General features: G+C 33.1%; 822 protein-coding genes, 8 tRNA genes, 3 other RNA genes and 3 pseudogenes (1 of these 836 only partly in view). 394 read left to right on the top strand and 442 right to left on the bottom strand.

Features of this window, described 5'->3' with window-relative positions; genetic code table 11:
• From HM992_RS11680 to HM992_RS11590, 19 genes are all read left to right on the top strand, one after another.
• Positions 1-398 carry the end of a T9SS type A sorting domain-containing protein gene (locus tag HM992_RS11680; protein WP_179319790.1) on the top strand. 2,179 nt of this gene lie to the left of the window's left edge, so the window shows 398 of its 2,577 coding nt (coding positions 2,180-2,577); the start codon falls outside the window, past its left edge; its stop codon occupies positions 396-398.
• 1 nt (position 399) lies between these two features.
• Complete coding sequence (locus HM992_RS11675) at positions 400-993, top strand: hypothetical protein (RefSeq protein WP_179319789.1); 594 nt, start codon at positions 400-402, stop codon at positions 991-993.
• Positions 994-1,301: 308 nt separating this feature from the next.
• On the top strand, positions 1,302-1,742 hold the full coding sequence (locus HM992_RS11670; RefSeq protein ID WP_179319788.1) for a hypothetical protein: 441 nt from the start codon (positions 1,302-1,304) through the stop codon (positions 1,740-1,742).
• 228 nt (positions 1,743-1,970) lie between these two features.
• Positions 1,971-2,528 carry a hypothetical protein gene (locus HM992_RS11665; protein WP_229720487.1) on the top strand — a complete coding sequence of 186 codons (558 nt, stop codon included), beginning with the start codon at positions 1,971-1,973 and terminating at the stop codon, positions 2,526-2,528.
• A 570-nt stretch (positions 2,529-3,098) separates the two neighbouring features.
• Complete coding sequence (locus HM992_RS11660; protein ID WP_179319787.1) at positions 3,099-3,674, top strand: hypothetical protein; 576 nt, start codon at positions 3,099-3,101, stop codon at positions 3,672-3,674.
• Between the two features lie 155 nt (positions 3,675-3,829).
• A complete protein-coding gene (locus HM992_RS11655; RefSeq protein ID WP_179319786.1) occupies positions 3,830-4,372 on the top strand; it encodes a hypothetical protein in 543 nt (180 codons plus the stop codon).
• 149 nt (positions 4,373-4,521) lie between these two features.
• Positions 4,522-5,229, top strand: a complete 708-nt coding sequence (locus HM992_RS11650) for a hypothetical protein (protein WP_179319785.1) — start codon at positions 4,522-4,524, stop codon at positions 5,227-5,229.
• Positions 5,230-5,390: 161 nt separating this feature from the next.
• A complete protein-coding gene (locus tag HM992_RS11645; RefSeq protein ID WP_179319784.1) occupies positions 5,391-6,365 on the top strand; it encodes a hypothetical protein in 975 nt (324 codons plus the stop codon).
• Between the two features lie 145 nt (positions 6,366-6,510).
• Complete coding sequence (locus HM992_RS11640) at positions 6,511-6,891, top strand: hypothetical protein (protein WP_179319783.1); 381 nt, start codon at positions 6,511-6,513, stop codon at positions 6,889-6,891.
• A 57-nt stretch (positions 6,892-6,948) separates the two neighbouring features.
• Positions 6,949-7,269 (top strand): hypothetical protein, encoded by a 321-nt coding sequence (locus HM992_RS11635; protein ID WP_179319782.1) that lies wholly within the window; start codon positions 6,949-6,951, stop codon positions 7,267-7,269.
• A 256-nt stretch (positions 7,270-7,525) separates the two neighbouring features.
• Complete coding sequence (locus HM992_RS11630) at positions 7,526-7,975, top strand: hypothetical protein (RefSeq protein WP_179319781.1); 450 nt, start codon at positions 7,526-7,528, stop codon at positions 7,973-7,975.
• Between the two features lie 133 nt (positions 7,976-8,108).
• Positions 8,109-8,624 carry a hypothetical protein gene (locus HM992_RS11625; RefSeq protein ID WP_179319780.1) on the top strand — a complete coding sequence of 172 codons (516 nt, stop codon included), beginning with the start codon at positions 8,109-8,111 and terminating at the stop codon, positions 8,622-8,624.
• A 147-nt stretch (positions 8,625-8,771) separates the two neighbouring features.
• Entirely contained in the window at positions 8,772-9,320 is a 549-nt protein-coding gene (locus HM992_RS11620; protein ID WP_179319779.1) for a hypothetical protein, read from the top strand.
• 198 nt (positions 9,321-9,518) lie between these two features.
• On the top strand, positions 9,519-10,172 hold the full coding sequence (locus HM992_RS11615; RefSeq protein ID WP_179319778.1) for a uracil-DNA glycosylase family protein: 654 nt from the start codon (positions 9,519-9,521) through the stop codon (positions 10,170-10,172).
• Positions 10,173-10,334: 162 nt separating this feature from the next.
• Complete coding sequence (locus HM992_RS11610; RefSeq protein WP_179319777.1) at positions 10,335-11,162, top strand: hypothetical protein; 828 nt, start codon at positions 10,335-10,337, stop codon at positions 11,160-11,162.
• 162 nt (positions 11,163-11,324) lie between these two features.
• Entirely contained in the window at positions 11,325-12,122 is a 798-nt protein-coding gene (locus HM992_RS11605; protein WP_179319776.1) for a hypothetical protein, read from the top strand.
• Positions 12,123-12,258: 136 nt separating this feature from the next.
• Positions 12,259-12,675 carry a hypothetical protein gene (locus HM992_RS11600; RefSeq protein WP_178985141.1) on the top strand — a complete coding sequence of 139 codons (417 nt, stop codon included), beginning with the start codon at positions 12,259-12,261 and terminating at the stop codon, positions 12,673-12,675.
• 164 nt (positions 12,676-12,839) lie between these two features.
• On the top strand, positions 12,840-13,307 hold the full coding sequence (locus HM992_RS11595) for a hypothetical protein (protein ID WP_179319775.1): 468 nt from the start codon (positions 12,840-12,842) through the stop codon (positions 13,305-13,307).
• A 178-nt stretch (positions 13,308-13,485) separates the two neighbouring features.
• Positions 13,486-14,271, top strand: a complete 786-nt coding sequence (locus HM992_RS11590; RefSeq protein WP_179319774.1) for a transglutaminase domain-containing protein — start codon at positions 13,486-13,488, stop codon at positions 14,269-14,271.
• A 189-nt stretch (positions 14,272-14,460) separates the two neighbouring features.
• On the opposite strand, the gene HM992_RS11585 is transcribed toward HM992_RS11590, so the two are convergent.
• On the bottom strand, positions 14,461-15,246 hold the full coding sequence (locus HM992_RS11585) for an ABC transporter permease (RefSeq protein WP_179319773.1): 786 nt from the start codon (positions 15,244-15,246) through the stop codon (positions 14,461-14,463).
• Between the two features lie 4 nt (positions 15,247-15,250).
• Positions 15,251-16,114 (bottom strand): ABC transporter ATP-binding protein, encoded by an 864-nt coding sequence (locus HM992_RS11580; RefSeq protein ID WP_229720486.1) that lies wholly within the window; start codon positions 16,112-16,114, stop codon positions 15,251-15,253.
• Positions 16,115-16,446: 332 nt separating this feature from the next.
• Between HM992_RS11580 and HM992_RS11575 the strand changes: the two genes are divergently transcribed.
• From HM992_RS11575 to HM992_RS11545, 7 genes are all read left to right on the top strand, one after another.
• The gene (locus tag HM992_RS11575; RefSeq protein ID WP_179319771.1) at positions 16,447-17,010 is read left to right on the top strand and encodes a hypothetical protein; all 564 of its coding nucleotides are present in this window, start codon (positions 16,447-16,449) and stop codon (positions 17,008-17,010) included.
• A gap of 166 nt (positions 17,011-17,176) precedes the next feature.
• Positions 17,177-17,698, top strand: coding sequence for a YdbT family protein (locus tag HM992_RS11570; RefSeq protein ID WP_179319770.1), 522 nt, complete (start codon positions 17,177-17,179; stop codon positions 17,696-17,698).
• A 373-nt stretch (positions 17,699-18,071) separates the two neighbouring features.
• Positions 18,072-18,533, top strand: coding sequence for a hypothetical protein (locus tag HM992_RS11565; protein WP_179319769.1), 462 nt, complete (start codon positions 18,072-18,074; stop codon positions 18,531-18,533).
• Positions 18,534-18,768: 235 nt separating this feature from the next.
• Complete coding sequence (locus HM992_RS11560; protein ID WP_179319768.1) at positions 18,769-19,149, top strand: DUF7668 domain-containing protein; 381 nt, start codon at positions 18,769-18,771, stop codon at positions 19,147-19,149.
• A gap of 28 nt (positions 19,150-19,177) precedes the next feature.
• Complete coding sequence (locus tag HM992_RS11555; RefSeq protein ID WP_178985131.1) at positions 19,178-19,588, top strand: hypothetical protein; 411 nt, start codon at positions 19,178-19,180, stop codon at positions 19,586-19,588.
• A gap of 194 nt (positions 19,589-19,782) precedes the next feature.
• Complete coding sequence (locus tag HM992_RS11550) at positions 19,783-21,279, top strand: S41 family peptidase (RefSeq protein WP_179319767.1); 1,497 nt, start codon at positions 19,783-19,785, stop codon at positions 21,277-21,279.
• A gap of 156 nt (positions 21,280-21,435) precedes the next feature.
• Complete coding sequence (locus tag HM992_RS11545; protein ID WP_179319766.1) at positions 21,436-21,621, top strand: hypothetical protein; 186 nt, start codon at positions 21,436-21,438, stop codon at positions 21,619-21,621.
• Between the two features lie 226 nt (positions 21,622-21,847).
• Here HM992_RS11545 and HM992_RS11540 read toward each other — a convergent pair whose 3' ends face one another.
• The 4 genes from HM992_RS11540 to HM992_RS11525 all read right to left on the bottom strand — a co-directional run bounded on the left by HM992_RS11540 (position 21,848) and on the right by HM992_RS11525 (position 25,798).
• A complete protein-coding gene (locus tag HM992_RS11540) occupies positions 21,848-22,987 on the bottom strand; it encodes an acyl-CoA dehydrogenase family protein (protein ID WP_179319765.1) in 1,140 nt (379 codons plus the stop codon).
• 32 nt (positions 22,988-23,019) lie between these two features.
• Complete coding sequence (locus tag HM992_RS11535) at positions 23,020-23,886, bottom strand: helix-turn-helix domain-containing protein (protein ID WP_179319764.1); 867 nt, start codon at positions 23,884-23,886, stop codon at positions 23,020-23,022.
• Positions 23,887-24,047: 161 nt separating this feature from the next.
• On the bottom strand, positions 24,048-24,770 hold the full coding sequence (locus tag HM992_RS11530) for a cupin domain-containing protein (protein ID WP_179319763.1): 723 nt from the start codon (positions 24,768-24,770) through the stop codon (positions 24,048-24,050).
• A 278-nt stretch (positions 24,771-25,048) separates the two neighbouring features.
• Positions 25,049-25,798 carry a hypothetical protein gene (locus HM992_RS11525; protein ID WP_179319762.1) on the bottom strand — a complete coding sequence of 250 codons (750 nt, stop codon included), beginning with the start codon at positions 25,796-25,798 and terminating at the stop codon, positions 25,049-25,051.
• Positions 25,799-26,034: 236 nt separating this feature from the next.
• Here HM992_RS11525 and ribB point away from each other — a divergent pair, with 236 nt between their 5' ends.
• Genes ribB through HM992_RS11500 form a run of 5 tightly spaced genes read left to right on the top strand, consistent with a single transcriptional unit; the run spans position 26,035 to position 29,467 of the window.
• A complete protein-coding gene (ribB, locus tag HM992_RS11520) occupies positions 26,035-26,697 on the top strand; it encodes a 3,4-dihydroxy-2-butanone-4-phosphate synthase (RefSeq protein ID WP_179319761.1) in 663 nt (220 codons plus the stop codon).
• Positions 26,698-27,273: a Crp/Fnr family transcriptional regulator gene (locus tag HM992_RS11515; RefSeq protein ID WP_179319760.1), complete on the top strand. Its 576-nt coding sequence runs from the start codon at positions 26,698-26,700 to the stop codon at positions 27,271-27,273.
• 18 nt (positions 27,274-27,291) lie between these two features.
• Complete coding sequence (locus HM992_RS19845; protein WP_229720485.1) at positions 27,292-28,035, top strand: hypothetical protein; 744 nt, start codon at positions 27,292-27,294, stop codon at positions 28,033-28,035.
• Positions 28,036-28,073: 38 nt separating this feature from the next.
• Entirely contained in the window at positions 28,074-28,223 is a 150-nt protein-coding gene (locus tag HM992_RS11505; protein WP_179319759.1) for a hypothetical protein, read from the top strand.
• A gap of 8 nt (positions 28,224-28,231) precedes the next feature.
• Positions 28,232-29,467: an ATP-binding cassette domain-containing protein gene (locus HM992_RS11500; RefSeq protein ID WP_179319758.1), complete on the top strand. Its 1,236-nt coding sequence runs from the start codon at positions 28,232-28,234 to the stop codon at positions 29,465-29,467.
• Between the two features lie 220 nt (positions 29,468-29,687).
• On the opposite strand, the gene HM992_RS11495 is transcribed toward HM992_RS11500, so the two are convergent.
• Positions 29,688-30,161, bottom strand: coding sequence for an ankyrin repeat domain-containing protein (locus tag HM992_RS11495; RefSeq protein ID WP_179319757.1), 474 nt, complete (start codon positions 30,159-30,161; stop codon positions 29,688-29,690).
• Between the two features lie 75 nt (positions 30,162-30,236).
• Entirely contained in the window at positions 30,237-32,462 is a 2,226-nt protein-coding gene (gene katG / locus HM992_RS11490; protein ID WP_179319756.1) for a catalase/peroxidase HPI, read from the bottom strand.
• A gap of 207 nt (positions 32,463-32,669) precedes the next feature.
• Between katG and HM992_RS11485 the strand changes: the two genes are divergently transcribed.
• A complete protein-coding gene (locus tag HM992_RS11485; protein ID WP_179319755.1) occupies positions 32,670-32,912 on the top strand; it encodes a putative signal transducing protein in 243 nt (80 codons plus the stop codon).
• A gap of 137 nt (positions 32,913-33,049) precedes the next feature.
• Here the strand turns inward: HM992_RS11485 and HM992_RS11480 are convergent, their stop codons facing one another.
• Positions 33,050-34,675 (bottom strand): ABC-F family ATP-binding cassette domain-containing protein, encoded by a 1,626-nt coding sequence (locus HM992_RS11480; RefSeq protein ID WP_179319754.1) that lies wholly within the window; start codon positions 34,673-34,675, stop codon positions 33,050-33,052.
• Positions 34,676-35,012: 337 nt separating this feature from the next.
• Between HM992_RS11480 and HM992_RS11475 the strand changes: the two genes are divergently transcribed.
• Positions 35,013-36,479: a TlpA family protein disulfide reductase gene (locus HM992_RS11475; protein WP_178985120.1), complete on the top strand. Its 1,467-nt coding sequence runs from the start codon at positions 35,013-35,015 to the stop codon at positions 36,477-36,479.
• A gap of 43 nt (positions 36,480-36,522) precedes the next feature.
• Here HM992_RS11475 and fsa read toward each other — a convergent pair whose 3' ends face one another.
• The 4 genes from fsa to ffs all read right to left on the bottom strand — a co-directional run bounded on the left by fsa (position 36,523) and on the right by ffs (position 38,782).
• On the bottom strand, positions 36,523-37,176 hold the full coding sequence (gene fsa, locus HM992_RS11470) for a fructose-6-phosphate aldolase (protein WP_092467406.1): 654 nt from the start codon (positions 37,174-37,176) through the stop codon (positions 36,523-36,525).
• Between the two features lie 100 nt (positions 37,177-37,276).
• On the bottom strand, positions 37,277-37,690 hold the full coding sequence (locus HM992_RS11465) for a hypothetical protein (RefSeq protein WP_179319753.1): 414 nt from the start codon (positions 37,688-37,690) through the stop codon (positions 37,277-37,279).
• A 45-nt stretch (positions 37,691-37,735) separates the two neighbouring features.
• Positions 37,736-38,539: an SDR family oxidoreductase gene (locus tag HM992_RS11460; RefSeq protein WP_179319752.1), complete on the bottom strand. Its 804-nt coding sequence runs from the start codon at positions 38,537-38,539 to the stop codon at positions 37,736-37,738.
• 144 nt (positions 38,540-38,683) lie between these two features.
• Positions 38,684-38,782, bottom strand: an RNA gene (gene ffs / locus HM992_RS11455) — signal recognition particle sRNA small type.
• 99 nt (positions 38,783-38,881) lie between these two features.
• Here ffs and HM992_RS11450 point away from each other — a divergent pair.
• From HM992_RS11450 to HM992_RS11425, 6 genes are all read left to right on the top strand, one after another.
• Complete coding sequence (locus HM992_RS11450) at positions 38,882-39,910, top strand: glutaminyl-peptide cyclotransferase (RefSeq protein ID WP_179319751.1); 1,029 nt, start codon at positions 38,882-38,884, stop codon at positions 39,908-39,910.
• A 9-nt stretch (positions 39,911-39,919) separates the two neighbouring features.
• Positions 39,920-40,309 carry an acyl-CoA thioesterase gene (locus HM992_RS11445; RefSeq protein ID WP_178985116.1) on the top strand — a complete coding sequence of 130 codons (390 nt, stop codon included), beginning with the start codon at positions 39,920-39,922 and terminating at the stop codon, positions 40,307-40,309.
• Positions 40,310-40,392: 83 nt separating this feature from the next.
• Entirely contained in the window at positions 40,393-41,166 is a 774-nt protein-coding gene (locus tag HM992_RS11440) for a peptidase associated/transthyretin-like domain-containing protein (protein WP_179319750.1), read from the top strand.
• 113 nt (positions 41,167-41,279) lie between these two features.
• Entirely contained in the window at positions 41,280-42,857 is a 1,578-nt protein-coding gene (locus HM992_RS11435; protein WP_179319749.1) for a right-handed parallel beta-helix repeat-containing protein, read from the top strand.
• A gap of 2 nt (positions 42,858-42,859) precedes the next feature.
• On the top strand, positions 42,860-43,798 hold the full coding sequence (locus tag HM992_RS11430) for an alpha/beta hydrolase (RefSeq protein WP_179319748.1): 939 nt from the start codon (positions 42,860-42,862) through the stop codon (positions 43,796-43,798).
• 87 nt (positions 43,799-43,885) lie between these two features.
• Positions 43,886-44,509 carry a hypothetical protein gene (locus tag HM992_RS11425; protein ID WP_179319747.1) on the top strand — a complete coding sequence of 208 codons (624 nt, stop codon included), beginning with the start codon at positions 43,886-43,888 and terminating at the stop codon, positions 44,507-44,509.
• A 118-nt stretch (positions 44,510-44,627) separates the two neighbouring features.
• Here HM992_RS11425 and glgP read toward each other — a convergent pair whose 3' ends face one another.
• Positions 44,628-46,268 carry an alpha-glucan family phosphorylase gene (gene glgP, locus HM992_RS11420; protein WP_179319746.1) on the bottom strand — a complete coding sequence of 547 codons (1,641 nt, stop codon included), beginning with the start codon at positions 46,266-46,268 and terminating at the stop codon, positions 44,628-44,630.
• Between the two features lie 229 nt (positions 46,269-46,497).
• Positions 46,498-47,772 carry a serine hydroxymethyltransferase gene (locus HM992_RS11415; RefSeq protein ID WP_178985110.1) on the bottom strand — a complete coding sequence of 425 codons (1,275 nt, stop codon included), beginning with the start codon at positions 47,770-47,772 and terminating at the stop codon, positions 46,498-46,500.
• 109 nt (positions 47,773-47,881) lie between these two features.
• On the opposite strand from HM992_RS11415, the gene fahA reads away from it, so the two are divergent.
• Entirely contained in the window at positions 47,882-49,174 is a 1,293-nt protein-coding gene (fahA, locus tag HM992_RS11410; protein WP_178985109.1) for a fumarylacetoacetase, read from the top strand.
• 210 nt (positions 49,175-49,384) lie between these two features.
• On the opposite strand, the gene HM992_RS11405 is transcribed toward fahA, so the two are convergent.
• The gene (locus HM992_RS11405; RefSeq protein WP_179319745.1) at positions 49,385-51,277 is read right to left on the bottom strand and encodes a M61 family metallopeptidase; all 1,893 of its coding nucleotides are present in this window, start codon (positions 51,275-51,277) and stop codon (positions 49,385-49,387) included.
• 85 nt (positions 51,278-51,362) lie between these two features.
• Between HM992_RS11405 and HM992_RS11400 the strand changes: the two genes are divergently transcribed.
• The 5 genes from HM992_RS11400 to HM992_RS11380 all read left to right on the top strand — a co-directional run bounded on the left by HM992_RS11400 (position 51,363) and on the right by HM992_RS11380 (position 57,402).
• Positions 51,363-52,370: a glycosyltransferase family 2 protein gene (locus tag HM992_RS11400; RefSeq protein WP_179319744.1), complete on the top strand. Its 1,008-nt coding sequence runs from the start codon at positions 51,363-51,365 to the stop codon at positions 52,368-52,370.
• A 772-nt stretch (positions 52,371-53,142) separates the two neighbouring features.
• Positions 53,143-55,068 carry a BatA domain-containing protein gene (locus HM992_RS11395; RefSeq protein WP_179319743.1) on the top strand — a complete coding sequence of 642 codons (1,926 nt, stop codon included), beginning with the start codon at positions 53,143-53,145 and terminating at the stop codon, positions 55,066-55,068.
• A gap of 101 nt (positions 55,069-55,169) precedes the next feature.
• Entirely contained in the window at positions 55,170-56,423 is a 1,254-nt protein-coding gene (locus HM992_RS11390) for a dihydroorotase (protein WP_179319742.1), read from the top strand.
• Positions 56,423-56,752 (top strand): hypothetical protein, encoded by a 330-nt coding sequence (locus tag HM992_RS11385; RefSeq protein ID WP_178985103.1) that lies wholly within the window; start codon positions 56,423-56,425, stop codon positions 56,750-56,752. Before HM992_RS11390 ends, HM992_RS11385 begins: the two co-directional genes overlap by 1 nt.
• Before the next feature lie 5 nt (positions 56,753-56,757).
• The gene (locus tag HM992_RS11380) at positions 56,758-57,402 is read left to right on the top strand and encodes an alpha/beta hydrolase (protein WP_179319741.1); all 645 of its coding nucleotides are present in this window, start codon (positions 56,758-56,760) and stop codon (positions 57,400-57,402) included.
• Here the strand turns inward: HM992_RS11380 and HM992_RS11375 are convergent.
• Together HM992_RS11375 and HM992_RS11370 are read right to left on the bottom strand one after the other, a co-directional pair.
• Positions 57,399-57,905 carry a hydrolase gene (locus HM992_RS11375; protein ID WP_229720484.1) on the bottom strand — a complete coding sequence of 169 codons (507 nt, stop codon included), beginning with the start codon at positions 57,903-57,905 and terminating at the stop codon, positions 57,399-57,401. The two genes, HM992_RS11380 and HM992_RS11375, sit on opposite strands and share 4 nt — an antisense overlap.
• Positions 57,906-57,907: 2 nt before the next feature.
• The gene (locus tag HM992_RS11370) at positions 57,908-58,669 is read right to left on the bottom strand and encodes an MBL fold metallo-hydrolase (protein WP_179319740.1); all 762 of its coding nucleotides are present in this window, start codon (positions 58,667-58,669) and stop codon (positions 57,908-57,910) included.
• A gap of 205 nt (positions 58,670-58,874) precedes the next feature.
• On the opposite strand from HM992_RS11370, the gene HM992_RS11365 reads away from it, so the two are divergent.
• Positions 58,875-60,329, top strand: a complete 1,455-nt coding sequence (locus HM992_RS11365) for a TonB-dependent receptor (RefSeq protein ID WP_178985100.1) — start codon at positions 58,875-58,877, stop codon at positions 60,327-60,329.
• An 82-nt stretch (positions 60,330-60,411) separates the two neighbouring features.
• On the opposite strand, the gene bcp is transcribed toward HM992_RS11365, so the two are convergent.
• The gene (gene bcp, locus HM992_RS11360; protein WP_179319739.1) at positions 60,412-60,867 is read right to left on the bottom strand and encodes a thioredoxin-dependent thiol peroxidase; all 456 of its coding nucleotides are present in this window, start codon (positions 60,865-60,867) and stop codon (positions 60,412-60,414) included.
• A gap of 46 nt (positions 60,868-60,913) precedes the next feature.
• Between bcp and HM992_RS11355 the strand changes: the two genes are divergently transcribed.
• Both HM992_RS11355 and HM992_RS11350 read left to right on the top strand, forming a co-directional pair.
• On the top strand, positions 60,914-61,576 hold the full coding sequence (locus HM992_RS11355; RefSeq protein WP_179319738.1) for an endonuclease III domain-containing protein: 663 nt from the start codon (positions 60,914-60,916) through the stop codon (positions 61,574-61,576).
• Positions 61,577-61,717: 141 nt separating this feature from the next.
• Positions 61,718-62,269, top strand: a complete 552-nt coding sequence (locus tag HM992_RS11350) for a hypothetical protein (protein WP_179319737.1) — start codon at positions 61,718-61,720, stop codon at positions 62,267-62,269.
• A gap of 29 nt (positions 62,270-62,298) precedes the next feature.
• On the opposite strand, the gene HM992_RS11345 is transcribed toward HM992_RS11350, so the two are convergent.
• Both HM992_RS11345 and HM992_RS11340 read right to left on the bottom strand, forming a co-directional pair.
• Positions 62,299-62,442, bottom strand: a complete 144-nt coding sequence (locus tag HM992_RS11345; protein WP_178985096.1) for a hypothetical protein — start codon at positions 62,440-62,442, stop codon at positions 62,299-62,301.
• Between the two features lie 57 nt (positions 62,443-62,499).
• Positions 62,500-63,084 carry an RNA polymerase sigma factor gene (locus HM992_RS11340; protein WP_178985095.1) on the bottom strand — a complete coding sequence of 195 codons (585 nt, stop codon included), beginning with the start codon at positions 63,082-63,084 and terminating at the stop codon, positions 62,500-62,502.
• A 468-nt stretch (positions 63,085-63,552) separates the two neighbouring features.
• On the opposite strand from HM992_RS11340, the gene uvrA (HM992_RS11335) reads away from it, so the two are divergent.
• A complete protein-coding gene (gene uvrA / locus HM992_RS11335) occupies positions 63,553-66,342 on the top strand; it encodes an excinuclease ABC subunit UvrA (protein ID WP_179319736.1) in 2,790 nt (929 codons plus the stop codon).
• Position 66,343: 1 nt separating this feature from the next.
• Complete coding sequence (locus tag HM992_RS11330; protein ID WP_179319735.1) at positions 66,344-67,006, top strand: hypothetical protein; 663 nt, start codon at positions 66,344-66,346, stop codon at positions 67,004-67,006.
• Here the strand turns inward: HM992_RS11330 and HM992_RS11325 are convergent.
• Positions 67,003-68,082 (bottom strand): DUF3667 domain-containing protein, encoded by a 1,080-nt coding sequence (locus tag HM992_RS11325; RefSeq protein WP_179319734.1) that lies wholly within the window; start codon positions 68,080-68,082, stop codon positions 67,003-67,005. The genes HM992_RS11330 and HM992_RS11325 overlap by 4 nt on opposite strands.
• 189 nt (positions 68,083-68,271) lie before the next feature.
• Here HM992_RS11325 and HM992_RS11320 point away from each other — a divergent pair, with 189 nt between their 5' ends.
• Entirely contained in the window at positions 68,272-69,486 is a 1,215-nt protein-coding gene (locus tag HM992_RS11320; RefSeq protein ID WP_178985091.1) for a hypothetical protein, read from the top strand.
• Between the two features lie 82 nt (positions 69,487-69,568).
• Here the strand turns inward: HM992_RS11320 and HM992_RS11315 are convergent, their stop codons facing one another.
• The 4 genes from HM992_RS11315 to HM992_RS11300 form a co-directional block, all read right to left on the bottom strand.
• Entirely contained in the window at positions 69,569-71,026 is a 1,458-nt protein-coding gene (locus HM992_RS11315; RefSeq protein WP_179319733.1) for an oligosaccharide flippase family protein, read from the bottom strand.
• 123 nt (positions 71,027-71,149) lie between these two features.
• Positions 71,150-72,439 (bottom strand): glycosyltransferase, encoded by a 1,290-nt coding sequence (locus HM992_RS11310; protein ID WP_179319732.1) that lies wholly within the window; start codon positions 72,437-72,439, stop codon positions 71,150-71,152.
• A gap of 76 nt (positions 72,440-72,515) precedes the next feature.
• Complete coding sequence (locus tag HM992_RS11305) at positions 72,516-74,978, bottom strand: YfhO family protein (RefSeq protein ID WP_179319731.1); 2,463 nt, start codon at positions 74,976-74,978, stop codon at positions 72,516-72,518.
• Between the two features lie 82 nt (positions 74,979-75,060).
• Positions 75,061-75,336, bottom strand: coding sequence for a DUF4834 family protein (locus HM992_RS11300; protein WP_178985087.1), 276 nt, complete (start codon positions 75,334-75,336; stop codon positions 75,061-75,063).
• Positions 75,337-75,469: 133 nt separating this feature from the next.
• Here HM992_RS11300 and HM992_RS11295 point away from each other — a divergent pair, with 133 nt between their 5' ends.
• Together HM992_RS11295 and HM992_RS11290 are read left to right on the top strand one after the other, a co-directional pair.
• Positions 75,470-76,432 carry a transporter gene (locus HM992_RS11295; protein WP_179319730.1) on the top strand — a complete coding sequence of 321 codons (963 nt, stop codon included), beginning with the start codon at positions 75,470-75,472 and terminating at the stop codon, positions 76,430-76,432.
• A 21-nt stretch (positions 76,433-76,453) separates the two neighbouring features.
• Positions 76,454-77,572: a GNAT family N-acetyltransferase gene (locus tag HM992_RS11290; protein WP_179319729.1), complete on the top strand. Its 1,119-nt coding sequence runs from the start codon at positions 76,454-76,456 to the stop codon at positions 77,570-77,572.
• A 109-nt stretch (positions 77,573-77,681) separates the two neighbouring features.
• Here HM992_RS11290 and HM992_RS11285 read toward each other — a convergent pair whose 3' ends face one another.
• A complete protein-coding gene (locus HM992_RS11285; RefSeq protein ID WP_178985085.1) occupies positions 77,682-78,941 on the bottom strand; it encodes an aminotransferase class I/II-fold pyridoxal phosphate-dependent enzyme in 1,260 nt (419 codons plus the stop codon).
• 393 nt (positions 78,942-79,334) lie between these two features.
• Between HM992_RS11285 and HM992_RS11280 the strand changes: the two genes are divergently transcribed.
• The 12 genes from HM992_RS11280 (at position 79,335) to HM992_RS11225 (ending at position 89,709) form a co-directional block, all read left to right on the top strand.
• The gene (locus HM992_RS11280; RefSeq protein WP_179319728.1) at positions 79,335-81,521 is read left to right on the top strand and encodes a tetratricopeptide repeat-containing sensor histidine kinase; all 2,187 of its coding nucleotides are present in this window, start codon (positions 79,335-79,337) and stop codon (positions 81,519-81,521) included.
• Positions 81,521-82,258 carry a LytR/AlgR family response regulator transcription factor gene (locus HM992_RS11275; protein WP_179319727.1) on the top strand — a complete coding sequence of 246 codons (738 nt, stop codon included), beginning with the start codon at positions 81,521-81,523 and terminating at the stop codon, positions 82,256-82,258. The genes HM992_RS11280 and HM992_RS11275 overlap by 1 nt, the downstream gene beginning before the upstream one ends.
• A gap of 159 nt (positions 82,259-82,417) precedes the next feature.
• On the top strand, positions 82,418-82,651 hold the full coding sequence (locus HM992_RS11270) for a hypothetical protein (protein WP_179319726.1): 234 nt from the start codon (positions 82,418-82,420) through the stop codon (positions 82,649-82,651).
• Between the two features lie 22 nt (positions 82,652-82,673).
• The gene (locus HM992_RS11265; RefSeq protein WP_179319725.1) at positions 82,674-83,243 is read left to right on the top strand and encodes a hypothetical protein; all 570 of its coding nucleotides are present in this window, start codon (positions 82,674-82,676) and stop codon (positions 83,241-83,243) included.
• A 46-nt stretch (positions 83,244-83,289) separates the two neighbouring features.
• Complete coding sequence (locus HM992_RS11260; protein ID WP_179319724.1) at positions 83,290-85,383, top strand: leucine-rich repeat domain-containing protein; 2,094 nt, start codon at positions 83,290-83,292, stop codon at positions 85,381-85,383.
• Between the two features lie 122 nt (positions 85,384-85,505).
• Positions 85,506-85,895 carry a hypothetical protein gene (locus tag HM992_RS11255; RefSeq protein WP_179319723.1) on the top strand — a complete coding sequence of 130 codons (390 nt, stop codon included), beginning with the start codon at positions 85,506-85,508 and terminating at the stop codon, positions 85,893-85,895.
• 134 nt (positions 85,896-86,029) lie between these two features.
• Positions 86,030-86,437: a GNAT family N-acetyltransferase gene (locus HM992_RS11250; protein WP_179319722.1), complete on the top strand. Its 408-nt coding sequence runs from the start codon at positions 86,030-86,032 to the stop codon at positions 86,435-86,437.
• A 27-nt stretch (positions 86,438-86,464) separates the two neighbouring features.
• The gene (locus HM992_RS11245; RefSeq protein WP_179319721.1) at positions 86,465-86,971 is read left to right on the top strand and encodes a GNAT family N-acetyltransferase; all 507 of its coding nucleotides are present in this window, start codon (positions 86,465-86,467) and stop codon (positions 86,969-86,971) included.
• An 18-nt stretch (positions 86,972-86,989) separates the two neighbouring features.
• Positions 86,990-87,331, top strand: coding sequence for a hypothetical protein (locus HM992_RS11240; protein ID WP_179319720.1), 342 nt, complete (start codon positions 86,990-86,992; stop codon positions 87,329-87,331).
• 34 nt (positions 87,332-87,365) lie between these two features.
• Complete coding sequence (locus HM992_RS11235) at positions 87,366-87,851, top strand: hypothetical protein (RefSeq protein WP_179319719.1); 486 nt, start codon at positions 87,366-87,368, stop codon at positions 87,849-87,851.
• A 34-nt stretch (positions 87,852-87,885) separates the two neighbouring features.
• A complete protein-coding gene (locus HM992_RS11230) occupies positions 87,886-88,446 on the top strand; it encodes a hypothetical protein (RefSeq protein WP_179319718.1) in 561 nt (186 codons plus the stop codon).
• A 141-nt stretch (positions 88,447-88,587) separates the two neighbouring features.
• Positions 88,588-89,709 (top strand): DUF6688 domain-containing protein, encoded by a 1,122-nt coding sequence (locus tag HM992_RS11225; protein ID WP_179319717.1) that lies wholly within the window; start codon positions 88,588-88,590, stop codon positions 89,707-89,709.
• A gap of 56 nt (positions 89,710-89,765) precedes the next feature.
• On the opposite strand, the gene HM992_RS11220 is transcribed toward HM992_RS11225, so the two are convergent.
• The gene (locus HM992_RS11220; RefSeq protein WP_179319716.1) at positions 89,766-90,803 is read right to left on the bottom strand and encodes a PLP-dependent cysteine synthase family protein; all 1,038 of its coding nucleotides are present in this window, start codon (positions 90,801-90,803) and stop codon (positions 89,766-89,768) included.
• Between the two features lie 233 nt (positions 90,804-91,036).
• Entirely contained in the window at positions 91,037-93,100 is a 2,064-nt protein-coding gene (locus HM992_RS11215; protein ID WP_179319715.1) for a S9 family peptidase, read from the bottom strand.
• Positions 93,101-93,174: 74 nt separating this feature from the next.
• Here HM992_RS11215 and HM992_RS11210 point away from each other — a divergent pair, with 74 nt between their 5' ends.
• The gene (locus tag HM992_RS11210) at positions 93,175-93,498 is read left to right on the top strand and encodes a YbaB/EbfC family nucleoid-associated protein (RefSeq protein WP_178985070.1); all 324 of its coding nucleotides are present in this window, start codon (positions 93,175-93,177) and stop codon (positions 93,496-93,498) included.
• 410 nt (positions 93,499-93,908) lie between these two features.
• Here the strand turns inward: HM992_RS11210 and HM992_RS11205 are convergent, their stop codons facing one another.
• On the bottom strand, positions 93,909-94,931 hold the full coding sequence (locus tag HM992_RS11205; RefSeq protein ID WP_179319714.1) for a threonine aldolase family protein: 1,023 nt from the start codon (positions 94,929-94,931) through the stop codon (positions 93,909-93,911).
• Between the two features lie 109 nt (positions 94,932-95,040).
• Here HM992_RS11205 and prfB point away from each other — a divergent pair.
• From prfB to HM992_RS11185, 4 genes are all read left to right on the top strand, one after another.
• A protein-coding gene (prfB, locus tag HM992_RS11200; protein WP_179319713.1) for a peptide chain release factor 2 occupies positions 95,041-96,151 on the top strand; the annotation gives its coding sequence in 2 pieces (ribosomal slippage) (positions 95,041-95,103 and positions 95,105-96,151; 1,110 coding nt in all).
• A 29-nt stretch (positions 96,152-96,180) separates the two neighbouring features.
• Complete coding sequence (gene arsC, locus HM992_RS11195; RefSeq protein WP_179319712.1) at positions 96,181-96,522, top strand: arsenate reductase (glutaredoxin); 342 nt, start codon at positions 96,181-96,183, stop codon at positions 96,520-96,522.
• Positions 96,523-96,619: 97 nt separating this feature from the next.
• Complete coding sequence (locus HM992_RS11190; RefSeq protein ID WP_178985066.1) at positions 96,620-97,057, top strand: hypothetical protein; 438 nt, start codon at positions 96,620-96,622, stop codon at positions 97,055-97,057.
• 121 nt (positions 97,058-97,178) lie between these two features.
• Positions 97,179-99,710 carry an outer membrane beta-barrel family protein gene (locus tag HM992_RS11185; protein WP_179319711.1) on the top strand — a complete coding sequence of 844 codons (2,532 nt, stop codon included), beginning with the start codon at positions 97,179-97,181 and terminating at the stop codon, positions 99,708-99,710.
• A gap of 78 nt (positions 99,711-99,788) precedes the next feature.
• Here the strand turns inward: HM992_RS11185 and HM992_RS11180 are convergent, their stop codons facing one another.
• The 3 genes from HM992_RS11180 to HM992_RS11170 all read right to left on the bottom strand — a co-directional run bounded on the left by HM992_RS11180 (position 99,789) and on the right by HM992_RS11170 (position 104,567).
• Positions 99,789-102,371, bottom strand: coding sequence for a zinc-dependent metalloprotease (locus HM992_RS11180; RefSeq protein ID WP_179319710.1), 2,583 nt, complete (start codon positions 102,369-102,371; stop codon positions 99,789-99,791).
• A gap of 105 nt (positions 102,372-102,476) precedes the next feature.
• Positions 102,477-103,844 carry a serine hydrolase gene (locus HM992_RS11175; protein ID WP_179319709.1) on the bottom strand — a complete coding sequence of 456 codons (1,368 nt, stop codon included), beginning with the start codon at positions 103,842-103,844 and terminating at the stop codon, positions 102,477-102,479.
• A 54-nt stretch (positions 103,845-103,898) separates the two neighbouring features.
• A complete protein-coding gene (locus tag HM992_RS11170) occupies positions 103,899-104,567 on the bottom strand; it encodes an HAD family hydrolase (RefSeq protein ID WP_179319708.1) in 669 nt (222 codons plus the stop codon).
• 89 nt (positions 104,568-104,656) lie between these two features.
• Here HM992_RS11170 and HM992_RS11165 point away from each other — a divergent pair, with 89 nt between their 5' ends.
• Positions 104,657-104,851 (top strand): hypothetical protein, encoded by a 195-nt coding sequence (locus tag HM992_RS11165; protein WP_178983224.1) that lies wholly within the window; start codon positions 104,657-104,659, stop codon positions 104,849-104,851.
• A gap of 75 nt (positions 104,852-104,926) precedes the next feature.
• Here HM992_RS11165 and acs read toward each other — a convergent pair whose 3' ends face one another.
• The 12 genes from acs to HM992_RS11105 all read right to left on the bottom strand — a co-directional run bounded on the left by acs (position 104,927) and on the right by HM992_RS11105 (position 118,468).
• The gene (acs, locus tag HM992_RS11160) at positions 104,927-106,834 is read right to left on the bottom strand and encodes an acetate--CoA ligase (RefSeq protein ID WP_178985061.1); all 1,908 of its coding nucleotides are present in this window, start codon (positions 106,832-106,834) and stop codon (positions 104,927-104,929) included.
• A 107-nt stretch (positions 106,835-106,941) separates the two neighbouring features.
• Entirely contained in the window at positions 106,942-108,837 is a 1,896-nt protein-coding gene (locus tag HM992_RS11155) for an AMP-binding protein (RefSeq protein ID WP_179319707.1), read from the bottom strand.
• Positions 108,834-109,058, bottom strand: a complete 225-nt coding sequence (locus HM992_RS11150; RefSeq protein ID WP_179319706.1) for a hypothetical protein — start codon at positions 109,056-109,058, stop codon at positions 108,834-108,836. The genes HM992_RS11155 and HM992_RS11150 overlap by 4 nt, the downstream gene beginning before the upstream one ends.
• A 72-nt stretch (positions 109,059-109,130) precedes the next feature.
• Complete coding sequence (locus HM992_RS11145) at positions 109,131-109,496, bottom strand: response regulator transcription factor (RefSeq protein ID WP_178985058.1); 366 nt, start codon at positions 109,494-109,496, stop codon at positions 109,131-109,133.
• A gap of 16 nt (positions 109,497-109,512) precedes the next feature.
• Complete coding sequence (locus HM992_RS11140) at positions 109,513-112,200, bottom strand: sensor histidine kinase (RefSeq protein ID WP_179319705.1); 2,688 nt, start codon at positions 112,198-112,200, stop codon at positions 109,513-109,515.
• A complete protein-coding gene (locus tag HM992_RS11135) occupies positions 112,193-112,387 on the bottom strand; it encodes a hypothetical protein (protein WP_178985056.1) in 195 nt (64 codons plus the stop codon). Before HM992_RS11135 ends, HM992_RS11140 begins: the two co-directional genes overlap by 8 nt.
• A gap of 113 nt (positions 112,388-112,500) precedes the next feature.
• Positions 112,501-114,267 carry a sodium:solute symporter family protein gene (locus HM992_RS11130; protein WP_178985055.1) on the bottom strand — a complete coding sequence of 589 codons (1,767 nt, stop codon included), beginning with the start codon at positions 114,265-114,267 and terminating at the stop codon, positions 112,501-112,503.
• A 33-nt stretch (positions 114,268-114,300) separates the two neighbouring features.
• Positions 114,301-114,561 (bottom strand): DUF4212 domain-containing protein, encoded by a 261-nt coding sequence (locus HM992_RS11125; RefSeq protein WP_178985054.1) that lies wholly within the window; start codon positions 114,559-114,561, stop codon positions 114,301-114,303.
• 10 nt (positions 114,562-114,571) lie between these two features.
• Positions 114,572-115,819, bottom strand: a complete 1,248-nt coding sequence (locus HM992_RS11120; RefSeq protein WP_179319704.1) for a hypothetical protein — start codon at positions 115,817-115,819, stop codon at positions 114,572-114,574.
• Positions 115,820-115,928: 109 nt separating this feature from the next.
• Complete coding sequence (locus tag HM992_RS11115; RefSeq protein WP_178985052.1) at positions 115,929-116,348, bottom strand: transposase-like zinc-binding domain-containing protein; 420 nt, start codon at positions 116,346-116,348, stop codon at positions 115,929-115,931.
• A 189-nt stretch (positions 116,349-116,537) separates the two neighbouring features.
• A complete protein-coding gene (locus HM992_RS11110) occupies positions 116,538-116,900 on the bottom strand; it encodes a DUF779 domain-containing protein (RefSeq protein ID WP_179319703.1) in 363 nt (120 codons plus the stop codon).
• A 68-nt stretch (positions 116,901-116,968) separates the two neighbouring features.
• Complete coding sequence (locus HM992_RS11105) at positions 116,969-118,468, bottom strand: aldehyde dehydrogenase family protein (RefSeq protein ID WP_179319702.1); 1,500 nt, start codon at positions 118,466-118,468, stop codon at positions 116,969-116,971.
• 172 nt (positions 118,469-118,640) lie between these two features.
• Here HM992_RS11105 and HM992_RS11100 point away from each other — a divergent pair, with 172 nt between their 5' ends.
• Positions 118,641-119,555, top strand: a complete 915-nt coding sequence (locus HM992_RS11100) for an AraC family transcriptional regulator (protein WP_178985049.1) — start codon at positions 118,641-118,643, stop codon at positions 119,553-119,555.
• Here the strand turns inward: HM992_RS11100 and HM992_RS11095 are convergent, their stop codons facing one another.
• Positions 119,556-120,932, bottom strand: a complete 1,377-nt coding sequence (locus HM992_RS11095) for an alanine/glycine:cation symporter family protein (RefSeq protein WP_179319701.1) — start codon at positions 120,930-120,932, stop codon at positions 119,556-119,558. It lies immediately after the preceding gene.
• A 294-nt stretch (positions 120,933-121,226) separates the two neighbouring features.
• Here HM992_RS11095 and HM992_RS11090 point away from each other — a divergent pair, with 294 nt between their 5' ends.
• The 8 genes from HM992_RS11090 (at position 121,227) to HM992_RS11055 (ending at position 128,871) form a co-directional block, all read left to right on the top strand.
• Entirely contained in the window at positions 121,227-122,168 is a 942-nt protein-coding gene (locus HM992_RS11090; RefSeq protein ID WP_179319700.1) for a mechanosensitive ion channel family protein, read from the top strand.
• A 101-nt stretch (positions 122,169-122,269) separates the two neighbouring features.
• Entirely contained in the window at positions 122,270-123,358 is a 1,089-nt protein-coding gene (locus HM992_RS11085; RefSeq protein ID WP_179319699.1) for a heparan-alpha-glucosaminide N-acetyltransferase domain-containing protein, read from the top strand.
• 37 nt (positions 123,359-123,395) lie between these two features.
• Positions 123,396-123,848: a hypothetical protein gene (locus tag HM992_RS11080; RefSeq protein ID WP_179319698.1), complete on the top strand. Its 453-nt coding sequence runs from the start codon at positions 123,396-123,398 to the stop codon at positions 123,846-123,848.
• A gap of 144 nt (positions 123,849-123,992) precedes the next feature.
• Entirely contained in the window at positions 123,993-124,565 is a 573-nt protein-coding gene (locus HM992_RS11075) for a Crp/Fnr family transcriptional regulator (protein ID WP_179319697.1), read from the top strand.
• A 93-nt stretch (positions 124,566-124,658) separates the two neighbouring features.
• Positions 124,659-126,032 carry a TolC family protein gene (locus tag HM992_RS11070; protein ID WP_179319696.1) on the top strand — a complete coding sequence of 458 codons (1,374 nt, stop codon included), beginning with the start codon at positions 124,659-124,661 and terminating at the stop codon, positions 126,030-126,032.
• Between the two features lie 21 nt (positions 126,033-126,053).
• Positions 126,054-127,013 (top strand): HlyD family secretion protein, encoded by a 960-nt coding sequence (locus tag HM992_RS11065; RefSeq protein ID WP_179319695.1) that lies wholly within the window; start codon positions 126,054-126,056, stop codon positions 127,011-127,013.
• Between the two features lie 3 nt (positions 127,014-127,016).
• The gene (locus tag HM992_RS11060; RefSeq protein WP_179319694.1) at positions 127,017-128,195 is read left to right on the top strand and encodes an ABC transporter permease; all 1,179 of its coding nucleotides are present in this window, start codon (positions 127,017-127,019) and stop codon (positions 128,193-128,195) included.
• A 199-nt stretch (positions 128,196-128,394) separates the two neighbouring features.
• Entirely contained in the window at positions 128,395-128,871 is a 477-nt protein-coding gene (locus HM992_RS11055) for a nuclear transport factor 2 family protein (protein WP_179319693.1), read from the top strand.
• Positions 128,872-128,984: 113 nt separating this feature from the next.
• On the opposite strand, the gene HM992_RS11050 is transcribed toward HM992_RS11055, so the two are convergent.
• From HM992_RS11050 to HM992_RS11020, 7 genes are all read right to left on the bottom strand, one after another.
• Entirely contained in the window at positions 128,985-129,533 is a 549-nt protein-coding gene (locus HM992_RS11050; RefSeq protein WP_178985039.1) for a 1-acyl-sn-glycerol-3-phosphate acyltransferase, read from the bottom strand.
• 1 nt (position 129,534) lies between these two features.
• Positions 129,535-130,617: an iron-containing alcohol dehydrogenase family protein gene (locus tag HM992_RS11045; protein WP_229720483.1), complete on the bottom strand. Its 1,083-nt coding sequence runs from the start codon at positions 130,615-130,617 to the stop codon at positions 129,535-129,537.
• A 41-nt stretch (positions 130,618-130,658) separates the two neighbouring features.
• On the bottom strand, positions 130,659-131,282 hold the full coding sequence (locus tag HM992_RS11040; protein ID WP_178985038.1) for a CatA-like O-acetyltransferase: 624 nt from the start codon (positions 131,280-131,282) through the stop codon (positions 130,659-130,661).
• Between the two features lie 2 nt (positions 131,283-131,284).
• Complete coding sequence (locus HM992_RS11035; RefSeq protein WP_179319692.1) at positions 131,285-131,992, bottom strand: HAD family hydrolase; 708 nt, start codon at positions 131,990-131,992, stop codon at positions 131,285-131,287.
• Positions 131,983-132,711 (bottom strand): 3-deoxy-manno-octulosonate cytidylyltransferase, encoded by a 729-nt coding sequence (gene kdsB, locus HM992_RS11030; protein WP_229720482.1) that lies wholly within the window; start codon positions 132,709-132,711, stop codon positions 131,983-131,985. Before kdsB ends, HM992_RS11035 begins: the two co-directional genes overlap by 10 nt.
• 62 nt (positions 132,712-132,773) lie before the next feature.
• Positions 132,774-133,334 (bottom strand): DUF4126 domain-containing protein, encoded by a 561-nt coding sequence (locus tag HM992_RS11025; RefSeq protein WP_179321076.1) that lies wholly within the window; start codon positions 133,332-133,334, stop codon positions 132,774-132,776.
• A gap of 35 nt (positions 133,335-133,369) precedes the next feature.
• Complete coding sequence (locus HM992_RS11020; RefSeq protein WP_179319691.1) at positions 133,370-134,818, bottom strand: ATP-dependent DNA helicase; 1,449 nt, start codon at positions 134,816-134,818, stop codon at positions 133,370-133,372.
• Between the two features lie 154 nt (positions 134,819-134,972).
• Here HM992_RS11020 and HM992_RS11015 point away from each other — a divergent pair, with 154 nt between their 5' ends.
• Genes HM992_RS11015 through rsmD form a run of 3 tightly spaced genes read left to right on the top strand, consistent with a single transcriptional unit; the run spans position 134,973 to position 137,054 of the window.
• Positions 134,973-135,698, top strand: coding sequence for a hypothetical protein (locus HM992_RS11015; protein ID WP_178985035.1), 726 nt, complete (start codon positions 134,973-134,975; stop codon positions 135,696-135,698).
• 1 nt (position 135,699) lies between these two features.
• The gene (locus tag HM992_RS11010; protein ID WP_178985034.1) at positions 135,700-136,506 is read left to right on the top strand and encodes a DUF3822 family protein; all 807 of its coding nucleotides are present in this window, start codon (positions 135,700-135,702) and stop codon (positions 136,504-136,506) included.
• Entirely contained in the window at positions 136,506-137,054 is a 549-nt protein-coding gene (gene rsmD / locus HM992_RS11005) for a 16S rRNA (guanine(966)-N(2))-methyltransferase RsmD (RefSeq protein WP_178985033.1), read from the top strand. The genes HM992_RS11010 and rsmD overlap by 1 nt, the downstream gene beginning before the upstream one ends.
• Before the next feature lie 56 nt (positions 137,055-137,110).
• Here rsmD and rnpB read toward each other — a convergent pair.
• Positions 137,111-137,445, bottom strand: an RNA gene (rnpB, locus tag HM992_RS11000) — RNase P RNA component class A.
• 101 nt (positions 137,446-137,546) lie between these two features.
• On the opposite strand from rnpB, the gene dnaX reads away from it, so the two are divergent.
• The 5 genes from dnaX (at position 137,547) to HM992_RS10975 (ending at position 141,918) form a co-directional block, all read left to right on the top strand.
• Complete coding sequence (gene dnaX, locus HM992_RS10995; protein ID WP_179319690.1) at positions 137,547-139,274, top strand: DNA polymerase III subunit gamma/tau; 1,728 nt, start codon at positions 137,547-137,549, stop codon at positions 139,272-139,274.
• Between the two features lie 225 nt (positions 139,275-139,499).
• A complete protein-coding gene (locus tag HM992_RS10990) occupies positions 139,500-140,084 on the top strand; it encodes a hypothetical protein (RefSeq protein WP_179319689.1) in 585 nt (194 codons plus the stop codon).
• A 2-nt stretch (positions 140,085-140,086) separates the two neighbouring features.
• Complete coding sequence (miaE, locus tag HM992_RS10985) at positions 140,087-140,668, top strand: tRNA-(ms[2]io[6]A)-hydroxylase (protein WP_179319688.1); 582 nt, start codon at positions 140,087-140,089, stop codon at positions 140,666-140,668.
• Positions 140,669-140,702: 34 nt separating this feature from the next.
• Complete coding sequence (locus tag HM992_RS10980; RefSeq protein ID WP_179319687.1) at positions 140,703-141,173, top strand: hypothetical protein; 471 nt, start codon at positions 140,703-140,705, stop codon at positions 141,171-141,173.
• A 40-nt stretch (positions 141,174-141,213) separates the two neighbouring features.
• Positions 141,214-141,918, top strand: coding sequence for a T9SS type A sorting domain-containing protein (locus HM992_RS10975; protein ID WP_179319686.1), 705 nt, complete (start codon positions 141,214-141,216; stop codon positions 141,916-141,918).
• Between the two features lie 48 nt (positions 141,919-141,966).
• On the opposite strand, the gene HM992_RS10970 is transcribed toward HM992_RS10975, so the two are convergent.
• The 4 genes from HM992_RS10970 to HM992_RS10955 all read right to left on the bottom strand — a co-directional run bounded on the left by HM992_RS10970 (position 141,967) and on the right by HM992_RS10955 (position 146,049).
• Entirely contained in the window at positions 141,967-142,497 is a 531-nt protein-coding gene (locus HM992_RS10970; protein WP_179319685.1) for a porin family protein, read from the bottom strand.
• A gap of 104 nt (positions 142,498-142,601) precedes the next feature.
• The gene (locus HM992_RS10965) at positions 142,602-143,507 is read right to left on the bottom strand and encodes a Ppx/GppA phosphatase family protein (protein ID WP_179319684.1); all 906 of its coding nucleotides are present in this window, start codon (positions 143,505-143,507) and stop codon (positions 142,602-142,604) included.
• Positions 143,508-143,509: 2 nt separating this feature from the next.
• On the bottom strand, positions 143,510-145,564 hold the full coding sequence (gene ppk1, locus HM992_RS10960) for a polyphosphate kinase 1 (RefSeq protein ID WP_178985026.1): 2,055 nt from the start codon (positions 145,562-145,564) through the stop codon (positions 143,510-143,512).
• A complete protein-coding gene (locus tag HM992_RS10955) occupies positions 145,561-146,049 on the bottom strand; it encodes a SixA phosphatase family protein (RefSeq protein WP_179319683.1) in 489 nt (162 codons plus the stop codon). Before HM992_RS10955 ends, ppk1 begins: the two co-directional genes overlap by 4 nt.
• Before the next feature lie 311 nt (positions 146,050-146,360).
• On the opposite strand from HM992_RS10955, the gene HM992_RS10950 reads away from it, so the two are divergent.
• The 5 genes from HM992_RS10950 to HM992_RS10930 all read left to right on the top strand — a co-directional run bounded on the left by HM992_RS10950 (position 146,361) and on the right by HM992_RS10930 (position 156,278).
• Entirely contained in the window at positions 146,361-146,624 is a 264-nt protein-coding gene (locus HM992_RS10950; protein WP_179319682.1) for a hypothetical protein, read from the top strand.
• 25 nt (positions 146,625-146,649) lie between these two features.
• Positions 146,650-152,358, top strand: a complete 5,709-nt coding sequence (locus tag HM992_RS10945) for a DUF6923 family protein (RefSeq protein WP_179319681.1) — start codon at positions 146,650-146,652, stop codon at positions 152,356-152,358.
• Positions 152,359-152,373: 15 nt separating this feature from the next.
• Complete coding sequence (locus HM992_RS10940; RefSeq protein WP_179319680.1) at positions 152,374-153,309, top strand: PorP/SprF family type IX secretion system membrane protein; 936 nt, start codon at positions 152,374-152,376, stop codon at positions 153,307-153,309.
• A 12-nt stretch (positions 153,310-153,321) separates the two neighbouring features.
• Positions 153,322-155,241 carry an OmpA family protein gene (locus HM992_RS10935; protein WP_179319679.1) on the top strand — a complete coding sequence of 640 codons (1,920 nt, stop codon included), beginning with the start codon at positions 153,322-153,324 and terminating at the stop codon, positions 155,239-155,241.
• 134 nt (positions 155,242-155,375) lie between these two features.
• A complete protein-coding gene (locus tag HM992_RS10930) occupies positions 155,376-156,278 on the top strand; it encodes a carboxypeptidase-like regulatory domain-containing protein (protein WP_179319678.1) in 903 nt (300 codons plus the stop codon).
• A gap of 23 nt (positions 156,279-156,301) precedes the next feature.
• Here HM992_RS10930 and HM992_RS10925 read toward each other — a convergent pair whose 3' ends face one another.
• Positions 156,302-156,799, bottom strand: coding sequence for a CAP domain-containing protein (locus HM992_RS10925; RefSeq protein ID WP_178985020.1), 498 nt, complete (start codon positions 156,797-156,799; stop codon positions 156,302-156,304).
• Between the two features lie 512 nt (positions 156,800-157,311).
• The gene (gene pdxH / locus HM992_RS10920; protein WP_178985018.1) at positions 157,312-157,959 is read right to left on the bottom strand and encodes a pyridoxamine 5'-phosphate oxidase; all 648 of its coding nucleotides are present in this window, start codon (positions 157,957-157,959) and stop codon (positions 157,312-157,314) included.
• 82 nt (positions 157,960-158,041) lie between these two features.
• On the opposite strand from pdxH, the gene HM992_RS10915 reads away from it, so the two are divergent.
• Positions 158,042-158,473 (top strand): hypothetical protein, encoded by a 432-nt coding sequence (locus HM992_RS10915; RefSeq protein WP_179319677.1) that lies wholly within the window; start codon positions 158,042-158,044, stop codon positions 158,471-158,473.
• On the opposite strand, the gene HM992_RS10910 is transcribed toward HM992_RS10915, so the two are convergent.
• The 5 genes from HM992_RS10910 to HM992_RS10890 form a co-directional block, all read right to left on the bottom strand.
• The gene (locus HM992_RS10910; RefSeq protein ID WP_179319676.1) at positions 158,460-159,368 is read right to left on the bottom strand and encodes a ribonuclease Z; all 909 of its coding nucleotides are present in this window, start codon (positions 159,366-159,368) and stop codon (positions 158,460-158,462) included. The genes HM992_RS10915 and HM992_RS10910 overlap by 14 nt on opposite strands.
• A gap of 84 nt (positions 159,369-159,452) precedes the next feature.
• A complete protein-coding gene (locus HM992_RS10905; protein ID WP_178985015.1) occupies positions 159,453-159,785 on the bottom strand; it encodes a ribonuclease Z in 333 nt (110 codons plus the stop codon).
• A 3-nt stretch (positions 159,786-159,788) separates the two neighbouring features.
• On the bottom strand, positions 159,789-160,718 hold the full coding sequence (locus HM992_RS10900; protein ID WP_179319675.1) for an aspartate carbamoyltransferase catalytic subunit: 930 nt from the start codon (positions 160,716-160,718) through the stop codon (positions 159,789-159,791).
• A gap of 97 nt (positions 160,719-160,815) precedes the next feature.
• Entirely contained in the window at positions 160,816-161,355 is a 540-nt protein-coding gene (gene pyrR, locus HM992_RS10895) for a bifunctional pyr operon transcriptional regulator/uracil phosphoribosyltransferase PyrR (protein WP_179319674.1), read from the bottom strand.
• A 165-nt stretch (positions 161,356-161,520) separates the two neighbouring features.
• On the bottom strand, positions 161,521-163,206 hold the full coding sequence (locus HM992_RS10890) for an RluA family pseudouridine synthase (protein WP_179319673.1): 1,686 nt from the start codon (positions 163,204-163,206) through the stop codon (positions 161,521-161,523).
• Between the two features lie 223 nt (positions 163,207-163,429).
• On the opposite strand from HM992_RS10890, the gene HM992_RS10885 reads away from it, so the two are divergent.
• Entirely contained in the window at positions 163,430-164,614 is a 1,185-nt protein-coding gene (locus tag HM992_RS10885) for a hypothetical protein (RefSeq protein WP_195806616.1), read from the top strand.
• A gap of 741 nt (positions 164,615-165,355) precedes the next feature.
• Entirely contained in the window at positions 165,356-175,036 is a 9,681-nt protein-coding gene (locus tag HM992_RS10880; RefSeq protein WP_179319672.1) for an Ig-like domain-containing protein, read from the top strand.
• 80 nt (positions 175,037-175,116) lie between these two features.
• Here HM992_RS10880 and ytxJ read toward each other — a convergent pair whose 3' ends face one another.
• The gene (gene ytxJ / locus HM992_RS10875; protein ID WP_179319671.1) at positions 175,117-175,494 is read right to left on the bottom strand and encodes a bacillithiol system redox-active protein YtxJ; all 378 of its coding nucleotides are present in this window, start codon (positions 175,492-175,494) and stop codon (positions 175,117-175,119) included.
• 278 nt (positions 175,495-175,772) lie between these two features.
• On the opposite strand from ytxJ, the gene clpB reads away from it, so the two are divergent.
• From clpB to HM992_RS10855, 4 genes are all read left to right on the top strand, one after another.
• On the top strand, positions 175,773-178,379 hold the full coding sequence (clpB, locus tag HM992_RS10870; protein ID WP_178985010.1) for an ATP-dependent chaperone ClpB: 2,607 nt from the start codon (positions 175,773-175,775) through the stop codon (positions 178,377-178,379).
• A gap of 385 nt (positions 178,380-178,764) precedes the next feature.
• On the top strand, positions 178,765-179,427 hold the full coding sequence (gene deoC / locus HM992_RS10865) for a deoxyribose-phosphate aldolase (protein ID WP_178985009.1): 663 nt from the start codon (positions 178,765-178,767) through the stop codon (positions 179,425-179,427).
• Positions 179,428-179,454: 27 nt separating this feature from the next.
• A complete protein-coding gene (deoD, locus tag HM992_RS10860) occupies positions 179,455-180,153 on the top strand; it encodes a purine-nucleoside phosphorylase (RefSeq protein ID WP_179319670.1) in 699 nt (232 codons plus the stop codon).
• An 87-nt stretch (positions 180,154-180,240) separates the two neighbouring features.
• The gene (locus HM992_RS10855; RefSeq protein WP_179319669.1) at positions 180,241-180,753 is read left to right on the top strand and encodes a SixA phosphatase family protein; all 513 of its coding nucleotides are present in this window, start codon (positions 180,241-180,243) and stop codon (positions 180,751-180,753) included.
• Here the strand turns inward: HM992_RS10855 and HM992_RS10850 are convergent.
• Positions 180,739-181,524, bottom strand: a complete 786-nt coding sequence (locus HM992_RS10850; RefSeq protein WP_179319668.1) for a DUF6503 family protein — start codon at positions 181,522-181,524, stop codon at positions 180,739-180,741. The two genes, HM992_RS10855 and HM992_RS10850, sit on opposite strands and share 15 nt — an antisense overlap.
• A 192-nt stretch (positions 181,525-181,716) precedes the next feature.
• Between HM992_RS10850 and HM992_RS10845 the strand changes: the two genes are divergently transcribed.
• Both HM992_RS10845 and lpdA read left to right on the top strand, forming a co-directional pair.
• Complete coding sequence (locus HM992_RS10845; RefSeq protein WP_179319667.1) at positions 181,717-182,268, top strand: DinB family protein; 552 nt, start codon at positions 181,717-181,719, stop codon at positions 182,266-182,268.
• Positions 182,269-182,411: 143 nt separating this feature from the next.
• Entirely contained in the window at positions 182,412-183,788 is a 1,377-nt protein-coding gene (lpdA, locus tag HM992_RS10840; protein ID WP_178985004.1) for a dihydrolipoyl dehydrogenase, read from the top strand.
• Between the two features lie 93 nt (positions 183,789-183,881).
• Here the strand turns inward: lpdA and HM992_RS10835 are convergent, their stop codons facing one another.
• The 7 genes from HM992_RS10835 to HM992_RS10805 form a co-directional block, all read right to left on the bottom strand.
• The gene (locus tag HM992_RS10835) at positions 183,882-184,367 is read right to left on the bottom strand and encodes a hypothetical protein (RefSeq protein WP_179319666.1); all 486 of its coding nucleotides are present in this window, start codon (positions 184,365-184,367) and stop codon (positions 183,882-183,884) included.
• A 317-nt stretch (positions 184,368-184,684) separates the two neighbouring features.
• Positions 184,685-185,320, bottom strand: coding sequence for a porin family protein (locus HM992_RS10830; protein ID WP_179319665.1), 636 nt, complete (start codon positions 185,318-185,320; stop codon positions 184,685-184,687).
• A gap of 182 nt (positions 185,321-185,502) precedes the next feature.
• Entirely contained in the window at positions 185,503-185,985 is a 483-nt protein-coding gene (locus HM992_RS10825) for an outer membrane beta-barrel protein (protein ID WP_179319664.1), read from the bottom strand.
• Positions 185,986-186,046: 61 nt separating this feature from the next.
• Positions 186,047-186,469, bottom strand: coding sequence for a type II 3-dehydroquinate dehydratase (gene aroQ, locus HM992_RS10820; protein ID WP_179319663.1), 423 nt, complete (start codon positions 186,467-186,469; stop codon positions 186,047-186,049).
• A gap of 80 nt (positions 186,470-186,549) precedes the next feature.
• Positions 186,550-187,098 (bottom strand): outer membrane beta-barrel protein, encoded by a 549-nt coding sequence (locus HM992_RS10815; RefSeq protein ID WP_179319662.1) that lies wholly within the window; start codon positions 187,096-187,098, stop codon positions 186,550-186,552.
• A 188-nt stretch (positions 187,099-187,286) separates the two neighbouring features.
• A complete protein-coding gene (locus HM992_RS10810) occupies positions 187,287-187,907 on the bottom strand; it encodes an outer membrane beta-barrel protein (protein WP_178984998.1) in 621 nt (206 codons plus the stop codon).
• A 287-nt stretch (positions 187,908-188,194) separates the two neighbouring features.
• Positions 188,195-188,782 carry a porin family protein gene (locus HM992_RS10805; protein ID WP_178984997.1) on the bottom strand — a complete coding sequence of 196 codons (588 nt, stop codon included), beginning with the start codon at positions 188,780-188,782 and terminating at the stop codon, positions 188,195-188,197.
• 218 nt (positions 188,783-189,000) lie between these two features.
• On the opposite strand from HM992_RS10805, the gene xerA reads away from it, so the two are divergent.
• Positions 189,001-189,909: a site-specific tyrosine recombinase/integron integrase gene (gene xerA, locus HM992_RS10800; protein ID WP_179319661.1), complete on the top strand. Its 909-nt coding sequence runs from the start codon at positions 189,001-189,003 to the stop codon at positions 189,907-189,909.
• 65 nt (positions 189,910-189,974) lie between these two features.
• Positions 189,975-191,156, top strand: a complete 1,182-nt coding sequence (locus HM992_RS10795) for a sensor histidine kinase (RefSeq protein WP_179319660.1) — start codon at positions 189,975-189,977, stop codon at positions 191,154-191,156.
• A 40-nt stretch (positions 191,157-191,196) separates the two neighbouring features.
• Here the strand turns inward: HM992_RS10795 and rny are convergent, their stop codons facing one another.
• The 4 genes from rny to HM992_RS10775 all read right to left on the bottom strand — a co-directional run bounded on the left by rny (position 191,197) and on the right by HM992_RS10775 (position 193,619).
• A complete protein-coding gene (gene rny / locus HM992_RS10790) occupies positions 191,197-192,774 on the bottom strand; it encodes a ribonuclease Y (protein WP_178984994.1) in 1,578 nt (525 codons plus the stop codon).
• 57 nt (positions 192,775-192,831) lie between these two features.
• A non-coding RNA gene (ssrS, locus tag HM992_RS10785) (6S RNA) lies at positions 192,832-192,961 on the bottom strand.
• Positions 192,962-193,020: 59 nt separating this feature from the next.
• Positions 193,021-193,308, bottom strand: coding sequence for a cell division protein ZapA (locus HM992_RS10780; protein ID WP_178984993.1), 288 nt, complete (start codon positions 193,306-193,308; stop codon positions 193,021-193,023).
• Between the two features lie 20 nt (positions 193,309-193,328).
• Positions 193,329-193,619, bottom strand: coding sequence for a hypothetical protein (locus tag HM992_RS10775; RefSeq protein WP_178984992.1), 291 nt, complete (start codon positions 193,617-193,619; stop codon positions 193,329-193,331).
• A 178-nt stretch (positions 193,620-193,797) separates the two neighbouring features.
• On the opposite strand from HM992_RS10775, the gene HM992_RS10770 reads away from it, so the two are divergent.
• From HM992_RS10770 to HM992_RS10760, 3 genes are all read left to right on the top strand, one after another.
• Positions 193,798-195,486 (top strand): M23 family metallopeptidase, encoded by a 1,689-nt coding sequence (locus HM992_RS10770; protein ID WP_179319659.1) that lies wholly within the window; start codon positions 193,798-193,800, stop codon positions 195,484-195,486.
• Between the two features lie 64 nt (positions 195,487-195,550).
• Positions 195,551-198,019, top strand: coding sequence for a TonB-dependent receptor (locus HM992_RS10765; RefSeq protein ID WP_179319658.1), 2,469 nt, complete (start codon positions 195,551-195,553; stop codon positions 198,017-198,019).
• Between the two features lie 140 nt (positions 198,020-198,159).
• The gene (locus HM992_RS10760; protein ID WP_179319657.1) at positions 198,160-199,962 is read left to right on the top strand and encodes a T9SS type A sorting domain-containing protein; all 1,803 of its coding nucleotides are present in this window, start codon (positions 198,160-198,162) and stop codon (positions 199,960-199,962) included.
• A 46-nt stretch (positions 199,963-200,008) separates the two neighbouring features.
• On the opposite strand, the gene HM992_RS10755 is transcribed toward HM992_RS10760, so the two are convergent.
• Positions 200,009-201,157, bottom strand: a complete 1,149-nt coding sequence (locus tag HM992_RS10755) for a cysteine desulfurase family protein (RefSeq protein ID WP_179319656.1) — start codon at positions 201,155-201,157, stop codon at positions 200,009-200,011.
• 195 nt (positions 201,158-201,352) lie between these two features.
• Here HM992_RS10755 and HM992_RS10750 point away from each other — a divergent pair, with 195 nt between their 5' ends.
• Positions 201,353-202,279, top strand: coding sequence for a hypothetical protein (locus HM992_RS10750; protein WP_178984987.1), 927 nt, complete (start codon positions 201,353-201,355; stop codon positions 202,277-202,279).
• Between the two features lie 6 nt (positions 202,280-202,285).
• On the opposite strand, the gene HM992_RS10745 is transcribed toward HM992_RS10750, so the two are convergent.
• Positions 202,286-202,843 (bottom strand): Smr/MutS family protein, encoded by a 558-nt coding sequence (locus HM992_RS10745; RefSeq protein WP_178984986.1) that lies wholly within the window; start codon positions 202,841-202,843, stop codon positions 202,286-202,288.
• Positions 202,833-203,048, bottom strand: coding sequence for a hypothetical protein (locus HM992_RS10740; protein ID WP_179319655.1), 216 nt, complete (start codon positions 203,046-203,048; stop codon positions 202,833-202,835). The genes HM992_RS10745 and HM992_RS10740 overlap by 11 nt, the downstream gene beginning before the upstream one ends.
• A gap of 111 nt (positions 203,049-203,159) precedes the next feature.
• Here HM992_RS10740 and HM992_RS10735 point away from each other — a divergent pair, with 111 nt between their 5' ends.
• Both HM992_RS10735 and HM992_RS10730 read left to right on the top strand, forming a co-directional pair.
• Complete coding sequence (locus HM992_RS10735) at positions 203,160-203,462, top strand: DUF2752 domain-containing protein (RefSeq protein WP_317167230.1); 303 nt, start codon at positions 203,160-203,162, stop codon at positions 203,460-203,462.
• Between the two features lie 13 nt (positions 203,463-203,475).
• Positions 203,476-203,808 carry a CCC motif membrane protein gene (locus tag HM992_RS10730; RefSeq protein ID WP_179319654.1) on the top strand — a complete coding sequence of 111 codons (333 nt, stop codon included), beginning with the start codon at positions 203,476-203,478 and terminating at the stop codon, positions 203,806-203,808.
• A 76-nt stretch (positions 203,809-203,884) separates the two neighbouring features.
• Here HM992_RS10730 and rocD read toward each other — a convergent pair whose 3' ends face one another.
• A complete protein-coding gene (gene rocD, locus HM992_RS10725; RefSeq protein ID WP_179319653.1) occupies positions 203,885-205,129 on the bottom strand; it encodes an ornithine--oxo-acid transaminase in 1,245 nt (414 codons plus the stop codon).
• Between the two features lie 286 nt (positions 205,130-205,415).
• On the opposite strand from rocD, the gene rlmD reads away from it, so the two are divergent.
• From rlmD to HM992_RS10705, 4 genes are all read left to right on the top strand, one after another.
• A complete protein-coding gene (rlmD, locus tag HM992_RS10720; protein ID WP_178984982.1) occupies positions 205,416-206,870 on the top strand; it encodes a 23S rRNA (uracil(1939)-C(5))-methyltransferase RlmD in 1,455 nt (484 codons plus the stop codon).
• Positions 206,871-207,473: a DUF6452 family protein gene (locus HM992_RS10715; RefSeq protein ID WP_179319652.1), complete on the top strand. Its 603-nt coding sequence runs from the start codon at positions 206,871-206,873 to the stop codon at positions 207,471-207,473. It abuts the gene before it with no gap.
• Complete coding sequence (locus tag HM992_RS10710; protein WP_229720481.1) at positions 207,439-208,197, top strand: DUF6048 family protein; 759 nt, start codon at positions 207,439-207,441, stop codon at positions 208,195-208,197. Before HM992_RS10715 ends, HM992_RS10710 begins: the two co-directional genes overlap by 35 nt.
• Before the next feature lie 109 nt (positions 208,198-208,306).
• Positions 208,307-208,873, top strand: a complete 567-nt coding sequence (locus HM992_RS10705) for a DinB family protein (RefSeq protein ID WP_179319651.1) — start codon at positions 208,307-208,309, stop codon at positions 208,871-208,873.
• Positions 208,874-208,916: 43 nt separating this feature from the next.
• Here the strand turns inward: HM992_RS10705 and HM992_RS10700 are convergent, their stop codons facing one another.
• The 3 genes from HM992_RS10700 to HM992_RS10690 form a co-directional block, all read right to left on the bottom strand.
• Positions 208,917-209,861 carry a phosphoribosylaminoimidazolesuccinocarboxamide synthase gene (locus tag HM992_RS10700; RefSeq protein ID WP_179319650.1) on the bottom strand — a complete coding sequence of 315 codons (945 nt, stop codon included), beginning with the start codon at positions 209,859-209,861 and terminating at the stop codon, positions 208,917-208,919.
• Between the two features lie 116 nt (positions 209,862-209,977).
• Positions 209,978-210,493, bottom strand: a complete 516-nt coding sequence (locus HM992_RS10695) for a hypothetical protein (protein ID WP_178984978.1) — start codon at positions 210,491-210,493, stop codon at positions 209,978-209,980.
• A gap of 134 nt (positions 210,494-210,627) precedes the next feature.
• Positions 210,628-211,581 carry a PhoH family protein gene (locus HM992_RS10690; protein WP_179319649.1) on the bottom strand — a complete coding sequence of 318 codons (954 nt, stop codon included), beginning with the start codon at positions 211,579-211,581 and terminating at the stop codon, positions 210,628-210,630.
• Positions 211,582-211,702: 121 nt separating this feature from the next.
• Between HM992_RS10690 and HM992_RS10685 the strand changes: the two genes are divergently transcribed.
• The 6 genes from HM992_RS10685 to dnaN all read left to right on the top strand — a co-directional run bounded on the left by HM992_RS10685 (position 211,703) and on the right by dnaN (position 217,137).
• Positions 211,703-212,539: an SAM hydrolase/SAM-dependent halogenase family protein gene (locus HM992_RS10685; RefSeq protein ID WP_179319648.1), complete on the top strand. Its 837-nt coding sequence runs from the start codon at positions 211,703-211,705 to the stop codon at positions 212,537-212,539.
• Between the two features lie 3 nt (positions 212,540-212,542).
• Positions 212,543-212,839 carry a putative quinol monooxygenase gene (locus tag HM992_RS10680; protein ID WP_178984975.1) on the top strand — a complete coding sequence of 99 codons (297 nt, stop codon included), beginning with the start codon at positions 212,543-212,545 and terminating at the stop codon, positions 212,837-212,839.
• Between the two features lie 78 nt (positions 212,840-212,917).
• Positions 212,918-213,640 (top strand): gliding motility-associated ABC transporter permease subunit GldF, encoded by a 723-nt coding sequence (gene gldF / locus HM992_RS10675; protein ID WP_178984974.1) that lies wholly within the window; start codon positions 212,918-212,920, stop codon positions 213,638-213,640.
• A 1-nt stretch (position 213,641) separates the two neighbouring features.
• Positions 213,642-214,139, top strand: a complete 498-nt coding sequence (locus HM992_RS10670) for a hypothetical protein (protein ID WP_178984973.1) — start codon at positions 213,642-213,644, stop codon at positions 214,137-214,139.
• Positions 214,126-215,796 carry a gliding motility-associated ABC transporter substrate-binding protein GldG gene (gene gldG / locus HM992_RS10665; protein ID WP_179319647.1) on the top strand — a complete coding sequence of 557 codons (1,671 nt, stop codon included), beginning with the start codon at positions 214,126-214,128 and terminating at the stop codon, positions 215,794-215,796. Before HM992_RS10670 ends, gldG begins: the two co-directional genes overlap by 14 nt.
• Before the next feature lie 222 nt (positions 215,797-216,018).
• Positions 216,019-217,137 carry a DNA polymerase III subunit beta gene (dnaN, locus tag HM992_RS10660; RefSeq protein WP_178984971.1) on the top strand — a complete coding sequence of 373 codons (1,119 nt, stop codon included), beginning with the start codon at positions 216,019-216,021 and terminating at the stop codon, positions 217,135-217,137.
• Between the two features lie 98 nt (positions 217,138-217,235).
• Here the strand turns inward: dnaN and HM992_RS10655 are convergent, their stop codons facing one another.
• The 7 genes from HM992_RS10655 to HM992_RS10625 form a co-directional block, all read right to left on the bottom strand.
• Positions 217,236-217,598 (bottom strand): DUF4870 domain-containing protein, encoded by a 363-nt coding sequence (locus HM992_RS10655; protein ID WP_179319646.1) that lies wholly within the window; start codon positions 217,596-217,598, stop codon positions 217,236-217,238.
• Positions 217,599-217,662: 64 nt separating this feature from the next.
• A complete protein-coding gene (locus HM992_RS10650) occupies positions 217,663-217,872 on the bottom strand; it encodes a YgaP family membrane protein (RefSeq protein ID WP_178984969.1) in 210 nt (69 codons plus the stop codon).
• Positions 217,873-217,976: 104 nt separating this feature from the next.
• Positions 217,977-218,282 carry a hypothetical protein gene (locus tag HM992_RS10645; RefSeq protein ID WP_178984968.1) on the bottom strand — a complete coding sequence of 102 codons (306 nt, stop codon included), beginning with the start codon at positions 218,280-218,282 and terminating at the stop codon, positions 217,977-217,979.
• Between the two features lie 107 nt (positions 218,283-218,389).
• Positions 218,390-221,584 carry an efflux RND transporter permease subunit gene (locus tag HM992_RS10640; RefSeq protein WP_179319645.1) on the bottom strand — a complete coding sequence of 1,065 codons (3,195 nt, stop codon included), beginning with the start codon at positions 221,582-221,584 and terminating at the stop codon, positions 218,390-218,392.
• A 238-nt stretch (positions 221,585-221,822) separates the two neighbouring features.
• A complete protein-coding gene (locus HM992_RS10635) occupies positions 221,823-222,899 on the bottom strand; it encodes an efflux RND transporter periplasmic adaptor subunit (protein WP_179319644.1) in 1,077 nt (358 codons plus the stop codon).
• Positions 222,900-222,974: 75 nt separating this feature from the next.
• On the bottom strand, positions 222,975-224,282 hold the full coding sequence (locus tag HM992_RS10630; protein ID WP_179319643.1) for a TolC family protein: 1,308 nt from the start codon (positions 224,280-224,282) through the stop codon (positions 222,975-222,977).
• A 6-nt stretch (positions 224,283-224,288) separates the two neighbouring features.
• On the bottom strand, positions 224,289-224,744 hold the full coding sequence (locus tag HM992_RS10625) for a DUF4405 domain-containing protein (protein WP_179319642.1): 456 nt from the start codon (positions 224,742-224,744) through the stop codon (positions 224,289-224,291).
• Positions 224,745-225,280: 536 nt separating this feature from the next.
• Between HM992_RS10625 and HM992_RS10620 the strand changes: the two genes are divergently transcribed.
• The 4 genes from HM992_RS10620 (at position 225,281) to nadB (ending at position 230,168) form a co-directional block, all read left to right on the top strand.
• Positions 225,281-226,678 carry a nicotinate phosphoribosyltransferase gene (locus HM992_RS10620; RefSeq protein WP_179319641.1) on the top strand — a complete coding sequence of 466 codons (1,398 nt, stop codon included), beginning with the start codon at positions 225,281-225,283 and terminating at the stop codon, positions 226,676-226,678.
• Positions 226,679-226,721: 43 nt separating this feature from the next.
• On the top strand, positions 226,722-227,324 hold the full coding sequence (gene pncA / locus HM992_RS10615; protein ID WP_179319640.1) for a bifunctional nicotinamidase/pyrazinamidase: 603 nt from the start codon (positions 226,722-226,724) through the stop codon (positions 227,322-227,324).
• A gap of 254 nt (positions 227,325-227,578) precedes the next feature.
• A complete protein-coding gene (nadA, locus tag HM992_RS10610) occupies positions 227,579-228,574 on the top strand; it encodes a quinolinate synthase NadA (protein ID WP_179319639.1) in 996 nt (331 codons plus the stop codon).
• Between the two features lie 10 nt (positions 228,575-228,584).
• Entirely contained in the window at positions 228,585-230,168 is a 1,584-nt protein-coding gene (gene nadB / locus HM992_RS10605; RefSeq protein WP_195806615.1) for an L-aspartate oxidase, read from the top strand.
• Positions 230,169-230,259: 91 nt separating this feature from the next.
• Here the strand turns inward: nadB and HM992_RS10600 are convergent, their stop codons facing one another.
• From HM992_RS10600 to HM992_RS10520, 17 genes are all read right to left on the bottom strand, one after another.
• Positions 230,260-230,730 (bottom strand): cytochrome C, encoded by a 471-nt coding sequence (locus tag HM992_RS10600; protein ID WP_179319638.1) that lies wholly within the window; start codon positions 230,728-230,730, stop codon positions 230,260-230,262.
• 199 nt (positions 230,731-230,929) lie between these two features.
• Positions 230,930-232,387, bottom strand: coding sequence for an NAD(P)/FAD-dependent oxidoreductase (locus HM992_RS10595; protein ID WP_179319637.1), 1,458 nt, complete (start codon positions 232,385-232,387; stop codon positions 230,930-230,932).
• A 154-nt stretch (positions 232,388-232,541) separates the two neighbouring features.
• Positions 232,542-233,663, bottom strand: a complete 1,122-nt coding sequence (locus HM992_RS10590) for an ABC transporter permease (protein WP_179319636.1) — start codon at positions 233,661-233,663, stop codon at positions 232,542-232,544.
• 109 nt (positions 233,664-233,772) lie between these two features.
• Positions 233,773-234,879 (bottom strand): ABC transporter permease, encoded by a 1,107-nt coding sequence (locus tag HM992_RS10585; RefSeq protein ID WP_179319635.1) that lies wholly within the window; start codon positions 234,877-234,879, stop codon positions 233,773-233,775.
• 146 nt (positions 234,880-235,025) lie between these two features.
• The gene (locus tag HM992_RS10580) at positions 235,026-235,754 is read right to left on the bottom strand and encodes an ABC transporter ATP-binding protein (RefSeq protein WP_179319634.1); all 729 of its coding nucleotides are present in this window, start codon (positions 235,752-235,754) and stop codon (positions 235,026-235,028) included.
• Between the two features lie 58 nt (positions 235,755-235,812).
• The gene (locus tag HM992_RS10575; RefSeq protein WP_179319633.1) at positions 235,813-236,715 is read right to left on the bottom strand and encodes an ABC transporter ATP-binding protein; all 903 of its coding nucleotides are present in this window, start codon (positions 236,713-236,715) and stop codon (positions 235,813-235,815) included.
• 6 nt (positions 236,716-236,721) lie between these two features.
• Complete coding sequence (locus HM992_RS10570; RefSeq protein WP_179319632.1) at positions 236,722-237,180, bottom strand: OsmC family protein; 459 nt, start codon at positions 237,178-237,180, stop codon at positions 236,722-236,724.
• A gap of 12 nt (positions 237,181-237,192) precedes the next feature.
• Entirely contained in the window at positions 237,193-238,098 is a 906-nt protein-coding gene (locus tag HM992_RS10565; RefSeq protein ID WP_179319631.1) for an HlyD family secretion protein, read from the bottom strand.
• 45 nt (positions 238,099-238,143) lie between these two features.
• A complete protein-coding gene (locus tag HM992_RS10560) occupies positions 238,144-239,394 on the bottom strand; it encodes a TolC family protein (RefSeq protein WP_179319630.1) in 1,251 nt (416 codons plus the stop codon).
• Between the two features lies 1 nt (position 239,395).
• Complete coding sequence (locus HM992_RS10555; RefSeq protein WP_179319629.1) at positions 239,396-240,010, bottom strand: TetR/AcrR family transcriptional regulator; 615 nt, start codon at positions 240,008-240,010, stop codon at positions 239,396-239,398.
• 80 nt (positions 240,011-240,090) lie between these two features.
• Complete coding sequence (locus HM992_RS10550) at positions 240,091-240,387, bottom strand: hypothetical protein (protein WP_179319628.1); 297 nt, start codon at positions 240,385-240,387, stop codon at positions 240,091-240,093.
• Between the two features lie 15 nt (positions 240,388-240,402).
• Positions 240,403-241,476: a cytochrome d ubiquinol oxidase subunit II gene (cydB, locus tag HM992_RS10545; protein WP_178984949.1), complete on the bottom strand. Its 1,074-nt coding sequence runs from the start codon at positions 241,474-241,476 to the stop codon at positions 240,403-240,405.
• Positions 241,477-241,478: 2 nt separating this feature from the next.
• A complete protein-coding gene (locus tag HM992_RS10540) occupies positions 241,479-242,810 on the bottom strand; it encodes a cytochrome ubiquinol oxidase subunit I (protein ID WP_178984948.1) in 1,332 nt (443 codons plus the stop codon).
• Positions 242,811-242,930: 120 nt separating this feature from the next.
• Positions 242,931-243,536, bottom strand: a complete 606-nt coding sequence (locus HM992_RS10535) for a class I SAM-dependent methyltransferase (protein ID WP_179319627.1) — start codon at positions 243,534-243,536, stop codon at positions 242,931-242,933.
• Between the two features lie 6 nt (positions 243,537-243,542).
• Positions 243,543-243,995, bottom strand: coding sequence for a methyltransferase family protein (locus tag HM992_RS10530; RefSeq protein WP_195806614.1), 453 nt, complete (start codon positions 243,993-243,995; stop codon positions 243,543-243,545).
• 20 nt (positions 243,996-244,015) lie between these two features.
• Positions 244,016-245,359: an MBL fold metallo-hydrolase gene (locus HM992_RS10525; RefSeq protein WP_179319626.1), complete on the bottom strand. Its 1,344-nt coding sequence runs from the start codon at positions 245,357-245,359 to the stop codon at positions 244,016-244,018.
• Between the two features lie 137 nt (positions 245,360-245,496).
• Entirely contained in the window at positions 245,497-246,219 is a 723-nt protein-coding gene (locus HM992_RS10520; RefSeq protein WP_178984945.1) for a peroxiredoxin, read from the bottom strand.
• Positions 246,220-246,411: 192 nt separating this feature from the next.
• On the opposite strand from HM992_RS10520, the gene HM992_RS10515 reads away from it, so the two are divergent.
• A complete protein-coding gene (locus HM992_RS10515) occupies positions 246,412-246,792 on the top strand; it encodes a hypothetical protein (protein WP_179319625.1) in 381 nt (126 codons plus the stop codon).
• 64 nt (positions 246,793-246,856) lie between these two features.
• Positions 246,857-248,959, top strand: a complete 2,103-nt coding sequence (locus tag HM992_RS10510) for a TonB-dependent receptor domain-containing protein (protein ID WP_179319624.1) — start codon at positions 246,857-246,859, stop codon at positions 248,957-248,959.
• Positions 248,960-249,052: 93 nt separating this feature from the next.
• Here HM992_RS10510 and HM992_RS10505 read toward each other — a convergent pair whose 3' ends face one another.
• From HM992_RS10505 to HM992_RS10465, 9 genes are all read right to left on the bottom strand, one after another.
• Positions 249,053-249,241, bottom strand: a complete 189-nt coding sequence (locus HM992_RS10505; protein WP_179319623.1) for a hypothetical protein — start codon at positions 249,239-249,241, stop codon at positions 249,053-249,055.
• A gap of 132 nt (positions 249,242-249,373) precedes the next feature.
• The gene (gene trxA / locus HM992_RS10500; RefSeq protein ID WP_178984941.1) at positions 249,374-249,667 is read right to left on the bottom strand and encodes a thioredoxin; all 294 of its coding nucleotides are present in this window, start codon (positions 249,665-249,667) and stop codon (positions 249,374-249,376) included.
• 14 nt (positions 249,668-249,681) lie between these two features.
• Positions 249,682-250,707, bottom strand: a complete 1,026-nt coding sequence (locus tag HM992_RS10495; protein ID WP_179319622.1) for a c-type heme family protein — start codon at positions 250,705-250,707, stop codon at positions 249,682-249,684.
• Positions 250,708-250,784: 77 nt separating this feature from the next.
• Entirely contained in the window at positions 250,785-251,573 is a 789-nt protein-coding gene (locus HM992_RS10490; RefSeq protein ID WP_179319621.1) for a 4'-phosphopantetheinyl transferase family protein, read from the bottom strand.
• Positions 251,560-252,417 (bottom strand): thioesterase domain-containing protein, encoded by an 858-nt coding sequence (locus HM992_RS10485; RefSeq protein ID WP_178984938.1) that lies wholly within the window; start codon positions 252,415-252,417, stop codon positions 251,560-251,562. The genes HM992_RS10490 and HM992_RS10485 overlap by 14 nt, the downstream gene beginning before the upstream one ends.
• A gap of 1 nt (position 252,418) precedes the next feature.
• Entirely contained in the window at positions 252,419-256,345 is a 3,927-nt protein-coding gene (locus HM992_RS10480; protein ID WP_179319620.1) for a non-ribosomal peptide synthetase, read from the bottom strand.
• Positions 256,346-256,922: 577 nt separating this feature from the next.
• The gene (locus HM992_RS10475) at positions 256,923-260,945 is read right to left on the bottom strand and encodes a non-ribosomal peptide synthetase (RefSeq protein WP_179319619.1); all 4,023 of its coding nucleotides are present in this window, start codon (positions 260,943-260,945) and stop codon (positions 256,923-256,925) included.
• Positions 260,946-261,000: 55 nt separating this feature from the next.
• Positions 261,001-267,690 carry a polyketide synthase gene (locus HM992_RS10470; RefSeq protein ID WP_179321073.1) on the bottom strand — a complete coding sequence of 2,230 codons (6,690 nt, stop codon included), beginning with the start codon at positions 267,688-267,690 and terminating at the stop codon, positions 261,001-261,003.
• 489 nt (positions 267,691-268,179) lie between these two features.
• Positions 268,180-269,055: a class I SAM-dependent methyltransferase gene (locus tag HM992_RS10465; RefSeq protein ID WP_178984934.1), complete on the bottom strand. Its 876-nt coding sequence runs from the start codon at positions 269,053-269,055 to the stop codon at positions 268,180-268,182.
• Positions 269,056-269,726: 671 nt separating this feature from the next.
• On the opposite strand from HM992_RS10465, the gene HM992_RS10460 reads away from it, so the two are divergent.
• Positions 269,727-270,518: a hypothetical protein gene (locus tag HM992_RS10460; protein WP_178984933.1), complete on the top strand. Its 792-nt coding sequence runs from the start codon at positions 269,727-269,729 to the stop codon at positions 270,516-270,518.
• A gap of 149 nt (positions 270,519-270,667) precedes the next feature.
• On the opposite strand, the gene HM992_RS10455 is transcribed toward HM992_RS10460, so the two are convergent.
• Genes HM992_RS10455 through HM992_RS10420 form a run of 8 tightly spaced genes read right to left on the bottom strand, consistent with a single transcriptional unit; the run spans position 270,668 to position 279,003 of the window.
• Complete coding sequence (locus HM992_RS10455) at positions 270,668-271,135, bottom strand: hypothetical protein (protein WP_229720480.1); 468 nt, start codon at positions 271,133-271,135, stop codon at positions 270,668-270,670.
• 32 nt (positions 271,136-271,167) lie between these two features.
• The gene (locus HM992_RS10450; RefSeq protein WP_179319618.1) at positions 271,168-273,015 is read right to left on the bottom strand and encodes a V-type ATP synthase subunit I; all 1,848 of its coding nucleotides are present in this window, start codon (positions 273,013-273,015) and stop codon (positions 271,168-271,170) included.
• Positions 273,012-273,623 (bottom strand): V-type ATP synthase subunit D, encoded by a 612-nt coding sequence (locus HM992_RS10445; RefSeq protein WP_178984930.1) that lies wholly within the window; start codon positions 273,621-273,623, stop codon positions 273,012-273,014. Before HM992_RS10445 ends, HM992_RS10450 begins: the two co-directional genes overlap by 4 nt.
• Positions 273,616-274,194, bottom strand: coding sequence for a hypothetical protein (locus HM992_RS10440; RefSeq protein ID WP_179319617.1), 579 nt, complete (start codon positions 274,192-274,194; stop codon positions 273,616-273,618). The genes HM992_RS10445 and HM992_RS10440 overlap by 8 nt, the downstream gene beginning before the upstream one ends.
• A gap of 2 nt (positions 274,195-274,196) precedes the next feature.
• Positions 274,197-274,790: an HrpE/YscL family type III secretion apparatus protein gene (locus tag HM992_RS10435; RefSeq protein ID WP_179319616.1), complete on the bottom strand. Its 594-nt coding sequence runs from the start codon at positions 274,788-274,790 to the stop codon at positions 274,197-274,199.
• The gene (locus HM992_RS10430) at positions 274,783-276,114 is read right to left on the bottom strand and encodes a V-type ATP synthase subunit B (RefSeq protein ID WP_178984927.1); all 1,332 of its coding nucleotides are present in this window, start codon (positions 276,112-276,114) and stop codon (positions 274,783-274,785) included. Before HM992_RS10430 ends, HM992_RS10435 begins: the two co-directional genes overlap by 8 nt.
• Positions 276,095-277,840, bottom strand: coding sequence for a V-type ATP synthase subunit A (locus tag HM992_RS10425; protein ID WP_179319615.1), 1,746 nt, complete (start codon positions 277,838-277,840; stop codon positions 276,095-276,097). The genes HM992_RS10430 and HM992_RS10425 overlap by 20 nt, the downstream gene beginning before the upstream one ends.
• Before the next feature lie 20 nt (positions 277,841-277,860).
• Positions 277,861-279,003, bottom strand: coding sequence for a universal stress protein (locus HM992_RS10420; RefSeq protein WP_179319614.1), 1,143 nt, complete (start codon positions 279,001-279,003; stop codon positions 277,861-277,863).
• Positions 279,004-279,298: 295 nt separating this feature from the next.
• Between HM992_RS10420 and HM992_RS10415 the strand changes: the two genes are divergently transcribed.
• Positions 279,299-280,297 carry a metal-dependent hydrolase gene (locus HM992_RS10415; RefSeq protein ID WP_179319613.1) on the top strand — a complete coding sequence of 333 codons (999 nt, stop codon included), beginning with the start codon at positions 279,299-279,301 and terminating at the stop codon, positions 280,295-280,297.
• A 30-nt stretch (positions 280,298-280,327) separates the two neighbouring features.
• Here HM992_RS10415 and HM992_RS10410 read toward each other — a convergent pair whose 3' ends face one another.
• Positions 280,328-281,149 carry a phospholipase A gene (locus HM992_RS10410; RefSeq protein WP_229720479.1) on the bottom strand — a complete coding sequence of 274 codons (822 nt, stop codon included), beginning with the start codon at positions 281,147-281,149 and terminating at the stop codon, positions 280,328-280,330.
• A gap of 258 nt (positions 281,150-281,407) precedes the next feature.
• On the opposite strand from HM992_RS10410, the gene HM992_RS10405 reads away from it, so the two are divergent.
• Positions 281,408-283,210: an SLC13 family permease gene (locus HM992_RS10405; RefSeq protein ID WP_179319612.1), complete on the top strand. Its 1,803-nt coding sequence runs from the start codon at positions 281,408-281,410 to the stop codon at positions 283,208-283,210.
• Positions 283,211-283,280: 70 nt separating this feature from the next.
• Here the strand turns inward: HM992_RS10405 and HM992_RS10400 are convergent, their stop codons facing one another.
• From HM992_RS10400 to mnmE, 36 genes are all read right to left on the bottom strand, one after another.
• Positions 283,281-284,219, bottom strand: coding sequence for a sterol desaturase family protein (locus HM992_RS10400; RefSeq protein ID WP_178984921.1), 939 nt, complete (start codon positions 284,217-284,219; stop codon positions 283,281-283,283).
• Positions 284,220-284,537: 318 nt separating this feature from the next.
• Positions 284,538-284,972 (bottom strand): DUF7793 family protein, encoded by a 435-nt coding sequence (locus tag HM992_RS10395; RefSeq protein ID WP_178984920.1) that lies wholly within the window; start codon positions 284,970-284,972, stop codon positions 284,538-284,540.
• A 10-nt stretch (positions 284,973-284,982) separates the two neighbouring features.
• Positions 284,983-285,396 (bottom strand): hypothetical protein, encoded by a 414-nt coding sequence (locus HM992_RS10390; protein WP_178984919.1) that lies wholly within the window; start codon positions 285,394-285,396, stop codon positions 284,983-284,985.
• A 183-nt stretch (positions 285,397-285,579) separates the two neighbouring features.
• Positions 285,580-290,082, bottom strand: coding sequence for a PAS domain S-box protein (locus tag HM992_RS10385; protein WP_179319611.1), 4,503 nt, complete (start codon positions 290,080-290,082; stop codon positions 285,580-285,582).
• Positions 290,083-290,090: 8 nt separating this feature from the next.
• Positions 290,091-290,462 carry a response regulator gene (locus HM992_RS10380; protein WP_178984917.1) on the bottom strand — a complete coding sequence of 124 codons (372 nt, stop codon included), beginning with the start codon at positions 290,460-290,462 and terminating at the stop codon, positions 290,091-290,093.
• A gap of 75 nt (positions 290,463-290,537) precedes the next feature.
• The gene (locus HM992_RS10375; protein ID WP_179319610.1) at positions 290,538-293,588 is read right to left on the bottom strand and encodes a PAS domain S-box protein; all 3,051 of its coding nucleotides are present in this window, start codon (positions 293,586-293,588) and stop codon (positions 290,538-290,540) included.
• A 258-nt stretch (positions 293,589-293,846) separates the two neighbouring features.
• Positions 293,847-295,085, bottom strand: a complete 1,239-nt coding sequence (locus HM992_RS10370) for an Lcl C-terminal domain-containing protein (RefSeq protein WP_179319609.1) — start codon at positions 295,083-295,085, stop codon at positions 293,847-293,849.
• A 106-nt stretch (positions 295,086-295,191) separates the two neighbouring features.
• On the bottom strand, positions 295,192-295,680 hold the full coding sequence (locus HM992_RS10365) for a YqiA/YcfP family alpha/beta fold hydrolase (protein WP_178984914.1): 489 nt from the start codon (positions 295,678-295,680) through the stop codon (positions 295,192-295,194).
• Between the two features lie 136 nt (positions 295,681-295,816).
• Positions 295,817-297,232, bottom strand: a complete 1,416-nt coding sequence (locus HM992_RS10360; protein WP_179319608.1) for an alkaline phosphatase — start codon at positions 297,230-297,232, stop codon at positions 295,817-295,819.
• Positions 297,233-297,609: 377 nt separating this feature from the next.
• Positions 297,610-299,937 carry a T9SS type A sorting domain-containing protein gene (locus HM992_RS10355; RefSeq protein ID WP_179319607.1) on the bottom strand — a complete coding sequence of 776 codons (2,328 nt, stop codon included), beginning with the start codon at positions 299,935-299,937 and terminating at the stop codon, positions 297,610-297,612.
• Positions 299,938-300,048: 111 nt separating this feature from the next.
• Complete coding sequence (locus tag HM992_RS10350; RefSeq protein WP_179319606.1) at positions 300,049-301,683, bottom strand: tetratricopeptide repeat protein; 1,635 nt, start codon at positions 301,681-301,683, stop codon at positions 300,049-300,051.
• A gap of 385 nt (positions 301,684-302,068) precedes the next feature.
• Positions 302,069-302,710 carry a DUF6266 family protein gene (locus tag HM992_RS10345; RefSeq protein WP_179319605.1) on the bottom strand — a complete coding sequence of 214 codons (642 nt, stop codon included), beginning with the start codon at positions 302,708-302,710 and terminating at the stop codon, positions 302,069-302,071.
• Between the two features lie 125 nt (positions 302,711-302,835).
• A complete protein-coding gene (locus HM992_RS10340) occupies positions 302,836-303,276 on the bottom strand; it encodes a DUF6943 family protein (RefSeq protein WP_179319604.1) in 441 nt (146 codons plus the stop codon).
• A 1,210-nt stretch (positions 303,277-304,486) separates the two neighbouring features.
• Positions 304,487-304,981, bottom strand: coding sequence for a heavy-metal-associated domain-containing protein (locus HM992_RS10335; protein WP_179319603.1), 495 nt, complete (start codon positions 304,979-304,981; stop codon positions 304,487-304,489).
• 32 nt (positions 304,982-305,013) lie between these two features.
• Positions 305,014-306,786 carry an efflux RND transporter periplasmic adaptor subunit gene (locus HM992_RS10330; RefSeq protein ID WP_179319602.1) on the bottom strand — a complete coding sequence of 591 codons (1,773 nt, stop codon included), beginning with the start codon at positions 306,784-306,786 and terminating at the stop codon, positions 305,014-305,016.
• A 4-nt stretch (positions 306,787-306,790) separates the two neighbouring features.
• Positions 306,791-309,292 (bottom strand): heavy metal translocating P-type ATPase, encoded by a 2,502-nt coding sequence (locus tag HM992_RS10325; protein ID WP_179319601.1) that lies wholly within the window; start codon positions 309,290-309,292, stop codon positions 306,791-306,793.
• Positions 309,293-309,295: 3 nt separating this feature from the next.
• Positions 309,296-310,531 (bottom strand): TolC family protein, encoded by a 1,236-nt coding sequence (locus HM992_RS10320; protein WP_179319600.1) that lies wholly within the window; start codon positions 310,529-310,531, stop codon positions 309,296-309,298.
• Positions 310,528-314,229: an efflux RND transporter permease subunit gene (locus HM992_RS10315; protein WP_179319599.1), complete on the bottom strand. Its 3,702-nt coding sequence runs from the start codon at positions 314,227-314,229 to the stop codon at positions 310,528-310,530. Before HM992_RS10315 ends, HM992_RS10320 begins: the two co-directional genes overlap by 4 nt.
• 324 nt (positions 314,230-314,553) lie before the next feature.
• Entirely contained in the window at positions 314,554-314,967 is a 414-nt protein-coding gene (locus tag HM992_RS10310; RefSeq protein ID WP_229720478.1) for an HYC_CC_PP family protein, read from the bottom strand.
• Positions 314,968-315,038: 71 nt separating this feature from the next.
• Positions 315,039-316,994 carry a heavy metal translocating P-type ATPase gene (locus HM992_RS10305; protein ID WP_179319598.1) on the bottom strand — a complete coding sequence of 652 codons (1,956 nt, stop codon included), beginning with the start codon at positions 316,992-316,994 and terminating at the stop codon, positions 315,039-315,041.
• Positions 316,991-317,353, bottom strand: coding sequence for a DUF3703 domain-containing protein (locus HM992_RS10300; protein ID WP_179319597.1), 363 nt, complete (start codon positions 317,351-317,353; stop codon positions 316,991-316,993). Before HM992_RS10300 ends, HM992_RS10305 begins: the two co-directional genes overlap by 4 nt.
• 56 nt (positions 317,354-317,409) lie before the next feature.
• Positions 317,410-317,823, bottom strand: a complete 414-nt coding sequence (locus HM992_RS10295) for a Fur family transcriptional regulator (protein ID WP_179319596.1) — start codon at positions 317,821-317,823, stop codon at positions 317,410-317,412.
• Positions 317,824-317,825: 2 nt separating this feature from the next.
• Complete coding sequence (locus HM992_RS10290; protein ID WP_179319595.1) at positions 317,826-319,031, bottom strand: efflux RND transporter periplasmic adaptor subunit; 1,206 nt, start codon at positions 319,029-319,031, stop codon at positions 317,826-317,828.
• A gap of 4 nt (positions 319,032-319,035) precedes the next feature.
• Complete coding sequence (locus tag HM992_RS10285; protein WP_179319594.1) at positions 319,036-323,370, bottom strand: CusA/CzcA family heavy metal efflux RND transporter; 4,335 nt, start codon at positions 323,368-323,370, stop codon at positions 319,036-319,038.
• A gap of 123 nt (positions 323,371-323,493) precedes the next feature.
• Positions 323,494-323,889 carry a hypothetical protein gene (locus HM992_RS10280; RefSeq protein ID WP_229720477.1) on the bottom strand — a complete coding sequence of 132 codons (396 nt, stop codon included), beginning with the start codon at positions 323,887-323,889 and terminating at the stop codon, positions 323,494-323,496.
• A gap of 63 nt (positions 323,890-323,952) precedes the next feature.
• Positions 323,953-326,064: a Piwi domain-containing protein gene (locus tag HM992_RS10275; protein WP_138434439.1), complete on the bottom strand. Its 2,112-nt coding sequence runs from the start codon at positions 326,062-326,064 to the stop codon at positions 323,953-323,955.
• A gap of 21 nt (positions 326,065-326,085) precedes the next feature.
• Positions 326,086-327,339 (bottom strand): ApeA N-terminal domain 1-containing protein, encoded by a 1,254-nt coding sequence (locus tag HM992_RS10270; protein WP_138434438.1) that lies wholly within the window; start codon positions 327,337-327,339, stop codon positions 326,086-326,088.
• A 3-nt stretch (positions 327,340-327,342) separates the two neighbouring features.
• The gene (locus HM992_RS10265; RefSeq protein ID WP_013622774.1) at positions 327,343-327,651 is read right to left on the bottom strand and encodes a helix-turn-helix domain-containing protein; all 309 of its coding nucleotides are present in this window, start codon (positions 327,649-327,651) and stop codon (positions 327,343-327,345) included.
• Between the two features lie 154 nt (positions 327,652-327,805).
• Complete coding sequence (locus HM992_RS10260) at positions 327,806-329,557, bottom strand: DUF3987 domain-containing protein (protein ID WP_013622773.1); 1,752 nt, start codon at positions 329,555-329,557, stop codon at positions 327,806-327,808.
• On the bottom strand, positions 329,554-330,462 hold the full coding sequence (locus HM992_RS10255) for a BT4734/BF3469 family protein (protein ID WP_013622772.1): 909 nt from the start codon (positions 330,460-330,462) through the stop codon (positions 329,554-329,556). Before HM992_RS10255 ends, HM992_RS10260 begins: the two co-directional genes overlap by 4 nt.
• A complete protein-coding gene (locus HM992_RS10250; RefSeq protein ID WP_013622771.1) occupies positions 330,449-330,745 on the bottom strand; it encodes a helix-turn-helix domain-containing protein in 297 nt (98 codons plus the stop codon). The genes HM992_RS10255 and HM992_RS10250 overlap by 14 nt, the downstream gene beginning before the upstream one ends.
• The gene (locus HM992_RS10245) at positions 330,742-331,044 is read right to left on the bottom strand and encodes a helix-turn-helix domain-containing protein (RefSeq protein WP_013622770.1); all 303 of its coding nucleotides are present in this window, start codon (positions 331,042-331,044) and stop codon (positions 330,742-330,744) included. The genes HM992_RS10250 and HM992_RS10245 overlap by 4 nt, the downstream gene beginning before the upstream one ends.
• Positions 331,045-331,200: 156 nt before the next feature.
• Positions 331,201-332,148, bottom strand: a complete 948-nt coding sequence (locus HM992_RS10240) for a DUF6617 family protein (protein ID WP_179319593.1) — start codon at positions 332,146-332,148, stop codon at positions 331,201-331,203.
• A complete protein-coding gene (locus HM992_RS10235; protein ID WP_013622768.1) occupies positions 332,148-333,242 on the bottom strand; it encodes a site-specific integrase in 1,095 nt (364 codons plus the stop codon). The genes HM992_RS10240 and HM992_RS10235 overlap by 1 nt, the downstream gene beginning before the upstream one ends.
• Positions 333,243-333,249: 7 nt before the next feature.
• Complete coding sequence (locus HM992_RS10230; protein ID WP_226696405.1) at positions 333,250-333,702, bottom strand: helix-turn-helix domain-containing protein; 453 nt, start codon at positions 333,700-333,702, stop codon at positions 333,250-333,252.
• A gap of 130 nt (positions 333,703-333,832) precedes the next feature.
• Positions 333,833-335,239 (bottom strand): tRNA uridine-5-carboxymethylaminomethyl(34) synthesis GTPase MnmE, encoded by a 1,407-nt coding sequence (gene mnmE / locus HM992_RS10225; RefSeq protein WP_179319592.1) that lies wholly within the window; start codon positions 335,237-335,239, stop codon positions 333,833-333,835.
• 161 nt (positions 335,240-335,400) lie between these two features.
• Between mnmE and HM992_RS10215 the strand changes: the two genes are divergently transcribed.
• On the top strand, positions 335,401-336,555 hold the full coding sequence (locus tag HM992_RS10215) for a TlpA disulfide reductase family protein (protein ID WP_229720476.1): 1,155 nt from the start codon (positions 335,401-335,403) through the stop codon (positions 336,553-336,555).
• A gap of 81 nt (positions 336,556-336,636) precedes the next feature.
• Here HM992_RS10215 and HM992_RS10210 read toward each other — a convergent pair whose 3' ends face one another.
• Both HM992_RS10210 and HM992_RS10205 read right to left on the bottom strand, forming a co-directional pair.
• On the bottom strand, positions 336,637-338,445 hold the full coding sequence (locus tag HM992_RS10210) for a hypothetical protein (protein WP_179319591.1): 1,809 nt from the start codon (positions 338,443-338,445) through the stop codon (positions 336,637-336,639).
• Between the two features lie 119 nt (positions 338,446-338,564).
• The gene (locus HM992_RS10205; RefSeq protein ID WP_179319590.1) at positions 338,565-339,224 is read right to left on the bottom strand and encodes a rhomboid family intramembrane serine protease; all 660 of its coding nucleotides are present in this window, start codon (positions 339,222-339,224) and stop codon (positions 338,565-338,567) included.
• 59 nt (positions 339,225-339,283) lie between these two features.
• On the opposite strand from HM992_RS10205, the gene HM992_RS10200 reads away from it, so the two are divergent.
• Positions 339,284-340,174, top strand: coding sequence for a lysophospholipid acyltransferase family protein (locus HM992_RS10200; RefSeq protein WP_179319589.1), 891 nt, complete (start codon positions 339,284-339,286; stop codon positions 340,172-340,174).
• Between the two features lie 129 nt (positions 340,175-340,303).
• Here HM992_RS10200 and HM992_RS10195 read toward each other — a convergent pair whose 3' ends face one another.
• The 3 genes from HM992_RS10195 to glmM all read right to left on the bottom strand — a co-directional run bounded on the left by HM992_RS10195 (position 340,304) and on the right by glmM (position 344,036).
• Positions 340,304-340,903, bottom strand: coding sequence for a hypothetical protein (locus HM992_RS10195; protein WP_178984882.1), 600 nt, complete (start codon positions 340,901-340,903; stop codon positions 340,304-340,306).
• A 145-nt stretch (positions 340,904-341,048) separates the two neighbouring features.
• On the bottom strand, positions 341,049-342,551 hold the full coding sequence (locus tag HM992_RS10190) for an aminotransferase class V-fold PLP-dependent enzyme (protein ID WP_179319588.1): 1,503 nt from the start codon (positions 342,549-342,551) through the stop codon (positions 341,049-341,051).
• 96 nt (positions 342,552-342,647) lie between these two features.
• Complete coding sequence (glmM, locus tag HM992_RS10185) at positions 342,648-344,036, bottom strand: phosphoglucosamine mutase (protein WP_179319587.1); 1,389 nt, start codon at positions 344,034-344,036, stop codon at positions 342,648-342,650.
• Positions 344,037-344,116: 80 nt separating this feature from the next.
• Between glmM and HM992_RS10180 the strand changes: the two genes are divergently transcribed.
• The 3 genes from HM992_RS10180 to HM992_RS10170 all read left to right on the top strand — a co-directional run bounded on the left by HM992_RS10180 (position 344,117) and on the right by HM992_RS10170 (position 349,049).
• Positions 344,117-344,728, top strand: coding sequence for an acyl carrier protein phosphodiesterase (locus HM992_RS10180; protein WP_179319586.1), 612 nt, complete (start codon positions 344,117-344,119; stop codon positions 344,726-344,728).
• A 153-nt stretch (positions 344,729-344,881) separates the two neighbouring features.
• Complete coding sequence (locus HM992_RS10175; RefSeq protein WP_179319585.1) at positions 344,882-348,172, top strand: S41 family peptidase; 3,291 nt, start codon at positions 344,882-344,884, stop codon at positions 348,170-348,172.
• A gap of 76 nt (positions 348,173-348,248) precedes the next feature.
• Positions 348,249-349,049 carry a hypothetical protein gene (locus tag HM992_RS10170; RefSeq protein WP_229720475.1) on the top strand — a complete coding sequence of 267 codons (801 nt, stop codon included), beginning with the start codon at positions 348,249-348,251 and terminating at the stop codon, positions 349,047-349,049.
• A gap of 147 nt (positions 349,050-349,196) precedes the next feature.
• Here HM992_RS10170 and HM992_RS10165 read toward each other — a convergent pair whose 3' ends face one another.
• Complete coding sequence (locus HM992_RS10165; protein WP_179319584.1) at positions 349,197-349,721, bottom strand: hypothetical protein; 525 nt, start codon at positions 349,719-349,721, stop codon at positions 349,197-349,199.
• 164 nt (positions 349,722-349,885) lie between these two features.
• Between HM992_RS10165 and HM992_RS10160 the strand changes: the two genes are divergently transcribed.
• The gene (locus HM992_RS10160) at positions 349,886-350,236 is read left to right on the top strand and encodes a hypothetical protein (RefSeq protein ID WP_179319583.1); all 351 of its coding nucleotides are present in this window, start codon (positions 349,886-349,888) and stop codon (positions 350,234-350,236) included.
• Positions 350,237-350,319: 83 nt separating this feature from the next.
• Here HM992_RS10160 and HM992_RS10155 read toward each other — a convergent pair whose 3' ends face one another.
• The 4 genes from HM992_RS10155 to HM992_RS10140 form a co-directional block, all read right to left on the bottom strand.
• On the bottom strand, positions 350,320-351,153 hold the full coding sequence (locus HM992_RS10155; RefSeq protein ID WP_179319582.1) for a T9SS type A sorting domain-containing protein: 834 nt from the start codon (positions 351,151-351,153) through the stop codon (positions 350,320-350,322).
• A 139-nt stretch (positions 351,154-351,292) separates the two neighbouring features.
• A complete protein-coding gene (locus HM992_RS10150) occupies positions 351,293-352,057 on the bottom strand; it encodes an NYN domain-containing protein (RefSeq protein ID WP_179319581.1) in 765 nt (254 codons plus the stop codon).
• Positions 352,058-352,495: 438 nt separating this feature from the next.
• On the bottom strand, positions 352,496-352,642 hold the full coding sequence (locus HM992_RS10145; protein ID WP_178984873.1) for a hypothetical protein: 147 nt from the start codon (positions 352,640-352,642) through the stop codon (positions 352,496-352,498).
• 162 nt (positions 352,643-352,804) lie between these two features.
• On the bottom strand, positions 352,805-353,218 hold the full coding sequence (locus HM992_RS10140) for a DUF2452 domain-containing protein (protein ID WP_179319580.1): 414 nt from the start codon (positions 353,216-353,218) through the stop codon (positions 352,805-352,807).
• 107 nt (positions 353,219-353,325) lie between these two features.
• Here HM992_RS10140 and HM992_RS10135 point away from each other — a divergent pair, with 107 nt between their 5' ends.
• A complete protein-coding gene (locus tag HM992_RS10135) occupies positions 353,326-353,514 on the top strand; it encodes a hypothetical protein (RefSeq protein WP_179319579.1) in 189 nt (62 codons plus the stop codon).
• A 140-nt stretch (positions 353,515-353,654) separates the two neighbouring features.
• Here the strand turns inward: HM992_RS10135 and HM992_RS10130 are convergent, their stop codons facing one another.
• Entirely contained in the window at positions 353,655-354,269 is a 615-nt protein-coding gene (locus tag HM992_RS10130) for a fumarylacetoacetate hydrolase family protein (protein WP_179319578.1), read from the bottom strand.
• A 226-nt stretch (positions 354,270-354,495) separates the two neighbouring features.
• Between HM992_RS10130 and HM992_RS10125 the strand changes: the two genes are divergently transcribed.
• A complete protein-coding gene (locus tag HM992_RS10125) occupies positions 354,496-357,375 on the top strand; it encodes an AsmA-like C-terminal region-containing protein (RefSeq protein ID WP_179319577.1) in 2,880 nt (959 codons plus the stop codon).
• Positions 357,376-357,561: 186 nt separating this feature from the next.
• On the opposite strand, the gene HM992_RS10120 is transcribed toward HM992_RS10125, so the two are convergent.
• Positions 357,562-357,699 carry a hypothetical protein gene (locus HM992_RS10120; RefSeq protein WP_178984868.1) on the bottom strand — a complete coding sequence of 46 codons (138 nt, stop codon included), beginning with the start codon at positions 357,697-357,699 and terminating at the stop codon, positions 357,562-357,564.
• Between the two features lie 209 nt (positions 357,700-357,908).
• On the opposite strand from HM992_RS10120, the gene HM992_RS10115 reads away from it, so the two are divergent.
• The 10 genes from HM992_RS10115 to HM992_RS10070 all read left to right on the top strand — a co-directional run bounded on the left by HM992_RS10115 (position 357,909) and on the right by HM992_RS10070 (position 372,987).
• Positions 357,909-359,636 carry a T9SS type A sorting domain-containing protein gene (locus HM992_RS10115; protein ID WP_179319576.1) on the top strand — a complete coding sequence of 576 codons (1,728 nt, stop codon included), beginning with the start codon at positions 357,909-357,911 and terminating at the stop codon, positions 359,634-359,636.
• Between the two features lie 150 nt (positions 359,637-359,786).
• Complete coding sequence (gene uvrA, locus HM992_RS10110) at positions 359,787-362,615, top strand: excinuclease ABC subunit UvrA (protein ID WP_179319575.1); 2,829 nt, start codon at positions 359,787-359,789, stop codon at positions 362,613-362,615.
• 166 nt (positions 362,616-362,781) lie between these two features.
• The gene (locus HM992_RS10105; protein ID WP_139181073.1) at positions 362,782-362,949 is read left to right on the top strand and encodes a lmo0937 family membrane protein; all 168 of its coding nucleotides are present in this window, start codon (positions 362,782-362,784) and stop codon (positions 362,947-362,949) included.
• A 172-nt stretch (positions 362,950-363,121) separates the two neighbouring features.
• The gene (locus HM992_RS10100; RefSeq protein ID WP_179319574.1) at positions 363,122-363,808 is read left to right on the top strand and encodes an LOG family protein; all 687 of its coding nucleotides are present in this window, start codon (positions 363,122-363,124) and stop codon (positions 363,806-363,808) included.
• A gap of 125 nt (positions 363,809-363,933) precedes the next feature.
• Entirely contained in the window at positions 363,934-365,205 is a 1,272-nt protein-coding gene (locus HM992_RS10095) for an endonuclease/exonuclease/phosphatase family protein (protein WP_179319573.1), read from the top strand.
• Positions 365,206-365,238: 33 nt separating this feature from the next.
• Complete coding sequence (locus HM992_RS10090; protein WP_179319572.1) at positions 365,239-368,052, top strand: gluzincin family metallopeptidase; 2,814 nt, start codon at positions 365,239-365,241, stop codon at positions 368,050-368,052.
• A 154-nt stretch (positions 368,053-368,206) separates the two neighbouring features.
• The gene (locus tag HM992_RS10085; RefSeq protein WP_179319571.1) at positions 368,207-370,618 is read left to right on the top strand and encodes an alpha-ketoacid dehydrogenase subunit alpha/beta; all 2,412 of its coding nucleotides are present in this window, start codon (positions 368,207-368,209) and stop codon (positions 370,616-370,618) included.
• A gap of 132 nt (positions 370,619-370,750) precedes the next feature.
• Positions 370,751-371,605: a polyphosphate kinase 2 gene (gene ppk2 / locus HM992_RS10080; protein WP_179319570.1), complete on the top strand. Its 855-nt coding sequence runs from the start codon at positions 370,751-370,753 to the stop codon at positions 371,603-371,605.
• 17 nt (positions 371,606-371,622) lie between these two features.
• Positions 371,623-372,432, top strand: a complete 810-nt coding sequence (ppk2, locus tag HM992_RS10075) for a polyphosphate kinase 2 (RefSeq protein WP_179319569.1) — start codon at positions 371,623-371,625, stop codon at positions 372,430-372,432.
• 78 nt (positions 372,433-372,510) lie between these two features.
• A complete protein-coding gene (locus HM992_RS10070; RefSeq protein ID WP_178984859.1) occupies positions 372,511-372,987 on the top strand; it encodes a hypothetical protein in 477 nt (158 codons plus the stop codon).
• A gap of 148 nt (positions 372,988-373,135) precedes the next feature.
• On the opposite strand, the gene HM992_RS10065 is transcribed toward HM992_RS10070, so the two are convergent.
• Positions 373,136-374,293, bottom strand: a complete 1,158-nt coding sequence (locus tag HM992_RS10065; protein ID WP_178984858.1) for a THUMP domain-containing class I SAM-dependent RNA methyltransferase — start codon at positions 374,291-374,293, stop codon at positions 373,136-373,138.
• 202 nt (positions 374,294-374,495) lie between these two features.
• Between HM992_RS10065 and HM992_RS10060 the strand changes: the two genes are divergently transcribed.
• From HM992_RS10060 to HM992_RS10025, 8 genes are all read left to right on the top strand, one after another.
• On the top strand, positions 374,496-375,227 hold the full coding sequence (locus tag HM992_RS10060) for a class I SAM-dependent DNA methyltransferase (RefSeq protein WP_179319568.1): 732 nt from the start codon (positions 374,496-374,498) through the stop codon (positions 375,225-375,227).
• 5 nt (positions 375,228-375,232) lie between these two features.
• Complete coding sequence (locus HM992_RS10055) at positions 375,233-375,907, top strand: ZIP family metal transporter (RefSeq protein WP_178984856.1); 675 nt, start codon at positions 375,233-375,235, stop codon at positions 375,905-375,907.
• A gap of 1 nt (position 375,908) precedes the next feature.
• The gene (locus tag HM992_RS10050; RefSeq protein WP_179319567.1) at positions 375,909-376,337 is read left to right on the top strand and encodes a DUF4268 domain-containing protein; all 429 of its coding nucleotides are present in this window, start codon (positions 375,909-375,911) and stop codon (positions 376,335-376,337) included.
• 152 nt (positions 376,338-376,489) lie between these two features.
• Positions 376,490-376,912, top strand: coding sequence for a hypothetical protein (locus HM992_RS10045; protein WP_179319566.1), 423 nt, complete (start codon positions 376,490-376,492; stop codon positions 376,910-376,912).
• Positions 376,913-377,049: 137 nt separating this feature from the next.
• The gene (locus HM992_RS10040; protein WP_179321069.1) at positions 377,050-378,132 is read left to right on the top strand and encodes an efflux RND transporter periplasmic adaptor subunit; all 1,083 of its coding nucleotides are present in this window, start codon (positions 377,050-377,052) and stop codon (positions 378,130-378,132) included.
• A gap of 23 nt (positions 378,133-378,155) precedes the next feature.
• A complete protein-coding gene (locus tag HM992_RS10035) occupies positions 378,156-381,404 on the top strand; it encodes an efflux RND transporter permease subunit (protein WP_179319565.1) in 3,249 nt (1,082 codons plus the stop codon).
• Positions 381,397-382,839 (top strand): TolC family protein, encoded by a 1,443-nt coding sequence (locus HM992_RS10030; protein ID WP_179321068.1) that lies wholly within the window; start codon positions 381,397-381,399, stop codon positions 382,837-382,839. The genes HM992_RS10035 and HM992_RS10030 overlap by 8 nt, the downstream gene beginning before the upstream one ends.
• A gap of 260 nt (positions 382,840-383,099) precedes the next feature.
• Positions 383,100-383,765: a hypothetical protein gene (locus tag HM992_RS10025; RefSeq protein WP_179319564.1), complete on the top strand. Its 666-nt coding sequence runs from the start codon at positions 383,100-383,102 to the stop codon at positions 383,763-383,765.
• Between the two features lie 116 nt (positions 383,766-383,881).
• Here HM992_RS10025 and HM992_RS10020 read toward each other — a convergent pair whose 3' ends face one another.
• The 4 genes from HM992_RS10020 to HM992_RS10005 form a co-directional block, all read right to left on the bottom strand.
• On the bottom strand, positions 383,882-384,367 hold the full coding sequence (locus HM992_RS10020) for a hypothetical protein (RefSeq protein ID WP_179319563.1): 486 nt from the start codon (positions 384,365-384,367) through the stop codon (positions 383,882-383,884).
• Positions 384,368-384,458: 91 nt separating this feature from the next.
• Positions 384,459-384,935 carry an Hsp20/alpha crystallin family protein gene (locus HM992_RS10015; RefSeq protein ID WP_178984850.1) on the bottom strand — a complete coding sequence of 159 codons (477 nt, stop codon included), beginning with the start codon at positions 384,933-384,935 and terminating at the stop codon, positions 384,459-384,461.
• A 230-nt stretch (positions 384,936-385,165) separates the two neighbouring features.
• Entirely contained in the window at positions 385,166-385,789 is a 624-nt protein-coding gene (locus tag HM992_RS10010; protein WP_178984849.1) for a trimeric intracellular cation channel family protein, read from the bottom strand.
• Between the two features lie 205 nt (positions 385,790-385,994).
• On the bottom strand, positions 385,995-386,711 hold the full coding sequence (locus HM992_RS10005) for an RDD family protein (protein ID WP_178984848.1): 717 nt from the start codon (positions 386,709-386,711) through the stop codon (positions 385,995-385,997).
• A gap of 35 nt (positions 386,712-386,746) precedes the next feature.
• On the opposite strand from HM992_RS10005, the gene HM992_RS10000 reads away from it, so the two are divergent.
• From HM992_RS10000 to HM992_RS09970, 7 genes are all read left to right on the top strand, one after another.
• Positions 386,747-387,754: a stage II sporulation protein M gene (locus tag HM992_RS10000; RefSeq protein ID WP_179319562.1), complete on the top strand. Its 1,008-nt coding sequence runs from the start codon at positions 386,747-386,749 to the stop codon at positions 387,752-387,754.
• A gap of 2 nt (positions 387,755-387,756) precedes the next feature.
• Positions 387,757-388,644 carry a hypothetical protein gene (locus tag HM992_RS09995; RefSeq protein ID WP_179319561.1) on the top strand — a complete coding sequence of 296 codons (888 nt, stop codon included), beginning with the start codon at positions 387,757-387,759 and terminating at the stop codon, positions 388,642-388,644.
• Complete coding sequence (locus HM992_RS09990) at positions 388,645-389,379, top strand: DUF4129 domain-containing protein (protein WP_179319560.1); 735 nt, start codon at positions 388,645-388,647, stop codon at positions 389,377-389,379.
• Positions 389,376-390,602 (top strand): DUF4350 domain-containing protein, encoded by a 1,227-nt coding sequence (locus tag HM992_RS09985; RefSeq protein ID WP_179319559.1) that lies wholly within the window; start codon positions 389,376-389,378, stop codon positions 390,600-390,602. The genes HM992_RS09990 and HM992_RS09985 overlap by 4 nt, the downstream gene beginning before the upstream one ends.
• Positions 390,581-391,579: an AAA family ATPase gene (locus tag HM992_RS09980; protein ID WP_179319558.1), complete on the top strand. Its 999-nt coding sequence runs from the start codon at positions 390,581-390,583 to the stop codon at positions 391,577-391,579. The genes HM992_RS09985 and HM992_RS09980 overlap by 22 nt, the downstream gene beginning before the upstream one ends.
• A gap of 249 nt (positions 391,580-391,828) precedes the next feature.
• Positions 391,829-393,160: a DUF58 domain-containing protein gene (locus tag HM992_RS09975; RefSeq protein ID WP_179319557.1), complete on the top strand. Its 1,332-nt coding sequence runs from the start codon at positions 391,829-391,831 to the stop codon at positions 393,158-393,160.
• A gap of 328 nt (positions 393,161-393,488) precedes the next feature.
• Positions 393,489-393,905 (top strand): DUF2141 domain-containing protein, encoded by a 417-nt coding sequence (locus HM992_RS09970; RefSeq protein WP_179319556.1) that lies wholly within the window; start codon positions 393,489-393,491, stop codon positions 393,903-393,905.
• A gap of 77 nt (positions 393,906-393,982) precedes the next feature.
• Here the strand turns inward: HM992_RS09970 and HM992_RS09965 are convergent, their stop codons facing one another.
• Positions 393,983-394,462, bottom strand: coding sequence for a Dps family protein (locus tag HM992_RS09965; protein WP_178984840.1), 480 nt, complete (start codon positions 394,460-394,462; stop codon positions 393,983-393,985).
• A 102-nt stretch (positions 394,463-394,564) separates the two neighbouring features.
• On the opposite strand from HM992_RS09965, the gene HM992_RS09960 reads away from it, so the two are divergent.
• On the top strand, positions 394,565-395,503 hold the full coding sequence (locus tag HM992_RS09960) for a LysR substrate-binding domain-containing protein (protein WP_178984839.1): 939 nt from the start codon (positions 394,565-394,567) through the stop codon (positions 395,501-395,503).
• Between the two features lie 64 nt (positions 395,504-395,567).
• Here HM992_RS09960 and HM992_RS09955 read toward each other — a convergent pair whose 3' ends face one another.
• The 3 genes from HM992_RS09955 to HM992_RS09945 form a co-directional block, all read right to left on the bottom strand.
• A complete protein-coding gene (locus HM992_RS09955) occupies positions 395,568-395,765 on the bottom strand; it encodes a hypothetical protein (protein ID WP_020896136.1) in 198 nt (65 codons plus the stop codon).
• Between the two features lie 226 nt (positions 395,766-395,991).
• Positions 395,992-396,816: a TIGR00266 family protein gene (locus tag HM992_RS09950; RefSeq protein ID WP_178984838.1), complete on the bottom strand. Its 825-nt coding sequence runs from the start codon at positions 396,814-396,816 to the stop codon at positions 395,992-395,994.
• Positions 396,817-396,978: 162 nt separating this feature from the next.
• Positions 396,979-397,434 carry a DUF4442 domain-containing protein gene (locus HM992_RS09945; protein ID WP_179319555.1) on the bottom strand — a complete coding sequence of 152 codons (456 nt, stop codon included), beginning with the start codon at positions 397,432-397,434 and terminating at the stop codon, positions 396,979-396,981.
• A gap of 146 nt (positions 397,435-397,580) precedes the next feature.
• Here HM992_RS09945 and HM992_RS09940 point away from each other — a divergent pair, with 146 nt between their 5' ends.
• From HM992_RS09940 to HM992_RS09920, 5 genes are all read left to right on the top strand, one after another.
• Positions 397,581-398,027 (top strand): DUF4870 domain-containing protein, encoded by a 447-nt coding sequence (locus HM992_RS09940; RefSeq protein ID WP_178984836.1) that lies wholly within the window; start codon positions 397,581-397,583, stop codon positions 398,025-398,027.
• A gap of 70 nt (positions 398,028-398,097) precedes the next feature.
• Positions 398,098-398,439 carry a PadR family transcriptional regulator gene (locus HM992_RS09935; RefSeq protein WP_020896132.1) on the top strand — a complete coding sequence of 114 codons (342 nt, stop codon included), beginning with the start codon at positions 398,098-398,100 and terminating at the stop codon, positions 398,437-398,439.
• The gene (locus tag HM992_RS09930; RefSeq protein ID WP_179319554.1) at positions 398,436-400,262 is read left to right on the top strand and encodes a PspC domain-containing protein; all 1,827 of its coding nucleotides are present in this window, start codon (positions 398,436-398,438) and stop codon (positions 400,260-400,262) included. The genes HM992_RS09935 and HM992_RS09930 overlap by 4 nt, the downstream gene beginning before the upstream one ends.
• A 103-nt stretch (positions 400,263-400,365) precedes the next feature.
• Complete coding sequence (locus HM992_RS09925; RefSeq protein WP_178984834.1) at positions 400,366-401,082, top strand: head GIN domain-containing protein; 717 nt, start codon at positions 400,366-400,368, stop codon at positions 401,080-401,082.
• A gap of 256 nt (positions 401,083-401,338) precedes the next feature.
• Positions 401,339-402,175, top strand: coding sequence for a GIN domain-containing protein (locus tag HM992_RS09920; RefSeq protein ID WP_229720474.1), 837 nt, complete (start codon positions 401,339-401,341; stop codon positions 402,173-402,175).
• A 7-nt stretch (positions 402,176-402,182) separates the two neighbouring features.
• On the opposite strand, the gene HM992_RS09915 is transcribed toward HM992_RS09920, so the two are convergent.
• The 4 genes from HM992_RS09915 to trxB all read right to left on the bottom strand — a co-directional run bounded on the left by HM992_RS09915 (position 402,183) and on the right by trxB (position 405,913).
• Positions 402,183-402,782: a YceI family protein gene (locus tag HM992_RS09915; RefSeq protein WP_179319553.1), complete on the bottom strand. Its 600-nt coding sequence runs from the start codon at positions 402,780-402,782 to the stop codon at positions 402,183-402,185.
• 67 nt (positions 402,783-402,849) lie between these two features.
• Entirely contained in the window at positions 402,850-404,124 is a 1,275-nt protein-coding gene (locus HM992_RS09910) for a hypothetical protein (RefSeq protein WP_178984832.1), read from the bottom strand.
• A 41-nt stretch (positions 404,125-404,165) separates the two neighbouring features.
• On the bottom strand, positions 404,166-404,753 hold the full coding sequence (locus HM992_RS09905; protein ID WP_178984831.1) for a YceI family protein: 588 nt from the start codon (positions 404,751-404,753) through the stop codon (positions 404,166-404,168).
• A gap of 176 nt (positions 404,754-404,929) precedes the next feature.
• A complete protein-coding gene (gene trxB / locus HM992_RS09900; RefSeq protein ID WP_178984830.1) occupies positions 404,930-405,913 on the bottom strand; it encodes a thioredoxin-disulfide reductase in 984 nt (327 codons plus the stop codon).
• Positions 405,914-406,074: 161 nt separating this feature from the next.
• Between trxB and HM992_RS09895 the strand changes: the two genes are divergently transcribed.
• On the top strand, positions 406,075-406,554 hold the full coding sequence (locus HM992_RS09895) for a hypothetical protein (RefSeq protein ID WP_179319552.1): 480 nt from the start codon (positions 406,075-406,077) through the stop codon (positions 406,552-406,554).
• A 101-nt stretch (positions 406,555-406,655) separates the two neighbouring features.
• On the opposite strand, the gene HM992_RS09890 is transcribed toward HM992_RS09895, so the two are convergent.
• From HM992_RS09890 to HM992_RS09865, 6 genes are all read right to left on the bottom strand, one after another.
• The gene (locus tag HM992_RS09890) at positions 406,656-406,817 is read right to left on the bottom strand and encodes a DUF1328 family protein (RefSeq protein WP_178984828.1); all 162 of its coding nucleotides are present in this window, start codon (positions 406,815-406,817) and stop codon (positions 406,656-406,658) included.
• A gap of 196 nt (positions 406,818-407,013) precedes the next feature.
• Positions 407,014-407,463: a ferritin-like domain-containing protein gene (locus HM992_RS09885; RefSeq protein WP_179319551.1), complete on the bottom strand. Its 450-nt coding sequence runs from the start codon at positions 407,461-407,463 to the stop codon at positions 407,014-407,016.
• 309 nt (positions 407,464-407,772) lie between these two features.
• Positions 407,773-408,207, bottom strand: a complete 435-nt coding sequence (locus tag HM992_RS09880; protein WP_178984826.1) for a hemerythrin domain-containing protein — start codon at positions 408,205-408,207, stop codon at positions 407,773-407,775.
• Positions 408,208-408,411: 204 nt separating this feature from the next.
• A complete protein-coding gene (locus HM992_RS09875) occupies positions 408,412-408,618 on the bottom strand; it encodes a DUF6327 family protein (protein ID WP_179319550.1) in 207 nt (68 codons plus the stop codon).
• A 1-nt stretch (position 408,619) separates the two neighbouring features.
• Entirely contained in the window at positions 408,620-408,967 is a 348-nt protein-coding gene (locus tag HM992_RS09870; RefSeq protein WP_178984824.1) for a hypothetical protein, read from the bottom strand.
• 3 nt (positions 408,968-408,970) lie between these two features.
• Complete coding sequence (locus HM992_RS09865) at positions 408,971-409,303, bottom strand: YtxH domain-containing protein (protein ID WP_178984823.1); 333 nt, start codon at positions 409,301-409,303, stop codon at positions 408,971-408,973.
• A gap of 195 nt (positions 409,304-409,498) precedes the next feature.
• Here HM992_RS09865 and HM992_RS09860 point away from each other — a divergent pair, with 195 nt between their 5' ends.
• On the top strand, positions 409,499-410,863 hold the full coding sequence (locus tag HM992_RS09860; protein ID WP_179319549.1) for an NAD-dependent succinate-semialdehyde dehydrogenase: 1,365 nt from the start codon (positions 409,499-409,501) through the stop codon (positions 410,861-410,863).
• 12 nt (positions 410,864-410,875) lie between these two features.
• A complete protein-coding gene (locus HM992_RS09855; protein ID WP_178984821.1) occupies positions 410,876-411,028 on the top strand; it encodes a hypothetical protein in 153 nt (50 codons plus the stop codon).
• A 33-nt stretch (positions 411,029-411,061) separates the two neighbouring features.
• On the opposite strand, the gene HM992_RS09850 is transcribed toward HM992_RS09855, so the two are convergent.
• Positions 411,062-412,021 carry a bile acid:sodium symporter family protein gene (locus HM992_RS09850; RefSeq protein WP_178984820.1) on the bottom strand — a complete coding sequence of 320 codons (960 nt, stop codon included), beginning with the start codon at positions 412,019-412,021 and terminating at the stop codon, positions 411,062-411,064.
• A 166-nt stretch (positions 412,022-412,187) separates the two neighbouring features.
• Here HM992_RS09850 and HM992_RS09845 point away from each other — a divergent pair, with 166 nt between their 5' ends.
• The 6 genes from HM992_RS09845 to HM992_RS09820 all read left to right on the top strand — a co-directional run bounded on the left by HM992_RS09845 (position 412,188) and on the right by HM992_RS09820 (position 418,174).
• A complete protein-coding gene (locus HM992_RS09845) occupies positions 412,188-412,553 on the top strand; it encodes a hypothetical protein (RefSeq protein WP_178984819.1) in 366 nt (121 codons plus the stop codon).
• 314 nt (positions 412,554-412,867) lie between these two features.
• A complete protein-coding gene (locus tag HM992_RS09840) occupies positions 412,868-413,791 on the top strand; it encodes a hypothetical protein (RefSeq protein WP_179319548.1) in 924 nt (307 codons plus the stop codon).
• Between the two features lie 2 nt (positions 413,792-413,793).
• Positions 413,794-415,782 carry a TonB-dependent receptor plug domain-containing protein gene (locus HM992_RS09835; protein WP_179319547.1) on the top strand — a complete coding sequence of 663 codons (1,989 nt, stop codon included), beginning with the start codon at positions 413,794-413,796 and terminating at the stop codon, positions 415,780-415,782.
• Position 415,783: 1 nt separating this feature from the next.
• Positions 415,784-416,173: a hypothetical protein gene (locus HM992_RS09830; RefSeq protein WP_179319546.1), complete on the top strand. Its 390-nt coding sequence runs from the start codon at positions 415,784-415,786 to the stop codon at positions 416,171-416,173.
• A 34-nt stretch (positions 416,174-416,207) separates the two neighbouring features.
• Entirely contained in the window at positions 416,208-417,074 is an 867-nt protein-coding gene (locus HM992_RS09825; protein ID WP_179319545.1) for an MbnP family protein, read from the top strand.
• 80 nt (positions 417,075-417,154) lie between these two features.
• On the top strand, positions 417,155-418,174 hold the full coding sequence (locus HM992_RS09820) for a cytochrome-c peroxidase (protein WP_179319544.1): 1,020 nt from the start codon (positions 417,155-417,157) through the stop codon (positions 418,172-418,174).
• Here HM992_RS09820 and HM992_RS09815 read toward each other — a convergent pair.
• Entirely contained in the window at positions 418,171-418,551 is a 381-nt protein-coding gene (locus HM992_RS09815; RefSeq protein ID WP_179319543.1) for a Fur family transcriptional regulator, read from the bottom strand. The two genes, HM992_RS09820 and HM992_RS09815, sit on opposite strands and share 4 nt — an antisense overlap.
• A gap of 124 nt (positions 418,552-418,675) precedes the next feature.
• Between HM992_RS09815 and HM992_RS09810 the strand changes: the two genes are divergently transcribed.
• The 5 genes from HM992_RS09810 to HM992_RS09790 all read left to right on the top strand — a co-directional run bounded on the left by HM992_RS09810 (position 418,676) and on the right by HM992_RS09790 (position 423,301).
• Complete coding sequence (locus HM992_RS09810) at positions 418,676-419,065, top strand: MerC domain-containing protein (protein WP_179319542.1); 390 nt, start codon at positions 418,676-418,678, stop codon at positions 419,063-419,065.
• 59 nt (positions 419,066-419,124) lie between these two features.
• A complete protein-coding gene (locus tag HM992_RS09805; protein ID WP_179319541.1) occupies positions 419,125-419,418 on the top strand; it encodes a hypothetical protein in 294 nt (97 codons plus the stop codon).
• Between the two features lie 136 nt (positions 419,419-419,554).
• Entirely contained in the window at positions 419,555-421,924 is a 2,370-nt protein-coding gene (locus HM992_RS09800) for a TonB-dependent receptor (protein WP_179319540.1), read from the top strand.
• 23 nt (positions 421,925-421,947) lie between these two features.
• Positions 421,948-422,766, top strand: a complete 819-nt coding sequence (locus HM992_RS09795; RefSeq protein WP_229720473.1) for a DUF4625 domain-containing protein — start codon at positions 421,948-421,950, stop codon at positions 422,764-422,766.
• Positions 422,767-422,821: 55 nt separating this feature from the next.
• A complete protein-coding gene (locus HM992_RS09790) occupies positions 422,822-423,301 on the top strand; it encodes a DUF4625 domain-containing protein (RefSeq protein WP_179319539.1) in 480 nt (159 codons plus the stop codon).
• 259 nt (positions 423,302-423,560) lie between these two features.
• On the opposite strand, the gene HM992_RS09785 is transcribed toward HM992_RS09790, so the two are convergent.
• Positions 423,561-423,635: transfer RNA gene (locus tag HM992_RS09785), tRNA-Pro, on the bottom strand.
• A 102-nt stretch (positions 423,636-423,737) separates the two neighbouring features.
• Between HM992_RS09785 and HM992_RS09780 the strand changes: the two genes are divergently transcribed.
• The 6 genes from HM992_RS09780 to scpA are packed head-to-tail and all read left to right on the top strand — an operon-like array spanning position 423,738 to position 429,806.
• Entirely contained in the window at positions 423,738-424,838 is a 1,101-nt protein-coding gene (locus tag HM992_RS09780; protein WP_179319538.1) for a PQQ-dependent sugar dehydrogenase, read from the top strand.
• The gene (locus tag HM992_RS09775; RefSeq protein WP_179319537.1) at positions 424,835-425,263 is read left to right on the top strand and encodes a c-type cytochrome; all 429 of its coding nucleotides are present in this window, start codon (positions 424,835-424,837) and stop codon (positions 425,261-425,263) included. Before HM992_RS09780 ends, HM992_RS09775 begins: the two co-directional genes overlap by 4 nt.
• A gap of 57 nt (positions 425,264-425,320) precedes the next feature.
• The gene (gene udk / locus HM992_RS09770; RefSeq protein WP_179319536.1) at positions 425,321-425,926 is read left to right on the top strand and encodes a uridine kinase; all 606 of its coding nucleotides are present in this window, start codon (positions 425,321-425,323) and stop codon (positions 425,924-425,926) included.
• Entirely contained in the window at positions 425,926-426,252 is a 327-nt protein-coding gene (locus HM992_RS09765) for an FtsB family cell division protein (protein ID WP_179319535.1), read from the top strand. The genes udk and HM992_RS09765 overlap by 1 nt, the downstream gene beginning before the upstream one ends.
• A complete protein-coding gene (locus tag HM992_RS09760; RefSeq protein WP_179319534.1) occupies positions 426,245-427,627 on the top strand; it encodes a methylmalonyl-CoA mutase subunit beta in 1,383 nt (460 codons plus the stop codon). Before HM992_RS09765 ends, HM992_RS09760 begins: the two co-directional genes overlap by 8 nt.
• Positions 427,628-427,682: 55 nt before the next feature.
• A complete protein-coding gene (gene scpA, locus HM992_RS09755) occupies positions 427,683-429,806 on the top strand; it encodes a methylmalonyl-CoA mutase (RefSeq protein ID WP_179319533.1) in 2,124 nt (707 codons plus the stop codon).
• Positions 429,807-429,866: 60 nt separating this feature from the next.
• On the opposite strand, the gene HM992_RS09750 is transcribed toward scpA, so the two are convergent.
• Entirely contained in the window at positions 429,867-432,632 is a 2,766-nt protein-coding gene (locus HM992_RS09750; RefSeq protein WP_179319532.1) for a M16 family metallopeptidase, read from the bottom strand.
• A 150-nt stretch (positions 432,633-432,782) separates the two neighbouring features.
• Here HM992_RS09750 and HM992_RS09745 point away from each other — a divergent pair, with 150 nt between their 5' ends.
• The 10 genes from HM992_RS09745 to HM992_RS09700 all read left to right on the top strand — a co-directional run bounded on the left by HM992_RS09745 (position 432,783) and on the right by HM992_RS09700 (position 444,221).
• On the top strand, positions 432,783-433,715 hold the full coding sequence (locus tag HM992_RS09745) for an alpha/beta hydrolase (RefSeq protein ID WP_179319531.1): 933 nt from the start codon (positions 432,783-432,785) through the stop codon (positions 433,713-433,715).
• Between the two features lie 69 nt (positions 433,716-433,784).
• Entirely contained in the window at positions 433,785-435,398 is a 1,614-nt protein-coding gene (locus tag HM992_RS09740) for a TlpA family protein disulfide reductase (RefSeq protein ID WP_179319530.1), read from the top strand.
• 145 nt (positions 435,399-435,543) lie between these two features.
• Positions 435,544-438,381, top strand: a complete 2,838-nt coding sequence (locus tag HM992_RS09735) for a M16 family metallopeptidase (RefSeq protein ID WP_179319529.1) — start codon at positions 435,544-435,546, stop codon at positions 438,379-438,381.
• Between the two features lie 138 nt (positions 438,382-438,519).
• Complete coding sequence (locus HM992_RS09730; protein ID WP_178984797.1) at positions 438,520-439,287, top strand: ParA family protein; 768 nt, start codon at positions 438,520-438,522, stop codon at positions 439,285-439,287.
• Positions 439,287-440,189 carry a ParB/RepB/Spo0J family partition protein gene (locus HM992_RS09725; RefSeq protein ID WP_178984796.1) on the top strand — a complete coding sequence of 301 codons (903 nt, stop codon included), beginning with the start codon at positions 439,287-439,289 and terminating at the stop codon, positions 440,187-440,189. Before HM992_RS09730 ends, HM992_RS09725 begins: the two co-directional genes overlap by 1 nt.
• Positions 440,190-440,223: 34 nt before the next feature.
• The gene (locus HM992_RS09720; protein WP_195806613.1) at positions 440,224-440,766 is read left to right on the top strand and encodes a DUF5683 domain-containing protein; all 543 of its coding nucleotides are present in this window, start codon (positions 440,224-440,226) and stop codon (positions 440,764-440,766) included.
• A gap of 91 nt (positions 440,767-440,857) precedes the next feature.
• Positions 440,858-441,559, top strand: coding sequence for a 4-hydroxy-tetrahydrodipicolinate reductase (gene dapB / locus HM992_RS09715; RefSeq protein ID WP_178984794.1), 702 nt, complete (start codon positions 440,858-440,860; stop codon positions 441,557-441,559).
• 63 nt (positions 441,560-441,622) lie between these two features.
• Complete coding sequence (gene lepB / locus HM992_RS09710) at positions 441,623-443,236, top strand: signal peptidase I (RefSeq protein ID WP_179319528.1); 1,614 nt, start codon at positions 441,623-441,625, stop codon at positions 443,234-443,236.
• 19 nt (positions 443,237-443,255) lie between these two features.
• Positions 443,256-443,900, top strand: a complete 645-nt coding sequence (locus HM992_RS09705) for a WbqC family protein (RefSeq protein WP_179319527.1) — start codon at positions 443,256-443,258, stop codon at positions 443,898-443,900.
• 12 nt (positions 443,901-443,912) lie between these two features.
• Positions 443,913-444,221 (top strand): DUF6122 family protein, encoded by a 309-nt coding sequence (locus HM992_RS09700; protein WP_179319526.1) that lies wholly within the window; start codon positions 443,913-443,915, stop codon positions 444,219-444,221.
• A 1-nt stretch (position 444,222) separates the two neighbouring features.
• Here HM992_RS09700 and HM992_RS09695 read toward each other — a convergent pair whose 3' ends face one another.
• Genes HM992_RS09695 through HM992_RS09675 form a run of 5 tightly spaced genes read right to left on the bottom strand, consistent with a single transcriptional unit; the run spans position 444,223 to position 449,123 of the window.
• On the bottom strand, positions 444,223-445,245 hold the full coding sequence (locus HM992_RS09695) for an endonuclease/exonuclease/phosphatase family protein (protein ID WP_179319525.1): 1,023 nt from the start codon (positions 445,243-445,245) through the stop codon (positions 444,223-444,225).
• 32 nt (positions 445,246-445,277) lie between these two features.
• A complete protein-coding gene (locus HM992_RS09690) occupies positions 445,278-446,147 on the bottom strand; it encodes a rhomboid family protein (protein WP_179319524.1) in 870 nt (289 codons plus the stop codon).
• Between the two features lies 1 nt (position 446,148).
• Positions 446,149-446,970 carry a rhomboid family intramembrane serine protease gene (locus HM992_RS09685; protein WP_179319523.1) on the bottom strand — a complete coding sequence of 274 codons (822 nt, stop codon included), beginning with the start codon at positions 446,968-446,970 and terminating at the stop codon, positions 446,149-446,151.
• 3 nt (positions 446,971-446,973) lie between these two features.
• Complete coding sequence (gene mutL / locus HM992_RS09680) at positions 446,974-448,833, bottom strand: DNA mismatch repair endonuclease MutL (protein ID WP_179319522.1); 1,860 nt, start codon at positions 448,831-448,833, stop codon at positions 446,974-446,976.
• The gene (locus tag HM992_RS09675; RefSeq protein ID WP_178984786.1) at positions 448,833-449,123 is read right to left on the bottom strand and encodes a hypothetical protein; all 291 of its coding nucleotides are present in this window, start codon (positions 449,121-449,123) and stop codon (positions 448,833-448,835) included. The genes mutL and HM992_RS09675 overlap by 1 nt, the downstream gene beginning before the upstream one ends.
• Before the next feature lie 79 nt (positions 449,124-449,202).
• Here HM992_RS09675 and HM992_RS09670 point away from each other — a divergent pair, with 79 nt between their 5' ends.
• Positions 449,203-449,349 (top strand): hypothetical protein, encoded by a 147-nt coding sequence (locus HM992_RS09670; RefSeq protein WP_179319521.1) that lies wholly within the window; start codon positions 449,203-449,205, stop codon positions 449,347-449,349.
• A 150-nt stretch (positions 449,350-449,499) separates the two neighbouring features.
• On the opposite strand, the gene ribH is transcribed toward HM992_RS09670, so the two are convergent.
• Both ribH and HM992_RS09660 read right to left on the bottom strand, forming a co-directional pair.
• Positions 449,500-450,006: a 6,7-dimethyl-8-ribityllumazine synthase gene (gene ribH, locus HM992_RS09665; RefSeq protein WP_179319520.1), complete on the bottom strand. Its 507-nt coding sequence runs from the start codon at positions 450,004-450,006 to the stop codon at positions 449,500-449,502.
• 3 nt (positions 450,007-450,009) lie between these two features.
• Complete coding sequence (locus HM992_RS09660; RefSeq protein ID WP_179319519.1) at positions 450,010-450,774, bottom strand: tetratricopeptide repeat protein; 765 nt, start codon at positions 450,772-450,774, stop codon at positions 450,010-450,012.
• Positions 450,775-450,914: 140 nt separating this feature from the next.
• Between HM992_RS09660 and recF the strand changes: the two genes are divergently transcribed.
• The 5 genes from recF to HM992_RS09635 all read left to right on the top strand — a co-directional run bounded on the left by recF (position 450,915) and on the right by HM992_RS09635 (position 455,740).
• The gene (recF, locus tag HM992_RS09655; protein WP_179319518.1) at positions 450,915-451,994 is read left to right on the top strand and encodes a DNA replication/repair protein RecF; all 1,080 of its coding nucleotides are present in this window, start codon (positions 450,915-450,917) and stop codon (positions 451,992-451,994) included.
• On the top strand, positions 451,991-452,410 hold the full coding sequence (locus HM992_RS09650) for a lipocalin family protein (protein ID WP_179319517.1): 420 nt from the start codon (positions 451,991-451,993) through the stop codon (positions 452,408-452,410). The genes recF and HM992_RS09650 overlap by 4 nt, the downstream gene beginning before the upstream one ends.
• Before the next feature lie 58 nt (positions 452,411-452,468).
• Positions 452,469-452,765, top strand: a complete 297-nt coding sequence (locus HM992_RS09645; RefSeq protein ID WP_178984780.1) for a DUF721 domain-containing protein — start codon at positions 452,469-452,471, stop codon at positions 452,763-452,765.
• A gap of 201 nt (positions 452,766-452,966) precedes the next feature.
• Positions 452,967-455,384: a penicillin acylase family protein gene (locus tag HM992_RS09640; RefSeq protein ID WP_179319516.1), complete on the top strand. Its 2,418-nt coding sequence runs from the start codon at positions 452,967-452,969 to the stop codon at positions 455,382-455,384.
• Positions 455,384-455,740, top strand: a complete 357-nt coding sequence (locus tag HM992_RS09635; protein ID WP_178984778.1) for a hypothetical protein — start codon at positions 455,384-455,386, stop codon at positions 455,738-455,740. The genes HM992_RS09640 and HM992_RS09635 overlap by 1 nt, the downstream gene beginning before the upstream one ends.
• Positions 455,741-455,898: 158 nt before the next feature.
• Here HM992_RS09635 and HM992_RS09630 read toward each other — a convergent pair whose 3' ends face one another.
• Together HM992_RS09630 and HM992_RS09625 are read right to left on the bottom strand one after the other, a co-directional pair.
• Complete coding sequence (locus tag HM992_RS09630; protein WP_178984777.1) at positions 455,899-456,336, bottom strand: hypothetical protein; 438 nt, start codon at positions 456,334-456,336, stop codon at positions 455,899-455,901.
• Positions 456,337-456,529: 193 nt separating this feature from the next.
• Positions 456,530-457,462, bottom strand: a complete 933-nt coding sequence (locus tag HM992_RS09625) for a peptidylprolyl isomerase (RefSeq protein WP_179319515.1) — start codon at positions 457,460-457,462, stop codon at positions 456,530-456,532.
• Between the two features lie 137 nt (positions 457,463-457,599).
• Here HM992_RS09625 and HM992_RS09620 point away from each other — a divergent pair, with 137 nt between their 5' ends.
• Positions 457,600-458,046 carry a hypothetical protein gene (locus HM992_RS09620; protein ID WP_179319514.1) on the top strand — a complete coding sequence of 149 codons (447 nt, stop codon included), beginning with the start codon at positions 457,600-457,602 and terminating at the stop codon, positions 458,044-458,046.
• Between the two features lie 23 nt (positions 458,047-458,069).
• Here HM992_RS09620 and HM992_RS09615 read toward each other — a convergent pair whose 3' ends face one another.
• Both HM992_RS09615 and HM992_RS09610 read right to left on the bottom strand, forming a co-directional pair.
• A complete protein-coding gene (locus tag HM992_RS09615; RefSeq protein WP_179319513.1) occupies positions 458,070-458,417 on the bottom strand; it encodes a hypothetical protein in 348 nt (115 codons plus the stop codon).
• 326 nt (positions 458,418-458,743) lie between these two features.
• Positions 458,744-460,945 (bottom strand): RecQ family ATP-dependent DNA helicase, encoded by a 2,202-nt coding sequence (locus HM992_RS09610; RefSeq protein WP_178984773.1) that lies wholly within the window; start codon positions 460,943-460,945, stop codon positions 458,744-458,746.
• Between the two features lie 88 nt (positions 460,946-461,033).
• Between HM992_RS09610 and HM992_RS09605 the strand changes: the two genes are divergently transcribed.
• The 5 genes from HM992_RS09605 to HM992_RS09585 all read left to right on the top strand — a co-directional run bounded on the left by HM992_RS09605 (position 461,034) and on the right by HM992_RS09585 (position 465,038).
• Entirely contained in the window at positions 461,034-461,999 is a 966-nt protein-coding gene (locus tag HM992_RS09605) for a KpsF/GutQ family sugar-phosphate isomerase (RefSeq protein ID WP_179319512.1), read from the top strand.
• A complete protein-coding gene (gene tatC, locus HM992_RS09600; RefSeq protein ID WP_178984771.1) occupies positions 461,999-462,841 on the top strand; it encodes a twin-arginine translocase subunit TatC in 843 nt (280 codons plus the stop codon). The genes HM992_RS09605 and tatC overlap by 1 nt, the downstream gene beginning before the upstream one ends.
• A 3-nt stretch (positions 462,842-462,844) precedes the next feature.
• Positions 462,845-463,201: a carboxymuconolactone decarboxylase family protein gene (locus HM992_RS09595; RefSeq protein WP_178984770.1), complete on the top strand. Its 357-nt coding sequence runs from the start codon at positions 462,845-462,847 to the stop codon at positions 463,199-463,201.
• A gap of 74 nt (positions 463,202-463,275) precedes the next feature.
• Positions 463,276-464,016: an LPS export ABC transporter ATP-binding protein gene (lptB, locus tag HM992_RS09590; protein ID WP_178984769.1), complete on the top strand. Its 741-nt coding sequence runs from the start codon at positions 463,276-463,278 to the stop codon at positions 464,014-464,016.
• Between the two features lie 50 nt (positions 464,017-464,066).
• Entirely contained in the window at positions 464,067-465,038 is a 972-nt protein-coding gene (locus tag HM992_RS09585) for a carboxypeptidase-like regulatory domain-containing protein (protein ID WP_179319511.1), read from the top strand.
• A gap of 182 nt (positions 465,039-465,220) precedes the next feature.
• Here the strand turns inward: HM992_RS09585 and HM992_RS09580 are convergent, their stop codons facing one another.
• Positions 465,221-466,102 carry a DUF808 domain-containing protein gene (locus tag HM992_RS09580; protein ID WP_178984767.1) on the bottom strand — a complete coding sequence of 294 codons (882 nt, stop codon included), beginning with the start codon at positions 466,100-466,102 and terminating at the stop codon, positions 465,221-465,223.
• Positions 466,103-466,127: 25 nt separating this feature from the next.
• Entirely contained in the window at positions 466,128-466,883 is a 756-nt protein-coding gene (locus tag HM992_RS09575) for a CDP-alcohol phosphatidyltransferase family protein (RefSeq protein ID WP_179319510.1), read from the bottom strand.
• Positions 466,884-467,189: 306 nt separating this feature from the next.
• Between HM992_RS09575 and HM992_RS09570 the strand changes: the two genes are divergently transcribed.
• Both HM992_RS09570 and HM992_RS09565 read left to right on the top strand, forming a co-directional pair.
• Positions 467,190-468,263 (top strand): putative type IX sorting system protein PorV2, encoded by a 1,074-nt coding sequence (locus tag HM992_RS09570; RefSeq protein ID WP_179319509.1) that lies wholly within the window; start codon positions 467,190-467,192, stop codon positions 468,261-468,263.
• 8 nt (positions 468,264-468,271) lie between these two features.
• Entirely contained in the window at positions 468,272-469,438 is a 1,167-nt protein-coding gene (locus HM992_RS09565) for a lipoprotein N-acyltransferase Lnb domain-containing protein (RefSeq protein ID WP_179319508.1), read from the top strand.
• Positions 469,439-469,681: 243 nt separating this feature from the next.
• Here HM992_RS09565 and HM992_RS09560 read toward each other — a convergent pair whose 3' ends face one another.
• From HM992_RS09560 to HM992_RS09395, 34 genes are all read right to left on the bottom strand, one after another.
• Positions 469,682-471,076: a sugar transferase gene (locus tag HM992_RS09560; RefSeq protein WP_179319507.1), complete on the bottom strand. Its 1,395-nt coding sequence runs from the start codon at positions 471,074-471,076 to the stop codon at positions 469,682-469,684.
• Between the two features lie 113 nt (positions 471,077-471,189).
• Positions 471,190-472,221 (bottom strand): glycosyltransferase family 4 protein, encoded by a 1,032-nt coding sequence (locus tag HM992_RS09555; protein WP_229720472.1) that lies wholly within the window; start codon positions 472,219-472,221, stop codon positions 471,190-471,192.
• Positions 472,175-473,557 (bottom strand): O-antigen ligase family protein, encoded by a 1,383-nt coding sequence (locus tag HM992_RS09550; RefSeq protein ID WP_229720471.1) that lies wholly within the window; start codon positions 473,555-473,557, stop codon positions 472,175-472,177. Before HM992_RS09550 ends, HM992_RS09555 begins: the two co-directional genes overlap by 47 nt.
• Positions 473,558-473,561: 4 nt before the next feature.
• Positions 473,562-474,689 carry a glycosyltransferase family 4 protein gene (locus HM992_RS09545; RefSeq protein WP_179319506.1) on the bottom strand — a complete coding sequence of 376 codons (1,128 nt, stop codon included), beginning with the start codon at positions 474,687-474,689 and terminating at the stop codon, positions 473,562-473,564.
• Positions 474,690-474,878: 189 nt separating this feature from the next.
• A complete protein-coding gene (locus HM992_RS09540; protein ID WP_179319505.1) occupies positions 474,879-475,997 on the bottom strand; it encodes a glycosyltransferase family 4 protein in 1,119 nt (372 codons plus the stop codon).
• 249 nt (positions 475,998-476,246) lie between these two features.
• A complete protein-coding gene (locus tag HM992_RS09535) occupies positions 476,247-477,569 on the bottom strand; it encodes a glycosyltransferase family 2 protein (protein WP_229720470.1) in 1,323 nt (440 codons plus the stop codon).
• A 23-nt stretch (positions 477,570-477,592) separates the two neighbouring features.
• Entirely contained in the window at positions 477,593-478,654 is a 1,062-nt protein-coding gene (locus HM992_RS09530) for a glycosyltransferase family 4 protein (protein WP_179319503.1), read from the bottom strand.
• 21 nt (positions 478,655-478,675) lie between these two features.
• Positions 478,676-479,473: a hypothetical protein gene (locus tag HM992_RS09525; RefSeq protein WP_179319502.1), complete on the bottom strand. Its 798-nt coding sequence runs from the start codon at positions 479,471-479,473 to the stop codon at positions 478,676-478,678.
• Positions 479,473-480,078, bottom strand: a complete 606-nt coding sequence (locus tag HM992_RS09520) for a sulfotransferase family protein (RefSeq protein WP_179319501.1) — start codon at positions 480,076-480,078, stop codon at positions 479,473-479,475. The genes HM992_RS09525 and HM992_RS09520 overlap by 1 nt, the downstream gene beginning before the upstream one ends.
• A complete protein-coding gene (locus tag HM992_RS09515; protein WP_229720469.1) occupies positions 480,078-481,121 on the bottom strand; it encodes an exostosin domain-containing protein in 1,044 nt (347 codons plus the stop codon). The genes HM992_RS09520 and HM992_RS09515 overlap by 1 nt, the downstream gene beginning before the upstream one ends.
• An 11-nt stretch (positions 481,122-481,132) precedes the next feature.
• Positions 481,133-482,008: a hypothetical protein gene (locus tag HM992_RS09510; RefSeq protein WP_179319499.1), complete on the bottom strand. Its 876-nt coding sequence runs from the start codon at positions 482,006-482,008 to the stop codon at positions 481,133-481,135.
• A 2-nt stretch (positions 482,009-482,010) separates the two neighbouring features.
• Positions 482,011-483,444 carry an MBOAT family O-acyltransferase gene (locus tag HM992_RS09505; RefSeq protein WP_179319498.1) on the bottom strand — a complete coding sequence of 478 codons (1,434 nt, stop codon included), beginning with the start codon at positions 483,442-483,444 and terminating at the stop codon, positions 482,011-482,013.
• Positions 483,445-483,494: 50 nt separating this feature from the next.
• The gene (locus HM992_RS09500) at positions 483,495-484,667 is read right to left on the bottom strand and encodes a glycosyltransferase family 4 protein (protein WP_179319497.1); all 1,173 of its coding nucleotides are present in this window, start codon (positions 484,665-484,667) and stop codon (positions 483,495-483,497) included.
• Positions 484,668-484,669: 2 nt separating this feature from the next.
• Complete coding sequence (locus HM992_RS09495; RefSeq protein WP_179319496.1) at positions 484,670-485,557, bottom strand: sulfotransferase domain-containing protein; 888 nt, start codon at positions 485,555-485,557, stop codon at positions 484,670-484,672.
• A 12-nt stretch (positions 485,558-485,569) separates the two neighbouring features.
• Positions 485,570-486,628: a glycosyltransferase family 4 protein gene (locus tag HM992_RS09490; protein WP_179319495.1), complete on the bottom strand. Its 1,059-nt coding sequence runs from the start codon at positions 486,626-486,628 to the stop codon at positions 485,570-485,572.
• Positions 486,621-488,015, bottom strand: coding sequence for an asparagine synthase-related protein (locus HM992_RS09485; protein ID WP_179319494.1), 1,395 nt, complete (start codon positions 488,013-488,015; stop codon positions 486,621-486,623). Before HM992_RS09485 ends, HM992_RS09490 begins: the two co-directional genes overlap by 8 nt.
• A gap of 307 nt (positions 488,016-488,322) precedes the next feature.
• Positions 488,323-489,009, bottom strand: coding sequence for a hypothetical protein (locus HM992_RS09480; RefSeq protein ID WP_179319493.1), 687 nt, complete (start codon positions 489,007-489,009; stop codon positions 488,323-488,325).
• 105 nt (positions 489,010-489,114) lie between these two features.
• A complete protein-coding gene (locus tag HM992_RS09475; RefSeq protein ID WP_179319492.1) occupies positions 489,115-490,308 on the bottom strand; it encodes a glycosyltransferase family 4 protein in 1,194 nt (397 codons plus the stop codon).
• A 247-nt stretch (positions 490,309-490,555) separates the two neighbouring features.
• Positions 490,556-491,755 carry a glycosyltransferase family 4 protein gene (locus HM992_RS09470; protein ID WP_179319491.1) on the bottom strand — a complete coding sequence of 400 codons (1,200 nt, stop codon included), beginning with the start codon at positions 491,753-491,755 and terminating at the stop codon, positions 490,556-490,558.
• A gap of 8 nt (positions 491,756-491,763) precedes the next feature.
• Positions 491,764-492,774 carry a glycosyltransferase family 2 protein gene (locus tag HM992_RS09465; protein ID WP_179319490.1) on the bottom strand — a complete coding sequence of 337 codons (1,011 nt, stop codon included), beginning with the start codon at positions 492,772-492,774 and terminating at the stop codon, positions 491,764-491,766.
• A gap of 16 nt (positions 492,775-492,790) precedes the next feature.
• Entirely contained in the window at positions 492,791-493,660 is an 870-nt protein-coding gene (locus HM992_RS09460; RefSeq protein ID WP_179319489.1) for a glycosyltransferase family 2 protein, read from the bottom strand.
• A 319-nt stretch (positions 493,661-493,979) separates the two neighbouring features.
• Positions 493,980-494,918 (bottom strand): glycosyltransferase family 2 protein, encoded by a 939-nt coding sequence (locus HM992_RS09455; protein WP_179319488.1) that lies wholly within the window; start codon positions 494,916-494,918, stop codon positions 493,980-493,982.
• Between the two features lie 48 nt (positions 494,919-494,966).
• Positions 494,967-495,902, bottom strand: a complete 936-nt coding sequence (locus HM992_RS09450) for a glycosyltransferase family 2 protein (protein WP_179319487.1) — start codon at positions 495,900-495,902, stop codon at positions 494,967-494,969.
• Between the two features lie 172 nt (positions 495,903-496,074).
• The gene (locus tag HM992_RS09445) at positions 496,075-497,019 is read right to left on the bottom strand and encodes a glycosyltransferase family 2 protein (protein WP_179319486.1); all 945 of its coding nucleotides are present in this window, start codon (positions 497,017-497,019) and stop codon (positions 496,075-496,077) included.
• Between the two features lie 302 nt (positions 497,020-497,321).
• Positions 497,322-498,557 carry a glycosyltransferase family 4 protein gene (locus HM992_RS09440; RefSeq protein ID WP_179319485.1) on the bottom strand — a complete coding sequence of 412 codons (1,236 nt, stop codon included), beginning with the start codon at positions 498,555-498,557 and terminating at the stop codon, positions 497,322-497,324.
• The gene (locus tag HM992_RS09435; RefSeq protein WP_179319484.1) at positions 498,558-499,565 is read right to left on the bottom strand and encodes a glycosyltransferase; all 1,008 of its coding nucleotides are present in this window, start codon (positions 499,563-499,565) and stop codon (positions 498,558-498,560) included.
• A gap of 10 nt (positions 499,566-499,575) precedes the next feature.
• Positions 499,576-500,568, bottom strand: a complete 993-nt coding sequence (locus HM992_RS09430; protein WP_179319483.1) for a hypothetical protein — start codon at positions 500,566-500,568, stop codon at positions 499,576-499,578.
• A gap of 3 nt (positions 500,569-500,571) precedes the next feature.
• Positions 500,572-501,585 carry a glycosyltransferase family 2 protein gene (locus HM992_RS09425; protein ID WP_179319482.1) on the bottom strand — a complete coding sequence of 338 codons (1,014 nt, stop codon included), beginning with the start codon at positions 501,583-501,585 and terminating at the stop codon, positions 500,572-500,574.
• Positions 501,582-502,232, bottom strand: a complete 651-nt coding sequence (locus tag HM992_RS09420; protein WP_195806612.1) for an acetyltransferase — start codon at positions 502,230-502,232, stop codon at positions 501,582-501,584. The genes HM992_RS09425 and HM992_RS09420 overlap by 4 nt, the downstream gene beginning before the upstream one ends.
• A complete protein-coding gene (locus HM992_RS09415) occupies positions 502,229-503,302 on the bottom strand; it encodes a DegT/DnrJ/EryC1/StrS family aminotransferase (protein ID WP_179319481.1) in 1,074 nt (357 codons plus the stop codon). The genes HM992_RS09420 and HM992_RS09415 overlap by 4 nt, the downstream gene beginning before the upstream one ends.
• Entirely contained in the window at positions 503,299-503,946 is a 648-nt protein-coding gene (locus tag HM992_RS09410) for a sulfotransferase (RefSeq protein ID WP_179319480.1), read from the bottom strand. Before HM992_RS09410 ends, HM992_RS09415 begins: the two co-directional genes overlap by 4 nt.
• Positions 503,947-503,960: 14 nt before the next feature.
• Entirely contained in the window at positions 503,961-504,782 is an 822-nt protein-coding gene (locus tag HM992_RS09405; protein ID WP_179319479.1) for a sulfotransferase domain-containing protein, read from the bottom strand.
• Between the two features lies 1 nt (position 504,783).
• Positions 504,784-506,013 (bottom strand): ABC transporter ATP-binding protein, encoded by a 1,230-nt coding sequence (locus HM992_RS09400; protein WP_179319478.1) that lies wholly within the window; start codon positions 506,011-506,013, stop codon positions 504,784-504,786.
• Positions 506,014-506,194: 181 nt separating this feature from the next.
• Positions 506,195-507,040, bottom strand: a complete 846-nt coding sequence (locus HM992_RS09395; protein ID WP_179319477.1) for an ABC transporter permease — start codon at positions 507,038-507,040, stop codon at positions 506,195-506,197.
• A gap of 623 nt (positions 507,041-507,663) precedes the next feature.
• Here HM992_RS09395 and HM992_RS09390 point away from each other — a divergent pair.
• Positions 507,664-508,026: pseudogene (locus tag HM992_RS09390) on the top strand (endonuclease domain-containing protein).
• Positions 508,027-508,390: 364 nt separating this feature from the next.
• On the opposite strand, the gene HM992_RS09385 reads toward HM992_RS09390, so the two are convergent.
• From HM992_RS09385 to HM992_RS09365, 5 genes are all read right to left on the bottom strand, one after another.
• The gene (locus HM992_RS09385) at positions 508,391-509,371 is read right to left on the bottom strand and encodes an SDR family oxidoreductase (protein ID WP_179319476.1); all 981 of its coding nucleotides are present in this window, start codon (positions 509,369-509,371) and stop codon (positions 508,391-508,393) included.
• Positions 509,371-510,666, bottom strand: a complete 1,296-nt coding sequence (locus HM992_RS09380) for a nucleotide sugar dehydrogenase (RefSeq protein WP_179319475.1) — start codon at positions 510,664-510,666, stop codon at positions 509,371-509,373. The genes HM992_RS09385 and HM992_RS09380 overlap by 1 nt, the downstream gene beginning before the upstream one ends.
• Entirely contained in the window at positions 510,663-511,253 is a 591-nt protein-coding gene (locus tag HM992_RS09375) for a sugar transferase (RefSeq protein ID WP_179319474.1), read from the bottom strand. Before HM992_RS09375 ends, HM992_RS09380 begins: the two co-directional genes overlap by 4 nt.
• Before the next feature lie 123 nt (positions 511,254-511,376).
• A complete protein-coding gene (locus HM992_RS09370; RefSeq protein WP_195806611.1) occupies positions 511,377-513,851 on the bottom strand; it encodes a polysaccharide biosynthesis tyrosine autokinase in 2,475 nt (824 codons plus the stop codon).
• 7 nt (positions 513,852-513,858) lie between these two features.
• Positions 513,859-514,659 carry a polysaccharide biosynthesis/export family protein gene (locus HM992_RS09365; RefSeq protein WP_179319473.1) on the bottom strand — a complete coding sequence of 267 codons (801 nt, stop codon included), beginning with the start codon at positions 514,657-514,659 and terminating at the stop codon, positions 513,859-513,861.
• Between the two features lie 102 nt (positions 514,660-514,761).
• Here HM992_RS09365 and HM992_RS09360 point away from each other — a divergent pair, with 102 nt between their 5' ends.
• The 48 genes from HM992_RS09360 (at position 514,762) to HM992_RS09125 (ending at position 570,944) form a co-directional block, all read left to right on the top strand.
• Positions 514,762-516,624 carry an ABC-F family ATP-binding cassette domain-containing protein gene (locus HM992_RS09360; RefSeq protein WP_179319472.1) on the top strand — a complete coding sequence of 621 codons (1,863 nt, stop codon included), beginning with the start codon at positions 514,762-514,764 and terminating at the stop codon, positions 516,622-516,624.
• A 147-nt stretch (positions 516,625-516,771) separates the two neighbouring features.
• Positions 516,772-517,542 carry an O-methyltransferase gene (locus tag HM992_RS09355; RefSeq protein WP_179319471.1) on the top strand — a complete coding sequence of 257 codons (771 nt, stop codon included), beginning with the start codon at positions 516,772-516,774 and terminating at the stop codon, positions 517,540-517,542.
• Positions 517,543-517,631: 89 nt separating this feature from the next.
• Positions 517,632-518,318 (top strand): ABC transporter ATP-binding protein, encoded by a 687-nt coding sequence (locus HM992_RS09350; protein WP_115810095.1) that lies wholly within the window; start codon positions 517,632-517,634, stop codon positions 518,316-518,318.
• Positions 518,319-518,720: 402 nt separating this feature from the next.
• Positions 518,721-519,296 (top strand): cob(I)yrinic acid a,c-diamide adenosyltransferase, encoded by a 576-nt coding sequence (locus tag HM992_RS09345; protein ID WP_178984728.1) that lies wholly within the window; start codon positions 518,721-518,723, stop codon positions 519,294-519,296.
• A gap of 278 nt (positions 519,297-519,574) precedes the next feature.
• A complete protein-coding gene (locus tag HM992_RS09340; protein ID WP_008272287.1) occupies positions 519,575-519,796 on the top strand; it encodes a DUF2795 domain-containing protein in 222 nt (73 codons plus the stop codon).
• 268 nt (positions 519,797-520,064) lie between these two features.
• Entirely contained in the window at positions 520,065-523,418 is a 3,354-nt protein-coding gene (gene secA / locus HM992_RS09335; protein WP_179319470.1) for a preprotein translocase subunit SecA, read from the top strand.
• Between the two features lie 296 nt (positions 523,419-523,714).
• A complete protein-coding gene (locus HM992_RS09330) occupies positions 523,715-524,152 on the top strand; it encodes a BLUF domain-containing protein (RefSeq protein WP_178984726.1) in 438 nt (145 codons plus the stop codon).
• Positions 524,153-524,393: 241 nt separating this feature from the next.
• Positions 524,394-525,074 carry a hypothetical protein gene (locus tag HM992_RS09325; protein ID WP_179319469.1) on the top strand — a complete coding sequence of 227 codons (681 nt, stop codon included), beginning with the start codon at positions 524,394-524,396 and terminating at the stop codon, positions 525,072-525,074.
• A 226-nt stretch (positions 525,075-525,300) separates the two neighbouring features.
• Positions 525,301-526,746, top strand: a complete 1,446-nt coding sequence (locus HM992_RS09320) for an MBOAT family O-acyltransferase (RefSeq protein ID WP_179319468.1) — start codon at positions 525,301-525,303, stop codon at positions 526,744-526,746.
• Positions 526,747-526,748: 2 nt separating this feature from the next.
• Positions 526,749-527,693 (top strand): hypothetical protein, encoded by a 945-nt coding sequence (locus HM992_RS09315; RefSeq protein ID WP_179319467.1) that lies wholly within the window; start codon positions 526,749-526,751, stop codon positions 527,691-527,693.
• Positions 527,694-527,861: 168 nt separating this feature from the next.
• Complete coding sequence (locus HM992_RS09310; RefSeq protein ID WP_179319466.1) at positions 527,862-531,137, top strand: T9SS type B sorting domain-containing protein; 3,276 nt, start codon at positions 527,862-527,864, stop codon at positions 531,135-531,137.
• Between the two features lie 1,299 nt (positions 531,138-532,436).
• Positions 532,437-532,853: a hypothetical protein gene (locus HM992_RS09305; RefSeq protein WP_179319465.1), complete on the top strand. Its 417-nt coding sequence runs from the start codon at positions 532,437-532,439 to the stop codon at positions 532,851-532,853.
• A gap of 196 nt (positions 532,854-533,049) precedes the next feature.
• A complete protein-coding gene (locus HM992_RS09300) occupies positions 533,050-533,370 on the top strand; it encodes a hypothetical protein (RefSeq protein WP_179319464.1) in 321 nt (106 codons plus the stop codon).
• Between the two features lie 10 nt (positions 533,371-533,380).
• The gene (locus tag HM992_RS09295; RefSeq protein WP_179319463.1) at positions 533,381-533,653 is read left to right on the top strand and encodes a hypothetical protein; all 273 of its coding nucleotides are present in this window, start codon (positions 533,381-533,383) and stop codon (positions 533,651-533,653) included.
• 178 nt (positions 533,654-533,831) lie between these two features.
• Positions 533,832-534,359, top strand: coding sequence for a hypothetical protein (locus HM992_RS09290; RefSeq protein ID WP_115840019.1), 528 nt, complete (start codon positions 533,832-533,834; stop codon positions 534,357-534,359).
• 148 nt (positions 534,360-534,507) lie between these two features.
• Complete coding sequence (locus tag HM992_RS09285) at positions 534,508-535,155, top strand: hypothetical protein (protein WP_179319462.1); 648 nt, start codon at positions 534,508-534,510, stop codon at positions 535,153-535,155.
• A 101-nt stretch (positions 535,156-535,256) separates the two neighbouring features.
• Positions 535,257-536,045 carry a hypothetical protein gene (locus HM992_RS09280; RefSeq protein WP_178984714.1) on the top strand — a complete coding sequence of 263 codons (789 nt, stop codon included), beginning with the start codon at positions 535,257-535,259 and terminating at the stop codon, positions 536,043-536,045.
• 147 nt (positions 536,046-536,192) lie between these two features.
• Entirely contained in the window at positions 536,193-536,657 is a 465-nt protein-coding gene (locus HM992_RS09275) for a hypothetical protein (protein ID WP_179319461.1), read from the top strand.
• Between the two features lie 167 nt (positions 536,658-536,824).
• Positions 536,825-537,376 carry a hypothetical protein gene (locus HM992_RS09270; RefSeq protein WP_179319460.1) on the top strand — a complete coding sequence of 184 codons (552 nt, stop codon included), beginning with the start codon at positions 536,825-536,827 and terminating at the stop codon, positions 537,374-537,376.
• Between the two features lie 141 nt (positions 537,377-537,517).
• Positions 537,518-537,949 (top strand): DUF4844 domain-containing protein, encoded by a 432-nt coding sequence (locus tag HM992_RS09265; RefSeq protein ID WP_179319459.1) that lies wholly within the window; start codon positions 537,518-537,520, stop codon positions 537,947-537,949.
• A gap of 15 nt (positions 537,950-537,964) precedes the next feature.
• Complete coding sequence (locus HM992_RS09260; RefSeq protein ID WP_178984710.1) at positions 537,965-538,108, top strand: hypothetical protein; 144 nt, start codon at positions 537,965-537,967, stop codon at positions 538,106-538,108.
• A 170-nt stretch (positions 538,109-538,278) separates the two neighbouring features.
• The gene (locus HM992_RS09255) at positions 538,279-538,752 is read left to right on the top strand and encodes a hypothetical protein (protein ID WP_179319458.1); all 474 of its coding nucleotides are present in this window, start codon (positions 538,279-538,281) and stop codon (positions 538,750-538,752) included.
• A gap of 88 nt (positions 538,753-538,840) precedes the next feature.
• Positions 538,841-540,529: a glycoside hydrolase family 2 TIM barrel-domain containing protein gene (locus tag HM992_RS09250; protein WP_179319457.1), complete on the top strand. Its 1,689-nt coding sequence runs from the start codon at positions 538,841-538,843 to the stop codon at positions 540,527-540,529.
• A gap of 177 nt (positions 540,530-540,706) precedes the next feature.
• Complete coding sequence (locus HM992_RS09245; RefSeq protein ID WP_229720548.1) at positions 540,707-541,969, top strand: serine hydrolase domain-containing protein; 1,263 nt, start codon at positions 540,707-540,709, stop codon at positions 541,967-541,969.
• Between the two features lie 272 nt (positions 541,970-542,241).
• Positions 542,242-543,132: a hypothetical protein gene (locus HM992_RS09240; protein WP_179319456.1), complete on the top strand. Its 891-nt coding sequence runs from the start codon at positions 542,242-542,244 to the stop codon at positions 543,130-543,132.
• Between the two features lie 212 nt (positions 543,133-543,344).
• Positions 543,345-545,105: a CocE/NonD family hydrolase gene (locus tag HM992_RS09235; RefSeq protein WP_262890889.1), complete on the top strand. Its 1,761-nt coding sequence runs from the start codon at positions 543,345-543,347 to the stop codon at positions 545,103-545,105.
• A 299-nt stretch (positions 545,106-545,404) separates the two neighbouring features.
• Complete coding sequence (locus HM992_RS09230) at positions 545,405-546,457, top strand: T9SS type A sorting domain-containing protein (protein ID WP_178984704.1); 1,053 nt, start codon at positions 545,405-545,407, stop codon at positions 546,455-546,457.
• Positions 546,458-546,628: 171 nt separating this feature from the next.
• Positions 546,629-547,483: a leucine-rich repeat domain-containing protein gene (locus HM992_RS09225; protein WP_179319454.1), complete on the top strand. Its 855-nt coding sequence runs from the start codon at positions 546,629-546,631 to the stop codon at positions 547,481-547,483.
• A gap of 181 nt (positions 547,484-547,664) precedes the next feature.
• Positions 547,665-548,447, top strand: a complete 783-nt coding sequence (locus HM992_RS09220) for a hypothetical protein (RefSeq protein ID WP_179319453.1) — start codon at positions 547,665-547,667, stop codon at positions 548,445-548,447.
• Between the two features lie 191 nt (positions 548,448-548,638).
• Positions 548,639-549,247: a peptidylprolyl isomerase gene (locus HM992_RS09215; RefSeq protein WP_178984700.1), complete on the top strand. Its 609-nt coding sequence runs from the start codon at positions 548,639-548,641 to the stop codon at positions 549,245-549,247.
• A gap of 195 nt (positions 549,248-549,442) precedes the next feature.
• Positions 549,443-550,621: a hypothetical protein gene (locus tag HM992_RS09210; protein ID WP_178984699.1), complete on the top strand. Its 1,179-nt coding sequence runs from the start codon at positions 549,443-549,445 to the stop codon at positions 550,619-550,621.
• Between the two features lie 171 nt (positions 550,622-550,792).
• Positions 550,793-551,311 carry a GNAT family N-acetyltransferase gene (locus HM992_RS09205; protein ID WP_229720468.1) on the top strand — a complete coding sequence of 173 codons (519 nt, stop codon included), beginning with the start codon at positions 550,793-550,795 and terminating at the stop codon, positions 551,309-551,311.
• Positions 551,312-551,563: 252 nt separating this feature from the next.
• Positions 551,564-552,259, top strand: a complete 696-nt coding sequence (locus tag HM992_RS09200) for a DUF6090 family protein (protein WP_178983222.1) — start codon at positions 551,564-551,566, stop codon at positions 552,257-552,259.
• 152 nt (positions 552,260-552,411) lie between these two features.
• Entirely contained in the window at positions 552,412-553,143 is a 732-nt protein-coding gene (locus tag HM992_RS09195; protein ID WP_179318026.1) for a hypothetical protein, read from the top strand.
• A gap of 102 nt (positions 553,144-553,245) precedes the next feature.
• A complete protein-coding gene (locus tag HM992_RS09190) occupies positions 553,246-553,674 on the top strand; it encodes a YybH family protein (protein ID WP_179319452.1) in 429 nt (142 codons plus the stop codon).
• Positions 553,675-553,880: 206 nt separating this feature from the next.
• Positions 553,881-555,719, top strand: a complete 1,839-nt coding sequence (locus HM992_RS09185) for a hypothetical protein (protein ID WP_179319451.1) — start codon at positions 553,881-553,883, stop codon at positions 555,717-555,719.
• Between the two features lie 2 nt (positions 555,720-555,721).
• On the top strand, positions 555,722-556,420 hold the full coding sequence (locus HM992_RS09180) for a hypothetical protein (RefSeq protein ID WP_179319450.1): 699 nt from the start codon (positions 555,722-555,724) through the stop codon (positions 556,418-556,420).
• A 414-nt stretch (positions 556,421-556,834) separates the two neighbouring features.
• Positions 556,835-557,632, top strand: coding sequence for a hypothetical protein (locus HM992_RS09175; protein ID WP_179319449.1), 798 nt, complete (start codon positions 556,835-556,837; stop codon positions 557,630-557,632).
• Between the two features lie 153 nt (positions 557,633-557,785).
• Positions 557,786-558,703 carry a competence protein CoiA gene (locus HM992_RS09170; protein ID WP_179319448.1) on the top strand — a complete coding sequence of 306 codons (918 nt, stop codon included), beginning with the start codon at positions 557,786-557,788 and terminating at the stop codon, positions 558,701-558,703.
• Between the two features lie 538 nt (positions 558,704-559,241).
• Positions 559,242-562,232 carry an ELWxxDGT repeat protein gene (locus HM992_RS09165; protein WP_179319447.1) on the top strand — a complete coding sequence of 997 codons (2,991 nt, stop codon included), beginning with the start codon at positions 559,242-559,244 and terminating at the stop codon, positions 562,230-562,232.
• A 492-nt stretch (positions 562,233-562,724) separates the two neighbouring features.
• Complete coding sequence (locus HM992_RS09160) at positions 562,725-563,234, top strand: hypothetical protein (RefSeq protein ID WP_178984692.1); 510 nt, start codon at positions 562,725-562,727, stop codon at positions 563,232-563,234.
• Positions 563,235-563,440: 206 nt separating this feature from the next.
• A complete protein-coding gene (locus tag HM992_RS09155; RefSeq protein WP_178984691.1) occupies positions 563,441-563,875 on the top strand; it encodes a hypothetical protein in 435 nt (144 codons plus the stop codon).
• 519 nt (positions 563,876-564,394) lie between these two features.
• Positions 564,395-565,450: a CHAT domain-containing protein gene (locus HM992_RS09150; RefSeq protein ID WP_179319446.1), complete on the top strand. Its 1,056-nt coding sequence runs from the start codon at positions 564,395-564,397 to the stop codon at positions 565,448-565,450.
• Between the two features lie 515 nt (positions 565,451-565,965).
• A complete protein-coding gene (locus HM992_RS09145; RefSeq protein WP_179319445.1) occupies positions 565,966-567,171 on the top strand; it encodes an AbiH family protein in 1,206 nt (401 codons plus the stop codon).
• 143 nt (positions 567,172-567,314) lie between these two features.
• The gene (locus HM992_RS09140; RefSeq protein WP_179319444.1) at positions 567,315-567,878 is read left to right on the top strand and encodes a hypothetical protein; all 564 of its coding nucleotides are present in this window, start codon (positions 567,315-567,317) and stop codon (positions 567,876-567,878) included.
• Between the two features lie 352 nt (positions 567,879-568,230).
• Positions 568,231-570,138, top strand: a complete 1,908-nt coding sequence (locus tag HM992_RS09135; protein ID WP_179319443.1) for a S9 family peptidase — start codon at positions 568,231-568,233, stop codon at positions 570,136-570,138.
• A gap of 57 nt (positions 570,139-570,195) precedes the next feature.
• On the top strand, positions 570,196-570,606 hold the full coding sequence (locus tag HM992_RS09130) for a hypothetical protein (protein ID WP_179319442.1): 411 nt from the start codon (positions 570,196-570,198) through the stop codon (positions 570,604-570,606).
• 110 nt (positions 570,607-570,716) lie between these two features.
• Positions 570,717-570,944, top strand: coding sequence for a hypothetical protein (locus HM992_RS09125; RefSeq protein ID WP_179319441.1), 228 nt, complete (start codon positions 570,717-570,719; stop codon positions 570,942-570,944).
• On the opposite strand, the gene HM992_RS09120 is transcribed toward HM992_RS09125, so the two are convergent.
• The 6 genes from HM992_RS09120 to HM992_RS09095 form a co-directional block, all read right to left on the bottom strand.
• A complete protein-coding gene (locus tag HM992_RS09120) occupies positions 570,941-574,060 on the bottom strand; it encodes a DUF7619 domain-containing protein (RefSeq protein WP_179319440.1) in 3,120 nt (1,039 codons plus the stop codon). The genes HM992_RS09125 and HM992_RS09120 overlap by 4 nt on opposite strands.
• A gap of 28 nt (positions 574,061-574,088) precedes the next feature.
• Positions 574,089-574,778 (bottom strand): peptidoglycan DD-metalloendopeptidase family protein, encoded by a 690-nt coding sequence (locus tag HM992_RS09115; protein ID WP_179319439.1) that lies wholly within the window; start codon positions 574,776-574,778, stop codon positions 574,089-574,091.
• On the bottom strand, positions 574,775-576,274 hold the full coding sequence (locus HM992_RS09110) for a serine hydrolase domain-containing protein (protein WP_179319438.1): 1,500 nt from the start codon (positions 576,272-576,274) through the stop codon (positions 574,775-574,777). Before HM992_RS09110 ends, HM992_RS09115 begins: the two co-directional genes overlap by 4 nt.
• 48 nt (positions 576,275-576,322) lie before the next feature.
• The gene (locus HM992_RS09105) at positions 576,323-577,885 is read right to left on the bottom strand and encodes a YggN family protein (RefSeq protein WP_179319437.1); all 1,563 of its coding nucleotides are present in this window, start codon (positions 577,883-577,885) and stop codon (positions 576,323-576,325) included.
• Positions 577,886-577,982: 97 nt separating this feature from the next.
• Positions 577,983-578,552: a hypothetical protein gene (locus HM992_RS09100; protein ID WP_179319436.1), complete on the bottom strand. Its 570-nt coding sequence runs from the start codon at positions 578,550-578,552 to the stop codon at positions 577,983-577,985.
• Positions 578,536-579,033 carry an RNA polymerase sigma factor gene (locus HM992_RS09095; protein ID WP_195806610.1) on the bottom strand — a complete coding sequence of 166 codons (498 nt, stop codon included), beginning with the start codon at positions 579,031-579,033 and terminating at the stop codon, positions 578,536-578,538. The genes HM992_RS09100 and HM992_RS09095 overlap by 17 nt, the downstream gene beginning before the upstream one ends.
• A gap of 271 nt (positions 579,034-579,304) precedes the next feature.
• On the opposite strand from HM992_RS09095, the gene HM992_RS09090 reads away from it, so the two are divergent.
• The 4 genes from HM992_RS09090 (at position 579,305) to HM992_RS09075 (ending at position 582,233) form a co-directional block, all read left to right on the top strand.
• Positions 579,305-579,874 (top strand): DUF2911 domain-containing protein, encoded by a 570-nt coding sequence (locus tag HM992_RS09090; RefSeq protein ID WP_178984679.1) that lies wholly within the window; start codon positions 579,305-579,307, stop codon positions 579,872-579,874.
• A gap of 328 nt (positions 579,875-580,202) precedes the next feature.
• Positions 580,203-580,793 (top strand): hypothetical protein, encoded by a 591-nt coding sequence (locus HM992_RS09085; RefSeq protein WP_178984678.1) that lies wholly within the window; start codon positions 580,203-580,205, stop codon positions 580,791-580,793.
• 103 nt (positions 580,794-580,896) lie between these two features.
• Entirely contained in the window at positions 580,897-581,613 is a 717-nt protein-coding gene (locus HM992_RS09080; RefSeq protein WP_179319435.1) for a glycosyltransferase family 2 protein, read from the top strand.
• Complete coding sequence (locus HM992_RS09075) at positions 581,610-582,233, top strand: lipid-A-disaccharide synthase N-terminal domain-containing protein (protein WP_179319434.1); 624 nt, start codon at positions 581,610-581,612, stop codon at positions 582,231-582,233. The genes HM992_RS09080 and HM992_RS09075 overlap by 4 nt, the downstream gene beginning before the upstream one ends.
• Before the next feature lie 46 nt (positions 582,234-582,279).
• Here the strand turns inward: HM992_RS09075 and HM992_RS09070 are convergent, their stop codons facing one another.
• The 9 genes from HM992_RS09070 to HM992_RS09030 all read right to left on the bottom strand — a co-directional run bounded on the left by HM992_RS09070 (position 582,280) and on the right by HM992_RS09030 (position 591,748).
• Positions 582,280-582,846, bottom strand: coding sequence for a phosphatase PAP2 family protein (locus HM992_RS09070; RefSeq protein WP_179319433.1), 567 nt, complete (start codon positions 582,844-582,846; stop codon positions 582,280-582,282).
• A complete protein-coding gene (locus HM992_RS09065; RefSeq protein ID WP_178984674.1) occupies positions 582,846-583,073 on the bottom strand; it encodes a hypothetical protein in 228 nt (75 codons plus the stop codon). Before HM992_RS09065 ends, HM992_RS09070 begins: the two co-directional genes overlap by 1 nt.
• A gap of 105 nt (positions 583,074-583,178) precedes the next feature.
• Positions 583,179-584,555 (bottom strand): MATE family efflux transporter, encoded by a 1,377-nt coding sequence (locus HM992_RS09060; protein WP_179319432.1) that lies wholly within the window; start codon positions 584,553-584,555, stop codon positions 583,179-583,181.
• 109 nt (positions 584,556-584,664) lie between these two features.
• Positions 584,665-585,174, bottom strand: a complete 510-nt coding sequence (locus tag HM992_RS09055) for a DUF3124 domain-containing protein (RefSeq protein WP_178984672.1) — start codon at positions 585,172-585,174, stop codon at positions 584,665-584,667.
• Positions 585,175-585,312: 138 nt separating this feature from the next.
• Positions 585,313-586,785, bottom strand: coding sequence for a potassium/proton antiporter (locus HM992_RS09050; RefSeq protein ID WP_178984671.1), 1,473 nt, complete (start codon positions 586,783-586,785; stop codon positions 585,313-585,315).
• A 183-nt stretch (positions 586,786-586,968) separates the two neighbouring features.
• On the bottom strand, positions 586,969-587,910 hold the full coding sequence (locus HM992_RS09045; protein WP_179319431.1) for an NAD(P)H-dependent flavin oxidoreductase: 942 nt from the start codon (positions 587,908-587,910) through the stop codon (positions 586,969-586,971).
• Positions 587,910-589,523, bottom strand: coding sequence for a S8 family serine peptidase (locus tag HM992_RS09040; protein WP_179319430.1), 1,614 nt, complete (start codon positions 589,521-589,523; stop codon positions 587,910-587,912). Before HM992_RS09040 ends, HM992_RS09045 begins: the two co-directional genes overlap by 1 nt.
• 113 nt (positions 589,524-589,636) lie before the next feature.
• The gene (mnmA, locus tag HM992_RS09035) at positions 589,637-590,824 is read right to left on the bottom strand and encodes a tRNA 2-thiouridine(34) synthase MnmA (protein ID WP_179319429.1); all 1,188 of its coding nucleotides are present in this window, start codon (positions 590,822-590,824) and stop codon (positions 589,637-589,639) included.
• 213 nt (positions 590,825-591,037) lie between these two features.
• A complete protein-coding gene (locus tag HM992_RS09030; RefSeq protein WP_179319428.1) occupies positions 591,038-591,748 on the bottom strand; it encodes a toxin-antitoxin system YwqK family antitoxin in 711 nt (236 codons plus the stop codon).
• A 64-nt stretch (positions 591,749-591,812) separates the two neighbouring features.
• Between HM992_RS09030 and HM992_RS09025 the strand changes: the two genes are divergently transcribed.
• Positions 591,813-592,805, top strand: coding sequence for a fasciclin domain-containing protein (locus tag HM992_RS09025; protein ID WP_179319427.1), 993 nt, complete (start codon positions 591,813-591,815; stop codon positions 592,803-592,805).
• Positions 592,806-592,868: 63 nt separating this feature from the next.
• Here HM992_RS09025 and HM992_RS09020 read toward each other — a convergent pair whose 3' ends face one another.
• The 10 genes from HM992_RS09020 to bshC form a co-directional block, all read right to left on the bottom strand.
• Positions 592,869-593,312, bottom strand: coding sequence for a GNAT family N-acetyltransferase (locus HM992_RS09020; protein WP_179319426.1), 444 nt, complete (start codon positions 593,310-593,312; stop codon positions 592,869-592,871).
• Positions 593,313-593,395: 83 nt separating this feature from the next.
• Positions 593,396-595,306 carry a membrane protein insertase YidC gene (gene yidC, locus HM992_RS09015; protein WP_179319425.1) on the bottom strand — a complete coding sequence of 637 codons (1,911 nt, stop codon included), beginning with the start codon at positions 595,304-595,306 and terminating at the stop codon, positions 593,396-593,398.
• A gap of 121 nt (positions 595,307-595,427) precedes the next feature.
• Positions 595,428-597,047, bottom strand: coding sequence for a CTP synthase (locus HM992_RS09010; RefSeq protein WP_179319424.1), 1,620 nt, complete (start codon positions 597,045-597,047; stop codon positions 595,428-595,430).
• 357 nt (positions 597,048-597,404) lie between these two features.
• Positions 597,405-597,632 (bottom strand): DUF3820 family protein, encoded by a 228-nt coding sequence (locus HM992_RS09005; protein ID WP_179319423.1) that lies wholly within the window; start codon positions 597,630-597,632, stop codon positions 597,405-597,407.
• A 74-nt stretch (positions 597,633-597,706) separates the two neighbouring features.
• Entirely contained in the window at positions 597,707-598,246 is a 540-nt protein-coding gene (locus HM992_RS09000; RefSeq protein WP_179319422.1) for a DUF922 domain-containing protein, read from the bottom strand.
• A gap of 99 nt (positions 598,247-598,345) precedes the next feature.
• Positions 598,346-600,253 (bottom strand): amino acid ABC transporter substrate-binding protein, encoded by a 1,908-nt coding sequence (locus HM992_RS08995; protein WP_179319421.1) that lies wholly within the window; start codon positions 600,251-600,253, stop codon positions 598,346-598,348.
• A gap of 162 nt (positions 600,254-600,415) precedes the next feature.
• A complete protein-coding gene (gene guaA / locus HM992_RS08990) occupies positions 600,416-601,951 on the bottom strand; it encodes a glutamine-hydrolyzing GMP synthase (protein WP_179319420.1) in 1,536 nt (511 codons plus the stop codon).
• Positions 601,952-602,135: 184 nt separating this feature from the next.
• Positions 602,136-607,265 (bottom strand): RICIN domain-containing protein, encoded by a 5,130-nt coding sequence (locus HM992_RS08985; protein ID WP_179319419.1) that lies wholly within the window; start codon positions 607,263-607,265, stop codon positions 602,136-602,138.
• A gap of 287 nt (positions 607,266-607,552) precedes the next feature.
• Positions 607,553-608,923, bottom strand: a complete 1,371-nt coding sequence (locus HM992_RS08980) for a pyridoxal phosphate-dependent decarboxylase family protein (RefSeq protein ID WP_178984657.1) — start codon at positions 608,921-608,923, stop codon at positions 607,553-607,555.
• 3 nt (positions 608,924-608,926) lie between these two features.
• On the bottom strand, positions 608,927-610,525 hold the full coding sequence (gene bshC, locus HM992_RS08975; protein WP_179319418.1) for a bacillithiol biosynthesis cysteine-adding enzyme BshC: 1,599 nt from the start codon (positions 610,523-610,525) through the stop codon (positions 608,927-608,929).
• A gap of 116 nt (positions 610,526-610,641) precedes the next feature.
• Between bshC and HM992_RS08970 the strand changes: the two genes are divergently transcribed.
• Both HM992_RS08970 and HM992_RS08965 read left to right on the top strand, forming a co-directional pair.
• Complete coding sequence (locus HM992_RS08970) at positions 610,642-613,125, top strand: M14 family metallopeptidase (protein ID WP_179319417.1); 2,484 nt, start codon at positions 610,642-610,644, stop codon at positions 613,123-613,125.
• Between the two features lie 76 nt (positions 613,126-613,201).
• Positions 613,202-616,024 (top strand): M16 family metallopeptidase, encoded by a 2,823-nt coding sequence (locus tag HM992_RS08965; protein ID WP_179319416.1) that lies wholly within the window; start codon positions 613,202-613,204, stop codon positions 616,022-616,024.
• 296 nt (positions 616,025-616,320) lie between these two features.
• Here HM992_RS08965 and HM992_RS08960 read toward each other — a convergent pair whose 3' ends face one another.
• Positions 616,321-616,701, bottom strand: coding sequence for a Fur family transcriptional regulator (locus tag HM992_RS08960; RefSeq protein ID WP_179319415.1), 381 nt, complete (start codon positions 616,699-616,701; stop codon positions 616,321-616,323).
• A gap of 84 nt (positions 616,702-616,785) precedes the next feature.
• Between HM992_RS08960 and HM992_RS08955 the strand changes: the two genes are divergently transcribed.
• From HM992_RS08955 to HM992_RS08915, 9 genes are read left to right on the top strand one after another with little or no spacing between them, the layout of a single operon-like run.
• Positions 616,786-617,487, top strand: a complete 702-nt coding sequence (locus HM992_RS08955; RefSeq protein WP_179319414.1) for an ABC transporter ATP-binding protein — start codon at positions 616,786-616,788, stop codon at positions 617,485-617,487.
• A gap of 10 nt (positions 617,488-617,497) precedes the next feature.
• Positions 617,498-618,907 carry a DUF3526 domain-containing protein gene (locus HM992_RS08950; RefSeq protein WP_179319413.1) on the top strand — a complete coding sequence of 470 codons (1,410 nt, stop codon included), beginning with the start codon at positions 617,498-617,500 and terminating at the stop codon, positions 618,905-618,907.
• Positions 618,904-620,223 carry a hypothetical protein gene (locus HM992_RS08945; RefSeq protein WP_179319412.1) on the top strand — a complete coding sequence of 440 codons (1,320 nt, stop codon included), beginning with the start codon at positions 618,904-618,906 and terminating at the stop codon, positions 620,221-620,223. The genes HM992_RS08950 and HM992_RS08945 overlap by 4 nt, the downstream gene beginning before the upstream one ends.
• Positions 620,216-621,442, top strand: coding sequence for a GTP-binding protein (locus HM992_RS08940; protein ID WP_195806609.1), 1,227 nt, complete (start codon positions 620,216-620,218; stop codon positions 621,440-621,442). Before HM992_RS08945 ends, HM992_RS08940 begins: the two co-directional genes overlap by 8 nt.
• Before the next feature lie 44 nt (positions 621,443-621,486).
• Positions 621,487-621,837, top strand: coding sequence for a MerC domain-containing protein (locus HM992_RS08935; protein WP_179319411.1), 351 nt, complete (start codon positions 621,487-621,489; stop codon positions 621,835-621,837).
• A 10-nt stretch (positions 621,838-621,847) separates the two neighbouring features.
• Positions 621,848-622,513, top strand: a complete 666-nt coding sequence (gene folE / locus HM992_RS08930) for a GTP cyclohydrolase I FolE (protein ID WP_179319410.1) — start codon at positions 621,848-621,850, stop codon at positions 622,511-622,513.
• Positions 622,514-622,519: 6 nt separating this feature from the next.
• Positions 622,520-623,533, top strand: a complete 1,014-nt coding sequence (locus tag HM992_RS08925; RefSeq protein WP_179319409.1) for an NAD(P)/FAD-dependent oxidoreductase — start codon at positions 622,520-622,522, stop codon at positions 623,531-623,533.
• A 51-nt stretch (positions 623,534-623,584) separates the two neighbouring features.
• Entirely contained in the window at positions 623,585-623,956 is a 372-nt protein-coding gene (locus HM992_RS08920) for a VOC family protein (RefSeq protein ID WP_179319408.1), read from the top strand.
• Between the two features lie 9 nt (positions 623,957-623,965).
• Complete coding sequence (locus HM992_RS08915) at positions 623,966-624,508, top strand: DUF4287 domain-containing protein (RefSeq protein ID WP_179319407.1); 543 nt, start codon at positions 623,966-623,968, stop codon at positions 624,506-624,508.
• 3 nt (positions 624,509-624,511) lie between these two features.
• On the opposite strand, the gene HM992_RS08910 is transcribed toward HM992_RS08915, so the two are convergent.
• On the bottom strand, positions 624,512-625,576 hold the full coding sequence (locus HM992_RS08910; protein ID WP_229720467.1) for a M23 family metallopeptidase: 1,065 nt from the start codon (positions 625,574-625,576) through the stop codon (positions 624,512-624,514).
• A 289-nt stretch (positions 625,577-625,865) separates the two neighbouring features.
• Here HM992_RS08910 and HM992_RS08905 point away from each other — a divergent pair, with 289 nt between their 5' ends.
• The 4 genes from HM992_RS08905 (at position 625,866) to HM992_RS08890 (ending at position 631,477) form a co-directional block, all read left to right on the top strand.
• Complete coding sequence (locus HM992_RS08905) at positions 625,866-627,161, top strand: PQQ-dependent sugar dehydrogenase (RefSeq protein ID WP_179319405.1); 1,296 nt, start codon at positions 625,866-625,868, stop codon at positions 627,159-627,161.
• A gap of 41 nt (positions 627,162-627,202) precedes the next feature.
• Entirely contained in the window at positions 627,203-629,494 is a 2,292-nt protein-coding gene (locus tag HM992_RS08900; protein ID WP_179319404.1) for a TonB-dependent receptor family protein, read from the top strand.
• A 35-nt stretch (positions 629,495-629,529) separates the two neighbouring features.
• Positions 629,530-630,531: an alpha/beta fold hydrolase gene (locus tag HM992_RS08895; RefSeq protein WP_179319403.1), complete on the top strand. Its 1,002-nt coding sequence runs from the start codon at positions 629,530-629,532 to the stop codon at positions 630,529-630,531.
• Between the two features lie 103 nt (positions 630,532-630,634).
• Entirely contained in the window at positions 630,635-631,477 is an 843-nt protein-coding gene (locus HM992_RS08890; RefSeq protein WP_179319402.1) for an aldo/keto reductase, read from the top strand.
• A 149-nt stretch (positions 631,478-631,626) separates the two neighbouring features.
• On the opposite strand, the gene rimO is transcribed toward HM992_RS08890, so the two are convergent.
• The gene (rimO, locus tag HM992_RS08885; protein ID WP_178984645.1) at positions 631,627-632,928 is read right to left on the bottom strand and encodes a 30S ribosomal protein S12 methylthiotransferase RimO; all 1,302 of its coding nucleotides are present in this window, start codon (positions 632,926-632,928) and stop codon (positions 631,627-631,629) included.
• 109 nt (positions 632,929-633,037) lie between these two features.
• Between rimO and HM992_RS08880 the strand changes: the two genes are divergently transcribed.
• Positions 633,038-634,114: a serine hydrolase domain-containing protein gene (locus HM992_RS08880; protein ID WP_179319401.1), complete on the top strand. Its 1,077-nt coding sequence runs from the start codon at positions 633,038-633,040 to the stop codon at positions 634,112-634,114.
• A gap of 136 nt (positions 634,115-634,250) precedes the next feature.
• Positions 634,251-636,434 carry a T9SS type B sorting domain-containing protein gene (locus tag HM992_RS08875; RefSeq protein ID WP_179319400.1) on the top strand — a complete coding sequence of 728 codons (2,184 nt, stop codon included), beginning with the start codon at positions 634,251-634,253 and terminating at the stop codon, positions 636,432-636,434.
• Between the two features lie 441 nt (positions 636,435-636,875).
• Here HM992_RS08875 and ftsY read toward each other — a convergent pair whose 3' ends face one another.
• The 13 genes from ftsY to HM992_RS08810 all read right to left on the bottom strand — a co-directional run bounded on the left by ftsY (position 636,876) and on the right by HM992_RS08810 (position 645,855).
• Complete coding sequence (gene ftsY / locus HM992_RS08870) at positions 636,876-637,850, bottom strand: signal recognition particle-docking protein FtsY (RefSeq protein ID WP_178984642.1); 975 nt, start codon at positions 637,848-637,850, stop codon at positions 636,876-636,878.
• Between the two features lie 217 nt (positions 637,851-638,067).
• Positions 638,068-638,220: a DUF4295 domain-containing protein gene (locus HM992_RS08865; RefSeq protein ID WP_008271041.1), complete on the bottom strand. Its 153-nt coding sequence runs from the start codon at positions 638,218-638,220 to the stop codon at positions 638,068-638,070.
• Between the two features lie 6 nt (positions 638,221-638,226).
• On the bottom strand, positions 638,227-638,409 hold the full coding sequence (rpmG, locus tag HM992_RS08860; protein WP_020896723.1) for a 50S ribosomal protein L33: 183 nt from the start codon (positions 638,407-638,409) through the stop codon (positions 638,227-638,229).
• Between the two features lie 27 nt (positions 638,410-638,436).
• Positions 638,437-638,673, bottom strand: coding sequence for a 50S ribosomal protein L28 (gene rpmB / locus HM992_RS08855; protein WP_040757375.1), 237 nt, complete (start codon positions 638,671-638,673; stop codon positions 638,437-638,439).
• Positions 638,674-638,833: 160 nt separating this feature from the next.
• Complete coding sequence (locus HM992_RS08850) at positions 638,834-640,093, bottom strand: competence/damage-inducible protein A (protein ID WP_179319399.1); 1,260 nt, start codon at positions 640,091-640,093, stop codon at positions 638,834-638,836.
• A gap of 12 nt (positions 640,094-640,105) precedes the next feature.
• Positions 640,106-640,447 carry an Hpt domain-containing protein gene (locus HM992_RS08845; protein ID WP_178984640.1) on the bottom strand — a complete coding sequence of 114 codons (342 nt, stop codon included), beginning with the start codon at positions 640,445-640,447 and terminating at the stop codon, positions 640,106-640,108.
• A complete protein-coding gene (locus HM992_RS08840) occupies positions 640,448-641,059 on the bottom strand; it encodes a fumarylacetoacetate hydrolase family protein (RefSeq protein ID WP_178984639.1) in 612 nt (203 codons plus the stop codon). It lies immediately after the preceding gene.
• 86 nt (positions 641,060-641,145) lie between these two features.
• Positions 641,146-641,922, bottom strand: a complete 777-nt coding sequence (locus HM992_RS08835; RefSeq protein ID WP_178984638.1) for a 3'-5' exonuclease — start codon at positions 641,920-641,922, stop codon at positions 641,146-641,148.
• A gap of 162 nt (positions 641,923-642,084) precedes the next feature.
• Positions 642,085-644,157, bottom strand: coding sequence for a hypothetical protein (locus HM992_RS08830; protein ID WP_179319398.1), 2,073 nt, complete (start codon positions 644,155-644,157; stop codon positions 642,085-642,087).
• Between the two features lie 27 nt (positions 644,158-644,184).
• On the bottom strand, positions 644,185-644,595 hold the full coding sequence (locus HM992_RS08825; RefSeq protein ID WP_179319397.1) for an acyl-CoA thioesterase: 411 nt from the start codon (positions 644,593-644,595) through the stop codon (positions 644,185-644,187).
• The gene (gene ribA / locus HM992_RS08820; protein ID WP_179319396.1) at positions 644,585-645,220 is read right to left on the bottom strand and encodes a GTP cyclohydrolase II; all 636 of its coding nucleotides are present in this window, start codon (positions 645,218-645,220) and stop codon (positions 644,585-644,587) included. The genes HM992_RS08825 and ribA overlap by 11 nt, the downstream gene beginning before the upstream one ends.
• Positions 645,221-645,279: 59 nt before the next feature.
• Positions 645,280-645,444 (bottom strand): hypothetical protein, encoded by a 165-nt coding sequence (locus HM992_RS08815; RefSeq protein ID WP_178984634.1) that lies wholly within the window; start codon positions 645,442-645,444, stop codon positions 645,280-645,282.
• Positions 645,445-645,447: 3 nt separating this feature from the next.
• A complete protein-coding gene (locus HM992_RS08810) occupies positions 645,448-645,855 on the bottom strand; it encodes a DUF134 domain-containing protein (RefSeq protein WP_178984633.1) in 408 nt (135 codons plus the stop codon).
• Between the two features lie 252 nt (positions 645,856-646,107).
• Between HM992_RS08810 and HM992_RS08805 the strand changes: the two genes are divergently transcribed.
• On the top strand, positions 646,108-646,764 hold the full coding sequence (locus HM992_RS08805; RefSeq protein WP_179319395.1) for a porin family protein: 657 nt from the start codon (positions 646,108-646,110) through the stop codon (positions 646,762-646,764).
• Positions 646,765-647,014: 250 nt separating this feature from the next.
• On the opposite strand, the gene HM992_RS08800 is transcribed toward HM992_RS08805, so the two are convergent.
• The 3 genes from HM992_RS08800 to recR form a co-directional block, all read right to left on the bottom strand.
• Positions 647,015-648,448, bottom strand: coding sequence for a dihydrolipoamide acetyltransferase family protein (locus HM992_RS08800; protein WP_179319394.1), 1,434 nt, complete (start codon positions 648,446-648,448; stop codon positions 647,015-647,017).
• Positions 648,449-648,538: 90 nt separating this feature from the next.
• Positions 648,539-649,639, bottom strand: a complete 1,101-nt coding sequence (locus tag HM992_RS08795; RefSeq protein WP_179319393.1) for a glycosyltransferase family 2 protein — start codon at positions 649,637-649,639, stop codon at positions 648,539-648,541.
• Between the two features lie 7 nt (positions 649,640-649,646).
• A complete protein-coding gene (gene recR, locus HM992_RS08790) occupies positions 649,647-650,264 on the bottom strand; it encodes a recombination mediator RecR (protein ID WP_178984629.1) in 618 nt (205 codons plus the stop codon).
• Between the two features lie 167 nt (positions 650,265-650,431).
• Here recR and HM992_RS08785 point away from each other — a divergent pair, with 167 nt between their 5' ends.
• Positions 650,432-651,877, top strand: coding sequence for a sodium:solute symporter (locus tag HM992_RS08785; RefSeq protein WP_179319392.1), 1,446 nt, complete (start codon positions 650,432-650,434; stop codon positions 651,875-651,877).
• On the opposite strand, the gene HM992_RS08780 is transcribed toward HM992_RS08785, so the two are convergent.
• Positions 651,874-652,236 (bottom strand): CoA-binding protein, encoded by a 363-nt coding sequence (locus HM992_RS08780; protein ID WP_179319391.1) that lies wholly within the window; start codon positions 652,234-652,236, stop codon positions 651,874-651,876. The two genes, HM992_RS08785 and HM992_RS08780, sit on opposite strands and share 4 nt — an antisense overlap.
• Before the next feature lie 105 nt (positions 652,237-652,341).
• Here HM992_RS08780 and HM992_RS08775 point away from each other — a divergent pair, with 105 nt between their 5' ends.
• Entirely contained in the window at positions 652,342-654,786 is a 2,445-nt protein-coding gene (locus HM992_RS08775) for an outer membrane beta-barrel family protein (protein WP_179319390.1), read from the top strand.
• A 283-nt stretch (positions 654,787-655,069) separates the two neighbouring features.
• On the opposite strand, the gene HM992_RS08770 is transcribed toward HM992_RS08775, so the two are convergent.
• The 3 genes from HM992_RS08770 to HM992_RS08760 form a co-directional block, all read right to left on the bottom strand.
• Complete coding sequence (locus HM992_RS08770) at positions 655,070-656,368, bottom strand: metal-dependent hydrolase family protein (RefSeq protein ID WP_179319389.1); 1,299 nt, start codon at positions 656,366-656,368, stop codon at positions 655,070-655,072.
• Between the two features lie 133 nt (positions 656,369-656,501).
• Positions 656,502-656,975: a hypothetical protein gene (locus HM992_RS08765; protein ID WP_179319388.1), complete on the bottom strand. Its 474-nt coding sequence runs from the start codon at positions 656,973-656,975 to the stop codon at positions 656,502-656,504.
• 85 nt (positions 656,976-657,060) lie between these two features.
• The gene (locus HM992_RS08760; RefSeq protein ID WP_179319387.1) at positions 657,061-658,071 is read right to left on the bottom strand and encodes a 3-oxoacyl-ACP synthase III family protein; all 1,011 of its coding nucleotides are present in this window, start codon (positions 658,069-658,071) and stop codon (positions 657,061-657,063) included.
• A 204-nt stretch (positions 658,072-658,275) separates the two neighbouring features.
• Between HM992_RS08760 and htpG the strand changes: the two genes are divergently transcribed.
• The 5 genes from htpG to HM992_RS08735 all read left to right on the top strand — a co-directional run bounded on the left by htpG (position 658,276) and on the right by HM992_RS08735 (position 663,655).
• Positions 658,276-660,186, top strand: a complete 1,911-nt coding sequence (gene htpG / locus HM992_RS08755; RefSeq protein WP_179319386.1) for a molecular chaperone HtpG — start codon at positions 658,276-658,278, stop codon at positions 660,184-660,186.
• Positions 660,187-660,469: 283 nt separating this feature from the next.
• Positions 660,470-661,147, top strand: a complete 678-nt coding sequence (locus HM992_RS08750; protein WP_179319385.1) for a carboxypeptidase-like regulatory domain-containing protein — start codon at positions 660,470-660,472, stop codon at positions 661,145-661,147.
• Positions 661,148-661,158: 11 nt separating this feature from the next.
• The gene (locus HM992_RS08745; protein WP_179319384.1) at positions 661,159-662,160 is read left to right on the top strand and encodes a transglutaminase domain-containing protein; all 1,002 of its coding nucleotides are present in this window, start codon (positions 661,159-661,161) and stop codon (positions 662,158-662,160) included.
• A gap of 287 nt (positions 662,161-662,447) precedes the next feature.
• Entirely contained in the window at positions 662,448-662,939 is a 492-nt protein-coding gene (locus HM992_RS08740; RefSeq protein ID WP_178984619.1) for a Crp/Fnr family transcriptional regulator, read from the top strand.
• Positions 662,940-663,109: 170 nt separating this feature from the next.
• Entirely contained in the window at positions 663,110-663,655 is a 546-nt protein-coding gene (locus HM992_RS08735; protein WP_179319383.1) for a hypothetical protein, read from the top strand.
• Between the two features lie 60 nt (positions 663,656-663,715).
• Here the strand turns inward: HM992_RS08735 and HM992_RS08730 are convergent, their stop codons facing one another.
• Complete coding sequence (locus tag HM992_RS08730) at positions 663,716-667,537, bottom strand: beta strand repeat-containing protein (RefSeq protein WP_179319382.1); 3,822 nt, start codon at positions 667,535-667,537, stop codon at positions 663,716-663,718.
• Between the two features lie 218 nt (positions 667,538-667,755).
• Here HM992_RS08730 and HM992_RS08725 point away from each other — a divergent pair, with 218 nt between their 5' ends.
• From HM992_RS08725 to HM992_RS08695, 7 genes are all read left to right on the top strand, one after another.
• Complete coding sequence (locus HM992_RS08725) at positions 667,756-668,391, top strand: MOSC domain-containing protein (RefSeq protein WP_179319381.1); 636 nt, start codon at positions 667,756-667,758, stop codon at positions 668,389-668,391.
• Between the two features lie 205 nt (positions 668,392-668,596).
• Positions 668,597-672,049, top strand: a complete 3,453-nt coding sequence (locus tag HM992_RS08720) for a pyruvate carboxylase (protein ID WP_179319380.1) — start codon at positions 668,597-668,599, stop codon at positions 672,047-672,049.
• A 12-nt stretch (positions 672,050-672,061) separates the two neighbouring features.
• Positions 672,062-672,862, top strand: coding sequence for a class I SAM-dependent methyltransferase (locus HM992_RS08715; protein ID WP_179319379.1), 801 nt, complete (start codon positions 672,062-672,064; stop codon positions 672,860-672,862).
• Positions 672,863-672,937: 75 nt separating this feature from the next.
• On the top strand, positions 672,938-673,621 hold the full coding sequence (locus HM992_RS08710; protein ID WP_179319378.1) for a DUF4377 domain-containing protein: 684 nt from the start codon (positions 672,938-672,940) through the stop codon (positions 673,619-673,621).
• A gap of 102 nt (positions 673,622-673,723) precedes the next feature.
• Entirely contained in the window at positions 673,724-674,680 is a 957-nt protein-coding gene (gene rlmF / locus HM992_RS08705) for a 23S rRNA (adenine(1618)-N(6))-methyltransferase RlmF (protein WP_179319377.1), read from the top strand.
• A gap of 282 nt (positions 674,681-674,962) precedes the next feature.
• Positions 674,963-676,198, top strand: a complete 1,236-nt coding sequence (locus HM992_RS08700) for a DEAD/DEAH box helicase (protein WP_179319376.1) — start codon at positions 674,963-674,965, stop codon at positions 676,196-676,198.
• A gap of 14 nt (positions 676,199-676,212) precedes the next feature.
• Positions 676,213-676,599: a DUF2306 domain-containing protein gene (locus HM992_RS08695; RefSeq protein WP_179319375.1), complete on the top strand. Its 387-nt coding sequence runs from the start codon at positions 676,213-676,215 to the stop codon at positions 676,597-676,599.
• Positions 676,600-676,601: 2 nt separating this feature from the next.
• Here the strand turns inward: HM992_RS08695 and HM992_RS08690 are convergent, their stop codons facing one another.
• Genes HM992_RS08690 through HM992_RS08675 form a run of 4 tightly spaced genes read right to left on the bottom strand, consistent with a single transcriptional unit; the run spans position 676,602 to position 679,486 of the window.
• Entirely contained in the window at positions 676,602-677,240 is a 639-nt protein-coding gene (locus tag HM992_RS08690) for a hypothetical protein (RefSeq protein ID WP_179319374.1), read from the bottom strand.
• A 15-nt stretch (positions 677,241-677,255) separates the two neighbouring features.
• The gene (locus tag HM992_RS08685; RefSeq protein ID WP_179319373.1) at positions 677,256-678,452 is read right to left on the bottom strand and encodes a hypothetical protein; all 1,197 of its coding nucleotides are present in this window, start codon (positions 678,450-678,452) and stop codon (positions 677,256-677,258) included.
• Positions 678,436-678,957 (bottom strand): hypothetical protein, encoded by a 522-nt coding sequence (locus HM992_RS08680; RefSeq protein ID WP_179319372.1) that lies wholly within the window; start codon positions 678,955-678,957, stop codon positions 678,436-678,438. Before HM992_RS08680 ends, HM992_RS08685 begins: the two co-directional genes overlap by 17 nt.
• Positions 678,941-679,486, bottom strand: a complete 546-nt coding sequence (locus HM992_RS08675) for an RNA polymerase sigma factor (RefSeq protein WP_179319371.1) — start codon at positions 679,484-679,486, stop codon at positions 678,941-678,943. Before HM992_RS08675 ends, HM992_RS08680 begins: the two co-directional genes overlap by 17 nt.
• 290 nt (positions 679,487-679,776) lie before the next feature.
• Here HM992_RS08675 and HM992_RS08670 point away from each other — a divergent pair, with 290 nt between their 5' ends.
• The 4 genes from HM992_RS08670 to HM992_RS08655 are packed head-to-tail and all read left to right on the top strand — an operon-like array spanning position 679,777 to position 683,641.
• A complete protein-coding gene (locus HM992_RS08670; protein ID WP_178984605.1) occupies positions 679,777-681,087 on the top strand; it encodes a hypothetical protein in 1,311 nt (436 codons plus the stop codon).
• A 44-nt stretch (positions 681,088-681,131) separates the two neighbouring features.
• Complete coding sequence (locus tag HM992_RS08665; RefSeq protein WP_179319370.1) at positions 681,132-682,109, top strand: hypothetical protein; 978 nt, start codon at positions 681,132-681,134, stop codon at positions 682,107-682,109.
• Entirely contained in the window at positions 682,102-682,458 is a 357-nt protein-coding gene (locus tag HM992_RS08660; protein WP_179319369.1) for a DoxX family protein, read from the top strand. Before HM992_RS08665 ends, HM992_RS08660 begins: the two co-directional genes overlap by 8 nt.
• 7 nt (positions 682,459-682,465) lie before the next feature.
• Positions 682,466-683,641 carry an MFS transporter gene (locus HM992_RS08655; protein WP_195806608.1) on the top strand — a complete coding sequence of 392 codons (1,176 nt, stop codon included), beginning with the start codon at positions 682,466-682,468 and terminating at the stop codon, positions 683,639-683,641.
• A gap of 1 nt (position 683,642) precedes the next feature.
• On the opposite strand, the gene HM992_RS08650 is transcribed toward HM992_RS08655, so the two are convergent.
• The gene (locus HM992_RS08650; RefSeq protein WP_179319368.1) at positions 683,643-684,323 is read right to left on the bottom strand and encodes a M15 family metallopeptidase; all 681 of its coding nucleotides are present in this window, start codon (positions 684,321-684,323) and stop codon (positions 683,643-683,645) included.
• 519 nt (positions 684,324-684,842) lie between these two features.
• Here HM992_RS08650 and HM992_RS08645 point away from each other — a divergent pair.
• The 8 genes from HM992_RS08645 to HM992_RS08610 all read left to right on the top strand — a co-directional run bounded on the left by HM992_RS08645 (position 684,843) and on the right by HM992_RS08610 (position 690,559).
• Positions 684,843-685,766 (top strand): alpha/beta hydrolase family protein, encoded by a 924-nt coding sequence (locus HM992_RS08645; protein WP_179319367.1) that lies wholly within the window; start codon positions 684,843-684,845, stop codon positions 685,764-685,766.
• 363 nt (positions 685,767-686,129) lie between these two features.
• Positions 686,130-686,990 carry an SPFH domain-containing protein gene (locus HM992_RS08640; protein WP_178986890.1) on the top strand — a complete coding sequence of 287 codons (861 nt, stop codon included), beginning with the start codon at positions 686,130-686,132 and terminating at the stop codon, positions 686,988-686,990.
• Position 686,991: 1 nt separating this feature from the next.
• On the top strand, positions 686,992-687,180 hold the full coding sequence (locus HM992_RS08635; RefSeq protein WP_178984600.1) for a hypothetical protein: 189 nt from the start codon (positions 686,992-686,994) through the stop codon (positions 687,178-687,180).
• Positions 687,177-687,335 (top strand): DUF4177 domain-containing protein, encoded by a 159-nt coding sequence (locus HM992_RS08630; RefSeq protein ID WP_178984599.1) that lies wholly within the window; start codon positions 687,177-687,179, stop codon positions 687,333-687,335. The genes HM992_RS08635 and HM992_RS08630 overlap by 4 nt, the downstream gene beginning before the upstream one ends.
• The gene (locus HM992_RS08625) at positions 687,335-687,835 is read left to right on the top strand and encodes a hypothetical protein (RefSeq protein WP_179319366.1); all 501 of its coding nucleotides are present in this window, start codon (positions 687,335-687,337) and stop codon (positions 687,833-687,835) included. Before HM992_RS08630 ends, HM992_RS08625 begins: the two co-directional genes overlap by 1 nt.
• 10 nt (positions 687,836-687,845) lie before the next feature.
• Positions 687,846-688,025 carry an Arc family DNA-binding protein gene (locus HM992_RS08620; RefSeq protein ID WP_179319365.1) on the top strand — a complete coding sequence of 60 codons (180 nt, stop codon included), beginning with the start codon at positions 687,846-687,848 and terminating at the stop codon, positions 688,023-688,025.
• A gap of 557 nt (positions 688,026-688,582) precedes the next feature.
• Entirely contained in the window at positions 688,583-689,797 is a 1,215-nt protein-coding gene (locus tag HM992_RS08615; protein ID WP_229720546.1) for a DUF819 family protein, read from the top strand.
• A 51-nt stretch (positions 689,798-689,848) separates the two neighbouring features.
• Entirely contained in the window at positions 689,849-690,559 is a 711-nt protein-coding gene (locus tag HM992_RS08610; protein ID WP_179319363.1) for a DUF4369 domain-containing protein, read from the top strand.
• Positions 690,560-690,666: 107 nt separating this feature from the next.
• On the opposite strand, the gene HM992_RS08605 is transcribed toward HM992_RS08610, so the two are convergent.
• From HM992_RS08605 to idi, 5 genes are all read right to left on the bottom strand, one after another.
• Positions 690,667-690,740, bottom strand: a tRNA-Thr gene (locus tag HM992_RS08605).
• Between the two features lie 71 nt (positions 690,741-690,811).
• Positions 690,812-691,081: a hypothetical protein gene (locus HM992_RS08600; protein ID WP_178984594.1), complete on the bottom strand. Its 270-nt coding sequence runs from the start codon at positions 691,079-691,081 to the stop codon at positions 690,812-690,814.
• An 82-nt stretch (positions 691,082-691,163) separates the two neighbouring features.
• Positions 691,164-692,126 (bottom strand): type I phosphomannose isomerase catalytic subunit, encoded by a 963-nt coding sequence (locus HM992_RS08595; RefSeq protein WP_179319362.1) that lies wholly within the window; start codon positions 692,124-692,126, stop codon positions 691,164-691,166.
• 9 nt (positions 692,127-692,135) lie between these two features.
• Entirely contained in the window at positions 692,136-692,546 is a 411-nt protein-coding gene (locus tag HM992_RS08590) for a 6-pyruvoyl trahydropterin synthase family protein (protein ID WP_178984592.1), read from the bottom strand.
• Positions 692,546-693,073 carry an isopentenyl-diphosphate Delta-isomerase gene (idi, locus tag HM992_RS08585; protein ID WP_178984591.1) on the bottom strand — a complete coding sequence of 176 codons (528 nt, stop codon included), beginning with the start codon at positions 693,071-693,073 and terminating at the stop codon, positions 692,546-692,548. Before idi ends, HM992_RS08590 begins: the two co-directional genes overlap by 1 nt.
• A 337-nt stretch (positions 693,074-693,410) precedes the next feature.
• Here idi and HM992_RS08580 point away from each other — a divergent pair, with 337 nt between their 5' ends.
• The gene (locus HM992_RS08580) at positions 693,411-695,000 is read left to right on the top strand and encodes a peptide chain release factor 3 (protein WP_178984590.1); all 1,590 of its coding nucleotides are present in this window, start codon (positions 693,411-693,413) and stop codon (positions 694,998-695,000) included.
• Between the two features lie 140 nt (positions 695,001-695,140).
• Positions 695,141-695,371 (top strand): (4Fe-4S)-binding protein, encoded by a 231-nt coding sequence (locus HM992_RS08575; protein WP_178984589.1) that lies wholly within the window; start codon positions 695,141-695,143, stop codon positions 695,369-695,371.
• Positions 695,372-695,465: 94 nt separating this feature from the next.
• Here HM992_RS08575 and HM992_RS08570 read toward each other — a convergent pair whose 3' ends face one another.
• The 28 genes from HM992_RS08570 to HM992_RS08435 all read right to left on the bottom strand — a co-directional run bounded on the left by HM992_RS08570 (position 695,466) and on the right by HM992_RS08435 (position 724,852).
• On the bottom strand, positions 695,466-695,789 hold the full coding sequence (locus HM992_RS08570; RefSeq protein WP_178984588.1) for a DUF3467 domain-containing protein: 324 nt from the start codon (positions 695,787-695,789) through the stop codon (positions 695,466-695,468).
• Positions 695,790-695,916: 127 nt separating this feature from the next.
• Entirely contained in the window at positions 695,917-700,218 is a 4,302-nt protein-coding gene (gene rpoC, locus HM992_RS08565; RefSeq protein ID WP_178984587.1) for a DNA-directed RNA polymerase subunit beta', read from the bottom strand.
• A 141-nt stretch (positions 700,219-700,359) separates the two neighbouring features.
• On the bottom strand, positions 700,360-704,172 hold the full coding sequence (rpoB, locus tag HM992_RS08560) for a DNA-directed RNA polymerase subunit beta (protein WP_178984586.1): 3,813 nt from the start codon (positions 704,170-704,172) through the stop codon (positions 700,360-700,362).
• A gap of 121 nt (positions 704,173-704,293) precedes the next feature.
• Entirely contained in the window at positions 704,294-704,668 is a 375-nt protein-coding gene (gene rplL / locus HM992_RS08555) for a 50S ribosomal protein L7/L12 (protein WP_178984585.1), read from the bottom strand.
• Positions 704,669-704,727: 59 nt separating this feature from the next.
• A complete protein-coding gene (gene rplJ, locus HM992_RS08550; RefSeq protein ID WP_178984584.1) occupies positions 704,728-705,249 on the bottom strand; it encodes a 50S ribosomal protein L10 in 522 nt (173 codons plus the stop codon).
• Between the two features lie 19 nt (positions 705,250-705,268).
• Positions 705,269-705,958, bottom strand: coding sequence for a 50S ribosomal protein L1 (gene rplA / locus HM992_RS08545; protein WP_178984583.1), 690 nt, complete (start codon positions 705,956-705,958; stop codon positions 705,269-705,271).
• Between the two features lie 11 nt (positions 705,959-705,969).
• Positions 705,970-706,410, bottom strand: a complete 441-nt coding sequence (gene rplK / locus HM992_RS08540; RefSeq protein WP_178984582.1) for a 50S ribosomal protein L11 — start codon at positions 706,408-706,410, stop codon at positions 705,970-705,972.
• Positions 706,411-706,476: 66 nt separating this feature from the next.
• Entirely contained in the window at positions 706,477-707,022 is a 546-nt protein-coding gene (gene nusG / locus HM992_RS08535) for a transcription termination/antitermination protein NusG (RefSeq protein WP_178984581.1), read from the bottom strand.
• A 20-nt stretch (positions 707,023-707,042) separates the two neighbouring features.
• On the bottom strand, positions 707,043-707,237 hold the full coding sequence (gene secE, locus HM992_RS08530) for a preprotein translocase subunit SecE (RefSeq protein ID WP_178984580.1): 195 nt from the start codon (positions 707,235-707,237) through the stop codon (positions 707,043-707,045).
• Between the two features lie 51 nt (positions 707,238-707,288).
• Positions 707,289-707,361 (bottom strand) — tRNA-Trp (locus tag HM992_RS08525).
• A gap of 63 nt (positions 707,362-707,424) precedes the next feature.
• The gene (gene tuf / locus HM992_RS08520; protein ID WP_178984579.1) at positions 707,425-708,612 is read right to left on the bottom strand and encodes an elongation factor Tu; all 1,188 of its coding nucleotides are present in this window, start codon (positions 708,610-708,612) and stop codon (positions 707,425-707,427) included.
• Between the two features lie 70 nt (positions 708,613-708,682).
• A tRNA-Thr gene (locus HM992_RS08515) sits at positions 708,683-708,754 on the bottom strand.
• Positions 708,755-708,825: 71 nt separating this feature from the next.
• Positions 708,826-708,898 (bottom strand) — tRNA-Gly (locus HM992_RS08510).
• Positions 708,899-709,045: 147 nt separating this feature from the next.
• Positions 709,046-709,127, bottom strand: a tRNA-Tyr gene (locus HM992_RS08505).
• A gap of 63 nt (positions 709,128-709,190) precedes the next feature.
• Positions 709,191-709,264: transfer RNA gene (locus HM992_RS08500), tRNA-Thr, on the bottom strand.
• A gap of 112 nt (positions 709,265-709,376) precedes the next feature.
• The gene (gene hpf, locus HM992_RS08495; RefSeq protein ID WP_178984578.1) at positions 709,377-709,679 is read right to left on the bottom strand and encodes a ribosome hibernation-promoting factor, HPF/YfiA family; all 303 of its coding nucleotides are present in this window, start codon (positions 709,677-709,679) and stop codon (positions 709,377-709,379) included.
• A gap of 73 nt (positions 709,680-709,752) precedes the next feature.
• Positions 709,753-710,643: a tyrosine-type recombinase/integrase gene (locus HM992_RS08490; protein WP_179319361.1), complete on the bottom strand. Its 891-nt coding sequence runs from the start codon at positions 710,641-710,643 to the stop codon at positions 709,753-709,755.
• A 376-nt stretch (positions 710,644-711,019) separates the two neighbouring features.
• A complete protein-coding gene (locus HM992_RS08485) occupies positions 711,020-712,186 on the bottom strand; it encodes an acyl-CoA dehydrogenase family protein (protein ID WP_179319360.1) in 1,167 nt (388 codons plus the stop codon).
• A gap of 13 nt (positions 712,187-712,199) precedes the next feature.
• Complete coding sequence (locus tag HM992_RS08480; RefSeq protein ID WP_179319359.1) at positions 712,200-713,087, bottom strand: ComEA family DNA-binding protein; 888 nt, start codon at positions 713,085-713,087, stop codon at positions 712,200-712,202.
• A 16-nt stretch (positions 713,088-713,103) separates the two neighbouring features.
• Positions 713,104-714,729, bottom strand: coding sequence for an alanine/glycine:cation symporter family protein (locus tag HM992_RS08475; protein WP_179319358.1), 1,626 nt, complete (start codon positions 714,727-714,729; stop codon positions 713,104-713,106).
• Between the two features lie 109 nt (positions 714,730-714,838).
• On the bottom strand, positions 714,839-715,861 hold the full coding sequence (locus HM992_RS08470) for a potassium channel family protein (protein ID WP_179319357.1): 1,023 nt from the start codon (positions 715,859-715,861) through the stop codon (positions 714,839-714,841).
• 15 nt (positions 715,862-715,876) lie between these two features.
• A complete protein-coding gene (locus HM992_RS08465; protein WP_179319356.1) occupies positions 715,877-716,104 on the bottom strand; it encodes a PspC domain-containing protein in 228 nt (75 codons plus the stop codon).
• A 100-nt stretch (positions 716,105-716,204) separates the two neighbouring features.
• Positions 716,205-717,479 (bottom strand): DUF2851 family protein, encoded by a 1,275-nt coding sequence (locus tag HM992_RS08460; protein ID WP_179319355.1) that lies wholly within the window; start codon positions 717,477-717,479, stop codon positions 716,205-716,207.
• 34 nt (positions 717,480-717,513) lie between these two features.
• Positions 717,514-719,217 (bottom strand): PAS domain-containing hybrid sensor histidine kinase/response regulator, encoded by a 1,704-nt coding sequence (locus HM992_RS08455; protein WP_179319354.1) that lies wholly within the window; start codon positions 719,215-719,217, stop codon positions 717,514-717,516.
• A gap of 20 nt (positions 719,218-719,237) precedes the next feature.
• Complete coding sequence (locus HM992_RS08450) at positions 719,238-720,365, bottom strand: FIST signal transduction protein (protein WP_179319353.1); 1,128 nt, start codon at positions 720,363-720,365, stop codon at positions 719,238-719,240.
• Positions 720,366-720,816: 451 nt separating this feature from the next.
• Positions 720,817-721,929 carry a Rossmann-like fold-containing protein gene (locus tag HM992_RS08445; protein WP_317167545.1) on the bottom strand — a complete coding sequence of 371 codons (1,113 nt, stop codon included), beginning with the start codon at positions 721,927-721,929 and terminating at the stop codon, positions 720,817-720,819.
• A 185-nt stretch (positions 721,930-722,114) separates the two neighbouring features.
• Positions 722,115-723,095 (bottom strand): PLP-dependent cysteine synthase family protein, encoded by a 981-nt coding sequence (locus HM992_RS08440; RefSeq protein WP_178984568.1) that lies wholly within the window; start codon positions 723,093-723,095, stop codon positions 722,115-722,117.
• Positions 723,096-723,619: 524 nt separating this feature from the next.
• Positions 723,620-724,852, bottom strand: a complete 1,233-nt coding sequence (locus tag HM992_RS08435) for an ABC transporter permease (protein WP_179319352.1) — start codon at positions 724,850-724,852, stop codon at positions 723,620-723,622.
• 8 nt (positions 724,853-724,860) lie between these two features.
• Between HM992_RS08435 and HM992_RS08430 the strand changes: the two genes are divergently transcribed.
• Positions 724,861-726,141 carry an exo-beta-N-acetylmuramidase NamZ family protein gene (locus HM992_RS08430; RefSeq protein WP_179319351.1) on the top strand — a complete coding sequence of 427 codons (1,281 nt, stop codon included), beginning with the start codon at positions 724,861-724,863 and terminating at the stop codon, positions 726,139-726,141.
• 2 nt (positions 726,142-726,143) lie between these two features.
• Here HM992_RS08430 and HM992_RS08425 read toward each other — a convergent pair whose 3' ends face one another.
• The 6 genes and pseudogenes from HM992_RS08425 to HM992_RS08400 all read right to left on the bottom strand — a co-directional run bounded on the left by HM992_RS08425 (position 726,144) and on the right by HM992_RS08400 (position 730,352).
• Complete coding sequence (locus tag HM992_RS08425) at positions 726,144-726,578, bottom strand: hypothetical protein (protein ID WP_179319350.1); 435 nt, start codon at positions 726,576-726,578, stop codon at positions 726,144-726,146.
• 160 nt (positions 726,579-726,738) lie between these two features.
• Positions 726,739-727,572: a glycerophosphodiester phosphodiesterase family protein gene (locus HM992_RS08420; RefSeq protein ID WP_179319349.1), complete on the bottom strand. Its 834-nt coding sequence runs from the start codon at positions 727,570-727,572 to the stop codon at positions 726,739-726,741.
• Between the two features lie 28 nt (positions 727,573-727,600).
• Positions 727,601-728,444 (bottom strand): annotated as a pseudogene (locus HM992_RS08415) (sterol desaturase family protein).
• 2 nt (positions 728,445-728,446) lie between these two features.
• Positions 728,447-728,890, bottom strand: a complete 444-nt coding sequence (locus HM992_RS08410) for a hypothetical protein (protein WP_179319348.1) — start codon at positions 728,888-728,890, stop codon at positions 728,447-728,449.
• An 11-nt stretch (positions 728,891-728,901) separates the two neighbouring features.
• Positions 728,902-729,804: a hypothetical protein gene (locus HM992_RS08405; RefSeq protein WP_179319347.1), complete on the bottom strand. Its 903-nt coding sequence runs from the start codon at positions 729,802-729,804 to the stop codon at positions 728,902-728,904.
• Positions 729,805-729,857: 53 nt separating this feature from the next.
• Complete coding sequence (locus HM992_RS08400) at positions 729,858-730,352, bottom strand: YkgJ family cysteine cluster protein (protein ID WP_178984561.1); 495 nt, start codon at positions 730,350-730,352, stop codon at positions 729,858-729,860.
• A 71-nt stretch (positions 730,353-730,423) separates the two neighbouring features.
• Here HM992_RS08400 and HM992_RS08395 point away from each other — a divergent pair, with 71 nt between their 5' ends.
• Both HM992_RS08395 and HM992_RS08390 read left to right on the top strand, forming a co-directional pair.
• The gene (locus tag HM992_RS08395; protein WP_179319346.1) at positions 730,424-731,122 is read left to right on the top strand and encodes a class I SAM-dependent methyltransferase; all 699 of its coding nucleotides are present in this window, start codon (positions 730,424-730,426) and stop codon (positions 731,120-731,122) included.
• An 80-nt stretch (positions 731,123-731,202) separates the two neighbouring features.
• Positions 731,203-731,511: pseudogene (locus HM992_RS08390) on the top strand (GxxExxY protein).
• Between the two features lie 137 nt (positions 731,512-731,648).
• Here the strand turns inward: HM992_RS08390 and HM992_RS08385 are convergent.
• The 4 genes from HM992_RS08385 to HM992_RS08370 all read right to left on the bottom strand — a co-directional run bounded on the left by HM992_RS08385 (position 731,649) and on the right by HM992_RS08370 (position 738,814).
• On the bottom strand, positions 731,649-733,313 hold the full coding sequence (locus HM992_RS08385; protein WP_179319345.1) for an amidohydrolase: 1,665 nt from the start codon (positions 733,311-733,313) through the stop codon (positions 731,649-731,651).
• A gap of 116 nt (positions 733,314-733,429) precedes the next feature.
• Positions 733,430-735,154 (bottom strand): porin family protein, encoded by a 1,725-nt coding sequence (locus HM992_RS08380; protein WP_179319344.1) that lies wholly within the window; start codon positions 735,152-735,154, stop codon positions 733,430-733,432.
• Positions 735,155-735,189: 35 nt separating this feature from the next.
• Positions 735,190-735,735 (bottom strand): T9SS type B sorting domain-containing protein, encoded by a 546-nt coding sequence (locus HM992_RS08375; RefSeq protein WP_179319343.1) that lies wholly within the window; start codon positions 735,733-735,735, stop codon positions 735,190-735,192.
• 55 nt (positions 735,736-735,790) lie between these two features.
• Positions 735,791-738,814 carry a tetratricopeptide repeat protein gene (locus HM992_RS08370; RefSeq protein WP_179319342.1) on the bottom strand — a complete coding sequence of 1,008 codons (3,024 nt, stop codon included), beginning with the start codon at positions 738,812-738,814 and terminating at the stop codon, positions 735,791-735,793.
• A 281-nt stretch (positions 738,815-739,095) separates the two neighbouring features.
• Here HM992_RS08370 and trpA point away from each other — a divergent pair, with 281 nt between their 5' ends.
• The 6 genes from trpA to HM992_RS08340 all read left to right on the top strand — a co-directional run bounded on the left by trpA (position 739,096) and on the right by HM992_RS08340 (position 742,664).
• Positions 739,096-739,866, top strand: a complete 771-nt coding sequence (gene trpA, locus HM992_RS08365; protein WP_179319341.1) for a tryptophan synthase subunit alpha — start codon at positions 739,096-739,098, stop codon at positions 739,864-739,866.
• Positions 739,867-739,963: 97 nt separating this feature from the next.
• A complete protein-coding gene (locus HM992_RS08360) occupies positions 739,964-740,107 on the top strand; it encodes a hypothetical protein (RefSeq protein WP_178984554.1) in 144 nt (47 codons plus the stop codon).
• Between the two features lie 60 nt (positions 740,108-740,167).
• Positions 740,168-740,392, top strand: a complete 225-nt coding sequence (locus HM992_RS08355; protein WP_179319340.1) for a hypothetical protein — start codon at positions 740,168-740,170, stop codon at positions 740,390-740,392.
• Positions 740,382-740,840 carry a tRNA (cytidine(34)-2'-O)-methyltransferase gene (locus HM992_RS08350; RefSeq protein WP_179319339.1) on the top strand — a complete coding sequence of 153 codons (459 nt, stop codon included), beginning with the start codon at positions 740,382-740,384 and terminating at the stop codon, positions 740,838-740,840. Before HM992_RS08355 ends, HM992_RS08350 begins: the two co-directional genes overlap by 11 nt.
• A gap of 99 nt (positions 740,841-740,939) precedes the next feature.
• Complete coding sequence (locus HM992_RS08345; RefSeq protein ID WP_179319338.1) at positions 740,940-741,830, top strand: YitT family protein; 891 nt, start codon at positions 740,940-740,942, stop codon at positions 741,828-741,830.
• A 174-nt stretch (positions 741,831-742,004) separates the two neighbouring features.
• Positions 742,005-742,664 (top strand): hypothetical protein, encoded by a 660-nt coding sequence (locus HM992_RS08340; protein ID WP_179319337.1) that lies wholly within the window; start codon positions 742,005-742,007, stop codon positions 742,662-742,664.
• Here the strand turns inward: HM992_RS08340 and HM992_RS08335 are convergent.
• From HM992_RS08335 to HM992_RS08325, 3 genes are all read right to left on the bottom strand, one after another.
• Positions 742,661-742,888 (bottom strand): VF530 family protein, encoded by a 228-nt coding sequence (locus HM992_RS08335; RefSeq protein ID WP_179319336.1) that lies wholly within the window; start codon positions 742,886-742,888, stop codon positions 742,661-742,663. The two genes, HM992_RS08340 and HM992_RS08335, sit on opposite strands and share 4 nt — an antisense overlap.
• Before the next feature lie 135 nt (positions 742,889-743,023).
• Positions 743,024-743,239 carry a DUF6500 family protein gene (locus HM992_RS08330; protein ID WP_179319335.1) on the bottom strand — a complete coding sequence of 72 codons (216 nt, stop codon included), beginning with the start codon at positions 743,237-743,239 and terminating at the stop codon, positions 743,024-743,026.
• A 3-nt stretch (positions 743,240-743,242) separates the two neighbouring features.
• A complete protein-coding gene (locus HM992_RS08325) occupies positions 743,243-744,538 on the bottom strand; it encodes a DEAD/DEAH box helicase (protein WP_179319334.1) in 1,296 nt (431 codons plus the stop codon).
• A 357-nt stretch (positions 744,539-744,895) separates the two neighbouring features.
• On the opposite strand from HM992_RS08325, the gene HM992_RS08320 reads away from it, so the two are divergent.
• The 7 genes from HM992_RS08320 to HM992_RS08290 all read left to right on the top strand — a co-directional run bounded on the left by HM992_RS08320 (position 744,896) and on the right by HM992_RS08290 (position 749,487).
• Positions 744,896-745,636, top strand: a complete 741-nt coding sequence (locus tag HM992_RS08320) for a hypothetical protein (RefSeq protein WP_179319333.1) — start codon at positions 744,896-744,898, stop codon at positions 745,634-745,636.
• A 147-nt stretch (positions 745,637-745,783) separates the two neighbouring features.
• Entirely contained in the window at positions 745,784-746,224 is a 441-nt protein-coding gene (locus tag HM992_RS08315) for a hypothetical protein (RefSeq protein ID WP_179319332.1), read from the top strand.
• Positions 746,225-746,307: 83 nt separating this feature from the next.
• Entirely contained in the window at positions 746,308-746,859 is a 552-nt protein-coding gene (locus HM992_RS08310) for a hypothetical protein (RefSeq protein WP_179319331.1), read from the top strand.
• Positions 746,860-747,016: 157 nt separating this feature from the next.
• Complete coding sequence (locus HM992_RS08305) at positions 747,017-747,205, top strand: hypothetical protein (RefSeq protein WP_178984543.1); 189 nt, start codon at positions 747,017-747,019, stop codon at positions 747,203-747,205.
• 157 nt (positions 747,206-747,362) lie between these two features.
• Positions 747,363-747,965, top strand: a complete 603-nt coding sequence (locus tag HM992_RS08300) for a hypothetical protein (RefSeq protein ID WP_179319330.1) — start codon at positions 747,363-747,365, stop codon at positions 747,963-747,965.
• A 132-nt stretch (positions 747,966-748,097) separates the two neighbouring features.
• Positions 748,098-748,676, top strand: coding sequence for a hypothetical protein (locus tag HM992_RS08295; RefSeq protein WP_179319329.1), 579 nt, complete (start codon positions 748,098-748,100; stop codon positions 748,674-748,676).
• Positions 748,677-748,836: 160 nt separating this feature from the next.
• On the top strand, positions 748,837-749,487 hold the full coding sequence (locus tag HM992_RS08290; RefSeq protein ID WP_179319328.1) for a peroxiredoxin-like family protein: 651 nt from the start codon (positions 748,837-748,839) through the stop codon (positions 749,485-749,487).
• Positions 749,488-749,677: 190 nt separating this feature from the next.
• Here the strand turns inward: HM992_RS08290 and HM992_RS08285 are convergent, their stop codons facing one another.
• Positions 749,678-750,457: a tryptophan-rich sensory protein gene (locus HM992_RS08285; protein ID WP_179319327.1), complete on the bottom strand. Its 780-nt coding sequence runs from the start codon at positions 750,455-750,457 to the stop codon at positions 749,678-749,680.
• Positions 750,458-750,745: 288 nt separating this feature from the next.
• Here HM992_RS08285 and HM992_RS08280 point away from each other — a divergent pair, with 288 nt between their 5' ends.
• Together HM992_RS08280 and HM992_RS08275 are read left to right on the top strand one after the other, a co-directional pair.
• The gene (locus HM992_RS08280; RefSeq protein WP_179319326.1) at positions 750,746-751,312 is read left to right on the top strand and encodes a hypothetical protein; all 567 of its coding nucleotides are present in this window, start codon (positions 750,746-750,748) and stop codon (positions 751,310-751,312) included.
• A 65-nt stretch (positions 751,313-751,377) separates the two neighbouring features.
• On the top strand, positions 751,378-753,186 hold the full coding sequence (locus tag HM992_RS08275) for an ABC transporter ATP-binding protein (RefSeq protein WP_195806607.1): 1,809 nt from the start codon (positions 751,378-751,380) through the stop codon (positions 753,184-753,186).
• Positions 753,187-753,417: 231 nt separating this feature from the next.
• On the opposite strand, the gene HM992_RS08270 is transcribed toward HM992_RS08275, so the two are convergent.
• The 11 genes from HM992_RS08270 to HM992_RS08220 form a co-directional block, all read right to left on the bottom strand.
• On the bottom strand, positions 753,418-754,098 hold the full coding sequence (locus tag HM992_RS08270; protein ID WP_179319325.1) for a Lipl32 family lipoprotein: 681 nt from the start codon (positions 754,096-754,098) through the stop codon (positions 753,418-753,420).
• Between the two features lie 44 nt (positions 754,099-754,142).
• Positions 754,143-754,760, bottom strand: a complete 618-nt coding sequence (locus HM992_RS08265; protein ID WP_179319324.1) for an SIMPL domain-containing protein — start codon at positions 754,758-754,760, stop codon at positions 754,143-754,145.
• A 22-nt stretch (positions 754,761-754,782) separates the two neighbouring features.
• Positions 754,783-755,202: a hypothetical protein gene (locus HM992_RS08260; RefSeq protein ID WP_179319323.1), complete on the bottom strand. Its 420-nt coding sequence runs from the start codon at positions 755,200-755,202 to the stop codon at positions 754,783-754,785.
• Between the two features lie 369 nt (positions 755,203-755,571).
• Positions 755,572-756,216 carry a response regulator transcription factor gene (locus HM992_RS08255; RefSeq protein WP_178984534.1) on the bottom strand — a complete coding sequence of 215 codons (645 nt, stop codon included), beginning with the start codon at positions 756,214-756,216 and terminating at the stop codon, positions 755,572-755,574.
• Positions 756,217-756,220: 4 nt separating this feature from the next.
• Entirely contained in the window at positions 756,221-758,254 is a 2,034-nt protein-coding gene (locus HM992_RS08250) for a tetratricopeptide repeat-containing sensor histidine kinase (RefSeq protein ID WP_179319322.1), read from the bottom strand.
• 365 nt (positions 758,255-758,619) lie between these two features.
• On the bottom strand, positions 758,620-760,281 hold the full coding sequence (locus HM992_RS08245) for an alginate O-acetyltransferase AlgX-related protein (protein ID WP_179319321.1): 1,662 nt from the start codon (positions 760,279-760,281) through the stop codon (positions 758,620-758,622).
• Positions 760,281-761,612, bottom strand: coding sequence for an MBOAT family O-acyltransferase (locus HM992_RS08240; RefSeq protein WP_229720466.1), 1,332 nt, complete (start codon positions 761,610-761,612; stop codon positions 760,281-760,283). Before HM992_RS08240 ends, HM992_RS08245 begins: the two co-directional genes overlap by 1 nt.
• 338 nt (positions 761,613-761,950) lie before the next feature.
• A complete protein-coding gene (locus HM992_RS08235; protein ID WP_179319319.1) occupies positions 761,951-762,670 on the bottom strand; it encodes a hypothetical protein in 720 nt (239 codons plus the stop codon).
• Positions 762,671-762,700: 30 nt separating this feature from the next.
• Entirely contained in the window at positions 762,701-763,459 is a 759-nt protein-coding gene (gene yaaA / locus HM992_RS08230) for a peroxide stress protein YaaA (RefSeq protein WP_179319318.1), read from the bottom strand.
• Between the two features lie 417 nt (positions 763,460-763,876).
• Positions 763,877-764,917, bottom strand: a complete 1,041-nt coding sequence (locus tag HM992_RS08225; RefSeq protein WP_178984528.1) for an RluA family pseudouridine synthase — start codon at positions 764,915-764,917, stop codon at positions 763,877-763,879.
• A 9-nt stretch (positions 764,918-764,926) separates the two neighbouring features.
• Positions 764,927-765,475 (bottom strand): PASTA domain-containing protein, encoded by a 549-nt coding sequence (locus tag HM992_RS08220; RefSeq protein WP_179319317.1) that lies wholly within the window; start codon positions 765,473-765,475, stop codon positions 764,927-764,929.
• Positions 765,476-765,625: 150 nt separating this feature from the next.
• Between HM992_RS08220 and HM992_RS08215 the strand changes: the two genes are divergently transcribed.
• Positions 765,626-766,603, top strand: a complete 978-nt coding sequence (locus HM992_RS08215; RefSeq protein WP_178984526.1) for a D-alanine--D-alanine ligase — start codon at positions 765,626-765,628, stop codon at positions 766,601-766,603.
• A 60-nt stretch (positions 766,604-766,663) separates the two neighbouring features.
• Positions 766,664-767,122, top strand: coding sequence for a pantetheine-phosphate adenylyltransferase (coaD, locus tag HM992_RS08210; RefSeq protein WP_178984525.1), 459 nt, complete (start codon positions 766,664-766,666; stop codon positions 767,120-767,122).
• 79 nt (positions 767,123-767,201) lie between these two features.
• On the opposite strand, the gene HM992_RS08205 is transcribed toward coaD, so the two are convergent.
• The 9 genes from HM992_RS08205 to alaS all read right to left on the bottom strand — a co-directional run bounded on the left by HM992_RS08205 (position 767,202) and on the right by alaS (position 778,820).
• A complete protein-coding gene (locus HM992_RS08205; protein ID WP_179319316.1) occupies positions 767,202-767,942 on the bottom strand; it encodes a hypothetical protein in 741 nt (246 codons plus the stop codon).
• A gap of 47 nt (positions 767,943-767,989) precedes the next feature.
• Positions 767,990-768,640 carry a response regulator gene (locus HM992_RS08200; RefSeq protein ID WP_179319315.1) on the bottom strand — a complete coding sequence of 217 codons (651 nt, stop codon included), beginning with the start codon at positions 768,638-768,640 and terminating at the stop codon, positions 767,990-767,992.
• A gap of 58 nt (positions 768,641-768,698) precedes the next feature.
• On the bottom strand, positions 768,699-770,570 hold the full coding sequence (locus tag HM992_RS08195) for an ATP-binding protein (protein WP_179319314.1): 1,872 nt from the start codon (positions 770,568-770,570) through the stop codon (positions 768,699-768,701).
• A gap of 49 nt (positions 770,571-770,619) precedes the next feature.
• Positions 770,620-771,570, bottom strand: a complete 951-nt coding sequence (locus HM992_RS08190) for a sensor histidine kinase (RefSeq protein ID WP_179319313.1) — start codon at positions 771,568-771,570, stop codon at positions 770,620-770,622.
• 137 nt (positions 771,571-771,707) lie between these two features.
• The gene (locus HM992_RS08185) at positions 771,708-773,621 is read right to left on the bottom strand and encodes an outer membrane protein assembly factor BamB family protein (RefSeq protein WP_179319312.1); all 1,914 of its coding nucleotides are present in this window, start codon (positions 773,619-773,621) and stop codon (positions 771,708-771,710) included.
• 3 nt (positions 773,622-773,624) lie between these two features.
• Positions 773,625-774,167, bottom strand: a complete 543-nt coding sequence (locus tag HM992_RS08180; protein ID WP_179319311.1) for a DUF6252 family protein — start codon at positions 774,165-774,167, stop codon at positions 773,625-773,627.
• A 209-nt stretch (positions 774,168-774,376) separates the two neighbouring features.
• Positions 774,377-775,327: a GSCFA domain-containing protein gene (locus HM992_RS08175; RefSeq protein ID WP_179319310.1), complete on the bottom strand. Its 951-nt coding sequence runs from the start codon at positions 775,325-775,327 to the stop codon at positions 774,377-774,379.
• Positions 775,327-776,184: a tetratricopeptide repeat protein gene (locus HM992_RS08170; RefSeq protein WP_179319309.1), complete on the bottom strand. Its 858-nt coding sequence runs from the start codon at positions 776,182-776,184 to the stop codon at positions 775,327-775,329. Before HM992_RS08170 ends, HM992_RS08175 begins: the two co-directional genes overlap by 1 nt.
• 20 nt (positions 776,185-776,204) lie before the next feature.
• Positions 776,205-778,820 (bottom strand): alanine--tRNA ligase, encoded by a 2,616-nt coding sequence (gene alaS, locus HM992_RS08165; protein WP_179319308.1) that lies wholly within the window; start codon positions 778,818-778,820, stop codon positions 776,205-776,207.
• Positions 778,821-778,950: 130 nt separating this feature from the next.
• Between alaS and HM992_RS08160 the strand changes: the two genes are divergently transcribed.
• The 6 genes from HM992_RS08160 to HM992_RS08135 are packed head-to-tail and all read left to right on the top strand — an operon-like array spanning position 778,951 to position 782,694.
• Positions 778,951-779,922, top strand: a complete 972-nt coding sequence (locus tag HM992_RS08160) for a M23 family metallopeptidase (RefSeq protein WP_178984515.1) — start codon at positions 778,951-778,953, stop codon at positions 779,920-779,922.
• Position 779,923: 1 nt separating this feature from the next.
• Positions 779,924-780,253 (top strand): MerR family transcriptional regulator, encoded by a 330-nt coding sequence (locus HM992_RS08155; RefSeq protein ID WP_178984514.1) that lies wholly within the window; start codon positions 779,924-779,926, stop codon positions 780,251-780,253.
• Positions 780,254-780,264: 11 nt separating this feature from the next.
• A complete protein-coding gene (locus HM992_RS08150; protein WP_178984513.1) occupies positions 780,265-780,861 on the top strand; it encodes a LemA family protein in 597 nt (198 codons plus the stop codon).
• Between the two features lie 12 nt (positions 780,862-780,873).
• A complete protein-coding gene (locus tag HM992_RS08145) occupies positions 780,874-781,311 on the top strand; it encodes a TPM domain-containing protein (RefSeq protein WP_179319307.1) in 438 nt (145 codons plus the stop codon).
• Entirely contained in the window at positions 781,311-782,135 is an 825-nt protein-coding gene (locus tag HM992_RS08140; protein WP_178984511.1) for a TPM domain-containing protein, read from the top strand. Before HM992_RS08145 ends, HM992_RS08140 begins: the two co-directional genes overlap by 1 nt.
• 49 nt (positions 782,136-782,184) lie before the next feature.
• Complete coding sequence (locus tag HM992_RS08135) at positions 782,185-782,694, top strand: TPM domain-containing protein (RefSeq protein ID WP_179319306.1); 510 nt, start codon at positions 782,185-782,187, stop codon at positions 782,692-782,694.
• Here the strand turns inward: HM992_RS08135 and HM992_RS08130 are convergent.
• The 3 genes from HM992_RS08130 to der form a co-directional block, all read right to left on the bottom strand.
• Positions 782,691-785,471 (bottom strand): outer membrane beta-barrel protein, encoded by a 2,781-nt coding sequence (locus tag HM992_RS08130; protein WP_179319305.1) that lies wholly within the window; start codon positions 785,469-785,471, stop codon positions 782,691-782,693. The two genes, HM992_RS08135 and HM992_RS08130, sit on opposite strands and share 4 nt — an antisense overlap.
• Before the next feature lie 87 nt (positions 785,472-785,558).
• Positions 785,559-787,871, bottom strand: a complete 2,313-nt coding sequence (locus HM992_RS08125) for a T9SS type B sorting domain-containing protein (protein WP_179319304.1) — start codon at positions 787,869-787,871, stop codon at positions 785,559-785,561.
• A gap of 141 nt (positions 787,872-788,012) precedes the next feature.
• Complete coding sequence (gene der / locus HM992_RS08120) at positions 788,013-789,317, bottom strand: ribosome biogenesis GTPase Der (protein ID WP_178984507.1); 1,305 nt, start codon at positions 789,315-789,317, stop codon at positions 788,013-788,015.
• Between the two features lie 363 nt (positions 789,318-789,680).
• On the opposite strand from der, the gene HM992_RS08115 reads away from it, so the two are divergent.
• From HM992_RS08115 to HM992_RS08095, 5 genes are all read left to right on the top strand, one after another.
• Positions 789,681-791,843, top strand: a complete 2,163-nt coding sequence (locus HM992_RS08115; protein WP_179319303.1) for a muramidase family protein — start codon at positions 789,681-789,683, stop codon at positions 791,841-791,843.
• Positions 791,844-792,171: 328 nt separating this feature from the next.
• Entirely contained in the window at positions 792,172-797,847 is a 5,676-nt protein-coding gene (locus HM992_RS08110) for a gliding motility-associated C-terminal domain-containing protein (RefSeq protein ID WP_179319302.1), read from the top strand.
• Positions 797,848-797,862: 15 nt separating this feature from the next.
• A complete protein-coding gene (locus tag HM992_RS08105) occupies positions 797,863-798,801 on the top strand; it encodes a PorP/SprF family type IX secretion system membrane protein (RefSeq protein ID WP_179319301.1) in 939 nt (312 codons plus the stop codon).
• Between the two features lie 10 nt (positions 798,802-798,811).
• Complete coding sequence (locus HM992_RS08100) at positions 798,812-800,698, top strand: OmpA family protein (protein WP_179319300.1); 1,887 nt, start codon at positions 798,812-798,814, stop codon at positions 800,696-800,698.
• A 23-nt stretch (positions 800,699-800,721) separates the two neighbouring features.
• Positions 800,722-801,222, top strand: coding sequence for a GTP-binding protein (locus HM992_RS08095; protein ID WP_179319299.1), 501 nt, complete (start codon positions 800,722-800,724; stop codon positions 801,220-801,222).
• On the opposite strand, the gene era is transcribed toward HM992_RS08095, so the two are convergent.
• Positions 801,213-802,094, bottom strand: a complete 882-nt coding sequence (era, locus tag HM992_RS08090; RefSeq protein WP_115816324.1) for a GTPase Era — start codon at positions 802,092-802,094, stop codon at positions 801,213-801,215. The two genes, HM992_RS08095 and era, sit on opposite strands and share 10 nt — an antisense overlap.
• 144 nt (positions 802,095-802,238) lie before the next feature.
• Here era and HM992_RS08085 point away from each other — a divergent pair, with 144 nt between their 5' ends.
• Complete coding sequence (locus HM992_RS08085; protein ID WP_179319298.1) at positions 802,239-803,906, top strand: formate--tetrahydrofolate ligase; 1,668 nt, start codon at positions 802,239-802,241, stop codon at positions 803,904-803,906.
• Between the two features lie 179 nt (positions 803,907-804,085).
• Here the strand turns inward: HM992_RS08085 and rpsT are convergent, their stop codons facing one another.
• From rpsT to proS, 3 genes are all read right to left on the bottom strand, one after another.
• Complete coding sequence (gene rpsT, locus HM992_RS08080) at positions 804,086-804,337, bottom strand: 30S ribosomal protein S20 (RefSeq protein WP_178984500.1); 252 nt, start codon at positions 804,335-804,337, stop codon at positions 804,086-804,088.
• Between the two features lie 25 nt (positions 804,338-804,362).
• A tRNA-Glu gene (locus tag HM992_RS08075) sits at positions 804,363-804,434 on the bottom strand.
• 109 nt (positions 804,435-804,543) lie between these two features.
• On the bottom strand, positions 804,544-806,022 hold the full coding sequence (gene proS, locus HM992_RS08070; protein WP_179319297.1) for a proline--tRNA ligase: 1,479 nt from the start codon (positions 806,020-806,022) through the stop codon (positions 804,544-804,546).
• 101 nt (positions 806,023-806,123) lie between these two features.
• Here proS and HM992_RS08065 point away from each other — a divergent pair, with 101 nt between their 5' ends.
• Together HM992_RS08065 and HM992_RS08060 are read left to right on the top strand one after the other, a co-directional pair.
• A complete protein-coding gene (locus HM992_RS08065; RefSeq protein WP_179319296.1) occupies positions 806,124-807,158 on the top strand; it encodes a hypothetical protein in 1,035 nt (344 codons plus the stop codon).
• A gap of 29 nt (positions 807,159-807,187) precedes the next feature.
• Positions 807,188-808,705, top strand: a complete 1,518-nt coding sequence (locus tag HM992_RS08060; protein WP_179319295.1) for an OmpP1/FadL family transporter — start codon at positions 807,188-807,190, stop codon at positions 808,703-808,705.
• Positions 808,706-809,059: 354 nt separating this feature from the next.
• Here the strand turns inward: HM992_RS08060 and HM992_RS08055 are convergent, their stop codons facing one another.
• Both HM992_RS08055 and HM992_RS08050 read right to left on the bottom strand, forming a co-directional pair.
• Positions 809,060-816,127, bottom strand: a complete 7,068-nt coding sequence (locus HM992_RS08055) for a T9SS type B sorting domain-containing protein (RefSeq protein ID WP_179319294.1) — start codon at positions 816,125-816,127, stop codon at positions 809,060-809,062.
• A gap of 98 nt (positions 816,128-816,225) precedes the next feature.
• On the bottom strand, positions 816,226-816,681 hold the full coding sequence (locus tag HM992_RS08050) for a hypothetical protein (RefSeq protein ID WP_178984495.1): 456 nt from the start codon (positions 816,679-816,681) through the stop codon (positions 816,226-816,228).
• Positions 816,682-816,877: 196 nt separating this feature from the next.
• Here HM992_RS08050 and folE (HM992_RS08045) point away from each other — a divergent pair, with 196 nt between their 5' ends.
• From folE (HM992_RS08045) to HM992_RS08020, 6 genes are all read left to right on the top strand, one after another.
• Positions 816,878-817,555: a GTP cyclohydrolase I FolE gene (gene folE / locus HM992_RS08045; protein ID WP_178984494.1), complete on the top strand. Its 678-nt coding sequence runs from the start codon at positions 816,878-816,880 to the stop codon at positions 817,553-817,555.
• Positions 817,556-817,612: 57 nt separating this feature from the next.
• Positions 817,613-819,094, top strand: coding sequence for a cysteine--tRNA ligase (cysS, locus tag HM992_RS08040; RefSeq protein WP_179319293.1), 1,482 nt, complete (start codon positions 817,613-817,615; stop codon positions 819,092-819,094).
• A 2-nt stretch (positions 819,095-819,096) separates the two neighbouring features.
• Positions 819,097-819,333, top strand: coding sequence for a membrane protein insertion efficiency factor YidD (gene yidD, locus HM992_RS08035; RefSeq protein WP_179319292.1), 237 nt, complete (start codon positions 819,097-819,099; stop codon positions 819,331-819,333).
• A gap of 306 nt (positions 819,334-819,639) precedes the next feature.
• The gene (gene lgt / locus HM992_RS08030) at positions 819,640-820,464 is read left to right on the top strand and encodes a prolipoprotein diacylglyceryl transferase (RefSeq protein WP_179319291.1); all 825 of its coding nucleotides are present in this window, start codon (positions 819,640-819,642) and stop codon (positions 820,462-820,464) included.
• A complete protein-coding gene (locus tag HM992_RS08025) occupies positions 820,464-820,967 on the top strand; it encodes a DUF192 domain-containing protein (RefSeq protein WP_179319290.1) in 504 nt (167 codons plus the stop codon). Before lgt ends, HM992_RS08025 begins: the two co-directional genes overlap by 1 nt.
• On the top strand, positions 820,960-821,823 hold the full coding sequence (locus HM992_RS08020) for an alpha/beta hydrolase family protein (protein ID WP_179319289.1): 864 nt from the start codon (positions 820,960-820,962) through the stop codon (positions 821,821-821,823). Before HM992_RS08025 ends, HM992_RS08020 begins: the two co-directional genes overlap by 8 nt.
• 70 nt (positions 821,824-821,893) lie before the next feature.
• Here HM992_RS08020 and HM992_RS08015 read toward each other — a convergent pair whose 3' ends face one another.
• The 9 genes from HM992_RS08015 to asnB all read right to left on the bottom strand — a co-directional run bounded on the left by HM992_RS08015 (position 821,894) and on the right by asnB (position 835,701).
• Entirely contained in the window at positions 821,894-823,972 is a 2,079-nt protein-coding gene (locus HM992_RS08015; RefSeq protein ID WP_179319288.1) for a PKD domain-containing protein, read from the bottom strand.
• Positions 823,973-824,132: 160 nt separating this feature from the next.
• A complete protein-coding gene (secDF, locus tag HM992_RS08010; RefSeq protein ID WP_178984487.1) occupies positions 824,133-827,186 on the bottom strand; it encodes a protein translocase subunit SecDF in 3,054 nt (1,017 codons plus the stop codon).
• Between the two features lie 157 nt (positions 827,187-827,343).
• Positions 827,344-827,955: a hypothetical protein gene (locus HM992_RS08005; protein WP_178984486.1), complete on the bottom strand. Its 612-nt coding sequence runs from the start codon at positions 827,953-827,955 to the stop codon at positions 827,344-827,346.
• Positions 827,956-828,031: 76 nt separating this feature from the next.
• Entirely contained in the window at positions 828,032-828,688 is a 657-nt protein-coding gene (locus HM992_RS08000) for a DUF4412 domain-containing protein (protein ID WP_179319287.1), read from the bottom strand.
• Positions 828,689-828,781: 93 nt separating this feature from the next.
• On the bottom strand, positions 828,782-829,708 hold the full coding sequence (mdh, locus tag HM992_RS07995) for a malate dehydrogenase (RefSeq protein WP_178984484.1): 927 nt from the start codon (positions 829,706-829,708) through the stop codon (positions 828,782-828,784).
• Between the two features lie 271 nt (positions 829,709-829,979).
• Positions 829,980-831,929, bottom strand: coding sequence for a DNA topoisomerase (ATP-hydrolyzing) subunit B (gene gyrB / locus HM992_RS07990; RefSeq protein WP_178984483.1), 1,950 nt, complete (start codon positions 831,927-831,929; stop codon positions 829,980-829,982).
• 420 nt (positions 831,930-832,349) lie between these two features.
• Positions 832,350-833,231, bottom strand: a complete 882-nt coding sequence (locus HM992_RS07985) for a pirin family protein (protein ID WP_178984482.1) — start codon at positions 833,229-833,231, stop codon at positions 832,350-832,352.
• 107 nt (positions 833,232-833,338) lie between these two features.
• Complete coding sequence (locus HM992_RS07980) at positions 833,339-833,935, bottom strand: Crp/Fnr family transcriptional regulator (protein WP_179319286.1); 597 nt, start codon at positions 833,933-833,935, stop codon at positions 833,339-833,341.
• A 95-nt stretch (positions 833,936-834,030) separates the two neighbouring features.
• Positions 834,031-835,701 (bottom strand): asparagine synthase B, encoded by a 1,671-nt coding sequence (gene asnB / locus HM992_RS07975; protein WP_179319285.1) that lies wholly within the window; start codon positions 835,699-835,701, stop codon positions 834,031-834,033.
• A gap of 269 nt (positions 835,702-835,970) precedes the next feature.
• On the opposite strand from asnB, the gene HM992_RS07970 reads away from it, so the two are divergent.
• Together HM992_RS07970 and HM992_RS07965 are read left to right on the top strand one after the other, a co-directional pair.
• Complete coding sequence (locus tag HM992_RS07970) at positions 835,971-836,561, top strand: DUF2911 domain-containing protein (RefSeq protein ID WP_179319284.1); 591 nt, start codon at positions 835,971-835,973, stop codon at positions 836,559-836,561.
• A 101-nt stretch (positions 836,562-836,662) separates the two neighbouring features.
• On the top strand, positions 836,663-837,199 hold the full coding sequence (locus HM992_RS07965; RefSeq protein ID WP_178984478.1) for a DUF2911 domain-containing protein: 537 nt from the start codon (positions 836,663-836,665) through the stop codon (positions 837,197-837,199).
• 103 nt (positions 837,200-837,302) lie between these two features.
• Here HM992_RS07965 and HM992_RS07960 read toward each other — a convergent pair whose 3' ends face one another.
• Positions 837,303-837,935: a 7-carboxy-7-deazaguanine synthase QueE gene (locus tag HM992_RS07960; protein WP_179319283.1), complete on the bottom strand. Its 633-nt coding sequence runs from the start codon at positions 837,933-837,935 to the stop codon at positions 837,303-837,305.
• A 183-nt stretch (positions 837,936-838,118) separates the two neighbouring features.
• On the opposite strand from HM992_RS07960, the gene HM992_RS07955 reads away from it, so the two are divergent.
• From HM992_RS07955 to HM992_RS07930, 6 genes are read left to right on the top strand one after another with little or no spacing between them, the layout of a single operon-like run.
• Complete coding sequence (locus HM992_RS07955) at positions 838,119-839,660, top strand: helicase HerA-like domain-containing protein (RefSeq protein ID WP_179319282.1); 1,542 nt, start codon at positions 838,119-838,121, stop codon at positions 839,658-839,660.
• Positions 839,661-839,678: 18 nt separating this feature from the next.
• Positions 839,679-840,236: a hypothetical protein gene (locus tag HM992_RS07950; protein ID WP_179319281.1), complete on the top strand. Its 558-nt coding sequence runs from the start codon at positions 839,679-839,681 to the stop codon at positions 840,234-840,236.
• A 21-nt stretch (positions 840,237-840,257) separates the two neighbouring features.
• Positions 840,258-840,632 carry a cupin domain-containing protein gene (locus tag HM992_RS07945; RefSeq protein WP_179319280.1) on the top strand — a complete coding sequence of 125 codons (375 nt, stop codon included), beginning with the start codon at positions 840,258-840,260 and terminating at the stop codon, positions 840,630-840,632.
• Positions 840,633-840,635: 3 nt separating this feature from the next.
• A complete protein-coding gene (locus HM992_RS07940; RefSeq protein WP_178984473.1) occupies positions 840,636-841,463 on the top strand; it encodes an alpha/beta fold hydrolase in 828 nt (275 codons plus the stop codon).
• 21 nt (positions 841,464-841,484) lie between these two features.
• The gene (locus HM992_RS07935) at positions 841,485-842,255 is read left to right on the top strand and encodes a pseudouridine synthase (RefSeq protein ID WP_179319279.1); all 771 of its coding nucleotides are present in this window, start codon (positions 841,485-841,487) and stop codon (positions 842,253-842,255) included.
• A 2-nt stretch (positions 842,256-842,257) separates the two neighbouring features.
• The gene (locus tag HM992_RS07930; RefSeq protein ID WP_195806606.1) at positions 842,258-842,677 is read left to right on the top strand and encodes a VOC family protein; all 420 of its coding nucleotides are present in this window, start codon (positions 842,258-842,260) and stop codon (positions 842,675-842,677) included.
• Here HM992_RS07930 and HM992_RS07925 read toward each other — a convergent pair.
• From HM992_RS07925 to HM992_RS07910, 4 genes are all read right to left on the bottom strand, one after another.
• Entirely contained in the window at positions 842,663-843,391 is a 729-nt protein-coding gene (locus HM992_RS07925) for a YwaF family protein (protein WP_178984471.1), read from the bottom strand. The genes HM992_RS07930 and HM992_RS07925 overlap by 15 nt on opposite strands.
• Before the next feature lie 7 nt (positions 843,392-843,398).
• Positions 843,399-844,283 carry a bifunctional 5,10-methylenetetrahydrofolate dehydrogenase/5,10-methenyltetrahydrofolate cyclohydrolase gene (locus tag HM992_RS07920; RefSeq protein WP_178984470.1) on the bottom strand — a complete coding sequence of 295 codons (885 nt, stop codon included), beginning with the start codon at positions 844,281-844,283 and terminating at the stop codon, positions 843,399-843,401.
• A 127-nt stretch (positions 844,284-844,410) separates the two neighbouring features.
• Positions 844,411-845,742: a signal recognition particle protein gene (ffh, locus tag HM992_RS07915; protein ID WP_178984469.1), complete on the bottom strand. Its 1,332-nt coding sequence runs from the start codon at positions 845,740-845,742 to the stop codon at positions 844,411-844,413.
• A gap of 410 nt (positions 845,743-846,152) precedes the next feature.
• The gene (locus HM992_RS07910; protein ID WP_179319278.1) at positions 846,153-848,693 is read right to left on the bottom strand and encodes a hypothetical protein; all 2,541 of its coding nucleotides are present in this window, start codon (positions 848,691-848,693) and stop codon (positions 846,153-846,155) included.
• 101 nt (positions 848,694-848,794) lie between these two features.
• Between HM992_RS07910 and HM992_RS07905 the strand changes: the two genes are divergently transcribed.
• The 3 genes from HM992_RS07905 (at position 848,795) to HM992_RS07895 (ending at position 852,705) form a co-directional block, all read left to right on the top strand.
• Positions 848,795-849,310, top strand: a complete 516-nt coding sequence (locus HM992_RS07905; RefSeq protein WP_179319277.1) for an RNA polymerase sigma factor — start codon at positions 848,795-848,797, stop codon at positions 849,308-849,310.
• A gap of 190 nt (positions 849,311-849,500) precedes the next feature.
• Positions 849,501-850,397 carry a FecR family protein gene (locus tag HM992_RS07900; protein WP_179319276.1) on the top strand — a complete coding sequence of 299 codons (897 nt, stop codon included), beginning with the start codon at positions 849,501-849,503 and terminating at the stop codon, positions 850,395-850,397.
• The gene (locus HM992_RS07895) at positions 850,390-852,705 is read left to right on the top strand and encodes a TonB-dependent receptor plug domain-containing protein (protein ID WP_179319275.1); all 2,316 of its coding nucleotides are present in this window, start codon (positions 850,390-850,392) and stop codon (positions 852,703-852,705) included. Before HM992_RS07900 ends, HM992_RS07895 begins: the two co-directional genes overlap by 8 nt.
• Before the next feature lie 64 nt (positions 852,706-852,769).
• On the opposite strand, the gene HM992_RS07890 is transcribed toward HM992_RS07895, so the two are convergent.
• A complete protein-coding gene (locus HM992_RS07890) occupies positions 852,770-854,056 on the bottom strand; it encodes a carboxypeptidase-like regulatory domain-containing protein (RefSeq protein ID WP_179319274.1) in 1,287 nt (428 codons plus the stop codon).
• Between the two features lie 176 nt (positions 854,057-854,232).
• Positions 854,233-856,014 (bottom strand): arginine--tRNA ligase, encoded by a 1,782-nt coding sequence (argS, locus tag HM992_RS07885; RefSeq protein WP_179319273.1) that lies wholly within the window; start codon positions 856,012-856,014, stop codon positions 854,233-854,235.
• A gap of 705 nt (positions 856,015-856,719) precedes the next feature.
• Here argS and HM992_RS07880 point away from each other — a divergent pair.
• The gene (locus HM992_RS07880) at positions 856,720-858,768 is read left to right on the top strand and encodes a tetratricopeptide repeat-containing sensor histidine kinase (RefSeq protein ID WP_179319272.1); all 2,049 of its coding nucleotides are present in this window, start codon (positions 856,720-856,722) and stop codon (positions 858,766-858,768) included.
• Between the two features lie 147 nt (positions 858,769-858,915).
• Here HM992_RS07880 and ctlX read toward each other — a convergent pair whose 3' ends face one another.
• Together ctlX and HM992_RS07870 are read right to left on the bottom strand one after the other, a co-directional pair.
• Positions 858,916-859,848 carry a citrulline utilization hydrolase CtlX gene (gene ctlX / locus HM992_RS07875; protein WP_179319271.1) on the bottom strand — a complete coding sequence of 311 codons (933 nt, stop codon included), beginning with the start codon at positions 859,846-859,848 and terminating at the stop codon, positions 858,916-858,918.
• Positions 859,849-859,917: 69 nt separating this feature from the next.
• Entirely contained in the window at positions 859,918-860,286 is a 369-nt protein-coding gene (locus tag HM992_RS07870) for a DUF7793 family protein (protein WP_178984460.1), read from the bottom strand.
• Positions 860,287-860,325: 39 nt separating this feature from the next.
• On the opposite strand from HM992_RS07870, the gene HM992_RS07865 reads away from it, so the two are divergent.
• The 5 genes from HM992_RS07865 (at position 860,326) to HM992_RS07845 (ending at position 866,387) form a co-directional block, all read left to right on the top strand.
• A complete protein-coding gene (locus HM992_RS07865; RefSeq protein WP_179319270.1) occupies positions 860,326-862,083 on the top strand; it encodes a M14 family metallopeptidase in 1,758 nt (585 codons plus the stop codon).
• Positions 862,084-862,235: 152 nt separating this feature from the next.
• A complete protein-coding gene (locus tag HM992_RS07860) occupies positions 862,236-862,763 on the top strand; it encodes a hypothetical protein (RefSeq protein WP_178984458.1) in 528 nt (175 codons plus the stop codon).
• A gap of 254 nt (positions 862,764-863,017) precedes the next feature.
• The gene (locus HM992_RS07855; RefSeq protein ID WP_178984457.1) at positions 863,018-864,463 is read left to right on the top strand and encodes a RimK family protein; all 1,446 of its coding nucleotides are present in this window, start codon (positions 863,018-863,020) and stop codon (positions 864,461-864,463) included.
• 2 nt (positions 864,464-864,465) lie between these two features.
• Positions 864,466-865,692 carry a glutamate-cysteine ligase family protein gene (locus tag HM992_RS07850; protein ID WP_179319269.1) on the top strand — a complete coding sequence of 409 codons (1,227 nt, stop codon included), beginning with the start codon at positions 864,466-864,468 and terminating at the stop codon, positions 865,690-865,692.
• Positions 865,689-866,387, top strand: a complete 699-nt coding sequence (locus HM992_RS07845) for an N-formylglutamate amidohydrolase (RefSeq protein WP_179319268.1) — start codon at positions 865,689-865,691, stop codon at positions 866,385-866,387. Before HM992_RS07850 ends, HM992_RS07845 begins: the two co-directional genes overlap by 4 nt.
• On the opposite strand, the gene HM992_RS07840 is transcribed toward HM992_RS07845, so the two are convergent.
• Positions 866,384-866,965, bottom strand: a complete 582-nt coding sequence (locus HM992_RS07840; RefSeq protein WP_178984454.1) for an NUDIX hydrolase — start codon at positions 866,963-866,965, stop codon at positions 866,384-866,386. The genes HM992_RS07845 and HM992_RS07840 overlap by 4 nt on opposite strands.
• Positions 866,966-867,086: 121 nt before the next feature.
• On the opposite strand from HM992_RS07840, the gene pyrE reads away from it, so the two are divergent.
• A complete protein-coding gene (gene pyrE, locus HM992_RS07835) occupies positions 867,087-867,731 on the top strand; it encodes an orotate phosphoribosyltransferase (RefSeq protein WP_178984453.1) in 645 nt (214 codons plus the stop codon).
• A gap of 109 nt (positions 867,732-867,840) precedes the next feature.
• Positions 867,841-868,236, top strand: coding sequence for an SRPBCC family protein (locus tag HM992_RS07830; RefSeq protein WP_178984452.1), 396 nt, complete (start codon positions 867,841-867,843; stop codon positions 868,234-868,236).
• 27 nt (positions 868,237-868,263) lie between these two features.
• On the opposite strand, the gene HM992_RS07825 is transcribed toward HM992_RS07830, so the two are convergent.
• Entirely contained in the window at positions 868,264-868,995 is a 732-nt protein-coding gene (locus HM992_RS07825) for a biotin--[acetyl-CoA-carboxylase] ligase (RefSeq protein WP_179319267.1), read from the bottom strand.
• A 94-nt stretch (positions 868,996-869,089) separates the two neighbouring features.
• On the opposite strand from HM992_RS07825, the gene rsfS reads away from it, so the two are divergent.
• The 6 genes from rsfS (at position 869,090) to HM992_RS07795 (ending at position 873,922) form a co-directional block, all read left to right on the top strand.
• A complete protein-coding gene (rsfS, locus tag HM992_RS07820) occupies positions 869,090-869,461 on the top strand; it encodes a ribosome silencing factor (RefSeq protein WP_178984450.1) in 372 nt (123 codons plus the stop codon).
• A 17-nt stretch (positions 869,462-869,478) separates the two neighbouring features.
• Entirely contained in the window at positions 869,479-871,455 is a 1,977-nt protein-coding gene (gene ftsH / locus HM992_RS07815) for an ATP-dependent zinc metalloprotease FtsH (RefSeq protein ID WP_179319266.1), read from the top strand.
• 110 nt (positions 871,456-871,565) lie between these two features.
• Positions 871,566-872,174, top strand: coding sequence for an LUD domain-containing protein (locus tag HM992_RS07810; protein ID WP_178984448.1), 609 nt, complete (start codon positions 871,566-871,568; stop codon positions 872,172-872,174).
• On the top strand, positions 872,174-872,989 hold the full coding sequence (locus tag HM992_RS07805) for a phosphatidate cytidylyltransferase (RefSeq protein ID WP_178984447.1): 816 nt from the start codon (positions 872,174-872,176) through the stop codon (positions 872,987-872,989). Before HM992_RS07810 ends, HM992_RS07805 begins: the two co-directional genes overlap by 1 nt.
• Before the next feature lie 12 nt (positions 872,990-873,001).
• Positions 873,002-873,655, top strand: a complete 654-nt coding sequence (locus tag HM992_RS07800) for a phosphatidylserine decarboxylase family protein (protein WP_178984446.1) — start codon at positions 873,002-873,004, stop codon at positions 873,653-873,655.
• On the top strand, positions 873,656-873,922 hold the full coding sequence (locus HM992_RS07795) for an acyl-CoA-binding protein (protein ID WP_115811015.1): 267 nt from the start codon (positions 873,656-873,658) through the stop codon (positions 873,920-873,922).
• Positions 873,923-873,969: 47 nt separating this feature from the next.
• Here HM992_RS07795 and HM992_RS07790 read toward each other — a convergent pair whose 3' ends face one another.
• The 3 genes from HM992_RS07790 to HM992_RS07780 form a co-directional block, all read right to left on the bottom strand.
• Positions 873,970-875,262 carry a hypothetical protein gene (locus HM992_RS07790; protein WP_179319265.1) on the bottom strand — a complete coding sequence of 431 codons (1,293 nt, stop codon included), beginning with the start codon at positions 875,260-875,262 and terminating at the stop codon, positions 873,970-873,972.
• Positions 875,263-875,392: 130 nt separating this feature from the next.
• Positions 875,393-876,304 (bottom strand): dimethylarginine dimethylaminohydrolase family protein, encoded by a 912-nt coding sequence (locus HM992_RS07785; protein WP_178984444.1) that lies wholly within the window; start codon positions 876,302-876,304, stop codon positions 875,393-875,395.
• A gap of 137 nt (positions 876,305-876,441) precedes the next feature.
• Positions 876,442-877,728 (bottom strand): citrate synthase, encoded by a 1,287-nt coding sequence (locus tag HM992_RS07780; RefSeq protein ID WP_178984443.1) that lies wholly within the window; start codon positions 877,726-877,728, stop codon positions 876,442-876,444.
• 227 nt (positions 877,729-877,955) lie between these two features.
• Here HM992_RS07780 and HM992_RS07775 point away from each other — a divergent pair, with 227 nt between their 5' ends.
• Positions 877,956-878,714, top strand: a complete 759-nt coding sequence (locus tag HM992_RS07775; RefSeq protein ID WP_179319264.1) for a DUF481 domain-containing protein — start codon at positions 877,956-877,958, stop codon at positions 878,712-878,714.
• A gap of 389 nt (positions 878,715-879,103) precedes the next feature.
• Here the strand turns inward: HM992_RS07775 and eno are convergent, their stop codons facing one another.
• The 34 genes from eno to rpsL all read right to left on the bottom strand — a co-directional run bounded on the left by eno (position 879,104) and on the right by rpsL (position 899,572).
• Positions 879,104-880,399, bottom strand: a complete 1,296-nt coding sequence (gene eno / locus HM992_RS07770) for a phosphopyruvate hydratase (RefSeq protein ID WP_179319263.1) — start codon at positions 880,397-880,399, stop codon at positions 879,104-879,106.
• Positions 880,400-880,586: 187 nt separating this feature from the next.
• On the bottom strand, positions 880,587-881,690 hold the full coding sequence (carA, locus tag HM992_RS07765) for a glutamine-hydrolyzing carbamoyl-phosphate synthase small subunit (RefSeq protein WP_179319262.1): 1,104 nt from the start codon (positions 881,688-881,690) through the stop codon (positions 880,587-880,589).
• A 411-nt stretch (positions 881,691-882,101) separates the two neighbouring features.
• Entirely contained in the window at positions 882,102-882,584 is a 483-nt protein-coding gene (rplQ, locus tag HM992_RS07760) for a 50S ribosomal protein L17 (protein WP_178984439.1), read from the bottom strand.
• A gap of 116 nt (positions 882,585-882,700) precedes the next feature.
• On the bottom strand, positions 882,701-883,693 hold the full coding sequence (locus HM992_RS07755; protein WP_178984438.1) for a DNA-directed RNA polymerase subunit alpha: 993 nt from the start codon (positions 883,691-883,693) through the stop codon (positions 882,701-882,703).
• A 93-nt stretch (positions 883,694-883,786) separates the two neighbouring features.
• Complete coding sequence (gene rpsD, locus HM992_RS07750) at positions 883,787-884,392, bottom strand: 30S ribosomal protein S4 (RefSeq protein ID WP_178984437.1); 606 nt, start codon at positions 884,390-884,392, stop codon at positions 883,787-883,789.
• Positions 884,393-884,632: 240 nt separating this feature from the next.
• On the bottom strand, positions 884,633-885,016 hold the full coding sequence (rpsK, locus tag HM992_RS07745) for a 30S ribosomal protein S11 (RefSeq protein ID WP_178984436.1): 384 nt from the start codon (positions 885,014-885,016) through the stop codon (positions 884,633-884,635).
• 102 nt (positions 885,017-885,118) lie between these two features.
• Entirely contained in the window at positions 885,119-885,493 is a 375-nt protein-coding gene (rpsM, locus tag HM992_RS07740) for a 30S ribosomal protein S13 (RefSeq protein ID WP_020897635.1), read from the bottom strand.
• A 2-nt stretch (positions 885,494-885,495) separates the two neighbouring features.
• Positions 885,496-885,612 (bottom strand): type B 50S ribosomal protein L36, encoded by a 117-nt coding sequence (ykgO, locus tag HM992_RS07735; RefSeq protein WP_008269159.1) that lies wholly within the window; start codon positions 885,610-885,612, stop codon positions 885,496-885,498.
• 4 nt (positions 885,613-885,616) lie between these two features.
• The gene (gene infA / locus HM992_RS07730; protein WP_007094967.1) at positions 885,617-885,832 is read right to left on the bottom strand and encodes a translation initiation factor IF-1; all 216 of its coding nucleotides are present in this window, start codon (positions 885,830-885,832) and stop codon (positions 885,617-885,619) included.
• A gap of 9 nt (positions 885,833-885,841) precedes the next feature.
• Positions 885,842-887,203, bottom strand: coding sequence for a preprotein translocase subunit SecY (gene secY, locus HM992_RS07725; protein ID WP_178984435.1), 1,362 nt, complete (start codon positions 887,201-887,203; stop codon positions 885,842-885,844).
• Between the two features lie 9 nt (positions 887,204-887,212).
• A complete protein-coding gene (gene rplO, locus HM992_RS07720) occupies positions 887,213-887,665 on the bottom strand; it encodes a 50S ribosomal protein L15 (RefSeq protein ID WP_178984434.1) in 453 nt (150 codons plus the stop codon).
• A gap of 15 nt (positions 887,666-887,680) precedes the next feature.
• Positions 887,681-887,860, bottom strand: coding sequence for a 50S ribosomal protein L30 (gene rpmD, locus HM992_RS07715; RefSeq protein WP_092469517.1), 180 nt, complete (start codon positions 887,858-887,860; stop codon positions 887,681-887,683).
• An 11-nt stretch (positions 887,861-887,871) separates the two neighbouring features.
• Positions 887,872-888,396, bottom strand: a complete 525-nt coding sequence (gene rpsE / locus HM992_RS07710; protein ID WP_178984433.1) for a 30S ribosomal protein S5 — start codon at positions 888,394-888,396, stop codon at positions 887,872-887,874.
• A gap of 6 nt (positions 888,397-888,402) precedes the next feature.
• Entirely contained in the window at positions 888,403-888,759 is a 357-nt protein-coding gene (gene rplR, locus HM992_RS07705) for a 50S ribosomal protein L18 (protein WP_178984432.1), read from the bottom strand.
• 10 nt (positions 888,760-888,769) lie between these two features.
• Positions 888,770-889,312, bottom strand: coding sequence for a 50S ribosomal protein L6 (gene rplF / locus HM992_RS07700; RefSeq protein WP_178984431.1), 543 nt, complete (start codon positions 889,310-889,312; stop codon positions 888,770-888,772).
• Positions 889,313-889,324: 12 nt separating this feature from the next.
• Positions 889,325-889,723 (bottom strand): 30S ribosomal protein S8, encoded by a 399-nt coding sequence (gene rpsH, locus HM992_RS07695; RefSeq protein WP_178984430.1) that lies wholly within the window; start codon positions 889,721-889,723, stop codon positions 889,325-889,327.
• Between the two features lie 62 nt (positions 889,724-889,785).
• Positions 889,786-890,055 (bottom strand): 30S ribosomal protein S14, encoded by a 270-nt coding sequence (gene rpsN, locus HM992_RS07690; protein WP_020897643.1) that lies wholly within the window; start codon positions 890,053-890,055, stop codon positions 889,786-889,788.
• Between the two features lie 3 nt (positions 890,056-890,058).
• Positions 890,059-890,610, bottom strand: coding sequence for a 50S ribosomal protein L5 (gene rplE / locus HM992_RS07685; protein WP_092469507.1), 552 nt, complete (start codon positions 890,608-890,610; stop codon positions 890,059-890,061).
• Positions 890,611-890,612: 2 nt separating this feature from the next.
• Positions 890,613-890,924 carry a 50S ribosomal protein L24 gene (rplX, locus tag HM992_RS07680; protein ID WP_092469505.1) on the bottom strand — a complete coding sequence of 104 codons (312 nt, stop codon included), beginning with the start codon at positions 890,922-890,924 and terminating at the stop codon, positions 890,613-890,615.
• Positions 890,925-890,936: 12 nt separating this feature from the next.
• Positions 890,937-891,305 carry a 50S ribosomal protein L14 gene (gene rplN, locus HM992_RS07675; protein ID WP_178984429.1) on the bottom strand — a complete coding sequence of 123 codons (369 nt, stop codon included), beginning with the start codon at positions 891,303-891,305 and terminating at the stop codon, positions 890,937-890,939.
• Positions 891,306-891,307: 2 nt separating this feature from the next.
• Positions 891,308-891,565: a 30S ribosomal protein S17 gene (rpsQ, locus tag HM992_RS07670; protein WP_092469501.1), complete on the bottom strand. Its 258-nt coding sequence runs from the start codon at positions 891,563-891,565 to the stop codon at positions 891,308-891,310.
• 17 nt (positions 891,566-891,582) lie between these two features.
• Positions 891,583-891,774, bottom strand: coding sequence for a 50S ribosomal protein L29 (gene rpmC / locus HM992_RS07665; RefSeq protein WP_178984428.1), 192 nt, complete (start codon positions 891,772-891,774; stop codon positions 891,583-891,585).
• A 12-nt stretch (positions 891,775-891,786) separates the two neighbouring features.
• Complete coding sequence (rplP, locus tag HM992_RS07660; protein ID WP_092469498.1) at positions 891,787-892,206, bottom strand: 50S ribosomal protein L16; 420 nt, start codon at positions 892,204-892,206, stop codon at positions 891,787-891,789.
• Positions 892,207-892,226: 20 nt separating this feature from the next.
• Positions 892,227-892,946, bottom strand: coding sequence for a 30S ribosomal protein S3 (rpsC, locus tag HM992_RS07655; RefSeq protein WP_092469496.1), 720 nt, complete (start codon positions 892,944-892,946; stop codon positions 892,227-892,229).
• 9 nt (positions 892,947-892,955) lie between these two features.
• The gene (gene rplV / locus HM992_RS07650) at positions 892,956-893,363 is read right to left on the bottom strand and encodes a 50S ribosomal protein L22 (RefSeq protein ID WP_178984427.1); all 408 of its coding nucleotides are present in this window, start codon (positions 893,361-893,363) and stop codon (positions 892,956-892,958) included.
• Between the two features lie 5 nt (positions 893,364-893,368).
• Positions 893,369-893,647: a 30S ribosomal protein S19 gene (gene rpsS, locus HM992_RS07645; RefSeq protein ID WP_020897652.1), complete on the bottom strand. Its 279-nt coding sequence runs from the start codon at positions 893,645-893,647 to the stop codon at positions 893,369-893,371.
• A gap of 10 nt (positions 893,648-893,657) precedes the next feature.
• The gene (gene rplB / locus HM992_RS07640) at positions 893,658-894,485 is read right to left on the bottom strand and encodes a 50S ribosomal protein L2 (protein ID WP_178984426.1); all 828 of its coding nucleotides are present in this window, start codon (positions 894,483-894,485) and stop codon (positions 893,658-893,660) included.
• A gap of 12 nt (positions 894,486-894,497) precedes the next feature.
• A complete protein-coding gene (rplW, locus tag HM992_RS07635) occupies positions 894,498-894,788 on the bottom strand; it encodes a 50S ribosomal protein L23 (protein ID WP_178984425.1) in 291 nt (96 codons plus the stop codon).
• A 5-nt stretch (positions 894,789-894,793) separates the two neighbouring features.
• Positions 894,794-895,423, bottom strand: coding sequence for a 50S ribosomal protein L4 (gene rplD, locus HM992_RS07630; protein ID WP_178984424.1), 630 nt, complete (start codon positions 895,421-895,423; stop codon positions 894,794-894,796).
• Positions 895,423-896,040, bottom strand: a complete 618-nt coding sequence (gene rplC, locus HM992_RS07625) for a 50S ribosomal protein L3 (protein ID WP_178984423.1) — start codon at positions 896,038-896,040, stop codon at positions 895,423-895,425. The genes rplD and rplC overlap by 1 nt, the downstream gene beginning before the upstream one ends.
• A gap of 153 nt (positions 896,041-896,193) precedes the next feature.
• A complete protein-coding gene (gene rpsJ, locus HM992_RS07620) occupies positions 896,194-896,499 on the bottom strand; it encodes a 30S ribosomal protein S10 (protein ID WP_007650482.1) in 306 nt (101 codons plus the stop codon).
• An 11-nt stretch (positions 896,500-896,510) separates the two neighbouring features.
• Positions 896,511-898,637, bottom strand: coding sequence for an elongation factor G (gene fusA / locus HM992_RS07615; protein ID WP_178984422.1), 2,127 nt, complete (start codon positions 898,635-898,637; stop codon positions 896,511-896,513).
• A 3-nt stretch (positions 898,638-898,640) separates the two neighbouring features.
• A complete protein-coding gene (gene rpsG / locus HM992_RS07610) occupies positions 898,641-899,117 on the bottom strand; it encodes a 30S ribosomal protein S7 (protein ID WP_178984421.1) in 477 nt (158 codons plus the stop codon).
• A gap of 80 nt (positions 899,118-899,197) precedes the next feature.
• Positions 899,198-899,572, bottom strand: a complete 375-nt coding sequence (gene rpsL, locus HM992_RS07605; protein WP_019386263.1) for a 30S ribosomal protein S12 — start codon at positions 899,570-899,572, stop codon at positions 899,198-899,200.
• Between the two features lie 177 nt (positions 899,573-899,749).
• On the opposite strand from rpsL, the gene HM992_RS07600 reads away from it, so the two are divergent.
• The 3 genes from HM992_RS07600 (at position 899,750) to rlmB (ending at position 903,927) form a co-directional block, all read left to right on the top strand.
• Positions 899,750-901,438: a POTRA domain-containing protein gene (locus tag HM992_RS07600; protein ID WP_179319261.1), complete on the top strand. Its 1,689-nt coding sequence runs from the start codon at positions 899,750-899,752 to the stop codon at positions 901,436-901,438.
• Positions 901,439-901,491: 53 nt separating this feature from the next.
• Positions 901,492-903,123 carry an aryl-sulfate sulfotransferase gene (locus HM992_RS07595; RefSeq protein ID WP_179319260.1) on the top strand — a complete coding sequence of 544 codons (1,632 nt, stop codon included), beginning with the start codon at positions 901,492-901,494 and terminating at the stop codon, positions 903,121-903,123.
• Positions 903,124-903,192: 69 nt separating this feature from the next.
• Positions 903,193-903,927, top strand: a complete 735-nt coding sequence (rlmB, locus tag HM992_RS07590) for a 23S rRNA (guanosine(2251)-2'-O)-methyltransferase RlmB (protein ID WP_178984418.1) — start codon at positions 903,193-903,195, stop codon at positions 903,925-903,927.
• A 35-nt stretch (positions 903,928-903,962) separates the two neighbouring features.
• Here the strand turns inward: rlmB and HM992_RS07585 are convergent, their stop codons facing one another.
• Complete coding sequence (locus HM992_RS07585) at positions 903,963-904,733, bottom strand: rhomboid family intramembrane serine protease (protein WP_178984417.1); 771 nt, start codon at positions 904,731-904,733, stop codon at positions 903,963-903,965.
• 153 nt (positions 904,734-904,886) lie between these two features.
• Here HM992_RS07585 and HM992_RS07580 point away from each other — a divergent pair, with 153 nt between their 5' ends.
• Entirely contained in the window at positions 904,887-906,164 is a 1,278-nt protein-coding gene (locus HM992_RS07580) for a replication-associated recombination protein A (protein ID WP_179319259.1), read from the top strand.
• A gap of 18 nt (positions 906,165-906,182) precedes the next feature.
• On the opposite strand, the gene HM992_RS07575 is transcribed toward HM992_RS07580, so the two are convergent.
• From HM992_RS07575 to radC, 4 genes are all read right to left on the bottom strand, one after another.
• Positions 906,183-906,995 carry a hypothetical protein gene (locus HM992_RS07575; protein ID WP_179319258.1) on the bottom strand — a complete coding sequence of 271 codons (813 nt, stop codon included), beginning with the start codon at positions 906,993-906,995 and terminating at the stop codon, positions 906,183-906,185.
• 10 nt (positions 906,996-907,005) lie between these two features.
• Positions 907,006-907,692: a YjjG family noncanonical pyrimidine nucleotidase gene (locus HM992_RS07570; RefSeq protein WP_179319257.1), complete on the bottom strand. Its 687-nt coding sequence runs from the start codon at positions 907,690-907,692 to the stop codon at positions 907,006-907,008.
• Positions 907,689-908,984, bottom strand: coding sequence for a polysaccharide deacetylase family protein (locus HM992_RS07565; protein ID WP_178984413.1), 1,296 nt, complete (start codon positions 908,982-908,984; stop codon positions 907,689-907,691). The genes HM992_RS07570 and HM992_RS07565 overlap by 4 nt, the downstream gene beginning before the upstream one ends.
• 96 nt (positions 908,985-909,080) lie before the next feature.
• Positions 909,081-909,779 carry a RadC family protein gene (gene radC, locus HM992_RS07560; protein ID WP_179319256.1) on the bottom strand — a complete coding sequence of 233 codons (699 nt, stop codon included), beginning with the start codon at positions 909,777-909,779 and terminating at the stop codon, positions 909,081-909,083.
• Positions 909,780-909,882: 103 nt separating this feature from the next.
• Here radC and HM992_RS07555 point away from each other — a divergent pair, with 103 nt between their 5' ends.
• The 12 genes from HM992_RS07555 to HM992_RS07500 all read left to right on the top strand — a co-directional run bounded on the left by HM992_RS07555 (position 909,883) and on the right by HM992_RS07500 (position 922,687).
• Positions 909,883-910,473: an FMN-binding negative transcriptional regulator gene (locus tag HM992_RS07555; RefSeq protein WP_179319255.1), complete on the top strand. Its 591-nt coding sequence runs from the start codon at positions 909,883-909,885 to the stop codon at positions 910,471-910,473.
• A 12-nt stretch (positions 910,474-910,485) separates the two neighbouring features.
• Positions 910,486-910,893: a hypothetical protein gene (locus tag HM992_RS07550; RefSeq protein WP_178984410.1), complete on the top strand. Its 408-nt coding sequence runs from the start codon at positions 910,486-910,488 to the stop codon at positions 910,891-910,893.
• Between the two features lie 65 nt (positions 910,894-910,958).
• Entirely contained in the window at positions 910,959-911,846 is an 888-nt protein-coding gene (locus tag HM992_RS07545; protein WP_179319254.1) for a dienelactone hydrolase family protein, read from the top strand.
• Between the two features lie 2 nt (positions 911,847-911,848).
• The gene (locus HM992_RS07540) at positions 911,849-912,718 is read left to right on the top strand and encodes an alpha/beta hydrolase (protein WP_179319253.1); all 870 of its coding nucleotides are present in this window, start codon (positions 911,849-911,851) and stop codon (positions 912,716-912,718) included.
• Between the two features lie 83 nt (positions 912,719-912,801).
• Positions 912,802-913,746 (top strand): tRNA dihydrouridine synthase, encoded by a 945-nt coding sequence (locus HM992_RS07535; RefSeq protein ID WP_179319252.1) that lies wholly within the window; start codon positions 912,802-912,804, stop codon positions 913,744-913,746.
• Positions 913,747-913,928: 182 nt separating this feature from the next.
• Positions 913,929-916,109, top strand: a complete 2,181-nt coding sequence (locus HM992_RS07530; protein WP_179319251.1) for a B12-binding domain-containing radical SAM protein — start codon at positions 913,929-913,931, stop codon at positions 916,107-916,109.
• Positions 916,110-916,337: 228 nt separating this feature from the next.
• Positions 916,338-916,898, top strand: a complete 561-nt coding sequence (locus tag HM992_RS07525; protein WP_179319250.1) for a hypothetical protein — start codon at positions 916,338-916,340, stop codon at positions 916,896-916,898.
• On the top strand, positions 916,895-917,338 hold the full coding sequence (locus HM992_RS07520) for a hypothetical protein (protein ID WP_179319249.1): 444 nt from the start codon (positions 916,895-916,897) through the stop codon (positions 917,336-917,338). The genes HM992_RS07525 and HM992_RS07520 overlap by 4 nt, the downstream gene beginning before the upstream one ends.
• Before the next feature lie 183 nt (positions 917,339-917,521).
• The gene (locus tag HM992_RS07515) at positions 917,522-919,537 is read left to right on the top strand and encodes an NACHT domain-containing protein (protein ID WP_179319248.1); all 2,016 of its coding nucleotides are present in this window, start codon (positions 917,522-917,524) and stop codon (positions 919,535-919,537) included.
• Between the two features lie 79 nt (positions 919,538-919,616).
• Positions 919,617-921,461, top strand: a complete 1,845-nt coding sequence (locus HM992_RS07510; RefSeq protein WP_179319247.1) for a PLP-dependent aminotransferase family protein — start codon at positions 919,617-919,619, stop codon at positions 921,459-921,461.
• A 203-nt stretch (positions 921,462-921,664) separates the two neighbouring features.
• Positions 921,665-921,967, top strand: a complete 303-nt coding sequence (locus HM992_RS07505) for an immunity 53 family protein (protein WP_179319246.1) — start codon at positions 921,665-921,667, stop codon at positions 921,965-921,967.
• A gap of 156 nt (positions 921,968-922,123) precedes the next feature.
• Positions 922,124-922,687 carry a TetR/AcrR family transcriptional regulator gene (locus tag HM992_RS07500; RefSeq protein ID WP_179319245.1) on the top strand — a complete coding sequence of 188 codons (564 nt, stop codon included), beginning with the start codon at positions 922,124-922,126 and terminating at the stop codon, positions 922,685-922,687.
• Positions 922,688-922,746 lie beyond the last annotated feature (59 nt).

Raw genomic sequence — 922,746 nt, 5'->3', positions numbered from 1 at the left:
AATCGGATCCTGTAACTAGAGGAGATCTACTCTTATATGATTATAATAATGACGGTAAGGATGATTTATTTATTAATAATGTGTCTCCATTTCAAGGATTAGTATCTGTTTATGATAATATTTCAGAGACATTAGGAATTGAAGACATCGAAAATGATAATAACTTAGGTCAATTACAAATACATCCTAATCCTTTTGTAAATTCTGTTAATTGGAATAATCCAAAAAATGAAACTTATAATTTACAATTATTTTCTCAAAATGGTAAATTACTTTTGGAAAAAACAACTACAGAAAACAGCTTAGATCTTTCTGCTTTTAATAATGGAATTTACATTTTTAGCATTAAAGAGGAAAATTCGGGATATGAATGGGTTTATAAAATCATTAAAAAATAACATGAAAAAAATAATCGGCATCCTAATCTTAGCAGTCCTACTCGTTTCTTTCACAGATCGAGACTTAAAGGGCTACATCACGTTGTTTGAAGATGCGAGTAGCGCCAAATATTACAAATACGGTGACAGCCATTATTTCGAATCTTTTGATAATGATAAAGAAATGATTGGAGACAAGAAATACTATGTCAGATACAGAAAATACGGATGGGGAACTGTAGATACCACCTACTATAGAAAAGGCTCTGAAAACTACTACCATATCAATAAAAAAACCTTAGAAGAATCTATTATTCTCCCAGTAAACCCTAAAGTGGGTGATCAGTGGCTAGAAAATGATAAAAGCTGGAGTTATGAAGTCATTGCCGACCAACAGAAATTTAAAACACCTGCAAATAAATACAAAAACTGTATTAAAGTACGCTGCAAACAACTAACCAATAAGGATAAAAGAAAAAACAAAGAGTATATCCTCTATTACTCACCCATATATGGATATGTAGGCAATGTAGACGGCAAAGGCAAAATTCTAAGCTATCTAAGCGAAGTAAAATTAAACGCTAAAGAAGGAGAGGTCATTGGAGATTTTAAATAGACTTAATGGACGCAAACAAAAAATAAGTAGATATAGCTTGTATCCTGTTCAATTAGTGGGGTATGAGTTATATAATACTTTGTATAACGAGTTGTGTGTAAGCTAAAAAAATACGTCAATGAAACAGAAATCTAACATTTCATTTTTGGAAATGGTTTTAATCAGTTGGAAAATAACTTTTATTATTGTTTGCTTTTTTCTGATTTACAGCCTCTACGATGGAAAAATAGGTGCAATTATTTTTTGTATTCTTTTTCTTTTATTTAATGGGCTCCTAATTAGAAAATACACTATTGAAAAACGAAAAAATGAAAAGCTTTAAAATGAAAATAGGAATTATAATCATTTGTGCTCTATATACTAATCTCGCATTTGGACAAAAAGACACTATAAATTCTGATTGGAATAAAATTATTGTTGGTAAATGGATAAATAAGATTGACCGAACTATAGACGGTAAAGAATACTCTGGACTGAATTGTCGAGATACAATTTCATATATTTCAAATGGAAAATACATATCAAAACAATGCGCTTGGAATGAAACTGGAAAGTGGAAACTATCTGACGACGGAAACAAGATAATACATTTTGACATTGATAATAAATACTGGAAAAAGGAATTAGGAACTGATGATTTAGGAGAAAGTCATTGCAAAATAATATCGTTATCTAAAACTGAACTGGTAACACAATTATTTAGTGAAGATGCGGGCGAAATCCATCAATATTATGTTCGACTAGAATAAAAGCCTACACACAACACCGTATATAATTCATTGCTAGTTATAGCCTACTTAAGATAATTCCATCTTCATTTTACAAGTTCTGGCTCTTTTAGAGAACGTATTATAACAAGCTTTAGGTTTACAGTTACATGGTTTAATGTGCTTAACTTTTTAAGGCTAATCGCTATACCGACTTATAAAAGTCTCATTATTATAAAATTATATTAGATTTGTAATAAACGCTATAGATTGGATATAGACAATAGCGTATATCCAATTGTTGTACACCATTTGAGAAAAACATTTGTAATCATATTGACCTTTATCGGATTTTTGTCATTTGGACAAGAAACGGAACTGAATTCGATTGAAAAAAGCGAGTTGGACAGTATTTATGTCAGAGCATTAAAAAATAGGTTTGACCTTTTACTTTCGAGCGGTTGGAAATATGTTGAACTCAATGAAAATGGACAACGGATTTCCAAACTGAACGTATCTGACCGATATAAGTTTTTGACCAATGAGGAACTAATTGATTTGTCAATTAAAGAAAAAAAGACAATTCGGGTTTTGCGTCTGACTCACGAAATAATCGGAATTGATACAGTTGATGTGAATTTTGGAATTGTAAATGTTACTGGAAAGCGGAAAATTCATTTCAACAATGGACTGAAATTTAAAAAAGCGGACTTTGCAATAAATTGTGGCGGAACAAATGGCTATGTTCCTGATATGAGATTTGTGTTTGACCGCAAGAAAAATAATTGGGAATTAATTGATGGAAAGTATAAAATACCAGCTGAATAATATATGAGATATGTTATCAAAATTTGGTTATTTACAATAATCGTTTCACCTCTTTTATTAGCATTAATATTAGGTGCTATTATAAATGATTCGAGTTTTACGAGTATATTAAATTCTTACGAAATAATATTTGTAATGATTATTGTCGGCTTTCTTTCGTCAATTCCTGCAATGGTAATATTTTGGTTAATTAAAAGGTTTTTGAAAAATAAATACTCAACCCTAAACGAGAAGATTATATTATCAATTTATAGCTTTCTATCGGTTTGGATTACATTTTTCATCGTAGATAGCGGATTTATTACAAGATGGTCTGAACAGACAATTTGGGTTTTGATATATTCGCTAACAATAGTGATAGGAGTTTGGATTTTTAAAAACAATAATAAAGAAATGACTGAATAAAAAACGGTGTACAACACCGTGTATAATTCATTGCTAGTTATAGCCTACTTACGAAAGTCCTCGCGGACTTTCTATCTGTGATTTATTTGCTAACTTTAGTGCTTAAACTCGCAACGAAATCATACACAACAACGTTAGCAACAAGCTGAAAAACCACTCTGAAATTTGAAATTATTAATCGCTTTATCAATCATCCTTACCTTTTTCTCTTGTAACGACGATTGGGATGAATTAGAATCTGAATATCAAAAATGCATAAATGACAAGACCTTTAACAGAGGAATTTTATACCCTCTAAATACATTGGAATCTGACTTAGAAAAATCGGTAAGCGTATTTGATTCGATTAAAAAGTTTGAACACTATTTAAACAAAAAAGGACATCTATCTGAGTTTAGTAAAAATGGATATTTGTCTTTAATCTCTGAAATTGACCAAGCTGATTATCTTGAAAAAGAGTTTGAGGAATTTAACTCAAGTCATTATTTCATTGAGAATAATCTGATGACCGTATTGTTTTTTGAGGAATTATTTTATGGTTGTGTTATGAGTTCTTTCAAAGACCAAATACATTATAATTTTATTTTAGAGACAAAAGACAAGGTTCAATTAAATTCCTATCCGAACAGGAAAATATTGACCGAATTAATAGACAAAATAGATTTTAAAAGTGAAACGCAAAGATTAATAGTTACTTATCTAATTTATTCTAACTTATATTGGAAATATGAAATGGAATAAAAGCCAGTTGCTAACACCGTGTATATTTAATTGCTTCATTGAGCTTACTTGCGAATATTCCTGCGGAATATTCACGGGTTCGTAAAAGTTTACTAATTTAGTTGCTCAACCACGCAACTAACCATACACAATCACGTTGGCAAACATTTAAGCGAATGAACAAATCAATTACCTTTCTTCTTCTAATTTCATTTTTTTTAAGTTGTAATAGAAATTCAGAACGAATTAAAATTACTGTATCACATTATGATAATCTAAATATTGACGAATCGAAATGGAAAGACATAGAATTAATCAAAGATTCCCTAATTGATTTAAAACAAACAAAAGTTGACTTATATTTTAGCCAAAAGGTTGCCAAAATACCTTATTATTTACCAACTAATGGAATTTATAAAGACTCAATAAAAGACAAAGAATGTGACATTGATTCTTTCGATGAAAGTGTAAGAAGTTTTGCATTTCTTAAATGTTATGAATATGATAGTATGAAACGTGTCAAAAGTATGAGTGTTAGCGGTTCTGGAACAATGGGAACTTGGAATTACAAATACGACGAATTAAATAGAATTACCAATATTGAAAATTTAGGAACGATTTACACGATAAAATATGATGACAAATATGGAATTCTAAAAGAAATAATCAAAGATTTATCAGGTAATCTCGAAGAGAGAATAGAAATTATGTACGAATAAAAAACGATTTGCCAACACCGTGTATAATTAATTGCTAGGTTCTTCCCTACTTGCGAATATTCCTGCGGAATATTCACGGGTTCGTAAAAGTTTACTAAATTAGTTGCTTAACCACGCAACTAACCATACACAACAACGTTGGAAGTAATATGAAAAAAGTCATTATCTACATTAGTTTTTTCTTTATTTTGGTAAGTTGTTTATCTAAAAAAGACAATATTGATTCTGAACTAAATATACTTAACGATATCTTTCTTGAATTAGTCGGAACTGAATATTATTATGAAAGACTTCCGATTCCACCAATGCCATTGGAATATGCTGAGAACAAACAAGATTCAATAAGCCACCATATTCAAAAAGAAAAGTATGATGAAGCTTTTGCTAATCCTAAATTAGATAAGTCAGAACTAGTATTAGGAATTAGTTCTAATTTCAATAATCCTAAAAGGGAATTTAGAGATTGGAATACCAAAGAATCAACATTTCCTAGAGAATACTATCCTGACTCTCTACATTCAAAAGACTTTGACCAACTCTTAATTGAATTAGTTGATAGTACATCATTTCAAAAAGGTAAATTGGAATTAGAAAAATTAGAACAAACAGGAAAATATAGCATTAAGGATTTAGGACAATTAGAAAAACAAAATAAAGAATATTGGAAAAGTAAAGAATACAGATATATTGCGTCAATTAGATTTTCTGATTTTAAAATAAATAAAAACAACGATAAAGCAATTTTTTACTTTGATTTCTTTTGTGGAAACTTATGTGGTTCTGGCGAAATAATATATTGTATTAAAGAAAATGGTAAATGGAAAATAGTGGAAAGAAACATGCTTTGGGTATCATAAATACTACTGCCAACACCGTGTATAATTAATTGCTAGGTTCTTCTCTACTTGCGAATATTCCTGCGGAATATTCACGGGTTCGTAAAAGTTTGCTAATTTAGTTGCTTAACCACGCAACTAACCATACACAACAACGTTGCCACACATTTGAGAAAAACCCGATGAACATTAAATTTCTACTAACTTTTTTCACACTTATTTCTGGACTTTCTGTCTTCGGACAATTTAGTCGTGAAAATATTTCAACGGATTCATCTGAAATTGAAATTATCAGAAATTCGGTTTATCATATTTACGAAGAAAGCTATAAAAACAAGGATTCTGTTTGGTATAGTGTTCATTTCATAAAAGACACGACGAGATTAAACACAGAAGGTTGGAAAAGAAAAAGCGGAAAACAACTTGGAATTTGGAAAGAATATAACTTCGATAAGCAATTATTATATACTCGTGATTATGACAATGCAATTTGCGAAGTGAACAGAAAATTATTTCCGCATCACGAAATACTTGAACGAATGAAAAAAAAAGTTGACAGCTTAATTATTTCTAATTATAGTAAGGAGTTTTTTGACAAGCAAGTGCGTTTCAATTTCAATTGTTATGCTTACGATAAAGATGGTTATGTAGGTAGTTGGACAGAACCTATGAAAAGAAAACCGACTGAATTTCTTTTACGTTATCAAGTCAGATTAAAAAACTCTGACTGGCAAAGTTCAATGATTGGAATTAGTCTTGACGAAAATGGCAACTACATTCCGAGTCACGACAGATTCAACAACAACGGATTTGAAGAATTAAACTCTGAAAATAGAACTTTTGAGATTGATAAAACAAAAGCTATTTCAATTGCACAAAAACACGGATTAAAAGGAGAAAATGTTTCCGAATTTTTAAAATGGGAAAGATTTAATAAAGCAACTTTTTATGATGGACAGTTCAAATATTATATTGCGGAATTGACAGACCAAATAGACGAAATAAAAAAAGAAGGTCGTTCGAGAATAACTTATAAGTTCAATGTTTATTCATTTAATCCCTGGACAGGAGAATTCTTGGAAACAAAGAAAATGAAACAAATTAAAGAATGGGGAAAAGACAGTGGATTTACATCTGACTTATTACCTGATGAATAAAAAAACGTGTGGCAACACCGTGTATAATTCATTGCTAGTACTCGCCTACTTACGAAAATCCTCGCGGATTTTCTATTCGGTTTGTATTTGCTAAATTAGTTGCTGAAACACGCAACTAACCATACACAAATACGTTGCCCACAATATGAAAAAAACCGTTTTCACATTAATAATTCTGCTCTTAACATTGAGCAGTTGTGCACAAGAAAATAATTGTGCCGAATTTAAAACTGGCGAATTTCGCTATGCTAAAGAAGGAATGCCTGAGAAAATTGTGCGGACTGAAAATATGCAAATCGAGACAAATCCAAATGACAAAATTGTAGTGAAAACCGCAATTGAATGGACTTCGGATTGTGAATATACAATGACTTACAAAGAGATTTTATATCATCCAAAAGACGTGAGTAGCGTAATTGGAAAGAAAATTTATTGCGAAATTGTGGAAACGAATGGAAATCGAGTAAAAGTTCACGCAAAGAGCGATACAATGGATGAAGTTTTGGAATTTATAAAAACAGATTAAGAAGACGTGAAAAGGATTTTATATTTAATGTTGTGCTTAACTTTAAGTTCGTGCTTTATGTTTAAAGATGACGGAATTGAAGTAAACATAAAAAACAACACAAACGAACCGATAACGAATGTTGAATTCACAACGACTGAAAGAATTGAAATAGTAAAAATTGACCGAATAGAACCAAATAAAAGTGCGACTGAATTTTTATCAATGAAGAAGAATAAGGCTGATGGAGCATATTCACTTACTTTTAATCGTGCGAATGGAAAAAAGGAAATTAGTGGTGGCGGATATTATACAAATGGAGGTTCACTTGACCATTGGGTAGGTTTTGAGATTGAGAATGATACGATAATTGTGAAATTTGACGCACCAATATACTGAAAAAATACTGTGGGCAACAACGTATATAGCTCATAGCTAATTAGTTGCTTAATCGAAGTTAAGGCATATTTGGAAAGTCGCCAAATTTTTAAATTTGACGATTTCCAATAAAAAAGATAAATAGTAAAATTTAAAAATCTGGCTTGTGCTCAACCGAATAGTTATCACTATTTTACACGCTACGAGCCATATACAAAACCGTTGTGTGTAATGCAAACCAATCTGTACGTGTGATTTAAATTAAAAAAAGATAAAATTGTTTCCATTAAAAATAAAATATAAACGAATATTAAATTCAAATTCTAACAGCGGACAAATTCTTGACCAAATTGAAAAGGAATTAAGACGTTTAAAAATTGACAAAACTCAACGCTCTGAACTAAAAATTAACTTTGAAAATTCTTTTTTTAACGGACAAGGAAGGTGGCATTTAATGGCGCCTGTTGACAAAGGATATTTGAAACTAAATAAGAATATGAAAGAAATAGAGTATTCTTTTTCTGTAGTAAGAACGTTTTATATCACAAGTGGAATGGCTTTGTTTTTCGGATTATTCTCTCAAAGTTATTGGTTTGGAATAATTTCTTTTCTGTGGCTTTTCGGAATGAATTGGATTATTACGTTAATTAGACAAAATATATTTGTGAATAAATTAAAAAGTAAACTAAATGAAAAAAGAACTACACACAACACCGTGTATAATTAATTGCTTGGTTCTTGCCTACTTGCGAAAATTCCTGCGGAATTTTCACGGGTTCGTAAAAGTTTACTAAATTAGTTGCTTAACCACGCAACTAACCATACACAAAACCGTTAGCTACAATTAAAAAAATCGATAGTTGATAAACCTTAACGAGAAATATTTCCTTGCTTCGTGGAATAACCGCAAAAACAAACCTTCAGATTTTGGGTTAAAAACTGTGGCTGATAAAGATTATTATATAGATAAGAATAATCTAAAATGGAAAAGTGAATATCTCTGGGAAAACCTTTGGGAACAAGAACAAGGTTTTGTAAGATTTCCAGAGCCAAATTTCAATGAATTATGGACTTTATTAACCGATTCCAATATTGAAAATAATAAACTTGGCGCAGCTGAACTTTTGAATCGCAACTATCCTTTTGAACTAAAAGAAAAATTAAAGGACTTATTTAAGAAAACAACCAAAATTGACCGAAGTCAGACCAAAAGATTAGGATTATTGGAAGTATTAACAAACGTCACCAATCACTCAAAAGTCCATCAGGTAAATCCTGAAAAAGTAAATGCTGATTATCAAGAATGGAAAAATCTAAAATCCAAATTTGACAAGCTAAAAACTGAAAGCCTGTGGAAACGAATAAAAAAACTGTAGCTAACACCGTGTATAATTAATTGCTTGGTCACTGCCGACTTACGAACATTCCTGCGGAATATTCTATTTGTGATTTATTTGCTAAATTAGGTGCTTAACCACGCAACTAACCATACACAATCACGTTAGCAACAATACCAAAACAGAATGGCAGTTTGGATTCAAATAATAGGATTAAGAAAATCGAAATCAATAGAAAAAGAGAAAGAAAGGATTTCCGAAATTCTCAATGAAATTGACTTTGACTTAGATTCTCAAAAGTTCCGTTATGATTTGAAAAAAAATAATTCTAATTTATATCCGACAAAAGGAAACGAATTCTTTGAAATAACGATGTTTGACGAATCATCATTAAGAATCCATTTTGAAAATCCAAATTTTATAGAATTCTCAGGTTCTTCTTGGTTATTTAGCCTTTGGTTAAATTTTGTTGACAAGAAACAATCTAGATTGACGAACAGAATCAGAAAAGTTTTTCGGAAAATTGCGTGTGAATATGGAATCACGGAAATAATATATTTTTCAGAATGGTTTTTTTCATTGGACTTTATAAGTAATGGAAATGCAACATTTGAAAATTTAATTGAACAGATAAAAAATAATCCAGATTGTGAACGGAATGAACTATTTGGGTTAGAATCTGAAGAGTATTATAAAGAAAAAATAAGTACAGTTGCCAACACCGTGTATAATTAATTGCTAGGTCACTGCCGACTTACGAACATTCCTGCGGAATATTGCTTCTCCGGTTCGCTGCGCTCGGGTCTATCTGTGATTTATTTATTAAATTAGTGGCGCAATAACGCAACACCCGAGCGCAGCAAACAGACGAAGTAAACCATATACAAGACCGTTGTAGCACATTAAAAAAAACTCGTAATCAAATCAAAATCCTTGGAATTACCGACTGAATATTTAGAATTAAAAAAAGAAGTGGAAACTTATTATGAGGAATTCCAATCTGACGAGAATATAAAATCTAAAACTGACAAATATTATAAAGGTATACAGATAATGTTCTCACCATTAATTATTCGTCCGAAAGTTATGTTTATCGGAATAAATCCTGGTGCTGGTTTTTTCAACACTAATAATAGACACGTTAAACGATTTAGTCCTTTAGAAAATTCGGAATATTTAAAAGGCGAGTATCGATTAGCTCAACAGACCAGAAAATTATTTGACAAAGCTGGTTTGACAAGTGACGATTTAAAAAATTCCGTGAAATCAAATTGTTTCTTTTTTGCTACGAAAAACGAAAAAGAACTTCATCAATTTTTAAGTCATTTAAAACCAACTAAAGTATATAACAAATCGGAAAAATGGATTGACGATTTAGTCAACTTAATTAAACCAAACATCATAATTTGCGAAGGAAAAAGTGCATTTAGTAGATTTGTCAAAAATAAAAATTGCGAAATAAATGACAGTGAAAATGTTCTTTATACAAAATGGAACGATATTAAAATCATAGGTTACAAACGTAATTTCAGTAATATATTGGGAATAAACAATGTGGCTAAAAGACTGAAATATTGCGCAGAATAACGTGCTACAACACCGTATATTATTCATTGCTAGTTAGAGCCTACTTACGAAAGTCCTCGTAGACTTTCTATCTGTGATTTATTTGCTAACTTTAGTGCTTAAACACACAACGGAATCAAACACTAGACCGTTGTGCTTCCTTACTCAAAACATCCTACAAATATGAAAATTGAGAAAATTAAAAATTACAATCAGAAACTATTAGCCGTTTTTGGTTCTATTTTAGTAATAATAGCTTTTGTGGGGCTTATTATGATGATCGTTGCAGGAATCTCTGAACTAAGATGGATGATAGACTCTAATGAATCAGATACGGGAATCTTATCAGACGAGAAGATTGAAGAATTACAAAAAGAAAATAAAAGGCAGCAAGTTATTTCTTATGATTTCCCTAGATTACTTGATACAATAAATTCTATCTACATTATTCCTGTAAGGCATCAAACGCTAAATTCTGCTGAGTTCATTGATGAAGAAGTTCTTGGTCTTCTGAATTCAAATGCTAAGGTAAAAACAGATAGTAGATATTCAAGTTATTATTATGGTTCTTTCAATAATCTGATTATTTCTGACTTAAAAAATAATACAACTAAGAAATTATTTGATACTAGAGTAAACTTTGGTGCAATAAGGACAGAGGTTTTTGATGATGATATATTAATACTCTTCACTGCTGCTAGTAAGGATACATATAAAGACGGAGTAGTCAATTTATCTGATTTAAAATCCTTATATATTTACTCCATCAAGAACAAGGAGCTTAGAGTGATATCTAATAACGGAACTGATATAGCTCATTATGGTTTTATGCATGACAGTAAGGATATTATGCTACGATTAGGGATAGATTACAACAAAGATGGTCACTATGATGATGAATCCGAACCTTCTGTGGTTAAAAGATATGATTTTAAGACAGATAAAATGGTTGAAATTGTTCCAAAAAATTTAGATATTGAATTACAAAAGCTACTAGAAGGTTCTAAGTAATAACGAAAACACAACAACATTTATTATGAATTGCTAGAATGGGTTTGCTAGGAAAATTCTGCGTATTTCCCTAACGGTTCGGTTTTTTTTATTAACTTAGTTCCTGCAGCTACAGCACCTGAGCGCAGCGAAAAAACAAAGCAGCTATAATTCTGACCCGTAATGAAGAAAACAGTCATGTTTTTTACGATTCTAATACTATTAAACACTTGCAAAATGCATCCAGAATCGTCAAGTACCAACGAGCTATCCCAAAAAGAGGATAGTGGTAAAGTCGATTTAAGTAAAAGCGGTTTGAGACTCAAAATAGGACCTACTTGGTATTCCAATGAATCAAAAATTCACTTTGTATATGGCGTCTCGGAAAAAAACACTAGCGACAATTTCATAACCGAATGGCACTTTAGTTTTGGTGGTAACATAAACTGCCAAGAAAAAGCACTTTCAGCGATATTTGACTTTAAAAATTCAAAAGATTTAATACTTCCTGACGCTATTAATAAATTATTGCCAGCTACGGAAAATAGTATTCAAAGAAAGCAAGAGAATTTAAAGGTTGTATTTGATTATAAAAATCTAAATCCTGGTTTATTGGTTTTTACTATTGAGAAAGTAAACTTAAAACCAAACAGGAAACAAAACAGAGTTGAATTAAAGATTAAATCTGATTGCAAAGAATATTTAAATCTACCTATAATTCTAACAAAATATGTGGCGCCAACAGTTAACGAATTAGTAGACGACTATATCAAAAACGAAATCAATTCACTACAAATAAGCGAATTAAAAACCATAAAAGTCATCTTCTCACATAATCAAACCTATAAAACAGAACACTTTTTGGTGGATATGGTCGATCAGAGAAATATGCAAATTCTGACCTATGATACATTAGCAAAAGAATTCATATTAACCGACATTGAAAAAAATGTGATTAGAAAAATAAAACACAGTAGCTAACAATAGCTACAGTGCTTTGCTTGCTGTGGTTCATATATCGAAACTCCTCACTCGCAATTACACCACAACACCTGAGCGCAGCAAAAAAACAAAGTAACTATACATAATCAAGCCGTTGCAGGTAATTTTAAAAAAAATGATAAATCGCTTTAAAAAGAAACAGGAAGAAATAAAAGAAGAGTTCACAATTGGAGAATTTGACTTTAAAATTGATTCAGATAATTCGACCATAGAAATTGACGGAAATAAAATTATTGACTTAACAATTAAAGCGGATGAAAATGTTTTTAACAATCTATGCGAAAACGATGATTTTGAATTTGGATATGGACTATATCCACCTGAATTTTATGCTCGAGGAATTGACCTTGGAAAAAAGAATCAGATAGTAATCAACGAAAAAAATCAATACGATTATGAAACTGCTCTCTATTTTATGGAACATAATGATGTGGAAATAAATTTAAGTGTTCACGATAATTGGATTTTAATAGCTGGATGGACTCATATTGATGGAAAAGAATATCCAATGGTATTAAAAATGAAAAAATAAAAAACACCTACAACACGGTGTGTAATTAATCACTTTGATCGTTGCCGACCGCGGAAATTCCAAAAGAATTTCCGCGGTCGTGTTATATTTACTAAATTGATGGCGCAAACCACGCAACAAAGCTTATACAACAATGTTGTACGTAATACAAAAACATATCAAAAATGAAAAACAATCTGATTTTTGTAATTTTAATATTGGCTATTGGAACGTCATATGGACAAGTAACCAAAGTGACTAATAAATCGTTTCCGACAAACTTTGACCAATCAAAATTCAATAAGATTAAAGAATTTACGAATGAAATGATTGCATACGACGGAAAAATACTTGAGATTAAAAACAGCAGGAACAATACTCCTTTTTATAAATTGGAGTTAGGGGAAGATAGTTATTTGTGGACTGTTTTAATGTTTAAAAACGAGGACAATTTAATTGGAGATAAAATTAGAGTTGTTGGCTATTTGAATAAAATTGACCAAAAAGACGCTAATGAAGAATACTTAACTGGAGAAAAATATATGGTTATGGCATTAGGACTAGTTGATTTTGAAAATGAGAATTTTCTATTTGTTAGTTCTGGATACAAACAAAAACAACAATGGATTAAAGGTGAAATACCTGGTCAATAATAAAACACGACCTCCAACATCGCATAAAAACAAGGCGTAGAAAATAATTACTAAGAGTTTCTATTAATAGCTGCTACTAATATAAAATAACCGAAATTTGTGTGAGTAGATGACGAGCTAACGTATTTATAATTAAGCTAGTCTGTAGGGTATAATTAGAATCTTAAAAAATTGACATATGCGTTTACGTACAAGTTGTGACCTAAAGTTTGAGATTTTTGAGCCAACTCCATTTATTCTTATGTTAAGGCCTCGCAGTGGTAGCCAACAATGGGTAGAAAGAGAGGAATATAAAATTACTCCAAGTACACCTGTTTTCGAATTCACGGACAATTATGGCAATCTGTGTCAACGCTTAATTGCCCAGCCTGGAATGTTCTCAATTTCGACGTCTTCAGAGGTTGTAACCTCTAATTTTATAGATCAAGGCTTTGGTGCACCATTTATTGAAATCCAGAATTTACCAGACTCCGTACTTAGTTATCTATTACCAAGTAGATACTGTGAGTCAGATCGTTTTAGTGAAATGAGTGCAACGATTACCGAAGGCCAATTAATGGGCTACAACCAAGTGTCAGCAATTACAAATTGGTTACGCCAAAACATTGAGTATTTGCCTGGCAGTAATAATCAACCCTTATCAGCCATTCAAGTTAATGATAGACAATTTGGCGTATGTAGGGATTTGGCTCATTTAGGGATTGCGCTTTGCCGTAGTTTAAGCATTCCAGCACGTATTGTTGTTGGTTATTTACACAACTTGCAACCAATGGATATGCACGCTTGGTTTGAGGCATATATTGGTAACCGTTGGTACACGTTTGATGCCACTCAAATAGGCTCTCCAGGAGGTTATGTTATTCTTGGTTTTGGTCGTGATGCTGCCGATGTTGCTATTTTTAATCAATTTGGAGCTTTGGTGAATCCAATAGAATATCTTGTTAAAGTTGAACAACACCATTAATCTAAATGGGAAAAGTAACGCATTGATTTTTAATAACATTAGCAGGTTATAAAAACGATATAGTGCTATTCGATTATTAGTTTACAAACAGGTTAACACTCCATTGAAACAGCCATATAAAAAACGGTTGACATCATATAAGGAAATCCGCAAACAGAGTGAATAACCATCAAATTATTTACGCTCGTCTTACGTAATATTTAACTTTTTTATGTGGAAATAACCAAAAACACTTGTGATTAAAAAGCATATAATACTAAATAAAGTAACAGAAGAAACACCAAAAATCAAAGGCATTTTATCCCCTAAAGAAACGGATAAAACACTAAACGAATATGGAAAATAAATAGATTGTTTTGGAGCTTGTGAAATAATGATACCTATAATAGCTAAAAACATTCCAAACCCTAAAGGAATAACAAAGTTCTTAAACCTAAAACTTAACCAAAATTGAATTCCAATAATACCAAAAGAAGCCACAAAAGAGGTCATTAACATTGTTATATATCGCAAATGTTCAGGTGAAAAATCTAAAAACCCTAAATCGGGATAAACAAAACCTAATAAAACACCAGATAAAAGAATGGCTATATAGTAATAGATATAAGTAACTATTATAGCTAAAATCACAATGCTTAATTTTCCGAAATAGATACTCGATTTGGGCACAGGCAAAGCAAATAAATGTTTTATTCCTAATGATTTATGCTCTATTTGCATGATCAAGCTCGTAATTAAGACGATAAACATGGGTATAAAAAAGGGAGTGGAATTTTCAATTTGAGTCACCATAAATTTTTCCCACGGATTTATTCCTGCTGCTGGAATTAATGTTTCACGCTCAAAAATATAGGCTATAAAAAATAATATGGGGAAAAGGACGGCACTAATAATGGTAAGCCAAAAAGCAAATGTGCGCTTTAACTTAATAAGTTCATTTTTTAAACTTGCTGGATAATATAATAGTGTTGACATCGTATTAATTTTCGGTTAATGATAAAAAAAGCTCTTCCAAGTTGTTTTTAATGGACACTTGATAGATAGTAATGCGTTCAGCTCTTAAAACATCTATCACGTCTGTAATTTCATTTTTAGTTTTTACTTCAAGTTGTATAAAATCATCAAGCAAAGAAATGTTTTCCATGTTCAAATTCTTAAGTAAAGTCATAGCTTCAAGAGACTTATCCACTTCTATTTCAAATTTGATGTGTGCGCCTTTAGAGGCTTTTAAACGCGCTACGGTATCTTGATATAACATCCTACCATTTCTAATAATGCCAACGTGTGTACAGGTCTTTTCAATTTCACTTAACAAATGGCTCGAAATAAAAATGGTTGTCCCAAACCTTTTGTTTAAGTCTTTGATAAGGGTACGCATTTCTATAATCCCTTTTGGATCTAATCCGTTTGTGGGTTCGTCTAAAATGATGAGTTCAGGATTACTTAATAAAGATATTGCTAACCCTAATCGTTGTTTCATCCCTAGTGAATATTCTTTTATCCACTTATTTTTAGCCTTAGTAAGGTTGACAATCTCTAATACCTCATCAATTCTACTTAACGATATATGTTGTCTGTAATTGGCAGATATTTTTAAATTGTCAATCGCACTTAAATGCTCATATAAAGACGGATTTTCTATCAAGGCACCTACTTTATTCAAAACTTTAAGTCTCGATTGTTCATTAAAAAGCTCTCCAAAAAGAGCCACTGTACCAGAGTTTTTCTTTAAAAGACCAAGAATTAAACGAATAGTGGTACTTTTCCCTGAGCCATTTGGACCTAAAAACCCATATATACTTCCCTTAGGGACCTTGAGCTCTAAATCTTCAATATCTTTCATGTTTTTGGAATAAGAAAAATTGAGATTTTTGGTTTCTACAACGAGCTGATTCATTTTTAAAGTTTAATAGGTTGGTATAGTATCATAACGATTAAACAGAAAAAATGTAACAAACTATAATATAAATCAAGTAGGATTTTACACATTTCACGCGAACAATACGCTGCACAAAACCATAAATAAGGTATGGCTAGTTCTTGCTTACTTACGAACCTTCCCGCGCTATAGTCTATCTGTGATTTATTTGCTAAATTTAGTGCTTAAAATACGTAACACCCGAGCACAGCGAACAGACGATACAAGCACATTGTACGCCATTAAAACCAAACTTTATGAATAAAAAATTATTGATTTTAGTATTGACCCTTTTTAGTCTCAACGCTTGTCAATCACAAACGAAAGACAAAACCGAAATGTATGAAACGGAATCTAAGGAATATGCATCTGAAAGTGGAAACTTCATAATTGACTTTCCAATGAAGCCTACATTGAGAGTTATAGACAATCAAATCGGAATGGATAAATATAAAATTTATAATTATCAAGCAGTTGCCGGACAACAAATGATATATATGGCTGAATATATCGATTTCCCAGAGTACATTATAGAATCTTGGGATAAAGAACAACTTTACAGCCAAATTTTAAATACTCTTGAAGCGAAGTATCGAGGAGTTTTTAAGCTAACTAAAAAAGAACCTATTGAACAACATAATCTGAGAGGAATCTATTTTGAATATTCCTTAAACCCAGATGCAAACATTCCAAGAGGAGTAAAAGGTGCAATTAAAGGGGCGATTTACTTCGTTGGAAATAGGTCTTACCAATTGACCTATCTAGGAGAAGAACAAGAATTAATTGAAAAATTCCTGAGTTCATTCAGACTGATAAAATAACGGCATACAACACCGTATTCAATGTATTGCTGCTTCTCGCCTACCATAGAAAATTCTCACGGACATTCCATTCTGGTTTTTATTGGCTAACTTACGTAGTTAAACCACGCAACATCCAAGCACAGAGAACAAACCACGTCAACAATACATTTAGAAATTTAAGAACATGACAACATACAAGGCATCATCAAGTTATTCAAATTATGAAGCAGTCATAGCCGCAGTAATGGTGCTGGGAATCGGTATAATATTAGCTATCACCTTAGAAACCCTTTGGATAAAGGTAATGACTGTATTTATAGCACTTGGAATTGTGGTTGTAATTATTCTCTATCAACGACAAAAGACATTTACTATTATATTCTCTGAAGATGAAATTAGAATAAAATATCCCTATTTAAGAACAATAATACAAGTTCCTTATTCGGATGTATTTCAAATTGAATTCATTTCTGTATATCGCTCACCAGACAGAAATCGAATGAAATTCAAAATTGCAAATAAAATAAAAACCTTAAGGTTTATGGTCGTGGCGCAATCAGACCAATATATTGAATTTATAAAGTGGCTAAAATCAAAGAATGACAAAATAGACTTAAAAGTGTTTCCATCTGATCATATATTGAATCATAAAATTCAAGAAGTGTATGGATTTAAATATCGAAAAATATTAAAGAAAACACTTTGAACAAAAACGACCTACAGCATACTTGGTGAGCAATTAGCATAACAACAATTGTAATCCTGATAAGTATCGTATTGGTAGATGGAACTGCATACCCAAGAATTCAAGCCTACCATTAAGAATTGAAATTATTGAATAATGCAAACCCAAGACAAATAAAAAACTAACTTAAGCCGTTTATAATTAATTGCTTTGTTCTTCTCTACTTGCGAAAATTCCTGCGGAATATTCACGGGTTCGTAAATGTTTATTAACTTAGTGGCGCAACCACACAACACCCGAGCGCAGCGAACAGGCGAAGCAAACCATATACAACAACGTTAGCCATAATATGAGAAACGGAACGAAAATTGATATTACCCAGTAAATTGATCCAATGAAAAATGTAATTCTGATTTTATCAATCATCTTTTCTAATCTGATTTTTTGCCAAATCGAAAAGTGTAGTGTTCAAGAAATACAACTTGAGACTTATGAATTCGTGCTGAATAATCTGAATCGAATAAATAAGAAATTTGAAAATAAGGAATCTCTTATTGAAGTTTCAATTGACTTCAAAAAACATACGCCTGAACAGGAAGTAACAAAAGATTACGCTGAAATTAAAAATACAGACTATTATCTGGTCTCACCTGAAAACTCATATAGCGGAGAAAATAAAGAAAAAATAAAAGTCTATTCAAAACTTGACAAATTAGTAGTTGATAAAATAAATAATTGCATTTCTAATTCAACAGAATTTAAAGAGCATCTTTACGGAAATATCACGTTTCGAATTCCATTAAATAAAAAAAATATTGGAATCGCAATCGAACAAGTAAAAACGAAGATAGAATAATAAAATACTATGGCTAACACCGTGGATAATTAATGGCTTTGTTCTTCCCTACTTGCGAAAATTCTTGCGGAATATTCACGGGTTCGTAAAGGTTTATTAACTTAGTGGCGCAACCACACAACACCCGAGCGCAACGAACAGGCGAAGCAAACCATACACAACAACGTTAGCAAACATTAACCACTCTAACTCAACAACGGAAATAATTGAATTTGGAAATCATAAATTATAAGAAATGACTGAAATTAAAGTTGAGAAAAACGAGGAAAATGAACTTCCAATACCTCACATTTGGAGACCGAGTTTTAAAGCAATTATAAACGCTTTTGTTAAAGGAGATTATAATTTAAGTTCAGAAATAAAAAACGTGAATCCGATTTCAAATGAAACTGCTGAACAAATCAAAGAATATATTGAAGATTATGGAGAAGAATTAGTTGAACTTCCGAATGAAACTTGGAATTCATCAGTTTATATTTGTTATGGAGATTATTGGAATGTACTTATCAACCTTTATACAAAAGACGAAGGATTGAGCGATTTAGTTCTGAATGCTGAAATAAGAGAAAACAATAGTGAATATTCAATTGACATTCAATTAGTTTATGTGCCATGAATAAAATTAAAAACGTTAGCCACATTTAATGAAACGAAACTTCTGGAATATAATTTTAATTTCCACCCTTTTTTCAGGTTGTCAAAATACGGGAACATTATTTGGAAATTACTCGTCTTGTATTGAGGGCGAATATACAGAAGTTTATTTCAAAAAAGATTCTATGAGAGTCGCTTCAGAAAATGAATGGGTTGAATTATCAAAATGGAGAAAAATTGAAATTAAAAATGATACTCTCTACTTTGAAACATTTGGAGAATGGAGAGACAAAACGAAAGCGATAATCAAATACGTTGGAACGAATAATACTGAATTAAACTTTTTGGAAACTGATGCGATTCTTAATTTGGAACGGATGAATATAGAAGTAACTTTTAAAGACTCATTAAAATTCTGGAATGGATTTAATAAACGTCTGATTTCCAAAAATTGCAAATAATAAAATAACATTTGCTAACACCGTGTATAATTAATTGCTTTGGTCGTTGCTTATTTGTAAAATTCCTTCGGAATTTTCTCAGGTTCGTAAATGTTTACTAACTTAGTGGCGCAACCACGCAACACCCGAGCGCAGCGAACAGGCGAAGCAAACCATACACAAAACCGTTAGGCACAATTAAAAAAAAATCGTTAATGAAAATTTATTTAGTCATTTTATTATCAATCTTAACGTTTTCTGGCAAAGCTCAAAGTGAAGCTGAATATTTATCTAAAACTCAAATAGAAAAGGATTTAGCAATAGTTGACGACATACTTCAAAACAAATCTTCTTATCAAGGATTAAACGGATATGACTACAGAGTAGATTTTGAAAATTATTTAAATACAGTTCCTGACAAAAAAATTACTCAATTTGATTTCGGACTTTTTTTATCCAAAACTATTGGAAAAATTGGAGACAGACATTCATTTATTAAAGATTACGACATTCGAGATTCACTTTACCTAACACTTGCATTTGCACCATTTAAGGGCAAGGTGTTGGTGGTTGATTTTCAAAGAGATATTAAAGAATATAAATTTTGGAATTCCGAATTTCCATATTTACAATCTATTAACAATATACCCATTCAAGAAATACTTCCAAAAATCCATATTGGCGACATTCTTGCACCTAAAGATGCTTATGCAACGAATGCAGTTCGAGATTTAAGAGACATTGAAACTATTTTTAGAACACTTAAAATAGAGTTACCAAACCCTTTACCAATAACATTATCTGACGACAAAGGAAACAAAAAAGAAATAAGTGTAAAACTTGTTGATGGTAAAAACAGAGCAACATTGTGGGATGACAGATTTTTTAAAAATACTTACCGTGTAAAAGAAGAAAAATATAATGATAAGGATTTTATCAAAAGGTTTTTTAGTTTAAACAATAATGTTGGCTATATCCAAATTGGCGAAATGATAGAAAAAGAGAGTTGTCCCGCTTTTTTTGAGTATCTAAATGAATTTATGACAAAAGCTGAAAAAAGTGATGCCATAATTGTAGATGTTCGAGATAATGGCGGAGGAACTCGTGACTTAATTCAAGAATTAGCAGGATATTTTATTCATCCAGATTCTATTTATGTTGTTAATGCAACCAAACAAAGAGGAAAATTACCTTTAGATAAAGAACTTAAAGAGAGACTACAAAGTCGTTATTTATTATCAAGAAATGATTTAGATATTAAAGAGCAAAATGCAGTTGACAAGTTTATGAATTCATTTGAGCCAATGTATGATTTGAGCACAGAAAAATTTAGCGAATTTCATTATTATATTCTCAATGGTCAGAAAATCACTAAAGGGAAATTTCATTACAATAAACCTATATATATACTTGCAAATGAAAGGAGTTTTAGTGCTGCTTCTGTTTTAGTTTCCGTATTTAAAGATTTACCCAACATAAAAATAGCTGGTGTAAATACTGATGGCTCAAGTGGGAATAGCGAAAGATTTGAATTACCCAATTCAGAATTACGCGGAAAAATAAGCACAATGGTTTCTTTTCAAAAGAATGGTAAAATATTAGATGGAATTGGGACAGAACCTGACATTAAAATAGAAAGAAGTTTAGACCAAATTTTCTTAAAAGAAGATTATCAACTGAATAGACTTTTGGAAATAATAAGTGCAGAATAACTGTGCCAACACCGTATATAATTAATTGCTTGGTCACTGACGACTTACAAACATTGCTGCGGAATATTCTATCTGTGATTTATTTGATAAATTAGGTGCTTAAACAACGCAACACCCGAGCGCAGCGAACAGGCGAAGCAAAACATTGAAATTTTAATGCGTGGATTCAAATTAAACAACATTATTGAAAATACCGCTTTTGAAATTAAAACGGTTGGTAAGCAAAATAAAGACAACTATACCATTGACTCTGTATTCTCATTAAAATATGAACAGCATACTGAAAGTGCAGAATCCATTATAAATTTTCATAAAAGTATAATTGACCTTATCGTAAAATAAGATTGTAACTAAAACTACACACTGAGTTTTTACTTAAATCTAAAATATTTATGTAATCTCTTGTTTTTCAAAAACAACCACTTTAAGTCAATTCACTTAAAGAATTAAATATTCATCTTTTTTAAACAAAAAGTATCCATTTTGAAATAATCGGAAAGTTAAGGTCTCACGAGAACAAATAATTAATTACCTGACTATAGTCTATTTACAAAAATACATTGAGATGTCACGATTCCAATAAAAAGTCTCCTGTAAAATGCTGCTGCTCCTTTTCGGGCAATGTATGAAAACTTGCGGCTTGTACATCTCGGAAGAGTCGTTCAAGGTGATGCTTATTATAAAAACTTTGTCCGCCTACAATGCCCATGGCTTTAGCCACCGTGTCCTTGCAAGCATTAGCAACCAATGTCTTTCTAGTCAATACGGCAACACCCATTGTAGCTTCTGGCTGAAAATCTAAATTATTGGTAATGGCAATCATATCGTTATGAAGCACCTGAGCCAACGTAAGGCTATTGTAAATATCTCCTAGCATAGTAGTAATATGAGGTGATTTACGTTGTTTTACTTTTATCGTTTCAAGGGTAAGCGTCATGGCTTTCTCTGCAACGCCAACATAAGGTGCCATAGTCAAGGGTAACGCCACGATAAGCACCGCATTCCAAAACATTGGAAATTCGCCTTTCAATCGTTTCATCACAATAGCAGCATTAGGAACAAACACATTGTCAAGGGTAACCGTCTGCGAACCGGTACCACGCATCCCAAGCGTATACCAATCATCCAATAACCCAATGCCTTCAGAGGTCATAGCAACTGTAAAGTGCAAAACCTGCCAACCGTCTTCTGGGTCATGATAAGGCATGCTGGTCACCAAAACATCTCCTAGTGCAGATTGACTGGCAAATTGCTTCCGACCCGAAACCAAATAACCTGTATCCGTTTTTATCATAGTCCCATTAGAATCAAGCCAATCACGTGCCCCTGTACTCACCAAGACCAGATTGTTTTTAACCACCTCTTTTAGAAATGGCCCTCCCGTGCCATGATGTGTATATTTCCATATATTGGCTGCAAGAAGATGTTGATGCATGGAAAGTGCCAATGCCGTAGAGGGGCAATAATGGGCAATTTTTACCAATATGGCGCACATCTCCTTAAAGGGCACTCCACCTCCACCCAAGGCTTTAGGAATCATAGCCGTTAAATAACCATTTGCTTTTAACAAGGCATAATTATCGGCCACAACAGTTTCGTTCTGATCGTGGGTAGTGCCGTTTGCTGCCAATTGTTCGCCTAACGCATCTATAAGAGACAACAAAGGTTGGGAAGTGGCTTTTGTATCTTTAGTTTTATGCATTTCCATAATCAGAGTTTAGACCTATTGTTATACAGTTATTAAACGGTGAGTTGTGCTTTTTGAAATTTTAAAGGAGTAATACCATGTGCAGTCTTAAAAACTCTTGTGAAATGCGCTGGACTTTCAAAACCACAATCAAAAGCCACTTCATATATTTTTTGCTGCGTATGTTCTAATAATGTTTTAGCATGAAGGAGACGCTTTTTAATAAGCCATTTTCCGGGTGAAGTGTCGTAAACATTATAAAAATCACGGTTAAAAGTACTTAAGCTGCGATGCGTTAGTCTGGCAAACTCATCTAGAGATAGATTATATATAAAATTAGCCTCCATGATATTTTGAATAGAAGGCTTTACATCTTGCGAAATCTGCTTAAAGTAACTCCCAATTTTGGGATTAGATGAGAGTGATAAAATATTGACTAATAATTCCTGAAATTTAATTTCCATCAAATATTTTGAAGGCTTTTCCTGATTAAAAAAGTACTCCACCATAGATGTAAAATAGGTATTTAACGTCCTATCTAAATTTAGAGGAATCACACTATCACTAGGGATCTTGGTTTTTAGACTACTGCCTATATCTGGTTTTTGGGAAATAAAATCTTTTATATAATCATCAGGAATAAAAATAACCATGGCACAAAAATCGGAATCAAAAAACTTATGAATAACGTTTGCTCCTTTTTTTACAAAAAGCACCTCATTAGCATGGGCCATATAGCTATGTTCTAATGTTCGCCATTTCTTTTTACCTTCTAATATATAAATAAAGTAGTTGAGATGAGACCATGCGGTAAAAATCGATTTTTCCTCCATACATCGATATTCCGAAAACATAAGTGAAGACACTTCAATTTTCTTGAATGTAGGATTGCTTTTTGCTGTATCGTAACCGTTTCCCATAGTTTTTGAATAATATAGATAGCTTAAAGTTACAATTTTAAAGCAGAATCAACGTATAAGAATCAGAATATCAAAGATTAAGCTTTTTTTTCAAGCACTGTAAAATTGAGTATTGATAAATAACAAGCGTGATGCCACCAATTCAAAGTAAAACTAAAATGCTAATCAATTTTTGCCGGTTTTAATATCATGTCATTTTCAGATGCCAGTGTTGCAAATTCTTCTGCACTTAGTGCTGTAGATGTTTTTCCAGGGGATGCACTGACTTTTTTAAAGAAATTCAACAAGCCGTGTTTAGCATTTGGTATCGTTGCGAATACCAATTTTAAAGGGGTATCTCCTGTGTTTTTAAAAGAATGCCATTCCCCAGGTGCGGTATACCATACGTAGCCTTCCTTAACAACGGTCTCTATACGCTTAGCGTTCTCGTAACTTATAACAATCCCCTCACCTGAAATAAAATAAGCAATCTCTTCCGTTTTGTTATGCTTATGTTCAGGGAGCGCTCCTCCGACTCCTAATTCATATTTCGCAAAACCTGAAGACGCATTAGGGTGACTTTCAGCATCCATATAAATTTGAAGCATACCTCCCGAACCGAGATGGTCTTCACGTTCTGGAAAAATCCATAATTCCTCTATAGAATCTGGAGTCATGATGCGCTTACGAGTATCAGATTGAGAAGAATGACTATGCGTATGCGGTTCTGTGTCGTCTGCATGATGATGTGGTGTTATGCCTTCTTCATCAATAGAAAGTTTGGCGATGTCTTCAGTAGTTTTTTTGTCATGGTTAGCTTTTTCACCACAACCTACAACAACATTACATAGGAGTAATAAACCGCCTAATACCAATACTTTAATAACATGCTTATTTTTAATCATAATGATTTGTTTTAAAGGTTGTACAGAGATTTAGTTGATTATGATACAAAATTAAAAAGAATAAACACTCCTCAATTGACCAAGCCTTTCAATAAATTGACTGAGTATGTCAAAACTATAATTTTGAAAGAAATTGTAGCCTCATTTTGATTCTGAACCATAAAAAACGAAGTTCAATAACGCATATCGTGTATGGCTAATTCTTGTCAACGTACAAAAACTAAAGGCTAAAAATAACGTCATAAACAGTTTTTTTTTAAGGCACATCTAAACCCCAACTACAAACATTTCAAAACCGTAATACCCACACTATCTTTAGCATTTAAAACATACAAAGCCCCATCAACCTCTTGGTAAAACCGCACACCAAGCACACAAAGTGTAGTACCAAGGCCACTCGGCAAAGTAGCAGGCTCTAAAGTTACCGCAGAAGCAGCATAAGAATGATCTAAAACCAAAGTTGTAGCCATATGCATCTCGTAACCCAAGCTGTCAAAATCAAAATCCAACACACCATACGTCAACGCAATATGAGTAGCACCTTCCACAAAGCCCACCTTTTCAATATCAAAATCAGCAATACTCAAAGCCAAACCAGTGTTAGAAACACGAAACTCAAAAGGTAAAACCTGCCGTACAAGACACGCTGGTGTATAGTTAAACTGTTGTAATAATTGAAGACCTTGCTCCTGCCCTATCCCATCAGCAACACAGCGTTCCCCACGTTTATGTGTTGTATCCAAAGCCTTTAAACGTGTAAACAAACCCATCAATCGACTATGAAAATGCGTAAAAGTATAACCCTTATAAAACGGAACCAAAGCAGATCTAAACGCTTTATTAACCGCAGAACAATGCCCAAACTCATTGGCATTCTCACGCACGCGTTGCATACTAGCCTTTGTTTTTATTCGTTTTCTAGTAAATCCACCACCCGCTTTCCGTGCAATCGGCTTGCCATTCAAATAATAAAAATTAATACCATTTAAGGTCCCTACTAAAGGGATAATTCCGGTCTGTTGTGCCATAGTACCACATTTTAAGTTAAACACCTACAATACAGCAATATACAAAAAATTATAATACAGGTTATAGCGTGGTTATAGCATGCTTATAAAATGCTTAAAACAAGCTTATAGCATGTCAGAAGTCAAATGAGACCAAAGCATACAACGTATAGTAATAAAAAATCGATTTATTGACTTAGGTCAAATGATCTGACTTTAGGCAGTATTAGTTTTGCCTATCAATAATAAAAACAAAAATGGTACTTACAGAAATAGAGACGTTAACAACATTTAATAACGACAGTCAACAACGCTTAGAAAAAGCCCTAATACACCTACAAAACGGAAATGGAATAATCCTAATGGATGATAAAGACAGAGAAAATGAAGGAGATTTAATATTCTCTGCGCATCATATGACGAATAACCAAATGGCACTTATGATTAGAAAATGTAGTGGTATTGTCTGTCTTTGCTTACCGAATAAAAAAGCAGATGCATTAGAATTACCTTATATGGTCAAAGAAAACACCAGCAGTTACCAAACCCCTTTTACCATTTCAATTGAAGCAAAAGAAGGCGTTACTACAGGGGTTTCTGCTAAAGACAGGCTAACAACCATTAAAGCGGCTTGTAAAGAAAATGCGACAAGCAACGATTTAGCAAAACCCGGTCATATCTTTCCTTTAAGAGCAAAAAACAATGGTGTTTTTGAAAGACAAGGTCATACGGAAGGCAGCGTAGATTTAATGAAATTGGCAGGCTTACAACCAGAAGCTGTACTTTGTGAATTAATGAACGATGATGGAACCATGGCAAAAATGGACACCATTTTAGACTTTGCAGATGAGCATAATTTGATCGTACTTTCTATACAAGATATTATGCATTATCGTAAATTTGTAAGAGACTACAAATAGATGACTGACACTATAGAACTCACTAATTTCATAAAAAAGAATATAAATATTGATGATGAAGATTTAAAAATCGTGTTGTCTTATTTTAAAACAATTAAAAAAAAGAAAAACGACATTTTGCTATCCCATGGAAAGAATAGTCAGGTAAGTTATTTCGTAAGAAAAGGCTGTTTAAGGCTTTTTTACATCAATGAGGAAGGAAAAGACGTCACACGTTACATCGCCTTCGAAAATCAATTTGCAACAGAACTAGTAAGTTTCATCACCAATGAACCTGCACAAGAAACAATTCAGGTGATTGAAAACAGTGAACTTCTTTACATCACTCACGATGATTTTAGACATCTTATGACCATTGTTCCTAAATGGAAAGATTTTTATAGCATCTATTTAGAAAAAGCTTATGTCAATAATGCGAAGAGATTAATCTCTTTTACCACACTAGATGCCTCAGAAAGATACAAGCAATTATTCAAGATCAATCCAAACATTGTGAAGCGTTTACCAAACAAAATTGTAGCCTCTTATATCAATATATCACATGAAACATTAAGCAGAATCAAGTCTAAAATTTGACACTAAAATTTATAAAACATGAAATACGCCGTATTACTCCCATTATTCTTACTACAAATGATTGTTCATGCACAATCGGCTGATACCCTTACCAGCATTGAAAAAGCGGATGACAAGTTATTATTAACAATCTTTCTTAAACACGATCAAAGTATGAATTTAAATGAGATTGAAAAGATAAAAACAGAACAAGCATTTTATGAGAATTTCCCATCTGAAGGTATATCAGTTGTGGATTGGTATGTGGTAATGGGAATTGGTCAGATGGTGGTATTAGAACTGCCTGCTTCCAAATTAAGAACGGTGAATGTGGCGCTTGAGAAAACGGCTTGGAAAGCTTTTAAAACAGAATTTTATACCACGTATAATTTGTATCCTATCATAGAACACAAATTGAAAAACAAGTCAAAAGTGACGCTAGATGCAACACCCAGTTCTGAAAAAGAAGATGACAAGTTGTTATTAACCGTCTTTCTTAAACACGATCAAAGTATGACTCTAAATGAGATTGAAAAAATAAGAACAGATCAAGGCTTTTATGAAAATCTCCCTCCTGAAGGGACTTCTGTAGTCAATTGGTTTGTGGTTATGGGACTTGGTCAAATGGTGGTGTTAGAACTTCCTGCCTCAAAATTAGCAGCTGTGAATTTAGCAATTGAAAGAACCGCTTGGAAGGCTTTTACAACAGAAATTTATCCAACGTACAACCTATATCCTTTCATTGAAAATAAATTAAAGAATAAGTCAAAGGTAGAATACTAGAATTTCAGAGACCATTAACGATCAAAAAAACAAAATCATTGAATAATCGACAGCACGCCATAAATGCAATCGAGAAAACCATTTATAATTTGCTCGCAACGGTTACAGCCATTGAATCAGCGTTAAAGAACAATGACTATTCACATGAATTAGGATTAGGAACAGCTCAACTATTAAAACACTTCTAACTAAACTAATGACACCATCACATCAGCATTACGCCATTGAAGACACGACGCGTTCACCACAAGCACATTGGTTATCTAACTTACTTAATGGCGCCTATAAATTACCAGGATTAGAAGGAAAAAGAGGAGCTTTATTTTCAAATGCCGTGTTAGAAAAATATATTGAAGCGGAAGAAAAGCACGATAATTTTGAGTTAACATCAGGACTAAACAGAAGCCTTAGAACATTATCTTCAGGTGAGCAAAAAAAAGCATTACTGTCGCATTTGCTCCAACAAAACCCAGATTTCATCGTCTTAAATAATCCTTACGAAGCGCTAGATAAAGCGTCTGTTTCCGTATTGAAAGAAGAATTAATGTCGTTGTCTAAAAGCATGCCTATTGTATTAATTTTCAACAGGCAAGACGATCTTTTACCCGTAATAACACATGTCATTACATTTGAAAACACAGAGATTAAAGCAATAGTACCCATTGAAGACTATAAATTTAAAAGAAGTACGTTTGTTTTTGATAAAGACATCCCTTCGGCGATAACAGCGTATACCAATATTCCAGAAGTGCTCATAGAACTTAAGAATGTCAATGTGAATTATGAGGATCGTTCTATTCTAAAAGATATCAACTGGACCATCAAAAAAAAGGAATTCTGGCATTTAATTGGCCCAAATGGCTCTGGCAAAACCACCTTACTATCCATGATTTATGGAAACAATAGCAAAGCCTATGGTCAAGAGGTATATCTCTTTGGTCAAAAAAAAGGCTCTGGTGAAAGTGTTTGGGATATCAAACAGAAAATCGGCTATATTAGTCCTGCGATGTTAGAGTTATTTAAACGTAGCTATACTGTAGAGCAAATGATTATTTCAGGCTTTTATGATAGTATTGGCTTATATCAAACACCGTCGACCGCACAAATACGTGCCGCTGCTCAGTGGCTAGAGGTCTTAAATTTAAGCGACAAAAAAAACACCTCGTTTCTCAAATTATCGCCAGCTGTTCAACGCTTAATATTAATAGCAAGAGCGATGATTAAACATCCACCGTTATTGATCTTAGATGAACCCTTAATTAATGTTGATGATGAAGGTAGAGCACTTATTTCAGCTTTAATAAACAAAATCGCCAAAGAAAGTGAGACCAGTATCTTATTTGTGGCCCATCGTGATGAAGCTAACATTCACCCTGATTTCATCTACGAGCTTTACCCCTCACCAAATGGTTCTGTAGGTATACCAAAATAACATATAGCGCGGTTTTACTTGTTAATGCTGAAATATTAAAGATAAAACACGAATCACATTAACACTAGAAAACAATTTGCAAATTGATGATGTTACAACATGAAGCTGAAAATTTATTGTTTTTGATAGTGGTAGAAATTCAACATAAAAAAACTGAGTTTAAAAAAGCTATAACAAGCTAATTTTTAAACTCAGTTTTTAATTTATGTAAACGTACCTATTAACTTAAAAGCCCAACAAGTTCAGTAAATTTCTTGTCTTTAGCATAGTCTAAAGCTGTTTTACCAGCTGTATCAGTAATACTAGTATCTGCCTTATGTTCTAAAAGCAATTTTACAATATCTATTTTGTTGTACTGGGTAGCAAAACTTAAAGCGCTTGTTCCATCTTTGTTAACTGCATTAATATCTGCACCATTTGCTAATAATGTCGTTGCCAAGGACGTATTTCCTTTGAAGCTTACTCCAATCAACGCTGTATTACCTGAGCCATCTTTGGCATTAATATCTGCGTTATTTTCAAGAAGAATACTAGTAGCTTCTTCATTATCAAAATAGGTAGCTAAAATAAGAGGCGTAAATCCACGTGCATCTTTTTCATTGACTAAGTTGGGATTTATACACATCAAAGCTTTTAATCGATCTTTATCTCCTGCTTTTATAGCTTCAAATAAAACATCTGTATCTCTTTTCATAATTTATAAAGTTTTAATTAAAAGGAATGCACGTTTTAAAGTCCATTCCTTTTAAAATATCAGTGTTCATACGTTTTAAATATCAAAACGATTAGCATTCATCACTTTTGTCCAAGCTGCAACAAAATCGGTAACAAACTTTTCTTTACTATCATCTTGTGCATACAATTCTGAATACGCACGTAAAATAGAGTTAGATCCAAATACTAAATCTACACGTGTTGCTGTGTACTTCACTTCACCTGTATGACGGTTTTTAATTTCGTAGGTGCCGTTCTCTTGAGATTTCCATTCGTAAATCATATTTGTAAGATTCACAAAGAAATCATTGGTAAGCGCTCCTTCGTTTTCAGTAAACACACCATGTTTTGTGCCTCCATAGTTGGTGCCCATAACACGCATACCACCAACTAAAACCGTCATTTCTCCTGCTGTTAATCCCAATAATTGTGTACGATCAAGTAACATTTCTTCCGGACTTACAACATATTCTTTTTTCTGATAGTTTCTATAACCATCAGCAAGTGGCTCTAAAGATTCAAAAGATTCTACATCTGTCATGTCTTGCGTCGCATCACCTCTCCCTGAAGTAAAAGGAACACTTACATTTAAACCTGCATTTTTAATGGCTTTTTCTATACCAACATTACCAGCTAATACAATCGTATCTGCAACACTAATATTGAATTCAGCAGCAATAGGTTCTAAAACCCCTAGTACTTTTTGTAATTGTGTAGGCTCGTTAGCTTCCCAATCATTTTGAGGTTCTAAACGGATACGCGCTCCATCTGATCCACCTCTAAAATCAGAGCCTCTATACGTTCTTGCACTATCCCAAGCTGTAGATACTAATTCTGAAATACTTAAATCTGTACTTGCAATTTTAGCTTTAACAGCATCTACATTATAATCGGAATTTCCTTTTGGAATTGGATCTTGCCAAATTAAATCTTCTTGTGGCACATCTGGTCCAAACCAACGATCTTTTGGTCCCATATCACGATGCGTTAATTTAAACCAAGCACGAGCAAATGCATCTGAAAACGCATCAAAATCGTCTTTAAATTTTAATGAAATCTCGTTGTAAATAGGATCCATTCTCATGGCCATATCTGCATCGGTCATCATTGGATTTAATTTTGTTGTTAAATCCTCTACATCTACAGGTTTATCTTCGTCTTTAATACTTACTGGCTCCCATTGTGTAGCGCCTGCAGGACTTTTACGTAATTCCCACTCATGGTTATATAACATTTCGAAAAAACCATTATCCCATTTTGTTGGGTTTGTAGTCCAAGCTCCTTCTATACCACTTGTAACGGTATATCTTCCTTTACCCGATTTTGTTGGATTTGCCCAACCTAAACCTTGCGCATCTACATCTGCACTTTCTGGATCAGGTCCTAAAATACTTGCATCACCATTTCCGTGTGCTTTACCAACGGTATGTCCTCCTGCTGTTAAAGCCACTGTTTCTTCATCATTCATAGCCATTCGCTTGAATGTTTCTCTAACTTGTAATGCCGTTTTTAAAGGATCTGATTTTCCATTGACACCTTCTGGATTTACATAAATTAATCCCATTTGTACAGATGCTAATGGATTTTCCATAGTTTCAGGATTATCTACATTATCATAACGCTCATCACTTGGTGCCAACCATTCTTTTTCAGCTCCCCAATACACATCTTTTTCTGGATGCCAAATATCTGTTCGTCCAAATGCAAAACCATAAGTTTTTAACCCCATGCTTTCATAAGCAATAGTTCCAGCAAGAATAATTAAATCTGCCCAACTCACTTTATTGCCATATTTTTTCTTGATTGGCCATAATAAACGTCGCGCCTTATCTAAACTCACATTATCTGGCCAAGAATTTAAAGGAGCAAAACGTTGGTTACCGGTGCCTCCACCTCCACGTCCATCAGCTAATCTATAAGAACCTGCCGCATGCCATGCCATTCTAATCATTAAGCCTCCATAGTGTCCCCAATCTGCAGGCCACCAATCTTGAGAATCGGTCATAAACTCATGAAGGTCTTTTTTTAAAGCCTCAACATCTAATTTTTTTAATTCTTCCTGATAGTCAAAATCAGCACCTAACGGATTAGTTTTAGTATCATGTTGATGTAAAATATCGAGATTAAGCGTGTTTGGCCACCAATCTGTTACTGACTTTTCGGTTGTTGTAATGGCTCCTTGCATAAAAGGACATTTACCTGATCCTGATCCTCCATGTGGGTTTAATTCTTCATTTTCTGCATGTATTGAACCGGCAGAGTCTTTAGCTGAGTTTTCCATATATCGTAATTTTTGTTTTAATTTTTTATAAAAATATAAAATATGATGCTGAATTTTTATTTATAATATTTTATTATCTAATATTTTAATAGCTAAAAACTATTGTTTTGCAAAAACCATAGTTTTTGTCAATAAAATTATGAATTATTTAAGCATTTATATCAATAAAATTTCGTAACTTTTCTTAAACATTTAAATCTAATTATTATGAGCACTACAGAATATACAAAAGTCTACTACGGAAATTTTATTTTAGTTACACGCGTTAAAGATGAATTGGAACATGCAGGCATAGTTCCTATAGTTAAAGACGAAGGTGAATCACAACGTTTAGCAGGATATGCGTCCATGAATCAAGGTTTTCAAGAAGTCTATGTTCATAATGATGAGTTAGACAAAGCTATGGTGATTGTGAATCGTGTTAAAGCTGAAATGGAAGCGGCTTCTTAATCCGTTGTTAATAGAATTATAGAGTTTTTTTATTTTTCTAAGCTTACATTAGATTTGTCTACAACCGAATCATTATTAAACAAAAAAAATGCTGGTATCTAAAATACCAGCATTTTTATAATAAAAAAGTATAGCGCTTATAAAGCTACTCCATACATACTTTCTCGTTGTTCCTTTATCTTCTTATCACTCATATACTCATCAAACGACATATAACGATCAATAACTCCATTTGGTGTTAACTCTATAATTCGGTTACCAACGGTTTGTGCAAACTCATGATCGTGAGTAGTTAGCATAATCGTTCCTTTAAAGTTTTTCAATGAATTGTTAAATGCTGTAATACTCTCTAAATCTAAGTGATTTGTTGGTTCGTCTAACATTAAAACGTTAGCTCTTGTCATCATCATTCGGCTTAACATACAACGTACTTTTTCACCTCCAGATAACACATCAGATGTTTTCAACGCTTCTTCTCCACTAAAAATCATCTTTCCAAGGAAACCTCTAATATTTACTTCCTCACGCTCTTCTTCTGTTTGTGCCCATTGACGTAACCAATCGACTAACGATAATTTATTATTAAAAAAGGCGCTATTGTCTAATGGCAAATACGATTGTGTTGTAGTCACTCCCCAATCAAACTTCCCTGAATCGGCTTGTTCATTTCCATTTAATATTTGATAGAATGCTGTAGTAGCTCTAGAATCCTTAGAGTATACAACCACTTTATCCCCTTTATTTAGGTTGATGTCAATATCTTTAAATAAAACATCTCCCTCTAAACTTGCCGATAAGCCTTGAACATTTAAAATCTGATCTCCTGCTTCACGATCGCGTTCAAAAATAATAGCTGGGTAACGACGGCTTGAACGTTTAATATCAGAAATATTCAACTTTTCAATCATTTTCTTTCTACTTGTTGCTTGCTTCGATTTTGCAACGTTGGCAGAGAAACGACGAATAAAGTCTTCTAATTCCTTCTTCTTTTCTTCGGCCTTTTTATTCTGTTGTGCGTGTTGTCTTGCAGCTAACTGAGACGACTCATACCAGAAGGTATAGTTACCAGAGAAATGGTTAATTTTCCCAAAATCGATATCAGAAATATGCGTACAAACTGAATCTAAAAAGTGCCTATCGTGAGATACAACAATCACACAGTTTTCGTAATTAGCTAAGAAATTTTCTAACCAAGAAATGGTTTCGTAATCTAAATCATTGGTAGGCTCATCCATAATTAATAAATCTGGATTCCCGAATAATGCTTGTGCTAATAATACACGTACTTTTTGCTTACCATCTAAATCTTTCATTAAGGTATAATGATACTCTTCCTTAATTCCTAAATTAGATAACATGGCTGCAGCATCACTATCTGCATTCCAACCATTCATTTCTTCAAACTGAACCTGAAGCTCACCTATTTTCTCAGCATTTTCATCCGTATAATCTGCATAAAGTGCATCTAGCTGAGACTTTAATTTGTGTAAGGGCTTATTTCCTTTTAAAATAGTTTCAAGAACTGTGTCTTCATCATGTAAATTGTGATTCTGTTCTAAAACAGACATACGTTTGCCTGGCTCTAAATGAACGCTTCCAGAAGTTGGATCCATTTTACCTGCAATAATCTTTAAAAATGTAGATTTTCCGGCACCATTGGCTCCAATAATTCCATAGCAATTACCATTATTAAACGTGGTGCTAACTTCATCAAAAAGTATGCGTTTTCCGAATTGAACCGAAAGATTAGAAACTGATAACATGTCTTATAATTTTAATCAATAATCCTCAATACTTATTGAGGCGAATTTTTGAGAGTGCAAAAGTAGAAAATTAAACGTTAAATATGCTACTTTACAATATTTTCAATCTTAAAAAAGCCTTAAAATTAGAATTCTAATCGTTTATGAATGGTTTTATATCTGATAAGAAAAAAGTACATAAGAAATTTCAAATTGAATAAAATAGCACATGCAACACATCTAAGATTTATGCTTTTGGCTGAAATAATTAGAGACATTTTCAAGATTTAACGAGGTATTAACAACAGTTACACAAAGCATCTTATATTTTTGTTTACTAATCTATTATATTTTTTATATGCTAACATTCCGTATCGCTTTTACTGTTGCTTTGTTATCAACTGTACTTGGATGTCAATTCAAAGGTAGTAACGCTAGTGACCATGCGTATATTGGTGGTGAGATTATTAACCCTAAAAATAACAGCGTCGTTCTTTATAATACTAAAGGGCAAATTATAGATTCAATTACCTTAGATCCTGATAACAGGTTTATTTATAAAATAGACAATCTTCACCCTGGTTTATATTCTTTAACACATGGAGGAGAATATCAAATGTTATTGTTAGAACCTAATGATAGTATTATGTTTAGACTAAATACTTATGACTTTGATGAGTCTTTAGTTTTTACAGGAAATGGTGCCAGAAAAAATAATTACCTCCTTAAAACCTATTTATCTAACGAAAAAGAAGCGAAGCAGTTAGTAAAATATTCTAAAATGGAACCCGAGGCGTTCAACACTTTTGTTGAAAACCGAAGACAAAATCAATTAAATGCGTTCCATGATTTTTTAAAACGTAATGAAGAATCAGAATTCTTTAAGTCTATAATAGAAGCGAATATTAATTATAACGCTTATGCTGATAAGGAGATTTATCCTTTTGCGTATTTTGGAAATAATAAACTCATCCACATTAAGGACTTACCTGAGGATTTTTTTGGACATAGAAAAAACATAGATTACAATGCCACGCATTTAAGTCGCTTTTTTGCTTACAACCGATTTCTATTTTCTCACATCGATAATTTAGCCATTCACGATTACTATAAGAATAATGCTTATCACAGTAAATTTAATAGACATGCGATGGATTATAACAAGTCTAAATTAGATTTAATAGATAGTATTGTTACAGATCCAATCATTAAAAATAATTTATTAAAATATAAAGCGCGAGAGTATATCAGTTATAATCATACTGAAGATGAAGCTAATGAATTACTTAATTATTACTTAGAAAAAAGTACTAATGAAGAGGATAAATTGTACATGAATGATTTAGTCTCTTCTTTAAAGTTATTGCGACAAGGTAATCCATTACCCAATATTTCTATTGTAAATTATAACGATACAGAACATTATATTAATTCGATCATTACTAGACCAACAATAATTTATTTCTGGTCGTCTAATTCTAAATCACAATATAGAAATAGTCATTATATGGTAGATAAGTTGAAAGTAAATTTTCCTCAAACGGATTTTATCTCCATTAATGTCAATGATAATAATGATAAATTCTGGAAAAAAATTATTGATAATTACAATTTCCCTACGATCAATGAATTTAAATTCAAAAACTCAAAAGAAGCACGTAAAATACTAGCTGTAAACTACTTAAATAAGTGCATTGTAGTTGATAAAAATGGCATTATTTTACATCCTAATGCTAACATCTTTAATTCTAATTTTATCGAAACGCTTGAAGACTTATTACAACAAAAGCACCTTATTGTAAAACAAGATGCTCTTAATCTTTAGTTATGTAGTTCTCACTTCATAACTATTTATTTGTTTGCTTAGCTTAATTCCCTTTATTGTAATCTGCTAAGAATTTTTCTAAACCACTATCTGTTAATGGGTGTTTCAATAATCCTGTGATAGAACTTAAAGGCCCTGTCATAACATCGGCTCCTAATTTAGCACAATCAATAACATGCATGGTATGACGAACAGACGCAGCTAAAATTTGTGTTTCAAAAGAATAGTTATCATAAATATGGCGAATCTCTGCTATAAGGTTTAAACCATCTGTAGAAATATCATCTAAACGACCAATAAATGGAGATACATACGTTGCACCAGCTTTGGCAGCTAATAACGCCTGACCAGGAGAGAATACTAAAGTGACATTTGTTTTAATGCCGCGATCCGAAAAATACTTACAAGCTTTAATACCATCTTTAATCATTGGTAATTTCACTACAATCTGATCGTGTAATTCTGCTAAGGCTTCACCTTCTCTAACCATACCTTCAAAATCGGTAGAAATAACTTCTGCAGAAACATCACCCTCTACAATATTACAGATCGCCACATAGTGCTTCATAATATTGTCTGTTCCTGTAATGCCTTCTTTAGCCATTAATGATGGGTTTGTAGTTACACCATCTAAAATACCCATATCTTGAGCATCTTTAATCTGCTCTAGGTTTGCTGTATCGATAAAAAATTTCATAAAAACTTGTTTATTATAGTTATGTTTTTGATAATCGCGAATTTACGACTTTAAGCCTCATTTACAGGAATGATTTTTCAGAATATATTAACAATCAAATCTAATTAATAATTATTGTAAATGTCTTAGATGTTGAAGACGCGCACAAAGCATCTTCGTATTGCCCAGACTCTTCATCATAATACTCTGGTGGATCAACATAGAGATGAACTTTAAAAGTATACGTCCCAGAAGTCCGCGGTATTCCTTCTATAGAAAGCGTTCTGAAATTAGCAAACATTTGCAACCCTTCTGGTAAGTCATCATAGATTTCGTAGGAATACCCATAATCATCGTCGTTAGGTTCGTTTTTTATTTCGGAAGTAAAATCTTCATAGTAATAACTGTTTACATAGCCTACATCAAAAGATTTGTTTGGTATTTCTGGCCTTTTATTGATAATACACTCTATTATATTTTCGCAACCAAAGCATAAAAAGCAAACTATTAAAGGGATAAATTTGAAGAGTTTCATTATGATTGGTTTAGTTTTTTCACCTCAAATAATGTACCACAATACTTATAATTTATAATGATTCATCAATAACTTCTCGTAAGTAGAATCTGGAAGAATGCGTTTTAAAACAATTGAGAATTTCTGCATAAAAGCTCCAACCTTATAATGGATTTTCGGATTTTTAGTCTGAATGATTTTATAGATCGCTTCTGCCATTTGCTGCGGATCACCTCCACTATCCACGTGCTCATCCATCATGCTTAACGTTTTTCCATAAGTCGCTTTATATGGAGAATTTTCTAAAGCCGGAGCGTGATAACGACCAGCTGCTATATTGGTTGCGAAATCACCAGGTGCCACATTAGTCATATTAATATTAAACCCTTTTAATTCCATTCTAAAGGCTTCCGTAATTAATTCTAGAGCACCTTTACTGGCACTATAAACACCTCGATATGGTAAACCCATATAACCAGCAATAGACGTAACATTAATAATTAAACCTGAATTCTGTTGTCTCATTATTGGTAAAACAGCCTTGATCACATTGATTGGTCCAAAAAGATTAGTTTCAAAATTGCGCTTTATTTCTGCATCAGGAATTTCTTCAATAGGACCAGTAATACCTGCTCCTGCATTGTTTAAAAGCACATCTATTTTAGATTCTTTAGTTAAAACTTCAGCTATACATTTAGAAATCGTTTCAACTTTGGTAACATCTAAGGCTACAATAGGAAATTTACTATTTGGATACTTATCAGGATTTCTGCTAGTACCATAAACCTTAAACCCTTTTTCTTGAAGACATTCACCAACAGATTTTCCAATACCTGAAGAACCTCCTGTTATTAATACAACTTTAGACATACCATTTTATAAATTACAATATCGAAAATACAAATTCTGAAGTTAGTAAACTTTTTATATCATACTAACCTAAAATTAGTACCTATATAAACTGAAAAAATCTCGATTCGCCAAGGCGTTCAAGATTTGAGTTTAGGGTACAAAAAAAGGCAAGCTACCTACATCACACCGCTACGACCATTTACCTTTGCTGCGTTCCCGCCCTGGAGGATTCAACAGGAGCTGGTTGTGTAGGACTTGCCAGCTGCAAAGATACAATCTTTTAATACTTTCACAATAATTATTTACAGATTTTTAAACTGAATTTAATTTAATAACTTGCTGAAAATTCAAACCAACGTTATGCACATTTCTAAATATTTCATCCTCTTAGCTTTAAGCTTATTTTTATCTAATTGTGGTGAAACAAATGCCTCTAAAATTTCAAGCTTATCGATTAATACATCGGTAAAATCATTAATGCTTGGTGATACCTTAAAACTTTCAATTAATAATCCTAAGCACCTTGAAATTGTGAAGGTTAGCTATCAATTAAACGGTAAACCCATTGAAAATACTCATATTTTAGATCAGGTTACCTTAGGTAAAAAAGAAATCACTGCAACAGTTAATTTGGGAGATAAAACGGAAACGTTTTCTAAATCCGTTCAGGTTTTTAATAATATAATTCCTTCATATTATAAATACGACGTTATAAATACCTATCCTCACGATATTACATCATACACACAAGGTTTGGAATTTTATAACGGTGAATTATATGAAAGTACAGGGCAAAGAAGAGAGTCTAAACTTAGAAAAGTGAATTTTGAAACTGGCGAAGTTCTAAAAAACATCAACTTAGATGATGATCATTTTGGTGAAGGGTTAACGATTCTAAATGATCAAATTTATCAATTAACATGGCAGGCAGGTATTGGGTTTGTTTACGATGTAAATACCTTTGAAAAAATAAAAACATTTAACTACGGAACAAGTAAAGAAGGTTGGGGAATTTGTAATGATGGTACAACACTTTACAAATCCGATGGTACTGAGAAAATCTATCTTTTAAACCCGAAAAATCTTAGTGAAAAAGGCCATATTGAAGTTTATACTGAGAAAGGTAAAATCCCGAATTTAAATGAAATGGAGTGGATTGAGGGTAAGATTTTTGCTAATATTTACCAACGTAATGGTGTTCTTATCATTAACCCAAAAACTGGAGGAGTTGAAGGTGTAATAGATTTTAAACCTTTAAGAAAACTAGTCACACAACATCCTGAGTTAGATGTTTTAAACGGTATTGCATACCATCCAGAACGCAAAACTATTTTTGTAACAGGAAAAAATTGGGACAAGATTTTTGAGGTTAAAATAATGAAACAGTAATATACTATTATGCAAATATTCGAAAAAACCATAATAGTTTCTGAAGATGACATAGACGATCTTAATCATGTTAATAATGTACGTTATGTGCAATGGATTCAAGATATTGCAAAAGATCATTGGTTGGCTTATGCCACAAAAGATATTTTAGAAACCTACTCATGGTTTTTGGTCAATCATTTTATTGAATATAAAAATCAGGCGTTATTAGGAGATAAGTTACTTCTAAAAACTTATGTACCAAAAATTGAAGCCGTTTCTACCACAAGGTATGTTGAAATTATCAATGCTAAAACCAATCAGTTAATTGTAAAGTCTAAGGCAAAATGGTGTTTGATTGACAATGGCACACAGCGACCTACGCGTATAATTCCAAAAATAGCTGAACTTTTCAATTAACATTTCATTAGGTTAAAGTTTATTTAAAACCCAGATTCCTTTCAACTTAATCACTTTACTTTAACGCATCAATCAAATCAACCATGCGTCTATTTATCCTTTTAATCTTTTTGTTAAGCTTGCCTTTTACGCTAAATGCCCAGATATTAACAGGTAAAGTTTATAATTCCAAAACAACCATAGAAAATATAAAAGTCTTTAATGACACTCAAAATCGTGTAACGGTAACAAATAAAAATGGAGACTTTACCATCAATGCTGCTGTAAATGACACGATTCTTTTCGAATCCTTATTTTACCACCCAAAAGCCGTAATATTAAACGAAAGTCATTTTGAAGGCACTGCCGTTTTTGAGCTCAAAGAAATATTAACAGAACTTGACGAAGTTGAAGTAAAAGCAGCACCTGAAGAACTTGTATTTGTAGAAGAAACCTATAATATTGAACTTAAAAATATAATTCAGGAAGACATAAAAAATCATCCAGAAAAATACAAACCTGCAGGAGCCACTTACGGTCCAGATATTTTTGCTATTATTGGCTTAGTTGCTGATCTTCTTAAAAAGAAAGACAAATACATTGCACCAACCTACCAACCAATTACCTATACACAAATGGATTCCCTATTTAGTAAGAGTTCCTTTTTCAACACACAATTAATTACTGATAATTTAAAGATTCCAAAAGACAAAAAATACCTCTTTTTTGATTTTTGCGAGGCTAAGCAAATGAGTTCTAAATTACTTAAAGAAGAGAATAAGATGCAATTCTTAGAAGAATTAGTGGTAAGTAGTCAGCTATTCTTAATACTTTTAGAAGAATATGGAGACAAGAGCGTTAAGAAAAATAAAGATTAACCACTCTCAATCCTGAGAAGACAGGAATGACAATCTTCATATATTTATAGGTAACTATAATAAATCCTAACTTCAAAAGTTATATTTTTAAGCCTTAATTATATTTATCACTTATGAAGCGATTGCTATCATTGTTACTTTGTTTTGGAATTTTACTATTTTGGAGTTCTTGTCGTAACGATTTTGAATTTACACCAAGCAAAGGAAACCTTGGTTTTGCCCAAGACACCATTTACTTAGATACTGTTTTTACCAACATTGGCTCTAGCACCTACAATCTTAAAGTGTATAATCGTAGTGATGATGATATTGTAATTCCGACCATACAATTCGAGAATGGCGTGAATTCACGTTATAGAATGAATATCGATGGCACTACAGGATTAGAAGGTGCTCAAGAAGGTAAATTCTTTGAAGATGTAGAGTTATTAGCTAAGGATAGTTTATTCATTTTTATAGAAACCACTATTAATATTTCAACTTTAGGAGCTTTAGAAAATCAGTTTTTATATACCGACAAAATTCTATTCGATTCTGGAAATAATCAACAAGACGTTGATGTGGTTACCTTAGTAAAAGACGCTGTTTTTATATACCCAAGTAAAGATGACACCACAGGTATCGTTGAAACCCTAAGTTTTGATGTTGATGGTGATGGTACACCAGACGAAACCACATTAGAAGGTCGTTTTCTTGCTGATGATGAATTAACATTTACAAACGAAAAACCCTATGTTATTTACGGTTATGCAGGTGTTGGAGCTGGAAAAATTTTAACCATGGAAGCGGGCGCACGGGTGCACTTTCATGCGGATTCTGGAATTATTGTCACAAATAACGGCTCACTGAATATTAATGGTACATTAAGTCCTGACCAAGAGACTTTAGAAAATGAAGTGATTCTAGAAGGTGATCGCCTAGAGCCACTATACGAGGATATCCCAGGACAGTGGGGAACCATTTGGTTGTATAACGGCAGTGAAAATAATACTATTAATTATGCTACGATTAAAAATGCTACCATTGGTATATTGTCTGAAGGAAACCAAGATGCACCAAGCGATAAATTAACGATAAGGAATTCTCAAATTTATAATGTCAGTAGTTTTGGAATATTAGGACGAGCTACATCTATAAGCGCAGAAAATCTAGTTATTAATAATGCAGGTCAATCTTCATTTGCGGCAACGTATGGTGGAAAATACAACGTGACCCATTCTACCATTGCGAATTATTGGAATAGTAGTTTTAGACAGTATCCTGCCCTACTCATAAACGATTATGTTCTTGACGAAAACAACACTGTTTTCACAAATGTATTAATAGAAGCCAATTTTAATAATTGTATTATTTATGGTAATGATAATCCTGAATTTTTACTTGAAAATGAAGGAGATGAATTTAATTTTAAATTTACAAATTGCTTATTAAGATTCAATAATAACGAACTTTCCGGTAGTGGTAATTATGATTTTGAAGACGAATCATTTTATTTGGGCAATGTATTTAATGAACAGCCCTATTTTGAAAATACTTCTGAGAATATGATGCGAATTGGTGACGATTCTGGAGCAAATGGCATCGGACTATCTACTTTTGCGGCTCAAGTGCCTTATGATATTTTAGATAAAAACAGAACTGCTTCCCCAGACGCTGGTGCATATCAGAGTGTAGTATTTGATGAAGACTAATTATGCTGTCTAAGAAACGTGTAAAACTCTTAAAACGTGCTTCAATAGTTACACTAATTTTTGGGTTCTTAGTTATACATTTTTTTGTGCCTCGACTTATTTCTGAAATTCGGAATCCTGTTGTAAGTTTAATAAAACGAAACAAAAATAGTAGCTTCAATATCACTACTAAAAAGGATTCAAAATTGAAACAAAAAGAAGTCGTGTTTAGTTCTTTTGACGGCCTTAAGTTATCTGCACGATTGACGTATTCTAGCTTAGATTCAGCAAAAGGAACAGTAATTTTATTGCATGGCATTCGTGCTAATAAAGATCAATTCAAAAATGTAATTGATTTCCTATCAGAGAACGGTTTTAACTCAGTAGCATTAGATTCTAGAGCTCATGGAAAAAGTGAGGGCAGTTTTTGTTCCTTTGGTGTCAATGAGAAAAAAGACGTTAAAACACTTATTGATTATTTAATTCAATATGAAAACCTAAATCATTTTGGAGTATGGGGACAATCTCTAGGTGGAGCCATAGGTTTGCAAGCTATGGGTTACGACGAAAGAATTAAGTTCGGCATCATTGAAAGTGCGTTTTCAGAGTTCAGAACCGTTGTTAACGATTATTTTGATCTCCATGCTGGTTTCAGCTACACTCCTTTTTCTAATTATTTGGTTAATAGAGCTGGGCAAATTGCAGAATTTGATTCTAATGATGCTTCTCCAATTGCATATTGCAAAAACATAAATCAACCGATATTAATTGTACATGGTAATGAAGACGAACGCATTAATATAAAATATGCTAGAGCTAATTTTTCAAAAATTCCAAGTTCTAAAAAAGAATTTATAGAAATTGATTCTGCCAATCACTCTAATGTTTGGAAAGTTGGTGGTGATGCGTATTTTGAACGTGTATTAGCGTTTATGAATGAAAACAAAAGCCTTTCAAAATAAATTATCTGACTTTATAAAGCTAATTAAATTCTAGAATTGGAATAATTATTGATGCTTTAAACTTGAAACTCATATAACTCATAAGTCATGATTTTAAAAAAAATATACCTGCTTTTAGCCCTACTTCTTTTTACATCATTTTACTTTAGTTTAAAGGCTCAAAATTCAGACCTGATTAATGCAAGCTTAAGTTTATTAAATAGCGTAAATAATGGTTGCGACTGTTGTAATACACTAAATATGAATCAACCTTTTTATGAAGGAAAAATTATCTTAAAAGACAACACTGTTTACACTGGTAAAATTAGTGTTAATCAACCTTTCGAGAATAAAATGATTACTATTTTGAATATTGATAACAACTACACCCCTATTGATAACGCCTTAATTAAAGAAGTTCACTTAGAACATACTGAAAATAAAAACCTGACAGAAACCAAGTTTATAAATCTGAATAGTGATGAACGATTATACAGATTAATCTATCTAAATGAATCTTTGGTTACTGTATATGATTCTTCGAATAAGCTATTTGACGATTTATTAGTTGGACGAATAATTATTAAAGAAAATAACACACTAACAGACACATGGAACTTTTGGTCTTCTGGACCAAAGAAAGATCTGATAAATTATATAAATGAAAGAGATTTTACCAATTTTAAGCAAAGAGATTTTGAGTCTTTAAATGACTTATTTGCTAAATTATAATAAGTAATTATGAATATAGAAAGCCTTTCAATTTAGTTTGAAAGGCTTACTATATTAAGATCGAACAGGTTTTAACTTCGTCGACTACGCTCAGTCACCAAATACATATCTGTTATATTTAAAATAACTTCTGATAATAATCATCGGCCATTCTTCGACTTGTAAACTCTGGTATCACACCATCCATAGCACTAAAAACAATATCCTGCCATTTCTTAGGTTCATCGTAATACGTTGAGATTACTTTGTTTTCTAAAATATCATATAAATTATCAGCATCAATTTTATCTTGATCCCAAACTGGTAAACGATAATCTAATTCTGGTAAAACAAAACAATTCTCTCCGTCTTTTTCAAACTCAGGAATCCAACCATCATTAGTCGATACATTTACAGAACCATTCATAGCAGCTGTCATACCACTTGTTCCAGAGGCTTCTCTTGTAATGCGTGGCGTATTTAACCAAATATCGGATCCACATTTCAATTTTTTAGATAAATCAATTTCATAACCGATGAGTACCGCTAAATTGTTTTCACCTTTAGATTGATTTACTAAATAATTAAAAACATCGATGGCTTGATAGTCGAAAGGATACGGTTTACCTGCCCAAATAATTTGAACCGGATACTTTTCGTTAGAAATTAATCTTTTAAAGCGTTCCATATCATGCAATAATAAATCGGCTCTTTTATAACCAGCAAATCGTCTTGCCCAAACAAAAGTCAACACTTTAGGATCAAACGTTTTACCTGTTTGTTTGTAGACTTCATCAAACAATTCCTTTTTTAGAATGGTTTTTCTAGTCTTATAAGCTTTGGCTTTTTTATTTGTCCATGCTTTTTTAATACTAGCATCTTGCCAAAACTTCTGATTTTGTGCGTTAGTAATTGGAATAATTTCACTTACGCCATCATAATCCTTCCACATATCATTAGCCACTTTAGCATGCAATTTTGAAACACCATTGGCTTTTTTCGCCATTCGCAGTGCAGCAATCGTATAATTAATCATGCCACCATTCACGGTTTCTTGTTGCAATTCTTCTTCAGAGAGTGTTCGTCCAAAAAAGCCGCATCGGTTTAAATGTCTCGCTTCGCGCTCTTCATTTCCTGCTTTTTCTGGTGTATGTGTTGTAAAGACCATCTGATCTTTCTTCACCCCTTTATCTCTTAAATAATAAAAGGCAGGCAAGGCATGTCCTTCATTAAGATGATAAGTATCTGCACCTCCTAAAGCCTCCACAACTTTAGCACCACCAATGCCCAAAATGATACTTTGCGAAATTCGTGTCACAGGATTGTTATCATATAAATGATTCGTTATCGTACGAGATAAATGATCATTGCCTTCAACATCTGTGCTTAAAAAGTACATGGGTACGGTTCCAAAAACTTCAGGTTTTAAAACATAAGCTCTCACTTTTACATATGGGTTATCGTGTAGCTTCACCTCTACTTCTATTCCTGTATCTTCAAGAAAATCAAAATGCTTTTCGTTAAATTCTGTTCTTAAAGTTTGGTCGTCATTTCTAGCTTGATCGTAGTAGCCGTATTTCCAAAGCATACCAATACCAATCATGTTTTGCTTTAATTCAAAACCAGATCGCATGTGCGAACCTGCTAAGAAACCGAGTCCTCCTGAGTAAATATTAAAAGATTGATCAATCCCAAATTCCATACTGAAGTAAGCAACTTTCTTCTTGTACTTTGTTGCTGGTTTATAAGGGTGATACCATGTATTATATTTGTTTTCCATTTGAAATAATTTTAAAACCGTAAAATTACCACAAAGCAGCTATGGTAACATATGATAAATGTCACTAAAACACACCTTAGTGTTAACTTTTTTTTGAAAATTAATCTACGAATAAAAAAAGCCTTTCAAAATAAATTGAAAGGCATTCTTATTTATACTCTAAACTTTACAGGTTTTGAGATTGACTACACTTCGTCACCAACACCTGTCAGGTATATTTTTTTGATATCTATGCATTAAACAATGCACGTCCACCCATCAACGCATTTACTTTTTCAGCAACACCTGCTAAAACTGTTTCGTTTTCATGATTGGTAAGTGCTTCATCTACTAAATCTACGATATATGGCATATCGCTTTCTTTTAAACCTCTTGTAGTCACTGCTGCAGTTCCTATTCTAATTCCAGATGTTACAAAAGGTGATTCTGTATCAAATGGCACCATATTTTTGTTTACTGTAATATCTGCTTTTACTAAAGCGTTTTCAGCATCTTTTCCTGTAATATTTTTATTTCTAAGATCAATCAACATCATATGGTTATCAGTTCCACCTGAAATTAAGTTATAATCTTTAGCAACAAAAGCTTTTGCCATAGCAGCTGCATTATGTTTTACTTGTAACATATAATGCATAAAGTCATCCGTTAAGGCTTCACCAAAAGCAATAGCCTTCGCAGCAATAATGTGCTCTAATGGTCCACCTTGATTTCCTGGGAATACAGCAGAATCCAATAAACCAGACATTTTACGAAGCTTACCGTTCTTTAATGTAATTCCGAATGGGTTTTCAATATTTTCACCCATCATAATCATTCCTCCTCTTGGACCTCTTAACGTTTTATGAGTCGTCGTTGTAACAATATGGCAATGTGGCATTGGATCACTTAAAATACCTTTAGCAATTAATCCTGCAGGATGTGAAATATCGGCTAATAAAACAGCACCAACACTATCAGCGACTTCTCTAAACTTCGCAAAATCCATATCACGTGAATATGCGGAAGCACCAGCAATAATCATTTTTGGCTTTTCCTTTTGCGCTTGGTCTGCTAACATATCGTAATCAATATAACCTGTATCTTTCTTTACTCCATAAAAAGTAGGACGGTATAATTTACCCGAAAAATTCACAGGAGAACCATGCGTTAAGTGTCCACCATGAGACAAATCGAAACCTAAAATAGTATCACCAGGATTTAAACATGCGTGGTATGCAGCTGTGTTTGCCTGACTTCCGGAGTGCGGTTGTACATTTACATATGCAGCACCAAATAAGGTTTTAGCACGATCAATAGCAATTTGCTCAACTTCATCAACAACCTCACAACCACCATAATAGCGTTTGCCAGGATACCCTTCAGCATATTTATTAGTTAGTACAGAACCTGCAGCTTCCATCACCTGGTCGCTCACAAAATTTTCTGATGCTATTAATTCTATGCCATCAATTTGGCGTTCTTTTTCGGCTTTAATTAATTCAAATATTTGTTCGTCGCGTTGCATAAATAATGTTTTGTTAAATCAATACAAAAATAGTGAATACATTAGTTTAAATATCAAAAATTATGTAGGTTTGAATGAATTTAATGAACAATTAATCAACAATAACTCTATGCCATTATCCGCTAACAATCCAGATCGTACCTCATGGTTACATGTCGGTAAAAATTCAGATTTCCCAATTCAGAACATTCCTTTTGGTGTTTTTTTAACAAGAGACGACATTATAACCATTGGAACACGAATTGGAGATACTGCAATTGATCTTGGTGCATTACATCAATTAGGCTATTTTGAAGGGATTCCGTTAACAGACGATATATTTCTTCAAGATACATTGAATGATTTTATTGCTGACGGCAGAAAAACTTGGCGTTTGGTTAGAAACCGAATCGCTCAGATATTTGATGCCGAGAATGAAGCCTTAAAAAATAACAATCCACATAAAGAAACCATTTTATTTCGTTTAGATGAAATTGAAATGCAACTACCAATTCAAGTTGGTGATTATACAGATTTCTACGCAAGTAAAGAACATGCTACTAATGTTGGTACTATGTTTAGAGATCCGGATAACGCATTAATGCCAAATTGGGTCCATATGCCAGTTGGTTATCATGGACGTAGCTCGTCTATTATTCCTTCAGGAATTCCGATTCATCGTCCGCAAGGCCAAACATTACCAGAAGGAGCTAATCAGCCGGTTTTTGGACCGTCTAAATTAGTAGATTTTGAATTAGAAATGGCTTTTATTACGACAGATGCTAACGACTTAGGTGAGCCTATTCCTATTGAAGAGACAGAGGAATACATCTTCGGGCTTGTATTATTTAATGATTGGTCTGCACGCGATATTCAGAAATGGGAATATGTCCCATTAGGACCATTCTTAGGAAAAAGCTTTGCATCTTCAATGTCTCCATGGATTGTGACTTTAGATGCATTAGAACCGTTTAGAACTGAAAGCCCAAAACAAGACCCTAAACCGTTAGAGTATCTTCAAACTAAAGGAAAAAAGAGTTTTGATATTAATTTGGAAGCTGCAATTCAACCAAAAGGCTCAAAAGAAACTACAGTTAGTAAATCGAATTTTAAATACATGTATTGGAACATGGCACAACAATTAGCACATCATACGGTTAATGGTTGTCCTATAAATTCTGGGGATATGATGGGCAGTGGAACCATTTCTGGCCCAACACCAGATTCTTACGGTTCTATGTTAGAACTAAGTTGGAAAGGAACAAAACCTTTAAAAATGAAAGATGGTACTGAACGTAAATTTATCAACGATTACGATACGGTTATTATGAGAGGTTACTGCCAAAATGATGATATAAGAATTGGTTTTGGACAGGTTAAAACACAGTTATTACCAGTATTTAACCCTAAGAAAAAGAAGTAATTTATTCTACTATAAATTATAAAAGGAAGACTAAGTCAATTGACAGAAGTCTTCCTTTTTTTTTGATATCATCTAAAAAAAAATGGAATTAAGTTAATAACGTTTTAGCATTTTTAAAAATCCAAATAAAAAAACCAGAGAACATAAATTCTCTGGTTTAATTTAAAAACTGTCAACCTAAATTGATTTAGGACGATATAAATATTTAAACTACCCTTTCAACCAAGCTGCTCTTACTTCTTTTTGAGCTTCAGTAGCATTCTCATCCTCAATTATAGATTCAGATGGTGCGTAAGCCTTAGTTAGTTTTGTCTTTATTTCTATTGGCTTACCATCACGCTCTAAATCCATTGTAATCTCTTGTCCTTCTTTCCATTCAAACATTCCACTTATCACGTCATTAGCGTTATACACTGTTAATTCTCTGCCATTTACTTTCTTAATCACATCACCAGCAATAACACCTTGTGATTTCCAAAAGGAGTTATTTAATACCATTGGTGAAAAGAAAATCGTTCCTTTAAGTTGGTCACCATCAAAAATAATATTTTGTTCACCAGCAAAAATATAATTAGTTTCCATGGCTGTTTCACCTAAAGTTAAACCAACTAATGCTAAATAATCATTGTAATTAATTGGTAAATCACCTTGAACATGCGTCCTTAAGAATTCACCAACACTTGGATAGGTCATTGCAGTAATTTCAGCAATAAGATTATCATCAACAAAAGGTTTTTCTTTTCCGTATTTAGCAGACAATTCTTTCATTAAGGATAACATACTTCTATTACCATTACTTTCTTTTCTCATTAATATATCAATACACATACCTATTAATGCTCCTTTATAATAGACATTATAATAATTAGTGGCATAAGGTTCGTTTAATACATTTTCACTCATAATTGTGAAACTCATAGCATCATCCCAACGCTTAGAGGTTTTAATTTTAGAATACATCGTATTGTAAAACTTACTGTTATCAATTAAACCTTCATACACTTGAAAATGTTGCGCAAAATACTCAGTCACACCTTCGTACATCCACAAATGTTTAGAAAACGTTGGTTTGTTATAATCAAAATAATGAACATCTTCAGAATGAACCGATAACGGAGTTACAATATGAAAAAACTCATGTGCAATCACATCTATCACAGACTCTTTAAGACTTTCAGGACTTTCATCTTCGGCAAATACACCTACTGTAGACGTATGATGTTCTAAAGCCCCAAAGCCTTTAGGATCGGTCTGACCACCTCTAGATAAATATAAATAGATATCGTATCGTGGAGTGCTATTGACATCACCTAAATATCTTTTTTGTGCCTCCATCATTGTGTAAACCGTCTCTTTTAAACTTGCTGCAGTATGTTTACCTGTAGGAGAATAAAGACTTAAGACAATTTTAATATCACCAACCATAAACTCCTCAACATCTAGTTTTCCATACATCATTGGATTATCAGTAATATCAAAATAGCGTTGACCAAAATAACTAGTTGTCATAGACTTACCATCTTCACTAACCGTCGTTCCTTTATCTTCTAATGCAGAAGTTCGTACAAAATCAGAAGGTGCTGTTATATCTACAGTATATTGAGCATTCTTTAATGCATCAAAATAACCAATAAATCCATGCAGATTTAATACAAAGTTTTCATCTTCAATATTTGTGCCTGCTGGAGAAAATGGCTCTTCACCACCAATACCTCCAACACTTTCAATATCAAAAGTATCATTAACATAATACTGAAGCTTATCTAATTTTTCAGCATCTGCAATAGTCCATGTATTGTCATCAACTTTTGTTGTAGCAAGTTCATTTCCATCATAATCTAAGGCTTTAAAATCGTCAATATATTTTCCGTAATTACCAATTGAATAAGTGCCTTGCACGACTCTTGGTAATCTATAGGTAACCGTTTCGGCAGTAAAACGACCAGGATTAATAGTTACTGGTACCCGATCATTATTTACCGCTGTTAAATCTAACGCTGTTTCAATAGGATGACTTACGGCTAAATCATCTACTGCTGGTTTTGCAGATCCACAACCGACTAAAACGATACTTAAGCCAAGAATGGCAAAATAATTCTTCATGTTATAATTTTATTTTTTTTTAATTGACGCACAAATCTACAATCTGTTACTACTAAAAACCTAAAGGTTTTGTTAAATTCGCAACATGTCACAACCGTTAGTTAGCATCGTTATTCCGTTTAAAAATACAGAAGCATTTATAAAAGAATGCATTACGTCCATTTTAAGGCAGACTTATTCTAATTGGGAAGCTATTTTTATTGATGATTATTCTGAAGATAATTCATACAGCATAGTTGAAAACTACACACAACAAGATTCTAGGGTAAAACTATATAAAAATAGTGATAGCGGAATTATAGAAGCTTTAAAAACAGCATACAAACACAGCTCCGGAAGTTATATCTCCAGAATGGATAGTGATGATATAATGACACCTACCCGACTTGAGACCATGGTCTCTAATCTTGAAAAATACGGCAAAAAGCATTTAGCTATCGGACAGGTAAAATACTTTAGAGCCGATGGGTTAAGTGGTGGCTTTGCACGTTATGAGCAATGGTTAAACTCGTTAACGGTTGAAGGTAAAAACTATTCTGAAATTTATAAAGAATGCGTCATTCCATCTCCTTGTTGGATGCTACATCGCGAAGATTTTGATGCCTGTGGAGGTTTTAATTCCGATATTTATCCCGAAGATTATGATTTAGCATTCCGGTTTTATAAAGCTAATTATACTTGTATTCCTTGCGATAAAGTGTTACTTCATTGGAGAGATTATAGCACAAGAACATCAAGAACACATGAGCATTATGCAGAGAATTCTTTTCTAGATCTAAAAGTAAAATACTTTTTAGAGTTGAATTATGATGCCTCACGACCACTAGCAATTTGGGGTGCAGGACACAAAGGAAAAACATTAGCCAAAATATTGTTGAAACAAAATATTCCGTTTAACTGGATTTGCGACAACCCTAAGAAAATAGGAAAACATATATACGACCAAGAACTTTTTAATTTTGATTATTTAAGTGAACTAAAGAATCCGCAAAGTATCGTTACCGTTGCTAATTTGGAAGCTCAAAAAGAGATTAAACATTATTTTGAAACTCAAAATATGCAAGCGATGATAGATTATTTCTTTTTCTGTTAAATTTCTCAAAAGCGGAACGGGGTAATCTCTTTGTATTCTATATATTTGAAGTATTAAGACCTTTCCAGTTTTCAAAACCTGAAAGGTCTGTCAAAAACTATAACAGTAGTCATTCTAATGAATATGAAATTAAAACTAGTATTTTTTTTTCTTTTTTTTATTTCGTTCTTTGGATGGTCTCAAACTGACAAGTATGACTATAAAGATGGATACAATTTCATATCTAAAGCTGAAAAATCTTTTAAAAAGAATAAGTAAAAAAAAGCTGAAGAATATTTAGTAAAAGCGAGAAATAGCAATTACGGTTTTTGTGGTAATTCTTGGGCAGGAGCTTATAGTTCTATTGAACTTTTAGAAGCTCAAATTGCGAATAAAAAGAAAAATTACGATCTTTCTTTAAAAATTTTAGATTCAATTAATGGATGTAGTTATGGAGGCGATTGCAACAGAAGAGATGTCTTAAAAATAGAAACGCTTTTCCTTAAGCATGGAAAAAACGAAGTAATTAATGCTTTTAAGAATGTAACTGAAGTAAATGAGAACCATGATGATACGAATAACCCATACTCAGTATTTTTAAAAGAATGTAATTACAATTTTAATTTTGGAGGCAGTTATAGTACTATTTATGTGGATAATAATGGAGAACCGATAGAACAAGAACAGACGAGCAATAAATTTATTATTGTCGCTAGAAAATATAAATTTTATAAATTAATTGAAAACTAAACTGCATATAAAATGACAGTTGAGTAAAAATTAAAAATAAAGAATGCAGTTTAAAAACCCCGAATTACTTTACGCCTTATTTTTGCTAGTCATTCCTATTCTCATACATTTATTTCAGCTTCGTCGTTTTCAGAAAGTTGAATTTACCAATGTTAAGTTTTTAAAATCAGTTAAACTTCAAACTCGTAAAAGTTCACAACTTAAAAAATGGATTACTTTATTAACACGAATGCTCCTCTTAGCATGCGTAGTTATAGCATTTGCACAACCTTTTATTCCAAATACTGAAGATTTTAACGACGCACAAGAAACGGTTATTTACCTAGATAACTCCTTTAGTATGGAAGCCAAAGGTAGCAATGGCACACTGTTAAATGAAGCGATTCAAGATATCATTAACACCTTACCCGAAGATGAGTCTATCAGTTTATTTACTAATGATGCAACATTCAAAAACACGACTGTTAAGGCTCTAAAAAACGATTTAATCCAATTAACACATTCGCCAACACAACTTAATTATGATGCTGTATACTTAAAAGGAAAACAATTGTTTACTAATCTAGGTGCTGCAACTCAGAATTTAGTTTTAGTCTCTGATTTTCAGCAAAAAGGGAAGCCACTTAATTTTGAAGTTGATAGTACTATTCAGCTAAAATTGGTACAGCCAAAATCAGTAATTACAACTAACATTAGCATTGATAGTGTTTATGTTACCAATGCAACAGCTGAAACCATAGATCTCAATGTAAAATTATCTAACACAGCTACACCTATTGATAATGTTTCTGTTTCCTTATTTAATGATGACATTTTACTCACAAAAAGTGCCATAGATATTAATACAGAAGCCGAAACGACCTTTACAATTGCAAACAATAAAGTCATTAATGGAAAATTAGTAATTGATGATGCTGGTTTGCAATATGATAATTCGTTCTATTTTAATATAAACTCGAAACCAAAAATTAAGGTTTTAGCAATTAATGAAAATGCTGACGACTCCTTCTTGGGACGTATTTATACAGCGGATGAATTTGATTATAATAGTTTCAAACTAAATGCACTTAACTTCAAATTGATTCCTGAGCAGAATTTGATTATTTTGAATGAGCTCGAAACCATTTCAGATGCTTTAAAAACAGCTTTAATTGCATTTAAAAATGATGGTGGCAAACTACTAATAATTCCTTCGGACACTATTAACTTAAACTCCTACAATCAAACACTTAAAGAATTAATCACAAATGAATTCGGCAATCAGAACACTAATGAGAAACGAATCACTAGCATTAACTATAATCATCCACTTTTAGCGAATGCATTTTACTCTAAAGTAACTAATTTTCAATATCCCAAAATCGAAAAATCGTATCATTTTTCTTCAAATTCAAATGCTGTTTTATCTTATGAAGATGGTACTCCTTTTTTAGTTGGCAATACAAATGCCTATGTGTTTTCTTCAGCATTAAACTCAGATAATTCTAATTTTAAAAACTCGCAATTAATAATTCCTGTATTGTATAATATGGGATTACAAAGTTTAAAATTGTCTCAATTATATTATACTATAGGTGATTCGAATTCTATTGCTGTTCAAACTTCAATAGGTCAAGATGATATATTAACTTTAGATTCTGATGACATTTCGGTTATTCCACTTCAAAAAACGTATAGTAAATCTGTAATTTTAGAGACAGAAGATTATCCAAATACAGCTGGGATTTTGAATGTTAAGAATAAAGAACAAGTGCTTCAAAATTTAAGTTTCAATTACAATAGAGCTGAAAGTAATCTTAATTATTATGATTTAGGCACGTTAAATAATGCCACAATAGATTCTAGCTTAGCAGCAACTATTAATACGATAAAAAGTAACACAAATGTTAATGCGCTATGGAAATGGTTTGTTATTTTTGCACTAGTATTTTTGATAGTAGAAATTTTGCTTTTAAAATTTTTAAAATAATTATTTCAAAATTCAAAGTGTTATAAAGTTAATGATGTATTTAGGCCGCCTGAATATCAAATAACTTAATAAATAGTCACCGAAACTAACATATTCAATTCATGAACGCACTCATAAAATCTGCAACCATCGTTGATTCTAAAAGTGATTTTAACAATGAAACGGTTGATATTTTAATTGAAAAAGGTCGAATTTCTGAGATCGCCAAGAGCATTCCTAATCCTAAAGATTACAAAGAAATAAAATTAGACAACTTGCATATCTCGCAAGGCTGGTTTGATAGCAGTGTGTCTTTTGGAGAACCTGGTTACGAAGAACGCGAAACCATAGTAAATGGTTTAAAAACTGCTGCTAATTCAGGATTTACAGCTGTAGCATTAAATGCAAATTCTCAACCAGTAATTGATTCTTATGCTGACATTACCTTTGTAAAATCTAAAGCTCAAGATCATGCCGTTAGCCTCTATCCTATCGGAGCTTTAACACAATTGAGCAAAGGGGAAGATTTAGCAGAACTATTTGACATGACTAATGCAGGAGCCGTTGCTTTTTATGATTACCAAAAACCTATTTCTAATCCTAACCTCATGAAAATTGCTTTGCAATACGCCAGTAATTTTGATGGTTTGGTTTGTTCTTTTCCTCAGGAATCTAAAATTTCTGGACTTGGAGTCGTTAACGAACATATAAATAGCACTAAATTAGGACTAAAAGGAAATCCGGCTTTAGCTGAAGAATTACAAGTTGCTAGAGATTTATTTTTATTAGAATATACGGAAGGTAAGCTTCATATTCCAACAATTTCTACCGCAAAATCTGTTGAATTGATTAGAGCTGCAAAAGCTAAAAAGTTGAATATAACCTGCAGTGTTACTATTCATAATTTAGTTTTTACCGATGATGTTTTACACGACTTTGACACGAATTTTAAAGTGCTTCCTCCTTTAAGAACTCAAACCGATTGTGATGCTTTAATTGAAGGTTTAAAAGATGGTACTATTGATATGGTAACCAGCGACCATAATCCTATTGACATAGAACATAAAAAGATTGAATTCGATTTTGCTAAATATGGAACCATCGGTTTAGAATCTACTTTTGGTGCTTTACGAAACATCTTTACGACTAAGAAAGCTATAAATCTTTTAACGAAAGGAAAGTCTAGATTTAACATTGTAGAAAGCGCTATTAACGAAGGTGAAATAGCCGATTTAACTTTGTTTAATCCAGATAAGACTTACGAGTTTAGTACAGAATTCATTTCATCACGATCAAAGAATAGTATGTTTTTAGGATCAAAACTTAAAGGTGAAACTTATGGCATCATAGCCAATAACAAAATTGCTTTAAAATAATGACTCAGAATACAATAGACGAAGGTAAAACTTTAGGATTAGTCGCCTACCTCACTTTATTTGGTACATTGATTGCCTTTTTTATGAACCAAGACAAAAAAAATCCATTTACTTTTTTTCATATTAGACAAGCTTTGGGATTGGGCATAACTTACATCCTTATCGCTTTTGTTATTACTAGTTTTGATAGCATAATGATAAGTATGTCCTTTTGGATATTCTTTTCAGTGCTCTATCTTTATGGCATTTATGGTGCTATTACAGGCAAGCAAAATAAAATCCCTTTACTTGGTGATTACTTTCAAAAAGTATTTAATTCTATTGGATAATAATTATGTCAAAATTACACTACATCACTAGACCATCTTCGCTCAAAGAAAACGCCCCACTTTTAATTATGTGCCATGGTTACGGTAGCGATGAAAATGATTTATTTTCTTTCGCTTCTGAATTACCAGAGGAATTAATGATTATCTCGTTACGTGCACCTTATACTATGCAACCTTACGGAAATGCTTGGTATGCCATTAATTTTGATGCTGATAAAGGTAAATGGAGCGATAATGAACAAGCAAAACAATCGGTAAATTTAATTGCTGAATTTATTGATTATGCTTGTAACACTTACGCTGTAGATTCTAATAATGTTACGCTATTAGGTTTTAGTCAAGGTACAATTTTGAGTTACGCTGTTGCCTTAACATATCCTGAAAAAGTTAAAAATATTGTAGCTTTAAGTGGCTATATAAACGAAGATATTTTACCAGAAATCATAGCCGAAAGTGCTGTTTCGCATTTAAACTTCTTTTGTTCTCATGGTGCTGTGGACCAAGTTATTCCGGTAGATTGGGCACAAAAAGCACCTGTATTTCTTAAAGAATTAGGAATTAATTATGTGTATTCAGAATATCCTGTTGGACATGGTGTTGCACCTCAAAATTTTCATGATTTAAAAGCTTGGTTAGTTAAACATATCTAACCAATCTTAGGATACAGGAAATATTCCACCAATTTATACTTTAGGTCGTTGTTTTCGTCAATTGAATACGTCACAAAAATTTCACCCCAAAATTCTCCATCCGTAAAATTAGCAACAATCCATTTATGATTCATAACTCTAACTTTATTAATAACTAATTTAGAATCTGTCATAGATACATAAGGAACAATTGGATGATCTTCCCCCTCATAATCATTCATATTATAAAGTCCATCGATTATGGCAGGAATCAATTGTTCAGTATCATAACCTAGTGCTTCAAAATACGTTAAAGCATCTTCGTTTCTATCAATATTAAAATAACTTAATTCGAAATTCTGTTCCTCTAAAGCTTTAATGGCCTTATCCTTTTCAACAACTTTATCTTTTATCTTAACAATATCCTCTTCATATTTATCAATAATATTCTTTGAATTTACATACTGAAAAACAATCAACAGCACGGAAAAAATAAATAAATACATTAAAATTTTATTCTTCATATCTAAATAGTAATTTGTAAATTATCGTAAGCTAAAAAAACGTTTTCAGGTAATAGTTGTTCTACATCATCATGAAAACCTAATAGATGGCTAATATGTGTTAAATAGGCACGTTTAGGTTTTACTTTGGCAATAAAAGCCAAGGCTTCTTCTAAATTGAAATGTGAAATATGTGGTTTAATTCTTAATGCATTCACCACTAAAACATCTAAATTTTGAAGTTTTTCAATTTCGGTATCAGCAATCGTTTTCATGTCTGTTAAATAGGCAAAATTATGAAATCGATACCCAAAAACCTGGAGTTTATAATGTAAACCGTCAATAGGAATAACGTTAAGGTTTCCTGCTAAAAAAGGCTCGTTTTTAACTTCTGTTTTCGTTACACTCGGAACTCCTGGATACTTGTTTTCAGTTGCAAAAATATAATCAAAACGCTTCTCTAATGCATTAAAAACACGTTGATGTGCATATAATGCAATATCTCCTTGCCTGAAAAAAAACGGTCTAATATCATCTAAACCCATCGTATGATCGGCATGCTCGTGCGTAAAAATAATACCATCAATTTTAGATACTTTAGCTCTAAGCATTTGTTGTCTAAAATCGGGTCCGCAATCTACTACAAACGTAAAATTTTCCCATTCTACCAAAACCGAAACACGTAAGCGTTTATCTTTAGGATTTTCACTTAAGCACACTGGGTGATCGCTCCCAATAATTGGAATTCCTTGCGATGTACCTGTACCTAAAAATGTTATTTTCAAAACTATTGAATTTCTAAAATGATCCTAAATTGTTATACTCGTAAAAAAACGTCTTATTTTCCTTTGTATTTCATTATAAATAAAAAAAACACGCTATACATTTATTATATTTTCAATTCAGAATTGTAATCACAAAAATAAACTTATTTTTTTGTTTGCAACAGTAAAACAGTACCTTTGCTAAAACGACGCAAACCCAATATCTATGAAGGACATAACGTACGCAGGCGATTCTGATTTTGAAAATATTCCATCTCTAGCAGACAAAGCTTTACGAATAAACCTTAATGCAGATATCTATGGCACCTTTTCTGAAATTGGAGCCGGACAAGAGACTGTACGTCAATTTTTTAGAGCAGGAGGAGCTTCTGGAACTATTGCTAAAGCGATGTCTGCTTATGATAAAGATTTTAGTGATGCGATTTATGGGATTGAAGATGATAAACGTTACGTAACTGAGGCCAGACTTCGTAAGATGCTGAATCACGAAGTTAATTTAATGGAAAAGCGTATAACGAGAGATAAACATCCGAACAAAATATTCTTCTCTTATGCCAATACCGTTGCAACGATAGATTTTGCGAAAAAATTTAAAGGTCACGGTTGGGTTGGCATCAAATACCAAGTTGCGCCTAACCAAGAGTATAACGATATTATAATCCACGTACGTTTTAAAGAAACGGATGCGCGATTACAACAAGAAACCTTAGGTAAATTAGGAACTAATTTAATTTATGGTGCATTTTACAAGTACAACCAACCGCGTAAATTATTACGCTATTTATACGACCACTTAGATAAAGATCAATTAGAGATTGACACTATTAATTTCTCAGGTCCAGTATTTGAAAACGTAGATAACCGTTTAATGAGTTTACAACTGGTTAAAAACGGAATGACAGATGCCGTAATGTTTGCGCCAGATGGTAATAATGTATTGCCTGCTCGTGTACTTTACAAAAAGAATATTTTAACACTTAGAGGAAGTTTTAGACCTGTAACTAAGGTTAATATGGACATGCTGGAGAAATCTTACGAAATGTTCATTAAAGAAAATAAAGTTGATAAAGATAAAACACAAGTTGTTTTTGAAATCACACTGTCCAATCTAAGAGCTGAAGGAGAAATTGACGAACAAGATTTTATGGATCGTGCTAAACTGTTATGTTCTTTAGGACAAACGGTATTAATCTCTAACTTCCAAGAATATTATAAATTGGTAGAATACTTCTCTCAATATTCTAGAGCAAGAATGGGATTAGCTATGGGTGTGAATAATCTTGTAGATATTTTTGACGAGAAATATTACCGTCATTTAAGTGGAGGCATATTAGAAGCCTTTGGAAAACTATTTTACAAAGATTTAAGAGTGTATTTATATCCAATGGAAAACAAGGATGGAACTGTAACTACAAGTGAAAACCTTAAAGTTCATCCACGTATGAAGGAATTATACAAATTCTTTAAATACAATGGCAAAGTTGTAGACATAACAGATTATAATGCATCTAACCTTACTGTGTTCTCTAGAACTGTCCTTAAAATGATAGTAGATAATGAAGATGGATGGGAAGCTATGTTGCCAGAAGGTGTTTCTAAATTAATTAAAGAAAAGAGCTTATTTGGTTGCGAATCTGAAGAGGTGATGCATAAGAATTGAGATATAATTAAAAAATCAAAAAAGCGACTATTACCTACCGAAAGTAGAATAATAGTCGCTTTTTTGTTTACTTTACATATTGTTATTCGCCTAAAATCTGCTCTGCATGAGCTTTGGTTTTTACTTTTGATATAACATCTTCAATAACACCATCTTCATTTATTACAAAAGTGGTTCTGTGAATACCATCATATTCTTTACCCATAAATTTCTTAGGTCCCCAAACACCAAAAGCTTCAATAACCGCTTTATCTTCATCAGCTAATAATGGATATTGAAATCCGTATTTAGTTTTAAAATTAGTTTGTCTTTTTGCACTATCTGCACTCACACCCAAAATCTCATAACCTTGCGCTTTAAAACGGTCGTAATTATCATTAAGGTTACAAGCTTCTGCAGTGCAACCTGGTGTACTTGCTTTTGGATAAAAGAAAACCACTAATTTTTTGCCTTTATAATCGGATAATGAAATAGCATTGCCTTTTTCATCTGTTGCTGAAAAATTTGGTGCCTTATCTCCTACTTTTAAATATGTCATAATTACGTAAATTTGTATTAAATCGCTTATTAGGTAAAAATACAAAATGACTAAACAAGAAAAAGTAAATTTCGTTATAAATACATTGTATAAATTATATCCTGAAATTCCGGTGCCATTAGACCATAAGGATCCTTATACCTTGTTAATTGCCGTTTTAATGTCTGCACAAAGTACTGATGTACGAGTTAATAAAATTACTCCATTGTTATTTGAACGTGCGGACAATCCGTATGACATGATTAAATTAAGTGTCGAAGAAATTAGAGAGATCATCAAACCTGTTGGCTTATCGCCCATGAAAAGTAAAGGCATCCATGGTTTGTCTCAAATTTTAATTGACAAGCATAATGGAGAAGTTCCTAAAACTTATGAAGATTTAGAAGAATTACCAGCGGTTGGACATAAAACGGCTGCTGTAGTTTTATCACAAGCTTTTGGTATACCTGCATTTCCTGTAGATACGCATATTCATCGCTTAATGTACCGTTGGAATTTAACCAATGGCAAAAACGTGGTACAGACCGAAAAAGATGCCAAACGTATCTTTCCTGAAGAACTTTGGAATGATTTACATCTTCAAATTATATGGTATGGCAGGCAATATTCACCTGCTCGTGGTTGGGATTTAGAGAAAGATATAATCACCAAAACTATTGGCAGAAAATCAGTTTTAGACGAATATTATAAAAAGAAGAATAAGAAATAATTGTCAGTCGCAGTCGCAGTATTCAGTAATTTAGAATTTAGAATTTAGAATTTAGAATTTAGATTGCAATTTAAAATTCATAGAACTATAAACAAGTTGTAGTGGTACAATTCTTGATGTCTTATCAGAAACCATCAATCAATGAAAAAAATTATTATTCTACTATTAGTAATTACAGCAACCGCTTGTATTCCTGTGCAGATTACGCCTAAATTTAAGAATCAAGATTATAAGGTAATGCTAGCTAAGAAGTTTCAAAAGAATATGCCTAGAGAGACTGCTTTCATTTTTAAAGACTCTAAAGATGCTGAAGAATTTTACAATTACATCAACAAAAAATACAATCTAAATAATATTGACGTGGGCTACAATGTTCCTTTTCAACTCGAAGGCCAAACGCTTTATTTATCATATCATGAAGCCGAACGTACGGATAAAAACGTGAACCTTCCTCTAGTTTTAATTGATGCAAAACGAGAAAGTAACGGAAACTCAAGCTTATTCGAAAACAATTATACAAGTAGAACAGGCCATTGGTATCTTATCCTAACCGTTTATGATGAAAACATCAAAAACTGCTTAAGAGATCAGCATCCTCTAAAGGAAAAAACAATAGAATACTTAAAAGAATTAAAACAAGAATATCTAACAACTCAAAACTACGAAGAGTTGTTATTGACAAAAAAATCCTAATGCTTTCACATCAGGATTTTTCTTCAAAATTAATTTAGTAGTGCTTCAAACTTCAATTTATTATAATCTATAACACTTAAAGCCTTTGAGTAATTCAAAAGGAAACTTATGGTTTCTTCTTTTGGTAATAGGCTATTATTTTTTGGGGAAGCGTGAGAGTAAATTTTTGCCATTTTATCAATTTAAGAGTTTATATATAGCAAAAACGCACTTCTATATACTTTATTGTATTAATTAGTTAAAATGATGTTATTTTGTTCAATTACCTTACGCATATTAATAAGTGCATAACGCATTCTACCTAAAGCCGTATTTATACTAACACCTGTTCGTTCTGAAATTTCTTTAAAACTCATATCTTGATACATGCGCATTAAAAGTACTTGTTTTTGATCTTCTGGTAATTCTTCAATAATACGTCTTACATCAGATTCTACCTGGTCTTTTATAAGTACTTTCTCCGCATTTAAAGTAGAATCACTTAGTACAGAAAAAATACTAAACTCTCCTGCATTATCAAATTTAGGCATACGACTATTTTTTCTAAAATGGTCAATTACCAAATTGTGAGCAATACGCATAACCCAAGGTAAAAATTTACCTTCTTCATTATATTTACCACGTTTTAAATTCTTAATAACCTTGATAAACGTATCCTGAAAAACATCTTCAGTAACATCTCTATCATAGACTTTAGAATAAATAAAACTGTAAATTTTTTGCTTATGCCTTTCTATTAAAACTGAAAGTGCACTCTCGTCTCCGTTAATGTAGTTGCTAACCAACGCTGCGTCTTGGATAAGTTCGTTTTTCATAATAATTACTTTAGTCCTTAGTAGTTGCTTACTAAGATTGGGGTTACTAGCTGTTTTCTAAAAGTAATATTATGCTATACGCAGATGTTTTTAAATTATGAATAAGTTTCAAATATAACAACAATCATTCCAATTAAACAAAGAAAAGTACTAAAATTTAACATTTTGTCGGATAAAGCGCTCCTTTAATGGATGAAGGTTTTTAATAGAATAAAAAGAAAAGCCCCAAAAGCAAAGACTTCAGTATAACTAACTAATAAAATTTCTTTGACATTATTAAAAAAATAATATTAAAAAAAGCAAGACTATTTCTCTGAAAGAACTAAAGACAATAACCAAAAACCCATTAAAATTTATGAAAACCCAGACTAAAGTTTTCAAGAATGATCATTAATGAATTTTAAGACATAATTTAATCCTTATTCCCTATTATAGTATCTTTGCAAACTTAGATACCGAAATCCACCTATGATTACTACTGATTTAGACGTTAGCCCAAAAGAAAACATCATTATAAAAGGTGCAAAATTGCACAACCTTAAAAATATTGATGTGGTTATTCCTCGTAATAAACTAGTGGTAATTACGGGATTATCAGGTTCTGGAAAGTCGAGTTTAGCCTTTGACACCTTATATGCTGAAGGTCAAAGACGCTATGTTGAAAGCTTGAGTAGTTACGCACGTCAGTTTTTAGGTCGACTCAATAAACCCAAAGTAGATTACATTAAAGGAATTGCTCCAGCTATTGCTATTGAGCAAAAGGTAAATTCAACCAATCCACGTTCCACAGTTGGTACAACGACAGAAATTTACGATTATCTAAAATTATTATTTGCGCGTATTGGAAAGACCTACTCTCCTATTTCAGGCGAAGAAGTAAAAAAGCATACGGTTTCTGATGTCATTAATTATATTTCAAAATTTAAGGAAGGCACCAAATTATTACTCTTAGCTCCTATTATATTAGAAGACGGACGAACCATTGAAAACAAACTTCAAACGCTACAACAACAAGGTTATGCGCGTATAAAAGTAAAAGACGATGTTGTTAGAATAGATGACGCCTTAAAACAAAATATTAAATCAGATAAAAATCTATTCTTAGTAGTCGATAGAATTGTATTTAAAAATGAAGAAGATTTTCTCAATCGTTTGGCAGATGCTGTAGGAACTGCTTTTTATGAAGGTGTTGGTACTTGTATTATAGAATCACTTTCCGATAAAAAACAAACCGTATTTAATAATAAGTTTGAATTAGACGGCATGTCTTTTTTAGAACCTAATGCACACTTATTTAGCTTCAATAATCCTTATGGAGCTTGCCCTAAATGTGAAGGTTATGGAGATGTGATTGGAATCGATGATGATTTAGTAATTCCTAATACCGCTTTATCTGTTTTTGAAAATGCCATTTTCCCTTGGAGAGGTGAAAGTATGAGCTGGTACAGAGATCAGTTGGTTAACAATTCTCATGAATTTGATTTCCCTATTCACAAACCTTATTTTCAATTAAGTGATGAACACAAAGCACTTATTTGGAAGGGCAATAAATACTTTGAAGGTTTAGATGATTTCTTTGCAGAATTAGAATCTAAAGCGTATAAAATTCAGAATCGCGTGATGTTATCGCGTTATCGTGGTAAAACAAAATGCAGCGTTTGTAAAGGAAAGCGCTTGCGTGTGGAAGCTAGTTATGTAAAAATTGATAATGCTACTATTACAGATTTAGTCGATTTACCTATAGACGAATTAACTGTGTTTTTTCAAAAATTGGAGTTAAACGACAGTGATACTAAAATCGCCAAACGTCTCTTAACTGAAATTAATACACGACTAGGTTTTTTATCTAATGTTGGATTAAATTATTTAACCTTAAACAGAAAATCGAATACCCTTTCTGGTGGAGAAAGTCAACGTATAAACTTGGCGACCTCTTTAGGAAGTAGCTTAGTTGGTTCCATGTATATTTTAGATGAACCTAGTATTGGCTTGCATCCTAAAGATACTGAACGTTTAATTGAGGTTTTAAAATCTTTACGTGATTTAGGAAACACGGTTATTGTGGTTGAGCACGACGAAGACATTATGAAAGCTGCAGATTCTATTATAGATATCGGACCAGAAGCCGGAACTTTAGGTGGAGACGTTGTTGCTGTTGGAAATTTTAAAGAAATTTTAAAGGCAGATACACTCACCGCTAAATACCTAAATGGTCAATTAGAAATTGAAGTCCCTAAAAAACGAAGAACTTCAAAATATAATATCGAAATTGTTGGTGCTCGTGAAAACAATTTAAAAAATGTAAATGTTACATTTCCGTTAGAAATGTTAACGGTTATTACCGGAGTTTCTGGAAGTGGAAAAAGCACCTTGGTTAAAAAGATTCTTTTTCCTGCCATACAAAAGAAATTGACAGGATTTAGTGATAAAATAGGACAAGTATCAGAAATAAAAGGCGATCATAGTATTATTGAGCATGTCGAATTTGTAGATCAGAATCCGATTGGTCGTTCTTCGCGTTCCAATCCTGTGACTTATATTAAGGCTTATGATGATATCAGAGCATTATTTGCCTCACAAAAATTAAGCAACATAAGAAATTATGCGGCCAAGCATTTTAGTTTTAATGTCGATGGTGGCCGTTGTGAAACATGTAAAGGAGAAGGAGAAGTTACTATCGAAATGCAGTTTATGGCAGATGTCCATTTAACTTGCGATACTTGTGGCGGCAAACGCTTTAAAAAAGAAGTCTTAGAAGTTAAGTTTGAGGGTAAGTCTATCGATGATATTTTAAATCTTACCATTGATGATGCTATAGCTTTTTTCAAAAGCCATAAGCAAACTAAAATTCAAGGAAAGTTGCAACCGCTTCAAGATGTTGGTTTGGGTTATGTCACTTTAGGACAATCCTCTTCTACCCTTTCTGGTGGTGAAGCGCAACGTATTAAGCTCGCTACATTTTTAGGAAAAGGAAGTAAAAGTGATAATGCGCTTTTCATATTCGATGAACCTACAACCGGACTTCATTTTCACGATATTAAGAAGTTATTGAAATCGTTTCAAGCATTAATCTCCAAAGGCCATTCAATAATTGTAATTGAACACAATATTGATTTGATTAAATGTGCCGATTATATTATAGACTTGGGTCCAGAAGGAGGAAAACATGGCGGACAAGTCGTTGCTGCTGGTACACCTGAAGACATCGCAAAAAACAAAAACTCAGTAACAGGAAAATATTTAAAAGAGAAATTATAGAATGGATTTGCCTAAAGGTTTTCATAAAGAAGTTATTGAAGTTAGAGGAAATTCACTTAACAATAAAGCTTCTATAAAATCTAAAGTTTCAACCTCTCCCTTAAAATATGGTGGAGCAAGTTTTAAAACCAATGTTTTAATTCAAGCAAATCCTTCTAAATTAATTTATAAACCTTCCATTGGAGCTGCCATCTTCAGCTTTATATTTTTAGCCGTTGGTTTAGGAGTTCTTTTTTATGCTTTATTTCCATTGTTTCAATCCCAAATTGAATCTGTTTCAATCCCTTGGTTTTTAATTCTTTTTGGACTCATTTTTTCTGGTGCAGGAGGTTTCATGTTTTATATATTTTATAAACCAAGAGTATTCGACAAGCAGCAAGGGCTTTATTACACGACTTATCAATTCAAATTACATAAATCGAGAAGGCAACACTCTGAAGACTATTTACCTTTGAAATCAATTGTTGCTATTCAAATTATTGGAGAGCACGTTCAAAGTGATGACGGTTCTTACAAAAGTTTTGAACTCAACTTAGTTTTAGATGATGCTTCTAGAAGAAACGTCGTTGACCATGGAAACCTTAAATCTATCATTAACGATGCTGAGATGTTGAGTGCATTTTTAAATGTTCCAATTTGGCATGCTGGTTCTCATACCGACTAATAAAACAGAAAGGCAAATGTCATTATTGTTATTGTAGAAATTAAAACCACCGGAAAAAAGAGCATTGTAACTAAAGAGGTTTTAATAAAACTCAAAAACCAACCTTGACGGTAAAAGCGTTTTATTGCGATAAAAAAGTATATAAAACAAGATAAGGTAATTAAGAAATCTATCCAATCTGGTATTTCATAAATTAAGTTGATGCCAAAAATGATACTCAAAACGGTAAAAATAAACGAGAAATAATAAAAACTAAAGACCAAATGATGTGCATACCTCCCTCTAATAAAATAGAACAGTTTAAGTATTAATGCAAAAATTGGTAGTACAAAAAATAAGGCAATCGGTATAGTATCGTAAAATCTACTTAAAATATTACCTGCATCTTTGGCTTTATAGAATTTAAGAACCTGCGTATATATTTTTCGCGTTAACCAACCATCATCTTCTTCTAATCCCATGGCTACATAGATATCTTTATCAGAAGCATTTATACCTATTAAAGAATCGATTTGTGACTCATCAATACCAAAGAAATCACCTTTCCGCGTGTAAAGGTTTTCTTGATTTGTGATAGAATCTATTTCTTTATCACTCATACCAGTAATAAATTTATTCTTCTTAAGTGCAAGACCAACTTCCTTTCTAGCTATGGAATCATTTATATGCTTTAACGAATCTCTTTTTCTTGTTTGCACAGAATCTAAAATAACAGTTCCATCTTTATCAAAAATCTCTAGAAAATTATTGTTGAGATCAGAAACTTGTTCTCTAACTGTAAACGAAAAAATAAAAAAGAATACTACAGAAATAAACAAATACATCTGTGCAGGATGCAAATACATTAAGCGCTTTCCTTTTATAAATTCTTTTGGCAAATACCCAGGTTTAAACATTAAAGGCACAAAGCTTTTAAAGAAACGTGCATCAAATGAAAAGTAATTACTAATGGTATTATAAAATAATACACCTATGGTAAGTTCATCATTTGCTTTTTGACCACAATGCGGACAAAACTGAAAATTGTCATCAAAAGGTTGTTCACAATTCTGGCAATGTATTTGATTCGGTTTCATGGTCGATTGTTGGTCTTGGTTTAAAAGTAATAAAATTTACAACATCTCAGGTATTAATAATAAAACACATATCACTAATTGTAGATATTTCGGTTACCTTTAATAATAACACATTAACAATCAGGGATTTATATTTTTGGCACGCTGTTTGTTTTATACTAACCGAGTTTAATTTAAAACCCAATTATTATGAAACGAATTATATATTTATTTGCAGCTTTAGTCGCTATAAGCACAACTGCATTCGCAACTACCACCACAACATCAGAAGCAGAGTCTTCAATTAATAACTATGTGAAAGGTTATGGCAATTCTTTCATATTTAATGAAGCGGGAATTGAATTTTCTGTTTTTGCAGATGGCCAGTTTGATTTTTATTTACCAAATTATGGACCAGATGTAAGCGTCGGAATTAACACTCCTGGTTTTAGTTTGAGTTTTAACTCTGGTTATGATTATAATCCTTATTTACAATATGATAGTTTTGGAGCTATTATTCAAATTGAAAATACACCAATCTATTATGATTATTACGGACGTGTAAATCAAATTGGAAACATTTTTATCAACTACAATAGTTTTGGTAGAATTAGTAACGTTGGAGGATTAAATGTGTACTACAGAAACAATGTGTTTTATAGATATGATGGCTACATCAACATATACAACAGATCTTATGTTTATAGACCATGGCACCAGTTTTATGCGGCACCACATGTTAACTTTAGTGTTGTACATGTAAACCCATACAGACAATATTATACACCTGTAAGACATATTTATTACAGACCTTATACTAATAATGTTAGACATTATAACATTGGAAGACGTGATAATGGCCATGCTGTAAGAAGAACGACTACCACAACTAGAACACGTATCAGTTATGCGCAAACTCCGAGAAACAGTGCCGAACGTAATATTAGAACTCAGGCACAACGTAGAAATGCAACTATAGCAACTGCAAGAACAACACGTTTAAGTGAGGCTAATACAAGAACTACTACACGCAGTACAGCTGCAACCAGTAGAACAAGTACTAATCGTGTTTCTAGAGCGGTGACACCTACACGTTCAACGACAAGAGCTACAACACCTGTAAGAACAACGACAAGTACAACAACAAGAACGAATACACGAGTTGTGACACCAAGTAGAACTCAGACGCAACGTTCTACTAGTGTAACACCAACTAGAAGTACAAATAGAAATGTGACCAGAAGTAGTTCTTCTGTGTCTAATAATACAGTGACAAGAAATAGTTCTTCGGTTAGAAAACCAACGACAACTAATTCTCGTATATCTAATAGAACAACGTCATCGTCTGTAAAGGCAAAATCTAGCACAAGTAGAACAAGCAACCAAAGTTCTACAAGATCTAGCTCAAGACGAACAAGAGGATAAAAAGTTTTTTTGGTTGGTTAGAAGTTCCCGTATGTAGTATGCCTCAAAGCACCTTGCGGGAATTTCTTGTTTTAATACGTACCTAAAGTTTTAGGTACTTTTTTATTTGTTCTGAAATATCTTCAGACACATTCAGTTTATAAATAAGAATAAGATATACGACACCAATTAATCCAGATTTCAACATGATATTAGCAACAGGATGAAATGGAAATTCCCAAAAATAAAATGCCAACGATAATACAATCAGTGTGAGGACAACCTTAGCAGAACCTGTTGTAAATGGTAGCATATTAAATTTCTGTTTTACGAATATTATTTTGATGGTATTATAAATAAACACGGCCAAAAACGTAGCAAAAGCAGAACCGTCAATACCATAAATAGGAATAAAAACGGCATTCAGCACAATGGCCATAATCGCTAATAAGACACCAAAAAATAACACCATTCTGTAATAATCACTATTAAATAAAATTGCATTGTTGTTCCCTAAACTATTATCATACAGTTTTGCCAGACTTACAATTAGCACAACAAATAGGCCTCCTGTAAATTCCTCTGGAAGGATTTCATAAAGCTGATTGATATTTAAAATAATTAATAGAAAAATAAAACCACTCACTACTAAAAGCGTCGTAGAACTGCGTTTGTATAAATCTTCTAAAGCTACCTTGTCGTTTTCGTTAAGATATTTAGCCGTTAATGGCAACATAATTTGATGCATAGCGCGTTGCGGAACAGCAATAACTGTAGCTATAAAAATGGCAACACTGTAGTAAGCCACCTGCTCAATATCTGGTAATATTAACCCAATCATAAACTTATCGATATCGAGAATAAGCATGGCTACCGAACCGGCAATAATCATTAAAGCCGAATACTTTAATATTGAAAATTGATTTTCTAATTTTTGAAAGTTCAACTTTGGAAATCTTACTGAATACGCATAAAGTTTCATAATTAGCATTCGTAAAACATAAACTCCAACCATTGCAACTATGAAATTGTCTACTGTTAACCACTCTAAATACACCGCAAAAAGTAATATCATAATACCTATGCGGTGAAAAACCTCTTTCATTACATTTCCGAAAACAGTTTGCATTTGCACTTTTGTCCAAGCAAAAAAGATTTCAAAATAAGCCATAGCAATAGCTAGAATAAAAATATGCCAGACATAATTTTCTACAATTTGGTTTTCGTTTGAAAGCCAATTAACAATAGCATCATACGCAAAATAACCTATAAAACCAGTTGGTATAATAAACAATAACGGTAGAAATAGCATTAAAGTTAGAAAACTATTAATGCTGTTTTTTGATTTAAAAGATGAATAGAATTTGACAATAGCATTATGAACTCCAAAGGCCATAAAAGGCATCATAATATTAGCCGCTGAAAGCAAAAAAGCAACTAGTCCATAATATTGATCTGATAAAAAGTTGGTGTAAAGAAAAAGCGTATTAATGGCACCAATACCAAAGCCCAAATACGTTGTAATGGTGTTTTTGAAAGACTGGTTTAATACAATTCCCATAGCGAAGCAAAATACGATTAATTAATCTCAAATTTTAAAATGTTGATCGAAAACACCCCTAAAGTCCCCTCCAGGGAACATTCCTATTAATAAGCTTCTGGGTATTGTCACTTTGGGTGAAATTTAGACGTGTTTTAACAATCCTGCTAATTTTTCAGTCAAAGCTCTTCTGCTATAAGGTTGTAGACCGATAGCATTTACTTTTAATGCATTGTTTTGAAACGCTTCAAAATAGCTTAAGAGTTGCGTTTTTAATTCCGCTTTTTGCTGGTAGTTAAAATACGTTCCTGTATTGGTAGATTTGATGATTTGTTCTACATCTGAATCTTTTGGGCCTATTGCTAAAATTGGTGTTTCAGAAATGAGATACTCAAAAACTTTTCCTGGAATTATCGCTTTGGTATCTTCTGAATCGATTTCAATTAACAATAATACTTGTGATTTCATTTGAAACTTTAACGCTTCATCATGATTCACATAACCAACAATATTGACATGATCTTTTAATCCATTTTGATGAATGGATTCAATGACATCATCACTAACTACACCAATTAATTGCAATTTGAAAGCTTCAGAAAAAGCACTATTTTCTTTAATTAATTCTGAAAGTGTTTCCCATAACACCACAGGATTTCGTTCCGATAATAACGACCCAATATGTGATAACGTAAAGAGCTCATCCTTCCCTTCTACCCTAACCGAATGTGAATCATAACCATTCGTAATAACAGAAATTGGTTGATTCGTTTTAGTTAGGAATTCATTTTTGGTATGATTACTAGTTACTATAATTTCATCCGCTGAATTTAACACGTCTTGTTCTAAACCTAGATGTTTAATTTTTGAAGCCTCTGTTAATTTTAACTCTTTGTGATACCCAATAGTAGTCCAAGGATCTCTAAAATCGGCTACCCATTTTACTCCTAATGTTGCTTTTAACTGTAGGCCAATTAAATGTAAACTATGCGGTGGACCTGTTGTAATTATGGTTTCAATTTTATGTTTTTCAATATAATCTGATAAAAACGAAACGGAAGGTTTAACCCAGTTTTTACGCGCATCGGGAATAAAGAAATTCCCTCTCACATAAAGCATCGTTTTTTCAATAAACGATTGCTTTTTAGCTTTAGGAATGACTCCTGAACTTATTTTATTTGATTTCCCTTTTGAAAACACACTCGCTAAAACATAAGGTTCATTAATAGGCTGTTTTAAAATAGTAACTGTATCAGGAATTTCATTTACCAAACTTTCATCCATTATAGGATAGTTCGGGTTTTCAGGACAATAGACTATAGGTTCAATTCCAAATTTAGGCAAGTACTTCACAAATTTTAACCAACGTTGCACGCCTGGACCTCCTGCTGGTGGCCAATAATAGGTTATTATGAGTACTTTTTTTTTGCTCATTTCTATCATTCCTGCGAAAGCAGAAATCTACTTTTTTTTGCTAATTATGGATTCCTGCTTTCGCAGGAATGACAATTTAAGCTTTTCGCTTTTTCACTTCAAAAAACAAACCTGCTAAAAGCAATATTCCTAAAACAATAGAACTCGCTAAAGCGACTTTACTTCCTGTTTCTACAACCTGCGGTTCAAACTTAAATTCTATTGTATGATTTCCTTTTGGAACTTCTAAAGCTCTCAATACGTAATTCACATGGAAATGTGGAACCAATTCACCATCAATGTAGGCATTCCAACCATGACTATAATATATTTCAGAAAATACCGCTACACCTTCGTTTCTATTGTTGGATTCGTATTTTAAATAGTTAGGTTTAAATTCTTTTAACTGAATCGTTGCTGTTGAATCAAATTGATAAACTGGTTTTAAGTTATTTTCACTTACCACTGATTTTTCTAAAACAGCTGTACTTTTGGTATCTAAACTGTCTAACACCATAATTTCCTCATTGGCATTAGCAACAACTTGAAGTTTTGAAACAAACCAAGCATTGCCATTAGCATCTGTGTTAGTATAAGGAAAAATTTGGCCTTGTTCTTCCGCAATGATATATTTAGTGTTAAGCATGTTAAGGACATTCATGTTGTTTTTATACACATGAAATTCTAACAACTCATTAACACGACCTAGTTTAGCGGCATGATAACCAAACAACGAATTATGAAAATAGGCAGACCTTGCAGGTTTACGCTGTCCTTCATTAGACATATCTAAAACTCTGAAATGACTTTTATCATTTAAGATTTCTAAATCAGCACTAGTCGCTTGGTAAGGTTTATCTACTTTTAAGGCAGATACAAAATTATCATTATTAACATATTCTCTATCTACCGTAACTAAGTCAAAAAGGATTAACACAGCAAATATAACTACGACTAAATTTTCAGATAATTTCTTTTTTAAGAACATAAAAATAGTTCCTGCTGAAAGCAATACTAAAACCAAAGCTCTCAACGTATCTGCAGTCATCAATGCTTTACGGTCTTTAATTACAGCATCAATAAAAGGTTGTCCATATGCACCAATATATTGATCATCTCTGAAACTTTCAAAATCAAATAGAAAAGATTTAAATACTAAAAAGATTAAAGCTAAACCTGCTGTGATTGCAACTGAATATTTTAAGGCTTTTAGTTTTTCTTCATCCTTCTGAAAATCATTAAATAAACGAACTAAAGCCATAATTCCTAAAACAGGAATACATAATTCTAAAATCACTTGGATAGAGCTTACGGCTCTAAACTTATCATATAATGGAACAAAATCAATAAAGAAATTCGTTATAGGATTACTATCTGGTTGAGGGTTTTCCACAAACAACCAATTTTTCCCTAATGATAATATCCACGATAATAATGTGCCACCTAAAAGCCACCATTTCAATCTCCCTTTTACTAAAAACAATCCTAAAACAAAAAGAAAAATAATCACTGCACCCACATACGCTGGTGCTTCAACTATGGTTTGATCGCCCCAATACATTGGTGCATTTCTTGCGCCATCTAATGCATCAATTGGAGAAGCTCCTAAATTAATATATGCTTTATAAGTTTCAGAATCTTTACCTACATCTTCAGAATTTCCTCCGCCCATAAATTTTGGAATAAAGAGATTGAAAGATTCTAAAATACCATAGCTATATTCCGTAATATATTCCCTGCTTAATCCTGAAGTTACCTCTTTAGGAGATCCATCTACATTTATAGTTAAATCACTCTTGCCTCGTGTACTTTCTTTAACATACTCTTGAGTCGCCATAATATTTGTAGCGTTTAACCCAACAGCTAAAATCGCAGCAATAGAAAGTAATCCAACAGACTTAAAAAAATGTGGCAATTGTTGTTTTTTGTAAGCATCGACGAGATAAGCCACTCCTAAAACTAACACTAATAAAAGGAGATAATAAGTCATCTGAAAATGATTCGTTACGATCTCTAAACCTAAAGCAATAGTTGTTAAGAAAAATCCGAGTATGTATTTCTTCCGAAAAGTGAGTACAATACCTGCCAAAACCAAAGGCATATAGGCTATGGCATGCGCTTTAGAATTATGTCCAACTCCAAGTATAATTATTAAGTAGGTTGAAAACCCAAAGGCTAATGCTCCCAATGCCGCCAACTTAAAATCGACTTTTAAAGCCAATAATAAAATATAAAATCCTATAAAATATAGGAATAAGTAATCTGCTGGTCGTGGTAAAAACCGTAAGGTTAAATCGAGTTCTTTAATATAATTGTGCGGATATTTTGCCCCTAATTGATAGGTTGGCATACCGCCAAATGCACTATTAGTCCAATAGGTTTCTTCTCCCGTGGTTTTGGCAAACTCTTTTTGTTGTTGAGCCATACCAATGTAGTGCATGATATCACTTTGGTTGATTTTTTTGCCTTGTAAAACAGGACTAAAATAGGCTAAAGACAAGGCTACAAACCCTATTAAAATTAAGACATGTGGTAATAAACGTTTTATAGAAAATGTCATGAGAATACTTTAGATTGAATGATTCTGAAAAGTAGTTATTTTTTTTGAAATAGTGCGTGAGAATCCTTTATTCAAAGGAAACCTATTCATCAATCTCTTCGTAATCGATGTATTCTCCTACTTTTTGATTTGAAGATTTATTATCGTTAGGCATTTTATCGATTACCGTTTCGCCTTCCTTTTGCTTTTGTTCTTGTCTTTGCTGGTTAGGATTTTGGAATCCACCAAATTGTCCTCCAAACTTCTGTTCTGCTTTTTTAGCAACAAACTTTAGTAATAAAGGCGCGAAAAGACGTGCTAAAATCTTAAAGCCAAAGTAAACGAGTAAAATAATTAAAATAGTTCTCAGTAATCCCATGATAAACATAATATAATCATCAAAAATACGATTATACTCATTTATAATCCGATATAATTCCTTAAAAAAACTATAAAATATCTATATTTGACTTCAATCTACAATAGACCGAATGGTTTTAAATCCATAAATAATGCGAATACTCAAATCAATACTTACTATAATTCTTGCCATCAGTTTTAATTCTGCTTCTGCCCAATATACCGAAGTAATTAACTCTAATCGTCCTGGTGTATCTAAAAGTGCTTTTTCTGTAGGAACGGGAATTGTGCAATTTGAAGCTGGAGCATTTACCGTAAAAGAAGAACATGCCCTCGCTAATTATGACGTCTCAGGATTTGGTCTCGATTTTGGTTTGCGTTACGGTTTATTTTTTGAAGAGTTAGAATTATCATTAGATGGAGTTTATCAGAATGATAATATTACATACAATAGCGCTTTGATTCCTGTTGAAGACAAGCGTTCTAATTTTAAAAACTTTACGCTTGGTGCTAAATATTTGGTTTATGATCCGTATAAAAATGCTGAAGAAGCGAAACCAAATTTATATAGTTACCATGCCAACAGTAAATTTAGTTGGAAATCTTTAATACCTGCTGTTTCAGTTTATGTAGGTGCAAATTTTGATTCAAAAAACAATCCATACACGGCTCCAGATATTGAAGGATTTAGCCCTAAAGTAATGATCGCAACGCAAAACAATTTTAATGGAGGTTGGGTTTTTGTGATGAATTTAATTAAAGATAGAATTGGAACTGACCAATCTGATTTTCAATATATCTTTACTTTAACACATTCGTTCACACCACAATGGGTTGTGTTTGGAGAAACGCAAGGCATTAAAAGTGATTTTTATGCTGATAATATCTTTAGGTTTGGAGGTGCTTACCTATGGTCCAAAGATTTTCAGTTAGATGCTAATATTGCCTTCAACACAAAAGACACACCAACGGTCTTTAATATTGCTTTCGGAGCTTCATATCGTTTAGATTTCCATAAGGACAAAGAAATTGATAATGGTAATGGCAATGACGGTAATTTTAAGAAAAAGAAGAAAAAAGAAAAGAAAAAGAAAACAGATGATTTCGAGTCTTAATTTATAGCCTTTCCTAACTACATGATAACAATAAAAGAAGCCACATCAAAAAAGGACTTAAAAGCATTTGTTCGTTTCCCGTTTAAATTATACCAAGACTCTAAAAATTGGGTTCCACCTATTATTAAACAAGAATTAGAAACCTTCAACAAAGAAAAAAATCCAATATTTAAAGATGCCGAAGCACGATTTTTTTTAGCCTATAAAGCAGGAGAAATTGTGGGCAGAATTGCTGCCATTATTAATTGGCTTGAAGTAGACAAACAAGGCATAAAAAAAATGCGCTTTGGTTGGTTTGATTTTATTGATGATTTAGAAGTCAGTAAGGCACTATTAAAATCCGTAGAAGATATTGGAAGAGAACAACAACTAAGTTATGCAGAAGGACCTGTTGGGTTTTCTAATTTAGACAAGGTTGGAGTAATGACAGAAGGCTTTGATCACCTCGGAACCATGATTACTTGGTATAACCATCCCTATTATATTAACCACTATACTACTCATGGCTACAGTATTGAAAAAGCATACTCAGAAAATAAATTCCCTTTTGAAAATGTAAAACCAGAGTTCTTTAAAAAGGCTCAAGAACTTATTAAGCGTCGCTATAAGTTAAGAGCACTTAATCTCACAAAAACAGAAGAAGTAATGCCTTATGCAGATCGTATGTTTGATTTGTTTAATGAAAGTTATTCGTCCTTATCGTCTTTTGTTGAAATAACAGATATTCAAAAAGAATATTTTAAAAAGAAATTTATCAGTTTTGTTAATCCAGAATATATCAAATTTGTAGTGGATGAACACGATAAACTAGTTGGCTTCGCTGTTGTTATGCCTAGATTTGCTAGTGCTTTAAAAAAAGCTAATGGTAAATTATTTCCATTTGGTTTTTCGCATATTCTAAAAGCTAAAAAGAATAGCAAAGACGTTATATTTTACTTAATAGGAATTCATCCGGAGTATCAAAACAAAGGGGTTCATGCTGTAATATTTAATGAATACTATGAAACTTTTAAACAAAAAGGCATAGAAACCTGCTATAGAACACCAGAACTTGAAGATAATGTTGCCATCAAACAAATATGGAAGCATTTTGATCCTGAAATTTATGTACGTAGAAAAACGTTGCGAAAAGACTTGTAGAGTCTAATGACTGGTTGGTTGCTAGTTGTTAGAACAACATAATAAATAAAAAACGGTCATCACAATTTATGCGATGACCGTTTTATTTTATATTGCGTTAGGTGATTACTTATTCACCCATCGCTGCCATTAATGCTGCAGACATTCTTTTATAAGTTCCGTTTACCAATCGTTCTCTGATGGCATCAAAAGCATCTAAAGTTTCTTTTACATCCTCTAAAGTATGTGTTGCTGTAGGAATCATTCTTAATAAAATTAATCCTTTAGGTATCACGGGATAAACTACTATAGAACAGAATATTCCGTAATTTTCACGTAAGTCTCTTACCAAAGCCATAGCTTCAGGAATACTTCCTTTTAAATATACAGGAGTTACACAACTTTGAGTCGTTCCAATATCAAAACCACGTTCTTTTAAACCTGATTGTAACGCATCAACGATAGTCCAGAGATTCTTTTTAAGTTCTGGCATTGTACGTAACATATCCAAACGTTTTAATGCACCTACTACGAGTTGCATCTGTAAGGACTTAGCAAACATTTGAGAACGTAAGTTATATTTTAAATAATCTATAATTTCTTTATCTGCCGCAATAAATGCACCTGTACTAGCCATTGACTTTGCGAACGTTGCAAAATATACATCGATATCATCTTGAACACCTTGCTCCTCACCTGCACCAGCTCCAGTAGCACCAAGTGTACCAAATCCATGAGCATCATCTACAAAAAATCTAAAGTTGAATTTTTTCTTAAGTGCAACAATCTCTTTTAAACGGCCTTGTTCTCCACGCATTCCAAAAACACCTTCTGAAATTACTAAAATTCCACCTCCTGTCTGCTCTGCCATTTTTGTAGCACGCTCAAGGTTTTTCTCTAAGCTTTCAATATCGTTGTGCTTATAGGTAAAACGTTTTCCCATGTGTAAACGTACACCATCAATTATACATGCGTGTGCATCTACATCATAAACAATAATATCATCTTTAGCAACCAAAGCATCAATGGTAGAAACCATTCCTTGGTATCCAAAGTTTAATAAGTATGCCGCTTCTTTATTAACAAAAGTAGCAAGTTCACTTTGTAATTGCTCGTGTAAATCTGTGTGACCAGACATCATCCTTGCGCCCATTGGATATGCAGAACCATATCTAACACCTGCTTCACCATCTACTTTTCTAACTTCAGGATGATTTGCTAAACCCAAGTAATCATTGATACTCCAAGTTATAACATCTTTTCCTTGAAACTTCATTCTATTAGAGATTTCACCTTCAAGCTTTGGAAACACAAAATAACCTTCAGCCTGAGCTGCCCATTTCCCTAGTGGTCCCTTATCTTTATAAATCTTCGCAAATAAATCCTTCATGCTTTAAGTTTACTGTTAATCAATTGTTTACACAAAAAATCATGCGTTATCAATCAATAATCTTTAGTTAATTTAATCTAGTTAGTGCTCGCAAAATTAATTAATTATATTATGAATGCATAATTTATTTAATTAAGTATTAACTAAGTTTTGAACAATAGCCTATCATTATCAATTATTCAAAAAATATTAATTGATAGATTTTGGTAGATATCACTTTTTAGACTTTACTTAAAAACGCTTATTCGTTAAAACAGTACACTTATGTCTTCAGTCTCTTCAGAAAAAGATTCTTTGTACATTGGTATACCATATTATAACTATTTTGATTTTATTTGATAGTTAATTACAAAGGCTTATAATGAAAGTCTTAATTATAGCCATTCAATTTTTATGAAGATTATCGTTTCATTTCTTATTATTTTATTTCTATCGATTTCTACAAATCTGTTCTCGCAAACTACGGTTATAGATAGTCTTAAAAAAGAATTATCTATACATAACGAAAATGATTCCACTAAAGTGAATCTATTATATGGTGTTGCATTTTCGTCTTTTCAAAACGATTTAGAAACAACCAAATTATACCTCGGTAAAGCAGAAGATTTAAGCAATGATTTAAATTATACAAAAGGTAAAGCCAAAGTCTTATACTTAAAAGGCATTCTCGAAAGCAGAAAATCTAATTATAAAGCAAGCTTAGACTTTTTTAAAGGCTCACTTAAGCATTATGAATCTATTAACGACCAAAGTGGTATTGCCGCAATCTATAATGCCTTTGGAATTACTCATTTTATTCAATCTGAATACGACGAAGCTATACTCTATTATCAAAAAACATTTGAAATTCAAAAAAGTCAAGGAAAACCAATCAATCTTATTAATAGCCTATTAAATATTGGGAATGTCTACTCTGAAACAGGAAGGTACAATGAAGCTATTTTAAATTACAAAAAGGCATTAAATATTAGTATAGAAATTAATGATAAGGTAAATATTTCATCTATAAATTATAATCTAAGTGTACTTTACAAAGTACAAGGCAACTATCCTTTAGCTATAGAATCTGCAAATAAGGCTTTAGAATTTAGAAAAATAATTAGAGATACTCTCGGGACTGCGCATGTACTTAATAACCTAGGAGATATTTATACATCCATAGAAAAATATGATACCGCTTTAGACTACCAGGAACAATCGTTAGACTACGCATTAAAAAAAGAGAATAAAAGCCTAGTGGCTACAAATTATAACAATATTGGTACTATTTACCTACAAAAGAAAGCATATCCAAAGGCACTCAAATATTATGACAAAGCGTTAGAAATGAGTCAAGAAGTTAATAATGTAAAACAAATTATTGGATGTTTTATCAATCTTGGAGAAATTAATCTATTACTTAATAGACCGGCAACTGCACGAGAAAAATATATAAAAGCAAAAGCCATTAGTGAAGAGACTAATAAAAGGGATTACTTAGCTTATTGCTTCTTAGGAATTTCTGAATCATATATACAAGAAAAAAAATATGAAAAAGCACTTCCTTTTACTCTAAATGGCAAGAAATTATCAGAGGATCTAGAACTACTTGAACCACAAAAAAAAGCTTCAGAGTTACTAAGTGAAATCTATAAAAACACCAATAACTACCAAAAGGCTTTTGAAAGTTTTAAACAATTTAAAACTTTAAACGATAGTCTTTTTAATAAAGATAATATTGAAAAAATAACGCAATTAGAATATGAATACAAGTATAAAGAAGCCTTAGACTCTGCTAGCATTAGAGAATTAAAGCTGACTAAAATAGTTAATACAACATCACTAGATTTAAAAAAATCACAACGTAATTTATTACTTGGTATTATTGGATTTTTAGTCATGGTTTTAATTTTGGGGACTATAATTTTCATTTTAAGAATACGAAATGAAAAATCTAAATCGCAAAATATAGAAATAGAACAGAAATTGTTACGCTCACAAATGACACCTCATTTTATTTTTAATTCATTATCTGTTCTGCAAGGCATGATTTTAAATAAAGAAGACAAAAAAGCGGTATTTTATTTATCTAAATTTTCAAAATTATTGCGTATTATTTTAGAGAACTCTAGAGATAAAATAGTACTGCTTGGCGAAGAGTTGGAAGCAGTAAGCAATTATTTAGAACTTCAAAATTTAGAAGAATGTCAAGCTTTTCAATATACTATTTTGGTAGACGAAACTATAGACACAATGTTATTTAAAGTACCACCAATGCTCATTCAACCATTTATCGAAAATGCAATTGAACACGCTTTTAAAAATCAAGAAGACAATCGTAAAATTGATATTCAGCTTAAGTATGTCCATAAAGAGTTAATTTGCACCATAACAGATAACGGGATTGGGATAGATTCAGAAAAAGCACCTAAAAATCGACATAAAAAATCATTAGCGACAACCATAACTTCTGAGCGATTAAAAGTTTTAGCTAAAGATTTTAAGATGAAAGGCTCTATAAATATTGAGGATAGAAAAAAATATAACGCACAAGGAACTATAGTTACTTTAGTAATCCCTTATAAAATAGATTTAGCATAATGAGATCACTAATCGTAGAAGACAAAGCATATATTAGAAAAGGATTACGCAACTTATTACAATTAATTGATGGTGATATAGAAGTCATCGGAGAATGCGAATCTGTAAAAGATGCTATTGTGGTTACGACAACTTGTAAACCCGAATTAATTTTTCTTGATATTAATTTAACGGATGGTAACGCTTTCGATTTTTTAGAGCAAACTGAACATCTACCTTTCAAAGTTATATTTATTACTGCTTATGAGGAATATGCTTTAAAAGCCTTGAAAATAGGTGCTGTAGACTATTTATTAAAACCTGTTGATATAGATGATCTTAAATCCGCACTACAAAAAGTTTCTACAGTGCCTCTTAAAGTCCAAAAGCAAAACATAGAGACTGTAAAACAGATCTGGAATAATGAGGATCACAAACTCATATTATCACTTCAAGATAGTTTTCAAGTTATAGATTTAAACGAACTACTATTCTGTGAAACAGACAAAGGTTATACGACGTTTTATTGTAACGATGGTAAAAAACATATGGTTTCAAAAACATTAAAAGAATTTGAAAACCAACTTTCTAAAGCTAATTTTATTCGTCCACATCAATCGTTTATGGTCAACCTAAAGTTTATTGATCGCTATGATAAATCTGGTACTATTCACCTTAAGAATGGAAAAAAAATACCAGTATCTACTCGAAAAAAGGAATCCTTCCTTAATACCTTTTTAAGCTGGACCAAAATATAAAACGCTAAAAAATAGCCAATTACAGTTTTTAGTCTTGTTTTTTACGGATATTTCTTCAAGTGCGGCACTTATTTATTTTAATATACCAGACATAGATTTCCTGTTTTTTTCTTCGCTTGTACCATATACATTTATCTCTCAAATCGATAAATTTTATATATGGAAACTATTAAATCAAACTTAGGCAAAGGCGGATTACTACTTGCTGCCATGGGAATTATGTCCATAATTCTTTCAATTTTCAACTACAATATTAGATTGCTTTCTTGGGTAGATGCCTGGGGTAATACTATGGGATGGATTATTAGAATCCTCTTAATTGTTGGTGGAGGAGCTTTGTTTCTATTCTTTGGAAACGATCTAGAAGTTGACGTCGATATAGACGAAAATTAGAATTAATTAAAAACCAAATAAAATGAAAACATTTAAACACACCATAGTACTAGCAATAGCAATAGCTACATTAATAGCTTGTGGAGGAAACTCGGGACAACAACCAGCAACAGCAGATGGTTTTTCGGGTATAGAAAGCGACATAAAAAGTGAATTTGGCAACGATGCCTATTATACAGATCTAACAATTACTCATAATAAATCTATAGGGAATATTATAGGTGTTACTGTAACCGAAGATCCTAGTTCTTTAAAAATGGAACAGTGGAATCAAACGCAAAGTGTTTGGTCACAAAATCAACAAATATCCCTTGAGGTGCCACAAGGCACAAAAGCAGAAGACTATATCTTTCAATTAGATGATAACATTAATCTAAAAACATTAGGAGAATTAGCTGAAAAAGCTAGCAACCAATTAACAGCAGATAAAAAGCTTGAGAACCCAACATTATCTATGGCATTTGTAAAGTTTCCAAAAAATGGAGATGTTTCTAAAACCGAATATACCATAATGTTAAAACCAGAACATGGAGGTACCACATTTACATTTAGTTATGACTTAAGTGGAAACCTTATAAAAATGGATTACTAAACCACGACCAAATTTTACTTTAAACTTTAATTTAAAACCAAAAATTATGAAAAAATCACTACTTATTTTAACGACCCTATTTATCTCTTTGATAGGGTATTCGCAAGCTGTGGGAGATACTTTTACGGAAGACTTTATAACCTACGAAGTAACCTCTGTTATGCCTAACGAAGTTGAAACTACAGGTTATAATTCCGCTGGTGGCACAGTAGTAGATATTCCTGCTACAACAACAAATAACCTAACTACTTATGCTGTTACTGCTGTTGGATTTAATTCTTTTAATGGCAAGGGATTAACTGCTGTCACATTTCCCAATAATATTATTAGTATAGGGCAACAATCTTTTGCAAATAACAGTATAACTAGTATCACATTTCCAAATAGTGTTATTAGCATTGGTTCAAGTGCTTTTTATGTTAATAATTTAACTCATGTTACTATTCCAAGTGGCGTAACAGATATTGGTTTTGCTGCGTTTAGAAGTAATCCTTTAGCAACAGTAACTTCACAAGCTACAATACCTCCTACTATATATGTTCCAGGTATCAATGATTCTTTTTATAATCGCGCTGCTATTGATTTAACGATACCAAGCGGTACTTCTGCTGCATATGCATCTGGAGGTTGGACAGGCTTTCAATCAGTAACGGAAGCAACACCATTAGCAATTGCCGATACTTTTATTGTAGGTTTTATAACTTATGAAGTTACTTCTGTATCTCCTGACACAGTTGAGGCTATTGATTATGATTTTTCTGGTGGCACAATAGTTAATATACCTGCTACAGTTCCTTTTAGTGTTACAACTTATGATGTTACTAGTATTGGTAATATGGCTTTTATGGGTAGTATCGTAAATGGTGATCAATTAACAAGTGTTACTATTCCTAATAGTATTTTGAGTCTTGGTGAAAATTCTTTTAACGGAAATAGCTTAACAGATATAATAATTCCTGATAGTGTTACGAGTATTGGTGGTCAAGCATTTGCGTATAATGACTTAGTAAATGCTAATATAGGAAACAATGTAGTGGATATAGCAAGTAGTGCTTTTAGAAATAACCAATTAACGAGTATTATTATTCCCGATAGTGTTACTAGTATTGGTGCAAATGCTTTTGGTAATAATCCATTAAATGCCATTATTGCTTTAGCGACAACACCAACAACTGTTATTACAGGAACTAATGATAGTTTTGCTAATGACCGTAGTAATATTAATTTAATTCTAACAGGTAATTCAACCAATGAATATGTTACTGATAGTGGTGCATTATGGACAGGTTTTAAAATGGTATTTGAAGCTACTTCTGCAACAACTGCTAAAGTTACAGATTATGAAGCTGCAAATGGCACATCCGTTACTATACCTGCTTCTATTACTGTTCCTAATGTAACTGTATTTGATGTTACAGAAATCGGAAGTTCCGCTTTTTATGATAAAGGATTAACTGATGTCATTATTCCTGAGGGTGTCACTACTATTGGAACTTCAGCTTTTGAAATAAATAATTTAACAAGTGTGTCTATTCCAGATAGCGTAACTGCTATTGGTTTAACCGCTTTTTCTACTAATTCTATTACGAATCTTTCATTAGGTATTAATGTAGAATCAATAGGAATTGGAGCATTTGTAGACAATAATCTTACAGATATAACTATACCAAGTAATATTACTTCAATCGGTTTACTTGCTTTTGGTAATAATCCATTATTAGCTAATGTTACGTCTTTAGCTATGATACCACCTACAATAACCACTGGAGCAAACGATACGTTTATTTTTGATCGTAGTAATACAGCTTTGCATATACCGGCAGGAACATTAGCTGCTTATGTAACAGATATTGGAGCTTTATGGACAGGTTTTAATCCAGTAACAGAAGATGCTGTTTTGAGTATTTCAGAGGCTGAGTTAACCAACGACGTAAAAGTAGTAACAACGACAGATGCCATAAAAATAATAGCATCTAACAACATTAAATTAGAAAACTATGCCCTTTATACTATTACAGGACATAAAGTTGCTACAGGTATAGAAAGCGAAATACCTATAAATTATTTAGCAAGCGGTATCTATGTTTTAAAACTAGATTTTAAAAACGGAACAGTAGTTAAAAAAGTAGCTGTGAATTAGATATTAATTAAAGTGTTTTAATAGTAAGGCGCCAAAAAACTATTAAACCAAAAATTGAAAGCCACTTTTACCTTATGTGTTAAGGTGGCTTTTCAACTGATAAAAACCAAATGATATAAGCAATGGAAAAATCAATAACAACTAAAAACGAGTACAACTCTTTAGATGCAATTAACACCTATTTAAAAACAAAAGCATCAACTTTTGAATGTTCTAAAGAATATGACAGTTGGGATGTGAGAACAAATGCTCATGGGCAAATGGAACATTGTATTATTCTAAAGAAGAGTGCAATGCACGGCATGAAGGTGCATTTTGAAAAAGACAATACACTAAAAATGACATACATTATACCAAACAAAATGATGCATGCTTATTTCGGTAAAAGCCAGAAACGTTACCGCAATGTTTTAGAAATCATTACAGGAAAAATAAAAGACACATTATTAGCACCTGCCCAGCGTAAAGCTTTTGAAGAAATGGAACAGGTATTTGAAAAAATTTCGGCATAATAAAATACTTTTGATATATAGCTTTTTTTACATACTAACAAAAACCAAATTGAATCTCGAAAGTTATTTAGATTCAATTTGGTTTTTAATTACTAAATTATGTGCATAAATAACAATGCTAAACGGTAATAACGATGATAACCTATCAAGTAGAACATAATTTATCTCCAGCTGAGTTTAAAGAGGTACTAATAAAATCGACACTTGGTGAACGGAGACCTGTAGATGATTCCGAAAGAATTAAAGCCATGGTAGACAATGCCAACTTAATCATTACCGCTAGAGATAACGATAAATTAGTAGGAGTTTCAAGATCTGTAACCGATTTTGTGTACTGCACCTATTTATCAGATTTAGCGGTTGATAAAGCCTATCAAAAACTTGGTATAGGAAAAGAACTCATTAGATTAACAAAGAAAGAAACACCACAAGCAACGCTTATTTTATTGGCCGCACCAGCTGCAGAATATTACTATCCGCATATTGGAATGACTAAAACTGATGTTTGTTTTTTATTAAAGGACCTTAATGATTTAAAATAATAAAAACTAAACTATCAATGTTATAAATTGAAAGCCGATTTAATTTACAGAAAAGCAAACCTAACTGATTTTAACCAACTAAAATCACTTGGCAAAGCTTCCTATTCAGAATTTTCTAAGGTATTAACCCTCGAGAACTGGAATAAAATGAATGCCTTTCTCGAAAGCGATGAAAAGTTAGTCAACCTCATTGAACTAAGTACTGTTTTCGTTTGTGAAAAAGAAGCAGTTATCATCGGAATGATATATTTAGTTCCTAGCGGAAATCCTACAGAACTCTTTCATGAACAGTGGAGTTACATTCGATTTTTAGGTGTTCATACTGAATTTAGAGGTCACGGCATCGGTAAAAAACTAACGGATTTATGTATACAATTTGCCAAGGATACAAACGAAACCTATATGGCACTTCATACTTCAGAATTTATGGATGCAGCCAGAACCATCTATGAGAAAAGAGGATTTGAGAAAATCAAAGCGATCGAATATCTCGGAAAAAGATATTGGATTTATTTATATAACATTGAAGCATAACAAGCTCGAAAAAGAACGATGAAAGCGTTAAAAAGAATTTTAAACTACCTTATTTGGACAATATTAGCGTTTATAGCTGCTTTTGGTTATATGCGAATTATTTTAGGACCTAAATTAATTGATTCTAATGGTTTTGAAAAAATAGCTAACATCATTTACGATTTAGCCTTTGTTCAAATTGGGTTAATTCTTGGAAGCATCATTGCCATTATATATATTCTTAGTGATGTGTTTTATTTAAGCAAAAGACTGATAAATACTAAAAAATCGACCATCATTCGTTTACTCGTCATTATTGTTATTGCCATTATTATTGTATCCACACACTATATATTAGAGAAAGTTATTGATGTTATTTAATACCTATTTAAACATTTTAAGCACAACTGAAATCATGAAAAAATCACTCATTATCTTATGCATTATCAACAGCTTTTTTATTTGCGCACAAGATTGTACGTTTTCACCTTTTAATGTGGCATTAAGTGATGATAGTGGAAGTGATACCAATATTAGAGATGAGCCTAATGGAAATATCGTTTTAAAATTGAACAAAATGGACGAATTTGTATTACATGCTACAGACTACAAAGATGGCTGGTTCAAGGTCGATAACATTTCAAGTGTTCATTATGGTTATGATATAACAAATCTAAATGGTTGGACGCATATGTCAACCATTGGTTTATGGACTAGAAAGAAAATAAACTTATTAGATGTTCCAGAAACAGGAACTAGTTTAGGTTCTATTGATGGAGAAAGTGGACCCGTAAAAATAAAGGACATCTGTTCCAATTGGGCTAAAATTGAATTTGATGGTTTATCTGGTTGGGTAGACATAGAATGGCTTTGCGGAAACCCTGTAACAACATGTCCTTAATTAATTGAAAAAAAATGAACTTATAAAAAATAAAATGAAGAACATTCTTATAATTATTGTACTCGTAATTCTTTCCTGTAAAAATAAAGAGACACCAACTAAAAGTGAAGCTGGTTTAATCTCCTTCTCAGAAATTAGTGAAACAACAAAAAATTACAATCCTGAAATTATTACTGAGACCATCAAAATAAATGATGAAGAACTAAGATCTGACTTATACAAAGGCACTTTAAATAGTAACATTAAAATAGCGTTGTACTTAAAAGAACAAGAACATGCTTGTGGAGGTTCTACATTTTTTTATTCTATGTATAAATACGAGAATCAAGACAAATGGATATTATTAAATGTTACCACAAATCAAGAACAAAACAACTACTGCATGGTTGAAAGGAACTTCTCTGGCGTTTTGTTCTTAGAAGAAAACTCAAATAGTTTAAACGGAAAATGGATAAGTCCGGACACAAGCAAACAATTTAATGTAGAACTTCAACGTGAAGAATTAGACATCAAGTTCGCAAAAGATCATACTATTATTGAAACATTAGACGAGATTCTATTTGATGATTTACTATATAATGCAAATGATTGTTAAGTCTTAAATAGAACCTATTATTAGAAATATAATATGAATTACGCAAAATCAATTAGTATGTAGAGTTTTAAAAACTATATTCATAAAAGAATTAAACTTGTAAAAACACATTAATGCTATCTTGAAAACCAAATCATAACTATGTTTCCAATAATCTTTTTACTAGTTGTAATTCCAATAAGCTTTGTCGTTTTTAATTTTATCTTTTATATTATTAAAGGCAGAATAAAAACAACAGAAAAAGTATTCAAAGCCTTTCAGATATGGACAGTTGTTATTGTTCCTACAGCGTTCATTCTAAACGCCGATGTTGGAGTCTTAAATGATTGTTGCACAGATAGTGCCTTATTTTCACCCGAACATCGATTAGGAATTTATACGTTACTCATCACCTATACCCTATTCTATTGCATTTCAATTTTCAAAAAAAGTGTTTTACCTCCTATTGTAGAATTGTTTACTAATTCATTTTTAATACTTGGACTCATCATTAATGTCCTGCTGTGTTTTCATATTCACCCAATGGAACTAGGATTATTCATGTGGATTTTAGGTAATGTACCTATCATCCTACTATTATTCATTGAATTAAATAAAAACCAGAAACTATTAAAACTCCATATAGAGCAAAATGAATTGCGTTCAACAAACATAATAGGGAAATTAAGCTTATCTATTTTAAAATTAGAACCCATTTTCAAATACCCAGTTTTAGCTCTAATATTAGTTCCTCTTTTAATCATATTATCATTATTCCTATTACTTTTCGGTCAAAAACCAGACAGTCTTATTAGCGCTTTTACAGAAACCTACAAACATGGCTTTTCACAATTAGATTACATGTGTGAAAATGTTGAATGTGGAGGTCATTTTCTATGTTCGGTTGGAGCAAACGGTCACCAATCCGTTGTAAAACCTATTAGATATGGCGAGCGCCATGGCCATAAAATAATTTGTAACCGACAATTATTAATTTCTAATGCCTTTGAAGATTTAGTACAAGATAAATGTCCTAAAATTCACAAGGTTATTAGAAAGAACTACAATAACATCGGAGACCTAATTCATAAATATTATGACATATTCAATATTAAACTCGTTTCAGATATCGTTTACATTTTGATGAAGCCTTTAGAATTGTTATTTTTATTTACACTTTATACAGTTGACAATCAACCAGAAAATCGCATTGCCGTACAATATTTAAGTAAAAACGATAGACAAAAATTAAGCGCTATAAAAACTGAAACTGCTAAAAAATAAGCATAAAAAAACCTATCACAGTTGCCTATGATAGGTGTATATTATAAAAAAATAATTTATTTTACATATTCAATAGTAGCCTGCACTTCAGATTTACTATCAAAAAAGCCTTGGTCTTCCATCCATTTATCATTATAGACTTTGCTCATATAACGTGATCCATGATCTGGAAATATCACTACGACTTTATCCGTTGGCTTAAACTCACCTTCTTCTTGTAATTGCTTAATCGCTTGCATGGCAGCACCACTTGTGTAACCTACAAAAAGACCTTCTGTGTTAGAAATTTCTCTAGCGGTATGTGCACTTTCTTCGTCGGTAACTTTTACAAACCGATCTATGGCATCAAAATCGGTTGCTGTAGGAATTAAATTTTTCCCTAAACCTTCAATTCTATATGGATAAATTTCTTTATCATCAAACTCACGCGTTTCGTGATATTTTTGTAATACAGAACCATAAGCATCCACACCAATAACTGTTACATTAGGGTTTTGCTCTTTTAAATATTTTGAAATTCCAGAGATTGTTCCTCCCGTTCCACTACATGCAATTAAGTGTGTAATTTCACCACTTGTCTGTTCCCAAATTTCTGGACCAGTAGAGTTGTAATGCGCATCAATATTTAGTTGATTAAAATACTGATTGATGTAGATAGATCCTTTATTTTCTTCGTGTAAACGTTTTGCAACTTCGTAATAAGAACGCGGGTCGTCTGCTTTAACATGCGCAGGACAAACATAAACCTTAGCTCCCATAGACTTTAACATATCTATTTTATCTGGAGAAGATTTAGAGCTTACAGCCAAAATGCACTCATAGCCTTTAATAATACTTACCATAGCAATACTAAAACCGGTATTACCAGACGTCGTTTCTATAATGGTATCACCAGGGGATAAAATACCTTGGCGCTCAGCTTCTTCAATAATATATAATGCAATTCTATCTTTAGAAGAATGACCTGGATTAAACGCTTCTACTTTGGCGTAAAAGTCACCATCGAAGTCAGCGGTCATTCTATTTAATTTGATTAAGGGAGTGTTACCAATGAGTTGTAACACATTATCAAATACATTTTTGTTGTTCTTCATAAATGAAAATTTTCAGCAGTCGTTATTTATTAGACACCTAAAACCTCGCAAAAGTAACATTTTTTTTTGACTTATTCCGTTTGGCGTTTGGATAGGTCGAAAAGGAAATGACTCTTTTTTTGTTTCAATGAAGAATATAAATCAAGTATAGCTATAGCTACGGTTTTTTTGTATTCTGAAACTGAGGTAAAAAAAGAACACTTTATCGCAATAAAATAAAGCATCTAAGAGTATTATACTGAAATCCCTTCTAAATCAAGCAAAAAAGCAAACTCTTCAGCATCCTCCTTTAAGCTTTCAAAACGTCCAGAAGCACCACCATGACCAGCATCCATATTAGTTTTGAGATATAATTTATTAGCATCAGTTTTTAGTTCTCTAAGTTTAGCAACCCATTTCGCTGGTTCCCAATATTGCACTTGCGAATCGTGAAGTCCTGTGGTGATCAACATATTAGGATACGCCTTCGCTTCTACGTTATCATAAGGCGAATACGATTTTATATAATCATAATAAAGTTTATCATTTGGGTTTCCCCATTCATCATACTCACCTGTCGTTAAAGGAATAGAATCATCTAACATCGTTGTTATCACATCTACAAAAGGAACCGCTGCAATAATACCATTGTATAATTCTGGTGCTGTATTAACTATAGCGCCCATTAACAATCCACCTGCACTGCCTCCCATGGCATATAAATGTTGTGAAGACGTGTAACGTTCCTTTATTAAATGCACTGAACAGGCTATAAAATCTGAAAATGTATTTTTCTTGTTCAGTAACTTTCCATCTTCATACCAATGTCTGCCCAAATATTCACCGCCTCTAATATGTGTGATTACATAGATAAATCCGCGATCTAACAAGGTTAATCTTATAGTCGAAAAATAAGGATCCATAGTAGAGCCATAACTACCATAAGCATATTGTAATAATGGATTTTTACCATCCTTTTTAATGCCTTTACGGTACACTACAGACATTGGGATTTTTGTCCCATCCTCTGCTGTTGCCCAAATACGCTCTGAGATGTAATTGTCCTTATCAAAATTCTTATCTAAAACTTCTTGTTCTTTTAATATGGTTTTAGACTTGGTACGCATATTAAATTCAATTACCGATGATGGCGTTGTCATAGAATTATACCCATAACGTAAAAGCTCTGTATCAAAATCTACATTTGTTCCAGTATAAGCTGTATACGTTTCATTATCAAAAGGCAAATAATAATCTTGAGTTTCATCCCAACGCTTAATTCTAATTTCGTTTAAACCGTTGCTACGTTCGCTAATAACCAAGTAATCTTTAAAAATATCAATGCCTTCCAATAGCACATCCTTTCTATGTGCTATAACGTCGCTCCAACTCTCAATGTTTGTATCAGATTCAGGCGTTTTCATTAATTTGAAATTGGTCGCTTTATCTTTATTTGTCAGAATATAAAAATGATTATCGTAATGTGAAATACTATATTCTAAACCTCTAATTCTAGGTTGAAATACCTGAAACTTTCCTTCAGGATTATCCGCATCCAAAATATGGTATTCGTTTGTCAACGTACTGTAACACGCAATTATAATATACTTTCTAGATTTTGATTTATAAACCGCAGCACCAAACGTATCATCTCCTTCTTGAAAAACAAGTTCGTCTTCAGATTTATCTCCTAAGCGATGTTTATAAATTTGAAATGCTCTTAGAGTCACTTCATCCTTCTTAGTGTAGAACAACGTTGTATTATCATTTGCCCAACTTGAAGAGCCCGTAGTACTTTCAATTCTATCGGAAGCGACTTCATGAGTTTTTAAATCCTTAATGAAGATATTATAGTTTCGTCGCCCTGTGTTATCAATTCCGTAAGAGACTAATTTATTATCTGGACTAATACTAATGCCTGCTAATTTGAAATACGATTCCCCTTCAGCCATCACATTACAATCAAATAATAAGTCTTCCGGATTATCTAAACTGTCTTTTTTACGTGTATAAATTGGATAATCTTTTCCTTTTTCAAATTTAGTAATGTACCAATAGCCATTATATTTATATGGTACTGATGAATCATTTTCTTTGATTCTAGATTTCATTTCTTCAAACAAATCCGACTGAAAATCCTTAGTATGTGCCATTTCGTTATCACAAAACGCGTTTTCAGCATTTAGATAATCAATCACTTCCGGATGTTCTCTGTCTTTCATCCAAAAATAATTATCCACACGAATATCTCCATGTTTCTCTATTTGATGTGGAATTTTCTTGGCAATAGGTGGATTGATATCAGATTTCTTAATCATTTTTTTCGTGAAATTTTGTCTTAAGGAGGCGCAATTTAGTAATTTTGTGTCTCAATAATTTAAAAGATAAGAATATGTTTGGAGATATGATGGGCATGATGGGTAAATTAAAAGAAGCTCAAAAGAAAGTTGAAGAAACAAAAGAGCGTTTGCATACCGTTTTAATTGACGAAGCAAGTAGCGACAATAAACTTAAAGTAACTATTACAGCCAATAGAACTCTAAAATCTATTGACATTGCTGACGAATTACTTCAAGATAAAGATATGTTGGAAGATTATTTAATCTTAACCATTAACAAAGCAATTGAAAAAGCAACCAATGTGCACGAAACTGAAGTTGCTGCTGTTGCTAAAGAAGGTATGCCGAGTATTCCGGGTATGGATATGTTTAAATAGTTTTTAATCTGATAACTTCTTAGTTGTTATTCTTACGATAATTGAACTAAGACACATTAGAGCGAATAAAGTCCAATAAATAAAGGAAATTTCAGACATTGATGTATTGTCTATAACCTTATATTCGTAAATCTTCATAAGAGGCAATAATAGGATTATCAAATTGCTAATATTATTTATAGCAATTTGATATTTTCCAATATTAAACATAGATGGTTTATCCAACAAATCTGGTCGATTAGGTAAAATAAAGAAGTTTGCAATTACATATATTATTGTAAAAGGAATTGATGCATAAAACCAAATTGTATTCCAATTTAAAAATTGCACCAAAAGGAAACTACCATAGAGCATAATTAAAACAATAACTGTACTCATTACAAAGTATGTTCTATTCTTATAAACTGTTATCACAAAGCTAGTGTTTGTAAAATTCCTAGAAATTTCTCATGCATTTGGTCTGTATAGTCTAAATGTGTGACCATTCTCAATTTATTACTTCCCATTCCAATTATATGGATATTCTTTTCTTTTAAGTTATTCAGAAATTGTGCTTCATCTACACCATCATTTAATTCAAAAATGACAATATTGGTTTCTATAGGTTCTACTTTTTTAATTATGGATAATTTGGATAACGCTGCTCCTATTTCTTTAGCCCTTTTGTGATCGTCTGCAAGTCGTTCAATATTATTATCTAGGGCGAATAAACCAGCTGCAGCTAAATAGCCAATTTGTCGCATATTACCTCCAAAGAGTTTTCTTAAACTGAGAGATTTTTTCATAATCTCTTCACCACCTACCAACACAGAACCAACTGGGCAACCTAAACCTTTACTTAAACAGACAGAAATGGTATCAAAGGTATTTCCGTATTGCAACGTTGTTTCATTTTTGGCAACCATGGCATTCCATAAGCGTGCTCCATCTAAATGAAATCCTAGGTTATTGGTTTTGCAAACTTGCTTAATCTTTTCGAGCTCTTGAAAATCCCAACACGCTCCTCCTCCTTTATTCGTGGTATTTTCTACCTCAACCAAACTCGTTTGACTGTAATAATATTCTGAAGGGTTAATGGCTTCTTTTACTTGCTCTGCCGTAAACATACCTCGTTTACCATCAATGAGTTTGCAAGATACACCACTGTGAAACGCTACTCCTCCAACTTCATAATTATAAATATGTGCGTATTTATCGCAAATCACTTGTTCACTAGGATTAGTATGTAATTTAATTGCAACCTGATTCGCCATACTTCCAGAAGGAAAAAATAAGGCTTTTTCTTTACCAAACATTTTGGCTAAACGGTCTTCCAATTCATTAACCGTTGGATCCTCTCTAAAAACATCATCTCCCACGGGTGCCGACATCATAGCAGTTAACATATCTTTTGAAGGTTTAGTAACCGTATCACTTCTTAAATCTATTATCATATTTATCGTCTTAATTCTAAAACATAAAACTACACAATTTCCAAAAAACCGATTCAAAATTATGGCACTTTAATCAGGCAACTTATATTTGCATAAATTATTCTTATTTATGATAACATCAGATCAAATAAAAGATCTCAATTCCCGTCTAGACGTACTTAGACAATATCTTTGACTTAGATGCTAAGCTCATAGAAATCGCTAACGAAGAAGAGCAAACTTTTGACCCTAATTTCTGGAATGATTCCAAAGCTGCCGAATTGATTATGAAATCCATTCGAGAGAAAAAGAGTTGGGTTAACGATTATAACGACGCTAAGTCGCTTTTTGAAGATTTAGAAGTCATTTACGAATTCTATAAGGAAGACGAAGCTCCGATGGAAAATGTAGAAGCTCGTTTTGAAGCTGCCGTTAATGCGATTGAAAAATTAGAATTCAAAAACATGCTTTCCGAAGAAGGAGATAGTTTAAGTGCTGTTTTACAAATTACAGCTGGTGCTGGCGGAACAGAATCTTGCGATTGGGCAAGTATGCTAATGCGTATGTACTTAATGTATGCTGAAAAAAGTGGTTTTAAAGTTAAGGAACTTAACCTTCAGGATGGAGATGTTGCTGGTATAAAAACGGTGACTTTAGAAATTGAAGGAGATTTTGCATTCGGTTGGTTAAAAGGCGAAAACGGAGTACATCGTTTGGTGCGAATTTCTCCTTTTGATAGTAATGCTAAACGTCATACAAGTTTTGCTTCGGTTTACGTATATCCTTTAGTTGATGATTCTATTGAAATTGACATCAACCCTTCTGATATTGAAATTACAACGGCAAGATCTAGTGGAGCTGGTGGACAGAATGTAAATAAGGTTGAAACAAAAGTGCAATTATTACATAAACCTTCAGGGATTCAAATTCAATGTTCAGAAACACGCTCGCAACACGATAATAGGACAAGAGCCATGCAAATGTTGAAGTCTCAATTGTATGAAATTGAACTACAAAAGCAAATGGCACAGCGTGATGATATTGAAGCTGGGAAAATGAAAATTGAATGGGGAAGTCAGATTCGAAATTACGTGATGCATCCGTATAAATTAGTTAAAGATGTGCGCTCAGCTCACGAAACAGGAAATGTAGACGCTGTAATGGATGGAGATATTGAACCCTTTTTAAAAGCCTATTTAATGATGATGGGACAAAAAGAAGATTCGGCATTAAAATTGTAATATAGTTATTAAAATAAAATCAGCATAAAATGATTGAAATATACCACAACCCGAGATGTTCCAAATCAAGACAAGGCCTTTCTATATTAGAAGAATCCGGTAAAGCATTTAAAACCATAAGATATTTGGAAGAAGATTTAACATCGGTTGAATTACAAGATATCATTATAAAATTGGGTATAAAACCTATAAATTTAATCCGAAAAAACGAAGCTATTTGGAAATCGGATTACAAAGGAAAAACCCTTTCTGATAATGAAATTATTGCAGCTATGGTTAATCACCCAAAGCTAATTGAACGCCCTATTGTAATTAATGGAGATAAAGCCGTAATTGGCAGACCACCAGAAGCAATAAAAGAAATTATTTAACTTTGCAAGCATGAAACGAGCCTGTTCAAAATGTTATCATTAACGAAAATGATTAAAAGCGAACAGCATGTGACCATAAAACAATAAACACAAACACATGAAAAAGATCCTTTTATTATCTTTTACAATTCTCTTAAGTTTAAATATCAATGCTCAATCTAATAGAGAACCTACAGAACAAGAAATTGCAAAGTACGAGCGTGAAGCAGAAGAACGCAAAGAAGAATATATCGGTAATTTCTTAACTACTTTAGAGGCCGATGATTTTCAAAAGCAAATCATTAAACTAAACATAAATAGTTTTCTCGATGAGAAAATGGCATTATTGAAAACAAGATTTGAACATCATCTTGATCGTGATGCAGCCATAAAAAATTTAGAAGACACTCACTTTTTAGAACTGAAAGAGCTTATTTCTGAAGATGACATGGCTAAAATTAAAGTACTAATTAAAGGTGATTTTAATGAAAAAGAAGTTGTAAAAAAGAAGAAGAAAAACCGTAAAAAAGAAAAACGTAACAAGAATAAAGACTAAAGAAATTTTAGCAACTTCTAATAAATTATAGCCATTTATCTTTAACAGAAGATTAACCAAATATAAAACAATGAAACGTATTTTTGCATTTAATCAATGCATCAAATACTAACTCATTGCGATGAAATCACACATTTTAACTACACTATTACTTATTTTTTCATTCACCTTTTCCTTTGCGCAAAAAGATTTTAAAATTGAAGGTACTGTTATTGAAAAAGACACTAATATTCCTTTAGAATATGCGACAGTTGTTATTAAGACAAAGGCAGATAACAAAATTATAACTGGAGGTATTACCGATACCAAAGGTAAATTTAAAGTTGAAGTTCCTGAAGGTTCTTACATCATATCTGTAGAATATATATCTTATAAAACAAAAAGCTTCCCAGAACAAAATATTACTAAAGACACCGATTTAGGCATTATTAACTTAGCATTAGACGTCGACACTTTAGACGAAGTTATGGTCGTTGCGGAGCGCACTACTGTAGAAATAAAATTAGACAAAAAAGTTTATAATATTGGTAAAGATTTAACTACTGCTGGTGGTACTGTAAGTGATGCGCTTAACAATGTTCCATCTGTTGATGTCGATATAGAGGGAGCGATTAGCCTTAGAGGTAATGAAAACGTACGTATTTTAATAAACGGAAAACCTTCTGCTATGGCTGGTTTTGGTGATAGTAATATCTTAAGTCAATTACCAGCAGAAGCTATTGAACGTGTTGAAGTGATTACCTCACCTTCTGCCAGATATGATGCCGAAGGTACAGCTGGAATCTTAAATATTATTTTAAGACAAAAAGAAACTTTAGGATTTAATGGCTCAGTGAATTTAACCGTAGGAAATCCAGATAATGTTGGAGTATCTGCGACCTTAAATTACCGTACAGAAAAATATAACTTATTCTCTAATTTTGGATGGCGTTATTTTGATGCACCTCGAATCAGTGATACTGATGTTGAATATTTTGATAGCACTGTTGATGGTGAACTCATTACGCCAGAATACCGAAGAATTATAGAAGATCAAGACGTTGAAAGACTGAATAGAAATTACAATACGAATATTGGAATGGAATATTTCCTTAATGAATCGTCTTCACTTACTGGTAGTTTATTCTACAATTTCGGAACAGACGCGGACGTATCTATTAATAAAAGTGAGCGTTATAATGATAGTAACATTTTAATTGAAGAAACGCGTCGTAGAGAAAAAGAAACTGAAAAAGATAATAGTTATCAAGTTGCTTTAAATTATGTAAAACGTTTTGGCGACGATAGCGATCATAAGTTAACAGCAGATTTTCAATTTGAAAATGATTCTGAAGATGGTTACACCTATTTAAATGAAAATTATGTAACCACTAACCAAACAGATCCTTCTCCTTTTCAAATAGAACAAGAATTTACAGATGAAAAGCAAAAAGAATATTTAATTCAAGCTGATTATGTTTTACCTCTAGGTGGAGATGCTCGATTTGAAGCGGGATATCGTGGTAATTTTAAAAACACCAATACCGATTATCAACTTGATCAAGAAAATCTTACAACTGGAGATCTAGAACTCAACGAGGCTATCTCAAACGTGTTTGATTACACTGAAAATGTAAATGCACTTTACACACAGTACGGAACAAAGTTTGGTCAGTTTTCATTTTTATTAGGTCTAAGACTAGAGAATACTCAGTTAAAAGGAAAAATTGATTCACGATTAACTGAAGACGAACTTGTTGAAGAGTTTGGATTTCCTATTGACACAGACTTTGATAAAAATTATTTAGGCTTATTCCCTACTGTAAATCTTATTTATGATCTTACAGCTCCAGATTCTGATATTGAAGAAAGTATAACTTTAGGTTTTAACAGAAGAATCAACCGTCCTCGTGGTCGGTATATTAATCCTTTTCCATCACGATCTAGTAGAACAAACGTATGGCAAGGTAACCCCAATTTAGAACCGGCCTTTTCAAGCACTTTTGATTTAGGTTACTTAAAGCGTTGGGAAAAAATCACACTAACGTCTTCAATATATTATCAGCATGAAACAGATTCATTTGAACGTGTACAAGAAAATACAGGCCAACAAACAACAGATGGTATTGACATCATTAGAACTATTCCTATAAACCTTTCTACAAATAAGCGTACAGGAGCTGAATTAGGCCTTATGTACACCCCTGAAAAATGGTTGCGATTAAGTTCTAGCTTTAATTTCTTTCAGTTTGAAACTGATGGAGACTTTAATGGTGTAGATTACAGCACAAAAAACACAAGTTGGTTTGCTCGTTTTAGTTCTAAGGTAACCTTACCATTAGCTATCGATTGGCAAACTAGTGCATTTTACAGAGGACCACAAGAAGATGCACAATCTGAGACTGAAGGTATCTTTTCTCTAGATTTAGCCCTTAGTAAAGAAATACTAAATAATAAAGCTACTCTATCATTAAACGTTAGAGATTTATTAAACTCTAGAAAATACCAAAGTGTAACCACTACAGATTTCTTTAGACGTGATGGTGAATTTCAATGGAGACAACGCCAAGTTAATCTTTCCTTTATTTATAGATTTAATCAGCAACTAAATAAACGTGAGCGACCTGATCGACCAGGAAATGGTGGTGGGGACGATATCGATTTTGAAGGCTAAAAAGAAGCTTGAATAAAAAAGCACAAATTGCTAAATTAAATGCAATTTGTGCTTTTTTTATGCGCTTAAGTTTCGCAATTATTTTACCTCTTTAAGTGCATTGTCAATTAATGTGCGTAAGTGTTCCTTATGAGCTTTACTAGATACATTACCACTCGGTGTAGCCATAGTTCTAATTTGCTTTAAATTATAAAGCGCCATTGATTTGGCATTATTAGAATAACGACTACTTTGTTTTCCTGTTAACATTTCAATAAGCGTATTGGTATACGAAATTTGTAAATTTTGTCTAAAAGAATTTACATTTTTATAGATATCTGCTTTAAAAATGGCAGAATTTAAATCGGTCATAAACTGAGATAAAGTGTATTCATTACCATACAACTCACTATCCGTAATTCTCTGTAGCGTATTGTAATGTAAAACATGGCTTATTACATTTTTTTGGTAGGTTAAAACTTGTTGATGAATTTTTGGGTCTTCTGTACCTCTCATAAAACCAAAACCACGACGTTGCATCGCTAAATCATTATACAAATCACTTGGGGCATTAAAAGCTGTTGGCGCAAAAGCATATGTTGTTAAGGCTTTCATTGCACGTTTTTGATCTTCTAAACTAACTGGTGTATATGGTTGTGTACCTCCTTCTTGCCCTATCATGGCTCTATCTACGTAAACACCACCAATAAATCTTGAAATTACATTAACAGCTGTAGCACGTTGACCACTTAACAAATAATAAGCACGTCTTAATTCTTGATAGGATTCTCCAGTTTTAGAGAATTTCGTTTTAACCTCGCTCATCATACTATCAACTAACTTAATTCTATCAATAGAATACCCAATTTGATCATTAGACAAATCTCCTATCATAACTCTAGGGTCGATTGCTTTACCAGGCGAACGCATATCATCAGCATCATTACCAAATATTAATTCGGGTTCTGTACTTCTGTTAAGCAACGCTACTTTCTCGTCTTCAGAGTTAAAAGGTGTATAACCAAACTGAATAGCCCAAACATCGTAAGGACCAACTGATGTATCGTAATACTGACCTTGCTTAGATCTGTCGTTAGTAATATTAATACCTGCATAATCCATTACAGAACCTGTTAAACATTTACCTTCAATAAAATCTTTATCTGCTAACTGTTCCGGTGAAAATAACTGACTCGCTTTCATGTTATGGTTTAAACCAAGCGTATGTCCAACTTCATGCATAATCAAAGCTAACATAGACTCTTTCTTCATACGAGCCATTTCAAGGTCTGAGCCAGTTGTAGATTCTATTAAAGCTTGTCCAAATAACGTGTTTTCATGCATTACATGCCCAAAAGAACATAATACTTCATTCTTTTTTAAATAATCTGATGGATTAAACTCTACATCTGCTTTTGCTAAATCAAACAACTGATCATAGAAAACGCGATTGGTAAAATGTACATATTCTAACATAATGTCTGCTCCAATGATCTCACCTGTTGTTGGATTAACAAAACTTGGTCCATAACCTCCAAAAGGTGGATTTGGTGAAGACGTCCATCGTAATACGTTATAGTTAATATCTCCTGCATCCCAATCGGCATCATCTGGTTGCATTTTTACCACCATGGCATTTTTAAATCCTGCTTTTTCAAAAGCTTTATTCCATTCTAAAACGCCTTGCTTAATTGTTTCTCTCCATTCTACAGGTGTAGAATTTTCCATCCACCACGTAATTGGCTTTACAGGTTCTGAAATTGCTACTTCAGGATCTTTTTTAACCAGATTCCAGCGATGAACTAAATCTTTATAAGGAGTAGAATTTGTCGCTGTTTGATCATTAACTTGTGTCGTAAAATAACCCACTCTAGGATCATCAAAAAGGGGTTCATAACCATTCTTTGGCATAGCAATTAAACTATGAAACACCTTAATACTTACGTTTCTACCATCAGTTATAGCTTGAGACCCACCGTTTAATACTGATGGACTTGAGTATACATATTCAACTTCAAGATTTGTGTTATCTTCATAATTATTTATTGCATTAATTTTTGTCTTTGTTTTATCTAAATTACCAAGACTAAAAGCCATTGGACTAGCACCTGGAAAACGAGGTGGTTTAACTTGAGTAAACGTTTCTTTTAAGAATAAATCATCTGCTTTTATTAAATATAAACCTTCTTTTTTATCATGGGCTTCAATTTTCACTGTTGCCATTATGCCTTCACTCGTATTAGCATCTTTGGATTTAGAAATGGCACTTTCAGGATCAAAATAAAAGGATGTGTTTTGAGATACAAATTCTATTTTATCGTAGTATTTCTTTACTTTAAAAACTTTTGATCCGCCATATGCTCCTCTAAATCTACCAGCATCAGTAACTCCGTTTGAAACTTGATTAAAATGAATATAATCTTTATCTAAATGTTCATCACTAATAACCATCTGTAAACTACCTGTAATAGTATCTCTGTACATTGTAAAAAGGCCTTCAATCTTCTTGCTTGACTCGGTAAGCTCTTTTATTGATTTTTCCTTTTTAGATGTTGGCGCAGGCGTTTCCGTTTTACTCTTTTTCTTTTTGCGCTGAGCTTCTACATTTTGGGGTACTATAAAAGCACACGTCATTAATGCTAGAGACAACAGTCTAAAGACATTTCGTTTTTTGATATTCATAATGATGAATTATTTGTTAGTATATATTTAGAATAAAGACAAGATAGAAAATAAATTAGAAATAACTTTCAATATAATTTCTAAAATCAATGTTTAAAAATAAAACTACTCTACTTTATGTCCAGGCAAATTCTGTCCGCCTTGGTGTAAAGTTAAACCATTGATTTCACCAGTATCATTCGTACTAAACGTAATACTTGCTTCAACAACTTTCAAAAAGAATTGATGTTCTGCCGATGGAAAAATTTCAAATTGTGGTTGATTCGTAGCTTGTAAAAAAAGTTGATTTTCTTTTCTTGTAATGGTCAATGAAAATGTAGGTGCCAATTGATATACTCCTATATAATTTTCTAAAACTGCTGCAGAAACCTCTATTTCATCTGGAAACTCCGATTTCTTTGGTAATTCTAAAGGTAATGGCGCGTCCAACAATTTCATTCCTATAGCATCAACAGTCGAAACAGAATTAGTTAAAACTACAACGCCTTTACTGAAATCATTTAAAAAACCCGTAAAAGCTCTGTAACCACCAGTACCTCCATTATGCCAAATGATTGTATTACTGTTCGCAAAGTGCCATCCTAATGCAATATTAAAGCTTTCACTTTCGTCTGAAAAAGCAATTTGATGACTTAACTTCATGGCTTTATCTAATGACGTGTCATTGGTAGATGTATTCGCTTTTAAAAATTTAACCATATCGCTAGTTGTAGATCGTATGGCACCTGCACCAGCTAATACATTTAAATCCCAATTATTTACAATTTCTAACTGCTCACTGTGTCCTAAGGCCAATTTCGCTTTCATGGCTTCTGTTAAAACAATACCTGTACTTTTCATTCCAAGTGGATTTGTAATTCTTGTTTTAACTAAGTCTTCATATGTTTCACCTGTATGTAATTCTAAAATATGACCTAATAACCCCATACCTAAATTTGAATATTCATACTGAGTTCCTATATCTCTTAACAAATCATAAGACGATAAAAATTCATAAAGTAAATCGGCTGAATAATCTGCAAATGGATTAGAATAATCTGCTGGTTCAAAATTATCTGACATTCTTGGCAAACTAGAAGTGTGTGTTGCTAAATCTTTTAGTGTAATTTGTTTTCCATTCCGCTGAGGCACAGTTACCGTTTTTGGTAAGTATTTTGAAATAGGATCACTAAGATTCATGTTTCCTTTTAGCACTTCATCGGCAAGAATAATAGTTGTAAAAACTTTAGAAATTGAACCGATTTCATAAACTGTATTTTCATCTACTCGCTTTCCATTTTCAACTTCTGTATCACCATAGTTAAAATAGATTACGTTTTCACCATCTATATAAGCCAATGCTACACTAGGATTAAAACCTTCATCTATACGGGCTTTAATATGATCTTTTATTTCATGAGGAACGTCTACATTCTGAGAAAACGAAAATTGAACAAACGCAAGAATTATAAGGAAAGTTGAATTGAATTTCATAGAAACATCTAGATTTATTCTTATATGACTATAAAAAAATAGAATAGTTACAGATTACGTTGTTTCATTAAAAAATAACTTCTGATTTAAAAATGATAATTCCTCAAAACTAGAAACAATCACATTGGCTAAGGTATAATCTTGACCTGAAGAATGTTCACTTTTAAAACCAGCACAAAAGATACCAGCCGCATGTGCTGCTTTAATACCGTTGGTAGAATCTTCAATGACCATACATTCCGATTTATGAAACCCTGTATGTTCTGCGGCTTTTATAAATATTTCTGGATGTGGTTTTGATTTTTCTAAATCGGCTCCACTAAATTTACCGCTGAAGAATTGATTTAACTCAAAACGATCAAAAATGCGATTTATATTAGGCATGGAAGCAGAAGACGCTACAACTAGTTTTAAACCGTTGGCATGATAATCTTTAATGCGTTCTAAAACTCCTTCAATTAAAGTTAAATCAGAATCGTTTTCAAACAAATACGTAAAGTGTTTTCTTTTAATACTAACTAAACTTTCGGGTGCCGTCTCTAAATTGAAATGATCAACTAAACGCTTACAGATATTTATTGTCGATTGACCTGTGAAGGATTCATATAATGGGTCATCAACGTCTATATTTACATCATTAAACATTTGATAATACGCTTTACGATGCAACGGCTCTGTATCTACAATAACACCATCCATATCAAATAAGACTGCTTTTAGCATAACATTTTTTAATTTGAAGCGAAGATAAAAAAGTAAATGGTATTCTTAAATCTAAGAACCGAACATTACTATTATGTTTATATTAAATTATGCTTAATTTTACAATCCGAAAACTATTTCAAAACACAATGGCAAAACAAGGCAAAGAGAAAAACACAAATAACAAAGCCAAGCACACTAAACTTATTACTCAGAAAAAGAATAAGAAGAAGTCTCAAGTAGAAGACCGCAAAGCACGTTTAAAAGCTATTGTTCAAAAATCGAAAGATTCTAAATCTGAATAATTCACTCATATAATTTCAAAAAAAATCCAAAGCTTAATTAAAGCCTTGGATTCTAAAATTTGATATTAAGAGTCTTTATTTTACATTATCTATAATATCTTGTACGACTTCAGGATTAGAAAGTGTACTTGTATCTCCTAATTGATCGATTTCATTACAAGCAATTTTTCTTAAAATTCTACGCATAATTTTACCTGACCGTGTTTTTGGTAAAGCATCTGTAAACTGAATTTTGTTCAACTTAGCTATAGGCCCAATTTGATCTGTAATTATCTGATTAATCTCTTTTCTAAGATTATCATGATTTCTACTTTCTCCTGTTTCTTTTAAAGTTACATAACCGTAAAGCGCGTTTCCTTTAACATCGTGTGGATAACCAACAATAGCACTTTCTGCAACTGCAGGATGTTCGTTAATGGCATCTTCAATTGGTGCTGTTCCTAAATTATGACCAGAAACAATAATCACATCATCTACTCTACCTGTTATTCTATAATACCCAACCTCATCACGTAAAGCGCCATCTCCTGTAAAATACTTGTTATCATAAGCAGAGAAATATGTGTCTTTATAACGTTGATGATCACCCCAAATGGTTCTGGCCATACTTGGCCAAGGATATTTTATACATAAACGACCATCCACTTGATTGCCTTTTATCTCAGCACCATGCTCATCCATTAATGCAGGTTGAATACCTATAAATGGCAAAGTAGCATACGTTGGTTTTGTTGGTGTGGCAAAAGCAATTGGCGTAATCATAATACCACCAGTTTCTGTTTGCCACCATGTATCTACAATTGGTGATTTCTTCTTTCCAACGTTATCATCATACCAATGCCATGCCTCTTCGTTAATTGGTTCTCCAACAGTTCCTAAAACTTTTATAGAAGATAAATCGTGTTTTTCTAAATGCTCAATTCCTTCTTTTGCCAAGGCTCTAATAGCTGTTGGTGCAGTGTAGAATTGATTGACTTTATGTTTTGCTATAATTTCCCAAAAGCGTCCAAAATCTGGATAACTCGGCACACCTTCAAACAATACCGTTGTTGCTCCATTGCATAATGGACCGTAAACAATGTAACTATGACCTGTAATCCATCCGATGTCTGCTGTACACCAATACACATCTTTTTCTCTGTATTGGAACACGTTTTTAAACGTATAGGCTGTGTATACCATATAACCAGCTGTGGTGTGCACCATGCCTTTTGGCTTCCCTGTAGAACCAGAAGTATACAATATAAATAGAGGGTCTTCAGCTTTCATAATTTCCGGCTCACAACGTTTGTCCGCACTATCTAATAGAGGTTGTAACCAATGATCACGTCCTTCTTTCATATAAATTTCCGAATGAATACGCTTTACAACTAATACTGATGCGATAGTTGGACAACCTTCTAAGGCTTCATCTACAATACCTTTTAAATCAATAGTTTTTGAGCCACGGTAAGACCCATCACTTGTAATGACCATTTTACATTCTGAATCATTTATTCTTGTGGATAATGCAGTTGAAGAAAACCCAGCAAAAACCACAGAGTGAATCGCTCCAATACGAGCACAAGCCAAAGTCGCTATTGCTAATTCAGGAATCATAGGTAGATAAATACAAACACGATCACCTTTCTGAATGCCTTGATCTTTTAAAACATTTGCAAATTTACAAACCCGTTTATGCAATTGTTTATAGGTAATATGTTCGGCTTCTTCTGAAGGATCATTAGGTTCGAAAATGATTGCCGTTTTATCACCTCTAGTATATAGATGTCTATCAATACAATTTTCAGTAATATTAAGTTCTGCTCCTTCAAACCATTTAATTTCTGGTTTTGAAAAATCCCAACTTAAAACGTTATCCCATTTTTTTCGCCACATAAAATGTTCTTCTGCGATTTCTTCCCAAAACACTTCTGGATTTCGGACCGATTTACGATACACTTGATAATATTCCTCTAAATGTTTTATGTGATAATTACTCATTTTTTATTGTTTTATTAATGATTCTAAGTCCCTCTTGAACATTGTAGTATTTGAAAGGAAACTTGTTTTATTAGTTTTCTATTTTTAAATATATTAAATCTTTAGTTTTAGCTATGAATACCAATTTTATAAACTTTATATACGGATTTTATTTCATCTACAATAGCGACATCATCAATGGTTGATGGTATATTAAATTCTAGGTCATCAGCAATATTTCGCAATAACTTTCGAAGTGTTTTTCCACTTCTTGTTTTAGGTAAACGTTCTACAACCAATACATCTCTAAATGATGCCACGGCACCTATTTCTCGTCTGACGTCTTTTACAATTTCTTTTTGAGTCTGTTCGGTTTCATAAACTTTATCGGTTTTTAAAACAATTAATCCCAAGGGCTTCTGCCCTTTTAAATCGCAGTGTACACCAAACACAGCACATTCTGCAACCGCTTTATGTGAGGATACAATCTCTTCCATTTCTGCTGTAGATAAACGGTGACCAGCAACATTAATAATATCATCTACACGACCAGTTATAAATACATAACCATCTTCATCTTTGTAACCACCATCACCTGAAAAATAATAACCCGGAAAACGATTTAAATAGCCAAACTTAAAACGATCTGGATTTCCCCAAAGGTTACTCAACGTACCAGGTGGCAATGGCAATTTTACAGCGACATAACCTTCAACTCCTGCTTGTACTTTTTCACCTTCCTCATTCAATATTTGAATATCATAGCCACTCACAGGTAAACCTGCCGATCCCTCTTTAATAGGTTGGATTGCTACGCCAACCATATTAGCCAACATTGGCCACCCACTTTCAGTTTGCCACCAATGGTCTATAACAGGAATATGCAATTGTTCTTCTGCCCAATTTAAAGTGGCAACATCACAACGTTCACCCGCTAAAAACAAATATTTTAAATTAGATAAATCGTATGGTTTAATTAAACGACCCGTTGGGTCTTCTTTTTTTATGGCTCGGATTGCTGTTGGTGCCGTAAACATAGCTTTTACATTATGCTCATTTATAACACGCCAAAATGTTGAGGCATCTGGTGTTTTGATAGGTTTACCTTCAAATACAATGGTTGTATTTCTATTTAATAAAGGTCCGTATGCTATAAAACTATGACCGACAGCCCAACCTACGTCACTAGCTGCCCAAAAGGTTTCACCTTCATCAACTCCATAAATATTTTTCATTGAAAATTTTAGAGCTGTAGCATAGCCACCTGTATCTCTAATAATGCCTTTTGGTGTACCTGTTGTTCCGGAAGTGTATAATATATAAGAAGGATGTGTAGATGCTAGCGCAACCGCTTCAATGGATGGAGATTCTTCAACTAAAGTTTTATAATCTATATCATAATCTTTTTTAGGAATTTCAACACCTAATTCTCTATCAAAAACGATGACATGATTTGGTTTATTTTTTGATTTTTCTATAGCTTCATCAACAAAAGGCTTGTAAGGAATAATACGCTCAACCTCAACTCCATTTGATGCTGTAATAATTGCTTTAGGTTTACAATCGTCAATACGAATAGCCAACTCATGAGGAGCAAATCCACCAAAAACTACCGAGTGAATAACTCCTAATCTCGCACAAGCTAACATCGAAAAAACAGCCTGCGGAATCATAGGCATATAAATAATACAGGTATCCCCTTTTTTAAGGCCTAAATTTTGTAATCCACCAGCTAATTTTGAGACTTCGTGATGTAATTGATCGAATGTAAAATGCTGTTTTGTATGGGTTACAGGTGAATCATAGATTATGGCATTTTGCTCACCAAAGCCATCATTAATATGTTTATCTATACATAAATAACTCAGATTGAGTTCTCCATCTTCAAACCATTGATTATAGTCAAATTGATCTTTAGACGTGATGATATTAGGGGATTTAAACCACTCTATGTCATTAGCCTGACGCTTCCAAAATTGCTCTGGATTCTGTATACTTTCTTTGTAAAACTCTTGGTATTTCATGACTTTGCTTTTTTAGAATTAAGTAAGCCAAACCAATTAGGATTAAGCACTTTAAGTTTTATAAGCACCCAAATAATAACCACAAAACAAACTCCCATAACTATAGAAAGCATAGGTGTTACATTGGTAATGTTTTCGAATTTAAACCTTAAAAAAAGCGTCGCTATGACATAGATACTTATGATTATATCTGACGCTAACGGATTAATGTGAAATTTCATGTCTTCAAATTTTAATTAAACTTAGTTTGTTTGCACACAAAACCAATTTAAATAAGACTTAACAGACTATTTCTAAGTCACAAGTTCCAATATTTCTGAAACTATTTTTTTTACTGAAAAAGGTTTGGTTAAATATTTATCCGCTCCAAGTTTTAAACCCTTTTCAATATCTGAAGCTTTATTTTTTGCCGTTAAAAACACCACTTTAATGTGTTTTAAACTTTCAGACGCTTTAATCAATGAAAGTGTCTGATAACCATCTACATTGGGCATCATAATATCTAACAAAATTACGTTAGGAATATGATGTTTTAATATCTCTAAAGCCTCGCTTCCATCTCTTGCAATAAACACTTCAAAACCTTGTTTTTTGAAGGTATATTCTAACGACATGACAATATTTGGCTCATCGTCAACAATTAAAATTTTCTTCGTCATACTTTAGGGTATCAATTTACTTAAAAGGGATTGTAAAAACAAGTGTTGCACCAATTTTTATGTCTTTTTTTGCCCAAATTTTTCCGTTGTGCTTTTCTACTATTTGTTTTGTAATCGCTAAACCTAAACCACTCCCTTCAGGTTTTCTTGTGTTTTGGTCTTGAGATTGGTAAAATTTATCAAAAATATAAAGAAAGTCTTCTTCTAAAATCCCTTTGCCATTATCTGAAACCGAGATTTCTAAGCGATCATTTCCTAACTTATAATCAACAATAACTTTACCTGTTTTGGCTTCACAAAACTTAATAGCATTAGACAACAAATTAGTTAGCACTTGAAGAATACGATCTTCCTCATAACTAATTTTAAAAGAATGCACATTATTATTTATAATTTGAACATCTTTTTTTGCAGCAATATGAGAAATACTAGCAATGGCTTTCCCTATTGTTTTTTGAATATCCTGATGCTTTAAATCTAATTGCAAGCCTCCTGTTTCTAATTTTTCAAAATCCAAAATATTATGAATTAAGCGTCCTAAACGATCCGAATCTTCTAAAATATTCTTTAAAAACTGTGCTTTAATTTCTTTAGGCATATCCTCATCATCTAGAATAACTTCGGTTGCAGCTCGTATTCCGGTAATTGGTGTTTTCAACTCATGCGCCACCGTATCTAAAAACTCATCTTTCTGTCTGTCTTTACTAATTAACTCTTCGTTGGCTTCTTTTAATCTAGATGTTAGTTGAGATAACTCATTAGACTTTTCCACCAACATTTTATTGCTCACAATATTCTCTTTAGATTCTTCTAATATCTTCAAGACCTCAACTAAGCTAATTTGCTCTTCTTTTACCACACTTGCGATTAATATTTTTGCTGAAGCGGAACCGATACTTCCTGTTAAGAGCCTTTCTGAAAAGTTAATTAACCGTGCATCTGCTAGCTGTGTATCTTGCGATAATTTATACTTCGTGAAAAATATTTTTAATGCACGAGCCGCTCTTTTTTCACCTAAAAATCGTTCCAAAACATTTTTAATATCTGAGACGTATGCTTCACCTTTCCAAACCAATGCACTATCTTGAAGATTAGTGAAGTTTTTACTATCCACAAACATTTCGGCATAATTACGTTCTCTATAATTTCCTTTAGACATTAATGAAAACATTAAATAGCTAAACAAATTAAAAGTGATACTCCAGAAAAACGCATGTGCTGGCGGACTTAAAAAATCAATTCCAAAAAGAGCATAAGGTTTTAAAGTTTCAATCCCCATTAATCCATATTGTCGGAAATCATCTGTGCCTAAGTACGATTCTAAAGTAAAAGGTAAAACTAAAGTATAAAAGGCGACAAAAAAACCTACAATCATTCCAATAATAGCACCTTTTGAAGAGCCACGATTCCAATATAAACCTATAAAAAATGACGGAGCCAACTGCGCTATAATAACGAACGAAATTAAACCGATTGAATATAAAGACAGTGCTTTTGAAAACAACACATAAAAGAAATAAGCTGTAATAATGATGGTAAAAATAGAAACACGACGAATGGCCTTAATGTATTTTGAATTGCGTTCTGGTTGGTTTTTAATGAATTTATCTAGAAAACCATAAGGAATCACCAAGTTGTTACTGACCATAGTAGATAATGCTAAAGTAGACACTACAACCATAGAAATCACTGCTGAAAAACCACCTAAAAACACCAGCGTTGCTAAAAAGGTATTCCCGTGTTCTAACGGCAGCAACAACGTGTAATATTCTGCATTTTCTGTAGAACCAAACGTGAGTTTTCCTGCCCACGCAATAAAAATCACAAAAATATTAAACAACAATAAATACAACGGAAACAACCAAATAGCCTTCTTTAAATGCTTTTCTCTGTTATTTTCTAATACTGCAACTTGAAATTGTCTTGGCAACAAAAACACCACCATAAATGATAAAGCAATCATGAAGAACCAATTAAAACCAGCTTCTACTTCTCCAAAAGTTGTCAATGCTTTAAAATTTTCTGTGATAGAAACTTTCTCATAAATGTCTGAAGTGCCATCAAACAAGAAAAATGTAATATAGATCCCTATAACTAAAAAGAACATTAATTTTAGCATGGACTCGAGCGCTACTGTGGCAACAATTCCTTTATGCTTTTCTGAAGCATCTGTATTTTGAGTTCCAAAAAAAGCTGCAAATATGGCGAGCAACAAAGCAATGTAAAATGTAGAATCATCAATGACCGTTGTAGAAATATAACTGTTCTCTCCTGATAAAATTTCGAAGGTTTCTGAAACAGCTTTTAACTGTAAGGAAATATAAGGTAAGGTTCCAAATAGACAAATGATGGTTACTAACGCACCTAAAAATCTGTTATTTCCGTAGCGTAATGAAATAAAATCTGCAATAGAAGAAATTTTATGATGCTTCGAAATTCTAATAATTTTTCGCAGTAATACAATCCATAGAGGCGCTGCGATTACAGGACCTAAATAAATTGGTAGAAAGTCAATTCCTGAATTTGCTGCTATACCGACACTCCCATAATACGTCCAAGCCGAACAATAAACAGCTAAAGACAAGGTGTATACGTAAGGATTATTAACCCACTTACTTTGACGTTTTTTTTCAGCAAGAAAAGCAATGTAAAACAACACTGCTAAATAAATAATGATGATTATGATTACGGCGTAACTATTCATAATGACGTTTTAAAACGATATATGAAATTACTATTGAAATCATCCAAAATGAAAATAACGAAAAGTATAATGTTGGAATCCCAAAAATGACCCCTTCAAAATTAAAAATGAGGATAAAGGGAATATTAAATACTAATAACAATGCTATTGATAAAACCACTAGCTTTTGTTCGTGACGTTTTTTCATTAATTGATCAATTTAAAGTCGCAATAACAAAGCGCCTACTAATATAAGAAATCAGTATTACAAATAAATGTAATACTGATTTTCAAACTAATTGAAATTAAAATAAATGATTATTAATGATCTTGAGCTTCACCAGCGCCAGAAGGTATTCTGATACTTTCAACCATATCTTGAACTTCTTGAGGTGGTGCAACTGACACTCTAGATATCACTATAGAGATAACAAAATTGACACACATGGCAATAGTTCCAAAACCTTCAGGTGATGTACCAAACCACCAATCTTCACTGGTTCCACCTCCAAACATATCGAGTTTAAAGCGCATCATGTAGTATAACATTAAACTCATACCAACGATCATTCCAGCAATAGCACCTTCTTTATTCATCCGTTTATCAAATATTCCTAAGATAATGGCAGGAAAAAAGGAGGCGGCTGCGAGCCCGAAGGCGAGCGCGACGACTGCGGCGACAAATCCTGGTGGATTAACTCCAAAATAACCAGCAATAACAATCGCTACAAATATTGAAACTCTTGCGGCTAACAATTCACCTTTATCAGAAATATTTGGTCGTAATTGCTTTTTAATTAAATCGTGAGAAACAGATGTAGAAATCACTAATAATAATCCTGCTGCTGTTGATAATGCTGCGGCTAAGCCACCTGCTGCTACTAATCCAATTACCCAATTCGGTAAATTTGCAATTTCAGGATTTGCTAATACCATGATATCTCTATCTACGTATAACTCATTGACTTCATCACTATTATTAGTTACAATACGTTCACCATGTTCTCCTCTAGCGTCGTCATAAATTGGTTTGCTACCAGATAATGAGTTTCCTGCAACGTATTGAATTTTACCATCACCATTTTTATCAGACCAAGCAATTAATCCCGTATTTTCCCAATTTTTAAACCAAACCGGAATTTCATCATAACGTTGATTACTTACAGTTTCAATTAAGTTTGTTCTCGAGAAAACAGCGATTGCTGGTGCTGTTGTATAAAGAATGGCAATTAAAAACAAGGCGTATCCTGCAGATTTACGTGCATCCTTCACTTTAGGGACTGTAAAAAAGCGAACAATTACATGCGGTAATCCTGCGGTTCCTGCCATTAATGCTAAAGTAATTGCAAAAACATCCCATGTGCTTTTTGTTCCACTTGTATATTCGTTAAATCCTAATTCGGTATGTAACGTATCTAGCTTATCTAATAGAAACGCACCACCTTCAACCTTACCTCCCATTCCGATTTGAGGAATAATATTTCCTGTCATTTGAAATGAAATAAAAAATGCTGGTACCATAAAAGCAAAAATCAACACACAATATTGTGCTACTTGTGTATAGGTAATACCTTTCATTCCGCCCAATAAAGCAAATACCAAAACTACGGTCATTCCTATAAGAACACCATAAGTAATATCGATTTGTAAGAATTGAGAAAATACAATTCCAACACCTCTCATCTGACCTGCAACATATGTAAATGAAACTATTAGAGCACACATAACAGCAACTGTTCTTGCTGTGTTTGAGTAGTATCTATCTCCAATAAAATCTGGTACAGTAAACTTTCCAAACTTCCTTAGGTAAGGTGCCAATAATAAAGCTAAAAGCACATAACCGCCTGTCCATCCCATAAGATAAACTGAGCCATCATAACCTGCAAAGGAAATAATACCTGCCATACTTATAAAGGAGGCGGCACTCATCCAATCGGCAGCAGTTGCCATACCATTTGCTAATGGAGACACTCCGCCTCCTGCAACATAAAATTCTTTTGTAGAGCCTGCTCTTGCCCAAATTGCGATTCCAAAATATAAGGCAAAAGTAATCCCTACTAATAACCATGTCCAAAATTGTACACTCATAATTTTTGTTTTTTTATTTAGTTTAGTTAAGGATTACTCGTCGTAACCGTATTTTTTATCTAGTTTATTCATTAATCTGACGTAAACAAAAATCAGTATCACAAATACATATATGGAACCTTGTTGGGCAAACCAAAAGCCAAGCTTAAATCCTCCGAGCTTAAATTGGTTGAGTTCCTCCCTAAATAGAATGCCGCATCCAAAGGACACCACAAACCATATTGCGAGAAGTATAAATAAATACTTCACATTTTCTTTCCAGTACGCTGATGCGTTTTTCTGATTGTCATTCATAGTTTCTAGTTTATAGGTAAATCATTGCTTGAAGTGTAATAGTATTTGAATCTATGGCACCGAAACTTTGATTAGTGTATTCTAAAGTTAATTTTGAATTGTGTCCGCTCATATAAGCATTGATGCCTACTCCTAGTGTAGATCTATTATCATCCACAGCATCATAAGAATGTATGCCATAACTGACATACGGTTGAAATCTCGTTTTTAATTTATCCCCATTTAAAACATAACCAACATGGTAATATAGCATGCTACCTGTTCCGTAAGCACCATAGAGATAGTTTTTCCCATAATTACTATTTTGATACATGGCATAAGCTGTCAAAGCACTACCATTTTCCCCAAGCGGTGCATCATAGAAAGCATCAGCAGCAAAGATGGCAACATCCTCCCCTTCAATATTTGGATTAATTGCTGTGCCAGTATCGATTACAGAACCTTTAGGATGCAAAAAGAAACCCGCTCCAACATTGAAGATTTTTTTCTCTCCTAAATAGGTCCCAACTTTATAAGGCAAAAAGTTGGATTCCTGATCTAAAAAGTTATAATCAAAATAACCAGCATAAGTTTTCCCTGCTGCTTTAGAACCTAAACTAGAACGGCCATTATAAACCGCATCTCCACCTGCAACAGCGGCACGAGCATCTAGTGATGACACAGATGCATCATTAATAGCCACACGATATTGTAACTTATTGAATTTCCCTTTTAGAAATACTCCCAAATGCCTAGCGAATTGATCAGATAAACCAATAGTTGCCCAAGCCTGACGATTGTTATCTAAAGTCATTAAATTAAGTGTGCTCTGATTGTTTAACCTAGATATTCCATTAAAATAATGTAAACCACCTCCTATGGTATGATCTTTACCTAAACTATATTGTGCCCATACATCGTGAAAGAAGAGCTGAGAACCATCTCCTTTTCCTGTTGGACTTAAATTAGCACTAGTTAAACTGTTTAATCCAAAATGCGTAAGAATTAAGAAGTCCTTATTAATTTGGGCAAACATTAAAATCCTAGCACGTCTTAAATTGAAGTTTAATTGACTGTTTTCGTTACCATTACTATCAAAGGTTTCATCTGCGGTATAATTAGCTTGAACTTGAGCCCAAGAAATTAACCGCAGATACTTTGTACCTTCTTCATTGAATTTGAATTTTAAACCACCCGTGTAATCTGGCGAACCTTGAGCAATCGTAAACTGAAAGACCATTATAAGTAGTCCTGTTAATAGTAAGCTTTGATTTTTCATGGTTAAAAAAGATTAGTTAGTACTTTAAATTGATTCTGTGTGCACCACTAAGCTCTTAAAAACATTGCTTTTAATAATATTTTATATATCTATTTGTTAATTTAATATACTAATCTTTAAATCGCTCCCATTTTATGAGCATAAATTTATCTCCTAACTCAGTCACCACAACACCTGCACCCTTTAAATTATTTGTATCTAAAAAATATCTACCAAGCTCATTAGCGTTTAGAATTTTGTAAGTGGGATGATAATTAGAGTTATAAGGACGCTTAATATTGTATTTTTTAACCCAATTCATGACACTGACATGAGAAATCCCGAGAATCCGTTCAATTTCCCTGTAGGTAAGTCCTTCTAAATAAAGTTGTAGTGATTTATTAACGTAATAGTCATCTATCTTCTTTCCTATTTTATTAACTGTGAAATAGTAGTTGCATTTTTTACATTTATAACGTTGTCTTTTATTGACAATTCCACTCTTAACATACTGATCACTACCACAATTTGGACATAAATCTATAGTCATATATATTTATTTAGCATAAATATATCAAATTAGCAATAAAATCATCAACCAATAGTTAAAAAATTTCATTTTTAATAAAATTAAAACGAAAAATATATCATATTAATTATTATTTGATGTAGAATTACGAAAACATAAAAAAGCCTATACGCAAAGCATATAGGCTTTTTTTGATATAAAATCTCGGAATTATTCCACTTTCATATTAAAGTAAGCTTCCTCTTCTTCTGTTAATAATCGGGAATGAATTAAAAATCGAAGACCTAAAGGAATCTCTAATGAAAAACTGGCACCTCTACCTTCTGTGATATCAACGGTTAAGTGGGTATGTTTCCAATATTCGAATTGATCTTGATTCATATAAAAATTCACGCCTTCAACTGCACCTAAAAGAATATCACTTTCATCTAGATACATCTCTCCTTCTTCAAAAATCATTGGCGCAGAACCATCACAACAACCTCCACTTTGATGAAAAATTAAATCACCATGTTTCGCTTGAAGTTGCTTAACTATTTCTGCTGCTTTATCTGTTATTTTTACGCGTTTCATAAAATGTGGTATAAAAAAAAGCTGAATTAAATATACTAATTCAGCCTTAATTAGCTATTAATAAAATCCTAAAAGAAACCTAACTTGTTCTTATCATAAGAGATTAACATGTTTTTAGTTTGTCTATAATGACTCATCATCATTAAATGATTCTCTCTACCGAATCCAGATTTTTTATAGCCACCAAATGGTGCATGTGCGGGATAAGCATGATAACAATTTACCCAAACACGACCCGCTTTAATAGCTCTTGGTATTTGATATAATTGATGGGCATCTCTGGTCCAAACACCGGCTCCAAGACCATACATAGTGTCGTTAGCAATTTCTAATGCTTCCGCTTCATCTTTAAACTTAGTGACACAAACAACTGGTCCAAAAATCTCTTCTTGAAAAACACGCATCTTATTATGACCTTCTAAAATCGTAGGCTTAATATAATATCCATTAGCTAAATCGCCATCTAATTTATTAGCTTCACCACCTGTTAATACTTTTGCTCCTTCATCTTTTCCAATTTTAAAATACGATTGTATTTTTTCATACTGATCGTTAGACGCTTGCGCACCAACCTGCGTGTTTACATCATAAGGATTATCCTGAATAATTGCATTTGTTCTTGCTACTACGCGCTCCATAAAAGCATCATAAATATCTTCTTGCACTAAAATTCTTGAAGGACAGGTACAAACCTCACCTTTATTAAAGGCAAATAAAACAGCACCTTCAATTGCTTTGTCTAAAAACGCATCATCTTCATCCATTACACTATTAAAGAATATATTTGGAGACTTCCCACCTAATTCCATAGTCACAGGATTTAGATTTTTAGACGCGTACTGCATAATTAATTGCCCTGTTGTTGTTTCACCTGTAAAGGCTACTTTATCTATTTTAGAACTCGACGCTAAAGGTTTTCCGGCTTCTGGACCAAAACCATGAACAATATTTAATACACCTGGAGGAAAAACATCTGCAATTTTCTCCATTAATAATGTGGCTGAAGATGGCGTTTGTTCCGCTGGTTTTAATACAACGCAGTTCCCTGTTGCTAATGCTGGAGGTAATTTCCAAGACAACATTAATAAAGGGAAATTCCATGGAATAATTTGACCAATGACACCAAGTGGTTCTTTAATATTCATGGATAAGGTATTTTGATCTAACTCCGTAGCACTACCTTCTTCTGCTCTGATGCATGCTGCAAAATAACGCCAATGATCTACAGCTAAAGGAATATCTGCGTTTAGAGTTTCGCGGATTGGTTTTCCATTATCACAAGTTTCTACAAGTGCAAATTCTTCTAAATTCGCTTCTATAATATCAGCTACTTTATTTAAAAGCGTAGCGCGTTCGGTTGCTGATGTATTTCCCCAAGCTTCTTTTGCTGCATTTGCAGCTTCTACTGCATTTTCTATATCTTCTTTTTGTGATCTTGGATATTTTGCGATTACACTTCCATCGATTGGAGATGTATTTTCAAAATAATCACCACCAACTGGTGGCACAAATTTTCCGTTTATAAAATTAGAATACTTCTCTTTAAATTTTGGCTTAGAATAGCTCATACCTTAATGTGTTTTATTGTTAATTATTTATTTATTTAGCACAAAAATTACTTATACTTTAGTTTTGATAAAGTTATTTTATCAAATCCCAAATAAATTGAACATATTGATTATATTTTTGAACATATCTCTTATTAACTATTTTTAAGATTTTTTTTTTGTAATATTGAGTATGAGCAACTTATTAACGCAACATAAAAGCCACAGAAAACTTACTACGTTAGTAGAAAATAGGACGACTTACAATGCTGAATATGCAGAACTTAATATATACGAAACACATGCGATTGCTGAGAAAGTGTCTTTAACATTCGACTTTCCTATTATAGCAAGTATGCTCACTGGAAAAAAAATAATGCATTTGGATGGTTTTGATGCTTTCGACTTTTTCCCAGGAGAATCTGTTGTTATGCCTACCAATAAAGAAATGGTTATTGATTTTCCAATTGCTACAAAAAATAAACCAACACAGTGTTTAGCTTTAGGCATCGATGCTTTTAAAATTTTAGAAGTTGTAGAAAAATTTAACCACAATGTGGCTATCGAAAATGAAAACAACACTTGGGATTTAGATAAAACCACATCACATCTTATAAATAATGTAGATGTAAATCATTTATTGGAACGACTAACGTACACTTTTACTAATAGTAATAAATCTAAAGATGTCTTGCTAGATTTAATGATTCAAGAGTTAATTATAAGATTACTTCAAACCAAAGCTAAATCTCTTATTGTAAATGACACTCATATTTTTAATGACACTAGGATTGGTACCGTTATTAAATTTATTAAAGAAAATTTAACGAACAAGGATATTACTGTAGATCTGTTGGCGAAGAAAGCCTACATGAGCACCTCTCACTTTCATAAGCAGTTTAAAAACACCTTAGGCATTTCTCCTATTGACTATATCAATTCAGAAAAAATTAAGTTTTCTAAAAAGCTCATCAAAACATCCCAAAACATGAGGATGTCTGACATTGCTTTTCAATCTGGATTTAATAACACGAGTTATTTCAACAGACAATTTAAGAAAATGGAAATGATGACTCCTCAGCAATTTAAAGCTTCTATAAGCAAATAATCACTCATTTTTTAGTCGTTTGATATACGCTTTGAGCTCAATTAACACTTTTGGAGCTAAGATTAACGTTGCCAACATCGTCGGAATCGCCATTAGAGCAAACACACCATCAATAAGGTTAATCATCATGCTTAAGCTCGTTGTAGCTCCGATGAAAATACTCAAGATATAGAAGTAATTATAATAGTGCTTTTTATCCGCTCCAAAAAGAAACGACATACATTTTGTACCATAATATGAGTAAGAAAATAGCGAGCTCATACTAAATACAGCAATACAGACTAACAACAGATATTTACCATAGTTAGGCATAACATCATCAAAAGCTGATGCCGTAAGACTCACTCCGTTATCAGAAGTCGTTTCCCAAACACCAGTAACCAAAATAGCTAAAGCCGTAAGTGTACAAACAATTAAAGTATCTATTGCAGGTCCTAGCATAGCAACTAATCCTTCGCGAATAGGCTCATCTGTTTTGGCTGCACCATGTGCCATTGGAGCTGTACCAATTCCGGCTTCATTAGAAAATGCTCCACGTTTTATACCATGAAGAATTAAAGCACCTATAACACCTCCTAAAAAGGTATCATCTTTAGGATAATAGTTAGCAGCGAAGGCGTCTGTAAATATAAGTTTCAAATAATATAATAACACATCGTTATGTGCTATAAGAATGATAATAACCAATAGAAAATATAGAGCCACCATACTTGGTACTAAACGAGAAGCAACGGAACCAATTCGTTTAATACCTCCTAAAATTACTAAACCAGTAATAAACACCAAAATAACACCAATAGTGAGATTCGTATATAAGCCTACTTGTACACCATTCGGAATTAATAAAATATCATTTAAAGCTTGCGTCAATTGATTCACATTAAAAACAGGCAAGGCGCCTATAAGGCCACAGAAACTAAAAAACACAGCTAAAGGCTTCCATGATTTCCCTAAACCTTCCATAATAAAATACATTGGTCCTCCTTGAAGTTCGCCAGCACTATCTTTACCTCGATACATTATTGCTAAGGTAGAAGTAAAGAATTTTGTAGACATCCCAATCACAGCACTAATCCACATCCAAAAAACAGCACCTGGTCCACCAATTGAAATAGCAACCGCAACACCTGCAATGTTTCCCATGCCTACAGTTGCAGATAATGCCGTTGTTAAGGCTTGAAAATGCGATATTTCACCAGGATCATTTGGGTCGTCATATTTTCCCCTAAGTACATTTAAGGCATGCCCTAAATACCGAAACGGTAAAAAATGAGAGCGTATTAATAAATATAAGCCTCCACCAATTAATAAAATAAGCAAGGGTAATCCCCAAGCTAAAGATGAAAAGTCGCTGAGTAGTTCGTTTAAAAATTCCATAGATTATAAATGTAGTAAACGGTTTTTATTATATAAGTTTCTGTTGCTAAAATTTGTAAATAAAGCATCAGATTTTATGATCATATAAATAACAAGCCTTAACAAAAGCATACTTATCTAAGATTAAATTTTTAACAACGAACAATTCTGTACAGTATAAAGTATGCAATAATGAGATTTTTATTTCCGAATTTTATAAAAATCATATAAACATTAAGATTTATAGTGGTTTTACTTGTGTTTCCATTAAAATTCTAATACATTAAGAATAGACAATAAACCTCTTTTTACCTTATGAAAAGATCCATTCAATTGATTATATGCCTCCTTTTAATTCTAATATTTTTCAATATAGAAGGTGTTTTCGACTTCATGAATTCACTTTCAAATTTTGAAGATTATGAAAGCTCCTTGTTAGTCCCGCAAAAACATAATTTCCTAATTATTTGCTTTGCATGGTTACTAATAATTTTCTTAAAAAATGGAAAAGCGCTCTTTTTAAAACGTTACGATATTTCTGCTGAAGACAATCTTAAAGCTAGAAAGATGTATACGCAAATTAATCTACTAGAGAAAATTATCATTTTCATTATTGGGCTATTAGCTATAGGATTTATTCTACTCTCATTTGATAGTATTAAAAAAATCGGATACGGAATTTTTGCTTCTGCTGGTTTAGCCGGAATTATTATTGGTTTATCAGCTCAAAAAGTGGTTGGCGCATTGCTAGCCGGTATTCAAATAGCCTTTACACAACCCTTTAGAATTGATGATGCTGTAGTTGTAGAAAACGAATGGGGTTGGATTGAAGAAATTAATCTCACCTATGTGGTAGTACGTCTATGGGATAAAAGACGACTTGTATTACCATCCACTTACTTTTTGGAAAATCCTTTTCAAAACTGGACTCGCAATTCTGCCGATATAATTGGATCTGTTTTTCTACATACCGATTATCATGTGCCTTTTGATGCCTTGCGAACAGAATTAACAAAAATATTAGAAAATACAGTACTTTGGGATAAACAAGTAAATGTTTTACAGGTAACAGACTCAAAAGAAACCACAATTGAAATTAGAATTTTAGTAAGTGCCAAAAACTCACCTACGGCATGGGATTTACGTGTACATGTTCGTGAAAAAATGATAGAATTTATTCAGAAAAACTACCCAAAAAGCTTACCGCGAACACGTGTTTATCTCGATAGTGATCATACCAACAACAAAGCCTCATAGCTCTAAATGCAAAAAAAAGATAAGGTTACTATATCAAAATTGTTTGATATTATTTATTTACAATTGTAAAATAGTACATTTGTACACCAATCAATTATTACTTGAGCACAAACCGCCTATATTTCATAGATGCCGTAAGAGCATTTGCTATCTTAATGATGCTTCAAGGACATTTTATAGATACTCTTTTAAACGTTTCATACAGAAATCATAGCTATACAGCTTTTAAAGTTTGGGAATACACAAGAGGTATTACTGCACCAACTTTTTTCACTATTTCGGGTCTCATTTTTTCATATTTATTAATAAGAGCAAAGCTTAATGGAACAATTGAGAAGCGAATGCATAAAGGCCTAATACGAGGATTTATGCTTATTGGTATCGGTTATCTATTGCGAGCCCCAATTTTTGAATGGTTAACAGGTAAATTTCCCGATTCCTTTTTAGTTGTAGATGTTTTACAATGTATTGGACTCTCCCTTATACTAATTGTTTTTATTTACAGGCTCACATTAAAAAAAACTTTGGTATTTTCTATAGTGATGTTACTACTTGGTTTAACCATTTTTATGTTAGAACCCTTGTATCGCCATTTAGAATTACCTGAGGTTCCTATGGTGTTCTCAAACTATTTATCTAAAGCAAACGGTTCCATTTTTAATATAATTCCTTGGTTTGGTTATGTAGCCTTTGGTGGTTTTATTGCAACATTATTTTATCGTTATGTAGAACGTCCTAAGTTTAAAATAGCCATTGTATCTGGTTTTTTTGTTATTGGAATTGCACTTATTTTCGGTTCTTCTGAAACATTAATGAAACTATACTATGTCTCTGATTTATCAATTTTAAAAGAGGTTGCTTATTATAATTATTTATTTACTAGACTAGGAAATGTGTTAATCATCTTTTCTCTGTTTTATTTAGCGGAGAATTATATTAAACAACCATTAATTCTAAAAATTGGACAAAAAACACTATCCATTTATGTCATTCATTTCATTATCATTTATGGTAGTCTTACTGGTTTTGGATTGCATCAACTTATTGGTAGAGCTTTAGAGCCTTGGCAAGCTATTATCGGTGCCATACTGTTTCTTTCAGTAGTTTGTTTTATTTCATTTTATTATGCAAAAACGAATGAATTTGTATATTTAAATTTGCAGAAAATCATAGATAAAATTAGACGTTAAATTCATTATATTTATTTTTATAAAAATGTTTAACGATATGAAGATTTACCAATTAACAACCTTAATAATTCTATTTAGCTTTTTATCTTGCGACAGAATAGCCAACAAAACAAAAGAAGGAATAAACAGAGGTGGCGAAGTTGTTGGAGAAAGTGCCACGGAGTTTTTTGAAGGTGTTTCTGAAGGAGTAGACAAAACATTAGAATGTACAATTATACTTTCTGAAGATTTACAACAGAACGGCTTAAAAACTGGTGTTTACGATATTGGTAGCCAATCTAGTAGCAACAATAATAAACTCACCTTATACGTGATCTTTGATACTGATTTTGATAGAACAGTAATTGCTAAAGCATATAATAAATCTGGATTAGAAATTGGAAGAGCCAAAACCACAATCAATGGCACAAAAGGTGATGCTGATTATTATGATTTTTTGTTTGATGAACGCACAGATATAGGTTTTAGAAATAGAATTACTATCGAATAAAAACGACCATCTAATTAAAGATGATCTTTCGCTTTCAAAGCCATTAAACCTCATTCAAAGAGAAGGTATAGAGATCAATTGTTCTCTATTATATTTCGTTTGTTTCTAGCCTAAATTTCAATTAGCTTAGCTTTTTCTTTAATTATGAGTTTCACCCACACTTTAACGGCATTGGTGCCATTTTCAGATGATGAACTAAATGATATTTTGAATCATTTTACAATGAAATCAGTCTCTAAAAATGAGACACTTGTTCACCAAGGTGACATATGTAAATACTTATATTTCATAGAGCAAGGCATGGGCAGAAGTTATTATCTTAATGATAACCAAAAGGAGATTACACAGTGGTTTTTTGGAACAGGAAAATTTATGTCTAGTGCTGATAGCTTTTTTCAAAAAAAACCTAGTTTATATTATTTAGAAGTTCTTGAAGATTCTGTTTTATATCTCATTTCTAAGGAAAAATTAGATGTCTTATTTGCTAAATATCCTAAGATGGAAAAATTAGGTCGATTAGTCATTGCCGAAATGTTAACTAATGTAGTTAACAAACTCAATGCAATTCAATTTCAAACGGCAAGAGAGCGCTACGATTATATGCTGGCTGAATTTCCTGATATTGTCTACCAAGTATCATTAGGTCATATTGCTTCTTATTTAGGCATGGCACAAGAAACATTAAGTCGTATTAGAAGTCAAGATGCTATCAATTAAAATTTATCATAAATCTTCACCTTTTATGATATAGGTCAAAAATAAATTCAAAATTCAGTAATACCTTTGTATAGTAATTAAAAACTATGCAAAATGAACATCAATAAAGTCGCCTTAAATTGTGTTTTACTGCTACTTATAACTGTAATTCCAACAGAAATTTCGGCACAAGAATTAGACCCCATACTCAAAGATTTAATTCATAAAGGACTTCAAAAAAATCACACTCTAAAAAGTAATAAAATTGAATCTGAGCAAGCCAAAGTAGATCAACAAATAGCAAAATCTGTATTCTTGCCAAAGATTACTTTCAACGGAAGTTATACAAGATTAAATGATGACATTACATTTGACGATGACACCCAAACTTTATTAATAGAGACTCAAAAACTCATCATCAAAGATGCCATTGGGTTGCCTTTTAATTCGCCTTTTCCAGATAACATCCCATTGCAAGAAGCCGCAAATCTTCAGGATAAGAATATTCTAAAATCCTCAGTAGATTTAGATTGGGTATTATTTAGTGGATTTGAGGCTAGCAATGCACTTAAAGCAAGTAAACACAAAGAATCTTCGTTAAATTATGTGGGTCTTGCCGAAGCCGATAAAATCGCTTTACAAATTATTGAAACCTACGATAAATTAGCCCTAGTAAAAGCTTCTGAAAAAGTTTTAACTACCACAGAAAACTATTTGAACGAACAAGCCTATTATGTCAAAAAAGCAATTAAAAACGGTTTAACAACACCAATAAGTCGAAAAAAGATTGAACTCGCTCAACAACAACTTGCAGCAAAACAACTCGATTTTAGACATAAAAACATTCTATTAATAGAAGTGCTTCATCAACTGACCGGAGAACCTAAAGCTAACTTAAAATTGCTCAATCCACATTTACAAGTATTTTCATTTAATGACGATTCTAATACTGAAAAACGCAATGAAATAAGAGCCTTAGAAGAAGCTGAAAAAGCAACAAATTATAAACAAAAGATGGAAAAAAGCAGTTTCATTCCCAAAATTGCTATTAAAGGACATTACGAATTCATAGAAGATGATTTATCCTTATTAGATCCAAAATGGTTTATTGGAGCTGGCATAAAATGGAATGTTTTTGATGGAAATACATCCCGATTAAAAAGCAAAAAAACACATTTAGAAAGTAAAAAACTTAGAGAGCAAATTACCGATGCCAATGAAATGATTGCTTTAAGTATTACAAAAGCCCAACTAACTTATGAAGCTGCCTTAGAAAACACTAAAATAGTGGAAAAAGAAATTGAATTAGCTAGTGATACATACGATCTAATTAACCAACAATACAAAAACAATTTGGCTTCAATCAATGATGTACTCGATGCTTTAAACGATTTAGAAAAAGCTAATTTTAAACTGCAAGAATCCTTCTATAACGAACGAAGAGCTGTTGCAGATTTGCGCCATGCTAAAGGCATACTTACTTATTAATCCAACTATAAACGATATAAAATGAACACTTATAAAACACTCATCTTAAGCTTTTTTACGCTATTACTCTTTCAATCTTGTAATCATGAAAAAATTACACCAAATAGAGGAAAAGTAAAATTTGAAACTATTGCAGTCAGCAGTAAAATCCCAGGGCGAATTCATGCAATATATGTTGAAGAAGGGCAATCTGTAAGCAAAGGAGATACGCTAGCCCTAATTAATATTCCTGAAGTAAATGCTAAAATGTTACAAGCCGAAGGTGCAATTAAAGCAGCTCAAGGTCAGCTAAACATGGCTTTTAATGGTGCAACATCGGAACAGTTTAGCCAAATTGAAGGCCAATTGGAGGCCGGAAAAGCACAATTAGAATTTGCACAAGAATCATACGGGAGATTAAAAAATATGTATGAAGATTCTTTAGTAAGTCAACAACAATTTGACGAAGTAAAAATGAAACTCAACATGGCAAAAGCACAGGTTGCAAGTTTAGAAGCTAAACGAGACGAAGTAAAAAAAGGCACAAGATCCGAACAAATAGAACAAGCAAAAGGTCAATTAGAACGCGCATTGGGAGCAAAAGAAGAGGTGCTTTCTGCTTCAAACGAACAGTATTTAATTGCACCTGCAGCCATGTCTATAGAAACCATAAGTTTAGAAGAAGGCGAATTACTAACTCCTGGATTCACCTTATTTAATGGCTATAAAACGGATAGTGTCTATTTCAGATTTACAATTCCAGAATCAAAAATTTATGATTTTGAAGTCGGGCAAGAACTCACACTAATTAATCCTTACACAAAAATAGAAACTAAAGCTAAAATTGTAGCTATAAAACAATTGGCACAATATGCAGATATTACAAGCACAGCACCTTTGTACCAATTATCAGAATCAATTTATGAATTAAAAATTGTACCTGTAGCAGATGTTTCAGAACAACAATTTTATACCAATGCAACCATTCTAATAAAAAGCTAAACCATGAAAAAATTTATAAGGCTTATTAAGGTTGAGTTTAAACGTATTTTTTCGAATGGTGTTTTACTTGCTATTTTTTTTGGAGCACCAATTGGCTACGGTATTTTATTTGGTTACGTCTATCAACAAGCAAAAGTTATAGATTTACCCATTGTCATAGTAGACCAAGACCAAAGTCCTACAACAGATAAAATTATTGATGCTTTTGAAGACAATGAAGTATTATTGGTTACTGATGTGCGTTCTACTGATGGCAATATTGTAAATGAAATGCCTAAAGAACAATATGCTGCAGTTATAACGTTTCCTTCAGATTTTGAAAAAAACCTATTACAGAAACAGCACCCTGAAGTCCGCATAGACCTTAACATGGCAAATATTTTAAACGCCAATACAGCAAGTAAAAATATAAGTACAGTTTTAATGACCATAAATGCTGGCATAGAAATCGAAGGACTCAAAAAACAAGGTCTTCATCCAAAGCAAGCAAAAGTGACTTATGAGAGTTTTAAAATCAACTTTAATAAGCTCTATAATTCCACCGGAAACTATATTACTTTTATGTTACCAGGATTACTTGCCGCAATCATGCAACAGGTTATTTTCTTAGCTATGGCATTGGTGTTTTCAAGAGATTTTGAAGATGGCTATTTCATTACTTTAACAAAAGAAAGCAAATCATCACTCTATCATATCGCGTTAAAAGCGACTCCTTTCATCATTATGCTACCAATTATGTGGCTATTAATAAGTCTGCTATTTCCTTATTTTAATATTACAGCAGGTATTTTTAATACACCCATGATTGTTCTAACCTTATTATTGACGCTTGCTTCTATGGGAATTGGAATGTTGTTTTCTATTGCTATACCCAATCAACTGAAGGCAACAGAATTATTAATGGTTATTTCTACACCTGCATTTATACTTAGCGGATTTACATGGCCAACTTTAGCCATACCAGATTTTATTACTAGCGTTGCTCAGTTTATTCCTGTGACGCAATACTTAAGTGGGTTTAGAAAAGTAGCGTTCTATGGAGGTGATTTGTCCTCTGCTGCATCAGAAATAAAAATTTTAATACTGATAATTAGTGTCACATTTATAGCGATGATTATACTGCTTCAATATAAAATTAATATCTCTATAAAAAAGCAAAAAAAACAGATTGGAAACCATTAAATCAATCACTTAAAGCGTTAGCTAAACGCAATAATCTGAAAAATTTGAGAGACTATTTTAATCAAAAAAGCCATCTATTTAAAGATGGCTTTTCGCTTTCATAGCAATTAAATCCCATTCGAATGAAAGAATATGAATCAATAGCGTTCTACTTACGTATTTTTGTAATGCACGGTTTTATAAATCTTTAAAAAATCTTATGGAAAACATCATAAAAACATTTTACACGGCTTTAAATAATTGTGATGGTCCTACAATGGCATCATGCTACCATGAAGACGTTGTTTTTGAAGATCCTGCTTTTGGTATTTTGAAAGGGGAACGCGCTAAAGCGATGTGGTTAATGCTTTGCGAATCACAAAATGAAACTAGTTTTAATGTTGAGTTTTCAAATGTAAGCGCTAACGAAAACAGTGGTTCAGCACATTGGGAAGCGCATTACACGTTTAGCAAAACCGGACGAAAAGTACATAATAAAATTGACGCCTCATTTGAATTTAAAGACGGCTTAATTATAAAACATACGGACGAATTTGATTTACATAAATGGGCAAAACAAGCCATGGGAATTAAAGGTATATTTTTTGGAGGTATGCAGTTCTTTAAAAATAAGCTTCAAAATCAGACGAATTATCTATTAGATGAATTTATAAAAGTAAAAAAGCTATCCAATTAAATCAGATAGCTTATTGAGGCAATGTTTCTTTTTAGTGACTTGGAGTTTACTTTATGTTTCATTGCAATATGAATACTTCAAATCTTGTGCCAAAATTCTAACAAAATGCGAATCTAACTGTATTCTTTTACCTTTCCTTCAACTCCTTCATAAAAGGATCTCATATACTTAAAATCAGCTTCCATATCTTCTGTGGGATAAAATGGTTCTGACACCTTATTCTGTTTGTTTTTAAAGTCGAAGGTATACATTATGATAGGTACATTAGCTTTTTTAGCAATATAGTAGAATCCTGTTTTCCATTTTTCTACTTTTTTCCTGGTACCTTCTGGTGATAATGCTAACCTGAACTCTTCTTCTCCTTCGAATAATTTAGCTATAGTTTCAACTTTATTCTGACCAGAAGTCCTGTCTAATGCTTTCCCTCCTACGGCTCTAAAATAGTAACCAAATGGCCATACAAAAAGCTCTTTTTTTCCAACGAAATTTGTTTTTACTTGAGTTACATTCCTTAATAAAAGGGACAAATAAAAATCAACCCAACTGGTATGTGGAGCTGCAATTATTACAGCCTTCTTAACGGTATCTTTTGAAAAGTTAGTATTGCCAACAACCTTCCAACCCAATACTTTAAAATATATGAATTTTGCTAACCAGCGCATGTTACATTTTTTTGTATAACTCTTGAAGCTTTTGTCTGGTCATAATAGTTTTCCAGTTTTTACCAATGGCATTTTCCCACAGTGGTTCTAAACTCAAGGCTACATCAATCATTGTATCAAACTGATCTTGGTCTAAATCAGCACAAATGCCTTGAGGTAATTGAATGTTGTGTTTCGCTTTCATCTGTTTAAAAATCGCGACACCTTCTGGATAATAGTCTTCTAAATGATCAAAAACGATGCAATTCCCAATACCATGTTTTATACCTAAAAGATATCCTAAACCATAACTCATAGCGTGTGCAACACCAACTTGAGAATAGGCTATACTCATACCACCATGCCAAGAAGCCATCATTAGTTTATCTTGTGAATCTTCTATACTTAAAGTATCTTCTAAAAATATCTCTTTACAGAGCTCATAGGCTTTTTCACCATAGCTTTCACTAAACGCATTTAGATACGTTCCTGTAAGTGACTCTACACAATGTACAAAGCAATCCATACCTGTATAAAACCACTGATTTTTTGGAACATCTTTGGTTAATTCTGGATCTAATAATACTTGATCAAAAGGTGTGTAATCACTATTAATTCCTAGTTTACGAACTGGACCGGTTAAAATAGTAGTACGAGACACTTCTGCGCCTGTACCAGAAATTGTTGGAATACCAACATGATAAATAGCAGGATGTTTAATTAAATCCCAGCCTTGATAATCCTTAGCCTCTCCTTTATTCGTTAACATTAAAGATACCGCTTTTGCAATATCTAAAACGGTACCGCCTCCAATTCCAATAATACCAGATGGTAGCTCACTATATTCTAATATAATATCTTCGACTAGCTGATCTATTTGATCTGTTCTTGGTTCTTCTTTAGTTGGTACATATATAATTTTATCCTTGTAGGATAGTGTAATCCGTGAGGTTAACCAATGATTGCCTTTAAAAACATCATCAACATAAAATATAAATGGTGCGTTTCGCCCTTTACGCTTTGTAGCTAGAATTTCGTCGAGTTGATTAAAACTTCCTCGTCCAAAAACAACTCTGGACACCATTGGATAATTTTTGAATATCATTTACTTTATATCTTTAACAAAAATAACAACTTAGTTTATATTTATTGACTATTTAAATGAAATTGTAACCTTTCATTAAAAAGTCCAACATGATAGCCATCTACCAAAGCATGGTTGACATTAATAGCGATCTGCATTTCTTTTTTTGAACCTAAATTTTCCATTTTACTGAATGCTAATTTAGGAACGGAATCTTTTTCCCCTTTAAAGGGTTCTTTATGACCTGTAAAATTTACCCAAGGTAAAGATGAACAATGAATGCAACCCATAGAATCTATGGGAGGAAACAAATCATCAGAATTAAAAATTCGTTCTTTTTCTTTTAAAAAATTAGTTTGAAATTTCAGAATATCTTCATCATAATTTACAAAGGAAAACCCAAAGGTTTTATTCGGTCTTAAGATGGTTGCTGATGCATGAATAGTATCAAATACAACCACCTCGTTAGATTCGTTTATTCTATATTTAAAATTCTCAATTTCATTAATAGCTTGCATTGTAGCATGCAAATATTTTACAAAAAAAGACACCTCATTAGAACGCGAAAACTCATAAGCTTTAGTAACATCTACTTTAAAGGTAACCCCAAAATAAGGGTCTTCAAAAGTGTTAAAAAACTCAAAATGAGCATGTCTGTTCCAAGTATGTTTATCTAGTATTCTCAAATTTATGAATTAAAAAAATCTAAAATTTCCGTTAAACTGTTAACCGTTTTATAGTCAGAACCGTTTGCTTCTTTTTCAGTAACTTTTTCATGTTGCCAAGTGGTATGAAATGGCACGTGAATAGCTTGAGATCCAATTTTTACTAAAGGTAAAATATCGGATTTCAATGAATTTCCAACCATCAAAAACGATTCTGGTTCAATATCTAATCGCTTTAACAATTGTGTGTAATTAGTTTCGTGCTTTTCACTTAATACTTCTATATGATGAAAGTATTTTAACAATCCCGATTTTTCTAATTTTCGTTCTTGGTCCAACAAGTCTCCTTTTGTTGCAACAATTAATCTGTAATCTTTAGACAACACTTTTAACACCTCTTCTACTCCATCTAACAACTCAATCGGTTTATTAATCATATCCTTACCTATGGTTAATATTTTAGAAATAATAGCATTAGAAACTGTTCCGTTAGATAATTCTACAGCCAATTCAATCATTGATAAAATAAACCCTTTTACACCATAACCGTAGGTTGGAAGATTTACAATTTCCATCCGAAACAGCTCCTGATCTATTTTATTTGGCGTTTCATAATGTGACAATAACTGACCAACTTCTTCTTCCGCATCTCTAAAATAGGTTTCGTTAACCCACAGTGTGTCATCAGCATCGAAGCCTACTACTTTTATGTTGTTGTAATCTACTTCCACAAACGTTTTGCTTTTTCTAAATCTTCTGGTGTGTCAATTTCTACACCTTGTATTTTGGTTTCTACCATTTTAATACGTTTTCCGTATTCTAAATATCTGATACATTCAATTTTTTCCGAAGCTTCAAGAAATTGCATTGGTAAAACCGTAAACTCTAATAAGGCTTCTTTTCTAAAAGCATAAATTCCTTTGTGTTTAAAATAACGCGCACCAACCTTAGCATCTCTAGGAAATGGAATTGGGCTTCGTGAAAAATACAATGCAAAATTCTGCTGATCGACTATAACTTTTACCGTATTTGGATTATTGATTTCTTCTATATCTGTAATTTCAACCATTAAAGATGCTAAATCAATTTCCTTTTCTGTGTCATCTTTAAAAACGTCGATTACCTTTGCTAAACTTTCACCTTCCGTAAATGGTTCATCTCCTTGTACATTGATTACAATATCACAATCTATATGTGCCACAGCTTCTGCGATTCGGTCACTTCCAGATTCGTGTTCTTTTATGCTCATTATGGCTTTTCCACCATTATTAACAATTTCATTAAAAATGATATCACTATCTGTCACTACATAGACTTCACTAAATAATTTAGTGGCCACAGTAGCTTCATAAGTTCTAAGAATTACAGATTTACCTGCTAAATTCTGCATCAATTTCCCTGGAAATCGAGAAGCACTATAACGTGCAGGAATCATGGATATAATTTTCATCTATATGATATGTATAACGAATTCATTCAGTTTCAAAAATAAGGTTTATAAGATGATTTTGGTCAATTTGAACGCAACTTTTTATAGAGTTTATAAATCAAATAAAATATAAATAAGACTAGAATTACAGCCAAAATGGGCAAAAATATTGAGACTATGGACATTACAACAGACGTTCCTGTTTCAAGGGTTGAGACTACCGGATTCCCGAAACCAGCAGTAGATACTGTTGACCCCAAACGTGTTGCACTTGCAGAACTTTTTACGGCTGCCGCAGTACCTCCTCCTGCGATAATTGCTAAGGCCCAAGTAATTACCGGACTCAAATCTGCAACCGTAGACACCATGACGGCAGTACCAGCAATAGTTGCTAAAGGAATTGCAATCGTATCTAAAGCATTATCTACTATAGGGATATAATACGCTACAATTTCGACTAAAGTTGCTATACCTAAAGTAATAACTGCGGCTGTACTACCAATCCATTGCCAAGACTCATTGAGTTCCCATACATTAAAATAGGCAGCTAAACTTAAAGCAAACAATGGCAAAAAGACTCTAAAACCCACGGAAGCCGAGAGTCCGATACCTAAAAAAATACTTAGAATTGTCTCTGTCATAATATCTAGATTATTTAGATTTTTAGATTATTAGATTTTTAGTCTAAAAAATCATTCTTCTCTACAAACATTTCGTCTTTAAATCCAATTAAATAAAGTTTTTCTTTGGCTCTAGTAATTGCAGTATATAACCAACGAATATAATCTCTATCCATGCCATTTGGCAAATACGGTTGCTCTACAAATATGGTGTTCCATTGTCCACCTTGAGACTTATGACATGTAATCGCATAAGAAAACTTTACTTGCAAGGCATTAAAGAATTTATTATTCTTAACCCCTAAAAAGCGTTTGTATTTGGAAGGTTCTTCTTCATAATCTTTAGAGACTTCTTGGTACAATCTGTTGGACTCTTCGTAACTTAAAGAAGCACTTTCTACATCAATCGTATCTAAAAGTAAAACGGTTTCAAAAGGTGTCATATTGGGATAATCTACCATTCGTAATTTTACTTCCGCAAATCTAAAACCGTATAACTCTTTAATGCTGAAAATCTCCAAGACTTCTATAATATCACCATTAGCAATAAAACCAGCTTCGCTAGTAGGTTTCAGCCAAAAATAATTATTCTTTACAACCATTAAATAATCACCAGATGATAATTCAGATTCATTAAACAAAATACGTTGTCTAATTTGTTGATTATAGGCATTAGCACGCTTGTTACTCCTCACTATAATTGCCGTTTCCTCATAACCATCTGCACTATACGCATCATTAATGGCATCCATAATTTCATAGCCATCTATTAAACGTACACTATCTGTAAATCCGTTTAAATCGAATTTAAAACTCTCATAAAAACTAGATTCTAAAACCGCTCTAAGTTCTGTTGCATTGCTTAAAATTCCTGAATCTTGTTCTTGTCGTACCACTTCATCTAATTCAATACCAACAACGTCTTTACTATATGTTAAACTGAGGTTATTTTCATCTAAGGCAGGACTTAAATCTGATTTTACAGGTGGCAATTGCGCTTTATCACCAATTAAAAGCAATTTACATTCATGACCAGAATATACATATTGCATGAGATCGTCCAACAAAGAACTACTATCAAATGATTTTGTATCTGAAGGAGTATCAGAAATCATTGACGCTTCATCTACAATAAAAATAGTATTACGATGCTTATTAGGTTGAATCACGAAATTAACACCGCCTCCTTTATCTTTTTTAGGGAAATAAATCTTTTTATGAATAGTAAAAGCTTCCTTTTTAGAATAATTTGAAATTACTTTAGCAGCTCTACCTGTTGGAGCCAATAAAACAGCACTTTTTTTTGCTTGCCATAAATTAGAAACAATGGTACCAATGATGCTTGTTTTTCCAGTTCCTGCGTATCCTTTTAATAAGTAAATCGAATTCTTATTACTATCAAAAAGGAATTGAGATAACTGCATTAACACCATATCTTGCTTAGAAGTTGGCGTAAATGGAAACTTAGATTTTATTAGCGAATAGAATGCAGAAGCATTAGAAATCATATGAAAAATAAATATACAGCAAGATACTATTATTCTGTATTTTTAAAGAGCATATCTCATTTAGTTGGTTATTTTTATTTTTTTTAATTTAGATAGTTTTAACGTACAAAAAAAAATTGTAGATTTGCGATAGACCTAATAAATAAAAACTAATATGAACATTATTATAGCAATTGTAGTTATTATAATTTTAACCATTGGAATTGTATGGTTAATTGACAAATTTGTACCGAAAAAAATAAAACCTGTAATAAATATCTTACTTTGGGTCTTAATTATCTTCTTAGGTTATATGACGTATATGTCAGTATATAGAGAGATCGAATTTAACCAATTAAAAGAAAAGCGTTTTGCTGTAGTTATTGATCGCCTAATTGATGTTAGAGATGCGCAATTAGCTTATAAAGATGTTAACGGAACTTACACAGATAGTTTTGATAAATTAATCAACTTCGTAGAAACTGGTCAAGTGCCAATTACACAAAGACGTGATACGTTAGTATTAGATGAAGAAAGAACAAAGTTATTTGGTGGTGTTGAAACCATGAAAACATTAACTTTAATTGATACTTTAAGTTTTTACTCTGTTAAAGATTCATTATTTAAAGGTAGTGACCGTTATAAAACAATGATGAATGTAGGTGTTGGTAAAGAAGGGGCTAAATTCAAACTTCAAGCTGGTAAACTCGAAGAGTTTTCTGTATTTGAAGCTAGTGTAGAGAAATCAGTTATTTTATATGACCAAGAGCCTTACTTAATAGAAAAAGAAAACCAAGTAGTATCTGTAGACGGTGTTAATGGACCATCATTAAAAGTAGGATCTATGACCGAAGTATTCACTAAAGGAAACTGGCCAAAAAGCTACGCAAATAAAGAATAGTTTGAAAATAAACGATATTAAAGAACTGTCCATTCAAATTAATTTGAATGGGCTTTCTTTTTGTATACTAAATAGAAGTCAAAATATTATTGAGTTTATTAAAACAATTCCGTTTGAAGTAAAATCAACGCCTACTGACATTCTTAATCACTTAAAAGCGGAACTGAGTAGTAATTCTGTTTTCTCGGAAGATTTTAACGCTGTTTTAGTGATTCATCAAAATGAGTTGGCAACATTAGTGCCCGAGGAACTTTATAATGCTGAGCATAAGGCCGACTATTTAAAATTCAATTCAAAAATACTTCGAAACGATTTTATTACAGAAGATGATATTGCTGTAAATAAAAGCGTGAATGTATATGTTCCTTATGTAAATATTAATAATTACATTTTTGAAACGTTTGGTGAATTTGTTTATAAACACGCCTCAAGTGTTCTTATAAATTCCCATTTACAACATGTAGAAGTTAATGAAGACCCAATTGTTTATATCAATATAAATAAAAGTACTGTTGAAGTTTTAGTGGTAGAAAAAAACAAGCTTCAACTATTCAATGTTTTTGAATATTACAGTAAAGAAGATTTTATCTATTATATTTTATTTGTGTATGAACAATTAAAACTAGATGTAGAATCCACTTCAATTGAATTAAGTGGAAACATAGAAAAGGACGATGATCTTTTCAGCATACTTTATACCTACATAAGACATGTAAATTTTATTGAAAAAGACTATAGTTTTTCATTTTCTACAACAATAGATAGACGTTATTTGCATAAACATTTCCTAATCTTAAATTCTTTTTAATGCGCATTATTTCCGGATTATATAAAGGCAGACGTATCACAGCTCCCAAAAAATTACCTGTTAGACCAACAACAGATATGGCAAAGGAGGCATTATTTAATATCTTAAATAATCAATATTATTTTGATGATATTTCCGTATTGGATTTGTTCTCTGGAACAGGAAATATAAGCTATGAATTTGCATCACGAGGCACAGAACAAATTACGGCTGTAGATGAAAATTTTGGTTGTATCAAATTTATAAATGAAACTGCTGAAGCTTTTGACATGACTATCAGCACTGTTAAAAGTGATGTTTTTAAATTTCTAGAAAAATCGAAGCAAAAGCATTCGATAATATTTGCTGACCCTCCTTATGATTTTGATTTGGAGGCTTTTTCTAAAATTCCTGAATTAGTATTTAAAAATGAACTTTTAGAGGACGAAGGAGTGTTAGTTGTTGAGCATTCAAAACATACGGATTTAAGTCAATTAGAACATTACTCACATTCTAAAGGCTATGGAGGTAATATGTTTAGCTTTTTCGATTATACAACTAAAAGCTAATTCAATTAAAAAAACGATATAAAAACAAAGCTTCATGTAAAAACATGAAGCTTGTTTGTTTAAGCTGATCTATAAGCCGAATTCTGTACATTTTCTTTTTAGGAAATGAATTCCTAACAAAAAAAGCCCTTATCATTTATCTACGCTTACTGTTACCAGTAAACTTTAGCTGCCTACCCTCTAACAATCGCGCGTGTACGCTCAAACGTTAGTATACATGACATTGCACCACATAGAGTTTACCTGGTTTCACTACAGCATTACCTGTACATACTTTCTGTTGCACTTTTCCTCACCTTACGATGGGTGGCTGTTAACCACTATGATTGCACTATGGTGTTCGGACTTTCCTACCCTAAATAAATTTAGAATCGATAAGGCGATCTGCTTGGCGCAAAAGTACATAAATTGTTAATAACTCATGTTAAATTATGAGAGTAACAATCGCCTATTTAAAGGTTATTCTTAAATTTGTAATTCAGTAAATTTTTAATGGAACACTTTGTAGTATCGGCCCGTAAATACAGACCACAAACCTTTAAGGATGTTGTAGGTCAGCAGGCTATTACAAATACTTTACTCAATGCCATTGAAAACAATCACTTAGCTCAAGCTTTATTATTTACAGGTCCAAGAGGAGTTGGTAAAACTACCTGTGCTCGTATTTTGTCTAAAATGATAAATAGTGATGGCAACACAAGTGAGGACGAAGATTTTGCTTTTAATATTTTTGAATTGGATGCCGCTTCTAATAACTCCGTTGATGATATTAGAAGTTTAACAGATCAAGTTCGTATTCCTCCGCAAGTTGGAAAATACAAAGTATATATTATTGATGAGGTACACATGTTATCTCAAGCCGCTTTTAATGCCTTTTTAAAGACTTTAGAAGAGCCACCAAAGCATTGTATTTTCATTTTAGCAACGACTGAAAAGCATAAAATCATACCAACCATATTATCGCGTTGTCAGATTTTTGATTTTAAACGTATAACGGTTTCTGATGCTAAAGAGTACTTAAAATACATAGCCAAAGAACAAGGTATAAATGCTGAAGACGATGCGCTTCATATTATTGCTCAAAAAGCAGATGGTGCCATGCGAGATGCACTATCTATTTTTGATCGTGTGGTTAGTTTTTCGGGTAAAAACCTAACAAGACAAGCTGTTACAGAGAATCTAAACGTTCTAGACTATGAAACGTATTTCACGAGTACAGATTTAATTTTAGAGAATAAGATTCCAGATTTACTAGTTCAGTTTAATACCATTATTTCTAAAGGTTTTGATGGTCATCATTATATCGCAGGATTGGCCTCTCATTTTAGAGATTTAATGGTTTGTAAGAATCCAACAACCATTCCATTATTAGAAGTTGGTGAAGACACCAGTCTAAAATATATGGAACAATCCAAGAAAACAACGCATAGTTTTTTGATGGAAGGCATTCGGCTTGCCAATGACTGTGATCTTAAATATAAAACAAGTAAGAATCAACGCTTACTTGTTGAATTAACACTTATGCAACTTGCCTCTATCACTTTTGATGGAGAAAAAAAAAATCTTAAGCACTTCATAATTCCACCTTCGTATTTTAAAGCAAGAGGTATAACTCCAATTCCTGTTACAAAACCGAAGACTGAAGTAGAAAAACCTAATGAACAACCTACGGTTGCGAAAGAAAAATTAGTGCCGAAAGCAGCGGTTTCTGCCGTAAAGGAACCTGTTAGTATTCCAAAAATATCTATAAATCAACCTAAAAAGTCAACCTCTGGTTTATCCCTAAGAAGTATTAGAGAAAAGAAAGAGCATCAATTACGTCAAATGGATGTAGTAATTGATGAAGACAACTTGCCAAAAGAACCTGTAACCCAAGAGGCGCTAACCGAAGCCTGGAAAGACTACACCAAAACAATGGATCAGAAAGGTGAAAAAATTATGGCTTCTATTTTACAAATGGATATGCCAAAATTAGATGGTACCACCATATATTTAACCTATTCCAATAATACCAATAAGATAGAATTAGAACGTGCTGAGTTTCCTTTAATGGCATTTTTAAAGAAAAAATTACTTAATTACGATCTAAAATTAGATATTACCGTTAACGAAGAGGTTGCAAAAAAATATGCTTTCACACCTTTAGAAAAATACGAAAAGTTAAAAGAAAAAAATCCTAATATTGAAGTGTTGCGGCAGATGTTTGGGTTAGATGTTTAAGCAACAAGCAGTTTGAAAAATCGGAACGCATGAAAAAAAACTTACCTTTAATAGTTATTATTGCAAGCGCTATTTTAATTGTCGTCAATTTTATATCCTCAGAGAAATTTGACCGTGGGTTTTGGATGTCAACACTATCTAGTGTTTTGATTATTATATCCATGGCTTTGACTATTAAAGAACGAAATAAGAATAATTAAATAGGTGGTTTAAAAATTTAAACAGATGAAACATTTATTAGGACTTTTAATAATTATTATACTTGGCTTTACAAGCTGCGAAGGTCGAAAAACACAAAGTCAAGCCCTATCTGAAAGCATTGCCGAATTCAAAAAAACAGTAACTTTTGAAACCAATATTTATATCCCTGAAAACTACTTAGAACATCAAGTAGACACCTTGATGAGCAATGGTTTTAGAGTAAAAATAAAAACCTATTCTGATATGTCTAAGGACGTTCTTTTTTCAAATATAAAAGACACTATTAATTATCAAACCCATTATAGAAATTTCAAATTTGATATTCGTGTTGAAAAAGAAGGCCAACTAATTTTTGAAGAAAGCTTTGATAAACAAAAAGCAAATAAACTATTTGGTTATCGAGATGATTTCGTATCAGACTCTCCTTTTTATAATTTTGATAAATTGGCCATCTTACAATCTATACAAGTAGATGATGAACCTTCACTAAAAAACAAAGTACTTATAGATGTAATGTATGCGATACCAGAAACTAATCGCACTGCGCTACACACGTTATTTGTTAATGATAACGGCACTATAAATATGGTACACGTAACACAAAACTAATTATGTTAGGACTAAAATTACCAACCGATCCAAGATGGGTAAATATCGTAGAAAAGAATATTGAAGATATTTTAACCGATCATGCCTATTGTGAGCAAAAAGCAGCAAGTACGGCTATTTCCTTAATTATAGGTTTCCCAGAATACACGGAGTTGGTACAAGAAATGATAGCTTTAGTAGAGGAAGAAATGAGCCATTTTAAAATGGTACACGATAGGATTTTAGAAAACGGATGGACACTTGGTAGAGATCGTAAAGATGACTATGTACTTGCGCTTATAAATTTTTTTCCAAAAGGTGGCAGTAGAACGACACAATTGGTTCACAGATTACTATATGCAGCATTAATTGAAGCACGAAGTTGTGAGCGGTTTAGATTATTATCTGAAGAATTAGAAGATAAAAAGTTAGCCAAATTTTACCGTAAACTGATGATTAGCGAGGCTGGACATTACACCATGTTTTTAAATTTTGCTAGACAATATGGAGACCGAAAAGACGTGGACGAAAAATGGGAACAACTTCTTGACTATGAAGCTAGTATTATGAAAAACTTAGGAGATAAGGAAACTATTCATGGATAATTTTGTAGCTTTACGAAGCTTATGATTATATCTTATGAAAAAAATCTACTTTATTTTTCTGTTATTATCATCAATTTGCTATTCTCAAGATGACGTTTTATTGGGCGAATGGACCATGAATTCATTCTTTGAATTCGATGTCTTTTATGAGAACCCTTCCAATCCAATTACAGTAGAATTTAATAGTAATAGTATAACGATTCAAAGCTTTTGCGGTGAAACCTATCTCGATTTATATACAACATCTACCGCAGAAAACACTATAGAAATTACTGAAGCAAATTGGGACATCTTTAGTTGTAGTGAAGACAACGTCGGTTGGGAAACAGCGATTAGTCTTCTTTTCAATATTAACGATGGAGAACCAAAAGATTTAACTTACAGTATTACAGATGATGGCACTACCACTTATTTAGAACTTAGTCATATTTTTTTTACGGATGATGATACACCCGTAGGTCTATCCAAGTGTTCATTCCTACGAAATAGCTGGCAGTGGAGATGAACAAACGCTGACACTTAGTAACTCTAATGGAGATTCAATAGTGTACCAGAAAACAGAAACTAATGCTATATTAAATAGAACATGGTATTTACAAACCGTTTCTGATAATGACACTACGTATAGTGCCCAGTCTACTGAATCACCTAGTATTACAATAGGATTAGAAGCAGACCCTTTTTTTGGTAACATTTCATTTAATGGTACAGGAGTCTGTAATACATTTAATGGTGATTATTATATTTATCAAGGTGATGGAGATGAAATTAATATTGAAAGCTTTACTCCAACAACAAATATTTGCGAACCATCTAGTGACTTTGAGAATGCTTATTTTTCAATACTTAGTGATGAATCTGTAAACACCTTTGGTTTTGAAATCATCAATAATGGTGAGAACTTAATCCTTACTAGTATTACCGATGATGAAGGTCGCTCTGCTAATGACAATAGCAAGTTTTTAAGTTTTAGCAAGGAAGCACTTTCAGTAAACGATTTTGATTATAATGCCAATTCAATTCGCATTGTAAAGAATCCTGTTGAAGACCAATTATTGTTAAACTTTGATGATAATTTATCATTTCAAAATTTAAAATATACCATATTCAATTTAGAAGGAAAACTGATTTTTACATCAGAACTCACTACAACAAACATAGAGGTACACCACTTATTATCTGGCCTTTATTTTATAAATTTTAGTGACAGCAACAACACATTAACCACCTTAAAATTTGTAAAAAAATAAAGCCTCAACATCTGTTAAGGCTTATATAATATTTGAAGTAATTTCGTTTTATAATTTGATTCCAAAACCAAATTGAATCACATGGTTTTTAGCTTCAATATCTGTTAAATCTTCATCTAAGATATTGGTAATTCCATAATAATATCTTGCATCCAAGAACAACTCATCAGTAATCATATACTCTACACCTGCAACACCAGAAAACACAAATGTTGAGAAAGCGTCTTCATATTCCCATGTTTTTAAAGCAACCTGAGGACCAACACCTAACAACAGATCATCTGATATTGAAAATCTAAGAAGGATCGGTAATTTTAGATAATCTGCTCTAAGGTTTCTTTCTTTACCTCCTTCAGCAGACCATTGCAGTTCTGTTAACAATGACAAATTATCTGATAGATTAAAATCAGCAAAACCAGCAAAGGCAAAACCATTTCTGTGTTTGTTTTCAAAATTAGCATCAGGATCAAAGTCTAGATTAGACACATTTAAGGCACCTCTTACACCGTATAGAATATCTTGAGACATAACTATAGAAGTGAAAGAAACGAATACTAAGGCAACTAAATATTTTTTCATAATTATCGATTTGAGATTACGAAGATAAATTAAATTATAAATCCATATCAATTATTAGGTCTACTTTGCTAAAAATCGGACAAATGGACTATTATTTATCAAAATTACACTTCAACACTAGACACTGTTTCATAATACATACTTTTAATAATACCATCTGATAGTCCTATTTTGGGTACATATATATCTTTTGCACCACTCCATTTCATTGCAGATAAGTATATTCGGGTGGCAGGAATGATAACATCTGCTCTATCTTGGTTTAGATTTAACTTTGTAATGCGCTCTTCGTAAGAATAATTTTGAAGCATTTTGTAATAGCTCGTCAAATAGAAATATGTTAACGGTTTGCCGACATCCTTACCTGAAATTTTGAAAATCTTATTGATGTTTCCACCAGAACCTATCAATTCTATTTTCTCGTATTGTTTAGTGTTTTCTTTAATCCAGTTTTCTAACTCTCTCCATGTTTCGCTTTTAACAATATCATTTAACAATCTTACAGTTCCGATTTTAAATGATCTAGACATTTTTTTATCTCCATTATGAATGATAGAAAACTCTGTACTTCCACCACCAACATCTACATAAAGATATGTTTTATTAGGATTAATAAAGGATTGCAAATCGGTTGCAGCAATTATAGCCGCTTCTTCTTCACCATCAATAGTTTCGATATTAATACCGCAAGTTTCAAATATTTTTTCTGATAAAGGAGCACTATTATTAGCTTCTCTCATCGCAGACGTCGCACAGGCTTTATAGCGAGATACTCCATGAGACTTAATAATGAGACTAAAGGCCATCATAGTATCTAACATTCGTTCTTGATTATATTTCGATATCTTTCCTTTTAGAAATACATCTGCACCTAATCTAATAGGTACACGAACTAATGAGTTTTTTTTAAAGATTGTAGGTTCATCATCTTGTTCTATAATATTTGAAATTAATAACCTTACGGCATTAGATCCAATATCGATAGCTGCAAACTTCTGTATCTTCAGCATAATTATCTTTCTAATTTATTTAAGTAATACTTATAGGTATCAAATTGAGCTCTTACTTTAGGATTGTCGTTTCTTCGATAAGAATTATCCTGAATTTCGTTTATAACACGTGCTTTTACATTGTCATTCCAGCAAATATCATATAAATGTTGCAACTCAACTTTAATATCTTCATCATATATTGGACAGCTCACTTCTACCCTATTATCTATATTTCTAGTCATCCAATCTGCAGAGGAAATATAAATTTTTGGATTATTTTCATTCGAAAAAATATACAAGCGTGTATGTTCTAAAAATTTATCGATGATACTAATAACCTCAATATTTTCACTCATGCCTTTAACTCCTGGCACTAAACAACACAACCCTCTAACTATCATTTGAATCTTTACACCAGCTCTACTTGCTTCATATAACTTATCAATCATTTTATAGCTACTTATACTATTCATTTTTAGTTTAATATAAGCTGGCTTTCCTTTTTTTGCACTTTCTATTTCTTTATCTATTAATGCAAATATCTTAGACTTCGTATAATGCGGTGAGGTAATGATATGTTTATATCTGTTAACTTGATAATTGACTTCAAAAAAGTCAAATACCTTATTTACTTCCTTTAATATTTTAGAATTTGCAGTCATTAACGTAAAATCCGTATAAATTTTTGCTGTAGATTCGTTAAAATTTCCGGTACTTATAAAACCATATCTTACTAATTTATCATTTTCTTCACGCTCTATAACACACATCTTACAGTGGACTTTTAATCCTGTAACACCAAAGAGCATTTTAATCCCTTCATCTTGCATTTGTTCAGCATAATTAATATTTGCTGCTTCATCAAAACGTGCTCTCAGTTCTATTGAAACGGTTACTTTTTTACCATTTTTAGCCGCATTAATTAAGGAACTAGCTACATGAGAAATTTGAGCCAATCTATAAATCGTAATTTTTATGGTTTTTACCTTAGGATCCAACGCAGCTTCCCTCAAAAACTTAACGATATAAGAAAATGTATGGTAAGGTGTATAAACCATATAATCCTTTTTGGCAATGGTTGTAAAAATACTCTCTTCTAAACTGAGTCCTTTTACAGGAAGCGGTTTAATTTTATCATAAAGTAAATCCGCTCTACCTAAACTTGGGAAACTCATATAGTCTCTTCGGTTATGATATCTACCACCTGGAATAATACTCTCTTTTTTATCTATAGACATGTGCTTTAGAAGAAAACTTAAAGTGTCGTCATTTATATTCATATCATAGACAAAACGCACTGGTTCTCCACTCTGTCTATCTTTAACACTTTCTGAAAGTTTATCTATAAAACTCTTACTTAAATCACTGTCAAAATCTAATTCACCGTCTCTTGTAATCTTAATCATGTGAGCACTAATACTGTCGTAAGTAAAGATGTTAAAAATATCGTCTAAACAATATCTCAAAATATCATCTACCATAATAATATAGTTAGCACCATTTTTACTCGGCAGAACTACAAAACGATCCATAGCTGAAGAGATCTCAATCAATGCCACCTGATCCTTTCCATCTGAATTGGTCATTTTCACGGTTAAATAAGCAGAAATATCCATGAGTTCTGGTAACGCAACATCCTCATTAAGCATTATTACGACTAACGCCGGACTTAACTCTTGATAGAAATAATTTTTAATAAACTCATGATGGGTTTTATCAATTTGAGTTTCATTAATAATATATATATTTTCATTTTGAAGCTCTATATCAATCTCTTCTAAAATCTCCAAACTGTAATTTTGCTGTGTTATAACTATCTGCGTTATCTCTTCTAAAAGATCACCTGCTCTAATACCTCCTAATTCAGACTTACCACCTTTTCCTGCTTCGTAAATTCGTTTTACGGTGGCATATCTAACTTTAAAGAACTCATCTAAATTATTAGAAAAAATACCTAAAAAACGTAACCTTTCTATTAGAGGGACATCCTTATCTGCAGCTTCTTGTAATACACGCTCATTAAACTTTAACCAACTTAACTCTCTATTAATATAAGTGTTTTTGTCTTTTGTCATTCTTTTAAATCCTTTGGGATTATAATAAATTCTGTCGTTCCTTTTTTTAGATCTTTCCAATCTTCAATATCAAAAGTTAGTTTCACTAAACCACTTGTAGGAAGATTATCTATAAATCTATCCCCAAATATATTAGAAATTGATGTGAAAGCATGATTGTGACCAAAAATCATAACCTTATTTAACTCATTTGGTAATGTTTTAATAAAGTTAATAACGTTTCGTCCTTCAAAATCATATAAGTCTTCGACAATAGTAATTTCATTTTCAGGGATTTCTAAAATTTTTGCAAAAATTTTACATGTACTTAATGCCCTAGTTGCTGGACTTGAATAAATCACATTTGGAGCACTCCCTTTCATTTCTAACTCCCTAGAAACCAACGACGAATCCTCTATTCCTCTCTGCTTTAAAGGTCTGTAAAAATCCGTTACATCAAATTCCCAAGACGATTTTCCGTGCCTAACTAGTAAAATTTCCTTCATTTTTTTCCGATTAAGTGCTAATTTTTTTCGATAAAAGGTTGCGTATGTCCGTTTTGACGAGTATATTGCCGCTTTAACTTGATTATTTGATTGTTTATTTATTAATAACTTATTTTGTTCCGTAAAATTAATGTAAAAGACCCCAAATTAAAAATATATTAATAAATCCATTTTTGGTATTTAAATACCAAAATCCCTCCCTCTAAATATTTTGATTACCAATTAGACATTGTATATGTTTAACTAAAAATTGATGTATTTAAATCATCGAAAAAATAGAACATCGCTAAGCGAACATAAAATTTTTTAATATGAAAATAATTTTACCTATAATGTATTTTACGTCAGGTTTTTCATCTTTAAGTACGTTAGACTATAAGTTGTCCGTGGATAGTTATAGTGTTACTAAACAAAAGGTAGTGACAAAGTGTTCTAGACCAGCACTAATTAATACAATGAAAGCGTTTTATTTAAATAAAAAGCATACTATTACGGAGAACTATTTACAACTATTATATATTTATAAAACCTTTTCAACCTATATAACTCAAAATCATATTTTAAAGCAATCATAACCTGATTAACTTAAAAAAGCTTCAGATGAAACATTTATACAATCCCAAATCTAAAACACCTAGAACGTCTCTAACGAGATTGGTGTTTATCATGACTCTAGTTCTGGTTAATTTTTATTCTTTTGGTCAAACTATTGTGCCAACGAATAAAAAAGGACTAAAAATTCAGACCCAAGTGCCGTCAGAGATTTACAGTTCAACAGATGAAGCTTTTAAGCTTCACAAGCCTTCAAATTATACAGAATTACAAAAAGCAAACATTGGTGAAGCCAATGCTCCTTTTAATTGTGATGATGGTTTTGGATACATTTTAACAAATGTTTCAAGTTCTAACGGAAATGTTACAGGTTTATATTCATTTGATTTATCTACAAATGCACTAAGTGTAATTAAGGATCCTATAATTGCTGAAACAAATACGTCACAGTTTATTAATGCCATTGGATACAATGTTATTGATAATTTCTTATATGGAATATTACAAGGCAGCAGTAAGGTTGTTAAAATTGATAGCAACGGAGATATAGAATTATTGGATGTTACAGGTTTTACAGGAAGTAATTATGCATCCGGTGATATCGATGAGAATGGAATTTTATATTTATTTGGAAGCAGCAAATTTGTAGCTATTGACTTAAACCCATCAAGTCCGGATTACTTAGTGGCCAATACTGTTTTACAACATTCTAATTCTGTTAATGATATGGCTTTTAGCCCTGTTAACAATAAATTATATATGTTGACAAGCTCAGGTTCAAGATTACTATATGAATTTGATCCTGTTACGAATACCATTACTAATTTAGGAAGTGTTTCAGGATTACAATCTGAATCTTCTAATTCATTTGGTACCGCTTACATGGATGCTTTAGGTAACATGTATGTTGCAAATAATTCTTCAGGTAATACTTATAAAATTGCAACACCTCACTTAGGAGGTACAACTGCTACTTTCTACAGTAATTTACCAGGAGTAATTCCAGGTGATGGCGCACGTTGTCCTTCTCAACCTACTAAACCCATTGCTATTGCAGATAGTGTTTGTATCACATCAGGAACTACAACTATTACACTTAATGTAGCTGATAATGATTCTGAAGGTACATACACAATTGACCCTAATTCTGTACAGCTCATTGACCCTAACACATCGTTACCATCAAATTCTGTAACTGTTTCTGGTCAAGGTACATTTACTTTAGGAACAAATGGAGAGGTGACATTTCAAGCTTTAGCTAGTTTTACAGGTGTCTCTATTGAATATACAATTCTTGATGTGATAGGTTTTACTTCAACACCAGGAGTTATAACTATAAATTTAAATGATACTGAAGCGCCAACGGGTTCAGCATCACAAGAATTTTGTGAAAGTGAAAATGCAACTGTAGCTGATTTAGTAGCTTCAGGAAATGATATTATATGGTACGCCAATCAAACTAGTGATAACGCATTAGATTTAGATACTGTTGTAAATAATGGTGATACTTATTATGCTTCTCAAACAAGCACTGCTGGTTGTGAAAGTATTGAAAGATTAGCGGTTACCGTTGATTTTAGTAGTGAAATTGCTTTAGTATCACCAGAGGAAACTAGTTGTACAGTTGTTCACGGAACCCAGTACACTATTGAAGCTACATTTACAGGTACTGCTCCTTTTACTGCTTCTGGAAATGGCCAATCTGGAACATTTACAGATAATGGTGACGGTACTACAACTTGGGTTTCGGGCCCTATTGAAAGTGTTGTTGAAATTTACAATGTAACTATTCAAGATAAATGTAGTTCTATTGCATTAACAGGACCTTCTCCTGCAGAATGTTTAAATACCCCTTTTGATTGTGATGAGGGTTTTGCTTATATAATCGTCAATGATAGAGATAGTAATAATGATTATGTTTCTGGTTTATATTCTTACGATTTAGCAACACATGCGCAAACCTTAATTAAAGCACCTTTAATTTCAGACCCATCTGAATCTCAATTTGTTAACGGTATTGGTTATAATATTTTAGACAATAATATTTATGGTATTCAACAAAACACGAATAATATAGTAAAAATTGATGCATCTGCCAATGTAGAGTTCCTTCCAATTGTTGGACCATTTACAGTTGGAGATTATAGTTCTGGTGATATCAATGCAAATGGTATTCTGTTTTTATATGGTGAAAACAAATTCATATCTATAGACTTAAATCCTTCTAGTCCAAACTATTTAACATCAACTAATTTATTAAATTACAATGTTAGTATTAATGATATCGTAGTTAGCCCTGTGGATGGAAACATTTATATGGTAACGAGTACAACGAATAGAAAATTACTTCGTTTTAATACAACTAATAACACTATAGATGACCTTGGAATCATTTCAGGATTAAGTTCAGAAACAACTAACGCGTTTGGAACAGCTTACATGGATGCACTTGGCAACATGTACATTGCAAACAATATTTCTGGAAACATTTATAGAATAGCATTACCACATACAGGAAATTTAGTAGCTACACTTCATGGTGAATTAATTGATATAGAACCTGGTGACGGAGCACGTTGTCCTTCTCAATTAATTATTCCTATGGCAAATGATGACTCTATTTGTGTAACTTCTGATGAGATTGATGCTCCGATAGAAATTAATGTTTTAGATAATGACTCTGCAGGAACTTATGAAATTGATGTTACAAGCGTACAATTTGTAGACCCGGTATCATCTTCACTTACAACTACTGTTACAATTCCTGGTGAAGGTACATTTACAGTTAGTAATTCTGGTGTTGTAACATTTGAAGCAGAACCTGGATTCTCAGGAACCTCTGTAGACTACATAATTACAGATATAATTGGTACACCATCAATGGTTGCTACTATTACGGTTAATTTAAATACGCTTGATGCACCTACGGGAAATACAAATCAAGAATTTTGCGAATCAAGTGCTCCGACTATTACTGACTTAAATGCTACAGGTGAAACTATACAATGGTATGCAAGTGAAGCAGAAACAACTCCGATAGATGCATCTGAAGCTTTAATAGATGGGAATATCTATTACGCTACTCAAACATCTTCTGAAGGCTGTGAGAGTATAGAACGCTTAGCAGTAACAGTCGTATTGAATGCAGATATAACATTACAAACTGCTGAAGAAACGATATGTTCTGATGATAATACAACATATACCATTGTGGCAACATTTACAGGTTCAGCTCCTTTTACTGCTAGTGGAATTGGGCAACCTGGGACATGGGTAGATAATAACGATGACACTTTCACATGGACATCTGATGCTATTCCGGCGAACCAACCTTATACTGTTGATATTCAAGATACCAATTCTTGTAATACTGTTACACTATCAGGTGAAGCTGCAATCTGTTGTGAGTTTATTGTGAGCTGTCCTACGTTTCAAGAAACTACGGTATCATGTTATGGAGAAATACCTTCTCAGACAACATATACTATTGATGAATTTGAAGCTTTAGGAAATTCTGATGGAATCATTGGTGACGATGCTTGTGGTATAATCATTATTACAGCTCAAAATAGCACAAACCAAAATACTTGTAACCAAACCATTACACGGGTGTATACAATTACTTCTTATGAGGACACCAATGGAAATGGCATCCTTGACACTAATGAAACTACTGTTTTAAATAGTACAGAATGTGCACAATCTATTACAGTTAACGATACCATCGCTCCAACTTTTACCGTGCCTGCTGATATCACTGTAGAATGTGATGTTGATGTTTCTGACTTATTGATTACAGGTGATGTTATTGATGAAGCAGATAATTGTTCTGTTGGTCTTGAAGCAATTTTTTCAGATAGTATAGAAGACGGAACATGCCCAAGCGCATCTGTTATTACAAGAACATGGACTTTAGCTGACGATTGTGATAATACAACAACATTTATTCAAACAATAACCGTTCAAGATACTACGGCTCCAACTTTTACTGGACCTGCCGATATTACTATTGAATGCGATGTAGATGCCACGGACCTTTCTATAACAGGAAATGTTACTGACGAAGCCGATAATTGTGCGGTTGATCTTGAAGCAATTTATTCAGATACTGTAGAAGACGGGACATGCCCTGGAGCATCTATTATTACAAGAACATGGACTTTAGCTGACGATTGTGATAATACAACCACATTTATTCAAACGATAACAGTTCAAGATACTACGGCACCAACATTCACTGGTCCTGAAGATATCACTATTGAGTGTGATGTAGATATTACTGACGTATCAGTTACAGGTGATGTTACTGATGAAGCGGATAATTGCGCTGTTGATCTTGATGCCATATATACAGATAGCATTGAAGACGGTACTTGTCCTGGTGCTTCTGTAATTACAAGAACATGGACATTAACTGATGATTGTGATAATACAACCACATTTATTCAAACGATAACAATTCAAGATACTACGGCACCAACATTCTCAGTGCCTTCAGATATCACTATAGAATGTGATGAAGATATTACAGACATTACCATTACAGGAGATGTTACGGACGAAGCAGATAATTGTGCAGTGGATTTAGAAGCTACCTACTCAGATAGTGTAGCAGACGGAACGTGCCCAAGCTCATCTGTTATTTCAAGAACATGGTCTTTAACCGATGACTGTGATAACACAACAACATTTGTGCAAACCATAACAATTCAAGATAGCACAGCACCTTCTTTTAATGAAACATTACCTGAAGATCTAGAAGTAGAATGTGATGCTGTACCTGAAGCAGAAACCTTTACTGCAAGTGATAATTGCGGAACTGCAACAGTTACATTCTCAGAGGACATAACTAACGGTTCTTGTATGGGCGAATACATCATAGAGCGCACGTGGATTGCTGCTGACGATTGTGGAAATGAAGCTATACATACTCAAATTATAAGTGTACAAGACAATACAGCACCAACATCAGTTACGGCATTTGAAGAAACGGTAAATGTCTTATGTGATAATATACCTGAAGTACCAAGTTTAGTTTTTGAAGATTCTTGTTCAAATGATATTGATGTTAGTTTCACTGAGGAATCAACACAAACTAACAACTCAGAAGACTATGATATTGTTAGGACTTGGACGGTTACTGATGATTGTGGTAATCAAGCTTTATTTACCCAGACCATTGCAGTAGAATTAACAAATACGATGCAAGCTACTGATATTAACTTATGTATTGAAGATTCTGAAATTGATTTATTTGATTTATTATCTGGTGACTTTGACAACAACGGAACATGGAGTGTGGTCTCAGGTAACGCTACTATAAACGGTAGTTTATTTGACCCAGCTTCTGCAGAAGTTGGTGAGTATATATTTATGTATTCAATCGAGGATGCTAATTGTCCTGCTGATATAGAAGTTACCGTTACTTTAGATGATGATTGTGTTGTATTATCATGTGGTGAAGATGATGTTGTTATTACTAAAGCAGTAACCGCTAACGGTGATGCTCACAATGAATTCTTTACTATTACTGGTGTAGAAGATTGTGGCTTTGTAATTGAGCTTCAAATATTTAATCGTTGGGGTGCAGAGATTTATAAATCTAACAATTATTTAAATGATTGGGGTGGTGAATCGCACAGTTCTTCTGTTGGAAGTTCTGGAAAAGTCCCAACCGGTACATATTATTACATTATTAACCTAAAAAATAGTGGATTAGAGCCATTTGCTGGTCCTATCTACGTAGCTACAAATTAACAAAAAACTTAACCAATGAAGTTATCAAAAATTATAAGTATTGCGATACTATTTTTGAGTGTATCTACAGCTTTTGCTCAGCAGTTACCTCAATTTACGCAGTATATGTTTAACACTATTTCTATTAATCCCGCGTATGCCGGAAGTAGAGAAACACTTAGTGTCGTAGGTTTACATAGAAGTCAATGGGTTGGTTTAGATGGTGGACCAGAAACACAAACTCTATCAGTTCATTCTCCTTTGCGTAATGAAAATATGGGTTTAGGAATTTCCTTTATTAATGATAAGCTAGGTTATGAAAATTTTTCATATCTCTACGCTGATTATTCTTATACTATTAAAGCAAGTGAAACTGTAAAATTAGCATTTGGTATTAAAGGAGGGCTTACACATTACAGCTTAGATGAAGAGTTATTAACTGATCCTTCAATTGTAACTGATCAATTTTTTAATGATGTATCTAATCGTTGGAGTCCAAATTTTGGTGCTGGATTATATTTACATTCCACGCGTTGGTATCTTGGCCTTTCTGCACCAAGAATATTAAATACTGATTACAATAATGGTGAAAGTGGCTCTGTTGATTATGTCGCTTTAGAACGAATTAGTTATTATGCTACTGGTGGATATGTTTTCGATTTAAGCGAAAACACAAAATTAAAACCATCTGTATTATTAAAAGCTACCAATGGCGCACCTTTATCTTTCGATATGTCAGCAAACTTTCTATTCTATGATAAACTATGGTTAGGAGGAGCTTATCGTGTCAACGAAAATGCAGCAGCTATTGGTGGTATAGCTGATTTTCAAGTATCAAAACAACTAAGAATTGGTTATGCCTATGAGTATCCAATTTCAGACTTAAGGCCTTACACTAGTGGTACTCACGAAGTATTATTAATGTTTGAAGTCTTTAAAAGCAAACGTATTAAATCGCCTAGATATTTCTAAAAAGATCCAATTATGAAGACCAAAATATTAGCGTTCGTTATAGTTTTAAGTACTACATTCTCTTTTGCCCAAACAAAATTGGCAGATAAATTTTTTGAGAATTATGGCTATGTAAAAGCCATTGAATTGTATGAAAAAGCTGTTGAAAAAGGAACAAATAGCGCCCATGTATTAACACGCTTAGGTGATGCTTATTACAATAATTCTAATTCTGAAAAAGCAGCTTATTGGTATGAGAAGGCCTTAGCTGAACACAATAACATTGAAGCTGAATATATTTATAAATATATTCAATCTCTAAGGAGCATTGGAAATTACAAAGAAGCCGATGTATGGTTTAAAAAACTTAGTGAAGCTCAAAATGGAGATAGTAGACTTAAAGGTTACAATCCTGATGAAGTTGATCTTTTTGATAAATTAACTTCAAAAAACGATGATCTTATTGTTCAAATTGAAAATCTACCTTTCAATACTGAAAATTCTGATTTTGGATCGTACATGTTTAATAATACACTTTATTTCGCGTCATCAAGTAGTAGCGATAAAAAAGTATATAATTGGAATAAAGAACCATTCTTAGATATCTTTCAAATAGAAGTTACAAATGAAGACGATGGTTCTCAATCCTATGGAGAAACTTCTGAAATTAATGCAGATGGAATAAACACCGACTATCATGAAGCTTCCATTGCAATAACTAATGATGGAAAAACCATGTATTTCACAAGAGATAATACATCGAAGCGCAATAGATTAAAGTACGATAAAGAAGGAACAACACACCTCCAAATATATAAAGCAACTTTAGTAGATGGTGAATGGACTGATGTTGAAGAATTACCATTTAATGATGATTTATATTCAACAGGGCATCCAGCATTAAGTCCAGATAATAAAAGCTTATACTTTGTATCTGACCGCGATGGTGGTATGGGACAAACGGATATTTACTCAGTTACTATAAATGAAGATGGGACTTATGGATCACCTGAAAATTTAGGAGACGAAATCAATACAGAAGGACGTGAAATGTTTCCTTTTATAAGTAATGATAATACATTCTATTTTTCTTCAGATGGTCATTTAAATTTAGGCCTTTTAGATATTTTTCAATCTAACATATTAAAAGGAGACGCGACAAAAGCTCCTGTTAACATTGGTGCCCCTTTTAATAGTGGTTATGATGATTTTGCTTATTTTATAAATAGTGAAACACAAAAAGGTTATTTCTCTTCTAACCGATTAGGAGGCAAAGGAAGTGATGATATTTATAGTTACTCAGTAACAGAATGTCACCAACAAATTACAGGTATTGCAAGAGAACAAAGAACAGATATTATTTTAAGTGGAGTTACAGTTCAACTTATTGACGAAACTGGTAAAATATTAGAGAAAGTTGTAACGACTGAAGATGGTGCTTATACATTTGATGTAGAATGTGGAAAAACATACACTATCTTAGGCTCTAAACCAGATTACGTAGATGATAAAGGAACCATTACAACGACTAATGAGAATGAAAAAGTAAATTCATTAGATTTATCATTACGACCATTAATTATGGAAGATCAGATTGTGATTAATCCAATATTCTTTGATTTTGATAAATCTAACATACGAACAGACGCACAATATGAATTAGAGAATATCGTTGATGTCTTGCGTAAGCATCCTGAAATGATTATTAAAATTGAGTCACATACTGATAGTAGAGGTCGCGATAATTATAATTTAAAGTTATCTGATCGACGTGCAAAATCTACTAGAGACTATCTTTTATCAAGAGACATCAGTCCAGAAAGAATAGAGAGTGCAATTGGCTTTGGTGAAACACAACTTTTAAATGATTGTGGAAATAATTCTAATTGTTCCGAAGAAGATCATCAATTAAATAGACGTTCATACTTTTATATAATAGATAAAGATAGATAGTCAATTATATTTCTAATTATTAAAAAAAGAGTAAGCTTATATAGTTTACTCTTTTTTTTGTCGGAAAAAATCCATTATTATCATAGAGAAGCAATTAAACAAAGTAATTTAGCATAACATCAAAAATTACCTAAATGAAAATTGTAGTATTACTCTTAGCATTAATATTCAACTTATCTATATATGCTCAATCTATAAGAGGACAAGTTACAGACAGCCTTAATAAAGATAAATTAGCCTACGCTAACCTTGTTATTGAGCATACAAAAACTGGTATATACTCTAATGAAGATGGAACCTTTAAATTAGATATATCAAAAACGACTTCATCAGACACATTAGTAGTGTCATTAATAGGATTTCAACAGCAAAGAATAGCATTATCTGGTTACAACAATACAAATGATTATGTTTTAAACATATCTCTGCTGCCAAAGATAGAAGCCCTCACAGAAGTGCTTATTTTAAGTAGCACTAAAGAATATGAAAAACAGAGAACCAGTCTATCCACAGGTAAAAGAAAACAAGTATTCCCAACATCTATTCCTTTTGGTCACGAAACAGCCACGTTAATAGAAAACACAAAGCAGCGTAGAGGTAAATTAATTGAAGTAGAATTAAAATTTAAAGATTCTAGTAGCGAAATGTATAAAACATATCAAACTTACTATAGGTTAGCTTTTTATAATGTAGACGACGTCGGCTTTCCTGGTGAACTTATATATCATGAAAACATCATTATAAAGCCCGAAAAGCACACGAAGAATTTTAAAATAGATTTAGAAGATAAAACTATACCTTTCGGTAAAAAAGGGATTTTTGTAGGTATTGAAACTATAAAACCAGAACATGTTGAAATCACCAATTCAATGTATTTAACAACGCCGAGCGTTCTAAATACACATGCTGAAAAACAACTAAAATTTACGCGTTTTCATTCAAACAATTGGTCAAAGCATACTCGAAAATCTGTTTTAAAAAAGAAATATTATGCAATTCCTTTTATAAAAACTAAAGTGGTGTTCGAAAAACAGTAAACACTCTTTTTACAGAAAGGAAATTATCGTTTAATAAACATATTCGTAAAGTACCACTTCCCTGCACTGTTCTGTTCTGCAGAAACATCGAAATGAGTAAAATCACCTTCAATATTTTCTCTATGACTAGAACTTGCAATCCATGCATTGACAACTGCATCTGCAGAACTAAAACCATAAGCTACATTTTCTGTTACCAAATTGGCATTTGCATTTGCTTGTAAGCTTTGTTTTCTTAAAAAGAAATTATCATGAGAAACATTGTTAACTTCAATCATATAATCTGTATGTGTGGATGCTACTGCCTTAACCGTTTCATGATTCTCTAACGGACTTAAACCTTCATTAATTCTATAGGTATTAATGCGTTCCATAATTTCTATCTCTATAGATTTTGCAATAGGCGCAACAGGAACTTCAATTGAACTTAGGGCTTCATCTTCAGTAGCATCAGTTGCACAAGATGTAAAGCTAATAATAGCAATAAAAGCCATTACTTGTAGGAGGTTAGTAACTTTCATTATGTAGGTTATTTAGGTTTGGGACTACTAAATTAACCTTACATATAAACTAAACTGTTAAAGAAATGTTAAAATCGATAAACAACGTGTAGTTTGTCGATTTATAATGTAAATCATCGGTGAAATGCATTTTTAAAGCCAAAAACACAGTATTACAACGACGAAAACATGCTTTTCAACGAAAAACACTGAAGCCAATTTATTACAATGCTTATAGTTTAACTTTCGCTATAGAACTAACGAGTTAAAACAAAATAAAGGCTGAAAGCCATAATAAATATACTTTCAATTATCCATAATTTATTCGTGCTAATTTTTAAATTCTTTATAATAGATTGTTCTATAAATCCCAAGAAAATTGAAACCATTAAACCCAAGAAAAAGAAAGTACCAGCCAAAGCCATACCTCCGTTATTATTAATGAGCAAATAATAAATAGAGCCAAAAACCTCAATTATAATAGAGATACCTAATAAAATTATTATTGGACTTAATCTAATTTTCATTAATAACTAAGGTGCCAAGCGTTCAATTTTCCAATTGTAGTCCTCTTGAAGTTGATATCGGATTCTATCGTGAAGTCGGTTGGGCCTTCCTTGCCAAAATTCTAATTCTACAGGTTTAATTATAAATCCTCCCCAATGTTTAGGGCGTTCTATTTCTTTACCTTCAAATTTAATTTCTAAGTCTTTCAGTTTTGTTTCTAATTCTTGTCTGTTGGCAACCACTTCACTTTGATTAGAAACAACAGCTCCTAACTGACTTCCTCTTGGCCGCGATTCAAAATAACCATCGCTTAGGTTTTCTGAAATTTTTTCAGCTGTACCTTTTATTATAATTTGTCGTTCTGCCGAATGCCAAAAAAACGATAAACAAACATTAGGATTTTCTAATATTGCTTTTCCTTTTTCACTTTCATAATTGGTATAAAAAATAAAACCTTCGTGTGTGTATTTTTTAAGCAGCACTACTCTACTCTTTGGGTAACCATCTAAGCCAATAGTCGAAATTGTCATGGCATTAGTTTCATCAACATTAAAATGTGTATCCACTTCTACAAACCAGTTTCGGAATAGCTCCATAGGGTTTTCAGGGACATTATTTAATAACAATTCTCCTTTTTCGTAAGATTTTCTATAATTACCTAAGTCTGCATTCATTACGTATTAATTTTAGATTTTATGCTTCTATAATTTTTTCTACAGCAAATTTCACTATAAATTTAAGGATTAAATAACATAAATGAAGTTTGAAGACAGTAAATATTCTAAGCTATTATCTTACAAAAAAGTAGAATTTTCTTTTGGAACATTATACGAGACAGAATATTTCTTATTATCAGAATTAAATGAGGGTATTCATGTGGATCACCATATTGCTAGTGAATTAATTTCTAGATTTAGTGATTTAATTTTGAAAGGTCGTAAAATAGGCTACATAGCCAATCGTTATAATTCGTATTCGTTTGACCCGCAACTTTGGGTAGATTTCAATAATGATTACGATGCATTTATTGCTTCTGCTATTGTGACTTATTCTGACTTTAGCTACCTCAACGCTTCTTTAGAAAAACAATTTTTCAGTAAAAGTCTGAAACGTTGCGACAATTTAGAGCAAGCTATAGAATGGATTATGAATTTAAAAGAATTCAAAAAAGATGCTAATCAAAATTAAAGGTCTTACCATCTTTTGATAATAGAACATTGTCAAAAACCGTTTTTGCTTCGGACTTAAATTCCTCGTAACTATTATAACGTGTTGAGTAATGTCCAAGTATTAAGGTTTCTACATCGGCTTTCTTAGCAATCGTAGCAGCTTGTTTTGCTGTACTGTGTTTTGTTGGTATACAAAGTGCTTCGTTTTTGTCTAAAAATGTTGATTCATGATACAAAACGGTACAGTCTTTTATAATAGGAATAATAGCTTCATTGTAAACCGTATCACTACAAAATGCATAACTTTTTGGTGGCAATGGGTCTTTAGTTACTTTCGCATTGCTAATTAAAACGCCATCTTCATTTTCTACATCAAACCCTTGTTTTAACTTTCTAAAATAGGCCTTATCTATATTAGCTTCAGTGACTAAATTTATATCAATTTTCCGCTCATTTTCCTTCTCTTTGAAAAGAAACCCATTCGTATAAACCCGATGTTTTAAGGGAATTGTATAAACTTCAACTTTATCATCTTCATAAATTAATTCTGATTTATTCGAACTTAATTCATGAAAAATAAGTGGATATTTCGTCCAGCTTGCAGATAATTTCATTTGAAGTAATATGACTTCCTTTAAGCCTTTTGGTGCATAAATATGAAGTTCGGTTTCACGAGTTAAAAGGCTAAAGGTATTCACCAAACCCACCAATCCAAAATAATGATCGCCATGAAGGTGGGAAATAAAAATGTGCTTAATTCTTGAAAATTTAACCTTATTCCGTCTTAATTCTACTTGAGTTCCTTCTCCGCAATCTATCAAAAACATGTTGTTTTTAATCTCTAAAACTTGAGCAGTTGGATTAGCATTAATACTGGGAGTGGCACTGTGACAGCCGAGAATAGTTAATTTCATTTAAAGTTGTATGTCGTTTAGTCGTTTCTCGTTTCGTTGTATATACTCTTCGACTTTACAACTTAACAACAAACACCTTAACTTTTAGAAGTCTAAATCGCGCTCAATATCTTCCATTTCAATAATATCGAAAGCTTCTTGCATGGTTGGCACTACAACTATTTCGTCTGGCATTTCGTTTAAATCTACTTTTTCAGAAACCAATACAAACGATTTCTTATCATTGCGATGATTATTACTAAGACGCAAAAACTCAATAACATCTTGTAACGAAATTTTATTTAAGCTCGTAAGATTAATAACAAGGTGTGTGTTTTTATAGGTATCGTAATCTGCTTCAACTTTTTTAACTAAATCAACAATTGAAACCTTTTCCTGAGTAATTATGGTAGTATTACCATCTCTATCTATTATCATAATCTATTGTTTTATTTTAGAAGCTAACAAATAAATGACCGCCATCCTAACGGCAACCCCATTTTCTACTTGATTTAAGATAATGGCTTGCTTAGAATCGGCAACATCACTTGTAATTTCTACACCTCTATTTATAGGTCCGGGATGCATAATTACAATCTCTTTATTTAAGCTATCTAATAGTTCTTTATTAACGCCAAATTGTTGCGTATATTCTCTTGTCGAAGGAAAATAGCTGATATCCATGCGCTCATTCTGTACTCTAAGCATATTAGCAACATCGCACCATTCTAGAGCTTTTTTTAAATTGGTTTCTACTTTTACGCCTAAGTCTTTAATGTATTTAGGCAATAATGTTTTGGGACCACAAACCATCACATTTGCACCTTGTAATTGTAAGGCATAAATGTTTGACAATGCTACGCGACTATGCAGAATATCTCCAACAATAACCACGTTTTTTCCTTTTACGGTTCCTAATTTCTCTCTAATCGAATACGAATCCAATAAGGCCTGAGTGGGATGTTCGTGCGCTCCATCTCCAGCATTAATTATACTTGCGTTAACATGTTTTGAAAGAAATACACCTGCCCCAGGATTGGGATGACGCATCACCACCATATCTACTTTCATAGATAAAATATTATTTACCGTATCTATAAGTGTTTCACCTTTCTTAACAGACGACTGTGATGCTGAAAAATTAATAACATCTGCAGATAGTCGTTTTTCCGCTAATTCAAAAGATAATTTGGTACGTGTAGAATTTTCGAAAAACAGATTTGCAATAGTTATATCTCTAAGCGATGGCACTTTTTTAATGGGTCTGTTTATAACCTCTTTAAATTGATCTGCAGTTTCAAAAATAAGGTCGATATCTTGTTTGGTCAGATATTTAATTCCTAATAAGTGATTGACACTTAATTCGCTCATCTTTTATTCGCTTTTGGCTATTAGCTATTAGCTTTTAGCAATTCTCGTTATATATTCAATTTTTCAACTTCTAGCTCAAATTCGAGCTTTTGTTAATTTACTTATCTACTAAATAAACGGCATCTTCTCCTTCATTCTCTAGCCACTTTACTATTACCTTTTGATTATCAATGGCATCTACTTGTCGTCCTCTGTAATTAGGTTGAATAGGTAAATGTCTACTAAAACGTCTATCAATTAAGGTTAATAATTCAATGTCTTTTGGTCTTCCAAAGGATTGAATTGCTGTAAGTGCAGATCTGATACTTCGACCTGTATATAAAACATCGTCTATAAAAACGACGTTTTTGTCTTCAACAATAAAACTTATAATAGTAGTGTTGGCTTCTAATGGTTTATCCCCTCTTCTAAAATCATCTCTAAAAAAAGTGATATCTAAATGTCCGAGTTGAATATTCTTAATCTTATAATCGTCCGTTAAAATTTGAGCTAAACGATCAGCTAAAAATTTTCCTCTTGGTTGAATTCCGATTAAAACGGTTTCAGAAAAATCATCGTGATTTTCAATGAGTTGACAAGCCAATCTATGAAGGATAATATTGACTTCCTTAGAGTTAAGTAGTACTTTGTGACTCATATAGTTTCCAAACGTTGTTGGTTTACAAAGTTAGGATAAAATTTGTGGTTTGCAATAGCTTTTCTTGCAAAGACATTTCTGAAAAAGAAAAAAACAGTCGCTTTATTAAGTTGATATTTTAGTCTTCAATTGATATAAGTTTAAAATGGAAAGATTTCAGCACAACTAAAATGGAGCCTCACAACTAAAACTTACCCACTCCCGTTTTATTGGATGCTCAAAACTCAATGTTTCTGCGTGGAGATGTAAACGATTTGAAACCGTTCCATACAAATCATCTCCTACAATAGGAGTATTTAATCCTTTCCGATGTGCTGCATGTACACGTAATTGATGTGTTCTACCAGATATTGGGTAAAAATGGACTCTGGTTTTATTATTCTTAACCTCAACAACTTCATAATTTGTGGTTGCTTTTTTACCATGCTCATAACATACTAATTGTCTAGGTCTGTTATTTAAATCAACTCGAAGCGGTAAATCGATAGTACCTTCTTTTGTTTCTAAAACTCCATCTAAAACCGCAACATAACGTTTTTTAACGGTTCGATTAATAAATTGCTTTTGAAGATGTTTATGAGTTCTTTCGTTTTTAGCTACCACTAATAAACCAGAAGTAGACATATCTAAACGGTGCAATAATAAAGGGCCTGTGGATTCTGGTAAATAGGTTTTCATTCGTGTTAAAACCGAATCTTTTATGGTTTTCCCTGGTACTGATAAAAACTCATGTGGCTTATTTAAAACTAAAAGAAAATCATCTTCATAAATAATTTCTAATTTACCATTAAATACACCTGCAGTTTCAATTGGGTTAGGTTCCACATTTAAACCTTTCATCATATGTCCTAAAATAGGCTCGCATCTTCCACGACAAGATGGGTAAAATTGTCCATGACGACGCACTTCTGTGTTTGGTGATATTCCCCACCAAAATTCAGCCATGGCAATGGGTTTTAAATCATTTTCATAAGCATATTGAAATAATTTAGGAGCAGCACATTCGCCTGCAGCTGCTGGAGGTTGTCCTAAATCTGTAGTCTCAAAAATGTCTATTAAATCTTTTGTTTCACCATTTGCATTTAAAAATTGATACTGTTCATGAATTTGCTTTTGCAAACTTGCCGAGCGTGTTTTTCGTTCTAACTTTAAGTCGTTAATAGGTTTAATGAAATCCGCTAAGCGATGCTCTGCTTCTTTAAGTTCAGCTTCGCAATTCAATTTCAAGTATTTTAAATCAAGATTATTTTGAATACTTTGTTGTTTCAAGGTTTCAAAAAACAGTTCCTTTTCTGATTCTGAAAGTTGCTGCTCTGCTTCTACTCTACGTTGTTTTCTTTCTAATTTTTCAGTTTTTGAATGCTTTTTAAAATCTTTAAGTTTTTGAACTGTTTCTAGTTTTGTTTGCTCTAGATGCAATTTCGCTTTTTCTAATTCTGGATTCTGCTCTAAGCTTTCAATTTTAGCTGTAAAATTATTTAATTGTGCTTCATTTTGTTTGTAAAATCCATCTTTGTTCAACATATCATAAACAGGTGGTACAAATCCTCTTAGGTGATTGCTGTCTGCTAATTTTCCTGAAAAAGCTGCGATGTAACCTAGTTCATCTCCTAAAGTTTTTACTATCATCACACCAAACATTTTTCCAATTTGCAATCCTACTTTATTATCATCTATACCAAAGTTGTGTTTAAAATCTGTCTGTGTATTTAGGTAATTCTTTAGCTCTTCTGCCGCTGAAACGCAAAGTGGATGTGGTGTGTAATAAAACGGAAAGGTAAATTGCTTCGGAAGTGTTACCGAAAGGTTAGATTTTATAGTATGAAAACATCCGTTTTCTGTATGAAACATGCGCTTTTTATTGATTTGTAAAGAAACGAAAATCTTTGATTTCAATTAGAATGATTTCTAAAGATTTTAGAATTGTGTTGAGATTCCTTTAAATTAAAAAGCTTCTCATTACATTTTTTTACTCTAAAGCTTTAGAGCTAAAAATCATCTTAGTCTAAAAAGTTTTTTTACTTTGGCATCATAATTGGAATTACAGATTTATAACCAATAAAAACACAAGATTATGAAAAGACTTCTACTATTATCAGTCCTTGTTACGGTACTTATATCTTGTAGTGCCAAAAAACAAATTGAGAGCGCCATTAGTCAAGGAAATTATGACCAAGCTATTTCTGATGCTTTAGAAAAATTAGAAAATAATAAAGATAAAAATCGTAAGCAAGATTATATTGTGATGCTTAAAGATGCTTACAACAAAGTTTTAGATGAGGATTTACAAACTATAAAACATTTAAAAAAAGATGGCAATCCAGAGCAATACAAAACGATTTATGATATGTACTCGGACTTAGAAGCTAGACAAGTCGCCATAAAACGTGTAATGCCATTACAAATAGATGGTAAAACTATCAATTTTGAATTTAAAGATTACAGTTCTGAATTGGTTGATTACAGATATAAAACGTCAGACTATTTAATTAATCAAGGCATAGCGCTTTTGGATTCAAATGATAAATATAATGCAAGAGAAGCACATGATATCTTTAGCTACATAGAACGTATAAATCCTAATTTTGAAGAAAACCGAAGCTTAATTGCAGAAGCACATCAAAAAGGAATGGATTATATACACGTGTCTATTCAAAACCACACACAACAAATTATTCCGCAACAATTAGAAGCTGAATTATTAGATTTTAATACCTATGGCTTAAATCAATTCTGGACGACGTACCACGCTAATACTGATAAATCTATAAACTATGATTTTGCAATGGAGTTACAATTAAAGCAAATAAATGTATCTCCAGAACGTATAAACGAACGTCAAATACTAAGAGAACAAGACATTATTGACGGTTGGGAATATGAATTAGATCGTGCCGGAAACGTAAGAAAAGATAGTCTTGGTAATGATATTAAAATTGATAAAATTATAAATGTGAAAGCTAGATTTATGGAAGTCGTACAAACTAAATCGGCTCAAGTTATTGCCAATGTTGTTTATACCGATTTAAAACAGAACCAAACCATTGATACATTTACTATAGATAGTGGGTTTATATTTGAAAATATATTTGGAACTTACAAAGGAGATAAAAGAGCTTTAAATAAAGACGACAGAAATTTGTTAAACCAAAGACAAATTCTTTTTCCAAGTGATGAACAAATGGTCTATGATACTGGTGAAGATCTTAAACTTCAATTAAAAAATATTATTAGTTCTTATAATGTGAGAAGAAGTTAAAATCATTTTCTAATTCAAAATAAAACTCTCATATGAGCATGTAAATGTTCTTATGAGAGTTTTTTTGTTTATATACTATTTTACAAATCTCATAAAAAATACAGCCTTCAGTTATCATTTTAATAATTCAAACCAAGGTTACCTACTATATCACAATAATTTCATTTAAAGATGATTTTTGCGGATTGACGATTTTATAGAAGTGGAAACAATTTTACATTTATATTTGAATATCCCTATTTAGTTCATAGCAATTATAAAGTAAGCGTTTAATTTATAAACGCCTTATGTTCGTTGTAGTAAATTTTGAACGACGAGTACTATAAAAACGATAACTAAAATGCTTTAAATTTTGATATTTATTCAAGGCAAATAGCTTAATAACAACAAAATATAAGTCTTCTTAAGACTAAATAGCATGAAAAACCATCTATTTTATATTAGCTCAATTGTCGTAATCTATGGTTAGAAGAGACCGGTTTTTTTTAGTAAAATCACTAATAAAACCCAATAAAAACGCGACTTATGTACAATCCGTTTTCTTACTTTACACTACATAAAAATACACTTTATCGTGGTTAATTGCATTTTATCGATGATTTTATTTGTAAATTTCGTTTTAAAATCTATATTTGCGTATCCCTCAACGTAATATAATTATTAGTTCACTATATAAAATTAACGAGCTAAACATTACTCCCTAATAATGTTTTGTTTTTTTAAACATTAAATATTGCTGTTATGAAACATCTTTACTCAAAGGTTTTAACTCTTGTTGCTCCACTAGTATTTCTACTATTAATTTCTAGTTTTTCTTTTGCTCAGACCACGGTCATTAACCCAAATGCTGAAGGTGGTTTTGAATCAGGAACTACATTTGCTGATAATGGCTGGATTGCAACCACAAGTGGAAATAATACTAGATGGGTATGTGAGCCTGATGCTGAAGCAGGCTTTACAGGTGATAGATCAGCGTATGTCTCTAGGGATAATGGTGTGCCTTACAATCATACATACAGAATCAATAGAACAAGTAGAACTCATCTTTATAGAAATGTCACAATTCCAGCTGGTGCAACTAATATATTATTAGATTTTAGATGGATTAGTGAAGGGGAAATATGGGGCACCACCGTTTATGATGCTATGAGAGTATGGCTGGTACCTACTTCTTATACCCCAAATTATAACACTCAAATTACTGCTTTTGGAGGAAGAGTGCAAATTGGTGAAGATAATTATTATGATCAAGATACATGGACAAACGAAACTAATATTACCATTCCTAATACATATGCCAATACAACATTCAGGCTAGTTTTTGAATGGAGAAATGATAATAGTGCGGGTAGTCAACCTCCTGCTGGCATAGATAATGTGTATTTACGTTATACTAACCCAACACCAACAATAGCAAGTTTTACTCCTACAACTGTTTGCTCAGGAGATACTGTAACCATTACAGGCACCAATTTCTCTGGGGTAACTGCGGTTAGATTTAATGGCGTTAATGCCGCATCTTATACCGTAGATAGTGCTAATCAAATTACAGCTGTTGTACCAGTTGCCACTACTGGAGCAATTACAGTAATAACAAGTGCAGGCACTGCCACAAGCGCAAGTAATATAACAATCAACTCATCATCTACGGCACCCAATATTATAATTGGAACAGACCTTATTTGTTCAGGGAGTTCTACAACATTAACAGCTAGTGGCGGCACAGCAGGAACTGGCTCTTCTATTCAATGGTTTTCAGGTTCATGCGGAGGTACCGTTCTTCATACTGGGAATACTTTTAATGTTAGCCCACTATCAACGACTACTTATTATGCGAGACGAAATGGCACCTGTAATACTACAGGTTGTATATCTTATACAGTTACCGTTGAAAATCCAGTTGCAGCTGCAGGTACAATCACAGGTACATCTCCGGTTTGTCAAGGAGAAACAAGCATTGCTTTTTCTGTGCCAGTAATCACAAACGCTACAAATTACACGTGGTCGTTACCAACTGGTGCTACTATTGCATCTGGAGCTGGCACCAATAATATAACAGTTAATTTTTCAGCCTCTGCTGCTTCTAGTAATATATCAGTTTACGGCAGTAATTCATGTGGAAATGGAGCAACTTCTAGTTTTCCTGTCACTGTAAATAATTTACCAAATAACACAGGAAGCATAACAGGTACAGCTACTGTATGTCAAGGAGAAACAGGTATTTCTTTTTCTATACCTACAATTTCCAACGCAACAGATTATACTTGGACATTACCAGCTGGAGCAACAATTACTTCTGGCACTAATACAGAGAGTATTACTGTTGACTTTTCACCAACTGCAACTTCTGGAACCGTAAGTGTCTCTGGAACAAATACTTGTGGTGATGGTGCTGACTCAGATTTTTCTGTAACCGTTAATACGCTCTCAATTGCACCTACAAGCATCACAGGAACATCAACCATTTGTGAATCAAACTCTACAACCTTAACATTGAGTGGAGGCCTTGCCGGAACTAGCTCAACTGCAGAATGGTACACCGATTCTTGTGGTGGTACATCTGCTGGATCAGGAAATAGCATTACGGTTTCACCAACAACAGACACCACATATTACGTGAGATATGAAAGTATATGTAATATAACATCATGTGCTTCTGTAACAGTAACAGTAAATCCTTTACCACTCGCAGCAGGAACTATTACAGGTACCAGTACAGTCTGTCAAGGTGAAAATAATGTATCTTACTCCGTACCTGCAATTACGAATGCAACAAGCTATACATGGTCAGTCCCAACTGGAGCGACTATAGTTAATGGAGCTGGAACAAATAGTATTGAAATAGATTTTGGATTATCAGCAGCCTCTGGTGATGTAAGTGTACAAGGCACAAATTCTTGTGGTAACGGTACAATTTCCGATTTCGCGGTAACAGTTAACCCTTTACCTGACACAGCAGGAACAATTACAGGTTCCGCAATTGTGTGTCAAGGTGATACAGGTGTTTCTTTTTCTATACCAGCAATTGCGAACGCTACTGATTATACATGGACATTACCTACAGGTGCCTCAATAGTATCAGGAAGTAATACAGAATCCATTACCATTGACTTTTCAGCAGTAGCTGCATCAGGAGTTATTACCGTAGTAGGAACTAATTCTTGTGGCTCGGGTGTGGTATCAGCTAATTTTGATATCGCCGTAAATATCCCATCTGTAACACCTACAAGTATTTTAGGTACCTCAATTATATGTGAAACGGAATCTACAACCTTAACATTAGATGGTGGTTTAGCAGGAACTGGTGCAACTGCAGAATGGTTTTCTAGTTCATGTGGTGGCACTTCTGAAGGTACAGGAAATAGTATTACGGTTTCTCCAACAACAACTACTGAATACTTTGTGAGATATTCTGGGGATTGTAATACTACATCGTGTGCATCTGTAACCGTAACCGTAAACCCATTGCCAGATTCCGCAGGAACTATTACAGGTCCTATCGAAGTTTGTCAAGGTCAAAATGGTGTCACTTATACCGTGCCTGCTATTACAAATGCAACAGATTATATTTGGACATTACCAACTGGAGCAACAATTGCTAGTGGAGCAAATACTAATAGTATTGTTGTAGATTATAGTGTGACAGCAACTTCTGGGAATATAACCGTTCAAGGCTCTAATGCTTGTGGTGTTGGATCTATTTCAACACTACCAATTACAATTAATATAACACCTTATATTGCTATCAACTATACAACAACTGCTTGTAGTGAAGGTTTGGCAACAGTATCGCCTGCAAATGGAGGAGGCAATACAGTTCCTGTTGGAACCACTTATTCTTGGGGTTTACCAAGTATTTCAGGAGGTCTTACAGGAGCTACTGTTGAAAGTGGACAATCCAACTTTAATCAAACACTTGTTAACACGACGGGTTCAACCCAAACAGCATCTTATAATGTCACAGCGACAACGGGTGGCTGCTCCGCTTCTACTTTTGTAGTTGTTGTGACAGTACATCCAAAACCAATTGTAAGTGCAACACAAATTAGTCAAACCATTTGCCCAGGAGAAAGTATAACACCTATTGTTTTTTCAGAAACTAGTGGAGTTTCTGGTACTATAGATTATAACTGGACAAGAGACAATACAGGCAATGTAACCGGTATGACCGCCAATGGATCAGGAACATCAATAACAGGAAGTTTAACAAATAGCACTAATATTGCACAAACAACTACGTTCTCAGTAACAGGTACTTCTCAAAATGGTTGTACATCAGATCCTATTACTATTACTGTAACTGTTGATCCTACTCCAACAGTATCTGTGACACCTAGCACTCAAAATGTTTGTTCAAGTGATTCTATCACAGATCTTGTGGTTGGTAATCCTAATAATGTTGCAGGAACTGTAACTTATAGTTGGAATAGAAATAATCTAACTAATATTACCGGAATGCCTAATAGTGGTACAAGTATTGCTTTAGGAACAGCTATTTCAGGCACCTTAACCAATACAACAAACACTCCTCAAACGACAACGTTTACGATAACTGCCTATGCTAATGGTTGTGCATCAGCAACAACTACAGCTGCGATAACTGTTAATCCCACACCAACCGTTTCTGCATCAATAGCATCACAAACTGTTTGTGATGGTGACTCCATAAGCCCAATTGCAATTACAAACCCTAATAATGTATCAGGAACTGTATATACTTGGACACGAAACAACACAACAAATCTAACTGGTTTTCCAAATAGTGGGTCTGGCTCACCAATTAACGGCACGTTTGTAAATAATACCAACGTTAATCAAACTGCCATATTTACAATTACAGCCACTGCCAATGGATGTAGTTCAACAACCACATCTGAAGTCATAGTAAAGCCAACACCAAAAATAGTAGCGACACCAACTTCACAAACTATTTGTGATGATACAGCAATTACCAATATTGTATTAAGCACTAGTAATAATGTTTCAGGAACAACGTATTCGTGGACTAGAAATAACACAACTAATATAACGGGTGTAGCAGCAAGTGGTACAAGTTCTACAATAAGTGGTACATTATCAAATGAAACAACAAGCACACAAACGACTACCTTTACAATAACCGCAACGGCAAATGGTTGTAGTACAACTACAACTGCTACGGTAACTGTTTATGCGCCTTTAATTGATCCTGTTATATCTGATGACCAAGCAGTTTGTTTACTAGCGAGACCAGCTACGTTAGTAATTGACAATTTAGCGACAGTTGGCGGATCTGGAAACTATAGTTACCAATGGCAACAGAGTGATGATGGTACATCTGGCTGGACTAATATCGGAGGTGCAACTAATAACACCTACCAGCCACCTACAATACCATTTTTTGGCGCTCAAAATTATTATTATAGAGTCAGAATTATCGATGCTTGTGGAACCGTATTTAGTAATCCCGTATTTATACAAGTAATTTCAAATGCTGGATTCGATTTTGATGTTGATGATGATTTGAGTGGTCCAATTTGCCCAGGTTCATCCTTTTCCCCTTCGCTAGAATCTATTCATGGGGAAAATTCAGCTGTTCGTTACAGTTGGACAGCTGATATTAATTATATTTCACCAAGCATAGGAGGCCCTGTTGGAACAACAGGTAATCGTTTTGGCTTTTGGATTTACTTTAGGCGTTCAACTGCAAACATAGGACCTTTAACTGTTCAAAATAATACCAATGCAACAGTTACAACAGTTTTAGAAGTTACGCCTGCAGTTTACAACCACGCAGGAAACAATCCACAAGAAAGTGATTTCATTTGTAGTATTTCTCCACAATATATCCCTGTAACCATTAGACCTACACCTGTGGCTACAGCTTCTGCACCTTTTACGACTATATGTAGTGACACTAGCGCTGATATTGAAGTCAACGGAAATATTACAGATGCCAATATGCAGTTCTCATGGACTAGAAATAACACAGGCAATGTTTCTGGCCCTTCTAGTGGTAACTCAGGTAACATAAGCACACCTTCCAACAGTTATACAATTGTAAATAACTTGGTAAATAATACCAGTGTAACACGAAATGTTACTTATACTATTACTCCTACATCTAACGGATGTATTGGTGATGAAATAACAATTGTTATTGCTGTGGCACCAAAAGTTAACCCTGGCGTTGTTGGCACAAACCAAACCTTATGTTCTGGTGGTGACCCAGTTGCTTTTACACAAACAACAGCTGCTACTGGTTTAAATTTATCTTACCAATGGAAGAACAGCACAACAAGTGCAACTGGCCCTTGGACAGATATTACTGGTGCAACATCTACAACTTATAACTCACCTGCCTTAACACAAACCACATGGTTTCAACGTGTTGTAACCTCTACCGTTAATGGTGTAAATTGTGAGTCCGTTAACACAACACCAATACAAGTCCTAATTAATGATATTGATGGAGGTACTATTTCTGGAGACCAAACCATTTGTGATGGTGGAGACCCGACTGTATTAGGAAATACATTACCTGCTACTGGAGGTGGTACTATTAGCTACCAATGGCAAAGCAACACAACGGGCTGTGGTGGTTCATGGGGAGATATTTCTGGCGCTACGGGTGCCACTTATAATCCACCACCAGGTTTAACAGATACCACATATTTCCGTCGTTTAGGAACATCAACACTCAACGTTGCAGATTGTACAGCAGCAAGTAATTGTATAATTGTAACAGTAAACAAAGTCACAGGTGGTGAAATTGGAAATGACCAAGTCATTTGTGGAGATAATCCAGAAGCCTTTACGGTAATTACTCCAGCAACAGGTAGTGGTTCATTATCTTACCAATGGCAAATAAGTACTACTGGGACCTCAGGGCCTTGGACAGATATTCCAAGTGCTAACGGAGCAACGTACAACGCACCTGCTGGTTTGATGACAACATCCTATTACCAAAGAATAGCAATTTCTACTTTAAACGGAGTGGCATGCGAAGTCACTAGTATTAATGCCATAACCGTCATAGCTAATAGTGTAACTGCTGGTACAATTTCTGGTAATAGAACGGTTTGTTCTGGTGGAGATCCAGATTCGTTTACAGTATCGACACCTGCTACAGGTACAGGTTTAACCTACCAATGGCAAAGTAGTACAACATCTGGCGCAGGGCCATGGACTAATATTGGAGGTGCTACGAGTGCAACCTATGATGTACCAGGAGGTATTACAACCACAACCTATTATCAACGCGTTGTAACAGCGACTATTGGTGGTGTTAGTTGTGAATCTGAATCAAACTTTTTAGTTGTATTTGTGAATAATATTTCACCTTCAACTATTGCAGGTAATCAAACAGTCTGTAGCACAGAAAATCCTACTGCATTTACAGTAACGACACCTGCAACTGGAAGCGGAACTTTATCTTACCAATGGCAAAGTGCTCCTAGCGATTCTGGTCCTTGGACAAACATAAATTTAGCAACTAGTGCTACATACGATCCTCCCGTATTATCTGATACGACTTTCTATCAAGTCATTACGACTTCAACACTAAACGGTGTTGCTTGTTCTGAGACTAGTAATACAGTTCAAAAAACAGTAATTCCATTTGTTGATGCCGTTGCTTCCAATTTAACAACTATTAATAATTGTAATGATACAACGATTCATTTACAAGGGAATGAAACTGGTACATGGTCGGCAGTATCTATACCTTCTGGAAATGCATATAGCTTCTCCAGTCTCACAGATCCAAACGCCACCTTTACTGGTGAAAGTGGAGCAAATTACGAGATTACTTGGACCCTGGATAATACAGCTCCTTGTGCTGATGATACCGCTGTAATTAGTGGTATAAATTTCCCGCTTTGTGGTGATTTTATAGATTTCGATGGTACAAGTAATAACAGCGTTAATTTTGGTGATACTTATGATGTATCTGGAAACTTTAGTTTTGAAATTTGGGTGAAACCAAATGTTATAAATGGAACTACCCAAACGATACTGTCTAAACGTGATGCTGGAGACATGTCAACAGGTTATGATTTACGTTTAACAAATGGTATCATCTCATTTAATGCGAATAATAGTACAAGTGTTTCAGCAAGTGGAATAACATCAGGTCGTTGGTATCATCTCGCTGTTACCTATGACGGAACATATACGCTTTATGTTGATGGTGTTGATAAAGGTGATATTACTGCTGCTAGGCCTGCAGCAAACAGTTCTGACATGCTTTTAGGTGCCATGGCAGATGCTACAAGCATTCCAACAAACTACTATAATGGTTGGATGGATGAAGTGCGTATTTGGAATACAGCATTGACTCAAGATCAGATAAGAACCATGATGAACCAAGAAATTGAAAACAATGGTGGTGTTATTGGAAGTGTTACTGGCAATCAAGTCCCTACAGGTTTAAGTTGGTCTAATTTGGATGCTTATTATCAAATGAACCAAGGTACAGCAGATATTAGTGCTGGATATTTAAATGCAGATGTTGGTGCTAATGGCCGTTTACTAAATATGTCTACAAGTCAAGCTGAAACGGCACCATTACCATATGTAAGTATGGCTGATGGCAACTGGGACACACCAAGCACATGGTTAAATCACGATGTTCAAATGTTACCCAATACAGGAGGCATAGATTGGAATATTGTTAGAACACAACATAATATTACGGTTAACAGAGCGACGCAAGTCTTAGGTCTTTTAGTTGATACTCCTTTAACGGTCGGTGATAAATTATCTATTACTAACGACCAACCTTTAATGGTAGAAAAATACCTTAAAATAAATGGTACTTTAGACTTAGAAGGTGAATCCCAACTCTTACAACCCGAGGGAAGTATAGTTGATTATTCTGGTAATGGTAAATTAGAGCGCGACCAAAAGGGTACAGCCAATACATTTAATTATAATTATTGGGGCAGTCCTGTGAGTTCTGCAGGTCCATTTAATGATAGAACATATACTTTAGAAGATATTCTTTACGACGGAAACCAACAAGTTAACTGGATAAACGGTCATGATGGTGCACCAGGAAACCCAGTATCAATTACACGTCGTTGGATTTATTCTTTTTCTGAAGGTCAAGAAGATGATATGTCTGATTGGGAATTAGAAGGAGAAACAGGAGTCATTGGTGCAGCTTTAGGATTTACAATGAAAGGTCCTGGTCCTGGAAATGCTGCAGGAAACCATAATTACACTTTCAGAGGAATGCCGAATAATGGTGATATTACTACCACTGTTACGGACAATGATCCTATTCTTAACCAAACATTAGTAGGTAATCCCTACCCATCAGCTCTTGATGCTAATGAATTTATTAAAGATAACATTCCTAATAGTGTTGTGCCTACCGCTAATATCGGGACAACTGGCAGTATTGATGGTGCTCTCTATTTTTGGAAGCAGGCATCAACAAATAACACTCATGTTTTTGCAGATTATCAAGGTGGTTATGCAACTTACAATTTATCTGGTGGTCTAGGAGCTGTAGCTTCCCCTGGTATTGGAGTTGTTGGTGATGCTGTATCAGCAATACCTAAAAGATATATTCCCGTAGGTCAAGGTTTCTTCGTAAATGCGGCCGCTGGTCAAGATAGCAACGTTGTTATATTTAAAAACAGCCAACGTTTCTTTAAAAAAGAAGGTTCAGAATCCTTATTTCTAAGATCCACTAATGATTCATCAGATTTAAATGTAAACATTGAAAATAGTGATGAGAATTTAATCCAACGTATCCGATTGAATTTCATTTCGCCTGAAGGTGCTATCAGACCTTTATTATTGGCTTTCACACCAGGCAATGATGCCACAGATTTATTTGACTATGGTTATGACGCCTTAAACACGGAAACATTCCCAAGTGACCTATCCTTCCTTATCGAAGCCAATAATTATGTCATTCAAGGTGTTGGTGAATTTGATGAGACTAAAGTTTATCCGTTAGATATGGTGATTGGAGAACAGGGTAATATTGAAATTGGACTTACCGAACTTGAAAACTTCGACGAGGCTATTGATGTCTATATTTTCGATGCTGTGGAAGGAACTTATACCAGATTCAATGATGTTAATTTCCAAATGTATTTAGAAGCTGGGACTTATAATGATAGATTCTTCTTAGCATTCCAAGAAGATGCAACACTATCGATCATTAAGGAAGAGTTTAAAGATATAATGGTAAGATATTTACACGATACTGACGAAATTTATGTAAAGACCCCATCTTCTGTTAAGGTTAAACAGCTATACTTAATTAATGTGGCAGGTCAAACTGTGGCATCTTGGAATGCGACTAACTTACCAATGTCTAACGAGATTAAGATTCCGGTGAAACATATTTCTGAAGGTAATTATATTATTAAAGCTGAAACAGAAACAGCAACATTTAATAAGAAGATTATAGTTAAATACTAATAACAGAAACTCTATTATATAAAGGAGCCTCAACATCAAAATGATGCTGAGGCTTCTTTATTTTTGGATAGTAAAAAAGATTAAACAAATTGCTCTAAAGTCATATCATTTATAGCACCATGAGACGCATGTGCCACCGCTACTCCATTCTTTATTACTAAAAGTTGAGGAGATTGGTGCATCACCTGAAACTTATAACCTATTTCGTTAGAGACATCTCTATATCTTAGCAAGTCCAAATAGTACAAATCAGCATTTAGCTCTACATCATATGCTGAGACAAACTGTTTCATCACCATGCTACTAATTCCGCAACGTGTAGAGTGCTTAAATATAATTTGTGTTTTGGTTTTAGATTGCTCTTCAATAGTAGTTAATTGAGATACATCGCTTAATGGTTGCCAAGGCAATATTTTTTCTTCTTTTGGTTCCGAAGAACCGAATAATTTTTTAAACATAATTCTTTTTTAAAAGGTCTATCGCCAGTTCTAGCGATTTAGTTAACCTATAACCAGAACCTTAAACTGACCAAGGTCATTCTTTAAGTCGAAACAAATTCGTAATCTTACATAAGACAAAACGTCATTGCTAAAATCACTAAAACAGACATTTTGTCGTTTAATTCTTACATTATTAAATTGGTAAGATAATTGTCTAAAGATAGTCAAACACAACAATAAAACAAGGTTGATTAGAGCTAATAGAAGTTTCCAATTGACAGCAAAAATAATATAAGATGAATTTTAACAACTATACCATTAAATCGCAAGAAGCCATACAGCAGGCGCAACAGCTCGCTCAAGGTTTTGGTCATCAGCAAATAGAAAACGAGCACATTTTTAAAGCCCTTTTTAATGTTGATGAAAATGTATTACCATTCTTACTTAAAAAGTTGAATGTTAACGTATCTATACTTCAACAGATACTAGACAAAGAACTCGAAAGCTTCCCTAAAGTTTCAGGTGGAGATATTATGCTTTCACGTGAAGCTAGTAAAACACTGAATGAAGCGTCTATCATAGCTAAAAAGATGAATGATGACTTTGTATCTATTGAACATTTAGTTTTAGCCATTTTTAAATCTAAAAGTAAAATTGCTCAAATCTTAAAAGATCAAGGTGTTACTGAAAAAGGCTTAAACGCGGCTATAGAAGAATTACGCAAAGGTGACCGTGTGACTTCTCAGAGTCAAGAAGAAACTTATAATTCCCTCAGTAAATATGCTAAAAACTTAAACCAATTAGCACGCGATGGGAAGCTCGATCCCGTTATTGGTCGTGATGAAGAAATACGAAGAATCCTTCAAATTTTATCACGTAGAACAAAAAATAACCCGATTTTAGTTGGTGAACCTGGTACAGGTAAAACAGCCATTGCTGAAGGTTTAGCGCATAGAATCATTGATGGAGATATTCCTGAAAACCTAAAAGACAAACAGATATTTGCTTTAGATATGGGAGCCCTAATTGCAGGTGCAAAATACAAAGGTGAATTTGAAGAGCGACTAAAAGCAGTTATTAAAGAGGTGACCGAAAGTGATGGTGACATCGTTTTATTCATTGACGAAATTCACACGCTAGTTGGTGCTGGTGGTGGACAAGGCGCCATGGATGCTGCAAACATTTTAAAACCGGCTTTAGCTCGTGGAGAATTAAGAGCTATTGGCGCAACAACGATAGATGAATACCAAAAATACTTTGAGAAAGACAAAGCTTTAGAACGTCGTTTTCAAATGGTAAAAGTAGATGAACCAGACACCGAAAGTGCTATTTCAATTCTACGAGGTATTAAAGAAAAATATGAAGCACACCACAAAGTTCAGATTAAAGATGAAGCGATTATTGGTGCTGTAGAATTATCGCAACGTTACATTACCAATAGATTTTTACCAGATAAAGCCATTGATTTAATGGATGAAGCTGCTTCTAAATTACGAATGGAAATCAACTCTAAACCAGAAGAATTAGATGTTTTAGATCGTAAGATTATGCAGCTTGAAATTGAACATGAAGCTATTAAACGTGAAAAAGATGAAACTAAACTAAAAAGTCTAAAATCGGATTTAGCGAATCTTAAGGAAGAACGAAATGAGCTGAATGCTAAGTGGATGTCCGAAAAAGAAGTTGTAGATAATGTTCAAAATATAAAACAAGAAATTGAAAACTTTAAGATTGAAGCTGAACGTGCAGAGCGTGATGGTGACTACGGTAAAGTAGCAGAAATCCGATATGGAAAAATTAAGGAAGCTACTGAGCAACTTGAAAAGTTCCAAAAAGAATTATCTGAACAGAATGAAACATCCTTAATTAAAGAGGAAGTAACTTATGAAGATATCGCAGAAGTTGTAGCGAAGTGGACTGGAATTCCGGTAACTAAAATGCTTCAAAGTGATCGTGAAAAGTTATTAAAACTTGAAGACGAACTACATAAACGTGTTGTAGGACAAGAAGAAGCTATTGAAGCGGTAAGTGATGCTGTGAGAAGATCAAGAGCTGGATTACAAAACCCAAGTAAACCAGTTGGTACCTTCCTATTTCTTGGTACAACAGGTGTTGGGAAAACAGAGTTGGCAAAAGCATTAGCCGAATATTTGTTTGATGATGAAAATGCGATGACGCGTATAGATATGAGTGAATATCAAGAACGCCACGCAGTAAGTCGTTTAGTTGGTGCGCCTCCGGGATACGTTGGTTATGATGAAGGTGGGCAATTAACTGAAGCAGTTAGAAGAAAACCATATTCTGTAGTATTATTAGATGAAATAGAAAAAGCGCATCCAGATACCTTCAATATCTTATTACAAGTATTAGATGAAGGCCGTTTAACAGACAACAAAGGGCGTGTTGCCGATTTCAAAAACACCATTATAATAATGACTTCTAATATGGGTAGTCAGATTATACAAGAACGTTTTGAAGCGACAAAGGATATTCCTTCAGCAATTGAAGCAGCAAAAGTGGATGTTTTAGCGTTATTAAAGCAAACCGTAAGACCAGAGTTTTTAAACCGAATTGATGATACCATAATGTTTACTCCATTATCTAAAGAAAACATTATTGACATCGTAGGTTTACAGCTAAAAGGCATCACTAAAATGATTGCTAAGCAAGGTATTACGTTTGATGCAACACCAGAAGCAGTAAGTTATTTGGCTGATAAAGGTTATAACCCAGAATATGGAGCACGACCTGTAAAACGCGTGATACAAAAAGACGTGTTAAATCAATTAAGTAAAGAAATATTAGCTGGTCGCGTGACTACGGATAGTATTATTTTACTAGATGAATTTGATGGACAGCTCGTCTTTAGAAATCAAGGTGATTTAGTTACTGAAAAGATTTAATAACATTGTAACACTATCGATTTTAAATAGTCTATATAGTGATTGGTTGGTTAAGAGCAATACAAATTTCAAGCGCTTGAAAGGAGTGTTGCTCTTCCTTTTCACACCTTTTAATCACAAAAATAGTATATCAAAAAAAACCCTACAAAAATAAATTTCTATCGGTCTTAAAATGAAATAGTTTCAGAGTTATTAACAATTATTCGATGAAATGCATAATAAATTATTTTTTTTAACACCCCTTTTATCGGATAAATGATTAATTTTGTCGAGCTATATAATTCCAACAAAACTTTTACGATTTTTAATTTTTGACTAGTAATCCCTCTACTTGTAGATAATTACTATAGCCATTTTATGTTATAACCCTACTTATATAAAAAAAATGAATTTAAATAGATACATAGACCACACTTTATTAAGTGCATCTGCAACCGAATCAGATATTCTACAACTTTGTGATGAAGCTTTAAAATATGATTTTTACTCTGTTTGTGTAAACAGCAGTAATGTTTTACTCGCTAAACAAGCCTTAGGTAGATCTGAAGTAAAAATTTGTACCGTAGTTGGTTTTCCTTTGGGAGCCATGTCTACCGAAGCTAAAATATTTGAAGCCAAAACAGCTATTGATCAAGGTGCTACCGAAATCGATATGGTAATGAATATTGGCCGTCTCAAAAGCAAAAATTACCTTGCTGTTCTTAAAGATATCAGCAAAGTGAAGCAAGCCATTGGCATTATTCCACTTAAAGTGATTCTTGAAATTAGTGAACTTTCAAAAAATGAAATCGTTAAAGCTTGTGAAATCTGTATTGATGCCAAAGCTGATTTTGTAAAAACATCAACAGGTTTCTCAAAAAGTGGTGCGACACTAACTGCAGTTAAAATAATGAGAAAAACTGTAAGAGATAAGCTAAAGATTAAAGCTTCTGGCGGCATTAGAGATGCAGAAACTGCTCAAAAATATATTGACATTGGTGTAGACAGAATTGGTGCTTCAGCTGGAGTTGCTATGATGAATAATCAAGTATCAAATGCTGCCTATTAATTAAAACACTTTGCTTAACTTTGTAGTATGAGTGTACATATCGGAGCCAAAAAAGGCGAAATCGCAGAAACTATATTATTACCTGGAGATCCATTAAGAGCCAAATGGATTGCTGAAACATTTTTTGAAAGCCCTCAATGCTTCAATGAAGTTAGGGGAATGCTTGGCTACACTGGTACATACCAAGGCAAACGAGTTTCTGTAATGGGAACTGGTATGGGAGTGCCAAGCATTTCAATTTATGCCAACGAACTTATAACTGAATATGGTGTAAAAAACCTTATTAGGGTTGGCAGTGCTGGTTCTTATCAAAAAGATGTTAAATTAAGAGATGTTGTTTTAGCTATGGCTGCCTCATCTAACTCTGGTGTTAATGAACTACGATTTGGTGGCGCTAATTATGCGCCCACAGCAGATTTTGGTCTATTTATAAAAGCAGTAGAAGCAGCACGAACTAAAAATATTGAGATTAAAGCTGGTAATGTTTTATCCTCTGATATTTTCTACGAAGACAGTAAAGAAGCCTATGTAAAATGGTCCAAATTTGGAGTGCTTTGCGTAGAAATGGAAGCAGCCGGACTTTACACTGTTGCAGCCAAACACAATGTTAATGCACTAGCAATTTTAACCATTTCTGATTCTTTAGTTACAGGCGAAAGTACAACAAGTAAAGAACGTGAAACTACTTTTAAAAGCATGATAGAAATTGCGTTAGAATTAGCATAAGTAATTACCGTTTACTTGAATTATTATTTTTAAATATCCGACTTTATTCTAGAAATATTACCTTAGCATCAACTAACTTATTTTGCTATGAAGAAATTAATTCTAATCGCTCTTATTTCGTTATTTGCATTTCCTTCTTGTAATCAGAAAACTGAGAAGAAAGAAGACGTCTCTACGTATTATTTAATTAGACATGCCGAAAAAAATAGAACAGATCCATCCAATCACAATCCAGAACTTATTGATGCAGGTCTCAAGCGTGCCGAAAATTGGGCAAAACATTTTAAAGATATAAAATTTGATGCTGTTTATTCTACAGATTACAACAGAACAAAACAAACGGCTTTACCAACAGCAAAACAGAATAACCTAGAAATTCAATTATATAATCCTTCAGACTTACAAATTGAAGCCTTTATTAAAAAAACAAAAGGTAAAACCGTATTAGTCGTTGGACATAGCAATACCACACCAAAATTTGCAAATGGTTTATTAGGTGAAGAAAAGTATGACGATATGGCCGACGATAACAACGGTGGTCTTTATATAATTACGGTATCAAAAAGTGGAAAAACAACAGAGTCATTAGTTGTTAACTAAATCGACTTTAATATTTTCAAGATCAATTTTAGAGAGTAGTTGTAGTTGATTATCTTCAAAGGCTTTTCCAAGATTTTCAAGGGGAATAGCCGTAGTTTCAGATTTATAATTATTGTAGTCTACAAAACGTAATCCGTTAACGTAACGCTCGTTATAAGCCTCTCTGAATCGCATACCTATTCCAGAAATTTCCTCATACGAATAGGCTAAATAGTCAACCTTAAAAGTATCTTTATTCACCCAATACACAAAAATATCCTCATGGTCTTCCCCTCCACCCGACTCATCAAAAGTGACTTTTATTTTATGGTAATCCTTGTTTTTAATGTGTTCACTTCCTAAAAGCGTTTTATTAACCGCCTCATCATTCAACCCATATGGTAACACAGAGAAATAGTGCACAGAATTTACAGAGGCAGAATACACATTAGCAATTGAATCTTCAAGCTTCACAAAGGCATCATTATGGTAGCGTTCAAATCCTACGTTGCTTAGCATATCAAAAATAGAATCCTTATCATTCACTAAAACCCTAACTAGAAGAAACTCGTGGTTTTTACGCAAGGCTTGGTAATAAACATCTCTAAATTCAAACTTTAAACTAGATTTCTCGAAACGTTTACCACCAGAAACAGCAATAGATTTACTAATAATATCATCTGCAGTTAAGGTCTTAGGATTCGTTTCTAAATCTGTTTTACGGTTGTTAGAATTTTCATTTTTACAGCTTGACAGTAATGCAACGAAGAGGACAATTATATAATTTTTCATTAAGAATTCATTTATAAATAGTAAATTGGTAAAACTAGAATTTAGTTATCTAAAGAGTCTTAAAATGGATATAAAACTTACACTTTTATATCATATTCATTTTTTTCACTTCATTGAAAACATTCTTACGTAAAGTCTAACTACTAGTATTTAGTTTTTAACACCTAACACCCATCATTAAACCTCTATGTTTTGAATAGTTATTTAACGAGCACCATAAAACAATTTAAATATTACAAAGCTCTTGGAGACAAGACGATAGCTAAATTATCTTTTGACGATCTAAAAAAAGAATTTGCTCAAGATTCAAATTCTATTGCCATAATAGTGAAACATCTTGTTGGAAATATGCTGAGCCGATGGACCAACTTTTTAACCGAAGATGGTGAAAAGGAATGGAGACGTCGTGATGAAGAATTTGTGGACAATTTTACTACCAAAGCAGAATTATTGAAAGCCTGGAACGATGGTTGGGATAGTCTGTTTGAAGCTATTACTCCGTTAAACGTATCCGATTTAGAAAAAACTATCTACATAAGAAATGGAGGACATTCAGTGACTGAAGCTATTAACAGACAAATGATGCATTACGCTTATCATGTCGGTCAGATGGTATTCATAGGAAAAATAATAAAAGGAAATGAATGGAAGTCTCTATCCATAGCGAAAGGACAATCAAAAGCATATAACAAAAACAAGTTTCAACAAGATAAAAACCCAAGGCATTTTACGGATGATGTTTAACTGAAATATAAAAGACAACATCAATATTCCAAAAATGAACTTAAAATAATGCATTATTGAATTTAAAGGTTTTGGATTTTGGGATTTTCTTTTTGGAATTCGTTATTTTTGTAACTTCAAAAATTCAATAAAAAAACTTACCCATGAGTAAATACGATATTATAGTATTAGGAAGTGGTCCAGGAGGCTACGTAACTGCAATTAGAGCATCACAATTAGGATTTAAAACTGCCGTTGTAGAAAAAGAAAGCCTTGGTGGTGTATGCTTAAATTGGGGTTGTATTCCTACAAAAGCCCTTTTAAAATCTGCTCAAGTATTTGAGTACCTTAAACATGCTGAAGATTACGGACTTAAAGTGTCTGGTGCAGAGCACGATTTTGACGCTGTAGTTAAACGTAGCCGAAGTGTCGCTGAAGGCATGAGTAATGGTGTGAAATTCTTAATGAAGAAAAATAAAATTGACGTTATTGAAGGTTTTGGAACTCTAAAAACCGGAAAGAAAATTGACGTTGAAGGTACTATATATTCTGCGGATCATATTATAATTGCAACTGGAGCGCGCTCTCGTGAGTTACCAAGTTTACCACAAGATGGTAAAAAAGTAATTGGCTACAGACAAGCCATGACTTTAGAGAAGCAACCTAAAAAAATGATTGTTGTAGGTTCTGGAGCGATTGGTGTTGAGTTTGCTTATTTCTACAATTCTATAGGCACTGAAGTCACTATTGTAGAATATTTAGATAAAATTGTACCAGTTGAAGATGATGAAGTCTCTAAACAATTGGAACGTAGCTTTAAAAAATCTGGTATTAAGATTATGACGTCTGCAGAAGTGACTTCTGTTGATACGTCTGGAACTGGAGTTAAAGCTACTGTAAAAACTAAAAAAGGGGAAGAAGTATTAGAAGCCGATATCGTATTATCTGCGGTTGGTATTAAATCTAATATTGAAAATATAGGATTAGAAGATGTAGGAATTGCAGTTGATAGAGATAAAATCTTAGTTAATGATTTCTACCAAACTAATATTCCTGGCTATTATGCTATTGGAGACGTTACTCCAGGTCAAGCTTTAGCACACGTTGCTTCTGCCGAAGGTATTCTTTGTGTAGAAAAAATTGCTGGTCAGCATGTAGAAGCTTTAGATTACGGAAATATTCCTGGTTGTACTTATTGTTCACCTGAAATTGCTAGTGTTGGTTTAACTGAAGCACAAGCCAAAGCACAAGGTTTGGATGTAAAGATTGGTAAATTCCCATTCTCAGCGTCTGGTAAAGCAAGTGCTAGTGGTGCAAAAGATGGTTTTGTAAAAGTTATTTTCGACGCCAAATACGGTGAATGGTTAGGTTGTCATATGATTGGTGCTGGTGTTACCGATATGATTGCTGAAGCTGTATTAGGTCGTAAGTTAGAAACTACAGGACACGAAGTTTTAAAAACAGTGCATCCTCACCCAACAATGAGTGAAGCCGTTATGGAAGCTGTTGCTGCTGCTTATGATGAAGTAATACACTTATAATCCCATCCCAAACTTCTCAAAAATTAGGAGTTCTTACTCGGATGGTTCAATATATAATAAATGCGATTCAAAATTGAATCGCATTTTTTTTGTTTAAAACTTAATTCCGGATTTTAAATTAAGACTAGAGTTGTTTCCATAGTTATAATTGTAACCATAACCTGTATTATTTATTTGAAAATTAAACCCTGCATTAATAAAGGCATTCTTATTTATATCGTATTGTAAGCCCGTAGATATTGAAACACCTACATCAGAAGACAGACGTTGCTGTACTTTGTAAAAATCTATTTTAGCACCAGACAGAAGACTCAATTTCTCGGTTATCTTCACTTTAAATAACAAAGGAACCTCTATTAAGCTCGCTTCAGCATTTAAAAATTCAAACTGACTCGCGGTAAAAGAAATATTTTTAGTTAAGAAAATTCCATTAACTGCTAAATCCCAATTTTGTGATGCTAAATCTTCTTGAAAGGTAGCAAATTGTGAGCTCTGCTGTCCATAACATTGTGAAGTAGAGATTAGATACACGCTAAAAAAAGCAATAAGGCATATCAGGTGTTTAACAGAAGATGTCATGACGTCAATAGTTATAGCATTATCAAAAATAGCTCATTTTCAATTATATCAAACAACTGCTTGGTTATAAATTAGTTAAATAATCTTAATACGCAATTTAGAGTTAAAATGGAACTTTAACACCTCTGTTGATTTATTATCGAATAGTGACCTTTCACTTATACTAAAATCGTTTAGTTTACTCCAAAACCTACGATTCTACTTTTACCAAATTAGAAGGATAGCATTTCAATTAAATTCAAAAGATTAAGCTATAAAACAAAAAAGTTCCAGAATTAACTGGAACTTTTTTTATACTATTATTCAGGATGGCTAGATTAGAACATAAACCCTAAACCAACTTGTACAACTTCATTTTTACCATCTACATTCTCAAAAAGTGTATCTTCTTTAAAGATGTTTGTTAATCCCATAGTATAACGTGCACTTACAAAGAAACCGTTATCAAACTTATAAGACGTTCCTACAGCTAAACTGGTATCAAAATCTTTAACATAAGAATCATCTTCATCAATTTCTATATCACCACCATCTGAGTTAGGCTCCGAATCAAATTCCTCATGAATTTTAAATCCGAATTGTGGACCTGCTTCAATACTTAATCCTTTTACTAAATAGGCTTTAAATAATAAAGGAACTTGAATGTAGTCTAATTGATATTCTACATCTTCACTGGTATCAAAAACTCGGTCTTCACCTTGTACAATATCAAAACCTTGTCCTGAGTAAAATACCTCTGGTTGAAAAGAAATCCGTTCCGAAAGTGGAATTTCAGCAACTAAACCTACATTAAAACTTGTTCGGGCATCTACATCTTCAAAATCGTCTCCAGTGATCTTAGAAAAGTTGACACCTCCCTTTGCTCCCAACTGAATTGTTTTTGAATCTGATTGTGCAGAAACAGATGTTAATGCCATTAAAAATACTCCTGTAAAAACTATTATTTTTTTCATAATTATTATTGTTTTATTTGGGTTAAAACAACAAATCTAATAGTCAAAATCCCAGCAACAATAAGGCTTAACAGCAGTTTAACAAGTTTACTTTTTTAGTCAAAAAACAATCGTAAAAGTTTAATAGTTACATCAACTCAATGACATAAAACATTAACTCTTTTGTGAAAAACCAATGGAATTTATAATTTGTAACCTAAACCTAAAAACAATCCATTAGGTGTTATTTCTTCAAAACCTATGGTATATTTCATGTGTAGATCTAATTTTGAAGTGAGGTTATAAGCAAATCCTAAATCTGCTCTCACCTTAAGTTTAGCATTAAAAAAATCGAAGAAATAATTGATACTCGGACCAACAAGAATATTAAAATTATCATTGATATTGTATTTTAAATAAATTGGAGCGTTTAAAAACTTAAAATCTCCAAGCCCTATATAAAGTAATTCGGGTTGTAAATGAAAATCATTTTCTATTTCAAAATCAGCAAAGACACCTACATAAACTCCTGTTTGCACATTGGTATCATCACCAAAATTAGCTTCTTCAACGTTATAAAAGGTAAAATTAAATCCACCTTTAATACCAAAATCCGTTTGAGCTTGTAAACTAAACACACCACCTATAAGAATAAACAATAAGAGTACTTTAATAAAAGGCTTCATATAAAACAGTTTTAGTATTCGAAAAAGTAGAACGTTTTACCTATCATATTGTTCATTCCTACTAGATTGAAATAAAACTCTCAATAGCCAACTCATAACTCTGTAAGCCAAAGCCCAAAATCACTCCTTTAGCATTTGGAGATATAAACGATTTATGTCTAAATTTTTCTCTTGAAAATGTATTAGAAATATGCACTTCTACAACCGGAGTTGTGATGGCTTTAACAGCATCACCAATTCCGACAGAGGTATGTGTGTAAGCAGCGGCATTTAGAATAATACCGTCATACGAAAAACCAACCTCTTGAATTTTATCAATAAGCTCTCCTTCTATATTAGATTGAAAATGTTCTAGCTTTACATTAGGATATTTTTGCACTACAGCATCAAAAAACTCCATAAACGTTAAATTACCGTAAATATTGGTTTCGCGCTTGCCTAAGAGATTCAAATTTGGGCCGTTAATAATGATAAGTTGCTTCATACTGTAAATATATTAAATTATGCGCATAAAAAAACCGAAGGAAATACTTCGGTTTTTTTATTTTTAAAATGTCGTAAGTTCTAGAAATGTAAAGCAAAACCAACATTGAATTGCAGTACACCTTCATCTGTATAATCTTCGTTTAAGGAGACATTGTATCTTAAACCTGGTTCAATAGAAACATTATCGCTAATAAACCATGCATAACCGGCACCTACACCTAACCATAATGGTGTTTCGCCTGCATAATTTTCAGCTCCATCACCTGAAGCACCTGTTAAATCTACTGTTACAGGAATCATGCTATTAAAGTAGTACTTTGCCCCTAAACGGTAAGAAAATGAACTAGTAGAATCACCTTCATCAGGACTAAAGCCACCATACCCTAAACCAGCTTTAATTGCAAGATCATCCATAATAAAATAGCCACCATCTAAACCGATATTGTAGTTAGAACTACCATCACTCGATGAGAAATAAAGCCCTGTCGTTCCTAACATTTGATTACCTGTATTTGCCTCAATTAACCATTTACCTTCCGATGTTTGTCCACCTGAAGTATCGTCTTGAGCATTTACATTTGTGAATCCGAAAACTGCGATTGCAGCCATTAACATTAATTTTTTCATGATATATAATTTTTAATATTTAAGTTTTGGGCTTTATGCCAAATTCGTTGATACAAAATTATAGCTATTAAACAATAGGATTAATGACGTGGATCATTTTGAATTAGTTTTTATAATCCTAAAAAACGGCATAAAAAAACCGAAGCGATTGCTTCGGTTTTAATTATAATAATTTGTTGTTTTGAGTCTTATAACTTGAATAAGATACCAAAAGCAGCATTACCACCGAATGGGTTAGCAACATCACCAAAACCTAAGTTAAATTCTGATACAGCTTCTGCTCCATCAACGTCAGCCTTAGCTGAAGCGAAAGATAATACGTTCTTTAAACCAAATGTTAAAGCAATTTTTTCAGTTACGAAATAGTTAATACCTAAATCTAAACCAGCTCCGAAACCATTTACTTTGAAATCAGCAAGTTCATAATTAGTACTAGCGTAACCAACACCAAATTCAGTATAAGTTTTAAAACGCTCACCTAAATCTAAAAAGTAATAACGTGCAAATACACCAACACCAAAAGTAGATTGATCTGCTGTATCAGTTCCTGCAGTTTCTTCTTTAGAAGACATAAATGATAATTCACCACCAATAGCTAAATCTTCGCTCATGAAATACCCTAATTTTGGGCTAATCTCAAAACCGTTTTCTTTAACCTCAGTGTTTTTGTCATTTGAACTGCTAAATCCAACCATACCTTCAATAAAGATATCACCTTCACCAAAACTGTAAGTCTTAACTTCTTCTTGTGCACTTACACTTGTAAATCCTAATACTGCTACTGCAGCTGTAAACAATAATTTTTTCATAATTTAAGTTTAAATTTGATAATTAATTTGGTCGGCAAATGTAGACTTTAGTTTTATAGTGGAAACCCTAAATTTGTTAAAATTTAGTGTATTTCATCGGTAAAAACCAACCTCAAAACACAAAAACAACCTAAACGACTGATTTCTAAAACTTCAAAAATTAGGACTAAATACGCCTTATCATTAATTTTAAACTTAAAACATTTTGTTGCTTATAATTCTAAATTTTTTTAAACAAAAAAGAGAGGCAAAATGCCTCTCTTAAATTATAAAATATCTATTTCAGATTAGAAAAAATATCCCACAGATACTTGTAAAACATTATTTTTTATTGAAAAATCATCAGAAAACTCGCCATCATACATATTAGATAAACCTAAATTATATCTAACTCCAAAATTTAAACCACTGTCCATTTTATATCCAAGACCAAAATTAAGTCCAAAATCAATACTGCTAGCATCGTCATTATCAGCTTCTTCAGATTCTCCGTCAAATTCAGCTTCATACTTAGAAGACAATAAAAATCCTACTTGAGGTCCAGCTTCTACACTAAATCCTTCAGCTACATAATATTTAGCCATGATTGGTAAGTTTAAATAATCATATTTCAAAGTTTCTTCATAACCATCTTCCTTAAATGCCGCACCTTGAATTGAATACAATAATTCTGGTTGTACAGAAAATTTTTCTGAGATAGAAATTTCTGCAACAGCACCAATGTGAAAAGCAGTTCTACCATCAAGATCATCTGTGTCATCGCCGGAAATAGAAGCTAAGTTAAGACCAGCTTTAGCTCCAAATGTCACTTCTTGTGCATTTACATTTGTAAAAGCAAATGCTGCAAGCGCAGCACATAAAAATAATTTTTTCATAATATTATAAGTTTTAAATTGATTACTACAAACTAAAGCCTTTTTTTTCTATTATGAAAATTTCACTGTATAGTTATTAACATTATTTTTAACATTTACACCTAAATAACTTATATTAAGCCACTTAAAACAACACTTGTTAACAATTAAACTCATAAATGCAGTAAATTACGTAATCATTTAAGTTAATTTAAGAGCTAAAATCACTATTTTTAACCATGAAATGGGAGCAAGCATTAACAGATTACAGACATTATCTTCGTATAGAACGTGGATTGTCTAATAACTCTATTGAGAATTATAGTTACGACATAAAAAAACTCATCTTACATCTTAAAAATCACTCTATTAAAACTAGCCCTACTGTTATAGATACTAATACTGTTAAAGACTTTATTTATTCAATTTCAAAAACTATAAACCCAAGATCGCAAGCACGATTGATATCTGGTCTTCGTAATTTTTTTGATTACCTAATTTTTGAAAATTACAGAACTACCAATCCTTTAGATTTACTTGAGTCTCCAAGAATAGGTAGAAAGCTGCCAGATACGTTATCTATTTCTGATATTGATAACTTAATTAATGCCATCGATTTAAGTTACCAATATAATGGAGTCAACCTCGGGGAACGGAATAGAGCGATTATAGAAACTTTATATAGCTGTGGCTTACGTGTAAGTGAGCTAATAGGATTAAAAGTATCAGATTTGTTTTTTGAAGAAGGCTTTATTAAAGTTACTGGTAAAGGAGATAAACAACGCTTTGTCCCTATTGGGTTAAACACTCAAAAATTCATAAATATTTGGATTGCAATTAGAAACCATATTGATGTGCAACCTCATTCTAAAGACATCCTCTTTTTAAACTACAAAGGAGGAAAACTTACAAGAGCTATGATTTTTACGATTATAAAACAATTAGTAGAAAAAACAGGATTGAATAAAAACGTATCTCCACATACCTTCAGACATTCTTTCGCTACTCATTTATTAGAAAATGGTGCAGACCTAAGAGCCATACAAATGATGCTTGGCCATGAAAGCATTACAACTACTGAAATATATATGCATGTAGATCGTTCGCATTTAAGTGAGGTTTTAAATAAGTTTCATCCAAGAAAATAAAAAAAAACATCACTTTTATTGTGACAAAATAATTCTTGTAGTGTCTTAATATTAAAGAAAAAGCAATGAAATTCCCAAGCCTAAACCTAAAAAACTATAAGTCAAATCGTTATAAAAACAACACAACTTCGGAGTGCTCACTAGAGGAAGAGAAACATAGAATCGCATTAGAATTATCTAAAGTTGGACTTTGGGATTGGAATATTATAACTAACAAAGTATTCTACTCTAAAGAATCAAAACAGATTATTGGTTATGCTGATAATGAGCTAAAAAACACATCTGAGTTTTGGGATAACAAAGTGCATGAAGATGACAAGGAAGACTACTACAACGATTTTAATTCTCTTTTAAAAGGTGACATTGATTTGTATGAACACGAATATCGCATTCAATGTAAAAATGGTTCTTATAAATGGATTTTAGATAAAGGGAAAATTGCAAAAAGAGACCATAAAGGCAGACCTTCACGTATTATTGGTACACATACAGATATAACCACCACTAAAAACAGCGAAGCACAACTCAAAAAAAACCTTCAACTTATCACTAGTCAAAATAAAAGATTATACAGTTTTACTCATATCGTTTCTCATAATTTAAATACTCATATTGGAAATCTAAAGAACATATTAGAGTTTTATGATGAAGCAAAAGAAGAATCTGAAAAAAAAGAACTTATTGGGCATTTAAAATCAATTTCGGAATCCTTAACCACAACGATAGATGATTTAGACGACATTATCAGTATAAAATCTAAAACGAATTTAAACGAGTTTAATGAGCACATATACTTACATCGTTGTATTAACAAAATATCGGAAAGTTTAACATTAGACTGTACTAAAAATGGGGTTACAATACACAATGCTTTAAGACAGGATGAAACCTTATATACAAACCGGTCTTATTTAGAAAGCGTGTTTTACAATATCATTTCAAACGGTATAAAATATGCTGATTCTAATAAAAAATCTCAAATCGTTATTCAATCCATACACACTAAAGACACTATAAAAATTCTAATTTCAGATAATGGAATTGGTATAGACACTGCAAAGTTTAAGGATCAATTATTTGACATGTACCAAACATTTCATGGTACAGATAGAAAGGACTCTAGAGGGATTGGACTCTATATTACCAAAACACAAGTTGAAGCTTTAAATGGTGAAATTGAACTGGAAAGTAAGCTTAATGAAGGTACAGCGTTCATCCTAACGTTTAAAAAGCAAAGAGCACTCTAATTTAGAGTGCTCTTTATTGTTTTTATATTGGTAATGTTATTTACTTCGCAATATTTACTGCTCTAGTTTCTCTAATCACAGTTACTTTTACTTGTCCTGGATAGGTCATATCAGTTTGAATTTTTTGTGAAATCTCAAACGATAAACCTGCAGCTCTTTCATCGGTTACTTTTTCGCTTTCTACAATAACACGTAGTTCTCTACCGGCTTGTATCGCATAAGCTTTCTTTACACCCGTAAACCCAAAGGCAACATCTTCTAAATCTTTTAATCTTTGGATGTAAGAATCTAACACCTGACGTCTTGCTCCTGGTCTTGCTCCTGAAATAGCATCACATACCTGAATAATTGGTGCTAATAAAGTAGTCATTTCAATTTCGTCGTGGTGAGCTCCAATAGCATTACAAACTTCTGGTTTCTCACCATGTTTCTCTGCCCATTGCATTCCTAAAATAGCGTGTGGAGTCTCAACATCCGTTTCAGATGATGGTACTTTTCCGATATCGTGTAATAATCCTGCGCGTTTTGCTAACTTAGGGTTTAAACCTAGTTCTGCAGCCATTACACCACAAAGCTTAGCAACTTCACGCGAGTGTTGTAGTAAGTTTTGTCCGTAAGACGAACGGTATTTCATACGACCTACCATTTTTATTAATTCAGGATGTAACCCATGAATTCCTAAATCGATAACCGTACGTTTACCAACTTCTATAATTTCTTGTTCAATTTGTTTCTCAGTCTTTCTTACAATTTCTTCAATTCTAGCAGGATGTATTCTACCATCCGTTACTAATTTGTGTAACGATAAACGAGCAATTTCACGTCTTACAGAATCAAAACAAGATAAGATAATTGCTTCTGGAGTATCATCTACAATAATCTCAACACCTGTTGCTGCTTCAATAGCTCTAATGTTTCGACCTTCTCTACCAATAATTCTACCTTTAACATCATCAGATTCTATGTTAAATACAGACACACAATTGTCAACAGCTTCTTCTGTTCCAATGCGCTGAATGGTATTTATAATGATCTTTTTAGCTTCTTGCTGTGCCGTTAACTTCGCTTCTTCTAAGTGATTTTGAATAAACACCAAAGCATCAGTCTTAGCCTCTTCTTTTAGTGATTCTACCAATTGACTTTTAGCTTCTTCTGCTGATAATGAAGAAATAACTTCTAACTGTTTAATTTGGTTTTTATGTGCTTTTTCAATTTCCTCTTGTTTCTTTTCCAAGAATTCTAATCTGAAATCGTAATCCTTAATTTTAGAATCTAAAGATTGATTTGCTTTCTTAGAGTTGGAAAGTTCACTAGAAACTTGAGACTCCTTATCTCTAATGCGCTTTTCAGCTTCAGCCATTTTTTTATCACGAGATAAAATCACTTTTTCATGTTCTGATTTTAACTCAATAAATTTTTCTTTAGCCTGTAGTATTTTATCTTTTTTAAGCGATTCTCCATCTGATTTTGCTTGTTTTAAAATAGATTTCGATTCAATTTCTGCATTTGCAATTAGTTTTGAAGCCTTTCCTTTTTCTAAAGCTTTAGCGATTATATATCCTAGTATTACTCCTAATATTACTCCTCCAACAATATATAAAATTGTGTTAGTGTCCATGTTTGTTATTTAGTTTTAGTGTATAAAAAAAGCCTACATCAGTTATCGGTTTTGTATAAACTCCTTAAAACAAGTTTAGGGCTAACAAGCTGATCAAAAATCTGTCTAAGACACTGAAACAAGTTCAGTACTAACAGCACGATTTTACAACTTAAACTCACCCTTTTTAAAGAATTGATCGTTGAGTTTATCAAAAAATGTAACTAATGTAGGCAGTAACCTTATTTATTTTAAAGAACGTACGAGTTAAATATGCTGATTTAAAAGTTCGTTTAAAGCGACTAACTTTTCCTGAACTTCTTCATTTACATACTCTTTATCTATTGACTTTTGCTCTACTTGAGCCGCAAATTGCAAGGCACACATCGCCAAAACATCTTGCTTATCTCTTACAGAGTAATTCTGCTCAAATTGTCCAATCATAGCCTCAATTTTTTTTGTGGCCTTACGTAAACCTTCTTCCTGACTTGGGTTTATCGTTAACGGATAAACTCTATTGGCAATAGAAAGTTTAATTTTTAATTGTTCTGACATTATAATCTAAATTTACAATATTATTCTGATAATTGACCTATACAGTGGTCTATATCTCTAATAAGTGCATTTATTTTGAGTTTCGTTTCTCGTTTATTTTCGTCACTACCAAGCATTGAATTTGCCATTTTGAGCGTATCATGTTTTTCTACCCAAGTAGAAATTTCATCTTGCTGCTCTAAAAGCCTTTGTTGCTGTTGTTCTAATTGTTCTGAGAGTTTAGCGTTGGTTTGTTTTAAAACCTCTTGCTTATGTAAAATCTTACTGATTTTATTCTCTAACGCATCAACAATGTCTTCTATTTTACTCATTAAAGCAATTCAATACTATTGAAACAAAGTTAACATACCTGATGAAAAAATACAATTCTTTTACATTTATTTTTTATTATTATAAGTTCAAGTGAATTAAACCGTTAATAAAAATATTACGATTTTATAATTTGCAAATCGTAATCAAATTGATATTTTCGCTATAATAGTTGATTTTATGAAACATTTTTTTCTCTTTTTTTTAATATCGTGCTCTATTTATGGGCAATCGGAATACCCTCAAGATTATTTTAGACATCCTTTAGATATTTCTTTAGTCCTTTCTGGTACGTTTGGAGAATTACGCTCTACTCATTTTCATGGTGGACTAGATATTAAAACGCAACAAAAACAAGGTTTAAGGGTGTATGCAGCTGCAGAAGGTTATATCAGTAGGATTAAAATTTCTCATTTTGGTTACGGAAAAGCGATTTACATTACGCATCCAAATGGCTATACTACAGTTTATGGTCACCTTCAAAAATTCTCTGATCGTTTAGAGGCGTATATTAAGCAATGTCAATACGATAAAGAAAGTTATGAAGTAGAGGTATTTCCACATAATAAAGAACTACTCATTCAACCAGACGAAGTAATTGCGTTCTCAGGAAACACTGGTGGTTCTGGAGGACCACATTTGCATTTCGAAATAAGAGACAACCAAGAACGACCAATGAATCCGTTGCTCTTTGGTATGGAAGTTAAAGACTCTAAACCGCCTTATGTTTCAGGTGTTTTTGCTTATCCAAAAGATGAAAACGCTACCATTAATGGTAAAAACGAACGAGTGCCGTTGCGGTTAATTCCTCAAAAAACTGGAGATTATGCTGTCGAAGAAATAACAGCTTATGGCAATGTTGGTTTTGGAGTCATCTCATTTGACAAACAAGATTTAGCACCAAATAATAATGGTGTTAGCAACATTCAAACATTTTTTAATGGGAATAAAAGCTTAGAAATAGATTTTAAACGCATTAGTTTTGAAGAAACTAAACATATCAAACGACTTTTAGATTACGAGTATTTTATTACTAAAAAAGCTAAAATTCAGAAGCTTTTTGTTCAAAAGAATAATCCTTTAAGTATCTATAAAGATGTTTATGACCATGGCTATGTTGAAATAAAAGATAGCACCTCTTCTGTTTATAAAGTGAGAATACGAGATTATCATGAGAATGAGTCTTGGGTGGTTATACCCATAAACGGAAAACATGAAACCATTAAGAAAGATAGCCTTATAGACCTCTCTAAAAAATCGTTTGTTAGTAGTGATAAAGACACAAAATTGAGCTCAGGAAACTTTACGGTTGACTTTTACCAAAACACCTTATATGATGACACTTATATTGATTTTAAAGTGAGCTCTGATACGCTTTTCTTAGGTGAAGACACCGTTGCCATGCAGAAAAACTTCTATATTAATTACGACTTAAGTAATTATAAATTAGAGCATCAAGATAAGCTTTACGTTGCTCGATTTTATGGTAATTACTGGAAGCCATACTATGTAACTACCTCTCGTAAAGGAGATATATTAACAGCCAAAACAAAAGCTTTAGGAACGTATGCCTTATCAATTGACAATGAACCTCCAACTATAACACCGACTAACTTTCATGATAAAAAATGGATTAGCAACTATCGTTATCTAAAACTAAAGATAGATGATAAGTTAACTGGCATAAGTAAATACAGAGCTACTGTTAATGGAAAGTGGATCTTAATGGAATATGATTATAAAACGAATACTTTAATACACGATTTTAACGATAATATCGTTAAAGATACCAAGAACGAATTAAAAATAATTGTAACAGATAATGTTGGAAATAGTTCTACATTTGAAGCAACGTTTTTTAGAAAATAGAGATTTTAGAATTAAAGCTTAATTCTAAACCCTTATTTCAAGCTAACTAAAAAAAACAAGATATTTGAAACGCTTACATTTTATACTTATTATTAGCTTACTTATCTGTGGGCTTTCCTTTTCGCAATCTGCAATTATTAGAGGTGTTATTTTAGATGAAGGGAATTTTCCTATCGAAGGAGTCAATATTACAACAACTACTGGCGAAGGAACCGCAACCAATTCAAACGGGTTTTACGAACTCAAAATTCCTTTTGGAGTTGAAGTTACTGTTATTTTTACTCATGTTTCCCACAAACGTGTAGAACAAAAATTCAACCTTAAAAACGGACAGGAAATAGAGTACAATCCTGTTATGCTTATTGAGGTCGAACAAATTGCTACAGTCGTTATTAACACCAACACCAGACAAGCGGTTGACGGAGTCACCTCTATATCGCCTCAAATGATTAGAACCATAAAAGGTGCACAACCTGGAGTTGAGAACATTTTAAAAACATTACCTGGAGTTAATATTTCTAACGAACTAAGTACACAATACTCAGTTAGAGGTGGAAATTTTGACGAAAATCTCGTTTATGTTAACGAAATTGAAGTGTACCGACCATTTTTAATTCGTTCTGGAAATCAAGAAGGTTTAAGTTTTGTGAATACTGATATGGTTCAAAATGTTGATTTTTCAGCTGGTGGATTTCAAGCGAAGTATGGTGACAAACTATCATCTGTTTTAGATATTACTTATAGAAATCCTGTTGACTTTGGTATACGAGCCGATTTAAGTTTACTTGGTGGAAGTCTTACTGCCGAAACGGTTTCAAAAGACGGTAAATTTTCTGGAATTGCAGGTGTTCGCTATAGAGACAACAGCTTACTATTAAATAGTCTTGAAACGGATGGTAATGTAGAACCTGTTTTTGCAGATGCTCAAACGTTTTTAACCTATCGTTTTTCGAGCAAATTCCATTTAAATTTTCTTGGAAACATCTCTTCAAATAAATACAACTTTCAACCCGAAAATAGACAAACCAATTTCGGTACCTTACAAGATCCTGTTGCTCTTTTAGTATTTTATGATGGTCAAGAAAAAGATCAATACCAAACCTATTTTGGAGCTTTTAAAGCCAATTATTTTGCCAGTGATGATTTAACTCTTAAACTTGTTGCTTCCGCTTACCATACTACAGAACAAGAATATTTTGACATCCTAGCACAATACCGTTTAGGAGAAGTGAACACTAATATTGGAGATGAAAATTTAGGTGAAGTCGAATTTAGTGAAGGAATCGGCTCTCAATTAACACATGCGCGGAACGATTTAGATGCATTCATTATTAACGCAGAACATAGAGGAGATTATAAAATTGATGATGAAACTACCATAGAATGGTCTGTTAAATACACTCACGAAGACATTAGAGATCGCTTAGTAGAATATGAAGTTATAGATTCTGCTGGTTTTTCAATTAGACCTCCAATATTTAGTCAAGCAAATCCTCAGCCTTATGAACCTTTTTCCGGCCCTTTAGTAGCCTTTGAAAATACAAGAGCAACAAATCGTGTTCAAATCAATAGACTTCAAGCTTTTGCGCAATACAGCAAACGAACAGACTGGAATGGCAGTGAAGTATTCTACAATGCAGGTGTCAGAACACATAGCTGGACAGTTAGTGGAGACGGCATTTCAGATAATAAAACACAAACAGTAATTAGTCCAAGAGCACAGTTTGCCATAAAACCTAATTGGGAAAAAGATATGCTCTTTAGAGTGGCGACAGGTTTGTATTACCAACCACCATTTTACAGAGAGTTAAGAGATTCTGAAGGCGTAGTACAGCCCAACGTAAAAGCGCAGCAATCGTTTCATATTGTGTTAGGAAACGAATATAGCTTTGAAATATGGGACCGTCCTTTTAAGTTGGTTTCTGAAGCCTATTACAAAGGGATGACTGATGTTAATCCTTACACTCTTGAAAATGTAAGAATTCGCTACAGTGCAGACAACAATGCTAAAGCTTATGCTTACGGTTTAGATTTAAGGCTTAATGGAGAATTTGTACCAGGAACAGAATCTTGGTTTAGCTTTGGTTATTTAAAAACAGAAGAAAACATAGATGACCGCGGCTATATTGCAAGACCAACCGATCAACGTTTAAAATTTGGAGCTTTGTTTCAAGATTATGTACCTAATATGCCAGATTTAAAAATGTATTTAAACTTGGTTTATAACACAGGAGTTCCTGGAGGTTCACCGAGTTACGCCGATCCATATAATTACCAATTGAGATTGCGTGATTATAGACGTGCTGATTTAGGAATTTCATACGAAATAGTTAATCCTGAAAAAACCTATAATTCTAAATGGAAGGAATCTTTTAAAGAATTATCTATAGGTTTCGAAATCTATAACATGTTTAACAACCAGAACTCAATTACTAATACTTGGGTGAGAGATGTGTATAGCAAGCAACAATATGCAATTCCTAATTATTTAACACCACGTGTGTTTAATATAAGATTGTCTGCCCGTTTTTAGATTATTACCTTGTTTAGAACGAAATGAGTATGTTTTTGGATGAATTCAGCAAATAAACGTCATAATATATAACTAATTTTGAATAGCTAAATTATTAAGACTACCTTACTCTCAATACTTTAGTTCAAAATTTAAGAATTATGAAACTTTCCCTCTCTTCATTACTGCTAATTTGTTGTAGTATTTCTTTTGCGCAACTTAGTGTACAAAATGATGCTTATATCTTTGTAAAAAACCAATATGTTTATGTTACAGACGATGTTAACATTGATGATGCAGATTCTAAAATATATCTAAGAGATGAAGCTCAGCTTCTTCAAGGTGATGGAACGACAGGTAATTCTGGTATAGGTCAATTAAGTGTTTATCAAACCGGAACTGTAAACCAATGGAGTTATAATTACTGGTGTTCACCTGTTGGGAATAATTCTGCTGCTTTTGGTAATGAAGATGCACGTGTTAATTTAATTGATGATGCTACAGGATTAACATCTAGCGTAGATGCATTATTTGTGGGAGGGTACGACGGCAGTGCTAGCCCATTGTCTATAGCCCAACGTTGGTTATGGACGTATCAAATATCAGATCAATATCTCGATTGGATTTTTGTTGGCGCTACAGGAAATATTAAACCAGGTCTTGGGTTCACCATGAAAGGCAATGGTATAAGTAATACAGAAAGTCAACTGTATGACTTTCGAGGTAAACCAAACAACGGTACTATTACAAACGATGTTGCTAATGGCTTAAACACTTTACTTGGTAATCCCTACCCTAGCGCTATGGATTCTGCTGCGTTTATTCATGATCCTGCCAACCAATCATCAATTAATGGCACGTTACAATATTGGGAACAAGATGGTAATGTCCCCTCTCATGTCTTACAAGATTATATTGGTGGGTACTATTTATTTACAATAGATGCCACAGGAACTATAATAACTGATACACCTGCTGCTTTTATGACCTACGACGAACAAGATAATAGTTTCCCTTTGCCTGTACCAACCAATGGTGTAAAATCTGCTGGAAGGTATATTCCAATTGGGCAGGGCTTTATGGTAGAAGGAATAGCTGGTACACCAGGAGCTCCAGCAACGGTATATGTAAAAAATGATCACCGTGCGTTTGCAAAAGAATCAGATGGTGATAGTTACTTTTTTAGGAGCAATACAAATGATTCTAATACTTCTGAAACGAGTGAACCAATAGGCATACAATATCAAGATAATGGGCTTTCTATTATACCTGAAGACTATAAGCGCTTTAGAATTAATGTCGATTTTATTGATGATGAATCGCAGTACACAAGACAATTGGTTTTGAATTTTCATGATTCTGCAACTGCTGGATTTGATTATGGGTTAGAATTAATCCGTACAGAAAGCTACAACTCAGATGCCTATTTTTCTTTAGATGACAAGGTGTATTCTGGTCAAGCGTTTCCTTTTGAAGAAGCCCTTGTTATTCCTTTAGCTATTGATATAGAGCAACAACAGCCGCTGCGATTTAGAATATTTGACATTCAGAATTTCGATGATTCTCAAGGCATTTATATTCATGATAATAATACTGATAACTATGTTAATTTAAGAAATTTAGATTACGAACTAAACATAGAGCCAGGCAATTATACGGATCGTTTTACTATTGTATTTACTAATCAAGTCTTAAATATTGAAGAATTTGATACAACCGCATTAACAATAAACCAAGACAATAAGCAACATCAACTTTCAGTACAGAATCCTAATGGTTTAGATATTAAGAGCATTGAGGTTTACGATGTTACAGGAAAACGTATTATTCAACTAAATGTTGATGCTATCGAAGATGACTATAATTTATCGACGTTACAATTAAGTGATGGCGTATATGTTGTGAATGTCTCTTCTCATGCAAACACTACAGCGAAATCTCAAAAGATAATTGTTAAGAATTAGACCTATTAGATTTCAAAATTAATAAACGATTTTATTGAGCCTAAATTTAGTTAGGACTTACAAATTCCTTTAAAACAGTAACCACATGATCTAACTCTTCTTTGGTATTATAAATGCTAAAAGAGAAACGTACAGAAGGTTGTTTTAATTTTTCATCAGTTAATATTGCAGATAACACATGCGATTGTTGACTACTTCCACTTTGGCAAGCACTTCCTTTTGAGCAAGCAATACCTTTTAAATCGAGTTGAAACTGTAACATTGGTCCTTTTGCTGGTGCAATTGGCAAGCAGACATTGACCAATGTATATGTACTATTTTCAACAGTTTCACAACTGCCATTAAAACTAGCCTCAGGTAAATGTGTCTTTATTTGCTGAATGAAATAATCTTTTAATCCAGAAACGTATTTTTTATCTTCATCAAGATTAGCATACGCTATCTTCAAGGCTTCGTCCATACCTACAATATTGTGCGTCGCTTCTGTACCAGCTCTGTAGCCTCGTTCTTGCTCACCACCAAATATTAAAGGTTTTAAACCCGATTCTTTTCGTATAAAACAAAATCCAACGCCTTTTGGTCCATGAAATTTATGCGCACTTGCTGCCATAAAATCAATAGGAATTTCTTTTAAATCTATTTTATAATGTCCTACAGATTGCACCATATCAGAATGAAACAATGCCTTGTGTGTTCTACAAAGTTGCGCTACGTTTTCAATATCTAAAATATTACCAACTTCATTATTTATATGCATTAAGCTCACTAAAGGCTTGTTAGCCGATTGTAATAATTGTTCTAAATGCGTAAAGTTTACGAGACCACAATCGTCTAAATCTACATAATGTATATCTATGTTGTATTCTTTTTGTAGCTGTTCCGCTGTATGTAAAACGGCATGATGCTCAATTTTAGAGGTAATGATTTCTGTAATCCCTAAATCTCTTACAGCACTTCGCAAGGCTAAATTATCGGCTTCTGTCCCTCCGGACGTAAATACAATCTCTGAAGCTGAAACATTGAAGTATGAGGCTATATTTTTTCTGCATTGTTCCAAAAGTGCTTTTGATGAACGCCCAAAACTATGACTAGACGACGCATTTCCATAACTTTCGTTTAGCACTTGCGTCATACGCTCTACAACTTCTGGTCTTAAAGCTGTGGTGGCTGCGTTATCTAAATATACTGAGGTCATATGTTTTATTGTTGTTTTACAGCCATACTTCGGCTTTAAGAGACGCAAACAAGTCTATCTCTTTATATCATTTCCTTGAATGATAAAATTTTAAACATGCGCTTTTCTGAATGCAAAAATATTCTAAATAAAATTATTTAGATAATGGAGCGTTATAATTTTACAAATCCGTTATTTTTGTTCAAAATTGAGTCTATGAAACGTCATCTTTTTATTATTTGCAGTCTTCTATTACTTTTAACCTCTTGTGATGATGGTGATATCCTTACTATAGATTTAGAGTTTGATGAAGAACTAGAATATTGTGATAATTTTGAAGATTATCACCTTGTTTATGACACACGAGATGATCCGAATGAAGCGCTTATTTTAATTTTTCCTAAGTCTACAACTAATGATGCGCTATTTACATCAGCGACCACAGTAGACGTCCCTTTAGAATTAACCATTAACGCAGGTACAATTCGTTTTATTTATAGAACCTATAACAGAGAATTAAGTGCTAGTGATATTTGTGCTGTAGTCCCTCCCTATAATTTAACCATCCGAGAAGACTACGAAGCGGGCTCTGGCGATGTTTATATAACGTCTACCATTGTAGATGATGATAACGATGGAGTTCCAAGTATTTCTGAATATGGCCCTGGAGGTATTGATGACCCTCAAGACACAGATGAAGATGGCATACCAGATTATCTAGATATCGATGATGACGGTGACAACGTAAAAACAATTAATGAACTTGATCAAGATGATGAAGATGGTGATGATGATCCTTTAACCAATCCTTTAGATACAGACGGAAATGGCGTACCAAATTATTTAGATCCTGATGACGATGGTGACGAAATTCCAACACGTTTAGAAGATGCTAATGGAGAAAATGGTCCTGGCGATGACCGTATCGCTGTTAACGGAGTTCTTGTTCTTCTATATTTAAACCCAGCGGAAGATACACCGTATGATTTTGATGATTACAATGCGTTTGAGAATGCATATACGAGAACGGTAACAACCAATTTTACAATCAATAATACCGATTTAACAATCTTGAGATCAACAGAAATTGATCTTGGTACGTTAACCACTATTATAACGGACTATGATCCTGATGACGATTAAAGTTTATTAAGGTTCTACGTTTTGAAGTATTCTAACTTCTGTGGCGCCTAATCCATAGGTTTTATAATCGGCATCGTAAAATTGCACATTATTATAACGACTAAAAAGCGTTTCTAACTCTTGACGCAACACACCTTCTCCTACTCCATGTATAAATACAATTTTAGGAATGCGTTTACGCATGGCAAATTCTAATTGACCTCTTGCTGTATCTAATTGAAGATTGAGCATATCAAAATTAGACATACCTCTAGACGATTTTGTTAAGTGATGGATATGAAGATCCACTTCAAATTTTGGAGCGTGACGTTCTTTTGGTTTTACCGTAGGTTCTGTTTGTCGTTTTTTAGATGCTTTCTCTTTTTTTACAGCTTCGAAATCAGTATTGTAAACCGCATTTTCTAAACTATTACCCGAAGCCATCAACATGAGTTCGCGAGCTTCAAACTGAAAATCGAAACCATTAGTATCTTCAACTGTAATTGTATTTTCTGAAATTTTTGTTACAATTCCAGAAATGGCATCATCAATAGTTTCTACCGTATCACCTACTTTAAACTTCATCTTCTTTTTCTGTTTTTAGAAAAGTCTCCTCTTCTTTATCAAACTTGCTTGGTATATTTCTAGACGTTCTATAAATACCAAATACAAGTAACATAATTCCACCTATTAGTATATAGCTGTTTTGTTCTTGCTGTGCTTGAGCATAAAAAGCGGCTATACCACCTACTACAATGCAGAAAAAATTTATGATTCTAGATATATCCATAACTAATAAATTAATATTAGCAAAAGTAAGGTTTAGAAAAATATTTACGGCAATCGCAAATGAATTTAAAAATGAGGTGTAAATAATTTAGCAAATTCTTAATTTCGCAACATGCTAGTATTTTCAAAAGGACTTGAGGAATATATGTTGCCATGCTTATGGAAACAAACATTTAATATTGATTGTATGGGTTGTGGTATGCAGCGCTCTATATCATTAATTTTAAAAGGTGATTTAGTTGGAGCATTTTTTATGTATCCCGCTATATATTCACTTATTGTAATGTTTACTTTCCTTTTATTGCATCTTAAATTTCAATTTAAAAAGGGTCATAAAATAATTTTAGGGCTTTTTTTATTAAATATTAGTATTATTGTAATAAGTTTTATCATAAAAACCTTTTTAATCAACTAAAATAACTAACACAATGGAAAAACAACAAATCCCTAATGGAACATTAGTACTAGTCATGGGAATCTTATCAATTATTGGATGCTGTTGTTACGGTGTTCCTGGATTGATATTCGGAATCGTAGCAATTATACTTGGTGGTAAAGCCACAAAATTATACATGGAAGCACCTGAAAATTATTCAGGTTTTGGAAATGTAAAAGCTGGAAAAATAATGGGAATTATCGGTGTAGTTCTTAGTATTATTATGGTATTAATATATGTATGGATGATATCATCTTTTGGATGGGAAGCCTTACAAGACCAAGAATTAATGCAAGAAAAAATGCAAGAAATGATGGGGCAATAGTCTTATCTACAAAACACAAAAAAGCGATTTTCTTAATTGAAAATCGCTTTTTTTTATGCTTATTATCTAGTAAGTCCTAAACTTCAAATTCTTTTAAAGTCTTTGTTATAATAGACACGCAATCTAATAATTGCTCTTTCGTCATTACTAAAGGTGGCGCAAAACGAATAATATTACCATGTGTTGGTTTTGCTAACAAACCATTATCTCTTAATTTTAGACAGATGTTCCAAGCTGTTTCGCTGTCTTCTTTATCGTTTATTAAAATTGCATTTAGCAATCCTTTTCCTCTTACTGAATTTACAATTGGGCTCGTTTCAATAAATTTAGACAACTCTGATCTAAATAATTGTCCTAATTCTTCTGCATTGTTTGCTAAGTCTTCTTTTCTTACAACCTCTAAAGCCGCTATAGCTACTGCAGCAGCAATTGGATTTCCACCAAAGGTACTTCCGTGGTTTCCTGGCTGAATAACATTCATAATAGCATTATCAGCTAAAACAGCAGATACAGGATATGCGCCACCACTTAATGCTTTTCCTAAGATTAAGATATCTGGTTTTACGTTTTCATGATCTACAGCCAACAATTTTCCTGTTCTTGCAATACCTGTTTGCACTTCATCTGCAATAAATAGAACATTATATTTTTCGCATATCGCTTTTGCTTTAGACAAATAGCCCTCTGTTGGAACATAAACTCCTGCTTCTCCTTGTATTGGCTCTACTAAGAAACCTGCTACATTAGTATTGCTTTTTAAAGTTTGCTCTAAGGCATCAAGATTATTGTATTCAATTTTTATGAAACCATTGGTATAAGGTCCAAAATTTTTGCGTGCTACAGGATCGTTACTAAACGAGATGATTGTTGTTGTTCTTCCATGAAAGTTATTTTCACAAACAACAATTTCTGCTTCATTTTCATCAATTCCTTTGACTTCATAGGCCCATTTTCTACAGATTTTCAAAGCCGTTTCCACAGCTTCTGCTCCTGTATTCATTGGTAAAAGTTTATCGAATTTAAATAATTCTGAAGCATATTTTTCATACTTACCAAGCATATCATTATAGAATGCTCTTGACGTTAGTGTCAATGTTTGTGCTTGAGCAGTCATTGCAGCAACAATTTCAGGGTGACAATGTCCTTGATTTACCGCAGAATATGCCGACAAAAAATCATAATATTTCTTGCCTTCTACATCCCAAACATACACACCTTCTCCTCTACTCAATACTACAGGTAACGGATGGTAATTGTGCGCCCCATATTTGTTTTCTAAATCTATCGCTTCTTGCGATGTTAATTGGTCTAAAACAGCCATTTTAAAAATAATTTAATAAATGAATAAAATATCCATTCCTTATCTACCTTTATCCTTTCGATATGTCCGAAAATTCAGCGTGGGAAAGAAATCATCCCTAGAAGTTTGCAATTTACAAAGAATCTAACTGAAATAATACCTACCTAAAAATTATTGATGGTAAACTTGAAAAAAATTATTAAGCCTCGTATATCTATTTTTAATAAATATCCAAATTATACTGACAAAATTGAACATAAGTATTTATAAAATTACGACTATCTTTGCACCCAAATTATTATAAGAAATGCCAAAAAGAGAACGGAATAAATTTGTAAAACGCGGACAAATCATAGACATCTTAATCGAAGATTACGCTTTTGGAGGTAAAGGTATTGGTCGTATTAGAAATGAACATGGCGAATTTGTGGTTTTTGTTCCCAATACGCTACCTGGTCAGTTGGTAAAAACTCAGATTAAAAAGTGTAGTAAAAAATATGCAGAGGGTAAACTTTTTGAGGTTTTAAAACCGTCTGAAGACGAAATTGATATGCCTTACCAAAGCATTCCTGGTGCTCCTTATATTAATTTACCTATTGAAAAACAACACAATTATAAGAAAGAAAGTACACTTCAACTATTTAAACGTATCGGTAAAGTTGCTGATATTGAAGATAAATTTGATGAATTTGTATCATCGCCAAATACCTTCCATTATAGAAATAAAATGGAATATGGGTTTTCTGCCATTGGCTATAATCATGAATTAAAAACTGACGTAGATGAATTTACTCTAGGTTTTAAAAAACGTGGCACTTGGTGGTGTGGAGATAACCTAAATAATGATTCTGGTTTATTTGATGCTGAATTTGAAAACCAACTAAAAGACATTAGAGCCTATTGTATAGCAACAGGTTTGGCGCCATGGCATGCACCACAAAAAACCGGATTTTTCAGATATTTTGTAGTTCGAAAATCTTACAAAACCAATCAACTACTATTTAACTTAGTGACAACATCTTACGATTTACCAGAATTTGATTTGGATAAATTCGCTAAGTATTTAGTAGAATTATTTGGAGATAGAGTTGCAGGCTTATTACACACTATTAATGATGAAGTTGGAGACAGAACCATTGCCACCACAGGAAGTATTTCCCTAGTATATGGTGACGATAAAATTGTTGAAGAATTATTAGGTTTAAACTTTGAAATCAGCATGAAAAGTTTTTTTCAGACTAACCCAAAATGTGCTGAGAAACTCTATTCTAAAGTCGTAGATTATGCTTTAGAAAACAAAGACGCGATAGATAATACCGTTGTTTTAGATTTATTCTGTGGTACAGGAACCATTGGTCAGATTATAGCCAACAAATCCGAAAACACTAAAATTGTTGGTGTAGATATCGTCGCTGCTGCTATTGAAGATGCAAAAGAAAATGCCAAACGAAATAATATTGAAGGCTTAAAATTCTATGCTGCTGATGTTGGTAAATTTTTAACTGAACATCCTGAATACACTAATAAAATAAGAACTATAATTTTAGATCCTGCGAGAGCTGGCATTGCACCTAAAACTCTTAAAAAAATAATAAACCTAAATGCAGAACGTTTGGTTTATGTATCTTGTAATCCAGCAACCCAAGCCAGAGATACTGAGCAATTAATGGAAGCTGGTTATACTATTAAAAAGTTGAGTTTAGTCGATCAATTTCCACATACAGCGCATATTGAAACGGTTGTGTTATTTGAAAAAAAATAAATGAGAAGTTTAAAAATTTTAGTTCTTTTAATAGCGATTGCATTGATTAACTGTGAACGCGATGATATTTGCGCAGCAACCACACAGACAACTCCTAGATTAATTATAGAATTCTATGATGCTTCAGAAACAGATGAATTATTAAATGTCTCTAGAATTACGGTTTATCGAGAAGGGATTTTTACAGATGAAGATGGGGTAACAACTGAACCTATTGAAGAATCCGATAAAATTATCACTGAATATGATGATGAAGACTCTTATGTTTTTAATGTAAACAATAACAAAATAGCATTACCTCTACTTGTTGATGCAGAGGGTCAACCACAAATAACGGTACGTTATATTCTAGAAAAAGATACAGATCTAAGAATTGAAGATGAAGATCCTTTAACCAATTCTAATATAGACATCATTGAAATTTCATACAATACAGAGTTTGTTTATGTCTCTAGAGCTTGTGGTTACAAAAGTAACTTTAACAGTTTAGGGGTTGCAAGAATCTCAGATGATGATCAATGGATTACCAATATAGAAATCGAAGAAACGACACAAAGCAGCATTCAAGATGAAAACACAACACATGTACGCATCTATCATTAGAAGTGTAATTTTAATGCTGTTGTTTTCTACAATGGCTTTTGCGCAAGAAGAGAAAAAAACAGTTAACGATACTTTAGTTTTTAAACAAAAGTATGGACTAAGACTTGGAGCAGATATCAGTAAACTTGCACGCACTTTCTTTTCTGACGACTATAAAGGTTTTGAAATTATGGGCGATTATCGCCTTACCAAACGCATCTACATTGCTGGCGAATTAGGGAATGAAGAACGTATTCTTGAAAACGAGGTATTAAATAACACTACAAAAGGAAGCTATTTTAAAGCCGGAATTGATATGAATTTCTACCAGAACTGGTTAGATATGGAGAATATGATTTATGGAGGCCTAAGAATTGGAGCGAGTACTTTTAACCAAACACTAAATAACTACACTGTTTACGATATAAATAATCAATATTGGGATGGACGCTATTCAGTTGAGGAAGGTGAAGAATTTAGTGGTTTAACCGCATTATGGACAGAATTACAAGTGGGAATAAAAGCCGAAATCTTTAATAATTTCTTTGCTGGATTCAATGTTCAACTCAAAGTATTAATTTCTGAAAAGGAAATTAATAACTACGAAAATCTTTATATTCCTGGCTATAATAGAACTTATGACAGTAGCCGATTTGGTGGCGGGTTTGGATTTAACTTATCTTATTTAGTTCCTATTTTTAAGAAAGACAAAATTATTATTCAAGAAAAAGAAGTTGAAAAATAATTTGTCGAATGTAGTAAAACGATAGCCTCTTTTAAACTAAATAACACCACAACAAACACATTTAAAATTCAACTTTTCTTCGTATCTTTTCTTAATCAAAATGACTGATATGGATAAAGACGCTATTGCCGATTTAATTGAAGCTAAACATTCAGAATTAATTACTTGGTTAGAAAACCAGTCGGATGATTCTTGGATACTCGGTCCAGAAGGTAAATGGACAACAGGTCAACAAACACTTCATTTATTACAAAGTATAATTCCACTTAACAATGCTTTGAGTCTCCCTAAGTATTTACTACGCCTTAAATTTGGTAAAGCCAATAGACCAGTTAGATCATACGATGCTATTGCAAAACGCTATCATGAACGTTTAATAGATGCCAAAGGCACAACTTTTAAAGGCTCTAAAAACATGAAAGTCCCTAAATTATCAGACAAACAATACATTTTAAACAGATTACAAACCGAAGAAAAGAAACTACAATACAAAACAAGACGCATTAGTGACGAAAATCTAGATACCGTTGTATTACCACACCCTTTAATGGGAAAAATGCCTGTTAGAGAACTAATCATGTGGACGGCGCATCATGTGGAGCATCACTTAGATACATTAAAGAACCACTACTCAGAATTAGCTATAAATGAAAACAACCTTACATTAAAACAATAATGGTAAGGTTATAATCAATATTAAACTAGGCTTTAGCCTTTAGTTATTTCAAATATGCTAAAACATTAGCTTCAATTCGGCCCTGAATATCACTAACATCTCCTTTCACAAAAGTATCTCCTGTAATATTCTCATACAATTCAATATAACGTTCGCTAACAGATTCAATATACTCATCACTCATAAAAGGAACGGTTTGCCCTTCTAAGCCTTGAAAATCATTAGCAATTAACCATTGTCTAACAAACTCCTTAGACAATTGCTTTTGTGCTTCTCCTTTATCCTGACGTTCTTGATAACCATCAGCATAAAAATAACGCGATGAATCTGGAGTATGAATTTCATCTATCAAAACAATTTTACCATCTTTAGTTTTTCCAAACTCGTATTTAGTATCGACTAAAATTAAACCACGAGCAGCAGCGATTTCTGTTCCGCGTTGAAATAATTTTCGCGTATAATCTTCAAGAACTATATAATCTTCCTCTGAAACGATTCCCTTTTTAAGAATATCTTCTCTAGAAATATCCTCATCATGATCTCCCATTTCAGCCTTTGTTGCTGGTGTGATAATTGGCTCAGGAAATTTATCATTCTCCTTCATCCCTTCTGGCATTTCAACTCCACAAAGCATGCGTTTTCCTGCTTTATATTCTCTTGCAGCATGGCCAGACATGTAGCCACGAATTACCATTTCGACCTTAAAAGGTTCACACAAATGACCAACAGCCACATTTGGATCTGGAGTAGCCACCAACCAATTAGGTACTAAATCTTCAGTTTCCTTCATCATTTTAGTCGCAATCTGATTTAAGATTTGACCTTTGTAAGGAATACCTTTGGGCATTACCACATCAAAAGCACTCAAACGATCTGTGGCCACCATTACCAGTTGCTCATCGTTGATATTGTAAACTGCTCTTACTTTTCCTTTATAAAAACTCTTTTGGTTCGGAAAATTAAAATTGGTTTCTATTATGGTATTCATGTAATCATCATTTATTATGAATTACAAATGTAATTTCTTTACTTGGGTCAGACAATAAACTCAATAAAAAAGGAGAAATAAAATTTCTCCTCTCTAATTAAACTTATAGTTTTTATTTATTTGAACCTAATATTATAAGTTGCACCAATACCTACAGACTGAATATCTATATCGTTCTCCGCAAAGGTATTTTGGTAATATGCGTAAATATTCCAATCACGATTATGATAACCTATTTGTGGATTAACATAAAGTCCACCTTCGTTATCATCTACTCCAGTTAAAAAGCCATAACCTATATCGGTTCCAAAGAATAAACCATCAGGCGTAAAATAGTAACGAATAAATCCGGCAAGTGGAATAATACCGAAATCATCGGCTTCGTCTTTTCCAAAATAATTAGTGTAACCAGAAGCTAAACCAATCCCAAGATTAGGATTAAACAAATATTGGCCCCTCAAATCTAAACCTAATGCAAAAGAAGACGCATCATCCACATCGCCTACTGGTATTCCGGCTGTTAAACCAGCTTTAAGCCACGAGTTGTCTGCATTTAAATCTATGTCATCTTCTTGCGCAAATAATGGACTGAATCCTAATGTTATTCCGATAATTAAAAATACTTTCTTCATGTTTTCTTTTAAGTTTTTAGTTATACCTGCAAATTTATAAGAGGTTTAACATAAAAACTTTATACAATTTCGCTTTAATCTTATAAAATTAAAAGACAAAATCGCTTAGAACACTGACTATCAGTACACACGTATTAATCCATATTTTCAATACTTTTATAAGCCGCAATCACTTTCTTCACTAATTTATGGCGAATAACATCTTTATCATCTAAATAGATTATGCCAATACCTTCCACATTTTGTAATACTAAAAGCGCTTCCTTTAATCCGGATATCGTTCGACGTGGCAAATCCACTTGCCCAGGATCTCCCGTTAATAAGAATTTGGCGTTTTTTCCCATTCGGGTTAAGAACATCTTCATCTGCGCGTGGGTTGTATTTTGCCCTTCATCTAAAATTACAAAAGCATTATCTAAAGTACGTCCACGCATAAACGCTAATGGAGCAATTTGTATGACACCTTTCTCCATGTAACTTTCTAGTTTTTCATGTGGAATCATATCCCGCAATGCATCATATAACGGTTGCATATACGGATCTAACTTCTCTTTTAAATCACCTGGTAAAAACCCTAAATTCTCACCAGCTTCTACTGCAGGACGTGTTAGAATAATACGCTTAACTTCCTTATTTTTTAATGCTTGTACAGCTAATGCGACACCTGTATAGGTTTTTCCTGTTCCTGCCGGACCAATCGCAAAAACCATATCATTTTTGCGCATGCTTTCTACTAGCTTACGTTGATTTGCTGTTTGTGCTTTTATCAGTTTTCCACCAACACCATGGACTAAAACTTCATCACTTTTAGCTGATGTTGAGTAATCATCACTGCTTTGACTTGTTAATACACGTTCAATTACATTTTCATCAAGCTTATTATATTTTGCAAAATGCTTCATCAACATAGTCATTCTTCGATCAAACTCTTCGAGTAAATCTTCATCTCCATAGGCTTTTAATTTATTGCCTCTGGCCACAATTTTAAGTTTAGGATAGTATTTTTTTAGAAGTTCAATATTTGCATTTTGTGCTCCGAAGAATTCCTTTGGAGATATTTCTTCGAGTTCTAGGATAAGTTCATTCAAAAGCAAGGTGTATTTAGTGTGTTAATCTGTTTTCTTTTATTAATTTTGTAATTCTTGTGTACACACACAAAGCTAATAATTTTACAACCATAATTCTGAAAAAAATATCAACAATCAATCCATGGCGATAATCACTTTAACGACTGATTTTGGAGAAAAAGATCACTTTGCAGGCGCCATAAAAGGAGCTATTTATAGTGAACTTGAGGAGATAAGAATTGTAGATATTTCGCATTCCGTCTCACCATTTAATATTTCTGAAGCGGCTTATATTATTCAGAATGCGTATAGTAGTTTTCCGAAAGGAACAATTCATTTAATAGGAATTGATTCTGAGTTAAGCCCTGAAAACAAGCATATTGCAGTCAAACTAGACGACCATTACTTTATATGTGCCAACAACGGTATTATGAGTATGATTTGTGCCGAAATAGCACCTGAAAAAATTGTTGAAATTAATATCCATGATAGAGTTGAAACTAATTTTCCGGTACTAGATATTTTTGTGAAAGTAGCATGCCATATTGCACGTGGAGGAACTTTGGATGTCATCGGAAAAGTTATTAACACTATTAAGCCGATTAAAAATTTAGTGCCGTTTATTAACGATGAACATAATCAAATTATTGGCAGTGTCATATATATTGATAATTATGGCAATGTAGTTACTAATATTAAACGAAAGTTTTTTGAATCGGTTCAAAAATCTAGACCTTATGAAGTGTCGGCACGTAACTATAAATTCGAAAAAATACATAATAAATATACCGATATCATAGATTTTGACATGGAGGAATCTAAACGAAACGTGGATGGCAAGGGCTTAGTGGTTTTTAATTCTTCGGGTTATCTAGAAATTGCTGTTTATAAAAGTAATTGTACATCTGTTGGAGGTGCATCAACTTTAATGGGCTTAAAAACTATGGATACGGTAACTGTTAATTTCTTAAATCCATAAGCTTTGTTAGTAAGAATTGTAAAAATGAGTTTTGAACCTACGAAGATTGAAGAATTCTTGGCTAATTTTGAAACCGTTAAAGAAAAAATTCGAAATTTTGAAGGTTGTAATTTTTTAGAGTTGTACCGCGATCAGAATACGACTAATATTTTTTTCACTTATAGCTATTGGAATTCTGAAGACGATTTAAACAATTATAGACATTCTGAATTGTTTAAAGGTGTTTGGGCGAATACGAAACCTTTATTTAATGCAAAACCGGAGGCTTGGAGTGTGGATAAATTGGAGAGTTTGGATTGACGAATTACGATTAAAATGCTTCTCGCAAAGTCGCAGAGACGCAAAGAAAATTGAACACTAAACACTGAACACTAATCTATGCTAGCAATTTTAAAAAAAGAAATAAACACCTTCTTCGCCTCACCAATCGGTTACTTGGTTATTGGTGTGTTTTTACTACTCAACGGGCTATTTCTTTGGGTTTTTAAAGGCGAATTCAATGTTTTAGATAATGGTCAGGCCAGTTTAGCATCGTTCTTTTTATTGGCTCCTTGGATTCTTATTTTTTTGGTACCAGCAGTGACCATGCGTAGTTTTAGTGATGAGAAAAAACAAGGAACTTTAGAGTTATTAGTCACCAAACCTATCTCACATTTTCAGATTGTATTAGGGAAATATTTTGGAGCTTTTGCGCTGATTGTAATGGCTTTAATCCCAACGTTACTTTATGTTTATACCATTTCAATATTAGGAAACCCAGAAGGTAATCTCGATATCGGAAGTACCATTGGTTCTTATTTTGGACTTTTGTTTTTAGTTGGTGCTTATACAGCAATTGGAGTGTTTGCGTCTACCCTTTCTGATAATCAGATAGTAGCTTTTATTATTGCTGTTTTTATATGTTTCTTTTTCTATTTTGGTTTTGAAGGGCTTTCTAATTATAACATTTTTGATAACCTTGTATACATGGAAAACCTTGGTATGTCTGCGCATTACAATAGTATGAGTCGTGGCGTTATTGACACCAGAGATTTAGTTTATTTTATAAGTATCGCATTAGCCTTTTTATTATTCACAAAACTTAGAATCCAAAAACAATAATATGATCATTACACCTTTATTAGTCATATTTTTAATAATCGTTTTTGTACTCCTGTTTTTATTTTTAAACACAGTTGATAAACGCAAATGGCTATCTGGCTTAATCAGTTTGGTATTAACACCTTTTGTGTTTTTCTTTTTGTTTTATCCGTTTCTTAATATTATAAGCAGCTACCATCATCAAAAATATTTTAACAGCGATGCTTGGATAGAAAAACCAGCGCTGCGTTATGAAATGATTGATAACACGATTGAATCTGATACTTTGATCGGTGTTTCAAGAGAAAAAATTACCCAGCTTTTAGGTAAAGAAGAATGGTTAACTTGGGATGATGCGAAAAAAGCACACGATATCAACAAATGGAATTACGGACTTGGCATAGAACCTGGCGCTTTTACAGATGAAAGGGAATGTGTAGAAATTACATTTCAAAATGATAAAGTCGTCGCATTAAAAACGTATCAAGAAGACATAACTTTCGAGAATGAAAAAGAATAAATCCATACTATATATTATAGCTATTGTTGCTGGACTCATCATCGTCAATGCGATTTCAGGTTCGGTATATCAACGTTTCGATTTAACTAAAGACCATCGCTATACCCTTTCGGATGTTTCAAAAGACTTGATTAGCGACTTAGATTCTCCTTTAATAATTGATGTGTTTTTGGAAGGTGATTTCCCTTCTGAATTCAGATTACTTCAAACTGAAGTAAAACAAATTATAGATGAATTTCAGCTTGAAACAAATCAGATATTTGTTAATTACATTGATCCTATTGAAGATGAAACGACACGCCAACAATATATTGAGCAATTAACAAATGCAGGATTAGAACCCTATATTAATACAGATAATAGCACAGGAAAAGTAACCCAAGACATTATTTTCCCATGGGCTTTTGCCAGTTATAAAGACCAAACACATAAAATTCCCCTTCTAAAAAAAAGCATTACACAAGGGTTGCCAGAGCAAATTAATAATTCAGTGCAATCTTTAGAATATGCGTTTGCTGATGGATTTAGTAAACTCGTCAATGCTAAAGCAAAAAAGATTGCGATTTTAAAAGGAAACGGTGAGTTAGATGACCTTTACATTGCTGATTTTCTTCAAACTATTAAACCTTATTATAATTTAGGACAATTTACATTAGATAGCGTGGCTACAAACCCACAAGGAACTCTTGATAAATTAATCGAATATGATTTAATAATTGCCGCCAAACCAAGTATTCCTTTTACTGAAAACGAAAAGTTAGTTTTAGACCAATATACCATGAACGGAGGAAAAAGTCTTTGGCTTACGGAGTCTGTGATTATGGATCAAGACAGTTTAAAAAATGCTTCAGGATCAGGAGTTTCAATTATGCGTGATTTACAATTGAACGATTTTTTCTTCAAATATGGCGTAAGAGTCAACCCAACGCTAGTAAAAGACCTCTACTCTGCTCCAATTATGTTAGCCATTGGCGAAGGTAGTCAGGCACAAATGCAACCCATTCAATGGCAATATTCGCCTTTGGCTGCATCAAACCCTAATCATTCCATTACTAAGAATTTAAACTTAGTAAAGTTTGATTTTGCGAGCCCGATTGACACCTTGAAAAACGGTATAAAAAAGTCAATTTTATTACAAAGTTCACCAAAATCGAAACTTGAAGGTGCACCCACCACCATTTCACTAGCCAATGTAACGAGTCCTCCAGATGAAGCAAGTTACAATTTAGGTTCTCAAAACTTAGCCGTTCTTTTAGAAGGTGAGTTTTCGTCGGTTTATGACCAACGCGTATTGCCGTTTAAGGTGAAAAACTTTAAATCTAAAAGTACAGAGACGAAAATGATTGTGATTTCTGATGGAGACCTTATTAAAAATGACGTTATAAGAAATAGACCTCAAGAACTAGGCTTTGATCAGCTCACCGGAAAATCATTTGGGAATAAAGAATTTCTGCTGAATTCGGTAAATTATCTCTTGGATGATTCCGGACTTATAAACATAAGATCTAAAGAAATAAATGTGGCATTTTTAGATGTCGAAAAAATAAAAAAGAGCAAATCTACATGGCAATTTATTAATATTGCTTTGCCACTCATACTTTTAGCGCTATTTGGTTTTGTGTTTAATTATTTAAGAAAACGAAAATACGCCTCTTAAATTTCCATGATTAACACCTATATATTTCGACCCAAAAACGCGTAATTTGTTAATAAGTTTGTTTTAAAAAACCCTTCTATTAGGATATATTTGTAATACGAATAAAAGTATAAAACACATCTATTCAGCATGAAACATCTCACCAAATATGGTTGGGTTTATCTTAAAAATTCAATTTAAGATGTTACATGTGTCGGATATAAAACAATTAAGATATAACACATGAAATTCATTGTTTCAAGCACGTATTTATTAAAGCAACTCCAAGTATTAGGAGGTGTTATTAATAACAGTAATACATTACCTATTTTAGACAATTTCTTATTTGAACTTAGCCAATCGAAATTAACGATTTCGGCTAGTGATTTAGAAACCACAATGTCCGCAACAATTGATGTAGAAAGTGACTCAGAAGGCAGCATCGCTTTACCTGCAAGATTACTTTTAGACACGTTAAAAACCTTTCCGGAACAACCTTTAACCTTTGTTGTTGAAGAAAACAATACGGTTGAAATTAGTTCCAACCATGGTAAATATGCTTTAGCTTATGCTGATGGAGCTGAATTCCCAAATGCAGTTTCTATTGAAGATGCGAGTACCACAACTATAATGGGAGATATCTTAGCAACTGCAATTAGCAAAACAATATTCGCTGCCGGTAATGATGATTTAAGACCTGTAATGAGTGGTGTATTCTTTCAATTTTCTCAAGATAATTTAACCTTTGTAGCTACAGATGCTCACAAATTGGTGAAATATACTAGAAACGATGTGAGTGCAACCGAAACTGCTGAATTCATTATGCCTAAGAAACCTTTAAATCTTTTAAAAGGAATATTAGCAGGAAGTGATGATGATGTTTTAGTAGAATACAACGAATCTAATGCGAAATTTACATTTGAAAACTCAGTATTGATTTGTCGCTTAATTGATGGTAAATATCCAAACTACGAAGCAGTAATTCCTAAAGAGAATCCAAATAAATTAGTAATTGATAGAACTCAGTTTTTAAACTCGGTTCGTCGTGTTAGTATTTTCTCTAACAAAACGACGCACCAAATTCGTTTAAAAATTGCTGGTGCAGAATTAAATATTTCTGCAGAAGATATTGATTATTCTAACAAAGCCGAAGAGCGTTTAACTTGTGATTATCAAGGAGACGATATGCAAATTGGTTTTAACTCACGTTTCTTAACCGAAATGATAAATAATTTAGGTTCTGATAATGTTCAATTAGAAATGAGCTTACCAAATAGAGCTGGTATCTTAACACCTATTGATGGTTTAGATGAAGGTGAGCATGTAACAATGCTTGTTATGCCAGTAATGCTGAATAGCTAACAAATTCTTGCAAATTTAATTCAATTAAAAAAGGCTCACCAAATTTAGGTGAGCCTTTTCAATTCCATATCTATATACTGAAACTAGTTCAGCAATTCCTAACTAACAAAATTAATAGACATTGGATAATTTGGTAATTCACCATTACTGGCTTTTACTGCATTTATAATTGGCATAACAAAAGCTAAAATTGCAACTAATATCAAAGTTAATATTCCCAAGCCAAACACAAATATTAACGGAATACTGATTATAGAATAGATAAGCATGCTTAATTGAAAATTCAAAATAGATTTTCCATGAGCATCCATACCGTCGACCTGTTCTTTTTGAGTTGCCCAAATAATTAAAGGAGCTAAGAGACCTCCAAAACCAGTTACGTAAGTTAGCAATTGTGATAAGTGCGTAATGACTAATAATTGATTGTCTGTGCGTTTAAGTGTGTGATAATTTGATTCCATGATTGATAATTTTACATTAATAGGACGCAAATTGATTCAGTTTGTTACAGCAAATCATTAAAAATTAACAAGAGGAACAACTTCCACCCTCTTTCTTCACACCTAATTTCACTAAAATAGTCTCTAATAAACACCATTTGGTGAATGCCGACTGAATTAAATTCACTCCAATAAATACGGTAAACCACATCCAATTTGGACTTACGTAAACAGAAAGTACAACACTTAATAATACCATTATACCCACTATAACTCTAAAATACTTGTTTAACATTTTCTCTTGTTTTTTAACCTGTTAAGCTTTGCGAATCTTAAAGGTTTTTATTATTATTTCATTTTTATAACTGTCAGGTTTTAAAAACCAAACAGGAAATGTGCCTAAATAAATCTTTCAATAGGAACTACAACCGCTTTTATTGGGTTATTAGTTTCTATGTTTGAATTAAATTCTTTTATAATATCAAATAACGCATCAATCTTTTCCTTTTCTGTAAACGAGAAAAACAAACTAGATTCATTACCTGATTTTTGTCCTGCAAACCAACTTGAAGCCATCAAAACAGATGATCCATTTTTATGACCATCAATATCTGAACTACTAAAATTTTCAATATTTGCCTTCTTGAAGAGTTTTAAAATAGCTGATTCAAATTCTTCAACTGCTGTAACTATGACTAATTTCATACTTTCTTTTTTTACAACCAGCAAGGTTTTGCCAACCTTGTAGGTTTTGATTAATTACTGCTTTTTATACCTATAAAATTTTTGAAACCTTACAGGTGAAACTAGATTTATTTATAATTCTTCTTCTCTATCATATAATAAACCAATGGCACAACTAACAACGTTAACACTGTTGAAACAATAGTCCCTCCCATTAATGAAATAGCTAAGCCTTGGAAAATTGGGTCAAACAGAATTACAAAGGCTCCAATAACAACCGTTCCTGCTGTTAATAGAATTGGTGTTGTTCTTACAGCTCCTGCTTCAATGGCAGCCTGTTTTAATGGTACACCTTCTGCTGTTCTCAGGTTTATAAAGTCTATTAGTAATACTGAGTTTCTCACCATAATCCCTGCTAAAGCAATCATTCCAATAAATGAAGTTGCAGTAAAAAATGCTCCCATAATCCAGTGTCCCAGAATAATCCCGATTAACGATAACGGAATTGCAACCATCATAACGATTGGTGCTTTGAAATTCTGAAACCATCCTACTATTAAGATATAGATTAGGATAATCGCTCCTAAAAAGGCAATACCTAAATCTCTAAAGACTTCTAATGTAATTTGCCATTCTCCATCCCATTTTACGGTATAATTGTCTTCAAAATCTGGCTGACCTAAATACATTTCGTTCATTTCGTATCCTGCTGGCAACGGAATTTCTTTTAACTTTTCTTCCATTCCCAAAATAGCATACGCCGGACTTTCTAATTCTCCAGCCATATCAGCCAATACATAGACTACACGCTTCTGATTTTTACGATAAATACTTTTTGCAGCTGTAGTTTCACTAATAGTTACCAAATCTGCAATCGGAACCATATGACCTTGTTTCGATTTTACTTTTAATTGTGAAATATCTGTAATGGTCGATTTTTCCTTTTCATCTAAAGTTAGGACTAAGCCAACTTGGTTTACAGCATCTTCATCATACAAGTTCGTGATGGCTCTATTAGATAAAGCCAAATTCATAGTATATGCTATTTGCTGTGGTGCAACACCATACAACATTGCTTTTTCTTTGTTGATTTCGAATTGATATTCCGTTTGATCATCTTCAACCATCCAATCAATATCAACCACATCAGCTGTGTTTTTCAGAATATTTTGAACGCTATTCGCTACTTTCATTTGCTCATCGTAATCTGGTCCATAAACCTCTGCAACAATAGTTGATAATACAGGTGGTCCTGGTGGCACTTCAACCAATTTCACATTAGCGTTATATTTCTGCGCAATTTTCTGAATATCTGGTCGTAATAATTTAGCAATATCATGACTCTGAGCAGAGCGTTCTCCTTTATCAATTAAATTCACTTGAATATCTGCCATATTAGAGCCTCCACGTAAATCGTAATGACGAACCAAACCATTAAATGTAATTGGTGCAGACGTCCCAACATAATTTTGATAATTCACAACCTCTGGTCGTGTAGATAAATACTGCGAAATCTCTTGAGCAACAACTCCTGTGCGTTCTAGTGTTGTACCTTCTGGCATATCAATCACCACCTGAAATTCATTCTTATTATCAAAAGGCAACATTTTTACAGCAACCGAATTGGTAAAAAACAATACCATAGTTCCCATTAATACAGCGAACGTTCCTAATAAAAAGATCCAACGTTTTGCTTTACTCTCCATTAAAGGGCGTTCAAACTTGTTGTAAATTCTATAAATACGTGTGTCTTCTAATGGCTTTTCTACTTTTTCAACTTTACCTTTTTTATCTTTTTCTCTCAAGAAAATTAATCCTAAATAAGGAGTAATTGTTAAGGCTACAAATAAAGATAATATCATGGCAATAGATGCTCCAATTGGCATTGGTGCCATATATGGTCCCATTAAGCCAGAAACAAAAGCCATTGGTAAAACCGAAGCAATGACTGTAAATGTGGCTAGAATCGTTGGGTTTCCAACTTCGTTAATGGCATATAAAGCCGCTTGCTTAAATGGTAAGCGTTTCATTTTAAAATGCCTATGCATATTTTCGGCGATAATAATGGAGTCATCGACGACAATTCCTGTTACAAAAACCAAAGCGAAAAGCGTGATTCGGTTTAACGTATAATCCATCATATAATAACTCAATAACGTTAATGCAAACGTAATAGGAACGGATAAAAACACCACTAATCCACCTCTCCATCCCATAGCTAACATTACAACAAATGTTACCGCAACGATAGAGCCTATAAGATGCCACAGTAATTCAGATACTTTATGAGATGCTGTTTCTCCGTAATTTCTAGTGATTTCAACTTTTACATCATCAGGAATTAAAGTTGCACGTAAATGATCTACTTTATCAATAATAATTTCCGAAAGTTTCATCGCATCTGCACCTTTTCGTTTAGCAACAGAAATAGTAACCGCAGGATATTCCGATTTATAATCTGATGATTTGACAGATCCTTTTCCAAAACCTAAACTCACATAATTTTGAGGTACTTCTGGTCCATCAATAATTTGCGCGACTTGCTTTAAATATATAGGTTGATTCTGTTGCACACCAACCACTAAATTTTCAACATCTGTAACCGACTCTAAAAATTTTCCAGTATTAATTAGGAATTCGGTATCATTTTTATCAAAACTTCCTGAACTCATTTGGCTGTTATTCGCCTTTATCATTTCGGAAACGGACAAGAAATCTAATCCGCTTGATGCTAATTTGTCTTTATCTAAAACCACACGTAATTGACGATTTCTTCCACCAATTTTATGAGTCATGGAAACATCATTTACTTTTTTAATTTCAGCTTCCAATTCTTGCGCCATTTGGTTTAACTGATAATCGTCGTAATTTTCACTCCACAAGGTTAAACCTAACATGGGCACATCATCAATCGCTCTTGTTTTTACCAACGGAAACGTAACACCTGCTGGCATTTGGTCCATATGCTTGTTAATTTCGTTGTATAATTTCACAAACGAGCGCTCAATATCTTCGCCCACATAAAATTGGACAATGACCATGCCTTGCTCTTTCATCGACGTAGAATACACGTATTCCACACCTTTAATATTCGAAATTAATTGCTCTAATGGCTTAATGACGCGCGACTCCACTTCTGTAGGACTTGCTCCTGGATAACCTACAAAAATGTCTGCCATTGGCACATCAATTTGCGGCTCTTCCTCACGTGGAATTAAAAATGAAGCATATACTCCAACAACCATAAACACAATCATTAACAACACGGTTAACTTAGATTGCATAAAGACTTTGGCAATTTTTCCTGCGATACCTTCTTTCATTATTTTAACTTTTTATAATTACCTCGAAAGAGATGTTTTTATTATTTTGGGCGTTACTTTTGGCTCATACCTGTCAGGTTAGATACCCAAACAAGTTGGGCACATGCCTTACAGGATCGCAAAAAGTCAGGCTATCCACTGTATCTTTTTACTTGTTCTCGATACAAATTTGCTAAGGCAAATTCACTCGAACTGACGTAAAAAGGATGTCGTTTCTATCCTTAACGCAGCTTTTTAGTTATTGAATTGTAATTTTAGCTCCATTAAAAAGCTTTCCTTCAGCGGAAACAATATATGCTTCGTCTGTATTTAAACCAGATAACACCTCCACTTGGTCTCCAAATGTTCTTCCTAGACGCAACCAACGTAATAAGGCTGTATTACTTTGACTTACCGTATACACACCAGATAACTGTCCGTTTGTAATAATAGCTTCGGTTGGAACTAAAACCATTTCCGATTTTGCTTTTCTTTCTATTGGAAACTGAACTGTAGTAAACATACCTGATAAAATATTAGCCTCTGTTTTGTCTAAAGCTATTTTAACTAAATATTGTCCACCTGTATTTTTAGCAGAAGTACTTACTTCTGTTACTTTTCCTTTTATAGTTTGGTTAATGGATTTTACTAAAACATCGACGGTTGATCCATTTTTAATTTCAGAAATTTCAGATTCAGGCACCATTGCCATGACTTCAAAAGCGCCTGGTGTTTCAATGCTTATTAATGGTGCTCCTGGATTTGCCATATTTCCTGGCTCTACATTTTTACTTGTAACAGTTCCGCTAAATGGTGCGGTAATATTACTGTATGTAAATTGTGCGTTCACTTCGTTTTTCATTTGGTTAGCCGATTCTAAACGTGCTTTTGCCATTTCAAAATTAGCCGTCATATCATCCATTTCTTTTTGAGAGGCACTTTGCTCTGCAAATAAATTTTTAAAACGATTATAATCTTTTTGCGCGTTATTAAAAGCTGCTGTTGCTTCTGTAATTCCTGCGTTGACTTGTGCACGTTTGGCTTGTAAATCGGCATTATTAATAGACACTAATAATTGTCCTTTACTGACTTTATCCCCAACATTAACGTGAACCTTGTTTACATAACCCATCATTCTAGTACTTAGATCTGCACTATTTGATGCTTGAATTTTTCCGCTTACGGATAAAAACGGACTGTTTCCATTAGCTTCCACCTGACTAGTTTTTACCGTAATTGCTGGTGTATTATCTACAGCTTCTTTTTTGTCTTCGCTTCCGCAATTCGTTAACAACAAGGCTAAAGAAAATGTTAGGATTGTATATGTTTTTTTCATTTTGATTGTTTTTATTTTAATACCTACAAGGTTTGACTTCGACTACGCTCAGCCACCAAAACCTTGCAGTAATAGTTATTCCTTGGTTAAAAATTGTAAATAAGCTTGTGCATAATTGTATTCGAAAATAGTTTGATAATATTCTAACTGCTTTTGTGCAAATTGAGTTTCAGCAATTAGTAAATCAGATGTTTTTTCTAAACCTTCTTTAAATCTATTCGTTCTAATTCTTAGAGATTCTTCGGATTGTTCTAAGGCTAAGCTGTTTAATTTTAATTTATTTTCTGCATCTATAAAAGCACGTTTAGCTTTGTTTAATTCTAAATTACTTTGCGATACATATTGTTTGTATTCTAGTTTCGATTTTTCAAATTCAGACTTACTTTTTTGTGCTTTTCCAAAACGTTTAGAGCCTTGAAAAATATCCCAACTTAATTGTGCGCCAAATAAATAACCGCTTGCATCTGCTTGAAAAATTTGGTCGTCGTACAATTCGTAACTTCCAAAAGCATTTAATCTTGGCAAGAATGCCATTTTATCAGCCTTATTCATCGCTTCATAAGCGTTAGATGCTAATTCCATAGCTTTAATATCTGAACGATTTTCAGAAATTGATTTATCTTCCATAGTAACAGATGCAACGAATAATTCATCTGTTGGAATGTAAACCACATAGGTGTCATCATTCATTAAAAACGATAAATAATTAGAGGCGTTTTGCACATTACTTCTAGCTGATTGTAATTGATTTTGAACTTCCGTAACTCTTACTTCAACATTCAGCACATCGGCACGTTGCAAATACCCTTGTTTTAAACTATTATCGGCTAATGATTTGTTAGCATTTGCAGCTTCTAGAGCTTTTTCTAAAACATCAACTGCTTTATAAGCCAATTGTAATTGCATATATGCTTTTTCAACTTCAAAGGCTAAATAATCTTGAGTTCGCTCTGTTTTTAAAGACATCGCTTCCATTTTAGATTTGGCAGCTTTTCGCTGAAACATGCCATCAACATTAATTAATGGCTGTTGAATTTCGAATTTTGTAGCGTAATTTTCAATTTGAGAAGGGTCGTTTAATAAGGCTGGATTGAAATCGTTTTGTGTTAAAATTTCCTGATTCAATTTAGAACCAAAAGCCATCAAAGGATTTGTGGTTGCCATTGCTGTATGACTTGCAGTAATATTTGGTAAAAACACAGCATTAGTTTGTCTGAAATCTGCTTTGGCTTGATTGTATTCTTCAACAGAAATTTTAATACTTGTATTGTTTTCTGATACTTTAGCTAAGACTTCAGTTTTTGTGATAGGAACTACATCTTGCGCCTTCATTGACATCGTAAAAACTAAAAGTAATAGTGGTATATAAATATGTTTTTTCATCAATTATTAATTTATAGAACAAAAGTAGCTTAATGGATTATTGAAGTATGTAACCAATGTTACTTGACGTCCGGTTCCTTTTTCAATAGGTTCTAGTTTTGGGTGAATAAAAAATGGCATAAGAATTAATAGAGCACATATAGTTATAAAACTAAAAGCAACTATTCGCTTCGTAAATTGCACTTTGATGATTTTTTTGTAAACGGCTGTAAACACTTTCCAATGAAGAAAAATATGTAATACCAGCAACCCAATCAGCACAAAACTTAAATAAAGATGAATTGTTCCCCATTGATGCCTATCTAAATTTAGAAAATAGAGTTCTACATTTTGTCCATAAATAGCCTTTCTATCTCGACCAGATATAAGTGTATACTTTATAAGAAAACCAACACCAACAATTGCAGACATACATAATGTCATGGTTGCATTTAGTATAAAATTCCAAGAGGATTTTCGCATTGCGTTGTTAGACCTTTTCACTGAAGTACTATTTTGAATTACAACTAAAAGTATTTAATAGACTGAAAAGCCACAATGATTTTGGTCAGGCTAAAGGATATAAACTTCATGTTTTCAATAAATCAGCAAGAAAAACCAACCCAAAAACTGTATTGCAATAATTAAAAAGTAAATACATAAAAAAGACACTTATAAATCTTTATAAATGCCTTTTCCCTAATCAACCAAAAACTGATAACCACATCAGTTAAACTTTAAACTCTTAACATGTCTTCAACCTCTATAAACATTACTTTAATATCTTCTATCACATAATACTCCTTTTGTTTGCTATAAGGTCAACTAAAAACAGTTTTATATTTATGGTACAAAAATAAAGCACTATCTAAAAACACTCAGTAACTATTGTTACTCAACAAAATGAATTACAATTAACTCTGCCTTTTTACATCAATATATCTGACATTTCTATCATCTATGCCTTCGGAGTGGCAAAATATCCTTAAATTTATTGACTTAATTTTTTACAAATTCTTATGAATATTACAGCTGCTTATACCGATCTCTATCAAATTACTATGGCTCAGGTTTATTTTGGCACTAAACCCAATGGACGAGCAGTATTCGATTATTATTTTCGGCATAACCCCTTTAAAGGTGGTTACTCTATTTTTACTGGTTTAGAAGACGTCTTGAATATTCTTGAAACCCTTAAGTTCTCTGAATCTGATATTTCATATTTGAAAGAGAAGGGATTTGAAAATGACTTTTTAGACTATTTAAAGAATTTTCGTTTTAAGGGAAATATTTATTCCAGTAAAGAAGGTGATGTTGTATTCCCAAACCGACCTATCTTACAAGTGGAAGCTAATATTATAGAAGCCCAGATTATTGAGACGCTTTTATTAAACATTCTCAATTTTCAAACATTAATTGCTACAAAAGCTAGCCGTATAAAATTTAGTGCTAAAGATGGCATTCTATTAGATATGGGCTTACGTCGTGCGCATGCTACAGGTGGCTATTACGCGTCTAGAGCTGCTGCTATTGGTGGTTTTGACAGTACCAGTAATGTGAAGGCTGCCGAAGATTATAATATTCCTTCTTCAGGCACCATGGCACATTCTTTTATACAAAGTTATGATGAAGAATTGCAAGCTTTTCGAGATTTTGCTAAAATGCGACCGAACAATTGTGTCCTATTAATAGATACTTATAATACGCTTAAAAGCGGACTACCAAATGCCATTACGGTAGCCAAAGAAATGGAGAAACGAGGAGAGCAATTGTTAGGAGTGCGTTTAGACAGTGGCGATTTGGCCTATTTATCTAAAAAAACACGAGCTATACTAGATGATGCTAATTTGGGTTATGTAAACATTGTGGCCTCCAACCAATTGGATGAATATGTTATAAAAAGTTTAAAAGAACAAGGAGCTCCTATTGATATTTTCGGAGTTGGAACCAACTTGGTCACAGGAAAACCAGATGCTGCATTAGATGGAGTCTATAAATTATCAGAATATAATGACACACCGAGAATCAAACTTTCTGAAAATATTATTAAAACATCCTTACCATTTAAAAAGCAAGTGTACCGCATGCTAGACGACAATGGTATGTTCTACGGAGCTGATGCTATAGCGCTTTTTTCCGAAGGTAATGTTTCGCTTATGGAACATCCTTTTGATTCAACTAAAAGTTTAGATCTAAGTTCTTTTAAACATGAACCTCTGCTTGAACAAGTGATGAAAGATGGAAAAAAAATAGTTCCATCTCGAACTGTGACGGAAATTTCGGAATATTCGCAAGCGCGTTTAAAACAACTTCCTAATGAATACAAACGTTTTCAAAATCCGCATATATACAAAATTGGTTTGAGTTCTCAGCTTAAAAATGAACGCGATACTTTAATTAAAAAACATAAATTCTAAATTAAGCTCGATTAATAAATACATTCAAAATAAAATTCTAAGTATGAAAACCCTACTGATAATTGATGTCCAGAATGATTTTATGCCAAGCGGGTCTCTTCCTGTTCCTAAAGGTGATAAAATTGTGCCTATCATCAATAACATGCAACATAAATTTGATTTGATTATTGCAACACAAGATTGGCATCCTAAAGACCATGTAAGTTTTGCTAGTAATCATGACGGGAAATCTAATTTTGATGCGATTGAAATTCATGGTCAACCACAAACCTTATGGCCAAATCATTGTGTTCAAGGCACAAAAGGTGCTGAATTTCACCCGGATTTAAATACTTTAAATTTTGAAGCTATTTTTAGAAAAGGAACAGATAAAACTATTGATAGCTACAGCGCGTTTTATGATAACGGCCATTTAAAGTCAACCGGATTAGCGAGTTATTTAAAAGAAAAAGGAACAACCGAATTATTTTTATGTGGCTTAGCCTCAGATATTTGTGTTTACTACTCAGTCATTGATGCTTTTAAAGAAGGTTTTAACTGTACTTTTATTGAAGACGCCTCACAAGCGTTAGATAACGAAGGATTTAAGAAGCTTAAAACTGAGATGATTGCTATGGGCATTAAGGTTGTAACATCGGAATCTTAAGTTTAACGAAAATTACAATATCAATTACATAAAATTAGTTAATTATAGGCTTTTAGGTTTATAGATGTCTACAACATACATCTTATGCCTAACGTCGCTTATAAACAATAGACTTTATCAATATCTTCAAACTATTGCTCATATAAATTCACAATATTTTTATGTTTTTTATCATGTTTTAAAAAAAATGAAGCCTCTATTTTTGCAAAAGACTTATGCGCTATTTTCAAAATACGTATTGAAACTTCTTAGAAATGGAACTATTAGAATCTGCTAAATTAAGCCTTAAACAAAAAGGTTATTTAGATATTAAAACACTAGATATTGATTACCTCAAAGAAATAAAACGATTAAAAAAAGAAAAAAATGCCATTCTTTTAGCGCATTATTACCAAATAGATGAAATCCAAAACATTGCAGATTTTGTTGGAGATAGTTTAGCTTTAGCACAACAAGCTGCCAAAACAAATGCCGACATGATTATATTTGCAGGTGTGCATTTTATGGCAGAAACGGCTAAAATTTTAAATCCAACGAAGAAGGTCATTTTACCAGATTTATTAGCAGGTTGTTCCTTAGCTGATTCTTGTCCGCCAGATAAGTTTTCAGAATTTAAACATCAACATCCAGACCATTTAGTGGTTACTTACATTAATTGTTCGGCTGAAATAAAAGCCTTAAGTGATTATGTTTGCACCTCTTCCAACGCTAGGAAAATCATTGATTCCATTCCAAAAGACCAACCTATCATTTTTGCACCAGACAGAAATTTGGGAGCCTACTTAAACAAAGAAACGGGTAGAAACATGTTACTTTGGGATGGTGCTTGTATTGTTCATGAAGCCTTTTCGATGGAAAAATTAATTAATCTTCATAAAGCCCATCCAGATGCAGAGTTAATTGCGCATCCAGAATCGGAAGCTCATTTACTAAAAGTCGCTAAATATATTGGTTCTACTGCAGGCTTATTGAATCATGTAAAAAACAGTTCTAAAAATAAATTTATTGTTGCTACTGAAGCTGGAATTCTATTTCAGATGCTGCAAGAGAATCCCGACAAGCACATTATTCCCGCTCCCGCAAAAGAAGACAATACTTGTGCTTGTAGCGAATGTGCCTATATGAAAATGAATACCTTAAAAAAGCTTTATTTGTGTATTAAACACGAATTACCAAATATTGAAGTTGATGCTGAACTGGCAAAAAAAGCGATTGTTCCTATAGAAAGAATGCTAGCACTTTCAAAATAAATATGTTTACATGGTAAGTGAAAAAAAAATAATACAATCAGATTTTTTAATCATTGGCTCTGGGGTTTCAGGCTTAACTTTTGCTTTAAAAATCGCAACTCAATATAAAGAATCGAAAGTTATCATTGTTACCAAAGACGAAAAAACAGAATCGAATACCAAGTACGCTCAAGGCGGCATTGCAACCGTTTATGATAAAACAGTGGATAGTTTTGAACAGCATATACAAGATACTTTAGTTGCAGGTGATGGCTTGTGTGATGAAAAAGTCGTGAGAATGGTGGTAAAACATGCACCAGAACGACTACAAGAATTAATAGATTGGGGAACAAAATTTGATAAAAATGACGATGGAGACTACGATTTAGGTCGTGAAGGTGGACATTCCCAAAACCGCATTTTACACCATACCGATGTTACCGGAGCAGAAATTGAACGGGCTTTAATTGCCCAAGTTAATGCTCTACCTAATATTGAATTTTTAGAGCATCATTATGCTATTGATTTTATTACAGAACACCAAGCTAAAAAAACAAAAACCAAACGGCACTCTAAGATATCGTGTTTTGGTGCTTATGTTTTAGATGAAAAAAAATCAGTGGTCAAAACCTTTGTAAGCAAATTTACGATGCTGGCTTCTGGTGGCAGCGGACAAGTTTACGAAACAACAACCAATCCAAAAGTAGCAACTGGTGATGGTTTAGCCATGGCCTATAGAGCCAAAGCTGAAATTGCAGATGTAGAATTTATTCAATTTCACCCGACGGCTTTATATAATCCGGGAGAATATCCTGCATTTTTAATTTCTGAAGCTGTAAGAGGTTTTGGTGCAAAATTAAGAACTATTGATGGCAAAGCTTTTATGCATCGCTATGATAAACGCGAAGAATTAGCATCGCGAGATATTGTTGCTAGAGCGATTGACAATGAATTAAAGAAAAGTGGTTCGCCACATGTTTACTTAGATTGTACCCATTTAGATTTTGAAAAATTCAAAATCCATTTCCCTAATATTACAGAGAAATGCGCTTCGCTTGGTATCGATATCAGAACAGATTTTATTCCAGTTTTACCTGCTTCTCATTATATCTGTGGTGGAGTTACTGTGAGTAAAAATGCCAGAACATCAATCAAAAATTTATACGCATGTGGTGAAGTTACCCGAACAGGATTACACGGTGGAAACCGATTAGCTTCAAATTCTTTACTAGAAGGTTTAGTCTATGCGCATTTGGCTTATTTACATGTTAACAAAAAGTTTGATAAGGTTTTGATGCCTGAAGGGATTCCAGAATGGAATGATAGTGGTGTAATTAAAAACATGGAACATATTTTAATCACACATGATAAAAATGAGGTTAAAACTATAATGAGTAATTATGTAGGGATTGTAAGGTCTAACGAGCGTTTGTTACGTGCCGAAAAACGCTTACGTGTCCTTCATAAAGATAACAAACGTCTTTATGACCATTCGGAATTATCATCTGATTTATGTGAATTACGAAACTTGATCATCACTGCTTATTTAATCACCAAATTTTCTAAAAAACGAAAGCAAAATTGTGGTGGTTTTTATAATATGGATTTGGTTTGATACTATTAGGAAAAAAAGCATTCACTTTAAAATGAATGCTTTTTACTAACCAACCAAAAAAAACTGACAACCACATCAGTTAACTTATATATTACTGCTTATAAGTTGCGTGACATTGCACACAATAATTTAATGTATTTGATAAAGCAGTAAGGGAATTATCTTTATTTCTTTTTTTGAATACTTCACTCATTTCATCTGCACTTTTATGAAATTCTAATCCCAAATGCTCGAAACCTTTATCGCCAAACGAGGCACACATTAATTTCATTTCTGTTGTAGATCCTAATTTTGTGTATGCTACTTCCGAAGCTTTATCATAATTATCTTGAGACAGTAATATTGTAATTTCTTGCACAGCTTCCAAATGACTTCTCATATTAGAAAGCTGGTGATTTTTCTGCATAGCATTTAAATTGAGCGAAACCCGACCATCATTCATCATATTGGGTTCAACAACTACAGTTTCCACCGTTTTAAGCACTTCCTTTTCAGTTTGATCTCTACATGAATTAAAACCTAAGAAACTCAAACAGATGATAAAAAGTAATATCTTTTTCATATTTCTATTTGACATTTTCTCTTGTGCCTCCATGTCCACCTGCAACAATGAACATAATTTTCACACTTAAAATTATAAACTTGAAAAATTGTAAAAATGGATTCATCATTCTAAATCTCATTCTTGGTGATATTCTTTTCATGATATTTGTTTTAACACTTAATTTATTAATTACTAAATACGAGGGCTTTGTACTACTTTATTCTGGAATCAACCACCAAAACGGTCTCATTTTAGCTTTATAAATAAAAGCGTAGTGTAACATTAACTTAAGCCAATGACCCGCCAAACCAATAGCTCCAAATGTTTTTCCTAAATGTCTTCCATGGGAATCTGGATATTTCTTAAAATCTGGTACAATGGGATATGTCGTTATACTGACTCCACTGCCTTTCCAAAAACCAAATCCGGCTGAAGCAATACAAGCAGCTCCCATGTTTCCTAAAGAGCCTTTATGATAAGATGATTCTTTACCATTTTTTATAGTATCAATTATATTATCAGCCACTAATTTTGCTGTAATACCAGATGGCATTCCTGTTCTTGGCGGCGCAGGTGAAATATCTGTTCCGTTTTTACTTTTTCTTGGTTTAGAAATAGCGTGTGGCGGAGCAAATGCGATACCTGGTGCAAATATGTTTTTATAACTAGGATTCTGATAGGTTTCTGGCCAGTCTTGAACTGTCCACTCTTCATAAGGTTTTGATGTATAATCAGCATCCACAATCATGAAACCTTTAAATAGTTTTTCAGTAATATCATTTTCGTTTTTGTCATAAGCTTTAAAACCATGTCCTGAAAACGCTGGAATTAACATCGCAAAATCATAAGATTCAGTTTTATAATCCCCTTCAAGAGTTTCGTAATGCGCTATGCCATCTTCAATTTTATTAACGCCAGCTCCAATAATCCATTTAATGCCTCGGTCTTCAAAAATCATTTCGACCAATTCACTAGATTTCATAATCATATCGTTGTAACTCATCAAAACACCATCCATTCCAAAATCACCTAACTCATTTTCATTAGCAATCCAAGTAATTTCGGCCATGTCTCTGACCTTATGTTTTTGAAGTTCTTCTTCAACATTTAAAATATATTCAAAAGCTGCACCTTGACAAGTTGATTTGGCATGACCTGTACCAATTAAAATTTTCGCTTTTTTACCTTTTTTCATGTCCTCAATTAAAGCACTCAATCCTTCCCAAGCATGATCTGCATGTGTATACGTACAAACAGAATAGGTTTTGTTTTCGCCAGGAATTAAACCTTCGGTAGCTTCAAAATTCAATTTTGGTCCTGTGGCATTAATTAAGTAATCGTAAGTGACTTTTTCCTGCTTTCCTTTGTTATCGCCTACAACATATTCTGATAAGACATAAGGTTTTTGTACAGTACTATCGCCTTCAGGGTGAAACGATACAGCTTTGGCTTGCTTAAAACCAATTCCTTTCTTTTTGTACAAAGGGGCTAATGGGAATAAGATTTTTTCTGATTTCATTCTACCAATTCCGACCCAAATATTTGATGGAATCCATTGGTAATTACTGTTAGGTGACACAACAACCACATCGTGTTCTTTAGACAATTTTCTTCGTAAATGCGCTGCTGCAACATGACCAGAAATACCTGCTCCTAAAATGACAATTTTAGACATTACTTATGTTTTGTTATAGTAAATTTAGTTTAAGAAAATAGGCTATAAAATGATGTACATCAGTACGAATAAAAAAGTACTATAAAGCCTAGATTACACAACAAAGGTTGTCATTTAGATTAAACTAAACCGTAACTATTGTTACACAAACCTTTTAATTGATTTTCTTATAACTCCACACTGCTAAACCATTCATAACAAAAGCATAAAGTGCCGTTTTTAAAAGCTGAGGAAGTATATCGTTGAAACCAGAACCTTTTAGCATTACCATCCGCATCACTTCTACAAAATACTTTACTGGATTGAATTCTGTAACAATTTGAGCCCATTTTGGCATGCTTTCTATTGGTGTGAATAAGCCACTCATTAAAATAAAAATAACGACAAAAAACCATGAAATAAACATAGCTTGTTGTTGTGTATCTGTAAAGTTGGATATGAATAAACCAATACCCAAAACCACCAAAATATAAATAGATGTATAAAAATACATAAGCGCCAAACTCCCAACCATTGGCACATTGAATATGACTTTTGCTAAAATTAAACCAACGGTTAATAAACCCATTCCAATAACCCAAAATGGAAAAAGTTTTCCAATAATAAATTGACTTTTTTTAATTGGCGTGACGTTGATTTGCTCTAAAGTACCTATTTCTTTTTCACGTACGATATTCATTCCTGACAGGAATAATGTTATCATAGTTACTAATAAGACCAATATTCCCGGAACCATAAAGGTTTTATAATTTAAGGTTTCGTTATACCAGAAAAGTGGAATTGTTTCAATTGTGATAGGTTGAATTTGTTTATCGGAAACTTGTAATAAATCGATTTTTAAATTTTGATTAAAACGTTGGATGATTTGAGTTACATATACATTTTCAACTCCTGCCGCTGCTCCATCAATAGCATTAATCGTAACTCCTAAACTATTGTATTTTTCCTTTTGTAAATCGCGTTCAAAATAGTGAGGAATTTCTAATATGACATCAATATTTCCTTTTAACATTTCGGAACTAGCTAATGCTTCCGAAGGGAAATCCGTTAATACATTAAAATAGGTTGAAGCATTAAATTTTTCAACTAATGCTCGTGACGTTGACGTATGATCATTATCAATATAACCGAATTTAATGTTCTTGACTTCGAAAGTGGCTGCATTAGATAAAATAACGAGTTGCAATATTGGTAAAACAAAAATTATAGGAAGCATCCCTTTATTTCTAAAGATTTGTTTAAACTCTTTTTGTATGATGTATAGAATTGTTTTCATATTACTTCCTGCGTAGGCAGGAATCTGTTTTATTAAATTGCTTAGCTCAATTTTTTTTAATATTTTATTCTTTGTCTATCCATTACTTATTGAAAGATTAAATGCTTTCTCACTCCAATCTAATTTTATATTTCTTCACACTTAGACCAATAAAGAAGATGGTCATTCCTATTAAAATCAAGGTCTCTTTCCATAGATATTGTAATCCTACACCTTTGAGCATAATACCTTTAATGATAATAATAAACCATTTGGCAGGAATGATATTACTTATCATTTGCAATGGTAAAGGCATACTTGAAATTGGAAAAATAAAACCTGATAGTAAAATCACAGGAAGCATTAAACCCATTAACGAAATCATCATCGCTGTTTGTTGCGTTGCTGAAATCGTTGAAATTAAAATACCTAAAGCCAAGGATGTAATTATGAATAAAACACTTTCAAATCCCAATAAAAAGAGACTCCCTTGAACGGGCATTTTAAAAATAAAAATGCTTAACAAGACAATAACTACAGCATTAATTATAGACAGAAAAATATACGGAAACACTTTACCGACTATAACTTGAATTGGTTTAATTGGCGACACCAAAAGGATTTCCATAGTTCCCAATTCTTTTTCTCTAGTTATAGAGATAGAGGTCATCATTGCTGAAACCAACATTAAAATAATCGTCATCACTCCAGGAACAAACATGTATACGCTTTTTAATTCTGGATTGTAAACCATCCGTGTTTGTGGTATAATTTGATAAGCAATCGTGATGTCTTTATTCAATTCTTTTTGATATTGCTGAAGAATTGCATTCACATAATTACTTATAGTATTTGCAGTATTTGGGTCTGTAGCATCAGTAATAATTTGAATCGTTGCTTTATTGTCCTTAATTAAGTTTTTACTAAAATCTTTTTCGAAATTTAAAACGGCTTTTACATGTCCTTTTTGAAAAACCGCAGCAATATCTGCTTCACGGGTTATCATTTGTTTTATGCTGAAATATTTAGAAGCTGAAATTTTATTAATAATTTCTTCGGTTGTAGTATCTTTTGAATGGTCTAAAATGGCAATATCGACATTATTAATTTCGTTGGTAATGGCGAAACCGAAGAGCATTATTTGAGCAATAGGCATACCGAAAAGGATAAACAATGAGCGTCTATCTCTGAAAATATGGTAGAATTCTTTTTTTATAAAGCCTATGAATCTTTTCATCCTATATTCCTGCGAAAGCAGGAATCTTTTAATTGTTAATACTTGTTATCTCTGGTAGATTATCGTTATTTGTTTCCCGCATATTACGCAGATACTCGCAGATTCTTTAAATTCTTTAAAATGAGGCTGCGACTGAAAACTCTTTTTCATCCTCTAGCCAATTTTAAAAATACATCATTCATATTATCGACTTTAAACTGTTCTTTCAGTTTCTTTGGTGTGTCTAAAGCTTCAATTTTTCCGTTGACCATGATGGAAACCCTATCGCAATATTCGGCTTCATCCATATAATGTGTAGTTACAAATACCGTTGTTCCATTATGTGAAGCTTTATAAATCATTTCCCAAAACTGACGTCTGGTTATGGGATCTACGCCTCCTGTTGGCTCATCTAAAAACACAATTTTTGGGTCGTGAAGCAAAGCAACTGAAAAGGATAACTTTTGTTTCCAACCTAATGGCAATGCTCCCACTAACTTGTTTGCAACTTCCTCTAAGCCTAATTCTTCTATTAAAACTGTAGATTTTTCTTTGATTCGTATTCTAGACAACCCATAAATACCACCAAAAAATGTAATATTTTCTTTAACGGTTAAATCGTCATACAGCGCAAATTTCTGACTCATATAACCAATGTTTTTTTTAATGTCTTCTGCATGAGTAAAAACATCAAAACCGGCAACATTTGCTTTTCCTGAAGTTGGATTAGAAATACCAATGAGCATCTTCATCGCTGTGGTTTTCCCTGCTCCATTAGCACCTAAGAATCCAAAAATTTCGCCTTTTTCAACGTGAAATGTAATCGCATTTACAGCTGCAAAATCTCCGAACATTTTGGTTAATTGATCTACTTGTATGACGTTGTTGTTTTCCATTTTTAGTTCCCAAAAAAGTGGGAATCTTTTTGTTTTTATACTTATAAGGTTTTGACTTTTACTTCGCTAATTCCATAAACGTATCTTCAATGGTTGCTACTGTTTTATCAATATGAATGTTTGATAAATTTTTAACTTCTAAATACACTTTTAAATCTTCGGGATTAAAATCTGGTCTACTATCTGTGTAATGTACAGACTCTCCAAAAGGATAAACACTATGGTTATATTCATAGGCATTTAAAGCGTTAATGAGTTGATACATATTATGCGCTCTGACATTATAAATCTGTTTTGGGTAATGTTTTACAATCGCTTCTGGTGTATCAATTTCTAGGATTTTACCATCTTGAATTAATGCAATTCTATCACACAAAGCAGCTTCGTCCATATAAGGGGTTGACACCAAAATAGTAATGTTTTTTTGTTGTAAGCGTTTAAGCATTTCCCAGAATTCTTTTCGTGATACTGGGTCAACTCCTGTAGTTGGCTCATCTAAAAACAAGACTTTAGGTTTGTGGATTAAGGCGCAACACAAAGCGAGTTTTTGCTTCATTCCACCAGATAATTTTCCTGCTCTTCTATCTTTAAAAGGTTCTATTTGAACATAAATATCTTTTATTAAATCGTAGTTTTCTTCAATAGTCGTTCCGAATATGGTGGCAAAAAAGTCTAGATTTTCTTCAACAGTTAAATCTTGGTAGAGTGAAAATTTCCCAGGCATATAACCCACACTATCTCTAATCTTTTTATAATCACTAACGACATCAAATCCAGTAACCGTAGCAGTTCCTTCATCTGGAAACAATAAAGTTGTTAATACTCGAAACAAGGTTGTTTTACCTGCACCGTCAGGTCCAATAAGTCCAAAAAGCTCATTCGATTTTACGTCAAAAGAAATGTCTTGTAAGGCTTTTACTTTTCTGTAAGATTTACTAACGTGGCTAACGGAAATACTCATTACACTTTAGTTTTCAACTACGATTTTAGTTTCCATTGTTATTTTTGACGTAATGGAATTTGAAATTAAACAGGCTTTTTCTGCCTTTTCAATAATCCGTTCTGTACGTTCTCTTTTGGATTCATCTGTAATTACAACTTCAGGAAACAACAACACTTCACTCATTACGAACTTCCCATCTACTTTTTCTAGTATGCCCTTAGAACCACATTTAAAACTTACGAATTCTAATTTTGAATATTCAGCAATCGCTAAAAATGTTGTCATTAAGCAACTACTTACAGCTGCTGTAAATAAATGTTCTGGTGTCCAAATATTTGGCATTCCACCTAGAAATTCTGGTGGTGTTGCCACTTCTACACAATTTGATTCTTGCGTTTCATTATTTTTCAATTCTGGTGAACACATGGTTCCTTTTCTATCTTGTGTCCAATTAATATCTACGTTGTAATTATGCTTATCCATAATATTTTGTTTTTAGTTATTTACTTCTGAATGATTTAACCAGAGTTCTGCTGGCATGCCTATTTTTAGACTTCCATCATTAGAAACATTTATTTTTACCGCATAAACTAATGCTACTCGTTCATCTTTTGTTTGAATTATTTTTGGTGTAAATTCTGCTTCAGAAGAAATCCAACTGACCTTACCTTTATAAGATTTCATAGCGTCTACATTATCTATTTTAACGGTTACTTCTTGTCCAATTTTAATAGTTGCTAACTGTGTTTCGCTGATGTATACTCGCAATTGCATAGTATGTAAATCGGCAATTTTATAAAGTGGTTTTCCAAAAGCTGTTATTTCGTTAGGTTCTGCGTATTTGGTTAAAACGGTTCCGTTTGATGGATTTATAATTTTACTTTTTTCAATTTGATCATCAATTTGTTTAAGCTGCACATCTATTGATTTTAATTCATTTACGACTGGTGCATTTTGAATTTCAACACTTCTAATTTGATTTCTAATCACATCTATTTCGCCAGAAACATCATCTAACTGTTTTTGTGTTCCTGCATTATCTTTTATCAGGTTTTCAACTCGAGATTTATTGGTGTTTGCTGTTTTTAATCTGGAATTCAGTACACTAATTTGAGAGAGAACTCCTTTTGATTTTGAACCAATTACAGCTTTAGTCACTTCTAATTGTTCGCGTTTTAATGACAAAGGAATTGTGTCTATATAACCAATAAATTGATTTTCCTTTAGCACATCTCCTTCCTCAAGATTAAACTGCATTAGTTTTCCATTGTTTTCTGCTGAAATGGTAATTTCGGTGGCTTCGAAGTTTCCGTAGCCATTTGCTTTTCCGTTATCATTTCCACAAGAAAATAGACTTGTTACAATAATTGTTGTTGCTAATATGTGTTTAAAGTATTTCATTTCTCTCTTATTTTCTCCCGCAAATTCCACAAATGTTCGCAGATTTTATTGTCCTTTTATGATGTTGTAATTCGCTTTTGCGAGTTGTAACTGAATTTTATGTTTTACTAATGTATTTTCGTCTTCGTACAAATTAGTGAGTTCTGTAATATATGCTGATGATGTTATTACACCATTTTTAAGTTGTGAATCTGCAGATTTAAGCACCTCTTTTCTAAGGCTGATAATTTCTAAGTCTGAATTAATATAACTTTCAATTTTACTGATTTCCTTTTGTTGTTGGTTCAATTCAATATTAGTATTTAGCTCAAAAATTTCGGTTTCATTATCTACAATATCTTTATTGATAGCTAATGATTGTCGTTTCTTTTTGTTAGAATTCCAGTCGAATACATTCCAATTCAATTTAATCCCAACGGTATAAAATGTTTGAAACGAATTGTCTAACATATTCAATCCAGGATTTCCATAACCACCAGTTGCAAAACCAAGTAGTTTAGGTGAATTTTGTTTAGCTATTAAGCTCTCTGAACTTTCTATTTCATCTTTTTTGAATTGGAACAACTCTAATTCTGGTCTTTTTAATTCTGATTTTAATTGTGTTTCTACAAGTGGGTTTTCAAATTTTGTCTCAATAGTTATGGGTAGACTAATTAGACTTGAAAGCGTTTCAATTAAAGCTATTTTATTGCTTTCTAATTCTTGTGATTGTTGACTTATTTTCAATAATTCGGCTTCCAAGACTTTATCTGAAGACGGTAAAACGACTCCATATTTAATTCCTGATTGCACTTCCTTTAACTTGGCTTCTAGCTGCTCTTTTTTTGCTGTTAATAACAACTCAGATTCTTGAGCTAATAAAACCGAAAAGTACAATTGATTAGTACGCTGTTTTAATTGGTATAAATTGACTTCAACTTGTTTCTGTTTTGTTTTTAGCTGTGCAGATTTCAAGTTTAGTGAAGCATCTGTTAGCCCTCCATTATAAATTAGTTGATTTACTGAAAGTATCGCACGATATTGGTCTTTGTTTAAGGGTTCAATACCAGACAGGGCAAGCGGAAATTCAATGACATCGGATTGATAGGTTGCTTGAGCATCAAAATTTAATTGTGGCAATTTGGAAGTTAAGAGCACTTCTGCATCCAATTTATTCTGTGCTTCAAAAAGTTGTGACTGCTTTGCCAAAGGATAATTTTCTGTTACCAACTGGTAACATTTTTCTAAAGTGATACTTTGTTGCGCTACAATTGGTAATGTTATTAGAAAAATTAAAATGAGCATTAATTGTTTCATTTTATGTGTTTTTTATCGAATTAATTATAAAATCGGAAACTTCAGTTTTACGGTCTTCAATTAATTGTTTGTACGCTTTATCATCTGTATTTGTAAATGCCATGATTAATGGTTTTGCTACAAATGGAAAAATATTTAAAGCCATAATATTCATGAATAATTGCTCTGCACTAATCGGTTTTATTGTTCCATTTTCAACTTCATCGTTTACTTGTTTACTAAATTTTTCAAGATTAGGAAAACCTGGATTACTTTTCATTTTTAGAATAAACTCTGGATTTCTATTGAGTTCTTGAATGATAAAATTTGGTAAATACGGATGCTTAACAATGAAAGAGATATAGTTGAAGGTGAAATTTTTCACTTTCTCTTCAATGGATGAATTATCATTTAAAACCGCATTTAACTGAGGTGCTAATAATGAAAATGCGTTTTTAAAAACGGCTTCAAACAATAGCTGTTTGCTTCTGTAGTAATAATGAAGCATCGCTTTATTTATACCTGCTTTATCTGCGATTTCTTGCATTCTTGCACCATCCATCCCTTTAGATTGAAATACATTTTTAGCTGCATCTAATATTTGTTCTTCTGTGTTTTCGTCTTTCTTTTTTACCATTTTTAACCGTATAGTTTAACCAACTGGTTAACAAATTTACAAAAAATAATCAAACACAATACTGTTTGATTATTTTTTAACTATCTGTTTAGTTTCTTTTGAATTATTTTAGCTAATACGAGTCCAAAAACTCCACCTAAAGCAGACACGAATAGATTAATTATTAAACGAAATCCATAAAAATCACCGTCATTCATAATAGACCAAGGGTCAAAGCCTAGTCGACCAAAAGTCTTAATTAATAAGATACTTCCAAAAACACCAATCAAAGTATTCCCTTTAAAACCAAAAGTGTATTGTTTATATAACCTACCAAATAGATTGGCAGAAATTATTCCAATTACAATACTAATTAATGAAATTAATGTACCTGTCATGATTGTATAAACATTCTAATGGCCATAATCCATGTTATCAATTTTCCCGCTCAACAATCTTTTTTGAATAATGAAATAAACAACAATTAAGGCAAACCCAATAATTCCCCATGTTAACGCAACAGATAAACCATATTCTGCTGCAGACGTATTATAAATAGTTAAATGCTCATGCTTATCATTTATTGAAGGTAATATTACTGGAAATAAAGATGCTAGTGAGGATGTAATTCCACCTAAAATAAGCAAGCTTGACAACACAAAAGCATGACTATCTTTTTTGATTTTCTTAATAAAAAACAACCCAATTAATCCTGTTAAATAAATAATAGGAAAGATCAATAAATAAGGCTTATGAATAAAATTATCTAATGAATTTGGATTGACGTATTGCCATACAATTAAAGAGAAAATTGTAAGGATTGCCAAAGCAATATTTAATTTAAAAATAACGCCCTTTAGCTTGTTATTTATTGTTGAATTGGTTTTTAAAATAATCCAATTGGCACCATGAATTGCTAAAGTAACCACTGCTATTAAGCCTATTATTATAGTAAACCAATCAATAACTCCAGGATGATCTGTTAATGGACTAAAGCTACTATCCCATAACGGTAAGAAAAAATAATGACCTTCATGAGCAGAAACTCCGTTTTCAACACTTCCTAAATTTACACCTCTAACAATATTACCTAAAGCTATTCCAAAAAATAACGCTAACAACAAACTAGAAACACCAAAAGATTTATCCCAAATATCTTTCCACATTTGATATTTGAATTGCCCTCTAAATTCTAATCCGATGGCTCTAAAAATAATTAACCACAACACAATTATTAATGGTAAATAAAATCCACTAAAAACTGAGGCATAAAATGTTGGAAACGCCATAAAGAGCATCCCTCCTGCTGCGACTAACCAAACTTCATTTGAATCCCAAAACAAGCCTGCCGATTTAGTAATGACTTCTTTGTCCTTTTCTTCCTTCGCAAAAAACAAATGAATGATTCCTGCTCCAAAATCGTAACCGTCTAAAATAAAAAACACTGTTAGAACAATTCCTATTGCTATGTACCAAAATATTTCCATAATTAATGTTTTTGAGGCGTTGGACCTTGGTTAATAGTTTTACCAACTAGAACTAAAAACAACAAGCCTAGAAGCATGTACAAAGCAACAAAACCAAGTAAAGTAAATAAAGTATTACCCGATGAAACCGTAGGTGAAATACCATCGCTTGTTCTTAATAAACCATAAACTAAATAGGGTTGTCTTCCTAATTCTGCGGTGTACCAACCCGTAATATTTGCGATATATGGAAATGGAACCAGAAACATAATCGTCCAAAGTAATGGTTTTATAGTGTATAATTTTTTTCGCCACAAAAAGAACAGTGCTAATGCCATAACGCCAATAAATATAGTTCCTAAACCGACCATAATATGATAGGAATAATAAAGCGCAGGAATATTATCTGGCAATTCATCTTCTTCAAATTGATCCATTCCAGGGATTTGTTTATCCCATTCTTGGTAGGTTAAAAAGCTTAATATATTAGGAACGGCAATTTTGTTATCTAGTTTTTTGTCCACCATATTAGGTTGACCAATAAGTACGATTTCGGCACCAGCATCTTCGGTTTCAAATATACCTTCCATAGCAGCAAATGTTCCTGGCTGGTATTTTGCGACATTTTTAGCATTCCAATCTCCTGTTGGAAACGCGACTAATACACTAGATATTAATCCGAATATCACACCTGTTTTTAGAAACAGTCTTCCGTATTCTGAATGCTTATCTCTTAAAATATAAAACGCACCTATACTTGCCACCACAAAAGCAGACGTCACCACTGATGCCATTTGATTGTGTAAAAAGGCTGGCAATAGCCATGGATTTGTGAAAAGTTCCGAGAAGTTTTCTAATACAAATTTTCCGTTCTCTAAAATTTCATGACCTACAGGATTTTGCATCCATGCATTGGTAGCTAAAATAAACCAACCACTTGCCCAAGACCCCAAAAACACCAGAAAACCAGTTAAAAAATGAAGCTTTTGCCCCATTAATTTTTCACCAAATATAAATAAGGCTAAAAATGAAGATTCTAAAAAGAATGAGAACATGCCTTCCATGGCTAAGGTCTGACCAATAATTCCGCCGGTGAGTTCAGAAAACTTTGCCCAATTAGTACCAAATTGAAATTCCATTGGAATCCCTGTTACCACTCCCATGGTAAAGTTAATGGCAAAGATTTTCATAAAAAACTTTGCGGCATTATTATACTTTTCAATTTGAGTTCTGAGGAATTTCCACTTAAAATAGACTATCATTAAAGATAATCCCATGGTTAATTGTGGAAATATGTAGTGAAATGTGATAGTAAATGCAAATTGCAATCTATCATAAAAAATCATGTCTTCCATAGGTGTTATTTTGGATATTACAAATTTAGCTTTTTTACATGGTTGCTATGTTACATTAGTTACAATATCCTATTTTTAATAAAAAACGTGAGCTATATAAGTTCGTTATTAGAACTACTTTTACATTTTCACACCAACAAAACGAATAACTTCTGCCTTTCCTTTATGAAATTCACCTTCTGAAAGTTCGATTGTTTTTTCTTCTAATATGTTAAATTCGAGATTTGTAAACTCTTGTTTCACCTCTTCTATAGAAAACAACATAGCTTCATTTTTAGGGCCTCCGGAATTATTATTTATTTGAGCTTTTGCAAAAGCTTCAAAAATAATCACACCTCCTTTTTTTAAAAATTGCAGTAAATATTGACTTGCCTTTTTACGAATGTCCAAAGGAAAATGTGTGTAACAAAGTCCTATGACATCAAATTGTGTGTTACTTGTAAAATTTAGTACTCTATCAACTTTATAATCTATAGAAACATGGTTTTGCTTAGACAAAAGCATGGCCTTTTCTTTAGCTTTTATACTAATATCAAAAGCTGAAACCTTCCAACCTTGTTTTGCTGCATAAACAGCATTACGACCTTCTCCTTCGGCCGGTAAAAGCAATGTTCCTTTTTGCAACTTTTGTAATTGCTCTTTAAAAAATTGATTAGGCTCAGTACCATAGATAAATTCTTCTTGACCAAAACGGTCATTCCAAAAATCTGTTGGATTGTTCTTCATAAATGATTAAATAAATCGGTTTGTATTTAGTTTGTAAGCTGAATATTCCGTGAATTTTTCAGATAATAATTTCTCTTCATAATTTGATTTAAAATAAAACAATATCCATAATGCTATGAAAACAATAAATTTAAATAGGGATTCGTCATATAGAGCATAGCCTAAAGTTATAGTTAAAATACTGGTGTAAATAGGATGTCTAGCTATTGCATAAGCACCATGAGTGAGTAATTTACTATCTACGACAGGTGTTGGAAAGGGAGATAATTTAGTGCTTATTTGTAATAAAGCACTAATACCTAAAATCAGTCCTAAACCTGCTAAAATTAAAGCTGAATATCTAATCCACTCTAAAAGGTTTATAACGATTATTTTAAGTGGAAATACATAAGCAACAAAAAGCAATAGCTGAATGCCTACAAACACATAATCCTTTTTTGATGGTTGACCTGTTTTCAATGCGCGTCTCTCCTATTTATTTATTGAAATTTAGTTACATCATCACTTAAATCGAACACAGTAAACTTGTTTGTAATATTTGAAATAATACTACTACCAGCTGCACTTCTATACCCACCAGCGCAATGCACTACAATGGGTTTGTCCGTAGGAATTTCATCTTCAGCATCTCTTAATTGATGAAGTGGAATAGCTATTGCATTTTGAAATATTTTGCCTTCCTCAACTTCACTTTTATTTCTAACATCAATAATGGTGTACTTATCTTGATGGTTTTCAAAATCATTAAAATTAAGAACTTCTACGCCTTCAAAATTAGTTTCACCTAGAGTCATTAATCCTATTAATTGTTTTTCATAACCTATTTTAGCAATTCGATATAGTATTTTATCTCTATCTTCAATGGACTTTATCACTAAATAAAAGGCTTCATTTGGTTTTACAATTGAGCCTAACCATGTTTCAAATTTATCATCCTCAGTTTCTGCAATTATATTAATACTCTTAGGTATATGATTGGTATCAAAATCCGCTTTACTTCTCGTATCCACAATTAATGCACCATCATTAAAAAAATCAACAATCTGAAATTGAAATGTAGGTATTGCAATACACAATTGAAAGTTCTCTGATCCATCTTTATTAATATCCACATTAAATCCAAAATAAGACGGAATAAAAGGTTGATCTTTTAAAATATGAGCTACAAATTGGTCTTCAGATAAATCCTTAAACGCCCAGTTTTCATTTCTTTCTTTTCCTAATGTACTAGAAGCATCTTTACTCATGTTTTTGCCACATAAAGAACCTGCTCCATGCGCTGGATATACTAGTGTAGCATCTGGCAAATGATTAAATTTATGCGTAATAGTGTGATACATGCTTTTAGCTAATTCTTCGCGTTTAGCTTTCATGTTACCAGCTTGCTCTCTTAAGTCTGGTCGTCCGACATCTCCAATAAATAGGGTATCTCCCGAAAACATCGCATAATTTTTATATGCATCTTCAGCAATAATAGTAATACTATCTGGTGAGTGACCTGGCGAGTTAATTGCAGAACAAGTAACCTCTCCTATTTTAACGGTATCTCCATCATCAAAAGTCTCATGCATATAGTTTGCCCCAACCAATTTACTGACATAAATTTTAGCTCCAGTCTCATTATGAATCTGCAAATGGCCACTTACAAAATCGGCATGAGGATGGGTTTCAAAAACGGCGATTATTTTTGCGTTATGTTTTTCGGCTAACTGATAATAGGGCTTTGGATCTCGAGAAGGATCGACAATAGCCATTTCATCATTACTTATAATTGCATAAGAATAATGTGCCAATGGCTTATCTTCAAATTGTATAATGTTCATGATTTTAATGCGTTTTAATTCCTCTTAAAAGATAAAAAAAATCGGTCTCAACTAAAAATTAAGACCGAAATTTAGATTAGATTATTTTACTTATTAATTTACTTAAACAAGGAAATTATCTTCACGTAAAGACGTATTTACTTCTTTAGGATTTCGTTCAACACTAAATCTTTATCAAGCTTCTTAGTACAGAAGAACCAGTCTTTACAATCTAAATCTTCAGTAGAAGTCATGCGTTCTTCGGCTACACCACATGATCCTGCTGGAGACACAATAACATCATCACCAGGATTCCAATCTGCTGGAGTGGCTACGTTAAATTTATCTGAAGTTTGCATAGCAATTAAAGCTCTGTATAACTCATCAAAATTACGTCCTAAGCTTAATGGGTAATAAATAATTGCTCTTACTGTTTCATTAGGATCAACAAAAAAGACCGCTCTAACCGCTTGTGTTTTGCTTTCTCCGGGTTGAATCATTCCATATTTCTTAGCCACTTCCATAGAAATATCCTCAATTAAAGGAAACTTAACTTCTATGTTTTTCATACCGTTAAACTCAATCTTATCTTTAATAGTTCTTAACCATGCGATATGGCTATAAAGACCATCAATAGATAAACCAATAAGACTACAATTTGCTTTTTCAAATTTTTCTTCTAAATGCGCAAATGTCATAAATTCAGAAGTACAAACTGGTGTAAAATCTGCTGGATGACTAAATAGTATTGACCATTTTCCCTTATAATCTGAAGGATAATTAATATCTCCTTGCGTAGTTACGGCTTTAAATTCTGGTGCTTTATCTCCAATTCTTGGCATTGCAAATGTTTCTTGTGGTGTTGTTTCTAATGTATTCATGATTTTTTAAGTATTTAATTAATTTATGACAAATATAGTTTGTAATAGTTTTTAGCTATGTAACTAAAGTTACCCAATCAAGAATTTTTTATTGTGAACTTTGATATTAGACACTAAAATTAGTTTCTATAATAATTGTAGGCAATGATTCAGATCAGTTCAATAATTAAGAAGCTATTCCATAATTTCTAAATGAAGATACGCCAACCCGTTTTTGTACTACTCTTGTTATTATTGATTATTTTCAATAGTACCAAAACTTCGTTGACTTATGCATATTACATCTTAGATCCCATAGGATTTGTAGAAAATCTATGTGAGAACAAAGACAAACCCGAATTGGAGTGTAATGGGAAATGCCAATTAATGAAGGTTGCAGAATCCCAAAGCAGTAATCAAAATATACCAACAAGCATAATTGATTTTAAAGACCTTATTTTGTACCCATGTCCTAATACTTCATTTCAATTAACTCAAGGCACTTTAGCTAGAAACTCTCTCACTACATCCTATTACCTTAATTTATATAGTTTTAATAATTCGAACTACTGTTTTCATCCTCCTAAAGTATAATCCTTTACTTATTTGATAGCAATTACTATCACAATTATTTGAATTAAATAAATATAACTCTACTATGAAAACATTCTATAGTGTGCTTTTATGCACTCTAATTACAGCTATAACTTATGGTCAAGAACAAAAAAAAACCATAAAAGATACTACAACACAAACAACCACAAAACTGAACGAAGTTATTGTTACCGGAAATCTAAAAACCGACCCAGTCTTAACTGTTGTTTCCAATAAATATGACGAAAAAATTGTGCAACCTAAGAACGTTGCCGATTTATTCAATAACATTATTGGTTTTTCGGTTATAAAAAGAGGAAACTATGCAATTGACCCTTCGTTTAGAGGTGCTCAATATGAACAGTTGAATATTCAATATGATGGTGGCACAAAAGCCATGCATGCTTGTCCTAACCGCATGGATCCTATAACAACACATATTATTCCTGAAGAAATTTCGAAAATAGAAATTATAAAAGGACCATACACCGTAAGATATGGAGCCACTTTTGGAGGTATTATAAACTTAGTGACTCAAAAACCAGATTACGAAGATCATGGTTTACACGGCAAAGTTTCAGGTGGCTACGAAAGCAATGGAAACTCGTTAGTTAACTTAGTACAACTTCAATATATTAAAGACAAGTATGATATTGTTGCTAATGCTGGTTATCGAGATTTTGGAAATTACGAAGACGGAGATGGCAAAGAAATTCCATCCTCTTTTAGAAGTACAGATTATGGTCTAAAAATAGGCTATAATTTCTCTGACGACCAACGATTACAAGCGCATTGGAGACAATCTTTTGGTCGCGATGTGTTACATGCTGCTTTACCAATGGATACGGAATATGATGATAGTAGTATTATTTCTTTAGATTATTCATTAGATGCTATTGGTAAAACCGTAAAATCATTAACCGCAAAAGCCTATTATAGTTATGTTGATCATTTAATGACCAATTATAATAGACCTTCTTTTATGATGATGGAAGCAGCATCTGGTGTAGATGCGATTACAGCGGGTGGGAAAATTGAAATCAACTGGAAACCTTCAGAAAAAATAAACGTTTTTTCTGGTTTAGATGCTCTGCATATTGCTAGAGATGGTAACAGAACGCGTTTGGTAAAAATAATGAACGGCAACGCTTTACCATCTCCAATGGAGTTTAATGATAAGGTTTGGCAAGATTCTTATATTACCGATTTGGGTGTTTACACAGAGGCTAAATATAGCATTAGTTCTAAAACAATTTTTACAGCTGGAATTAGATACGACAATGTAACGTCTGACATACAAGATCCTGAAGATGACTTTGCTGCCATGTATGACTTAGAAAAACGCACGGAACACAATGTAAGCGGAACAGTTTCAATCAAAAATAGAGTCTCGGATAAATTTACTTTAGAAGCTGCATATGGTCGCGGAGTGCGTTCTGCAAATATGATAGAACGCTTTATTAATCACTTCTCAGTTGGTCAAGATCCTTATGAGTACATTGGGAATCCAGATTTGAAAGCTGAAGTTAATAATCAGTTTGAAATAGGATTTAAAGGTTACGAGCCCTTAAAAAATAGCTTTAATAGTTTTAAATACGAAACCTCTTTTTATTATTCATTCTTTGAGAATTATATTGTTGGTATTGTAGATGAATCCTTAACACGAAAGTTTAACCCAACATCAGAACCTAGTAATCCAAAAGTATTCAGAAACCTTGATGAAGCTTATAAAACAGGTTTTGAAGCTATGGCTCAAGTGGATTTTTTAGATCATTATTTTCTAAAAACAGAGTTCTCTTATGTTTATGCTAAAAATAAAGATTTAGCAGAGTCGCTTCCTTTGACACCTCCTTTTACTACACGATTTGTGGTTGGCTTTGAAAAAGTTAAATTTTGGGCTAATATTCAGTATAATTTAACATCAAAACAAGACCACATATCTGAAAGTTTTGGAGAAACAGAAACGGATGGCTATCAAACTTTAGATATTAGATTAGGTTTAAAACCAATAAAAAATATCACCTTAGGTTTTGCTGTTATTAATGCTTTAGATGAAGCTTATAATAATCATTTAAATTTTTCATTTACAAATCAAGAAGATTTTGGAAGTACACCAATTACAGAGCCAGGTAGAAATTTTTCGGCTTTTTTACAGTATTCATTTTAATTGAACTTCAGATAAAATTGAGCACAAAAAAGAGGGTAACTTATTATACGCTACCCTCTTTTAAATTTATTATCAGTTTTTAATTACTATTTCTTAATTCTCATTACTATCATTTTTAATGATATCATTTGATGCATCAAGCGTATCGGCCCCTTCTTCAGGTTTACCACTCATCATAAAGTTAATTAATATACCTACTAATGTAATACATACAACGGCAAAAATAGCTATCATTACTACTCCGTTACTCCAACTGTATAATGCAATGTTTTGTGATATCATATTTAAAATATTAGTGTTTTTTAAAATGTAAATATACTATATGCTTTCACAAACAAATATGACATTTATCAGTATAAAAAATAATCTCAAATAGAATTAAGTCCATATTTTTATTTGAGATTATGAATAAGATTAGTGGGTGTTAATCACGTTGACAATATCATTTACCTGAAGCACGCCTGATTGTCTCCAAACCTGCTTTCCTTTTTTAAACAATAGCATTGTTGGTACTCCTCTCACTTGATATTTTGAGGCTAAGGCTTGATTCTTATCAACATCTATCTTTATAATCGTAATACCATCACCCAATTGGTCTTTCACTTGTTTTAAAATTGGACTCAACATTTTACATGGTCCACACCAATCTGCGAAAAAATCAACCAAAACAGGTTGATCTTGATTTATTATTTCTGAAAATTTACTCATACCTGACTTGAATTTTATTTATCAAAAGTAATACTCCAAATACCTCTAACTTCATTAATATCGTAACCAAGAGCTTTATCCATTGGATATAAACTCTTAATTCTTGTTAGCGTTGAAGCTTCTACCGTTTCATTAGGTTTTCCGTGACATTGCAGACACATATTATTAGTCGTAATTGGATAATATACTTTCACTTTATCATCCATTTTTTTTACTAGTGGTTTTGGTTCTTCATTATTTGCAATAACTTCCTTAAAGTCTCTTATGTATCCTAATTCTTCTGTATTAGCTTTATTATTTGGATTTCTTGGTTTATCTGTTACACGTTTAATGGTGGCGTTGTGTACAACAGACATACTATCGGTTAAAGGATAAGCTTGTAGATTACAAAAATTTAAAGCTTCCAAAACCCCTTTTTTCTGAATAGTTCCCATTAAATTTTTACCCAAAACAGCTTTTGTAGTTAAGGCATATTTTAAACCTCGCTCTCCATAAGGTAAATCTTCAAAATTAGTTTGGGTTTGCTTCATGCCAAGTTTTTTATCTTTCCCATTTCCCATTCCTCGTCCGTTACCCATTCCTTTACCTTTCCCTCTTTCTTCATTAAAATGGTTTTCAAACCACTCTGGCTGTTCAATTTCAAAATCAAACATATATTCCGAAATTTGCGCAATAGTCTCTTCTGGGAAATGCTGTATGGGCATCACACCAAATTGCTTTACAGCACCTGGCATTTTAGCATCAGCTTCATTCGGGTTTTTAATCCAAGCTTGCATAGCATCAGTAAATTCTTTTTTAGTCGTTTTACTATTGATATAATGCCTTTTAATGGCAATCATCGGTGGACCAATTCTATCATCATGACCAGCAGTAGCACTATGACAGATATAACAATTAGTTTCCATTAATTTTTTACCAGGATGATCGCTTTTATCTGAAGTATGCTCAACCTTACTGTAAGAATTTTTTTCTTTCTTATTAGAGGAATTGCAACTCACAAAAAACGTAGCCAAAACGAGTAATCCTATGATATTTTTCATTTCAATAAAATTTAAATAAAAATACAAAGGATTAATATAAGATAGCGTAACTAATGTTACAATGCACTAATTTGAAATTATAATTTAAACAAAGACTCTAACTCTACTATATTGGGTAAAGGTTGAAAACTTATATGCTTAAAATCAATATCATCACCTTTAAAAGCAAAGGCACCAACGTAATAAGCATTTAAATTGAAGCTAAATACATTTATTTTTTTGAAGTCGTTTATTAATGATGATGGTACTGTATGAGCTCCATCTAGCACAGGTATTTTTGAAAAATCGTCATCAATACCTTTTCCTGTCGCTTTTACAATAGCCTCTTTTCTTGTCCATAATTTATAAAAGGTTTGTCTTTTAAAATTAGACATTTCTACAAAACTTAGTTCTTCAGAGCTAAAAACAGTAGGAAGAATATCAGCATAATTAAAATGCTTATCAATGTATTCTATATCGACACCTAATTCGCAATTTCCAATTGCAATGATTGCATAATCACCAGCATGCGACACGTTAAAAAACAACGTTTTATCTAAGGGGAAATACGGTTTGTGATTTTCAGTTTTCTCAAAATATACTTGAGAAATTTCGATATCATTTCGTTGGGCTATTAAAAGCTTAAGAAAACTTCTACAAATTATAAACCGTTTTGAATCCTTTATATGATGGTACCTGTGAGCTCTTTGTACTTCGTGTGGCGTTAATGTTTTTAATAATACATCTGTAATGTTATAATATTGAGATAATTCAATTTTATATAATTTAATGCCAGAATGAATTTGATCTGAATCTTCTCCCTTTCTATCTATAATTATAGAGGATCCACAAAACAAGTTGCTTTCAGAATTATTATACTCCATCATCTAGTAAATTTTGAAGCTTCTCACCAAATTTTTCAACAACAGGAGAAAAAAACATTTCGGAGTGATTTCCTGGTAAGATATGCTTATGAACTCCATCCAATGCTATTCTTTTCCAACCTAAATAGTTATAATCATGAGCAAAATATAGCTTTTTAGTAGACCTAAATAAATCTACTTCTATATCCTGCGGAATTATATGATATCTAGCGTAAGCTAAACCATGCATCTTATCTATTTTTGAGGATCGATTAAACTGCAATTGATACTGTTGTTCACTTCCATGTTTTAATTTTAAAAATAATCCAGAAAACTTTATTTTCAATAATTTAACCCTACGTTTAAAATTAGACACACTACTAAACATATTTAAACCCATAAAACCTAATTGCCCTACTGTATATAACTTAGAGGTAACCTTCTTCTTTAATGGATCTGAATAATAATATGAAGGATAAACATAGCTATCAAAAAGTAACAGCATTTTTACTCTTTCTCCTTGAGCTTTTAATTGTTTAGCCATTTCAAAAGCAATGATACCACCAAATGAAAACCCTGACAAAATATAAGGTCCTTCCTTATTTATAGTTTTTATAATAGTAATAAAATATGCAGCCATGTCTTCAACAGTATCGTGAGGTTTTGAATCTCCTTTAAGTCCTTTAGCTTGTAAAGCATAAACTGGTTGTTCACTATGTAGCTCATCAGCCAAATTTTTAAAACTTAAAACATCATGGTTAGCACCATGTAATATAAATAAGGGATTTCTATTTCCACACGGTTTTAAAGGTACTAACGAACTAAAATCAACTTCGTGATTAGTGTATGTAACCTTAGAACTTTCCATCTTAATTATCTAGTACATTTTGTAGTATTCTAGCTAATTCCTTATCATGAGGATGTGAAATCATATTTCTATGATTTCCTGGTATTAAATGTCTCCGAACTCCTTTAGTGGCTATATTTTTCCAGCCCAAGGTATCAGCATCGTGTGCATAAAAAATATCATCTTCAGCGACTCTTAATAAATCTACCGTAATATCTAATGGTGAAATTTGATAATTACAAATGGCTACTTTGTGCATTTTGTCCAATTCATAAGGCCAACTATATCGCATTTCATGGTGTTTTTCTTTTCCATGTTTCAGCTTAGAATAACTCTGTACCAAGCCTTCTTTAAATAATTGAATTCTACGATTAAAACTCGATTTATTACTGAACATTTTCTGAGTCATGAAAAGTACCTTGCTAATCGTATATTTATAATGGGTAATTCTCTTTTTTAAAGCGTTTGCATGGTAATAAGATGGATAAACATAACTATCTAATAAAATTACTTTATCTACTTTTTTATCCTGTGCTATCATTTGTCTCGCCATTTCAAATGCTATAACACCCCCAAATGAATATCCTGCTAGAACGTATGGTCCTGTTGGATTTGCATTAATAATTTCAGAAATGTAATTACTAGCCATATCCTCAATCTTATTATGTGGTTTATCTATACCATTGAGTCCTTTAGATTGCAATCCATACACAGGCTGACTACCATCTACATTTTTAGCTAAAGCATTTAAAAACATAACATTGTGCTCTGCACCATGTACGACATAAACTGGATTTTTTGTTCCCTCAGATTTTACTGGCACTAATGAATTCCACGACGTTTCATTCACCTCCACATCCATAGATTCTGCCAATTTTTTTACAGTAGAGTGCAACATTAAAGCAGATAACGGTAATCGCTTTCCTGTTTTCTTTTCTATAAGTGACATCACTTTAACCGCGATTAATGAATGACCACCCAAATCAAAAAAATCGCTATAGACATCTATTTTATCTCGCTTTAAACAATCTTTCCAAATTGATGCTATTATTTTTTCTGTTTCAGTTCTAGGTGCTGTATATTCTTTTGAACCTTTAGAATTATAGAAAGGACTGTTTAATGCTTTACGATCTATTTTTCCGTTTAATGTTGTTGGGAATTCATTGATAAAATGAAATTCTACAGGAACCATATAAGATGGTAATTCTTCTGAAAGCTGAGTTTTCCAATCTTTTATCGTTTCAATTAAAATCTCTTTTTGTTTATGAGATATAACATATGCTTCTAGTCTATCTTCTCTTACCAATACAACTGAAGTTTCAACTTTCTCCAGTTTATTAATAGCTTCTTCTATTTCTCCAAGCTCTATGCGATGTCCTCTTATTTTAACTTGCTGGTCAATTCTACCTAAACATTGAACTTCTCCAGAAGGTAGAATTTTAGCTAAATCACCTGTTTTATATAGCAAGAAATCCTCCCCTTTATTAAAGATATTATTAATAAATTTCTCAGAAGTTAAATCTGGTCGTCTCCAATATCCTTTTGCTACTCCATCACCGGCAATACACAATTCTCCAATTTGCCCTGGCTCCATCAATTGTCCATTGTCATTAACAATATACAACTGAGTATTTGCAATAGGCTCACCAATTGTAATTATGCTATCTTCAGATTTAATTTGCTTCACAGTAGACCAAATCGTGGTCTCCGTAGGGCCATACATATTCCAAAGTTCATCAACTCTATTTAATAATTTAGTAGCTAAACTCATAGGAATTGCTTCTCCACCACTTAAAGCTTTAATCGGTAAATGATTTTCCCAACCTGCATCTAAAAGCATTTGCCATGTTGTAGGTGTGGCTTGTAAAATGCTTATATTTTCTTCTTCAAGCACCTCTAGCATTAAGCGCGTGTCTTTTGCTATTTCATCATTAGCAATGACCAACGTAGCACCTCTTAATAATGGCAAGTACAACTCGAGACCTGCAATATCAAAAGAAATTGTGGTAATAGATAGTAGTTTGTCAGTTTCCTCTATACCTGGTTTTTCAACCATACCATACAGAAAATTAACAAGGTTTTTGTGTGTTACTTGAACTCCTTTAGGATTACCAGTTGAACCAGAGGTATAAAGCAAATAGACCATCTCCTCAATATCTACAGAGAGCGTTTGAGGTGTTAACGGAAATTGTGATAAATCCGTAAACAAATCCTCAATCATTAATAATTTTGGAATGGATTTTAAAGAAAGATCCAATTCATTAGATGAAATTAAGACTTCAGCTTTTGAATCATCCATCATAAAATCTAACCGTTGTTGAGGATAACTTGGATCTAACGGTAAATACGCTGAGCCACATTGCATAATTGCAACTAAACTAATAACAAGTTCAATTGATCTTGGTAAAGCCACAGCAGTAATCGTTCCTGGTTTTACACCTTGTGCTGTTAAACGATGTGCTAATTGATTAACTTGCTCTTCAAATTCTTGATAAGTAATTTTAGAGGCTCCATATATTAAGGCTATCTTATCTGGACTGACTTGCGCTTGTTCTGCAAGAAGCTGATGTAATGGTAACTTAGGATACTCGTTATAAGTAGCATTTAGAATTTGATAACGAGATTCATCAACCTTTAAAATTGTTTCTAATTTAATTTTCGGTGTTTCTACTATTTGCTTTAACAACTTCCGAAATGATATCATTAATTTTTCAATCGTTGCTGTTTTAAACAAAGCAGTATTGTAAGACAGTTCTATGACTAAATCTTCTTCTGACCCTGTAACATTTACAAAAAGCTCAAAAGTTTCATAAGCTCTAGGGTTACTTTTTAATTTGTAATCTAGGTTTGAAAATGAAATGGAATCTGATAAATTCAAATCAACATTAAAGACTATTGGTGCTAAAGGTACTAACGAAGGATCTCTCGTTATTGATAATTTCTGAAGCAGTTCGCCATAACTAAACAACTGATGTTCATAAGCTTCAGCAAGCTGAGGTTTACGTTGGTTCACATAGTCAACAAAACTAATTTGCAAATCAATTTTACTCCTTAAAGGCAACAAATTAACACAATGGCCAATTAATTGAGGTTTATTATTAACTGCTTGTCCAGGTAAAAGTAAACCTAAGACAATTTCATCTTGACTTGTTTGTGAATTGATAAAAATTTCAAATGCAGATAACAATGTATTTTCAAAACTACAATCTACTTCATCCCCTATTTTTTTCAGTCCATTAACCAAAGAATTATCAATCACTATATCTAATCTCTCACTTTTGTAAGTTCTAAGTTCTGGCCTAGGAAAATCCGTTGTTAGGGTAACATGAGGCACCTCATTGGCATATTGGTTAAGCCAATAACTCTCACTAGCTTTATGTGCTTCACTCCCCAAAAATAGTTGTCGTTCTTTTGCATAAGTACGATAACAATCTGGCTTAGGTAAATCATGATTAGTATTTGAAACTGAATTTGAATATAAAGTACTCAATTCTTTTAAAAGAATTCTAATTGACCAACCATCACAAATAATATGATGAGCTGTGAATAAGAAATGATGCTCAGTTTCTGATAATTTAATGAGTTCAATTTTAAAAAGTGGACCATTCTTTAAATCAAAAACAAAATTAGAATGAGAAGATAAATAGTCCTCAATAATTCTATCTTTTTCAGTTGCAGTAAATCCAGAAATATCATGATCATCTAGAACAATGGAAATATCTCTATGGACAGTAATAAATCGACCATCATCGCTAAAATTAGATCGTAATGACTCATGACGATCTATTAAAGTTTGAATAGCGTTTCGTAATGCATCTTTATTTAAATGGCCAGTAAATATTATAGAGAAAGACTCATTATATCCTCTATTCGCATCTTCACCACCAAGTTTACAAGCAGTCCAAATTTCTGTCTGTGATTGAGTGGTATAGATTATTGGTTTCTTCATCAGGTTTAGGCTAAAAGAAGTAATTAATTAAAATATTGGTGAAGCTATAAAGTCTACTTACTTAGAAAATTATAATAACAAGATTTTTTAAGTAAAAATTAAAGATGTAATATTTAATTTTCTGCCTTTTCTGTAAAACTTACTAAATTTCAAATACATTTCTAAACAATTAGTTATTCACCAACGCTATAAGTGGTGAAAGCTTTTATTTTAAAATAATTACATTCAATTCTGAAGGGGAATTTGAACGGAAAAAATATATAAAAAAAAGTATTAAAAATAAAAAATCAGACAAGATGTTTTTAATTATCGTTATAAAATAATTCTTGCAGAATAATCAAAAAAAACAACTGAATTTTCCGTCTAATACTATAGACCAAACATAAGTTAAAAATACCTATTTATCTAAAAATAAGTCAGATATATTCACTTTTCATTTGATAAGTTTTCACCATAATTATTTTTTTTAAAACAAAAAAAATTAATAAAATTAATGTAAATATTGAGCCTATTTGGCAATAAAGACTATTCATGTTTTTAAAGGAACAAATAAAATAGCATTGATTCTTCTGTCTGTTTAACTGTCTAATATTTTTTGTAGAACAAGACCAAATTGTTTATCATTAGGAGCTACAAACATATTGGCATGGTTACCCGAAACACTATGCCTTTGCACTCCTTGCTTCGCTAAAGATTTCCATCCGTAATACTTTTTATCATGTTTAAAAAAGACATCATCATCTGCAACCATTAAGTCTACTTTTAAATCCTCTGGAACTATATGATAGCTATCAACTGCCAAACTGTGATGACTACTCAAGTTTTTTAATGTTTCCTTACCTACGTTAAGCTCTAATAAATCTTGTAATTCTTTACGCTCTAATTTATGCTCTTTATTATTATGTTTAACCCTAGAAAATATTTGATTCAGCATATTTCTAAAAATGCGTATTCTTTCTTTAAATTTATCAGCACTACTAAACATTTTAGATAATGCAAAAACAACTTTACCTGAAGTATAAAATCCCGTCATAAATTGCTTTCTAAACGCATCTGGATAATAATAGTCTGGGAAGACATAGCTATCAAAAGATATAAATTTCTCTACCGTTTTGCCTTGAGCTTTTAATTGTCTAGCCATTTCAAATGCTATAATTCCGCCAAATGAATACCCAGCTATTGCATATGGTCCTTCTGGATTGGATTCAAGAATTTCCGAAATATAATGAGCAGCCATATCCTCAATCTTATCATGTGGAGTATCCTCTTCGTTAAGTCCTTTGGCTTGCAAACCATATAAAGGCTGTTCGCTATCTACATTTTTAACTAATGAATTCAAAAACAACACATTATAAAACTCTCCATGTACAACATAAAGTGGTGTTTTATTTCCATCTGGTTTAATTGGCACTAATGAACTCCATGAGTTTTCCTCGTCATCCACCTCCATTAATTGTGCTAGTTTTTCTATAGTTGAATGCGTCATTAATGCCGAGAGAGGTAATCTAGTTCCGGTCTCCTTCTCTAAACTTGCCATTACCCGAACCGCAATTAAAGAATGTCCACCAATCTCAAAGAAATTACTAAAAACATCAATATCCTTAATTTTCAAAGACGATTCCCAAACGCTCGCCACCAACTTTTCCATTGCTGATCTTGGAGCCGTTTTACCAGTTATACGCTGAGAAGTCAACTTAGAATTATTAAGTAATGTCTTTCTATCAATTTTTCCATTTAAGGTTGTTGGAAACTCATTAACACGATTAATATCATGAGGAACCATATAAAGCGGTAAAAGCTCTTTTAAATGGGTTCTCCATTTATGAAGAATATCTTGAGAAAGAGAAAAAGATTCCTTCCCTTTAACAAATGCTTTTAACCGGTCTTCGTCTATCATCACAACACAAGATTCAATATCCTCTATTGTAATCATGACCTCTTCAATTTCACCAAGTTCTATACGATGCCCTCTAATTTTAACTTGGTCATCCATACGACCTAAGCATTCAAATTCATCATTACTAAGCAACCTCCCAAGATCACCTGTTCTATACAATTTAACATTTGGCTCCGAATCAAATGGACTAGAAATAAACTTCTCAGCAGTTAAATCCTCACGCTTCCAATACCCGTTTGCAACACCATCACCTCCAATTACAATTTCACCAATAGCGCCTGGTTTCATTAAAAGACCTTGATCATTTAAAATGTAAACTTGCGTATTAGCTATGGGCTTACCAATTGTAAGCACCTCATCATCAATTAAAATTTGTTTGGTAGTAGACCAAATGGTTGTTTCAGTAGGACCGTACATATTCCATAACTCATTAACCTTTGGTATTATTTTTTTTGCTAAAGGCATTGGTAGTTTTTCACCACCACATAGCGCTTTAATAGGCAATTTATCTACCCAACCAGAATCTAATAACATTTGCCATGTTGTAGGAGTCGCTTGTAACATGGTTATAGACTCATCTACTATATGTTCTAATAATAAACGTCCATCTTTAGCCACGTCATCATTAGCAATTACCAAAGTGGCACCTTTCAATAATGGTAAAAACAACTCTAAACCTGCAATATCAAAGGAAATTGTTGTGATCGATAATAGCTTATCCGTTTCCTTAATACCTGGTTCAACTAACATGCTAAATAAGAAGTTGACTAAGTTTTTGTGCGTAACCTCAACGCCTTTAGGATTTCCTGTTGATCCTGAAGTATATAGTAAATAGGCTTTTTCTTCTATATCTACACTTAGTGATAGAGGATCAGATGAATATTCTGTTAAGTTTAAAAACAAATCTTCTAATACAAGTTGTTTTTTACTAGCTTCAGATTTAATAGATGTTGTATTGGATGCTATAACGACTTCAGCATCAGAGTCACTTAGCATAAAGTCTAAGCGGTGTTGCGGATAACTTGGATCTAATGGCAAATAAGCAGCTCCACATTGCATTATAGCAAGTAAACTTACTACTAATTCAATTGAACGTGGTGCAGCAACAGCAACTATAGTATTTGGTTTAACACCTTTTTCTGCTAAAGAATGTGCTAAACGATTTATTTGTAATTCTAAATCTTTATAAGTGATTTCAGACTGTTCGAATTTTAATGCTTTTGTATCTGGTGATTGTCTTGCTTGTTTCGCAATAAGCTGATGTAACGGTAATTTCGGATAAGTAGCATCTGTTTTGTTAATATTTATATATGCAGTGTCATCAACTTTAAGAATTTCCTTTAGTTTGAAATCATGCGATTCTATTAATTTATGAACCAAACTTTGAAACGAAACCATCATTTGTTTTATGGTTTCTGGTTTAAACAATGCCGTATTATAAGCCCATTCTAAAATTAAATTTTCCTCTGATCCTGATGCGTTTAGAAAAATCTCAAAAGCATCATAAGCGCGTGGATTACTTTTTAACTCGTATGCTAAATCCGTAAATGAGACTGCATTAGTCATTCCCATATCAATATTAAAAACCACAGGAACTAATGGTACTCTAGAAGGATCTCTAGCGATTGAAAGCTTTTGAAGCAATTGTCCAAAACTAATTTGCTGCTGATCATAAGCATCAAATAGTTGAGGTTTGCGTTGTTTTAAATAATCATCAAAACTAATATTTACATCAATTTTGCTTCGTAGTGGTAACAAGTTTACACAATGACCAATCATTTGTAATTTACCACTTGCTGCTTGATCGGCTGAAGGTAGTCCCAAGACAATATCATCTTGTCCTGTTTGGGTGTAAATAAATATTTCGAATGCTGATAAAAGTGTGGTTACCAAACTACAACCTGCTTTTATACCTGTTTTTTTTAAAGCACTCACCAATTCTGTTCCCATAGAAACATCGAGACGTTCACTCTTAAATGTTCTAACCTCTGGTCTTGGAAAATCTGTTGGCAACGTTAATTGAGGTACATTATCCTTAAATTCATTAAGCCAATAGTTTTCGGTAATATCGTAGGCTTCACTCGCCATAAACGCATGCTGCTCCTCTGCATAAGCGCAAAAACTTTCTGCTTGTGGTAAATTGTGATGTGTATTATTAACGTTAGCCGAATACAAGCTTCCTAGTTCTTCTAATAAAATACCTGCAGACCAACCATCAAATACAATATGGTGTGCAGTAATAATTAAATGATGTTCTTCTTCTGAAACCTTAATTAGTCCCACTTTAAAAAGTGGGCCTCTTAATAAATCAAATACATAATTAGCATCTGTAGACAAGCAATTTTTTAAAATTTCATCTTTCTCTATTTTGCTACTAGCTGAAGCATCCTGAATATCTAGCAAAACAGCAACATGTTTAAACACTGTCATATAACGACCGTCAGAACTAAACACTGAACGTAAACATTCATGACGATTTACGATACTTTGAATAGCTTTTAGAATCGCACTTTTATTTAATTGCCCTTTAAGTATAAGCGAAATGGATTCATTATATGCTCTACTAGCATCTATATCACCCAATTTGCACGCCAGCCAAATCTCTGTTTGTGATTGGGTAGTATGCATTATACGTTCAATCTCAGGTCCTGCAAAAGGGTTGAAAATAGATTTACTTTCAGGTTCTACGGTTGATTCTATCATTGGTTTTAAACTATTTAGGATAATTTAAATCATATATTAATTAAAAAAACAGCTTCTAAATCTCAATCTTTTTATAAGCATTTCCATTCTTTTCATCTACAATAAACCAAGCTGGGTTTCCTGATTCATCCATGCCTAATTTTGCACCTGGTACTGGAGGTTGATTTAATGCGGATGATTTGGTTTGACTTCTATTAACATTGGTATTAATATCACTTACCAAAATTCCAACTTTAATCAGTTCTTCGATACTTTCTTTTATACTATTTATAATTTGATCTACATCACCTTCAGTATAAGCTGTAGTCATATAGCAAGGGAAACCTTCCATGATATGAATCCCTTTAGATCTTAAAATCACAAAAACAAGTTCAGCATATGGAATTTCTTCTAAAAATGCAATCCTCCATAAGGATCTGAAATAATTTATGACGATAGGTAAATTATGATTTTTGAAATACGTATTTAATTCAGTAGCTAAACGCTCTGCCTTATCTGCCAAGTCGTCCTGAAGTTCTGGTCCATTTTCCTTTAAGTGTATTAAAGAGGCTTTTGTAGACGCCAAAGCTAAAGGATGACGTACAAATGTTCCGGCAAAATAAGTAACACCAACTTCTGGAAATGAATCATCTCCAAATTGCCAAGCACCACCATCTAGCGCATCCATGTATTTATCACTACCCAAAATAGCTCCAATTGAAACACCTCCACCTATCACTTTTCCATACGTAGCAAGATCCGCCTTAATTCCAAACAACCCTTGAATACCCTGAGGGTGCATACGGAATCCGGTAATAATCTCATCAAAAATAAGTGCTGCATTTGATGTTTTAGTAATGTTACTGACCTCTTTTAAGAACTCTACAGGTTGAAATTCTGGTCTTCTACTTTGTATTGGTTCAACAAGTACTGCAGCTAATTCATCTATTCTATCTCTAATTATTTGTAAACTCTCTTCTGTTCCGTAATCTAAAATTAGCATGTTTTGAACCGCTTCTGGCATAATACCAGGTGCTGCAGGAAAGGTCTTTTTCATGCGTGAACCTCTTACAAGTACCTCGTCCGTAATACCATGATATGATCGTGAGAATGCCACAATCAAAGATTTACCTGTTACGGTTCTTGCAATTCGCATCGCTCCTAATACCGCTTCTGAACCTGTATTGCAAAGTGCTGCACGATCATGACCTGTCATTTCGCAAAGCATTTCACATACCTCACCTGCTAATGGATGCTGTGGACCAACTTCAAAACCTAATTCAATTTGATCATGTAATGCTTCTTTTATAAATTCTGGTTGATATCCTAATAAACAAGATCCAAATCCACTTAACGCATCTATGTATTGGTTACCATCAATATCCCAAAGCTTGTTTCCTGAAGATTTTTCTATAACTATTGGGTATACCAATTCTTTGGTTAAAGGTTTAAAGCCAGATACGACTCTAGGATCTGACATATGCGGACGATGTTTCTCGCTGTAAAATTTACTAGCTTCTGTTTTTTTGTTATAAGCAACCGTTAAATCGTCTAAGAATTGCTGTTGCTTTGTATTAATCTCAATCTTTTGCTTATCAATTTTTGGTGAGGCACCAAATGGTTTTTTATGTTCTTTAATCTCATCTTCAGAAAGGGTTGTTGGAGCCGTACTCATAATTGGTTTTGCTTCCTTTTGTACAGGTACTTGCACAGGAGCTGGAATTGCCTCTGAAGCAGCCGCTGGAGCTGTGTTATTACCTTGTAACAATGCTAGCTGTTTCCCTAATAATTGCAACTGCTGTGCGATAAGATCTACTGCAGAACTATTGATAGGATAATTAACTTGATTGGATTGTTGCACTGGCGTTGATACTGGTACTGGAGCTGAAGGTGCTGTAGCCATAGTATTTTGGATTGGTGCAGAAACAACAGTAGTACTTATAGCCGCTGCAAAACGCTCTGGAGGTAAATTGTTATCTAAAAAATTTGCTAAAAGATTAGGTGTTCCTAACTCATCATTTAATTGGCGAAACGTAATAGCTGTATTAAACTCATTTTTACATGTGATAGCCATTTGTGTTAATATAAGAGAATCAAGACCAAGCTCAAGAAAGCTAGAATTATACTCAGAAGGCTCTAACTCCATTCCTGAAGTATTAATTATAATTTCTGAAATTTTTTCTAGAATCGTATTTTTTCGTTGAGGTTCTAAAACAGTGTCCATTTGAGTACTTTTAGGTTGATTAATATTTGATTCGATTGATTGGTTATAATTATTGGTTTTATTATCGATAATAGGTGGATCTACCCAACACAGCTTTCTATCAAAAACATAAGCTGGCAACCAAACTTTCTGTCTTGATTGCCCTTCATAATAAGCTGGCCAATTAGGTTCTATACCTTTTAACCAAAGCTGCCCTAAAGCAGATAATACAGTATGATAGGAGTTTTCATTTTCCTTAGGCATTACTAAAGTAGCTATAGAGCTTGCCGATTTAGGTCTCTTTTTTTGCTGTGATAACGTGGTTAATGCACGACCAGGACCAACTTCTAATAAGATTATATCTTCTAATTCTAGCGCTGTTTCCATGGCCTCTGAAAAACGAACAGTTGCTCTTAAATGATCTGTCCAATAATTAGGATCTGTAGCTTCTGAATCGCTTAGCCAAGTCCCTGTTACTGTAGAGACTATTGGAAGACGAGGAATGTTTATTGTTACTTTTTCTACTTCTGATTTAAATTCTTCCAATACAGGATCCATCATTGTAGAATGAAAAGCATGACTTGTTAAAAGTAATCTGTTTGGAATTTTCTTTTCTTCTAATAATTTAGCAAATGCTTCAATAGGTTTATCTTCACCAGATACAACACATAATTGATCTGAGTTTACGGCTGCAACACACAGATCTTTAGGTAATATTTCAGAAAGACTTTCATACGTCGTTCTCACTGATAGCATACTTCCTGCTGGAAGATTACTAACCAACTTACCACGTTTGGCAACCAATAATAATGCATCTTTTAAACTGAATATTCCCGCTAAATGAGCTGCAACAAATTCACCTATACTGTGACCACAAAGAAGTGTTGGCTGAATTCCCCAACTCATCCACAATTGAGACAACGCATATTCCACAACAAATAATGCTGGTTGGGTATATTGAGTATCCTTAATAGTAACTTCTGCTTCAGGTGAATTACTTTCAGGATAAATAATTTGTCTTATATCAAAATTTAAGGCTTCCGATACTATTTCAGAACACTTATCTACAGCTTCTTTAAACACCATTTCATGCTCATATAGTGCTTTTCCCATCTGTAAATATTGAGCCCCTTGTCCTGGAAATAGAAATGCCAAATGACTTGGCACTGACCTTAAGTCAGCCGACTTAATTGATACAGCATCTTCTGATAATAATTCTGTATATGCATGCTCTGAACTAGATACTAAAGCAAAACTTCGTTTATTAAACGTATCTCTTGTTCCGCTAAGAGAAGCTGCAATATCAGCTATATTTATTTCTGGTTTAGATTTTATGAAATTACCTAATGCTGTTTTATAGCCATTAAGACTGGTCTCCGTTTTAGCTGACCATGTTAAAAGTTGTAATGGTTTACTTATATCTGAAACAGGTTCCTTTTTGATATACTCTTCAACTACGACATGCACATTTGTACCACCTACGCCAAAAGAGCTAATACCAGCAACTCTCTTTCCTTCAGAATTCCAATCACGTAATTCGTTATTTACAAAGAAGGGACTGTTTTCAAAATCAATGGCGGGATTTGCATTTTTATACCCTAAAGAAGGTGGGATTTGCTTATGTTTTAATGCTAGAATGGTTTTAATAACTCCGGCAACACCTGCAGCTGAGGTCAAATGTCCCATGTTGCTTTTAATTGAACCAACGGCACAATAACTGTTCTTTTCTTGTGGACCAAAAGCTAAACGTAAGCCTTCAAATTCTATTGGGTCACCTAACGGAGTTGCTGTTCCATGGGCTTCAATATAACTGATATCGGATGGAGAAATTTTAGCGTCATGCATAGCACTCATAATTGCTCCTGATTCACCTTCTATACTAGGTGCTGTAAAACTGCCTTTGTTTCCACCGTCATTATTAATTCCAATACCTTTAATGACACCGTGTATAATATCACCATCGTTAATAGCATCTTCTAACCCTTTCAATAAAACTACTGCGGCTCCATCACTAAACACAGTACCTTTTCCTTCTGCATCAAAAGAGCGACAGTGACCATTAGAACTTAACATAGAACCTTCTTGATACAAATGCCCACTATTTATAGGAGACGTGACACTAGAAGCTCCTGCTAATGCAACATCACATTGTCCTGAGCGTATGGCTTCTACCGCTTCTGCTATTGCTAATAATGACGTTGAACATGCTGAATGTACACTAACTGCTGGACCTTTTAGATTTAAGTGATATGCAGTACGAGTTGCAATGTAATCTTTATCATTTACGGTAGTCGCTTGAAAAGCACCTATAGCGTTGACTAAATCTGTATTTGGTAGTACATTATTTACATAATACGTATTAGTACCTGTACCTGCATAAACACCAACGTTTCCGTCATAATGTTTAGGAAGGTGACCAGATTGTTCTAGCACTTCCCAAGCAATTTCTAAAAACAGACGTTGTTGAGGATCCATCGCCTCCGCTAGTTTTGGATTGATACCGAAGAAACGTGAATCAAATTCTTTAGCTGAAGGTACAACACCTCTAGCACCAACATATAATGGATCTTTACGTAATTTTTCTGGGATTGATTTATCTAATTCTTCTGGTGTAAAAAATGAAATTGTTTCCTTTCCATTTTTTAGAACATCCCATAATTCTTTAATTGATGATGCTCCAGGAAATCGACCTGCCATGCCAATTACGGCAATATCTCCACCTGTAGATTTTTTTACTTTATGCTTTTTAGCCGTTTTAGCTAATTTATTTTTATCAATATTTAAATAATCCGATAACCCTGAAATCGTTGGAAATTGATAAATTTTTATAACTGGAATCTCTATTTTTAATAGTGTTGTCAGTAATGAAGCTACTTTCTGAGATAAAATAGAGGTGCCTCCCATTTCAAAGAAATTATCATCAATTCCTACTACAGGAATTTTTAACTCAGCGCTCCAAATTTTTGCAATATCACTTTCTATCTTGGTACGCGGTTTCTTTAAAGGAGGTGCATTGTGTGGTCTTTGATACTCTGGGAGCGGAAGATTTTTTTTATCAACTTTACCATTCGGCGTCATTGGAAAATTCTCAACCTGCATAAAAATTGATGGTATCATATATTCGGGCAGCACATCTTTAAGGTACTCACGACAACTATTAACATCAACGTTAGCATCTATAACTTGAAGATAGGCTATCAATCGTAATTCATTGCTTAAGGCATCACTGGCGATAACAATTGCACGTTTTATAAATGGTAAATTACTAAGTGCTGTTTCAATATCACCCAATTCTATTCGGTGTCCCCTAATCTTCACTTGATGATCACTACGACCTAAACATTCGATATCACCAGTTTCCAAAAGCCTTCCTAAATCTCCTGTTTTATATAATTTTGAACTGTTATTTTCATCAAATGGATTGGTTATGAAGTTTTCAGATGTTAGATCTAAACGTTTCCAATAGCCTTTTGATACGCCATCACCAGCAATGCAAATTTCCCCAATGTCTCCAGGAGGAACTAATTCCTTGTTTTCATTAAGAATATATACTTGCGTATTTGCTATAGGATAACCAATAGTGATATGCGTGTCGGATTTTTTAATCTCTTTTATAGTAGACCATATTGTGGTTTCTGTAGGACCATACATGTTCCAAAGCTCATTAACTTTATCTAATACTTTATGTGCTAAAGAAAGCGTTATAGGTTCACCTCCACAAAGCCCTTTAATAGGTAATGCTTCCTCCCAATTGGCATCTAATAATAGCTGCCAAGATGTAGGTGTTGCTTGTAAGATTGTAATATTTTCTTCTTTTAACACCTTTAACAATAACCTACTATCTTTCGCAATTTCCTCGGTTGCAATAACTAAAGTAGCCCCTTTTATTAATGGCAAATACAATTCTAACCCTACAATATCAAATGAAATAGTGGTTATTGTTAATAGCTTATCCGTTTCATTTATACCTGGTTTTAGCAGCATACTAAACAGGAAGTTCACAAGATTCTTATGAGTTACTTGAACACCTTTAGGCTTTCCTGTAGAGCCTGACGTATAAAGCAAATATGCTCTATCTTCTATATTTACATTAATTGTTGGTGGATTTGAATCGTGTTTTGAAATATTGGAAAACAAATCTTCAATAAAGATTTCCTTTGATACTGATTCAGATGCTATTGAAAATGCTTTGGAAGAAATTAAGATCTCTGCTTCAGAATCCTCTAACATAACATCTATTCGTTGACGAGGAAAACCAGGATCTAAAGGCAAATAAGCAGCTCCACTTTTCATGATTGCCAATAAACTAACAACTAATTCTATTGAGCGTGGTAGTGCTAAACCGACAAAAGTATTTGGTTTTACTCCTTGTTCTATTAAACAATGTGCTAAACTATTAGCTTTTTGTTCTAGATCTTTATAGGTGATTTCTGAATTTTCGAACTTTAAAGCTATATTATCTGGAGTAACTTTTGCTTGTCTGGCTATAATCTGATGCAACGGTAACTGCGGATATTCCGAGTTAGTCTCATTTAATTTATTATAAAAAGATTTATTAGTCATAACATAAACTTTTACTTTATTAAACCATCTTGATATTAAATCGACTAAGGTCAATTTCAATTTAGAGAAGGTTTAAATCTTATGCTTTGGGGTAGACTTTATAAATTTTATAATAAATTAGAACAACCTTTAATCTTTTAGGAAATTCACTTCACTTTATTAAATTATTACCCCTTGAGCAATTCTTATTAACTTTTTAAAATTAAAATCAATATCACAAACTTAAAACCTTAATAAGTTCTAAGTTATAGATAGTTATATTAAATTTCGAGGGAAAAATTTAATGCAATTTAGAAAAAAATTTAAATTTTGATTAAAAAATAGGGATAAATTGTTTTTTTAACCGTTCTAAACCTTTTTACTTTGATTATCATATAATTAACACAAAAAAATATTATTGAATTCTATTGTTTAACTAAAGTTTAAACATAAGATAAAATTATATATCTTAAACTAACTAATTCGAATTATTTAATTTTTAATTATGTATTAATTAGTGGCTCCAATAAATGTTATATTCTGAGAAATTTCTGGCCAAGGTTTTTGAGAATTATGCCATACATTAAAACCTGCTTCTTTAAATAATTTAGGGTAATTATGTGAAAAAGAACGCTCATGTCCATAAAGCTCAGAATTAGGATTTTTTTCAAAATTATGAGTTACTCCCTTAGGCTCGATAGCAATAAAAATTATTTTACCTAAGCTATTAACTTCTTTGAAAAACTCTTGTAAACGAGGCTGAGTAAAATATTCCAGAACCCCACCTGAAGTGACGAATATAGTATGACTAGAGCCATTTTCCCTAATCCAATCTAAACCATCAGCAGCTACAAACTCTAACCTTGAATTACCGTTGTACTTCTCGTTATTTATTTTAGTTTGATCTGGGCTTAAATCTATTCCGACAAACTTTTCAATTTTAGGAAATTCTGTACTGAGATAATTTAATACACTCCCATTGCCTGTACCTATTTCCACTAATGATTTAAATATATTGGTTTCATTTTTCAACTCTTCTTTAAGAATATCAAATACAAATGCCCAATTAGGTAGAAATTCAGATTCAAATCGAGCCTCAGTATCGGAACAAAAATCATCTCCTTGATTTACCCAATAACTTTTATGAAGTGATTCTAAGGTGTTATAATCAGATTTTTTCTCAATCTTGTTTAAGATAGCGTTTCGCATTAAGCGCTCTACATGAGTTAAGTTGTTATTAAGAACTAACGTTAATCCATTCTCTCTTAATTGCTGAGCTTTTTCGGGCCTTAAATAGACTAATAAATTACCAACTGTTGCTGTTAGAAACGGAGCACCTCGCAATACTAAATATTGATAAATCCTTTTTTTAAAATTATTCTTCATAATATTTTTATATAAGACTTATTGTAAATTTTGAGAACGTGAAATTAATCGTAATTATTTAATAACCATTTATTTTCATTCTTCTTTTCATTTTACAAAAGCTAGTAATATCTAATTATCCAGATAAGGTTTAAAAGTGAGGGAACTTTATATTTTCCTTAAACCTACTACAGAAAACTATAAATGATTATAACTTCTCGTTATTTTCATTATTAATTTCGTTTAAATACCATTTTTAAGCTTTAATTAGTTTTTTTTGATTAACTCTAAATAATTATTCCGAATTATTTTCAACCCTAATTATTTATATAAATAGACCATTTTTTTCAGTTAGAGCTTAGGATTAAAATGTAAATACATGCCATTCAAAATGAAAACACGAGTTCTATACAACTAAAGAAAACACGAATAACGTTTTGCAAATAAGCTAATTACAATTTTATTTCACTTACTAAACTCCAACAAAGGATTATTAGTGTTATTTTCTATAACGACCTTAACTCTTTCTAACAAAAGCCAACATTTTTTTTATATTCGCATTTAAATTCGTAGAATTACACTTTTAAAATTTAAACATGAATTTTAATTAAGAAACTACAGCATAGATTTTTACGTAACTATAAATAGCGAATTAAAAATCTAAACAAGTCTAATTTTATCCTAAAAAACCCATGAAAGATTTTATCAAAAAATATGAGATTTGGATATTTCTAATTCTGGCTCCCATATCTAGTGCTGTTATAGTTCTTGCAAGTATCAAAGGTTTAATTCCTGGCCCCTTATATACTCATGGTCGTTTCTACGCCTTATTATTATTGTTAGTTTTAATTGTAAAATTCACTAAAGGTAATGCGGGATTAAAAACCATTTTTAAACCTATGCTAAAATGGAAGGTTCATCCAAAATGGTATTTATTTAGTTTATCATTTGCGGTATTAGTAGGTCTACTTACATTATTCTTGAAATCGATATATAATAGTACTGAATTTTCGCTTTTTGATATAGATTTTCATTTCCAATCGCTTAGAGTTAGTATCGTAATATTAATGTGGGCTTTTGTAGGTGAAGTAGTATGGGTCAGTTATTCTGTTCGAGAATTATCAAAAAAAATGACTCCTTTTTTTGCTAGTCAAGTCGTTGGTCTTTTCTGGACTTTATGGTGGGCACCGTTAGTGATTCTAAACGTAAGTGTTATTAATGATCTTCCTATATGGGCTTTATTAATAAATATGCTCGGAGCTGCTGGTATGTGTGCCGTTGTTTATGGAAAAACGAAAAGTGGCATCTGTGTATGGATACTGCAATATATGTTAAACATGAGTTTATTAACAATACCTGTCTCCCCTAAATTAGGAGGGATACCTACATATATAGGATTTTCAGTACTGTATTTTGTTATAATGTTAATCTTTATGTATTTTATGAATCCAGCAAAAGCTTTTACGACTCCTGAAGAAGCCTAATTTATTGTACCAAAATCTATCCTAAAATTATCAATTTTTATCTCCATACCTCAATGTTGGATAAAATTGAAAGTTTCAATAAAAAAGCACCAAAAACAATACTACAATTTGTAGAGTTTTTGGTGCAATTAATAAAAATCAACTTATATTTAGTTTCCTGGCAAACCAGTCATCGTAAATATCATAACGAATAAAGCTACTGTTTCTACAATACCTATAACCATAATATATTTTGCGGTATCGCTTGCTCCAGATGCAATTGCATCACAAGCACGTGCGCCTGTTTTCCCTTGGAAAATGGCCGAACCAGCCATAGCTGCACCGGCAATTAAACCGATAAGAATTTGCCAACCATAGGATTCTGGTGGTAAATCGGCATCAGCAATCGCATTTTTTAAAATCATACCATAAATAACCTGAGATAATGGCGCACCGACAAAAATAAGCATTGATGTGGCTGCTTTTTGTCCGCTAGTAATCATCTTTTTCCAGGCACCAATTGCTGCCATACCAGCGATTCCTGTTCCTATTGCCGAGCCAATTGCTGCAATACTTAGGGACATTCCCATATCGCCTAAACCATTAACAACGGTCTGAATCATTGCTATTTCTGTCATAATTATTATATTTAAAAGTGTTTGTTACTCAGTTATATTGTTTTTAAAATTTCTGTGTTTTTCGTATTATAATTATTGTCTGATGTTATTAATTTAAAAGGTTTGTAAGCTTCACCTGAAAAATCAACTCCTAAATGACTTGCAAATTCAAGCATATTTAAACGAATACCATGGACCATTACTGCCATAAGTGCTAAAGCGATATTTAATCCATGGCCAAGAAGTAAGGCTATAGCAGCAAATAAAATTTCGAGCATTCCCATATTTTCAATTCCTGAAGACAAAATCATATTGTTAAAACTTGCAGCTACGGCCGCTGTTGCCATTCCCACCGCAAAAAGCCGTACATACGATACAATATCCGAAAAACCACTAATAAGACTTAAAGGCAGATTGGCAATAGAAATAAGGATACTTTTAAAAAAGTTTTTGCTCTCTACAGAAAACAAAGCGACTAAGAGTCCACCTGCTACAAAAAGCCAAAGTCCCCATTCAGGCATATCTATACCTAAAACTAATTGTTCGGTGACAAAAAATAAACCCCATACTAATGCAATCCAACCTAATTGACTGAGTGCTCTAATAGAATTTATAAACTGTACTGCTCGTACACTATGTGCAATTGTTAAATGAATCGCACCAATTAAGAACGACAAGTGCATCATAAAGGATACATTATCAACTCCAAAACTCGCAATATTATCTACGATTAACATCTTTAAAAAAGGTAATTCGGCAATTTCTGAAGATCCAAAATACGTCCCACTTAAAACTCCCCAAATAATGGTTGATATACTCAAAACCATAACTAAAACACGCGCTTGTGTTGGTAGTTTTTTACGAAAAATTAAAACTAGTAGTAAAAATATCAATCCATAACCAGCATCACCAACTAACATCGCAAAGAATAAAGCAAAAGCGATTAAAAAGTAAATAGATACATCCACTTCTTTGTATCCTGGAACAATATCTATAAACTTCATCACCGGATTAATGATACTAATCCACTTTGGGTTTTTAATATAAACCGGAACATCTTCAGGTTTTTCTGGATCCGAAATACTATAACCCCAATTATAAGCTTTAGCAGCTTCTTTAAATGAAGCGACTTCTGTTTTTGGAATATACCCTTTAAGATAATTACATTTCCCTTCAATATCCCCCATCCCCAAAGTCGTCTCTTCAACAGCTAAACGATCCATTAGCACAGCTTTGTAATCTTCTAGAACAGCTATGTTTTGTGCCTGATCTTCTAAGAATACAGCAATCGATTCTAATTGACGTTCTTTTCGTGAGATTTGTTCGGTAACAGATTCAAAACTCGCATTAGGTAATAACACCTCTTTAAATTGAAGCGTTACTGATTCGTCTCTTGTAAAAAAAGCTATAGGTACTTTTCCGTCTTTTTCTGCAAAAGTGCTTATATAATGTTCTTTTTGTAATTGTGGTACTATTTTTTTATCAACCACATATAAACGCAGATAAATAGATTTCTCCGCAAGCTTTTTAAAATCTTGAATTACTGTTTTCTCTCCCCAAGTGTGATACCAATCTAACTGTTGATTAAGCACCTCTAAGCGTCTGTAACACTCATTCTCAATAGTTTTAGTTTTAAGAAAACGCTCCACCATTTGTTTGGGGTCACGAACATTGTAAGTCACCTCTTTTGAAGCTTTAGAACGTTTTGAAATAAACGGTTCTAATTTTAAAATAGCAGTTTCAGTATCTTCTATTTCTGTTTTAATACGATTTATATTATAACTATTCGGTTTATTAATTTCCTTAACATCTAGAACTCCGAGTTCACCAAGACTTTGCACAGTATCATCTACTGACTTCGCCGATGTAAAAAGCAATATTTCCTTCATTCTAACAATCATACTGCCGCTGTTTTAGTTAGTTTTTTCTTCTTAACTAATTTGGCACAACCAATTGCCAAACGCTCCACATCCCCAAGATAAATTTCAATTTTCCTAATATTATGCTGTGCATCAGGAATAAACACCTCTTTAAGTGCGTTTTTCATACGACGTGCTTCTGCAAGCTCTTCCTGAAGTACTTCTAAATTTTTCTTTTCTAATTCAATTATTCTGTAATTAGTCTTCTGATCTTTAATAACACTAATGGCAGCATCTACCCAAAGTGGTGTATTGTAGAAATCCATTTCGTAAGCTTCAAAACTAATATCTTCAAACAACTCAATACTCACACCAGCTATTTCTTTCTTTGAGGTTTTAATAAATTTAATTTTCACAATAGAATTTAAGTCCTCATTGGCTTCTGCAAACACAGCAACCCAAGGTTTGGTCTCTTCATTTATAGTTTCAATAGCCTTTTCTAGACGTTGCACATTATCATAGATGGTCTGCACTACTTCCTTTAATTGCTGTTCTTTCATTTCAAAAACAGGCAAGGCGGTCTTGTATTCTTGAAGCTCTAATTTTAAAGCTGCAAGCGTGTTTTTATTCATTAAAATCTTATCAGCCATTATCCTCTGTGATTTTTATAAATTTTGAATACTGTATAAAGCCTTCCGTTTCATCAAAACTCCATAAACGTTGTAGTAAAAGAAGTTTGATTTTATAAGCTATTAAGGCGCTGAAATCTGAAAAATGACCAATTGACAATTCCTCCAACTCATGCCATTGTAATTCTAACAACTGCAGTTCTTCCTCTAAAGGATTACCTGGTTTTAGTTGAAGTGCTTCCAAAGGACTTGAAACATATGTTGTATCTTGATTTCGCGATAATCGCAATAGCTTTATTTTTTCCTTTAAATTGGAAAGAAAACTTGAAAAACCGGATAAAACGGCATCTCCATGTTCTTGAAATCGCTGATGATTTGCTGTATTTAAACTAATCTGTTTAAATATTTCTGCCTTTTTTGCCGATAAATATTTTGAAGCTTCGTCATCTAAAACAGTAATTAAATTGATATCACCATCATTCATGCTATAGGTTTGAAAAACAGAATGTACACGCTGCTTGTCCTCAACTGACGTACTAAACTGCAATTGCGGCAAACTACTTATTAAATATTCTAGATTTCCACTAAGCATACTTAAGCGTTATTTTTTAATAATTCTACCCATTTGCTACTTAAATGCGTATTCAATAAATCAGCAATTTCTTTTGGCGTTATTTCATAACTCCAACCTGCATCTTTTTTAGTAATCGAAAATCCTTTTACTAAAGCTGTATCAATGCTTAGTTTTGGTAAAGTCTTAGCATCCTTAAGCTGTTTATGAATGTAAGCCGCAATGTCATTATGCAAAACTTCTGGTAACTTCACTTCGCTATTCCCACCAATTTGGTCCACGACTTTTAAGATTGCCGTTTGCATTAACTCTGGCGAAAACGCATCATCTACCTCTTTCTGCAATACGGCATCGAGAAGCTTTTTAATATCATTCTGAAGCGTAATTGACAAATCGCGAGCGGCTTGCTGTAAGGCCTTTTGACCTTTAGCAAGTGTACCGTCAGCTTCTTCTTCTCCACTTTTAATGAGTTCTTCCCTTTTTTGTTCAGCATTATGCACAATAGCTTCGGCTTCTGTTTGAGCTTTATCAATTATGGCTTTGGCCTTTACTTCTGCAGCTTCAATAGCTTCAGATTTAATAGTTTCTATTAACTGATCTAATGTTTTATCACTCATTACCCTGCGATTTTAAAATTTTGTATTCTCCTTCTTTTGGCCAAAACGCTTCAATTAATTTTGATGACAAGCCGACTTCTTCTTTTTTGAAATACTTAGCAAGAATATCCCAACACAAATCCAGTGCATCTTCTAATTCTAAATATCTAAAAGGATCCATCAATTCTTTTTGAAATGCTTTACGATAATCTAGTAACCGAAACGAATAGTCATCCTTTACCGATCCAAATTTTTGTGCTTTTACACGCTCTTCTGCTTCCGATAGTAGTCGTGCCATAACATTCATAATACTCCTATGATCTTCTCGCGTTTTATCATTCACCTGTTGTTTTAATCGACTTAACGATCCAAAAAGTTCAAGGAAGCCATCTTTCATATAAAACTGACCTTCGGTAATGTAACCTGTATTATCAGGAACTGGATGCGTTACATCGTCCATAGTCGTTACACCAAGAATGGTTAAACTACCAGCACCTTCAATATCCGCCGCTTTTTCATAACGACTGGCCAGCTGCGAATATAAATCTCCAGGATAACCTTGATTTGCAGGAATTTGATCTTGAGCATTAGCCACCTGACGTAAATAATCGGACCATTGCGTCATATCTGATAATAGCACAAATACATTTTTACCTTGAAGTGCGAATTTTTCCCCAACAGCCAAGGCTAAGTCGGGCACCATTAAGCCTTCCACAATAGAATCGCGATGCGTATGCACAAACATTATGGTTTTACTTTTACTACCAGCCTCTTCAATACGTTGCCTGAAATAATGAAACTCATCGTATTTTAAACCTACACCACCAATGATAATTATATCGGCATCGGTTTGCGTCGCAATATTCGCCAATAAACGGTTGTAAGGTTCACCTGCTTTTGCGAAAATTGGAATTTTTTGAGAACGTACCAAAGTGTTAAACACATCAATCATTGGCACTCCTGTTCTAATCATGTGTTTAGGAATGAGTCGCTTCACAGGATTAATAGATGGCCCTGCAACACGAACCATATCGGTTACCAATTCTGGACCACCATCAATAGGTTTTCCGTTACCAGAATACACACGACCCAACATATCATCTGAAAATCCAACTTGAATTGGCTTTCCTAAAAATCGGATTTTACAATCGGTTGATACTCCAAATCCACCTCCAAATAATTGTAAAGTCACCTCATCATTATTCAATGCGATAACCTGTGCAAATGCTTTGTCGCCATTAGGGTAAATAACCTCAGCCAATTCTTTATTATGAACGCCTTCTGCTTTTATACTCAGTATGGAACGTCCAATACTATCTATATTCTCATAGGTCTTCTTTAGCATACGTTCTTTGTTTAACTAGGTTAATTAATTTTGTGTGTTGTTTTTCGAAATTCTCATCGTTTACGGACATATAGTTCCAGTCTAAAAAGGCTTGTCTTAAAAAGTTGAAATGTGTACGAATCTCTTCTTTTCCTTTTAGATCTATAGATGCCTCAATAATGGCAAATACCATATCAAACATGAGTCGTAAACGCTCTGGATTGGTCACACCATCAATGTCATTAAAACTATTTTGTTGCAAGAAAACAGCATCGAGTAATTCGGATTTTTGATAGCGAATGTATGTCTCGTCCGTAATTCCTTTTTCTCCCATTAATAAAATGTTTGAAGCGATTGATTTCCCATCACGAAGCAATTCTAATAAATAAGTCACTTCTTCTTCTTTTAATAAAGAAGGATATTTAGAATTACTATCAATACGATCTATAGCTGGATATTTTCTTGCATCGGATAAGGCTCTCGATAATCCCCAAAATGAGCCCGTACTTAATAATGTGGCTTGGGTTACAGGTTCATCAAAATTACCACCTGCAGGCGACACCGTTCCTATAATACTAAGTGACCCAACAGTACCATCTTTTAAAATATCAACTCCTGCTCTATCGTAAAATGCTGAAATCAGTGTAGAAATATACATTGGAAAGGCTTCTGGCCCTGGAATTTCCTCCTTTCTTCCTGACGTCTCTCGTAAAGCTTGTGCCCAACGCGATGTAGAATCGGCTAAAATAAGCACATTAAGACCTTGTTTTCTATAATATTCACCAACGGTAGTGGCCAAATAAACAGATGCCTCTCTGGCTGCGACAGGCATTGAAGAGGTGTTACCAACAATATAAGTTCTGTCCATTAACGATTTCCCTGTACGTGGATCAATCAACTCTGGGAAATCTTTAAAGACTTCCACAGCTTCTCCTGCACGTTCACCACACGCTGCAATAATTACAATATCTGCTTGCGAATGTCGCGCTAAACTATGTTGCAGTACCGTTTTACCTGCGCCAAAAGGTCCAGGATTACAAGCTGTACCTCCATAAGCGATTGGAAAAAGGGAATCTAATATTCTGATACCTGTTGGTAACGGTTTTTCAGGAACAGAACGTTCGTTAAATGGCATGGCTACTTTTACGGGCCATTCAAAAGCCATAGTGAGCTCCTTAATAGTACCAGAATCGTCCTTAATTTTTGCTATAGGATCATCTATAGTGTAAGCTCCTTTTTCTGCAATCTCTATGATTTCAAAATTTGAACTTAAAGAAAACGGTACAAAAATCTTATGTTCAAATATTTTTTCTGGTACGGTCCCTAATACGTCACCTCCTGTTACAGTATCTCCGATACTCACTTTAGGAGTGAATTCCCATGTGGTGACATTATCTAAAGGCTCAACCACAATACCGCGTTCTAAAAACCATTCGGTTTTAGCGAGTTCATATAAAGGATTTTGAAGTCCATCTGTCACAGATCCTAAAATACCTGGCCCGAGTTTTACCGCTAAGGGTAAGCCTGAAAATTCTACCAAATCACCGACACGCATCCAACTGGTATCTTCAAAAACTTGCAGATAGACCATCTGTCCGGATTTCACATCAATAACCTCAGATTTTAAACGTTTACCGTCTTCTAAAACGATATAGGCGACTTCACCATTCATTACAGCACCTTGCGTTGTTTCTACACCAACAAGGGACTCATTAACACTAAGTACCTTTCCTTTTGCTTTTTGCATATTATCTATTTAGATATTAATCAACTACCTCTTAACTTACGCACTTCATCCTCTATTTTGGTGTGCCAAAGCTGTTCTTTTATATCGTTTCCTTTATCTCTATACGCTTTAGATAAATTGGGTTCGTTTAGCTTATCATACGCTTTGGCCAATTCAAAATAAGCTGGTATATGCATACTATTAATATTTAAACAGCTTTTAAATTGCGCAACCGCTTCATCATAAAAATGATTTTCCATGAGCTTTACTCCCATATGGTAAGCTTGCTCCAAGTCCTTAATATTAGTATCTAACTCTAACTTAAAGGCATCCTCAGATTTTAAAGCCAACAATGAACACGGCACTTCACGAATTACTTTTTGTGCAACGCTACCAAGAAGTATACGGTTTAAACCTGTTTTACCTGTTGTACCCATAACGAGTAAATCCGATTTTTTTTGCCAAATAGCACTTAAAATTTCCTCTGCAGGATTACCTCTTCGTATGTCTTTAGTCCAATTAACACCTGCTAAATTGAATTCTTTTAAAAAATGATCAAACCTTTCTTTATGCTTTTGACATCTACTATCGTTTTCATCCTCTAAAGCCTCTCTGGACATTAACCAAGACGTCGTATCAACATCACAAACTGATAGTATCGTTAATTCTGCCTTAAATTTCTTACAAATTAGAATCGCATTTGTAAGTGCGCGCTTTGATGTTGAAGAAAAATCAACAGGGCATAAAATTTGAGTGACAGTTAATGGTGTGTTTTCTTTGATTATAAAAACAGGCTTATCACTTTTTTGAATAATTCGCTCTGTAGTAGTGCCTAATCTAAATTTAGAATCTTCTGTAGCGTTGCCAGCACCAAGAACAATAATATTTGCTTGAATATCTACAGCTGCTTTAGTGATAACATCTGAAGTTGAACCATATTTAAGTAATGGTTCTTTTACATCGACGCCATGTTCCTTGAGTGTATTAAATGTATCGTTTAGTTTAGACTTTGCAGCTTCTTCAAGTAGTCCTTTGGCTTTTTCGCTAGCAATATCATCGGGTAATACGTAAATTGAAGTGATTTTTGATTTAAAAACTTCAGCTAATTTAGTTGCAGCATTTAACGTGTTCGTTGAGGATTTTCCGAAATCCTGACCTAACAAAATGTGATCGAGTAGTTTCATACACCTATATTTAAACCTTGAATTATCGACATATAAAATCGGAGATAATTCTAAAAAGTATTACTTTTCCAGTTTAAATTTTAGGGTTTTCAAAATTCAAAATGCCTTTTAAAAACCCTTTAAATTTATTACATCTAAGATACAAAAAATTAATTTTTAATTGACGATTTTAAATCTATAATTGTGATAAATTTCTTGTAAGAAAGTTCGCTTAATATTTTGCCTAAATTTTTAATTAAAATGAGCGTAATTTCTCAAGATTTATGACAAACAATATTTATTTTTAATAACACGTATGGACTCACTTACACAAATTGTTTTAGGCGCAGCCGTAGGAGAAGCTGTTTTAGGGAAAAAAGTTGGCAATAAAGCTATTTTATATGGTGCCATTGCTGGTACAATTCCAGATTTAGACATCTTTGCATCTTACTTCACCGATACGGTATCTGCATTAGCGATTCATCGTGGCTTTACGCATTCTATTCTATTTTCGGTGCTCTTTGCTCCTGTTTTTGGTTGGCTGGTGTCTCGTTATGAAACATATAAAGACTTCAAAGGTTGGTCGTGGCTGTTTTTCTGGGCTTTAATAACTCATCCCATTTTAGATGCGCATACCACTTGGGGAACGCAATTATTCTGGCCGCTGGATTTAAGATTAGCTTTTAAAACCATTTTTGTTGTTGATCCATTATATACCATACCTTTTTTAGTGTTTTTGATTTTAGCGATGTTTCAAAAACGAACCTCAGCTAAACGGCGTCTGTATAACGGTATTGGACTTACGGTAAGCACAACCTATTTAGCGTTAACATTTGTACTTAAAAGTTTAGCATTCACCCATTTTGAAAACGCTTTAGAAACGCAAAATATAGCTTACAAACAAATAGACACAAGACCATCTCCTCTAAATACTATTTTATGGAATGCTAATGTGGAAACACAAGACGAGTATTTATTAGGTGATTATTCCTTTTTTGATACTCAAGATATTCAATTTGAATCCTATCCAAAAAATCATCACTTACTGGGTGATTTAATCCAAAACGAAAAAGTAAAACAAATGATTACTATTTCTGAAGGTTGGTTTACCATTAACAAAATAGACGATAAATTATACTATAATGACTTGCGTTTTGGGTTATTAAGTATGGAACCACAATCACAAAACTTCGTTTTTAGGTATTTAATTGACGTTGATGCTTCCGGAAATGTTAACTTCATAGAACAAGAGAAAACACAACGCGATGGCAAAAAACTGATACTTGATTTATGGGAAAGATTAAAAGGGAATTAAACACCCTAAAATCATTCAAAATAAAGAATACTACTTCTTACCACTAAACCATTTAAATTCATTGGTCCTTATAACATATCCTAAGCGAATCATGCTCTGCGATTGTTGATAATTAAGCAGCCCTTCACCTTGGCCAACATACCATTCTAGCATTAAATATTGATTAGATATATTGTTACCAAATGGGTTATAATATATACGAGATCGGATTGCGCCTTTAGCGTCCAAATTGAGTCCTTTTCGTAATCTTAAATCAAAAATTAATTTATCTGGCTTAAACGTATGCGACAAATTAATCTGCCCTAAACCTACATACTCTAGGAGATCTGGATTACCTTCCTTATATGAAAACGGAGCCCAAACCTCGAAACTAGCAATGGTATTTTTATTAATGGAAGTCGTGTATTCTAAACTCAAACGATTCCAGCTTCTAGAAGCAATACTATCTCTTCCATTAGATTCATGTTCAAATGACAATGTTCCCAGACCTTTTAAACGATTTTTTTTATCATAAAAAACTTTACCTATAGCAACAGACGGATTAAAATTTACATCATTAAAGGGTGATGATTCTGCATAAATATTCCAAAAAGATTTCTGTGTATATGTCAAAAATAAGTATGCGTCTAACGGTAATCTGCTTCGCGTTAGAACCTGTTTAAAGCTTATTTGGTATTTAGCATTTGCCGTTGTACTACCAATAGCTCTATTTGTTGGAACTCCAGTAATAAAATAATTATCCTTGTGAATAGAAAAATAGGGTCTTTGCGCTAAGGAATCTTCAATTTCCTCCTTAGTATAGGACTGCGCATTCAATTTAGAGGAAGTGGCATTGATTAAACAAATAATCAAAGTTATAATCGTGAAATTTAACAATTTAGTCATCAGAACATATCAAATTTTAAAAAAACAAAATTGCATAATTTAATAACGTAAAATTAACTCATATACTAATGAAACTAATCTATAAACAAAGATTATAACTAAAACCTAAATATAAATAACGATATCGTTTATCAAATAAAGCAATTATATATCTAATAGAGCTCCTCAACTACTTAACGAGAGACTACATTTAGGACTTATTAAAACCTTATTTATCTGTACACAATGGAGCTACCTATCATATTGGTTTTTATTATTATTGGTATTAGCATTGTTCTTTTTGTAACAGAGCTCTTTCCTGTAGATAAAATTTCTTTTTTCATTATTGTAGCCTTAGTGTTACTGCAACTCACTACTCCAGAAGAAGCTATTAGTGGTTTTGCCAATCCGGCAACAATAACAGTTTTAGCTTTAATGATTTTAGCCGTTGGGCTTGAAGAAAATGGTGTCATACAATTGCTTTCAGATGGTATTAAAAAACTAAAAATATTACCACTTATCTTATTAACTCCTGCTTTTATGTTTATATCCGCAAGTATATCTGCATTTATAAGCACTACTGCAGTCGTCATTATATTTATAAAAATAATAACAAGATTATCAGAAAAATATGGTTTCTCTTCGTCTCGTTTATTAATGCCCATTTCATTTGCTGGCATATTGGGTGGTAGTTGTACATTAATGGGTACTTCTACAAATTTAATTGTGAATGCCATTGCAAAAAAACAAGGGGTTGAAGCGTTTAGCTTTTTTGAATTTACATGGTATGGCATCATTTTTTTTCTAATAGGATTGGTAATTATGACGTTTGCTTCCCGTTTTTTACCGAAGAAAAAACAAAGAAGTCTATCTAGTGATTATGATATTGAATCTTATGTTTTCACGGTAAAAGTCACGGAAGACTCTCCCTTAATTGGTAAAAGATTTGGAGACATTGAATTTATGAATCAAGAAGATTCTAGGTTACTTAAATTAATTCGAAATAATCAAGTTATTAATGATCCAGGAAAATATATTAAACTCATGGCTAATGATAATTTAGTATTGATGAGTGATTTAGATAATTTCCAAGCTTTTATGAAGGAAAATGGTTTTGTTTTAAACGAAAAACGTCAAAAACAACAACTTGAAAATTATAATAAAGATGAGGAAAATGACCTCACTTATATTGAAACTCTAATATTACCAGGCTCCAATCTTATTGGAAAAACACTAAAAGGCTTGCGTCGAATGTCTTTTGAAGGTGCATTTCCAATTGCTATAAAAAAACGAAGAAACTTAAGAAATACTCAAGAGCGTTTATTACGAAAAAATATAGACGATATTAATCTTAAACCTGGTGACCGCGTTCTACTTGAAATGCAAGAGCACAAAATTTCAGATTTATATAATATTGAAAACATTGCTATTTTAAATGAACACGAGTTTAAACCCAATGTGTCAAAATCGAAACGGATGATGGCGCTTTTTATTTTGTTAGGTGTCATTTCACTCGCAGCTACTAGTGTAATTAGCATTTTAACAGCTTCACTCGTTGGTGTTTCTGCTATGCTACTCACCAATATTATTCAGCTTGAAAGCGTTTATCAAAAGGTAAATTGGCAAATTATTTTTTTATTAGCGGGTATGATTCCGTTGGGAATTGCTATGACTAATAGCGGAGCAGATCTTTGGATTTCAACACATTTACTGAGTATAATGCGTAACCAAGATCCAACTATTGTTTTAGGGTTATTATTTGGGATCACTATAATTCTGTCTGGTGTCATATCGAATAACGCTACCGCTATTATTATGGCACCAATTGCTATTGCCGTGGCTAGTGGCTTAAATTTAGATATAAAACCATTTTTACTAGCCGTTATGTTTGGTTCAAATTTTAGCTTCTTTACACCTGTTGGCTACCAAACTAACACCCTTATTTATGGAACGGGAGTTTATAAATTTAAACACTTTTTAATCATTGGAGGCGTACTGTCTTTAACGCTATGGATTGTAGGCACGCTTTTATTATCAAGTAGTTTATGATATTGAAAAAGACACCTAAATGATTAAAGTTTAAGGTCGTTGCTATTTGAGTATAACTAATTCTGACCTATTATTTAAAGTCCTCATACTTCTTTCCTTTTGCCATTTCCTCTCGCATTTGCTTTATGGTTAGTGTACTCCCATCGTGACTCCATCCAGGAGGTGCAAAAACATACATAAACTTGTGATACCAGTTCTTAGATTTTTTCATATCCTCCCAAATATTTTTGTATTCGTGCGTAAGAATAACAATTAAATTATAAGAATTTGGTGGAGTTGAAACTCCATATTCGATTGGAATTGTCTCGTCAAGTTCTTTCCACGTTCCAAAGATTCTATCAAATATATTTAAGAAACCACCATGATTTTTGTCCATATACTCAATATTCCTTGCGTGGTGAACTTGGTGCATGGTATGCGTATTAACGAATTTCTCAATAAATCCCATTTTCTTAATATACTGTGTATGCAGTTGAAATTGCCACAACGCTTCAATACCTAAGCAAACGACAAGCATTTCTGGTGGAAAACCAATAATTACTATCCATACATAGAAAAAAGGCTTGTAAAAGATCGTAAACCAACCGTTTCTAACGGCAGTTCCTAAATTGAAATTATCTGAGGAATGATGCACTATATGTGCTGCCCAGAAAAACCGAACCATATGATTTTGTCTGTGAAACCAGTAATAGGTAAAGTCATCTAAAAGCATACAAATTACCCAAATGTACCAAACGTATCCAAAAGACTCGTATCCCATAATATTTGTACGAACACCATCAACTAGTGGATTGAAAATATTATATACAAAATCAAAAATAACGATCATTGAAATCGTTTTTATTAATGCGGCAATTACAGCCGACCCTATACCAAGTGAGACACTAGATAATAAATCCTTCCAATTATAGAGTTGCTTATCATCTAAAATTTTACTGTAAGTCAGCTCTAAGGCAATAAGAGCTAGAAAAACCGGAACACCGTAAACTAAGGGGTTAGTGAAATCCATTTATTACTAATTTTTAAAATATGCGTTGTTTATATACTACTAATTTCTGAAGACAACAATTTGATACATCTTTCATAAATATTAAAAAAAATGTTTTATAAAAAATTTCAAATTATTGATACCAAATTTAATTGGTAAATATACATTAACATCACTAAAAACCACAATTTTTCAATCTTGGTTTTTTAATTTTAAAATTCGATTTAAGTTAATCCAATGAAGTTATATGAAGAAAATGTAATACAGAATAGTTCATAATTCATATTCACAACTGCAAATATATTCTATACCGTATACGTTAATCTACTAGTATGTGATTTAATATTGATACTGTAATTCACTAGTTTTATGAACGTTATTTTTAGTTTCTAAAGCATATTTCTTTGCCAATGCTACATCATTAAAAATAGCAAATGGTGTAACATGATCATATAAACGTTTATAAAAAGATAGTAATAATTTCATTCCTAAGTTATTAACAACGTAAGACTCTGAAATTCTTAACTTAATTATTTCAGGGTTTTGAGCCAACATTTTAGCTGCAGAAACAGAAAAAGTCCCACGAGTACCTTTTAAATCTATGAGAAAGGGCATAGCATTACCATCGCATAGTGTTGTTATAGCTTTAATATATAGCTCAACATTATTTAATTCTAATTTAAAATTTGGGTCATCATTATTAAATTCGCAATAAAGAATACCTGTGTCATCTGTCCAAAATATGGCATTATTAAATCCAATAATTTTACTCATAGTAATTCTATTAGCTTGCGTTATTAAAAATCTGATAATTATTTTGGCAGTACGCTAATGCAACGTTAAAATCTGTGTGTATTTTATTAGGAACAACCTTATTACCCGTAATATTATTAATTGCCAATAAAATTCTTAAACTCGTAGAACGCACCAAAAACACTCTAGAAAGCACTAACGTATTTATTGAAATACTATTAGAGATAAGTATAAACACCTCTATAGAATCAGTACTATTTAGTTGTTTTAAATCTAAAAGAAGCGGTTTATATTGTCTGTCGTACAAAGCAGAAATAGCATTATACAACGCTTCCTCCCTATTTGTCTTATCATAAGTTTTAAAAAAAACTGGACTTAACTTACAGCGAATTATATTTTGGTCTTCCCAAAGCTTAATACCGTCATTCTGAATTACTTCGTTCATAATATTTGTTTTGAATACTTTAACCAATTGATATGCCAAAACAAAAATATTTTACTAAAACAAAACTAAAACACTGATTACCAACAAACTAAACACAAACACCTAAAAACCAAGACATTAAAAAAGTCACGATATACCGTGACTTATTTTTTGTTTTTTATAAACTAACGGAATACCGTCAATTTAAAGAGACTTTTTTAAATCGAGTTTTTTCATTCTATCACGAAGAGTACTTGGCTTTATGTTTAATAATTTAGAAGCACCATTTGGCCCACTTATTTTCCAGTCGCATCGTTCTAGCACCAACAAAATATGGTTGCGTTGCGCCTCATCTAAAGATAAATCTTTATTATGTATTGGATTTGTCATTTGACCGCTTGATTCAAACCCTGGAATAGACAACGTTTCTTCTGAAGACAAAATAGAGGCGCGTTCAATTAAATTCTCCAACTCTCTTATATTACCAGGCCAATTATAATTTTTGAGCTTCCGCATAGCCTCATCTGCTATATATTTAATATTTTTTCCGTATTCTTTATTAAATTTATCTACAAAATGCTCCACCAACAATGGAATATCATCTTTTCGTTCCCGAAGTGAAGGTACATTAACAGGAAACACATGAAGTCTAAAATATAAATCTTCTCTAAAACGTTTATGTTTAATTTCTTCTTTTAAATTTCGATTCGTTGCTGCAATAACTCTAACGTCTAACTTTTTTGTCCCAACACCTCCAACAACTTCAATTTCTCCTTCTTGTAGAAACCTTAAAATTTTTGGTTGCATGTCTAAAGGCAACTCCCCTATTTCATCTAAAAATAAAGTGCCTTTATCTGCTAATTCAAACTTTCCTATTTTATCACTAAACGCTCCTGTGAATGACCCTTTTTTATGTCCAAATAATTCACTCTCCAAAAGCTCTCTTGGTATAGCGGCACAATTCACTTTAATTAAAGGCTTTTTATTTCTCGCACTTATATTATGGATCGCCCTTGCTAATAACTCCTTACCTGTCCCTGATTCGCCAAGCAGCAATACTGTTGCATTTGTAGGCGCTACTTTTTCTATTTCAGTTAATACATTGCTAAACTCTTCACTTCCGTAAACCATTTCTTCGTAGTTAAATACTAGATCTAACTCGTTTCTTAGGTATACATTTTCTTGCTCTAATTGATCTCTAAGTTTATTTAGCTCTTCATTTGCTAACGTAAGTTGATGGTTTGCTATAGCCGATGCTTTTTCTGCCAATTTCCGCTCAGCACTCTGAATCATTAATGAAACTAAATTAGCAATAGAAGTCGCAAACTCTTCTTCATCTGTAGTCCACTCACGCATTACATCTATTTGCTCAAAACATAAAATACCATAAACTTCATTTATCCCTTGAATAGGAATACTTAATTTTGACTTTATATTTAAAGGTATAAAATAAGTATTTAAAGACCCTTTAAATAACTTGTGAGATAGAACATCTGAAGCATTAACTATTTTGTTTTTACTTATAGCTGCAAAAAAACCTTCACTTCCTTGTTTATAGAAGACTTGGCCATTTTCATATGCGTCATTTTTTAGATTATATAACTTTTCGCAAAGCATTTCTGTTCTATCATTGTTGAATTTTAAAATACTTCCTCTATCAACATTTAACGTTTTTGCTGATAATGCGGTAATTTTATTTAATACTTCTTTATATTCAGTACCTACAAGACTGGCCAATTCCAATATAACATTCTTTCGCTCTATAGATTTTTTAGCATTCTGTTCTAAAACCTTTTTAGCTCTTTCTTCTTCGGAAACATCTTTTATGGTACCAAATAAAGCTATAACTTCTCCTTTGTCATTTTTTATATTCCCAGATAAAAAAGACGCTAAAAATATTTCACCATTCTTTCTAATAAATTCAAATTGAAACTTTGGAGCTTCGCCTTTTGCTATTCTTTCATTAATACTTTCTATCTTTTCAATATCTTCTTTCCTAGTAAATGGATACGGCAAAGTAAGGCCTATTAACTCTTCTTTAGAATAGCCAAGAATAGCGCAAGTAGAATTATTAACCATCATTATTTCGCCTTTAAGACCCACTATAATTAATCCTTCTTGCATGGACATTACAAGATTGTCATTAAATTCTTTGGCTAATTGTAACCGTTTTTCTGCTTTACGACGCTCTGTAATATCTTCTATAGTTGCAAAATTTGCCGTTTTAATACCATTCTCATCATGGATACTAGAGACTAAAACATGAACTGGGAACCGATCCCCATTTTTACGGACATATGTGTTTTCATAATCCGTTTTATTTTTATCTTGAATTAGTAAGTTGTAACGCTCTTGATTTTCTTCTTTTAATTCAGGCGGAGAAAAAGGATATGGACGCTTATGCCCTAATAATTCTTTTTCTGTAAACCCTGTCATTTCACAAAATGAAGGATTTACACTAATTATTTCTGAATCTAAATTTATAGCATACAAGCCTTCATTCATAGATTTTAGAAGACTAGACGAAAACTCATTGGCAACTTTTAATTCTAATTCATTATTTTTTCGTTCAGTAATATCTTGTGTGGTTCCAATTATTCTAATAGGATTGGTATCATTATCAAAAATTAATTCACCAAGGGCATGAACCCAAATTTCTTTCTTAGAACCTACTTTTACAACCTTATATTCTATATCAATTTTTTTTCTGTTTTTAACAGCATATTCAAAATGTTTTACTGTTTTTTCTACGTATTCTGGATGAATAAGATTAAGCCAACCCTCCTTAGATTTTACGTAGGATTCATTAATTCCAAAAATTTTATCTAACACTCTTGAACTTTCCCAAGTACCAGATTTTAAATCTACTGTATAAGACCCAATATTAGCAACTATTTGAGATTGCCTTAAGTTATGTTCGCTTTCTCTAAGTCTTAGTTCCGCTTGTTTACGATGGGTTATATCTTGCATCGTTCCAATCATCTTTACAGCCTTTCCATGATTGTCATATATAAATTCCCCAGTCCCATGTACCCAAACCTCTTCTTTAGAATCTATCTTAACAACTCTATATTCTTTGTCAAATTTTCTATTATTTCGGATGCCATTTTCTAAATAATTATACATCATCTCTCTTTCATCTGGATGAATAATAAGCACCCAGCTTTCAATTGTTTTTACATATGACTCTGGTATACCAAAAACACTATTGGCCACTTCTGTAGATTCCCAAGTCCTTGTATTTAAATCTAAAACATAAGACCCTATATTAGCAGTTACTTGAGATTGTCTTAAATTATATTCGCTTTCTTGGAGTTTCGTTTCTACAATTTTACGATCTGTTATATTTCGCCCAATAGACAATATCTTACCATCTACTTGCTTTTTTGCAGAGACCTCTATATCTAATATGGTTTTATCTTTACATATTATCTGCCTTTCAAAAAGCACAGATTCCCCGTTCAGTATCTTATTATGTATCTCTGGATTTGTAACAAAATCGCCAACAAGGAAATCATTTAAGTTTAATTTCGAAAACTCACTTAATGTATAACCTAATAGTTGATAAGTTGCCTTATTAAAGGAATGAATAGTGCCATCCATTGAGTAATTGAGTATAACATCACTAGCCTGATTTACTAACGCTTTATAAGATTCATCTTTCTTTTTAATTTCTGCTACAATGTTAGACTTCTCAATGGCTATACTAATTAAACTAAGCGTTAGTTTTAATTCGCGAATATCTTCTAATGATGGAGTATTGATAGACTTACTATAAACGGCAAAAGTACCTAGAACCTCATTTTTTTTAGATAGTATAGGTAATGACCAACATGACTTTAAATTGTGCTCTAAGGCTATATCTTTATAATTTGACCATAACTTATCAGTACTAATATCCGAAACAATTACCGGCTTTTTGGTAAATGCAGCTGTACCACAAGACCCTGCGGATGCACCAATTTCAAAACTTTTCATCGCTTCGTTGTATGGTTTTGGTATTGAAGGTGCAGACACTAGACTAAGGTGTAAACCATCATCATTTAGTAAACTTAACGACCCAAAACAATTAGGGTGGAAAGTTTCATAATTTAATAGCAACTGATTAAATATCCCATCAATTGGAGTATTTAAAGCAATTAAATCAAGTATTTCATTTTCATGGATTAATAATTGCTCTGCTTTTTTTCGATCTAACACCTCTTTTTCGAGGTCTATTTTTTTTTGTTCTAGCTTACTAATGAGTCGCTCGCTATAAAGTTTCAAAACTTCTTGTTCTGTATATTGAACTTTTTTTAAGATTTCTGATTTTGGTTTAATTTCATGAAAGGCTTCTTCAATCACTTTCAATATTTTATCCTGATCCGTAGGTTTTCTTAAGAAATGAAGCGCTCCAAGTTTTAAAGCAAAATCTTCATCTAGCTTTTCAGTATAGGTAGAGGTATAAAACACAAATGGAATATCATAAAACATTTGGTTCATTCTACATTCTTGACAGAACATATAACCGTCCATAACTGGCATTAAAATATCTGAAATAATGAGATCTACGCTAAGACCATTATCATAACTATGTTGTAATTTATCTAAACCCTGACTTCCGTCATTTGCTTCAATTACCTTGTAACCTGCTTCTTCAAGTATAATTTTTAGTAAGTAACGGTTTTCAAATGTATCATCTACAATAAGAATTGTTTTCTTTTTCACGGTTTCAACTATTTTGCATTATAAATACGTTCCATTTGGCTTACAAAAGTATCTGGATTAATTGGTTTTTCTATATAGCCATCAGCACCAGCTTCAATTGCCTTTTCTTTATCACCTCCCATTGCGTAAGATGTTACTGCAATTATAGTTGTACTTTTAGGTAAACCATTATGTCTTAACTTAACACATATCTCATAACCGTCCATATCTGGTAATTGTATGTCTAATAAGATAATTTCAGGGTGATTTTTATGAGCTAATTTTAACCCATTAACTCCGTTATAAGCCTTTAATAATTTGTAATTGCTCATCTCTAGTAGGTAAGATAGCATATACATATTTTGCTCGTTATCTTCAATGATTAAAATGGTAGGACTCATGTTTCTTTGGGGTATGATTAGTAAAAAAATGTTATTTACCTAAATATATGAAATTCAGCTCTTTCAAAAGGTATCTTATGTAATTATTTTATTCGAGTTTTTAAGTGGTAATTTGAACATAAAGTTGCTACCTACGCCTAATTCACTTGATACTTGTAACGTTCCTCCTAGTTTTTCAATTAAACTTTTACAAATTGCTAATCCAAGACCGGTTCCTTCGTGGTTTCGGCTCAGTCCAACTTCAAGCTGTACAAAGGGCATAAATAATCTAACAAGATCCTCTTTTTTAATTCCAATACCTTCATCAATAACTTGTGTGAAAACAAAGTCGTCCTCCACATCTATTTTTATGGTTATTGTTCCTTTTTTAGAAAATTTAATAGCGTTAGAAAACAAATTTAATAGTACCTGCTCTACCCTGCGCTCATCACTTAAAAGAGTAATATCCATTTCGGTAATTTCTGTCCGAAAATTGAGGCCTTTCACCTTAGCCTGCGGTAACAAAAAGTCTATAGTTCTTTCTAGCGATGCTAAATAATCGAAAGGGTAATACGTAACATTTAATTTACCTGCTTCTATTTTAGAAATATCTAATACATCATTAATTAAACCTAGCAAATGCTCTCCACTATCTTTAACCATAGCAAGTTGCTTTTTTTGCTCATCATTTAATGGTCCTGCCAATTCTTTTAACAATATACCTGTAAAGCCAATAATAGCATTCATAGGAGTTCTTAATTCATGAGACATAGTTGCCAAAAAAGCAGACTTCATTAAATCAGCAGATTGCGCTTTTATTTTTTCTTTTTCTAATTCAGAAGTCCTTGATTCTACTAACTTTTCGAGATTATTCTTATAATTTTCTAATTCTAATTCGGTTTTTTTACGTTCTGTTATATCCCTAATAACACCGACTAAAAATTTAGTATTACTACGATCAATAAAACGCGTCTTTTTAGTAGAAATAATAAGTGTTTCTTTGTCACTAAGAGTCATTGTCTCCTCGTTAATACTATCTATACCAGAATCAATAACTTGTTTATCTATCCTAAATGCTTCATCGCGCTCAGAAGGAGACACATTTTCAGCTAGAGTTTTACCTATAATATCCTCTTTAGGAAGATCTAAAAGGTTACAAAAAGCATTATTCACCAATAGAATATGGCTATGTTCATCTTTTACAAAAACCGGATCTCCAATATTATTAATTATATTCTCAAGATATTTTTCGCTTTTTATGACTTGCTCTTCGGCGTTTTTCCGCTCAGTTATATCAATAAGTATGCCTATGTAACTAATTAATTTCTGATTAGCATCAAACACACCAACCGCTTTAGATGAGATCCATTTAACGTCACCATTTTTATGAAGTAATCTAAAATCTTGTAATAATCTTTCATTTGATGAAGCCGATTTTTGCCATTGTTCTAAAACAAAGTTTTTATCTTCTGGATGAATAGCATTTGACCAACCAAAATTAAGAGACTCATTAAACGTTAGTCCGGAATATTTTATCCATTCTTCATTAACATAATTACACCTTCCTTCATTATCGGATTGAAAAATTGCTACAGGTGCTTTAGAAGATAATCGCCTCAACGTTTGTTCACTATTTCTTAGCTTTTCTTCCGCTTCTTTACGTAGTGTGATATCTGTAGCAACAATGCCCAATGCTATTGGTTTATTTGTTTCTGGGTCTTTTATTAAAAAACTTGACTTTTCAATCGGGATTAAATCTCCTGTTGTCATATTTTTTAAATGCGTTTCACCATTCCACCTATTATCCTTATTAATGGAAGGTAAATGCTCATTTATGATAACGTCTATATAAGCTTCAGGAAAAAAATCTGTAATTGAAACTATATTTTCTAACTCAGTATTCAACCCTATTAATTTTCTACCATTAGCATTTAAATAAATAGGTTTACCCTCTAAGGTGGCTAATCCAATAAAATCATCACTAGTTTCAATCAATGATATCAGCATTTGATTGTCTTTGTCTGCTTTTTTTATATCTGTTATATCGGTAAAATAAATCGTTAGCCCTTCCTCTGAAGGGTATATTCTGTTTTCGAACCATTTGTCTAATGGCTCGTAATAATCTTCAAAATATATTGTTTTTTGAGTTTCAATTGCTTTTTTGTACATAGTGCCAAAAGAAAGATATTCACCCTCAGGAAACTCTGTCCAAATATGCTTACCTAATAAATCCTTTGGGGTTTTACCCAAAAGATTTGCCGCTTTTTTATTGATATAAGTATAACACCAATTCGTATCAAGAGAAATAAAACCATCTGAAATATTATTTAAAGATGTTGTTAATTGTGCCGTTAATTCTTCTTCAGTTTGATGTTTTTCTACCTTTAAATCTAAATACTTCTTTCTGTATTTTAAAATCGAAAAAATATCGCGATCTTGATTGGCTATAAAGGTAGCCCTATACTTATCAGGGTCCATAATTTTCAAGTAAGTATATAACATAAGTGAAAATATTAACGCCGCAAAAGACTTTGCTAAAATATGACCAAATAATACGGCATTAAAATCTATAGCTCCATAATTAAAAATTAAATTAAATAGAATAGAATCAAAAAATAAAACGGTAAATAACGATAGAAAGAGTACCCAGAATAATTTTAACTTTCTAATCTTTGAAATTAAATATTGATAAATAATAACCATCCAAATAAAATCTAGAAGCAATAAAACAGTACCAATAGCAAAATATTTATAATTTAATAAAAAAACCGATGGTGACTTTAAGTCATTTTTAAATGATGATGCAAGCTCTTGCTCGTAAGTAATTCCAAATAATGCTAATAATAAAATGTTTGAAATGATCAATCCAAAAATGAGCGTTCTAGCACTAGAGACCCCTTCTTTTATATAAATTAATAAGGCGGCAAATAGTATGGAACTAAACACAATTACAGACCCAGGATAAACAATTATTTCATCTAAAACTTCAAAATACACCCTTGCACCTGTGAGCGACTGTAGGTATTGCGTAGCTCCCAAAAAGATATAGAGCGGAGCTAAACCTATTGATTTTCTATATTTAAATAATATGATAATACTAGAGGATATCAGTAAAAACTGTAATAATAAAGAAAGGTAGATATTCATTTTAATGCAAATTAAGGCTCTTACAAGTTAAGCGTTTATTATAAATAACATGTAAAAAAATGGCTTTACTCAAATAAAACATCTAAAGAAATAATACTTAATTGATATCGTACTACTTATATTCTTAAGCAAAATCTATTTTCCGATATCGTAAGCCCTTCTGCTTTGTTTGTGAGCGCTCAGTTAGGTTATGCTGCACTGTTGTGTTCCAGATAATCCACAAACAGTGTTTTAAGACAACTTCTTTTTAGTATTACATTAATTTACGTCTCGTACACATCTTACAAAATTATAAATCTTACGAATATCACCTTGAGGTCCAAACGAATCTGGAAAATCGTCAGCACTTCCTGCTTTAGGATCATTACGCTGTGCTCCCGCTCCATGGACATCTAATAACTGACCATTCATTTCTCCTTCAGCTTTTCCAAAACAGAAATATACCGCATCTGTATAAGGATTAGGACCATCTTGTAAAGGAGAGCTTGTCCAATAGTAACCATATTGTCCTAGATTACCATTATAATCTTGAATTGATGTACATGTAAATAATGGATCAACTGCTGGAGAATTTGTAGTTTGTGGCGACCTTGAATAATCGACAATACTTTGAAGTTCTTTTGCATTGGGCATTCTCCAATCGCTATGACCTCCAAGATCTAATGATTCAGCGTAAGCTAAAGCATTTTCCCAATCGTAAGTTTCACTATTATCTGCTTGCTGCCACATTAATCCTGTAGCACTGTCTGTAATAGTTCCGTCTCCATTATCAGTGAAATCATTTTCGCCGTAGGATGTATTTCCTCTTACCATTCTAAAATACATGGTATTAGGTGCACCTGTAGCCGGACTGTATTTTGGGTAGCCTTTTAATCGTCCATCAACAAAATTGTATCCAAAAACAGCTTCATCAGCATTCATTATTTCTCCTACATATTCCGTAATGGACCAGGTTTGCCCATCAATTTCTCGTTCTCCAATGGATTCATCACCAATTGGTTGATCAAAATAATTCACATCAATAAACATATCTATTGAATCATCACCAAAGCAACGTCCTGTAAAATTAGCTAATGAATACAGCTCTTTAATTGTTGGTATTCTCCAATCCGTATAATCTCCCAAATTGAAATTTTCTACTGATACTATAGCATCTGCATAAGACATTTTATTACCCATATCTTTTTGCCACATTAAGCCAGTTACATTATCGGTTACTGTACCATCAACATTATCTGTATAAGAAGGTTGATTACCATTATATGTTGCATCTTGCCCATAAAAAGCATCCTCTGGATTTGGCGCAGGTATTATGGCATTGTTATTATAAAAATCTGAGACAAACGTATCTACAATGGCATATGGACGTCCTGTAAATTGAATCTCGCCACCACCATTTTCATCGTTATCAGTAGCATTCAAATTATCATCAGAGCAAGAAATTACAGAACAAATAGCCAATACACTTATCGCTATTTTTAAATATTTAAAATTCATATTTTTTCTTTTGTGAAATTTATAATTTAAAGATCTTAAATAAACTTATGTGCTAAAAAAGTTACCAATAGAAATTTCATTTAAGTCAATAAAATCTATTGGTAATTTACAGTTTACTAAAGAAATGTTTAACTTCTTCTTTAAATACATCTAATGGAATACGATGGGCTAAATCATTTCGTAAATGAATATTATATTCCGGACTAAGCTCTATTGTATTAGCTAAAAACTGAAGTGTCTCAACCGGATTTACGACATCGTCTGCTGTTCCTAAAACAAAATGCTTCAGAATACTTTTTTTATGTTCCAATTCAGGAATTTCCTGATGCACAGAACGATTTGCCAATGCAGGATTAAAGAGCAATGCTGGACATTGATAACGATTAGACACGTAATATCCTGTAAAACCTCCCATACTACTGCCAATTACAACATTAATATCATGTGAATTAAAAGCGGCTGATAGTCCTGAAATCACATTCGGTCTGTTTTCATAATCGATAGACGGAGCGTAAACAACTCCGTATTGTTCCAATATAATTCTCTTTTCAGGACTCAAACTTCCGTTTAATCCATGTATATATAAAATGTTCATGATCTTTATTCTCTATGATGCAGCTATTCTTTTGAAGTCAATAAATTAATAGTTAACAGAAAACTACGCTCAAATTTATGTACAATCTAAAATAGGGACTATAAATTATTTAATCTGTGAAAAAGCTACATTTTTATTAAAATTTATTTTGTATTTCGGCTGCTTCAAGCATTAAATAATGTAAATCTGTATTCTTTATAAACGGTTTTAAAAGATGACTTCCTGGTCCATACATCGCTAATTCTACGTAATCAGCAGAGTGTTGCATACTTATCCATCCGACTGAATTATGCGGTTTTTGCAATGTAGCTAAAAGATTAAAAGGAAGATGCCTTGGGTTATAAAGACCGTTATCTGTTCGTATATCTTTATAATAATCTAATAGCTGCCTACATTCTTCGTTTGTTAGTGCAATATTATTGGCATAATTTATTCTCTCTTTAATTTGTGAGATAGAGGTCTCTTTACCAATACCATTTAAAATCCATTCGTTAGTTTGCGTATACTTCTGAATAGCATCAAAATTATCATTAGCATCAGATCCATAAATAACTCCAGGATTGGCATTACCATGATCTGTGGTTATAATAACTAAGGTTTCACCATCCTGCTCTGCAAAATCCATGGCGATTTGTATGGCCTCATCATGATCAATTTGATCGTGTATTAAGCCTGCAATATCGTTACCGTGGGCTGCCCAATCTACTTTTCCTGCTTCTACCTGCAACACAAAACCTTTGGAATGATCTTTCATAACATCAATGGCTTTCTGAGTCATTTCCGCAAGGGTTGGTATCTTCTGAACCAACTCCTTACTATTTTGTCTATCCAAAGCATAAGGAAGTCCTCCATTATCAAAAACCCCTAATATAGGTTTATCTGTCTCTGCAGAGCGCATAGCCTGTTTGGTATTAACCACCTGATACCCTTTTGATATAAATTCTTGGTACATGTCTTTTTTATCTTTTCTTTTATCTGAAGAAAAGTAATCATCACCTCCACCCATCATCACATCAAACTTAAGTTCTAAATATTTTTCTGCAATTTCTTCTTGAGCATTTCTTGATTTGGAATTGACACAAAATCCCGCAGGTGTAGCATGCGTAATAGGAACTGAAGTGACACAACCGGCTTTTTTTCCAGATGTTTTGAATTTCTGCCAAATGGGAAGATGCTCCTCTCCACTTTTACTTACATTTAAACCGCCATTTTCAATTCTAACACCACCTCCCCAAGACGAACTAGCTGCGGCAGAATCAGTAACAATTGAGCTTGCCGAAGCCATATCCATAAGCCCTCTGCTTACTTTGTTTTTCTTATATAGGTCTAACCAATTAGAACCTGTACCTGTTTTTCTCGACAAGTACAAATCGGCCATATTTAACGTGCCAATACTCATACCATCACTAACAATAATAATTATATTCTTTGCTTTTTTATTTTTGTCAGTAACGTCATAACCAACGTCATTAATTAAACTACCTAAAGGATGTAGTAGTGTTGTTCCTAATGCAACTAAGGAGCCTTTTTTAAAAAAATTTCTTCTGTTCATTCTGGTGTGGTATAATAATTAATCTATAAGTTCACTTTCCTGAATTTTAAAATAAATCAATATTTTATATCATACTTATTTAAAATTCAATGTACCTATTACAGTCGCTAAATATTATCCATCGCGGTAATCAATACAAGCTAAAACGCATTAACATTTTATGTTATGCATGTGCTAAGTTAAATTGCTTACCTATTAACAAATCAATTTCCAATATTCTTAACCTAAAAGTAGCAGTTCTAACATATTAATACAAGGCTTTTTTGAAAATTAAATAAAAAATAAAGCCCATTTTATAAGATATAAAATGGGCTTTCAATAAATATCAGCTCTTAAATTAAAAAAGAACTATAAGTGATATTGAAAAATCAATAATACTAATTAGACTTTATTAGGCGCTTAGTAATTGTACTGTTTGCAGTTTGTACTTTTACCAAATAAACACCAGCCGCTAAATCACTTACATTAATTTCTGAACTTACATTCTTGACGCTCTTAACTTCTTGTCCGGAAATTGAGTATATACTAATAGCTTTAATAGAATCATCACCTACCACTAGAAAACTATTTTGGGTTGGATTAGGATAAAATTTAATAGTGTTATTAAATGGTAACTCTGAACTAACTGATAGTGTTGATATATCAATATCATATTTTATTAAACCTAAATCATGAACACCTAAGTAAACAGTAATATTATCCTCCGTAAACAGCATTGCAGAAGACTCAGTAAAAGGATATTCTAGCATTTCAGGAGAAATTTCAGTCCATGTTTCACCCAAATCAGTACTTATAATAATTTTTGCTTTGGCAACTGGTAAAGGCACGTTAAACCCATCAGAATAGTGCGTCACTCCAACGATTGCATTCTCTGTAATTGACGAAAAGGCGACATTGTCTGTAAATTCAGAAGAAATTAAACTCCAAGAATCTCCTTTGTTCTCAGACAAATAGATACCATTAGTTGTAGATAGCATTAATTGATTAGCATTTAAGGGGTTTTGTTCAATATCTAAAATTAATTGCGCATCAAGTGTTAAACCTTCCAATCCTGTATTACTTAAAGCCCAAGTCGCACCATCATCTACTGATTTGTAAAAATCAATTCCTTGGGTAATAAAAATTGTACTTTCATTCTCACTATCTACTTGTACCGCTTTTATAACCTCACCTAATTGTGGAATAGTAATACTTTCATCAATAATATTATCCATATCTGTTAAATCCACTTTATGCAACTCTAAACCTGTAGATATCCAACTAATATTTGGATTCGCAATAGAAGTAGACACATCTGTCAGAATTAAAAAGAACATAGAGCTCGCAATCGATTTTAAATCGGCTCCATGCGCTGAACTCACGTTGATATATGATGTATTTAGAGCTCTATTTCCAGTAAACACACGACCAGGAACAACAGGGTCTGCAAATACCTTTACTGTTGATCCAAAACCTTGTGTTAGAGACTGAAGTGCATACCCTTCTTCAGCTTCGGTTTGTAAATCTTTATGCATATAACCTGAACGCATACCATAATAAATATGATTTTCGTTTTCTGAAGAGAACGCTGCAATGGTACCTGTTGAATTAATAAAAGGGTTTTCTAGTTTACTAAGCGTTAAGCCGCCATCTGTCGTTAAGAATGGATAAAAATTAGTTGTTATCAATAATTCATTAGTCGTAAAAGGATTATACGATGCTGCTAGACCATAGTAATATGTCTCTGGATCTATTGTGGTGTAAACATAGTTAACCCAAGTGGCACCATTATCTGAAGATACAACCATTTCATTTTCTTCTAACACAATGATTTCGTCAGAGTTGTTAGGGTTAAATTCAATTTTATTAATATTATCATTAGACATGGTTGTCCAAGTGATTGGCACAATTGCCCAAGTAGATCCACCATCTAAAGAACGATACAAGTTTTCTACATGAGTATCGTATCCATAACCCGTTCCCAATAAGATATCATCTGAATTATCTGGATTAAAGGCTATAGCGTCATACGTGTTTCCTGGTATTTTATTCTCCCAAGTTTGCCCTGCATCTAAAGAAACGAAAACGCCACCTAACTCTCTAGTTGTAGAACCACCTCGCATAAGAAATAGCTTGTTATCATCGCTAGGAGAAATACTCACGTTGTTTACAGCAACATGATAGTTTAAAGGACTATAGTAAACAGCGTTCCAATTTAAACCACCATCAGAAGTATAAAACACCTCATGAGTATAAGCACCTGCTAAAGAATAGGTCGTATGCATTAACATCACATCATTGTTAGTATCCGAAATATCATAAGACTCTATTAAAATATCAAATTCAAAAGAGTTGGGTGGAGAAAAGGTCTGTGTAATCGAAGCTGTAGCTAAATCGAATATTACTATTTTATTATAATCAGTACCTTCTGCTTTAATATTAAAACTTAGAGCAGCTCCATCATTAATTAATTTTAAATCTTTTATAGTGGCATAATTATCTAAAGGATCTGAATATAAAATATCCCAAGTGTCACCGCCATCTACAGACGCTACAACATGATTCGTCAAGGTGTGAGCATAAATGACATTCTCTTGTGTTTTACTATAAGTAACATCAAATAATTGTCCATAAGCTTTTGCTCCTTCAAATTCAATTTGCGCAGTGGCTTTAGTTGAAATGATAACGCTTAAGAAAAAAAGTAATAAAGTAATTTGTTTTTTCATCGTAACATATTTTAAGATTAGGATGATAAATATAGATACACGATATCGTTAATGCCTTATTTTAAGCGTGACATTCCGTGACACTACTGTTCTTTTAGCGTGACACAAGAATTAAATCGTAGATAAATAGTTATGAAGTGTAGTGTTGTTGGGAATATTTAACTTACTGGAAAGTCGCTCTTTACGCTTCCTACAAGATTGCGGTGTAATGTTTAAAAGTGATGCGATTTCTTTATTTGATAAATTCATATATAAATAAGTGATATACCTAATATCACTTGGCGTCAGTTTATCATGTTTATATCTCAGCCTATCTAAAAACCCTTGATTAATTTCTTCAAAGTGCGTAAAAAAACTATCCCATTGGGTATCTGTTTTAAGGTGATTCTTTAACTCCCGTATCTGTTTTTTTAATTCAGGATTCTCTGCAATTTCGGTATTCTGAGATAGCGATTGTAGTACTTCTTCAATTAAATCATTCTTACTAGACAAATACAAAGCTTTAGCGGTAAGCTTTCTATTTTTAACTTCTAATTCGTTTTTAAAACGTTCTTGCTCTAATAGTGCTAAAGTTTCTTGTTCATGCAGTTGCTTTTGAATAAGCAAATAATCGCTTTTCTCTTTCGCTAACTCTAATTCTACAATGGTTTTCCGTTGTTTATGTTTTATAGAATTACTTCTGAAAATCCATAAGATAAAGCCCATACTGAGTAATGTGATTCCGATGATACTATAAAAGAAGCGTCGCTCTTGTTTTAAGACTTCTTTACTTTCAGAAAGTTCATGTTGGTAATTTTGAATTTGAAACTTTACTTTTTCAGTTTCAAACAGCTTACTATTTCTGATATCGGCTAGCGAGTCTGAAGCAATAATTACAGAATCTTTATACACTAGAGCATTTTCAAGTTGTCCCTTTTTACCGTATAAATTAGACAAATAGCTATAGACTTCTTCTCTATTCTCAATACCTGCTTGCGTATTTCGAGCTTCAATACCATAATACAGCGCTTTATCTAAACGGTTTTGATCTTCATTAATTTGTGCTAAAACCAATAGAATAAAAACTCTATTTTCTACTTGTGATATATCTTGAAACTTGGGTAATAAATTGAGAGCAATGTCTTCAGATTTGGCATATTGTTTTTTTAAGAGAAACATTTCAGACTGCGCCATCCTTCCTGTGACTAAAACATTAGGTTCATTCTTCAATAAAGGTAAGGCCTCATTAATATAAATTTGAGCAGAATCAGGCGCTTTCATTTTATTAGAGACCAATGCTAAATTCACCCCGTAATAGCCCACTTTGACCTCATCTCCTAGTAATTTTGCCTTTTGGTACGCTTTAAAGAAATAATCCTTAGCCTGTAATAAATCTTCTTCTTGAAAATAAAGAATACCTATATTATTAAGCACCGTCATTTCCTGACGCGAATCTAAATGTTCAATGGCTATTTCATAGGCTTGTAAGTAATATAAAACCGCCTCACCATAATCCGAAAGAAAATAGTAATTAGACCCTATATTTAACGTGGACCTAAAAACTTGTTCATACCATTGATTTTTTTTGGCTATGGCTTCTGTAGTAATCAATAGTTCAATAGACTGAGAATGTTCTTTTTGAAACATTAACTCTATTCCCTTATCTATCTGGCTATCTATAGTTTGAGGTGTATCAACTTGAGAATAACTACGTATCGCGATCAGTAAAGCAATACATTTGATGTATAGATGTAATTTTTTATGCATTAAACCTTAGCCTTTTTTTAAGGCTAAATGTAACTAAAATTTGAAGAACACTTTATTAAATACCTATTCACCTATTTTACAAACAAGTTAACTTAAGATTAAATTTGAAATATTAGCTCAAGCCATATATCACACATTAAATGTAATACCAGATTTTTAAAAATTATATAATTTATATCTAAGAATTTTGCAATGACGTTTTACTTCCCGATACAATATTTAACTACCCTTGTATTCATTGGTACTACTGCATTTGGGCAACAAATAGCATACAAAAAACATATAAAAAGAGAAGATTAGCAACAACTATTAATAAATAGAGCAACAAATATAGCATAAAAAAAACCGCTCGATTAGAGCGGTTTCTAAATAAAAACACCAAGCATTAATTAGCTGTACCAGAGCCTAAATAAATACTGTTTGATACTTGACTACCATCAGCAGTAATAAAAGCCATAAATAGCTCTACTGTATCTCCTGCATAAGTTGTTGGGATTGAAACAATTTGAGAACCTACTGTTCTGTCTGCTCCATCAAGTAAAGAAATAGATTCCTTTTTTGATGGATTGTAAACCAATAACATCGCTTTGTCAGTAGCATTTGCGTTACCTTCAGCAGAGTTATCATCCCAACCAAACGTTACTTCTCCAGCAGTTGCTAAATCAGTCGTTGGGTTTAGCACACCAGATAAACCTCCGCGACTTACTAAAGCGTTTGGATAGTCAACAACAAAGTTAGGTTCAGTACCTGTAATCGCATTATTCAATACATACGACATTGCAGCATTAAATTCTGTTTTCTTAACAGCTAATCCTTTATACCCTAACTTAATAAAAGGCTTTACAGCCTGTAAAAATTCTAAAGTGGCAGTAAACTTGGTTCTTTGGTTTACTTGACCAACAGTTCTTGGATTGGCTACACTTGAAGGTTTAATTCTAATGTAATCAATTCCTTTCCAGCTTCCACCGATAACGTTACCAACCTTACCTGAAAGACCTCCTAAAATACCTTGAGCAATTTTACCCATAACATAAATAATTTAAATGAAACATAATTTTCTTCGGACTTGGTACGGACTTAACACGAAGTTGTACCTTCCGATTGAATATATGGCAAGTTTTGTGCTATTCTTTTGATATGGATTTTGTTGCTTTAGATTGCTTCTTTTTGCATTTTAGAAAATAAACTTTGAATATATGATACTTTCAAATCTGCCATTTTTGAAATGATTTTATGAAGCTCCTTTTCCTTTTTGTTAATTGCTGACACAATATTAATATGTTTTTGCAACTGAATTGCATCATAAAACAATGAGCTGTAGCTGTTTTTCAAAGTGTTCCTACAATCATCTATTGAAATAAACGGAATAACACTACCTTTTAAATAGTAAGCGTAAAAACCGCCTATTTGCAACATCATAGATAAGTGAAAAAGTGTGTGTTTTACCTCTTCTGTTGTAGTAGTGACAACGAAACAGTTAGCACAGGATTTTAAGAGTGGTTTTCCGCTGTTTAGACCTTTATTTAGAATGAAAAAATGAGGGTTCGAGTAGGTTCTTCCGATTTGGTGTGTTTTTAGTTCAAAAGTTGACATAGCTATCCAATTTAAAATTGCTTCGCTACGCTTCGCGCCATTATTTTTTTTGAAAAGAAAAAAGATAGCCATAGTTGTTGTGGCGTGGGTAAGGCTGTCAAGGTTTTTGGATAAAAGTTTTTTGAGTTGAATGTCTAAATCAAAAGAAAAAGGGTCTTGAAAAAAGTTTTATTCAAAACCCGTAGGGCTTGACCTTTATAGCCTTGTGCGGTTGGCAGAGGTAGCCACATATATTTGCCATCTTTTTTTATTTTAATATTTCAAATTTGTTTAAACTTGATTCAATTTACTTTTAACTTTTCTGGGGAATTAACACTTAAAAAAATAGGTTTCAGTTCGTATTTGAGCGTTGGATGAAGCGTTTGTATGGGTAGCGTTTTAAATAGTTGTTTGATAAAACAGCATTTAAACAAGCTACTTATACAGGACTTTTAGACAATAGCTTATTGCTTTTTTGAGGCACGATAAAAAGTAATGTGCTATGGCGTAATACTACATATTATAAACCTATTTTTTTATAACCGCTGACTTGGGTGGTGGGGAAAAGTGGTCTTTAATATTTGTTAACGAAATGAAACAAACAAAGACTTGAGGTAAGGAATACTTGGACTTAACGATGGTTTTGTGCAGTTGAATGAGATAACGAATATTATAATAAATTAACGTTACCCTTTGAATGTTCGACTGTTTAATGTTTGTTCAAAATGTAGTTAGAAGTTCGGATGTGAGCGTTGGAATAGCGGATATTTAGCTCGTTTCATTTTTATTTTAAATTAATGTACTCGTGAATATCCACAGTTTAATTTTAGTTCCGATTTGTGCGGATGGTGAGTGGATATTTTACATAATAGCAGTTATAGCGACAAAAATATAATAAAACGCCGTAGGCAACCATTGAAAGGATTTTTGCTCCTATAACTTCTATTATGTAACATAGCTTGGGATTGGTTTTGTGGCGGAATAGTTGTTTTGAACGTTGGCAATAGCTCTTTGCTTTTTTATTGTACCAATTTATTAAAATGGATACTTTTAAATAAAATAAGCAATGTGCTATTATAGCGCTGGCTACAAGTATTATGACATAAAACCAATTATGCATTGGCGTGCGGAACAACACAAAAGACAGAGGATTTTGAGGTACGAAAAAACTGGGTTTTGGGTTGTGGGGAATAAAAAAAGAGCCTTCCGAAAAAGACTCTTTCATTTTTGTTTAATGGTCGTGATTTGAATGGTCATCACTTTTTTCTTCACCAGATTGATTCATCATCATTTCGTGGTCGTATTTACAACAACCTGGTAAACCATCATATGCTTCTTCATCACCTGCTACTTTTTCGGTATCATATCCTGAAGCTGCGATTGCTTTATGGATTGCCATTGCATCGGTTTTTGTATCATCAAAAGACACATCAATCTTCTTCTTATCGACATCCCAATTAGCACTTGCAACACCTTCAACACCATTAGCTGCTTTTTCGATTGTGTTTTTACACATTCCGCAATTTCCTCTTACACCAAAAGACAGGTCTGTGATTGCCATATCTTTTGACATTTCAGTAGTTGTGGTTTCTGTTTCTTTTTTGGTTTCGTTTTTACAACTTGTAAAACCTAATGCTGCTATTACAGCTACACTTAAAATTACTTTTTTACTCACGTCGATTACATTTTTGTTTTTGTATTCGTGATTTTTCTTTGAAAAATTCATTGTTTCAAATTTAATTGTTATTACTTGATTTTTTATTCTATTACTTGTTTTACTTCACCACAGGTTAGCATGGCGCTGCCAAAGTATGGATTGATTACTTTTTCTTCTTTACTCAACCAATATGCACCATTGTTGTTATCTGACATTGGACAAAATTCTACATAGACCTTTTCATTGATACCAAATAGTTGAACAGCATTGATTAGATGTGATGATAAATGTTTAAAATGGTCTCTTTGTGATTTTATATCGGATGTTTCAGAAATTGAGGTTGCAGAAGATTTTATTTCGCCTTCTAATGACATCCAATGGTTATGCGCTTTATTATCTGACAACAATTTCATATCTACTTTGTTCAATTTATTTAATAAAGTTGTTGCGTTTGCTGAAGTACTTTTTGAATCTTCTTTTACTAAAGCATCTTTTAAATTGATATACGCATTGAAAACAGCTTTTAACTGCTCTTGAAATTTCTCTGACACTTTCAAACGCTCATTCATATTAGTGTGGTCACTTTCTTTGTTAGATGCATTATTATCCATACCCAAATGACCTTCGTGTCCCGTCATTACTTTACCACCTTCTTTATTCATCATAGACTTTTTGCCTTGTAATTGTGCAGCTGCATCAACCGTAAATGTTCCGTTAGTCACTATTTCATTTCCAGCAAATATACCTTCTACAACTTCATATTGATTACCAATTTGATTGCCTAATTTAATTTCAACCATTTCAAAAATAGGTTGGTCTGGATTTGTTTTAAGGTACACCACAGAACGTTCACCTGTCCACATAACAGCAGATGCAGGAATTGTTAATACTTCGTCATTTTTAGTCGTATTGCCTTCAATATTTGCGGTTACAAACATCCCAGGTTTAAATACATCATCCTTATTGTTTAAAACAACACGTAAGGTTACAGTTCTTGTTTTTGTGTTTAAAACTGGGTCAATGAAATCTACTTTACCTTTAAACTCTTTATTAGGATAAGCATTGGTTGTTATCATCACTTCCTGTCCTTTTTTAAAGCGGTCAATCTGATTTTCATACACATCAAAATTTCCCCAAACCGTGTTTAGATTAGCAATTTTAAGTAAGGGTTGTCCTTGTTTAATGTAATCGCCTTGCTCTACCAATTTTTCTGTAACAGTACCCGAAACGGTTGCATAAACAGGAAAGTTTTCTTTTACTTTCCCTGTTTCTTCAATCTGATTGACTTGATTTTCAGAGAGCTTCCATAATTTCAATTTATTACGGACTGCTTTGTATAAAGCAGGTTGTGATTCTTTTAAAGATGCTGCTGTAATTAATTCTTGTTGTGCTGCATAGAGTTCTGGTGAATAAATGGTCGCCAATAATTGACCTTTACGAACTTCTTCACCTGTAAAACTCACATTCAAGCGTTCAATTCTACCTGAAAAGTAACTGACTTGTACTGCATTGGCTTCTTCGTTTTCAGCAATTTTACCAGATAATTTGATAGTATTGCCTTCAACATTGCCTTTACCAACAATAGATGTTTGAATATTAGCTAAAGCCATAGCATTTTCGGTCAATTTGAATTGGTCTGCTAATAAACCATCTTCACTACTTTCCGCAGGAATTAAATCCATACCACAAATAGGACAATCGCCTGGTTCTGGTTGCATAATCTGTGGATGCATAGAACAAGTCCACATTTGATTGGTTGCTGTAACCGCATCGTGATTATGGTCTGTTCCTTCTTTTGATGAACCACCAAAAAGCAACCAACCCAATGACACACCTACTACCAATATTCCGAAGTAAATTATAAATTTTTTCATAATGTTATATTTTAATATTTCTTAATCGTAATGCGTTACCTATAACCGAAACAGAGCTAAAACTCATTGCTAACGCTGCTATCATTGGCGACAATAAAACACCAAAAAACGGGAATAATACGCCTGCTGCAATAGGTATACCTATTGTGTTGTAGATAAGTGCAAAAAATAGGTTTTGCTTAATGTTCTTCATTACAGCATTACTTAATTTTTTTGCTTTTACAATACCGTGTAAATCGCCTTTTACGAGTGTTATCATAGCACTTTCTATCGCTACATCTGTTCCTGTTCCCATTGCAATACCTACATCACTTTTTGCCAATGCTGGTGCATCATTAATTCCATCACCTGCCATAGCAACTACTTTTCCATTTTTTTGTAGTTTTTCTACTTCTTTGAGTTTGTCTTCAGGTAACATACTGGCTTTAAAATCTGCAAGATTTAGTTCTGATGCTACTGCTTGTGCTGTATCGTGATTATCACCTGTAAGCATTATCACATCAATGCCTTTATCTTGAAGTGCTTTAATCGCTTTGGCACTTGTTTCTTTTATTTTATCTCCTATAACTACATACCCAACAACGGTTTCATCTATTGACAAATAAGAAACTGTTTTACCTTGCTTTTGATAAATTTTGGCTTCACCCTTAATTTCGGAAGTAATATTAGCTTTGGCATATTCCATCATTTTAGGATTACCTAATGCTACTTTTTGACCATCAATTTTAGCTTCAACACCTTTTCCAGTAACAGCACTAAAATCTTCGGATTTTAAAATTTCAGCATTATGCTCTTTCCCATATTTTACAGTAGCTTCTGCTAAAGGATGTTCGCTATTGGTATTTAATGAAACGATGTATTGTAACACTTCTTTTTCGCTTAAAGCATCATTAAAAGCACCAACGGTTTCAACTGTTGGCTTTCCTTCGGTAATTGTTCCTGTCTTGTCAACGATAAGCGTATTTACCTTATCCATTTTTTCAAGAGCTTCAGCATTTTTAATCAATACACCATTTTGAGCACCTTTACCCACACCAACCATTACAGACATTGGTGTTGCTAAACCTAAAGCACAAGGACACGCAATGATTAGTACTGCAATCGCATTTACAAACGCATACACATAAACTGGTTCTGGTCCCCAAATAGACCATACAATAAATGTGATAATAGAAACAAGAACTACAACTGGCACAAAATAACCTGAAACTTTATCTGCTAAATTTTGAATAGGTGCACGACTTCTACTGGCATCATTAACCATATGAATGATTTGTGATAAAAGCGTGTCACTTCCTACTTTTTCAGCTTTCATTAAAAAGGATTGATTACCATTAATTGTTCCGCTACTTACTTTATCTTCTTGAGATTTGTTTACAGGAATAGGTTCTCCTGTAATCATAGATTCGTCAATAGTTGTTTCGCCTTCAGTTATCACACCATCCACAGGAATTTTATCTCCTGGTTTCACTTTTAGAATATCATTTAATTCTATCTCGTCAATACTGACTTCAATTTCTTCACCATCTACTATTTTTATGGCTTTATTAGGTGCTAACTTTAGTAACTCTTTTACTGCCGAATTGGTTTTACTATGCGCACGAGCTTCTAACAACTGACCTAAAAGCACTAACGTTAGAATAACTGTTGCTGCTTCAAAATAAACGTGAACTGCGCCTAATTCAGTTTTAAATTGTTCAGGAAATACATCTGGAAACAACATACCAAATACACTAAATAACCAAGCCACACCTGCACCAATTCCAATGAGTGTAAACATATTGAGATTCCACGTTTTTATGCTTCTATAAGCACGCTCAAAGAACATCCAAGTAGCATAAAAAACAACTGGAATGGATAGTGCAAATTGAATCCAGTTCCAATTTTTCTGTTCCATTATATTATACAATGGATTGTTATTAAGCATTTCGCTCATAGCAATTAAGAAAATGGGTAATGTGAATACAGATGCTATCCAAAATTTCTTTAATAGCTTCTTATACGTTTTTTCTTCTGCTGAACTATCTGCTTCCATTGGTACTAAATCCATTCCACAAATAGGACACGAACCTGCTTCATCTTTTACAATTTCTGGATGCATAGGACACGTCCATTGTTCCTTTGAAGTTGCTGATAGATTTTGTTCTTCTACCAAATCCATTCCGCAAACCGGACAATCGCCTGGTTCATCATAAGTTTTATCGCCTTCGCAATGCATAGGACAATAAAATGTGCCTGTGCCTTTTCCTTTGGGTTGCTCTTTCTTTTTATCTTTTGAATGTTGATGCCGTTTACCTTGTTTATGAATACTGTATCTGTCACCATCCTTTTTTAAGGCTTCTTGAAAAGTTTCTATGGGAATATGCGATTCCATTTCGATGGTAGCTTCTGCCTTATCTAAATCGACTGTTGCTTTTGAAACACCTTCTATTTTAGAGAGCGTTTCTTCAACGTGACTGCGACAACCGTTGCAGGTCATTCCGTGAATGTGATATGTGTGTTTCATTGTTTACTGAATTAAATAATTTATGATTGTACTTTGTACATAGTAGGTCTTCACAGATTCTATTTGGTTCATTTGAAACTTTAGCTGCAACTCTTGAATATCCAAAACATCATTAAAATCAATCGTTCCTGTTTCGTAGCTTTTGATTAAAATGTCTTCTGCATCTTTAGCTTGCTTTAGGTTTTTGGTTTGGGTAGCATAACTTATTCTTGCAGAAATGCGTTCGTTATTCGCTTTGTCTAAAAGCGTTTCCAATGAATTTAAACGTTCCTGTTTTTGAGCAGTAATTTCCTGCTGTTGCAAATCATTTTGTTTGGTTTGCGATTTATATTTTTTATTGAAAATTGGGATAGATACCGAAACCATTGGCATTACAATATCCTTTCCGTTATCGCTGAAATCCATATTTGGTCTTTCAGCAACATTGATATAATCTAATCCAAAACCAATCATTGGACTGCTTTCTTTTTGATTTAATAATTCTGATTGCTCTATGGATTGATAGAGCTTATCATACTTCAACAATTCGGGATGTAATGCTAAATTTTCAGTAGTGATTTCAAAATCTTCTGAAGGTATCATTAGACTATCTACCACATTGACCTCAACATCATTTTCTCGATTCAATAGATTATTGAAGTTAGTTTGTTCTGCTAAAAATTGTTGACTTAACACATCTTTTAATTGTTGCATTTCGTTTTGGCGCATTTGCAATCGCAACACATCTACTGCGGATGCTTTACCAACCTCAACAGAAGTTAATGCCAACGTCTCATAAGTTTCTAATAGTTTAATATTTTCAGTTAAGACCTCTTGCTTTGCTTTGTTGGCGTATAGATTATAATAGGATTGAGATACCGAAGCCATTAGTTTTCGCTTTGCGATAACAATGTCCTCGTATTTAGCATCTGCCAATGAACTCACATAGTTTTCTCTTGATGTAATGGTTCCGAACCACGGTAACATTTGTTTAGCAGATACTTTAAAGCGTTGTGCTCCTGTTCGTGTTTCTGGTTCACTTACAAAGTAACCAACACCAAATTCGGTATTAGGAATGGTATTGACTTCGTTTACTTTTTCAGAAGCTCTTTTGTATTGTAACTCAAACTTTTGAATCTCTGGGTTGTTCGCTACTGCTTCATTGATTAACGTTTCTAATTGCTGTGCATTTCCAATGAGAACAAAGAATAACGAACAAAGAATAAAGACTGTTTTTATGTGTGATTTTATCTGTTTCATTTTACAGTTCTTTTAAGTTGAAATTCGGCTTTCCAGCTATATAATACTGGAACTACAAATAAGGTTATTAAGGCTATAAGCATTCCACCAAAACTTGGTATTGCCATAGGTATCATTATATCGCTTCCTCGACCTGTAGAGGTTAATACTGGTAATAATGCTAAAATGGTTGTAGCTGTAGTCATTAAACAGGGTCTGATACGTTTTTCTCCTGCTTCCACTATGGATGCTCTAATTTCCTTTTTATTATCTGGTGTGTTTCTATCGAATGTTTGGGTTAAATAAGTTGCCATTACTACACCATCATCTGTTGCTATACCGAAGAGTGCAATAAATCCAACCCAAACTGCTACACTTAAATTGATTGGGTGCATCTGGAATAAGTCTCGCATATTTTCGCCAAAGAAATTGAAGTTTAAAAACCAATCTTGGCCATAGAGCCAAATCATTATAAAACCACCTGCAAACGCTACTGCGATACCTGTGAATACCATTAAGGACGTACCAACCGAACGGAACTGGAAATACAGAATTAAGAAAATGATTGCCAATGCTAACGGTACAACAACCGACAAGGTTTTTTCTGCTCGTAACTGATTTTCATACGTTCCTGTAAATGCATAGTTGATTCCTTTTGGTACAATTAACTCACCAGAATCTATCTTTTCTTGGATTAGTGCTTGTGCATTTTCAACAACGCTTACTTCTGCAAAGCCATCTAATTTATCAAACAAGACGTAACCTACCAAAAAGGTGTCTTCACTTTTAATAACTTGTGGACCTTGTTCATAACGAATAGTTGCCAATTCGCTTAATGGCACAGGACTACCTTTTTCAACTGGCACATAAATCTGTTGTAAGTCTGTTGGGTTTGCGCGTAATTCTCTTGGGTATCGTACTCGAACACCATATCGCTCTCGACCTTCAACCGTTTGGGTTAAGACCATACCACCAACTGCTACTTTTAATACATCTTGAACATCTTGTATCGAAATGCCATAACGTGCAATTTTCTCTCTATCAATATCAATTAACAAATAGGGTTTACCAACAATACGGTCTGCAAAAACAGCTTCTTTTTTAACACCTTCAGCTTCCTTGATGATGTTTTCTAATTGCACTCCAAACGCTTCTATTTGCTTTAAGTCTTGACCTTTAACTTTAATTCCCATTGGTGCTCGCATTCCTGTTTGAAGCATTACTAATCGGGTTTCAATAGGTTGTAGTTTTGGTGCAGATGTAACACCTGGTAACTTTGTAACTCTTACGATTTCATTCCAAATATCGTCTGGTGACTGTATTTCTGGTCGCCAATTACGGTAGAACTCGCCATCATCGTCTGGAATGAGTTGTTCTTTTGCATTAAGAGATTGCCACGCTTCACTCTGTTCCGCTCGCAATGACATTCCGTTTTTTAACACATATTCACCATCATCATTGACTTTATAGCGTTGACGCTCTCTGTTTTCATTCAGCATATATTCTGGTTTGTACTGAATGATATTTTCATACATTGATAAAGGTGCTGGGTCTAAAGCTGATTCTGTTCTACCTGCTTTACCAACTACGGTTTCAATCTCTGGAATACTGGCGACAGCCATATCCAATTGCTGTAAAACACGTTTGTTTTCTTCTACGCCAGAATGAGGCATCGAGGTTGGCATTAGTAGAAATGAGCCTTCATTTAATGATGGCATAAACTCTTTGCCTGTATTTTTCATAATGAAAAATCCTGCAATCACAATTGCTGTTGGAACAGACAAAAAGAGCAACTTATTATCTAAACACCACTTTAAAATGCGTGTGTAATATTTGATGAATAATGAGAAAACACCCAATAAACCAAAGCAAATAACACTAACAAAAATGAGATTCCAGAAAATGCTTTTATCAACGCCTAATGGTCTCCAATATTCAGCTAACAAGAATACAATAGCTGATACCGAAATAATGATATTGATAAGATTAGCTTGCTTGTCTGTTATCTTACTTTGAAGATTGAGAAGTGCTGTAATTCCAAACGCTATCAAAATCAATCCTAACCAATACCCATAAATTATGGCTACGATTCCCAATGCTATTAAAACGCCATTTAAAACATATTTAAAAGTGTTTTTAATGTTTTTCTTTCTGAATAAAAATGCAGCAAACGGTGGAATTAAAAATAACGCCACGATTATAGAAGCTGTTAGTGCAAAAGTCTTTGTGAAGGCTAATGGTCTGAATAGTTTTCCTTCCGCTCCAATCATTGTAAATACAGGAATGAAACTGATAATAGTTGTCATAACTGCGGTTACGATTGCACCAGACACTTCTGCTGTTGCGTTATAAACTACCGTATTAATGGATTGAGTTCCATCATCTTCATCTAAATGCCGAATGATATTTTCTGATAGTATGACACCAACATCGACCATTGTACCGATAGCAATAGCAATACCTGATAAAGCGACAATGTTGGCATCTACACCAAAGAGTTTCATTGCAATAAATACCATTAAAACTGCAACAGGTAATAGTCCAGAAATTAGTACGGAAGCTCGAAGATTAAACACCATAATAATTATTACTAAAATGGTAATCAATATTTCAAGAGTTAAGGCTTCGTTAAGTGTGCCTAATGTTTCTTGTATCAATTCTGTTCTATCGTAAAAAGGCACTATGGTTACTTGTGAGGTTCTACCATCCGCTAATACTTTTGAAGGTAATCCTGCACTTAATTCATTAATTTTTTCCTTTACGTTATTAATGACTTCCATTGGGTTTGCGCCATAACGAGCCACCACAACAGCACCAACAACCTCTGCGCCTTCTTTATCTAATAATCCACGTCTTGTTGCAGGACCTAATGAAACTTTACCAATATCCTTTATCCTAATTGAAGTATAATCTTCTGAAGTGACTACTGCATTTTCGATGTCTGAAATGGATTTCACATAACCCAAACCACGAACTAAATATTCGGCTTGGTTAATTTCCAAAGTCTGTGCACCAATGTCTTTATTACTTTCCTTAACTGCTTTTACAACGTGATGTAATCCAATATTATACTGACGCATTAGTTCTGGATTCACGTCCACTTGATATTCTTGAACATAGCCACCAATAGAAGCAACCTCTGAAACACCACTTGCAGAGGACAGCGCATACTTTACATAGTAATCTTGAATACTTCGTAATTCCTGTAAATCCCAACCACCTGTAACGTTTCCATTTTCATCACGACCTTCAAGCGTGTACCAAAATATTTGTCCTAATCCTGTGGCATCGGGACCCAATGCAGGATTAACACCTTCGGGTAATAAACCACTTGGTAAGGAATTAAGTTTTTCGAGAATACGACTTCTACTCCAGTAAAATTCGATGTCTTCTTCAAAAATGATATAGATACTTGAAAAGCCGAACATAGAAGAACTACGAATGGTTTTTACTCCAGGAATCCCTAACAAGGATGTGGTTAATGGATATGTAATTTGGTCTTCTATATCTTGTGGCGAACGACCATCCCACTTTGTAAATACAATTTGTTGATTTTCTCCAATATCCGGAATGGCATCAACAGCCACAGGATTACTTGGTAAAAATCCTGTATCCCAATTAAAAGGTGCATTTACTGTTCCCCATCCTACGAAAAGGACGAGAAGTAGTACTGCAACGAGTTTATTCTCGATGAGAAATTTGATTGCTTTATTAAGCATAAATTTTGATTATTAAACAGTTAGACATTGGTAGAATACCTGATAAACTTCAAAATAATCGATTGAATTAGTTTACTCACATCTATTCTATAGCATAAATAGGTGTTCGTGATGTGCTTCGCAGTTCTATTTCCTTTATATTTCAATATAAAATAGAACCGTAACTTTGGCTATGCTTATATTTTCTATTTCATCTAAAGAAAATATAATTCAAATTCACTATCAATCATTTTAAAATTCATTCGGTATTAAGAAAACACCGAATACAGCAAATTATCCTTACAACATTGCTGTCATAGGATAAAAGAGTCTATTGTTTAAAAATCAAATTAAATAAGTCTCGTCAATCTTGAAGATTTGCTTTATGACGAGTGGTGGTTCGTATTCTTCAAAAGAAGATACATTGTTATCTAAACCTTCAAAAAGGTTAATGTAAGTATAAACAAATGAAGCGATGAATACCTGTTGCTCAAATGAGATTTTGTCAACTTGCAATTGTAATTCATCTTGACCATCGACAACTAATTGTTCCTCATCACAACAATTTTTCTTGGTGATTGAACAACCATCAGTTGAAGGTTTTTCCATTTCCATACCGCAACCTTTGGCTTTATGGAAAATAGCAGTTTCTACTAAAGTATCTCCACAATAATGCATATTCACAGTAAATGACATTGTAGAGAATAACACTACAAAAACCATTGCTAAAGACATTATTTTATGGAAAAATTGCTTCATATTGATTGCGAAGTTACGAAATTTTAACAACTATTGATTTTGTTTAACAGAAGTTTAATTGACTAATCTGCTTAATCCCAACTCATTCTCTGTAACCTGACTGCATTTAAAATGGCTAATAAGGCTACTCCTACATCTGCAAAAACTGCTTCCCACATTGTGGCTAAACCACCTGCTCCTAAAATCAATACAATCACCTTAACACCAAATGCCAATATTATATTCTGCCAAACTATTTTTCGAGTGGAACGACCTATTTTTATTGCTCTCACAACTTTTGATGGTTGGTCTGTTTGAATGATAACATCTGCTGTTTCTATTGCGACATCACTACCTAAACCACCCATTGCAATACCAACGTTACTTGCTGCTAAAACAGGTGCGTCATTAATGCCATCACCAATAAAAGCCACTTTGTTTTCAGGATTTTTCTTTAAAATTTCAACTTCGTTTAATTTATCTTCTGGTAATAATCCACCTTTAGCATTTTTAATATTCAATTCTTTTGCGACTTGTTGAGTAATGGAATCTTTGTCACCGGAAAGCATCATAATATTTTTGATACCTACTTTTTGTAATGCTGTAATAGTTTCTTTTGCATCTTCCTTTAATTCATCTGCTATTACTACATAACCTGCAAATTGATTATCGATTGCTACTAAAACGATAGATTCTACAATAGATTCCGTTTCAGTTGGAACATCAATATTATTCGCAGTCATTAAGGCTTTATTTCCTACTAAAACTATTTTACCACTTACAATTCCTTTTAATCCTTTACCTGCTATTTCAGAAACGTCTTGTGCTTCAAAATCTTCTCCTTCTGATTTATACTCTAAAATTGCTTTAGCAATTGGATGCGTGGATTGTTCTTCCATCGCCATTAAGTATTGCATAAATTCGGTTTCTTTCCAATCAATTGCTTTTACTTCTTTGATTTTAAAAACACCTTTAGTTACGGTTCCTGTTTTGTCCATTACCAAAGTATTTATCTTGGTCATTGCATCTAAAAATGAAGCACCTTTAAATAAGATTCCATTTTTGGAAGCTGCTCCCAATCCACCGAAATATCCTAATGGAATTGAAATCACTAACGCACAAGGACAAGATATTACCAAGAAAATTAAGGCTCTGTATAACCAATCTCTAAACACATAATCTTCTACAAAAAAGTAAGGTATAAAAGTAACACCAATAGCTAAAAACACTACAATTGGTGTATAGATTCGAGCGAACTGTCTGATAAATAATTCTGTTTTAGATTTACGTGCTGTTGCATTTTGAACCAAGTCTAATATTCTCGCAATAGAACTGTCTTCAAACTTATTGGTTACCTCAACTTCAATAACGCTTTCCAAATTAATACTACCTGCGTAAACCTTTGCTTCTTTTTGAATGGAATCTGGTTTGCTTTCTCCTGTTAACGCAGCTGTATTTAAAGATGCTTTTTCGGATAATAAAATGCCATCCAATGGAATTTTTTCACCTACACGAATTTGAATTTTCTCTCCAATATTGACAACTTCAGGCGAAACACTTTTATAATCTCCCTCACGAAATACATTGGCTTCTTTAGGTCTAACATCTAATAATGCTTTTATATTTCCTTTTGCACGATTTACAGCAGCACTTTGAAATAATTCGCCTACTGCATAAAATAGCATTACTGCAACACCTTCGGGATATTCACCAATAATAAATGCACCAATTGTAGCAATAGACATTAAAAAGAACTCTGTAAAAACATCACCTTTTTTAATACTATTCCAACCCTCTTTTACGACTGGAAATCCTACAGGTAAATATGCTAAACTGTACCAAGTAATACGAATCCAATCTTGAAAAAAGGAAACATCAAAATAATCTAAACCTATTCCAATGATAAGCATTGTAAAACTTATGATTGCAGGTATATAGGTTTTAAATGAACTACTATCATCGTGGCCGTGATTATGACCATCATCGTGAGAATGTTGTTCTTCTGAATTTGGTTTTAAATCTCTTAAATTGACTTTCTTTTTTTTCATTTAATATTTAATAATTTTTCAATGTCATTTGGAATAGGCATTCGTTTTAATGGTGGCACGTTTGCTCCACCTGTATTACCAAGTGGAACGTGATTTATAAATGATTTCCAGCCACCCACAAGCAACCTAATTATTTGACCTATTACTTCTTTCGTATCTTTTTGTCTAAATCCAAACTTTAGCATAAGCCAATGTGAATAGGTATGTTCTATAGGATAAGATTGTCCTATGATATGACTACGTTCTAAATGATACCAAGCATCACCAAATTGTTTATTTTCTAAACAGAAACTGTATTGTTTTAATTCTTCGTTATAAGCCTGTTTAAGATGTTTAAGTATTTTAGTATTAAACTTCATATCCACTAATTTTGGATAAAAGTAATTTAATAATAAGTGCAATGGAAGTGCATTTATCACCCACTACACTTATCACAAATACCTTTGACAACCAAGTTTACATTCTCTGAAACAAAGCCATCAGGCACTTTAATTTGAGGGATTTTATGGTCTGTTAAGCAAATGGTTTCATTGCAATTGTTACAATGGAAGTGTAAGTGTAAATCTGTTTTTATATCACAACTACAACCTTGTTCACACAATGCATATTTAGTTATTCCTGTACCATCGTCTATTTGATGTACAATATCATTTTCCTCAAAAGTTTTTACAGTTCTGTATAAGGTTGTTCTATCTGCTTTTGCAAACGCATTTTCTATGTCACTTAAAGTAACAGCGACCTCTTTTTCAGCAAGAAACTTATAAATTAATAGACGCATTGCCGTAACCCGAATATTTCTTGACTCTAATACTTTTTCTATTGTTTCCATAATTAATGTGCGTGTTCTGCTTCCCCTTTTTTCATTTCTGCGTTAAGGTAGTAAGCATTATTGTATGCAAATTGCGTGTTACTTTCTATGTCCTGAATAAATTGAATTGACACCCAATCACCATCTTTATTACCTAACACAACTTCTATAGGTTTAAAACTCCAATCATTATTTTCTTTTTCAACTGAAAACACATAATATCTATCGCCTTCTTTTATAACTGCACTTTCTGGTAAGGCTTTTGTTTGGGTATTATCTACTTGTATTTTCCCTTGAATATACATACCAGGAATCAAGTTGCCTTTTTTGTTTTCTATTTCTGCGTGAACGTGAACTGCTTTTGGATTGTCCTCAAACGTTTTACTTACTGAATAGATTTCTGCGGTAAGTTCTGTATCTGGAATGGATTGTACTGTAAAGTTTACTTTTTGACCTTTCTGTACCTTATAAACATCTTTTTCAAAGACCATTAAATCTGCGTGAACGTGATGCGTATTTACAATTTCAAATATTTCGGTTTGTGGCTCTACATACTGACCTGTTTTTACTTCAACTTTTTGCACAAAGCCTTCTATTGGACTTCGCAAGGCTATGCGCTGTGCAATTGTTCCATTGCGAACTGATGTAGTGTTAACGTTGAGTATTCTTAATTGCGCTTCTAAACCATTAACCATAGCTTTTGATGCATCATACTCTGCTTCCGCCTTTTGAAAATTAGCACCAGAACCAACACCTGCTTCATACAATTTTTGTTGACGTTCGTAATTCTTTTTCAAAAAATTACTGTTACTATAAGCGTTTAAATAATCCGTTTGTAATTTTATAATATTTGGGTGCGATAGATACGCTACTACTTGACCTTTATTTACTTTATCACCTTCAATCACTTCAATTGAAACAACATTTGCACCAATGACTGTGGTAATGGCTGCTTCATTTTGTGGTGGCACTTCTAACGTTCCATTTGCCTCAACATAACCGCTCATATTACGTAATGCCAACGTATCTATTTTCATTTTTAAAGCATCGAATTGCTGTTGTGAAAGCATTACTTCTTCGCTTTCATTATGTGCTTCATTAACTTCTGTTTTTTCTTCCTCATAGTGGGAATGACCATCATTTTCGTTATGATTTTCTTTATTTCCGCAAGCTGAAACAAAAATGGCTAACACCATTACGGTAAGGATTTTATATATTTTATTTTTCATTGTCTTATTGATTAAAATATTGTAATTGAAATGTGCTTTCTAAATAGTTTACTAATGCAGTCTGTGCTTCAAGTTCCGATTGAATGGCTTCTTTTATTAATTGCGTAAATGCAGTATAATCTATTTCGCCTTCTCTGTATGCCAGTAATGCACCTGTTTTTTGCTCTTTTGTTAATGGTAAAACTTGGTCTTTGTAAAACTCCCAAGATGTTTTCCATTTCATATAATTTTCTTTAGCCTGAACAAACCTTGATTGTACTTCCTGTTTTTTGAACGCTACATTGGTTTCGGCTATGTCTTTATCAATTCTGGCACTTCTAACCTGTGCTTTGTTAGTACCTGATAAAAACGGAATGGAAATTCCTGCTTGATACGTGTAAAATCCTGAATTGCCATTTACTTTCTGTAAACCACCTTGTAAGTTGAACTTTGGTAAATTATCTACTTTTGCAGCTTTGTATTTGGCTTCCGCTTCATCTACAATGCTCAGCGAAATACTGTACAATGGATGGCTTTCAATATTGGACATTTCCATATCATTGTCCATAGCTACATCAAATTCATCTGAAACCGTAAAAATTTCATCTGAAACCAACCACAAATTGAATTGCCGTAAAGCAATAAGATAATCACTATAGGCTTGCGCTTTTTTATTCTGAATTTGAAACGCTTGATTTTTTGCTGCTGAATATTCTAATTTAGAAATAGCTTCTACTTCATAATTTAAAGCTACTGCTTGCTCGAATTTGGAATAAATGGAATCCAATTCCTTATACAAATCATAGTTTTGTTTCATTTGATAGCAATTAGACCAAGCTTTTTTAACTTCCAATTCTAATTCCAACTCGGAAAGTTGAAAGGCTTTTTGTGCCAATTGAATGCGTTGTTCTTGTAGCTTCTTTTTAGAACCAATGCCAAATACATCGATATTTGATTGACCAATACCAATGGTTGTATAGATGCCATTTCCATTATCAATTTCTTCTCCACCTGTAAAAATTTGAGTCGTTCCGAAATCATAGGCAGTCGATTTTAATTGTTCTTGTTTTGTAATTTCCAACTGCTTTTGCTTCAATAATGGATAATTACTTTTTGCGAGTTTAACAGCTTCCTGTAATGAAATTTCGGGAATTGTATCATTCAACTCTTGTGCATTACTTTGTGGTGAAAAGCCAAATAGTAATAATACAACTGCTGTTGCTGTTACTAACTTTTTATTTGGCTTAAACGTAAAAGATTTGTTTTCTACCCAATGATATAAAATTGGTAAAACAAATAAGGTAAGCAAAGTTGAAGTTAATAATCCACCAATAACAACCGTTGCCAATGGACGTTGTACTTCTGCACCAGCTGATGATGAAATAGCCATTGGTAGAAAGCCTAATACATCTGTAAAAGCAGTTAGCATAATAGGTCTGATTCTTCGTTTAGTACCTTCAACTATTCTATCCTTTAGATTGGTTACACCTTCTTCTTTTAATTCGTTGAGTCCGCTTATCATTACCAAACCATTTAAAACTGCAACACCAAACAGCACAATAAAACCAACACCTGCCGAAATACTAAATGGCATATCACGTAACCACAACGCCACAACACCACCAATAGTTGCCATTGGAATAGCTATGTAAATCATTAAGGTCTGTGGTAAAGATTTTAATGCAAAATATATTAGTATAAATATGAGTAACAATGCAATAGGCACAACGGTTTGTAATCGGTTGCTGGCACGTTCTAAATTTTCAAATGCACCACCATAACGAATAAAATAACCTGATGGTAATTCTAATTGTGCATCTAATTTTGATTTAATTTCAGTTACTAACGATTTTACATCACGTCCTCTAACATTAACACCTACATAGGTTCTTCTATTGGTGTTATCTCTACTGATTTGCATTGGTCCTGCTTTATAGCTTACATCTGCAATTTCACGTAAAGGAATTTGAGCACCCGAAGGTAAATTGATATACAGGTTTTGAACATCTGAAATATCCTTACGGTTTTGATCGCTTAATCGTACTACTAAATCGAAGCGTTTTTCACCTTCAAAAATTACACCTGCTGTACCACCTGCAAATGCAGATTGTACGGTTTGATTAAGCGTATTTATTTGAAGACCATATTGCGCCAATTTATTCCTGTTGTAATTGATTGTCATTTGTGGCAAACCTGTTGTGGCTTCCGCTTTCATATCACCAATACCTTCAGTACCTGCGATAATTTTAGATATTTCTTCGGCTTTTTGAGATAGAATATCAATGTCTTCACCATAAAGTTTTATAGCAATATCTTCACGAACACCTTCTAATAACTCGTTAAAACGCATTTCAATAGGTTGTGTAAACTCATAATTAACACCAGGAACCATTTCAACTGCTTCTTTCATTGCTTCAATCAATTCATCTTTTGATTCTATAGTAGTCCATTCACTTTTAGGTTTCAGAATTACAAAAACATCGGCAATATCCATAGGCATCGGGTCGGTTGGAATTTCGGCAACACCAATACGACTCACAATTTTATCAACTTCTGGAAATTTTGCTTTTACTATTTGTTCTATTTTGGTAGTAGTTTCAATAGTTTCTGTAAGTGAACTACCTGGTTTTAAAATAGCGTGAAATGCAATATCACCTTCATCGAGTTGCGGAATGAACTCGCCACCCATTCTTGAAAACATAAAAACGGTTATTCCGAACAACACAACTGCAATACCAATTACCCATTTCCCTTTTCGCAAGGCTCTAACCAATAAAGGTTGGTATTTATCTTCAACCCAATGCACAAATCTATCTCCATAAGATTTTTTATCGTTTTTAGGTGCTCTTAATATTAAAGCTGACATCATTGGCACATAGGTTAAACAAAGTACCATTGCACCAATCATAGCAAAAATAAAGGTCAAAGCCATTGGTTTAAACATCTTTCCTTCAATACCTTGTAAGGCTAAAATGGGTAGAAAAACGATAAGGATAATCAACTGACCGAAGAAGGCAGCATTCATCATCTTTTTTGAAGCATTAGAAGCAACTTTATCTCTTTCTTTAGATGTAAGTTGTTTCTTTTTCAAAACTTGTGATGCTATAAGAAAAACAGTGCTTTCAACAATAATTACAGCACCATCTACAATGATTCCGAAATCAATTGCTCCTAAACTCATTAGGTTTACCCAAACATCAAAAACATTCATTAAAATAAAAGCAAATAATAAGGATAATGGAATAGTAGAGGCAACTATTAAACCTCCTCGCCAATTACCTAACAAAAAGACCAACACAAAAATGACGATTAATGCACCTTCAATAAGATTAGTTGTTACTGTAGAAGTTGTTTCGCCAATTAATTTACTTCGGTCTAATAATGGTTCAATAATTACGCCTTCTGGTAACGACTTTTCAATTTGAGTCATTCGCTCTTTTACATTGGCAATAACATCATTGGAATTAGCTCCTTTTAGCATCATTACCAATCCACCTACAACTTCTCCTTCACCATCTTGGGTTAATGCACCGTAACGAATTGCAGAGCCAAATTGTACCGTAGCAATATCGCCAATAGTGACAGGTATATTATTAATATTCTTGACAGTGATTTTTTTAATGTCCTCTAAACTTCTCACCAAGCCTTCACCACGAATAAAATTGGCTTGATGGTTCTTTTCAATATATGCACCTCCTGTATTTTGATTATTGGCTTCAAGTGCATTAAACACATCTGTAATGGTAAGGCCAATAGCATTTAAATCGTTTGGGTCAACCGCTACTTCGTATTGTTTTATTTTTCCACCAATAGCGTTTACTTCTACCACACCAGGAACCATTGCCATTTGACGCTGTACAATCCAGTCTTGCATTGAGCGTAAATCTGCAATGTTGTATTTGTCTTTAAACTCTGGTGCAACTTTTAGTGTGTATTGGTAAATCTCTCCTAAACCTGTTGAAATAGGACCCATTGTAGGTTCGCCAAATCCAGCAGGTATTTGCTCTTTGACTTTGTTTAGTTTTTCGGCTACTAATTGGCGAGGTAGATATGTTCCCATATCATCATCAAATACAATAGTAACCACAGATAAGCCAAAACGAGAAATTGACCTTATTTCCTGAACATCAGGAAGATTGCTCATTGCCACTTCAATTGGATAAGTAACAATTTGCTCAATATCTTCAGTACCTAAATTGGGGGATTGTGTAATAACCTGTACTTGGTTATTGGTAATATCTGGAACAGCATCTATTGGCACTTTGGTCATACTCCAAATACCTGTTCCGATTATGGTAAGCGTAAGCAAACCAATAATAAATTTGTTATTGATTGAAAAATCAATGATTTTATTAATCATAGAAAATGTATTAATTCAGTTAAACTATTCGATACAATTCTGATATAAGAAAATAGAATTACACAAAATGAAATGAACCCTTTAGGCTCAAAATTGGATATAGCTATCCATTAAAAAACTGAATTATACTTTAGGTGGCTGGAAAAGTGATTCCAAATATCTGGAAGTGAAGTTTACTTTATGTAAATTATATTGTTTTTTCTCTTCAAACTTTAATAGATTGGTTAAAGCCAAATTATTGTTCGCAATAATTAATACCAAAGGGTGACAACATTGATTATGGGAATGGACTGGTGTATTCTCCTTATCTGGGTTATGATGATGCTCTTCATTTTTAGCATCGCTCTCAATGTAATCTTCAACTACATATTCAAAGAAAGAGTCTCCATAAACTTTATGGTCTTGATAATGGGTAATTACATTTGAAATTTCTTTAATTGGACCACAAAAGTCCATATCTATGCTTATCCCTTGAAAAAAGAATAAAATAGACATTGATATGGAAACAAATATTTTCATATAATTTATACAAATATACAAATTATTGAATGCAATGGTGTTGCAAATAAATTGATTGGTAAATTACAAAAACCATAGAGCATCTTTAGCATCGTCTGGAACGCCATTATTAAAATGTGGTGCTATTTGTGCTACCATTTCTGGATATTTTATTGTGATTGGTACATTTTGTTGTCGAAGCGATTTCCAATATAATCTGCTAAACTGATACACTTGTGTTAATAATTCTAACACTACATCTGCATCTTCAAAAGCATCTTCATCTGGACTGCTTACCTTAATTTTTATTGGGAACGGATAACCATCTGTATCTGCATACCGCTGTGAATTAGGGTAACGTGCATTATTAAACAACAAAAAATGATTTTCGCTAATACGTATGTATGTACCACTTACAGGCATTAACTTTTTGTTCCAATTAAGGTCGTAAGCAATAATATCTTCTGCTTCTGTTTTATTGATATTTAGAATGTAGAGCGGAATTTTTAACCCTAATGTATGCATCCCTCTAATAATTGGTTTTAGTTCCTCGTAACTCATTTCCTTATAGAAGTGAATGACTACTTTATCTGCTTCTGCAACCGATGTAAAATCTCTAATGGCTTTACATATACTTCCTGCCAATAGGTCTGTTTCGCTTTGGTCAAAATATTCGAACTTTCTAAATAAGCCATTGTTTTGAAAGCTAAAAGCACTTGCTATATAACGTCTGTTTTCGCCTTGATTGGTAAATGCACCAACACCTATTACTAATTCTTTTTTATCGGTTACTGCAAGTTTCCAAGGTGCGCCACCTAATTTGGCGTGAATAGCTAACGCCATATTTTGCAATGAAAATTGGAAGTTGTATTGATTCTCGATATTGACCACCATTTTTTCATAATCTACCACTTGTGTAACAATGCCTTCATTTAAAAACAGTTCTTTGATTTGAATATAGATTTCGCGGTCTTCGGGATTTTGTGTGAACTTATCGAAAGGACTTAAATAAAAAGCTGCGTAAAGCACATTATCGTGGTCGAAGGTTAAACTCTCTAACTTTTCAACTATTTCTGGTATTGGGTTGTTTTCGTTAGTAAATTCAATAAAATGTTCTTTAGAAGTTGAAGCCTTAATATTTACATAAGCCTCAATCCCTTTAAAATACTTTTTATCCGCAGTAACACCAGTTTTGAGGTTATTGTAAAAGGTTTTAATTGCTTCTTTATGTGAGGTATGGTATACAAAGAAAAACTTAATGTTTTGGTTGTTGGGTCTTTTGTAAGGGTTGAGGTTATTCATTGCCAATTTAGGCACTAAATGTGTTTTTTTATTACCATATTGGTCTTTACCAAATTCTAATAAACCTACTTGTGGGTCGATATGGTTGATACGATTGAGAGGCACATCTATAAAAGCATCATTCTTAAATGGAAATATGGCTTTAAAATCTTCTGTAAACAGATAGTTGGTTGCAAAATTATTGATAAGTGCTACATATTTTTGGTATTTATTAATTGGTCTTACAGGTTCTTCAATAGGTATATTTAATGCTCGTGCTAATGGTAAACTAAATATTGGGAATGCTTGGTCAAACTCAATTGCATTATAAAATTCTTCTTTCTCCTCTGTATCGAGTTTCATTTGGTAATTAAAAGTCTTTTGTCCATATACACAACGCTTAATATTCTCTGTTTCCTCTATATCCTTAACAGATGTTGTAAGGACTTTTGATGTGCCATCATACGATACAATAAGCTCTGGTAAGTCTGTGAGTTTTGCAAATTGTACCTTAAATGAGAATTTGTAATACAAATTATAATGTTCTGTATTGCCTTTAAGAGAAGGCATCCACACTTGTACATCACCAACAAAGTTTTTTACTACTATATAGTCTTTTGATTGAAAATAGCTTCTTAATTGGTGTTTAAGGTATTGTTTATATATTCTCAATTCTCTACCATTTACTAAATTCAGCTTAATGCTTGGTGCATTAGGTGTTTCTGTTGTAAATGTTGTAAATATTTGGTCTGTATTAGATAGGTCTGTGTCTGGAAACACCTCTTTAATCTGTCTTGAAAATTTAGATTTATGAATGGGATGACTGCCTTCAATATCCTCTAATGATAAAAATATTGTAGGCGCACTATTAGGCCATTTAAAATTAAGTATGTTGGTTTTGAGGTGTTCTTGCATAAATGAAATTATATTGTAATTTTACATAGAAGGTTGAACTTTATTATTGTTATCAACTAATAAATCTTTGTTTAGTAGTCTATTTACAGACTGCATATCTTGGTATGTAGATTTAGCACGCTCTATTATTTTTTCAATAATTTTATCAGAAACTTCCATTTGTTTCACCAAGCCTAAACCAACCAAATAATCTAATAAAAAGGATATATACAATAGTTCAAACTGTGAAAAAATATTGTTTTTTGTTTTAGTGCGATGTATTAAATAATCTCGATGACGAACAATCTTTGATACATATGTTTTAATATCATCTTCTGGAATATTAGTTATATCGACTAATAATTGCTTTTGTTCTAATAAATCTTTGGCAAAAGATGAGTTCTTAATCTTATTACCAAATTTCAAACTATAAGCCTCGAAAGCTGTATAGGAATTTGTAAATCGCCTACTATGACTCGTTTTAACCGAGAGTAAATTTTCGATAATAATATCAGCACAATAACTTATGCCTTCATTGTTATACCAATGCTTAATTATATTGGACAAATCATCTTTAATAGTATCATAGTCAAGCGCTATAAAACCAGATATGTTTTCTTTGTTGAAATCATCCTTGTAATATAACGAAGCCCAATTACCACAGCTTAAACATTTAAAATTAAAAGATTTAAATTGTACAGACTTACCGTATAAAAAATGAAATAATTTTTGAAATGAATTATATAAATCTATACTCTCAAGAATACTCAATTTTTTTTCTGATATAAAATCGACATATCCAACATTGTCCATTCTAAAAAAGTCGTGGTTAGAAGTATATGATGTTGATTTTGTGATTTTAATAGATAAGTCTTTAGTAATATTCGTATTGTGGACTACGTCATCCTCTTTTTCAAGTTTGTCTTCTAAAGAATTATACCAATGCATTTTTCTAACCCAACTCACTATTGCTAAATTGTCAATTTGAAATTCATTAATTTTCAAACCTATAGGTTCAATTAAATGATATGCACAAGCAAACGTATATTTAGGCTTATAAGTTTTAGTCTCTACTATTCCATTGCTACTGTTTTTAATCTTGCAGTTTACAAAAGTTAAATAGCCTAAACCTGTAAAAACCCCATAAATTAACTCTATTTGATAGGCAGGTAATCTTTCTGACAAATTGGTCGTTATGTGCACTTCATCATTAATTAACTCTAATACACAAAAGCACTTATTATCCTCTGCAGATTTAAACCATACCTCGCCATAATATTTATTCTCTTTAAACATAAATTACTTTAAATCCTTACCCTTTTTAACAATCTTACTAATTTTTTCTTCAGCTATTTTGAGGATTTCCGTACTCTCTTTTTCATTTTTGAGCATTAGTACAATTTGTTCGGACATCCATAGCTTAATTAATTCGTTTTCGTCTTGTTTTAATGCTTTAGCGAATGCAACTACTTGTTCGCGTCTTGCCATCCGATTTCCTCGTTCTATTTTGCTTAAATAGGCAACGTCCATATTTAGGTTTGCAGCCATTTCTCTTAATAGCAAATTGCGGTTTTCACGCAATGAGCGTATGTACTCTCCAAACTCCATAATAGAATTATTTAGACTTGTCAAATTTTGTCTAATTTAAGTAAAGGAAACTAAAGGAAAAGAAAAAGATATTAGTAGTTATTAACAGATAATGAGGATATTAAGGATTTGAGGAAGTCATTTAATCATATCCCTAAATCCTTAAAATCCTTAACTACGGCTTTGCAGGATTTGAGTAGTTATTGTGTGCTTCTCTGTGTATTAATCCTGCTTCTACAAATTTGGTAATATATCCTTCTGCGGTTTTATGTGGGATGTTCTGTTTTGTGGCTAAATCTAAATACACTTGTCTGATAAATTGTTTTGGTAAACTTTCTAAAAAGCGTTCTTTTCTATTTGAACGTTTTGTTGCTTTCTGCTCTATTGGTAAATCATTAAATACTTTACTACTGTGCTTCACTAAAATTGAAATTATGGTTATAGCGTTCTCAAAATCTATATCCTCACATTCTTTAGTTCCATTTACATCACCATCTTCCATAATGCGGAATGCTGTGAATAGCATCATTACCCTAAATGCAATTAAGCCTAATCTCCTTATTGTTGCAATATACTCTTCGGGTTGTAGGTTGATGTATTTGGTCTGTAAGGATTCAAAAAAGGTATTGAATTGCTGTTGTTGAGTTGTGGTTAATCGTATTTCAATCTCTGGATTGTTTTTTAGCGTTTTGTACAGTTCTAAAAACTCACTACCTAATTGGTTATAGTAATCATCTAAACCTACTTTATTGCTATTTTGAAACACGTTTTTCCAAGTTGGTTTTATATTCATATAGTAAAACATAAAGCGACTAAATAAGCCATTTTCTGCATTGGGTATTAGAGTCGCCACTTGTTTAGGTGTACCTGATAATACTGTTGATAAACAGGGTTTTTCAATATCTACGTATTCTCTATCCGTTCTGCGATAATAGCTTATAGTTTCGTGATGAAAGGCTTTCCGAAAACCATCGGAATAATTACCATAATCGCTTTTAAAGGCTTGTGCTAACGTATCGCCTTCGGTTTCAAAAATTAATCCTCTGCCTTTATTATCAGAAATTAATTGATATACGCCTGTTACACTATTGTTAGCAGGAATGAATAGCATTCGCTCTGGCGGTTTACTCGGTTTTTCTAAGTTTTCATCTTTGCCTTTGTTCATATTGTAAGTAGCGGTTTCTGATTGAAATTGCTGCTTTAATACTTTGGCTTGTTCTCGTTTTAATTTGTGAACGGGCTCTACCAAATTTTTAATTTGGTTAAGCCTTCCTTTTCCTGCAGAAGCAGGTGCGGTTACAAATAAATATAAGTTGCTGAATACTTTACGTTGGTCATAGATTCCGAAGAGTTTAGGAAAGCACGCACTAAATGCTGTTAATGCGCCTAACAATAAAATGTCCTTTTCTTCCTGTCCATTAGCAGGGTTTACAACTTGTTGTAAAAACTGTGGCAAATTCTCATATACCGTTTCTGGTATTGTAGGCATTGCTTGGTTGGGTGTATCGACAACAGTTACAACGTTTGTTGCAACTTCGTTGTTATACTGTTGTTTAGTCGGTTTTATACCTGACTGATGTGTGTAATGGTAAAAGGTAGCAATTGTAATTCCGTGTCCTTTTGCGTTTAAGCATTTATCGAATTGTGCATCACACTCTTTAGCATCGTAACCTGCATAATTTTTACTTATTCGGTGGAAATAATCTCTTCCTGTTTCTCTGTATTCTTCTGCTAAAGCAAAGCCTAAATCTCTCCAAGTGGCATAACTTCCTGTTATGTCTGTACCTGATTGCTCGATTGCTGAAATGTAGGATTCAATGTCGTTATCAGCAACAGCAACAACATTAGTTGTTGCTGTGTTGCTTTTTGGTTTTGTTGGCTCTTTAGGAACTTCTAACCAATCTTTTGGGTTAAATATTTTAGTCATAATGCTTGATGTCTTTTATGTAAAAAGGCTGTTGGGTCATATGGTAAAAAACACGCTCTGGAAACGTCTTTACCTGACTGGTCAACCTCAATGTTATAATTGTGTTTAATGTAATTTGCTACTGCTGTGAAATATTCTGAATGCGATACTTCTGAAATATCTATTCTAATAATCCATTTTAGGCCATCGCCAGATGGTGATATGAATAGCATTTCGGTTTCAAAATATTCATCATTTAAGAGCTGTGTTCTTAACTCTTGTAGATTCTCTAAATGGTCAAAATCAATGGTTAATAAATTAGAATGCTTTAGCAAATTGTTATCGCTTCGTTTTTCAAATGTTCCTGAAAGTGTTACGTAATCAAAGCGATTCGCTTTGAATTTACGTGCTTCTTTTACATTGGTAATTGCTCTTAATTCTTCAGTAATCTTTTTGTATTTATTACTTGTGATTAATGCAAATACTTGATGTAATCGCAAGGTTTCCGAAGGAAACACATTGCGAACAGGTGCTTTAAAAAAGCTACAGTTGGCATACCACGTATCGTCTGGTTCATTAAGCCATTCCAATTCGTCTTTTTCCTTGACTTCTAAATTTAGATGTAGCTCTTGATTTATCTTCTGGTACAAATCTTCTTCATCGGTTATTCTAAAATGATATTGTGCAAAATCGAATACATCACCTTTAAAGGCTTCTAATTCTGTATCTCGATGTGTTGCTATAATACCATCAATATGAATCCGTAAGGTTTCTTTACCACCATTAAAAGGGTTTCGAGTTATCCCACAGTCCCTTCCTTTTACAGAAAGGACTGTTTGATTAGGATAATACTGTCTCAACACATAGGCATAGATTTTTAAACCATAATGTGTTTTGTCTAAAATTGCTTCTCTACTTATTTCCATCTTGCTTGAAATTATGGTTGTAGTAGTTGTCTTGAAGCAATTGCTCTATGTCAGCAACTTTATAGTAAAATTTACCTTTTACTTTGCTGTAAGGCAAAGTGCCATTGGTTCTTAAAGTTTGTAGCGTTCGCTTACTTATATGTAAGGTCTGCAATACATCTTGATTGTCTATCCACGTATCTTTTAATACTTCTGCTCTCGATTGTCGTAACAATTCGATACGTGCTTTAATGTCCTTTATTTCTTGAGAGAGCGTTAAGAGTAAATCGATTATTTCAGTCATAACTTCACCGCTCCTTTCTTAATAAGGTAATCGGCAGCTTGCTGTTCGATTTCGTCTCTTGAGTTCATACGGTTACGCAGTAACCAATGGTCTAACTCTTCTCTTTGGAAATAAATCTTTTTACCATTCGGTTTATAATGTGGAATGGTTCCCGTACTTGTGAGTTTATACAAGTGCGATTGGGATAATTCTAAATACTTGCAAGTTTCATTAAAGTTTAATACTTGCTTTTGCATTGTTTGTTGCTCTAATAAGAGTTTTTCAATGCGGTCTAACTTTTCGATGATATTTGTGTCCATCGTTTATTTTGTTTTAAATAAATGAGGACATCTGGCCAAATGTCATTCTTGGTTTTCAAGAACAGGACAAAGGTTGAAAATTGGCTTCCCGATTTTAGTAAGAGTGTAAAACAAGGGTAAGACAACAGTAAGGTTTCTTACTATTCTTACTGTTTTTTATTGCAGTTGTTGGATGATTTTATCTATTTCTTCCTTTTCTTTTGGGTTGTGAATTTTGTTTTTGTGAAGATTATTCGCCTTTAATAGCGTACCTGTTTTAGTAATAAATTTTCCAGAACGTTCTATTGCCGTAGGATTGAAACCATTAAAAAATGGTTTAAGTTTTGTTACAAGGTAACTAAACTGTGTAGTTTCGCATTGAAGATAAATTTGCGATTCTGTATTTGCAAAATCTTTTGCTAATAACAATTGGTGCAAATGTTCAACAGTTGTGCGGTTATCTAACAAATCGATTTTTAGATTTACTTGTTTAAGTACAGTTAGCAAAGTTGAAGTGTCATTACTTTTATATCCAAAAGAAGTCTTGGGTGTTGCTTTCGTTTTTGATGTTTTTTTGGTAGCAACTTTTTTAGTGGTGTTCTTTTCTATTAAGCTAACATCAAAAGTTTCATCATTAAAGTATTTTTCTGCAATTTCAGAAATTGAGAATTTTGTATTTTCCGAAAATTGTCCGTATTGCTCTTGTAGTTCAGCATACAACCTTATTACAGATACTTTTAAGTAGTTTATGATATAATTGTCATCATTATTTAAATCTGTTGTTATACCTCTTTTATTGATATAAGTTGCAATGTCATTTAAGTACTTATCAAATTTATTAAGTAGAATGGTATAGCTGTATTTATTTTCTGGTGTAGTTGCATTTTTCGGAAATTCCTTTACAAATGATGCTACTGTATTTTCTGTTTCATTAATTATTAGCTTTTGATAGTATTCTTTTTTCGCATTTAAAGGCTTTTTAAAGTTTACTTTAAAAACTGCGTTATTAGCTTTTTGGTTCAATTTAAAATCAGACAATAAGTATTTAAAATCCTTTTCCTGTCTATTATCTCTATGTAAGCCATTGGTTATAGAAACCAAACTTGAAAATATACTTCCTTTCATTATAAATCCAGTTGAATACGGTTAGCAGCTTCTTTCTTTTTATCGTCAATTACTTTGGCATATATCTGTGTAGTTCGTAACTCTTTATGACCTAATAATTTTGATACAGTATATATGTCTGTACCCAAAGTTAATTGTAAGGTAGCGTAGGTATGACGCGCACAATGAAACGTAATAGTTTTAGTAATACCTGCCTTCATCATCCATTGTTGTAATTTTAAATTAGACCAGGCACTATAATGTAAGCCATCAAATACTTTATCGTCTGGATTACCTTTTTCTCCTAATAGATTTCTTGCTTGGTCTGATATTGGTAAGGTTTCGACACCTTTAGTTTTCTTTTGTCTAAATCGGATATAATATCCCATTTCTTTTGAGTGCTGGATTTCTGACCATATCAGTTTTTCAATATCTGACCAACGTAATCCGGTTAAAGCTGAAAAAATAAAAGCATTCTTTAAGATAGGCAGTTCACATTCTGTATTAACTGCTTTTTGTAATTCATCAAGCGTTAAAAATTCTCGTTGAGGTTCTCCTTGTTTAAAATACTCTACACCATTTGCAGGATTTACTTTTAAAATTCCATCCTTGACCGCCTGTTTTAATGCCGCTGAAAATTTACCATAATACGAATATTTTGAATTTTGAGACAATTGCTTACCTGCTCTACCTATTGCTTCTTTATCTAAATACTCTTTGAAACGCTCAACAAACGATTTGTCTATATCTTGAAAACTAACATCTGTTGGACAAAACTTTTTTAAATGTTTTAGCATACTATTCCAATTACCATAATTGCCAGAGCTTGTATTTTTCTTTTCTGCTAAAGCTGTGATATAAGTAATAAAACTACCTTTTAGCTTTTCAATATCTTGAAAGCCATAAATACCATTTTGAATTTCTATTTGTCGCTGTGCACATATAGTTTCAGCCAATTGTTTGGTTTTCTTATTAACCTCTCTTTCAGTTTTGGTTTTAGGATTAGGTGTAAGGTATAAGCGTAAGTATTCTGTTTTACGTTTGCCTTTATGATAGTAATCTAAATACAGACTTATTTTGTCGTTCTTCTTGCGTTGTCTTAATGTTACTTTCATAATGGAATTAATTAAAAAGGTTTTCTATTTGCCATCTGGCCACAATACGCTTTCTACCAAAAGGAACTGCTTTTAAACGTCCTTGTTGAATCATTCTTTGAATGGTCCATCTACTCACGCCAATCAGTTGTGAGGCTTCTGTTACGCTTAAAAAATCTTTGTTATTTACAGCATTAGGATTGCGAACTTCAACAACTTGTTTTTGCTGTTGCATATCTTCAGTAAGAGTAGCTTGAATTTTTTCTTGACGTTTGCGTGCCTTATAAGCTCTTTTTGCACAAGTATCGCCACAGTATTTAGTAACTGTTGTACGTGCTGTAAATGCATTACCGCAATGCTTACAAGTTTTAGGAATGAATAAATTACTGCTCATAAATGGTGCTTTATGTAGCGTAATGGTGCAACGTGGTGCGTTATGGTGCATCATTTCGCCAATATCTTCGCCAACAGAAATGGGCAACAATTCTATATTTCAGGCAACAGATATACAACAAATTTAATCAAAAAAGAGCAAATAAACAACAAATAAAAGAAGATAAAACACTATAAAGTCAACAATAATAAGGGATTAACAAATAAAAGAAAGTAAGTTACTTCCCGATACAAAAATTAGCAAAAATATTACCCAACAAATCATCATTGGTAATCTCACCTGTAATCTCTCCAAAGTGATACAACGCCTGACGAATATCAATGGCTAACAAATCTCCAGAAAGATCTGTTTCTAGACCATCTTTTACTTTTTGTACTTCTTCAAAAGCTTTTAACAACGCATCATAATGACGCGAATTAGTCACAATCGTTTCATTATTTCGAAGTGCTCCGGTATTTATTAAATCGAGAAGCTTATTGGTAAGTTGTTCCACTCCAAAACCGGATTTCGCCGAAATAGGAATAACCTGAGTCGCTTTAGATTGTAAAGCCGTTCTAATATCAGCCAATTCCGAATCCGTAATCTGATCTATTTTATTCAAGATTACTAAGAGTTGTTTCTGTGGAAACTTGTTCTTTACCTTTTCAATTTCAATAGTAATGGTTTTAATAGCGTCAGCATCTACAGCCAATTGTGCACTACTAACCAAAAACATCACCACTTGGGCTTGTTCTATCTTTTCAAACGTCTTTTTAATACCAATGCTTTCAACAATATCTTCGGTTTCACGAATTCCTGCGGTATCTATAAACCGAAAACCAATACCTCCTATAGAGATTTCGTCTTCAATAGTATCTCTTGTCGTACCTGCAATTTCAGAAACAATCGCACGATCTTCATTCAGTAAAGCATTCAACAACGTGGACTTCCCTACATTAGGCTCACCAACAATTGCAACCGGAATTCCATTTTTAATCACGTTACCTACAGCAAAAGAATCAATCAAACGTTTCAACACAAAAGTGATACGTTCTATAAGCGCTTTAAATTGGGTTCTGTCTGCAAATTCAACATCTTCTTCTGCAAAGTCCAATTCTAATTCTATTAATGATGCAAAGTTTAAAAGTTCTTCACGCAACTTCGCTATTTCAGAAGAGAAGCCACCACGCATTTGTTGCATCGCAATTTGATGAGACGCTTCATTATCACTAGAAATAAGATCGGCTACAGCTTCTGCCTGACTTAAATCTAACTTGCCATTTAAAAAAGCACGTAAAGTAAATTCACCAGCGGTTGCCATCCGACAACCTTGCCTTAAAAAGAGTTGAATAATTTCTTGTTGAATATAAGACGAGCCATGACACGATATCTCCACAACGTTTTCACCAGTATAAGAATTAGGATCTTTAAAAACAGACACCAAAACCTCATCAACCATTCTTTTATCATCAATAATATGACCTAAATGAATGGTATGCGTCGCTTGTTTTGATAAATTCTTATTTGAAACCGATTTAAAACATTTTGAAGCTTTAGTTATCGCTTCCTTTCCTGATAATCGTATAATCGCAATGGCACCACTTCCAGATGGTGTTGCTAAAGCTACAATGGTATCGTTATGCATCGTCTAATTCTTTGTTGCAAAAGTATTGTAAATTATGGGATTCTTTAAATATTATAGTCAGCAACTTCAATAGTGACCGTTTATATACGTTGTATTAAGGCTTTGTTTTTATATTTGTAGTACCTTAAATTAATTTAGAACATTAGAATTAAAATAGTATTATGAAAAACGTATTAATCTTCACCATTATTGGACTTTTATTTTTAGGATGTAAAACAGAAGAAAAACGAACAGATTACATTATAAACGGTAACGCTCCAGGAATTTATAATGGAGTACGATCGTATTTAAAAATGGTTGAGAAAAATGGTAGAGAGCGCGTTATAGATACAGCGATTGTAATTGATGAAAAGTTTTCGTTTACAGGTAAAGTCTTATATCCAACGTTGTCTTCAATTTCTGTGAACTCCGTAAATGGTAAACTAAATTTTATGCTAGAAAATAGTGTGATTGATATTACTATTGACAAATCTAATATAGCACAATCTAAAATTTCTGGCTCGTCGTCTCAAAATGATTTTGAACGCTATCAAAATGAATTCACAACAATCCGTAAAGAGGCTATGGACCTAAAAAGTCAATTAAGAAACATTAGAGCTAATCAGACCGCAACTAAAAGAGATTCGCTGACAAAGCTTTCTACAGCTGCCGAAAAGAAGCTTCAAGAACTTCCAATTAATTTTATAGAAAACAATACAAACAGCTATTATAGTTTAGCATTAATTGATATTGAAGCTTCTAAAAACAATGCCAATATCGATAAATTATTAGCTGCTTATAACACCCTTGATTCTGAATTAAAATCATCACCAAAAGGTGTATCTCTTAAAATAAACTTAGATAATTTATTAATTGCTTATCAGAAAAAAGCACGTGTTGATATTGGGAAAATAGCACCAGATTTTACAGCGCCAACCCCAGAAGGAAACACTGTTAGTTTAAATGATATTAAAGGCAAGGTTACCATTATAGATTTTTGGGCAGCTTGGTGTGGTCCATGCCGAAGAGAAAACCCTAATGTGGTTAGAATTTACGATAAATATCACGACCAAGGCTTAGAAATCATTGGAGTATCTTTAGATGGCAATCGCACTCAAAAGGATCCTAAACAAACATGGCTAGATGCTATTGAAAAAGATAAATTAACATGGACTCACGTTTCTAACTTACAGTATTTCCAAGATCCAGTAGCACAACTTTATAATATAAACGCTATTCCTGCTGTATTTATATTGGATGCCGAAGGTAAGATTGTTGCCAAAAACCTTAGAGGAAATGCTTTAGAAGCAAAAGTAAAAGAGCTCTTACAACAATAAATAGAGTATTAAAATTATTAAAAAAGCCTTTACATTTCCGTAAAGGCTTTTCTGTTTTAGGAGTATTCTATTTAAGAGCAGCTAAACGATTTCTAACTCAGGTATAGAAACACGCATCAATTCATCTTTATAAAACTGAAGTTCCTTTTGAATAGTAGTATATTTTGAAGATAGAGTCGTTACAAACAAGTCTTCATAATAAGCAATACCATCAAATAGATTGCTTTTAAATGCCGTCCATTTTTTAATTTGTTTTGCTGTGAGGTCTTCAGAAATGGTATCGATCTCATTCTTTAAATAATCCACATACATTTTCAATTCCTTTATAAACATATTTGGACGTTCTGAATTTGAAAGTACCGTAGCATTTCCATTAATATGTTGCATCATTTGAGACAGTGACACTTCTTTATCAAAATATGCCACATTTGGCCCTGGACAAATAACAACCCCTTGCTCCTGCCCTTTAATATCAATCTCATTTTCTAAGTAAGACGCATTTGCTAAACCAACACATAGGCACGCTTTTTCAGTTATTTTTGCTTTAGCGTTTTCATAAACCGTTGGAGAGACGTCCCCTTTTTTATCTTCTAATTCTTGTAACTTAACATCTTGATATTTTTTTGAAGCCGTACAAATCCCCTCAACACCAAACTCCTTACTTAATGCCAAAAATTTCTTAGGACAAGAACTGCCTGCTTTATTGTTAGTGATACGTTTTTGTTTATGAAACTCATTAGTCGTTCCTTTTATGGTATTAAATGGCACACCTAAAGGAGAAATCCCACTTAAATACAAGTCTTTTTCTTTAGCGCTACGTAATAAATCTCGTGTGTGTTGATCTACAGATGTCGCCTCCGGCACTAATAAAAATGGCGTTCCCCAACCCACAGAATCTACCTGATAATTTTCAAGTAAAAAATGATGCTCATCTGCTGTGCCCACACCACCTTGAACCGTAATTTTTAGCTCTAAAGGTTGCTCAGGAGCGACGAGTTCTTTTTGACTTAAACCTTTTACAAAAACATCGTGTGTATCTTGTATTAATGCTGTTTTCTTGTTTTTAAACTCTTCTAAGATTGGCCCTAATAAAAAACCTTCGGTAGCAAAAGCATGACCACCACAGTTTAAACCAGATTCTATTCTATACTCGGAAACCCAAAGTCCTTTTTTAGCTAAAAATTTTCCTTGAATAGTTGCGGAACGGTAATCACTAACTTTTAATATGATTTTCTTTTTCAACTGACCATTCGCATCGGGAAAAAAGTCTTTAAAATTCTCAAAGTAGCTGTATAATCTAGGATTCATTCCGGCAGAAAGTACAACCGATGAACTTAAATTACTATTAGCAAAACCACGTAGCGATGCATGTGCATCATTATATTCTGTTGGTAATTGTTCGCCTTTAACAAAGTTATCCTTATCGACTTTTGTCATAATGTTAACATCAATCTCTCCAGGTCTTAAATGTGTTTCTAGATAATTTTTAACAGTAGCCTTAAATGCAACACCTTCCTGTAGTAAATTGGAAAGCCCATCCTTAAAGTCTGAAGTATTAGGCAAGGTGGCTATAAAGTTTTCTAAAGCGGTTTTGCTTTCAGATAGTTCTGTTTTAAATTTCGCGAATTTATCTTTAACAATAGTATCTGCTAAATTTAAATACGCTGTGATGCGTTCTGCACGATAGTCTTGTGCTTTTTTTGTTATTTCTTGATAAGGTAAGTTGAATTTTTTACTGTAAAAAGCATTCATTTTTTCTATCAGTTCATCATCTATGATAGAAACTACGGACGAAATACCATATTGAGCCACTCGAATTGGACTATCAATAGTATACGCTAAACCCATAACTGGTATATGAAAACTATGTAGTGATTTTGTTAAAGCCATCTTCTAATTTTTTTTAAAAATTGAATAAGCATCAAAGATGATTTTAGTTTTCAGGCAAAAACATGACTTTTGTCATACCTTTTTATTCTTTATTATACTAAATGATACTGAATTTACAATTATTTTAATTTTCCTGTTTTATACAATACAAAAAGAATAACTATTGGTATCGCTAACAATCCAACATAGCCTAAATTGGTAGTAAACAAACTTGGCATCATTATTAGAGTCACCACATAGCCACCTATTGCTCCCCCAAAATGGGCATCGTGACCAATGTTTCCAATTCTATTTTTCATACCATAAATGGAATATAATAAATAGCCAATACCAAACACATAACCAGGAATAGGAATGGGTATAAAATACATATACAAACTCATATCTGGACGTAACAGTATGGCTGCATACAAAACACCAGTTACGGCACCACTCGCACCAATGGCACTATACCAATACTCATCCTTATGAAAATAGAGCGAGAGTAAGTTTCCAAAAACTAAACTAGCAAAATAAATAACAATAAAATTGAAGGACCCCAACTTCATAATTACAGCATCTGCAAAAAAGTAAAGCGTAAACATATTAAATAACAAATGCGTAAGATCTGCATGTAAAAAGCCCGAACTCAACATCCTAATCTGTTCACCTCGTTTTATACTACCAACATTAAACTTGTATTTCTCAAAAAAACCACGATCATCAAATCCTTTAAAGGACATAATACCGTTGGCTGCAATGATTACAATGGTAACTATACTTATACCTAAATTGTCCATAAATTCTAATTCTTATAAATCAAATATATATATTTGTGCTTAAATGCAATCATACTTTAATGCAACTTATTGCTTATATTTTAGTTTACCCGATTCTTTGGTTAATATCAATATTACCATTTAGATTACTTTACGGATTCTCTGATGTCATATACTTTTTTATGTATAAAATTTTCGGTTACAGAAAATCAGTTGTAAAAGAGAATTTACGATTGGTTTTTCCAGAAAAATCAGAACACGAAATTTCTATAATTACAGGAAAATTCTATCACCATTTTTGTGATATGATGGTGGAAGCCATAAAATCATTGACGATTACTGAAGCTGAAATGAATAAACGCTTTAAGTTTACAAATGTCGAATTAATCAATGATCTAGAAAAAAAACAACGAAGTATTATTTTAATGTGCGCGCATTATGGCAGTTGGGAATGGATTTTTATTTTACAAAAACATGTTAAGCATAAAGGTTATGCCGTCTACAAACGTCTAGCCAATAAGTATTTTGATAAATTAGTAAAACGTATTAGAGCCAAATATAATTCTCACCTTATCACTACAAAAGAAACCTATGGCGTTCTGCTAGAAAGTAAGAAAAAAGGAGAATTAACCATCAATGGATTTGTCTCTGACCAAACCCCTAAAGTTCATAAAGCCTTTCACTGGAATGAATTTATGGGCATAAAAGTACCAATGCATACTGGTGCAGAAATGTTGGCTAAGAAATTAGATATGGCAGTGGTGTTTTTTAGCGTAAAACGAATTAAGCGTGGCTATTATGAAACAACGTTTAAAACCATTACAGAACATCCTAAAGACTTCAAAGATTACGAAATTACAGATCTGTTTTTTAAACTGGTCGAAGAACAAATTTTAGAAGCTCCACAGTATTATCTTTGGACACACAGACGCTGGAAACATAGAGACAAAGTGCCTACTGAATTCCTTTAAAATCATAAGATTTATGAATTTAAAACAATATGCATTTTATTGTAAATAAAGCACCTGAGAAACCTATGGATTTAGGACATCCTTTATAAAATACTCAAGTTATAAAAATAACAAACCGTCTGACAATTATTAATTCAATTCATTATTATTAGTCATTTCATATAAATCAATTTCTAATACTCCTGAAAACTGATTATATATTTTGATTGTTTTAAAATCTAAATCAAAATTTAATATACCATAATATAATTTTGATTTAGGATAAGCTAGTTTGGACATTTCAATTGATCGCGTTAGTCTTAAATTACTAAGTGAAAAACTATAAACCTTTCGAGAATTTAAGTCTAGCACTTTAACATCATTCCTGTCAATAAAATCAGGTGTTGCTATTCCACAACTACCAGAAGAAATAAGAATAAAATTTTTCTTAAATACTTCAATAATTCGACATTCATCACTATTATTGAGAACTATGGAATAAATTAATACATCATCAATCCAAAACTCATATCTATTTTCTTTTTTTACAGTTTTTAAATTTAGTTTATTATACTGATATGTATATATATCATTATCAATTTCCCTAGAAGACGAATAACTTCCTAAAAAATCAAGTTCATTACCGAAAAAACTAGGTAAATTAGTTCTCAAATTTGAGGTAATATTATCTTTTGATTTACAAGAAATTAACAGAAATAATAACCAACAAATTATAATGTTTTTTTTCATAATTAGTCCTATTGTCTGTTCGAGCGCAGTCGAGAACTATTCGCGTACTAAGAATTAGTTTAAATGGATGTCAACCTTACAAAATAAAATTCCAAAACCAATTTAAGAAGCTATTTACACGTCTCTAAATATTCATTTTCAACCACTACATCTCAAACCAAGCATCCACATCAATAGCAGAGCAAGGCTGATCAACTAATGCTCTGTGTATAAACTCATTGTTACATTTAGAGTACTCGTAATCCTTTGCCCAATCCTCGTGATTTTTAGCTAAATCGATAATACTATCACAAACATACCTAATCTCGGCATTAGTAGTTGTTGGATGAATAGACATCCGAATCCAACCTGGTTTTCTCACTAAGTCTCCAATAGAAATCTCATTGGTTAATTCGTGCGACATTTGCTGATCTACGTGCAATAAGAAATGCCCATACGTACCAGCACAACTACAACCACCACGTGTTTGAACACCAAATTTATCATTTAATAACTTTACTGCTAGGTTAAAATGTAAATCGTCAATATAAAATGAAATAACACCCAAGCGATCTTGATGCTGAGCTGCAAGAATATTAATATTCGGAATTTCACCTAATTTCTCAAATATAATATGAACCAATTCATGTTCACGTTTCAGCATATTATCCACTCCCATTTGTTCTTTTAAGCGAATAGAAAGTGCCGTTTTTATAACCTGAAGAAATCCTGGAGTACCACCATCTTCTCGGTCTTCAATATTATCTATGTATTTATGTTCTCCCCAAGGATTGGTCCAACTTACGGTACCTCCTCCTGGACAATCAGGCACCATATTTTTATATAATTTTTTGTTGAACACCAATATTCCAGACGTTCCTGGTCCACCTAAAAATTTATGAGGTGAAAAGAAAATAGCATCTAATTGGGCGTCTTCATCTTTTGGGTGCATATCCATAGCAACATAAGGTGCTGAACAGGCAAAATCTACAAAACAAACTCCACCATGTTGATGCATTAGTTTAGCGACATCATGATGCGGAACCTGAATGCCTGTAACATTAGAACCACCAACAACTGAGGCAATTTTTATTGTACAGTCTTTATACTGATGTAATAAGGTTTCTAAATTTTTAAGGCAAAATAAACCTTCTTCATTTGGTGGAACCACCTCAACCTTTGCCATAGTTTCCAACCAAGTCGTTTGGTTAGAATGATGCTCCATATGAGAAATAAAAACAACTGGTCGCATTTCTTCTGGGATGTTAGTAAACTCCTTTAAATTCTCAGGAACTTTTAAACCCAAAATACGTTGAAACTTGTTGACAACACCGGTCATACCATTGCCTGAACAGATTAAAATATCATCGTCATTCGCATTAACGTGATCTTTAATAATGTGTCGCGCTTTATGATATGCCTTAGTCATAGCCGTACCAGAAACCGTAGTTTCCGTATGTGTGTTAGCTACAAAAGGACCAAAATCATTCGTTAATTTGTCTTCAATAGGTCTATATAAACGACCAGAAGCCGTCCAATCCGTGTAGATGATTTTTTGTTCTCCATAAGGAGATTCGAACATTTGATTTTGACCAATGATATGTTGTCTAAACTGATTAAAATAAGTTTCTAACTCAGTAGTTTCGGTTGTATTTGTTTCTAAAATCATCCTTCTGTCATTTTACTTTACACCTATAAAATCAATAGCATTTAAGGTACGTTTGTTTACTTCAGATTTTGAGCTATTTAAGCCAACTTAAAGATATTAAATATTGGCAATCGCTTTAATTTCTCCAATAATTCGATTCGCTAAAGTATCTGCTGCTGCTTGCGAAGGAGCTTCTGTATAAATTCTAATAATAGGTTCTGTGTTACTCTTACGAAGGTGTACCCAACTATCTGCAAAGTCAATTTTAACTCCATCAATGGTGGTTAAATTTTCATGACTATAATTCGCTTCCATAGTTTTTAAAATCCCATCGACATCCAATCCTGGCGTTAACTGAATCTTCTTTTTACTCATAAAGTAATTTGGGTAAGAGGCTCTCAATTCACTTACTTTCATTTGCTTTTCAGCTAATAAACTTAAAAATAAAGCCACACCAACTAAAGCATCACGTCCGTAATGTGATTCCGGATAAATAATACCTCCATTACCTTCACCACCAATAACAACGTTATTCTTTTTCATTAAAGTTACAACATTGACTTCACCTACAGCACTAGCTTCGTAAGTACCACCATGCTTTTCTGTAACATCGCGCAACGCACGTGTAGAACTCATGTTACTTACCGTATTCCCTGGCGTTTTACTTAATACGTAATCTGCACAAGCGACCAATGTATATTCTTCACCAAACATTTCTCCTGTTTCATCCATAAATGCCAAACGATCCACATCAGGATCTACAACAATTCCGAAATCTGCATGTGCTTTCACCACCGCTTCTGCTAAATCACCTAAATGCTCTTTAAGTGGTTCTGGATTATGTGGAAAATGACCCGTTGGATCACAATATAATTTCACAGGCTCAACACCTAAACGTTCTAGTAATAATGGAATAGCAATACCTCCTGTAGAATTCACACCATCAACAACTACTTTAAAATTAGCGTCTTTTATGGCTTGCACATTCACTAAGTCTAAGTCTAAGACTTCATCAATATGAATATCAATATAGGCATCATTAATGGTTATTTTTCCTAAATCGTCCACCTCAGCAAAATTCATGCTGTTAGATTCTGCAATCTCTAATATCTTCTGTCCTTCTGCTCCATTCAAAAATTCACCTTTAGCATTAAGAAGTTTTAAAGCATTCCATTGCTTTGGGTTATGACTTGCTGTTAAAATAATACCACCATCGGCATGTTCTAAAGGAACTGCAATCTCTACAGTTGGTGTTGTAGATAAGCCTAAATCAATCACATGAATCCCCAGGCCAACTAAAGTATTCATTACTAAATTCTGAATCATTTCACCCGAAATACGAGCATCACGACCAACAACCACGATATAATTATCTTTGTCTCGCTGCTGTTTTAACCAAGTGCCATAAGCTGCCGCAAATTTAACCGCATCTATTGGTGTTAAGTTATCGTCTACTGCTCCTCCAATAGTGCCTCTAATTCCTGATATTGATTTTATTAATGTCATGTATGTTTCAATTTTTAACAAATATAAATAGATATACCGTTTTTAACTATTTTGTGATTATGAATTTGTAATTTCGAAATATGAATTTTCTCGCTCATATTTATCTTTCAGGAGACAATGAACACATTGCTATAGGCAACTTTGTCGCAGACGGAGTTAGAGGTAATAAGTATAAATTATACCCTAAAGACATCCAAATTGGTATTCAATTGCATCGCAATATTGATACATTTACAGATGCACATCCGCTTTTTAGACAATGCACTAAACGCTTACATAAAGGTTACAGTCATTATAGTGGCGTTATTGTAGATATATTTTTCGATCACTTTTTAGCTAAAAATTGGAAAACGTATTCTGATATTCCGCTAGAGAGTTACATCTCCGATTTTTATACTAGTTTGACCAAAAACATAGACATTCTACCGCCTCGTTTTAAAAGAATAACTCCGATAATGATAGAAGGTAATTGGCTTCTCAGTTATACGACTGTGGAAGGCATTCAAATTGTTCTAAATGGCATGAACCAAAGAACAAAAGGCCGTTCTAAAATGAATGAAGCCACCAAAGAATTAAAAGAGCATTACGACGCTTTTGAAACTGATTTTACCCTATTTTTTGAAGACCTTAGAGCGTTCAGTATTACAAAACGAATTGAGATAGAGAAACAGTTTGAAGATTTTAGTACTTAATTAATGCTTTAAACCCTATCCTATAATAAAAGCCCTGAATTTAAGTTGTTTAATTGGTTTTTAACATCTTTTTAAATAATCTACAAACTGTAAATTGTATATTTATCCTCACCGAATTCCATAGTAAAACCTACGTATCAAAACCAACCAAACATGAAACAATGTATTGTTACACTAGCATTCTGTTGCTCACTATTTTCATTTTCCCAAGGCACACAACTCTTAAGACAACCCACTTTACATGGCAGTGATGTTGTATTTGTCTATGCCAACGACTTATGGAAAGCTTCCGTAAATGGCGGAACTGCAATTAGATTAACCAGCGACGATGGTTACGAATCTAATCCACATTTTTCTAATGATGGAACCCAGATTGCCTTTACAGCACAATACGATGGTAATGTTGATGTGTTTGTGATGCCCTCTGAAGGAGGAGAACCAAAACGATTAACCTTTCATCCTGAAGGAGACTTTGTTCAAGGTTGGACTCCTGATGGAAAGGTACTCTTTAGATCTAGTAGAGAAAGTCAACCGACAATGACGAGTAAGTTTTTTACGGTGTCAACAAAAGGAGGTTTACCAGAAGCCTTAGATATTCCCAGAGCGGCCTACGGAGAACTGTCTCATGATGGTAAGTATTTAGCCTACACACCAATTACAGGTTGGGATGCCGAATGGAGAAATTATCGTGGTGGCCAAGCCTTACCAATTTGGGTGGTGAATATGGAAACGAAAGAACTCATTAGAACTTCTCAGCCTACAAAAGAACGACACTTAGACCCTGTGTGGTTAAATGGGCTGGTGTATTTTATGTCTGAGCGCGATTATACCATGAATATTTGGTCTTTTAATCCAAACACCAAAGAAGAAAAGCAAATTACCTTTCATAAGAAATTTGATGTAAAAAGCTTAGATGCCAGTGAAGACAAGATTGTTTATGAACAAGGTGGTTATCTTCATACTTACAATCCAACGTCAGGAAATACAACACAATTACATATAGATGTTAAAGCAGATTTAAACTTTTATAGAACAAAATGGGAAGATGTATCTGCTTCAAATTTATCTAATCCTAATCTATCACCAAATGGTAAACGTGCCATTTTTGAGTATCGTGGTGAGATTTTTACAATTCCTAAAGAAAACGGCACTTGGATGAATATTACCAACTCACCTGGCGTTGCAGATCGCAATCCGATTTGGTCTCCTAAAGGTGATAAAGTGGCGTGGTTTTCGGATAAAAATGGTGAATACCAATTACTAATAGCCGATCAAAATGGGCAAAATGTAGAAGCGATTAATCTACCAAATCCGACCTTCTATTTTCAACCCGATTGGTCACCAGATGGAAAACACATCGCTTACACAGACACACATTACAATATTTGGGTGCTTAATTTAGAAACTAAAAAAACTGAAATCGTAGCAACTGATCGTTACGCACATCCTAACCGAACTATGAATCCGGTGTGGTCTCCAGATAGTAAGTGGATTGCATTTTCAAAACAATTAGAGAGTCATTTCAAATCTATTTTTGCTTATAATATTGACTCAAAGAAAACGATGCAACTCACCGACCCTATTGCAGATGCTATTAGTCCGGTTTGGGATGCTTCGGGTAAATACATTTACACTTTAGCAAGCACCAATTATGGTCTTCAAACAGGTTGGTTAGACATGAGTAACTACGACTCTGCTGCCACTTTATCACGCAGTTTATATGCCATCGTTTTAAATGCTAAAGATGATGCACCAAATCTTCCAAAAAATGATATGGAGGAGATTGAAAAGAAAAATAAGGATAGCGATAAGAAAGCTAAAGACAAGAAAAAAGACAAGGATAATGACAAGGATAATGACAAAGAAGAAGCTAAAAACATTTCAGTTACCATTACCGAAACTGGAATTTTTGACAGAGCTGTCGCTTTAGATTTGCCAGCTCGGAATTATATCGGACTTCTTAAAGGTCCTGAAAATAGCGTATTTGTTTCTGAATCAATTCCAAATGAAGACGGCCTTAAAGTCTATACGTTTGACGTTGAAAAAGAAGAAAAAACGGACTATGCTGATGGTGTATGGCAAATGGTCGCTTCGAAAGACCGAAATTCAATACTATTATTTCAAAAAGGAAATTGGGTAATGTCTGATACCAAAGCTCCACCAAAACCTGGAAAAGATAATTTAAAAACCAATCTAAAAATAAAGATAGACCCTAAAGCTGAAGCGCATCAAATATTTAAAGAAGGTTGGAGATATATGCGCGATTTCTTATATGTAGATAATGTTCATGGTGCTCCTTGGGACGCCATTTACAAATGGTATTCGCCTTGGATAGACCATGTACGCCATAGAACCGACTTAAATTACGTTGTGGATATTATGAGTGGCGAAGTTGCTATTGGACATTCTTACGTCTATGGTGGAGACTTTCCAAATGTAGATCGTGTACCAGTAGGTTTATTAGGTTGTGATTTAGAACTAGAAAATGGCAATTATAAAATTGCTAAAATCTTTAGTGGAGAACGCTGGAATCCTGATATAAATGCTCCCTTAGCACAACATGGAATTAATGTAAATGTCGGTGATTATATTTTAGCGATAAATGGCAAAGAGCTTTCTGAAACTGTAAATCCTTACAGTGTGTTAGAGCAAACGGCTGGTCGTGAAATTAACATTACAGTAAACTCTAAACCATCGCTAGCAGATGCCAAAACTATTTTAATAAAGCCTGTTAGTAGTGAAAGAGGTTTACGAACTATGGATTGGATTGAAAGCAACCGTAGAAAAGTAGACGAACTCTCTAATGGTAAATTGGCCTATGTCTATGTACCAAACACAGGAGAAGGCGGCTTCACATCATTTAACCGATACTATTTTTCACAACAAGATAAAAAAGGAGTGATTATAGACGAACGAAATAATGGAGGTGGTTCGGCTGCTGATTATATGATAGATATTATGTCGCGTGAATTGTTTGGCTACTTTAACAGTAGAGCTAATGATAACCGACCATGGACCACACCAATGGCTGGAATTTGGGGACCAAAAGTCATGTTGATTAACGAACGTGCTGGATCAGGTGGTGATTTACTGCCTTACATGTTTAAAATGAAAAATATAGGACCGATGATTGGCACCAGAACTTGGGGAGGCCTTGTAGGTACTTGGGACACTCCACCTTTTATTGATGGAGGCGGAATGGTAGCTCCTCGTGGTGGATTTTACGACGTCAATGGGGAATGGGCTGTTGAAGGTGAAGGTGTAGCACCAGATATTGAAGTGATACAAGATCCCAAATTAACATCTAAAGGCATCGATCCGCAGTTAGAACGTGCTGTTGAAGAAGCTATGAAATTACTTAAGAATAATGAGTTTGAATTAAAACCAGAACCAAAAGCACCTGTACGATGGAAACGTCCTGAAGGTTATAAATCTGATAATTAAGTTTTACGTCATTATAAGGCTTGAACTTGTTACGAGGAACGAATTGAAAGTATAATGAAACATTCAACAGATTGCTTTGTCATTCTTCCTCGCCATGACGTCAACTATTTATACTAAATTTGCACAACAAACAATTCAACACGTCGTGGCTAAGCAATCTAAACTAAAAAAAGCATTTAAAATAATAGGTGGACTCATCGTATTCTTCACCTTACCAACCCTCCTACTCTTCGGGTTTATATATTTTAAATACAATGAAGAGTTGCCGACAGGCGAACAAGGAGCTAAAGCCGACCAGTTAGCAACAAATATGCTACAAGCCTTAAATGAAGAAGCTTATTTAAATACGGCATATATAGAATGGACGTTTAAAGGTAGACACCATTATAAATGGTATAAATCTGATAAAACTTGTGAAGTGTATTGGGACGATTTCACCGTAATTTTAGATTTGGAAAATCGAAATAACTCAAAAGTTTTTGTTTTAGAACAAGAATACAACGGCATTGAAAAACAAGATTATATTACAAAAGCCGAAAGTTATTTTAACAACGATTCGTTTTGGTTGGTTGCACCTTACAAAGTATTTGATGCTGGAGTTGAACGTCGCTTAGTAAAAACGGAAGACCAAAAGAATGCACTATTAGTGACTTACACTTCTGGCGGAACAACGCCTGGCGATTCCTATTTATGGCATTTAGATGATTCTGGGAAACCAAAAAGCTTTCAAATGTGGGTAGATATTCTTCCTATTGAAGGCATAGAGGCTACTTGGGAAAACTGGATTACTACAGAAAGCGGTGCACAATTACCAACCTTTCATAAGTTTTTGTTTTTAGGAATAGAACTAACCGATGTTAAAGGGCTAAATCTTTAATTTTTTTTCATGCAAAGTTGCTAATTTAAAAATGTAAATCAACCACAACCTAAGCACCCAATAAAACAAAAATTAAACACCTAAATTCCGACAGCGTCGGAATCAACGATATTCAACAGTATTGAGCACTAATTAGGAATATAATAACTATTTAGAGCGTTGCCCAACAAACTGTTGACTCTTCAATTTAAACAACACATTAAAACTCGTTAAGCTTCCGTAACTTCTTGTTATATATTGCTGAAGGTCTATTTTCTCTTGTTCCTCTAGATTACTCGAATTGATCTTTTGTTCCATAACACGCAAGCGATCGCGCACCATAGTAATTTTATGAAAGAACGTATCTATTGGTACTTCACTCGACTTTAAATTAGTATCTCCAGGTTGCATAATGAGTTTACCTCCTTTCCATTTATCTGCAATAGTGATGACTTCTGATACATCAGACCATTTTTTCAATATGGCCTTTAAACTGCGTTCTACTTCATAGAAACTCACCGTATCAACTTCGTCTTCTGCGGCTTCAATCACTTCAAATTCTGAGTCTAAATCTATAGTCTCTAATCCGTTATCTATAAAGGTGACCCAGTAGTGATTTGAAGTGACGTTGGTAACCACTCCTTTTCCATAGTCTGAATGGTTTATTCTTGATCCTATTCCTAGTAATTTCATAGTTTATAAGGTGTTATAATTAGTTATTAAAAAAAACTAAAATAAGAAAAAATCAATCCTAAAGGTAAATTGCATTTACAAATGTTAAGAATTATTAAAAGTGACAAATCCTACCAATAAATCTCATTATTTTTATCATAATATCAAATTAAACTCAATTAATTATGAAAAAATTACTTTTTACACTTTTATGCTTTACATTCTTTTTATCGGCTTCTGCTCATAATGAGCCAAAAGTTGGTGATATTCTAACTGTTAAAACGCCATCTGCTGAAGGCTTTAATCACATTGATTTTCCTAAAGCAAATACGTTAATAAAACGCGGTGTTGTTACGGGTTATAAATCCGTAGATAATGAGGCTGTTGTTATTGATAAAGTAGACACAAAAGATAACGGCTCTACAACTGTAATTATTAAGAAAAAAGACGGTTCTAAATTCTTTGGTCTTCTAAACAAAGTTAAAGCCGATTATGCAAAAGCTATAGAAACAGGAGAACTAGTTATTATTAAATAGCCGCAACTTCTCTTTTAAACATAAAAAAAACTTAGTCTATAAAGGACTAAGTTTTTTTGTTTTAAAATTATACGATTAAATTTTTAGTCTTTAACAATTCTAAAACTATGCTGTCCTTCTTCTGTAAATAACTTTACGATATAGATTCCAGAGGTAAACGCTGCGATATCTAATTGTAATTGAGATGTTGCTGTTGTTCTCGACAAAACTTCCTGTCCAACGATATTGTACATTTTCACACCTGTTAATGTCGTCTTATAATCAATATTTAAAACATCTTGAGCCGGATTAGGATATATAGCTAAAGCGTTAAGCTCAAACTCATCAACACTTAAAGGTGCTAAGTTTAATGTAAAATCTAAGGCCTGACCGTAACTTTCCTCAATAGATACTCCAAATGCATTAAATAGAATACCACAAGGATCGATTACAGCGGGAGAAGGAGGGTTTTCACCTTCACCTACAAGATTGGTATATGTTTTTGTTAGTCTAATACGTGTTTCACCTAAAACAGCGTCTGTAGGAATTGCAATATCTAAAGATACAAAAACTCCATCGGTTCCATCGGTATTTGAAAGTAAACCAAGCTCATACACTTCGCCTTCATCATCGAGAATATCATTTTGATTCCAATCTACAAAAGCTACTATATTTGCGTCAAAGTCACCGTAAGTATGACCTGTAAGGGTCAATGTATACGTTTCATCTGGAGCCACGTTTGCAATTGTAGCTGTTTCGTCTACTAAAATAGAGATGTCGTCAGTATTTACAATACTAGCATCTGAAAAGTTCACCGTTGAGATTTCTTCTACTCCCCAAGGATTCGCTAGTTCAGGAATATCACAATATGGACTAGGAAAAGTCTGCGCCTGTAATCCTAATGTTAATAGAGCAATCGCGAAAGTAATTTTTTTCATATATTATTATTTTAAATGGTTAACTAGCAATTTATAATAATAAAATCAAAATCCTTTTAGATCTTACCTTTTTAACAAACATAATAATGCGCATCTCTTTAATAAGTAAGAACCTCATCACCTTTACACAACTATCACTCTACCCTTTTCTCTTAGTTCGCTTAGGCTTTTCATCCTTCAACTTTACAAATATGAGTTTTTTGTGTCCTTTTGAATCTTCACGTCGTTCGATTTCGAAAGTCGGAATTGATTTAATTAAAGGAGTTAATTTCTGAAAACCATAATTTCTAGAATCAAAATTAGGTTGTTTCTTTTGTAGCAAGCTTCCTACATCACCCAAAAATGCCCAACCATCGTCATCTGCTACATCATCTATAGTTGTGGCTATAAATTTGATTTCTTTTGTTGTAATGGTATCGTAGTTGTTTTTAGATGATGCTTTTGTAGTGGATTCTAAAGGACTTTCTTCAGATTCATTTTTAAGAATCTCTATGTAAATAAACTTATCACAAGCCACTATAAATGGATTTGGCGTTTTCTTTTCACCTATACCATAAACCGCCATTCCGGCCTCGCGCAAACGGGTTGCTAGTCGCGTAAAATCACTATCGCTAGAGACTAAACAAAATCCATCGACTTTCTCGGAGTATAAAATATCCATAGCATCGATAATCATTGCCGAATCGGTAGCATTTTTACCTGTGGTATAACCATATTGCTGTATAGGGGTTATAGCATTTTCTAACAATAAGCTTTTCCATTTATTTAAATTGGGTTTAGTCCAATCTCCATAAATACGCTTAATAGTAGGATTGCCATATTTAGCAATTTCTTCCATCATTTCTTTAACGTAAGCAGATGGGATGTTGTCACCATCTATAAGTACGGCCAGTTTTATATCCATAAATGTATTTGTTGTTATTCTAACCCTAAAGATAAGGGCTTTCAAATAAAAAACCACTTCTATTGAAGTGGTTTTATTAAACTTTACGAAAGCAGTTACTTACGACTTGCCTTTTTAGCAATTTTATCTGCTTTCTTTTCTTTAGCCGATTTTGTAGCCTCTTTTTTTACATTTTTCTTTGCATCTTGTGATTTTGCCATGACTATACGTTTTTAAGTTTAAAACTAATATTAAATGTAGTGAAAAGAACGATACAAATTCCACTTAGATACTCTTGTTTTTATGGCTATTGATTTTTTAAAATTGTAATAACCTATCATTGTAAAGACTTAAAATTGACTTTACTTAGTACAATTGAATTATGACAATCTACGTGTTTGCAGGCACCAATAATTAAATTGGCAGTCATACTTCTTTAAATCCACCCCTTGTTCAACACTAAATAAATAAAAACAAATCATCCTCATTAGAAACTGAACTTGTTTCCAAAATTTCAGAATCAAAAAAGTCATCTAATAAGCTGTCGTCTTGTGCTTCTAATCGGGTTTTTAGCAGTCTATTTTTTAGGTCTTGTAGTAATGTCATGGCGCATGGTATTAATATACTAAATATACGACTTAAATATGACATTCGGATGTTTCAAATGAGGTATAAATCACCCAAAACCATACATTTAGCAATACATTAACATTTAGATAATATTAGCAAAACAAATAAGCAGGAATTCAAGTGTTTTATGCTTATTTATCAATCTTCTGCATCAACCCGCTTCCAAATCAATTCACTATTAAGTATAAAACTCCCAATAGGATCAAAATTACAATCCGAAGGGGCAATAATAGACAAAAAAGGCTCCTCATTCTTATCGCGGTACAAATGATAGGTTTCTCCAATAAGCGGTTCAAACGTATAACGCGCATTATAAACTAAAGTATTGTATTCTAGCTCTTCCATCATCTTCTCATACGCTGCTTTTAGCTCTAAATACTTGGCTTTAATTTGTTTATTAGCTTTATGGATGTTTCTGGTTTTCCAAGACGAAGTGTCCGTAACCTGTATAGCAGGTGCGCCAACATTAGTCGCATACGGTTTTAGATAAGCATCATAACGTTGCGTATCCTCATTGAACACTATTTGATCTGGTTTCTTTTCTTTAGACATAAACAACACGCTTTTTACATTTACAAAGATAAAACACCTTAATTATTCATTTATAGGAAACTATTGTAATTTTTTATTAAATTTAAACCACTAATTAATAAACCTAAATGAATTTTACAAAAAAAGTAGGCGCTTTAAACCTCTTTATTATTACACTCTGTGTTTTAATTATTGTGGTAGCCATATATTTATTCTTAAGAGGAGATCAGCGTCATGCGATCTTTATCGGACTATGGGTCCCAACAATTCTCGCCTTCGCCATCTTTTTAAAACAGATTTTAAATGGAGGCAAATAATATAATGTTCTCGTTTGCGATATTTGTATCAGTATGCGTCGTAGTTTGGGCGGTTTTAGTTATTCGCGCCTATAACAAAATAGATCGTGGCGATTAATGAGGTAATCATTAACCGCACAACCCAATGTTATCAGTAACACTTATACCATCTTAAAATCTAAAAGCAATTCTCCTTCAATAGACGCTTGTAAATGATCGCCTTTTACAACTAAACCTGTTCCACTAGCTGGAGTACCTGTAAAAATAAGATCACCGGCTTCTAAGGTCATAAAAGAAGAAATATAAGCTATGATTTCTGCAAAACTGTAAATCATTAAGCTAGTATTTCCCACTTGTTTTTGCGCTCCATTAATCTTTAAATCGTAATTAATAGACCCTAAATCTTTAAAGTCCGCAATTGGCTTAAAGCCCGAAATAGGAGACGCACCATCAAACCCTTTAGCCAAAGCCCAAGGGCCTTTATTTTCTCTACTTGCTGCTAAAACATCTTTAGCGGTGTAATCTATACCAACCGCTAATTCTGAAATATAAGATTCAGCATCATTTAACGCAATATCTTTACCGCGCTTTCCTATCTTGGCAACCAACTCAACTTCATAAGCTAATTGATTAGTGATTTTAGGAAAGCCAATGTCCCTATTATCGGTAACTAATGTCGAATCTGGTTTGGTAAATATCGTTTGCGCTCCTGTTTTTATAGCAGCTATTTCTGATGTGTCGTTGACATAATTTTTGCCAATACCTATTATTTTCATGGTGTTTTTTTATTTCAATTAAACTGAGAATAAAGATAGCAAAATTACAGATGCAATCTTCGCTATTTAACCAGTTGTATCGGTATAATTTTTTTTGATGTACCCTCTTTATAAAGTTCACAATACTTTAACAAAAAATAGGCTTACAATTAACGACTGCACAATAGCAAAAACGGGAATTAATCCTACTTTTGACCATTTTAAACCCTAAGTTAGAACTGCAGTAATGGAAACATCCAACAAAAAGAAAAACCGAATTCGTAAAATATTAAAATGGACATTTACTGCTGTAGGAATTTTACTGATAAGTTTGTTTGCTATTCCTTCTATTTTTAATGATGCTATTTCAAATGAAATCAAGAAAGGCATCAACAAAAATTTAGAAACCAAGCTTCAGTTCAACAATTCTAACATCTCCTTTTTCACACATTTCCCAGCATTAACTTTTAATTTTGAAGATGTTAATGTATCTAGTTCAAAACCTTTTGAAAAAGACACCTTAATTACAGCTAAAGAATTAGGGTTTGGTATTAATGTCTTTAAACTCATTTTTTCGGATAGAGTGGTGATAAACGAAACCTATCTCACCGATTGTAAAATAAATCTCATTAAAGATAAATTTGGAAGACAAAACTATGATGTCTTTAAAGCTACTGATACCAGTACAGTCGCAAATGATACTAGTGCAATTGGCTTAAGACTCAATCTTAAGAAACTTAAAATTGAAAACGCAACCATACATTATACAGACAATGATCTCGGTATTAACGTGATGACTCATGGGCTTAATTATAATGGAAAGGGAGGTATAATTGATGGCAAATTAAAATTAGGCTCTAATTTGGATATTACGAGTATCGATGTTGCTTTTGAAAACTCAGAATATTTAAAAGGAAAGACATTAAAAGCCAAGTCATTTACTGTTTATGATACAGATAATCTATCGATTGCTTTGGATAAAAACACTATATCTTTAAACGATCTTAAAGTAAATTTTAATGGTAATCTAGATATTTTTGACCAAGGCTTTGCGTATAATTTACTATTGAAAACTGAAAATGGTAAGATTAAAGATCTGATTTCAGCCTTGCCACCTCAATATGCAGAGTGGTCTAAAGCAGTGACTCTTAACGGAGGTTTAAATGCAACCTTACGTCTTACAGGTTACACAGGTACAATTCCTAAAGCTTCAGAATTAAACCACATAGAATTAGAAGCTAATATATATGATGGCTACGTGAAACATAAGGAAGCGGACCAAGCCCTTGAAAATCTCGATCTAAAATTTAAAGGGAGTTTAAAAAAGGATTATATAGATTTTAATTTAGACAGTTTAAATTTTACACTGAATGAGGAAACGACTAAAGGTTATGTACATGCGAATGGAAAACTAGATTCTTTAAATGTAGTATCGCATATTAAATCTAACGTTGACCTCAGCATTCTTAATGAAACACTAAAATTACCAGACCTCGAATTTAATGGAGTTTTGGCTGCAGACATTACCTTAGATGGAGTTTACCAACCTCTTGCATCTAGGATACCTCAAACTAAAGGAAGTTTTGAGTTATCGGAGGGATCTTTGCAAACCTCAGGACATCCAGAACCTATAAAAAATATTGAATTACGTGCTACGGCAGATAACGAAGGACAAACTTATGCAGAGTCATCTATAACCTTTAATAAACTCAATTTCAGTTTTCTTGGTAACACATTTACCAGTTCTGCTTTCTTTAAGAATTTTGACCAACCCGAATACCAAATTGAGGCTAAAGGAGATATAGATTTCACCACGCTTCATCAAGTAATAGAATTACCAATTATAATCACTAAAGGACAATTAAAAGCCAATTTAAGCTTAGAAGGACAACTAAATAACCCACAAAGTGATACCAAAAACACAGGTACATTAGAGCTTAAAAATATCGGGATGACTTCAAAAGTGCTGCAACATCCTGTGCTAATAAAGGAAGGTCAGTTTTTATTTTTGAATGAAAAAATGGCGCTTTCAAATCTAACCGTTCAGCATCAATCGTCTGATTTATCTATAGACGGTTATTTTGAAAACTATCTCGATTATGCTTTATTTTCTAATGGTGTTTTACGAGGAGATATCAATCTTAAATCGCCTAAAATAGATATCACTGAGTTTTTTCCCAAAGAAGAACAACTCGTACAGAAGTCAGATAGTATTACAACATTGAATACTGTTGAAAATACAGTAGTTGGTGTCATGCAAGTCCCTAAAGATTTAGATTTAGCCCTTACAATTAAAATAGATAGCCTCATCTATAACAGTTTAAATATCACTGATTTTTCTGGGCAGTTAGGGATAAAAGAACAGGGACTTTTCCTAAAAAATAGCACCTTAAAAATGGTAGATGGCACATCACAATTAAGTGGTTTTTACCAACCTATATCTACAGAAGACGCCTTATTTTCTATGGGGATTAAAGCACAAAATTTCAATATAGAAAAAGGTTACAACAGCATAGAATTATTTAAAGAACTCGCTCCTGCTGCTGCACAAGCTTCTGGTATAGTGTCTATAGATTACAATTTAACAGGTACTTTAGACAACCAAATGCTACCTGTATTACCAGCCTTAAAAGGAAAAGGCACTTTAAAAGTACACAATGTAAAATTTGATGGGTATAAGCTTATGGGAAAAGTCTCTGAAAAATCTGGATTCGATGCTTTAAATGACCCTAAAATATCGGAAATTACAATTAACTCTACAATAGACAATAATGTATTAGAATTAGAAGAATTTAAATTTAAAGTTAGTCCGTTTAGATTAAAACTAGAAGGACAAACCACATTAGATGGAGACCTCAGCCTAAAAATGAGAATAGGATTACCTCCGCTAGGCCTTATAGGAATTCCTGTAGTTATAGAAGGGAATAGTGACGACTTTGATATAAAATTGGGTAAAAAATCATCAGACCTCTCCACTGAAGATACAATTGAAAATAGCTATTCTGAAGACGAATTAAACCGATTATCCACACAAAAAGACTCCATTCGAAGTGGTGAATCTACAAATGCGATTAATAAAATGCAACAAGAAATTAAAAGTGTAAAGTCTGATTCCATAAACAAATGAATCGGACAATAAAAATGATAGAAAAGGCACACGTATAACACAAGCGGGTCATAAGCGGGTCATAAGCGGGTCATAAGCGGGTCATAAGCGGGTCATAAGCGGGTCATAAGCGGGTCATAAGCGGGTCATAAGCGGGTCATAAGCGGGTAAGCTATAGTTTTTTCCTACATAAACGAAATATATAATCTAGAATACGTCAAATACAAACCCTAGCAACCAATACAGTACAAAAAACACCACAATTGTACCAATACAACCGCACTTTCCTCCTCCTATTTTTTTTGCACCCCATGCTGCACCTATAATCTTTAATAATTTTTCCATTGCTATTTTGTTTTAATATAGTGTAAAGTTAAAAAGGACTTAAGTAAATATTGAACTCTAAACGTAAAAATCCGCGCGCATCTCATCACAAATAGTTAGGTTACAAATTGAAATATACAAATTAGAAAGCCGTAAATTGCTACGCTACATTGCATAAAAATCTTAGTCTAGTTTATAAAAAAGAGTTAATTTGCCCACAAATTTAAACGATGTCATCCGTCTCCAAAACACTACTTTTTATACTATTACTTTTAAATTCCATAACAGTAGCATCACAATCAGCTGCCATAACTATCGATGGTTTGTTTGACGATTGGGATTCTAACCTAACAACCTATATAGACACAAGTGAATCAGTTACTGGAATTGACCTTTTAGAACTACAGGTTACAAACGATGAAGCGTTCTTATACTTAAAAATCAAAGCCAACATAGAATTTGATTTAACCGACAACTTAATCAATCAACAAGTAAGACTCTTTATTGATACAGACAACAATACCACAACAGGCTATAACATTCAAGAAGGTTATGGCTCTGAAATTGGTATTATATTCAAAGACTTATATGCGCATTATAATGTAACGCCTTATGCTCAAATTGACTTCGCAAGTTTAAAATTGAGAGCAGCTCCTACAGTCACATCAAATGAATTTGAAATCGCCATAGGAAGACACCAAATACCAGACGGCCTTAACCCTTTATTCACTGCGTCAACGATAAAAATCTTACTAAAGAATGACGCTAATTTTGATAAGCTACCAAATGAAGGCAGTACCTTCTCGTATACTTTTGATGACACACCTGTAACTCCTTATTCTCCTATTGATATTACAAAATCAAACACTGAACAAATTAGATTGCTTGCTTACAACACCTTGTCGGACGGTTTAATTGATGTGGATCGCGTTGCACACTTTGAACAAATTATAAAAGCGTTATCGCCAGACATTATTGGACTAACAGAATGTTGGGACACCACTGCGGCACAAATAAAAGCGCTTTTTGATTCATGGCTTCCTTTAGGAACGGCCAACGGCTGGTATACTGAAAAGCTTGGTGGCTTAATAACAGTATCACGATGGGAAATTATAGAACAATGGACAAGTCTCACAAGGCAGTTTCCCGTGTTAATTGACTTACCTAGTTCTTACGCTACAGATTTGTTGTTTACAAATTCTCATTTACATTGTTGTGATGCCGATGATTCAAGACAAGCTGAAGCTGATCAATATGCCGCTTTTATATTAGATGCTAAATCACCAGGAGGTGTAATCACTTTAGAAGAAAATACACCTTTTATGTATTCTGGAGATTTAAATTTAGTCGGCTATGCGCAACAATTAATCACCTTAAAAACAGGAGATATACAAGACACAGCAACTTATGGCGCTGGAGGTCCTTTAGATTGGGATGACACCGATCTAAAAGAAGAAAATTGCTTACAAGCCGATTTAAGAATGGGCTACACTTGGCGATCAGATGATCAAGGGTTTCCGCCTGGCAAATTAGATTATATAATATTCTCAGATTACACACTTACGGCTGAAAAATCCTTCGTTTTACAAACGGAAGTCATGCCTTCCGATAGGTTGACAGAATATAACTTAAATGAATTCAATACCATAAATGCCTCAGATCACTTTCCTGTGATTACAGACTTTTCAATACATGATAATTTAAATATAGAACAGTTTCAACTTACCGACAGTACTATTTACCCTAACCCAACTACAGGTGTAATCACTATTGATTTAAAGGCTCTAAACACCTATCAAATCCAAGTGTTAAATACGCTCGGACATGTTGTACTTACTAAGCATATAGCGGCTACTTCTACCGAATTAAACGTTGCTCCATTGCCTTCCGGATTATACATTATTTCCATAAAAAATAGTGAAGGTCATCAAGTGATTCATAAACTTATAAAACACTAAGTTTAATCGTTTTTAATAATAACTATTAGAAAATCGAATTAATAGACTGCGACTTTACATGTAAAACCATAACGTCGGCAACTTAATATTTTTGTCACAAAATCCGTACCTTTGCAACTTTGCTAAAAACACGAGAGGACAAATCCAAATATGAGCCAATTCAACGATTCCATTGAAGTTAAAGGTGCACGCGTTCACAACCTTAAAAATATTGACGTTACTATTCCTAGAGACAAGCTTGTTGTTATAACAGGCTTATCTGGCAGTGGGAAATCATCATTAGCTTTCGATACCATTTATGCTGAAGGCCAACGTCGTTATATTGAAACCTTTTCTGCTTATGCACGTCAGTTCTTGGGCAGTTTAGAGCGGCCAGATGTTGACAAGATTGATGGACTGTCTCCTGTAATTGCCATTGAGCAAAAAACGACGAGTAAATCCCCACGGTCAACAGTGGGTACCATCACTGAAATTTATGACTTTTTGCGTTTACTTTACGCAAGAGCTGCCGATGCTTACAGTTTTAATACTGGTGAGCAAATGGTAAGTTATAATGATGAGCAGATAAAAGACCTCATCTTAGAATCGTATAAAGGCAAACGCATTAATATCTTATCACCTGTTATCCGCTCTCGTAAAGGGCATTATCGCGAATTGTTTGAGCAAATTGCCAAGCAAGGTTTTGTTAAGGTAAGAACCGATGGAGACATTGTAGATATCGAAAAGGGTATGAAACTAGACCGTTACAAAACCCATGATATCGAGATTGTCATTGATAGGCTTAAGATCGATAGCACTGAGAATGATGAGAAACGATTAATGGAATCCATTAATACAGCCATGTATCATGGAGATGATGTGTTGATGGTTATTGACCAAGACACCAATGAACCGCGTTTCTTTAGCCGAAATTTAATGTGTCCTACTTCTGGTATTTCGTATCCTAACCCAGAACCTAATAACTTCTCATTCAACTCACCAAAAGGAGCTTGTTATAATTGTAATGGTATTGGCGAATTATATGTCGTTAACGATCATAAATTAGTTCCAGACGAAACACTTTCAATCAAAAATGGAGCTTTAGCACCACATGGACCACAAAAGAAAAGTTGGATTTTTAAACAGTTTGAAACTATAGCACAGCGTTATGATTTTTCATTAAATGACGCTTGGAAAGATATTCCTGAAGAGGCCAAACAGGTTATTCTTCACGGAGGCAAAGACAAGTTTACGGTAGAAAGCAAACTTCTAGGAGTGACTAGAGATTATAAAATCGATTTTGAAGGAGTGGCTAATTTTATTGAAAGTCAATACAATTCAGATTCCACATCCTTAACACGATGGGCAAAAGAATACATGGACAAAGTTGAATGTCCGGTTTGTGAAGGCTCTCGTTTACGTAAAGAATCGCTTTATTTTAAAGTAGATGGTAAAAGCATTGCTGATTTGGTATCTATGGATATTGTAGAACTTAGCAAATGGCTAGACGGTTTACTCGATAGACTAACTAATAAGCAACAACAAATCTCTGCTGAAATCATTAAAGAAATAGGAAGTCGAGTTCAGTTTCTTTTAGATGTTGGCCTCACCTACCTCAACTTAAACCGAAGCTCTAAATCCTTGTCTGGTGGAGAAGCACAACGTATACGGTTAGCCACACAGATTGGCTCGCAACTCGTTGGTGTACTTTATATTTTAGATGAACCTAGTATTGGTTTACACCAACGCGATAACGAAAAATTGATTAATTCCTTAATCTCATTACGCGATGTTGGTAACTCAGTTATTGTGGTTGAACACGATAAAGACATGATAGAACGTGCTGACCATGTGATTGACATCGGACCTTTTGCAGGTAAACATGGTGGTGAAATTATAAGTGAAGGAACCCCAAAAGACTTACTCAATCAACATACCCTTACAGCAGCTTATCTCAATGGTGAAAAGGAAATTGAAATTCCTAAAACGAGACGAAAAGGAAATGGCAAAAAACTCGTTTTAAAAGGCTGTACAGGTAATAACTTAAAGAATGTAGACGTTGAATTTCCATTAGGAAAAATGATTGGAGTTACGGGAGTTTCAGGAAGTGGTAAATCGACATTAATCAACGAAACCCTCTACCCTATTCTAAACGCACATTATTTTAATGGGGTTAAAAAACCAATGCCTTATAAAAGTATTAAAGGCCTTGAGCATTTAGATAAAGTAATTGACATTAACCAATCACCAATCGGTAGAACACCACGAAGTAATCCTGCAACTTACACCAAGACGTTTGACGAAATCAGAAGCTTGTTTGCAAAGATTCCAGAAGCCATGATTCGTGGATACAAACCTGGTCGCTTTAGCTTTAATGTCAAAGGTGGACGCTGCGAAACTTGTCAAGGTGGAGGTTTACGAGTCATTGAAATGAATTTTTTACCAGATGTTTACGTGGAATGTGAAACCTGCCAAGGCAAACGTTTTAATCGTGAAACATTAGAGATTCGATATAAAGGCAAATCTATTAGTGATGTATTGAATATGACCATTGAAGAAGCCGTTGATTTCTTTGAAAACATCCCGAAGATTCATAGAAAACTCAAAACTATTAAAGATGTAGGCTTAGGCTATATTACATTAGGCCAACAATCTACTACACTTTCAGGTGGCGAAGCCCAACGTATAAAACTGGCAACAGAATTAAGTAAACGCGATACAGGAAACACCTTCTATATTTTAGATGAACCAACTACAGGTTTACATTTTGAAGACATTAGAGTATTAATGAAAGTGCTTAACAAATTAGCCGATAAAGGCAATACGGTTTTAATCATTGAACATAATCTCGATGTCATTAAAACAGTGGACTATATTATTGATATTGGATACGAAGGAGGAAAAGGCGGTGGAGAAGTTGTTGCTAAAGGTACTCCAGAAACCATCATAAAGGATAAGAAGAGTTATACAGCGAAATTTTTGAAGAAAGAAATGATGTAGGGTGTTGGTTGCTTGTTGTAAAATTAAGACTGATAACTGAAGAATAAGGACTGCCACCCTAATACGAACCTATTCGGTACTAATGTTAACTCAATTGATTTAGACATTATAAAGCCATCTATTTATTTTATAACTTAGTCTATACTAACACAAAACCTTAAACATTATGAAAAGTATTCTTTGGCTCGTAGCCGTTATTTGTATCGTAGTATGGTTGCTTGGATTATTAGATATTATTCCTGGCATGAGCAGTAGTAGCCTCATCCATATTTTATTAGTTATTGCAGTGGTTGTTATTTTGTACAATATTATTTCTGGTCGAAAACCATTATAAATTCTAAATACATCAAATTCATAAGCGTATCCACTTATTTGGAAACGCTTATTTTTTTTGTGATTACCTACCAATTTCAATCATTTTAACTTAACTTTGAAGGTCTTAATATTTAGACAGAGCCATATATAAATATGGCTTTTATATTGTTATAATAAATTATATTGAACATATGCGAAACGAAAGTAATAGTAAACGCTGGAATGAAATAAAGACTAATGACTCTTGGGCGATTTTTAAAATCATGGGAGAATTTGTTAATGGTTATGAGAAATTAAGTAAAATAGGACCTTGTGTTTCTATTTTTGGATCTGCACGTACTAAACCTACTCACAAATTTTACAAATTAGCAGAAGAAGTCGCTACGAAAATAGTAGATCACGGTTATGGAGTTATTACAGGTGGAGGACCAGGTATTATGGAAGCTGGTAATAAAGGAGCACACATTGCAGGTGGAACCTCTGTTGGTCTTAATATCGAATTACCTTTTGAGCAACACGACAACCCTTATATTGATAGTGATAAAAGCTTAGATTTTGATTATTTCTTTGTAAGAAAAGTAATGTTTGTAAAATACTCTCAAGGTTTCGTTGTTATGCCTGGCGGTTTTGGAACTTTAGATGAATTATTTGAAGCGATTACCTTAATACAAACGCACAAAATAGAATCATTTCCTATTATTTTAGTGGGAACAGAATTTTGGGGAGGCCTTATGGATTGGGTAAAAACTACATTGCTAGATGCAGGAAACATTAGCGAAAAAGATTTAGACTTAATTCATCTTGTAGATACTCCTGATGAAGTTATTTATATTCTTGATGATTTCTACAAAGAGTATGATCTTAGTCCAAACTTCTAAGAAAACCATGTTTTTTTTTCTGAAGAATCCTTCAACGCTATGGCACGTGCTATTATTTTTTATTATATAAGTAAAAGATATAAAGTGAACTGCGAGTGTCAATTAAAAACAATAGGAACAACCACATGAAAAAGAAAAACTTAGGTTTTTTTATAATTGCTTTATTCACTTTAACCTCTATTTCTGCACAAGAAACGGTTAAAGTGATGTTTTATAATTTATTAAATTATCCTTTAGAAGATGCAGTTCCTAATCGATTAACAGACTTGTCTTATATCCTTTCTGATTATGAACCCGATTTGTTTTTAGTATGTGAGCTTAACAATAGCACAGGAGCTAACGATGTCTTAAATACAACAAAATCTGCTATTAATTCAAATTTTGAAATGGCGACTTATGTTTCTAATACGTCAGATGATACTTATGGTGATCAAAATGATTTACAAAACCTATTATATTACAATAGCGCAAAGTTTAGCTTGGAAGAAGAGATAATTGTCCCTACTTATTTAAGGGATTTTAATGTGTACCGCCTTCAACTAAAAACTATTGACCAAATCATTAGCCCAATAGATATATATGTCATTGTTTGTCATTTAAAAGCCTCTAGTGGCACTGCAAACTCACAAAAGCGTTATGAAATGGTTTTAGATTTAGAAACGTATCTCAACACCTTGCCCACAGACGCTAATGTTTTACTAGGAGGCGATTTTAATGTATATACGTCTAGTGAAGATGCTTTTCAAACCTTAATAAGTGACAGCAATGCTATTACATTTATAGATCCAGCAAATCGCGTTGGTAGTTGGCACAACAACGCTAGTTATGCTGATGTATTTACACAATCTACACGTACACAAACAGGCATGGGAGGCACCACAGGAGGATTTGACGATCGTTTTGATTTTATGTTAACCTCTGAAAATATGCTAAGTGAAGCTGGCCTAACTTATGTGCCAGATTCTTACGAAGCCTATGGTAATAATGGTTTAGTATCTTGCTGGAATCAATCTATTAATTCTTCGGAATGTGAAACCACAGGGTCTAAATTTTCGTATACCTTAAGAGACCATTTACATAATTTTAGTGACCATCTTCCTGTAACGTTATCATTAGAAACGGATGCTACGTTTTTGAATGTGGATCAATTTCAATTAGCAACTGGCTTTAGTTTAGATGCGACACTTATAAACCAAAAACTGTTTGTTACGATTAATAACATTGACTTATATAATGAAACATTAATTATCTCTAATAGTTTAGGGCAACAAGTAAAATCATTTCAATTGAATTCTGATACAAAACAACATATTGATGTTTCTGATTTACACGATGGTTTATACTATTTAACCACATCTCGCCGTTATACTAACCCTTTAAAGTTTATAATTCTCTAGTTGAACAAGCACCTTATTATAACCGTCCTTTTTATGATTTTTAGCTACACTCTTGTAGCTCAAAACACTATGACTATTACTGCAGATGTTCATGTAGAAACCAAAACTATTACTATTGAGCAAACCATTGTTTATAAAAATGAAACAAATGATGTACTCAGTACGATTTACCTTAATGATTGGAACCATAGTTATTCTACAAAATCGACTCCATTAGCCAAACGTTTTGAAGAAGAATTCAGTACTAAATTCCATTTAGCAAAAGACGAAGAACGTGGATTTACTAAGGTGACTTCGATTAAAAATGAGAATGCTACTACTTTAAATTTCGACCGCTTAGAAGCACATCCTGATGTTATAAAAGTGGATTTAAAAAAACCGTTACAAGCTGGTGCATCTTACACTTTAAACCTTAACTATAAATTATTAATACCAAACGCTGATTTTACCGATTATGGCGTTTCTAAAACTAATGATTTCAACCTGAAATATTGGTATATTACTCCAGCTGTTTACAACGGAAAATGGCACTATTATAGCAACAAAAACTTGGATGATTTATTTATTCCTAAATCCGATGTAACCCTTAGTGTTACACATCCAAGAAACTATAAAGTAACGTCTGAACTCAATTTTAATTCAGCAACGATAAATACAGAAAACAATACGCAAACCACTATTTTGAGTGGAAACAACCGTATAGATACGTTTCTCTCGTTGAATAAATTCCCTTTATATAATTTTGTACAGACCGACGACTTTATAATAGTTTCTGATATCCAAGAAAAAGGACTTCCTGGACCTTCTAAAGCATTAATTACGGATAAGATTACAAGATATCTAACAAAACATCTTGGCAATTATCCGCACAAACAATTATTAGTAACCTCTCTTGATTACCAAAAAGATCCGCTTTATGGTCTTAATCAATTACCGCCATTTTTCCGTCCTTTTCAGGAAGACTTTCAATATGAATTAAAACTTCTTAAAACGGCATTAAAAAAATATCTCGATAACATTTTATTACTTAACCCAAGGAAAGAACATTGGTTAAGTGAAGGGCTTCAAGTGTATTATTTAATTAACTACGTTGAAGAAAATTATCCAGACATGAAACTTTTAGGGACCTTAGCAGATGTTTGGGGTATTCGATCTTTTCACGCTGCAGATTTAAAATTTAATTTTCAGTACTATCTGTATTCTATGGAAATTGCTAGAAAAAACAGAGATCAACCTTTAACCACATCCAAAGATTCCTTAACCAAATTTAATGCTAACATCGCTGGCAAATACAAAGCGGGTTTAGGTCTTAATTATTTAGATCAGTTTACGGATGATATAAGTCTAACAGATAACATCACAGAGTTTTTACAAGCTAATCAGTTAAAATCAGTCTCGCTAGATGATTTTGAAACCTTTATTAGTTCTAAAACTTCAAAAGATATTCGTTGGTTTTTTACAGATTATTTAGACACTCGAAAAAAGATAGATTTTAAAATCTCATCGATTGAAACCTTAAAAGATTCCTTAAAGCTAACCATAAAAAATAAGCGAGATAATACCATGCCTATTTCGCTTTTTAAATTGAAAAATGATTCGATTATTGGAAAATTATGGGTAGAAAATATACAAGGTACAGAAACCATAACGTTACCAAAAGATAGTACAGACACCTTTGTTTTAGATTATAATAATGTTATCCCTGAATACAATCAGCGCGATAATTATAAGGCTGCAGAAGGTTCTTTCCTTAATAACAAACCGTTACAATTAAAATTATTTAAAGATATTGAAGACCCAAATTACAATCAGATTTTCTTTATGCCGCTGGTAGAGTTTAATAATATCTATGATGGTTTAACATTAGGCACCAAGGTTTATAACAAAACACTTTTAAGAAAGCGTTTAAACTATCGTTTTTCTCCTCAGTACGCTACTAAATCTAGATCACTAACAGGTTCTACGTCTATATATTACACACATAATATTGAAAACAATAATCTTTATGATATTACGTATGGCATTAACGCAGGCTACCAATCCTTTGCTAATGATGCCTTTTTTACAACCATTAGACCTTCACTTAGTTTTAGCTTTAGGGATGATTCCAATTTTAGATCCCCTCAAACAGATCAAATTTTAGCTAGATATGTTAGTATTTCTAGAGAAATTGGTGAGGACGCTACAGTTCCTTTAGACGAAGAAGAACCCGATTACGGAGTCTTTAATTTAAGATATACACATTATAACCCAGGAGTTATTAATTATTCAAAATTTTATACTGATATTCAGGTAGCCAATAAATTCAGTAAAATTTCATTTAATTACGAATTTAGAAAACTCACTCATAGCAACCGAAATATTAACTTTAGGTTTTTTGCTGGTGTATTCTTAGATAACCGTTCTGACCTTAGTTCTAATTATTTCAGCTTTGCTTTAGACCGACCAACAGATTACTTATTTGATTTCAATTATTTAGGTCGATCGGAAGCTTCTGGGTTATTTAGTCAACAAATAATAATTGCAGAAGGAGGGTTTAAATCGAAGTTAGCCACTCCATTTGCAAACCAATGGATGACGACTGCTAATTTTAGCACATCTATTTGGCGATATATTCAAGCTTACACTGATGTTGGATTGGTAAAAAGTAAGTTTACAAATCCAAAATTTGTGTACGATTCTGGTGTCCGATTAAACCTTGTTGAAGATTATTTTGAAATCTACTTCCCTATTTATTCTAATCTTGGCTGGGAGGTTGGTCAACCAAACTACGATCAACGTATTCGCTTTATGTTCACAGTAGACCCACAAGTACTACTGGGTCTATTTAGACGAAAATGGTATTAACAAATTCTTATTGAAAAGTTAAAAAAATCGATTTTTCTAAAGTATTCTTAGTAAATTATTTATTTTACTGAGAATATCACAATACTATAACGTGACTTGACCTTGCATTAAATTTTATTTTTTTGTACTTTCGCAAGACCTAAAAAGTGCTTTTATGAAGACGATTCCTAACACCAAAACAGAGATTACATTTGAAGATTTTAAAACAGAAGTTTTAAACGACTACAAACTAGCTGTAACTAGTCGTGAATGTAGCTTACTTGGTCGTAGGGAAGTTTTAACAGGAAAAGCTAAGTTTGGTATTTTTGGTGATGGAAAAGAAATTCCGCAAATCGCCTGGGCAAAAGCTTTTAACGATGGTGATTTTAGGTCTGGTTATTATAGGGATCAAACTTTTATGATGGCTATTGGCGAACTTACAATTGAGCAATTTTTTGCCGGCTTGTATGCTAATACCGATATTAAGGACGAGCCTATGTCTGCTGGTCGCCAAATGGGCGGGCATTTTGCTACACACAGTTTAGATGAAAATGGCCAATGGAAAAACCTTACGGAACAAAAAAATTCTAGTGCAGATATTTCTCCAACAGCAGGACAAATGCCAAGACTTTTAGGTTTAGCTCAAGCCTCTAAGATTTATAGAGAAGTAGATGGTATTGATACCACTAAATTTTCTAAAGAAGGTAATGAAATTGCTTGGGGAACTATTGGTAATGCCAGTACAAGTGAAGGGTTATTTTTTGAAACCATAAATGCGGCAGGTGTTTTACAAGTACCAATGGTTATTAGTATTTGGGATGACAATTATGGAATCTCCGTACATGCCAGACATCAAACGACAAAAGAAAATATTTCAGAAATATTAAAAGGTTTTCAACGTAACGAAGACGATAAAGGTTACGAAATATTTAGAGTGGATGGTTGGAATTACCCTGAATTGATGGATACTTACCAACGTGCTGCTAAAATTTCGAGAAATGAACATGTACCTGTAATGATTCATGTTCAAGAATTAACACAGCCACAAGGGCATTCTACCTCTGGATCTCATGAACGCTATAAAAATCAAGATCGTTTAAAGTGGGAAGCAGAGTACGACTGTAATGTACAAATGCGCCTATGGATAGTTGAAAACAATATTGCTACAGACGAAGAACTAACAGCAATTGAACGCACCATAAAAAAAGAAGTTAGAGAAGGTAAAAAAGCTGCTTGGGCAGCATGTATAAATCCAATTATAGCAGAACGTAAAGTAGCACTTAACCTGTTAGAGGAATTAGCTACATCTAGTCCTAATGGTGTTTTTATTACGAAATTAAAAAACGAATTAGAAGGTTTTGACGAACCTCTAAGACGAAACATACTTACTGCCACAAGAAAAGCATTACGCTATGTGGTTTCTGAATCATCTTCAGAAAAAATGGCACTTCAAAACTGGATTACAAATTACATTGAAACCATTCAACCAAAATACAGTTCACACCTTCATAGTGAATCCAAACAAAGTGCTTTAAATCAAAAAGAAATCCTTCCAACCTACGATGCTAATGCGGAAGATGTGGATGGACGAGTGGTATTACGCGAAAATTTTGATGCGCTGTTCACTAACTATCCCGAAGCTTTAATTTTTGGTGAAGATGCTGGCTATATAGGAGATGTTAATCAAGGATTAGAAGGGCTTCAAGAAAAACATGGTGCCCTTAGAGTTTCAGATACAGGTATTAGAGAAGCCACTATTATAGGTCAAGGTATTGGAATGGCAATGCGAGGTTTAAGACCTATTGCTGAGATTCAATATTTGGATTACATTATGTACGCCCTTCAAATAATGAGTGATGATTTAGCTACGGTTCAATACAGAACAAAAGGACGCCAAAAAGCACCTTTAATTGTAAGAACACGTGGTCACCGATTAGAAGGTATTTGGCATTCTGGTTCACAAATGGGAGGTGTATTGAATTTAATTAGAGGAATTCATGTATTGGTACCAAGAAACATGACTAAAGCTGCTGGTTTTTATAATACACTATTAGACAGTGATGAACCTGCTTTAGTTGTAGAATGTTTAAATGGTTACCGACTAAAAGAAAAATTACCAAATAACATAGGTGAATTTAAAACACCAATTGGAGTTGTAGAAACGATTAGAGAAGGTGAGGATATTACGTTGGTATCATACGGTTCAACATTGCGTTTAGTAGAAAAAGCAGCCAAAGAATTACAAGTGGTTGGTATTGATGCCGAGATTATTGATGTACAATCGTTATTGCCTTTTGATTTAAATCATGATATCGTAAAAAGTATTGCCAAAACGAATCGCGTTATGGTGATTGATGAAGATGTTAAAGGAGGAGCATCTGCGTATATTCTTAATGAAATTCTAAATACACAAGATGCATTTCAGTATTTAGACAGTACACCAAAAACGTTGGCTGCAAAACCACACCGACCAGCTTATGGAACTGATGGTGATTATTTTTCAAAACCATCTGCGGAGGATATTTTTGAAGCCATCTATGAGGTTATGCATGAGTTGAGTCCTGCAGATTATCCAAAACTGAGATAATAAGTCACTAAAATTATAATAACAAAAAAAACCTTCCATTAAAAATTGGAAGGTTTTTTTTGCATGACATTGGTCATAATAATTATATTTAAAACTTTATATCTTTCATTTCAAACTACTAACAGACAATATATGCTGACAAAGGAGATTCTAAATACATTTAAAAAACAAACCGATTTAATCAATTATGTTAAAGACAATGCACATGAAAATCCCATTTTTAAAAGTGCACTAGAAAAGTACGAATACGAACAAGAATTACTTCCCTTACAAGCAGAACTTGTAGATTTTCAACATTGGGTACAGAAAGAGAACAAAAAGATTGCTATAATTTTTGAAGGTAGAGATGCTTCAGGTAAAGGTGGAACTATAAAACGGTTTATAGAGCATCTTAATCCAAGAGCACGACGCGTTGTTGCTTTAAATAAGCCTACTGAAATAGAAAAAAAACAATGGTATTTTAATAGATATATCAAGGAATTACCAAATGCTGGAGAAATCGTGTTTTTTGACAGAAGTTGGTACAATAGAGCAGTTGTTGAACCTGTGATGGGCTTTTGTTCTAAAGATCAATATAAACGCTTCATGATTCAAGTACCAGAATTTGAACATATGCTTTATGAATCTGAAACGATTATCATTAAATTTTGGTTTTCTGTGTCTAAAGAAGAACAACAACGTCGTTTTGAAAAGCGCTTAAAAAATGCGCTCAAAAAATGGAAATTTAGCCCTGTAGATGAAAAAGGTCAAGAACTTTGGGATGAGTTTACAACTTATAAAAACCAAATGTTCTCTAGAACTCATAATTCCTTTAGTCCATGGGTAGTAATAAACTCTAATGACAAAAAACTCGCACGATTAGAAAGTATTAAATACGTTTTAAGCTTGTTTGATTATGATAACAAAGGAAGTAACTGTAAAGCCCTTCTACCAGATCCGAATATTGTACAACGCTACTTTAGGAACACTGCTCAAATAGACCAATAATAAAATTCACTTTAACAATGACAGAAAAAAATTTACAACTTCTTAATAGTAAAAAGGGAATTGAAGCCTTATTACGTCAAAAACAACTTAATATAGAAAAAACACTTAATAATATTAAGTACGAAAGGCGTCTCGAAAAACTTCAAGAAGAAATGTTAATTCTTCAACAATGGGTAGCACAGAACAATAAAAAAGTAATCATTCTTTTTGAAGGACGTGATGCTGCAGGAAAAGGTGGCGCCATTAGAAGAATCATTCAACATTTACCACCTCGTGCTATACGTGTAGTAGCTTTACCAAAACCAAATGAAACTGAAATGGGGCAATGGTACTTTCAGCGTTATATAAATAGATTACCAAATGAAGGTGAGATTGTGTTTTTTGACAGAAGTTGGTATAATAGAGCGGTTGTAGAGCCTGTTAACGGATTCTGTACCACCAAAGAATACACTATTTTTATGGATCAGGTGAATGAGTTTGAAAAAATGATACAAGACTCAGGAATATTTTTACTCAAACTTTATTTTTCTATTACGAAGAATGAGCAAGAACGTCGATTTAAAGACATTGTAAGTACACCTATAAAAAAATGGAAATATAGCGATGTTGATAGACGTGCGTTATCTCTTTGGGATGACTACACAAAATATAAGGAGGTTATGTTTAAAAAAACACAGGTTGCAGCACCTTGGAAAATCATAAAAGCAAACCGTAAAACAAATGCTAGAATTACTGCTTTTGAATATATTTTGAAAAAAATTCCTTATGAAACCAAAGATTTAGAAAACATAAGGCATAAATCAATGAAAAAGTTATTAGATAATTAGAGCCCATCAAAACTTGGTATCATAATTTATAGAAGGCATTTTTTTGCCTTCTATTTTTTTTAGCATTAATTTTATAACATGAAGATTGAATCTATTGTCACCATAAAAAAAGAATTAAAACACCTCTCTCAAGAAGAGCTGTTGGAATTGTGTTTACGTTTAGGAAAATTCAAAAAAGAGAACAAAGCACTCCTCACCTATTTGTTATTTGAATCTCATGACGAGGATGGTTATATCGCAAGTGTAAAATCTAGTTTAGACACCTTGTTTGAAGGTATTAATACGGATAGTTATTTCTACATGAAGAAAACTATACGGAAGATTCTGAGAGAGATTCGCGTATATAGTCGTTATTCATTGAAGAAAACTACCGAAGTAGAACTCCTACTCTATTTCTGTGAGCAAATGAATGAACTAAAGCCTTCGATTCATAGAAATGTAACCTTGAGTAATATATATGAACGCCAGATTCTTTCTGTTAAGAAAAAGATTAAAGTTTTGCATGAAGATTTGCAGTACGATTACAATTTACAGTTGGAAAACCTGGAACGCTAAGATAATCTTGCCAAGACGCAGAGACGCAAAGTTCAATTGAAAATAATTACTGTGACTGTAACTAAAACCTAAAAAACCACATCATAGAGACACATAGCAATTCACGATGAATACCAATGAATTACCAAAACTGCCAAATGAACACTACCTACTGCTTATGTGTCTTCTTACTTCCTTCGTACATTTCGTATTTTACTAGCCTTGCTTCAAGTTTTGCATTAAAAACTTTTATCTTTCTAGATGGTCTTAATCCTACTGATTTTAAAGCTTCAAGATTAGACGTAATTAACCAAGCATCGGTTCCTGGATAACCATGTTTTAATGTTGTTCCAATATTACCATAGAATTCTTCCACATTCAAATTTTCTAAACGCTCACCATAAGGAGGATTAAAAACCATGTGAAGTTTTTCGTGACCCGATTTTTGAGTTTTAAAGAAATCTTCATGCTGAATATGCACAAATTCATCTAAATGCGCATTTTTTATGTTCTCTTTAGCTTTAACAATTGCTGATGGAGACTTATCATAACCAATTATTTTATGATGAAAATCGCGCGTTTTCTTTAAGAGTGAATCTTCAATTGTTTCAAACAATTCTACATCCCAATCTTCCCAACGTTCAAAACCAAATTCCTTTCGCATTAAGTTTGGTGGAATATTACAGGCAATCATTGCCGCTTCGGCTAACATTGTTCCTGATCCACACATCGGATCCATAAAATCAGATTGACCATCCCAACCACTCATCATGATTAATCCAGCTGCCAAAACTTCATTTATAGGCGCAATATTTGTTGCTGTTTTATAACCACGTCTGTGTAACGATTCGCCAGAAGTATCTAACGAAATTGTACAACGTTGACGATCTATATGAACGTTAATTTTTAAATCTGGAAAACGCAAATCCACATCCGGACGTGTACCATCAATATCTCTAAAGCGGTCTACAATAGCATCCTTTGTTTTTAAAGCGGTGTATAGCGAATGGGTAAATACGCTATTATGCACTGTAGCATCAACAGCCAAAGAACCTGTAGATTTCATATACTCTTCCCATTTCATATTCTTTACATTTTTGTAAAGATCCTCCTCCTTCGTCACTCTAAAGGAATGAATCGGTTTTAGTATTTTTATAGCGGTTCTAAGTCCAAGATTAGCTTTATACATAAAACCTTTATCGCCTTCAAACGTCACATTTCGCACTCCTTTCACCACTTTCATGGCACCAAGTTGCGTGAGTTCTTTTGCTAATATATCTTCGAAGCCAAATAAAGTTTTGGCTAACATCTTGTAATTATCTTCCATAAGTTCCGTCAAATAGATTGCAAAAATACAGTATTTTTGCAGCATGACATCCTAAAATTTCAATAGGACGCGTCATTACGAAATTTTGAAGCTAAGTTGTAGCAGTCCATATTATGAATAATGGGACGACAAAGCGCATTGCCTTAGTAATGATAACTAATAATTTTAATTAAAGCGACTCCCATTTTCACAGGAGATAATTATGACTAAACCAACTAAACAATGGTACGCCTCGTGGTTTGATACTCCGTACTATCACATTTTATACAAAGACAGGGATTATACAGAAGCTCAAACCTTTATGGATAACCTAACCAATTACCTTAATATTCCAGAACATGGTAAGATTCTAGATTTAGCTTGTGGAAAAGGAAGGCATTCGGTGTATTTAAATTCTTTAGGTTACAATGTTACAGGAGTCGATTTATCGGAACAAAGTATTGCGCATGCTAAAAAATTTGAAAACAAAACACTAAAATTTGATGTTCACGACATGAGTAAACCTTATCCAGATACGTTTGATGCTGTGTTTAATCTGTTTACAAGTTTTGGTTACTTTGAAGATGAAAATTGTAATCTTGAAACCATTAAATCAATTCAGGCAGAATTAAATGAGTTTGGATTTGGGGTTATTGATTTTATGAACACCAATAGCGTTATTGATAATTTAATTGCCGAAGATGTAAAAACTGTTGAAGGGATTGATTTTTATCAAAAACGATCAGTGAAGGATGGTTATATTATAAAAGATATTAGTTTTGAAGCTGATGGTGAGAAATTTGAATTTCAAGAACGTGTAAAGGCGTTTACACTACAAGATTTTGAAACGCTTTTTGAAAAAGCTGGAGTGTATTTGTTAGATGTATTTGGTGATTATAAATTACATAAATATCACGCTAAAACATCGGAACGTATGATTATGATTTTTAAGTAAACTGCATGACTAGTTATTTACTACCATTACTTGCCGTTGTTATAGGTGTTGTTATTGCTTTTCTAACTAAAAAGCAAAAGTCGTTTTACACCAAATTACTTTTATCTTTTAGTGGTGCCTTTTTATTAGCATTAACACTTTTTGATTTATTACCAGAAGTCTATCATCACATTGACGCAAAGCTTACAGGTTTGTATATTATGTGCGGTATTTTGCTTCAAATTATTTTAGAGTTCTTTTCTAAAGGAGCTGAGCATGGTCATGTTCATATTCATAAAAACGACACCGATTTTCCTTGGTTGCTTTTTATAAGTCTTTGTATTCACAGCTTTTTAGAAGGTTTTCCTATTCACCAGCACAACGATATGGTGTATGGAGTTTTAATTCATAAAATCCCTATTGCTATATTAATCACGTCATTTCTGTTACAGGCTAGCTATAGTAAAACAAAAATTATTGGGTTCTTGGTTGTCTTTGCAGCGATGACACCTTTAGGTACTTTTATTTCTAATCATGCTAGCTTTATGGCAACTTACGTCGATGTTATTAATGCGTTTGTAATAGGTATCTTTCTTCATATTTCTACCACCATTTTGTTTGAATCTGGTGAAGGTCATAAATTTAATTTATCTAAGTTAGTGGCTATTTGTTTGGGTATATTAATCGCATATTCTATTTAAAATGTTCTCTAAAGAAGAAAGCCGACTATTACGACAAGAGTTTTGGACCAGTTTCGGAAAATCATTTCCGAGAAAATGGGTTTTATATGACACCAAAATTAAAGGCTTTTCGTTTAAATTTCATTTTGATAATAAATCGGCATTAATCGCATTAGATCTTGAAGATGATTTAGAAAACCGTATTAACTATTGGGAGAAGTTAACCGCTTTAAAAGGTATTCTAATTAGCGAATACTTACCAGATGCTATTTATGACGAAGAATATTTTCTAGATAACGGCAAAGAGATTTCGCGCATTTACTTACCATTAGAACAAAAAGTATCTATTCACAACAAAAATACATGGCGAGATGTTATGGAGTTCTTTAATAAAAACATGTCATTATTTGAAGCCTTTTATGAAGAGTATCAAGATATCATAAAAGATTAGAATAATATTTACAGTTCCTATTTTAGAACACAAATAGTTTAATTACATCGTCTTAAATCAAGATTTAAAGCATTCGATTATTGCTTTTAAGAAAATTTTAAATCATCTCTTGTTGGTAATATTAATCTATTAGTATAGTTTTGTCCACTGAAATGAAAACCGCTTTCAAAACATATTTATCTTTATTTTTTGTTTTAGTACTAAACGTATTCGCTAGTTTACAAGCCAATAACGTTATAAGTTCTATTTCAGAAGTTGCTGCATGTTCTAATCTTAATGCATCCAAAGTTTCAATTGAAAGCACGGATAGCAATGCAACTGCTAATTATAGTCCGTTAACTAAAGATACTGATAAAGATTTACTTTTTGATATCATTGAAATTAGCGAAGGAGAAGAAGACGAATTATCTTCTAGGTATAAAGCTTCTTTTAAAGATTATTTAGAGATTCTCTTAATTTACGCAAAGCTTTTTGAGAATGCTTCTGACCTTCAAAAAAATAATTATCGCCCTCAAAGCGCAATTAATGATCCTAGTCTTAGACTTCATATACAATTCCAAGTTTTTATAATCTGATAATACTTTAACAGACCTCACTTCTATACGTCTGTTTATAATTTAGAGCTTCAGAAAAACTCTAAAAAACATCATTCCTACTTTGGTTTGATTCCATTATTATATCATTTTATAAAATATTTAAACACGTGAATATCATTAAGAAAACAACCGTTTTCACAGGATTAGTTATGCTTTTATGTTTAGCTAGCTGTGAAGAACACAAAGAAGAAAAACATGAAGTCGTAACCTTTTTGGTTACCAATCCTGTAAAAAAAGACACTTCTATTACAAAGGATTATGTGAGCCAAATCCATTCTATCAGACATATTGAATTACGAGCGTTAGAACGTGGCTACTTAAAAAACATTTATGTAGACGAAGGTCAACACGTTACCAAAGGGCAACGCATGTTTCAGATTATGCCAAACATTTACCAAGCAGAATTACAAAAAGCAAAAGCAGAATCTAACGTTGCGGAAATTGAACTTACAAATACACAATTATTAGCCGATGGTGATGTGGTTTCACCAAATGAGTTGGCAATGGCGAAAGCTAATTTAGACAAAGCCAATGCTGAAGTATCTTTAGCACAAACCCACTTAGGTTTTACAAGCATAAAAGCCCCTTTTGATGGTATTATGGATCATCTAGAAGCAAGAGAAGGAAGTCTTTTAGATGAAGGGGAATTACTTACAACATTATCTGACAACAGTAAAATGTGGGTTTATTTCAATGTTCCTGAAGCTGAATATCTAGATTACATTATGAGTGATGCTAAACAGAACAACAAAGATGTTGAACTTTTAATGGCGAATAATAAGCGTTTTAATCAGAAAGGTATCGTAGAAACTATTGAAGGAGAATTTGATAGTGAAACCGGAAACATTGCTTTTAGAGCGACTTTCCCAAATCCGGATGGCATTTTAAGACATGGTGAAACCGGAAGCATTTTAATGAGTGTGCCTTACAAAGGTGTTGTTATTATACCACAAAAAGCTACGTTTGAAATCTTAGATAAAACTTATGTTTTTGTGGTAGATAAAGATAACGTGGTTCACCAAAGAGAACTAACCATTGGAGCTGAGTTACCTCATTTATTCATTGTAGATAAAGGCTTATCAGAAAACGATACCATATTACTTGAAGGTATTAGAATGGTGAAAGACCAAGAAAAGATTCATACTAAGTTGGTAGATCCTACTACAGTATTATCTAACCTAGCGCTTTACGCAGAGTAAATCTCATTTAATCTACAAACATCATGTTTAAAAAATTTATAAAAAGACCCGTCTTGGCTATTGTCATTTCGGTGATCATTATATTTATAGGTGGCCTTGCTATAAAGCAATTGCCTATATCTCAATTCCCACAAATTGCACCTACAACGGTCAATATTTTTATCGCTTATCCAGGTTCTAGTGCAGATGTGTTGGTAAATTCAACATTAATTCCTTTAGAAACTGCGATTAATGGTGTGCAAGATATGCGTTACATTGCTTCCGATGCTACAAGTGCTGGTGAAGGAACATTACGTGTCATTTTTGAACCAGGAACCGATCCTAATGAAGCCGTCGTTAGGGTAAAAACTCGAGTCGATCAGGTGATGCCTTTGTTACCAGAATTGGTACAACGTGAAGGGGTTATTATTACACCTGTTCAGCCAAGTATGTTAATGTACGTTAACCTATCGAGTGAAAATAAAGATAACGACGAAAAGTTTTTGTACAACTATGCTTACACTAAGATAATTCCAGAAATACAACGTATCAATGGTATTGCAAGTGCTCAGATTTTAGGAAGTCGAAAATATGCGATGCGTGTATGGTTAAAACCAGACCGAATGCGTGCTTATAATATTTCTGCAGAAGAAGTCTTAGAAGCCATGGAAGATCAAAGTATTTTGGCGAGACCTGGACGTTTAGGTCGTAGTTCTGGACAAACTGCTCAATCTCTAGAATATGTATTAACCTATCAAAACAGATACAATGAACCAGAACAATATGAAGAAATTATTATTAAAGCCAATAAAGAAGGCCAAATTGTAACCCTTGCCGATATTGCTGATGTTAAGTTAGGAAGTGAATTTTTTGATATTTACTCTAACCTAGACGGAAAGCCTTCAGCCTCTATTGTTTTAAAACAAACCTTTGGTAGTAATGGTAGCGATGTTATTGATGCTGTAAAGGAAAAATTAAATGAACTAGAAGTCGATTTACCACCAGGAGTTGATTTTCAAATTAGTTATGATGTTTCTAATTTCTTAGATGCTTCAATCGATCAAGTTATACACACTTTAAGAGATGCTTTTATTCTTGTTGCCATTGTGGTATTCTTATTTTTAGGAGATTGGCGTTCCACATTAATTCCTATTATTGCCGTTCCTGTGTCCTTAATTGGCGCCTTTTTTGTGATGCAAATGTTTGGGTTATCTATTAACCTTATTACACTTTTTGCCTTAGTATTGGCTATTGGTATTGTGGTGGATAATGCCATTGTGGTCGTAGAAGCCGTCCATGTAAAAATGCACGAAGAAAACCTCACACCATATAAAGCCTCTTCTGAAGTTTTAGGTGAAATTGGAGGTGCTATTGTTGCTATTACTTTGGTTATGGTTTCTGTATTTATTCCAATTTCGTTTATGACAGGTCCTGTTGGTGTTTTCTACCGACAGTTCTCAATCACTATGGCTGGTGCCATCGTTATTTCAGCCATTGTAGCATTGACATTAACGCCTGTACTTTGTGCTATGTTGTTAAAAAATAACCATGGTAAAAAACGCACGTCTCCATTAGATAAATTTATTGATTGGTTTAACGGAGGTTTCGATAAACTAACAGGTGGTTACGTTACAATTTTAAATAAAATAGTAGCAAGACGCTTCATCACTTTCGGAATATTAGCGGCATTCTGTGCTGGTATTTTCTTTACAAATGAAGTATTGCCAGCCGGATTTATTCCTAATGAAGATCAAGGAATGATCTATGCCATTATTCAAACACCACCTGGTGCCACTCTAGAGCGTACAAATGAAGTAGCTAAGAAACTTCAAAAAATATGCGAAGATACTGAAGGTATACAGTCCGTTTCTTCTTTAGCGGGTTATGAGATTATGACTGAAGGACGTGGATCTAACGCTGGCACCTGTTTAATTAACTTGAAGTCTTGGTCTGACCGTGAGCATTCTGTTCATGAAATCATGGAAGAGCTTGAAGAGAAAACCAAAGACTTAGGAGCAATCATAGAATATTTTGAACCACCTGCAGTACCAGGATTTGGATCTTCTGGAGGATTTGCCATGCGATTGTTAGACAAAACAAACTCTACAGATTATCATCATTTTGAGAGCGTGAATAATGAATTCATGGAAGCTTTATCTGAACGTGAAGAACTCACAGGTTTATTTACATTCTTCTCGGCAAATTATCCGCAATACGAATTGAAAATAAACAATAAAATTGCCATGCAAAAAGGGGTTACCATTGGTAACGCTATGGAAAACCTTAATATTTTAATTGGTAGTACATATGAGCAAGGATTTATTCGTTTTGGTCGTTTCTTTAAAGTGTACACGCAAGCTGCACCAGAATACAGACGTTTACCAACAGATCTTGAGAAGTTATTTGTAAAAAATGAAGAAGGTGAAATGGTACCATATTCTGCTTTTATGAGTATTGAAAAGAAATTAGGACCCAACGAAATTACACGTTATAACCTTTACAACTCAGCTTCAATTAGAGGATTGCCTGCACCAGGTTTTACTAGTGATGATGCTATTAAAGCGATAAAAGAAGTTGCTGTAACACAATTGCCAAAAGGTTATGATATTGCTTGGGAAGGTTTAAGTTTTGATGAAGCCCAGAGAGGTAACGAATCTATTTACATCTTCTTAGTGGTACTCATCTTTGTATACTTTGTACTTGCTGCACAATACGAAAGTTTCTTATTGCCTTTAGCTGTTATTTTATCCTTACCAATTGGTGTTTTTGGATCGTTTATAATGTTAAAAGGCATGGGATTAGCCAACGATGTTTATGCGCAGATTGGCGTGATCATGCTAGTTGGTTTACTCGGTAAAAATGCCGTGTTAATTATAGAGTTTGCGGTACAAAAACAGAGGCAAGGTGCTACTATTTTAGAAGCTGCAATTGAAGGTTCTAAAGCCCGTTTTAGACCAATTTTAATGACATCGTTTGCTTTTATTGCAGGATTAATTCCGTTAATCATAGCTTCAGGTGCAGGTGCTATTGCTAATAGAACTATTGGTAGTTCTGCCTTAGGTGGTATGCTAATTGGTACACTTGGAGGTGTTTTAATTATTCCTGGGTTGTATTACATTTTCGCTAAAATGGCAGAGGGTAAAACACTGATTAAAGATGAAGCTAGCGAGCCTATTTCAGAAGAAATGATGCGTGTTAGTGAAACTAAAAATCAAAGTGAAGCTAATGCCGAAAAAATTAATAAGCTCACAAAGCTTTTCAAAAAATTGGGTAAAAATAAAAATGATGAATAATATAAAAAAGATAAGAAAATCGCAACTATTTAGTGTGTTCGCTTTACTACTACTCTTTTCTTGTGTGCCAATGCAAAAGGCCATAAGAGAAGAAAACAAAGCCGTACCTGACCAGTATACAAATGAAACTTCAGATTCCACTAATACAGCCAATATACAATGGAAAACGTTTTTCTCTGATCAAAAATTAGTCGCTTTAATTGATACGGCTTTGGCCAATAACCAAGAGCTTAATATTATGCTACAGAAAATTTCGATGGCAAATAATGAAGTCAAGGTTAGAAAAGGGGAATATTTACCTTTTGTAAATGTCTATGCAGGCGCTGAAGTGGAAAAAGTTGGAGAATACACTAGAGATGGTGCTGTAGAACATAATTTAGATATTCGTGAAGGCGAAGAATTTCCTGAGCCTTTAACTGATTTTTCTGTAGGCCTAGATGTTTCATGGGAACTCGATGTTTGGAAAAAACTACGTAACGGTAAAAAAGCGGCCGTTTTAGAATATCTAAGCACTATTGAAGGTAAGAATTTCATGGTGACCAACATCGTTTCGGAGATTGCAAATTCGTATTACGAGCTTTTAGCTTTAGATAATCAGTTAAACATTATAGAGCAGAATTTAGAGATTCAGAAAAATGCTTTAAAAATGGTAAAATTGCAAAAACAAGCCGCTAGAGCAACACAATTAGCTGTTAGACGTTTTGAAGCTGAAGTTTATAAAAACCAAAGCAATAAATTTGAAATCCGCCAAAGCATTGTAGAAACTGAAAATAAAATCAATTTTCTCTTAGGTCGTTATCCACAGACCATCGATAGAGATTCTGATGATTTTATTGAGCGTCCTATTGATGCCATTGAAGCTGGTATTCCTGCTCAACTTTTGGCAAACAGACCCGACATTAAACAAGCAGAATATGAATTAGCAGCTTCCAAGTTAAATGTTAAAATAGCCAAAGCGAACTTCTACCCTTCTATAGGGATTAAAGCTGGTGTTGGTTTGCAAGCTTTTAAAACAAAGTATTTAACCAGCACACCAGAATCGGTTTTGTATTCGTTAGTTGGAGATATTGTAAGTCCTTTAATAAACAGAAATGCAATTAAAGCAGAATACAGCAATGCCAACAGCCGACAATTGCAAGCGGTTTTCGAATATGAAAAGGCCATTTTAAATGGTTACATGGAAGTGGCTAATGAGCTTTCTAATATTAATAATTTAAAAGAAAATTATGATTTAAAAGCCAAACAAGTGAATGCCATGACAGAAGCCATTGAGTTGTCTATTCAGCTTTTTAAATCTGCCAGAGCAGAATACACAGAAGTGCTACTCACACAAAGAGAAGCTTTAGATTCTAAAATTGAAATTATTGAAACCAAAAGAGACCAATTCTTGGCGAACGTAAAAGTTTACCAAGCCTTAGGTGGTGGATGGAATTAGTTGAAGAGTGCCCTGAATCTGAAAGCCATTTTGCAGCAATGTAGAGTGGCTTTCTTTTATTAATTAAACGAGTTTTAAAATTAGTGTAGCGCTTCTTCCTTCTTATATAAAGTAAAACTGGTGATAACAACCTGTTTAATTAATTGCTTCGGTAAGTGCTAATTTGGAAAATTCTTTCGGAATTTTTTCGCGTAAGTTTTTGTTTACTAAATTAGGCGCTTAACCACCAACTAACCATTTTTAATAACGTTACCAACACTATGAAAAAATCCGTATCCTCATGCTTTTTAATGCTATTTATTTTTTCGTTTATGTCTTGTAAAAGTCAGGAAAATAAAAAGTCTGAATTAATTCAAACACCAAAATCGTTTAAAATTCTTGATGAAAAAGAAGGAGATTTAGATAAAGATGGTATTTCTGAAAAAGTTATAGTATACGATACTGAAAAAGAAACGGATATGGGAACGGAAAGGCAAATATACATTTACAAAAAGAACCATAACAAATGGGAATTGTGGAAAAAATCAGTTGGAGCCATATTAGCAAGTCAACACGGAGGAATGATGGGAGATCCTTTTGAAGGAATTTCCATTGATAGAAATTGTATTGTAATTAATCATTCAGGAGGCGCTCGTCAAAGATGGCATTATACGCATAAGTTTAGGTATCAAAGCGATTCTTTTCAATTAATAGGAGTTACAGTAAATTTTGGTTCACCCTGTGATAATTTCTTTAATTTTGATTATAATCTATCAAACGGTAAGATTAATTATGAACAAGAAACAAGCGATTGTATAAATAAAAGCTCAAAAATTGAGAAAAAAGAAATAATAAAAAAACTCAAAACGTTGCCGAATATGGCTAACTTTTATCCTGGAAATAATAAATTCACCTTTCCGAATTCTGATACTATAATTTATTATTAAATAAAATACTGTTGGTAACAAACAAGTAAAAATGAATTACCAAAACACATTATAGGATTAAACATCCATAACCAACAATAGATAAAGCATTGCAAAAAACAAAAAAACGAAAACTATTAGTTTTCGTTTTCAGGTTTTATAAATTCCGATTGATATTTCTCTAGAAAATTCTTTTGCCTTTCAAGCATTTGTTGTCTTATCTTGTCTAGGTTCATAAAATCATTTCCAAAATCACTCCCAAAAAAATCATCATTAAAAAAATGTTTACTAAAAAGTGAATCTTGAGAAAACACGTCCTCAAACCCTTCATTTTTAAAACTAGAGAAATTAGTAAAAAATCGCGATTTAAATGTTTGCATTAAACTGTCTTTTTCTTCAAAAGAAAGCCCCTCCAAATCATCTGATGACGACCACGAATAGATACTATCATAACGAATTAAATTTCCTTCAGCGTCAAATTCTTTATCGACCTTCCAACTACCCTGTGGCTCTATTTTGTTAGCTTTATCTTGCGTTTTTACGCTAGCTTCATTAGACTTATCATGCTGTCCACTGCAACTCGTGCCTAAAAAAAGCATCATTAAAACAATTAGCTTTTTCATAATAATATGATTTAAAATTAAACAGACTTATATTAAAATGAGGCCGAAAAACAGCCTCATCGTTAAGATTTTAAACTACTAAAAAATAGGATTAAGAAATTTGGATCTTTCTGGCAGGTTTTTGCTTTGCCTCCTCTTTTTTAGGAAGATGAATATTTAAAAGTCCTTCGTTATAACTAGCTTTAATTTTATCTTCTTCTACAGTTTCTGGTAAACTAAAGGTTCTCTTAAACGACGAATATCCAAACTCGCGACGTGTATAATTTTCACCTTTCTGTTCATTTTCTTCGCTCTTCTCCGTAGAAATTGATAAAACTTGGTTATCAATGTCAATATTAAAATCTGATTTCTTTAAACCAGGAACCGCCATTTCTACTAAATAAGCATCAGCCGTTTCTTTAATATTTACTTTTGGTAAGGTCATTCCAGTATTAAAATTAGAATTAAATACTGAAGGCAAATCTCGATTAAAAATTTCATCCAACCAGTTAGACCATGTTGGGAAGTTTGTATCTGAATCTGTCTTTACTAAACTTCCGTTTTTAGGAACACTTACTAAATTGTTCATAATATAAAAATTTAAGTTAAACATTATTTCAAACTTGAAACCGCTATTGATTTCGTTGAAGTATATACAAATTAAATACCAAAACGAACAATTCTTATTTTTAAGAAAATTTTACAAAAATAAATGTCAAACTTACAGAATTATCGTCATTTTTTCAGATCTTAAAATGTCAAATTGACATTTCAAGTTAACACGACACGCATCCACTAAACTTACTAAGAAACACATTATTATGCCTCCTTATTTTTTTCTTCATTATATAATGTAGGCAAACTAATCTTATAACGTACAGCAACCAAACGAATGGTAATAACAACAACACCCACTATTACAAACAAGATATGTCTATCTTCAAAAAACTGTAGTAATAAGAAATAAGTCAATCCACCTAAAATGCAAGCCGTTGCATAGATTTCTTTTCTAAAAATCACAGGGATTTCATTACATAAAATATCTCTTAATACACCACCAAAACAAGCGGTCATTGTCCCCAAAGAAATACAAACTAAGGGATGCAAACCTGCTATAAGTCCGGTTTCTATGCCAACAACCGTATAAAGTGCTATCCCTATCGTATCAAATAAAAATAATGACTTTCTAAGGTAATTAATTCGTTTTCTAAAAACGACTGCAAATGCAGCTGAACTCATAATAACATACACAAAGGTCATATTTTTCATCCATGATACAGGCTCAATCCCAATCATTACGTCACGTAAAGTGCCACCTCCAACAGCTGTAACAAAAGCAATAATAAGCACACCAAATGGATCCATCCGTTTATTCATAGCAACCAATGCACCTGAAATGGCAAAAGCAATAGTTCCTAATATATCTATAAATTGAAAAAACATGGGTTTAATTAATTTTTATTATTCGTGCGAAGGTAGGAATCTAATTTAAAATGAAATATGATTCTCTGAAATCTCATAACGCATTTGGGATAAGCAATCCACTCACTTTTTCCGAAAAATAAAAAGTGGTTCTCTGAGATCCCAAAACCAGTCTGGGATAAGCGATTCACTCACTTTTTCCGAAAATGAAAAAGTGATTCTCTGCTTACATATTCTGAGTGTAGTAATTATAATCCTTTATAACAGTTGCCACAAAATCTACAGGTTTTTCATTCGTTTCTATTGCCATAATTTTTAATAAACGATGGTGTAAATTCAGAATAATATTATGATGTCCGTTTCTAATTGCATCATCATATAAATTTTTCACAGTTTGCATATCACTATCATTTAACACCGTAACCTGGCTGTAAGTTGGTATATAATCTACTGGAACATCTTTAATAAGCGTATCATGAATCGTTAGCAGCTGTTTTTCACTAATTACTGTTGTACCAGCAGCAATATCTCCCAAACGCTGTCCATTGCCTTTAAGTAAAATAGTAAAAGCGGCAACACCTCCAGATGTTAATGCAACATCTACAATACGTAAAATCCAACGCACAAAATAATTAGAAAAACTAGGCTTTGAGCCATCAAGTTTTACGACTCTAGTTTTCATCAACATTTTACCAACGGTTTTACCATTCATAAATGTTTCGAGCAATACATAATATAAAAATGCAGGCAAAGACACCAATAGGTAAATCGCCCAAGTATCTCCCATATCCAAATTCAAAGTCGTTAAAAGGAGTATTGCAGCTATAGTATACAATAGAATAATAGCGCTATCTATAAGGTAACCAAGCATTCTATCGCCAATACTAGCAACATTTTGATTAATCCCTACATTTTGGGCCGTTTCTATTTGAAATTCATCCATATTTTCTTTTCTTTGAAAGTCTAAAAGGGAATATAATGCGCGAGGCAGCTTTTGTAAAGCAAAATAAAGATAAATGGTTAGAATTTGAAAACATTCTTACAAATAAAACGCAAATTGATCCTGATTTACTTTCTGATCTATATATTGAAGTCACCGATCATTTAAGCTACGCCAAAACCTTTTATGCGAATAGTAATACCGAACGCTATTTAAATCAATTAGCGTCTAACGCTCACCAAAGTATTTACAAAACGAAGAAAGAACCTAAAAACAGACTTATTTCTTTTTTTAACACCGAGTTCCCTACGCTATTCTATCAACATCATCGCGAATTGCTTATTGCTTTTTTAACGTTCACCCTTTTTGTTATTGTAGGAGCATTTTCTGCTGCTAGCGAAGATGATTTTGTAAGATCTTTTCTTGGAGACGGTTACGTTAACATGACGATGGACAACATAGAAAAAGGAGATCCCATGGCTGTTTATAAAAAGCAAGGCGAATTCCACATGTTCCTTGGTATAACGCTTAATAATATTAAAGTGGCGTTGTTTGCTTTTGGTTATGGTATTTTATTAGGTATCGGCACCTTATACATTATGATGCAAAATGGTATTATGTTAGGTAGTTTTCAATACTTTTTTTACGAACAAGGTTTATTATGGGAATCTGCACGTACCATTTGGATTCATGGAACAATTGAAATATCAGTGATTATTATTGCTGGTTGTGCTGGTCTCGTTATGGGAAATGGCATGCTCTTTACAGGGACTTTACCACGATTAGAAGCTTTTAAACGCGGAGTGATTAACGGCTTAAAAATTCTAATGAGCACCATCCCCTTTTTTATAATCGCAGGATTTTTAGAAGGCTTTGTCACCAGACATACAGAAATGCCAGATTGGCTCGCCATTTTAATTATTACCAGTTCTCTAGCTTTAATCCTATTTTACTACGTAATTTACCCTATTCAATTAAACAGAAAAATAAAACAAGATACAGCATCTAATAATACTATAGAGCTTAACCTAAACCCAACTAACTAAACATGAATAAATCCTATATCGAATTTAGAAAACAACGCGATTTCAGCAGTATTTTAAGTGATACATTCGGTTTTATCAGAAATGAATTTAAACCATTTATCAAAACCATTTTTAATATTGCAGGACCAGCAATTGTTATTTTTATGCTATCGCTTGCCGCTTATAATTATGTCGCTGGTGATATTCTTAATTTTACTAGCTTTAATGAACCAAGCTTAAATTCAACAAGCATTGTCGTTACAATAGTTACAGTCATTATTTACTTTATTTCTGCGATTGCAGCTTATATTCTAACAGCAGCTACAGTACTTTTCTACATTAAATCTTATGTAGATAATAAAGGCATTATTGATCCATCAGAAATAAAAAGCAGCGTCTACAAATCCTTTTGGTCGTTTTTTGGACTTAGTTTTTTAAAAGGTATAACCTTAATGATTGCGACAATGCTATGTGTGTTGCCTGTCTTTTACGCTATGATTCCAATGGCTATTGTTTTTAGTGTCTATGTTTTTGAACCAAAACGTTCTACATCAGATGCGTTTAGCCAGAGTTTTACGTTGGCCAATGCCGATTTCTGGACAGCTTTTGGTGTTTTTATCGTATTGGGAATTATTTATTACATTCTCGCTATGGTATTTTCAATTCCATCAGTAATATATGCCTTAATAAGTACAGGTGTTTTTTCTGGTGAAATTGATCCTGCTAATCTTAATACCTTTTCTGCAGACCCAGTAGTTATCGTTCTTAATGTATTCAATACATTCTTTCAGTTTTTATTAAACATCATTCTAATGGTTGCAGGAGCTGTTATTTACTTTCATTTACACGAAAAAGTAAACTTTACTGGCACGTATGATCGTATTAGCGAAATTGGAAAATCAGAAGACTAAATGTTAGTGTACCGATTGCTACTTCTTTGTTTATGTTTTGGGCAATTTTCTATTGCGCAACAAAGCGAGCAATCCGTATATTATGATGATACTACAATTGAAAAACAACACATATCAGAAGATGATTTAGAAGCTTACAAAGCCGACGATGATTTCAATTACACAGAAGTTGAACCCGAAGAAAACTTTTTTGATAAAGTCTCCCGTTGGTTTCAAAACATACTTACAAAATTTTGGGAAGCCATATTTGGAGTTGGCACAGCCACTGGCTTTTTATACTTTGTTTTTACAATTCTACCCTATTTATTGTTAGGATTATTGGTCTTTTTATTAGTTCGGTTTTTCTTAAAAGTGAATTCTAATAACCTAATAATCAAAGCAAGAAAACAAGGTTCTATTTTATTTTCTGAAGAAGAACAGATTATTAAGAATGAAGACATTCCGTCGTTAATTAATGACGCCGTTAATCAGAAAAACTACCGATTAGCCATTCGATATTATTACCTTCTATCTTTAAAGTATTTAACGGAAAGTGAAAATATATTATGGCAACCACAAAAAACGAATGAAGATTACATTAATGAAATTAATCAAGACCATTTAAAAGTCGATTTTAAAAATATCACAAGAATTTACGATTACGTATGGTATGGCGAATTTGATGTAGATGCTGTTAAGTTTGAAACATTAAAACACCCTTTTGAACATTTAAATAATACAATTACCAAGCCTTGAGCAAAAAAGGAAAACTATATATCATACTTGTAGCACTAACTATTTTGGCTATCGTTGTTCTAGAAATGAACAAACCTAAGGCTATAAATTGGTTTCCTTCTTATGCCACGCATCATAAAATTCCGTTTGGTGCTTATGTGTTTAACGACCAATTAAAACGGGTTGCAGATTCGGTTGCTATAGTCGATCGTCCTCCTTTTGAATACTTAAAGAATAATGACATAAACGGAACATATCTTTTTTATAATGGAGGAATTGCCTTTGGTAAAGAAGAGCTGAATAGTCTTTTAGATTGGGTCGCCAATGGAAACACCCTCGTTGTTGCAGCTGTAGATTTTGAAGAAAAATTACTAGACACTTTAAACCTTAATACACAATCTGTTAATACATTCGATAATTTTAATAACGAATACCAAGTTAAGCTTGTTAACCCAGCAGTAAACGATACACAAACCTACAAATACGATCGGGCTGCAACGTTCTTTCATTTTAACAAAATTGACAACTCAAACACATCTGTTATTGGCTTAATTGACACCTATAGAGGGGAAAACAGGCCAATGAAAGACACTTTAATTAGTACCATTAAACAACCTTTTGGAGATGGTGAAATTATCCTCAGCACCTTTCCACAAGCATTTACCAATTACTTTATATTACAATCACCAAACCAAAATTACACAGCCGGATTATTATCATATTTAGACACATCAAAACCAATCTATGTTGATACCTATTACAAAACAGGAAAGACATTTTACACCTCACCAATGTATTTATTCTTAAATACTCCATCCTTAAAATGGGCCTATTATATAATGCTGATTGGTGCGTTAATCTATATTATTTTTGAAGGTAAACGGAAACAACGTGCAATTCCGATTGTAAATACATTAAAAAATCAGACTGTAGATTTCACAAGAACTATTGCCAATATGTATTATGAAAGTGGAAAGCATAAAGATATTTCACAACACAAAGTCCATCATTTTTTGGAATACATCAGGAATACGTTACATCTTTCAACTGCCGAAATAAATACTAGTTTTATAAACAATTTGGCAGCAAGAAGTAATAATACAGTTGAAGACACGCAGACATTATTTAAACTTATTGAAAGTTTGAATCAAAAAAATGACATCAACAGTATCGAGTTAGAAAGGCTAAACACCTTAATAGAACAATTTAAATCCCATAATCAATGGAAGAAAACGAAACAGTAAACGACGACTTAAATTTTGATAATAGAATTCAATTAGAAGATTTAAAAAATGCTGTAGAAAGCATTAAAAGCGAATTGAGAAAAGTCATCATCGGACAAGATAATTTTGTAGAATTACTTATCGTAGCCTTACTTGCAGATGGACACGTTTTAATTGAAGGTGTTCCAGGTATTGCGAAAACGGTAACGGCTAAATTGTTTGCAAAAGTTTTAAAAACGGAATTTAGCAGAATTCAGTTTACACCAGATTTAATGCCTAGTGATGTTTTGGGAACGTCGATTTTAAATATGAAATCTTCGGAATTTGAATTCAAAAAAGGCCCTATTTTCTCTAACATTGTTTTAATTGACGAAATCAATAGAGCACCTGCAAAAACGCAAGCGGCTTTATTTGAAACGATGGAAGAACGCCAAGCTACTATTGATGGTTTTACCTACCCGTTTGAAAATCCGTTTATGGTTTTGGCAACGCAAAACCCAATTGAGCAAGAAGGAACTTATGCTTTACCTGAAGCACAATTAGACCGTTTCATCTTTAAAATTAAGGTCGATTATCCGTCCTTGGAAGATGAAATTAAAATCATTGCCTCTCATCACGAACGTAAAGGAGCAAAACCACAAACACGGATTAATCCTATTTTAGATGTCGCTTTATTGGAAGATTATAAAAGCAAAACACAATCTGTTCTCGTTGAAGAAAAGATTATAAAATATATCGCAGAAGTGGTTTCTAAAACACGAAATCATCCGCATTTATATTTAGGTGGTTCTCCACGAGCATCGATTGCGATATTAAATACCGCTAAAGCTTTTGCTGCTATAAATGGTCGTGATTTTGTAATTCCTGAAGACGTCAAAAAATCATTAAATCCTGTTTTGAATCATCGTATTATTTTAACACCAGAACGCGAAATGGAAGGAATGACCACGGAAAATGTCATTGAAATGATTGTGCAATCGGTTGAAGTGCCGCGATAGCATTTGGCATAAAGCAGGCAGAATTAGGAATTAGGAATTAGGAATTAGGAATTAGGAATTAGGAATTAGGAATTAGGAAAATAAAAGAAATTGTTTTCCCATACACAAAAAAATTCTGAAAAAATAATGTAAATACAGTTGAAATTAAACTAAAAATTTGAATGATTGGATTGTCCCCTTGAGGGGACTTTAGGAGTGTTTTCATAGATAAAAAATATAACACTCATCTAATAGTTAAAAGAGAGGATTATGAATTTCATAAAATCATTATATATACACAAGCAATTGTACATTTATTTGGCAATAGCGTCTGTATGTTTTCTTCTGTCGTATTGGATACCTGCTTTATTTTCAATCGCTTGGATTGTTACTATTATTATAGCTGTTCTTTTATTAATTGATTTACTACTACTCTATCAATCAAAAAGCGCTATTCTTGCGCGACGGATTTTACCAGATAAATTTTCTAACAGCGATAATAATCCTGTACCCATTACAATCACAAATAAGTACAGTTTTAAAACCTATATTGATGTTATTGATGAATTACCCGTACAATTTCAGAAGCGAGATTTTCTCTATCAAACATCTTTGAACCCAAATCAAAATCACGATTTTGAATACTTAGTAAGACCTGTAGATCGCGGTGAATATTACTTTGGGCATCTTAATATATTTGTATCTTCTATTCTCAAAATCGTAAAACGAAGGTATCAGTTTCAAAACCAACAAATGGTAATGGTTTATCCCTCCATTATTCAAATGCAGAAGTATGATTTTCTGGCTATCAGCAATTCGTTAACTGAATTTGGTTTAAAAAAGATAAGACGTATTGGTAATACTTCGGAATTTGAACAAATTAAAGATTATATTCCTGGCGACGATTTTAGAACCGTAAATTGGAAAGCGACAGCAAAACGTGGACAGTTAATGGTCAACCAATATCAAGATGAAAAATCGCAACCCATCTACTCTATCATTGATACTGGCAGAATTATGAAAATGCCCTTTAATGGATTAAAGCTCTTAGATTATGCCATTAATTCAACCTTAGCATTTAGTAATGTCGCCCTAAAAAAGCACGATAAAGTCGGCATGATTTCCTTCTCAAAAAAGATAGAATCGTTTTTACCTGCCATTCAGAAATTAACCTATCTCAATCGTATATTAGAAAACTTATATAATATTGATACACAATTTAATGATAGTGATTTTGGTTTGCTCTACGCGCAATTAAAACGAAAAGTGACGCATCGAAGCCTTCTTCTACTTTATACTAATTTTGAACATATTAGCGCTTTAAAACGCCAATTACCATATTTACAAGCCATTTCTAAAAAACATATGCTTGTTGTTGTTTTGTTTGAAAACACAGAATTAGATACCATATTAAATGAAAATGCTGAGGATTTACAATCTATCTATCATAAAACCATAGCAGAAAAATTTGCCTTCGAAAAACGTTTAATGGTAAAAGAACTTCAGAAACATGGTATTCAATCCATTTTAACGGCTCCAGAAAACTTGACCATTAATACCATTAATAAGTATTTAGAGATTAAAGCTCGTGGGCTTTTATAGTGAATAGTGACAAATAATAAATCACCATCAACTTTAAACTCCTAACTCTTGAACTATAACTCTTAACTTTAAACTCTTAACTTCAATTCTTGGCTCTTGGCTTTTGGCTCTTGGCTTTTGGCTTTTGGCTTTTGGCTCTTGGCTCTTGGCTCTTGGCTCTTGGCTCTTGGCTCTTGGTTAACATACTAATTATTAACTAAACAACAGTCTATCCTACAAATAATACAGTTCGGTAATGACAATTATTTGAATTGAAGAGTTTATCCGATATTTGAATCATCAACAAAAAAGAACAGTATTTCACATTAATCATTAAAAACTTAATATCATGAAAAAATTAATCTTAACATTCGCATTAGCTTTAATGTCAATCATCGGGTTTTCTCAAGAAGGAGGAGCTACAATCACAATTACCATTGATAATGTAACGAGCGATAAAGGAAAAGTATTAACGTCTTTACACACTTCAGAAACTTTTATGAAAGGGAAAGGTATACAGAATGCAGAAACTGAAATAAAAGATGGAAAAGTGACGATTTCCTTTAAAAACGTGCTACCAGGAGAGTATGCCATAATGACTTTGCATGATGCTAATGATAATAAACGTATGGACTTTCAAGACAACGGAATGCCTTTAGAATCTTACGGCATATCTAATAACGTCATGTCATTTGGCCCACCAAATTACGATGAAGCTAAATTTATAGTTGAAGATAAAGACCTAGATTTAAATATTCGTTTTTAGAATAGCATACACATCAATCAAAACAAAAAAAAGACTGCTTTCTAGCAGTCTTTTTTTTGTTTAAAAATGATTCAGTATTAAACTGTTTCACCTAACCAAGCTTTCATCATCCAAACCGTTTTTTCTTGTTCGGTAATAAAATCACTCATCATTGAATTGGTACCTTCATCGTTTGCATCACCTGCAACTTCTAAAATAGAGCGCTCCATTTTTAATAATTCTGAAAGTGAATCTACAATTAACTCAACTGCTTTTTCATCTTTGGAAATATTTTTACCTACAGGAACTTTTGCTGCTTTAGTATAATCTTCAAACGTATGTAGTGGAGTTTCACCTAATGTTAAAATTCGTTCAGCAATTTCATCTACTTTTAGATTAGCATCTGTGTATAACTCTTCAAATTTCTCATGTAGCGCAAAAAAGCCACGTCCTTTAATATTCCAGTGGATGCCTCTTAAATTCTGATAGTATAATTGAAAATTCGCTAATAATTGATTTAAATCATTCGCTAATTCTTTTGTTTTTTCGGTATCTAAACCTATGCTATTTAGTTTCATAATATGATTATTTTGTTTACTCAAATTTACGAAATATTTAAGCCTTGTTCAGCATAGTTTTTATGAATACTTTTAATACTTTTATAGCCTAAATTAATAGTTATGACGATTACCCAACTAAAATATGCTTTAGCCATAGCAGAACATAAGAATTTTACAAAAGCAGCTGAAAAATGTTTTGTGACACAACCTACTTTAAGTACACAAATTCAGAAGTTAGAAGACGAATTAGATATTATCATTTTTGATAGAGGAAAAAAACCAATTGAACTAACAGACGTAGGACGGAAAATTGTATACCAAGCCAGAAATATAGTCAATGAGGCCGACAGAATTCAAGATATAGTTGATCAGCAAAAAGGATTCATTGGTGGCGAGTTTAGATTAGGAATTATTCCGACCATAATGCCAACGCTTTTGCCCATGTTTTTGAAAAGTTTTATAAAAAAATATCCAAAAGTTAAATTAAAAATAGAAGAATTAACTACTGAAGAAATTTTAACACGTCTTAGCGATGGTCACTTAGATGCCGCAATTGCAGCCACACCTTTAGAGAGTGATAATATAAAAGAACGTGTTTTATATTACGAACCTTTTGTAGCTTACATTCCTGAAAGTCACAGGTTAAAAGATAAAAAAACCATTGAAGTTTCTGATTTAAATATTGACGACATGTTACTTTTAGAAGATGGACACTGCTTTAGAGATGGAGTAATTAATCTTTGTAAAACTTTTAAAGATCAGATAGATGAGAACTTTCAACTCGAAAGTGGCAGTATAGAAACCTTAATAAAATTGTCTAATGAAGGCATGGGAATGACACTTCTTCCTTATTTACATACTTTAGACGTAAGAGAAAAATTAGCTCCCAACTTAAGACACTTTAAAGAACCTTCTCCTGCGAGAGAAGTCAGTATTATTTATCATAAAAGTGAATTAAAAATGCAAATTATAGATGCTATGCATAGTGTAATTTCAGGAATTATTCGTGGTGCAATTGCTTTTCAGAATGTAGAAATTATTAGTCCGAAAGCAAAATAGACGTTCTCAATACTATAAATAATAAAAGAAGCGTCCTGATAAATATCAGGACGCTTCTTTTATATTATGCTTTCAAATAAATTAAGCATTGATTTAAGTCTGGGTTTTGATTGATTAGGGACTGAATAAAGATTCTTAATTCTTCAAGTTCGTGAGGCAGTAAACGTCTTACTGCTTTTTGCACTTCCTTACAGAATAATGTCGCATCAAAACTCACTTTGCTAAGTACCGTTTTAGTGTACTCGTACATTGCTCGCGCCATAGCTTTTTTTTGGTTTTAGGTTAACAAAAAGTATTTTTTTTCTATACGCTATTGTTTCAATTCAGTTTTAAAGATAGCAAAAATTCATAATGAAAATCATTTTCATAAAAAGTTTAACAGCTTGTTATGTTAAAAGCTTGAAACTACTCGTTGAAGGCTATAGATTTTTTAAGATGATTCCCATAAAATAATCAACTGGTTTTTAAATAGTTACAATGTTAAGCTATTAAAACCGATTATCACCATCCAATAAATCACCTAATCCTCCAAGAATACTACCTTCACCCTTAGATTTCCCACCTCTTGGTACAGAAGCTAAAACTCTGCCAGCTAATCTACTAAATGGTAAGGATTGTATATACACTTTTCCTGGCCCTTGAAGTTTAGCAAAAAATAAGCCTTCGCCTCCAAAAATGGAATTTTTAATACCTCCTACAAATTCGATATCGTAATCGATGCCTTGTGTAAACCCAATGATACATCCTGTATCTACTCTTAACGTTTCACCAGCTGCTAAGGTTTTTACTGCAGTGGTTCCACCAGCATGTACAAATGCCATTCCATCACCTTCTAACTTCTGCATAATAAAGCCTTCACCTCCAAAAAGACCACGTCCTAATTTTTTAGAAAATTCAATACCGACACTTACTCCTTTTGCTGCACAAAGAAATGCATCTTTCTGACAAATAAATTTCCCACCATATTCCATTAAGTCAATCGGAATTATTTTTCCTGGATAAGGTGATGCAAAAGACACATTACGCTTCCCTGTAAGATCGTTATAAAAAGCTGTCATAAATAAGCTTTCACCAGTAAGGATTCGTTTTCCTGCTCCTAATATTTTACCTAAAAAACTCGAATCATTTTGAGAACCATCACCAAAAATAGTATCCATTTTAATACCATCGTCCATCATCATAAAACTTCCAGATTCAGCAATTACAGCTTCTTGTGGATCTAATTCTATTTCTACATATTGCATTTCTTCACCATAGATACGGTAATCTATTTCGTGAGCATTTCGGTCGTTGTAATCTGGTAATTTTTCCATAGCTAATTATTTCTTTTAATGATACTGAAACAAGTTCAGCATAAAGTGATTCATTTATATGTTGAGATAATTACAGTTTTGTTACACCATTTATTAAAAACAAATAGAATAAATTTATTTCTGAAAATTGAAAAGTAAATTTCCACTTTAAACTCTTAACGATTAACTCTTAACTTTCAAAGTCCATTCAAAATTAAAAGTAGACACTTCTACTCCTTCTTCATTAACTCCATTAGCATTTAACCAAACCGTTTGCCCTTCTCCTGTTTCTATAGCTTTATGTATGGCGTCGTCAATTTTGTTGCCTTCATTACAAGTAAAGGTAATTATTCCTGTGGCTTTTTTTGTAAATGATGCATTGTTAGATGCCACTAACATCGATATTTTTTTACCACTACCCCTAATCTTTTTCATAACCAAAGCGCCTGTTGTTAACTCGGCAGCCATACCTTGCACAGCCCAAAACATTGACTTAAATGGATTTTGATTTACCCAACGATGTTTAACCTTCACTATACACGTGGAGTCATTTAACAGTTTAGTTCTTACTCCTGTAAAATAAGCTGCAGGAAGCTTAAACATTAGATATTTATTGAGTTTAGATGGTGTTATATTCATAAGTGTTAACAATATTTTCCACTAAAATAATCGAAAATTTTCAACTTCACTAATGTTAAAGAAATGTTAATTTTCAGTACTATGCGTAACATAATACCTTTTTAAAGACATATATTTGTATAAACAACTATTATATACTTTATAACATGATAGATAATCACCACAAAAATTTAGCGACATTTATACATTTGTCAACCTTTTCAAGATTTATAATTCCCTTTGGAAATTTTATTGGCCCTATAGTATTATGGGCTGCTAATAAAAACAAATCCGATTTTATAGATCAGCATGGCAAACAAGCCATAAATTTTCAAATTAGTGTTTTACTCTATGCTATTATAATAGGCACGTTAAGTGTTCCATTTTTTATATTCAAAATATTCAGAGGTATGGATATTTTAGATTTCAATGGCTTTAATAATTTCCATATTAACATAGGCGAGCCTTCTCCTCTACTTTATATAGGAGGTGGTTTAGGTGCCTTAGCAATTGTAGCCTTTATAATCGAATTAGCTCTCATTGTTAAAGCCAGTTTATCAGCAAGAGATGGAAACACTTTCAAATATCCGTTAACCATAAATTTTTTAAAGTAAATAAAGTATTCATCAATAATCAAATCAATCAAAAAATGAACAGTTTAATTAAATTAATGAAACATCGACTATGAAAATAGAAAACACAAAAGCACAAATGCGTAAAGGTGTTTTAGAGTATTGCATCCTATCCATTCTAAAAGATGAAGATGCCTATGTTGCAGAAATTCTCGGCACACTAAAAGACGCAAAAATGCTTGTTGTAGAAGGAACGATATATCCACTATTAACAAGATTAAAAAATGCCGGATTACTCAACTACCGTTGGGAAGAATCGACCTCTGGTCCACCAAGAAAATATTATGGACTTACTGAGACAGGAAAACTGTTTCTTAATGAATTAAACTCCACTTGGAGTGATCTACAAAATGCCGTTAACCTAGTAACCAACACAAAAACACCAAAGAAATGAATAAAACAGTCAATATAAATTTAGCAGGTATATTCTTCCATATAGATGAAGATGCATACCTAAAATTATCACGCTATCTTGAGGCTATAAAACGTTCATTTACAGACTCTCAAGGTCGTTCAGAAATTATAGCAGATATTGAAGCTCGTATTGCCGAATTATTTGCAGAACGTATTCAAAATGAAAAACAAGTTGTTGGAGTAAAGCTAGTTGACGAGGTTATTACTATTATGGGACAACCGGAAGACTATTTAGTAGATGACGAAATTTTTGAAGATGAACCACAACAACACTACAAGCAAAAATCGAGTCCATCAAGACGCCTGTTTAGAGATACAGACAATTCTTATGTTGGTGGTGTTTCTGCTGGATTAGGACATTACTTTGGAATAGATGCCTTATGGGTTCGTCTACTTTGGGTACTTTTAATCTTTGGTGCTGGTACTGGTATATTACTGTATATTTTACTTTGGGCTTTAATCCCTGAAGCGAAGACTACAGCAGAAAAACTCACCATGACAGGTGACCCTGTGAATATTAGTAATATTGAAAAAAAAATTAAAGACGGCATTGACACGGTTTCCGAAACGGTAAAAAATGTTGATTTAAAAAAACATGGAGATAAACTAAAAAAAGGATTTGACCATGTTTCTGATAATATTTCTGAAACCGTAAAAAATGTTGATTTTCAAAAACAAGGAACGAATTTAAAATCGAGCTCTCAAAACTTCTTTGACACCATTGGAAACATCATCATGTTTTTTCTAAAATTATTCACCAAATTTATTGGTCTCATATTAATTTTTACGGGAATCACAGCTTTAATTGCCTTAATTGTTGCGTATTTCACAGTTGGTATTACAAATGCAATCTATTTCCCTCCTATGGATTTCTTAGATGCAGCAAATGCAGCTAACGTTCCAATGTGGTTAATGTCTACATTATTGTTTTTTGTATTTGCTATTCCTTTTTTCTTTGTCTTTTATTCAGGATTAAAAATATTAGTTAACAACTTAAAATCGATTGGTAATGTTGCAAAATTTACGCTTTTAGGCTTATGGCTAATGTCCATAATCGGAATCGTTGTTATAGGTATAAAACAAGCAACAGAACATGCTTATGACGCTGAAATTATGTCGAAAGCCGACCTTAACATAAAGGTCAACGATACCTTAAAAATTAAGATGGTAGGTTTTGATCGCTTTAATAGCTTTGTTTATAGCGACCACAATAATTTCAGGATAACAGAAGATGAAAACGGTCGTAGTCTTGTGTCTTCAGACATAAAGTTAATTGTGTACTCTACAACCGATTCTGTGGCTAAAATTAATATAATTAAAGAAGCTAGTGGTAGCAATTATAACATTGCTAAGGAACGAGCAGAAAATATTAGTTACGACTACTCTTTTTCTAATAATGAATTACAGTTGGAAGCCTATCATGCTTCAGATGTTAAAAATAAGTACAGCGAACAAGCTATTAGAGTAATTCTATATTTACCAGAAGGTGCAGTGCTGTATTCAGACGTAAACACTAGTAGGTATGTTAACAACTATTACAACAGTTACAATAGTCTTTTAACGAATTCTAATGATGGGCATTATTTAAAAATTAATAAGAATGAGGTTGAATGCTTAGATTGTGAAGAAGAGGTTATTGAAGAAATAGTAATCATAGAAGAAGAAAAAGAGGAATTTATTGAAGAAACCACTGAAATCATCGAGAGCATTACTAACGAGACACCATCTCAAGGAAACAAATCTGAAGTTCGCATTAAAATTAACGACGAAGATGGCGTTAACATAGAGGTTAATGACAATTGATATCTAAAATTCAACAACTCATCACTTTATAATATAAAATCAGATATAATCAAGTTAATTTTATAAAGTAAAAAATTCATCAATCAAAAAACCAACAGAAATCATGACAACATTAACCAGAATTATCGTAATCAGTATTATTAGTATAGTAATGCTATCCTGTAACATTATGTCAGGTATAGATGGCAACGGAAACGTAATTGACGCAGACCGAATTATTTCTAATACCTTTGAGGAAGTTAAAGTCAGCCAAGGCATCGACCTGTACATTACACAAGCTAATGATGTAGCCCTTACAATTGAAGCCGATGAAAACCTACACGATCTTATCAGGACTGAAGTTGAAAATGGCGTCTTAAAAATCTATTCAACAAAAAACATAAGACGAGCATCCTCAAAAAAGGTATTATTAAATATTAAAACCATTTCAGCTATTAAAGCTACAAGTGGAAGTGATGTCTTTGGCACAAACACTATTAAAGTGTCAAATTTAGAACTGAACTCAACAAGCGGAGCTGACATAACTTTAGATGTAGAAACTGACACCTTAAATTGCCATTCTACAAGTGGAAGTGATATTGAATTAAGTGGCTCTACAATAACATTAATTGCAGAAGCAACTAGTGGAAGTGATATCGATGCTTCTAAATTAAAAGCAGAAACATCTAATGTAAAAGTAACAAGTGGCGCAGACATTTCTGTAAACACCTCTAAAGCCCTTACAGCCAATGCGACAAGTGGTGGAGATATAAAATACTATGGAAATCCTGAAAAAGTGAACAAATCCGATAATTCTGCTGGTAGTATTAAACAACAATAAAAGCTTAGCCGTAGGATAATTATTTATTTATTATTAATATAAATAGCTATCAGTCAAAAACTTAATAACCATCTTAAAATCTATTTAGAGTTTGGGATGGTTTTTGCTTATCTTAGTTTATTAGCTTTTAATTGACCAATATTAAACAGAAATCATTAATATTGACAACCAGAACATCATAACGCAGTCAAAAAAATAATAAGTGACTTATCTTATGTGTTTTGTGTCTCTTTATAAAGACAGTAAACATTAGAAAATGAAAAAAATAATACTCCTTCTACTTTTAATGATTGCAGCTTCACCTATAGTGCAATCGCAATCAGACGACAAAATTAAAGGTGACAGAAATGTGACCATAAAGCAAACATTCATCGATGAATTTAATTCCATTGTGGTCGATGGTGATTTTTCAATAGAAGTTGTGTATAACAGTAAACCCTCTGTAAATATTGAAGCAGATGACAATTTGCACGACATCATTCAATTTGATGTGGCTGACGGAGTCCTTACTTTTACAGAAACCACTCGCATTACATCTAAGAAAAAAATGAATATCACTGTAAATTATGGTGATGGTCTTAATACTATTGAAACTAGAGGTGATGGCGAAATTAGGTCACTAACCTCTATGGAACTTGGGGATGTTACCTTAACAACTGCAGATGACTCTAGAGCTTATTTGAATATTAATGCGAAAAGTTTCACATATAAAAGTTCAGGTAAATCAAAAACAAGATTAAATCTTACATCAGATAATACAAAAATAGAACTAACAGATAATAGTAAGTTAGATGCTTTAATTACTGGTAAAGTTGCTGATTTTGATTTATATCTACGTTCTGATGCTGTTATTGAAGGTACAGTAGGTAGCTCAGTGATTAGAATGGATAATTCGACCAATTTTAATGGTTCAAAATTTGATGTTAAGACTTCAGATGTAAGTTTAGAAGATAATAGCGATTTAACTATTGCAGTAAGCGAAAACATTACTATTGCAGCTTCTGGGAATAGTGAAGTTTACTTATTTGGCAGTCCTGCCATAAGCATTACTAAATTTGAAGATACAGCTAAGTTACAGAAAAAGAAACGTTAACGCATAATTAGCTCTCTATAATTTTCAGAGAAAACTGAATCTCAATTTTAGGTGAGACCTTAACCATACCTAACATTTTTGTTGGTGCCGTTAAATTAAAATCATTTATATCCAAAGGCAATACTCCGCTTACATGTAAATCATTATCGCTTGTAATAGAAATTGGAACCGTATAAGTCCTTACAATATTACTTAACGTAATTTCTATGATAGCAGAAGTTGAATTATCATCTAATTTAATTGTAGAAATCTCTTTTAATTTAAGAACAATTTCAGGAAATTCTTCTGTATTAAGTAATTTATTAAAGTCTTTATTGATAGCCTTACCTCCACAATTAAACTCTAAATTAGGTAATGTTAATTTGGTATCTTTAAATTTAATTGACTCATCATGATGATTGTATTTAATAGGTATCGCATCAGAAAGCGTGTGCATATTAAATTGACATTCAAACGTACTAACATTAGTTTTACCTTTAATTTTGAGATAACTCTCCGAAGATAAAAGCACAATTGATTCTTTAGATTCTAACTTTTCTACTTCAGAAAACGTAGAAATTATAGACCCTAGAAAGAATAAAATGAGAAATGATATTGTTTTAAACATAACTAAATATAAAAAAAATAAGACCTCCATCTAAAGGATGAAGGTCTTTTTAAAGAAAAATTAATATTTAGAAACTTATAACTGCTTCTAACATAAAGCCATCAAACTGACCATCTTCAAGAAGATCTCCAGCTGCATAATCATTATATTGTTGATTAACATATTCTCCTTTCAACAATACATTTTTAGTCATAAACCAACCAGCTCCTAATTGGAATCTATCCACACTTACATCATCACCACTTGCTAATTCAGCACTTACAGTGTTATAACGCGCTCCTAAAAATACATTTTCAGTTTCACCAAATCTGTAAATAACTTCACCTGCATATTGATTAGCATCTCTTCTGTCTGCTTCTGTTAAAGCTTTTCCTGAAACTATTTCAACAGTACCAAATACTTCAAGGCCACCATATTTTACAAATGGATTAATCATAATTGCAGTAATTTGATTTCTAAAACCAGGATCAAAACGACCAGATCTAAAGTTATCGCTAGTTGCAGAAGCATCTTGCATAATATTATAATATCTAGAACCTGCTCTATCTGCAGAATATAAATATACATTCGGTGCATAACCTGTATTGTACAATGAGCCTGTTAATCTGAATCTTAAATCATCATTGATTTGCTTATCGAAACCTAATTTAGCTAAAAATGCAGCTCCACCGGTTGATCCATCAGATATTGTAGTGCTTTGGTTTAATTTACCGTTTGTAAATCCTAACATTCCGAAAAATCCATTATCAGCCGTATAGTATACTTCTGCACCAACTTCTGTAGTAAAAGAATCCATAATTAAATTACCTACAAATGGGTTGTGAATTGCTTGTGCATTATCTGATCTTCTAAAGTGAGCGTCACCATAGTTATTTTCCATATGACCAATTTTAATAGTCGTATGTTTCATAAGATCTTCCATAAATCCTTTAGAGATAAAATCTAATTTATCAATTTTAAAGTAACCACCTTTTACATAAGGTTCGTGGTGGTGTCTAGAAGATAGATACGTTCTTAAGTGCATACTAACACCATCATATAACGCTACATCTAAATCTAAATTAGCAGTCGCTAAGTTAAAGTTACTACCAACTTCAGATAAAGGTGTTACACCTGAATTTTCATTATCTAAAGCTTGGTATTGAAGTGCAAACGATCCTCCTATTCTAACATGAAGTTCTTCAAAAGTTGTAAGCGTATCTTTTGGTGCTTCAAAAACATTCACACCTCTTTGATCTGGTTGCCTGTAATTATCGAAGTCTCTAGGGTTAGTTTGTGCAGATATAGAATATCCCATTAATAGCACAATGGCTAATGTTACGAGTTTTAATACTGATTTCATAATTATTTAATTTAAAGTTGATTTTTATTTTTTTAATTTTACTATTTGTTCAATACACTTTTAAACACGATTTTAATCGCATCACCTGTTTTAATGGTTCCTAATAACGCTTTAGGAGGATCAATACCGAAATCGGTCATTTTAAAGGATTTTTCACCATCAAGTGTCACCTTATCCCCATCTATTTTTACTGTCATATCAATAGAAATAGTTTTTGTTACTCCAGAAATAGTCATTTTTCCTGAAGCAGAAACTTTAAAAGAATTATCACTAAGTTTTTCTACATTTTTAACCGAGCTAAGGTTAAAGTCCATAGTTTTATGATCATCTGTGTTTAGCGCTTTATAAGTGTTTTTATCCATTGATGATTTTCCACTTTTAAGACTTTCTGCCTGTACAGAAATACTAAGACTACTAATCTCCAACTCCTCTGAGTTTGTAATTACTATTTTACCGGATTGTTTTTCAGTTTCTAATACCCAATCGTGTAAAGAAGATGTGCCGTGCACTTCTAATACAGAAGAAGAATTATTTAAACTATAAGTTTGAGATGAAGCAACCTGAAAAGAAAGCAGACTACTAAAAAAAACTGCGAAAAAGAATACTGAAGATTTAATTGAATGTTTCATAATTTAATTTGTGTTTTAATGTTGCCGCAAAGATTTGTATAAAAACCATTTTAATTTATGATAAATGTCATATCCGTGCCATTAAAAAAAAATTAACAATTTTGAAACCTTAAAAATTGAACAAAAAAAAGCCGAAGTAGTTAACTTCGGCTATATCATATATGTAATAATTACAACTAATTATAACTAGAGGTAGCAACCTCAAAATCAGAATCTTTAGCTGCTAAATAACGCTCTGCATCCAACGCAGCCATACAACCTGTTCCGGCAGCTGTAATTGCCTGTCTATAAACATGATCTGCAGCATCTCCACTTACAAATACACCTTCTACATTAGTTTTACTAGTTCCTGGTATAGCATTTATAATGTAACCTGTTTCATCTAAATCTAAATAGTCTTTAAAAATATCTGTATTAGGTTTATGACCTATAGCGACAAAGAAACCTGTTGCCTCAATATCGCGTTTTTCATTCGTTTTGTTGTTAATCACTCTTACACCAGTCACCACTTGCCCATCACCTAAAACCTCATCAGTTTCTGTGTTGAATAATATTTCGATGTTCTCTGTATTTTTAACGCGTTCTGCCATAATTTTAGACGCTCTAAACTCATCACGTCTCACCAACATCGTTACTTTTTTACATAATTTAGATAGGTAATGTGCTTCTTCACATGCAGAATCTCCTGCTCCAACAATTACAACTTCCTGGTTTCTATAAAAGAATCCATCACATACTGCACAAGCAGAGACTCCTCCACCTAATTTTAAATATTTTTGTTCAGAAGGTAAGTTTAAATATTTTGCAGATGCACCTGTAGATATTATGATAGTATCAGCATGGATTTCTTTTTCTTCATTTACCCAAGCTTTATGAACATCTCCAGAAAAATCGACCTTAGAAATCCAGCCATGACGTATATCGGTTCCAAAGCGTTCTGCTTGTTTTTGTAATTCCATCATCATTTCTGATCCAGTGATGCCTTCAGGATAACCTGGGAAATTTTCCACATCATTAGTTGTTGTTAATTGACCTCCTGGCTGTTCTCCTTGATATAAAACCGGAAACATATTTGCTCTAGACGCATAAATTGCAGCTGTGTATCCTGCAGGTCCAGACCCTATAATTAAACACTTTACTTTTTCTATTGTATCAGACATATCTTGTATTTTATTAGGTAAAACAAAAGTAGGTTTTTTGTTCAAATCCTTACAATGAAGTTATTAACAGTAATTATAACGTCATAAATTATATCAATCAAAGGGCTTTCTGCTTATAATTTCGTAATTTAAAGGTGTTTAATAGTAAAATCAGAGAAATTATGTCCAACAAAATACTGCTTTTAGGTTTAGCCTTGCTGTTTATATCTTCTTGTAAAGAACAAGACTACAAGGTTACAGAAAATATTCAAACGAAAGAAATTTCAGGAAACAAACAAATTAGTCTCAATGGCACTTGGGAACTTATCGGATTTTATAATTATAAGGATAACGTCGTTGTAGATTCATTTTCTAATAACACCATTTCTAGACAGGTTAAAATGTACTCAGACAATAAGGTAATGTGGTGTAAGCTTTTAAAATCTGATTCCATTGAATTCTTCGGATACGGCTCTTATAATCACAACGATGATATTTTAACTGAAACCTTAGAGTTCGGTTCTGCATTTATGAATGATATTATACAAGAACAACAAGAATTTAATTTTAAGCTCCAATTATCAGAAAATCGTTTTGAACAAATTGAGATTGATGAAGAAGGCAATAAAATATATTCTGAAAATTATGTACGTGTTGAATAGTGTCAGAACTTTTTAAACCTATTATCTATAGGTCAAAAAAATAGTCATGAACATATATAGGTTCACGACTATTTTTTTAATCGGTTTATATTTTGAGCTATTTACTTCTTAATTACTCCCTTAAATAAGGATAGTATAAAAAGCACTAAAAATATAAAGAATATAATTTTTGCTATTCCTGCTGCTGCTCCTGCGATTCCTCCGAATCCAAGAATGGCTGCAATGATTGCTATTATAACGAATGTGATTGTCCAACGTAACATATTTTTTGGTTTTTAGTTAATTAGATTAGTACTTCTAACCTTCTCTACAAAGATGGTTTATAATTCCAAAATAGATTTGCTCATACGCTATTGATCTTAACCGTATTACTTAGTGTTTACCGTCCTCTATAAATAAAAAACACGTATTCTTTTTTTAGAATACGCGCTCTTCAATTTATGATTATAGATTAAGATTCTATCTTAAATTCTCTAAGGATTTAACTTTAAATAAATCCGTTTCAATTATATTTTTCTGAGATAATAAAATAGATTTTGTACTGCTTGGCAAACTTGCTTCTTGCAATACCTCATCATATTCATCTACAGATGCTTTTTCGCCTCTAATAGCTTCTTCTAGCATCGATTCTTCATTATCCGCTGAAAATAGAGCCTTAACGTCCATCCATGTTCTATGAGCTGCACCTGTTAAACTTCCACCCTTATCCACATCTTCACCGAAAGCTCTGATTTCTGATTTAAGATCGTGTCCAAAAGTTCTTCTTTCTTGCGATTTACGATTAAAAAAAGTTCTTAATCCTGCATGTTCTGTATTCTCAGCTGCTTTAGCATATCCCTTTTCTGCATCGTAATTTTTCTCTAATAAACCATTAAGTTTATTTCCTACTTGTTCTGTGTATGTTGCCATTGTATGTGTGTTTTAATTTAAGGTAATTTTATAACCAAGATGCTTACCTTTTTACATCTATAGTGTTATTACTAACACAATTTAATACTCAAAAGTAGTTATCTTCTTATGGGTCCATTAATTCAAATGGCGGATAAATTAACGCTATTAATTACACTTTTAAATCTTAACATAAATTAAGAAAATCACAGCCTACAGTAATAAAAAGTGGTGTTAATGACACTTGTATAAAATAAAAAACTATCCTTTAAAAATTTTAAAGGATAGTGCTTTAGTCTAATTTTTCTTTTTCTTTACTTCACTTTATAATTACCTATGTTCATTCATATAGGCATTATATTTAACAGCCAATGCTTTTTTTTCTTTATCGTTAAATACCTTTCCGGATAATTGAAAAAACGTATGCTCTTCATCTTCTAAATGATGCTCTACCTTATCCTTCAAATTTTTGGCTATCTTTAACCAAGCTGAAGAATCCATTTCTGTTTTTTCCAATTGCTCAACTAGCTCATCTATTTCATGATGCTCAGCAATGCCATGTCTTGCATGTTCTTGCATCATATCTGTTGGAATTAACGGCTTATAAAAATGACGCTCTTCAGCATTAGCGTGCAGTTCTAATTCTTTACGTAATTCTTTAAATAAATCACTACGTGATTTAGTATCTCCAGAGGTGTCTACTAATTTGTCTAACAGATTGCGTTGAATGTCGTGATCATGTCTTATCGCTTCATATATATTCATAAGGCTTTATGTTTTAGTTGGTATAGTGTTTGCAATCAAAAATATACATACGTCCTATCTAAAATTGGCTCATACAGTTTAAAAGTTAACTGTTTTACAGAAGCTCATTGCTTAAATTTTGTAACAATTCAACTGTATTGAAGCAAAAGAGAAATTACATATTCTCGTGAGAAATAAAAAAAGAAAACCATTGTCACAGTACTTCTACTTTTTAAATATCCATTTCCTAATTAAGGCGATAAAACTGTATTTTCCAGTTAATTTTAAAGCCGAACTTACCCAATTTAAGGGTTCTAAATCTTCCTTAAACTCATTTTTGGTTAACTTGAGTTCTTCCCAAGCAATATCGCGCTCTAGCTTAAAACGTTTTAAATCGTTATCTATGTCTTCAAATGTGGTGTATGGCTCCATATTAATTAAAAAATTTATGTCCTACTTTCTTTATAATGTACGAATTCAATTTTGCTCGCATCAAATAAATGATAATCGAAATCACCACATAAATAAGACCGACTAATAAGAACCCAATTGAATGACTATTGTACATATAGCCCAATTCTAAAGCTCCTGCAATAGACAAAAACACTAATCCTGCAAACAAAAGACTTCCAACCGCTAAAATCTTAGCCACTAAACTCAATGAGAGGGAAAGTTGTTGAAAAATCTTTAATCTAAAATATTGGTGAGACGCTCTTATATAGCGCTCACCAATTTGAGAAGCTTTTTCTGTAGTGTGATTTATGTCATTAAATACACTCATGGATTAGGCTTTTTTCTGTAATGTTTTATTCTTTGCTTTTAAATCTTTCAGTCTTGACTCTAATGTGGTAATCACATCTTCTGCTTTATAACTTGCATTAGAAACTATAGCCTCTACTTGATCATCTAAATTTTCTCTTTGTGTAGAAATTGTATTTCCTAAAGAATCTCTTAATTCAACAGCTTTCTCTGCCATTAAATCTCTTTTAGTTGCGGCTTCGTCTGCAATTCTTTGTCGTGTTACACTACCTTTATCTGGCGCAAATAAAATTCCAAGGACTGCTCCTACTGCTGTTCCTGCTAATATTCCTAAAACTGTATTTCCGTTATTACTCATGATGTTATGTTTTTATGTTAATTTTAATGTTCAGCGCGTTGCTGTGATACAAAGATATATACAACACCTACTAAAGCTTAACTCTTTAGATATGGATATTAGCTGTAATGCTATTTAGGATTAGCGTTAAACATTTTAGTAATCGAATTAACTAATTTTATTGAATAACTTTAAATTTGAAGAACACCAAAAATTATGAAAACAAGTATTAAAACATATAACCCTTATAATGGAAATCATCTTGAAACTTACAAGCTAGACTCAAAACCCATAATAAAGGAAAAATTACTGTTAGCAGATCAAACTTTCAAAACATGGAAGCAGTTTGAAATTGAAGAACGTGTTGAATTACTTCAAAACTTGGCTGATGAATTATATAAAAATAAGCAGAAACTGAGTGACCTAATGACCGAGGAAATGGGCAAGCCCATTCTTGAAAGTAAAGCTGAAATTGAAAAATGCATCTACCTAATAGACTTTTACATAAAAAATGCGGAACAATTTCTACAAGATGATCTTATTAATACCGAAGCACACGAAAGTTTTATAAGTTACGATCCACTAGGTTGTATTTTGGCCGTTATGCCTTGGAATTTTCCTTTTTGGCAAGTCTTCCGGTTTGCTGTTCCGACGTTAACAGCCGGAAATGTGGCGCTTTTAAAACATGCCTCTAATGTTACTGGCTGTGCTATTGCAATTGAAAAATTATTCTTAGATGCCGGATTTCCAAAAGGTTGTTTTCAAACGCTCATTACAGATCATGAGAATATTGAAAAACTAATGGAAAACGATAGTGTAAAAGCAGTGTCTTTAACTGGAAGCGAAAATGCAGGACGTAAAATTGCAGAACTCGCTGGTAAAAACTTAAAGCCATCGCTTTTAGAGTTAGGTGGAAGCAATGCCTGTATCATTCTAGCAGATGCCGATTTAGACAAATATATTGACACCATCGTTAAAGCTAGAATGCTAAATTCTGGACAAAGTTGCATCGCAGCAAAACGATTTATTGTCGTAGAATCTATTTATGACGACTTCATTAAAAAATTCACTTCCAAAGTGAAGGAATTAAAATATGGAGATCCAACAAAAGAAGACACCACAATATCTTGTTTGGCGCGTGAAGATTTAGCTAAAGAATTAGAAACCCAAGTACAAAAATCAATTGATAGAGGTGCCAAAGTAGCACTAGGACATAAGCGAGAAGGTGCTTATTACCAACCCACAATTTTAACTGATGTAACAGCGGAAATGCCAGTATTTAAAGAGGAAACTTTTGGTCCTGTTGCAGCTGTTGTAAAAGTAAAAAACGAGGATGAAGCCTACCTAACCGCAGCCAATTCTAAATTTGGTTTAGGCACTATGGTTTTTACTTCAGATTATGAAGCTGCTACAGATCGTATTTCAGAAATTGAAGACGGAGGCTTTTTTATCAATGAAATGGTAAAATCAGATCCACGACTACCATTTGGAGGCACCAAAATTTCAGGTTTTGGTCGCGAATTATCAAAAGAAGGTATGCTAGCCTTCGTAAATATTAAAACAGTTTATATTAACAAATAAAACAAAGAAATTATGAAGTTTGTAAAAGAAGAAGAGGATGAAACAAGAGATTATATCCTTCAAAAAGACACTAAAACAAAATTTGGAGCCAAAATTATAATTCTGATACTTATCGTTTTAGTTGGAGCTGTAGTGGCTTCCGGAATTCACTTTAAATGGTTTTAAAATATTAGAAAAGCACATGATTAATTTAAATATTTAATCACGTGCTTTTTTTGATGCTATAACACTGATTATTAATATTTGTGTCGCGTGAAACAACATTAATGGCAACAACACAATACCCAATGCAGCCATATTACCGAATAGTATTTTAGAAAAAACAGTCCCATGGACTAGTGATTTTTTAGTACCACAAAATTGTGCTGTAATTTGATCTTCCTTATTGAGATGGAATTTTCTAGCAATAATACCTGTTAATGAATAAACAATTACAAATAACACAATCACCCCAATAAATAGTAAAAGTAGGTCTACAATAGAAACAACACTAAACATATTATTGTAAAATGAAGCTGCAAAACTCTTATAGATTATTAAAAGAATAATAGACTTATCAAACAAGGTTAATTTACTACTGTACTTACGAGCCAACTCTCCTAAGTAACGCTGCAAAAAGAGACCCAAAACTACAGGTAAAATAATTTGAATAATGAGTTTGAGATAAATATCAGTAAAGTCAAAATCCGTTTGTGTATTATCTATAAACAATCCCATCCAAAGTGGAGTAATAAGAATACCTATAATGCCTGAAATGCTAGCATTAAAGATAGCTGCAGGAATATTTCCTTTGGCTATTGATACCATCACAACAGATGATGAAACCGTTGATGGTAATGCTGCCAAGAAAAAGAAAGCTAACCAAATAGTTTCTTGTGCTTCACTTTGAATTAAGGGACGACATAACAAAATCAACAATGGAAACAATAAAAATGTTGAGCCTTGCACTAAAAGATGCAACTTCCAATTTTTGAGTCCGGCTTTAAGTTGCGTTGGGTTGAGTTTAAGTCCGTAAAAAAAGAATATAAACGAAATTCCGATCGCACTAATCGTGTCTATAGGTATATTACTACTTTCTATTCCCCATTCTGGAAAAAAATAAGCAAATATTATTATTACAATAATAGATAGGACGAATTTATCAATCTTAATACTCATGTACAGACTCTGGTGGCTTTATTTAATACGCTAAAATAACATCAAATAATCACATAAAAGAAAAGCTATGGATCTTAATTAATGTCAAATCTAAATCGCTTTATGTTATCAAAATAACACATTTAAAAAATTAGGAAGTTTTTAAAAAAAATTAGAACTTCGCGTTGTGAAAACAGCTACACTTTTTTTAGCATTGTTTATGCTTTTAAAACCGACTATTCCCTTTGTGGAATACGCTGCTTTTTATGATTATATTAAAAATGAACTTTGTGTTAATAAAGACAAGCCAGAATTAGCTTGTAATGGTAAATGCCATTTAAAACAAGAATTAGCCAAAGCTTCAGATTCTGAAAAAAGCAACGATAAAAACCATTCGTCTTCTACAGAACAGCATGTTGTTTTTTATCAAGATATTTTTGACAACAATTTAGTTGTGGTCTCAAAAGAACAGAATTCACAAATAGAACCATCTTATAATAAAATTTATGAATTCGATTTTATGAATTTTATTTTTCATCCTCCACTGGTTTAATTTTAAATAGAAACTCAATAATTTATAAAACCTTTGTTTAGCTAATTGCGATGCAAAATGGTAATGCAATACCCTATACTTTTTTATTCAGAAATAATTAAATCGTATAAGACAGTGTTGCTTTAAAATTGACATAATCAATTTTGAACACGAGTTTTCCATTTATATCCTGTAGCTGTAATTATGACAATAATTGTCGTACTACACTCCTCATTTGAGTTGATGCTATTACTTTTTAAAAGGCGTCAACCAATCCAATTTGAGCCTGCTACATTTTCAAGTTTTTTTTTTTTTAAATAAAACACCCATAAGTGATGAAAAAATTCATGCTTTTTGCGGCTACACTATATGTTGTAGTAACATCTTGTACCCTAGACAAAACCGATTACGAAGCTGATATAAACACCGTAGTTACTGAACATTTTGATTATGAAAATGTCGTTTCCATAACTGAAGGTAACTATCAAATTAATATCACAGCTTTAAACGGAACACTGTATAAAGGTTATAATGAGATTCGTTTAAATATCACCAATACGCAAACTAATGAAAGTTTAAGCACGTCTGAAATCACGTTTTTGCCAATTTTAACGAACTATAATGGCAACACCAATTCTTGTCCTCATCAATATAATTTAGAATATAATGCTGAAGACGATTATTACTCTGGCTATTCAGTATTCACTAGTGAAACTAATGATTCAGAAGACTGGAAATTCTATCTTTCCTTTACAGATAACGGACAAACCTATTCAGTAATTCAAGATATAGTCGTTGAAGAGCAAATTAACATGAACTTGAACATGACTGAATTTACAGGAAGCGATGGTGAACACTATTTTATAGCCTTAGTAGCTCCTCAGAAACCTAAAATTGCAGAAAACGAATTGGTTGCAGGCATTTACAAATACAATCAACCGACAGGTGAAGCAGGTATTTTTCCAGACCCTTCACAGTTTTCATATTCAGAAGTAGAAGACTACACCTTATTACTAGACCCTAGAATGCCAGAACCTTCCATGGGAAATCATTCCTCTCCAAACAATGTAGATTTAACTCAAGGAGAAGATAGTTTGTATTACGGAATAGTGAATTATACCATGACCGGAAACTGGACTTTAAATTTTAGATTTCAAAATTCGTACGGAGAGATTATTAAAGGCACAGAAGTCTCAACAGAATTTACACCTGGTATTGAAGGAGCCAGAAGTGAATTGCATATCGATATATTATTTTAATAATGAAAAGATTCATAACATTAATAATATTGCTTTTTGTTGGTCTATACGCTACTGCTCAAAACACAGAGACTAAGAAGGATAGTGTTGTAGCTCTAGACGAGGTTCAATTAATTACTATCATCAAAAAGAAAATTGAAACCGATATGAAAATGGCCGTTTCAGTTGATGAGTTTTTAGCGTCTTCAGATCAAATTAGTTTTATTAAACGTGGTGCTTATGCTTGGGAACCTTTATTGAATAATATGAGCTCGGAACGCTCCACCATCACTATTGATGGTATGCATGTTTTTGGTGCCTGTACCGACAAAATGGATCCTATCACCTCTTATGTTGAGAGTAATAATTTAGCTTCGATTGATATAAAATCTGGACAAGAAGGAAACATGCATGGTGCCACTGTTGCAGGAAGTATTGATTTAAAACGAAAAAGCACTCCTTTCAATCTTTCTAAAACATGGAGTGGAGCTTATCAAACCGGATTTGAAATTAATAACAAGCAGTTTTTCAACCTAGCGAATGCCTCTTATTCTAGTAACAAATTTGTTGCCGATGGAAGTTTAGCCTACCGAAACGCAGAAAATTATAGTGATGGCAATAACGATGACGTCAACCACTCGCAATTTACTAAATTCAATGCGTCTCTAGGCTTAGCTTATAAAACGAGTGAATTGTCCTCTGTAAAATTAGAAGCTATTTACGATCAAGCCAATGATGTTGGTTATCCTGCATTACCCATGGATTTATGGTTATCACGCGCCCTAATTACCTCAGCAACTTATAAACAAGTATTTGAAGAGGGTTTATTTAGAGCCTTAGACACAAAAATCTATTTTAATGCTATAGAACATTATATGGATGATACGACCCGTCCTGAAAATCTAGTGCACATGGACATGCCAGGCTGGAGTACTACCTATGGTTTACTCTCTAAAACTAACATTAAACAGAATCGTTTTAGTTCCGAAATTCAACTTAATGCTTATAATAATTTATCTACAGCAGAGATGCGCATGTATCCACAAGATCGCAGTGAACGCAGTATGTTTGCCTATAGTTGGCCTGCAGTTACTACGACCTTTGCTGGACTTTCTATAAATAACGCTTGGGAAATTTCAGATCAAAGCCAACTGAATTTTGGTGGTTCTTTGGGTGTCAATTACAACCACTCTAAATATGTGGAATTCAATTGGATTTTTCATCCAGGCACACCTCAAGAAAAAACAAGACTACTACCTAGTTTACACGCAGGTTATCAGTTAGATATTAACAAGTTCAATTTTTCAGTTGGTGGTGGTTATGGCCACAGAGCACCTTCTGTTTCTGAAGGCTATGGCTATTACATTTACAATAGTTTTGATCGTTACGATTATATAGGTAATCCAGATCTTGAAAATGAAATTTCATATGAAGGTAATGCCAGTGCTGGTTATAAAGATGATAAATTTAGCTTACAAGCTAACGTGAATTACTTCTACATTGAAAATTATATCATTGGTCGTATTTTAAGTTTAGGTAGCCCAATGAATTACCAATCTATTGGAGTTAAAGGCTACACCTCTTTAGACTATTCTACTTTATTTAATTTTTCACTCAATGGAAGCTACACTATTTTAGACGATTTGCATTGGAAAGGCGTCTTAACTTATGCACGTGGAAAAGATGAAAACGAAAACAATTTGCCATTCATTAGACCTTTAAGCTACCAATCATCATTACATTATAAATATAACAGGTTCAATTTTCAAACGTCGGTTAATGGCGATTTAGAGCAAATCCATTACAGTCCAGAATACGGAGAAGACCAAACACCATCGTATACCATTTGGAATTTATCTGCCGACTATACCTTCAGAATTAAAGACTATAGAACTGTGATTCAAATTGGGGCAGAAAACATTCTAAATGAATATTATAGTACTTATGCAGACTGGGGAAACATCCCAAGAATGGGGCGAAACATTTTCACTTCTTTAAAATTCAATTTCTAGGATGATGCAAAAAGTTTTTAGTTACATAATGACCATCATGTTTCTGTTTGTTGTTTCGCAGCAAGCAGTCGTTATTATGCACTTTAAACTCAATCAAAAAGCGATTACAGAACAATTTTGTATCAATAAAAATAAACCTGAATTACAATGTAACGGAAAGTGTCATTTAAGTAAGGAACTACAAGAAACAGAAAACTCCGATTCAGAAAAAATAATGACCACCAAAAATTTGGATTTGGTGTTTTATTCTAATCAAGAATTTGAAACAGAAACTAAAAAGGGCATTAAAAACAATGTGAAAATGATTTATATAGAGTTTCATCACTCGGAACCCTATCTGGAAATATTAGTACCACCACCGATGCAAATCACAAATTTTAAACGTACTTAATATCAAAAAAAATCAATTAACAAAAATTAAAAAAATGAAAAATCTTAAAACATATATTTTATCAGCAGCTGTATTAGTGGCTTTCATGTCTTGTAGTAGTGATGATGAAGATAATAGAGTTGCAAATAACGTGACCTTAGAATTCAATAATACGTTTGGAAACACTCCTATTGTACTTGGAGATGCAACGTCAACTTCAGCTACAGTAAACACTTCTGATGCTGGACAAACTCACCACTTTGAAGAACTGAAATATGTTATTAGTAACATTCGTCTAATAAAGGCAGATGGCACTGAAATCCCTTATAACGTCAATGATTTAGATAATGGAGCTACTGTTGTTAATCAGGCTAATTCAGAAACCTTAAGTTATGTGTTAAGTGAAATTCCTGTTGGAGATTACACTGAGATAAAATTTGGTTTAGGGGTACGCTCTGATTTAAACACACTAGACCAAGTGAGTTTCCCTAATTTCTACAACAATGCAGGCTCAAATGAAACTGAAATGCATTGGGAATGGGGAACAGGATACCGTTTCACTAAACTTGAAGGTTTCTACGATACGGATAATAAAACATTGTCGTTCCATTCTGGAAGCACATTAGAAGGTGAAGAAGGTAATTATACTCAAGGTGTTAATGCATACAGAGATATCACATTAGCATTACCTACTACAGCAACTGTTGGCAATAGCGCACCTACAATAACTATAAAAGCTGATTTTGATTATTTCTTAAGTGGAGACAGCCATACAGTGACGTTGGTTTCAACTGAAGATATTACTAACAACGCAACACCAAGTGCTCATACGGCTACTGAAATGATGAAGTTTGTAGAAAATATCGGTGGTAATGGTACAACAGACCTTACAGGAATGTTCTCTATTACTTCAGTAGAATAAACTTAAATTTTTAACGAGTCGGCTTTAAGATGGAATACTCTGGCCGACTCTTTAATCGTTTTATAAAATGTCTTAATACAATGAAAAACATATTACGCAGTATTGCAGTGGTTCTTTTATTTACAGGGTGTAGCAGTGATGACTCTGAGCTAATAGCTTATGACAATCCTGAATTAGCATTAGAAATCCCAACAGATTTCCCTGAACTCAATAGTGCATTTTACAGCAATAAACCAACGCAATATGGAGTTGAATTAGGAAAGAAATTATTCTTTGATAAGCAATTGAGTGCCGATAATACCATTTCATGTTCTAGTTGCCATATTCAAGAAAGTGCCTTTGCAGACCACAACCCTAAAGCTATTGGTATTGAGGGACGAATAGGACTTCGTAATGCTCCGCCAGTACAAAACATGGCATTTATGCAATTTTATAATTGGGATGGTAATAAACTTCAATTAGAAAATCAACCTTTAGTCCCTATTATTACACATGAAGAAATGGATTCTTCAATTTTAGAAGTTATGGCTAAGCTTGAAAACGACCCAACATATGTTGAGTTATTTAATAAGGCTTTTGATGGCGAAGGAATCACGGCAGATGGTATTTATAACAGTATCGCTCAATATGAATATACACTGATATCTTCAAACAGTAAATACGATAAAGTAAAACGTATCGAAGGTGAAACATTTACAGAAAGTGAAGCTGAAGGCTATACTGTTTTTCAAAATAAATGCATCAGTTGCCACAGTACAGAATTATTCACCGATCAAAGTTTTAGAAATATAGGATTTCCGTTAAATCCTGATTCCGAAGAAGGAGGACGCTCAAGAATTACAGGTCTCACTGAAGATTACATGCGTTTTAGAGTCCCAAGTCTAAGAAATATTGAGCACACAGCACCTTACGGTAGTTTTGGTCAATTTGCAACTTTAGAGGATTTGCTCGATTATTTAGATACTGGAGTTTTAGAAGCTGATAATCTTGATCCTATTTTAAAAGACAATAACAATAGAATCCCACTGTCAGAAGAAGAAAAAACAGATGTAATTGCTTTTATGAGAACCTTAAGCGATTCTGAATTTTTAGGGCTTTAAGATTGCGAACACTTTTTACACACTCCTGTTAAAACACAGTTTACATTTTCTACCAAATAACCTGCTGGTATTGAAAAATTAACTTCATTAGGAAGACATTCTAATGTTTCACAAACAGTACATTTAAAATGAAAATGTTGATGCTCTTGATGCGTTTCATCACAACCATCACATAAAGCAAAATATTGTTTACCGTCTTCTGCAATCACTTTGTGCAACACACCATCATCACAAAACCGATTTAACACGCGATAAATTGTCGCTCTATTAATATCAATCGTAATTTCCTCTTCAATGGCATCCTGACTCATCGCTCTCCCGGCTTTAGTAATAACACTTAAAACAGCGTCTTTAGTAGGTGTATTTCTTCTTTTCATTGTTAATGCGATTTATTTGCAATAATTTATTGCGACAGCTTTGCAATATTATAAATAAATAATATATTTGCAAAACCAACTAATGCGACATTATCGCTTTTAAACGCAATTTAAGTTAAACGAAGTGAATTCAATAAAAAACAACACCTTAGATCTTATAGCATTAACAAGCTCTTTAATTTGTGCCATTCATTGTGCTATTTTTCCAATACTACTTTCGTTTTCCTCTCTAAGTAGCTTATATTTTTTAAATAACCAAATCATTGAGTGGGCATTTATAAGTCTTGGCATTGTCTTTTTATTCACTTCTCTTTGGCCAAGTTATAAAAATAACCATCATAATACTAAGCCTTTAAAAATCGCCTTATTTGGATTTGCATTTATAGCTATAGGGCGCCTTCACTTAACACATTTATGGGAAATAATTAATACCGTTATCGGAGCAACCTTATTAGCTGTAGCACATTATTCTAATTGGAAATTATTACGCTCAACGCATAAAGAAAAGCACTAAAAAACAACTCCAACTTATTAAAAATTAAATTTAAAATTAATAAATGTTCTAATTGCTAAATGAAAAACAGCATCACATATATATTTATTATTCTTTTTCTTTCCATAAAAATGGTTGGACTTCATGCCTTGACTCATGAAGACGATAAGAGTGAAGATATACACTGTGCCGTTTGTGATTATGCTGTACTTCATAATTTAACTCCTACTCTAACCCCAGAACCACAAGATTTTTCAATTGAAAATACCGAATTAGAAATTCCGCGTAGTATTATAAAACATTATAGTTTTATAACCTCTAACGCTATTGCGTCTAACCAACAATTTTCTAGACCTCCACCTTTTATACTATAAGCATTTTCTATACTTTTTACTATTTCAGCATCCGTTTCGTTTAATAATTATACGATTAATGCTATCTATTTACATACGTATAGGCATTGTAAAGTTCGCTCTTAAGAACAGTTATTCAAATCTTATAGTCCACATTATGTTACACAGAATACTGAGTTTATGGCTATGTTTTAGCTTAAGCTCAACGGTATTTGCTCAAAATTCTTTTCAAATAAAAGGATCAATAGTAAACAGCAATACCTTACAACCCATAGAAGGCGCCAATATTATTGGAGAAAGCCTATATGCTATTTCATCACCTACAGGAACATTCACTATAAATAATGTAGCTGAAGGCACCTACTCCTTCACTATATCTCATTTAGGTTACGCATCTAAAACAATTACTATTAAGGTAGGTCCTAATATGGAAGAACTAAAAATTCTCTTAGATGAATCTACCATTGCACTTAACGAAATAGAAGTTAATGGTAAAACAAAAAAAAGAGTCAATAAAGAGTCACCTGTAGTTTCTCACGTCGTGACCAAAGAATTTCTTGCTAACAACCGAGAAAATAGCTTGATGCAAACCTTAAGTAAAATACCAGGTGTCAGTACGATTAAAATTGGTTCAGGACAATCTAAACCTGTCATTAGAGGTTTAGGGTTTAATAGAGTTGCTGTGGTTCAAAATGGTATAAAACATGAAGCGCAACAATGGGGAAATGACCATGGTTTAGAAATAGACCAATATGGCATTGAAAACATTCAGATTGTAAAAGGACCTGCTTCTTTAGTTTATGGTTCAGATGCTATTGCTGGAGTTGTAGATATTCAACCCAATGCTATTCCATTAATGCATTCCTTTAGTGGCGAAGTTAACCTTTTGGGCGAAAGCAATAATGATTTATTAGGCGTTTCGGCAGGTGTACAAGCACGAAGCCATAATTGGTTTTACAGAGGTCGATTAACGTACAGAGATTATGGGGATTATAAAGTACCTACAGATCAAATTAATTATGAAAATTACATCTTTACCTTACACGACAATAATTTACGCAACACTGCAGGAAAAGAAGCCAATGCCAGTTTCAGTTTAGGTTATGTTTCAGACCATATCACATCAGAAACCACAATTAGTAATGTCAATGCTAAAAATGGCTTTTTTGCCAATGCGCATGGTTTAGAAGTAAGAACATCACGCATCGATTACGACAATTCTAATAGAGATATCGACCTACCTTATCATAAGGTGAACCATTTTAAGATTTCCAATAATACGTCGATAGCTTTAGACAATCACACCATTCAGCTCGATTTAGGCTTTCAAAATAATTTAAGAGAAGAACATTCCGAACCAACACCTCATGGTTACATGCCAACACCTCCAAATACTAAGGAGCGTGGATTTCATAAAAACACGTTTTCGCTAAATGTAAAAGATGCCTTTAAACCCAATGACAAACACAATCTTGTTACCGGTGTCAATGTCGAATTTCAAGACAACACCTTAAGTGGCTGGGGATTTTTAATACCGGAATACACGCGTTTTACAGTCGGTGCTTTTGCTTTTGATCAATACGAAATCAATTCAGATTTACATCTTTTAGCAGGTGTACGCTATGATTTTGGACAAATAAATAGCAAATCGTATTTTGATTGGTATCCTTCTACCATCAATAATACCAATGGTTCTACTTCGTATGTCTATTTACAAAGAGCACAAGACAAAACGCTCGATTTTGGAAATGTTAGTGCTTCTGTAGGCTTAAGTTATATTCTAAACCATACTACCTTCAAAATAAATGCAGGGAAAAGTTTTAGAATACCTTTACCTAATGAATTAGCCTCAGATGGTGTGAATTACCACATGTATCGTTATGAAAAAGGTAATCTCAATTTAGATCCTGAAGAATCCTATCAACTAGATATTGATATCGACCATACAACCAAGAACTTTAGTATTGGAGTAAGTCCTTTTGTCAATTTTTTCGAAAACTTTATTTATTTAAATCCAACGTCTAACTATTACGAGACCTTACAAATTTACGAATACACACAGAGTAAGGTTTTTAGAGCAGGTGGTGAACTAAGAGCAAGCACTAGTATCATAAATAATTTAGACTTAAATGCTTCTGCAGAATACGTGTATTCAAGACAAACTAGTGGTCCTAAAGAAGGGTTTACCATTCCATTTTCACCGCCTTTATCAGGACTATTCTCCGCTAGCTATCAATTTAAAGATGTATTCTTTTTTAAACAACCACAGCTGAGTGCCGATTATAGAATTACGGCAGCACAAGATGAAATTGTACCTCCAGAAGAACAAACAAATGGCTACCAAGTCTTAACCATGTCATTACTAACCCAATTGAACTTATATAAAACTATGAATCCTTTAGAAGTGAAATTGAAACTCAATAATGTATTCAACACTAAATATTACGACCACACCAGCTTTTATCGTTTAATCGACGTTCCAGAAGCTGGAAGAAACATCTCAATAGCATTAACACAAACATTTTAATAATCACAAATAAATCAAAAACAATGAAAACAAACACTTTAAACATTACAACAAATCTTATGAAAACAAATTTTAAATTTTTAGCAATTATCGCTTTTTTCGGAATCCTTTTAAATTCGTGTAGTAGTGATGACGACAACGGTTCACCGACACTTAATGCACCAGAAATAACTAGTTTTGAATACGGAGAAGGCAGTGTACACTCAACAGACCAGGTTGCTTATAAAGGTTCGGATATTCACATCGAAGCCGAAATAAATGCCGAAGCTGTAGTGAGTAGCATCACGCTTATCATCCATGCGCATGATTTAACACCTGGCGAAGGAGAAGTAGATTGGGATTATGAAAACGTTTACACCGACGCTAATTTGTTGGTTATAAATCCTACATTTCATAAGCATGTAGATGTTCCAACGAATATTCCTGCTGGCGAATACCACATTGAATTAATCGTAACTGATGAACTAGGTAATAGCACAGAAATCGACGGCCATTTAGAAATTTTAGATTATATCACTTTAAGTGATTTCTCTATAGACACTACAGCCGTAAGAGGTGATGATTTTCATGCTGAGTTTTTCGTAGAGGCCTTAAATGGTATTCATAATATAACCGTAGATGTACATGCACATGGACTTACAGTTGGCGAAGGTGAAGTTGAATGGGATCAAGAATACGAATATACAGAAGGGTATCATGGCTTAACTGAAGTAGAATTCCACCAGCATATTGTTGTACCTGCAAATGCACCAACTGGCGAATACCACATCATTTTTACAGTTGAAGATGAAGAAGGTAACACCAAAGACTATGAAACTCATATCGATATTACAGCATCTTAACAATTAATTATACCGCATAGTACTAATCATACTATGCGGTTTTAAACATTAAAAAATGAAATTGATTTCAAAATATTTCAACTTGTTAATTATAACACTACTCATTACATCATGTTCTAGTGATGATAGTGTTAGCATTGATGAACAAAAGCCCACTATTAGCATTAATTATTCTGAAGGCTTTCCTCAAGCCTGTGAACAACTCGTAAAAGGTGAAACCTACATTTTTAAAGCGCAGCTTACCGATAACAAAGCACTAGCGTCTTATAGCTTAGACCTTCATAATAATTTTGATCATCATACCCATGATGACCAAGGAGAGGTATGTGATTTAGAACCGATAAAAGATGCCATAAACCCATTAATATATATGGAGAATTTCAATATCGAGGGTGGATTGACGACTTATGAAATTAATATCAGTATCACAATTCCTGATGATATTGACACAGGTGATTACCACTGTTCCTATTCGGTAACTGATGAAACAGGTTGGCAAAGTAGAACCTCTGTTGATATAAAAATTGTAGAATAGAACATTTATAATTATTTAAACACATTTAAGTTAGTCTTATAATGTGTTAAAGTGCCGGCATAATAAAGCTGGCACTTTCTACATAAACTTTTAACGCATTAAGAAAGCATCTGTAATTTTTAAGCACCTCCTTATCTAAAGTAAACTCATGATAGTTAAAGAAAGTGGACGATTCTACTTTTTCAAGATACTTTGACAACGTTAATAATAAATAAAAAAAGCTCTATAAAAATAATTTATAGAGCTTTCTGTTAAAAAGTCGGGGTGGCAGGATTCGAACCTGCGGCCTCCACGTCCCAAACGTGGCGCGATAACCGGGCTACGCTACACCCCGAAGTTGTATTCCCAATTTCGGACTGCAAATATATAGTTTTTCTTTAAAATCCAATAACATTTATTAACTTTAAAGTTTTAATCTTTTTTATACCTGAATATCATGACTATGAAAAACATCATTATCGGATTAATTCTCACTAGCACACTAGCTTGTGCGCAAGATAAAAATCCGAAAAATCTAGAGAACACTCACGAAGTTATAGTTTCTGATATTAATATTCCTTGGGGTTTCACCTTTCTTCCTGATGATTCGATGCTAATTACAGAAAAATCAGGGGAACTTATTCTTTTTAAAGATGGAAAGAAAACAAGTATTTCTGGCCTACCTGAAATCTATGTGCGTGGCCAAGGTGGATTATTAGATATTATTCTACATCCCGATTATGACCAAAATGGGTGGATTTATTTTTCTTATGCCTCCTCTGAAGGTGAAGGCGACGGAGGAAATACATCTATAGCAAGAGCAAAACTTGAAAACAATAGTTTAACAAATTTACAAGTTCTATATAAAGCGACTCCAAATACTACCAAAGGACAACATTTTGGATCGCGCTTAGTTTTTGATGATGAAGGTTACCTTTATTTTTCCATTGGAGAACGCGGAAACCGAGATGAAAACCCTCAAGACATCACTAGAGATGGCGGAAAAATTTATCGTCTCAATGATGATGGTTCTATCCCTGAAGACAATCCTTTTGTTAATGACGCTGAAGCTAAAGCGGCTATTTACTCTTATGGTCATAGAAACCCACAAGGCATGATACTTCATCCAAATTCAAGACAAATTTGGACTCACGAACATGGCCCTAAAGGTGGTGACGAAATAAACATCATAGCACCTGGTAAAAATTACGGTTGGCCTGTTATTAGCTATGGCGTCAATTATGTTGGCACAAAATTTACAGACATCACTGAAAAAGAAGGTATGGAACAACCCATTCATTATTGGGATCCTTCAATTGCACCTAGCGGAATGGCATTTATTAATAGTGATAAATATGGTGATTGGGAAGGTAACCTTCTCGTAGGATCCCTAAAATTTCAATATTTAGATATGTGCACTTTAAAAGACAATAAAGTGATAAAAGAAGAACGTCTACTCGATGGATTAGGACGCGTAAGATGTGTAGAACAAGGACCGGACGGTTTTATTTATGTAGGTATAGAAAATTTAGGCATTGTAAAATTAATTAGAAAATGAAAAGACTAATTCTTTTAGGCGTTTCAATAGTGGTATTCGCTTCATGTAATTCAAACACTAAAAAAACGAATCTAGTTGCAGCCAATCAAGATTCACCACAGCTTAAAGAAAGTATGGAGCGTGGTAAAATTGTTTATGAAGATATGTGTATCACCTGTCATTTACCAGATGGCAAAGGTGTACCTAGAGCATTTCCTCCATTAGCAGATTCAGATTATTTAAGAGATAACCAAACAAAAAGTATCAAAGCAGCCAAATATGGCATGTCTGGAGAAATTGTGGTAAACGGCATTACCTATAATAGCACCATGGCACCTTTAGGACTTTCAGACGAAGAAGTTGCTGATGTTATCAACTATATTAACAACAGTTGGGGAAACACAATTGACCACTTTGTAACTCCCGAGAAAGTTTCCAAATTATAAATTCACAATTCTACTTAAATAATTAAATTTGCAACAGTCAAACAAATCAAAATTTATATGCTCATTATAGGAATCGCAGGTGGTACAGGCTGCGGAAAAACTACTGTTGTAAATACTATTTTAAAAGAATTACCAGAAGGACAAGTTGGTGTTATTTCGCAAGATTCTTATTATAAAGACACGTCGCATCTAAGCTTTGAGGAACGTGTTAAAATTAATTTTGATCACCCAAGATCAATTGATTTTGAATTATTAGAAGAACACCTCAAGGAATTAAAAAAAGGAAACTCCATCAACCAACCGGTTTACTCATTTGTAAAACATAATCGTACCGGAGATATTATTGTCACGAAACCACGAAAAGTAATGATTGTTGAAGGGATATTAATATTATCTCATGCTGAAATCCGTGAGCTTTTTGATATTAAAATTTATGTTCATGCGGATTCTGACGAGCGCTTAATACGACGTTTAAGACGAGATATCACAGAACGAGGTCGAGACATCAACGAGGTGCTTCAACGCTACCAATCCACATTAAAACCCATGCATCAGCAGTTTATTGAACCGATGAAAGAATATGCTGATATCATTATCCCAAATAACAAATACAATACAGTTGCTGTAGATATCGTTAAAACCATAATCAACGAACGCTTGTAATGTCTAAATTCAATATTAAATATCTAAAACCATTTAAGAACATTTATGTCCTCGTACTCATTGTTTTTGTGGTTTGGATGTTATTTTTTGACGCCCATTCATGGCTATTTCATCATGAGTTGAATGGCGACATTAACGAATTAGAATATCAAAAAGAACACTACCGTAACGAGATGGCAAAAGACAACAAAGCCATTAAAGAACTGAGTACAGACGAAGGTATTGAACGTACAGCACGTGAAACCTACTACATGAAAAAGCCCAACGAAGATATCTTCATTATAGAATACGAGGATAGTATTCCGAAACATAAAAAAGATGAGTAAATCATTATTTAATGACTTTCAACCCATGTCCTCAAAAGCATGGAAACAGAAAATACAAGTAGATCTCAAAGGTGCAGATTACAACGACGTACTAATCTGGAAGACCAATGAAGGCATTAATGTGAAACCATTTTACCATGCCGATGATTTTAAAACATTACCAGAAATTTCAAAGAGTAAAGCCACTGATTGGAAAATCTGCCAAGCTATAACGGTAACAGATGCCAAAACTGCGAATTCAAAAGCTTTAGATGCCATAAATCGTGGTGCAGAAAGTTTAATATTTAATATTGAATCAGAAATTATTTCCATTAAGGATTTGTTTCAAGATATTGACTTAACTAAAACAAATGTTGATATTAAATGTAATTTTCTTTCTAAAGACTATGTCGAAAACATCCTTGATGTCACACTGAGCGCAGTCGAAGAGTCTCGAGTAAATATCCATACAGACATCATAGGCCACCTAGTAAAAACAGGTAATTGGCATAAGAACCTCAACGACGATCACAGCAAGTTTAAAACGATTGTAACATCAACCAATCAAATTAGTATCAATTTAGGGTTGTATCAAAATGCAGGATCAACCATTGTACAGCAATTAGCTTATGGCCTAGCACATGCTAACGAATATTTAAATCATCTCGATAAGGCCATTCCGAGCGAAGCGAAGCAATCTCTACAAGTAACATTTAATTTGTCAGTCGGCTCAAACTACTTCTTTGAAATTGCAAAAATCAGGGCATTACGCCAATTATGGACAACATTAGCTTCTGAATATGATGTAAATACAGACTGTAGAATCATTGCTACTCCGAGTAAACGTAATACAACCATTTACGATTACAACATCAATATGTTACGAACCACAACCGAATGCATGAGTGCTATTCTAGGTGGAGCAAATGTAATCTGCAACATACCATACGACGCTTTATTTCATAAGTCAAACGAATTTGGAGAACGTATTTCGAGAAATCAACTCTTAGTCTTAAAGAATGAAAGCTACTTTGACAAAGTAAATAATCCTACGGATGGATCTTATTATATTGAAAGTCTAACTGAACAATTGGCCGAAAAAGCATTAATTCTTTTTAAAGATATTGAAGCGAATGGAGGCTTTTTAAGCCAGCTAAAAGAAGGCACCATTCAGCGAAAAATTAAAGAAAATGCCACTAAAGAGCAAGCCGATTTCGATGCTAAAAAATTAGTACTACTAGGAACAAACAGGCACCCAAATTCAGAAGATAAAATGAAAACTGATTTAGAAATTAGTCCGTTTTTAAAAATCGAAAAGCGCAAAACTTTAATTGAACCAATTATTGAGAAAAGATTATCTGAAAAATTGGAAACCAAAAGATTAAGCAAAGAGTAAAACTCACTATAGAAAAAACCTATAGTAGCTTTACACCCTTAAAAACACAGGCACAATGTCAAGAAAAAATCTTCAACATATAACTCTAAAGAACGACGCGCAAAGCTTAAATCCTAAAGAAGAAAACTCTTTTTTAACAGCCGAAAATATCACTGTAAAATCATCATATTCAAAAGCGGATATTCAAGATATAGAACACCTCAACTTTGTTGCTGGCATCGCGCCAAATCTTCGTGGACCATATTCAACTATGTATGTCCGCAGACCATGGACGATTAGACAATATGCTGGATTTTCAACAGCAGAAGAGAGTAATGCTTTTTACAGAAGAAATCTAGCTGCAGGCCAAAAAGGTCTTTCAGTTGCTTTTGATTTAGCAACCCATAGAGGTTACGATTCCGATCACGAACGTGTGGTTGGTGATGTTGGAAAAGCTGGTGTGGCTATCGATTCTGTCGAGGACATGAAAATTTTATTCGATCAGATTCCGCTAGATAAAATGTCAGTGTCAATGACCATGAATGGAGCCGTATTGCCTATTATGGCATTTTATATTGTAGCAGCCGAAGAACAAGGAGTTCAACCCGATCAACTCGCAGGAACCATTCAGAATGACATTCTAAAAGAGTTTATGGTACGAAACACCTACATCTACCCACCTACTCCTTCCATGAAGATTATCTCTGATATCTTTGAATACTCTAGTCAGAATATGCCAAAATTCAACAGTATCAGTATTTCAGGTTACCACATGCAAGAAGCAGGAGCCACTTGCGATATAGAATTAGCATACACCTTAGCAGACGGGCTTGAATATATTAGGAAAGGGCTTGGAGCCGGAATGGATATTGACACCTTCGCTCCGAGATTATCTTTCTTTTGGGCCATTGGCATGAATCACTTTATGGAAATAGCCAAAATGCGCGCAGCACGAATGCTTTGGGCAAAACTCGTAAAGCAATTTAATCCTAAGAATCAAAAATCATTAGCTTTAAGAACCCACTGCCAAACTTCTGGTTGGAGTTTAACCGAGCAAGACCCTTTTAACAACGTAGCAAGAACCTGTATTGAAGCTTCTGCAGCTGCATTTGGCGGCACACAAAGCTTACACACTAACGCCTTAGACGAAGCCATTGCTTTACCAACAGACTTTTCTGCTCGTATCGCAAGAAATACACAGATTTACTTACAAGAAGAAACGCATATTACAAAAACGGTTGACCCTTGGGCTGGCAGTTATTATGTTGAAAAACTAACTGACGATATTGTTGGAAAAGCGTGGGAACTCATCCAAGAAGTAGAAGCGTTAGGTGGTATGACCAAAGCTATTGAGGCTGGTATTCCCAAATTACGAATCGAAGAAGCTGCAGCTCGAAAACAAGCTAGAATAGACTCATCACAGGATATCATTGTTGGAGTCAATAAATACCGCTTAGAACAAGAAGACGAAATTTCCACATTAGAAGTTGACAACCAAACTGTTAGACTACAACAAATTGAACGCTTAAACAACATCAAAGCAAATCGTGATAATACAGCCGTAACCGAAGCATTATCAAAATTAACAAAAGCCGCTAAAACAAATGATGAAAATTTATTAGCTTTAGCAGTAGATGCCGCAAGAAAACGTGCCACTTTAGGTGAAATAAGCGATGCATTAGAAGCTGAATTCGGACGACATAAAGCACAAATTAAATCATTTTCAGGAGTGTACAGTAAAGAAATAAAAGACGATAAGAGCTTTCAAAAAGCAAAAGAACTCGCCGACCAATTTGCAGAACAAGATGGTCGCAGACCAAGAATCATGATTGCAAAAATGGGACAAGATGGTCACGACAGAGGAGCAAAAGTAATAGCTACAGGTTACGCTGACGTTGGTTTTGATGTAGATATTGGACCACTCTTCCAAACACCAAAAGAAGCCGCTAAACAAGCTGTAGAAAATGATGTGCATATTTTAGGCATATCTTCCTTAGCAGCAGGACACAAAACACTAGTACCTCAAGTCATAGAAGAACTAAAAAATTATGGTCGCGATGATATTATGGTGATCGTGGGAGGTGTTATTCCAAAGCAAGATTACCAATTCTTATTTGACGCAGGAGCAGCTGCCGTTTTTGGACCTGGCACTAAAATTAGTGATGCTGCTATTCACATATTAGAAATCTTAATTGATTAAAATGAAAAAGGCACTGTTTACTAACAGTGCCTTTATTTTTCAAACTAATAAGTAGTTAATCTAATCGTCTATTTTCTTTTTATCTGTTTTCTTAATTTCAAAGTTTTCATAATCCCCCGCATTCACAACTGTCCAATTTTTAAAATCTTTAAAATAAGTCTTAATCGCTTTGTTGACATCTTCAACTGTTAAACCTTTTACTTGCTCTTCAATCTCCTTCTGAAACATCATATCTCTATCATAATACAAATTGTTATTAATTGTACTAGAAAGCTCATTATCTTTTGCTCTAGATACACTTTGCGCTTGTACCCAGCCTTTAACAGCATCTTCTAATTCCTGCTCAGTAATACCATCTTTTATAAAACGTGCAATTTCTTCCTCAAACCCTTGTTGCACCTTAGCTTCATTTTCAGGAGCGTATATGGCATAAATATACATCGCAGAATTTCTATCGTCCTTACTTCCATCTACATTAACGCCACCTCCAGCACCATAGCTGACACCATCTTGCTGACGTAATCTAGTAGCAATACGCGAATTTAGAAAACCACCACCAAATACAGAACCCGCAACTTGTAAAGCCGCATAATCTTTATCGTATTCACTACCTTCAAAGTTTAAGAAACCAAGTGTAAAGGCATTTTTCTTATCTGGAGTGATGATCTTTTCGTTTGCTGGCTTATTTCCTGAAAACGGATCTTTAATTTCAGAGTACGGTAAATCAGATTTAAAATCAGCAAATTCGGTTTCAAAATACGTTTTCAATTCTTCTTCATCTATATTTCCTATTGCTATAAGGTTAGCACTATCTGAAATACCATAGAAATCATTATAATAGGCTTGCATACCTTCAACCGTAACATTATTGATAGCCTCAACCTCTTCCTCTAAAGTCATATTATATAAAGGATGACCTTTTTTATATTTCTGATTAATCGCACCCAATCTTTTTTGAACTAAAAATTGTGGCTCTGTTTTATTACTTTCAATACCTGCTAATTCTTCTGTTTTAAGTTTCTCTAGCTCTTCTTTATCAAAAGCAGGAGCTTTAAGCATCTCTGACATAAGCTCTAATGTCTCTTTAAGATTTTCCTTAGTAGAACTCACGTAAGCTGTCGTTTTTCCATTAGACCCACTAAAGTACACTGAGGATTTTAACGCACTTAATTTATCTTCGATATCTTGTCTAGATTTGGATGTCGTGCCTTTATTTAACATTCTAGCCGTAAAACTAGCTACATTCCCTTTATTCATTAAGTCATCAACTCCTCCATTTCTAAACGTAAAGGATACATTTACGGTTTCACCTCTATTATCCTTTTTTATAAATCCATATTCAATCTTACTCTCTGAAAGCTCACCAGAATCTAATGTATTTTGAATGTTTTCATAACTAACATCAAACGCTTCACCTGCACTAAGTGCTTCTTTTCCTTTATAGTTAGACACTAAATCCTCTAAGCCTTCGGTATGAGGGATTTCGATTCTCATAGGTGTTTTTGTTGGTATAAAATTCCCAACAGTCCGGTTCGTTTTAATAAAATAGCGTCCCAAAACATGGTTTACTTGTTCTAATGTAGCGGACTCAATACGATCTCTATGAATAAACATTAATCTCCAGTCACCTGCTCCAATAAATTCACTTGTAAATGTTCCTAAATATGAAGAGTTTCTACTAATCTGATCTATTTGTTTTAAGATATTAGCCTTAGCTCTTTTAAGCTCTTCTTCCGTAATTGGGTTTTCTCTTAACCCATCAAATAAGTTTAATAAGGTCGTTTCTGCTGTCTCAATCGATTTATCTGAAGGCACATCGACATTAAAATACATAAACCCAGGCTCTTTTGTAAAAGGTGAAAAACTCCAAACTGACGAAGCTTGCTTCTCTTCTACTAGGGCCTTATATATACGTCCTGAAGGTTGGTCCGTTAAAATGTTTTCAACAAGAGCCATTGGAGCATAATCTTCATGTGATCCTGCAGGTGTATGAAATAATGCCGATACTAATTGTAAATCCCCAACGCGACTTAACTCTACTCTTTTTTCACCATCTTGTGCTGGTTCAATTGTAGGAACATCAACTAAAGGATTTTCAGGATTCTTAATACTGCCAAATTTTTCATCAATTAAAGCTAATGTCTTTTCTACCTCAAACTTACCAGTAACCATTAATACAGCATTATCTGGTCTGTAATACTTTTTATAAAACGCTTTTAGATTTTCAATAGGCACACGTTCAATATCTGACTTATTACCAATAGTTGATTGTCCGTAATTATGCCACAAGAACGCTGAACTTATAACCTTCTCCATAAGCACTCCTGTTGGACTATTTTCACCAGATTCAAATTCATTCCGAACTACAGAAAATTCTGAATCTAAATCTTTCTTTGCAATGTATGAATTCACCATACGATCAGATTCCAAATCTAAAGCCCAATCTATATTATCTTCTGTAGCATTGAATGTTTCGAAATAATTGGTACGATCATACCATGTTGTTCCATTTGGTCTTGCACCACGAGCGGTTAACTCTTTTGGAATATCCGGATGGTTAGGCGTACCTTTAAACACTAAGTGCTCTAACAAGTGTGCCATACCTTTTTCTCCATAACCCTCATGTCTAGAACCTACTTTGTAGGTAATATTCACAGTAACGGTTTGTGAAGAATTATCAGGAAATAATAAGACCTTGAGGCCATTATCTAGCATGTATTCTGTAATTCCTTCTACAGATGCGGTTTGTTTGGGTTGTGCTTCAATGATACTTGACAAGCACAAGGTTAGCAGCAATAAAACTACTGAACGGTAATTAATTTTCATGATTGATTTTGTTTTTAGTTACTTGAAAGATAAAAATAATTTAACTACCAATTAGTTAGTGACTTAACTTTTTTTCGAAATGATTATCTTTGATCATTATTTTACAAACTTAAAAATAGTAGAGACCGTACTATTTTAGTATCTAAATTCATGACAAAAAATCGAATTGCTAAAATTTTAAAACGAACATTTATAATTCTATTTGTTGTAGGCTTATTAATTTTCTATTTCATTTATCCTCGCTTGATAACAGAAAGAAGAAATCCGATTATAGAAATATTTAAAACTCAAAAAGTTATCAGCTCTACTCTTGAACAAAATGATAACTCAAAATTCAAACGAAAAAAACTAACGATAACAACGTATGACGGCTTAAAACAATATGCAATACTTACTTATTCTAGCTTAGCAAAACCTAAAGGCACTATTATTTTATTACATGGCAGCAGTCATACGAAAGAACATTTTCTTGACCTGAGTGAATTCCTATCAATCAACGGTTTCAATTCTGTTGCATTGGACATTAGAGGATTTGGAGAAAGCGAAGGTCAGTTTTTCACTTATGGGATTAAAGAATCGAAAGACATTCAGAAATTAATTGATGATTTAATTAATGAAGAAGGTTTAAGCAATATAGGCATTTGGGGACAATCTATTGGAGGTGCGCTTGTATTACAAACAATGGGAGTAGATCAACGTATCAAATACGGAATTTCAGAAAGTGCTTACACCGATTTAAAATCAAATATTCAAGGCTTTTTTCAGCGTCATACAGGATATAATCTTGCCCTAATTAGCGATTTTTTAGTCGATAGAGCAGGAAGTGTTGGTGATTTTGATGCTGATGACGCTAGTCCTATTAAGTACGCCAAAAGTGTGACACAACCTATTCTTGTTATACATGGCGATAAAGATATCGCTATTAATATTTCAGAAGGCAAAGCTAACTTCTCCAATATTAAAAGCAATGATAAAGAATTTATAGAAGTAGAATCTGCTGGGCATTCAGATTTATGGGAAGTTGGAGGTGACAAATATTTCAATCAGGTTTTAACTTTCTTAAACAATAATTCAACTAAATAATTAGTCAATTTTATTTATAATCTTAAGGTGGTATAAATTTTGAGCTTGAAATATAAAACCAACCCTATTATGAAAATAAATTCCATATTATCATTACTCTGCACTTTAATAATTCTGATTTCGTCTATACTTAGTTGTAAAAATGAAGAAAAGCATATTAAAATCTTCAAAAATGAAAACTTTCAAATCACAGCTGTCCAAAATAAATCTAACTCCCCTTCTAACTACATCACCATAGTTGGAAAATCGGATGATTCAATGGCACTAAAACATTTAAACCTTTTAAATTTTTCTAATTTCGGCTTTGGGTCCTCAATTAAAAACGAGGAAAAGAAATTAGTTGCAGATTCAATGCATTTGGTAATGAAAGGTTTAACTAGTCCGCAGCTAATGGACTTAATAGCCTTTTCAGATCGTGAAGATAAAACAGGATACCTTAGTCGCGTATTTTTTACACCAGGTGACACAATTTTTATGGAAGTAAAAAATGGTGATATTAATTTTTCTGGCAAAAATGCAGCACATTATAACTTTTTCTTAAAAATGAATGACCCATTGAGGCAAAATTGGGCTGTTTATAAATATGATGCGCAAACGTATAAAAATGAACTTTTTACATCTTACAACATTAAATATTCTCTTTTAAAGTCATATATCAAAGAACATCCAGAAGTTTCTGAGGATTTTATAGAACTTGTTGGCAATGAACTAAAATTTGAATACTTGTACAATTTAATGCTACCAAGAAATAAAGAAGATGAAATTACAAAGGGAACCTATAGAAATGATGGAAACGACATTGTTTCTATAAGCCAAATTAATAATAATACCGAAAATTTGCTAGACACAAAAGCCTATTTTAACGGAATTACTATTGAAGATTTCAAAAGACCAGAGCTTTTAAATAATGATTATTTTAAACGTAGTTTAAATTTATACATTAGACATTACTTCTCCAATCAAGACTATTTAGAATACTCAAGAAGCAACTTTATAAAGGAGAAAGAATACATTCAAAATAACCTTGAAGGCGCATTAGAAACGTATGCAATTGGAAGACTAATAAATGATTATCGCTTAAAAGGTTTTGGGCACGGCAGACAAGACTCACCAATATTACTCAATTTAATTAAGGAATATGCAGATAGATTCACTGAAGAATCTTTAGCTAATAAAATGAATGAGATCACTGAAGATATTAATGCTATTGATTTTATTTTACCAAAAAATATTTTAGATGAAAAATTGCTCACAACCAACGGAGACACTATTCAACTGAAACAAATATTACAATCTAACAAAACTAAGGTTATTGATTATTGGGCAAGCTGGTGTGGTCCATGTATAGAGGAATTTGGCAAAGCTAAATCTTTCAAAAAAAGAATACAGCAAGAGAATGACCTAGAATATATATACATCTCCATTGATAGCGACAAAGCTTTATGGACTAAAAAAATAACGGAGTTAAAAAATACACTCTCATCTAAAAATCATTATCTCATTATAGATATAAAAAAATCTAAAATTCTAAAACAAATGCTAATTCGAGATAAAATGGATAAATCTTATTTTAGTATACCACGTTATGCAATTATTAGTGCTAAAAATAAAGTCATAAGCAATAATTCGCCTAGACCGTCAGATAGTTTAGTTTTCAAAAACATAATCGAGAATATTTATTAAAATAGAATTAATTTATTAATCTACCCTGAATTTCTTACAACTAAACATTTAGTTAAAATTTTGTTATTCCTTTACATATCATGATTTTATATTTATTTTAGAAGAATATTCTTATAAAATATTAATCTTTTAAACCCATCAATCAATGAAAAAACTAGTTTTCAGCACAGCAATTTTGTTGTGCCTCACCTTCGTATTCCCTTTAAATGCTCAGGTTGTTGCGACAAAGTCAAAAGTGACTTACACCCCAACAGATCCTATTCCCACAGATCCAAATGTTAAAACAGGTACTTTAGAAAATGGCCTTACGTATTACATTCAAAACAATCCTAAACCAGAAAATAAAGTAGAATTACGCCTGGTGATTAATGCTGGTTCTATCCTAGAAGATGAAGACCAATTAGGCTTAGCCCACTTTATGGAACACATGTGTTTTAATGGAACAAAGAATTTCGAAAAAAATGAATTAGTAGATTACCTTCAAAGTATTGGAGTAAAGTTTGGAGCGCATCTTAATGCCTACACAAGTTTTGACCAAACGGTGTATATCCTTCCTATTCCAAGTGACGACCCAGAAAAGCTTGAACAAGGTTTTCAAATTATTGAAGACTGGGCTCACAATGCACTTTTAACTGACGAAGAAATTGATAACGAACGTGGTGTTGTTTTAGAGGAATACCGCTTAGGTAAAGGTGCAGACGAGCGTATGATGCAAGAGTACTTGCCAAAGATGATGCACGGCTCAATGTATGCCGAACGTCTTCCTATTGGTACAAAAGAAAATTTAGAGACTTTTAAATACGAAAGTCTAAAGCGATTCTACAACGATTGGTACAGACCAGATTTAATGGCTGTAATTGCCGTTGGAGATATTGATGTGACTACTTTAGAAGAAAAAATAAAATCCCATTTCGGGCATATTAAAAACCCGGAAAACCCAAGACCTAGACCTTCATTTGATTTACCTAACCATGATGAAACCTTTGTGGCTATTGAATCTGACAAAGAAGCTCCTTTCTCAAATGTGAGACTAATGTTTAAAGACAAAGTAAACGCTAAACCAGATGTTACTTATGCTGATTACAGAAACTCTATGGTAGAGAATTTATTTTCTCAAATGATTAACAACCGTTTGGATGAAATTAGAAATGGAGACAATCCGCCTTTTGTATATGGATTCACGTATTACGGAGGTACATATGCACGTACTAAAAACGCCTTTCAATCTTCTGCTATGACTAGTCCAACCGGACAATTAGACGCTTTAAAAACACTCTTAATTGAAAACGAACGTGTCCTCCAACACGGGTTCTTTGAAGGAGAGTTTGATCGTGCAAAAAAAGACATTATTGCCAATATGGAACGGGCTTTTAAAGACAGAGACAAAATGGAATCTAATAGAATCGTCGGACGCTACATTAACCATTTTTTGGAGCAAAATCCCATTCCTAGTACAGAATGGAGGTTCGATTTCACGAATTCACAATTACCAACCATTACATTAGATGAAGTTAACGCCCTTATTAAATCCTACATCAAAGACGATAATCGTGTTGTTATACTTACTGGTCCAGAAAAAGAAGATTTAGAACAAGTTAAAGAGGCACAGGTATTAGAATTGTTAGACTCAGTGAAGTCAATGGATCTAAAACCTTATGAAGACAAAGCTGTTGCGACTTCTTTAATTACCAAAATGCCAACAAAAGGTAGTATAAAAGAATCTAAAACTGATGAAACATTAGGTACAACCACGTTAACTTTAAGCAATGGAGTTAAGGTAACCTACAAAAAGACTGATTTTAAAAATGATGAAATTCTATTTGACGCGTTTAGCTATGGAGGAACGTCATTATATTCAGATGATGAATACAAAGCCACCTCGAATGCTAACGGAGGTTTAACCGAAGCCGGAGTTAATGGTTTTGGTAAGGTTGAGTTAAGCAAAATGATGTCTGGTAAAATCGCTAATGTAAGATTGTCAATTGGTACGTATAGTGAAGGGCTTTCAGGAAACACGACTCCAAAAGATTTAGAAACGTTATTTCAATTAACGTATCTACATTTTACAGCTTTAAATAAAGATGAAAACTCCTTTAAAAGTTTCGCTGATAAGCAAAAAGCATTTTTAGGAAACCTTTTATCGAGTCCACAATTTTATTTTCAAGATCAATTGTCTGAGTTTATATATGGGAAAAACCCAAGATACACAGGATTTCCTACAGCAGAAGACATGGACAATGCAGATTACAACTTAGCCTACGAAAAATATAAGGAACGTTTTGCTGATGCAGGTGATTTCAACTTCTATTTTGTAGGTAACATCGACGAAACTAAACTCGTTGAATTATGTGAAACCTATTTAGCAAGTTTACCGTCAACAGGAAGCAATGAATCTTATAAAGTAAGCGATTTTAGACCACTAACAGGTTCTCACGAAAAGATTATTGAAAAAGGTGAAGACCCTAAAAGCTCTGTAAGAATAACCTATCATGGTCCAACAGATTACGATGAAAAAGAGGCGCATGCTTTAAAAAGTTTAGCTGAAGTTTTATCAATTAAATTAATTGAAAAATTACGTGAAGAAGAAGGAGGCGTTTACGGAGCTGGCGCCAATGCAAGTATAAGTAATATGCCATATGACTGGTTTAGATTTAATATTAGTTTTCCATGTGGTCCAGAAAATGTTGATAAACTTATTACAGCTACTATGAAAGAAGTCGATCTTTTAGTAAAAGAAGGTCCAACAGAAGTCGATTTAGAAAAAGTTAAAAAGGCTCAGATTTTAGATTACAAAGAAGATTTAAAAACGAATAGATTTTGGTTAGGACAACTTAAAAATGCAGACTACCTTAAGAAAGACGCTCATAATATCTTAAAATTTGAAGAGGCTGTAAACAGCTTAACGGTTGCCGATTTACACGATGCTGCTAAAAAATATTTAACGCAAGGGTATATCACTGGTATTCATAATCCAGAAAAATAAGATTACACCCATATTATTAAGCAGCCTTCATAATTTCTATTGAAGGCTGCTTTTTTTTATGGAACTGTTAACAACTTCAATTTCTTAAAGTCGTAAATAATCGTAATTTTAAGCCCTTATATTTAACCAAATTATTTAATGGGCAAAATCATTGCGATAGCAAATCAAAAAGGAGGTGTTGGTAAGACAACAACCTCAGTAAATTTAGCCGCTTCTTTAGGTGCACTAGAGAAGAAAGTACTGCTTATAGATGCCGATCCTCAAGCCAACGCAAGTTCTGGTTTAGGTATTGATGTAGATACGGTTGCGGTAGGCTCATATCAGGTTATAGAACATTCTGCGAATGCAAAAGAAGCTATTGTAACTTCTAACGCGCCAAATGTAGATGTAATGCCTGCACACATCGATCTTGTTGCTATCGAAATTGAATTGGTAGATAAAGAAGAGCGAGAGTATATGCTTAAAAAAGCTATCATAGATTTAAAATCAGAATATGATTATATCTTAATAGACTGTGCTCCCTCTTTAGGATTACTAACTTTGAATGCTTTAACATCAGCAGATTCTGTAATTATACCCATTCAATGCGAGTATTTTGCACTTGAAGGTTTAGGAAAACTGTTAAATACTATTAAAAGTGTACAGAAAATCCATAATGAAGCGTTAGACATAGAAGGCTTACTGTTAACGATGTTCGATTCGCGTTTACGTTTATCAAATCAAGTTGTGGAAGAAGTCCAAAAACACTTTAGCGATATGGTGTTTGATACTATTATTCAACGAAACGTGCGTTTAGGTGAAGCACCAAGTTATGGTGAAAGCATTATTAACTATGATGTAAGTAGTAAAGGTGCTGCAAATTATTTGAGTTTAGCCAAGGAGCTGATTAAGAAAAATGAATTATAATGGCGAAAGCGACAAAAAAACAAGCATTAGGACGTGGTCTTTCAGCTCTACTGAAAGATCCTGAAAACGATATCAATTCAGCAGAAGATAGAAATGCAGATAAAGTAGTTGGCAATATTGTTGAACTTGATATTGATAGTATTGAGGTGAATCCATTTCAACCAAGAACCAATTTTAATGAAGAAACATTAAGAGAGCTTGCATCCTCTATCCGCGAGCTTGGTGTGATACAACCGATAACAGTAAGAAAATTAGCTTTCAACAAATACCAACTGGTATCTGGGGAACGTCGTTTTAGAGCTTCAAAATTAATTGGATTAGAAGCCATTCCTGCATATATTAGAATTGCAAATGACCAAGAGTCACTAGAAATGGCTTTGGTAGAAAACATTCAACGTCAAGATTTAGATGCTATAGAAATTGCGTTATCATATCAACGTTTAATTGACGAAATTCAATTAACACAAGAGGAAATGAGTGAACGTGTTGGAAAAAAACGCTCCACGATTGCTAATTATTTGCGTTTATTAAAGTTAGACCCAATTATCCAAACAGGTATACGCGATGGTTTTATAAGTATGGGTCATGGACGAGCTATGGTTAATATAGAAGATCAAATTGACCAACTTGAGGTTTACGAAAAAATCATTACAAATAAACTTTCAGTAAGGGCTACAGAACAATTAGTAAAAAACTTAAATTCTGAAACGCCTTCTAAACCAGAAGAACCTAGCTATGAGATTCCTAAAAACATAAAAAAAGGAGTTAAGGACTTTTCAGAATATTTTGGTCATAAAATAGACGTTAAAGTTGCTAAAAATGGAAGTGGTAAAATTACAATTCCTTTCCATTCTGAAGAAGATTTTAACCGAATCAAAAAATTAGTTCAACGTGACAAATAAAGGTTTTTACAGTCTTTTGGTATGCTTGTTTTCTATGCTTTTTTCATTTTCTCAAATCGAAAAAGATAGCACAAGTATTGCCATAGATGAAAGTCCAATTATTGCTAATGAAACTTTAGTTAAAAAAGAAATAGATCCCTTAAGACCATCTAAAGCTGCTTTCTATTCTGCCGTACTTCCTGGTTTAGGCCAAGCTTACAACAAAAAGTACTGGAAAATCCCTATTGTTTGGGGAGCCATTGGTGCAGGTGTATATTTTTATGTTAGAAACGATGAGCAATTTGACCGCTATAGAGATGCTTACAAAAGTCGTTTGGCTGGTTTTAAGGACGATGAATTTTATAATTTAATATCAGACGACGGACTCATTAGAGCACAAGAACAGTTTAGACGCAATAAAGAAATGTCTCTCTTAATAACTATTGGCTTATACGCACTAAATATTATTGATGCGAATATAGATGCACATTTACTTCAATTTAATGTCGATGAAAATTTAAGTCTGAGTCCACATTATCAATATAATGAATTAGAAAACACTTCGGATTTAGGGTTAACACTTAATTTTAAATTTTAACTTGAAACGAGCAAGTTCAAAATTTTATCATTCAACGAAATGATAAATAGCGGACAGCGTGATAGCGTTGAAAAACAATAAAAATAAACATATGAAAATAGCTTTACTAGGTTATGGCAGAATGGGCAAAAGCATTGAAGCTATCGCAGTAGATCGCAGTCATAGTATTGTATTAAAAGTATCAGATACCAACTCAAATTACGATTTTGCAGATGCAGATGTGGCTATAGATTTTAGTATCCCAACAGTTGCAATGACAAACATAAAAAAAGCAATAGATGCTGGTGTTCCTGTTATTTCTGGAACCACAGGTTGGTTAGATCATTACAGTGAGATCATTGACTATTGTAATGCTAAGAATGGTACATTTTTATACGCATCAAATTTTAGCTTAGGTGTCAATATCTTTTTTGAACTGAACAAAAAACTAACTGAATTGATGTCTGGTTTTTCTGAATACACCACAGAAATTGAAGAAATTCATCACACGCAAAAATTAGATGCCCCAAGCGGAACAGCGATTACCCTTGCTGACCAAATTATAGAGCAGAGCAATTTTAAAAATTGGACTTTAGATAAGGCAAACACAGACGAAATCCATATTGAAGCGAAGCGTATTGAAGGAGTTCCTGGCACGCATGAAATCACCTATAATTCCGAAATAGATTCTATAAGCATTAAACACACAGCCCACAGCAGACAAGGTTTTGCTATGGGAGCCGTAATTGCTGCAGAATGGATTAAAGATAAAAAAGGCATCTTTAATATGAAAGATGTGTTAAACATTGGTTAATTTGCCAACGGATTGTAACGAATCAAAATAATTTTCAACTTACACTAGATAAAATATAAGATTATGACCTGGACACAATGGTTTGTTTTTATACTCATTATACAAATTATTCATGGCTTAGCAACATGGAAGTTATACATTAAAGCTGGTAGAAAAGCTTGGGAAGCATTTGTCCCGATTTACAATGCTGTGGTCTTAATGAAAATTATTTCACGCCCTTGGTGGTGGGTAATTTTAATGTTTTTACCAATCGTGAATCTTATTATGATTCCTGCTGTTTGGGTAGAAACTGCTCGAGCTTATGGCAAAGACAGTAAAGTTGATGCATTATTATGCATCGTTACTTTAGGTTTTTATCTCTTCTATCTCAACTATGTTGCCGATGTCAATTATATTGAAAACAGAGAATTAAAACCTAAAACGTCTACTGGAGAATGGATTACGTCTATTCTTTTCGCTGTAGTTGCTGCAACTATTGTACATACGTACTTCTTTCAACCTTTTGTGATTCCTTCATCGTCTTTAGAAAAATCCTTACTCGTTGGAGACTTTCTAATTGTGAGTAAGTTACATTATGGAGCAAGAACTCCAATGACTACCGTTGGCGCACCAATGGTGCATGATACAATTCCTGTTATTGGCAAAAAATCGTATTTATATAATGATAACTTCGAAGAACGTAATACATCTTGGATTAATAAGCTTCAGCTACCATTTTTTAGGTTTCCAGGTTTTGAAAATGTAGAGCGAAACGATATTGTAGTGTTTAATCAGCCTGCTGATACCTTGTTAAATATGAACGATTTTCATCCAGATCGGAATTATTACAAACCTATAGACAAAAAAACAAACCTGGTAAAACGATGTGTTGGTGTAGCTGGCGACACTCTTGAAATTAGAAATGGGTATGTGTTTATAAATGGAGTACAAAATCAATTACCTCCAAGATCACATTTGCAATTTTCTTATGACGTAACTTTAAAAAAGGCACATACAAGCCAAGCAGAACAATATCAATTTTTCGACTTATTAAAGAAAATTGGTATTACTGATGGTGCTCGCTTAATGAATGATGGTAGTTACATTATTTTTGCTGCCACTGATGAAGCCATTGCACATTTAGAAGTTCAACCTAATATAAATACTGTAACACCTATAAAACAAGGAAAAGGTGTAGATGGAACTATTTTTCCATATGATAATAAGTACCCGTGGAACACAGACAACTTTGGACCAATGTGGATTCCAAAATCTGGAGCTACTCTTAATTTATCATTAGACAATATCTCAATATACAAACGTGCAATTGAAGAATACGAAGGTCATAAAGTGGTTACGAGAGGCAGTCAAATTTTTATTGACGATAAACTAGCAACATCATACACATTTAACCAAGATTATTATTGGATGATGGGAGATAACAGACACAATTCTATAGATAGTCGATATTGGGGATTTGTACCTAACGATCATATTTTTGGTAAACCTGTCTTTATTTGGATGAGTATAGACGGCATTAACGAGGGCATTAAAAACTGGAGTTTCCGCTGGGATCGCATATTCACAACTGTCAGTGGTGGTAACGAACGGACGTCTTATTTAATTCCATTTATAGTTCTTGTTTTAGGGATTACTTTCTTTAATAGATGGAGACGAAAGAAAAAGGCGAATTCATAAAAAGACTAAATTAGTCGCTATGACAAGCCTTATTTATCCCACATATTTTCCAAACATGGCACATTTTTGGGCTGTTATAAATTCGGATGCTATACATCTTGAGGTTTCTGACAATTACCAAAAACAATCCTACAGAAACCGTACTGAAATTTATGGTGCAAATGGAAAACTAGCTTTAACGGTTCCTGTGAGTTATACTCAGAAAAACAGGCAGCTTTATAAAGATGTAAAAATTGCTAACGAAGAGCAGTGGCAACTTCTTCATTTAAAGTCGTTACAATCGGCTTATAGTATGTCACCTTTCTTCGAGTTTTATATAGATGACTTAATGCCACTTTTTGAAGAACGTTTCGATTATATCTTAGATTTAAATCTGAGATGTTTAGATGTGCTTATAGACAGTCTTCAAACACAAACAAAGCCGATTAATACAACAGTATTTGAAAAAGAGCCAATAGACAAAACGGATTTTAGATATTTGGTAAAACGGAATTCTGAAGTCAAACCTTTTGAATCTTACACTCAAGTTTTCACAGAGAAACATGGCTTTATTCCTAATCTTAGTATTTTAGATCTTTTGTTTAATGAAGGTCCAAATGCTGAGTTATATTTAACAAGACAAACGTTACAAATAGAAAACCCTAATAAAGTCAAGTTAAAATAATAAAAAAACATTATGCTACAGTCATTGATCCATTATGGCATACATTTCGGTTTACCGTTGATTGTTGCCATTGTGTTTTATAAGTCCTATTGGCTAAAAGCATATGGTATTATGATTTTAGGAATGCTAATAGATTTAGATCACTTACTAGCAAATCCTATTTTTGATCCTAACCGTTGTAGCATCAATTTTCACCCACTCCACTCCTACTTTGCTATTTCTATGTATTTAGTCTTATTAATTCCTAAAAAAACACGATTGATTGGCTTAGGATTGGTTATTCACATTATTGCAGATATAGCAGACTGTGGACTAATGTAATTTAAGGTAGACTAAGCGTCGTTTTTATAGGATAATGGTCTGATAGTTTTACATCAAATGTTTTAAAACTATTAACTACAAAATCTTCATCGGCCAAGATAAAATCAATTCGCATTGGGAAAAATTTAAAATCAAAAGTTCTACCAAAGCCATCACCTGCATCTTCAAACGTATCTTTTAAATCATCACCTTTAACCATTCTGTAGATGTATGAATAGGCTGTATTATTGAAATCACCGGTTACTATGGTTTTATAATTCGATTTTGATTTATGGGCTAAAAACAATTCCACTTGGCCTTGTTGTGCTTTAAACGTCGAACCCACTTGTTCAAACAAATGACTAGAGGTTTCATTTTTTAGCTTCTCCACATCGGTTTCGATACCAGAAGACTGTAGGTGTAATGTATACACTCTAATAGTATCTTTTTGTTTTACGATGTCCACAAAAATAGCATTGTTATGGGTATTAGGGAATTCTAACGATCCCGAATTAACAATTGGAAATTTAGAGTAAATAGCCTGACCACCTCTAATACCTTTATTATAAGTCGCATTAAAGTTATTATATCCATTTAGCTTTACTTGTTCGCTTCGCGGATATTCTTGAAGACACAAAACATCGGGTTGTTCTTTATTTATAAAATCGAGAATACTATCCTTTACAGTTTTATCCTTCAACCAATCGTACTTATTAAAAAGTCTAACATTAAATGACATCACAGAAAAATCAGAATCATCTTTAACATCTTCTGAGGACGAAAACTTATACATAGAATTAATATAGTTCCAACCTAATAACAACACCACCAAAGATAATAGCATTTGCTTTTTTACACGAATCAACCAATAAATTAAAAAGGCAACATTAAATAAAATAAGCAATGGCACACCTAAACTTAATACAGATAATGACGCAAAACTTCTGGGTGGAATATAAGGTAAGATATAAGACGTAAGCAGTAAAAACGCAACCAAAGAATTGATGACAAATATAATTTTACTACCTAGTTTTAAACCTCTCATATTAAATTATCAAAACAATGAAAATTGTATTGTTACTTTCCTGCTCTAAATAGAAACTCTTTTTCTTCAGCTGTTAGACTCTCGTAGCCACTTTTACTGATTTTATCGAGAATTAAATCTATTTTTTTCTGATTATTAAACGCATTAAATTCGTCTTTAGTCTTACCAGCGTAATCCTTTTTTTCGGTTTTACGATATACTGTTTTTAAATTAGATTTTGGTTTAAACCAACTCATTACAGTATCCATAGAACGTTCAAAACCACTTCCAATATCAGTGCCTTTAAGAAGTTTTGTGGCATAAATATAACCTAAAAGATAACCACCAAAATGGGCTATATACCCTCCTTGATTAAGTCCAATCATTAGCCTGAACAAATCCAAACCAACAATAACCATGGCAATATGTTTCCATTTTACATTAAAGGAATTGAATAATCGAATTTCTGTGTTTGGCATATATGCCGCCACAAAAAGTAATAAGGCACTAACACCAGCAGAAGCTCCTACCAAAACTCCATTAACACCGTAAAAATTTGCCGGTACAAGATTTGCAAATGCCAAATACGCCAAGCCACCACAGATAATACCTAAAAAATAAATATTTAGGATCATTTTTGGACGAAATAGATTCATGGTTAAACGCGATAAATAATAAAGAAATAACATATTAAAAGCCAAATGCAATAATCCGTTATGCAAAAAACCATACGTAATTATAGACCATGGTTGAAACAGGAAATCCATGATATCTGATGGCATTTCAAAATAACTAAACAAATTAAATCGCAATAATGATTTAAAAATCAGACCAACGATAAATACCACCACATTAATGGCAATGATTTTACCAAAAACATCGAGATTTTTAAACTTATATTTTAAATCTTGAATTGCACTCATATTAATTCCAACGGTATTTATCCTTTTCACTTTTCTTCCAAAACCACATAATTAAAAACCCTATAACGGCACCACCTACGTGAGCCATATACGCTGTATTACTTGGACTAAAGAAAGACGTCCCTGTTATTGCTGAAATGACATCTAATAGTATGATGCCAGGAATAAAGTACTTGGCCTTAATTGGTATTGGTAGGAAGATCATCATTAGTTCTGCGTTAGGATTCATCATTCCAAAAGCAGCTAATAGTCCCATGATACAACCGGAAGCCCCAACCATTGTACTCCTATTAAGAACATTTAAATCAAATAACGCTTTAAAATTATCGCCAGAAATATCAGTCGTAAAATTAGCGTCGTTCAAGAGTGGAACCATTTTTTGATAAAGAATTTCACTTTTAATATAATCACCTGAAGTGGCATCAATATTCATTATTTTATGCAATAAATCCTTACTTAAATTTAAATCAGAAATACTTTGCATCGCGGATAAATAATCAATATAATAATAACCTAATTGAAATAGTAAGGCACCAAAACCTGCAGAGAAATAGACAAACAGAAACTTTTTTGTACCTAGACGCTGCTCAACAGGAGTTCCAAACATCCATAGAGCAAACATATTAAACAAAAGATGCGTTGGACTTCCATGCATAAACATATGCGTCACAACTTGCCAAGGTTGAAACAAATCGTTTGTTGGAAAAAACATTGAAAACAAACTATAAAATAATTTACCATCACCTAATGCAACTGTCCCAATGAACATTACAACATTAATAATGATTAAGTGCTTTACAGCATCTGTTATATTAAATCTCATAGTCTACATGAATTTTTTTTCTATATCATCAACTGCCATCGTTATAAATGTAGGTCTATTAGTTGGTGATACATTGGGTTCCTTACAGGCAAACAAACTATTTACCATATGCTCTTGTTCGGTACTATTTAACGATTGACCATTTTTAATAGCCAAACTCTTAGCCATAGATTTAGCTAATAAATCCGTAGTACTAAAATTAGTGTCTGGCACATCATTTTCAACATCGCTAATTAATTGCTCAAAAATAATAGACACCTCACTTTCTGGCACTCCAACAGGAACACCAGTAATCGTAATCTCTTTAGTATTCAATTCTGAAAACACAAAACCGGTATGTTCTAAATCGGCTTTAAGGTCGTCAATAATTTTGGTTTCATTCGGAGTATAATGCAATTCTAATGGAAATAACAATTGCTGACTCGTAGCTTCCTTAATGGTAATATGTTTTAGAAAGTTTTCATACAAAATACGTTGGTGTGCTCTATTCTGATCAATAACTAACATGCCAGATTTTAGTGTACTTACAATATATTTTTGCTGAAGTTGGAAGGTTGTTTTTCTAGTTTCAATAGACGAATCAGTAAAAATAGATTCATTTTTAGATTCACTTTCAAAAGTTACCTGACTAAAATCAGATGGAGAATTATTCCCTTTAGACTCTACTCCTACATACAAACTTTCCCAAGATGATGTTGGTGCCGACTTGAATCCTGTATTATGACTTGCACTTTTTTGCTTAACACCTGAATCTTCAGCAAATGGATTAAAACTACGATCTACCTCAATGGCTGGTGTGGAAGCTTTTTTATCCTTGTAATCATAAGGCGTATTAAAGCTACTCTGATGTTCAAAATCTAAAACAGGTGCAATATTGAATTGTCCTAAACTATGCTTCACTGCTGAACGCAAAATCGCATAAAGCGTATGCTCATCGTCAAATTTAATTTCAGTTTTTGTTGGGTGAATATTAATATCTATCGATTTTGGATCAACCGTGAGATTCAAAAAATAACTTGGATGATAACCATCCTTTAATAAACCTTCAAATGCCGATTTGATAGCATGATTCAAATAAGGACTCTTTATAAAACGTTGATTCACAAAAAAGAATTGCTCCGATTTCGTTTTCTTAGAGAAATTGGGTTTACCCACGAACCCAGAAATTTTCAAAACTTCCGTTTCCTCTTCAACTGGTACTAATTTTTCATTCGTTTTGGTTCCAAAAATATGAACAACACGTTGTCTATAATTTTCTTGTGGTACGTTAAACAAATCACTTCCATTATGATAAAAAGCAAACGCAATATTAGGATGCGCTAAGGCCACACGATGAAACTCATCTGTAATATGGCGCAATTCTACCGTATCTGATTTTAAAAAATTTCGTCTTGCAGGAATATTAAAAAATAAATGCTTCACAGAAACCGAACTTCCGGTTGGAGTCACAGAAACCTCTTGAGATTTCACCTCACTACCTTCTATAACAATAGCAGTTCCTAAATCGTCTTCGTCTTGTTTTGTTTTAAGTTCAACATGGGCAATCGCAGCAATACTCGCTAAAGCTTCACCTCGAAACCCTTTGGTATTCAGTTGAAATAAATCTTCAGCAGCTTTAATTTTTGACGTAGCATGACGCTCAAAACTCAATCGCGCATCAGTAACACTCATTCCTTTGCCATTATCAATAACTTGGACTAAGGTTTTTCCTGCATCTTTAATAATAAGTTTAATTTCCGTAGCATTAGCATCTATGGCATTTTCCAATAGTTCTTTTACTACTGAAGCCGGACGCTGAACGACCTCACCTGCTGCTATTTGGTTGGCAACATGGTCTGGTAAAAGTTGAATAATATCTGACATTACAAATAAGCTGAAAGATCAATATAACTTAGTGTTACATAGGCTGCTAAAAAAAGGAAGATAACGATGACTAACAATCTAATTCTAGTATTTTTGTCACTCTGAATGTTACTTTTTTGATTCCACTCATCCCTGAAGTTTGTTCTATGAAACCGTTTCCCCTCACTGTCATCCTCAATTAGGCCATGTTTTTTTTTCAAATTGTCCATGCGCTCTTTTCGCTCATCATAATAGCGAGGAGTATAATTATACCTTTTGTTTTTGTTTTGTTTGAAGAATGTTGAAAACATAGCTTTTGGATTTAATCAAAGTTACTGAAAATACTAGGAAATGTCCCTTAAGGATTCCTTAAAATTATTAACAAAAAGGATGCCACGACGTGAATTTGAAGCTGAAATCGAAATTGAAATAAAAAAGGCTGACACTTATGAAGCTCAAAATTCTAATGTAGCTGTTATTACATTCAGACACTCAAACGAAATACACCATTACATTACAAATAGAAAGAAGGTTTGACAAGGTCTACACGAATTCTTTGTATGGATAAATTACGCAGAGCAACACGAAACTTTCACTGAGATTCACAGAGTAAAAGGTTGAAAGCTTTCTAATTTACATTTAAAATTGAGAACTTTTTACTGAGACTGAAAACTGCCAACTGAAAACTTATGCCGTTTCCTTACGTAAAGCCGCCATTTTAATCGCTGCAATAGCAGCTTCAGTGCCTTTATTTCCGTGAATTCCACCAGAACGATCAATAGATTGTTGCTCTGTATTATCGGTAAGTACGCAGAAAATTACAGGAATATCACCTTTTACATTAAGATCTTTTATGCCTTGAGTTACCCCTTCACAAACAAAATCGAAATGTTTTGTTTCTCCTTGAATAACACAACCGATTACAATAATAGCATCTAACATTCCGGAGTCTGCATAGATACTTTTACTCATTCTGGCCGCACCATAAGTTAACTCAAAAGCACCAGGCACATTCCAACGCACAATATTTTGCTTAATGGCTCCACAATCTAACAGGGCATCAAAAGCACCTTGCCATAAGCCTTCAGTAATTTTGTCATTCCATTCTGAAACAACAATCCCAAACCGAAAATCTTTCGCGTTTGGGATTGTAGCTTTATCGTAAGCCGATAAATTATGATTTGCAGTAGCCATATACTATAAGCTTGCTTCTACTTTTCCGATTAAAACATCTGCAGTTTTTGCTTCAGTTGAAGTAGAAAATTCTAATTTAATACGCTTTAAATAGTCTAAAGCTTTAGCATTCTCACCTAAATCAATAGCAACACGTGCAGCTTTCATTAAGTATAAAGGAGTTGTAAAATCATTTACGTTAGCCTTAAATGCTTTTTCGTAATACCCTAAAGCATCCGATTTTTGATCTAATTGTACAAATGCATCACCAATACCACCTTTAGCGATAGGATTCAACATTTTATCATCACTAGAAAAATTCCCTAAATGCTCTACTGCATTTTGATAATCTTTTAAATTCAAATATGCCATACCAGCATAATAGTTTGCTAAATTGGCAGCAGGACTTCCTCCATACTCATTAATAATATCTAGCATTCCGTATTTACCTTCACCACCATCTAAAGACATTCTGTAAAGTGAATCTGAAGATACACCACTAACAGCATCATCAAAATACTTTTTAGCTGTGTACATTTCATTCATAGCATCCTTTTGTTGTGGTTCCGCTATTAACTTATTATATCCTAAATAGCATAAAACTATTAAAGCCACAGCTCCAACAACACCTAAAATATATTTTTGATTTTTAACAGCCCATTCTTCTGTTCTCGAAGCACCTTCATCTAAAGTGTTAAACACTTCTGCTGTTGTTGATTCTTCTTCAAAAACCTCTTCCTTCTCTTTTACTGTCTTAGGTTTGTAGCCTCTTTTCTTATACGTTGCCATAAATTGTCATTTTGTGCGTCCGCAAAAATAAAATTTTTATTGGGATTTAAAAGCCTATTTATTTGTTATTTTTGAATTATTAATTACAAGCTCAAAATGCTTTGCTACATCAGTAAAATTAGGCATAATGTTATCTTTTCATGAATCTAAATACGCTCTCTTTAATTAATTATAAAAATTTCGAAAGTCAAGTTTTCGATTTCGACGTCAAAATCAACTGTTTTGTTGGTGCCAATGGTATCGGAAAAACGAATGCTTTAGATGCCATTTATCATCTCGCTTTCGGAAAAAGTTACTTTAATCCTATTGCGGTTCAAAATATCAATCACAATGCAGAGTTTTTTGTTGTAGATGGTAATTTTACTAAAAATGAACGTGACGAAAAAATCATCGTATCCTTAAAACGTGGTCAAAAAAAGGTTATTAAGCGTAATAGCAAGGCTTACGAAAAGTTTAGTGAGCATATTGGATTTATTCCTCTGGTAATCATTTCACCTGCAGATCGCGATTTAATTATTGAAGGTAGCGACACGCGACGCAAATTTATAGATAGTGTTATTTCGCAAAGTGATAAAAGCTACTTAACAGAACTTATTAATTACAATAAGGTCTTAACACAGCGAAATGCGTTGCTAAAATATTTCGCAGTAAACAATACCTTTAATAATGATACACTTTCTATTTATAATGAACAACTTCATAACTATGGCACCGAAATATTTAAAAAACGAGATGCTTTTTTAAAAACCTTCATCCCTATTTTTAAAGCACGCTATGAAGCCATAAGCCAAAATAAAGAAGCAATAGATTTACAGTACAAAAGTGATTTGTTTGATACTGAATTAAAAGATTTACTACGTAAAACCATTAATAAAGATAAGGCCTTACAATATACCAGTGTTGGGACGCACAAAGATGATTTAGTATTTTTGATTGATGACTTCCCAATTAAAAAATTTGGAAGTCAAGGGCAACAAAAATCATTTTTAATTGCTTTAAAATTGGCGCAATTTGATTTTATAAAACAACAAAGTGGAGTCTCACCTATTCTTTTATTAGATGATATTTTTGATAAGCTAGATGAAAACAGAGTTGCTCAAATTATTAATCTCGTAGATGACGTGCATTTTGGACAAATTTTTATCAGCGACACACACGCAGAACGAACTGAGGATGTAATTAAACAAACACATCAATCCTATAAAATTTTCAAATTATGAAAAACTATTTCTGGCTATGTTGCCTCTTTATATGTAGTTGTTCCGCAAATCCAGAAACATACATTGAGCATGTAGAGGGGTATTGGGAAATACAAGAAGTCACCATGGCAGATGGCAGCAAAAAAGAATACAAATTCAACGAAACCATAGATTATATAAGTATTAGTGATAATTTGAAAGGCTTTAGAAAAAAACTAAAACCAGGAATCAACGACACATATTTCACATCGGGTGATGCTGAAAGCATTCAATTAATAGTTGATGACAATGCTTTGAACATCTACTATACAACACCTTACAACAATTGGAAAGAAACGGTTTTAGAAGCAACACCTCAACAACTTCGAATCATTAATGAAGATGATAATGTGTATCTTTATAAACGTTACACTCCTATTAAGTTAGATTTAGAATAATTAATAAAGAGATTACCGCTGAATTTTATCTTGAGCGTAGTCCGAAACAGCAACTATTATGGCAAAACGAAATAACGATAATCAACCAATACACGATATTCTAAAAGAATTTGTGCAAACCAACAATTTACAGTCTGGTTTAGACAAAGTAGATGTGCGCGAAGCATGGGCAAATCTAATGGGAAATGGCGTTAACAATTATACCACAGCAATTGAACTTAAACATGATACACTCTACGTCCAACTCAGTTCTAGTGTGCTTAGAGAAGAATTGAGTTACGGCACAGAAAAAATTATAAAAATGCTTAATGAGTCATTAAGAAAAGAAGTGGTTAAAAAATTAGTGCTTAGGTAGCCTTTAGTAAATTAGTTTTTCATTCTAAATTTAGTTCTTTTTTTTCTTATTTCTCTCTGTGCATCTCTGCGCAACCTCTGTAAATCTTCGTGTAATTTAAAAGTAACCCATTTACATTCTGCATTACTGATATTTAGTTCAGTTTCATATCTTAGAATATCAATAATTTTCCTATTTTTAAATTCTCTATAACTCAACTTCATGAAGTATTTTAAACTAATTCTATCCTTCGTACTAACGATAGGCATTTTTTATGCATTAAACACTAAGTTTGGGTCCATTCCACCCATTGGTAAATTCTTAAATCCATATACTGGAGTTTGGCAAAATGAAACCGACGAATCCATTACAGGAGAGGTATCGATTCCCGATTTAAATGATAAAGTCACAGTGCATTATGATGCCGAATTAATTCCACATGTATTCGCTGAAAATGAAATCGATTTATACAGAGCACAAGGTTACATTACCGCAAAACATCGTCTTTGGCAAATGGAATTTCAAACCTATGCAGCAGCAGGTCGCTTATCTGAAATTATAGGAGAAGGAGCTTTAAGCTATGATAGACAAGAACGCAGACGTGGTATGGGTTTTGGCGCGGAGCAAACCTTAAAGAAAATGGCTGAGAATGAAAAAACATCCGCTTTTGTTCAGGCTTATGCAGATGGCGTTAATAGCTATATTAATCAATTAGACCCTAAAGATTTACCTGTTGAATACAAGTTGCTCGATTATAAACCTGAGGCTTGGACAACTAAGAAAACAGCGCTATTATTAATGTACATGACTAAAATGTTAGCAGGAGGTGATGAAGACATGGAAAACACCAATGCGTTGCGTTTGTTTGGAAAGGAACGTTTTGATTTGTTGTTTCCAGATTTCTTTGATATTACAGATCCTATAATTCCTAAAGAAACCGATTGGAGCCATATTGATGTTCCACAAACCCCTAGTCCTACGTCTCAGACCGATACTATTTTAGATGCAGTTCATGAAACAATTGATCAACCAAATCCTGATAATGGTAGTAATAATTGGGCCGTTTCTGGCAAAAAATCATATTCAGGTTATCCGATTTTGGCTAACGATCCACACTTAGGCTTAAACTTACCTTCTATTTGGTTTGTAATGCAACTCAGTACACCTAATCAAAATGCTTTTGGAGCTACACTTCCCGGTGCATTGGCTGTTATTTCAGGGTTTAACCAACATATTGCATGGGGAGAAACCAATGCCACAAGAGATGTTATTGATTGGTATAAAATTGAATTTAATGATGATAGAACGCAATACAAGTTTGATAATGAATGGAAAGATATTTCCGTAAGAATTGAAGACATAAAAATAAAAGGTAAGGAGACTTATAAAGATTCTGTACTGTACACGCATCATGGTCCTGTGGTGTATGATAAAAATTTTAAATCGGACAATCAATTATCGGGTTACGCGATGCAATGGACAGGTCATATACCAGGAAATGGTCAGAAAACCTTCACGGAAATGAATAAAGCTAAAAACTATGATGATTATACCAAGGCTTTAAAACATTGGGTAGCACCAGCTCAAAATTTTGTTTTTGCTTCAACGGAAGGCGATATTGCCATTTGGATACAAGGATTATTTCCTAATAAATGGGAAGGTCAAGGGAAATTTGTAATGGATGGCAGCAAATCTGAAAATGATTGGCAAAGTTTTATTCCACAGGAATTCAATGCTTATTCTAAAAATCCGGAACGTGGTTTTGTGAGTTCTGCAAATCAACATCCTGTAGACGAAACCTATCCTTATTATGTATTTAATGACGGTTATGAAACGTACAGAAACCGTGTAATTAATGATTTCTTCAATGCTAAAGACAAGTTCAGTATTCAAGATTTCAAAGATTTACACAATAACAACTACAATTTAAAGGCTGCTGAAATAGTACCATATATGCTAGAGCATATGGATGCTTCTAGTTTAACAGCAGAGGAAAAGTCAATATATAATGAGATAAAAGCGTGGAGGTTTAATAATGATATTGATGAAGTTGGCCCAAGTATTTTTAGACAGTGGTACGGAAAACTTTATAATTTAGTTTGGGACGAAATGGAGGTAGATGATGAACTTTTAGATAAACCATATAATTATCAAACCATTTATTTACTTAAAAACAAAGGTGATGATACGTTTATGGATATCAAGGAAACACCAAAAACCGAAACTGCCAAAGATCTTTTTCTATTAGCATTTAAATCAGCCGCAGAACGATTAATAGAAATTAAAGCAGAAAAAGGAGATTACACATGGCTTAAGTATAAAGCCACTTACGTTGGACATTTATTACAAGGTTTACCGGCATTTTCAGTATTCGATATTCCCATTGGTGGTGACCGAAGCATTGTAAATGCAACGTCTGAAGATCACGGACCATCTTGGAGAATGATTGTTGAAATGACTTCACCTCCAACGGCTTTAGGAATTTATCCTGGAGGACAATCTGGAAATCCTGGAAGTAAATATTACGATAATTTTATAGACGACTGGGCGGCAGGCGAATACCACGAGCTTAATTTTTTACAAAGCAATACTGCAACCGATGTTATTATTGGCACACAAACCCTAAAACCTAATAAGTAATGAGCAAAAATATCATCAATTTTATAGTCACAATTATATTCGCTTACACACTCTCATTATTTCTGCCTTGGTGGTCTGTAATGGTCGCTGCCGTAGCAACCGCTTTATTTATTCCATTAAAACGAGCAGCCGTATTTTTTATTCCGTTTTTAGCTATACTTTTATTTTGGTTTGTGTTGAGTTATTTTTTAAGTAGTGGAAACGATTTCACTTTAGCCAAACGTATTGCAGTGCTTTTACCTTTAGGTGGCAATCCATACGTTCTTATGTTGGTAACAGGTATCGTTGGTGGTTTAGCTGCTGGTATTGCTGCTATTTTTGGGAAACAGTTGAGTTTATTGCTTAAAAAAGCTTAAAATTAGCTCATTTTTTTATCAGAAAATGATAGTTGAACTATTAGAAATACATAAGTTCAGTAATGCATTGAAGAAAATAATGATATAAAAATTATATCCTGCGTACATATTTCTTGGTTTTAAAACCACCTAGTGTAGTCAGAAACTAATAATTCTATTTAGTTCATTGTACTATTAACATCTACTATATCAAAGCTAGTTGCCCATTGCACAGCACTTTCGATAGTTCCAAAATGTCTTATGCGCTTCTTAAAAAAGAGGTTCTCGATAGCTGTATTTTTTAAACTAGCACCTGTAAAGCAAACAATACCGTAGCCTTTCAAGTTTAAACTACTTCTAAAAAACTGAAGCCAACCTGTTGGTTTTACAGAATAAGAATGAATTCGATGCGATATTAATACCAACTCATCTCCTTTAGAGTTTGTAAACTCAATAACATCATCAATAATTTTTTTTGCGTGTTCTTCCCATGAAAAACTAACACCTTCATTTATTTCTGATACAACAAAACCATCAAATATAAAAATATTACCAAAACTGTAATTTATTTCTTTTTGCACTTCATTATTTAACTCGGTGTTTTTTATACTAAGCATTAAATAGATTTAATCATTTGCATGACAAAGTAATCAAATATTAATAAATTACCTCATGACAATTATTATAACTTAAAGAATAGAAAGATTATAAATAAAAAATTACTTCGAACATATAAAACAAAAAAAAGTCCCACAATTAAGTGAGACTTTCTTTTACTATTTTGATAGACATAAACTTAATGACGTGTTCTTATTTTACACCCATTAATTCTACATCAAAAATTAACGTTGCATTTGAAGGAATAACTCCACCAGCACCTGCAGCACCATAACCTAAATCACTAGGAATTACCAAACGTGCTTTATCTCCTACATTTAAAAGACAAATACCTTCATCCCAACCAGCAATCACCTGACCTACTCCAACTTGAAAATCTAAAGGTGAATTTCTCTTATATGACGAATCGAAAACCGTTCCATCCGCTAATTGACCTTTGTAATGTACAGAAACTGTATTTCCTTTTTCAGCTTTTTTACCATCTCCTTTTTGAATGATTTGGTAACGTAAACCTGATGCTGTTTCATCAAAACCAACAGCTAATTTATCTAATTCTGCTCTTGCAGCTTCACGTTCTTCAGCAATACGTTTTTCACGAGAACCTTCAAATGTTCTAAATGCTTCAATTGCATTAAACTTTTCTGCAGCATCACCTTGTCTTATGATTTCAATACTTTCAATTGTATCTCCCTGTGCAATAGCATCAACAACATCCTGACCTTCCACTACATTACCAAAAACCGTATGCTTGTTATCTAACCAATCCGTAGCAATGTGTGTGATATAAAACTGACTTCCGTTAGTACCAGGACCAGAGTTCGCCATAGCTAAAACACCAGGACCACTATGTCTTAAATCTGGGTGAAACTCATCATCAAATTTGTAACCTGGATTCCCAGTTCCTGTACCTTGTGGACAACCACCTTGAATCATAAAATCTGGAATAACTCTATGAAATTTTAATCCATCATAATAAGGAGTGCCTTGTGGCTTTACTGAATTTTCTAAATTCCCTTCTGCTAAAGCAACAAAGTTACCGACTGTTCCCGGAGCTTTTTCGAACTCTAAATTTACTAAGATTGCACCTTTTGTAGTGTTGAATTTTGCGTATATACCGTCTTGCATTGTGTTTTATTTTGTTTAAGGGTGCAAAGATAAGAAAGTTAACTTGAAATCGAATCTCAAATTGAAATCGAAATAAATTCAGGTACAAATTCGATTACAAGTTTAGATTCTTTTTTTTAGCTTTGAAAAAAAATATCATGGCATTTTTATCTAAGCTCTTCGGTTCTAAAACTAAATTGAAATCCGGTGATACTATTGAAGCAATTATTAATGATGTAGAAAACAGACCCTTTGGTGTCGCTGAAGATAATGTACTTTTTGCTGGATTGAATGAATTGGGAGGCTATTTCTTTTTTCAAACCGTTATTGTTGGTGCGCTCAATGTGAAATCTAAAAATGGAGCACAATTATACTTTGTTGGAGATGACTTCAAATTAAAATTAGAAGCTGATATGCCAGAATTTGAATCAGAGAACTCAGATACAAAAGGTAGAAATGTCACTAAAATTGATTTTCAGATTGAAGAAAGTGACGTAAAAAACTTAGAAAGTGCCACACTTAGAAGCATTCAAATAAAAGTAAAGAAGCACGATATTCTTTTCAGTAAATATGTTGTGATTGATGCATCCGATGAAGAGGAATAAAATTAGAAACTGAATCTTAAAATTTATGATTGTTCAAAATAATACAGCTCTCTCTTAATATTGAATGGTAAATACGTTTTTAATAGTATCAATCTAAATGATTTATCTGAATCATCTGAAATAGATTTTGCCGTAACTTGGTAATACGTTTTATACGAATACAGTCTATTTATAAGGCTTTCCTCTAATTTATATTGTCCGTCATTTTTTATTTCCTCACACTTAACAAACTCATATCCATGAGCCTCTAAATAATCCGTTGCTTCTCCTTCTTTAAAAAATGGAATAAAAAAACAAGCATTTAAAAATCCTGTTATCCAGACATAAAAAGGAAACAATATAATTAAAAGAACGATTAAAAAAGGGTTCACTCTATTAATGTTAAGATTAAAAAAAGTTAATGCCGATTTCTCGCATTAATAGCTTTGCATGAAAATCCAACACGAAATGCACTAGTTATAACTATCGCTGCAAATAATAAAAAGTTGACTCGGATTAAACAATTCACTTTGTTCTTTTGCTTAGATAATTCCAGTGAGATTCGTGAAGTTTACACAGAGAAAAAAAAGTAAATAGGAAATTACAAAATCTCCTTAAGAACCAATTATTAAACTTTTTCACTTTTCACTTTAATCTAAATACCGACCTCTTTTCAATGAATACTGAGACTGCCTACTGAATACTGATCAGTGAACTCCTAATTAGCCACTTCACTCATAAACTTTATACGATACAAACGTAACTCTTCATCATCATAGTCTCCATCAAATTCTTCAATGGCATCATCTATTTTATCACTTTCGGATTCCATAAAATACTCATGAATTTCTTCTTGTTGATCTTCATCTAAAATATCGTCAATCCAATAATTAATATTTAATTTGGTTCCAGAAAACACAATAGCCTCCATTTCTTTTATAAACGCAGGCATTGCCATACCTTTTGAAGACGCAATGTCATCTAATGGCAATTTTCGATCGACATTCTGAATGATGTATAATTTTATAGCAGAGTTTGTTCCTGTGGATTTCACCACCATATCTTCTGGTCGTAAAATATCATTATCGGTAACATAATCGGCTATTAATCCAACAAAATCTTTACCGTATTTTTTAGCTTTACTTTCACCTACACCATGTACATTCGTTAATTCTTCAATAGTAATAGGATATTTTAAAGACATATCCTCTAATGATGGATCTTGAAAAATAACAAATGGAGGCACACCTAACTTTTTAGCATTTCGCTTACGTAAGTCTTTTAGCATTCCCATTAATTTCTCATCTGCAACAGCACCACCTCCTTTAGCATTAGTGACAATACCATCGTTTGAATCCTCATCAAACACATGGTCTTCTGCCATCATAAAAGAAGTTGGATTTTTAATAAAATCCTTTCCGGCTTCACTTAATCTTAAAACGCCATAAGTTTCAATATCTTTCTTTAAATAACGTGCTACTAATACTTGGCGAATTAAAGCCATCCAATACCGTGGATCTTTTCCTTTCCCAATTCCAAAGAAGGGTTGTAAGTCTGTTTTATGTGAAGAAATAAGCGCATTTGCATTTCCAACAAGAACTTGTACTAAATCTTTAGCTTTATATTTTTCATTGGTTTTTTCTACAGTCTCTAAAAGAATTTTAACATCATCTTGGGCTTCAGCTTGCTTTTTAGGGAACCGAACATTATCATCCATATCTCCGCCATCACCAGTTTCATTATCGAATTCTTCCCCAAAATAATGAAGTATAAATTTACGTCTAGACACTGAAGTTTCAGAAAAAGCAACAACTTCTTGTAGTAAGGCATGACCAATTTCTTGTTCAGCAACAGGTTTGCCTGCCATAAATTTTTCGAGCTTTTCTATATCCTTATATGCATAGTAAGCTAAACAATGCCCCTCACCTCCATCACGACCGGCACGACCAGTTTCTTGATAATAACTTTCGATACTTTTAGGAATATCATGATGAATCACAAAACGCACATCTGGTTTGTCAATACCCATTCCAAAGGCAATAGTAGCCACAACAACATCAGTATCTTCCATTAAGAACATATCTTGATGCTTTACTCTCGTTTTGGCGTCCAAACCAGCATGATACGGAACGGCTTTTACACCATTAACTTGAAGAACTTGTGCCAAACCTTCAACACGTTTCCGACTTAAACAATATATAATTCCAGATTTTCCTTCGTTTTGTTTCACAAAACGAATAATATCGGCATCTACATTTTTAGTTTTTGGACGTACTTCATAATATAAATTAGGTCTATTAAAAGACGCTTTAAATGTTACAGCATTTGGCATCCCTAAACTCTTCAAAATATCTTCTTGAACCTTTGGAGTAGCTGTTGCTGTAAGTCCAACAATTGGAATATTATCTCCAATACGCTTAATAATCGTCCTAAGATTCCGATATTCTGGCCTAAAATCATGTCCCCATTCACTAATACAGTGGGCTTCATCTACAGCCATAAACGAAATTTTGACGGTCCTTAAAAAGTCGACATATTCTTCTTTCGTTAACGATTCTGGAGCTACATAAAGCAACTTTGTAATGCCATTAGTAATATCATCTTTTACGCGTTTAACTTCCGTTTTGTTCAAAGAAGAGTTTAAAACATGTGCCACACCTTCGTGCTCAGACACAGCTCTAATGGCATCTACTTGGTTCTTCATCAACGCAATAAGTGGAGATACTACTATAGCAGTACCTTCAGCAATTAATGCTGGTAGTTGATAACATAAAGATTTCCCACCACCTGTTGGCATAATAACAAAAGTGTTATTTCCTGCGACGACGTTCTTTATTACTTCTTCTTGAAGGCCTTTGAATTCTGAAAATCCAAAGTACTTTTTTAATGCGGAGTGTAAGTCAATTTCTGCAATACTCATTAATCCCTATTGGTATTTTATATACATTTGCAACAAGTTTAAAGATAACAATTTCTTTAAACTTTGAAAACTCAATAAATAATAAGTTTTGAACACTAAGCAATCCATTCTAAAAACTGCAACCTCCACCATAAAATTAGAAAGCAAAGCCATAGACCATTTGTCTGAATTATTGACTGATGATTTTGCAAATGCCGTAGAGTTAATCTACAATTCTAAAGGTAGAGTTATTATCACAGGAATAGGCAAAAGCGCCATTATAGCTAACAAAATCGTTGCTACTTTAAATTCAACTGGTACTCCAGCTGTTTTTATGCATGCTGCAGATGCCATCCACGGAGACCTTGGATTAATTCTTGAAGACGACGTTGTAATTTGTATTTCTAAAAGTGGAAATACTCCAGAAATAAAAGTTTTAGTGCCACTTATTAAGAATGCAAATAATAAAATGATTGCGATTACAGGCAATATTGAGTCGTTTTTAGGTCAGCAAGCTGATTTTATTTTGAACACTTTTGTAACACATGAAGCTTGTCCTAATAATTTAGCACCAACAACAAGTACCACAGCACAATTAGTTATGGGAGATGCTTTGGCGGTTTGTTTATTAGAATTACGAGGATTTTCGAGCAAAGATTTCGCAAAATATCATCCTGGTGGAGCACTTGGAAAACGTCTATATTTAAGAGTGAATGATTTATCGTCTCAAAATCAGAAACCTCACGTTGGTTTAGAAACATCATTAAAAGAAGTGATTGTAGAAATTACCGAAAAAATGCTCGGTGTAACTGCTGTGCTAGATAATGAGAAAATTGTGGGTATTATTACTGATGGTGACTTAAGACGAATGTTGAGTAAAAGTGATGATTTTATGAATCTAAAAGCAAAAGACATTATGAGCAATAATCCGAGACGTATTTCGGAAGACGCGATGGCTGTTGACGCTAAGGAAGTTATGGAAGAGTTTGGCATTTCTCAATTGTTGGTAGAACATGATGGTAAATATTCTGGAGTAGTTCATCTTCACGATTTAATAAAAGAAGGCATTATATAATGGCGAAAAAGAATATAGATGAGATGTCTTTTTTAGATCATCTCGAAGAATTAAGATGGCATTTAGTAAGAGCAGTTGTTAGTGTTGTGATTGCTGCTACTTTAGCTTTTATTTTCAAAGATTTTATTGTTGGGATTATAATGGCACCAAAGCACATGGATTTCCCAACATACGTTGCACTCTGCGAAATGTCTAAGTTTTTTGGAATGGATATGTCATTTTGCGCTAAAGAGCTTCCCTTTGTTATTGAAGTGAGATCGGTTGGAGGTCAATTTTCTGCACATATCTGGACATCCATCTATGCTGGATTAGTCATTGCATTTCCGTATGTATTATATCAATTATGGAGTTTTATAAGTCCTGGATTACAAACTAACGAACGTAGAAATTCAAGAGGATTTATATTAATCGCATCATTCCTTTTCTTTTTAGGTGTTGCTTTTGGCTATTATGTCATTACTCCTTTATCATTAAACTTTTTAACTAACTATACCTTTGCAGAAGAAGTTTCAAATGCATTTGATTTGAGTTCTTATAATTCTATTGTGAGATCATCGTCTTTAGCTGCAGGGTTAGTTTTCGAATTACCAATAGTCATTTATTTTTTAACCAAGATTGGGTTGGTAACACCTCAATTTTTGAAAAAATATAGAAAATACGCCTTAGTTATAGTTTTAATTTTATCTGCGATTATTACTCCTCCTGATATAGCGAGTCAAATCATCGTAGCTATTCCTATATTAATATTGTATCAAGCTAGTATTTATATTTCGGCTATTGTAGTAAGAAATCAAAAGCGAAAAGAAGCAAGAGAAAATAAAAAATCTAAAGTTAAGCCCTAAATTATGTCTGACATTGTAAAAGAATTCAATGACTATCGTGCTAAAATGAATGATAAAATATTAGCCGATAATAACAAAATTGTAAAACGAATTTTTAATCTTGATACTAATGCCTTCCAAGAAGGAGCTTTAGACAAAAAGACCAAAGAACTTTTAGGTTTGGTCGCTTCTACCGTTTTACGATGCGACGATTGTGTAAAATATCACTTAGAATCATCTTATAAGGAAGGTTTGACCAAAGCAGAAATCAGTGAAGCCCTTGGTATTGCAACTTTGGTTGGTGGTACTATTGTGATTCCGCATTTACGTCGTGCACACGAATATTGGGATGCTATAGAAGAACACAACGCACAAGGTTAAACTTTTAATAAATTGATAGCCAAAGCCAATAGAATCTATATGATTTTATTAAATTTAGCGTTCTTAGACCATATATGAAGTTACGAGCAGAACATTTAATGAAGTCCTACAGCGGACGAAAAGTAGTAAAAGATGTCTCTTTAGAAGTTAATCAAGGAGAGATTGTTGGTTTATTGGGTCCGAATGGAGCTGGTAAAACCACATCTTTTTACATGATTGTTGGGATTATTAAACCTAATGGTGGTAATATTTTTTTAGATGATACCAACATTACCAAATACCCAATGTACAAACGTGCTCAAAACGGAATTGGCTACTTGGCTCAAGAAGCGTCGGTATTTAGAAAACTGAGTATTGAAGATAATATTTTAAGTGTGTTACAACTTACAAAACTAAGTAAGAAAGAACAGCACCATAAAATGGAATCGCTTATTGAAGAATTTGGCTTAGGCCATATTAGAACCAATAGAGGAGACTTACTTTCTGGAGGAGAGCGACGTAGAACGGAAATTGCTAGAGCATTAGCAACCGATCCAAACTTTATATTATTAGATGAACCATTTGCAGGAGTCGATCCTGTAGCTGTTGAAGATATTCAACGTATTATTGCTAAGTTGACAAAAAAGAACATTGGTATTCTTATTACCGATCATAACGTACAAGAAACTCTTGCTATTACAGATAGAACGTATTTAATGTTTGAAGGTACCATTCTTAAAGCTGGTAAACCTGAAGAATTAGCGAGTGACGAAATGGTACGTAAAGTGTATTTGGGTCAAAATTTTGAGTTACGTAAGAAGAAGTTAGAATTCTAATTACTTATAAGCAGAACCATCAAGGCTCCTTAAACTTTCATCCCTTATAAATGAATTTTAAATATATTGTTTTAAGCTTATGTTTTCTTCTCAAGCTTAGTCCTATTATTGGGCAAAATGAAACTATCGTTACGGTTAGTGATCAATTAACAGCACAACCTATTGCATATGTAAATATCTCTTTTGGAGATAAAGATGGCATTTATACAGATAAAAATGGACAATTTGACTTAAGTCTTATCGCGTCTGATAGAATGCAACTCTCTGTGTTAGGCTTTGAAACAAAAACTATTTTTGTGGACTCCATAAAACAGCAACTCATAGGTTTAGATCCAATTGAAACAATGCTAGAGGAAGTTCTCTTATCTGATAAAAAACGAAAGTTTAAAACAGAAAAAACAAAATCCATTAACGATAAGGATTTCTTAAACTCGTACCGGAACCCTATCGGTAGTGAAATTGCTTGCTTAATTGAGAATAATTTTAGTGGTATGGATGTTCAGATAAAATCTGTCACCATCCCAAGCTATAATAAAACTATGGATTTTTCGGGCAAGAAAAAACAAGTTTTAAAGCGGCATCCATTTGCAACCTTGTATAGTATTGGTTTTTATACCAATGAAAATGGTTTACCTGGAAATGAAATTACGACGGAATCAATCACAATTCTATTTGATGAAAAGACGGATCAGCTAAAAATAGATTTAGAACAGCATCAAATTTACTTACCAAAAAATGGACTTTATATAGCGTTATTAAACTTAGGTCCTGCAGATGTTGAAGGCAATCTAATACCAACTTCACCATTTTATGAAAAGGAAACGAAGGAAGGTCTATATAAGTTCCCAAAGCATATTAAACCCTATTTCCCTGTAAATTATAGTGAAAGCAAAAATAACACCTATAGTCGGTCTCGCTTTGATAATGACAAAACATGGACATTGTTTTATCTCAATGAACATAAAAAAGACAGAATTAATAATATCACTTTAGGTACTGAATTAAAAGTCTTTGAAGATTAAATATCATTATTTTTAATACCTCCTAAGCGTTTCTTTTATGTCTTTTCAATATTGCATTAATAACATTTTGTATAATAAACGTTGGTAAAAAATACCAATGTAGGCAACTAATGAGTTTATGTATAGCATCCTACGCCATTGTTGGTGTTTTCCACCAACAAGTACAAAACAAAATTCAAATTCTAATGCCTCACACCTTTCTTAGGAAGCAATAACTTCACACCATTTACCAAAAGTAGACAAACAGCACCAGCTACAAGTCCAACAATAAAATCACGTAAAATTGATGGAATCTGCTCTAAAAAATGATGCATAAATTCTATATTATGAACAAAAATACCACCAGCCACTAATAGTAAAGCAATCGTACCAATAACAGATAAACTTCTAATAATTATTGGTAAAGCTTTGACTAAAACGGTCCCTAATCCAAATAAAAATCCGCTTTTACCATTGCTTTTACTTATAAATCTCAAACCCAAATCATCCATTCTAACGATTAAAGCGACGATGCCATAAACACCGACAGTCGCAATCAACGCCACAATCGAAACCACAATAATTTGAGTAACTATAGGCTCATTAACCACCGAACCTAAAGCTATGATAACAATTTCAACAGAAAGTATGAAATCCGTAACTACAGCCGATTTAATTTTTGCTTTTTCTAAATCTAAAAGTTCTTCTTCAGTATAATCTTTTTTAAGTTCAGCAGTCTCTTCTTTTGGATGCGGCACAATAAACTCATAGATTTTTTCAGCCCCTTCGTAGGCTAAGTACAAACCACCAAGAATTAATATCACTATTATAGCCCATGGGACAAAAGCACTTAATAAAAATGCCAATGGCAATATAATAAGCTTATTTAGCATAGAGCCTTTAGTGATAGCCCATAATACTGGGATTTCACGAGAAGACACAAATCCTGAAGCTTTTTCAGCATTCACTGCCAAATCATCACCTAAAATACCTGCTGTTTTCTTAGTCGTGATTTTGGTCATTGCAGCAACGTCATCCATTATAGCTGCTATATCATCGAGTAATGCAAAAAATCCTGAAGCCATTTATTATCTTTAAGTTTGGGTAAAATTAAATTTTAGATTGCGTCACTAAAGAAAGTACAATATATAAACCAATCACTAGCGGAATTGCTGCAAAATGTAACACAATCAAAAGGACTACACTCAGTATTAAAAATATATAACGTACGGCATTATCCTTAAATCCCCAATTTTTAAATTTTAAAGCAAATAATTTGATGTTAGAGTTTAAAAGATAACAACTCAATAGTGTTAAACTAATTAAAAACCATTTATTATAAATTACGGAATTTATAAGGTCGTTATTCTGATACTCTAAAATAAGTGGTAATGATAATATCACCAATGTATTTGCAGGTACAGGTAAACCTTTAAAATAGGTTTGCTGATCTTCATCTAAATTAAATTTAGCCAAGCGATAAGCTGATGCCAATGTGATAAATAAACCAATCAAAGGTAGTACAGGTAATTGAAACTCTTCCCAATGAAAAACGGAATTCCAGCTATCAGAATTCACACCTAATTTTGGAGAATTTGTGGCTTCAGAAATCAATTGAAACATTATAATTCCTGGTACTACACCACTTGTTACCAAATCGGCTAAGGAATCTAACTGAATACCTAAAGGGCTTTGCACATTGAGTTTTCGGGCTAAAAGGCCATCAAAAAAATCAAAAAACACCCCTAAAAACACAAAAATAGCAGCCGCAATAAAATTACCATTTACAGCAAAAATTACAGCAATACAACCAGAGAATAAGTTGAGAAGTGTAACAATATTAGGGATGTGTCTTTTAAAACTCATAGATGTATTTTTTGTAAAAATATAAAAGAATTTTTGTCTAATCTCATATTATTTTCAATTTACATGAAAAGAAAACAATAAGAACAGACTTCTAGAGTTTAATAGATAGAAAAATATTATGCATCTTTGTAAAAAAATTTTGCTGTTGAAAAGTTACTATGTAATTCTCTTATACCAAATTGAACAACTAATGTCGTATAAAGAAATTGAATTATTTTTAGATTAATTGAAATTACAAATTCTTAGCATAGCATTTGTTACGGTAACAATTTTTAATAAAAATTAAGCTAAAAAGAAACAATTTATATGCAACATTATGTGTTTAGTTTGGTATTGACACTTGCTACCCTTACAGTTTCTGCGCAAACGACGCGAAAATATTCTAATGAATTCATGAATATTGGTGTTGATGCTGCTGCTTTAGGTATGAGTAATGCCGTTGTATCCCAAACTGATGATGTGAATTCTGGCTATTGGAATCCAGCAGGATTGGTACACCTTGAAGATACTCAGTTGGCATTAATGCACTCTAGTTATTTTGCTAACATAGCCAATTACAACTATATCGCTTATGCCATGCCTTTAGATAATAAAAGTGCTGTAGGCTTATCTCTCATTAGATTTGGAGTTGATGACATTTTAGATACGACACAGTTAATAGATGATCAAGGCAATATTAATTACGACAGAATAAGTACTTTTTCTACTGCAGATTATGGTCTCACGTTTTCATATGCTAGAAAATTACCTTTAGATGGATTAAATTTTGGGGTGAATGCTAAAATTATCCGAAGAATTATAGGTGATTTTGCATCGGCTTGGGGTTTTGGTTTAGATGCAGGAATTCAATTTGAAAGCAAAAACAATTGGAAATTTGGTATCATGGCTAGAGATATTACAACCACGTATAACGCTTGGTCTATTGATGAAGAAAAATTTGAACAAATTAGCGGAGCCGTTGAAGGTGAAAACCAAGAGTTACCAGAAACAACTGAAATTACAATTCCTAAATTACAAATAGGGATGTCTAAAGAGTGGATATTTAATTATGATTACTCCTTATTGGCTGCTGCAAATCTGAATGTGCGTTTTGCCGAAAATAATGATATTATATCCACATCATTTGCGAGTATCAATCCGGCCTTAGGGTTTGAGTTTGGTTATACCGATTTAGTGTTTTTGAGAGCAGGAGTTGGTAATTTTCAAAATGAACTTCAAATTGATGATTCCGAACAAATAACATTCCAACCTAACTTCGGAGTGGGCTTTAAATATAGAGGTATTCAAATAGATTATGCGTTTACCGATATTGGAGACCAGAGTGCGGCATTATATTCTAATGTGTTTTCTTTAAAAATAGACTTTAGCGTCTTTAGATAGGTTTACTTATGAAATTAAAGTTACTCTCGTTTATTTTACTATTGACTATTGCTTCCACATTTGCTCAGCAATTTCAACTTTCTGACAACGCAAAAATATCGGTAATTACTATCGGACCTGGTGAATCGCTAAATGACGCTTTCGGACATAATGCATTCAGAATTAAAGATCAAAATCGAGGAATCGACGTTGTTTACGGTTACGGAGAGTACGATTTTGGCGCACCTAATTTTTATTTAAAATTCGCACAAGGAAAACTCAACTATCTTATTAGTAGACATAACTTCAGTAGCTTTTATTATGCTTATACCAATGCGAATCGTACGATTGAAGAACAGGTTTTAAACCTTTCTACTGAAGAAAAACAGAATCTATTCAATTTCCTAGAAAACAATTACAAACCTGAAAATAGACGGTATTTATATGATTTTTTCTATGATAATTGTGCCACTCGAATTAGAGATGTAGCACAAACTACAACAAATGGTAACCTAAAATTTATAACTCCTGAATATCTAGAGCCAAAAACATTTCGAGAACTTATACATGAGCAAGTCGGCTTAAATACTTGGGGAAGCTTTGGAATAGATATTGCGTTAGGATCTGTAATCGACAGACAAGCAGAAGCTGAAGAATTTATGTTTTTGCCAAAATATATACATGCATTTTTTGAAACCGCCGAAACAAGCTCTTCTGAACCTTTAATTAAAAACGCAACGGTGTTGTACCAAAAACAAGGCACAAATACGTCCAACATCCTATTCAGTCCATTAGTAGTAATTGGTCTAGTTGCTATCCTTGTTTTATTTATAACATATAAGGATTATAAAAGTAAGGCACGAAGCAAATGGTTAGACTTTTTACTTTTTAGTGTTACAGGAATTATAGGTGTCCTCATTCTATTTTTATGGTTTGCCACAGACCATTCTGCTACAGCTCAAAATTACAATGTATTATGGGCATTCCCGCTTAACATTTTTGTAATTGCTCAGCTACTTAAGCCAGAAGTTAAAACATGGTTTAAAAAGTATTTAAAATTTCTAATCATAATGCTTTGTTTACTAACCTCACATTGGATTATCGGTGTGCAAGTATTTGCTATAGGTTTAATTCCTTTGCTCATTGCATTATTGGTAAGATATATCTATTTAGTAAAATTATTTAATCAGAATTAGGCCTAAACACCTTACAATTTTAAATCGCTAATGTTCGATTAATAATTAGTAGAGAATTTGTGTTTATTTAATTAACCACATCAATCCTATTAAAACACCGGATTATCATAATTTGTAAAATAATTGGAAAGATCTCATAAAATGTAGTTTTCGCTATAAGGCATATATGATAATTTAGCCGTATTTCTTAATTTTTTCACACTTCACACTTCACACTTCACACCTTAACTCTTAACTAAAAACCTACTGCCCTCTATAATACAATATGGTACTTAAGGTTTTAATAACAATATTTAAGTCTAAGAATATACTTCTGTGTTTGATATAATACAAATCATATTGAAGTTTGGTTAGGCTATCATCCACTGAAGCACCATAGCGTGTACTGACCTGCGCCCAACCCGTTAAACCCGGATTAATGATATGTCGTGTTTCATAAAACGGAATAATTTGAGATAATTCATTCACAAAGAAAGGGCGTTCTGGACGTGGCCCAATAATACTCATCTCACCTTTAAGGACATTGTAAAATTGAGGAATTTCATCGAGACGAGAGCGTCTTAAAAACATTCCAAATTTTGTTATTCTAGAATCATTTTTTTGTGCCCACTTTACACCATCAGCTTCGGCATTAATCACCATACTTCTAAGCTTAAGAATATTAAAAGGCACACTATTTTTACCAACACGCTCTTGAGAATAAAATAAAGGACCTCTATTCCCTATGGCATTTCCTATTAAAATAAAAGGCAATAATAACACACCAATCGCTAAACCAATAAAGGCAAAAACGATATCAAAAGCACGCTGTGTAAACATGTAAAGTTTATTTTCATTACTGCGACTAAAAGGAAAGTATTTGTAGAAATCTTTACCCACGAATTGAATAGGCACTTTATGCAATAACTCTTCATAAACTTGAGTATAATCTCTAATTTTAAATCCACGTTCTAGCAATGAAATCAGATCGTGATACACCCCTGCCATGATGGCTTCTGAATTAAAACTAGCGACTAAAATTTCAGATATGTTTTCCTGTTTAATAGTCTCTAAAAAGTCTTTTGCTTCAAATTCTGGAAGCCCTTTGAATTTAACAGCCTCAACTGAAGAAGCTTCGCTATTAATAAAACCAACGATTTTATAATTGGGATCTGAAGTATTTAATGCCTTAATTAAACCTTGGATATTAGAAATTTCACCAACCAAAAGTACACGTTTATAAAAGCGTGGTGATTCGATTAAATTAGTGTAAAAAATACGCCATAAAGTAAGCGAAATAATAAGCGTTATATAGAGGTAAACAATCTGCAATCGCTCATCAGGTAAGTAAGGCGAAAGCACAGGGGTTAATAGGTAAAATAATACGACGGTAGAAACAGTAATCACTATATTTTTGAACGTAGTATCAAACTGACTGGCTTTTTGTAAGTCGTACATTTCAAAAATAGTGGAAAAAACAGCAAAATAAACCCCTAATAAAATTAAAGCAACATTATTGTCAATACTGACTTCAATATATTCAAAATCAAAATACAGGCTTAATAAATAGACTCCAATAAATACCATTACCAAGTCAACAACCCTAAGGAGAATCTTGCGTTCTGAAACTTCGAAATGTATACTTTTTTTATTCGACATCAAATAATTATACTTGCTGGTAAATATAAGGAGTCTTATAGAATTTCAACAATGCTTTTAGATTAAAGTCAAAATACATAGTTTAGATAACTATGATATAATATTAATAGAGTTTAAATAATTTTTTCATCCCCTAAAACCTTACGCCACTCTTCTTTTAATAACTGCCAATCATATAATTCTACTTTTTTACGAGCATTAGCGACCATAACTTCTGTTGCTTCAGGCTGAGACTTTAATTTTAAAATAGCATCTACAAAAGCTTTAGAATTATTAGGCGGTACTAAAACACCATCAACACCATCTTCAATGAGAAATGGCATGCCTCCAACATTGGTAGAAACAATGGGCAAACCTAAGGCCATGGCTTCAATAACACTGACTGGCATATTATCAAAGTTAGTAGTATTGATAAACACATTATAATTTTTAGCGAGATGCGTCCATTCTGCTTTAGTCAGTTTTCCCGGGGTATAAATCTCTACATTTAAAGCCTTAGCGTGTTTTTTTACTTTTCTAAGAGAACCATCCGTATCTGGACCTGCCATACATAAAGTAGCATTATAACCAAGATCTTGTAACGCTTTTAAAATATCAACTGCTAAACAAGGATTATATATTTTACAAAAGGAACGCAGCCAAAATAAATTAAGGTCTTCTATAGGTCTCGTCTTAAATTTATATTGATTTAAATTCAGTGCGTTAGGAATATATACAACGTCCATATAGCCATGGTTATGAAAAGCATCCATCAAATACAAGGATGGTGATACCAAGGCCTTCGCAGGCTTAAAAGTAATGGAACATAACCTAGGACTATTTTGTAATCGGGCAGGCAAATTACCACCGTTAAGGCTTAAAACATAAGGCAATTTTAAAAATTGACACAATTGCCCGACTAACACCGCAAAATAAAAATTACTTGTACTATAGGTATCAATAATGACGTTACTAACAGCATTTCTATATTTTATACAAGAATAAAGCATATCTAATAGCCTTAAAACCTTATTGTTCTTACTAGAACTATAAAACATATCAAACCCTTCGCTCTCTAATTGGCTCCCTATAACCTGTATAGAGGAAGGATTGGTTTTATTATTGTATAAGTTGTTTCCTATGTATAATATTTTTCTTCTTAACATTTGTAATATTTAATAAGGCCAATGCATAAAATAACGATGGTGCAGCAATCCGCATACCTGTATGATTAATGGTGGCAAACCAAAAAAACAAAAAGGCATAAAAAAAATAACTACCCGAATGACTTGCGCGAAACGCTAAGGGTTTTATAATTAAAATCAATAATATAATAATACCAAGCATCCCATGCTCTCCTAATAAACGACCAACTTCATTATGTGAAGGTAAATATTCTCCTGTCTCTTGAATACGAATATCCTTCGTCCTACTAGCCCCTATACCCAGTACAGGGTCTTGTAAAAACCCATCAATTTCTTGCATAAACAATGTACCTCGACCTGTAGTTGCGTCTCCCTTTTCACGGCCTAACGAATCTTCATTGGCATAGCGCTTATCTAACATACCTCCCGTTTCAACGGAAGCTAAAAGCCAAGTAGAACTGATTGCAAATAAGAACACAAATGTAGAGCCTATGATTTGATTTTTTACTTTGTAATTTGATTTTAGAAATAAAATCCCTAGAAATGCCAAGATACATATTATAGCGGCGAAGACTCCTCCTCGACTAAAAGTAACAATAGCTCTAAATGCAATAGCGGCGAAAATCAAAATATTTAAAACTTTCAGAAAGAAGCCTGGAGATTGCATATAAATACGCACCACCATTACAAACATCCCCATGCCTAAAGCTGTAGAAACTTGGTTCGGTCCAAATCCCCCTGAAGTTGCAGGGTTAGATGCCGTATTAGATATGGTATCTCGTATAGAGGGATTGTACAAAAACAAATACACCGTCATAGAAATAATAGGCAATACTAAATACTGTAAGATCTTTAAAATTTGCTGTTCTGTTATTTTTTTATCATAACAAAATAAGGTGGCGATACCTAAAGTGACGGGGCCAGCAAGGACAAACGTTACATTAGTTCTAAAATTAGCATCATAAGTCAACGTAATGGAAGCAACGATAACGGCTGGCACTAATAAAATAAGATATAAAAAATAAGGATAAGCCTTACCAGATGCACCTTTGTAAAAAATTCCTAAGAGCATCATTAATAACACAAAGTATTTACCTGTTTCATAAAAGAAATAACCTTTGGTCATCCGCAAAAACACCTCACCACCAACAATATAGGCACACCCCAACAAAACATACATTGTTTTATCCTTTTCGGGTGAAGTAATTATATGCCACATAAAATAAAACAATACTCCTAAAAAATAAATACGCGCAATGGGTTCAAAAAAATAAATAGCGACACCTAAAAACACATGACCTAAAAGGAGCGGGATAAAGTTATCATCATAACGCTTATGTTTCATTGCTGTTCCCATACCCTTAATTTAAAATAGCCTGTTTGATATGGTCATTATAGTATACAAACGTAAAACGTTTTACAACCTCCTGGCCATTAGACACTAGCCGTAAATAATCAGGTGTAGACAAATTTATCAATTCAATAATATAGGTGCTAAGCGTATCTTTATATATATCGGATAATACAAAACCAGTGTCATCGGTTTTAATATATTGCCCAATAGAAGAAATGTTGGAAACGATGGGAACACACCCAAAATTCATTGCTTCTGCCAATACTTTTGGAAAGCCTTCCGATGCCGTAGTTGGCATTAAAAAACCATGACAGTCTTTATAAATTTCAAAAACAGAGTGACGTGATAAAAACCCGTGAAACCGAATATCCACTCCGCTTAATGCAGCCTGCCGTTCAAAATCGTTGCGTTCATTACCATCACCAACAAAATGAATAACACCTAATTTAGCTTTGTCTTCAGGTTTTAATGCTGTTACAGCGTCAATAACACGTCCAACTCCTTTTGGTGTTTCTAATCGTCCAACATAACATAAATTAATCGGATTCACCATTCTTTTTGTGGTCATAAGGGCTTTACCTAAAGCTAAATCTGCTTCAGTTAAACACGGATTTTCAAAAGTCTCGCAATGTGGCGGCTGGTCGTTCCAAGCTCCATTAATGGTAACTGTTCGCAATTGCCTTTTTAAGAACCAACGCTGAAAAGCATAGCCTAAAGGGGCAGAGGTTTGTTTCCAATTTCCAGCATATTTATACCAGCCAGGAGTTCTAGTAAACCAAGTCAAATAAGGAATTAAATAAACTCCTATTCCGGTTGGAGTGCGCAATTGAAAATAATCCGATGCGTTAACAAAACGCCTAACTAATTTTAAGGTTTTTGGAGCCGATGTTATAATTTTCAATTTATTCTTTAAGCCAGCTCCACCAACAGTCGGAATATTTACAAATTTTATGTTGGAACTCGTATAGGGTAATGCACTTGCCGGAGCCTCACCAGCGTATAGCATCCCCAAATGAACTATCTCTTCAAAAACAGCCATAAGGTGATTAATTTCAGTAACCGTAGGCCCCCAACCAACAATAGTACCATCGCTTTTTTGATAGTGTTCGGTATGAGATATGATTACTAATTTCATTGCTATTGGTTAATGTTTAAAAATAATGTGGCGTTCTATTTTTTTTATGAATTTTAAGGCTTCAAGTATATATCACGATTAACAAAACTAAAATTGGCTTCAAAAATAAGAAGTTTAGCTGATAACCAATGCGTCATAAACGTTTTAAAATCGTTTACCATATAAATAACAGTTCTGTACAGTTCATAGCTATTTAGTATTATCGGTCAATCTTTCCAGTTCTTCTATATATTTTTTAATAATGATATTCCATTGGTGCTCATTTGCCCATGCTTTTGAGGTTTCAGCATACGCTGCTTTCGAACTCAATAAATGCTCTAAAGCAGCTTGAAAAGCAGCTTCATCTCCCAACGTCACTAAAGCTCCAGATTCGCCTTCTTTTATGGCATCTTCAATACCACAGCCTTTGGCACCAATGCTTGGAACCCCTAAGGCATTTGCTTCCAATAGTGCAATTCCAAAGCCTTCAACATCTCCTGTGGTGGTTATGGTACTCAACATTACAAAGACATCACTAGCCTCTAAAGCTGATTTCAAAACAGCATTATTGACACGACCATGAAAACAAACTCGATTCTCTACACCCAATTGTTTTGCTAATAATTCGCAAGCCTTTTGTTCTGTTGGTAATCCGACGCAATGGTAAGTAATATTTGGAAAACGCAATGCTAATTTTGGTAAAAGTTTAATCACTTCATGTTGCCCTTTGCGTTCACTGACATGACCTACCGTAATCAATTTAGGCGTACCTTTTAATTCTATGTCTGTAGAGGTTTTAATATGCCACTTATCTGAATTAAAACCATTAGGAATGACTACCGTCTTTTCCTGAATTGTAGCAGGAATTAACGATTTTGTAAATTGCGATACCGCTATAATTTTAGCAAACCGTTGCAAAGCCCAATTAATACTGGTTTTTAATAATGTATTGGTAAAGTTAACTTCAGAGCCATGTATGACGGCTAAACTTGCAGTAGATTGTCCTCGTCGTAACATAGCCACACTCCACAACGAAAATTTACCTGAAGCAATAACCACATCAGCTGATTTAATTGCTGTGCTCAAATGCCTAATTCTGTTGATATACATCTTAAAACGAGGGTTAGTTATCGCAACTCGCAACACTTTAAAAGGTAAAGTAACATCAAAATCAGCCTCTTCCTTCCCATGTACTGAACGTTGATCTGCAATAACAGAAACATCGTAACCAGCACGACTTAAATAAAGCGCGACGTTATAAGCATGATCACCAATACCACCAGGTTGCGGCGGGAATTCAGAGGTAACTAAAAGGATTTTTTTTTTCAATATTTATTCTATTTTTTCATTTCGAGGACACAGAACGCAGCAGTACTGTAAAGCGTCCGCAAAAAATATACAGATTACGTCATCCTTCGCCCTCTCAATGACCTTATGTTTTATTTAATAAGCTCCTCCTCTCAACCGATAACCATCGAAATTAAAGGATGGTGGATTTGATTTCACCTAAAGAAATCAAAGCCAGAAGGATTCACCCCACTTTTCACTTCCCACTTCTAACTTCTCACTTTTCACTTTTTACTTTTTACTTCCCACTTCTAACTTTTCAATAAGTGCCCCTTCATCCAATTTCTTACCAGCCAATCTCCAAGACTTAAATACTTGAAATACCACTAAAGGAAAAATAAATAGAGAAACCATTGCTCCTACTATCATCATCAACTTTGATCCTTTAAAACGATATGGCATAATAGATAACGGCACCGTACGCAACAACGACCAACGCGCTGCCGTATTTCCCCAATAGCGTCTAAAATAATACAACACACTGGGTATAGGGCGCGGCTCAAACAACGAATTGGTTCTAAACGCATCCCAACTCCCCATATCTCGTAAACCACCGCTTCCTACTTTTAAATGTAAGCGTTTTGCATAGGGATGAGATATATTTAAGTAGCCTGCTAAATACGACCGTAAGCCAAACTCTCCATCACCCATGCGTTGTTTTTCAAACTGTCGATCAAATAATCCTATGGCTTTGAAAATGTCTTTTTTTAACAACACATTTCCTGTATCTAATTGATCACTAATTTTAAAATACGCATAATGTGCTGGTGTTGGCGCTCCAACTTCAGAAATAGAAACTCCCGAAGACAAATCTGCCTTAAAAAAATCTAAACCTTTTAAATGTTCACTGATCCAATTTTTATCGACACGGCTATCGTCATCAAACAATAGGATATACTCGCCTTTTGCCATTTTTATAGCGCGATTTCTGGCCAACCACAAGGCTTTTTCTTCTTGATGCACGACCTGAATCTCTAATTGAAAATTAACATAAAACTCAGGTTGAAATGGTGTAGATTGATCGACAACAATAACCTCAAAATGAGTATAATCTTGTTGCTCTAAATCGGATAACACATCCTTTAAATACGGATAACGATTTAAAGTGGGGATAATCACACTAACAAAAGGCTTCTGTTCTATCAATTCTGATTTAAAAGTATCATAGTCTGAATATACTAGTGGCGTTTCTAAATAGTTACTACGCATTACTTTACGAGTCTTCCACCAGCCAAGAATTTCTGTTATAGGATTATAAAAACAAAAAAGGCGTACCATTAAAACATAGAAAACCCAAAATGAACTAAAATATTTTCGTGCAAACCTGTAATTATCTACTACTGGGACGTTTTCAAATTGCGTATAGGTTTCTGCTTTTCCAATATAACCTTTTTGAACGGCTTGCCATGAAAGATCATAAGCTTTAGCTATATGCGATATATACTGATGATCACACTCAAATTGCTCAACGATTTCAGCAGGTAAATTTTTAATTAAAGGAAATACAGAATGTCCATCATGTTTCCGTAATCGAAAATAGTGTGTAGGCTGCAAATATTTAAGGAAGGTGAATAGCATTACAAAATTAATAGGTCTTTAAATTGATGCACTATATTGTCTTTACTAAAATGATTGTTATACAAATCAATATAATATTGATTAGGTCTCCCTTTCCCATTTATAATATTTTCTAATTTCGATTTTAAAGATGTACTATCCTTAGGATCAAAAACAATATCTGATAAACCAACATAATTAGGATCTATAAATGTTAAAGCACCAAATGCAGAAGACACTAAAACAGGAACGCCTTGAGATATTGCTTCTATAAATACCAGTCCAAAAGCTTCATGCGAACTAGGGAGAACAATAACATCCATATCGTTATAAAACCCAATCATTTCATCGCTAGATAAGCCTCCCAATAACACAATCTGTTTCTCTAATTTATGCATATTAATACGCTTTTTGAGATATTGCTTATTAGGGCCTTCGCCTGCTAAATATAGAGTTACATTTTTATTACTATCTAATTTAGATAATGCAGAGATAATTAAATCCTGATTCTTATCTGGAACCAAACGGCCAGGACACCCTATTTTAAAATGTGAATTTTGACTTGTTTGTCCTAAAGACTCCTTTTTAAAAGCATCTAATGTGGCCCAGAAAGGAATAGCTTTTAATTTCGTAGGAGGTACTTTAAAATGAGCCACCAAATCTTGTTTTAAATATTCAGAATTAACAATAACCAAATTGGCTAGTTTTAAAAAGTGTCGTTTTATAAATTTTTGTTTTTTACTTGGATTGATTTGCTCGGTAAGTGTATGTATCCATGCTATATTCTGTTTTACTCTAAACAATTTACCAAAAAGCAATGCTGGATTGACATAACTGAAATTTGAAATAATAACATCGGGTTTAGTCTGTTTTATGTTGTAATAAATCTCATGGTAACATTTTAAAAGATTCCCTTTAGACTTAATTACATAATGGACATTATCCCTCAGAAACGCATTATCTTGTCCTTTTAAAGAAAACACCGTAACATCATAGCCAAAGGAAACTAAACTAACAGCTAATTCTTCATAAAAACGGGATAAAAAACTTTTATTAAAAGTATATAATATTAGTATTTTCAATTATCTTTTATTTTACAAAAATTAATCTTCCCAATTTGTCTTATGAATTTCAGCGTCCAAAACTTGTAAATCTTTAATTAAATATTCATAATCTTCACGACCTTTAAATTTCTTAAATCTCTCAGTAAAATCGTTTGATGTAAAACTACTTCCTCCACCATATCTATTAGAAACTTTATTATTTCTCTGTAGCTCATTGATATAAAAAGGTTTTAAATTTATATTTTTTAAATCTTCTTGAAGGTACCCGTACCTTATTCTATAAATATCATCAAGAAGAGTATTATGGTGATTTAACCATAAATTTTTGGTATAAATCTGTATATCATGTTTTGTATTTAAATCATACGACATATGAGCATGATTTAACCTACTAGCCATTACATTCCTTACATCTCTGCAGATTATAAGTTTTGTATAATTAATATCTTTAAAACTATGATCTAGCATTAAATTACACGAAGAATTAAAATCGGCTATTGACAAATCTTCATAGCCTAAAATAACTAATATTTTTTTCTTTGTTTTTATTTTGGTTTCTGTTCCACCAATCACAGTTGGAATATCACTATGTGGTTTTAGATTGTTATAAAACAATACTGTAGCATTCGCAGATTCCATTAACGTTTTTATCAAGTAGTGATTTCCTGAACGTCTCATCCCATTAATAAAAATTAAGCGTATACCTGATTTATTACGATTCAAAAAAGCTAATAAAAATTGATCGTACATTTTTATATAAAAATGATATGGTTTACTCTTCCATAATTTCTTTCTTAAATTAAGATACGATATTTTTTTTGATAAATCTTGCATCATTAATGGCCTCTTCGAATATTATGATATAAAGAACGTATATTACGATAAATCCTAAAATTAGACAAAGCCTGTTTATTAGATCTACTTTTGGGGAAGGGTTTATTTGGAATAGGAGAAATCTCTAAAAATGGATACAGTGTTTTATAATTAAAATCCTTTTTAATATCCATAAGTAAAAAATTTTCTTTGTCTTGAAAAAAAGAAAGCACAGCATCATTATGCCTATTATAAGTTTCTAAAAATAAAGCTTCATTACCTTCTAATTGATCCTCACCATAAATTTTTTTCCTGATAACACTTTTAGTGTTTCCAAAATATTTAACCATACTTCGTATCCAATCTTCTGGATCTCGATAAGTTAATATAAATTTGGCATTAGGATATAAGTTATAAAGCTCTTTAAAATATATGGGCCATGGCATATCTTGGACCACATCGAAATTTTCCATGATCGACTTTATATACGTAGTTCGATCCTCTTCACTATCAATCTTTATAATTTGCTTATCTCCACCATATACACGATATCCTAAATCAATCAAGACAGTTTCTAAAGTAGTAGTTCCCGTTTTTTGAAAACCAATTACAAACACTTTGTTTTTCATTACACGTAATTTTTAAAAAACTTTATTGTTAACATTTTTTCCCATAAAACTCTGTTACGATGTTGTAAAGATATAAATGTTTCTTGATTCATTTTTTTATGAAATTCAAAGACAATATTGCCAATTACAGGAATTTCATTCGCTTCCACCCAAACCACATGATCCTTCCAATTAATCACATCATTAATAGGTAATATACAATCTGTATTCACAAAAACAGGAATACGTCCCATTGCTAAAGTTTCGTACAAACGTACAGAAAAATTGCCAGCTCCACGTACACATACCACATAATCAGAATCTTTTATATTATCAAAAAATTCTTGCGTCGATGCAGCGCGTTGCTCGGCATTCTGTGTTCCTGCTCGATATTTTTTTCGATATATAAAATTTGTCCTAATATTTGAATAAGCTTCTAAGCGTTTTAAAATCTTATACCGCCATTGAGCAGCCGCTAATAACATTTCAGGCTCTTGCGAATGTAATTTTAGATAATAACCCAAATTTTTTAAGCCAATTTTAAGTTTAGTCTTCAGTGCTAAAGCAATATTTAACGTGGCATACCCACAAAACCCTATCGTTGGGTGCTTAGAATAACAGCGCTCAAATATAGTATTGGCATTGTAATGTTCTTTTAAAGGATCTGATATAAAAACAGGTAGACCAACATGCCATTGCGGTGCTTTAGTCCTATATCCACTTTGCCTAAATAATTTCACATGCGGAAAATCAGGAAAATCTAAACCGACATCATCTAATAACACGACCCAAGTTGGTATTTGTAAATCTTGGGTTTTCTTAAAAAATTGAAAGGCTTTGGATTGCTGGTTGGTCTTCACATAATAATTCCAGGACATCGCTAATATGGCAACATCTGATTCTTCTATAACGTCTACAAATATTACATCTTGCCCGGAAACACCATACATATCCATACGTTCTTGATCAGTAAAACCATCCTTTTTTATAAAAGGTTTTAATAAAGGAAAGGTTTGGCCTCGAAATGATTTATTGTAATGCTGTTTAGAATAGAATAGTTTCATTTTATCTGAAGTCACGGCTTAAAATAAGTTTCTATAAATTCTTCTGTAAAAACGGAAGTTCCTTCTATATTCAAATGATATGGATCTCTAAACAACTTAGCATTTACAAAAATATTAGAAAAATTATGATAGTTGGGTAAGTTTTTATGAAAAACATCAAAATTCCCTTCCGCTTTATATATAGGAGAGGTGTAGAAATAAATTTCAATATTTTTTTCTTCACAAATTTTTATCACTTCTTCAATATGAGGGTTAGATTTGTCTTCAAGCAGAAATTTATATTTAGTTTCCCTTTCTCTCATCTGCTTTTCTTTACCTAAAGGATACCCTAAACGATTATCATATTTATTATTTTTATAAAAACTCATCATTATCTCTCTAAATCCTAATTTGGCATCATATTTCATATACCGATAAAACGGTAAATAATATAGAAATGATGCTTCGGTATTTACAGAACGAATATCCTTAAACAACTCATGGTCTCTAATATATGGTAGAAAAGGAACTATCGCGATAGGATCAAAACCATCTATACTATAATGGTCATCAACCTGAATAAAAATTGTATTTACTTGATGTTTTTCTAAAAAAAGTTTAACCATCAATTTAATTTCAAAACTTTTACTATTAGGAAAACCTAAATTAATTCCTTTATACCCTGTTTTCTCTTCCACTAACATCGGGTTAAAATTAAAATGCACTCGAGATGACCCGAACACTGCGTAATCATATTTACTATCTGTATCTAATGTTTTTAACCATGATACTTTAGATCTTGCATAGTGGGGATGCACATAAATATAGGTATATAAACTATCTAACAGAAATAAAGTTAATACTACTATACTTAAAAGGATTGCTATTCTCTTAAAAAACTGTATCATACCTAAAACTGAAAATAAATAAATTCTTGTACACTTGAAAAACTACCAAAAACAAAAATTAAAAATATTAAAATTAGACTCCAAACCATAGGTTTTTTAATTGTCTCTAAGGGATGTTGCTTTCTTCTAGAAAACCATTCTATACCAACTAAAAGGACAACTAATGGAATCATTTCATAAGAAAAACGCTCTAAAGTTAGACGGTCCATTTTAAATGAAAACTGAAATAGTCTTTCAATATATAAAAAGGCATCAGATATAGTATTAGCCCTAAAAAATATCCAAGCCAATAGTGTTAACATAAAAGTCACTACAACTTGTCCGATTTCTTTTACGGATGGTAAAATGCTATGCTCTGCGATGACATTCGTATGTATTCTGTTTCTATTCAGTAATAATAAAGGTATAAAATAAAAGGCATTTAGAAACCCCCAAACAATAAAGGTCCAATTGGCTCCATGCCAAAATCCACTTACGATAAAAATTATAAAAACATTTCGTATTTGTTGCCATTTAGAACCTCTAGAACCACCTAATGGTATATATAAATAATCTCGAAACCACGTGGATAATGAAATATGCCAACGTCTCCAAAATTCGGCCATATCTCTTGAAAAGTAGGGTACAGCAAAATTCTGCATCAAATTAAAACCAAACAGTTTAGAAGTTCCTATAGCGATATCGGAATAGCCTGAAAAATCACCATAAATTTGAAAAGCAAAATAAAAGGCTCCTAAAAGTAACGTTGAGGAAGAATAACTACCTGAATGCTGAAAAATATCGTTTGCAAACTGAGCACAATTATCTGCAATGACTACTTTTTTAAACAATCCCCATATAATAAGATACACACCATCCATGGCTTCAGAGTACTTAAAATGTCGCTTATGTTTAAATTGCGGTAATAAATTAGTGGCACGCTCTATAGGACCTGCTACCAATTGAGGAAAGAAGCTTACAAATGCAGAAAACTCAATGAAACTTGATGTGGGTTCTAATTTTTTTCGGTAAACATCGATGGTATAACTTAGCGTTTGAAAGGTATAAAAACTAATACCTACAGGTAGAATAATATCTAAAGTATTAGGTTGAATACTATGACCGAAAAAAGAAAAGGCGTCTACAAAGCTATTAGCAAAAAAATTATAATATTTAAAAAAGCCTAGCAGTCCCAAATTAACAGAAATACTTGTCCATAATAGTAATTTTCTATTTTTAGGGATTTCTGTCTTCAATAGCAGTTGCCCGATACCAAAATCTATTATCGTACTAAATAATATGAGTGCTAAAAACCGATAATCCCACCAGCCATAAAATACATAACTAGCAACGACAACCAAAACATTTTGTCTAGCAACGGTTTTATTAAAAACAAACCAATATAAAAAAAAGACGATAGGTAAAAAGATTGCAAAATCTAATGAGTTAAAAATCATGCTAAACTATTATATTGTAAAATCATTAATTCACGTTTTAGTATTAATATTTAGTCTTTATAGAACTCCACAAACTTAGCTTGCTGTTGTTGCAATGTAAATTGGTGTTGAACACGTGCTTTGGCCCGTTCGGAGAATTGACTTTTAATAACATCATCTTGCGCTATTACAGATTCTAGAGTTTTTGCTAATAGTTTGGGCTGTCGCTTTGGCACCACCCAACCCGTTTTACTATCAATGATATTTTCTGACAAGCCTTCTGCATCTGACACTATACATAATAGCCCCATAGCCTGGGCTTCTAATACCGCATTACAAAAACCTTCAGATTGACTATATTGCAAATAGATATTAGACGCATCCATTAATTCCTTAACCTCTTTTGGAGTTTTTACTCCCAACAAGGATACTTCTTTTTCTAACCTTAATTGATGAATGGCAAACAAAATTTCTTCTTTTTGCTCTCCATCACCTATAATTTGATATTCAAAATCTATATGCTTCTTTTTTAAAATAAATAATGCTTCTAACATATCAATGATACCTTTCTTCCAGTGCAATCTTCCTACTGTTATTATTTTTGTGGACGTTATACTAAAATTCTTAGTAATAGCACTTGAATCAAATAATACAGTGGAAATGGCAGGTGTTATTTTTTCTACATTCGTCGATTTAGAAAGTCCATCATTATAAGCACAGTCCAATAAATCATTTGAAATAGTATGTACTTTATCCACTTGCAGCCATAATCGTTCATAGCAAAAAGGGTGCTTAAGTGGATAAATAGCAATATCAAATCCTCTTAAACTCACCGCCATTTTAGCTTCAATGGCTTTAGCAACATGTTCATGTTGTAACGCTAAAGTCGCAAAACCAAAATGCAGCCAATCAACATTAGATTTTAACAAACTTGCATTGGTATATATATTCTTAAATATTTGTGTTTTTTTGCGTTTGCTCCCGTGTTCTAATTTTATAAAACGTATCACGCGCTTCACATAGGGTACTAAGCTTAGAATTATCCATAAATAAGCAAGGGCTTGAACTATAGGATGCTTATAAACTTTGGGCAACTTAAATACCCTACAAGCGTTAAATGTAGGGTCATCTTTTTGAACAAATAAACTTACCAGATATCCTGCGTCTTGCAAGCCTTTAATTTTTGATTTAAAAAAGGTCTCAGAATAGCCTGGTGGTTGAGATAATATGAGGGCAATATGCATACTCATTTTTTTCCACGCCTATAAACATCATCAATGGGGTATAATGTTGTTTTAAATATCAATAAAATAGTATTTATATGCTTCATATCTATTTCATCTAACAAAGGGTTTATTAAATTTGTTTTACTTAACAATTGACTTCTAGGATGCATTTTACTTGATGGCTTTGTATAACGGGTTTCGATATCAGATAGAGGTTCTAAACCATACCGTTCACATAAGTCATAAAACAAATTTATATTTTTTACTAACTCTTCATGTCTTACGACTTCAAATTTACCTTTAGAAAACTTTAGTACCTCTAATGGGATTACATTTTCAATGCACCATCGCAATGCCAAACGCTGGGTATCATTTAATTGTTGATAGTTCGTAATGTCAAAATCAAAATGTTCCTTAATTAAAGCAACCAATCTTGGTTGATTAACAAAATGAGATAAATCAAATAACCAAGGAAAGTTAACGCGTTTCTGACTATGAATCACTTCATAGGGATTTCGAATAATATGGAGGGTTGGGATATTATATTTGTTATTCACATAACTTGCTAATAAATTCCCTCTCACCATTTTTATAATATACATTTTAGGAAGAAAAGGCCATAAATGTCGTTTATATTTACGATTAGAAATTTGACCAATCCAATCACAATCTACGCGATTGCTAAAAATAGCTTTTAAATATGTATTCTGTTTATCTGTATTGTGATTTGCAGTTATCCATTGATCACAAATTAAGTGACCCTTAGGTGTTCTAAATTCATGTTCTGGTTCAAACAACATCCGGTAACGGCTCTGCTGGGCTATAATTTCACTTAGCCAACTGGTTCCGCTACGTGCAGACCCAACTATTAAGACATGCTTATTATAACCTTGATAATCCAAAAACATTCAGTACTCTTTTTAAAGATTATTATATAATTTTACATAACTACGAACCTCTTGCTCTATAGAGAATTTTTTGCGCACTAAATCCAAACCATTTTTTTGCAATGATAGATATAAATCTTGTTGGAGCATTACGTTCAAAATCTTATTTTTAAAATCATTGGTTTCATAAATTGAGAACAAACAATCCTTCTCGATACCTTTTAACATAAACTTTGTACCTCCACCAGAATCTGAGCTCAATACTGGTATTCCACAAGCCATAGCTTCTAACAAACAAACTGGAAAACCTTCTTCCAATGAAGACAATATTAATACATCTTGACTTCTAAAAATTTCAGGCAATTGACTTTGAGAAATATAACCATAAAAATGCACTCGATCTTTTAAATTGTTATTCTCAATAAATAAATCTAACTCTTTTTTATAATTTCCATCAGCCTTACCAAACACGTTTAGATGAATATTTTCAGGAAGATTCAACATGGCCTTTAATACAAACAACTGATTTTTATTTTCATTTATAGTACCCACATAACACATATTAAATGTTGAATGTGAAATTTTATCTAATGGAAAAAACTTTAGCAAATCTACACCATGGGGAATCAGTTTAATTTTATTCCCAAAATATTTATTTGAAAAAAATCGTGTTTTCATTTCTGGTTGATCATACGCTATAAAATGTGAGAATAAACTTTTTAGCCGCCAAGAACGAGACCATGAATTATTTTTTTTTGTGTATAAATATTTTACACCTACTAATCTACAAGCTAAGGGCTCTAAATAATTTGATTTGTAATCCCAAGAATGTACTAAATCTATTTGATTATTTTTAAGAACCTGAACATATTGTTTAAGAAAACTTATTTTAGAAACTTTAAAAGGCTTTGGTAGTTGTACCAAATCACTCACAGGAATTACTTTTTTTGCATCATTCCAATGATTCTCAACTCCTACTGTAACACTAAATTTATGCTTATTTAATCTTGCGATTAATGCTAATAACACATATTGACTACCTGCTGTCTTAAAATTTGGAATAGTAAATAAAATACGTAGTGGTCTATTCATCATTAAATCGCTTAAATTGAGCCAATACCAATAACACATTCATTTGATGCGCATAAATTAGAGGCATTTTAGATTGCAGACCATTATAGACATCATCCACCATATCTTTCGATATAAAACCCGTAAACTTTTTATATGATAAGTATTTATACAATCGTTTTTCATTTTTTTCGCCCAAAAACTGTAATTCCCAATTGCGTTCAATATAGGCCTTTCCTAATAGTTCCTGAAAGACTCTTTCCATTTTATTGGTTATACGATAAGGCAAATTATAAGGTATCTTATTTTTAGGATATGTATAGAGATTAAATGGCTTTTGCTCCTGCCAAGTAATTTTAGCTAATTTTGGAGCACGCTTTTTTATATACCCAATTTGCAACTGTCGCTTGGCTAAAAACGCTTCTGGAATCGTGCAAATAAACTCACACATACGCTGATCATAATATGGTAAAGTTACGGGATGCTTACTCGCAAACACGGCTAAATTTACGGAGGTCCAGCGAGGTGCCCAATATAAACTTTTAAAGGCACGGATACGTGCATTAGCACTGTTAGGAATATCTATAGCCGATAGTAAAGCAGAAATACGACCTTCAAAATAACGATCAAAATCTCCTTCTAAGTTCCAATGCTTCCAAAGTTGTATGGCTAAATCGCGTCCTCCCTTTTTAATCAATTTTTTTTGAAGGACGCTAACTTGGTCGTGTAATGATAAATCATCTCTAACTCCCATGTCATCAAACAACACATCTCCCCAATGGCCTAATGAAAACACTTCACCCATAGTCTCAAATTTGTCAACTATGGCCATTTGCCGCGGTGCTGTAAAATCAGATTCACAACGATTCAATGTCGCTAAATCCTCTATCACATCCCATAAATAGCCGTTCGGAATTGTGTAGGCCGTAAAATCAAATTCACAAACTTCTGCAATCGCTTTTGCTATTTTAGTTTCTTTATACCCTCCCTGAAAATCATAACTATAACTGTTTACAGACGCTTTTAAATGCTGTAACGCTACAGCCTGTGTTCGGCTATCTAAACCACCAGATAAAGGTAAAATCACTTTTTTACCAACCGTTTGTTCTTCTATAATAGATTCGAACAGTGTTATAAAGTCTTGTAAAGTCGCGTCGAAATCACGAGTTTTATCGGGTGTATAATACCATTCAAACCAGGGAGTACTCTCCAAGAGATAACCATCATCTGAAATGGTATGTTGACATCCTGGTCTCAACACAACCTCATCTTTCCAATAGGTATCTGTATCTAAAAAAAAGCCAATCGCTGCAAAAACACAAATAGCCTCTAAATGTAGCTCGTGTGGCGCTTGTACTTTAGCATAAGTAGGCCTAACAGGTATAATTTCGGTGGTGACAGTCTTCATATTGTGATAGGCTACGAATATAATAATTTAGTTTATAAATTAAATATAAAAACCAACCTCATTACAAGAGAAGAACGACTAAAGTAATCTGTCCCCTTAAAACCTCAACGTTATTACGATGAAGGAACAACTGAAGTAATATTTTCCGTTGTAAACCTTAAGATTACTTCCTCACGGATTTGTATATGTTGAAAAGTAGGTGATTTTTAATTAATTAATTTCTACTAAACACAAAGTTTACTGCGAGTCAAAACTCTTATTTTATTAATGCTCCTCCTCTTTTCTCACATAATTTAGTTAACCATTGTTATTCGAACGCTGATATAATTGCGGATTTTAAATTTCCATTATTTCTCACAACCTTAACTACACTATGTCCTCCCTCATCAATTGGGTGCAGGACAACATTACTATGGGTGCTCAGCCGTTCTGCATGTTTTTTATCAAGTCTATGATTTGGAGAATAATAAACATTAATTTGGGTCTTATATGAATTGTTTCTATTTAGATACTTTTTCAAGTCATAAAACTCTTTCCTGTTATCTTTATAATAATATACTTGGTTAATTTGTTTACACCATCTTTTATCAAAATTTAGTATGCGATTAACTCTGTTAATAAATGTTTGAGGTGCAAATGCAATAACTGTATCAACATTTAAAATACTGCCAAATAAAATGGATGCATAGCCTCCCATAGAGTTTCCAATAAAACAAATTCGGCTATACTTATTACTGTTAATTTTCTTTTCAAGGTATTTAATAATCTTATTAATGTGATTCAATTCAGAATCCACTCCTTTTTGATACCATGCTTGATTAAAATCTCTAAAATATATTTTATCACATGGAATATCTGAAATTGAGTTAAAAAACTCAAATACGGGCATTCCTAAGCCTTGTTGAATTCCACCAAATGATACTAATAAATTTTCATGACCATTAAAATCAACAAGTAATCCTTTTTTCGTTTTTTCAATTTCTGCCTTATTCATTTTAAAAAATTCAGATTTATTGTAATAATTATATTTATGTCTTGTAGGTTTAATTGCCGCTAACTCTCAATGACGATAATACCACAAAATAATGATTCCAAACAATTAGTTTCCAACCACTTCTTCATACATCGACACAAATTGCCCAATACTATTCGCTGCATTAAACTCCTCTTTTACAAACTCATGAGCCCGTTTCGTTATCGCATGCAATTCAAATTCTGAAGTTACACTCAAAGCGATTACAGCATTAGCCATAGCTTCAGCATCTCTAACGGGCACCAACCAGCCGGTCTCATTAGGGATCACTACTTCTACCATACCACCACAATCTGTAGACACCACAGGTAAGCCAAGAGCCATAGCCTCTAACACCACGTTAGCAATGCCCTCTTTTAAACTAGGCAATAACATGCCGTGAAATTGCTGTAAAAATGGAATTAATTCCGTTTGAGCCATAGCCCCAACCAAAGCAACGTCATCGACTAAATTGAGTTGGTGGCATTGAAATAATAAGGCTTCACTGAACTCGTCTGGCCCTATAATGGTATACTGAATATGATAACCCTTATTCTTTAAAGCAGCTATAGTATCTAATGCTGTTTCGTAACCCTTTATCCAATGAAAACGCCCAACAGAAACCAAGCGTATGGTTTTATCCTGCACGGTTTCACAAGCCCTATAATGATCAAAAAAGAAAGTCGGAATCGGAGAATGAATGGTATAGATCGCAGTAGCTTTAGCTCCATAAAGCCTTGCTTCGTCTCCAATAGCCTTAGAAACAGCATGAAAGGCTTTTATTTTCGGGAATTCCTGTTTATAAATAGTTGCAATTTGCAAATCGACTATAGGTGTATAATTAATATGAGCACCACGCAAACTCACCACAATATTAATACCAAACGTATCTTGTAATACCGCATAAAACGCGACATCCTTAGCCCATTGTATATGTAATACATCAGGTTTATGCAATATTATAGGTAAGAGTTTTGTAAACCAAATCCAGCGATCATAGTGTTTTTTAAATTGAGACGTATGGTGGTATAATTTCACCGCATCTTTTGGGGATTTAAGAACCAACTGCAGTAATCTATAACTACTTACAACAGCATTCTTTAAATGGGATTTTGGAGTGGCATAAACCTTAATGTGTTCAGAATCATAAGCTACAGCCCTAGTTTGCACACCAAACAATAACACCTCATGTGTTTGAGACACTCCTTGTATTAAATGCTCAATAAAAGTAGTACTCGGAATGGTTCCTGAAAAAACAGCTATTTTAAGTCGGTTACCCATATTTAGTAATTGGTTCAAATAACAATAACACTGGCAAAGGTAAGTTATAAACACAAGAGCACATAAATGTCTTCTCTAATCCCTATTAAATCCAATAATTCCATGCTCTTCCCTAAATTATAAAGGAAGGTGGATTTGGTTTCACCTAAAGAAAACAAAGACGGGAGGGTTCTTCTTCAAATTCAACCTCAAATTCGAGTTAAATTCAATTTCCCACTTCAAACTTTACACTTTACACTTTACCCACTTACCACTTCCTATTACCTAATCCCTCATAAAGCCGCAACATTTTTGAAATACTATGGGTTTCATGATAATTAGCATTCACCAAATCATAAGCCTGCTGTACCATGTTGCGCTTATGCTGTTCTTCAACTTGCATACAATCAACAACAGCATTAGCAAGGGCTTTTGCATCTCTAACGGGTACCAACCATCCCGTTTTTTCAGTAATGACCACTTCTGCCATACCTCCACAATTTGTAGAAATTACAGGCAGCCCTATAGCCATAGCTTCCAATACCACATTTGCAATACCTTCACTTAAACTTGGCAACAGTAAAGCATCATACGTTTGCAAGTGCTCAAATAATGCCGTTTGAGACAAACCTGGCTTGAAGGTTATATAATCTTGTAATCCCAACTGGTTGACTTGAAATAAGAGATCTTCTGGAATGTTCCCTGCAGCAATAATGGTGTAATGAACATCTACACCAGACTGAATAAGTTGCTGTACCGCTTGTATACCATAACGATACCCTTTAACCCAATGATACCGTCCTACAGATACCAGCTGAAATGGTTTAAAATCACGTTTTTCAAAAGGTTTATAATAGGTAAAAGCAGCCGTTGGAATAGGAGTCGAAATCACATAAACACCCTCTGAACGGACATTAAAATTTGTAGCCTGACTCCCTAAATGTCCAGATATGGAATGTATAGCATCTACTTTAGGAAGGCAACGTTGATACCTATTAAACACTTCCGGATTAATATAAGGTAAAATAGCTGCTTGTGACCCTAATAAACTCACAACAATTTGACACGGATATGCCGATTTTAAAAACATCCAACGATCTATGCGGCTCGTCCATTGCAAATGAAAGATATCTGGCGCATATAATAACACGGGCACAAAACGTGAGAATCGAAGCCATTGGGTATATAAGGTAGAATAAGTTTTCGCTTCTTTTATAGCTAATGATAACCGCTTTGGGTGCTTTATTCCTAATTTTAGAGCGCGCCAAAGTGTTAATGGTATGTTTTTGTATAACGATGTTGGCGTATCTATAATTGTAATTCGCTTAGAAGCATAACGCGTCTTCTTTTTAACGGTACCAAAAAGTAAGACGTCATACTCTTTAGCCACTCCCGAAATGAGCGTTTCAATAAAGGTCGTATTCGGAATAAGACCTGTGTATATGGCAATTTTAAGTGGTGGTTTCAAGAAATATGTTAATTTTTATTAATCGAATTTAAGCTATGAAACACATCCCGAACACTTGTAATCTCTTGCAATAATTTAGGCTTATGCTGAAAAACCAATCCCCATCTATTCTTCAATAAACGTTTAACGTCTGCTGGCGAAAATAAAATATAGTTCTTATAATAGTCTTCTAACGCTTTAGTGCTAACACCTGGTTGATTAACAATATCTCGTAGTAGTAATTTTAAAGCATCAACTGAATTACCTGACAAGTATGTGTTTGCATGTTTTTTAAAATTCTTAAATTTTTTTATAAAATCATTGGCATCATAGGCGTGGTAATGTAATAAACCGAAGCAACTTATACTATTAAGAGACTCTCCATTAATTGTTTTATAACGATGCACATTTTTAGGAATAATATCATTCGAAACACGTAATGCTGCTTTACCTAAATGTTGCCCATACCAATAACTAAATGATTGATTCTTATTTGTAAAAGGATTAAGAATGTTCTTTTGCTCTGCTATAAACCTATTCTTAAAAGAAGAAGTGGTTTTAAATAGGGTTTCTTCCTTAAACACATTATTATACTGTAACTTTCGCTGTAATACTTCATAAACCTTAAAGTTAACGGCATTAACTTCTTTAGGAATAGTAGCAAAAAAATCGGCAAAAGATAACTGCTGTTTAAAGTCTAAACAAACCAACTCATCGGCATCTAATGAAATTAACCAGTCTATACCATCTTGTTTACAATGTTGTATAGCATCATATGTATTTAAACACTGTCTGGCTGTATGATGCTCAACTGCATTTTTTGTAAATTTTTCTAAATAAGATAAATGAGCATACAAATCACCTGACACCGAATCTTGAATGGTAACAAAGTCTAGGTCTGCAATACTAGCTTTACCAGCATCTGTTGTGCCATCAAAATAAACATATATACGATGCGCACCTATAGCGTGGTGATATAACATATTATCACGCAATAATCGCTTTTCATTTTTAACAGTGAGAACCAAAGCTGTTTTCATGGCTATAAAAATAGTATTAAATAGTAAATAGAGCTTTTTTATAACTAATATAAATTTTTAGGTAAGTAAAACTTAATTTACCTCTATACGTCACTCGATGTCTCACTCGGTTATAAAATCTTTTTATATAAGGTTTAACAAATGGTTTTAATTCATTATTAGATCGTGTATTTGACTCTTTAATAAACCTAATATGCTCTTTTAAATATTTAGATAAATATATGGAATCCTTAGAACTTAAGTCTGATAGTCCACTACCGTCTTTTCTAAAATAACTTGTGGACTCTCTATTTAGAGTAAACGATCGATTGTAAAAAAATTCATGATAGAAAACACGATCACCGATGATGTTAAACTCATTAAAAAAACATTTTTTTAGCTGTTCTCTATCTACAGCTTTAAATACAACGGCACTAACATTTAAAATAGGACAGTTCAAAATAGTATCATTTGTCAAAACCTGTGATTCTCCTGTTTTAAATAGCGGATGCAAAACTTCTTTTGGTTTTATACCTTTACAATAAGTCAATGTTTCTGAAACTGTAACATCCACATTCTTTAAATAGTCTAATTGAGACTCGAGAAAGTTAAAATCACAAAAATCATCACTTTCTGCTATCCATATATAATCTCCTTGCGCCAAATCCAATCCCTTTTTCCATTGTTTAAACGGCGAACCAGAATTAGTAGTATTAACAATAAAATGAGAGACTTTAGTATGGTATTTATATCGGTCTAATATTTTTAGACTGTTATCCGTAGAACAATCATCCAATATAATGACTTCATAATTTTGATAAGTCTGATTAAAAATGCTGTCTAAACGCTCTTGTAAAAAAGCTTCATGATTGTAATTGGGTAAGATAACAGAAACCAACTTGCTCATAGTGTATCAAAATTATAAAATATAAACTTTTTTTTTAAGTAAAAACTTCTCTAAAAAAACAACTAAAAAACACTTAATTTCTAAAAACTAAAATATAATTTTTATAAGCTTAGAAGCGTATGTCATCATTTTTTTAACCGTCCAAAAAAAATAAGACCTCATGTGCTTTAGTCACTCTAGCGATTAAAGTTTCTATAAACGTCGTATTCGGAATAAGACCTGTGTAAATGACGATTTTAAGTGGTGGTTTCAAAGATTTCATTTTTTATCAAGAATAATTCCAACAAAACGAATATAACTTATAATGAATTAAGTTAACTCAATTCGTTTTTAATAATTTATATCCCAAACTTGTATATTTATAAATTAAACCTTTAAAATAAAGCGCTTTAACTTCTGCTGTAGTCTTTAGATCGTAAAATTCTAAATTTTCATTTTTCAAATAATGTTTCGCTGTTTTAATATCTTTATTCTTTAATAAATTTGAAAATTGCCTAATATATTGAATATTTAAAAATGCCTTGACATCATCATTCAAACTTAAACGTTTGATATTTTTCATTAAATACAAATTATTTTTAAGCTTAAACGGAGCCTTTCTACCAAAATCGTTTAACCTATTTCCATGCTCTCTATTAAAAACCAATACCTCTTGATTTATATGTGGTTTTAAATTAAACAACAAGGCTTGAATATGATACAAATAATCATCTGCAGTAATTAAAAAATCGTCAAATTCTAAGTTACTTTCAATTAGACTTTCCTTTTTCCATAGTGGATTATTTACTCCCCATCCTATTTTTTTTAAAATAAAATCGTTAATCGGATCATTACTCCAGAGATATTTATTCCAATATTTTTTAACAGGCTTACCATCTTCCTTAAAAAAAACAGATTGACTAATCGTAAAATCATAATCACTCGAATTAAGGTTTTTTAAATCAGTTAGTAATTTTTCTGGATGCATTAAATCATCGCTATCAAACCAATTAACAAAAGCGCCTTTACTTTTTATTAAGCCATAATTCCTAGCTGCGGATGGCCCCTTAGGTAAATGCTTTGGTTTTTTGTAATATGAAATACGACTATCTTTTTCAATAAACTTTAAGAGTATATGCTCTGTATTATCAGTAGACCCATCATCTACTACTATACATTCCCAATTAGTATAACTTTGATTTAGTATAGAAACAATTGTCTCTTTAACTAAATGAGCTCTATTATATGTTGGAATAATTATGGAAACTAATTGATTCAATATTTGTTATTTTTATATTTAGTAAAATATATAATATTAGTTATTTTCCTATTTAAAATAATACTTTTTAATTATTAGACTCCCTCTTTTAAACGTAAAAAAACACTTTGCTAAAAAAACAAATTTCAACTTTTTACAAAAACCCATCTCTTTATTAACTTTAAAATACTTATTTAAATAATGCCAATATAATTTTTGGTGCCTAAATACTAATGCTCGCCATAATATAATTTCAAATTTCTTCGATACAATATTCTGAGTTTTATCATCAAAAATTGAAGATGATTTATAAGCAGTTAGTTTTGAATAGAGTAAAGAATTAATATACTCTTTATTTCCGTTCAAATATTTACCTGTAATAGAATCGTTGTGCTCTCTAATTTCACTAAGAGATTGTTGTATTATTGAAAATTTAATTTTCTTTTCACTAAACAGCCTAACGAAAAATTCAAACTCTTGTCCTCTTACTAAAGATTCATCAAAAATAATATCATTTAAAATCTTTTTTTTTAAAAAACATATTTGTGTATTAATAGTACCATAAGCTATATGATATTTTAATAAGTCATTAATTGCTAATTCTGGAGTTTTTGGTTTCTTTCCTAGAGTATTAAAATTACAAATCACCAAATCCTTTTTTTCATCTCTAATCTCTAATACGCATAGTTCTAACTTCTCTGACATCATCAAATCATCACTATCAAACCATTGCACATAGTCCCCTTTACTCACCTCAAACCCATAATTACGAGCCGCATTCCCTCCTGGTAAGCGATCTGCTGGTCTATGATGATATTGAAACCGTGAATCTTTAGCACAATAGGTAACCATAAGTTGGTCAGTACCATCTGAGCTCCCATCATCCACCACAATACACTCCCAATTCTGGTAGGTTTGCGCCATCACAGAATCTAAAGTCTCCCCAATTAAGTGTGCTCGATTAAATGTAGGTATAATAATAGATACCAAAGGTGCTTTGGTCATGAATACAGAAGTTTTAATAGCTGTGGGCTAAGATAGTAATTTTGTTGATAGTTAAAAGTTGATAACTGCAGCTTTTTATAAAATCATCACTTCAAATACGTTATACAGCGCATAAAAACAAAGTTATATTTAGAAATAAAACTACCAACAAACAACTAACAACCAAAATCTATTATCTAAAAAACCAATACCCTCTTCCAAAACATTTATAAGACCATAACCCCAGATAAGATTTAATAACGCCTACATAATCGTGATGTGCTTTCTGAGTTTGTATTAAATCTTTTGCTAAACTCATTTTAGATATATCTTTTCTAGTAAATGCTAATTTTACAAAATATTTTCGCCGGTCTAAAATAAATTGTTTTAAAACAGGCACGCCTGCTGGATAATATTGAGCCAACATGTCTAAATGTTGAGCTCTAATGATAAAATCGGCTTCTATTAAATCCAAGTTCAAATCTGACAATTGCTTTTGTAACGACTGCGCATGAATCCGATACTGCATTTGAGCTTTATCTAAAAACACAATAGTGGGGCTTTGATAAAGCATCCGTAAATTAAAATCCCAATCTTGTATGATAGTCAACTGATCATCAAACAATTGTTTTTGTGTCTCTAAAAAAGAACGTCTCCATGTCGGCCCAATAGTATAGAAGGCCACCTCGCCTACCAAATAAGCCGGTATCAATGGCAATTTATCAATTGTATTTTGCGCTGACAATACAGTTGTTTCTGAATTAAAACGTTGCAACGGGCTTACAACAACATCGGTATCATTTGTAAAAGCAGCACGAATCGTTGTAAGTGCATCTGGCAGATACAAATCATCACTATCAAACCAATTGATAAACTCCCCTTTACTTAATTCAAACCCATAATTCCGGCAGGTATTCCCGCCTTTAGGTCGCTCTATAGGTCTATGATGGTATTTAATTCTAGAATCTTGTTGACAATAGTTTGCCAATAGCTCATCGGTATGGTCCGTACTTCCATCATCTACAACAATACATTCCCAATTCTGGTATGTTTGTTCTATTATGGAATCTAAGGTTTCACCGATTATATGAGCCCGATTGAATGTGGGAATAATTATTGATACTAGAGGCTGATTCATCTGTTGTATGTGCGCTATAATAAATAATCCGAAGATAGGAATTTTGTTTGTACTTGTTTTTGTGTTTTATTTATATAGGGTTAAGAATTAATTATCATACAAAAGGAAGCCCAACGGAAGTATCCTTTTCTACTAAAAACTTCTAAATAATAATTTATTCTATCATTGAAATAACATGACAAAATCACTTCAAACAGTGTCTCTCAGTACAACAAAAACAAATTAAACTGATAAATTTCAGTAGACGATAGTTCTAGACTAACCACCAAAATCACCATTCCTGCTTAAAACACGTAAGAGTTTTACCTTAAATAAATCGCTAATAACTGTTGCACCAAAACCTTCGAATCATAATTTTCAACAACAAAAGCGCGTCCTTTTTCACCCATTTGTTTTGCTAAAAGTGGATTTTCTATTAATTTCCGAATAGCATCTACAAAACCACTAATATCATTCTCTTTAACCACAAAACCAGTTTCATTAGGTATTAATCCATATTTCATACCTCCTACATCCGAAACAATTACAGGCAATTCCATAGCTTGTGCTTCTTGAATGACCAAGCCTTGATTTTCTGCTCTTCCTCCATCTAAATGATTATAAATTCCAGGAAGTATAAAAGCATCCGACGCACTAAAAATCGCTTTTATGTCCTCTTGGGTTATAGCACCAAGCACTGTTATTTTATGTTGTAGATTAAACTTTTCAATTTCATTTATAAGAGGCTCTTTTAAAACGCCGTTTCCAATAATTTTCAATGCTATAGATTGTATACCTCTCACCTCTAATTCATTTAAAATTTGGGGTAACAATAATGCTCCTTTAAAAGGAACTAATCGTCCACAATACACGAGTTTAAAATCTTCGTCTATCAAATGAGGAGGTTCCTTTTTCTGAAACAAATTAGTATCTAAGCCCACAGGCAATAGACTAATATTTGTTAAAGTAGGATTCACTTCCAACAGTAAGGCTTTGGTATATTGTGTATTTACAGTAATTTCATCTGCATACTTAAATAATGTGTTATAGTAGGTTTTATAATACTCTATTTTACTCGGATTGATATCAAACCCATGAAATGAAACAATAAGTTTACATTTCCTCAAAAAACCCTTAGCCTTTAAACCTACGATTGGCCTTGCGTGTACACCAAAATGAGCATGAATAACATCAAACTTTTTATGTAATATAAAAAACTGTAATTTATAGAATAACGTTAAGCTCAAGGCATCATTGCCATACTTCAAAAAATTGAAGGCTTTAAAAAGTAACCCCCAATTTAATTCAAATGAATGTTGAAATAATAACTTAAAAAAAAGCAATACTCTTTTAATTTTATTATAAGGCTTTTTTCTATTAAAATATGCTTCTTCTAATAAGCTATATTTAAGAATACTATTATGAATAGTTTCTAAGCTTCCTTTCTTTTTCGAGTAAATTTTTACAGTATGTCCTTCATCGATTAATGCCGTTATTTGATTAACAATAAAAGTTTCAGAAACCGTTGGAAACGTATTAACAACAATAGCTATATGCATTTAGTTTCGTTTTAATTCTTCTTTATTTTTCAGCCAACTCATAACAAACACTTTATTAGTAAAATAAAGTTGCTTTTTAAAAATTACATAATACAAATTTCTAAAAAAAGACTTTGATTGTTCTTTTTGTTCAAAATCTCCTAAAGCAAATAACTTAGCCTTAATATAACCTTCTTTAAGCAACGCTTTTCTTCCTTTATTTAAAACACGGTTCCACCTAGGTTTACGGTCATTCAATAAATCAGTATAACATTGTAAGACAAAATTAGAATACGACATGGCTTTTCTTAATCTACTTAAATACTCTAAATGCATACGGCCTTCTGTCATATAATGTTTAAAATATAAGCGGTCGTCATACCAAATTTTATACCCTAATAATCGCAAAGCATAACTATATTCGGTGTCTCCACCAGAACTTAAGTTATTCCCTTTTCTACACGATAATAAATGTTCAAAACCTAAGGCTTTTAATTCTAGCCAATGGTTTTTATTCAAAACCATACCTGCTCCGTATAAACAGCCTTTTTTAAGCGTAATATCTCCACTTACACTCCCTTGTTTAGCCACAGCAAAATACTTTGCCTGTTCATCAAACCAACTTGGCTTTACACCTTCAAATTCAGCATCACACCAACCACCCAAAGCACCAATTTCTGGATTAGCTTCCATCACTTCAAACGCAGTTTGAATATAACTATCACACAACCAATTATCGTCATCGCAAACCAATAAATAATTATAATTAGCTTTTTCATAACCCAAATCTTGGGCATATGATTTCCCTGGAATAGGCTGTTCAAAAGACAAATATGAGATAGCCTCACTACCATGTTTAGCCCACCAATTATCAGCAAACTCTTTAGTACAATCAGTAGACGCATTATCTACAAAGATAATCTCACAAGGCACATCTAGCTTTTGTGCTGTTAGATGTGTTAACGTAGCTTCTAACCTTTGTTTTCCGTTAAAGGTACATAACACTATAGATACTCCTTTAGTAAGCATATAATTCTATTTATTTTCCTAATAGGATTTTTACTGCTTTCTTAAAGGCTTTATAAGCTTTTTTAAACCTGTTTTCTTTGGATTTATTAACCGCAACTTGAGCTACAGGCTGTTTACCATACGCATAATTTATTTTTTTTAATGCGGCATAATTATTTGCGAGTAATAATTTTTTATATAAGCCGAATACAGGTACGATATCTAATCTATTTTCTAAATTAAAATTTTTATTATAAGACGCTATTTGTGGTTCATTTTCCATTTTATAATGGCTGTAATGAAAAAAACGAAGTGGTGTATTTTTGGTATTTACATAATAGGTCTCGGCATCATTTATGATATGGCGTTCATGTAAATTCCAATTAGCTACATTATACCCCAAATGTCTTAAAACATATACGTTATCTAAAAATGCAGGACCATAACCTAACCAAATTTGATCGTAGAAAAAACCTTTCTTTAAATCGTGATAGCCATACGCCTTAACGCGTTTATCCCACCAAGAAACAAATCCTATAATTTCAGGAGTATTATTTACAGCTAAAAAACCTAAATTATAAATACCTGTTCGCATAAGGTCTTTGTCTTGCGGATGCCCAACATCTCCTGTTGGACTACAAATATGAGGCGTAAGCACCATCTGATTAGTTTCCAATGCGGTGAACACTTCTTCTAAAGGTGAAAACACTTTAATATCGGGATCTATATAAAGTACGGTTTTAGAACCTTCTTTAAATAAATACTGAAATAACTCTGGCTTAACTACAGTACATAGCTCAGCAATACCATAGGTGTCTTTTAGAGTTTCTACTAAACTTTTAAAAAGCGTAGGAATCCATAAAACAGTATCAGCACCTAAATCATTATAATCTATGTCATCACTTGGGGCATCTAAAATAGCAATAATAAAACTTTTGTCTGGATGATGTTTTTTAAAAGATACCGCTAAGGTTTTGGCATGTGCCAAATAATTATTTGCACATATGGTGAAAGCTGTTGTCATTAATTATTTTTTAATATGTTTTTTTATTCTCTTTTTAAAACGATAATAAATGCTCTGAAACAAATTCTTCTTTTTTTTCCTTTTATTTTTATTATCCAAAATTCGAAACAATTCATTTTTTAAAGCATCGTTTGAACTATTAAATGATGCGATTAAAGCAGCAAAGAAATTATAATCAGATTCATTATAACACATATTAATGTATGTTTTAGAACACTTAATACAATAACTAGTAATAACATGTCTTACATCGTCTTCAAAATAAGTACTATTTAAAATTGGTGCAAATTGACCTAAACTCATTTTTATTTTTTCTATTCTCGACTTTTTAGAATAAAGTCCTGAATCGCTAACACGATAACAATAGGTATCTTCATCTATATATTTAATTAAACCCTTGGTTGCTGTAAGCATATGCAATGGCCAATCTCCAATGGTAACCTCATGCATATAACTAGGTGCTCCCTCGAATTTTATCCAATTTCTAAACAACACACCAGCAGTATGAATATAATTCCCTTTTGCTAGTTTAAAAATATCTGTTGTCTCTTTTGGTAAGTCAAATATCGAATAAATAGTATTGATCTCCTTTTCTTCACTATATATTAAATGTTTAGCATGGTTGGAGTCTGAGTAATCAATTTTTCCATTGGTAAACGCTAAGGCATAATCCTCATTAGCTTCCAAAAAATCCACCTGTTTTTGTAACTTTAAACGATCTGTCCAATAATCATCGCCTTCGCATAGGGCTATATATTTGCCTCGACATCCCTCTAAAGCGCCTACAAAATTAGGCATCATACCTGTATTTTCAGTATGCTTATTGTAGTTTATCCAAGAACCATTAATATGGCTTCGCTGAATATCTGCTACAACCTTATCAGTTTTATCAGGCGAATAATCATCAGCAATAAGTAATTCTACATCAAAATTACAATCTTGCATCAAAACACCTTCTATAGCTTGCTTTATGTGTTTTTCATGACCATAAGTAATCATACAAACAGAAACCATCATATTATATCTCTTTTTGAAATAACTCTGCCTGGCACACCTACAATGGTACTATAATCAGGAACATCATTTAATACTACACTTCCAGCTCCAACGATCACATTACTTCCTAGAGTAACATCTGGTAAAATTACAGAGGATGCCCCTAATGAGGTATGATTTCCTATTCGACATCTACCAAGTATAGTTACATTTGGTGATACTTCTACAAAGTCGCCAATACTACAATCATGTGTAATAATTGTGTTATAATAAATTAAACAACCTTTACCTATTTCTACGGAATTAGATACTTTCGCACCCGACAAAATAGATACACCTTTATTTATATTAACGTCAAAATTACCAACTTCTGCATTTTTAGAAATAACGGAAACAGGTTGCGCACCTAATTCTATAAATTTCTGATATAAATCCTTTCTTAACTTTGGTTGACCCAATCCCAAAATAAAAGATTTATCTTCTGATTTTGACAAATAAGTAGTTACCGCTTCAAAAGAGGTTAATATTTTAAACCTATCATAAATTTTAAAAGGTAAATCAGTGCTGACATTATCAAAAAACACAATGTCATCATCTGGCAAGCCCAAATCTATAGATACAATTTGCAATAGCTCTTTAGCGAAACCTTTAGCTCCAACGATTATCATAGTAATTGTTCTTTTACAATATTAATAATTTGGTTCAAATCCTCTAATTCTAAACCGGCATACAGAGGTAAACACAAAACTCTAGAAGCTATTGATTCAGAAACAACCATGTTTTGTTGCTCAATATATGGTAATCTATTTAAAGAAGGATAAAAATAACGTCTAGGAAAAATAGAATGATTTTCTAACGCTCGTTTAACCTTCAACAATTGGTTTTCATCTTCAAAAATAACAGGATAATAGCTATAGTTCCATTTAGAATGCTTTCTAATTTTAAGTAACTGTAATTTTGTTGTAACAAAGGCTTTAGTATAGCTATCAACTATTTTTTTACGTTCTTCTAAAATTTTATTCATATATGGTAAAACAGCCAAGCCCATGGCTGCTTGCGGCTCACTCATTTTAGCATTGATTCCTAAACTCTGAAAAGCCTCTGGACCATCATGTCCAAAATTATGATGTGAAAATAGGGTATCAAAATAGGTCGGCCTACAAAATAAAGCTCCACCTTCACCGGTATGAAATAGTTTTGTAGCGTGAAAACTACAGGTACTGACATCTCCATAATTAAAAAGAGATTGCCCTTTATAAGTCACACCAAAACAATGTGCAGCATCATAGATTACTTTTAACTTATGTTTTTTTGCAATGGCTTCAATAGTTTCTACAGCACAAGGATTCCCAAAAACATGAGTAGCCAAAATAGCAGAAGTATTTGTGGTAATAGCAGCTTCTATTTTAGTTTCGTCAATAGTTAGATAATCAGGATCAATATCTACAAAACGCGGTATACAACCTTCCCACACAATGCTAGATGTTGTAGCAACATAACTAAATGGTGTGGTTATAATTTCACCTTTTAAACCCAAAGCTTTAATAGCTATTTGTATGGGTAATGTACCGTTAGTGGTTGCTATGATATTAGGAACACCTAAATAGGTTTTTAATTTAGCTTCTAGTTCTTGTACCAAAACTCCACGGTTAGTCATCCAACCCGTATCCCAAGCACGTTTTAAAATGGCTTGATACTCGACCTGAAGAGGTAAAAATGTTTTGGTGACGTTTATCATTTTATATCACTAGTTTTATTTTCCCATGGAAAATTATCATGCAAGGGTTTCTCTTTCAAAAAATCACATAGTCTAAAATAATCAGCTTTATTTGAAGTATTAATAACGATTAGTTTTTCTGGATGTGCTCTGAAATAATCCTTAACAAGATTATTATGGTTATTATATGTCTTAATTAAAGTTTGTTTATGATACAAATCGTCATCGGGTGTATTGAATACCTGTTTTATATATTCATATGCTAAGCCTTTGTACCGGTAATTAGCATTTTTCAGTTCGTTTACCTTAGGTGCACTTTCATCAGAAGACCATAACTTTGAATGAAATTTAACAATTGAATTATACCATTGCTCATCATTATCTCTAATAGTAAGTATGAATTTTGCATTAGGAAATTTTTGTGCTAACGCAATAAAAGTATAGGGTAATGAAAAAGGAATATCTTGAAAAGCAGTGGCGCTTTTCACATAATTAAAAATTTCTTTAAAATCTCTATTAAACCAATTAGTAATAAGCATTTCAGCCTCTTCCTGATTTCCTAATTTAATTTTAAAATCTTTAAGAACCTTTTCAATTGTTGTTGTTCCTGTTTTATTGAAACCTATACAAAATATTTTTGGCTTACTTTTCAAATAAAAAGTCATAAAAAAGATTATTATTAAAACGGATTTGTGTAATTTATCCCTTTACTCTTAAGTACTTTTATATAAAACTGTTCATAATTCTCAATATAATCAATAACTTTTGGTGTTATTAAATCAGACCTATTTACGGTTTTATTTTCTGTTACGTTAATTTTATCTTGCGTATGAATGAACTCTAATTCTTTTTTACTAAACCCTTGATGTATTAAAAAATCTATCAAATCCTTACTAAGTGATTCTTGTTTTAAGAAAGTAATTTCAGCTAAATCTTCTTTAAAAAGAGTTTCATTTTCTAAATACTCCTTATTTATTTTTTTAATTACACTTTTTGGTTCTTTAAAGAAAAAATAAATAAACTGTAATGAAAACAGACCAATATTAATATTTTTTGGTTTGTTCTCATAAGAATTCTCTCCTACTAAAATTAAATAATCAATATATTCATCAATACTTAAATTTGGAAAATTGGGAAAGTTTAACTCAAGAATATTTTTTTCTAGAGCAGGTCTTCCTTTCCAAAACTGGAATTCATAAGTAGATATTAATCTATCAAAAGGGTTTCTTACAACAGAAACAATTGTTTTATTTTTATCTTTTTCAGGTATTTGAGAATAAACACCATGTTGATCTGAATGATTTACAACCCCTTGCTTAAATTTTATATTAGGTAAAATCAACTCCTTATAAGGAGGTTTCAAAATCTTTATTTTTTTAGCAATTTTAAAAAATAAGTTTCCTTTATTTCTATTTTTATATATTTTCTTTAAAACAGACCTTACAAAGGTACTCCCTGTTTTAGGCAGATTTAATAATACAAACTTTTTAGTAATTATCATTTCAGGTTGTCTTAACAAAGTTAGTCTCTAGTAAAAATGATGGCCAAATTTCTTCGTTATGAATAATTTGAAAAACCAAAATACTATTCACTCTTAAAATTGGCTCACTACTATTTTTTTTAGACACAGATATATTTAATGAATATATACCTTTTGACAATTGTAATTTTTTATGCTCTATAATAAAACTGATAAAGTTATTTTTTTCACTAATATCTGTATCTAAAGTATTTGCTTGCAATAAAGCTACTGGTCGTTGTTCTTTATCATAAATAGAAATATTAAATGTTGGTATCTCATCATAGTTGATTGTTTTAAACTTAAAGCTTACTAGAAGATTATCCCCCCAATTTAATTGAGGTAATTCCTCACTACCTCCCGTAGTCTTTAACAACTCTACTTCTTCAAGTTGAATAGAATGGTCTGTAAAAACTACATTACTCTCATTATCAGCAAATCGTCTATAATACAAATCAATAGCTTTCCCTACATCTTCCCCTTGAAATTGAGCACAGCCATGTTCCATTAAAATAATTTGACTACAAATACGAGATATCATGGGCATGCTATGACTCACAAAAATAATTGCTGTGTTAGGTAAAATAGTATCTATAGTTTTAAAACATTTAAGAACAAAACCTAGATCTCCTACAGCCAAAACCTCATCTATAATTAAAACATCAGGTTCCATTTGTGCAGCGACAGCAAAACCTAAGCGCACTTTCATACCAGAACTGTAATGTTGTACAGGCATGTCTATAAACTCTTCGAGCTCTGAAAAGGCAATGATGTCAACTAGTTTACTTTTAATCTCTTTACGGCTAAAGCCTAAAATAGCACCATTGTTATAAATATTTTCGCGCCCACTAAGAATAGGGTTAAAACCAGCACCCAATTCTATAAGCGCACCAACACGGCCTTTAATGGTTATTTTTCCAGCATCTGGGTTAATAAGCCCATTTAGTATTTTTAATAAGGTACTTTTACCAGCACCATTATGACCAATTAAGCCTAAACATTCACCGCGTCGCAACTCAAAACTAATATCCTTAACTGCCCAAAACTCTTTAGGCCGCAATAATCGGTCTTCACTAGAGCCAGAGACTCCACTCACCAAATCTTTTAGTCCATACCAAAGGCTAGTTTTAAGGTCCTTACAAAACTTTTTGCTCAACCCCTCTACCTTTACTAGGACGTCATCATCAGCTACTATTTCATTTTTATCAGACATGTAATGTATTGGTCTTTCTATATACTTTATTTTAAAAGCTAAACTTTTTTTTACTTCAACAAGCTCTTCCCTTATTTTTAAAGGAAGGTGGATTTGTTTTCCTTCAAAGAAAACAAAGACGGAAGGGTTTTCTTCCTACTGCCTACTTCCTACTCTTAACTCTTAACTCTTAACTAAAAAACTACGCACTCAACCGTTCCACAATAATAGGAATTGAAATACGATAAATAATCAAACCTAAAAACAAAAACGGAATACAAACAGCCAATACCACCAAAAAGTAAATGAGATAGGCTGGTGTAAACCCTACAACCAAATCTCTAGCCGTTAATAGAATCGGAGTTATAGGGTTCCAAGTCATTATTGTTTTCATAATCCCTGTTTTAGGAATCGCATAAACAACAGGAGTCACATACATTAAAAACTGCATCGCAAAGGTGATGATTTTTCCAATATCCTTATACAAAAGCCCTAAAGGAGTTAAAAACAAGCCCACAGTGGTTCCAAAAATAATAGCACCCAAAATAGCTACCGGAAACAATAGTAAACTCCATTGCAAACCCACACCATAAATAAGAACAAATGCAACTAGAATAAGTATTTTAATAGAGGTATCAAATAACAATTTATAAATACCAGAGAGCAATAAGGCCTCTTTTGGAAAGTTAATTTTAGTCAAAATACCCTTAGCCGCTTGTGTACTCGTCATCGGAGAATTAATTGAAGCCACGATTATAGACCAAATTAAGGTACCCGAAAAGGCATACACAGGATACGGAATTCCAGTATCGGACAATTTAATAGTACCACTACTATTCAAGAATATCCAAACAGCTGCAGTGGTTAATGGCATAATAAAAGCCCATACAATACCCAAATAAGATTGACGATACATCGCTTTAATATCGCGCTCTGCCAATTGCCGAGCTAAAAAGCGAGAACCGTACATATCTGCCAAACTCGCTTTTAAAAGCGCACCAAATTTTATGGTTCTTTCTTTCTGGTAAACTCGAGTTTCTAAAGCCATTTTTGATAACAAGTAATTAAGGAAAACATCCTTTTTTTCAATTGGGCTAATATACTAATTACATTAAGAAACTGAAACAAGGTGGGTAGAATAAAATAAGTTTTTAATGTGTTGTGATTTAGGGCAAAAATCAAACCCACCGTCTGAACCTTCTACGGCAGTTCAGCCACCTCCCTTTGACTAAAGGGAGGAGCACATATTGGATACCAAATTAAATTGTGTAAACGACAAACTTTCTAGTTCCATCTATAAAAAAAGAATTTTAAAAGAAACAGAGAACCATACTACAAGCCGCCTACCGCAACTCTCCTCCTTTATTTTTTTAAATAAGCATAAATGATCTAAAAAGCAAAATCTAGCAAACCAATGTCAAAAAGCATAACCTAATCCCGCTCCCCTCTTTTTTTCAAAGAGGCGACCAAACGTATAGAAATAGTCCTGTGGACTATTTTAGTGAAGGGGCGAAGTGAAGAAAGGGGTGTTCCGGCTACCACAACAAACACATAAACCTACAAACATAAAACCCAACCCGCACAAACACTCAAAAATCAGATCCCAATTCACCGAGGAACGAGGTGAAGAAAGCGTGTTCAAATCTCAAATATATTCCATACTTTTAATACGTGCTAAAACAAAATATACATACCAAAAAAGAATTACAAGAGTACAGAAGAGCATTAAGAAACAACTTAACACCTTCAGAAGCGCAGTTATGGAAACATCTAAAATCGAGACAACTCAGTAACAGAAAATTATAAAGGCAACACAGCATTGGTTATTATATAGTTGATTTCTATTGTGCTACTGAAAAGCTAATCATTGAATTAGACGGAGAAGTTCATAATAATCTAAAAGCACAAGAGTATGACAAGAAACGAACCTTATACTTAGAAAGTTTAGGCTACAAAGTCATTCGTTTTGAAAACAAGATGGTTTTTGATGCTCTTCCATCTGTTTTAGGGGAAATACAAGATCATTTTAAGTGACATAAATAAAATATCAAACCCACCGTCTAAACCTTCTACGGCGGTTCAGCCACCTCTCTTTGACTAAAGGGAAGAGCACATATAGGAGACCAAAATAAGTTATATAAACGACAAACTCGTTGGTTAAAAATATTAAAAAAGAATATTAAAAGAAACCAAATATCACAAAACAAACCACCTACAACAACTCCCCTTTGTTTTCTTTTAAAAGAAAAGTTTAAATAATCATAAAAGCAAAATCCCGAAATCCATGTCAAATAGAACAACCTTATACCGCTCCCCTCTTTTTTTTCAAAAAAGAGGGGAATGAATTCCCGAGGAACGAGGTGAAGAAAGGGGTGTTCAACACGCACCAAGGCGTATATTAAGAATCAAACGAATCCCAAGTAATCTTCAACCCTTCTCTAACCGTATATTTTGGCTCATACCCTAAAAGATTTTGTGCTTTAGAAATATCTGCCAAAGAATCCCTAACATCACCTTGTCTATTAGGCCCGTAAATAGCTTTTAAATCAGAGTCAGCTGCAATACGTAAGGATTCCCATAGATAATTGATGGTAATACGTTCTCCACAGGCCACATTAAACACTTCGTTTTTAGCGGCTGCAGACGCAAAAAAACCTTTTACATTAGCCTGAACGACATTATCTATAAATGTAAAATCTCTAGTTTGCTCTCCATCTCCATTAATTTTCGGAGCGGCACTATCCTTGAGCGCTTGCATAAATAACGGAATTACCGCTGCATAAGCCCCATCTGGACTTTGTTTTGGACCAAAGACATTAAAATAGCGTAAACCAATAACATCAGTATCATACGTAGTTCCAAAGACATCAGCATATAATTCGTTGACATATTTTGTTACGGCATACGGAGATAAAGGTTTCCCTATAGTGTCTTCCACCTTAGGTAATGCTTTACTATCCCCATAAGTTGAGCTAGACGCTGCATAGACCATACGTTTTACGGTTGAGCTATCTTTCAACGCAATCATCATATTTAAAAACCCAGAAATATTTACCTCATTCGTCGTTGCCGGATCATTAATAGAACGAGGAACAGAACCTAAAGCCGCTTGGTGAGACACATAATCTATGCCCTCCATAGCGTTTTTACAAGTCTCTAAATTACGAATATCTCCTTCTATCAATTCGAAGGCAGGATGATCCATAAATTCAGTTAAATTTTCGCGATGACCATTCGAAAAATCATCTAAAACGCGTACTTTTTTAGCGTTATACTTTAATAAGTATTCAGTGAGATTAGAGCCTATGAAGCCTCCTCCTCCGGTGATTAAAAAACTTAATTTAGTTAGGTCTGTAGTGTGGTGTGGATTTGAGTACATTATAATCTTGCGTCTATGGTATCTATTGGAAGTAATGATTTTACATCGAAAACAACACCCGTTTGTGATTTTAGTTTCGTAATATCTAATGTTAAGAATTCATTGTGAGAAACCGCTAAAATTACCGCTTCGTAATCAGAACTTAACTCCGCAAAATCGCTAATTAAATCCAACTTATATTCGTGCTTTACTTCTTCTGCTGAAGCCCAAGGATCATAAACATCAACATTAACGTCGTATGTTTCTAACTCTCCAATAATATCAATAACTCTAGAATTTCTAATATCTGGACAGTTTTCTTTAAACGTGATACCTAAAACAAGAACCTTAGAACCTTTGATAGTAGCTCCCTTTTTAATCATCATTTTCACAGTTTCGGTAGCCACATAACTCCCCATACTATCATTCATTTTACGACCTGCTAAAATGATCTCAGGATTATAACCCGACTCTATAGCTTTTTGTGCCAAATAATAAGGATCAACTCCAATACAATGTCCTCCAACTAAACCTGGTGAGAAGTTTAAGAAATTCCATTTGGTTCCTGCAGCTTCTAAAACAGCTTTAGTATCAATCTCCAAAAGTCTAAAGATTTTTGACAATTCATTAACGAAGGCAATATTGATATCACGTTGTGAATTTTCAATCACTTTAGCGGCTTCAGCCACTTTTATGGAAGGCGCCATATGCGTACCTGCAACAATGACCTTTTTATAAAGATTATCAACTTTTACAGCTATTTCTGGAGTAGAACCAGAAGTAACTTTTAATATTTTTGTTACTGTATGCTCCTTATCACCTGGGTTAATTCGCTCTGGTGAATAACCGGCATAAAAATCTGTATTATAAACGAGTCCAGACGTTTTCTCTAATACAGGAATACAGATATCCTCTGTTGCTCCAGGATATACCGTAGATTCATAAACTACAATATCATCTTTAGCTAACACCTTACCTACCGTTTCACTAGCCTTTATCAAAGGAGTAAATACAGGTTTGTTTAAAGCATCTGTTGGAGTTGGCACTGTAATGATATAGTAGTTAGTTACAGCTAGGGCTTCAATATCGTCTGTAATATATAAACCTTTATTAGCATTTAGATTCGTTGTTAAAACCGATACTAAGTGATCGTTTTCAACCTCTAATGTTTTATCTAACCCACGATTTAATTCACTGATACGCTGTTTATTAATATCGAAACCAACAACAAAGAATTGTTTGGCAAATTCTACGGCAAGAGGCAAACCGACATAACCTAATCCTATAATGGCAATTTTATCTTCTGAATGATTCATTTATTTAAAATAGATTTTAAAATGAGTCTCAAATCTAAGTAAAAACTGTAATTCTGAACATACTTTTTATTGATTTTCACTTTATCTACCCAAATAATCGTTCTGTTGTAGTGTTTTGGGTTCTTTTGACGTTCTAAAACACGTTCTTCATGTCGGTATTTTAAGGTTGCCGGACCCGTGATTCCTGGTTTGACCTCTAAAATAATGCGATCATTGCCAATTAATTCATCAGCAAACCCCTGCAAATCAGGTCGCGGACCAACAAAACTCATATCACCTATGAATACATTATAGAGCTGAGGCAACTCGTTTAATTTCGTTTGCCTAAAAAATTTACCTATCGAAGATGCACTGTGGTCCATTTGCCCTAATTGGTGTTCTCCATCAGCTAAAGTTCTAATTTTATAAATCTTGAAGAGTTTTCCATGCTGACCAACCCGAAACTGAGAATAGACTCCCCATTTTTTAGTATCTATAGTAGCAACGAGAACAAATAATAAAATAGGAAAGATAAATAAAGGTAAAAATAGTATAACAATGACAACATCAAATATACGCTTAACCCAAAGCTGACTTTTACTAATCATAAGCATTCAGTTTACAAACATTTAAAATCCTACAGCTCCATCCCTGACTTCAAGAGAAGACAAATTGAATTTCATAAAAAACCAACGGCCAACAGCAAATAGATAAAGGCTAAAAGCCAACAACTAGATTCGCTTCAAAAACTCTTTTACCTTCTTAAAAATAGATTGATTATCCTTCTCATGATACGTATTACCATAAACTCCATAACCGTAGCCATAGCCGTAACCGTAGCCATAGCCATAATTACTATTATTTTTATGTCTATAGAAATTAAGGACATAATTAACGTTTTTAAGCTCACCTGCACGATGCTTTGCATTTACTAATTGAAGCATCCCTTTCTTGGTATAGTCCAAACGGACCATAAATATTGTGGCATCGGCATATTGTGTTAATTCCAAGGCATCAGTAACCAAACCTAAAGGAGGAGTATCTAATATAATGATATCATAGGTCTTCTTAAGCTCACCGATAAGTTTTTTTAATTTATCACTCATTAATAACTCTGAAGGGTTCGGAGGAACTGGACCAGAAGGAATGACATCCAAATTCTCGATATGGGTATGCGTCACAATACTATCAAAGGAATCATCTCCTATAAGATAATTAACTATACCTTTTTCATTAGTTATATTAAAATCATCAAAGATTTTTGGTTTACGTAAATCCAACCCTAATAAAATAGTCTTTTTTCCAGAAAGGGCGTAGACGGTGGCAATATTAATCGACGTAAATGTTTTTCCTTCTCCACTAACAGAAGAGGTTATCATTAAAGTATTTGCACCACTGCCTTCAGTTTTATGATTTTTAAAAATAAATTGTAAACTTGAACGTATGGCTCTAAAAGATTCCGCTACGGCAGACTTAGGTTTTTCAAATGCTACCAAGTTATTCTTATAGCGGTACTTACCGACTAAACCTAATATAGGAATTTTAGACAATCGGGCAATCTCATCAGAGCCATGAATGGTACTATCTAATAGATAGACAATAAAGATTAATAACATAGGAAGAAAGAAACCTAACATTAAGCCCATCATATAATTCAGGGTTTTATTTGGCCCTATTAAACCCCCTCCAATATCTTTAGCTTCGTCAACTATAGTGATATCCGAAATGTTTGCCGCTTTTACAATGGCAGCCTCACTCCGTTTTGCTAAATAAATATCATAAGCTTCCTGACTGAGATCTAATTTTCGTTGAATCCTCAAAAACTGTTGCTCATCCTCTGGTAAGCCACTCAATTTTGATTCTAATGTTGCAATGTTACTATTCAAAGTTCGTATGCGCACTCCAATCGTCTCTTTGGTAGCATCTATGGTTTCAAGCAATACATTTTTTTCAGAATCAATACGGCGATCCAATTCTTTAAAAAGCCCTGAGCCCTCTTTAGTCGTATACTCTAAATTTTGACGCTCAGCAGCTAAGGCAACGATCTTGGAAACACCACTAAGCACGTTTCCTTCTTCGATTCCAACACTCGTAGGAGCTGCAATATTAATATAATCAGTTTTGGTGTTTAAATAAACTTCAAGGTTATTTAAGTAATCAAGTTTCGATTCTTCATTTTGCTTTTCCAATTCAAACTGGCGCAGCTCCTCTGAAATTTGAGAGATTTCTGTGCTCACATCAAACACCTTGTTATCTCTTCTAAACGTATTCATCTCATCCGTAAAACCTTCAAGATTTACATTTACGGCAGCCAAGCTACTATCAATAAATTTTATGGTATTCGTAGCGTATAGATTTTTTCGCTTCAACTCGGTCTTACTCAAAATTTCAGAAGTAGCATTCAAATAATCAACAATTTTAGCTTTATTATGACCAGCCAACTGTAAATTTAAAATAGAACCAGCGGAAGTCCCAACCGGGGTAATCATAATATTAGACTTATAACTATTAACCACGCCATCAAAATTACTAAACCGAAGAAAATACTCTGTTCCTGGCGTAATGCTACGTCCAGGCTTTACTATAATTTGACCATTTAAAAAAGGTAAGGCAATAGCCTCTCCACTTTTAATTTTTTCTGTAAAGACACCTGTTGGCACCTCTACTGTAGATCTCGATTTATCTCCATAGGCTTGAGTAGAAACACTTTTGCCTTCAAATGCTGTAAAGACCTCAAATTCATTAGCATTTAAAAACCGTATCCCAACCGGATAGTTCAATACCTGAGCTTTAGATTTATCAATAATAAATTCAAAAGGCGCACTTTTATAAATATCAATTTTTCGGTATTTACCTTCTTCTAGGTAATCCATATAATATTGAAGGGAATCCACAACGATTTCATTGTGTGTACGTGTTTTTATAGCAGTCATTACTTTACCTACTTTCCCAGAAGTCCCTCCCCAATTAAAGGATATACTAGTATTAGCCGTAAAAAATGGATTCTGATCGTTTTCTATAGAAATTAAAGAATCTAAGCGGTAAACATTTTGCTTTCTTGCGTTGATAAAGTATGCAATTAACATCGCAGTTCCAATACATATCAACACAAATTTCCATAGATTTAATACTTTAAAAAGATAACCTCTAAAATCAAAACTTATATTTTGTGAATCTTGGTCTTCTAAATCGTCATAATCTTTCATAAGTATATTATAGTCTTGAATAAAGTAAAATACCTGTAGTCAATAAAGAAAGTAAGGAAGCTATCGCAGCAATACTAGAGAGCGCCGTCTCACCAGTCCCAAGCGACTTTTGCTTTAAGGGTTCTACATAAATAATATCATTGGGTTGTATATAATAATAGGGAGATTGCATCACCTTAATATCTGTTAAATCCAAACTATGTATTTTTTGACCTTGCGGATATTGTCTAATAATTTTAACATCTTTTTTATTACCTGTTACAGGAATCTCCCCTACATTAGCAATGGCTTCAAATATATTGACTCGATCTGTAAACAAAACCTGACTTCCAGGTGAGCCAACTTCTCCATTAGCGGTATAGCGTAATCCCGCAAGTTTTACGGTCACAAAAATATTAGCAGTTTCTTTAAACTGCTCTTTTAAAAGCTGTTCTTCTATCTTTTTCTCAATCTCTTCCGTGGTAAATCCTAAAACATTCAGATAACCTAGAGTTGGAATTCTAACATTGCCATGCACATCTACGGTAAAACCATCAAAAAAAGCACGCTCAGCACTACTAGCACTTAAACTACCTTCTCCTGTCGGGTTTAAAATAGTGACCGTTTCTTGATCGAGTGCCTTGACGCGAATATTCAATATATCGTTTACTTGTACACGATAGGGTTTCTGAATTTCAACAAGATTATTTGGAATAGTATCATTGATAGCATTCTCTTTTACCTGCAAATAAATAGTGTCTTTATGAGGGATACAAGATGAAATAACCACACAACACAACAAAATAATTAAAAGCTTAATAGGCTTCATATATACAACGAATCTTTGAAGACAAATATAATGTATCAATAGTAATATCAAAACTATTAGTATTCTTTTTGGTTTATTTCCGTTCTTTGTAAAAAAAACAGTTTGAATTACCTCAACGTAGAAAATATATCAAAATCATTTGGAGAGCTAGTGCTCTTTAAAAATTTGTCTTTCAGCATCCATAAAGATCAAAAAATTGCTTTTGTGGCTAAAAATGGAAGTGGAAAAACATCCATCCTTAAAATGTTAGCGGGAAAAGACACTCCAGATGACGGACAAATAGTCGCTAGAAAAGGATTGCGTTTAGCCTTTTTAGACCAAGAACCCGATTTAGATCCCAATCTTACACTCGAAGAAACCATTTTTGCGTCAGATATTCCGATTTTAAAAATAATTGAAGCTTATGAGCATGCCTTAAAAAATCCTGAAGATGCGGATGCCTATCAGAAAGCTTTTGAAGGTATGGATCGCTATAACGCGTGGGAATTTGAAACGCAATACCAACAAACCTTATCGCAGTTAAAATTAGATGATCTGACGCTGAAAGTTAAAACACTTTCTGGTGGACAAAAAAAGCGTCTAGCCTTAGCACAAGCACTTTTAAGCAAACCTGATATTTTAATTCTCGATGAACCTACCAACCATCTCGATCTCGAAATGATTGAATGGTTAGAAGAATATTTCGCTAAAACACAGCAAACACTGTTTATGGTGACACACGACCGTTACTTCTTAGAACGTGTTTGTAATGAAATTATAGAATTAGACCATGGTGAATTACATACGTATAAAGGTAATTACTCTTACTATTTAGAAAAGAAAGAAGCCAGAATAGAGAATCAAGCGACTGAAGTTGGAAAAGCAAAACAGCTCTTTAAAAAAGAATTGGAATGGATGCGTCGCCAACCCAAAGCACGTACTACAAAATCAAAAAGTAGAATTGATGATTTTTCTGAAATAAAATCCAAAGCACACCAACGCCGTAACGATCACACTATCGAATTGGACATTAACATGGAACGCCTTGGGAGTAAAATCATAGAGTTTCATAAGGTCTCAAAAGCATTTAAAGACAAAACGATTCTTAATAATTTTGAATACACCTTTAAAAAAGGAGAGCGTATTGGTATTATTGGCAAAAACGGAACAGGAAAATCAACGTTTTTAAACCTTCTTACACAAACAGCACAGCCAGATAGCGGTAAAGTTGTTTTGGGTGAGACGGTTAAAATCGGTTATTACACGCAAGGCGGAATTAAAGCCAAACCTAATCAAAAAGTTATTGATGTCATTAAAGAATTTGGCGAGTATATTCCGCTAGCCAAAGGCCGACAAATTAGCGCACAGCAATTACTAGAAAAGTTTTTATTCGATAGAAAGAAACAATGGGACTTTGTTGAAAAACTAAGTGGAGGTGAACAAAAACGATTGTATTTATGTACTGTTTTAATTCAGAACCCGAATGTTTTAATTCTCGATGAGCCAACAAACGATTTGGATATTGTAACCCTAAATGTTCTTGAAGAGTTTTTAATGGATTTCCCAGGAGTATTGTTAGTCGTGTCTCACGACCGTTACTTTATGGATAAAATTGTAGATCATATGTTTGTGTTTAGGGGTGAAGGTATCGTTGACGATTTCCCTGGCAATTACTCTGATTTTAGAGCTTATGATGCAAGTCAGCCTAAACAAATTGAAGTCGTAGAAAAAGTTGTTGACACAAAAGCGGAAAAGCAAAATGAAGCCAATAAGCTAGATTACAACGAACAAAAGGAATATAAAAATTTAACATCTAAAATACGGTCATTAGAATTCGATAAAACAGAATTAGAAGCCAAGTTCCATAATCCGGACTTATCCCAAGATCAAATCAGTAAACTTTCAGAAAAGCTACAAGTTATTATTGATACCATTGAAGAAAAAGAAATGCGTTGGTTTGAATTAGCTGAGAAACTGGAAGGCTGAAGCCTCACGCAAAGCCGCAAAGCCGCAAAGCATTAAGGTAAGTAATATTTTTTTTCCTTTGCGCCTTAGCGCCTTAGCGAGAAAAAGAAACTCTGAAACTCAGCAACTCTAAAACTTTGAATCTTTGAATCTCAGCAAATCCAAAACGTGTACCAAATAAAAGCATACATAAAATTCCTTTCAAAAGCCACCAATCAACACGGAGTCCACTCCCCTTTTGTCTATAATTTTGTAACCAAATGCCTTTATGACAAAACCGATTATGAAGCCTACACTAAACTCAAACACTATAAAAAAGAGCTACTAAACTCAAGAACAACACTGCAAATTATAGATTTAGGAGAAGGCTCAAAAACTTTAGACGCTAATCACAGACACGTTTCTAAAATGGTAAAAGCCTCTAGCAGTTCTAAAAAAGATGCACAGCTTTTATACCGACTTTCAAAATATTTTGGGTTTAAGAATAGTTTAGAATTGGGTACGTCTCTCGGCATGGGAACTTATGCCATAGCAATAGCAACCCCAACTTCGAAAATTATAACCATTGAAGGCTGTCCAAACACCTCAGCTCTTGCCAAATCCAAACTAGAAAATAATAACATAACGAATGTGGAATTCTTAGTTGGTAATTTTTTAGATACAATCCCCAATTTAAAAGAAGAGAATTATGATTTTATTTTCTTCGATGGGCATCACAACAAAGAAGCCACCATCAAATATTTTGAAGCCTTATTACCAAAAGCCCATAATGATTCTGTTTTTGTGTTCGACGATATTTATTGGTCCAAAGGCATGACAGAAGCATGGGAATACATCAAGAATCACGACGCTGTTACGGTAACCGTAGATGGCTTCAATTTAGGCTTCGTGTTTTTTAGAAGAGAACAAGTTAAGGAACATTTTAAAATTAGAATGTAACAAAGGTTCAACTTTAACGTCTTATTTGGTGAATCGATTTTTTAATTCTTATATCTTGCAAAAGGTTTAAGCCACAATAGTTATTATATATGAGTGCCAACGTCATCGAAATTAGAAACATCATTAGAGATTTTAAACTAGGACAAGAAATTGTTCATGTTTTAAAAGGTATCGATTTAGATATAAAACGTGGAGAATATGTAGCAATTATGGGACCTTCGGGTTCTGGTAAATCGACATTAATGAATCTATTAGGCTGCTTAGACACACCAACGGCAGGTTCTTACAACCTAAACGGAAATGACGTGAGTCAAATGTCAGATGACGAACTCGCCGATATTAGAAATACGGAAATCGGATTCGTTTTTCAAACCTTTAACCTACTTCCAAGAACAACTGCTTTAGATAATGTGGCGCTACCAATGGTCTATGCTGGATTTTCAAAAAAAGATCGGATTGCACGTGCTACAGAAGTTTTAACAGATGTTGGATTAGCAGACCGAATGGATCATAAGCCCAATCAACTTTCTGGTGGACAACGACAACGTGTCGCCGTAGGAAGAGCTTTAGTCAACAAACCATCAATCATCCTTGCCGATGAGCCAACAGGTAACTTAGACTCTAAAACAGGAATCGAAATCATGAAACTCTTTGGAGATATTCATGCTGCAGGAAACACCGTAATTATGGTAACTCACGAAGAAGACATTGCAGCACATGCCAAACGGGTTATTCGTTTACGTGATGGTGTTATTGAAAGTGATACATTTAATTAGTAGGCGGTGGTCAGTTGGCAGTGGTCAGTAGGCAGTGATCAGTAAAACAGTTACTCTTAGCATTTAGCATTTAGCTCAAACTCGTCATTTCTAACTAAAAAATCTAATCTATATACTCTTTACCATCAAACCTTTACCCTTGGTTCTTGCATCTTGTATCCTGACTCTTACATCCTGTCTCTTTCCAACCAATAACCAACAACTCACAACTCCATCCTCTTTCTTCTATTTTCTATTTTCTATTTTCTCTCTTCTATTGCCTTCATGATTCATCTTCAAATCTCAAAACTTTTCACTTTCCACTTCACACTTTACACTTTTTACTTTTTACATTTTACTTTACACATATAATTTTTAACTCATAATTCTCAACATTTCACCCATAACTCTTAACTTTGAAATATGAAAGTATACACAAAAACAGGAGACAAAGGAACAACCGCACTTTTCGGTGGCACACGTGTTCCTAAACATCATATACGAATAGAAAGTTACGGCACCATAGACGAGCTCAACTCACATATCGGCTTAATCAGAGACCAAGATATAGATCAATTGTATAAAAATACGTTGATGGATATTCAAGATCGACTTTTTACCGTCGGAGCCATTTTAGCGACAGATCCAGAAAAAGCGCAATTAAAAAATGGTAAAGCACGCTTAAACATTCCAAAGATATCTAACGAAGACATTGAGAAACTAGAAAAAGGCATGGACCTCATGGAAGATAGTCTTCCACCAATGACGCATTTCGTTTTACCTGGTGGCCACACAACCGTGTCATTCTGTCACATTGCACGTACGGTGTGCCGTAGAGCGGAACGTTTAGCATCGCATCTCAATGACTTAGAACCGTTTCAACCCGAAACTTTAATGTATATTAATAGACTATCTGACTACCTTTTTGTGTTGGCACGGAAGTTGTCACATGACTTACACGCTGAAGAGATAAAGTGGATTCCCAATAAAGAATCTTAATTAAATGTCATTGCGAGGACGCAGGACGAAGCAATCTCTTTAGTAATTGGATTAAACAGCAAAATTTAGTCTGAAATAAAAGTTGAAAATTATACGTTCTTTTTATTAATGATAAAACATTTATAAATGAAATTTGAAAGATTCAAAACGCATAAATATAAATGTTCAGCGAGACCAGAATATTAATTTATTTGAGATAAATACTAATTAACTTAATTTTCTCTTGGATTGTTCAACTAAAAAATTATTTTTGCAAAAAATTAAATTACAACGCAATTATGTATTGGACATTAGAATTAGCATCTTATTTAAGTGATGCGCCTTGGCCAGCAACCAAAGACGAGCTTATTGACTACGCAATTAGAACAGGAGCACCTTTAGAAGTTGTTGAAAATTTACAAGCAATAGAAGATGAAGGAGATTCTTACGACTCTATTGAAGAAATTTGGCCAGATTATCCTACTGACGAAGATTACCTCTGGAATGAGGACGAATATTAACATATAAAATTATCACAAAAAAGTCTCTTGCGTTATCATAACTGAGAGACTTTTTTTATTTTCGGGAGGTTTTTTTCCGAAACGAAATTTATAAGATATTGATGATCCCCTCGAGGATAATCGAAATGAAAATATATTTTAATTGAAGATACCGAGCGAAGCTCATTAGAAGTGTTTTTAATTAGATATCATGTTTTTAAAATATGTAAAACTAACTGAAATTAACATTAAAGATTGATACCAATCAATCCATTACAAACATCATAATATGACCTTTTTAGATAAAGTACTTAAAGTTTTTGTTGGAGATAAATCCAAACAAGACGTTGGTGCCATTAAACCTATTGTTGAAAAAATAAAAACGTTTGAAAAAGCTTTAGAAGCTTTATCGCATGACGAGCTTAGAGCAAAAACAGCTGAATTTAAAGCAAAAATTGCCGAAGCAAGACAACCTCTTCAAACAAAAAAAGATGATCTTTTAGCAAAAGCACAACTTACAGAAGACATCGACGAACGTGAAGACATGTATCTAGAGGTCGATAAAATTGATGACGAGATTTACGAAGTCACTGAAGGTGTTTTAAACGACATTCTTCCCGAAGCGTTCGCCGTGGTAAAAGAAACTGCAAAACGTTTTGTACATAATACGCAAATTCCGGTGACAGCAAATGCGTTTGACCGTGAAATTTCTGGTGATAATGATTATGTAACCTTAGAAGGTGACCAAGCCGTTTGGTCAAACTCTTGGGATGCTGCAGGTAAACCAATTACTTGGGATATGATTCACTACGATGTTCAATTGATTGGTGGTATTGCGATGCACCAAGGTAAAATTGCAGAGATGCAAACTGGTGAAGGTAAAACATTGGTAGCGACGCTTCCGGTATATTTAAATGCCTTAGCTGGTAAAGGAGTGCACTTAGTAACAGTGAACGATTACTTAGCAAAACGAGATAGCGCTTGGATGGCACCAATCTTTCAGTTTCATGGTATGAGTATTGATTGTATTGATTACCACCAACCTAACTCTGATGCACGTCGTAAAGCCTATAACGCAGATATTACTTACGGAACCAACAACGAATTTGGTTTCGATTATTTACGTGATAACATGGCACATTCGCCAGATGATTTAGTACAACGTCCACATCACTATGCGATTGTTGATGAGGTCGATTCTGTATTAGTCGATGATGCACGTACACCATTAATCATTTCAGGTCCAGTTCCTAGAGGAGATGAGCACGAATTTGATGCCTTAAAACCTAAAGTAAATGCGATTGAAGAAGTGCAACGTAAATACTTAATAGGTGTTTTAGCTGAAGCAAAAAAGTTAATTGCAGCTGGTGATACAAAAGAAGGTGGTTTTCAATTATTAAGAGCTTACAGAGGTATTCCTAAAAATAAAGCATTAATAAAGTTTTTATCTGAAGAAGGTGTAAAACAATTGCTTCAAAAAACGGAAAACTACTACATGCAAGATAACAATAGAGAAATGCCTAAAGTAGATGAGGAACTCTATTATGTTATTGATGAAAAAAATAATCAGGTAGAATTATCTGATAAAGGAGTTGAATTCCTTTCTGGTGAAGATGATCCAAATTTCTTCGTGATGCCTGAAATCGGACTTGAAATCGCTAAAATTGAATCACAAGGATTATCCTCTGAAGAAGAAGCGAATCTCAAAGAAGAATTATTTAGAGACTTCGGAATTAAGTCTGAACGCATTCATACGTTAAATCAATTACTTAAAGCTTACGCTCTTTTCGAAAAAGACAATCAGTACGTTGTTATGGACAACAAAGTTATGATTGTAGATGAGCAAACCGGTCGTATTATGGATGGTCGTCGTTATTCTGACGGATTACACCAAGCGATTGAAGCTAAGGAAAATGTAAAAATTGAAGCCGCAACACAAACGTTCGCAACCGTAACACTTCAAAATTACTTTAGAATGTACCGTAAATTATCTGGTATGACAGGTACTGCGGTTACAGAAGCTGGTGAACTTTGGGAAATCTACAAATTAGATGTTGTTGAGATTCCAACTAACAGACCAATCGCTAGAGATGATAGAGACGATTTAGTTTACAAAACAAAGCGTGAAAAATATAATGCCGTTATCGATGAAGTCACAACTTTAGCACAAGCCGGAAGACCTGTACTAATTGGTACAACTAACGTTGAAATTTCAGAACTTTTAGGTAAAATGTTAAGCATTCGTAAAATAGACCATAACGTCTTAAACGCGAAACAACACAAAAAAGAAGCTGATATTGTAGCACAAGCTGGTAATGCAGGACAAGTAACCATTGCCACCAACATGGCTGGTCGTGGTACCGACATTAAGTTAAGTGAAGACGTTAAAAAAGCAGGTGGTTTAGCCATTGTAGGTACTGAGCGTCATGATTCTCGTCGTGTCGATAGACAGTTACGTGGTAGAGCTGGTCGTCAAGGAGATCCAGGAAGTTCACAGTTCTATGTGTCTTTAGAAGATAACCTAATGCGTTTATTTGGCTCTGAACGAATCGCTAAGATGATGGACAGAATGGGCTTAAAAGAAGGTGAAGTGATACAACACGGCATGATTTCTAAGTCTATTGAGCGTGCACAGAAAAAAGTAGAAGAGAATAACTTTGGTGTGCGTAAGCGTTTATTAGAATATGATGATGTGATGAACGCACAACGTGAAGTCATTTATAAACGTCGTCGTAATGCTTTACATGGTGAACGTTTGAGAGTGGATTTAGCGAACATGATTTTTGATACGTCTGAAGGTATTGCTGAAACGAATAAAAACGCCAACGATTTTAAGAATTTTGAATTCGAATTGATTCGTTATTTCTCAATGGCATCCCCTATTTCTGAATCTGAATTCGGAAAAATGAATGCGACTGATATTGCTGGTACGATTTATAAAGCAGCCTTTAAGCATTACCGCGAAAAAATGCAACGCGCAGCAGATTTAGCATTTCCTGTTATTGAAAATGTATATGATACACAACGCGATAAATTTAAACGTATCGTTGTACCATTTACAGATGGAGTTAAGAATTTACAAGTTGTAACAGACTTACAGAAAGCCTACGAAACTAAAGGAAAGCAATTAATTAATGATTTTGAAAAGAACATTACCTTAGCCATTGTAGATGATGCTTGGAAGGTACATTTACGTAAAATGGACGAATTAAAGCAATCGGTTCAGTTAGCTGTTCATGAGCAAAAAGATCCATTGTTAATTTATAAGTTTGAGTCTTTTGAATTGTTTAAAGCAATGATTGACCAAGTGAATAAAGATGTAATTTCATTCTTATTTAAAGGTGAAATCCCTCAAGAAACAGCAGATACTATTCAAGAAGCAAGAGCACGTAAACAAGAAAAATTAGAAACTCAAAAAGACGAGATTCAAAATTTAGATGAGCGTTCTTCTCAAAGCAGACAAGTTGGTGAAGGTGCATCGCGCCAACAGCAAGTGGTTGAAACTATCGTTAGAGAACATGCAAAAATTGGTCGTAATGATAAGGTGACTATTAAGCATGTAATGAGTGGAGAAGCCAAAGAAGTAAAATACAAACAGGCCATTCCTTTAATTGAAAAAGGAGAATGGGTTTTAGTTGAATAAATTCTTGCGGACGCAGGCATCTCATGAAAGAGAAACCTAAATATTACATTTAATTCTGCGCACTAAGCACATTCTAAAAAATCCTGATGTTATTAACCCATCAGGATTTTTTTAATTTTATAAATAAGTTGATCACCTTAAAATGCTCCATATTGAAATTACAATAGGCTTCTTAAGCCTATGAATTAGTTTCTACACTTTACACAAGCGCAATTAATTTGTGAAGTAAATTGTTATTTTAGCGCAGCTTCACTTTATAAAAATCAAGCATCACATTGTCAACTCTAAAAAACAATATGTATCAATTAAATTACCATTCTATAGGAAACTCAGATTTAGAGCTTGACGATTTAGACAATATTCTTGAAACAGCTATTGCTACCAACACAGCAAATAATATCTCAGGATGTCTCATCTATCATAATGGAAGTTTCGTTCAAATTCTAGAAGGACTCGAAAAAGATGTGCTAAACGTATTTGAAAACATTATGGCAGATAAAAGGCACCATAGCATAAAAGTATTGTGGGAGGCACCAGTTAAACAGAGGTATTTTTCGGAATGGAGTATGGCTTTCTATCGTCCAATAGACAAAGATCTTCAACACTATGTTAATAACCTATTAATCCTTACAGACCTCTCTAATAGGTCCACTGGTTCATTATTGAGCTTCTGGTCATCAGTACGTAAAATAATACGTGGAGGTACATTAAATCAATACGAAAAAGTCTATTAAATAATCACATAAATTGGCTGGTCACATTTCTTTAACGCTTATAAAATCCTGATGTAACCCATTAGGATTATTTTTGTGATATACGTGTTGTCACTTCGAGTGTTCCACTTTTTTGTCGGAATGTATTGAGAAGCTTTAAAACACAAAAAATCATATAGACTCAAATACCTTCATCTCATCAGATTTTAGTAACTTTAAAAACAACAATTCAATCCAATAATCTAAAAATCCAACAACCAATATGAAACTCATCATCACAGCATTCGTTTTTGCAGGACTATTAGTGTCTTGTAATTCATCAGACAAAACAAAAACGACCATACAAGAATCTGAGACCACGGAAATCACAACAGAATCCACACTAACCGAAACAAACAAAGCCTTACAAGCTATCACTACTGATGACGCCTTAATTGCAACCGCACTAATGGCCGCTCCAGAAGCCAGTAGATCTGGATGTAAAGTGATTGGCTATAATATGGCAGGTGAATTTGTAACTTTAAAAGAAGGTGATAATGAATTTATTGTGCTTGCAGATGACCCTAACAAAAATGGATTTAGTGCAGCATGTTACCATAAAGATCTCGAACCGTTTATGGCAAGAGGACGCGCTTTAAAAGCCGAAGGAAAAAAGCATCAAGAAATCTTTGACATCCGTGAAGAAGAAATGAAAGCCGGTAAATTTAATATCACCTCAGGAGCGACGTTGCACATCTATTCCGGCCCTAAAGCCGAGTACGATCCAGAAACTGCAAAAGTAGATGGAGCAAAATTACGTTATGTGGTTTATTTACCGTGGGCTACCTCAGCATCTACAGGTTTACCAGAAGCACCAGTAGCTTCAAACCATCCTTGGATTATGAATCCTGGAACACACAGAGCACATATTATGATTTCTCCTTTAGCAGATGAAAGCCATTAGTTAAAAAAAAACAGAAGAATTAATTCAAATTGAAGTCTAAATAAAACGTTGTTAGTTTAGAATAATAAGTACGCTCTAATTAAAACAATACTATCAACGCTTATAAAGCGATGCAATTCAGTTCGATATTTATTCATTAAATTCGTCGTTTCACTACGCTAAAAGAAGTCAACTTTAAAGTTCTATTTATGCGAATCAAATACTGAACTATTTTAGACTAAAAAAAATGCTTTTTAACTCCATTGATTTCGCTATATTTTTACCAATCATTTTTATTATTTATTGGTTTATCGCGAATAAAAACCTAAAGCTCCAAAATTTAATAATTGTAATCGCCAGTTATATATTTTATGCGTGGTGGGATTGGCGCTTTTTATCTTTAATCCTATTTAGTAGCCTTGTTGATTATTTGATTGGACTTAGCCTATCTAAACAAGACAACGACACAAAAAGAAAACAGTTGCTATGGATTAGCATTTTCGTTAATCTTGGTTTTCTTGGGTTCTTTAAATACTTTAATTTTTTTATTGACAATTTTACGAGTGCCTTTTCATTATTTGGTACTGAAATCAGTTCAAATTCCTTAAATATAATTCTACCCGTTGGAATTAGTTTTTATACGTTTCAAACCTTAAGCTATTCTATAGATGTTTATAAAAGAAAACTAGAACCCACTAAAGACATTATTGCATTCTTTGCTTTTGTGAGCTTTTTTCCTCAACTAGTAGCAGGACCAATTGAACGTGCCACAAATCTATTACCTCAATTTTATAAAAAACGTCATTTCGATTACGCTAAAGCTATTGATGGCATGCGACAAATACTTTGGGGATTATTCAAAAAAATAGTTATTGCAGATAATTGTGCTGAATATGCCAATCAAATTTTCAACAATTCTTCAGACTATTCAGGAAGCACTTTAGTATTAGGTGCTATCTTTTTTACATTTCAAATTTATGGTGATTTTTCTGGGTATTCAGACATTGCCATTGGAACGTCGCGTCTCTTTGGTTTTAATTTAAAACAAAATTTTGCAACTCCATATTTTTCCAGAGATATAGCTGAATTTTGGAGACGTTGGCACATATCGCTTTCCACATGGTTTAGGGATTATGTCTATATACCTTTAGGTGGAAGTCGAGGTAGTCTATTAAATAAAATTCGGAATGTATTCATCATATTTCTAGTCAGTGGATTTTGGCATGGTGCAAATTGGACCTTTATCGTTTGGGGAGCGTTAAACGCATTATACTTTTTGCCCATTCTTCTCACAAAAAAGAACAGAAATTATTTAGATATTGTTGCAAAAGACAAACGCTTACCAAGTCTTAAAGATTTTTGGTTAATGTCATTTACTTTTGGGTTAACCGTTTTTGCCTGGATATTTTTTAGGGCAGAATCGCTTCAACATGCCATAGATTATATTACAGGTATATTCTCAGGGTCTTTATTCAATATACCCCAATCACTAACAAGTGATACGTTATTAACGCTACTTCTCATCTGTTTCTTTATCGTTATAGAATGGTTGGGACGGGAAGGACAACACACCTTATCTCAACTTTGTAGAATTGAAAAACGCTATTACAGATGGTGTTTTTACCTTATCATATGCCTACTGATTTTTATGCATCAAGGAAAACAACAAGAATTTATATATTTTCAATTTTAGTTATGAGCATATTTATTAAACGTATTTTACTTTTCACGTTCCTTTTATTAGGCATAATTGTTTTGACTTTAATTGGAGCAACATCTTTAGATAGAAAATTTACGAGTTTTAAACTTCAGAACAATCCTAAATATATCGTTTTAGGGCATTCTCAACCCGAATGCGCATTTAACGACAGTCTCATTCCTAGCTTAAAAAACCTTTCTCAATCTGGCGATTCCTATTTTTACATTTACTCTAAAATGAAAGAGGTTATTAAACAAAATTCTTCACTAAAAGTTGTTTTTATTGAATTCACAGACAATCAATTAAACATGAATGAAAATATTTGGAGTAACAAATACATACCCTACAAATACCCTAAATATTCTTCTTTTATCAGTAATTCTGACCAACTATTATTATTAAAAAAGAATCCAGCAGCATTTATAAATGTGCAGTCGCTTTCCCTAAAAAGGAAACTTACAAGAATCATTAAAAATGACGAGTATTTCTCTAACGACTTTGGTAATTACTTCTATTTAAAACGAGACAAAACAGATTCTTTAGTAAATACACTATCTAGCCTAGAAGAACCACCTCAATCAGTAGATGATAAGGTTTCCGAAGTCAATTTATCATATCTGGATGCTATAATTAAATTTTGTGAAGAAAACAGTAAAAAAGTTATTTTGATAAGAAGTCCGCTTCACAAAACATATCGTGAGTCTGTTAATGAGGAAAAATATCTTGAAATACTGAAAACACGATACGGAACTATAGATTATATGGACTTTTCAAGTTTTCCACTCTCTAATTCTCAGTATGGAGATCTTCAACATGTAAACCATAAAGGAGCTAAGGTATTTTCTGAATGGTTTGCCACGTTATTACAGAACGGGTTATTGGAAAAAGAAAACAAACAAGCATATATAAATGACATGATGCCAAATGAAACGGAACAATAAACCTTAAAAAGAATATAAAATTTGCTTACTTAATTAGAGCCTAACGAATCGTAATAACCTCTAAAATTCTTACATAATTAAATCTATTTATTATTTTTAGGCATCTGTAAACAATTATCAATCCTAAAGATCACAAGTCGATAGTATTGACAAACCCTAAATTAAAGAATGCCTAAACCTTTACAATTTATTTTACTCGGTATATTATGCTTTGGCTATAGCATTCAGTCTTTTGCGCAAATTACGTTAACGCATAATGTAGGCACCACTCCAATTGCGACAGACATGTTCTCTTGTGAAAGAGACGAGAGCTGGTCTAAGATATTTGTTTTAGAGGATTTTGGGATCAACCCCAATGAGCAGTTTAAAATAACGTCTGGACAAGTTGCGCTGAGTCAGTCTAATGACGGAGCACTTTTACAATTTAATGTGTATAGTATTGATGCTAACTTCCCCGTGTTTTTTTACTCGCTTTATCCGCCAGTAGTGCTCGGAAGGCGTGGCATCGGACAATCTCCAAATATAAACGGCACTCCCGAAATTATAAATGTAGAATTTGACGAACCCATAATTGTCCCTGCTGGTGTTGAAAGGATTTTGGTTACGGTACAAAAGCACGACGATTTTTACAACCCTGCATCATCTCAGGTATTTATTGCGGGAACCGCCGAAGACACTGGAGAATCTTGGTATGAAGGCTGTGATGAAAACTATGGTTTAACTCCAACTACCGATTTGGTAAACCCCGTTCCGGATGCTAATTTTTATATTAATGTTACCGGAGAGATTATTGATATACAAAGCACAGGATCTACCACGAGATTATCTCATAATGGTTGTGACGATATCATAAAAACAGACATCCATTCTTGCTCATCATCGTACATTTATTGGGCTAGAGCATTTGATTTAGATGAATTTGGAATTTCAACCGATGAAGAGTATGTCATTAATTCGGGGCAAGTAGGTATTAATAATGTCGGATGGTTACCCGAAATTAGTTTTAATATTTATGAAATAGACGATAATTTCCCAGACTCATTTTCAACATCAAACCTCATAGGAAGTAGTCAAAACCAAGAACTCTCACCTACTATAGGAGATAGCCCTCAGATCGTTGAGGTTGTTTTTGATACTCCAATCGTTATTCCGGCGGGAGTTGAGAAAATTTTAGTTGAAGTTCACAAAGGAATTGCATACGGAAGCGGACTCGCCTTTATTGCAGGTTCTACTCAAAGTAACGAATTATCTTGGCAAAGAGGCTGTACCAATTTCGGAGGTGGACCTGCAGGTAATGATCAATATGTTTCTACAGCATCTTTTGGAAGGCCAAATGCTAATTTTTACATCAATGTAACAGGAGATGTTAATCATACATCCAATACGCTTTCAATGAACATTTCTAATATCTGTTCAGAGTTTCTAAAAGAGTTTAGTATTGAAGAAGCTTCAAATGTTGCTTCTATACAATGGGACTTTGGAGATGTAGCTTCTGGCACAAATAATACGTCCGTAGATTTATCTCCGTTTCATGATTTTTCAGCAGACGGTACCTTTACGGTGAGCGCTACAGTGACTACAACGAATGGAACTATTGAAGTTATTACCGAAACTATCAATGTCATAGAACCGCCTACTGCTTATGGCATTAATAACATCTATGCGTGCGAAGATAGTTTTGGAACAGGTCTATCATCATCCATTGATATTTCAACAATTACAGCACAAGTTTTAGGTGGACAAACCGATAGAATTGTGACCTTTGTTGATGGTAACGGTGCGGAACATAACACCTTACCTAATCCCTATTCAAATACGGTTAGAGATCTAGAAACCATAAAAGTAAGAGTTTATAATCAAGGGAGTCTCTGTTGCTATTCTGAAACCTCTTTTGATATCATAGTAACCGCAGCACCCGAAATTAATACTATAGATGATTTATTTTTCTGTGATGATGATAGTGATGGTTTTACCACATTTGATTTAAGCAACATACCAAGCGATTTAATTAATGGGCAACCAAATCTCAATGTAGAATTAATTAATAGCAACAATGCTACAATTCTACCTTCGGACTATTCCAATTTTACAAATCTTACAATTAATGAAGATATTATAACGGCTAGAGTTACAAGTACAACTACAAATTGCGTGTCTGATATTGTAATTAATTTGTCCGTAAATACGAATCCTGTTGCCAATGATATCCCAAACCTATTAGGCTGTGACGATAATAATGATGGTATTTCTGAATATTTTGATACCTCTACTATAGAAAGTCAATTGCTCAATGGTCAATCGGGTTTAAGCATCAGTTATTTTGATGAAAACAATAATCAACTACCAAGTCCCTTACCAAATCCTTTTACCAACACAAGCGCGTTTAATCAAACTATAACAGCGAGAGTTACAAATACGTCCTCAGCATGTTATGACGAAACAACATTTCAGTTACAAACAATTACCCAACCTAATATTAATCATCCTAGTAATTTATACGCTTGTGACCAAGGTGATGGGTATTCGGAATTCGATACCTCATCAATTGAACAGGCTATAATTGGTAATCAAACGGGGTTAGTAATAGCTTATTACGACGCTAATGGAAGTCCGCTTCCAAGTCCATTACCAAGCACTTTCGAAAATACGGAACCATTTTCTCAAACCATCAATGTAAAAGTTGAAGATGCTTCTAATCCAATCTGTTATTCTGAAACCTCTTTTAATTTAATCGTTAATCCTTTGCCAGAAATTGACTTAGACGAAGATTATATGATTTGTTACTTAGAACCCTCACTTTCATTATCTGTAGACACCGGCTTTTACACATACGCATGGTATTCTGAAAATGGCACATTATTATCTTCTACGCGTCATGTTACCCTAGAAAACGAAGGAACGTATACAATATCTATAACACAACTCGAAAATAATACGGAGTGCGAACAATCATTTTCGTTCCGTTTAACTCGCTCTATGCCAATCGCAATAGAAGATGTGAATTATGGAGAATTAGGCCATAACTTTATCGAAATCATTGCCACCGGAGATGGAGATTTCGAATACTCCATAGATGGCATCCACTATCAAAACAGTAATTTCTTTCCTGATCTTAAAGGTGGTGTTTATGATGTGTATGTAAGAGATAAAAATGATTGTGGTGAAGCGTCTAGAGAAGTTATTATAATTGACTATCCAAAATTCTTTACACCAAACAACGATGGTGACAATGATTTTTGGAGAATTAACGGCATTAATAAGTTTCCAAACTCAACCATATTAATCTATGATAGGTACGGTAAATTAATGAAACAACTATCTGCAAATGACTTTGGCTGGGACGGGTTTTATAATGGAACAGAGATGGCGCCAAACGATTATTGGTTTACTGCTAATCTTGGTAATGGAAAAATATTTGAGGGGCATTTCTCTTTAAAACGATAATATTTTTATAGCTTAAAAATGATATTCTTAAAAGATGGTAAGACCATTACATAGAGGTTATAGTTAGTTCTAACCCTCGTGGACCTTGTTAACTTACACAAATTAGACATGTGTATTGCAAACCATAAACTATCTAAAAATATAACGAAAATTCCCTCTTTATTTTACAAGTTGTAGCGCTTCTAATGTAAATGATATAAAAAACATTAAGGTCTGCAACTGCGTATTTAAGGTCTTCAATTTTTTAAGGTTAATCTTTATACTGTTTTATAAAAGTCTCATTATTCTAAAATTATATTAGATTTGTAATAAACGCTATAGATTGGATATAGACAATAGCGTATATCCAATTGTTGCCATTCATGCTCACTCAGCTCTAAAAAAAAGTTCTAAAACCGCTTAAAAAGTAGTTTAAAATAATAACTCAAAATATTAATCAACTGACTTTAAAGAATCAATTCGCAAGGTGTACGCGCTAATAATTTTACTCTTATGTTTTTTAAAATCTGACTTGTGCCAAGTAATACGCAACTGTTGCGTCGGACTCTTTTTTGTTGCGTAAAATTTTTATATATTTAATTGCGCAAAAATAATAAAATCACGCATGGCAACATTGTATAAAAATAATACGTGTTTTGTGCTTTATCTAAATTAATAGTGTGTTTACTTGCTTCTGATTTTCCTGCGGAAAATCCTCGCTTACAAACACCGCACTATTCTTATACGTAACCGTTAGCTTTAATGCTGGAGCAAGTTTGCGGTTTGAAAAAAGCCTGGTTTATTTTTCGATTTTTTTTTAGAATTTTAAGTAAGATAAATTAGAAAAACTGTGTGTCGAATTTCAAAAATTTTCGGAATTATCACTCAAATGTGGAATGAAATACAACAGCGGAATTGCTCACTCAAACTCTGAATTGAATTACGCTTGATTTTTTAGCTTGTTTGCGGAATCTAAAACTGAATTGGAAACTCGGAATCTCACGCAATCGGAATTTAGCAAGTTGCGGAATTTGAGCAAGTTTGCGGAATCAAAAACTGCGGAATTTACTCAAACTTTGAAAATAAAAATTATCGAAAAAAAATAAATTCGGAATAAATTACTAAACGGACAAAAAAGCACTAAAAGCTAACAACGTGTATAATTAATTGCTTTTTTTAGATTACGTGCGAAAATTCCGCTGGAATTTTCTCGGGTTCGGTCAATTTTTGCTAAATTAGTTGCCAAACCACGCAACTAACTTATACACAAAACCGTTGTGCACTATTTGAGAAAACCGTTACGCCGAATTGAAAACAGTGATGAAATTAACAAATGAACAGTTTACAGAAGTTGCTTTTATTTTCGAAAAGGAGAACGGAAATTCTCACTCGGAATTTGAAAAAGGAATAATTGCGGAATCTAAACTGACCGAATACAAACCGACTGAATTGGAAAAAATAATAGTCGACGGACTGAACTCTGGAATTTATAAAAACGAGGACGAACGAGTTAGTGGATATTGGAGCTTATCAAAAATCGGAAATCGGAATTTAATAGCGGAATATAAAAAGTGGTTGCGAACGGAAGTGGAAAACGAAAATGGAATTGCAGTTTTTCAAATATTAATCGGACTTGACCGACTTGACGAACCTGTCTTTAATCAAAACCGAACTGGACAAGGAGTCGACGAAACGGAATTGAATATAAGAGATGCTAAACAGTATCTGAAAAAATAAAAACAGTGCACAACACCGTGTATAATTAATTGCTTGGTCACTGCCGACTTACGAACATTCCTGCGGAATATTCTATCTGGGATTTATTTGCTAATTTAGTTGCTTAACCACGCAACGAACCATACACAACAACGTTGCCCACAATATGAAAAAACTGCTCGCAATAATGATAATTCTGACTTTGAACTCGTGTTTTATGTTCAAAGAAAATGGAATTGAAATGAAAATTAAAAATAACTCAAGTAAACCAATAACAAACGTAGAATTTACTACGACCGAAAAATTGAACGTGATAAAAATTGACAGAATTGAGCCGAATAAAAGCGTGACTGAATTCTTATCGATGCGGAAAAATAAAACTGACGGAGCTTACTCACTGACTTTTAATCGCGCTAACGGAAAAAAGGAAATTAGAGGTGGCGGATATTATACGAATGGAGGTTCACTTGACCATTGGGTTGATTTTATCGTAGAAAATGACACGACAATAGTAAAATTTGACTCACCTATTTATTGAGAAAATAATTATGCAAGTGAAAAAGTGGACAATTTTAAAGGCTTATTTCCTTATCTATTTAGCTTGTTGCCTAATTTACACAATTGCTAAATGGAAAATTTTATCATACGAAGAAGGTTGGGGAGTTGTCTATATGGTCGGATTAATTGGAATTGGAATTATTGGATTACTAATTGACTTTATTCTGACCTTAATAATTAAGAATAAAAAAATACTCAACGGAATTGGATTTTTAATAGCAATCGGATTTTCAATAATGTTGCTTATGGAATTAAAACAATAACGAAATTAATAAAAAATACTGTGGGCAACACCGTGTATAATTAATTGCTTTGTTCTAGCCTACTTGCGAATATTCCTGCGGAATATTCACGGGTTCGTAAAAGTTTGCTAACTTAGTTGCTGAACCACGCAACTAACCATACACAAACACGTTGGCAACAAGCTGAAAAAAATCCCGAATGAATCAAAATCTGGAACAAATATTTGAATTAGAAACTGCCGAAAAATATAACGAGGCGTATTCTGAATATCAAAAACTGATTTCGGAAAATAATGCGGAATTTGAAACGTGGAAATATTATTTCTTCTTTTTGTGGTCTATGATTGAAGATGTTAATGGACAATTTAAGAAAGATATTGATTTACGAACTGAATTGGAATCTGAATTAAAAAATGGACTGAATAAATACTCGGAATTGGCTGAATTCAATTTTATTGCTGGATATACAATTTCAATTTTCCCTTACGAATTTGGAGATTACGAGGAATTGGAAATTAAAGGGAAAGAAATGCTTAAAAAAGCGTTTGAATTGGAACAATCTAATCCGATTTATGAAATGGTTTATTTAGGCTCAAAAAGTCTGAATGAAAAAGAGCAAAGTTTATATAAAAAGGCTTGTGCTGAATCAAAACTGATTTTAAAAACAAAATATAACGGAAAAGGATTATTGAACGAATATTATAATCAAGTATTTAATCGTGAATAAAAAAGCCAATTGCCAACACCGTGTATAATTAGTTGCCTGGTTCTAACCTACTTGCGAAAATGTTTATTAACTTAGTTGCTTAACCACGCAACTTTTCATGCACAAAACCGTTACCGCACATTTGAAAAAACTACTCAACATAATAATTTTGACTTTTATTTTGACCTCTTGTCAGAATGAAAAAAAACTGAATGGAACTTGGATATCTTCTTATAAGTTTGCTGATAATGATACAATTAAAGATTATGTTGTCGGAGATTTTCCTTTCAACGAATTAATTACATTCGACAACGGAACTTTTAATTATAAGGAATTTAATTACGGAAACGAAAGAACTGAAAAATTTGAACTAAAAGGAAAAAATTTAGTGGATTTTGGAAATGACTACTTTGTTATTGCTGGAAATGAATACTATGAATCTGAAATGATTGACCCATTAACAAAAGACAGTATTGTATTCAAGAATTATAATCAGAATAGAGTTTATAAGAGGTTGGTAGATTCATTAAAGAATAGGACACCCGAAATAAAATTTACTGGAAAAAAATTCATCAGAAATTTCAGAAAGTGGACAGATACAATCCAATTTATAAATGACTCTGTTTATATCAGCAATTCGTGGAAATTCGGAAATTCCGACCATTTTATGTGGGAACGAGCAAATCATAATGGGTTTGATATTTTATTTACCGAAAATTACGCACCTTTCATTCTGAAAAAACAAATCGGAAATGAAATTTTCATATCAACATTTGGCAATACAAAAGAAGATTATATTTTAAAAGAAATTGAATAAAAACGTGTGGCAACACCGTGTATAATTAATTGCTGAGTTCTTGCCTATTTGCAAAAATTCCTGCGGAATTTCCACGGGTTCGTAAAAGTTTACTAATTTAGTTGCTTAACCACGCAACTACCATACACAATCACGTTGCCAATACGATGAAAGACATTACAACATATCCGAATCCATGGGATTTTGATAATACCGACAAATCTTTAAAATCGAAAGACAATAGATTTAAGATTGAGTATTACGACTTGAATGAAATCTCTATGGGTGCACCACTTGGAGGAAAGAGTTTTCTAATAACAGAAGACGGTAAGAAAATTAAAATCGGTGATTGGTGTGCTGGACCAGCGATTTGGGATTCAAATTACGCGTTGATTGCTGTACCAATATGGGAACGTAAAATATTCAAAGGGACAATTCAAAAGCTGATAATACTGAACTTGACAAACGGACTAATTAAAAAATATAGAAAATCATTTTCAGTGTTGGATATTCGAGGATTTGAAAACGGAGTAATTTATGCATATGACAGTCCTCGACACAATCCTAAGGAGATCGAATTTGATACAATTAATGAGAAAACCGAATCTGAAAGTGTAAACCAAGACTTAATACTTATTGAAAACAAAAATACAGAGATTGACTTATCTTCAAATCCCGATGATTTCAAATTGATTTCGAATATTTTAGAGACAAAATTGAATGTTAGATTTACTAAAAAAAATAACGGACTTGACCAAAAATATTGGGATTTTGAATACAGGAATTATATTTTGACACTTCATCAAGAACATTATTTAGGTGTGTCGATATTTATTAAGGATTCTGAAATAAGAATAGATTCGAAAATAATGATAGAATTGGAGACAGAGATAAGGAAGTACTGGCACTAACAAAAAATATAAGTCTTTTGGCGGATAGTGCTAATTTTGAACATAATAACATTTAATAAATATATTAGCGGTTTGACAGGTTGGAGTTTAGAAATGCCAAACGCCCCATATTCGAGCCGTTGGCAGTAATTTGAACACAGCAATCTGATGAAAAAAATAAAACTCTTTTCTCTCTTAATAATTTTGACTCTTTTTATAAGTTGTACAACAAAAAGTGATTTATTTATTCAAAACATAATGTCTAATGATGTTCTGTTTAAAGTAACTTATAATATTGATATCAACGAATTGTCTGAATTGCCTGATTACGGAAGCAATCATTTTGAAGTTGATTGTAAAAAAGGAATTTTAAACCCAAAAGAATTCAGTAAAATCAATGAGGTAAATATTATTAAAAAACAACGACTGAATAATAATACTTTAAGCGTTCTCATCCCAAAAAATTCTACAGTCAGAATTGAAGAAACTTTTAATATGAGCTATATACATTACATTGATTATATAGAATATGATAATAAAAAAATATCAATCAACGACTTAATTAATTTATCAAAAAGGCAAAAACAATCAAATTATATATATACGATTAAATCTGAAAATAATAAAATCTGAAAATAAAAACTACTGCCAACTTAAGCCGTGAATAATTAATTGCTTGGTTCTTGCCAACTTGCGAAAATTCCTGCGGAATATTCACGGGTTCGTTAAAGTTTACTAATTTAGTTGCTTAACCTCGCAACTAACCATACACAATCACGTTACCACAATTAGAAAAACTCTTGAGAATTAAAACACAAATACGAATTTCAATACTCGAAATACTTCTAATCTTCTTAGTTGGCTGTAAGAATGACGTTAAATCTGTAAATATTGAACTCACATCATCTGAAAAAGAAAAAAAGAAAGACAGTTTAATATTGTCGAATATAAATCATTTTCTAGAAAACAATCAAAGTTCCGTTGTTCAGAATTACCATTTTCTTTGTGATTCATCAATGATTCTTCCAATTAGAGAATATGATGTCAAACATAAACTTGACAACATAAAAATTGGAATTGGAAAAACCAATGTGAGGATTACACCAATTCCTGGTTCATTTAAAATAACTGATGGACCAATAGCCGAATACAGAATAGAAAATGATAGTTTAGGAAAGTTCGCGAGCTATTTTATGGATATCAAACTAAATGAAAACTTTGGGATTTCCGATTTTAAAGCAACTTTGAGGTTTATGAAAGATTATAACGGAATTAAAAAAGTGTCATTTAAAAAAGAAATTTCTGCAACAGAGAATTATTTGATTGTAGAAAAGCTGAATAAAAACTGGTAGTAACAACAGGTATAATTAATGCTAGTTCTAGCCGACTTACGAATGTTACTGCGGAATATGCTATCTGTGATTTATTCACTAATTTAGTTGCTTACATGCGCAACTAACCTTATACATCAACATTGTGAAGCCATTTGAGAAATGATGAAATACATCAAAATATTAGTTCTGTTTTTAACTTTATCTGCTTGCGGACAAAATGCAACCGAAATGAAAACACCTAAAAATGCGAATGAAAAATTTGTAGAATTTATTGCAAAGAAAAAATTCTATGCGGAAAATCATTCACCAAATATATCGGATGAAAAATTGAGACCAATATTGACCAAAAAAATCAACGAAGTCGCAACTGATTTTAAACAAATTGCGGAATCTAAAAAACCAACGGACGAAAAATACCAAGAAGCAATTAAAATCGGACTTTTAAAATTCCCAGAAATGGAATTAGGATATGATTCTGAAGATAGAGAAAGGATTTTACTTTATTTTCAGGAAATAATGGACATAGTTGGACTTCAAAGTTCGAATGGAAAGTTGAATGACTTTTATTATGGATTTGACCCGAACGAATAAAAAAAGAAAATTAAAATGTCTAATAAAAGAAAAGGTCAATTAACAACGGACTCTGAATGGCGAAAGCATTTGAGAAAAATTGGAAAGCGTTTTTTTTGGAAAGGAGAGCGATTAGCTGAAAAGAAAATGATTGATAGAGAATTAGGACAAAAAGAATAAAAACTACTGCCAACACCGTATATAATTTATGGCTAATTCTAGCTCACTTCCGAAAACCTGAGCGGATTTTCTATTCGGTTTATATTTACTAACTTAGTTACCTAACCACGCACCACCCTAGCGCAACGAATAGGCCAAGCAAACCATACACAAACACGGTGTACGCAATTATGAACGAACACGAAGACTACCTTAGAATTTCCAAAAATGGACACGTTCACACGCTGAGCGATAGAATTCCATTTAACTGGAAAGAATTATTAATTTGGACTTCTACCTCATTCGTATTCTTAATTTGGTTTCTCGGAATTGGAATCGGCATTTTTGTTGCAATTTTGACTTTAATCGGATATACTATTTACCGATTTACGTCTTGGATTTACTACTCGGAATTAAAAATAGACGAGAAAAGCGGAAAATTAACTCGACTGAAAAAAATACTCGACCGAACTCAAAACACGGAATTAATAAGTGAAACGTTTGACCCAAACCGATTCCAATACTCGGCATTAACTCGCAGTGGAAAAACGAAATACTTAATGATTTATCGAACACATAAGAACAACGAATTATTAATATTAAAAAATAAAACGGACAAAGAACAAATTGAGAAATACATTGCTGAAAAAATAATTGTTCACTAACTTAGTTGCTGAACCACGCAACACCCAAGCGCAGCGAATAGACGAAGTAAACCATACTCAAAACCGGTACAATCAAAATAAGAAGTAAATGAAACAAAATTTAGCATTAATAGTCATGGCAAGTCTTGCTCTACTGATTTGCGGATGTTCTCAATCGGAAACGACAGTAACAACAGAAACAACAGCAGCAACAGTAACAGCAACAACAATTGAACTCAAAGACAATTGGTACTACCTCAATGGAGAAAAGTTTTTTATTAAAGCAATCGGCTACGAAATAGGTGCACGTCCCGGACAACATCCTTATGAAGATGAAAAGAAAGATCACTTAGAGTTAATGAAATTTGATCTCGAGAACATTAAAAAAGGAGGTTATAATACCATAAGAACTTGGAGTCAATTTTCTGAAGCACAATTAAAATTGGTACAAGAATCGGGTTTAAAATTAATTATGGGTTTAGAAGTTAATCCAGAAGAAGATTATGGAGACCCTAAATTTATAAAGCATTGTAAGACACAGCTTGAAAATATATTGAAATATGCACCAAACTATGATTGTATAATTACGTATTTGGTTATTAACGAACCGCAAACAGACCACATTCATAAAGTTTCTGCCAAGGCATTTAAAGACCTGATGAAGATGATGGTAAATATGATTCATAAGAATCATCCAAATGTACCAGTAACACTTTCTGCAAATGCCATGATAAGCGATTGGATGGATGAAAGTATGTATGATGTATATGCTTACAATTGTTATGGCTACAATGAAGGCCAAACAGCCACCATGGGATTTAGAGATTATATTAAAGGTTTAAATGAGTTAAACGGATTAGATAAACCGTTTATAATTACTGAATTCGGACATTCAGTATCACCAAAAGGAGGTTTTGGTAGTTTTGGTTCTCGTACCCTAAAGGAACAAAGTGAAGGATTGATATCTAATTACCGCGATCTGATAGATGCTGGTGCTGTAGGAATGTGCCCATTCTATTATGCTGATGGTTGGTGGAAAGGAGGCGAAAAAAGCATCCATAATAAAGAACAACCCGAAGAATGGTTTGGTTTCTGGGGGTACAAAGATGTTAACGACAAATATGGGTCACCTCGTCCTGTTTGGTTTGCCATGCAAGATTATATGAAAGGGCTAATTATAAGTCCTAAAAATAAAACAGTACACACCAATACAACCATACCTATAGAACTATATAACGACGAGACGATTAAAAAAGTGGTTGTGAAAAACCGTGATAAAATCATCTATTCTAAAAACATAACACGCGAAGGTTATTTTGCAGACCAATTAACCATTAACCCAGTAGGATTAGAAGCGATGGAACTTGCTTTCGAGTTTTATGATAGTGAAGATAAAGTTATCAAAAACGAATCTATTATAATCCTAGCTTCTAAAACAGCTATCGACTTACCAAAATTAACGATAGAAGTCACACCTGAAAACGATTTAAACGATGCAACAACTGGAAGCATTAAAACAACAATAGAAACCAATGAAAATTTTAAATTGATTGGCGATTTAATAGTGAGCTATAATACACATCTTGGATGGGATGTTGGTCCACAAGTCTCTGTTCCTATTCATAATCAAAGGGATAAAAATATAATTACTTCTGAAAATTCCTTTACTATTCCTGATAATTGTTGGGTTGTAAATGCATCAGCAGGAATGTCGGTTAGGTATGGCAAGTTTACTTTTAAAATTCACGATCAAAAAATAATTTATAGAGGGGATTGGGCTAAAGAAATTAGCCGTTAGGATGCTTAAACACAACAAGAGGCATACTTAATGGCTTTGTATTTCCCTACTTGTAAAGGTTCATGTGGAATATTCACAGGTTCGTAAATGTGTGCTAACTTAGTAGCTAAACCACGCAACAAACCATATACAATCACGTTATGCTCAATTTCTAAAAACCAAACATCCTTGAAAAAAATGTACTATTACAGACTATTACTTCTTTTATTAATTGTTCCATATTCAAATTTATTTGCTCAAACTTATGATGGCTTTTCAAATAAGGAAATTCAATCCGTATTTAAGCAATGGAATTTGGATAATTGGGATGATGGAGGTGAAATATCTCGTTATATATTTTTAAATATGCCTGAATTTTGGACTCACGCCATTATCAATAGAGAAGGAAATATTAAAAGCCTGAAAGAAGATTACCGCAAAGAAATCGAGGAGTTTGTTGTTACTTCTGGTTTAGGACAAATGACACTTCAAAACTATGTCAAAACTAGCGAGAAAGTGGATGGTATGATCATAATGCAAGGAGACCGTATTGTATATGAAGCCTACCCAAGAATGTTTCCAAACGATAGGCATCTTTACTGGTCAGTATCTAAAGTGTTTGCTTCAACTCTTATAGCAATTTTGGAAGACAGAAAACAACTTGATGTAACTAAACCAATAGAACATTATCTACCTGAACTTAAAGGGTCTGGATGGGAAAACGTTCCTGTTATTGACATTCTCGATATGGCTTCAGGAATTGATTGTCGTGAATGGGTTGATGGTGCTTTTGAAAACCCTGAAACTTGTTACTATCAATTTGAAGCAGCTCTCGGATTTTTAAAACGAACAGAAAAAACCGCAGACAATGCTTTTGAGCACATTAAAACCTTATCATCTGCAAAACCTTCTGGAGAGATATTTGAATATACTTCAATAAACACATTCGTTCTCTCTTGCCTCATAGAGAGAATCACAGGTCTTTCTTATGCGAAAAATATTGAACGTGAAATTTGGCGAAAAATCGGTGCGGAATCTGATGCATTTATTACTCAAACAAATGGCACTAGCATTTCTCACGCAGGAATGAATTCTACACTTCGAGATTTAGCTCGATTTGGCTATATGTTTTTAACCGATGGTCGTTCAGGTGAGAATGCTTTCGTTTCAAATGAATATTTTGATAAAATTCAAAAGCAAGGTCGTCCTCACTTGGTAACTGCATACGGTTCTGAAAATTATACACTTGATAAAGAAGTTGTTCATCACAATACCTATCAATGGGACAAAGTAATGGAAAACGGAGATTTTTATAAAGGTGGATTTAGCGGACAAGGTCTTTATATTTCACCTTCCCGCAATTTAGTGATAGCCTTTTTTGGAACTGCCGATGATAATGGAGTTCATAACGAATTAGATGATATTTCAAGACAGGTTTCTAAATCAGACCTTTTTAATTAATAGAAGAACTGAATTAAAATAGAGCATCACAATGTATATAAAAAATAGGCGAATTAATGCTAAATTCAAGGTTTTCGGCTCTTATCAAAGTTTGGTTTAACCGAAAGTTTCGTGCTTAGAAATCGCCTACTTTTCATACACAAAACCGTTAGGCACAATATGGAAAAAGTCCGTGCCATAAATCGATTAGCAGTCATTAACACTAATTAACTGAAATAAAGTTAAAAATTATTGAAATTGCCAACATAATTTTAATTTAAAAAGACACTAGAATGAAATATTTAATTTTACCAGTTTTTATTCTCTCAATTTTTATTTGTTGCAATGCTCAAACAAATGAATTTACTTTTAGCTATGAAAATTTTGAAAAAGAAATTATAGGTTATGAACCAAAACAAAATGAAGTTTCAGACAAAAAATTTGAACACTCAGTATTTGTATTAAATGAAGTGAAGAAAGATGTAAATAATGATGCTCTAGGCTTCAATCGAGCTGATTATTTTAATATACTATCATCCTTTCTCACATTAAATGAAAGCAAGAAAAATATATTAATAGCATATAACAAATTTAAAAAATCGGAAGGGAGTTGCGAATATTTTACGTCTAGTATATTTTTTAAATCAAGCAAATTTGATATAATACGTGATGATATAGAAAAACAAATAAAAATATGCCAAGATTCCAATTTAAAAGAGGCATCCAAATTTAATTTAAAAACTTATTCTTCAGAAAATAATCTAGATTATAATCTTGTAGAATTGATTTCAAATATTAGCAAACTTGACCAAGAATATCGGAGTGCTGAAGAAAAGATATATTTAAAAAAACAGCCTGAATTGGACAAACGAAATCAAAAACTCATCGATTCATTATTTAATAAATATCAAAAATATATTGGTAAAACATTAGTTGGAGAAAAATTTGAGTCTGTAATGTGGAGTGTAATTCAACATTCAAACCTTGAAATGATGGAAAAATATCTACCAATAATTCAAAAAGCAGTTCAAGACGATGACTTACACCAAACACCATTCAAAATGCTAATTGACAGAATTTATAGTCAAAAAGAAAATTATCAAATTTTTGGAAGTCAAGGAGGCGTTGAATTAGCAAGTGAAGAAATTAGAAAAAAAGTGATTGCGACATATAAAATTGAATAAATACTGTGCCTAACACCGTATATATTCCATTGCTAGTACTAGCCTACTTACGAAAATCCTTGCGGATTTTTGCTACGCACAGTTCGTTACGCTCGTGTCTATTCGGTTTGAATTTACTAACTTAGTTGCTTAACCACGCAACACCCGAGCGCAGCGAGCAGACGAAGTAAACCATACACAACACGTTTTACACAATTTAACACACCTAGAAAATGATAGCTAAAAAATTTTTATTTATACTCTTTTTTGTTTCAACTTTTCAATTCGGTTTCTCGCAAGCAAGCAATGTTGACTCATATTACATACCTGCGGTCAATGGAACAAAATTAGCCATGGACGTTTACTTTCCAGAAGATTACAACAATCAAAAACTGCCTGTACTCTTTGAATTTACCCGATACTGGAGAGGCAAAGAAGACGCGAAAACAGGAAAACCAATGGCCTCACTCAGTAAACGAGATAAGTATTTTCTTGACAATGATTACATCCTCGCAAAAGTTGACGTCAGAGGAACGGGTGCTTCTTATGGAGTTCGTTCAGGAGAATACACGCCTACGGAAGTTAAAGATGCTTGGTACATTGTAGATTGGGTAGTTAACCAACAGTGGTCTGATGGTAAAGTGGGAGCCTATGGCACCTCTTACTCTGGGACAACAGCAGAGCTTTTATGTGCAACGCAACATCCAGCCATTAAAGCGGTCATTCCTGGGTGGTCAGATTTTGACGTATATGAGAGTCCTAGTCGTCCTTATGGAATGCTTGCAACAAGTTTTATAGCTCCATGGAGTCAATATGTCGATTGGTTAGACCAAAATTCAGTGGAGAATCTGGGCGCAAGTGTGAGGCGTGTGAGTGAAGATTTTCCAATAGATGCCATTAAAGAGCACAAAAACAATCCAATCGTATTGGAAGCCCTAACGGCATCACCATTCAAGGATTCCAAATTTGGGGATTTCAAATTTGAAGAACTTGACCCCTTGCATTGGAAAAAAGAAATTTCGGAATCAAATGTACCAATGCTTGTTCTTACAAGTTGGCTTGATGCTGGAACAGCAGAAGGCACTTTATTAAGGTTACAGCACTTTACTAATCCGCAGAAAGTTGTCATGATGCCAACTTCACATGGAGGACGTTCTCATGCCAGCCCATTTGTTGTTTCGGACAGTGTTGTGGACCCTATCCCATCGGTAATTGAACAGCTTAGACTGCAACTTAACTTCTTTGACCATTTCATAAAGGGGAATGACAAAGGAGTTGAGGATTGGCCAACCATTAAGTACTATAATTTTGGAGAAGAATCGTTTAAACAATCTGATATTTGGCCGCCTAAAGGGCAACAAAGAATCCAATACTTTTTAGATGCCAATGGGGAATTAAATACGTCATCACCTGATGAACATCTAGGTATGGATGAATATATCGTTGACTTTTCGGTAAGTACGGGTACAAATAATAGGTGGACAACCCAAATGGGAAAACACATTCTTAACCTCGATAATCGCAATGCTGCCGATTCTTTAATGTTAACGTATACTACTGCACCTCTTGCAGAACCGCTTCAAATCACAGGAACACCCGTAATTTCTCTCAATCTGTCTTCAACACACCAAGAAGGTGGGATTTTTGTCTACTTAGAAGATGTTGACCCAAGTGGAAAAAGTAGATATATAACAGAAGGAGGGCTTTTGCTCCAACACCGAAAATTATCTAAGAATGATATGTTTGATAAGATACCGTATCATTCATTTAAAAAATCAGATGCATCACCTATGTCCATTGATAAAATTGAAGAAGTCTGCTTTAAATTACATCCAACATCTATTCTCATCAAAAAAGGACATTCTATCAGAATTGCGATTTCTGGAGCGGATAAAGACACATTTGACAAAGTTCCAACCGAAGGAATACCAACTTTGAACATATACAGAAATAAAACAAACAAATCTTTTTTAGAATTACCAATAATAAAATAAAACATGTGCATAACAATGGCTATAACTAATTGCTAGTCTAGCATACTTACGATAATTCCATCTTCATTTTACAAGTTCCGGCTCTTTTAGAGAACGTATTATAACAACCTTTAGGTCTACAGTTACATGGTTTAATGTGCTTAACTTTTTAAGACTGACCGCTATACCGCCTTATAAAAATCTGATTATCAAAAAATTATATTAGATTTGTAATTAACGTTATAGATTGAATATAGACAATAGCGTATATCAAATTGTTAGCAAACATTAAAATCAAGAACAATTTAAAAAATATAAAAATGAAACAAATTTACTTTTTTATTATAGCTGTTTTATTTAACCTAAGCTATACTAATGCGCAAACTACTGATGTAGTTTCAGGTTTAAATGAACCTATTGGACTTCTATTGAATGGTAACGACCTTTATATTAGTGATTCGGGATCAGATAAAATTTTAAAAATAGATATAACAGAAGCCACACCTACCATAACCGATGTGGTTACAACTGGATTAGGTAGTCCTAGCACACTAATATTAAATAGTAATGACCTCTATATTTCTGATGTTGAGACAAATCAAATTTCAAAAATAGATATAACTGCTTCAACGCCAACAACAATTAATTTCGTTGTAAGTTCAAGTATTCCTTTTGGTTTAGCTTTAAGTGGTAACGATCTTTATATTAGCGAAATAGGGTCAAATAAAATTTCAAAAGTAGATATAACTGCGGCAACCCCAACAAAAACCAATGTGGTTACAGGCTTAAATAATCCTACTGCACTTTTGCTAAATGGCAACGACCTTTATTTTATTCAAATTAGCTCAAATAAAGTTTCAAAAATAGATATTACAGAAACTATACCAACGGTAACCGATGTGATTACTGGTTTAAATAGTCCTATTGCACTTCAAATAAATGGTAACGAACTTTATATTTGTGAATCTGGCGCAGGGAAAGTTTCAAAAATAGATATTACAGATAGCTCACCAACAATAACTGACGTAGTAACGAATTTAAATAGTCCTTTCGGAATTTTGCTAAATGGTAACGACCTTTATATTTGTGAATCTGGCGCAGGGAAAGTTTCAAAATTTAATCTAAGCGTATTATCAATAAATCAATTAAATACTAATAATAACATTAAACTATACCCAAACCCTACAAATAACTTTTTAAAAGTTTCTGGATTAACAAAAAATGAAGGCTACAAAATTTATAATATTTTAGGAGTTGAAGTTAAAAAAGGTAATATTTCCAATAATGAAAAAATTGATATTCAAGATTTTATGAATGGCTCTTATTTTTTGAAATTTAACAATGGAAATTCTATCAAGTTTATAATAGAATAAAAACAAATAACGTGTGCTAACAACGTGTATAATTAATTGCTAGGTCTAGCCTACTTACGAATATTCCTGCGGAATATTCTATCTGTGATTTATTTGCTAAATTAGTTGCTCAAACACGCAACTAACCATACACAACACGTTGTGCAACATTTAAAGAACATAGGAACTTTTATGGAAAATACTGAAATAAAGTTTTTTAATGAAGAGGAAAAAAGAGTTTGCTATTTACCTGAATCTGTTCAGCAAATAAAGAAATATTTTGACCAAAATAAAGACGCTACTTTGATTATAAGTTTTTCGGAAATTATGGACAAAGAGAACCATAATGACTTCAATGATCTTTCGAATATTAACATAACCAAATTAATGTTAAGCGGAAATTCTAGGAAAGAATATAATTACAATGCTCTTTTCAAAATTACTGAATTAATAGAACTCGATGATAGATGTGGAAATTTAGAATATGATTTTAAACACTTTCCAAATCTAGAGATTTTGAGACTAGAGTGGAATAAAAAAACACAAAATTTAAACTCTTTAAAAAAGATAAAGGAATTAAGTCTTTGGTCATATAAACCAAAAAATAAAAATTTAAGTGAATTTGAAAACCTAATAAGTCTAAATGAATTAAGAATTATTCAAAGTAATATAAAAGGTATTATTGGAATTGAGAAACTTAAAAATATAAGCGAACTAATTTTAATTGCAAATAGAGCATTATCTATAAATGAAATTGAAATTCCTTTTAACAATATCAAAAATTTATATATTGAAAGTTGTAAAAAGATAGAGTTGGAAAAGATTATTAAATTATTCCCAAACACTCGGAAATTGCATTATTATAGTAGTACACCGATTAAATCTTTAAGACCATTATTAGATGGCTTGAAAAATTTGGAAGAATTAAATATTGCAGGAACAAAAATTTTAGAAACTGACAATCGATATTGGAAAGATTATAAAAATATTAAAAGTTTACATTTTTACGACCGTAAACACCATATATTAAAACTGAAAGATTTTTAAAGAATAACAAAAAACGTTGCACAACACCGTATATAATTTATTGCTAGTTCTAGCCTACTTACGAAAATCCTCGCGGATTTTCTATTCGGTTTTTATTTGCTAAATTAGGTGCTTAACCACGCAACACCCGAGCGCAGCGAACAGACGAAGTAAACCATACACAATCACGTTAGCAACAATTATGAAAAAAATCTTGCTTACCATATTATTCATTGCAATTTCAAGCAAAATGTTGGCTTGCACTTGTATGATACAGAAAGTTATCGATAGATATGCAAAATCGGATTTTGTTGCGACTGTAAACGTCCTGAATATTGATTCCGAAAAAGATGATAATTATTTAAATCTTCAAGTAAAAATCTTGGAACTTTACAAAGGAAAGATAACTGATTCTTTGAAAATACCTAAATCAAGAGGTATGTGTGGAATTTACACACCTGAAAACACAAAATGGCTGATTTTTGCTTCAAAAGACAAGAATGGCAATTTAACTTTTGGTTACTGCTCTGGAGTAAAACAATTAGATAAAAAATATGACTCAAAAAAATTAGAGAAATATCCAAATGCTGAAAAAAATTACAAAAAGAGTTTAAAACGGGAAATTGAACTTTTACAGTTTTTGAAAAAAGAAAATATCGAACCACAAAATGAATTTGAACTTCACACTTCATTTTCATTAGAGTCAATAAAAAAGTTTAAAGGTTATGAAGTAAATAATGAAAAGTTTGCAATTTATGAATTAACTATTGACAGAGACTTAAGTGTTTTAGATGTAAAAGAATTGAAAGCATTCGACAATGAGAAACTAAAAATTGAACTATTAGATTTCATAGAGAAAAACATAAGTGTTGGAAGAAAGGGAAAAGTGAATGAAATTCCTGAACAAACAAAAATTATTCTCGGACTTTATTATTATCCACCAGAAAAAGAGAATTTAAGTTTCATTGGAACATTTGCACTATAAATAACAGGTGCTAACAACGTGTATAATTAATTGCTTTGCAAGTGCTTATTTGGAAAATTCCTTCGGAATTTTCTCGCGTTCGTATTTGTTTACTAAATTAGGTGCTAAACCACGCAACACCCGAGCGCAGCGAACAGACGAATTAAACCATACACAATCACGTTGTGCTTCATTTAACAAAAACCCAATTAATGAAAAGAATCTTCATATTTATTACAATAGTCTGTTTTTATCACGCAAAAGCTCAGACTGATATTCACTTAACAGAAATGATAAAAAATATTGAAAGTCAAAGTGAAATAGATAGTCTGAAATTTTTATATCCAAATCTAACTATCAAAAAGCACACTTTATCTACTGGAGATAAAAACATTAATAAAAAAGTTTTCTTGCTCAAGGACAAAGAAATAATGGCAGACAGCGTTGATGCAATTAAACTATTATCCCAAAAAAACATAAAAGAATTTAAAGTAAAATATATATTTATTAATGGGAAAAACCTTAGCGAAAAGGAAATTAAGAAAATTCAAAAGAACGCTAATAAAGAATTGAAAAAGGGAAAAGCTTTTAGTGAAGTTGCAAATAAATACTCAATGGACCCTGGAAGTAAGGACGGTGATTTAGGGTGGTTTCCTGAAGGTCGAATGATTAAAAGCTTTGAAAATGCGATTAGAGAACATAAAAAAGGTGAAATATTTCAAGTTTCTGACCCAAAAAGAAAATGGAATTTTATAATTTTAAAAAATCACACGGAAAGAGACGCAAAAATATATGAATATATAACAATCACAAAATCGTAAAAAAACGAAAGCACAACACCGTATATAATTTATTGCTGGTTCTAGCCTACTTACTAAAATCCTCGCAGATTTTCTATTTCTGTCTTTTATTTGCTAAATTACGTGCTATACCACGCAACACTCGAGCGCAGCGAACAGACGAAGTAAACCATACACAAAACCGTTGTCATTAATTTTGAACAAACTCAAAAGTAAATGAAATATATATTTAAAATTTCAATGTTTTTCGCACTAATCTATATGATAATTGGGTGTCAAAATCATAAGAGCATTGAAAATAGATTTTCCTCATTAAATGATACGATAATTCTAAAAACAAAGAAAGTAAAAGGAAATGGTTTATTTCAATTCGGAGTTAGTAGCATAGAGTTTCAAGACACTTCGAAAAACTTTTCAAATCCAGTCAAATATCCAAAAAACATTAATGACCTAAAACGCTTTCAACTGAAAACAGATTTCAATGAAACAAAAAATTATAATGTGGAAATGCTGAAAGGTATTAAAAATGGTAAACAAATTTTTATTGTCGATGAAAATAATAACAAAGATTTTACCGACGACTCTATTAGAGAATACAAACCAATAAATTGGAGTAAATCTGCAAACTTAATTAAATGTAAATATTTAATTTCCAATGGCACAGAAGTAGTAACAGATTCTTCTTGGTTGAACATCGGAGACTCAAACGGTAATTTTTCACTTGGAAAACGGGAATATTTAATAAGCAAATTTGAAATTGACAACAAGAAATTTGAAATTGGAATTATTGAACCTCGAAATCCATTGAGTTTTACCTATGGTTTTCGACCCCAAATTTCGATACTATCAGATTCAGAAATAAAAAAAGATTCAATATCTGAAAGTGATTTAATAGCTTTCGGAGAAGCTTTAAATTTAAATGGTAAATATTATCGTTTTGAAAAAATTTCCAACAATGGAGATATAATAACACTAGTTAAAGATAAAAGCTTTGAATCCAAAATTGGAACTCAAAAAGGTATGATTGCCCCTAGCTTTAACGTTATTACTATGTCTGGAGATACTTTAACGAATTCATTCTTACAAAATAAACTCACAGTCATTGCTAATTCTTGCGGTTGCGGTGGCGACAAAGAATCAACTGAAGCATTTTATGAAATGGAAAGAACATTTAGAAATCAAATAAATATTCTGCACGTTGATTCAGATATAAAAATGTTCGATATTGGAATACATATAGACTCTCAAAAAGAGTTCAATAAAGATTTTTACAATAATTACAGAAAAGAATATTGTTCTAGACTTTGCTATGTTATTGGAAAAGACAATAAAATTGTTGAGAAATTCAATATTAATGAATGGAAAAACATTTTACCGAAAATAATAAAAAACTAATGTCAACACCGCATATAATTCTTTGCTAGTTAAAGCCTACTTACGAAAATCCTCGCAGACTTTCTATTCAATTTTTATTTACTAACTTAGGTGCTTAACCACGCAACACCCGAGCGCAGCGAACAGACGAAGTAAACCATACACATTAGCAGAAATTTAAATTCAATGGATTTGATAACAATCAAACAAGCTGAAAAGAATGATTATGAAATTCTTGCATTATTAGGCAGAACTACATGGAAAGAAACTTTTGCAGCATTATTCAGAAGAAAAGAAGATGCAAAAAATTATGCAGATCATAACTTTTCTATAAGTATGGTTAAATCATTTTTAAAGAACCCCAATGCTCATTTTTGGATAGCTTATGTAAATGAATTTCCAGTTGGGTATGCTAAAATAGAAATGCATACGGATTCGGAATTCGTAAAAGGAAAAAATACTTGTAAGCTTCATAATTTTTATGTGTTAAACGATTTTCATTCCATGAAGATTGGGTTAAAACTTTGGAATAAGATACTTGAGAAGGTTAAAGAACAAAAATGTGATAACATGTGGCTATCAGTACTTCATACAAATGATAAAGCAATTCAATTTTATAAAGAAAATAATTTTAATAGAGTTGCTAATTATGATTTTGAAATTGGAATTGATAGCTTCTTAATGCATATAATGGTTCGAGAATTCAAATAATAAAAACAGCAGTCAACACCGCATCTAAGTAATGGCTAGGTTCTTCCCTACTTGCAAAAATTCCTGCGAAATTTTATCACGCACATAACTAATTATTAGTCACTTATAAACTGCTTTCAAAATTTATTCGGTTTTTATTCCCTAAATTAGAGGTCTAAAAACCTCAACAGGTTAGATACAAACACCTTAGCATTCATTTTCACCAACCGCGAACCAATGATCAAGTTCTTTCGAAAAATACGCTACGACCTTATGGAAAAAAACAAAACGGGAAAGTATTTTAAATACGCCATTGGCGAAATTATACTGGTGGTTATCGGAATATTGATTGCGCTACAAATCAATAATTGGAATGAAAACAGAAAAAGCTCAGAAATTCGCGATAATTACTATGAACAAGTATTACAAGATTTAGAAAAGGACACAGCTTATATTAATGTCATCATTAAAAATCTAGAAATTAATATTTTAAATTATCAAAATTATTTAGAAAAACTGTCTAAAGCAGAAAGCACAGATGACATCTTGGCTATTTTGTTCGAACTTAATTGGGAATTTCAATATATTAATTTCAATACCAACACCATAGAATCTTTAATATCTACTGGTGATATTAAACTGCTACCAGATCACCTAAGAAATAAACTTTTAGATTTAAAAACGACACAAAATGCAATTTTAAAAGTGACATCCGGTAATGATAATAATTGGCTTCAAAACAGCCAGAAAGCTGCAGGTCTTGGTGTGACTAATCTTCTTTTAGATATTAATCCCAAATTATTAAACCAATTAAATAGAAAGGAAGATATAATTTCAGCTATTAATATCATAAACGGAACGTTTCAATTAAAAGATTTTACGGAAAAGAACTTATTGAATTCTATGAAAAATTTATTAGATACCATAAAAGAACTGTCTGAACTAATTAACGCAGAATTAAACAAATAACGAAAGCATAACAACGTTGTGCTTCATTACCACTAACCGCTAACCAATGATAGTGCTAAAATGAAGTATCGTGAAGCGATACCAAACATCTAGTAGATCTTTGATGTAAGCACCCCGATGAGATAGCCGCGTTGGAATTAAACATAAAAAATATGATCAAGTTTTTTAGACGAATAAGACAAGAACTTTTAACTGAAAATAAATTCAGTAAATATTTACTTTATGCCATAGGAGAGATTGTACTCGTGGTTATCGGAATTTTAATTGCGCTTCAACTCAACAATGCTAAAGAAATTAGTAAACTAAATGAAAGCAAGCAGAATTATTATAATCAGATTTTAGTTGATCTCGATAAAGAAGTAGAAAATATGAATAGTAGAGTGGCGTATTTGAACAGTAATACTTTAGCTTATGAAAAATACAACAACTATATTGAGACTTCAGATTTAGAGCCTAATCAAATACTTAAGGAAATATTTAAAATTAACAGAGTATCCAGATATGCATCATTCAACACCAATACAATTCAGACATTAGAATCCACAGGAGACATCATATTAATGCCAGAACATATTCGAAATAGATTATTAGAATTAAAGCGTTCTCAAGAAAGTTATATAACAGTATCAAACGGTAATAATGCCGTTTACTTAAATGCTCTTATGAAACCTTTGCAATTAGGCCTTCTTAGATTAAGCACTAAAAAACCCATCTATAAAGAGTCAAAAATCAATGATAATATAGAAGACATTATTTTGGCATTAGAAGGTGCATTAGGGTTAAAATATTATACTGAAATTAACAATGCTAAAGCCATTAACGAAATGCTGATTAATGTACAAGAATTAAAAGAACTGATTAATCTCGAACTTAAAAACAAATAACAAAAGGACAACAACATTGCCAACAATTAAAACTAACCCATATGAAAAATTTAAAATCACAATTAGGTCTAATGCTACTTATGACCGGTTTTTTCATTGGATGTGAAAATCACAAAAAAAAAAGAAATTGCAATAAAAACCTCTGATTCAGAACTAACAACCCTGATAACAAAACAAGTTGACAGTCTTTATTCAGTTTATGAAAGGTTTGATTATGATTGGATTGAATTTTACGCAGACAACTACACGGCTATTTATCCAAATTCACAAATTCAACATTTAACAAAAGATTCTTTAAAAGCACAATGGGAACGGATTTACACTAAATATGATGTACAACTCATTCATCGTGGAAGACCAACTATCATACCCTCAGAGGATATGGCGATTTCATATAACACGTTTAATGAAATATTTATTAATAAAGAAAGTTCAGATACCATTAAAAATATTGGAACGTACATTATCAATTGGAAAAGACAACCAGATGATTCTTGGAAAATAGTATTCGAAACTTTACAAAATCATTAAAAACCGTACACTTTAGCCGTGTATAAAAAATGACTTGGTCACTGCCAACTTACAAACATTTCTGCAGAATATTGCTTCTCCAGTGCACTGCGCTCGGGTCTATCTGCCATTTATTTGCTAACTTCCGCGCTTAAAATACTACCCTAATAATATACAACAACGTTGTAGCCCATTAGATAAATACTACAAATTGAAAAACTAGTGTTATGAAATTACGATTTAGATATATACTTTTTATAGTGAGTACTTTGTTTTTAACGAATTGTACATATGATTTTTCAGAGGATTCTTTCAAAGACATTCAAACAAATAATCCAAATGTAAATGTCATTTTAACAGGATTTTCAAATGGGGAACAAACAAGTTCTTCTAAAATAATACAATATACCATAACAGGGGCTGGAAACAATGAATTTGAAATGATTGTTAAAATTGACGGAACAGAAACCTATAGAAGTCAAGAAACAACAGGAGAATTTTATTTGTATGTGGATGAATTAACTGATGGAGAGCATGAATTAACTATCGAATATGCTTTCCCTACAAATTCTGGAAGTTTAGCTGATGCTTTAAATGGAGAATTTTTTGTTGGTTTGGCAGAATACAATTTTATAGTAGATAAAACTTTAGCAAATCCTTTTGGCATAGCGAGTATTAACATAAACCAAGGTTCAATCTTTATTACCTTAAACCCTATTTTAGATAATAATTTTGATGAAGCCTTCCTTGTCATTAAAAATGAATATGACTTTATTATAGAAGAAAGACCCATTTCTCAAGAGGATTTGTCCGATTTACAAATACATGATGATCAGACTATATTTTATAATCCCAGCTATGCCATCAAACTTAAAAATTCATTTACTGAAGATATTTCTGATTTTGTACTACTTCCCACCACAAAAATGAATTTTAGTATAGAACCTCTTCTCTACAGAGAATTTAAGTTAATTTACAATGAGCACCCATTATATGGCAATTTCGATACCATAGGATTATCTGGTTACACCTATCCTTTCTCCGGAGGTGCATTTGTTAATTTGAATCCTCAAGGAGGTGAAACAATTATTGATAAAGGCTTTTATTTTGGAGGAAATATTTTCTTAAATTTTAAAATCTTCAAAAACAATTCTTTATTTGGAGAACTAAATGAACAAATACCAGTTGGTGATAGTTTACCTATTTCCGAGTTTGAAGACATAACCTATGTGCCATCTATAAACAAATATTTTATTGTAGAAATAACAAATTCAAACGAATTAATGATCTATCAGTTAAATGCAGAATCTTTTGAAATAGAAAACTCGCAAATACTAACAACATTAAGCTTTTCAGAAGATTTTAATTCATTAGAGTTCGACAATAATTCTGATACAATACTATTAAATCTCAAAGAAAAAGCACTGGTATTTAATCCTATGACGTTCTCTATTGCTAACACTTACAATGCCGTTGACTTCAATGCTAACAAAGCAAATGCAGATACATATTTCAGAGGGAATTATATAATTTTAGAAGATTCCTGGGCTTCTGGTGAAGTATTGATTTATGACATCTCAACTGGAATTCAAAAATTTGGTATTAACAAAACAACCAACTTCTTTAGTGCCATAGATGCTAGTTATTTTTATGCCAACGGTGATCTATACAAACTAGATTTTGGGGAATTCGTTTTTTTAAACACCATTCAAGATTCAAGATATAATACAGATGCACCTGATCTAGAACATATGACCTTTGATAAATTAAGCAATTCCGCCGTTTTTGGATGGTATAGAAGTACGTTTTATTTAGATTTATCTAACTATAACCAAACTTACATCTGGGACACAGAAATTGTTTATGATGTAAAATATACAGATACTGGAAAACCCTTTATAAATTGCAACCATTTTTCGGCAGGAAATAGATCTCATATCTATGACATTAATCTTAATGAAACCAAATTAATAGATACCTCTTTTCAACAGTCTTATCGCTATTTTAATGGTTATATTTTCTCACCTAACGGGTATGTTTTTGAATCTAACCTTTACACCAACTAATTATGAAAAAAACACAAGTTATTATTCTTCTAATGGCTTTTGTATATTTTAATGTACAAGCTCAAAATAATATCTCTGCTATAGTTGAAGTCAATTATAACACGTTTTCACATACTGATTTAAAAAACTTTCAGCTACAATTAAGAGACGATATCAATGAGGTAAATCTAGACGTTAATGATGATTTCGGAGCAAATATTGGTTATTCGTTTGGTATAAAAATCGAGGATATTAGTACGCAGTTTTTTGCTTCTTATAATTCTACTGGTGGTAAAATATCGTATTCAGATTACTCCGGACTAATTAGGTTAACTCAGCTATTAAAGGCGTATACATTTGGCGGAGAATACCAAATTAAGCTATCAGAAAACAGCAGTAAAAACGTGTTTTATTTCGGAGGAAGAGCTTTTGTTAATTATACCCAATTAGATTTAGAGAGTTATTCAAAAATATCTAATACAACCTCAACAGAATCCATTGACTTTAATTCCATTGATATCGGACTAGGTATAAGATTCATTTACGATATTCCTATTTCTGTCGTAAAATTGAGATTAAATCTTGGCTATGACTTAGTGTTAGGCGGAGAACTAAAATTAAAAGAAAACAATGATTTTGCTTTAGAAGATGATGATGGAGATCGTGTAAATGCTGGCTGGAGCGGTTTTAGATCTGGTATTGGAATTGTCGTGCCTTTTTAAGACCTTCTTTTAAACTAAGAAACATAAAGCGACCCCATGTTGTCTCTTCGAGTGTGCCGACTTTTCTGTCGGCATGTATCGAGAAGCATCACAACCAAGCAACAATCTATTTACAATGATCGTATACAGCATTTAGGCAGCTTCAAAAACCACCCAACCCCTACAAACACCACCTAAAATGCTCAGCAACCGCTTCGTTTTTTTATACCATTACGGAAAACAGTAACCATAAGTCTCATAACTACCTTATTTTTATCAAAATGTACGTAAAGTCACGTACTAAACTTTGCAAAGTATTGCGTAGTTTTATAAACTAAGAATGGAGTGCTATAGCTTTTGTTATCTGGAATTAAGATAGGGATAACGTGAGTGATTGTACTTTTATAACAAGTTGGCAAACATTAAAAAAAGCAAGTGAAATACGAAGAAAGAATCATCCTATTTATTGATATTTTAGGATTTACAAATCGGATTTATCAAGAGGATAAAGTGAAAAAATTAAAGGAAACGCTTGAGTATATCGAAACTCTATTCTCAAATAATATTGCTGATGATTCTTTAGAATTTACTCAATTTTCGGATTCCATTGTGATTACAGTTCCTGTTAATTATCCAGGTGGAATATACTACATAATATCAGATGCGTGTTTCGCAATACACGCATTATTTAAAAATGAATTTATATGTAAGGGCTACATTTCTGTTGGGAAATTATACCACAAGGGAAATTTATTATTTGGCCCTGAATTCATTAACGTTATGAAACAAGAAGCATTAGAGGATTTACCAAGAATAAAATTTCATAAAGTCTTATTAGAAATTGCAAGAGAATTTCCCGGCGAAGGAAATAAAATGTACCCAGAACAAGAAATTGAATTCATATCAAAATATTATGAACAAATAGAAAACACCGATTTCTATGAAGTTACTTGGCGTGAAAATTATGGGGATATAGTTGGCGGTGGTAATCATGATACAAAAGAACAATATAAGATTATAAGAAACTTAATTGAAAGTAATATAAAAGGATTTAAAAGCATTAGAGTATTAAAAAAATATAAATACTTGAGTGATAAATTTAACAATTCAGATTATTATGCAGACAAAGTAGATTCCACATATTCTCGAAAAAAATATTTCTATCTTTTACCTAAATTATTAAAAGAAAATATTAGTTCTTATTTTGTAAAAAGATATTGGAAAAATAAATAACGTTTGCCAACAAAGTATATAATTTATTGCTAGTTTTGGCTTGCTTACGAAAATCCTTGCGGATTTTCTATTTGGTTATTATTTGCTAAATTAGGTGCTTAAACACGCAACAAACCATATACAAACACGTTCTACTCAATTTGAACAAAACCAATGAGATACGCTTACGATGAACAGAATGAAAAAATAGAGGTTTCGGTTTCTGGAGAAAGAGCAAGATGTCCAGACTGTGGTTCTGTTGTGATTGGAAAAAAAGGTTCATTCAAAATAGAACATTGGTCTCATAAGGCTAAAAACGAATGTGACAGTTGGTATGAACCAATAACTGAATGGCATTTAAAATGGCAAAATTTTTTTCCTAAACAGTATAGAGAAATTTCCATAAAGAAAACTAATGGTAAATCTCATCGTGCTGATTTAAGACTTAATAACAATTTAGTAATTGAAGTCCAAAACTCACCAATAAACATCGCCGAAATTGAAGAAAGAGAAAATTTCTATGGGGAAAACAATATGATTTGGATTTTGAATGGAGAAAAATTAGCAAAAAAATCAAGTATAACTTATCAATTTAACAAAAAACAGTTTGTTCTATACTTTTCAATACCAGCATATAGTCCATTAGTTTCCCTATATGATATGGACGCATTTAAAGCAACCTTATTCAGAAACCAATTACTATTGGATTTAAAGAATGACAAAAATTTAATAGACTTTAAAGTAAGCAATGGCAACTATTTTGAATATGAGTTTGATACTAATAAGAACTTTTTAGAAATTAAATCTGAACTATCTTATCTGTTCGAAAAAATCTGTAATGAACTATATGATTATAACGCATATCATAAAATGTATTCAGATTTTAACATTTCTTATATAAGTGTAAAAAAAGATAATTACTCACCTGTTAGACTGAATAAACTATATTGGAGAAGTTTTATCGACTATATGTCTTTTCCAATATTCATTGACAACTTGAATGGTTTAGAATCTAATTTAATGTATTGGTATCAAGAAAATAGAATTATAAAACGTTCTGATTTTATTAACAAATATTTGGAATACACCTGAACAAAAAACTGCGTACAACACCGCATATAATTCATTGCTAATCCTAGCCCATTTACCAAAATCCTCACAGAATATAGCTTCACAAGATTTCTGCCTTAGGATCTATCTGTAACTTATGTACCAACACATACAAAACCCTCCCAAACCGTCACTTCGAGTGTGCCGACCTTTTTGTCGGCATGTATCGAGAAGCATTAGAACCAAGCACCAATCTATTTACAATGATCGTATCCATTACTTAGAAAGCTCCAAAAACCACCCAACGCCTACAACCACCACCTAAAATTCTCAGCAACCGCTTCGTTTTTTTTATACCATTACGGAAAACAGTAACCATAAGTCTCATAACTACCTTATTTTTATCAAAATGTACGTAAAGTCACGTACTAAACTTTGCAAAGTATTGCGTAGTTTTATAACTTAGAATGGAGTGCTATAACTTTTGTTATCTGGAATTAAAAAAGGGATAACATGAGTGATTGTACTATTATAACTAGTTACCACACATTAAACAAAAATTACGTAAAAAAACAAACCTATGAAATACAATTTTACTTTTCTATTATTTATTTTCATTACTAGAATTTTAACAGCCCAGACAATAGATGCAAGTCTTATTGAAATAAATTTTCACGAAGATAGCGACCCACAAACCTTTGTAGCTTTTCAAAATGGTTTTTACTTTACTGCTACAGATGGTTCATTTGAAAACTTCGGTAGGGAATTATGGTATTCAGATGGAACTTCTGACGGAACTTTAATGGTTAAGGATATAAAACAAGGTCAAAACTCATCGAGTCCAAGTTCTTTAGTTGTTGTCAACAATACGCTTTATTTTACAGCAGACGATGGAGTGTACGGTTCGGAATTATGGAAAAGTGATGGAACTGAAAATGGTACAGTAATGATTAAAGATATTCTCCCCAATAATAACAGTTCTTACATCGGCCCTACAAATTTGATAGATTTTAACGGAACACTATTCTTTACCGCCACCAATGATGTTGATGGCTATGAATTATGGAAAAGTGATGGAACAGAAGCTGGGACAATAATGATAAAAGATATTAATTCAAACGGAAATGGAAGTCCAAATAGTTTATTCGTTTTTAATAACATTATCTATTTTACAGCTAATGATGGGGTAAATGGAACTGAACTATGGAAAAGTGATGGAACAGAAGCCGGAACAGCAATGGTAAAAGACATTAATGCAAATTATTCTGGATTAAGTAGTGGAATTCAATTTTTATCCTTGAATAACTTCTTTTATTTTTTTGCTGACAATGGAACTAATGGTAACGAATTATGGAGAAGTGATGGGACAGAATCAGGAACAACTATCGTTAAAGATATAAAAACAGGTTCTAACTCAAGTGCCTATTCATTAAAAGGTAGTTCCATTAACAATTTTATAATTTTTGAAGCTAATGATGGAATAAACGGAACGGAACTATGGAAAAGCGATGGAACCGAAGCAGGCACATCAATGGTAAAGAACATAAACAATACAAATTTTAATAGTATATCATCTAATAACCAATATATATCATTCAACAATGAAGTGTACTTCCTAGCAGACGACAATGTTCATGGAACTGAAATATGGAAATCAGATGGAACAGAAACGGGTACAACTTTACTTAAGGATATTAATGACGGGAATTCATCAGTATGGATTAAAAAATTCCATTTAGACAATGTAAATAACAAGCTTCTTTTTTTTACAACTAGTACCAATTCGTCTGATCGAACACTATGGGTAAGTGACGGTTCATCAAATGGAACATTTGAATTATCAAATATTACAGATAGTAACATTTCTGGTTTAGAAGAAAGTTTCGTTACTGTTAATAATTCTACTATTTTGACGGGACAGAATGAAACAAACGGTAATGAATTATGGATGACTGATGGAACGATTACCGGAACATCATTTTTTGCAGATTTAAACTATTCAAATAGTAGCAATGCTTCAAAATTCACTAATGTTAATGGAAATCTTTTTTTCAGAGCAAGAGGAACAGAATATGGTAGCCAATTATTTAAAAGTGATGGAACAGCAATCGGGACACAACTAATAAAAGATATAAACCCTGGATATAACAGCATCGATGATGATTCTGAAATGAAAGAAATGAATGGTATATTATATTTTAGCGCAATTGATGGCACACATGGCTTTGAACTATGGAGAAGTGACGGAACTGAAAGTGGTACTTTTATGGTAAAAGATATCAGAACTAACAGCCAAAGTAGTATGCAAGACTATCAGCAATTCACAGTTCTGGATGATATTCTTTACTTCAGTGCTGATGATGGGATTAATGGTTCTGAGCTATGGAGAAGTGATGGTAGCGAATCAGGCACTTATATGATAAAAAACATCAATACCAGTTCAAACTATAATTATGGTAGTCATGCTAGGGAATTTGTAATGATGAACAATACAGTATATTTTATTGCTAACGATAATTCTGGCTCTGGTTTATGGACAACAGATGGCACAGAATCTGGAACAAATAAAATAATCAATTTAAACGATATGAGAGTTTTAAAGGCTGTTAATGATAAATTAATAATAGTTGCAGAAACCTCTGGAACTACTTATGGTCCACATGATGTATGGATTTCTGACGGTACAGCCTCTGGCACTAGCCATTTACAGTCTTTTGGAGATAATATAGATAGTAACATCCAGTTTACCACACTCTTAAACAATGAAATCTATTTTGTAGCAAACCATCCTGTAAACTTCTCTAATAAGGTTATTTATAAAACTGATGGAACAATTGATGGTACCGCACAACTATTTGATGCCTTTACAGATTCATCAATAGCAATACCAAATACTGATATCAATATAATTACTACTTGTGGAGGATATGTTTATTTTTTAGCTGAAGATAAATTTGGAATAGATCAAGAATTATGGAGAACTAACGGAATTACCACGCAACAGATAGCAGGGTCTAACACTACAGATTTCTCGTATATAAGTAATTTAACTTGCTACAATAATAATCTACTCTATTTGGCCGAATCATTTCCGCATAAAATATGGATAACCAATGATAATCTAAATGTACCATTGCAATTAGATGTAAATATTCTAAACGGTCCAAACTTTGAGAATTATAATTCGATAGAAGAAATGGGAGCAACGGATAATAATCTATATTTTAGAGCAAGAAATGATATTAGCGGTAATGAGCTTTATGTAACAGATATTGATGCCTCAACTTTAAGTATCAATAATTATCAAATTACTGAAAATGGAAATTCTCAAATAGTTAGACTTTACCCTAATCCATCTGAAAATTATATTACAATTGAGTCAATTACAAATTCAAATATTGAAAAATTTGAAATTTGGGATTTATCGGGAAAAAGTATTCATAAAGAATCCAATAGAAAAGTATCTAATATTACTTATAATACCAACAAACTAAGTGATGGAATTTATTTTGTGAGAGTTTTTTTAACAGATCATAAAATTGAGACCTTAAAATTAATTGTAAATCATTAACTGTAATAAAAAATAACGTGTGGTAACAATGGCTATAGGTAATTGCTTGTTCTCTCCTACTCAAAACACTCGGACTGACTTTAGTTATTAATTGCAAAATAGTAACTAACACAAAACGCTCCCACCCTGTCACTTCGAGTGTGCCAACCTTTTTGTCGGCATGTATCGAGAAGCATCACAACCAAGCACCAATCTATTTACAATGATCGTATACAGCACGTAGACAGCTTCAAAAACCACCCAACGCCTACAACCACCATCAAAAATGCTCAGCAACCGCTTAACTTTTTTATACCATTACGGAAAACAGCAACCATAAATCTTGTAACTACCTTATTTTTATTGAAATGTACTAAAGCTACGTACTAAACTTTGCAAAGTATTGCGTAGTTTTATAAACTAAGAATGGAGTGCTATAGCTTTTGTTATCCGGAATTAAAATAGGGATAACGTGAGTGATTGTACTTTTATAACAAGTTGTAGCACATTTGAATGACGAACATTAATCAAATATCTGAACAGCCTGAACTTCCTCTAATTTGTATCTACAAAAACAGAGGAATTGAAATTATCAATGACGAAACCATCAAGTTTTTTAACAAAGCAAGTGCTTACAGCTTGATACAAGAAAATGATGATTCGGAAATGTATTCTAGCGATATGAAAATATTGACTTTGGAGCAAAAAGCTGATAAATTCAAAAACACTAAATGGAATAGATTCTTGGCGAAAACAATTTATAACCCATCATTTGATGTAAATCTAAATTGGAAACAAATAGGAACTTATAATCTGACTGACCTCAAAGCAGAAATTAAAAATTGTATTGATAAGGATGATGACATTTTAACACAGTTTGTAGATGCCGATTTTTTTAAACATAAGATTGAAGAATCTTCCGATTTCACTCATCTGATTGACAATTTGAATAAATATCGTTTTGAAATTAAAGACGAAGAAAGTATTTGGAAAGAAAATGAAGAATGGAATAACAAAAAATAAAAACGTGCTACAACACCGTGTATAATTAATTGCTGTATTCTTCTCTACTTGTGAATGTTTACTAACTTAGTTGCTAAACCACGCAACACCCGAGCGCAGCGAACAGACGAAGTAAACCATACTCAATCACGTTGTACATAATTATGAAAAACCTTAATCTGAAAAAACATTTCTTAAAAATTATACTTCTGATTTTCGGAATTTACTTGACGTACGACTACTTTGACAACAAAAAAAAGATAGAAAATCTGAATTACGGAATCAATGCTAACGAATTGAGAAATTCTTTGAATATCCCAATTATTAAAGACAATATGAGTGCCGAAAATAGACACGATGAATTTTTCGGAAATAGATGGGAAACCTGGAGACAGAAACCAAAAGAAAATGAAGTTCTTCACGCTTGGAAAAATGTAATTCCTTCTGAAAATGAAAACTATGTCTTGGATGAAGAATGGGATGCTTTTAGGAAAAAGGAAACTAATGGTAGAACTCGACAATTTAACATATACTGTGAGGTAATTAATGATTCGATAATAACACGAACTGGAAAAATATTTTACAATAGTGAACCACGTGAAAGAACTGAATTAAATGAAAAGGAAGTTGATAGTATTATAAAAATTTGGAATATAAAATAACTATGTACAACACCGCATATAACTTAGTGCTAGTCCTAGCCCACTTACCAAAATCCTCGCAGAATATAGCTTCACAAGATTTCTGCCCTAGGACCTATCTGCAACTTATGTACCAACGCATATAAAACCCTTCCAAACCGTCACTTAGAGTGTGCCGACCTTTCTGTCGGCATGTATCGAGAAGCATCACAACCAAGCATCAATCTATTTACAATGATCGTATACAGCACTTAGACAGCTCCAAAAACCACCCAACGCCTACAACCACCATCTAAAATGCTCAGCAACCGCTTCGTTTTTTTTATAGCATTACGGAAAACAGTAACCATAAGTCTCATAACTACCTTATTTTTATCAAAATGTACGTAAAGTCACGTACTAAACTTTGCAAAGTATTGCGTAGCTTTATAAACCAAGAATGGAGTACTATAGCTTTTGTTATCTGGAATTAAAAAAGGGATAACTAGAATGATTGTGCTCTTATAACACGTTAGGCAAAATTAAATCGAAACTAAAAAAATGGCTTTAATTGATTCACACAGAAATAATCTATCCAGAAAACAAAGCGATTTGACTAAGCTTTTGACAGATAAAGCCAAAGAGCAAAAAAAAATATCCGATACAACAATTAAAATTAATAGAGCGAGTGAAGCTATTAATCGGACTAAATCAACTAGTACAATTCAATCTAAACTAAGAGAGATAACTAGATATGAAAAAGACCTTGCTAATTCTTACAAGAAAATAGCGGATATAGAAACTAAGATTGGAAAAAAGAATAAAGAAATTCAAGACGCTCAAACTAAAGTTGACAAGGAATTAGCTTCTATTGATAAAAAAAGAAAAGCTGAAGCAGATAAATTAAGAAGAGAACAAGAACAAAACCTTAGGAATATTGGTTCAACACTTCAACATCATAATAATTTACATACCGAAACACGATATCAAATTGAAGAATTAAAAAATATTCCTGAAAAAATTGTTGTCCTATTTCTTGCATCAAATCCAATTGACCAACAACAATTAAGATTAGACGAAGAAGCTAGAGCAATATCTGAAATGATACGGAAATCTAAGCATAGAGATTCTGTTAAGTTTGAAACCTGCTGGGCAGTTCAACCGATAGACTTATTACAAGCTATTAATGAGTACAAACCATCAATAATTCACTTTAGCGGACACGGATCTGATAATGATGAAATCATTTTTCAAACTAATGATGGTAGAACTAAAATAGTTAGTAAAGAGGCAATTGTACAAACAATTATGGCTTCATCAGACGGAATTAGATTAGTCTTTTTCAACACTTGTTATTCTAAAAATCAGGCCGAAGCGGTATCTGAATATGTTGAAGCAACAATTGGAATGAATACTTCAATCGGAGACGAAGCTGCAAGAATATTTTCATCTCAATTTTATTCTTCCATCGGTTTTGGTTTATCTGTCAAAAAATCTTTCGAACAAGCTAAAGCACTTCTTATGCTAGAAAATATCAGCGAGGAAGAAACACCTGAATTATTTATTAAAGAAGGAATTAATTCTGAGGATTTAATAATTGTAAAACCGAAAAAATAACTTTGCCTAACACCGCATATAATTTATAGCTAGTCCTCGCCTACTTACCAAAATCCTCACAGAATATAGCTTCACCAATTCGCTGCGCTCGGATCTATCTGTAACTTATATACCAACACATATAAACCCCTCCCAAACCGTCACTTCGAGTGTGCCGACCTTTTTGTCGGCATGTATCGAGAAGCATCACAACCAAGCATCAATCTATTTACAATGAGCATATACATCATTTAGGCAGCTTCAAAAGCCACCCTACGTCTACAACCACCATCTAAAATGCTCAGCAATCGCTTATTTCTTTTTACACCATTACGGAAAACAGTAACCATAAGTCTCATAACTATCTTATTTTTATCAAAATGTACGTAAAGTCACGTACTAAACTTTGCAAAGTATTGCGTAGTTTTATAAACTAAGAATGAAGTGCAATAGCTCTTATTATCCGGAATTAAAAAAAGGGATATCGTGAGGGATTGTACTCATCTAACAAGTTGTGCAACATTTGAAAAAAAACTATGCCTAAAATATTAATAACAGGAAATGGATTTGATTTGAGTTTTGGTTTGCCCACATCTTACAATGAATTCATTAATATTTTGAACTCTTTAAATAGTTACGAAGAACCTAATTTTGATACTATTTATTCGCATAGTAATAACTTTGAGAAACTTTCAGAATATTATAAAAAATTCGATTTTGATTTAGAAAAAACCGAGCTATTAAGACAGAATATTCAAGATAATTTATGGTTTCAGTTTTTCAAAAACGAGTTAGAAATAGAAACATGGATTGACTTTGAAAATAAAATTGAATATGTTCTAAATATTTTATTCTCATCAATAAATTACATAAAAGAAAATATATTCTCAAAAGGTTCTCTTTCAGAAGACAATATCACATACAACACAAAATTGTTTAACAATGACATTGAGATAATTCAAGTACTAAATAGCTTCAATATTATATCTGTAGATAAAGATTATACTATCACTTTAAATTTAGATTACTTTATAAAGAAATATGATTTTTATATAAATGTTGACATAAGTGCGATAACAAAAATATTGACGGAAGAGTTAAATGTTTTTAAACGAATATTCAATCTTTATTTTGAGGTCTTTGTTTTTCCGTTTTATGACAATCCAAAAAAACGCTTTGATAGAACCTTATTCTCTACTATTTCAAAACATTATACATTTAACTACACACCAACATTTGAAAAAATTTATAAACGAATAAATAAAACCAAATTTCTTCACGGTAAGATAGACTCTTTATCAAATGAAATAGTTTTAGGTATCAATGAAATACCAAATGACGATTTAGACAAGAGATTCTTTTTGCCATTTACTAAATACTTCCAAAAACTGAATAATAGTACTGATTTTGAATTTATTGGAGAATATGAAAAAAGAAAAAATTCTAACTTTTATTTTTTCTTTTTTGGTCATTCATTAGATAGTTCTGATGCAGATTATATTAATGAAGTTTTTGATTTTATTAATCAATCTAAATCAAGGAAAAAGAAAATTATTGTAATATATCATAGTAAAAAGTCTAAATCTCAACTATTAATAAACCTATTAAATATTAGAGGAAAAAAAGATATCCAATCATTAATGAGAAACAAGATTTTAGATTTTCAACATATAGAATCAAAAGAATTGAAAACTGAATTGAAAAGAGACATATCGTCATCAACTAGAGTTTCAGTTGTATAAAAACGTTGCACAACACCGTATATAATTTATTGCTAGTTCTAGCCTACTTACTAAAATCCTCTCGAATTTTATTTTCAAATTTATTCATTAAATTAGTTCCATAAACCACCTAACCATCCCTACCCTAAACCTAATCACACCTCATGAAAAAAGCACTAATAATCCTCATAGTCCTTATTACTTCAAACATAGCAAGCGCACAGTTTGTAAAGGAAAAATCAATAAATGCCATCATCGGATACGGCATTAGTGTCCCTTATGACAGTATGGACGACGTGGCTGATCGCGGTCTGTTGCTACAAGGAGAACTCGTACTAAAAGTCAGGTCTTGGTTTGAATTAAGACCTTATGCTGGTGTGATCATAACCAATTCCAATGGTAAAGATTTAAATAACAACCCCACCGATGAAATAGCAGAATCCAAAGCCTTTTTACTTGGAGGAAAAGCGCGACTTAGAGCACCAATTCCATGGGTAGCTCCCTATCTTGAACTAGGAATAGGCACGTCCATCGGTAAATTTCAAACCTTCACCTACTACTATGATATTGATAAAGGCGGCATCATCTATCACATCCCGATTGCATTCGGACTGGAATTAGGAAAAAACAACAATGTCGATGTTGGATTTACCTATTACTCTCAACCTTCTGTAAAACAATTCGTTGGAGCCATGGCCGTTGGTATCACAATTCCCTTAAAAAAATAACCTAGCGCAACAGCATACGGTTCTAAATCCGAGTTCCAATTCAATAACATAACGCGTCCAATCCAATTAGCGTTACACCAAAACGCTACCCATGGTCATGCAAAAAACGCACATCCAAAAATACAGGTTATAGCGTGGTTATACCGTGCTTATAATATGGTTAAAGCACCGTTAAAGCGAGTCATACCAAGGCCTAGAAGCATTTTACCCCAAATTACCACTAATCCACCGCAACGAAGTCGGAAATACACCCCATCAACCTACTGCAAAAACACAGAAGACTGACACTACAGTTCCATGCAATGGAAAAATCTTCTTAACTTTACACTTGCAAATAATTGAATGAGCCATTATGAAAAACACCCTCTTTATTTTCACATTAATCCTGACAAGCAACCTAATGATCGCACAAAAAACAATGACCCCAGAATTATTATGGCAAGTAGAACGCCTTAGTGTTATGGGTTTAGATAGCGAAGGAACGACCCTATTTTTTAAGGTAAAAACACCAAACATTGAAGACAATAGTTACGATTCCAAGTACTTTAAAATGCCTGTAGATGGTGGTGCTATCGTAGAAATAAAAGAGGAAGACGTCAAAGCAACCGACAAAAACACCTCTGCCGATGGTAACTATCAATTATTTAACAACGAAGTTCATATCGAAAACATAAAGGGAACAGACGCTTACAAGCATCTAGACAAGTCTGATGTGTATATATTTTCAGACTTAGACATTCGCCATTGGGATACCTGGAGCGATGGCAGTTTCAACCATTTGTTTTATAAAAAAGTCGGTGCTGAGGATACCTCAGCCATAGACATTATGCCTAACGAACCTTATCACACCCCTCAAAAACCGTTTGGTGGTGATGAAGATTATATCTGGTCGCCAGACAGTAAAGCCATTTACTACGTCAGTAAAAAGCTAAAAGGCAAAGCCTATGCTACCACCACCAATACAGATATTTACAAATACACCTTAGCCAATAAAACCACGGAGAACATTACAGAAGATAACAAAGGCTACGATACCAATCCGGCGTTTGCTTCAACGGGTGCATTGGCGTGGTTACAAATGAAAACCGATGGCTACGAAAGCGATAAAAACGATATCATCGTTTTAAACAACGGCATACAACAAAACCTAACCCAACAATGGGATGGCACCGTCAGAAGCTTTCTATGGAGTAACGATGGCAACACGGTGTATTTCACAGCACCTGTAGACGGCACCATTCAACTTTTTAAAGTGAATTATCCAGGTAAAAAACGTATCGCTCCGGTAGTAGAACAACTTTCGGAAGGACAATTTGATGTGACTAGTATTATCGCTCAAAAAGACAATACCTTAGTGGTAACCAGAACCGACATGAACCATGCGGCTGATATTTATAATTTCAACCTAAAAAAGAAAAGCTTTACCCAACTCACCAACATTAACAAAGATTTATACAATAGTGTCGATTTACCTAAAGTCGAAAAACGCTACGTCACCACAACCGATGGCCAACAAATGTTAGTTTGGGTTATTCTACCTCCTAATTTTGATGCGACAAAGAAATACCCAACCTTATTATATGCGCAAGGTGGACCACAATCTCCCTTATCTCAGTTTTATTCGTACCGTTGGAATTTCCAACTCATGGCGTCACAAGGCTATATTGTCGTAGCTCCTAACCGTCGTGGTATGCCAGGACATGGTGTAAAATGGAATGAAGATATTAGTAAAGATTGGGGAGGCCAAGTGATGGACGATTACCTGTCTGCTATTGATGATATCGCAAAAGAATCGTATGTAGACAACGACCGATTGGGTGCTATTGGTGCCAGTTTTGGTGGCTATTCTATATTTTACTTAGCCGGAATTCACAACAACCGCTTTAAAACCTTTATTTCTCACGATGGTGTTTTTGATACCAGATCGATGTATGGCACCACCGAAGAATTATTCTTTGTGAATTATGATTTTGGAGGAGCCTATTGGGACAAAGACAATAAAACGGCACAAAAGACCTATAATGAATTTAATCCTGTGAACAAGGTTGCGGAATGGAATACTCCAATGTTAATCATTCAAGGTGGAAAAGATTACAGAGTGCCAATTGAACAAGGGTTAAGTGCTTACCAAGCAGCACAACTATTAGGCTTGAAAAGCAAATTATTATATTTCCCTGAAGAGAACCACTGGGTATTAAACCCTCAAAATGCACTCGTATGGCAACACGAATTTTTTAAGTGGCTGAAGGAAACCCTATAATAATTCATACCTTTAATTACGCATAGCATCTATAATAACCACTAATCAATTGGAATAATGAGACATGTATTAGCGACCATTATTGGCTTTATCGCAGCATCACTAAGTGTTTACCTCATCGAAAACCTAATCGGTCATAACCTATTTCCTTTACCAGATGGCGCAGACCCATTAAATATGGATTGGCTAAGCAACAACATGGATAAGATTCCTGTGGGCATGAAAATATGTGTCGTCATCGCCCATTTCGTTGGAGTGTGTTTTGGAATGTTTGTAGCGGCCAAAATATCTAAAACCAGTATCGTACCAAGTTACATCGTAGGAGCACTAATGCTTGCGGCTACATTCTTTAATATCGTGATGCTACCAAAAGAACTGTGGTTTACACTTTCAGATGGTGTATTTGCTATAGTAGGTTTCATTTTGGGACATATCCTGACCAAAAGACAGGTAAACAAGAATTTTTAATAGACGCGTACGCTCAGAATTATACGCATATTTAATTAGTTGTAGTCAACATTCTAGACTTTGAAAGTATTTCAACGGCAGGAAGCGTTGGTTTTATTCTCATCTTTGGAATGGTCAATTGGGTAGGTATTAAGTGCACCAAAGCCACAGGTAGTAATAAAATCATTCCGATAAGTGGCTGTGTCCTTTGCCTGATCGCCTTAGTGGTTTTAATTAATCAACAATACCAATCGAATCTTACAGGAGTGTTGGTCTCTCTTGGTATTATTGGGTTGTGCTTTATTGTAGAATGGATTTATAAAACTTCTGAAAAGAAAAAGAAAGCCATTCAAGACTAGTCTTTAAAAATTTTATTAATCGATTCCATCTCACTAGAAATCAATTTAACAAAATAAACGCCTTTTGATAATTCTTTGATATCAATTGTTTTTTCCAATATGTTATCATCATATTTAATACTCTGTAAAACCCTACCATTAATATCATAAATATAAACTGATTTCACCGCTATCGGTGATGAAATATGAAGTGTGTTTTCTGCAGGATTTGGATATAATTTAATCGGAAAGTTAGATTGAAAATCGTTTACAGAAAGTGCTTCCACTACAATTGTTTCAGCAGTATTGGTAATGATAGGAAAATTGAAATCAAAATAAATTTCAGCAGAATTGCTAAATGTATCACCTACAATTAAAGTTGGCTTTGTTTTAATTTTGAATAAAATATAACCATCGTTGTTTGCATCATCAAAAGGTAAGTTAATGTTTTCAAAAATAAATTCTACGGTATTAATATTCGTAATTTTTGTAACATAATTATGACTTGCATGTAACGGAATAAGTGTACTAATATCAAATTTAGTTTCATCTATAATATCTTTAACCACAACATTTATTGCATTGGCAGTACCCAAGTTTTCAAAACGAATCATGTATTGCACATATTCACCAATCATTTCAGGAAAAATTGTTTCTCCTTCTAAGCATGTTTTGTCATTAGGATCATAAGAATTTACCACCACTTGTTTTAAAGATGAATTACTATTCGGTAGTATCTCATCACCTACTTCAAGAAAAATCTGAGCAAAATAACTTAAAATATCTCCATCATTTAGTGGAAAACTCGGATTGGTTGGTGTATTTAACTCTAATACGATATCAATTTCTCTAGTTTCAAAGGGTTGTAAATTAGAATAGTTCCATGTTATTACACCATCTGAAAGATTATCTTGTGCTGGAAACGCGCTTACGAAGGTAGATTCATTAAGATTACCATTATAAACAAAGTCAACTGTTCCCGATAATGTTGTTGTTCCTCGGTTTGTATAAACAATTCCATATTGAGCATTAAAACCAGGTATGGCCTGAGTTATTGGATAAACAACAATTTCTAAATCATTAAAATCACCATTTGGTGTAATACAAAAGTCTTGAGTAAATGGTGATACTTGTGATGGAAAATCAAGAACTACAGTGGATGGAGAGACATTAAAGTACTCTGCATTTTCAAGTAATGGAGTTATAGTATAGGATCCCTGTTGTAAAGCTATTGAGTAATCTCCCGAAATATTAGAAATAAAGGAACCATCATTTGTACCATCGGAAATATTAAAATTTAGTTCTGGATAAATTATATTGCCACTAGCACAGCCGTCATTATTAGAATCGAACTTATTTTCACCTTCTAAAGTAAAATAATCACCTCCCGGCACAAAGCTGCAATAGGTATTAATATTAACACCTGACATATTTATAGTATCATCATAATTTTGAATTTGGTCTATTTCAAAATCATCTGCACAGATATATGCCAAATTTGGGCAATTATTAAATGTAATGTTATTAGTTTCACTTCCATTTTTAACAAACAAAGTTGTTAGGTTGGTATTACCATACAATTGAAGAGCTGTTGTAATTTCAGCAGTGCTTAAGTCTAAAAAAGTAAAAGCATTATTTGTTAACGTTAGATAGCTAACACTTTCTAAACTACTAATATCCAAATCAACCAAATTATTATAGCCTAAATTTATAGAAGAAGCGTTAGTTAAACTTTCTAAATTAAGTTCTGTAAGAGTATTATTTTGTACATCGATATTTTGTGCAGACTCTAAATTACTTATATCTAAATTAATAATATCATTATTAGATAAGTCTAAAGTGTGCAATGACGTTATATTGCTAAAATCTAAATTTGTTAAGTTTATATTATCAGACAAATCAATTTTATAGACATCGTCTATTAAACTAGGAAAACTTATCTCATTAAAACTACCATAAACTCTAAGATCATCTACACTTTGTAAATTATTAAGATTAACAACTGAAAGATTATTAGCTGTAATATTAATATCATAAATCACACTATTTAAACTACCTAAATCAATAGAATTTAATGTATTAGTAATAGCATATATATCCAAATCATAACCTACAGTTTGTAAGCTGCTTAAATTTAAATTTGGTATTTCTATGAACTCCATTGTTAAATTGCCTGCATTTACTAAATTAGAAAATTCTAACGTGTTTAGGTTATCAGAACCATCAATCGTTAAAGAGCCATCAACATTGACTAGGCTTTCAAAATTTATTGACTCTATTACTGGATTATCTATTATTATACATGCACCAGCAATAGGTAGGTCATATGTAACTGTAGTTAAATTATCAAAACTTACTGAAGTAAGATTACTGTTGCCATGTACATTTATACTATTTGTTGTTAATAGATTTGGCACATTAAGAGAGGAAAGATTGACATTATCTGTGATCTCCAAAGATCGTACGTTGTTTAAAGAATTTATATCGATACTTGTTAAATCGTAATGACCTGAAATACGAAAAAGACCTGCAACATTATATAAGTTAGATAGATTATATCCGTTTATAGCATCGTTGTTATTAAAACTTAAACTAGCATTAACTTGATATAAATTCTGTAAATTGACAGTAATCAAACTACCATTTGATTGACATGAAAAATCCTCACCTACCGAGACCAATGCTCCTAAATCTAGATTATTTAGAGCTGCATTATTGAAGCAAGTAAAATCACCACCAATAGAGGTAATATTTCCCAAGTTAGCACTTATCAGGTTTTGATTTGCAGAGATTATTAAATCGTGTTCAATATCAGTAACAAAACTTAAATCGATCGAAGTTATATCATTACTCGCACATTTAAAGCTCTTAATATTTACAAAGGAATCTAAACCTTCTAACGAGCTTATATTTTGGTTACTAAGATTAAGACCTAAAATAGCTTCTGCTTCAGAAACCTGAATTTCACCATCATCATTTAAATCAGCGTCGCTACTATAATAACCCTCACCGTTTAGGTCTGCGCAATTGGTATTTAATAAGGCGTTCTTAAAATTAGCATCAGGAATATCAACAATTTGCGCATTCATTATAGTTGAAACAAAGAATAAGAATATTAACACGTAGCTCTTTTTCATAGGAATAATTTTATTGATACAATAATAATCAAAAATTTCTTACACCTATACCCACTAACAAATTAGGGTTTAAACAATTTTCTTTATAAAATTCTAAATCTAACAAACTACTCACTCCAGGATAATCACCTGAATAATCTTGTATATCCTTTATAATTTGAAAATGTAAATGTGGAGGATAATCACCATTGATCTCTGCCGTTCCTAATGTTGCTATTTGCTCGCCTTGGTTCACTTCTACTCCAACTTCTAAATCCTCAATAGATTCTAAACTAAGATGACCATAGAGTGTATAAAATTCAAATTCTTCAATGTGATGTTTCAAAACAATAGTTGGTCCGTAATCACCATAATTGGTATTGTTTTTAAAACTATGAATGGTTCCTAATAATGGTGCAAAAATGGGTGTATTAGCTTCTATCCAAAGATCCAATCCTAAATGAATGTTACGTTCCGTGTCAGAATTTGTTTGATTAAAATAATTACTACGTTGGTAAATCGCTCGTTTTTCTAGGTAACCTCCATAAGCGATTTTGGCGTTGTTGGTATTTATATGATTCCAGATGAATTTTTCTAAATCCTTAGAATTAGAAACATTAACAGCCCTTAATTCTGAATTATCAACGGATAAATCTAAAGGCATATAGGATGCTTTTGGTATTGAAGGATCCACTAAAGGATGAGCTTCAAGTTGGATTAGCAAATCTAATATAGTCATAGTTTTAATGCGGCTTCTAATTTTTCAGATTTATCCTTTGCATAGGTTAAAGTACTATCCATTTTAAAACATTTTTTGAAATTCTTCAACGCATTTATAGAATCACCTTTTATCAATAAGGCATCACCATAACTATCGTATGGATTTGCCGAAGTGGGATGTTCTTCAATATTTAATTTAAAAATAGCCAATGCCGCATTTAGTTCATCTTCGTTTAATAATTGATAGCCTAACACATTTAAATCTCCTTCAGACACCGAATAATCAAGGGTATCCATTTTATGAGCATGGTAGTAGCGCATTGCGGTGTTTGAATCCTCTGAAAAAATACGTTTTGCCATTCCTGCAACTAGTACTGTTTTTGGCATCTCATATGGTTGTCCGGCTCTAATATTTGAAATCCCATTTATAATAGTTCCAAAGTCATTGGTTGTATTGTTGGTTAATATTATAAAACCACTTTTTGTATCGAGTTCATTATATAAAAACGTTACAAAACCAACCCAACCTCCAGAGTGAAAGACTGTTTTTGGTTTGGATGGATCCTGCTCTAAAAACCAACCAAAACCATAGTTGGTAAGATCTCCATTATTTAAAATACCTGGCGTCCAAGCGTCATCTAAATAGGCTTTTGAAATTATAGTTTGGTTAGCTAAGGCCATATTCCATTTGTATAAATCTTCTAAGGTTGAATAAATTCCTCCATCACCTCTAACATCGTTTACAATATGGTAATCATTTGACACTAAATCGTTCTGGTTTAATGCCAATTGGTAACCAAATACACGATTAGGCATTGCGGAATCGGTTTCTATTTGATAGCTGTACAAGGTTGTATTTGTCATGCCCACGGGATCTGTAATCTGTTCTTTTAAAAACGCTTTAAAGTGTTGACCCGATATTTTTTCTACAATCGACGCTAAAACCAAATAGCCTGTATTACTGTACTCCCATTTATCTCCAGGTTGAAAATCTAACTCCGGATTCACACGGTAAAACTCAGTTAATATCTCATTATTACCTAAAATGTACTTTTTAGTCGAATCTTCCTTTACAAAATTCTCAGCAATCAAACGCTCGTAATCTGCAAGTCCTGAAGTATGATGCAATAATTGACGAATGGTAATATGATCATAAGGAAAGTCGGTTAATATAGTATTTACCTTTTGATCATACTCCAATTTACCAGCTTCTTTTAATTTCATAATAGCCATACCAGTAAATTGCTTGCTTACAGATGCCAGTCTAAACTGTGAGTTTAAATTCAACGAATCTATTGGGTCTATAGACCGTAATCCGTTAGAACTTTGATATATAATAGCACCATCTTTATACACGAGAATATTACCTGTAGTAATGCCCTTCGCTTTTAATTTTGAAATAAATGCATCATAGTTATTGACTTCTGAGTTAACTTTAGCGTTAGAATCTGTTTTACAACAAAAAAAGCATGCTGTAAAAAAGCACACTATAGCAAATTGAGTTATGAATCTCATAATTTATGTTTAAAGTCGTTAGTTCTCTATAAAAATACGGATTTAAGATTAATTAATAATCACGTTACTAAATTTGGCATTGACCACAATATTTCGATTAGAATTCTGACCATCAGGATAATGACGAATTGTTTTTTGTTCTGTCGTTTTGTTATTATACTTTGAACGGTTGCCTTTATAGTAGAGTGTGTAATCTATAGCTTGTGGCAAGTTGATTAGCGCATCGCTATTTTCTAATACCAAATTAAGATTCTTAAAGGTGGCACTTAAATTAGAAATCGTTAAATCCCCAAAACTGCCGTCAATAATAGCGGTATCATTTAAATTCGCTAGCGTTACATTAGAGGATTTAGAATTGAGCACTAAATTTTGAGCGGTTTTAATCTGAGCTTTATCTACAAAATTGAGATTTAAAGTTCCCATATTCCAAATATTCACTATGACTGGTGAATAAGAGACATTGATGGAAGTCTCGCTTCCATCAATGTGTTCTGCTACTAAAAATGAATGCGAAATATCGCCTTTCATATTGTGTATTGCAGATGTTATTTTTAATTCACCATGCCTAATATTAGTCTTTAGTTGGGCTTTTTTAGGGATTTTAATTTTAATCACCTTTTTTATTTTACTATTATTTCCCAATTCTAATCGCTTTACATAAACAGAAGATCTTCTATCTGCCATATGTTCGTATCGTTTGGCAAGCGCTTCCTGTCTTTTCTCTAAAGACTCACCTCTTTTCTCCATAGCGTCGGCCTGTTGTTCCATTTGTTTCTCCAAACGCTCTCCCCAAATTTCCATTTTCTCACCCCATTCTTTACCAAATTTTTCACCAAATTCCTCTCCCCATTTTTCCATATCCTTACCGTAGGTCTCACCAAACTTCTCTCCCCATTTTTCCATATCTCTTGCCCATTTACCTTCAAAACGCTTCCCGTACTCTTCTCCCCATTTTTCCATTTTCTCCTGATATCCTGAGTCTCCAAACTTACGTGCCCAGTCTTCCATCTTTTTCTGAAATTCTTTACCACCTTGCTTTTCATACTTTTTGCTCCATTCAGCTAAATAGGTTTCTCCATCTTTTTGATATGCTTCGTAATCAAATTCTATGGTTGTAATGCCTTTTGGCAACTCCGGTAGTTTTGGCATTACTGGCATTTCGGGAATTTCAGGAATCAATGGCATTTCTGCTATAGCCGGCATTATCGGCATCATTGGCATTTCCGGCATTTCTGGCATTTCTGGTAATTCGATTAATTGATATTCTAATTCTTTTAAGACATCTGCATAATCAGAATCCGGAAATGAACCCGAACTCATACCTCCAATAGACGAAATAATGACGTTGTTATTAGAACCTTCAACTTTAAGTTGCCATGCTTTTAAAGCGTTTTTTAATTCCTCGTCAGATAATTTATCTCCTTCAATATAAGCTTCAACTTCAACGACATCTTTATTCCAGGTGTCTATTTCTATTTCTACATAACTGGTGTTTAATTCTACAACCACATCCTTATTCACTTTGATGGCTTGTGATGTTTTACTCATCTTTTTCTGTGCATAACAAAACGTGGTTATTAGACACATAACTAAAATTCTAATGGTGTTCATGATTTTTGATTTTTTAGACGTACCCAGTAAAGCCGAGTAAAATCTGTTCGTTTTTTGATTGATTGATTGATTGATTGATTGATTGACTGATTCTGATTTATAAAATTTCTTGTGTAACGGAGTCGTCTTTAAATTCTAACAATTTTTCTTTCAGGCGCATTACTAAATTCAATCTAAATTTTAAATTATTAATAAGTGCATCTAAAGTGGCCGTATTGGGTCCGTTGTTGTTTAACTCTATCGTTAAGGTCTTATATTCATCGTTTAACTCTTTCAGTCTTCCGACGTAGCCATCAAATAATTCTTTATTTTCTGGAGTGAGTTGCACTTTAGATAATTCCAGATTAATACTTGCTAAATAGTAATCTTCCACCTTTTTTAAATCTGGAGACACATCTCCTAAGGTTTTTATTTCAGCTTCTACAACTTTAATAGGTTCAACTGTTTTTGTTGGAACCTGATAATATTGATATGCGCCATAACTCAACCCTAACAATACAATGACACTCGCTGCTATATTTAAAAACCCGAATCTATTAGTTTGTTTTTTCTTTGTAGGAAACTCATTTTCTAATTTTTCAAGAAAACGTGCTTCATGCCCTTCAGACATTTTAGCTTGCTGATCCTTTGGGTCTTGTTTACATAAATTTCTAAGATCTTGTCCCATTTCTTTTCAGTTTTAATGCATCTTTTAATTTTTGCTTTCCTCGCGATAGCTGTGTTCGAGAAGCAATCTCTGTAATATTTAAAATTTCAGAAATCTCTTTATGATCGTAGCCTTCCATTAAATACAACAACACAACATACTTGTATTTTTCTGGCAGTGCTTCTATAGCTGTTTTTACGTCATCTACTGAAATACCTTCGTCAACTGTCCAATCATTGTCGTTGTTATCTTCAATAACATTTAAATGATAGTCTTCTAATTCAACTATTCGCTGTCTTTTCGACTTTAAAACATCGATACATTTATTAATAACAATACGTTTTAGCCATGCTCCAAAACTCACTTCAGCTTTATATTGTTCTAATTTTGAAAACGCTTTAATAAACGCTTCTTGTACAATATCTTCTGCTTCCATTGTATCTTTTACAAATCGAAGCGCTACGATTAACATGCCATTACAATACTGATTATACAATTGCATTTGCGCTTGTCTATCATTCTGCCTGCATTTTTCAACAATATGAATTTGAAAGTTGCTGATTTTGGTTTTAGTTTTTTGATTGGTTACACCTTAAAGACGACATAAAAATTGAAGTGTTGCAAGAATCTTTAAAATATTTTCAATTTTATAAGATTTCCATAAAATTCAACGTTTGACATCTATAAAGTTATGGATTTCAATTATCTTTAAATCTTGAATGCATAAGTTTGCATTTTAATTTTCAACCTATATTATTTTAAGATTAACAATTATGTTTAAACGCCTCCTTATCATCTTATCCATTTTAGCTTTAGGTTTGCTATTGTATTCTGTATTTGTTGAAGATATTTTTTCACCACCTTTAAGTCCAAAAGATACTGCTGAAATTTCACTTAACGACTTAACCCTTAAAGTAGAATACAACAGACCATCCAAACGTGATAGAGATATTTTTGGAGCTTTAGTTCCTTTTGATAAAGTATGGAGAACAGGTGCAAATGAAGCTACAACTTTTGAAACTAATCAAGCATTATTAATTGATGGCATAGTATTAAAAAAAGGAAAATATACCATTTGGACCGTTCCAATGAAAGACAATTGGAAAGTCATGTTTAACTCTAAACAATATGATTGGGGTGTTAACGAAAAAATGGAACCCATGTGGGACCCAAACTATGATGCACTTGAATTGGTAGTCCCAGCCCAAGAATTAGACGTCACCGTAGAACGTTTCACCATTGCTTTCGACCATAAAACAGGGCATTTAAAATTAACCATGGCTTGGGACAACACCTTAATTGAAGTCCCAATTGAAATTAAAGAAACAAACACACAGAAGTAAACGGCCTAAAAATGGCAACGCAAAACTAGATATTCCAATCTGCTTGTTATAAACAGAATAGTCTTGAACCACCATATAGTTTAAGTTCTAACGGTGCCAAATTCATAAAAGCGAATCTTAAGAAGACAGTTTCTATTAATGATTTGGTTTATAGAATTATATCCGGAAATATAACTGCGTTAAGTAGAACCATTACTTTAATTAAAAGTACTAACCCTTCACACATTAAAAAAGCAAACGACATTATTAGCTAAAGATTAGAAAAACAACCCTATTAGCAGCTGCATAATATTTACGCTTATAAATGTGCTAAATAACCAACCAAAAAATGAAACAGACCGAAATAAGTATTGGCATAGGAATTCTATTATTAATGGTGTTACGACTATGTTTTACGTATCCATATGCCGCTCTACTTATTACACAGCTTACTTTATTATTAGCAATGCTATATTTTGTGTTTAGTTTCGGATTGTTAAATCAAATTAGATTTAGAAATTTATTCAAAAAGGAATCCTACGCAAGCATAAGTATGTTAAGAATCCTGGGAACAGTTGGTACTGGATTTGTTTTATCTTTAATTTCAATCAGTATTTTATTCAAATTCCAAAGGTGGCCTTATGGGAGTATAATTCTATTAATAGGATTGATTAGTGTATTACCAATAATTGCTGTTGTAATTTTTAAATATATTAAATATAAAAACACGTTTTACAGCTCACTTTTAATGCGTCTTTCTATAATTTCGATAGTTGGATTAGTATTGTTCTTAACAAAACCTGAAACTATAGTAGAAATGACATTTAGAGATTACCCTGAATATATTGAAGCGGTCAAAAATGAAATGAAAGACCCAGAGAATTTAGAACTACAACAAATAACTAATGAAGTAAGGCTAAAAATGGAATCCGACGAGTAGTAATACTTTTTACTTAAAAAACCTCTATATTATACATTAAATTACAAGAGCTTGCTGACTTACAAAAAAACGATATTTTTGTACTTACAAAGCCATACACTGCATGACGTACCAATTCACTATCATAGTTCCCGTTTATAATGAAGAGGATAATTTACAACGTGTAGAATCAGAACTATTAAAATATCTTAAGGTTGCTACGTTTACAACGTCTGTACTCTTTGTTAATGATGGCTCTAGTGATAATAGTCAAGCGTTAATCGAAGCTATTTGCGAACGCAACGACGCATTTGAGTACATCTCCTTTAAAGAAAACAGAGGTTTAAGTGCTGCTATAAAAGCGGGTTTTGACAATGTTAATTCTGAGTTAGTGGGCTATATAGATTCTGATTTACAAACTACTCCAGAAGATTTTAATCGCCTTTTAGAACATATTGATTCTTATGAGTTGGTGACTGGTGTACGGTCTCACCGGAAAGATTCATTTATAAAAAGTATGTCGTCTAAAATTGCAAACGGCATAAGACGCGCTTTCACGCATGATGGAATGATTGACACGGGTTGTCCACTGAAAGTTATTAGAACGGATTATGCGAAACGCATTCCAATGTTTAGAGGGTTACATCGTTTTTTACCTGCGATGATTATGCTTCAAGATGGACGCATCAAACAAATTACGGTTCAACATTTTCCAAGAATAGCTGGCACAGGCAAATTTGGGGTTTGGAACAGGTTATTTGGTCCTCTAATGGATTGTTTTGCCTATTTATGGATGAAGAAAAAATACATTAATTACGAGATATTAAAATCCAGTAAATGAAAGACTGGATTATTTACAGCATCGGATTCTTAGCTCAGATTTTATTTTCTTCTCGGCTTATCGTTCAATGGATCACTTCAGAAAAGCAACGTAAAGTCAGTTCCCCAAAAGCATTTTGGATACTGAGTTTAATAGCATCTTTCTTATTATTTATTTATGGTTATTTACGCTTAGATTTTGCTATTATGTTGGGGCAGAGTTTAACGTATTATATTTATATCCGAAATTTGCAACTGCAAGGAGAATGGGGGAAATTCCCCAAAATTATACAGTATTTACTTTTTGTTGTTCCGGTTTTAATCGTTGTGTTTTATTATAATAACAACAAAATTGATGTCGAGTTACTTTTTCAAAATGCAGATATTCCTGCATGGTTATTGACATTAGGTATTGTTGCTCAAGTCATTTTTACACTACGTTTTGTGTATCAATGGATTTATTCTGAACGTAACAAAGCCTCTGTTTTACCTTTGGGATTCTGGATATTGAGTTTAATTGGAGCGTGTTTAATATTAACGTATGCTATTATAAGAAAAGATCCTGTCTTGTTTATAGGACATTTATTTGGCGTGGTGATTTACGCTCGTAACACGTATTTAATTCAGCAAGCCACTGATTAAGAATCAAATGTCAGTTGTTAAATCTGCTTTATCAAAGGACTAAAACTTAAGCGATATATTTTTTAAAAATATAATTAAACAGTTTATAAAACCCAAAACCAGATAGTCCACCAAATGTCATACCACATAATAAATCTAGTGGATAGTGAACACCTACATAAATGCGGCTATAGGCTACAACGAAACTCCAAACTAATAATAGATACATAAGATTCTTAAAATAAGGTCTTAATAATAAACCCGCAAAAATAGCAGCTGCCATTGAGTTAGAAGCATGCCCAGAGAAGAAACCATATAAACTGCATCGTGGTGCAACCAAACGGGCTAAATCCATTACTCCTTCTGCTCTACACGGTCTAGGGCGTTCAAACGAAGACTTAAAGAGATTTGAAATTTGATCTGTAAAGGCTATCATAGCAGCCACAACAAATACAGCTAGAACTAACGCTCTCCAACCTAGTTTCTTATAAATTAAGAACAGTAATAAAACGTATAGAGGAATTGAAGACAGCTTATTGGTGATTACCAACCATAAACCATCCCAAGTTTCAGACCCTAAGTTATTGAGGTATATAAACAGTTCTTTATCGTACTCTATAAGTTGTTCTAGCATTAATCGTCGTATCTCGCAATTTCTCTATCGTAAAAGTCGGTAGCTTCCTGAATATAATTTTCAGTTTCAGTTTCTAATTCCTTTTCGTCATGCTGATCAAACTCTTCAAACCATTCTACCTCATCATCTTCTAGGTTAATGATAAAACGAGGAAATTCAGTATGTATTATAAATATAGCATTAGGATAATCTGTATTATCACCTAGTATGAATTTTGGTAATTCCATGTATAGTTATGAGTTATAAATTATGAGTACTTAAAGTGTCTAAAGGGTTTCTTACTATTACTGCAAAAATACGAATTTAGTTAGGAGTTAAAAGTACTTATAATGCTAATTAGTCTTCAAAATAAGTTTTTTGGTAAGTAGATTAAAGCGAATAAACAAAAGAATTGCCGCAACAGTTAAGCCTGCTATAAGTCCAACCCAAATACCTAAGCTACCATAGGCGTCTTCTTTTCCTAAATAATAACTAATAGGGAAACCAACAACCCAATACGAAATAAAGGTAATTATAGTCGGGATTTTAACATCCTGCAAACCACGTAACGCACCAAGTGCTATCACCTGAAGACTATCACTAATCTGAAAAACAGCTGCAGCTAACAATAAAGTTGCAGCAATTTTCACAACTTCTGCTGTGTCAACTGCATTTTCAGGATCATCTAAATCTACATACAAATCTGGAAGAAATTGATGGAATAAGACAAAGAACAAAGCAAAAATAACGGCAAAAATAAACCCGACAAAAAATATCGATTCAGCAATACGTTTTAAAGCTTTGAAATCTTTTAATCCTTTTTGATTACCGACTCTCACCATTGCAGCAACACTTAATCCTGTTGCCACCATAAAGGTCATTGAAGACAAGTTAAGTGCAATCTGATTCGCAGCTTGCGCATTAGCTCCTAAAGTTCCGCTTAGCCAAATGGCAGCTGTAAAAATACCCACTTCAAAAAACATTTGCATCGCACTAGGCAATCCTAAATTACTTAGCTTTTTAATAGGTTGTTTACTTAGCTGAAAGAATTTAATATTAGTCACGTAAGCTTTTGATTTTTCGCGTTTTGCTAATAGCCACCATAAATATGCGACCATTACAAAACGTGAAACTAAAGTACCAACAGCCGCACCAACAATTCCCATTTCAGGACAACCAAACTTTCCAAAAATTAAAACGTAATTAATAGCCACATTGAGCAGGTTGGCAACAATGGTTGCATACATAGGATATTTGGTTAACGATAAACCATCGCTAAATTGCTTAAAGGCCTGAAAAACAATTAAAGGAACCAATGAAAATGCCACTAAATCTAGATACGGAATTGCTAAATCGACCACTTCTTCTGGCTGATCCATGATATACATTAAGGGCTTTGCAAATAATAAAACACCAAATAATACGAGACCTAAAACCGTACATAGAAAAAGGCCATGCTTAAAAACAGATTTTCCTTTTTCAAAATTATTTTCTGTATCTGCTTCTGCAACTAAAGGTGTAATCGCTGTAGAAAAACCAATACCTATAGACATTGCAATAAAAATGAAGCTATTACCTAAAGATACAGCAGCTAATTCTGCTGCACCCAACTGACCAACCATTATATTATCTACAAAACTCACAAAGGTATGACCAAGCATACCCAACATTACTGGAGATGCGAGTTTCAGATTGTATCTAAATTCTTTCGTGTAGTTGCTTAAAACCATGGTGCAAAAGTAATACTTCCATTTAGTTTTAATAATGAAATATCTGGTAAATAAAACACAACTTTAAAGTAGAAAAAGTGTACAATAGAACCCTTAAAGTTAAGCCAAATTAATCGATTCTCTTAGCCTGTGTTAAAAACGATAAGCCTTGCTGACCAGATGTAGACGTCATTACTCCTTCAAAAATTGGCTCAGGACAAGCTTTAGGTGTATTCCAATCGAAAATAAAATTACCACCTGTACCACCTGAAATATCCACTTCATTGATTACAATATCTATCGTTTCCATAGGAGTTAAATAAATAGGATCGTCTATATACGATTTAATTAAGGCACCGTGTGTATCGTAATAATTGATTTTAGATAAATAAATACTGTCTTTGGCGCTTGTATTTCTTAAACTTATCATAGCTGTAAGATTATACATTTTATGCTGAGAGTAACTATAGATCTGAGAGTAAACCGATAAATATGATTCTCCTGAAGTTAATGAATCAGTAGGTTTAATAGTTGCTTGTCTCGCCTTCCAATCGACTTTTTTAAATTCCTCTTTACCCAAAACTTCATTACAAGAGTAAAAACCAAAGAGCACTATAAATAAAATTATTATTCTTTTCATAATGTGATAATTTGCTTTATGATTCATAATAAAAATACGGGATTGAATGGGTTTAAACACTTAATTATAATGATAAATTTTGGAACTGCAAATAAAATTAAAACTTAATATACATCTCCCTCAACCTTCGTTTTAGTTTTAATTCAATATAGTATTTCCTAATATATTATTAACTTCTGATAAGCTATCGTCATTATCCAAAAGTAGCACTAAAATATCGTTAGCTTCAATAATAGTAGATCCGCCTGGACGCACAAACTTATTATTTCGTTTAATCATTACAATAAACGCTGATGTTGGAAAATGTAAATCTATAATACGTTTATCTACTGCAAAACTATGAGCAGGTATCAAAATTTCTTCCATTGCTGATTTGGGCAAATTAAGAATATATCTGTCATTTTCCGCTATAGGTTTTATCTCTTCTGGCAAGGCTACATTTAACCATTTTGCAAACAGAGATAGCGTTGTTCCTTGAATTAAAACAGAAGTCACCGAAATAAAAAATACAATATTAAATATCATATTGGCTTTATCTATTCCTGCTAAAAGCGGATACGTAGCAAACACGATCGGAACAGCACCACGCAAACCAACCCAAGAAATATAAAACCTCCTACCAAGTTTCATTTTAAAAAACATAAGACTTATAAATACCGCTGCAGGTCGTGCGACAAGAATAAGGAAGATTGAAATGAGTAATCCAATTCCCATATAAGGGATTATTTGCGAAGGAAAAACAAGTAATCCTAATGTGAGGAATAGCACGATTTGCATTAACCATGCTATTCCATCAAACATTTTCAGAATTGTAGACTTATGTATTAAATCTTGATTACCTAAATAAACCGCACATATATAAATGGCAAGAAACCCATTACCACCTATAAAATCAGTGGCAGAAAATGTAATAAACATTAGGGCGATAACTAGGACTGGGTAAAGTCCTTCGAAACCTAATTTAATTCTATTGATAATTAATTCACTTAATTTCCCAAAGGCAAAACCAGCAATACCACCTAATATCATTTGTTGTAAAAACATTAGAATCATGTTGAGAAAACTCTGGTCTTGATTAATTACCAAACTTAAACACGCCAAGGTTAACACATATGCCATGGGATCATTACTTCCACTTTCAAGCTCTAATGTTGGTCTTAAATTCGTTTTTAAAGCTAGATTCTTGGAACGTAAAATAGAAAAAACGGCTGCCGCATCTGTAGAAGATACAATAGACCCCAACAACATACTTTCATAAATTGTAAAATCTGTTACAAACCAAACAAATGTTCCCAATGTTGCTGCAGTTAGAAAAACGCCAAGAGTTGATAAAATGAGCCCTTCTTTAAGAATGGGTTTGATGGCTTTAAAATTGGTATCTAAACCACCGGAAAACAAGATAAAATTAAGAGAAATAATACCTATCAGCTGTGCTAACTTAGGATCATCAAATCGAATACCACCAATACCATCAGATCCTGCAAGCATTCCGATAGCCAAAAAGAGGATTAATGTCGGAACTCCAAATTTATAAGATGTTTTACCTACGACAATACTTATAAAAAGTAATAGGGATCCTATTAAGAGGATGTTTTCAGTGGTTAAATTCATACATTACTAGCTAAAATTAGCAAGCACAAATTTAAGTTTTTTATTAAAAAAAATGCAGTAAATAAACGTTTTAAAACGTAGTCCTTCAATAAATTATGAACTTATAACAAAAGACTTGTCATTTATCAATTTAGACAAAATCCAAACAGTTTAATTACCATATTCACAGTCTTTTAAATGGAGTTATAATGAACTGATAGTATTTTTAGCCAACTCATACTCACTCACCATCTCCTTTACAATCTCAGCAACTGGTTTTACATCATGAATCAAACCTGCAATTTGACCAATTTCTAATTCTCCATCTTCTAAATCACCTTCAAACATACCACGTTTTGCTCTAGCCCTTCCGAGCAATTCTCTAAGTTGTTCTGGCGATGGACTGGTTTTATAGAGTTCTTGTAAGTCGTTGTAGAATTTATTCTTCACTAATCTAACAGGAGCTAATTCTTTCAAGGTTAATTGGGTATCTCCTTCTTTAGCATCAACAACAACTTGCTTAAACGCTTGGTGCGCTGAAGATTCTTCACTCGCTACAAATCGGCTTCCTACTTGTACTCCATCGGCACCCAAAATCATACAGGCTAACATCGCTTTTCCTGTGGCAATACCACCTGCTGCAATTAAAGGAATTTCAAGTTGTTCTTTTACCATTGGTATCAATGTCAACGTTGTAGTTTCATCTCTTCCATTATGTCCTCCTGCTTCAAAACCTTCTGCAACAATAGCATCGACTCCGGCATCTTGAGCTTTTAAGGCAAATTTCACACTACTTACCACATGCACCACTGTAATGCCTTTGTCTTGTAACCATTTGGTCCAAGTCTTCGGATTTCCGGCAGATGTGAAAACAACCTTCACACCTTCTTCTACAATGATATCCATGATTTCTTGAACATTGGGATACAACATGGGTACATTAACTCCAAAGGGGTTATCGGTTGCTGCTTTACATTTTTGAATGTGTTCTCGCAACACATCTGGATACATAGAACCTGCTCCTATTAAACCTAATATGCCTGAGTTACTTGCTGCAGATGCTAATCTCCAACCACTGTTCCAAATCATTCCGGCTTGGATGATTGGATATTTTATATTGAAAAGTGAGGTAATTCTATTTGCCATTAGTGCTTTATAAATTTGAATGTTTTTGAACTATTTTTCGTTGAAAGCTTAATTACATATAATCCTGAAACTAAACCTGAAACAGTAATAGACTTCGAATTTTCAGTTATCATTTGATTTAAAACTTCTTGACCTAATTGATTGTAAATTGAAACTTCTAACTGATTTACGTTTGAAGGCATTTCAATATTCAAATTAGTGGTTACTGGATTAGGATACAATTTAAAATCTTTAAGCTGTTCTTCATTTAAAGATAACACCGTAGTTCTCACTAAATCTAAATCTGGAATTCCATACCCTAGAAAATCATCTGGCGTATTAAATTGTGACGCTGATTGCCTCACATAATCCATAACTTCGGATGGTGACGCATTAGGAATAGCTTGCCACAACGATGCAATACCTCCACAAAGAATGGGGCCACTAAAGGAAGTTCCATTATTCTGAACAATACTATTATACTCATTAATCACATAGGCTAATCCTGCTCTGGCAACCACATCTGGTTTTTGATAACCTACTTGAGCATCACTCCCTCTGGAACTAAATGACACATAATCTCCATCCGCATCTACTCCTCCAATAGATAATACATTTGGTGAATCTGCAGGAGAACCAACTGTTTGCCAATCCGTTGCCCCAGAATTTCCTGCACTCACAACCACTAAAATTCCTTTTTCTGCAGCAATGGAAGCTCCTTTAGAAATAAAGGTCGTTTCACCATTCATATCCGTTGGTGTATAATCGTAATTAGAGTTATCAAAAGTTTGATATCCCAATGACGTATTAATCATATCTACACCTAAGCTATCTGCGCGCTCTGCAGCTTCCACCCAATAACTTTCTTCTACGGGATTTTCACTTCCGGCATCTTCAGTTCTAAAAACATAATACGAGGCATCTGGAGCAGTGCCAACATAGTCATCTTGAATAAATCCTGCCATTGTGCTCAATACTTGAGTACCATGATTACTTCCTGTATAGTCATACACATCTGAAGTTCTATCTACAAAATCATAACCGTCTAATAAGTCACCATTATCTCGTAAACGCTGAAATGCTCCCATCGTACTCACACCGGGAAAGCCAGAATCCATTACGGCGATCGTAATACCTTCTCCTGTAAAATCTGCCAAATGAAGATTATCAACATTAATCATTTCTACTTGGTTTTGTGTATCTCCATAAGTAAAAGCAATTGTTTCGTCTTCAGTATGTGTTTTATTTACAATTAAAGAAGATCTTGATAAGGTGTTTAAACTTTTATTAGCAAAATCAATACTCTCAACAAAAATTAAATTGCCAAGTGCATTAATGTCATCTTCCGTTCCTCTAACATGAACGGCATTAAACCATTTGGATTTTGCCAAGACTGCAATTCCTGTTTGGGATTTTAAATCTGAAATATAGGTTTCGTTAACCGGCACATCACGTTCATCAATAGAAATATTATGATTTTGCTTTCTATCTATAGCTTTTTGTGTAAGAATGCTAATTGGGTTTTCTACTAAAGCTGAAGCATTTGGCTTATCAGTTAGGTAGATCCATGCGTCTTCTTGAGCGAAGCTATTAGTAATGAATATTAAAAGAATAATTGTAAAAATATTTTTCATAGGATTTTAAATCTAACGTGTTCTCGATACAATTTCTAACTATAAAAAAGTTAAAAATCACTCGAACTGATGATTTCGACGTAATCTATCAGAAAAATTAATCTAAATGCAAGTTAAGAAATTACACCCGAACCTAACAATTCATCTTCTAAATACCAAGCCACAAACTGGCCTTCGGTAATTGCAGATTGCTTGTTTTCAAATTCTACATACATACCAGAAGCGACTTTATGTAAGGTCGCTTTTTCCAAAGTTTGTCTGTAACGAATTCTAGCCATTACAGCTAAAGTCCCACCTTCTTTTAAAGCTAAATCTTCTCTAACCCAATGCAATTCTTCATTAGTCACAAACAATACATTTCGGTATAAACCAGGATGTTGTTTACCTTGACCTGTGTAAATAATATTGTCTTTGACGTCTGTATCAATAACAAATAAAGGTTCTACTGTTCCACCAACTCCTAAACCTTTACGTTGCCCTTTAGTAAAATAATGCGCACCTTGATGTTTCCCAACAACCTTTCCATCTGTTAGATTATAGATTGTTTTTTTAGATAGAAATTCTAATTCCTTTTCTTTTGAATCGAATTCTGGTAACGCTTGATTATAGATTTCCAAACGACTATCAACCTCAACGATATCTCCTTCTTTAGGTTTTAATTGTTGCTGTAAGAATTCTGGCAACCTCACTTTCCCAATAAAACATAAACCTTGAGAATCTTTCTTTTCTGCTGTGATTAAATCTTGTGCTTTTGCAATTGCTCTTACTTCTGGTTTTAATAATTCACCTATAGGAAATAATGCCTTAGCTAATTGTTGTTGTGATAATTGACAAAGAAAATACGACTGGTCTTTATTAGGATCAGCACCAGCTAACAACTGATGTATTTGTTTCCCCTCTTTTTCAATAGTTCCTTTTCTGCAGTAATGACCTGTAGCAACATAATCTGCACCTAATTCTAAAGCGATATCCATAAAGACATCAAACTTTATTTCACGATTACAAAGTACATCTGGATTTGGTGTGCGTCCTTTTTCGTATTCGTTAAACATGTAATCTACAATGCGCTCTTTATATTGCACACTTAAATCTACCGTCTGAAAAGGGATTCCTAATTTATCCGCGACCAACATGGCATCATTGCTATCTTCTAACCACGGACATTCATCTGAAATGGTCACAGAATCATCGTGCCAATTTTTCATAAAAAGTCCAATAACCTCGTAGCCTTGCTCTTTTAAAAGATAAGCTGCAACACTAGAATCTACTCCTCCTGAAAGTCCTACAATGACTCTTTTCATATTAATTACCTACGAAAGCAGGTTTCTCTTTTAATTAATAACTAGATGCTTTTTGAAAAACACCCCTAAAGTCCCCTCAAGGGGACAATCTAAAACATGAACATTACATATTCATATTGTTTTTGTTCGAAAAACTTGGGCAAAATTACAAATAAAAAAGGCAATCCTATTAAGATTGCCATTCTGAAATTCTATGAGATGTATAGCTTTAAACTATTCCTTTTTAGATATTACTTCTTGTGTGGTATGGTCTATTTCTTTTGTTAGTTTCCCATCCTCATAATAGTTCCAAAGACCTTTTTTCTGACTATTATTATAATTGCCTTCTGAAGTTATATTTCCAAGAGCATCATAGTTAATTGTTTTGCCTTCTAATTCACCGCCTTTATAATGCGTATGCCTTAGTAAAATACCTTTCTCAGAAAACCATTTAGATTCACCATCTAGTTTTCCCTTTTTATAATGTGCACTTTCAGCAACAGACCCATTTTTGAAATAGACATAGCGTTCGCCTTCAAGTAAACCATCATCATTATAATGCTCTTCAATCATTTTTATTGAAGAATTCTTATGATAATACGTCCATAGTCCAATAAATCGTTTACCATTCATTTTACCCTCACTTATCACCTTTTTAGTAGAGGCTATAAACGTAACATCGGCAATACTGTCTTTCTCATTAAAAACTTTTACAGCACTTAAAACACTTTTCCCACCAGATAAGGTATAGAATTTAAACGAGTCAATTTCTTTACCATGTTTAAAAACACCTTCATAACGTTTTTCTTTGGTTTTGTGGTAATTTTTGGTCCATAACCCGTGTCGTAGTCCGTCTTTATCCAATTGATTCACCGGATCTTGGGCGAATGCAGATGTTAAAAATAGTGTTAAAGTGAAAAGCGCGTAAACTTTTTGTTTAATCATTTAGTAAATTTGTTAAACAAACCGGTCGAGGTTTGAATGTTGAACAATATAAAAACTCAAAACAATGAAAATTATTTTAAAAAACTTCACTTTACTTGCAGTATTTCTGCTAACGATAGGAACCACTTCATGTAGTGATGATGATGACAACGTAACAACACCAGCTACAACTACAGTTATAGATGTAGCATTAGAAAACAATTTAACATCTTTAGCTGCTGCTTTACAAGCAACCGATTTGGTAACCACCTTACAAGGTGAAGGTCCATTTACAGTTTTTGCGCCTACAAATGATGCATTTGCACAATTATTAAATGACACAGGTTTAGATTTAGATAATTTATCTACAGATGAAGAAGCCTTAGTAAGAAATATTCTATTAAATCATGTAATTATTGGATCTACTGTAACGTCTACAGATTTAGTTAATGCTGGATCAGGATATACGAACACCGCTGCAACAGGTCCAAACAATGCAAATCTTAGTTTATACTACACAACCTCTAATGGCGTTATGCTGAATGGATCGTCAACCGTTACAAATGCAGATAATACCGCAACTAACGGTATTGTGCATATTGTTGATGACGTTATTGGTTTACCAACTATTGCAACGTTTGCGACAACGAATCCTGCTTTATCAAATTTAGTAGCGGCTTTACAATTGGCTGACAGTGGTACACCAACTGTACCTTATATCGCTACAGTATCCGATGCTACTGCAGGACCATTCACTGTATTTGCTCCTTCTAATGATGCTTTTGCTGATTTATTATTAGAGTTAGATCCTTCTGGAAATACTGCTCTTGGTGATTTAGACGCTGCCACAGTTGATGCCGTTTTAACATATCATATTGTAAGTGGTAATGTGCAATCTAGTGGCTTACCAAATGGAACTGTTACCACTTTAGGAGGTGACATTACTGCTGATAATTCAGCTTTTACATTAACAGACCCAAATAGTCGTGTCAGTAACATTGTCACTAGCCTTGTAGATATTCAATCCATAAATGGTGTGGTACATGTTATAGACAAAGTACTTTTACCAATGCAATAAAATTAAGAATTAGAGGTAGACACCCTCATTTTTATTAGGTTGATTAATTAGTTAGGTAAAGGCTCAAACGGTAAAAGGTTTGGGTCTTTTTGATTCTAATACTTTAGAAAAATAAATTCGACGATGGCCTTTGGGGAAATTCTTAATTTCACCAATAACTTCATAATCATTTTTTATATAAAACTCTTCTGCTTGAAAATCAAAAGTATCAACCATTGCAATGCTTGCACCTTTTTTTATGGCTTCATTTTCAAGATAGTTTAATAACTTACTTCCTAAACCTTGATTTCTGAAGTCTTCATTTATCCAAAGGATTTTAATCTCTAAGCCATTCCAGTAATTGATTCCTGCCAAAACACCTCCAATAACAGTATCATCTTCATTTTTTAAACTATACTCTAAGGGTGTCCAAATACTTGATAATGCAGCTACCTTATCTAAATTATAAGCATTAAGACCATCTACAATTATTTTAATATCTGCTTTGTTACAAACTTCAATTTTCATCCTTTCTAATTATTTAATAAAAATAGCCTCAACAAAAATGCTGAGGCTATAGTTTACTTATGAGTAATTAAGGTGAAGCTCAATTATTTCTTCTTACCTTTTTGTTGTGCTTGTTTTTGTGCCTCAGCTTGCTCCATCATTTCAGCCATTTTCTTCTGAAACTTGTTTTGTTTCTTAGGCTTTGTTTTACTGACTTCAATCTTAGCTAATACTTTATCTTCATCGATAATGTAGTTTTTAATTACTAACATAATACCAATACTAATTAAGTTAGAAATAAAATAATATAAACTTAAGCCTGATGCATAGTTATTAAAGAATACCAACATTAAAATTGGAGAGAAGTAAATCATATACTTCATCATTTTTTGCATATCTGGCATACCTTCTTGTGTTGGCTGTGTTGCCATTTGCTGACCAGTTGTCATTTTCATGTAAAAGAAAATAGCGATAGCTGCTAAAATTGGAAATAAAGCCACGTGATCCCCATATAATGGAATATGGAACGGTAAATCTAAAACAGAATCATAAGAACTTAAATCGTCTGCCCAAAGGAATCCTTTTTGTCTTAACTCGAAAGCTGTTGGGAAAAACATAAATAAGGCATAGAATACAGGAATCTGCATTAAACCTGGTAAACAACCACTCAATGGACTTGCCCCAGCTCTACTCTGAATGGCCATCGTTTCTTGCTGTGCTTTTAACTTATTGTCTTTGTACTTTTCTCTAACAGCATCTAATTCTGGCTTTAAGATTTTCATCTTTGCCTGAGATAAAAATTGCTTATACTGTACAAAAGACAATACGATTTTTACTAAAATGGTCATTACAATAATGGCGATACCATACGGTAAAAATCCACTAAGAAAACCAAATAATGGAATAAACAATACGACATTTATCCATCCAAAAATTCCCCAACCAAATGGTATACTTTTTTCTAAGTCTTTATCGTATGCTTTTAATGTTGAATTATCTGTTGGACCATAATACAGACCTAAGTTTTGATTTAATTCGCCACCACTATAAGCTAAAGGTATTTTAGAGGTATACAACTTTGTAAATAGAGTATCAATTTCTTCGTCCTCTACTAAATCTTCAGATGTTATTGCAGCTTTATTAAACGGACTATCGTTAGCCACTAAAATAGTACTGAAGAAATGCTGTCTGTAAGATAACCACTCTACATCATTAATAGATTCGTCATCATCACTTGCTTGCGATAATTTATCTACTTTACCATCATCATACATATACGTTAATCTCGTATAGCGATTTTCATAGCTTATACTCTTAGAATGACGAATACTTTTTTGTTTCCAATCTAATTCAATTGGTTGCGATGTATTAAAAACATTACTTAAACCTTGTGATTTAATTGAAAAGTCAATCATATAATCATTAGGTTTCAACTCGTAACGGTATTCTAAAAATGCTGTTTCAGAAACTTTAAGTTTCATAGAAACTACTGTATTTTCTCCATTTTTAGTTACACTTGGTTGAAAAGGAAAATCTTGCGTATTTAGTGTTCTATTATCCGAAGTTCCGAAGGTGATATTAAAGGCACTGTTATTATCCTTTACCATATAAACTGGTACAGAATCGTAATCTACAAAATTCCTCAGCTTTACTTCTGCTAAGTGCCCACCTTTAGTATTAAACTTTAATTCATAAACATCTGTTTCTACAGTTGTAAATTTATCTCCTACAGTTGGTAAGGTTAATGCATAAGCAAAAGAACCTACTTTATTTTGAAGTGCTACTTTTTGAGTAGAATCTAAAGCTTGTGTGTTTACGGAATAATCCGAGGCCGACGTTACTAAAGTTTCATTTTGCTTACTAACTTTTTCTGCTTCAACTTGTTCTTGTTCTGCTAGTTTCTGAGCTTCAAGTTCCTCTGGACTTGGCTGATTTTGGTACATGATATATAACAAAATACCAAATATGAGGACAAAACCTATTATAGATTTAACGTCGAATTTCTTTTCTTCCATGTTTAATTTTCAGTTTTAGACCTGTCATGTAAATTATACCTGACAGGTCTTGCGTGGCTACAATTGGTTAACTCAAATAGTTATCCAAAATTATGTTTACGCCAAAGTGACATACTATTAATTACTTTTTCTTCTTCTTATATTTTAGAGCTGCTGCAACAAACGCCACAAATAATGGATGTGGATTTTTTACTGTACTCTTATATTCCGGATGGTATTGTACACCAACAAACCAATCATTTTCAGGAATTTCTACAATTTCGACTAATCCTGTTTCGGGATTAAGACCTGTAGCTTTCATACCTGCTTCTTCAAACTGTACTTTATAATCGTTATTAAATTCAAAACGATGTCTGTGTCTTTCAGTAATCGTTTCCGTATTATAAACTTTATAGGCTATACTATCTTTTTCTATGTTACAATCCCATGTTCCTAAACGCATGGTGCCACCTTTATTAACAACACCTTTTTGCGATGCCATTAAATTAATCACAGGATCTGGCGTCTGTTCATCCATTTCTACAGAATTAGCATCCTTAAGATTTAATACGTTTCTGGCATATTCTATAACAGCCATTTGCATCCCTAAACAGATACCTAAAAACGGAATATTTTTTTCACGAACAAAACGTACAGCATCAATTTTACCTTCAATACCACGCTCACCAAAACCAGGTGCTACTAAAACACCATCTAAATGTCCAAGTTTAAACTCGATATTACTTTCTGATAAATATTCAGAATGAATAGGCTCTACATTTACCTTAACTTCATTTTCTGCTCCTGCATGAATAAACGATTCTAAAATAGATTTATAAGAATCTTGAAGTTCTACATACTTACCAATTAAACCTATAGTAACTTCACTTTTAGGATTTTTATGACGGTTTAAAAATTCATTCCATCGTTTTAAATCTGGCACATCACTTTTTAGTTGCAACTGATTTAAAACCACTTTATCTAAGCCTTCTTCTAGCATTAAATTTGGAACATCATATATCGTAGACGCATCAATAGATTCTATTACAGCTTCCTTTTTAACATTACAAAAACGTGCTAATTTGGTTTTTATACCCTCATTAAGCGGATGCTCTGTTCTACAAACTAATATATCAGCTTGCACACCACTTTCCATCAAAGTTTTTACACTGTGTTGAGTTGGCTTCGTTTTCAACTCTCCTGCAGCAGAAAGATAGGGTACTAATGTTAAATGGATAACGCATGTATTGTGTTCACCTAAGTCCCACTCCAACTGTCTTACAGCTTCAATGTATGGTAAAGATTCAATATCTCCTACGGTGCCACCAATTTCAGTAATGACAATATCATAATCACCAGAATTTCCTAAAATCTGAATTCTACGTTTAATTTCGTCAGTAATATGTGGAATAACTTGGACCGTTTTTCCTAAAAACTCACCACGTCTTTCTTTATCGATAACGCTTTGGTAAATTCTCCCTGTTGTGACGTTATTGGCTTGAGATGTTGGTACGTTTAAAAAACGCTCGTAGTGTCCTAAATCTAAATCGGTTTCTGCTCCATCATCCGTTACGTAGCATTCGCCATGCTCATAAGGATTTAAAGTGCCTGGATCGATATTAATATATGGATCTAATTTCTGAATGGTTGCTCTGTAACCTTGTGCTTGTAGGAGTTTAGCTAAAGATGCAGCTATAATGCCTTTTCCAAGAGAAGAAGACACGCCTCCTGTTACAAAAATATACTTAGGGTTTGTGGTCATGATACGCTTTTAAACGCAGGCAAAATTACGAAATTTAATGAGTTATTCTCCATTTGTTTATCGTTTGTTAATATGTTATTATTTCTTTGGGGATTCAAAAAAATACACACCCTTAACTAATGATTGCCAAAACATTATAAATTAAGAGTCCACTAATTTAATAGTTTCATAGTGTTCTCATAATATTTTTGAAGGCTAATGCATATTTATAAACATAATAATTTAACCAAATACCGATGAGATATACTGAATAAAATAAGATTTATAATATAGCCTTTACCAAAATCACAGTAGAGGAAAACGAAATTTCCTGTTCACTATATGTCTTTATTTTTATCATTTAAAAGATTTAAAACATCACTTCCTAAAATCTCTACGTATGGTATAAATTAATTCTTCTAAGCCATTGATTTTGATTTCGCACATCTGAGCCATCATACGTCCAAGTTTTCCTTCAGGAAATCCTTTTTGCTGATACCAGATATAGTAATATTCTGGAATATCTATTAAATATTGATTTTTGTATTTGCCAAATGGCATTTTGTAATGGGCTAATTCAATTAAAACTGTGCCGTCTAATTCCATTTTAAATGAATTTTAATGTAGATAAAAAGTAGATTGTGTTGTGCAAAAGATATTAAAATTTCAAAATCATTAGCCTACAAAGACTTGTAATCTTCAAATTTACTCAGTTCTTTTTGAATTGTGATTCGCCATTCTTTTTGCATTTCTCTATTCATAGAATGATCTGTTTCCTCATCGTAACGTCTTTGCGTATCATTTACAGCTTCATTTATGGTTGCATGTAACCTGTTCATTTGCTCTTTCACATTTTGATTCACTTTCAACTTTTTTATTTGCGCTCTAAATTGACGTGCATAAAGTTCTGTAATATCAAAATGTAACTGTTCATGAGCTAAAATATGAGCATTCGCTTTATCCTTTAAATACCAAGATTTATTCGGGTAAAAATGCGCTTCAACAGTCGTAGAAAAATCAACGATTCGCTCTCCCGATGTTTTAACAGAATACCCAAAAGTAATACCAGAAGCTGTTAAAGCAACAGCATCAGATTCTGAATCAGGAGCTCCTTTAAAGTCTACCCAAGTAAGTTTAGCTTCACTCCAAGTCACGGACTCGTCTTCATTAAAAGTGCTTCCTAGAAAAAATAGGGTTAAAATTATAAGTAGGTTTTTCAAGAGTAATTATTTCGAATTAAAAGTAATAACTTTTTCGAGAGTATAATACTAAAAGCGATATAAGCCTAGAAAATGACTATTAAGGGTATCATTTATAAACTATTCTGCCTTTACAATTCTAAGGTCATCATATTTTACAATATATACCGCTTCGTTAATATAGCCACCAGACAGCGCTTTATTATATCTAAACTTATTTTCAATATATTCCGTTTCAATTGAATCTGTTGATGCTTCGTATAAATTTTCAGCAGAAGCTAATCGCATTAAAAGATCTAAAGTAATATCAAAGCCACGTGCCACATATTTACTTGGTGTTACACCATATTCTTTGCGGTATGCCTCAACAAAGCCATTTGATTTTGTCTCATCAAAATCTTTATGTACAGATGGATAATGAAATTTAAGATGAGATAAGTTATTGTTATCTATATCTTTTCCTTCAAATGCCTTCCCTTTGTTTAAGGTTGCCAATACAATTTCAGTTTTATCTACAGCAAAACCATTTAGCATACTAATAACGCTTGATGCCAAAGATGAATTATCAGTTTCTAAAAACACTACGGTCTTACCAGCTGAAAATACATTCTGTAAATTAGCATGATAAATATAATACGCATCTTTTGTTTTGTCTTTTTTATCTTTTTGTGTTAAGATTAATTTAGAATTAGGAAACACTTTTTGTAAAGCTTCACTACTAGTTTTGTGCGCATGATCTGAAATAATAACCACTTTAGTTTTTAAACTATCTGCTTTCACAAAATCTATCATAACTTTACTCAACAACTTTTCGTCTGGTATCGTCTGAAATACATTACTGTAACCTTGCTTAGGTTTAATCATTGCTGCAATTACAGGTATATTATCTGATTTTAAAGTCATTGCAACACGATTAAAACTATTTTCTTCCATTGGTCCAATCACTGCATCATAGTCAGAGAAGTCATTCTCTGCTAATATTTCTGCTGTTTTTGAAATATGATAACGTGTATCAAAAACTTTCAAATCTGTTGAAATCCCTAATTGTTTTGCCGAGTCTAAAGCCATCATTACACCAACATGAAAATCTAAAACAACAGATAAACGTTTGTCTTCTTTAATCTTCTCTTTAGTTTCTTCTACAGCATCTACATCAATTCGATCTAGACGATACGGCATCATTAAGGCTATTTTTTTAGTTTTAAAGTTGCTTAAGTTGCTTTTTAAATTTGTAGTTTGAACAGCTTCTAATTCACTAGTCGTATCAACACCTGCTGGTACTTTTAAAATCATACCGGCTTTCAAACCCGTTTCTTTTAACTCTGGATTTAAATCTTCAAGTTGTTCTTGCGTTAAGTTGAGTTTTATGTTTAATCTAAAAAATCCTTCTTTAGGTAAAACTTCATAATAACCAAATTTAGATTCAATATCCTTTTCTTCCTTATCGTGTATATTAGGTACATTTAGTTCATCTCCAGGCTGAATTGTTTCATTCATAAATGGATTTAATGCTTCTAAATCTGCAACAGAAATTCCAAATTTATAGGCAATTCCCCATTTACCATCTTGAGGTTGTACAGTGTATTTTTTTACGGTATTCGTTAAGGTTTGTTTTGAGACAACTGATTTAAAGCGTGGTATTCTAATCTTATCGCCTTTCTTAAGGTTTTCAGAATACAACGAACGGTTTGCTTTTTTAATTTCTTCTTCAGATACATTGTATTCTTGCGCTAAACCGTACAACGTTTCTTTTCGTTTTACCCTATGATCTTTATACCCAATAAGTTCTCTGCTATCTTCTACAATAGACTCATTCTTTACTTTAGAATTTGGAATAATTAAAACCGTATTGGGTTGAAATTTACGTTTAGCATCAGGATTGAGCGCATAAATATCAAAAGGAGTTACTAAATAACCTTTGGCTATACTTTCAATCGTCTCACCTGGTTTTACAGTATGCTCAATATAATTTTGAGCACTGAGACCAATTGTAAACGCAATTAATATGATGGCTAAAATATTTTTCATGTATTCTATATTACTTTTTTATAATGATGCTGAAACAAGTTCAACACAATCTGAGACTTATAACTGAATCCTTTTTTGCTGAAATGTCAATTTGACTAAACTCAGCGACCGAATTCACTTTTTATATTTTACTACGAACTAAGATTGAATACTGTAAAATTTTTACTCCCACTCAATAGTAGCTGGTGGTTTTGAGCTGATATCATATACAACTCTATTTACCCCTTTTACTTTATTTATAATTTCGTTTGATGTTTTTTGCAAAAACTCATACGGTAAATTTACCCAATCAGCTGTCATTCCGTCCGTACTTTCCACTGCTCTTAAAGCTACACATTTTTCATAAGTACGTTCGTCTCCCATCACTCCAACACTATTGACAGGTAATAACATCGCTCCGGCTTGCCATACTTTATCATACAAATTCCAAGAACGCAGATTATTAATAAAAATAGCATCAACCTCTTGTAATATACGCACTTTTTCAGCAGTTAGATCTCCAAGAATCCGAATTGCCAATCCTGGACCAGGAAACGGATGACGACCTAGCAACTGTTTATCCATATTCATGGAAGCTCCAACACGTCTTACTTCATCCTTAAACAATGCTCTCAGTGGCTCTACAACTTTCAACTGCATATAATCTGGCAATCCACCAACATTATGATGACTTTTTATCGTTGCACTTGGTCCGCCAGTTGCTGAAACACTTTCTATCACATCAGGATAAATAGTACCTTGAGCCAACCATTTTACATCTTGAATTAAATTTGCTTCAATATCAAAAACATCAATAAATGCTGAGCCAATGGCTTTTCTTTTAAGCTCAGGATCACTCAACCCTTTTAAAGCATCCAAAAAGCGTGCCGAAGCATCTACTCCTTTTACATTAAGCCCCATACCTTCGTATTGATGTAATACGTCTTCGAACTCATTTTTTCGTAATAAACCGTTATTTACAAAAATGCAATAGAGGTTTTTTCCAATAGCTTTATGTAATAACATAGCAGCAACTGAAGAATCTACTCCTCCAGATAATCCAAGTACTACTTTATCATTTCCTAATTGAGCCTTAAGACTATCAACGGTTTCTTCAACAAAAGATTGTGGTGTCCAATCTTGCTCTACCTCAGCAATTTTAATTAAAAAGTTACTTAAAAGCTGATGACCATCTGTAGTATGATAAACTTCAGGGTGAAATTGAATAGCGTACGTTTGCTCTCCTTCAATTTTATAAGCTGCATTTTCTACATCAGTTGTACTCGCTAAAAGCACTCCATCTGCAGGTAATTGTTTAATGGTATCACTATGGCTCATCCAAACTTGGCTGCCTTCATGTATGTTTTCGAAAAAATCCTCATCTGGTTTTACAAAACTTAAATTTGCTCTTCCGTATTCTCTTGTATTGGATTCCGCTACTTCACCACCTGAAAAATGGGCCAAGTACTGGGCGCCATAACAAACGGCTAGCATTGGCTTTTTTCCTCTGATGCCTTCTAAGTTGGGATGAAGCACTGCTTCTCCTCTTACTGAATTTGGACTACCAGATAAAATAACAGCTTTAAAGCTTTCTGAATCTGAAGGAATTTTATTGAATGGATGTATCTCGCAATAGATATTTAACTCTCTAACTCTGCGCGCAATAAGCTGTGTGTATTGCGATCCGAAATCTAATATTAGGACTTTGTTGTGTTGCATGCGCAAAAATAGTAAGGTTTTACGAATTACAATTTATGATTTACGATTTTTTGAATTAATTTTCTTTACTCAGAATATATTTTGTTTTGATTTAGTTGAATCAATAACATTCAATCGCGCTATCAAAAAAAAAGCTGCCCTTTTAATAAAGACAGCTTTTTAGTTATTATCAATTTATTATAATCTATCTAATAATAAGCTTTTGTGTTTTAACTTGACTAGCATTAAATACTTTAACAAAATAGACTCCAGTCCCAATCCTTGAAACATCAATTGTGTTAATTATGTCTAGGTGATTGATAGGTTGATTTAACACTATACGACCATGAATATCGTATAGATTAACTTTTGTGGCATCATTAAGCACACCTTTAACAACTAATGTTTTTGGATTCGTTGTGGTATAAATTTGTAATGTATCGAAATCATTGTCTTCTACTGATAATACAGTTGATGAGAAACGAAGATAGAAACGACCTGTACCATTTAAATCTGTGTTTGGTGTAAGTGTATAATCTCCTGAATTCAGTAACGTAACAGTATTGGTAACATTGTCTTCTAAATAAACCTCTACTTCAGTTGGTAACGTAGTTTCACTTATACTAAATGTAAGTTGTTCCCCTTGATTGGCATTAACTCCTAATGGAATAATTGTATTTTCTAAATCTGTTGGATTTAAAGCTTGTAAAGCCATAGGAAGCCCTGTATTATCTTCTACTAAATGAGAGTAGATTGCAAAATTCGGCGCGATATTACCTAAAATTTTACCATCATATCCAAGATCTACACCTCGACTCGCATTTGTATTAAAATAAAACTCCGTACCATAACTGTTCGCATCTGTACTAGCATTCAACTTTAAAAACGTTAATACTTCTGAACTACGACCAGCTATAAAATCATCATCGTTACCTATGACTCGCATTGAAGGGTCAAAAGTAATATCATAAGCATCTTGATACGCTGCGTTGGCAGCAACAAAGAACCCTTGTCCTGGCGCCATTAATTTTTCTGAAGCATTAGCTAGTGTAATAACAGACCAACCATCAGATGCATCTCCATCATATCCATATATACCAGAGACATTTTCTAAGATACTTAAATTCGTAGTAGCAGGATTTATTCCATTATCTAAAACATGACTTAAAAATAATTCCATATCTAAATAAGATGGGTACGGATTTCCAACTAAATTCCAATCTGCATAAGTTGCCCCTGTATTTCTGATATCTACTGTGACTGCTGCTGTTGGGACAGTACCTGTAAAAGTTAAATTAGTACCAGAAACCGTACCTGCTCTGTATCCTACACCACTATTTAAAGTCGCTGAAACAGCATCTGTATACGTTAAGTAACTATCTGAAGTTTTATCAAAAGGTCCAAATAAATATGTTCTTGGATTGTTATTTCCGTCATTTAATATATCAGTTGCATTATCATCAGATAGCAAAAAGTTTTCCCAAGTCTCTCCTGAAAGCGGTGGTGAAATAAGATCATTCCCACCTGAGTTAGCATTAACATAACGCTCATATTTTACGGTTCCTTCAATTGTACCATCAACAATTAAGCTAGAGTACGATTGTGAAGTTGACTTTAAAGTTGTTTCACTAGTTGTTAATGTTGCTCCATTATTTATAGTAAGTGAAGCTCCAGGACTAACCGTTAGTATATCACATGTCGTATTAGATGATATTACAGCATTGCCTGCCTCAACTATAATCTCATCATATAAATTGGAGATACCATTTGGATCGTTTGGTGACCAACCAATATTATCATCAAATGTATAGGTTACACTTAAATCTGTAAATTCCCATTTAAAAAAATCAGAGCCATCATTAGGATACACCTTAACACTAGCTCCATTAGCTAAAGAATTATTCTCTATCCCAGCATAAAGATTGTTCACTTTACTCTGTATAGCATACATGTCATTTCCAAGATATATTAACGAAAACAATTGGGCATTAGTTCCATTATCATTATATTGTATCAAATTGGTACCGGAAATTTGACCACCACCTTGTACATCTATATTTTTATTACTATGAACTGCTTTTATCGTATAATAACCATTTCCATCAGGTGTAACTATAAATTTCTGATTATTACTTAACGTACCTGGCTCTTGGATAACATCAGTAAAATTAGTTTGAGATTGATTAGCAATATCCATTACTAAACTACTTCCCACATTGGTAATAGTGTAAATAGAGGTGCTAATCGCAACATTATCATAAACTTCTATAAGTGTAGAATCTGTGAAACCACCATCCACCGTAGTTGCTGTAATAGTAGCAATCCCTTCAGCTACTCCTGTTACATTTCCTGTAGTATCAACTAAAGCAATTGCTTCATCACTAGAAGACCATAGTATATTTTGGTCACAAGCATTAATCGGCAATACGGAAGCTGTTAAAGCAATATTTTCTCCTGTAGAAACTATTGCCGACTCTTCTAATAGAGACACTCCTGTTACAGGAACTTCGAACGCTGTAAATGTCCATTTAAAAAAATCAGAACCATCATCTACATAGGTTTTAATACTACCACCATTGTTAAGTGAACTATTTTCTATACCCAAATAAAGGTTGTTTGTTTTACTTTTTATGGCATACTGATTATTTCCTAGGAACTCGAATGAATATAATTGGGCATCTGTACCATTCCCTTGATATTGTATCACATTGGTTCCTGAAGCTTGACCTGCACCTTGTACGTCTAAATTTTTATCACTGTGAACTGCTTTAATGGTATAATAACCGTTTCCATTAGGCTCAACCATGAACTGTTGATTTAATTGATTTCCACCGGCTATAAAAGTCCATTGTTGGACATTCGCACCATTCGCTTGAGACAAACCAGCGATATCCATAACCAATCCACTTCCTACATTAGTAATAGTATAAGTACAAGCATCAATTGTAGGATCCTCATAATTAGGGTCAAGTTGGTCAATCCATGCTTCAATAAGATCTACTCCTGCCTGATCTACTTCATTTTTAGCCACAGGAGGCATTGCTACCGTTTGATCAACACTTTCAATTCTATGAAAAAGAATGGAGTTTTCTGCATCTCCAGCGATAACTATTCTATTTAAACCGTCAACAGGCTCATTGGTTCCTGCATACATGAGGCCTGTATCGACTAAAGAGTTAGATAATCTTAAATCAAATTGAGCTCTTTCTCCTGTTCCTCCAGGTCTATGACAATAAGCACAGTTGTTATCTAAATAAGATCTTGCCCTTTCATCTAAACTAGCAATAGGATCATCTATTGCCTTATGTGTTTGATATCCTAACACTGTGTTGTCATCAATGGTTTCATCTAAAATACCTAAATGACTTAGAGTCACCAATTGATTGGCATTAACTGACGTTTGTGGGTACGTAATATTTGAATTTAAAAATCTAGTCCTAGGACCTATTGAACCATTTGTCGCAGGATTATGACAAGCGATACAATCTTGAGTACTTGGATAAGTCCATGTTTGATATCTTGGTGTTCCGCTAGTTGTAGTGATTTCAATATTTTCATCTAAACCAGACTCTAATAAAACGGCATCCGTTTGATTAGTGTTCCATTTATACGTTAAAAAATAAAAATCACCTGTACTCGCCTTAATCGAAAAACGCGTTTCTAATCGTTTTGTTATATTAGGATTTGAATCATCTATAGGCAATTCAAAATGTTTTATAAGAACGGAACCGACAGGAAATTCCCAATCTCCATCTTCAGAAAAACTAATTTTTTCGTCTGGAGTATCATGTGTTCCATCATTTGGAATTACCATCCATCGTTTTTTCTCAGCACCATCTGACCAAAATGATTCTACTAACTCATATGGTAGCACCCCAGAATTTGGAGTTAAGGTTGCTAAATCTTGAAATGCACCTGTCTCTGAAAGTAATTCAGGGACATTATCAAGTGGAGAGCCGTTGACTTGGGTCATCTTGTAAAGTGAAACATTATTACCTTGACTTAACAAGTAAAGTTCTCCCTGATTATCCTCACCAAAAGAGATGATGTTTGTAGGTGAAAATGCTGTTATAAGTTCATAAGTTCCTGTACTTATATCAACAACCCAAATTTCTTCACCCGTTCCGTAATCTGCACATATATATTTACCATAATATTCTGGCATAGCGGTTCCTCTATAGACAAACCCACCCATTAAGGCATTAGCTTCAGCACGAGGAAAGGCCACTAAAGGACCTTCATGAGCCATATTATTATACATGCCATCATCTGGCGCTCCACAATTTACACCTGGTCCTGCCACATTCCCTTCATAAATAGGCCATCCGTAATTTTTACCTTTACTAAGAATGTTAACTTCTTCATGTGTACCAGCACCAACTTCTCCAATATACATCGTACCTGTTAATGCATCTTTACTCATTCTATGTGGATTTCTATGCCCAATAGTGTAATATTCTTCAAAATTATCACCCAAAGGACTTAAAAATGGATTATCATTAGGAATACCATAACCAACACCAGATATTTCGTCATTAAAACGACCTGTATTTAAGGTTCTAATAGGATTATGACTTTTTGTTGGGTCTTGATCAACATCCAAACGTAATACACCACCATCTAAATTCGTTGTAATATTTTGTGATTTTGTGTAAGCAGACTGCTCACCCGTTGTTAGATATAAAAATCCATCATCACCAAACTCTAAGGCTCCACCACGATGGCTACTACTGAACATTCTAATCTTAATCATAGTTAGTTCTGATCCTGGAACAACTGTAAATGTTATTGGATTTAATTCGTAGCGTCTTAAATACGAAAAACCACCCCAATAATCCTCTTTATAGCAGCCAAAACCACTCACAAAGGCATTTGGATAATTATTACCATTTTCATCTTTAGACGTATAATAGGTGTAAATATAATTTTTACCTGGTGTTCCAAATTCAGGATGAATTTCTAAACCTAAAAATCCACCATCCCAAACAACTCCAACTTCGTTAGACAAATCTGCGACGAGATTTTTTGTTGTGACCGCATTATCATTCTCAAATGAATAAATTTCACCATTTTGCTGACCAATAATCAACACATTACTATTTGGAACTGTAGTAAATGTTAAAGGCGAATTAAATGTCAGGTTTGGAAAGGCTGGTTGATATGGGTTCGCAGATGCTGTCACATCCGGAAAATTTCCATTTAAAAATGTCCCTACAGATTCCGGTTGAGTAAGTCCTGGTCCAAAAAAATAAGGTGAAACACCTAAAATTGTAAAAATAGAGAGTCCAAAAAACAAAATAGAAATCTTGCTTTTCTTGATTGAAAAGAAATTCATTTAGTAAAAAGTTTTCATTAATAGCGCTGTAAATAAAAGCGTTTAAAATGTAATTCAAACTTTAAAGAGTTAAACTGCTTTTTTTTTCGACAAAACATCTAATCATCAGACAAATAGAGCTTTTTTTTCGATTAAAAAACGTAAATAAAACAATTGAAAACACTAAAAACCCTACCTATTCTAAGCTTATAATTCCCTACCTTTCAATTCGAAATGTGCCAACCATAATAATCATAAGAAAAGTGTTGCTATAATTTTTTAGTTAATAATCCAATTTCTAAATGTACTTATTCCATAGTCTCCAAAATCATAGCAATATCCTTTTCCGTTGTATCTGGATTGATAAAACAGAAACGTGAACACGTTTCATAAGTATCACCATTTTTCCATTTGGTTGGAGTAACTAAAGCAAATCCTTTTTCATGATTTTCATACGTCCAATGCGTATAATCTTCGGGTTGCCACCCTTTTCTTCTGTAAAGAACACAAGACAAACTTGGCTCCCTAACTAATTCTAAATCTGGATGTGCTTCTATGAGTTTCCCTGCAATTTGCGCTAATTCTAAACCACGTTCTACAGCTTCTTTATAACGATCTGTGCCATGAGTCGCTAATGAAAACCATAAAGGCAAGCCTCTTACTCTTCGTGTTAATTGAATTTGATAATCGGTTGGATTAAATCCATGAGCGCCTTCATCTTTAAAGATTTCGAGATAAGAACCTTGTTGTGAATGGGCGTTTTTTGCCAATTCCATATTCTTGTATATTACAGCACCACAATCGTAAGGAGAAAACATCCATTTATGTGGATCAATGGTAATACTATCGGCTTTTTCGATACCATTAAATAAATGACGAACAGAATCAGCCACTAAAGCTCCTCCACCATAAGCGGCATCGACATGAAACCATAAATTTTCTTCATCACAGACGTTTGCAATACTTTCTAAATCATCTATAATACCTGCATTAGTTGTACCTCCTGTCGCCACAACAGCAAACAAACATTTACGTTGGTGCGCTGTTAAAGTAGCTATAGTCTCTTTAAGTGCGTCTCCTGTTAAATGTTCTTCTGAATCGACCATAACAATATCCACATCAGCCACTTTTGCCATAGCTTTCACAGATGAATGTGCTCCAATAGAGGTAATTATCAATCCTTTTTCGCGCTTAAACTCTGGGTTTTCCCGCCAATGTTCTCTTGCTGTAACAATCGCTGATAAATTAGCTGCAGTACCTCCACTTGTAAACACTCCAAATGCTCCTTTAGGCAATCCTGTTAAAGACACAATCCACTCCATGGCTTCATTCTCACAAAATATACCTCCTGCACCTTCCATCCAATAGGCTCCATGAATACTTGATGCCGCCGTAATTAAATCGAACATAATAGCCGCTTTAGTTGGAGATGCTGGCACAAAAGCTAAATTACGAGGATGATCTACAGGAACATTGGCATTTGCTAGATGCTCTTTCCACAGGTTAAATGCATACTCACCACCTACTCCTTTCGCTGTCACCGTTTCACCAACAATTGCTTTTAATTCTTCGGATTTTTTTGGTTTTCCTATTTGATGCTCTGTTGCTGAAACTCTTCCTATGACGTATTTCATAACATCTAAGGTCATTTCAACAAGATCTATATCAATTTTATGCATGAATTATTTTAAGTTTAATATGAGAAATTCACCTTTTAGTGGTTCTAAGGTTTTCAATAGTTCAGGAATTAATTGGTTTCCATATTCTAAATACAATTCCGAAAAATTAGTATTTCGTTCTTGCAAACTTTGACCAGGAAACAATTGCTCTTGTAATTCTGTACAACGTTCAATTTGGTCTGCTAATTTGTGTTTTTGTGCTAATAACAAGCGTTTTTCAAGGTGTTTTAATCCTTTTATTTGTTTTACTTCTTGTGCTTTTACAGCTCCAACAAAAGACTTATCGGTTTGTTCTGCTAAATCAAAAAGTGTTTTAAATTGTGACTCTAAATGTTGTATTTGCTCCGAAAAATCAATATCAATATTTGAAATTTTTCGAACTTTCTTGTTTATAAAAGAATGTCTATCTAAAAATAAATCCTTGTTTGAAATGTTTAATTTTTCAAGTTTGAAACTTTGCTTTTCAGATTTTATTAAAGCTGAATTTCGAAGTAATAACATTGGAAATGTCACATTCTGAGCTTCAAAATTAGATTTTAATTGTAACCAATAAATCATTTCTCCACCTCCACCAATGTAACAGAGGTTAGGCAAAATCACTTCTTGATATAATGGTCGCATAATCACGTTAGGAGAAAATCGTTCTGGGAATTCATCAAGGTGTTTCAATAGTTCACTCTTGCTCCATGTGATGTTCGTTTCCAAAACTGAATAAGCTCCTTCACTTTCAACAATGCGTTCTCGCAAACCACCTTTAATATAAAATAGATTTAATTCTCTTGGATTGACCTGAATTTTCAAGTTTAAATTTTCAAGTTTTTTATTGGTTTCTGAAACAGTTTTAAATGCCGTTTGCTCCAATACTTCTTTTTTCATTTGTGGAATAAACAAACGCTTCAACGCTGCGTCATCAGCGTCTAAAACAACTAAGCCTTGTTTACCAAATAATTCATTGGCCAAATATCGTGTCGCATCAGCTAAATTATTATGATTTAGATACGTTTCTTTAAACCAACTTTTTAATTGCTCAGCATTTTTACCTGCTCCAAATTCTGATGAAATTACGTCGAATACAGCATCTAAACCTTCGGTATTAAAATGTCCAACGGCACCAGTTTGCACTGAATTCCATTGTATTTTTTTACCTCTAAAATTGAAATAATTGATTTCTTCAAAATCGTGATCTTCTGAAGCCATCCAATAAATTGGCACAAAATTATACTTTGGGTACGTTTCCTTTAATTGCTTAGTTAGATTAATAGTTGACGCAATTTTGTACAAAAAATAAAGTGGACCTGTAAACAGATTTAATTGATGACCTGTGGTTATTGTGAAAGTGTTCTCAGAATTTAGATTTTCTATATTTTCGGTTGTTAATTCCGATGCTTCAATAGTTTTATATTGCGACTTTAATGTATTTACTAAAACAATTCTTGAATCTTCTAATACGGACAAACGTTTTTCTTCTAGTTGTGCTTCAAAGTTTTCAAGATTAGGAAAACGATGATAAAACTCCTTTAAATCAGGCTTCTGGTCTAAATAATCACAAATAAAATCCGAAAAATAATTGGTATCTCTAAACGGAATATGGTCAGTTGGCATATAAATCTTAAATTATGGTATAAATATAAGGCTCTTCAATATTTTAATTACTAATTTTTAGTTAATTCAGTTTCACTAACTATCTTTACTAGCTTACAACCTTAATTTTAAATTAAATGCAAAAATTAGTCTTCGTTTTATTAGTCGTTTTTAGCAGCTGTACCTTAACAACGGCCCAAACCATTTCATCACCAAGTGACTTTTTAGGTTATGATATTGGCACACAATTTAGTCGAAATCATCAAGTTATCGCGTATTTTAAAGCTGTACAAAACCAAGTTCCAAACCAAGTAAAACTAGTGGAATATGGAAAAACAAACGAACGCAGAGGTCTCTATTTAACGTTTATTTCTAGCGAAGACAACATTAAGAATCTGGAAACTATTCGTGAAAATAATTTAAAAAACACAGGCTTATTAGAAGGTGAATCTTCAGGAAACGACGTTGCCATTGTTTGGTTAAGTTATAATGTTCATGGCAATGAAGCATCGAGTTCTGAAGCGTCGATGCTTACCTTATTTAAATTGCTCACTGAAAAACAAGATTTACTTAAAAACACAGTTGTTATTATTGACCCAAGCGTTAACCCAGATGGAAGAGACCGTTATATAAATTGGTATAATGAAACTGCGAGTTTACCTTATGATATAGACCGACAAGCTAGTGAACACAATGAACCTTGGCCTGGAGGACGACCAAATCATTATCTTTTTGATTTAAACCGAGACTGGGTTTGGGCTTCGCAAGTAGAAACACAACAACGTTTAGAAGTGTATAACAAATGGATGCCTCATGTACATGTAGATTTTCATGAACAAGGAATTAATGAACCTTATTATTTTGCTCCGGCTGCAGAGCCATTTCATGAAATTATAACCGATTGGCAGCGCGATTTTCAAACTGAAATCGGTAAAAATCATGCTAAGTATTTTGATGCTGAAGGTTGGTTGTTTTTTACTAGAGAGCGTTTCGATTTATTGTATCCGAGTTATGGTGATACTTATCCCACATTTATGGGTGCGATGGGAATGACCTACGAGCAAGGTGGTCATGGCATGGCAGGTTTAGGGATTTTAAACGACGAAGGCCACGTCTTAACTTTAGTTGAGCGTTTAACACACCATACTACAACAGGAATTTCAACCGTTGAAATGGCTTCAAAAAATGCAAAAAAATTAAATACTGAGTTTGCTAAATTCTTTAATAATTCAAATCTCAAATATAAAAGCTACGTTTTAAAAGGTAATGAAGACAAACTTAATAGCTTAAAAACGCTATTAAACAAACATCAAATTGCATTTGAAAACGCAACAAAATCTAAAGTTTCTGGTTACAATTATGCTACAGGAAATCAAGGTAGTTTTAATGTAGACGGCAATGCTTTAGTAGTGCATTCTAACCAACCTAAAGGAAAAATGGTTAAGGTTTTATTTGAACCAAACACTAAACTCTCAGACTCATTAACATATGATATTACAGCTTGGTCTCTGCCTTATGCTTATGGATTAGATGCACTTGCTAGCACGACTAAGGTGAGCAGTAATAGAATGGCGAGTAAAAAATCGCTTCAAGTTTTAAACGATGCTTACGGTTATGTTAGCAAATGGAATTCTATGAAAGACGCACAGTTTTTATCAGAATTATTAAAACAAAATTTTAAGGTTCGGTTTACAGAAAAGCCTTTTTCTGCAAATGATAAAACATTTGAACGCGGTTCTCTAATCATTACTAAAGGGGACAATAAACATATTGAAAAAATGGTTTCAAAACTAAACACTATTGCACAAGAACATGCACAACCTTTAACGGAAATCAACTCTGGATTTTCACAGAAAACACCAGATATTGGGTCACCAGACATTAAATTAGTAAACAAGCAAAAGGTTGCAATACTTTCTGGAGAAGGTACACGATCTTTAAGTTATGGTGAAGTTTGGCATTTCTTTGAGCAACAATTACATTACCCATTAACCTCTATAAATACAAATGATTTTGGTAACACTAACCTGAATAAGTACAACGTTTTAATTTTACCAAATGGTAATTATAGAAAAGTACTATCGGAAGACAACATGACCAAACTTAAAGAATGGGTACGTGCAGGAGGAAAAGTCATTGCTATAGATGGAGCATTAAGAAGTTTTGCAGGGAAAGATGGCTTTAGTTTAAGCTATAAAGATTCTGAAGATGATGATGACCAAAAAGATAACCTCACTCCTTATGCCGATCGCGAACGCGAATACAGTAATAATTTAATTACTGGAGCTATTTTTAATGCCAAAGTAGATAATACACATCCTATGGCTTTTGGTTATGACGATAATTATTTCACTTTAAAATTAGGGAGTTCAGCATATAGTTTATTAGATAGTGGTTACAATGTAGCTTATCTTAACGACACCAAAGTGTATTCTGGTTTTGCAGGCCAAAATGCTTTAAACTCATTAGGTAAAACTTTAGTTTTTGGAGAAGAACGCATGGGAAGTGGTAGTTTTATTTACATCGTAGACAATACACTTTTTAGAAGTTTTTGGGAAAATGGAAAACTGTTTTTCGTAAACTCTATTTTTATGGTGAATAACAATGCTTATGAATTATAATTACATATTTAAAAATTAAGTTTCAAACTTTGTCACGCTAAAACTCATTAAACCCTCATCACTCAATTAAATAATTATGAAATACATCAAATCAACACTTTTAGCTTTATTAGTGCTATTCACAATATGGTCTTGTAAACAAAATGAAGTCAAAGAAACTAAACAAGAATTTAAAGTAGAATTCGAAAAATTCACTTTAGATAACGGATTACAAGTTATTCTTCACGTAGATAAATCTGATCCTGTTGCTGCTGTAGCTTTAACCGCACATGTTGGATCTGCTCGTGAAAAAGCAGGTAGAACAGGATTCGCACATTTATTTGAGCATCTTTTATTTTTAGAATCCGAAAATTTGGGTAAAGGTGGTTTAGACCAAATGAGTGCTCGTATTGGAGGTTCTGGTGCCAATGGATCTACAAGTCGCGATCGTACCAATTATTTTCAAACCGTGCCAAAAGATGCTTTAGAAAAAATGATTTGGGCAGAAGCGGATAAACTCGGTTATTTTATAAATACAGTTACTGAACCTGTTTTGGCAAAAGAAAAACAAGTTGTTAAAAACGAAAAACGTCAGCGTGTAGACAACCAACCTTATGGTTTTAATGCAGGTGTTATTAATAGCAATTTATATCCTGAAGGACATCCCTACAGCTGGGAAGTTATTGGATCTTTAGAGGATTTACAAAATGCGACTTTAGACGATGTTAAAGAGTTTTACAAACGTTGGTATGTTCCAAATAACGTTACCTTAACTATTGCTGGAGATATTGATGTCGCGCAAACTAAAGCATGGGTAAAAAAATATTTTGATGAAATTCCAAAAGGGGAAGCGATTCCTAAAATTGAAAAGCAACCAGTGACTTTAAAATCATCTAAACGCTTGTTTTACGAAGATAATTTTGCACGTGCTCCTAGATTAACAATGGCTTGGCCAACGGTATATGAATATCATCCAGATACATATGCTTTGACTGTATTATCGCAATATTTAACCGAAGGCAAAAAAGCACCATTATATAAAGTATTAGTCGAAAATCAGCAGTTAACTAGTAATGTTGGCATGTATCAATATTCTTCTGAAATTGCCGGACAATTAATGCTTAATATTACCGCATTCGATCAAACCAATCTAAACACCGTGGCTAATGGGATAAATGAAGGCCTTAAAGATTTTGAAATGAATGGCATTTCTGAATCCGATTTAAACAGAATTAAAGCCGGACAAGAAACGGAATTTTACAGAGGATTATCAAGCGTTTTAGGCAAAGGCTTTCAGTTGGCACAATATGAAATTTTTGCAGGTGATCCTGGATTTATAAATCAAGATGTAAAGAATATTTTAGCAGTCACGCCAGAAGATGTGATGCGCGTTTATAATACTTACATTAAAGATCAGAATTTTATTGCCACTAGTTTTGTTCCAAAAGGACAAATGAACTTGATTTTAGATAATTCGCAATTAGCAACTATCGTTGAAGAAGAAATAATTGAAGGCGCAGAAGACGCTTTTGATGCTAGCCTAGCCGCAGACTACGAAAAAACACCAAGCAGTTTTGATAGATCTGTAGAACCAGCATATGGTAAAAGTCCAGATTTAGTAATTCCTACAGTGTGGAAACGCAACTTAGATTCTGGAATCAAAGTTTTTGGTATTGAAAATACAGAAGTGCCATTAGTAGAGTTTGAATTAGAAATAAAAGGAGGTTTACTATTGGAAGACACAGCTAAAGTTGGAGTGTCTAATCTTATGGCAAATTTAATGACCAAAGGCACAAAAAACAAAACACCTGAAGCCTTAGAAAACGCTATTGAAAGTTTAGGTGCTCAAATTTACAGCTATGCCACTGATAATAGTGTCACTATTTCTGGAACAACCTTAGCAAAACATTTTGATGCGACTATGGCTTTAGTCACTGAAATTCTTTTAGAACCACGTTGGGATGAAGACGAATTTAACTTATTAAAACAAAGTACGATAAGCAGCATTCAACGCCAAAAAGCAAATCCGAATAGTATTGCTGCTAATGAATTTGCAAAACAATTATATGGCGAAAACAATATTTTAGCCTATAACAATAATGGTACTGAAGCCTCGGTAAATGCAATTATGATTTCAGATTTAGAAGATTTCTATTCGACTAAATTAACTCCTAAACTGACGAATGTACACGTTGTAGGTTCAATTTCAGAAAACGAAGTTATAAGCGCTTTAGAAACTATAAATACGACGTGGGAATCTAAAGATGTTGAGATTCCAGAATTACCAAAAGCGATTACTCTAGAAACATCCAAAATCTATTTTTATGATGTACCAGGAGCTAAACAATCGGTTATCGCCTTTGGTTATCCATCATTAAAAGCTACTGATAACGATTACTATGCCGCTACTGTCATGAATTACAGATTAGGAGGTGGTAGTTTTGCTTCGCAATTAACACAAGAATTACGTGAAGCCAAAGGCTATACCTATGGAATTCGTTCTAGATTTGATGGTGACGCCAATACAGGAGAATTCTCAATCAACAGTTCTATTCGTACTAACGTTACTTATGAATCTGCTGCATTGATTAAAGAGATTTTAGAAGATTACGGCACCAATTATACTGAAGCCGATTTAGATATTACAAAAGGGTTCACCTTAAAAAGCAGCGCTCGTGCGTTTGAAACTTTAGGTTCTAAATTAAACATGCTGAGTAATATTAGTAACTATAGTTATGCAGACGATTATGCCAAACAACGCCAATCCATTGTAAAAGATTTAAGCGTAGACGACATTAAAGCACTTGCAGAAAAATATATAAAACCGAAGCAGATGATTTATGTGATTGTTGGTGATGCCGAAACACAATTCAGTAAATTAAACGGATTAGGATTTGGAGATGCTGTGCTATTGAATTAGTAAGTTATTTACAGCATCTCAAATCCAAATCGTTCTGCCGCAGTTGGTGTTTATCATCAACTGTGGATACAGAGCATCACTTTAGATATGAGCAACAACTAAAAAGTCAATTAGACTTACATTAAAATGTCTTGAATAAACGTGAACACACTGCCCTGTTCCATCAAATATGGCATGCTTAAAAATAAGGTGACATTATAGTGTGATGATGTAACACAGACTTGCTTAACTCATTAATACCTCTAATTACAATCCCACAATTTATAAGTTTATAAAGTAATTAGATAAATTACTAATTACGCGCTACAAATCTCACATTGGCCTGTTAATAGAATGTCTGTAGAATCTACTATATGATTTTTTATAGATGGGATTTTAATCTCAACAGATAAACACTCTACCTTATCACATTCGGTGCATTGAAAATGAGGATGCTTATCTGAATGATGATTAGCAGAACAACCTTGACATTTCGCATACCATTTTAAACCATCTTTCCCATTAAAAGAATGAATAACACCATCTTGCTCAAGCCTATCTAAAATACGATATACAGTCGTTTTATTCATTTGATCTTTTACAAGTTCTATGAGATGCACTACCGATTTCGCATCTTTATTTTCTTCAAAAATCTGTAATACCGTAGTTACTGATTTTGTTTTTCTAATGATTCCCATAAAACAAAATTAATGCAATGAAGTTGCATTTACAAATAGATTTTTCTACTTTCGCGACTGAGTTGCATTAACAATTATAATTTTATGATACAGATACAAGATGTGAGTAAATCATTTAAAGGTGATTTTGCTGTTCAGAACTTAAATTTAGAAGTTAAGAAAGGGGAAATTTTAGGGCTTTTAGGCGCTAATGGAGCAGGGAAATCTACCACAATTAATATGCTGTTGGGTTTTTTAAAACCAGATTCAGGCCAAGTAAGCATCAACGCTATAGACACTAGTCAAAATGCACAAGAAACCAGAAAACTTATTGGTTATATTCCTGAAAATGTTAATCTCTATCCCTATTTATCAGGTTTAGAAAATTTAAATTACTTCTGTAAACTCGCAGGATTAAAATATTCTAAAAGCGAACTCGAAGATTATTTAACTTCTTGCGGATTGGCAAGTGATGCACATCTAAAAAAAGTGAGTGGTTACTCTAAAGGTATGCGACAAAAAGTAGGAATTGCCATTGCCTACGCAAAAAAAGCAAAAGTGTATTTACTAGATGAACCTGCAAGTGGATTAGACCCCTTGGCGAGTAACGAACTTTCTTTGTTACTGCAGAAACTCGCATCAGAAGGTGCGACTATTATTATGGCTTCTCACGATATTTTTCGGGTACGCGAAGTTTGTAATCGCATTGGTATCTTAAAAAAAGGAATTCTAGTAAAAGAGCTCAACAGTAAAGACGTAAGCGCTAACGAACTAGAGACCTTATACTTACAATTTATGAAAAACTAATTCCAATAGTATGTTTCAAATTATAAAAAACGAATTGCGATTCTTAGTTCGCAGTCGTATATTTTTAGGGATAAGCATTGCCTTTATTTCTATTATGTTACTCTCTGTTTTTCTTGGGAATTACCAAATTCAGAAACAAGAACAGACGCATCAAAATGCTACTGACCATGTACGTCAACAATGGGTAAGCATTGATGAAATGAACCCTCATAGTGCCGCACATTACGGTACCTTTATATTTAAACCTTCTAATTTATTAAGCAATCTCGATGAAGGCGTAAATAGTGTTACTGGAAATGTACTTCGAGTTGAGGGACATGTTCAAAATGAAATCACACATTCTGAAGCTTCGCAAATGCAGGCCGTGTCTCGATTCGGAAAATTAAAACCCGCGCTCTTACTGCAATATATCGTTCCTTTACTATTAGTTTTTTTAGCCTTTAATTCAGTCAGTAATGAAAAACAAAGTGGACGACTAAAACTACTCGTGCTACAAGGCTCCAAACCTTTACAAATTATTTTGGCCAAAACATTTTCTGTATGGCTTTATGGTGTGTTTCTACTAATTTTTATGCTTTTGGTTTATGGCATATTAAATTCCCAAAGTTTAACTACTGATATTTTAGCAAGAACCAGTTTATTCTTTCTATCCTATTGCCTATACTATTTTATTATTAGTGGTCTCACGGTGTTCTTTTCTGCACGATGGCAAAATGCTACACTTGCTTTAACCTCTATGTTGGGCATTTGGATTATCTGGACTATATTTTTGCCTAATATTTTAATGAGTTCGGTGGAAAAATGGCATGAACTTCCTAGTCGAAATGAATTTCAAATGGCTATGAAAGAAGACCGCTCAAAAGGTCTAGATGGCCACAATCCTACCGATAAAAGAAGTTTAGCTTTAAAAGGAAAAGTACTTAAAGAATACGGTGTAGATAGTGTCTCTCAACTGCCATTAAATTTTGATGGTATGCGAATGCAAGCCGATGAAGATTATGGTAACAGCGTATGGGACAAGCATTTTGGCAACAACCGCTCGGTGCTAAAAAAACAGAAACAAAGTTTTCAATTAGGTGGTATTGTTAATCCTTTTATTTCACTACAAAACACAAGTATGGGATTTATGGCTAGCGACAATTTACACCATCAAGAATTTTTATTACAAGTAGAAAATTACCGTAGAGTTTTTATAAAAATGCTGAACGACAAGCAAACTTTTGGTGGTTCAAAAACTGGTGATTGGGGCTGGAAAATAGACAATGCCTTTTTTAAATCGGTGCCTGATTTTGATTATAAACCAACTCAAATTTCGGCAGTGCTATCCAATTATATGTTGGATGTAATTTTAATGATTTTATGGACAATTTTAGTCATAGCACTTATTGTTTTCGGAACTAAAAAAATAAAAATTGTATGAGAAGTTTAACCATATTTTTATACGAATGGAAACATTTTGTCGGTAGCCCTTTTAAAATTGTAGCCGTATTACTTTTTATAATAGCAAGTATTTATGGTTTGCACAATGGTGCCGATTTGTATAAAAAGCAAAATGCAGAAATTGAAAGAATAAATAAAGAAGCGGAAATTCAAAAAACAACCACGCTATCATATTTTGAAAATAATCAAAAAGGACCAGAAAACCGACCATGGATAGATGTCACTACGCCATTTTGGGCTATTTGGAATTCACCAACCTATCACTTTAAAAAACCATCGGCAGCAATCGTTTATAATATCGGACAAACCGAACAGTATGGCTTTTATAAAGCCATCGGTACTTCTAGTAGTCCATATGATACAGATATGACAAATGAAATTTCGAATCCAGAACGTATTCAGTCTGGCACTTTAGATTTTTCATTTGTCATCTTATTCCTTTTACCGCTTTTGTTGCTCGTCTTACTTTATAATATAAAAGGTCAAGAAGCAGAGCATGGTTTTTTACCACTAGTGTTTGTACAAACAGGCTCAAAAAATTGGTGGCTACTTTCAAGAATTTTGTTTTACACCTTGCTTCTTGTATTGGTTTTGTTTGGTTTAATGCTTTACGGCGCAATGCTTACCAATGTTTTTGACCCAGACAGCATATTTAGCAACATCTTTCTATGGGTGACTTTATATCTTTTATTTTGGGTAATTATTTACTTTTTAATTCTGAAATACGGAAAAAATACCATCTCAAATACCTTACAAATGATTGGCGTTTGGTTGCTCTTTGCTTTTATTATTCCAGCAACCATACAACAATGGATAACAATTGAAAAACCAACCAATTTAATGGTGGACCTTATTGATGTGAGTAGAGATACAAAAAGTGAGATAAATGCGCAATCGAGCGAAGTAATTGACACACAACTTTTTGAATTATATCCCAATTTAAAAGCGACAAAAGTTGCAAAAGATACTGTTGTTGTTAGCAGAGTAAGAGGCTATTCTACGGATGCATTGATTAATGTTGAAATGAAAAAAGCAATTAAAAGTATCGAAGAAGAAAATAATTCAAAAAATGATTTAATTTCAAAAACCTACTGGTTTAACCCTATTACCTATTTTCAAAATAAACTAAATCAACTCACCAACACACATTATAACGATTACGAAACCTATCGTAATACCATTCAAAAAAGCGTAGATAAGCGTAATAAAATCTTGGTTTTTGATGTCTGGAATGCTATTGAAGTCGATAAAGAAAAATACTTGGAATACAACGCAACACTTTCAAATAATGAATAATATAGAGAAGCTACCTGTAACGGTATTGAGTGGCTTTTTAGGAGCTGGCAAAACCACCTTATTAAATCATATTTTACACAATAAAGAAGGCCTAAAAGTTGCCGTTATTGTCAATGATATGAGCGAAGTTAATGTTGACGCCAATTTGGTAAAAAGCGAAAACACCTTATCTAGAACCGAAGAAACGCTCGTAGAAATGAGTAATGGTTGTATCTGTTGCACACTTAGAGAAGATTTAATGATTGAGGTAGAACGGCTTGCCAAAGAAAACCGTTTCGATTATTTGCTCATTGAAAGTACAGGTATTAGCGAACCCGTACCTGTGGCGCAAACCTTCTCGTTTATTGATGAAGAAAACAATATAGACTTATCTAGATTTAGCTATGTAGATACGATGGTTACTGTAGTAGACGCCTTTAATTTCTTTAAGGATTTCGGAAGTCCAGAACGTTTAGTAGATCGCGAACTTACAAATATAGATAATGATTTTAGAACCATTGTAAATTTATTGACCGATCAAATTGAGTTTTGTAATGTCATTATACTTAACAAGACCGATTTAGTTTCAAAAGAACATTTAGGCATTTTAAAAGCTACGATTCAGAAGTTAAATCCTACTGCTAAAATTATAGAATCTTCTTTCAGTAAAGTGAACCCAAGTGAAATTTTAAATACCAAACTCTTCAATTTTGAAGAAGCCGAAGAAAGTGCTGGTTGGATTGAAGAATTAAAGAAAGATGAACACACACCAGAAACGGAAGAATACGGTATTGGCTCTTTTGTTTTTAGAACTAAAAGACCATTTCATCCAGAGCGTTTTTGGAAGTATGCGCAACACCAATTTCCTCAAAACATATTACGAAGTAAAGGGTTATTTTGGATAGCCTCTAGACCAGACCAAGCATTGGTTTGGGGACAAGCTGGTGGATCGCTAAGAGCAGACAGTGCAGGCGTTTGGTGGAGCAGCATGACATTTCAAGAGCGGATAGACCAAATTGCATTTCTTGAAAACCAACAAATTATTGAAGCCGATTGGCACAGCGTATTTGGCGACCGCAAAAATGAGATTGTCTTTATTGGTCAAGATTTAGACGAATCATTAATTAGAAAACAATTAGAAAGTTGCTTACTTACAGCAGCAGAACTTGAGTCTATAGATTGGGAAAAAGGATTTCAAGATAATTGGCCTGTAGAAAGAGCCTATCCTTTAGGAATTTAAGGATACTTAAAATTAAAACACTTAGAAAAAAAATTACAAACAAAATGATTCAAACAAAAAAAATATATTGGGCAGATAAATTAGGAGCAATTAGTGCTATTTTATGCATTATACATTGTTTGGCTGTGCCTGCATTACTCAGCTTAGGTAAGGGATTTATAAGCAATCCTATTATAGCTTACTTATTTATTGCCATTGCTTTTGTTTCCATATATAAAGCCACTAACGGCCGTTTTTTAAAACCTATTAGCATCTTTTTATGGCTAGCTTTTATAGGCTTTTTTATTTCCATGCTATTAGAAAACCAAGCCGAAGTTTTTGAATACACGATGTTTCTTTTTTCAGGTTTAATTATTCTTGGGCATTTATATAATATGCAGTATTGCAATAAATAATAAAGAAATTATGGAAAAGCATTTAACTAAAAATCAAATTGAAATAGAAGGCGACCATCATTTTTCTTCAAGTATAAAAACACCATTACGCGCAGATGCTTTTGAAAAATCTGATGAGGAAAAAATAATAAACATTCAACATCATTTCAAAATGATAATGCAAGAAATGGGATTAGATTTAACAGATGATAGCTTATCGGGCACACCATATCGCGTAGCAAAAATGTATGTAAAAGAACTCTTCTACGGCTTAAATCCTGAGAATAAACCAAAACTTTCCACTTTTGACAATAAGTATGGTTATAAAAAAATGTTGGTGGAGCAGAATATCACCATCGATTCTGCTTGCGAACATCATTTTCTACCCATTGTAGGACATGCCAATGTAGCTTACATCCCTAAAGATAAAGTTATTGGCTTATCTAAAATTAATCGTTTAGTAGATTATTATGCACGTAGACCACAGGTACAGGAACGTTTAGTGCTTCAAGTATTAAATGATTTACAAGAAGCATTAAACACTAAAGATGTTATTGTTTCTGTAACAGCCAAACACCTTTGTGTATCTTCAAGAGGCATAAAAGACCAAAGTAGTTTCACGACAACTTATGAGTATGGTGGCCGCTTTTCAGAACCCGAAATTCGAAATGAATTTTTAAGCCTAATCGCTCAATAAATAAAAATGAAAAGCAACTTAACACGGCGAACATTTATAAAACAAAGCAGTTTTACATTGACGGCATTAGCATTGCCTTTTCCTTTACTTAAATTTTCAAAATTAGACCCTATGACAGCTAAAAACACATTTGAAATAATTATAATTGGAGGAAGCTATTCAGGGCTTTCAGCAGGAATGACTTTAGGTAGAGCTTTAAGAGAAGTATTAATAATAGATAGTGGCAAACCCTGCAATAGTCAGACACCGCATTCCCATAATTTTATAACACAAGACGGTAAAACACCAAACGAAATTGCCACAAGTGCCAAATTACAAGTAGAGCAATACGCTACAGTTAAATTCCATAATGGATTTGTTACAAGTGCTCTAAAAACACCTGAAGGATTTAAAATCACAACGCAGAACAATACTAAATTTAGAGCAAAAAAACTCATTTTTGCTACTGGTGTAAAGGATATAATGCCAAACATAAAAGGATTTTCTGAATGTTGGGGCATTTCAGTTATACATTGTCCATATTGTCATGGTTATGAAGTTAAGCAAGAGCAAACAGGCATTCTAGCTAATGGTGATATTGCATTTCATTATGCGCAACTCATTATCAATTGGACCAAAAAGCTTACCATATTTACTAATGGAAAATCAACTTTAACCCAACAACAAACCGAGAAAATTAAGACGCATAATATTCAAATTATTGAAAAAGAAATTAGTGCTTTAAATCACAAAGATGGTCATCTTAACGACATCGTTTTCACCGACCAATCCACCTTTCAACTTAAAGCCATTTACGCGAGACCAGCGTTTAAACAACATACTGACATCCCAGAACAATTAGGCTGTGAATTCACAGAACAAGGGCATATAAAAGTAGATATGTTTCAAAAAACGACGGCAGAAAATGTATTTGCTTGTGGCGACAATGCAAGCCCTTTCCGTGCCGTTTCTCACGCCGTTGCTGCAGGAACTGTTGCTGGCGCCATGGTTAACAAAGAAATGATTGAAGTTGAATTTTAAGTTAATAATAAAACTTTAGTTATCTTTAATCAACATTTAAAGATAACTACTATGAAACTAGGCGCCTTCTCAATTAGTTTGGCCGTTAAAGATATAAAAGCGTCAAAAGCTTTTTATGAAACCTTAGGATTTACTGTTTTTGGAGGAGATCTAGAACAGAATTATCTTATTATGAAAAATGAATCTACACTTGTGGGTTTGTTTCAAGGGATGTTTGAAAATAATATGCTCACTTTTAATCCTGGCTGGGATCAAGAGACAAAAACACTTAAAACTTTTGATGATGTACGAGACATTCAAAAGCATTTAAAAAGCAAGAATATTAAATTAGAGAACGAAGCTGATGATACAACTTCTGGTCCTGCTAGTTTTGTAGTTTTAGATCCCGATGGAAATGCTATTTTAGTAGATCAACATATTTAAACAATTATTATGGAAAAAGCGTTACAAACCATGATTAACAATATGCCGGAAAAAACTGGTAAGTCATTAGAACAATGGAAATTCATCTTAAAAGACAAAGCATTTACTAAACATTCTGAAGGTGTCAATTACCTTAAAAGTGAACATGGTATTACTCATGGTTTTGCCAATACTATTGTCACACTTTCCAAGGAAGAACATAATTCTGCAGACGATTTAGTGTTTAATCAATATAAAGGAAAGGAAGCACTAGTTCCAATATATGAAAAACTTATTTCTGTACTAAAAACCTTTGGGGACGATGTTAATATCACACCGAAAAAAACAAGTGTAAGCCTTATTAGAAAACGACAATTTGTACTGATAAAACCAGCCACAAAAACCCGAATTGATTTAGGACTTAAGTTACCCAATGAGCCTACAACAGAACGACTCGGTAATTCTGGCCCGTTTGGGACGATGTGTACTCATCGTGTTCAAATTACTTCAATTGAGGAGGTTGATGACGAATTGATATGTTGGATGAAAGCCGCATTTGAGCTAGCAGTATAACAATCATTCAACTTCTTTCACCAGAGATTCATGCATAAAACCTTGTAAGCTATCATTCACCTGAAGATGAAACCAACGGTTCGTTTTGCCTAATATTTCAACTTGGGATTTAGGTTTCAAATCTTGAAGTTTTGTGTGTTTGACGCTAGCACCTATTCTAAGTTCGTTTTTTAGTAAACGTGTTTCTCCTGTTTTGGATAGTAACACATTTTCAAAATCAATAGGATTATTCAATTTTACAAATGGCAAAGGGTCAACTGCTCCTCCACTCGTATAGATTCCGAAATGTAAATGCGGACTTGTAGTTTTAGCATTTCCTGTGTTACCAACAAACCCTAAAGTATCACCTACCTTAACACGTTTACCTCCAGAAACCGCAATACTATCTAAATGTGCATAATACAACGACTGACCAAAAATTCCATCACGCAACCATACTTGTTTTCCACCCAAACCACGATTGCCAGTGTTAGAAATAAAACCATTTGTTGCCGCAACAACTGGTGTGCCGCGTTTAGCAAAAATATCAATACCTTGATGTAAACGACTACCTCCACCTCGTGTGGCACCCCAAAAACTTTGAATGGCTTTATTATCTTTTCCACTAACTGGAAATGCTAACATAGGTTCCGTAAATAGATTAAGACCAAAATCGGTGCTATGCCTTCGATTTGGAAGTATAACGATTTTATATGGACCTGTTTTGGTGACTTCAAATTCTAAACGATTTAATTCTGGCGTATTAGATTCTATCGGTTTTGTTTCAATTATTGAATCATTTGTAATGGAAAATAAATCAATAGCCAATTGTAAACTATCACTTGGGATATTAGACGCTATTTTAAAACGTTCTCCACGCTGCAAATCTACAGTATAAGCCAGAATCTTGAAATCTAAACTATCTGATTTAGAATATACAACTGAAGGTAAATCTAATTGGAGCTGATTCGCTTTCGCATTTTGATATTCCAATTCGTAACGTCGAAATAAACTGTCGTTAGATTTAAAATCACGTTCCAAAACAGCTCTTGCAGAAGGCTTTGTTATAACATCCGAAACATTTTGCATTTGTTTGCACGATGCTACAATTAAAAAAAACAAAAGGGTAATAGGTTTCAATTTCATACTTAGTAATAAACATTAATCATACCATAAAATGTTATAAAAAGTTTAAAAAAATACGATATCATTCAATCAATTGACCTATAAACCAAAAAACATGTTAAATTCTCATTGTCAAATATTTATATTACCATTTAGTGTGTTTTAAGAATTCATTTGAGTCCATAAGCGATTCAAATGAGTCAATCAAAACTAGCGCGTGCTTTATTTTTGAAACAACAGAAAAACACCAATTATGAAACTACAAAAACACTTCCTGATTATAACCCTAATCGTTACTATGTTATCCTGTAAATCGGAAAGAAAAAAAGAAATGACAGTTTCCAACGATGAGAAAGAAATGATATCCCAAAAACCTGCAGATACCGTTCAAACGGCTATAGGAGAAGTTATTTTACCCAAACCTTATGCCACAGAATCTGTAAGAAAAGAAAATAGTTTAGTTGACTGGCCAGAAGGAAAAATGCCTATGGCACCAGATGGTTTTACCGTCACGAAATTTGCGGATGGCTTCCAAAATCCACGTTGGACCTACATTGCCCCAAACGGAGATATTTTCGTTTGTGAAGCTAACACAAAAGATAGTGCAGGTCTTATTACCGTTCTACGAGATAAAAATAATGATGGCACCATTGAACTTAGAGAAACCTTTCTAGACGATTTAAAACAACCTTTAGGAATGCTAATTATTGACGATTATTTCTATGTAGCCAATACAGACGGTCTTTATAAATATCCTTATAAATCAGGTCTAACAGCTTTAGATCCAACAAAAGGCAAAAAGATAGTGGATCTTCCTGCTGGTGGCTATAACCATCACTGGACTCGAAATATCATTACCAATAAAACACAAGATAAAATTTATATTTCAGTAGGTTCTGCTAGTAATGTTGGAGAATACGGCATGGATGAAGAAATTCGTCGTGCTAATATATTAGAAGTGGATTTAAACGGAGCGAATGAAAAAATTTACGCGAGCGGACTTAGAAATCCAGTTGGTATGGATTGGAATCCTGTTAACGGAGAACTATGGACCGCAGTAAATGAGCGTGATGAGCTTGGTGACAACCTTGTGCCCGATTATGTAACTAGTGTTAAGAAAGGTGGATTTTACGGTTGGCCTTATGCGTATTTTGGTTCTATTGAAGATCCAAGATTGGAAGGTGAAGCACCAGATCTAGTTGCTAAAACCATAATTCCTGATGTTTCGGTAGGACCTCACACGGCATCTTTAGGACTCACGTTTTATGAGGATGGAAATTTTCCTGCTAAATATAAAAACGGGATATTTGTTGGGCAACATGGTTCTTGGAACCGTTCCGTGCTTTCAGGATATCGTGTGGTTTTCATCCCTTTTGAAAATGGAAATCCTGCTGGAGAACCCGAAGATTTTTTAACGGGTTTTATAGCCGATGATAATGATACTGATGTTTATGGAAGACCAGTTTGTGTTGCAGTGACACCATCTGGAGACCTATTAGTTAATGATGATTCTGGGAATACCATTTGGAAAGTGAGTTACAATAATTAATATAGCGTATCTAAAAGAAACCAACCATTACAACCTACTACATGAAATTTACACCTTTAAAACTATTGGCGGTTATTGTTTTAACCGCCTTTATTAATCCACTATACACGCAAAACATTAGTGGTCATGTGAATGATTATTCAAACAGCCCCATATCTGATGTTGCCGTACTCTTAAATAATAAAAGCATTGCTAAATCAAATGCAGAAGGTGTTTTTACCTTACCTAAAGCCTATCTGCTGCCATTAACTGTTGAATTAAAACATCCTAATTATTACATTAAGACCGTAACCTTAACTCAAAACAACAGTGTTTTTCAACTTTCTATTTTAGAAGACACCTTACATCTTGAAGAAGTAACCATCTCTTCAACGTATCAAAAGGAAAGTCAAGTTATAATTCCAACAGCGAAAATTTCGTCACAAAAATTTGTCGAGTATAGTCCCGTAGATTTGGTTTCAGCTCTAAACGAAACACCTGGAGTTTATATTCAGAGTGGTGCCCTAAACACCAACAGAATTGTGATTAGAGGTGTGGGCTCTCGAACACTTTATGGTACAAATAAAATACGCGCGTATTTCAACGGCATACCCATTACAAATGGTATTGGTGAAACAGCCATTGATGCTTTTGATCCTGAAGATATTGGCAGTTTAGAAATTGTAAAAGGGCCAAAAGCCACTCAATATGGCACCAATTTGGGAGGTACTTTATTACTTAATTCAACACAAGCTTCAGAAGGAGAAACCTTTATAAAGAGCAATCTTACTATTGGGAGTTTTGGACTGATTAAAAACAATGTATCTGTTGCTACTGCAAATGAAAAATTAGCCATAAACTTGAATTATGACCATTTAAAATTAGACGGATTTCGTGACAACAGTAATTATAATCGAAAAGCCGTTTTACTGACTTCAAATTACAAATTTAATGCTAAGAATGACATTGGAGTTTTAATCAACTTCACTGATTATTTTGCACAAATACCGAGTTCCATAGGTGAAACTGCATTTAATGAATATCCTTCTCAAGCTGCTTTTACATGGAATGCTGCCCAAGGTTTTGAAGATAATAAACAGGTCTTAATAGGACTTAATTATACCCATCGCTTTTCGGATCATTTTAGTAATACAACGTCAATTTTTTACAACTATCTCGATCATTATGAACCGCGACCTTTTAATATTCTAGACGAATACACCAATGGTTATGGTATAAGAACACTCTTTGCCAAAGATTTTAAATTCTTAAATCAAAACGCTCAACTTAGTTTTGGTGGAGAACTTTATAAAGACGACTATAATTGGAAAACCATTGAAAATCTCTACGAGAATAATGCCAACAATGGCAGTTTAGAGGGTGAACTACTTAGTGATAATATAGAAACCAGAAATAACCTTAATGCCTTTGCTACCGTAACATTACCTTTTACAAAAAAATTAAAAGCCCAATTAGGTATTAATGTCAACACCACTAATTACGAATTTAAAGATGACTTCAATATGGGGGAAAACAACAAAAATGCGGATCGTGATTTTGATCCCATAATTGCACCTAATTTGAACGTCTTATACCAATTTACATCAAACATAAACGCTTTTGCAAACATCAGTAGAGGCTTTAACTATCCTTCTATTGAAGAAACATTGACGCCTGAAGGGGTTATTAATCCAGACCTAGGGCCTGAAACAGGTTTTAATTATGAAGTTGGTAGTGAACTATTTTTATTTAAAAGAAAACTGCGATTTCAGCTTACTGCATACTTATTAGATATTGATAATTTATTGGTAGCAGACCGCGTTGGAGATGATCAATTTATTGGTCGTAATGCTGGTAAAACAGAACATAAAGGTATTGAATTATCTGCTTCATATGCACAGAAATTTACAAATGGATTTTTACTTTCACCTTACATTAATGCCGAAATTACAGACCATCGTTTTATAGATTTTGTTGATGACCAAAACGATTACTCAGGACATCAATTAACAGGTGTTCCTGATGTTAAAATGAATGGAGGCATTCAGTTAGGCTTTAAAAATTTCAACTTAAACACAAATTTTCTTCATATTGGAGAGATGCCTTTAGACGATGCTAATACTTTATTTTCAGAAGATTATACCGTTTTCAACACCAAGTTATCCTACAAGAATTCTATTACGACGCATTTTGATATTGAAATTAATATTGGCGTTAATAATTTTACAGATGAACAGTATGCATCATCGGTATTAATTAATGCCGTAGGCTTTGGCAATTCAGAACCACGTTATTATTATCCCGGAATGCCTAGAAATTGGTTTAGTGGCATTAAGATTGCATACGCTATTTGATCTTAAAGCATGGGAACCACAATAAAAATAAAATTATGAAAAAGAATTTATTAATAGGACTAACACTTTTATTCGTCTTTCAAATTGCAAAGTCACAAACAGACAGTTTACAATGGTTAGATATTGAATTGGCAAATTACAAATATCCATTTGCTGTTTCTAAGTTAGAGTTGACCATACAAGAGCAAGAATTAAAAATGGCTTATATGGATGAAAAGCCTGATAATTATAATGGTAAAAACATCGTGTTATTTCACGGCAAGAATTTTAATGGTGCCTATTGGAAAACGACAATTCAAGCGCTGACTAAAGAAGGGTTCCGTGTCATTGTACCCGATCAAATTGGATTTGGAAAATCCTCTAAACCCGATCATTTTCATTATACGTTTCAGCAATTGGCACAAAACACCAAAACTTTACTGGATACTTTAAATATTGAAAAAACTGCTATTTTAGGACATTCTATGGGAGGTATGCTCGCCACGCGCTTTGCTTTAATGTATCCAGAAACTGTTGAAAAATTTGTTTTAGAAAATCCCATTGGATTAGAAGATTGGAAATTAAAAGTACCTTATCAACCTGTAGAATGGTGGTATAAAAACGAACTCAAAAAGTCTTCTGAAGGCATTAAAAAATACCAACTAGAAAATTATTACGACAACCAATGGAAACCTGAATATGATCAGTGGGTCAACCTACTAGCTGGCTGGACGTTAAATTCAGATTATAAAACCATAGCTTGGAATGCGGCATTAACCTATGACATGATTTTTACACAACCTGTGGTTTACGAATTTAAAAATATTACCGCGCCAACACTTTTAATTATTGGAACCAGAGATCGAACAGCCTTGGGCAAAGGACTTGTTTCTGAAGACGTAAAAGAGACCATGGGATTGTATGATCAGTTAGGCAAAGCCACTCAAAAGAAAATCCCTAATGCCAAATTAGTTGAAATAGAAAACGTTGGACATTTGCCTCACATCGAAAAGTTTGACAGTTTCATAAAACCGTTAATTGTTTTTCTAAAACAATAGCATTTTTTTTAAATTAGGTGAATAAATAGCGTTTGAGTAGAAGAATAGCTATTATCCTAATCTTACCCTTAAAGTGAATGTCTAAAATTTAATGATATAAATTATGAAAAATCTAATTCTAAATGATGGTCATACCATTCCGATTATCGGTTTTGGAACTTATAAAGCTACGGAACAAGAAGGCATTGCATCTGTTAAGCATGCGCTATTAAATGGGTATAGACTATTAGACACCGCTGCCGCTTATAATAACGAAGAAGCTGTGGGAAAAGGCATTAAAGCTAGTGGAGTTCCAAGAGAGGAAATTTTAGTGACGACTAAGTTATGGCGCGAAAATTTAGGTTATGACATGGCTAAAGAAGAATTTGAAAAATCTTTGAAGAAACTGGGCTTAGATTATATAGACTTGTATCTTATTCATTGGCCAGCAAATGCTAAGAATTATGAGAATTGGGAAAAAGCTAATGCCGAGGCTTGGAGAGCTATGGAAGAACTTCAAGCTGAAGGAAAAATAAAATCTATTGGTGTCAGCAATTTTTTTGAAGAACACCTTGAAGCTTTGTTTAAAACTGCTAAGGTAAAACCAGCCGTTAATCAAATAGAGTTTCATCCAGGTTACTGGCAAGAAGATTTAGTTAATTATTGCAAAAAACAACATATTGTTGTTGAATCGTGGTCCCCTTTAGCAAGAGGAAAGGTTTTTGAAAATGAAGTCTTAGAAGACATTGCAAAAGCACACAATACTACGGTTGCAAAAGTTTGCCTTCGATGGATCATTCAGCACGATGTGGTTGTAATTCCGAAATCAACCACCAAAAAACGTATTGAAGAGAATATAAATTTAAATGACTTTGAATTATCTAATAAAGAGATGGATACCATAAATGGGCTACCTGAATTTGGATTTAGCGGAGAACATCCACATTTTTGGCCAGACAGAATCTAAATTCTAATTACAAGCCTTTTTAAAAGCGAAAACGCTGTTAGAAACAGCGCTTGCATTTTACAAATGATAGTACAAGCTAAATCACGAGAACTTGTACCATCATAAAAAACTTAGAACACTATTATAGTAGTGCATAAAAGTAGTTATGATTAAATCACTTCACCATAAAGATCAAAATCCTCTGCTTCTGTTACTTTAATCGTCGCAAATTCGCCTGTTTTTAAATAGGTTTTACTCGCATCAATTAAAACTTCGTTATCAACATCTGGAGAATCAAATTCCGTACGACCAACAAAATAGTTCCCTTCTTTACGGTCAATAACCACTTTGAATTCTTGACCGATTTTAGCCTGATTCAATTCCCACGAAATCTGAGATTGAATTTCCATAATTTGGTTAACACGTTCCATTTTTACTTCTTCAGGAACATCATCTTCTAAATTATAGGCATGTGTATTTTCTTCATGAGAATAGGTAAAACAGCCTAAACGTTCAAAACGCATTTCTGAAACCCATTGTTTAAGTTCTTGAAAATGTGCTTCTGTTTCTCCAGGATAACCAACAATAAGTGTTGTTCTAATGGTCATTTCAGGAACAATAGCTCTGAAGTCGTGAATCAATTTAGTCGTCTTTGCTTTTGTCGTTCCACGACGCATCGATTTTAATAAGTCATCAGAAATATGTTGTAACGGAATATCTAAATAGTTACAAATTTTAGGTTCACGCTTCATAATGTCTAAAACATCCATAGGGAAACCTGTTGGGAAAGCATAATGTAAACGAATCCACTCGATACCTTCAACTTTAACTAAGTTCTCAAGCAACTCTGCAAGATTTCTTTTCTTATAAATATCTAATCCGTAGTATGTTAAATCTTGAGCAATAAGAATCAGTTCTTTAACACCATTTGCTGCTAACTTTTCTGCTTCAATCACTAAGTTTTCAATAGGAGTACTTTTATGCTTTCCTCTCATTAGGGGAATCGCACAAAAACTACAAGGTCTATCACAACCCTCTGCAATTTTTAAGTAAGCGTAATTCTTTGGTGTCGTCGTTAAACGTTCTCCAATTAATTCATGTTTATAATCAGCACCTAAGGCTTTTAATAAACCTGGTAATTCTGTAGTACCAAAGTACTGATCTACATTAGGTATTTCTTTCTCTAAGTCTGGCTTATAGCGTTCGCTTAAACAACCTGTAACAAAAACCTTATCGACTTCGCCATCTTCCTTTTTCTGCATGTACTCCAAAATGGTGTTCACACTTTCCTCCTTAGCATTATTGATAAATCCACATGTATTTATTACAACAACATTACCTTCTTCCTCATGTACAACTTCTTTGCCACTTGCTTTTAGTTGTCCCATCAACACTTCGCTGTCGTAAACATTTTTACTACAACCTAATGTTATAACATTGATCTTGTTCTTCTTAATGGTTTTTGTTCTCATGCTTTTATAAATCAGTTTGCAAAGATACGGAATGATTTACGATAATTGATTTCTGAGTGATGAGATTAAACTTTTTCCTATTTTTATAGTCCAAATTAAAAACGAAATCATGAAATCAAGATATTACTACATTTTAATATTAGGGTTGTTATTTAACATTTCATGTTCTTCTGAAGATGATTCAACTCCGAATGAACCAGAACCTGAAAACATTTATTTTCCTCCCATCAATTCAGATACTTGGGAAACAACATCTATTTCTGAATTAAACTGGAATGCTAATGCCCTACAACCTTTATTAGATTTTCTCGAAGAGAAAAACACTAAAAGTTTTATGATACTTTATAACGGAAAAATTATAGAAGAACATTATTTTAATGGTCATACAAGCGCAACTCCATGGTATTGGGCAAGTGCGGGAAAAACATTAACTACAGCCATTACGGGTATTGCACAAGAAGAAGGATTATTAAATATTGAAAATAAAGTTTCTGATTATTTGGGTACAGGTTGGACGAGCGCTCCCTTAGAAAAAGAAAACCTTATTACTAGTAAAAATTTATTGTCAATGAATTCTGGTCTAGATGACACATTAGGAGACGATGTGTCTCCTAATAATTTGCAATATATTGATGATGCAGGAACCCGTTGGGCTTATCATAATGTGTTTGTAAAACTTCAAGATGTAGTCGCAGAAGCGAGTAATGTTTCATGGTCAAACTATTTTGATTCAAAATTAAAAAATCGAATTGGCATGACAGGTTCTTGGATTCCTTTAGGTGATTTGAGTGTGTATTGGAGTACCACTAGAAGTATGGCACGTTTTGGCTTGTTAACTTATGCTGATGGTAAATGGGAATCAGAACAAATTATACCTAAAAACTATTTAAGCGAAGCTGTAAATACCTCACAACCTACAAATGAAGCTTATGGTTATTTATGGTGGGTAAACGGAAAATCAACATATCATTTACCTCAAACGCAATTTGAATTTACAGGCGAAATTATTCCAAACGCACCAAGCGATATGTATGCCGCTTTAGGCAAAAACGACCAGAAGATTTATGTGGTGCCTAGTGAAAAATTAGTGGTCATTAGAATGGGTGAAGCTGCTGACGATGAAAATTTTGCCCTCTCTAATTTTGATAATGAGTTATGGGGAAAAATTACTGCTTTAATTGATTAAGTAATCTAAATTTAATAACCTCTATTTTTTGATATTGAAACTCATTTAAACGGTATCGCAAGTTTTATTGAAGAATTACATCTAAAAACAAACAGTTCATAACTGACGACATTAGATTTAATTAAATAATATTACTTTGTATATAAAATATCAACTTCTACTTATATTTCTTTTTTGTTATTCATTTCAAACTTATGCGCAATTATGCGAAGGTAATTTAGGAGATCCTGTCGTTTCTATTGATTTTGGATCAGGCACAGGACGCGGAAGTGCACTAGGTAGTTCTATTACAGCATTTACTTACAGTGCTGCAGGTGAATTAGACGAAGGAGAATATACCATTTACAATACAACTAGCGGCTTAAAAGGGAATGCGTGGCATGTTACTTCAGACCATACAGGCGACACCAATGGCCATATGATGGTTATAAACAGTGCCGTTTTAGCAAACGAAGGAGTATTTTACACGAAAACTGTAACTGGACTTTGTGCTAATACAACTTTTGAATTTTCTGCTTGGTTAATCAATTTGATGAACCCTTCAGTAGGCACGGATGAATACCATCCAGATGTAACGTTTAGAATTAGCGACACGTCTGGTAATATTTTAGGATCTTATAATACAGGAGATATTGCGCAAACATCTTCTGGAATTTGGCAACAATACGGCTTCTTCTTTACATTAGAAGCAGAAACTGAAGTAGTAATAACCATATTAAATTCAGCACCTAGCGCACATCCTGGAAATGATATCGCTTTAGATGATATTGCGTTTAAACCATGTGGACCAACCATTACAAGCGCTATTGAAAACGAGTCAAGTATAAGTCTAGAAATTTGCGAAGGTGAAAATGTAAGTTACACATTTCAATCCATTGTCTCTTCTGGGTATTCAGACCCTCAATATCAATGGCAATATTCAGACGATTTAGGCACAACTTGGATAGATATTCTCGGTGAAACTACTCCCGATTATATATTTACAAACACAGGTCAATCTGGGACTTTTTTATATCGATTAGCAGTTGCAAATGGAACCAATATAAACTCACTTTCTTGTCGGATTACTTCAGATGACTATACCATAGAAATCATTGAAACACCAGAAGCACTTACAGGCGAATCAAATCAAACGTTTTGTACCACTCAAAATCCAACATTAAGCGATATTGAAGTTAGTGATGAGGCTATTTGGTATGATGCTGCTACTGATGGGAGTGTTTTAAGCGAAACAACTAATTTAGTAGATGGAACAACCTACTATGCTGCCAAACTAACTATAAGTAATTGTGAAAGTGATGTAAGATTTCCCGTTTTAGCAACTATTATTTCACCTAGTCTGGTGGTTAACAATATAGCGACTACTATTTGTGATACATCAAATAACAACATAGAATTTGTAGATTTAACGATTTACGAAACTGAAATTACAAGCTGTAGCGATTGTATAATTAGTTATTTTATATCACAAGAGGAAGCCGAGAATTATTCTGAGGAAGGACATATTGATACACCTACTAATTTTGAATGGACAGAAGATACTACCAGCATTGTTGCTCGCATCGATTCTTTGGATAAATGCTATCAAATTTCAGAAATCACATTAAGCTTAGGTGAGACTCCTACAATTCCAATTAAGGACATTGAAAGCATTTGCGAGTATGAAAATTATGCTATTATTGATGCAGGCTATGGCTTTAATAGCTATTTATGGTCTACCGGAGAAACTACTCAAACCGTAGTTGTAACTAATGAAACAATTGGTGATTATTGGGTTACAGTAACTGAAGATTACGGCACTTATAGCTGTGATACAACCAAAGAGTTTCAGGTTATTTTGTCTAACACAGCTGTAATTTCGAGCATAGATATTGATGACTGGACAAATAATAACAATTCCATTCAAGTTAATTTATCAGATTTAGATAATGGTGATTATGAGTATTCTTTAGATGATATCACCTATCAAAACAGTAATCTATTTACAGGATTAACAACAGGTGAATATACCGTTTTCGTTAGAGATAAAAACGGCTGTGGCACTACAGAAGAAGTAGTTTATCTCTTAAATTACCCTAAATTTTTCACTCCAAACGATGATGGACAGCATGACACATGGTTTATAAAGTATTCTAATGAAGAGCCAAATCTGACTATTAAAATATTTGATAGATACGGTAAAATCCTTAAAAGTCTAGACGCCAGGTCAGCTTGGGATGGCACTTACAATGGCAAAAGAATGCCTACAAGTGATTATTGGTTTGTAGTCACCCGAGACAACGGAAGAAATTTTACAGGACACTTTACGTTAAAGAGATAGGAAACACTATATGAGACTAAAGCATACATAAATATGTATTGCTCACCATTAAAATAGATACTATTAAGCAAAAGGATTGACTCTCATCAACAATTCATAAATACTCCATTGCCATAATAAGAAAAAAAGAATCATACCTAACATCGCATATACGCTCTGAAAGTTATAACTATTATATCTTAGAAATTTAAGGCAAAAGAAAATAATGACGCTAAAAAAAGAGATTATAATGAAACCTGGAAATGATGAATAGTAAAACAAATATTTCGGTATCAAAGGACTTTTAAGTGAAATAAAGGTACTTAAAACTTTATATACCTGTTGTAGCACTTTTAAAGATGAGATAATTAAAATAAGAATTGTAATAATCCTTAATATCTTTTGATCTCGACAATTGAAACTCTTTTTCATTAAACTGAAATTCCTACCTTGGAAGGAACTCTATTTAAAAAAGGAATCTACAAACTCATATTTATTAAAGACTTGCAAATCTTCAATACCTTCTCCGACTCCAATATATTTCACAGGAATTTGAAACTGGTCGCTAATACCAATCACGACTCCACCTTTTGCCGTACCATCTAATTTAGTTACTGCCAAAGATGTGACTTCAGTAGCTGCCGTAAATTGTTTGGCTTGTTCAAAAGCGTTTTGACCAGTAGAACCATCGAGTACTAAAAGCACATCATGAGGTGCATCACCAACTACTTTTTGCATAACACGTTTTACTTTAGTCAACTCATTCATTAAGTTCACTTTATTGTGCAAACGGCCAGCAGTATCTATAATAATAACATCTGCATTTTGCTTAACTCCAGATTCTAAAGCATCAAAAGCCACAGACGCAGGATCAGAACCCATTTCTTGTCGTATCATTGGCACATCTACACGATCTGCCCATACTTGTAATTGATCAATGGCTGCAGCTCTAAACGTATCTGCTGCACCAAGTACAACGTTTAACCCTTTCTTTTTAAACTGATAAGCTAATTTACCTATGGTTGTTGTTTTACCTACTCCATTAACTCCTACGACCATAAGAACGTATGGTGTTTTAGAACCATCGGCTTGTTTTGGTAATTCAGGAATAGTATATTCGGTATCTTCTCCAGATTTAGTTTCTGATAATAAGGCTGCAATTTCTTCTCTAAGAATTCGGTTTAATTCTGAAGTTCCTAAATATTTATCTTTAGCAACACGTTCTTCAATACGCGTAATCACTTTTAATGTGGTATTAACACCTACATCACTAGTGACTAAGATTTCTTCAAGATTATCTAAAACGTCATCGTCTACTTTAGATTTTCCGGCAACGGCTTTATTTAATTTATTAAAAAAAGAAGATTTAGATTTCTCTAAGCCTTTATCTAAGGTTTCTTTCTTTTCTGACGAGAATATTTTTTTAAAAAAACTCATTGTTATTGTTTAGTTGTTTGTTGTTATGTTGTTTAGGGACACTCATAACCTGTAAGATTTTAAAAACCGTATAGATATATAAGATTACAGTAAACCCTATGCAACAACCTTGCCTATAGAAACTTACTGCTAAGTTGTCATAAAAACACCCAAATATAAACATAAAAAAACTGCTTTCATATGAAAGCAGTTTAGTTAATCTATATATAAATAAAGATTATTTCTTGTTTAAAAAGTCATTGACAAATTCTGGTGCCATTACTGATTCAACGAACATGTATGCTCCTGTTTTTGGTGATTTCACCATTTTTATAGCTTTTGTCAAACGTTTTGATCCTGTCTGTAAAGACGCTACTGATTTCTTTGCCATGGTTTCTTATTTTATCTCTTTATGAACTGTCATACGCTTAAGGATAGGATTAAATTTCTTAATCTCCATACGGTCTGGCGTGTTCTTCTTATTTTTCGTTGTAATATATCTTGATGTTCCTGGTTGACCAGAAGTTTTGTGCTCAGTGCACTCTAAGATAACTTGTATTCTATTTCCTCTTTTTGCCATTGTAAATTGACTTAAGCGTAAACGCTATTATTTGTAAAATCCTTTTGCTTTAGCTTCTTTTAACATCGCTTCGATACCAATTTTATTGATAGTCTTTAATGCTGATGTAGAAACTTTTAATGTTACCCACTTATCTTCTTCAGGAATGTAAAAACGTTTTTTGATCAAGTTTGCATCAAACTTGCGTTTCGTTTTATTCATAGCGTGTGAAACATTGTTTCCAACCATCGCTTTTTTCCCAGTAAGTTCACAAACTCTTGACATTGTTTTCTTTCTTTAGGTCTATAATTAATTTTCTGCTAACTTATATTGTTATAAAGGAATTCCTCTAATTAAATGACAATAAAAATTTAATATCTGAACACAGATATTTTAAACAGGGTGCAAATTTAATAAAACTTTACGTTTCAGCAAACATAAAAGCTTACTTTTTTTTATCTTTAATTGTAATTTCTTTTTTAAGCATTTCAAATGCTTTGTTTGTGGCTCTTACAATCACTTTTTCGCGAAGATTTCCAAAGTTAAAAATTTCAGAATATACCTTATCTTTTGTCGCAATACCAATCCAAACTGTTCCTACTTCGGCATTTGAGTCACCTTTTTCTGGTCCTGCATTGCCTGTTGTACTAATGGCATAATCCGTATCGAACATAGTTCTCACATTTTTCGCCATGGTTTCCGCCACTTCTTTACTGACCACAGAATATGAATTAATATCACTTTCTGAAACCTCCAAGATTTTCACTTTAGATGCTGTAGCATACGTTACAACACTTCCTTTAAAGTAAACAGAAGCTCCAGCATTTGCTGTAATTGATTTTGCAATACGTCCTCCTGTACAGCTTTCTGCTACAGCTAGGGTTTTTCCAATTTGCGTTAATTGCTTACCTATTACGGCTTCAATAGATTCATCTTCTTCATAACCCACAAAAATATCTTCGATCTGTGGCAATAATAAATTGATTTGATTTTGGATTTCTTTGTCAACTATTAATTTTTCAGTCGCTTTTCCGGATAAACGCAAACGTACACGACCCAAACTTGGTAAATACGCTAATTTTATAAAAACAGGTAAATGATCTTCCCACTCTTCAATACGTTCTGCCAATGCACTTTCTCCTAAACCATAAGTTAAGATTGTTTTATGCGATATATAAGGAAACTTAAATTTTGCTCTTAACTTCGGAATAACTTGCTCAGTAATTAAAGCTTTCATTTCGTAAGGCACACCTGGAAGTGACACAAACACTTTTCCGTTTCGCTCCAACCACATACCTGGTGCTGTACCATTATGGTTCATAAGTACCTGTGCCGTAGACGGTACTAATGCTTGTTGCTTATTAACATCTAAAAGTGGTGCTGAACTATATTTTGAAAAAATCTGCTCTACATTAGCCAAAACAGCTTTGTCTTCAACTAAGGTGTCATTAAAGTATTCGCAAATGGTAAGTTTGGTAATATCATCTTTAGTAGGACCTAAACCTCCAGTTATTATAATGATATCTGCATTTTCTTCTGCTTCTTTTATAGCTTTTAGAATATGGGCTTTATCATCTTGAATTGAGGTAATCTGATAGATCGAAATTCCGTATTTATTAAATTCCTTTCCTAAGAATGCGGAATTTGTATCTACAATCTGACCAATAAGAATCTCATCTCCAATGGTAATAATTTCTGCTTGCATTTATAAAGTTGTTTAAAGTCCGAAATCGGCTTTAATTTCATTAACAGCGTTATCAACCGCAGTTAATACCGTTATAAGTTGTTCTTCTACATTTTTGTCCGTCTGCTCAAACTTTCCCCAATCTTGAACTTCAATCAGTGTATCTAAAACACCTAATTCAAATAAATCTATAGTTGGTTTCATTTTATGAGCCGCTTGGTACACTTCTTTATAATCCTTTGCAGGCACCGCTGTTCTTAGACGTTCTGCATCTTCAGGTACTTCTTCTATAAAAGCTGCTGCTATAGCTAAGACAAAATCTTCATCGTCTTCAGCCATTTCTCGTACACGATGTAATTGATAATATTGTGACATTTATTTAATTTTTATTGAAAACATTTCCTCATCTTCAAGGTATCCTATTAATCTATCTTCTGCAAACACCTTACCGACTCCAGCAGGTGTGCCCGTAAATATAATGTCTCCTATTTTTAAAGTGAAATATTTTGACACATATTCTATAAGTTCATCAATTTTCCAAAGCATTAGCTCCGTATTTGCATCCTGAACGACAGAATCATTCTTTTTTAAACTGAAATTGATATTATCTATATTTTCAAATTTAGTTTTAGGCAACCATTTTCCAATAACCGCAGCACCATCAAAGGCTTTGGCTTTTTCCCATGGTAATCCTTTGGCTTTTAATTGCGTTTGAAGATCTCGTGCTGTAAAATCTATACCAAGTCCGATATCGTCATAGTATTTATGCGCGAATTTCCTATCGATATACTTCCCCACTTTATTAATTTTCACTAAAACCTCAACTTCATAATGGACATCGTCTGAAAAATCGGGGATAAAAAACGGTTGTTTCTTTAACAGAATTGACGTGTCTGGTTTTAAAAAAACAACAGGATCTGTTGGTTTTTCGTTTTCTAGTTCTTTAATGTGATCGGTGTAATTACGACCTATGCAGATTAATTTCATATTTCTGTCATTCCTGCGAAGGCAGGAATCTAATTAATTTAACCTTTATTTTATATTATGGATTTCTACCTTCGTAGGAAGGTCAATTAGCTTAACTTATTATTAAACTGACGTAACTTAATAGCCGTTAACACCTTCTTAGTATAAAGAGGGAAATCCGCATTGAGCAACCAACCAAAATAACCTGGTTCTTTATCTAAAACATCTAAGACACGTTTTCCTTTATGCTTCCCAAATGAGAAACATTCTTCTCCTTCTTTATTAAAGATTAAAAAACCTGCGAAATCAGCAAATTTTTTACGAGAACTAAATTCTGCTAAAAACTTGGTGTCGTTTTCTAATTCTTCATAACGGTCTAACTGTGCTTTTAAAACCTCGTAGGTTGCTTTGGTATCAGCTTCTGCACTATGTGCATCCTCTAAATTTTTATCACAATAAAATTTGTAGGCTGCAACCAATGTCCGTTGTTCCATTTTATGGAATATCGTTTGTACGTCTACAGATTGTGTGTTTTTCATATCAAAATCTACTTCTGCTCTTAAAAGTTCTTCTGCTAACAATGGAATATCGAAACGATTAGAATTAAATCCGCCTAAATCAGAATCCTTAATAAGGTTGTAAATCTCCTTTGATAAAGCTTTAAACGTTGGTTTATCTGCAACATCTGCATCAGAAATTCCATGAATTGCTGTTACCTCTGCAGGAATTGGCATCTCAGGGTTCACAACCCAAGTTTTAGCTTCTTCTTTACCGTCTGGATGGACTTTAAGAATAGAAATTTCTACGATTCTATCTTTTGAAATATTGATTCCTGTAGTTTCTAAATCGAAAAAACAGATAGGTTTTGTGAGATTAAGTTGCATTGTTTTTGTTTTAAAAATCAAAGATAATTAGAATAAGTAGAATAGCGTTAATTGGAACAAGAAAGGTCAACCTATTTATCATTCTGAGTACAACCAAAAAAACATAACCCTTAAAATATATGTATTATCAGCTGTACTCAAATGATTTTTATCTTCGCTTAATTAATCTAATAGTTCAGGACGACTAATTAATAATTCTATTTTTTTTATGATAACGGTAATTTGGTTCATTTGAATTTCAATATTACTGAAAAACAAACTAATATCCCTTTTCACCCAACTTTCCGAAATAATCCTTGAACCCAAACTAATTCTCAAAATAGCACTTTGAATATCATTATCATATTTTACATTAACCGCTTGTCCTATATGACATTTTTGTGCTGCTAGTCTAATAATTTCTATTGGTGAGCCTTCAAAATGATTTGACAAATCTGAATTCAATAGCACATAGAGCTTTTTAACCTGCTCTACAGATAATACTTTATGATCTTTAATAATGAAAAACGGAAAAATAGTTCGAATATTTTTCAGCCCAAATTCCTCATTATTAGAGCTTGTAGTTTTTATTTCATCTCCATAAAGTGGCTCTAAAAAAGGAGCTTCTTTAACTGAATCCTCAACAAAATTACAAAACATTTCAATCCCCATATTCCTATACAGAATTGGTGTTTTAAAATAGCGATCCATTTCAGCTATTGCTGCATTCCAACGCATATAAGCTCCATAATTATACCCTTCAGACAAATTTTTTGAACAAGACCAAGAGACAGGCCAATCTGAGTAGTTATAGTACTCCGTAAGCCCTTCTGGCAACTTGTTTTTAGCTGAATGTATTACTTCACTTACCTTTTTTGGCAAAATTAATGCACCAGAATACGGAGGACCTGTAAAATATTTACTCCCTGTAATTGAGACGATATAACCTTTTTCTAAATAGTTCTGTATATCTGCAGGATCTAACCTCATTTGAGCCGCATCTACAATAACCTGAATAGACAAATCTTTGAGAGCGTCTAAATCTTGCATCATTTTTTCACTAGGAGACCCATAGCCCAATTTAGATTGATCCATAATATGTAAAACTACATGGTTTCCTTTTGCTTTGGTTTCTACAATAGCATTAAAAACTTCTGTATCTAACTCTGAGTCTGATTTTAATTGTCCTTTTTCATCTCTAAAAAGAACTTTAATCAACTCTACATCTCTAAATCCTTTAATTCTATCTCCTTTTTTAATTGGGTAATTGAGCGCTGTAGTATTTTCAAAATGACAGCCTTTTAATGCGGCAGGCACACCACTTCCGGTTTCATCTGAAGCTACTAAAACATGTGTAATATCTTTATCGGTAATAATTTGGGTAAATGCTGCAATTTGAAGTGAGGCATCCGTACCAGAAGGAGAAAATATAATTTGACTTTCATCTTTTAGTTTGAATATTTTTTTGAGATTATTTTTGAGTAATTCCGAAAAATCTGTAATTGCCTCTTTAACCCCATGCTTCAAGCTATTTTTAATTAATATACTTCTTACTTTGTCTGTTTTATCAAATGCAAAATTAGATACACTTGTTGCCGTAGATGACGCAAAAGTAAATGCTTCTGGCCTTGGAAAAGGTCTACAACCATATTTATTTAGCAAAGCCACTTCATCAATATTTAATCTAAGATCTCCACCATCCATCAATAAATACTCCGTTGGTTTGGCTAAATTTTCTAAAATAGGCATCCAAGCCTCTTCAACTTTAGGATTTATATTTTCTATACCGTGAAACGCCTGAAGTTCTTTAAATTTCAATAAGCTTTTAGCATCTACAGCCTTATCGCTTGTAATTAAATTAATTAAAAAATAATCTAAAGATTTTAATTTCTCCTTATCCTCTTTAGGTAATAAAGAATAAAATATGCGAGTAACCTTAAAGGCTGCTATATCACACAAAGCAACATCTTCTTCTTTATTGCTCAATGCCTTATACCAGAGTTGCCATTCAATACCATATCTTAAATAAACTAAAGCTAAAACAGGGTTAGTCAAATAATGTACACCTATAATAATAGTTTTATTAGGAACTATTTTAAATGTACTTGGCTCCTTATTGGATGTAATAATATTAATGTTGTTTAACTTTGGTACGGTATTGAACCTTTTTAAAACGTGAACGAGATGGTTCACGTTTTCTTTTTCAAATAAAGAGGTTCTTTTATATTGATCTTCAATTAATATATTGTTTTTCATACGTGCTAATATGCTTTAATAGTGCTCTTAAGAAAGGAATTCTGAATTAAGCTTGTTTTTAATAAATTCTGGTATGCGCTTAGGTAAACGCGATTGTTTATCTGCAAAAACAACCGTTGATTTTGCCGTAATTAAAAGCGTGTTTTGTTCATTTGTTATTTCAAACTCGAAATTAAATCGAGTATTAGGCATTTCTCTAATGATTGTTTTAATGCTAATACGTTCATCAAAATGTGCTGGCTTCTTATATTTAATATCAAATGAAATTACAGGCAATATAATATGATTATTCTCTAATACAATCTCATCTACACCTAATTTTCGTAATAATTCATTACGAGCTTGGTGGCAATATATAACATAATTAGCATGATAAACATAACCCATTTGGTCAACTTCACCATAACGCGGTTGTAATTGAAATGTATTAGTTATCATGTGATAGAATTTCTACATTTAATTTAGAAAGTTGATGTCCCATTTGGCTTTCCTTTGTCTCTAAATAGTGTTTATTAAATGGATTTGCATCTATTATTAATGGTACACGTTCCACAACTGAAATCCCATTTTGTTCTAATCCTAAAATTTTATCTGGATTATTAGTCAACAAGTTTAATTTATTTACACCAAGTAGATTCAGAATTTCTGCAGCTATTTCATAACCTCTTTCGTCTGGAGCAAAGCCCAAGTGCAAGTTAGCCTGTATAGTATCCATACCCTCTTCTTGTAATTTATAAGCCTTCATTTTATTCATAAGACCTATTCCTCTTCCCTCTTGCTGTAAATACACTATTATTCCGCTCCCGTTTTGCTCAATCATTTTCATAGCTTGAATTAATTGATCACCACAATCGCATTTTAGTGATCCAAACAAATCTCCTGTAGCGCAAGACGAATGAATTCGTGTTAAAACGGCCTCATTTAATGAGAAACCCCCTTTTATTAGCGCCATATGCTCCAAGCCATTTATTTTTTCTTGAAATGGAACAAATTCGAAATGACCATATTTGGTTGGAAGCTGAACCCTTTCTCCTTTAATAATTTTAATATCTTTTGTAAACATCAATTCATTTTTAAAGACTACAGCACCATTGCATGATGCATTATAGCTTTCATTATAGCCTAATTATCGTTTTCTAAACCAAGTAGTTTTCTTTGTTGCCTTCTTTTACAATACGTAATTTCGGCATCACCAGTGATTTCAAATTTATTTTTCCGACACTTCCCTAATTTCATTCCTGTTTTTGGACCTAAGTTATCTGGTCCTCTATGGTTAAAGTTTGACATTATTTATGCATTTAAATTCTCTAATTCCTCTTTTTTATCATCCGGACAATCATCACAAGTTGTAGGATGATCTATACTGTCTATTAATTTAAAACAACGTTTGCATTTGTACCAATTTTTTTCAAATTCAAAATCACCACCTTTTATAATAATCGATTTACCCTCAACGAAAGCTTGTCCAATTTTTTTTAAAGCACTATTATAAATCCTCGTAAGTGTAGGTCTAGACACCTCAATCCTTTCAGCAGCTTCTTCTTGCGAAAGATTATCGTATACAACTAACTTAACCGTCTCGTATTCTTCATATTGCATGATTACTTGCTCTGTATCGCAAAGACGAATCCCAAAAGGCTTAAACCCAAGCATTTTTGGTGGATGATTAATTTTTCGCTTCTTTTTAGGACGTGGCATTGTATAAATTTTAAGCAAAGATAATGAACTTACGTTCATAATTGTAAATTTAGTCTTAATAGTTTCTTAAATAATGTAAACAACTCTATTCATTTATTTGCATACAAACATTTACGAAACCTACCATCAACTAAACATTATTATTTATAGAAAAAATTGCATTTTCTATTAACCTAAGCATAATATTTTATTCACGTTTTGGCACATGTATTGATTCCTTATTAGAAATTCAAAACCTTAAAATCAATTTATATGAAAACACCAATGACCATTTTATTATGCCTTTTGACGAGTATTATTTTTAGTCAAGAAAAGAATGAAGATTTTTTAATTGAAAAAGGCTTGTGGAGTATTGAAGGAGAGTTCTCCATTAACTCTATAAACTCTGATTACCCTAATGATACTGGAAATATAGCCAGAGAAGATTTTAATTTTAATATAGCCCCTAAAGTCGGCTACATCATTAGCGATAATCTTATTCTAGGATTAGGAATCGGCTATTCTTATTTAAAAACTGAGTTTGAAAATGAAAACTCTAATGATCTTAACATTAACGATTCAAAAACAAATTCTATTGAATTTTTCCCTTACATAAAGAAGTTCTTTCCCGTGAGTAAAAAATTAGCGCTTCACTTACAAGGTGAAACACGATTCACATTTAGAAAAAATACATTTATTAATTATTACAACGATGAACGCGTAAATAATTCTGAGTTATTGTTTATTGGCATAAGACCAGGGATAAGCTATAATATGAGTAAAAATATTTTACTTCAAGCTAATGTTGGCTCACTTGGCTACCAGCATGCCTCAAGTGAAGTAGACAATGTGGAAACAGAAAAGAGTAATTCCTTTGGCTTTAATTTTAATACATCAAATCTAACATTTGGACTTACAATTCTTCTATAACAAATTTAGAATAACTTATATCACTCTATATTCTTAAATAACAAAAGCACAGTCCTAAAACTGTGCTTTTGCTATTATTTAATTCTAAAATTTTTCTATGTTACAAACAACAAAACTAATGAGACTAAATAATAAAGAATTATTGACGCAACTGATATAAGAATAATTCCACCTATCCAATACAATATAACTTCTCCTACTTCAATTAGTTTAGATTTCTTTTTATTATTAATTGGCTTACTAGACATCATTATATTTCTCTATCACTGTCCCAGCCTTCTAAATAATCTTTTACCGCTTTTACAAACTGTCCTCCAAGGGCTCCGTTTACAACGCGATGATCATAAGAATGAGACAAGTACATTTTAAAACGGATACCAATATAATCTCCTTCTGGACCTTCTATTACAGATGGTGTTTTTCTAATAGCTCCTAAGGCTAAAATACCTACTTGTGGCTGATTAATAATTGGCGTTCCCATAATACTACCAAAGGTACCAACATTGGTTACGGTATAAGTTCCTCCTTGTATATCATCTGGACTTAATTGTCCTAAACGTGCTCTATTTGCTAAATCATTAACACGTTTTACCATGCCGTATAAATTCAATTGATCTGCATTTTTAATGACAGGGACAATTAAATTACCATCCGGTAAAGCCGCTGCCATACCAACATTAATAGCTTTCTTTTTAATGATTTTATCTCCTTGAACAGAAATATTCATCATTGGAAAATCTTTCAACGCTTTAGTAATCGCTTCCATAAAGATAGGAGTAAAGGTTAGATTTTCACCTTCACGCTTCATAAAGCCATCTTTGACTTTTTTTCTCCAGTTCCATATATTAGTAACATCAGCTTCTATAAACGACTGCACGTGAGCCGAAGTTTGTACTGAATCTACCATATATTTTGAAATAAGTTTCCCCATTCTGGTCATTTCAATAACTTCATCACCTCCAGAAACTGCAATTGGCTTTTCAGCTGGTTTGTCTGTAGGCTTTTCAGCTTTTGGCTTTTCTTGAGCTGGTGCTGCATCATTTTTAGTTTCTTCGATTGAATTTCGACTACGTTCAGCATCGAGCGTCTTCGTATCATCATTCTTTGTTGCTGAAACAGGTTCTGCCACAGTTGGTGTAGAAGACTCAGTACTTGGTGCAGAACTACGAGATTCTAAATACGCTTTAATATCGTTTTTAGTAACACGCTCATCTTTTCCTGTTCCTGAAATAGTATCTAATTCGGCTTGAGAAATGCCTTCTTGTTTTGCTATATTTTTTACTAATGGAGAATAAAAACGACCTTCAGTAGACACTACAGGTTCCACTGATGCTTTAGCCGCAACTACCGTTTGCGCCACTTCTGCCACAACTTTTGTAGCCACTGGCTCAGCAACAGGTTTTGGTTCTGCTTCTGTAGCTTTTACCTCTACAGTTTCTCCACCTTCCGTTTCAATGACTGCAATCGTTTGTCCTACCTGCACTACATCATCAACGTTAAATAGTTTTTCAACTAAAATGCCGTCTACTTCACTTGGGACTTCACTATCTACTTTATCTGTCGCAATCTCTAAAACAGCTTCATCTGCCTCAATTGTATCTCCAACATCTTTAAGCCATGAGGTTATGGTTGCTTCTGCAACACTCTCTCCCATTTTAGGTAACTTAAGTTCAAACTTTGCCATATCTATAATTTGTAGGTCGTTATTCGCTAATCGCGTGCAAAATTACTAAAAAAATCGCTGTTTTGCTGATTTTTATTCAACAAATACAGATTAGAAATGAAGTACTTCACCTCTATTGATTGCACTATCACTTCCGATGATAAATTTACTGTTTTTTGGAATAAATCTAAAAACAATATTTTCTTGCTTAGATTTTTGTTTCATATCCGCAATTACCGCACTCGATGTCAGCATATTAAAATCGTACACAAGCATACTACCATCTTTAATATCTTCTTGTATTACAGTTTCAATTCGCGTTGGTTTTGGTAATTGTTTGAGCAAAGTATCATCTAAATCAGTTGAATATAAATAATAGGCATTCAACTTTATGACTTCTTCAACAGGACTCTTTCGCATGAGCTTCGCCATTTTAATCCCTATCCAAACTATTGTATTAAATACAAAATTCTGCTTAAAATGCTTCTTATAAAAAATCTGCATCGCTCCGTAAAAACGTTTCGCATACTGGGCATCTTTTAATGTGCTTTCTCCTTTGAAATGAATAACGGTTGTGTCACCAAAATAGAAATTATCATAACCTGCTTTTAGTACTTTATAAGACAAATCAATGTCTTCACCGTACATAAAATAGTCTTCATCAAAACCACCAACAACGTCGTACACCTCTTTTTTTAGCCACATAAAAGCTCCGACTAAAATATCTACTTTTCCTGTTTCTTCAATTTTAATAGCATTCGCATAATAATCTTTAGTAATTCCAAGTATCTTTTTTAAGGATACTTTTGGTGTAGGAATATGACGTTTGCTTTCAGGAAGAAATTTCCCTTTTCCATCTATAAGCTGACAACCCACAATACCAAGACTCTTTTTAGGTTCTGTAAATTTTATGAGTTTGGTGAATGTATCTTCAGCCACTACAGTATCTGGATTAAGAACACACAAATACTCTCCTTTAGCATGAGCGACTCCTATATTGTTTCCTTTTGAAAACCCTGAGTTGTCTTTATTCTCAATTAATTTTACTGAAGGAAATAATTGCTTTATCATAGCACAACTATCATCTGGAGAGTTGTTATCGATCACAATAATTTCTGCATCGATATGAGCAATGGCAGCTTCCACACTTTTTAGACATAATTCTAAAAAGTAGCGTACATTATAATTTAATATGATGACAGACAGCTTCACTATTTTACTATGATTTTAAAGATGCTTCAAAAGGTACACGATCTATAATACTACGTCCTAAAGTAATTTCGTCTGTATATTCTAATTCGTTTCCTGCTGCAACTCCTCGTGCAATAGTTGAAGTTGCCACTTTATAATCTTGTATCTGTCGAAAGATATAGAAGTTTGTAGTATCACCTTCCATCGTTGGACTCATGGCAAAAATTAATTCTTTCACTTTGCCTGTTTTTACTTTTTCAACTAACGATGAAATATTTAAATCTTGAGGACCTATACCATCCATAGGAGAGATTTTTCCACCTAAAACATGATATAAACCTTTAAAGGAACTTGTGTTTTCTACAGCCATTACGTCTCTGATGTCTTCAACGACACAAATTAATTCGCTATTTCGGTTTGGGTTTGAACATATTTCACACAAAATGGTATCACTAATATTGTGACACGATTTACAAAAATTAATTTCTGCTCTCACCTTTGTCAATGCATTAGCTAATTGAAAGGTTTGACTATCTGGCTGACGCAATAAATGTAGCACCAAACGCAAGGCTGTACGCTTACCTATTCCTGGTAATTGCGACATTTCGTTAACTGCGTTTTCTAAGAGTTTTGATGAAAATTCCATAGCTGCGAAGGTAAAGATTTTTAGACATAAAAAAGGAGTTGTTTTAAAAGTCTATTTTTAAGTAAATTAACACTTACCATATTATTTTTAATAATTAATTCTGATTTAAGGCTGTCATATTTTTTGAAATACATTACTTTCATAAATTATACTAAAACTTTACCATCATGTCACCAACAGCAATACTATTATTAATTGTTTGTTATTTTGGATTGCTTATTCTAATCTCATATTTCACAGGAAAAGAAGATTCTAATGCTGCTTTTTTTAAGGCCAACAAATCAGCTCCGTGGTATTTGGTCGCTTTTGGGATGATTGGAGCATCATTGTCTGGAGTGACTTTTATTTCGGTTCCTGGTGCTATTGAAGCCAAACAATTTGGATATTTACAAGTCGTTTTTGGTTACTTTTTTGGCTATCTTATTATCGCTTATGTGCTATTACCTCTTTATTATAGACTAAATCTTACTTCAATTTATACGTATTTAAAAGACCGTTTTGGGATTGTGAGCTATAAAACAGGGTCGATAGCATTTCTTATTTCTAGAACAGTCGGTGCTGCATTTCGTTTGTTTTTGGTGGCTAAGGTTTTACAGCTTTTAGTGTTTGATTTATTCGATATTCCATTTGCCATAACCGTAATAATTACTATTGCTTTAATTTGGCTTTACACGTTTAAAGGAGGTATAAAAACAATCATCTTCACCGATACGCTTCAAACGTTATTTATGTTAGTTTCAGTAGTAGTCACGATTGTATTTTTGGCTTCGGCTTTAGACTTAAATAGTATTGGAGAGATTATAACGTATACCAAAGAAAGTAATCTGAGTAAGGTATTCTTTTTTGAAGATGGTAATGATTCACAATATTTTTGGAAGAGCTTTTTATCTGGAATTTTCATCACCATCACTATGACAGGTTTAGACCAAGACATGATGCAAAAAAACCTAACGTGTCGCAATCTAAAAGACGCTCAAAAAAACATGATTTCTTTTAGCATTGTGTTAATTTTTGTCAATATTCTATTCTTAGTCCTTGGGTTAATGTTAACGCAATATGCAGCTGCCAACGGCATTACCGCAACTAAAGATGATCTTTTCCCAACCATAGCCATGCTTCCTGAAATAGGAATTGTGACCTCAGCTTTCTTCCTATTGGGATTAATTGCTGCTGCTTATTCTAGTGCAGATTCTGCTTTAACCTCTTTAACTACATCATTTTGTTTCGACATTTTAGATATAGAGAACAAACCTGAAACTAAAAGAAAAGGTTTAAGAAAACGCGTTCATATTGGCTTTAGTGCTGTACTAGTTTTAGTCATCTTACTATTCGATATGATTTTTACAGATGTCTCTGTTATTTGGGAACTCTTTAAAGCTGCAGGTTATACCTATGGACCATTGTTAGGATTATTTGCTTTTGGCCTGATGACTAAATTTCAAATTAAAGATAAATTAGTTTGGATAATAGCCATTGCGGCTCCACTCCTTTCGTATATCTTAAATTTATATTCTAAAGAATTATTTAATGGCCACGAAATTGGATTTGAAATATTAATCTACAATGGTCTACTAATGTTTTTAGGCTTACTTCTAATAAAAAAGAAAGCTTAGTATTGTCCGGTGCTCAGTAATACCAAAGTACAAGCGACTTCGTAATCAATATTATGCTGTTCTAAAACGTTATAAAATTCTGGATTTTCTGTGCCAGGATTAAAAATAACACGCTTAGGATTTAATCCTATTATATATTCATAATACGTTTTTTGACGTTGCGGATTAAGATACAAGGTCACTGTATCAATGTCCTTATACGGCATCAATTCTGTATCAATAGATACATCTTCAACTTTTCCTGCTTTTAACCCAAAGGCTTTAACCTCATGATGGTATCTCCTTAATCGTTTTATAGCAATGTTAGAATAGCGCTCTGGTTTTAGAGATGCTCCGATAACTAATGTTGTTTTATTCATAATGTTAAAATAATGTTAAGTAAAATATTTAGAGTAACACATTATAAATATAGTCGTCTACTATTAAAATCAGTGTTCAATCAATCAAAAAATTAATCCAAAAAAATGAAACAATTTTTACTAATGCTTATAATGGTCTCATCAACTATTGTAAGTGCACAACCCAATTCCAATTCGGATATTAAAGACGGTTCTGTTTCGGGACGTGTTATAGACGCGGAATTAAATGAACCTTTACCTTATGTAAATATCGTCATTAAAGATATGGCGAATAAAATAATTACAGGAGGTATAACTAATGATGATGGCACCTTTGAAATCGAAAATATACCTGAAGGAAAAGTTATTGTTTCGATTCAATTTGTAGGTTTTAAAACCATTGATAAAAATATTACAATAGGAAAGGGCAACTACAAACCCAATCTCGGAGATATAAAACTCGAAGAAGAATCAACAGGTTTAGATGAAGTTACGGTTGTTGCAGATGTCTCTACTATACAACAACGCGTCGATAGAAAAGTTATTACCATAGGTAAAGATTTACAAACAGCTGGAGCAACGGCAAGTGAGATAATGAACAACTTACCTTCGGTTAGCGTTGATCAACAATCTGGTGCTATTAGCTTACGTGGCAACCAGAATGTACGCGTTATGGTCGATGGAAAATTATCTAATATTCCGGCAGAGCAATTACTAAAACAAATTCCTTCAACCTCAATAAAGAGTATTGAACTCATTACAAATCCTTCAGCAAAATATAATCCTGAAGGGATGAGTGGCATTATAAATATTGTACTTCATAAAAACACTCAAATTGGTTTTAATGGTAATTTAAATGTCGGTTTAGCTTATGAAATTGAGGCTAAATTCAACAGCTCTATTGATGCCAATTACCGAAATGGTAAATTCAATTTTTACGGTTCTTATGGTAATAATATTCGAAAAGTTGCTAATAATGGAGGCTTTACTAGAGTTGAACAAGATATTCAGCAAAATTTTAATATTTTAAATAATAACAAATCTCACTTGTTTAAGGTTGGTGTCGATTATTATCTCAATGATAAAAACACCATTTCAATTTTTACGAATCAAAATACGTTTAATGGGCAACCTATAGTAAATTCTGAAATTTTATACCTGGCTGACCCGAGTCTTAATGAATCTCAATTTATGAATGGAGAGGTTAATAATGATTCACAACAATACAACTTTAATTATAAGCACGATTTTAATGAAGAAGGTCATAATATAGAACTTGAAGTTGACTACAACACTTATGAAGGCATAGGTGATACTAACAACATATTTTACAGTTCACAACGTCCAAATTTCATAGAAGACACAGACACTGACAGAAATAGCACAACGATAAACCTAGACTATGTTAACCCATTATCTGAATCAACAAAATTAGAATTAGGTTTGGAAGCACGCTTGTTTGATACTAGTATTTTTTATGAGTCGGATAATCGTGAAAGAAATGAGCTTGGCAACTATATTCCAACAACGACCCTGTTTGATTACGCCAGGGATATTTATTCTGCTTACGCAACCTATGGCAAAAAAATTGAAAAATGGAGTTACCAAGTTGGTGTAAGGGCAGAAACGGTAAACGTAGATTCAGAAGCCTATAAAAAGGATTTAGCATCCAATGAAGAATTAAACATTCCTTTTGCAAATGATTATTTTGAATTATACCCTTCAGCCTTTGTAACGTATACTCCTTCAGAAAAAAATTCATATCAATTTAGTTATAGCAGACGAATTGATCGTCCGGGAATTGGACAAGTTAATCCATTGCCAGAATGGAGTACCCCTTTAATTTCACAATTTGGGAATCAAGAATTACGTCCACAATTCACTAATTCTGTAGAAACCAATTACACCAGACAATTTGAAAAAGGAAGCATAACTGCTGGAGTATTTTATAGAATTATTGAAGATGAAATTCAACAAGCCATACTAATTGACCGTACAGACATCAATCGTTTAATAATGACGAATATGAATTTTGACAACAGCACCTCTTATGGTGTGGAAGTCTCTTCAAATTATCGTCCAACAAAATGGTGGAGTGTTAATGCTAGTTTCGATTTATTCTCTCAGACCCAAAAAAGTGTGGCTGAATCATTTGATAGCAACCTAGACATTGTTTTAAACACCGTAGAAGTAGATAATGTTGCATGGAGCGCAAGAGCATTTAACAATTTTAAAGTCAGTAAGAGTTTAAGTTTTTCTGCTTTTGGAATGTACCGTGGAAAAAGCAAAAATATTCAATTTGAAATGAGTGAAATGCTCATGGTAAATCTTGGAATGCGTTATAGTTTTATGGAAAACAGAGCGAGTTTCAGTCTAAGTTATAATGATATTTTTAATACGATGTACGCTGAATTTGAAAGCGAAAGACCTTATGAACAATACGGTCGTTTTAATTGGGAAAGTCAACAAATTTCAGCAAGTTTATCGTACCGTTTTGGTGGTGGAAAATACAGAGCTAAATCTCGAAAGCAGCGCGATAACGATGTAAAAGAAGGTGGTGGCATGTTCTAAAAAAACTATTTAATAGTTGAAAAAATGTTGATGGTTAGTGTTAGTACTTAATTATTAAATAAAGAAAACCCGAAACTTGCGTTTCGGGTTCTATGTTAAATACACGTTAAAAGAGGAAAGCCATGAAATAAAATTGAACTTTCTACGTCTAATGTAGTATAAGTTTTAAGTAACGTATTTATAAATTAATTTTTATAATAGTGTTAGTTAAGTTGGTTAATAGCTGAAAAGCCCAGACGAGTAATTGTTTGGGCTTTTTTTAGTTATATGAATTAAGTGTTGCTTAATTTTGACTACGGAAATAAACATCCCCATCTTTCATTACAAATACGACGTCTTTTATGGTCGTTATAAAATCGGTAGTTATATTTCCTTTAACCGCAATAATATCTGCTTTTGCACCAGGCTTAAGAACTCCTATTTCATTTTGCTTATTTAAATTTAGCGCAGAACTATAAGTTGCCGATTGTAAAATATCTAAAGGCTTCATTCCTGCTTCAAAATACGCATGAAACATATCTTTTGAAGATTCACCACGCGTGCCACCAATATCTGTGTAGTTATCCGAACCTGCCACAATGATCACTCCTTTTTGGATGGCTCTAGCAAGTCTGGTTTTCATTCTATCTAAATAATTATCTATCCAACCTAAATCATCATCGTCATAACCTGCAAGTTTACTATATGTTTGCATATAGGCTTTACTATTTTCGGTAGGGACCAAAAACACCTTTTTATTAGCCATTAAAGTTAATGTAGAATCTGCTAAATTAAAACCATGTTCAATCCCATGGACACCAGCCTGTATGGCATTCCATGCCGATTGATTGGTTATAGAATGTGCAACTACTGTAAGATCATACCCATTGGCAGTTTCTACAATCGCTTTCATTTCTGCGATGGATAAATGTGTATTGTTCGGAATGTTGTCTGCACAAATCTTAATAAGATCAACTTTTTGATTCACGTGTTCTCTAACCGCAATTTTAGCATCTTCTACTCCATTTATAATCCGGTATTCTAAATCGATAAGATCTTGATGTTTTGGTGACACACCATAAACTTGACCACCTGTTGCGGCCATAATTGGTCCTGACGCAAAAATTCGTGGGCCATCAATAGTCCCTTCATTAATCGCATCACGCAACGCTACATCTAGAAATAATCCTGAATTACCAAGATCTTTCACTGTTGTGATTCCAACGTCTAAATAAGATTTTGCACGTTTTGAACCTCTAAGCGTTCTTATGGCATCACTTTCCATAGTGAGTGAGTGAATGCTATGTTCTGAAAAATCTTCGCTTGCATCTTGCGAAAAAAGAACATGGGTATGCGCATCAATTAATCCTGGTAAAACTGTGTGTGCTGTTAAATCTATAATTTCAGCATTATTAGGAATTGTATTATATGTTCCAATAGATACAATAGTATTCCCCTTAACATGAATAACTTTATTTTTTAAAAGGATATTTTGTTCACTGTCGTACAAAAGACCAGCTTTGATATAAACTTCATTTTGTTGCGCGAATACACTTGCTAGTGAACAAATAACTAAGAGTAATAAGACGAATAGTTTGTGCATGGTCGTATGGTTTAGTGGTTGCGAATAGTGAAAAATTAAAAGTATAAAATAAAACTTAACTTTTAATTATGAAGCAATTAAAACGCCTTTTTTATTAGTTATAACACTATAAAAATCGTGTTTGAGATTTTAACTACGAACCTTGTTCTTTTTCATTTCGAGGTGTTATACTCATATATAATATCAGCATACCAGAAATAAAAATTAAAAAACCGCTTATAAAAAATGAATAAAACATATCATCCGTTATTAAACCGAAAAATGTATTCAAAGAACCAGTCAATAATTCAGAAGAAAAAAACTCAAGAAAATTTAATAGCCATAAACCAACTGATACAATTAAAATATTGAATATAGATATCTTATTCCTCCAGTTAAAATAACCTAAACATATAATACCAAGGATGAAAACGGATAATTTAACATATATCTCACTAAACATTATAGACTTCAACATTTCCCCGTTGATTAACTCTAAATTACCATCTTGAATTATCTTATATATTTCTGAATTGTAGGCAATCGATAGCCTAGTAGAACCAATGAGTAAAAGTGTAAATCCTAAAATTTGAGCACTAATTGACTTTAAAGCAATTTTATTGATCATTTAAAAGAGCTTATAAATAATAATGTTTTTTATTAATAGTTTACTTTAAAATATAATAAGATCCCTTTTTTCAAAGGGATTTTGTTTACCACTTCATAATCACACTTCCCCAAGTAAATCCACTACCAAAAGCAGCTAATACAACGGTATCTCCTTCTTTTATTTTACCTTCTTCCCAAGCTTCAGTTAATGCAATTGGAATAGAGGCTGCTGTAGTGTTACCGTATTTCTGTATGTTGTTAAATACTTGATCGTCGCTTAACTTAAACTTACGTTGTATAAATTGTGAGATTCTTAAATTGGCTTGATGCGGAATTAACATATCGATATCTGAAACCTCAAGCTTATTTTTCATTAAACCTTCCATAATCACTTCACTAAAACGAACCACAGCATTTTTAAATACAAATTGTCCATTCATGTGTGGAAAATAACTGACATCATCAGGATCATTATCAGCTAAAATATCACTTACCCAACGTTTACCCATTCCTGGAGCAATGAGTACTAATTCTTCAGCATGTTCTCCTTGCGAATGCAAATGTGTTGATAAAATTCCTTTAGAATTATCTTCTTCTCGAGTTAAAACTGCTGCTCCTGCTCCATCGCCAAAAATAACTGTAACACCTCTACCACGTGTGGTTTTATCCATACCATGAGAATGTAATTCACTACCAATAACAAGTATGTTCTTGTACATTCCTGTTTTAATAAAATTATCGGCAACAGACATCGCATATACAAAACCAGAACATTGATTACGGACATCAAGAGCTCCAACCGTTTTAATATCTAAAGCATGTTGTACTTGTACACCTGGACCAGGAAAATACATATCTGGACTTAAGGTTGCAAAGATTATAAAATCAATATCATCTTTATCTAACCCAGAACGTTCAATCGCAATTTTAGCAGCTTTCACTCCCATAGTTGCCGTTGTATCACCACTGCCCTTTTCTACCCAACGACGTTCTTTTATACCTGTGCGTTCTTGGATCCATTCATCATTTGTATCCATGAATTTAGACAAGTCGTCATTGGTTACAATATTATCTGGCACATATTTACCTAAGCCTATTATTTTAGAATTGTACATCGAGAATTTATTTTCGTTTCCGTGACCTTGGAAAACTTATTATTTAGTTTAGCAATTTAAGATATCTCAAACAATTTACTTTTATTAGAATTTACATTCGTTATGCGTGCATAATACTTGTGTCACTTTGTCACATTTTAAGACTTGGTATTTTATTTGACTATAGGATAGTATTCAAATTAATAATACAAAAAACTATATATCATGACAAAAGGAAGTATTAATGTATCGGTAGAGAATATCTTTCCGTTAATTAAAAAGTTCTTATACTCTGATCACGAAATCTTTTTACGTGAGCTTATTAGTAATGGTACAGATGCCACGCTAAAATTAAAACACCTTACTAGTATAGGTGAATCTAAATCTGAATACGGAAATCCTATAATTGAAGTTAAGATTGATAAAGAAGGTAAAAAACTTCACATCATTGATCAAGGTTTAGGGATGACAGCCGAAGAGGTTGAAAAATACATTAACCAAGTCGCTTTTTCTGGTGCAGAAGAATTCTTAGACAAGTATAAAGATTCTGCTAAAGATTCAGGAATTATTGGACACTTTGGTCTTGGATTTTACTCTGCTTTTATGGTTGCAGAAAAAGTTGAAATTATCACTAAGTCCCATACTGGTGCTGAAGCTGCACATTGGACATGTGATGGGTCTCCAGAATTTACATTAGAACCATCGGATAAGGAAACTAGAGGTACAGAAATCATCCTTCATATTGCTGAAGATTCTACAGAGTTTTTAGAAGAAAACAGAATCAGTGAATTACTGAATAAGTATAACAAGTTTATGCCTATTCCAATTAAATTCGGAACTAAAGAAATAGACGATCCAGAATTTACTCCTGCAACGACTACAGATGCAGAAGGAAAAGAAACGACTGAGCCACATAAAAAGATTACTGTAGATAACATTATCAATAATCCTAATCCGGCTTGGACAAAACAGCCAACGGAATTAGAAGATGAAGATTATAAAAGCTTCTACAGAGAATTGTATCCAATGCAATTTGAAGAGCCTTTATTCCATATTCATTTAAATGTAGATTATCCGTTCAACTTAACAGGAATCTTGTATTTCCCTAAGATGACGAACGATATGAACATGCAAAAGGATAAGATTCAATTATATCAAAACCAAGTGTATGTAACGGATAATGTTGAAGGGATTGTACCTGAATTCTTAACCATGTTACGTGGTGTTATTGATTCTCCAGATATTCCATTAAACGTATCGCGTTCTTACTTACAAGCTGATGGGGCTGTGAAGAAGATTTCATCTTACATCACTCGTAAAGTAGCTGATAAGTTGAAATCATTATTCAACGCAAATCGTGAAGATTTTGAAGCCAAATGGGATGATATAAAAATCGTTATCGAATACGGAATGCTTTCTGAAGAAAAATTCTTCGAAAAAGCAGATGCCTTTGCTTTATACCCAACAGTTGACGGTAAATTTTATACGTATGAAGAGCTTTTCAACAAAACAAAAGCAGCGCAAACCGACAAGGATGGTAAATTAGTAATTCTTTATGCTTCTAATAAAGACCAACAACACAGCTACATTGAAGCTGCAAAAGCGAAAGGTTATGAAGTATTACTATTAGATTCACCTATCGTACCGCATTTGATTCAGAAGTTAGAAACTACTAAAGAAAATATTTCTTTTGCGAGAGTTGATGGTGATCATATTGATAACCTAATTAAGAAAGAGGAAACTGCCATTTCAAAATTAACTGAAGAGCAGCAAACAGAATTAGATACACTTTTAAAAGAAGTAATACCTTCTGAAAAATTCGCTGTACAGTTAGAAGCTATGGATAGTGATGCGTCTCCATTTATTATTACGCAACCAGAATTTATGCGTCGTATGAAAGAGATGCAACAGACTGGTGGCGGCGGAATGCAGATGTTTGGTAATATGCCAGAGATGTACAATCTTATCGTAAACACCAACTCTCCTTTGGTTAGTGAAATTTTAGAAACCAAAACCAAAAAGAAACAAGAACGTTTAATTACGCAAAGTTTAGATTTAGCGCGTTTATCTCAAGGTCTTTTAAAGGGTGAAGAGTTAACGAACTTTATTAAGCGTAGTTATGAATTATTAAAGTAAGTAGATTTTTGTCCCATATTTTTTTTAAAATATGGATAACAAAAACGTACTTTCAAAAATAATCAGCGTAGCTATATGATTAAATAGATAAAAGACCGCTTCGCTTTTAGAGCCAAGAGTCAAAACTAAAACCACTTTGTTAATTCAAAGTGGTTTTTTATTTTCTACAAACTAACTGAAAGCGCTATGTTACGCATCAAAAAGGAGCGTTAACTAAACCTTCGTTTTCTATTCTTGAATTGATACCTAAGTTTGAGGTATACTAACATTAAAACTTTATATCATGCAGAATCAATTCAACTTAGACATTAAAACACCATGTTCAGAAAACTTTAATCAATTTTCACCAACTGAGAAAGGTGGTTTTTGCAGCTCATGCGAAAAAGAAGTCATTGACTTTACGCAAATGAATGCAGAAGAAATTATCATTTTCTTTAAAAACAAGTCCACTCAAGATACCTGTGGTCGTTTTAACAAAAATCAGTTAGGTGAATACACTAAAAAACCGAAAAACAATAAGCGATTAAGTTTTTTAAGTGGCATAGGATTAGCTTGTGTAGCTCTCTTCTCTAGTTTTACCTCACAGGCTCAAAACACAACAAACACGATTGAACCAAAACAAAACACATCAGAAATTAAAGCCAATAAATTCGAAAAAAATATCATTGTAAAAGGTAATGTAACCGAAGGGGATTCACCACTTCCTGGCGCAAATGTGGTTTTACAAAGTTCAACGGTTGGCATTGCTACTGATTTTGACGGAAATTTCACCTTTCCTGAAAAACTAAAAATAGGAGATGTTTTAATCATTAGCTATCTTGGTTTTGAATCACAAAAAGTGGTCATCGAAAACAAAAATTCAGCTTCAAAAATTGAACTCAATATTAATATGAAAGTGGATTCTTGTATGATTTTGGGTAAAGTGGCTGTCAAAGACATTTACAAATCTAAAAGAAACTAATCTTTTATGTTATGAAAAATTGGTTTGTCATCTTTTTAGTTGTGCTATTTAATATTTCTAACGCTCAAGTATCAGATTTTAAAAACATAGATTTTACAAAAGCAGATAATACAGCCAAATTATATAAAGGTCATAGCTTAGAAAAGCTATCTGTTTTAGCGCATAAATTAACATTCAATCTCACCACAGATGTTGAAAAATTTAGAGCTATTTATACTTGGGTTTGCACAAATATTAAAGGAGATTCTAATCAACATAATAAAGTCAGTAGAGCACGAAAAAAATTTAAAAGTGATAGTTTAGGCTATGTAGTATGGAATAATCACTTCAAGAAAATAGCATTTAAAAAATTACGAAATCAGAAAAAAACGATGTGCACGGGTTATGCGTATCTTATTAAGGAATTATGTTTTATTGCCGATATAGAATGTATAATAATAGATGGTTACGGCAGATCTTTTGAAACTAACGTCGAAAAACTAGAAAACTTAAACCACTCTTGGAATGCCGTAAAATTAAACAACAAGTGGTATGTATGTGATGCCACTTGGTCTAGCGGTTACATGATGGACAAAAGCTTTTTTATTTCGGATTATAATGATGGTTATTTTCTTACCGATCCAATTTTATTTGCAAAAAACCATATTCCACTCCAAAAAAAATGGTTTCTTAATGACACTTTAAAAACTATGAAGTTTGTAGCTGAACCCATAGTGTATGGAGAAACATTTGAGCACAAAATAATTCCTATTGGTCCTAAGAAATTGAATACAACAATTACGAAGAATGAAGACATCACCTTTCAGTTTAAATCATTAAATGAGATTGCTACAAGTACAATTTCACTTGTTCAAATTTCAGGAACTGATCAATTACCCTATAAAATATATGATGTTATAAATAAAAATGAAATAATAACGTTCAAGTACAGTTTTAAACACAAAGGTGTATACGACGTCCATTTAAAAATAAAGAATGATATAGTGGCAACCTACAGTGTTAAAGTGATTTAATTTTTAGAACGACTATAGTCATCTTATCAATTTAGCAGAAGGTATTTTAAAGTCTAAAGGTATTTTTTCAGTTAATAAAGTGGTTTTTTCTTACATAAAATATCGCGTCAACATTTATTTAAATTAGCGCATCGAATTTAAGTAACTCATATGAAAGTATTTACATACATTGATAGAATCAATATGAGTTTTAAGTGCAGAAAGACAACGCTATTATTAAGCAAATATTTAAAGGACTCTCATTTTCAGATGAAGAGCTAAACATAATTTCAAGCGTATTTAAAAAAATGGAGTTCAAGAAAGGAACACATATATTTAAAGCGCATAGTGTTGTTGATGATATGTATTACATCCATGATGGCTGCTTAAGAACATATTACATGGATGGCTCAGGAAAAGAACATACCGTTCAATTTGGGATAAAAGATTGGTGGATCACTGATTTTACAGCCTATTTTTCTAATTCCAAAGCGATATTGAATCTTGAAGTTATTGAAGACGCTACAGTATACGCAATCTCTAGTGCTGACAAAGAATATTTATACTCAGCATTTCCTCAAACCGAAACTTTTATCAGAAAGAAATTAGAGGTTGCATTTGCCGCTTTTCAAAAAAGAATACTGGTAAGTTTATCCCAATCCGCCAAGGAGAGATACCTTATATTCCTAATTACCCATCAACATATTGTGAAAAAATTAAAAAATTATCATATTTCATCGTATTTAGGTATCACTACAGAAAGTTTAAGTAGGATAAAAAAAGAATTACATAATTCTTAGACATTCTGTTATTTCTTAACATACATCAATTTTTATAATCATTAAACCTTATAACTTTGTACCGGTACAAATCCCTAACTATATTGTACTATCATTTTTTTCCCTAATGAATGATTAATAGCTAAAAAGCGCAAGTTGTACAACTTGCGCTTTTTTATTTAAATTAGCCTATGGAAGCAATTAAAATATTATTCTTTGTTGTTGGTACTTTTTTCGGTATGAATCAAAGTAACATCATATCAGAAAAGACAACAGTTACCGTAAATCCTGAAGAAAAAACGATTGTAATCCTCCAAGAAAACTTAGTTACTTTTATTAAAACTCAAAGTGATAGTTTAAATATTAAAAATGAATTGTCCAAAATTGTACACCCTAATCATTCATGGAGCTCTGAACTTAAAAACTTTCCGGTAAAAGAAAAAGAATTCTATATGTCTGATGATCATAAATCACTTCATTTAAAACTAAGTCTAACGTATTCAACCTTAAAAGATTTAAAAGTCTTTGGTATCCATATGAACAATGACGGAAAGTTCTCTATGACGAACTTCCCAAAATCACATACAAAATCTAAGGATGGTATATTAGAAGACCCTTATTGGAATTTTGAAGCTGATCGACCTTTCACGTTTACCGAGGAACCTTTAACGGATTTACCTGAAGCATTCCAAAAACTAAAAACCAATTTGTTGCCGTTTTGGTTAGCATTAAAATAGTCTGAACAAAAAAAGACCATCTTTCGATGGTCTTTTTAATTATTAAGTAATTACTAACTATTAATCCAAAATCACCTTATGTGATACTCTTCCTTGTTCTGTAAATACATTAACAATATAAACTCCAGCAGACATCCCTCTAATGTCTACGGAATTTGTTCCATTCACTAACTTAACTTGCTTTACTATTCTACCAGATAACGAGGTAACCTCAGCTTTTATTTCACCTGAAACCGAATTATCAATCGTAATATTAAATTGTCCTTTTGTTGGATTTGGATATAAATTTAAAACTGAAGCAGCATTAAAATCATCAACTGATAAAGCGACTTGTGCTTCTACAGATCCTATATCTCTAGCACCACCAAACACACTCTGACCTATTTGATCTACAAACATATCTGTAACATCACCAGCATCATAAGCAGGTGAATTATTTAATAACAGATGAGTTAAGGTTGCTCCACCATTATCTTGCAACGGTCCTAACATAGGATCTACGTCTTCAAGATCATTCATCTGAGCTGTAAATACTGACAAATCATCTGTTCCAATTAAGTTAAAATCATCTGACGTTAATAGTCCAGATACATCAGTTCCGGTAGTCGCTGTATTTAAAGCTACAATTGTATTCTTTAAAGATACAGTGTTAACCGCATCGATACCACCACCAATTCCATCAGTTGAATTCATGGCAACCGTTACCGCATTTAGATCTAAACTCGCACCATTATTTGTTAATCCACCACCAGAAACTGATGCTGTATTTCCTGAAATAGTACTAGTCATTACAGACGTCATTGATCCTGTGTTGTTATAAATTCCACCACCTTCAGCAGCTGTATTATTATCTATTGTAGACATCGAAACAGTCATTGTTGTGCCGCCTTGATTCCATAATCCACCACCTTCATTAGCAGCCGCGTTTCCTGTAATTGTACTTGTAGAAATGGTAATCATACCTGACATTCCAGTAACGTGAAAGCCTCCTCCATTTCCTGGCGCAGCAGTTCCTGCTAAGCCGTTAACATCATTATTAGACATTGTTGAATTTGAAAACATCAAGTTCCCATCAATCAATTCAATAGCGCCACCTGCTCTGTTGGCTGCATTACCATCAAATGTAGAATCCATAACATTAACATCTCCTGCTGTACTCAATAATCCACCACCAGACGCAGAAGTTCCTGTTGCCATATTATTAGAAATTATACTGCCATTGGTAATATTTAACGTTCCTCCATTATTGAAGATTCCAGCACCTCCATCATCAGCTCCTCCTCCTAAAGCATTATTAGAATCTACTAGTACATTGTCAGTTGTCATTATTCCGGAACCATTCCATAAACCACCACCTTCACGCGCTGCACTATTTCCATTTACAGTTCCACCTACAACATCAACACTGCTATCTCCACTGACGTGAAGTCCACCACCATTTCCAGGTGCTCCTGTACCAGTTACAACTCCTGTTATATTATTATTCAAACTAACATCAGTCAATAGTAGTGGTCCACTTCCATTAGTTTCAATTCCACCACCTGCTCTATTCGATTCATTAAAAGCGATTGTAATTCCGTTCGCCATCAAAGTACCTGCTGCGTTTAAAATTCCGCCACCAGTAGATTGTGCTCCATCAGCTATATTATTTGTAATTTCAGTCATTCCTGAAATATCAAGTGTTCCTCCTTCATTATAAATTCCGCCTCCACCAGCAGCACCTGCAGTCATTGCATCATTTCCTGAGGCTGTATTTCCGTCTACGGTATGATCTACAATAGTCATGATTCCTGATCCATTCCATAAACCACCACCTTCATTAGCGGCAATATTGTTGTTAGTTGTACCACCTGTAATGTTCGTTGTCGCAGCACCAGATACATGAAGTCCACCACCAGATCCTGGTGCAGCCATTGCCGGAGAAACTCCTGCATTATTCATGTCTAAAGTTGTATCTATAAGATTTAAAGTTCCACCTGCATGTTCTATTCCACCACCAGCTCTGTTGGCCTGATTCATTGTAACTGTAGAACTCGTTACAGTAACATCACCACCAATAGTTAATATACCACCTCCAGAACCCGAAGCTCCATCTGCGATATTATTACTTATTGTTGTATTATTTTGAATGATTAATGTTCCACCATTATTAAAGATTCCGGCACCACCATCATCCGCTGCTGGACCACTTGCTATATTTCCACTAATCATTGTACCATCAACGGTCATTGTGGCTGTACTGTTCCATAAGGCACCACCTTCTCTAGCAGCTACATTATCATTCATTGTACCACCTGTTAGTGTTGCTGTTCCTGATCCACTAATATGAAGTGCACCTCCATTGCCTGGACTAGCTACTGCTGGCGCAACACCTGTATTGTTACCACTAACATTGTAGTTTCCTGAGAAATCAATAGAACCATCTATAATTTCAATAGCACCACCTGCTCGATTAGATTGATTAAAAGCCAAAACAGCATCTGTAATTGTAACAGCACCATCTGTACTTAAAATTCCACCACCAGAACCAGAAGTTCCATCTGCGATATTATTTGTTATTGCTGCGGCATTTCCAACAACTAAAGCTCCTCCATTATTAAAAATAGCACCACCACCATCAGTTGCCTCATCGCCTGAAGCGATATTAGCATCTAAAAATGTTAAGCTTACATCCATGGTTCCTAAGTTATTCCATAATCCACCGCCTTCTTTAGCTGCATAATTATTAGAAACTGTTGAAAATCCAGAAATTGTTGCATTGGTTGTACCTGATAAATGTACAGCACCACCATTTCCAGGATTTGGTGTAATTGTATTTCCTAATCCAATATCTACACCTGCAGCGTTTCCTGTAAGTGTAACACCAGATAAAATTAAATTCCCATTAGAGTTATCTTCAATGGCACCACCGGCTCTACTAGCGTAGTTTCCTGTAATTGCCAATCCATTTGCTAGATTTAAAACCCCATCTGTATTATTAAAAATAGCACCACCACGTCCACCTGGAGTTGATCCTGAAGCGATGTTCCCCGACAAAATTGTTCCTGCCGAAATATTTATAGTTCCGTTACCATTGTTATAAATCCCACCTCCTCCTGTAGCATCACCTACAGCTGAGTTTTCTGTTATTGTGACATCAACCACATCTAAAACTCCACTACCATTCCATAGTCCACCACCTTCTTTACCGGCTACATTTCCAGAAACTGTACCTCCAGTTACAATCGCACTTCCGGCACCAGTAATATGTAATCCACCTCCGTTTCCTGGAGCTGCAGTGGCAGGTGAAACACCTGCATTGTTATCATTTAAAGCGACATTTAGTAATGTGATTGCTAAGCCTGCTCCAGAATTATCCTCTATACCTCCACCTGCTCTATTTGCTGTATTGTTTGAAATTTCAGAATTATTAACGACTAGAACTCCACCTACATCATTAAAAATTCCACCACCAGAACCAGAGGCTCCGTTAGCTGTATTTCCTGTTATTGAAGAGTCATTAATTGTGACAAGGGCATTAGAAATATACATAGCTCCTCCATCAACCGCTACACCATTAATTAAAGCTAAGTCGTTTAATACAACTACTCCTGAGCTGATATTAAATATTCTTCCATTACTGCTAGCGTCAATAGTTATTGGAGTTATTGAATTCCCGCTAATAATTAAATCTTTATCAATAAGAAGTTCACTAGTTAATGTTACTGTTGTCACTGAGAGGTCAAAAGTAATTATACCACCAATTGGCGTATCTGCAATTTCATTTCGCAGTGTTCCGTCTGTTCCGTCATCTGCACCACTTGTTACGACTTGAGCAAATGCATCTGTTGAAATAAAAAATGTCATTGCCATCGCAATAACGTAAGTAATTTTGTTTTTCATGTTGATTAGTATTTGATTAAACTGGTTAAAAACACTTCCATTTTGGAAAGCACAAATACCTACGAGATTATCTATGAGTGGGTTTTAAAATTTATTTGCTTTAACATTTTATTAACATAATTAACAAGATTTATATAATTTGACAGAACGTATGTACACTTAAAATACCCATTTTAAAACATCCTTCTAAGTGACTATTTTTTTTATACTTTTAATGGATGAAAATTATCTCAACGAATATTGCACAACCCACCAAATTCCTATGGAATGGAAAAGAAATCACTACAGGTATCTATAAAAAACCTACGGATACTCCAATATTTTTAGGAAAAGAAGATGTGAAAGGAGATGAAGTTTCAGACCGAAAGGTACATGGAGGAGAATTTAAGGCTTGTTATTTATTTTCTGCAAATCAGTATCCATATTGGAAAGATTTATATCCACATTTAGACTGGACGTTTGGTATGTTAGGAGAAAACTTAACCGTTGAAGGCTTAGATGAACGACAACTTTTTATTGGAGACACCTACAAACTAGGAAACTCCTTAGTACAAATTACACAACCGAGAGAACCTTGTTTTAAATTCGCGCATAAGTTTGGTTCCGATACTGTTTTACAACAATTTATTACCCATGGTTACTCTGGTGCTTACGTCAAAGTTTTAAAAGAGGGAGACGTCAAAGTTGGAGATACTTTTGAATTGCAAGAACGCGGAAAAGATAGTATTTCTATTTTTCAATTGTTTCAATTACTCTATGCAGAACACAAGAATATAATGCATATTGACTTACTTTTAGATAATGATGCTTTGCCAAAACGCTTCAAAAAACGCTTAAAGTTTTTTGCACAATAACATTAAAATCAAAATTTCAAAACCGTCTCACATGAGAGAAAAATATCAGGTTGAAATTAGTTTTCAATAAGGCTATGAATCTGCCATAAGCCTTTAAAAATCTGAATAGCGTTAAATAATATCATTTTTACGCAAACGTTGTAGTTATTCTTTTAATACCTTTACAAGGTCTGAATACAAATCAAATAAAGATATCCTTCCAATTATGAAAATCAAAAAAATTCTAGTTGCCAATCGAAGTGAAATTGCAATCCGTGTCTTAAGAGCATGCACAGAACTTAATATTGCAACCGTTGCGGTTTACACATATGAAGACCGGTATTCACAACACAGAAATAAAGCTGATGAATCCTATCAGATTGGAGAAGATAATGATCCTTTAAAGCCGTATCTCGATATTGAAGAAATTGTGGCTTTAGCCAAAGAAAAGAATGTTGATGCCATTCATCCAGGTTATGGTTTCTTATCTGAAAATTCAGAATTTGCAAGACGTTGTGCCGAAAATGATATCATTTTTATTGGTCCAGACCCTGAAGTTATGGATGCTTTGGGTGATAAAATTACAGCCAAGAAAATCGCAGTAAAGTGTAACGTTCCTATTATTGAAAGCAATAAAAAAAGCTTAACATCTTTAAAAATCGCGCTTTCTGAAGCCAATACCATTGGTTATCCGTTAATGCTAAAAGCCGCTTCTGGCGGAGGTGGACGTGGCATGCGTGTGGTGAGAAATGATAAAGATTTAGAGCAAAATTTTGATTCCGCGAGAAACGAATCTCTGAATGCTTTTGGTGATGACACGATGTTTTTAGAAAAATATGTTGAAAACCCAAAACATATTGAAGTACAAATTGTAGCTGACCGACATGGTAATATTCGTCATTTGTTTGAGCGCGATTGTTCCGTGCAGCGTCGACACCAAAAAGTAGTTGAAGTTGCTCCTTCTTACAATGTTTCTCAAAGTGTAAAAGATGCGCTTTACAAATATGCCGTTGCTATTACGTCTGAAGTCAATTACAATAACATCGGAACTGTTGAATTTCTAATCGACGAACAAGACAATATCTATTTCATCGAAGTTAATCCTAGAATTCAAGTGGAACATACCGTTACGGAAATGGTTACTGGAATCGACTTGGTAAAAACACAAATTTTTATTGCTGGAGGTTATAAACTTTCTGATAAACAGATAAAAATATACGAACAAGACTCTTTAGAAACCTACGGTTTTGCATTACAATGTAGATTAACAACCGAAGATCCTGAAAATAATTTCACACCAGACTACGGAAACATTACCACGTACCGCAGTGCTTCCGGAATGGGAATCCGTTTGGATGCTGGTAGTATTTACCAAGGTTATAATGTGAGTCCGTTTTTCGATTCTATGTTAGTTAAAGTATCAGCCCACGGAAGAACACTCGATGGAGCTGTTCGGAAAATGACACGCGCCTTAAAAGAATTTAGAATTAGAGGTGTTAGAACCAACATTCATTTTCTTCAAAATGTGATTCAACATGATACGTTTAAAGACGGAAAAGTTACTGTCAATTTCATTCAGAATACTCCTGCTTTATTCGAAATAAAATTACCTCAAGATAGAACGACGAAAGCCGTCAATTTCTTAGCCGAAGTTATTGTTAATGGCAATTCTGATGTTAAAAATATTGATCAGACCAAAATTTTCAGAACGGCTAAAGTTCCTAAATACAATCGTTCGGAGGCGTTTCCAAAAGGCACCAAAGATCTATTAACAGAACTGGGTCCTGAAGCTTTTTGCGAATGGTTGAAAGACGATAACAAAATACATTACACTGATACTACGATGCGTGATGCACATCAATCACTTTTAGCAACACGTATGCGAAGTTACGATATGCTTAAAGTGGCAGAAAGTTTCGCAAAAAACCATCCTAATACCTTCAGTATGGAAGTTTGGGGAGGTGCAACCTTTGATGTTTGCATGCGCTTTTTACACGAAAGTCCTTGGACACGGTTACGAGAATTACGGAAGGCGGTGCCTAACATTTTATTCCAAATGTTGCTGCGAGGTTCAAATGCTGTGGGTTATAAAGCTTATCCGGATAATTTAATTGAAAAATTTGTTGAAAAATCTTGGGAAAACGGAGTTGATATTTTTAGAATTTTCGACTCGCTCAATTGGGTAAAAGCGATGGAACCCAGTATTAATTATGTTCGTGATAAAACAGGAGGCATTGCACAAGCTGCCATTAGTTATACAGGTGATATTTTGGACCCAAAGCAAACCAAATACAACCTCAACTATTATACGCAACTCGCTAAAGATTTAGAAAATGCTGGTGCTCATATGATTGCCATAAAAGACATGGCAGGTTTACTAAAACCGTATGCTGCCACGGAATTGGTTGGTGCATTAAAAGACACTGTGAATATTCCAATTCAGCTCCACACCCACGATACCTCATCTTTACAAACGGCAACCTATTTAAAAGCTATTGAAGCCGGAGTTGATGTAGTTGATGTGGCATTGGGTGGACTTTCAGGTCTCACTTCACAACCTAATTTTAATGCTGTTGTAGAAATGATGAAAGGTCAAGAACGCGCTCACGATTTTGATATGACAACATTGAATCAATTTTCAAATTATTGGGAAGATACACGCGAAATGTATTACCCATTTGAATCGGGATTAAAAGCAGGAACGGCAGAAGTATATCAACATGAAATTCCTGGCGGTCAATATTCAAATTTACGACCTCAAGCCATTGCATTAGGATTAGGAGATCGCTTTGATGACGTTAAGAAAATGTATGCGAAAGTCAACATGATGTTTGGAAACCTCATCAAAGTCACACCAAGTTCTAAAGTCGTTGGTGATATGGCGATTTTTATGGTGACTAACAATTTAACACCTGAAGATGTGATGGAACGCGGAGACAGTATTTCGTTTCCAGAATCCGTAATCAATTTCTTCAAAGGAGATTTAGGACAACCTGTTGGAGGTTTTCCGAAGGAACTTCAAAAAATTATACTACGAAATAAGGAAGCCTATACCGATCGCCCAAATGCACATTTAAAACCTGTAGATTTTACAAAAGAATTTGCTGCTTTTAAAAAGAAATTCCAACAAGGATTTACAAGACCTATTGAAATGGAAGATTTTCTTTCCTATATGTTATATCCAAAAGTATTTGAAAGTGCCCATGAAAATTATAAGACATATGGAAATATAGCACTCATCCCAACAAAAGATTTCTTTTTTGGTATGAAGCTTCAAGAGGAAACGAACATCACTTTAGAACCAGGAAAAACGATTATTGTAAAATTATTATCGGTTAGTATTCCTAATGATGCTGGTGTAAGAACGGTGTTTTTTAAAGTGAATGGTGAAAACCGTTTTGTTGAAATATTTGACACCTCTTTAAATATAAAAAAGGTTGAAAACATAAAAATCGATAAAGAAGACACGAACCAAATAGGCGCACCATTACAAGGCTCACTTTATAAAGTTTTAGTGAAGAAAGGTACAACTGTTAAAGAAAATGATCCATTATTTGTGATTGAAGCCATGAAAATGGAAACAACCGTTACCGCACATAAATCTGGAAAAATAAAATCAGTGACTTTATCTGAAGGTAGCATGGTAAAACAGGATGATTTGATTGTTACCTTTGAGTGAGAAAATAGATTTATGTCAACAAAAAACAACCAAATAGGAATCAACTATAACCAACCCCTTCAAGCAGATCCGTATTTAACCGAACAACTCATTAAACATCTTAATCCTAAAAAAGAAGGTCTGTATTTAGATATTGGTTGCGGAACGGGCAATTATACAAATGCACTTTACGACAAAGGATTTCAATGTGTTGGTATGGATCCGTCTATTGAGATGCTAAAACAAGCACTATCTAAGAACAGAAATATATCATGGAAAATGGGCTTAGCAGAGAGAACGTACTTACCACAAAATAGTGTTGATGGTGTTTTTTCAACCTTAACTATTCATCAATGGTCTAATCTAATGCAAGCGTTTTCGGAATTAGCATATGTTTTAAAACCTCAAGGTAAAATTGTAATCTTCACTTCTACTCCAGAACAAATGAAAGGCTACTGGTTAAATCATTATTTCCCAAAAATGATGGAAGATTTAATTGCACAGATGCCAACTTTGGAGCGCGTTGAAAAGGCTATTAGTTATTCAGGATTTAAAATTATAAAAACGAAATCTTACACTATTCAACCCGATTTAGAAGATCATTTTTTGTACTGTGGTAAACATAATCCAGAAGTATATTTTGACGACAGCATAAGACATGGCATTTCTTCTTTTAGTAATTTAACTAACATGGAGGAGATAGAACTTGGCTTAGCAACTTTGAAAAACGATATTGATGACAAAAAAATCAATGATGTAATGAAATCTTATGAAAATAACTTAGGTGATTATCTCTTCATTATTGCTGAAAATTCAGGTGAAAACCCACTCTAATATTTTTTTAACATTTTATGAAACCCATTTGGCAAGACTTTTGAAATTCATAGTCTGAACAACTAAATCATAACAATGAAACTATTAAAAAACCTTCCAATTATTATACTAGCTACAGTTTTATCTTCTTGTGGTTCAACGAAAAAAACGACATCCACCTATTGGGTTAATAGCTCTAAAGTAGATTGTGATGCTGGCGCAGGAAAAACAACATGCTTGCAAGTAACCAAAGCAGACGATTACGACAATGCAGACTGGTCTAACTTTTATGCACCTATAAATGGTTTTACTTTTGAACCTGGTTACTTACAAAAAATTGAAGTAACTGAGACCGCATTAAACTCAGAAAATGTGCCTGCTGATGCCGCTTCCATTCAATACGATCTTGTAAACGTGATAGAGAAAAAACAAGATCCTAAATTAGAGATTCACGATATTTGGGCGGCAACACATATTAGTGGAGACCCTATTGAAATCGCGAATAACAATATTCCAACACTTGAAATCAACATAACAGAAATGCGTGCATTTGGCACCAATGGTTGCAATAGTTATAGCGGACAAATAAAAAATATCACTTCTGATGCTATTGAATTTGGCGCGATGGCTTCAACCCGAAAAATGTGTGTGGATATGTTGATTCCAGATCATTTTGATAAAGCATTTAATAGTATTTCGAAATATAAAAAAGAAGGACTAACCTTATCCTTTTACAATGAAACTGGTAATGAAATTCTACGTTTCAAAAAAGTAGATTAATTTCATCGTTATTATTATACAAAATGAATTGGGTTATTTAAGCTAAGGTCTCAATAACCCAATTTCTTTTCCACTATCTTTGCCTTCATAAATTATTAAGTATTGGAAAAGAAAAAATCACATCCTGAAATAAAATCTGAACTTCACCCAAGAAGTAAACATCGTTCGCGTTATAATTTTGATGCGCTTATAAAAAGCTCGCCAGAATTGCGTCCTTATGTGGCGCCGAATAAATATGGTGACGATTCTATAGATTTTTTCAATCCTGCAGCCGTTAAAGCACTTAATAAAGCTTTATTAATTCACCATTACGGATTAGAGTATTGGGATATTCCTGAGCATTATTTATGCCCACCAATTCCTGGTCGCGCAGATTATATTCATAATATTGCAGACCTTTTAAAGGGAGATAACACAAAAATCCCTAAAGGAAACCACATTAAAGGTTTCGATCTTGGTGTTGGTGCTAACTGTATATATCCAATTATTGGTCAGCATGAATATGGTTGGTCGTTTATAGGAAGTGATACTGATGAAGCGGCTATTATATCTGCGAAAGCCATTGAGCAAAAAAATTATAAATTAAGGTCTACTCTAGAAATTAGACGTCAAGAAAAAGCAAACAACTTTTTCTATGATATTCTCAAACCAGAAGAAAAAGTAGATTTTACAATTTGTAATCCACCATTTCATGCTTCTGCTGAAGATGCTCAAAAAGCAAGTCTAAAAAAACAAAGGAACCTCAAAGGAAAACGACCTAACAAGGCACTTTTAAATTTTGGCGGACAACATAATGAATTATGGACCAAAGGAGGTGAAGCACGTTTTGTAAAAGACATGATTTATGAGAGTAAACATTTTGGAAAACAATGTTTTTGGTTCACGAGTTTAATTTCAAAAGAAGCGACTTTAAAACCTACCTATAAAGTTTTAGAAAAAGTGAATGCCACTGCTGTAAAGACTATTGAAATGGGACAAGGTCATAAAATCAGTCGGTTTATTGCTTGGACATTTTTATCTGAGATAGAACAAAAGGATTGGATATCTGAACGTTGGTAGTAAGATAATGTCACTTCGAGTATTCCACTTTTTTTTAGTAGATTGTATCGAGAAGTAATTGAATAGATGTGGTTCTCGATACTATTAGCTCATACGCAGCAAATCACTCAAACTGACGTGGTTTGTAATTTTAAAATATTTACATCAAAGTTTGAATTAAGAATTATTCTACCTTTGTTACCTTATTTGTCATTCCTGCGTAGGTAGGAATCAACAAGCTACGATTAACAAAGTGGATTCCTTCTTTCGCAGGAATGACAAACTTAATAAATACAAAATCATATGTCATTTAAAGACTTAAGCTTAATAAAACCTTTACTTAAAGCCGTTGATGCTTCAGGTTATGTTGAACCTACTTTGGTACAACAACGTACTATTCCGTTGGTTTTAGAAGGAAAAGATGTTATCGTCTCCGCACAAACTGGTACTGGTAAAACAGCCGCTTTTGCTTTACCTATTTTACAGAAATTGTACGATAAGCAAGATGCTCCAAAAAAAGGTAAGAAAATTAGAGCGTTGATTATTAGTCCGACCCGAGAATTAGCCTTACAAATTCAAAAGAATTTTAAAACCTATGCTGAAAATACAAATTTAACCACCTTAACTGTTTTTGGTGGTGCATCCATAGAACCTCAAATAGATACGTTAAAAAAAGGGATTGATATTTTAGTGGCCACTCCTGGTCGTTTACTCGATTTACACAAGCAAGATTATATCAATCTTGATTTTATTGAAACCTTAGTTTTAGATGAAGCCGATTTAATGTTAAACATGGGTTTTATTGATGACGTTAAAAAGATAGAACGTCTTTGTCCTCAAGAAAAACAAACCTTATTGTTCTCGGCAACGATTCCGTATAAAATTGAAGAATTAGCCAATACACTACTTAAAGATCCTGAACGTATTGATGTGACTCCAACAAAATCGGTTGCTAAAAATGTAAATCAGTTATTGTATTATGTTCCTAAGCAAAATAAAATTGAATTATGTTTACATTTAATGCGTAACACTATTGAAGGTAATGTTCTTATTTTTAGACGTACCAGAAATGGTGTAGATAAGCTTGAAGAAACCTTATTAAAAAATGGATTCTCTGTAAATAGTATTCACGGTGATAAACCACAAAGTGAAAGACAAACTGCTTTAAACAAATTTAAAAACGGTTACGTTAAAATCCTTATTGCTACAGATGTTGCTGCACGTGGTATTGATATTAATGAATTAGATAACGTGCTTAATTTTGATATGCCAGGAATACCCGAAACTTATGTACATAGAATTGGTAGAACTGGTAGAGCTGGTCATACAGGAAACTCGTATTCGCTGTGTTCTGCTGATGAGAAAAATTATGTAAAAAAGATACAACAAGCTATCAATGTTCAGATTCCGGTAGAAACGGAACATCCTTATCCTTTGGATCCAAAAGCAGAACCTATTGTGCACAGAAGACAAGGTAGTAAGTATAAAAAAGGTCGTAAAAGTGAGGCTTCTAAGAAGAAGAAGAAACGTTGGTATTAATCAGTTATTAAAGCATGGCATATAAAACCTTAATGTTTCTTCATTTATACACAGTTTTACCTTGTGTATTTATTGGTGCTTATCTTTTAATTGTAAAAAAAGGAACTAAAACTCATAAATTTCTTGGTAGAATTTATATGATTTTAATGTTGTTTACAGCAACCGTGACATTATTTATGCCTGCTGCAGTTGGTGGACGCTTTTTAAATCATTTTGGCTGGATTCATCTTTTTAGCGTTTTAACATTTTGGACTGTACCAACGGCATATATCGCTATTAAAAAAGGCAATGTAAACGCTCATAAACGAAAAATGATTTTACTCTACTTTGGTGCAATCATTATTGCTGGCGCGTTTACATTTACTCCTGGTCGATATTTACATAGTGTATTTTTTGGATAAGGCTACTCAAATTTCATTTCGAAAAGTAAGTAATGTTTAATTCCGAATTTCTCACCCCAGTTTTCAATATCCTTTCCTGAGGTTCCTACGTCACACCAAGACAAAGACCCATCTTCTCTTTCGTAAGGTAAAATATAGGCTAACAGATAGAATGACTTGTTATAGCTGATTTCTAAATTGCTTTCATCGGCTAGATTTCTTAAACTATAATTTTCAGAGTCAATAGCTTCATAGGTTTTATTGACACTAAATCTTGGGAACTTAAATGTCATTTTTAATTTATTATCTTCGGTATGTTTAGAAATAACTTTCATTTTAAACACCGTATCACTTAAAGTTTCAAAGTGCTTAACACCAATACTTCTACTGTCCATAACGGCTGTGTCAGACACTATTTTACCATCCCAAATTTCCTTGACTGAGAGCCTGTAACTTTTTCCTTTAAGTTGCTCTCCAGAAAATTTTAACCTCATATAATCAATGCCTTCAAAACTTAGAATATCACTTACTTCTTCTATATCTGATGCATATTCAGTTTCCATTTTTAAACCTGAAACTGTTTTAAAATCAGCTTGTTTTTGTTGTGCTAGCGATGCACTGAAGCACGTTAACGCGACAGTAATAATTAGAATTCTTTTCATAAATTAATTGTTTGTTTATTCTTTATTATTAAATTTTCCTTCGTGAACAGATGATAAAAAAAAGTCATAGGAATAGATAATCCCATGTACAATATCGAAATAAATAGCTCCTGAAAACTCACTTTTCCCTTTTGGATTAGTTGTCATCATAGTATATTTCTCTTCATTACTTGTTGGTTGCATATTAATCACTACACTGTTACCTAAAGAACTTTTTGTGTTATTACCTATGACATTCAAACTAAAATCTAATTGTGGATAGAAAAAATGGATTTTAGTATATTCAGAATACAGATTAAAGCGTTTAAAATCTTTAGCCCAATTATAAAAATAGTACTCACTATTAAAGTCTGTTATTGTTGTATTTTTTCGAATTTCTCCAATTTCAACTTTAGAAAACTCTGAGGTAATTTTAGTGTTTTGTACACTTCCTATTTTACCATTTTTCACATTAATAAATTCAAAATCACCACCTTCAATAGCTATTGCTTCTAATGTTGCATTCTCGATTTTAAGCTTATTATAGGGATTTGAGATTTCTTTGGCTTTCATAGTGCCACCAATTAGCGTTCCTGTCAATTCATTTCTTAGATGATGTCTTATGTATAATCCTGATTCCTTTGCGTTAATCGTTAATTTTAAATAGGGTGGAATTTTAATCGTAAAACGACTTCGCATCATTTTTACACCTCCTCTTTTAAAATCACTCACCTTACCATTTTTATCGACTTTTTTAAAACGATCGTTAATATATTTCAAAGAATTACCTTGTATACTATGATTATCCTGTTCTATTTCTAAACGTAATCCATCTAAAGATTTGCGATTAATAGTATCTTTTTTAGGCTCAAAAAACGATTGATTTATAGTAATAGCATCTGTTGTTTTAAATTCATAAGTTTCAATTGAAACTTTATTTTCACTACTCGCAGTGAGTGTTATATGATTATCATATTTGCCAACCTCGACATTTATTTCATCTAAGAAAGTATTAATTTCTTTCTTTGAATACCCATCAAATTCCATAATACAATCCACATAAACTTTCCCATCTGTGGACTCCTCCAACGCCACTGTCATATTATCTAGATTAAAGATCGCTGTGGTGGTTTTATCGGTTGTAAAAGACTCGCTATGAATCTTATGTTGTTGCGCATTTAGCATAACTGATGTGATGAGCATCAGTGCTAAAAAATTATATCGTACTTTCATTCTGTTCGTTTTTTTGATTTAATATGTTGATGTGCTTTTGAATATCTTTTAAAATTTGAAGTCGTGTTTGAAGATTATCAACAAGGGCTTCAATGACTAAAATATTATTAGAATCCTCTTTAAACTGAAGAGAAATAGCTTGGTAATCTGAATCTAAGTCTTTCAGCTTTTTTCTGAAACGTTCTACCAAAACGGCATCATCTGCGATAGCTATAAAACTCTGCCATTCGGTTTCAATATCTTTAAGATAAGCTGCTTCAACAGCTTCTACTTGCGCTATAATTGGTGACACTTGATTTAATTCTGGTTTTGCTTCCATTTCCATAACATTAAAGCCAATCGTTAATGCAATAATTAAAATTGCAGCTGCACTTAACCACGCATAAGGACTTCGTTTTGGTTGGGATTGTTTTTTGAGTCTTTCGCTAAACTCTATTCTATGGTTTTCCGGAAGCGTTTTTAAATCATCTTCCTCATTAAATAGGTTTCTAATATCTTGCTTCATTGTACTTTTGTTTTAAAAGTTCTTGTAATTTTAATTTTCCACGTCTTAAATGTGTGCGAGATGTTTTTATGGGAATTCCTAAAATGTCCGAAATCTCTTCGTGATCATAGCCTTCTAGCAAATAAAGCTTCACTACGATTCTATGCTTTTCACTAATCTGTTCAACGGCAAATAAAATCTCTTGCTTCGTTATTGTTGTATCAAATTGCCAATCGTCTTCGTTTATAATTTGCAACTCTGATACTTCTATAGCTTCAAACTCTAACTTATTCTTCTTTAAAACATCTAAACATTGGTTGATAACAATTCGTTTTAACCAAGCACCAAATGTGGCTTCTGGCTTATACGATTCAAGATTTCTAAACACTTTTAAAAAGCCTTCTTGCATCGCATCTTTTGCATCTTCATCGCTGAGATAACGACAAGCAATGGTATACATCGCCTGACTGTACTTATCATAAACTTGCATTTGTGCAACTTCATTTCCTTTTTTGCAAAGTGTAATAAGTTTAGTATCTAATTTTTGCATTGGGTTAATTAGCGGTTTTAAGAACTCATATTGACTTTTTCTATTTCCTGAAAAATGGCTGAAATTCACACATTCTTCATCTATTTTTTTACTCGTAGCTATACTATGACTTTCAAAAATAGACTCGTCTGAATAAATTTCTTCTCATTTTCGGCTAAACACAAAAAATCAAGATGAGTTCTATTATAAAAACGATGGAATTTAGTAAGAGTTTCAAAATAGAATAAAAAAGATTGATTTTAATTGAATATGCCTAATTTTAACCTTGAATTTCAATCCATCATAAAAAAATGAGCGACGATTATAATAAACCAACATTTAAAAAATTACTTAATAAACTACAGGAAGAAAGCTGGCAATTAGAATTACTAATTTCTGGTTTTGCCATTTTTGGTTTATTCTCCGCTTATCCTAATTTAGAAATTGCATACCAACACACGCAAAACGAAAACAATACGTTTTTCTCAATGGTTTTGGTTGTAGCGCTTTCGGCTTGTTCTATATTAATCTTCAACTTGTTGTTCCATGTTCTTTTACGTGGGTTATGGATTGGTGCCTTAGGATTACGCTATATTTCTGGAGATATCGATTACGACACTTTAAATTATAGTAAACGCTTTAATACGTATCTAAAAAACAAAGTAGGCTCGTTTGACAGATATATTGCACGTTTAGAAAATTATTGTAGTGTTATTTTCGCAATTTCATTTTTACTTATTTTTTATATGTTGGCCATTGCGCTAACGATAGGGTCTATTATTTTTGTTGCTACTGTTTTTCTCGATGATCATTCCTTTAGTGACATATCGACCTATTTTGGCATTGTTCTTTTGGTTTTTCTTATTACAGGAATGCTACTAACCTTTATTGATTTTATAACTCTCGGTTTTTTAAAAAAGAAAAAATGGATAAGTAAAGTATATTTTCCTATTTACTGGTGTTTTAGTTTTATTACACTATCCTTTTTGTACCGACCATTAGTCTATAATTTTCTCGACCATAAATTTGGAAAACGTCTGAGTTTCTTTTTAGTACCGATCTACATGATATTGATATGGATTACCTCATTGTACTACAACCAGTCTAATTATTTCAATTTTATAGAACCCTCTGGAAGTTACATCGCTAATACCTTTAGTTATGAGGATATGCTCACGGAAAATTCAGACTTTATTCAAAATATTGCTATAAACAGTAAAGTTATAAACGATCCATATATTAAAGTCTTCATTCTATTTGATGAAGATATTGAAGATGATATCTACCTATTTAACCCCAAATTAAATCCTGAAGAAGATACTAGAGGAATTACATCAGAAATGAGTTTCATTAATTCTAGTGCCGTTAGTGAAGCTTCAAAACGAGATTATGTAACAACATTTAACTCTCTTTATACGGTTGAAATCGATTCTATATTATATCAAACTGATTTTATACTTGGAGCCTCATTAAAAAAACAAAAAGGCTTTGAAACTTATATAGGCATAAATGGTCTCGCTGAAGGAAAACATGTCTTACAGGTAAAACGAAAAAGCATGAAAGCATCTGATACCATTAAAAAAACGGCGGCTACTATACCATTTTGGTATTATCCCAATTAGCATACTGTATAAATAATGTATCTTTAGAATCTATAAACTTAACCATGTATAAAATTTTATTTATTCTATTATTTATTGGACAAATCACATTTGCCCAAATCACAATTAAAGATAGTATCACAACCTATCCTGTTAGTTATGCTACTATATCCTTTGGAAATGGTAATGGTCTTTTTGCAGATGACGAAGGGCAATTTATGTTTACCAAAAAATTATATCCAGATATCGACTCCTTATTTATTTCGGCCTTAGGTTTTAAAGATTTGAACATCGCAACGCATAATTTACCCAATGAATTAGTTATGCAGCCCGAAGCACATCAATTGGATGCTGTTATAATCGCCAATAAATTAGATCGAAAATTTAAAGAGGAAAAACTAAAACCCTATTTAGATGATGACTATTATAAATGTTGGCTGCCGACTATAGAATCTGAGATTGCTGTGTATTTTCCTAAAACCACGACTAAAGACCAACAACTTTCGGAAGTACTATTTCCTATAGCTTTAGAGTCAAGAGATTGGAATAAAAGAAACCGCTCTAACAGTGATAAAAAAAAGTTCTCCACCTTATTTAAAGTCAAATTCTATGAAAATGATAACGGGAAACCAGGTAAGGTTTTAACTTACGAAACGACTGTATTTAGAGCCACTGAAAAAGATGGAGATGTGTATACTCTCAATGTTGAAGATTATAATCTCTTTATTCCTGAAAATGGTTTTTTTGTATCTCTTCAAGTATTAGGTTACACTGATGATGACGGGAAATTATTACCAAATAAAAAATATAAAGAAATAAAATCTAGACAAGGAGAGATTGTAAAAATACCAACCAACTTTAGACCTTTATTGCCTTTTACAGATCAAATGGAAGCAAAAAACACCTTTATAAAACGTGTCTTTATTAACGGCAATAATTGGTTAAAATTTGACAAAGGCAATCAATTTAAATCAAGTTTATTAGACAAAAACCTGTTCAATTACGGTATTGGATTGACTTTTAAGACGTATAAAGATGATTGAGCCCATTGGACTTTATATCATGGCTAGCATGTACATATTTGCGGGCCTCATGCATTTTATAAAGCCCAAAATGTACATGCGCATTATGCCTAAATATATTCCTAATCATAAAGTAACGGTTTATTTAAGTGGAGTTGCAGAAATCGTATTAGGAATTGGGTTATGTATTCCGGTATTAAAAGCAATTTCTATTTATGGTATTATTGCTATGTTAGCCGTATTTCTTTTAGTGCATTTTTATATGCTTTCTGGTAAAAAAGCATCTGCCGGAATTCCAAAATGGATTTTGATATTACGATTACCACTTCAGTTTGGATTGATGTATTGGGCTTGGATCTATCTAAACTAAGTCACTTTTGAAAATTAAAACTTCTACTTCAAAATGGGTGCTACCCATAATTATCTTTTCTCAATTCTGTTGTACGTCGTTGTGGTTTGCAGGAAACTCTATTATTGATGACTTAATTTCTTTTTATAGTCTCAATCCGGAATCATTAGGCTACATAAGTTCCTCTGTACAATTCGGATTTATTATTGGTACTTTTATTTTTGCTGTTTTTACCCTGAGTGACCGGTTTTCGCCTTCTCGTGTATTTTTTATCTGTGCTGTTTTAGGCTCCATATTTAATCTTAGTATTCTATACTCTAGTAATACTATTTTCACTTTATTAGTTTTCAGGTTTCTAACTGGTTTTAGTTTAGCAGGTATATATCCTGTAGGCATGAAAATTGCAGCAGATTATTTTGAAAAAGGATTAGGAAAATCACTTAGTTTCTTAATTGCAGCTTTAGTTTTAGGTACAGCTTTTCCGTATCTTATTCAGTCTTTTGAATTCAATCTTAAATGGGAATCTGTCATATGGGCAACTTCAGCATTAGCATTAATAGGCGGCTTTTTAATTGTAATACTAGTTCCTAATGGACCATATCAAAAGCGTGCTGCTAAATTTGATATGTCTAAAATTCTAAAAGTTTTTAAAAACTCCAGTTTTAGATCTGCAGCATTTGGTTATTTTGGACATATGTGGGAGCTTTACGCCTTTTGGACCTTTGTGCCTATCTTATTAATGATGCATCAAAAACTTCACAATATCACGTTAAACATACCTCTATTTTCTTTCATCATTATAGCTTCGGGTACTTTATCATGCATTTTAGGAGGTTTTATAGCTAATAAATTTGGCGTTAAAAAAACCGCTGTTTGGTCCTTAACAATTTCCGGGTTGTGTTGTTTGTTGTCTCCTCTATTTTTTATGACTGATTCTACTCCGATTTTTATTCTGTGTCTAATAATTTGGGGAATGGTAGTTATTGCAGATTCCCCTTTATTCTCAACCATGGTTGCTCAAAATTGCGAAGTACAGTCCATTGGAACGGCTTTAACTATTGTAAATTGTATTGGATTTAGCCTAACAATTATTAGCATTCAATTATTGAATTACTTAATAACAGATATCGCTTTTGCACCCTATGCTTTTGTAGTGTTAGCATTAGGTCCTATAATTGGATTAATATATTTAAAGCGGACTTAATTTATTCTACCTCAAAATCAAAATAAGTCTTAGGAAAAGGCTCCCATCGCAAGGTAAAATGCCACCATTCTTTTGAGTAGTTTCTAAAATTATGTTTCAACATAACCGTTTGTAATAACTGACGATTTTTCTTTTGCTCATCGGTTAAGTTTTCATATGCGATCCAAGAAGCTTCACCAAAAAAATCGTACGGACTTCCCATATCTAAAGGCTCACCCGTTTCGCCATTTGTGATGGTTAAATCTATTGTACTTCCTCTACTATGCCCAGAACGCGTTGCAATATAACCCGCTTTAAACAAGCTTCTCTTTTTAACTTCTGGATAAAACAATGATTTATTAATTGTATCATTCAACTCCCGAGCCCAAACCATAAAATGATTCACAGCTCGTTGTGGTCTATAGCCATCGTATACTTTAAGACAGAGGTTTTGCTGTTGTAACTCATCTTGTACTAGTTTTAATTTTTCAACTGTGCCTTTGGTTAAGATTAAGCGATTTGCTTTATAACCATCAATGGTATCTCCAACAAAATTGTTTTGAGAATAATAGCGAAGTTCCACATCCAAATCTGGAATTATAGATTTTGCATAAACAAAACCATCAGGCAACGTTTGCTTTTGCTGAAACCCGAAAGTTAAAAGGATTAAACCCCCTATATATTGTAGTATTTTGTAATTCATATCGAAATACTAAATTAATAAAAAAATAGAGTATGCACTTCTTTTAGTGAAACAACATTCCATTGAATTTATAATAAACTAAAATTGAAGATTGGAAACTGAGCTATTAGACTACGCTCAGGATAAATTTTAGTTGAAGTCATAAAAAACAAAAAACCGAGATCCCTCAATCTCGGTTTTCGTTTTATTTGCTGTTTTATGCTGGTAGATTTAGGGTCTCTAAGCCAACTCAACATAAGGCAAATATTAATTAATTAATCCATTGAACTAAAAACTAAATTTTAGTACGAGTCAAATATATAATTCATTTTGAATTACAACGCTTAAAAACACATTTAATCGATGAAATACATGTAACTTTAACATTTTACGATGAAATTATGTATTTCACCGATGAAATACACAATCGATTCTAGATGAATTTTCATAAATAAAGTCAATAGTTGGTTAAAAATTTGAAACAAATATAGAATTCAGTCCAATATGGATTAACTTTATGCTTTATAAAAAGTTAAAAAAATGAAACAGTATTTAATTCTCGTCCTATGTTTAATGAGTGTATTGGGTTTTAGTCAAGATAAAACATACACGGAAGAAGAGTTAACCATTACAAAATGGATTGATGGAACATTGCTTGCTCCAGAAGCTACTGACAAACCTAATTTAGCTATTATAATTGCAGGTTCTGGTCCTACGAATAGAAACGGTAACCAAAATTTCCTCAAAAACAATTCCTTAAAAAAATTAGCAGAAGGTCTTACTAAAAATGGTATTGCAACATTTAGATACGATAAGCGAATCGTAAAACAGATTCGTGAAAATAATGTGGATAAAAACATGATGTTTGATGATTTTGTGACCGATGCTTCAGCAGTTTTAAATTACTTTATAGAAAAAGATACCTATAATAAGATTTATATTATTGGCCATAGTCAAGGTAGCTTAGTTGGTATGCTATCTGCAAAAGATAAGGCTGACGGCTTTATTTCCCTAGCAGGAGCTGGCAATAACATAGGAGATGTTATTATAGAACAAGTAGCTAAGACGGCACCCATGTTTGATGACGATACCAAACGTGTTATCAGTAGTTTAAAGGAAGGTAAAACAACAACGGATTTCCCTATTGCTTTAGCCTCTATATTTAATTTAGACTTACAACCTTTTATGATAAATTGGATGTCTTACGACCCTTCTGAAATTATTAAAGAATTAAAAATGCCAGTCCTTATCATTAATGGCACTAAAGATCTTCAAGTCTCAGTTGAAGAAGCCGAAGTTCTAAAAAAGGCCAACGACCAAGCAGAAATATTACTAATAGAAAACATGAATCACGTACTCTTTGAAATTGAAGGCGGTGACTTAGAAAATTCAAAATCATATAACGAATCGTTTCGAGCCATCTCTCCACAACTGATAACTGGTATGGTAACATTTATGAAATAGTAACCTATTCATTCTATCCACATAAAACAAAAAGCATCTCTACTGATAACTATCAGGAATGAGATGCTTTTTTAACTTAACCAACCTAAAATGAAAAGCATCCCAACCACGAGATGCTTTTTCTAACTAACCAACCAACGTAATGTTACTACTTTGTAGTTCCGTTATCCATTGATAACAGCTGTAGTAATCATTACAATTAATAGTATGCAAACCTTGTGCCAAACTTTATTTTTTATTTCTTTTTTAAATACTGTAACAAAATAAAATAGTTGCATACTTATAAATTAAAGTATATCTTTATGATATCATTTTAATATCATATTGATTAAACAAATGATTAACCAACTAAATCCTAAACTCATGAAAGAAGAAAAAATCATCGTCCCTGCTAACGGCTACTTAATGCTCTTTTTATTTTTATTACTCTTCTTCGGAAGTATTGCTTTATTTCCAATAACACAAACAGGATGGCCCGTGTTTGGCGTTATTTTAGCACTAGTGTTGGCCTTCGGTTTTTTAATGGTACAACCCAATGGTTCTAGAGTTTTACTTTTATTTGGAAAATACGTTGGTACCGTAAAAAAGAATGGTTTCTATTGGGTAAACCCGTTTTATACTAAAAAGAAAATTTCACTTAGAGCGAGTAATTTTGATAGCGAACGTTTAAAAGTGAATGATAAATTAGGAAACCCAATAATGATCAGCACCATATTAGTTTGGCGTGTTCATAACACTTATAAAGCCGCTTTTGATGTGGATAATTATGAAAATTTTGTGCGCGTACAAACCGATGCCGCGGTTCGTAAATTAGCAAGTATGTATCCTTATGATAATTTTGCAGATGAAGGTGTTGACGAAGATATTACTTTACGCTCTAGTGTTAATGAAGTGAGCAATGCCTTAGAAAAAGAAATAGACGAGCGTTTATCCATTGCTGGCATCGAAGTTTTAGAAGCACGTATTGGTTACTTAGCCTATGCGCAAGAAATTGCGAATGCTATGCTAAAGCGTCAGCAAGCAACAGCTATTGTCGCTGCACGACATAAAATTGTGGAAGGAGCTGTGAGCATGGTCGAAATGGCTATAGAACAACTCAGTAAAAAAAATGTTGTAGATTTAGATGAAGAGCGTAAGGCAGCAATGGTAAGTAATCTTATGGTTGTGCTTTGTGGTGACAAGGATGCATCACCAGTATTAAACACAGGAACTTTAAATCATTAAAATGAATCAAAAACAAATTTCTAGTATCGGTATAGGATCAGCTATTGGAAGTAGTATAGGCACTACAATTGGTGCCATAACAGACAGTATTGCAACGGGTTTAATATTTGGCTCAATTATCGGAACACTAATAGGTATTATATTTGCCTTCGTGATTTTTAAGGCAGACCGTAAAAATGACACATTATGAAAGAATATAAAGTAGTGACACCCAAACTAGGCTTTAGAAACCGGATTCAAAATTTTGAAGACCTTCTTAATCAACATGCTCGTGAAGGTTGGGTCGTTAAGGATATTGGAGTCAATTGGTCTTCAGTAGTTTTTCAACGTGATAAAAATAGATAATGAGAATTTTTAAAGAAGAACAACGTTTTAATCAAGTGTGGCTTATTATTCTTTTAATAGTAAGTGCAATAGTTCCTATATCAATTTATGTAAAGGAGTACTTAGATGATCCTTCTAAATCTTCTGATTTAGAATTAACCGGATTAATACTTGTCGTAATTATAGTTACAGGATTAATCTTTTTCTTTAAACTAACTACGCGAATAGACGAAAAAGGAATTCATTATAAATTTTTCCCTTTTCATTGGAACTTTAAAATCATCAAATGGGTTGAAATCGATAAGGCTTATGTAAGAACGTATGATCCCATAGGTGAATATGGAGGTTGGGGACTAAAAGGCGGTATACTTTGGAATAAATCTAAAGGTAAAGCCATAAACGTTTCTGGAGATATTGGAATTCAATTAATTTTGAAAAACGGAAAAAAGCTACTTATAGGTACACAGAAACAAGACGAAGCAAAAAGCGTAATAGCGACTTATAAACAGAAATTAAATTAATAAAACTATAATGTCTAAAAAGAAAGCCTTTGCACTACGAATGAATGAAGATATGCTGAAAGCCGTTGAAAAATGGGCTTCGGACGAATTTCGTAGTACTAACGGTCAAATAGAATGGATGCTAATGCAATATCTAAAAGAACATAATAGACAACCCAAACAAAAAGATAATTCAACAGAACAAAAGTGATCGGAAACGGTCACTTTTTTAGTTTTAAAATTTTGTATTTTGCGATTAAATAAAGCTAGCACATGAAATCATTATTTAAAAAATCATTCCTACTACTTTTCTTATTATGCATCAATTTTACTTTTTCTCAAACACTAACATTTGAAAAACCAAATTCAAGTCATTCTGAAGAATTTATAATTCCTGTAAAAATTGATTCTATTAGCTTTACTACTTTTAAAATTCAATTCAGTATCACTGACGATTTAGCACAAGTTGTCCAATTTATACCGAATAAAAAAATAGCAAGAGGAACTTTCAATTATTCAGAAAACAACAATATTCATAGCATTGAATATCAAAGCGATTCAGAAATTAGTTTTGAAAAAAAAGCGTCATTATTCGATGTAAAAATGAATACTGACGTTCGTTTTAAAGACAAAGAACTTTTTAATCTAATATCTTCAGATTTTTTTTTAGAGGATGATGTACAACTCTTAAAAAAGCAAAACGTTGAAAAGGCAACTGCTAATCAATGGGTTCTATTCAAAAACGACGCTATTGTATTTGGCTTGTTAATGATGGCTTTAGGCTTAGTGTTTTATACTGAATCCAAGAAAACTGGATTTTGGTATAAGTTTTATCGCATTATACCAGGATTACTAATGTGCTATTTAATCCCAGCTATATTTAATTCTTTTGGATTAATTTCTGATGAAATTTCAGAAAGTTACTTTATTGCAAGTCGTTACTTATTACCAGCTTCATTGGTCCTGCTTACATTAAGTATAGACTTAAAAGCTATTTTTAATTTAGGTTGGAAAGCGTTGGTAATGTTCTTTACAGGAACAATAGGAATTGTGATAGGTGGTCCTATTGCTATTTTATTAATCTCATCATTTTCTCCTGAAACTGTTGGAGGAGCTGGTTTTGATGCCACTTGGAGAGGTTTAGCAACCTTAGCGGGTAGTTGGATTGGCGGAGGTGCAAACCAAGCAGCTATGCTAGAGATTTACGAATTTAATCAAGAACTTTATGGAGGAATGGTTTTAGTAGATATTGTAGTTGCTAATATTTGGATGGCGATAATTTTACTAGGCATTGGTAAACGTAAAAAGATAGACAAATGGTTTAAAGCAGACAATACAGCAATTGATGAACTTCAAAATAAAGTACAGGCCTTTAGTGATAAAATAACCAGAAACCCATCCTTAACCGATATAATTGTAATTCTAGCTTTTGCATTTGGGGCTGTTGCCGTTGCACATTTAGGCGCAGATAATATATCTGTATATTTAAAAGACAATTTTGAAGCAGTAAGTAATCCAAAAAGTGCATTATCATCTTTTGGCAGTGGTTTCTTTTGGCTTATTTCTATTGCGACATTAATTGGTGTTCTATTATCATTTACAAAGGCAAAAAATTATGAAGGTGCAGGTGCTAGCAAAATAGGTAGTGTATTTATTTATATTCTTGTAGCTACAATAGGTATGAAAATGGATTTAGGAAAAATATTTGAAAATCCAGGATTAATATTGATTGGCTTAGTTTGGATGACAATACATGCATTGTTATTAATTTTAGTTGCCAAACTAATAAAAGCACCATTCTTCTTTTTGGCTGTAGGAAGTCAAGCTAATGTTGGCGGAGCAGCATCTGCTCCCGTTGTTGCAGCTGCATTCCACCCTTCCTTAGCTACTGTTGGTGCTTTGCTGGCTGTATTTGGTTATGTTGTTGGAACCTATGGTGCAATTCTTTGCGCAGAACTTATGAAAATAGCTGCTGCAGGCTAGTAATATTAAAACAATTATAAGATATTTGCGCACCTAATTATTTAGCAAAACATGATAAAATTAAACAAAGTATTAAGTCTCATAATTTTAGTAGCATTGGTTGTTTCTTGCAGTAAAGACAAGGATGCCAACTTTACATTAAAAGGAAGTATTAAAGGGCTAAAAAAGGGAGTTGTTTATCTTCAGAAAGATGGAGATTCTAGTATTGTAGATTTAGATTCTATGTCTATAACAGGTGAATCAGAATTTACACTGCACACTAACTTAGAAGAGCCTATTCTACTCTACTTAAAATTGTTTAAAAATGATGGTGAAGAAAATTATATCCCATTTTTTGCTGATAAAGGAGTTACCGAAATAACGACTACGTTGAAGAGCTTTAATTATGATTATGAAATAAAAGGGTCAAAACAACAATCTCTTTTAGAGGAATACTTAGAAGTGATGTCTAGATATAACGATAGAAATTTAGATATTATAGAAGCTAGTTTTATGGCTCAAAATAAAAATGATAGTATTACCTTAGACTCTCTGAATAAAGTAGCTGATAACATTATAAAGCGTAAATACGCATATACAATTCAATATGCTATAAATAATAACGACAGTGAGATTGCACCTTATTTAGCCTTATATGAAGCACGAAATGCTAATCCGGTTTACATCGATTCTATTTATAATAATCTAAGTCCGAAAGTTAAAAATTCGCTTTACGGTAAAAAATTAGGTGAAACTATAGCAATTAGAAATTCTGCTGAATAGTACAATTCTAACAAGTATTCCTTATTCATACTAAGTTTTACTACGTTTGAATAACTTTGAAAATAAAAAATCCAATCATAAACATGATTGGATTTTTACTTTTTAAGAGCCGATGGAGGGACTCGAACCCACGACCTGCTGATTACAAATCAGCTGCTCTAGCCAGCTGAGCTACATCGGCAAAAAAATGCTTACCTTATATTCGGTAAGCGAGCGCAAATTTAAACTAGATTTTTAAATTTGCAAATCAATTTACTTTAATTTATTGATTTTTTCGATAAGCGCTCTTCCTTTTGCTTCAAGGTCAGCATTAATAGCTTTAAAATGAGCTTTCTTATTTTCTGCACTTCTATCGTTTACTCTAGCAATTAACTCATCAAACGTTACAATAGCTTCATCGATAACCGCTTCACTTTCTTTTGTTGGTTTTTCAGAATTAGCTAATTCCCAAACGTATACTGCTTCAATAATATCTCCTAAAACGTAATTGATATCTTTTTTTAAATCTCTTTTATTTGACATGATAATTATTTTTTATAATAACCGCAAAAATACTAAATCCTTTTAGTTATTTGATTCTCATTGTTAATTATTATCTGAAGTTTTAAACGTACACTTCTAGAAGTTTTCCATATTTGGATTTTAATTGAAAATTTTTAATACCAGCAGGAATTAATATGGTTTCTCCTTTTGAAATTCGTTCGGTTAAAATATTTGTAGAAACTTCAACATCTCCATCTACACACATGTATATTAAAAATGAATCATGTGTGTTTTTGATATCTAGCTCAGACGTTAATTCTATAAAATTTGTCGTAAAGAAAGGACAACTTACGATATCATTAGACACATTCTTTTGTTTTTGATAATCGATTCGAAAATCATTCTCCATATCGAAATCAAAAGCATCAATGGCTATATCGTTATGTAATTCACGCCCATTACCTTCATCATCAACACGATCCCAATCGTATACACGATATGTAACATCACTAGTTTGTTGAATTTCTGCTAATAAAACACCTGCTCCAATGGCATGAACTCTTCCTGCTTCTATAAAATAAGTATCCCCCTCTTTTACTGTGTCAAAATTTAAGATTTCAGTAAGTGTATTATGTTCTAAATGTTCTAAATAAGTTGCTTTATCAATCAGACCTTTGAAACCTACAATAAGATTAGCATCCTTATCAGCTTGCATTACATACCACATTTCAGTTTTTCCAAATGAATTGTGTCGTTTTTTTGCCAATTCATCATTTGGATGTAACTGAATACTTAAATCTTCTTTAGCATCAATAAATTTTATAAGTAATGGAAACTCGTTACCAAACCGACCCCAATTTTTTTGACCTAAAAAGTCAGATTTATAATTATTTACTAAATCTTGAAGTGATTGTCCTTTTAATTCTCCATTTGAAACAACAGATATATCATTAGGAACGGTACTTATCTCCCAGCTTTCTCCTAAATTTTTAGAATTAGAATTCTTATTAAAATGTTGATTTAACTTTTCTCCTCCCCAAATTTTATCTTTTAGAATGGGTTGAAATTTTAGCGGATATAGCATGTTTTTATATTAATTTCCCGAATACGTCACAAAGTTACGAGGTGTTTCGTAGAGGGTAATTTCGAGTTGAAATTTAGGGTTGAGTTTAGGTTTAATTTTATTGTAGATGACCACTGCAATATTCTCGGCTGTTGGGTTTAGATCTTTAAATTCTGGTACTTCAACATTTAAATTCTTATGATCAAAGGCATCTTCAACTTCTGATTTAATAATATCTTTCAATGTTTTAATGTCAATAACATATCCAGTTTCAGGATCAATATCGCCTGTTACACTAGCTATTAATTCATAATTATGACCATGAAAATTAGGATTATTACACAAACCAAATACGACTTCATTCTTCTCAAAAGTCCAATCCTTTCTATAAAGCCTATGAGCTGCATTAAAATGTGCTTTTCTGTGTACTGTAACCTTCATTATTGTTTATTAACATTTATGAATTCGTAAAATTTTTCAAAAATAATTTTGAACCAAGCGGTGTAAAATTGTGGGTTTTGAGCTATATCTGTTTTTACAGCCTCAAGGGACATCCATTTCCAGCTGGCCACTTCATCAGGATTAATATTTGGATTATCATTATAATATCCAACCATTACATGATCGTATTCATGCTCGGTTAATCCATTATCAAAAGGTGCTTTATAAATAAATGAAGTCTTCTCTTCTAAGTCTGTAACAAAACCCATTTCTTCTTGTAAGCGTCGCTTTCCTGCTTCTAAATTACTTTCACCATCACGCTGATGACTGCAACATGTATTGGTCCACAAACCAGGTGTATGATATTTATGCATCGCACGCTGCTGAAGCATCAATTCATTTTTATTATTAAATATAAATACGGAAAACGCACGATGTAAAAGTGCCTTTTCATGCGCTTCCATTTTTGGCATTAAACCAATTTTATTATCATTTTCATCTACTAAGATGACTTGCTCTTCTATCATGCCGTAAAAATACCAAGTAAAACTTTAAAATACATTAATGTTTTCATAAAAACTAATGAGCGTAAATTAACCATTAACACAAATACTTTATAAATGATTTTACATTCATTAGATCATGTTCGCTAGATATAAAGTAATACAAAATGAATAATAGTATAACTCGTATGATCTTTTTTAGACTATAAATAAAATAAATTCTAAGCTAAATAAATCATGGTGTAGATGAGTTAAAAGTCAAAAATTAATTACAAAAATTTAAACGTTCTATAAAACCTGTCCGATCTTCTATTTTAATTATCTTTAATAATAGTATCTTCGCAATCATTTTAAATTTACTATGAGTTTTATAAAAGAAATAAACAGACGACGCACATTCGGAATCATTTCGCATCCAGATGCTGGTAAAACCACATTAACGGAAAAACTACTACTTTTTGGTGGAGCCATACAAGAAGCTGGCGCTGTAAAAAGCAATAAAATAAAGAAAGGTGCAACGAGTGATTTTATGGAAATTGAGCGTCAGCGTGGAATTTCTGTAGCGACTTCTGTTTTAGCTTTTGAATACAATGGTATTAAAATTAACATTCTTGATACACCAGGTCACAAGGATTTTGCAGAAGACACATTTAGAACACTAACAGCTGTAGATAGTGTTATTGTAGTCATTGATGTTGCAAAAGGTGTTGAGGAGCAAACCGAAAAATTAGTTGAAGTTTGTAGAATGCGAAACATTCCTATGATTGTTTTTATTAATAAAATGGATAGAGAAGGTAAAGATGCTTTTGATCTGTTAGATGAAATTGAACAAAAACTAGGTTTAAAAGTTGTGCCTTTAAGTTTTCCAATAGGAATGGGTTACGACTTTAAAGGGATTTACAACATTTGGGAAAAAAATATCAATTTATTTTCTGGAGATAATCGAAAAGATATTGAAGAGACCATTGAAATTTCAGATTTAGCATCACCAGAATTAGATAAATTGGTTGGTGAAAAAGCCGCAAATACATTGCGAGAAGAAATTGAATTAGTAGAAGGTATCTATCCAAATTTTAACAAAGAAGACTATTTAAATGGTGAGCAACAGCCTGTATTTTTTGGTTCAGCATTAAACAATTTTGGAGTAAGAGAATTATTAGATTGTTTTGTAGATATTGCACCAAAACCTAGACCAAAGCATAGTGAAGAACGTTTAGTAAAACCTGAAGAAGATAAATTTACCGGTTTCGTGTTTAAAATACATGCGAATATGGATCCTAATCACAGAAATAGATTAGCATTTATAAAAATTGTTTCAGGAGAATTTAAACGAAATACACCATATCTTCATGTAAGGCATAATAAAAGCATGAAATTTTCTAGTCCAAATGCCTTTTTTGCTGAAAAGAAAGAGATTGTAGACATTTCATACCCAGGAGATATTGTTGGATTGCAGGATACGGGAAGTTTTAAAATTGGAGATACCTTAACTGAAGGTGAAACATTAAACTATAAAGGTGTACCAAGCTTCTCACCAGAACATTTTAGATACATCAATAATGCCGATCCGATGAAAGCAAAACAGCTTTATAAAGGTATCGATCAGTTGATGGACGAAGGAGTCGCGCAATTATTTACATTAGATTTAAATGGACGAAAAGTGATTGGTACTGTTGGTGCTTTACAATATGAAGTTATTCAGTATAGGTTAGAGCATGAGTATGGCGCAAAATGTACCTATGAGAACTTAAATGTACATAAAGCGTGTTGGGTAGAGGCCAAAGATAAAAAGAGTGATGAGTATAAAGAATTCTTACGTGTAAAGCAACGTTTCTTAGCTAGAGATAAACAAAATCAATTGGTGTTTTTAGCCGACTCTATGTTTTCTTTACAAATGACACAGCAAAAATACCCCAGTATTACGTTCCATATGACATCGGAATTTGAATAAAACTTGTCGTATATTTAGTCATAAATGTTAAAATACAATGCACTTTGTCGAAGTTTTTTGCTTTTTTATCGAGTATTAATTAGATTTACTTCACGAGTTATAGTATAAATTAAGATTAACCCCAAACTAATCTACTTATTATGGATAATAACGAAAACGTTTTCAGTAACAATAAGATTACTGTAACCTATGCACCTCGCTGTTGTACAAATGCAGGGTTTTGTGCAAAACAATTATCAAATGTATTTAGAAGTTCCGTGATTCCCTGGATTAATTTAGAAGGAGAACAAACTGATGTGATTATTAATCAAATTAAAAAATGTCCTTCTGGTGCTCTAAAATATCACTTGAATGAAAAGGAAGTAGCATAAACTTTAAGAATTAGTTTCATAACAAAAAACCTTTGAATGTATAATTCAAAGGTTTTTTTATGTTTTTATACAACTTATAAAATATAAGTATTTATTAAGCTTGTCCGGTTGGTCCGAAATTTAGTGGAATTGGAGGTTGCTCGTAATCCTTAATTTCTCCATGGGCATTTTCAAAACGCGTTACATTTTCACCTAATGCTTTTAATAAACGTTTGGCATGCTGTGGAGTTAATATAATTCTTGATTTTACTTTGCTCTTTGGAGTACCTGGCATAATGCTTACAAAATCGACTACAAATTCTGAAACAGAATGGTTAATGATTGCTAAGTTAGAATAAATGCCTTCTGCTATTTTCTCATCTAGCTCAATATTAATTTGTCCTTTTTTATTATTTGGATTATTTTTTTCGTCTGCCATCGCAAATTTATTTATGCTTCCTTAAAAAATGGAAGTCTCATTAATTAGTATTTAAAATATAAAAGCCTTCATGTAAAAATACAAGAAGGCTTTTAATTCATTTATTATTTTGAAAAAAACTAGAGAATTAGTTAAAATTCATTTCTTCTTTAGCTTTCATCATTTCATTAAACTCTTCTCTAGAACCTACAATGATGTTTTCGTATTCTCTAACACCTGTACCTGCTGGAATTCTATGTCCAACAATTACATTTTCTTTAAGTCCTTCTAGTGAATCCACTTTACCATTTACAGCTGCTTCGTTAAGAACTTTTGTAGTTTCCTGGAACGATGCCGCAGAAATAAACGATTTAGTTTGTAATGAAGCTCTAGTAATACCTTGTAATATTGGAGTTGCAGTCGCTGGACTAGCATCTCTTGCAGTTACAAGATTCTTATCTTCTCTACGTAAGCTAGAGTTTTCATCTCTTAAATCTCTAACAGTTACAATTTGACCTGATTTTAAATTCTCTGAATCGCCAGCATCCTCAATCACTTTCATTCCGAAAATCTTATCGTTTTCTTCAATGAAATCTGATTTATGAACTAATTGGTTTTCTAAGAAAATCGTATCACCAGAATCAATAATTCTAACTTTACGCATCATTTGTCTTACAACAACTTCGAAGTGCTTATCATTAATTTTCACACCTTGTAAACGATATACTTCTTGTACTTCATTTACTAAATATTGTTGAACCGCAGAAGGGCCTTTAATGTTAAGAATATCGTTTGGTGTAATTGAACCATCAGATAAAGGCATACCAGCTTTTACATAATCATTTTCTTGTACAAGAATTTGACTCGATAATTTCACTAAGTATTTCTTAACCTCACCTAATTTAGACTCGATTATAATTTCACGGTTACCACGTTTAATTTTACCGAATGAAACAACACCATCAATCGCACTTACTACAGCAGGATTAGAAGGGTTACGTGCTTCAAACAATTCTGTTACACGAGGAAGACCACCTGTAATATCACCAGCTTTAGACGATTTACGAGGTATCTTAACTAAAATCTTACCAATATCAATCTTTTCACCATCATCAATCATAATGTGAGCGCCAACTGGTAAGTTGTAAGAACGAATAGTTTCTCCTTTAGAATCTTCAATCAATAATGTTGGAATCAACTTCTTGTTTCTAGATTCTGAAATAACTTTCTCTTGGAAACCAGTTTGTTCATCAATTTCAACTTGATATGTAACCCCTTGTTCGATGTTTTCATACTTCACTTTACCAGCAAATTCTGAAATAATTACACCGTTATATGGATCCCATTCACAAATTACATCACCTTTCTTAAGTTTACTTCCACTATTTACATAGATGAATGAACCGTAAGGAATATTATTTGTACTAAGAATAATTCCTGTTTTAGAATCTACTAATTTCAATTCTGAAGTTCTAGAGATCACAACATCTACCTCTTTACCTTCCTTATCTTTTGATTTAACAGTTTTTAAATCTTCAATCTCAGCAACACCATCAAACTTAACAGTTAATTTATTCTCTTCAGAAATGTTACCTGCAATACCACCTACGTGGAATGTACGTAATGTTAACTGTGTACCTGGTTCACCAATAGATTGAGCAGCGACAACACCAACAGCTTCACCTCGTTGTACCATTTTACCAGTAGCAAGGTTACGTCCGTAACATTTAACACAAATACCTTTCTTAGCTTCACAAGTTAATGCAGAACGCACTTCTATAGCATCTATTGGAGATGCTCCAATTTTCTTAGCTATAGCGTCATTAATATGACCACCTGCTTCAACTAATAACTCTTCAGTTAATGGGTTATATACATCATTAAGTGATGTTCTACCAACGATTCTAGCCTCTAAGTTTTCAACGATTTCTTCGTTCTTCTTAAGTGCAGAAACTTCGATACCTCTTAATGTACCACAATCTTCTTCGTATACAATGACATCTTGAGAAACATCTACTAAACGACGTGTTAAGTAACCTGCATCGGCAGTTTTAAGAGCCGTATCCGCAAGACCTTTACGTGCACCGTGAGTAGAGATAAAGTATTCTAAAATAGAAAGACCTTCCTTAAAGTTAGAAAGAATAGGATTTTCAATAATTTCTCCACCTGCTGCTGTAGATTTTTTAGGCTTAGCCATTAATCCACGCATACCTGTTAACTGACGAATTTGTTCTTTAGAACCCCTTGCACCAGAATCAAGCATCATAAACACCGAGTTAAATCCTTGCTGATCTTCTCTAATACGTTTCATTGACAACTCTGTCAATTCAGCATTTGTAGACGTCCAGATATCAATAACCTGATTATAACGTTCGTTGTTAGTAATAAGTCCCATATTATAGTTACCCATAATACCATCAACCTGCTTGTTAGCAGCGTCAATCATTCCTTGCTTCTCAGCTGGAATAATAATATCACCTAAACTAAATGATAATCCACCTTGGAATGCAAACTTATAACCTTGAGTTTTAATCTCATCTAAGAAATCTGCAGTTTCAGGTACACTTGTCTTTTTAAGAATACCATGAATAATTTCTCTTAATGATTTTTTAGTTAAAACTTCATTTATATAACCTGCTGCTGCTGGTACTTTTTCGTTGAAAAGTACACGGCCAACAGTTGTTTCAATAATTTGTTTTGTTAACTCGCCTTCTTCATTAAAGTCAAAAGTTCTTACTTTAATTCCTGCGTTTAAGTCAACTTTCTTCTCGTTGTAAGCGATATTTACTTCTTCTGGAGAATAGAATGTTAAGCCTTCACCTTTTACCTTATAATTTTCATCAGACACACGTAATTTGGTCATATAATATAGACCAAGTACCATATCCTGAGAAGGTACTGTAACTGGCGAACCATTTGCTGGGTTTAATATATTATGTGATGCCAATAATAAAAGTTGACATTCCAAAATAGCTTCTGGTCCTAATGGTAAATGCACAGCCATCTGGTCACCATCAAAATCGGCATTAAATGCAGTACACACTAATGGGTGTAACTGAATTGCTTTACCTTCAATAAGTTTTGGTTGAAAAGCCTGTATACCAAGTCTGTGTAATGTAGGAGCACGGTTTAAAAGCACTGGATGTCCTTTTAAAACATTCTCTAAGATATCCCAAACTACAGGTTCTTTTCTATCTATAATTTTCTTCGCAGATTTTACAGTTTTTACAATTCCTCTTTCAATTAGTTTTCTAATTACAAAAGGCTTGTAAAGTTCAGCGGCCATATCTTTTGGCAAACCACATTCGAATAATCTCAATTCTGGTCCAACAACAATTACAGAACGTGCTGAATAATCCACACGCTTACCAAGTAAGTTTTGACGGAAACGTCCTTGCTTACCTTTAAGTGAATCTGATAACGATTTTAATGGTCTGTTAGAATCTGTTTTTACTGCAGATGATTTACGTGTGTTATCAAATAATGAATCAACTGATTCTTGTAACATACGTTTTTCATTACGTAAAATAACTTCTGGTGCTTTTATCTCAACTAATCTTTTAAGACGGTTGTTACGGATAATAACACGACGGTATAAATCATTTAAATCTGAAGTTGCAAAACGACCTCCATCTAAAGGCACTAAAGGTCTTAATTCTGGTGGTATAACAGGTACAGCCTTCATGATCATCCACTCTGGTCTGTTTTCTCTGTTTAAATTTGAATCTCTAAACGCTTCAACAACTTGTAAACGTTTTAACGCTTCTGTTTTACGTTGCTTAGACGTTTCGTTATTAGCTTTATGTCTTAAATCGTATGACAACTGATCTAAATCAATTCTAGCTAATAAATCGATAAGACACTCAGCCCCCATCTTAGCGATGAATTTGTTAGGATCTGTATCGTCTAAATATTGATTTTCTTTTTGAAGCGATTCTAAAATAGTTAGATATTCTTCTTCTGTTAAGAAATCCATTTTTTGCACTGGCTCACCTTCAGCATTCATAGCAATACCTGGTTGAATAACCACATAACGCTCATAATAGATTATCATATCTAATTTCTTAGATGGTAATCCAAGAAGGTAACCTATCTTGTTTGGTAACGAACGGAAATACCAGATATGAGCAACTGGCACAACTAAGTTGATGTGACCTACTCTATCTCTACGTACTTTCTTTTCTGTTACTTCTACACCACAACGGTCACAAACTATACCTTTGTAACGTATTCTTTTATATTTACCACAAGCACATTCAAAATCCTTTACAGGACCAAAAATACGCTCACAGAACAAACCATCTCTTTCTGGTTTGTGTGTTCGATAATTAATAGTTTCTGGCTTTAATACCTCACCTCGAGATGCTCCTAAAACAGATTCAGGTGACGCTAAACCGATAGAAATTTTGTTAAACTTCTGCACTGTATTTTTATCTTGTCTTCTTGCCATGTTATTTTTGTTGTTTATGGGCAGTCTATGAAAACTGCCCAATAATTTTTTGCAATTGTTGCGAATATTTTTTTGCGTTTACGGACACCTAGCGAGTTGTCCTTACGCGAATCTTATTCGCATGGAATAATTTCTAATAAATTATTCCTCCAATCTAATATCTAATCCTAAACCTTTCAATTCGTGCATAAGTACGTTGAATGATTCTGGAAGTCCTGGTTCTGGCATTGGCTCTCCTTTAACGATTGCTTCGTAAGTTTTAGCTCTACCAATAACATCATCTGATTTTACAGTAAGGATCTCACGTAATGTACTTGAAGCTCCATAAGCCTCAAGTGCCCATACTTCCATCTCACCAAAACGTTGACCACCAAATTGTGCTTTACCACCTAATGGTTGTTGTGTAATTAATGAATATGGTCCTATTGAACGTGCGTGCATTTTATCATCAATCATGTGACCAAGCTTAATCATATAGATCACACCAACTGTTGCTGGTTGATCAAAACGATCACCTGTACCACCATCATAAAGATAAGTATGACCAAATCTTGGAATACCAGCTTCATCAGTATAAGCATTAATTTGATCTAAAGTAGCACCATCAAAAATCGGAGTTGCGTACTTTTTACCTAAATCTTTACCAGCCCAACCTAAAACGGTTTCATAAATTTGACCAATGTTCATACGAGAAGGTACACCAAGTGGATTTAATACAATATCAACCGGAGTTCCATCTTCTAAGAACGGCATATCTTCTTGGCGAACGATACGAGCAACAATACCTTTGTTACCGTGACGACCTGCCATTTTATCACCAACTTTAAGTTTACGTTTCTTAGCGATATAAACTTTAGCTAGTTTAATGATACCTGCAGGTAATTCATCTCCAACAGAAATTGTAAACTTCTCACGTCTTAATGATCCTTGTAAATCATTTTCCTTAATCTTATAGTTGTGGATTAAATCCGCTACCATTTCATTAGTATGATCGTCAGTAGTCCATTTTCCAGAAGTTAAATGCGTATAATCATCTACAGCATTTAACATTTTTAATGTATACTTCTTACCTTTAGGAATAATTTCTTCTCCTAAATCATTATAGATACCTTGAGCTGTTTTTCCATTAACGATGTTGAATAATTTATCAACAAGAACATTTTTAAGATCATCAAATCTGTTATCGTAAACATCTTCTAACTTCTCGATATCTTCTTTATCTTGTGCTCTCTTACGTTTATCTTTTACGGCTCTAGCAAATAATTTTTTATCAATAACAACACCGTGAAGCGATGGAGATGCTTTTAAAGAGGCATCTTTAACATCACCAGCTTTATCACCGAAAATAGCTCTTAAAAGTTTTTCTTCTGGTGTAGGATCTGATTCTCCTTTAGGTGTAATTTTACCGATTAAGATGTCTCCTGGCTTGATTTCCGCACCGATGCGAATCATACCATTTTCATCTAAATCTTTAGTCGCTTCTTCAGACACGTTAGGAATATCATTAGTTAATTCTTCATTACCTAATTTGGTATCTCTAACCTCTAATGAATACTCATCAATATGGATAGATGTAAATACATCTTCTCTAACTACTTTTTCAGAAATTACAATCGCATCCTCAAAGTTATACCCTTTCCAAGGCATAAAGGCTACTTTCATATTTCTACCAAGTGCTAATTCACCATTTTCTGTAGCATAACCTTCACAAAGTACTTGACCTTTAGCAACTCTATCACCTTTCTCAACGATTGGCTTTAAGTTGATTGAAGTCCCTTGATTTGTTTTTCTAAATTTAACTAAAGGATACGTTTTAGTATCACTTTCAAAACTAACCATTGAAGCTTCTTCAGAACGATCGTACTTAATAGTTACTTTCTGAGCATCAACATATTCTACAGTACCATCTCCTTCTGCATTTATTAAGACTCTTGAGTCCGACGCTACTTGACGTTCTAAACCAGTACCTACAATTGGTGCTTCAGGACGTAATAATGGTACAGCCTGACGCATCATGTTAGATCCCATCAATGCACGGTTGGCATCATCATGTTCCAAGAATGGAATTAATGAAGCTGAAATCGATGCAATTTGGTTTGGTGCAACATCAGTATAGTTAACGCTTGTTGGCTCAATAACTGGAAAATCACCTTCTTGACGAGAAATAATTTTATCAGCTAATATTTTACCATTTTCATCAACTTTAATCGTTGCTTGAGCAATTAACATATCTTCTTCCTCTTCAGCACTAAGATATATTGGCGCATTCTTAATATCAACAACACCGTCTTCAACTTTACGATATGGAGTTTCAATGAATCCCATAGGGTTCACTTTTGCAAAACAAGATAAAGAAGAAATTAAACCAATGTTTGGTCCTTCTGGTGTTTCAATAGGACATAAACGTCCGTAGTGTGTATAGTGAACATCACGTACTTCGAAACCGGCTCTTTCTCTAGATAAACCACCTGGTCCTAATGCTGAAAGACGACGCTTATGCGTAATCTCTGCAAGAGGATTCGTTTGATCCATAAATTGAGATAACTGATTTGTTCCAAAGAAAGAATTAATTACAGACGATAACGTCTTAGCATTAATTAAATCTATAGGAGTAAACACTTCATTATCACGAACGTTCATACGCTCACGGATAGTACGTGCCATACGTGCTAAACCAACACCAAACTGAGAAGATAATTGCTCACCTACTGTACGTACACGACGGTTAGATAAGTGGTCAATATCATCAATCTCTGCTTTTGAGTTGATAAGTTCAATTAAATATTTTATAATAGTTATGATATCTAATTTGGTCAAAACTTGTTTGTCCATTCCGATATCTAACTGTAATTTCTTGTTCATTCTATAACGACCTACTTCACCTAAAGAGTAACGTTGATCTGAGAAGAATAATTTGTCAATAATACCACGTGCAGTCTCTTCATCTGGCGGCTCAGCATTACGTAGTTGACGGTAGATGTGTTCAACAGCTTCTTTTTCAGAGTTTGTTGGATCCTTCTGTAATGTATTATGAATTATTGCGTAATCTCCTTGTTGCGCACTTTCTTTATGTAAAAGAATCGTTTTTACATCAGCTTCAAGAATTTCTTCAATATTATCTTTGTCTATAATTGTATCACGATCTAATACAATTTCGTTACGCTCAATAGATACAACTTCACCTGTATCTTCATCAACGAAATCTTCGTGCCATGTATTCAATACACGAGCAGCTAATTTACGACCGATAACTTTCTTTAATCCAGATTTTGAAACCTTTACTTCTTCAGCAAGGTCAAAAATCTCTAAAATATCTTTATCACGCTCAAAACCGATAGCACGGAAAAGCGTCGTAACTGGTAATTTTTTCTTTCTATCAATGTAAGCATACATTACTTGATTGATATCAGTTGCAAATTCTATCCATGATCCTTTAAAAGGAATTACTCTGGCAGAATACAATTTAGTTCCATTAGCATGGAAAGACTGGCTAAAGAATACACCAGGTGATCTATGTAATTGAGAAACTACAACACGTTCTGCACCATTGATACAAAATGTACCACTAGGAGTCATGTAAGGAATTGTACCTAAATATACATCTTGAACGATTGTTTCGAAATCCTCATGTTCTGGATCCGTACAATACAATTTCAATCTTGCTTTTAAAGGCACACTGTATGTTAATCCTCTTTCGATACATTCTTCAATAGAATATCTTGGTGGATCTATAAAGTAATCTAAAAATTCTAATACGAATTGATTACGCGTGTCTGTGATTGGGAAGTTCTCCATGAAGGTGTTGTACAAACCTTCAGTACCTCTTTCTTCTGACTTTGTTTCTAATTGGAAAAAATCCTGGAAGGATTTAATTTGGATATCCAAAAAGTCTGGGTAATCTGTCCTATTTACAATAGAAGAGAAATTAATTCTTTCAGCCTTTTTTGCTAACATTGATGAACGAGATTTTATTAAATAAAAACTAAAAAATGCATATAACGTTTATATACACAAAAGGGTTTAGGTCTTAGAGTACGACTCCAGACCTAAACCTTGTATTGTTGAATGAGTAAGCTTACTTAAGCTCAACCTCAGCTCCAGCGTCCTCTAATTGAGATTTTAAAGCTTCTGCTTCATCTTTAGAAACACCTTCTTTAATTGGGCTTGGTGCATCATCAACTAAACCTTTAGCTTCTTTTAAACCTAAACCAGTTAATTCTTTAACTAATTTTACTACAGCTAGTTTAGAACCACCTGCTGCTTTTAAAATAACATCAAATTCAGTTTGCTCTTCAGCAGCGTCTCCACCACCTGCAGCTGGACCTGCCATAGCTACTGCAGCAGCAGCAGGCTCGATACCGTACTCATCTTTTAATATTGTTGCTAATTCATTAACTTCTTTTACTGTTAAGTTAACTAATTGTTCTGCGAAATCTTTTAAATCTGCCATTTTTCTATTGTTTAATAAATGTGTGTTATAATATAATTTTCTATTGTGTAATTCTAATATTATCCTTCTCTTTCGGATAATGTTTTAACGATACCTGCGATTTTTCCACCACTAGATTTAAGTGCTGAGATAACGTTCTTAGCAGGAGACTGTAGTAAACCTACAATTTCACCAATAAGTTCTTCTCTTGACTTGATATCTACTAATGCGTCTAATAAATCGTCACCAATGTAAACCGACTCCTCAATGAAAGCTCCTTTTAATAAAGGCTTTTCAGATTTTTTACGGAATTCTTTAATTACTTTAGCTGGTCCGTTTCCTGTTTCAGAATACATTACTGATGTATTTCCTTTTAAAGTCGTAGGTAAATCACCGAATTCTCTATCCGACGCTTCCATTGCTTTCTCTAAAAGTGTATTCTTAACAACCGCTAACTTTATATTAGCTTTAAAACAGGCTCTTCTTAAATTTGAAGTTGCTACTGCATCTAATCCAGAAATATCTGCTAAATAGATATTTGTATTATCTGCTAATTGAGCAGTCAACTCTTCAATTACTTGGGATTTTTCTTCTCTTGTCATAATATTCTAAGTTTAACTACTATCCTATTTTTGTATCAACTGATATACTTGGACTCATGGTACTAGACATATAAATGCTCTTTACATAAACTCCTTTTGATGCAGTTGGTTTTAACTTCATAATTGTAGATAATAATTCTTGAGCATTCCCAACAATTTTATCAGTACTAAACGATGCTTTACCTATTGGTGCATGAATAATACCTGTTTTATCTACTTTAAAATCTATCTTACCAGCTTTTACTTCTGCAACTGCTTTAGCTACATCCATAGTTACTGTACCTGTCTTAGGATTTGGCATCAGACCTCTTGGTCCTAATACTCTACCTAATGGTCCTAACTTACCCATAATGCTTGGCATAGTAACGATAACGTCAACATCTGTCCAACCTTCTTTTATTTTCTGTAAGTATTCATCTAACCCAACATAATCAGCACCCGCTTCTTTAGCTTCTGCTTCTTTATCTGGAGTTACAAGCGCAAGAACCTTCATATCTTTACCTGTACCGTGTGGTAATGAAACTACTCCACGAACCATTTGATTGGCTTTACGTGGATCTACACCTAATCTGATTGCTAAATCAATAGAAGCATCAAACTTTGTATATGTAATCTCTTTTAGTAATGCTGAAGCTTCTTCTAAAGAGTAAATCTTATTATTATCTACTTTTGCTTGAGCTTCTTTTTTCTTCTTTGTTAATCTTGCCATTTCTAAAAAATTTAGTTTGGAGCTTCTCCTCCTTTAACAGTGATACCCATCGATCTTGCTGTACCGGCAACCATTTTCATAGCTGAACCGATTTCAAAGGCATTTAAATCTACCATCTTGTCTTCAGCAATCGCTTTTACTTGATCCCAAGTTACTTTTGCTACTTTACGTCGGTTTGGTTCTCCTGATCCTTTCTTTACTTTGGCCGCTTCTAATAATTGTACTGCTGCTGGTGGCGTCTTAATTACAAAGTCAAATGATTTGTCTTTGTAAACTGAGATTGCCACAGGTAAAACTTTACCTGCTTTATCTTGAGTTCTCGCATTAAACTGCTTACAGAACTCCATGATATTAACTCCAGCGGCACCTAAAGCGGGTCCTACCGGTGGCGATGGATTCGCTGCACCTCCCCGAACTTGTAGCTTAACTACTTTGTCTATTTCTTTTGCCATTTCTTAATGTTTATTACGTTTACCTATATTGGAAGCATAGATAACACGCTCTTTATGTAACAATTATTAAACTTTTTCTACTTGCATATAACTTAACTCTAATGGTGTTTTTCTTCCAAAAATCTTCACCATAACTTCAAGCTTACGCTTTTCTTCATTAATTTTCTCGATAGTACCATCAAAACCATTGAATGGACCATCGATAACTTTAACAGTTTCTCCTTTTGTAAATGGAATTGCTACATTAGCATCTGCCTCAACAGACAATTCATCTACCTTACCTAACATTCTGTTTACTTCAGATTGTCTTAATGGCACAGGATCACCACCTTTTGTTTCACCTAAGAAACCGATAACATTCGTAATCGATTTAATGATGTGAGGAATTTCACCACTCAAATTGGCTTGCACCATTATATAACCAGGAAAATAAACTTTTTCTTTCTGTACTTTCTTTCCGTTACGAATTTGAATTACCTTTTCGGTTGGAACTAAAACTTGATCAACAAAATCTTCTAAACCTAATCTTGAAATTTCATTTTCAATATAAGATTTGATTTTGTTTTCTTGACCACTTACAGCTCTAACAACATACCATTTTTTATCAGACATAATCTCTTGTTGTATATTTGTTAGTGAATCATATCAAAGTAAGCCTTTACTGCTTTACTAAAAACAGTATCCACTCCCCAAATAGCTAAAGAAAATATAATTGAAAACACAGCAACGATAATCGTTAATCTTTGAGCTTCTGGCCATGGTGTCCATGACACGTTGTTCTTTAACTCTCCGAACGATTCTTTTATATATGTTATTAATCCTGCCATTTGATTATTACTTTTATTAAGGATTAAAAAATAATCCGTTTATTTTATTTGCACGGGTTGAGAGACTCGAACTCACGACACCTGGTTTTGGAGACCAGTGCTCTACCAACTGAGCTAAACCCGTAAACAATAATCAAGGCATCCCGAAATATCGAGACACCTTAATTAATTATTTCAACTATAAAGTTTAGTCTAAAATCTCAGTTACTTGACCAGCACCAACTGTTCTACCACCTTCACGGATAGCGAAACGTAAACCTACGTTCATTGCAATTGTATTAATTAAGTCAACAGTAATTGTTAAGTTATCTCCTGGCATTACCATTTCAACTCCATCAGGAAGCATAATGTTTCCTGTTACGTCAGTTGTACGTACATAGAACTGTGGACGGTAGTTATTATGGAATGGAGTATGACGTCCACCTTCTTCTTTTTTCAATACGTAAACCTCAGCTTTAAATTTAGAGTGTGGTGTTACAGAACCTGGCTTAGTAATTACCATACCTCTAGAGATTTGAGACTTCTCAATACCTCTTAATAAGATACCAGCGTTATCACCAGCTTCACCTCTATCTAAGATTTGACGGAACATTTCGATACCAGTAATAGTAGATGTTAATTTCTCAGCACCCATACCAATAATCTCAACAGGATCACCTGTGTTAGCTACACCAGTTTCAATACGACCAGTTGCAACAGTACCACGACCTGTAATTGAGAATACATCTTCAATAGGCATTAAGAAAGGCTTGTCCATATCACGAACTGGCTCTTCAATCCAAGCATCAACTTGAGTCATTAACTCTAACACTGTATCAACCCACTTTTGCTCACCGTTAAGTGCACCTAAAGCAGAACCTGCTACTACAGGACCATTATCACCATCATATTCGTAGAATGATAATAAATCTCTGATTTCCATCTCAACTAACTCTAATAACTCTTCATCATCAACCATATCCACTTTATTCATGAATACAACCATACGAGGAATACCTACCTGACGACCAAGTAAGATATGCTCACGAGTTTGTGGCATTGGACCATCTGTTGCAGCAACAACTAAAATAGCACCATCCATTTGAGCAGCACCAGTAACCATGTTCTTTACGTAATCCGCGTGACCTGGACAGTCAACGTGAGCGTAATGACGATTTAATGTTGCATATTCTACGTGTGAAGTATTAATTGTAATACCTCTTTCTTTTTCTTCTGGAGCGTTATCAATTTGATCAAATGATTTTGCTTCTGAATAACCTGCATCAGCTAATACTTTAGTAATAGCAGCAGTTAAAGTTGTTTTACCGTGATCTACGTGTCCAATAGTACCAATGTTTAAGTGTGGTTTTGAACGATCGAAAGTTGCCTTTGCCATGTTTAATTTATTTTAATCTTATTATATTATTAGTGTTCAATTGTTATTCTAAATGTATCTTAGAAAAAAGAGCCAATGACGAGAATTGAACTCGTGACCTCTTCCTTACCAAGGAAACGCTCTACCCCTGAGCTACACCGGCATTTCATTTACGATTACCGATTGGTTAGATTTACGAAGTGAAAATCACGCGTCTTAATTCGCAAATTTTAGAGCGAGAGACCGGGTTCGAACCGGCGACATTCAGCTTGGAAGGCTGACGCTCTACCAACTGAGCTACTCTCGCATTTCTTAATTAATCTTACTTAATTAATGGTTTCAATATTTCAAACTTAGCTAGCTCGCTACGCGCATTAACTAATTCATCTAAATAATTTTCAACTTTTAGTTTTGCAAAGGTATAACTTTTATTAACTAATAGCGAAAAAATTCGTGGGGAGAATAGGATTCGAACCTATGAAGACTTAGTCAGCAGATTTACAGTCTGCCCTCGTTGGCCGCTTGAGTATCTCCCCAAAATTTAAATTCAATATTTCAATTTTATCCGTCCTTTTAAATTTTAAAAAGACTTTTAAAAGAGCCGATAGAGGGACTCGAACCCACGACCTGCTGATTACAAATCAGCTGCTCTAGCCAGCTGAGCTACATCGGCTTTTTCTTACTTTTTCGTGATCAAAAACTAACCATAAAAAAGTCCGCTATTTCTAACGGACTGCAAATGTAAGATATTATTTATTTAATCAAAACATTTTTTGAAAAAAATTTCAAATATGTGTTCTTAATTTTTCTTTTCGCTTTTTAATTTGTCTTTCTAACGAAGCAATTGCAGCATCTGCGCCCTCTTCAAACGTTTTACATTGTTTCTTCACTATAAAGCTATCTCCTGGAACACTTACTTTAGCTTCAAAAATTTTATTTTCTTTATCACTTGTGTTTTCTACTTTCAAATATACATCGGACTGAATTATCTTATCATAGAACATATCTAATTTATCCATTCGCTTCTGAATGAACTCAATAAGCTTACTATCGGCTGTAAAATTAACGGATTGTGTGTTTACTTTCATTTAATTTCTTTTAAGTTAAACATAAGAGTCAAATTGTTTAATCGAACTCTGATTTATAAAAGTTAAGCTAGGCTTAACGTTGATTTCTTGGATGTGCTTTAGCGTGAACTTTTTTTAATTCGGCTATACTATTGTGTGTATACACCTGAGTTGCTGCTAAACTAGTATGTCCAAGAAGTTCTTTAATTGCATTTAAATCTGCACCTTGATTTAGCAAGTGCGTTGCAAACGAGTGTCTTAATACATGAGGGCTGCATTTTGCTTTCGTAGATGCTACACTAAAATACTTATTTATTATTCTGTAAACAAGCTTTTCGTAAATTATAAAGCCTTTTTTGGTTAAAAACAAAACCTCCTTATCTTCTATTGTATCTAATTTGCTTCTATAATTTAAATAGCACTTTAGAGATTTCGTTATCGAATCTATTAAAGGAATGTAACGTTCTTTATTACGTTTACCTATTACTTTTATTTGATTGTTCCCTGTATCAATATCGGATAACTTTAAGTTTACAAGCTCTATACGTCTGATTCCTGTTGCATAAAACAATTCGATGATAAGATGATTTCTAGCGCTTTCAAAATCATGGATACTAATCGCACCTTCTAACACCAACTTTAACTCTTGTTCTGAAAACGGGAGTTGAATCTTCTTCCCTACTTTTAATGCTTTATGTTTTTTTAGAGGGTTAATATCAATATCTTCAGTTTTTAGTAAAAATTTATAATAGGTATTAAGTGAAGATACTTTTCTATTAATGGTTCTGTTAGAGATTTTACGATCTACAAGTGTAACAATCCATTGTCTTATCTCAGAATAACCAACTTTTGCTACATTTTCGGAATTGTGATGCTCATTTAAGAAGTTTTGAAAATTATTAATATCTCTTGTATAAGCTAATACCGTATGCTTGGAGTAGGTCTTTTCTAATAATAAATAATCTGAAAATGATTTAAGGCTCATTAAACTAGTTTGATGAATTTTAAATATAACTATTAACTTCAACTAATATTGAATAAGAGCAAAAAAAATCCTGCCAATTAGCAGGATTTTAAATGATATAATTTTATTAAACCATTATGATGATGGTTTATAAGCCTTATTATCAATAACCATCGTAACAAAAAATGAAAACAATTTTCGCTAAAATAATAATTAAGAATCTCTAAGTTACAGGTTTATAATCTTTACTATCAATTACCATTTTTGCGCAATTGAAAACAATTTTCGCTAAAATAATAATTAAGAATCTCTAAGTTACAGGTTTATAATCTTTACTATCAATTACCATTTTAGCGCAATTGAAAACAATTTTCGCTAAAATAATAATTAAGAATCTCTAAGTTACAGGTTTATAATCTTTACTATCAATTACCATTTTAGCGATAATCTCTTTCAATATTTCTGAAGTCCCTCCACCAATTGGACCTAAACGGCTATCTCTCGCCATCCGTGCTAGAGGATATTCCTCCATATAACCATAACCTCCTAAAAACTGAAGACATTGGTAAATAACATCATCTGCCATTTTTGTAGATTGTAATTTAGACATTGTAGCTTCTTTTACTACATAATCTCCCATATCTAAACGTTTAGCAACATAATAGTTGAATTGCTTACAAATTTCCATTTGTGTTTCGCAATCCGCATACGTATGTCTTAAAGCTTGAAATTTATCTATAGTTCGTCCAAAAGCTGTTCTTTCAGACATATATTGTTTGGCATACTCTAGTGCATATTGCGCTCTTGCATGAGAATTAATTCCCATAATTAAACGCTCTAATGCAAAATGCTGCATAATATAAGGAAAGCCTAGATCCTCTTCTCCCATTAAATTTGAAGTTGGAATCACGACATTATCAAAAGCAATTTCACCTGTATCAGAAGCTCTCCAACCCAATTTATCTAATTTAGTAGCAGAAATACCTGGTGTATCTCTATCCATAACAAAAATACTTATGCCTTTGTTTCCTAATTCAGGACTGGTTTTAGCTGCAACAACTAAATAATCGCTATACACACCATTAGTGATAAAGGTTTTAGAACCATTAATCACATAGGTATCTCCTTTTTTAATTGCTGTTGTACGCATCCCTGCGACATCGCTTCCTCCAAAAGGTTCTGTAATACACAAACAACCTATAGCATCACCTAATGCACTTGGTGTAAGATATTTTTCTTTTTGCTCGTGATTTCCTTCCTTATTAAGGTGTGTCATAGCTAAATAAGCATGTGCCCACATTGCTGCTGCAAAACCACCAGAGTTAATGCGTTGCATTTCTTCAAGAAAAATTACCGTGTAAAATAAATCTAAATCCAATCCACCATAAGCTTCTGGCGTTGCCAAACCAAAATAACCCATATCACCAAACTTTTTCCAGATGAAACGTTCTATATGACCTGTTTCTTCCCATTTGTTAATATGTGGCACCACTTCTTTTTGTAAGAAATTCCTGAGACTTTCTCGGAATAAGTTGTGCTCTTCTGTAAAATATAAATTAGACATAAATTAGTGTTTATTAAAGATGCAAATATAGCTTAATTATCTCGAATTTTTTGATTGGAAAATCTTCGACCTTTGTTAAATCCTCTAAAGAATCGAAGCCATCTCTTAGCGCTCGTTCTTCAATAATATGATGTGCTATTTCATAATCTATATATTGAATCGTCACTAATTCGTCTCTAGTTGCTGTGTTCAAATTAAACTTTTTAATTGCTCTTGGATTTTTAACCGTGAAGTCATTTTGAATACGCTCAATAACCTCTAGAGAAAGTCCCCAAATCTCTGAAAGCTCAATATCTGCAGCAAAACCACCATTAAACTTATCGCGATATGCAATTATACGTTCAGACAGTTTTTCTCCTACTCCATATACTTTCCTTAATTGAGTCGTCGAGGCACTATTTAAATCTATTTTTTGATCAAATGTTTTTTCTTCAGTTGAATTTGAATACGAATTACTATACCCTTGAGATTTCGGTTTTGGATTTGTTACCCATTCTGGAAACTTAAAATAAGGTGAAATAGTTGATAAAAATGAATCTGAAACTTTAGTAACTTGCTGAAACTGCTTGGCTGAATTAACCCATTGATTTGTTTCTCTAAATTTGTGAAGTCTATCAATTTCTTCATTGGTCATTCCTAAAGTATAGCCTTTATAATCTGTAATATAATTTGGGTTGAAAGGATATATTTTTGGTTTTCTGTTTTCTATTTCAACTAGACGCAATGAATCTACTTCTTTTCTAAACGTTTCTATTTCACTTACGTTACCTGGTATATTCTTAGTTGTACTGGTGAAGATATTAGGCACAAACCAATATACACATTGAAAAATTACGATTACAGCCAACAATAAAAAAATCCCATTCCTTTGTTGATTAGTAAACAAGAAATGGGATTTCATACGTTATAATTTTACTTTATAAAATTTCATTTAAATCATCAGCACCATCTTCAATTGCATCCTTCTTTACATTAATCGCTTTGTAATATTTATTTAATTCCATTTTAATAACTGGAGATAATATCACAACACCAATAATGTTTGGCACTACCATTGCAAAAATCATAGCATCAGAGAAATTAATTACAGCACCCAAACTAATAGACGCTCCAACAACAACAAAGAATAAGAATAATATTTTATAAGCTAAGTCTGAGACTTTACCTTTTCCGAATAAAAAGACCCAACCTTGCATACCATAATAAGACCAAGAAATCATAGTTGAGAATGCAAATAATATTACGGCGATAGTAAGTACAATTGAGAAATGTGGAATCACAGAATCAAAAGCAGTAGCTGTAATTTCAACACCTTCTTTAATCTCAACACCATATTCCATAAAACCACCATCAAAATTAGTAATTACGATAACCAATGCGGTCATTGTACAAATAACAACAGTATCTACGAAAGGCTCTAAAAGGGCAACAATACCTTCTGACGCCGGGTATTTGGTACGAACGGCAGAGTGTGCAATTGCTGCAGAACCAACACCTGCTTCGTTAGAAAATGCTCCTCTTCTAATACCCTGAATCATTACACCTACAAGTCCACCTGCTATTCCTAATCCAGAAAAAGCACCTTCATAAATTAATGCAAATGCATCATCAATTAAACTAAAATTAGCTCCTAGAATTATTAAAGAAGCTAACACATATATACCTGCCATAAATGGCACTACTTTTTCAGTTACTTTAGCGATACGCTTAATTCCACCAATAATTACAACTGCTACAAGAGCTGCCATAACTAAACCGAAATAAAGACCTGCATTAGAAGCTGGATCTAACTCAAATACTTTAACAAATTGTGCAGCAGCTTGATTGGCTTGAAACATGTTTCCACCACCAAAAGAACCTCCTATTACAAATATGGCAAATAGTACAGCTAGTACTTTACCAAAACCTCCCATACCTTTGGCTCTTAAACCTTTGGTTAAGTAGTACATTGGACCACCATAAACGGTACCATCTTCTCCAACATCTCTATATTTCACCCCAAGTGTACATTCTGCAAATTTTGACGCCATACCAAGTAAACCAGCAACAATCATCCAAAATGTTGCACCAGGACCACCAATAGATAAGGCTACAGCGACACCTGCTATATTACCTAAACCTACAGTTGCTGATAAAGCTGCTGTTAAAGCCTGAAAATGCGAAACTTCTCCGTCAGCACCATCATCTCTCATGGTTTCAATTATGTTTTCACCTTCATTTGCAGTATTATCGCCATATAAGGTATCTGCTCCATGCTTCTCAATGTCTTCATAATGTCCTCTAACAACTCTAATAGCCATTCTAAAACCCGTAACATTGATAAATTTAAAATAAATAGTAAAAAATAATGCACCTCCTATTAATACAATAAGTACCCAAGGAATTTTATAAGTTTCCGAAAATGGAATTTCATAAAAAATTGCATCAACAAACCAACCTGTATAATCCTTAAAAATGGTATCAATTTTTTCGGAAGTTGTTTCTTGTGCAAAGCTTAAAAATGGTAATACTATTGCAAAAATTGATAGAAGATATTTCTTCATGAGTTAAGTTGTTAGTTAGTTTTTTTGTTAGTTAATTAAATTTAAAGATGACAAGATGCAAAAAAAAAATGAGCCAATAAAGTATCAACACATAAAATCAATGTATAAGTTATTCAATATTGTACTGAGAATTCAATTTTATAATCTGTTCTGGACGTCCTAAAACTATGATTTTTGAACCAGGAATCAATTTTGTATCCGCTTCAGGATTTACTATATATTCTCCTTTATCATTCTTAAATCCTATAACTGTACAGCCTGTCTTTTTACGTAAATCCAAGTCCCTTATTGTTTTAACTTCATTCATATTATAAAGTTGTTCTACTTTAACTTCTTCAATATTAATGTTACGTTCCCCTATAATACCTAAGTTATCTATAAATTCAACCAAATCAGGAATCACCACTAAAGAAGCCATATGATCTCCTCCTATTCTATCGGGTAAAATAACATTGTTAGCACCGGCTAATTTTAGCTTATTGTAAGACGTTTCCTCAGAAGCTCTACTTATAATCGATAATTTAGCATTAATCTGCCGAGCTGATAAAACCACAAATAAATTATCTGCATCATTTGGCAAGGCGCAAATTAGCGTACTTGCTTTTTCGATACCAGCTGCAAAAAGGGTTTCGTCTTCGTTGGCATTTCCTTCAATAAACGTAATGGTATCGTCCTGAAATTTTTCAATGATATCCTTATTACGTTCTATAATGACGAAAGGCTTTCCGTAATCACTCAACTTTTTTGCTGCTTGTTTACCGTTGCGGCCATACCCACAAATAATGATATGATTAGTCATTGCATTAATTTTCTTTTGCATTCTATGTTGTTTTATGTCTTCAAAATTATTTCTACTAAGAATATAATCTGTTATGATAGTAATGGCATACCCCACAATTACCACACTGGTTAAAATTAAAAAAATAGTAAAAATCTTAGAAGTGGAATCGAGAGGCATAACTTCGGCAAAACCAACAGTTGTTACAGTAATCACAGTCATATAAACCGCATCTAGCCATAAATAGCCCGAAATAAATCTATAGCCTAAAACACCAATACAAAGCAACAAAACCAACATCATTATGGCTGTGTAAATCTTAGATCTATAAAGTTTTAATAACGGATTATCCATATTAAATCAACAAAATTATAAATCGAAAACTGAAGACCGTTTTGTATAAACGATATCTTTAATACGCATCCAAAAGGCTAAGAATAAATAGAGTGCAAAACCAAAACCGACGGTTACAAAAGTGAGATACATAAACGAAGTTCTTACAATTTTGGCTCTAATACCCAAACGATCTGCTATACGTTGACATACGTAATACCCTCTCTTTTGAAAATATAATAGTAGAATGTAAGATCTATTCATGTGTTTAAATATTGTATTTCAATGGTCACATAGTACACCCTTATTTTCATAGTCTTTAAATATAAAAATCTAGTTATGGATGTTTCATACCGCAAGTTACTCAATTTTTCACGATTAAGCTATTACCTATAGCACATTGCAAACATCTATTTTTATCGCAATACTTTTGTTTAAGTTCCAATAAGGCTTGAGAACTTAAAGCATTTTTTTCTACTGGCTTTAAGTCTAAAAATTTAGAGACAATACTGTTATTCTCAATTTTAATTTCTTTTATGAGGATAAACACAGTATCTTCAACTGATTTCCCTTGTGATTTTGCATAACTAAATTTTAAAGGTATAAGCGTGTTAATGATTAATAAATCTATGAAGGACTTCGTCATTACTTTTTTAGTTTTGTTTGACGATTTAGCGAATGTATAATGCGTCATCCAAAACTGAGTCACTCCTTTATTGAAAAATTTATAAAACGCATCAAGCGTATTTAACTGCATTACTTTTGAAAATAAATTCTGTTCTACAGTATATAAATTAGCAAATTGCGATAAACGTATCGTTGGAAAATTTGGCGGTCGCAATCTAAAAAACTGCAACGGCAAAATACCTCTATTATCTAACCTAAATTTTTGTTTTAAAAATTTATATCGCTCTTTAAGATCTTTAAAGTAACCATCCTCAATAGTGTTTTCTTCTAGCAAACCCGATTGTCCAAAAAACAACGCTTCAACATTTAAAACATCATTTTGTAATTTTCTAATAATTGAAAAATCAAAAGAATTTGCCAAACTAAAAAACGTCTCACCATTTACTTTAAGCCCGAAGTTTTTCAGTAACATTTTAAAAAGTACAGCCTCCCAATCGTTATTAGAATCTTTTAATAATTGCACAATGGTTTCAGACTTTTCTTCTAAACGTTCTATATATAAACGTTCTAACCAATTATTAAGCAGAAAATCATCCGCATTATGAAAATCAGATTCACAATTAATCCAAGATTTAGATTGCATCAATTTTTGATACTTATGGATTAAGTTTTTATCCACATAGTGTTTTAATTCTAGTGTTGGAATTTCGGAATTATCTTTTCGAAAGATTTCGGTATCGTGCTCCCAAACCACATGAAGAATTACATTATCATATGCTTTATCAACTTCATGATTATGAACATACCAATCTGACGATTTTATATGAATTTCTACATTACCAGCCCAAAGCTGCGAACCAATACTTAATTGTGCGTTGAAGAAATCTGGACCAGCATTATGGTTATGCTGACCTAAATTAGCAATACTAATCGGTTCATCTTTTGTTGTTTGTAACACTGATGAAGCGAAGGCTTTATGTTTCCAGATGTAGTGAAGAAAATCTTCTTGCATCCTCTAAAAATACTAAAATATTAGCTTAAAGCCGCTATACTACTTCTTGTTTTCTAACACTATAGAAACTAAGAAGCTCGTGCAATTCATTAACATTAAATGGTTTACTCAGATAACCATTCATTTTATAACGTTTTGTTTTCTCTTTCACTTCAGATTGAGAAAAAGCCGTTAATGCGACAATAGGAATTGTAGATTTCCTTATATCATTCATTTTTCTAATATACCGAGTCGTATCATATCCATTTAATATTGGCATTTGCAAATCCATTAATATTAAATCAAAATGTTTTTGATTATATAGATCTAAAAGCTCTTGTCCGTTATTTGCTATTTCATAGTTAATTTTCCATTTGTTGAACAGCTTTTTAAGCACCAAGGCATTAATTTGGTTATCTTCTGCAACGAGTACTTTTAAGTCAATTGGATTGGTTTTGGATATATAATTCTGCTTTATAGCGTCTATCTTATCCGAATTTTTAAGGGAAATATCAAACCAAAATTTTGATCCTTTTCCCTCTGTACTCTCTAATTGCAGACTTGTAGATTGAATATTTAGCAACTCTTTACTAATATATAACCCAAGTCCTGAACCACCATATAGCTGAGACGTGTTATCACTAGCTTGCACAAAACTTTTAAAAATATCTTTTTGTTTATCATAAGACACTCCAATCCCAGAGTCTTTTACATTAAACCTTATCGTTGTAACATCGTTGGTAGAACTTAATAATTCTATTTCAAAAGTAACACCTCCTTTGTGAGTGAATTTAAAGGCATTACTTAACAAGTTTTTTAATACTTGAGATAGTTTTAAACTATCTCCTTTTAAAACAGAAGGAATAGAACTGTCTAATACGGTTTCAAAACTTAGATTATTATTTATAGCCGTATGTTTAAAATGCAATTGAATGTTTTGGATGAGTTCTGAAAGATTAAAATCGTCTTCAACTAATTTTACTTCATTAGATTTAAATTTATTTAGGTTTAACAAGTCATTAATTAAAGCTAATAAATGTTCACTAGAATACTTTAATACTTGAAGGTTTTCTAATTGTTCTGGCAAAAACTTTTCCATTAACAGAATATCAGACATACCAATTACAGCATTTAAAGGTGTTCTGATTTCGTGGGACATTGTAGATAAAAATTCGTCTTTTGTTTTATTAGCAAGATTTAATTCAATTTCCGTTTCCTTCAATTGTGTAACATCGGTCATTGTACCAATTGTACCATTAGCAATCCCATCATTATCGTATGTAAGAACTAACCGTACTTGCACCCATACTTTTTCACCTGTAGGTTTAAAAAACTTTAATAAGGTTACAAAATCATCATGATGCTCTGCAAAAAAGTTTTGAAGCCTTAAATTCTCGTCCTTATTAATACCAACTAAGAACTCTCTATAATTTTTATTTAATGCTTCCTCAACTGATATCCCTAATAAATCTTTACAAGCCTTATTTAAATATTTAAAGTTACCACTCAAATCGGTTTTAAAGATGACACCTTCTATTGTATCTACTATAATATTTATTTCAGATTCTGCTCTTACAACTTCAGATTTTAAAGCTTGATTGGATTTAAATAGCTCTTTAGAACTTTCTTCCAAAATAATTTCAACATCCTTAACATCCTCATCGTAACCTTTATAAGCTTCGTTTACAGAATCAAAAAAATCTTTATATTTTTCTATATCCGCATCCTCAAAACCAGCTTTAGTGATTTGTCTTTTCAAAAGCCTATGTAGATTTCCGTTTAGCATTCTGATAATATTGTAATTGTCATGGTCTGATTATGAAACTTACAAGGTGCAAATTCCCTAAATGGTCCTATTTCTCCATAGGAATAAATACCTGTAATTTTTGGCTTTTCGCCAATAACATCTCTAACGGCATCAACCTCTTCTTCTACTAATTGCTTAAGCATTTTCCGTCTTCCAGCACAACTTATTAAAATAGCCAATTCACCACTCTCATTGATTGCATTAGAAGCCTCTATAGCTGAATACTTTGCACCATCTATTAATTTATTTACATTAGAATTCATTAAACGCACAAGGGCACCTTTTGGTATTCTGTCTGTAAAAGTTAAACCTTGATGTTCTTCATCTAAGCTTACAACCGTTCTAACAACAGGTTCTTCAGTTTCATTAACACGTATACTAAGCGGAAAGCGTAAAGCAGCACTTGATTGACCTGTTATCTCATCTCCTAAAAATGATTTATAAATATCTAATGCCGGCAAACCATCTAATTCATATAAAGTATTATTGACTGATTTAGTTACCAAACGTTCAATACCAAAACCATACCATCCACTTTTAGAACTATATCCAACTTTTAAATGATCTCCATATAAACCTAGTCCAACAACAATTCCATCTGAGATAAGACTGTTTGCAACTACAAATGTTTCTCTAAAATCGAGACCATCTCCTGCCAAACCTCCTGTTATACCAATTTCAGGTAAAACACTTCTTAAACCTGATACCAAATCTGATCCATTTACATTAAGCCCATCACTAAATAATAGAATATGTTTTAAATCTTTAAACTCTAGTTTTTCAGCCAAACTAACACCTGCATTAAAACTTTCGTCTCTATTTTCTACTTCTACTGTTTCTAATCTATTTTGTACATGCTCAAATTTAATCGCAGTTAATGATACCGTTTTATCAGACACTGTAATTCCAGATATTTCACCTGCTGTAGAACACCCTAAAAGTTTTACCTCAGGATATCTTTTTAGCAATTGGTCAATCAGCTCTGCTTTAGCAATAAATTTAGGAGATACGAATAATAAGACGATGTTGGGTACAATCTCAATTTTGTTTAAGCTATTATGCCATGTTGAAGCGTTTAGAGATAACTGCTCTACTATCATTATTGGTTAAGTTAGGTTAGGGTAAACACAACTAATCGATAAAATATGCGTTTTAACGAAAGTATGCTAAATTTTTGATATTTTCAACTTACCTACCTCTCCAAAAAATACTGAATCTCGTAACCATGTTTTTAACAGCTCATTATCAACACTTTAAACAAAACTTAAAATACTATTTTATTTATCCCATAATCCATAATAATTATGAATTTACATATTACATTTAGTGTATCTAGGTCTTAAAATTGAGTTTAAAGTGACTATATTTTCGAGACATCGTACTTAATAGAGAACGTATTATTAAAACTTTAAACGCATATTTATATTCTACTTCACCTATCTACTAACTTCATTAAACCAAATAAATCCTAATTATTAATTAGGATTTATTTTAATTTAGTATCAAATACAGTGCTTTCTCTAACCAAGGACAACACTAGAAAAGACTTTTTTAAATATGAGTTAAAATCCAAAGTTCAACCTCTTCCTTCTTACGATGATCTAAGTTGCGTTTTGTTTTATCAGAGGCTTTTTTTACATTTTTCTTAAAACAACGTTCTAACTGAAACCGTCCACCTTCTGCTAGTTCTTGTTCTATAGGATGCGATTTTGCTAATCCTGTGATTTGTCCCAAATTTGAAAACACAAGAACCAACTTCCCATCTGACAACAGCATTTGCTTTGCTGCTTCAAAAAATTCTGGAAATAGGTTTTTATTATAATAAATAGCTTCGTCTAAATTATTTGAATCTCTTGTTTCAGCTAACCAAGGTGGATTAAAAACAATGAGCTCTGCTTTATTCTTCCACTTGCCAAAAAGTGATCCAAAATCTAACTCTAATTTTCGGGAGAGTTTGGTATCTCCCATCATTTCTGTTAAGCCAATTATAGCATTCGGATTCGTATCTGTTGCGAAAACCTTTTGAAATCCGTGTTTAATCATTTGTAACGCTAAAACACCGCTACCAACACCAATATCCATCGCCGATTTTTTAGAGCCTTCGTAACGTTTTAACCAATTATCAAACAATTCTAAATGTTCAAAACGTGTTGGAAAATACGTACCATAATACGGATGAATTTTATTGCGTAATACTGGTATAGTAATACCGTTTGTATACCATTGCCAAGCACTATTTAAGCCTTGCACTTGCGGAAGGGTTAATAGAAAGTCACTTGTTTCTGGGTATAATTTTTTTAGCCAACCTATAATAGGAGCCTTATTTACTACAATTTGATGGTCTACAATTTGAACAATAATAAGATTAGAAAGCTTATGATAAACAGCTCGAAACGCACGCTGCTCTTTAAATGAAGTATTGGGTAATGTTTTATTGAGATGTGCTTGCAAACCGTTAAGTAGTATGGATCCATTACTATAAAACTCAGTAATTAAAACAGGGCTTCCCGCTTCTAGTACATTTATTATGCTTATAATACCCACTCCTCTATTATAAATAGTGACATCTTTCAGCGGTAAAAATGGATTTGGTTTATTTACTTTAAGATCCGTCATAATAGTAGGTTTCCCTTTTTGGTGAAGGTAGGCAAATGCTTCTGCCAACTATGATGAATTAAGAATGAATTAAATTAGAATTGTTTCCATTAATATTAAAATAAAAACAAATGGTAACTACTTGGCTTTGAAAATGTTTGAAGCAAAAAAAATCCTGATAATTACATCAGGATTTTTCTCTTTATATAATGAGTACTTCAACTTTGTTAAGTGACCAATAAATATAGAATTTATTAATCAATATAACCCATTTCCCGCATCCAATCGTCATTAAACATTTTACCAACATAACGACTTCCGTGATCATGAAATAAAACCACAACCACATCATCCGGTTTAAAATGCTCTTTTAATTGCAACACTCCTTTTATTGCTGAACCTGCAGAGTTTCCTAAAAACATACCTTCTTCTTTTGCCAAACGTTGTGTATATACACAAGCATCTTTATCAGTTACTTTTGTAAAACCATCGATTAAACTAAAGTCTACATTTTTTGGAAGAATATCTTCTCCGATACCTTCGGTTACATAAGGATAAATTTCGTTTTCATCAAAAATTCCTGTTTCATGATATTTTTTAAATACTGAACCGTACGTATCAACTCCCCAAATTTTAATATTAGGATTTTGTTCTTTTAGGTATTTACCAACTCCAGAGATAGTACCTCCTGTACCAACACCAACTACAAAATGCGTGATTTTACCATCGGTTTGTTTCCATATTTCGGGTCCTGTACTTTCGTAATGTGCTTTGGTATTACTTGGGTTGTCATATTGATTTACATACCAAGAGTTTGGTGTTTCTTCACCTAATCGTTTCGACACTGAATAGTAACTTCTAGGGTCTGTTGGTTCAACTGCAGTTGGACAAACAATAACTTCTGCACCTACAGCACGCATAATATCTACCTTTTCTTTAGATTGTTTATCTGCCATCACAAAAATACATTTGTAACCTTTTACAATAGCTGCTAATGCTAATCCCATGCCAGTGTTTCCTGAAGTACCTTCAATAATAGTTCCTCCTGGTTTTAGGCGACCATCTGCTTCCGCATCTTCAATCATCTGCAAAGCCATGCGGTCTTTAACAGAATTCCCTGGGTTAAATGTTTCGTATTTAGCGAGTACTAAACAAGGTAAGTCTTCCACTAGTTTATTCATTTTAACTAATGGTGTATTACCTATTGTACCTAATATATTTTCTACGTATTCCATTTCTGTTTATTATTATTTTTAAAGGTAAAATGTGTTGTCCTTTAATATAACCTTATAATTATTGAACCTTTTTTATTAGGCTCGGTTCATCGTTCTTTTTTTGAAAGTGCAAAGTTACGTTAAATGTTACGTTTTACTAATTTTGAAATTATTAATGTTTTGTTATTAAAAATAGGAAGTTGTTACACAGAGTTCCACAGAGAAAACACAAAGATTCACAGAGCCATTGTTTTAAATTATAAACTAAATTATTTTGATTATAAAATGTACGCAAAGGCGCTGAGAAACAATGTTTAAAAGCTTAAGTTGTTTCGCGGAATTTTATGGAGAATACGCTAAGATTCACGGAGAGTTTTTATTAAAATTCAGATTAATTCTTCTAATTAAAAAATCTCGTAAAAATCCTAATTTGCATGGGATAAAAAATGTTCACAAGCATCGGTAAAAAAACAGAATCTCACCGTTCATTTTTTGTAAAATTTAAACGTCTTAACGAAAATCAATCAACTAACTCTAAGTGCTTTTTAATCAAACCGAATCGCCTTAACTGGTGAAATTTTGGAAATAATAATTGATGGAATTAATAGCATTAATAAACAAGCTACAAATGTGCCAATGTTTAAAATAATGATATAATCCCAACTGATGTAAACGGGAGCATTATTAACGTAATAGGTATCTGGATCTAGCGGAAATAGTTTAAAATATTTCTGAGCAAACAAGAGACCTAAACCTATCGCATTTCCCCACAGTAATCCTAAACCTATTAAGTAAGACGCATTATAAAGAAAGACTTTTCTAATTGTCCAATTTGAACTTCCTAAGGCTTTTAGGATGCCTATCATTTGAGTTCGCTCTAGAATTAAAACGAGTAAAGCCGTAATCATGTTGATGCCAGCAACGATAATCATAATAGCAATAATGCCATAGGTATTATTATCAAAAATCTTAATCCATTCAAAAATTGTGTAGTATTTTCTTGTAATAGATCTTGCATTCATTAAGGATGGCACTGTTTTGTAGACCTCAAGCGTCTTTTCTTCAATCTGCGAGAAATCATCAATAAAAACTTCAAAACTTCCTATTTGATCAGATTCCCATTTATTGAGTCGTTGCACATGTCTTAAATCTGCAATACAAAATTTTTCATCGAGCTCTTGAAAACCAGAATTATAAATCCCAACAATTTCAAAACTCATAATACGAGGACTGTCATTTAAAGGATTCCCGAACAAGGTTTGAAATTTATCACCAATATTAAACCCTAAACGATTGGCTAAATAACTAGAGATAAGGATGTCTTCGTTGCGTTCTTTTGTATAATCTGGAAGGCGGCCTTCAACTAAGAATTCTTCAAAATAATCCCAATTATAATCCGGTCCAACTCCTTTAACAACAACTCCTTCAAAATCAGTTTCAGTTCTAATTACAGCAAATTTTTGAGCAACACCTTGGATGTGTTTTATACCTTCAACATCCTTAAAATTGGGATAAAAATCTTGATTGATAGAAATAGGTACCTGTGATTCATCTGAAGCATTGGTATCGTAATTGGTGATTTCTATATGACCATTAAATGCCACAACTTTATCTCTAATCTTTTGTTGCAAGCCAATTCCGGTCGCAATAGCAATAAGCATTACAATAATACCAATTGCAATTGCTGCGATACCAATTTTAATTATTGGTGCCGATACACTACTTTTATACGTTTTATTGCCAATTATGCGTTTAGCTATAAATAACTCGAAATTCACTCTTAGATATGCTTTTAAAGGTTTTCAAAAATACAGTTTTATTCTCTATAATTATTGGGATTTCCGCTGTAACATTTTCATGTGGAAATAGTGTAAAACAGGATGCAAGAAACACAAAGCTTGATACTTTAGCGGTAAACGACTTTTCTGGGACTTTACATGCAACAAATGAAATAGACAAACCTATTGTTGGTGCTAACAGAACAGCATTATATTTACCTCTATTAAAAGGAAAGCGTGTTGGTGTGGTTGCCAATCAAACGAGTGTGGTCTTCAATGAAGACAGCCATACGCATTTAGTGGATTCTTTATTAAGTTTAAATATTGATGTAAAACGAGTATTTGCTCCAGAACATGGGTTTAGAGGTACTGCAGATGCTGGTGAATTGGTAAAAGATGGTCTAGATACCAAAACTGGGTTGCCTATTATTTCTCTTTATGGCAAAAACAAAAAGCCGAGTGCAGCACAGCTGAAAGATCTAGATATTGTAGTATTTGACATCCAAGATGTAGGTGCGCGATTTTACACTTATATTTCTAGTTTGCATTATGTTATGGAAGCTTGTGCAGAGCAAAATATTCCTGTTGTAATATTAGATAGACCAAACCCAAATGGACATTATATTGATGGTCCTATTTTAGAAATGGAGCATACTAGTTTTATTGGTATGCACCCAATTCCTGTGGTTCATGGTATGACAATTGGTGAGTATGCAAATATGATCAATGGAGAAAAGTGGTTAAAAAATGGAGTTACATGTGCTTTAAGTGTTATTCCTGTTAAGAATTATGAGCATAATTTACGATACAGCCTTCCTATAAAACCCTCACCTAATTTACCTAATGATGTTGCTATTAATTTATATTCGAGTTTATGCTTTTTTGAAGGTACAAATGTCAGCGTTGGTCGCGGTACAGATAAACAATTTCAAGTAGTTGGGTCTCCATTTTTTAATCGTGATAATTCAACATTTGAATTTACACCGAAACCAAATGAAGGTGCAAAATATCCAAAACACGAAAACAAAATCTGTTATGGTTATGATTTGTCTGAGAATACTCATTTAGATGGGTTGAATTTTAAGTGGCTAATAGAGTTCTACAATGAGAATAAACAGAATGCACCAAAAGAGGCTTTTTTCACAGACTTTTTTACACTATTAGCAGGGACAGAAACATTGCAAAAACAGATTGAAGCGGGTTTAAATGAAGCTGAAATTAAGGAGACTTGGCAAGATGGTATTGCTGCTTTTAGGTTGACAAGACGTAATTATCTTATTTACGAATAACACTAACCGTTACAAATGGTAATTTTCATATCTGTTTCTTTAATACCAACCTTATATCTAATGTCAAGGTCTTCTGAATCTTCTTTAGGAGTAGTCGGTAATAGGTATACTACAAATACAATTTTTATTTGTGATTGACTTACAACAAACACATGTTTGCCTTTAGATAATTTGTGTAATGGCAACTTATATGACATTGAATCAATTTTAAAATCGAGTTCACGTTCGTATGCCTGATTTATGGTATATAAGGATGTAATGCTATTATCGCTCCTTAGGATAAGCGTATCTTTTGTAGTGTTTAATTCATGGATTAAACCTTTTGCTTGAACATTTCTGTTTTTTTCCAGCTTAGCAAACGGCTCTTGTGCTTGAAGTGTAAAGCTTAATAAAAAAATGAGGATGATGACGAGACCAATGCGTATTAAATTTTTCAAAATCGTATTATTTAAGTTACACAACATGCGTGATAACTCAACAATATGTAATTAATCCCGACTAAACATAACACGATTTTAAGTCAAATTCATAAGAATATCCACAAACTACATAAATAACAGAGGAACTGTAATTTTTACTAAAAATTCTGTTAACAACCTAGTTTTCAATAATTTCAATAAGCTTATTTGGGTAATCTGTAATAATACCATCAACTTGCCAAGACAACATTTGTTTCATATCGTCTTCCTCGTTAAGCGTCCAAGGTATGACTTTAAAATTTTCAGCTTGTAAATTTCTAACCTTTATAGAATCTAAAAGTTTAAAATACGGACTTATAATTTCAGGTAGCTTGTCCATATCTAATTGTGAAATTTTGCTCCAAATTTCTTCACCTTCATCTACCAACAGCGCAATGTGTATACTAGGATCTTGTTTTCTTATTTCTCTAATAATTTCTACATCAAAAGATTGAAGATTCACACGGCTCAACATGCCATTTAACTCAATCTCATCTAAAACCAATTTCACGTACGCTTCTGGCTGTGGCGTAAAAATGCCATAATATGAAGTTTCCGATTTAATTTCAATATTAAACTTAACATTTGATTTCTTGGCTTTTACTAGATCGAAAACTTTAGATAATAACGGTTTGTAGGTCTTTTGTTTTTCTTGCTCAGGATATGTGGGATGAAATTTTGAGCCACAATCAAATTGTTTAATGTCATCATAATTCATATTATATAAATTATAATCTTTTGCTGAATTATTGGGAAGGGTGTCTCCTTTAGGAGTTAAACAAATCACTGGATTCATATAAGGCTCATGAGAGACCACGATTTTAAGGTCTTTAGAAATTACGATATCTAATTCCAAGGTGTTTACTCCCAAATCAATCGCTTTTTCAAAAGCGGGCAAGGAATTCTCAGGTAGTAAACCTCTACAACCTCTATGCCCTTGAATATCCACTTGTTTTTCAGAATTGCAGCTCATACATAGTAGTATTAAAACAATACATACACTAAATTTCTTCATCTGTTGAAAGTGTTGGTGTTTCATATTTTTGGAATGGCTGTTTAAGTAACTCTTTGATGTTTCCATTTTTAACTTCATCCGGAAACACATCGACTCCATAAATCAAATTTTCTCGTTCCATGTACATGTAGGTTCCAAAAATCCGGTCCCATATACTAAAGATATTCCCAAAGTTAGAATCCGTGTATGGCAATCTATAATGATGATGTATTTTATGCATATCCGGAGATACAATAACATAGCTTAATGCTTTATCCAAACCTTTTGGCATTTTAATATTGGCATGCGTAAGCTGGGTAAATATAAGTGATAGCGCTTGATAAATCATCACCAAAGCAATAGGCGTACCAACGATAAAAATACCAAGTAACGTAAATGAAAACCGAATTACACTTTCTATTGGGTGATGCCTATTTCCTGTGGTTGTGTCTACACTGTGATCGGTATGATGTACGATGTGCACCATCCAAAGCGGTTTTACTCTATGCTCTACATAATGAGCTAAATACGCTCCAAAAAAATCGAGCAATACAACTCCTAGCAAAGCATATAACCATAACGGCATTGGTGGCAACCAGTTTATAATTCCAAAATTATTTGCGCTTACCCAATCTGACATCCATAACAATAAAAACGCCAAGGCGAAATTTATAATAATCGTGGTCAGCGTAAAAAACAGATTCGGAACCGCATGTCTCCATTTTTTTATACTTAAACTTAAATAATGGAATACCTCCTTCTAATAACCAGAAAAAAGTAAGACCTCCAACAAGAATAAGACTTCTATGAGAAGAAGGAATCGTTTCAAAGTATGTGATAATATCTTCCATATTTAATGCTCGTATGAATATTCCCCTAGTAAATCAATGCTATTATTGCCATTATCAATATAAGTTTTAATAACCAATGATGATTCGTTCAGCTCAATTATCTCCCTCTTAAGGTTAGGGTCTTCAAAATCAAAAACAGTAAGGTTTGTACCATCAATAATAAGTTCGCGAGTAAGCTCGTTAGGTCTATAAAAGTTACCATTTATGGTATAGGTTCCTGTAAATTTATAAGTATCTGGTTCTGAATCATCACAATCTACAGCTCCTGATCTGAAACTTTCATAGGTTCCATCTGCATCTAAGAACAAACTATTTTGCTCTTGACACAAACCTACGCGATACCATTGACCATATAATAGATTTAAATCGAGACTTGTAGAACTATCATCATCCGATGAACAGTTAAATACAAATACCAACACTAACAGAATAGTCGTTTTTTTCATTATTATAGAACTTAATTACGATTCAAATTAATAAGTAATTGCGCTTTCTTCAAATTTACTGAAGAAATTTTAGATTCCCATAATGCTGCGTTAGTTACATCGTTTAAAATTTGATATGCCGTATAATATAAAAAAGCTACAAACGACTCATTATTTGGCTCTATGCCTTCAGCATCCATTCGTTTTAATTGTCTGAGTACCTTTTTTGGTCGTTTTAAAATTAAATACTGTTGAAGGTCTAAAAGCGCTGCACGTTGTGTTAACGCCAATTGATCTTCGGTTGGCTGCGTGGCGATAAATCCTGTAGCTTCATTTAAATAAATAATTCCTAAATCAATGAATTCTGATCTTATTTTATCTTTCATATACAATGAAAAGTCAAAATATTTTGAAGCCAAATAAAATGAAGAATAGAAATCCCTTTGAGTCTTATAACCAATTAACTCAGTTGAAACATAATCAGTATTTAAAGCATAATTATTAATTATAGTTGTGATATTTTGAAAACTCTCTGGATCACTGGACACATTTAAAATGTTACCATTAACATCCATAATTTTTATAGAATCATCATTAAACTTATTAATATACTTTTGTGATCGCTTATCCTTTATTTCACCATATAAGTCTGCATATTTATACTCACTAACAATTACGGGTACAAAATGCTCCCAGATTATAGGACTTATAACCTCACTTTCAAACAAACTTTCTATATAAATAGTTTTCCCATTCTCGTCATTGGCTAATACACCATATGGATATTTGGTGCTTTCCTCCCAAACCATCAACACCATTTTGTTTTGAGTTAAGGCTAGTTTTTGAGCTATATCTAAATTGGTCATCCATGCTTGAGAATGCGATAGATGGAAAGCAAATAATAGAAATAGAACGTTAATAATAAATTTATTCATAGTCTTTTTTTTAATTCAATTAAGCATCAAAAATTATTCCGAAGGCAGACTTATTATAACGGAATTCTCTTTTTCATTTCCTCTACAATATTATACGCTGCTGGACAAATAGCGACATTCTTCAACGTTAGATTAGAAATTTGCTGAAACTTTTTTCGGTCAGTATGCGGAAATTCACTGCATGCTTTTGGTCGCACGTCATAAATTGAACAGTAATTATCCGATCCTAGAAATGTACAAGGTACGGATTGTAATACATAATCGTTTTCTTCATCCAAGCGCAAATACGTTTCAATGAATTGCTGCTCTTTCATTTTAAAGAACTTCGAAATCCGCTGAATATCTTTTGGCGTAAATAAAGGCCCTGTTGTTTTACAACAATTTGCGCATTCTAAACAATCTGTACGTTCAAACTCCTCCTCATGCAACTCTTGCATTAAATAATCCAACTGCTTTGGCGGTTTCTTTTTTAGCTTCGTAAAAAAGGTTTTATTCTCCTTATGCTTATCTTTGGCGAGCTTAGGAAGATTATTAATTTGATCTTGCATAAAACAAATTTAATTAAAGTTCTCGATACAATTTCGATAAAAATGGAAATCACTCGAACTAACGAATAACTATGAGTAAAGATCTCTTTGGAAAAGCATTATTAGATTATCAGAATGGCAAATATTCTGAGGATATCATCACATCTACAAATATTTCAGATGAAGACTCCTTACCACTTCCTTATTTATTTAGAAGTTATTCTGAAATGCCAAAACTAGAACAAACCGCGTTGCAATTATCAAAAGGAAAGGTGTTGGATGTGGGTTGTGGAGCTGGAAGTCATGCGTTATGGTTACAAGAAAAAGATGTTACAATAAAAGCGATTGACAGTTCAAAAGGTGCGGTTGAAGTCGCTATGAAACGTGGTGTATTAAATGTTGAATTAAAACCACTTTTAGAAGAAACCGAACATTTTGATACCATTTTACTATTGATGAATGGTACAGGGATTTTTCAAGAATTATCACAAGTAGCTCACTATTTGAAGCATTTGAAATCGCTTTTAAATCCTGATGGTCAAATTTTAATAGACTCTTCTGATATTTCTTATATGTACGAAGATGACGATGGAGGCATGTGGCTAGACCTCAACCAAGGCTATCCTGGAGAATTAGATTATTTCCTGTCATATAAAGCCGAAAAAGAAACCCCTATGAAATGGTTGTATCTCGATTTTGAAACGCTGAAAACAGCGTGTTTAACCGTTGGTTTGAAGTGTGAAAAGGTTATGGATGGTGAGCATTTTGATTATTTGGCAAGGCTCTTTTAGTGGCTATTTCACAAAGTTCCACAAAGAAGGCACAAAAGACACCGAAGTGTATTTAAAATTAATTCGATACTTTTAAACCTATGGATGAGAATAAATTATCACATATCATTTTAGGCTGTGCAATAGAAGTGCATAAACAACTTGGATCAGGATTATTAGAATCAGCTTATCAAGAGTGTTTATTATATGAATTGAAGAAAGCAGGTCTTGCTGTTATAAAAGAAAAAACATTACCTATTGTTTAGAAAGACATAAAGTTGGATCATGGTTATAGAATTGATTTACTTGTCGAAAACAAAGTAGTCATAGAAATTAAAACTATTGAAACGTTCTCTGATGTTCATTTAGCACAAGTTTTAACCTATTTAAAACTTGGAAATTATAAATAAGGATTGCTTTTAAACTTTCATGTCACCACACTTAAAAAAGGAATACGACGCGTGATTCTATAAAAATTTCATTCAAGAGTCATTTTCTTTGTGGAGCTTTGTGCCTTCTTTGTGGAACTTTGTGCAACAACATATAATTACTGCACCTCACCACCAACCACAGTCGTCAACACCTTAATATTAGGAATCTGCTTAGCATTCACCGTCATAATATCTTTATCCAAGACAATAAAATCTGCAAACTTCCCAACTTCAATACTTCCTTTTTCATCCTCTTCAAAATTAGAATAGGCTGCCCAAATCGTCATACCTTTTAAGGTTTCTTCTCTAGTTAGTCCATTTTCAATCTGAAAACCACCTTCAGGATACTGTTCTAAATCTTGTCTGGCAACAGCAGCATAAAATGTTAAAAACGGACTTACTTGCTCCACAGGAAAATCAGTTCCTAAAGCGACTTTTCCGTAAGCTTCCAACAATTGCTTATAGGCATAAGCTCCTTTTATACGTTCTGCTCCTACTCTATCTTCTGCCCAATACATATCACTCGTCGCATGGGTTGGCTGAATGGATGGCATTACATTTTTATACAACTCAAAATCCTCAGGTGATACAATCTGTGCATGTTCTACACGCCAACGTCGGTCTTCTTTTCCCGCTAAAACTTTATTATAAGTTTGCAATACGGCATGATTTGCTGAGTCTCCAATCGCATGTGTATTCATTTGAAATTCGGAATTTGCAATACGCTCCGCGGACTGACTTAATGTTTCTAAATCTGTCACTAACAAGCCTAAATGGCCTGGTTTATCAGAATACGGTTCTCTAAGCATGGCTCCTCGAGATCCTAAAGCTCCATCGGCATAAAATTTAAAAGAACGCACGTTTAGTCGGTCAGTCTTAGTAATCCCTTGATCTAAAAAATAATCTAAATTATCTTCAGACGCAGATACCATCGCGTAAATACGCATTTTTAAATCACCTGTGTTTTGAAGACTATCAATAATTTCAATCGCTTCTTTAGTTAATCCCGCATCATCAACCGTTGTTAAACCAAGATCGAAACATAATTTTTGTGCTTCTAACAAGGCATTCGTCATATCTGCTCTAGTCGGTCTTGGCCAATGTTCCATCACTAAATATTCAGCATTATCTATGAGAATTCCTGTAAGTTTACCATTTTCAATCACAACTTCACCTCCTTCAATTTTACTATCCACAGTTACACCTCCTAAGTCTAGTGCTGCTTGATTGACCAATAAGGCATGGCCATCAATACGCGTTAAAGCCACTGGAGTGTTTGGGTATAATTTATCTAACAAATTTTTATTCGGAAACTGTTTGTCTTCCCAGTCGTTTTGATCCCAACCTCTTCCTAAAACAAAATCATTGTTGTGCTTATTTTGAAAATTCAACACGCGTTTCATCATTTCCTCAAAACTTTTAGAACCAACCAAATTGGCGACTTGCTGGTTAAAACCTAATCCTAAAAAGTGGCAATGTGCATCTATAAATCCCGGAACAATGGTTTTACCATCTGCATTTAGTGTATCGTTGGCTTTGTACGTCTTCTCTATTTCGGAGGTGGTACCAACGGCTATGATTTTTCCATCTCTAACAGCAAATGACTCTGCTTTACTAAAAGCATCATCAACCGTATAGATATTTGCATTAGTGACGATTAAATCTACTTGTTGTTTATCTTTTTCACACGAAAAGATAGCACAAATAGCGGCTAACAAGATTACCTTTTTACTTCTTTTAATAACGTTAGTAAATGAATGATTATAATGCTGAGATTTCATTTGTTGCTGGTTTAGTGATATGTAAAAATAAGAAAAGCGCTCCAAATTGGAACGCTTATAAATTACAACAATAAAATTAACAGATTACTTCACGCTGTTCGCAATGATCTTTCTGTTTAAAAATCAAACTGATAAGTGGCTCCAGCAAGCACTTGTATACCTTGCACTGGGAAATTTAACCAACGTTCGTAATTTTGACTTGCGATGTTATTGGCTTTACCAAAAACAGACAACTGATCGTTTATTTTATAACCGACATGGGCATTGATATCAAAATAACTATCTAAAGAGACTGTTGTAACTGTATTATTCAATGCGTTTAGTTCATCTACAAACAGTCTCTGATCCTTACGTTCACCTACAAAGAACAAGCTTGATCCAGCGAACCATTGTTCAGAAATTTGATAATCTAAGAATAATGAGGCTTTTAGATCTGGTAGGTTCCATGCTTCAGATTGGTTATCTGTATTATACGCAAAAAACTCTCCTTTTAAACCTAAAGTAAAATTTCTATTAAAGTCTACATTCAACTCACCTGCTACTGAAAAGGTGGTCACATCATCATAGGCTACGCTGAACGAATTTCCATACTGATATTCCCTTAATGGATCATTTGAAGCCGGATTTGATTTAAACAAGGCTTTATTCTTTTCTGAGGCATAGTTCGCTTTTAAATTGTAACCGATACTATTTGTCAGTTTCCCTTTTACACCAACAAACGTTGTATACTGCTGATCGGTGGGTGTAATGAATAAAGACGGAGACACAAATGGATTTTCATTTACGAAATCATAATAAGAATTCTGGATTAAATCTCCTTTGAGTCCACCAAAAGCAATTAATAATTCATCAACTAAACGGTAAGATGCTTCAATATTTGGATATATATAAAACTTACTCTCACTAAACTCTGTATCATTAAGATAGACTAATTTCACACCTAAATCTAAGGTTAAATCATCTTGAGTCATTTGGTAAGACGGTGCAAATCCTAATGACACATTTCCATAATTAATTTCAGCTGTATTCGCTAAATTTCTATCAAAAGTGCCACCAATATAATCGACTGAAAGTTCTGCATTAATAATTTCATCTTGAATAGGAAAATCAAAACTAGTTTTAGCAACTAATCTATTTTCTCCAGAATCATTAATATCTCCAAAACGTCTAAATCGAAGACTTGCATCTTTAACAATAGCATCTTCAAAATCAATTTTACCACCAACGTAAAAGTCATTATAGGTCTGGCCAGCATCAAGATCATCTAGATCATTTTCCAAATAATAATCTTGAGAGACACCATACCAATTGTAGGTTTGCAAATTAAATCCACCATCTACTTGCCATGTAAAATCTCTATCACTTTTTTTATAGTAGGCATTCAACTTCGTTTTAGAAAAATTATCATCTAACACCAAATCATCTATACCACCTTGTGATGAATGATGACTAAAATAGCCTCCCACATTTTCATCTCTACTTAACTCATGATTGAGATAAACCTCACCCAATATAGTGGTGTAAGACCCAAAACCTACTGAAGCATAATTATCATATAATTTTATAGCTTTGGCTCTATCTACAGTTGCCGCCTTACCTTTAGCAGGTGTAAAGGTTGAGGCTACTGGAATTGAAAAAATGTTATACTTAATTTCCTTTTTCTTTACCGCATTTGAATCATTCAATTTTGGATGATCCTTAATTTTAAAAGCATCCGAAATTGTTGGAGTATATGGTTTTATAACGTTAACCGTTTGGTCTGCTATAGTATCTGTTTCTTGAGCATGACTAAAAGTTAAACTTAAAGTGAAAATTGCTAAGATTATATGTTTAATTTTCATGTGTATTATTTTGATTTGATTGAAACTATCTAACTCTATAAACCAGTTAATATCTGATCGAATTCCCCTGGCTGTAAGGGATCACATTCTGCGAAATTTTGTTCAATAGATGGATTATTAGTGAATAAACAAAAGAAACCTGATCTTTTGAATATTTGTTCATTTTCTACAACAATTTTGTATTTATAAGTTCCATCGGCTAATCCATCTACTCCAAAATACCCCTGAGTTTGAACAGGAAAAAAATTATTAAAACCTGAACCATAATCAGTACTTTGAAACACAACCTCATCATCAATAGAATAAATAGTAACTTCATGATTATTATATAATTCTATATTTTCTATTTGAAAATAATCATTGATTCCGTCTCCATTTGGCGTAAAAATATTATCAGCTATTATGTCACCTTGAGATTGATCTAAATTGTCTACATCTTCACCAAATGCAGTTAATCCAGAACAACAACCCGAGAACACATCTTCTTCTCCTTGATTATTGTCATCATCTCCACATGAAATGACTAGAATCGTCAATAGTAAAAATGATATATATATTATGAAACTTTTAAATTTTATCATTGCTTGTGATTAGTTTTTCGAATTTCGACTAAGCCATTTCTGCCTTCGCAGGAATTTAGTTGTCATCCGTTTCAACAGATGAATTTGTTTTAGCCTCTTCGGCTTTTATTTTGTTTAATTCTACTTTTGCCTCATTAACAACCTCTGTAAAATCTGGGAAGTTGCTTATCACACTTTCTAAAATATAAGTCGCTTGAAAAGCATCGCCTAAAGCATAAAAATTCTTAGCCATTACCACCAACCCTTTTGCACTAAACAATTTATAGCTTCCGTAATCTTTAGCTAATCTTTGAATGGTTGTATTTGACGCTTCGTACTCTCCTGCTTTATTTTTAAAATAACCATTGTAAAAAAGAGCTTCTGCAGCAACACTTCCTGTAGCAATTTTTTCAACCTCTGCATAAGCGGTTTTTGCTTTGTCCTCGTTTCCTGTTTTTATCGCTGAACGTGCAATAATTAATTTAGCATCACTTTTTACTTTGTTATCTAAATTAGAATTGCTCAATACTTTTTCCGCATAGCGTTCGGCTTCAACATAATCATCCGTTTGATAATAGGCATTCATTAAGTTAGATTGTGCATAGATGATATTCTGTGGATAATCCGCTTCAGTCTCTAATCGTTGCAATATAGGAACCGCCTTTTCCCAATCCGATTTACTTAAATAAATCTCACTCAGTTTTACTATGGCTTGTTCTGTATATTCAGATTTAGGTGCCTCAGCAACGGCTTTATAATGTGGCTGTGCATTATCAGACAAATCCTTTTTGTAATACAATTGCGCTACATAGAAATGTGCTTTTAAACTGTGAATGCCTTTTGGAAACTGTGTCAAATAATTATTAAACTGACGAATAGCTTTATCGGTTTCATTATCTAAATACGGTTTTTCTGCCGCTAGATATGTGGTGTTATCTAGTTCTACATCAGAAATTTCAACATAATCCAAAGTTCTTACCCAAGTGGCATATTCATCAACTTTTCCTAAATCTATATAAATTAAACGAACGGTTGAAACTGCTTGAACTGCTTCACCAGAACCTGGAAAATCCGTCGCTACTTTTTTGAATTTTGTTAACGCACGTGTATTATCATTTCCATTATAATACACTAAACCTTGACGTAATAAGGCTTTTGAAGTAAATGCACTTGTTTTGTATTCCGAATTTAAACGATCATACATTTGCATCGCTTTATCTGTATCGTTAGATTTTACATAAGAATTTGCCAACTCATACATAGCGTCATCTCGCAATGCTGATTTTGGATACGTGTTTATAAACGAATTTAATGCTGAAATTTTATCAGAACCCTTTCCCAAATAACCTTCACTCATAGCCACTTGAAATGCTGCATAGTCCGTTTCAATTTCATTAATTTGAATAGCCTTTTTATAAGCCGCAATAGCATCATTATATTTACTAGACACAAAATAACCATCAGCTAATCTCAAATAAGCATCATTTTGACGTAATCTATCATTCTGCTTCTGCGCTATAAATTTTTCAAAATAATTAGAGGCGTTTGTATAATCCTTCAACTTAAAATAGGTATATGCTAAGTTGTAGTTTAGATTTTCGTTTTCTGTTAAACTTGAAGACTCACTAAACCCATCAAACTGTTTAAATCCAATTAACGCATCGTTGTAATTGGTTAAATTGTATTCGGTTTCTGCTTTCCAGAACGTGGCTTTAGCAACAAACATCGGATCTCTAGGTTCTTTCAATGACCCATTAAAAAGCGTTAAAGCGTCGTTATACTTGTTTTCATTATATAATTCAACCGCTCTAAAAAAGGCTACTTTTTGATAAGCCGCTTTATTTTCAAAACTATTTTTACCTTTTAAAAGTTCTAAGGCTTCTTTATAATTCTTCGATGTAATGTATGAATCTATTAATAAGGTTTCAACTTCATCTTTATAATTCGTGTTTGGATATTGCTTTAAATACCCTGTTAATACTTGAGGAACGGATTGGTATGGATTTCCAATATCATAACTAATCTTTGCGTAATTCAACCAAGCATCTTCTTGAATTTTTAAATCATAGTCCATTTGCGACGCATTTCTAAACGCGTTTAATGCTTCTGGTTTTTTTTCTAAATTAATATAACTCTCACCTAAATGATAATAGGCATTCTGTGCCACAGGATTATCTCCTCCAATAATTTTATTGAATTCTGAAATGGCACTTTCAAAATCATTTTGTTTGTAATGTGCGTAACCTAATTGGTAATAATCGGTATTACTCCATTTTCGGTCCTTACCTTTATAGTCTTTTAAATACGGAATAGCTTCAGCATACTTTTCAAGATTAAAATAACTTTCACCAATAATTTTTGATAATTCAGATTTTTCAGCTGCATTACTTTTTGGCAATTGTGCTTCAGCTAGTTCAATAGCTTTTTCAAATTTTCCTAACTTGAAATTTAAATCGGCTTGATAATACGATAACTTCTCTTTATACTTTTCGTTATCGCTAACTTGATCAAAATATTCATTCGCGGTATCATAATCATCACCTTGATAGGCCATAAAACCAATGTAATATTTTGCTTGTGAACCGTATTCCTTCGAGTTTACAACACGATTTAAATATTTAGTCGCTTTCTTTTCGTCTTTAGTAGAATACAAAGTGTAACCATAATTAAAGTTGAAACGTTCCTTTTCAGCTTGTGCCATATTACGCTCATCTACTCTATCGTACCACTTGCGTGCGTAAGCGTATTTTCCGTTGTTAAAATAATAATCCGCTACATCTAAAAAGGCGGTATTCTTTTTAGTGCTTGTTGGATAGTCTTCTACAAATTCTGTAATCAGATTATCTGCGTTATTTTGATTTAAACGTACAGCACAATTGGCAATATAATAGGCACAGTCGGATTGTATAGTAGCATCGTCTGTATTTAACTTTACATCGTCAAACAAGGACTGAGCAGCTTTAAACTGGTTATTATTATATAGCGTTAATGCCTTTTGATAATCTTGTAAATCATTCGTATAGATGGCCGATTTTTGCGCCATACCAACTGAAGAAATTATAAGGAAAACGATGATTAACTGTCTTTTGAAGTACATCATTTGATAAGTGTTTTATTGATGATTTTTTGTTGTTGCAAATATAATTCAATACCAAATCTATAACGATAGAAATTGTTTATAATTATACACGGAGTTATTAAAAATAGTAAGTCGTGTGAAGCACTCAGAAATAAATAGTGCCTTTTTTAGTCCTAAGGCGATTGATTTAATTCAGTATTAAGTTGCTATGAAATCCTATTATCTCTCAGTTTTTCTGTAAATTGGCAGCTTATTTAGCATCAATTACCCTGATAACATTTCAGACTAACAAAACCTATATTTTGAACAGAATAAATCAAAAACTAGACCAAAACAATAAACTGCTGTCTATATATTTCACAGCAGGCTATCCAAAAATTAACGATACTGTTACTATTATTGAAAACCTCGAAAAAAGTGGTGTAGATATGATAGAAATCGGATTACCTTTTAGTGACCCTTTAGCTGATGGCCCAACCATACAAGCTAGTTCTACTGAAGCTTTAAAAAACGGAATGACAAGCGAATTGCTATTTGAACAACTCAAAGATATTCGGAAAACGGTTTCCATTCCCTTAATCATTATGGGCTATTTTAATCCTATGTTACAGTATGGTGTTGAAGCCTTCTGTAAAAAATGCCTAGAGGTTGGTATTGACGGACTCATCATTCCAGATTTACCTGTAGATGTTTACCATTCAGAATACAAAGCTACGTTTGAAAAATATGGCTTAATTAATGTCTTATTAATTACACCTCAAACATCAGAGGAGCGCATTCGTTATATCGATTCGGTTTCTAACGGCTTTATCTATATGGTAAGTTCGGCAAGTGTCACAGGAAGTAGTTCTGGTTTTGGAGCTACACAAACAGATTACTTTAAACGCATCGCAGACATGAAACTAAAAAACCCACAAATTGTAGGTTTTGGTATTTCAGATAATGAAACATTTACGCAAGCTACCCAATATGGAAAAGGTGCTATTATTGGTAGTGCTTTTATTAAATATATAACCACAAGTGGCATTGACAATATTGATACGTTCATCACATCAATTCGTCCTAAGTCTTAAAATAGTTTAACATTTACCTTCAAGACTTTATGAAAGCATTGTGAGACTAGGGCTTCTAAGTTTTTTATATTATGGTGAATCTAAAAAATGATATATCATGGGAATTATTAAAGACAGAAAGAAATTTAAGATTAGTAAGAAGCAAACAAACCCAACCAATCCAACGGGTAATGTAAATCAGAAAACAAATGAGTTTGACATTGACAAGACAACAATAAAAAGTCAACAGATCAAAAAATAATTATTATAACTAAAAATTGTAAAGTCTATTCATATCTTTGAATAGACTTTTTTTTATAGCATGAAACTACTCAACGATTGGCGCCTTATCATCTTACTTTGTTTAACCTTAGGCTTAGCTCCATTTTTTCCAGAACCACATCTTTTAGGCAAAATAAGATGGATTGCAGGAGGAGCCAATGGCATGACGCTAAAAGATTGGTTTGATGTGATATTTCACGGATTTCCTTTTGTGTTACTACTAAGATTAATTATTGTAAAAATCACCAGAAAGAATGCCGCTTAACATCGTCCTCATAGAACCCGAAATCCCAAATAACACTGGTAACATCGGTCGGTTAGCATTAGCTTCAGGATCCACATTACATTTAGTAAAACCTTTTGGATTTGAAATAGATGACAAACGTTTAAAACGTGCAGGACTCGACTATTGGCAACATCTAGAAGTCATCTACTACGATAATACCAAAGACTTCTTCTCAAAAAACAGAGATGCTAAAATGGTCTTTTTATCTAGTCATGGAACAAAATCGCATTGGGAAATTACATTTGAAGATGACATGTTTTTAGTTTTTGGCAAAGAATCTGTCGGCTTGCCTAAACCACTAATAGAAAGCCATAAATCACAACTTTTTAAAATTCCGTTGTATAGCGAATCTATACGAAGTCTCAATTTAGCCAATGCTGTAGGCATCATTGTATATGAAGGCTTACGGCAAATAGAGCAAAGTTGAAAAACTATATTTACGCTCAAAATAAACTGTAAATAACCATCTTAAAATAATTGCGTCTTAAATGGTTTTTGTAACTTTTCCAGAACAAAAACTCAACATTTGAAACACTCAAAAACGTACAATTTTTTTTCTGAATTTGGTCAAATTACTTTAGGCATCGTATTAGCCAGTATTGGTCTAAAAGCATTTTTATTGCCTAATGGTTTTTTGGATGGAGGCGTTACAGGAATAGCATTACTCGTTAATGGTCTACTCGGCATAAATGTATCAGTATTACTAATTATTTTTAGTTTACCATTTCTAATTCTTGGTTATTATACGGTATCTAAGCGTATTGTTATTAAATCTATCCTTAGTATTCTAGGTTTTGCATCATTAATTCATTTTGGGGATTATGGAACGATTACAGAAGACAAACTACTCATTTCAATCTTTGGAGGCTTGTGTTTAGGTGGAGGTATTGGCATAGCCATTAGAAATGGATCGGTTTTAGATGGTTCAGAAATTTTAGGAATTTACCTTAATGACAAGTTTGGCCTCAGTATTGGTAAAGTTATTCTTATGTTTAATATTGTGCTATTCAGTATTACGGCATTAGTCGTTTCTGTTGAAATTGCACTCTACTCTATTCTCACCTATATTGTGACAGCAAAAGTTACCGATTTAACTATTGAAGGTTTTGAAGATTTTATTGGTGTTACTATAGTATCTAACGAATATGCAGATATTAAACATGCCATTATGATTGAATTAGGTGTAGGATTAACCACCTACAAAGGTTCTAAAGGATTTGGAAGTAATGGACCTCAGCAAGATTTTGATATTATTCACACCATTATTAATCGTATAGACATAAAAAAAATGCATCGTATCATTGAAGACATAGACGAAAATGCTTTTATCGTTGAGTTTGATGTTAACAATGTTAAAGGTGGTGTATTACGACACTATCTAGATAAGAAAAAAGGCAAAACCTTAGGAAAAATATGAAACATCCATAACCAAATTTACTTCATTATGTCAATATTAACATGGATAAACCATGTGACCGTTAAAAAGCATTAGAAATAAACACACGAAACGAGCATGTTCAAAATTTTATCACTCAAGAAAATGATAAATAGCCAACAACATGTGTTTAAAAAAAGCAATAAATAATAACCTATGAAATACCACATTATTATTAATAGCGTAAAAACAGTTGATGAGCTTAAAGACGCTTGGACAAATGAAGACTATATTGTTTTATTAGAAAAATTTGGGTTAGAAGACGTTAGCGAGTCTTCAACCTCAGAATTAATAGAATTGTTGTTTATGGGCATTTCAGATTTTGAGCCAGAAGAAGCAGCTGCTATACTCTTAGATTACAAATTATCCGATCAACTTAATGAAAATCAGATTGAGCAAATTTCGCATGAAATGTTACTCGATAAAATATCTGAAGAATATGCTGATATTAGTTTGCATCATCAACTATTCAATATCAACCAATTGCTTCATAAAGCCTATAATGGAACATTTCCAAATGCAAAAGCAACTGTAGTTGAATTTGAAATTACTCCTAATAAAGACATTACTAAAGAAGTTGTTCTAAAAGCGTTTGATAAAACTTTAGCCAATAACAGCGTAATTAAACGATTATTCTCCAATCACCTCGCCGGAAAAGAAGAATTTAACGAAGCTGAATCTATAGTTTGGAAATTAACAAAAATTGATGACAACTCTTATAGATTAATTACTTCAGAATATTGGATGAGTAGAGATGAATTCAATGATGCTGAATTTGACGTCACTGTAATTGAGTTTGAAGACGACGAAGATTAATTCTTATTCTTTTTTAAATAGTCTAAATACATAGTCTCAACCTTAGTTCTAGCCCAAGGTGTGCGCCTTAAAAACTTTAAGCTCGATTTTACTGACGGATTTTCCGTAAAGCAACGAATCTTTATTTGATAGCCCATATATTCCCAACCATAATGCGCTTGTAATTCAGTAATAATCTGTTCTAGCTTTACTCCGTGAAGTGGATTGTTGGGTTGTGTAGACATAATTCTGTCATTCCTGCGAAAGCAGAAATCTAATATTATTTATAATTAAAGTCAATTACTGCCTACGCAGGAACGACAACAAATTTACAATTTTATTAATACTATAGTGGTAGTACGACATAGTAGCTACTGCTATTATAAATCTTTTACTAATTCCTTAATCTTAACCGCCTTTTCAAAATGATCTAATTGCTGGGTTTTTATCCACCACGTTGCAGCTTCCATTAACAATTCTGGATTATCATTTTTATTTTTAAAGAATGCATAAAATGAAATGCCTACATTAGTCCCTTTTTGAGACACCTTTTTATCGCAAACTTCTAGAATTTTTTCTTTTAAAACTGAAGTCATGGCTTAACGTCTACTATCGTTGTTTCTACTACGACTTCTACTTTTATTTCGGTCTGAACTCGAGCTTTTAGACTTCCCTGAGTTTCCCGAATTTTTATTATTAGAACCTCTTCCGCGTCCTTGATTTCTATTCTGACCTGGTTTTATAGGTTCTGTTGAAGCATTAGGATCGGGTTCAAATCCTTCAAGGATTTCAACTTCAATCTTCATATCAATTAATTTCTCAATATCTCGCAAATATGTCGTTTCATCTGCGCTAACCAAAGAAATAGCTTCTCCACTGGCTCCTGCTCTACCTGTTCTACCAATTCTATGCACGTAGTCTTCAGAAATATTAGGTAATTCAAAATTTATAACATGTGGTAGTAAAGGAATATCTAAACCTCGCGCTGCAATATCTGTAGCTACTAAAACCCTAACCGATCCATTTTTAAATCCGGCTAACGCTTTTGTTCTTGCTCCTTGACTTTTATTACCATGAATAGCAGCAGCCGTAATACCAGCACTAATCATTTTTTTACAAAGCTTGTTGGCGCCATGTTTTGTTCTATTAAAAACTAGTACTTGTTTCCAATTACCTTCAGTAATTAATTTAATAATTAAGTCTGTTTTCTTGCCTTTAGCAACTCTGTAAACCTTTTGTTCAATAACTTCAACCGCTGTATTTTCTGGAGTCGCTTCAACTTGCACTGGATTATTAAGAATTGAATAGGCTAATTTCTTAATATCTTTAGAAAACGTTGCTGAGAACATCAAATTTTGTCGCTTAGCTGGCATTAATTTCATAACGCGTTCAATATCACGCAAAAACCCCATATCTAACATACGATCGGCTTCATCTAAAACAAATATCTCTACTTTATTTAAAGATAAAACTCCTTGATTTTCTAAATCTATTAAACGTCCTGGAGTCGCCACTAAAACATCGACACCTTGACTTAATTTATTGACTTGCGGTTTCTGGTTGACTCCACCAAAAATAACCGCACTTCTTATATTTAAGAACTCGCTATACTCTTTTACATTCGCAAAAACTTGCGCTGCCAACTCACGTGTTGGAGTTAAGATTAAAGCTCTAATAGGTCTGTGCCTTTGAGCAGTATGATCAGACAACAAGTGAAGCAACGGTAGTGTAAAACCAGCCGTTTTTCCTGTTCCGGTTTGTGCTGAAGCTAAAACATCTCTTCCTTCTAATACAGGAGGAATGGCTTTTGCTTGAATTGGAGAAGGTGTTTCGTATCCTTTTTTCTGGATAGCTTTAAGTAAAGGCTCAGATAGGCCCAAAGATTTAAATGACATATATAAAGTTTATGAAGCAAACTCTATAATTTATTATTCCTTACTTGAAATAGTATTTAGGTCACTCCTTTAATTTGGCGCGAAGTTACAGCTAATTTCTTGGGAGATTACGATATTGGCAACTTATTATGAAACAGGTATGTTCAATATGCTAATTTACACGCGTTTAATTAATAGCGAATAGCATGCCTATGTTTACTAAAGCTGAAGTAAGATCCTAAAATGGCAGAAAACATAAACACATGAGCCTCAAAACTTTTACCTTGTTATAGTTTATTTACCTGTTATCTTTACGGGATATCGGTAATAAAAGTTATTATATAACTAGTTGGCAACAATCTTAAAATGAAGTTCCTAATGAAAAACAGAACAAAGAATTGGATAATTAAACTATTCAAACTAACTGACGAAAAATCCGCAGAAATGTTTGAAATGGAATCTAAAATTCTATTCTGCATTAAACAAATTGAAAAAATGTCTGAACTTAAAGCAAAATCGTTTGACATTAATTATCAATCAATCTACAAAACTAAAAGTGGTTTTGAAAAAGCACTTAAATCAAATAAGGAATTAGTTTATTGCTTTGTCGGTTTTAATTCTGAAACAACCGAAACATATTTTTCTATCAGCAATCAAATGTTGAATCTAAAAGAGAAACCTGAAAAATCAACAATTGACTTTTGTCTACAATTAAGCACAGAATATTGTAATGAAAAATCAATTTTAGAATTTAATAGAATTTTAATTGACGAATTAGGTTTTGATTATGGATATACAACAAAACTTGACTCGAATTTTGATTCAGGAACTGAAAGAAAAATGAAAAAAGGATTGTTTTCAACTTCCGTTAATATTTTAGAAAAAGACCATACTTGGAATTCAAATAAAGTTGAAATTCTAAACGGAATAATAAAAAACTTATATCCAATTAATTATATAAACGAATCACATTTAACGAATTCTGGACAAAAGAAAATTATATCGGAATTTGGAATTTTGAGCAAAACGAATAATCGAATTTACTTATGGAATTTAACCGATTTAAATATTGAATACCTAAAAAAGACAAAACGAACTGAATTAAAATTAGTTGAATAAAAAGCCAAATTGCCAACACCGTATAAACTTTATTGCTCGTTCTAGTCCACCCTTAAAATTCCTTAGGAATTTTGACGTTCGTGTTTTATTTAGTAAATTCACTACTTAAACAAACCATATACAACAACATTGGCCGTAATCTAGAAAATGAGGAAACGAATATCAACAAATACAAGAAATTGGAAATATGTTCCAATTATTATTGGAATTTTAATGGTTGGAATCGCTATTAAAATTTTGACTGAAAATAAGGATGACATTTTAGCAATCGGAATTTTGACTATATTTATTTTCCTACTTACTGGATTATACTTTGTTTTTGATAAAGGTAAATCAATTGAATTTGACAATGAATACTTGTTCATTTCATCAAAAAATTCAGATGAAAAAATATCCTTCAAAAATATTCTGAAAATAAAAAAAACACTTGCTGAAATTAATGATCGTGACATATGGAAAATATATTATCGAGATAGGAATAATATTAAAAAGTCCATTAGAATATGGCCTCGCTGGAATTCAAAATATTTTGAAGAATTTAAGAATATTGCGTTAAAAAATAATAACGACATAGAAATTAAAAGTTGAATATAAAAAACTACAGCCGATATCGTATATAAATTATCAGCTTAATTCAATTTTAACCTATAGCATTACTTCGGACAAGACATATGAAAAGACAGCTACCAATTTTAATGCTAATTCTGATAGTTTCTTGTAAACAAAAGGAAATCCAAAAAGCGGAATCGATTGAAGTAAAACCAACGATGGAATTAAAAGCTGTACCGAAAAAACAGATTGAGGAAATTGTAATACCTGAACAGTATTTTGAAAATGATAGCTTATTAACTGAATTGGAATCTGATTTAGAAAAAATCGCCTTAAATCCAAAGTTTGACTTAAAAGTAGAACCCAATAGTAATACGCACGACGAATCAGTTACTGACACCATTAAGACACTGACTTTTGACAAGACCAAAATTTATTCTTATCGAGCAACAAACTGGGAATCAATTTACTCGGCTAAAATAGAGAATTCAGATTTTGAGTTTTTAGACTCTATTTTTGTGGGAATAAAAAAAGAAAAACTTGAGAATCGCATTAAAACGGAATTTAAAACTGATTTATTAAAAATTGGAAATTTAGAACAAACATCTGTTTTCATTTTTAAATTTGAAAACGGAAAACTAAAATTCATAGAATATCAAGGTTACGTAGATTAAAAAAACGTTTGCTAATATCGCATAAAAAAATAATCCTTAGTTTAGTTCGTCATTAGATGTACGTACATTATTACTATATGCAACCCTTGACAATAATTTTAAAAATATCTGTAACAAATAATAGATTTGAAATACAAATCATTAAAACACAAATGACATGAAAAAAATAACTAAAAGGAAAGCACTAATTTTATTATCAATCGGAATGTTTGTAATTGCTACTTCACAAGTATTTTCTTATTACTTTGAGTTACCTGATTTAGCGAAAGGTTCTTTTGTGGGAATTGGCATTGGATTATTACTTACGTCTTTGATTTTTGGAAATTTCAAAACTGCAAGCAGTTAGTATTGACTAAATAGAATCGAAAAAGCATTCATATGGCAAATTTTACAGTTTTGAAAAAGCATCATACGAATTGCAACTCAAAATCTGTTGCTCATATAAATTATCAGCTTAATTCAATTTTAACCTGTAGCCATATTTCAGGGCAAGACATTTTAGAATGGAGAAAACTTGGCAAGAAAAAAAGAAAACATTTAAAATTGGAACATTCGCGTTCTTGTTTTTAATAGTTATTACATTTATTCAAACACCTGAATATGAAAAAGAAAATCTGACATATAAAACGATTGAGCTTAACGAAGAACCAGAATTTCGAAAAAATTGTAATGGAAGAGGAAGTTGTAGTTATTCATTAGAATTAAATCCTAAGACTACTGATTTTAATATCTCTGGAATTGATTATAAATATTTAAAACATCGTCAATTTAAAAGAAATATTAAAATCGGCGATAAATTAACAATTGGAGTAATTGATGATATTATCCTAACTTTAAGTAAAAACGGCACTGAATATTTACAATTTAACAAGGCTCAATTTCATAAGCAACGAAATAGACTTTTTTCTAGATATTTATTCTCAACTGGATTTATGTTATGTTTAATACCATTGCTTTTCAACAAACAACCGAAAATAAAATCAGATGGCATTGAGAGCGAAATTAATTTTGGTTGGATTTTAGGAGTTGGATTAGCAATTTGTTTGTTGATTTTAATATCAACAATTGGATTGAATTTTATATCTGGTGGAGAATTTGCTGAATAAAAACGACCTACAATACCGGTTATTATTAATTGCCTTGTTCTTTCTACTTGTAAAAGTTTGCTAAATTAGTTGCATAACCGCACAGATCACCTGTATAAATACTTGCCAACAAGCTGACCAAAATACTCTGAATTGAAAATAAAACAGAATTATTTAAAAGGAAAATCCGTTTTCATAGTTTCATTACTCGTAATCGGAATTACAATTCTGACTGTTTATCTGACAGGAATTAACTTCAACCGAAGTCTGACTTCTAACCTCTATTTGTCTCTCGGAATTATAGCTACCACTCTTTTTCTATTTATGACTTACGGGCTGTATAAAGGAATTGGACTGATTGATAATTTTCCTAAATTTCGGAATTTTAAACGAGGCGACATAATGGGAAATATTTCACCTACTTTTGATACGCCTTCAATTGAGGTTGGAGACGGAATTGGAGGACTGATTTTATCAGTTTTACTGTGGATTGGAATGACGATTTTGATAATTTTATTGCTAATTGTTTTGGAGGCTATTTTCTGGTTTTCACTCTTTATAATTTTAGCAATGCTATATTGGATTTTTTTCAGAGCACTAAAATTCGTTTTCAACAAATCAAAGGACACAAAAGGAGATATTGGTGTTTCAGCAGTTTATTCGTTGGCTTATACGCTACTTTATGTTGGTTGGGTTTTCGGAATTGTTTATCTGACTGAAATAATGAAATAAAGCTAGTTGACAACAGTGTACTGAGTAAAAAAATCAATTACAATCTTATTAATTTTTAACTAGCATTTTAGTGTTTTTCAATCCGAATCTACCAAAAATAGATTAGTGACCTATATGCTATAACATTTGAAATACAACACGCTATAATTAAAAAAAAACAATGAATAAACTAAGAGAACAAACGGACGCTAAAATTGCTATGGGACGAAAAAACAATCCTGATTTTATGAAAGGGGTTGATGATATTATTCGTAAAGCAAAGGAGTTTCAACAAGGAAAAAACGCAATTAAAATTGGAGAAAAAGCACCAAATTTTAAGTTGCCTAACCCACAGGAAAAATTAATATCATTATCTACTTTTCTCAACGAAGGTCCTGTTGTTATCACATTTTATCGTGGTAGTTGGTGCCCATATTGCAATTTGCAACTTAGAGCCTTGCAAGCAAAATTAAACGACATAAAGACATTAGGTGCCACATTAATTGCCATTAGCCCTGAACATCCGGATGGGTCATTGACAAAAGATGAAATTAGTAAAATGGATTTTATCGTATTATCTGATCAAGATGCTAAAGTTGCCTCACAATATGGTGTTGCTTGGGAAGTTCCAGAATTTCTGATGGAACATATGCGAGTAGATCGTAATCTCGATTTGAAAAAAATCAATAATGGAAATGATACTATACTACCTATTCCAGCCACTTTTATAATTGGAAGTGATGGAATCGTTAAATGGAGCTATGTTAATGTTGATTATAGAACACGTTCTGAACCTGATGAGATTATTGAAGCTTTGAAAAACTTATCTTAGAAACCTTCAGTAGAACACAAAAAAACACAACAAAACTCATCTTGAATTTTTGGACAAAACCTATAAGTAAAGGTGAGTTTTTATTTAAAACAATTAAACCTCATTGGAACTGTTTGTCTTTATTAAGAAACCAAACACGTAAACTCGTACATTTCAATGCGAAATTATTTTGTTTTAAATTCCTAGGTGACTAAAGCTTATTAAATGGATTTGTATCTCGGTTTTTAAAACCATGTATAGAGCTACTTAACAGTAATAAAGCTGCACTTATAAATGCAACATACATTATAGTTTCATTCATTAATAAATTAGCATTACCTATACCAATCAAAGCCCAAGCACCAACAAGAGCAAACTCTCTCATATTGCGTCTCCATGTTATCATTAAATTTATAACAACTGCAATTACAATTAATATAACAGTCCAAGTGACCTCAGATAATCCAAAACCATCCCAACCTATTTTCACTAAATACGTTGACACATTAGCAATACTCGCTACCGTTACCCAACCAGAATATATCACGAAAGGCCACCAAACAAAAGCAATAATGGGTAATGGTTTATCATCTAACTCCATTCTGTTGTTAAATACCACCTTTAATAATGAAAAAAGAAGAAGGAATATAAAAACACAAGACAGAGCCGTATATTCATAAATCCATGCAAACACCCAAAGCGAATTAAATAAACAAGACAGCATAAACCACCAACCCGTTTTTAAAACAAAATCATCATTTTTAACTTTTATAAACAGACTTCTTCCTTGGTAAATCGCAAACCCTAAAAGCATTACATAAATCAATCCCCAAATCGCAAATGTATAACCTGCCGGTGTAAACAAAGATCTATAACTATTAGATACCTCACCAATTGTTGTATTATTTAAGAGCCCTGTATTAGAAAGATAATTGACAATGATAGTAGAAATCAATGCGATACCATTGCCTATTTGTAGACCTTTTTTCATTCTTAATATTTTTAACTAATTTAAGCACAGTCCTAAAAACGACTTGTCTTATTTGTGATATTATTTAACTTTAATGAGATTAATAAATACTATCTTTTTCGTCCTAATTTGATTATTACATTATCAAATTTGGTTCTATAATTCTACATTTTTGAATTTAAGACGAATTTTTTTTAACTATAAAGATACTGCAATACAGGATTTAAAATATTAACATATAGAACTTATTTAGGTAAATTTCAGTAAGTTTAAAAGCTTAAATTAACTAATAATTTTAAAACTTGTAACATGAAGGCACTATTCTGTTTTTTACTCGTATTTCCATTAACACTCTTAGCTCAAGAACTAACCAATTCAGAAAAATTTTGGAAACAATTAGAAACACATTGTGGTAAAGCTTACGAAGGCGTCATTACAGAAGGTGGAAAAGAAGGAGATGGCTTTACAGGTAAAAAATTAGTGATGCATGTGCGTTCTTGCGAAACTGACGATATTAGAATTCCATTTTTTGTTGGTGAGGACAAATCGCGTACTTGGGTCTTAAAAATGAATGACGAAAAAATAATTAGTCTTAAGCACGATCATCGTCATGAAGATGGAACAGAAGAAGAATTAACACAATATGGTGGTGTAAGTTCTAACCATGGTTTAGCAAATCTCCAAATGTTCCCTGCCGATGCTCATACTTCAGAAATATTACCAGCCACCTCTACTAACATTTGGTGGTTTACAATAGATGAAACAAGCCTGACTTATAATCTACGTCGTCTTGGAACAGATCGTTTATTTACTGTTCGTTTCGACTTAACTAAAACTATTGAAACACCAGATGCTCCTTGGGGAACTGAGGATTAATTCATAATTACTTTAAGCGTTTATAACGCAAACAAACCAGTTAAAATTCCGGTTAAATTACAATAATGGCTAAAAAACAAAAAAAATCATATAACATCTCTTTATTACAGCTTTTTAAAAAATTATTTAGCTACATAAAACCTTATAAGCATTTAGTCGTAGCCACTTTAGTTTTAACCCTTATTGGCGCTTTTCTCGCACAAGTAAATGCACTCATATTACGATATGCTGTAGATGAACTTACCGTCATTAAAGATGAAAATAAAACCTTACAAGATGGCTTTACACTTTTAATAACGATTAGCGTTATTTTATTATCTAAAGAATTGATTTATGCGATAGTTCAATTTGGTCAAAAGTTTTATGGCGAAAAGATGAAAATCTATATTTCTCGCGATTTTGCGCAACAAGTCGTCGATAAAATACTAACCTATAAAATGGCTTTTTATAGCTCATCAGAAAATGAAAGTGGCAAATTACAAACCCGAATAGATCTCGGAGTATCAAGTCTGACGCAATTGGTTAAGAATTTCTTTATCGATATTTTACCTTTATTTACAACAGCTATTATAGCGTTGGTTTTTATGTTTCAAGCTAATTTATATGTCGGATTAGTGAGTCTGGGAATTATCCCTTTATTTTTCTACATCAGTAGTTTACAAGCTAAAAAACTAAAAGGATTTAGACGTACCATGAGAGGTTATAGAGAGTCTAGAAATAATGGTATTATTGATTTAATTAATTCTATAACAGTTATCAAATCGTTTACTAGAGAGCATTTAGAAAGCAAAAAACACGAGGTCATTCAATTAGACATGACAGAAAACCAAATGAAAACTCGACAATTAAGTTTTTTATTCGATGGAGTTAAAACCTTTACTGAGCAATTTGGAGTTGTTATAATCATAGTTTTAACGGCTTACTTTGTATTAAACGGAACCATGAGTATTGGCGCCATTATGTTTCATATTTTATTGTTTAATAATGTATCTGCACCTATTCGTCAATTACACAGAATCTATGACGAAGTCAATGATGCTTTAATTTATTCCGAAGCATTTTTTGACATTATGGAAGCGGATGAAACCGAATTTAGTGGCACCTATATTCCGGAAAAAGTCATTGGAAATTTTGAACTAAAAAATGTTGATTTTGCCTACCCAAATGGCACAAAAGCATTGTTCGATGTATCAATGGTCATAAAGCCAAATACCATTAATGCTATGGTTGGTTTAAGTGGAGCTGGGAAAAGTACCGTAGTTAACCTTTTGGATAAGTTTTACGAACCGTCTTCAGGTACCATTCTTTTAGATGGTGTGGATTTACAAGAGTATGACACCCTATGGTTGCGTGATAATATCGGATTAGTTTTACAGAAAAACCACATATTTAATGGTACTATAGAAGAGAACATCCTATATGGAAAAGAGAATGCTACACACGAAGAAGTTGTTGAAGCAGCCATAAAAGCACATATACACGAGCAAATTATCGAACTCCCTGAAGGTTACAACTCCAAAGCAACTTTACTTTCTGGAGGACAAAAACAACGGGTTTCGATTGCGCGCTTATTTTTAAAAAATCCACCAATTATTTTCCTTGATGAACCTACAGCAAGTTTAGATGCCATTGCAACGCAACAAATTAAAAAGAGTTTAGATTCTATAAAAAAAGGGAGAACTGTAATCATCATATCCCATAGTATTTCTCAAATTATAGATGCTGAAAACGTCATCGTTTTAGAGAAAGGAAAAGTTATGGAAGAAGGTACTCATGAAGAATTATATGATAACGAAGGTGCTTATCACGATATTTTTAATGCCATGGCTAACAGTCTAAATATTGAAAAAATTACAGATACGATGAATGAATAATCTGTTTACAAAAAAAAGATAATCTTCTGATTTAACACATGATTTACAGTTAAAAGCGAATCATGTTAATATAAAAACCAAGTATGAACTACATTCACTCTAAAATCTATTATTTTAGATTTCAATTATTAGTACCTTATAGACAATACTTAAGAAAAGACTAACACCAAAAACACCTCTTTAGTTTCATAAAGAGGTGTTTTATTAAAATACGAATATCTATTTTTCTATTTATAGTTCTTTTTTAAGGTCTTCAATAGTTTTAGCCATTACAACACCTGGTAGTTTTATTGGCGCTGCAACTTCCGCTAAAAATGTTCCTTTAACTTCACCTGTTTTGTAAGTTGTGAAACCAATACGGTATAAACCAGCAGTTAACGCTTTTGTAGGGCTACCCACTTCACTCTTATATCTTAATAAAGAATTGTAGCTACTTCCACTAGGTTGCTTTGGCATTTCGCTATTATCATCATTACTAGCAAGGGTTGTCCAAGTAGCATTTTTAGCAGCTTCTTCAGTAATACCTTCTTTTGTAAAAATAGTAGATCGCTCTAAAGTAATGTAGGTATCAAAATAATCGCTTGAAGATGCATTTTCTGTATACTCCTCAGAAGTAATAGCATCTTTAACCTTCGTTTTAGCTACTGGCGATAACATTCTCACTCCAAGTTCTGGTGCTACAGCAGGAACCCATAAATAAATATAATAGAATTTTTTACCATCTACGATTTCATCTTCGTTTCCTGCAGAGGCATATCCTAAATACGATATCACATCTGTGTAAGGCACTTTAATAGTTTTTGGTCCCACTTTTTTCTCTACTGAACTTCCAAACTTTTTTAATTTTTGAGCTTCTGCGTTAAACACACAACAGAAAGCAAATACTGATAATACTACTAATTTAATTTTCATGATTTTTAAGTTTTTTTGATTATTTAAAGACATTCGTGATTTTATTATTTTAATTCGAAAGAGACGGTTACGGCATGACTTTGTGAGGTCGAAGTCCCGTAACTTTGGATATACTGTGCACTAGAATTTTGATCGACAATAGAAATAATTTCTCCAATAGATTTATTCAATTCTTTAGCTAAAGCGTTTGCTTTTTCTTTGGCATTATCTATTGCTTTTTTTGAAAGATCTACCAACTGTTCGTTGGTTAATTTCTTAGCTTCTACCTCTGTATTAACAACAGACATTCCTGCTGATTTTAACTTTGATAATTTTCGAACATCTTCCTTATTTGATGTTTTGAAGTGGTAATATTCCGATTCTCTATTTTGTGAATACGACATTGCAAACTCATAATATGTATTTCTAGTAAACTGGTTAAAATCGATTCCTGAAGCTTCTACTTTTTTGATGTAATTCTTTTTAACTTCATTCAAAGCGGTTACTTCTACTTCACCTTGTCCTTCATAAACAAGGACTTGTTGCAATGCGATTAGAACTATATAACTATCGTCATCAACTATTGTTTCTGTTTCACCAACTACAGTAATTGTGTTTTTGTGTTCTTGGGCTATTAATGGCACTGTAAATAACAATGCCATTAAAAAGATAATTTTTTTCATGTATTAATCTGATTTGAAATTTTTAGAAGAAAAGGATTGAAGCTAGGATCATCCATCCACCAACAAATACACCTACAATACCAAGCTTTCCTTGTTTTGGGGCTAGTTTCTCTCTAAGAACTACAGCTTTTTCTTTTGCAGCGTCATTTTTAGATAAAACGTATTTATTAATAAGGCTAAATCCTAACATAAATCCTAGAACAGCTTGTACAATACTTCCTGCTAATAATGTTACCCACCAGATAGGAAATGTTGTCAACCAGCCTAAGTTTAAAATGGAAAAAATAATACCCCAAACACCATAAAAACATAAAATAAGTCCGATCCAACCTTGATAAGGTTCTATTTTCTCTAACAACTCTTTTGCGTTAGGTTTTTTTGATAATAATAAAGAAGGTACTGCGATGATACTTAAAAAAATAAGTGTAATTCCGAAAGTCATAATTTTGTTTTTAATGGTTAAAAATTTGTTTGTTTTTGAAATAGAAACACGTTTCGTTTTTTATGATGTTTCTTATTTTCTTATGCAAATTTATACCAATAGCTACCTTGTTTTAACCCCATTTTAAGTGAAAACTAACACCCTGTAAACAGGGTAACAAAACATAAAAACCTGAAAATCAACATATTATTTATATCTTTAATTTAGACCTTCCAAATAAAATCACATTGGATATAAAACCTATTTAAGAATGTATTTATATTAAAATCCTAAAGGGCTAATACTTAGAAAACAAAACATAGTAACCATAAAAAAAAGCTCTATTAAAAAATAGAACCTTTGTATTACATTGATGATAATATATTGATGTTACGACGACACGTAACCTTTTTTAATAGCGTATTTGGTAAGTCCTGCTAGGTTTCTAACATTCAATTTAGTAATCAGGTTTTTCCGGTAGCTTTCAATCGTGTGCTTACTTAGAAACAGCTGATCTGCGATTTCTTGAGTGGTAAACTCTTCAGCAATAAGCGAGATGACTTCAACTTCTCGTTTCGTTAGTTTAACTTCCTTTTCTTTATTCTTTTCAAATTTATTTTGAAGATAGATATCTTTAATTTCCTTGGAGAAGTATTTCTCACCTCCTAAAATGGTTTCTATAGCTTTTAAGAATTCCTCTTTTTGTGCATTTTTTTGAAGATAGCCATCCACATTATTTTCAATAAGGCTATCTATGATTTCTGGTGTGTTGTGCATACTAACCACCAATGTCTTTATATTTCTATCCCTATTCTTTATCCACTTATTTAGAGTAATACCGTCCACTTCAGGCATTGTAACATCAGTAATTACGAGGTCTATTTTTTCTTCCGTATTTATAGAAATATACTTTTGAACATGGCCACCATGCTTTGCCGTAAATAGAATATTGTAATTGCTTTCTGTATTTAGAATACTTAATAAACCATCTAAAAACATTTTGTGATCGTCGGCTATAATGAGGTTATGCTTCATTTAATTATGCTTTTAATGGAATTTCTATATTAATGTTAGTCCCTCTGTTAGGTTTAGAATCGATATGCAATATACCGTTATACATTTCTACCCTATTCTTTATATTCGTTAAGCCTATGCCTAATGTAATCATCGATAAATCAAACCCAATACCATCATCTTCATAAACAAAAAACAAACATTCATTTAAAAAATCTAATTGTATATCTATGGTATTTGCTTTGGCGTACTTAAGCGTATTGGTAGTTAATTCTTGAAAAATTGAGAACAATTCGTTTTGTAATATCTTACTAAGGGGGTTGATTTTTTCCTCATCGTAAAAAGAAAGGTTAATGGTGATTTCACTTGCCTCTTCAACAGTATGAATGTATTCTTTAATTAGAAAAACAAAATCGTTCTCTCTAATTTTTTTAGGCAACAGGTTATGTGATAAATTTCGTACTTGCTCATAAGTATCATCTAACTGACTATAAATTAATTTTAATTTATCTGGCTGATTATAAAGCTGACTGAATTGTAATTTTATAGCGGCTAAATTGCCTCCAACACTATCGTGCATTTCTTGAGCGATTTTTTTTCGCTCTTGATCCTGACCTCTAACGGATGCTTTAATTAATTTTATTTCTTGATCTTTTTTTAATGAAATGACTTGCTGCTCGTTAATTTCTTTCTCTTTTAGATTAAGTAAACTCTGTGCTTGTAATTTTTGATAGTAGATGACTAAAAGTCCAACAATAGGAATTAATAGAATAAAAAAAGCAACGAGAACAGTATATTTAATGGTCTTCTCTCTATCTAGCTCTACAGCTTTTAACGCTTCTTTTTCTTTAAGTAATGCAATTTCGTTTTTACGTTTTTCAACACCATTTTGTAATTGTAAAACCTGATTTTCATTTTGTTTTGCAATTATAGCTTTTTGAAGTTTATACTTTTCTATATCTGCATCCTTGTTCTTAATATTTAAGCTCTTATTAAGATTTTCTATCTGTAAGACTTTTATCGTTTTTTCTTTTTCGAGCGTTTTAAATTTAACTTCTAAATTGTTAATCTCTTGTTGCCTTTGCGAATTCTCAATAGAATCTTTTATCTGGTAATAGTATTTTCCATAGTTATATGCACTGCGATGATCCCCTTTTCGAAGTGAGAGTTTTTCTAACATAAGATAGCTATTCATCTCAATATCTAAATTACCCAAATTGACAGATTTAATTAAGGTATTAGAAAAAATTAAAAGGGCTTCATTATTTCTTTCTTCATTAAATAACACAGTACCTATTTTACCTAAAATGATGAGTTCTAAATTATAAGATCTAGTGTCATTGCTTATATCTTTTGCTTCGTAGAAAGCCAAAAGTGCTTTATCTGTTTCTCCTTTACCTAAATAATTATCACCTATATTAATAATAACATTTACTAAGGCTTGTTTTTTATGAGTATCCTTCTCGCAAATAGCTTTTGCTTTCTGTAAATATGTATTAGATGTTTCGTATTGGGAAAGCGACGAATAAATAGAACCTAAATTGATGTAACTCCCCAAAATAAGTTCTTCATCATTAGAAAACTTAATACATTTTTCAAAAAGCTCTAAGGCCTCTTCCGTTTTACCAAGAGTAACATAAGTACTTGCCAACCCGTGTAAATGTGTATAATATAGGTTTGTTTCATTATGTTTTTCACTGAGTTCAGCTCCTTTGATATGCCACTTTTTACTTTCTTGATATAAGCCTTTGTTTTTATTATTTAAAGCCAATAACTGGTAAGATAATATGGTTAGCCTAACGCCTAAAGAGTCGTTAACATTCTTTTTACTATTTAGTGCTTGATGCGTATAATAAATAGAAGAATCTATAGCAACATATCTATTATGGTAGTAAGCCAATAATAAATTGGTATTGGTTATGGCGTTATTAGATTTAAAAGTGCGCAAAGATTTGTGAGCTTCCCGATATGCTTTGGTTTCAGAACCATTATTAAAATAGTAAAAAAGCTGATCTACTTTTTTGTCTTCACTTTCAACTACAGGAGTTGTTTGCGCCATACAAATTGAAGTATAGCCTACAAACAGAGAAATAAAAATGTATTGAAGCTTAAAAGACATGCGCAAATGTAGGAATAGAAAAGCTTATAATCACCCCCGAAAACAGGGATTTATAATTTTTTCAACTTGGTTTTAGAATGGTAGCATCTAAAGGACTTTACATCAAAATGTCATTGACGACAACCAAATAAATTCCGTGCAACACTTTGAAGGTAAACTAAAGCGAAGCCAACATACCCTCAAGCTTAACAATAATTGCTCCGTATAGTTTTCTTATTGGTTTTGTTAAACGTTTCGACTCAGTAAAGATTAAAATTTAGTAAGAGGTAAACCAAGAATATTCTGAGACTAGCTCTAATTTAATATCAATATATCAAATTATTATGAGTCATTTCTGAATAACCTTCAATAATTACATCAGGTTTAAGCAATTCTATTAAGTCCTTATTAAAAGCCTGATCCCTTAAGTGATACACAGTACGAAAATTCATCGCGTAAAATAATCGCTGCGATAGAACAAATGAGTCACTAAATATTAAAACTGTTTTATCACTTTTTGATTTAGAATTAGTGATTTTCATGGAGTTATATGGTAATCTTTTATCATTTGTCTCTTTCTTAAATTCGTAAGAAAATTTAGGGTAAAGAACAGGTCCCATATCTGTAATATCATAAGGATAATCCGCTAACTTAGCGATAATATCACCAGAAGTAATTAATTCATATATCAAAGTATAATCATCGAGTTTTGTTGGAGCATAAGCTTCTACATTAGTCCTCTCAAATAAACTTTGCATAACATGTTGATATGCAAAAAACCCTCCCAAATTATTCCAATGAGTATCTTTTTTTCTATAGATTGTTTTATAACTCTTTTTTTCTAAAGTTTTCTCAAAATCGATGATGTTAATTCCTTGTTCAAATAATCGCTTAGCTATCTGTTCTTTTCTAGAAATGGTATCTTTTATTGCAGAACGAAGCGCAAAAGGTAATTTATCTGGATAAATATCATATTTGCCGGGATAGTAGACTCTCAAATATTCAATCCCTTTTGATTTAGAATAATTTTGATGATCAATTATGCGGTCCTCAATAGTATCTAATAGGTTTTTTGATAAATATTTTCTTCTGAGATTATACAATGCTAAATCTGAGCCTTCCGAATACTTAAATAAATAGTCATCATCACCGACAGCAACCTGCTTCGTATTATTAGGTCCTAAAAATACTTTATCATTAATAAAACTATTCATATAAACCAACGAAGATTTGAAAGGAAACATTACATCCATGTATGATCTAATATCTTCTATTGAGTTTAATTTTCTATTTTCAGACGTCTCTTCATTATCCCAATGCATAAAAAAGATAACCATTGGTGTAAAGAGAATTAAAATAAAAACCCCATTAACAGATAATGCAGATGACTCATTATTTTTAGTTATTTTATCAAATACTTTAAAATATTTAACCAAAAAGACAATTAAAATACTTAAAACAAGTATTAATAGACCTAATGTTTTATACCTAATGTTTTCTTTTATAATATCTGAGAATGGTAAAAAATCAAGAACGATAACATTACCCTCGTTTTTTTGGAATACATACGCGCCATCTACAATTAAACAAGGAGAAGCTTCTAATAGGTAATCAGGAAGATTTTTTCTTTGAATTTTGAAATCAAAATATGGACTCACCAAATGAATATCAAAAATCTCTGCAGTTCTTTGTTTATCATTTACAAAATGAAGACTTATTCTATCATTTTTAAATTTCTTTGGCAACTCAAAGTTATAGAAATTATCTGTTGAATCATGTAATTGACTAAGTACTGTAACATCCTCTTTTATCTCTTTACGATCAAAAGAATATAAATTAATCCCTCCCTTAGTGTTTCGATCAGTAAAAACCTTAATAGAGGTAATTTGAGAAGAAAAAAGTAATGCAGCACTACTCAATAAGATTTGATAAATCAAAATTGATGCTATTACCCAAAGACAAAATTTAATAAATGAGTTACTTTTCATTAAAATCTAAAATAAATAAAAGGATTAAATGAATTAGACGCCATCTCAATGGTGCACAATATCATTAAAACACCAACATAAAATGGTAAAACAAATGCTTTATAATTTACAAAGAAAGTATTAGTATCCAGCTTTCTAAGAAGTATTCTTTTTATTGGTGTAGAAATAATGATCGCTAAAATTAAAACTAAAATAGATTTAGCATTTACATAATACAACGCATAATAATTTGTATTTTCAGAAGAATACCATATTAAATGTTTAATATATACAAGCGCATAACTTAAGTCTTCTGCTCTAAAAAACACCCAACCTATCATTACTACTAAAAGTAGATAAACCCTACTTAATACAGACTTTAAAGCTACATTCCTAATGGGGAAGTTACTCGATTTTTCAATCAAAATAAAAGCTCCATGCCATAAACCCCAAACAATAAAATTCCAACTTGCACCATGCCAAATACCTGTTAGCAAAAACACGCTTATGAGATTTAAATACGTTCTTCGTTCCCCCAATCTATTTCCCCCTAAAGGAATATATACATAATCTCTAAACCATGAAGAAAGCGATATATGCCACCTTCTCCAGAATTCTTGTATACTTTTTGAAATATAAGGATAATTAAAATTTTCTAAAAAATGAAATCCAAACATTCTACCTAGACCAATCGCCATGTCAGAATATCCTGAAAAATCAAAGTAAATTTGAAGCGTATAACAAATAATACCCAGCCATGCCATACTTAATGGCAACTCCTCCGCTGGCATATAAAAAGCAGTATCTGCTATTGAGGCTAATGTATTAGCTATCAGCAATTTTTTTGCTAACCCAGTAACAAAACGAAGTACTCCCGATTTAAAAAGTTCTGCACTTTCTGTTCGCGATGAAATTTCTTTAGCTATATCAGCATATCTTACTATTGGACCTGCGATAAGTTGTGGGAAAAGTGATATATATAAGCCGAGTTTAAAAGGATTCTTTTGATATAAACTAGGGACGCGATAGACATCAACTAAATAGGAAATACTTTGAAAAGTAAAAAACGAAATTCCGATTGGAAGATGGATATTCTCAATTTTAAATGCAAATTGATCAAAAATGAAATTAGTGTATTTAAAATAAATTAACGTTCCTAAATTTAAACCTATGGCTAAACCCAAGTAGAATTTACCACTTTTAGAGTGTCTATAACGATTAATTAATATACCTGCGATATAATTCACAATGATAGAACCAACCATTACCAACACTAGTTCTTCTTCACCAATAGCATAAAACGTTAAACTGACAATTAACAGAAAATAATTTCTCCAACTGGCTGGTAGCAATTTATTCAGTAATAAAACAAAGGGTAAAAAACAAAAAACAAACAGTAAGGAACTAAAAACCATACATTCTAATAATTGAGTAAAAAAATATCTTTAAAAGAATAAAGATTGTTATCAATATTGCAAAAAGCGAATATATTAAATTAAACTTTCTAATTTTCCATCTAAAAGAAAAAAGACTCAAGTGATTACTGATTTTGCACATACTAACAAAAGCAACCAGTCTAAAAAGTTTAAAAAAGCTAGAGGGAATAATTACTTACTACAGTGTAAAAGCAATATACGAACGAAGATACTCTATATGACAAAATTAGAGTTTCAGTAAATCAGTGTGGTAACTAAAGCGAAGCCAACAGACGCTCAACCTCAACAATAGTGGCTCCATAAAGTTTTCTGTTTGGTTTTGTTAAACGTTTCGACTCAGTAGAAATCTCATTTAGCAACTCCTTACCTTCTGAAGTTCTATTGTTTTCTACATAAAATTTAGCGAGTGCTAAACGTTCTGCATAATTTGAATAGGGTCTATCAATTTGTTTTAATTGCGCTTCTGCCTCTTCAATTTTACCCAATTCGCTTAAAGCTAGACCATAACAAAATTGCTGTTTAGAGCCTTTAAATTCCGGTTTATCTTTAATTTGCTCTGCCTGTTCAATAACGGCAACATAATCTCTCAATTGAAAATAGCACAATATCAAATTTTGCCTTGTATACAAATCATCTTGAACTGTATCTTCTAAAGTTTTCTTGTAATTTACAATAGCATTTGGAATATCTTTATTTTTAAAATACGCATCAGCTAACTCAATTCTGTTAGTGTATGTATCAATAAATTCTAACTTCTTCTCTAAGTCTTTTATCTTTTTAGTTGGATTAAGAACTGTTGTTATTTCTTCCTGAATTTTTCCTACATCACTCTTATTATACACCTGAGTAATAATGTAAATTAAAGAACCAATAGCAGGAATAAAAAATATAAGAAAATACCAATAGTAAGGTTTTCTGTTTTTATAAGCGTGATACAAACAGAACACCTGAACAATTATAAGTAAGTAATACATAATGAAAATTTAAGTGAATATAAACCTATTTTATCTCGTAAAAACTAATTCGTTTTCAGAAGATAATTCTTCACTAAAACCATAATTCTCATAATTGAATCCTTTAATATCATCTAAGGTTTTTGCATCTGTATCAATAATATATCTGCTCATTAATCCTCTTGCTAATTTTGCGAATATGGCGATGATTTTATACTTATCATTTTTAAATTCTTTAAAAGCCACATTTATTACAGGTACTTTTAAGGCTTTTGTATCTATGGCTTTAAAATACTCTTGACTCGCTAAATTCAGGAAAATTTCGTCATCCTCTAACTCGTCATTTAAGGCTTTTGTTACTTTCTTTTGCCAGAATTCATAAAGGTTTTTGTTTTTCCCAACTGGCATTTTAGTTCCCATTTCTAATCGGTAAGGTTGTATTAAATCTAAGGGTTTTAAAACACCATATAAGCCAGAAAGAATCCGAATGGTATCTTGAACTTTATCTAGTTTTTTAGTATCAATAGTATACGCATCCAACCCTCTATACACATCACCACTAAATGCATAAATAGCTGGCCTAGCATTGTCTTTTGTAAATGGTAATTCCCACTCTTGGTTACGCTCGTAATTTAATTGACTTAAATTATCTGAAATATGCATTAGTTCGGATAAGCTCTTGGCTGATTTCTTTTTTAATACTTTATTTAAGCGTTCTGCTTCGTCTAAAAAAACACCTTCTGTGATTTTAGAAGTTGGTAATTTAGTCTCGTAATCTAATGATTTTGCTGGTGATAGTACTAGTTTCATAATATTGCCCACAAACGTGGGTTCCTTTAAAATTAAATCAACATTCACAAAAGCAGATGTCTCATTAAAGGTTAAACAATTTTCTCTTTCAAATGTAAAAATACGATGTAATTAAAAGAGTTTCAAATATTAGTGAGAACTAATCTTGATAGTGATATAATGAATTCCTATTTAAGAATCTGAAATACCGAAAAGAGCACCATACAATTGGTTTCATTGTTGTTCATCTCTACAAAATGACTTCGGGAAAGTACGTTAAGGGAGGGAATGACATCCTTTTTATTTGGTGATTGAACGATGGTTATTGATCGTAATCGAATTCACCAAATAAAAAGATATAATGGACAGCCTGGTCATTTTTTTCTTGCAAGGTTTAGAAAACCTTGTCGATTATAAAAAAATGAAACGCCCAAAAAATTAATATTCACTTGTATGTTTAGCATAATGCCTCCACTTCTCAATACAAAGGGTAATATCCTGTGGTACTTCAGATTCAAACCTCATGAATTCATTTGTTGTTGGATGTACAAATCCTAAGGTTTTAGCATGTAAAGCTTGTCGTGGTAAAATCTTAAAACAATTATCTACAAACTGTTTGTACTTTGTAAATGTGGTCCCTTTTAAGATGCGTTCGCCTCCATAACGTTCGTCATTAAAAAGCGTATGTCCAATATGCTTCATATGCACACGGATTTGGTGTGTACGTCCTGTTTCAAGTTTACAAGACACTAAAGTGACGTAGCCTAAACGCTCTAAAACTTTATAATGTGTTACCGCTGGCTTTCCTTGTTCTTCTTCATCATCTAAAAATACAGTATTCTGTAATCTATTTTTTGGATGACGACCAATGTTACCTTCAATAGTACCTTCCTCTTCTTCCATATTGCCCCAAACAAGAGCAACATATTCTCGCTCACTTGTTTTTTTAGCAAATTGACTAGAAAGGTGCGCCATGGCCTGTTCCGTCTTGGCAACCACTAATAATCCACTGGTATCTTTATCAATTCTATGAACTAAACCTGGTCGCTCACTTGAGTTATTAGGCAGATTTTCGAAATGAAAAATAAGTGCATTTATTAAAGTCCCAGAATAGTTACCATGTCCAGGATGAACGACCATACCTGCAGGTTTATTAACGACCAACAAATCATCGTCTTCGTAAACCACATCGATAGGAATATCTTCAGCAATTAGAAGATTTTCGTGAGGAGGATGTTCAAACTTAACCGTAATATAATCGTTAGGTTTTACTTTATAATTCGATTTTACTGGGACATCATTCACAAAAATACTTCCGTCTTTGGCAGCGGCTTGTATTTTGTTTCGTGTTGCATTTTCAATAAAATTCATTAAGTATTTATCGATACGGAGTGGCTGTTGACCTGCAACAACTCTAAACGCGTGATGCTCGTATAATTCGTTTTCTTCTTGGTCTGAAATATCAGGAATATTTGGCATTATTTTATATTATAGTTTACCGTTACCTAATACCAAGTCTATCTTAGATGTTAAGGGTAATAATGTACCTGGCTTTAACGTCTTACCTTTATGCGACATAGAGATAACACCTTCACCAATAGCATCTTTATAGGTGATTTCACCTATTTCAAATTCTAAAGCCTCTAATTGTGGCTTAGCTTGTCTAAAGGTACGTTTTAAAATGTCTGGCACTTCAACCTTACGGTAATCAGAAGGATTTAGGATTAAATAAATTTTTCGATTTTCTTTTACATGTGATCCTGCAATTGGATTTTGCTCAATCACAGAATACTTAGGATATTTAGGATTATAATTAGCCGAATCTTGTATCTCCATTGCTAAATCATTATCCTTTAATTCGATATTAACAATCTCTAAAGACTTTCCCTTTAAATCTGGCACTACCACAAATTCTCCATGATTAGTAGTTACATTTAACCATTTTAAGGCAATAAAACATATTACAACTAAGGCTACAACGGCTAACGCCAATTGTTTAAAAAACACTTTACTGGTAAGAAACTTAACAAAACTCATATGTAAATAATTGTTGACAAAACTAAGAAATAATAACGACACAAAAATAAAATACGTATGAATTAGAGAATTAGATTATTGAAAATAAATGATACTTTTACACTACGGCTTTTTTAAACTAAAAGATACCCACTTTTATGGGCACTAAAGATGAAGAAAAATATTGCAATTATAATGGGAGGTTATTCTAGTGAATATAAGATTTCCCTTAAGAGTGGCAACGTGGTTTACGACACTCTTGATAAAGAGACATACAATGCTTATCGCATTCATATTTTTGAAGATAAATGGGTTTTTGTTAATGATTTGGATGAAGAATTTCCGATAGATAAAAATAATTTTTCGGTTTTAGTAAATGAAACTAAAATAGAATTTGATTGTGTTTTTAATGCCATTCACGGTTCGCCTGGTGAAGATGGCTACATGCAAGGCTATTTTGACTTACTAAATATGCCACAAACGAGTTGCGATATGTACCAAGCAGCATTGACGTTTAATAAACGTGATTTATTAGCAACGTTGAAACCTTATGGTATTAAAACTGCAGAAAGCTATTACCTAAACCTTGGTGATGCAATTAATGAAGATGCTATAGTTGCCAAAGTTGGCTTACCTTGTTTTGTAAAAGCGAATAAAGCTGGTAGTAGTTTTGGAATCTCTAAAGTGTACAAAAAAGAAGACTTGCAAGCAGCAATTGAAAACTCTTTTAAAGAAGATAATGAAATTATTATTGAACAGTTTTTAGATGGTGTAGAAGTTTCTGTTGGTGTAATCTCTTATAAAGGTGAAACCCTGGTATTACCAATTACAGAAATCGTTTCTGAAAATGATTTCTTTGATTACCAAGCTAAATACGAAGGGAAATCTCAGGAAATTACTCCTGCTCGTATTTCGGAAGATTATGCTAGCAAAGTGAGAACTGAAGCTAAAAGGATTTATGAAATCCTTGGTATGAAAGGGTTCTCTCGAAGTGAATTCATTGCCAAAAATGATGACCCTTATTTATTAGAAGTAAATACAGTTCCAGGATTAACCAAAGAAAGTATTCTACCTCAACAGGCCGCAGAAGCTGGAATTAGTTTGAAAGATTTGTTCGGGAACGCTATTGAAGAAGCTTTGAATAAATAATAATTATATTTGAACTCTTAAAAGTTTCCAATATATCACAGTAACCACAAAACTCAGGTAATGAAACGAGCACTATTCCCTGGATCTTTTGATCCACTCACAAACGGCCACTTCGATATAATACAACGTGGCATTAAATTGTTCGATGAAGTTGTAGTTGCAATTGGTATTAATGCTGAAAAAAAATATATGTTTTCTTTAGAGCAGAGAAAAGCATTTATTGAAGACGCCTTTAAAGACGAACCTAAAGTAAAAGTAGTTACCTATAAAGGTTTAACTATTGATTTCTGTAAAGAAATTAACGCAGAATTTATACTTAGAGGTTTACGAAATCCTGCAGATTTTGAATTTGAAAAAGCCATTGCTCACACCAATAGAAAGTTATCAAAAATTGAAACTGTCTTTTTACTAACATCCTCTCGAACGTCTTTTATTTCATCTTCCATTGTGCGTGATGTTTTAAGAAACAATGGCGATTATACCGTTTTAGTTCCTGATAGTGTTAGAGTAAACCGATAATATAACCATACATTTTAAAACAAAAAAAAACTCATATCTTTTTTAGATTTGAGTTTTTTTTATGGGTTAAATATAAATATTATAGCTCGTAAATAAATTGTATGGTTACAACTTCTTGGTCTACCGTTCCTTGATTGTAAACTGTAGAACCACTTGTAGGATAATCGCTAGCATTGTATGAATAAGCACTTGTCAAATCATCAGAAAAAGCTGCACTACTTGAATTAATATAGCTTAGAACATTATTCGCATAAGTATCACGTCCAAGCAGTTCAAAAACTTCTCTTTGATGGATATTTCTAAATGGATTATTCTGTGTATCATACGTATAGCTATAATCTTCATCACCTTCTACATGCTCTTCAAATACACGGTTACCAACAGTATTATAGGTGTAAATATAGGTGTTCACACCTGATTCATCCATTGTTATTGTGCCATCTGAATTATAGGTAAATTCATTGACTTGCACAGAACCTGAATCATACGAATAAGACTCTTTAATCAATCGATTATTACTATCATATTCTAACTCTGTTTGAGAATCTAAAACATCATCTTCATATTCCTCTATTATCGTTAACAAATCATCTACATAAATAAAGACTTCTCTGTAACCATCAGAATCTGATACCTCTATCAATTTATCATCTAAATAAGTAAAGTTTGTAACTAATTCTTCACCATCATAAGTCTCAGTTGTAGACTTTAAAAAAACAGCATCTGTAGGAGGATTATCGGTAGTATCAACAGTTTCGTTGTCTTCACAAGAATTAAGAATTAAACCAAAAACGCAAAAAATAAAAATTAGTTTCTTCATAGTAAAATTTATATTAGACCACGAAAATAACAATAAACACGGAAACACTATATAAGATTATTACGTCTAGCCTTCTGTACCGCTTCAAGTTTGTTGTGCACTTGAAGTTTTCGGTATATGTTTTCTATATGTTTTCTTATGGTTCCTGTAGAAAGAATGAGATTATCTGCAATCGCATTATAACTTAATCCTTTACTCAATTGTTCTAAAACATCGACTTCGCGATCTGTTAGTTTAATAGTTTCTAGGTCTTGTTTGTCTTCAGCTACAAACGGATTACGTAATAATTTTAATGTTTTTAAGGCAATTGAAGGATTCATAGCGGCTCCACCATTTAAAGTTTCTTCAATACCGGTATGTAAATCTCCTGCATTAATTTCTTTCAATAAATAACCATCTGCTCCTGCTTTAATAGCATTAAAAATATTTTCATCATTATCAAAAACGGTGAGCATGATTATCTTAATGTGTGGATATTTTTGTTTTACTTTTTCTGTGGCTTCAATGCCATTCATAATTGGCATTTCGATATCCATTAGTATTAGATCGAGATTATGATTTCCGTCTAATTTCTCTAATACATCTACACCATTCATCGCAGTAAACTTCACTTCTAAATCTTCAAAAAAAGACAACTTCTCTTCTACCGTTTTTATTAAAAAGGTATTATCATCAACAATGGCAATTTTTATTTTCATCTGTTATTATTATCTAGATTTTGAATCTCTTTGATTATAAAACTCAAGTTATTCTTAATTACAATTTGAGTGTTATAATTGTTCCTTTACCTTCATTAGATTCTACAATTAAATTTCCGTGTATCTCAACTGCTCGTTTTTTCATGTTTTGTATGCCGTTTCCTAATTCTACTGTAGTTTCATCAAATCCTTTTCCATTATCCGAAATGGCTATTTCTAATTTATCATCTTTTTCCTTAACGGTTAAATTAATGTTTTTTGCTTCTGCATATTTAAGAGCGTTATTAATCGCTTCTTGAATTATTCTATAAATATTCATGCCTTCAACGGATGAAAATACAGCCTCCTTATCAACGTTATCGTCAATACGTAAGTAAAAATTTATATTATGTGCTGCCAAATTCGCTGTATCGATAAAATTTGAAATTCGTATCTGAAGATCTTCAAACGTAATCTCATTTTTATTCATGGCCCAAATGGTATCTCTTAATTCATAAATTGTGGTCGTGGTAAATTCACTTATATGGACTAATTTCTGACTTAGTTTTTCTGGAAGTTTAAAACCATATTTCAAATTATCTAAAGATGAAATTATAAAAGTCAGTTGCGCACCTATATTATCATGAAGATCTCTAGAGATTCTTAAACGCTGTTCTTGTAATTTGTTTTGCGTTTCAATTTTTAACAATGCATCTTTTAATTCGTTTTCTTTTATTAACTGTCGATTTTTGAGTTTTTGTTGGTTATAAATTAAATAGCCTAACAGCATTAATACAATGGCTAGCGCGCTTAAACCTAATATGTAATTATTTTTTTTACTTAAATCTAATTCCTTTTCTGCCAAATCTGCACGATGCTCTAATAGTTCTTTCTCCTTTTTTTCGGTTTGGTATTCTATTTCTAATTCGGCAATCTTACTATTAGTTCCAATATTAAGTAAACTGTCTTTTGCTTTTGAATAGGCTTTGTAGTAATCTAATGCTTTACTGTTGTTTTGCGAAGCTTCGTAATATTCCGAATAATTAAGTAGGGAATTTTCAATTTCTGTGGCAACTTTATAGTCTTGGGCGTATTGATAGGCACTATCAATAAACGTTTTGGACTCTGACAGCCTTTTGTTTTCCATTAAAACTTGGGCTATATTGTTGAAACTCGCTGGCAAGCCTGCAAAATTCCCTATTGATTTTTCAATGTTAACCGATTTTTCAAAATAGGTTAAGGCCGAATCTACCTCTTGCATATAATAATAAACAGCACCTACATTATTTGCCGATTCTGCCATACCTTTTTTATCATCGAGATCAACTTCTATGGCCAAAGAATATTTAAAATAATCCAATGCTTTATCTAAATCACCATCATTGGCATAAATTATGGCGATATTATTATAGACTTCCGAGATGCCTTTTTTATTGTTTAAGGCTTCAAAAGCAGTTTTAGCCTTAAGATGATATTCTATAGCCTTATCATTTATACCCAAATAACTATAAACTAAACCTATATTATTGGTTACAGTAGCTTCCTCTTCTTTTTTATTTAAATCATCATAGATATCTAAGGCTTGTAAATAATAGATTAAAGCATCTTCATATAAACCAAGTTGCCGTTTAGAGCGTCCTATATTATTTAAAGCACTAGATGTTAATAACGAGTCTTTAGAAATAGACATAGCATCATTTGCATAGGCAATAGCTTTTTCAAATTCTCCTAAATCTCTATAAATTAAACCCAAACCGTTTTTGGCTCTTGCATATTCTAAAGTTTCATTTTTAGACTTTGCAACAGCTTCAGATTGTTCAAATATTTCAAGTGCTTTTTTAGGGTGATTTTTATAAATACTTAAAGCCGAATCATTAAGTTTTTTAGCAGATTCCGGTGTTTGCCCAACACAAACAAAATTAAAAAGTAATAAAAAAGCGAATAGTCTCATTACAAGGTTGGTTAATTAATAGCGATATGAAGATATCATTTTTTTTAAACTAAATTGTTATTATGATTTCAGTACCAGCATTTTCAATGGAATTAATCTCCAATAATCCGCCAATACTTTGTATTCTTTTTTCCATAGCATTAAGTCCATTTTCTCTTTTTACATTGAATGTATTAAACCCTTTTCCATTGTCAGAAATTGTAAATACTATGTTAGAAACTAGCTTCACAACTTCAACTTTTATTATTGAAGCCTTAGCATGCTTTAAACTATTTTGAATGGCCTCTTGTATAATACTATAGATATTAAAACCTTCAACAGTTGTGAACTTTATAATTGAATCCACATTATGACCAACTTTAAATACGAATTGAATGTTAGAATCATTAAGTTTTACTTGATCTATATAATTTGAAATTCGAGCTTGTAAATCTAGAAACGTAATTTCGCTTTTAGTCATCGCCCAAATAGAGTCTCTAAGTTCGTAAATGGTATGTGATGTGAAACTGCTAATAATGTTGAGTTTCTCTTTTAATTTCTCATCCTCTATATCGAAAGCATATTTTAGATGATCTAAAGACGAAATTATATAAGTAAGCTGTGCCCCAATAGTGTCGTGTAGATCTTTGGATATTTTTAAGCGTTGCTCTTGTTGTTTATTCTGGATTTTTATTTTTGACAATGCTTCTTTTAACTCCTTTTCTTTTTGACTTTGATGGTGTTTTAATTGGTATTGACTGTAAATAAGGTAAGCTATTACACTTAAAATTACAAACAAGCAAAGACCACCATAAACTTGATAATTTTGTTTTTGAACTCTTAATTGCTGCTCTGCCAAGACAACTCTATCTATAAGAATTTGATTCGTATTATCTCGTATTATATGAGCTTCAGAAACGGAAGGATATTTGCTATTTAAGGTCGAATTTATAGCTACTAAATTTGTGCTATTGCTTAAAAACAATAACAAAAAAAACATCAAGTGTTTTCTGTACTTCATACAGAATTTACAATTGATGCCTCTTAAGTAATTAATTAATAGCATTAGGAATATAAGATTGTTAGTGAGTTAATTAGCTGTTTTAAAAGATTAAGCGCAATCATAGACAAATTGCGCTCAATCAATTAGTTACACATCTATTTATTAAGATTATAAGTATAAATGGTATCATCACTTGCTTTATAAAACAAATACCCTCCATATTCATCTACTTTGTACTCAGGCTTTTTGTCTTTGAGAAGAATTTCCTTATCTATTTCACCAGTGTCTTTATTCACTTTTACTAAACCGACGCCACTGTCTAAATTTGTTAAAATAAATTGTGCATTCTCAGTTGCGGATGAGGCTTTAAAACGCTCAGCCATCATTTTAAAAGACGCATCACTAATGGAAGCAAACATATCTGAAGCTCGTTTTGCGTCTTTTCCGTAGTCATTATAATTACGCAGATTGTTTGTACTTATTCCATTATTGTTCGCGCCTGCAGCAGCTGCAGTAGATACCGTTGCAACTAATGAAGCTGCCGCTACCACACCTCCAACGACTTTCATAAAACCACTTTTACCTGGCGATTTCTGATAACTATGATATATTTCCTTTCCGTCGTTATCTAACAACATCATGTTTTGTGACGACCCTATAAAAATATTACCATTTTTTATAGCCATGGTATTTGGTGATTCCTTCTCCTCAAATTTTATATTCGATAATTCAGAAACATTTCCAGAGTCCGCATCAATGGCGAAAATAGTACCATCGGCCACGATTAAATAACGGTTATTGTCACTATCAAATGTTGACGCTACCGAATCCGAAGATTTATATTTTAATGGTTTAGCCCAAACTTCGTCTCCCGTTTCTAAATTTACAATATTGGCATCTTCACTTGTAATGTAAATTAAACCTTGAGGCGAATGTGCCATGGTAATAATATTCTCACCTGTCTTTAATGGCTTTTTAAATAATGGTTTGCCATCAAAAGACACTTTGTTAATACCACCAGAATAGATCCCGAATAATATGCCGTCCTCCATAATATAAAAGTGCTGAACATAACCTTTGGTTTTTGGTGCTTTTTCCCAAAGATCCTCTCCCGAAGATGTACTTAAAAATGCAATTTCCGATTCACTTTTTTGAGAGAATACGCCACCGTCACTACCTTCTCCTTTATTGCTAACAACAGCAAGACCTTGCGGAAGAATTTCAAATTTTGAAACCACTCCTTGTATCTTTCTATCATCTTTCCATAACTCACTACCATCTTTACCTATTTTGTGAATTCTGGTGTTTTTACCATTATTAACAGATTCAAAACCATAGATTTCAGATTCTGTTTGGTCAGCAACCATCCAATTTACACCCTTAATTTTTGTTTGCCACAAATCGTCTCCACTATGAGATTTAGCAATTAGACCTTGAGCGGTAGGAATGATTAAAAAATCCTTTAACAACAAAGGCACTCCTGTAACACTAAAATCTTTGGCCATACCAACTCTACCTGGTTTGTCTAAAAAGAAACTGTAATCAAGTTGAGATGTGGCTAAGTCATAAACGGCAACTTTTGGTGTAATTTTCTCAAACTTATCACCTTCTTTTTGAATCCCACTCACGATTAGTTTATTCTGTGGCAAAACAACATTACACGTGTAAATTTGATTCCAATTGTCATTTTCTGAATTAAAAATGACGCGACCTTGAACATAATCAATTACCGCCCGTTTCGTTTTAGAAATACCAGCAAAAGTAGCACCAACACCTTGCGACACCACCACATAAGGTGAACTTGGTATAAAATCTGTTTCTTCAGGTTTTAACTTTCCAAAATTATTGAATGTAAATACAGGCTGACTATCTGTTGGCTTTATTCCAACTAAACCATCGTTCGTTGCCACAACTAACACTCCTCCGATAGTAAGCGTCATTTCGTTTATTTTACTTCCTAAGTCATAATTTTGATCTGGAGTTTCTGCTTTCTGAGCAAACAATAATGCTGTACTCAATAAGAATACAAACATTATTAATTTCTGTGTATTTATAAATAGCGTCTTCATAACTTATAAAGTTTGTTTACCTAGATTAAAAGAACCATTCGTAATATTTTTAACTGATTGGTCTCCGTTTAAGTTTTTACAATTAAACTCAAACGTCCCAATTAATTTAGTATCCGTCTCTTCTGAAATACTGATTGTACCAACAGCTAAATTCTCGTAAGGTGCTTGCCACAGTTTTGTTTCTGAGTTTAAAGGATTACTTAAATCTACCGTTGTTTCTGAATAAGAAGCGACGTTAACTCCAGTGTTTACAGAGCCATCAAAACTATAAGTACCGACTCCGTCATAACCCAAAATGGTAAACGAAAATGCATTACCATCGCTATTGGTTGCGATAATTATTAGACTTTGCCCTGATGGATTACTGCTTACAGTTGCGGAAGAAGAAATTTCCATAGATTGAAAGCTTGAACCATCTACTTTTGCGGTTAAAGTTCCCGAAGGTGCGTTGCCACCACTACCTCCATCGTCATCTTTAGAACATGATGTGAATGTTACTAATGAAACTGTCATTATAAGTAACATGATTTCGTTTAATTTTCTCATTATAAATTTTGTATTGATTAATAATGAGACAAATTTGAGAAATAAGACAGAGCTAAAACATACGATGAATTGCGTATATTTCAAAAACAAGACAAGAACCAACTGATAAACAATAAGTTAATTACCCCATAAGTAGCAGAAGTTGCTTTCTAAGTTCCGATTTCCCTACTTTACCATCGTAGAGTTTATCTACAATACAACTTAAAGTCTTAGAAAATAATATGAGGAAATTCAGCGCGTAACTTCGCTTTTTTATCTTCTAGTTTTTGAAGAAATTTTTGATGTGCCTCAGATGCTGAATTAAATGGTTTATGTTGAAGTCCTTTCTGAATGGTTTCCACCTCATCCATCGTATTAGAAGTGGTTCCCGAAATCCAAACGTTTTGAAACTTTTCCCAAATGTAATCTATAGCAGTTTGGTTAGGATGAATCATATCTTCAGCATAATAGCGATAATCACGAAGCTCGTCCATTAGAATTTCATAAGAAGGAAAATAATAATTTTGATGTCTAGGTTCAACAACCTTATGAATTGCAGCAATTAAATGCGCTTTACTCTGCATATTTTCTACAAAACCATCTTTAATATGCCGTATAGGTGAAACTGTAAATAGACAACTAACGTTTGGATTCACACTTTTAACTAAAGCGATAATGGCTTGTAGCGACTCTGTAATCGTATCTACCGAAAGTAATTCTTTCAAAAATTGTTTTTGTGGGACTTTATGGCAATTAGCAACAATCGTATCCGTTTCTATTTCCCTATAAACCCAAGCCGTTCCCAATGTAATTATGATATTACTCGCCTCGTTTATTTGCTGATGTGTTAATTTAATTTGATTATTCAAGTCATCTAACAACTCCTCTTTTGAAGCTGAACTTAATTGAGAATGCGCGTCAAAACAATGCCATTGTTCATTTTGAAAAAAAACATCGCCATCGCTATATACTTTTTCATTAATGGCATGAGTAATTAAATTTTCTATAGCCAATGGCTGAAATAAGATACCAAAAGGATTAACCCTAGATTGAAACTTAAAATACTTGAACTTCGCACTTATATTCTCAGAAAAGCATGAGCCAAACAGCATAATCTTAGAATTGTAATCTATTTGATTATGTTGCTGTGGTGGCATTGGTATTTCGGTAAGTAATTTCATTAATCTACGAAATTTTTAAACTGTTTTTCTGATATTTGATATGGATAGGTTTCGTATTGCGAATTAGAATCAAAAATAGTGTGACCTAGTTCAATATTCTCTATTCCAATTTTCAATAAATCTTTAGCTTCATCAATTTTACCAATTCTAGCGAGACATTTAATTTTATAATATTGAGCATCAGAAAATTTTGGAAAATCAACAAGACTTTTGTCTAAATAAACAATAGCTTTATCATAATTCCCTAATTCAAATTCAGAGATACCATAATAAAACCAATCTAAATAATGGATCCAACTCTCGTCATGTTCTTCTAATTCGCTATTAATAGTCGCTCTAAAGTAACGATTTGCTTTTTCAAATTCGTTGAGCTGTAAATAACAAAGACCTAGATAAAAATCATAAGTATGATCCATTATATAAGAACTCCCCAATAATTGCTTTGCTTTTTTAAAATCAACTATTGAAGCTTTATATTGTTTCGTAAAAATACATTTTATGAAAGCGCGGTAATCTATATAGTATTCAGTATCTAATGCTACAGCTTTATCTAAGAAACCCATTCCCACTTCATATTTCTTACTTTTAAAACAAGCCATTGCTTTTTGCTGCCATAAATGTGCATCACTAGGACTAACTTGTAGAGCGGAATCTAAGTATTTTTGAAATTCTTGAGAATATAAATTTTGACGATAAGCACGTCCTTTAAAATAATTAACCCTTAACGAATCTTCTAAACTTAATTGTATTGAACTTTTAGGCTCAATTGTTTCTGTTTTTTTACAAGATAAAATCAAAAAGCAAATACTTAAAATGGGTAATACACATTTTATAACATTTGCTTTTTTAGTTTTCATATTGTTTATTGAATAATTACTTAGCTGATAAAACTTTTTCCAGCCTCCAAAGCAGCTGTTATCCCATCAGGATTTTTACCACCTGCAGTGGCAAAGAATGGTTGGCCACCACCTCCACCTTGTATGTGTTTTCCGAGTTCTCTTACTATTGTTCCTGCATTTAAGTTTTTACTAGCAACTAATTCCTTAGAAATATAGCAAGACAAAATTGCTTTCCCATCGTTTTCTGCTCCAAATAACAAGAATAAATTTTCAAACTGACTACCTAATTCAAAACAGACATCTTTAATTCCTGACGCATCTAAATCTAGTTTTTTAGCTAAGAATTGAATGCCATTGATTTCGGTTAATTCACTTTTAAGTTCCCCTTTTATATTTTTCGCTTTATCTTTTAATAGGCCTTCAATCTGCTTTTTTAAATCGTTATTCTCTTCTTGAAGATGCTCTAATGCTTTTACAGGTTCTTTTGCATTGTTCAACAAGCCTTTCATTTCAAGAAATGCTGCGTTATTTTCAGAATAATAATCTCTTACAGATTTATTTGTTATCGCTTCAATTCGTCTTATGCCTGCAGCAACGGCTCCTTCAGACACAATTTTAAAATGCCAAATATCAGAGGTGTTTTTTACATGAATACCTCCACATAATTCAATAGACTTCCCAAAACGAATCGTTCTTACCGTATCTCCATATTTCTCACCAAATAATGCCATTGCCCCTTCTTCAACCGCTTTTTCCATTGGTATATTCCTCCCTTCTTCCAATGGCAATTTACCTTCAATTCTTGCATTTACAAAATCTTCTATTTCTTGTAATTGCTCTGGTGTTACTTTTGAAAAGTGTGAAAAATCAAATCGTAGTGATTTAGGTTTTACCAAAGACCCTTTCTGCTCAACATGCTCACCTAAAACGGTTCGTAATGCTTGGTGCAATAAATGTGTTGCCGTGTGATTACTTGACGATAAAGCTCTATGCTCACTACTTACAACGGCTTTAAAACTTTCGTTAATATGTTCTGGTAATTCTTTTACTAAATGAATAATAACGTTGTTTTCCTTTTTGGTATCCAAAATATAAACCAAATCTCCATGTGCGTCTTGCAACACTCCTTTGTCTCCAACTTGTCCACCTCCTTCAGGATAAAATGGTGTTAAATTGAAAACTAACTGATACATTTCGCCTTCTTTTTTTGAAGTCACTTTTCTGTATCTCGTAATTTTTACATTGGCTTCCTCAGCATCATAACCAATAAATTCTTCAACATCGTCTTCTTTTAAAACCGTCCAATCTTCCGTAGAAGTTTCACTTGCCGAACGCGATCTATCTTTCTGTTTTTGCAAATGATCTTTAAAACCTTTTTCATCAAGCTTTAAATTCTTTTCTGATAAAATTAAAGCTGTTAAATCAATTGGAAAACCATAGGTATCATACAATTCAAATGCTTTTTCTCCAGAAACGGTGTCGCCTTTTGTTTCTTCAACAATACGATTAAGCAATACCAAACCTTGATCTAATGTTCTTAAAAAAGAGGCTTCCTCTTCTTTAATAACATTTTCTATTAATGTTTTTTGAGCTTTCAATTCCGGAAACGCATCTCCCATTTTTTTGCTCAATACGTCAACTAAACGGTATATAAAAGGTTCCTTTTTATCTAAAAATGTAAAACCATAACGTACAGCTCTTCGTAAAATTCTACGAATAACGTAACCAGCACCAGTGTTACTAGGTAGTTGCCCATCTGCAATGGAAAATGCAACGGCACGTACATGATCTGAAATAACTCTGATAGCTACATCTACCGTTTCATCTTTTCCATAATCTTTATTAGTAACAGCACTAATTTCGCGAATAATGGGAGTAAAAACATCCGTATCGTAATTTGATTGCACTCCTTGCAACACCATACACAAACGCTCAAATCCCATTCCTGTATCGATATGCTTATTTGGCAATGTTTCTAACGAACCATTGGCTTTTCGGTTGAATTCCATAAAAACTAGATTCCATACTTCAACCACATGTGGATGATCCATGTTAATCAATGTCTTTCCATCCACCTTTGCTTTTTCTTCTGCCGAACGAATATCTACATGGATTTCACTACAAGGTCCACAAGGCCCTTGGTCTCCCATTTCCCAGAAATTATCTTTTTTATTGCCTTTTAAGATACGATCTTCAGCAATATATTGTTTCCAAATATCGTATGCTTCCGTATCCATTTCTAGATTATCGCTATCATCACTACCTTCAAAAACAGTCACATATAGGATATCTTTATCAATACCATAGACTTCGGTTAGCAATTCCCAAGCCCAAGCAATGGCTTCCTTTTTAAAATAATCACCAAAACTCCAGTTCCCTAGCATTTCAAATAAAGTGTGGTGGTAGGTATCGTAACCCACTTCTTCCAAATCGTTGTGCTTACCAGAAACACGCAAACATTTTTGCGAATCAGAAATTCTATTTTTCTTTGGTTCTGCATTACCTAAAAAGTACTCTTTAAAAGGCGCCATTCCAGAATTAACAAACATTAATGTTGGATCGTCCTTTAATACCATTGGCGCAGAAGGAACCACGAGATGTTGTTTTCCTTCAAAGAAATTCAAAAATTTAGATCGTATATCTTGAGACTTCATATATTAAAATTAGAGCTTGTGTTATTAAATTAGCGCAAATGCAAAACATTTTTTTATCTTTGAACGTTACGCTAATAAAAGATGCTTGATTTCTACGCTTATTAGCTGCAAAAATAGCATAAATTCAAACATGGCTAAAGTAAAATATTATTATGATTCTGAAACGCTTTCGTATCGCAAAATAAAGCGTAAGAAATCGACAACGGCAAAGTATGCTTTGGTATTTCTAAGTGCTGCAGCACTATTTGGATTCCTATCATTTTTTATTGCCAGTCAATATATTGAATCGCCTAAAGAGCGACAAATGGCTAGAGAATTACAAAATATGGAATTGCAATATGAGTTGCTTAGCAAACGTACTGATGATGCTTTTGCTGCTTTAGAAAATGTTGAAGAGCGAGACAATGCGATCTATAGATTATACTTTGAAGCTAATCCCATACCAACCGAACAGCGCAGAGCTGGATTTGGTGGAATTAATCGCTATAAGAAATACGAAGGTTTCGGCAATTCAGAACTTATTACTGAAAGCTATAAACGTTTAGAAATTTTAGAAAAAGCTATTGTTGTTCAGTCTAAATCTTTAGATGAAATTGCAAAACTAGCCGAAGATAAAGAGAAATTTTTAGAAGCTATACCGGCTATTCAACCTATTAGTAATGAAAACATGACAAGAATGGCATCTGGTTATGGTTATAGAACTGACCCATTTACAAAGGTTAGAAAGTTTCATTACGGAATGGATTTTACAGCGCCTCGTGGCACACCAATTTATGCCTCAGGAGATGGAGTTATAAAACGAGCAGATAGCAGATCTACAGGTTATGGAAATCATATCAGAATAGATCATGGTTACGGCTATGTTTCTTTATATGCACACTTATACAAGTACAATGTAAAAGTAAATCAACGCGTAAAACGTGGCGATTTAATAGGTTTTGTGGGTAGCACAGGGCGTTCTGAAGCTCCGCATTTACATTATGAAGTCTTTAAAGATGGTGAACGTATAAATCCTATTAATTTTTATTACGGTAACTTATCTGCTGAAGAATACGACATATTGCTTAAAAAAGCATCATTAGAAAACCAATCTCTCGATTAAGATGCATATAGATCTACCAGAAAAGCGTTATTACGGTATTGGAGAAGTGGCCAAAGCCTTTAAGGTGAATGCCTCATTAATTCGGTTTTGGGAAAAGGAATTTGATGCATTAAAGCCGAAGAAAAACGCTAAGGGCAACCGAAAATTTACACCTGAAGATATTAAGAATCTTAAGTTTATTTACCACTTGGTAAAAGAAAGAGGATTTACTTTAGAGGGAGCAAAAACACATCTTAAAGAAGAAAAAAAACAAGCTTTAGAGAAATTTGAAATTATCGAAAAACTTGAAGGCATAAAAGCACAACTAAACAAAATCAAAACACAACTTTAAAACTAACTATTATGAAAAAATGGCTAATTCCTGTAATCGTAATTGCAATCATAGGATTCGGTTTTTATTCTTGGGGCAAAAACTTCAATAATACAGCTGTAACACTTAACGAAAACGTAAAAGAAGCTTGGGGAAATGTTCAGACATCTTACCAAAGACGAAATGATTTAATCGGAAATTTAGTAAACACGGTTAAAGGAGCCGCTGATTTTGAAAAAAGCACTTTAGAAGCTGTAATTAAAGCAAGGTCTGAAGCTACAAAAACAACAATCGACCCATCTAATATTACACCAGAACAACTATCTCAGTTCAATCAAGCTCAAGGTGGACTAAGCAGTGCTTTGTCTCGTTTATTAGTAACCGTAGAACGCTATCCTGAATTGAAAGCGAATCAAAATTTCTTAAAATTACAGGATGAATTAACGAGTACGGAAAACACGATTCAAACCGCAAGGACACGTTATAATGAAAAAATTAAACCATATAATGTTCATGTTAATACATTTCCAAATACAATTTTAGCTGGGTTTTTAAATTTTGATGAAAAACCTTATTTTGATGCAGAAGCAGGAGCTGAAAAACCTGTAGATGTAGAATTTGATTTTTAATAAATAGAAACGATGTCTAAACTTGAAGATTTTCTTAGTGCGGAAGACGAACAGGAAATCGTTGAAGCCATTAGGATTGCAGAAAGTCAAACCTCTGGGGAAATTCGCGTACACATTGAACAGGAATGTGATGGAGATGTTTACGAACATGCCCTAGAAGTTTTTCATGATTTAAAAATGGATAATACAGCACAACGGAATGGTGTATTAATCTACATCGCAGTTGAAAATAAATCATTTGTCATTTGTGGTGACCAAGGCATTAACAATATTGTAGGTGCTGATTTTTGGAATTCGACTCGCAACAAAATTGCTACACAATTCAAATCTCAGAATTTCAAACAAGGTATCATCGAAGGCATAAAAGAATCTGGCAAAACATTATCGAAACACTTTCCTTGGCAGCACAATGATATTAACGAATTGGATAATACGATTTCAAAAAGCTAATGCACAGTATTAAACTTATCATATTAACCCTTTTTATAAGCTCAGTAACAAGCTTCAGTTTTACAGCGAATGCCCAATATAACATTCCTGATAAACCGGATTTTATTCCTCCTGTAATTGACAGCACCAAGGTTCTAAAACAATACGAGTTTGATAATCTTTCTCAAAAGTTACAACGCTACAGCGATAGTACATCTACAGAAATTATTGTCGTAATAATCCCAACAACCAAAGGAGAAAACATTGGTTTATTAGCACCAAAATGGGGACAAAAATGGGGAATTGGACAAGCAAAAGAAGATAATGGAGTTTTTATATTACTCGCAAGAATTGATCGTGAAATATGGATTTCACCCGGTTATGGTGTAGAAGACAGACTTACTGCTGGTATTGTTGGTGAGCTTACAAGAAATGTAATTATACCTGAATTTAAAAATGGTGATTATTATAAGGGTTTAGACAAAGGAACCGATGCCATATTTGATGTACTGAGTGGTGCTTATAAAAACAACAGAACAGAATCTTCTGATGGCATGCCTATCGAAGTCATTTTCTTTTTATTTATTGTATTCATCATTTTTATCATAGCCATTTCCAAAACACGTGGTGGAGGCAATGGTGGCAATAGAGGAAACCGATCTGGCACAGGAAGTCTTCTCGAAGCCATTATTTTAAGCAATATGGGACGCGGAAGTTATTCTAGAGGTTCATCTTCTGGTGGATTTGGAGGTGGTTTTGGCGGTAGCTCTGGTGGAGGCTTCGGAGGAGGAGGCTTCGGAGGAGGAGGAGGTTTCTCTGGTGGTGGAGCTGGCGGAAGCTGGTAATTTTTAGCCCAAATCATCCGTCGATTTTATCCTTTTTTAATAAGTATCCATGCGATTAAAACTCATATTTCCGATAATTATTATTGCTTTCTTGCTTTCAAATTGTAAAGGAAAGCAGCCTGAGATCACAACTAATTATTCATATATTCCCTTAAATCCATCACAAAAACGGGTTGTAGATGTATCTCATTTATTTTCAAATAGTCAACAAGATTCTTTAGTGGAAAAAATCCTTCGATATGAAACTGAGTCAACAAACCAAATCGCTATTCTTACCATAGATTCGTTGCCGCCACTCACAACGGCCCAAGGCTTTGGAACTGAAGTTGGAAATTCCAGGGGAATTGGTACTAAAGAAAAGGATAACGGCCTTATTATAACCATTTCAAAATTTGATAAAGCGGTTGCTATTTCAACAGGAATTGGAACAGAACAAACTATTTCTGATTACGAATGCAAGGTTATTATTGATAGCATAATAATTCCCCAATTTAAAATCAACAACTATTATAAAGGTGTTGATAAAGCTATAGATTCTTTAATTTTACTCTGGGATTAATCAAAGAAAATAACACCACCATCATTAGTTTCTCCTTTACTTCCCAAGCTATTAAACTTATAACTTAGACTTAGCATAAAGTATTGTCTTAAAACAGTACTCTGTTTGTCTTCAATATAATCTTGAGTTGCTATACGCGTCGCATTAGTGTTTTGATTTAATAAATCATAAACCTTTAATGTTATAATAGCTTTATCCTTAAACATACTATAGGCTAATGTTGAATTCCAAAACCAAGCACTTTTCTGAAAACCATCTGCGACATTTGGATTGTAGTTAAAACTAACGTCATTTCTCCACTCAAAGTTTTTAGGCAAAAAAGTAGCTGTTCTTACACCTGCATTATGACTTGTAAATTGACGATCATCAAAAGCCTCAATATCATAAGCCGTATTAGTAAAACTAATTTGGTAATAAGGTTTAAACTCTAATACTTTATCCCATATAAAATCTACACCTAGTCTTGGTGAGATTCTATCGGACTTACTAGCATATTTTACATCATTATTAAAATTAATTCGTTCTGACGAATTATAACTTGCTCTAAACTTTAGTTTAATAGTTCTTAAGGTATCCACCTTAAAGTCTTTATTGTAGTTTACCCAAGAACCGATATTATAATTTCCATCAACGTTTACATAAGTCGTCGTTCGCTTCAACGTTTCTTCATCTATAGTCGTTTTTGCCACTACTTGATTATCTGAAACACTAGCATTAACACCGACATAAAAACCTGTACGCTTCTGCCAATCAAACCCATTATAACCTAGATATAAACCATGATTATTTGAAGGTTCTAAATTAGGATTACCAATTACAGTTTGAAGTGGATTTGATACATCTTCATAGGCTTGAAGTTGCCTTAATCCTGGCGGCTGATTTTCTAACCAATAATTTACATAGATTGACGACTTGGGACTAAACGTATAGCTGATATAAGAATTAGCTTCTATATTTTCAAAATTGCGCTCTACATTAAATTCTGGTCTTAATAAATCTTGATTTTTCAAAGTTCTTATGTTGTAACCTAAATCGAAACTTGTAGACAATTTTTCACCTCTATACGATAAGCCTACTGACGGAATACTTCTATAATCAGTATATTGAAAATCAGTACTTAGATCCGTATTAAAATCCGTAAAATCCTGTGTGCCATTACTAAAATCATAAGTGCTCTCTCGGTTATTATCTTTATCTCTGGCGTATTCATATTCAAAATTCAAGAAGAATTTCTTAGTTATTATTGGTAATCTGTAGGATAATTTTGCGGAAACACCATAACTATTATTCTCTCCATCTGTAAATTGATTTCGATCTATAATCTCTGGATTGGTTCCAAAAACTTCAGTATTGGAATTTAAAAAGTCATCACTTTCTTGCTGATTGATACTTGTTTCTAATTCGGTTTTAATAAAAGCACCTCGTTTTCCTAATCGCTTGGTTATAGAGATTTCATTAGAAAACCGTTTCACATAACTCTCTACATTTGAGTTGACGTTAGATTGATTTGTTAGTATTAAATCCTCATCTAAGGTTTCCTCATTACTAGTATATAAAGTTCTCGATTTTGAATACCCAAATGATGGCTCAATATTAATTTGAAAGGTAGAATCGGTTTCAATTTCAAATTCTACATTAAAGGAATGATTATCCGTATCATTATCCGATCTCGAATCTGAATTGGTAAAATAGCGTGAATCAGATAAAATAGTTTCGCGTTCAGATGACGATTCATTTTCAGAATTACTCGATGAGAAAAAATAATCTGCGGAAACATCTGTTTTTTCACCTATAATATCAGCATAGTTAACACCTGCATTTTGCGATGTTGTAATCCCTTCTCCACCTCCAAACGATCGACCACCTATAGTAAAAGAGCCATTACTACTAAAAGAAGATCCACCACCACGTCCAAACATTTTTGAAATCTCACCAAAGCTAAACCCTGGAGTATTGGTATTATTACCACCCGCGAGCACACTTACGCGTCTATCGTTATCAAACAGGTTGACCATGCCTGCAAACTCGTAACGATCGTCAGTTCCGGCACCTGCAGAAACACGCCCAAAAACTCCTTTATTGTTTTCTTCTTTGATGGTAAGATTTATGGTTTTATTTTCTTTATCACCTTCCTCTCCTGTAAAGGCTTCAGATTTGGTTTTTGTATCTACAACCTGAATTTTTTCAATAATATCCTTCGTTAAATTCTTAGTTGTAATGGTTGGGTCATCACCAAAAAAGGGCTTACCATTCACTAAAATTTTATTAACACTTTTTCCATTAACTGTAATATTACCTTCTTCATCAACTTCTACTCCGGGTAATTGTTTTAATAAATCTTCAACATTGGCATCTTTTTTCGTTTTAAACGATTTTACGTTAAACTCTAAAGTGTCTTTTTTAATGGTAATCGGAGCTGTAGATTTCACTAAAACTTCTCCTAATTGATTATCCAAAGGCATTACTATTGTACCTAAATCTATCTTTTCTTTATCTATTGCTATTTTCTTAAAATATGTCCTATAGCCAACATATGACACGTAGAAATTTAGATCTTTATCATAGGTTGAATTTTCTATTTTAAATTTCCCGTCCTTATCTGTAATTGTATAAGTTACTACCGAACTATCCTTTACACGCTCTAAATAAACGGTTGCAGACTCTAATGATAACTCTGTATCTTCAGCTTTAAGTGTTCCTGTAATTTCGAATGATTTCTCTTGGGAAAATGATTGTAATGCAAATAAGATTGCAAAAACTAGTGATAGTTTTTTCATGTTGAGCGGTTGATTGATTGATGAATAGCATTTTAAAAACGCAAGAAAGCTAGAAATCGTATGAAATTTCTTAAAATTTTTATAAAATTAGCGTTTTAGTGTAAAATGACCTTTAAAAGTTCTGCCATCCGTGAATTTTGCGATAAACCAATAATCGTCCGTTGGTAATAATTCTCCATTACTTGTACCATCCCAATTTTGGTTTGTAGCATTTATTATAGCCACTTGTTTACCATAGCGATTAAATATCTCTATAGCCACTGTCTCTGACAATTCTGAAGTAAATCCTTTAATTTGCCAAGTATCATTTACAGTATCTCCATTAGGTGTGAAAAATTTTGGAAACCCTAAAACAAAAATATCACTTGACACGATGCCGCAATCTGCTTTTACATCTTTAACATATACAGAATGAATTCCGGCTGGTACATTTTCAAAAATATTTGAATCTTGATATATACCGTTTTCTTCATCTAAAGCATAAACATACTCTCCATCTCCTGAAACCAATACTGAAATTGAATTATTTTCAGATAAATCAGTGATTTCAATCGTTTCAAACCTTGCCGTATCGGATGGCAACACTGTAATCGTTCTGACATTAGAACAACCAAAAGGTTTTGTTACTTCTACTGTATAAGTGCCTGGCTCATTTATTTCAATAGTCATTGTCGTTTCGCCTGTAGACCAATTATAATAAAAGTTGTTTGGTGTATCATTAATAATACCACCTTCTAAGGTTATAGTCTCCGGAAAACTATTTAAGCAATAATAAATGGTTTCATCTTGAAGCAGATTTGGCAAATATTCAACTTGTAAGTTAACCTCTCCAATACTATAACAACTTCCATTTTGTTCTAATCTTACAAAAATGGTTTGATTATATGCTTCAGTATTAATAAAATCACTATTCAATTCATTCTCTTGAAGTAAGGCATCACTATAAGTCTCATAATAACCTAGAACAATCACATCCGACGCTAAAGAATTTAAAATTTGACTTTCGGCAAGTGTTAAATCAAAATTAACTATACCTGTCTCGTTCAAATTATCGCATGCCGTTAAAAGCGCATAATTCGTAACATTCGTATTTACAGACAATACTACTTCTGCTGTGGAACTACAATTTGTAGTCGTATTTAGCACCTGTGCAAAAACCACCTGATTATTAGAAAGGTTAGTATAATCGTCATCATTGATAGGTATAGGCGAATCCATCGATTCAAAAAAACGAACTTCTAAATCTGCTAAACTCCCATTTACAATAACATCATTATACGAACTGAGGCTGAAATTAGAAAGACCATCCATTACCTCATCTTCACATTGAATTATAGTTATATCATTAACACTAGGAATTTCGTTAATGGTTACTGTCATAGGATATCGCTCTACATTAGAAGCACACCCTTGTACAACTGGTAATAACCAATAGGTTGTAGTGGTATTAATTTGCACATCATAAATAGACCCAACGTGAATTGGAGTCGTTGACGTTGACGTTTCAAACCACCAAACATCTGGAGTTGAAGCTCCAGCATATAAGATAAAAGTACCGGTTCCACATACGGTTATATCATTATTTAAAACTCTTGGCATTACAAGTGTACTACTGGCTGAAAGACTAATATTTGGCTCATTAGGCAAGCCTCCATATTCCACAATATAACCTTGAGGATGGTAAGCGCTACTCACATTGGTGTCTCCGGTATTAGATAAATCATTCCACGCCCCTAAAATACCAATTGATGAATCTGTTATATGGGCATAATCCTCATTACCTGCATTATTAGGTTCGTTATAGTTCCATAAAGAAAACTCATTATTTGGCGCATTTCCATTAACACCACCTTGCCAAAACACAGTCCCGGTTTCTGGTCCTGTAACCCATTTCCACGTGCCTTCAGTTTCGGCATCAGAACCTCCAATCCAACCTGCACCTGCGCTTTGCTCCCCTGCCAATTGCGATTCTTCTACTGATGTCAAGGTTGCTAAATAACCTTGCAAACCAAAATAAGTTTGTGCTGCTGCCGCATCTCTTGCCTGCGTCCATGTAATGCCTGGATTAGACACATAAAAATAATAATGCCCTGTACTTGGTAAGTAATTAGCGTCTCCTAAATTGATTGAAAACTGTCTATCTTGAGTAAATGTCGTTTGTGTAGTTTGAAAAACCACATTCTCAATGGCATTTTCAAAATCAGCAAAAGTAGCTGGTCCAGACAAGGTTAAAAGTCCTTCTGAAGCATTCCAACTTGACGTAATATTGGGATTTAATCCAATTAACTCTAAAGTATCATCTCCATTTTGATAGCCTTCAGCTATTTGCACAAATATTTCTGACAACAATGTATCTTCAGGATCAGGATCTGTAATAGACACAGAAGTAACTATAGGCATTTGTGATTGTGGACAATACACTTGCCCACCCGAAACACTTATTTCGGGAGGAAGATTTTGGGAGAACCCATAACAATGGCATAACCAAAAACAAAAGATAAAAAGGTAGCACTTTATTTTTTTCATAAAAAATTAAAGCTACTACTTTTTTCTCATATAAACACTTATTGGAACACCATTAAAATCGAATTGATCTCTCAGTTTATTTTCTAAAAAACGTTTATAAGGATCCTTTACATACTGCGGTAAATTACAGAAAAATGCAAATTGAGGTTGCGGAGTTGGCAACTGCATAATGTACTTTATTTTCACAAACTTACCTTTGTTTGCAGGAGGTGGCTGATGCTCTATTATTGGTAATAAAGCTTCGTTAAGCACACTTGTTTTAATCTTTTTAGTTCTGTTTTTATAGACCTCAACAGCAGTTTCAATAGCCTTAAAAATACGTTGCTTATTTAATACTGAAATAAACACAATTGGCACATCTGTAAAAGGAGCAATTTCTCTTCTAATATGTTGCTCAAATTCTTTAGCTGTCTTGGTATCTTTTTCAACTAAATCCCATTTATTAACAAGAATCACAATACCTTTTCGGTTGCGTTCAGCTAACCAAAATATATTTTGAACCTGTCCATCAAAGCCACGAGTAGCATCTAACACAACTAAACAAACATCGGAATGCTCTATTGCTCTTACACTTCGCATAACAGAATAAAACTCTAAATCATCTTTTACTTTAGTTTTACGTCGTATACCCGCAGTATCTACCAAATTAAATTCGAACCCAAAACGGTTATATTTTGTATCAATAGAATCGCGAGTTGTACCTGCAATATCAGTAACAATATAACGATCCTCACCAATTAGTGCATTTATAAACGATGATTTTCCAGCATTAGGTCTTCCAACCACAGCAAAACGTGGTAATTGATCTTCCTCTACCTCTTCTTTTTCCGGTAAAGCCTCAACAACAGCATCTAACAAATCTCCTGTTCCACTACCATTGATACTTGCAATTGCGAAATAATCACCTAAACCAAGTGAATAAAACTCAACCGCATCTTCTAAACGCTTATTGTTATCTACTTTATTAACGACTAAAAAGACTGGCTTTTTAATTTTTCGCAATAATTGAGCGACATCTTCATCCATACCAGTGACACCAGATTCAACATCAACCATAAAAATGATAGCATCCGCTTCATCAATAGCTAACTCTACTTGCTTATCTATTTCTGCTTCAAAAACATCATCACTACCAACGACATATCCACCCGTATCAATTAATGAAAATTCTCTACCGTTCCAATCTGTTTTACCATAATGACGATCCCTTGTGACGCCACTAACAGCATCAACAATAGCTTCACGTCTTTTAATTAGACGATTAAAAAATGTCGATTTCCCTACATTAGGGCGACCTACTACAGCTACAATATTGCTCATTTATTTTTATTTAAGGCTACAAAGATACTATATACTTACGTGTTATGGTGAACTATTACTGACTTTTCACGTCATAAGCCAAAAACAAGTCTTGAGTAGAAAAAGCAGGGTCAAATCAGCTCACCTTATTGTTAACATCCTGTTGATAACAAGTAGAAATTTAACGTAGATACCTTTTATTTTTAGTAATTTTATCGCGTGTGATAAATAGGATTTTATTTACATTTTTTTGTAGTAAGTTAATTAGGTTTCTTTTTCAAGAACAGCCCCTTTCTTATAGGCTTATTTTAGTTTACAAAAAACACAAATAAAACACGCATAACATTTAAAGCACAATACTTTACAATTAAATTTCTACAAAGAATGGGGAAATACTTTACGCTTATAATACTTTTATTTTTAGGATCTAAATATAGTTTAGCGCAACAAAACTATATAGACCATACCATTAAAAAAGGCGAAAACGTTTATATGATATCTAGACGATATGGCGTCAGTGTCAATGCTATTTTTGATCTCAACCCAGGATCTAGAGATGTTATTTATACAGGTAACATTTTGCGTGTCCCAAAATATAGTACGGCAACATCCTCTTCTAACAACACAATAATTAACGACACAACAGTGAGTAATTATATCGTTAAACGAGGAGAGACAAAATCTGGTCTTTCGCGTCGTTTTGGGGTAAGTATTGCCATGTTAGAGCAACAAAATCCACATATTATAAGTATGCTTCAAGCAGGACATACGATCAATTTGGATAAAACGATACAAGAAACACAACCTAAAGCAAAAACAGGTGAACATTATGTTGTTAAAGGTGAAACACTTTGGGGAATCTCTAGAATTTACGGTATAAGTTTAGCTCAATTGGAAGCCGCAAATGCTGATCGTTTATCTGAATTTTTACAAATAGGGCAAACTTTAATTATTCCAGATAAGAACTCAGAGACGACAATTGATGGTGAATATTTGGTGCAACGTGGTGATACAAAATTTCAATTAGCGAAGCGTTTTAACATGACGATAGCTGAGCTTGAAGAAAAAAACCCACATATTGTAACCATGCTCATGGCAGGACACAGATTGAATGTGGATAATAATACTGTTGTTAGTCAATCTCAAGAAATCCCTGATACACAAGAAAACCCAGACCTAATAGAAGACACTATTACAGAAGTAGATACAACAACCACCTCAAATAGTTACAAAAATTATGTTATAGAACCCAAAGAAACTCTCTTTGGCTTGTCTAAAAAAGCAGGCATGACGATTGAAGAACTAACAACCTTAAATCCAAATCTTCTAACATCCGTTAATGCTGGCGATATAATTAAAATGCCAATCGGTGTATCTGGCACTTCTACTTATACACCACCAACATCTACAACGAGTACTGTTGACTCTACTGACACCAATATAGCGGATTCAACTACAAAAATCTATACAAATAAAAACGAAGCACTATTTACTAATTTAGTTACAGAAACTTCAACTGGACTTTATTTTTATACTCCTTTTTCGAGCGAAGAATTAAGTTCTCCTGAAGAAAGACAAAAAATGATTAGTGTCAATGCAGATTTTCAAAAGTATATCGATTTTTTCCAAGGAGCTCAAATTGCGATTGATTCAGCTAAAACTCTTAATCTAGATTTTGATGTTACCTTAATTAAAAAGAACATCGCAAAATCGAAAATAACCATTGAAAGTCCACATAGAAAAAATGCTATTCTTGTTCCTTTTTCTGAGACGAGTTCAAATTTTCCAAGTATTGATTCTGAATCTTCAATTTCTATAATTGACATTGAATCTAACATTGTTTCAAATGACAGCATTAACGTTTACAGATCAATTCCTTCAGAGAAAATTCAAATCACTAAAACATTAAATTATTTAGCACAACAAAATGCAAATGTTGTTGTGATCAGTGATCTTGCTGAAGCTAGAAATAAGGATTTAATTTTAAATACACTTCCCGAAGCTCAATTCTTAAAAGCTGATAATGCAGGGTTTTTTAAATCTGATGCTTTAGACAATGCACTAAACAAAAATAAACTTAACTATATCGTTTTTGATAGCGAAAAAACCATTGTTCTTCTCAACACAACCACAGCATTAATGGGGAAATTATCAGACCACAACATTCAATTGGTAATGCTCGAGTCATCCTTACTTCCAAAACAAACCGAGGTTTCAGATATGAGATTCCGAGTTTTAAAGCTCATTTTTCCTGCTGTTACAGATCCACAAAATAAAAATGACATTACGGATTTTGAAAACAAATATGAAGATCTATTTAGTGCTAAACCATCTCAGCATGCTGTTTTAGGTTTCGATGTTACGTTTGATACTTTATTAAGAATTTCTCAAAGCACATCATTTGAAGAATCCATAAACACAACAGTGTCAGAACAACCACATCTAAAATTTGATTATCAAAAAACTAACGATAGAAATTATTTTAACACTGGCGTTTATTTGATGCAATACAATTCAAATGAAGGAATGATAGAACTTAACCATTAGATTGCTATATTGGCTAATTCAAAAAAGATTGTAAATCAATTTCCTTTATCAGGAGTTTAAATAATATAAATTGAGAATTATTTATATATAAGTCTAAATTTTAGATACTAAAACAGAACAACGTTAAACACCTAGATTTAACAAACATTTTGAGCCAATAAAAAAACTATAAAACTGTCTGTTTTAATTTTGTTATGTATAGGCTATTTACATATATTTGTTTTCCCTCTATCTCTCAATATAGCAAGTCAAGAGTAATATTACGAACTTGCTGTTCTTAAATACATGGCATTGATTTCAACAAAAGCAATTATTATAAATTTTTTTAATGAAAGCCAAAAAGTACAGTTTTAAAAGATATCCTATACGATTAGCATTTCTACTTATTTCTATTTTATGTGGGTTAACTTCTGTTAATGCACAATGTCCTACAGTTACTAACAGCACACAATCGCTTTGTGATGTGCAATCTGTTCTCGTTGGCGATTTACAAGCTATTGATAATGGCGGTGGAGTCGTTTGGTATGATTCGCCAACCTCAACTGTTCCGCTTTCAAACTCTGACAGTTTAATTAATGGCCAAGATTATTATGCTGATGACAATTCTGGAACCTGTGGCGCAAGAGCTAGAGTAGATATCATAATTTACGGACCTCCTGTTGGAGATAATTTTCAAGGTATCTGTTTAGATGATCCTTCACTTGCAACAGTTAGTGATTTAGTGGCCATTGGAAATGATGTTCAATGGTATTTATCGCCTTCTGGAGGCACTCCTCTAACTGATACAGATATCTTAATTGATAATACTATTTACTATGCTGACCAAGCAAGTTTAGACGGAAGTTGTAGAACATCAAGACTCTCTGTTTTAGTTCTTGTTGGTGCTACACCTATTCCAACAGGAGATATGATTCAAAATTTTTGTGTCACACCTGAATTTACACCTACCGTAGGTGATTTAGTAGCAAGCGGCAACAACAATTGGTATATTTCACTATTTTCTGCTTTAGAATTACCTCCGTCAACTCCTTTAGTTAATGGACAGACATACTATGCTACAACTTTGGACCCTCCATGTGAAAGTACTGGAAGATTGGCGGTTTTAGCAGTTTTAGATAACGCACCAGACGCTGGAGAAGATAATGCAATAAATCTATGTGATAATACCAATGCTACAATTGATTTATTTTTAGAACTTGGAGGTACCCCAGATTCTGGAGGAACTTGGTCACCTGCTTTGAATAGTGGCACAGGTATTTTTGACTCAAATAGTGATCCTGAAGGCATCTACACCTACACGGTTAATTCCAACAATAGCTGTCCTGACGAATCTGCAACGATTACGATAACTTTTATACCAGAACCTAATGCAGGTATAGATGGCACTTTAGACTTATGTAGTAATAGTGACTCCATCGATTTGTTTTTAAGCTTAGGAGGTACACCCGACTCTGGTGGTGTTTGGTCACCTGCCCTTACTAGTGGCACTGGCGAATTTAATCCTGCCTTAGATACAGATGGCATTTACACCTATACTGTAAGTGGTACGCTTCCTTGTGTAGACGTTTCAGCAACAGTAAATGTTTCAGTTACTCCTTTTATGTATGCCGGTGAAGATGTCAGCATTGACATTTGCAACACAAGCGGAACCATTGATTTATTTGATAACCTAGGTGGTGTACCAGATATTGGAGGTGTTTGGTCACCTGCTTTAAATAGCGGAACTGGAATTTTTGATCCTTCTATTGATAGTTCTGGTGTTTACACTTATGAATTCACAGGAAATACTCCTTGTCCTGATGAATCCGCAACAGTTACAATCACTGTAAACCCCTTGCCAAATGCAGGGTCTGACAGTGTACTTGAAATTTGTAGTAATGATTTAACTACAGTAAACTTATTTGATAGTCTCGGAGGTGCTGCTGAAACTGGAGGTACATGGCTTCCTGAATTAAATAGTGGGACAGGTCTTTTTGATCCTTCTATTGATGCTGCTGGCACTTATACATACACCGTTCCTGGAATTGCACCGTGTCCTGATGCTTCAGCCACTGTAGACGTTATTATTATACAAGAACCAGATGCTGGCTTAGATGCCACAATTGACATATGTAGCAATAATGGTTCTTTTGATTTATTTGATTATCTCGAAGGCTCTCCCGAAATTGGAGGAACTTGGTCACCATCGCTTACTAGTGGAACCGGAATGTATGATCCATTAATTGATACTAATACTTCTTATACATATACCGTAGCAGGCAGCTCACCTTGTGCTGATGCTATGGCTACAGTCACAATAACTGTTACCCCTTTCCTAGATGCAGGACAAGATGGAGCTGTTACTATTTGTACCAATGACGGCACAATAGATCTTTTTGACAGTCTCGGAGGTATACCAGATGCAGGAGGAACTTGGTCTCCACCACTTACTAGTGGAACCGGAATGTTTGATCCTAATATTGATACTGGAGGAACTTACACCTATACAACCACCGGATCAGAACCGTGTTTAGACGATTCGGCAATCGTAGTCGTTACGGTAGAGCAGTCTCCAGACGCTGGTAGTGATGGAACGTTGCTTATATGTAATATCTCAAATACATACGATTTATTTGACAGTTTAAATGGAATTCCGCAGTCAGGTGGAACTTGGTCTCCTACACTTTCAAGTGGAACAGGAGTTTTTAACCCTAACTTAGATGCTGATGGCATTTACACGTATACAATAAATTCTATATGTGGTGACGTTTCTGCTGAGGTATCAGTGACTTCAATTGATGCTAATTATGCTGGAACAAATGGAAGTGTTGAATTTTGTAGTACAGACACAACAACCATAGATTTATTTGATAGTCTTGGAGATTCGCCAGACACTGGAGGAACCTGGTCACCTGCACTCTCAAGTGGAACAGGAATTTTTGATCCAACTTTAGATTCAGCGAACACGTACACGTACACGGTTTTAAATAGTGCAACCCTTTGTCCTGATGACACTGCTACAGTTATTGTTTCAATTTTAGATGAACCGAATGCTGGAAATGATGGCACATTAAACTTATGTAATTCGACGAATACAATCAATTTACTGGAAGGTTTAGCGGGAGCACCTGAAGCTGGAGGTACGTGGTCACCAACATTAAATAGCGGTACGGGAATTTTTGACCCTAATACAGATGCTGAAGGTATTTACACCTATACACTAACCAATTCTTGTGGTACGAGTTCTGCAACCGTTGATGTTTCTTTTTCAGACACCAATGACGCAGGAACTGATGGTGCAATTGATTTGTGTAGTACTGATGCTGAGGTAAATTTATTTGATAGTTTAGGCGGTACTCCTGATGTCGGAGGAACGTGGTCACCCGCTTTAACCAGTGGATCAGGACTATTTAATCCTAGCCTTGATGCTGCGGGTTCATATACATATACAATCTCTAGTGTAACTCCTGCTTGTCCGGATGCTACAGCTACGGTTGAAGTTACCGTTTTACAAGGACCAAATGCAGGAAATGATGGGACACTTAATTTATGTGATTCTAATAATACAGTTAATTTATTAGATGGTTTAGGCGGTAATCCTGAATCAGGAGGAACATGGTCACCTACCCCAAACAGTGGTACAGGAATATTAGACCCTAATACAGATGCTGAAGGCATTTACACCTATACACTAACCAATTCTTGTGGTACGAGTTCTGCAACCGTTGACGTTTCTTTTTCAGACACCAATGACGCAGGAACTGATGGTGCAATTGATTTGTGTAGTACTGATGCTGAGGTAGATTTATTTGATAGCTTAGGTGGTACACCTGATATCGGTGGAACTTGGTCACCAGCTTTAACTAGTGGATCAGGACTATTTAACCCTAGCCTTGATGCTGCCGGCTCATATACATATACGATTACAAGTGTGACTCCTGCTTGTCCGGATGCAATAGCTATAGTAGAAGTTACCGTTTTACAAGGACCAAACGCAGGAAATGATGGTACACTTAATTTATGCGATTCAACGAATACAGTTGACTTATTTGACAGTTTAGCTGGTGCAGCTGATACAGGAGGTACATGGACTCCGGCATTAGATAGCGGAAGTGGAATTTTTGATCCTAATATTGATCCTGAAGGCAGTTATACCTATACAGTAAGTAATTCTTGTGGTACAAGTTCTGCAACCATTGCTGTTTCTTTTTCAGATACAAATGATGCTGGAACCGATGGCACAATTGACCTTTGTAGTTCGGATGCAACTGTAGATTTATTTAATAGTTTAGGAGGTACACCTGATGTCGGAGGAACGTGGTCACCCGCACTTACTAGTGGAACAGGTGAGTTTGATCCTAGCCTTGATGCTGCCGGCACTTATACGTATACGATGTCTAGTGCTAGTGCTGCGTGTCCTGACGCCACCGCGACCGTTGAGGTTTCAATTTTACAAACACCAAATGCAGGCAGTGATGGTACTTTAGATTTATGTACAAATGATTCAAGTTTAGTTAATTTAATAGGTGGCTTAAGTGGATCACCTGATACTGGTGGAACTTGGTCTCCTGCACTCGCAAGTGGAACAGGAATGTTTGATTTTACTATCGATACTGCTGGTATGTACACCTATACTGTAACGAATACATGTGGAACAAGCTCTGCAACCGTAACCGTTACAATTTCAACTGCAAATGATGCAGGAACTGATGGAGCTATTGAGTTCTGTAGTAATGCGACCATTGCAAATTTATTTGACAGCTTAGGAGGTACTCCACAAACTAATGGAACATGGTCGCCGGCATTAACTAGTGGAACAGGAGAATTTGACCCTAGCGTTGATGCTGCTGGTGATTATACTTATACCGTTTCAGATAGTACATCGTCTTGTCCTGAATCAACTGCTACTATTACCGTTACAATTTTACCAGAGCCAAATCCAGGTAGCGACGAAATTCTTAATTTATGTATAGATCAAACAGATTCTGTAGATCTTTTTGACAATCTTGGAGGATTGCCAGATACTGGAGGCACATGGTCACCTGCGCTCACAAGTGGAACTGGCCTTTTTGATCCAACTATAGATGCAGCTGGTATTTACACTTATTCAGTAACTTCAACTGAGTGTGGTATTACTAACTCTGCTACTGTAACCGTTACCATTATTGATCTACCTGATCTTACCGGTTTAACAATGTCTATTGAAAATAATATTATATGTGTCGGTTTAGAGGATGCTTTTATTGATATTACAGGAGCCAATCAATTACCTGATGGAGAATATTCTATAGTATATTCACTTACAGAAGCTAACAATTCAGTTAATACCATAGCGATTACTATAACAGATGGAAATGCTACATTTATAATTCCACAAGAATTATTACCAAATTCTGGCTTAACACTTGTTACGCTTACCCAGTTATTTGTTTTAGGCCAAAATTGTAGCGCTATCACGAACGCTATTGAATCAGTAAAAATATTAGTTGAAGAATTACCTGCTCCAGAGCTTATTGATAATGGTGCTGAATTTTGTTCAGAAGACAACCCTACTATTGCAGATCTATCTAATAATATAATTAATGATGGTATTGTTATTTGGTATGATCAACCTGTTGATGGTATTGCTTATAATGAGTCTGAAGCTTTACAAGAAGGAGTTATTTATTATGGAACCTTGACCTCTGATTATGGCTGTGAAAGTAATGTACGATTAGAAGTTACAATAAGCTTTATTTCTTGTGTAGGAGAACTTTTAATTCCTGATGGATTCTCTCCAAACGGAGATCCTATTAACCCTGTCTTTGATATCATCAATTTAGATATATTATACCCTAATTTTAAGCTAAGTGTATTTAACCGATATGGCAACATACTTTATGAAGGAGATATTAATTCTCCTAAATGGGATGGAACATCCAAAAACAGTAATACTGTACTTCCTGCTGGTGTCTATTTTTATATTATAGAGTTTAATGATGGTCAACGCGAACCACAACAAGGCAGAGTTTATCTGAATAGATAATTATGACATATTAAAATGATAAGTAAATTAACAACATATAGTATTGCGATTATAACTCTATTCTTAGGGTTCTCATCACATGCGCAACAAGATCCTCAATTCACGCAATATATGTATAATATGAGTGTCATAAATCCTGCGTACGCAACGGATGATGAGACTACAATGAATATCGGTTTACTTTATAGATCTCAATGGGCAAGATCTATTGGAGGTCCCACCACAGGCTCTCTATTTGTACACTCTAAAATCACAGATCGTTTAGAAGGAGGTATTTCTTTTGTACATGATGAAATTGGTGATGTTGTAAAACAAACTGGTGCTTTTGCCGATATTGCTTATGTTCTTCCGGTTGGAAAAAATTCAAAATTATCTTTTGGAATTAAAGCTGGAGCCACATTTTACAGTACTAACTTTGACGGCTTTGTATATTCAGATCCATTACCAGATCCTGCTTTTGCAGAAAACATCAATAGAACCTTTCCTAATGTGGGAGCCGGTTTATACTATTTTTCAGAAAATTATTACTTAGGATTATCAGCTCCTAATTTATTACAAACAAAACACCTTCAAGATGATAGTGGAGTGGTTTCCGACGCATCAGAAAACATGCATTTGTTTTTTACAGGTGGCTATGTCTTTAATTTTGGCGATAATTTTAAATTCAAACCAGCATTTATGGCTAAGCATGTTAACAGTGCGCCACTATCGGTAGATGTAACTGCAAATGTGTTAATATATGACAAAGTAGAATTCGGATTAGGGTATCGTTACGACGATTCAGTAACTGGTATGCTTAATTTTACTATGTCACCAGCAGTTCGGATTGGTTATGCTTACGATCATACGCTCTCTAACTTAGGTCGATTTAATTCCGGTTCGCACGAATTACTTTTATTGTTTAACATTGGTAATCTTGGAAAAGGCTACGATAAATCCCCTAGATTTTTCTAATTGAAGACACATGAAAACGTTTAAACTATACATACTATTTACGGCTTTAACAACAGGAATGCTATGTTTCTCTCAATCTGCAAGTAAAGCCAATATTCTTTACGAAAATAGAGCTTATGTTGAAGCTGCAGAGATATTTTCTAGTCTTCCTAAAACAGCTAGTAATTTAGAAAAACTAGGCGATTGCTATTATTATAACTCTGAATTTGATAACGCTTATAAAGCCTATAAACAAGTGTATGATTTAAAAATTAGCACTGACCTAAGCGAAGATTTCTATTTTAAATATTTTCAAGTATTAAAAGGTACCAAAAATTATGAAAAAGCTGATGAAATTTCAACACGCCATCTAAAGGATACTATCAACACACCTGAATTAAAGGAGTTACTAAAACGTATCGTACCTTATAAGTATGAATTAAAAAATCTTACAGAGGATGTTGGTGGTTCTAGTTTTGGCGTTGGTCTTTATGACGATAAAATTGTTTTTGCTTCTACTAAAAATATAGAAAACCCAAATTATAATTGGAATGGTAAGCCCTATTTAGATTTATACGAAGGAGTGGTATCAACAAAAGGTGATGACATTACTTTAGATAGTATTCAACCACTTAACGATGAGATTAACGCTGTAAAACAACATGAAAGTAATGCCGTGTTTACGAAAGATGGTAAAACCATGTATTTTTCTAGAAATCTCAAAAAACGCATTGATTTAGATTCCACAAAAATTGCGGTTGTTAGTATTTTCAAAGCAGAACGTGTTAAAGATGAATGGAAGAATATTGAACCTGTTTCTTTCGCTAGTGAAACCTATTCTACAATGCATCCTTCGCTAAACAGTGATGAAACTCGACTCTATTTTTCGAGTGATATGCCTAATACTTTAGGATCATTTGATATTTTCTATGTAGATGTTTATGCAGATAATTCGTTCGGTACACCTATCAACCTAGGAGAAAACATCAACACTATTCGCAGGGAACAATTTCCTTTTATAGCTAAAGACAGTACACTTTATTTTTCTTCAAATGGTAAACATGGCTTTGGAGGTTTAGACCTCTTTGCAAGTAGTGCAAGTAATAATGAATTCTTGGAAGCGCTCAATTTAGGCGAGACTATAAACAGCGAAAAAGATGATTTCGCATTCGTGGTTGTAGATTCAATAAATACAGGATATATATCATCTAACAGATCTGGTTTAGATAATATTTATACGTTTAAACGTATTGAAAACGACAGAACTTATTTCATTGAAGGTTTAGTTACAGACAAAGTCACAGGTGAAATATTACCGAATACCACAGTGACTTTATTTGATAAAGATGGCAATGTTATTGCCGAACAATTAGTAGGCGAAGATGGACGCTATAAACTACCAACACAGCCAAGTCAAAAATATTCTGTAGAAGGATTTCAACCAAAATACATTCCTCAAGTCGAATTTTTTGACACTAACGATAAAGGTAATATTGAGTTCAATATTGAGTTAGAAATTGAATCTTATAAAGATGCAGAAGAAATTGTTACTGATGATGATGAAGGAAACACATATATCGAACTAGAGAACATATATTTCGATTTTGCTAAATGGGATATAAAACCACAAGCTGCCCGAACTCTAGACGTTTTAGTAGCGTTACTTAAAAAGTATCCAAGGATGGAAATCCAGTTAGGAGCCCATACCGATTCTAGAGCGAGTTATGAATTTAACATGGATCTTTCAGAAAAAAGAGCACGTGCTACTTTAGAATATCTAGTAGAAAATGATATTCCTAGAGCGCGTCTAACCTCTAAAGGTTATGGTGAAACGAAACCTTTAGTTCCTTGTGGTGATAACTGTACAGAAACTGAATACTCAATTAATAGACGTTGTGAGTTCCTAATATTACGTTAGAAACGGATCTCTCTTTTTAAAATATGGAACTGTCTAATGAAATAGTTTTAAGACCGCGCTTCAAGTTTGAAGTCAATGCGACTAACAACAAATTGTTAGAAGATTTTGAACAAACAAAATCTACCCAAACAGAATTTATTATTTCTAGGATTGACGATCATGTTTTTATAAAAATCCCTAAAAAAGATCAGCACTTTTGGTCCCCTCAATTACACTTAGAGATTAATCAAACCGATAAAGATAAAGCTACTGTACATGGCTTATTTGGACCAAACCCAACCGTTTGGACGTTATTTATGTTTTTACACTTTATTGTTGCTGGTTTATTTTTTGGCTTTGGAATTTGGGCTTATACTAATATCACTTTAGGTAATTCTTATGCCATACAATTATGCCTATCATTATTTATGATCATACTTTGGTTTGTATTGTACTTTGCTGGAAGAATTGGACGCTCAAAAGGTATGTCCGAAATGCACAAACTTCATGGCTTTATGAAAGAAACCCTTAAAGTTTATCGCTGATTATATCCAAAACGCTTCAATTGATTTTGATTACTCCTCCAGTTTTTATTCACCTTTACATACAGTTCTAAATGAACTTGCTTACCAAAGAATTTTTCTAAATCCTTACGCGCTTCTACTCCAACACGTTTTAAAGCAGAACCTTTATGACCAATGATAATCCCTTTTTGAGTTTCACGCTCCACCATTATCACAGAACGCATTCTAATGATATTTTCTTCTTCAAAAAACTCTTCAGTATCCACTTCTACGGCATACGGAATTTCTTTTTTGTAATGTATTAAGATTTTTTCTCTAATCGCTTCGTTTACAAAAAACCGTTCTGGCTTATCTGTTAATTGATCTTTTGGATAAAATGCAGGTGACTCTGGTAATAATTCAATAATTCTATCAAATACATTTTGAACATTAAATCCTTCAGTTGCTGAAATTGGGAAAAACTCAGCATTTGGGACTTTACTTTGCCATAATTCTGATTGTTCTTCAAGTTGTTCTTGATTGGATGTATCAATTTTATTCAACAATAATAAAACAGGAATTTTTGAATTGGTAATCTTATTAAAGAAGGCTTCATCTTTAAGCTCTTTTTCTCCTATTTCTACCATGTAAATTAGAACATCGGCATCATCAAAAGCCGACTTTACAAAATCCATCATAGATTCTTGCAGTTCATAAGCTGGTTTTATTATTCCAGGTGTATCACTTAGAATGACCTGAAAATCCTCACCATTTACGATTCCCAAAATTCGATGTCTCGTTGTTTGCGCTTTAGATGTAATTATTGATAATTTTTCACCAATAAACGCATTCATTAACGTGGACTTTCCAACATTAGGATTACCTATAATATTTACAAAACCTGCTTTATGCATCTTTAAGAATTTACTGCAAAGTTACAATCTTTAATGCATTAAGTCCTAAAAGAGTTGAAATACAATTTTACATATGATAAAAATCACCATTTATACGTCATTATTCTTATAAATTTGAGAAGTACAAACCTATTACCTCCTATTATGACAGATCTTCAGATTGCAAAAAAAGTAACACTAAAGCCCATATCGGAAATAGCAGAAAAATTCGGAATTGACCCTGAACTAATTGAAATGTTTGGAAAAAATAAGGCGAAAATTCCACTATCGTTTATAGATAAAGATAAAGCGAAACAAAGTAATCTTATTTTGGTATCGGCAACATCTCCTACTCCAGCTGGAGAAGGAAAAACAACGATATCCATTGGATTGTCTGAAGCTCTAAATAAACTAAATAAAAAAACAACTGTTGTACTCAGAGAACCTTCTTTAGGGCCTGTTTTTGGAATAAAAGGAGGAGCTACAGGAGGTGGGTTTGCACAAGTCTTACCCTTAGAAGATATTAATTTACATTTCACAGGTGATTTTTCAGCAATTGAAAAAGCCAATAATTTATTAGCTGCTATTATTGACAATAATATTCAGAGTAAAACAAACTCTTTAGGTATAGATCCAAGAACAATTACATGGAAACGTGTATTTGATGTTAATGATAGAGCTTTAAGAAACATCGTTGTTGGCTTAGGAGGCACCTCTTCTGGTATTCCACGAGAGACTGGTTTTGATATTACTGCGGCTTCAGAAATTATGGCTATTCTCTGTATTTCCAAAGATTTAAGTGATTTAAAGGAACGTATTGGCAATATTTTTATTGGTTACACATTTTCTAACCAACCCATTTACGCTAAAGACTTAAAAGTTGCAGGTGCAATGGCAGCCTTACTACAACACGCTATAAAACCTAACTTAGTACAAACTATTGAAGGAAATCCCGCCATTATTCATGGAGGTCCATTTGCCAATATTGCCCAGGGTACGAACTCAGTAATTGGAACATTAACGGGAATGACATTTTCGGATTATACCGTTACTGAAGCCGGTTTCGGATGTGATTTAGGAGCTGAAAAATTCTTAGATATCAAATGCCAAAGCGCAAACCTCTCTCCTAAAGCTGTAGTATTAACAACAACAATAAGAGCTTTAAAATACCATGGAGGAGCAGATTTAAAATCATTAAAAATTACGGATTTAGAAGCCTTAGAAAAAGGATTTCCAAATTTAGAAAAACATATTGAAAACATAGAACAATTTGGTTTAACACCTGTGATAGCCATAAATAAATTTGAATCAGATAGTATTGAAGAAATTGAATTAATTAAAAATTTTGCTAAGACTAAAAATATTCGGGTTGCTGTCGCTGATGTTTGGGCTAAAGGAGGAGAAGGTGCTATTGAATTGGCTAAGCAAGTCATTGAAGTTGTTGAAGCCAATACAACCCAATTTAAGCCTTTATATAATTGGGAAAATGATGTAGAATCTAAAATTGAAATCATTGCCCAAAAGATTTATGGAGCTGATCACGTAGAATATACATCTAACGCTAAGCGACAACTAAGACGTATTAAAAAGCTAGGTTTAGATAATTTAGCGATCTGCATCGCAAAAACCGAAAAATCATTGTCTGATAACCCTAAATTATTAGGTCGTCCTAAAGATTTTATTATTACGGTTAGAGAAATTGAAATAGCATCTGGTGCTGGATTTTTAATACCAATTACTGGTGATATGATGAGAATGCCTGGTTTACCTGCGCATCCAGCTTCTGAAGGTATAGATATTAGTGATGACGGTGAGATTACGGGTTTGTTTTAAAAACTTCGTCTCATTTAGTTATTTGGCTTTTAAGAATTCCTTTAATTATAATCTTAAATTTCGTTATAAGAAGAAACAAATCAGTAGCAAAACTATTTCTCAAAACCCCTAAATTTAAACCAATAAAAAAGTCTTTCCTTTCGGAAAGACTTTAATATCTTAGTAGAAACTACAATTAATTAAATTGCAGCAACATGTTTAGTTAACTGAGATTTTAAGTTACCAGCTTTGTTAGCATGAATAACATTCTTCTTTGCTAATTTATCTAACATACTAATAACAGAAGGTAACATAGTTTGTGCCTCTTTAGCATCAGTAATCTCACGTAATTTCTTTATAGCATTACGAGTTGTCTTATGCTGATATTTATTAAGTACACGTCTTTTTTCGTTACTTCTAATTCTTTTTAAAGCTGACTTATGATTTGCCATTATATTATTTTCTTATTAAAAATTGTAGCCCGTAGGGGAATCGAACCCCTCTTACATGGATGAAAACCATGCGTCCTAGCCGATAGACGAACGGGCCATTTTGGTTATTATATTATTTAAATGAACCTACAACGTTTCCATTGCGGTTGCAAATTTACAACTATTTTTAAATTGTGCAACACCTTATTAATTTTTTTTCAAAAAAATTAATAAGCCTTAGCAAAAAGCACACGTTGCATTGATGGTTTTCCGCTGTAAACACAAACCCCCTCTTCCTTCTTTCCCGCTGAAGGAATGCATCTTATCGTTGCTTTTGTGGCTTCTTTAATCTTTTGCTCAGTCTCAATAGTTCCATCCCAATGCGCTGAAATAAATCCTGTTTTATTTTCTAAAACTTTTTTAAATGTTTCAAAATCGTCGACTTCTGTGGTATGTTCGTCTCTAAAATTTAAAGCTTTGGTAAATAATTCATCTTGTATAACCTCTAAAAGATCTTTTATAGTTGACGCTAAACCATTAATTGGTACAATCTCTTTAGTTAAAGTATCACGTCTTGCTAATTCAACGGTATTATTTTCTAAATCTTTTGGCCCAATAGCGATACGTAATGGTACACCTTGTAATTCGTGTTGTGCAAATTTTGCTCCTGGTCTATGCGTAGTTCTTTTATCAAACTTACAACTAACACCTAATGATTTAAGCTCTTTAATTATACTCTCTGCTTTTTCAGAAATTACTTCAAATTGTTCATCTGTCTTAAATATCGGAACAATAACAACTTGAGATGGTGCTAAATTTGGTGGTAACACTAAACCTTTATCATCACTATGCGTCATAATCAAAGCTCCTACCAATCTTGTAGAAACTCCCCAAGAACTTGCCCATACATAATCTAATTTACCTTCATTATTAGTAAACTTAACATCAAAAGCTTTTGCGAAGTTTTGACCTAAAAAATGCGATGTACCAGCCTGAAGCGCCTTTCCATCTTGCATTAAAGCTTCAATACAATACGTTTCAATAGCACCAGCAAAACGTTCGCTTTCAGTTTTCACTCCTTTAATAACAGGAATTGCCATAAAATTTTGAGCAAACTCGGCGTAAACATTATTCATTTGTTCTGTTTCTGCAAGTGCTTCAGCTTTTGTTGCATGCGCAGTATGGCCTTCTTGCCATAAAAATTCAGCAGTACGTAAAAATAAACGTGTTCGCATTTCCCAACGCACAACATTTGCCCACTGATTTATCAAAATTGGCAAATCTCTATAACTTTGAATCCAACCTTTATAAGTATTCCAAATAATAGCTTCACTTGTTGGTCTTACAACTAGCTCCTCTTCAAGTTTAGCCTCAGGATCCACTCTTAATTTCCCTGGATTATCTGGGTCATTTTGTAATCTGTAATGCGTCACAACGGCACATTCTTTGGCAAAACCTTCGGCATTCTTCTCCTCTGCTTCAAATAGGCTTTTAGGAACAAATAATGGAAAATAGGCGTTCTGATGTCCTGTTTCTTTAAACATTCGATCTAATTCTGCTTGCATTTTTTCCCATATAGCATAGCCATAAGGTTTAATAACCATACAACCTCTAACGGCAGAATTTTCCGCTAAATCAGCCTTAACAACCAATTCATTATACCATTTTGAATAATCTTCAGCTCTACTAGTAAGATTTTTGCTCATTTTCCGTGTTTTGGCACAAATATTGTGCTTATGTTAAATGTATTAAATAATACAGCAAAACTAACTATTTTTGCTATGTTCAACAATAAAATAAAAGAGATATGCAATTTAAAACTATTTTAACTCAAAAATTGCCATTTTTTGTTGCACTCGGTTTCATAACCGTGTTAACTTCTTGTGGTTCGTTTCAGTACGCTGGTTATGACAATGACGGTATTTATGCTACTGAAGATTACGAAAATAATACAGAAGAAACAGTTATTACAACTTCAGTAAATGATTCTGACTATTATAAAAATTACTTCTCTGAAAACTCAGCTGAAGTTAATGCCATACAAGAAGAGTCTGAGATTTTTACAGATATTGATTCTTATGAAGGGAATTACACAGAGCAAGTAATAGATACATTAGAACAACAACCTGCTTATGGAGGTTGGGGGCAAAACAGTAATACTGTTACCATTAATTATATAGATAACGGTTGGTATGGCTACAACAGCCCTTGGATCTGGGGTGGTGGATTTGGATATGGTTGGTCAAGACCTTGGGGCTATAATTACGGTTACGGTTGGAACAATCATTGGTCATATGGCGGATATTATGGATATGGTTATGGTCATTATGCTCCTTGGAGATATAACAATGGTTACGGATATTATAATTACGGATGGAACAATGGCTACTACAGAAATAATAGATATGCCTATAATAATACTAGAAGAGGATCTTTATTTAATAATAATAACCTAAATCGCAGAACAAATTCTGCATTATCTAGAAATAATTATTCTACACAAAGATTATCAAATACCTCTAGTTTATCTAGAAATAACCTTACTAGAAGCGTAAGATCTAATAATTCAACGACAAGAACAGTTAGAAATCCTTCTACAACGACAAGATCTACTCGAACTCTGAGAACGACTAGACCTACAACAACTACTAGACGTACTATAACAAGACCTACCAGTAGAACAGTTACACCTACTCGAAGTACAAGATCTACAGGAACGGTTCGATCAAGTTCTAGCACATCAAGATCTTCTAGCAGCAGTACTGTAAGATCATCTAGTAGTAGCTCTAGATCTAGTAGTGGTAGCTCTTCTAGCAGTAGTCGACGAGGCGGTAGAAGATAAACTTTAATAAACATTCTAAAAAATCACATATGAAAAAGTTACTTATGCTGAGCATAGGATTAATAAGCACGTCTTATATTTTAGCTCAAGACATTACAGACGCTCTAAGATATTCTATGGATGGGATCCAAGGAACTGCTCGTTATAGAGCTATGGGTGGTGCTTTTGGAGCCTTAGGAGGCGACATGTCTAGTGTAAATATAAACCCTGCAGGCTCCGCTATATTTAATAATAGCCATGCCTCTGTATCATTAGGTATATTTAATACAAATAACGATACTAATTATTTTAATAGTTATAATTCTGATACTAATACTAATGTAGATTTAAATCAACTAGGTGCTGCATTCGTCTTTAAAAACACAAATACCAACTCGGGTTGGAAAAAATTCTCACTAAGTTTTGCTTATGATCGTACTGCAGATTTTGACAATGATTGGATTGCTAGTGGTGTAAACGCAAATAACACAATAGGATCGTACTTTGTTGAGTATGCTAATGGATTACCAGTTGATGACATTTCGGCCTTACCTGGAGAGTCTATCTCTCAAGCTTATTCCGAAATAGGTTCAATATTTGGATTTCAAAATCAGCAAGCATTCCTAGGATACGAAGGTTACATCATAAATCCTGATGACGATGATACTACTGACAATTATATATCTAACGTAACTGGTGGTGATTATAATCAACGTTATACGTATGCCAGCAGAGGTTACAATGGAAAATTAGCTTTCAATATTGCGACAAGTTATAAGGATAAGCTTTATTTGGGATTAAATCTGAATTCACATTTTATAAACTTTGAACGAACTACATTTCTTAATGAGTCTAATTCGAATGCAAGTTCTGTTGTTAGTCATGTAGATTTTGAAAATAATTTGTTAACGACAGGAAGTGGCTTTTCATTTCAACTTGGTGGTATTGCAAAAATAACTGAAGAATTTAGAGTTGGCTTATCCTATAACTCTCCTACTTGGTATAGTATTTCTGACGAGACATCACAATATTTAGCAACGTCTAGACAAGAAGACGGATCCAATATTAATCAAATTGTTAGCCCTAATGTTGTTAATATCTATGAAGAATATAAATTAAAAACCCCAGGTAAAGTTACTGGTAGTTTAGCTTATATTTTTGGTAGAAAAGGTTTGTTAAGTTTTGATTATGCTGTTAAGGATTATAGTAGTTCAAAATTCAAACCAACTACAGATGCTATTTTTTCTAGTCTAAATACTAGTATCAGTAATGATTTAGATACTGCTGTATCGTATAGATTAGGTGGTGAATACCGTTATAAACAAGTAAGTTTTAGAGGTGGATATCGTTTTGAAGAGAGCCCTTATAAAAATGATAATTTTTATGGAGATCTTAGCGGCTATTCTTTGGGATTAGGATATAATTTTGGTGATATTAATTTAGATTTTGCTTTTAGTCAATCTCAACGCGATTATAATTATCAACTATACTCACAAGGTTTAACAGATGCCACTCAAATTGAATCAAAATTTACTGATTTCATTTTAACATTAGGGTTTAATTTATAAATAGGTTAACTACAATAAAAAAACAGAAAGACCTGAACAATGATTATTGTTCAGGTCTTTCTGTTTTTTTTATCAATAGTAGTAATTGAGATAAACCTTCCTCTTAGGATATACTCTAGAATTAAATAAAACTATTCTATCCCAAATTAAGTCAAACTTTTACGTCTTCACATTCTGAGTGAAATTAGTCTAACAATTGTTTGATTGCATCATAATAACTTGTATTCTATGCTATATAAACTAGCTTAAATTGCTCACAAAAAAAGTAATTACATTTTCAACTTTCGAATCTTTATAAGGCAAAAAAAAGCCTGAACACTAGGAGTGTTCAGGCTTTTTATGGTTATACACATTTTATCGTTTCAAGGTAAAATGAGCTCTAAATTCTTTACGTACTCCATTGCTCGGCTCGTCGTATTCCACTGTAAACCAGTAGTCACTCGTTGGCATTGCTTTACCATTATATGTCCCGTTCCAACCATCTCCATCTGGACTTATTTGCTTTATCAACTTTCCGTACCGGTCGAATATATAAATTTTTGCATTACTTCCAACACCTTCAATGTTCCAAGTTTCATTATTTCCATCTCCGTTGGGCGTAAAATACAGCGGATAATCGATTATAAACTTCGATACCGTGATTAATCCACAGCCATTTTTATCTCTTGCCGTAATCTCATGCTCTCCTGCAGATAGGTTTATAAAGGTCCCTTCATCTTGCCATGGTCCTCCGTCTAAGCTGTATTCATAAACTCCTATTCCGGTCGCTAAGGCTTCTAAAATGTGATTATCTGCAAAGGCTTGTGTCAATAATTCTATGGTTAAACTTGGTGGTTCACTTTCTATAACGTCAGTTGTATCAACATTAGTACAATTAGTCTCTGTAGATGTGCTCATATCGGTTACTAAAACACTATAGCTACCTCCTTGGGTTGGCATTATACTTGGACCTGTAGCTCCTGGAATTACAACGGTATTATAACTCCACTCAAAGCTATAGTCTACGGCTGATAAGCCTGTATCAATAACTAAAGGTTCTAAAACTTCCGTTCCATTGGTGTTTAAACATAGAATATAACTGTCTTCTAAATTAAATTCTGGTAACGGATTCACTTGTAAAGTGATTTCTGCTACAGCATAACAGATGGACGTGTCATTTCCTGTAGTACCGTCTGGTGTATCATTATCTACACGTGCATAAATAACTTGTGGGTTCGTTATGTTTTCATACAATGTTGGTAATGGATTGACATTTAAATCAGCATCGTCTTGCGTTTCATAATAGCTCACAATATAATTCAGTGGATCTTGACCGTCTAAAACTTCTGCGTCTCTTGTCGTTAAATCAAACTGTGCACTGTCATTGGTTGGATCTCCATCGGTTTCCATCTCATCATCACAGGTTTCATAAACTATGGCTTCCATATTTGGGTTGGCCTGTGCGGCTTCTTGCACTTCTATATTGAAACTTTGGGTACTAATCGAACATCCTGTTACATTGTTGGTGATCGTCACAAAGATTTGCTGTGGGTTACTCAAGTTCGTGTATAAACTTACTAGGCCGTTGGTACCTGCTTCGGCATCAGCTAAACTGCTATGGTAACTTACTATAAACTGTGTTGGATCTTGACCGTTTAAAACTTCTTCGTCTTTTGTAGTCAAATCAAAACTATCAACACCATCAGTGAATAATTCGCATTGTATAAAATCTGTTACAGCCACAACTTCTGGTAATGGATGCACTATGATTGTAAAATCAACTAAAGCATAACAGCCTGTAGCATCATTGGTCACACGCACATAAATCTCTTGTTCTGGTGTTTCTGTATTCGTATACTGCGTTGGGTCCACTATAGCATTACTTGCTGAATTGGCATCATCTAGACTTTCATAGTAGCTTGCCGTAACTCCTGCTTCTCCATTTAATATCAGAATTTCATTTTCCGTAAGGTCAAACACTTCGACTCCATCTCCTGTGTTTACATCATCACACAACTCTAAACTTGGTAATTGATCGCTTGGTGTTGGGGTTGGGTTTGGTAAGACACGGATTGTTAAGGTAGTAAAGTCTACACAGCCTGTATTGGTATCGGTAACCACCACATAAAGGGTTTGTGGGTTTGCATTTAAGCCGTTAACTGAAGTATTGGTATACTGTGTTGGATCTGGAATCACATTGGTTTGAGATTGTGCATCCGCATCGGTCTCATAATAATCTACGGAATAACTGCTATTCCCTCCAGTGATTTCATTGTTTTTTACCGTTAAATCAAATGTTGTAAATTCATCTCCTGGTGTTTCTCCTAAATCATCACATTCACTTAATTGTGTTGGTTGTACCACTACTGGTGGTAAATTAACCTCTAACTCAAATTCTCCGGTATCGTCACAGCCTGTTGTTGGATTGTATAAACGTACATAAATAACTTGTGGGTTTACAGTGTTGGTGTAGTTACCTACATTAATAATTGGATTATTGCCTGTTGCGGCATCTAATGCACTAACATGGTAAGTCAGTAGTACCTCTAGTGGGTCTTGTCCGTTTAAAATTTCTTCATCTTTGGTGGTCAAATCAAATTGGGTAATACCATTGTCATTGGTGTCACATATAGTGTAAGACTCTATACTTGTTGGCACTTCTGGCGAAGGCAACACAATAAGCTCCATCGTATTTGTGGTTAAACTAAAGCAGCCTGTTACCGTGTTTTCCGAACGTACAAAAATCATTTGATTGTTGGCCACAATGTTAGTGTACAGTCCGATAATTGGATTATCACCATTCTCTGCATCGGTCTGTGTCTCGTGATAAGTAATCGCTACATTAGGTTCTCCATTAATAACTTCTATAGTACGTTGTGTTAAATCGAATTCTGCAAATCCATCATTGTCATCATCACAGACTTCTATTGCTGTTGGATTCGGTTCTGGTGATGGTATTGGATCTACTCTTAGCGTTACGGTTACCGTATTGTAACAGCCTGTGACATCATTTTCTGCTCTTACAAATATCGTTTGAGCATTGCTAGTGTTTACATATGGACTTGCTATTGGATTTGTTGCATTGTCGGCATCCATTTGTGTTTCATAGTACGTTAGCGTAATACCTGTTTGACCATTTAGGATTTCTTCGTTAGCCTCTTCTAATATAAAGCCTTCTTGCTCATCTCCTGGGTTATTTACATCACAGAGCTCTAAGGGTGCTGGTGTAATTAAAACTGGTAATGGGTTCACTATCAGCTCTAAACTCGTGATTTTATAACAGCCTTCTACCGTGGTACTATCCTCTACACGTATCCAAATAATTTGATTAAAATCGTCGGTGTTGGTATAAGCGAGTGGATTAGCTATAGGGTTGTTGTCCGCTTCTGCATTAGCCTCACTCTCGTAATAGCTAACGATGTACTGTAACGGATCTTGACCGTTTAGTAATTCTGCTGCTTTGCTCGTTAGATCAAACGTCGCAAAACCATCGGCTGAGATATCATCACATGCTTCTAATGGTGTTGGATCTAGCAACTGTGGTGTTGGCTCTACGATTAACCTTAACACTACAACAGTCGCACAGTCTGTCGCTATCGTTGGACTTTCTATTCTTGCATATAAAATTTGTTCACCTTGTACGATGTTGTTATAGTTCACTGTGGTGTCTATAGCATCAACTCCATTAATAGCATTGGTTTCTGTCTCATGATAGGTAACCTCTAGTCCTGAGGCGCCTCCCGTGATCTCATTATCTACATCCGTAAGCGTGAACACCCCAAAGCCGTCATTGTCTGGATCACAGTATCTCAGTGGCTGTGGTGTAAAAGCTATTGGTGCTTGTTGCACAACCAATTCTAATTCTGTGGTATCGTAACATCCGGTAGTAGTATTTTCTACGCGTACAAAAATAATTTGTCCATTACTCGTATTGGTATATAATATTGGTAAAGGATCAGTTTCTGTTTCAGCGTCTGCCAAAGTCTCATAGTAATTGATCGAATAGGCTGGATTGTTGCCTGTGATTTCCATGCTCTTTAGACTTAAATCCATTTCTGTTAAACCGTCTGGTGTACCATCATCACAAACCTCTAAGGCTGTTGGTGCAACCACTACCGGTAATGGATTAACTATTAAGTCAAATTCTAAATCTGAAGTACAACCTGTTAGTGTATTGGTCAGTACAGCTGTTATCGTTTGGGGGTTGCTAATGTTTGTATACGATCCTAATATAGGATTGGTTTCAGTACTTGCATCTGTTGGATTAGCATAGTAACTTACCGTGACATTAACCTGTGTTCCTAAAATCTCTGGAGTCTTTGTTAATAAATCGAAGGCTTCTTCTTCGTCGCCTAGTGTAGTCTCATCACACAACTCATAGTTAGAAACTTCTAGGACTAATGGTTTTGGATTGACAATCAACTGAAGTGCTGTGGTAGCATAACAGCCTGTTGCCCCATTTTCTATACGTGCTATAATCTCTTGGGCTCCCGCTTGCGTATTTGTGTAATTGGTTGATAATGGACTGCCTCCTGCTTCTGCATCGGCTTGGTTCTCATAATAGCGAACGATCATCCCTGCTTGCGTCCCTACAACTTCTGTATCTTTTATACTCAAATCAAAGACCGCTATACCATCGACATTATCATCACAAACTTCTAATGGTGTGGTGCTATTGGCTATTGGATTTTCTAAAACCTCCAAGGTAAGGCTACCAATGTTGTAACAGTTGGTTGTTGTATTTTCTAAACGTACGAATATGATTTGATTGGTCATCGATGTGTTAACATAGCCATCAAATATTTCTGAGTTATCCATTTCTGCTCCTAATAGGTTTTCATGAAATGATACAGCTACTCCACTTTGCCCGTTTAATAACTCAGCTTCTTTATCGCTTAATGGGAAGCCTACAAATCCATCTGTGTCATCATCACAAACTTGCAATGGTGTTACAGCGGTTACTACTGGTAGCGCATTTACTATTAAATTAAAACTTGTGGTACTATAACAGCTCGGATATAATGGGTCTTCGACTCTGACATAGATGGTCTCTAAATTTGCGGTAGTATTAGTGTAACTTGTTGCTAAAGCTCCTACATTATCATCTGCGTCGTCTGGGCTACTATAAAATAATACGTTATAAACGGTTGGGTCTTGTCCGTTCAAAATTACAGCTTCTTGACTGCTTAAATCGAAGGTAGCAAAACCATCGTTACTCACATCGTCACAAACTTCCATGTCATCCGGGGTTGTGGCTAATGCTCTAGGATTAACTACCAAATTGAAAAGTGCCGTCGCTGAGGCATTATAACAACTGGAATCCCCTGAACTTGCTACTCTTACAAATATTGGCTGGTTATTGACCGTATTGGTGTAATCTGAAGGTAAGGCATTATCTCCTGCGTCTGCATCTGCAAAGCTTAAATAGTAAGTTACCGTGAAATCTGTTGCCGATTGTGACCCTAAAATCGCTAAAGTTTGTGAACTTAAATCAAAGGTCTCAAATCCATCGTTACTATCATCATCACATAACTCTAAATCTGAAACTGGGTTGATGGTGGGTTGACCTGATACATTTAAAGTAAAAGGAAATACTTCAAAACAACCAGAATCTAAATATTCAATTCTAACAAATATGGTTTCGCCATCTGTACCTGTATAATTCCCCGAATCTGTTATAGCCGCAAGATCACCTTCTGCATCCTCAGATGAATTGTGATAAGTCACGACTATATCAGAAGCATTTGTAGCACTCGCCAGCACAACTGCTGTATTAGATTCTAAATTAAAAATATATGGTGGAATACCTGTATCACAAACATATAAATTATTAGGATTCACAGTAATAAACTCAGGCAATACATCTATACAAACTACTTCTGTATATTCACATCCAAAATCATCAGTAACTCTATATGTATAACAGAATTCACCTGAAGTAGTAGGTTGAACTGTAATAACATTTCCTGCCGTATTTGTTATGGTAGTATCAGTATCCCAATCAGCTGAAGTAATTACAGGTGAAAACGAAAGCTCAGGAGGTTGTAGGTTTGGATCAAACTCAATACCCCAAGAAAAAACATGACCATTATCAGCCCCAAGGTTGTCAACAACTCTAATAGTCCAATCTCCATTTAAATCTGAACCAATTAAACCATCTAATGGAAATACAGAACTATAATTACCCGGAGGAACAAAAGAATCTGTGTAAGTATTTGGACCATCTCCACTCACAAATGTCCCACCGCTTTGAACACCTCCAACTAAGGTTGGAAACCCTCCATTTGGCACAAAGCAATATTGACTTCCTCTTCCAGGTGTTGTATTAGAACTCTCACCATCAACTCCAGCTGTAGCCCATGGCTCACCTAAATTAGCAGAATTACCACCTTGATCATGCATTCTTACAACTTCGCCTGTAGGTGAAATTATTTCAATATCTAAATCCCCTAAATAGGAGTGTTCCATTGTTACACAAATACTGACTAACTGGCTAAGATCTGTTAATTTCTGATCTGAATCATAACAATCTACTGTTATAGATGTCTCATAAACAGCTCCACTACCATCTGGCAAAAACGTTACACCACTCACTGGAGGTGTACAGTCATTAATATATTCAACAGCTTCAACGACACCTGTTATATCTGTACTTTCACCAAAACAAAGCGTTGTATTGACCGCTTCAGTACCTTCAAAATCGGGTTTTGTAGCCACTTGTATTACTTGGTTTATTAAATTATTATTATCACAACCTAGAGGATCAATTGAGGTATTAGCATCACGTATATTTAAATTCACAATATAAACACCAGGATCTGGATATGAAAATGTTGCAGTTTGACCGGCAAACGTATTACCATCACCTAAATCCCATTCATAAGTAGCGCCAGTCCCATCTATAGAAAAATCACCACTACCTGTCAGTGTAATCTCTTCATTTGGACAAACTCTTATATAACCTTCTGCATTTGGTGTTGGACTCGATGAGTCTAATTGAGAATTGATAGTTTGACAAGGAGTTAAACAAGATATATTTGCTACCCAACCATCAATATTACCAGAATCACTTGAAATAAATTGAATTGTAATACAACCAGACGTATTGTCTTCAGTTGCCTGAACTAATCCAGGACTATTTGTACCTGAGAATTGACCAAATGAATCTGCTGCGACAGAGTCGCCGTTAAAAATCTCCATTACATCTGGAGTCGCACCTAATTGGGTTGTAAATGTTATAAAGTCAATTTTGATTTTCTGACCTGCAGTTTCAGGACAAATCGTCAAAACAAAATCTTCATCATTGTCATAATTACCGAACTCACCACCCGAATCATAAAAAACCCCACCACATTGGCTTACCGTGGCTGTTTGCATATTAACACTTTGAGCCAATAAAAACGATGAAAATAATAGAGGGATTATAGTAAATAAATATTTCATAGGATTAATTTAATAGTTTAAAAGGGACAAATGCTATTCGCACTTAATCATTCATCCCAATAATAATGTTGTACAACACTCGTTTTAAGTGTATACTTTTATTGATATTGAGACTTTATAATTATGTAATAATTTGTATCATCAACTTGATACATGGCTGCAGATCTTGAATAAAAATTTAATCCATATTTTAAAGGATTAAAACTCTTAGGATTAAAATCTTCTTCTTGACTATAATCTAAACCAACTGCCTCAGCCATCTCCGATAATTTAGGACAAGGCTTCTTTTCATTTTCATTTGTAACCAACTTAATTACGACCCTATTTCTAAGAATGTGTTTTATACTTTTAAGACGATTTGGTTTGCTAAAAACGAGTTCTTCTGCAGATTCTCCGTACGCCTCAATGATCTGAGCACGCTCGGTGGCCGTTAATGGTAATTTAACATTGTCGTTGTATTTTGCCAATGGTAAAGGGTTTTTATGGCTTGATTGCTGGCTAAAAACGCTTAAAGGCATGATTATCAATGCCAACATAAAGAGTAGATTTTTCATAGGTAATTCAGAATATTAGAATTTCGAAAATTAAGAAAATTTTAGTAAAACAATTGTTAATTCATCAAGGATATTGGTGTTTTAACGGTTTTACTTATATAACAGCTCTAATTATAAAACTCCTACCTTAATGAAACTATTTTTATTGTTTATCTTTGCATCTCGTTTTTAAAAACCGATAACCTATTATTTTATAATGAAAATTGAAAATGACTTTAATGATATTGATGCTCTTGGTGATGACCACTTCAGCTCATCAAGTGAAACTCCTTTGAGAGCTGATGCTTTCAAATTATCTAGCAGCGAAAAAATAAATATCATTAAAGATGATGTAAAACACATTCTAGAAACTTTAGGTTTAGACCTAAATGATGACAGCCTAAAAGGTACTCCAAACCGTGTAGCAAAAATGTTTGTTAATGAGATTTTTGGCGGTTTAGACCCTGATAAAAAACCAAATGCTTCTACTTTTGACAATAAATACAAGTATGGAGAAATGCTCGTAGAAAAAAATATTACGGTTTATTCTACATGCGAGCACCACTTATTACCTATCGTTGGAAGAGCACATATTGCATATATCTCTAACGGCACTGTAGTTGGACTATCTAAGATGAATAGAATCGTAGACTATTACGCAAAACGACCACAAGTACAAGAGCGATTAACGATTCAGATTGTAAAAGAGCTTCAAGCAGTTTTAAATACTGAAGATGTTGCATGTGTTATTGATGCTAAACATTTGTGTGTAAATTCTCGTGGCATTAGAGATATTGAAAGTAGTACAGTGACTTCAGAATTTGGTGGAAAATTCAAAGACAACGAAACACGAAGAGAACTTTTAGACTACATTAAGTTAGACACACAGTTTTAGTATATCTAATCTCAACGAGCTAATTCAATTTATCTATTCATTTTCAAAAGTCACGTCATGTCATTATACAATAAGAAAGAATTAAAAATATACAATACACTTACAGGTGAAAAAGAAGTTTTTCAACCTATAACCGAAGGCTATGTTGGAATGTACGTTTGTGGACCAACAGTATATAGTAATGTACATTTAGGTAATGTTAGGACTTTTATGTCTTTCGACATGATTTTTCGTTACTTAAAACACTTAGGTTATAAAGTACGATACGTTCGAAATATTACAGATGCTGGTCACTTAGAAAACGATGCCGACGTTGGTGAAGATAAGATTACCAAGAAAGCACGATTAGAAGCTATTGAACCTATGGAAATTGTGCAACGATATACAGTGGATTTCCATAATGTACTCAACACTTTTAATTTTTTGCCTCCAAGTATAGAGCCGACTGCAACAGGTCATATCATTGAGCAAATTGAATTAATTCAATCTATTATAGATAATGGCTTCGGCTATGTTGTAAATGGATCCGTTTATTTTGACGTTCATAAATACAATGAATCTAATGAGTACGGTATTTTAAGCAAACGAAAATTAGAGGATTTAATTCATAATACACGTGCGCTTGACGGACAAAGCGACAAGAAGAATCCTCAAGATTTTGCCCTTTGGAAAAAAGCAGAGCCTTCACATATTATGCGTTGGCCTTCTCCTTGGAGCGATGGTTTCCCAGGCTGGCATTTAGAATGTACTGCGATGAGCACCAAATATTTGGGTGATTATTTTGATATTCATGGAGGTGGTATGGACTTAAAATTCCCACATCACGAATGTGAAATTGCGCAAAATCAAGCCTCTAAAGGTCAGGCTCCTGTAAAATATTGGATGCATGCTAATATGTTAGAACTTAATGGAGCTCGCATGAGTAAATCGACTGGAAACTATATTAATCCGGCTGAATTACTTTCTGGAGATAATGACATTATGTCTAAAGCTTACAACCCTAGTGTAATTCGCTTTTTTATGATGCAAGCGTCTTACAGAAGTGTTTTAGATTTAACAGATGATGGTTTAGCGGCTGCAGAAAAAGGATTCCATAGACTTATGGATGCCATTAGTTTAATAGATAATTTAAAAACAGGAACAACCTCTTCGTTTAATGTTGCCGATTGGAAGCAGAAATGCTATGACGCCATGAATGATGATTTTAATACTCCTATATTAATAGCAACGCTTTTTGAGGCTGTAAAATTCATTAATCAGATTAAAGATGGTAGTGCTAGTGTAACACCTGAAGATTTAACATTATTGAAAGAAACGATTGAATCCTTTGTGTTTGATGTTCTTGGTTTAGTTAATATTTCAAAAGCAAGTACAGGAAGCAATAAATTAACTGGTGCTGTAGACATATTAATTAACCTTAGAAAAGAAGCACGATTAAATAAAGACTTTGCTTTATCTGATAAAATTAGAGATCAATTGGCTGAAGCCGGCATTCAATTAAATGACAGTAAGGAAGGAACGACTTTCACGACTAATTAATCTTGAAAAAGCTATTAGCATATCCGTTTCTCCTACTGATTAAATTCTATCAGTTGTTTATTTCTCCATTAACACCTGCAACTTGCAGATATCAACCAACCTGTTCTCATTATGCTAAGGAAGCTTTAGAAGTTCATGGTTTTTTTAAAGGAGGATGGTTAGCTATAAAACGGATTTTTAGTTGTCATCCTTGGGGAGGTAGTGGATATGATCCTGTTCCAAGAAAGGATGACAACTAAAAATTTTGCCAACACGCTAGCTCGCTCGTTCTCTAAAAATGTACTCCGTACATTTTCTTTACGCTCCGTCGCCTTGGGGAGGTATTGGATTTGATCCTGTTCCTAGAAAGGATGACAACTAAAAATTTTGCCAACACGCCAGCTCGCCCATTCTCTAAAAATGTACTCCGTACATTTTCTTTACGTTCCGTCGCTTTGGGGAAGTAGTGCTTTTGCCCTTGTTCCTAGAAAAGAAGACTAATTTTACGTTAATCTCATTTTCAATCGTTATCAAAATATTATATTTACCACATAAATAAAATACCTATGTTTTTATTACAGATTGATTGGGATCCTATTAAGTTTTTGGACTTAGGATTTTTTAAACTTCATTTTTACAGTATGATGTGGATTGTCGCCTTTATTTTGGGCTTTTACATCACCAAGCGCATTTACAGAAAGGAAGGCTTAACCGATGAAGCATTAGATTCTTTATTCATCTATTCTGTTTTAGGAATTATGTTAGGTGCAAGATTGGGCCATGTAATTTTTTACCAACCGGAATTAATTTCAGAAGATTTTTTCAGCATCTTTTTACCTTTTAAGTTTGCTGGCGGATTTGAATTCACAGGATTTCAAGGCTTGGCGAGTCACGGTGCAGCTATTGCTATGATTATCTCCATGTACATTTATAATAAAAAAGTATTACATAAAACGGTACTTTGGATTTTAGATCGTGTTGTAATTCCTGTAGCTCTTGGAGCTGTATTTGTAAGAATCGGTAATTTTATTAATTCTGAAATAATAGGAAAATACACAGGTAGTGATTTTGGCGTTGTATTCAAACAATTAGGTGAAACCGCACCAAGACATCCTGCACAACTATACGAAGCATTTTGCTATGTATTTGTGTTCTTAATCCTCTTTTATTTCTATTGGAAAACAAAAAAATCCGAACAACAAGGCTTCTTATTCGGACTGTTCCTTGTACTACTTTGGACGGTAAGATTCTTTGTGGAATTTGTAAAGGAAGCTCAAAATATTGAACGTGCCGATTGGGTTTTAAATACTGGGCAATGGTTAAGTATTCCTTTTATAATTATTGGGCTTTACTTTATGTTTATTTATAAACCTAAAACAAAATTAAACTAATGCGAATTCCACTGATTTTAAAATCTGTAGTAATTGTTTTTGGACTTGTATTACTTTCATCTTGTAAAGAAGAAAAGAAAACAGTAACCGAAGATAAAGTTGTAGTTAACTTTAAGAAAGAAGGCACACTTACACTAAAAAAAACAGATTCGGATTCTATTATAAAAATAATAGATATTGAGATTGCTGATGATGAATACACTACCCAAACCGGTTTAATGTATAGAACAAAGCTTGAAACCAATCATGGGATGTTATTTATATTTCCTAATGTGCAAATGCGTAGTTTCTATATGAAAAATACGAAGATTCCTTTAGATATTATTTATATAGACCAAGATTTATCGATTGTTGGCATTCAAAAGAACGCGAAGCCAATGGACGAGACTTCGCTTCCGTCCGAAGCTCCTGCAAAATATGTTTTGGAAATTAATGGTGGGCTTTCCGATACTTGGCAACTTGCTATTGGAGATAAAATCAGTTTTACAACTACTAATGACTAAACCAATAGGTTTAGATATCACAACACCTTTAGGTCATCATTTAGGTCTTTCTGTTTTTAAACCGAAATCCTCAAATTATAAAAGCATTATTATTTCTTCGGCAACAGGAGTATTGCAACATTTCTATTTTAAGTTTGCTACTTATTTTTCAGAATTAGGCTATACGGTTTATACCTTTGATTATTCTGGTATTGGCAAATCAAATCCAAACACTACTCACTTAAAACAAAATACAATTAATCTTAAAGATTGGGGAGAAAATGACCAAACTTCAGTAATTAGTTATGCTAAGGCTAAAAACCCAAATCATAAATTAATCGTTATTACTCATAGTATTGGTGGACAAATTTTAGCCTTCAACAAAAATATGACTAACATAGATGCTATAATTACTGTGGCATCCCAAAGTGGTTATTGGAAACTTTGGAAAGGCTATGAACGTTTTAAAATGTTTGCGTTTTGGTATGCACTGATTCCTTCTCTTACACCCCTATTTGGATATTTTCCTGCTAAAAAGATAAAGCTATTTGAAAATCTTCCGAAAAATATGGTTTATCAATGGAGACATTGGGGAAAGCATAAAGACTACATATTAGGTGAATTTAATTTTGAAGATCTTCAGTTCAAAAATTTTAATAAACATTTATTAGCTTTAAGTTTTCCTAATGATGAATATGCTTCAAAAAGTTCAGTAGATTGGTTAGCGAAACAGTTTATCAATGCTCAAGTGAACAGACAACACATCATTCCTGAAGACTTAAACATTTCTAATGTTGGACATTTTGGATTCTTTAGAAGTCAATTTAAAGAGTCTCTATGGAAAATGACAAATGAATGGATTGAGAATAACACTTAACTATGACGTTTTTATTTTAAAAAATAAAAACACCTCTCAACAAAGAGAGGTATTTCTATTATCTATAAACCTATAACTTCACTATTTTTTTTATAACATTCAACCCAAATTGCTCATTAGATATCTCTAATAAATAGGTCGATTTCCCTAATTCATCTAAATTATTAATTGTGATTTGATTATTGCTAACTGAATACTTATTCTGATAAACCTTACGACCATTTAAGTCATAAATAGTAATATTCAATTGACTTTCTGCTAAAATAGTTGGCACATTTATAACGAATTGATCATTAAATAGATTAGACAACACTTTAATATCTTCTGAGCTAAAATCTTCTAAGCCTAATGTGTCTCCATCAACTCCATCACAGTTTTCATCAATCGCATTGCCTTCAGAATCTTCTGCATCTGGATTAATTAAACCATCAGTATCATTACAATCTAAACCATTTACAACATATCCTAAGCGAGGTGTATCCGAACAATCTTCAATAGTACTATTAGGATCTCCATAACCATCACCATCTAAGTCTTCATAATACGTTGTTGGAGGTGCACCCTCTTCAGCTACATTAATACACACTTCCTTGGTATATTCACATCCAAAAACATCTACTGTTCTAAATGTGTAACAAAACTCACCTGCAGATTCTGGCGCTACTGTAATTGTGTTGCCATTAACCTCAGTAATACTTAAGTCAGAATCCCAAGATTGTGATACAATAGTTGAAACAAAATCAAAATCTTCTAATTGTAAGTTAGGATTAAAATTTAGTTCCCAAGAAAATATATAGCCATTATCCGCAGCTAAATTATCAACAATAGTAATTGTCCAATTCCCATTTAATGGAGAACCTAAAAGCCCGTCTAAAGGATTTACAGAATTATAATTCCCTTCCGGCACAAAATTATCTACATACGTATTTGAACCATCACCTGTAGGAAAAACACCACCTGTTTGCAAACCACCTGCCAGTGTTGGAAATCCACCATTAGGTACAAAACAATAATCAAACCCATTCCCTGGTGTCACATCAATACTATTACCATCCACAGTGCCTGTGGCCCAAGGAATACCTAAATTAGCAGAATTACCTCCTTGATCATGCAACCTTACTACTTGACCATTAGGCGATATAATTTCTATATCTAAATCCCCTAAATACGAATGTTCCATATTTAAACAAATGCTTTCAATCTGACTAATATCAGTTAAAATTTGAGCAGGATCAAAGCATGTGACATTTATAGATGTACTATAAGCTGTACCAGTTCCATCAGGCAAGAAAGTAACTTCACTTTCTGGTGGAGGACAATTATAAACTAAGGTTAATGGATTTACAACGCCTTCTAAAACTGTAGATTCACCAAAGCACAAGGTACTATCTGTCGCTTGCGTATCTAAAAAATCAGGTTCTCCAGATACGCGTATTACTAAATTTATACTATTTGTATTTGGACAACCTTGTACAATGTTATCTATATTAGCATCTCTGATATCTAAGTTTACTAAATACACACCAGGAATATCATAAGACACACTAATAGATTGACCAAAAGCAAAACTTCCATCTCCCAAATCCCATGTATAATTAGCTCCTGCCCCATCTACTTCAAAAGTTCCGCTACCATTTAGGTTAATTGTACTACCAACGCAAACTTCTATTATCCCTTCACTATTGGCGGCAGGTAAAGTTGAATCCAATTGCGCTGTAATATCTTGACAAGGTGCAGTACAAGATATGGCTGCTGTCCAACCTGTAGTATTCCCTGTGTTGTTTGACGTAAATTCTAATGTTAAACAACCTGTTAGATTATCAAAAGATGCTACAATTAGTCCTGGTAAATAAGGTCCAGAATACACATCTATTAACTCAGCAGAGGTATTGTCTCCATCATAAATTTTCAGGATATCCATATCAATTTGAGTTGAGAACTCTTGAAAATCTAATCGCGTTCGCTGGCCTGATTCTTCGGGACATATAGTAACTATATAACTCTCATCACTAGCATAATTTGAAAACTCACCACCAGAATCATAAAAAATTCCGGAACAAGTTGTAAATGTTCCATTCTGCATGAGTACATCTTGCGCAAATCCGTAATATGATAATATTGTAAAAATTAAGAGTAGTACTTTTTTCATGTTGATAGGTTTTTATAGAAGCTGAAGTTACACATTATACTTTAAAGATACATAAACGGTAAAAAGGTTGCGTAAAACACTTAAAAAACAAAAATGCCTTTCAATCAAGAAAGGCATTTTAAATTCTGAATGAATTCAGAATACTATTTGTATTTAAGACTTAAGCTTCTTCTGCATCTTCTTTCACTTTATTCTTTAAAGCTTCCGTTGCGCTACCTTTTTTAGCTGTATCGTACATAATTGGTGTTGCGATAAATACTGAAGAGTATGTACCTACAATGACACCTACGATTAGTGCGAATAGTAAATCTTTAAGTGAATCTGCACCAAATAAGAACATTGCCAATAACACTACTAAAGTAGTTAAAGACGTATTTAAAGTTCTACTAACAGTACTGTTTATAGATTTATTTATTGTCGTATCAAATTTCCAACCTAAGTTTTCATTAAAATACTCTCTAATTCTATCAAATACAACAACCGTATCATTCAGTGAGTAACCGATTACAGTTAAGATTGCCGCAATAAATGTTTGGTCAATCTCCATGCTAAAAGGCATAATTCTCCATGTTAAAGAATAAATCCCTAACACGATTAAAACATCATGAAAAACAGCAGTAACAGCTCCAAGAGAGAATTGCCATTTCTTAAATCTTAATAAGATATATAAGAAAACTACTACTAATGATCCTAAGATTGCCCAAATAGATGATTTTTTAATATCATCTGCAATCGTTGGACTCACCTTACTCGATAGCATTTTACCAATTTTCTTATCTCCAGAACCATCTAAAAACTCAGCATATGTCATTCCTTCTGGAAGGTATTTTTGAAGCGTAGTAAACAACATAGATTGTACTTTTTCATCTGCTTCAGTAGTACTATCTTCTACTAAATACTTCGTAGAAATTTTTAATTGGTTTGGTCCACCAATAGTTTTTACCTCAGCACTTTCAAACACAGCATTAAGATCATTCTTTACTTCTTCAACACTCATATCTTGCTCAAAACGTACTTGGTACGTTCTACCTCCAACAAAATCAATCCCTTGATCTAATCCTGGTCCTATAAATAATGAACCCAAACTCGCTAAAATCATCAGCCCAGAAAAGGCATAAGCAATTTTTCGTTTTCTTAAGAAATCGATATTTAAATTGGTAAATAAGTTCTTAGTTAATCCTGTAGAGAAATCTAATTTCCCTCCTCTGTTTACATACCAGTCTACTAATAAACGTGTAATAAAAATTGCCGTAAATAAAGATGTTAAAATACCAATGATTAATGTTGTTGCAAAACCTTTAATTGGCCCTGTACCAAATACAAATAAGATTAAAGCTGTTAAACCTGTTGTAATGTTGGCATCTAAGATTGAAGACAAAGCGTTAGAGAAACCATCTTTCACAGATTCTTTCTGCGTTTTTCCTTTGGCTAACTCCTCTTTTATCCTCTCAAAGATAAGTACGTTTGCATCGACAGACATACCAATCGTTAACACAATACCAGCAATACCAGGTAAGGTTAATACCGCTCCTAAACTTGCTAATACACCAAAGATTAATAAGATATTTAATAATAAAGCGATATCTGCAAAACCACCAGCTTTTCCGTAATAAAAAATCATCCATAGTAATACAAATCCTAATGCAATAATGAAAGATTTCATTCCACTATCAATAGCTTCTTGTCCTAATGAAGGTCCTACAATATCCGATTGAACTATCTCCGCAGAGGCAGGTAATTTACCAGCTCTTAAAACGTTGGCTAAATCGACAGCTTCAGCTAATGTAAATGATCCTGATATTTGAGAACGACCTCCTGATATTCCACCAGGTTGAGAAACACCTGGAGCAGAATACACAATATTATCTAATACAATGGCAATATTACCTTGAGTTTCAGATGCTTTTTTGGTCATTTCTTCCCAAATCTTCGCTCCTTTAGAGTTCATTTGCATACTTACTGCAGGTCTACTTACTTGGTCATAATCTTGATCTGCACTTGTAATTACATCACCACTTAATTCTGGCTCACCATCTCTGTTACCTTTAATAGCATAAAGCTCTGAAAACTCTGATTCTTCATTTTGTAATCCCCAAACGAATTTAACATAACGCATTTCTGCCGGTAAAGAAGCTCTGTTTTTTGATGAATTTAAATGCTCCATCACTTTTTCTTTATCCTTAGATAAGAACATACCAACTACTGAACCACCATTTCCGTAACCTTGGATTCCTAAAGGATTAATATCAGCAACATTTGTAGAATCTGTTTCTATCTGACCTGTAAGCTCATCAATAGCATTTGAAGTATTTTCTTCTTGATCTTCTACGACATCAGCAACCTCCTCTTTTTCTTTTTTACTTTGATTAGCTTCAACCAAATTTTGATTTACTTCTAATAAATAAGGTACAACCTCTTGAGTTTTATATGTTTCCCAAAATTGTAACTGTGCTGTCTTTGTCACTAAATCCGTAACACGCTCAATATCTTTAGCTCCTGGTAATTCTAAAAGAATACGACCAGAGTTTCCTAAACGTTGAATGTTTGGAGATGTTACACCAAATTTATCAATACGTTTACGTAATACTTCGAATGCAGAAACGATAGACTCATCAATTTTTGTTTCGATAATGCTTTTAACTTCATTATCCTCCATATTGAATTTAATCTCGTCACTTAAAGTACGATTTGCAAAAATATCTGGAGACGCTAATTTTGTATCTCCTTTAATAGCATCAAAAGCTGTAAAGAAAGATTGTAAATAAGAATCTTGTGAATCTTTTTGTAATTCCTCAGCATCATCTAAAGCCTTATTAAATATTGGGTCTTTAGAATTATTTGCTAAACCTTTTAAGATGTCTCTTACTGAAATTTGAAGAATAACATTTATACCTCCTCTAAGATCTAAACCAAGATTCATGGCATTTTCTTCTACTTCAGAGTACGTGTATTGCGCTACACCTAGATTATAAACTTCAATAGACTCAAAGTTTTCACCTACTTTAATTTTTGAGGTTTTTAAAGAGTCTAAATAACGAATAGTTTCTAAATTCCTTTTCGTTTGGTAATCCTCTTCTGTATCAGCAAATTTTTCAATTGCTGCCATTTCTGCGGCATCTTCTATTTGATTAGCTTTGAAAGTAAATGATAACTGATAAATACTTACTAAACCGAATAAAAGCGCAAAAAGCTTAATTAATCCTTTGTTTTGCATTGTGATTTTTGTTTAATGTCGATTTTTTTTGAACGCGCAAATATAGAGTTTACACTATAATCCGACAATGTTTTTTTATAAATTGATTTTTAGCCTTTTGATTGATAAAAGCTATATGATGTGAAGTGGAATTTATTTCAGATTATATAATTCCAAATTATACTGTTGGACCTGCTCTAACTTCAGGTATGATATAAGAAATAGTGTCTATTACTATCGTTGTATTATTGCTAATCATAACAGCAACTGAACTATTAAAATGATTCTCAATATTATGAAAATGATGACCAAAACTAGTCGTCTTTGAATATACAAAGCGATCTGTTTTCTGATTAACCTCTACAACTTGTATCCGTTCAAAATCCCAATTAATAGTATTACTCGTCTTTATTTCCGAGATATTAAGCTCGTAATCCTTACTATTTTTATGCTCTGGAAAACTATCGGATTGATTTTGATTTGAATCGTAGGCTATGTTTAAATCTTCAACATTAAAAAGAGCATTCTGAATATTATCTACATCAGTATTGCTATGATAAATTATTCTAAGTTGACCTTCGTTGCTTTGACCTATTTGAATATGTGTAACACCAATGCTTTGCAGTTTATTTTGAATAGCTTCAATAGCATTTTCTGTATCTTCTGAAGAAATATCAGTATCTGAAAACTGAATCACAATCTGTTGATTGGGTAGCGTATTTTGCTCTAAATACGTTCCTAAAAACGCTAAGAGTATAATTAACAGCCCAAAATGCAGTTTGGTTTTCATGCGCCAAATATAGGCAAAAAATAAAGACTGTATTTCTACAGTCTTATCTTAAATTATAACTTCATAAGGTATTCAATTACATACCTTCCATTTTTGTATAACCTTCTGGTGGAGTTAAGCTTAATTTATCATCTGAAACCGATTCTTGTTTAATCTCAGTTATTTCTGATGTTACTATAATATTTGCTCCCATTTGTTTCAAGGTCATAACAAAATAAAGTGGATAACCTTCAATTTTTCCACCCATTGCTGTTGTATTATGGCTGAAAGCAGAAATCTTATCCGTTGTGAACATTTGCATTTCTACATCTTGTCCGTTTTGCTTCATTTTAATAAAGTATTGTTGACACTCATAACCCATTACAGTTTTTGTTTCATCTCCCTTTTCTACAGTTACACTTTTTAAGTCCTCTTCACTAGGCACAAAAGATTGCAACATAAATTTCTTACCAACTCCTGGTTGATCAAATAACATTAACATTTGTTTTTCTGCACCATCAACAACGATAACCATATCTCCTGACATTGGATTACTTGTTTCGCTTCGCGATTTTTCTCCTTTAAAATAGGTAATAGCTTGTGAGTCTCCCATGGCTTTCAGTTGCGCATTCATCTGCTCATTGTCGCTACTCATGGTTTGATTGGCTATTAAAACTCCTTCTTTTAATTGAACTTGAGCTACAGCAACAATGCTTATCATTAGTGCTAAACTCAATAATACTATTTTTTTCATAACTATATTTTTTAAATTAATTGTTAGTACACAAAAACCTTACCAACAAAATATGTCGGTAAGGTTTTTATAAATTATATGTATCTCTATAGATTATAACTCTAATAATCCATTAGTTTTCTTAACACCTTCAGCACTTGCTTTCATGTGATCCTTTTCTGCATCACTTAATGATACATCAACAATTTTCTCAATACCGTTTCTACCTAAAACAACTGGCACACCTATGCACAAATCACTTAAGCCATATTCACCATCTAATAATGTAGAACAAGGGTATATTTTCTTTTGATCGCAAGCAATAGCCTGAACTAATCCACTTACTGCTGCACCTGGTGCATACCAAGCTGAAGTGCCTAATAATTTAGTTAAGGTTGCTCCACCTACTTTAGTATCTTCTGCAACTTGATTTAAACGTTCTTCTGATAAAAACTCAGATACTTTAATACTGTTTCTTGTTGCATGAGAAATTAATGGCACCATACCTGTATCACTATGTCCACCAATTACCATTCCGTCTACATCACTGATTGGCGCTTCTAAAGCTTCAGCTAATCTATATTTAAAACGTGCAGAATCTAATGCTCCACCCATTCCAATAATTCTATGCTTTGGTAAACCTGTAGTTTTATGCACCAAATAAGTCATAGTATCCATAGGATTACTCACAACAATAATAATTGTATTTGGAGAATGCTCTACTAAGCTAGATGATACTGTTTTTACAATACCTGCATTAATTCCTATTAATTCTTCACGAGTCATTCCTGGCTTACGAGGAATACCTGAAGTAATCACACAAATATCACTATTTGCTGTTTTAGAATAATCGTTTGTACTTCCAGTAATTTTTGTGTCAAATCCATTTAAAGATGCACACTGCATTAAGTCCATTGCTTTTCCTTCTGCATAACCTTCTTTAATATCAAGTATCACGACTTCAGAAGCAAAATTTTTAATTGCAATATACTCTGCACAACTTGCGCCAACTGCACCAGCGCCAACTACGGTAACTTTCATTTGTTTTTTATTTAAATTAATGTGGAATGGAATTCACTTAAAACTATTCTTTTCATCAAAAACAATTCATAAGCGTATTTCATAATTATATATATTTTTTAACGTGTAAATTATGTATTGAATACGAGCGTAAATTTACGAATAAAATTACCGTTAAAGAAGAAAGTAATCAATTTCCTCGTACCGATATCTTCATAATTAGAGCATTAAAAAAAAGCAACTATGTTAATACATAGTTGCTTTTTAAAAATTCATTTATGAAATACAATATTTACGCATCAATATTAGCATAAATCGCATTCTTTTCTATAAACTCTCTACGTGGTGGTACTTCGTCTCCCATTAACATAGAAAAGACACGATCTGCTTCCGCACCATTCTCTATATGGATTTGACGCAATGTTCTAAACTCAGGATTCATCGTCGTATCCCAAAGTTGTTCTGCATTCATCTCTCCAAGACCTTTATAACGTTGAATTTTTGCTCCATCACCATATTGTTCCATTAAAGCTAAACGCTCTTCATCGTTCCAAGCATATTCTTTTTTGGCTCCTTTCTTCACTAAGAATAAAGGTGGTGTTGCTATATAAATATGTCCATTTTCAATTAATTCCTTCATGTAACGGAAGAAGAAGGTTAAGATTAAAGTTTCAATATGCGAACCATCGATATCGGCATCACACATAATAACTATTTTATGGTATCTTAATTTTGAAAGGTTTAAGGCTTTACTATCTTCTTCTGTTCCGATAGTAACACCTAAGGCTGTAAAGATATTTTTGATTTCTTCGTTTTCAAAAACCTTATGTGTCATTGCTTTCTCCACATTAAGAATCTTACCTCTTAATGGCAAAATAGCTTGAAACATTCTATCACGACCTTGTTTTGCCGTTCCACCTGCCGAATCTCCCTCGACTAGATAAACTTCACATTTTGCAGGATCTTGTTCAGAACAATCTGATAGTTTTCCAGGTAAACCACCAATACTCATTACGGTTTTACGCTGAACCATTTCACGTGCCTTTTGAGCGGCATGACGTGCTTGTGCAGCTAGTATTACTTTCTGAACAATCGTTTTAGCATCATCCGGATTTTCTTCTAAATAATCCGTAAGCATTTCAGAAACAGACTGACTTACAGCTGCAGAAACTTCACGGTTTCCTAATTTAGTTTTTGTTTGCCCTTCGAATTGTGGCTCTTGAACTTTTACAGAAATAATAGCGGTTAAACCTTCTCGGAAATCATCACCAGCAATATCAAACTTTAATTTGTCTAACATTCCAGATTCGTCTGCATACTTTTTAAGGGTATGTGTTAAACCTCTACGGAATCCTGATAAGTGTGTTCCACCTTCATGTGTATTAATATTATTTACATACGAGTGTAAATTTTCAGCATAAGAGGTATTATAAATCATGGCAACCTCAACAGGTACTCCATTCTTTTCACCTTCAAAAGCAATAACTTCTTTTATTAAAGGCTCACGGTTACCATCTAAAAACTTGATAAATTCCTTCAGACCTTCTTTAGAATGAAATGTTTCCCCTTCAAACTCACCATCATCTTTTTTATGACGTCTATCTATTAAATGAATCGTAATACCCTTATTAAGGTAAGCTAATTCACGTAAACGACTTGCTAAGGTATCGTAGTTATATTCTAAAGTTTGCGTAAAGATGGTTGCATCTGGTTTAAAAGTAACAATAGTTCCTCTTTTATCCGTTTCACCAACTTTCTTAACAGGATACATGGCTTTACCTTTCTCGTATTCTTGCTCCCAGATTTCTCCTTTTCTATAAACTGTGGCCTTTAAATTGTCAGATAAAGCGTTTACACAACTTACACCAACACCATGTAGTCCACCAGAAACTTTATAAGAATCTTTATCAAACTTACCACCTGCACCAATTTTAGTCATTACAACCTCTAATGCAGAAACTCCTTCTTTTTTATGTAAATCTACTGGAATACCACGACCATCATCCTCAGTAGTAATAGAATTATCTTCATTAATAATTACGGTAATATTATCACAATGACCAGCTAAAGCTTCATCAATTGAGTTATCGACAACCTCATATACTAAATGGTGCAAACCTCTTACGCCTGTATCACCAATGTACATGGAAGGACGCATACGAACATGCTCCATACCTTCTAAGGCCTGAATACTATCTGCTGAGTAATTATCCTTATTAAATTCTTCTCTTTTTTCGCTCATTATTTTGAATACATTTTAGTTCGAATCTTTATTAAAAAAATCTGCCGTTATACAACGGAATCAATTCAGCTATCATAATTTTTAGCAACTGCTTCTTTAAAATTTAGAGCTTTATTGACATAAAAAAAATGACACAGCTGTATCATTTTTGAATACTAACAAATATACGGAATTATAACGCTTTTTAAAAGCTTTTTATGAATTGATGCCGATAATTATCAACATTTGTTGATTACCTAAAAGTGGCTTAGAAAGCTTAAAAAGCACCTTAAATGAGATTTCTTTAATTTGATTGAATCTTGAAATCGCGCTAAAACAAAAAATCGCTCAGAGTCGAGATTTCGAGATTAAAACTTATTTCTAATTTAAAGAAAAAACAGAAAAGCAGCTCAAAAATTGAACTGCCTAATCAAGTGTTTACTAATCCTCTAAATATCCGAATTTTCCGGTATTATAATCTTGAAAGGCTTCAAGGAGTTCCTCTTGTGTATTCATTACAAAAGGACCATGTGCTGCAATAGGTTCATTAATTGGCTCACCACTCAATACTAAAACTACGGCATCATTTAATGCTTCAACTGTAAACGACTCTCCATCGTTGCTAAACATCACAAAATAATCTTGTGGCGCATTTGTACTTCCATTCACTTTAGCATCACCTTCAACCATTAAAAGCGCTGTTGTATAGGTTGCAGGAAATGACAATTGCGTTTTCGCTCCCTTTTTCAATTTCAAATTAAACATATTCAATGGCGAAAATGTAGATGCAGCACCTTTATGTCCCTGATAATCTCCGGCAATAACCTCTACTTCCCCTGCGTTATCTGGTAAAGTAACTTTTGTGATTTCAGAATTTGAAATCGCTTGATATTTTGGTGGACTCATTTTATCCTTTGCCGGCAAATTTACCCAAAGCTGCACCATTTGAAACTCCCCTCCATTTTTACTCCATTCTGTTTCGTGAAACTCTTTGTGCAAAACTCCCGAAGCGGCTGTCATCCATTGCACATCTCCTTCACCGATTATACCTCCTCCTCCTGAACTATCGTTATGTTCTACACGACCTTTATAGGCAATAGTCACGGTTTCAAAACCTCTATGAGGATGCACACCAACTCCTTTTGGTTTATCTGTTGCAGGAAAATTATATTTAGAGTTGTAATCCAACATTATAAACGGATCCATACGCTGCATGGTTGATGTCCCTGGAATAAAATTGTGGACTCTAAACCCATCACCTACAAAATGAGGTGCTGCTGGTCGCGTTACTTTTTCTATACTTCTTTCTTTATTTGTTTTCATAATTTCTATATTCTCTCTATTATTTACTGTAAAATTACAGGAACAACAAAACTTATGCATTGACATTTGATAAGAAGCGAAAATCTAGAAATTAATAGGGTAAAAAACTACTTCGGTTTAAAGTTTTCTTTAGCTAATGCTTTTCGCACTCTACTCAAACTTTCTGGAGTAATTCCTAAATAAGAAGCTATCATCCATTGCGGAACGCGCAACATAATATCTGGATACATACTAACAAATTCCAAATATCTAACCTTTGCCGAAGCTCCTATTAATAAGCTAATGCGTTTGTATAAATGGCGGATATGATTTTGTAATAACTTTTCGTTTTGGGCTCTAAATTTCGAATTAATATTGACGACTTTAGTCACAAATTCTTCATCTAACATGACTGTTAATGTATCTTCAATAGCATCTATATAATAGGTTGAAGGTTCTTGAAAAAAGACACTGCCGCGATCACTAACAATCCAATTCTCAGTAGCAAACTGGAGGATATTTTCTTTTCCTTCTTCATTTAATGCATAAAATCGAAGCACACCTTGTTCAACAAAAAAAGAATGCGAACAGACCTCACCTGATTTTAATAAAAACTCATTATGAGGAATTCTTTTTGTTCTTATAAAAGGTGTTATTTGAACAAATTCCTCTTCAGATAATCCGCCTTTTTCAATAAGAAATTTTTTAAAGTTTGGTAATAACATCGCCTCAATTAAGATTATGAAATTACAACAATACTGAGTATAAAAAAAGACCAATCTTTTGTGATTGGTCTTTTAAATATTTATTTAATTACTTCTTAAGCTTTCACATAAGAATCCGAATGTACATTAGCAATGGCTCTACCAGAAGGATCGTTCATGTTTTTAAATGCTTCATCCCATTCTAAAGCTGTTGCAGTACTACAAGCTACACTTGCTTCTTGAGGCACGCTTAATGCTGCTGCATCACTTGGAAAATGACCTTCAAAAATACTTCTGTAATAATACTCTTCTTTATTTAGAGGCGTGTTAATTGGAAAACGGAATGACGCATTTTGTATTTGCTCATCAGTTACTTCACTTGCTACAAGTTCTTTTAAGGTATCAATCCAACTATAACCTACTCCATCAGAAAATTGTTCTTTTTGTCTCCATGCTACGCTTTCTGGAATCATATCTTCAAATGCTTTACGAACCACCCATTTTTCCATGCGCTCTCCGTTAATCATTTTGTCTTTTGGGTTGATGCGCATGGCAACATCCATAAATTCTTTATCTAAGAATGGTACACGACCTTCAATTCCCCAAGCCGCTAAACTTTTGTTGGCTCTTAAACAATCGTACATATGTAACTTATCTAATTTACGAACGGTTTCTTCATGAAACTCTTGTGCACTTGGCGCTTTATGAAAGTATAAATACCCACCAAATAACTCATCGGCACCTTCACCAGATAATACCATTTTAATTCCCATAGATTTAATAACTCTCGCCATTAAATACATTGGAGTCGATGAACGAATCGTGGTAATATCATAAGTTTCGATGTTATAAATCACATCTTTAATAGCATCTAATCCTTCTTGAATAGTAAATTTAATTTCATGATGAACTGTACCAATATGGTCAGCTACTTTTTTTGCTGCTGCTAAATCTGGTGAACCTTCTAGCCCAACTGAAAACGAATGCAGTTGTGGATACCATGCTTTTTCTTTATCATCAGCTTCGATACGTCTTTCAGAATATTTTTTAGCAATAGCAGAGGTTACTGAAGAATCTAAACCACCTGACAATAATACACCATAAGGCACATCACTCATTAGCTGTCTATGCACAGCATCTTCTAAGGCTTGCTTTACTTCTGCTATACTTGTTTCGTTATCTTTTACAGCATCATACTCTGTCCAATCACGTTTGTACCATTTTACAAATTCGCCATCTTTGCTAGACATATAATGACCTGGAGGAAATAATTCAATTTTAGTACAAATACCTTCTAGTGCTTTTAATTCTGAAGCGACATAGAATGTTCCATTTTTATCCCATCCTATATATAAAGGAATAATTCCCATGTGATCTCTAGCAATGAAATATTCATCCTTTTCAACATCGTAAATAGCAAAGCCGAAAATACCATTCATATCATCTACAAAATCTACACCTTTTTCTTGGTATAAAGCTAGGATTACTTCACAATCACTTTGAGTTTGAAAATCATAGTCAGGATACTCAGCACGTAATTCTCTGTGGTTATAAATCTCACCATTGGCAGCTAATATTAATTTCTTATCTGGACTAAACAAAGGCTGTTTTCCTGAAGCTGGATCTACAATTGCTAAACGCTCATGCGCCATAATCACTTTATCGTCACTATAAATTCCACTCCAATCTGGTCCACGATGACGAATTGTTTTTGCCATCTCTAAAACCTGTGGTCTTAAATCATCTACTTTTTGCTTTATATCGAACGCACATACTATTCCGCACATAACTTTTATCTTTTTTGAATTAGGCTTAAACTATTATCAGCCATATATTATTAATTACAGGACAAATATGAACTTAAACTTTCATATTAAAAACACAAACAACAATAATAGTTTCAATATAAAACTTTAAATTGCAAATAGACATCAATACATAACTGAGACAACATTAAATAAACAGATTATCTATTAATTTGTAAATTTTAATATTTATTTACGACTTAGGCCTTAAATTCATTTTAATTTAATCTAATCAAAACTTAATTGCAGTCATGAAAACATCAAAATTACTTACTACTATTAGCTTATCATTTGTAATGCTTTTGTCATTAAATATTAATGCTCAAGAATTTGCCAAAATGGACAACAGTACAATGGACCGTGCTTACTATCCTTCAAACGCACCAAAAAGAACATTTGAAAAAACTGAGGAAGCTAAGAAATTATCAGAACCTCAAATTAGAGTCACTTACTCTAGACCCGCTAAAAAAGGTAGAGAAGTATTTGGCAAGCTTTTAAAATTCGGAAAAGCATGGCGCGTTGGAGCTAATGAGTCTACAGAAATATTATTTGTAAACGATGTGACGTTTGGTGGAAAAGAAATTAAAGCAGGACGCTATAGTGTGATCATTATTCCTACTGAAAAAGAATGGACTTTAAAATTAAACACTGAACTTGACGGTTGGGGAAATTACGGTTATGATGAAACTAAAGATATCGCAAGTGTATCGGTGCCTATAACTAAAAGTGATAAAACTATTGAAAACTTATCTATTGCGCTTTACAAAGCTTCAGATAACACTGTGAACTTAAAAATAGGATGGGACACAACAATTGCTGAATTTCCAATTACTTTAAAATAAGTCATCAACTTTAACATCTAGTTTCGTTATTTAATATAATATTAAGACGAATGGGTTTTACCTTTAGCGCAATCATATTCACCAAAAATCAAAAACAAATTATGAAAACCACAAGACTATTAACGACCATTTCATTTGCATTTATGATGCTTATTTCTTTTAATGCCGAAGCACAAAAATTTTCAGGCTTAGACAAAAGTCCTTTAGACGTAGCGTCATTTGGAAGAGGTAGCGATCAATTGATAAAAGTATATTATGGTAGACCACAACTTAAAGGCAGAACTGTAAAAGAATTAACTCAAAAAGATAAAGTATGGAGAACAGGTGCTAACGAAGCCACAGAACTAATTCTTTTTAAGGATATGAAACTTGGAGGAAAGACAATTAAAGCTGGTACCTATTCATTATTTACAATTCCTGGAGATAAAGAGTGGACTATTATTGTAAGTTCTGATGTAAACAACTGGGGAACTTCAGGATACAAAGAAGATAACACTGTAGCTAGTATCACTGTTCCTGTAACAGAAGGTAAAGAATCATTAGAAGCACTTTCTATTGCATTTGACAAATCTGATGATGGTGTACATATGTTCATCGGCTGGGGAACAACTAGAGTGGCTGTACCTTTTACTAAATAACTGTTAGCTGACATAAAAAAAGTTCCGAGAAGATTTATACTTCTCGGAACTTTTTTATTTATACACTTTTCCAATTTTGAAAATCCAAAATCTAGAGTCTAAACTAAGGTATATTCAAATATTTATGAGTCTGTAAGGACACTTTCCATTTCGGATTAGCCATGACATAATCTACAATTTTCGGAATCACTTTATCGCGTTTGCTCCATTCTGGTTGTAAATACAAAATGCAATTATCATTTACTTTAGCCGCTTGATCCTCTGCAAATTTAAAATCATCATTATTATAAATGATACATTTAAGTTCGTGAGCTTTTTCTAAAACTTCTTCGGTAGGTAATTTCATTTTCTTAGGTGATAAGCATATCCAATCCCATTCTCCAGTTAACTTATAAGCACCAGAAGTCTCTATATGAGTCTGAACACCTTTAGCTTTCAATTGAGCCGTTAGTGGTCCCATATCCCAAGTTAGAGGCTCACCACCTGTAACAATAATAGTATCGCTATATTTTATTGCGTTTTCTACAATCTTTTCAGTTGCTGTAGGAGGATGTAATTCTGCCAACCAACTTTCTTTCACATCGCACCAATGGCAACCCACGTCACAACCACCAATTCGCACAAAATATGCCGCTGTTCCTTTATGAAAACCTTCACCTTGAATGGTATAAAATTCCTCCATTAAAGGCAGTAGTAACCCTTTATCTATTAATTCTTGTCGTTCTCTTCTTGTCATATGGCTGCAAAGATAGTTATTTAGTTTTCAGTCGCAGTCTCAGTTTGCTTTAAACTATTGGTAAAATTTAATATTTATTTATACAGAAATAAGTCTTGAAGAAAGTGGATTAGATAATTATGAAATTGAAATCTATTTCATACGTGATTAAATTACATTATTTTTATGCAAATTTTCTGATAAATGAAGAATTCTGAAGCTTTCGTGAAAGAAATTAACGAAGGAAACACATGTAAAGGCGACTATATTACACTTGGATCTGCAATGCTTGACGGCAAAACCATGACTAATACTTTTGTAAACGTTCCCTTAAAAACCATGAATAGACATGGACTTATTGCTGGAGCAACTGGTACTGGAAAAACAAAAACGCTACAAGTTTTAGCCGAAAATTTATCAGAAAAAGGTATTCCGGTTTTATTGATGGACATTAAAGGAGATTTAAGTGGGTTAGCAAAACCAAGTCCTGGCCACGCTAAAATTGATGAGCGAATGGAAAAAATAGGATTACCATTTGAACCCAAAGCGTTTCCTGTAGAAGTCATGACTTTATCCGAACAAGATGGAGTCCGTTTAAGAGCAACTATCAGCGAATTTGGGCCTGTTTTAATTTCGAGAATATTAGATGTTACAGAAACGCAAGCTGGTATTATTTCTGTCATTTTTAAATATTGTGATGACAACCATTTACCCTTATTAGACCTTAAAGATTTTAAGAAAATCCTACAATATGCTACCAATGAAGGCAAAGCAGAATTTGAAGAAGCTTATGGTCGTATTTCAACAGCTTCAACAGGCGCCATTTTAAGAAAACTTATTGAGATTGAGCAACAAGGAGGAGATGTTTTCTTTGGTGAAACCTCTTTTGACACTCAAGATTTATTGAGGATTGATGAAAACGGTCGCGGATATATTAATATTATTAGACTGACAGATATTCAAGATAAGCCGAAATTGTTTTCGACATTTATGTTGAGTTTATTAGCGGAGATTTATTCAACATTTCCTGAACAAGGAGATAGTGGACGCCCAGAACTTATTATGTTCATTGACGAAGCACATTTAATATTCAATGAAGCTTCGGACGCCTTATTAAGTCAGATTGAAAGTATCGTAAAACTCATTCGTAGTAAAGGTGTGGGTTTATATTTTGTAACTCAGAACCCAACCGATGTACCTGAAGCAGTTTTAGGCCAATTAGGACTTAAAGTACAGCATGCCTTACGAGCCTTTACCGCGAAAGATAGAAAAGCGATTAAATTAACGGCTCAAAATTATCCAGATACTGAGTATTATGATACGGCAGAAATTTTAACCTCTTTAGGAATAGGTGAAGCTCTAGTCTCTGCTTTAGATGAAAAAGGAAAACCAACACCTTTGGCAGCAACCATGTTGCGTGCTCCCATGAGTAGAATGGATATTTTAACGGAATCGGAATTAGCAAGTCTATTATCGCAATCAAAATTGGCTAGAAAATATAACCAAGAGATTGACCGAGATAGTGCTTACGAAATGTTGAATAAAAAAATTGAGCAAGCCGAAGCAGAAGAAGCTAAACAAAAAGCAAAAGAGGAAAAAGAAGCTTTAAAACGTGCTGAAACTAAAAGAAGCACAAGAAGCTCTACAAGAAGACAATCCACAAGACAAAACCCATTTATAAAAGTATTAACAAGCCCAACAGTAATAAGAAGCGTTCTTGGCATATTAACCAAAATGCTTAAATAATATCAACTACAACCTATTATGAAACACACCCTATTTGCTGCATTAATTTGTGCAGTTTTAATAACAAGTTGCACCAAAGATGCCTCAGTAGACCCTTTTTTGATATCTAAAACGTGTATAGGTTTACTAACGGACTCTACACAAGTAAAAGACTTAGATGCTATTTATAGTAATGACTCTATTGTAAGATACGTTTCTGGTGATGAATTTATTGGCTCAGTAAACACCATTGAAATTTTTGAAAAAGGAGGCAAAAAACTTCTAGACTTATCTCCAAGAGAAGCTTTAGATTCTACTTCTGTTATCTCTAGCATAAACATCATTGATTCACGATACCACACAAATAAAAATATATCGAACATAAGTACTTTTAAAGATCTAAAAGCAGCTTATAAAATCTCAAAAATTGATAATCTTATCAATGTTATAGTAGTCTCAGTCAATGAGGTTAACGCGTCCTTTACTATTGATAAAAAAGAATTACCTGCTAGTATGCGTTTTAATATGGATATGACAATCGACCCGATTCAAATTCCTGAAAAAGCTAAGATTAAATATTTTATGGTTCACTGGTAGAATAGTTGTTAATTGAAAAACATGGATAAAAAACAAAAATATAAAATTCAAGATTCGCCATTTGTAGTTCCTACAGAAGATGGTAAAATTATAAAAGAACATTTTGGTAATGCCACAGATGGCAATTCTGAAATAAGCATCGCGCATATGGTGGCTCCTGCAGGTTGGTCAGAACCTTTTCAAACTCCAGAATTTGATGAATACACTTTTATTATAAAAGGAAAAAAACAATTTATCATAGACGGAGAAACTATTATTTTAGAAGCAGGACAGTCTATAAAAGTTGAGAAAAACACACGCTTACAATACTCTAATCCTTTCACAGAACCTTGTGAGTATTTAGCTATTTGCTTACCCGCATTTTCAATTGAAGCCGTTAATAGAGAAGACCAATAAAGTATGAAGAGTTTTGTTATAAAATCTATTGGTAGCGCACTTAATGCAACTAGTCTAATTTCTTCTAAATATGCAACAAAAAAAGCGATAAACCTTTTTGCCTCACCAAAAAAAGGACGTTACACAGAAGAGCAAAAACAAATAATTGATTCGGCATTTTACGAAGAAATCAGGTATAACAATATGGATATTGCAACCTACCGTTGGGTTGGAAAAGGCAAAACCGTATTACTTGCTCATGGTTGGGAAAGTAATGCATCGCGTTGGGCATATATTTTAAAAGAACTCAAAGCACAAGATTACAATATTATAGCACTAGATGCTCCTGCACACGGAAGATCGGATGGCAAACAATTTAATGCTATTCTGTATTCTGAATTCATAAATGTGGTGGCTAATAAGTTTAATCCAGACGTATTAATTGGTCATTCGGTTGGTGGTATGGCTAGTGTTTTTTATATGCACAAACATCAATTACCCTCAATAAAAAAACTTATTCTCTTAGGAGCTCCTGCTCATTTCACGGGAGTATTTGACCGATACAAATCTATGATGGGTTTTAACACTAAAATTTCAAATGGATTAGACAATATTATTGTTGAGCGCTTTGGACAACCAGTCTCTTACTTTTCGGCAGCAAACTTCACAGAATCTATTGATGCAAAAGGATTAATTATTCATGATAAAAAGGATCGTATTATTCCTTATGAAGATGGTCAATTAATTGCAAATCGCTATAAAAATTCTGAATTCATTTCTACTACTGGTTTTGGTCATGGTTTAAAAGATGTTTCTTTAACACCTAAGATTATTGAATTCATTAATGATTAATCTTTATCGTATTTTTGCACCATGTCAGAAGATTTAAAACGCCTAAACAAATACCTCAGCGAAGCTGGTTATTGCTCTCGTAGAGCCGCAGACCGCTTAATTGAAGCAGGAAGAGTCACTATTAATGATGTCGTACCAGAAATGGGAACTAAAGTAGCATCTGAAGATGTGGTTAAAGTGGATGGCGAAATTATTGGTGAACGTCAACAAGATTTTGTGTATTTAGCTTTTAACAAACCTGTAGGCATTGTTTGCACCACAGATACACGCGTTGAAAAAGACAATATCATTGATTATCTTAATTATCCTAAACGTATTTTCCCTGTCGGTAGATTAGATAAACCAAGTGAAGGTTTAATTCTACTAACTGATGATGGTGATATTGTAAACAAGATTTTAAGAGCTAGTAATAATCACGAAAAAGAATACATCGTTACTGTAGACCAACCGATTTCTCAAACATTTATTGAGCGTATGGCAGGCGGCATCTACTTGGAAGATTTAGACAAACACACCAATAAATGTAAGGTTAAAAAGATTGATAAATTTACATTCAGTATCATTTTAACTCAAGGATTAAATAGACAAATTCGAAGAATGTGTGAGTATTGTAATTATGAAGTACAAGCTTTAAAACGTATTCGGATTATGAATATTAAACTTGATGTGCCTACTGGTCAATATAGAGAATTAACAAAAGAAGAATTTAAAAATTTGAATGATTTAATTGCTGATTCTACTAAAACGTATGAAGCAAATAAGGAAAGTGAAACACGGAGTAATAGACGATAATTATGGCTCTAGCACCTTTTCATTTGGCGATTCCTGTTCATAATTTAGAACTATGTAGAAACTTCTACACTAATATATTACAACTAGAAGAAGGACGAAGTAGTGACCATTGGGTTGACTATAATTTCTTTGGTCATCAATTAGTTATCCATTTTAAAACAAAGCAAACCGAAGAGGAAATCACTAATTTAGTGGATGGAAAAGATGTACCTGTACCACATTTTGGTGTTGTTTTAGAATGGGATCGCTTTCATCAATTCTCAGAACTATTAAAATCGAAAGGCATACACTTTATCATTGAACCTTATATTAGATTTGAAGGATTAGTGGGAGAACAAGCAACAATGTTCTTTAAGGCCCCTTCAGGAAATGCTTTAGAGTTCAAAGCCTTCAAAGATATAAATCAGTTATTTGCTAAGTGAATTCTCAAATTTACTTGAAATGTAAAATGGCAAATACACCAATAGAAACAAAGGAATAAGCACTAATTGACCAACTATTACGTAATATGGCCATTCTCCAAAATAATCCATTAAAGTTGCTGATTTTGGTTTTTCAACTAGGTAAAAATAATTAGCATCTAATACATAATTCAATCCTGTTACAACTATCAAGTAAACTTGAAAGGCTAGTAATGATTTAAAAACGCTGCGTAATGTTGGTTTCATCTTAAAAACAAAAACAACGTAGAATATTATGGTCAATAATCCTAAATGAACCACCCAATATCTAAAGTAATCAAAACTAGGAAACCCTTCTAGGATATCTGGAGTGATTACTCCTTGCAACGTACCACCAATTATCCAAAATACTAATATTTCAAACATCCAATATTTACGATAATGTGTAAATACAGGAATTAATAACGCTATTAAACTACAGAGGAAAAGTGGTAAATCAGTTTTAAAATTATAATTATCGAACAGCATCCGATACGTATGATAACTTATTACAACAATAGATACCAACCACCCTAATGCAAGTAGTATGTACTCTTGATGTGAATTAGATAAATTTCTTTTAGAATATTTTATAAGAATAATCCCAAAACCTAATGCTAATAAAATGGGTAATACATGTTGAATACTACCTATTGTTACTTTTGAAAGAACAATAAATAGCGTCAATAAACCCATTAGAAAATTACCTATTATTTTGCCTGTGCTGCTCTCTTGCCAATAACGTATTTTTCAACAACATAGCAATTGTCATTGGTCCTACTCCACCTGGAACAGGTGTAATAAAACTTGCTTTTTTACTTACGTGTTCAAAATCTACATCACCTGTAATATGGTAGCCTTTATCAGATTCGTCTTCAACACGTGTAATTCCTACGTCAATGATAACCACATCGTCTTTTACCATTTCAGCTTTTAAGAAATTTGGAATTCCTAATGCTGAAATTATAATATCTGCTTGCGAAGTAATCTGTGTAATATTTTTAGTATGACTGTGCGTTAAGGTTACGGTTGAATTTCCCGGAAAACCTTTTCGTCCCATTAAAATACTCATCGGACGACCAACAATATGAGAACGACCAATTATAACCGTATGCTTACCATCTGTCTCAACGTTGTAACGTTCTAACAATTCTAATATCCCAAATGGTGTTGCAGGAATAAAAGTGGACATATCTAATGCCATTTTTCCAAAATTCATTGGATGAAAGCCGTCAACATCTTTATTAGGATCTACAGCCATTAATACTTTTTGCGTATTAATTTGTCGTGGTAATGGTAACTGAATAATAAAACCATCTATATCGTCATTCTGGTTTAATTCTTCAATTTTATCTAACAACTCAATTTCGCTAGTAGTATTAGATAAACGCACCATTGTAGATTGAAAACCAACACGCTCACATGCTCTAACTTTGCTACCTACGTACGTTAAACTCGCACCATCATTACCAACAATAACAGCGGCTAAATGTGGCACTTTTTCATCATTAGCTTTCATCTTATCGACTTCGGCTTTGATTTCGTTTTTAATGTCGTTACTTACTTTTTTTCCGTCTAAAATTGTCATGCTTTTGGTTATTGTTTTCTGGCAAAGACGCTGAGGCGCAAAGCTCTAGTTGATTGAATTATTATTTATAAAAGTCGACTGAAGACCGCGTATTATAACTGACTACTGACGACTGAAGACTGCAAACTTATTTAGGCATATTCTGCATCATCTGCATCATACGTTTTCCGCCTCCACCTTGCATCATCTTCATCATTTTACTCATTTGAGTAAACTGCTTTAAAAGCTGATTTACTTCTTGTACTGAAGTTCCTGAACCTTTTCCAATTCGTTTTTTACGACTTGCATTTATGACTGATGGGTTAGAGCGTTCTTCAGGTGTCATGGAATGAATAATGGCTTCAATACCTTTAAAAGCATCGTCGTCAATATCAATATCTTTCATCATTTTTCCAGCTCCTGGAATCATGCCTACTAAATCTTTCATGTTACCCATTTTCTTGATTTGCTGAATCTGTTTTAAGAAATCATCAAACCCAAACTGATTTTTAGCAATCTTCTTTTGAAGTTTTCTTGCTTCCTCTTCATCAAACTGCTCTTGTGCACGTTCCACTAAAGACACCACATCTCCCATTCCAAGAATACGATCTGCCATACGTGATGGATAGAAGACATCAATGGCTTCCATCTTTTCACCTGTACCAATAAATTTAATCGGTTTATTAACTACAGATTTAATAGAAATTGCGGCACCACCTCGTGTATCACCATCTAATTTGGTAAGGATAACACCATCAAAATTTAAAATATCATTGAAGGCTTTTGCTGTATTCACAGCATCTTGACCTGTCATAGAATCCACAACAAATAAAGTTTCTTGTGGTTGAATAGCTTTATGAATATTAGAGATCTCGGTCATCATCGCTTCATCCACAGCCAAACGACCTGCGGTATCAATAATCACAACATTATGACCATTTGCTTTGGCGTGCGCAATACCAGCTTGTGAAATCGCAACAGGATCTGTATTACCTCTATCACTAAAAACCTCAACACCTATTTGATCTCCTACAACATGTAATTGATCAATTGCCGCAGGACGATACACATCACAAGCCACTAATAAAGGTTTCTTGGTTTTTTTGTTTTTTAAATAATTGGCCAATTTACCAGAAAAGGTTGTTTTCCCAGAACCTTGTAAACCAGACATTAAAATTACACTCGGATTACCAGAAAGATTAAGTCCTTCTGCATCACCACCCATTAATTCAGTTAACTCATCTTTAACGAGTTTAACCATTAATTGACCTGGTTGCAATGTTGTTAATACATTTTGACCAAGTGCTTTTTCTTTTACACGAACGGTAAATTCTTTTGCAATTTTAAAGTTAACATCGGCATCTAAAAGCGCACGTCTTACTTCTTTCAACGTCTCAGCAACATTTACTTCTGTAATGCTACCATGACCTTTTAATACGTGTAACGCTTTATCTAACTTATCACTTAAATTATTGAACATGTTTTTAGTCTTCAGTTTGCAGTCTGCAATTAAGCAGCCTGTATTATTTAATAAGCTGCAAATTTAAGAATTTATGAGGGAATTTCTAATGAGTTTAGAAATTTGTTTTCAGTAGTAGTTTCAGTCGGCAGTTGCTTACTCTAACGACTCTATTTTCATTAAAAAATCTCGAGAAGGCGCAAAGACGCAAAATTGAAGACTTGAAATCTGTATTCGCTATTTCTACTATATCGAATGCCTATAATTACAAAAAAATTACAAAGTAGACACAAAGGCTCACAAAGAGAATCATCTCTCGTTTCTAACACCTAAAATCCATAGAATCCTGAACACAAAAAAAAGAGCCACTCATGGCGAATGACTCTCTCCTTAACAACTTAACTTACTAAAATTACTAACTTCTAGTTTCTTTATTCACAGGTTCTATCTAGAACAATTTCGATACTGCTATCATTGATATTATGTAAGATTAATTGACTTGCCGTACATTCTACAACTAACCAACTTCCATTTATAGCCTGAATATTTGGTCCGGTTACATTTGAAAAATCAATCACAACACCATCACTAGCTTGAGAGGTAGACCACGTTGCATCAATGGTAATTGTATCTGTATATATCACTACAATACCTGAGTTTTGTTCGAAATGAAAATTATAATTACTTAAATTATCGCTTCCATTATAACTAGTAACGTTCCATAAGCATTCTGTTAAAATACCATCAATATCTTCTTCTGTACAACTACCAACATTACATGTAATAACATTTAATTGAATTGTAAAAACCTCTAACTGATTTTGAATTTCAACCCTAACATAAACTATAGAAGTGACATCTGCAGTCGTATATGTTGAAGGCTCTACAATGGCATTTATACCTGTATCAGCATCGGCTTGAGTTAAATGGTAAGTGACTGCATCTGCACTTGGAGTACAATTTGCAAATGCAATAGGTAGGTTAAATTCATACAATCCATCTGTACCTTCATCACAAACTTCTATAACGGCATCAAAGCTTTCAAAACATTCAAAATAATTACAATCTTCAACGATTAAGTCAATCGTAAAAATATGTTCTATAACATTATCATATACATTTAGTACAGCAGCGTAAATTACAGTTGGGTTATACATATTACTGTAACTTTCTGTATTGTAAATAGGATTTAAATTATTTTGTAAATCGCTTTCAGACTCATAATAATAAACTCCATAAATCGCTAAATCAGGTCCACATTCTTGATTGGCTTCGGTTAAATTAAATGTGGCAAAACCATCACTTCCGCATGCTGTAATTTGGGTATTGGCAAAGCAATCAAAACTAGTACAACTTTCTGTATTGAGATATACATTATAGACCTCAAAATCGCTATTACCAGCTTCAATTCTCAAATAAACCTGTGCAACTAATGTCCCGTAAGATTCCGTATTTACAATAGGATTTGTATTATTCTCTGCGTCACTTAAGGTTTCATGAAACGATGCAACAAAGGATTCTGTACAAAGTACAAGTCCAATGGTATTTGCACTTAAATTAAAAACAGGAATGTTATTAGCCTGTGTACATTCCACAATTTCGAAATCACCAAAACAGCTAAAAAGATTATCATTACAGTTTTGCTCTAAGACCAATGTTTGGCCTCCTTTAGTTAATACAATTCTATCTGTATCACATTCCGCAATTAACCAATCTCCTTCGAGAGTGTCTTGAAACGCTGTTAAGTCTGAAAACGTTAATAGGATGCCCTCATCTGAAACTAATAAATCCCAACCTCCACCAATCGCTGAAGCTGCCATGCCTTCCGTAATTTGTAGATCTTCATTGGCATTAAAAATCATTTGATCATTCTCAAAATTACCAGAACCATCACTAAAATCCCAAGGACATTCTTGTAAAATACTGCTTAAATCAGTGAGAGAACAATTTAAATCATCTTCACAAACCTGATTAATAACCATCGTTTGTTCTCCTTTAACAAACTGTAATATATCCTCATCACATTCTACAATTTTCCAGTCGCCTCCCAAATCTTCAAAATCGGTTTCTAAGTATACATAGGTTTCTCCATCTGTTGAAATTACAGACCAACTACCAACAACATTATAGGTGCTACCATCTTGAAAAATAGCAAATGTGTCATCGGTATAAAACACTAAATCAATACCAACAAATTCTGGAAAACTAGAATAAGTCGTTATTTTCCATTGACAGTCTTCTAAATTTAATGCTACAGATTCTTCAGTACAATTAGCATCATTACAACCCTCTCCAGCTAATTCAATAGCATCTGATAATTCTTCATTTGTATTAACCTCTATATTGTCACCATTGGCATATTCTAATGTTACCGGAAAATTCAAACTAACCACAACCGCATTATCTTCATCTTCTAAACCACTTATAAAATTATATAATGCTTCGTCATTTTCAATAAGAACAGTATCAATAAGGTTAAACCCTGAATTAAATACTGAAAACGAAATAGGATAAACAAAATCTACACATTCAATAGCATCATTTTGATCACTAGCGCATTCGCTTATAAAACCTTGAAGCTCATCTTCATTTTCAATCTCAATTTGGCTGTAATCACTGAAAATTATAGAAATAGGAAATACAAAATCTAAAAAATCTTCATTAATAGAAGACTCATTATATAAATTCTCCAATTGTTGTAAATCGGATTGTGTTTCAATAATTATTGTAATATCACTAACCACAATTGTAACAGGCAATTCAACAGAAAAGCAACTTGCACCATCTAAAATATCATCAGCTGCTCCAAAATTTGCCGTTGTTCTGCTCATAAGGTTGGCCAATGTAGAATTTGAAACTAGGGTTTCTTGATCGTTTGGAGTTTCAATTTGGGTAATCTCATCTTGACATGATGTAAAGCAAAAAAGGGCAAAAAGGAAATATAGAAATAGATGTTTAGAAATGATTTTCATGGTATTAATGCTTTTCTATTTATTATAAAACAGTTAGCCTTCTAAATTTCCTACCTTATTATCTAAAATATTATTTATAATTTGTGGGCCTATTAAAAACCATGAGTAAACCCTTACATCATAATATTTGCGAATCGCAATTATTTGAACGCTTGTATAAAAAGCATTCAAAAAACCTCCATGACTTTTTGTATTATAAGTTTGGAGATCACTTAAATCCGGAAGATAAAGTTCAGGAAGCGTTTATAAAACTATGGCAGAATTGCAGTAAGGTTACACCAAACAAAGCGAAAAGTTATTTGTTTACAACGGCTAATAATTTAATGCTTAATGCCTATGCTCATCAAAAAGTGGTATTAAAGTATGGTATTCAACCTCAAAAAACTACCACTAACGAAACGCCACAATTTGTACTAGAAGAAAAAGAATATCATCAAAAATTACAAACAGCATTGAGCAAATTAACCGAAGCTCAACGTGTTGCATTTTTAATGAATAGAGTTGAAGGCAAACGGTTTAAAGAAATTGCAGAGCTATTGGATATCTCTGTAAAGGGAGTAGAAAAGCGTATTTATGGAGCTTTGAAAAAGTTACGAGAAGATATTGATGAACTTTGACAAATCAGCATTCAGTCTTAGTTTTTAGTTAAGCTACTTATGTAGAAATTTTCAATGAAGACCGATGATAGAAGACAGTTAAGCATCCGAATACCAAGTAGCTTTGAAACTTTGAATTAAAAATATTGAATTTAGAATCATAAGAGTAGGAGTTTTTAAACCTAAGCTGTTATATACTTGAAATCATACTATGAAGCGAGAAGAACTAATAAAAAAATGGTTAGATCATAATCTAAGTACTGAAGAGCAGATTGCTTTTGAGCAGTTAGAGGATTATGATGATTTAATTAAAATGAATACTGCTTTAAGAGATTTTAAAGCTCCAGAATACTCTAGTGACCAAGCCTATCAAACACTTAAATCTAAACTTAAATCTAAAAAAGCACATTCTAACCAATGGCTAAAACCATTCCTTAGAATCGCTGCCGTTTTAGCAATAGGGTTTAGTATTTATTATTACACCACAACTTTAGATACTACCGTTGGCACACTCATTGCACAACAAACAACAGTTGCATTACCCGATAACTCTACAGTTGAATTAAATGCCAATTCAACAGTAACATTTAATGAAAGTAAATGGAGTGACACAAGAGCAATAAAGCTTGAAGGAGAAGCCTTTTTTAAAGTTGCAAAAGGTCAAAAATTTGATGTTATTACTTCAGATGGTATTGTTAGCGTTTTAGGAACACAGTTTAATGTAAAACAACGCGAATCTTTCTTTGAAGTGACGTGTTACGAAGGTTTAGTTGCTGTAACGCACAATAACAAAACAACAACGTTAAAACCAGGTCATTCCTTCGTAATCATAGATGGGAAACTACTTGCAAATGAAAAAGAAAACGCTGTACAACCACAATGGTTACATGGCGAAAGCAGTTTTAAAAGTGTTCCTCTTAAATATGTAATTGCAGAGTTTGAAAATCAATACAATCAAACTATAATTACTAAAAACATTGATCTTTCACGTTTATTCACGGGAAGTTTTACACATAATAATTTAGATTTAGCATTGAAATCTGTCACAATACCTTTAAATTTAAGCTACAGCAAATCAGGAAAATCTATTTTATTAAAGCGTGAATAAAAAATTACTTTGTTTCTTTTTTTATATAGTATGTTTCTCCTTTTGTAACCTCACATTTAGTCAGGAACAAGAGGTTGAAAAACCGCTTGTCCAAATTCTTCAAGAATTAGAAAAAAAATACGCCGTTAAATTTTCTTTTGAGACCAAATCAATTGAAGGTATTTCAATTAAATCCCCTTCTCTAAAACTTTCAATACAACAAGTATTAATTCAATTAAATCGTGATACGAATCTTAATTTTGAAATGTTAAGTCATCGGTTTATTGTTATTACACTTAAAGATGCAGAAGAACTTCAAAGCCAAATTCAACAATTAAAAGAAGTTGTAATCATAAATTATCTTACCAAAGGTATTTCTAAAACTAATAACGGAACAATAACAGCCGACACAAAAGCATTTGATATTTTACCAGGATTGATTGAACCAGATGTGCTGCAAATAGTACAAAATTTACCTGGCATTATGAGTGTTGATGAACGCATTTCTAATATCAACGTTAGAGGAGGCACTAATGATCAAAATTTAATTTTATATGAAGGCATTAGAATGTACCAATCCGGACATTTTTTTGGCTTAATCTCTGCTTTTAATCCGTATTTATCAGAAGACATTACCATTTCTAAAAATGGAACTAGTGCCAAATTTGGAAACGCCGTATCAAGTACTATCGCTATAAAAAACGGAGATAAATTAGACAAAAAAATTAACGCAGGTTTTGGCGGAAATATGCTCAGCGTAGATGGTTATGCAAAAATTCCATTATCTAAAAAAACTGAAGTACAATTATCAGCAAGACGTTCTTATACTGACCTACTGGTTTCAAAAACTTACGATGCTTATTTTGATCGTATTTTTAAAGATTCGGAATTAAATGCTTCTTCTCAAATGAATACGCTTTTGGCCCAAGACGAGAACTTTTTGTTTTATGACTTTAGTGCTAAATTTTTATACGATATAGATAATACCTCTAAATTACGACTTAACGTGATGAACATCTCTAATAATTTAGATTTCAATCAAGTTTTTACAACTGTAGATAATAATTTTCAGGAGACTCAAAGCGAATTGAATCAAACGAGTTATGGAGCAAGTGCCATCTACTCTAAATTTGTTTCGAACGACCTCAATTTATCTGCTCAAGTTTATTACTCTAACTATGATTTAGATGCAAAAAATAACAATGTTTCCAATACTCAAGTATTAACGCAAGAAAATAAAGTTGAAGATTTTGGAGTTAGATTAGACCTTTCAAGAACCATTAGTAAAGACATTAAGTTTAATGGAGGTTATCAATTTAATGAGGTTGGAGTTACCAACTTTGAAGATGTCACCAATCCAAATTACACAAGTTTAGTAAAAGAAATCATAAGAACACATGCCCTATTTGGAGAAGTTGAATGGTACTCAACTTCTCGTGATACATATATACGTTTGGGTTCTAGAATCAGTTATTTTGGTAAATTATCGGAATTTTTAATAGAACCTCGATTTACTGTCAATTATAAATTTCTAGATTATTTTAGACTTGAAGCTTTAGGTGAGTTAAAAAGCCAATCCATTACACAAATTATTGATTTACAACAAGATTTTTTTGGTATCGAAAAACGACGATGGCAACTGGCTAATGGTAATGATGTACCGTTAATTACAAGTGAGCAAGCCTCCATTGGCCTTAGTTATAACCAAAATAATTTACTAGTCTCTATTGAAGGCTATTACAAAGGTGTCCATAACATTACAGCACGCAGCCAAGGATTTCAAAACCAGTTCCAGTTTACAAATGATATTGGTCATTATACCGTTAATGGCATAGACTTCCTTATTAATAAACGTTTTAGTGATTTTAGTACGTGGCTGAGTTATACCTATAGTAAAAATGACTACAATTTTAATGAGATTAACCACGGTAATACATTTGCAAACACTATAGATTTAAGACATTTAATTAATACGTCTCTCACTTATAATCGTGATAATTTTAAAATCGGTATTGGATTTAATTGGCACTCAGGTAGACCTTTTACGTCTCCACTAAATCTTCAGGACAGCAGTAACTCTACTATAGAATACAGTGAACCAAACAGCTCTAGATTAGATGGCTATTTTAGAGCTGACATTTCTGCGATATATAAATTTAAACCCTCAAAAGGCATAAATGCAGAAGTTGGAGCTTCTATTTGGAATCTCTTTAACCAAACCAATATCATTAACCGGTATTACACTTTTAATGCTGATGATGCTATTGTAGAAATTAATAATAGATCCTTAAAACTTACACCAAACTTAAGTTTTAGATTAAATTTCTGATATGGGCTCATAAAAAAACCCTAAACTAAATTCAGGGCTTTTAAATTGTTATAAAAAATTATAATTATCCATTAGCGGTTTTCTCCTTGTCTTTCTGCTTTTCTATATTTTTCTTTATTTTATCTATGGCAGATTCTATAGATTTATCTGGTTCTATTAAATTATATTGTCCCCAAAAGTTAGGATCTGAAAATCCAGAAATGGCATCTGTAATAATTACCGAAGGTCTTAATTTATCTTTGTTTTTAATTTTCTTATCTGCACTGTTTACCTCCCAATCTGTCACTGCCATTTCACTAGACAATGTATATACTTTATTAAAGAGTTGACGTTTTTTATTCACCTTAAATGTAAGGCTTAAATTAGAATAGCTGTAATACCATTTATTGCCCTTTTCCTTATAATCTACTTTATAAATAGCTTCTAAAGGATAAACTTCAATATCACTAGGTTTTCTTTTTACCAGAAGATTTTTAGTCTTAGCTATGTTACTCACATCTAGAAAATAATTAGCACTTACCAAGGCAAGCGATTGCACATCTATAAAAAGCTTTCCTCTATAGTTAACTTGAAGCTGATTATTCTTTGGATTAAAATCAACAACAAAAACGGTTCTATTGTTTATAGTTGAAGGATTATTGAAGGTGAAATTATATCCACTAATACTTTCCTCTGTAAAAATATACTCGGGATACTTCATAATATCCAAGTACATCGTTGAAAATGGGCCACCTTGCAACTTTACAGAAACCGTATCTAAACGCGTATAATCAGTGCTTTTACGAGCCTTCCCAAGTTGAATAGCATCGCGTTGCTGAGATGAATTTGGTTGTTTTAAAATATTAACAACAGCTTCTGTTAAGGACACATTTCTGTTTCTACGTTTAATAGTCTCCCTGTAAAAAGCGGTCATAAAAACAGACTCTTCACCTACGTTTGCACTTTTATCATCAAACACTTTTCTTACTAAGCTTTCTGCATCTTTAAAAGCTGCAATGTTTACAGTAGATAATTCGGTTACAGCTTCATATAATTCTATAACATATTTAGTATTGGCTAATTCAGACAATGGTACTACGTAAGTATTATAGCCTAAAAAAGAAACTACCACTTTTGAATCTAAATAGTTATTAGGTACTTTTAATGTGAATTGACCTTCAGAATTTGTAATCGTACTAATATTGGTATTATTAATACTGAGACTAGCAGCTTCTAATGCTTTATTAGTTCTGCCATCGATTACTTTACCTTGATACTCCTTAAAATCAGTTTGAGCATGCAAAGAAAATAGCACAAATACTAGTAATAGAAATGTACTAGTATAGCGTTTTAAAGTGTGAGATTTTTCCATAACAATAAGATTTAATGAACGTTTTAACTCTTACTAAATTACAAAAAAGGATAGAATACACTTCTATCCAATATGTTAAATAACTGATTGTCCTGTATATAATTGAATTTCCAGTTACCTATATGGATCAAATAATTGATAAAACAAATCAATAAATACTGGAAGTAAAAAGGACCTTACATACGTTCAGGAACCTCAATGCCTAAAACCTGAAATGCATTTTTTATAGTCTGACTAACCAATTTAGACAAGGCCACTCTAAAACTCTTTTCTTCATCTGAATCTGCACCAAGAATAGACACATTTTGGTAGAACGAATTAAAATCCTTTACCAAATCATACGTGTAATTTGCAATTAATGCAGGACTGTGTTGTTCTGCTGCATTTTGAATGACTTCTGGAAACAACTCTAATTGTTTGATCAATTGTTTTTCTTTATCGTGAAGTATTATCTCGTCGCTGAGCGAAGTCGAAACGTTATTATTAGAATCAGCCTTTCTTAAAATAGACTGAATTCTAGCATACGTATACTGGATAAATGGTCCTGTATTTCCTTGAAAATCGATGGATTCTTTTGGGTCGAATAAAATTCGCTTTTTCGGATCTACTTTTAAGATGTAATATTTTAAAGCACCCAAACCAATAGTTTTATAAAGGGCTTGTTTTTCATCTTCCGAGTAGTCTTCAAGCTTTCCTAAATCTTTCGAAATCTCTTCAGCCGTATCTGCCATTTCAGAGATTAAATCATCAGCATCTACAACAGTTCCTTCTCTACTCTTCATTTTTCCGCTTGGTAAATCTACCATTCCGTAACTTAAATGGAATAGATTTTTTGCCCACTCGAATCCTAATTTCTTCAAGATTAAGAATAAAACTTTAAAATGATAATCCTGTTCGTTACCAACGGTATAAACCATACCACCAACATCTGGATAATCCTTTATTCGTTGAATTGCAGTTCCGATATCTTGCGTCATATAAACGGCTGTACCATCTGCTCGTAAGACGATTTTTCTATCTAAACCATCTTCCGTTAAATCACACCAAACAGAACCATCTGCATCTTGCTCAAAAACACCTGTTTTTAAACCTTCAGCAACAAATTCCTTACCGAGTAAATAGGTATTACTTTCATAATAATAGGTATCAAAATCGACTCCGATATTTTTATAAGTAACATCAAAACCATCATAAACCCATTGGTTCATTTTTTTCCAAAGCGCTACAACATCATCATCTCCTGCTTCCCATTTAATAAGCATATCTTGTGCTTCTAATAATAAAGGAGCATTCTTTTTTGCATCTTCTTCAGATTGACCTTCAGCTATTAATTCTGCAATTTCAGACTTGTATTCTTGGTCGAATTTCACATAATAATTTCCAACCAACTTATCACCTTTTAAGTCTTCAGTTGGAGTCTCACCTTCACCAAACTTTTGATAAGCCAACATACTTTTACAAATATGAATACCTCTATCGTTAATGATTTGAGTTTTATAAACCTTCTTGCCCGAAGCCTTTAAAATTTCCGCAACACTATAACCTAAAAGCACATTTCGTACATGTCCTAAATGTAATGGCTTGTTGGTGTTTGGCGAAGAATATTCAACCATAATAGCTTTGTCATCTTTTTGTTCAACAAAACCATAATTCGTTTTATCTTTTACAGATTGAAAGAAATTTAAATAATACGAATCATTTATTTCAATATTTAAAAAGCCTTTAACCACGTTAAATCCTTTTACTAAATCTACATTATCTAGTAAATACTGACCAACTTGCTCACCAATTACTGCTGGATTTCCTTTTACAACACGCAACATTGGAAACACAACAACAGTAACATCACCAGCAAACTCTTTACGAGTCGCTTGAAACTCTACTGATTCTAATTCCGATTGAAACAACGCTTTAATCGCTGCTTTCACATGTAATTCTAATGTCTCTTGAAGGGTCATAATTCTGCTTTATTTTGGTATTTTAAAACGTTGGCAAAGATAGATGTTTTATTGTTTTATTAAGATTCTAGACAGAGATTATTACTTAACTTTATAGACTGCAGAAAAAAATGTAAGGTATGAAGATTTAAACCTAATCCGTTTAAAACATTGGTACGCACCTCAAGATTAAAAAGCTTATATGGAATAGCTGTTTACCACAATTAAAACCATTCCATATAAAACAGGTCTCGGATTTTATTATTAAGCTCTAATTTCTGTAGCTTTGATAATTATAAAAAAACGTCGATAAACGGAGCCTCTTGATAGAATCCATGCTGACTTGATTTTTAACTAAAATACCCTATCTGCTTTAAGCACAAGCAAACACAAACCTCTAAATAACAACGCATTAAGCAAAACGTGCATTTCATCGATAAAAGCGTATTACTACCGTTAAATTTACCTTTTATCGATAAGTAAAAATTAAAAAAAACTATATTTGTCACTTCAACTAATATTTTGGTATTAAGTCCTAAATATTAGCATATTTGTTTACATAATAGCACTTTTGAAGGGCTATTAATCAATGTCCCAAACATTAATGAAGCTTAATAATCGAACATTAACCCTGTTGTTTTTGTTTTGTGTTAACTTACTTTTTTTGTCCCTCCCTAAAAGTTTTTCGATCCAAAACAGCGCAATTCGTTTTAACGCTATTTTAAGATGAAACAGTTACTAACATTAGCTGTTTGTCTTATATCGTTTTCTATCTTTTCTCAGACTGAAAAAATAGATGAACTATCAGTAAAAGTAGCTTATAAAAACCCAGACTCTACGAAAGTGGATATGTCGCTTGTGCTTATTAATGAACTTTATGAAAATAAAGATTATGATAAAGCTTTACTTTACATTAATCAAACTTCAAAACTTTCTGATGAACTTAATTACATTAAAGGACAAGCAGAAAGCAGCTACTATAGAGCATTAATTTTTACTGAACGTAACGATTATTTTAATGCGATTGATAGCTACAATAAATCTAGAAATTTATATTTAAAAATAAGTGATACTCTTGGTGTTGCCAAAGTGAGTAATAGCATTGGTCTAATTGAAATTAAAAGGGGTAATTACAAGGTAGGTTTACAAAACTCTTTATCTGCAATAAATATTTTTGAAAAGCAATACTTAAAAGAAGAGTTAAGCTCAGCATATAATAATCTTGCTGAAGCTTATCATAAAACCAATCAAATTGATAAGGCCAAAGAATATAATTTCAAAGCTTTGGAAGTCCGCAAACAGATTAGTGACAAGGAAGGTATTAAAATATCTACTAAAAATATTGCGAGCCTTTATTCAGAATTAAAAGAACATCGCAAGGCTATAGAGTACTATGAAAAAGCCCTAGATATTCTAAACCCTAACACAGATGAAGATCTTAGAGGTGAAATACTTCCTAAATTGGGTAGTGAGTATTTACGCTTTAATGAGTATGAAAAAGCTTCAGAATACTTAGTAGAAGGTTTAAAATACAACAGAGAACAAAAGAATAATGAAGGTATTCTAAGAGCCTTAAATGCTATTGGACATTTAAACCTTCAAAAGAAAAAGGTTAAACTAGCTGAAAAGCAATTAAATGAAGCTTATAAAATTGCACAGAAAATAGATAACAAAACAGAACTTTTAGAAAATTACAAACTTCATATTGCTTTAGATTCTACTCGTGGATATTATCAAAATGCTTTTTTCTGGCAAAATAAATTCTATGATTTAAAAGATTCTCTTTCTAAAATTGACCAACCTGTTTTTCCAACAGATTTAGATCCTTTAGATATCATTGACAATAAAACTATTGATAATGATAGTTCCGCAAACGAAAAAAAGCAAGAAACTACAGTATCAACGTCGTTTGTTAATCCTTATCTTTTATATGGAAGTATAGCTGCTTTTACATTATTATTAGGTCTTCTAATTTATAGTCTTTTAAAAACTAAAGCACATAAAGACGCCTTAGAAAAACAAAAAGATATATTAGCTGAAGAAAAAATAAGAACAGAAGCTATCCTAGAACAAACACACCATTTGGAAGAGGTTAACCAAGTTAAGGACAAACTTTTTTCTATTGTTTCTCACGACTTAAAAGATTCGATTTCTTCTATTAAAGCATTTTTAGATTTATTAAAAGAAGACAGTATTTCTAAGGATGAATTTTACGAATTAATTCCAGAATTAAGTGAAAATGCTAATAATGCGTCATCACTATTATTTAACTTATTGAATTGGTCTAAGTCGCAAATGCAGAATTTAGAACCGAAACCAGAACGTTTCAATATTCAAGATGTCTTCCATTCTAAAATGGCCTTAGTAGAACAAAAGGTTGAAGACAAACGCATTGTTTTAATTGATGAATCTCAAAACGATTTCATTTACGCAGACCGTAGTATGGTGGAGATTGTAATTCAGAATTTAATTACTAATGCTGTGAAGTTTTGTAGAACTGGTGATGTTATTACAATTTCTAATGTCGATGTTAATGGTAAGTCTCTAATTTGCATAGAAGACTCTGGTGTTGGTATTTCTAAGAAAAATATCGATAAGCTTTTTGCTGCACACAAAAACTTTACAACAGCTGGCACTAAAAATGAAAAAGGAACTGGTTTAGGATTATCTATCGCTAAGGATTTAGTAGAATTGAACAACGGTAGAATTTGGGTAGAAAGTATAGAGAACGTTGGTAGTAAGTTCTTTGTTGAGTTACCTAAAACAGCCTCTTAAGTTTAGTTGATTCAATTCAAGATTCAAGATTCAAGATTCAAGATTCAAGATTCAAGATTCAAGATTCAAGATTCAAGATAATAAAGTAAAAAAGTTGATTAAGCGTATTACTTAACAGCAAACAACTTAGCAAAACTTATTTACAACTTACGCTTTCGGCAAAAACACTTCAGCCATCATACAACGTGCACTTCCACCTCCACACGTTTCAATCGTTTCTAAAGAACTCGATAAAATAGGGCAATGTTTTTCAATATTAGCAATCTGAGTTTTAGTTAAACTATTATGTGCAGCTTCACTCATCACTAAATAACGTTGATCGTTTTCACCGCGTAATTGCAACATATTTCCTGCAAACTGATGCATTTGATCTTCTGTAATAGAAATGATTTCTTTACCATCTTGCTTTAAATGCTTTACAACGTTTTTACGCTCTTTTTTATCGTCAATAGTATCTAAACAAATCACAGTAAACGTTTCCGCCAAACACATCATTACGTTAGTGTGGTAAATTGGTAAACGCTTCCCTTCTACGGTTTGATTAGCAATAAAAATAACTGGTGTATATTCAAAATCTTCACAAAACTCAATAAACAATTCCTCATCTGCTCTTGCTGACAACGCACAATATGCAATTCTATTTTCGCGATCTAAAGCCATACTTCCTGTGCCTTCTAGAAAAAAACCTTCGTGCTCAGCAGATGTATAATCAACTATATTTTCGATCACAAAACCTTCTTCTTCTAATCTAATAAACACCTCATCTCTGCGCTCTCGCCTTCTGTTTTCAGCAAACATCGGATATTTTGCGACATCACCATTCGCATGAAAACTCACCCAATTATTCGGAAAAATAGAATCTGGAGTATCATTAAGTTTATCATCCTCTTCCACAACCACATTAATACCAACTGAACGTAGTTTTTCAACAAAAGCATCAAATTCCACCTGTGCTTTAGTATTAATTTCGGCATTTTTATAACCTAAATCTTCTTGAAAATAATTATTGACAGCGGTTTGCTCGTTCATCCTAAAACTTACAGGACGAATCATTAAAATAGTATTTGTAGTTTGTTGCATTTATTTATGAATAGGGTTGTAAAATGAAGCGCGAAGTTATCATATTTTTATATGAAAACGAACATAAAATCAGTCATGATTTTCTATCCACTCTAAGCCCTCTTCCCTACTCTGAAACATCTTAATATTCCAATCACTATCTCGATTCATATTTATTAAAACATCCGTTGCCAATTTAGAAACATAAGCATGTGTTATAACAGCCATAGCTTTTACTCCTTCAATATTTACAATAGATTTTTGAGCTTCAAATGTGTATGTGTAGGAATGCTTTTTATTGATCAATAAAGAAAATGGAGCTTCTAATTTTTCAATCAAAAAAGCATGATATTCCTCTATCATCTTCAAATCCATCACAACACCTTCATTTATAACGACCTCAGCAAGATTAGTCTTAAGTATAGTAATTATACCAAAGCTAAGTTTATATGTTTTCATGTTAATAAATATAAGTAATTTTAACTAAACTTTTAAACTATGAAAAAACTATTGGTATTAACCTTATTGTTAGTTGCTTGTAATAAAAATATTGAAAAACAAAATATAGAAAACAAGAACATCGAAGTCGATTTCACCACAATTTTCGAAAAAAGTGAAGGATTAGAAACCGCAACGTATTATGAAACTATAAAATATTACCAAGATTTAGCCAACAGCTATCCAGAAATATCATTGCAAGAGATTGGTGAAACGGACGCAGGGAAACCACTTCATATGGCAACCTTAAACATGAAAGCGTCTGGTGATAATTTTGAAACGATAAGACAAAACAATAGAATTTTATTAATTAATAATGGTATCCATCCTGGTGAATCTGATGGTATTGATGCGACTATGATGCTCTTTAGAGATATTGCTGACGGCAAAATTAAAGCTCCCCAAAGTACAATTATCGTTACAATTCCTATTTATAATGTTGGAGGAAGCTTGAATCGAAACTCAACAACCCGTACCAACCAAAACGGCCCAAAAACATACGGCTTTAGAGGCAATGCTAGAAACTATGATTTGAATCGCGATTTTATAAAATCCGACACCAAAAATGCAAAAGCCTTTGCTCAAATTTTTCATTTGGTACAACCGGATGTTTTTATAGACAATCACGTCAGCAACGGAGCAGATTATCAATATACCTTAACGCATTTATTTACCCAACATAATAAATTAGGAGGTGAATTAGGAGAATTTATTCATACCGAAATGATGCCAACGCTAGAGCAAAAACTCGAAGAAAAATCGTGGGATATCACACCATATGTTAACGTTTTTAATCGCACACCAGATTCTGGATTTACGCAATTTTTAGATTCACCGCGTTATTCCACAGGTTACACAACGCTCTTTAACACCTTAGGAATGATGGTAGAAACACACATGTTAAAACCTTATAAACAACGTGTAGAAGGCACTTACGAATTAATGAAAAGCATGATTGAAATCACAGAAGAACAAGGTGATAAAATTACGCAACTTAGAAAAGCACAAGCCAAATTATGGGCAGCTGGCGACACCTATCCATTAACTTGGGCTTTAGATACAAGCCGAACCTCAACTCTAAAATTTAAAGGTTACGAAGGAGAAATGATTCCAAGTGAATTTACAGGAGCAAAACGTTTAAAATACGATCGATCTAAACCCTTTACAAAAGACATTACCTATCAAAATTATTTTAAAGCAACAGACTCCATCACTATTCCCGAAGCTTATATTATTCCACAAGGTTGGTATAACGTCATCGATCTATTAAAATTGAATAACGTCGAATTCACCCAATTTAAAAACGATACCACACTCACTGTTGAATCATATAAAATAGGAAGCTTCGAAACTCGAAAATCTGCTTACGAAGGTCATTATGCGCATTTTAATACAATCGTAAACACATCTGAAAATAAGGTAACCTTTAGAAAAGGTGATTATCTAATCTCTACAAATCAAAAAACAATTCGTTATCTTTTAGAAACCTTAGAACCGTCAGCTCCTGATTCCTTTTTTAACTGGAATTTCTTTGATACTATTTTACAACAAAAAGAAGGCTTCTCACCTTATGTATGGGAAGACAGAGCAGAACAACTTTTAAAGGAAAACCCGAAACTTCAAATAGAATACAATATAAAAATCAGCTACGATGAAGATTTTGCCAACAATTGGTATCAACAATTAGACTGGTTGTACAAGCAGAGTAAACACTACGAAGCTGCACATATGCAATATCCTATTTATCGCTTAAAATAGACTTGAATTTATAAAATTTTTAAATTAACTTAGCTTAAAATCTTTCACAAATTATATCACTAAAATCGTAAGTCTTTTAAGTAACTAAACCTGTTGAAAAGACAGGAAGGGTCATAGCATTATGGCTATCAAATACAATTAATCTACCTATTATGAGAACACTAATTTTAATCTTAACCTTTTTAATGGTATTTCCTTTTGTCTCTTGTACATCAAGCAACAACACGAATTATGCAACACGAATGAAAGAAGTTGAAAAAACGTCAATTATACCAGCATTCAGAGGCTTATATGCAGCTTCTAACAAATCCGTAGAAGAATTTAACGAAAAAATTAATGAAGCAAAACGATCCATACTAATCCCAATTGTCTATGGCCATTATGCAGCATCTAACAAGTCTTTAGAAGAGTTTAGCTCAAGAATTAAAGACGCAAAAGAAGCATCTATTGAGCCTATATATAGAGGTGTATATGCGATTTCTGACAAATCAATTGAAGAATTTAACACAAGACTCAAAGAAGCAGAGACAGCTAAAATCCTACCACTGTTTAGAGGTCATTATGCAGGCTCAGAAAAAACAACTCGAGAGTTTTTATTAAGAGCAAAAGATGCCAAAGATGCTGGAGTCCCTGTGAAATATTGTGGCGAGTATGCCGCTTCAAATCATACGCTTCATTAATACATTATTCTCAAACTATTAGTAAGGACACACTATTGTTTTATAAAAACCTAAACTATTAAAACTATAATTTGTTACACGTATGAGCCGTTCTTCGTATAGCAGAATTCTAATTGGCTTGCTCTGCTTTTGAAACACAAAAAGCCTCAATCTCATACACAAAAAAAAATATAAAAATAATTTTATACTGCTGTAAAACCAATCAAAAAATAATATACATTTACTTAAAATTATAATAGCGTAATGCGCTCTAAATGAATAAATACATTGTTGTAAATCAACCTGAAAAATGGAACTTTTCAATTGATAATATTACAGTAATTTCCTCTCAAGATTATCTAACCAACCCTAAGTATTCTTTATTAAAGAAAGCACGAATTTTTAATTTGTGTAAGAATTACTCGTACCAATCTAAAGGCTATTACGTATCACTTTTGGCTGAAGCCAGAGGACATCTACCAATTCCAACTACAAAAAACATTGTGGATTTAAAAGCTTTAAAACTCGTTAGAATTGTTTCGGACGAGTTTGATGATGTCCTTCAGCAAAGTTTAAAAAATATAAAGTCGCAAAATTTTACTTTAAGCATTTACTTTGGACAAAACGTAGCTCATAAATACAAGGCTTTAAGTGCGCTTTTTTACAAGCATTTTCAAGTCCCATTTTTACGTGTGAACTTTAGCCATACAACCAAGTGGAATATCCAAAGTGTTAAGGCTATTTCAGAAGCCGAAATTCCTGCGGAGCATATATTAAGTGTTCAAGAATTTGCGAATCAATATTTCGCAAAAAAACGTTATGATACTGCAAAAATTGCTAATTACGACTTTGACTTAGCCATATTAGTAAATCCAAATGATCCTGCACCTCCAAGCAATCCTAAAGCCTTAAAAAAGTTTATAGAAATCGCAGAGAAGATGAATATCTATGCCGAGATTATTGAACCTAAAGATTTATCACGACTTTCTTCTTTTGATGCACTTTTTTTGAGACAAAGTACAGAAGTGAATAATGAAGCTTACACTTTTGCAAGAAAAGCACAACAAGAAGGCCTTGCTATTATTGATTATCCGGATGCGATCTTAAAATGTTGTAACAAAGTTTACATGGCAGAAGCGATGAACAACGCTAACATTAGCACTCCAAAAACAATTATTGTACACAGCAATAACCGTAATTCTGTTTTAGAACAAACGGGCTTACCCTGTGTACTAAAGGCACCAGATTCTACATTTTCATTCGGAGTGAAGAAAGCAAAAAACAAAGAAGAATTTAATGCATTAGTTACTGAAATGCTAAAGGAATCCGATTTAATCATTGCTCAAGAATTTTGCCCTTCAGACTACGATTGGCGTATTGGTATTATTGACAACAAACCTTTTTATGCTTGCAAATATTACATGGCAAAAGGGCATTGGCAAATTTATAATTGGAATGCAACAGACAAAAATGAACAAGATGGCAATGCAGATTGTTTACCTATTGAAGAGGTGCCAAAAAACGTCATTGATATGGCATTAAAATCTGCAAAACTTATGGGATTAGGTCTTTACGGTATTGATATAAAAGTAATAGATGATAAATTAATGGTTATAGAAATCAACGATAATCCAAATATCGATTTTGGTGTAGAAGATGCCTATTACGGAGATTCGGTTTATACCGAAATTCTCACAGCGTTAAAAAAACGATTAGATTAATTATGAGGAAACCTTTTCACCTATTCGATGTTTACGGCATTGAACTCGAATATATGCTTGTTAAAAATGACAATTTTAAAGTTGCACCACAAGTTGATGAACTCTTAACCCTAAAAGCAGGAGAACTAAAAGCAGATATCGAAAATGGAAATATTGCATGGAGTAACGAATTAGTAGCTCATGTTATTGAACTAAAAACAAACGGCCCCACCAAAAGCACAGATGACTTATCGGAGAAATTCCACAAAAACATTCTAGAAATCGATGCGCTTTTACAACCGTTGAACTTACAACTTTTAGGTTCTGCCTCACATCCATTAATGAATCCAGATACAGATACACAACTCTGGAAACATAGTTACAGTGAAGTTTACGCGCTTTACAATACTATTTTTAATTGCAAAGGCCACGGTTGGAGTAATGTACAAAGCACACATATTAATTTACCATTTTATGACGATAAAGAATTTGAAAAACTACACGCAGCCATTAGAATCATCTTACCATTATTACCAGGGCTTTGTGCAAGTTCGCCAATATTAGAAGGCAACATTACTGGTTTTAAGGATACACGATTAGAATTTTATAAAACAAATCAAAAGGAAATTCCGGAGTTGACAGGTTTAGTAATTCCTGAGCGTGTGTTTTCAAAATTAGATTATCATGCAACGATTTTTGAACCTATAAAAAAAGCGATTAAACCTTATGATAAAAACAATATTCTAGACCAACACTTTTTAAACTCTCGTGGAGCCATTGCGCGTTTTGATAGAAATGCCATTGAAATTCGTTTAATGGATATTCAAGAATGTCCTAAGGCAGATATTGCTATTTGCGCTTTTGTAATCGAAGTTTTAAAAGTTTTGGTTAGTAAAAAACTATGTTCTTTAAAAGCTCAAAAATCGTGGATAAAAGAAGATTTATTTCCCCTTCTAAATGATGCTATAAAATATGCAGAAAACTCTAAAATTGAAAATAAGGAATACTTAAAATTATTCAGAATAAAATCACCTTCAACCGTAAACGACGTTTGGAAACACTTGTATAAAATCGTAAAACCAAAATTACACAAATCACATCATGATGCTATAGAGTTCATTTTAGAAGAAGGCACGTTAGCAACAAGACTATTAAAAGCTATAGGAAATGACACGTCTGAAGGACACATTATTTCAGTATATCGAAATATGCAGAATTGTTTAAAAACTAACGACTTGTTTCAATCATGAAGTTGATTTTAACATGTGAGCATGGTGGAAATGAAATTCCTGAGACTTACAAAAAGCACTTCAACACTAATAAAACAGTTTTAGAATCTCATCGTGGTTATGATTTGGGAGTGTTACATCTATTTCAACATTTAGAACCGTTGTCTGATGCATCATATTTTAGTACGACGAGTCGTTTGTTGGTAGAGTTGAATCGTTCACTATTTAGCAAGCAACTTTTTTCAGAGTTTAGTAACGGCTTAAGTAAACATGAGAAATCGGAAATACTTAAAATCTATTATTTTCCTTATAGAACTGAAATTGAATATAAAATAGCAGAATTCATTAAAATCGAACAGCAAGTACTGCATTTATCCATTCATAGTTTTATTCAAAACCTAAATAATGAAGAACGTAAAGCTGACATTGGATTACTTTATGATTCCCGCAATAAAAAGGAAAAAGAATTTTGCAAACAACTTAAAATAAGACTCCTAGAACAAAACCCAAATTTAAACGTGCGATTTAATTACCCATATCTTGGAAAATCGGATGGATTCACCTCTTTTTTAAGAAAGCAATTTCCAACAAATTATTTAGGTATTGAGATTGAGGTTAATCAAAAATACAGTCACAATAATGTTATGGCTTTAAACCTCAAACAAGACTTGTTGAAAGCAATTGAAAGTATTCTCTTCCACCCTAAGACACTTTAAACCAATATTCTAATATTAGCATAACTATTATCTAAAGCTTTTTGAGACGCTGCTGCATCTAACCATTCTACTTTAGTAATACCTTCATTTTCTTGTGGAAATAATTCACCCTCAAAATCGGTTTTCATTTCAAACCAATACGTAATTTTAATTCTATGTTTGCCGTTCCGCTTAAAAATATGATAAGTTGTTGGTAGTGGTTTGGTTATTTTTAAATATTCAACTCCTGTCTCTTCTTCTACTTCCCGTATAGCAGTTTCTTCTATTGTTTCTTTACGTTCTGCTTTTCCTTTAGGTAAATCCCATTTATCATTTCTGTAAATAAAAAGAATTTCGTTTTTAGAATTATAAGCTTTTCCACCACCTGCAACTACATTAGGTAAAAGCTTTAAAAACTTGCTCAGCAGCTTATCTTCATTCTTATGAATTAAGTGTACAGCTTTTAAATCTGTGTTATTTAAGGTCTTTATAACCTTACCAATATTTACAGACTTCAAAAGAAAAGATTTAAAATCAGTTTCTTTTTTAGTTTCAGTAGTTAAAATGATAGGTTTATCACCTACGTATATTGTGTACATCGTTTAGGTATGTTTTCAACTTTCCTTTTGTAAAAATATTATTTTTTACGAGAAACTATTTGAAATGAAATTTATTTTCGATTAAAATTTTCTAACCTTGAAAAATCATTATTTTTGTAACATGATTTTTAACAAAGATACCGCCAAAAAAACAGCCGAAGTTTTATTGCAAATTAATGCTATAAAATTACAACCCAACGATCCTTTTACTTGGGCTTCTGGCTGGAAATCACCAATTTATTGCGACAACAGAATTGTACTATCGTTTCCACCAATTAGAAACTATATTAGAGCAACCATTGCAAAAAATATAGAAGAGCTTTATGGTAAACCAGATGTAATTGCAGGAGTTGCAACAGGAGCTATTGGTATTGGTGCATTAGTAGCAGAATATTTAAATCTACCATTTGTTTATGTAAGACCAGAAGCGAAAAAACATGGTCGCCAAAACCAAATTGAAGGGTATATTGAAAAAGGACAAACTGTAGTTGTTGTAGAAGATTTAATCAGTACAGGAATGAGCAGTCTTAATGCCGTAAAAGCTTTAAAAGAGGCTGAAGTGCATGTAAAAGGTATGGTTGCCATATTCTCTTACGGATTTGAGATAGCGTCTAAGAATTTTAAAGATGCCGATGTTGAATTACACACGCTTGGCAATTATGAAAACTTGCTAGAACAAGCTGTAGACACCTTTTATATAACTAAAGACCAACAAGACATTTTAGCACAATGGAACGCCAATCCTAGTGAATGGAACGCTAATTGATATAATGATGCGGAGACGTTTAGTTGCATAGACTTAAAGTCGGTATTTAAAAATTTATCGAAACACTACAACTTAACACCTCTACAACAAACAACTTAACGATAAAAACATGAAATTAGAATCACCAAAAGTAACTTTAGATAAATCTGCAGAAGAAACATTCAACTTTCTTTCTGATGTTAAAAATTTTGAAAGCTTAATGCCTGAAAACATTAGTAAATTTGAAGTTTTAGATAACGACAAGTTTCTATTCGCGTTAAAAGGAATGCCGGAAATTGTATTAAAGAAAAAGGAAGCTGTTCCAAATAGCAAGATCGTTTTAGGAGCTGCCGGCGGAAAATTAGACTTTGCATTAGTTGCAGATATTACAGAAGCTGAACCTAACAAAACTGAAGTTAAATTAAATTTTGAAGGCGAATTTAACGCTATGATGGGCATGATGATAAAAGGCCCAATCAGTAAATTTATTGAGACGTTAGTAACCAATATGAAAACAGAGGTTTAGTCATAACAAGAAGAAATCAAGATTAACTTAATATAGTAACTTAATCTCTTTAAGGTCGAAGGTTTTAATAATACCATCTTCTGTCCAAACTTGTAATTGACCGTTTTCAGTAACACCTTGGATAATTCCAGAAAAGCTATCATCTTTAGAAGTTCTAAAAGTTGATGGCTTATTTTTTCTAAAAAGGAGACTTTCGTATTCCGTTTTAATTTCAGAGTGTTTCTTCGATTCTAATAAATTAAAATGAATTTCCAATTGTTTTAATATTTCTGAAAGCACTTCGTCTTTATCATAAATAACTCCAGTTAATAAACTCATAGACGATGCCTGAGGTAAATTCTCGAAAAATTTCTGGTTAACATTCAGTCCAAATCCTATTATGGAACCTTGCAGGTTATTATTTTTTATGACATTTTCAATTAAAATACCACACAACTTGTTGTCTGCTGACAAAATGTCGTTAGGCCATTTAATATGTAATTGAGGTATTTTAAAGGTCCTTAATGCCTTAATAACTGCCAAAGAAACAGCCATACTAATATAAAACTGTTCTGTAACACTAAAAAACGGGAGTCTTTTAAACACACTCGCTGTAAGGTTCTTACCACTTTCCGCGTTCCATTTGGCTCCCATTTGACCTCTACCTTTTGTCTGTAACTCAGCAACTACAACCGTATAATCTTTAGGCAATGATACGGTTGACAAATCTTTGAGATACGTATTTGTAGAGTCAATGGCATTAAGTTTGATTATGTACATTTAATAGGTAATTTTATTTTATGGTTTTCTTATGACATTAAGCGCATACAAGAACTAAAAAAATAATAACTTTGCACAAAATTAATACAAATTAATGACGAAAGATAAAATCCCTACAGACCAACTCATTACATCAATTATTGGAGGTATTGAAGATGTTAAAGGAAAAGAGATAACAATATTAGATTTAAGAGAAATAGAAAATACTGTTTGTGATTATTTTATTATCTGCGAAGGGTCTTCAAACACGCAAGTAAACGCAATCGTCGGTTCCGTACAAAAACAAGTAAGCAAAACACTTAAAGACAAACCTTGGCATGTTGAAGGTACTGAAAATGCCGAATGGGTCTTAATGGATTACGTCAATGTTGTTGTACATGTGTTTCAAAAACACATTAGAGAATACTACGATATTGAAGAGCTTTGGGGAGATGCAAAAATAACCCGAATAGAAACAAGTTACTAAAACGAGAAACGCTACGAATGGCTAAAGACGATAAAAATTTAAACAAAAAACCAAAATTAAACCCGTATTGGATTTACGGAATAATCATTGTTGTATTCTTATCCATCCAGATTTTTTCTGGTGGATTTGGTGATTCTACCGGTACACAAACAACTCCTGCACAATTCTTAGATTATCTAAGTCAAGGAGAAGTTTCAAAAATTGAAATTGTAAATAAAAGAGAAGCTAGAGTTTATTTAACAGCGGAAGCTAAAGAACAATCGAAACATAAAAAAACAGAAACGAATTCTATACTTCCATCTGTTGCTCCTGTTCCGAACTACAAGTTTGAATTTGGTGATCTTCAGAATTTTGAAAAAGAAGTCAATGAAGTTATTAAAACCAATAACCTCGATACCGAACTAGTTTATGAAACTGAACATAATGTTTGGGGAGACTTTTTGTTAACATTATTACCATTTGTCCTAATTATTGGAGTATGGATTTTTATAATGCGTCGTATGTCTGGTGGCGGAGGCGGAGGAGCTGGTGGACAGATTTTCAATATTGGAAAATCTAAAGCAAAACTCTTTGATGAGAAAATAGACACAAAGACATCATTTAAAGATGTTGCAGGTTTAGAAGGAGCAAAAGAAGAAGTCCAAGAGATTGTAGACTTCTTAAAATTCCCTGAAAAATATACGGCCTTAGGTGGTAAAATTCCTAAAGGAGCATTATTAGTAGGACCTCCAGGAACTGGTAAAACGTTGTTGGCAAAAGCTGTTGCTGGTGAAGCACAAGTCCCTTTCTTTTCATTATCAGGATCTGATTTTGTGGAAATGTTTGTTGGTGTTGGTGCTTCTAGAGTGAGAGATTTATTTAAGCAAGCCAAGGAAAAATCACCTTCAATTATCTTTATTGATGAGATTGATGCTATTGGTAGAGCAAGAGGAAAAAATAACATGTCTGGTTCTAACGATGAACGCGAAAACACACTAAACCAACTCTTAACCGAAATGGATGGATTTGGTACTAACACAAACGTTATCGTGTTAGCAGCAACAAACCGTGCAGATGTATTAGATAGTGCATTAATGAGAGCTGGTCGTTTTGACCGTCAAATTTATGTAGATCTTCCGGATGTTAGAGAACGTAAAGAAATTTTTGAAGTGCATTTACGTCCACTTAAAAAAGAAGAAACTTTAGATATTGATTTCTTAGCAAAACAAACACCTGGTTTTTCTGGTGCAGACATCGCAAATGTTTGTAATGAAGCAGCATTAATTGCGGCAAGAAAAGGAAAGAAATCTGTAAACAAACAAGATTTCTTAGATGCGGTTGATAGAATCATTGGAGGTTTAGAAAAGAAAAACAAAATAATAACTCCAGCAGAAAAGAGAGCTGTCGCTTTCCACGAAGCTGGTCATGCTACAGTGAGTTGGATGCTAGAACATGCGGCTCCATTAGTAAAAGTAACTATAGTTCCTAGAGGACGTTCTTTAGGTGCTGCTTGGTATTTACCAGAAGAGCGCTTAATTGTACACCCAGAGCAAATGTTAGACGAAATGTGTGCTGCATTAGGTGGTAGAGCTGCAGAAAAAGTAATTTTCGATAAAATATCTACAGGTGCTTTAAGTGACTTAGAAAAAGTGACTAAACAAGCTAGAGCTATGGTAACCGTTTACGGACTTAGTGATAAAGTAGGTAATTTAACGTATTATGATTCTTCAGGACAGTCAGAATATGGTTTCACTAAGCCATACAGTGAAAAGACAGCAGAACTTATAGATCAAGAGATTTCTGATATTATTGAAGAACAATACCAACGTGCTATCAAATTATTAGAAAAGAATAAAGACAAGCTTACCGAATTGGCAGAAGTCTTATTAGACAAAGAAGTTATTTTCAAAGATAATCTTGAAAAAATATTTGGGAAACGCGCTTTTGAAACTCCTGTAATTATAGCAGAGGATTCAAAAGAAGCGATTGAAGATATTAAGAAAGACGGAGAGTAAAATCATCCACACCATACTATCATATAAAAAACTTAAATTAACCCCATGTTAATTTAAGTTTTTTTATATTTGGGAATCACACCAAAATAAGGATTAATAGCAATTATTGAATGAGCATATTTAGTAAATTCTTCGGAAAAAAGTCCAAAGAGACTGAAGAACACATACCAAATCATGAGCGTGGCAAATACATGCCAGAAGTAAAGCTACCTGTAGATGAACGTTTTACTATCAACTTCAAAGGCAATGGTGGTAAATTTTTGTATTGTGAGAATTTCGAAGAAGTAAAAGAAAGCTTTAATGCTATCCTTGATGAAAACAATTGGCATGATGATAACGTTTTTCTTATCGATCAACGCTTAACTGAATTATTCAAAGATTTTAACCTTAATAGCTCCACAAAACTATCAGAGAGTGCTTATTTTTTATCTACTTGTGAGTATTTAATCTCAGATGATGGCTCATTATTAATTTCTTCCAATCAAATTGCAGAAAAGAAATTAATAGAATTACCAGATCATTTTATAATCTATGCTACAACAAGTCAATTTGTAGAAACCATAGGTGAAGGTCTAAAAGGTATTAAAGCTAAAAGCAAAAAGAAAATACCAACAAACATTACTACTATAAAGCATTTTAAAACAGCTGACGATAAAGATTTTCTATCTTACGGAAGTAGCTCCAAAAATCTATACCTACTTTTACTAGAAGACTTATAATGAAAGAATTAGCAACAAGAGCCATTTCTGGTGCTATCTATGTACTACTTCTAATAGGTTCACTTTACTCAGAAATAGCAACAGTTATTTTAATAGGTGTATTTGGCTTAATTTCCTTAACAGAATTTAGTCGACTTATAAAACTTAAGTCATATATACCATATCTCATTTTTCTTGTTTTATATGGTGGATTTTGGTATTTGAGCGTACAGAACTCCTCAACCTTAATTAGTGATGAAGCCATTCAAATTCTATTGGTAATTACCATATTTGTGAATCTTATTTTAATTAAAGATTTATTCACTTCTAAGCGAATTCCACTTTTTGAATCTAAACGTTTTATTGTAGCAACGTTCTATTTGGCCAGTGGTTTTGTGTTTATGCTACTCATTAGCAATTATCAAAATGAATTTACTCCACTATTATTACTAGGCTCATTTATACTTATTTGGATTAACGATAGTGCGGCCTATATGGTTGGAAAGAATTTTGGAAAACAAAAATTATTCCCAAGTATATCACCAAAGAAAACGGTAGAAGGCTTTCTAGGAGGTTTATTCTTTGCTTGTATATCAAGTTATTTTATAGCATTATATACAGAAACACTTAGCTTTACACCGTGGTTAATCCTAGCCATTATTGTTAGTGTTTTTGGTACTTTAGGAGATTTAATAGAATCAAAATTTAAACGCCAAGCGGCTGTTAAAGATAGTGGATCCATAATGCCAGGACATGGAGGTCTTTTAGATAGACTAGATAGTATTATATTTGCGTCTCCATTTATATATTTATTTTTAAGAATTATTCACTTTTAAGAAAGTTAAACTATGTTTCATAAAGAAGGCCACAAAATTATATTTATAACACTCGTTATTGTTGTAGGTTCATTTTTTTTAATTGATGAATTTGTTATTAATGAATGGTTAAGAAAAGGACTTATGCTTGCTGTTTTAGCATTCTTCATTCTAATCTTACAGTTTTTCAGAAACCCTAAACGAAACACGCATTCTAACGAAAAACAAGCTTTATCTCCTGTAGATGGCAAAGTTGTAGTTATAGAAGAAGTTGAAGAAAATGAAGTTTTTAAAGATAAACGTATTCAAGTTTCAGTATTTATGTCTCCTATCAATGTACATGTGACACGTTACCCAATTTCTGGAAATGTGACTTTTAGCAAGTATCACCCTGGAAAATTCTTAGTCGCGTGGCATCCAAAAGCAAGTGAAGAGAATGAGCGTACTACCGTAGTGGTTGAAAATGAATATTTTGGTAAAGTATTATACAGACAAATTGCTGGTGCATTAGCGAAACGTATTGTTAACTACGCTAAGGTCGATACTAGAATCGAACAAGGAACTGATTCTGGATTTATAAAATTTGGCTCGCGTGTTGATTTATTCTTACCTTTAGATGCAGATATCAAAGTAGAACTGAATCAAAAAGTTCGTGGTGGTGAAAGTATCATCGCAGAAATGAAATAAATGACTTCCAAAGAATTAGACATAGAATTTAAAGATGCTGTAGATCGTGTAAACGACCATACAGAACCGTTTCCTGCGGATTTTTTACTTCGCCTCTACGCTTATTTCAAAAAAGCAACCAATAATTATGATCGGCCAAGCAGTCGTAAACCCATAATTAATGCGTTTAAGGCAAATGCTTTATTTCAAATAAAAGATATCTCTAAAGATGAAGCGAAACAAGAGTATATCAATCTTGTTACCAATTACTTTTTGTATCGGAAGTAGGCTTCTACTATATATAAAACTTCAATATTTAGTTCCAAATAATGACTTTATAAAATTGTGTAAGAAGCATTAATCGCTATGCCTTTCATATTTAATTGGAAATCATCTTTCAAATTTAGATTTAGTCCGTAATAGTTAATATCTAATCCGTACTTCCCTAAAAAAACAAAACCTATTCCCAAAGAACCACCAGAGCTACTAGCCGTCTCTCTATTAACTTTTGCACCGAAACTGTATGGTCTTGAAGACGTTGGAACATCACTTATTTGAGTGCTCTCATCCGAGCTTAAAACTAAATTTTGTATATAGGCAATATTCGCGTATATTTCTAACCTATCGTTTACATAAAAGTAGCGTCTTAATCCTATTGGTATTTGAATAAAAGAATATGATAGATTAGATGTAATCTTAAAATCAGCAATATTTGTTTCTGAAAAACTAGCACTTCCATACGTTTCAGATACATTTTGATAGTTTGGTGCAGCAAATACACTCCATTTGTTTTGAACAAAGGGTAAGCGAACTTCTAATTCAATCCCTAAAGAAAAATTATTGCTTGAATCATATTTTTCAACACCTGTAAAAGACTTAGAAACATCTTGGCTTATAGGATTAGCAGACCATGGTGGAATGGTATATGAAAGAATATAAGAATTTTTATTAGTTTGACTAGAGATTAAGTTTAAGCCCCCTCTAACTTTAAAACTCACTTTAGCCTTTGTTCTTTGATTCTGCAGGTTGACATACTCTCCTCCATAACACTCATTAAATTCAGAAAAAAAGTCTGATAAATTAGTACTATTATATCTTAGATTAGAGTAATCTTTTAATTTAAAATCATCACACTTAAAATTATCATAAAGTTGTTTCTTAAACTTTGAGCTCTCTCTTATTGTATTGTTTTTGTCAACCGTTTTTTTATAGTCCAATAAAACTAACTCAGCTTTCTTTTTATAAAAGAAATAATAATTACTATTAGTATGAAGCTCGTATAAATTAAACTGACCATCAACTAAGACTTTGAGTAAAACAAAGTTAGTGCTAAGTTGCATTTCTTCTATAAACAGCCCAACCAATTCTTTGTTTATAGTATATCTTCTATAAAAATTATCCGTTTCATAGATCCTAAATTCTTTTAACTGACTTGAGGAAAGCGTTTCTTCGGATGCATCTTTAGTTAATCTATAAGTAATTGTTTGTGGATTTCTTTTCCAGTCTAAATTCTTTATAAAACACTCCACTTTAGTATTAGAATTATCAATAAAATAGCCTTCTTGAAAATTAACTTGAGCAAATACAGAAGATGTAATGAATAGAAAAACAATTCGTAGGGATTTCATAAAAAGTAGTTAATGAAGAATAATAATTGTTGAATTTAATACAAATAATCCTGTACGAAAATACATATTTTGTAAATAGTAAATCTCTGTAATTTCTAAATATTTTACTCTTATAATTGTAACAAATAAGTTAATCCCTTATCAAAGGCATTGTAGAACAACGCAGTAAGCCTTCTTGTTTCGCAATCTCTGCATAAGGAACTTCTTCAACGGTAAAGCCATTTTCTCGCAACCAAGTATTTAGTCGGGTAAAGTTTTTTTCAGAAATAATAACATCTTCCGAAATCGAAAACACATTACTATTCATACTATACATTTCCTCTTTTGTAATTTCGAACACATTTTCTTTCCCGAAGAAATTCAATAACCATTCATATTCCCTTTCAATTAAGAATCCATTTTTATGAAGTATCGCTTTATCTTTTCCTATAGGTTGAAAGCAGCAATCTAAATGAAGCGCGTTTTCTTTTGGATCTATGTTAGACTTTCGTAATTCAAAAGCCTTAACTGTTTTATGAGGAAATAATTCCTGTATTGCAATTACAGCATCCATATTTGTTCTTGCTGTAATAAAATCTGAATAATCTGCGCCAGAATAGGTTCCGATAAATATAAAATCATTACAAGGCATTACATCACCTCCTTCTACATGGCATTCCTCTGGAAGTATGATTATATTATCCTCACCTATCTCCTCTATCACATGATGAATGGCTTCGTACTCACGTTCACGATCTGGCAATATATTTGCTTTAATAAATTTGTCATCGATAACAAAAGCGATATCTCTTGAGAATATTTGGTTGTAATCTTTTATTACTTCTGGTCTATAAACCGTTACATCATATTTTTCAAATACTTTAGCAACAGCATCCATTTCCTTTTGCATATCATCTTCTACAGGGTACGTGCCTGCTTTTATATGCTGTATAGATTTAGGATCATAAGCCTCGTCAATTGACGGAATAGAACCCACACTTTCGGCTGTACCTAATACAACAGCTCTAAGTCGGGATGTTTCATTTTGTATGTTTAACTTCATATGCTAAAATTAGTTATTTATTTAACCGTCTCGTAGAACATCCATATTATGATTTTATAATGGCTGCTTTATTAAATTGAGACTAAAAAAAAAGCTTCATAATACGTATGAAGCTTTTATAAATTTATAATAAATATTTATCTATTGTCAATCGCTTTAAAAGGTCTGTATGTTTCACCAATATATAACTGTCTTGGACGACCGATTGGCTCATTATTTCGTCTCATTTCTTTCCATTGTGCTATCCAACCAGGTAATCGACCTAAGGCAAACATTACGGTAAACATTTCTACCGGAATTCCCATAGCTCTATAAATAATACCTGAATAAAAATCAACGTTTGGATATAATTTTCTATCTACAAAATAAGGATCCTCTAAAGCTTCTTTTTCTAATCCTTTTGCAATCTCTAAAATTGGATCATCAATTCCTAAGTCTGCCAATAATTCGTCTGCCGCAACTTTTATAATCTTTGCTCTAGGATCAAAATTCTTATAAACACGATGACCAAAGCCCATTAAACGGAAAGGATCATTTTTATCCTTAGCTTTTGCCATATATTTTTTAGTATCACCACCATCATTTTGTATAGACACCAACATTTCTAAAACAGCTTGGTTAGCACCACCATGCAATGGTCCCCAAAGTGCAGAAATACCTGAAGCCAATGACACAAAAAGTCCTGCATGTGATGATCCTGTAATTCTTACAGTAGATGTAGAACAATTTTGCTCATGATCTGCGTGTAAGATTAAAAGTTTATCTAAAGCATTAACAAGAATTGGATTTTGTTTGTACTCACTATTTGGACTCTTAAACATCATTTTAAGAATATTCTCAACATAGCCCAAATTATCATCTCCATATTCTAATGGTAAACCTTGTTTTTTACGCATAGTCCAAGCTACAATAACAGGGAATTTACCTAAAATCGTTACAATAGAATTATACATCGCTTCTTCTGATGCTACATTTACAGAAGATGGATAAAATGCCGTAAGCGCACTTGTTAATGAAGATAAAACACCCATTGGATGTGCTGACTTAGGAAAAGCATCTAATATCTTTTTTAAATCATCATCTACAACCGAATGCGATTTAATATCTTCGTGAAACTTATCTAATTCCTTTTTATTTGGTAATTCACCAAATATTAGTAAGAAAACGACCTCTAAAAAATCAGCTTTTTCGGCAAGTTCTTCAATGGAGTAACCTCTATATCTTAATATGCCTTTTTCACCATCTAGAAATGTTATAGCACTTTCACAACTTCCTGTATTTTTAAAACCAGGATCTAATGTAATCACACCATTTGTTGCAGTTCTCAAACTTTTAATATCTATCGCAACTTCTTTTTCAGTTCCAATAGTGATAGGTAAATCATATTTTTCACCATTAATTTCTAATGTAGCTTTATCTGACATATTTTCTTTTCGGATTTTAATAAATTATAAGGATTGTAAATTTACGAAATATCAAACGATTTAGAAAGCAGATTTATAATGGTTTTAACAATTTCTATCAATTCAATATAATTCCATTTTTTTTTGTTTGAAAATTGAAAAATTGTTGTTCAAGCAAGTGACCTTTTCTATTTCACAAAACCAAAAAGTAAAAAATGAGTTTAGTATTTTTGCCCTTATTTAAAACTATGAAGCATTCTATTATAATTCTATTTTTATCGCTTATTGGATTTAATAAAATTCACTCACAAATTGTGAACGTAGAATCTTTAAGACGTGTTTCTGATACATCAAAATGGTCTGGATCAGCAAGTTTAGATATTGGACTTATTAAAAACACACAGTCCATTTTTAAAATCACTAACAATTTGAGACTTCAATATAATACAGATAAAAACCTATACCTTTTTATTAATGATTTAAAGCTTGAACAGATTGAAGACAATTCATTTGTAAATAAAGGCATTCAGCATATTAGATATAACAGAAAAATTACCGAACGTTTAAAGCTTGAAATTTTTGCGCAAAGTCAGTATGATGCTATTTCAGATATCAAATTTAGAGGGTTAGTAGGTTCTGGTCCTCGATTTAAACTCTCTAAAAATGATAATTATCGGTTTTATTTAGGCACACTTTTAATGTTTGAGCACGAAGAATCTTCAGTTCAAAATATAGAAATCTTAAGGGATTTTAGAGGTAGTGTCTACTTTTCTTGCAGCTTGTATCCTTTAGAAAATATATCATTAGTAAGTACAACATACTACCAACCTTTACTAAAACAATTTTCAGATTTTAGAATTTCTAATCAAACATCAATCGGTATTAAAGTTTTAAAGAATCTATTATTTAAAACGTCATTCACTTATAATTTTGATACGGATCCTATTATCGGTATTCCTAAGACGCAATATGAGTTGACTAATGGTATTGTTTATACGTTTGATTGAAAAAAGATTTTAGACCGCAGCGCTTTTAGAACCAAAAGTCAAGACTCCATTGCAGCTAACTGTTGAAATAATTGTACCTAGCAGAAAGATATATAAAGAAGCGATAATTATATATAGCTAATAGCTACTAATTTCGGTTTAAAACTTCTCTAAACTGATAAAAGAAACGTTCTATCAATCTCAAATCTTCAGTTATAATTTCGGCAGAACCTCGGATTTATTTTTTTAATTCTGTTTTCTTGTTGTAAAAATGTTTCATCTTCTCTGGAAGATTAAAGGACAACATAGTTATAAAAAAACTGTTGCAATCTTATGACATTTAAAACATAAAAAAACCATCTAAAATTTAATATTTTAGATGGTTTAGTATTTATATTAAGTTTGAAAACTTATGCTTTCACTTTAAAAGCATTTTCTCCAGGGAAATAAGCAACGCTTCCTAATTCTTCTTCAATACGTAATAATTGGTTGTACTTAGCCATACGATCACTACGAGACGCAGAACCTGTTTTAATCTGTCCACAGTTTAATGCTACAGCTAAATCGGCAATAGTATTATCTTCTGTTTCACCAGATCTGTGAGACATTACAGAAGTGTAACCTGCATTGTGTGCCATGTTTACTGCTGCAATTGTTTCAGTTAATGTACCAATTTGGTTTACTTTAATTAAAATAGAATTAGCAATACCTTCTTTAATACCTCTTTCTAAACGCTCTACATTAGTTACAAATAAATCATCACCAACTAATTGCACTTTATCTCCAATTAATTCAGTTAAATATTTAAAACCTTCCCAGTCGTTTTCATCCATACCATCTTCAATAGAAATAATAGGATATTTACCAGCTAATTCAGCTAAATATTCAGCTTGTTCCTTACTTGTTCTGATAACACCAGAATCACCTTCAAATTTCTTATAATCGTACTTACCATCAACAAAAAATTCTGCGGCTGCACAATCTAAAGCGATTTTTACTTCGTCTCCAAATTTATATCCAGCATTTTCTACTGCTTTTGCTATAGTATCTAATGCATCTTCAGTACCTCCTGGTAAGTTAGGTGCAAATCCACCTTCATCACCAACTGCTGTACTTAAATCTCTATCGTGTAATACTTTTTTAAGATTATGGAAAATCTCAGTTCCCATTTGCATCGCATGTGTAAAGTTCTTCGCTTTTACAGGCATAATCATAAATTCTTGAAACGCGATTGGCGCATCACTATGAGAACCACCATTAATAATGTTCATCATTGGTAATGGTAATGTATTTGCTGAAACTCCACCAACATATCTGTATAATGGCATACCTAATTCATTAGCTGCTGCTTTAGCAACTGCTAAAGACACACCTAAAATGGCATTAGCACCTAATTTTGATTTGTTTGGCGTACCATCTAAATCAATCATCATTTGATCAATAGCATTTTGTTCGAAAACAGAAACTCCTAATAATTCTTGAGCAATTGTAGAGTTTACATTTTCAACAGCTTTTAAAACACCTTTACCCATGTAAGTATCTCCTCCATCTCTTAACTCAACAGCTTCATGCTCTCCAGTAGATGCACCAGATGGCACAGCTGCTCTTCCCATTATACCGTTTTCTGTGGTAACATCAACTTCTACTGTTGGATTTCCTCTGGAATCAAAAATTTGTCTTGCGTGTACATTGATAATAATGCTCATTATTTCTTAATTTAAGTTATCTATTATTTTAAAGCTAACAAGGTTAGTAAACCTTTTTAGGTACCCAAATTTACGAAAATCTCTGGCGTAAAACTTGACAAAAATCATATTTATGATTAATGATTACGATAATGATTTCGTAACTAAAAAAACGCAATAAAAATGATGTTTTATTGCGTTTTTGGTATTATTTATTTTTAATATTCTCTATAAATTGATCAAATAGATATAGTGAATCATTTGGTCCAGGACTTGCTTCTGGGTGGTACTGAACTGAAAAACAGTTTTTATCTTTTATCTTTATCCCAGCAACCGTATGATCATTTAAATGAACATGCGTAATTTCTACATTATCATTGGCTTCAGTTTCTTCTCTGTTAATAGCAAATCCATGATTTTGAGATGTGATTTCTCCTTTACCTGTCATTAAATTTTTAACCGGATGATTAATCCCTCTATGACCGTTATGCATTTTGTAAGTTGAAATTCCATTGGCCAAAGCAATCACTTGATGCCCTAAACAGATTCCGAATAATGGTTTGTTTTTCGCTATAATGTCTTTAGCTAAACTGATAGCATCTGATAACGGCTCTGGATCACCAGGTCCATTAGATAAGAAATACCCATCTGGATTGAATGCCTCTAAGTCTTCAAACTTTGCATTGTATGGAAAAACTTTAATGTAAGCATCGCGCTTTGCTAAATTTCTAAGAATGTTTTTCTTGATTCCAATATCTAAAGCTGCAATTTTATAAGTCGCATTTTCATCACCAACAAAATAAGGCTCCTTGGTTGACACTTTAGATGCCAATTCTAAACCTTTCATTGAAGGGAATTCTGCTAATTGTGTTTTAAGCGCTTCAATATTATCAACCTCAGTTGTAATTACGGCATTCATAGCTCCATTATCTCTAATGTAGCTTACCAATGCTCTAGTGTCTACATCTGCAATAGCTAAGGTATTGTTCTTTTCGAAGAATTCTTCTAAAGACGCATCTGCTGCAGGTCTAGAATAATTAAAGCTAAAGTTTTTACATATTAAACCCGCTATTTTAACATCATCAGATTCTACTTCGTCTTCTTTGGTGCCGTAATTACCAATATGTACATTGGTCGTTACCATTAATTGTCCGTAATACGAAGGATCTGTAAAGATTTCTTGATAACCTGTAGTACCAGTATTAAAACAAACTTCACCAAAAGCAGAACCTTCTTTTCCTATAGATTTACCATGAAAAATTGTTCCGTCTGCTAAAAGAATAAGGGCTTTTTTTCTTTGTTTGTATTTCATTGTTGTTGCGTTGAGTCGTTTAGTGCTATTAAATCGATGTTTTTACTCGTTTTATTTTAGGCTAATTACAACCTAAGATTGCGTTAGCGATTACTCATAATTTCATTTTATATATTCGAAATCGTGAATACTTCGTATTAGAACGGTTTGTTTGAGCTCCTCGCAGAGAGCGAGTAGTGAAAGCGCGACCGAATAAGTTTTTTTTTTATAAACTTGTTGGGTAACGCCCAAAGCATTCTATTTTACTTTGCAAAAATCCAAAAAAAAAGGATAAACTGAAACAGTCTATCCTTTATATTTATTAATGCTTATTAACACTCGATAATCGAGATTTGTGTAATGCGAAAGCCAGTGCAAATTTTTTATTCACATTGAATTGAAAATCATCTCGAACTTTCGTTAGCATATTTACTATTCTTCTTCTTCGTTTGAAGCTTTAGTTTCAGTAGCAGCAGGTGCAGTAGCTGCAGCCTTACTTCCTCCTCTTCTACTTCTACGAGTTGTTTTCTTAGGTGCTTTGTCAGCGTTGTAGATTTCGTTGTAATCAACTAATTCTATCATTGCCATATCTGCATTATCACCTAATCTGTTTCCTAATTTAATGATACGTGTATAACCACCTGGACGATCACCAATCTTTGGTGCTACATCTCTAAACAATTCAGCAACTACTTCTGTTTGTCTTAGCTTAGCCATAACAATACGTCTGTTGTGTGTTGTATCTGTTTTAGATTTTGTAATCATAGGCTCTACAAACTGCTTTAAAGCTTTCGCTTTAGCAACGGTAGTGTTAATACGCTTGTGCTCTATTAAAGAACAAGCCATATTTGCTAACATTGACTTTCTGTGTGCTGTTTGTCTACCTAAGTGGTTGAATTTTTTTCCGTGTCTCATGACTCTTGTTTTATCATCTTGCTACCAAACTCTTTTTTGAGGAGCAAAATATGATTAATAATAATTATTTTAAATATGAATGCCATTCCCATAAAAACAGGAATGGCATACTATATTTAGTCTTTATCTAATTTATATTTACTTAAATCCATTCCGAAGTTTAAACCCTTAACATTTACTAGCTCTTCTAGCTCAGTTAAAGACTTCTTACCGAAGTTTCTGAATTTCATTAAATCGTTTTTATTGAATGATACTAAGTCTCCTAAAGTATCTACTTCTGCAGCTTTTAAACAATTAAGCGCACGTACAGAAAGATCCATATCAACTAATTTAGTTTTCAATAGTTGTCTCATGTGAAGTGATTCTTCATCATAAGTTTCAGTCTGTGCAATTTCATCAGCTTCTAAAGTGATACGCTCATCAGAGAATAACATGAAGTGGTGAATTAATATTTTAGCAGCTTCTGTTAAAGCATCTTTAGGATTGATTGATCCATCAGTTCTGATTTCAAAAACTAATTTTTCGTAATCCGTTTTTTGCTCAACACGGAAGTTTTCGATAGCATATTTTACATTCTGAATTGGTGTAAAAATTGAATCTGTAAAGATAGTACCAACTGCTGCTGAAGCTTTTTTATTTTCTTCTGCAGGAACATAACCTCTTCCTTTTTCAATAGTCAATTCCATATTGATGTTTACTTTAGGATCTAAGTTACAGATTACTAAATCCGTATTTAATACTTGGAATCCAGAAATAAACTTCTGAAAATCACCAGCTGTAATTTGATTTTGTCCTGAGATAGAAATTGTAACAGTTTCGTTATCAACTTCATCAATTTGACGCTTAAAGTTAACTTGCTTTAAGTTCAAAATCATTTCAGTAACATCTTCTACAACACCTGCGATAGTAGAAAATTCGTGATCTACACTTTCTATTCTCACTGATGTGATTGCAAAACCTTCTAAAGAAGATAATAAAACTCTTCTTAAAGCATTACCAACTGTTAATCCGTATCCTGGTTCTAAAGGTCTAAATTCAAATTTACCTTCGAAATCAGTAGAATCAATCATGATTACTTTATCTGGTTTCTGAAAATTTAATATTGCCATATGTTCTTCGTTTTAATTGTTATTTAGTTGCGCGGTTTATAAGTATGAAGAAGACTATAAACCCTTTGGCCAAATACCAATATGATTAATTTATTATTTAGAGTAAAGTTCAACGATTAATTGCTCGTTGATTTGTTCTGGAATCTGAATTCTAGCAGGAACAGCAACATAAGTACCTTCCATTGATCCATTATTCCATGTAATCCATTCGTAAACATTACTAGAATTAGATAATGAACTTTGAATAGCTTCTAATGATTTAGATTTTTCTCTAACACCTACAACATCACCAGCTTTTAATTGGTAAGAAGGAATATTTACCTTTTCACCATTTACTGTAATATGTCTGTGAGATACTAATTGTCTAGCTCCACTTCTTGAAGGAGAGATACCCATTCTAAATACAACGTTGTCTAAACGAGACTCACAAAATTGAAGTAATACTTCACCTGTAATTCCTTTAGCAGAAGTTGCTCTTTTAAACATGTTTCTGAATTGCTTTTCTAAAATACCATAAGTATATTTAGCTTTTTGCTTCTCCATTAACTGAATTGAGTATTCAGATTTTTTACCACGACGACGGTTGTTTCCGTGTTGTCCTGGAGGATAATTTCTTTTTTCGAAGGCTTTGTCGTCTCCGAAGATAGCTTGTCCGAATTTACGGGCTATTTTAGTTTTAGGACCAGTATATCTTGCCATTTTAAATTGTTTTTTAAGAGTGATAAATGAATTAAGGTCTTAATCTTATCCTTCAAAAATCGTTGATCTCTTGTTGATACTTGTTAATAATTTTTCAGTTTGCAAATTTATACAAAATAAACTAATATCAGCACAAAATTGTGAGATATTAGTTTATTAAAAAATTCGCGTGAGTTTTTCTAACTAAAATTAGTTAGATATCCGAATAGAATTCAGATACTGAAGCTCGTTCAGCAGAACTTAAACTCTACGTCTTTTTGGTGGACGACAACCGTTATGTGGTAATGGAGTTACATCAATAATTTCTGAAACTTCAATACCTGCATTATGTATAGATCTGATTGCAGATTCTCTACCGTTACCAGGTCCTTTAACGTATACTTTCACTTTCTTTAAACCAGCTTCTTTAGCTACTGCCGAAGCATCTTCTGCAGCTAATTGAGCAGCGTATGGAGTGTTCTTTTTAGAACCTCTAAAGCCCATTTTACCAGCTGATGACCAAGAAATAACGTCACCTTTTTTGTTTGTTAAAGAGATAATAATGTTGTTAAAAGAAGCTGTGATATGTGCTTCTCCTATTGCATCAACTATAACTTTACGTTTTTTTATACTTGCCTTTGCCATTTTATATTTTAGCTTTTAGTATTAGTTTATAGTCGCTAGAATCCTAAACCGTTAAATTTCAAACAGATTCTTTCCAACGTCTAATAGACTAAAGACTATTTATTACTTAGTTACTTTCTTCTTGTTAGCAACTGTTTTACGTCTTCCTTTTCTAGTACGTGAGTTATTCTTAGTACGTTGACCTCTTAATGGAAGTCCAACTCTATGACGAATACCTCTGTAACATCCAATATCCATTAATCGCTTAATGTTCATTTGTGTTTCAGAACGTAATTCACCTTCAATTTTAAAAGTTCCAACAGCTTCACGGATTGCTCCAATTTCGTCGTCAGTCCAATCTTGTACTTTTGTGTTCTCATCAACTTTAGCAGCTGCTAAAATTTCTTGAGATCTACTTCTACCTACTCCGTAGATATAAGTTAAAGAGATAACTCCTCTTTTCTGTTTTGGTATGTCTACACCTGCAATTCTTGCCATAATTACCCTTGTCTTTGTTTGAATCTAGGATTCTTTTTGTTAATGACGTAAAGTCTACCTTTTCTGCGCACCAACTTACAGTCTGCGCTTCTTTTCTTTACTGATGCTCTAACTTTCATCGTATTAGTATCTATATGTTATGCGAGCCTTCGTTAAATCGTAAGGACTCATTTCTAATTTCACTTTATCTCCAGGTAACAACTTAATGTAATGCATACGCATCTTACCAGAGATATGTGCAGTCACTATATGACCATTTTCTAATTCAACACGAAACATAGCATTTGATAATGCTTCTATAATTGTTCCGTCTTGTTCTATTGCTGCTTGTTTTGCCATAATTAAATCTTATTGCGCCACTGCTTTTCTGTTCTTACCTGTTTTCATCAAGCCATCATAATGCTTATTTAATAAATAAGAATTAATCTGTTGCATTGTATCAATAGCAACACCAACCATAATTAATAGTGATGTACCACCAAAGAACAATGCCCAACCAGCTTGCACGCTCATTAAATTCATAACAAATGCTGGAAAAACAGCAACTAACGCTAGAAATATAGAACCTGGTAAGGTTATCTGTGACATAATTTTGTCTAAATATTCAGAGGTTTCTGATCCTGGACGTATACCTGGAATAAATCCACCGCTACGTTTTAAATCATCAGCCATTTTGTTTGTTGGTACTGTAATAGCCGTATAAAAATATGTAAATATTATGATTAATAAAGCAAACATTAAATTGTACCAAAATCCAAACATGTCAGCGAAGTTAGATTGCATCCAAACTCCTGCGTTAGTATCTTTTAACCAAGCAGAACCACCTATTAAACTAGGAACAAACATAATTGCTTGTGCAAAGATAATTGGCATTACACCAGATGCGTTAAGCTTCAATGGTAAAAACTGACGTGAACCGAATACATTCTTTTCGTAACCACCAGATGCAGTTCTTCGTGCATACTGAACGGCAATCTTTCTAACCGCCATTACTAAGAATACAGATGCTAATATAATTAAGAACCATATTACCATTTCTATTAATATCATCATAAATCCACCATTACCTTCTAATCTAGAAGCTGCATTTTGAATAAATGCTTGTGGCAAAGTAGCGATGATACCAACCATAATTAATAATGAAATACCATTACCAATCCCTTTATCTGTAATTTTTTCACCTAACCACATTGCGAATACACAACCTGTTACTAAAATAACTACTGAAGAGAAATAGAATATATTTTCACTAAAACCAGGAACTAACATAGCACTCATAGAAGATGAACCAGATAAACTAGGAATACTAGCCAAATAACCAGGTGCTTGTACCAAACAAATACCGATAGTTAACCAACGTGTAATTTGAGTGATTTTCTTCTGACCACTAGCTCCTTCTTTCTGAAGTTTCTGTAAGTAAGGAATCGCAATACCCATTAATTGAACAACAATGGAAGCAGAAATGTAAGGCATAATACCTAATGCAAATACTGAGGCGTTAGCAAAAGCTCCACCTGTAAATGCATTTAACAATCCTAATATACCACCATCCATACCAGCTTGTAAACCACCTAATGAATCAATATTAATACCAGGCAATACTACCTGAGCACCAAAACGATACACTAATAACAAACCTAAAGTTAAGATAATCCTATCCTTAAGCTCTGTGATTTTCCAAACGTTTTTTAATGTTTCTATTATTTTCATCCTATAATCTTATAAAGTTACAGCTTCACCACCAGCAGCTTCAATAGCAGCTTTTGCCGTAGCAGTAAATTTATGAGCAGTTACTGTTAATTTTGATTTTAACTCGCCTCTACCTAAGATTTTTACAAGCTCGTTTTTACCAGCTAATCCTAAAGATAATAGAGTTTCAAAATCAACACTATCCTTAATTACTTTTTCATCTACTAACTTCTGTAAAGTATCTAAGTTAATACCTTGATATTCTACTCTGTTAATATTTGTAAATCCAAATTTAGGAACACGTCTTTGTAATGGCATTTGACCACCTTCAAATCCTAATTTCTTAGAATAACCTGAACGCGACTTTGCTCCTTTGTGACCACGAGTTGCAGTACCACCTTTACCAGAACCTTGTCCACGTCCAATACGCTTTCCTTGATTTTTTACTGAACCTTCTGCAGGTTTTAAATTACTTAAATCCATTGTTAAGTTATATTATTAAGCTTCTTCTACAGAAACTAAGTGTTCAACTTTCCTAACCATACCAAGAATACTTGATGTAGCTTCGTGCTCTTTTACTTGACCAATCTTATTTAAACCTAAAGCTTCTAATGTTAGCTTTTGTCTTTTAGTACGATTGATTGCACTTTTTACTTTAGTTACTTTAATCTTTGCCATCTTGTCCTTGATTATCCGTTAAATACTTTTTCAAGTGAAATTCCACGCTCTTTAGCTACAGACTTAGCATCTCTTAACTGTAATAAAGCATCAAAAGTTGCCTTAACTACATTATGAGGGTTAGAAGATCCTTGTGACTTAGATAATACATCGTGTACACCTACTGCTTCAAGAACAATTCTTACCGCACCACCTGCAATTACACCTGTACCAGGTGCAGCTGGAATAATGTTAACTCTAGCACCACCATACTTACCTTTTTGTTCGTGTGGAATTGTACCTTTAAGAATAGGAATTCTTACTAAGTTTTTCTTAGCATCTTCTATAGCTTTTGCAATTGCAGTAGCTACATCTTTAGATTTTCCTAAACCTTGTCCTACAACATTTGTTTCGTCACCTACAACAACAATTGCAGAAAAACCAAATGCTCTACCACCTTTTGTTACTTTAGTTACACGCTGAACGCCAACTAAGCGATCTTTTAATTCTAATCCGCTTGGTTTAACAAGCTCTGCGTTTTTATATTTTTGATACATAATGTCTTAAAATTTAAGTCCTGCTTCTCTAGCACCTTCTGCTAATGATTTTACTCTTCCATGATATAAGTAACCACCTCTATCAAAAGAAATAGTTTCAACACCAGCCTTCATAGCTTTTTCACCAACAGACTTACCTACTAATGTAGCAACTTCTGTCTTGTTTCCTTTAGACTTTACAATGTCCTTATCTCTTGAAGATGCAGCAGCTAAAGTTTTACCAGTTACATCATCTACGATCTGAGCATAAATTTCTTTATTACTTCTAAAAACAGCTAATCTTGGTTTCGTTGCCGTACCAGACACTACCTTACGGATTCTGTTTTTTATTCTTATTCTTCTTTCGTTCTTTGTCAATGCCATAACTTAATTATTAAGCTGATTTACCTGCTTTTCTTCTAATTTCTTCACCAACAAACTTAATACCTTTTCCTTTGTAAGGTTCAGGTCTTCTAAAACCACGAATCTTTGCAGCAACTTGGCCTACTAATTGTTTGTCAAAAGACGTTAATTTAACTCTTGGATTTTTACCTTTTTCTGAGATTGTCTCTACTGTTACTTCTGGAGCAATGTCCAAAACGATATTATGAGAAAATCCTACGGCTAAATCTAATTTCTGCCCTTGATTAGATGCTCTATATCCTACACCAACTAACTCTAGTTCTTTGGTCCAACCTTTAGATACACCTTCTATCATATTAGCAATTAATGCTCTATAAAGACCATGTTTTGCTCTTAAATCTTTTTTATCAGAAGTACGCTCTAATGTAATAGTACCATCTTCTAATTTAATTTCAATTTCCGAATATTCTTGAGTTAACTCACCTAATTTACCTTTTGCAGTAATTACGTTATCCTTAATCTCAACTGTTACACCTTCAGGAACTGTTATTGGGTTTTTACCTATTCTTGACATAATTTCCTGTTTTTAGTATACGTAACATAAAACTTCTCCACCAACATTTTCTCTCTGCGCTTGTTTACCTGTCATCACACCGTGAGACGTAGAAACGATTGCAATACCTAATCCATTAAGGATTCTTGGCATCTCGTTAGAAGAAGCATATTTACGTAAACCTGGTTTACTAATTCTTTGAATTTTTTTGATGACAGATTCTTTAGTGTCTTTATTGTACTTCAAAGCAATTTTGATAGTACCTTGTACTGAAGAATCGTCAAATTTATAACTTAAGATAAATCCTTGATCGAATAAAATCTTAGTTATTTCTTTTTTTAAGTTAGATGCAGGAATCTCAACCACTCTGTGATTTGCCTTAACTGCGTTTCTAACTCGCGTTAAATAATCCGCTATTGGATCTGTGTTCATATGTATTAATTTGCGGTAGCGGTTTTCAGCACTATTGCTAAACCTGAAACCAATTTATAATTTTACCAACTTGCTTTTCTGACACCAGGAATTAAACCTTGGTTAGCCATTTCTCTGAACATTACACGAGAAATACCAAATTGTCTCATGTAACCTTTAGGTCTTCCTGTAAGTTTACAACGGTTGTGCTGACGTATTGGAGAAGCATTTTTTGGTAACTTTTGTAATGCTTCATAATCGCCAGCTTCTTTCAAAGCTTTACGTTTTTCTGCATATTTAGCTACCGTTTTAGAACGCTTAACCTCACGGGCTTTCATTGATTCTTTAGCCATAATTTAATTCTTTTTAAAAGGTAATCCTAGTTCTGTTAATAATGACTTTGCTTCCTTATCGGTTTCAGCAGAAGTCACAAATGTAATATCCATTCCTGAAATTTTATTGACTTTGTCAATATCTATTTCTGGGAATATAATTTGTTCTGTAACACCTAAGTTATAATTTCCACGTCCATCAAAACCTGTAGCTTTAATACCGTTAAAATCTCTAACACGTGGTAAAGCTGAAGTCACCAAACGATCTAAGAATTCATACATTTGTTCTCCTCTTAAAGTTACTTTGGCACCAATTGGCATCCCTTTACGTAACTTAAAAGAAGCAACATCCTTCTTAGACATTGTGTGTATAGCTTTCTGTCCAGATATTTTTGTAAGTTCTTCTACTGCGTGATCGATTAATTTCTTATCCGCAACAGCAGCACCAACACCTTTAGATATTACTATCTTAGTAAGTTTAGGTACTTGCATTACATTTTTATATCCAAATTCTTCCGTAAGAGCAGAAACAATTTTGTCCTTATACTCTTGTTTTAATCTTGCAACGTAAGCCATAATTAAATTACTTCATTAGATTTTTTAGAAAATCTCACTTTATTATCTCCATCCATTTTATAACCCACTCTTGTTGTTTCTCCTTTTGAAGTTAACAACGATAAGTTTGAAATATGAATAGATGCTTCTTTCTCTACAATTCCACCTTGAGGACTTTGTGCACTTGGTTTAGTATGTTTCTTAACCATGTTCACTCCTTCTACGATGGCTTTGTTCTTATCTATTAATACTTTAAGCACTTTACCTTCTGATCCTTTGTGATCACCAGCAATAACTTTTACTGTATCTCCTGATTTTATTTTAAGCTTTGTCATTTTATTTATCAATTAAAGCACTTCTGGTGCTAATGATACTATTTTCATGAATTGTTTATCACGAAGTTCTCTTGCTACAGGACCGAAAACACGAGTTCCTCTCATCTCCCCTTGAGGATTTAAAAGTACACATGCATTATCGTCAAATCTAATGTAAGATCCATCTGGACGTCTTACTTCTTTAGCTGTACGTACAACTACTGCTGTAGAAACTGCACCTTTTTTAATGGCACCGTTTGGTGTTGCATCTTTTACAGATACTACAATTTTATCTCCTACAGAAGCATACCTTCTTTTAGTCCCACCTAATACACGGATAGTTAATACTTCCTTTGCACCAGTGTTATCAGCTACTTTTAATCTTGATTCTTGTTGTAACATAATTACTTCGCTCTTTCAATTATTTCTACTAATCTCCAACATTTAGATTTACTTAAAGGTCGTGTTTCCATGATCTTTACTGTATCTCCTTCGTTGCAGTCGTTTGTCTCATCGTGTGCGACATATTTCTTTGTCTTTAACACGAATTTTCCATACATAGGGTGTTTTACCTTCTTAACTTCAGCCACAACAATAGATTTCTCCATTTTGTTACTCGTTACGATCCCTATACGTTCTTTTCTTAAGTTTCTTTTTTCCATCTTTCAGCAGAATACGATTATTGTACGTCTCTTTTAGTTAATTCTGTTGCCACTCTAGCTACTGCGCGACGTGCAACTCGTAACTGAATTGGGTTATCTAATGGAGAAATAGTATGTGCCATTTTTAGGTCACTATAACTCTTTTTAGATTCACTAAGTTTCTCTTGTAACTCAGCTATTGAAAGCTGTTTAATTTCTGATTGCTTCATAATATCTTTATATTAAGCTTCGTAATCTCTAGCTATGATAAACTTAGTTTTTACAGGAAGTTTCTGAGCTGCTAATCGAAGCGCTTCTTGAGCTGTTTCTAATGGCACTCCACTTATTTCAAATAACATACGTCCTGGTTTCACCACTGCTGCCCAATATTCTACGGCACCTTTACCTTTACCCATACGTACTTCAAGAGGTTTCTTTGTAATAGGCTTGTCTGGAAATATCTTAATCCATAACGATCCTTCTCTTTTCATAAAACGAGTAGCGGCAATACGCGCTGCTTCTATTTGACGTGCAGTAATAAACGACGAGTCTAATGATTTAATACCGAAAGTACCATTTGATAACAAATGACCTCTTCCCGCATTTCCTTTCATACGTCCTTTTTGCTGCTTACGAAATTTTGTTCTTTTAGGCTGTAACATTTTGTCTTTTCTTTAAAAAATTACTTTCTACGACGAGATTGGTTCTTGTTTCCACCACGTCCACCTTTACCTTTTTGTTGTTTAGATAAACCGACTAATGGAGAAAGTTCTCTTTTACCATATACTTCGCCTTTCATTATCCAAACTTTGATGCCCAATCTACCATAAGTAGTATGTGCTTCTACTAAAGCATAATCAATATCTGCTCTAAAAGTAGACAAAGGAATACGTCCTTCTTTATAGTGTTCTGATCGTGCCATTTCAGCACCATTTAAACGACCACTAATCTGAATTTTAATTCCCTCAGCATTCATACGGATGGCAGCGGCAATAGCCATTTTTATTGCACGTCTGTATGAAATTCGGCTTTCAATTTGACGAGCAACACTTGCTGCTACTAAAAATGCATCTAGTTCAGGTCTCTTAATTTCAAAGATGTTCAATTGAACTTCTTTGCCAGTAATTTTCTTAAGCTCTTCTTTTAACTTATCTACTTCTTGGCCACCTTTCCCGATAATAATACCAGGTCTAGCAGTAGTTATAGTAACGGTTACAAGTTTAAGCGTACGCTCAATAATTACTCTACTTACACTAGCTTTAGATAGACGAGCATGAATATACTTTCTAATCTTATCGTCTTCGGCAAGTTTATCACCATAATCGTTTCCTCCGTACCAGTTAGATTCCCATCCTCTGATAATTCCTAAGCGATTTCCGATTGGATTTGTCTTTTGTCCCATATCTCTATCTTAGCTTTGTGTTTTGTTGATTGCATCTACTACCACAGTTACGTGGTTAGATCTTTTTCTAATTCTGTGTGCTCTACCTTGAGGTGCTGGACGCAATCTCTTTAACATAGAACCACCATCTACTCTAATTTCTTTGATAAACAATTTAGCCTCTTCAACATCAGCATCTTCGTTTTTAGCTTGCCAGTTTGCAATTGCAGACATTACAAGTTTCTCTAAACGACGAGACGCTTCTTTTTGACTAAATCTAAGAATCTGAAGAGCTTTCTCTGCCTTTTGACCTCTAACCAAATCCGCAACTAAACGCATTTTTCTTGGAGATGTAGGACAGTTATTTAGCTTTGCAAAAGCAACCTGCTTTTTCTCGGCTTTAATAGCTTCCGCCATTTGTTTTTTACGACTTCCCATGATTCTTATTTTTTACCTTTATTCTTAGCACCTGCATGACCTCTAAAAGATCGTGTTGGTGAAAATTCTCCTAATTTATGACCTACCATATTTTCAGTAACAAATACTGGAACAAATTGACGACCATTGTGAACTGCTATAGTTTGCCCAACGAAATCCGGAGAAATCATTGAAGCTCTAGACCAAGTTTTGATCACCGTCTTTTTGTTTGAAGCTACATTTTCTGCAACTTTCTTATCTAATTTATAGTGGATATAAGGTCCTTTTTTTAATGAACGTGCCATACTATCTTAATTATTTCTTTCTACGTTCTACAATATACTTATTACTCGACTTAGTCTTAGAACGTGTTCTAAATCCTTTAGCAGGAACACCGTTTCTATTTCTTGGATGACCACCTGAAGATTTACCTTCACCACCACCCATTGGGTGATCGACTGGGTTCATCACTACTGGTCTTACTCTTGGACGTCTACCTAACCATCTACTTCTACCTGCTTTACCAGATACTAATAATTGATGATCTGAATTCGAAATCGCACCAATAGTTGCCATACAAGTTACTAGAATCATTCTAGTTTCACCAGACGGTAATTTTACTGTAGCAAATTTATCACCTCTTGCCATTAATTGAGCAAATGCACCAGCACTACGAGCCATTACAGCACCTTGACCAGGACGTAACTCAATACAAGAAATAATTGTTCCTAATGGTATTTCACTTAAAGGCATTGCATTTCCAATTTCTGGAGCGATACCTGTTTCACCAGACACTATATTTTGCCCTACTTGTAAACCATTTTGAGCGATAACGTAACGTTTCTCACCATCTTGGTAGTTTAATAGCGCAATAAATGCTGTTCTGTTTGGATCGTATTCAATTGACTTAACTTCACCAGGTACACCAGCTTTGTTACGTTTGAAATCGATAATACGATACCTCTTCTTATGACCTCCACCTACTTGGCGAATTGTCATTTTTCCTCGATTGTTTCTACCACCAGATCTCTTTTTCGGAGCAAGCAAGCTTTTCTCCGGCTTATCAGTAGTAATGGCATCGAATCCATTTACTACTCTAAATCGCTGACCTGATGTGATCGGTTTTAATTTTCTTACTGACATTAATGTCTAAAATTACATGTTAGTGTATAAATCTATTGTTTCACCTTCCGCCAGTTGTACAATTGCTTTTTTAATAGCATTTGTTTTACCATGTTGAACACCAGTTTTTGTAAACTTGGTCTTACGATCTGGACGGACATTTATTGTACGAACTTTTTCAACAGAAACTCCATAAGCAGCTTCCACCGCTTTTTTGATTTCTACCTTGTTCGCCTTAGGATTCACTTCAAATGCAAAAGCATTTAACGACTCACTTTGCATGGTCGCCTTTTCTGTGATTATAGGTTTTTTTAAGATACTCATCTGTTCTATTTACTTAAATTCGATTCAATTCCTTCTAATGCACTTTCAATTAGAATCACTTTATTAGCATTCATAATCTTATAAGTACTTAATTCCGAAGCAGTTATAACTTCAGAACCTTTAAAATTGCGTGAGGACAAATATACATTATTATTTGTACCACCCAACACAATAAGAGATTTTTTGTTTTCAACCTCTAAAGCCTTTAAAACATTCAAGAAATTTTTAGTCTTAGGGGCTTCAAAATTGAAGTCTTCCATTACTAAAATTGACTTATCATTTGCTTTAATACTTAATGCAGATCTACGTGCTAATCGCTTAAGGTTTTTATTTAATTTAAAACCATAATTTCTTGGTCTAGGACCAAACATACGACCACCACCTCTAAATACACCAGACTTAATACTACCTGCTCTTGCAGTACCAGTACCTTTCTGTTTCTTTATCTTACGTGTACTACCAGAGATATCTGCTCTTTCTTTTGCCTTATGCGTCCCTTGTCTTTGATTTGCTAAGTATTGCTTAACATCTAAATAGACAGCGTGATTATTAGGCTCTATAGCGAATACGTCTTTAGAAAGCTCTGCTTGTCTACCCGTATCTTTTCCGTTTATATCTAAAACTGCTATCTTCATTATTTCTCAATGATTACATAAGAATTCTTGTGACCAGGAACACATCCTTTTACCACTAGCAAGTTCTTTTCTGGAACTACTTTGTAAACTCTTAAATTTTGAACTTTAACTGTGTCTCCACCCATTCTTCCGGCCATCTTCATTCCTTTGAATACTCTCGCAGGATAAGAAGCTGCACCAATAGAACCAGGAGCTCTTAAACGGTTATGTTGACCATGCGTTGCTTGACCTACACCACCGAATCCGTGACGCTTTACTACACCTTGAAAACCTTTACCTTTAGAAGTACCTGCAACATCCACAAATTCACCTTCAATAAATTGTTCTACAGTGATAGAATCACCTAATTTGTACTCCGAATCAAAACCTTTGAATTCAACAACTTTGCGTTTTACAGAAGTACCCGCTTTTTTAGCATGACCTAAGTCTGCTTTAGTAGCGCTTTTTTCTGTCGCGTCATCGAAACCTAATTGAAGTGCAGAATAACCATCCACTTCTTCAGTTCTGACTTGGGTAACGATACATGGTCCAGCTTCGATTACTGTACAAGGAATGTTCTTCCCATTTTCATCGAAAATGCTGGTCATACCGATTTTTTTTCCAATTAACCCAGACATAATTATTATTTATTTATTATTAATTAAATTTTGTAATGACAACACAAGTTGTCTTTACCATATATAAAACTCAAGGCCGAAAATACGTTTCAGCCTTGAATTGTATTTTACCGTTTTTCCTTCGCTCGCAGCTTAGGACATGTTACTGTGTAATTACACTTTGATCTCAACTTCTACTCCACTTGGTAATTCAAGTTTCATTAAAGCATCAATTGTTTTAGAAGATGAAGAGTAAATATCTAATAAACGCTTGTAAGAGCTTAATTGAAATTGTTCTCTAGACTTCTTATTTACGTGTGGTGAACGTAATACAGTGAAAATCTTTTTGTGAGTTGGTAATGGAATTGGTCCTGTTACTACTGCACCTGTACTTTTTACTGTTTTTACAATCTTATCAGCAGACTTGTCCACTAAGTTGTGATCGTAAGATTTTAATTTTATTCTGATTTTTTGACTCATTTTATTAAGATTTACGATTCAACGCCTTTAGCTGCTGCAATTACTTCTTCTGAAACATTTTTAGGTGTTTCTGCATAGTGTGAAAATTCCATTGTAGATGTTGCTCTACCTGAAGATAATGTTCTTAATGTAGTTACATAACCAAACATTTCAGATAATGGCACAGTAGCTTTTACAGTTTTTGCACCAGCTCTGTCACCCATACTACTCATTTGACCTCTTCTTCTGTTTAAATCACCAACAATATCACCCATGTTTTCTTCTGGTGTAATCACCTCAAGCTTCATGATTGGCTCCATTATAACCGCCTTAGCTGCTCTTGCAGAATTTTTAAATCCTAATTTTGCTGCTAATTCGAAAGATAGTTGATCTGAATCGACATCATGATAAGATCCATCTCTCAATGTTACTTTCATTGCATCTACTTCAAAACCTGCTAATGGTCCGTTCTGCATTGCCATTTTGAATCCTTTTTCAATTGAAGGTATAAATTCTTTAGGAACGTTACCACCTTTAATTACAGATTCAAACTGTAATCCTACAACACCTTCGTCCGCTGGCTCAATCGTAAACACGATATCAGCAAACTTACCACGACCACCAGATTGTTTCTTATAAACTTCTCTATGATCCGCAGATTGTGTAATAGCTTCTTTATATTCAACTTGTGGCTGACCTTGGTTAACCTCAACTTTAAATTCTCTTCTTAAACGATCTACAATAATATCTAAGTGTAATTCACCCATTCCAGAAATAATTGTCTGTCCTGAAGCTTCGTCACTTCTCACTGTAAATGTAGGATCTTCCTCAGCTAATTTAGCTAAGCCCATACCCAATTTATCAACATCTGCTTTAGTCTTAGGTTCAACCGCAATACCAATTACTGGATCAGGGAAGTCCATAGATTCTAAAACAATAGGATGTTTTTCATCTGTAAGTGTATCTCCTGTTTTAATAGATTTAAATCCAACAGCAGCTCCAATATCTCCCGCTTCTATATAATCAATTGCATTTTGCTTATTAGCATGCATTTGATAAATACGAGAAATACGCTCTTTTTTACCTGAACGGTTATTTAAAACGTAAGAACCTGCATCTAAACGACCAGAATACGCTCTAAAAAAGGCTAAACGACCTACGAAAGGATCAGTTGCAATTTTAAATGCTAAAGCTGCAAATGGTTCTTTTACACTTGGCTTACGAATTTCTTCTTTCTCTGTGTCAGGATTAACACCAACTACACCTTCTTTATCCATTGGTGAAGGCAAGTAACGACAAACAGCATCTAATAAGAATTGAACACCCTTATTTTTAAATGAAGAACCACAAACCATAGGAATGATAGCCATATCCATTACAGCAGCTCTAAGTGCAGCGTGCACCTCGTCTTCTGTAATAGAGTCTTCATCTTCCATGAATTTCTCTAATAAGTTCTCATCATAGCCAGCTACCTCTTCAATTAATAAAGCACGATACTTACGTACTTCATCTTTCATGTCTTCAGGAATTGGCACAACATCGAATGTAGATCCGAAATTATCATCATGCCATACAATAGCTCTGTTTTTAACTAAATCTACAATACCTTTAAAATCATCTTCATCACCAATGTTTAAAACAATTGGCACTGCGTTAGACTTCAACATATCTTTTACTTGCTGACAAACTCCTAAAAAGTCAGATCCTTGACGGTCCATTTTGTTAACGAAACCAATTCTTGGAACTTTATAGTTATCTGCTAGTCTCCAGTTAGTTTCAGATTGTGGCTCAACACCATCAACTGCACTAAATAAGAATACCAAACCATCCAACACACGTAACGAACGGTTTACTTCAACCGTAAAATCTACGTGACCAGGTGTATCAATAATGTTAAAATGGTAATCTTGAGCTTCAGCCGTTGGCTCACCATTTTCTTTAGGAAATGTCCAGTCACAAGTAGTTGCAGCAGAAGTAATTGTAATACCTCTTTCTGCTTCTTGCTCCATCCAGTCCATTGTAGAAGCACCATCATGTACTTCTCCAATTTTGTGCGAAACTCCTGTATAAAAAAGAATACGCTCTGTTGTTGTTGTTTTACCAGCATCAATGTGAGCAGCAATTCCTATATTTCTTGTTAATTTTAAATCTCTTGCCATTTCTTAAAATCTAAAGTGTGAGAATGCTTTATTTGCTTCTGCCATCTTATGAGTATCAGTTCTTTTCTTAACTGCTGCTCCTTCTTCTTTAGCTGCTGCTAAAACTTCTGCCGCTAAACGTTGCGCCATAGATTTTTCGTTTCTTTTACGTGAAAAGCTAATTAACCATTTCATCGCAGTTGAAACCTTACGGTCTGGACGAATCTGCATTGGAATCTGGAATGTAGCACCACCAACACGACGACTACGCACTTCTACGTGAGGCATTACGTTAGATAAAGCTTCTTTCCAAATTTCTAAAGCTGTTTTTTCGTCATCATTTTTTTTCTCTTCAACAATATCAATTGCATCATAGAATACTTTAAAAGCTACAGACTTCTTACCATCCCACATCATCATGTTAACAAAACGTGTCACTAACTGATCATTAAACCTTGGATCTGGTAAAAGCGGTCTCTTTTTTGCTGCTCTTTTTCTCATGTCTTCTTTTTGAGTTTTTTAGTCTTTAGTCTTTTACTATCAGAATTAAATCTTCAAGCTCTCAACCTCTAACTTTAATTTTACTTCTTAGGGCGTTTTGCACCATACTTAGATCTACGTTGTGTTCTTCCTGATACACCTGCTGTATCTAAAGCACCACGAACGATGTGATATCTAACTCCTGGCAAATCTTTTACCCTTCCACCTCTAACCAATACTATCGAGTGCTCTTGTAAATTGTGACCTTCTCCACCAATGTATGCATTTACTTCGTTTCCGTTTGTTAAACGAACCCTTGCTACCTTACGCATTGCTGAGTTAGGTTTTTTAGGTGTCGTTGTATAAACACGAGTACATACACCACGTCTTTGAGGACACGAATCTAAAGCAGCCGATTTACTCTTCTTGGTTATTTTGGCTCTTCCTTTTCGTACTAATTGTGAAATTGTTGGCATATATTTCTATATAAAAATTTATTAATCCTCACTTTTGAGGGGTGCAAATGTAGTAATTTATATCTATAATTCAAATACTTGGGAATTAATTTTTAAAAGAATTATAAACTTTAATTTCATCACTATACATTATCACTTATTTTTACGTTACCATAAGACATCTATTATATAGTTTACATGCCCTTTTACAGCCGAATTATTTTTGTTATTTTTCTACTGATTTTGTCAAATCAAGGCAAGGCACAATCCATTAATTTAAAAATTAGTGGAGAAAATGATACTTCAACTAAAACTATTGACTCTATAGGTTATATAAAAACCTTTACTAATTATAATGGCTTACAAACAGAAATTATTCTTTTAAAAGAAAAACTAACACAACAAGGCTTTATTGATTCCTCTATTGAAAACATTACCAAACAAAATGATACACTTTTTGAAGCTCAACTAATATTAGGAAATAAAATAGATAACATAAGAATCTATTATGATTCAACTTTTAATAGTGCATTATTGTCGTCTATCCATCATAATTCAGAGGACGGTTTCTTCGAGCTTAATATAATAGAGCTAGAAACTTATTTAAAAAACTTAAACTCAAGAATTGCTGAACAAGGTGATCCGTTTTCGACTTTACAACTTATTAATATTTCAAAGTCTTCTTCCGAATTAATTTCAGCAGATTTAGAAGTTGTAACCAATCAAAAAAGACGCATCGACAATATCATAATTAAAGGTTACGAGAAGTTTCCGAAGTCTTATTTAAAGCATTTTATGAAGTTAAAAACTGGAAAATCTTTCAACTTAAATGCTATTAAACAAAAGATTGAATTATTAAACGAACTGCGTTTTGCATCCAAGATAAAAGAACCCGAAGTCTTATTTACTCAAGATTCAACGACACTATATATATATGTAGAAAAAATTAAGACAAACAACTTTGATGGCTTTTTAGGTTTTGGCACGAATGAAAACACCAATAAAATTGAATTTGATGGGTATTTAGATTTGCGACTCATTAACAACCTTAATTACGGTGAAACCTTAAGTCTCTTCTATAAAAGCGACGAAATAGATCAACAAACAATAAATGTCGATGCCGATTTACCATATTTATTTGGTTCACCTATTGGGCTTCAGGTTGGTCTTAATCTTTTTAGAAAGGATTCTACGTTTTTAAATGCTAAACAATATGCTGAAATTAATTACCAGGTTAATGCACAACAAAAAATTGGTATTGGCATTACATCAACTACATCCACCAACCTACTAGAAAATGACACTGACATATTAAACGATTACAAATCCGATTACTATACGCTTCATTATAATTACACAAAACCGCAGTATTATGACCCCTTATTTCCTGTGAATTTTTGGTTCGATTTTTCTTCTGGTTTTGGTAACAGAACTAATGAGGTTGGAAAAGAAAAACAAAATGTTTTTACTTTAGATACTTATAAAATTTTCAACCTTAATAATAAGAATAGTATTTACACAAGACTAAATGGAGCAACGCTTACATCGGATAATTATTTAGACAATGAGCTGTTTCGTTTTGGCGGCATCAACTCCATCCGAGGATTTGAAGAAAATAGTTTAGTGGCAAATTTATACGGTGTACTCAGCACAGAATATCGCTACCGATTAAGCTCTACAATATATGTACATTCCGTTTTAGATGCTGCCTATTTTGAAAATAAACTTACGAATACTAAAGAAAAACTCTATGGTTTTGGTTTTGGATTAGGTTTACTTACTAATGCGGGACTTTTCCGTTTAAATTACTCTAGCGGAAAGACAGAAAACCAACAATTTAAATTATCAGATTCTAAAGTTCACATTAGTTTAACAGCTACTTTTTAATAATAACAATTTTATACGGTAAGTTTACCGTGCTAAGAAAAGAGAAAATTGTTATGTTTAAAAAATTACTTTATGTATTATTAATTACCATCAATATTACTTACTCTCAAAACACCATAGGTACAACAGATATATCTGATGGTGTTTATGAAGGTTTCACATTGTTTACAGCATTCACAGAAACTTATCTTATTAATAATTGTGGAGAAGTCATTAATCAATGGTCTAGTGGTTTTCCTCCTGGTAACGCTGTACATTTATTAGAAAATGGCAGTATTTTAAGAGCAGGAAGAACCGAAAGCAATGACATTACTTTTGGAGGGCAAGGTGGAGTCATAGAGATTTTTGATTGGGATGGTAATCTTACATGGCAATACTACTATGACACTCCAACAAAGCGACAACATCACGATGTGTTTCCTATGCCTAACGGCAACGTTCTTATACTTGCCGCTACAAAATTGTCGACTTCTGAAGCTATACAACTAGGACGAAATCCGGCTCTTATTACTGAAAATGAATTATTCAACGAACAAATTATAGAAGTAACTCCCGTTGGTACTAACAATGCTACCATAGTTTGGGAATGGAATGTTAAGGATCACCTTGTTCAAGATTTTGATGCTTCAAAAGATAATTTTGGTAATGTAAGTTTAAGTCCTGGAAAATTAAATATTAACTTTTTAAATGACGGTTCTGGAAAAGCCAATTGGCTTCACTTTAACTCAATTTTCTTTAACCCAGTTTTAAATCAAATTGTAATAAGCTCTAGAAACTTAAGTGAAATTTATATTATAGACCATTCTACAACAACTGCAGAATCTGCTTCTGACAACGGTGGAACTTATAATAAAGGTGGTGACTTTCTCTACCGATGGGGAAATCCACAATCGTATGATCAAGGCACTGAATCTGACAGAAAACTTTACGGACAGCATTCTCCTTATGTTATTGAACATGGACTTATTGATGAAAATAAAATTATGATATTTAATAATGGTAGAGATAGAGAACCTATGTTTTCTGAAGTTTTTATTATTGATCCAGAAACGGAGAGTCCTGGAGTTTATTCATATCATAATGGTACTGCATATAGCCCAACAAATCCAGATTACACTTATAAATATCCTTTAGAACCTTCACGTTTTTTCTCAGGAATATTAAGTAGCGCTCAGCGTTTGCCAAATGGTAATACATTAATTTGCGAAGGTATTAATGGTCAGTTTTTTGAAATAAACTCTTATGAGGGTATTGTTTGGAGGTATAGCAGTCCCGTAAATTCAGATACCGGAAACATTGCCTCCCAAGGCAGTAGTCCATCATCATATTCTAACGTTAGTTTTAGAGCCAAAAAATACGACATCAACCATCCAGCATTTGCAGGTAGAGACTTAACTCCAGGTGACCCAATTGAATTAAATCCAGATTTAACTATATGTCAGAATTTAAGTGTTATAACTTATGAATTAGCATCAATTAAATTACACCCCAACCCTACTAAAGGACAAATAAAAATAGAATCAAAAACCACAATTAACAAAGTGGAAATATTTAATGTTATGGGTAAAAAAGTGTACACAACTACCCTAGACACATTAGATTTATCAGAACAAGTAAATGGTATCTATTTTTTAAAAATTTATACAGATACTAATATTACAAGTAAAAAGCTGATTAAAAATTAATAAAAAATATCATAATTAATTTGACAAGCCATCCTAAAATGTAGGGTGGTTTTTTTATACCTTTGCAAAATGAAAAACGAAACTACCATTTTTGGAATTAGAGCAATTATTGAAGCTATAAAGTCTAATGAAACTATTGACAAGGTTTTTATGCAAAAAGGGCTGCATGGCGACTTGTTTCAAGAATTGGAGCAAGCCATACGTTCAGGAGGTATTAACTCATCATACGTTCCTGTTGAAAAATTGAATCGTTTAACACGAGGTAACCATCAAGGAGCTGTGGCTCAAATTTCACCAATTGAATTTCATGATATTGACGACTTAGTAATGAGCGTTATCGAATCTGGAAAAACACCTTTATTTCTGTTATTAGATCAATTAAGCGATGTAAGAAATTTTGGCGCTATTGTTAGAACGGCAGAATGTACTGGAGTAAATGGTATAATTATTCAGAAAAAAGGTGGAGCTCCAATTAATGGTGATACGATTAAAACAAGTGCTGGTGCAATTTTTAAAATGCCAATTTGTAAAGTAGATCACATTAAGGATGCCGTTTTTCATATGCAATCTTCTGGAATTAGAGTCATTGCAGCAACAGAAAAAGCAGAGCACTTTTTATACGATGTGTCGTTTAAAGAACCATGTGCCATCATTATGGGATCTGAAGGCAGAGGTATTAACCCTTCGGTTTTAAAGGTGGTAGATGATCAAGCTAAACTTCCTATTTTAGGCGAGATAGAATCCTTGAATGTTTCTGTAGCTTGTGGTGCGTTTTTATATGAAGCGGTTAGGCAACGTTCTTAAGTTTTAAGTCGCAGTCACTACAGTTAGTTTGTAACTTACAAACGTTCATCTTCGTTTTTCTTAAAGATGTAATTGATTCTTTGAGCTTGATTTATTTTAGGTTCAATTTCAAGTTCAGCATCGTTTTCAATTTCAATTTCTGGCTCAAATTCAATAAAGTTTCCGTCTTCGTCAAAATGTTTCATAAACGGGTCGTCATCTTCATTATAATCGGGTTGTTCCCATTTATAACGCTCTGGTTTAGCCACTTGTTTTCGAAATATTAAGGCGAATACTAATCCTGTAAGTAACCCGCTTAAATGGCCTTCCCAAGACATACCACTTTTTATAGGAAATACATACCAAATCATGCTTCCATAAAGAAAAATAACGACTAACGACAATGCTATAAGTCGGTAGTGTTTAGCAAAAATACCTTTAAAAAAAATAAAGCTAACTAAGACATATACCAATCCACTGGCTCCAATATGATTCCCAGAACTAGCGATAAGCCAAGTCATAAATCCTGAAAGCAAAATACCAAAGCCAATAACTTTCCAAGCTATTTTATTATAGAAATAAAATAAGGCGACTGTGAGCACAAAAAGTGGAACTGAATTATTGTAAATATGATTAATATCTCCATGCAAAAACGGACTTGTAACAATTCCTAAAAGTCCTTCTATTTTTTGAGGCCTAATACCAAAAGCTTTAATCCCGCTGTCTATCCTAACCTGATACCAAAACACTAACCAATTCACAAACATTATCACTAATGGATAGATAATAATATTGTTAGAGTATTTAAAGTGTTGTGGTTTGCTCATATATTCAAATTTAAAGAAAGTCTTTCAAATTTGCAGCCAAAATTGAATTGTCTGAAATAATGGCAGAATCCTAAAATTTTATCTCTTGTATTTTTCATATGAATTTCATTGATTTCATTAATCCATCACAAAAGCATTTCGTAATTTTGAAACATGAATACTCCATTAGCAGAACGACTACGACCAAATACACTAGAAGACTACTTAAGTCAGCAACATTTAGTGGGCAAAGATGGTGTGCTCTATCAGCAAATTAAAAACGGTGTGATTCCTTCTCTTATACTTTGGGGACCTCCTGGTATTGGAAAAACAACACTTGCAAATATTATTGCTAACGAATCTGACCGTCCTTTCTTTAAGTTAAGTGCTATCAATTCTGGCGTTAAGGACATTAGAGAGGTTATAGATAAAGCTAAGAAAAGTGGTGGTATGTTCACTACTAAAAACCCGATATTGTTTATTGATGAAATTCATCGCTTTAGCAAATCGCAACAAGATTCACTTTTAGAAGCGGTTGAAAAGGGTTGGGTAACTTTAATAGGTGCCACTACAGAAAACCCAAGTTTTGAGGTTATTTCTGCTTTATTATCGCGATGCCAAGTGTACACTTTAAATGCCTTTAGTAAAGCCGATTTAGAAGCTTTATTAGAGCGCGCACTAAAGGAAGACACAACACTTTCTAAACTAAATATTGAATTAAAAGAGACAGAAGCATTATTGCGTTTATCTGGTGGAGATGCTAGGAAACTACTTAATATTTTTGAATTACTTGTCGCGTCATTTGAAGGGGACCAAATTGTGATCACCAATGATTTAGTAGCAAAACAAGTACAAAATCAAGCGGCTCGTTATGATAAAACGGGTGAGCAACATTACGATATTATTTCGGCTTTTATAAAATCTATTCGTGGAAGCGATCCAAATGCTGCTGTGTATTATTTAGCGCGAATGATTGAAGGTGGAGAGGATGTGAAGTTTATTGCAAGACGATTATTAATTTCGGCGAGTGAAGATATTGGTAATGCCAATCCGACGGCTTTAGTCATTGCGAATAACACATTTCAGGCTGTATCTGTTATTGGAAATCCGGAATCGCGTATTATTCTAAGTCAATGTGCAACTTATTTAGCAAGCTCCCCAAAAAGTAATGCCGCTTACGAAGCTATTGGAAAAGCACAACAGTTAGTGAGAGACACCGGAGATTTATCAGTACCAATTGCTATGAGGAATGCGCCAACTAAACTCATGAAAGAATTAGGTTATGGTGACAACTACAAATATTCGCACAATTACGAAAACAACTTTGCTGCACAAGAATTTCTACCAAAAGAAATAGCGAATACTAAATTGTATGATCCAGGAAACAATGCTCGTGAACAAGCCCAACGCAATCACTTAAAAATGCTTTGGAAGGATAAATATGGGTATTAATTGCTGGTTGCTAAAAAATTAGAATTTAATATTCAATATTTTCTCTACGGTTGAGACTCCATTATTTTCAGAATACATCCACTGCCCTTCTTTCTTAAAAACGATTGCATTTTTATCTTTAACTATATAGATATCTTTTGCCGAAGAATTCAACAATATCATGACCACTTTTGGTTCTGAATTCACCAATTGAAATCCATTTGAAATAGCCTGTGCATAAAAAAGTTCTGATTTTATGTCATCAGATGCTTTTACAGGAAGTGCTGTGACCTTTTCTTTTAGTTCCTCTTTAGATTCTTTAATCACAGCGACCTCTTCAATTTTAACGATTTCCTTTACAGATTGCTTTTCTGTTTGGGGCTGTTCTTCTTTTGGTTGTGCTGCAACAACTTCTTTTCCAACATACTTATAATCCATATTTTGAAAAGTTTCAAACGCGTCTCTTAAGGCTTCATTATAAGCTTTATCAAATTCCTTTATTCGTGATTCTCCTATTTTAGATCTAAAGATCTCTACATCATAACAATCTTTTAAAATGATTTCTAACTTCGTTTTAAACATACCACCTTCATCGTTAGATACATCAGCCGTTAATGCTAAGCACGGATCTTTTTTCAAATCATTTGATAATTCTTTAATAAAGTAAGCTTCGTATCCATACTTATTAAATAAAAACTCAAGCAATGAATTTAATTGATATTGGTCATCACTTTTAGAAAACTCAAAAGCATCTGGTATAATTATGTATTTGTAATCATTAATATTTTTTTGGGAATTTCCATAAAAACTTATGATAACAAATGAAACGGTAAAAAGTATTTTCTTAAACATTATTATATTTTTAAAGGTGATTTATAAGCATTTTTAAATTTGTAATTCGTTTAAAATTATGATTATTCTGAGCATCTTTATAATCAAAATGAATGGTATCCATACCTATGTTATGAGCTCCTTCAATATCAGCTTCAATATTATCTCCAATCATTAAACTCTCGTTAGCTTTTGCTTTAGCTAACTCTAACGCAAAGTTAAATATTTTAGGATTAGGTTTTTTAACACCAACCATTTCTGAATTGGTTACCGTCTGAAAATACTGCTTAATATTAGAAGTCACCATTTTTTTCTCTTGTGCTTCTTCAAATCCATTAGTTATAATATGCAATTGATACTTACCTTTTAGGTAATCAAGAATTTCAAATGTTCCTTCAAACAAATGGTTGAAAGTTGATAACTGATTTATATAAGCTTCAGATAATAAGTGAATGACATCATCTTCAACAGTGACTCCTACTCCATCAAAAGCCTCCTTTAATCGTCCATATCGCAATGCCAATTTTGTAACCTTCTCTTCTCTATAAAGTTTCCAATATTTAAAATTTATAGGTTCATAAACGACTAAAAAGTCGTGTAAATCAACGTCGATTTTATTCTGAATAAAAATCTTTTCAAAGGTTAACCCTGAGTTTTTATCAAAATCCCAAAGCGTATGATCCAAGTCGAAAAAAACATGCTTTATTTGGCTTTTCATTCTGTAGATTCCAATATTAAATTAAATAGCGATCTAAACCCTATCCAACGATCTAAATCACTAAAGCTATAGTTATGAAATATCGGTGTAAAAGTACCATTTACAGCTTTTATTTCTGTAATTAATTTTTGTAAATGTTCTGTTTTGTCTAATAGCGAGTCATATTTTAACAATCCAAAATCTAAACATTGGTAAGGATTAATTTGTAATGGTGTTTGCACTTCGTAATCCAAATCGTAAAACTGAAAAGGGGTACAAGTACCAGCTCTAAAGCCCAAAGTATTAATATAACCCATTGTAAAATCTTGGTTAATTTCTAACTCTACCAAATTACGGTAGGATGTTGGTAAATTTAACTTAGAAAATGAATGACGCACTCCTTTTAATTCGGTGTGTATAATCGATTCCATTTCAAGCTTTTCTTTTTTAAGAATAGAAATATCATTTAAAGAAAAATAGGATGCTTTTAAACCAACATCACAATAATCGGCAACAGACTTAATAAGTGAAACAAAGTCTTTTTTATTCGTGTTTATATTTTTATCATAAGTTGAATAATCCCCAATTAAGAACAGTACTATAAATTTAAAACCGTGCTGTTTTTGTTTTCTAACAATCCAATTGAAGGTGTCATATGGATCGCGTTGAAAACCAAAAAGCACCAAATAACGGTTATACAACTGTTTTAATCGCAGACGTCTCAGGTCATTTAATGTACCTCCAATGGTTCTCAAAAATCCTTTGTTTTTAAAATAATAGGCCATTGGCACATCTATGACAGGCTGTACCTTATAATGCCGTGTTGGAAATTCATAATTTGGAAAGCGCTCACTCAAAACAGCTTTAAGTTTATAAGCCCAAATATCCACAACGGGTTGATGTAGAAATTGGTTTTCAAACGCTAAACTTTCAGACGCTAAAAACCGACCATAATCATCTTTTACATGTGGTAAATATTCTTCATACCGACTTAATAAATAAAAAGAGGCAGCAAAAATATCGAAAGGTAAATCGCTTCGTTCTCCCGTGGCAAAAAATCCTTTGGTAGCTCCCCATTGCTGTACGTTAATATCAATATCAGATAAGCCTGTTTCAAATAATAACGCGTTACTTCGTATAAACAACTCATTACTTAAAGGCTGTTTTGCATAGGACATTTTAAGACTATCGTGTGCAATAAAGTCTTCAACCTTAGAAGTAAAACTTACCTCGATACCCAAAATACGTTTGCATATATGCTTAAACGTGTAGGTAACACGTGGGGTAATTTTATGTGTATAAACTAATAACATAGGGCTTATAAAATTCCAGAAAGTTAAAAATAACAAATTCCAAAGTTGAAATAACTAATTTGGAATTTAGTTTTTGTTTTTCGAAGGTTACCACGCTTAAAGCATGTTCTCATCCGCAAAACTATAATAGGCATTTTCCGTAACAATAAGATGATCTAGAACCGAAATATCTAAGCTCTGAGCAGCCAATTTCATTTTTTTAGTAACATCTTTATCTGCCTGACTTGGTTTTAAAGTTCCTGATGGGTGATTGTGACATAATATTAAAGCTATGGCACCAACTTCTAAAGCATTCTTTAGTACCAAACGTACATCGACCAAAGTACCCGTAATACCACCTTTACTCAATTGGTTTTTATGAATGACTTTATTGGAATTATTCAGATATAAAATCCAAAATTCTTCATGTGGCAAATCTCCAATAATCGGTTGCATTACATTATAAACGGAACGGCTCGATGTGATTTTATCCATCTGCATGGCGTCTTCTAGCCGACGACGACGTCCCAACTCTAATGCTGCAACAATAGAAATAGCTTTAGCTTCACCAATACCCTTAAACTCCATTAATTGTGCAATAGACAATTTTCCTAAAGCATTTAAGTTATTATCAACACTTCCGAAAATACGCTTACACAAGGCCACAGCACTTTCGTCTCTATTTCCTGATCCAATCAAAATAGCAATCAATTCGGCATCACTAAGAACAGTTTTACCTTTGTCTCTTAGCTTTTCTCTAGGCTGATCATCTTGCGACCAATTTTTTATTGAAAATGAAGTTGGTTTATCTGCCATGCTCTAAAGATAAAAAATTGTAAATTTCGAGTGCATTAAATTGACATAAATTATAATCAAATCATTAAAACAGAAAGTATTAACCCGTTTAGGCTAATAAAACATGACTTATCCTCCACAGCAGCATCAAGATAACGACATCAATCATATGATTGAAGTGATAAAAACCTACCCTTTAGCGACTGTAATTTCTGTGCATAATAATCAGCCGTTCATTACGCATTTACCTTTAATTTATGAAGACAAAAAACTTATTGGCCATATTGATATTAATAATCCACAAGCCCAATTATTGAAGGACGGAAATGATGTCACCCTTATTTTTAGCGGTCCAGAATGTTATATCTCACCAAGCATTTATTCTACAACGCAACTCCCAACTTGGAATTACATTAAAGTTCACCTAAAAGGAAAGGTTAACACTAATCCAGATAAAATGGCATTAAAACAATCTTTAATTACCATGACTGAATTCTTGGAAGCACCAGACCATAGGTACATATTAAATGTTAATAATCCACGTTTAGATAAAAATCTTGATTATATTGTAATGTTCGAAATTACGATTACCCAATGGGAAGGTAAATTTAAACTGTCGCAAGACAAAAAACCGACTGATATTATAGCTGCTCGAGAGGAGTTAGTGAGATCAAACCAAGAAAGTATTAAACAATTTTTAAATAAAGTATTTTAAACCCCAAAGACTATGAAGTATCTATTTACATTTTTTATTATCCCATTATTCTTACTAAACACAACAACTCAAAAAGAAAAATTTCTTGGTAAATGGCTAGGAGAAGACAAAAGCGAAATTGGCTATTTAATTTTTGATAATGAAGGCTATGCTGCTTTTGAAATCGAAGGACAAGTTATGGGTGGTAAAGAGTTTTACATGAAAGGCCAAAAAGGCAAAATGACCTACACTATTAATTATCAAACCTCACCGATTGAAGTCGATTTTACTTTGACTAAAATTCAATCTGGGGAGTCTAAAAAAATTCTAGGTATTGCTAAATTCACAGATAAGAACACGTTAAATTTTAATATGAGTTTTGATTCAGTAAGACCTACTGAGTTTGATGATAATTCAATTGTCTTAAAGCGTGTACAATAACTCTTATTATGCCTTTTTAATGTGTTTAAAACCTGAAATTAAATTTTTAATTAAAATACAGTATCATGAAAGACTTAAAAAAAGAAGATATTAAACAAGAAGTTTTTGATTTATACGATGACTATGCGCACAACAAACTTAACAGAAGACAGTTTGTAGAGAAACTTGGAGTCTATGCTGTTGGTGGTATCACATTGTCTTCTTTAATGAGTTTTATGTCACCTGATTACATTACTAATTTAATGGTAAAACCAGATGATCCAACACTAGATTCTGAATTTATCACCTATGAATCTCCAAAAGGAGGTGGCACTATAAAAGGGTTACTATCCCAACCAAAAGACAACAAAACCAAATTGCCAGGTGTTATTGTGGTGCATGAAAACAGAGGACTAAATCCATACATTGAAGATGTAGGAAGACGTACGGCAAAAGAAGGTTTCATTTCATTAGCACCAGATGCCTTAAGTCCATTGGGTGGTTATCCAGGCAATGATGACGACGGTAGAACGATGCAAAAAGAGCGTAACCAACAAGAAATGCTCGAAGATTTTATTGCTGCTTACCATCATCTCAAAAATCACGAGAACTGCGATGGAAATGTTGGTGTAGTTGGTTTTTGCTTTGGAGGTTGGATTTCTAATATGATGGCTGTTCGTTTGCCAGATTTGGGAGCTGCAGTGCCTTATTACGGTAGACAACCAGAAGCTGAAGATGCAGTTAAAATTAAAGCTCCACTCCTACTTCAATATGGGGAATTAGACACTAGAGTGAATGCAGGATGGCCAGCGTTTGAAGAAATTCTGAAAGCGAATAACATTGAATATACGGCTTACATCTATCCTGAAGTAAATCATGGTTTTCACAATAATACGACTCCTAGATATGATAAAGCAGCGGCAACTTTATCTTGGGACCGTACCATTGCTTTTTTTAAGAAACATTTAAAATAAGTATGATATTTAAATACGGTTTATCATTATATTTTATATGGATTTTCGCACTTTCATTTGCACAGCAAAAAGATTATAAACCTGTAAAATTTCCTGAACATTATACCGCTCAAATCGACGTAATTTATAAAGAAATTGATGGTTGGGAAGGTCGAATAGATTTGTATACCAATAACGTTTCAGATAAGCCGACACCAATTGTTTTAAATATTCATGGAGGTGGATGGAATCATGGTGAAAAAGAATCACAAACTGGTTTTGGTTCCTTTTTTAAAAATGGCTATGCCGTTGCTAACGTAGCCTATCGTTTAGTTGATATTGCTCCCGCTCCAGCTGCTATTGAAGATATAAGATGTGCCCTAATCTATCTCTATAATAATGCTAAGAAATTGAATATAGACACTACCAAAATTGTTGTTATTGGTGGTTCTGCAGGAGGTCATTTAGCATTAATGGCTGGCTTGTTAGGCGATAATACAACTTACGATGCAGATTGTACTTACGATGGCAAACTTAAGGTCGCTGCCATAATAAATAAGTATGGATTGACGGATTTGAAACCATTAGTTAAGTCGAAATCGGTAAATCGTTGGTTGGGTAAAAAAATTCATGATATCGATTTTATTTCATCGGTTTCACCTATAAATTATGTAACTAAAAAGAGTCCTCCCATTTTCACTGTTCACGGAGACGCAGACCCAATTGTCCCATATAAGCAATCTGTAAAACTTCATAAAATATTAATAGACAATAAGGTTACCTCCAAATTCTTAACCATTCCTAATGGTAAACACGGAAAATTCACAGAGGAACAGAATAAGCTGTACAGTTCTATGATGTGGGAATTTTTAAAGACTATCATATCTACTTAACAAATCATTTAAATGTGAATTGTTAGTTCAATTTTACTTTATTTAGCAGATTCATTACCAATCCCATTAAAATACTTAACGAAATGCCAATTACGCTGTTATCATCACCATTACAAGGGTTTACTGATTTCCGATTTCGGAATGCGTTTAACCACTATTTTGGAGGTATTGATACGTTTTATGCTCCTTACATTCGGTTTAATAATAAGTTGATTATTAAAAACTCTTATAAACTCGATTTACAGCTCGAAAACAATACAGAACTCGAAGTCATTCCACAAATTATGACCAACAGTGCTGATGAGTTTTTATTCGTGGTCGATTATATTCAAGAATTAGGGTATAAAGAATTGAACTGGAATTTAGGTTGTCCCTATCCAATGGTGACGAATCGTGGGATGGGTTCTGGACTCATTTGCGATCCAGAAAAAATCAATCATATTTTAGAGCGCGTTCATAAAGAAACGGACATTACGGTTTCTATGAAAATGCGCATGGGTTACGAAAATCCTGAAGAAATTTTACATACCTTCCCTATTCTAGACGATTATCCGCTTAAAAATATTGCCATTCACGCACGCATAGGTAAACAATTGTATAAAGGAGGTGTAAATCTTGAGGCTTTTGAAAAATGTATAGAAAGCACCAAACACAAATTGTATTACAACGGTGATATTACTTCTGTTACAAAGTTGAAAGAAATGCAAGCTCGTTTTCCAAGTATCGATCATTTTATGATTGGCAGAGGATTGATTGCTGATCCGTTTTTACCAAGCATGATTAAAAACAACACGACAGACTATCCAGAAAATCGATGGGACATTTTTAGAGAATTCCATGATATCATTTATCAGCAATACGATGAAGCCTTATCTGGACCAACACCTATAAAAATGAAAATGCAAGGCTTTTGGGAATACTTTGCGCAGTCGTTTTCAGATCCACGGAAAACGTTTAAGAAAATTAAAAAGGCGAATAATCCGAGAGCGTATCAGCAAGCTGTTACTGAGATTTTGAGGAACGGGTAGGTTTACTTTAGTGTTATGATGACGTTAGTTCAACTGATTCATTTTATAAACACCCCTAAAGTCCCCTCAAGGGGACAATCCATGCAATCAACTTTTAGTTTCATTATTAACTCTACCTTTGTAAACAATTAATTCAGATTTAATTTCAAATTCATTTTTAACTTCAATTTCAACTTCAACCAGTGAAAGACCTCTTACTCATAACACCTCCATTTACCCAACTCAATACTCCGTATCCTGGAACCGCCTATCTTAAAGGTTTCCTGAATACCAAAGGTATTGGCGCATTTCAAATGGATTTAGGAATTGAAGTGATTTTAGAGTTGTTTAAAAAAGAAACTTTTGAAGAAATATTTCAATTGGCTTTTGAAAACGATCGTATTCAATCTGAAAACTGTGAACGTATTTATGCTTTAAAAGATCATTATCTAAAGTCTTTAGATGATATCATCTTATTTCTACAAGGTAAAAATCAAACTTTTGCCAGACAGATTTGCACCACCAACTTTTTGCCGCAAGCCTCGCGTTTTGCACAGCTAGACGATATGGATTTTGCATTTGGTGCGATGGGAATGCAAGACAAAGCCAAACATTTAGCCACACTTTATATAGAAGATTTATCAGATTTCATTGTCGAATGTATTGATCCCGATTTTGGATTCAGTCGATACGCGGAACGTTTAGGACAAAGTGCGAATTCATTTGACGAACTTTATGCTCAGCTTCAAGATGATGAAACCTACATCGATCAAATCACATTAGAAATATTAGAGACTCAGATTAAAGATACCCAACCCAAACTCATTTGCTTTTCGGTACCGTTTCCTGGAAACTTATACAGTGCTTTTCGTTGTGCTCAATTTATAAAAGCCAATTATTCTGAGATAAAAATTGCTATGGGAGGCGGATTTCCAAATACCGAATTACGGTCTGTTACAGACATTAGAGTTTTTGAATTTTTCGATTTTATCACGTTAGATGATGGCGAATTACCTATTGAATTATTATACAATGCGGTTCTTAAAAACGACACCACATTCAAACGCACCTTTGTTCTCGAAAACGGAACCATCGTTTATAAAAATAACAGCAGCTCTCCAGATTACAAACAAGCCGATGTTGGCACTCCTGATTATTCAGATTTATTATTAGACCAATATATCTCTGTTATAGAAATCGCCAACCCAATGCACAGTTTATGGAGTGATGGCAGATGGAACAAACTCACCATGGCACACGGTTGTTATTGGGGAAAATGTACCTTTTGCGATATATCCTTAGACTATATAAAGATTTATGAACCTGTTGCGGCATCGCTTTTAGTCGACCGAATGGAAACACTCATTGCACAAACTGGCGAAACTGGATTTCATTATGTCGATGAAGCGGCTCCTCCATCTTTGATGAAAGCCTTGGCGCTCGAAATCCTAAAGCGTAACCTCAGCGTCACTTGGTGGACCAACATTAGATTCGAGAAAAACTTTACTCAAGATCTTTGTTTCTTGTTGAAAGCCTCTGGTTGTATTGCCGTTTCTGGCGGATTGGAAGTCGCATCAGATCGGTTGTTAAAACTCATTGACAAAGGTGTAACCGTTGAGCAAGTGGCGCAAGTGACTCGCAATTTTACCGAAGCGAACATTATGGTGCATTCATACTTAATGTATGGTTACCCAACGCAAACAGTTCAAGAAACGGTAGATAGTTTAGAAATGGTACGTCAGTTGTTTGAAGTTGGTGTGTTACAATCGGGATTTTGGCATCAATTTGCTTTAACAGCACATAGTCCTGTGGGATTAAATCCTAGTGATTATGGCATTACACCCAATTATAAAAACATCAGCTTTGCCAATAATGATGTCGATTTTACGGATTCAACTGGTATTGACCATTCACAATTTAGTTACGGATTAAAGAAATCACTTTTCAACTATATGCATGGTATTGGCTTTGATAGTCCTTTACAAGATTGGTTCGACTTTGATATTCCTGACACCGAAATCGATCCTGATTTTATATATAATTCCTTAGCACAAGAACCTGTTTTCAACATTAAACCGACCGCTAAAATTGTTTGGTTAGGCGGCATGCCTTTAGTCGCTGAATTTTCAAAAACAAAAAAAGGAACCACTAAAGATTTCTTAGAATTCACCTTTCACGATACAACAGATAGCTTTCAGATTACACTAGAAAAAGAGAAAGGTCTTTGGCTTTTAGATATTTTAGAAGATATCACACCTCAACACAAACCACAATCGTTTAAGCAGTTAAAAACCAGTTTCGAAACCCAATTTGAAGATTTTGAATTGTTTTGGTATGCTAAGCCTATAAATGTTCTGCGTGATTCTGGCTTATTGGTGTTATAGGATTTTATTTTACAAGAAAGTTGAATCTCTAGATTGTCCCCTTGAGGGGACTTTAGGGGTGTTTTTGAAATTCAAGAACTGTTGATGTTTTGGATTGATGGTTTTCTAAGAGAATAACAATAAATTTCTACCCTACAATTTGCCGCTTAAAAATTTTCTTAGACCTTTGTACCTTCTAATACAGCGCTAGCCTAATTAGCCCAAAAACAAAACCTCTAAAATTTCTTAATGAGAAAACATAAAGCCATTCGATTTTTAATGGTCGCTACTGTTTTATTTACACAGGTTACCTTTTTAACCATGATTGTAAACGCGCATTACGAAACCAACGCTGCCATAATTATAGCGGCACTTGTTATTATACTTACCATCGTTTTTGGCTACCGTTACTTAGATTTACACCACGAAGATTACGCTTACGAAAAAATATCCGTCGTCATTTGGGTGCCAATTGGAGCCGTGTTATGTTACCTCTTAAATGTCCCTGGTGGTTTAGGCAGCATTTTAGCCATGGGCATTGTTGGGACATTAGCGTCATTTTTACCGTCTTTAAATAAAAAATCGAACTACTTAAAACAACTACCAGCAAGCATTTATTGTGGTGCTTTTGTTGGCATGTCTAGTGCAGAAACCAGTCCTTCCCTTGGTTTTGCACTTGCTGCAGGCACACTTGCAGGTTTGTTTTTTATGATGTCTAAAAACTTATTTCTTGGTGTTGGCGGAAAATTAGGCACCATGGCATTTGCAGGTGTCATCACAGCAACTTTAATGTATGCGTTATTAGTATGAATACATTCATCCTCATCATCACCGGAATCTTAGGCGCCACACTCACCCACTTTGTTAGTGAATATTTACGCCTTGGAGCTGTAAAAGCCTCTGCGTTGCTATCGCTCATTGTTGGGCTGTTTTTTTATGCCTCTCCTAACGTACTCAATGGCTATTTAACCGAACACCTCCCTATTGTATTTGTTGGCACCTCGTTTATTGGGATGGTCTCTGCTAAAACCTTGAAAAGCTACACCTTGCTTACCATAGCAGGAGCACTATTCACTGGGATTTACATTACGAAAAGCCACGTCTTTGATGGTTATGGAGGTGCACTTGGCGCACTTGCGTTTATTGCTTTAGTGACCACTATGGGTTTTGCTTTTGTGGTATCGAATTCTGCTAAAATTAGGCGTAAGGTTGTTTTGGTATGGGAAAAGGTTTTTGGATCTGGGGAATAAGGTTTTGATTGTTTTGGTGTTTTAAGTTTGTAAATGTTTTGAGAAATTATGGTTTATTAATTTAGTAGACATACACATTTAAAATACTGTATACTAAAAACTTATCGATTCTGCTATTTGTCTTCTTCAAAAATTTGGTCGAACTTCGTTCAGACTAAAATCAAATTGTAATAATAAAATAATATGGATGAATTAATACAGGCGAGCGTTGCACAACTTGGGAAACTTATATATGATATTTCAAAGTCTTTTAGTGGAGATATTAAAGAATTGATAAATAAAAAAATCAATAACAACAAAAACTACTTTCATGAAATATCTACGAAATATTTAATTAACTTTTTTAATAGATATGGCCATATTCAAGTATTGGGTATGAGTAAACCAATGCATTTGAATAATATTTTTATTGATATTCAAATGTTGGATTGCATTGGAAACGATAAATATGCCTCCGTAAAAAAATTAATGGAGTCATTTAAAGAAAGTATAGATTCAAATAGGAGTTTACAAGTCATTGAAAACAAAAAATCAGATGGAATTAATACAGCAGAAAGAGAAAATCGGTTAATGGTATTAGGAGCACCGGGTGGTGGCAAATCGACTTATTTAAAAAAGATAGGATTTGAAAGTTTGAAAGGGAAAAACCCTATTTTAAAAAAGTATTTACCAATTCTAATAGAATTAAAAAATATTGATATTGGCAAAAACATAAATACATTAATAGTCAAAGAATTAGAAATAGCAAATTTCCCAAACCCTCAAGAATATTTAGAAAAAAGTTTACATAAAGGAAAAATTCTATTACTATTTGATGGATTGGATGAAATCCCTCAAGATTTAGAAACAAAAACACTTAATGATATAAGAGATTTCTGCGATAAATATTCAAACAATAAATTTGTAGTATCATGTAGGTTAGCTGCATACAAAGGCGGATTAAATAATTTTACAAACATCGAAATTGCAAATTTTGATAAAAAACAAATCGAAAATTTCATTAAAAAATGGTTTAAGGAAAAAAGTAAAGAAAACAGAAATTTTAAAGACATATCAGAAGAATGCTGGAAGAAAATTTCAAGCCCTGACATGCAAGCTACTATGGAATTAGCTCAGTCACCATTGATGCTGACATTATTATGCCTCGTATATAATTACCAGCAGGATTTCCCATCAAACAGGTCATTGTTATACAAAGAAGCTATTGATGTTCAACTTAAAGAATGGAATGCCTCTAAAAGAATTCATAATAATCCAATTTATAAGGATATGACTTTACCTTTTGAAGAATTATTACTTTCTCGTATTGCTTATTTATACTTTATTAAGGATGAATATTTCTTTAATAAAACTGATTTAGCAAATCAAATTTCAGAATTTATAAGTAATAATTTAAACGCTCCTAAATTTTTAGATGGAACTGATATTTTGGAGACAATTTCTATTCAACAAGGTATACTTTTAGAAAGAGCAAAGAATATATACTCATTTTCACATCTAACTTTTCAAGAATATTTTGCCGCAAAATATATTGATGATTATGGTTTACTAAATGAAATAATAGATAAACAACTAGATAATTCTAAATGGAGAGAAATTTTTATTTTACTATCTGGTATAATGAAAACTGGTTCAGATAAACTATTAAATGCCATTTCTGTTAAATCTAGAAAATCTATTGAAAAAGAGACCAATTTCAAAAAGTTGATCCAAAGAATAGATAATAGCCAAGAAAGATCACTTCAAAATAAATTTACAGACCTACTACTAATTCTTATATTTTGTTCTAATATAGATAAATATCAATGTGTGGCTATATTAACCAGACTCATTAATAACATCGACAGAGAACTTGGTTATTTAATAGATTTCTCATGGATTGTGGATAAAAAGGTGGACGTTAAGCATCATCTAATATCATATATTGAATTATTGGATTCATTAGAGTTAGAAAGTTCGATTAGTAGAAATGTGAATAAAGTTCTAAAACAATTTCAAATTGATGATTCACTTGATGTAACTAAAGAGATTCTTAAATCGTTAGAAATAGAGTATTTTACTTTTACACCAGAAGGAATGAACAATATTTCTAATTTTTTTCAGAATTTAGGCTTTTTAATTCATTGCAAAAAAGCCTCTATTATTGTTACTAAAGATAACTGGAACAAAATTGAACATGAGATTTTAAATATTAATTAAAAGACAAAACTCAAGTCTAATCTAAGTATAAAAACTCTAATTAATATACCTTTGTAAATCTATTTGAAAATTGAGAATCATGCAAGACCATAAAACCCTAAATTATATAAAAGACGTTCTAAAGGATATGCCAACAGACTGGTTAAACCTAACCACGCATCGTTTAGATATTTACAACGAAAAGTTAGCTAAAACACAGTTTTTAGATGCATTTGAGAACCTATATAAAAACAATAATTCAGAACCTTCAGCATTAAGCGAATTACCAACCGCTTACGATTATATTCGTTTAGGGCATCCGTTATCTTGTATTCTTGAATGGGGAATTGCGAATTTAAACGACATTAAAGCAGACAACGTGATTAGTTTTTCGTCACAAACGGTGCCTGTGTTGTCTATTTTAAGAACAAATTTATTAGAAAACAAAAAGACCCAAATTGTATATACAGGAGACCTTCCAGAATTTTTCGATGCTGAAATCATCAAGGAGGTCTATGGTTATCATTTCGATGTCATAAAAGTAGATAGTGCAGATGCTATTTTAGAGTTTAAAGGCAGTACTGTTTTTATCTCACAGCAGGAGGATATTTCACATCTTGAGGACAATGTAAATATTGATTTTTATATCAATCTTCATGGACACCTTGGGAGTGTACTTATCGTTAATGGCAGTCACAACGATCATTATATTTCAGATATTCAGCATGTGAGACGACGTGAAACTATTGCGATGACACCATCGAATTGTTTAGTCGCTTTAAAAGCATTAACAGCACATACTCCGATTACCAATTTAGACCATCATTTTGAAGCCAATAAAGCAAGCGTTTTAAACTCTATTAAGGAGATTAATGGCACAACGTCTCAGCCTTTAGTGGGTTCTAGCGGATTATCGGTTCAGTATGCTATTATGATGGGCTTAGTGGACTATGCCTTAGAACACCATAATGGCAAAGCGATTAAATTTGTGGTACCTCCAAATTGTTATGGAGGTACCAATGACCAAGCCAGACGTGTGGCGGCTTGTTTAGAGAATGTGGAAGTGGTAGATTTACCTGTAGATGGTGATAATGATATGGTGCAAAGTATCCATACCGTTTTAGATAAAATTGCGCACGAGGACGCGATTCCGTATATTATTGCTGAAATCCCAACCAATCCACGTGTTGAAGTTCCGGATTTACAAAAATTAAAAGAAGCTTTGAGCGAAAAACGCAAAACAGCTTCTGGAGACATCGCGATAGATCCTGTGTTTATATTAGACCAAACCTTTTGTCCTAATGTGCACTTTTTAGGAGAAGGTGAAATATTATCTACCATGCGTACCATTTCTTATGCTAGTGGTTCTAAATTCCCGAGTGGAGGAAAATGTACAGCGGGTTATATTGTAGGAAATGCAAAAGTAGATGCTTTAATGGATAAAATTGCATTACATCTAACGCTTTGCGATAATGAGGCGACTGCGCTTCAATATGAGATTTTGGCCAAGCAATTGCCATCCATGAATCAGCGTATTGCGGAGGCGTATAAAAATACACGTGAGTTTGTGAGTTTTATTCATGATACCTTACCAGAAGCGAAAATCAATTTTGTATCCGAAGAATTGGCAGCACAAGGGTTTACACCTTCGGTGTTTTCATTAGATCTTCCAACAAAAGGAAACACACCTGAAGAAAAAGAAACGTATAAACGTGCTTTAAATCATAGATTAATTAATTTAATGATTACCGAAATCCCTAATGAAAGCAAGTACTGCGTGAGTTACGGCCAATTAAAAGGCTGTTATTGGACGATTCCTGCAACCTCAACGCAAGGCACCACCAAAGAAGGAGATAAAGATTATATTGCACGTGTGTCCTTATCGCCAGATTTAGATTTGGAAAAGCATAAAGCGGTGTTTTTGGAATTTGTTTCTGAGATTTAGGAATCACCAAACCTTCCCTAGCACCTCATTTCGCGTGTTTAGTTATTCAAAGTGCAACGACGAATAAATAAATGTATCGAGAACCATTCATAATCAAAAGGTTCTCGATACGGTTTTTCTAAAAAGAAAAATCACTCGAACTGACGGACGTAATATCGAACTGACGTAATAACAAATAATCAAATTCAATACCTTATAACACAATGGAAATTTTAGAATGGATACAAGATTGGCTTGCAGAGAATGCCGATGGCGAATGGGAAAAAGGTGATGCCATTCAAATTACCACTATCGACAGTCCGTTAGGTTGGGACGTTGAAATTGATATTTCAAAAACATCTATTGCTAATCTCGATATCAAATGGATTCTTAACGAAAACGGAAAACAAGATTGGTATGGTGTGAAAATTCAAAACCAACGGTTTAGAGCTGCTGGTGACGCTGGCAAATTAACGTTTCTCTTAAATCTATTCAGAGAAATGATTGACAAAATTGAGAATGAGTAATACATAAAACGAACGCTACAACACTCTAAATTTAGCTGACATCCAAACTTTACCAATAAGATAATCCTTTAAAATAAGGTTCTCAAGTTCTAATAAAACGTTAAATATTTTCTCATTACTAAACGATTGTTTAGTTTTGTCCTGTAGTTAGAAATAATGGCAAGAAAAAAGCAATATAACGAAGATGACGTCGTAGAAAAAGCTATGAACCTTTTTTGGAAAAATGGTTATGAAGCGACATCAATGCAAATGCTCGAAAAAGAAATGGGCATTAATAAGTTTTCGATATATTCTAGTTTTGGTAATAAGCATGGTTTGTTCCTTGAAAGTTTAAAGCAATACAAATTAAAAGTAAGTGCGACATTATTAAAATTTAAAAACGGCACGAATGGAGTTGAAGACATTAAACAGTTTTTTTACGATTCTATAAGCTCCAACTTTAAATTAGGTAACCAAAAAGGCTGTTTTGTAACAAACACCTATAATGAGTTTTCTGACCATGAAGACCAACTCATTAAAGAACAAATGGACTCTTTTATGGATAATTTGAAATCCATCATTATTGAGAAGCTCAAAATGGATCCTTCAAAAGATAAAGCAACCATAATGAAACAAGCTAATTATTTACTATTAGCAAAGCATGGCCTAGCTGCTGCTGCTCGCGTTAATACAACAGAAGAAATTGAAGATTATATTGAAATGACCTTCAAAAATTTATAACCCTATTTTTTTACACAATATCTAAACGAGCGTTTAGAAATAATTAACATATAAATTAA

The organism is Winogradskyella helgolandensis (assembly GCF_013404085.1).
GTDB lineage: Bacteria > Bacteroidota > Bacteroidia > Flavobacteriales > Flavobacteriaceae > Winogradskyella > Winogradskyella helgolandensis.
Note: the sequence above shows the minus strand (reverse complement) of the source record. Positions and strands in the feature narration are given on the sequence as shown.

Excerpts from the sequence above, each read along its gene's own strand:
- HM992_RS08360 (WP_178984554.1), top strand. The coding sequence starts at position 739,964 with ATGGGAATTATTAAAGACAGAAAGAAATTTAAGATTAGTAAGAAGCAA.
- HM992_RS09145 (WP_179319445.1), top strand. The coding sequence starts at position 565,966 with ATGCCTAAAATATTAATAACAGGAAATGGATTTGATTTGAGTTTTGGT.
- HM992_RS09745 (WP_179319531.1), top strand. The coding sequence starts at position 432,783 with ATGACAAAAAATCGAATTGCTAAAATTTTAAAACGAACATTTATAATT.
- HM992_RS11570 (WP_179319770.1), top strand. The coding sequence starts at position 17,177 with ATGACAACATACAAGGCATCATCAAGTTATTCAAATTATGAAGCAGTC.
- HM992_RS07780 (WP_178984443.1), bottom strand. The coding sequence starts at position 877,728 with ATGTCAGATAAAGCTACATTAGAAATTAATGGTGAAAAATATGATTTA.
- HM992_RS10670 (WP_178984973.1), top strand. The coding sequence starts at position 213,642 with ATGATCATTACACCTTTATTAGTCATATTTTTAATAATCGTTTTTGTA.
- HM992_RS10495 (WP_179319622.1), bottom strand. The coding sequence starts at position 250,707 with ATGAAAAATATCATAGGATTACTCGTTTTGGCTACGTTTTTTGTGAGT.
- HM992_RS08625 (WP_179319366.1), top strand. The coding sequence starts at position 687,335 with ATGAGAATTTTTAAAGAAGAACAACGTTTTAATCAAGTGTGGCTTATT.
- HM992_RS11515 (WP_179319760.1), top strand. The coding sequence starts at position 26,698 with ATGACTGACACTATAGAACTCACTAATTTCATAAAAAAGAATATAAAT.
- secE (WP_178984580.1), bottom strand. The coding sequence starts at position 707,237 with ATGGCAGGATTAATAACATATATAAAAGAATCGTTCGGAGAGTTAAAG.
- HM992_RS10880 (WP_179319672.1), top strand. The coding sequence starts at position 165,356 with ATGAAACATCTTTACTCAAAGGTTTTAACTCTTGTTGCTCCACTAGTA.
- rplF (WP_178984431.1), bottom strand. The coding sequence starts at position 889,312 with ATGTCAAGAATAGGTAAAAACCCAATAACAGTTCCTGAAGGTGTAACA.
- HM992_RS10070 (WP_178984859.1), top strand. The coding sequence starts at position 372,511 with ATGAAGATTGAATCTATTGTCACCATAAAAAAAGAATTAAAACACCTC.
- HM992_RS07545 (WP_179319254.1), top strand. The coding sequence starts at position 910,959 with ATGAAAGACTTAAAAAAAGAAGATATTAAACAAGAAGTTTTTGATTTA.
- HM992_RS07925 (WP_178984471.1), bottom strand. The coding sequence starts at position 843,391 with ATGGGTTTATTGACGCTATTTATTGTTCTTTCAAAAGTAACAATAGGT.
- folE (WP_179319410.1), top strand. The coding sequence starts at position 621,848 with ATGGAAAAGCATTTAACTAAAAATCAAATTGAAATAGAAGGCGACCAT.
- HM992_RS11280 (WP_179319728.1), top strand. The coding sequence starts at position 79,335 with ATGAAGATTATCGTTTCATTTCTTATTATTTTATTTCTATCGATTTCT.
- HM992_RS09965 (WP_178984840.1), bottom strand. The coding sequence starts at position 394,462 with ATGAAACTAAATAGCATAGGTTTAGATACCGAAAAAACAAAAGAATTA.
- HM992_RS10910 (WP_179319676.1), bottom strand. The coding sequence starts at position 159,368 with ATGAAATTAACTATTCTCGGCTGTCACAGTGCCACTCCCAGTATTAAT.
- HM992_RS08370 (WP_179319342.1), bottom strand. The coding sequence starts at position 738,814 with ATGATGTACTTCAAAAGACAGTTAATCATCGTTTTCCTTATAATTTCT.
- HM992_RS10240 (WP_179319593.1), bottom strand. The coding sequence starts at position 332,148 with ATGAAAGGAAGTATATTTTCAAGTTTGGTTTCTATAACCAATGGCTTA.
- HM992_RS08050 (WP_178984495.1), bottom strand. The coding sequence starts at position 816,681 with ATGAAAAATCTACTCTTTATGTTGGCATTGATAATCATGCCTTTAAGC.
- HM992_RS09610 (WP_178984773.1), bottom strand. The coding sequence starts at position 460,945 with ATGAGTATTGCAGAAATTGACTTACACTCCGCATTAAAAAAGTACTTT.
- rplV (WP_178984427.1), bottom strand. The coding sequence starts at position 893,363 with ATGGGAAGTCGTAAAAAACAAATGGCGGAAGCTATTAAAGCCGAGAAA.
- HM992_RS10445 (WP_178984930.1), bottom strand. The coding sequence starts at position 273,623 with ATGGCTGATAAGATTTTAATGAATAAAAACACGCTTGCAGCTTTAAAA.
- HM992_RS07970 (WP_179319284.1), top strand. The coding sequence starts at position 835,971 with ATGAAAACATCAAAATTACTTACTACTATTAGCTTATCATTTGTAATG.
- HM992_RS10950 (WP_179319682.1), top strand. The coding sequence starts at position 146,361 with ATGAAAATAATTTTACCTATAATGTATTTTACGTCAGGTTTTTCATCT.
- pyrR (WP_179319674.1), bottom strand. The coding sequence starts at position 161,355 with ATGAGTCACAAAGTACTACTTAACTCTAAGGAAGTCAATATTATCCTT.
- HM992_RS07550 (WP_178984410.1), top strand. The coding sequence starts at position 910,486 with ATGAAGTATCTATTTACATTTTTTATTATCCCATTATTCTTACTAAAC.
- ctlX (WP_179319271.1), bottom strand. The coding sequence starts at position 859,848 with ATGCAACAAACTACAAATACTATTTTAATGATTCGTCCTGTAAGTTTT.
- HM992_RS11305 (WP_179319731.1), bottom strand. The coding sequence starts at position 74,978 with ATGACATTTTCTATAAAACGTTTATTACCACATGTCTTAATTTTAATA.
- HM992_RS08460 (WP_179319355.1), bottom strand. The coding sequence starts at position 717,479 with ATGCAAGAAGATTTTCTTCACTACATCTGGAAACATAAAGCCTTCGCT.
- HM992_RS08255 (WP_178984534.1), bottom strand. The coding sequence starts at position 756,216 with ATGAAGCATAACCTCATTATAGCCGACGATCACAAAATGTTTTTAGAT.
- HM992_RS08270 (WP_179319325.1), bottom strand. The coding sequence starts at position 754,098 with ATGAAAATTAAATTAGTAGTATTATCAGTATTTGCTTTCTGTTGTGTG.
- HM992_RS10715 (WP_179319652.1), top strand. The coding sequence starts at position 206,871 with ATGAGAAGTTTAAAAATTTTAGTTCTTTTAATAGCGATTGCATTGATT.
- HM992_RS09410 (WP_179319480.1), bottom strand. The coding sequence starts at position 503,946 with ATGACTTTTTATTTGAAAAGTAAGCCAAAAATATTTTGTATAGGTTTC.
- HM992_RS09570 (WP_179319509.1), top strand. The coding sequence starts at position 467,190 with ATGCAACATTATGTGTTTAGTTTGGTATTGACACTTGCTACCCTTACA.
- HM992_RS11270 (WP_179319726.1), top strand. The coding sequence starts at position 82,418 with ATGGAAACTATTAAATCAAACTTAGGCAAAGGCGGATTACTACTTGCT.
- HM992_RS10780 (WP_178984993.1), bottom strand. The coding sequence starts at position 193,308 with ATGTCAGAACAATTAAAAATTAAACTTTCTATTGCCAATAGAGTTTAT.
- HM992_RS09020 (WP_179319426.1), bottom strand. The coding sequence starts at position 593,312 with ATGAAAATTGAAGTTTGTAACAAAGCAGATATTAAAATAATTGTAGAT.
- HM992_RS08940 (WP_195806609.1), top strand. The coding sequence starts at position 620,216 with ATGAATAATATAGAGAAGCTACCTGTAACGGTATTGAGTGGCTTTTTA.
- acs (WP_178985061.1), bottom strand. The coding sequence starts at position 106,834 with ATGAGTAATTATCACATAAAACATTTAGAGGAATATTATCAAGTGTAT.
- secDF (WP_178984487.1), bottom strand. The coding sequence starts at position 827,186 with ATGCAAAACAAAGGATTAATTAAGCTTTTTGCGCTTTTATTCGGTTTA.
- HM992_RS09775 (WP_179319537.1), top strand. The coding sequence starts at position 424,835 with ATGAAAAGACTAATTCTTTTAGGCGTTTCAATAGTGGTATTCGCTTCA.
- rplB (WP_178984426.1), bottom strand. The coding sequence starts at position 894,485 with ATGTCAGTAAGAAAATTAAAACCGATCACATCAGGTCAGCGATTTAGA.
- HM992_RS10450 (WP_179319618.1), bottom strand. The coding sequence starts at position 273,015 with ATGATTGTTAGAATGAAGGAAATATTGCTTTTTACATCGGCGAAGTCA.
- HM992_RS08925 (WP_179319409.1), top strand. The coding sequence starts at position 622,520 with ATGAAAAGCAACTTAACACGGCGAACATTTATAAAACAAAGCAGTTTT.
- HM992_RS08675 (WP_179319371.1), bottom strand. The coding sequence starts at position 679,486 with ATGCAAAAATTAGATACTAAACTTATTACACTTTGCAAAAAAGGAAAT.
- HM992_RS11075 (WP_179319697.1), top strand. The coding sequence starts at position 123,993 with ATGAGTTTCACCCACACTTTAACGGCATTGGTGCCATTTTCAGATGAT.
- HM992_RS11475 (WP_178985120.1), top strand. The coding sequence starts at position 35,013 with ATGCTAACATTCCGTATCGCTTTTACTGTTGCTTTGTTATCAACTGTA.
- HM992_RS09885 (WP_179319551.1), bottom strand. The coding sequence starts at position 407,463 with ATGGCAACATACACAGAACAAGTAGGAAATAAACTTAATGGTTTATTA.
- HM992_RS08405 (WP_179319347.1), bottom strand. The coding sequence starts at position 729,804 with ATGAATAAATTTATTATTAACGTTCTATTTCTATTATTTGCTTTCCAT.
- HM992_RS09575 (WP_179319510.1), bottom strand. The coding sequence starts at position 466,883 with ATGAGTTTTAAAAGACACATCCCTAATATTGTTACACTTCTCAACTTA.
- HM992_RS08285 (WP_179319327.1), bottom strand. The coding sequence starts at position 750,457 with ATGAAAAAAGGTCTACAAATAGGCAATGGTATCGCATTGATTTCTACT.
- ppk2 (WP_179319569.1), top strand. The coding sequence starts at position 371,623 with ATGACAGAAAAAAATTTACAACTTCTTAATAGTAAAAAGGGAATTGAA.
- HM992_RS09490 (WP_179319495.1), bottom strand. The coding sequence starts at position 486,628 with ATGAATAGACCACTACGTATTTTATTTACTATTCCAAATTTTAAGACA.
- HM992_RS10085 (WP_179319571.1), top strand. The coding sequence starts at position 368,207 with ATGAAGACGATTCCTAACACCAAAACAGAGATTACATTTGAAGATTTT.
- HM992_RS08680 (WP_179319372.1), bottom strand. The coding sequence starts at position 678,957 with ATGAAGCAAGATATTAGAAACCTATTTAATGAGGAAGATGATTTAAAA.
- HM992_RS08020 (WP_179319289.1), top strand. The coding sequence starts at position 820,960 with ATGACTAAACCAATAGGTTTAGATATCACAACACCTTTAGGTCATCAT.
- radC (WP_179319256.1), bottom strand. The coding sequence starts at position 909,779 with ATGGCAGATAAACCAACTTCATTTTCAATAAAAAATTGGTCGCAAGAT.
- tatC (WP_178984771.1), top strand. The coding sequence starts at position 461,999 with ATGGCGAAAAAGAATATAGATGAGATGTCTTTTTTAGATCATCTCGAA.
- HM992_RS08440 (WP_178984568.1), bottom strand. The coding sequence starts at position 723,095 with ATGGAATACGTAGAAAATATATTAGGTACAATAGGTAATACACCATTA.
- HM992_RS09970 (WP_179319556.1), top strand. The coding sequence starts at position 393,489 with ATGAAAAAATTAATCTTAACATTCGCATTAGCTTTAATGTCAATCATC.
- HM992_RS10245 (WP_013622770.1), bottom strand. The coding sequence starts at position 331,044 with ATGGACACAAATATCATCGAAAAGTTAGACCGCATTGAAAAACTCTTA.
- HM992_RS10190 (WP_179319588.1), bottom strand. The coding sequence starts at position 342,551 with ATGATTTTAGAAACAAATACAACCGAAACTACTGAGTTAGAAACTTAT.
- HM992_RS10325 (WP_179319601.1), bottom strand. The coding sequence starts at position 309,292 with ATGAAACACACATATCACATTCACGGAATGACCTGCAACGGTTGTCGC.
- HM992_RS08960 (WP_179319415.1), bottom strand. The coding sequence starts at position 616,701 with ATGGGAATCATTAGAAAAACAAAATCAGTAACTACGGTATTACAGATT.
- rpsH (WP_178984430.1), bottom strand. The coding sequence starts at position 889,723 with ATGAACACAGATCCAATAGCGGATTATTTAACGCGAGTTAGAAACGCA.
- htpG (WP_179319386.1), top strand. The coding sequence starts at position 658,276 with ATGACAAAAGGAAGTATTAATGTATCGGTAGAGAATATCTTTCCGTTA.
- HM992_RS10620 (WP_179319641.1), top strand. The coding sequence starts at position 225,281 with ATGAATATTACAGCTGCTTATACCGATCTCTATCAAATTACTATGGCT.
- rpsT (WP_178984500.1), bottom strand. The coding sequence starts at position 804,337 with ATGGCAAATCATAAGTCAGCTTTAAAAAGAATTAGAAGTAACGAAAAA.
- HM992_RS07825 (WP_179319267.1), bottom strand. The coding sequence starts at position 868,995 with ATGTACATAATCAAACTTAATGCCATTGACTCTACAAATACGTATCTC.
- HM992_RS11050 (WP_178985039.1), bottom strand. The coding sequence starts at position 129,533 with ATGCGCTGGTTAGCAAAATTCATATATTTTAAAGTATTGGGTTGGAAG.
- HM992_RS09255 (WP_179319458.1), top strand. The coding sequence starts at position 538,279 with ATGAACGAACACGAAGACTACCTTAGAATTTCCAAAAATGGACACGTT.
- glgP (WP_179319746.1), bottom strand. The coding sequence starts at position 46,268 with ATGGAAAACAAATATAATACATGGTATCACCCTTATAAACCAGCAACA.
- HM992_RS09380 (WP_179319475.1), bottom strand. The coding sequence starts at position 510,666 with ATGAATCATTCAGAAGATAAAATTGCCATTATAGGATTAGGTTATGTC.
- HM992_RS11380 (WP_179319741.1), top strand. The coding sequence starts at position 56,758 with ATGTCAAAATTACACTACATCACTAGACCATCTTCGCTCAAAGAAAAC.
- HM992_RS08260 (WP_179319323.1), bottom strand. The coding sequence starts at position 755,202 with ATGACTTTCGGAATTACACTTATTTTTTTAAGTATCATCGCAGTACCT.
- HM992_RS10490 (WP_179319621.1), bottom strand. The coding sequence starts at position 251,573 with ATGATGGAGTATAATAATTCTGAAAGCAACTTGTTTTGTGGATCCTCT.
- HM992_RS10065 (WP_178984858.1), bottom strand. The coding sequence starts at position 374,293 with ATGGAAGATAATTACAAGATGTTAGCCAAAACTTTATTTGGCTTCGAA.
- HM992_RS09915 (WP_179319553.1), bottom strand. The coding sequence starts at position 402,782 with ATGTTTAAAACAATATCATTTCTCATTTTATTCTTTCTAGGGTCTATA.
- HM992_RS08580 (WP_178984590.1), top strand. The coding sequence starts at position 693,411 with ATGAGTTTTATAAAAGAAATAAACAGACGACGCACATTCGGAATCATT.
- HM992_RS08760 (WP_179319387.1), bottom strand. The coding sequence starts at position 658,071 with ATGTACAATTCTAAAATAATAGGCTTAGGTAAATATGTGCCAGATAAT.
- HM992_RS08900 (WP_179319404.1), top strand. The coding sequence starts at position 627,203 with ATGAAATTTACACCTTTAAAACTATTGGCGGTTATTGTTTTAACCGCC.
- HM992_RS09010 (WP_179319424.1), bottom strand. The coding sequence starts at position 597,047 with ATGACCACAAACCCTAAGTATATTTTTGTAACAGGAGGCGTGTCTTCT.
- HM992_RS08300 (WP_179319330.1), top strand. The coding sequence starts at position 747,363 with ATGGAGAAAACTTGGCAAGAAAAAAAGAAAACATTTAAAATTGGAACA.
- HM992_RS09890 (WP_178984828.1), bottom strand. The coding sequence starts at position 406,817 with ATGTTACGTTGGACAATCACATTCGTTATAATAGCAATCATTGCAGCC.
- HM992_RS09245 (WP_229720548.1), top strand. The coding sequence starts at position 540,707 with ATGTACTATTACAGACTATTACTTCTTTTATTAATTGTTCCATATTCA.
- HM992_RS10585 (WP_179319635.1), bottom strand. The coding sequence starts at position 234,879 with ATGAAAAGATTCATAGGCTTTATAAAAAAAGAATTCTACCATATTTTC.
- rplK (WP_178984582.1), bottom strand. The coding sequence starts at position 706,410 with ATGGCAAAAGAAATAGACAAAGTAGTTAAGCTACAAGTTCGGGGAGGT.
- HM992_RS08750 (WP_179319385.1), top strand. The coding sequence starts at position 660,470 with ATGCAGAATCAATTCAACTTAGACATTAAAACACCATGTTCAGAAAAC.
- HM992_RS08955 (WP_179319414.1), top strand. The coding sequence starts at position 616,786 with ATGATACAGATACAAGATGTGAGTAAATCATTTAAAGGTGATTTTGCT.
- HM992_RS11230 (WP_179319718.1), top strand. The coding sequence starts at position 87,886 with ATGAAGAACATTCTTATAATTATTGTACTCGTAATTCTTTCCTGTAAA.
- HM992_RS08775 (WP_179319390.1), top strand. The coding sequence starts at position 652,342 with ATGAAACAATTTTTACTAATGCTTATAATGGTCTCATCAACTATTGTA.
- HM992_RS09820 (WP_179319544.1), top strand. The coding sequence starts at position 417,155 with ATGAAAAACATATTACGCAGTATTGCAGTGGTTCTTTTATTTACAGGG.
- HM992_RS08835 (WP_178984638.1), bottom strand. The coding sequence starts at position 641,922 with ATGCAACTTAATCTCACAAAACCTATCTGTTTTTTCGATTTAGAAACT.
- HM992_RS10810 (WP_178984998.1), bottom strand. The coding sequence starts at position 187,907 with ATGAAAAAATTATTGTTTACAGCTGCAGTAGCAGTATTAGGATTTACA.
- HM992_RS07510 (WP_179319247.1), top strand. The coding sequence starts at position 919,617 with ATGCAAGACCATAAAACCCTAAATTATATAAAAGACGTTCTAAAGGAT.
- HM992_RS09940 (WP_178984836.1), top strand. The coding sequence starts at position 397,581 with ATGATAGATAATCACCACAAAAATTTAGCGACATTTATACATTTGTCA.
- HM992_RS10470 (WP_179321073.1), bottom strand. The coding sequence starts at position 267,690 with ATGACTAATAAATCTTTTTATAATAAATTAAATGAGACTAACTCGGAA.
- ffh (WP_178984469.1), bottom strand. The coding sequence starts at position 845,742 with ATGTTCAATAATTTAAGTGATAAGTTAGATAAAGCGTTACACGTATTA.
- HM992_RS08850 (WP_179319399.1), bottom strand. The coding sequence starts at position 640,093 with ATGCAAGCAGAAATTATTACCATTGGAGATGAGATTCTTATTGGTCAG.
- bcp (WP_179319739.1), bottom strand. The coding sequence starts at position 60,867 with ATGACATATTTAAAAGTAGGAGATAAGGCACCAAATTTTTCAGCAACA.
- HM992_RS08400 (WP_178984561.1), bottom strand. The coding sequence starts at position 730,352 with ATGCAAGATCAAATTAATAATCTTCCTAAGCTCGCCAAAGATAAGCAT.
- trxA (WP_178984941.1), bottom strand. The coding sequence starts at position 249,667 with ATGAGTAAATTTTCAGAAATAATAAATCAAGATCAACCTGTTTTGGTT.
- HM992_RS11235 (WP_179319719.1), top strand. The coding sequence starts at position 87,366 with ATGAAAAAATCACTCATTATCTTATGCATTATCAACAGCTTTTTTATT.
- HM992_RS10525 (WP_179319626.1), bottom strand. The coding sequence starts at position 245,359 with ATGAACATTATACAATTTGAAGATAAGCCATTGGCACATTATTCTTAT.
- HM992_RS07935 (WP_179319279.1), top strand. The coding sequence starts at position 841,485 with ATGTCAGAAGATTTAAAACGCCTAAACAAATACCTCAGCGAAGCTGGT.
- HM992_RS09550 (WP_229720471.1), bottom strand. The coding sequence starts at position 473,557 with ATGGGAACAGCAATGAAACATAAGCGTTATGATGATAACTTTATCCCG.
- HM992_RS09800 (WP_179319540.1), top strand. The coding sequence starts at position 419,555 with ATGTTACACAGAATACTGAGTTTATGGCTATGTTTTAGCTTAAGCTCA.
- HM992_RS09005 (WP_179319423.1), bottom strand. The coding sequence starts at position 597,632 with ATGGAATTAGACGGCACAGTTTTAATTGAATTAGCCCATTACAAAATG.
- HM992_RS08475 (WP_179319358.1), bottom strand. The coding sequence starts at position 714,729 with ATGAAGAAATATCTTCTATCAATTTTTGCAATAGTATTACCATTTTTA.
- HM992_RS08615 (WP_229720546.1), top strand. The coding sequence starts at position 688,583 with ATGATGGCTTTAGGCTTAGTGTTTTATACTGAATCCAAGAAAACTGGA.
- recR (WP_178984629.1), bottom strand. The coding sequence starts at position 650,264 with ATGGAATTTTCATCAAAACTCTTAGAAAACGCAGTTAACGAAATGTCG.
- HM992_RS11495 (WP_179319757.1), bottom strand. The coding sequence starts at position 30,161 with ATGAAAAGAGATACAGATGTTTTATTTGAAGCTATAAAAGCAGGAGAT.
- HM992_RS08385 (WP_179319345.1), bottom strand. The coding sequence starts at position 733,313 with ATGAAATCTCAGCATTATAATCATTCATTTACTAACGTTATTAAAAGA.
- ribH (WP_179319520.1), bottom strand. The coding sequence starts at position 450,006 with ATGGCTACTGCAAATCATAATTTATCGGCTTACGATAAAGCTACAATC.
- HM992_RS08420 (WP_179319349.1), bottom strand. The coding sequence starts at position 727,572 with ATGAGCTGCAATTCTGAAAAACAAGTGGATATTCAAGGGCATAGAGGT.
- HM992_RS09930 (WP_179319554.1), top strand. The coding sequence starts at position 398,436 with ATGAATAAAACAGTCAATATAAATTTAGCAGGTATATTCTTCCATATA.
- coaD (WP_178984525.1), top strand. The coding sequence starts at position 766,664 with ATGAAACGAGCACTATTCCCTGGATCTTTTGATCCACTCACAAACGGC.
- HM992_RS08645 (WP_179319367.1), top strand. The coding sequence starts at position 684,843 with ATGAAACAGTATTTAATTCTCGTCCTATGTTTAATGAGTGTATTGGGT.
- HM992_RS08170 (WP_179319309.1), bottom strand. The coding sequence starts at position 776,184 with ATGAAAACTAAAAAAGCAAATGTTATAAAATGTGTATTACCCATTTTA.
- HM992_RS07960 (WP_179319283.1), bottom strand. The coding sequence starts at position 837,935 with ATGACAAGAAGAGAACGACAAGAATTAATAGATAAAGGGTTACTACTG.
- HM992_RS09210 (WP_178984699.1), top strand. The coding sequence starts at position 549,443 with ATGAAATATATATTTAAAATTTCAATGTTTTTCGCACTAATCTATATG.
- HM992_RS08105 (WP_179319301.1), top strand. The coding sequence starts at position 797,863 with ATGATAAGTAAATTAACAACATATAGTATTGCGATTATAACTCTATTC.
- HM992_RS11150 (WP_179319706.1), bottom strand. The coding sequence starts at position 109,058 with ATGAAATTTCACATTAATCCGTTAGCGTCAGATATAATCATAAGTATC.
- cydB (WP_178984949.1), bottom strand. The coding sequence starts at position 241,476 with ATGGAAATATTTTGGTACATAGCAATAGGAATTGTTCTAACAGTGTTT.
- HM992_RS10695 (WP_178984978.1), bottom strand. The coding sequence starts at position 210,493 with ATGAAGAAAGTATTTTTAATTATCGGAATAACATTAGGATTCAGTCCA.
- HM992_RS11265 (WP_179319725.1), top strand. The coding sequence starts at position 82,674 with ATGAAAACATTTAAACACACCATAGTACTAGCAATAGCAATAGCTACA.
- era (WP_115816324.1), bottom strand. The coding sequence starts at position 802,094 with ATGCATAAAGCAGGTTTTGTAAATATTATAGGTAATCCTAATGTTGGA.
- HM992_RS09920 (WP_229720474.1), top strand. The coding sequence starts at position 401,339 with ATGAAAAAAATAATACTCCTTCTACTTTTAATGATTGCAGCTTCACCT.
- HM992_RS09105 (WP_179319437.1), bottom strand. The coding sequence starts at position 577,885 with ATGAACACCATTAGAATTTTAGTTATGTGTCTAATAACCACGTTTTGT.
- HM992_RS07785 (WP_178984444.1), bottom strand. The coding sequence starts at position 876,304 with ATGAAGTTAAACATACAAAATGAAACATCCCGACTTAGAGCTGTTGTA.
- HM992_RS08570 (WP_178984588.1), bottom strand. The coding sequence starts at position 695,789 with ATGGCAGACGAAAAAAATAATCCAAATAATAAAAAAGGACAAATTAAT.
- secA (WP_179319470.1), top strand. The coding sequence starts at position 520,065 with ATGACCTTTTTAGATAAAGTACTTAAAGTTTTTGTTGGAGATAAATCC.
- pncA (WP_179319640.1), top strand. The coding sequence starts at position 226,722 with ATGAAAACCCTACTGATAATTGATGTCCAGAATGATTTTATGCCAAGC.
- glmM (WP_179319587.1), bottom strand. The coding sequence starts at position 344,036 with ATGACATTAATAAAATCAATATCAGGAATTAGAGGCACTATTGGAGGA.
- HM992_RS11135 (WP_178985056.1), bottom strand. The coding sequence starts at position 112,387 with ATGAAAAAACGTCACGAACAAAAGCTAGTGGTTTTATCAATAGCATTG.
- HM992_RS11250 (WP_179319722.1), top strand. The coding sequence starts at position 86,030 with ATGATAACCTATCAAGTAGAACATAATTTATCTCCAGCTGAGTTTAAA.
- HM992_RS09700 (WP_179319526.1), top strand. The coding sequence starts at position 443,913 with ATGCTACAGTCATTGATCCATTATGGCATACATTTCGGTTTACCGTTG.
- HM992_RS10970 (WP_179319685.1), bottom strand. The coding sequence starts at position 142,497 with ATGAAAAAATATTTAGTTGCCTTAGTATTCGTTTCTTTCACTTCTATA.
- HM992_RS10375 (WP_179319610.1), bottom strand. The coding sequence starts at position 293,588 with ATGAATATCTACCTTTCTTTATTATTACAGTTTTTACTGATATCCTCT.
- HM992_RS09825 (WP_179319545.1), top strand. The coding sequence starts at position 416,208 with ATGAAAAATCTTAAAACATATATTTTATCAGCAGCTGTATTAGTGGCT.
- HM992_RS08350 (WP_179319339.1), top strand. The coding sequence starts at position 740,382 with ATGCCGCTTAACATCGTCCTCATAGAACCCGAAATCCCAAATAACACT.
- ykgO (WP_008269159.1), bottom strand. The coding sequence starts at position 885,612 with ATGAAAGTTAGAGCATCAGTAAAGAAAAGAAGCGCAGACTGTAAGTTG.
- HM992_RS10145 (WP_178984873.1), bottom strand. The coding sequence starts at position 352,642 with ATGACATTACTACAAGACCTAAAAAATAGACTGCTAAAAACCCGATTA.
- HM992_RS09740 (WP_179319530.1), top strand. The coding sequence starts at position 433,785 with ATGAAAATAAATTCCATATTATCATTACTCTGCACTTTAATAATTCTG.
- HM992_RS07800 (WP_178984446.1), top strand. The coding sequence starts at position 873,002 with ATGTTTCATAAAGAAGGCCACAAAATTATATTTATAACACTCGTTATT.
- HM992_RS11585 (WP_179319773.1), bottom strand. The coding sequence starts at position 15,246 with ATGTCAACACTATTATATTATCCAGCAAGTTTAAAAAATGAACTTATT.
- HM992_RS08575 (WP_178984589.1), top strand. The coding sequence starts at position 695,141 with ATGGATAATAACGAAAACGTTTTCAGTAACAATAAGATTACTGTAACC.
- HM992_RS11610 (WP_179319777.1), top strand. The coding sequence starts at position 10,335 with ATGAAAATTGAGAAAATTAAAAATTACAATCAGAAACTATTAGCCGTT.
- HM992_RS10025 (WP_179319564.1), top strand. The coding sequence starts at position 383,100 with ATGAAAAAATCCGTATCCTCATGCTTTTTAATGCTATTTATTTTTTCG.
- HM992_RS08355 (WP_179319340.1), top strand. The coding sequence starts at position 740,168 with ATGAAACTACTCAACGATTGGCGCCTTATCATCTTACTTTGTTTAACC.
- rplC (WP_178984423.1), bottom strand. The coding sequence starts at position 896,040 with ATGTCTGGGTTAATTGGAAAAAAAATCGGTATGACCAGCATTTTCGAT.
- HM992_RS09260 (WP_178984710.1), top strand. The coding sequence starts at position 537,965 with ATGTCTAATAAAAGAAAAGGTCAATTAACAACGGACTCTGAATGGCGA.
- HM992_RS10650 (WP_178984969.1), bottom strand. The coding sequence starts at position 217,872 with ATGTTAAACAAGTATTTTAGAGTTATAGTGGGTATAATGGTATTATTA.
- HM992_RS10315 (WP_179319599.1), bottom strand. The coding sequence starts at position 314,229 with ATGCTTAATAAAGCAATCAAATTTCTCATCGAGAATAAACTCGTTGCA.
- HM992_RS09055 (WP_178984672.1), bottom strand. The coding sequence starts at position 585,174 with ATGAAAAGAATAATAATTTTATTTATAGTGCTCTTTGGTTTTTACTCT.
- HM992_RS10440 (WP_179319617.1), bottom strand. The coding sequence starts at position 274,194 with ATGCTTAGTGGAAATCTAGAATATTTAATAAGTAGTTTGCCGCAATTG.
- HM992_RS09560 (WP_179319507.1), bottom strand. The coding sequence starts at position 471,076 with ATGTCGAATAAAAAAAGTATACATTTCGAAGTTTCAGAACGCAAGATT.
- HM992_RS09580 (WP_178984767.1), bottom strand. The coding sequence starts at position 466,102 with ATGGCTTCAGGATTTTTTGCATTACTCGATGATATAGCAGCTATAATG.
- HM992_RS09865 (WP_178984823.1), bottom strand. The coding sequence starts at position 409,303 with ATGAGTAATAACGGAAATACAGTTTTAGGAATATTAGCAGGAACAGCA.
- HM992_RS11375 (WP_229720484.1), bottom strand. The coding sequence starts at position 57,905 with ATGAAGAATAAAATTTTAATGTATTTATTTATTTTTTCCGTGCTGTTG.
- HM992_RS08730 (WP_179319382.1), bottom strand. The coding sequence starts at position 667,537 with ATGAAAAACAAAATTACTTACGTTATTGCGATGGCAATGACATTTTTT.
- HM992_RS08005 (WP_178984486.1), bottom strand. The coding sequence starts at position 827,955 with ATGAAAACCAAACTGCATTTTGGGCTGTTAATTATACTCTTAGCGTTT.
- rplP (WP_092469498.1), bottom strand. The coding sequence starts at position 892,206 with ATGTTACAGCCTAAAAGAACAAAATTTCGTAAGCAGCAAAAAGGACGT.
- HM992_RS09675 (WP_178984786.1), bottom strand. The coding sequence starts at position 449,123 with ATGTTTTCAACATTCTTCAAACAAAACAAAAACAAAAGGTATAATTAT.
- HM992_RS08115 (WP_179319303.1), top strand. The coding sequence starts at position 789,681 with ATGGGGAAATACTTTACGCTTATAATACTTTTATTTTTAGGATCTAAA.
- HM992_RS10850 (WP_179319668.1), bottom strand. The coding sequence starts at position 181,524 with ATGAAAAATTATATAATTGTCCTCTTCGTTGCATTACTGTCAAGCTGT.
- HM992_RS08000 (WP_179319287.1), bottom strand. The coding sequence starts at position 828,688 with ATGAAAAAAATAGTATTATTGAGTTTAGCACTAATGATAAGCATTGTT.
- HM992_RS11140 (WP_179319705.1), bottom strand. The coding sequence starts at position 112,200 with ATGAATAGTTACGCCGTAATCATAATCATCATTATTTATTTAGCAGTG.
- HM992_RS11545 (WP_179319766.1), top strand. The coding sequence starts at position 21,436 with ATGCGTGGATTCAAATTAAACAACATTATTGAAAATACCGCTTTTGAA.
- HM992_RS09780 (WP_179319538.1), top strand. The coding sequence starts at position 423,738 with ATGACTATGAAAAACATCATTATCGGATTAATTCTCACTAGCACACTA.
- rpsJ (WP_007650482.1), bottom strand. The coding sequence starts at position 896,499 with ATGAGTCAAAAAATCAGAATAAAATTAAAATCTTACGATCACAACTTA.
- rpmC (WP_178984428.1), bottom strand. The coding sequence starts at position 891,774 with ATGAAGCAATCAGAAATTAAACAGCTTTCAATAGCTGAGTTACAAGAG.
- HM992_RS07870 (WP_178984460.1), bottom strand. The coding sequence starts at position 860,286 with ATGAAAACATATAAACTTAGCTTTGGTATAATTACTATACTTAAGACT.
- rplR (WP_178984432.1), bottom strand. The coding sequence starts at position 888,759 with ATGGCATTGACAAAGAACGAAAGAAGAATAAGAATAAAAAACAGAATC.
- HM992_RS07795 (WP_115811015.1), top strand. The coding sequence starts at position 873,656 with ATGACTTCCAAAGAATTAGACATAGAATTTAAAGATGCTGTAGATCGT.
- HM992_RS10560 (WP_179319630.1), bottom strand. The coding sequence starts at position 239,394 with ATGAAACAATTAATGCTCATTTTAATTTTTCTAATAACATTACCAATT.
- HM992_RS08180 (WP_179319311.1), bottom strand. The coding sequence starts at position 774,167 with ATGAGAAAATTAAACGAAATCATGTTACTTATAATGACAGTTTCATTA.
- HM992_RS09495 (WP_179319496.1), bottom strand. The coding sequence starts at position 485,557 with ATGTTTTTGGATTATCAAGGTTATAATAAGCATGTCTTAATAGTTGGG.
- HM992_RS10655 (WP_179319646.1), bottom strand. The coding sequence starts at position 217,598 with ATGGAATCAAATTATCACACACTTAAACGCACAGACAATCAATTATTA.
- HM992_RS07980 (WP_179319286.1), bottom strand. The coding sequence starts at position 833,935 with ATGTTATTACCAAACTTTAAAAAATTTCTTATTGAAAAAGGCGGATTA.
- HM992_RS08220 (WP_179319317.1), bottom strand. The coding sequence starts at position 765,475 with ATGAGTTTTGTTAAGTTTCTTACCAGTAAAGTGTTTTTTAAACAATTG.
- HM992_RS11225 (WP_179319717.1), top strand. The coding sequence starts at position 88,588 with ATGTTTCCAATAATCTTTTTACTAGTTGTAATTCCAATAAGCTTTGTC.
- HM992_RS09170 (WP_179319448.1), top strand. The coding sequence starts at position 557,786 with ATGAGATACGCTTACGATGAACAGAATGAAAAAATAGAGGTTTCGGTT.
- cysS (WP_179319293.1), top strand. The coding sequence starts at position 817,613 with ATGTCATTATACAATAAGAAAGAATTAAAAATATACAATACACTTACA.
- HM992_RS08470 (WP_179319357.1), bottom strand. The coding sequence starts at position 715,861 with ATGGATAATCCGTTATTAAAACTTTATAGATCTAAGATTTACACAGCC.
- HM992_RS08310 (WP_179319331.1), top strand. The coding sequence starts at position 746,308 with ATGAAAAGACAGCTACCAATTTTAATGCTAATTCTGATAGTTTCTTGT.
- HM992_RS08205 (WP_179319316.1), bottom strand. The coding sequence starts at position 767,942 with ATGAAGAAACTAATTTTTATTTTTTGCGTTTTTGGTTTAATTCTTAAT.
- HM992_RS10005 (WP_178984848.1), bottom strand. The coding sequence starts at position 386,711 with ATGGATGAATTTCAAATAGAAACGGCCCAAAATGTAGGGATTAATCAA.
- nusG (WP_178984581.1), bottom strand. The coding sequence starts at position 707,022 with ATGTCTGATAAAAAATGGTATGTTGTTAGAGCTGTAAGTGGTCAAGAA.
- HM992_RS08785 (WP_179319392.1), top strand. The coding sequence starts at position 650,432 with ATGTCACCAACAGCAATACTATTATTAATTGTTTGTTATTTTGGATTG.
- HM992_RS10465 (WP_178984934.1), bottom strand. The coding sequence starts at position 269,055 with ATGAAGAATAATTTTAAAAAAAGGATTTATCAATATTTAGTATTGCGA.
- rpsM (WP_020897635.1), bottom strand. The coding sequence starts at position 885,493 with ATGGCAAGAATTGCAGGTGTAGACATACCAAAACAGAAAAGAGGAGTT.
- HM992_RS08995 (WP_179319421.1), bottom strand. The coding sequence starts at position 600,253 with ATGAAAAATATTTTAGCCATCATATTAATTGCGTTTACAATTGGTCTC.
- HM992_RS11365 (WP_178985100.1), top strand. The coding sequence starts at position 58,875 with ATGAAGGACATAACGTACGCAGGCGATTCTGATTTTGAAAATATTCCA.
- HM992_RS10115 (WP_179319576.1), top strand. The coding sequence starts at position 357,909 with ATGTCATCCGTCTCCAAAACACTACTTTTTATACTATTACTTTTAAAT.
- nadB (WP_195806615.1), top strand. The coding sequence starts at position 228,585 with ATGGTAAGTGAAAAAAAAATAATACAATCAGATTTTTTAATCATTGGC.
- HM992_RS09140 (WP_179319444.1), top strand. The coding sequence starts at position 567,315 with ATGAAAAAAGCACTAATAATCCTCATAGTCCTTATTACTTCAAACATA.
- HM992_RS07950 (WP_179319281.1), top strand. The coding sequence starts at position 839,679 with ATGAAACACACCCTATTTGCTGCATTAATTTGTGCAGTTTTAATAACA.
- HM992_RS09450 (WP_179319487.1), bottom strand. The coding sequence starts at position 495,902 with ATGACCAAAGCACCTTTGGTATCTATTATTATACCTACATTTAATCGA.
- HM992_RS08965 (WP_179319416.1), top strand. The coding sequence starts at position 613,202 with ATGAAATACATCAAATCAACACTTTTAGCTTTATTAGTGCTATTCACA.
- HM992_RS09960 (WP_178984839.1), top strand. The coding sequence starts at position 394,565 with ATGACGATTACCCAACTAAAATATGCTTTAGCCATAGCAGAACATAAG.
- HM992_RS09870 (WP_178984824.1), bottom strand. The coding sequence starts at position 408,967 with ATGAGTGTATTTAATGACATAAATCACACTACAGAAAAAGCTTCTCAA.
- HM992_RS08315 (WP_179319332.1), top strand. The coding sequence starts at position 745,784 with ATGAGGAAACGAATATCAACAAATACAAGAAATTGGAAATATGTTCCA.
- rpsK (WP_178984436.1), bottom strand. The coding sequence starts at position 885,016 with ATGGCAAAGGCAAGTATAAAAAAACGTAAAGTTATAGTTGATGCAATA.
- HM992_RS11260 (WP_179319724.1), top strand. The coding sequence starts at position 83,290 with ATGAAAAAATCACTACTTATTTTAACGACCCTATTTATCTCTTTGATA.
- HM992_RS11555 (WP_178985131.1), top strand. The coding sequence starts at position 19,178 with ATGAAACGAAACTTCTGGAATATAATTTTAATTTCCACCCTTTTTTCA.
- HM992_RS11600 (WP_178985141.1), top strand. The coding sequence starts at position 12,259 with ATGATAAATCGCTTTAAAAAGAAACAGGAAGAAATAAAAGAAGAGTTC.
- HM992_RS09025 (WP_179319427.1), top strand. The coding sequence starts at position 591,813 with ATGAAAATTATTTTAAAAAACTTCACTTTACTTGCAGTATTTCTGCTA.
- HM992_RS09635 (WP_178984778.1), top strand. The coding sequence starts at position 455,384 with ATGAGCAAAAATATCATCAATTTTATAGTCACAATTATATTCGCTTAC.
- HM992_RS08890 (WP_179319402.1), top strand. The coding sequence starts at position 630,635 with ATGAAAAATCTAATTCTAAATGATGGTCATACCATTCCGATTATCGGT.
- HM992_RS09040 (WP_179319430.1), bottom strand. The coding sequence starts at position 589,523 with ATGAAAAATATTTTTACAATTATTCTTTTAATATTCATTACTAATAGC.
- HM992_RS08780 (WP_179319391.1), bottom strand. The coding sequence starts at position 652,236 with ATGAATAAAACAACATTAGTTATCGGAGCATCTCTAAAACCAGAGCGC.
- HM992_RS08200 (WP_179319315.1), bottom strand. The coding sequence starts at position 768,640 with ATGAAAATAAAAATTGCCATTGTTGATGATAATACCTTTTTAATAAAA.
- HM992_RS08800 (WP_179319394.1), bottom strand. The coding sequence starts at position 648,448 with ATGGCAAAGTTTGAACTTAAGTTACCTAAAATGGGAGAGAGTGTTGCA.
- HM992_RS11315 (WP_179319733.1), bottom strand. The coding sequence starts at position 71,026 with ATGGGAATTGTATTAAACCAGTCTTTCAAAAACACCATTACAACGTAT.
- HM992_RS10020 (WP_179319563.1), bottom strand. The coding sequence starts at position 384,367 with ATGAAAAAGCTAATTGTTTTAATGATGCTTTTTTTAGGCACGAGTTGC.
- HM992_RS08065 (WP_179319296.1), top strand. The coding sequence starts at position 806,124 with ATGCAATTTAAAACTATTTTAACTCAAAAATTGCCATTTTTTGTTGCA.
- kdsB (WP_229720482.1), bottom strand. The coding sequence starts at position 132,711 with ATGAAAATTATATCCATGATTCCTGCACGTTATAGTGCTTCTCGATTT.
- HM992_RS11340 (WP_178985095.1), bottom strand. The coding sequence starts at position 63,084 with ATGAAAAACGAACTTATCCAAGACGCAGCGTTGGTTAGCAACTACATT.
- HM992_RS09880 (WP_178984826.1), bottom strand. The coding sequence starts at position 408,207 with ATGAATATATATGAAGCGATAAGACATGATCACGACATTCAACGCAAT.
- rplA (WP_178984583.1), bottom strand. The coding sequence starts at position 705,958 with ATGGCAAGATTAACAAAGAAGAAAAAAGAAGCTCAAGCAAAAGTAGAT.
- HM992_RS08275 (WP_195806607.1), top strand. The coding sequence starts at position 751,378 with ATGGCTAAAAAACAAAAAAAATCATATAACATCTCTTTATTACAGCTT.
- carA (WP_179319262.1), bottom strand. The coding sequence starts at position 881,690 with ATGAAATACAAACAAAGAAAAAAAGCCCTTATTCTTTTAGCAGACGGA.
- HM992_RS07945 (WP_179319280.1), top strand. The coding sequence starts at position 840,258 with ATGGATAAAAAACAAAAATATAAAATTCAAGATTCGCCATTTGTAGTT.
- HM992_RS11240 (WP_179319720.1), top strand. The coding sequence starts at position 86,990 with ATGAAAGCGTTAAAAAGAATTTTAAACTACCTTATTTGGACAATATTA.
- HM992_RS10160 (WP_179319583.1), top strand. The coding sequence starts at position 349,886 with ATGAAAAAATTACTTTTTACACTTTTATGCTTTACATTCTTTTTATCG.
- HM992_RS09330 (WP_178984726.1), top strand. The coding sequence starts at position 523,715 with ATGTATCAATTAAATTACCATTCTATAGGAAACTCAGATTTAGAGCTT.
- HM992_RS11255 (WP_179319723.1), top strand. The coding sequence starts at position 85,506 with ATGGAAAAATCAATAACAACTAAAAACGAGTACAACTCTTTAGATGCA.
- HM992_RS09555 (WP_229720472.1), bottom strand. The coding sequence starts at position 472,221 with ATGTTAAGAAGAAAAATATTATACATAGGAAACAACTTATACAATAAT.
- HM992_RS09980 (WP_179319558.1), top strand. The coding sequence starts at position 390,581 with ATGGAAGAAAACGAAACAGTAAACGACGACTTAAATTTTGATAATAGA.
- HM992_RS09500 (WP_179319497.1), bottom strand. The coding sequence starts at position 484,667 with ATGCATATTGCCCTCATATTATCTCAACCACCAGGCTATTCTGAGACC.
- HM992_RS09895 (WP_179319552.1), top strand. The coding sequence starts at position 406,075 with ATGTCCAACAAAATACTGCTTTTAGGTTTAGCCTTGCTGTTTATATCT.
- HM992_RS09875 (WP_179319550.1), bottom strand. The coding sequence starts at position 408,618 with ATGGAGCCATACACCACATTTGAAGACATAGATAACGATTTAAAACGT.
- lgt (WP_179319291.1), top strand. The coding sequence starts at position 819,640 with ATGTTTTTATTACAGATTGATTGGGATCCTATTAAGTTTTTGGACTTA.
- HM992_RS11110 (WP_179319703.1), bottom strand. The coding sequence starts at position 116,900 with ATGAAACGCGTAAAAATAACAGATAAAGCAGCAGAAATAGTTAAGCAA.
- clpB (WP_178985010.1), top strand. The coding sequence starts at position 175,773 with ATGAATTTTAACAACTATACCATTAAATCGCAAGAAGCCATACAGCAG.
- HM992_RS07755 (WP_178984438.1), bottom strand. The coding sequence starts at position 883,693 with ATGGCAATATTAAATTTTCAGAAACCAGATAAAGTAATCATGATTGAT.
- HM992_RS08125 (WP_179319304.1), bottom strand. The coding sequence starts at position 787,871 with ATGCCTATAGTTACTTCTGTGTCTATTACAGATCCTGATCCTGAAGAT.
- HM992_RS08660 (WP_179319369.1), top strand. The coding sequence starts at position 682,102 with ATGATTGAGCCCATTGGACTTTATATCATGGCTAGCATGTACATATTT.
- HM992_RS08765 (WP_179319388.1), bottom strand. The coding sequence starts at position 656,975 with ATGATCAATAAAATTGCTTTAAAGTCAATTAGTGCTCAAATTTTAGGA.
- HM992_RS08335 (WP_179319336.1), bottom strand. The coding sequence starts at position 742,888 with ATGTCTACACAACCCAACAATCCACTTCACGGAGTAAAGCTAGAACAG.
- HM992_RS10435 (WP_179319616.1), bottom strand. The coding sequence starts at position 274,790 with ATGAGTGATAAAACATTAGATCAGTTAATAGAAACTATTAAATCTGAA.
- HM992_RS11355 (WP_179319738.1), top strand. The coding sequence starts at position 60,914 with ATGACTAAACAAGAAAAAGTAAATTTCGTTATAAATACATTGTATAAA.
- HM992_RS09730 (WP_178984797.1), top strand. The coding sequence starts at position 438,520 with ATGGGCAAAATCATTGCGATAGCAAATCAAAAAGGAGGTGTTGGTAAG.
- HM992_RS08610 (WP_179319363.1), top strand. The coding sequence starts at position 689,849 with ATGATAAAATTAAACAAAGTATTAAGTCTCATAATTTTAGTAGCATTG.
- HM992_RS11295 (WP_179319730.1), top strand. The coding sequence starts at position 75,470 with ATGCGAATACTCAAATCAATACTTACTATAATTCTTGCCATCAGTTTT.
- HM992_RS10730 (WP_179319654.1), top strand. The coding sequence starts at position 203,476 with ATGGAAAAACAACAAATCCCTAATGGAACATTAGTACTAGTCATGGGA.
- HM992_RS09195 (WP_179318026.1), top strand. The coding sequence starts at position 552,412 with ATGATCAAGTTTTTTAGACGAATAAGACAAGAACTTTTAACTGAAAAT.
- HM992_RS07805 (WP_178984447.1), top strand. The coding sequence starts at position 872,174 with ATGAAAGAATTAGCAACAAGAGCCATTTCTGGTGCTATCTATGTACTA.
- HM992_RS10550 (WP_179319628.1), bottom strand. The coding sequence starts at position 240,387 with ATGACAGGTACATTAATTTCATTAATTAGTATTGTAATTGGAATAATT.
- HM992_RS11055 (WP_179319693.1), top strand. The coding sequence starts at position 128,395 with ATGGAAAACATCATAAAAACATTTTACACGGCTTTAAATAATTGTGAT.
- HM992_RS08190 (WP_179319313.1), bottom strand. The coding sequence starts at position 771,570 with ATGAAGTACAGAAAACACTTGATGTTTTTTTTGTTATTGTTTTTAAGC.
- rlmD (WP_178984982.1), top strand. The coding sequence starts at position 205,416 with ATGCCAAAAAGAGAACGGAATAAATTTGTAAAACGCGGACAAATCATA.
- ytxJ (WP_179319671.1), bottom strand. The coding sequence starts at position 175,494 with ATGTTTAAAAAATTATTCGGTTCTTCGGAACCAAAAGAAGAAAAAATA.
- HM992_RS08745 (WP_179319384.1), top strand. The coding sequence starts at position 661,159 with ATGAAAAATTGGTTTGTCATCTTTTTAGTTGTGCTATTTAATATTTCT.
- HM992_RS11430 (WP_179319748.1), top strand. The coding sequence starts at position 42,860 with ATGCTGTCTAAGAAACGTGTAAAACTCTTAAAACGTGCTTCAATAGTT.
- HM992_RS08290 (WP_179319328.1), top strand. The coding sequence starts at position 748,837 with ATGAATAAACTAAGAGAACAAACGGACGCTAAAATTGCTATGGGACGA.
- HM992_RS09505 (WP_179319498.1), bottom strand. The coding sequence starts at position 483,444 with ATGATTTTTAACTCATTAGATTTTGCAATCTTTTTACCTATCGTCTTT.
- HM992_RS07905 (WP_179319277.1), top strand. The coding sequence starts at position 848,795 with ATGAGTAAACCCTTACATCATAATATTTGCGAATCGCAATTATTTGAA.
- HM992_RS09235 (WP_262890889.1), top strand. The coding sequence starts at position 543,345 with ATGATAGCTAAAAAATTTTTATTTATACTCTTTTTTGTTTCAACTTTT.
- katG (WP_179319756.1), bottom strand. The coding sequence starts at position 32,462 with ATGGAAAACTCAGCTAAAGACTCTGCCGGTTCAATACATGCAGAAAAT.
- HM992_RS08215 (WP_178984526.1), top strand. The coding sequence starts at position 765,626 with ATGAAGAAAAATATTGCAATTATAATGGGAGGTTATTCTAGTGAATAT.
- HM992_RS11290 (WP_179319729.1), top strand. The coding sequence starts at position 76,454 with ATGATAACAATAAAAGAAGCCACATCAAAAAAGGACTTAAAAGCATTT.
- HM992_RS08490 (WP_179319361.1), bottom strand. The coding sequence starts at position 710,643 with ATGAGCCTTAAATCATTTTCAGATTATTTATTATTAGAAAAGACCTAC.
- HM992_RS07600 (WP_179319261.1), top strand. The coding sequence starts at position 899,750 with ATGCCCTTTTACAGCCGAATTATTTTTGTTATTTTTCTACTGATTTTG.
- rpoB (WP_178984586.1), bottom strand. The coding sequence starts at position 704,172 with ATGTTAGCAAAAAAGGCTGAAAGAATTAATTTCTCTTCTATTGTAAAT.
- HM992_RS10750 (WP_178984987.1), top strand. The coding sequence starts at position 201,353 with ATGAAACGTCATCTTTTTATTATTTGCAGTCTTCTATTACTTTTAACC.
- rplQ (WP_178984439.1), bottom strand. The coding sequence starts at position 882,584 with ATGAGACACGGAAAAAAATTCAACCACTTAGGTAGACAAACAGCACAC.
- HM992_RS11460 (WP_179319752.1), bottom strand. The coding sequence starts at position 38,539 with ATGTCTAAAGTTGTATTAATAACAGGAGGTTCTTCAGGTATTGGAAAA.
- HM992_RS08140 (WP_178984511.1), top strand. The coding sequence starts at position 781,311 with ATGCACAGTATTAAACTTATCATATTAACCCTTTTTATAAGCTCAGTA.
- HM992_RS08650 (WP_179319368.1), bottom strand. The coding sequence starts at position 684,323 with ATGAATTACAAAATACTACAATATATAGGGGGTTTAATCCTTTTAACT.
- HM992_RS10100 (WP_179319574.1), top strand. The coding sequence starts at position 363,122 with ATGCGAAACGAAAGTAATAGTAAACGCTGGAATGAAATAAAGACTAAT.
- HM992_RS11645 (WP_179319784.1), top strand. The coding sequence starts at position 5,391 with ATGAACATTAAATTTCTACTAACTTTTTTCACACTTATTTCTGGACTT.
- HM992_RS09850 (WP_178984820.1), bottom strand. The coding sequence starts at position 412,021 with ATGAGTATTAAGATTGATAAATTCGTCCTATCTATTATTGTAATAATA.
- HM992_RS09425 (WP_179319482.1), bottom strand. The coding sequence starts at position 501,585 with ATGATGGTTTCTGTTTGTATGATTACTTATGGTCATGAAAAACACATA.
- HM992_RS11580 (WP_229720486.1), bottom strand. The coding sequence starts at position 16,114 with ATGAAAGATATTGAAGATTTAGAGCTCAAGGTCCCTAAGGGAAGTATA.
- HM992_RS09265 (WP_179319459.1), top strand. The coding sequence starts at position 537,518 with ATGATGAAATACATCAAAATATTAGTTCTGTTTTTAACTTTATCTGCT.
- HM992_RS08110 (WP_179319302.1), top strand. The coding sequence starts at position 792,172 with ATGAAAGCCAAAAAGTACAGTTTTAAAAGATATCCTATACGATTAGCA.
- HM992_RS09485 (WP_179319494.1), bottom strand. The coding sequence starts at position 488,015 with ATGAAGACTGTCACCACCGAAATTATACCTGTTAGGCCTACTTATGCT.
- scpA (WP_179319533.1), top strand. The coding sequence starts at position 427,683 with ATGTCAAGAAAAAATCTTCAACATATAACTCTAAAGAACGACGCGCAA.
- HM992_RS08095 (WP_179319299.1), top strand. The coding sequence starts at position 800,722 with ATGGAACTGTCTAATGAAATAGTTTTAAGACCGCGCTTCAAGTTTGAA.
- HM992_RS10630 (WP_179319643.1), bottom strand. The coding sequence starts at position 224,282 with ATGAAAAAACATATTTATATACCACTATTACTTTTAGTTTTTACGATG.
- HM992_RS11345 (WP_178985096.1), bottom strand. The coding sequence starts at position 62,442 with ATGGCAAAAATTTACTCTCACGCTTCCCCAAAAAATAATAGCCTATTA.
- HM992_RS08630 (WP_178984599.1), top strand. The coding sequence starts at position 687,177 with ATGAAAGAATATAAAGTAGTGACACCCAAACTAGGCTTTAGAAACCGG.
- lpdA (WP_178985004.1), top strand. The coding sequence starts at position 182,412 with ATGAGTAAATACGATATTATAGTATTAGGAAGTGGTCCAGGAGGCTAC.
- HM992_RS09370 (WP_195806611.1), bottom strand. The coding sequence starts at position 513,851 with ATGAAAGATTATGACGATTTAGAAGACCAAGATTCACAAAATATAAGT.
- HM992_RS10150 (WP_179319581.1), bottom strand. The coding sequence starts at position 352,057 with ATGGATATAAAACTGGCCGTACTTATAGATGGTGACAACATCCCATCT.
- HM992_RS11485 (WP_179319755.1), top strand. The coding sequence starts at position 32,670 with ATGAGCACTACAGAATATACAAAAGTCTACTACGGAAATTTTATTTTA.
- HM992_RS09840 (WP_179319548.1), top strand. The coding sequence starts at position 412,868 with ATGAAAAAATTCATGCTTTTTGCGGCTACACTATATGTTGTAGTAACA.
- HM992_RS10125 (WP_179319577.1), top strand. The coding sequence starts at position 354,496 with ATGGAAACATCCAACAAAAAGAAAAACCGAATTCGTAAAATATTAAAA.
- HM992_RS10180 (WP_179319586.1), top strand. The coding sequence starts at position 344,117 with ATGAATTTTCTCGCTCATATTTATCTTTCAGGAGACAATGAACACATT.
- HM992_RS11080 (WP_179319698.1), top strand. The coding sequence starts at position 123,396 with ATGAAGATTTACCAATTAACAACCTTAATAATTCTATTTAGCTTTTTA.
- HM992_RS11565 (WP_179319769.1), top strand. The coding sequence starts at position 18,072 with ATGAAAAATGTAATTCTGATTTTATCAATCATCTTTTCTAATCTGATT.
- gyrB (WP_178984483.1), bottom strand. The coding sequence starts at position 831,929 with ATGAGCGAAAAAAGAGAAGAATTTAATAAGGATAATTACTCAGCAGAT.
- HM992_RS10825 (WP_179319664.1), bottom strand. The coding sequence starts at position 185,985 with ATGAAGCCTTTTATTAAAGTACTCTTATTGTTTATTCTTATAGGTGGT.
- HM992_RS09760 (WP_179319534.1), top strand. The coding sequence starts at position 426,245 with ATGAGTAAATCATTATTTAATGACTTTCAACCCATGTCCTCAAAAGCA.
- HM992_RS09585 (WP_179319511.1), top strand. The coding sequence starts at position 464,067 with ATGAATTTTAAATATATTGTTTTAAGCTTATGTTTTCTTCTCAAGCTT.
- HM992_RS10305 (WP_179319598.1), bottom strand. The coding sequence starts at position 316,994 with ATGAAAAAAAAGAAAGTCAATTTAAGAGATTTAAAACCAAATTCAGAA.
- HM992_RS09990 (WP_179319560.1), top strand. The coding sequence starts at position 388,645 with ATGTTAGTGTACCGATTGCTACTTCTTTGTTTATGTTTTGGGCAATTT.
- uvrA (WP_179319575.1), top strand. The coding sequence starts at position 359,787 with ATGAGCCAATTCAACGATTCCATTGAAGTTAAAGGTGCACGCGTTCAC.
- HM992_RS11065 (WP_179319695.1), top strand. The coding sequence starts at position 126,054 with ATGAACACTTATAAAACACTCATCTTAAGCTTTTTTACGCTATTACTC.
- HM992_RS09465 (WP_179319490.1), bottom strand. The coding sequence starts at position 492,774 with ATGAAAACAGCTTTGGTTCTCACTGTTAAAAATGAAAAGCGATTATTG.
- HM992_RS10965 (WP_179319684.1), bottom strand. The coding sequence starts at position 143,507 with ATGCTGAAGATACAGAAGTTTGCAGCTATCGATATTGGATCTAATGCC.
- deoD (WP_179319670.1), top strand. The coding sequence starts at position 179,455 with ATGAGTGTACATATCGGAGCCAAAAAAGGCGAAATCGCAGAAACTATA.
- HM992_RS08665 (WP_179319370.1), top strand. The coding sequence starts at position 681,132 with ATGTATAAAATTTTATTTATTCTATTATTTATTGGACAAATCACATTT.
- infA (WP_007094967.1), bottom strand. The coding sequence starts at position 885,832 with ATGGCAAAACAAGCAGCAATAGAACAAGACGGAACAATTATAGAAGCA.
- eno (WP_179319263.1), bottom strand. The coding sequence starts at position 880,399 with ATGAGCATTATTATCAATGTACACGCAAGACAAATTTTTGATTCCAGA.
- HM992_RS10625 (WP_179319642.1), bottom strand. The coding sequence starts at position 224,744 with ATGCGAAAATCCTCTTGGAATTTTATACTAAATGCAACCATGACATTA.
- rplW (WP_178984425.1), bottom strand. The coding sequence starts at position 894,788 with ATGAGTATCTTAAAAAAACCTATAATCACAGAAAAGGCGACCATGCAA.
- rpsL (WP_019386263.1), bottom strand. The coding sequence starts at position 899,572 with ATGCCAACAATTTCACAATTAGTACGAAAAGGAAGAGCCAAAATAACC.
- HM992_RS11325 (WP_179319734.1), bottom strand. The coding sequence starts at position 68,082 with ATGAAACCGAATCAAATACATTGCCAGAATTGTGAACAACCTTTTGAT.
- HM992_RS10735 (WP_317167230.1), top strand. The coding sequence starts at position 203,160 with ATGCTAGTATTTTCAAAAGGACTTGAGGAATATATGTTGCCATGCTTA.
- mnmA (WP_179319429.1), bottom strand. The coding sequence starts at position 590,824 with ATGAAAAGAGTCATTGTAGGACTTTCAGGAGGAGTAGATTCTAGTGTT.
- HM992_RS11605 (WP_179319776.1), top strand. The coding sequence starts at position 11,325 with ATGAAGAAAACAGTCATGTTTTTTACGATTCTAATACTATTAAACACT.
- HM992_RS08160 (WP_178984515.1), top strand. The coding sequence starts at position 778,951 with ATGGCTAAAGTAAAATATTATTATGATTCTGAAACGCTTTCGTATCGC.
- HM992_RS09910 (WP_178984832.1), bottom strand. The coding sequence starts at position 404,124 with ATGAAATCAGTATTAAAACTCGTAACATTAGCCATTGTGCTATTAATG.
- HM992_RS08340 (WP_179319337.1), top strand. The coding sequence starts at position 742,005 with ATGAAATACCACATTATTATTAATAGCGTAAAAACAGTTGATGAGCTT.
- HM992_RS10885 (WP_195806616.1), top strand. The coding sequence starts at position 163,430 with ATGAAAAGACTTCTACTATTATCAGTCCTTGTTACGGTACTTATATCT.
- HM992_RS11070 (WP_179319696.1), top strand. The coding sequence starts at position 124,659 with ATGAACATCAATAAAGTCGCCTTAAATTGTGTTTTACTGCTACTTATA.
- HM992_RS09630 (WP_178984777.1), bottom strand. The coding sequence starts at position 456,336 with ATGCTTAGTATAAAAAACACCGAGTTAAATAATGAAGTGCAAAAAGAA.
- HM992_RS10890 (WP_179319673.1), bottom strand. The coding sequence starts at position 163,206 with ATGTTTCATACAGAAAACGGATGTTTTCATACTATAAAATCTAACCTT.
- HM992_RS07965 (WP_178984478.1), top strand. The coding sequence starts at position 836,663 with ATGAAAACCACAAGACTATTAACGACCATTTCATTTGCATTTATGATG.
- HM992_RS08690 (WP_179319374.1), bottom strand. The coding sequence starts at position 677,240 with ATGAAAAGAATTCTAATTATTACTGTCGCGTTAACGTGCTTCAGTGCA.
- HM992_RS08380 (WP_179319344.1), bottom strand. The coding sequence starts at position 735,154 with ATGAAAATTAAACATATAATCTTAGCAATTTTCACTTTAAGTTTAACT.
- HM992_RS08865 (WP_008271041.1), bottom strand. The coding sequence starts at position 638,220 with ATGGCAAAGAAATCAGTAGCGTCTTTACAGACAGGATCAAAACGTTTG.
- HM992_RS10200 (WP_179319589.1), top strand. The coding sequence starts at position 339,284 with ATGCAACTTATTGCTTATATTTTAGTTTACCCGATTCTTTGGTTAATA.
- HM992_RS09315 (WP_179319467.1), top strand. The coding sequence starts at position 526,749 with ATGAGCATATTTATTAAACGTATTTTACTTTTCACGTTCCTTTTATTA.
- HM992_RS09045 (WP_179319431.1), bottom strand. The coding sequence starts at position 587,910 with ATGGCAAATAGAATTACCTCACTTTTCAATATAAAATATCCAATCATC.
- HM992_RS09070 (WP_179319433.1), bottom strand. The coding sequence starts at position 582,846 with ATGCTAGAACAACTTATAGAGTACGATAAAGAACTGTTTATATACCTC.
- HM992_RS11155 (WP_179319707.1), bottom strand. The coding sequence starts at position 108,837 with ATGAAATACCAAGAGTTTTACAAAGAAAGTATACAGAATCCAGAGCAA.
- HM992_RS09110 (WP_179319438.1), bottom strand. The coding sequence starts at position 576,274 with ATGAGATTCATAACTCAATTTGCTATAGTGTGCTTTTTTACAGCATGC.
- HM992_RS11310 (WP_179319732.1), bottom strand. The coding sequence starts at position 72,439 with ATGAGCAAAAAAAAAGTACTCATAATAACCTATTATTGGCCACCAGCA.
- HM992_RS09225 (WP_179319454.1), top strand. The coding sequence starts at position 546,629 with ATGGAAAATACTGAAATAAAGTTTTTTAATGAAGAGGAAAAAAGAGTT.
- HM992_RS10420 (WP_179319614.1), bottom strand. The coding sequence starts at position 279,003 with ATGAAACTACTCGATCACATTTTGTTAGGTCAGGATTTCGGAAAATCC.
- HM992_RS07830 (WP_178984452.1), top strand. The coding sequence starts at position 867,841 with ATGAAATTAGAATCACCAAAAGTAACTTTAGATAAATCTGCAGAAGAA.
- HM992_RS08720 (WP_179319380.1), top strand. The coding sequence starts at position 668,597 with ATGAAAATCAAAAAAATTCTAGTTGCCAATCGAAGTGAAATTGCAATC.
- HM992_RS07845 (WP_179319268.1), top strand. The coding sequence starts at position 865,689 with ATGAAGTTGATTTTAACATGTGAGCATGGTGGAAATGAAATTCCTGAG.
- HM992_RS08700 (WP_179319376.1), top strand. The coding sequence starts at position 674,963 with ATGTCATTTAAAGACTTAAGCTTAATAAAACCTTTACTTAAAGCCGTT.
- HM992_RS09115 (WP_179319439.1), bottom strand. The coding sequence starts at position 574,778 with ATGACTATATTAGATTTGCTAATCCAACTTGAAGCTCATCCTTTAGTG.
- rpmD (WP_092469517.1), bottom strand. The coding sequence starts at position 887,860 with ATGGCAAAGATTAAAGTAACTAAAGTAAAAAGTGCAATCAATCGTACT.
- HM992_RS08450 (WP_179319353.1), bottom strand. The coding sequence starts at position 720,365 with ATGATAGTAGAGCAGTTATCTCTAAACGCTTCAACATGGCATAATAGC.
- HM992_RS10045 (WP_179319566.1), top strand. The coding sequence starts at position 376,490 with ATGAAAACCGCTTTCAAAACATATTTATCTTTATTTTTTGTTTTAGTA.
- HM992_RS10535 (WP_179319627.1), bottom strand. The coding sequence starts at position 243,536 with ATGAAGAACAATCCAACAGATTTTTGGAATGACCGTTTTGGTCAAGAA.
- HM992_RS08985 (WP_179319419.1), bottom strand. The coding sequence starts at position 607,265 with ATGAATTTCTTTTCAATCAAGAAAAGCAAGATTTCTATTTTGTTTTTT.
- HM992_RS10210 (WP_179319591.1), bottom strand. The coding sequence starts at position 338,445 with ATGGCTTTAACAAAATCACTACATAGTTTTCATATACCAGTTATGGGT.
- HM992_RS09925 (WP_178984834.1), top strand. The coding sequence starts at position 400,366 with ATGACAACATTAACCAGAATTATCGTAATCAGTATTATTAGTATAGTA.
- HM992_RS10745 (WP_178984986.1), bottom strand. The coding sequence starts at position 202,843 with ATGAAGTTTAAAGTAGGTGATACGGTAGAAACTATTGATGATGCCATT.
- HM992_RS09645 (WP_178984780.1), top strand. The coding sequence starts at position 452,469 with ATGGCAAAACGAAATAACGATAATCAACCAATACACGATATTCTAAAA.
- ftsY (WP_178984642.1), bottom strand. The coding sequence starts at position 637,850 with ATGAGTTTTTTTAAAAAAATATTCTCGTCAGAAAAGAAAGAAACCTTA.
- HM992_RS10855 (WP_179319669.1), top strand. The coding sequence starts at position 180,241 with ATGAAGAAATTAATTCTAATCGCTCTTATTTCGTTATTTGCATTTCCT.
- ppk1 (WP_178985026.1), bottom strand. The coding sequence starts at position 145,564 with ATGACAAAAGACAAAAACACTTATATTAATAGAGAGTTAAGTTGGTTA.
- asnB (WP_179319285.1), bottom strand. The coding sequence starts at position 835,701 with ATGTGCGGAATAGTATGTGCGTTCGATATAAAGCAAAAAGTAGATGAT.
- HM992_RS07525 (WP_179319250.1), top strand. The coding sequence starts at position 916,338 with ATGAGAAAACATAAAGCCATTCGATTTTTAATGGTCGCTACTGTTTTA.
- HM992_RS10430 (WP_178984927.1), bottom strand. The coding sequence starts at position 276,114 with ATGCTAAAGAAGACCTATGAGAATATAGATAGTATTGGACGTTCCATA.
- HM992_RS09950 (WP_178984838.1), bottom strand. The coding sequence starts at position 396,816 with ATGGAAAAATTACCAGATTACAACGACCGAAATGCTCACGAAATAGAT.
- HM992_RS11445 (WP_178985116.1), top strand. The coding sequence starts at position 39,920 with ATGCAAATATTCGAAAAAACCATAATAGTTTCTGAAGATGACATAGAC.
- HM992_RS09180 (WP_179319450.1), top strand. The coding sequence starts at position 555,722 with ATGAAAAAAACACAAGTTATTATTCTTCTAATGGCTTTTGTATATTTT.
- HM992_RS09440 (WP_179319485.1), bottom strand. The coding sequence starts at position 498,557 with ATGCATATAGCTATTGTTGTTAATACGTTTCCAACGGTTTCTGAAACT.
- HM992_RS09215 (WP_178984700.1), top strand. The coding sequence starts at position 548,639 with ATGAAAAGAATCTTCATATTTATTACAATAGTCTGTTTTTATCACGCA.
- HM992_RS09085 (WP_178984678.1), top strand. The coding sequence starts at position 580,203 with ATGAAACAGACCGAAATAAGTATTGGCATAGGAATTCTATTATTAATG.
- HM992_RS08880 (WP_179319401.1), top strand. The coding sequence starts at position 633,038 with ATGAAATCAAGATATTACTACATTTTAATATTAGGGTTGTTATTTAAC.
- HM992_RS11500 (WP_179319758.1), top strand. The coding sequence starts at position 28,232 with ATGACACCATCACATCAGCATTACGCCATTGAAGACACGACGCGTTCA.
- HM992_RS07595 (WP_179319260.1), top strand. The coding sequence starts at position 901,492 with ATGTTTAAAAAATTACTTTATGTATTATTAATTACCATCAATATTACT.
- HM992_RS11550 (WP_179319767.1), top strand. The coding sequence starts at position 19,783 with ATGAAAATTTATTTAGTCATTTTATTATCAATCTTAACGTTTTCTGGC.
- HM992_RS10925 (WP_178985020.1), bottom strand. The coding sequence starts at position 156,799 with ATGAAAGTTACTAACCTCCTACAAGTAATGGCTTTTATTGCTATTATT.
- HM992_RS10640 (WP_179319645.1), bottom strand. The coding sequence starts at position 221,584 with ATGAAAGAAGGTATCGCAGGAAAAATTGCCAAAGTCTTTATGCAATCT.
- udk (WP_179319536.1), top strand. The coding sequence starts at position 425,321 with ATGCTCATTATAGGAATCGCAGGTGGTACAGGCTGCGGAAAAACTACT.
- HM992_RS10135 (WP_179319579.1), top strand. The coding sequence starts at position 353,326 with ATGAATTTTACAAAAAAAGTAGGCGCTTTAAACCTCTTTATTATTACA.
- trxB (WP_178984830.1), bottom strand. The coding sequence starts at position 405,913 with ATGTCTGATACAATAGAAAAAGTAAAGTGTTTAATTATAGGGTCTGGA.
- rplN (WP_178984429.1), bottom strand. The coding sequence starts at position 891,305 with ATGTTACAACAAGAATCAAGATTAAAAGTAGCTGATAACACTGGTGCA.
- HM992_RS09320 (WP_179319468.1), top strand. The coding sequence starts at position 525,301 with ATGCTTTTTAACTCCATTGATTTCGCTATATTTTTACCAATCATTTTT.
- nadA (WP_179319639.1), top strand. The coding sequence starts at position 227,579 with ATGGAACTATTAGAATCTGCTAAATTAAGCCTTAAACAAAAAGGTTAT.
- HM992_RS09385 (WP_179319476.1), bottom strand. The coding sequence starts at position 509,371 with ATGTACTCAAATCCACACCACACTACAGACCTAACTAAATTAAGTTTT.
- rpsE (WP_178984433.1), bottom strand. The coding sequence starts at position 888,396 with ATGTATCAAAAATATAAAAACGCAGAGCTTGTTAAACCAAGCGGATTA.
- HM992_RS10140 (WP_179319580.1), bottom strand. The coding sequence starts at position 353,218 with ATGTCTAAAGAAAAGAAACCAGATCAAATAGTGTTCAATGAGGATACG.
- HM992_RS11175 (WP_179319709.1), bottom strand. The coding sequence starts at position 103,844 with ATGAAATTCAATTCAACTTTCCTTATAATTCTTGCGTTTGTTCAATTT.
- HM992_RS09705 (WP_179319527.1), top strand. The coding sequence starts at position 443,256 with ATGACAAGCCTTATTTATCCCACATATTTTCCAAACATGGCACATTTT.
- HM992_RS10685 (WP_179319648.1), top strand. The coding sequence starts at position 211,703 with ATGGCGATAATCACTTTAACGACTGATTTTGGAGAAAAAGATCACTTT.
- HM992_RS09415 (WP_179319481.1), bottom strand. The coding sequence starts at position 503,302 with ATGATAAACGTCACCAAAACATTTTTACCTCTTCAGGTCGAGTATCAA.
- HM992_RS09945 (WP_179319555.1), bottom strand. The coding sequence starts at position 397,434 with ATGAATATAACACCATCTAAACTCAATAAATATCTAATGTTTAAGCTT.
- HM992_RS08740 (WP_178984619.1), top strand. The coding sequence starts at position 662,448 with ATGGAGTTCAAGAAAGGAACACATATATTTAAAGCGCATAGTGTTGTT.
- HM992_RS09765 (WP_179319535.1), top strand. The coding sequence starts at position 425,926 with ATGTCTAAATTCAATATTAAATATCTAAAACCATTTAAGAACATTTAT.
- HM992_RS08485 (WP_179319360.1), bottom strand. The coding sequence starts at position 712,186 with ATGTCTAATTTATATTTTACAGAAGAGCACAACTTATTCCGAGAAAGT.
- HM992_RS09935 (WP_020896132.1), top strand. The coding sequence starts at position 398,098 with ATGAAAATAGAAAACACAAAAGCACAAATGCGTAAAGGTGTTTTAGAG.
- HM992_RS08085 (WP_179319298.1), top strand. The coding sequence starts at position 802,239 with ATGACAGATCTTCAGATTGCAAAAAAAGTAACACTAAAGCCCATATCG.
- HM992_RS10355 (WP_179319607.1), bottom strand. The coding sequence starts at position 299,937 with ATGAAAAAACAAATTACTTTATTACTTTTTTTCTTAAGCGTTATCATT.
- ribB (WP_179319761.1), top strand. The coding sequence starts at position 26,035 with ATGGTACTTACAGAAATAGAGACGTTAACAACATTTAATAACGACAGT.
- HM992_RS10285 (WP_179319594.1), bottom strand. The coding sequence starts at position 323,370 with ATGATTAATAAAATCATTGATTTTTCAATCAATAACAAATTTATTATT.
- HM992_RS08805 (WP_179319395.1), top strand. The coding sequence starts at position 646,108 with ATGAAAACACCAATGACCATTTTATTATGCCTTTTGACGAGTATTATT.
- HM992_RS09735 (WP_179319529.1), top strand. The coding sequence starts at position 435,544 with ATGAAAAAACTAGTTTTCAGCACAGCAATTTTGTTGTGCCTCACCTTC.
- HM992_RS11465 (WP_179319753.1), bottom strand. The coding sequence starts at position 37,690 with ATGAAACTCTTCAAATTTATCCCTTTAATAGTTTGCTTTTTATGCTTT.
- HM992_RS09670 (WP_179319521.1), top strand. The coding sequence starts at position 449,203 with ATGCCACGACGTGAATTTGAAGCTGAAATCGAAATTGAAATAAAAAAG.
- HM992_RS07515 (WP_179319248.1), top strand. The coding sequence starts at position 917,522 with ATGGATGAATTAATACAGGCGAGCGTTGCACAACTTGGGAAACTTATA.
- HM992_RS09345 (WP_178984728.1), top strand. The coding sequence starts at position 518,721 with ATGAAAGTATACACAAAAACAGGAGACAAAGGAACAACCGCACTTTTC.
- HM992_RS08155 (WP_178984514.1), top strand. The coding sequence starts at position 779,924 with ATGCATATAGATCTACCAGAAAAGCGTTATTACGGTATTGGAGAAGTG.
- ftsH (WP_179319266.1), top strand. The coding sequence starts at position 869,479 with ATGGCTAAAGACGATAAAAATTTAAACAAAAAACCAAAATTAAACCCG.
- HM992_RS10010 (WP_178984849.1), bottom strand. The coding sequence starts at position 385,789 with ATGTTTTTTCAATTTATAGATATATTAGGAACTATTGCTTTTGCCATT.
- HM992_RS08145 (WP_179319307.1), top strand. The coding sequence starts at position 780,874 with ATGTCTAAACTTGAAGATTTTCTTAGTGCGGAAGACGAACAGGAAATC.
- HM992_RS10645 (WP_178984968.1), bottom strand. The coding sequence starts at position 218,282 with ATGAAATTAGTCATAGTTACAGCAGTTGAAGAATTTGAATCAGCTATT.
- HM992_RS11165 (WP_178983224.1), top strand. The coding sequence starts at position 104,657 with ATGCTTAATTTTACAATCCGAAAACTATTTCAAAACACAATGGCAAAA.
- HM992_RS08250 (WP_179319322.1), bottom strand. The coding sequence starts at position 758,254 with ATGGCGCAAACAACTCCTGTAGTTGAAAGTGAAGACAAAAAAGTAGAT.
- HM992_RS10050 (WP_179319567.1), top strand. The coding sequence starts at position 375,909 with ATGTTCTCTAAAGAAGAAAGCCGACTATTACGACAAGAGTTTTGGACC.
- HM992_RS09995 (WP_179319561.1), top strand. The coding sequence starts at position 387,757 with ATGAATAAATCCTATATCGAATTTAGAAAACAACGCGATTTCAGCAGT.
- HM992_RS07860 (WP_178984458.1), top strand. The coding sequence starts at position 862,236 with ATGAGAACACTAATTTTAATCTTAACCTTTTTAATGGTATTTCCTTTT.
- rocD (WP_179319653.1), bottom strand. The coding sequence starts at position 205,129 with ATGGCTGTTTTAGACCAATTAACATCGCAAGAAGCGATAGATTTAGAA.
- HM992_RS11020 (WP_179319691.1), bottom strand. The coding sequence starts at position 134,818 with ATGATTTCTAATGCTTCTGCATTCTATTCGCTAATAAAATCTAAGTTT.
- HM992_RS08980 (WP_178984657.1), bottom strand. The coding sequence starts at position 608,923 with ATGCATAAAATTGATATAGATCTTGTTGAAATGACCTTAGATGTTATG.
- HM992_RS11530 (WP_179319763.1), bottom strand. The coding sequence starts at position 24,770 with ATGATTAAAAATAAGCATGTTATTAAAGTATTGGTATTAGGCGGTTTA.
- ribA (WP_179319396.1), bottom strand. The coding sequence starts at position 645,220 with ATGTTTACAAAAGATATTAAAATTATTAAAGGAGAAAGGGTTCAGCTT.
- HM992_RS08735 (WP_179319383.1), top strand. The coding sequence starts at position 663,110 with ATGGAAGCAATTAAAATATTATTCTTTGTTGTTGGTACTTTTTTCGGT.
- HM992_RS10165 (WP_179319584.1), bottom strand. The coding sequence starts at position 349,721 with ATGAAATTACTAGGAATAGGATCAAGAATAAACCATTCAGACTATGGA.
- HM992_RS07570 (WP_179319257.1), bottom strand. The coding sequence starts at position 907,692 with ATGAAAAGCCAAATAAAGCATGTTTTTTTCGACTTGGATCATACGCTT.
- HM992_RS09975 (WP_179319557.1), top strand. The coding sequence starts at position 391,829 with ATGAATTTCATAAAATCATTATATATACACAAGCAATTGTACATTTAT.
- HM992_RS09430 (WP_179319483.1), bottom strand. The coding sequence starts at position 500,568 with ATGACAACAGCTTTCACCATATGTGCAAATAATTATTTGGCACATGCC.
- HM992_RS09290 (WP_115840019.1), top strand. The coding sequence starts at position 533,832 with ATGAATCAAAATCTGGAACAAATATTTGAATTAGAAACTGCCGAAAAA.
- rpsG (WP_178984421.1), bottom strand. The coding sequence starts at position 899,117 with ATGAGAAAAAGAGCAGCAAAAAAGAGACCGCTTTTACCAGATCCAAGG.
- HM992_RS09435 (WP_179319484.1), bottom strand. The coding sequence starts at position 499,565 with ATGCTTACTAAAGGAGTATCTATAGTGTTATGTACCTTTAACGGAAAA.
- HM992_RS11590 (WP_179319774.1), top strand. The coding sequence starts at position 13,486 with ATGCGTTTACGTACAAGTTGTGACCTAAAGTTTGAGATTTTTGAGCCA.
- folE (WP_178984494.1), top strand. The coding sequence starts at position 816,878 with ATGAAAATTGAAAATGACTTTAATGATATTGATGCTCTTGGTGATGAC.
- HM992_RS11115 (WP_178985052.1), bottom strand. The coding sequence starts at position 116,348 with ATGACTATAGATTTATGTCCAAATTGTGGTAGTGATCAGTATGTTAAG.
- HM992_RS10510 (WP_179319624.1), top strand. The coding sequence starts at position 246,857 with ATGAAAACATTCTATAGTGTGCTTTTATGCACTCTAATTACAGCTATA.
- hpf (WP_178984578.1), bottom strand. The coding sequence starts at position 709,679 with ATGAAAGTAAACACACAATCCGTTAATTTTACAGCCGATAGTAAGCTT.
- HM992_RS09150 (WP_179319446.1), top strand. The coding sequence starts at position 564,395 with ATGGCTTTAATTGATTCACACAGAAATAATCTATCCAGAAAACAAAGC.
- HM992_RS11640 (WP_179319783.1), top strand. The coding sequence starts at position 6,511 with ATGAAAAAAACCGTTTTCACATTAATAATTCTGCTCTTAACATTGAGC.
- HM992_RS09250 (WP_179319457.1), top strand. The coding sequence starts at position 538,841 with ATGAAACAAAATTTAGCATTAATAGTCATGGCAAGTCTTGCTCTACTG.
- HM992_RS11205 (WP_179319714.1), bottom strand. The coding sequence starts at position 94,931 with ATGATAATAGATTTAAGAAGTGATACGGTTACTAAACCTTCAAAAGAT.
- rplE (WP_092469507.1), bottom strand. The coding sequence starts at position 890,610 with ATGGCTTACGTTGCAAGATTAAAACAAGAGTATAAGGACAAAATTGTT.
- HM992_RS10955 (WP_179319683.1), bottom strand. The coding sequence starts at position 146,049 with ATGAAGGAAATTTTACTAGTTAGGCACGGAAAATCGTCTTGGGAATTT.
- HM992_RS11105 (WP_179319702.1), bottom strand. The coding sequence starts at position 118,468 with ATGAGCTATTCTAAGCCAAAATTTAAAGAGAAGTATTCTAATTTTATA.
- HM992_RS08595 (WP_179319362.1), bottom strand. The coding sequence starts at position 692,126 with ATGCTATATCCGCTAAAATTTCAACCCATTCTAAAAGATAAAATTTGG.
- HM992_RS10945 (WP_179319681.1), top strand. The coding sequence starts at position 146,650 with ATGAAACATTTATACAATCCCAAATCTAAAACACCTAGAACGTCTCTA.
- HM992_RS09160 (WP_178984692.1), top strand. The coding sequence starts at position 562,725 with ATGACGAACATTAATCAAATATCTGAACAGCCTGAACTTCCTCTAATT.
- HM992_RS09065 (WP_178984674.1), bottom strand. The coding sequence starts at position 583,073 with ATGGAATTACCAAAATTCATACTAGGTGATAATACAGATTATCCTAAT.
- HM992_RS09815 (WP_179319543.1), bottom strand. The coding sequence starts at position 418,551 with ATGAAAAGAAGAAATACACCTACTAAAGACGCTGTTTTAAGTGTTATT.
- HM992_RS08175 (WP_179319310.1), bottom strand. The coding sequence starts at position 775,327 with ATGAAATTACTTACCGAAATACCAATGCCACCACAGCAACATAATCAA.
- HM992_RS11060 (WP_179319694.1), top strand. The coding sequence starts at position 127,017 with ATGAAAAAATTTATAAGGCTTATTAAGGTTGAGTTTAAACGTATTTTT.
- HM992_RS09750 (WP_179319532.1), bottom strand. The coding sequence starts at position 432,632 with ATGAAAATTAATTACCGTTCAGTAGTTTTATTGCTGCTAACCTTGTGC.
- HM992_RS10250 (WP_013622771.1), bottom strand. The coding sequence starts at position 330,745 with ATGACTGAAATAATCGATTTACTCTTAACGCTCTCTCAAGAAATAAAG.
- HM992_RS10095 (WP_179319573.1), top strand. The coding sequence starts at position 363,934 with ATGAAAAAGAAAAACTTAGGTTTTTTTATAATTGCTTTATTCACTTTA.
- HM992_RS10405 (WP_179319612.1), top strand. The coding sequence starts at position 281,408 with ATGGAGCTACCTATCATATTGGTTTTTATTATTATTGGTATTAGCATT.
- HM992_RS07555 (WP_179319255.1), top strand. The coding sequence starts at position 909,883 with ATGACTTATCCTCCACAGCAGCATCAAGATAACGACATCAATCATATG.
- HM992_RS09445 (WP_179319486.1), bottom strand. The coding sequence starts at position 497,019 with ATGAATCAGCCTCTAGTATCAATAATTATTCCCACATTCAATCGGGCT.
- HM992_RS09905 (WP_178984831.1), bottom strand. The coding sequence starts at position 404,753 with ATGAAACATTCAATTAAATCTTCAGTATTCTTTTTCGCAGTTTTTTTT.
- HM992_RS11220 (WP_179319716.1), bottom strand. The coding sequence starts at position 90,803 with ATGAAGAACAACAAAAATGTATTTGATAATGTGTTACAACTCATTGGT.
- HM992_RS11145 (WP_178985058.1), bottom strand. The coding sequence starts at position 109,496 with ATGACGAAGAAAATTTTAATTGTTGACGATGAGCCAAATATTGTCATG.
- HM992_RS08815 (WP_178984634.1), bottom strand. The coding sequence starts at position 645,444 with ATGTCAAACTTTAACCATAGAGGACCAGATAACTTAGGTCCAAAAACA.
- HM992_RS07505 (WP_179319246.1), top strand. The coding sequence starts at position 921,665 with ATGGAAATTTTAGAATGGATACAAGATTGGCTTGCAGAGAATGCCGAT.
- dnaN (WP_178984971.1), top strand. The coding sequence starts at position 216,019 with ATGAAATTCATTGTTTCAAGCACGTATTTATTAAAGCAACTCCAAGTA.
- uvrA (WP_179319736.1), top strand. The coding sequence starts at position 63,553 with ATGATTACTACTGATTTAGACGTTAGCCCAAAAGAAAACATCATTATA.
- HM992_RS11395 (WP_179319743.1), top strand. The coding sequence starts at position 53,143 with ATGCAGTTTAAAAACCCCGAATTACTTTACGCCTTATTTTTGCTAGTC.
- HM992_RS08915 (WP_179319407.1), top strand. The coding sequence starts at position 623,966 with ATGGAAAAAGCGTTACAAACCATGATTAACAATATGCCGGAAAAAACT.
- HM992_RS10130 (WP_179319578.1), bottom strand. The coding sequence starts at position 354,269 with ATGAAAATAATAGGTATTGGCAAAAATTATGTCAACGACACATCAGAA.
- rpmG (WP_020896723.1), bottom strand. The coding sequence starts at position 638,409 with ATGGCAAAAAGAGGAAATAGAATACAAGTTATCTTAGAGTGCACTGAG.
- HM992_RS11575 (WP_179319771.1), top strand. The coding sequence starts at position 16,447 with ATGAATAAAAAATTATTGATTTTAGTATTGACCCTTTTTAGTCTCAAC.
- HM992_RS10265 (WP_013622774.1), bottom strand. The coding sequence starts at position 327,651 with ATGGAGTTTGGAGAGTACATACGCTCATTGCGTGAAAACCGCAATTTG.
- HM992_RS09295 (WP_179319463.1), top strand. The coding sequence starts at position 533,381 with ATGCAAGTGAAAAAGTGGACAATTTTAAAGGCTTATTTCCTTATCTAT.
- HM992_RS10775 (WP_178984992.1), bottom strand. The coding sequence starts at position 193,619 with ATGAGTAAAATAGAAGACATTGTTGATGCGTTAGAGAATAAAATCAGT.
- guaA (WP_179319420.1), bottom strand. The coding sequence starts at position 601,951 with ATGCAACACAACAAAGTCCTAATATTAGATTTCGGATCGCAATACACA.
- HM992_RS10635 (WP_179319644.1), bottom strand. The coding sequence starts at position 222,899 with ATGAAAAAAACATATACAATCCTAACATTTTCTTTAGCCTTGTTGTTA.
- HM992_RS10280 (WP_229720477.1), bottom strand. The coding sequence starts at position 323,889 with ATGAAAATATTTGTTTCCATATCAATGTCTATTTTATTCTTTTTTCAA.
- HM992_RS07890 (WP_179319274.1), bottom strand. The coding sequence starts at position 854,056 with ATGGAAAAATCTCACACTTTAAAACGCTATACTAGTACATTTCTATTA.
- HM992_RS11405 (WP_179319745.1), bottom strand. The coding sequence starts at position 51,277 with ATGAAGAATTATTTTGCCATTCTTGGCTTAAGTATCGTTTTAGTCGGT.
- HM992_RS08135 (WP_179319306.1), top strand. The coding sequence starts at position 782,185 with ATGCGATTAAAACTCATATTTCCGATAATTATTATTGCTTTCTTGCTT.
- HM992_RS10370 (WP_179319609.1), bottom strand. The coding sequence starts at position 295,085 with ATGAATTTTAAATATTTAAAAATAGCGATAAGTGTATTGGCTATTTGT.
- HM992_RS10295 (WP_179319596.1), bottom strand. The coding sequence starts at position 317,823 with ATGGAAACAATAGAAAAAGTATTAGAGTCAAGAAATATTCGGGTTACG.
- HM992_RS09545 (WP_179319506.1), bottom strand. The coding sequence starts at position 474,689 with ATGAAATTAGTAATCATATCTCATACCGAACACTATCAAAAAAGCGAT.
- HM992_RS10175 (WP_179319585.1), top strand. The coding sequence starts at position 344,882 with ATGAAACAATGTATTGTTACACTAGCATTCTGTTGCTCACTATTTTCA.
- HM992_RS08845 (WP_178984640.1), bottom strand. The coding sequence starts at position 640,447 with ATGTCACAATATTATCAATTACATCGTGTACGAGAAATGGCTGAAGAC.
- HM992_RS08945 (WP_179319412.1), top strand. The coding sequence starts at position 618,904 with ATGAGAAGTTTAACCATATTTTTATACGAATGGAAACATTTTGTCGGT.
- HM992_RS11350 (WP_179319737.1), top strand. The coding sequence starts at position 61,718 with ATGAAAAAAATTATTATTCTACTATTAGTAATTACAGCAACCGCTTGT.
- HM992_RS10805 (WP_178984997.1), bottom strand. The coding sequence starts at position 188,782 with ATGAAAAAATTATTTTTATGTGCTGCGCTTGCAGCATTTGCTTTTACA.
- HM992_RS10030 (WP_179321068.1), top strand. The coding sequence starts at position 381,397 with ATGAATAATATAAAAAAGATAAGAAAATCGCAACTATTTAGTGTGTTC.
- HM992_RS09075 (WP_179319434.1), top strand. The coding sequence starts at position 581,610 with ATGAAAGACTGGATTATTTACAGCATCGGATTCTTAGCTCAGATTTTA.
- HM992_RS07500 (WP_179319245.1), top strand. The coding sequence starts at position 922,124 with ATGGCAAGAAAAAAGCAATATAACGAAGATGACGTCGTAGAAAAAGCT.
- HM992_RS09050 (WP_178984671.1), bottom strand. The coding sequence starts at position 586,785 with ATGAATTTAACCACTGAAAACATCCTCTTAATAGGATCCCTATTACTT.
- HM992_RS11635 (WP_179319782.1), top strand. The coding sequence starts at position 6,949 with ATGTTTAAAGATGACGGAATTGAAGTAAACATAAAAAACAACACAAAC.
- HM992_RS10120 (WP_178984868.1), bottom strand. The coding sequence starts at position 357,699 with ATGGAAAAATTATTAAAGATTATAGGTGCAGCATGGGGTGCAAAAAAA.
- alaS (WP_179319308.1), bottom strand. The coding sequence starts at position 778,820 with ATGAAGTCTCAAGATATACGATCTAAATTTTTGAATTTCTTTGAAGGA.
- HM992_RS09365 (WP_179319473.1), bottom strand. The coding sequence starts at position 514,659 with ATGAAGCCTATTAAGCTTTTAATTATTTTGTTGTGTTGTGTGGTTATT.
- HM992_RS11185 (WP_179319711.1), top strand. The coding sequence starts at position 97,179 with ATGAAATCACACATTTTAACTACACTATTACTTATTTTTTCATTCACC.
- HM992_RS09275 (WP_179319461.1), top strand. The coding sequence starts at position 536,193 with ATGAAAAAAATAAAACTCTTTTCTCTCTTAATAATTTTGACTCTTTTT.
- HM992_RS10290 (WP_179319595.1), bottom strand. The coding sequence starts at position 319,031 with ATGAAAAATAAAATATATAAAATCCTTACCGTAATGGTGTTAGCCATT.
- HM992_RS09650 (WP_179319517.1), top strand. The coding sequence starts at position 451,991 with ATGAAAAACTATTTCTGGCTATGTTGCCTCTTTATATGTAGTTGTTCC.
- HM992_RS10090 (WP_179319572.1), top strand. The coding sequence starts at position 365,239 with ATGATTTTTAGCTACACTCTTGTAGCTCAAAACACTATGACTATTACT.
- HM992_RS11415 (WP_178985110.1), bottom strand. The coding sequence starts at position 47,772 with ATGCAACGCGACGAACAAATATTTGAATTAATTAAAGCCGAAAAAGAA.
- HM992_RS09720 (WP_195806613.1), top strand. The coding sequence starts at position 440,224 with ATGCTTTTTTCATTTTCTCAAATCGAAAAAGATAGCACAAGTATTGCC.
- HM992_RS11130 (WP_178985055.1), bottom strand. The coding sequence starts at position 114,267 with ATGAGTGTACAATTTTGGACATGGTTATTAGTAGGGATTACTTTTGCC.
- HM992_RS10260 (WP_013622773.1), bottom strand. The coding sequence starts at position 329,557 with ATGACTAAAATATTTAACCCAAAAGATTGGTTAGAAGTTCCTAAAGAG.
- HM992_RS09955 (WP_020896136.1), bottom strand. The coding sequence starts at position 395,765 with ATGGCGCGAGCAATGTACGAGTACACTAAAACGGTACTTAGCAAAGTG.
- HM992_RS08830 (WP_179319398.1), bottom strand. The coding sequence starts at position 644,157 with ATGAAAAACAATATATTAATTGAAGATCAATATAAAAGAACCTCTTTA.
- rsmD (WP_178985033.1), top strand. The coding sequence starts at position 136,506 with ATGCGCATTATTTCCGGATTATATAAAGGCAGACGTATCACAGCTCCC.
- arsC (WP_179319712.1), top strand. The coding sequence starts at position 96,181 with ATGATTGAAATATACCACAACCCGAGATGTTCCAAATCAAGACAAGGC.
- HM992_RS08245 (WP_179319321.1), bottom strand. The coding sequence starts at position 760,281 with ATGAAAAGTAACTCATTTATTAAATTTTGTCTTTGGGTAATAGCATCA.
- rpsC (WP_092469496.1), bottom strand. The coding sequence starts at position 892,946 with ATGGGACAAAAGACAAATCCAATCGGAAATCGCTTAGGAATTATCAGA.
- HM992_RS09350 (WP_115810095.1), top strand. The coding sequence starts at position 517,632 with ATGAGTGCCAACGTCATCGAAATTAGAAACATCATTAGAGATTTTAAA.
- HM992_RS08600 (WP_178984594.1), bottom strand. The coding sequence starts at position 691,081 with ATGTCAAATAAAAGAGATTTAAAAAAAGATATCAATTACGTTTTAGGA.
- HM992_RS07955 (WP_179319282.1), top strand. The coding sequence starts at position 838,119 with ATGAAGAATTCTGAAGCTTTCGTGAAAGAAATTAACGAAGGAAACACA.
- HM992_RS09030 (WP_179319428.1), bottom strand. The coding sequence starts at position 591,748 with ATGATTAAACAAAAAGTTTACGCGCTTTTCACTTTAACACTATTTTTA.
- HM992_RS08465 (WP_179319356.1), bottom strand. The coding sequence starts at position 716,104 with ATGAATAGATCTTACATTCTACTATTATATTTTCAAAAGAGAGGGTAT.
- HM992_RS10575 (WP_179319633.1), bottom strand. The coding sequence starts at position 236,715 with ATGAGTATTTCCGTTAGCCACGTTAGTAAATCTTACAGAAAAGTAAAA.
- HM992_RS11400 (WP_179319744.1), top strand. The coding sequence starts at position 51,363 with ATGTCACAACCGTTAGTTAGCATCGTTATTCCGTTTAAAAATACAGAA.
- HM992_RS10330 (WP_179319602.1), bottom strand. The coding sequence starts at position 306,786 with ATGAAAAAATTTATAATTTACTTCGGAATATTGGTAGTAGGTGTGTCA.
- HM992_RS10055 (WP_178984856.1), top strand. The coding sequence starts at position 375,233 with ATGACTAGTTATTTACTACCATTACTTGCCGTTGTTATAGGTGTTGTT.
- deoC (WP_178985009.1), top strand. The coding sequence starts at position 178,765 with ATGAATTTAAATAGATACATAGACCACACTTTATTAAGTGCATCTGCA.
- HM992_RS08910 (WP_229720467.1), bottom strand. The coding sequence starts at position 625,576 with ATGCAAAATGTTTCGGATGTTATAACAAAGCCTTCTGCAAGAGCTGTT.
- HM992_RS09855 (WP_178984821.1), top strand. The coding sequence starts at position 410,876 with ATGAAGTTTGTAAAAGAAGAAGAGGATGAAACAAGAGATTATATCCTT.
- HM992_RS10900 (WP_179319675.1), bottom strand. The coding sequence starts at position 160,718 with ATGAGCGAATTAAGTGTCAATCACTTATTAGGAATTAAATATCTGACC.
- HM992_RS10060 (WP_179319568.1), top strand. The coding sequence starts at position 374,496 with ATGACTAAACCAACTAAACAATGGTACGCCTCGTGGTTTGATACTCCG.
- HM992_RS10515 (WP_179319625.1), top strand. The coding sequence starts at position 246,412 with ATGAAGATACGCCAACCCGTTTTTGTACTACTCTTGTTATTATTGATT.
- HM992_RS11330 (WP_179319735.1), top strand. The coding sequence starts at position 66,344 with ATGGATTTGCCTAAAGGTTTTCATAAAGAAGTTATTGAAGTTAGAGGA.
- HM992_RS09420 (WP_195806612.1), bottom strand. The coding sequence starts at position 502,232 with ATGATAATCGTTGGAGCTAAAGGTTTCGCTAAAGAGCTATTGCAAATT.
- HM992_RS10425 (WP_179319615.1), bottom strand. The coding sequence starts at position 277,840 with ATGCAAAAAGCAAAAGGAAAGGTACTTAGTGTTAATGAGTCCCTTGTT.
- HM992_RS11015 (WP_178985035.1), top strand. The coding sequence starts at position 134,973 with ATGAACATTATTATAGCAATTGTAGTTATTATAATTTTAACCATTGGA.
- HM992_RS08320 (WP_179319333.1), top strand. The coding sequence starts at position 744,896 with ATGAAAAACAGAACAAAGAATTGGATAATTAAACTATTCAAACTAACT.
- HM992_RS10335 (WP_179319603.1), bottom strand. The coding sequence starts at position 304,981 with ATGAATTTTTCAAAGAAAAATCACGAATACAAAAACAAAAATGTAATC.
- HM992_RS09690 (WP_179319524.1), bottom strand. The coding sequence starts at position 446,147 with ATGAGTGCAATTCAAGATTTAAAATATAAGTTTAAAAATCTCGATGTT.
- proS (WP_179319297.1), bottom strand. The coding sequence starts at position 806,022 with ATGAGCAAAAATCTTACTAGTAGAGCTGAAGATTATTCAAAATGGTAT.
- HM992_RS08100 (WP_179319300.1), top strand. The coding sequence starts at position 798,812 with ATGAAAACGTTTAAACTATACATACTATTTACGGCTTTAACAACAGGA.
- HM992_RS11675 (WP_179319789.1), top strand. The coding sequence starts at position 400 with ATGAAAAAAATAATCGGCATCCTAATCTTAGCAGTCCTACTCGTTTCT.
- HM992_RS07920 (WP_178984470.1), bottom strand. The coding sequence starts at position 844,283 with ATGACAATTTTAGACGGAAAAAAAGTAAGTAACGACATTAAAAACGAA.
- HM992_RS09805 (WP_179319541.1), top strand. The coding sequence starts at position 419,125 with ATGAAAAACAGCATCACATATATATTTATTATTCTTTTTCTTTCCATA.
- HM992_RS09230 (WP_178984704.1), top strand. The coding sequence starts at position 545,405 with ATGAAACAAATTTACTTTTTTATTATAGCTGTTTTATTTAACCTAAGC.
- HM992_RS11190 (WP_178985066.1), top strand. The coding sequence starts at position 96,620 with ATGAAAAAGATCCTTTTATTATCTTTTACAATTCTCTTAAGTTTAAAT.
- rpsN (WP_020897643.1), bottom strand. The coding sequence starts at position 890,055 with ATGGCTAAAGAATCAATGAAAGCCCGTGAGGTTAAGCGTTCTAAAACG.
- HM992_RS10700 (WP_179319650.1), bottom strand. The coding sequence starts at position 209,861 with ATGAATACCATAATAGAAACCAATTTTAATTTTCCGAACCAAAAGAGT.
- HM992_RS09525 (WP_179319502.1), bottom strand. The coding sequence starts at position 479,473 with ATGATGCAAGATTTATCAAAAAAAATATCGTATCTTAATTTAAGAAAG.
- HM992_RS08130 (WP_179319305.1), bottom strand. The coding sequence starts at position 785,471 with ATGAAAAAACTATCACTAGTTTTTGCAATCTTATTTGCATTACAATCA.
- HM992_RS07775 (WP_179319264.1), top strand. The coding sequence starts at position 877,956 with ATGAAGCATTCTATTATAATTCTATTTTTATCGCTTATTGGATTTAAT.
- HM992_RS08620 (WP_179319365.1), top strand. The coding sequence starts at position 687,846 with ATGTCTAAAAAGAAAGCCTTTGCACTACGAATGAATGAAGATATGCTG.
- rplX (WP_092469505.1), bottom strand. The coding sequence starts at position 890,924 with ATGACAAAGCTTAAAATAAAATCAGGAGATACAGTAAAAGTTATTGCT.
- rpsQ (WP_092469501.1), bottom strand. The coding sequence starts at position 891,565 with ATGGAAAAAAGAAACTTAAGAAAAGAACGTATAGGGATCGTAACGAGT.
- HM992_RS08395 (WP_179319346.1), top strand. The coding sequence starts at position 730,424 with ATGAGTAAAGATCTCTTTGGAAAAGCATTATTAGATTATCAGAATGGC.
- HM992_RS10310 (WP_229720478.1), bottom strand. The coding sequence starts at position 314,967 with ATGAAGCAATTTTTCCATAAAATAATGTCTTTAGCAATGGTTTTTGTA.
- HM992_RS07850 (WP_179319269.1), top strand. The coding sequence starts at position 864,466 with ATGAGGAAACCTTTTCACCTATTCGATGTTTACGGCATTGAACTCGAA.
- rplO (WP_178984434.1), bottom strand. The coding sequence starts at position 887,665 with ATGGATTTAAGTAATTTAAAACCTGCAGAAGGTTCAGTAAAAAATCAA.
- miaE (WP_179319688.1), top strand. The coding sequence starts at position 140,087 with ATGTTAGGACTAAAATTACCAACCGATCCAAGATGGGTAAATATCGTA.
- HM992_RS08195 (WP_179319314.1), bottom strand. The coding sequence starts at position 770,570 with ATGAGACTATTCGCTTTTTTATTACTTTTTAATTTTGTTTGTGTTGGG.
- HM992_RS11525 (WP_179319762.1), bottom strand. The coding sequence starts at position 25,798 with ATGGCACAACAGACCGGAATTATCCCTTTAGTAGGGACCTTAAATGGT.
- HM992_RS10105 (WP_139181073.1), top strand. The coding sequence starts at position 362,782 with ATGAAAAGTATTCTTTGGCTCGTAGCCGTTATTTGTATCGTAGTATGG.
- HM992_RS10215 (WP_229720476.1), top strand. The coding sequence starts at position 335,401 with ATGAAAAACGTATTAATCTTCACCATTATTGGACTTTTATTTTTAGGA.
- HM992_RS09340 (WP_008272287.1), top strand. The coding sequence starts at position 519,575 with ATGTATTGGACATTAGAATTAGCATCTTATTTAAGTGATGCGCCTTGG.
- lepB (WP_179319528.1), top strand. The coding sequence starts at position 441,623 with ATGACCTGGACACAATGGTTTGTTTTTATACTCATTATACAAATTATT.
- HM992_RS10390 (WP_178984919.1), bottom strand. The coding sequence starts at position 285,396 with ATGAACGAAGTAATTCAGAATGACGGTATTAAGCTTTGGGAAGACCAA.
- fusA (WP_178984422.1), bottom strand. The coding sequence starts at position 898,637 with ATGGCAAGAGATTTAAAATTAACAAGAAATATAGGAATTGCTGCTCAC.
- fsa (WP_092467406.1), bottom strand. The coding sequence starts at position 37,176 with ATGAAATTTTTTATCGATACAGCAAACCTAGAGCAGATTAAAGATGCT.
- HM992_RS10340 (WP_179319604.1), bottom strand. The coding sequence starts at position 303,276 with ATGTCAACTTTTGAACTAAAAACACACCAAATCGGAAGAACCTACTCG.
- HM992_RS11655 (WP_179319786.1), top strand. The coding sequence starts at position 3,830 with ATGAACAAATCAATTACCTTTCTTCTTCTAATTTCATTTTTTTTAAGT.
- HM992_RS08280 (WP_179319326.1), top strand. The coding sequence starts at position 750,746 with ATGAAGGCACTATTCTGTTTTTTACTCGTATTTCCATTAACACTCTTA.
- HM992_RS09565 (WP_179319508.1), top strand. The coding sequence starts at position 468,272 with ATGAAATTAAAGTTACTCTCGTTTATTTTACTATTGACTATTGCTTCC.
- yidC (WP_179319425.1), bottom strand. The coding sequence starts at position 595,306 with ATGGAAGAAAAGAAATTCGACGTTAAATCTATAATAGGTTTTGTCCTC.
- HM992_RS09460 (WP_179319489.1), bottom strand. The coding sequence starts at position 493,660 with ATGAGCAAGTTGGTTTCTGTTATCTTACCCAATTACAATCATGAAGCT.
- HM992_RS07880 (WP_179319272.1), top strand. The coding sequence starts at position 856,720 with ATGAAACAGTTACTAACATTAGCTGTTTGTCTTATATCGTTTTCTATC.
- HM992_RS07810 (WP_178984448.1), top strand. The coding sequence starts at position 871,566 with ATGAGCATATTTAGTAAATTCTTCGGAAAAAAGTCCAAAGAGACTGAA.
- HM992_RS11540 (WP_179319765.1), bottom strand. The coding sequence starts at position 22,987 with ATGGAAATGCATAAAACTAAAGATACAAAAGCCACTTCCCAACCTTTG.
- HM992_RS10555 (WP_179319629.1), bottom strand. The coding sequence starts at position 240,010 with ATGGTAAAAAAGAAAGACGAAAACACAGAAGAACAAATATTAGATGCA.
- HM992_RS11045 (WP_229720483.1), bottom strand. The coding sequence starts at position 130,617 with ATGATATTCAAAAATTATCCAATGGTGTCCAGAGTTGTTTTTGGACGA.
- dnaX (WP_179319690.1), top strand. The coding sequence starts at position 137,547 with ATGGAACACTTTGTAGTATCGGCCCGTAAATACAGACCACAAACCTTT.
- HM992_RS19845 (WP_229720485.1), top strand. The coding sequence starts at position 27,292 with ATGAAATACGCCGTATTACTCCCATTATTCTTACTACAAATGATTGTT.
- HM992_RS07575 (WP_179319258.1), bottom strand. The coding sequence starts at position 906,995 with ATGTTTAAGAAAATACTTTTTACCGTTTCATTTGTTATCATAAGTTTT.
- yaaA (WP_179319318.1), bottom strand. The coding sequence starts at position 763,459 with ATGAAACTAGTACTATCACCAGCAAAATCATTAGATTACGAGACTAAA.
- HM992_RS08635 (WP_178984600.1), top strand. The coding sequence starts at position 686,992 with ATGAATCAAAAACAAATTTCTAGTATCGGTATAGGATCAGCTATTGGA.
- rpmB (WP_040757375.1), bottom strand. The coding sequence starts at position 638,673 with ATGTCAAGAGTTTGTGAACTTACTGGGAAAAAAGCGATGGTTGGAAAC.
- HM992_RS09130 (WP_179319442.1), top strand. The coding sequence starts at position 570,196 with ATGAGACATGTATTAGCGACCATTATTGGCTTTATCGCAGCATCACTA.
- HM992_RS10595 (WP_179319637.1), bottom strand. The coding sequence starts at position 232,387 with ATGTCTAAAATTGTCATTTTAGGAGCAGGTATTTCTGGTCATGTTGCA.
- HM992_RS10015 (WP_178984850.1), bottom strand. The coding sequence starts at position 384,935 with ATGAACAATTTAGTAAGTGTTCCTAAAAACGGAAGTTTAGTAAAGACA.
- HM992_RS11170 (WP_179319708.1), bottom strand. The coding sequence starts at position 104,567 with ATGCTAAAAGCAGTCTTATTTGATATGGATGGTGTTATTGTAGATACA.
- HM992_RS10480 (WP_179319620.1), bottom strand. The coding sequence starts at position 256,345 with ATGAAGAAACCAATAATCTATACCACTCAATCACAGACAGAAATTTGG.
- HM992_RS07580 (WP_179319259.1), top strand. The coding sequence starts at position 904,887 with ATGAATACTCCATTAGCAGAACGACTACGACCAAATACACTAGAAGAC.
- HM992_RS10485 (WP_178984938.1), bottom strand. The coding sequence starts at position 252,417 with ATGGAAAGTTCTAAGGTTACATACACTAATCACGAAGTTGATTTTAGT.
- HM992_RS11435 (WP_179319749.1), top strand. The coding sequence starts at position 41,280 with ATGAAGCGATTGCTATCATTGTTACTTTGTTTTGGAATTTTACTATTT.
- HM992_RS09310 (WP_179319466.1), top strand. The coding sequence starts at position 527,862 with ATGCCTAAACCTTTACAATTTATTTTACTCGGTATATTATGCTTTGGC.
- HM992_RS10460 (WP_178984933.1), top strand. The coding sequence starts at position 269,727 with ATGAAAGATTTTATCAAAAAATATGAGATTTGGATATTTCTAATTCTG.
- HM992_RS09725 (WP_178984796.1), top strand. The coding sequence starts at position 439,287 with ATGGCGAAAGCGACAAAAAAACAAGCATTAGGACGTGGTCTTTCAGCT.
- rplL (WP_178984585.1), bottom strand. The coding sequence starts at position 704,668 with ATGGCAGATTTAAAAGATTTCGCAGAACAATTAGTTAACTTAACAGTA.
- HM992_RS08185 (WP_179319312.1), bottom strand. The coding sequence starts at position 773,621 with ATGAAGACGCTATTTATAAATACACAGAAATTAATAATGTTTGTATTC.
- HM992_RS10400 (WP_178984921.1), bottom strand. The coding sequence starts at position 284,219 with ATGGATTTCACTAACCCCTTAGTTTACGGTGTTCCGGTTTTTCTAGCT.
- HM992_RS10360 (WP_179319608.1), bottom strand. The coding sequence starts at position 297,232 with ATGAACAGAAGAAATTTTTTTAAAAAAGGCTCCTTAGTTGCATTAGGA.
- HM992_RS08950 (WP_179319413.1), top strand. The coding sequence starts at position 617,498 with ATGTTTCAAATTATAAAAAACGAATTGCGATTCTTAGTTCGCAGTCGT.
- HM992_RS09185 (WP_179319451.1), top strand. The coding sequence starts at position 553,881 with ATGAAATTACGATTTAGATATATACTTTTTATAGTGAGTACTTTGTTT.
- HM992_RS11275 (WP_179319727.1), top strand. The coding sequence starts at position 81,521 with ATGAGATCACTAATCGTAGAAGACAAAGCATATATTAGAAAAGGATTA.
- HM992_RS07790 (WP_179319265.1), bottom strand. The coding sequence starts at position 875,262 with ATGAAATCCCTACGAATTGTTTTTCTATTCATTACATCTTCTGTATTT.
- HM992_RS09200 (WP_178983222.1), top strand. The coding sequence starts at position 551,564 with ATGGAAAAAAACAAAACGGGAAAGTATTTTAAATACGCCATTGGCGAA.
- HM992_RS08725 (WP_179319381.1), top strand. The coding sequence starts at position 667,756 with ATGAAAATTATCTCAACGAATATTGCACAACCCACCAAATTCCTATGG.
- HM992_RS11480 (WP_179319754.1), bottom strand. The coding sequence starts at position 34,675 with ATGTTATCAGTTTCTAATCTTTCGGTTCAATTCGGAAAACGCATACTT.
- secY (WP_178984435.1), bottom strand. The coding sequence starts at position 887,203 with ATGAAAATAATAGAAACATTAAAAAACGTTTGGAAAATCACAGAGCTT.
- HM992_RS10770 (WP_179319659.1), top strand. The coding sequence starts at position 193,798 with ATGAAACATTTTTTTCTCTTTTTTTTAATATCGTGCTCTATTTATGGG.
- xerA (WP_179319661.1), top strand. The coding sequence starts at position 189,001 with ATGAAATGGGAGCAAGCATTAACAGATTACAGACATTATCTTCGTATA.
- HM992_RS09475 (WP_179319492.1), bottom strand. The coding sequence starts at position 490,308 with ATGGGTAACCGACTTAAAATAGCTGTTTTTTCAGGAACCATTCCGAGT.
- HM992_RS07855 (WP_178984457.1), top strand. The coding sequence starts at position 863,018 with ATGAATAAATACATTGTTGTAAATCAACCTGAAAAATGGAACTTTTCA.
- HM992_RS11090 (WP_179319700.1), top strand. The coding sequence starts at position 121,227 with ATGAAAAGATCCATTCAATTGATTATATGCCTCCTTTTAATTCTAATA.
- HM992_RS10915 (WP_179319677.1), top strand. The coding sequence starts at position 158,042 with ATGAAGTTTGAAGACAGTAAATATTCTAAGCTATTATCTTACAAAAAA.
- HM992_RS10345 (WP_179319605.1), bottom strand. The coding sequence starts at position 302,710 with ATGGGTAAAATTGCTCAAGGTATTTTAGGAGGTCTTTCAGGTAAGGTT.
- lptB (WP_178984769.1), top strand. The coding sequence starts at position 463,276 with ATGAAGTTACGAGCAGAACATTTAATGAAGTCCTACAGCGGACGAAAA.
- pyrE (WP_178984453.1), top strand. The coding sequence starts at position 867,087 with ATGATTTTTAACAAAGATACCGCCAAAAAAACAGCCGAAGTTTTATTG.
- HM992_RS08015 (WP_179319288.1), bottom strand. The coding sequence starts at position 823,972 with ATGAAAAAAGTACTACTCTTAATTTTTACAATATTATCATATTACGGA.
- HM992_RS09695 (WP_179319525.1), bottom strand. The coding sequence starts at position 445,245 with ATGAGAGGTTTAAAACTAGGTAGTAAAATTATATTTGTCATCAATTCT.
- HM992_RS09830 (WP_179319546.1), top strand. The coding sequence starts at position 415,784 with ATGATGCAAAAAGTTTTTAGTTACATAATGACCATCATGTTTCTGTTT.
- HM992_RS09835 (WP_179319547.1), top strand. The coding sequence starts at position 413,794 with ATGAAAAGATTCATAACATTAATAATATTGCTTTTTGTTGGTCTATAC.
- dapB (WP_178984794.1), top strand. The coding sequence starts at position 440,858 with ATGAAAATAGCTTTACTAGGTTATGGCAGAATGGGCAAAAGCATTGAA.
- HM992_RS11440 (WP_179319750.1), top strand. The coding sequence starts at position 40,393 with ATGCGTCTATTTATCCTTTTAATCTTTTTGTTAAGCTTGCCTTTTACG.
- HM992_RS09625 (WP_179319515.1), bottom strand. The coding sequence starts at position 457,462 with ATGCAAGACGGTATATACGCAAAATTCAACACTACAAAAGGTGCAATC.
- HM992_RS11425 (WP_179319747.1), top strand. The coding sequence starts at position 43,886 with ATGATTTTAAAAAAAATATACCTGCTTTTAGCCCTACTTCTTTTTACA.
- HM992_RS08325 (WP_179319334.1), bottom strand. The coding sequence starts at position 744,538 with ATGTCATTTAAATCTTTGGGCCTATCTGAGCCTTTACTTAAAGCTATC.
- HM992_RS08060 (WP_179319295.1), top strand. The coding sequence starts at position 807,188 with ATGAAAAAGTTACTTATGCTGAGCATAGGATTAATAAGCACGTCTTAT.
- HM992_RS10830 (WP_179319665.1), bottom strand. The coding sequence starts at position 185,320 with ATGAAAAAAATAATAGTTTTTACAGGAGTATTTTTAATGGCATTAACA.
- HM992_RS10505 (WP_179319623.1), bottom strand. The coding sequence starts at position 249,241 with ATGATATCACAAAACATTGCATTATACAGTTGGAGTAACGGAGTAGTA.
- HM992_RS10365 (WP_178984914.1), bottom strand. The coding sequence starts at position 295,680 with ATGAACATTTTATATATACATGGATTAAACGGAAGTTTGAGTCCTGAA.
- HM992_RS09135 (WP_179319443.1), top strand. The coding sequence starts at position 568,231 with ATGAAAAACACCCTCTTTATTTTCACATTAATCCTGACAAGCAACCTA.
- HM992_RS11390 (WP_179319742.1), top strand. The coding sequence starts at position 55,170 with ATGAACGCACTCATAAAATCTGCAACCATCGTTGATTCTAAAAGTGAT.
- HM992_RS10980 (WP_179319687.1), top strand. The coding sequence starts at position 140,703 with ATGAAAAAAATCTACTTTATTTTTCTGTTATTATCATCAATTTGCTAT.
- HM992_RS08330 (WP_179319335.1), bottom strand. The coding sequence starts at position 743,239 with ATGACTTCAGTTTTAAAAGAAAAAATTCTAGAAGTTTGCGATAAAAAG.
- HM992_RS10935 (WP_179319679.1), top strand. The coding sequence starts at position 153,322 with ATGAAGACCAAAATATTAGCGTTCGTTATAGTTTTAAGTACTACATTC.
- ppk2 (WP_179319570.1), top strand. The coding sequence starts at position 370,751 with ATGCTGACAAAGGAGATTCTAAATACATTTAAAAAACAAACCGATTTA.
- HM992_RS10195 (WP_178984882.1), bottom strand. The coding sequence starts at position 340,903 with ATGAAAAAAAACATTATAATTTGTTGGTTATTATTTCTGTTAATTTCT.
- HM992_RS10395 (WP_178984920.1), bottom strand. The coding sequence starts at position 284,972 with ATGAGTAAAATTATTGGATTTAATAATGCCATATTTTGGACAGATGAC.
- HM992_RS08840 (WP_178984639.1), bottom strand. The coding sequence starts at position 641,059 with ATGAAATTAATCTGCATAGGTCGTAATTACACCGATCACATTAAAGAA.
- HM992_RS11180 (WP_179319710.1), bottom strand. The coding sequence starts at position 102,371 with ATGAATATCAAAAAACGAAATGTCTTTAGACTGTTGTCTCTAGCATTA.
- HM992_RS09100 (WP_179319436.1), bottom strand. The coding sequence starts at position 578,552 with ATGGGACAAGATCTTAGAAATTTATGTAAACAAGACCCAAAGGATCAG.
- mutL (WP_179319522.1), bottom strand. The coding sequence starts at position 448,833 with ATGTCAGATATTATTCAACTTTTACCAGACCATGTTGCCAACCAAATA.
- HM992_RS08685 (WP_179319373.1), bottom strand. The coding sequence starts at position 678,452 with ATGAAAGTACGATATAATTTTTTAGCACTGATGCTCATCACATCAGTT.
- HM992_RS08305 (WP_178984543.1), top strand. The coding sequence starts at position 747,017 with ATGAAAAAAATAACTAAAAGGAAAGCACTAATTTTATTATCAATCGGA.
- HM992_RS09520 (WP_179319501.1), bottom strand. The coding sequence starts at position 480,078 with ATGAAAAACAAAGTGTTTGTAATTGGTTTTCAAAAAACGGGAACTACT.
- HM992_RS08640 (WP_178986890.1), top strand. The coding sequence starts at position 686,130 with ATGAAAGAAGAAAAAATCATCGTCCCTGCTAACGGCTACTTAATGCTC.
- HM992_RS07535 (WP_179319252.1), top strand. The coding sequence starts at position 912,802 with ATGCCAATTACGCTGTTATCATCACCATTACAAGGGTTTACTGATTTC.
- HM992_RS08430 (WP_179319351.1), top strand. The coding sequence starts at position 724,861 with ATGCTTTTAAAGGTTTTCAAAAATACAGTTTTATTCTCTATAATTATT.
- HM992_RS09595 (WP_178984770.1), top strand. The coding sequence starts at position 462,845 with ATGTCTGACATTGTAAAAGAATTCAATGACTATCGTGCTAAAATGAAT.
- gldG (WP_179319647.1), top strand. The coding sequence starts at position 214,126 with ATGAAAAAGAATAAATCCATACTATATATTATAGCTATTGTTGCTGGA.
- HM992_RS08055 (WP_179319294.1), bottom strand. The coding sequence starts at position 816,127 with ATGAAATATTTATTTACTATAATCCCTCTATTATTTTCATCGTTTTTA.
- HM992_RS10795 (WP_179319660.1), top strand. The coding sequence starts at position 189,975 with ATGAAATTCCCAAGCCTAAACCTAAAAAACTATAAGTCAAATCGTTAT.
- HM992_RS09080 (WP_179319435.1), top strand. The coding sequence starts at position 580,897 with ATGACGTACCAATTCACTATCATAGTTCCCGTTTATAATGAAGAGGAT.
- HM992_RS08410 (WP_179319348.1), bottom strand. The coding sequence starts at position 728,890 with ATGAAAAAAACGACTATTCTGTTAGTGTTGGTATTTGTATTTAACTGT.
- HM992_RS11125 (WP_178985054.1), bottom strand. The coding sequence starts at position 114,561 with ATGAATGACAATCAGAAAAACGCATCAGCGTACTGGAAAGAAAATGTG.
- HM992_RS09060 (WP_179319432.1), bottom strand. The coding sequence starts at position 584,555 with ATGGTTTTAAGCAACTACACGAAAGAATTTAGATACAATCTGAAACTC.
- HM992_RS09660 (WP_179319519.1), bottom strand. The coding sequence starts at position 450,774 with ATGGCAACGTATAAGAAAAGAGGCTACAAACCTAAGACAGTAAAAGAG.
- HM992_RS10705 (WP_179319651.1), top strand. The coding sequence starts at position 208,307 with ATGGATAAAGACGCTATTGCCGATTTAATTGAAGCTAAACATTCAGAA.
- HM992_RS07900 (WP_179319276.1), top strand. The coding sequence starts at position 849,501 with ATGAAGCGAGAAGAACTAATAAAAAAATGGTTAGATCATAATCTAAGT.
- rimO (WP_178984645.1), bottom strand. The coding sequence starts at position 632,928 with ATGAGAACAAAAACCATTAAGAAGAACAAGATCAATGTTATAACATTA.
- HM992_RS10755 (WP_179319656.1), bottom strand. The coding sequence starts at position 201,157 with ATGACCTCAGTATATTTAGATAACGCAGCCACCACAGCTTTAAGACCA.
- rpsD (WP_178984437.1), bottom strand. The coding sequence starts at position 884,392 with ATGGCAAGATATACTGGTCCTAAAACTAAAATAGCCCGTAAATTCGGA.
- HM992_RS07865 (WP_179319270.1), top strand. The coding sequence starts at position 860,326 with ATGAAAAAACTATTGGTATTAACCTTATTGTTAGTTGCTTGTAATAAA.
- HM992_RS11215 (WP_179319715.1), bottom strand. The coding sequence starts at position 93,100 with ATGATTAAGAAATCTGATATCAATCCACCTATTGCCAAGAAAATTCCA.
- rpoC (WP_178984587.1), bottom strand. The coding sequence starts at position 700,218 with ATGGCAAGAAGACAAGATAAAAATACAGTGCAGAAGTTTAACAAAATT.
- HM992_RS09620 (WP_179319514.1), top strand. The coding sequence starts at position 457,600 with ATGGCATTTTTATCTAAGCTCTTCGGTTCTAAAACTAAATTGAAATCC.
- fahA (WP_178985109.1), top strand. The coding sequence starts at position 47,882 with ATGCCATTATCCGCTAACAATCCAGATCGTACCTCATGGTTACATGTC.
- pdxH (WP_178985018.1), bottom strand. The coding sequence starts at position 157,959 with ATGAATGCAGACTTAGGTAATTATAGAAAATCTTACGAAAAAGGAGAA.
- recF (WP_179319518.1), top strand. The coding sequence starts at position 450,915 with ATGAATCTAAATACGCTCTCTTTAATTAATTATAAAAATTTCGAAAGT.
- HM992_RS07585 (WP_178984417.1), bottom strand. The coding sequence starts at position 904,733 with ATGAGCAAACCACAACACTTTAAATACTCTAACAATATTATTATCTAT.
- HM992_RS10155 (WP_179319582.1), bottom strand. The coding sequence starts at position 351,153 with ATGAAAAAAATTACTTTCGCGATTGCTCTATTAACATTAGGATTACAG.
- HM992_RS08695 (WP_179319375.1), top strand. The coding sequence starts at position 676,213 with ATGGCATATAAAACCTTAATGTTTCTTCATTTATACACAGTTTTACCT.
- HM992_RS07840 (WP_178984454.1), bottom strand. The coding sequence starts at position 866,965 with ATGTACACAATATACGTAGGTGATAAACCTATCATTTTAACTACTGAA.
- HM992_RS10475 (WP_179319619.1), bottom strand. The coding sequence starts at position 260,945 with ATGATAGAATCAACCGTAGAACCTGAAAGTAAATCTATTTTCAACCCT.
- HM992_RS09165 (WP_179319447.1), top strand. The coding sequence starts at position 559,242 with ATGAAATACAATTTTACTTTTCTATTATTTATTTTCATTACTAGAATT.
- HM992_RS10740 (WP_179319655.1), bottom strand. The coding sequence starts at position 203,048 with ATGGATATATCTAGAATCATAAATTTTTTCTGCATTGTAGTAGGTGGT.
- argS (WP_179319273.1), bottom strand. The coding sequence starts at position 856,014 with ATGACCCTTCAAGAGACATTAGAATTACATGTGAAAGCAGCGATTAAA.
- HM992_RS08265 (WP_179319324.1), bottom strand. The coding sequence starts at position 754,760 with ATGAAAAAAATTATCTTTTTAATGGCATTGTTATTTACAGTGCCATTA.
- HM992_RS07940 (WP_178984473.1), top strand. The coding sequence starts at position 840,636 with ATGAAGAGTTTTGTTATAAAATCTATTGGTAGCGCACTTAATGCAACT.
- HM992_RS07540 (WP_179319253.1), top strand. The coding sequence starts at position 911,849 with ATGATATTTAAATACGGTTTATCATTATATTTTATATGGATTTTCGCA.
- HM992_RS10235 (WP_013622768.1), bottom strand. The coding sequence starts at position 333,242 with ATGAAAGTAACATTAAGACAACGCAAGAAGAACGACAAAATAAGTCTG.
- HM992_RS09125 (WP_179319441.1), top strand. The coding sequence starts at position 570,717 with ATGGTCAATTGGGTAGGTATTAAGTGCACCAAAGCCACAGGTAGTAAT.
- HM992_RS11210 (WP_178985070.1), top strand. The coding sequence starts at position 93,175 with ATGTTTGGAGATATGATGGGCATGATGGGTAAATTAAAAGAAGCTCAA.
- HM992_RS10570 (WP_179319632.1), bottom strand. The coding sequence starts at position 237,180 with ATGGATAAGCATAATTACAACGTAGATATTAATTGGACACAAGATAGA.
- HM992_RS08825 (WP_179319397.1), bottom strand. The coding sequence starts at position 644,595 with ATGATAACTAATACATTTCAATTACAACCGCGTTATGGTGAAGTTGAC.
- HM992_RS10940 (WP_179319680.1), top strand. The coding sequence starts at position 152,374 with ATGAAGTTATCAAAAATTATAAGTATTGCGATACTATTTTTGAGTGTA.
- HM992_RS08235 (WP_179319319.1), bottom strand. The coding sequence starts at position 762,670 with ATGTATTACTTACTTATAATTGTTCAGGTGTTCTGTTTGTATCACGCT.
- HM992_RS11620 (WP_179319779.1), top strand. The coding sequence starts at position 8,772 with ATGGCAGTTTGGATTCAAATAATAGGATTAAGAAAATCGAAATCAATA.
- HM992_RS11120 (WP_179319704.1), bottom strand. The coding sequence starts at position 115,819 with ATGAAAAATCAAAGCTTACTATTAACAGGACTACTTATAATGGTCTTT.
- HM992_RS10000 (WP_179319562.1), top strand. The coding sequence starts at position 386,747 with ATGCGCGAGGCAGCTTTTGTAAAGCAAAATAAAGATAAATGGTTAGAA.
- HM992_RS08375 (WP_179319343.1), bottom strand. The coding sequence starts at position 735,735 with ATGATAAAATTTAAAAGTTTCATAATATATATATCATTTTTACTATTG.
- HM992_RS10990 (WP_179319689.1), top strand. The coding sequence starts at position 139,500 with ATGAAACATTTATTAGGACTTTTAATAATTATTATACTTGGCTTTACA.
- gldF (WP_178984974.1), top strand. The coding sequence starts at position 212,918 with ATGCTAGCAATTTTAAAAAAAGAAATAAACACCTTCTTCGCCTCACCA.
- HM992_RS09685 (WP_179319523.1), bottom strand. The coding sequence starts at position 446,970 with ATGAGATTTAATATAACAGATGCTGTAAAGCACTTAATCATTATTAAT.
- HM992_RS07520 (WP_179319249.1), top strand. The coding sequence starts at position 916,895 with ATGAATACATTCATCCTCATCATCACCGGAATCTTAGGCGCCACACTC.
- aroQ (WP_179319663.1), bottom strand. The coding sequence starts at position 186,469 with ATGAAGCAACTTATCATTATTAACGGCCCAAATTTGAATCTCTTAGGC.
- mdh (WP_178984484.1), bottom strand. The coding sequence starts at position 829,708 with ATGAAAGTTACCGTAGTTGGCGCTGGTGCAGTTGGCGCAAGTTGTGCA.
- HM992_RS10600 (WP_179319638.1), bottom strand. The coding sequence starts at position 230,730 with ATGAAAAAGATATTACTTTTTATCATCTGTTTGAGTTTCTTAGGTTTT.
- der (WP_178984507.1), bottom strand. The coding sequence starts at position 789,317 with ATGAGCAATATTGTAGCTGTAGTAGGTCGCCCTAATGTAGGGAAATCG.
- HM992_RS10905 (WP_178985015.1), bottom strand. The coding sequence starts at position 159,785 with ATGATAATAGATAGAGATGGTAATACTACCATAATTACTCAGGAAAAG.
- HM992_RS09305 (WP_179319465.1), top strand. The coding sequence starts at position 532,437 with ATGAAATTAACAAATGAACAGTTTACAGAAGTTGCTTTTATTTTCGAA.
- HM992_RS08935 (WP_179319411.1), top strand. The coding sequence starts at position 621,487 with ATGATTCAAACAAAAAAAATATATTGGGCAGATAAATTAGGAGCAATT.
- HM992_RS09860 (WP_179319549.1), top strand. The coding sequence starts at position 409,499 with ATGAAAACAAGTATTAAAACATATAACCCTTATAATGGAAATCATCTT.
- HM992_RS10205 (WP_179319590.1), bottom strand. The coding sequence starts at position 339,224 with ATGGACAATTTAGGTATAAGTATAGTTACCATTGTAATCATTGCAGCC.
- idi (WP_178984591.1), bottom strand. The coding sequence starts at position 693,073 with ATGATAGAAGAGCAAGTCATCTTAGTAGATGAAAATGATAATAAAATT.
- HM992_RS09240 (WP_179319456.1), top strand. The coding sequence starts at position 542,242 with ATGAAATATTTAATTTTACCAGTTTTTATTCTCTCAATTTTTATTTGT.
- HM992_RS08895 (WP_179319403.1), top strand. The coding sequence starts at position 629,530 with ATGAAAAAGAATTTATTAATAGGACTAACACTTTTATTCGTCTTTCAA.
- HM992_RS09220 (WP_179319453.1), top strand. The coding sequence starts at position 547,665 with ATGAAAAAAATCTTGCTTACCATATTATTCATTGCAATTTCAAGCAAA.
- HM992_RS10540 (WP_178984948.1), bottom strand. The coding sequence starts at position 242,810 with ATGGAAGACATGATTTTTTATGATAGATTGCAATTTGCATTTACTATC.
- HM992_RS11650 (WP_179319785.1), top strand. The coding sequence starts at position 4,522 with ATGAAAAAAGTCATTATCTACATTAGTTTTTTCTTTATTTTGGTAAGT.
- HM992_RS11300 (WP_178985087.1), bottom strand. The coding sequence starts at position 75,336 with ATGGGATTACTGAGAACTATTTTAATTATTTTACTCGTTTACTTTGGC.
- HM992_RS08590 (WP_178984592.1), bottom strand. The coding sequence starts at position 692,546 with ATGAAGGTTACAGTACACAGAAAAGCACATTTTAATGCAGCTCATAGG.
- HM992_RS08150 (WP_178984513.1), top strand. The coding sequence starts at position 780,265 with ATGAAAAAATGGCTAATTCCTGTAATCGTAATTGCAATCATAGGATTC.
- HM992_RS11385 (WP_178985103.1), top strand. The coding sequence starts at position 56,423 with ATGACTCAGAATACAATAGACGAAGGTAAAACTTTAGGATTAGTCGCC.
- HM992_RS11670 (WP_179319788.1), top strand. The coding sequence starts at position 1,302 with ATGAAAAGCTTTAAAATGAAAATAGGAATTATAATCATTTGTGCTCTA.
- tuf (WP_178984579.1), bottom strand. The coding sequence starts at position 708,612 with ATGGCAAAGGCAACTTTCGATCGTTCAAAACCACACTTAAACATTGGT.
- HM992_RS10380 (WP_178984917.1), bottom strand. The coding sequence starts at position 290,462 with ATGAGTCCTACCATTTTAATCATTGAAGATAACGAGCAAAATATGTAT.
- HM992_RS08810 (WP_178984633.1), bottom strand. The coding sequence starts at position 645,855 with ATGCCACGTCCTAAAAAGAAGCGAAAAATTAATCATCCACCAAAAATG.
- HM992_RS08225 (WP_178984528.1), bottom strand. The coding sequence starts at position 764,917 with ATGCCAAATATTCCTGATATTTCAGACCAAGAAGAAAACGAATTATAC.
- HM992_RS10710 (WP_229720481.1), top strand. The coding sequence starts at position 207,439 with ATGAAAACACAACACATGTACGCATCTATCATTAGAAGTGTAATTTTA.
- HM992_RS10350 (WP_179319606.1), bottom strand. The coding sequence starts at position 301,683 with ATGCATAAAAAATTACATCTATACATCAAATGTATTGCTTTACTGATC.
- HM992_RS10760 (WP_179319657.1), top strand. The coding sequence starts at position 198,160 with ATGAAACTTTCCCTCTCTTCATTACTGCTAATTTGTTGTAGTATTTCT.
- HM992_RS11595 (WP_179319775.1), top strand. The coding sequence starts at position 12,840 with ATGAAAAACAATCTGATTTTTGTAATTTTAATATTGGCTATTGGAACG.
- HM992_RS09095 (WP_195806610.1), bottom strand. The coding sequence starts at position 579,033 with ATGCAATTGTATAATCAGTATTGTAATGGCATGTTAATCGTAGCGCTT.
- HM992_RS09510 (WP_179319499.1), bottom strand. The coding sequence starts at position 482,008 with ATGATACAGTTTTTTAAGAGAATAGCAATCCTTTTAAGTATAGTAGTA.
- HM992_RS08770 (WP_179319389.1), bottom strand. The coding sequence starts at position 656,368 with ATGCACAAACTATTCGTCTTATTACTCTTAGTTATTTGTTCACTAGCA.
- HM992_RS11095 (WP_179319701.1), bottom strand. The coding sequence starts at position 120,932 with ATGGAATTTTTAAACGAACTACTCAGCGACTTTTCATCTTTAGCTTGG.
- bshC (WP_179319418.1), bottom strand. The coding sequence starts at position 610,525 with ATGCCAACTGACCATATTCCGTTTAGAGATACCAATTATTTTTCGGAT.
- HM992_RS10455 (WP_229720480.1), bottom strand. The coding sequence starts at position 271,135 with ATGACAGAAATAGCAATGATTCAGACCGTTGTTAATGGTTTAGGCGAT.
- HM992_RS10270 (WP_138434438.1), bottom strand. The coding sequence starts at position 327,339 with ATGTTTAAAGAGAATAAATATTATGGCGAGGTATGGTTTAAATCTGCA.
- HM992_RS07565 (WP_178984413.1), bottom strand. The coding sequence starts at position 908,984 with ATGTTATTAGTTTATACACATAAAATTACCCCACGTGTTACCTACACG.
- HM992_RS11535 (WP_179319764.1), bottom strand. The coding sequence starts at position 23,886 with ATGGGAAACGGTTACGATACAGCAAAAAGCAATCCTACATTCAAGAAA.
- HM992_RS09300 (WP_179319464.1), top strand. The coding sequence starts at position 533,050 with ATGTTCAAAGAAAATGGAATTGAAATGAAAATTAAAAATAACTCAAGT.
- HM992_RS09515 (WP_229720469.1), bottom strand. The coding sequence starts at position 481,121 with ATGAAACTATTCTATTCTAAACAGCATTACAATAAATCATTTCGAGGC.
- HM992_RS09640 (WP_179319516.1), top strand. The coding sequence starts at position 452,967 with ATGAAGTATTTTAAACTAATTCTATCCTTCGTACTAACGATAGGCATT.
- HM992_RS10590 (WP_179319636.1), bottom strand. The coding sequence starts at position 233,663 with ATGAAAACAATTCTATACATCATACAAAAAGAGTTTAAACAAATCTTT.
- HM992_RS09480 (WP_179319493.1), bottom strand. The coding sequence starts at position 489,009 with ATGAATAAGGCAGAAATTGAAAAAACGAAAAAAGGATTACTTGTTGAT.
- HM992_RS10520 (WP_178984945.1), bottom strand. The coding sequence starts at position 246,219 with ATGAATACATTAGAAACAACACCACAAGAAACATTTGCAATGCCAAGA.
- HM992_RS09405 (WP_179319479.1), bottom strand. The coding sequence starts at position 504,782 with ATGATAATTACTAAAAAGTTTGTATTATTAAATCTGCCTAAAACAGGG.
- HM992_RS08920 (WP_179319408.1), top strand. The coding sequence starts at position 623,585 with ATGAAACTAGGCGCCTTCTCAATTAGTTTGGCCGTTAAAGATATAAAA.
- HM992_RS10565 (WP_179319631.1), bottom strand. The coding sequence starts at position 238,098 with ATGAAATACTTTAAACACATATTAGCAACAACAATTATTGTAACAAGT.
- mnmE (WP_179319592.1), bottom strand. The coding sequence starts at position 335,239 with ATGCATAACGATACCATTGTAGCTTTAGCAACACCATCTGGAAGTGGT.
- HM992_RS11285 (WP_178985085.1), bottom strand. The coding sequence starts at position 78,941 with ATGAAGGATTTATTTGCGAAGATTTATAAAGATAAGGGACCACTAGGG.
- HM992_RS11560 (WP_179319768.1), top strand. The coding sequence starts at position 18,769 with ATGACTGAAATTAAAGTTGAGAAAAACGAGGAAAATGAACTTCCAATA.
- HM992_RS08480 (WP_179319359.1), bottom strand. The coding sequence starts at position 713,087 with ATGAAATCCCATTTCTTGTTTACTAATCAACAAAGGAATGGGATTTTT.
- HM992_RS08710 (WP_179319378.1), top strand. The coding sequence starts at position 672,938 with ATGAAACTATTAAAAAACCTTCCAATTATTATACTAGCTACAGTTTTA.
- HM992_RS11100 (WP_178985049.1), top strand. The coding sequence starts at position 118,641 with ATGAGCAACTTATTAACGCAACATAAAAGCCACAGAAAACTTACTACG.
- HM992_RS09790 (WP_179319539.1), top strand. The coding sequence starts at position 422,822 with ATGAAATTGATTTCAAAATATTTCAACTTGTTAATTATAACACTACTC.
- HM992_RS09795 (WP_229720473.1), top strand. The coding sequence starts at position 421,948 with ATGAAAACAAACACTTTAAACATTACAACAAATCTTATGAAAACAAAT.
- HM992_RS11320 (WP_178985091.1), top strand. The coding sequence starts at position 68,272 with ATGAAACGAATTATATATTTATTTGCAGCTTTAGTCGCTATAAGCACA.
- HM992_RS08670 (WP_178984605.1), top strand. The coding sequence starts at position 679,777 with ATGAGCGACGATTATAATAAACCAACATTTAAAAAATTACTTAATAAA.
- HM992_RS09395 (WP_179319477.1), bottom strand. The coding sequence starts at position 507,040 with ATGGCTTTAGAAACTCGAGTTTACCAGAAAGAAAGAACCATAAAATTT.
- HM992_RS09325 (WP_179319469.1), top strand. The coding sequence starts at position 524,394 with ATGAAACTCATCATCACAGCATTCGTTTTTGCAGGACTATTAGTGTCT.
- HM992_RS08970 (WP_179319417.1), top strand. The coding sequence starts at position 610,642 with ATGCAAAAATTAGTCTTCGTTTTATTAGTCGTTTTTAGCAGCTGTACC.
- HM992_RS11450 (WP_179319751.1), top strand. The coding sequence starts at position 38,882 with ATGCACATTTCTAAATATTTCATCCTCTTAGCTTTAAGCTTATTTTTA.
- HM992_RS08715 (WP_179319379.1), top strand. The coding sequence starts at position 672,062 with ATGTCAACAAAAAACAACCAAATAGGAATCAACTATAACCAACCCCTT.
- HM992_RS08025 (WP_179319290.1), top strand. The coding sequence starts at position 820,464 with ATGCGAATTCCACTGATTTTAAAATCTGTAGTAATTGTTTTTGGACTT.
- HM992_RS09400 (WP_179319478.1), bottom strand. The coding sequence starts at position 506,013 with ATGTCTGATAAAAATGAAATAGTAGCTGATGATGACGTCCTAGTAAAG.
- HM992_RS10255 (WP_013622772.1), bottom strand. The coding sequence starts at position 330,462 with ATGGAAATAAGTAGAGAAGCAATTTTAGACAAAACACATTATGGTTTA.
- rplD (WP_178984424.1), bottom strand. The coding sequence starts at position 895,423 with ATGAAGATAGCAGTTTTAGATATAAACGGAAAAGATACGGGTAGACAA.
- rpsS (WP_020897652.1), bottom strand. The coding sequence starts at position 893,647 with ATGGCACGTTCATTAAAAAAAGGACCTTATATCCACTATAAATTAGAT.
- HM992_RS07930 (WP_195806606.1), top strand. The coding sequence starts at position 842,258 with ATGGCTCTAGCACCTTTTCATTTGGCGATTCCTGTTCATAATTTAGAA.
- HM992_RS09375 (WP_179319474.1), bottom strand. The coding sequence starts at position 511,253 with ATGATTAGTAAAAGTCAGCTTTGGGTTAAGCGTATATTTGATGTTGTC.
- HM992_RS10320 (WP_179319600.1), bottom strand. The coding sequence starts at position 310,531 with ATGAAACAGATAAAATCACACATAAAAACAGTCTTTATTCTTTGTTCG.
- rplJ (WP_178984584.1), bottom strand. The coding sequence starts at position 705,249 with ATGACAAGAGAAGAAAAATCCCAAGTAATTGAAGAGTTGACTGCTCAA.
- rsfS (WP_178984450.1), top strand. The coding sequence starts at position 869,090 with ATGACGAAAGATAAAATCCCTACAGACCAACTCATTACATCAATTATT.
- HM992_RS07985 (WP_178984482.1), bottom strand. The coding sequence starts at position 833,231 with ATGAAAACAAATAAAGAAAGAAGTATAGAAAAAGTAACGCGACCAGCA.
- HM992_RS10035 (WP_179319565.1), top strand. The coding sequence starts at position 378,156 with ATGTTTAAAAAATTTATAAAAAGACCCGTCTTGGCTATTGTCATTTCG.
- HM992_RS07910 (WP_179319278.1), bottom strand. The coding sequence starts at position 848,693 with ATGAAAATCATTTCTAAACATCTATTTCTATATTTCCTTTTTGCCCTT.
- rny (WP_178984994.1), bottom strand. The coding sequence starts at position 192,774 with ATGGACACTAACACAATTTTATATATTGTTGGAGGAGTAATATTAGGA.
- HM992_RS10835 (WP_179319666.1), bottom strand. The coding sequence starts at position 184,367 with ATGACATCTTCTGTTAAACACCTGATATGCCTTATTGCTTTTTTTAGC.
- HM992_RS10415 (WP_179319613.1), top strand. The coding sequence starts at position 279,299 with ATGGACTCACTTACACAAATTGTTTTAGGCGCAGCCGTAGGAGAAGCT.
- rlmB (WP_178984418.1), top strand. The coding sequence starts at position 903,193 with ATGAAAAACGAAACTACCATTTTTGGAATTAGAGCAATTATTGAAGCT.
- HM992_RS10580 (WP_179319634.1), bottom strand. The coding sequence starts at position 235,754 with ATGGAAAACAACAACGTCATACAAGTAGATCAATTAACCAAAATGTTC.
- HM992_RS10815 (WP_179319662.1), bottom strand. The coding sequence starts at position 187,098 with ATGAAAAAATTAATGTTAATGGCTGCAATCGCAGTTTTCGGATTCACA.
- HM992_RS10275 (WP_138434439.1), bottom strand. The coding sequence starts at position 326,064 with ATGCAAGAACACCTCAAAACCAACATACTTAATTTTAAATGGCCTAAT.
- HM992_RS09120 (WP_179319440.1), bottom strand. The coding sequence starts at position 574,060 with ATGAAAAAGAGCTACGTGTTAATATTCTTATTCTTTGTTTCAACTATA.
- HM992_RS08905 (WP_179319405.1), top strand. The coding sequence starts at position 625,866 with ATGAAACTACAAAAACACTTCCTGATTATAACCCTAATCGTTACTATG.
- HM992_RS10930 (WP_179319678.1), top strand. The coding sequence starts at position 155,376 with ATGAAAATTGTAGTATTACTCTTAGCATTAATATTCAACTTATCTATA.
- HM992_RS09090 (WP_178984679.1), top strand. The coding sequence starts at position 579,305 with ATGTTTAAACGCCTCCTTATCATCTTATCCATTTTAGCTTTAGGTTTG.
- HM992_RS10300 (WP_179319597.1), bottom strand. The coding sequence starts at position 317,353 with ATGAAGTTTAATACTAAAATACTTAAACATCTTAAACAGGCTTATAAC.